Source organism: Klebsiella sp. K4, from assembly GCF_014596785.2.
GTDB lineage: Bacteria > Pseudomonadota > Gammaproteobacteria > Enterobacterales > Enterobacteriaceae > Klebsiella > Klebsiella pneumoniae.
Map to the genome: position 1 here is coordinate 3,703,357 of NZ_CP115021.1, position 922,746 is coordinate 4,626,102.

845 protein-coding genes, 16 tRNA genes, 3 rRNA genes, 1 other RNA gene, 16 pseudogenes, 1 riboswitch and 2 other annotated features (2 of these 884 cut by a window edge) are annotated in these 922,746 nt (G+C 58.1%); of the genes and pseudogenes, 429 read left to right on the plus strand and 452 right to left on the minus strand.

What is annotated here, in order from left to right; all coding sequences use genetic code 11:
- The 19 genes from cpoB to sdhC all read right to left on the minus strand — a co-directional run.
- Window positions 1-329, minus strand: partial view of a cell division protein CpoB gene (gene cpoB, locus IB144_RS18465; protein ID WP_002895071.1) — the start only. 466 nt of this gene lie to the left of the window's left edge; only the first 329 of its 795 coding nucleotides appear in the window; it begins with the start codon at window positions 327-329; its stop codon lies beyond the left edge, outside the window.
- A gap of 9 nt (window positions 330-338) precedes the next feature.
- Window positions 339-863, minus strand: a complete 525-nt coding sequence (gene pal, locus IB144_RS18470) for a peptidoglycan-associated lipoprotein Pal (protein WP_002895068.1) — start codon at window positions 861-863, stop codon at window positions 339-341.
- A gap of 34 nt (window positions 864-897) precedes the next feature.
- Window positions 898-2,190 carry a Tol-Pal system beta propeller repeat protein TolB gene (gene tolB, locus IB144_RS18475; RefSeq protein WP_002895066.1) on the minus strand — a complete coding sequence of 431 codons (1,293 nt, stop codon included), beginning with the start codon at window positions 2,188-2,190 and terminating at the stop codon, window positions 898-900.
- Window positions 2,191-2,319: 129 nt separating this feature from the next.
- A complete protein-coding gene (gene tolA, locus IB144_RS18480) occupies window positions 2,320-3,645 on the minus strand; it encodes a cell envelope integrity protein TolA (RefSeq protein ID WP_004179068.1) in 1,326 nt (441 codons plus the stop codon).
- A gap of 99 nt (window positions 3,646-3,744) precedes the next feature.
- Window positions 3,745-4,173 carry a colicin uptake protein TolR gene (gene tolR / locus IB144_RS18485; protein WP_002895061.1) on the minus strand — a complete coding sequence of 143 codons (429 nt, stop codon included), beginning with the start codon at window positions 4,171-4,173 and terminating at the stop codon, window positions 3,745-3,747.
- Between the two features lie 3 nt (window positions 4,174-4,176).
- Window positions 4,177-4,869 carry a Tol-Pal system protein TolQ gene (tolQ, locus tag IB144_RS18490; RefSeq protein WP_004152221.1) on the minus strand — a complete coding sequence of 231 codons (693 nt, stop codon included), beginning with the start codon at window positions 4,867-4,869 and terminating at the stop codon, window positions 4,177-4,179.
- Window positions 4,866-5,270: a tol-pal system-associated acyl-CoA thioesterase gene (gene ybgC / locus IB144_RS18495; protein WP_002895056.1), complete on the minus strand. Its 405-nt coding sequence runs from the start codon at window positions 5,268-5,270 to the stop codon at window positions 4,866-4,868. Before ybgC ends, tolQ begins: the two co-directional genes overlap by 4 nt.
- Window positions 5,271-5,419: 149 nt before the next feature.
- A complete protein-coding gene (gene ybgE, locus IB144_RS18500) occupies window positions 5,420-5,710 on the minus strand; it encodes a cyd operon protein YbgE (protein ID WP_002895053.1) in 291 nt (96 codons plus the stop codon).
- Window positions 5,710-5,826: a cytochrome bd-I oxidase subunit CydX gene (cydX, locus tag IB144_RS18505; RefSeq protein ID WP_002895051.1), complete on the minus strand. Its 117-nt coding sequence runs from the start codon at window positions 5,824-5,826 to the stop codon at window positions 5,710-5,712. The genes ybgE and cydX overlap by 1 nt, the downstream gene beginning before the upstream one ends.
- A gap of 15 nt (window positions 5,827-5,841) precedes the next feature.
- On the minus strand, window positions 5,842-6,981 hold the full coding sequence (gene cydB / locus IB144_RS18510) for a cytochrome d ubiquinol oxidase subunit II (protein ID WP_002895049.1): 1,140 nt from the start codon (window positions 6,979-6,981) through the stop codon (window positions 5,842-5,844).
- Between the two features lie 15 nt (window positions 6,982-6,996).
- Window positions 6,997-8,565, minus strand: a complete 1,569-nt coding sequence (gene cydA / locus IB144_RS18515; protein WP_002895047.1) for a cytochrome ubiquinol oxidase subunit I — start codon at window positions 8,563-8,565, stop codon at window positions 6,997-6,999.
- An 824-nt stretch (window positions 8,566-9,389) separates the two neighbouring features.
- Window positions 9,390-10,259 (minus strand): succinate--CoA ligase subunit alpha, encoded by an 870-nt coding sequence (gene sucD / locus IB144_RS18520; RefSeq protein ID WP_002895043.1) that lies wholly within the window; start codon window positions 10,257-10,259, stop codon window positions 9,390-9,392.
- Window positions 10,259-11,425, minus strand: coding sequence for an ADP-forming succinate--CoA ligase subunit beta (gene sucC / locus IB144_RS18525; protein ID WP_002895039.1), 1,167 nt, complete (start codon window positions 11,423-11,425; stop codon window positions 10,259-10,261). Before sucC ends, sucD begins: the two co-directional genes overlap by 1 nt.
- A 103-nt stretch (window positions 11,426-11,528) precedes the next feature.
- Window positions 11,529-12,755 carry a 2-oxoglutarate dehydrogenase complex dihydrolipoyllysine-residue succinyltransferase gene (gene odhB / locus IB144_RS18530; RefSeq protein WP_004142209.1) on the minus strand — a complete coding sequence of 409 codons (1,227 nt, stop codon included), beginning with the start codon at window positions 12,753-12,755 and terminating at the stop codon, window positions 11,529-11,531.
- A 14-nt stretch (window positions 12,756-12,769) separates the two neighbouring features.
- Window positions 12,770-15,577 carry a 2-oxoglutarate dehydrogenase E1 component gene (gene sucA, locus IB144_RS18535; protein WP_004147623.1) on the minus strand — a complete coding sequence of 936 codons (2,808 nt, stop codon included), beginning with the start codon at window positions 15,575-15,577 and terminating at the stop codon, window positions 12,770-12,772.
- Between the two features lie 381 nt (window positions 15,578-15,958).
- The gene (sdhB, locus tag IB144_RS18540) at window positions 15,959-16,675 is read right to left on the minus strand and encodes a succinate dehydrogenase iron-sulfur subunit SdhB (RefSeq protein ID WP_002894954.1); all 717 of its coding nucleotides are present in this window, start codon (window positions 16,673-16,675) and stop codon (window positions 15,959-15,961) included.
- A 15-nt stretch (window positions 16,676-16,690) separates the two neighbouring features.
- Complete coding sequence (gene sdhA / locus IB144_RS18545; RefSeq protein ID WP_004179067.1) at window positions 16,691-18,457, minus strand: succinate dehydrogenase flavoprotein subunit; 1,767 nt, start codon at window positions 18,455-18,457, stop codon at window positions 16,691-16,693.
- Window positions 18,457-18,804 (minus strand): succinate dehydrogenase membrane anchor subunit, encoded by a 348-nt coding sequence (gene sdhD, locus IB144_RS18550; RefSeq protein WP_002894949.1) that lies wholly within the window; start codon window positions 18,802-18,804, stop codon window positions 18,457-18,459. Before sdhD ends, sdhA begins: the two co-directional genes overlap by 1 nt.
- On the minus strand, window positions 18,798-19,202 hold the full coding sequence (gene sdhC / locus IB144_RS18555) for a succinate dehydrogenase cytochrome b556 subunit (RefSeq protein ID WP_004142216.1): 405 nt from the start codon (window positions 19,200-19,202) through the stop codon (window positions 18,798-18,800). Before sdhC ends, sdhD begins: the two co-directional genes overlap by 7 nt.
- 640 nt (window positions 19,203-19,842) lie before the next feature.
- Between sdhC and gltA the strand changes: the two genes are divergently transcribed.
- Window positions 19,843-21,126, plus strand: coding sequence for a citrate synthase (gltA, locus tag IB144_RS18560; RefSeq protein WP_002894943.1), 1,284 nt, complete (start codon window positions 19,843-19,845; stop codon window positions 21,124-21,126).
- Window positions 21,127-21,216: 90 nt separating this feature from the next.
- On the opposite strand, the gene nei is transcribed toward gltA, so the two are convergent.
- From nei to IB144_RS18600, 8 genes are all read right to left on the minus strand, one after another.
- Window positions 21,217-22,008 (minus strand): endonuclease VIII, encoded by a 792-nt coding sequence (nei, locus tag IB144_RS18565; RefSeq protein ID WP_065888896.1) that lies wholly within the window; start codon window positions 22,006-22,008, stop codon window positions 21,217-21,219.
- 15 nt (window positions 22,009-22,023) lie between these two features.
- Window positions 22,024-22,668, minus strand: a complete 645-nt coding sequence (gene pcp / locus IB144_RS18570) for a pyroglutamyl-peptidase I (RefSeq protein ID WP_040215844.1) — start codon at window positions 22,666-22,668, stop codon at window positions 22,024-22,026.
- 9 nt (window positions 22,669-22,677) lie between these two features.
- On the minus strand, window positions 22,678-23,673 hold the full coding sequence (locus tag IB144_RS18575) for a DUF979 domain-containing protein (RefSeq protein WP_004176855.1): 996 nt from the start codon (window positions 23,671-23,673) through the stop codon (window positions 22,678-22,680).
- A complete protein-coding gene (locus IB144_RS18580) occupies window positions 23,670-24,395 on the minus strand; it encodes a DUF969 domain-containing protein (protein ID WP_002894928.1) in 726 nt (241 codons plus the stop codon). Before IB144_RS18580 ends, IB144_RS18575 begins: the two co-directional genes overlap by 4 nt.
- 81 nt (window positions 24,396-24,476) lie before the next feature.
- A complete protein-coding gene (pxpA, locus tag IB144_RS18585; protein WP_004176856.1) occupies window positions 24,477-25,220 on the minus strand; it encodes a 5-oxoprolinase subunit PxpA in 744 nt (247 codons plus the stop codon).
- Window positions 25,210-26,142 (minus strand): 5-oxoprolinase subunit PxpC, encoded by a 933-nt coding sequence (pxpC, locus tag IB144_RS18590; RefSeq protein WP_004147614.1) that lies wholly within the window; start codon window positions 26,140-26,142, stop codon window positions 25,210-25,212. The genes pxpA and pxpC overlap by 11 nt, the downstream gene beginning before the upstream one ends.
- On the minus strand, window positions 26,136-26,792 hold the full coding sequence (gene pxpB, locus IB144_RS18595; protein ID WP_004176857.1) for a 5-oxoprolinase subunit PxpB: 657 nt from the start codon (window positions 26,790-26,792) through the stop codon (window positions 26,136-26,138). The genes pxpC and pxpB overlap by 7 nt, the downstream gene beginning before the upstream one ends.
- 14 nt (window positions 26,793-26,806) lie before the next feature.
- On the minus strand, window positions 26,807-27,550 hold the full coding sequence (locus IB144_RS18600; RefSeq protein WP_004176858.1) for a type 2 GTP cyclohydrolase I: 744 nt from the start codon (window positions 27,548-27,550) through the stop codon (window positions 26,807-26,809).
- 267 nt (window positions 27,551-27,817) lie between these two features.
- On the opposite strand from IB144_RS18600, the gene dtpD (IB144_RS18605) reads away from it, so the two are divergent.
- A complete protein-coding gene (gene dtpD, locus IB144_RS18605; protein WP_004199663.1) occupies window positions 27,818-29,296 on the plus strand; it encodes a dipeptide permease DtpD in 1,479 nt (492 codons plus the stop codon).
- Here dtpD (IB144_RS18605) and phrB read toward each other — a convergent pair.
- Window positions 29,268-30,710: a deoxyribodipyrimidine photo-lyase gene (phrB, locus tag IB144_RS18610; RefSeq protein ID WP_004147610.1), complete on the minus strand. Its 1,443-nt coding sequence runs from the start codon at window positions 30,708-30,710 to the stop codon at window positions 29,268-29,270. The two genes, dtpD (IB144_RS18605) and phrB, sit on opposite strands and share 29 nt — an antisense overlap.
- 183 nt (window positions 30,711-30,893) lie before the next feature.
- A complete protein-coding gene (locus IB144_RS18615) occupies window positions 30,894-31,103 on the minus strand; it encodes a DUF2517 family protein (RefSeq protein ID WP_004142243.1) in 210 nt (69 codons plus the stop codon).
- A gap of 306 nt (window positions 31,104-31,409) precedes the next feature.
- Here IB144_RS18615 and kdpF point away from each other — a divergent pair, with 306 nt between their 5' ends.
- The 6 genes from kdpF to kdpE are packed head-to-tail and all read left to right on the plus strand — an operon-like array spanning window position 31,410 to window position 39,195.
- A complete protein-coding gene (gene kdpF, locus IB144_RS18620; protein ID WP_020323459.1) occupies window positions 31,410-31,499 on the plus strand; it encodes a K(+)-transporting ATPase subunit F in 90 nt (29 codons plus the stop codon).
- Window positions 31,499-33,178, plus strand: coding sequence for a potassium-transporting ATPase subunit KdpA (kdpA, locus tag IB144_RS18625; protein ID WP_004142245.1), 1,680 nt, complete (start codon window positions 31,499-31,501; stop codon window positions 33,176-33,178). The genes kdpF and kdpA overlap by 1 nt, the downstream gene beginning before the upstream one ends.
- Before the next feature lie 20 nt (window positions 33,179-33,198).
- Window positions 33,199-35,247 (plus strand): potassium-transporting ATPase subunit KdpB, encoded by a 2,049-nt coding sequence (kdpB, locus tag IB144_RS18630; RefSeq protein ID WP_040215845.1) that lies wholly within the window; start codon window positions 33,199-33,201, stop codon window positions 35,245-35,247.
- 10 nt (window positions 35,248-35,257) lie between these two features.
- Complete coding sequence (kdpC, locus tag IB144_RS18635) at window positions 35,258-35,833, plus strand: potassium-transporting ATPase subunit KdpC (RefSeq protein ID WP_032419213.1); 576 nt, start codon at window positions 35,258-35,260, stop codon at window positions 35,831-35,833.
- Window positions 35,834-38,521: a two-component system sensor histidine kinase KdpD gene (gene kdpD, locus IB144_RS18640; RefSeq protein WP_032419214.1), complete on the plus strand. Its 2,688-nt coding sequence runs from the start codon at window positions 35,834-35,836 to the stop codon at window positions 38,519-38,521.
- Entirely contained in the window at window positions 38,518-39,195 is a 678-nt protein-coding gene (gene kdpE, locus IB144_RS18645) for a two-component system response regulator KdpE (RefSeq protein WP_002894776.1), read from the plus strand. The genes kdpD and kdpE overlap by 4 nt, the downstream gene beginning before the upstream one ends.
- On the opposite strand, the gene IB144_RS18650 is transcribed toward kdpE, so the two are convergent.
- The 3 genes from IB144_RS18650 to seqA are packed head-to-tail and all read right to left on the minus strand — an operon-like array spanning window position 39,177 to window position 41,890.
- Window positions 39,177-39,614, minus strand: coding sequence for a hypothetical protein (locus tag IB144_RS18650; protein ID WP_004176864.1), 438 nt, complete (start codon window positions 39,612-39,614; stop codon window positions 39,177-39,179). The genes kdpE and IB144_RS18650 overlap by 19 nt on opposite strands.
- 54 nt (window positions 39,615-39,668) lie before the next feature.
- Complete coding sequence (gene pgm, locus IB144_RS18655) at window positions 39,669-41,309, minus strand: phosphoglucomutase (alpha-D-glucose-1,6-bisphosphate-dependent) (protein ID WP_002894773.1); 1,641 nt, start codon at window positions 41,307-41,309, stop codon at window positions 39,669-39,671.
- 32 nt (window positions 41,310-41,341) lie between these two features.
- Complete coding sequence (gene seqA, locus IB144_RS18660; protein ID WP_002894771.1) at window positions 41,342-41,890, minus strand: replication initiation negative regulator SeqA; 549 nt, start codon at window positions 41,888-41,890, stop codon at window positions 41,342-41,344.
- 183 nt (window positions 41,891-42,073) lie between these two features.
- Between seqA and ybfF the strand changes: the two genes are divergently transcribed.
- The 5 genes and pseudogenes from ybfF to IB144_RS18685 form a co-directional block, all read left to right on the plus strand.
- The gene (gene ybfF / locus IB144_RS18665; protein WP_004152229.1) at window positions 42,074-42,847 is read left to right on the plus strand and encodes an esterase; all 774 of its coding nucleotides are present in this window, start codon (window positions 42,074-42,076) and stop codon (window positions 42,845-42,847) included.
- 133 nt (window positions 42,848-42,980) lie between these two features.
- Window positions 42,981-43,274, plus strand: coding sequence for a LexA regulated protein (gene ybfE / locus IB144_RS18670; RefSeq protein ID WP_002894767.1), 294 nt, complete (start codon window positions 42,981-42,983; stop codon window positions 43,272-43,274).
- A 151-nt stretch (window positions 43,275-43,425) separates the two neighbouring features.
- Window positions 43,426-43,956 carry a flavodoxin FldA gene (fldA, locus tag IB144_RS18675; RefSeq protein ID WP_002894765.1) on the plus strand — a complete coding sequence of 177 codons (531 nt, stop codon included), beginning with the start codon at window positions 43,426-43,428 and terminating at the stop codon, window positions 43,954-43,956.
- Window positions 43,957-44,247: 291 nt separating this feature from the next.
- Window positions 44,248-44,700: a ferric iron uptake transcriptional regulator gene (fur, locus tag IB144_RS18680; protein WP_002894761.1), complete on the plus strand. Its 453-nt coding sequence runs from the start codon at window positions 44,248-44,250 to the stop codon at window positions 44,698-44,700.
- 142 nt (window positions 44,701-44,842) lie between these two features.
- Window positions 44,843-45,259, plus strand: a pseudogene (locus tag IB144_RS18685) (hypothetical protein); the annotation flags it as partial.
- A 57-nt stretch (window positions 45,260-45,316) separates the two neighbouring features.
- Here the strand turns inward: IB144_RS18685 and chiQ are convergent.
- The gene (gene chiQ / locus IB144_RS18690) at window positions 45,317-45,649 is read right to left on the minus strand and encodes a ChiQ/YbfN family lipoprotein (RefSeq protein ID WP_002894759.1); all 333 of its coding nucleotides are present in this window, start codon (window positions 45,647-45,649) and stop codon (window positions 45,317-45,319) included.
- Window positions 45,650-45,696: 47 nt separating this feature from the next.
- Window positions 45,697-47,100, minus strand: a complete 1,404-nt coding sequence (gene chiP / locus IB144_RS18695) for a chitoporin (RefSeq protein ID WP_004152230.1) — start codon at window positions 47,098-47,100, stop codon at window positions 45,697-45,699.
- Between the two features lie 73 nt (window positions 47,101-47,173).
- Here chiP and IB144_RS18700 point away from each other — a divergent pair, with 73 nt between their 5' ends.
- Window positions 47,174-47,482, plus strand: coding sequence for a methionine synthase (locus IB144_RS18700; RefSeq protein WP_004142270.1), 309 nt, complete (start codon window positions 47,174-47,176; stop codon window positions 47,480-47,482).
- Between the two features lie 53 nt (window positions 47,483-47,535).
- Here the strand turns inward: IB144_RS18700 and glnS are convergent, their stop codons facing one another.
- Both glnS and nagE read right to left on the minus strand, forming a co-directional pair.
- Window positions 47,536-49,203, minus strand: a complete 1,668-nt coding sequence (gene glnS, locus IB144_RS18705) for a glutamine--tRNA ligase (protein WP_002894753.1) — start codon at window positions 49,201-49,203, stop codon at window positions 47,536-47,538.
- Window positions 49,204-49,381: 178 nt separating this feature from the next.
- Window positions 49,382-51,337 carry a PTS N-acetyl glucosamine transporter subunit IIABC gene (nagE, locus tag IB144_RS18710; RefSeq protein ID WP_004147599.1) on the minus strand — a complete coding sequence of 652 codons (1,956 nt, stop codon included), beginning with the start codon at window positions 51,335-51,337 and terminating at the stop codon, window positions 49,382-49,384.
- Window positions 51,338-51,651: 314 nt separating this feature from the next.
- Here nagE and nagB point away from each other — a divergent pair, with 314 nt between their 5' ends.
- The 12 genes from nagB (at window position 51,652) to IB144_RS18770 (ending at window position 58,743) form a co-directional block, all read left to right on the plus strand.
- Window positions 51,652-52,452, plus strand: a complete 801-nt coding sequence (gene nagB, locus IB144_RS18715; protein ID WP_002894749.1) for a glucosamine-6-phosphate deaminase — start codon at window positions 51,652-51,654, stop codon at window positions 52,450-52,452.
- Between the two features lie 113 nt (window positions 52,453-52,565).
- Window positions 52,566-53,714: an N-acetylglucosamine-6-phosphate deacetylase gene (gene nagA, locus IB144_RS18720; protein ID WP_040215847.1), complete on the plus strand. Its 1,149-nt coding sequence runs from the start codon at window positions 52,566-52,568 to the stop codon at window positions 53,712-53,714.
- A gap of 8 nt (window positions 53,715-53,722) precedes the next feature.
- Complete coding sequence (locus IB144_RS18725; protein ID WP_002894742.1) at window positions 53,723-54,943, plus strand: N-acetylglucosamine repressor; 1,221 nt, start codon at window positions 53,723-53,725, stop codon at window positions 54,941-54,943.
- Between the two features lie 116 nt (window positions 54,944-55,059).
- Window positions 55,060-55,812: an HAD-IIA family hydrolase gene (locus IB144_RS18730; RefSeq protein WP_002894738.1), complete on the plus strand. Its 753-nt coding sequence runs from the start codon at window positions 55,060-55,062 to the stop codon at window positions 55,810-55,812.
- A gap of 278 nt (window positions 55,813-56,090) precedes the next feature.
- Window positions 56,091-57,755, plus strand: a complete 1,665-nt coding sequence (gene asnB / locus IB144_RS18735) for an asparagine synthase B (RefSeq protein WP_002894734.1) — start codon at window positions 56,091-56,093, stop codon at window positions 57,753-57,755.
- A 237-nt stretch (window positions 57,756-57,992) separates the two neighbouring features.
- Window positions 57,993-58,069 (plus strand) — tRNA-Met (locus IB144_RS18740).
- 8 nt (window positions 58,070-58,077) lie between these two features.
- Window positions 58,078-58,162, plus strand: a tRNA-Leu gene (locus IB144_RS18745).
- 23 nt (window positions 58,163-58,185) lie between these two features.
- Window positions 58,186-58,260 (plus strand) — tRNA-Gln (locus tag IB144_RS18750).
- Between the two features lie 36 nt (window positions 58,261-58,296).
- Window positions 58,297-58,371: transfer RNA gene (locus IB144_RS18755), tRNA-Gln, on the plus strand.
- 23 nt (window positions 58,372-58,394) lie between these two features.
- Window positions 58,395-58,471, plus strand: a tRNA-Met gene (locus IB144_RS18760).
- Between the two features lie 47 nt (window positions 58,472-58,518).
- Window positions 58,519-58,593: transfer RNA gene (locus IB144_RS18765), tRNA-Gln, on the plus strand.
- Between the two features lie 75 nt (window positions 58,594-58,668).
- Window positions 58,669-58,743: transfer RNA gene (locus IB144_RS18770), tRNA-Gln, on the plus strand.
- A 119-nt stretch (window positions 58,744-58,862) separates the two neighbouring features.
- On the opposite strand, the gene ubiF is transcribed toward IB144_RS18770, so the two are convergent.
- Entirely contained in the window at window positions 58,863-60,038 is a 1,176-nt protein-coding gene (ubiF, locus tag IB144_RS18775; protein ID WP_040088679.1) for a 3-demethoxyubiquinol 3-hydroxylase, read from the minus strand.
- 179 nt (window positions 60,039-60,217) lie between these two features.
- On the opposite strand from ubiF, the gene miaB reads away from it, so the two are divergent.
- From miaB to IB144_RS18830, 11 genes are all read left to right on the plus strand, one after another.
- The gene (miaB, locus tag IB144_RS18780) at window positions 60,218-61,642 is read left to right on the plus strand and encodes a tRNA (N6-isopentenyl adenosine(37)-C2)-methylthiotransferase MiaB (protein WP_002894730.1); all 1,425 of its coding nucleotides are present in this window, start codon (window positions 60,218-60,220) and stop codon (window positions 61,640-61,642) included.
- 153 nt (window positions 61,643-61,795) lie between these two features.
- Window positions 61,796-62,842 (plus strand): PhoH family protein, encoded by a 1,047-nt coding sequence (locus IB144_RS18785; protein WP_004176871.1) that lies wholly within the window; start codon window positions 61,796-61,798, stop codon window positions 62,840-62,842.
- A complete protein-coding gene (ybeY, locus tag IB144_RS18790) occupies window positions 62,839-63,312 on the plus strand; it encodes an rRNA maturation RNase YbeY (protein ID WP_002894722.1) in 474 nt (157 codons plus the stop codon). The genes IB144_RS18785 and ybeY overlap by 4 nt, the downstream gene beginning before the upstream one ends.
- A gap of 147 nt (window positions 63,313-63,459) precedes the next feature.
- A complete protein-coding gene (corC, locus tag IB144_RS18795; protein WP_004197606.1) occupies window positions 63,460-64,338 on the plus strand; it encodes a CNNM family magnesium/cobalt transport protein CorC in 879 nt (292 codons plus the stop codon).
- Between the two features lie 125 nt (window positions 64,339-64,463).
- The gene (lnt, locus tag IB144_RS18800; protein ID WP_032435490.1) at window positions 64,464-66,002 is read left to right on the plus strand and encodes an apolipoprotein N-acyltransferase; all 1,539 of its coding nucleotides are present in this window, start codon (window positions 64,464-64,466) and stop codon (window positions 66,000-66,002) included.
- A gap of 354 nt (window positions 66,003-66,356) precedes the next feature.
- A complete protein-coding gene (locus tag IB144_RS18805; protein WP_002894712.1) occupies window positions 66,357-67,268 on the plus strand; it encodes an amino acid ABC transporter substrate-binding protein in 912 nt (303 codons plus the stop codon).
- Window positions 67,269-67,432: 164 nt separating this feature from the next.
- Complete coding sequence (locus IB144_RS18810) at window positions 67,433-68,173, plus strand: amino acid ABC transporter permease (protein ID WP_048337591.1); 741 nt, start codon at window positions 67,433-67,435, stop codon at window positions 68,171-68,173.
- On the plus strand, window positions 68,173-68,847 hold the full coding sequence (gltK, locus tag IB144_RS18815; RefSeq protein WP_002894707.1) for a glutamate/aspartate ABC transporter permease GltK: 675 nt from the start codon (window positions 68,173-68,175) through the stop codon (window positions 68,845-68,847). The genes IB144_RS18810 and gltK overlap by 1 nt, the downstream gene beginning before the upstream one ends.
- Window positions 68,847-69,572: an amino acid ABC transporter ATP-binding protein gene (locus tag IB144_RS18820; RefSeq protein WP_002894706.1), complete on the plus strand. Its 726-nt coding sequence runs from the start codon at window positions 68,847-68,849 to the stop codon at window positions 69,570-69,572. Before gltK ends, IB144_RS18820 begins: the two co-directional genes overlap by 1 nt.
- A 381-nt stretch (window positions 69,573-69,953) precedes the next feature.
- Window positions 69,954-71,624, plus strand: a complete 1,671-nt coding sequence (locus IB144_RS18825) for a ShlB/FhaC/HecB family hemolysin secretion/activation protein (protein WP_048337590.1) — start codon at window positions 69,954-69,956, stop codon at window positions 71,622-71,624.
- Between the two features lie 65 nt (window positions 71,625-71,689).
- Entirely contained in the window at window positions 71,690-73,483 is a 1,794-nt protein-coding gene (locus IB144_RS18830) for a filamentous hemagglutinin N-terminal domain-containing protein (RefSeq protein ID WP_040215849.1), read from the plus strand.
- A 45-nt stretch (window positions 73,484-73,528) separates the two neighbouring features.
- Here IB144_RS18830 and IB144_RS18835 read toward each other — a convergent pair whose 3' ends face one another.
- Window positions 73,529-74,011: a zinc ribbon-containing protein gene (locus IB144_RS18835; protein WP_002894699.1), complete on the minus strand. Its 483-nt coding sequence runs from the start codon at window positions 74,009-74,011 to the stop codon at window positions 73,529-73,531.
- A gap of 226 nt (window positions 74,012-74,237) precedes the next feature.
- On the opposite strand from IB144_RS18835, the gene leuS reads away from it, so the two are divergent.
- The 15 genes from leuS (at window position 74,238) to lipA (ending at window position 89,712) form a co-directional block, all read left to right on the plus strand.
- Window positions 74,238-76,820: a leucine--tRNA ligase gene (gene leuS, locus IB144_RS18840; protein ID WP_065888895.1), complete on the plus strand. Its 2,583-nt coding sequence runs from the start codon at window positions 74,238-74,240 to the stop codon at window positions 76,818-76,820.
- A gap of 14 nt (window positions 76,821-76,834) precedes the next feature.
- Window positions 76,835-77,425, plus strand: a complete 591-nt coding sequence (gene lptE, locus IB144_RS18845; RefSeq protein WP_002894693.1) for an LPS assembly lipoprotein LptE — start codon at window positions 76,835-76,837, stop codon at window positions 77,423-77,425.
- Window positions 77,425-78,456, plus strand: coding sequence for a DNA polymerase III subunit delta (gene holA, locus IB144_RS18850; protein WP_002894692.1), 1,032 nt, complete (start codon window positions 77,425-77,427; stop codon window positions 78,454-78,456). The genes lptE and holA overlap by 1 nt, the downstream gene beginning before the upstream one ends.
- Window positions 78,449-79,099, plus strand: a complete 651-nt coding sequence (gene nadD, locus IB144_RS18855) for a nicotinate-nucleotide adenylyltransferase (protein WP_004176879.1) — start codon at window positions 78,449-78,451, stop codon at window positions 79,097-79,099. Before holA ends, nadD begins: the two co-directional genes overlap by 8 nt.
- Before the next feature lie 72 nt (window positions 79,100-79,171).
- Entirely contained in the window at window positions 79,172-79,801 is a 630-nt protein-coding gene (locus tag IB144_RS18860; protein WP_004151650.1) for an adenosylcobalamin/alpha-ribazole phosphatase, read from the plus strand.
- Window positions 79,802-80,023: 222 nt separating this feature from the next.
- Window positions 80,024-80,341 carry a ribosome silencing factor gene (gene rsfS / locus IB144_RS18865; RefSeq protein WP_002894623.1) on the plus strand — a complete coding sequence of 106 codons (318 nt, stop codon included), beginning with the start codon at window positions 80,024-80,026 and terminating at the stop codon, window positions 80,339-80,341.
- 3 nt (window positions 80,342-80,344) lie between these two features.
- The gene (rlmH, locus tag IB144_RS18870; RefSeq protein WP_002894620.1) at window positions 80,345-80,812 is read left to right on the plus strand and encodes a 23S rRNA (pseudouridine(1915)-N(3))-methyltransferase RlmH; all 468 of its coding nucleotides are present in this window, start codon (window positions 80,345-80,347) and stop codon (window positions 80,810-80,812) included.
- A gap of 27 nt (window positions 80,813-80,839) precedes the next feature.
- A complete protein-coding gene (mrdA, locus tag IB144_RS18875; protein ID WP_002894617.1) occupies window positions 80,840-82,741 on the plus strand; it encodes a peptidoglycan DD-transpeptidase MrdA in 1,902 nt (633 codons plus the stop codon).
- Window positions 82,741-83,853, plus strand: coding sequence for a peptidoglycan glycosyltransferase MrdB (gene mrdB, locus IB144_RS18880; protein WP_002894613.1), 1,113 nt, complete (start codon window positions 82,741-82,743; stop codon window positions 83,851-83,853). Before mrdA ends, mrdB begins: the two co-directional genes overlap by 1 nt.
- An 11-nt stretch (window positions 83,854-83,864) precedes the next feature.
- Window positions 83,865-85,013, plus strand: coding sequence for an endolytic peptidoglycan transglycosylase RlpA (gene rlpA, locus IB144_RS18885; RefSeq protein WP_004147579.1), 1,149 nt, complete (start codon window positions 83,865-83,867; stop codon window positions 85,011-85,013).
- Window positions 85,014-85,151: 138 nt separating this feature from the next.
- Window positions 85,152-86,351, plus strand: coding sequence for a D-alanyl-D-alanine carboxypeptidase DacA (gene dacA, locus IB144_RS18890; RefSeq protein ID WP_002894539.1), 1,200 nt, complete (start codon window positions 85,152-85,154; stop codon window positions 86,349-86,351).
- 112 nt (window positions 86,352-86,463) lie between these two features.
- Complete coding sequence (ybeD, locus tag IB144_RS18895) at window positions 86,464-86,727, plus strand: DUF493 family protein YbeD (protein ID WP_002894474.1); 264 nt, start codon at window positions 86,464-86,466, stop codon at window positions 86,725-86,727.
- A 104-nt stretch (window positions 86,728-86,831) separates the two neighbouring features.
- A complete protein-coding gene (gene lipB, locus IB144_RS18900) occupies window positions 86,832-87,476 on the plus strand; it encodes a lipoyl(octanoyl) transferase LipB (RefSeq protein WP_002894472.1) in 645 nt (214 codons plus the stop codon).
- A gap of 130 nt (window positions 87,477-87,606) precedes the next feature.
- On the plus strand, window positions 87,607-88,566 hold the full coding sequence (locus IB144_RS18905) for a YbeF family transcriptional regulator (RefSeq protein WP_004220154.1): 960 nt from the start codon (window positions 87,607-87,609) through the stop codon (window positions 88,564-88,566).
- 180 nt (window positions 88,567-88,746) lie between these two features.
- Window positions 88,747-89,712 carry a lipoyl synthase gene (gene lipA, locus IB144_RS18910; protein WP_002894467.1) on the plus strand — a complete coding sequence of 322 codons (966 nt, stop codon included), beginning with the start codon at window positions 88,747-88,749 and terminating at the stop codon, window positions 89,710-89,712.
- 190 nt (window positions 89,713-89,902) lie between these two features.
- Here the strand turns inward: lipA and tatE are convergent, their stop codons facing one another.
- Both tatE and IB144_RS18920 read right to left on the minus strand, forming a co-directional pair.
- Entirely contained in the window at window positions 89,903-90,109 is a 207-nt protein-coding gene (gene tatE, locus IB144_RS18915) for a twin-arginine translocase subunit TatE (RefSeq protein ID WP_002894464.1), read from the minus strand.
- Between the two features lie 242 nt (window positions 90,110-90,351).
- Window positions 90,352-91,140 carry a deaminated glutathione amidase gene (locus IB144_RS18920; protein WP_004212622.1) on the minus strand — a complete coding sequence of 263 codons (789 nt, stop codon included), beginning with the start codon at window positions 91,138-91,140 and terminating at the stop codon, window positions 90,352-90,354.
- A gap of 89 nt (window positions 91,141-91,229) precedes the next feature.
- Between IB144_RS18920 and crcB the strand changes: the two genes are divergently transcribed.
- On the plus strand, window positions 91,230-91,613 hold the full coding sequence (gene crcB, locus IB144_RS18925; protein ID WP_004223642.1) for a fluoride efflux transporter CrcB: 384 nt from the start codon (window positions 91,230-91,232) through the stop codon (window positions 91,611-91,613).
- A 67-nt stretch (window positions 91,614-91,680) separates the two neighbouring features.
- Here the strand turns inward: crcB and cspE are convergent, their stop codons facing one another.
- Window positions 91,681-91,890, minus strand: coding sequence for a transcription antiterminator/RNA stability regulator CspE (gene cspE / locus IB144_RS18930; RefSeq protein ID WP_002439184.1), 210 nt, complete (start codon window positions 91,888-91,890; stop codon window positions 91,681-91,683).
- Between the two features lie 194 nt (window positions 91,891-92,084).
- Complete coding sequence (gene pagP / locus IB144_RS18935) at window positions 92,085-92,603, minus strand: lipid IV(A) palmitoyltransferase PagP (RefSeq protein WP_004183399.1); 519 nt, start codon at window positions 92,601-92,603, stop codon at window positions 92,085-92,087.
- A 338-nt stretch (window positions 92,604-92,941) separates the two neighbouring features.
- Between pagP and dcuC the strand changes: the two genes are divergently transcribed.
- From dcuC to uspG, 4 genes are all read left to right on the plus strand, one after another.
- Window positions 92,942-94,315 (plus strand): anaerobic C4-dicarboxylate transporter DcuC, encoded by a 1,374-nt coding sequence (dcuC, locus tag IB144_RS18940; protein WP_004142371.1) that lies wholly within the window; start codon window positions 92,942-92,944, stop codon window positions 94,313-94,315.
- A gap of 92 nt (window positions 94,316-94,407) precedes the next feature.
- The gene (gene rna / locus IB144_RS18945; RefSeq protein WP_004176884.1) at window positions 94,408-95,205 is read left to right on the plus strand and encodes a ribonuclease I; all 798 of its coding nucleotides are present in this window, start codon (window positions 94,408-94,410) and stop codon (window positions 95,203-95,205) included.
- 178 nt (window positions 95,206-95,383) lie between these two features.
- Window positions 95,384-95,794, plus strand: coding sequence for a nucleoside diphosphate kinase regulator (gene rnk, locus IB144_RS18950; RefSeq protein ID WP_002894404.1), 411 nt, complete (start codon window positions 95,384-95,386; stop codon window positions 95,792-95,794).
- Between the two features lie 186 nt (window positions 95,795-95,980).
- Window positions 95,981-96,409: a universal stress protein UspG gene (uspG, locus tag IB144_RS18955; RefSeq protein WP_002894401.1), complete on the plus strand. Its 429-nt coding sequence runs from the start codon at window positions 95,981-95,983 to the stop codon at window positions 96,407-96,409.
- Between the two features lie 76 nt (window positions 96,410-96,485).
- Here uspG and ahpF read toward each other — a convergent pair whose 3' ends face one another.
- Window positions 96,486-98,051, minus strand: a complete 1,566-nt coding sequence (gene ahpF / locus IB144_RS18960) for an alkyl hydroperoxide reductase subunit F (protein ID WP_021463014.1) — start codon at window positions 98,049-98,051, stop codon at window positions 96,486-96,488.
- Window positions 98,052-98,238: 187 nt separating this feature from the next.
- The gene (gene ahpC, locus IB144_RS18965; RefSeq protein ID WP_002894394.1) at window positions 98,239-98,802 is read right to left on the minus strand and encodes an alkyl hydroperoxide reductase subunit C; all 564 of its coding nucleotides are present in this window, start codon (window positions 98,800-98,802) and stop codon (window positions 98,239-98,241) included.
- A 411-nt stretch (window positions 98,803-99,213) separates the two neighbouring features.
- Here ahpC and dsbG point away from each other — a divergent pair, with 411 nt between their 5' ends.
- The 4 genes from dsbG to IB144_RS18985 all read left to right on the plus strand — a co-directional run bounded on the left by dsbG (window position 99,214) and on the right by IB144_RS18985 (window position 103,021).
- Window positions 99,214-99,963, plus strand: a complete 750-nt coding sequence (dsbG, locus tag IB144_RS18970) for a thiol:disulfide interchange protein DsbG (protein WP_009485194.1) — start codon at window positions 99,214-99,216, stop codon at window positions 99,961-99,963.
- A 180-nt stretch (window positions 99,964-100,143) separates the two neighbouring features.
- Complete coding sequence (locus IB144_RS18975) at window positions 100,144-101,076, plus strand: LysR family transcriptional regulator (RefSeq protein ID WP_002894372.1); 933 nt, start codon at window positions 100,144-100,146, stop codon at window positions 101,074-101,076.
- A gap of 110 nt (window positions 101,077-101,186) precedes the next feature.
- A complete protein-coding gene (locus IB144_RS18980; protein WP_002894369.1) occupies window positions 101,187-102,410 on the plus strand; it encodes a DUF3440 domain-containing protein in 1,224 nt (407 codons plus the stop codon).
- Window positions 102,395-103,021 (plus strand): ParB/RepB/Spo0J family partition protein, encoded by a 627-nt coding sequence (locus tag IB144_RS18985; protein ID WP_004151651.1) that lies wholly within the window; start codon window positions 102,395-102,397, stop codon window positions 103,019-103,021. Before IB144_RS18980 ends, IB144_RS18985 begins: the two co-directional genes overlap by 16 nt.
- On the opposite strand, the gene IB144_RS18990 is transcribed toward IB144_RS18985, so the two are convergent.
- Window positions 103,022-104,167, minus strand: coding sequence for a pyridoxal phosphate-dependent aminotransferase (locus IB144_RS18990; RefSeq protein WP_020802207.1), 1,146 nt, complete (start codon window positions 104,165-104,167; stop codon window positions 103,022-103,024).
- A 141-nt stretch (window positions 104,168-104,308) separates the two neighbouring features.
- On the opposite strand from IB144_RS18990, the gene mtnC reads away from it, so the two are divergent.
- Both mtnC and IB144_RS19000 read left to right on the plus strand, forming a co-directional pair.
- Window positions 104,309-104,998, plus strand: a complete 690-nt coding sequence (gene mtnC, locus IB144_RS18995; protein ID WP_004179015.1) for an acireductone synthase — start codon at window positions 104,309-104,311, stop codon at window positions 104,996-104,998.
- On the plus strand, window positions 104,995-105,537 hold the full coding sequence (locus tag IB144_RS19000; RefSeq protein ID WP_002894357.1) for a 1,2-dihydroxy-3-keto-5-methylthiopentene dioxygenase: 543 nt from the start codon (window positions 104,995-104,997) through the stop codon (window positions 105,535-105,537). Before mtnC ends, IB144_RS19000 begins: the two co-directional genes overlap by 4 nt.
- Window positions 105,538-105,644: 107 nt before the next feature.
- Here IB144_RS19000 and IB144_RS19005 read toward each other — a convergent pair whose 3' ends face one another.
- A complete protein-coding gene (locus tag IB144_RS19005; protein WP_064114699.1) occupies window positions 105,645-107,954 on the minus strand; it encodes a molybdopterin-dependent oxidoreductase in 2,310 nt (769 codons plus the stop codon).
- A 408-nt stretch (window positions 107,955-108,362) separates the two neighbouring features.
- Here IB144_RS19005 and IB144_RS19010 point away from each other — a divergent pair, with 408 nt between their 5' ends.
- Genes IB144_RS19010 through IB144_RS19030 form a run of 5 tightly spaced genes read left to right on the plus strand, consistent with a single transcriptional unit; the run spans window position 108,363 to window position 113,830 of the window.
- Entirely contained in the window at window positions 108,363-109,343 is a 981-nt protein-coding gene (locus IB144_RS19010) for a sugar ABC transporter substrate-binding protein (protein ID WP_002894353.1), read from the plus strand.
- Between the two features lie 44 nt (window positions 109,344-109,387).
- Window positions 109,388-110,890, plus strand: a complete 1,503-nt coding sequence (locus tag IB144_RS19015; protein WP_009485203.1) for a sugar ABC transporter ATP-binding protein — start codon at window positions 109,388-109,390, stop codon at window positions 110,888-110,890.
- Window positions 110,887-111,876, plus strand: a complete 990-nt coding sequence (locus IB144_RS19020) for an ABC transporter permease (RefSeq protein WP_012068441.1) — start codon at window positions 110,887-110,889, stop codon at window positions 111,874-111,876. Before IB144_RS19015 ends, IB144_RS19020 begins: the two co-directional genes overlap by 4 nt.
- On the plus strand, window positions 111,873-112,877 hold the full coding sequence (locus tag IB144_RS19025) for an ABC transporter permease (protein WP_004223619.1): 1,005 nt from the start codon (window positions 111,873-111,875) through the stop codon (window positions 112,875-112,877). The genes IB144_RS19020 and IB144_RS19025 overlap by 4 nt, the downstream gene beginning before the upstream one ends.
- Window positions 112,878-112,888: 11 nt before the next feature.
- Window positions 112,889-113,830, plus strand: a complete 942-nt coding sequence (locus IB144_RS19030) for a sugar kinase (RefSeq protein WP_004147553.1) — start codon at window positions 112,889-112,891, stop codon at window positions 113,828-113,830.
- Between the two features lie 42 nt (window positions 113,831-113,872).
- On the opposite strand, the gene IB144_RS19035 is transcribed toward IB144_RS19030, so the two are convergent.
- Genes IB144_RS19035 through IB144_RS19045 form a run of 3 tightly spaced genes read right to left on the minus strand, consistent with a single transcriptional unit; the run spans window position 113,873 to window position 117,015 of the window.
- Window positions 113,873-114,901 carry a 2-hydroxyacid dehydrogenase gene (locus tag IB144_RS19035; RefSeq protein WP_004191366.1) on the minus strand — a complete coding sequence of 343 codons (1,029 nt, stop codon included), beginning with the start codon at window positions 114,899-114,901 and terminating at the stop codon, window positions 113,873-113,875.
- Entirely contained in the window at window positions 114,898-116,394 is a 1,497-nt protein-coding gene (locus tag IB144_RS19040) for an FGGY-family carbohydrate kinase (protein ID WP_065888894.1), read from the minus strand. Before IB144_RS19040 ends, IB144_RS19035 begins: the two co-directional genes overlap by 4 nt.
- Window positions 116,395-116,406: 12 nt before the next feature.
- Complete coding sequence (locus tag IB144_RS19045) at window positions 116,407-117,015, minus strand: methylthioribulose 1-phosphate dehydratase (protein WP_002894164.1); 609 nt, start codon at window positions 117,013-117,015, stop codon at window positions 116,407-116,409.
- 451 nt (window positions 117,016-117,466) lie between these two features.
- Here IB144_RS19045 and codB point away from each other — a divergent pair, with 451 nt between their 5' ends.
- The 7 genes from codB (at window position 117,467) to IB144_RS19080 (ending at window position 125,986) form a co-directional block, all read left to right on the plus strand.
- A complete protein-coding gene (gene codB, locus IB144_RS19050) occupies window positions 117,467-118,729 on the plus strand; it encodes a cytosine permease (RefSeq protein WP_048334097.1) in 1,263 nt (420 codons plus the stop codon).
- Window positions 118,726-119,961 carry a PucR family transcriptional regulator ligand-binding domain-containing protein gene (locus tag IB144_RS19055; protein WP_002894159.1) on the plus strand — a complete coding sequence of 412 codons (1,236 nt, stop codon included), beginning with the start codon at window positions 118,726-118,728 and terminating at the stop codon, window positions 119,959-119,961. Before codB ends, IB144_RS19055 begins: the two co-directional genes overlap by 4 nt.
- Complete coding sequence (gene codA / locus IB144_RS19060) at window positions 119,958-121,196, plus strand: cytosine deaminase (RefSeq protein ID WP_048334095.1); 1,239 nt, start codon at window positions 119,958-119,960, stop codon at window positions 121,194-121,196. The genes IB144_RS19055 and codA overlap by 4 nt, the downstream gene beginning before the upstream one ends.
- Window positions 121,197-121,341: 145 nt before the next feature.
- Window positions 121,342-122,292 carry a LacI family DNA-binding transcriptional regulator gene (locus IB144_RS19065; RefSeq protein ID WP_074182235.1) on the plus strand — a complete coding sequence of 317 codons (951 nt, stop codon included), beginning with the start codon at window positions 121,342-121,344 and terminating at the stop codon, window positions 122,290-122,292.
- A 121-nt stretch (window positions 122,293-122,413) separates the two neighbouring features.
- Entirely contained in the window at window positions 122,414-123,223 is an 810-nt protein-coding gene (locus IB144_RS19070; RefSeq protein ID WP_025368351.1) for an inositol monophosphatase, read from the plus strand.
- Between the two features lie 110 nt (window positions 123,224-123,333).
- Window positions 123,334-124,692 (plus strand): MFS transporter, encoded by a 1,359-nt coding sequence (locus IB144_RS19075; protein WP_025368352.1) that lies wholly within the window; start codon window positions 123,334-123,336, stop codon window positions 124,690-124,692.
- A 25-nt stretch (window positions 124,693-124,717) separates the two neighbouring features.
- Window positions 124,718-125,986, plus strand: a complete 1,269-nt coding sequence (locus tag IB144_RS19080; RefSeq protein ID WP_048289093.1) for a histidine phosphatase family protein — start codon at window positions 124,718-124,720, stop codon at window positions 125,984-125,986.
- 60 nt (window positions 125,987-126,046) lie between these two features.
- Here the strand turns inward: IB144_RS19080 and mtnA are convergent, their stop codons facing one another.
- A complete protein-coding gene (gene mtnA / locus IB144_RS19085; RefSeq protein WP_048289092.1) occupies window positions 126,047-127,075 on the minus strand; it encodes an S-methyl-5-thioribose-1-phosphate isomerase in 1,029 nt (342 codons plus the stop codon).
- A 101-nt stretch (window positions 127,076-127,176) separates the two neighbouring features.
- Here mtnA and mtnK point away from each other — a divergent pair, with 101 nt between their 5' ends.
- Window positions 127,177-128,376 carry an S-methyl-5-thioribose kinase gene (gene mtnK / locus IB144_RS19090; RefSeq protein WP_009308160.1) on the plus strand — a complete coding sequence of 400 codons (1,200 nt, stop codon included), beginning with the start codon at window positions 127,177-127,179 and terminating at the stop codon, window positions 128,374-128,376.
- A gap of 214 nt (window positions 128,377-128,590) precedes the next feature.
- Here mtnK and IB144_RS19095 read toward each other — a convergent pair whose 3' ends face one another.
- From IB144_RS19095 to IB144_RS19110, 4 genes are all read right to left on the minus strand, one after another.
- Complete coding sequence (locus tag IB144_RS19095; protein ID WP_064153269.1) at window positions 128,591-129,832, minus strand: LVIVD repeat-containing protein; 1,242 nt, start codon at window positions 129,830-129,832, stop codon at window positions 128,591-128,593.
- Window positions 129,833-129,933: 101 nt separating this feature from the next.
- Window positions 129,934-130,998 carry a sugar ABC transporter substrate-binding protein gene (locus IB144_RS19100; protein ID WP_002894036.1) on the minus strand — a complete coding sequence of 355 codons (1,065 nt, stop codon included), beginning with the start codon at window positions 130,996-130,998 and terminating at the stop codon, window positions 129,934-129,936.
- 20 nt (window positions 130,999-131,018) lie between these two features.
- The gene (locus IB144_RS19105; protein WP_004176906.1) at window positions 131,019-132,017 is read right to left on the minus strand and encodes an ABC transporter permease; all 999 of its coding nucleotides are present in this window, start codon (window positions 132,015-132,017) and stop codon (window positions 131,019-131,021) included.
- Window positions 132,014-133,516, minus strand: a complete 1,503-nt coding sequence (locus IB144_RS19110; RefSeq protein ID WP_020801584.1) for a sugar ABC transporter ATP-binding protein — start codon at window positions 133,514-133,516, stop codon at window positions 132,014-132,016. The genes IB144_RS19105 and IB144_RS19110 overlap by 4 nt, the downstream gene beginning before the upstream one ends.
- Before the next feature lie 163 nt (window positions 133,517-133,679).
- Between IB144_RS19110 and IB144_RS19115 the strand changes: the two genes are divergently transcribed.
- The 4 genes from IB144_RS19115 to IB144_RS19130 all read left to right on the plus strand — a co-directional run bounded on the left by IB144_RS19115 (window position 133,680) and on the right by IB144_RS19130 (window position 136,434).
- Window positions 133,680-134,768 carry an oxidoreductase gene (locus tag IB144_RS19115; protein ID WP_004191385.1) on the plus strand — a complete coding sequence of 363 codons (1,089 nt, stop codon included), beginning with the start codon at window positions 133,680-133,682 and terminating at the stop codon, window positions 134,766-134,768.
- Between the two features lie 57 nt (window positions 134,769-134,825).
- Window positions 134,826-135,569, plus strand: a complete 744-nt coding sequence (locus IB144_RS19120; protein ID WP_048990398.1) for a 3-oxoacyl-ACP reductase family protein — start codon at window positions 134,826-134,828, stop codon at window positions 135,567-135,569.
- Window positions 135,570-135,752: 183 nt separating this feature from the next.
- The gene (locus IB144_RS19125) at window positions 135,753-136,055 is read left to right on the plus strand and encodes a type II toxin-antitoxin system RelE/ParE family toxin (protein WP_002893907.1); all 303 of its coding nucleotides are present in this window, start codon (window positions 135,753-135,755) and stop codon (window positions 136,053-136,055) included.
- The gene (locus tag IB144_RS19130; RefSeq protein WP_012737625.1) at window positions 136,030-136,434 is read left to right on the plus strand and encodes a helix-turn-helix transcriptional regulator; all 405 of its coding nucleotides are present in this window, start codon (window positions 136,030-136,032) and stop codon (window positions 136,432-136,434) included. The genes IB144_RS19125 and IB144_RS19130 overlap by 26 nt, the downstream gene beginning before the upstream one ends.
- Here IB144_RS19130 and IB144_RS19135 read toward each other — a convergent pair.
- The 7 genes from IB144_RS19135 to entC all read right to left on the minus strand — a co-directional run bounded on the left by IB144_RS19135 (window position 136,431) and on the right by entC (window position 144,021).
- On the minus strand, window positions 136,431-136,628 hold the full coding sequence (locus IB144_RS19135; RefSeq protein ID WP_002893903.1) for a YbdD/YjiX family protein: 198 nt from the start codon (window positions 136,626-136,628) through the stop codon (window positions 136,431-136,433). The genes IB144_RS19130 and IB144_RS19135 overlap by 4 nt on opposite strands.
- A gap of 104 nt (window positions 136,629-136,732) precedes the next feature.
- Window positions 136,733-138,838, minus strand: a complete 2,106-nt coding sequence (gene cstA, locus IB144_RS19140) for a pyruvate/proton symporter CstA (RefSeq protein ID WP_040236600.1) — start codon at window positions 138,836-138,838, stop codon at window positions 136,733-136,735.
- Between the two features lie 356 nt (window positions 138,839-139,194).
- Window positions 139,195-139,608 (minus strand): proofreading thioesterase EntH, encoded by a 414-nt coding sequence (entH, locus tag IB144_RS19145; protein ID WP_002893892.1) that lies wholly within the window; start codon window positions 139,606-139,608, stop codon window positions 139,195-139,197.
- Window positions 139,609-140,355, minus strand: coding sequence for a 2,3-dihydro-2,3-dihydroxybenzoate dehydrogenase EntA (gene entA / locus IB144_RS19150; RefSeq protein ID WP_024622880.1), 747 nt, complete (start codon window positions 140,353-140,355; stop codon window positions 139,609-139,611).
- 8 nt (window positions 140,356-140,363) lie between these two features.
- Entirely contained in the window at window positions 140,364-141,215 is an 852-nt protein-coding gene (gene entB / locus IB144_RS19155) for an enterobactin biosynthesis bifunctional isochorismatase/aryl carrier protein EntB (RefSeq protein WP_021313366.1), read from the minus strand.
- A 13-nt stretch (window positions 141,216-141,228) separates the two neighbouring features.
- The gene (gene entE, locus IB144_RS19160; RefSeq protein ID WP_040215863.1) at window positions 141,229-142,836 is read right to left on the minus strand and encodes a (2,3-dihydroxybenzoyl)adenylate synthase EntE; all 1,608 of its coding nucleotides are present in this window, start codon (window positions 142,834-142,836) and stop codon (window positions 141,229-141,231) included.
- Window positions 142,837-142,845: 9 nt separating this feature from the next.
- Window positions 142,846-144,021 (minus strand): isochorismate synthase EntC, encoded by a 1,176-nt coding sequence (gene entC, locus IB144_RS19165; RefSeq protein WP_004176916.1) that lies wholly within the window; start codon window positions 144,019-144,021, stop codon window positions 142,846-142,848.
- A 188-nt stretch (window positions 144,022-144,209) separates the two neighbouring features.
- Between entC and fepB the strand changes: the two genes are divergently transcribed.
- A complete protein-coding gene (fepB, locus tag IB144_RS19170) occupies window positions 144,210-145,169 on the plus strand; it encodes a Fe2+-enterobactin ABC transporter substrate-binding protein (protein WP_004147526.1) in 960 nt (319 codons plus the stop codon).
- A gap of 379 nt (window positions 145,170-145,548) precedes the next feature.
- Here the strand turns inward: fepB and entS are convergent, their stop codons facing one another.
- Complete coding sequence (entS, locus tag IB144_RS19175) at window positions 145,549-146,790, minus strand: enterobactin transporter EntS (RefSeq protein WP_004147525.1); 1,242 nt, start codon at window positions 146,788-146,790, stop codon at window positions 145,549-145,551.
- 112 nt (window positions 146,791-146,902) lie between these two features.
- Between entS and fepD the strand changes: the two genes are divergently transcribed.
- The 3 genes from fepD to fepC are packed head-to-tail and all read left to right on the plus strand — an operon-like array spanning window position 146,903 to window position 149,690.
- Window positions 146,903-147,910, plus strand: coding sequence for a Fe(3+)-siderophore ABC transporter permease (gene fepD / locus IB144_RS19180; protein ID WP_004176917.1), 1,008 nt, complete (start codon window positions 146,903-146,905; stop codon window positions 147,908-147,910).
- The gene (fepG, locus tag IB144_RS19185) at window positions 147,907-148,899 is read left to right on the plus strand and encodes an iron-enterobactin ABC transporter permease (RefSeq protein WP_004893521.1); all 993 of its coding nucleotides are present in this window, start codon (window positions 147,907-147,909) and stop codon (window positions 148,897-148,899) included. The genes fepD and fepG overlap by 4 nt, the downstream gene beginning before the upstream one ends.
- A complete protein-coding gene (gene fepC / locus IB144_RS19190; protein ID WP_020323973.1) occupies window positions 148,896-149,690 on the plus strand; it encodes an iron-enterobactin ABC transporter ATP-binding protein in 795 nt (264 codons plus the stop codon). The genes fepG and fepC overlap by 4 nt, the downstream gene beginning before the upstream one ends.
- A 64-nt stretch (window positions 149,691-149,754) precedes the next feature.
- On the opposite strand, the gene entF is transcribed toward fepC, so the two are convergent.
- Genes entF through fes form a run of 3 tightly spaced genes read right to left on the minus strand, consistent with a single transcriptional unit; the run spans window position 149,755 to window position 155,086 of the window.
- The gene (gene entF / locus IB144_RS19195; protein ID WP_064162101.1) at window positions 149,755-153,636 is read right to left on the minus strand and encodes an enterobactin non-ribosomal peptide synthetase EntF; all 3,882 of its coding nucleotides are present in this window, start codon (window positions 153,634-153,636) and stop codon (window positions 149,755-149,757) included.
- Window positions 153,637-153,646: 10 nt separating this feature from the next.
- Window positions 153,647-153,850 carry an MbtH family NRPS accessory protein gene (locus IB144_RS19200; RefSeq protein WP_004176919.1) on the minus strand — a complete coding sequence of 68 codons (204 nt, stop codon included), beginning with the start codon at window positions 153,848-153,850 and terminating at the stop codon, window positions 153,647-153,649.
- Between the two features lie 27 nt (window positions 153,851-153,877).
- The gene (gene fes, locus IB144_RS19205; RefSeq protein ID WP_004198313.1) at window positions 153,878-155,086 is read right to left on the minus strand and encodes an enterochelin esterase; all 1,209 of its coding nucleotides are present in this window, start codon (window positions 155,084-155,086) and stop codon (window positions 153,878-153,880) included.
- Between the two features lie 259 nt (window positions 155,087-155,345).
- Here fes and fepA point away from each other — a divergent pair, with 259 nt between their 5' ends.
- The 7 genes from fepA to IB144_RS19240 all read left to right on the plus strand — a co-directional run bounded on the left by fepA (window position 155,346) and on the right by IB144_RS19240 (window position 163,712).
- A complete protein-coding gene (fepA, locus tag IB144_RS19210) occupies window positions 155,346-157,574 on the plus strand; it encodes a siderophore enterobactin receptor FepA (protein WP_046654577.1) in 2,229 nt (742 codons plus the stop codon).
- A gap of 66 nt (window positions 157,575-157,640) precedes the next feature.
- A complete protein-coding gene (gene entD, locus IB144_RS19215; protein ID WP_040250177.1) occupies window positions 157,641-158,300 on the plus strand; it encodes an enterobactin synthase subunit EntD in 660 nt (219 codons plus the stop codon).
- Between the two features lie 117 nt (window positions 158,301-158,417).
- Window positions 158,418-159,359 carry a D-ribose ABC transporter substrate-binding protein gene (locus IB144_RS19220; RefSeq protein WP_004178959.1) on the plus strand — a complete coding sequence of 314 codons (942 nt, stop codon included), beginning with the start codon at window positions 158,418-158,420 and terminating at the stop codon, window positions 159,357-159,359.
- A gap of 10 nt (window positions 159,360-159,369) precedes the next feature.
- Window positions 159,370-159,978, plus strand: a complete 609-nt coding sequence (locus IB144_RS19225) for a DUF2291 family protein (protein ID WP_040215869.1) — start codon at window positions 159,370-159,372, stop codon at window positions 159,976-159,978.
- Window positions 159,978-161,504: a sugar ABC transporter ATP-binding protein gene (locus IB144_RS19230; RefSeq protein ID WP_012068418.1), complete on the plus strand. Its 1,527-nt coding sequence runs from the start codon at window positions 159,978-159,980 to the stop codon at window positions 161,502-161,504. The genes IB144_RS19225 and IB144_RS19230 overlap by 1 nt, the downstream gene beginning before the upstream one ends.
- Window position 161,505: 1 nt before the next feature.
- A complete protein-coding gene (locus IB144_RS19235; protein WP_004885708.1) occupies window positions 161,506-162,594 on the plus strand; it encodes an ABC transporter permease in 1,089 nt (362 codons plus the stop codon).
- Window positions 162,595-162,749: 155 nt separating this feature from the next.
- Entirely contained in the window at window positions 162,750-163,712 is a 963-nt protein-coding gene (locus tag IB144_RS19240; RefSeq protein WP_032419242.1) for an Rpn family recombination-promoting nuclease/putative transposase, read from the plus strand.
- On the opposite strand, the gene IB144_RS19245 is transcribed toward IB144_RS19240, so the two are convergent.
- Window positions 163,709-164,659, minus strand: a complete 951-nt coding sequence (locus IB144_RS19245) for a sugar-binding transcriptional regulator (RefSeq protein ID WP_004893547.1) — start codon at window positions 164,657-164,659, stop codon at window positions 163,709-163,711. The genes IB144_RS19240 and IB144_RS19245 overlap by 4 nt on opposite strands.
- Window positions 164,660-164,970: 311 nt before the next feature.
- On the opposite strand from IB144_RS19245, the gene IB144_RS19250 reads away from it, so the two are divergent.
- Genes IB144_RS19250 through IB144_RS19265 form a run of 4 tightly spaced genes read left to right on the plus strand, consistent with a single transcriptional unit; the run spans window position 164,971 to window position 169,711 of the window.
- Window positions 164,971-165,801 (plus strand): transketolase, encoded by an 831-nt coding sequence (locus IB144_RS19250; protein WP_004178953.1) that lies wholly within the window; start codon window positions 164,971-164,973, stop codon window positions 165,799-165,801.
- A complete protein-coding gene (locus IB144_RS19255; RefSeq protein ID WP_046654583.1) occupies window positions 165,794-166,744 on the plus strand; it encodes a transketolase C-terminal domain-containing protein in 951 nt (316 codons plus the stop codon). Before IB144_RS19250 ends, IB144_RS19255 begins: the two co-directional genes overlap by 8 nt.
- 34 nt (window positions 166,745-166,778) lie before the next feature.
- On the plus strand, window positions 166,779-168,197 hold the full coding sequence (locus tag IB144_RS19260; RefSeq protein WP_032419243.1) for an L-fucose/L-arabinose isomerase family protein: 1,419 nt from the start codon (window positions 166,779-166,781) through the stop codon (window positions 168,195-168,197).
- Between the two features lie 14 nt (window positions 168,198-168,211).
- Window positions 168,212-169,711, plus strand: coding sequence for an FGGY-family carbohydrate kinase (locus tag IB144_RS19265; RefSeq protein ID WP_032419245.1), 1,500 nt, complete (start codon window positions 168,212-168,214; stop codon window positions 169,709-169,711).
- Between the two features lie 58 nt (window positions 169,712-169,769).
- On the opposite strand, the gene IB144_RS19270 is transcribed toward IB144_RS19265, so the two are convergent.
- The gene (locus IB144_RS19270; protein WP_032419246.1) at window positions 169,770-170,375 is read right to left on the minus strand and encodes a glutathione S-transferase; all 606 of its coding nucleotides are present in this window, start codon (window positions 170,373-170,375) and stop codon (window positions 169,770-169,772) included.
- 254 nt (window positions 170,376-170,629) lie between these two features.
- On the opposite strand from IB144_RS19270, the gene IB144_RS19275 reads away from it, so the two are divergent.
- Window positions 170,630-171,523 (plus strand): LysR substrate-binding domain-containing protein, encoded by an 894-nt coding sequence (locus IB144_RS19275; RefSeq protein ID WP_032419247.1) that lies wholly within the window; start codon window positions 170,630-170,632, stop codon window positions 171,521-171,523.
- Here the strand turns inward: IB144_RS19275 and IB144_RS19280 are convergent.
- Together IB144_RS19280 and IB144_RS19285 are read right to left on the minus strand one after the other, a co-directional pair.
- Window positions 171,520-172,455: a mechanosensitive ion channel domain-containing protein gene (locus IB144_RS19280; protein WP_306173473.1), complete on the minus strand. Its 936-nt coding sequence runs from the start codon at window positions 172,453-172,455 to the stop codon at window positions 171,520-171,522. The two genes, IB144_RS19275 and IB144_RS19280, sit on opposite strands and share 4 nt — an antisense overlap.
- A pseudogene (locus tag IB144_RS19285) lies at window positions 172,356-172,776 on the minus strand (hypothetical protein). The gene IB144_RS19280 and the pseudogene IB144_RS19285 overlap by 100 nt, the downstream one beginning before the upstream one ends.
- A 224-nt stretch (window positions 172,777-173,000) precedes the next feature.
- Here IB144_RS19285 and ivy point away from each other — a divergent pair.
- Window positions 173,001-173,447 carry an Ivy family C-type lysozyme inhibitor gene (gene ivy, locus IB144_RS19290; protein ID WP_004210923.1) on the plus strand — a complete coding sequence of 149 codons (447 nt, stop codon included), beginning with the start codon at window positions 173,001-173,003 and terminating at the stop codon, window positions 173,445-173,447.
- 45 nt (window positions 173,448-173,492) lie between these two features.
- Here ivy and betT read toward each other — a convergent pair whose 3' ends face one another.
- Window positions 173,493-175,526: a choline BCCT transporter BetT gene (betT, locus tag IB144_RS19295; RefSeq protein WP_004142478.1), complete on the minus strand. Its 2,034-nt coding sequence runs from the start codon at window positions 175,524-175,526 to the stop codon at window positions 173,493-173,495.
- A 128-nt stretch (window positions 175,527-175,654) separates the two neighbouring features.
- Here betT and betI point away from each other — a divergent pair, with 128 nt between their 5' ends.
- The 3 genes from betI to betA are packed head-to-tail and all read left to right on the plus strand — an operon-like array spanning window position 175,655 to window position 179,406.
- Window positions 175,655-176,242 carry a transcriptional regulator BetI gene (gene betI, locus IB144_RS19300; RefSeq protein WP_004151671.1) on the plus strand — a complete coding sequence of 196 codons (588 nt, stop codon included), beginning with the start codon at window positions 175,655-175,657 and terminating at the stop codon, window positions 176,240-176,242.
- Between the two features lie 13 nt (window positions 176,243-176,255).
- Window positions 176,256-177,728, plus strand: a complete 1,473-nt coding sequence (betB, locus tag IB144_RS19305; protein ID WP_004191424.1) for a betaine-aldehyde dehydrogenase — start codon at window positions 176,256-176,258, stop codon at window positions 177,726-177,728.
- Window positions 177,729-177,741: 13 nt separating this feature from the next.
- A complete protein-coding gene (gene betA, locus IB144_RS19310) occupies window positions 177,742-179,406 on the plus strand; it encodes a choline dehydrogenase (protein WP_032419248.1) in 1,665 nt (554 codons plus the stop codon).
- Between the two features lie 120 nt (window positions 179,407-179,526).
- Here betA and IB144_RS19315 read toward each other — a convergent pair whose 3' ends face one another.
- Window positions 179,527-180,222, minus strand: a complete 696-nt coding sequence (locus IB144_RS19315; RefSeq protein WP_032419249.1) for a GNAT family protein — start codon at window positions 180,220-180,222, stop codon at window positions 179,527-179,529.
- 205 nt (window positions 180,223-180,427) lie between these two features.
- Between IB144_RS19315 and IB144_RS19320 the strand changes: the two genes are divergently transcribed.
- From IB144_RS19320 to IB144_RS19340, 5 genes are all read left to right on the plus strand, one after another.
- A complete protein-coding gene (locus IB144_RS19320) occupies window positions 180,428-181,996 on the plus strand; it encodes an ABC transporter substrate-binding protein (protein ID WP_065888892.1) in 1,569 nt (522 codons plus the stop codon).
- A gap of 119 nt (window positions 181,997-182,115) precedes the next feature.
- Window positions 182,116-183,138, plus strand: a complete 1,023-nt coding sequence (locus IB144_RS19325) for an ABC transporter permease (RefSeq protein WP_040215871.1) — start codon at window positions 182,116-182,118, stop codon at window positions 183,136-183,138.
- On the plus strand, window positions 183,138-183,971 hold the full coding sequence (locus tag IB144_RS19330; RefSeq protein WP_004142505.1) for an ABC transporter permease: 834 nt from the start codon (window positions 183,138-183,140) through the stop codon (window positions 183,969-183,971). The genes IB144_RS19325 and IB144_RS19330 overlap by 1 nt, the downstream gene beginning before the upstream one ends.
- The gene (locus IB144_RS19335) at window positions 183,964-184,800 is read left to right on the plus strand and encodes an ABC transporter ATP-binding protein (protein WP_021313381.1); all 837 of its coding nucleotides are present in this window, start codon (window positions 183,964-183,966) and stop codon (window positions 184,798-184,800) included. Before IB144_RS19330 ends, IB144_RS19335 begins: the two co-directional genes overlap by 8 nt.
- The gene (locus tag IB144_RS19340; RefSeq protein ID WP_004178936.1) at window positions 184,787-185,491 is read left to right on the plus strand and encodes an ABC transporter ATP-binding protein; all 705 of its coding nucleotides are present in this window, start codon (window positions 184,787-184,789) and stop codon (window positions 185,489-185,491) included. Before IB144_RS19335 ends, IB144_RS19340 begins: the two co-directional genes overlap by 14 nt.
- A 657-nt stretch (window positions 185,492-186,148) precedes the next feature.
- Here the strand turns inward: IB144_RS19340 and IB144_RS19345 are convergent.
- Window positions 186,149-187,486 (minus strand): aspartate aminotransferase family protein, encoded by a 1,338-nt coding sequence (locus IB144_RS19345; protein ID WP_048337574.1) that lies wholly within the window; start codon window positions 187,484-187,486, stop codon window positions 186,149-186,151.
- A gap of 180 nt (window positions 187,487-187,666) precedes the next feature.
- On the opposite strand from IB144_RS19345, the gene IB144_RS19350 reads away from it, so the two are divergent.
- Window positions 187,667-188,431 (plus strand): SDR family NAD(P)-dependent oxidoreductase, encoded by a 765-nt coding sequence (locus IB144_RS19350; protein ID WP_004176941.1) that lies wholly within the window; start codon window positions 187,667-187,669, stop codon window positions 188,429-188,431.
- Window positions 188,432-188,484: 53 nt separating this feature from the next.
- Here the strand turns inward: IB144_RS19350 and IB144_RS19355 are convergent, their stop codons facing one another.
- From IB144_RS19355 to IB144_RS19370, 4 genes are read right to left on the minus strand one after another with little or no spacing between them, the layout of a single operon-like run.
- Window positions 188,485-189,246: an amino acid ABC transporter ATP-binding protein gene (locus IB144_RS19355; protein WP_004151676.1), complete on the minus strand. Its 762-nt coding sequence runs from the start codon at window positions 189,244-189,246 to the stop codon at window positions 188,485-188,487.
- A complete protein-coding gene (locus IB144_RS19360; RefSeq protein WP_002893189.1) occupies window positions 189,239-189,904 on the minus strand; it encodes an ABC transporter permease subunit in 666 nt (221 codons plus the stop codon). Before IB144_RS19360 ends, IB144_RS19355 begins: the two co-directional genes overlap by 8 nt.
- A 14-nt stretch (window positions 189,905-189,918) precedes the next feature.
- Window positions 189,919-190,560: an amino acid ABC transporter permease gene (locus IB144_RS19365; protein ID WP_002893187.1), complete on the minus strand. Its 642-nt coding sequence runs from the start codon at window positions 190,558-190,560 to the stop codon at window positions 189,919-189,921.
- A 47-nt stretch (window positions 190,561-190,607) separates the two neighbouring features.
- Window positions 190,608-191,459, minus strand: coding sequence for a transporter substrate-binding domain-containing protein (locus tag IB144_RS19370; protein WP_004178926.1), 852 nt, complete (start codon window positions 191,457-191,459; stop codon window positions 190,608-190,610).
- Between the two features lie 241 nt (window positions 191,460-191,700).
- Here IB144_RS19370 and IB144_RS19375 point away from each other — a divergent pair, with 241 nt between their 5' ends.
- Window positions 191,701-193,164: a PLP-dependent aminotransferase family protein gene (locus tag IB144_RS19375; protein WP_117057020.1), complete on the plus strand. Its 1,464-nt coding sequence runs from the start codon at window positions 191,701-191,703 to the stop codon at window positions 193,162-193,164.
- On the opposite strand, the gene IB144_RS19380 is transcribed toward IB144_RS19375, so the two are convergent.
- On the minus strand, window positions 193,161-194,495 hold the full coding sequence (locus tag IB144_RS19380) for a PLP-dependent aminotransferase family protein (RefSeq protein ID WP_046654602.1): 1,335 nt from the start codon (window positions 194,493-194,495) through the stop codon (window positions 193,161-193,163). The two genes, IB144_RS19375 and IB144_RS19380, sit on opposite strands and share 4 nt — an antisense overlap.
- A 124-nt stretch (window positions 194,496-194,619) precedes the next feature.
- On the opposite strand from IB144_RS19380, the gene IB144_RS19385 reads away from it, so the two are divergent.
- On the plus strand, window positions 194,620-195,528 hold the full coding sequence (locus tag IB144_RS19385; RefSeq protein WP_064114759.1) for a DMT family transporter: 909 nt from the start codon (window positions 194,620-194,622) through the stop codon (window positions 195,526-195,528).
- Between the two features lie 103 nt (window positions 195,529-195,631).
- On the opposite strand, the gene IB144_RS19390 is transcribed toward IB144_RS19385, so the two are convergent.
- The 6 genes from IB144_RS19390 to IB144_RS19415 all read right to left on the minus strand — a co-directional run bounded on the left by IB144_RS19390 (window position 195,632) and on the right by IB144_RS19415 (window position 202,574).
- The gene (locus IB144_RS19390; RefSeq protein ID WP_064114754.1) at window positions 195,632-196,900 is read right to left on the minus strand and encodes a Zn-dependent hydrolase; all 1,269 of its coding nucleotides are present in this window, start codon (window positions 196,898-196,900) and stop codon (window positions 195,632-195,634) included.
- Window positions 196,901-196,997: 97 nt separating this feature from the next.
- Complete coding sequence (locus IB144_RS19395; protein WP_023316317.1) at window positions 196,998-198,008, minus strand: ABC transporter ATP-binding protein; 1,011 nt, start codon at window positions 198,006-198,008, stop codon at window positions 196,998-197,000.
- Window positions 197,998-199,035 (minus strand): ABC transporter ATP-binding protein, encoded by a 1,038-nt coding sequence (locus IB144_RS19400; protein WP_004223507.1) that lies wholly within the window; start codon window positions 199,033-199,035, stop codon window positions 197,998-198,000. Before IB144_RS19400 ends, IB144_RS19395 begins: the two co-directional genes overlap by 11 nt.
- A 3-nt stretch (window positions 199,036-199,038) precedes the next feature.
- A complete protein-coding gene (locus IB144_RS19405; RefSeq protein ID WP_019704899.1) occupies window positions 199,039-199,932 on the minus strand; it encodes an ABC transporter permease in 894 nt (297 codons plus the stop codon).
- Between the two features lie 2 nt (window positions 199,933-199,934).
- Complete coding sequence (locus IB144_RS19410; RefSeq protein ID WP_004178910.1) at window positions 199,935-200,888, minus strand: ABC transporter permease; 954 nt, start codon at window positions 200,886-200,888, stop codon at window positions 199,935-199,937.
- 18 nt (window positions 200,889-200,906) lie between these two features.
- Entirely contained in the window at window positions 200,907-202,574 is a 1,668-nt protein-coding gene (locus IB144_RS19415; protein ID WP_065888890.1) for an ABC transporter substrate-binding protein, read from the minus strand.
- 326 nt (window positions 202,575-202,900) lie between these two features.
- Here IB144_RS19415 and IB144_RS19420 point away from each other — a divergent pair, with 326 nt between their 5' ends.
- The gene (locus tag IB144_RS19420; RefSeq protein WP_004176954.1) at window positions 202,901-204,016 is read left to right on the plus strand and encodes a YbdK family carboxylate-amine ligase; all 1,116 of its coding nucleotides are present in this window, start codon (window positions 202,901-202,903) and stop codon (window positions 204,014-204,016) included.
- 47 nt (window positions 204,017-204,063) lie between these two features.
- Entirely contained in the window at window positions 204,064-204,783 is a 720-nt protein-coding gene (locus tag IB144_RS19425) for a phosphodiester glycosidase family protein (protein WP_004151678.1), read from the plus strand.
- 348 nt (window positions 204,784-205,131) lie between these two features.
- Here IB144_RS19425 and IB144_RS19430 read toward each other — a convergent pair whose 3' ends face one another.
- From IB144_RS19430 to IB144_RS19440, 3 genes are read right to left on the minus strand one after another with little or no spacing between them, the layout of a single operon-like run.
- Complete coding sequence (locus IB144_RS19430) at window positions 205,132-208,224, minus strand: efflux RND transporter permease subunit (RefSeq protein WP_004178904.1); 3,093 nt, start codon at window positions 208,222-208,224, stop codon at window positions 205,132-205,134.
- Between the two features lie 13 nt (window positions 208,225-208,237).
- Window positions 208,238-209,317, minus strand: coding sequence for an efflux RND transporter periplasmic adaptor subunit (locus IB144_RS19435; protein ID WP_046654605.1), 1,080 nt, complete (start codon window positions 209,315-209,317; stop codon window positions 208,238-208,240).
- A gap of 52 nt (window positions 209,318-209,369) precedes the next feature.
- A complete protein-coding gene (locus IB144_RS19440) occupies window positions 209,370-212,093 on the minus strand; it encodes a cation-transporting P-type ATPase (protein WP_046654607.1) in 2,724 nt (907 codons plus the stop codon).
- 502 nt (window positions 212,094-212,595) lie between these two features.
- On the opposite strand from IB144_RS19440, the gene IB144_RS19445 reads away from it, so the two are divergent.
- Complete coding sequence (locus IB144_RS19445; RefSeq protein WP_002893037.1) at window positions 212,596-212,844, plus strand: DUF1158 domain-containing protein; 249 nt, start codon at window positions 212,596-212,598, stop codon at window positions 212,842-212,844.
- A gap of 17 nt (window positions 212,845-212,861) precedes the next feature.
- On the opposite strand, the gene IB144_RS19450 is transcribed toward IB144_RS19445, so the two are convergent.
- Window positions 212,862-213,203, minus strand: a complete 342-nt coding sequence (locus tag IB144_RS19450; protein WP_002893035.1) for a RamA family antibiotic efflux transcriptional regulator — start codon at window positions 213,201-213,203, stop codon at window positions 212,862-212,864.
- A 30-nt stretch (window positions 213,204-213,233) separates the two neighbouring features.
- Window positions 213,234-214,349, minus strand: coding sequence for an MBL fold metallo-hydrolase (locus IB144_RS19455; protein ID WP_020316605.1), 1,116 nt, complete (start codon window positions 214,347-214,349; stop codon window positions 213,234-213,236).
- 178 nt (window positions 214,350-214,527) lie between these two features.
- Between IB144_RS19455 and IB144_RS19460 the strand changes: the two genes are divergently transcribed.
- The 3 genes from IB144_RS19460 (at window position 214,528) to nfsB (ending at window position 216,250) form a co-directional block, all read left to right on the plus strand.
- Entirely contained in the window at window positions 214,528-215,109 is a 582-nt protein-coding gene (locus tag IB144_RS19460; RefSeq protein WP_004176968.1) for a TetR/AcrR family transcriptional regulator, read from the plus strand.
- Window positions 215,109-215,477 (plus strand): MmcQ/YjbR family DNA-binding protein, encoded by a 369-nt coding sequence (locus tag IB144_RS19465; protein WP_004142557.1) that lies wholly within the window; start codon window positions 215,109-215,111, stop codon window positions 215,475-215,477. Before IB144_RS19460 ends, IB144_RS19465 begins: the two co-directional genes overlap by 1 nt.
- A gap of 119 nt (window positions 215,478-215,596) precedes the next feature.
- Window positions 215,597-216,250 carry an oxygen-insensitive NAD(P)H nitroreductase gene (nfsB, locus tag IB144_RS19470; protein WP_004178896.1) on the plus strand — a complete coding sequence of 218 codons (654 nt, stop codon included), beginning with the start codon at window positions 215,597-215,599 and terminating at the stop codon, window positions 216,248-216,250.
- Between the two features lie 264 nt (window positions 216,251-216,514).
- On the opposite strand, the gene IB144_RS19475 is transcribed toward nfsB, so the two are convergent.
- From IB144_RS19475 to IB144_RS19490, 4 genes are all read right to left on the minus strand, one after another.
- Window positions 216,515-216,802, minus strand: a complete 288-nt coding sequence (locus IB144_RS19475) for a helix-turn-helix transcriptional regulator (protein ID WP_004142561.1) — start codon at window positions 216,800-216,802, stop codon at window positions 216,515-216,517.
- Complete coding sequence (locus IB144_RS19480) at window positions 216,795-217,112, minus strand: type II toxin-antitoxin system RelE/ParE family toxin (RefSeq protein WP_004142563.1); 318 nt, start codon at window positions 217,110-217,112, stop codon at window positions 216,795-216,797. The genes IB144_RS19475 and IB144_RS19480 overlap by 8 nt, the downstream gene beginning before the upstream one ends.
- Window positions 217,113-217,296: 184 nt before the next feature.
- On the minus strand, window positions 217,297-218,340 hold the full coding sequence (locus tag IB144_RS19485; RefSeq protein WP_032419264.1) for a DUF2157 domain-containing protein: 1,044 nt from the start codon (window positions 218,338-218,340) through the stop codon (window positions 217,297-217,299).
- Between the two features lie 666 nt (window positions 218,341-219,006).
- Window positions 219,007-219,873 (minus strand): helix-turn-helix transcriptional regulator, encoded by an 867-nt coding sequence (locus IB144_RS19490; RefSeq protein WP_032419265.1) that lies wholly within the window; start codon window positions 219,871-219,873, stop codon window positions 219,007-219,009.
- A gap of 108 nt (window positions 219,874-219,981) precedes the next feature.
- On the opposite strand from IB144_RS19490, the gene IB144_RS19495 reads away from it, so the two are divergent.
- Window positions 219,982-221,409, plus strand: coding sequence for an MFS transporter (locus IB144_RS19495; RefSeq protein ID WP_004176980.1), 1,428 nt, complete (start codon window positions 219,982-219,984; stop codon window positions 221,407-221,409).
- A gap of 70 nt (window positions 221,410-221,479) precedes the next feature.
- Window positions 221,480-222,724 (plus strand): mechanosensitive ion channel family protein, encoded by a 1,245-nt coding sequence (locus IB144_RS19500; RefSeq protein ID WP_004142570.1) that lies wholly within the window; start codon window positions 221,480-221,482, stop codon window positions 222,722-222,724.
- 3 nt (window positions 222,725-222,727) lie between these two features.
- Here the strand turns inward: IB144_RS19500 and IB144_RS19505 are convergent, their stop codons facing one another.
- A complete protein-coding gene (locus IB144_RS19505; RefSeq protein WP_004176981.1) occupies window positions 222,728-223,708 on the minus strand; it encodes a LacI family DNA-binding transcriptional regulator in 981 nt (326 codons plus the stop codon).
- Between the two features lie 248 nt (window positions 223,709-223,956).
- Between IB144_RS19505 and IB144_RS19510 the strand changes: the two genes are divergently transcribed.
- The gene (locus IB144_RS19510) at window positions 223,957-224,373 is read left to right on the plus strand and encodes an Exc2 family lipoprotein (RefSeq protein ID WP_004178893.1); all 417 of its coding nucleotides are present in this window, start codon (window positions 223,957-223,959) and stop codon (window positions 224,371-224,373) included.
- Window positions 224,374-224,392: 19 nt separating this feature from the next.
- On the opposite strand, the gene IB144_RS19515 is transcribed toward IB144_RS19510, so the two are convergent.
- The 7 genes from IB144_RS19515 to IB144_RS19545 all read right to left on the minus strand — a co-directional run bounded on the left by IB144_RS19515 (window position 224,393) and on the right by IB144_RS19545 (window position 234,681).
- Window positions 224,393-225,544, minus strand: a complete 1,152-nt coding sequence (locus tag IB144_RS19515; protein WP_004183287.1) for a Gfo/Idh/MocA family oxidoreductase — start codon at window positions 225,542-225,544, stop codon at window positions 224,393-224,395.
- A 1-nt stretch (window position 225,545) separates the two neighbouring features.
- A complete protein-coding gene (locus IB144_RS19520) occupies window positions 225,546-226,568 on the minus strand; it encodes a sugar phosphate isomerase/epimerase family protein (RefSeq protein WP_062920872.1) in 1,023 nt (340 codons plus the stop codon).
- Window positions 226,569-226,584: 16 nt separating this feature from the next.
- Window positions 226,585-227,790: an MFS transporter gene (locus tag IB144_RS19525; RefSeq protein ID WP_004198867.1), complete on the minus strand. Its 1,206-nt coding sequence runs from the start codon at window positions 227,788-227,790 to the stop codon at window positions 226,585-226,587.
- Window positions 227,791-227,977: 187 nt separating this feature from the next.
- Window positions 227,978-229,354, minus strand: a complete 1,377-nt coding sequence (gene pheP, locus IB144_RS19530; protein WP_064163613.1) for a phenylalanine transporter — start codon at window positions 229,352-229,354, stop codon at window positions 227,978-227,980.
- A gap of 107 nt (window positions 229,355-229,461) precedes the next feature.
- Complete coding sequence (locus IB144_RS19535; protein WP_065888889.1) at window positions 229,462-231,660, minus strand: TonB-dependent siderophore receptor; 2,199 nt, start codon at window positions 231,658-231,660, stop codon at window positions 229,462-229,464.
- Between the two features lie 59 nt (window positions 231,661-231,719).
- Entirely contained in the window at window positions 231,720-232,802 is a 1,083-nt protein-coding gene (locus tag IB144_RS19540) for a YncE family protein (RefSeq protein WP_023159298.1), read from the minus strand.
- A 394-nt stretch (window positions 232,803-233,196) separates the two neighbouring features.
- Window positions 233,197-234,681 carry an aldehyde dehydrogenase family protein gene (locus IB144_RS19545; RefSeq protein WP_023279211.1) on the minus strand — a complete coding sequence of 495 codons (1,485 nt, stop codon included), beginning with the start codon at window positions 234,679-234,681 and terminating at the stop codon, window positions 233,197-233,199.
- Window positions 234,682-234,839: 158 nt separating this feature from the next.
- Between IB144_RS19545 and IB144_RS19550 the strand changes: the two genes are divergently transcribed.
- The 4 genes from IB144_RS19550 to IB144_RS19565 all read left to right on the plus strand — a co-directional run bounded on the left by IB144_RS19550 (window position 234,840) and on the right by IB144_RS19565 (window position 238,915).
- Complete coding sequence (locus tag IB144_RS19550) at window positions 234,840-236,141, plus strand: FAD-binding oxidoreductase (protein WP_040242544.1); 1,302 nt, start codon at window positions 234,840-234,842, stop codon at window positions 236,139-236,141.
- Between the two features lie 13 nt (window positions 236,142-236,154).
- A complete protein-coding gene (locus IB144_RS19555) occupies window positions 236,155-236,520 on the plus strand; it encodes a cupin domain-containing protein (protein ID WP_002892824.1) in 366 nt (121 codons plus the stop codon).
- 375 nt (window positions 236,521-236,895) lie between these two features.
- Complete coding sequence (locus IB144_RS19560) at window positions 236,896-238,395, plus strand: APC family permease (RefSeq protein ID WP_002892820.1); 1,500 nt, start codon at window positions 236,896-236,898, stop codon at window positions 238,393-238,395.
- Complete coding sequence (locus tag IB144_RS19565; protein ID WP_064163611.1) at window positions 238,373-238,915, plus strand: DUF3156 family protein; 543 nt, start codon at window positions 238,373-238,375, stop codon at window positions 238,913-238,915. The genes IB144_RS19560 and IB144_RS19565 overlap by 23 nt, the downstream gene beginning before the upstream one ends.
- A 17-nt stretch (window positions 238,916-238,932) precedes the next feature.
- On the opposite strand, the gene IB144_RS19570 is transcribed toward IB144_RS19565, so the two are convergent.
- The 5 genes from IB144_RS19570 to IB144_RS19590 form a co-directional block, all read right to left on the minus strand.
- Entirely contained in the window at window positions 238,933-239,295 is a 363-nt protein-coding gene (locus IB144_RS19570; RefSeq protein ID WP_004178885.1) for a helix-turn-helix domain-containing protein, read from the minus strand.
- Window positions 239,296-239,598, minus strand: coding sequence for a type II toxin-antitoxin system HigB family toxin (locus IB144_RS19575; protein WP_004178884.1), 303 nt, complete (start codon window positions 239,596-239,598; stop codon window positions 239,296-239,298).
- A gap of 83 nt (window positions 239,599-239,681) precedes the next feature.
- Window positions 239,682-240,797, minus strand: a complete 1,116-nt coding sequence (locus IB144_RS19580) for a class II histone deacetylase (protein ID WP_004178883.1) — start codon at window positions 240,795-240,797, stop codon at window positions 239,682-239,684.
- 16 nt (window positions 240,798-240,813) lie between these two features.
- Window positions 240,814-241,986: an MFS transporter gene (locus IB144_RS19585; RefSeq protein WP_064163610.1), complete on the minus strand. Its 1,173-nt coding sequence runs from the start codon at window positions 241,984-241,986 to the stop codon at window positions 240,814-240,816.
- Between the two features lie 117 nt (window positions 241,987-242,103).
- Window positions 242,104-242,787: a LuxR family transcriptional regulator gene (locus IB144_RS19590; RefSeq protein WP_002892774.1), complete on the minus strand. Its 684-nt coding sequence runs from the start codon at window positions 242,785-242,787 to the stop codon at window positions 242,104-242,106.
- Window positions 242,788-243,212: 425 nt separating this feature from the next.
- Between IB144_RS19590 and IB144_RS19595 the strand changes: the two genes are divergently transcribed.
- The 4 genes from IB144_RS19595 (at window position 243,213) to IB144_RS19610 (ending at window position 247,859) form a co-directional block, all read left to right on the plus strand.
- A complete protein-coding gene (locus IB144_RS19595; protein ID WP_065888888.1) occupies window positions 243,213-244,400 on the plus strand; it encodes an anaerobic sulfatase maturase in 1,188 nt (395 codons plus the stop codon).
- 44 nt (window positions 244,401-244,444) lie between these two features.
- Window positions 244,445-246,178, plus strand: coding sequence for an arylsulfatase (locus IB144_RS19600; protein ID WP_004893684.1), 1,734 nt, complete (start codon window positions 244,445-244,447; stop codon window positions 246,176-246,178).
- Between the two features lie 87 nt (window positions 246,179-246,265).
- Window positions 246,266-247,042: an SDR family oxidoreductase gene (locus tag IB144_RS19605; protein WP_062920875.1), complete on the plus strand. Its 777-nt coding sequence runs from the start codon at window positions 246,266-246,268 to the stop codon at window positions 247,040-247,042.
- 25 nt (window positions 247,043-247,067) lie between these two features.
- Window positions 247,068-247,859 carry a MoaF C-terminal domain-containing protein gene (locus IB144_RS19610; protein WP_009484102.1) on the plus strand — a complete coding sequence of 264 codons (792 nt, stop codon included), beginning with the start codon at window positions 247,068-247,070 and terminating at the stop codon, window positions 247,857-247,859.
- A gap of 1,410 nt (window positions 247,860-249,269) precedes the next feature.
- Here the strand turns inward: IB144_RS19610 and IB144_RS19615 are convergent.
- The 4 genes from IB144_RS19615 to IB144_RS19630 all read right to left on the minus strand — a co-directional run bounded on the left by IB144_RS19615 (window position 249,270) and on the right by IB144_RS19630 (window position 252,679).
- Window positions 249,270-250,223, minus strand: coding sequence for an aldo/keto reductase (locus IB144_RS19615; RefSeq protein WP_023159589.1), 954 nt, complete (start codon window positions 250,221-250,223; stop codon window positions 249,270-249,272).
- 128 nt (window positions 250,224-250,351) lie between these two features.
- Window positions 250,352-251,128: an ABC transporter substrate-binding protein gene (locus tag IB144_RS19620; protein ID WP_002892707.1), complete on the minus strand. Its 777-nt coding sequence runs from the start codon at window positions 251,126-251,128 to the stop codon at window positions 250,352-250,354.
- A 19-nt stretch (window positions 251,129-251,147) separates the two neighbouring features.
- On the minus strand, window positions 251,148-252,326 hold the full coding sequence (locus IB144_RS19625) for a M20 aminoacylase family protein (protein WP_004176999.1): 1,179 nt from the start codon (window positions 252,324-252,326) through the stop codon (window positions 251,148-251,150).
- 215 nt (window positions 252,327-252,541) lie between these two features.
- On the minus strand, window positions 252,542-252,679 hold the full coding sequence (locus IB144_RS19630) for a hypothetical protein (RefSeq protein WP_065888902.1): 138 nt from the start codon (window positions 252,677-252,679) through the stop codon (window positions 252,542-252,544).
- Here IB144_RS19630 and IB144_RS19635 point away from each other — a divergent pair.
- Window positions 252,642-252,767 (plus strand): hypothetical protein, encoded by a 126-nt coding sequence (locus IB144_RS19635; RefSeq protein ID WP_065888887.1) that lies wholly within the window; start codon window positions 252,642-252,644, stop codon window positions 252,765-252,767. The two genes, IB144_RS19630 and IB144_RS19635, sit on opposite strands and share 38 nt — an antisense overlap.
- 64 nt (window positions 252,768-252,831) lie before the next feature.
- Here IB144_RS19635 and IB144_RS19640 read toward each other — a convergent pair whose 3' ends face one another.
- Entirely contained in the window at window positions 252,832-253,287 is a 456-nt protein-coding gene (locus tag IB144_RS19640) for an RcnB family protein (protein WP_002892701.1), read from the minus strand.
- A 179-nt stretch (window positions 253,288-253,466) separates the two neighbouring features.
- Window positions 253,467-253,856 carry a hypothetical protein gene (locus IB144_RS19645; RefSeq protein WP_002892699.1) on the minus strand — a complete coding sequence of 130 codons (390 nt, stop codon included), beginning with the start codon at window positions 253,854-253,856 and terminating at the stop codon, window positions 253,467-253,469.
- Between the two features lie 271 nt (window positions 253,857-254,127).
- On the opposite strand from IB144_RS19645, the gene IB144_RS19650 reads away from it, so the two are divergent.
- Genes IB144_RS19650 through IB144_RS19660 form a run of 3 tightly spaced genes read left to right on the plus strand, consistent with a single transcriptional unit; the run spans window position 254,128 to window position 257,129 of the window.
- A complete protein-coding gene (locus tag IB144_RS19650) occupies window positions 254,128-255,246 on the plus strand; it encodes an ABC transporter substrate-binding protein (protein WP_009308082.1) in 1,119 nt (372 codons plus the stop codon).
- Between the two features lie 60 nt (window positions 255,247-255,306).
- Window positions 255,307-256,335, plus strand: a complete 1,029-nt coding sequence (locus tag IB144_RS19655; RefSeq protein ID WP_004217904.1) for an iron ABC transporter permease — start codon at window positions 255,307-255,309, stop codon at window positions 256,333-256,335.
- Window positions 256,332-257,129, plus strand: a complete 798-nt coding sequence (locus IB144_RS19660) for an ABC transporter ATP-binding protein (RefSeq protein ID WP_065888885.1) — start codon at window positions 256,332-256,334, stop codon at window positions 257,127-257,129. The genes IB144_RS19655 and IB144_RS19660 overlap by 4 nt, the downstream gene beginning before the upstream one ends.
- A 40-nt stretch (window positions 257,130-257,169) precedes the next feature.
- Here the strand turns inward: IB144_RS19660 and IB144_RS19665 are convergent, their stop codons facing one another.
- The 3 genes from IB144_RS19665 to IB144_RS19675 all read right to left on the minus strand — a co-directional run bounded on the left by IB144_RS19665 (window position 257,170) and on the right by IB144_RS19675 (window position 259,433).
- On the minus strand, window positions 257,170-258,312 hold the full coding sequence (locus IB144_RS19665; protein ID WP_065888884.1) for an HlyD family secretion protein: 1,143 nt from the start codon (window positions 258,310-258,312) through the stop codon (window positions 257,170-257,172).
- Window positions 258,312-258,656 carry a DUF3302 domain-containing protein gene (locus IB144_RS19670; protein ID WP_002892695.1) on the minus strand — a complete coding sequence of 115 codons (345 nt, stop codon included), beginning with the start codon at window positions 258,654-258,656 and terminating at the stop codon, window positions 258,312-258,314. Before IB144_RS19670 ends, IB144_RS19665 begins: the two co-directional genes overlap by 1 nt.
- Window positions 258,657-258,791: 135 nt before the next feature.
- A complete protein-coding gene (locus IB144_RS19675; RefSeq protein WP_004151802.1) occupies window positions 258,792-259,433 on the minus strand; it encodes a helix-turn-helix domain-containing protein in 642 nt (213 codons plus the stop codon).
- A 238-nt stretch (window positions 259,434-259,671) separates the two neighbouring features.
- On the opposite strand from IB144_RS19675, the gene IB144_RS19680 reads away from it, so the two are divergent.
- From IB144_RS19680 to IB144_RS19700, 5 genes are all read left to right on the plus strand, one after another.
- Window positions 259,672-260,595 (plus strand): aminoimidazole riboside kinase, encoded by a 924-nt coding sequence (locus tag IB144_RS19680; RefSeq protein WP_004142652.1) that lies wholly within the window; start codon window positions 259,672-259,674, stop codon window positions 260,593-260,595.
- A 164-nt stretch (window positions 260,596-260,759) separates the two neighbouring features.
- Window positions 260,760-262,277, plus strand: coding sequence for a carbohydrate porin (locus IB144_RS19685; RefSeq protein ID WP_048337845.1), 1,518 nt, complete (start codon window positions 260,760-260,762; stop codon window positions 262,275-262,277).
- Window positions 262,278-262,381: 104 nt separating this feature from the next.
- Entirely contained in the window at window positions 262,382-263,752 is a 1,371-nt protein-coding gene (locus tag IB144_RS19690; RefSeq protein ID WP_002892640.1) for a sucrose-specific PTS transporter subunit IIBC, read from the plus strand.
- Entirely contained in the window at window positions 263,752-265,152 is a 1,401-nt protein-coding gene (locus IB144_RS19695; protein ID WP_023341139.1) for a sucrose-6-phosphate hydrolase, read from the plus strand. The genes IB144_RS19690 and IB144_RS19695 overlap by 1 nt, the downstream gene beginning before the upstream one ends.
- Window positions 265,153-265,175: 23 nt before the next feature.
- Window positions 265,176-266,186 (plus strand): LacI family DNA-binding transcriptional regulator, encoded by a 1,011-nt coding sequence (locus tag IB144_RS19700; RefSeq protein ID WP_014907957.1) that lies wholly within the window; start codon window positions 265,176-265,178, stop codon window positions 266,184-266,186.
- Window positions 266,187-266,233: 47 nt separating this feature from the next.
- On the opposite strand, the pseudogene IB144_RS19705 reads toward IB144_RS19700, so the two are convergent.
- The 5 genes and pseudogenes from IB144_RS19705 to IB144_RS19725 all read right to left on the minus strand — a co-directional run bounded on the left by IB144_RS19705 (window position 266,234) and on the right by IB144_RS19725 (window position 271,958).
- Window positions 266,234-266,843, minus strand: a pseudogene (locus IB144_RS19705) (hypothetical protein).
- 183 nt (window positions 266,844-267,026) lie between these two features.
- Entirely contained in the window at window positions 267,027-268,049 is a 1,023-nt protein-coding gene (locus tag IB144_RS19710; RefSeq protein WP_004152946.1) for an ABC transporter permease, read from the minus strand.
- Between the two features lie 19 nt (window positions 268,050-268,068).
- Entirely contained in the window at window positions 268,069-269,553 is a 1,485-nt protein-coding gene (locus IB144_RS19715) for a sugar ABC transporter ATP-binding protein (protein WP_004142660.1), read from the minus strand.
- Window positions 269,554-269,585: 32 nt separating this feature from the next.
- A complete protein-coding gene (locus IB144_RS19720; RefSeq protein WP_002892597.1) occupies window positions 269,586-270,509 on the minus strand; it encodes a sugar ABC transporter substrate-binding protein in 924 nt (307 codons plus the stop codon).
- A 429-nt stretch (window positions 270,510-270,938) separates the two neighbouring features.
- Window positions 270,939-271,958 carry a LacI family DNA-binding transcriptional regulator gene (locus IB144_RS19725; protein WP_004191476.1) on the minus strand — a complete coding sequence of 340 codons (1,020 nt, stop codon included), beginning with the start codon at window positions 271,956-271,958 and terminating at the stop codon, window positions 270,939-270,941.
- Window positions 271,959-272,059: 101 nt separating this feature from the next.
- Between IB144_RS19725 and IB144_RS19730 the strand changes: the two genes are divergently transcribed.
- Window positions 272,060-273,067: a Gfo/Idh/MocA family oxidoreductase gene (locus tag IB144_RS19730; protein ID WP_004177011.1), complete on the plus strand. Its 1,008-nt coding sequence runs from the start codon at window positions 272,060-272,062 to the stop codon at window positions 273,065-273,067.
- Between the two features lie 806 nt (window positions 273,068-273,873).
- Here IB144_RS19730 and IB144_RS19735 read toward each other — a convergent pair.
- Genes IB144_RS19735 through iolE form a run of 3 tightly spaced genes read right to left on the minus strand, consistent with a single transcriptional unit; the run spans window position 273,874 to window position 277,004 of the window.
- Window positions 273,874-274,905 carry a Gfo/Idh/MocA family oxidoreductase gene (locus IB144_RS19735; RefSeq protein WP_062920879.1) on the minus strand — a complete coding sequence of 344 codons (1,032 nt, stop codon included), beginning with the start codon at window positions 274,903-274,905 and terminating at the stop codon, window positions 273,874-273,876.
- A gap of 9 nt (window positions 274,906-274,914) precedes the next feature.
- Complete coding sequence (locus IB144_RS19740; RefSeq protein ID WP_004142667.1) at window positions 274,915-276,087, minus strand: Gfo/Idh/MocA family oxidoreductase; 1,173 nt, start codon at window positions 276,085-276,087, stop codon at window positions 274,915-274,917.
- Window positions 276,084-277,004: a myo-inosose-2 dehydratase gene (iolE, locus tag IB144_RS19745; protein ID WP_062920880.1), complete on the minus strand. Its 921-nt coding sequence runs from the start codon at window positions 277,002-277,004 to the stop codon at window positions 276,084-276,086. The genes IB144_RS19740 and iolE overlap by 4 nt, the downstream gene beginning before the upstream one ends.
- Before the next feature lie 572 nt (window positions 277,005-277,576).
- On the opposite strand from iolE, the gene IB144_RS19750 reads away from it, so the two are divergent.
- A complete protein-coding gene (locus IB144_RS19750; protein WP_004893732.1) occupies window positions 277,577-278,002 on the plus strand; it encodes a hypothetical protein in 426 nt (141 codons plus the stop codon).
- A gap of 76 nt (window positions 278,003-278,078) precedes the next feature.
- On the opposite strand, the gene lysS is transcribed toward IB144_RS19750, so the two are convergent.
- The 7 genes from lysS to IB144_RS19785 form a co-directional block, all read right to left on the minus strand.
- A complete protein-coding gene (gene lysS, locus IB144_RS19755) occupies window positions 278,079-279,596 on the minus strand; it encodes a lysine--tRNA ligase (protein ID WP_002892491.1) in 1,518 nt (505 codons plus the stop codon).
- A gap of 331 nt (window positions 279,597-279,927) precedes the next feature.
- A complete protein-coding gene (dtpD, locus tag IB144_RS19760) occupies window positions 279,928-281,403 on the minus strand; it encodes a dipeptide permease DtpD (RefSeq protein WP_004151795.1) in 1,476 nt (491 codons plus the stop codon).
- 59 nt (window positions 281,404-281,462) lie between these two features.
- Complete coding sequence (cadA, locus tag IB144_RS19765) at window positions 281,463-283,610, minus strand: lysine decarboxylase CadA (RefSeq protein ID WP_002892486.1); 2,148 nt, start codon at window positions 283,608-283,610, stop codon at window positions 281,463-281,465.
- Between the two features lie 82 nt (window positions 283,611-283,692).
- A complete protein-coding gene (cadB, locus tag IB144_RS19770) occupies window positions 283,693-285,027 on the minus strand; it encodes a cadaverine/lysine antiporter (RefSeq protein WP_002892484.1) in 1,335 nt (444 codons plus the stop codon).
- A gap of 365 nt (window positions 285,028-285,392) precedes the next feature.
- Window positions 285,393-286,961 (minus strand): lysine decarboxylation/transport transcriptional activator CadC, encoded by a 1,569-nt coding sequence (gene cadC, locus IB144_RS19775; protein WP_004147422.1) that lies wholly within the window; start codon window positions 286,959-286,961, stop codon window positions 285,393-285,395.
- Between the two features lie 293 nt (window positions 286,962-287,254).
- Window positions 287,255-287,527 (minus strand): DUF1471 domain-containing protein, encoded by a 273-nt coding sequence (locus IB144_RS19780; protein WP_002892402.1) that lies wholly within the window; start codon window positions 287,525-287,527, stop codon window positions 287,255-287,257.
- Window positions 287,528-287,627: 100 nt separating this feature from the next.
- Complete coding sequence (locus IB144_RS19785; protein WP_002892400.1) at window positions 287,628-288,548, minus strand: Kdo(2)-lipid IV(A) acyltransferase; 921 nt, start codon at window positions 288,546-288,548, stop codon at window positions 287,628-287,630.
- Window positions 288,549-289,058: 510 nt separating this feature from the next.
- On the opposite strand from IB144_RS19785, the gene IB144_RS19790 reads away from it, so the two are divergent.
- The gene (locus tag IB144_RS19790; protein ID WP_004211259.1) at window positions 289,059-289,925 is read left to right on the plus strand and encodes a GNAT family N-acetyltransferase; all 867 of its coding nucleotides are present in this window, start codon (window positions 289,059-289,061) and stop codon (window positions 289,923-289,925) included.
- A 22-nt stretch (window positions 289,926-289,947) separates the two neighbouring features.
- On the opposite strand, the gene IB144_RS19795 is transcribed toward IB144_RS19790, so the two are convergent.
- Genes IB144_RS19795 through IB144_RS19810 form a run of 4 tightly spaced genes read right to left on the minus strand, consistent with a single transcriptional unit; the run spans window position 289,948 to window position 294,735 of the window.
- On the minus strand, window positions 289,948-290,973 hold the full coding sequence (locus IB144_RS19795) for a fimbrial protein (protein WP_016946536.1): 1,026 nt from the start codon (window positions 290,971-290,973) through the stop codon (window positions 289,948-289,950).
- A 1-nt stretch (window position 290,974) separates the two neighbouring features.
- On the minus strand, window positions 290,975-293,410 hold the full coding sequence (locus IB144_RS19800; RefSeq protein ID WP_062920882.1) for a fimbria/pilus outer membrane usher protein: 2,436 nt from the start codon (window positions 293,408-293,410) through the stop codon (window positions 290,975-290,977).
- A 10-nt stretch (window positions 293,411-293,420) separates the two neighbouring features.
- Window positions 293,421-294,116: a molecular chaperone gene (locus IB144_RS19805; protein ID WP_004893746.1), complete on the minus strand. Its 696-nt coding sequence runs from the start codon at window positions 294,114-294,116 to the stop codon at window positions 293,421-293,423.
- A gap of 58 nt (window positions 294,117-294,174) precedes the next feature.
- Complete coding sequence (locus IB144_RS19810) at window positions 294,175-294,735, minus strand: fimbrial protein (protein ID WP_062920883.1); 561 nt, start codon at window positions 294,733-294,735, stop codon at window positions 294,175-294,177.
- 470 nt (window positions 294,736-295,205) lie between these two features.
- On the opposite strand from IB144_RS19810, the gene IB144_RS19815 reads away from it, so the two are divergent.
- Window positions 295,206-295,868 carry a LuxR C-terminal-related transcriptional regulator gene (locus IB144_RS19815; RefSeq protein ID WP_002892378.1) on the plus strand — a complete coding sequence of 221 codons (663 nt, stop codon included), beginning with the start codon at window positions 295,206-295,208 and terminating at the stop codon, window positions 295,866-295,868.
- Window positions 295,846-296,151: a hypothetical protein gene (locus IB144_RS19820; protein WP_004191501.1), complete on the plus strand. Its 306-nt coding sequence runs from the start codon at window positions 295,846-295,848 to the stop codon at window positions 296,149-296,151. Before IB144_RS19815 ends, IB144_RS19820 begins: the two co-directional genes overlap by 23 nt.
- Before the next feature lie 52 nt (window positions 296,152-296,203).
- Here the strand turns inward: IB144_RS19820 and IB144_RS19825 are convergent, their stop codons facing one another.
- Window positions 296,204-297,508, minus strand: a complete 1,305-nt coding sequence (locus IB144_RS19825; protein ID WP_065888882.1) for a citrate synthase — start codon at window positions 297,506-297,508, stop codon at window positions 296,204-296,206.
- A gap of 45 nt (window positions 297,509-297,553) precedes the next feature.
- Window positions 297,554-297,694 carry a hypothetical protein gene (locus tag IB144_RS19830; protein WP_004142684.1) on the minus strand — a complete coding sequence of 47 codons (141 nt, stop codon included), beginning with the start codon at window positions 297,692-297,694 and terminating at the stop codon, window positions 297,554-297,556.
- Window positions 297,695-298,018: 324 nt separating this feature from the next.
- Here IB144_RS19830 and IB144_RS19835 point away from each other — a divergent pair, with 324 nt between their 5' ends.
- On the plus strand, window positions 298,019-298,189 hold the full coding sequence (locus IB144_RS19835; RefSeq protein WP_002892370.1) for a hypothetical protein: 171 nt from the start codon (window positions 298,019-298,021) through the stop codon (window positions 298,187-298,189).
- 78 nt (window positions 298,190-298,267) lie between these two features.
- On the opposite strand, the gene uraH is transcribed toward IB144_RS19835, so the two are convergent.
- Complete coding sequence (uraH, locus tag IB144_RS19840; RefSeq protein WP_002892366.1) at window positions 298,268-298,669, minus strand: hydroxyisourate hydrolase; 402 nt, start codon at window positions 298,667-298,669, stop codon at window positions 298,268-298,270.
- 395 nt (window positions 298,670-299,064) lie between these two features.
- Window positions 299,065-299,358 carry a hypothetical protein gene (locus IB144_RS19845; RefSeq protein ID WP_002892360.1) on the minus strand — a complete coding sequence of 98 codons (294 nt, stop codon included), beginning with the start codon at window positions 299,356-299,358 and terminating at the stop codon, window positions 299,065-299,067.
- Between the two features lie 277 nt (window positions 299,359-299,635).
- Here IB144_RS19845 and IB144_RS19850 point away from each other — a divergent pair.
- Window positions 299,636-299,801 (plus strand): annotated as a pseudogene (locus IB144_RS19850) (hypothetical protein); the annotation flags it as partial.
- A gap of 19 nt (window positions 299,802-299,820) precedes the next feature.
- Here the strand turns inward: IB144_RS19850 and IB144_RS19855 are convergent.
- Window positions 299,821-299,897, minus strand: a tRNA-Arg gene (locus IB144_RS19855).
- 338 nt (window positions 299,898-300,235) lie between these two features.
- Here IB144_RS19855 and folD point away from each other — a divergent pair.
- The gene (folD, locus tag IB144_RS19860) at window positions 300,236-301,102 is read left to right on the plus strand and encodes a bifunctional methylenetetrahydrofolate dehydrogenase/methenyltetrahydrofolate cyclohydrolase FolD (protein ID WP_004143017.1); all 867 of its coding nucleotides are present in this window, start codon (window positions 300,236-300,238) and stop codon (window positions 301,100-301,102) included.
- 1 nt (window position 301,103) lies between these two features.
- A complete protein-coding gene (gene ybcJ, locus IB144_RS19865; RefSeq protein WP_004143016.1) occupies window positions 301,104-301,316 on the plus strand; it encodes a ribosome-associated protein YbcJ in 213 nt (70 codons plus the stop codon).
- A gap of 45 nt (window positions 301,317-301,361) precedes the next feature.
- Here ybcJ and cysS read toward each other — a convergent pair whose 3' ends face one another.
- On the minus strand, window positions 301,362-302,747 hold the full coding sequence (gene cysS / locus IB144_RS19870) for a cysteine--tRNA ligase (protein WP_004143010.1): 1,386 nt from the start codon (window positions 302,745-302,747) through the stop codon (window positions 301,362-301,364).
- A gap of 175 nt (window positions 302,748-302,922) precedes the next feature.
- On the opposite strand from cysS, the gene ppiB reads away from it, so the two are divergent.
- The 6 genes from ppiB to mnmH all read left to right on the plus strand — a co-directional run bounded on the left by ppiB (window position 302,923) and on the right by mnmH (window position 307,447).
- Window positions 302,923-303,417: a peptidylprolyl isomerase B gene (gene ppiB / locus IB144_RS19875; protein WP_004151319.1), complete on the plus strand. Its 495-nt coding sequence runs from the start codon at window positions 302,923-302,925 to the stop codon at window positions 303,415-303,417.
- Between the two features lie 3 nt (window positions 303,418-303,420).
- Window positions 303,421-304,143 (plus strand): UDP-2,3-diacylglucosamine diphosphatase, encoded by a 723-nt coding sequence (gene lpxH / locus IB144_RS19880; protein WP_049186055.1) that lies wholly within the window; start codon window positions 303,421-303,423, stop codon window positions 304,141-304,143.
- Between the two features lie 107 nt (window positions 304,144-304,250).
- Entirely contained in the window at window positions 304,251-304,589 is a 339-nt protein-coding gene (locus tag IB144_RS19885) for a hypothetical protein (RefSeq protein ID WP_023158865.1), read from the plus strand.
- 96 nt (window positions 304,590-304,685) lie between these two features.
- Entirely contained in the window at window positions 304,686-305,195 is a 510-nt protein-coding gene (gene purE, locus IB144_RS19890) for a 5-(carboxyamino)imidazole ribonucleotide mutase (RefSeq protein WP_004151322.1), read from the plus strand.
- Window positions 305,192-306,259 (plus strand): 5-(carboxyamino)imidazole ribonucleotide synthase, encoded by a 1,068-nt coding sequence (purK, locus tag IB144_RS19895; protein ID WP_004143002.1) that lies wholly within the window; start codon window positions 305,192-305,194, stop codon window positions 306,257-306,259. The genes purE and purK overlap by 4 nt, the downstream gene beginning before the upstream one ends.
- 111 nt (window positions 306,260-306,370) lie before the next feature.
- Window positions 306,371-307,447 carry a tRNA 2-selenouridine(34) synthase MnmH gene (gene mnmH, locus IB144_RS19900; RefSeq protein WP_049186056.1) on the plus strand — a complete coding sequence of 359 codons (1,077 nt, stop codon included), beginning with the start codon at window positions 306,371-306,373 and terminating at the stop codon, window positions 307,445-307,447.
- A 107-nt stretch (window positions 307,448-307,554) separates the two neighbouring features.
- Here mnmH and IB144_RS19905 read toward each other — a convergent pair whose 3' ends face one another.
- Window positions 307,555-308,700: a porin gene (locus IB144_RS19905; RefSeq protein WP_004142997.1), complete on the minus strand. Its 1,146-nt coding sequence runs from the start codon at window positions 308,698-308,700 to the stop codon at window positions 307,555-307,557.
- Between the two features lie 91 nt (window positions 308,701-308,791).
- Here IB144_RS19905 and IB144_RS19910 point away from each other — a divergent pair, with 91 nt between their 5' ends.
- Entirely contained in the window at window positions 308,792-308,905 is a 114-nt protein-coding gene (locus IB144_RS19910) for a hypothetical protein (RefSeq protein WP_004219504.1), read from the plus strand.
- On the opposite strand, the gene ybbP is transcribed toward IB144_RS19910, so the two are convergent.
- Together ybbP and ybbA are read right to left on the minus strand one after the other, a co-directional pair.
- Window positions 308,882-311,296, minus strand: a complete 2,415-nt coding sequence (gene ybbP, locus IB144_RS19915; RefSeq protein WP_038432013.1) for a putative ABC transporter permease subunit YbbP — start codon at window positions 311,294-311,296, stop codon at window positions 308,882-308,884. The two genes, IB144_RS19910 and ybbP, sit on opposite strands and share 24 nt — an antisense overlap.
- On the minus strand, window positions 311,293-311,979 hold the full coding sequence (ybbA, locus tag IB144_RS19920) for a putative ABC transporter ATP-binding protein YbbA (protein WP_004146399.1): 687 nt from the start codon (window positions 311,977-311,979) through the stop codon (window positions 311,293-311,295). Before ybbA ends, ybbP begins: the two co-directional genes overlap by 4 nt.
- On the opposite strand from ybbA, the gene tesA reads away from it, so the two are divergent.
- Genes tesA through IB144_RS19935 form a run of 3 tightly spaced genes read left to right on the plus strand, consistent with a single transcriptional unit; the run spans window position 311,950 to window position 314,285 of the window.
- Window positions 311,950-312,573: a multifunctional acyl-CoA thioesterase I/protease I/lysophospholipase L1 gene (tesA, locus tag IB144_RS19925; protein ID WP_004196998.1), complete on the plus strand. Its 624-nt coding sequence runs from the start codon at window positions 311,950-311,952 to the stop codon at window positions 312,571-312,573. The two genes, ybbA and tesA, sit on opposite strands and share 30 nt — an antisense overlap.
- The gene (locus tag IB144_RS19930; protein ID WP_009484702.1) at window positions 312,563-313,372 is read left to right on the plus strand and encodes an SDR family oxidoreductase; all 810 of its coding nucleotides are present in this window, start codon (window positions 312,563-312,565) and stop codon (window positions 313,370-313,372) included. The genes tesA and IB144_RS19930 overlap by 11 nt, the downstream gene beginning before the upstream one ends.
- Before the next feature lie 58 nt (window positions 313,373-313,430).
- The gene (locus IB144_RS19935; RefSeq protein WP_002892263.1) at window positions 313,431-314,285 is read left to right on the plus strand and encodes a co-chaperone YbbN; all 855 of its coding nucleotides are present in this window, start codon (window positions 313,431-313,433) and stop codon (window positions 314,283-314,285) included.
- A gap of 106 nt (window positions 314,286-314,391) precedes the next feature.
- Here the strand turns inward: IB144_RS19935 and fetB are convergent, their stop codons facing one another.
- Both fetB and fetA read right to left on the minus strand, forming a co-directional pair.
- Complete coding sequence (gene fetB, locus IB144_RS19940) at window positions 314,392-315,174, minus strand: iron export ABC transporter permease subunit FetB (RefSeq protein ID WP_004177223.1); 783 nt, start codon at window positions 315,172-315,174, stop codon at window positions 314,392-314,394.
- The gene (gene fetA, locus IB144_RS19945; RefSeq protein WP_004177224.1) at window positions 315,161-315,838 is read right to left on the minus strand and encodes an iron ABC transporter ATP-binding protein FetA; all 678 of its coding nucleotides are present in this window, start codon (window positions 315,836-315,838) and stop codon (window positions 315,161-315,163) included. The genes fetB and fetA overlap by 14 nt, the downstream gene beginning before the upstream one ends.
- 140 nt (window positions 315,839-315,978) lie before the next feature.
- On the opposite strand from fetA, the gene IB144_RS19950 reads away from it, so the two are divergent.
- The gene (locus IB144_RS19950) at window positions 315,979-316,896 is read left to right on the plus strand and encodes an SPFH domain-containing protein (protein WP_002892258.1); all 918 of its coding nucleotides are present in this window, start codon (window positions 315,979-315,981) and stop codon (window positions 316,894-316,896) included.
- A complete protein-coding gene (locus IB144_RS19955; RefSeq protein WP_032434110.1) occupies window positions 316,893-317,351 on the plus strand; it encodes an NfeD family protein in 459 nt (152 codons plus the stop codon). The genes IB144_RS19950 and IB144_RS19955 overlap by 4 nt, the downstream gene beginning before the upstream one ends.
- On the opposite strand, the gene cueR is transcribed toward IB144_RS19955, so the two are convergent.
- Window positions 317,348-317,758 (minus strand): Cu(I)-responsive transcriptional regulator, encoded by a 411-nt coding sequence (gene cueR, locus IB144_RS19960; protein ID WP_002892208.1) that lies wholly within the window; start codon window positions 317,756-317,758, stop codon window positions 317,348-317,350. The two genes, IB144_RS19955 and cueR, sit on opposite strands and share 4 nt — an antisense overlap.
- A gap of 106 nt (window positions 317,759-317,864) precedes the next feature.
- On the opposite strand from cueR, the gene copA reads away from it, so the two are divergent.
- From copA to ybaK, 3 genes are all read left to right on the plus strand, one after another.
- Window positions 317,865-320,366 (plus strand): copper-exporting P-type ATPase CopA, encoded by a 2,502-nt coding sequence (gene copA, locus IB144_RS19965; RefSeq protein WP_023312746.1) that lies wholly within the window; start codon window positions 317,865-317,867, stop codon window positions 320,364-320,366.
- Window positions 320,367-320,497: 131 nt separating this feature from the next.
- Complete coding sequence (locus IB144_RS19970; RefSeq protein WP_004151327.1) at window positions 320,498-321,292, plus strand: TraB/GumN family protein; 795 nt, start codon at window positions 320,498-320,500, stop codon at window positions 321,290-321,292.
- 202 nt (window positions 321,293-321,494) lie between these two features.
- Entirely contained in the window at window positions 321,495-321,974 is a 480-nt protein-coding gene (gene ybaK, locus IB144_RS19975) for a Cys-tRNA(Pro)/Cys-tRNA(Cys) deacylase YbaK (protein WP_002892205.1), read from the plus strand.
- A gap of 105 nt (window positions 321,975-322,079) precedes the next feature.
- On the opposite strand, the gene ushA is transcribed toward ybaK, so the two are convergent.
- Complete coding sequence (ushA, locus tag IB144_RS19980) at window positions 322,080-323,732, minus strand: bifunctional UDP-sugar hydrolase/5'-nucleotidase UshA (protein WP_065888844.1); 1,653 nt, start codon at window positions 323,730-323,732, stop codon at window positions 322,080-322,082.
- A gap of 269 nt (window positions 323,733-324,001) precedes the next feature.
- On the opposite strand from ushA, the gene IB144_RS19985 reads away from it, so the two are divergent.
- Together IB144_RS19985 and ybaL are read left to right on the plus strand one after the other, a co-directional pair.
- Window positions 324,002-325,222, plus strand: coding sequence for an MFS transporter (locus tag IB144_RS19985; protein ID WP_040215205.1), 1,221 nt, complete (start codon window positions 324,002-324,004; stop codon window positions 325,220-325,222).
- A gap of 225 nt (window positions 325,223-325,447) precedes the next feature.
- Entirely contained in the window at window positions 325,448-327,124 is a 1,677-nt protein-coding gene (gene ybaL / locus IB144_RS19990; protein WP_002892195.1) for a YbaL family putative K(+) efflux transporter, read from the plus strand.
- Between the two features lie 35 nt (window positions 327,125-327,159).
- On the opposite strand, the gene IB144_RS19995 is transcribed toward ybaL, so the two are convergent.
- The 9 genes from IB144_RS19995 to IB144_RS20035 form a co-directional block, all read right to left on the minus strand.
- Window positions 327,160-328,464 (minus strand): inosine/guanosine kinase, encoded by a 1,305-nt coding sequence (locus IB144_RS19995; RefSeq protein WP_002892192.1) that lies wholly within the window; start codon window positions 328,462-328,464, stop codon window positions 327,160-327,162.
- Between the two features lie 63 nt (window positions 328,465-328,527).
- On the minus strand, window positions 328,528-329,490 hold the full coding sequence (hemH, locus tag IB144_RS20000; RefSeq protein WP_002892189.1) for a ferrochelatase: 963 nt from the start codon (window positions 329,488-329,490) through the stop codon (window positions 328,528-328,530).
- Window positions 329,491-329,618: 128 nt separating this feature from the next.
- Window positions 329,619-330,263, minus strand: a complete 645-nt coding sequence (adk, locus tag IB144_RS20005) for an adenylate kinase (protein WP_002892184.1) — start codon at window positions 330,261-330,263, stop codon at window positions 329,619-329,621.
- Between the two features lie 222 nt (window positions 330,264-330,485).
- The gene (gene htpG / locus IB144_RS20010; RefSeq protein ID WP_004177228.1) at window positions 330,486-332,360 is read right to left on the minus strand and encodes a molecular chaperone HtpG; all 1,875 of its coding nucleotides are present in this window, start codon (window positions 332,358-332,360) and stop codon (window positions 330,486-330,488) included.
- Window positions 332,361-332,471: 111 nt separating this feature from the next.
- Entirely contained in the window at window positions 332,472-333,077 is a 606-nt protein-coding gene (recR, locus tag IB144_RS20015) for a recombination mediator RecR (protein ID WP_002892177.1), read from the minus strand.
- Complete coding sequence (locus IB144_RS20020) at window positions 333,077-333,409, minus strand: YbaB/EbfC family nucleoid-associated protein (protein ID WP_002892173.1); 333 nt, start codon at window positions 333,407-333,409, stop codon at window positions 333,077-333,079. The genes recR and IB144_RS20020 overlap by 1 nt, the downstream gene beginning before the upstream one ends.
- Window positions 333,410-333,466: 57 nt before the next feature.
- Window positions 333,467-335,374, minus strand: coding sequence for a DNA polymerase III subunit gamma/tau (gene dnaX, locus IB144_RS20025; protein ID WP_040215201.1), 1,908 nt, complete (start codon window positions 335,372-335,374; stop codon window positions 333,467-333,469).
- Window positions 334,070-334,134, minus strand: a sequence feature (DnaX frameshifting element). It overlaps the preceding gene by 65 nt.
- A gap of 92 nt (window positions 335,375-335,466) precedes the next feature.
- A complete protein-coding gene (gene apt / locus IB144_RS20030; protein ID WP_002892145.1) occupies window positions 335,467-336,018 on the minus strand; it encodes an adenine phosphoribosyltransferase in 552 nt (183 codons plus the stop codon).
- Between the two features lie 150 nt (window positions 336,019-336,168).
- Window positions 336,169-336,546, minus strand: coding sequence for a DUF454 family protein (locus IB144_RS20035; RefSeq protein WP_002892144.1), 378 nt, complete (start codon window positions 336,544-336,546; stop codon window positions 336,169-336,171).
- Window positions 336,547-336,615: 69 nt separating this feature from the next.
- Between IB144_RS20035 and priC the strand changes: the two genes are divergently transcribed.
- The 3 genes from priC (at window position 336,616) to IB144_RS20050 (ending at window position 338,308) form a co-directional block, all read left to right on the plus strand.
- Window positions 336,616-337,143 carry a primosomal replication protein N'' gene (priC, locus tag IB144_RS20040; RefSeq protein WP_002892142.1) on the plus strand — a complete coding sequence of 176 codons (528 nt, stop codon included), beginning with the start codon at window positions 336,616-336,618 and terminating at the stop codon, window positions 337,141-337,143.
- Window positions 337,144-337,155: 12 nt separating this feature from the next.
- A complete protein-coding gene (gene rsmS, locus IB144_RS20045; protein WP_002892136.1) occupies window positions 337,156-337,329 on the plus strand; it encodes a pleiotropic regulatory protein RsmS in 174 nt (57 codons plus the stop codon).
- 67 nt (window positions 337,330-337,396) lie between these two features.
- On the plus strand, window positions 337,397-338,308 hold the full coding sequence (locus tag IB144_RS20050; RefSeq protein WP_040215199.1) for an Rpn family recombination-promoting nuclease/putative transposase: 912 nt from the start codon (window positions 337,397-337,399) through the stop codon (window positions 338,306-338,308).
- Window positions 338,309-338,343: 35 nt separating this feature from the next.
- Here the strand turns inward: IB144_RS20050 and mscK are convergent, their stop codons facing one another.
- The gene (gene mscK, locus IB144_RS20055; RefSeq protein ID WP_004177234.1) at window positions 338,344-341,691 is read right to left on the minus strand and encodes a mechanosensitive channel MscK; all 3,348 of its coding nucleotides are present in this window, start codon (window positions 341,689-341,691) and stop codon (window positions 338,344-338,346) included.
- A gap of 129 nt (window positions 341,692-341,820) precedes the next feature.
- Entirely contained in the window at window positions 341,821-342,471 is a 651-nt protein-coding gene (gene acrR, locus IB144_RS20060) for a multidrug efflux transporter transcriptional repressor AcrR (protein WP_002892080.1), read from the minus strand.
- Window positions 342,472-342,613: 142 nt separating this feature from the next.
- On the opposite strand from acrR, the gene acrA reads away from it, so the two are divergent.
- The 5 genes from acrA to maa all read left to right on the plus strand — a co-directional run bounded on the left by acrA (window position 342,614) and on the right by maa (window position 348,806).
- On the plus strand, window positions 342,614-343,807 hold the full coding sequence (gene acrA, locus IB144_RS20065; protein ID WP_004177236.1) for a multidrug efflux RND transporter periplasmic adaptor subunit AcrA: 1,194 nt from the start codon (window positions 342,614-342,616) through the stop codon (window positions 343,805-343,807).
- 22 nt (window positions 343,808-343,829) lie between these two features.
- The gene (gene acrB, locus IB144_RS20070; protein WP_002892069.1) at window positions 343,830-346,976 is read left to right on the plus strand and encodes a multidrug efflux RND transporter permease subunit AcrB; all 3,147 of its coding nucleotides are present in this window, start codon (window positions 343,830-343,832) and stop codon (window positions 346,974-346,976) included.
- A gap of 485 nt (window positions 346,977-347,461) precedes the next feature.
- Window positions 347,462-347,836, plus strand: a complete 375-nt coding sequence (tomB, locus tag IB144_RS20075) for an Hha toxicity modulator TomB (RefSeq protein WP_002892066.1) — start codon at window positions 347,462-347,464, stop codon at window positions 347,834-347,836.
- A gap of 26 nt (window positions 347,837-347,862) precedes the next feature.
- On the plus strand, window positions 347,863-348,081 hold the full coding sequence (locus tag IB144_RS20080; RefSeq protein ID WP_002892050.1) for an HHA domain-containing protein: 219 nt from the start codon (window positions 347,863-347,865) through the stop codon (window positions 348,079-348,081).
- Window positions 348,082-348,239: 158 nt separating this feature from the next.
- Window positions 348,240-348,806: a maltose O-acetyltransferase gene (gene maa / locus IB144_RS20085; protein ID WP_065888843.1), complete on the plus strand. Its 567-nt coding sequence runs from the start codon at window positions 348,240-348,242 to the stop codon at window positions 348,804-348,806.
- Here maa and IB144_RS20090 read toward each other — a convergent pair.
- Window positions 348,778-348,918: a hypothetical protein gene (locus IB144_RS20090; protein ID WP_032409038.1), complete on the minus strand. Its 141-nt coding sequence runs from the start codon at window positions 348,916-348,918 to the stop codon at window positions 348,778-348,780. The two genes, maa and IB144_RS20090, sit on opposite strands and share 29 nt — an antisense overlap.
- 20 nt (window positions 348,919-348,938) lie before the next feature.
- On the opposite strand from IB144_RS20090, the gene IB144_RS20095 reads away from it, so the two are divergent.
- Window positions 348,939-349,409, plus strand: a complete 471-nt coding sequence (locus IB144_RS20095; protein WP_002892026.1) for a YlaC family protein — start codon at window positions 348,939-348,941, stop codon at window positions 349,407-349,409.
- Here IB144_RS20095 and IB144_RS20100 read toward each other — a convergent pair.
- Window positions 349,384-350,835 carry a PLP-dependent aminotransferase family protein gene (locus tag IB144_RS20100; protein ID WP_065888842.1) on the minus strand — a complete coding sequence of 484 codons (1,452 nt, stop codon included), beginning with the start codon at window positions 350,833-350,835 and terminating at the stop codon, window positions 349,384-349,386. The genes IB144_RS20095 and IB144_RS20100 overlap by 26 nt on opposite strands.
- 100 nt (window positions 350,836-350,935) lie before the next feature.
- Here IB144_RS20100 and IB144_RS20105 point away from each other — a divergent pair, with 100 nt between their 5' ends.
- A complete protein-coding gene (locus IB144_RS20105; protein ID WP_002892021.1) occupies window positions 350,936-351,634 on the plus strand; it encodes a GNAT family protein in 699 nt (232 codons plus the stop codon).
- Here IB144_RS20105 and ykgO read toward each other — a convergent pair.
- From ykgO to IB144_RS20120, 3 genes are all read right to left on the minus strand, one after another.
- The gene (ykgO, locus tag IB144_RS20110; RefSeq protein WP_002892018.1) at window positions 351,631-351,771 is read right to left on the minus strand and encodes a type B 50S ribosomal protein L36; all 141 of its coding nucleotides are present in this window, start codon (window positions 351,769-351,771) and stop codon (window positions 351,631-351,633) included. The genes IB144_RS20105 and ykgO overlap by 4 nt on opposite strands.
- Window positions 351,771-352,034 (minus strand): type B 50S ribosomal protein L31, encoded by a 264-nt coding sequence (locus tag IB144_RS20115; RefSeq protein WP_002892011.1) that lies wholly within the window; start codon window positions 352,032-352,034, stop codon window positions 351,771-351,773. Before IB144_RS20115 ends, ykgO begins: the two co-directional genes overlap by 1 nt.
- 115 nt (window positions 352,035-352,149) lie before the next feature.
- The gene (locus tag IB144_RS20120) at window positions 352,150-353,220 is read right to left on the minus strand and encodes a LacI family DNA-binding transcriptional regulator (protein WP_002892007.1); all 1,071 of its coding nucleotides are present in this window, start codon (window positions 353,218-353,220) and stop codon (window positions 352,150-352,152) included.
- 270 nt (window positions 353,221-353,490) lie between these two features.
- Here IB144_RS20120 and IB144_RS20125 point away from each other — a divergent pair, with 270 nt between their 5' ends.
- Window positions 353,491-354,762 carry a maltoporin gene (locus IB144_RS20125; RefSeq protein WP_004177240.1) on the plus strand — a complete coding sequence of 424 codons (1,272 nt, stop codon included), beginning with the start codon at window positions 353,491-353,493 and terminating at the stop codon, window positions 354,760-354,762.
- Between the two features lie 136 nt (window positions 354,763-354,898).
- Here the strand turns inward: IB144_RS20125 and IB144_RS20130 are convergent, their stop codons facing one another.
- The 6 genes from IB144_RS20130 to IB144_RS20155 form a co-directional block, all read right to left on the minus strand.
- Complete coding sequence (locus IB144_RS20130; protein ID WP_002892003.1) at window positions 354,899-355,213, minus strand: glucose PTS transporter subunit EIIB; 315 nt, start codon at window positions 355,211-355,213, stop codon at window positions 354,899-354,901.
- A gap of 64 nt (window positions 355,214-355,277) precedes the next feature.
- The gene (locus tag IB144_RS20135; RefSeq protein WP_065888841.1) at window positions 355,278-357,335 is read right to left on the minus strand and encodes a beta-galactosidase; all 2,058 of its coding nucleotides are present in this window, start codon (window positions 357,333-357,335) and stop codon (window positions 355,278-355,280) included.
- Window positions 357,336-357,366: 31 nt separating this feature from the next.
- Window positions 357,367-358,569, minus strand: coding sequence for an arabinogalactan endo-beta-1,4-galactanase (locus tag IB144_RS20140; RefSeq protein ID WP_009307952.1), 1,203 nt, complete (start codon window positions 358,567-358,569; stop codon window positions 357,367-357,369).
- A 4-nt stretch (window positions 358,570-358,573) separates the two neighbouring features.
- Complete coding sequence (locus IB144_RS20145; protein WP_000079398.1) at window positions 358,574-359,425, minus strand: sugar ABC transporter permease; 852 nt, start codon at window positions 359,423-359,425, stop codon at window positions 358,574-358,576.
- A gap of 10 nt (window positions 359,426-359,435) precedes the next feature.
- A complete protein-coding gene (locus tag IB144_RS20150) occupies window positions 359,436-360,743 on the minus strand; it encodes a sugar ABC transporter permease (protein WP_004177243.1) in 1,308 nt (435 codons plus the stop codon).
- A gap of 62 nt (window positions 360,744-360,805) precedes the next feature.
- Window positions 360,806-362,038, minus strand: coding sequence for a maltodextrin ABC transporter substrate-binding protein (locus IB144_RS20155; RefSeq protein WP_002891991.1), 1,233 nt, complete (start codon window positions 362,036-362,038; stop codon window positions 360,806-360,808).
- Between the two features lie 356 nt (window positions 362,039-362,394).
- Between IB144_RS20155 and ugpC the strand changes: the two genes are divergently transcribed.
- Together ugpC and IB144_RS20165 are read left to right on the plus strand one after the other, a co-directional pair.
- A complete protein-coding gene (gene ugpC, locus IB144_RS20160) occupies window positions 362,395-363,504 on the plus strand; it encodes a sn-glycerol-3-phosphate ABC transporter ATP-binding protein UgpC (RefSeq protein WP_004177244.1) in 1,110 nt (369 codons plus the stop codon).
- Window positions 363,505-363,738: 234 nt separating this feature from the next.
- Window positions 363,739-365,298, plus strand: a complete 1,560-nt coding sequence (locus tag IB144_RS20165; RefSeq protein WP_004177245.1) for an EAL domain-containing protein — start codon at window positions 363,739-363,741, stop codon at window positions 365,296-365,298.
- Window positions 365,299-365,332: 34 nt separating this feature from the next.
- On the opposite strand, the gene IB144_RS20170 is transcribed toward IB144_RS20165, so the two are convergent.
- Entirely contained in the window at window positions 365,333-365,605 is a 273-nt protein-coding gene (locus tag IB144_RS20170; RefSeq protein WP_004177246.1) for a metal-sensing transcriptional repressor, read from the minus strand.
- Window positions 365,606-365,769: 164 nt separating this feature from the next.
- Here IB144_RS20170 and IB144_RS20175 point away from each other — a divergent pair, with 164 nt between their 5' ends.
- A complete protein-coding gene (locus IB144_RS20175) occupies window positions 365,770-366,651 on the plus strand; it encodes a nickel/cobalt efflux protein RcnA (protein ID WP_065888840.1) in 882 nt (293 codons plus the stop codon).
- Between the two features lie 44 nt (window positions 366,652-366,695).
- Here IB144_RS20175 and IB144_RS20180 read toward each other — a convergent pair whose 3' ends face one another.
- Window positions 366,696-367,310 carry a membrane protein gene (locus tag IB144_RS20180; protein WP_004177248.1) on the minus strand — a complete coding sequence of 205 codons (615 nt, stop codon included), beginning with the start codon at window positions 367,308-367,310 and terminating at the stop codon, window positions 366,696-366,698.
- A gap of 88 nt (window positions 367,311-367,398) precedes the next feature.
- Here IB144_RS20180 and IB144_RS20185 point away from each other — a divergent pair, with 88 nt between their 5' ends.
- Window positions 367,399-368,826, plus strand: coding sequence for a PLP-dependent aminotransferase family protein (locus IB144_RS20185; RefSeq protein WP_048270468.1), 1,428 nt, complete (start codon window positions 367,399-367,401; stop codon window positions 368,824-368,826).
- A gap of 134 nt (window positions 368,827-368,960) precedes the next feature.
- Here the strand turns inward: IB144_RS20185 and IB144_RS20190 are convergent, their stop codons facing one another.
- From IB144_RS20190 to ffs, 3 genes are all read right to left on the minus strand, one after another.
- Window positions 368,961-369,176, minus strand: a complete 216-nt coding sequence (locus IB144_RS20190; protein WP_004142688.1) for a hypothetical protein — start codon at window positions 369,174-369,176, stop codon at window positions 368,961-368,963.
- The gene (locus tag IB144_RS20195) at window positions 369,173-369,430 is read right to left on the minus strand and encodes a hypothetical protein (protein ID WP_004147352.1); all 258 of its coding nucleotides are present in this window, start codon (window positions 369,428-369,430) and stop codon (window positions 369,173-369,175) included. Before IB144_RS20195 ends, IB144_RS20190 begins: the two co-directional genes overlap by 4 nt.
- Before the next feature lie 309 nt (window positions 369,431-369,739).
- An RNA gene (gene ffs, locus IB144_RS20200) (signal recognition particle sRNA small type) lies at window positions 369,740-369,836 on the minus strand.
- A gap of 240 nt (window positions 369,837-370,076) precedes the next feature.
- Here ffs and IB144_RS20205 point away from each other — a divergent pair.
- Complete coding sequence (locus IB144_RS20205) at window positions 370,077-370,484, plus strand: dTDP-glucose pyrophosphorylase (protein ID WP_004178755.1); 408 nt, start codon at window positions 370,077-370,079, stop codon at window positions 370,482-370,484.
- Window positions 370,485-370,551: 67 nt separating this feature from the next.
- The gene (locus IB144_RS20210) at window positions 370,552-370,863 is read left to right on the plus strand and encodes an MGMT family protein (protein ID WP_004142687.1); all 312 of its coding nucleotides are present in this window, start codon (window positions 370,552-370,554) and stop codon (window positions 370,861-370,863) included.
- 38 nt (window positions 370,864-370,901) lie between these two features.
- On the opposite strand, the gene IB144_RS20215 is transcribed toward IB144_RS20210, so the two are convergent.
- Entirely contained in the window at window positions 370,902-371,393 is a 492-nt protein-coding gene (locus IB144_RS20215) for a YbaY family lipoprotein (RefSeq protein ID WP_032445629.1), read from the minus strand.
- Window positions 371,394-371,609: 216 nt separating this feature from the next.
- On the opposite strand from IB144_RS20215, the gene tesB reads away from it, so the two are divergent.
- Complete coding sequence (tesB, locus tag IB144_RS20220; RefSeq protein ID WP_002891899.1) at window positions 371,610-372,473, plus strand: acyl-CoA thioesterase II; 864 nt, start codon at window positions 371,610-371,612, stop codon at window positions 372,471-372,473.
- Between the two features lie 54 nt (window positions 372,474-372,527).
- Here tesB and amtB read toward each other — a convergent pair whose 3' ends face one another.
- The 5 genes from amtB to IB144_RS20245 all read right to left on the minus strand — a co-directional run bounded on the left by amtB (window position 372,528) and on the right by IB144_RS20245 (window position 378,475).
- Entirely contained in the window at window positions 372,528-373,814 is a 1,287-nt protein-coding gene (amtB, locus tag IB144_RS20225; protein ID WP_004152876.1) for an ammonium transporter AmtB, read from the minus strand.
- Window positions 373,815-373,847: 33 nt separating this feature from the next.
- Window positions 373,848-374,186, minus strand: coding sequence for a P-II family nitrogen regulator (gene glnK, locus IB144_RS20230; protein ID WP_002891893.1), 339 nt, complete (start codon window positions 374,184-374,186; stop codon window positions 373,848-373,850).
- 243 nt (window positions 374,187-374,429) lie between these two features.
- Window positions 374,430-376,208 (minus strand): SmdB family multidrug efflux ABC transporter permease/ATP-binding protein, encoded by a 1,779-nt coding sequence (locus IB144_RS20235; RefSeq protein WP_002891880.1) that lies wholly within the window; start codon window positions 376,206-376,208, stop codon window positions 374,430-374,432.
- Window positions 376,201-377,973, minus strand: coding sequence for a SmdA family multidrug ABC transporter permease/ATP-binding protein (locus IB144_RS20240; RefSeq protein ID WP_004147344.1), 1,773 nt, complete (start codon window positions 377,971-377,973; stop codon window positions 376,201-376,203). Before IB144_RS20240 ends, IB144_RS20235 begins: the two co-directional genes overlap by 8 nt.
- Window positions 377,974-378,016: 43 nt before the next feature.
- Window positions 378,017-378,475: an Lrp/AsnC family transcriptional regulator gene (locus IB144_RS20245; protein WP_002891873.1), complete on the minus strand. Its 459-nt coding sequence runs from the start codon at window positions 378,473-378,475 to the stop codon at window positions 378,017-378,019.
- Window positions 378,476-378,590: 115 nt separating this feature from the next.
- On the opposite strand from IB144_RS20245, the gene IB144_RS20250 reads away from it, so the two are divergent.
- On the plus strand, window positions 378,591-379,643 hold the full coding sequence (locus IB144_RS20250; RefSeq protein WP_002891871.1) for a PLP-dependent cysteine synthase family protein: 1,053 nt from the start codon (window positions 378,591-378,593) through the stop codon (window positions 379,641-379,643).
- Window positions 379,644-379,687: 44 nt separating this feature from the next.
- On the opposite strand, the gene cof is transcribed toward IB144_RS20250, so the two are convergent.
- Window positions 379,688-380,506, minus strand: coding sequence for an HMP-PP phosphatase (gene cof, locus IB144_RS20255; RefSeq protein WP_004151335.1), 819 nt, complete (start codon window positions 380,504-380,506; stop codon window positions 379,688-379,690).
- 127 nt (window positions 380,507-380,633) lie between these two features.
- On the opposite strand from cof, the gene IB144_RS20260 reads away from it, so the two are divergent.
- Window positions 380,634-382,334, plus strand: coding sequence for an SgrR family transcriptional regulator (locus IB144_RS20260; protein WP_048289052.1), 1,701 nt, complete (start codon window positions 380,634-380,636; stop codon window positions 382,332-382,334).
- 66 nt (window positions 382,335-382,400) lie between these two features.
- Window positions 382,401-383,102, plus strand: a complete 702-nt coding sequence (gene queC / locus IB144_RS20265; RefSeq protein ID WP_002891863.1) for a 7-cyano-7-deazaguanine synthase QueC — start codon at window positions 382,401-382,403, stop codon at window positions 383,100-383,102.
- A 111-nt stretch (window positions 383,103-383,213) separates the two neighbouring features.
- Here the strand turns inward: queC and IB144_RS20270 are convergent, their stop codons facing one another.
- The 9 genes from IB144_RS20270 to bolA all read right to left on the minus strand — a co-directional run bounded on the left by IB144_RS20270 (window position 383,214) and on the right by bolA (window position 393,772).
- Window positions 383,214-383,615, minus strand: a complete 402-nt coding sequence (locus tag IB144_RS20270) for a YbgC/FadM family acyl-CoA thioesterase (protein ID WP_002891860.1) — start codon at window positions 383,613-383,615, stop codon at window positions 383,214-383,216.
- A 111-nt stretch (window positions 383,616-383,726) separates the two neighbouring features.
- The gene (locus IB144_RS20275; RefSeq protein WP_004144680.1) at window positions 383,727-384,095 is read right to left on the minus strand and encodes a helix-hairpin-helix domain-containing protein; all 369 of its coding nucleotides are present in this window, start codon (window positions 384,093-384,095) and stop codon (window positions 383,727-383,729) included.
- A gap of 148 nt (window positions 384,096-384,243) precedes the next feature.
- The gene (ppiD, locus tag IB144_RS20280) at window positions 384,244-386,118 is read right to left on the minus strand and encodes a peptidylprolyl isomerase (protein WP_020316524.1); all 1,875 of its coding nucleotides are present in this window, start codon (window positions 386,116-386,118) and stop codon (window positions 384,244-384,246) included.
- A gap of 214 nt (window positions 386,119-386,332) precedes the next feature.
- Entirely contained in the window at window positions 386,333-386,605 is a 273-nt protein-coding gene (gene hupB / locus IB144_RS20285) for a nucleoid-associated protein HU-beta (RefSeq protein ID WP_002444653.1), read from the minus strand.
- A gap of 209 nt (window positions 386,606-386,814) precedes the next feature.
- Window positions 386,815-389,169, minus strand: a complete 2,355-nt coding sequence (lon, locus tag IB144_RS20290) for an endopeptidase La (protein WP_004151336.1) — start codon at window positions 389,167-389,169, stop codon at window positions 386,815-386,817.
- A 183-nt stretch (window positions 389,170-389,352) separates the two neighbouring features.
- Window positions 389,353-390,627, minus strand: a complete 1,275-nt coding sequence (gene clpX / locus IB144_RS20295) for an ATP-dependent protease ATP-binding subunit ClpX (protein ID WP_002891807.1) — start codon at window positions 390,625-390,627, stop codon at window positions 389,353-389,355.
- A 250-nt stretch (window positions 390,628-390,877) separates the two neighbouring features.
- Window positions 390,878-391,501: an ATP-dependent Clp endopeptidase proteolytic subunit ClpP gene (gene clpP / locus IB144_RS20300; protein WP_002891804.1), complete on the minus strand. Its 624-nt coding sequence runs from the start codon at window positions 391,499-391,501 to the stop codon at window positions 390,878-390,880.
- Window positions 391,502-391,810: 309 nt separating this feature from the next.
- On the minus strand, window positions 391,811-393,109 hold the full coding sequence (tig, locus tag IB144_RS20305; RefSeq protein WP_004147333.1) for a trigger factor: 1,299 nt from the start codon (window positions 393,107-393,109) through the stop codon (window positions 391,811-391,813).
- A 345-nt stretch (window positions 393,110-393,454) separates the two neighbouring features.
- Window positions 393,455-393,772, minus strand: coding sequence for a transcriptional regulator BolA (gene bolA / locus IB144_RS20310; protein ID WP_002891649.1), 318 nt, complete (start codon window positions 393,770-393,772; stop codon window positions 393,455-393,457).
- A gap of 302 nt (window positions 393,773-394,074) precedes the next feature.
- Here bolA and IB144_RS20315 point away from each other — a divergent pair, with 302 nt between their 5' ends.
- The 8 genes from IB144_RS20315 (at window position 394,075) to IB144_RS20350 (ending at window position 402,018) form a co-directional block, all read left to right on the plus strand.
- Entirely contained in the window at window positions 394,075-394,653 is a 579-nt protein-coding gene (locus IB144_RS20315) for a lipoprotein (RefSeq protein WP_002891647.1), read from the plus strand.
- 43 nt (window positions 394,654-394,696) lie between these two features.
- Window positions 394,697-396,172 carry a muropeptide MFS transporter AmpG gene (gene ampG / locus IB144_RS20320; protein ID WP_004178749.1) on the plus strand — a complete coding sequence of 492 codons (1,476 nt, stop codon included), beginning with the start codon at window positions 394,697-394,699 and terminating at the stop codon, window positions 396,170-396,172.
- A gap of 479 nt (window positions 396,173-396,651) precedes the next feature.
- On the plus strand, window positions 396,652-397,596 hold the full coding sequence (cyoA, locus tag IB144_RS20325) for a cytochrome o ubiquinol oxidase subunit II (RefSeq protein WP_002891641.1): 945 nt from the start codon (window positions 396,652-396,654) through the stop codon (window positions 397,594-397,596).
- A 19-nt stretch (window positions 397,597-397,615) separates the two neighbouring features.
- A complete protein-coding gene (gene cyoB / locus IB144_RS20330; RefSeq protein ID WP_002891638.1) occupies window positions 397,616-399,607 on the plus strand; it encodes a cytochrome o ubiquinol oxidase subunit I in 1,992 nt (663 codons plus the stop codon).
- Entirely contained in the window at window positions 399,597-400,208 is a 612-nt protein-coding gene (locus IB144_RS20335) for a cytochrome o ubiquinol oxidase subunit III (protein WP_002891635.1), read from the plus strand. Before cyoB ends, IB144_RS20335 begins: the two co-directional genes overlap by 11 nt.
- Window positions 400,208-400,537 (plus strand): cytochrome o ubiquinol oxidase subunit IV, encoded by a 330-nt coding sequence (locus tag IB144_RS20340; protein ID WP_002891634.1) that lies wholly within the window; start codon window positions 400,208-400,210, stop codon window positions 400,535-400,537. Before IB144_RS20335 ends, IB144_RS20340 begins: the two co-directional genes overlap by 1 nt.
- An 11-nt stretch (window positions 400,538-400,548) precedes the next feature.
- Window positions 400,549-401,436, plus strand: coding sequence for a heme o synthase (gene cyoE, locus IB144_RS20345; protein WP_002891629.1), 888 nt, complete (start codon window positions 400,549-400,551; stop codon window positions 401,434-401,436).
- A gap of 249 nt (window positions 401,437-401,685) precedes the next feature.
- Window positions 401,686-402,018 (plus strand): hypothetical protein, encoded by a 333-nt coding sequence (locus IB144_RS20350; protein WP_004178748.1) that lies wholly within the window; start codon window positions 401,686-401,688, stop codon window positions 402,016-402,018.
- 39 nt (window positions 402,019-402,057) lie between these two features.
- Here the strand turns inward: IB144_RS20350 and IB144_RS20355 are convergent, their stop codons facing one another.
- On the minus strand, window positions 402,058-402,816 hold the full coding sequence (locus tag IB144_RS20355) for an IclR family transcriptional regulator C-terminal domain-containing protein (RefSeq protein ID WP_002891624.1): 759 nt from the start codon (window positions 402,814-402,816) through the stop codon (window positions 402,058-402,060).
- Between the two features lie 152 nt (window positions 402,817-402,968).
- Here IB144_RS20355 and IB144_RS20360 point away from each other — a divergent pair, with 152 nt between their 5' ends.
- From IB144_RS20360 to IB144_RS20395, 8 genes and pseudogenes are all read left to right on the plus strand, one after another.
- Window positions 402,969-403,790 (plus strand): shikimate 5-dehydrogenase, encoded by an 822-nt coding sequence (locus tag IB144_RS20360; protein WP_004178747.1) that lies wholly within the window; start codon window positions 402,969-402,971, stop codon window positions 403,788-403,790.
- Window positions 403,787-405,463, plus strand: coding sequence for an FAD-dependent oxidoreductase (locus tag IB144_RS20365; RefSeq protein WP_046654657.1), 1,677 nt, complete (start codon window positions 403,787-403,789; stop codon window positions 405,461-405,463). The genes IB144_RS20360 and IB144_RS20365 overlap by 4 nt, the downstream gene beginning before the upstream one ends.
- A 13-nt stretch (window positions 405,464-405,476) precedes the next feature.
- On the plus strand, window positions 405,477-405,797 hold the full coding sequence (locus IB144_RS20370; RefSeq protein ID WP_002891541.1) for an NIPSNAP family protein: 321 nt from the start codon (window positions 405,477-405,479) through the stop codon (window positions 405,795-405,797).
- Between the two features lie 10 nt (window positions 405,798-405,807).
- Window positions 405,808-407,506 (plus strand): annotated as a pseudogene (locus tag IB144_RS20375) (FAD-dependent oxidoreductase).
- Between the two features lie 57 nt (window positions 407,507-407,563).
- Window positions 407,564-408,382, plus strand: coding sequence for a sugar phosphate isomerase/epimerase (locus tag IB144_RS20380; protein ID WP_002891476.1), 819 nt, complete (start codon window positions 407,564-407,566; stop codon window positions 408,380-408,382).
- A 10-nt stretch (window positions 408,383-408,392) separates the two neighbouring features.
- Window positions 408,393-409,757 (plus strand): aromatic acid/H+ symport family MFS transporter, encoded by a 1,365-nt coding sequence (locus IB144_RS20385; RefSeq protein ID WP_014907979.1) that lies wholly within the window; start codon window positions 408,393-408,395, stop codon window positions 409,755-409,757.
- A 331-nt stretch (window positions 409,758-410,088) separates the two neighbouring features.
- The gene (locus tag IB144_RS20390) at window positions 410,089-411,267 is read left to right on the plus strand and encodes a Gfo/Idh/MocA family oxidoreductase (RefSeq protein ID WP_004191717.1); all 1,179 of its coding nucleotides are present in this window, start codon (window positions 410,089-410,091) and stop codon (window positions 411,265-411,267) included.
- 159 nt (window positions 411,268-411,426) lie between these two features.
- The gene (locus IB144_RS20395; RefSeq protein ID WP_004144660.1) at window positions 411,427-412,791 is read left to right on the plus strand and encodes an MFS transporter; all 1,365 of its coding nucleotides are present in this window, start codon (window positions 411,427-411,429) and stop codon (window positions 412,789-412,791) included.
- A 43-nt stretch (window positions 412,792-412,834) separates the two neighbouring features.
- Here IB144_RS20395 and IB144_RS20400 read toward each other — a convergent pair whose 3' ends face one another.
- Window positions 412,835-413,326: a YajQ family cyclic di-GMP-binding protein gene (locus IB144_RS20400; protein ID WP_002891465.1), complete on the minus strand. Its 492-nt coding sequence runs from the start codon at window positions 413,324-413,326 to the stop codon at window positions 412,835-412,837.
- A gap of 191 nt (window positions 413,327-413,517) precedes the next feature.
- Between IB144_RS20400 and panE the strand changes: the two genes are divergently transcribed.
- The 3 genes from panE to IB144_RS20415 are packed head-to-tail and all read left to right on the plus strand — an operon-like array spanning window position 413,518 to window position 415,512.
- On the plus strand, window positions 413,518-414,429 hold the full coding sequence (gene panE / locus IB144_RS20405) for a 2-dehydropantoate 2-reductase (RefSeq protein WP_004191719.1): 912 nt from the start codon (window positions 413,518-413,520) through the stop codon (window positions 414,427-414,429).
- On the plus strand, window positions 414,392-414,985 hold the full coding sequence (yajL, locus tag IB144_RS20410) for a protein deglycase YajL (protein WP_004893889.1): 594 nt from the start codon (window positions 414,392-414,394) through the stop codon (window positions 414,983-414,985). The genes panE and yajL overlap by 38 nt, the downstream gene beginning before the upstream one ends.
- A 50-nt stretch (window positions 414,986-415,035) precedes the next feature.
- Window positions 415,036-415,512 (plus strand): SRPBCC family protein, encoded by a 477-nt coding sequence (locus IB144_RS20415; RefSeq protein WP_004893892.1) that lies wholly within the window; start codon window positions 415,036-415,038, stop codon window positions 415,510-415,512.
- A 66-nt stretch (window positions 415,513-415,578) separates the two neighbouring features.
- On the opposite strand, the gene thiI is transcribed toward IB144_RS20415, so the two are convergent.
- Window positions 415,579-417,027, minus strand: a complete 1,449-nt coding sequence (thiI, locus tag IB144_RS20420) for a tRNA uracil 4-sulfurtransferase ThiI (RefSeq protein WP_004144657.1) — start codon at window positions 417,025-417,027, stop codon at window positions 415,579-415,581.
- Between the two features lie 181 nt (window positions 417,028-417,208).
- Between thiI and xseB the strand changes: the two genes are divergently transcribed.
- The 4 genes from xseB to IB144_RS20440 are packed head-to-tail and all read left to right on the plus strand — an operon-like array spanning window position 417,209 to window position 421,267.
- Window positions 417,209-417,451, plus strand: coding sequence for an exodeoxyribonuclease VII small subunit (gene xseB / locus IB144_RS20425; protein WP_002891398.1), 243 nt, complete (start codon window positions 417,209-417,211; stop codon window positions 417,449-417,451).
- Entirely contained in the window at window positions 417,452-418,351 is a 900-nt protein-coding gene (gene ispA / locus IB144_RS20430; protein ID WP_004144656.1) for a (2E,6E)-farnesyl diphosphate synthase, read from the plus strand. It begins immediately after the preceding gene.
- 18 nt (window positions 418,352-418,369) lie between these two features.
- Complete coding sequence (dxs, locus tag IB144_RS20435; protein WP_004144655.1) at window positions 418,370-420,232, plus strand: 1-deoxy-D-xylulose-5-phosphate synthase; 1,863 nt, start codon at window positions 418,370-418,372, stop codon at window positions 420,230-420,232.
- 60 nt (window positions 420,233-420,292) lie between these two features.
- Entirely contained in the window at window positions 420,293-421,267 is a 975-nt protein-coding gene (locus tag IB144_RS20440) for an aldo/keto reductase (RefSeq protein WP_048265224.1), read from the plus strand.
- 45 nt (window positions 421,268-421,312) lie between these two features.
- Here the strand turns inward: IB144_RS20440 and pgpA are convergent, their stop codons facing one another.
- From pgpA to nrdR, 6 genes are all read right to left on the minus strand, one after another.
- Window positions 421,313-421,780 (minus strand): phosphatidylglycerophosphatase A, encoded by a 468-nt coding sequence (gene pgpA / locus IB144_RS20445; protein ID WP_004204830.1) that lies wholly within the window; start codon window positions 421,778-421,780, stop codon window positions 421,313-421,315.
- Between the two features lie 28 nt (window positions 421,781-421,808).
- Complete coding sequence (gene thiL / locus IB144_RS20450) at window positions 421,809-422,780, minus strand: thiamine-phosphate kinase (protein ID WP_004183163.1); 972 nt, start codon at window positions 422,778-422,780, stop codon at window positions 421,809-421,811.
- A gap of 71 nt (window positions 422,781-422,851) precedes the next feature.
- Window positions 422,852-423,271, minus strand: coding sequence for a transcription antitermination factor NusB (gene nusB, locus IB144_RS20455; RefSeq protein WP_002891356.1), 420 nt, complete (start codon window positions 423,269-423,271; stop codon window positions 422,852-422,854).
- A gap of 19 nt (window positions 423,272-423,290) precedes the next feature.
- Window positions 423,291-423,761 (minus strand): 6,7-dimethyl-8-ribityllumazine synthase, encoded by a 471-nt coding sequence (gene ribE, locus IB144_RS20460; RefSeq protein WP_001021161.1) that lies wholly within the window; start codon window positions 423,759-423,761, stop codon window positions 423,291-423,293.
- A gap of 87 nt (window positions 423,762-423,848) precedes the next feature.
- The gene (gene ribD, locus IB144_RS20465; RefSeq protein ID WP_004144650.1) at window positions 423,849-424,952 is read right to left on the minus strand and encodes a bifunctional diaminohydroxyphosphoribosylaminopyrimidine deaminase/5-amino-6-(5-phosphoribosylamino)uracil reductase RibD; all 1,104 of its coding nucleotides are present in this window, start codon (window positions 424,950-424,952) and stop codon (window positions 423,849-423,851) included.
- Between the two features lie 3 nt (window positions 424,953-424,955).
- Entirely contained in the window at window positions 424,956-425,405 is a 450-nt protein-coding gene (nrdR, locus tag IB144_RS20470) for a transcriptional regulator NrdR (RefSeq protein ID WP_002890417.1), read from the minus strand.
- A 147-nt stretch (window positions 425,406-425,552) separates the two neighbouring features.
- On the opposite strand from nrdR, the gene IB144_RS20475 reads away from it, so the two are divergent.
- Window positions 425,553-426,092, plus strand: a complete 540-nt coding sequence (locus IB144_RS20475) for a DUF3251 domain-containing protein (RefSeq protein WP_002890414.1) — start codon at window positions 425,553-425,555, stop codon at window positions 426,090-426,092.
- A gap of 298 nt (window positions 426,093-426,390) precedes the next feature.
- Window positions 426,391-427,275 (plus strand): nucleoside-specific channel-forming protein Tsx, encoded by an 885-nt coding sequence (locus IB144_RS20480; protein WP_002890412.1) that lies wholly within the window; start codon window positions 426,391-426,393, stop codon window positions 427,273-427,275.
- A gap of 54 nt (window positions 427,276-427,329) precedes the next feature.
- On the opposite strand, the gene IB144_RS20485 is transcribed toward IB144_RS20480, so the two are convergent.
- The 8 genes from IB144_RS20485 to IB144_RS20520 all read right to left on the minus strand — a co-directional run bounded on the left by IB144_RS20485 (window position 427,330) and on the right by IB144_RS20520 (window position 434,243).
- Window positions 427,330-428,025 (minus strand): YafY family protein, encoded by a 696-nt coding sequence (locus IB144_RS20485; protein ID WP_016529544.1) that lies wholly within the window; start codon window positions 428,023-428,025, stop codon window positions 427,330-427,332.
- A 23-nt stretch (window positions 428,026-428,048) separates the two neighbouring features.
- Entirely contained in the window at window positions 428,049-428,414 is a 366-nt protein-coding gene (locus tag IB144_RS20490) for a VOC family protein (protein WP_002890404.1), read from the minus strand.
- Between the two features lie 136 nt (window positions 428,415-428,550).
- The gene (secF, locus tag IB144_RS20495) at window positions 428,551-429,522 is read right to left on the minus strand and encodes a protein translocase subunit SecF (protein WP_002890403.1); all 972 of its coding nucleotides are present in this window, start codon (window positions 429,520-429,522) and stop codon (window positions 428,551-428,553) included.
- 10 nt (window positions 429,523-429,532) lie between these two features.
- Entirely contained in the window at window positions 429,533-431,380 is a 1,848-nt protein-coding gene (gene secD / locus IB144_RS20500; RefSeq protein ID WP_002890400.1) for a protein translocase subunit SecD, read from the minus strand.
- Between the two features lie 26 nt (window positions 431,381-431,406).
- The gene (yajC, locus tag IB144_RS20505) at window positions 431,407-431,739 is read right to left on the minus strand and encodes a preprotein translocase subunit YajC (protein WP_002890398.1); all 333 of its coding nucleotides are present in this window, start codon (window positions 431,737-431,739) and stop codon (window positions 431,407-431,409) included.
- Window positions 431,740-431,761: 22 nt separating this feature from the next.
- Window positions 431,762-432,889, minus strand: coding sequence for a tRNA guanosine(34) transglycosylase Tgt (tgt, locus tag IB144_RS20510; protein WP_002890395.1), 1,128 nt, complete (start codon window positions 432,887-432,889; stop codon window positions 431,762-431,764).
- A 108-nt stretch (window positions 432,890-432,997) separates the two neighbouring features.
- Window positions 432,998-434,062 carry a tRNA preQ1(34) S-adenosylmethionine ribosyltransferase-isomerase QueA gene (gene queA / locus IB144_RS20515; protein ID WP_002890390.1) on the minus strand — a complete coding sequence of 355 codons (1,065 nt, stop codon included), beginning with the start codon at window positions 434,060-434,062 and terminating at the stop codon, window positions 432,998-433,000.
- A gap of 64 nt (window positions 434,063-434,126) precedes the next feature.
- Complete coding sequence (locus tag IB144_RS20520) at window positions 434,127-434,243, minus strand: hypothetical protein (RefSeq protein WP_004218831.1); 117 nt, start codon at window positions 434,241-434,243, stop codon at window positions 434,127-434,129.
- A gap of 74 nt (window positions 434,244-434,317) precedes the next feature.
- Between IB144_RS20520 and acpH the strand changes: the two genes are divergently transcribed.
- A complete protein-coding gene (gene acpH, locus IB144_RS20525) occupies window positions 434,318-434,899 on the plus strand; it encodes an ACP phosphodiesterase (protein WP_004178734.1) in 582 nt (193 codons plus the stop codon).
- A gap of 127 nt (window positions 434,900-435,026) precedes the next feature.
- Complete coding sequence (locus tag IB144_RS20530; protein WP_002890386.1) at window positions 435,027-435,629, plus strand: peroxiredoxin; 603 nt, start codon at window positions 435,027-435,029, stop codon at window positions 435,627-435,629.
- A 123-nt stretch (window positions 435,630-435,752) separates the two neighbouring features.
- On the opposite strand, the gene IB144_RS20535 is transcribed toward IB144_RS20530, so the two are convergent.
- Window positions 435,753-435,920, minus strand: a complete 168-nt coding sequence (locus IB144_RS20535) for a hypothetical protein (protein WP_040165786.1) — start codon at window positions 435,918-435,920, stop codon at window positions 435,753-435,755.
- Between the two features lie 55 nt (window positions 435,921-435,975).
- Between IB144_RS20535 and IB144_RS20540 the strand changes: the two genes are divergently transcribed.
- The 5 genes from IB144_RS20540 (at window position 435,976) to fba (ending at window position 440,042) form a co-directional block, all read left to right on the plus strand.
- The gene (locus IB144_RS20540; protein WP_040165783.1) at window positions 435,976-436,419 is read left to right on the plus strand and encodes a PTS sugar transporter subunit IIA; all 444 of its coding nucleotides are present in this window, start codon (window positions 435,976-435,978) and stop codon (window positions 436,417-436,419) included.
- Between the two features lie 5 nt (window positions 436,420-436,424).
- Entirely contained in the window at window positions 436,425-436,712 is a 288-nt protein-coding gene (locus IB144_RS20545) for a PTS sugar transporter subunit IIB (RefSeq protein ID WP_002890376.1), read from the plus strand.
- A 20-nt stretch (window positions 436,713-436,732) separates the two neighbouring features.
- Window positions 436,733-438,124, plus strand: a complete 1,392-nt coding sequence (locus tag IB144_RS20550; protein WP_004151345.1) for a PTS ascorbate transporter subunit IIC — start codon at window positions 436,733-436,735, stop codon at window positions 438,122-438,124.
- A gap of 65 nt (window positions 438,125-438,189) precedes the next feature.
- Window positions 438,190-439,152 carry a PfkB family carbohydrate kinase gene (locus tag IB144_RS20555; protein ID WP_149358900.1) on the plus strand — a complete coding sequence of 321 codons (963 nt, stop codon included), beginning with the start codon at window positions 438,190-438,192 and terminating at the stop codon, window positions 439,150-439,152.
- A gap of 35 nt (window positions 439,153-439,187) precedes the next feature.
- Window positions 439,188-440,042: a class II fructose-1,6-bisphosphate aldolase gene (fba, locus tag IB144_RS20560; RefSeq protein ID WP_004218830.1), complete on the plus strand. Its 855-nt coding sequence runs from the start codon at window positions 439,188-439,190 to the stop codon at window positions 440,040-440,042.
- Window positions 440,043-440,100: 58 nt separating this feature from the next.
- Here the strand turns inward: fba and IB144_RS20565 are convergent, their stop codons facing one another.
- The 3 genes from IB144_RS20565 to IB144_RS20575 all read right to left on the minus strand — a co-directional run bounded on the left by IB144_RS20565 (window position 440,101) and on the right by IB144_RS20575 (window position 443,367).
- A complete protein-coding gene (locus IB144_RS20565; protein ID WP_023286084.1) occupies window positions 440,101-441,969 on the minus strand; it encodes an amidohydrolase in 1,869 nt (622 codons plus the stop codon).
- 24 nt (window positions 441,970-441,993) lie between these two features.
- Window positions 441,994-442,539, minus strand: coding sequence for an antibiotic biosynthesis monooxygenase (locus IB144_RS20570; protein ID WP_002890365.1), 546 nt, complete (start codon window positions 442,537-442,539; stop codon window positions 441,994-441,996).
- A gap of 186 nt (window positions 442,540-442,725) precedes the next feature.
- Window positions 442,726-443,367 (minus strand): hydrolase, encoded by a 642-nt coding sequence (locus IB144_RS20575; protein WP_002890357.1) that lies wholly within the window; start codon window positions 443,365-443,367, stop codon window positions 442,726-442,728.
- Window positions 443,368-443,633: 266 nt separating this feature from the next.
- On the opposite strand from IB144_RS20575, the gene IB144_RS20580 reads away from it, so the two are divergent.
- Window positions 443,634-444,536, plus strand: coding sequence for a LysR substrate-binding domain-containing protein (locus IB144_RS20580; protein WP_002890353.1), 903 nt, complete (start codon window positions 443,634-443,636; stop codon window positions 444,534-444,536).
- Here the strand turns inward: IB144_RS20580 and malZ are convergent.
- The 5 genes from malZ to phoB form a co-directional block, all read right to left on the minus strand.
- Entirely contained in the window at window positions 444,533-446,350 is a 1,818-nt protein-coding gene (gene malZ, locus IB144_RS20585; protein WP_032419355.1) for a maltodextrin glucosidase, read from the minus strand. The two genes, IB144_RS20580 and malZ, sit on opposite strands and share 4 nt — an antisense overlap.
- 151 nt (window positions 446,351-446,501) lie before the next feature.
- Entirely contained in the window at window positions 446,502-447,875 is a 1,374-nt protein-coding gene (proY, locus tag IB144_RS20590) for a proline-specific permease ProY (RefSeq protein WP_002890348.1), read from the minus strand.
- An 86-nt stretch (window positions 447,876-447,961) separates the two neighbouring features.
- Window positions 447,962-449,281 carry a branched-chain amino acid transporter carrier protein BrnQ gene (gene brnQ / locus IB144_RS20595; RefSeq protein WP_004144627.1) on the minus strand — a complete coding sequence of 440 codons (1,320 nt, stop codon included), beginning with the start codon at window positions 449,279-449,281 and terminating at the stop codon, window positions 447,962-447,964.
- A 413-nt stretch (window positions 449,282-449,694) separates the two neighbouring features.
- Complete coding sequence (gene phoR, locus IB144_RS20600; protein ID WP_002890344.1) at window positions 449,695-450,990, minus strand: phosphate regulon sensor histidine kinase PhoR; 1,296 nt, start codon at window positions 450,988-450,990, stop codon at window positions 449,695-449,697.
- A 21-nt stretch (window positions 450,991-451,011) separates the two neighbouring features.
- On the minus strand, window positions 451,012-451,701 hold the full coding sequence (gene phoB, locus IB144_RS20605; protein ID WP_002890343.1) for a phosphate response regulator transcription factor PhoB: 690 nt from the start codon (window positions 451,699-451,701) through the stop codon (window positions 451,012-451,014).
- Between the two features lie 181 nt (window positions 451,702-451,882).
- Here phoB and sbcD point away from each other — a divergent pair, with 181 nt between their 5' ends.
- Complete coding sequence (gene sbcD, locus IB144_RS20610; protein ID WP_009485322.1) at window positions 451,883-453,088, plus strand: exonuclease subunit SbcD; 1,206 nt, start codon at window positions 451,883-451,885, stop codon at window positions 453,086-453,088.
- Window positions 453,085-456,222, plus strand: a complete 3,138-nt coding sequence (gene sbcC, locus IB144_RS20615; RefSeq protein WP_065888838.1) for an exonuclease subunit SbcC — start codon at window positions 453,085-453,087, stop codon at window positions 456,220-456,222. Before sbcD ends, sbcC begins: the two co-directional genes overlap by 4 nt.
- 79 nt (window positions 456,223-456,301) lie before the next feature.
- Here the strand turns inward: sbcC and mak are convergent, their stop codons facing one another.
- A complete protein-coding gene (mak, locus tag IB144_RS20620) occupies window positions 456,302-457,216 on the minus strand; it encodes a fructokinase (RefSeq protein ID WP_002890286.1) in 915 nt (304 codons plus the stop codon).
- 91 nt (window positions 457,217-457,307) lie between these two features.
- Between mak and rdgC the strand changes: the two genes are divergently transcribed.
- Window positions 457,308-458,219: a recombination-associated protein RdgC gene (gene rdgC, locus IB144_RS20625; protein ID WP_002890285.1), complete on the plus strand. Its 912-nt coding sequence runs from the start codon at window positions 457,308-457,310 to the stop codon at window positions 458,217-458,219.
- A 71-nt stretch (window positions 458,220-458,290) separates the two neighbouring features.
- Here the strand turns inward: rdgC and ppnP are convergent, their stop codons facing one another.
- The 4 genes from ppnP to aroL all read right to left on the minus strand — a co-directional run bounded on the left by ppnP (window position 458,291) and on the right by aroL (window position 460,380).
- Window positions 458,291-458,575, minus strand: a complete 285-nt coding sequence (ppnP, locus tag IB144_RS20630; protein ID WP_065888837.1) for a pyrimidine/purine nucleoside phosphorylase — start codon at window positions 458,573-458,575, stop codon at window positions 458,291-458,293.
- Between the two features lie 77 nt (window positions 458,576-458,652).
- Complete coding sequence (locus tag IB144_RS20635) at window positions 458,653-459,333, minus strand: AroM family protein (protein ID WP_004144619.1); 681 nt, start codon at window positions 459,331-459,333, stop codon at window positions 458,653-458,655.
- Window positions 459,334-459,583: 250 nt separating this feature from the next.
- Window positions 459,584-459,775, minus strand: coding sequence for a YaiA family protein (locus IB144_RS20640; RefSeq protein WP_002890278.1), 192 nt, complete (start codon window positions 459,773-459,775; stop codon window positions 459,584-459,586).
- 71 nt (window positions 459,776-459,846) lie between these two features.
- Complete coding sequence (gene aroL, locus IB144_RS20645; RefSeq protein WP_002890276.1) at window positions 459,847-460,380, minus strand: shikimate kinase AroL; 534 nt, start codon at window positions 460,378-460,380, stop codon at window positions 459,847-459,849.
- A 328-nt stretch (window positions 460,381-460,708) separates the two neighbouring features.
- Between aroL and IB144_RS20650 the strand changes: the two genes are divergently transcribed.
- Entirely contained in the window at window positions 460,709-461,419 is a 711-nt protein-coding gene (locus tag IB144_RS20650) for a DUF2076 domain-containing protein (protein WP_002890273.1), read from the plus strand.
- Here the strand turns inward: IB144_RS20650 and IB144_RS20655 are convergent.
- Window positions 461,416-461,874: a YaiI/YqxD family protein gene (locus IB144_RS20655; RefSeq protein WP_002890230.1), complete on the minus strand. Its 459-nt coding sequence runs from the start codon at window positions 461,872-461,874 to the stop codon at window positions 461,416-461,418. The two genes, IB144_RS20650 and IB144_RS20655, sit on opposite strands and share 4 nt — an antisense overlap.
- Window positions 461,875-461,990: 116 nt before the next feature.
- Here IB144_RS20655 and proC point away from each other — a divergent pair, with 116 nt between their 5' ends.
- Window positions 461,991-462,800 carry a pyrroline-5-carboxylate reductase gene (gene proC / locus IB144_RS20660; protein ID WP_023341086.1) on the plus strand — a complete coding sequence of 270 codons (810 nt, stop codon included), beginning with the start codon at window positions 461,991-461,993 and terminating at the stop codon, window positions 462,798-462,800.
- A 67-nt stretch (window positions 462,801-462,867) separates the two neighbouring features.
- Here proC and IB144_RS20665 read toward each other — a convergent pair whose 3' ends face one another.
- The 5 genes from IB144_RS20665 to IB144_RS20685 all read right to left on the minus strand — a co-directional run bounded on the left by IB144_RS20665 (window position 462,868) and on the right by IB144_RS20685 (window position 467,409).
- Window positions 462,868-463,185: a PsiF family protein gene (locus IB144_RS20665; protein WP_002890225.1), complete on the minus strand. Its 318-nt coding sequence runs from the start codon at window positions 463,183-463,185 to the stop codon at window positions 462,868-462,870.
- Between the two features lie 91 nt (window positions 463,186-463,276).
- Entirely contained in the window at window positions 463,277-464,707 is a 1,431-nt protein-coding gene (gene phoA / locus IB144_RS20670; protein ID WP_065888836.1) for an alkaline phosphatase, read from the minus strand.
- A gap of 89 nt (window positions 464,708-464,796) precedes the next feature.
- Complete coding sequence (iraP, locus tag IB144_RS20675) at window positions 464,797-465,057, minus strand: anti-adapter protein IraP (protein ID WP_002890221.1); 261 nt, start codon at window positions 465,055-465,057, stop codon at window positions 464,797-464,799.
- Between the two features lie 299 nt (window positions 465,058-465,356).
- Complete coding sequence (locus IB144_RS20680) at window positions 465,357-466,556, minus strand: multidrug efflux MFS transporter (RefSeq protein ID WP_065805593.1); 1,200 nt, start codon at window positions 466,554-466,556, stop codon at window positions 465,357-465,359.
- A gap of 169 nt (window positions 466,557-466,725) precedes the next feature.
- A complete protein-coding gene (locus IB144_RS20685; RefSeq protein ID WP_065888835.1) occupies window positions 466,726-467,409 on the minus strand; it encodes an extensin family protein in 684 nt (227 codons plus the stop codon).
- A 99-nt stretch (window positions 467,410-467,508) separates the two neighbouring features.
- On the opposite strand from IB144_RS20685, the gene ddlA reads away from it, so the two are divergent.
- Entirely contained in the window at window positions 467,509-468,606 is a 1,098-nt protein-coding gene (ddlA, locus tag IB144_RS20690) for a D-alanine--D-alanine ligase (RefSeq protein WP_004151348.1), read from the plus strand.
- A 32-nt stretch (window positions 468,607-468,638) separates the two neighbouring features.
- Here the strand turns inward: ddlA and IB144_RS20695 are convergent, their stop codons facing one another.
- Entirely contained in the window at window positions 468,639-468,842 is a 204-nt protein-coding gene (locus tag IB144_RS20695) for a DUF2754 family protein (protein ID WP_002890215.1), read from the minus strand.
- A gap of 252 nt (window positions 468,843-469,094) precedes the next feature.
- Between IB144_RS20695 and IB144_RS20700 the strand changes: the two genes are divergently transcribed.
- Window positions 469,095-469,397 (plus strand): YaiY family protein, encoded by a 303-nt coding sequence (locus IB144_RS20700; protein WP_002890210.1) that lies wholly within the window; start codon window positions 469,095-469,097, stop codon window positions 469,395-469,397.
- Here the strand turns inward: IB144_RS20700 and IB144_RS20705 are convergent.
- The 3 genes from IB144_RS20705 to IB144_RS20715 all read right to left on the minus strand — a co-directional run bounded on the left by IB144_RS20705 (window position 469,394) and on the right by IB144_RS20715 (window position 472,369).
- Complete coding sequence (locus IB144_RS20705) at window positions 469,394-470,500, minus strand: DUF1615 domain-containing protein (RefSeq protein WP_004183146.1); 1,107 nt, start codon at window positions 470,498-470,500, stop codon at window positions 469,394-469,396. The genes IB144_RS20700 and IB144_RS20705 overlap by 4 nt on opposite strands.
- A gap of 18 nt (window positions 470,501-470,518) precedes the next feature.
- Window positions 470,519-471,739, minus strand: coding sequence for a peptide antibiotic transporter SbmA (gene sbmA, locus IB144_RS20710; protein WP_002890204.1), 1,221 nt, complete (start codon window positions 471,737-471,739; stop codon window positions 470,519-470,521).
- A 117-nt stretch (window positions 471,740-471,856) separates the two neighbouring features.
- Window positions 471,857-472,369: an isochorismatase family protein gene (locus IB144_RS20715; RefSeq protein WP_074177504.1), complete on the minus strand. Its 513-nt coding sequence runs from the start codon at window positions 472,367-472,369 to the stop codon at window positions 471,857-471,859.
- Between the two features lie 219 nt (window positions 472,370-472,588).
- Between IB144_RS20715 and ampH the strand changes: the two genes are divergently transcribed.
- The 4 genes from ampH (at window position 472,589) to IB144_RS20735 (ending at window position 477,476) form a co-directional block, all read left to right on the plus strand.
- Window positions 472,589-473,749, plus strand: a complete 1,161-nt coding sequence (ampH, locus tag IB144_RS20720; protein WP_004178722.1) for a D-alanyl-D-alanine-carboxypeptidase/endopeptidase AmpH — start codon at window positions 472,589-472,591, stop codon at window positions 473,747-473,749.
- A gap of 106 nt (window positions 473,750-473,855) precedes the next feature.
- A complete protein-coding gene (hemB, locus tag IB144_RS20725) occupies window positions 473,856-474,830 on the plus strand; it encodes a porphobilinogen synthase (protein ID WP_002890201.1) in 975 nt (324 codons plus the stop codon).
- A gap of 255 nt (window positions 474,831-475,085) precedes the next feature.
- Entirely contained in the window at window positions 475,086-475,577 is a 492-nt protein-coding gene (locus IB144_RS20730; protein WP_004178721.1) for a transposase, read from the plus strand.
- 180 nt (window positions 475,578-475,757) lie between these two features.
- Window positions 475,758-477,476, plus strand: coding sequence for a GNAT family N-acyltransferase (locus IB144_RS20735; protein ID WP_040215153.1), 1,719 nt, complete (start codon window positions 475,758-475,760; stop codon window positions 477,474-477,476).
- A gap of 162 nt (window positions 477,477-477,638) precedes the next feature.
- Here IB144_RS20735 and tauD read toward each other — a convergent pair whose 3' ends face one another.
- The 7 genes from tauD to IB144_RS20770 all read right to left on the minus strand — a co-directional run bounded on the left by tauD (window position 477,639) and on the right by IB144_RS20770 (window position 483,831).
- The gene (gene tauD / locus IB144_RS20740; protein ID WP_004147277.1) at window positions 477,639-478,490 is read right to left on the minus strand and encodes a taurine dioxygenase; all 852 of its coding nucleotides are present in this window, start codon (window positions 478,488-478,490) and stop codon (window positions 477,639-477,641) included.
- A complete protein-coding gene (tauC, locus tag IB144_RS20745) occupies window positions 478,487-479,314 on the minus strand; it encodes a taurine ABC transporter permease TauC (protein ID WP_002890196.1) in 828 nt (275 codons plus the stop codon). Before tauC ends, tauD begins: the two co-directional genes overlap by 4 nt.
- On the minus strand, window positions 479,311-480,078 hold the full coding sequence (gene tauB / locus IB144_RS20750; protein ID WP_004893960.1) for a taurine ABC transporter ATP-binding subunit: 768 nt from the start codon (window positions 480,076-480,078) through the stop codon (window positions 479,311-479,313). Before tauB ends, tauC begins: the two co-directional genes overlap by 4 nt.
- Window positions 480,079-480,089: 11 nt before the next feature.
- Complete coding sequence (gene tauA / locus IB144_RS20755; protein WP_002890192.1) at window positions 480,090-481,052, minus strand: taurine ABC transporter substrate-binding protein; 963 nt, start codon at window positions 481,050-481,052, stop codon at window positions 480,090-480,092.
- A 239-nt stretch (window positions 481,053-481,291) separates the two neighbouring features.
- A complete protein-coding gene (gene mmuM, locus IB144_RS20760) occupies window positions 481,292-482,224 on the minus strand; it encodes a homocysteine S-methyltransferase (protein ID WP_004144601.1) in 933 nt (310 codons plus the stop codon).
- Window positions 482,211-483,620 (minus strand): S-methylmethionine permease, encoded by a 1,410-nt coding sequence (gene mmuP, locus IB144_RS20765; protein ID WP_002890161.1) that lies wholly within the window; start codon window positions 483,618-483,620, stop codon window positions 482,211-482,213. The genes mmuM and mmuP overlap by 14 nt, the downstream gene beginning before the upstream one ends.
- A gap of 82 nt (window positions 483,621-483,702) precedes the next feature.
- The gene (locus IB144_RS20770; RefSeq protein ID WP_012737473.1) at window positions 483,703-483,831 is read right to left on the minus strand and encodes a hypothetical protein; all 129 of its coding nucleotides are present in this window, start codon (window positions 483,829-483,831) and stop codon (window positions 483,703-483,705) included.
- Window positions 483,832-483,893: 62 nt separating this feature from the next.
- On the opposite strand from IB144_RS20770, the gene eat reads away from it, so the two are divergent.
- From eat to eutC, 3 genes are read left to right on the plus strand one after another with little or no spacing between them, the layout of a single operon-like run.
- Window positions 483,894-485,273 carry an ethanolamine permease gene (eat, locus tag IB144_RS20775; RefSeq protein ID WP_004177284.1) on the plus strand — a complete coding sequence of 460 codons (1,380 nt, stop codon included), beginning with the start codon at window positions 483,894-483,896 and terminating at the stop codon, window positions 485,271-485,273.
- A gap of 9 nt (window positions 485,274-485,282) precedes the next feature.
- A complete protein-coding gene (locus tag IB144_RS20780; RefSeq protein ID WP_004177286.1) occupies window positions 485,283-486,671 on the plus strand; it encodes an ethanolamine ammonia-lyase subunit EutB in 1,389 nt (462 codons plus the stop codon).
- The gene (eutC, locus tag IB144_RS20785; RefSeq protein WP_016532555.1) at window positions 486,668-487,444 is read left to right on the plus strand and encodes an ethanolamine ammonia-lyase subunit EutC; all 777 of its coding nucleotides are present in this window, start codon (window positions 486,668-486,670) and stop codon (window positions 487,442-487,444) included. The genes IB144_RS20780 and eutC overlap by 4 nt, the downstream gene beginning before the upstream one ends.
- A 439-nt stretch (window positions 487,445-487,883) precedes the next feature.
- On the opposite strand, the gene IB144_RS20790 is transcribed toward eutC, so the two are convergent.
- Window positions 487,884-488,027 carry a hypothetical protein gene (locus IB144_RS20790; RefSeq protein WP_032429757.1) on the minus strand — a complete coding sequence of 48 codons (144 nt, stop codon included), beginning with the start codon at window positions 488,025-488,027 and terminating at the stop codon, window positions 487,884-487,886.
- On the opposite strand from IB144_RS20790, the gene IB144_RS20795 reads away from it, so the two are divergent.
- The 5 genes from IB144_RS20795 to IB144_RS20815 are packed head-to-tail and all read left to right on the plus strand — an operon-like array spanning window position 488,020 to window position 492,551.
- On the plus strand, window positions 488,020-489,126 hold the full coding sequence (locus IB144_RS20795) for an ABC transporter substrate-binding protein (protein ID WP_074177501.1): 1,107 nt from the start codon (window positions 488,020-488,022) through the stop codon (window positions 489,124-489,126). The genes IB144_RS20790 and IB144_RS20795 overlap by 8 nt on opposite strands.
- A 19-nt stretch (window positions 489,127-489,145) precedes the next feature.
- Window positions 489,146-490,045 (plus strand): branched-chain amino acid ABC transporter permease, encoded by a 900-nt coding sequence (locus tag IB144_RS20800; RefSeq protein ID WP_002890128.1) that lies wholly within the window; start codon window positions 489,146-489,148, stop codon window positions 490,043-490,045.
- Complete coding sequence (locus IB144_RS20805) at window positions 490,045-491,094, plus strand: branched-chain amino acid ABC transporter permease (protein WP_002890127.1); 1,050 nt, start codon at window positions 490,045-490,047, stop codon at window positions 491,092-491,094. The genes IB144_RS20800 and IB144_RS20805 overlap by 1 nt, the downstream gene beginning before the upstream one ends.
- Window positions 491,081-491,863 (plus strand): ABC transporter ATP-binding protein, encoded by a 783-nt coding sequence (locus IB144_RS20810; protein ID WP_004151354.1) that lies wholly within the window; start codon window positions 491,081-491,083, stop codon window positions 491,861-491,863. Before IB144_RS20805 ends, IB144_RS20810 begins: the two co-directional genes overlap by 14 nt.
- Complete coding sequence (locus IB144_RS20815) at window positions 491,856-492,551, plus strand: ABC transporter ATP-binding protein (RefSeq protein ID WP_002890126.1); 696 nt, start codon at window positions 491,856-491,858, stop codon at window positions 492,549-492,551. Before IB144_RS20810 ends, IB144_RS20815 begins: the two co-directional genes overlap by 8 nt.
- A 116-nt stretch (window positions 492,552-492,667) precedes the next feature.
- Here IB144_RS20815 and IB144_RS20820 read toward each other — a convergent pair whose 3' ends face one another.
- Window positions 492,668-492,838, minus strand: coding sequence for a hypothetical protein (locus IB144_RS20820; protein ID WP_002890108.1), 171 nt, complete (start codon window positions 492,836-492,838; stop codon window positions 492,668-492,670).
- A 334-nt stretch (window positions 492,839-493,172) separates the two neighbouring features.
- Here IB144_RS20820 and IB144_RS20825 point away from each other — a divergent pair, with 334 nt between their 5' ends.
- The 4 genes from IB144_RS20825 to IB144_RS20840 are packed head-to-tail and all read left to right on the plus strand — an operon-like array spanning window position 493,173 to window position 496,230.
- The gene (locus IB144_RS20825) at window positions 493,173-493,982 is read left to right on the plus strand and encodes an ABC transporter substrate-binding protein (RefSeq protein WP_065888834.1); all 810 of its coding nucleotides are present in this window, start codon (window positions 493,173-493,175) and stop codon (window positions 493,980-493,982) included.
- 1 nt (window position 493,983) lies between these two features.
- Complete coding sequence (locus tag IB144_RS20830) at window positions 493,984-494,802, plus strand: amino acid ABC transporter ATP-binding protein (RefSeq protein ID WP_021465907.1); 819 nt, start codon at window positions 493,984-493,986, stop codon at window positions 494,800-494,802.
- Window positions 494,799-495,551: an amino acid ABC transporter permease gene (locus IB144_RS20835; RefSeq protein ID WP_004178715.1), complete on the plus strand. Its 753-nt coding sequence runs from the start codon at window positions 494,799-494,801 to the stop codon at window positions 495,549-495,551. Before IB144_RS20830 ends, IB144_RS20835 begins: the two co-directional genes overlap by 4 nt.
- Entirely contained in the window at window positions 495,541-496,230 is a 690-nt protein-coding gene (locus IB144_RS20840) for an amino acid ABC transporter permease (protein WP_004178714.1), read from the plus strand. Before IB144_RS20835 ends, IB144_RS20840 begins: the two co-directional genes overlap by 11 nt.
- 3 nt (window positions 496,231-496,233) lie before the next feature.
- Here IB144_RS20840 and IB144_RS20845 read toward each other — a convergent pair whose 3' ends face one another.
- The 6 genes from IB144_RS20845 to IB144_RS20870 form a co-directional block, all read right to left on the minus strand.
- The gene (locus IB144_RS20845; protein WP_002890061.1) at window positions 496,234-496,944 is read right to left on the minus strand and encodes a fimbria/pilus periplasmic chaperone; all 711 of its coding nucleotides are present in this window, start codon (window positions 496,942-496,944) and stop codon (window positions 496,234-496,236) included.
- Window positions 496,913-498,556 carry a fimbrial adhesin EcpD gene (gene ecpD / locus IB144_RS20850; RefSeq protein WP_149358899.1) on the minus strand — a complete coding sequence of 548 codons (1,644 nt, stop codon included), beginning with the start codon at window positions 498,554-498,556 and terminating at the stop codon, window positions 496,913-496,915. The genes IB144_RS20845 and ecpD overlap by 32 nt, the downstream gene beginning before the upstream one ends.
- Window positions 498,546-501,071: a fimbrial biogenesis outer membrane usher protein gene (locus IB144_RS20855; protein WP_021312330.1), complete on the minus strand. Its 2,526-nt coding sequence runs from the start codon at window positions 501,069-501,071 to the stop codon at window positions 498,546-498,548. The genes ecpD and IB144_RS20855 overlap by 11 nt, the downstream gene beginning before the upstream one ends.
- 25 nt (window positions 501,072-501,096) lie before the next feature.
- Window positions 501,097-501,765, minus strand: a complete 669-nt coding sequence (locus tag IB144_RS20860; protein ID WP_004144586.1) for a fimbrial chaperone EcpB — start codon at window positions 501,763-501,765, stop codon at window positions 501,097-501,099.
- 58 nt (window positions 501,766-501,823) lie between these two features.
- The gene (ecpA, locus tag IB144_RS20865; RefSeq protein ID WP_002890053.1) at window positions 501,824-502,411 is read right to left on the minus strand and encodes a common pilus major fimbrillin subunit EcpA; all 588 of its coding nucleotides are present in this window, start codon (window positions 502,409-502,411) and stop codon (window positions 501,824-501,826) included.
- Between the two features lie 74 nt (window positions 502,412-502,485).
- Window positions 502,486-503,028: a helix-turn-helix transcriptional regulator gene (locus tag IB144_RS20870; RefSeq protein ID WP_004144585.1), complete on the minus strand. Its 543-nt coding sequence runs from the start codon at window positions 503,026-503,028 to the stop codon at window positions 502,486-502,488.
- Between the two features lie 847 nt (window positions 503,029-503,875).
- Here IB144_RS20870 and phnC point away from each other — a divergent pair.
- From phnC to IB144_RS20895, 5 genes are all read left to right on the plus strand, one after another.
- Window positions 503,876-504,718 carry a phosphonate ABC transporter ATP-binding protein gene (gene phnC / locus IB144_RS20875; protein WP_004177295.1) on the plus strand — a complete coding sequence of 281 codons (843 nt, stop codon included), beginning with the start codon at window positions 503,876-503,878 and terminating at the stop codon, window positions 504,716-504,718.
- Window positions 504,719-504,740: 22 nt separating this feature from the next.
- Window positions 504,741-505,679, plus strand: a complete 939-nt coding sequence (phnD, locus tag IB144_RS20880) for a phosphonate ABC transporter substrate-binding protein (RefSeq protein WP_040215676.1) — start codon at window positions 504,741-504,743, stop codon at window positions 505,677-505,679.
- Window positions 505,680-505,745: 66 nt separating this feature from the next.
- On the plus strand, window positions 505,746-506,618 hold the full coding sequence (gene phnE, locus IB144_RS20885) for a phosphonate ABC transporter, permease protein PhnE (protein ID WP_002890001.1): 873 nt from the start codon (window positions 505,746-505,748) through the stop codon (window positions 506,616-506,618).
- Window positions 506,615-507,499 carry a phosphonate ABC transporter, permease protein PhnE gene (phnE, locus tag IB144_RS20890; RefSeq protein ID WP_040215677.1) on the plus strand — a complete coding sequence of 295 codons (885 nt, stop codon included), beginning with the start codon at window positions 506,615-506,617 and terminating at the stop codon, window positions 507,497-507,499. The genes phnE (IB144_RS20885) and phnE (IB144_RS20890) overlap by 4 nt, the downstream gene beginning before the upstream one ends.
- 100 nt (window positions 507,500-507,599) lie before the next feature.
- Window positions 507,600-507,770, plus strand: coding sequence for a LysR family transcriptional regulator (locus tag IB144_RS20895; RefSeq protein ID WP_130261662.1), 171 nt, complete (start codon window positions 507,600-507,602; stop codon window positions 507,768-507,770).
- Window positions 507,771-508,358: 588 nt separating this feature from the next.
- On the opposite strand, the gene IB144_RS20900 is transcribed toward IB144_RS20895, so the two are convergent.
- Together IB144_RS20900 and IB144_RS20905 are read right to left on the minus strand one after the other, a co-directional pair.
- A complete protein-coding gene (locus IB144_RS20900) occupies window positions 508,359-509,024 on the minus strand; it encodes an HAD family hydrolase (protein ID WP_023322122.1) in 666 nt (221 codons plus the stop codon).
- A 95-nt stretch (window positions 509,025-509,119) separates the two neighbouring features.
- The gene (locus tag IB144_RS20905; protein ID WP_040171783.1) at window positions 509,120-509,989 is read right to left on the minus strand and encodes a DMT family transporter; all 870 of its coding nucleotides are present in this window, start codon (window positions 509,987-509,989) and stop codon (window positions 509,120-509,122) included.
- A gap of 408 nt (window positions 509,990-510,397) precedes the next feature.
- Between IB144_RS20905 and IB144_RS20910 the strand changes: the two genes are divergently transcribed.
- Entirely contained in the window at window positions 510,398-510,964 is a 567-nt protein-coding gene (locus IB144_RS20910; protein WP_004191825.1) for an NlpC/P60 family protein, read from the plus strand.
- A 44-nt stretch (window positions 510,965-511,008) separates the two neighbouring features.
- On the opposite strand, the gene phoE is transcribed toward IB144_RS20910, so the two are convergent.
- Window positions 511,009-512,061, minus strand: a complete 1,053-nt coding sequence (gene phoE, locus IB144_RS20915) for a phosphoporin PhoE (RefSeq protein ID WP_004144576.1) — start codon at window positions 512,059-512,061, stop codon at window positions 511,009-511,011.
- 289 nt (window positions 512,062-512,350) lie between these two features.
- Between phoE and proB the strand changes: the two genes are divergently transcribed.
- From proB to IB144_RS20955, 8 genes and pseudogenes are all read left to right on the plus strand, one after another.
- Entirely contained in the window at window positions 512,351-513,454 is a 1,104-nt protein-coding gene (proB, locus tag IB144_RS20920; protein ID WP_004144574.1) for a glutamate 5-kinase, read from the plus strand.
- 10 nt (window positions 513,455-513,464) lie between these two features.
- Window positions 513,465-514,718 (plus strand): glutamate-5-semialdehyde dehydrogenase, encoded by a 1,254-nt coding sequence (proA, locus tag IB144_RS20925; protein ID WP_008805305.1) that lies wholly within the window; start codon window positions 513,465-513,467, stop codon window positions 514,716-514,718.
- 113 nt (window positions 514,719-514,831) lie between these two features.
- Window positions 514,832-514,907 (plus strand) — tRNA-Thr (locus IB144_RS20930).
- Window positions 514,908-515,084: 177 nt separating this feature from the next.
- Window positions 515,085-516,201: pseudogene (locus IB144_RS20935) on the plus strand (integrase arm-type DNA-binding domain-containing protein).
- Window positions 516,202-516,240: 39 nt separating this feature from the next.
- The gene (drt3a, locus tag IB144_RS20940) at window positions 516,241-517,467 is read left to right on the plus strand and encodes an antiviral reverse transcriptase Drt3a (protein ID WP_048990562.1); all 1,227 of its coding nucleotides are present in this window, start codon (window positions 516,241-516,243) and stop codon (window positions 517,465-517,467) included.
- A complete protein-coding gene (gene drt3b, locus IB144_RS20945) occupies window positions 517,468-518,835 on the plus strand; it encodes an antiviral reverse transcriptase Drt3b (protein ID WP_181946390.1) in 1,368 nt (455 codons plus the stop codon). It begins immediately after the preceding gene.
- A complete protein-coding gene (locus IB144_RS20950) occupies window positions 518,828-519,469 on the plus strand; it encodes a hypothetical protein (protein ID WP_181946389.1) in 642 nt (213 codons plus the stop codon). The genes drt3b and IB144_RS20950 overlap by 8 nt, the downstream gene beginning before the upstream one ends.
- Before the next feature lie 529 nt (window positions 519,470-519,998).
- Window positions 519,999-520,854, plus strand: a pseudogene (locus tag IB144_RS20955) (IS3 family transposase); the annotation flags it as partial.
- Window positions 520,855-520,917: 63 nt separating this feature from the next.
- Here the strand turns inward: IB144_RS20955 and IB144_RS20960 are convergent.
- Window positions 520,918-523,683 (minus strand): LuxR C-terminal-related transcriptional regulator, encoded by a 2,766-nt coding sequence (locus IB144_RS20960; protein ID WP_065888833.1) that lies wholly within the window; start codon window positions 523,681-523,683, stop codon window positions 520,918-520,920.
- Between the two features lie 252 nt (window positions 523,684-523,935).
- On the opposite strand from IB144_RS20960, the gene IB144_RS20965 reads away from it, so the two are divergent.
- The 12 genes from IB144_RS20965 (at window position 523,936) to IB144_RS21020 (ending at window position 536,705) form a co-directional block, all read left to right on the plus strand.
- Window positions 523,936-524,895 (plus strand): thiamine pyrophosphate-dependent dehydrogenase E1 component subunit alpha, encoded by a 960-nt coding sequence (locus IB144_RS20965; protein ID WP_012737450.1) that lies wholly within the window; start codon window positions 523,936-523,938, stop codon window positions 524,893-524,895.
- Window positions 524,896-524,906: 11 nt separating this feature from the next.
- Window positions 524,907-525,926, plus strand: coding sequence for an alpha-ketoacid dehydrogenase subunit beta (locus IB144_RS20970; protein ID WP_002889881.1), 1,020 nt, complete (start codon window positions 524,907-524,909; stop codon window positions 525,924-525,926).
- 3 nt (window positions 525,927-525,929) lie between these two features.
- Window positions 525,930-527,465 carry a 2-oxo acid dehydrogenase subunit E2 gene (locus IB144_RS20975; protein WP_004894023.1) on the plus strand — a complete coding sequence of 512 codons (1,536 nt, stop codon included), beginning with the start codon at window positions 525,930-525,932 and terminating at the stop codon, window positions 527,463-527,465.
- Window positions 527,455-528,852, plus strand: a complete 1,398-nt coding sequence (gene lpdA, locus IB144_RS20980; protein WP_032445594.1) for a dihydrolipoyl dehydrogenase — start codon at window positions 527,455-527,457, stop codon at window positions 528,850-528,852. Before IB144_RS20975 ends, lpdA (IB144_RS20980) begins: the two co-directional genes overlap by 11 nt.
- 218 nt (window positions 528,853-529,070) lie before the next feature.
- A complete protein-coding gene (locus IB144_RS20985; RefSeq protein ID WP_004213874.1) occupies window positions 529,071-529,280 on the plus strand; it encodes a hypothetical protein in 210 nt (69 codons plus the stop codon).
- A 516-nt stretch (window positions 529,281-529,796) separates the two neighbouring features.
- Entirely contained in the window at window positions 529,797-530,588 is a 792-nt protein-coding gene (locus tag IB144_RS20990; RefSeq protein WP_002889868.1) for a phospho-2-dehydro-3-deoxyheptonate aldolase, read from the plus strand.
- Between the two features lie 14 nt (window positions 530,589-530,602).
- A complete protein-coding gene (locus IB144_RS20995; protein WP_002889866.1) occupies window positions 530,603-531,154 on the plus strand; it encodes a glycerol-3-phosphate responsive antiterminator in 552 nt (183 codons plus the stop codon).
- A gap of 20 nt (window positions 531,155-531,174) precedes the next feature.
- Complete coding sequence (locus tag IB144_RS21000; RefSeq protein WP_019704866.1) at window positions 531,175-532,713, plus strand: FGGY-family carbohydrate kinase; 1,539 nt, start codon at window positions 531,175-531,177, stop codon at window positions 532,711-532,713.
- A gap of 11 nt (window positions 532,714-532,724) precedes the next feature.
- Window positions 532,725-533,486, plus strand: coding sequence for an SDR family oxidoreductase (locus IB144_RS21005; protein ID WP_004177323.1), 762 nt, complete (start codon window positions 532,725-532,727; stop codon window positions 533,484-533,486).
- A gap of 16 nt (window positions 533,487-533,502) precedes the next feature.
- Window positions 533,503-534,498 carry a 2-hydroxyacid dehydrogenase gene (locus IB144_RS21010; protein ID WP_004177325.1) on the plus strand — a complete coding sequence of 332 codons (996 nt, stop codon included), beginning with the start codon at window positions 533,503-533,505 and terminating at the stop codon, window positions 534,496-534,498.
- An 88-nt stretch (window positions 534,499-534,586) separates the two neighbouring features.
- A complete protein-coding gene (locus tag IB144_RS21015) occupies window positions 534,587-535,849 on the plus strand; it encodes a PTS transporter subunit IIC (protein ID WP_004204671.1) in 1,263 nt (420 codons plus the stop codon).
- Between the two features lie 217 nt (window positions 535,850-536,066).
- Entirely contained in the window at window positions 536,067-536,705 is a 639-nt protein-coding gene (locus tag IB144_RS21020; protein WP_004213882.1) for a glutathione S-transferase family protein, read from the plus strand.
- A 40-nt stretch (window positions 536,706-536,745) separates the two neighbouring features.
- Here IB144_RS21020 and IB144_RS21025 read toward each other — a convergent pair whose 3' ends face one another.
- Window positions 536,746-537,495 (minus strand): class I SAM-dependent methyltransferase, encoded by a 750-nt coding sequence (locus IB144_RS21025; RefSeq protein WP_044242919.1) that lies wholly within the window; start codon window positions 537,493-537,495, stop codon window positions 536,746-536,748.
- Between the two features lie 57 nt (window positions 537,496-537,552).
- Window positions 537,553-537,810 carry a YjhX family toxin gene (locus IB144_RS21030; protein WP_048291263.1) on the minus strand — a complete coding sequence of 86 codons (258 nt, stop codon included), beginning with the start codon at window positions 537,808-537,810 and terminating at the stop codon, window positions 537,553-537,555.
- A gap of 461 nt (window positions 537,811-538,271) precedes the next feature.
- Here IB144_RS21030 and glaH point away from each other — a divergent pair, with 461 nt between their 5' ends.
- From glaH to csiR, 6 genes are all read left to right on the plus strand, one after another.
- Window positions 538,272-539,249, plus strand: a complete 978-nt coding sequence (glaH, locus tag IB144_RS21035; protein WP_002889847.1) for a glutarate dioxygenase GlaH — start codon at window positions 538,272-538,274, stop codon at window positions 539,247-539,249.
- Window positions 539,250-539,276: 27 nt separating this feature from the next.
- Window positions 539,277-540,545 (plus strand): L-2-hydroxyglutarate oxidase, encoded by a 1,269-nt coding sequence (lhgO, locus tag IB144_RS21040; RefSeq protein WP_004178684.1) that lies wholly within the window; start codon window positions 539,277-539,279, stop codon window positions 540,543-540,545.
- A gap of 25 nt (window positions 540,546-540,570) precedes the next feature.
- Entirely contained in the window at window positions 540,571-542,019 is a 1,449-nt protein-coding gene (gene gabD / locus IB144_RS21045; protein WP_031591222.1) for an NADP-dependent succinate-semialdehyde dehydrogenase, read from the plus strand.
- 12 nt (window positions 542,020-542,031) lie between these two features.
- Window positions 542,032-543,315, plus strand: coding sequence for a 4-aminobutyrate--2-oxoglutarate transaminase (gabT, locus tag IB144_RS21050; RefSeq protein WP_004147193.1), 1,284 nt, complete (start codon window positions 542,032-542,034; stop codon window positions 543,313-543,315).
- 149 nt (window positions 543,316-543,464) lie between these two features.
- Complete coding sequence (gene gabP / locus IB144_RS21055) at window positions 543,465-544,865, plus strand: GABA permease (protein WP_002889795.1); 1,401 nt, start codon at window positions 543,465-543,467, stop codon at window positions 544,863-544,865.
- A 45-nt stretch (window positions 544,866-544,910) separates the two neighbouring features.
- A complete protein-coding gene (csiR, locus tag IB144_RS21060; protein WP_031591217.1) occupies window positions 544,911-545,603 on the plus strand; it encodes a DNA-binding transcriptional regulator CsiR in 693 nt (230 codons plus the stop codon).
- 85 nt (window positions 545,604-545,688) lie between these two features.
- Here the strand turns inward: csiR and crl are convergent, their stop codons facing one another.
- The 3 genes from crl to gpt form a co-directional block, all read right to left on the minus strand.
- Window positions 545,689-546,087, minus strand: a complete 399-nt coding sequence (gene crl, locus IB144_RS21065) for a sigma factor-binding protein Crl (protein ID WP_002889793.1) — start codon at window positions 546,085-546,087, stop codon at window positions 545,689-545,691.
- Window positions 546,088-546,144: 57 nt separating this feature from the next.
- On the minus strand, window positions 546,145-547,389 hold the full coding sequence (gene frsA / locus IB144_RS21070; protein WP_002889742.1) for an esterase FrsA: 1,245 nt from the start codon (window positions 547,387-547,389) through the stop codon (window positions 546,145-546,147).
- A 105-nt stretch (window positions 547,390-547,494) separates the two neighbouring features.
- On the minus strand, window positions 547,495-547,953 hold the full coding sequence (gene gpt / locus IB144_RS21075; protein ID WP_002889733.1) for a xanthine phosphoribosyltransferase: 459 nt from the start codon (window positions 547,951-547,953) through the stop codon (window positions 547,495-547,497).
- A 257-nt stretch (window positions 547,954-548,210) separates the two neighbouring features.
- Between gpt and pepD the strand changes: the two genes are divergently transcribed.
- Window positions 548,211-549,668, plus strand: coding sequence for a cytosol nonspecific dipeptidase (gene pepD / locus IB144_RS21080; protein ID WP_004152033.1), 1,458 nt, complete (start codon window positions 548,211-548,213; stop codon window positions 549,666-549,668).
- Window positions 549,669-549,710: 42 nt separating this feature from the next.
- On the opposite strand, the gene IB144_RS21085 is transcribed toward pepD, so the two are convergent.
- On the minus strand, window positions 549,711-550,163 hold the full coding sequence (locus IB144_RS21085) for a GNAT family N-acetyltransferase (protein WP_040215265.1): 453 nt from the start codon (window positions 550,161-550,163) through the stop codon (window positions 549,711-549,713).
- 2 nt (window positions 550,164-550,165) lie between these two features.
- The gene (dinB, locus tag IB144_RS21090; RefSeq protein ID WP_002889726.1) at window positions 550,166-551,221 is read right to left on the minus strand and encodes a DNA polymerase IV; all 1,056 of its coding nucleotides are present in this window, start codon (window positions 551,219-551,221) and stop codon (window positions 550,166-550,168) included.
- Between the two features lie 159 nt (window positions 551,222-551,380).
- Between dinB and IB144_RS21095 the strand changes: the two genes are divergently transcribed.
- Complete coding sequence (locus IB144_RS21095; RefSeq protein WP_040215267.1) at window positions 551,381-552,241, plus strand: glycerophosphodiester phosphodiesterase family protein; 861 nt, start codon at window positions 551,381-551,383, stop codon at window positions 552,239-552,241.
- A 222-nt stretch (window positions 552,242-552,463) separates the two neighbouring features.
- On the opposite strand, the gene nqrM is transcribed toward IB144_RS21095, so the two are convergent.
- From nqrM to IB144_RS21130, 7 genes are read right to left on the minus strand one after another with little or no spacing between them, the layout of a single operon-like run.
- Window positions 552,464-552,679, minus strand: coding sequence for a (Na+)-NQR maturation NqrM (gene nqrM / locus IB144_RS21100; RefSeq protein ID WP_002889722.1), 216 nt, complete (start codon window positions 552,677-552,679; stop codon window positions 552,464-552,466).
- A 2-nt stretch (window positions 552,680-552,681) separates the two neighbouring features.
- Window positions 552,682-553,905, minus strand: a complete 1,224-nt coding sequence (nqrF, locus tag IB144_RS21105; protein WP_002889720.1) for an NADH:ubiquinone reductase (Na(+)-transporting) subunit F — start codon at window positions 553,903-553,905, stop codon at window positions 552,682-552,684.
- Window positions 553,906-553,917: 12 nt separating this feature from the next.
- On the minus strand, window positions 553,918-554,514 hold the full coding sequence (nqrE, locus tag IB144_RS21110) for an NADH:ubiquinone reductase (Na(+)-transporting) subunit E (RefSeq protein ID WP_004177335.1): 597 nt from the start codon (window positions 554,512-554,514) through the stop codon (window positions 553,918-553,920).
- 6 nt (window positions 554,515-554,520) lie between these two features.
- Entirely contained in the window at window positions 554,521-555,159 is a 639-nt protein-coding gene (locus IB144_RS21115; RefSeq protein WP_002889716.1) for an NADH:ubiquinone reductase (Na(+)-transporting) subunit D, read from the minus strand.
- Window positions 555,152-555,946 carry a Na(+)-translocating NADH-quinone reductase subunit C gene (locus IB144_RS21120; RefSeq protein WP_004177336.1) on the minus strand — a complete coding sequence of 265 codons (795 nt, stop codon included), beginning with the start codon at window positions 555,944-555,946 and terminating at the stop codon, window positions 555,152-555,154. The genes IB144_RS21115 and IB144_RS21120 overlap by 8 nt, the downstream gene beginning before the upstream one ends.
- The gene (locus IB144_RS21125) at window positions 555,939-557,177 is read right to left on the minus strand and encodes an NADH:ubiquinone reductase (Na(+)-transporting) subunit B (RefSeq protein WP_004147186.1); all 1,239 of its coding nucleotides are present in this window, start codon (window positions 557,175-557,177) and stop codon (window positions 555,939-555,941) included. The genes IB144_RS21120 and IB144_RS21125 overlap by 8 nt, the downstream gene beginning before the upstream one ends.
- A 3-nt stretch (window positions 557,178-557,180) precedes the next feature.
- Window positions 557,181-558,524: a Na(+)-translocating NADH-quinone reductase subunit A gene (locus IB144_RS21130; RefSeq protein ID WP_002889702.1), complete on the minus strand. Its 1,344-nt coding sequence runs from the start codon at window positions 558,522-558,524 to the stop codon at window positions 557,181-557,183.
- Between the two features lie 411 nt (window positions 558,525-558,935).
- Between IB144_RS21130 and dpaA the strand changes: the two genes are divergently transcribed.
- On the plus strand, window positions 558,936-559,676 hold the full coding sequence (dpaA, locus tag IB144_RS21135; protein ID WP_002889699.1) for a peptidoglycan meso-diaminopimelic acid protein amidase: 741 nt from the start codon (window positions 558,936-558,938) through the stop codon (window positions 559,674-559,676).
- Here the strand turns inward: dpaA and IB144_RS21140 are convergent.
- Together IB144_RS21140 and lpcA are read right to left on the minus strand one after the other, a co-directional pair.
- Window positions 559,647-560,414: a class II glutamine amidotransferase gene (locus tag IB144_RS21140; RefSeq protein ID WP_002889696.1), complete on the minus strand. Its 768-nt coding sequence runs from the start codon at window positions 560,412-560,414 to the stop codon at window positions 559,647-559,649. The two genes, dpaA and IB144_RS21140, sit on opposite strands and share 30 nt — an antisense overlap.
- 74 nt (window positions 560,415-560,488) lie before the next feature.
- On the minus strand, window positions 560,489-561,070 hold the full coding sequence (lpcA, locus tag IB144_RS21145; protein ID WP_004145825.1) for a D-sedoheptulose 7-phosphate isomerase: 582 nt from the start codon (window positions 561,068-561,070) through the stop codon (window positions 560,489-560,491).
- A 239-nt stretch (window positions 561,071-561,309) separates the two neighbouring features.
- On the opposite strand from lpcA, the gene fadE reads away from it, so the two are divergent.
- Both fadE and IB144_RS21155 read left to right on the plus strand, forming a co-directional pair.
- Window positions 561,310-563,754, plus strand: coding sequence for an acyl-CoA dehydrogenase FadE (gene fadE, locus IB144_RS21150; protein WP_002889690.1), 2,445 nt, complete (start codon window positions 561,310-561,312; stop codon window positions 563,752-563,754).
- Between the two features lie 177 nt (window positions 563,755-563,931).
- Complete coding sequence (locus IB144_RS21155) at window positions 563,932-564,702, plus strand: amidohydrolase (protein ID WP_002889689.1); 771 nt, start codon at window positions 563,932-563,934, stop codon at window positions 564,700-564,702.
- Window positions 564,703-564,732: 30 nt separating this feature from the next.
- Here the strand turns inward: IB144_RS21155 and eamB are convergent, their stop codons facing one another.
- Window positions 564,733-565,323 carry a cysteine/O-acetylserine transporter gene (eamB, locus tag IB144_RS21160; RefSeq protein ID WP_065888831.1) on the minus strand — a complete coding sequence of 197 codons (591 nt, stop codon included), beginning with the start codon at window positions 565,321-565,323 and terminating at the stop codon, window positions 564,733-564,735.
- 103 nt (window positions 565,324-565,426) lie between these two features.
- Between eamB and IB144_RS21165 the strand changes: the two genes are divergently transcribed.
- Window positions 565,427-566,308, plus strand: a complete 882-nt coding sequence (locus IB144_RS21165) for a LysR family transcriptional regulator (RefSeq protein WP_004145830.1) — start codon at window positions 565,427-565,429, stop codon at window positions 566,306-566,308.
- A 59-nt stretch (window positions 566,309-566,367) separates the two neighbouring features.
- Here IB144_RS21165 and IB144_RS21170 read toward each other — a convergent pair.
- A tRNA-Asp gene (locus IB144_RS21170) sits at window positions 566,368-566,444 on the minus strand.
- A gap of 133 nt (window positions 566,445-566,577) precedes the next feature.
- Complete coding sequence (gene dnaQ / locus IB144_RS21175; RefSeq protein ID WP_004152034.1) at window positions 566,578-567,309, minus strand: DNA polymerase III subunit epsilon; 732 nt, start codon at window positions 567,307-567,309, stop codon at window positions 566,578-566,580.
- A 64-nt stretch (window positions 567,310-567,373) separates the two neighbouring features.
- On the opposite strand from dnaQ, the gene rnhA reads away from it, so the two are divergent.
- Window positions 567,374-567,841 carry a ribonuclease HI gene (gene rnhA, locus IB144_RS21180; protein ID WP_002889686.1) on the plus strand — a complete coding sequence of 156 codons (468 nt, stop codon included), beginning with the start codon at window positions 567,374-567,376 and terminating at the stop codon, window positions 567,839-567,841.
- On the opposite strand, the gene IB144_RS21185 is transcribed toward rnhA, so the two are convergent.
- Complete coding sequence (locus IB144_RS21185) at window positions 567,838-568,560, minus strand: class I SAM-dependent methyltransferase (protein ID WP_002889685.1); 723 nt, start codon at window positions 568,558-568,560, stop codon at window positions 567,838-567,840. The two genes, rnhA and IB144_RS21185, sit on opposite strands and share 4 nt — an antisense overlap.
- 32 nt (window positions 568,561-568,592) lie before the next feature.
- Here IB144_RS21185 and gloB point away from each other — a divergent pair, with 32 nt between their 5' ends.
- Both gloB and mltD read left to right on the plus strand, forming a co-directional pair.
- A complete protein-coding gene (gloB, locus tag IB144_RS21190; RefSeq protein WP_004145833.1) occupies window positions 568,593-569,348 on the plus strand; it encodes a hydroxyacylglutathione hydrolase in 756 nt (251 codons plus the stop codon).
- A 71-nt stretch (window positions 569,349-569,419) separates the two neighbouring features.
- A complete protein-coding gene (gene mltD / locus IB144_RS21195) occupies window positions 569,420-570,787 on the plus strand; it encodes a murein transglycosylase D (RefSeq protein WP_002889632.1) in 1,368 nt (455 codons plus the stop codon).
- Between the two features lie 57 nt (window positions 570,788-570,844).
- Here mltD and IB144_RS21200 read toward each other — a convergent pair whose 3' ends face one another.
- From IB144_RS21200 to IB144_RS21210, 3 genes are all read right to left on the minus strand, one after another.
- Window positions 570,845-571,615, minus strand: coding sequence for a class I SAM-dependent methyltransferase (locus IB144_RS21200; protein ID WP_002889630.1), 771 nt, complete (start codon window positions 571,613-571,615; stop codon window positions 570,845-570,847).
- A gap of 91 nt (window positions 571,616-571,706) precedes the next feature.
- Window positions 571,707-572,504 (minus strand): endonuclease/exonuclease/phosphatase family protein, encoded by a 798-nt coding sequence (locus IB144_RS21205; protein WP_002889629.1) that lies wholly within the window; start codon window positions 572,502-572,504, stop codon window positions 571,707-571,709.
- A gap of 102 nt (window positions 572,505-572,606) precedes the next feature.
- A complete protein-coding gene (locus tag IB144_RS21210) occupies window positions 572,607-573,797 on the minus strand; it encodes an MFS transporter (protein WP_004147174.1) in 1,191 nt (396 codons plus the stop codon).
- A gap of 104 nt (window positions 573,798-573,901) precedes the next feature.
- On the opposite strand from IB144_RS21210, the gene yafC reads away from it, so the two are divergent.
- Window positions 573,902-574,807 carry a DNA-binding transcriptional regulator YafC gene (yafC, locus tag IB144_RS21215; RefSeq protein WP_002889616.1) on the plus strand — a complete coding sequence of 302 codons (906 nt, stop codon included), beginning with the start codon at window positions 573,902-573,904 and terminating at the stop codon, window positions 574,805-574,807.
- Window positions 574,808-574,852: 45 nt separating this feature from the next.
- On the opposite strand, the gene dkgB is transcribed toward yafC, so the two are convergent.
- The 8 genes from dkgB to gmhB form a co-directional block, all read right to left on the minus strand.
- Complete coding sequence (gene dkgB / locus IB144_RS21220) at window positions 574,853-575,656, minus strand: 2,5-didehydrogluconate reductase DkgB (RefSeq protein ID WP_002889598.1); 804 nt, start codon at window positions 575,654-575,656, stop codon at window positions 574,853-574,855.
- Between the two features lie 164 nt (window positions 575,657-575,820).
- A tRNA-Asp gene (locus IB144_RS21225) sits at window positions 575,821-575,897 on the minus strand.
- A 57-nt stretch (window positions 575,898-575,954) separates the two neighbouring features.
- Window positions 575,955-576,070, minus strand: a 5S ribosomal RNA gene (rrf, locus tag IB144_RS21230).
- 190 nt (window positions 576,071-576,260) lie between these two features.
- Window positions 576,261-579,162, minus strand: a 23S ribosomal RNA gene (locus tag IB144_RS21235).
- Between the two features lie 169 nt (window positions 579,163-579,331).
- Window positions 579,332-579,407, minus strand: a tRNA-Ala gene (locus IB144_RS21240).
- 36 nt (window positions 579,408-579,443) lie between these two features.
- Window positions 579,444-579,520 (minus strand) — tRNA-Ile (locus IB144_RS21245).
- Window positions 579,521-579,591: 71 nt separating this feature from the next.
- Window positions 579,592-581,131: ribosomal RNA gene (locus tag IB144_RS21250) — 16S ribosomal RNA — on the minus strand.
- The 16S, 23S and 5S rRNA genes sit together here with 3 tRNA genes alongside, the layout of an rRNA operon.
- Before the next feature lie 368 nt (window positions 581,132-581,499).
- Window positions 581,500-582,066 carry a D-glycero-beta-D-manno-heptose 1,7-bisphosphate 7-phosphatase gene (gene gmhB / locus IB144_RS21255; protein ID WP_023283235.1) on the minus strand — a complete coding sequence of 189 codons (567 nt, stop codon included), beginning with the start codon at window positions 582,064-582,066 and terminating at the stop codon, window positions 581,500-581,502.
- 188 nt (window positions 582,067-582,254) lie between these two features.
- On the opposite strand from gmhB, the gene metN reads away from it, so the two are divergent.
- The 7 genes from metN (at window position 582,255) to IB144_RS21290 (ending at window position 588,743) form a co-directional block, all read left to right on the plus strand.
- On the plus strand, window positions 582,255-583,286 hold the full coding sequence (metN, locus tag IB144_RS21260) for a methionine ABC transporter ATP-binding protein MetN (RefSeq protein ID WP_002889450.1): 1,032 nt from the start codon (window positions 582,255-582,257) through the stop codon (window positions 583,284-583,286).
- Window positions 583,279-583,932 carry a methionine ABC transporter permease MetI gene (locus IB144_RS21265; RefSeq protein WP_002889448.1) on the plus strand — a complete coding sequence of 218 codons (654 nt, stop codon included), beginning with the start codon at window positions 583,279-583,281 and terminating at the stop codon, window positions 583,930-583,932. Before metN ends, IB144_RS21265 begins: the two co-directional genes overlap by 8 nt.
- Before the next feature lie 43 nt (window positions 583,933-583,975).
- Complete coding sequence (metQ, locus tag IB144_RS21270; RefSeq protein WP_002889445.1) at window positions 583,976-584,791, plus strand: methionine ABC transporter substrate-binding lipoprotein MetQ; 816 nt, start codon at window positions 583,976-583,978, stop codon at window positions 584,789-584,791.
- Window positions 584,792-584,898: 107 nt separating this feature from the next.
- Complete coding sequence (rcsF, locus tag IB144_RS21275) at window positions 584,899-585,306, plus strand: Rcs stress response system protein RcsF (RefSeq protein ID WP_002889443.1); 408 nt, start codon at window positions 584,899-584,901, stop codon at window positions 585,304-585,306.
- Window positions 585,303-586,010, plus strand: coding sequence for a tRNA (N6-threonylcarbamoyladenosine(37)-N6)-methyltransferase TrmO (gene tsaA, locus IB144_RS21280; RefSeq protein ID WP_002889441.1), 708 nt, complete (start codon window positions 585,303-585,305; stop codon window positions 586,008-586,010). Before rcsF ends, tsaA begins: the two co-directional genes overlap by 4 nt.
- 112 nt (window positions 586,011-586,122) lie before the next feature.
- Window positions 586,123-587,841 carry a proline--tRNA ligase gene (gene proS / locus IB144_RS21285; protein WP_048289013.1) on the plus strand — a complete coding sequence of 573 codons (1,719 nt, stop codon included), beginning with the start codon at window positions 586,123-586,125 and terminating at the stop codon, window positions 587,839-587,841.
- 59 nt (window positions 587,842-587,900) lie between these two features.
- Window positions 587,901-588,743, plus strand: a complete 843-nt coding sequence (locus tag IB144_RS21290) for a YaeF family permuted papain-like enzyme (protein WP_048289012.1) — start codon at window positions 587,901-587,903, stop codon at window positions 588,741-588,743.
- 131 nt (window positions 588,744-588,874) lie between these two features.
- On the opposite strand, the gene nlpE is transcribed toward IB144_RS21290, so the two are convergent.
- The 3 genes from nlpE to IB144_RS21305 are packed head-to-tail and all read right to left on the minus strand — an operon-like array spanning window position 588,875 to window position 590,571.
- Complete coding sequence (gene nlpE / locus IB144_RS21295; protein WP_149358922.1) at window positions 588,875-589,573, minus strand: envelope stress response activation lipoprotein NlpE; 699 nt, start codon at window positions 589,571-589,573, stop codon at window positions 588,875-588,877.
- Window positions 589,574-589,615: 42 nt separating this feature from the next.
- The gene (gene arfB / locus IB144_RS21300) at window positions 589,616-590,029 is read right to left on the minus strand and encodes an alternative ribosome rescue aminoacyl-tRNA hydrolase ArfB (RefSeq protein ID WP_002889433.1); all 414 of its coding nucleotides are present in this window, start codon (window positions 590,027-590,029) and stop codon (window positions 589,616-589,618) included.
- Entirely contained in the window at window positions 590,026-590,571 is a 546-nt protein-coding gene (locus tag IB144_RS21305) for a YaeQ family protein (protein ID WP_002889431.1), read from the minus strand. The genes arfB and IB144_RS21305 overlap by 4 nt, the downstream gene beginning before the upstream one ends.
- A gap of 196 nt (window positions 590,572-590,767) precedes the next feature.
- Here IB144_RS21305 and IB144_RS21310 point away from each other — a divergent pair, with 196 nt between their 5' ends.
- Together IB144_RS21310 and rof are read left to right on the plus strand one after the other, a co-directional pair.
- Window positions 590,768-590,968 (plus strand): YaeP family protein, encoded by a 201-nt coding sequence (locus IB144_RS21310; RefSeq protein ID WP_002889429.1) that lies wholly within the window; start codon window positions 590,768-590,770, stop codon window positions 590,966-590,968.
- Window positions 590,955-591,215 (plus strand): Rho-binding antiterminator, encoded by a 261-nt coding sequence (gene rof, locus IB144_RS21315; RefSeq protein WP_002889424.1) that lies wholly within the window; start codon window positions 590,955-590,957, stop codon window positions 591,213-591,215. Before IB144_RS21310 ends, rof begins: the two co-directional genes overlap by 14 nt.
- Before the next feature lie 13 nt (window positions 591,216-591,228).
- On the opposite strand, the gene tilS is transcribed toward rof, so the two are convergent.
- From tilS to rpsB, 20 genes are all read right to left on the minus strand, one after another.
- Window positions 591,229-592,542, minus strand: coding sequence for a tRNA lysidine(34) synthetase TilS (gene tilS, locus IB144_RS21320; RefSeq protein WP_048289010.1), 1,314 nt, complete (start codon window positions 592,540-592,542; stop codon window positions 591,229-591,231).
- Window positions 592,543-592,595: 53 nt separating this feature from the next.
- A complete protein-coding gene (locus IB144_RS21325; RefSeq protein WP_002889387.1) occupies window positions 592,596-592,985 on the minus strand; it encodes a VOC family protein in 390 nt (129 codons plus the stop codon).
- Window positions 592,986-593,031: 46 nt separating this feature from the next.
- A complete protein-coding gene (locus IB144_RS21330) occupies window positions 593,032-595,185 on the minus strand; it encodes a lysine decarboxylase LdcC (protein ID WP_002889384.1) in 2,154 nt (717 codons plus the stop codon).
- Between the two features lie 113 nt (window positions 595,186-595,298).
- A complete protein-coding gene (gene accA / locus IB144_RS21335) occupies window positions 595,299-596,258 on the minus strand; it encodes an acetyl-CoA carboxylase carboxyl transferase subunit alpha (RefSeq protein WP_004145855.1) in 960 nt (319 codons plus the stop codon).
- Between the two features lie 12 nt (window positions 596,259-596,270).
- The gene (gene dnaE / locus IB144_RS21340) at window positions 596,271-599,753 is read right to left on the minus strand and encodes a DNA polymerase III subunit alpha (RefSeq protein ID WP_009309278.1); all 3,483 of its coding nucleotides are present in this window, start codon (window positions 599,751-599,753) and stop codon (window positions 596,271-596,273) included.
- Between the two features lie 17 nt (window positions 599,754-599,770).
- On the minus strand, window positions 599,771-600,370 hold the full coding sequence (gene rnhB, locus IB144_RS21345; RefSeq protein ID WP_002889376.1) for a ribonuclease HII: 600 nt from the start codon (window positions 600,368-600,370) through the stop codon (window positions 599,771-599,773).
- Window positions 600,367-601,518 (minus strand): lipid-A-disaccharide synthase, encoded by a 1,152-nt coding sequence (gene lpxB / locus IB144_RS21350; RefSeq protein ID WP_048289009.1) that lies wholly within the window; start codon window positions 601,516-601,518, stop codon window positions 600,367-600,369. The genes rnhB and lpxB overlap by 4 nt, the downstream gene beginning before the upstream one ends.
- Complete coding sequence (lpxA, locus tag IB144_RS21355; protein ID WP_023325093.1) at window positions 601,518-602,306, minus strand: acyl-ACP--UDP-N-acetylglucosamine O-acyltransferase; 789 nt, start codon at window positions 602,304-602,306, stop codon at window positions 601,518-601,520. The genes lpxB and lpxA overlap by 1 nt, the downstream gene beginning before the upstream one ends.
- Window positions 602,307-602,309: 3 nt before the next feature.
- On the minus strand, window positions 602,310-602,765 hold the full coding sequence (gene fabZ / locus IB144_RS21360; protein ID WP_004145858.1) for a 3-hydroxyacyl-ACP dehydratase FabZ: 456 nt from the start codon (window positions 602,763-602,765) through the stop codon (window positions 602,310-602,312).
- A 105-nt stretch (window positions 602,766-602,870) separates the two neighbouring features.
- Window positions 602,871-603,896, minus strand: coding sequence for a UDP-3-O-(3-hydroxymyristoyl)glucosamine N-acyltransferase (gene lpxD, locus IB144_RS21365; protein ID WP_002889327.1), 1,026 nt, complete (start codon window positions 603,894-603,896; stop codon window positions 602,871-602,873).
- Window positions 603,897-603,899: 3 nt separating this feature from the next.
- Window positions 603,900-604,385, minus strand: a complete 486-nt coding sequence (gene skp / locus IB144_RS21370) for a molecular chaperone Skp (RefSeq protein WP_004178645.1) — start codon at window positions 604,383-604,385, stop codon at window positions 603,900-603,902.
- 121 nt (window positions 604,386-604,506) lie between these two features.
- Entirely contained in the window at window positions 604,507-606,936 is a 2,430-nt protein-coding gene (gene bamA / locus IB144_RS21375; RefSeq protein WP_004145860.1) for an outer membrane protein assembly factor BamA, read from the minus strand.
- 31 nt (window positions 606,937-606,967) lie between these two features.
- Complete coding sequence (rseP, locus tag IB144_RS21380) at window positions 606,968-608,320, minus strand: sigma E protease regulator RseP (protein ID WP_004177358.1); 1,353 nt, start codon at window positions 608,318-608,320, stop codon at window positions 606,968-606,970.
- Between the two features lie 11 nt (window positions 608,321-608,331).
- A complete protein-coding gene (gene cdsA, locus IB144_RS21385; protein WP_002889318.1) occupies window positions 608,332-609,189 on the minus strand; it encodes a phosphatidate cytidylyltransferase in 858 nt (285 codons plus the stop codon).
- Between the two features lie 12 nt (window positions 609,190-609,201).
- Window positions 609,202-609,960: a (2E,6E)-farnesyl-diphosphate-specific ditrans,polycis-undecaprenyl-diphosphate synthase gene (gene ispU / locus IB144_RS21390; protein WP_002889316.1), complete on the minus strand. Its 759-nt coding sequence runs from the start codon at window positions 609,958-609,960 to the stop codon at window positions 609,202-609,204.
- A 237-nt stretch (window positions 609,961-610,197) separates the two neighbouring features.
- The gene (gene ispC / locus IB144_RS21395) at window positions 610,198-611,400 is read right to left on the minus strand and encodes a 1-deoxy-D-xylulose-5-phosphate reductoisomerase (protein ID WP_004178642.1); all 1,203 of its coding nucleotides are present in this window, start codon (window positions 611,398-611,400) and stop codon (window positions 610,198-610,200) included.
- A 228-nt stretch (window positions 611,401-611,628) separates the two neighbouring features.
- A complete protein-coding gene (frr, locus tag IB144_RS21400; protein ID WP_002889308.1) occupies window positions 611,629-612,186 on the minus strand; it encodes a ribosome recycling factor in 558 nt (185 codons plus the stop codon).
- A gap of 150 nt (window positions 612,187-612,336) precedes the next feature.
- The gene (pyrH, locus tag IB144_RS21405; RefSeq protein WP_002889306.1) at window positions 612,337-613,062 is read right to left on the minus strand and encodes a UMP kinase; all 726 of its coding nucleotides are present in this window, start codon (window positions 613,060-613,062) and stop codon (window positions 612,337-612,339) included.
- A gap of 149 nt (window positions 613,063-613,211) precedes the next feature.
- Entirely contained in the window at window positions 613,212-614,063 is an 852-nt protein-coding gene (gene tsf, locus IB144_RS21410) for a translation elongation factor Ts (RefSeq protein WP_004151930.1), read from the minus strand.
- 119 nt (window positions 614,064-614,182) lie between these two features.
- Window positions 614,183-614,908: a 30S ribosomal protein S2 gene (gene rpsB / locus IB144_RS21415; protein WP_002889299.1), complete on the minus strand. Its 726-nt coding sequence runs from the start codon at window positions 614,906-614,908 to the stop codon at window positions 614,183-614,185.
- A gap of 322 nt (window positions 614,909-615,230) precedes the next feature.
- Between rpsB and map the strand changes: the two genes are divergently transcribed.
- The 4 genes from map (at window position 615,231) to IB144_RS21435 (ending at window position 620,095) form a co-directional block, all read left to right on the plus strand.
- Window positions 615,231-616,025: a type I methionyl aminopeptidase gene (gene map, locus IB144_RS21420; protein WP_004177362.1), complete on the plus strand. Its 795-nt coding sequence runs from the start codon at window positions 615,231-615,233 to the stop codon at window positions 616,023-616,025.
- A 57-nt stretch (window positions 616,026-616,082) separates the two neighbouring features.
- Window positions 616,083-618,746 carry a bifunctional uridylyltransferase/uridylyl-removing protein GlnD gene (gene glnD / locus IB144_RS21425; RefSeq protein WP_004191934.1) on the plus strand — a complete coding sequence of 888 codons (2,664 nt, stop codon included), beginning with the start codon at window positions 616,083-616,085 and terminating at the stop codon, window positions 618,744-618,746.
- 30 nt (window positions 618,747-618,776) lie between these two features.
- On the plus strand, window positions 618,777-619,601 hold the full coding sequence (gene dapD, locus IB144_RS21430; protein ID WP_002889295.1) for a 2,3,4,5-tetrahydropyridine-2,6-dicarboxylate N-succinyltransferase: 825 nt from the start codon (window positions 618,777-618,779) through the stop codon (window positions 619,599-619,601).
- A gap of 107 nt (window positions 619,602-619,708) precedes the next feature.
- The gene (locus tag IB144_RS21435) at window positions 619,709-620,095 is read left to right on the plus strand and encodes a DUF3461 family protein (protein WP_002889292.1); all 387 of its coding nucleotides are present in this window, start codon (window positions 619,709-619,711) and stop codon (window positions 620,093-620,095) included.
- A 118-nt stretch (window positions 620,096-620,213) separates the two neighbouring features.
- Here the strand turns inward: IB144_RS21435 and cdaR are convergent, their stop codons facing one another.
- From cdaR to dgt, 3 genes are all read right to left on the minus strand, one after another.
- Window positions 620,214-621,371 carry a DNA-binding transcriptional regulator CdaR gene (gene cdaR / locus IB144_RS21440; RefSeq protein ID WP_002889289.1) on the minus strand — a complete coding sequence of 386 codons (1,158 nt, stop codon included), beginning with the start codon at window positions 621,369-621,371 and terminating at the stop codon, window positions 620,214-620,216.
- 166 nt (window positions 621,372-621,537) lie between these two features.
- Entirely contained in the window at window positions 621,538-622,971 is a 1,434-nt protein-coding gene (degP, locus tag IB144_RS21445) for a serine endoprotease DegP (RefSeq protein ID WP_004145870.1), read from the minus strand.
- A gap of 134 nt (window positions 622,972-623,105) precedes the next feature.
- Window positions 623,106-624,620 carry a dGTPase gene (dgt, locus tag IB144_RS21450; RefSeq protein WP_004145871.1) on the minus strand — a complete coding sequence of 505 codons (1,515 nt, stop codon included), beginning with the start codon at window positions 624,618-624,620 and terminating at the stop codon, window positions 623,106-623,108.
- A gap of 83 nt (window positions 624,621-624,703) precedes the next feature.
- Between dgt and mtnN the strand changes: the two genes are divergently transcribed.
- From mtnN to IB144_RS21465, 3 genes are read left to right on the plus strand one after another with little or no spacing between them, the layout of a single operon-like run.
- The gene (gene mtnN / locus IB144_RS21455; protein ID WP_002889282.1) at window positions 624,704-625,402 is read left to right on the plus strand and encodes a 5'-methylthioadenosine/S-adenosylhomocysteine nucleosidase; all 699 of its coding nucleotides are present in this window, start codon (window positions 624,704-624,706) and stop codon (window positions 625,400-625,402) included.
- The gene (btuF, locus tag IB144_RS21460) at window positions 625,395-626,195 is read left to right on the plus strand and encodes a vitamin B12 ABC transporter substrate-binding protein BtuF (protein WP_002889279.1); all 801 of its coding nucleotides are present in this window, start codon (window positions 625,395-625,397) and stop codon (window positions 626,193-626,195) included. Before mtnN ends, btuF begins: the two co-directional genes overlap by 8 nt.
- Before the next feature lie 36 nt (window positions 626,196-626,231).
- Window positions 626,232-626,855, plus strand: a complete 624-nt coding sequence (locus IB144_RS21465; protein WP_002889277.1) for a TRIC cation channel family protein — start codon at window positions 626,232-626,234, stop codon at window positions 626,853-626,855.
- 71 nt (window positions 626,856-626,926) lie between these two features.
- On the opposite strand, the gene erpA is transcribed toward IB144_RS21465, so the two are convergent.
- Window positions 626,927-627,271, minus strand: coding sequence for an iron-sulfur cluster insertion protein ErpA (gene erpA, locus IB144_RS21470; RefSeq protein WP_002889275.1), 345 nt, complete (start codon window positions 627,269-627,271; stop codon window positions 626,927-626,929).
- Between the two features lie 81 nt (window positions 627,272-627,352).
- Window positions 627,353-628,771 carry a H(+)/Cl(-) exchange transporter ClcA gene (gene clcA / locus IB144_RS21475; RefSeq protein ID WP_004151932.1) on the minus strand — a complete coding sequence of 473 codons (1,419 nt, stop codon included), beginning with the start codon at window positions 628,769-628,771 and terminating at the stop codon, window positions 627,353-627,355.
- Window positions 628,772-628,951: 180 nt separating this feature from the next.
- On the opposite strand from clcA, the gene hemL reads away from it, so the two are divergent.
- On the plus strand, window positions 628,952-630,232 hold the full coding sequence (hemL, locus tag IB144_RS21480; RefSeq protein WP_002889272.1) for a glutamate-1-semialdehyde 2,1-aminomutase: 1,281 nt from the start codon (window positions 628,952-628,954) through the stop codon (window positions 630,230-630,232).
- Between the two features lie 136 nt (window positions 630,233-630,368).
- Here the strand turns inward: hemL and fhuB are convergent, their stop codons facing one another.
- The 5 genes from fhuB to mrcB all read right to left on the minus strand — a co-directional run bounded on the left by fhuB (window position 630,369) and on the right by mrcB (window position 639,075).
- Window positions 630,369-632,351: a Fe(3+)-hydroxamate ABC transporter permease FhuB gene (gene fhuB, locus IB144_RS21485; protein WP_134894612.1), complete on the minus strand. Its 1,983-nt coding sequence runs from the start codon at window positions 632,349-632,351 to the stop codon at window positions 630,369-630,371.
- Complete coding sequence (gene fhuD / locus IB144_RS21490) at window positions 632,348-633,238, minus strand: Fe(3+)-hydroxamate ABC transporter substrate-binding protein FhuD (RefSeq protein WP_004147133.1); 891 nt, start codon at window positions 633,236-633,238, stop codon at window positions 632,348-632,350. The genes fhuB and fhuD overlap by 4 nt, the downstream gene beginning before the upstream one ends.
- Entirely contained in the window at window positions 633,238-634,035 is a 798-nt protein-coding gene (gene fhuC, locus IB144_RS21495) for a Fe3+-hydroxamate ABC transporter ATP-binding protein FhuC (protein WP_004145876.1), read from the minus strand. The genes fhuD and fhuC overlap by 1 nt, the downstream gene beginning before the upstream one ends.
- A 45-nt stretch (window positions 634,036-634,080) precedes the next feature.
- Window positions 634,081-636,288, minus strand: coding sequence for a ferrichrome porin FhuA (fhuA, locus tag IB144_RS21500; RefSeq protein WP_004178624.1), 2,208 nt, complete (start codon window positions 636,286-636,288; stop codon window positions 634,081-634,083).
- Between the two features lie 234 nt (window positions 636,289-636,522).
- Window positions 636,523-639,075, minus strand: a complete 2,553-nt coding sequence (gene mrcB / locus IB144_RS21505; RefSeq protein ID WP_002889208.1) for a bifunctional glycosyl transferase/transpeptidase — start codon at window positions 639,073-639,075, stop codon at window positions 636,523-636,525.
- Window positions 639,076-639,465: 390 nt separating this feature from the next.
- Between mrcB and IB144_RS21510 the strand changes: the two are divergent.
- Both IB144_RS21510 and gspS read left to right on the plus strand, forming a co-directional pair.
- Window positions 639,466-639,537, plus strand: a pseudogene (locus IB144_RS21510) (hypothetical protein); the annotation flags it as partial.
- 125 nt (window positions 639,538-639,662) lie between these two features.
- The gene (gene gspS / locus IB144_RS21515; protein ID WP_032409075.1) at window positions 639,663-640,037 is read left to right on the plus strand and encodes a type II secretion system pilot lipoprotein GspS; all 375 of its coding nucleotides are present in this window, start codon (window positions 639,663-639,665) and stop codon (window positions 640,035-640,037) included.
- Window positions 640,038-640,075: 38 nt separating this feature from the next.
- On the opposite strand, the gene gspB is transcribed toward gspS, so the two are convergent.
- Both gspB and pulA read right to left on the minus strand, forming a co-directional pair.
- Window positions 640,076-640,633, minus strand: a complete 558-nt coding sequence (gspB, locus tag IB144_RS21520; protein WP_134894613.1) for a type II secretion system assembly factor GspB — start codon at window positions 640,631-640,633, stop codon at window positions 640,076-640,078.
- Between the two features lie 256 nt (window positions 640,634-640,889).
- Window positions 640,890-644,198: a pullulanase-type alpha-1,6-glucosidase gene (gene pulA / locus IB144_RS21525; RefSeq protein ID WP_049000304.1), complete on the minus strand. Its 3,309-nt coding sequence runs from the start codon at window positions 644,196-644,198 to the stop codon at window positions 640,890-640,892.
- 184 nt (window positions 644,199-644,382) lie between these two features.
- Here pulA and IB144_RS21530 point away from each other — a divergent pair, with 184 nt between their 5' ends.
- The 14 genes from IB144_RS21530 to IB144_RS21595 are packed head-to-tail and all read left to right on the plus strand — an operon-like array spanning window position 644,383 to window position 656,123.
- A complete protein-coding gene (locus tag IB144_RS21530; RefSeq protein WP_049000320.1) occupies window positions 644,383-644,520 on the plus strand; it encodes a hypothetical protein in 138 nt (45 codons plus the stop codon).
- Entirely contained in the window at window positions 644,505-645,347 is an 843-nt protein-coding gene (gene gspC, locus IB144_RS21535; protein WP_004177377.1) for a type II secretion system protein GspC, read from the plus strand. The genes IB144_RS21530 and gspC overlap by 16 nt, the downstream gene beginning before the upstream one ends.
- Before the next feature lie 9 nt (window positions 645,348-645,356).
- Window positions 645,357-647,330: a GspD family T2SS secretin variant PulD gene (pulD, locus tag IB144_RS21540; protein ID WP_004151935.1), complete on the plus strand. Its 1,974-nt coding sequence runs from the start codon at window positions 645,357-645,359 to the stop codon at window positions 647,328-647,330.
- Window positions 647,327-648,820 carry a type II secretion system ATPase GspE gene (gspE, locus tag IB144_RS21545; protein WP_023287261.1) on the plus strand — a complete coding sequence of 498 codons (1,494 nt, stop codon included), beginning with the start codon at window positions 647,327-647,329 and terminating at the stop codon, window positions 648,818-648,820. The genes pulD and gspE (IB144_RS21545) overlap by 4 nt, the downstream gene beginning before the upstream one ends.
- Before the next feature lies 1 nt (window position 648,821).
- On the plus strand, window positions 648,822-650,036 hold the full coding sequence (gene gspF, locus IB144_RS21550; RefSeq protein WP_004177382.1) for a type II secretion system inner membrane protein GspF: 1,215 nt from the start codon (window positions 648,822-648,824) through the stop codon (window positions 650,034-650,036).
- A 20-nt stretch (window positions 650,037-650,056) separates the two neighbouring features.
- Window positions 650,057-650,479 carry a type II secretion system major pseudopilin GspG gene (gene gspG, locus IB144_RS21555; protein ID WP_002889054.1) on the plus strand — a complete coding sequence of 141 codons (423 nt, stop codon included), beginning with the start codon at window positions 650,057-650,059 and terminating at the stop codon, window positions 650,477-650,479.
- Window positions 650,479-650,994, plus strand: a complete 516-nt coding sequence (gspH, locus tag IB144_RS21560; protein ID WP_004213437.1) for a type II secretion system minor pseudopilin GspH — start codon at window positions 650,479-650,481, stop codon at window positions 650,992-650,994. Before gspG ends, gspH begins: the two co-directional genes overlap by 1 nt.
- A complete protein-coding gene (gene gspI, locus IB144_RS21565) occupies window positions 650,991-651,356 on the plus strand; it encodes a type II secretion system minor pseudopilin GspI (RefSeq protein ID WP_002889025.1) in 366 nt (121 codons plus the stop codon). The genes gspH and gspI overlap by 4 nt, the downstream gene beginning before the upstream one ends.
- Window positions 651,353-651,949 (plus strand): type II secretion system minor pseudopilin GspJ, encoded by a 597-nt coding sequence (gspJ, locus tag IB144_RS21570; protein WP_009309266.1) that lies wholly within the window; start codon window positions 651,353-651,355, stop codon window positions 651,947-651,949. Before gspI ends, gspJ begins: the two co-directional genes overlap by 4 nt.
- A complete protein-coding gene (gspK, locus tag IB144_RS21575; RefSeq protein WP_021467522.1) occupies window positions 651,946-652,932 on the plus strand; it encodes a type II secretion system minor pseudopilin GspK in 987 nt (328 codons plus the stop codon). Before gspJ ends, gspK begins: the two co-directional genes overlap by 4 nt.
- A complete protein-coding gene (gspL, locus tag IB144_RS21580; RefSeq protein WP_048265188.1) occupies window positions 652,919-654,112 on the plus strand; it encodes a type II secretion system protein GspL in 1,194 nt (397 codons plus the stop codon). The genes gspK and gspL overlap by 14 nt, the downstream gene beginning before the upstream one ends.
- Window positions 654,105-654,590 carry a type II secretion system protein M gene (locus IB144_RS21585; RefSeq protein WP_004145896.1) on the plus strand — a complete coding sequence of 162 codons (486 nt, stop codon included), beginning with the start codon at window positions 654,105-654,107 and terminating at the stop codon, window positions 654,588-654,590. The genes gspL and IB144_RS21585 overlap by 8 nt, the downstream gene beginning before the upstream one ends.
- Window positions 654,580-655,326, plus strand: a complete 747-nt coding sequence (locus tag IB144_RS21590; RefSeq protein WP_065888578.1) for a type II secretion system protein N — start codon at window positions 654,580-654,582, stop codon at window positions 655,324-655,326. The genes IB144_RS21585 and IB144_RS21590 overlap by 11 nt, the downstream gene beginning before the upstream one ends.
- Complete coding sequence (locus IB144_RS21595) at window positions 655,323-656,123, plus strand: A24 family peptidase (RefSeq protein WP_004145898.1); 801 nt, start codon at window positions 655,323-655,325, stop codon at window positions 656,121-656,123. Before IB144_RS21590 ends, IB144_RS21595 begins: the two co-directional genes overlap by 4 nt.
- A gap of 47 nt (window positions 656,124-656,170) precedes the next feature.
- Here IB144_RS21595 and hrpB read toward each other — a convergent pair whose 3' ends face one another.
- On the minus strand, window positions 656,171-658,600 hold the full coding sequence (gene hrpB / locus IB144_RS21600) for an ATP-dependent helicase HrpB (protein WP_004177388.1): 2,430 nt from the start codon (window positions 658,598-658,600) through the stop codon (window positions 656,171-656,173).
- 72 nt (window positions 658,601-658,672) lie between these two features.
- On the opposite strand from hrpB, the gene thpR reads away from it, so the two are divergent.
- From thpR to panD, 9 genes are all read left to right on the plus strand, one after another.
- On the plus strand, window positions 658,673-659,209 hold the full coding sequence (gene thpR / locus IB144_RS21605; protein ID WP_004177389.1) for an RNA 2',3'-cyclic phosphodiesterase: 537 nt from the start codon (window positions 658,673-658,675) through the stop codon (window positions 659,207-659,209).
- Entirely contained in the window at window positions 659,209-659,925 is a 717-nt protein-coding gene (gene sfsA, locus IB144_RS21610; RefSeq protein ID WP_002888848.1) for a DNA/RNA nuclease SfsA, read from the plus strand. The genes thpR and sfsA overlap by 1 nt, the downstream gene beginning before the upstream one ends.
- A gap of 162 nt (window positions 659,926-660,087) precedes the next feature.
- Window positions 660,088-660,543 (plus strand): RNA polymerase-binding protein DksA, encoded by a 456-nt coding sequence (gene dksA / locus IB144_RS21615; RefSeq protein WP_002888845.1) that lies wholly within the window; start codon window positions 660,088-660,090, stop codon window positions 660,541-660,543.
- 59 nt (window positions 660,544-660,602) lie between these two features.
- Window positions 660,603-661,484 carry a tRNA glutamyl-Q(34) synthetase GluQRS gene (gene gluQRS / locus IB144_RS21620; protein ID WP_004145903.1) on the plus strand — a complete coding sequence of 294 codons (882 nt, stop codon included), beginning with the start codon at window positions 660,603-660,605 and terminating at the stop codon, window positions 661,482-661,484.
- Between the two features lie 62 nt (window positions 661,485-661,546).
- Complete coding sequence (gene pcnB / locus IB144_RS21625) at window positions 661,547-662,941, plus strand: polynucleotide adenylyltransferase PcnB (RefSeq protein WP_071526609.1); 1,395 nt, start codon at window positions 661,547-661,549, stop codon at window positions 662,939-662,941.
- Window positions 662,938-663,417 carry a 2-amino-4-hydroxy-6-hydroxymethyldihydropteridine diphosphokinase gene (folK, locus tag IB144_RS21630; protein ID WP_004145905.1) on the plus strand — a complete coding sequence of 160 codons (480 nt, stop codon included), beginning with the start codon at window positions 662,938-662,940 and terminating at the stop codon, window positions 663,415-663,417. The genes pcnB and folK overlap by 4 nt, the downstream gene beginning before the upstream one ends.
- A 120-nt stretch (window positions 663,418-663,537) precedes the next feature.
- Entirely contained in the window at window positions 663,538-664,329 is a 792-nt protein-coding gene (gene panB / locus IB144_RS21635; protein ID WP_002888841.1) for a 3-methyl-2-oxobutanoate hydroxymethyltransferase, read from the plus strand.
- 11 nt (window positions 664,330-664,340) lie between these two features.
- Entirely contained in the window at window positions 664,341-665,195 is an 855-nt protein-coding gene (gene panC / locus IB144_RS21640; RefSeq protein ID WP_002888835.1) for a pantoate--beta-alanine ligase, read from the plus strand.
- A gap of 92 nt (window positions 665,196-665,287) precedes the next feature.
- Window positions 665,288-665,668, plus strand: a complete 381-nt coding sequence (gene panD, locus IB144_RS21645) for an aspartate 1-decarboxylase (RefSeq protein WP_002888834.1) — start codon at window positions 665,288-665,290, stop codon at window positions 665,666-665,668.
- Window positions 665,669-665,703: 35 nt separating this feature from the next.
- On the opposite strand, the gene IB144_RS21650 is transcribed toward panD, so the two are convergent.
- The 4 genes from IB144_RS21650 to IB144_RS21665 form a co-directional block, all read right to left on the minus strand.
- On the minus strand, window positions 665,704-666,957 hold the full coding sequence (locus IB144_RS21650) for a polysaccharide deacetylase family protein (RefSeq protein ID WP_004145907.1): 1,254 nt from the start codon (window positions 666,955-666,957) through the stop codon (window positions 665,704-665,706).
- A gap of 58 nt (window positions 666,958-667,015) precedes the next feature.
- A complete protein-coding gene (locus IB144_RS21655) occupies window positions 667,016-667,456 on the minus strand; it encodes a PTS sugar transporter subunit IIA (RefSeq protein ID WP_004177394.1) in 441 nt (146 codons plus the stop codon).
- A gap of 122 nt (window positions 667,457-667,578) precedes the next feature.
- Window positions 667,579-668,349: an ABC transporter permease gene (locus IB144_RS21660; protein ID WP_002888827.1), complete on the minus strand. Its 771-nt coding sequence runs from the start codon at window positions 668,347-668,349 to the stop codon at window positions 667,579-667,581.
- Complete coding sequence (locus IB144_RS21665) at window positions 668,346-669,272, minus strand: ABC transporter ATP-binding protein (RefSeq protein ID WP_002888823.1); 927 nt, start codon at window positions 669,270-669,272, stop codon at window positions 668,346-668,348. The genes IB144_RS21660 and IB144_RS21665 overlap by 4 nt, the downstream gene beginning before the upstream one ends.
- Before the next feature lie 184 nt (window positions 669,273-669,456).
- Between IB144_RS21665 and can the strand changes: the two genes are divergently transcribed.
- Window positions 669,457-670,119 (plus strand): carbonate dehydratase, encoded by a 663-nt coding sequence (can, locus tag IB144_RS21670; protein WP_002888821.1) that lies wholly within the window; start codon window positions 669,457-669,459, stop codon window positions 670,117-670,119.
- A gap of 59 nt (window positions 670,120-670,178) precedes the next feature.
- Here can and hpt read toward each other — a convergent pair whose 3' ends face one another.
- A complete protein-coding gene (hpt, locus tag IB144_RS21675) occupies window positions 670,179-670,715 on the minus strand; it encodes a hypoxanthine phosphoribosyltransferase (protein ID WP_002888819.1) in 537 nt (178 codons plus the stop codon).
- Window positions 670,716-670,719: 4 nt separating this feature from the next.
- Window positions 670,720-670,839: a hypothetical protein gene (locus IB144_RS21680; protein WP_012542835.1), complete on the minus strand. Its 120-nt coding sequence runs from the start codon at window positions 670,837-670,839 to the stop codon at window positions 670,720-670,722.
- 80 nt (window positions 670,840-670,919) lie between these two features.
- On the opposite strand from IB144_RS21680, the gene IB144_RS21685 reads away from it, so the two are divergent.
- The gene (locus IB144_RS21685) at window positions 670,920-673,310 is read left to right on the plus strand and encodes a glucose/quinate/shikimate family membrane-bound PQQ-dependent dehydrogenase (protein ID WP_002888816.1); all 2,391 of its coding nucleotides are present in this window, start codon (window positions 670,920-670,922) and stop codon (window positions 673,308-673,310) included.
- 83 nt (window positions 673,311-673,393) lie between these two features.
- Here IB144_RS21685 and cueO read toward each other — a convergent pair whose 3' ends face one another.
- Window positions 673,394-674,992 (minus strand): multicopper oxidase CueO, encoded by a 1,599-nt coding sequence (cueO, locus tag IB144_RS21690; protein WP_048289002.1) that lies wholly within the window; start codon window positions 674,990-674,992, stop codon window positions 673,394-673,396.
- 145 nt (window positions 674,993-675,137) lie between these two features.
- Between cueO and IB144_RS21695 the strand changes: the two genes are divergently transcribed.
- The 6 genes and pseudogenes from IB144_RS21695 to speD all read left to right on the plus strand — a co-directional run bounded on the left by IB144_RS21695 (window position 675,138) and on the right by speD (window position 679,996).
- Window positions 675,138-675,485: a YacC family pilotin-like protein gene (locus IB144_RS21695; protein WP_002888808.1), complete on the plus strand. Its 348-nt coding sequence runs from the start codon at window positions 675,138-675,140 to the stop codon at window positions 675,483-675,485.
- Window positions 675,486-675,732: 247 nt separating this feature from the next.
- Window positions 675,733-676,143: a hypothetical protein gene (locus IB144_RS21700; protein ID WP_004145917.1), complete on the plus strand. Its 411-nt coding sequence runs from the start codon at window positions 675,733-675,735 to the stop codon at window positions 676,141-676,143.
- Window positions 676,144-676,724: 581 nt separating this feature from the next.
- Window positions 676,725-676,964: pseudogene (locus IB144_RS21705) on the plus strand (peptidylprolyl isomerase); the annotation flags it as partial.
- A 9-nt stretch (window positions 676,965-676,973) separates the two neighbouring features.
- Window positions 676,974-678,167, plus strand: a complete 1,194-nt coding sequence (locus IB144_RS21710) for an FKBP-type peptidyl-prolyl cis-trans isomerase (protein WP_087830592.1) — start codon at window positions 676,974-676,976, stop codon at window positions 678,165-678,167.
- Window positions 678,168-678,316: 149 nt separating this feature from the next.
- Entirely contained in the window at window positions 678,317-679,177 is an 861-nt protein-coding gene (gene speE / locus IB144_RS21715) for a polyamine aminopropyltransferase (RefSeq protein ID WP_002888741.1), read from the plus strand.
- A gap of 24 nt (window positions 679,178-679,201) precedes the next feature.
- Window positions 679,202-679,996: an adenosylmethionine decarboxylase gene (speD, locus tag IB144_RS21720; RefSeq protein WP_002888739.1), complete on the plus strand. Its 795-nt coding sequence runs from the start codon at window positions 679,202-679,204 to the stop codon at window positions 679,994-679,996.
- Between the two features lie 72 nt (window positions 679,997-680,068).
- Here the strand turns inward: speD and yacL are convergent, their stop codons facing one another.
- Window positions 680,069-680,431, minus strand: coding sequence for a protein YacL (gene yacL, locus IB144_RS21725; protein WP_002888737.1), 363 nt, complete (start codon window positions 680,429-680,431; stop codon window positions 680,069-680,071).
- A gap of 186 nt (window positions 680,432-680,617) precedes the next feature.
- Window positions 680,618-683,215, minus strand: coding sequence for a bifunctional aconitate hydratase 2/2-methylisocitrate dehydratase (gene acnB, locus IB144_RS21730; RefSeq protein ID WP_002888735.1), 2,598 nt, complete (start codon window positions 683,213-683,215; stop codon window positions 680,618-680,620).
- A 431-nt stretch (window positions 683,216-683,646) separates the two neighbouring features.
- On the opposite strand from acnB, the gene IB144_RS21735 reads away from it, so the two are divergent.
- Together IB144_RS21735 and IB144_RS21740 are read left to right on the plus strand one after the other, a co-directional pair.
- Window positions 683,647-685,254: a DUF3300 domain-containing protein gene (locus IB144_RS21735; protein WP_048265181.1), complete on the plus strand. Its 1,608-nt coding sequence runs from the start codon at window positions 683,647-683,649 to the stop codon at window positions 685,252-685,254.
- Between the two features lie 11 nt (window positions 685,255-685,265).
- Window positions 685,266-686,072, plus strand: a complete 807-nt coding sequence (locus IB144_RS21740) for a DUF2950 family protein (protein WP_002888733.1) — start codon at window positions 685,266-685,268, stop codon at window positions 686,070-686,072.
- 45 nt (window positions 686,073-686,117) lie between these two features.
- On the opposite strand, the gene IB144_RS21745 is transcribed toward IB144_RS21740, so the two are convergent.
- From IB144_RS21745 to pdhR, 5 genes are all read right to left on the minus strand, one after another.
- On the minus strand, window positions 686,118-686,402 hold the full coding sequence (locus IB144_RS21745; RefSeq protein ID WP_004177403.1) for a hypothetical protein: 285 nt from the start codon (window positions 686,400-686,402) through the stop codon (window positions 686,118-686,120).
- A gap of 164 nt (window positions 686,403-686,566) precedes the next feature.
- Window positions 686,567-687,991 carry a dihydrolipoyl dehydrogenase gene (gene lpdA, locus IB144_RS21750; protein ID WP_002888731.1) on the minus strand — a complete coding sequence of 475 codons (1,425 nt, stop codon included), beginning with the start codon at window positions 687,989-687,991 and terminating at the stop codon, window positions 686,567-686,569.
- A gap of 206 nt (window positions 687,992-688,197) precedes the next feature.
- Window positions 688,198-690,096 carry a pyruvate dehydrogenase complex dihydrolipoyllysine-residue acetyltransferase gene (gene aceF, locus IB144_RS21755; RefSeq protein ID WP_004147092.1) on the minus strand — a complete coding sequence of 633 codons (1,899 nt, stop codon included), beginning with the start codon at window positions 690,094-690,096 and terminating at the stop codon, window positions 688,198-688,200.
- Between the two features lie 14 nt (window positions 690,097-690,110).
- A complete protein-coding gene (gene aceE / locus IB144_RS21760; protein ID WP_002888700.1) occupies window positions 690,111-692,774 on the minus strand; it encodes a pyruvate dehydrogenase (acetyl-transferring), homodimeric type in 2,664 nt (887 codons plus the stop codon).
- A 136-nt stretch (window positions 692,775-692,910) separates the two neighbouring features.
- On the minus strand, window positions 692,911-693,690 hold the full coding sequence (gene pdhR / locus IB144_RS21765) for a pyruvate dehydrogenase complex transcriptional repressor PdhR (RefSeq protein ID WP_002888699.1): 780 nt from the start codon (window positions 693,688-693,690) through the stop codon (window positions 692,911-692,913).
- Window positions 693,691-694,333: 643 nt separating this feature from the next.
- Here pdhR and aroP point away from each other — a divergent pair.
- The 3 genes from aroP to IB144_RS21780 all read left to right on the plus strand — a co-directional run bounded on the left by aroP (window position 694,334) and on the right by IB144_RS21780 (window position 698,245).
- Window positions 694,334-695,704: an aromatic amino acid transporter AroP gene (gene aroP / locus IB144_RS21770; RefSeq protein WP_004147090.1), complete on the plus strand. Its 1,371-nt coding sequence runs from the start codon at window positions 694,334-694,336 to the stop codon at window positions 695,702-695,704.
- 184 nt (window positions 695,705-695,888) lie between these two features.
- Window positions 695,889-697,295, plus strand: coding sequence for an MFS transporter (locus tag IB144_RS21775; protein ID WP_065888577.1), 1,407 nt, complete (start codon window positions 695,889-695,891; stop codon window positions 697,293-697,295).
- Window positions 697,295-698,245: a family 43 glycosylhydrolase gene (locus tag IB144_RS21780; protein WP_038432109.1), complete on the plus strand. Its 951-nt coding sequence runs from the start codon at window positions 697,295-697,297 to the stop codon at window positions 698,243-698,245. The genes IB144_RS21775 and IB144_RS21780 overlap by 1 nt, the downstream gene beginning before the upstream one ends.
- Before the next feature lie 235 nt (window positions 698,246-698,480).
- Here the strand turns inward: IB144_RS21780 and ampE are convergent, their stop codons facing one another.
- Window positions 698,481-699,335 carry a beta-lactamase regulator AmpE gene (gene ampE / locus IB144_RS21785; RefSeq protein ID WP_002888694.1) on the minus strand — a complete coding sequence of 285 codons (855 nt, stop codon included), beginning with the start codon at window positions 699,333-699,335 and terminating at the stop codon, window positions 698,481-698,483.
- A complete protein-coding gene (gene ampD, locus IB144_RS21790) occupies window positions 699,332-699,895 on the minus strand; it encodes a 1,6-anhydro-N-acetylmuramyl-L-alanine amidase AmpD (RefSeq protein WP_002888692.1) in 564 nt (187 codons plus the stop codon). Before ampD ends, ampE begins: the two co-directional genes overlap by 4 nt.
- 133 nt (window positions 699,896-700,028) lie before the next feature.
- On the opposite strand from ampD, the gene nadC reads away from it, so the two are divergent.
- The 4 genes from nadC (at window position 700,029) to hofC (ending at window position 704,126) form a co-directional block, all read left to right on the plus strand.
- Window positions 700,029-700,922 (plus strand): carboxylating nicotinate-nucleotide diphosphorylase, encoded by an 894-nt coding sequence (gene nadC, locus IB144_RS21795; protein ID WP_002888684.1) that lies wholly within the window; start codon window positions 700,029-700,031, stop codon window positions 700,920-700,922.
- Between the two features lie 181 nt (window positions 700,923-701,103).
- Window positions 701,104-701,535, plus strand: a complete 432-nt coding sequence (gene ppdD / locus IB144_RS21800) for a prepilin peptidase-dependent pilin (protein WP_002888683.1) — start codon at window positions 701,104-701,106, stop codon at window positions 701,533-701,535.
- Between the two features lie 10 nt (window positions 701,536-701,545).
- The gene (gspE, locus tag IB144_RS21805; RefSeq protein ID WP_038432113.1) at window positions 701,546-702,931 is read left to right on the plus strand and encodes a type II secretion system protein GspE; all 1,386 of its coding nucleotides are present in this window, start codon (window positions 701,546-701,548) and stop codon (window positions 702,929-702,931) included.
- Complete coding sequence (gene hofC / locus IB144_RS21810) at window positions 702,921-704,126, plus strand: protein transport protein HofC (protein ID WP_038432114.1); 1,206 nt, start codon at window positions 702,921-702,923, stop codon at window positions 704,124-704,126. The genes gspE (IB144_RS21805) and hofC overlap by 11 nt, the downstream gene beginning before the upstream one ends.
- A 36-nt stretch (window positions 704,127-704,162) precedes the next feature.
- Here hofC and IB144_RS21815 read toward each other — a convergent pair whose 3' ends face one another.
- The gene (locus IB144_RS21815; protein WP_004145938.1) at window positions 704,163-705,206 is read right to left on the minus strand and encodes a GMP reductase; all 1,044 of its coding nucleotides are present in this window, start codon (window positions 705,204-705,206) and stop codon (window positions 704,163-704,165) included.
- A gap of 343 nt (window positions 705,207-705,549) precedes the next feature.
- Here IB144_RS21815 and coaE point away from each other — a divergent pair, with 343 nt between their 5' ends.
- Genes coaE through yacG form a run of 3 tightly spaced genes read left to right on the plus strand, consistent with a single transcriptional unit; the run spans window position 705,550 to window position 707,117 of the window.
- The gene (gene coaE / locus IB144_RS21820) at window positions 705,550-706,170 is read left to right on the plus strand and encodes a dephospho-CoA kinase (RefSeq protein ID WP_002888649.1); all 621 of its coding nucleotides are present in this window, start codon (window positions 705,550-705,552) and stop codon (window positions 706,168-706,170) included.
- The gene (zapD, locus tag IB144_RS21825; protein ID WP_004178596.1) at window positions 706,170-706,913 is read left to right on the plus strand and encodes a cell division protein ZapD; all 744 of its coding nucleotides are present in this window, start codon (window positions 706,170-706,172) and stop codon (window positions 706,911-706,913) included. Before coaE ends, zapD begins: the two co-directional genes overlap by 1 nt.
- Window positions 706,914-706,922: 9 nt before the next feature.
- Window positions 706,923-707,117: a DNA gyrase inhibitor YacG gene (gene yacG, locus IB144_RS21830; RefSeq protein WP_002888644.1), complete on the plus strand. Its 195-nt coding sequence runs from the start codon at window positions 706,923-706,925 to the stop codon at window positions 707,115-707,117.
- Window positions 707,118-707,169: 52 nt separating this feature from the next.
- Here the strand turns inward: yacG and mutT are convergent, their stop codons facing one another.
- From mutT to leuO, 23 genes are all read right to left on the minus strand, one after another.
- Window positions 707,170-707,562, minus strand: coding sequence for an 8-oxo-dGTP diphosphatase MutT (gene mutT, locus IB144_RS21835; protein ID WP_004145942.1), 393 nt, complete (start codon window positions 707,560-707,562; stop codon window positions 707,170-707,172).
- A gap of 58 nt (window positions 707,563-707,620) precedes the next feature.
- Window positions 707,621-710,326 carry a preprotein translocase subunit SecA gene (gene secA / locus IB144_RS21840; protein ID WP_002888638.1) on the minus strand — a complete coding sequence of 902 codons (2,706 nt, stop codon included), beginning with the start codon at window positions 710,324-710,326 and terminating at the stop codon, window positions 707,621-707,623.
- A 62-nt stretch (window positions 710,327-710,388) separates the two neighbouring features.
- Window positions 710,389-710,886, minus strand: a complete 498-nt coding sequence (gene secM / locus IB144_RS21845) for a secA translation cis-regulator SecM (protein WP_002888635.1) — start codon at window positions 710,884-710,886, stop codon at window positions 710,389-710,391.
- Window positions 710,887-711,208: 322 nt separating this feature from the next.
- Window positions 711,209-712,126, minus strand: coding sequence for a UDP-3-O-acyl-N-acetylglucosamine deacetylase (lpxC, locus tag IB144_RS21850; RefSeq protein ID WP_002888632.1), 918 nt, complete (start codon window positions 712,124-712,126; stop codon window positions 711,209-711,211).
- A gap of 100 nt (window positions 712,127-712,226) precedes the next feature.
- Window positions 712,227-713,378 (minus strand): cell division protein FtsZ, encoded by a 1,152-nt coding sequence (gene ftsZ / locus IB144_RS21855; RefSeq protein WP_002888628.1) that lies wholly within the window; start codon window positions 713,376-713,378, stop codon window positions 712,227-712,229.
- A gap of 62 nt (window positions 713,379-713,440) precedes the next feature.
- The gene (ftsA, locus tag IB144_RS21860; protein WP_002888625.1) at window positions 713,441-714,703 is read right to left on the minus strand and encodes a cell division protein FtsA; all 1,263 of its coding nucleotides are present in this window, start codon (window positions 714,701-714,703) and stop codon (window positions 713,441-713,443) included.
- On the minus strand, window positions 714,700-715,530 hold the full coding sequence (gene ftsQ / locus IB144_RS21865) for a cell division protein FtsQ (protein ID WP_065888570.1): 831 nt from the start codon (window positions 715,528-715,530) through the stop codon (window positions 714,700-714,702). The genes ftsA and ftsQ overlap by 4 nt, the downstream gene beginning before the upstream one ends.
- A 1-nt stretch (window position 715,531) precedes the next feature.
- A complete protein-coding gene (locus IB144_RS21870; protein ID WP_002888623.1) occupies window positions 715,532-716,452 on the minus strand; it encodes a D-alanine--D-alanine ligase in 921 nt (306 codons plus the stop codon).
- Entirely contained in the window at window positions 716,445-717,920 is a 1,476-nt protein-coding gene (gene murC / locus IB144_RS21875; protein ID WP_004192000.1) for a UDP-N-acetylmuramate--L-alanine ligase, read from the minus strand. Before murC ends, IB144_RS21870 begins: the two co-directional genes overlap by 8 nt.
- Before the next feature lie 47 nt (window positions 717,921-717,967).
- Entirely contained in the window at window positions 717,968-719,038 is a 1,071-nt protein-coding gene (gene murG / locus IB144_RS21880; protein ID WP_002888566.1) for an undecaprenyldiphospho-muramoylpentapeptide beta-N-acetylglucosaminyltransferase, read from the minus strand.
- Complete coding sequence (ftsW, locus tag IB144_RS21885; RefSeq protein WP_002888565.1) at window positions 719,035-720,309, minus strand: cell division protein FtsW; 1,275 nt, start codon at window positions 720,307-720,309, stop codon at window positions 719,035-719,037. The genes murG and ftsW overlap by 4 nt, the downstream gene beginning before the upstream one ends.
- Complete coding sequence (gene murD / locus IB144_RS21890) at window positions 720,309-721,625, minus strand: UDP-N-acetylmuramoyl-L-alanine--D-glutamate ligase (protein WP_004151364.1); 1,317 nt, start codon at window positions 721,623-721,625, stop codon at window positions 720,309-720,311. Before murD ends, ftsW begins: the two co-directional genes overlap by 1 nt.
- A gap of 2 nt (window positions 721,626-721,627) precedes the next feature.
- Complete coding sequence (gene mraY / locus IB144_RS21895; RefSeq protein WP_002888562.1) at window positions 721,628-722,710, minus strand: phospho-N-acetylmuramoyl-pentapeptide-transferase; 1,083 nt, start codon at window positions 722,708-722,710, stop codon at window positions 721,628-721,630.
- On the minus strand, window positions 722,704-724,062 hold the full coding sequence (gene murF / locus IB144_RS21900) for a UDP-N-acetylmuramoyl-tripeptide--D-alanyl-D-alanine ligase (RefSeq protein ID WP_065888569.1): 1,359 nt from the start codon (window positions 724,060-724,062) through the stop codon (window positions 722,704-722,706). The genes mraY and murF overlap by 7 nt, the downstream gene beginning before the upstream one ends.
- Complete coding sequence (gene murE, locus IB144_RS21905; RefSeq protein WP_004147071.1) at window positions 724,059-725,546, minus strand: UDP-N-acetylmuramoyl-L-alanyl-D-glutamate--2,6-diaminopimelate ligase; 1,488 nt, start codon at window positions 725,544-725,546, stop codon at window positions 724,059-724,061. The genes murF and murE overlap by 4 nt, the downstream gene beginning before the upstream one ends.
- Window positions 725,533-727,299: a peptidoglycan glycosyltransferase FtsI gene (locus IB144_RS21910; RefSeq protein ID WP_002888559.1), complete on the minus strand. Its 1,767-nt coding sequence runs from the start codon at window positions 727,297-727,299 to the stop codon at window positions 725,533-725,535. Before IB144_RS21910 ends, murE begins: the two co-directional genes overlap by 14 nt.
- A 15-nt stretch (window positions 727,300-727,314) precedes the next feature.
- Window positions 727,315-727,680 carry a cell division protein FtsL gene (gene ftsL, locus IB144_RS21915; RefSeq protein WP_002888550.1) on the minus strand — a complete coding sequence of 122 codons (366 nt, stop codon included), beginning with the start codon at window positions 727,678-727,680 and terminating at the stop codon, window positions 727,315-727,317.
- A complete protein-coding gene (gene rsmH, locus IB144_RS21920; RefSeq protein WP_004894264.1) occupies window positions 727,677-728,618 on the minus strand; it encodes a 16S rRNA (cytosine(1402)-N(4))-methyltransferase RsmH in 942 nt (313 codons plus the stop codon). Before rsmH ends, ftsL begins: the two co-directional genes overlap by 4 nt.
- 2 nt (window positions 728,619-728,620) lie before the next feature.
- On the minus strand, window positions 728,621-729,079 hold the full coding sequence (gene mraZ / locus IB144_RS21925; protein WP_002888541.1) for a division/cell wall cluster transcriptional repressor MraZ: 459 nt from the start codon (window positions 729,077-729,079) through the stop codon (window positions 728,621-728,623).
- Window positions 729,080-729,719: 640 nt separating this feature from the next.
- Window positions 729,720-730,724 (minus strand): catabolite repressor/activator, encoded by a 1,005-nt coding sequence (cra, locus tag IB144_RS21930; RefSeq protein WP_004145952.1) that lies wholly within the window; start codon window positions 730,722-730,724, stop codon window positions 729,720-729,722.
- Window positions 730,725-730,904: 180 nt separating this feature from the next.
- On the minus strand, window positions 730,905-731,396 hold the full coding sequence (ilvN, locus tag IB144_RS21935) for an acetolactate synthase small subunit (RefSeq protein WP_002888536.1): 492 nt from the start codon (window positions 731,394-731,396) through the stop codon (window positions 730,905-730,907).
- Between the two features lies 1 nt (window position 731,397).
- The gene (gene ilvI / locus IB144_RS21940) at window positions 731,398-733,122 is read right to left on the minus strand and encodes an acetolactate synthase 3 large subunit (RefSeq protein WP_002888534.1); all 1,725 of its coding nucleotides are present in this window, start codon (window positions 733,120-733,122) and stop codon (window positions 731,398-731,400) included.
- Window positions 733,123-733,516: 394 nt separating this feature from the next.
- The gene (leuO, locus tag IB144_RS21945) at window positions 733,517-734,485 is read right to left on the minus strand and encodes a transcriptional regulator LeuO (RefSeq protein ID WP_004192013.1); all 969 of its coding nucleotides are present in this window, start codon (window positions 734,483-734,485) and stop codon (window positions 733,517-733,519) included.
- Window positions 734,486-735,098: 613 nt separating this feature from the next.
- On the opposite strand from leuO, the gene leuL reads away from it, so the two are divergent.
- The 9 genes from leuL to aroD all read left to right on the plus strand — a co-directional run bounded on the left by leuL (window position 735,099) and on the right by aroD (window position 745,277).
- Window positions 735,099-735,185 (plus strand): leu operon leader peptide, encoded by an 87-nt coding sequence (gene leuL, locus IB144_RS21950; protein ID WP_004222662.1) that lies wholly within the window; start codon window positions 735,099-735,101, stop codon window positions 735,183-735,185.
- Window positions 735,186-735,280: 95 nt separating this feature from the next.
- Complete coding sequence (gene leuA / locus IB144_RS21955) at window positions 735,281-736,852, plus strand: 2-isopropylmalate synthase (protein ID WP_004178594.1); 1,572 nt, start codon at window positions 735,281-735,283, stop codon at window positions 736,850-736,852.
- Window positions 736,852-737,943, plus strand: coding sequence for a 3-isopropylmalate dehydrogenase (gene leuB / locus IB144_RS21960; protein WP_002888487.1), 1,092 nt, complete (start codon window positions 736,852-736,854; stop codon window positions 737,941-737,943). Before leuA ends, leuB begins: the two co-directional genes overlap by 1 nt.
- Window positions 737,944-737,945: 2 nt before the next feature.
- Entirely contained in the window at window positions 737,946-739,346 is a 1,401-nt protein-coding gene (leuC, locus tag IB144_RS21965) for a 3-isopropylmalate dehydratase large subunit (RefSeq protein ID WP_004177417.1), read from the plus strand.
- Between the two features lie 10 nt (window positions 739,347-739,356).
- Window positions 739,357-739,962, plus strand: coding sequence for a 3-isopropylmalate dehydratase small subunit (gene leuD, locus IB144_RS21970; RefSeq protein ID WP_065888567.1), 606 nt, complete (start codon window positions 739,357-739,359; stop codon window positions 739,960-739,962).
- Between the two features lie 395 nt (window positions 739,963-740,357).
- Entirely contained in the window at window positions 740,358-742,391 is a 2,034-nt protein-coding gene (locus IB144_RS21975; RefSeq protein ID WP_004178592.1) for an FAD-dependent oxidoreductase, read from the plus strand.
- 11 nt (window positions 742,392-742,402) lie between these two features.
- Window positions 742,403-743,266, plus strand: a complete 864-nt coding sequence (locus tag IB144_RS21980; RefSeq protein WP_002888460.1) for a shikimate dehydrogenase — start codon at window positions 742,403-742,405, stop codon at window positions 743,264-743,266.
- 10 nt (window positions 743,267-743,276) lie between these two features.
- Entirely contained in the window at window positions 743,277-744,491 is a 1,215-nt protein-coding gene (locus IB144_RS21985) for an MFS transporter (protein WP_002888458.1), read from the plus strand.
- Between the two features lie 30 nt (window positions 744,492-744,521).
- Complete coding sequence (aroD, locus tag IB144_RS21990; protein ID WP_004177420.1) at window positions 744,522-745,277, plus strand: type I 3-dehydroquinate dehydratase; 756 nt, start codon at window positions 744,522-744,524, stop codon at window positions 745,275-745,277.
- A gap of 37 nt (window positions 745,278-745,314) precedes the next feature.
- On the opposite strand, the gene IB144_RS21995 is transcribed toward aroD, so the two are convergent.
- Window positions 745,315-746,211: a LysR family transcriptional regulator gene (locus IB144_RS21995; RefSeq protein WP_002888455.1), complete on the minus strand. Its 897-nt coding sequence runs from the start codon at window positions 746,209-746,211 to the stop codon at window positions 745,315-745,317.
- A 231-nt stretch (window positions 746,212-746,442) separates the two neighbouring features.
- Between IB144_RS21995 and IB144_RS22000 the strand changes: the two genes are divergently transcribed.
- Window positions 746,443-747,753, plus strand: a complete 1,311-nt coding sequence (locus IB144_RS22000; protein WP_021313552.1) for an MFS transporter — start codon at window positions 746,443-746,445, stop codon at window positions 747,751-747,753.
- Between the two features lie 33 nt (window positions 747,754-747,786).
- On the opposite strand, the gene IB144_RS22005 is transcribed toward IB144_RS22000, so the two are convergent.
- Both IB144_RS22005 and sgrT read right to left on the minus strand, forming a co-directional pair.
- On the minus strand, window positions 747,787-748,971 hold the full coding sequence (locus IB144_RS22005) for a sugar efflux transporter (protein ID WP_004147046.1): 1,185 nt from the start codon (window positions 748,969-748,971) through the stop codon (window positions 747,787-747,789).
- 267 nt (window positions 748,972-749,238) lie between these two features.
- Complete coding sequence (gene sgrT / locus IB144_RS22010; RefSeq protein ID WP_002888448.1) at window positions 749,239-749,391, minus strand: glucose uptake inhibitor SgrT; 153 nt, start codon at window positions 749,389-749,391, stop codon at window positions 749,239-749,241.
- Between the two features lie 87 nt (window positions 749,392-749,478).
- On the opposite strand from sgrT, the gene sgrR reads away from it, so the two are divergent.
- The 4 genes from sgrR to thiQ all read left to right on the plus strand — a co-directional run bounded on the left by sgrR (window position 749,479) and on the right by thiQ (window position 754,678).
- Window positions 749,479-751,134: an HTH-type transcriptional regulator SgrR gene (gene sgrR / locus IB144_RS22015; RefSeq protein WP_004145968.1), complete on the plus strand. Its 1,656-nt coding sequence runs from the start codon at window positions 749,479-749,481 to the stop codon at window positions 751,132-751,134.
- A 37-nt stretch (window positions 751,135-751,171) separates the two neighbouring features.
- Window positions 751,172-751,391: riboswitch (TPP riboswitch) on the plus strand.
- 32 nt (window positions 751,392-751,423) lie between these two features.
- Complete coding sequence (gene thiB / locus IB144_RS22020; protein ID WP_004147041.1) at window positions 751,424-752,407, plus strand: thiamine ABC transporter substrate binding subunit; 984 nt, start codon at window positions 751,424-751,426, stop codon at window positions 752,405-752,407.
- Window positions 752,383-753,993, plus strand: coding sequence for a thiamine/thiamine pyrophosphate ABC transporter permease ThiP (gene thiP / locus IB144_RS22025; protein ID WP_004147039.1), 1,611 nt, complete (start codon window positions 752,383-752,385; stop codon window positions 753,991-753,993). Before thiB ends, thiP begins: the two co-directional genes overlap by 25 nt.
- Window positions 753,977-754,678 (plus strand): thiamine ABC transporter ATP-binding protein ThiQ, encoded by a 702-nt coding sequence (gene thiQ / locus IB144_RS22030; RefSeq protein ID WP_004178579.1) that lies wholly within the window; start codon window positions 753,977-753,979, stop codon window positions 754,676-754,678. Before thiP ends, thiQ begins: the two co-directional genes overlap by 17 nt.
- Here thiQ and IB144_RS22035 read toward each other — a convergent pair.
- Together IB144_RS22035 and araC are read right to left on the minus strand one after the other, a co-directional pair.
- The gene (locus IB144_RS22035) at window positions 754,665-755,432 is read right to left on the minus strand and encodes a DedA family protein (RefSeq protein WP_002888373.1); all 768 of its coding nucleotides are present in this window, start codon (window positions 755,430-755,432) and stop codon (window positions 754,665-754,667) included. The genes thiQ and IB144_RS22035 overlap by 14 nt on opposite strands.
- Before the next feature lie 128 nt (window positions 755,433-755,560).
- Window positions 755,561-756,406 carry an arabinose operon transcriptional regulator AraC gene (araC, locus tag IB144_RS22040; RefSeq protein ID WP_004145972.1) on the minus strand — a complete coding sequence of 282 codons (846 nt, stop codon included), beginning with the start codon at window positions 756,404-756,406 and terminating at the stop codon, window positions 755,561-755,563.
- A gap of 337 nt (window positions 756,407-756,743) precedes the next feature.
- Here araC and araB point away from each other — a divergent pair, with 337 nt between their 5' ends.
- The 6 genes from araB (at window position 756,744) to rluA (ending at window position 767,098) form a co-directional block, all read left to right on the plus strand.
- On the plus strand, window positions 756,744-758,453 hold the full coding sequence (gene araB, locus IB144_RS22045) for a ribulokinase (RefSeq protein ID WP_004182911.1): 1,710 nt from the start codon (window positions 756,744-756,746) through the stop codon (window positions 758,451-758,453).
- Window positions 758,454-758,463: 10 nt separating this feature from the next.
- Window positions 758,464-759,966 carry an L-arabinose isomerase gene (gene araA / locus IB144_RS22050; protein WP_004177424.1) on the plus strand — a complete coding sequence of 501 codons (1,503 nt, stop codon included), beginning with the start codon at window positions 758,464-758,466 and terminating at the stop codon, window positions 759,964-759,966.
- A gap of 137 nt (window positions 759,967-760,103) precedes the next feature.
- A complete protein-coding gene (gene araD / locus IB144_RS22055) occupies window positions 760,104-760,799 on the plus strand; it encodes an L-ribulose-5-phosphate 4-epimerase (protein WP_002888353.1) in 696 nt (231 codons plus the stop codon).
- 175 nt (window positions 760,800-760,974) lie between these two features.
- Complete coding sequence (gene polB, locus IB144_RS22060; RefSeq protein ID WP_020317174.1) at window positions 760,975-763,332, plus strand: DNA polymerase II; 2,358 nt, start codon at window positions 760,975-760,977, stop codon at window positions 763,330-763,332.
- A gap of 187 nt (window positions 763,333-763,519) precedes the next feature.
- On the plus strand, window positions 763,520-766,426 hold the full coding sequence (gene rapA / locus IB144_RS22065) for an RNA polymerase-associated protein RapA (protein WP_004178574.1): 2,907 nt from the start codon (window positions 763,520-763,522) through the stop codon (window positions 766,424-766,426).
- A 12-nt stretch (window positions 766,427-766,438) separates the two neighbouring features.
- A complete protein-coding gene (gene rluA, locus IB144_RS22070) occupies window positions 766,439-767,098 on the plus strand; it encodes a bifunctional tRNA pseudouridine(32) synthase/23S rRNA pseudouridine(746) synthase RluA (protein ID WP_004145980.1) in 660 nt (219 codons plus the stop codon).
- 74 nt (window positions 767,099-767,172) lie between these two features.
- Here rluA and citX read toward each other — a convergent pair whose 3' ends face one another.
- Both citX and IB144_RS22080 read right to left on the minus strand, forming a co-directional pair.
- Complete coding sequence (citX, locus tag IB144_RS22075; RefSeq protein WP_134894618.1) at window positions 767,173-767,712, minus strand: citrate lyase holo-[acyl-carrier protein] synthase; 540 nt, start codon at window positions 767,710-767,712, stop codon at window positions 767,173-767,175.
- Window positions 767,713-767,891: 179 nt separating this feature from the next.
- Window positions 767,892-769,256 carry a 2-hydroxycarboxylate transporter family protein gene (locus IB144_RS22080; protein WP_002888345.1) on the minus strand — a complete coding sequence of 455 codons (1,365 nt, stop codon included), beginning with the start codon at window positions 769,254-769,256 and terminating at the stop codon, window positions 767,892-767,894.
- Window positions 769,257-769,580: 324 nt separating this feature from the next.
- On the opposite strand from IB144_RS22080, the gene IB144_RS22085 reads away from it, so the two are divergent.
- Both IB144_RS22085 and IB144_RS22090 read left to right on the plus strand, forming a co-directional pair.
- Window positions 769,581-771,206, plus strand: coding sequence for a sensor histidine kinase (locus tag IB144_RS22085; RefSeq protein WP_002888340.1), 1,626 nt, complete (start codon window positions 769,581-769,583; stop codon window positions 771,204-771,206).
- Window positions 771,196-771,894: a response regulator gene (locus IB144_RS22090; RefSeq protein WP_149358895.1), complete on the plus strand. Its 699-nt coding sequence runs from the start codon at window positions 771,196-771,198 to the stop codon at window positions 771,892-771,894. The genes IB144_RS22085 and IB144_RS22090 overlap by 11 nt, the downstream gene beginning before the upstream one ends.
- A gap of 32 nt (window positions 771,895-771,926) precedes the next feature.
- Here the strand turns inward: IB144_RS22090 and djlA are convergent, their stop codons facing one another.
- The gene (gene djlA, locus IB144_RS22095) at window positions 771,927-772,754 is read right to left on the minus strand and encodes a co-chaperone DjlA (protein ID WP_002888332.1); all 828 of its coding nucleotides are present in this window, start codon (window positions 772,752-772,754) and stop codon (window positions 771,927-771,929) included.
- A gap of 243 nt (window positions 772,755-772,997) precedes the next feature.
- Between djlA and lptD the strand changes: the two genes are divergently transcribed.
- From lptD to apaH, 6 genes are read left to right on the plus strand one after another with little or no spacing between them, the layout of a single operon-like run.
- Window positions 772,998-775,346 carry an LPS assembly protein LptD gene (lptD, locus tag IB144_RS22100; protein WP_004147026.1) on the plus strand — a complete coding sequence of 783 codons (2,349 nt, stop codon included), beginning with the start codon at window positions 772,998-773,000 and terminating at the stop codon, window positions 775,344-775,346.
- Between the two features lie 54 nt (window positions 775,347-775,400).
- A complete protein-coding gene (gene surA, locus IB144_RS22105) occupies window positions 775,401-776,687 on the plus strand; it encodes a peptidylprolyl isomerase SurA (protein ID WP_002888329.1) in 1,287 nt (428 codons plus the stop codon).
- A 5-nt stretch (window positions 776,688-776,692) separates the two neighbouring features.
- Window positions 776,693-777,682: a 4-hydroxythreonine-4-phosphate dehydrogenase PdxA gene (pdxA, locus tag IB144_RS22110; protein WP_004177430.1), complete on the plus strand. Its 990-nt coding sequence runs from the start codon at window positions 776,693-776,695 to the stop codon at window positions 777,680-777,682.
- The gene (rsmA, locus tag IB144_RS22115) at window positions 777,679-778,500 is read left to right on the plus strand and encodes a 16S rRNA (adenine(1518)-N(6)/adenine(1519)-N(6))-dimethyltransferase RsmA (protein WP_002888324.1); all 822 of its coding nucleotides are present in this window, start codon (window positions 777,679-777,681) and stop codon (window positions 778,498-778,500) included. Before pdxA ends, rsmA begins: the two co-directional genes overlap by 4 nt.
- 2 nt (window positions 778,501-778,502) lie before the next feature.
- Complete coding sequence (gene apaG / locus IB144_RS22120) at window positions 778,503-778,880, plus strand: Co2+/Mg2+ efflux protein ApaG (protein WP_002888323.1); 378 nt, start codon at window positions 778,503-778,505, stop codon at window positions 778,878-778,880.
- A 4-nt stretch (window positions 778,881-778,884) separates the two neighbouring features.
- Window positions 778,885-779,733 carry a bis(5'-nucleosyl)-tetraphosphatase (symmetrical) ApaH gene (gene apaH / locus IB144_RS22125; RefSeq protein ID WP_002888321.1) on the plus strand — a complete coding sequence of 283 codons (849 nt, stop codon included), beginning with the start codon at window positions 778,885-778,887 and terminating at the stop codon, window positions 779,731-779,733.
- 251 nt (window positions 779,734-779,984) lie between these two features.
- Here apaH and folA read toward each other — a convergent pair whose 3' ends face one another.
- The 8 genes from folA to IB144_RS22165 all read right to left on the minus strand — a co-directional run bounded on the left by folA (window position 779,985) and on the right by IB144_RS22165 (window position 790,157).
- Window positions 779,985-780,464, minus strand: coding sequence for a type 3 dihydrofolate reductase (gene folA, locus IB144_RS22130; RefSeq protein ID WP_002888320.1), 480 nt, complete (start codon window positions 780,462-780,464; stop codon window positions 779,985-779,987).
- 173 nt (window positions 780,465-780,637) lie between these two features.
- Entirely contained in the window at window positions 780,638-782,503 is a 1,866-nt protein-coding gene (kefC, locus tag IB144_RS22135; RefSeq protein WP_004145992.1) for a glutathione-regulated potassium-efflux system protein KefC, read from the minus strand.
- Window positions 782,496-783,029, minus strand: a complete 534-nt coding sequence (gene kefF / locus IB144_RS22140; protein WP_020325228.1) for a glutathione-regulated potassium-efflux system oxidoreductase KefF — start codon at window positions 783,027-783,029, stop codon at window positions 782,496-782,498. Before kefF ends, kefC begins: the two co-directional genes overlap by 8 nt.
- A gap of 131 nt (window positions 783,030-783,160) precedes the next feature.
- Window positions 783,161-783,394: a YgdI/YgdR family lipoprotein gene (locus tag IB144_RS22145; protein ID WP_002888059.1), complete on the minus strand. Its 234-nt coding sequence runs from the start codon at window positions 783,392-783,394 to the stop codon at window positions 783,161-783,163.
- A gap of 169 nt (window positions 783,395-783,563) precedes the next feature.
- Window positions 783,564-786,788 carry a carbamoyl-phosphate synthase large subunit gene (gene carB, locus IB144_RS22150; protein ID WP_002888056.1) on the minus strand — a complete coding sequence of 1,075 codons (3,225 nt, stop codon included), beginning with the start codon at window positions 786,786-786,788 and terminating at the stop codon, window positions 783,564-783,566.
- A gap of 17 nt (window positions 786,789-786,805) precedes the next feature.
- Window positions 786,806-787,954 carry a glutamine-hydrolyzing carbamoyl-phosphate synthase small subunit gene (gene carA, locus IB144_RS22155; RefSeq protein WP_004212571.1) on the minus strand — a complete coding sequence of 383 codons (1,149 nt, stop codon included), beginning with the start codon at window positions 787,952-787,954 and terminating at the stop codon, window positions 786,806-786,808.
- Window positions 787,955-788,411: 457 nt separating this feature from the next.
- The gene (gene dapB / locus IB144_RS22160) at window positions 788,412-789,233 is read right to left on the minus strand and encodes a 4-hydroxy-tetrahydrodipicolinate reductase (RefSeq protein WP_065888560.1); all 822 of its coding nucleotides are present in this window, start codon (window positions 789,231-789,233) and stop codon (window positions 788,412-788,414) included.
- Between the two features lie 294 nt (window positions 789,234-789,527).
- Window positions 789,528-790,157: a hypothetical protein gene (locus IB144_RS22165; protein WP_004192057.1), complete on the minus strand. Its 630-nt coding sequence runs from the start codon at window positions 790,155-790,157 to the stop codon at window positions 789,528-789,530.
- Window positions 790,158-790,249: 92 nt separating this feature from the next.
- On the opposite strand from IB144_RS22165, the gene IB144_RS22170 reads away from it, so the two are divergent.
- Complete coding sequence (locus IB144_RS22170; protein ID WP_023282160.1) at window positions 790,250-791,179, plus strand: LysR family transcriptional regulator; 930 nt, start codon at window positions 790,250-790,252, stop codon at window positions 791,177-791,179.
- Here IB144_RS22170 and IB144_RS22175 read toward each other — a convergent pair.
- From IB144_RS22175 to IB144_RS22210, 8 genes and pseudogenes are all read right to left on the minus strand, one after another.
- Window positions 791,127-791,492, minus strand: a complete 366-nt coding sequence (locus IB144_RS22175) for a DUF805 domain-containing protein (protein ID WP_004222616.1) — start codon at window positions 791,490-791,492, stop codon at window positions 791,127-791,129. The genes IB144_RS22170 and IB144_RS22175 overlap by 53 nt on opposite strands.
- Window positions 791,493-791,522: 30 nt before the next feature.
- Window positions 791,523-792,437, minus strand: a complete 915-nt coding sequence (gene rihC / locus IB144_RS22180; RefSeq protein ID WP_002887981.1) for a ribonucleoside hydrolase RihC — start codon at window positions 792,435-792,437, stop codon at window positions 791,523-791,525.
- Window positions 792,438-792,503: 66 nt separating this feature from the next.
- Window positions 792,504-793,454: a 4-hydroxy-3-methylbut-2-enyl diphosphate reductase gene (ispH, locus tag IB144_RS22185; RefSeq protein WP_002887979.1), complete on the minus strand. Its 951-nt coding sequence runs from the start codon at window positions 793,452-793,454 to the stop codon at window positions 792,504-792,506.
- A 1-nt stretch (window position 793,455) separates the two neighbouring features.
- Entirely contained in the window at window positions 793,456-793,905 is a 450-nt protein-coding gene (gene fkpB, locus IB144_RS22190; RefSeq protein ID WP_002887976.1) for an FKBP-type peptidyl-prolyl cis-trans isomerase, read from the minus strand.
- Window positions 793,906-794,020: 115 nt separating this feature from the next.
- Window positions 794,021-794,521 (minus strand): signal peptidase II, encoded by a 501-nt coding sequence (lspA, locus tag IB144_RS22195; protein WP_002887973.1) that lies wholly within the window; start codon window positions 794,519-794,521, stop codon window positions 794,021-794,023.
- A complete protein-coding gene (gene ileS, locus IB144_RS22200; RefSeq protein WP_002887972.1) occupies window positions 794,521-797,337 on the minus strand; it encodes an isoleucine--tRNA ligase in 2,817 nt (938 codons plus the stop codon). Before ileS ends, lspA begins: the two co-directional genes overlap by 1 nt.
- A 43-nt stretch (window positions 797,338-797,380) precedes the next feature.
- Window positions 797,381-798,319 (minus strand): bifunctional riboflavin kinase/FAD synthetase, encoded by a 939-nt coding sequence (ribF, locus tag IB144_RS22205; protein WP_002887969.1) that lies wholly within the window; start codon window positions 798,317-798,319, stop codon window positions 797,381-797,383.
- 7 nt (window positions 798,320-798,326) lie between these two features.
- Window positions 798,327-798,532 (minus strand): annotated as a pseudogene (locus IB144_RS22210) (DUF2575 domain-containing protein); the annotation flags it as partial.
- 116 nt (window positions 798,533-798,648) lie between these two features.
- Between IB144_RS22210 and rpsT the strand changes: the two are divergent.
- Entirely contained in the window at window positions 798,649-798,912 is a 264-nt protein-coding gene (gene rpsT / locus IB144_RS22215; protein WP_002887965.1) for a 30S ribosomal protein S20, read from the plus strand.
- 119 nt (window positions 798,913-799,031) lie between these two features.
- Here rpsT and nhaR read toward each other — a convergent pair whose 3' ends face one another.
- From nhaR to dnaK, 4 genes are all read right to left on the minus strand, one after another.
- A complete protein-coding gene (gene nhaR, locus IB144_RS22220; RefSeq protein ID WP_002887961.1) occupies window positions 799,032-799,928 on the minus strand; it encodes a transcriptional activator NhaR in 897 nt (298 codons plus the stop codon).
- 54 nt (window positions 799,929-799,982) lie between these two features.
- A complete protein-coding gene (gene nhaA, locus IB144_RS22225) occupies window positions 799,983-801,158 on the minus strand; it encodes a Na+/H+ antiporter NhaA (protein ID WP_004197936.1) in 1,176 nt (391 codons plus the stop codon).
- A 177-nt stretch (window positions 801,159-801,335) separates the two neighbouring features.
- Window positions 801,336-802,469 carry a molecular chaperone DnaJ gene (dnaJ, locus tag IB144_RS22230; protein ID WP_065888559.1) on the minus strand — a complete coding sequence of 378 codons (1,134 nt, stop codon included), beginning with the start codon at window positions 802,467-802,469 and terminating at the stop codon, window positions 801,336-801,338.
- An 87-nt stretch (window positions 802,470-802,556) separates the two neighbouring features.
- The gene (gene dnaK / locus IB144_RS22235; protein ID WP_004146997.1) at window positions 802,557-804,473 is read right to left on the minus strand and encodes a molecular chaperone DnaK; all 1,917 of its coding nucleotides are present in this window, start codon (window positions 804,471-804,473) and stop codon (window positions 802,557-802,559) included.
- A gap of 385 nt (window positions 804,474-804,858) precedes the next feature.
- Here dnaK and IB144_RS22240 point away from each other — a divergent pair, with 385 nt between their 5' ends.
- The 3 genes from IB144_RS22240 (at window position 804,859) to satP (ending at window position 806,695) form a co-directional block, all read left to right on the plus strand.
- A complete protein-coding gene (locus tag IB144_RS22240) occupies window positions 804,859-805,263 on the plus strand; it encodes a DUF2541 family protein (protein ID WP_002887909.1) in 405 nt (134 codons plus the stop codon).
- Window positions 805,264-805,290: 27 nt separating this feature from the next.
- The gene (gene msyB, locus IB144_RS22245) at window positions 805,291-806,040 is read left to right on the plus strand and encodes an acidic protein MsyB (protein ID WP_004146011.1); all 750 of its coding nucleotides are present in this window, start codon (window positions 805,291-805,293) and stop codon (window positions 806,038-806,040) included.
- 88 nt (window positions 806,041-806,128) lie between these two features.
- Window positions 806,129-806,695, plus strand: coding sequence for an acetate uptake transporter (satP, locus tag IB144_RS22250; protein WP_002887905.1), 567 nt, complete (start codon window positions 806,129-806,131; stop codon window positions 806,693-806,695).
- A 62-nt stretch (window positions 806,696-806,757) separates the two neighbouring features.
- On the opposite strand, the gene IB144_RS22255 is transcribed toward satP, so the two are convergent.
- From IB144_RS22255 to tal, 3 genes are all read right to left on the minus strand, one after another.
- On the minus strand, window positions 806,758-808,062 hold the full coding sequence (locus tag IB144_RS22255) for an MFS transporter (RefSeq protein WP_064156198.1): 1,305 nt from the start codon (window positions 808,060-808,062) through the stop codon (window positions 806,758-806,760).
- Window positions 808,063-808,181: 119 nt separating this feature from the next.
- Window positions 808,182-808,769: a molybdopterin adenylyltransferase gene (gene mog / locus IB144_RS22260; protein ID WP_002887898.1), complete on the minus strand. Its 588-nt coding sequence runs from the start codon at window positions 808,767-808,769 to the stop codon at window positions 808,182-808,184.
- A gap of 99 nt (window positions 808,770-808,868) precedes the next feature.
- Window positions 808,869-809,822 (minus strand): transaldolase, encoded by a 954-nt coding sequence (gene tal / locus IB144_RS22265; protein WP_023312646.1) that lies wholly within the window; start codon window positions 809,820-809,822, stop codon window positions 808,869-808,871.
- Window positions 809,823-810,024: 202 nt separating this feature from the next.
- Between tal and IB144_RS22270 the strand changes: the two genes are divergently transcribed.
- Window positions 810,025-811,455 carry a sodium:alanine symporter family protein gene (locus IB144_RS22270; RefSeq protein WP_002887871.1) on the plus strand — a complete coding sequence of 477 codons (1,431 nt, stop codon included), beginning with the start codon at window positions 810,025-810,027 and terminating at the stop codon, window positions 811,453-811,455.
- 77 nt (window positions 811,456-811,532) lie between these two features.
- Window positions 811,533-812,306 (plus strand): peroxide stress protein YaaA, encoded by a 774-nt coding sequence (gene yaaA, locus IB144_RS22275; protein ID WP_002887869.1) that lies wholly within the window; start codon window positions 811,533-811,535, stop codon window positions 812,304-812,306.
- A 68-nt stretch (window positions 812,307-812,374) separates the two neighbouring features.
- Here yaaA and IB144_RS22280 read toward each other — a convergent pair whose 3' ends face one another.
- The 7 genes from IB144_RS22280 to yjjY form a co-directional block, all read right to left on the minus strand.
- Entirely contained in the window at window positions 812,375-812,752 is a 378-nt protein-coding gene (locus IB144_RS22280; protein WP_002887866.1) for a hypothetical protein, read from the minus strand.
- Between the two features lie 314 nt (window positions 812,753-813,066).
- Window positions 813,067-814,347: a threonine synthase gene (gene thrC / locus IB144_RS22285; RefSeq protein WP_149358894.1), complete on the minus strand. Its 1,281-nt coding sequence runs from the start codon at window positions 814,345-814,347 to the stop codon at window positions 813,067-813,069.
- A 3-nt stretch (window positions 814,348-814,350) separates the two neighbouring features.
- Window positions 814,351-815,280, minus strand: a complete 930-nt coding sequence (thrB, locus tag IB144_RS22290; protein WP_002887853.1) for a homoserine kinase — start codon at window positions 815,278-815,280, stop codon at window positions 814,351-814,353.
- A 1-nt stretch (window position 815,281) separates the two neighbouring features.
- Window positions 815,282-817,744, minus strand: a complete 2,463-nt coding sequence (gene thrA, locus IB144_RS22295; RefSeq protein ID WP_002887848.1) for a bifunctional aspartate kinase/homoserine dehydrogenase I — start codon at window positions 817,742-817,744, stop codon at window positions 815,282-815,284.
- 25 nt (window positions 817,745-817,769) lie between these two features.
- Window positions 817,770-817,887, minus strand: a sequence feature (Thr leader region).
- Window positions 817,826-817,894: a thr operon leader peptide gene (gene thrL, locus IB144_RS22300; RefSeq protein WP_004222578.1), complete on the minus strand. Its 69-nt coding sequence runs from the start codon at window positions 817,892-817,894 to the stop codon at window positions 817,826-817,828. (Overlaps the previous feature by 62 nt.)
- A gap of 211 nt (window positions 817,895-818,105) precedes the next feature.
- On the minus strand, window positions 818,106-818,792 hold the full coding sequence (locus tag IB144_RS22305; RefSeq protein WP_002887846.1) for a tRNA/rRNA methyltransferase: 687 nt from the start codon (window positions 818,790-818,792) through the stop codon (window positions 818,106-818,108).
- A gap of 396 nt (window positions 818,793-819,188) precedes the next feature.
- Entirely contained in the window at window positions 819,189-819,329 is a 141-nt protein-coding gene (yjjY, locus tag IB144_RS22310) for a protein YjjY (protein ID WP_004146984.1), read from the minus strand.
- A gap of 95 nt (window positions 819,330-819,424) precedes the next feature.
- On the opposite strand from yjjY, the gene arcA reads away from it, so the two are divergent.
- Window positions 819,425-820,141, plus strand: a complete 717-nt coding sequence (gene arcA / locus IB144_RS22315) for a two-component system response regulator ArcA (RefSeq protein ID WP_002887843.1) — start codon at window positions 819,425-819,427, stop codon at window positions 820,139-820,141.
- A gap of 62 nt (window positions 820,142-820,203) precedes the next feature.
- On the opposite strand, the gene creD is transcribed toward arcA, so the two are convergent.
- Genes creD through creA form a run of 4 tightly spaced genes read right to left on the minus strand, consistent with a single transcriptional unit; the run spans window position 820,204 to window position 824,222 of the window.
- Entirely contained in the window at window positions 820,204-821,562 is a 1,359-nt protein-coding gene (gene creD, locus IB144_RS22320; protein WP_004182878.1) for a cell envelope integrity protein CreD, read from the minus strand.
- 60 nt (window positions 821,563-821,622) lie between these two features.
- Window positions 821,623-823,047 carry a two-component system sensor histidine kinase CreC gene (gene creC, locus IB144_RS22325; RefSeq protein ID WP_040215387.1) on the minus strand — a complete coding sequence of 475 codons (1,425 nt, stop codon included), beginning with the start codon at window positions 823,045-823,047 and terminating at the stop codon, window positions 821,623-821,625.
- On the minus strand, window positions 823,047-823,736 hold the full coding sequence (gene creB, locus IB144_RS22330; RefSeq protein WP_002887820.1) for a two-component system response regulator CreB: 690 nt from the start codon (window positions 823,734-823,736) through the stop codon (window positions 823,047-823,049). Before creB ends, creC begins: the two co-directional genes overlap by 1 nt.
- A gap of 12 nt (window positions 823,737-823,748) precedes the next feature.
- Window positions 823,749-824,222, minus strand: a complete 474-nt coding sequence (creA, locus tag IB144_RS22335) for a protein CreA (RefSeq protein ID WP_002887814.1) — start codon at window positions 824,220-824,222, stop codon at window positions 823,749-823,751.
- A gap of 209 nt (window positions 824,223-824,431) precedes the next feature.
- Between creA and robA the strand changes: the two genes are divergently transcribed.
- Window positions 824,432-825,301: an MDR efflux pump AcrAB transcriptional activator RobA gene (gene robA, locus IB144_RS22340; protein ID WP_002887812.1), complete on the plus strand. Its 870-nt coding sequence runs from the start codon at window positions 824,432-824,434 to the stop codon at window positions 825,299-825,301.
- Here robA and gpmB read toward each other — a convergent pair.
- Complete coding sequence (gpmB, locus tag IB144_RS22345; protein ID WP_002887811.1) at window positions 825,298-825,945, minus strand: 2,3-diphosphoglycerate-dependent phosphoglycerate mutase GpmB; 648 nt, start codon at window positions 825,943-825,945, stop codon at window positions 825,298-825,300. The two genes, robA and gpmB, sit on opposite strands and share 4 nt — an antisense overlap.
- 113 nt (window positions 825,946-826,058) lie before the next feature.
- Between gpmB and yjjX the strand changes: the two genes are divergently transcribed.
- Window positions 826,059-826,574 (plus strand): inosine/xanthosine triphosphatase, encoded by a 516-nt coding sequence (gene yjjX / locus IB144_RS22350; RefSeq protein WP_002887810.1) that lies wholly within the window; start codon window positions 826,059-826,061, stop codon window positions 826,572-826,574.
- On the opposite strand, the gene trpR is transcribed toward yjjX, so the two are convergent.
- Window positions 826,561-826,890 (minus strand): trp operon repressor, encoded by a 330-nt coding sequence (gene trpR / locus IB144_RS22355; RefSeq protein ID WP_002887809.1) that lies wholly within the window; start codon window positions 826,888-826,890, stop codon window positions 826,561-826,563. The genes yjjX and trpR overlap by 14 nt on opposite strands.
- Window positions 826,891-826,978: 88 nt before the next feature.
- Window positions 826,979-828,916 carry a murein transglycosylase gene (sltY, locus tag IB144_RS22360; protein ID WP_004182874.1) on the minus strand — a complete coding sequence of 646 codons (1,938 nt, stop codon included), beginning with the start codon at window positions 828,914-828,916 and terminating at the stop codon, window positions 826,979-826,981.
- Window positions 828,917-829,144: 228 nt separating this feature from the next.
- On the opposite strand from sltY, the gene ettA reads away from it, so the two are divergent.
- Window positions 829,145-830,812, plus strand: coding sequence for an energy-dependent translational throttle protein EttA (ettA, locus tag IB144_RS22365; RefSeq protein ID WP_002887805.1), 1,668 nt, complete (start codon window positions 829,145-829,147; stop codon window positions 830,810-830,812).
- A gap of 93 nt (window positions 830,813-830,905) precedes the next feature.
- Here ettA and nadR read toward each other — a convergent pair whose 3' ends face one another.
- From nadR to serB, 3 genes are read right to left on the minus strand one after another with little or no spacing between them, the layout of a single operon-like run.
- A complete protein-coding gene (gene nadR, locus IB144_RS22370) occupies window positions 830,906-832,138 on the minus strand; it encodes a multifunctional transcriptional regulator/nicotinamide-nucleotide adenylyltransferase/ribosylnicotinamide kinase NadR (RefSeq protein ID WP_002887802.1) in 1,233 nt (410 codons plus the stop codon).
- Window positions 832,139-832,159: 21 nt separating this feature from the next.
- Window positions 832,160-833,542: a DNA repair protein RadA gene (radA, locus tag IB144_RS22375; protein ID WP_002887800.1), complete on the minus strand. Its 1,383-nt coding sequence runs from the start codon at window positions 833,540-833,542 to the stop codon at window positions 832,160-832,162.
- Window positions 833,543-833,551: 9 nt separating this feature from the next.
- Window positions 833,552-834,523, minus strand: coding sequence for a phosphoserine phosphatase (gene serB / locus IB144_RS22380; RefSeq protein ID WP_004177487.1), 972 nt, complete (start codon window positions 834,521-834,523; stop codon window positions 833,552-833,554).
- A gap of 104 nt (window positions 834,524-834,627) precedes the next feature.
- Between serB and IB144_RS22385 the strand changes: the two genes are divergently transcribed.
- Window positions 834,628-835,275: a YtjB family periplasmic protein gene (locus IB144_RS22385; protein ID WP_002887794.1), complete on the plus strand. Its 648-nt coding sequence runs from the start codon at window positions 834,628-834,630 to the stop codon at window positions 835,273-835,275.
- Window positions 835,275-836,291 (plus strand): lipoate--protein ligase LplA, encoded by a 1,017-nt coding sequence (gene lplA, locus IB144_RS22390; RefSeq protein WP_002887791.1) that lies wholly within the window; start codon window positions 835,275-835,277, stop codon window positions 836,289-836,291. The genes IB144_RS22385 and lplA overlap by 1 nt, the downstream gene beginning before the upstream one ends.
- Window positions 836,292-836,371: 80 nt before the next feature.
- On the opposite strand, the gene deoD is transcribed toward lplA, so the two are convergent.
- The 13 genes from deoD to IB144_RS22455 form a co-directional block, all read right to left on the minus strand.
- The gene (deoD, locus tag IB144_RS22395; protein WP_002887789.1) at window positions 836,372-837,091 is read right to left on the minus strand and encodes a purine-nucleoside phosphorylase; all 720 of its coding nucleotides are present in this window, start codon (window positions 837,089-837,091) and stop codon (window positions 836,372-836,374) included.
- 102 nt (window positions 837,092-837,193) lie between these two features.
- On the minus strand, window positions 837,194-838,417 hold the full coding sequence (deoB, locus tag IB144_RS22400) for a phosphopentomutase (protein ID WP_004151380.1): 1,224 nt from the start codon (window positions 838,415-838,417) through the stop codon (window positions 837,194-837,196).
- 52 nt (window positions 838,418-838,469) lie between these two features.
- The gene (gene deoA / locus IB144_RS22405; RefSeq protein WP_065888558.1) at window positions 838,470-839,792 is read right to left on the minus strand and encodes a thymidine phosphorylase; all 1,323 of its coding nucleotides are present in this window, start codon (window positions 839,790-839,792) and stop codon (window positions 838,470-838,472) included.
- Window positions 839,793-839,905: 113 nt separating this feature from the next.
- The gene (gene deoC / locus IB144_RS22410; protein WP_002887784.1) at window positions 839,906-840,685 is read right to left on the minus strand and encodes a deoxyribose-phosphate aldolase; all 780 of its coding nucleotides are present in this window, start codon (window positions 840,683-840,685) and stop codon (window positions 839,906-839,908) included.
- Between the two features lie 416 nt (window positions 840,686-841,101).
- Window positions 841,102-842,379 carry a NupC/NupG family nucleoside CNT transporter gene (locus IB144_RS22415; protein ID WP_002887781.1) on the minus strand — a complete coding sequence of 426 codons (1,278 nt, stop codon included), beginning with the start codon at window positions 842,377-842,379 and terminating at the stop codon, window positions 841,102-841,104.
- A 130-nt stretch (window positions 842,380-842,509) separates the two neighbouring features.
- Window positions 842,510-843,304 carry a TatD family hydrolase gene (locus IB144_RS22420; protein ID WP_064163653.1) on the minus strand — a complete coding sequence of 265 codons (795 nt, stop codon included), beginning with the start codon at window positions 843,302-843,304 and terminating at the stop codon, window positions 842,510-842,512.
- Complete coding sequence (locus tag IB144_RS22425; protein WP_004146038.1) at window positions 843,301-844,374, minus strand: patatin family protein; 1,074 nt, start codon at window positions 844,372-844,374, stop codon at window positions 843,301-843,303. The genes IB144_RS22420 and IB144_RS22425 overlap by 4 nt, the downstream gene beginning before the upstream one ends.
- A 153-nt stretch (window positions 844,375-844,527) precedes the next feature.
- A complete protein-coding gene (locus tag IB144_RS22430; protein ID WP_002887716.1) occupies window positions 844,528-844,689 on the minus strand; it encodes a DUF1328 family protein in 162 nt (53 codons plus the stop codon).
- 129 nt (window positions 844,690-844,818) lie between these two features.
- Window positions 844,819-845,439: a molecular chaperone OsmY gene (gene osmY, locus IB144_RS22435; protein ID WP_004146042.1), complete on the minus strand. Its 621-nt coding sequence runs from the start codon at window positions 845,437-845,439 to the stop codon at window positions 844,819-844,821.
- A gap of 219 nt (window positions 845,440-845,658) precedes the next feature.
- Window positions 845,659-847,248: a peptide chain release factor 3 gene (gene prfC / locus IB144_RS22440; RefSeq protein ID WP_002887711.1), complete on the minus strand. Its 1,590-nt coding sequence runs from the start codon at window positions 847,246-847,248 to the stop codon at window positions 845,659-845,661.
- Between the two features lie 90 nt (window positions 847,249-847,338).
- A complete protein-coding gene (gene yjjG / locus IB144_RS22445; protein WP_004146044.1) occupies window positions 847,339-848,016 on the minus strand; it encodes a pyrimidine 5'-nucleotidase in 678 nt (225 codons plus the stop codon).
- 14 nt (window positions 848,017-848,030) lie between these two features.
- Window positions 848,031-848,477, minus strand: a complete 447-nt coding sequence (rimI, locus tag IB144_RS22450) for a ribosomal protein S18-alanine N-acetyltransferase (protein WP_002887706.1) — start codon at window positions 848,475-848,477, stop codon at window positions 848,031-848,033.
- The gene (locus tag IB144_RS22455; RefSeq protein ID WP_004146046.1) at window positions 848,446-848,859 is read right to left on the minus strand and encodes a DNA polymerase III subunit psi; all 414 of its coding nucleotides are present in this window, start codon (window positions 848,857-848,859) and stop codon (window positions 848,446-848,448) included. The genes rimI and IB144_RS22455 overlap by 32 nt, the downstream gene beginning before the upstream one ends.
- A 102-nt stretch (window positions 848,860-848,961) precedes the next feature.
- Here IB144_RS22455 and rsmC point away from each other — a divergent pair, with 102 nt between their 5' ends.
- The 4 genes from rsmC (at window position 848,962) to IB144_RS22475 (ending at window position 850,481) form a co-directional block, all read left to right on the plus strand.
- Complete coding sequence (rsmC, locus tag IB144_RS22460) at window positions 848,962-849,990, plus strand: 16S rRNA (guanine(1207)-N(2))-methyltransferase RsmC (protein WP_004177499.1); 1,029 nt, start codon at window positions 848,962-848,964, stop codon at window positions 849,988-849,990.
- A 171-nt stretch (window positions 849,991-850,161) separates the two neighbouring features.
- A tRNA-Leu gene (locus tag IB144_RS22465) sits at window positions 850,162-850,248 on the plus strand.
- 28 nt (window positions 850,249-850,276) lie between these two features.
- Window positions 850,277-850,363, plus strand: a tRNA-Leu gene (locus IB144_RS22470).
- Window positions 850,364-850,394: 31 nt separating this feature from the next.
- A tRNA-Leu gene (locus IB144_RS22475) sits at window positions 850,395-850,481 on the plus strand.
- Window positions 850,482-850,502: 21 nt separating this feature from the next.
- Here IB144_RS22475 and IB144_RS22480 read toward each other — a convergent pair.
- Window positions 850,503-850,742: a DUF1435 domain-containing protein gene (locus tag IB144_RS22480; protein WP_002887654.1), complete on the minus strand. Its 240-nt coding sequence runs from the start codon at window positions 850,740-850,742 to the stop codon at window positions 850,503-850,505.
- A 70-nt stretch (window positions 850,743-850,812) separates the two neighbouring features.
- Between IB144_RS22480 and IB144_RS22485 the strand changes: the two genes are divergently transcribed.
- The 3 genes from IB144_RS22485 to fhuF all read left to right on the plus strand — a co-directional run bounded on the left by IB144_RS22485 (window position 850,813) and on the right by fhuF (window position 852,948).
- On the plus strand, window positions 850,813-850,983 hold the full coding sequence (locus tag IB144_RS22485; protein ID WP_004221147.1) for a hypothetical protein: 171 nt from the start codon (window positions 850,813-850,815) through the stop codon (window positions 850,981-850,983).
- A gap of 23 nt (window positions 850,984-851,006) precedes the next feature.
- The gene (locus tag IB144_RS22490; protein WP_002887653.1) at window positions 851,007-852,053 is read left to right on the plus strand and encodes a GGDEF domain-containing protein; all 1,047 of its coding nucleotides are present in this window, start codon (window positions 851,007-851,009) and stop codon (window positions 852,051-852,053) included.
- Window positions 852,054-852,159: 106 nt separating this feature from the next.
- Window positions 852,160-852,948: a siderophore-iron reductase FhuF gene (gene fhuF / locus IB144_RS22495; RefSeq protein ID WP_004222513.1), complete on the plus strand. Its 789-nt coding sequence runs from the start codon at window positions 852,160-852,162 to the stop codon at window positions 852,946-852,948.
- Window positions 852,949-852,997: 49 nt separating this feature from the next.
- On the opposite strand, the gene IB144_RS22500 is transcribed toward fhuF, so the two are convergent.
- Window positions 852,998-854,341: a PTS cellobiose transporter subunit IIC gene (locus IB144_RS22500; RefSeq protein WP_002887650.1), complete on the minus strand. Its 1,344-nt coding sequence runs from the start codon at window positions 854,339-854,341 to the stop codon at window positions 852,998-853,000.
- A gap of 337 nt (window positions 854,342-854,678) precedes the next feature.
- Between IB144_RS22500 and IB144_RS22505 the strand changes: the two genes are divergently transcribed.
- Entirely contained in the window at window positions 854,679-855,137 is a 459-nt protein-coding gene (locus IB144_RS22505) for a YbaK/EbsC family protein (protein WP_004151383.1), read from the plus strand.
- A 5-nt stretch (window positions 855,138-855,142) separates the two neighbouring features.
- Here the strand turns inward: IB144_RS22505 and bglJ are convergent, their stop codons facing one another.
- The 4 genes from bglJ to pobA all read right to left on the minus strand — a co-directional run bounded on the left by bglJ (window position 855,143) and on the right by pobA (window position 858,848).
- Window positions 855,143-855,817, minus strand: coding sequence for a DNA-binding transcriptional activator BglJ (bglJ, locus tag IB144_RS22510; protein ID WP_002887647.1), 675 nt, complete (start codon window positions 855,815-855,817; stop codon window positions 855,143-855,145).
- Window positions 855,778-856,500 carry a LuxR C-terminal-related transcriptional regulator gene (locus IB144_RS22515; protein ID WP_002887645.1) on the minus strand — a complete coding sequence of 241 codons (723 nt, stop codon included), beginning with the start codon at window positions 856,498-856,500 and terminating at the stop codon, window positions 855,778-855,780. Before IB144_RS22515 ends, bglJ begins: the two co-directional genes overlap by 40 nt.
- Before the next feature lie 265 nt (window positions 856,501-856,765).
- A complete protein-coding gene (locus IB144_RS22520) occupies window positions 856,766-857,647 on the minus strand; it encodes a helix-turn-helix domain-containing protein (RefSeq protein WP_065888557.1) in 882 nt (293 codons plus the stop codon).
- A gap of 16 nt (window positions 857,648-857,663) precedes the next feature.
- Complete coding sequence (gene pobA / locus IB144_RS22525) at window positions 857,664-858,848, minus strand: 4-hydroxybenzoate 3-monooxygenase (RefSeq protein WP_040215392.1); 1,185 nt, start codon at window positions 858,846-858,848, stop codon at window positions 857,664-857,666.
- Window positions 858,849-859,127: 279 nt separating this feature from the next.
- Between pobA and IB144_RS22530 the strand changes: the two genes are divergently transcribed.
- From IB144_RS22530 to opgB, 6 genes are all read left to right on the plus strand, one after another.
- On the plus strand, window positions 859,128-859,904 hold the full coding sequence (locus tag IB144_RS22530) for a threonine/serine exporter ThrE family protein (RefSeq protein ID WP_004146059.1): 777 nt from the start codon (window positions 859,128-859,130) through the stop codon (window positions 859,902-859,904).
- Window positions 859,895-860,368: a threonine/serine exporter gene (locus IB144_RS22535; protein ID WP_002887631.1), complete on the plus strand. Its 474-nt coding sequence runs from the start codon at window positions 859,895-859,897 to the stop codon at window positions 860,366-860,368. Before IB144_RS22530 ends, IB144_RS22535 begins: the two co-directional genes overlap by 10 nt.
- A gap of 102 nt (window positions 860,369-860,470) precedes the next feature.
- Complete coding sequence (dnaT, locus tag IB144_RS22540; RefSeq protein ID WP_002887624.1) at window positions 860,471-861,010, plus strand: primosomal protein DnaT; 540 nt, start codon at window positions 860,471-860,473, stop codon at window positions 861,008-861,010.
- A gap of 2 nt (window positions 861,011-861,012) precedes the next feature.
- The gene (gene dnaC, locus IB144_RS22545) at window positions 861,013-861,750 is read left to right on the plus strand and encodes a DNA replication protein DnaC (protein ID WP_002887623.1); all 738 of its coding nucleotides are present in this window, start codon (window positions 861,013-861,015) and stop codon (window positions 861,748-861,750) included.
- A 65-nt stretch (window positions 861,751-861,815) separates the two neighbouring features.
- Window positions 861,816-862,307 (plus strand): DUF2501 domain-containing protein, encoded by a 492-nt coding sequence (locus tag IB144_RS22550; protein WP_004177504.1) that lies wholly within the window; start codon window positions 861,816-861,818, stop codon window positions 862,305-862,307.
- A gap of 257 nt (window positions 862,308-862,564) precedes the next feature.
- Complete coding sequence (gene opgB / locus IB144_RS22555; protein ID WP_040215393.1) at window positions 862,565-864,856, plus strand: phosphatidylglycerol--membrane-oligosaccharide glycerophosphotransferase; 2,292 nt, start codon at window positions 862,565-862,567, stop codon at window positions 864,854-864,856.
- 54 nt (window positions 864,857-864,910) lie between these two features.
- On the opposite strand, the pseudogene IB144_RS22560 reads toward opgB, so the two are convergent.
- From IB144_RS22560 to IB144_RS22605, 10 genes and pseudogenes are all read right to left on the minus strand, one after another.
- Window positions 864,911-865,855, minus strand: a pseudogene (locus IB144_RS22560) (Rpn family recombination-promoting nuclease/putative transposase).
- A gap of 133 nt (window positions 865,856-865,988) precedes the next feature.
- The gene (locus tag IB144_RS22565; RefSeq protein ID WP_004146946.1) at window positions 865,989-866,999 is read right to left on the minus strand and encodes an SIS domain-containing protein; all 1,011 of its coding nucleotides are present in this window, start codon (window positions 866,997-866,999) and stop codon (window positions 865,989-865,991) included.
- A 17-nt stretch (window positions 867,000-867,016) separates the two neighbouring features.
- The gene (locus tag IB144_RS22570; RefSeq protein ID WP_004177511.1) at window positions 867,017-868,078 is read right to left on the minus strand and encodes an SIS domain-containing protein; all 1,062 of its coding nucleotides are present in this window, start codon (window positions 868,076-868,078) and stop codon (window positions 867,017-867,019) included.
- Between the two features lie 12 nt (window positions 868,079-868,090).
- A complete protein-coding gene (locus IB144_RS22575) occupies window positions 868,091-868,942 on the minus strand; it encodes a PTS system mannose/fructose/sorbose family transporter subunit IID (RefSeq protein WP_004146068.1) in 852 nt (283 codons plus the stop codon).
- Window positions 868,920-869,699 carry a PTS mannose/fructose/sorbose/N-acetylgalactosamine transporter subunit IIC gene (locus IB144_RS22580; protein ID WP_002887608.1) on the minus strand — a complete coding sequence of 260 codons (780 nt, stop codon included), beginning with the start codon at window positions 869,697-869,699 and terminating at the stop codon, window positions 868,920-868,922. The genes IB144_RS22575 and IB144_RS22580 overlap by 23 nt, the downstream gene beginning before the upstream one ends.
- A 16-nt stretch (window positions 869,700-869,715) precedes the next feature.
- The gene (locus tag IB144_RS22585) at window positions 869,716-870,186 is read right to left on the minus strand and encodes a PTS sugar transporter subunit IIB (protein WP_002887607.1); all 471 of its coding nucleotides are present in this window, start codon (window positions 870,184-870,186) and stop codon (window positions 869,716-869,718) included.
- A gap of 14 nt (window positions 870,187-870,200) precedes the next feature.
- Window positions 870,201-870,623, minus strand: a complete 423-nt coding sequence (locus IB144_RS22590) for a PTS sugar transporter subunit IIA (RefSeq protein ID WP_004888687.1) — start codon at window positions 870,621-870,623, stop codon at window positions 870,201-870,203.
- Window positions 870,624-870,723: 100 nt separating this feature from the next.
- Window positions 870,724-873,489 carry a sigma-54-dependent transcriptional regulator gene (locus IB144_RS22595; RefSeq protein WP_046654701.1) on the minus strand — a complete coding sequence of 922 codons (2,766 nt, stop codon included), beginning with the start codon at window positions 873,487-873,489 and terminating at the stop codon, window positions 870,724-870,726.
- 136 nt (window positions 873,490-873,625) lie between these two features.
- Window positions 873,626-875,071: a tagaturonate reductase gene (locus IB144_RS22600; protein ID WP_016946268.1), complete on the minus strand. Its 1,446-nt coding sequence runs from the start codon at window positions 875,069-875,071 to the stop codon at window positions 873,626-873,628.
- Between the two features lie 11 nt (window positions 875,072-875,082).
- The gene (locus tag IB144_RS22605; RefSeq protein ID WP_004182857.1) at window positions 875,083-876,105 is read right to left on the minus strand and encodes a zinc-binding alcohol dehydrogenase family protein; all 1,023 of its coding nucleotides are present in this window, start codon (window positions 876,103-876,105) and stop codon (window positions 875,083-875,085) included.
- Between the two features lie 136 nt (window positions 876,106-876,241).
- Here IB144_RS22605 and IB144_RS22610 point away from each other — a divergent pair, with 136 nt between their 5' ends.
- Both IB144_RS22610 and IB144_RS22615 read left to right on the plus strand, forming a co-directional pair.
- Window positions 876,242-877,156, plus strand: coding sequence for a GntR family transcriptional regulator (locus IB144_RS22610; RefSeq protein WP_004182856.1), 915 nt, complete (start codon window positions 876,242-876,244; stop codon window positions 877,154-877,156).
- 179 nt (window positions 877,157-877,335) lie between these two features.
- The gene (locus IB144_RS22615; RefSeq protein WP_020805233.1) at window positions 877,336-878,697 is read left to right on the plus strand and encodes an MFS transporter; all 1,362 of its coding nucleotides are present in this window, start codon (window positions 877,336-877,338) and stop codon (window positions 878,695-878,697) included.
- A gap of 3 nt (window positions 878,698-878,700) precedes the next feature.
- On the opposite strand, the gene IB144_RS22620 is transcribed toward IB144_RS22615, so the two are convergent.
- A complete protein-coding gene (locus IB144_RS22620; protein WP_040215647.1) occupies window positions 878,701-879,537 on the minus strand; it encodes a GNAT family N-acetyltransferase in 837 nt (278 codons plus the stop codon).
- 32 nt (window positions 879,538-879,569) lie between these two features.
- Here IB144_RS22620 and IB144_RS22625 point away from each other — a divergent pair, with 32 nt between their 5' ends.
- The gene (locus IB144_RS22625) at window positions 879,570-880,103 is read left to right on the plus strand and encodes a GNAT family N-acetyltransferase (RefSeq protein ID WP_002887560.1); all 534 of its coding nucleotides are present in this window, start codon (window positions 879,570-879,572) and stop codon (window positions 880,101-880,103) included.
- Between the two features lie 69 nt (window positions 880,104-880,172).
- Window positions 880,173-881,036: a MurR/RpiR family transcriptional regulator gene (locus IB144_RS22630; RefSeq protein WP_004177525.1), complete on the plus strand. Its 864-nt coding sequence runs from the start codon at window positions 880,173-880,175 to the stop codon at window positions 881,034-881,036.
- Here the strand turns inward: IB144_RS22630 and IB144_RS22635 are convergent.
- The 5 genes from IB144_RS22635 to IB144_RS22655 all read right to left on the minus strand — a co-directional run bounded on the left by IB144_RS22635 (window position 881,033) and on the right by IB144_RS22655 (window position 886,016).
- A complete protein-coding gene (locus IB144_RS22635; protein ID WP_004146077.1) occupies window positions 881,033-881,632 on the minus strand; it encodes a 2-dehydro-3-deoxy-6-phosphogalactonate aldolase in 600 nt (199 codons plus the stop codon). The genes IB144_RS22630 and IB144_RS22635 overlap by 4 nt on opposite strands.
- On the minus strand, window positions 881,619-882,491 hold the full coding sequence (locus IB144_RS22640; RefSeq protein WP_040215652.1) for a 2-dehydro-3-deoxygalactonokinase: 873 nt from the start codon (window positions 882,489-882,491) through the stop codon (window positions 881,619-881,621). Before IB144_RS22640 ends, IB144_RS22635 begins: the two co-directional genes overlap by 14 nt.
- A gap of 9 nt (window positions 882,492-882,500) precedes the next feature.
- Window positions 882,501-883,988 carry a sodium:solute symporter family protein gene (locus tag IB144_RS22645; protein WP_046654703.1) on the minus strand — a complete coding sequence of 496 codons (1,488 nt, stop codon included), beginning with the start codon at window positions 883,986-883,988 and terminating at the stop codon, window positions 882,501-882,503.
- Window positions 883,989-884,173: 185 nt separating this feature from the next.
- Window positions 884,174-884,566: a RidA family protein gene (locus IB144_RS22650; RefSeq protein WP_004177530.1), complete on the minus strand. Its 393-nt coding sequence runs from the start codon at window positions 884,564-884,566 to the stop codon at window positions 884,174-884,176.
- A 10-nt stretch (window positions 884,567-884,576) separates the two neighbouring features.
- Window positions 884,577-886,016 carry a D-aminoacylase gene (locus IB144_RS22655; RefSeq protein ID WP_002887553.1) on the minus strand — a complete coding sequence of 480 codons (1,440 nt, stop codon included), beginning with the start codon at window positions 886,014-886,016 and terminating at the stop codon, window positions 884,577-884,579.
- Here IB144_RS22655 and IB144_RS22660 point away from each other — a divergent pair.
- Both IB144_RS22660 and IB144_RS22665 read left to right on the plus strand, forming a co-directional pair.
- Complete coding sequence (locus IB144_RS22660; RefSeq protein WP_009485350.1) at window positions 885,994-886,173, plus strand: hypothetical protein; 180 nt, start codon at window positions 885,994-885,996, stop codon at window positions 886,171-886,173. The two genes, IB144_RS22655 and IB144_RS22660, sit on opposite strands and share 23 nt — an antisense overlap.
- 43 nt (window positions 886,174-886,216) lie before the next feature.
- Entirely contained in the window at window positions 886,217-887,437 is a 1,221-nt protein-coding gene (locus tag IB144_RS22665; protein ID WP_040215657.1) for an amino acid deaminase, read from the plus strand.
- A 205-nt stretch (window positions 887,438-887,642) separates the two neighbouring features.
- On the opposite strand, the gene IB144_RS22670 is transcribed toward IB144_RS22665, so the two are convergent.
- Window positions 887,643-888,659 (minus strand): Ldh family oxidoreductase, encoded by a 1,017-nt coding sequence (locus tag IB144_RS22670; protein ID WP_004214400.1) that lies wholly within the window; start codon window positions 888,657-888,659, stop codon window positions 887,643-887,645.
- A gap of 90 nt (window positions 888,660-888,749) precedes the next feature.
- Here IB144_RS22670 and IB144_RS22675 point away from each other — a divergent pair.
- Window positions 888,750-889,222, plus strand: a pseudogene (locus IB144_RS22675) (hypothetical protein); the annotation flags it as partial.
- A gap of 3 nt (window positions 889,223-889,225) precedes the next feature.
- Here the strand turns inward: IB144_RS22675 and hpaR are convergent.
- Complete coding sequence (hpaR, locus tag IB144_RS22680) at window positions 889,226-889,666, minus strand: homoprotocatechuate degradation operon regulator HpaR (protein ID WP_002887503.1); 441 nt, start codon at window positions 889,664-889,666, stop codon at window positions 889,226-889,228.
- A gap of 64 nt (window positions 889,667-889,730) precedes the next feature.
- Here hpaR and IB144_RS22685 point away from each other — a divergent pair.
- From IB144_RS22685 to IB144_RS22740, 12 genes and pseudogenes are all read left to right on the plus strand, one after another.
- A pseudogene (locus IB144_RS22685) lies at window positions 889,731-889,895 on the plus strand (hypothetical protein).
- A gap of 57 nt (window positions 889,896-889,952) precedes the next feature.
- Window positions 889,953-890,585 carry a fumarylacetoacetate hydrolase family protein gene (locus tag IB144_RS22690; protein ID WP_004146085.1) on the plus strand — a complete coding sequence of 211 codons (633 nt, stop codon included), beginning with the start codon at window positions 889,953-889,955 and terminating at the stop codon, window positions 890,583-890,585.
- A 2-nt stretch (window positions 890,586-890,587) separates the two neighbouring features.
- Window positions 890,588-891,346 (plus strand): annotated as a pseudogene (locus tag IB144_RS22695) (fumarylacetoacetate hydrolase family protein); the annotation flags it as partial.
- Window positions 891,343-892,809, plus strand: coding sequence for a 5-carboxymethyl-2-hydroxymuconate semialdehyde dehydrogenase (hpaE, locus tag IB144_RS22700; protein WP_002887494.1), 1,467 nt, complete (start codon window positions 891,343-891,345; stop codon window positions 892,807-892,809). The pseudogene IB144_RS22695 and the gene hpaE, both read left to right, overlap by 4 nt.
- A 1-nt stretch (window position 892,810) precedes the next feature.
- The gene (gene hpaD / locus IB144_RS22705) at window positions 892,811-893,668 is read left to right on the plus strand and encodes a 3,4-dihydroxyphenylacetate 2,3-dioxygenase (RefSeq protein ID WP_002887492.1); all 858 of its coding nucleotides are present in this window, start codon (window positions 892,811-892,813) and stop codon (window positions 893,666-893,668) included.
- A gap of 9 nt (window positions 893,669-893,677) precedes the next feature.
- Entirely contained in the window at window positions 893,678-894,058 is a 381-nt protein-coding gene (locus IB144_RS22710) for a 5-carboxymethyl-2-hydroxymuconate Delta-isomerase (RefSeq protein WP_004151392.1), read from the plus strand.
- 108 nt (window positions 894,059-894,166) lie between these two features.
- The gene (gene hpaH / locus IB144_RS22715; RefSeq protein WP_002887487.1) at window positions 894,167-894,970 is read left to right on the plus strand and encodes a 2-oxo-hept-4-ene-1,7-dioate hydratase; all 804 of its coding nucleotides are present in this window, start codon (window positions 894,167-894,169) and stop codon (window positions 894,968-894,970) included.
- Window positions 894,971-894,980: 10 nt separating this feature from the next.
- The gene (hpaI, locus tag IB144_RS22720) at window positions 894,981-895,778 is read left to right on the plus strand and encodes a 4-hydroxy-2-oxoheptanedioate aldolase (RefSeq protein ID WP_065888556.1); all 798 of its coding nucleotides are present in this window, start codon (window positions 894,981-894,983) and stop codon (window positions 895,776-895,778) included.
- A gap of 21 nt (window positions 895,779-895,799) precedes the next feature.
- Entirely contained in the window at window positions 895,800-897,158 is a 1,359-nt protein-coding gene (gene hpaX / locus IB144_RS22725; RefSeq protein WP_002887477.1) for a 4-hydroxyphenylacetate permease, read from the plus strand.
- Between the two features lie 9 nt (window positions 897,159-897,167).
- A complete protein-coding gene (gene hpaA / locus IB144_RS22730; RefSeq protein WP_004177537.1) occupies window positions 897,168-898,058 on the plus strand; it encodes a 4-hydroxyphenylacetate catabolism regulatory protein HpaA in 891 nt (296 codons plus the stop codon).
- 225 nt (window positions 898,059-898,283) lie between these two features.
- Complete coding sequence (gene hpaB / locus IB144_RS22735) at window positions 898,284-899,846, plus strand: 4-hydroxyphenylacetate 3-monooxygenase, oxygenase component (RefSeq protein WP_002887473.1); 1,563 nt, start codon at window positions 898,284-898,286, stop codon at window positions 899,844-899,846.
- 19 nt (window positions 899,847-899,865) lie between these two features.
- The gene (locus tag IB144_RS22740; protein WP_002887467.1) at window positions 899,866-900,378 is read left to right on the plus strand and encodes a 4-hydroxyphenylacetate 3-monooxygenase reductase subunit; all 513 of its coding nucleotides are present in this window, start codon (window positions 899,866-899,868) and stop codon (window positions 900,376-900,378) included.
- A gap of 74 nt (window positions 900,379-900,452) precedes the next feature.
- On the opposite strand, the gene IB144_RS22745 is transcribed toward IB144_RS22740, so the two are convergent.
- Window positions 900,453-901,163: an ascBF operon repressor gene (locus IB144_RS22745; RefSeq protein WP_002887465.1), complete on the minus strand. Its 711-nt coding sequence runs from the start codon at window positions 901,161-901,163 to the stop codon at window positions 900,453-900,455.
- A gap of 127 nt (window positions 901,164-901,290) precedes the next feature.
- Entirely contained in the window at window positions 901,291-901,914 is a 624-nt protein-coding gene (locus IB144_RS22750; RefSeq protein ID WP_009485366.1) for a hypothetical protein, read from the minus strand.
- A gap of 384 nt (window positions 901,915-902,298) precedes the next feature.
- On the opposite strand from IB144_RS22750, the gene IB144_RS22755 reads away from it, so the two are divergent.
- The 4 genes from IB144_RS22755 (at window position 902,299) to IB144_RS22770 (ending at window position 906,667) form a co-directional block, all read left to right on the plus strand.
- Entirely contained in the window at window positions 902,299-904,449 is a 2,151-nt protein-coding gene (locus tag IB144_RS22755; protein WP_065888555.1) for a carbon starvation CstA family protein, read from the plus strand.
- A gap of 109 nt (window positions 904,450-904,558) precedes the next feature.
- Window positions 904,559-904,762, plus strand: a complete 204-nt coding sequence (locus IB144_RS22760) for a YbdD/YjiX family protein (RefSeq protein ID WP_002887451.1) — start codon at window positions 904,559-904,561, stop codon at window positions 904,760-904,762.
- An 11-nt stretch (window positions 904,763-904,773) separates the two neighbouring features.
- Window positions 904,774-905,730: a GTPase gene (gene yjiA, locus IB144_RS22765; RefSeq protein ID WP_002887442.1), complete on the plus strand. Its 957-nt coding sequence runs from the start codon at window positions 904,774-904,776 to the stop codon at window positions 905,728-905,730.
- Between the two features lie 391 nt (window positions 905,731-906,121).
- Window positions 906,122-906,667 (plus strand): YfaZ family outer membrane protein, encoded by a 546-nt coding sequence (locus IB144_RS22770; RefSeq protein ID WP_065888554.1) that lies wholly within the window; start codon window positions 906,122-906,124, stop codon window positions 906,665-906,667.
- A gap of 97 nt (window positions 906,668-906,764) precedes the next feature.
- On the opposite strand, the pseudogene IB144_RS22775 reads toward IB144_RS22770, so the two are convergent.
- Both IB144_RS22775 and IB144_RS22780 read right to left on the minus strand, forming a co-directional pair.
- A pseudogene (locus IB144_RS22775) lies at window positions 906,765-908,135 on the minus strand (NAD-dependent succinate-semialdehyde dehydrogenase).
- 158 nt (window positions 908,136-908,293) lie between these two features.
- Window positions 908,294-909,244, minus strand: a complete 951-nt coding sequence (locus IB144_RS22780) for an Rpn family recombination-promoting nuclease/putative transposase (protein WP_065888553.1) — start codon at window positions 909,242-909,244, stop codon at window positions 908,294-908,296.
- A gap of 215 nt (window positions 909,245-909,459) precedes the next feature.
- Here IB144_RS22780 and IB144_RS22785 point away from each other — a divergent pair, with 215 nt between their 5' ends.
- The 8 genes from IB144_RS22785 (at window position 909,460) to IB144_RS22820 (ending at window position 916,107) form a co-directional block, all read left to right on the plus strand.
- On the plus strand, window positions 909,460-910,275 hold the full coding sequence (locus tag IB144_RS22785) for an AraC family transcriptional regulator (RefSeq protein ID WP_065888552.1): 816 nt from the start codon (window positions 909,460-909,462) through the stop codon (window positions 910,273-910,275).
- Between the two features lie 47 nt (window positions 910,276-910,322).
- On the plus strand, window positions 910,323-910,985 hold the full coding sequence (locus IB144_RS22790; RefSeq protein ID WP_065888551.1) for a LysE family translocator: 663 nt from the start codon (window positions 910,323-910,325) through the stop codon (window positions 910,983-910,985).
- The gene (locus IB144_RS22795; protein WP_004146918.1) at window positions 910,978-912,270 is read left to right on the plus strand and encodes a DUF445 domain-containing protein; all 1,293 of its coding nucleotides are present in this window, start codon (window positions 910,978-910,980) and stop codon (window positions 912,268-912,270) included. Before IB144_RS22790 ends, IB144_RS22795 begins: the two co-directional genes overlap by 8 nt.
- Before the next feature lie 53 nt (window positions 912,271-912,323).
- The gene (mdtM, locus tag IB144_RS22800; RefSeq protein WP_023284613.1) at window positions 912,324-913,565 is read left to right on the plus strand and encodes a multidrug efflux MFS transporter MdtM; all 1,242 of its coding nucleotides are present in this window, start codon (window positions 912,324-912,326) and stop codon (window positions 913,563-913,565) included.
- A gap of 25 nt (window positions 913,566-913,590) precedes the next feature.
- Complete coding sequence (locus IB144_RS22805) at window positions 913,591-913,830, plus strand: DUF2164 domain-containing protein (RefSeq protein ID WP_002887416.1); 240 nt, start codon at window positions 913,591-913,593, stop codon at window positions 913,828-913,830.
- A 97-nt stretch (window positions 913,831-913,927) separates the two neighbouring features.
- Window positions 913,928-915,079, plus strand: a complete 1,152-nt coding sequence (locus IB144_RS22810) for a double-cubane-cluster-containing anaerobic reductase (protein ID WP_002887414.1) — start codon at window positions 913,928-913,930, stop codon at window positions 915,077-915,079.
- Between the two features lie 9 nt (window positions 915,080-915,088).
- Window positions 915,089-915,856 (plus strand): putative 2-hydroxyacyl-CoA dehydratase activator YjiL, encoded by a 768-nt coding sequence (gene yjiL / locus IB144_RS22815; RefSeq protein ID WP_065888550.1) that lies wholly within the window; start codon window positions 915,089-915,091, stop codon window positions 915,854-915,856.
- The gene (locus IB144_RS22820; protein ID WP_004177546.1) at window positions 915,853-916,107 is read left to right on the plus strand and encodes a DUF3343 domain-containing protein; all 255 of its coding nucleotides are present in this window, start codon (window positions 915,853-915,855) and stop codon (window positions 916,105-916,107) included. Before yjiL ends, IB144_RS22820 begins: the two co-directional genes overlap by 4 nt.
- Here IB144_RS22820 and IB144_RS22825 read toward each other — a convergent pair.
- The 4 genes from IB144_RS22825 to IB144_RS22840 form a co-directional block, all read right to left on the minus strand.
- On the minus strand, window positions 916,104-917,168 hold the full coding sequence (locus IB144_RS22825; protein ID WP_002887411.1) for a DUF2955 domain-containing protein: 1,065 nt from the start codon (window positions 917,166-917,168) through the stop codon (window positions 916,104-916,106). The two genes, IB144_RS22820 and IB144_RS22825, sit on opposite strands and share 4 nt — an antisense overlap.
- Window positions 917,158-918,225, minus strand: coding sequence for an HlyD family secretion protein (locus IB144_RS22830; protein ID WP_002887394.1), 1,068 nt, complete (start codon window positions 918,223-918,225; stop codon window positions 917,158-917,160). Before IB144_RS22830 ends, IB144_RS22825 begins: the two co-directional genes overlap by 11 nt.
- A 6-nt stretch (window positions 918,226-918,231) precedes the next feature.
- Window positions 918,232-918,696, minus strand: a complete 465-nt coding sequence (locus IB144_RS22835) for a MarR family transcriptional regulator (RefSeq protein ID WP_004177547.1) — start codon at window positions 918,694-918,696, stop codon at window positions 918,232-918,234.
- 164 nt (window positions 918,697-918,860) lie between these two features.
- Window positions 918,861-919,025 (minus strand): DUF1127 domain-containing protein, encoded by a 165-nt coding sequence (locus IB144_RS22840; RefSeq protein WP_065888549.1) that lies wholly within the window; start codon window positions 919,023-919,025, stop codon window positions 918,861-918,863.
- Window positions 919,026-919,202: 177 nt separating this feature from the next.
- Between IB144_RS22840 and IB144_RS22845 the strand changes: the two genes are divergently transcribed.
- On the plus strand, window positions 919,203-920,615 hold the full coding sequence (locus tag IB144_RS22845) for a PLP-dependent aminotransferase family protein (RefSeq protein ID WP_002887384.1): 1,413 nt from the start codon (window positions 919,203-919,205) through the stop codon (window positions 920,613-920,615).
- Window positions 920,616-920,691: 76 nt separating this feature from the next.
- Here IB144_RS22845 and IB144_RS22850 read toward each other — a convergent pair whose 3' ends face one another.
- Complete coding sequence (locus tag IB144_RS22850; RefSeq protein WP_023343058.1) at window positions 920,692-921,621, minus strand: 5'-nucleotidase; 930 nt, start codon at window positions 921,619-921,621, stop codon at window positions 920,692-920,694.
- Between the two features lie 227 nt (window positions 921,622-921,848).
- Here IB144_RS22850 and IB144_RS22855 point away from each other — a divergent pair.
- Window positions 921,849-922,134 (plus strand): annotated as a pseudogene (locus IB144_RS22855) (DEAD/DEAH box helicase); the annotation flags it as partial.
- 131 nt (window positions 922,135-922,265) lie between these two features.
- Here IB144_RS22855 and fosA read toward each other — a convergent pair.
- Window positions 922,266-922,685 (minus strand): FosA5 family fosfomycin resistance glutathione transferase, encoded by a 420-nt coding sequence (gene fosA, locus IB144_RS22860; protein WP_016946163.1) that lies wholly within the window; start codon window positions 922,683-922,685, stop codon window positions 922,266-922,268.
- On the minus strand, window positions 922,679-922,746 hold the final stretch of the coding sequence (locus IB144_RS22865) for a LysR family transcriptional regulator (RefSeq protein WP_065888548.1). 841 nt of this gene lie beyond the right edge of the window; 68 of the gene's 909 nt are visible here — the last part of the coding sequence; its start codon lies beyond the right edge, outside the window; its stop codon occupies window positions 922,679-922,681. The genes fosA and IB144_RS22865 overlap by 7 nt, the downstream gene beginning before the upstream one ends.

Genomic DNA, 922,746 nt, shown 5'->3' on the forward strand with positions numbered 1-922,746 from the left:
CCTGATGCCGCGCCGCCACCGCTGCTCAGACTATCTATCTGCAGCAGAATCTGTTTCTGGCGCTCAACGATCTGATTCAACTGGTACTGGTTCTCCTGGATCTGCCCGCGGAGAGAATCAATGTCAGTCTGGTTATCAGAGAGTTGTTGCTGGAGTTGGGTTAAAAGCTGGCTGTGAGCATTGGAAATACGCTCGAGTTGAGTGACGCGGTCTTCGACCGAGCCTGAGCCGACACTACTGATTGGCGCCTGAGCAAAAGCGGCCCAGGGGGCCGCTATGCCAACCAGTAACGACAGACTCAATAAATGATGTCTGAAGTTACTGCTCATGCAATTCTCTTAGTAAACCAGTACGGCGCGACGGTTTTTGGCATATGCCGCTTCGTCATGACCCAGTACTGCTGGTTTTTCTTTACCGTAAGAAACGATGGAGATCTGATCGGCAGAAACACCTTTGCCCTGCAGATACATCTTAACGGCGTTAGCACGACGCTCACCCAGAGCGATGTTGTATTCCGGCGTACCGCGCTCATCCGCGTGACCTTCTACAGTCACTTTGTAGGACGGGTTGCTGCGCAGGAAGTTAGCGTGCGCGTCCAGCATAGCAGCGAAGTCAGAACGGATATCGTACTTGTCGAGATCGAAGTAAACGATGTTGTTCTGCTGCAGCTGCTGCATCTGCAGACGAGCTTGCTCTTCAGAAGACATGTTGCCGCCGTTACCGTTAGCGTCCATACCAGTGCCGGCACCCAGCATGCCTTCACCGCTCTGGTCGTTGCTGGCGTTCTTGTTAGAAGAACATGCCGCGATTGCCATAACCGGCAGAGCGATCATCAGCCCTTTCAGCACTTTGTTCAGTTGCATTTCTTTGATTCCTTTAATAATCAATTATTTATTATCACAGATACGGCGACCAGGCAGGCGATTTTACCTGTCCATCAGTTGCCGGAAGACGCGCTTTGAAACGCCCATCTGTAGAAACCAGATTCAGCACGGATCCCATCCCCTGAGAAGAGCTGTAGATTACCATAGTGCCGTTAGGTGCCAGACTTGGCGTTTCGTCTAAAAACGTTGATGACAGAACCTGTACACCACCCGTTTCCAGATCTTGTTTGGCAATGTGCTGCTGACCGCCGGCCGAGCTGACCATTACCATGGTTTTACCATCCGCGCTCACGTCGGCGTCCTGGTTCTGAGAACCTTCCCAGGTGATACGCTGCGGCGTGCCGCCATTAATGTTGACTTTATATACCTGCGGACGACCTGCCTGGTCAGAAGTGAAGGCCAGATTCTGGCTGTCCGGGAACCAGCTTGGTTCGGTGTTGTTGCTGCGACCGTTGGTCACCTGACGAATCTGACCCGATCCCAGATCCATTACGTACAGGTTCAGGCTACCGGTTTTCGACAGCGCGAACGCCAGTTTAGAACCATCCGGTGAGAACGCCGGGGCGCCGTTGTGCTGCGGGAAGGAGGCGATCTGACGCACAGAGGCGTTCGCCAGGGTCTGAACCACCAGCGCAGAACGACCGCTTTCAAAGGTAACGTAGGCCAGTTTAGAACCGTCCGGAGACCAGGCCGGGGACATCAGCGGCTGGGAGGAACGGTGAACCAGGAACTGGTTGTAACCATCGTAGTCGGACACGCGCAGTTCGTAAGGGTACTGGCCGCCGTTTTTCTGCACCACGTAGGCGATACGGGTACGGAAGGCGCCCTTGATGCCGGTCAGCTTCTCAAATACCGCGTCGCTGGCCGCGTGCGCCGCATAGCGCAGGTACTGCTTAGTGACTTTAAAAGAACCTTGCGCCAGCGTTGTGCCCGGCGCTCCGCCGGTGTCCACCAGTTGATACGCAACCTGATAAGAACCATCCGGATTTTGCGTGACCTGGCCGACGACTACGGCGTCAATACCCAGCGCAGACCAGGCAGCAGGCTGCACTTCCTGGGCACTGGTCGGCTGCTGCGGCAGACGAGAGCGATCCAGCGGATTGAATTTACCGCTGTTGCGCAGGTCAGCTGCCACGATACCACCGACATCTTCCGGCGCAGCGCCCTGGCCGGCCCACTGGAACGGTACCACGCCGATAGGGCGCGCCGAGTCCACCCCCTGGGTGATCTCGATACGTACTTCTGCGTGCAGCACCGCCGCCCACAGCATTAAAAAACCAAATGCTACTCGTAATGCCTGCTTCATCATATCTCCCTTATCCGGGCGGAAAGCCCACGATAATTTAGCAGAATGTTAACAAACTCAAATATACAAAACTACCAAAACCCTGTGACTACCATAGATTGTTTTTCCCCGTTTGCACGGGGAAAAATGTCACTGAGGTTTGAAGTCCAGTGGCGCATTTTTGAAGACTTCATATACTGCCTGGCTAGGTGGTTTCGGAAACTTAGCCTGTCGGGCTGCGGCAAGAGCGGCCTGGCACAGAGCAGGATCACCACCTTCGGACTGTATATTTAACAACAGGCCGTCAGGAGCAAGTTTGATACGCAAGGTACATGTTTTGCCCGCATAGGACGATGCGTCATAAAACTTACTTTCAATCGCCGATTTTATCTGTCCGGCATAGTTGTTGATATCAGCCCCTGAGGCACTGTTTTTAGTATTACCACTCCCGGCAGCGGAGGCATTGTTTCCTTTGGCCCCACCGCCTGTTTTAGGCGCATTCTTACCAGAACTCAGATCGCCGAGCAGGTTGTCAACGCCGTCCGCTTCTTTCGCAGCCGCCGCTTTCTTCGCCGCCGCGGCTTTTGCTGCTGCCGCTTTGGCCGCTTTATCAGCTGCAGCCTTCTCTGCTGCAGCCGCTTTCGCTGCCGCCGCTTTTTCAGCGGCTGCGGCTTTCTCGGCGGCGGCCTTCTCAGCGGCCGCTTTTTGCGCGGCGGCTTTCTCAGCGGCTTTTTCGGCAGCCGCTTTTTCAGCTGCCGCCTGCTTAGCCGCTTCCTGCTGGGCTTTTTTCTCCGCTTCCTGTTGCGCTTTCTTCGCAGCCGCCGCTTCCGCTTTCTTCTGCGCCTCGGCCGCAGCTTTCGCCGCTTCAGCTTCCGCCTGTTTCTTCGCCTCGGCAGCGGCTTTCGCTGCAGCGGCTTCGGCCTGCTTCTTCGCGTCAGCAGCCGCCTTGGCCGCCGCCTGTTCTGCCGCTTTCGCCTGGGCATCCGCCTTCGCTTTCGCCTCGGCGGCCGCTTTGGCAGCGGCTTCCTGCGCTTCTTTTGCCTGTGCGTCCGCTTTGGCTTTTGCCGCCGCGGCGGCCTTGGCAGCCGCTTCTTCAGCCTGCTTCTGCTGCTCCTTCGCTTCTTTCGCCGCTTCCTGCGCCTGCAGCCGCTCCTGTTCGAGCTGTTTCAGCCGTTCCTGTTCCGCCGCCTGTTTCTCACGTAACTCTTCCGCCTGCTGCTGCGCCTGTTTTTCACGCTGTTCAGCGGCGCGACGTGCGCTGGCCTGCTGCTGTTGCTGACGGTTATAGTTATTTACCACCGCCCCCGGATCGACCATGACGGCATCAATCGACGATCCGCCGCCGCCGCCGGCAGAGGCATCCAGATGCTCGTCAAACGAACTCCAGATCAGCAGCGCGATCAGAATGATGTGCAGCGCGACTGAAATGATGATCGCTCGTTTAAGCTTGTCGTTTTGTTCGGTTGCCTTTGACACTATCGGTTCCCAAAAACTGTTCGCCTGTATCCGCGATGCGCACCGACGGCGAGCGATACCCGCCACCGGACGCCGCGCGGACGCACCTACCTGAAGCGATTAAATAGGTTTGGTCATCAAGCCGACCGATTTAACCCCTGCACTATGCAACAGGTTCAGCGCTTTAATAATTTCATCGTAAGGGACGTCTTTCGCACCGCCGATCAGGAATACCGTTTTTTCATTGGCTTCAAGACGACGCTTCGCTTCGGCAATTACCTGCTCCGGCGGCAGCTGGGACAGCGTCTCCTGCCCCACCTTCACGCTGTACTGCCCTACCCCGGAGACTTCCACAATCACCGGCGGATCGTCATTGCTTTTCACCGCTTGCGATTCCGTGGCGTCCGGCAGATCGACTTCCACGCTCTGCGTAATGATCGGCGCCGTTGCCATAAAGATCAGCAGCAGCACCAGCAGGACATCCAGCAGCGGAACGATGTTGATCTCGGACTTCAGTTCGCGACGTCCGCGTCCACGTGCTCTGGCCATGGCTTACCCCTTATTGCTTTCGCTGGTGGTAAAGGCCTGACGGTGCAGAATAGCGGTGAACTCTTCCATAAAGTTGTCGTAATTCAGTTCAAGCTTGTTCACGCGCTGGTTCAGGCGGTTATACGCCATGACCGCCGGGATCGCGGCGAACAGACCAATCGCGGTGGCGATCAGCGCTTCGGCGATACCTGGCGCCACCATCTGCAGGGTGGCCTGCTTCACCGCGCCAAGGGCGATAAAGGCGTGCATAATCCCCCAGACGGTACCGAACAGACCGATATACGGGCTGATCGAGCCTACGGTGCCGAGGAACGGAATATGGGTCTCCAGCGTTTCCAGTTCGCGGTTCATCGAAATACGCATCGCGCGCGATGCCCCTTCGACAATCGCTTCCGGCGCATGGCTGTTAGCCCGATGCAGGCGTGCAAACTCTTTGAAACCGCTGTAGAAGATTTGTTCCGAACCGGTCAGGTTATCGCGACGCCCCTGGCTCTCCTGGTACAGACGAGAGAGCTCGATCCCGGACCAGAATTTGTCCTCGAACGCTTCAGCTTCACGCGCGGCCGAGTTAAGGATACGCGTTCTCTGAATAATGATAGCCCAGGAAGCGATAGAAAAACCAATCAAAATCAACATGATAAGTTTTACCAGAAGGCTCGCCTTCAGGAACAAATCAAGGATATTCATGTCAGTCACTGCTTAAACTCCGCGACAATAGACTTGGGAAGCGCACGTGGCTTCATTAAGAGTGGATCAACGCACACAATGAGAACCTCAGCTTCGTTTAACACTGTATTCTCGGCGTTGACGATTCGCTGCGTGAAAACCAAAGAGGTGCCGCGCATCGAGGTAATTTCCGTCTGGACTTCGAGCATGTCGTCGAGTCTGGCGGGGGCAAAATACTCCAGCGTCATTTTGCGAACCACGAAGGCAACGCGTTCAGCCAACAGCACCTGTTGACTAAAGTGATGGTGGCGCAGCATCTCTGTGCGTGCTCTTTCATAAAAAGCGACGTAACTGGCGTGGTAAACCACACCACCGGCATCGGTATCTTCGTAGTAGACCCGAACCGGCCATCGAAACAGCGTTGTATTCACTTTACATCCCGGTAATGCAAAAAAAGGTTAGAGCTTTCAAACTTCGCTACTATACGCGCGGGAAAGGTGGTTTGGAATGGGGGAAAGTAAACGGGGCGTAAATTTTTATGGGCTTATGCAAGCCCATAGCATTAACAGAGATCTCTTATTCAAAAGAAGAAAAAGAAGAGACCTAAAGCGAGCACGATATCAGCGATAAGCGGACAAAAAATCCCCTGCCAGTGAACGGCACGCGGGCGAAAGCCCACGCCGTGAATAACGCCGCTGCAAACCGCCCACATCAGCAAGAAACCATGCCAGATTTCCAGCTCGCTGGTCTTCGCCGCAAAGCGCGACGGATCCCAGAAAATGCAGCCAGCCAGCAGCAGCGCCATCAATAAGGAAAGCGCCCGGAGCGGGCGCTTGTCCATTATCGCGTACAGAGTAGCGATAAATTTCATCAGATTTCTTCTTTCTTCCCGGCTTTGGTGGCTTCCACGTGCTCAAGCGCCAGCGCGGTAATGACCCCAAAAGCACAGGCAAGAAGCGTTCCCAAAATCCATGCGAAGTACCACATATATAGCTCCTTACCTTAGTACAGCGAGTGGGTATTCTTTTCGATGTCTTCGCGCGTGATGCGGCCAAACATCTTCCAGTAACACCAGCTGGTGTAGGCCAGAATGATCGGCACGAAAACAATCGCCACGTAGGTCATCAGGTTCAGCGTCCGCTGACTGGAGGTCGCGTCCCACATTGTCAGGCTGGCGTTCAGCATGGTGCTGGACGGCATGATGAACGGGAACATCGCGATACCGGCAGTCAGAATGATGCAGGCCAGGGTCAGCGAGGAGAACAGGAATGCCCAAGCGCCTTTATCCGCTTTGGTCGAAACGACGGTCAGCAGCGGCAACACCACGCCCAGGGCAGGCACCGCCCACAGCGCTGGCATATTGTTAAAGTTCACCATCCACGCGCCAGCTTCCCGCACCACTTCCTTGGTCAGCGGGTTAGACGGGCCGGTATGGTCAATCACCGATTTCACCACATAGCCGTCGATGCCGTAGTAGACCCACACGCCCGCCAGCGCGAAGCAGACCAGCGTCACCAGCGCCGCCACCATGGAAACGGTGCGAGTACGCAGGTGCAGTTCGCCTACGGTACGCATCTGCAGGTAGGTGGCGCCCTGAGTCAGGATCATCGCCACGCTGACGATACCGGCCAGCAGACCAAACGGGTTCAGCAACTGGAAGAAGTTACCGGTATAGAACAGACGCAGGTATTCATCGACGTGGAACGGCACGCCTTGCAGCAGGTTGCCAAAGGCCACGCCAATCACCAGCGGCGGCACGAAGCTACCGATGAAGATACCCCAGTCCCACATGTTGCGCCAGCGGGTGTCCTCGATCTTAGAACGGTAGTCAAAACCGACCGGACGGAAGAACAGCGAGGCCAGCACCAGAATCATCGCCACATAGAAGCCAGAGAACGCCGCGGCGTAAACCATCGGCCAGGCAGCGAACAGCGCGCCGCCGGCGGTGATCAGCCACACCTGGTTACCGTCCCAGTGCGGGGCGATGGCGTTGATCATAATCCGACGCTCGGTGTCGTTGCGGCCGAGGAAGCGGGTGAGCATGCCCACCCCCATGTCGAACCCGTCGGCGACGGCAAAACCAATCAGCAGAATGCCAATCAGCAGCCACCAGATAAAACGCAATACTTCATAATCGATCATTTGACGACTCCTGTCTTAGCGTGCCGACTGAATAGCCGCAGAGGACTGTTCAAAGTGATAGCGGCCGGTTTTCAGGCTGCTAGGTCCTTTGCGGGCAAACTTGAACATCAGGAACAGTTCAGCCACCAGGAACAGCGTGTACAGACCGCAGATCAGCAACATTGAGAAGATCAGATCGCCCGCGGTTAATGATGAGTTAGCCACCGCCGTCGGCAGGACCTCACCAATCGCCCACGGCTGACGGCCGTATTCGGCAACAAACCAGCCCGACTCCACGGCAATCCACGGCAGCGGCAGGCCGTAGAATGCGGCGCGCAGCAGCCATTTTTTCTCGCCGATGCGGTTACGGATCACGCTCCAGAAGGAGGCGCCTATAATCAGCAGCATCAGGATGCCGCACGCCACCATGATACGGAAGGCGAAGTACAGCGGTGCGACGCTTGGAATGGAGTCTTTGGTCGCTTTGGCGATCTGCTCTTCCGTGGCGTCAGCGACGTTCGGGGTATAGCGCTTCAACAGCAGGCCATAACCGAGGTCCTTCTTCACGTTATTGAACTGGTCACGCACGGCCTGATCGGTTGAACCGGCGCGCAGCTGTTCCAGCAGCGCGTAGGCTTTCATGCCGTTACGGATACGCTCTTCGTGCTGAACCATCAGATCCTTGAGGCCGATAACCGGCTTGTCCACCGAGCGGGTAGCAATGATGCCCAGCGCGTAGGGGATCTGGATCGCAAAGTGGTTGGTCTGCGCATTCTGATCGGGAATACCAAACAGGGTGAAGGCCGCCGGCGCAGGCTGGGTTTCCCACTCTGCTTCGATAGCCGCCAGTTTGGTTTTCTGCACGTCACCCATTTCGTAACCGGATTCGTCACCCAGCACAATAACGGAGAGGATCGCCGCCATACCGAAGCTGGCTGCGATGGCAAACGAGCGCTTGGCAAAGGCGAAGTCGCGACCTTTCAGCATGTACCAGGAGCTAATCGCCAGGATGAACATCGCGCCGGTGACATAGCCCGACGCCACAGTGTGAACGAATTTCACCTGGGCGACCGGGTTGAGCACCAGTTCAGAGAAGCTGACCATCTCCATACGCATGGTTTCGAAGTTGAAGTCCGATGCGATAGGGTTCTGCATCCAGCCGTTGGCGACAAGGATCCACAGCGCGGAGAGGTTGGAACCCAGCGCAACCAGCCAGGTGACGGCCATGTGCTGAACTTTGCCCAGACGATCCCAACCGAAGAAGAACAGACCTACAAAGGTGGATTCGAGGAAGAAGGCCATCAGACCTTCAATGGCCAGCGGCGCACCAAAGATATCGCCCACGTAGTGTGAGTAATACGACCAGTTAGTCCCGAACTGGAACTCCATGGTCAGACCGGTCGCCACACCCAGCGCGAAGTTGATACCAAACAACTTGCCCCAGAATTTGGTCATATCTTTATAAATCTGTTTGCCGGAAAGGACGTAGACCGTTTCCATGATGGCCAGCAGGAACGCCATACCGAGCGTTAGCGGCACAAACAGGAAGTGGTACATCGCGGTCAAGGCAAACTGTAAGCGCGACAGTTCGACTATATCTAACATCATGACTCCTTGCTCATCGCATGAAGACTCCGAAAATGAACCGAGAAGCTCTGGCTCATACGCATGCCCCAATACAAATTTATTTGTCGCCCGTCCACAGCAGGTTTCAATCGAAGGTAAAACCATGCCAGGGTAAGGTTACAAATACGTTAACGAAAAACCCAATTGATTCCCCAATATATTACGCCGCAATAACCTTACAATAAATATGTTTTTATTGTTCCAGTTTTACATTTTTCGACGGTGATCAATATATAGTGAAGATGGCTGAATTCAGCCAATTTGACTTGAGACAATTTAACGTTTTTTGAGGGATTTTTCCAAGGATTAAGTATTGATATAAATCAATTTTTACTCTATGTGTTAATTATGTAGCCCAATAAAGAATATTGGTGAACTTAATGTTAATTAAGTGTTTAAACTATGGCTTTTCCAGTTACTAAAAAGAGAGATATGAGAATCATAGGTAATATTATTTAACGTCGTGGAAAAAAAACAAAAAAAGGAACCGATCCGAATAATGTTAGACCGCTCACAGTATTTTATCTTCTTCCTTATCCCCTGCCCCACGCTTTTTCGCTGTCGCTTTTGTTTCCCTACGGTACAGCCGGGGTATATTTTTTTAGCCACTACAGCGCATCGAAAATACTTATTAAATAATAAATCAAATCAATATGATAGATAGGGCTTTTCGCAGAAAATCAATTCGTTGTTGGCGCTGCGGTTCTGACGAGACGGGATAACGGTCACAAAAAAGGCCACCTGACGGTGGCCAACCATGTCGAAATCGGACAGATTTCTGCTTGCGGACAAGCAGAGAGGGTTTACTTGATAATAGCTTTCAGCGCTTCGCCGATGTCGGCCAGGCTGCGAACAGTTTTCACACCCGCCGCTTCCAGCGCTGCGAATTTCTCATCCGCTGTACCTTTACCGCCGGCGATGATAGCGCCCGCGTGGCCCATACGCTTGCCTTTCGGCGCGGTAACACCCGCGATGTAGCCGACAACCGGCTTAGTGACATGATCTTTAATATAAGCAGCCGCTTCTTCTTCCGCGCTGCCGCCGATCTCACCGATCATGACGATCGCTTCGGTCTGCGGATCTTCCTCGAACATCTTCAGGATATCGATGAAGTTGGAGCCCGGGATCGGGTCGCCGCCGATACCGACGCAGGTAGACTGGCCGAAGCCGTAGTCGGTGGTCTGCTTAACCGCTTCATAGGTCAGGGTGCCGGAACGGGAAACGATGCCCACTTTACCCGGCTTGTGAATGTGACCCGGCATGATGCCGATTTTGCACTCGCCCGGAGTGATAACGCCCGGGCAGTTCGGGCCGATCATACGCACGCCCGCTTCGTCCAGCTTCACCTTCACGGTCAGCATATCCAGCGTTGGGATACCTTCGGTGATGGTGATGATAAGCTTAATGCCCGCGTCGATCGCTTCCAGGATGGAATCTTTGCAGAACGGCGCCGGAACGTAGATCACGGTCGCGGTCGCGCCGGTCGCTTCAACGGCTTCGCGCACGGTGTTGAACACCGGCAGGCCCAGGTGAGTGGTGCCGCCTTTGCCTGGCGTCACGCCGCCAACCATTTGCGTACCGTAAGCGATCGCTTGTTCAGAGTGGAAGGTCCCCTGGCTACCGGTGAAGCCCTGGCAGATAACCTTGGTATCTTTATTAATTAAAACTGACATTATTTCCCCTCCACTGCGGCAACAACCTGCTGTGCTGCGTCCGTCAGACTTTTCGCTGCAATAATATTCAGGCCGCTGTCAGCCAGTTTTTTCGCGCCCAGTTCGGCGTTGTTACCTTCCAGACGAACCACAACCGGAACGTTAACCCCTACTTCCGCTACCGCGCCGATGATGCCGTCAGCGATCAGGTCGCAACGCACGATGCCGCCGAAGATATTAACCAGCACCGCTTTAACGTTGTCGTCAGAGAGGATGATTTTGAACGCTTCGGTCACGCGCTCTTTGGTCGCGCCGCCGCCTACGTCGAGGAAGTTAGCCGGTTCGCCGCCGTGCAGCTTAACGATGTCCATGGTACCCATCGCCAGGCCTGCGCCGTTAACCATGCAGCCGATGTTGCCGTCCAGCGCGACGTAGTTCAGTTCCCACTGCGCCGCCTGCGCTTCACGTGGGTCTTCCTGAGACTGATCGCGCATTTCGCGCAGATCCGGCTGGCGGAACAGCGCGTTGCCGTCAGCGCCCAGTTTGCCGTCGAGGCAGATCAGGTCGCCCTGCTTGGTGATCACCAGCGGGTTGATCTCGATCAGCGCCAGGTCGCGCTCAAGGAAAATGGTCGCCAGCCCCATGAAAATCTTGGTGAACTGCTGAACCTGTTTACCTTCCAGACCCAGTTTGAACGCCAGTTCACGACCCTGGTAAGGCATCGGGCCTGCCAGCGGATCGATGGCGATCTTGTGGATCAGGTGCGGGGTCTCTTCCGCCACTTTCTCGATTTCCACGCCGCCTTCGGTAGACGCCATGAACACCACGCGACGGGAGCTACGGTCAACAACCGCGCCCAGGTACAGCTCTTTGTCAATATCGGTCGCCGCTTCAACCAGGATCTGGTTAACCGGCTGGCCGTTCGCATCTGTTTGATAGGTCACCAGACGTTTGCCCAGCCAGTGCTCGGCAAATGCGCGGATCTCTTCTTTGCTCTTAACTACTTTCACACCGCCCGCTTTGCCGCGGCCACCAGCGTGAACCTGACATTTCACTACCCACGGACCCGCGCCGATTTTTGAAGCGGCTTCTTCTGCTTCACGCGGAGTAGTACAGGCATAACCCACCGGCGCCGGTAAGCCATAGCGGGCAAAAAGTTGTTTTGCCTGATATTCATGTAAGTTCATGTGTTCAGTCCATCCTTCAGGGTGTAATTATCTTTAAACCTGTAGGCCTGATAACGGCGCTAACGCGTGTTATCCGGCCTACGGTAGGTAATACGCTTGCTGACTACACGTCCAGCAGCAGACGGGTCGGATCTTCCAGCAGCTCTTTAATCGCCACCAGGAAGCCTACCGATTCACGTCCGTCGATCAGACGGTGGTCATAGGAGAGCGCCAGGTACATCATCGGCAGGATCTCTACCTTGCCATTGACCGCCATCGGACGGTCTTTAATGGCATGCATACCCAGAATAGCGCTCTGCGGTGGGTTGATGATCGGCGTGGACATCAGGGAGCCGAAGACGCCGCCGTTGGTAATAGTGAAGTTACCGCCGGTCAGGTCGTCTACGGTCAGCTTGCCGTCGCGGCCTTTCACTGCCAGCTCTTTGATATTCTTTTCGATATCCGCCATGCCCAGCAGGTCGACGTCACGCAGAACCGGGGTGACCAGACCGCGCGGAGTGGAAACGGCCATGCTGACGTCGAAGTAGTTGTGGTACACCACGTCGTCGCCATCGATGGAAGCATTCACTTCCGGATAGCGTTTCAGCGCTTCCACTACCGCTTTCACGTAGAAGGACATAAAGCCCAGGCGGATGCCATGACGTTTTTCGAACGCCTCACCGTACTGCTTACGCAGATCCATGATGGGCTTCATGTTGACTTCGTTAAAGGTCGTCAGCATGGCGGTAGAGTTTTTCGCTTCCAGCAGACGTTCGGCTACGCGTTTACGCAGGCGGGTCATCGGGACGCGTTTTTCCGAACGGTGGCCCAGCTGCGGCGCCGGCGCGGCTGCCGGGGCGGCGGCTGGCGCTTTGGCTTCTGCCGGCGCCGGGGCTTTCGCCAGATGTTTCTCAACGTCTTCGCGGGTCAGACGGCCGCCGACGCCAGTGCCTTTGATGGCCGCTGGGTCAAGGTTGTGTTCAGCCAGCAGACGACGGATCGCCGGGCTCAGCGCGTCGTTGTTCTGCTCTTCCAGAGAGGCCTGCTGACGCTGCGCCGGAGTGGACGCTTTCGCATCGGCTTTCTCGCTGCTTTCTTTACCTGCGCTGTTGCCTTCGCGCAGGCGGCCAAGGATCTGGCGAGACAGGACGGTGGCGCCCTCGTCTTCCAGCACTGCATCCAGAATGCCGTCCGCTGATGCCGGTACTTCCAGTACCACTTTGTCAGTTTCGATTTCGACCAGAACTTCGTCACGGACGACCGCGTCGCCCGGTTTTTTGTGCCAGGTGGCGACGGTTGCGTCAGCTACGGACTCAGGCAGGTCGGGAACCAGAATATCTACGCTACTCATTGTGTATCCTTTAATTAATCGACGTTCAGCGCGTCATTGACCAGATCTTGTTGCTGTTTCTGGTGAACGGACATATACCCTACCGCCGGAGAGGCGGAGGCCGGGCGGCCTGCATAACGCAGAGAGGCCCCAAACGGAATCACTTCACGGAAGTGATGCTGGCTGCAGTACCATGCGCCCTGGTTGAGCGGCTCTTCCTGGCACCAGACAAAATCATGCACGTGCGCATACGCTTTCAGCGCTTCCTGCACCGCCTGATGCGGGAACGGATAGAGCTGCTCGATACGAACGATAGCGACATCTTTTTGCTCGTTTTTGCGGCGCTGTTCCAGCAGGTCGTAGTAAACCTTACCAGAGCACAGCACAACGCGCTTCACAGCCTGCGGATCAAGTTGATCGATTTCACCAATAGCCGGCAGGAAAGTGCCGTTCGCCAGCTCATCCATGCTGGAGACCGCCAGCGGATGACGCAGCAGCGACTTCGGCGACATCACCACCAGCGGACGACGCATACCGCGCAGCGCCTGGCGACGCAGCATGTGATAAACCTGTGCCGGCGTGGACGGCACGCAGACCTGCATGTTTTGTTCAGCGCACAGCTGCAGATAACGCTCCAGACGCGCGGAGGAGTGCTCCGGGCCCTGGCCTTCGTAACCGTGCGGCAGGAGCATCACCAGGCCGCACATCCTCCCCCACTTCTGCTCACCGGAGGAGATGAACTGGTCGATCACCACCTGCGCACCGTTGGCGAAGTCGCCAAACTGCGCTTCCCAGATGGTCAGAGTGCGCGGCTCGGCGGTGGCGTAACCATATTCGAACGCCAGCACCGCTTCTTCAGACAGTACCGAGTCCCAAACGCGGAACTGGCCCTGGCCGTTATGGACATGCTGCAGCGGCGTGTAGGTTGAACCATTGGTCTGGTTATGGATCACCGCATGACGGTGGAAGAAGGTGCCGCGGCCGGAGTCTTCGCCGGACAGACGAACCGGAATACCTTCGTCAACCAGCGTGGCGTAGGCCAGGTTTTCGGCACCGCCCCAGTCAAACAGCTTCTCGCCTGCCGCCATCGCCTGGCGGTCGGCGTAAATTTTCGCCACGCGGGACTGCATTTCGATACCTTCCGGTACCGTGCTGATGCGTTTGGCCAACTCCTGCAGACGTTTCGGCTCAACTTTATCCGGATAGCTCTCGTCCCACTCGTGGTTGAGGTACGGCGACCAGGTAAAGGAATGCATATTCATCGGACGCCATTCCTGCACCACGCATTCGCCGGCATCCAGCGCATCGCGGTAGAGGTTAACCTGCTCGGTCGCATCTTCCAGAGTCGCCACCTTCTCCTGCTCCAGCTTGTCAGCATAGATTTTGCGCGGAGTCGGATGCTTTTTGATCTTCTGATACATCAGCGGCTGGGTTGCGCTCGGCTCATCGGCTTCGTTGTGGCCGTGACGGCGGTAGCACACCAGATCAATGAAGACATCGCGTTTAAAGGTATTGCGGAAATCAAGCGCCAGACGGGTGACGAAGGCGACCGCTTCCGGATCGTCCGCGTTCACGTGGAAAATCGGCGCCTGCACCATTTTACCGATGTCGGTGCAGTACGGCGTCGAGCGCGCATCCAGCGGGTTAGAGGTCGTGAAGCCCACCTGGTTGTTGATAACGATGCGCACGGTACCGCCCACTTCGTAACCGCGGGCTTTGGACATGTTCAGAGTTTCCTGAACCACGCCCTGGCCGGTGACGGCGGCGTCGCCGTGGATGGTAATAGGCAGAACTTTGTTGCTGCTTGGCTCGTCCAGACGATCCAGACGGGCGCGTACGGAACCGATAACCACCGGGCTGACGATCTCGAGGTGCGACGGGTTAAACGCCAGCGCCAGGTGCACCAGACCGCCTTCGGTTTCCATATCGGAAGAGAAGCCCATGTGGTACTTCACGTCGCCGGTGCCGAGGTGTTCTTTATGTTTGCCCGCGAACTCGTCGAACAGGTCCTGCGGTTTTTTACCCAGCACGTTGACCAGCACGTTGAGACGGCCGCGGTGCGCCATGCCCAGCACCACTTCGCGGGTGCCGCTTTTGCCTGCATGGCGGATCATCTCTTTGAGCATCGGGATCAGGGCGTCGCCACCCTCCAGCGAGAAGCGCTTCGCCCCCGGGAATTTGGCGCCGAGGTAGCGCTCCAGACCTTCCGCGGCGGTCAGTTCGCTGAGGAAGCGTTTTTTCTCTTCCGCGGTAAAGCTCGCTTTGCCAGCTACCGATTCAATGCGCTGCTGGATCCAGCGTTTTTCTTCGGTAGAGGTGATATGCATGTATTCCGCGCCGATGGAGCCGCAGTAGGTTTGCTTGAGGGCGGCAATCAGCTCGCCCAGCTTCATCGTGTCTTTACCGATGGCAAATGAACCTACGTTATAGCTTTCCTGGAAATCGGCCTCGGTCAGATCGTGGTAGGCCGGATCGAGATCCGCCACTCTCTCTTGCTTCCACAGCCCCAGCGGATCGAGATTCGCATGCTGGTGGCCACGGAAACGGTATGCGTTGATGAGCTGCAGGACTTTAACCTGCTTCACATTGGTGTCTGGGTCGGAAATCGAAGAAGTGTAACGTGAGGCATCCTTCGCCAGTCGACGGAAATAATCACGCGTTTTGGAATGAAATTGATCCGGTTTAACTCCGGTGCCAGGTAACTGCTGGAACATTGAACGCCAGTTGGCGTCAACAGAGTCAGGATCGGTTAAGAAGTCTTCATAGAGCTGTTCTATCCAGCTCTGGTTCGAACCAGAGAGGTAAGAAGAGTCCAGCCAGGCTTTCATTGCGCCGTTCTGCATCGTGATCCCTTAAGCATTCATATGCTTATTTCGCCGTAGAAACTACCACGCACACCGAGTGCACGTGCCGGGGTTCACTTGTTGCGGACGAGTTGTGGTTTCTATCCGCTAAGGAACCTTTAAAAACTGCCATTAATCTTCAGCGTTCAGGCTGCGGTTGCGTTGGCTGCCTTCGCTTACCCCGGTCACATAGTTCACTATGCTCCCGGGGATGCGCTCAGTTGCCGCCTTACCTCGCACTGAACGCCTCGATTACTGGTACATCTTGTGGCGGTTTTTAAAGATTTCCTGCTATATCCCCCGGCGGCGCTAACGCTTGCCGGGGCTACTGCTTTGGTAGCCCGGATAAGCGCTAGCGCCATCCGGGACAAACCGTGTTGCTTACGCGCTGCGCTGCAGCAGCATCGACTTAATATGGCCGATGGCGCGCGTCGGGTTCAGCCCCTTCGGACACACACTGACGCAGTTCATAATGCTGTGACAGCGGAATACGCTGAAAGCATCGCTCAGGCCGTCCAGGCGCTCGCTGGTTTCGGTATCGCGACTGTCGATCAGGAAGCGATACGCGGCCAGCAGGCCAGCCGGGCCGATGAACTTGTCCGGGTTCCACCAGAACGACGGGCACGAGGTCGAACAGCAGGCGCACAGAATACACTCGTACAGCCCGTCGAGTTTCTCACGCTGCTCAGGCATCTGCAGATGCTCGCGAGCCGGAGGATTTTGCCCATTATTCAACAAGTAAGGCTTAATCTTCTCATATTGTGCATAGAATTGCCCCATGTCCACCACCAAATCACGGATAACCGGTAATCCTGGCAGCGGACGGATAACAATCTTCTTGCCCGGCTGATTCAGCGCGGAGATTGGCGTGATGCACGCCAAACCGTTTTTCCCGTTCATGTTTAGACCATCGGACCCGCAGACCCCTTCACGGCAGGAGCGGCGGAACGACAGCGACGGATCTTTTTCTTTCAGCTGGATCAGCGCATCCAGCAGCATCATGTCGCGACCTTCTTCCGCTTCAAGGGTGTAATCCTGCATGTGCGGAGCGTCGTCAACATCCGGGTTATAGCGATAAATTGAAAACTCGAGTTTCATTTTCCTGTCTCCGCATTAGTAAGTACGAATCTTCGGCGGGAATGCCGGACGCAGTTTCGGTTCCATATTGACGCTACGACGCGTCATGGATTCCGACTCTGGCAGGTACAGGGAATGGCACAGCCAGTTTTCATCATCACGATCCGGGAAGTCGAAGCGGCTGTGGGCGCCACGGCTCTCGGTACGGAAGTTAGCGGATACGGCGGTCGCGTAGGCGGTTTCCATCAGGTTATCCAGCTCCAGGCACTCAACGCGCTGGGTGTTGAACTCGCTGGAGGTATCGTCGAGACGGGCGTTTTTCAGGCGCTCGCGGATCACTTTCAGTTGCTCCAGACCTTTGTGCATCGCATCGCCTTCGCGGAACACCGAGAAGTTATGCTGCATACATTCCTGCAGCGCTTTACGAATCGCCACCGGATCTTCACCAGAGCGGGTGTTGTTCCAGCGGTTGAGGCGATCCAGCGAGCCTTCGATATCGGATTCGCTAGCGTCGCGCAGCGTGCCCTGCTCGGCAATGGATTCCTGCAGATGCAGGCCCGCCGCGCGGCCGAAGACCACCAGGTCGAGCAGCGAGTTGCCGCCCAGACGGTTGGCGCCGTGGACCGATACGCAGGCGATTTCGCCTACCGCGAACAGGCCCGGGATCACCACGTCTTCGCCCTTCTCATTCACGGTCAACGCCTGGCCGGTGACTTTGGTCGGGATACCGCCCATCATGTAGTGACAGGTTGGGATAACCGGGATCGGCTCTTTCACCGGATCGACGTGGGCAAAGGTACGGGAAAGTTCAAGGATACCCGGCAGACGAGATTCCAGAACCTCTTTACCGAGGTGATCCAGTTTCAGTTTCGCGTGCGGGCCCCACGGACCGTCGCAGCCGCGGCCTTCGCGGATTTCGATCATGATGGAACGCGCCACCACGTCACGGCCCGCAAGGTCTTTAGCGTTCGGGGCATAACGCTCCATAAAGCGTTCGCCGTGTTTGTTCAGCAGGTAACCGCCTTCGCCGCGGCAACCTTCGGTAACCAGAACCCCAGCCCCGGCGATACCGGTCGGGTGGAACTGCCACATTTCCATATCCTGCACCGGCACGCCGGCGCGGATGGCCATCCCGACGCCGTCACCCGTATTGATGTGGGCGTTGGTGGTGGACTGATAGATACGGCCTGCGCCGCCGGTCGCCAGCACGGTGGCGCGGGCTTTAAAGTAGACCACTTCGCCGGTCTCGATGCACAGGGCGGTACAACCGACTACCGCGCCGTCCTGGTTTTTCACCAGATCGAGGGCGTACCATTCGGAGAAGATAGTGGTGTGGTTTTTCAGGTTCTGCTGATACAGAGTGTGCAGCAGGGCGTGACCGGTACGGTCAGCCGCCGCCGCGGTACGCGCCGCCTGTTCGCCGCCGAAGTTCTTCGACTGGCCGCCAAACGGGCGCTGATAAATACGGCCATCGTCAAGACGAGAGAACGGCAGTCCCATGTGCTCCAGCTCAAGAATCGCTTCCGGGCCGGTCTTACACATGTATTCGATGGCGTCCTGGTCGCCGATATAGTCCGACCCTTTTACGGTGTCGTACATATGCCATTCCCAGTTATCTTCATGGGAGTTACCGAGCGCGACGGTGATGCCACCCTGCGCGGATACGGTATGGGAACGGGTAGGGAACACTTTGGAGAGCAGTGCACAGGTCTGTCCGCTCTGGGAAATTTGCAGCGCCGCGCGCATACCTGCGCCGCCGGCACCGATGACAACAGCATCAAACTCTCTGACTGGCAATTTCATTACACACCCCACACCACAACAAATCCATAAAGAACGTAAGCCACCAGCGCCACAACGATAGCCAGTTGCAGAACCAGGCGCAGAGCCAGTGGTTTAACGTAGTCTGTTAACACCTGCCACATCCCGATCCAGGCATGGATGAGAATGGAAACGAGAGCCAGCAGAGTGAAGACCTTAGTGAAGCCGGAGGCAAAGAATCCGGTCCACACTTCCCATGAGATTTCACCGGTGGTGGCGAAGAAGCCAACCATGTAGATGATGTAGAGGGTCAGAACGATGGCGGTAGCACGGACCAGGATAAAGTCATGTACGCCGTTGCGTCCCAGTGCTGAGGCGTTGCTTACCATACGAGGACTCCTGCGAGAAGTGAAAGCACGACAGTAATAACAAAAGAAATTTTGGCGGAACGTTTCCCTGCTTCGAGGGTTTCGTCAAGGTAGCCAAAGTCCATCATCAGATGGCGAATACCGACAACGACGTGATAGGCCAGCGCGGTGAGAATGCCCCACATGATGAACTTCACAAAGAAGCTATCCATGATGGAGGCCGCCGTCAGAAAACCTTCTGGGGAGGAAAGGCTGGTGCCCAGCAGCCAAAGCAGAATTCCGACCGCCACGAAGGTGATGACACCGGAAACGCGATGGAGAATGGACGCTATCGCCGTGATTGGGAACCGTATCGTTTGTAGATCCAGATTGACAGGTCTTTGTTTTTTCACATTTCTTACCATGAATAACGCCCACATGCTGTTCTTATTGTTTCCTTCCTCCGGTCTGCTTGCGGGTCAGACAGCGTCCTTTCTATAACCAGAAGTCATGTTAAAACGTCTTTTCAGGCATTAAAACATCACTAAACAACGCTGGGTGGCTCGGGATTGCAGGGTGTTCCGGAGACCTGGCCGCAGTATAGGCCGTTCACAAAATCATTACAATTAACCTACATATAGTTTGTTGGGTTTTCTCCGGAACAGTGATCAAGGTCACGATACCAACATTTTTTTAATTTTTAATCACCTGATTTGACAAATATTAAACATTCTTGTTACAACCATTACCAGTTAAATGCAATAATGCTCAAAAGTTATGGGGTCACTCTTTCACCTGAGAATAAGTTATGTAACAGTGTGTCAGTATTGACCGATGTAATCAGGACAGTTATTAGTGGTATATAGGTTTTAATATTCGGACTGCTAAAACGCTGATTTGCTGTTGTTTCACCGCAGCCCTGAAGGACGTGCCATCAAGCGCCGTTGCTCTGTACCCTGCCCTTTTCGCTGACGCAGAGCTGTGTGCAACATAACAAACTGGTAACGTATGCAGGCGCGGGCCGAAAGCAAATCCACCACCCGGCAGTCTTAAGCAATAAAGGCGCTAAGGAGACCATAAATGTCTGATGCTAAAGCAAAAATCACCCTGGGTGGTGACACTGCTATTGAACTGGATGTGCTAAAAGGCACGCTCGGTCAGGATGTTATTGATATTCGTAGTCTTGGTTCAAAAGGCGTATTTACCTTTGACCCAGGTTTCACATCAACGGCTTCTTGTGAATCTAAAATTACGTTTATCGATGGTGACGAGGGGATCCTGCTGCACCGCGGCTTCCCGATCGACCAGTTAGCGACCGAATCTAATTATCTTGAAGTCTGTTATATCCTGCTGTACGGCGAAAAGCCGACCCAGGCCGAATATGACGAATTCAAAACTACCGTCACCCGCCACACCATGATTCATGAGCAGATCACCCGTCTGTTCCACGCGTTCCGTCGCGATTCCCACCCGATGGCGGTGATGTGCGGGATCACCGGCGCGCTGGCGGCGTTCTATCATGATTCCCTCGACGTGAATAACCCGCGTCACCGCGAGATTGCCGCCTACCGTCTGCTGTCCAAAATGCCAACCATGGCAGCCATGTGTTACAAATATTCTATCGGCCAGCCGTTTGTTTATCCGCGCAACGACCTCTCCTACGCCGGCAACTTCCTGCGCATGATGTTTGCGACACCGTGCGAAGAGTATGAAGTCAATCCGGTGCTGGAGCGCGCGATGGATCGTATTCTGATCCTGCACGCCGATCACGAGCAGAACGCGTCGACCTCCACGGTACGTACCGCGGGCTCCTCCGGCGCTAACCCGTTCGCCTGTATCGCTGCGGGCATCGCCTCCCTGTGGGGACCGGCACACGGTGGCGCCAACGAAGCGGCGCTGAAAATGCTGGAAGAGATCAGCTCCGTTGAGCACATTCCGGAATTTGTTCGTCGTGCGAAAGACAAGAATGACTCTTTCCGCCTGATGGGCTTCGGCCATCGTGTTTACAAAAACTACGATCCGCGCGCCACCGTAATGCGTGAAACCTGCCATGAAGTGCTGAAAGAGCTGGGCACCAAAGACGACCTGCTGCAGGTGGCCATGGAGCTGGAGCATATCGCGCTGAACGACCCGTACTTCATCGAGAAGAAACTGTATCCGAACGTCGACTTCTACTCCGGTATCATCCTGAAAGCGATGGGTATTCCGTCCTCCATGTTTACCGTTATCTTCGCCATGGCGCGTACCGTGGGCTGGATTGCGCACTGGAACGAAATGCACAGCGATGGCATGAAGATCGCCCGTCCGCGTCAGCTGTATACCGGCTACGCCAAACGCGATTTCCAGTCCGACATTAAGCGTTAATCTCACTGTCCGGATCATAAAAACGCGCCTGCTGGCGCGTTTTTTTATGCCTGATAACGCGCTTCATGCTGAAATCGCCCGCCAGCCGGCTTAATGCTGGCATCCTGGACACCAGTAAAATGGCCGCGAGGAGAGCGTCGTCTTCTCAATGATTCCCCCACAGCGTTCGCACCTTTCCCCATCGCGATGGAAGACCTTAAAGCGAAACAGCGCGCCATGATGCTTGTTGTCATCCACCAGACCGCGAGTACGATAGGACAGCCGCGGGATATCGAGCAGCGCGTGCGCCAGCGCATCCAGCTGACTGTCGCTCAGTTCAGCGGCTTTACGCTTACCGCTTAATCCCACCTGCCAGAGAATTTCCACCCGCAGATAGTTTCCGAGCCCGGCAAGAAAAGCCTGATCCAGCAGCAGGCCGGAAAACTGACGATTGCTGAATTTGGCCGACAGCAGCCGCGCTTTCACCTGCTCCGCGGTTAACGTCATGTCCAGCACGTCCGGTCCGACGCGCAGCAAGAACGGATGGTTGGCAACCTGCTCCGCCGTGAGGATATCAATGTCCGACGCACTGTAGAGCAAAATCGCCTTGCTGGCGGTCTGCAGCCTGACGCGCAGTACGCGGTTCGATTGCGGCTCAACGCCGGCATCCACCACACGCCAGACGCCGTACAGCTGGTTATGGCTATACAGGGTCAATCCGCCGGAGAAGTAGGTTAACAGGGCCTTGCCGCGGGTGGCGATATGGGTCACCCGCTGACCAGTTAGCTGAGTTTGATAGGGTTGCAACTGAGGAAAGGCGAACCAAACGTTGGTTAAGGGTTCGCCTTTGATTGCCGCCTCCAGTTTATCCGCCGCACGGCGGATCTCCGGACCTTCCGGCATACTGTCATCCTTCTGTTAATGGGTGGCGCCGCCGCCAATTTTGACATCGTCATCCTGTTCAAGGGCGACGGCAATCGCCGTTTCCAGCGCCTCACGTACCGTCGCGACCGACATACTCGCCTGACCCGGGTGGGCCGCCGCCTGTTCAGGCAGATACGGAATATGGATAAAACCGCCCTTCTGTCCGCGTTTTCCCTGCAGCTGATGCAGCAAACCATACATCACGTGATTGCAGACGAAGGTGCCCGCGGTTTGCGACACCGAGGCCGGGATCCCCTGCTGGCGCAGCGCGCTGACGATCGCTTTGATCGGCAGCGTACTGAAGCAGGCCGCAGGGCCATTAGCGACGATCGGCTCATCGATCGGTTGCTGCCCTTTATTGTCGGGGATCCGCGCATCATCGACATTGATCGCTACACGTTCGACGGTGATATCGACACGGCCGCCGGCCTGTCCGACGGCAATCGTCAGCCGCGGTTGATAGGTTTCCAGCGCCGCCTTCAGCACCGTCAGCACTTCGCCGAATACGCAGGGTAACTGTTTAGCCACCACCTGCTGTCCGCGAATAATCATGCCATCCAGCTGCTTAACCACTTCCCATGAAGGATTAACCGTTTCGCCGCCGAACGGCTCAAAACCGGTAATCAATACGCCAGCCATCATCCCTCCTTACAGGAACATCAGGAAATAGAGTAAGAATACATTGACGATAAGCAGCAGGATACCGGTCGGTATCTGGGCTTTAATTACCGCGTTTTTATCCGGCAGTTCCAGCAGCGCCGCCGGGACAATATTGAAGTTCGCCGCCATCGGCGTCATCAGCGTGCCGCAGTAGCCGGAAAACATACCAATCGCCGCCATTACCGCCGGATTGCCGCCGTGCTGCAGGACTAAAATCGGAATGCCAACTCCGGCGGTCACAATCGGGAAAGCGGCAAAGGCGTTGCCCATCACCATTGTCAGCACCGCCATGCCGATGGCATACACAGCCACGGCGATAAAGCGGTTATCGACCGCCAGATAGTGCTCGGTCAGCCATGAAATGCTGGTTCCGACGCCCGCTGCGGTAAACAGTAGCCCCAGCACCGCGAGGATTTGCGGCAGGATAAAGGCCCAGCCGACGGAATCAAGCAAACGGCGCGCTTCCTGCATTGGCTGCGCCACCGTTTCATGCGTCATACGAATAGCCATCGCCAGGCCAATCAGCGTACCGACAGTCATCGAGAACAGAGTAATCAGCGTCGCGTGGTTGCCCGGCCCGAAGAGCGCCACCTGCCATGAGGGCAGATTGTTAAACAGCAGTACGCCAATGACGGTGACGACCGGAATCGCCAGCGCCGGAAAGAAAAGTTTGTTGCCGAGGCGTTTCGCGCTGGCGGTTTTCTCTTCCTGGGTACGCTGATGGTAGCTGCCGAGGCGCACGCCGCCAAAACCGGCGATCAGCGCCAGGACGACCACCACCCCGCCGACAGCGATATTCACCGTACGCTTATCGCCCACCAGTTGATATGTCCAGTCGCCGAGCAAGAACACCAGCCCGTACAGGCCCCAGAACAGACCGGTTGTCAGACGTCGCGGATTGCTTTTGTCGCGCCAGGACATGATAGCCACGACCAGCAGTACCGCGCCGGCCAGCCAGTATAAATAGGTTTGCTGGAAATTCATGCCGCACCGCCTTTCGCCTGTCCGGCGTTTATCCGGTCCAGCTCGCGCTGGAGATGGCGATCGAGTCGCCACAGGCGCGCGGCGTGGATCAGAAAGGCGCAGATCGCCGTCGGGATCCCCCACAGGGCAATATGCAACGGTTCTGTCTGGATCCCACCCGACTCCAGCATAAAGTTGTGCATGAAGATGATCGCGCCGAAGGCGACAAAAATATCTTCGCCGAAGAACAGCCCGACGTTATCGGTCGCCGCCGACATCGCGCGCAGGCGGTAGCGTACATTGCCCGGCAGCGGGCCAAAGCGCTTTTCCGCCGCCCCCTCCGCCATCGGCGCCAGCAGCGGGCGCACCATTTGCGGATGTCCGCCGAGGCTGGTCAACCCCAGAGCGGCGGTGGCTTCGCGCACAAACAGATAGACGATCAGCAGACGTCCGGCGGTCGCGCTATGGATCTTCGCGATCCACGCCTGCGCCCGCTCTTTCAGACCATGGCGCTCCAGCAGCCCGATCACCGCCAGCGGCAGCAGCAGAATAAACGGCAGATTACGGGTATTCAGGAAGCCCTCGCCCAGTTTCTCCAGAATAGTGGCTATTGGCATATGCGCCGCCACGCCGGTGACGATCCCGGAGATAATCACCACCAGCACCGGGTTAAAGCGTAATACAAAACCGACCACAATCACGGCAATGCCGATTAGCGGCCAGAGGGATATCGCCTCTTGCATAATAACGTCCTGTTCAGTTGTGAGTATTGTGAGTGTTGTTAATTATTTGATTTAATTATTATTAATAACTTAGGCGGACTATTACTCGAGGTCCGCGCTGACGTCGATATTCCGCCCGGCAAACGCGGCGCGCAAGCGCCGGGCGAAATCGAGCGCGTGAGCGCCATCGCCATGCAGGCAGACCGTTTCCGCCTTAACATGCGCCCATTCGCCGCTCAGGCTGCGCACCCGATTGTGCTGCACCATTTCCAGCGTTTGCGCCAGCGCCTGCTCTTCGCTCTCAATCAGCGCGCCCGGTTGGCTGCGCGGCACCAGGCTGCCGTCGGCCTGATAGCCGCGATCGGCGAAGACTTCCTGGCGCGTCGTCAACTGATAATGCTGTCCGGCGCGGATAAGCTCGCTGCCCGCCAGCCCAACCAGCACCAGGTCGGCGTCGGCATCGCGCACCGCACGGGCGATAGCGTCGGCCAAAGGCGGCTCTTTCGCCGCCTGGTTGTACAACATGCCATGCGGTTTGACGTGCCGCAGCTCGCCCCCCTGGGCGTGTACGATTGCCGCCAGCGCGCCAATTTGGTACAGCACCTGGGCGTAGACCGTCTCTGGCGGTAACTGCATCGCGGTTCGACCGAAATTTTCCCGGTCCGGGAAGCTCGGGTGTGCGCCAATAGCGACGCCGTTTTTCAGCGCCTCGCGCACGCATTGCTGCATGAGAACCGCATCGCCGGCGTGAAAGCCGCAGGCGATATTGGCGGAAGAGACCAGCTGCAGCAGCGCGCTATCGCTGGCGCAGCCTTCGCCGAGGTCGGCATTTAAATCAATTTTCATCGCTTAATCTCCAGGCCAGTTGTTCAAGGTAGCGCTGCTGGTCGGCGCGCGCTTTTAGCGCTTCCTCCAGCGAACAGGGGACGAAATGGATCGGCTGACCTAGCGGAATTTGCGCCAGTTGGTACATATCGGCTTCAATAATGCAGGCTATACGCGGATAGCCGCCGGTGGTTTGCGCATCGTTCATCAACACAATCGGCTGGCCGTTATGCGGTACCTGTACCACGCCGGGCAGCAGGCCATGAGAGAGCATTTCCCGGTCGGTTGTGCGCCTGAGCGGCTGCCCCTGCAGGCGGTAGCCCATACGGTTGCTCTGCGGACTCAGCTTCCACGGCGAGCGCCAGAAAGACTCCTGCGACACGCTGTCGAATTCGTGATACTCCGGCCCCGGCAGCGCGCGAATAATATTGCCTATCGGCAGCTGTTTAACGCCGCGCGAGGCGCTAAAGCGGCGGGACGATTTCCCAATCTTCACTTGATCGCCATCCTGCAACCGGCGCCCTTCGATTCCGCCGATACCGACTTTCAGATCGGTAGAGCGGGAACCTAAAACTTCAGGGACATCAATACCGCCCGCGACCGCCAGATAGCTGCGGATCCCATGCTGAGGATTTTTCAGCACCAGCCGCTGCCCGGCCTTCGCCTCCATTCGCCAGCCCAACCAGACCGGCGCGCCGTCGAGCGTCGCTTCACAGGCGGCGCCGGTCAACGCGAACCAGCAGTGGCGGGTGAACTGCACATCGATCTGACCCAGCGTAATTTCCAGCGCCGCCGCCTCCGGCGCATTGCCCACCAGCAGATTGGCAATGGTCATCGCCGGTTTATCCAGCGCGCCGCAGCGGCTAATCCCCCACTGGCGCTGGCCTTCCCGGCCGCCATCCTGTACCGAGGTATACATGCCGGCGCGGATAAATTTCAACATACCCCCTCCTTCTGCGGCACAAAGCGCACGCGATCGCCGGAACGCAGCAGCACCGGCTCTTCACGTTTTGGATCGAATAATGCCAGCGGCGTGCGCCCCAGCAGCTGCCAGCCGCCCGGCGTCGCCAGCGGATAAATACCGGTTTGCGATCCGCCGATACCGACGGATCCCGCCGGTACCAGTACGCGCGGCTCGGCGCGACGCGGCATCGCCAGCTGCTCCGGCAGGCCGCCAAAATACGGAAACCCCGGCTGGAAACCCAGAAACCACACCATATACTCCACCGAAGAGTGCAGTTCGACCACCTGCTTTTCGCTCAACCCGCTATGGCGCGCGACGTCGCCAAGATCTGGTCCCGCCTCGCCGCCGTAGATAACCGGGATACTTATCTCACGGGATTCCGGCTCCAGCGCATCGCTCTCTTCCCACCAGCGCTGCAGCTTGTCAATCGCCTCCCACGCCATCTCCTGCGGACGACGCAGCACAACGGTGATGTTGTTCATCCCCGGGATCACTTCAACCACCTCTTCGCGATCGGTCAACCGCTGCGTCAGGCCCCAGATACGTTTTTGGCTCTCCAGGGTCACCGGAGGCTCAAGCTCCAGGACCACCGCCGTTTCACCTAACAGATAACAACGCGCTCGCTGCACTTTCTTCTCTCCCGTCAGGCAGGGTTAGGAATATCAATAAAGGTAACATCCAGATCGGTCGTTTCCGTCAGCCATTCGCTGAGGGCGCGAATGCCGCCCCGCTCGGTGGCGTGGTGGCCGGCGGCATAAAAATGCAGGCCCTGCTCGCGGGCAGAGTGAATAGTTTGTTCCGACACTTCGCCGGTGATAAAGGCGTCCACGCCAAAGCGCGCCGCGGCGTCGATAAAGCTCTGGCCGCCGCCGGTACACCAGGCGACGCGGCTGACGGTGTCCGGCCCGGTATCGCCGCACCACAGCGGCTTGCGCCCCAGTCGCGCTTCGATCCACGAGGCCAGTTCGAGGCCGGAAACCGGCATCGACAGCTCGCCCCACGGCACCAGCGGTTCGATTTCGCCGAGCACGTTAATCCCCAGCAGATGCGCCAGCTGCGCGTTATTGCCCAGCTCCGGATGGGCATCCAGCGGCAGGTGCCAACCGTAGAGATTGATATCGTTGGCCAGCAGGGTTTTCAGGCGACGGCGCTTCATGCCGCGGATCACTGGCGATTCGTTTTTCCAGAAATAGCCGTGATGAACAATCACCGCATCCGCCTGCAGACGGACGGCCTCATCCAGCAGCGCCTGGCAGGCCGTCACTCCGGTGACGATCTTGTGCACCGTTTCGCGTCCTTCCACCTGCAGACCATTAGGGGCGAAGTCACTGATGGCCGCACTATTGAGCTTGTCGTTAATCAGTTGTTCCAGTTCGCTATTTTTCATCGCCACTCCAGCAGATAATCAGGTTATACAAAGGCATAACATAACCATATCCATTCGGGTCGTCGATAGTCCGCTACCGGCACTGACCATGACTTTTTAACGAATCCCGCAATTTGTCTATTCATCCCGCCGCGCATTAGTGTATATTTATGCACTAATAAAGCATATTAAATAATCAGAAAGCCCCTCAAGCCATGAATATGACTGATAAATCGCTATTCATGCAGAACGATCGACTTTCGCTTTACGCCAGGAAACACACTTCATATGCAGACAACATCATCGCAACCGCGGGCGATCTACTACGTCGTGGCGCTGCAAATCTGGGAGTATTTTAGCTTTTACGGCATGCGCGCCCTGCTGATCCTCTATCTCACCAATCAGCTCAAATATGACGATAACCATGCCTACGCCCTGTTCAGCGCCTACTGTTCGCTGGTCTATGTGACACCGATCCTCGGCGGCTATCTGGCCGATAAGCTGTTAGGCAACCGGATGGCGGTCATGCTCGGCGCGCTGCTGATGGCCATTGGCCATCTGGTGCTCGGGGCCAGCGAAACCGCTCCGCTTTTCCTGTACCTGTCGCTGGCGATCATCGTCTGCGGCTACGGGTTGTTTAAATCCAACGTCAGCTGTCTGCTGGGCGAGCTGTACGAACCCGCCGATCCGCGTCGCGATGGCGGCTTTTCGCTGATGTATGCCGCCGGCAATATCGGCTCGATTATCGCGCCGATCGCCTGCGGCTACGTACAGGAGGAGTATAGCTGGGCGATGGGCTTTGCCCTGGCGGCCATCGGCATGGTCGCGGGGCTGGTGATTTTCCTCTGCGGCAACCGTCATTTCCAGCATACCGCTGGCGTCAACCGCCAGGCGCTGTGCGCGCGCCGCTTCCTGCTGCCGAACTGGGGCTGGCTGCTGGTGTTGCTGGTTACCGCCCCGCTGCTGATTGCGGTACTGTTCTGGCAGGAGTGGTCGGTGTATGCCCTGATCGTGGCCACGGCCATTGGCCTCGCGGTACTGGCGCGGATCTACCTGCGCGCCGAAACCGATAAACAGCGCAAGGATCTGCGCCTGATCGTCGTCCTGACCGCCTTCAGCCTGCTGTTCTGGGCCTTCGCCCAACAGGGCGGGAGCTCCATCAGCCTGTATATTGACCGCTTCGTTAACCGCCATATCATGAGCTACGAAGTCCCTACCGCTATGTTCCAGTCAATCAACGCCTTCGCGGTGATGCTCTGCGGGATGGTGCTGGCGTGGCTGGTGAAAGAGAGCGTGAACGGCAATCGCACCGTGCGCATCTGGGGGAAATTTGCCCTCGGTCTGGGCCTGATGAGCGCCGGGTTCTGCATTTTGACCCTCAGCGCCCGCTGGTCGGCGGCCTATGGTCAGTCGTCCATGCCGCTGATGGTGCTGGGTCTGGCGGTGATGGGCTTTGCCGAACTGTTTATCGACCCGGTCGCGATGTCGCAGATCACCCGCATTGAGATCCCGGGTGTCACTGGGGTGCTGACCGGTATCTATATGCTGCTCTCAGGGGCCATCGCCAACTATCTGGCCGGCGTTATCGCCGACCAGACCTCGCAGGCGTCATTCGACGCCGCCGGAGCGGTGAACTACTCCATTGACGCCTACATTACCGTCTTCAGCCAGATCACCTGGGGCGCGCTGGCCTGCGTCGGCGTGGTGCTGGTCATCTGGCTGTATCATTCGCTGAAAGTCAGGACCCGCCGTCTGGCGGTGGAGTAATTCCTTTTCTGGCGGCCTCCCAGGCCGCCAGCGTCTCCTGCCGCGCCTGCTTGTGATCAACTATCGGGCGCGAATAGTCCAGCGTGATCCCTTGTTTATCCGCCCACGCCCACGGCTGATGCAGGGCCTTCTCCGGCACCTTTGCCAGCTCCGGCAGCCAGCGACGTATAAACACCCCCTGTTTATCAAACTTTTCGCCCTGGGTGGTGGGATTAAATATGCGGAAATAGGGCGCGGCGTCGGTGCCCGTTGAAGCCGCCCACTGCCAGCCGCCGTTATTCGCCGCCAGGTCGCCATCAATCAGCTGGCTCATGAAATAGCGCTCGCCCGCCCGCCAGTCGAGGCGCAAATCTTTCGTCAGGAAGCTGGCGACAATCATGCGCAACCGGTTATGCATCCAGCCGGTGGCGTTCAGCTGGCGCATGGCGGCATCGACTATCGGAAAACCGGTCTCCCCGCGCTGCCAGGCCTGCAGGGCGGCCTCCTCTGCGCGCCAGGCGACCTTATCTGTCCAGGCAGTAAATGGCCGTCCTTTACAGAGCTTCGGATAGTAGACCATCAGATGGCGGTAAAACTCGCGCCAGATCAGCTCGTTAAGCCAGGTGGCGCCGGCTCCGCCGTCCAGCGCGGCGGGATGTTCCGTCAGCAGACGATGCAGGCACTGGCGGGGGGACAGCACGCCGATGGCCAGGCAGGGCGACAGGCGACTGGTCCCTTCCACGGCCGGGAAGTCGCGCTGCCCCTCGTAATCCGCCGCCGCTTGCTGACAAAACGCGCGCAGACGCGCCAGCGCCGTTTTTTCATCCGCGGCAAACAGCAGCCCGTCGAACGGCGTTTGCGGGTAGTTAAGCTCAGGCAGCGGCGGCGCCTGGCAGGCAGGCGCCTGGCGCGGCTTCGGGGCCGCCACGCACGCCGGCAGTCCGTCCCGCAGACGGCGAATAAACGCATTTTTAAACGGGGTGAAGACTTTATACATTTCGCCGCCACCGGTCAGTACGCTGCCGGGCGGCAACAGGACGCTGTCGTCAAAGCCCTGGCAAATCACGTCGCGCAAGGTGTTCTCAACGGCGGCATCGCGCTGGCGTTCATTGAATTCGTACTGATAGTTGTAGAACAGGTGACTGACCTGATGCTGCTGGCAAAAATCGGCCAGCCGTTCGACGCTGGCGGTAAAATCGTCCGCCTCTTCTACCCACAGCGGTATGCCCCGTTCCGCCAGCGCGGCATGCAGACTCTGTAAATGGCTGGCGATAAAAGCGGCCTGCCGTGGCGCCAGGTGATGTTCACGCCACTGCCCCGGGGTGGCGATATACAGCGCCAGCACCTGCGCCTGCGGATCGCGGCAGGCGGCAGCCAGCGCCAGGTTATCGTGAATGCGTAAATCCGTGCGTAACCAGACCAGATGGGTGGCCATATCACTCCTTATTATCCGTCAGCAATACTCATCTTATGATCTAAGCCGGCAAAAATAGCGCGCTCCGGCAAAATACGCACCTGCCAATTCCAAGGCGGCGCATAAAAACGAGTGTAGACAAGCGGCGAAAAAAAACCGCCGGGGCAACCCGGCGGTCTTGTTATTTTCTTCGCAGCAGGAGGATTAATAGAAATCGTGAGCGGCTTTCTCCGCCTGCGCCATCCACACCGGCTGCTCGCTGGTTTTCGACCACACCCGGTGCAGCCAGCTGTAGTAGCGGGCGCGATCTTTCCAGAACAGCATCACCGGCAGCGCCGCGACGCCAGCCACGACGGCGAAAGCACGACGCAGCAAAATAATATGAGCAGGATAAGCTTTGTACAACGCCATCATTTCTCTCCCCTTTGTCAGGCCGGCAAGCAGCGCCGGTAAAATTAATCATGTTTGTCTGAGCAAAATAATACCGCTCTGCTTGTAATTTTACTACTCATCCGACCACTAAAAAGCACGTATTTATACTTAATTTACATTCGGCACGTAAATTAGTTACGAAAAAGTTAAATTAATACTAACCATCAGTTAATTTGTGCCTTTGTCATTTTTATACTTTTTTTACACCGCACCCGCGGATTTTTGCGAAATCTTTGCGCCGTAATTTCTATCCTCCAGGTAAATCGAAAACACACCCGGAGGTGGATTGTGACTGCAGGCGTACTCACTGGCGTTGGGCTGGTGTTCCTGTTACTGGCTTATCTGGTTTATGCCTTGATACATGCGGAGGCATTCTGATGGCTGCCCAGGGATTTTTATTATTAGCCAGCTATCTGCTGGTATTGCTGGTGCTGGCGCGCCCGCTGGGGATGTGTCTGGCAAGAATGGTGAATGACATCCCGCTTCCCGGCCTGGCCGGGGTCGAGCGCGTCCTGTGGCGCGTGGCCGGGATCCGCGCCGAAGAGATGGGCTGGCTGCAGTATTTGCTGGCGCTCCTGCTGTTTAACGCCCTCGGCGGCCTGGCGCTGTTTGCCCTGCTGATGCTCCAGGGCGTGCTGCCGTTTAACCCGCAGCACCTGCCGGGGCTGTCATGGGATCTGGCGCTCAATACCGCGATCAGCTTTGTCAGCAATACCAACTGGCAGGCTTACGCCGGCGAAAGCACAATGAGTTATCTCAGCCAGATGGTCGGCCTGACGGTGCAGAATTTCCTCTCCGCCGCCACCGGCATCGCCGTGGTCTTCGCCCTGACCCGCGCCTTCGCCCGGCAGAAAATGTCGACCCTCGGCAATGCCTGGGTCGACCTGACGCGCATTACCCTGTGGCTGCTGCTGCCGCTCTCTCTGCTGGTGGCCCTGTTCTTTATTCAGCAGGGCGTGCCGCAGAATCTGCAGGCCTACCAGCCCTTTACCACCCTCGAAGGGGTGCACCAGCTGCTGCCGATGGGGCCTGTCGCCTCACAGGAAGCGATTAAGCTGCTGGGCACTAACGGCGGCGGTTTCTTCAATGCCAACTCCGCCCATCCGTTTGAAAACCCGACCGCGCTGACCAATCTCGTGCAGATGCTGGCGATCTTCCTGATCCCGGCGGCGCTGTGCTTCGCCTTCGGCGAGGTGGTAAGCGATCGGCGTCAGGGACGCGCCATCCTGTGGGCAATGACGCTGATCTTTATCCTCTGCGTCGCCGTGGTGATGTGGGCGGAGACCCGCGGCAATCCGCATCTGCTGACGCTGGGTGCCGACAGCAGCCTGAATATGGAAGGAAAAGAGAGTCGCTTCGGTATTCTCGCCAGCAGTCTGTTCGCGGTGATCACCACCGCCGCCTCCTGCGGCGCGGTCAATGCCATGCATGACTCCTTCACCGCGCTGGGCGGCATGGTGCCAATGTGGCTGATGCAGATTGGCGAAGTGGTATTCGGCGGCGTCGGCTCGGGCCTGTACGGCATGCTGCTGTTCGTTATGCTGGCGGTATTTATCGCCGGGCTGATGGTCGGCCGCACCCCGGAGTACCTCGGGAAGAAAATAGATGTCCGGGAAATGAAAATGATCGCCCTCGCCATTCTGGTCACCCCGACGCTGGTGCTGCTTGGCACGGCGCTGGCGATGATGACCGACGCCGGCCGCGCCGGGATGTTCAACCCTGGACCGCACGGCTTTAGCGAAGTGCTGTACGCCGTCACCTCGGCGGCCAATAACAACGGCAGCGCCTTCGCTGGCCTGGGTGCGGCGACGCCGTTCTGGAACCTGCTGCTGGCGTTCTGCATGCTGGTCGGCCGCTTCGCCGTCATCATTCCGGTGATGGCCATCGCCGGCTCGCTGGTGGCGAAGAAAATTCAACCGGCCAGCCCCGGCACCCTGGCCACTCACGACGCCCTGTTTATCGGTTTACTGATCGGCACCGTGCTGCTGGTGGGCGCCCTGACCTTTATTCCTGCGCTGGCGCTTGGCCCGCTGGCTGAACACTTTTCCTTACTTTGAGCGATGCGGAGCACCCTGTTATGAGTCGCAAACAATTAGCCCTGCTGGAGCCGACGCTGGTGCGCCAGGCGCTGCTGGATGCCGTGAAAAAACTCAGCCCGATGGTGCAATGGCGCAATCCGGTGATGTTTATCGTCTGGGTGGGCAGTCTGTTAACCACCCTGCTGGCGATCGCCATGTCTGGCGGCGCCCTGACCGGTAGCGCCACCTTTACCGCCGCCGTCAGTATCTGGCTGTGGTTTACCGTGCTGTTCGCCAACTTTGCCGAAGCGATGGCGGAAGGCCGCAGCAAAGCCCAGGCCAACAGCCTGAAAGGGGTGAAAAAAACGGCCTTCGCCCGCAAACTGCGCGCCCCGCAGCATGACGCACCGGTCGACCACGTGCCGGCGGAAGACCTGCGCAAAGGCGACGTGGTGCTGGTGGAAGCCGGGGATATTATCCCCTGCGATGGCGAAGTCATCGAAGGCGGCGCCTCGGTGGACGAAAGCGCCATTACCGGCGAGTCTGCCCCGGTGATCCGTGAATCCGGTGGCGATTTTGCCTCGGTGACCGGCGGGACACGCATTCTCTCCGACTGGCTGGTGATCCGCTGCAGCGTGAACCCGGGAGAAACCTTCCTCGACCGGATGATCGCCATGGTGGAAGGCGCCCAGCGCCGTAAAACGCCGAACGAGATCGCCCTGACGATCCTGCTGATCGCCCTGACGCTGGTGTTCCTGCTGGCCACCGCCACCATCTGGCCCTTCTCGGCGTGGAGCGGCAATGCGGTCAGCGTTACCGTACTGGTCGCCCTGCTGGTGTGCCTGATCCCGACCACCATCGGCGGGCTGCTGTCGGCCATCGGCGTCGCCGGGATGAGCCGTATGCTCGGCGCCAACGTGATCGCCACCAGCGGCCGCGCGGTGGAAGCCGCTGGCGACGTCGATGTCCTGCTGCTGGATAAAACCGGGACCATTACCCTCGGCAACCGCCAGGCTTCCGCCTTCCTGCCGGCTCGCGGCGTGGAAGAGCGAACCCTCGCCGACGCCGCCCAGCTCTCCTCGCTGGCGGATGAAACCCCTGAGGGGCGCAGCATCGTGGTGCTGGCGAAACAGCGCTTTAATCTGCGCGAACGCGATCTGCAGTCGCTGCACGCCACCTTTGTCCCCTTTACCGCGCAAACGCGGATGAGCGGCATCAATATCGATCAGCGCATGATCCGCAAAGGGTCGGTGGACGCCATTCGCCGCCACGTGGAGGCCAACGGCGGCCACTTCCCTGTCGATGTCGATAAGCAGGTGGAAGAGGTCGCCCGCCAGGGGGCCACGCCGCTGGTGGTCGCCGAAGGCGAAAAGGTGCTGGGGATTATTGCGCTCAAAGATATCGTCAAAGGCGGCATCAAAGAACGTTTCGCCCAGCTGCGCAAAATGGGCATTAAAACGGTGATGATCACCGGCGATAACCGCCTGACCGCCGCGGCGATCGCCGCCGAGGCCGGCGTCGATGATTTCCTCGCCGAAGCGACGCCGGAAGCCAAGCTGGCGCTGATCCGCCAGTATCAATCGGAAGGTCGGCTGGTGGCGATGACCGGCGACGGCACCAACGACGCGCCCGCGCTGGCTCAGGCCGACGTGGCGGTAGCCATGAACTCCGGTACCCAGGCGGCGAAGGAAGCGGGCAACATGGTCGACCTGGATTCCAACCCCACCAAGCTGATTGAGGTGGTCCATATCGGCAAACAGATGTTAATGACGCGCGGTTCGCTGACCACCTTCAGTATTGCCAACGACGTGGCGAAATATTTCGCCATTATTCCGGCGGCGTTTGCCGCGGTCTATCCTCAGCTGGCCATGCTGAACGTGATGGGCCTGCATTCGCCCTCATCGGCGATCCTCAGCGCCGTTATCTTCAACGCGCTGATCATCGTCTTCCTGATCCCGCTGGCCCTGAAAGGCGTCAGCTATCGCCCGCTCTCCGCCTCGGCGATGCTGCGCCGCAACCTGTGGATCTACGGCCTCGGCGGTCTGCTGGTGCCCTTTATCGGTATTAAAGCCATCGACCTGCTGCTGACCCTGAGCGGTCTGGTGTGAGGAACAAACTATGTCATTGATTCGTCCGGCACTTGTGCTATTTATTCTGTTAACGCTGCTCACCGGCGGCGTCTATCCTCTGCTTACCACCAGCCTGGGACAATGGTGGTTTAACTCACAGGCCAACGGCTCGCTGATCCGCCTGAACGGTGAAGTGCGCGGCTCGGCGCTGATTGGCCAGAACTTCACCGCCGCAGGCTATTTCCAGGGCCGCCCGTCGGCCACCGCGGAGACGGCGGATAATCCCATGGCCTCTGGCGGCGGCAACCTCGCCGCCAGCAACCCGGCGCTGGATAAAGCGGTGAGCGAGCGCGTGCAGGCCCTGCGCGCCGCCAACCCGGACGCCGACCCGCGGGTGCCGGTCGAACTGGTCACCACCTCGGCGAGCGGTCTCGATAACAACCTGACTCCGGCCGCCGCGCTGTGGCAGGTGCCCCGGGTGGCTCAAGCGCGCCAGCTGAGCGTTGAGCAGGTAACCCAGTTGGTGAATCAGGCCACACAAACCCCGCTGCTGAGCTTCCTTGGCCAGCCGGTGGTCAATATACTGCAACTCAATATGGCGCTGGATGCCCTGAAGGATAAGTAAATGAGTGACGAGCCGCTGCGCCCGGACCCTGACCGCCTGCTGCAGCACACCGCCGCCCCGCATCGCGGCAAACTGAAAGTGTTCTTTGGCGCCTGCGCCGGGGTGGGGAAAACCTGGGCGATGCTGGCAGAAGCGCAGCGGCTGCGCGCCCAGGGGCTGGATATTCTGATTGGCGTGGCGGAGACCCACGGCCGTAAAGAGACCGCCGCGATGCTGCAGGGCCTGAGCACTCTGCCGCCGCGGCGGCTTGCCCATCGCGGGCGGTACGTCTATGAGTTCGATCTCGACGCCGCCCTCGCCCGCCGTCCGGCGCTGATTCTGGTGGATGAGCTGGCGCACAGCAATGCGCCAGGCTCCCGCCATCCAAAGCGCTGGCAGGATGTGGATGAACTGCTGGAGGCCGGGATAGATGTTTTCACTACCGTTAACGTCCAGCATCTGGAAAGCCTGAATGACGTCGTCAGCGGGATCACCGGCGTGCAGGTGCGGGAGACGGTTCCCGATCCCTTCTTTGACGCCGCGGACGACGTGGTGCTGGTGGACCTCCCCCCTGACGATCTGCGCCAGCGGCTCAATGAGGGCAAAGTCTACATCGGCGGCCAGGCCGAGCGCGCTATCGAAAACTTTTTCCGCAAGGGCAATCTGATTGCGCTGCGCGAGCTGGCCCTGCGCCGCACCGCCGACCGCGTCGATGAGCAGATGCGCGCCTGGCGCGACCGTCAGGGCCAGGAGAAAGTCTGGCACACCCGCGATGCGATCCTGCTCTGTATCGGGCACAACACCGGCAGCGAAAAGCTGGTGCGCGCCGCCGCCCGGCTCGCCGCCCGCCTGGGCAGCGTCTGGCATGCGGTGTATGTCGAGACCCCTTCCCTGCACCGGCTACCGGAAGGCCGGCGGCGGGCTATTCTCGCCGCGCTGCGTCTGGCCCAGGAGCTGGGGGCCGAAACCGCCACCCTCTCCGACCCGTCGGAAGAGAAAGCGGTCCTCCATTACGCCCGCGAACATAACCTCGGCAAAATCGTCATTGGCCGCCAAAGCAAGCGCCGCTGGTGGGATCGCAGCGGCTTCGCCGATCGTCTGGCTCGCCATGCGCCGGACCTCGATCTGGTGGTGATCGCCCTCGATGAGAAACCCTTCCCCCTTGCCGCACGCGCCAGCGACAGCCGTCCGGCGCTGGAGAAATGGCGCCTGCAGCTGCAGGGCTGCGGGGTGGCGGTGGCGCTATGCGCCATCATTACCCTGGTGGCCATGCAGTGGTTGATGGCCTTCGAAGCCGCCAACCTGGTGATGCTCTATCTGCTGGGGGTGGTGCTCATCGCCCTGGTCTATGGCCGCTGGCCGTCGGTGCTGGCGACGGTGATCAACGTCATCAGCTTCGATCTCTTTTTTGTCGCCCCGCGCGGGACGTTGGCGGTGTCGGATGTCCAGTATCTGCTCACCTTCGGCGTGATGCTCACCGTGGGCCTGCTTATCGGTAACCTCACCGCCGGCGTGCGCTACCAGGCGCGGGTGGCGCGCTACCGTGAACGCCGTACCCGCCATCTGTATGAGATGTCTAAAGCGCTGGCGGTGGGTCGCAGCCAGCAGGATATCGCCACCACCAGCGAGCGGTTTATCGCCTCCACCTTTCAGGCCCGCAGCCAGCTGCTGCTCCCGGACGCCCAGGGAAAACTGCTGCCCTTAACCCACCAGCCAGGGCTGACCCCATGGGATGACGCCATCGCCCGCTGGAGCTTTGATAAGGCCCAACCTGCCGGCGCCGGCACCGATACCCTGCCCGGCGTGCCGTATCAGATCTTGCCCCTGAAGAGCGCCGCCCGCACCTGGGGACTACTGGTGGTGGAACCGGAGAATCTGCGCCAACTGATGATCCCGGAGCAGCAGCGGCTGCTGGAGACCTTTACCCTGCTGGTGGCCAGCGCCCTGGAGCGCCTCACCCTGACCGCCAGCGAAGAGCAGGCCCGTCTGACCAGCGAGCGGGAAAGCCTGCGTAACTCGCTGCTCGCCGCCCTGTCGCACGATCTGCGTACTCCGCTAACCGTGCTGTTTGGCCAGGCGGAAATTCTGACCCTCGATCTGGCCAGCGAAGGTTCAAAACATGCCCCGCAGGCCAACGAAATCCGCCAGCATGTGCTCAACACCACCCGGCTGGTGAACAACCTGTTGGATATGGCGCGGATCCAGTCCGGCGGCTTTAATCTGCATAAGGAGTGGCTGACGCTGGAGGAAGTGGTCGGCAGCGCGCTGCGTATGCTCGAACCGAGCCTCGGCGGCCAGCATATTCAGCTGGATTTACCCGATCCCCTCCAGCTGGTGCATGTCGACGGGCCGCTGTTCGAGCGGGTGCTGATCAACCTGCTGGAAAATGCCCATAAGTATGCCGGCGCCCGGGCGAGCATCGGCATTCGCGCCGAGGCGGACGCCCGGCAGCTGTCGCTGGAAGTATGGGATAACGGTCCTGGGATCCCGGCAGGCCAGGAACAGACTATCTTTGATAAATTCGCCCGCGGCAACAAAGAGTCGGCGATCCCTGGCGTCGGGCTGGGCCTTGCCATCTGTCAGGCCATCGTCGACGTCCACGGCGGGACCATCTCCGCCAGCAACCGGCCCGAGGGCGGCGCCTCATTCCGTGTTACACTGCCGGGAGAAACGCCCCCTGAACTGGAAGAGCTACCTGAGGAATTGTGATTAACGTTCTGATTATCGAAGACGAACACGCTATCCGACGCTTTCTGCGCACCGCGCTGGAAGCCGACGGCATGCGCGTATTTGAAGCGGAAACCCTGCAGCGTGGGCTGATTGAAGCCGCCACCCGTAAGCCCGACCTCGCGATCCTCGATCTCGGCCTGCCGGATGGTGACGGCATTGATTTTATTCGCGACCTGCGTCAGTGGAGCCAGATGCCGATTATCGTCCTGTCAGCGCGTAGCGAAGAGCATGACAAAATTGCCGCCCTGGATGCCGGCGCCGATGACTACTTAAGTAAACCCTTTGGCATCGGCGAGCTGCAGGCCCGCCTGCGCGTCGCGCTGCGTCGCCACGGCGCGGCGCAGGCCGATGAGCCGGTGGTGCGCTTCGCTGACCTGGAGGTCAATATCCCCGCCCGCCGCATCCTGCGCGGCAGCGAAGAGATCCACCTGACGCCTATCGAGTTTCGCCTGCTGGCGGCGCTGTTGAATAATCCCGGCAAAGTGCTTACCCAGCGCCAGCTGCTGAATCAGGTGTGGGGGCCTAACGCCGTGGAGCACAGCCACTATCTGCGGATCTATATGGGTCATCTGCGACAAAAGCTGGAGGCCGATCCGGCACGGCCGCAGCATTTGCTGACCGAAACCGGGATTGGCTATCGCTTTATGCCCTGAATCCCGCCTCTGCAGTACCAGAGGCTGGCGATTTTCAGCCCTTCAGAGAGCAGCAGAAAGCCTGCCAGGATCGCTAAATGCCGGACGCCGGCAGCCTGAATCAGCCACAGGCCCAGCGATAGCGAAGGCTGCATAAACAGCAGCCTGAGCGGCGCCTGCCCCCAGGCCAGCCACAGCGCATAGCGGCTCTGGCGGAAAAAAAAGATCATCGATAGCGGGATGCTGATAATCAGCAGAACATTCAGCGGGTACAGCCAGACCGCCGCGGAGCCCCAGGTGTGCAGCAGCTGGAGATAAGCCAGCAGATCGTCGTAAAAAGGGAGGCGGCGGTGGGCAATATTCCACCATAAGAATTGCAGGACGAAAAAGAGATCCATCCACGCCCAGAACAAAAACAGAGACTTCCGTTGTATTTTCATCGCTATCCTTGCGAAAAAAATCAGGCCCGCAAGGGGCCTGATGGTAGTGCGTCGTTAAGCGTTCTTCAGCACTTCGCTGACAATCTCTACCGCTTCTTTTTCAATCAGCTTGCGATGCTCTTCGCCGAGGAAGCTTTCGCAGTAGATCTTGTAGGCGTCTTCGGTGCCTGACGGACGCGCCGCGAACCAGCCGTTGTCGGTCATCACCTTGAGGCCGCCAATCGCCGCCCCGTTGCCCGGCGCCGCGGTCAGACGGGCAGTGATCGGATCCCCCGCCAGGGTGTCAGCGCTGACCATTTCCGGAGAGAGCTTGGACAGCGCCGCTTTCTGCGCGGAGGTCGCGGAAGCCTGCAGACGGTTATAGCTCGGCGCACCGAAGCGTTCCGCCAGTTCGTTGTAATGCTCCTGCGGGTTTTTCCCGGTCACCGCGGTGATTTCCGCCGCCAGCAGGCACATGATGATGCCGTCTTTATCGGTGGACCACGGCGTGCCGTCGAAGCGCAGGAAGGAGGCCCCGGCGCTCTCTTCGCCGCCGAAGCCGAAGCTGCCATCGAACAGGCCGTCGACAAACCACTTAAAGCCCACCGGCACTTCCACCAGCTTGCGGCCCAGATCGTTCACCACGCGGTCAATCATCGCGGAGGAGACCAGCGTTTTACCCACCGCCACCTCTTTGCCCCACTGCGGACGATGCTGGAACAGGTAGTTGATCGCTACCGCCAGGTAGTGGTTCGGGTTCATCAACCCCGCCGGGGTCACAATCCCGTGGCGGTCGTAATCCGGGTCGTTAGCAAACGCCAGATCGAACTTATCGCGCAGCGCCAGCAGGCCAGCCATCGCACACTCTGAGGAGCAATCCATGCGGATGGCGCCGTCTTTATCGAGGTGCATAAAGCGGAAGGTCTGATCCACCTGATCGTTAACAATGGTCAGATTGAGCTTGTAGTGCTCGCCAATGCGCTTCCAGTATTCGATACCGGACCCGCCCAGCGGATCGACGCCCAGCGTCAGGCCGGCTTTCTGGATTGCGGCCATATCGACGATATCCGCCAGCCCCTCAATGAACGGCTGCACCAGATCCTGTTCTTTAACGTGGCCAGAAGCCAGCGCCGCGTCCAGAGAAATGCGTTTCACGCCCTGCAGGCCCGCGGCCAGCAGTTCGTTGGCGCGGTTTTCCACCACTTTGGTGACGTTGGTATCAGCCGGGCCGCCGTTTGGCGGATTGTACTTGATACCACCATCTTCCGGCGGGTTGTGTGACGGGGTGATCACAATGCCGTCCGCCAGCGGACCGCCTTTTTTGTTATGCACCAGAATCGCGTTGGAGACCGCCGGCGTCGGGGTGAAGCCGTTGTTTTCCTGCACGATCACGTCGACGCCGTTGGCGGTTAACACTTCCAGCACCGAAATAAATGCCGGCTCGGAGAGGGCGTGGGTATCTTTGCCGACATAGCACGGACCGGTGATCCCGTTTTTCGCACGATCTTCCGCAATGGCCTGGGCGATGGCCAGGATATGCGGTTCGTTGAAGTTGTGGCGCGCCGCGCTACCGCGATGGCCAGAGGTGCCGAATTTTACCGCATGCTCCGCATTACCGACTTCAGGCTTCAGCACGTAGTACTGAGCAGTCAGTTGGGCGACGTTAATCAAATCACTCTGTTGCGCAGGCTGCCCCGCACGTTTATCGATTGCCATTGCCTGATCCTTCTGGTGCAAATGTTAAAAAGCTAGATCGTGCCGCAAACCTTTTCAATCAGCTCCGCAGGGAACTGCATCGACTGCATGATGTGCTCAATCATGCTGCATTTACGGCCGGTATTGGTATTGGTGATCACCCACCACGGTGTACCAGGAACCTGTTTCGGTTTGGTCTGATTACCGCTTTTCAGCAGCGTACGCGCATCTTCCGCGAAGTAAACGCGCGTGCGGCCGTGCAGAGACTCGGTGGCCTCGGCAAATGCTTTACTGTCCAGGGAGTAGAGGGTCGTCAACACCAGCATAAAACGGTTCACCGCGCGCTTCTGCTCGGCGTATTCATCAGATAACAGCATCTCGCGCATGGCGCGGACTTTATCTTTCACCGGGTTAGCGGGTTTCACCTCAGCGACAGGCGCTGGCGCCAGCGTCGGAGCGGCTTTGCTGACCGGTGTAGCCGGTTGGGAAACGGCGGAAAATTTTAGCATACGCCGTAAAATGTCGGATGCGCTCTCGCCGATATGCAGAGTGTGGCTGGCAATATAGCGATAGAGTTCATCATCAACTTCAATTGTTTTCATCTTAATCCAGTGCGATATCTTTTCTGAATACAAATCGTTGGGATTATAAGTACAAATCCCAACCGCGGATAGCGTCAAACCAGGATGGCGGTAAAACTCAGAAAACTTCTGGGTCTTGCAGCCGGATGGCAGAATGTCCAACATAATACCCTAACCCGACGGAGCGAAAAAAAGAACTTTGCCATGAAATTAAATAGCCGAGCGCAATCTGCACAGAATCCGCACAACCACTCCCCGATCGTGCTGGTCCACGGTCTGTTTGGCAGCCTGGACAACCTGGGCATCCTCGCCCGCGACCTGATCGCCGACCATGATATTGTGCAGGTCGATATGCGCAACCACGGTTTGTCGCCGCGGTCGCCAGAGATGACCTACCCCGCCATGGCGCAGGATCTGCTTGATACGCTCGACGCGCACCAGATCGAGCGCGCCACCTTTATCGGCCATTCGATGGGCGGGAAAGCGGTAATGGCGCTTACCGCCCTGGCGCCTGAACGCATCAGCGGTCTGGTGGCGATCGATATCGCGCCGGTGGATTATCACGTTCGCCGCCATGATGAGATCTTCGCCGCTATCCGCGCCGTCAGCGAATCCGCCGCCAGCACCCGCCAGCAGGCGGCGCAGGTGATGCGCGAGCACCTGCAGGAAGAAGGCGTGATTCAGTTCCTGCTGAAATCATTCGTCGACGGCGACTGGCGCTTCAACGTGCCGGTGCTGTGGGACCAGTATCCGCATATCGTCGGCTGGGAAACCATCCCGGCCTGGCCGCACCCGACGCAGTTTATTCCCGGCGGCAACTCGCCCTATGTGACCGACGCCTACCGCGACGCGCTGCTGGCCCAGTTCCCGCAGGCCCGGGCCCACGTCATCGCCGGCGCCGGACACTGGGTCCATGCCGAGAAACCCGAGGCGGTGTTACGCGCCATCCGCCGCTATCTGACGAGCATCGCCGCCTGATTGGCTAAAATATGCCCGACCGCGCCGCAGAATGCCCGCGGTCGTTGGCGCAGCCGTTCGCCTGATGTATGATGGCGCGCTATCTGCGCCGGCTAGAGCCCGGCAGCTTGTTTCCCCGAAGTCACTCAGAATCATGGCAAAAGAACAAACGGACCGTACGACATTAGATTTGTTCGCAAACGAGCGTCGCCCGGGAAGACCGAAAACCAATCCGCTGTCGCGCGATGAACAACTGCGCATCAACAAACGTAACCAGCTGAAACGCGATAAGGTTCGCGGGCTGAAGCGCGTGGAGTTAAAACTCAACGCCGATGCGGTCGATGCGCTCAACGAGCTGGCGGAAGCGCGTAATATGAGCCGCAGCGATCTCATTGAAGAGATGCTGATGACCCAGTTAACCGCCCTGCGCAGCCAGGGAAAAGTCTAACTTTCCGCGAAAAACCCGCATTCATGTAGCAGAGTGTGCAGTCGGGCGTGATTGCTGTTTCCGCGCCCTTGCCTGTTCTGCTATGATTGCCGTTATCTATGGGCATTGCGTCCCTACCACATCATTTAAGTTTCAAGAGGTTATTTTACTCATGGCAATCATCGGCATCTTTTTTGGCAGCGACACCGGCAACACCGAAAATATTGCAAAAATGATTCAAAAGCAGCTTGGTAAAGATGTTGCTGATGTTCACGACATTGCCAAAAGCAGCAAAGAAGACCTGGAAGCCCACGACATCCTGCTGCTCGGTATCCCGACCTGGTACTACGGTGAAGCGCAGTGTGACTGGGATGACTTCTTCCCGACGCTGGAAGAGATCGACTTCAATGGCAAACTGGTGGCGCTGTTCGGCTGCGGCGACCAGGAAGATTACGCAGAATACTTCTGCGACGCGCTGGGCACCATCCGCGACATCATTGAGCCGCGCGGCGCGACCATCGTCGGTCACTGGCCAACGGCGGGGTATCATTTTGAGGCTTCCAAAGGCCTGGCGGATGACGACCACTTCGTCGGCCTCGCCATTGATGAAGACCGCCAGCCGGAGCTGACCAACGAGCGCGTTGAGAAATGGGTGAAGCAGGTTGCCGAAGAGCTGCACCTCGAAGAAATCAAAAACGCCTGATGATTAAGCGGCGCAATCATTGAGTTGCGTCGCATTAATAGACAAAAGCAATCAAACTAATAGCTACAAGTTTTTAACTTTTAATCACATATCTGTACAATGTCCTCTGATTCTACGAGGCACGTGACGCAGTTTGTAGCTGGTGCCTCGTTTTTGACAGCAAACCAGGCCCGATGCTTGCAGTTTTCATTTACCAGTGGCAGTTCTATAATGAGACGCATTACGTCGGGTTAATTTCTGTATGACTTCCGTTGAAGGAAGTAGATCGTTTAGCAACAGGACAGATTCCGCATGACTGACAACAATACCGCATTAAAGAAGGCTGGCCTGAAAGTCACACTTCCTCGACTAAAAATCCTTGAAGTGCTGCAGGAACCGGATAACCATCATGTCAGTGCGGAAGACTTATATAAACGCCTGATCGACATGGGCGAAGAGATCGGTCTGGCGACCGTTTACCGCGTCCTCAACCAGTTTGATGACGCCGGCATCGTGACTCGTCATAATTTCGAAGGCGGAAAATCCGTTTTCGAACTGACCCAGCAGCATCACCACGATCACCTGATCTGCCTCGACTGCGGCAAAGTGATCGAATTCAGCGACGACTCGATCGAATTACGCCAGCGTGAAATTGCCTCCCGCCACGGCATCCGCCTGACCAACCACAGTTTATATCTGTACGGTCACTGTGCGGAAGGGGATTGCCGCGAGGACGAACACGCCCACGACGCGGTGGAAAAATAATTCCCCGTTTCGCTGAGACTGAAAAGCCAACCTGCCGGTTGGCTTTTTTATGGGCGCCTCTGGCACCCTTCCCGCACACGCCCCTGGGGTGACTTTCCTCATCCCCGCTTTGTCCGGAGAGTTGATATGGAACTTCGCCAGCGGGGCGATCTCTGATCGGATCGGTCGTCGTCCGGTGCTGATGGGCATTACCGTGCTGGCCCTGCTCACCACCTGGCCGGTGATGCACTGGCTCACCGTCGCGCCCGATTTCACCCGTATGACACTGGTCCTGCTATGGTTCTCGTTCTTCTTTGGCATGTATAACGGCGCGATGGTCGCGGCGCTTACCGAAGTGATGCCGGTACACGTCCGCACCGTGGGCTTTTCGCTGGCCTTTAGTCTCGCTACTGCCATTTTCGGCGACCTGACGCCAGCTATTTCCACCGCACTGGTCGAGCTCACCGGCGATAAAAGCCCGCCGGGCTGGTGGCTAATGTGCGCCGCGCTGTGCGGATTCATTGCCACCGCGCTACTGTTCGTGCGGCTGAGCCGCGGCTATCAGCCGGCGGAGAGTCAGCGCAAAAAAAACAAACGGGCGGAGATATGCCCCGCCCGTTTGCCGCTGTCGTCTGATTTAATGGGTCGTATTATTGCTGCGGATCTCCTTCCAGATCTGATCGCAGCGCGCTTTCACCGCCTGATCGTTGCCGGTGCGGGTGGCCTGAATACACTGTTGGTAATCCAGGACGCGAACGCTCTCCTGGTTGGCGAACTGCTGGTGCTGTTTATCCTTTTTCAGCACATTCAGTACGCTCTGGCAGGCTTCAATCTTGTCCGGATTCCCTTCCGCCGTATTAATACAGGCGCTATAGGCATCTTTCAGTTTGGTGTCTTCTTTCGGCGCCGGCGACGTGGTGCAGGCCACCAGGCCCGCTGCCATCATGGCAATAAGCAGCATTTTTTTCATTGTCGTTCTCCCAGAGGTGCGGCAGGCTCACGCCCGCCGCGCAGGCATCAGAAAATAGTGAACGGGGCGATAACCATGAACTTCACGTCGCGCTCATCCTGGAAGATGTTGCCGTAGCCGCCGCTCCAGCTCGGAATATCGGAATGGTTGTCGTATTGGGTAAAGTGCAGTTTGAACAGGGTGCCCTTCGCCCGCCCTTCCTGTACGGTATACATTGCATCCAGGCTATAGGCCGACTCTTTCAGGCGATAGTCAGGGTCATAGTACGCATCCGGAGAGGACATTCTGCCCGGCTTCGCATCCCAGGCGTAGACATAAGACGCGCCGAACGCCCAGCCCGGCATATCCCAGTTTTTCATGTCATACATCGCGCCAAAGAAGACCGCTTTTTCGCCGTTGGCGTTAAAGTCGGAGCGGTTATCCCACCAGATATCGAGACGACCATTGGAAGAGGCGTAGGTCGGGGTCATACGCTGCAGGAAGTAGCCCTGCTGGCCATCAGCCTTCACCCAGGTTCCCTCGAGACGCAGATCCAGGACATCCGCCACCTTATAACCAAAGGTTAACGCCTGCAGCCATGCGGTGCCATCATAGATGTCGTTGACCCCGCCGTTGCTGACCTTATCGCGGGTGCCGTAGAACTGGTAGCTGGTGCTCAGCGGCGCGCCGGCGACGTCAAACTTGTAGCTGGCTTTAGCAAAGTACTGATCGATATAGCCCTGAGCCTGACCAAATGCCGCCTCCAGCACCAGGTCATTTTTGAAATCATATTTAGCGCCGACGGAGTGGAGATAATCGACTTTGGTCTTCTTATCGTTCTGATAGAAATCGTCCATCTCGATATGCCATGGCGCTTTATACTCGTTCGTCCACATATAGGAGAAACTTAACGCGCCCGCCGTGCCATAGTCGAAGTTAGCCCCGGCCTCCGCCCCCTGATAGGTACCTGGCATAAAACTCCAGTGCGGGGCCAGCAGAGTCTGGCCGGTTGGCTGGATATAGCCCGCACGTGCCCACGCCGGACCATATTTGAATTTCGCTGCGGCTTTATACAGGCTGATGCCGCTCTTATCGCCGGAATAGTCTTCGTCATAGGCTTTGTTACGTGACGAGAAGGCAATTTCGTTCGGGTGGCCGCTATCGCCGTTCTCCGCCATTTCAATCGCGGTAAACGCGGCAATATCAAGGCCAAACATATCGGCGGCATAGCCGGACTGGAAGTCCAGGTTGGCGTTCCAGGTAGAGTGGGAAAGGTTGGTTTTGTATTTGTCGCCGTCGGTCACATCTTTACGGTCACGCTCACGCTGCCAGTAATAGATACCGCCGGTTAAGGTTGAATCATCGATAAAGCCTGCTGCGCTGGCCTGTGGAGCCACAACCCAGCCCGACATCGCGGTGACGGCGGCAATAGCCAGCGCCAGCGTACTACGTTTGCCACTAAACGTACGCATGTGCATATCCTCTTTGACGTTTTAAAAGGCGAAGACCAGCGGTCAATCGCTAAAAAATAAATAAAACTGCAAAATGTGGGGCGGTAAAAAAGACCGCGAAACCACTGTAGATAGACTATTTTTCGTGACGCGAATTATCAATGTTTTTCGTGAGGCAAAGCTTAAGATTATGACAAAGCGCACATATTTTATGTCGTTTTGTTACAGTCTTATCTCTGATGATTTTGTTATGGAAGTCATTGCAAAATCAGGGAAAAACGCAATCATTGAAAGCGATTACATTGGTTTTTTGTATGTGACAGGAAACATCAGAAGCGCTATTTATTACCGCGCAGAAACAGAATTAATTCGCATCGCGAAAATGAAAAGTTTAATTAGCTGATTCTGAAACAAAAAAAGCGCCGCTGGGAGCGACGCTTTGACAGAAAAGAAATGTTATTCGCCCGCTTTCGCCCAGGTATCACGCAGCCCGACGGTGCGGTTGAACACCAGATTGGTTGCGGTTGCATAGCGGCTGTCGAGGCAGAAATAGCCTTCACGCTCAAACTGGTAAGCTTTACCGGCTTCGGCCTGCGCCAGGCTCGGCTCCGCGTACCCCTGTTTGATCACCAGCGATTCCGGGTTGATCACTGCGAGGAAATCGTCCGCCGCGCCCGGGTTTGGCACGCTGAACAGACGATCGTAGAGACGGATCTCTACCGGCAGCGCATGCGCCGCGCTTACCCAATGGATCACGCCTTTGACCTTGCGGCCATCGGCCGGATCTTTGCTCAGGGTGTCGGCATCGTAGGTGCAGAAGATGGTGGTAATATTGCCTTCGGCATCTTTCTCCACGCGTTCCGCTTTGATGACGTAGGCGTTGCGCAGACGCACTTCTTTACCCAGCACCAGACGCTTGTACTGTTTGTTGGCTTCTTCGCGGAAGTCCGCGCGATCGATCCAGATTTCGGCGCTGAACGGCACTTCACGACTGCCCATTTCCGGCTTGTTCGGATGGTTCGGCATCACCACCATTTCGCTTTCGCCCTGCGGATAGTTCTCGATAACCAGTTTCACCGGATCGATCACCGCCATCGCGCGCGGGGCGTTTTCGTTCAGATCTTCACGAATGCAGGACTCCAGCGACGCCATCTCGATGGTGTTGTCCTGCTTGGTCACGCCGATGCGCTTGCAGAACTCGCGGATGGATTCGGCGGTGTAGCCGCGACGACGCAGACCGGAGATGGTCGGCATACGCGGGTCGTCCCAGCCTTCCACGTGCTTCTCAGTCACCAGCTGGTTCAGCTTACGCTTGGACATCACGGTGTATTCGAGATTCAGGCGCGAGAATTCGTACTGACGCGGATGCACCGGGATGCTGATGTTGTCCAGCACCCAATCGTACAGGCGGCGGTTGTCCTGGAACTCCAGGGTACACAGCGAGTGGGTAATGCCTTCCAGCGCATCGCTGATGCAGTGGGTGAAGTCGTACATCGGGTAGATGCACCACTTGTTGCCAGTCTGATGATGCTCAGCGAACTTAATGCGGTACAGCACCGGATCGCGCATCACGATAAACGGCGACGCCATATCGATCTTCGCGCGCAGGCAGGCTTTGCCTTCTTCGAAGCCGCCGCTGCGCATTTTTTCAAACAGCGCCAGGTTCTCTTCCACGCTGCGGTCGCGATACGGGCTGTTTTTACCCGGCGCTTTCAGGGTGCCGCGGTATTCGCGAATTTCATCAGGAGAGAGTTCATCAACATAGGCCAGACCTTTGTTGATCAGCTCAACCGCATACTGATGCAGCTGATCGAAATAATCAGACGAGTAGCATACGTCCCCGGACCAGTGGAAACCTAACCACTGCACGTCGTTTTTAATCGACTCAACGTATTCGATATCTTCTTTCACCGGGTTGGTGTCATCGAAACGCAGGTTGCATTGGCCCTGATAATCCTGGGCGATGCCGAAGTTCAGGCAGATGGATTTTGCATGGCCAATGTGCAGATAACCGTTCGGCTCCGGCGGGAAGCGAGTGTGAACGGTGGTATGTTTACCGGTAGCCAGATCTTCATCAATAATCTGACGGATAAAGTTAGTCGGGCGGGCTTCTGCCTCACTCATCACGGGTTCCTCAAAGCGTAAACAACGTATAACGGCACATGATCTTACAAGCAGGGCGTAGTGACAACTATTAGTTACGTAAAATAGGTATCAGAAGAGGATTATGGGGCCGATTGCTGGAAAAAAAAGCGGCGAAGGTTTCCCTTCGCCGCTGAGGCAAAAACTCGACTCAGGAGCCTTACTTGCCTTTAATCTCATACAGCGGCGTCTGGCCAGCAACGACCTTACCGCTCGCCAGTATCACCAGCGCGCTGTAGTCATCGCTGTTGCTGCAGACGACCGGACTGATCATTGAGCGCGCGTTGGCGTTGAGGAAGTCCAGATCCATTTCCAGAATCGGCTCACCCGCCTTCACGTCCGTGCCCTCTTCAACCAGACGTTTGAAGCCCTTGCCTTCCAGCGCCACGGTGTCGATACCCATGTGAACGACGATTTCCGCACCGTTGTTGGTTTCGAGGCAGAACGCGTGGTTAGTGTTGAAAATTTTCACCACGGTACCGGCGGCCGGGGCCACCACGATGTTGCTGGTCGGTTTCACCGCGATCCCGTCGCCGACGGCTTTGCTGGCGAAGGCTTCGTCCGGCACCTGCTCGAGGGCCACCACGTCACCGGTAATCGGCGAAACCAGCGACTCAACGGTCTTCGCGTTCGCTACCGCCTGCGGTTTAGCCGCGGGCGCTGCGGTGGCGACGTTGCCAGCCGGTGCGGCTGCCGCTGCCGCTACCGGGCCGCGGGTAACCACTTTTTTCATCTCATCGCCGATAGACTCTGCTTTCGCACCGACGATAACCTGGATGGTTTGCTTATTCAGTTTCACCACCCCGGACGCGCCGAGACGTTTACAGGCGGCGTCGTTCACCTTCGCCGAATCGCCCACGGTCAGACGCAGACGGGTGATACAGGCGTCAATGGCTTTCAGGTTGTCCGTTCCGCCCACCGCGGCGATATAGCTGGTCGCCAGCTGGGTCAGCCCCTCTTCAGTGTTGCTGTTGGCTTCTTCCGTTACCACGTCAGCGGCTTTGTCTTCACGACCCGGCGTTTTCAGGTTGAACATGCGGATCACCGCGCTGAACAGCAGGAAGTAGACGAAGAAGAACACCACGCCCATCACCAGCAGCATCCAGACGTTTTTGCTGGCGGCCGGCAGGCTGTACATCAGCACGTAGTCAATTGCACCTGCGGAGAAGGAGAAGCCCGCATGGATCCCGAGCGCCGTTGCGATGAACAGGCTGATACCGGTCAGCACCGCATGCAGGAGGTACAGCAGCGGAGCCAGGAACATGAACAGGAATTCCAGCGGCTCGGTTACCCCGGTCAGGAACGCGGTGATGGCCACGGACAGCAGCATACCGCCTACCATCGGACGACGCGCTTTCGGCGCCGCCAGATACATCGCCAGCGCCGCACCCGGCAGACCAAACATCATGATTGGGAAGAAGCCGGACATGAACATCCCCGCGGTGCCGTCGCCGGCGTAGAAGCGGTTGATGTCGCCGTGGAACACAGCGCCAGCGGCGTTAGTGAACTCACCAATCTGGAACCAGGCGATGGTGTTCAGCACCTGATGCAGACCGGTTGGGATCAGCAGACGGTTGATGAAACCAAAGATACCGGAACCGAGCGCCCCTGCGGAGACGATCCATTCGCCGCCAGAGTGGATAGCGTGCTGCACCGGCGGCCAGACGTAGCCGAAGATCGCCGCGAGGATCAGACAGAAGAAGCCGGTGGCGATCGGCACGAAGCGTTTGCCGCCGAAGAAGCTCAGGAAGTCCGGCAGCTTGATGCCGGCCCAGCGGTTGTATACCGCCCCTGCCACCAGACCGGTAATGATACCGGCCAGCACGCCCATATTGATTTCCGGGTTGATGGTGACCATCGCTTTGGTCATCACGAAATACCCTACCGCACCGGCCAGCGCCGCAGAACCGGCGTTATCCTTAGACCAGCTTGATGCCACACCAATTGCGAAGATCAGCGCCAGATTATCGAAGATCGCCCCACCCGCTTGCGCGATGAAGGGTACATTCAACAGGTCTGGTTGCCCGAAACGCAGCAGCAATGCCGCGACCGGCAGCACTGCGATAGGGAGCTGCAACGCCCTACCCAGTCGCTGAAAGAAACCTAAAATATTCATCTTATTCCCCCTATGAGACCCCGATGAGGCTCATTTCAAAGCCACTTTTTTATTGTGTAACAAGGTCGGTTTTATCACTTACCGGCAAAGTGTGTGAAAAATTAATTCGTATCGCAAATTAAACGGGTATTTTTTGTGATAATTATCACCAAATATCGTATTCCCTCCTCCCTTGCACTGGCTAACAACGAAAACTTATTTTATCATTCAAAAAATCAACACGGATTGACCCCGGTCGGCGCAGTTGCTGCAATACTCTCCTTAGAGTGCTGGCGCCAATCCGCCAGAATCTACTTTGACTATAGAGGTGAAGAATGAGACTGATTCCCCTGGTAACCGCTGAGCAGGTCGGTAAATGGGCTGCCCGCCATATCGTTAACCGCATTAATGCATTTAAACCAACCGCGGACCGTCCGTTCGTCCTGGGTCTGCCAACCGGTGGTACCCCGCTGACCGCCTACAAGGCGCTGGTTGAAATGCATAAAGCAGGCCAGGTTAGCTTCAAGCACGTCGTCACCTTTAACATGGATGAATACGTTGGCCTGCCGAAAGAGCATCCGGAAAGCTATCATAGCTTTATGCACCGTAATTTCTTTGACCACGTTGATATTCCGGCAGAAAATATCAACCTGCTGAATGGTAACGCGCCGGACATCGATGCGGAATGCCGTCGCTATGAAGAAAAAATTCGTTCCTACGGTAAAATCCACCTGTTCATGGGCGGCGTGGGCAACGATGGTCATATCGCGTTTAACGAACCGGCCTCTTCTCTGGCGTCCCGCACCCGTATTAAGACCCTGACCCATGAAACCCGCGTAGCGAACTCCCGCTTCTTCGACGGCGATGTGGATCTGGTGCCGAAATATGCGCTGACCGTCGGTGTGGGCACCCTGCTGGACGCAGAAGAAGTGATGATTCTGGTGCTGGGTCATCAGAAAGCGCTGGCGCTGCAGGCGGCGGTAGAAGGTAACGTCAACCACATGTGGACCATTACCTGTCTGCAACTGCATCCGAAGGCGGTGATCGTCTGCGACGAACCGTCCACCATGGAGCTGAAAGTGAAGACGCTGAAATATTTCAACGAATTAGAAGCTGAAAATATTAAAGGTCTGTAATGTAGTCCTTCCCGCGCCCTGGCGCGGGATCATCTTTTTCTTTGTACACACCATCATGTCGGCGGCAAACGAACGAACGCTGACCTGATGAGGCGTATATACCGGGGGTCGTAATGTATGCATTAACCCAGGGCCGGGTTTATACCGGTCATGAAATTCTCGATGACCATGCGGTTGTTATCGCTAATGGCTTTATCGAACGTCTTTGTCCGCTGGCAGATTTGCCGTCTGACATCGAGCAGCGCTCAGTCAACGGCGCAATAATCGCCCCCGGTTTTATCGACGTCCAGCTCAACGGCTGCGGCGGCGTGCAGTTTAACGACAGCCCAGAGGCGGTCACTGTCGAAACGCTGGAGATCATGCAGAAGGCCAACGAACGCTCAGGCTGCACCAGCTTCCTGCCGACGCTGATTACCTCCAGCGACGATCTGATGAAGCAAGGCGTGCGCGTGATGCGCGAATATCTGCAAAAACATCCGAACCAGGCGCTGGGCCTGCATCTCGAAGGGCCGTGGCTGAATATCGTTAAGAAAGGCACCCACAATCCGGACTACGTGCGTAAACCGGACGCGACGCTGGTCGATTTCCTGTGCGACAACGCCGATGTGATCACCAAAGTGACCCTCGCCCCTGAGCGCGTTGAGCCAGAAGTGATCCGCAAACTGGTTGCCGCCGGGATCGTTGTCTCCGCGGGCCACTCCAACGCTACGCTGAAAGAGGCGAAAGTCGGCTTCCGCGCGGGCATTACCTTCGCCACCCACCTGTATAATGCGATGCCGTACATTACCGGCCGCGAACCGGGTCTTGCCGGGGCGATTTTTGACGAGCCGGATGTCTACTGCGGTATCATCGTCGACGGGATGCACGTCGATTACGCCAACGTGCGCAACGCCAAGCGCCTGAAAGGCGACAAGCTGTGCCTGGTCACCGACGCCACCGCGCCGGCGGGGGCGAATATTGACCAGTTCATTTTTGCCGGGAAAACAATATACTACCGCAATGGGCTGTGCGTAGATGAAAACGGCACCCTCAGCGGATCTTCGCTGACCATGATTGAAGGGGTGCGTAATCTGGTTGAGCATTGCGGCGTGGCACTGGACGAAGTATTGCGCATGGCGACGCTCTATCCTGCGCGCGCTATCGGCGTGGACAAGCAGCTCGGCAGCATTGCGCCGGGCATGGTCGCTAACCTGACCGCCTTTACACGCGATTATAAAATCACCAAGACCATCGTTAATGGTAACGAGGTCGTCACTGAGTAAGTAAAAGTATGACAGCAGGCGGACAAGCTCAAATTGGTAACGTTGACCTCGTAAAACAACTGAACAGCGCGGCCGTGTACCGCCTGATTGACCAGCATGGGCCCATCTCGCGCATTCAGATAGCCGAACAAAGCCAGCTTGCCCCTGCCAGCGTGACCAAAATCACGCGTCAGCTTATTGAGCGCGGCCTGATCAAAGAAGTCGATCAGCAGGCCTCCACCGGTGGCCGCCGCGCTATCTCTATCATCGCAGAAACTCGCAACTTCAACGCCATCGGCGTGCGGCTTGGCCGCTATGACGCCACTCTGACCCTGTATGATTTAAGCAGCAAGACCCTGGAAGAGGAGCACTTCCCGCTGCCCGAGCGCACCCAGGAAACGCTGGAACACGCCCTGCTGAATATCATCGCCACCTTTATCGAAAACTGTCAGCGCAAAATTCGCGAGCTGATCGCTATCTCAGTGATCCTGCCGGGCCTCGTCGACCCGGAAAGCGGCGTGATCCGCTATATGCCGCATATTGCGGTGGAAAACTGGGGCCTGGTCGGGGCGCTGGAGAAACGCTTCAACGTTACCTGCTTTGTTGGCCACGATATCCGCAGCCTGGCGCTGGCCGAGCACTATTTTGGCGCAAGCCAGGATTGCGAAGACTCCATTCTGGTGCGCGTGCACCGCGGTACCGGGGCGGGGATTATCTCCAACGGGCGCATTTTTATCGGCCGCAACGGCAACGTTGGCGAAATTGGCCATATTCAGGTCGACCCGCTGGGCGAACGCTGCCACTGCGGCAACTTCGGCTGTCTGGAGACCGTCGCGGCCAATGCCGCCATTGAACAGCGGGTTCGCCACCTGCTGGAGCAGGGCTACCAGAGCCGTCTGACGCCGGATGACTGCACGATCAAAACTATCTGCAAAGCGGCCAACAAGGGCGATGCCCTGGCCTGCGAGGTGATTGAGTACGTGGGGCGCCACCTCGGGAAAACGATCGCCATCGCCATTAACCTGTTCAACCCACAAAAAATCGTCGTCGCCGGCGAAATAGTGGAAGCTGAAAAGGTCCTTCTTCCGGCCATCGAAGGCTGCATTAACGCCCAGGCGCTTAAGGCGTTTCGTAAGAACCTGCCGGTGGTGCGCTCCACCCTCGATCACCGCTCTGCAATCGGCGCCTTCGCGCTGGTCAAACGCGCCATGCTCAATGGCACGCTGCTGCAGCGTTTGCTTGAGAGCTAATCGCCCCTTTTCTGATAGCGCGTCACCTTGATACGGGCGGGCCTCGCCCGTCAGAGGTGTGAAACCTCATCGATGACGCGTATAGTTTCGTCTTTGTTAATGATTCTGGACCCACCATGACCATTCAAAACATAATTTGTGATATTGACGGCGTACTGATGCACGATAACGTCGCCGTTCCCGGCGCAGCCGAGTTTATCAAGCGCATCCTCGATAAAGGCATGCCGCTGGTAATGCTGACCAACTACCCGTCGCAAACCGGCCAGGATCTGGCGAACCGTTTCGCCACCGCTGGAATTGATGTTCCGGATAGCGCCTTTTACACCTCAGCGATGGCCACCGCCGATTTTCTGCGTCGCCAGGAAGGCAAAAAAGCCTACGTGGTGGGAGAAGGGGCGCTGATCCACGAGCTGTACAAAGCCGGCTTTACCATTACCGATGTGAACCCGGATTTTGTCATCGTCGGAGAAACTCGCTCCTTTAACTGGGAAATGATGCATAAGGCCGCCTTCTTCGTCGCCAACGGCGCCCGCTTCATTGCCACTAACCCGGATACGCACGGTCGCGGCTTCTACCCTGCCTGCGGCGCGCTGTGCGCCGGGATCGAGAAGATCTCCGGCCGTAAGCCGTTTTACGTCGGCAAACCCAGCCCGTGGATCATCCGTTCAGCGCTGAATAAAATGCAGGCTCACTCCGAGCAGACGGTGATCGTCGGCGATAACCTGCGCACCGATATACTGGCCGGTTTCCAGGCGGGGCTGGAGACTATTTTGGTGCTCTCCGGCGTCTCCACCCTCGACGACATCGACAGCATGCCGTTCCGCCCGTCGTGGATTTACCCTTCCGTCGCGGAAATCGATATTTTCTGATGCCAACCACGTCGCAGGACGTGGTTTTTCATTTCTAGCGGCCATCAGAATTACCCCATCTAATAAAAACGGCCTATAAATACGAATTCCTCAATAAAGCCGTTCAAAAGATACTCTTTTTTCACTGTTCAACAATCACGGTTGCGTTTTTTCTTTTTCCGGCCGCAAAACCCTTGCGCCTGCTCCCCCTTTACGGCATTTTCTTAAGCACGCACTCAGGCTTCGCCACGAGACGAAGCCAGCACAACATCAAACACGACAGGGTAATGGAGAAGGCTATGTGTTCTATTTTTGGCGTACTGGATATTAAAACTGACGCAGGCGAGCTGCGTAAAAAGGCGCTGGAGCTTTCCCGCCTGATGCGCCACCGCGGTCCGGACTGGTCTGGCGTATATGCCAGCGACAAAGCGATTCTGGCGCACGAGCGCCTGTCGATTGTCGACGTCAACGCCGGGGCCCAGCCGCTGTACAACGCCGAAAAAACCCATGCGCTGGCCGTTAACGGCGAGATCTACAACCACCAGGCGCTGCGCGCGGAGTATGGCGATCGCTACCAGTTCCAGACCGGTTCCGACTGCGAAGTGATCCTCGCGCTGTATCAGGAAAAAGGCCCGGAGTTCCTCGACGATCTGCAGGGAATGTTCGCCTTCGCCCTGTACGACAGCGAAAAAGACGCGTACTTAATTGGCCGCGACCATATCGGCATTATCCCGCTGTATATGGGCCATGACGAACACGGCAACTTCTATGTCGCCTCCGAAATGAAAGCGCTGGTGCCGGTATGCCGCACCATTAAAGAGTTCCCGGCGGGCAGCTACCTGTGGAGCAAAGACGGCGAAATTCGCCAGTACTATCAGCGCGACTGGTTTGATTACGACGCGGTGAAAGACAACGTTACCGATAAGAACGAGCTGCGCCAGGCGCTGGAAGAGTCGGTGAAAAGCCACCTGATGTCCGACGTGCCTTACGGCGTGCTGCTCTCCGGCGGTCTTGATTCATCGGTCATCTCGGCTATCACCAAGAAATTCGCCGCCCGTCGCGTCGAAGATCAGGAGCGTAGCGAAGCCTGGTGGCCGCAGCTGCACTCTTTCGCGGTCGGTCTGGAAGGCTCTCCTGACCTGAAAGCGGCGCAGGAGGTGGCCAACCACCTCGGCACCGTGCACCACGAAATTCACTTTACCGTCCAGGAAGGGCTGGATGCCATCCGCGACGTTATCTATCACATCGAAACCTACGATGTGACCACTATTCGCGCCTCGACGCCGATGTACCTGATGTCGCGGAAAATTAAAGCCATGGGCATCAAAATGGTGCTTTCCGGCGAAGGTTCGGACGAAGTGTTCGGCGGCTACCTCTACTTCCATAAGGCGCCGAACGCCAAAGAACTGCACGAAGAGACGGTGCGTAAGCTGCAGGCGCTGCATATGTTTGACTGCGCCCGCGCCAACAAAGCGATGTCCGCTTGGGGCGTGGAGGCCCGCGTGCCGTTCCTCGACAAGAAGTTCCTCGACGTCGCGATGCGCATTAACCCGCAGGATAAGATGTGCGGCAACGGCAAAATGGAAAAACACATTCTGCGCGAATGCTTTGAATCCTACCTGCCGGCCAGCGTCGCCTGGCGCCAGAAGGAGCAGTTCTCTGACGGCGTCGGCTACAGCTGGATCGATACCTTGAAAGAAGTGGCCGCCAAACAGATCAGCGACCAGCAACTGGAAACCGCAAGCTTCCGCTTCCCGTACAACACGCCGACCTCCAAAGAAGGCTATCTGTACCGCGAGATCTTCGAAGAGCTGTTCCCGCTGCCGAGCGCGGCGGAGTGCGTCCCTGGCGGTCCGTCGGTGGCCTGCTCTTCAGCGAAAGCCATTGAGTGGGATGAAGCGTTCAAAACCATGAACGATCCATCAGGCCGCGCGGTCGGTGTCCACCAGTCGGCCTACAAATAAGCCCAGACGGGCGGTGAAACGCAAAACGGACCCTCCGGGGTCCGTTTTCTTTTTGCCGGATTTATACCGCTGAAAAACGATAAATAACCAATAATTGCCGAATATTCCAGCGAGCTGTTCGCAACCTAACCAAACAGTCACATTACAACGATTTTCCTTGAAAAAGAGGTTGACGCTCGCAGGCCCAATACGCATAATGCGCCCCGCAACGCCGATAAGGTTACGCGAAAAAAAGATGGCTACGTAGCTCAGCTGGTTAGAGCACATCACTCATAATGATGGGGTCACAGGTTCGAATCCCGTCGTAGCCACCATCTTTTTTGCGGGAGTGGCGAAATTGGTAGACGCACCAGATTTAGGTTCTGGCGCCGCAAGGTGTGCGAGTTCAAGTCTCGCCTCCCGCACCATTCACCAGTTAGCGTTGTACGGATGGGGTATCGCCAAGCGGTAAGGCACCGGTTTTTGATACCGGCATTCCCTGGTTCGAATCCAGGTACCCCAGCCATATTTCTTCGATATTTGCGGTTCACCGCGACGGTATTGGGGTATCGCCAAGCGGTAAGGCACCGGTTTTTGATACCGGCATTCCCTGGTTCGAATCCAGGTACCCCAGCCATCGAAGAAGCAGTAAGACAATTAGGCTACGTAGCTCAGCTGGTTAGAGCACATCACTCATAATGATGGGGTCACAGGTTCGAATCCCGTCGTAGCCACCAAATTCTGGACGTATCGATACGCATCGATAAATCCGCAAACAATTTGTTGGGGTATCGCCAAGCGGTAAGGCACCGGATTCTGATTCCGGCATTCCGAGGTTCGAATCCTCGTACCCCAGCCAAATTTAAAAGTCGTTCAGCAGTGAACGCACTGTTGCCCTCAACCGGCGTAGTTACGGTCAAGCGCAACAGACAATTGGGGTATCGCCAAGCGGTAAGGCACCGGATTCTGATTCCGGCATTCCGAGGTTCGAATCCTCGTACCCCAGCCATTTCAATGCAAAAAAGCTCACTTCGGTGGGCTTTTTTGCTATTGGCGTCCTGACATGCTTACTCCGTACTGACTGCCGGGCAGGTGCTCTCCGCTACGCCCCTGCCCGGGAAGCCGGTTTTACAAGCCTAACGCATACTTCAGCGCCTGACGCTTCAGCATCCCGGCGCGTTCAGCCGCCATCAGGCCAATATTACGCAGCATCCGCACCGGCGCCAGGTCATTGCTGAATCCGGCATAAAAGAGATCCATCCCCGACTGCATGATAAAATTATCCGCTCGCCGCCGCGCCTGGTAGCGCTTCAGCACCGGCAGGCTGGCCCAGTCTTCGCCGCGGCCGCGCGCTTCCGCCAGGATCTCCAGCAGGGCATCGACATCACGATAGCCAAGGTTAACCCCCTGCCCCGCCAGTGGATGAATGGTGTGCGCCGCATCGCCCACCAGCGCCAGGCCGGGCTGAACATACTGCAGCGCATGACGCCGGGTAAGCGGGAAGGCGCCGGCCGCCTGCGGCGTCACCTGCCCCAGCCGCGCCGGAAAGTGACTGGCGATCTCCTGCTGGAGCTGCGCCATGGTCATGCTCTGCAGCTGACGGATCCGCGCCGGGGCGTCGTACCAGACCAGCGAAGCCCAGTGGTCGAACAGCGGCAGGAAGGCGCGTGGGCCGCTGGGAGTAAACTGCTGCCAGGTGCTGTCGCCGGGATCGTCGGCGCATTCGACGCTGATCAGCATACAGGACTGCTGATATTGCCAGGCGTGCACGCCGATGCCGGCCATCTCCCGCACCTGGGAGTTAGCGCCGTCGGCGCCGATAACCAGCCGGGCGTGGATCGTCTCCCCCTCGCGCAAATGCAACGCCGTCTGCGTCTCGCCGCGCTGCATCGTTTTCAGTTCGCTACCGACGCGCAGGGTAACCGCCTCATGCGCCGCCAGCGCTTGCCACAGGCCCCATTGCAGAACCTTGTTCTCGACCATATAGCCCAGCTCCGGCAGCTTGAGCTCCGCGGCGTCGAAGGCGACGTGCGCGCTCTCCCACTCCCAGGTCTCCAGACGGCGATAAGCGTGGACGCGCATCGCCCGTATGGCATCCCAGACGCCGAGACTCTTCAGCAGGCCGACCGAAGCCGCGCTGATCGCCGAGATCCGCACATCCGGGGCGGATGCCGGATCGAACGCCGGTGGCGCCGCTTTCTCAAGCACCGTCACGGTAAATCCCTGTTGCGCCAGCCCTAACGCCAGGGCGCCGCCGACCATGCCGCCGCCCACGATGGCGACATCTGTTACGTGAATTGTCATGGCTATTATCCTTAAAGCAGAATCCGTTAAGTTTACCGGATTTTTCGCCCTCTTGCGGCGATAACGCTCGCACTGGTCAGGGGGCGACCAAAGCATTACAATACGCGCCCTGGAATGCGAAATTCACCCTGTATATATCCCCGCGTTTTGGATATCTATTACTGAGCATGAGCAAGTCAATGACAAAAAAACTCCATATTAAAACCTGGGGCTGTCAGATGAACGAGTATGATTCATCAAAGATGGCCGATCTGCTGGATGCGACACATGGGTATCAACTGACCGAAGTGGCGGAAGAAGCAGATGTGCTGTTGCTCAATACCTGCTCAATTCGTGAGAAGGCCCAGGAAAAAGTTTTCCATCAGCTTGGCCGCTGGAAGCTGCTGAAAGAGAAGAACCCGGACCTGATTATTGGCGTCGGCGGCTGCGTGGCTTCCCAGGAAGGCGACCATATTCGCCAGCGCGCGCACTATGTCGATATTATTTTCGGGCCGCAAACCCTGCACCGCCTGCCGGAGATGATTAACTCCGTGCGCGGCAACCGCAGTCCGGTAGTTGATATCAGCTTCCCGGAAATTGAAAAATTCGATCGCCTGCCAGAGCCGCGCGCCGAAGGGCCGACCGCCTTTGTCTCGATTATGGAAGGTTGCAATAAATACTGCACCTACTGCGTGGTGCCGTATACCCGCGGAGAAGAAGTTAGCCGTCCGTGCGACGATATCCTGTTTGAAATCGCCCAGCTGGCGGCGCAGGGCGTGCGTGAGGTCAATCTGCTGGGGCAGAACGTTAACGCCTGGCGCGGTGAGAATTACGACGGCACCACCGGCAGCTTTGCCGACCTGCTGCGCCTGGTCGCCGCCATCGACGGCATCGACCGCATTCGCTTCACCACCAGCCACCCGATCGAATTTACCGACGATATCATCGACGTTTATCGCGATACGCCGGAGCTGGTGAGCTTCCTGCACCTGCCGGTGCAGAGTGGCTCCGACCGTGTGCTGAACCTGATGGGACGCACCCATACCGCGCTGGAGTATAAAGCGATTATTCGCAAGCTGCGTGAAGCGCGCCCGGATATTCAGATAAGCTCCGACTTTATCGTCGGCTTCCCGGGCGAAACCACGGAAGATTTCGAAAAGACCATGAAGCTCATCGCCGACGTCAATTTCGATATGAGCTACAGCTTTATCTTCTCCGCTCGCCCGGGCACCCCGGCGGCCGATATGGTCGACGACGTGCCGGAGGCGGACAAAAAACAGCGTCTGTATATCCTGCAGGAACGCATTAACCAGCAGGCGATGGCCTGGAGCCGTCGCATGCTCGGCACGGTACAGCGCATCCTGGTGGAAGGCACCTCGCGTAAGAACATCATGGAGCTCTCCGGACGTACGGAGAATAACCGGGTGGTCAACTTCGAAGGTACCCCGGACCTCGTCGGTAAGTTTGTCGATGTCGAAATCGTCGATGTATACACCAACTCGCTGCGCGGTAAAATCGTGCGCACCGAAGCGGAGATGGGTCTGCGTATCGCTGAATCACCCGAATCAGTGATTGCCCGCACCCGTAAAGAGAACGATCTTGGCGTGGGAATTTACCAGCCATGATCCCTTCAGGCCTGTCGGTTCCGGCAGGCCTTGTAATTCCTCTCTCCGTCCCTATATCTACAGCAATGCTTGCGCCATTTTCCTGTGACGTAAATAATTTCCTGATTAGCCGGCCACGCGCCGCGTCCGGCCACCTGCGTAAAGAGGAATAGTTTGAACATAGACACTCGTGAGATTACCCTGGAGCCAGCGGATAACGCACGCCTGTTAGCCCTGTGCGGCCCGTTTGACGACAACATTAAACAGCTGGAGCGTCGGTTAGGCATTGAGATCAACCGCCGTGACAATCACTTTAAGCTGACCGGTCGCGCCCTGTGCGTGCACGCTGCCGCCGATATTCTGCGCAGCCTGTATGTCGACACAGCGCCAATGCGCGGTCAGATTCAGGATATTGAACCAGAGCAGATCCACCTGGCGATCAAGGAAGCGCGCGTACTGGAGCAGAGCGCCGAAAGCGTGCCTGAGTACGGTAAAGCCGTCAATATCAAGACCAAGCGCGGGGTAATCAAACCGCGTACGCCGAACCAGGCGCAGTACATCGCCAATATCCTCGATCACGACATCACTTTCGGCGTGGGTCCGGCGGGTACGGGTAAAACCTATCTGGCGGTGGCGGCGGCGGTCGATGCGCTGGAGCGCCAGGAGATCCGCCGTATTCTGCTGACCCGTCCGGCCGTCGAGGCAGGCGAAAAGCTCGGCTTCCTGCCCGGCGATCTGAGCCAGAAGGTCGACCCGTATCTGCGCCCGCTGTATGACGCGCTGTTTGAGATGCTCGGCTTTGAGAAAGTGGAGAAGCTGATTGAGCGTAACGTCATCGAAGTGGCCCCGCTGGCCTATATGCGCGGACGGACGCTGAATGACGCCTTTATCATTCTTGATGAAAGCCAGAACACCACCATCGAACAGATGAAGATGTTCCTGACCCGCATCGGCTTTAACTCCAAGGCGGTGATCACCGGCGACATCACGCAGATTGACCTGCCACGCAGCACCAAATCCGGTCTGCGCCATGCCATCGAAGTACTGGCGGAAGTCGATGAGATCAGCTTTAACTTCTTCCATAGCGAAGACGTGGTGCGCCATCCGGTGGTCGCCCGCATCGTGAACGCCTATGAGGCATGGGAAGCCGCAGACCAGAAACGTAAAGCAGAGCTGGCCGCCGAGCGCAAACGCGAAGCCCAGGAACAGGAGCAAAAATGAGTCAGGTGATCCTCGATTTACAGCTGGCCTGCGAAGAGACCAGCGGCCTGCCGGACGAAGCCCTTTTCCAACGCTGGGTCGACGCCGTCATTCCGCCGTTTCAGGAGGAGTCAGAGTTAACGATTCGTCTGGTCGACGTTGCAGAAAGCCATGAGCTGAACCTGACCTATCGCGGCAAGGATAAGCCGACCAACGTCCTCTCCTTCCCGTTTGAAGCGCCGCCGGGAATTGAAATGCCGCTACTCGGCGATCTGATCATCTGCCGTCAGGTGGTAGAGCAAGAAGCCAGCGAGCAAGGTAAGCCGCTGGAGGCGCACTGGGCGCATATGGTGGTGCACGGTAGCCTGCATCTGCTGGGCTACGATCATATCGAAGACGACGAAGCGGAAGAGATGGAAGGCCTTGAAACAGAGATAATGCTTGCTCTGGGCTATGAGGACCCGTACATTTCCGAGAAGATTGCGGAATAGCGCCCAGCCGGATGGCGGTGCTTGCGCCTCATCCGGCCGCTGTTTCTGCGTTTTACCTGCCAGAAAGTCAGGCAACCCATGCCGTCCGGCGCTGAGTTTACGCGCGACGAGCGACAGTTAAATCAACATGAGAACCCAAACGACGCCATGAGCGACGACAATTCACACAGTAGTGACACAGTAAACAGCAAAAAGGGATTTTTCTCCCTGTTACTCAGCCAGCTTTTTCACGGGGAACCGAAAAACCGCGATGAACTGCTGGCGCTGATCCGTGATTCCGGGCAAAACGACCTTATCGATGAAGATACGCGTGACATGCTCGAAGGGGTAATGGATATCGCCGACCAGCGGGTCCGCGACATTATGATCCCCCGTTCACAAATGATAACCCTGAAACGCAACCAGACGCTGGACGAGTGCCTGGATGTCATCATCGAATCCGCCCACTCGCGTTTCCCGGTCATCAGTGAAGATAAAGATCACATCGAAGGGATTCTGATGGCCAAGGATCTGCTGCCGTTTATGCGCAGCGACGCCGAAGCCTTCAGCATGGAAAAAGTGTTACGGCCGGCGGTTGTCGTCCCGGAAAGCAAGCGGGTCGACCGCATGCTGAAAGAGTTTCGCTCACAGCGCTACCATATGGCGATCGTTATTGACGAATTCGGCGGCGTCTCTGGCCTGGTGACCATCGAGGATATCCTTGAGCTCATCGTCGGGGAAATTGAAGACGAGTACGACGAAGAAGAAGATATCGATTTCCGCCAGCTGAGCCGCCACACCTGGACGGTGCGCGCCCTGGCCTCCATCGAAGACTTCAACGACGCCTTCGACACGCACTTTAGCGATGAAGAAGTGGATACCATTGGCGGGCTGGTGATGCAGGCCTTCGGCCATCTGCCGGCCCGCGGCGAATCTATCGACATTGATGGTTACCAATTCAAGGTAGCAATGGCAGATAGTCGTCGTATCATTCAGGTGCATGTAAAGCTGCCCGATGACGCTCCCCAGCCGAAGCTGGAAGAGTAAGCGGTAGCGCTGAAATGGCCAGCCGGGAGACCGCGAGTCATACACGGTTGTAGGTGCCCCGCGTCCGGCTGGCAAAAAGAATAGCCTGTAGCAGCAGGCGTTAATTAACGGGACGATTAACCTAAATGGTATTTGCCTCTCTTCTTGAACGCCAGCGCGTACGTCTGTTGCTGGCTCTGTTGTTTGGAGCCAGCGGAACGCTGGCTTTTTCACCTTATGACTTCTGGCCAGCGGCTATCGTTTCGCTGATCGGTCTGCAGGCGTTAACCCTCAACCGACGCCCGCTGCAAAGCGCCGGGATCGGCTATTTCTGGGGACTCGGGCTGTTCGGCACGGGTATCAACTGGGTCTATGTCAGCATCGCGCAGTTTGGCGGAATGCCCGGCCCGGTTAACGTCTTCCTCGTCGTTCTGCTGGCGGCCTATCTCTCGCTCTACACCGGCCTGTTTGCCGGCCTGCTCGCCCGTCTGTGGCCTAAAACTAACTGGATACGGATGGCTATCGCTGCCCCTGTCGTCTGGCAAATCACCGAGTTCCTGCGCGGCTGGGTGCTGACCGGCTTTCCGTGGCTACAGTTCGGCTACAGCCAGATTGACGGCCCGCTGAAAGGCCTCGCGCCGGTGATGGGCGTCGAGGCGATTAACTTCCTGCTGATGGTAGTCAGCGGCCTGCTGGCCCTGGCCCTCGTCCAGCGCAACTGGAAGCCGCTGGCGATTGCCGCGCTGCTGTTCGCCCTGCCGTTCCCGCTGCGCTATATCCAGTGGTATCAGCTGCTGCCGGCGCGCGCGACCCAGGTCTCGCTGGTGCAAGGCGATATCCCACAGGCCATGAAATGGGACGAAAAGCAGCTGGTCAATACCCTGAAAACCTACCTGGCGCTGACCCAGCCGCATATCGGCCACTCGCAGCTGATTATCTGGCCTGAATCGGCGATCCCGGATCTGGAGATCAACCAGCAGCAGTTCCTCAGCATGATGGATGATCTGCTGCGCGCAAAAGACAGCTCGCTGATCACCGGCATTGTCGATGCGCGTCTCAACAAGCAGAACCGTTACGATACCTACAACACCATCATTACTCTCGGCAAAGATAACCCGTACCGCTACGACTCGACCAACCGCTACAACAAGAACCATCTGGTGCCGTTCGGCGAGTTTGTACCGCTGGAGTCGATTCTGCGCCCGCTGGCGCCGTTCTTTGACCTGCCGATGTCCTCCTTCAGCCGCGGCTCCTACGTGCAGCCGCAGCTGATGGCACATAACCTGAAGCTGACCGCGGCCATCTGCTACGAGATAATCCTCGGGGAACAGGTGCGGGATAACTTCCGGCCGGACACCGACTTCCTGCTGACCATCTCCAACGACGCCTGGTTCGGCAAGTCCATCGGCCCATGGCAACACTTCCAGATGGCGCGAATGCGCGCCCTGGAGCTGGCCCGCCCGCTGCTGCGCAGCACCAACAACGGCATTACTGCGGTGATCGGCCCGCGTGGCGAGATCCAGAAGATGATCCCACAGTTTACCCGCGAGGTGTTGACCACCACCGTGACCCCCACCAGCGGCTTAACCCCTTACGCCCGCACCGGCAACTGGCCGCTATGGGCGCTGACGGCGCTGTTTGGTTTCGCCGCGCTGCTGATGAGCCTGCGCCAGCGTCGCCGATAAGTTTCTCCGCCGGCGACGCCCGTCGCCGGCTTTTTCTTCCCATCATCTGCCACTCTGGCACAGTCATTGCTTTATTTAACCTGGTAGCGGCATCGTCCGACCCAGTGCAACCAGGTTGCACCAGAAACGATCGGTGGTCGCGCTATTTTGGTGCAATGGAAGATATTTGCCTCCGATTGGTGCGGAGCGCTTCGCAAAAATAAACAATAAAGCAGCAAAATCTTTACATTAAGCCAAACTAAATGCTAACAAACACATACAAATGCGGCACGTGGACGCGTGCCCCCAATAACAACACACACAATCACAATGGGTATCAATAGCGTCGCTGACGCTGCGGATAAGGAGTTGGATATGCAATTACGTAAACTGGCCACGGCAATGCTGGTAATGGGAATGACCGCTGGTCTGGCGCAGGCGGAAGATGCTGCCCCGGCGGCTGGCCAGAACACCCTGGATAAGATCGCCAAAAACGGAGTTATCGTTGTCGGCCATCGTGAATCTTCGGTCCCGTTCTCTTACTACGATAACCAGCAGAAGGTTGTGGGCTACTCTCAGGATTATTCCAACGCCATCGTCGATGCCATCAAGAAAAAACTGAACAAACCCGATCTGCAGGTCAAACTGATCCCGGTCACCTCGCAGAACCGTATCCCGTTGCTGCAGAATGGCACCTTTGATTTCGAGTGCGGCTCAACCACCAACAACCTTGAGCGCCAGAAACAGGCGGCCTTCTCCGATACCATCTTCGTGGTCGGTACCCGTCTGCTGGTGAAGAAAGGCGGTCCGATCAAAGATTTCCCGGACCTGAAGGATAAAGCGGTCGTCGTCACCTCCGGAACCACCTCGGAGATCCTGCTGCATAAGCTGAACGATGAGAAAAAAATGAATATGCGCATTATCAGCGCCAAAGATCATGGCGACTCTTTCCGCACCCTGGAGAGCGGACGCGCCGTGGCCTTTATGATGGATGATGCCCTGCTGGCTGGCGAACGCGCCAAGGCGAAGAAACCGGATAATTGGGAAATCGTCGGCACCCCGCAGTCGAAGGAGGCCTATGGCTGCATGCTGCGGAAGGACGATCCGACGTTCAAGGCGCTGGTTGATGAAACCGTCGCCCAGGCTCAGACCTCTGGCGAAGCGGAGAAGTGGTTTGACAAATGGTTCAAAAACCCGATTCCGCCAAAAAATCTTAACCTCAACTTCGAGCTGTCGGACGACATGAAAGCGCTGTTCAAATCACCTAACGACAAAGCACTGAACTAATTATAACAACCAGGGGCGGGATATCCTGCCCTCCCGATGATTGTCACAGCACGGACAGACTATACGGCGGCTGGTCGTTCCCCAGCCGCCGCGAATACCGAAACAAGCTGGACAACCGTCTTCGAGGGTAGCACTGGCTACCCTTTTTTTTCCAGGAGTCATGTATGTCAATAGACTGGAACTGGGGGATATTCCTGCAACAGGCCCCCTTCGGCAACACTACCTACCTGGGCTGGCTGTGGAGCGGTTTTCAAATCACCGTCGCCCTCTCCATCACGGCCTGGATCATCGCTTTTCTCGTCGGCTCACTGTTCGGCATTTTACGCACGGTACCCAATCGCTTCCTCTCGGGCATTGGCACCTGCTATGTCGAACTGTTTCGCAACGTGCCGCTGATCGTGCAGTTCTTTACCTGGTACCTGGTGGTGCCGGAGTTCCTGCCGGAAAATATCGGCATGTGGTTTAAATCGGAGCTGGACCCAAACATTCAATTCTTTGTCTCCTCCATGCTGTGCCTGGGGCTGTTTACCGCCGCTCGCGTCTGCGAGCAGGTACGCGCCGCCATCCAGTCGCTGCCGCGCGGGCAGAAGAACGCCGGCCTGGCGATGGGCCTGACCCTGCCGCAAACCTACCGCTACGTGCTGCTGCCGAACGCCTACCGCGTTATCGTGCCGCCGATGACCTCGGAGATGATGAACCTGGTGAAAAACTCGGCCATCGCCTCCACCATCGGTCTGGCCGATATGGCCGCGCAGGCGGGCAAACTGCTGGACTACTCCGCTCATGCCTGGGAGTCTTTTACCGCCATCACCCTGGCCTATGTTTTCATCAACGCGGTGATTATGCTGATTATGTATGTGGTCGAGCGTAAGGTTCGCCTGCCTGGCAATATGGGAGGCAAATAATGTACGATTTTGACTGGAGTTCGATCGTTCCCTCCATGCCCTATCTGCTGGCAGGGCTGGTGATCACCCTGAAGATTACGGTGATCGCCATCGTGGTCGGCATCGTCTGGGGCACCCTGCTGGCGGTTATGCGCCTGTCCAGCTTTCTGCCGCTGGCCTGGTTTGCTAAATCCTACGTCAACGTATTCCGCTCAATCCCACTGGTGATGGTCCTGCTGTGGTTCTACCTGATTGTCCCGGGCTTCCTGCAGAACGTGCTGGGACTGTCGCCGAAAACGGATATTCGCCTGATCTCGGCGATGGTGGCGTTTTCGATGTTCGAAGCCGCCTACTATTCAGAGATTATCCGCGCCGGCATTCAGAGCATCTCCCGCGGCCAGTCCAGCGCCGCGCTGGCGTTGGGGATGACCCACTGGCAGTCAATGCGGCTGGTGATCCTGCCGCAGGCCTTCCGCGCCATGGTGCCGCTGCTGCTAACCCAGGGGATCGTCCTGTTCCAGGATACCTCGCTGGTGTATGTATTGAGTCTCGCCGACTTCTTCCGTACCGCCTCCACCATTGGCGAGCGTGACGGAACCCAGGTCGAAATGATCCTGTTCGCGGGCGGCGTCTATTTTGTGATTAGCCTCAGCGCCTCGCTGTTGGTCAGCTGGTTGAAGAAAAGGACTGTGTAATGATTACCCTGAAAAACGTTTCAAAATGGTATGGTCACTTTCAGGTGCTGACCGATTGCTCCACGGAAGTGAAAAAAGGCGAAGTCGTGGTGGTCTGCGGGCCGTCAGGCTCCGGTAAATCCACGCTGATTAAGACTGTGAACGGCCTTGAGCCGGTACAGCAGGGGCAGATTATTGTCGATGGCACCGTGGTTAACGATAAAAAGACCAACCTGGCTAAACTGCGCTCGCACGTCGGCATGGTGTTTCAGCATTTTGAACTGTTCCCGCATCTGTCGATTATCGACAACCTGACGCTGGCGCAGGTCAAAGTGCTTAACCGCGATAAAGCCTCAGCGCGCAAGAAAGGCCTCAAGTTGCTGGAGCGCGTTGGCCTGGCGGCGCACGCGGAAAAATACCCGGCGCAGCTCTCCGGCGGCCAGCAGCAGCGCGTGGCCATTGCCCGAGCCCTGTGTATGGACCCGATCGCCATGCTGTTTGATGAGCCCACCTCAGCGCTTGACCCGGAGATGATTAACGAGGTGCTGGACGTTATGGTCGAACTGGCTAACGAAGGGATGACCATGATGGTCGTGACCCATGAGATGGGCTTTGCCCGCAAGGTGGCGAACCGGGTGATCTTTATGGATGAAGGGAAGATTGTCGAGGATGCCGATAAAGAGGCCTTCTTTGCCAATCCGCAATCCGAGCGTGCCAAAGATTTCCTCGCCAAAATACTTCATTGATGGTTCTTCTCTGCGCATACCGCCCGGTATGCGCAGTTAATCTTTTCCGCCATATTATTCGCCAATGTTATTTATGCGGCAGATTATCGCTACTATCATTTACGTACCCAATAAACCTCGGCGATAAAAGCTGAGCTTATTTATTAAATCGATCAATTCATAAAGAATTCAATAATGAATTCGTGGACCGGCATTGCCGCCGCCGCTAGCATATAACGCCTCGTAACAGGTTCGTCGCACGATTATTTTATTGATTGAATATAATATTCTTGCCTGACCTCGCCTGCGCCGGAATGCCGAAATAAAGGCCATCAATATTCTCTGCCGCTCGCAGAATAATGGATGCGCCACCAAACCAATGAAACAAATGGATATTGCTTCATGTTAATTCGATCTCGCACGCTCAACGGGCTGCTGTTTATCACGCTGGCGGGCACCTCAGCCGCCGGGGCCGCGCCATTGACCTCTTCTACTCACCAGACGGAGCAGGATAAAGCCCGCCAGGAGGCGCTGGCGCCGCAGCAACAGGATTTTCAGTCTTCACAACAGCGCGTGGCGCCGCAGGGTATCCCTTTTCCTGAGGAAACGCATTGCAAATTGATCAACCGGGTCGATATCGACTCCGATAACCAGGCGCTCACCCGGAAATTACTGGCGAAAACCGCGCGGCAGGCGCAGGGACGCTGCCTGGGCAGCGAAGGCATTCGCCTGCTGGCCTATACCTTGCAAAATGAGCTGATCGCGCAAGGCTACATCACCTCGCTGATTGATGTGCCCTCCCAGTCGCTGGAGCACGGCATACTCAGGTTCACGCTGCACTATGGCAAAGTGGGCGCTATCGACTATGCCGACGGCTCGGACACCACCCGCCTGTGGAATTCCCTGCCCACCTCTTCCGGTACTATCCTGCGCTTAAGCGACCTTGAGCAAGGGATGGCCAACCTGCAGCGTCTGCCCGGCGCCACCGCGCACATGAAACTGCTGCCGGGCCAACACGAGGGAGAAAGCGATATCCAGATCGCCCGCAGCCTGGCGAAAAAATGGCAGCTTGGCGCCTGGCTTGACGACGCCGGCAGCAAAGCCAGCGGACGCTACCAGGCCGGCGGGGCCCTCTATCTCTATGACCTGACCACCCTCAACGATATCCTGTACCTTTCCGGCGGGGGCGATATTGAATTCAATCAGCATAACGACGGCAACCACAACGGCAGCCTGTATTACTCCATTCCCTTTGGCTACTGGACACTAAGCGCCTACGGGGCATACAGCCAGTATCGTCAGCAGTTTAACGGCAACTGGTCGACGATGGATTATAAGAGTAAAAATCGCTACTACAGCGCCACGCTGAGTCGTCTGCTCTCCCACACCCGGCAGCAAAAAACTACCGCCGACCTGCGGATCGCCAAGAGCACCTCGCATTATTACTTCGGCGGCAGTGAGCTACTGGTGATGCGCAAGCAGAACCCCTCATGGGAATTCACCCTCAACCACCAGCACTACTTTAACAAAAAGATTGTTGATGCCAGCATCGGCATCCAGCGCAGCCTGCCGTGGCTCAGCTCGACAGCAACGCCGGAAGAGCAGGCCGGGCTGTATAGCCCGCTGTCGCGGATTGTGCATGGTAATCTGCAGGCAATGATGAAATTTGACGCCACCGGCGACAAATTTACCTGGGCTCCCCGCCTCAGCGCCCAGTTCAGCCCGGACAAACTCGCTTCCGATAACAAATTCAATATTGGCAGCCGCTGGAGCGTGCGCGGTTTTGACGGTGAAAACAGCCTGTCCGGCAATCAGGGATGGTACTGGCGCAACGATTTTATCTGGGATCTGGCCACCCACGAGCGGCAATTCTATTTGGGCGCGGATATAGGCCGCCTTATCGGCGCCGATCTATATCAAAAAGGCAAAGTGCTCTCCGGCGCCGTCAGCGGGCTGCGCGGTCAGCTATGGTCAACGCAGTACGATCTGTTTATTAGTACCCCGCTGAGTAAACCGGATAAGTTTCATAGCGACGCCCTGAATATGGGCTTTTCATTACAGTGGAGGTATTAATTCGCACATTATTGACTCGTCATATTTACATTATTTATTAATCATTATTTAAAGGAATAAAGAAAATGTTTAAGTTTAAGGCTTCTTATGTCGCACTGGCGGCAGTATTAACCTCGTCGGTAGTTTATGCCGACCCCACAAGCTATACGCACTCTTCCGGCGCCACGGTTATCGATATTGAAAAGCCGAACGCCGCCGGTGTCTCCCATAACCTGTACCGCGACTTCAACGTCGGCGCCAATGGCACCATCCTCAATAACAGCGGCGATGATGTCAGCCACAGCACATTTGGCAATATCGCCCGCAACAATAATCTGACCGCCGGCAGCGCTTCGGTGATTTTGAACGAGGTGACCTCCAAAAACGCCAGTAGCCTGAAGGGCTTTATCGAAGTCAACGGTCAGAAAGCGGATGTGGTAATCGCCAACCCGAACGGCATCACCTGTTCCGGCTGTAGCTTTGTTAATACCAACAAGGCTATCCTGACCACCGGCAAGGTTAATATGACCGACGATGGCGCTATCGGCAGCTATACCGTAACGGGCGGCACCCTCACCATCGGCGAAAATGGCATGAACGCCGCCAACGGCTATGCGGTTCTGCTCGCCGACGCGATCAATATCAACGGTAAAGTGCAGGCCAACAACGCCCTGGTCAGCGCGGGCAACTTCACCATGGATAACAGCTCTGGCTCGGTGACCTCCGCTGGTAAAAAGGCCACCCTGATCCAGATGACGGTTAACCCGCAGTACAGCATCGACGTCAGCAGCCTTGGCGGCATTGAGGCCAACAGCATCAGCATGGTCGGCAATAACATCGGCTTTGGCGTACGCAATAAAGGCTCTATCGTCGCGAATAGTTCGCTGCAGCTCACCAGCAACGGTAATCTGCTGAACAAAGGCACGATCAAAAGCAACGGTCTGCTGAATCAGGTCGCCACCGCCTCGGGCATCACCAATGACGGTAGCATCGCCGGCGCCTATTATTTAATGCTCTCCAGTGGCGATTATATCGTTAACACCGGTTCTCTCTCCGGCGGCCAGCTCATTGCCACCGCCAACGGCAACATCACCAACGGCGACTCAGGCACGATGACCGGCACCAGTGGATTAAGCCTGACCAGCGGCGGGAAAATCCGCAACGAAGAAAAAGCCTCCCTGCTGTCAAATAACCAGATTGCCGCCACGGCAATCGGTGATTTCCTTAATGAAGGCAAAATCAGCGCCAAAAACACCAGCCTGACGTTTGTCGGCGACAGCTTTAAAAACACCGGCAATATTAACTCTACTGGCCAAACAACCATTCAGTCGCTTAAACAGGACGGCAGCGCCAATACGGGCGAAATCTATAACCTCGGCAATATCACCGGCGAAAATATCAATCTGCAGACCAACGGCACGCTGGCGCAAAGCAGCAGTGGTCGTATTGAGGCAACCAACGCCATTACCGCCCACAGCTACTGGCTGAACCAAAATGGTTATATGAAAGCCGCCGATATCACCACCGATCATGGCGTAGTGAATAATTATGGCAATATTACTGCCAAAAATATTTCAATTACGACCTACTCAGATATCACCAACGAAGGGCAGATCAGTAGCACCGACGACCTGACCTTAAATACCAAAAACAAAGGCGCGATCTACAATTATTCAACCCTCAGCGCGGGCGGCAACATGACGTTAACCGCCACCAAAGTGGTCAATGGTGGTAAAAGTTGCGGCATACTGGGCCTGGCGAAATGCGGCGTCGGGACGTTAACTGCTGACAAGCTGGTACTGAACTCATCGCAGAAATATGTTAGCGACATGGGTGGAAAACAGTATTTCAAGAGCACCGAAGTCAACACGGTGAAATAAGACAAACCACGATGCGCGAAGCCTCGCGCATCGTTTTTCGCACGCTTAGGGCTCGAAGGGCCGACGCTGGAACTGATCGTGGCCACATTTTGGACAGCGCGGCAGCACGTCCGGGGTGTATACCGCCAGGTGATAGTGGCACTTCTCGCAGACCAGGTTGCCTAGACCGACCACTTCGCCGCTGTGGTACACGCCGTGGTGATTCAGATCCTGAAAGACTTCCCGCCACTCGAGCTGGGTTTTGTCGGTGATATCAGCCAGCTCCTGCCACAGGCTCTCTTTGATCACCCGCATAAACACGCTGTCGCTCTCGTCTTCGTGACTCTCTTCGTAGCTGCGGGCAAACTCCTCGAGGTCGCGCTTGACCGCCGCAATCACCGACTCGATCTCGCTCTGCGTCAGATCGCCGGCGCGGACGATTTTTTCCCGCGCCTGCGTCACCAGCGCGTCGATATCGCGCTCTCCATGGCGGAGCCGTTCGCTGAGCGAGGAGACCAGTTCACGGTAATATTGAGCAACCTTGTTCATCATTTCGCCTCCGGTGGGGTTAACGTCTTCTGATAATAGACCTTATTCCTCTCCCGCTGTGTCTGACAAGCCACAGAGTCGCGAAATAATCTGCGCAGCTTTTGCCGATGTTGATGTGCGAAAAGCTGTTTTGACGTGGGCGTTTGGGCTATGCTATGCCGATCTGAAATAACACATCCATTGGCTACACTTTGTAGCTGTATTGAAAACAGGACCACTGGCTGCCATGCAAGAGCAATACCGCCCGGAAGAGATAGAATCGAAAGTCCAGCTTCACTGGGACGAAAATCGTACATTTGAAGTAACTGAAGACGAGAGCAAAGAGAAGTATTACTGCCTGTCGATGCTTCCTTATCCTTCTGGTCGACTACACATGGGTCACGTGCGTAACTACACCATCGGCGACGTGATTGCCCGCTACCAGCGCATGCTGGGCAAAAACGTCCTGCAGCCGATCGGCTGGGATGCGTTCGGTCTGCCGGCAGAAGGGGCGGCGGTGAAAAACAACACCGCGCCAGCGCCGTGGACCTACGACAACATCGCCTACATGAAAAACCAGCTAAAAATGCTGGGCTTCGGCTATGACTGGAGCCGCGAGCTGGCGACCTGCACCCCGGAATACTACCGCTGGGAGCAGAAGTTCTTCACCGAGCTGTACAAAAAAGGCCTGGTGTACAAAAAAACCTCCGCAGTGAACTGGTGCCCGAATGACCAGACCGTGCTTGCCAACGAACAGGTTATCGACGGCTGCTGCTGGCGCTGCGATACCAAGGTCGAGCGTAAAGAGATCCCGCAGTGGTTTATTAAAATCACCGCCTACGCCGATGAACTGCTGAACGATCTGGATAAGCTGGACCACTGGCCGGACACCGTGAAGACCATGCAGCGCAACTGGATCGGCCGTTCGGAAGGGGTAGAAATCTCCTTTGACGTCAACGACTACGCTGACAAACTGACTGTCTACACCACCCGTCCGGACACCTTTATGGGTTGTACCTACCTGGCCGTCGCGGCGGGTCACCCGCTGGCGCAGCAGGCTGCGGCGAACAATCCGGCGCTGGCCGCCTTTATCGACGAGTGCCGCAATACCAAAGTGGCCGAAGCCGACATGGCGACGATGGAGAAAAAAGGCGTCGATACCGGCTTTAAAGCCATTCATCCGCTGACCGGTGAAGAAATTCCGGTCTGGGCGGCAAACTTTGTGCTGATGGAATACGGCACCGGCGCGGTAATGGCCGTTCCGGGTCACGACCAGCGCGACTACGAGTTCGCCAGCAAGTACGGTCTGAACATTAAGCCGGTTATCCTCGCTGCCGACGGCTCCGAGCCGGATCTCTCCGAGCAGGCGCTGACCGAGAAAGGCGTCCTGTTTAACTCCGGCGAGTTCAGCGGTCTTGATTATGAAGCGGGCTTCAACGCCATTGCCGACAAACTGGCTGCTATGGGCGTGGGCGAGCGTAAAGTTAACTACCGTCTGCGCGACTGGGGCGTATCCCGTCAGCGCTACTGGGGCGCGCCGATCCCGATGGTGACCCTGGAAGATGGCACCGTGCTGCCGACTCCGGAAGATCAGCTGCCGGTGATCCTGCCGGAAGACGTGGTCATGGACGGCATCACCAGTCCGATCAAAGCCGATCCTGAATGGGCCAAGACCACCGTCAACGGCCAGCCGGCGCTGCGCGAAACCGACACCTTTGACACCTTTATGGAATCCTCCTGGTACTATGCGCGCTACACCTGCCCGCAGTATCAGGAAGGAATGCTGGATTCGAAAGCGGCCAACTACTGGCTGCCGGTAGATATCTACATCGGCGGTATCGAACACGCCATCATGCACCTGCTCTACTTCCGCTTCTTCCATAAGCTGATGCGCGACGCGGGCATGGTGAACTCCGATGAGCCGGCGAAACAGCTGCTGTGCCAGGGCATGGTGCTGGCTGACGCGTTCTACTATGTGGGCGAAAACGGCGAACGTAACTGGGTTTCCCCGGTTGACGCCATCGTTGAGCGCGACGAAAAAGGCCGCATCGTGAAGGCCAAAGACGCGGCGGGCCACGAGCTGGTGTACACCGGCATGAGCAAGATGTCCAAGTCGAAAAACAACGGCATCGACCCGCAGGTGATGGTTGAGCGCTACGGCGCGGATACCGTGCGTCTGTTCATGATGTTTGCGTCCCCGGCGGATATGACCCTCGAGTGGCAGGAATCTGGCGTTGAAGGGGCGAACCGCTTCCTGAAACGCGTCTGGAAACTGGTCTACGAGCACACCACTAAAGGAGAGGTTGCGGCACTGAACGTGGCGGCTCTGAGCGAAGATCAGAAAGCGCTGCGTCGCGATATCCACAAAACCATCACCAAAGTGACCGATGACATCGGCCGTCGTCAGACCTTCAACACCGCCATCGCGGCAATCATGGAGCTGATGAACAAGCTGGCGAAAGCGCCGCAGGAAGGTGAGCAGGATCGTGCGCTGATGCAGGAAGCTCTGCTGGCGGTGGTGCGTATGCTCAACCCGTTCACTCCGCACGCCAGCTTCACCCTGTGGCGTGAGCTGAACGGCGAAGGCGATATCGACAACGCGCCGTGGCCGGTAGCGGATGAGAGCGCGATGGTGGAAGACAGCACCCTCGTCGTCGTCCAGGTCAATGGCAAAGTTCGTGGTAAAATTACCGTTGCGGTAGATGCAACTGAAGAGCAGGTTCGCGAGCGCGCCGGCCAGGAACATCTGGTGGCGAAATATCTCGACGGTAAAACCGTGCGTAAAGTGATTTACGTTCCCGGTAAACTGCTCAATCTGGTCGTTGGTTAAGCGCGGGAGGAAGCGTGCGATATCTGGTAACAATGTTGTTATCTCTGGCGGTGCTCGTCACCGCCGGCTGTGGCTGGCATTTGCGTAGCACTACCAAGGTGCCCGCCACCATGAAAACCATGATTTTCCAGTCGAGCGATCCGAACGGCCCGTTAAGCCGCGCGGTACGTAATCAGCTGCGTCTTAACGGCGTGGAACTGATCGACGCCAGCACGCTGCGTAAAGATGTCCCTTCTCTGCGCCTCGATGGCTCGTCGATTCAGAAAGATACCGCATCGGTGTTCCAGGATGGTCGTACGGCGGAGTATCAGATGGTCATGACCGTTCATGCCAGCGTCCTGATCCCGGGTCACGATATCTATCCGATTACCACCAAGGTCTATCGGTCGTTCTTTGATAACCCGCAGGCGGCATTAGCGAAAGACGCCGAGCAGGATATGATTATCCAGGAAATGTACGACAAAGCGGCGGAACAGCTGATTCGTAAGCTGCCAAGCGTTCAGGTAGCGGATGTTGAAGCAACCCAGCAGGAAGAGAAACCGGTCGCCAGCAGCGCGGCGCCGGCTTCCTCGGGTAACCGCGTCTCCACCACGCTGGGTCAATGATGATTCGGTTGTACCCGGAACAGCTCCGCGCGCAGCTCACTGAAGGGCTGCGCGCGGCCTATCTGCTGCTTGGCAACGATCCCCTGCTGTTGCAGGAAAGCCAGGACGCCATTCGCGAAGCTGCTGCCGCGCAGGGCTTTACCGAGCACCATACTTTTTCAATCGACAACAGCACCGACTGGCAGGCGATTTTCGCCTTAAGCCAGGCGATGAGCCTGTTTGCCAGCCGGCAAACCCTGCTGTTGATCCTACCGGAAAACGGCCCCAACGCGGCGATCAATGAACAGCTCGCCACGCTGGTTGGCCTGCTGCACGACGACCTGCTGCTGATAGTTCGCGGAAATAAGCTGACCAAAGCCCAGGAGAATGCCGCATGGCTCACCGCCCTGGCTCAGCGCGCAGTCCAGGTCAGTTGCCAGACGCCGGAATACGCGCAGCTGCCGCGCTGGCTGGCCGCCCGGGCCAAACAGCATCAGCTGCAGCTCGACGACGCGGCCAGTCAGCTGCTGTGCTACTGTTACGAAGGCAATCTGCTGGCGCTGGCGCAGGCGCTGGAGCGTCTGGCGCTGCTCTGGCCGGACGGTAAGCTAACCCTCCCCCGCGTTGAGCAAGCGGTAAACGATGCCGCGCACTTTACGCCTTACCATTGGGTCGATGCCCTACTGGCAGGCAAAAGTAAGCGCGTGCTGCACGTCCTGCAGCAGTTACGCCTTGAAGGCTGCGAGCCGGCGATCCTGCTGCGTACTCTGCAGCGGGAGCTGCTGCTGCTGGTTACCCTCAAGCGCCAGGCGACGCACACGCCGCTGCGCTCGCTGTTTGATAAACATCGGGTCTGGCAAAACCGCCGTCAGCTGCTCAGCGACGCCCTCACGCGCCTGAGCGGGGAACAGCTGCGCCAGGCGGTGACCCTTCTGACCCGCGCGGAGCTCACCTTTAAACAGGATTACGGGCACGACGTCTGGCCCGAACTGGAAAGTCTTTCGTTGTTGCTCTGCCACAAAGCCCTGGCGGACGTTTTTATTGATGGTTGATATGACTCAGTTACAGGCAATCTATGGCGGCACCTTCGATCCGGTGCATTACGGTCACCTCAAGCCGGTTGAGATCCTGGCGAATCAGATTGGCCTGAGCAAGGTCATCATCATGCCTAACAACGTTCCGCCGCACCGGCCGCAGCCGGAAGCCACCAGCGCCCAGCGCGTGCACATGCTGAAGCTGGCGATTGCCGATAAACCGCTGTTCACGCTCGATGAACGCGAACTACGGCGCGATACCCCCTCCTGGACGGCGCAAACGCTGCAGGAGTGGCGCCAGGAGCAAGGGCCGCGCAAACCGCTGGCGTTTATCATTGGCCAGGATTCGCTACTGACCTTTCCCACCTGGCACAACTATGAAACCATTCTCGACAATGTCCACCTGATTGTTTGCCGCCGCCCGGGTTACCCGCTGACCATGGCGCAGGAAGCGGATCAGCGCTGGCTGGATCGCCATTTAACCCACGACGTGGAGTCTCTGCATAACCGCCCTTCCGGCGTGATCTACCTGGCTGAGACGCCGTGGTTCGATATTTCCGCGACGATCATCCGCCAGCGCCTTGAGCGCGGCGAGTCCTGCGCCGAGATGCTGCCCGCCGCCGTGCTGGATTACATCCGCGAGCAGGGACTCTATTGCTGACCCCAGGCTGGGCCTGGCGCGAAAAAAGCGCTATCGTAACGCCATCTCTTCATCGCCTGTCAGAGCCTGTTCATGAAATTGTGGTTAGTTCGCCATGGCGAAACCGAAGCCAACGTTGCCGGGTTATACAGCGGCCATGCCCCAACGCCCCTGACGCCGCGCGGCGTCGCTCAGGCGCGCGCGCTCGGCGAACGGCTGCGCCTGGCGCCTTTCGATAAAGTATTCTGTAGCGAGCTGGCGCGGACCGGGACAACGGCCGATCTGCTGCTTGGCGACCGCGCTATTCCGCGTGAGCGCCATCCCGCGCTCAATGAGATGTTTTTCGGCGACTGGGAGATGCGTCATCATCGCGACCTCCAGCGAGAAGATGCGGAAAACTATGCCGCCTGGTGTGCCGACTGGCAGCATGCGGCCCCCACCAACGGCGAAAGCTTTCAGAATTTTGCCCGCCGCGTCAGCGAGTTTATCCCAACGCTGACCGACTGCCGCCATCTTGACCATCTGCTGATCGTCGGCCATCAGGGCGTCCTGAGCCTGCTGACCGCCCTGCTGTTGCAGATGCCTGCGGCGGCGATGTGGCACTTTCCCATTGCCCATGGCGCCTGGAGCCTCCTCGAAATCCGCGACGATTTCACCACCCTGCGGGTATTAAATAGCCAGGCCGTCTGGCGGCCGCAAGAAGAATTCCCGCCAGACCATTGACAGGCCAGAGCAGGCTGTTATTCTCCGCTGCCAGGCAGCATCCGCCAAAGCCGGTTTGCAGAAATTGTTTTACAAAAATGGCGATGCAATCCGCGGCGAGGGATGGGATGATAGCCCGCCACGAACGCCTGCCGACAGACATTTCACCCGACTTTTTCATCAGTTCAGGTATACTGTCAGGCTCTTTATGATTATCAATCTTCACGCACCCAGGGGGAACACTTGCAGGGTAAAGCACTCCAGGATTTTGTTATCGACAAAATTGATGACCTGAAAGGTCAGGACATCGTTGCCATTGATGTACATGGCAAATCCAGCATCACCGATTGCATGATTATCTGCACCGGCACCTCCACGCGTCATGTGATGTCTATCGCCGACCACGTGGTTCAGGAGTCCCGCGCCGCCGGCATGCTGCCGCTGGGCGTTGAAGGGGAAGCCGCCGCCGACTGGATCGTCGTCGACCTCGGCGACGTGATGGTCCACGTCATGCAGGAAGAGAGCCGTCGTCTGTACGAGCTGGAAAAACTCTGGAGTTAATGCGTGAAGTTGCAGCTGGTGGCCGTTGGCACCAAAATGCCGGACTGGGTACAGACCGGCTTTAGCGAGTATCTGCGCCGTTTTCCCAAAGATATGCCGTTCGAGCTGGTGGAGATCCCTGCCGGTAAGCGCGGTAAGAACGCTGATATCAAACGCATCCTCGAAAAAGAGGGCGAGATGATGTTAGCCGCTGCCGGTAAGAACCGCATCGTGACCCTGGATATTCCGGGTAAACCATGGGATACACCGCAGCTGGCGCGCGAACTGGAACGCTGGAAACAGGACGGGCGCGACGTCAGTTTACTGGTAGGCGGCCCGGAAGGTCTCTCTCCCGCCTGTAAAGCAGCGGCGGAACAGAGTTGGTCGCTCTCCACCCTCACCTTACCTCACCCGCTGGTGCGCGTACTGGTGGCCGAGAGTCTGTACCGGGCGTGGAGCATCACCACCAACCACCCGTACCACCGTGAGTAATGATGATCAGGGTAGACTAAGCAGCGAATGAAATTACAGAATTCTTTCCGCGACTATACGGCTGAATCCTCGCTGTTCGTGCGCCGGGCGCTGGTCGCTTTTTTGGGGATTTTGCTGCTTACCGGCGTTCTGATCGCCAACCTGTACAATGTGCAAATCGTTCGCTTCGACGACTATCAGACGCGCTCGAACGAAAACCGCATCAAGCTGGTGCCGATCCCGCCGAGCCGCGGCATTATTTACGATCGCAACGGCACCCCGCTGGCGCTTAACCGCACCATTTACCAGCTGGAGATGATGCCGGAGAAAGTCGATAACGTACAGCAGACGCTGGATGCGCTACGCGACGTCGTCGATTTAACCGACGATGACATCGCCGGTTTCAAAAAGGAGCGCGCCCGCTCCCATCGTTTTACCTCGATTCCGGTAAAGGTCAACCTCAGCGAAGTGCAGGTGGCCCGCTTTGCCGTCAACCAGTACCGCTTTCCCGGCGTGGAAGTCAAAGGCTACAAGCGTCGTTATTACCCCTATAATTCGGCGCTGACTCACGTCATTGGCTATGTCTCAAAAATTAACGATAAAGACGTCGACCGCCTGGATAAAGAGGGCAAGCTGGCCAACTACGCCTCGACGCACGACATTGGGAAGCTGGGTATAGAGCGTTATTACGAGGACGTTCTGCACGGTCAGACCGGCTACGAAGAGGTTGAAGTGAACAACCGCGGCCGCGTCATTCGTCAGCTGAAAGAGGTGCCTCCGCAGGCCGGACGCGACATCTACCTCACCCTCGACCTCAAGCTGCAGCAGTATATTGAAACGCTGCTGGCCGGCAGCCGCGCCGCCGTGGTGGTCACCGACCCGCGTACCGGCGCTATTCTGGCGCTGGTTTCAACCCCGAGCTATGACCCGAACCTGTTCGTCGACGGCATCTCCAGCAAAGATTACTCCGCGCTGCTCAACGACCCGAACACACCGCTGGTCAACCGAGCGACGCAGGGGGTCTATCCGCCGGCGTCGACGGTCAAACCGTACGTCGCCGTCTCGGCGCTGAGCGCCGGGGTGATCACTCGCAACACCAGCCTCTTCGACCCCGGCTGGTGGCAGTTGCCCGGCTCAGAGAAACGCTATCGTGACTGGAAAAAGTGGGGCCACGGCCATCTGAACGTCACCAAAGCGCTCGAGGAGTCTGCAGATACCTATTTCTACCAGGTCGCCTATGACATGGGCATCGACCGTCTCTCAGAGTGGATGAGCAAGTTTGGCTACGGCCACTACACCGGTATCGACCTCTCCGAGGAGCGCTCTGGCAACATGCCGACCCGCGAATGGAAGCTCAAGCGCTTTAAGAAACCCTGGTACCAGGGGGACACCATTCCGGTGGGCATCGGCCAGGGTTACTGGACCGCCACGCCGATCCAGATGAACAAAGCGCTGATGATCCTGATTAACGACGGCGTGGTGAAGGTGCCGCATCTGCTGCAGAGCACCGTGGAAGACGGCAAGCCCGTACCCTGGGTCCAGCCCCATGAGCCGCCGGTAGGCGATATCCATTCCGGCTATTGGGAAATCGCCAAAGACGGCATGTACGGCGTGGCCAACCGCGGCAACGGCACCGCGCACAAATACTTCGCCAGCGCGCCGTATAAAATCGCGGCCAAGTCAGGTACCGCTCAGGTGTTCGGCCTGAAGGCCAACGAAACCTATAACGCGCACCGGATCTCCGAGCGCTTGCGCGACCATAAACTGATGACGGCGTTTGCGCCTTATAACAACCCGCAGGTTGCCGTGGCGATGATTCTGGAAAACGGCGGCGCCGGCCCGGCGGTCGGTACCATTATGCGCCAGATCCTCGATCACATCATGCTGGGCGATAACAACACTACGCTGCCAAGCGAAAACCCGGCGGTAACCGCAGGGGAGGATCAATAATGACGGATAATCCGAACAAAAAATCGCTATGGGATAAAATCCATCTTGACCCCACCATGCTGCTTATCCTGCTGGCGCTGCTGACCTACAGCGCGCTGGTTATCTGGAGCGCCAGCGGTCAGGACGTCGGCATGATGGAGCGTAAAATCGGCCAGATCGCCATGGGCGTGGTGATCATGATCGTCATGGCGCAGATCCCGCCGCGGGTCTATGAAGGCTGGGCGCCCTACCTCTATATTTTCTGTATCATCCTGCTGGTAGCCGTTGACGCCTTCGGCGCCATCTCCAAAGGGGCGCAGCGCTGGCTGGATCTCGGTATTGTGCGCTTTCAGCCGTCGGAGATCGCCAAAATAGCCGTGCCGCTGATGGTGGCGCGGTTTATTAACCGCGATGTCTGTCCACCGTCGCTGAAGAACACCGGCATTGCCCTGGTGCTAATCTTCCTGCCGACGCTGCTGGTGGCGGCGCAGCCTGACCTCGGGACCTCGATCCTGATCGCCCTATCCGGGCTGTTTGTGCTGTTCCTCTCCGGCCTCAGCTGGCGCCTGATTGGTATCGCCGTGGTGCTGGTCGCCGCCTTTATTCCGATCCTGTGGTTCTTCCTGATGCACGACTATCAGCGTCAGCGTGTGATGATGCTCCTCGATCCGGAAACTGACCCGCTGGGCGCCGGCTATCACATTATTCAGTCTAAAATTGCCATTGGCTCCGGCGGTCTGCGCGGCAAAGGCTGGCTGCACGGCACCCAGTCGCAGCTGGAGTTTCTGCCGGAACGCCACACCGACTTTATCTTCGCCGTCCTCGCCGAAGAGCTGGGCCTGATTGGCGTACTGATCCTGCTAGCGCTTTATATTCTGCTGATTATGCGCGGACTGTGGATCGCCGCCCAGGCGCAAACCACCTTTGGCCGGGTCATGGCCGGTGGTTTAATGTTGATTTTATTCGTTTATGTCTTCGTAAATATTGGTATGGTGAGTGGTATTTTACCGGTGGTGGGCGTACCGTTGCCGCTGGTGAGCTACGGGGGCTCCGCCCTGATCGTACTGATGGCCGGGTTTGGTATCGTAATGTCGATCCATACCCACAGAAAAATGTTGTCGAAAAGCGTTTAAAGGGGTTAGCAATGCGTAAGCAATGGCTGGGGATCTGCATAGCAGCGGGGCTGCTGGCGGCATGTTCGAGTGATGACGTGCAACAAAAAACGGTCAGTACTCCACAGCCGGCCGTCTGTAATGGCCCGACGGTTGAGATCAGCGGCGCCGATCCGCAGTATGAAACGCCGAACGCCACGGCGAATCAGGATTATGAGCGCGACGGTAAAAGCTACAAAATCGTTCAGGATCCGGCCAACTTTACTCAGGCCGGTTTCGCGGCGATCTATGACGCAGAACCCAACAGCAACCTGACCGCCAGCGGCGAAGCCTTCGATCCGACTCAGTTGACCGCAGCGCACCCGACGCTGCCGATCCCGAGCTACGCGCGGATCACTAACCTTGCCAACGGACGGATGATCGTCGTGCGGATTAACGATCGCGGTCCCTATGGCAACGATCGGGTCATCTCGCTTTCCCGCGCATCCGCTGACCGCCTGAACACCTCCAACAACACCAAAGTGCGCATCGACCCCATCATCGTCGCGCCTGACGGTTCGCTTTCCGGCCCGGGGATGGCCTGTACCACCGTCGCCAAACAGACTTACGCCCTGCCCGCCCGTCCGAATCTGGACGGTGGGGACGCCGCTGGCATGAGCCAGCCCGCACCCACTGACGTTCGCCCGATCAGCAACAGCACGCTGACGCCGGCAGACAGCGTGGGCGCGCCGGTGAACAGCGGCGGTTTCCTCGGCGCGCCGACGCCCCTGAACAACGGCGTGCTGGAGAGTAGCGAACCAGCGGCAGCCGCCGCGACGGCTCCTGCCGCCGGCGCCACGCCAACAGCGCCAGTGACCGCGCCTGGCTCCATTCAGGGTAATGTGGCGCCCGCTGCGGCCACCGCCGCAGCCGCTGGCGCCGTGGCGGCCTCGTCCTCCGCGACCTCCAGCGCCAGCGGTAATTTTGTTGTCCAGGTGGGCGCAGTAAGCGACCAGACGCGGGCGCAGCAGTATCAGCAGCGCCTGAGCCAGCAGTTTTCTGTGCCAGGCCGGGTCATGCAAAACGGCGCGGTCTGGCGTATTCAGCTGGGTCCCTTTGCTGATAAAGCACAGGCCAGCGCCGTGCAGCAGCGCCTGCAAAGCGAAGCGCAGCTGCAGTCCTTTATTACTCGCGCCAACTAAACGCCGCGGGCCGCCCGTTCACCTCGCGCATGTAAAAGTCATTAACAAACTCATGCGCAATGTCGGATGCTGGCCCGCAGAGCATTTGCTATAGTAAGGCACTTTTTTAACTCCATCACGGATGCCGTTGTTCTGACCATGAAGACCTCTTTCACCGCTCGTTTACTCATTACGGCGCTCTCCGTTGCAGCGCTCTCCTCCGCTGCCCGCGCCGATGACCTGAATATCAAAACGATGATCCCAGGCGCCCCGCAGATTGACGCCGAATCCTGGATCCTTATCGATTACAACTCTGGCAAGGTACTGGCTGAAAACAATGCCGACTCCCGCCGCGACCCGGCCAGTCTGACCAAAATGATGACCAGCTATGTTATCGGTCAGGCGATGAAAGCGGGCAAATTCAAAGAGTCCGATCTGGTCACCGTCGGCAACGATGCCTGGGCCACCGGCAACCCGGTTTTCAAAGGCTCTTCTCTGATGTTCCTCAAGCCGGGCATGCAGGTGCCGGTTTCTCAGCTGATCCGTGGTATTAACCTGCAGTCCGGTAACGATGCCTGCGTGGCGATGGCCGACTACGTCGCCGGCAGCCAGGACGCCTTCGTCAGCCTGATGAACAACTACGTAAACGCTCTGGGCCTGAAAAACACCCATTTCCAGACCGTTCACGGTCTTGATGCTGACGGACAGTACAGCTCCGCGCGCGACATGGCGCTGATTGGCCAGGCGCTGATCCGCGACGTACCGAACGAGTACTCCATCTATCGTGAGAAAGAGTTCACCTTCAACGGCATCCGCCAGCTGAACCGTAACGGCCTGCTGTGGGATAACAGCCTGAACGTCGACGGCATCAAAACCGGCCATACCGACAAAGCGGGTTACAACCTCGTCGCTTCCGCCACCGAAGGCCAGATGCGCCTGATCTCCGCGGTAATGGGCGGCCGGACGTTCAAAGGCCGTGAGTCAGAAAGCAAAAAACTGCTTACCTGGGGCTTCCGCTTCTTCGAAACCGTCAACCCGATTAAAGCTGGCAAAGAGTTTGCCTCCGAACCGGCCTGGTTCGGCGACAGCGATCGCGCTTCGCTGGGGGTGGATAAAGACGTCTACCTGACCATTCCGCGCGGCCGAATGAAAGATCTGAAAGCCAGCTACGTGCTGAATAACACTGAGCTGCACGCCCCGCTGCAGAAAAACCAGGTTGTCGGCACCATTAACTTCCAGTTGGATGGTAAAACCATCGACCAGCGTCCGCTGGTGGTCCTGCAGGAAATTCCGGAAGGTAATTTCTTCGGCAAAATTATTGATTACATTAAATTAATGTTCCACCACTGGTTTGGTTAAAAATCGAACACTTGAAAGTGTGATTTCCATCCCCATATACTATTCATCCAAGTAACCTGATAACTCCCGCCCTTGGTGGGAGTTATTATTTTGTCGTAACACCGGAGCTGACATGAAAACCAAACTTAACGAACTGCTTGAATTCCCTACGCCATTTACTTACAAAGTAATGGGGCAGGCGTTGCCGGAGCTGGTTGATCAGGTGGTGGAAGTGGTACAGCGCCATGCGCCTGGTGATTACTCGCCGTCAGTAAAACCGAGCAGCAAAGGTAACTACCACTCGGTCTCCATCACCATCAACGCCACCCACATTGAACAAGTGGAAACGCTGTACGAAGAGTTAGGCAATATCGATATCGTTCGGATGGTGCTGTAACCTTTTCCCTGACCCGGCCGCCGTGCCGGGTCTTCTCATTCCCTTCTGCACGGCTGTGATATACTCCCCAACCTGAATTCTCTCTTCCCGGCGGAGATGTTGTTTTGCAGCACAATAAAATTCTTATCCGGCAGCTTGGCCTGCAACCTTACGAACCCGTCTCGCAGGCGATGCATGAATTTACCGACGCCCGTGATGAAGATACCCTCGACGAGATCTGGCTGGTGGAACATCACCCCGTATTCACCCAGGGTCAGGCCGGCAAAGCGGAACACGTGCTGGTGCCCGGCGATATTCCGGTGATCCAGAGCGATCGCGGCGGCCAGGTCACCTATCACGGTCCGGGACAGCAGGTGATGTACGTCCTGTTGGACCTCAAGCGCCGTAAGCTGGGCGTGCGGGAGCTGGTGACGCTACTGGAGCAAACGGTCGTCAATACCCTGGCTGAATATAGTATCGAGTCGCACCCCCGCGCCGACGCCCCTGGCGTCTATGTCGGCGAACGCAAAATCTGCTCTCTGGGATTGCGGATCCGTAAAGGTTGTTCTTTCCACGGTCTGGCGCTTAATATCGCCATGGATCTCACACCGTTTTTGCGTATCAACCCCTGCGGCTATGCCGGTATGGAGATGACGCAAATGCGCCAGTGGCAGCCGGCAGCCTCCCCGGAGACGGTCGCTCCGCGGCTGGTCGCCAATCTGCTGGCGCTGCTAAATCATCCACCACACGAATATCTTCCCCGGGATTAAGCGGCAGGCCAACGTCCCGCTGTCAGCGGGGCGCTAAACGAGTAACACGTTATTTTTGCAATCAATTGTCACGCACGGCAACGCGGTGGGCCGCTATACTTGGCCTATCATTCCCAACCGGACTCATCGCGTGCCAGAGAATACGCCTCCGTCAGAATCTCCTGACAGACAGGATGAACGTTACGATCGTCAAATGTTTCGCATCCTGCGTAATATTGACCTCAATCTGTTGACGATCTTTGAAGCGGTATACGTACATAAAGGTATCGTCAACGCCGCGAAGATACTCAATATCACACCCTCGGCGATTAGCCAGTCAATTAACAAACTGCGGGCGTTGTTCCCCGATCCGCTATTTATCCGCAAAGGACAGGGCGTCACCCCCACCGCCTATGCCACCCATCTTCATCAATACATCAGCCGCGGCATGGAAGCTTTCCTCAGCGCGCTGGATATCACCGGTAGCCCGCACCAGCAGCGGGTGATCACTATCGCCACTACGCCAGCGATGGGAGCGCTGCTGATGCCTGGCCTGGCCAGCGCGCTGAAGCCGACCTTTCCGCAGATCCTGTTGCACAATATCGCCATCGTCGACGCCGCGCGGCAGCTTGACCAGCGCCAGGTGGATCTGCTCATTGATACCCACCTGCACAGCGGCCAGGCGATAAGCCATCATGTGCTGTATCAGGATCGGGTACAGATGTACTGCCGCGCAGGACATCCCGCGCTGGACGGTCCGCAGGATGAAACGACCCTCGCGGAGTACGAATTTGCGCTGCTGCTGCCGGAAGGCCAGCGCTACCCCACCCTCCATCGCCGACTACAGGAAGAGATGGGCGAGCGCCGCTGCGGCTTTAGCACCTTTAACCTGATGACCCAGGCGGCGATGATCGCCGGGAGCGATATGCTAGGTCTGACCACCGAACGCCTGTTCGCCATGGTGTCCCGTCTCTGGCCGCTGCAGACCCTGGATTTCCCTTCCCTCGGTGAAGAGCAGATTGACGTTGCGCTGCACTTTAATAAGCTGAGCGGGAAAGAGCCATTGCTGAAAGAGATCATCGAGACGGTGATCCGCTCGTTTAAGGCGTAGCGCACGGAAGGGAAAAGGATAAAACAACAACTATTTTACAATTTGCCGGGCAGGCAGGCTGCTTTCTGCCCCTTTTCAATGGTATACTGCCTGCTCTTGATTCAAAAATAGTTGATAATTGCAACATTTCATTGAATTAATTCGCTTTCCTTCGTGACTCGCAACTGGAACACGCACGCTATGAGTAAACCCATTGTGATGGAACGCGGTGTTAAGTACCGCGACGCCGATAAAATGGCCCTTATCCCGGTGAAAAACGTGGCAACTGAGCGTGAAGCTCTGCTCAGAAAACCGGAATGGATGAAAATCAAACTTCCGGCAGACTCGTCCCGTATCCAGGGAATCAAAGCAGCGATGCGTAAGAACGGCCTGCACTCTGTGTGCGAAGAGGCCTCCTGCCCGAACCTTGCAGAATGCTTCAACCACGGTACCGCGACCTTTATGATCCTCGGCGCGATCTGTACCCGCCGTTGCCCGTTCTGCGACGTCGCGCATGGACGCCCGGTCGCGCCAGATGCAAACGAGCCACAAAAGCTGGCGCAAACTATCGCCGATATGGGTCTGCGCTATGTCGTAGTCACCTCGGTAGACCGTGACGACCTGCGTGATGGCGGCGCACAGCATTTTGCCGACTGCATCAGCGCCATTCGCGAGAAAAACCCGTCGATTAAGATCGAAACGCTGGTTCCGGATTTCCGCGGCCGCATGGATCGCGCACTTGATATTCTGACGGTGACCCCGCCGGATGTCTTCAACCATAACCTCGAAAACGTGCCCCGTCTTTATCGTCAGGTACGTCCGGGCGCGGATTACAACTGGTCGCTGAAGCTGCTGGAGCGTTTTAAAGAAGCGCACCCGGAGATCCCGACGAAATCCGGCCTGATGGTAGGTCTGGGCGAAACCAACGACGAGATCATCGAAGTAATGCGCGACCTGCGTCGCCATGGCGTCACCATGCTGACGTTAGGCCAGTATCTGCAGCCGAGCCGTCACCACCTGCCGGTGCAGCGCTACGTCAGCCCGGAAGAGTTTGAAGAGATGAAAGCGGAAGCGATGGCGATGGGCTTCACCCACGCCGCCTGCGGTCCCTTCGTCCGCTCTTCCTATCATGCCGACCTGCAGGCTAAAGGGATGGAAGTTAAATAACCCACCGCTTCCGCCGCTGCGCGCCTTTTCGGCGCAGCGGCTCTCTCCGCTTCATCCGTTTCGCCTGTCCGTAACAGTTAGTTGCATCTTTTCTCCGCGGCGTCGACAAAAACGACAAAGGCCGCAACGATAAACGTCGCGGCCTCTTCGCCGTACCGCCAGCATCCCGTCAGGGGACGCAGCCGGAGAATTACTCTTTATGAGAGAGCTTCTGCGCCGGCGCTTCTTCTTCTGCGGTGGTTTTCTTCGCGCTATCGTCATCTTCGTTCATGGCTTTTTTAAAGCCCTTGATAGCCGACCCCAGGTCGCCGCCCAGCGTACGTAATTTCTTGGTACCAAACACTAAGATAATCAGTGCTGCGACTACCAGCAGTTTGGTAATACTAATCTCACCCATAGCTAACCTTCTTCTCTATACAAGCTGCGAATACGCCATCATACACGCATTTATCCGTCCTATTGTAATCCACCTGTGCGTGGGCTGCGTGTTTCGGCCCATAGCCTCCCCTCCGGGAGTGAGCGCTGAGATGTCCATCCTGACGTGCACAGCGAATTATTGGGATAAACAATACGGGTATTTGACGCGCGGACACAATAGCAATCTGTAACAAGGTGAATCAAGCCTTGTTTAAAAAAACGTCATAATAATTGCGGTGGCGCAAATCGTCGGTTCCGCAGCACTGGCAAACGCTCGCGAACGCGCGCAAGGTCATCCGCTGAGAGATCGGCAAAGATCAGCTGCGGCTCGCTCCCGGCCCCCGCCAGAGTGGTCCCCAGCGGATCGACGATGCGGCTCAGCCCGATATTGCGCGTTCCGCATTCGCCTGCCGCCACGATATAGCAGGTAGTATCGAGAGCGCGTGCCGCCAGCAGCGTAGCCCAGTGATGCTCTTTCTGCGGCCCTTTCACCCATGCAGCGGGCAGCACCAGCAGCTGTGCCCCATTCAGGGCCAACGAAAGCGCCAGTTCCGGAAAGCGAAGATCGTAGCAGGTCATCAGGCCAACGCGTAATCCCGCCACCTCAATCACCGGCGGGATCTGCTGACCGGGATCCACCCGCCGGGACTCCTGCATCGCGAAGGCGTCATATAGATGAAGTTTATGATAATGGGCAATCACTGCGCCTTCCCGCAATACCACCAACGTGTTGGTCGCTCTCCCCTCCCCTGACGGCACATGGAGCGTCAGGACCGTGGTCAGGCTGTTACGCCTGCTCTCGGCCAACAGCGGCTGCAAAAATGCGCCATCCAGCGGCTGGGCCGATTTAACTGACAGATCCGGGTCGTTGTCATCCCGCGCCAGCAACGCCTCCGGCAGCACCAGCAGCGCCGCCCCTTCTTGCTCCGCCTGCTGCATCATCGCCACACAGGTTTGCGCATTCGTCCGCCATACTGGCGTGACGGCAAATTGTCCTGCCGCTACCCGCATGTTCTTCTCCCGTCAGGTTATGGATAGCCAATCGCGCCCGATGCGCGCTACACTTGACACTCTCTTACATCAAATAGCAGGAAACGACCGTGTTTCAACTTCTTTGCGCCGTTTTTATTGGCGGCGGCACCGGCAGCGTATTGCGCTGGTGGCTCGGCATGAAGCTCAATCCTGTACACCATGCTATCCCGATTGGGACTCTAACGGCCAACCTGTTAGGCGCCTTTGTGATTGGCGCCGGGCTGGCGTGGTTTAATCGTCTGACCGGTATTGACCCGATGTGGAAACTGCTGATTACCACCGGTTTCTGCGGCGGCCTGACCACGTTCTCCACCTTTTCTGCGGAAGTGGTGTTTCTCCTGCAGCAGGGCCGGGTAAGCTGGGCGCTGCTCAACGTCGCGGTGAATTTGCTGGGTTCGTTTGCGATGACGGCGCTCGCCTTCTGGCTTTTCTCGCAGGCGGCCAGCCGCTAAAAGCGAAGGAGACAGGCAAAAAAAAACCCGCTTATTAGCGGGTTTTTATATTCTACTGACGCGTTGCTTACAGAGCGATGACGTTTGCAGCAGAAGGGCCTTTGGCACCGTTAGTGATTTCGAACTCTACGCGCTGACCTTCAGCCAGAGTTTTGAAACCGTTGGACTGGATTGCAGAGAAGTGTACGAATACATCTTTGCTGCCATCTTCCGGAGTAATGAAACCGAATCCTTTGGACTCATTAAACCACTTAACGTTACCTTTAATCTTAGACATCAAAATTACCTTTATATGAAAAATCGACACTAATGCTGTGTCGGGTATCAGTACACCAATTGTGGTACCTTTTGTCCAGTGCAACTTTGCTAAAAAGTGATAAAAGTCGCTATCTTTTTTAGTGGGTAACGCTTTAGTCCTTGTTTTTGCACAAGACCTTCCGCTTATCTCATTTATTGCTAAGACTTAGCGAATTAAAACTGGAAGCGCGCCCAGGCGAAGTAAACGTTACCGTTATTGTAGGTGCCGGGAATATAGGTCATCTGGAAAGTTGCCGGACCGTAACCTATTGACGCCAATGGCAAGATCACCGGGATCGGGATGTAGTTCCAGTTATCGCGCGCCGTGACGCCGAGGGTATAGCCAAGGCCGAGGTGGAAATTCTGGTCCGTCAGCGGGCGCCAGGTTTTCTCCCAGCCGTAGCCGCCGATGGGCTCCCACTTATTAAAAGAGTCTTTAAACGCCATCAGGTACAGGCCATGCCAGTTCCCTTTCTCATCCCAGCGCGAGACGCCGAAACCTGCCCCCCACGGACGTTCGTTATACTTATCGGTTTTTTCCTTGTCATAGGCAAAGCGCGCATGCCAGGTGATGGCTGGAACGTACAAATCATAGTGCTCCGGCTCATTCCAGGTCTGCGCTACGTTATTACTTAAGGTATGGTAACCTTCGCTAAGGGTCGATGAAAACGACGCGCTGGCGTTTCCGGACACCAATAACCATCCTAAAAAACCAAGAGAAAACAATGAAAAACGACGTAACATCAACACTTTTCTATTACCACTTTGATTTAAAAGCCACCTAAAATAGCAAAGATAATCTCAATGCAGGTTGAACGAAATAAGGCAAACTCCTGATTTTCGCCCGCTGTCCATCAGAACGGCTTAACTATCCATCTGGTGATTATATCCAGGCGTGATGGGGGACGTGTAGTTCTTATCGCTTTATTGATTTGCATCAGCGAGTTTTGTCCGTTTTTTCGGCACATTCGCACATTAAAATTTGGTGTGGTGCTTTTTATCTACATATTCTTTGGGTTTAGGGGTAATAAATGCTGACGTTTATTGAGATCCTGATAGGGATCGTGGTCATTGTGGGCGTAGCCCGCTATATCATTAAAGGCTACTCGGCCACCGGGGTGCTGTTCGTCGGAGGCTTAATCTTACTGATCGTCAGCGCCCTGCTGGGACATAAAGTGTTACCGGGTAATACCGCGAGCACCGGCTATTCCGCTACCGATATTATTGAATACATTAAGATTCTACTCATGAGCCGCGGCGGCGATTTGGGTATGATGATCATGATGCTATGCGGCTTCGCCACCTATATGACCCATATTGGCGCTAATGATATGGTGGTCAAATTAGCGTCGAAGCCGTTGCGCTATATTAATTCGCCCTATCTGCTGATGATTGCCGCCTATTTTGTCGCCTGCCTGATGTCGCTGGCCGTCTCCTCCGCGACCGGCCTTGGCGTACTGCTGATGGCGACGCTGTTCCCGGTAATGGTGAATGTCGGTATCAGCCGCGGGGCCGCCGCCGCCATCTGCGCCTCACCGGCGGCGATTATCCTCTCGCCAACCTCGGGTGACGTCGTCCTGGCGGCCAAAGCCGCTGAAATGCCGCTGATCGACTTTGCTTTTAAAACCACGCTGCCGATCTCCATCGCGGCCATTATCTGCATGGCGATCGCCCACTTTTTCTGGCAGCGCTATCTGGATAAAAAAGAGCACATTTCTCACGAGATGCTCGATGTCAACGACATCACCACCACCGCCCCGGCGCTGTATGCCATTCTGCCGTTTACCCCGATCATCGGCGTGCTGATCTTTGACGGTAAATGGGGGCCGGAGCTGCACATTATCACCATCCTCGTTGGCTGCATGCTGCTGGCGGCGATCCTCGAGTTCCTGCGCGGTTTCAACACCAAAAACGTCTTTAGCGGGCTGGAAGTCGCCTACCGTGGAATGGCCGACGCCTTCGCCGGCGTAGTGATGCTGTTGGTTGCCGCCGGCGTCTTTGCCCAGGGGTTAAGCACTATCGGCTTTATCAACGGTCTGATCTCAATCGCCACCTCCTTCGGCTCGGCCAGCATTATTCTGATGCTGGTGCTGGTGATCCTGACCATGCTGGCGGCGATGACCACCGGTTCCGGTAATGCCCCGTTCTACGCCTTCGTTGAGATGATCCCCAAGCTGGCGCACTCCTCCGGCATCAATCCGGCCTACCTGTCGATTCCGATGCTGCAGGCTTCTAACCTCGGCCGCACGATATCGCCCGTCTCCGGGGTGGTGGTCGCCGTTGCCGGGATGGCGAAGATTTCCCCATTCGAAGTGGTCAAGCGCACCTCAGTGCCGGTGCTCGTTGGCCTGCTGGTGGTGATCGTTGCTACTGAAATCCTGGTGCCCGGCAGCGCGCTCCACTAATGGTCTAACCACGCGAAAAGGCGCCAGCGGGCGCCTTTTTTATGCTTTAATAACTCCCCGTTATCTTTTGCCATCCATAATCAGGAATAAAAATGTTCAGGAAGGATTTCGCCGCGATTGCCCTTGTGCTTACCGCCACTCAGGCCGGTGCTGAACCGCTCACCGCGACGCGATACGCTGATTTTGACCGCTACGTCCTTGCCCTCTCCTGGCAAACCGGATTCTGTCAGAGCATGTATGACCGCAATCGCAACGAACCGGAAGAGTGTCGCCTGCAGCAGGACACCGCGAATAAAGCCGACTTTCTGACCGTGCATGGCCTGTGGCCCGGGCTGCCAAAGTCCATTGCCGCGCGCGGAGTGGATGAACGTCGCTGGATGCGCTACGGCTGCGCCACGCGTCCGGTGCCTAACATGCCGGAGGTAAAAGCGAACCGCAAATGCCAGGCGGCGGAGACCGGACTGTCGCTGGAGATGGCCAATAAACTTAATAATGTGATGCCGGGATCGGGCGGCACCTCCTGTCTGGAACGCTACGAATATGCCAAACATGGCGTCTGCTTCGGCTTCGATCCCGACAGCTACTTTGGCGCCATGGTGCGACTAAACGGTGAAATTAAGCGCAGCCCGGTGGGGGATTTTCTCGCGAAGCACTATGGCCAAACGGTCAGCCGCGCCGACTTCGACGCCGCCGTGGCCCGCGCCTGGGGTCCGCAGAGCGTGAAGGCGTTTAAGCTAACCTGCAACGGTAATCCGGCCTATCTGACGGAGATGCAAATCTCGCTCAACGCCGCGACCATCAACGCCCCGCTGGCCACTTCCGCTTTTCTGCCCCAGCCTCACCCGGGTAACTGCGGCGCACAGTTTATCCTCGATAAGGTTGGCCACTAGCGCAAAGCGGGATGCTGATTGGAAAACACCGTCCGCCGGATGGTGTTGCACGCTGAATGTGCGTTTCATCACTTCAAACTGCCGGCAACTCTCAGTATGATGGTAGGACCTTAACCCTTGCCCCTTTCGGCGAGGGTTTTCTTTTACGGACAGGTTCCTGGATAACATGGAGTATGCAATGACCAGACCCGCAATCATCATTAATGAACTGGATGCCGAACGTATCGACAGGCTGCTGGAGCAGCCGGCTTTCGCCAACTCACCGGTTGCCGATGCCCTGAATGAGGAACTCGACCGCGCGCAAATGCTGGCCCCGGAAGCGATGCCGCATGATGTCGTCACCATGAATAGCAGGGTAAAATTCCGCGATTTAACCAGCGGCGAAGAGCGCGTGCGGACGCTGGTGTTTCCGTCACAGGTGACCGACAGCGCCAGCCAGCTCTCCGTCCTCGCGCCGGTGGGCGCCGCGCTGCTGGGCCTGAAAGTCGGCAGCACCATTCACTGGGAGCTGCCGGGCGGCGCATCGACGCACCTGGAAGTGCTGGAGCTATTGTACCAGCCGGAAGCCGCTGGCGAATTCCACCGCTAATCCCGCTGCCTGAGGCGTTTCGCGCTTTATTCAGAGGATGTCCGCACATCCTCTTTCTGCTGTTTTCCCGCCGCTTACCCTTTTTTACGCTTTGCGCCTGCCTGGCTGACAGTTTTGCGACCTGAATGACACAATATCCGCATATAATATGTTGATATAGACGCAAACGAACAAGGAGGATTGCATATGTATAAGACTATCATTATGCCGGTTGATGTCTTTGAGATGGCGCTGAGCGATAAAGCCGTCCGGCACGCGGAGTTTCTGGCCCAGCAGGACGGGGTGATCCATCTGCTCCACGTCTTACCGGGTTCCGCGAGCTTTACCATGAGCCGTTTTACCGCCGACCTGCGGCGGTTTGAGGAACATCTGCAGCATGAGGCGGAGACTCGCCTGCAGACGATGGTCAGCCACTTCAGCATTGACCCGTCTCGTATCAAGCTACATGTCCGTTTTGGCAGCGTGCGCGATATGGTCAACGAGCTGGCCAGCGAAATTAACGCCGACGTGGTAGTTATTGGCTCACGCAATCCCTCCATCAGTACCCACCTGCTCGGCTCCAATGCCTCAAGCGTGATCCGCCATGCCCATATCCCGGTAATGGTCGTCAGGTAAGAATGACGAAAAGAGTATAAAAAAAGAGGCTACCCCTGGGTAGCCTCTTTGTTATGCAGGTCTATTGTCTGACTTGTTATGCGGTTTTCGTGCGGATCAGGTAGTCGAAAGCGCTCAGCGACGCTTTTGCCCCTTCCCCTGCCGCGATAATAATCTGTTTGTACGGCACGGTGGTGCAATCGCCCGCGGCGAACACGCCTTTGACGTTGGTTTCGCACTTCGCATCGATGATGATCTCACCCATGCGGTTGCGCTCAACGGCGCCTTCCAGCCAGGTGGTGTTAGGCAGCAGGCCAATCTGGACGAAGATCCCCGCCAGCGCGATATGATGCTCATCGCCGCTCACCCGGTCACGATACTGCAGGCCGGTGACTTTGCTGCCATCGCCTTTCACTTCCGTGGTCTGCGCATTAAGAATGATGTCGACATTCTTCAGGCTGCGGACTTTATCCTGCAACACCTGGTCGGCTTTCATCTCTGGGGCAAACTCCAGCAGGGTCACATGCTCTACGACGCCCGCCAGGTCAATGGCGGCTTCCACGCCGGAGTTCCCGCCGCCGATTACCGCTACGCGTTTGCCCTTAAACAGCGGACCATCGCAGTGAGGGCAGTAGGTCACGCCCTTGGTGCGATACTGATCTTCGCCCGGCACGTTCATATTGCGCCATTTCGCCCCGGTGGCGATGATGACGCTACGCGCCTTGAGCACCGCGCCGGAGGCGGTTTCGATCTGATGCAGGCCGCCCTCTGTCGCCGCCGGCGTCAGTTTGGTCGCACTCTGGGAGTCGATCACGTCGACGTTATAGTCATTGACGTGCGCTTTCAGCGCGCCTGCCAGCTTCTGGCCTTCAGTTTTCGGCACCGAAATATAGTTTTCGATATCCACGGTATCCAGCACCTGACCGCCGAAGCGTTCGCCCATCAGGCCGGTACGAATCCCTTTACGTGCAGAGTAGACCGCCGCCGCCGCGCCGGACGGGCCGGAGCCAACGATCAGTACATCGTAAGCGTCACGCTGATTCAGCTCTTCCGCTGCGCGTTTTTCCGCACCAGTATCCACTTTGGCGACGATTTCAGTCAGCGTCATCCGTCCCTGACCAAACTCCTGACCGTTCATGAACACCGCTGGCACGCCCATGACGTTACGCTCGGTGATCTCATTCTGGAAGGTCCCGCCGTCAATCGCCGTGTGTTTGATGCGCGGGTTGAGCACCGCCATCAGGTTCAGGGCCTGGACCACGTCCGGGCAGTTATGACAGGAGAGCGAATAGTAGGTTTCGAATTCGAAATCGCCATCAAGATCGCGGATCTGCTCCAGCAGCGACTGGGCCTCTTTCGACGGATGACCGCCGGTCCACAGCAGCGCCAGCACCAGCGAGGTAAACTCGTGGCCCAGCGGGGAGCCTGCAAAACGCGGGCCCTGGTCGGAACCTGGGTTAGTAATCAGGAACGAGGGCTTACGTACCGCGAGCGTGTTGTCTTCTTTAAAGGTGACTTTGTCTGACAGTTCAGCGATTTCAGCCAACAGTTCCTTGATTTCTGCCGATTTAGCGCTGTCATCCAGCGTGGCAATCAGCTCAACAGGCTTGGTCAGCTTCTCAAGGTAGGCCTTGAGCTGGGTTTTCATGTTGGTGTCGAGCATTGTTATCTCCTGGGCTTAAAACATCATCATGCAAGCGGCCTCGTCAGGCTGCCTGAATGCGCTTGCATCATGGTGTTGGAATAAAATGGGCGCGAAAGCGCCCATTGATTGCCGGGTGGCACGCCGTTTACCCGGCCTACGATCTTGTAGGCCCGTGCAAGCGTAGCGCCGCCGGGCACAAACAGACTTAGATCTTACCAACCAGATCTAAAGAAGGAGCCAGCGTCGCTTCGCCTTCTTTCCATTTCGCAGGGCAGACTTCGCCTGGGTGAGAAGCAACGTACTGCGCCGCTTTGATTTTACGCAGCAGGTCAGACGCATCACGGCCGATACCTTCAGCGGTAACTTCGATCGCCTGGATGATACCCTGCGGGTCAACGACGAAGGTAGCGCGGTCAGCCAGACCTTCATCTTCACGCATGTTGTCGAAGTTACGGGTCAGGGCGCCAGTCGGGTCGCCGATCATCGCATATTTGATTTTGGCGATGGTTTCAGAGCTGCTGTGCCACGCTTTGTGGGTGAAGTGGGTATCGGTAGACACAGAGTAAACGTCTACGCCCAGCTTCTGCAGTTCTTCGTAATGGTCAGCCACGTCGCCCAGTTCGGTCGGGCAGACGAAGGTGAAGTCAGCCGGATAGAAGAAGAAGACGCTCCAGCGGCCTTCGGTGTCTTTCTCGGTGACTTCGATGAATTCACCATTTTTGAATGCCTGGTTTTTGAACGGTTTGATTTTGGTGTTAATTAAGGACATCTATACTTCCTCCGTGTTTTCGTTGAGGTCTAAGTTAACGAATTTTTCCTGACCCGACCAATGCGTTTACATTATCGAATCAATAAGCGTTATCTAACAACCGGAACAAGACAACTCTGTGAACCTGTCGACGCGTTCAGCGCTAATCGCTGTTTTTCGCATCATTTGCCGCGACAAAAGTAAAAAGGCCACCTTTTCAGGCGGCCCCGTTACCTGAAATACCCGAGGGTAGGTTCAGCGCCAGTCAGACTGGCTATGTGTTGCGCTCTACATTACCTTAATGTAACAGCATCCAGGATTACATCACCCACGCCAGCAAAGGGCAATCCGTCATTCTGCTGATCTTGCCTATGACTGTGATAGGTTCGACAATCGTTTTGCCCTTTCCTGCTGATTTTACAAGGAATACTTATGTTAAAGCGTCTGCTGTTACTCAGCCTTTTGCCGTTATGCAGCCATGCGGAGGAACTCCCCGCTCCGGTAAAAGCGATTGAAAAACAGGGCATTACCATTATAAAACCCTTTGAGGCGCCGGGGGGAATGAAAGGCTGGCTGGGCAAATACCAGGACATGGGGGTCGCCATCTACCTAACGCCGGATGGTAAACACGCGATCTCCGGCTATATGTATGATGAGAACGGCAGCAACCTCAGCGAGCAGCTGTTTCAGAAAGAACTCTATACCCCGGCGGGACAAGAGATGTGGAAGAAAATGGCCAGCGCCCACTGGCTGCAGGATGGTCGCAAGGACGCCCCTATCGTGCTGTATGTCTTTGCCGATCCCTTCTGTCCCTACTGCAAGCAGTTCTGGCAGCAATCCCGCCCCTGGGTAGAGGCCGGTAAAGTGCAGATCCGCACTCTGCTGGTGGGGGTGATCAAGCCGGAGAGCCCGGCCACCGCCGCGGCGATTCTCGCCAGCAACGATCCGGCGAAAACCTGGCATGATTACGAGCAATCGAATGGGAAAATGGCTCTGACGATCCCGAAAGTTATTCCGCCGGAGAAAATGAAAATGCTCAACGTCAACCAGCAGCTGATGGACGATCTGGGAGCCAACGTGACGCCGGCGATTTATTATATGAATAAAGATAATATGCTGCAGCAGGTGGTCGGCCTACCGGATAAAGAGAAACTGCATATTATGATGGGTGAAAAAGAGTAATTCCATCCCGCAATGGCGCCTGGCGGAAGCGACCGCTGGCGCCACCGTCGACGATAAGATATATTAAGCAGAACTTAACTGTATTTGCCAATAATTAAATTCACACCGCAAATATTAAGCCACAAAACATTATCATTAAGAATATTATAATCCGCACCGGTAATAAACAGGACTGCATTAATGGCAAATCTTTACGATCTGAAAAAGTTCGATTTGAATTTATTGGTTATTTTCGAATGTATCTATCAACATTTGAGTATCAGCAAAGCGGCGGCGATGTTATTTATCACCCCCTCAGCGGTGAGTCAGTCGTTGCAGCGTCTGCGCCAGCAGTTAAACGATCCGCTATTTGTTCGTGTTGGCAAAGGAATGACGCCCACCACCGCCTGCGTCAATCTTCATTATCATCTACAGCAAAATCTGGAGCAGCTGGAAAAAACCATCAATCTTAATAATCGCTCAGAACTGCGTAAACGTATTGTGATATATGGCCCCCCGCTGTTCTGTTCAGTCAATAGCCACGTTATGATTAACCAGCTCTGTCATCAGGCGAACTTGCAAATTGAGCACCATAACCTGACCACCACCGAATCGGCTGAGGAGCTGCTGGCGTATCGCCAGGCGGACCTGGTGTTCACCCGCATGCCCATTACCAACCGCGCCACGATCTGTCAGCCCTATCAGACGGTGCAGACGCTGGCGGTTTGCCGGGCGGGCCATCCGCGACGCGAAACGCTTACCTCGGTAGAGTCACTGGCACAGGAGTTTTTCACTCACTATATTACCAACGATCCCGTTATTCAGCGCGTGCAGCAAAGCAGCATCGCCTGGCTGAATCCGCGCAATATTGCCTTTCGCAGCGACTCTTTTATGACCATTCTTAACATGATTAATAAAACCGACTTAATTGGCTTTTTGCCTTCCTATTTATATGACTTTATCTCACCCACTATGCAGCTTCACGCCATCAACATAGATAATCTTTTTCCGGATATCACGATCTACATTAATTACCACCATGCATCTTCGCAAAATCATTTTTTAACTGAATTAATCACCATATTAATGAATGATCGAGAGGCATCACGGCCCAAATTTAATCACAGCGAATAACGCCCTTCTGTTCCCCCGCTGCCAGAAACAATAATCGACCATTAATTTCCTACCCCTCATCGTTTATACTGAGCTAACGGGAATTTTCTACTATTAAAGGATTAATGGTCATGTCGTTTATTAAATATCCCTTACCGGAATCGGTGCTGCAAGCAACTGAGCAGCGGATCCAGTGGGTCATGGATAATTTTTCGCGCATCTGTGTCTCTTTTTCCGGGGGAAAAGACTCCACCGTTATGCTGCATTTAACCGCCCAGGCGGCGCGGTTACAGGGGAAAAAAATCTGCGTGTTGTTTATTGACTGGGAAGCGCAGTTCTCCTGCACCATCGCCCACTGTGAAAAACTGCGTGCGCTGTATGCGGATGTCATCGAAACCTTTTACTGGGTCGCCCTGCCGCTCACCACCCAAAATGCCCTGACGCAGTATAAGCCGCAATGGCAATGCTGGGAGCCCGGAACCGAGTGGGTACGCCAGCCGCCGCCCTGGGCCATTACCCACCCGGGCTATTTTTCATTTTATCAACCCGGAATGAGCTTTGAAGCCTTCGTCAGCCACTTCGCCGAGTGGTTTTCGCAGCGTCGTCCCGCCGCCGTGCTGGTGGGCATTCGCGCCGACGAATCGCTAAATCGCTTTATGACGATTTCTTCACAGCGTAAACAGCGCTTCGCCGACGATAAACCATGGACCACTTCAGCGCCGGGCGGCCATGCCTGGTACATCTACCCGCTCTATGACTGGAAAACCGCCGATATCTGGACCTGGTTTGCCAAAAGCGGCGAGCCCTATAACCCGTTGTACGATCTGATGTATCAGGCCGGGGTGCCGCTGCGCTATATGCGCATTTGCGAACCGTTTGGTCCCGAGCAGCGCCAGGGGCTGTGGCTGTATCACGTGCTGGAACCTGAGCGCTGGGCCGCGATGTGCCAGCGAGTGAGCGGCGCGCACAGCGGCGGGGTCTATGCCGGGCATGATAACCAGTTCTACGGTCATCGGAAAATCGACAAGCCCGACCACCTGACGTGGAAAAGCTACGCCCTATTCCTGCTCGACAGCATGCCGGAAACCACCGCCGAGCACTACCGCAATAAAATCGCCGTCTACCTGCGCTGGTACCAGAAAAAAGGTATGGAGGATATTCCGGATACCCAACCTGCGGACATTGGCACCAAAGATATCCCATCCTGGCGGCGAGTCTGCAAAGTACTGCTCAATAACGATTACTGGTGCCGTCAGCTTTCGTTTAGCCCAACCAAAAGCAGCCACTATCAGCGCTACCGTAAACGCATGGAAAAACATCGCCAACAATGGGGGATATTATGCAACAACAACTGACGCAGGCGCTGGAAGCTTACCTGCAAAAGCTGGATGACGAGGCGCGCATTGAGGCTATCAACGCGTTTCGCCAGGTGCTCCACCACTACAGCCCCTTCCGCTCGCAGCCCGTCGACTGCGTGCTGTGGGTCAAACAGGAGCTGGTCGCCCCCAACGATTACAACCCGAATAACGTGGCGCCGCCGGAGAAGCGTCTGCTGCAAACGTCGCTGGAGGCCGACGGCTTTACCCAGCCGGTCGTCGTCATCCAGCAACGCCCACAGGCGTATACGATTGTCGATGGTTTTCACCGCCATGAGCTGGCCTGCAGCAAAGCCGCGCTGAAAAAAACGCTGAAAGGCTATTTGCCGGTGACCTGCCTGACGAGTGAAGCTGCCTCGCGTGACGGGCTGATGGCAGCGACCATACGCCATAACCGGGCGCGCGGTCGCCACCAAATCCACGCCATGTCAGAGATCGTCCGCGAGCTGACCCAGCTCGGCTGGACGCCGCAGAAAATCGGCAAAGAGCTGGGGATGGATGCCGATGAAGTGCTGCGTCTGAAGCAAATTAGCGGCCTGACAGAGATGTTCGCCGGCCGCCAGTTCTCCCAGGCGTGGACGATTAAGTAACTACAGCTGGCACAAACGCGCCGCCGCAGCCAGCAGAGTCGCCGGCTGTTTGGCGAAGCACAAGCGGATCAGCTTGTGCGGGAACGGATCGGCGCAGAAGACGGAGAGCGGGATCGCCGCCACGCCGATCTCAGTGGTCAACCAGCGGCAGAAGCTGACATCGTCAAGATCGGAGATGGCGCTGTAGTCCGCCAGCAGGAAATAGGTCCCTTCACAGGGCAGGATTTCCAGCCGGCTTGGGCGCAGCGCTTCAATAAACAGATCGCGACGTTCCCGATAAAACGCCGGCAGCTCACGATAATGCTCCGGCGCTTCGCGCAGCATGTCGGCGATCGCCAGCTGCGCCGGGGTATTCACCGAGAAGGTCAGATACTGGTGCACCTTGCGCAGTTCGGCGCTGATGGCCGCCGGGGCCACGCAGTAGCCGACCTTCCAGCCGGTCATATGAAAGGTTTTGCCAAACGAAGAGACCGCCACCGCCCGCTCGCGCAGCTGTGGATGCGCCAGTACGCTGGCGTGGCCGCCCTCAGCAAAGCAGATATGCTCATAGACTTCATCGCTCAGGACATAGATCTCGCGTTCGGCGATCGCCTGCCACAGGGCGGCAAAATCCTCGCGCTGCCAGACGGTGGCCGAAGGGTTGTGCGGGGTGTTGAGGATCACCAGCCGGGTTTTCTCGCTCAGGGCGGCGGCAAATTGCCGCCAGTCGACGCGAAAATGCGGCGGCTGCAGCGCAATACGACGTAACTCGCCGCCGGCCAGCGCCACCGCGGGGGCGTAGCTGTCATAGCTGGGATCGAAACAGATCACCTCGTCGCCGCGGCGCACCAGGGCGGTGATCGCCGCATACAGGGCCTCCGTCGCGCCGGCGGTGACCGTGATCTCGCTGTTAACGTCGGGCTGGTAACCATACAGCTCCGCCGTCTTCCCGGCGATCGCCTCGCGCAGCGCCGGCACGCCGGTCATCGGGGCGTACTGATTCGCCCCCTGCGCCACGTGGTACGCCAGACGCTCCTGCAGATAGCGCGGGCCGTCAAAATCGGGAAAGCCCTGGGACAGGTTTATGGCCTGATGCTGCTGGGCCAGGGCGCTCATCTGGGTAAAAATCGTGGTGCCGAGCGCAGGAAGTTTACTCTCTGGAATCAAGGGGTTATTGTTCATTCTTTTTATACCGATTGTAATGCTGTTGTTGAAGCCACTATAACACGATGTTAATATTTAGCAATCAAGACGCTTAGACGTCTAAATGCTATTGTTATTCCACGCTACGCCCACTCTGGAGAAACCATGATCCGCGCCATCGTGACCGACATAGAAGGCACCACCAGCGATATCCGCTTCGTGCATAACGTGCTGTTCCCCTACGCCCGCGAACGACTGGCCGGCTTTGTGACCGCTCAGCAGCACGCTGAACCGGTTAAAACCATTCTCGACAACCTACGCCGCGAAACAGACGCCCCCGCCGCCAGCACCGCCGACCTTATCACTACCCTCTTCGCCTTTATGGATGAAGACCGTAAATCCACGGCGCTGAAGGCGCTGCAGGGGATCATCTGGCGCGACGGCTATCTCAACGGCGACTTTACCGGCCATCTCTACCCGGACGTACTGCCGGCGCTGGAGCAATGGAAAGCGCAGGGTATTGATCTGTATGTATATTCCTCAGGCTCGGTGGCTGCGCAGAAATTGTTATTTGGCTACAGCGATGAAGGTGATATTACTCATCTGTTCACGGGCTATTTCGATACCCTGGTAGGCGCCAAACGTGAGGTGCAGTCCTACCGTAACATTGCTGAACACCTGGGCCATGCCCCTGGCACCATCCTGTTCCTGTCGGATATCCATCAGGAACTTGATGCCGCCGAGGCCGCGGGTTTGCGCACTGTGCAGCTGGTTCGCGGCGACCGCGACCCGGCAAGCCATCACCCTCAGGTTCAGCGTTTTGACGATATTCATCCGGAGCAGATCCCAGCATGAGCGCATTAACTCTTTTTTCCGTGACCGATCCGCAAACGCCGGTCTGGCACAGCACCGACGCCAAAGCGATTCAGGATCAACTTAACGCCAAAGGCGTCCGCTTCGAGCGCTGGCAGGCCGACCGCGACCTCGGCGCAAATCCCAGCCCGGAAACGGTGATTGCCGCCTATCAGCATGCGATTGATAAACTGGTCGCCGAAAAGGGCTACCAGAGCTGGGACGTCATCAGCCTGCGCGCCGATAACCCGCAAAAAGAGGCGCTGCGGGAAAAGTTCCTGAACGAGCACACCCATGGCGAAGACGAGGTCCGGTTTTTTGTCGAGGGCGCTGGCCTGTTTTGCCTGCACATTGGCGACGAGGTGTTCCAGGTGCTGTGCGAAAAGAACGATCTGATTTCGGTTCCCGCCCACACTCCGCACTGGTTTGATATGGGATCAGAACCGAACTTCACCGCCATTCGCATTTTTGATAACCCGGAAGGCTGGATCGCTCAGTTTACCGGCGACGATATCGCCAGCGCCTACCCGCGGCTGGCGTAACGTCAAACTGTCGTCAGTCTAAAACCGCCAGGCGCGCACTTTGCCGGAGGCGGTGCATACCGCGCCTCCTCCGGACTACCCGCCCCGCCGCCGGCGAGCGCCAACGCCTAAACCTCAATAAACCTCGGCGGATCAAAGGCGGTGATCGGCGGCAGTTCATCACGCCACGGGGCGATCTCCACCCAACAGCTCTGGGCGCTACAGCCTTGCCCCAGGCGCGAACTGCCGCGATCCTCGGTTAACACGTTGGGATTACCGTGCTTATCGAGCGACCGTTCTTCCTTCGGATCCAGCGGGTCATACCAGGCGCCGGTGGACATCTGTACCACGCCGGGCAAAATCTGCTCGCTCAGGTGCACCCCCGCCAGAATCGCCCCGCGGTCGTTATAGACTTTCACCACGCTGCCTTCGCGGATATCCCTTCCCTGCGCATCGCTCGGATGCATCCACAGCGGCTCGCGTCCCTGAACTTTCGTCGCCCGGCTGACGCTGCCGTGGTCGTACTGACTGTGCAGGCGGGCGCGCGGCTGGCTGGAGAGCAGATGAAGCGGCCAGCGCGCCGCCTCCTGCCGCTGGCGGGCGGCCTCCTGTTCATCCCACCACGGATGGCCAGGGCATTCGCGATAGCCAAACCCGGCGACGGTGGCGGAAAAGAGTTCAATTTTGCCGGAGGGGGTGGAGAGCGGATAGCGCTGCGGATCGGCGCGAAAATCGGCGAGAAAAATTTGCGGCCGCTCCGGCGCGCAGTATTCCAGCACCCCTTGCTGCCAGAAGTCATCGAACGAGGGCAGCGCAATACCCTCCTCCTGCGCCCGCGGTCTTGACTCCTCATAGAGATGACGTAGCCACTGCCCGGCGTCCCGCCCTTCGCTGAACGCTTCCCCGAAGCCCAGCCGCCCGGCGAGATCGCAGAAAATGGCGTAATCGTCACGCGCTTCGCCCACCGGCGGGATCTGCGCGCTCATGGCGATCATAAACCCGTCGTGACCGCCGCTGCCGATATCCTCTCGCTCCAGCGAGGTGGTGGCCGGCAGAACGATATCGGAGAATTTGGCTTGCGCGGTCCAGTACTGCTCATGCACCACCACCGTCTCCGGGCGGCGCCAGGCCTCGCACAGTCGGTTGATGTCCTGATGATGATGAAACGCATTGCCTCCCGCCCAGTAGACAAAACGGATATCGGGATAGCGCCGCTGCTGACCGTCGAACTCATAGGTTTCTCCCGGGTGCAGCAGCATATCGGACAGCCGCGCCACCGGGATAACGCTGTCCACCGCATTCTCTCCGGCGGGTAAGCGCGGGCCGGAAAACGCTTTTCGCACCGCGCCCGCCAGGTTGGTGCAGGCGTAGCCAAACCCGAGGCCGCCGCCCGGGGTGCCGAGCTGTCCCAGCAGCGCAGTCAGGGCCACCGTCGCCCAGTAGGCCTGCTCCCCTTGACGGGCGCGCTGGATAGACCAGGAGATATTCACCATCGTCCGGTGGCGGGCCATCTCCCGCGCCAGATCGGCGATGCGCTGGGCGTCCAGGCCGGTAATCGCCGCCGCCCACGCTGGGGTTTTCGCCACGCCATCGTGCTCGCCCAACAGATAAGCGCGATAGGGGGCAAACCCGACGGTATGGCTGGCAACAAACGCCTGGTCGTAGAGAGACTCAGCGATCAGCACATAGCTCAGGGCCAGCAGCAGTGCGGTATCGGTGCCCGGCCTAATGGCCAGCCACTCGGCGTCGGGCACCGCGCTGAGGTCATTGCGCACCGGACTGATATTGATAAACCGCGTGCCGTTGGCCTGCATCTTATCCAGCCAGTACTGGAGCATATGGTCATTGGCGCCGCCGCCGTTGACCTGGGCATTGCGCAGCGGCAGACCACCAATGGCGACAAACAGCTGACACTCCCGGGCCAGCTCGGAAAAATGGGTATGCTGTCGGTGCAGCGGGCTCAGCGGCCCGAGAATATGCGGCAGAATACGCTCGCCCGCGGCGCTGCTATAGGTATTGGTGCTGGCGGTGTACCCGCCAAAGCCCTTGAGAAACCGGTGCAGCTGGCTCTGCGCATGGTGAAAGCGTCCAGCGCTGGCCCAGCCGTAGGAGCCGCCGTAGATCGCCTCATTGCCGCAGCGCGCCTTGACCGAGCGCAGCTCGCGCGCCAGCAGGTCCAGGGCCACCTCCCAGCTGACTTCGACAAAGGGCTCTTTACCTCGCCCTTCTCGTGACGCCGGCCCGTGCTGGAGATAGCCGGCGCGCACCGCCGGACGGCGAATGCGCGTTTGGCTGGTCACCGCGTCGGGAAGCGACTGGCCGATGCGTGAGGGATTTTTATCCCAGGGCACCGGCTTAACCGCCACGATCTCGCCCTCACTGCTCTCCACCTGCCAGGTTCCCCAGTGCATCACCGTATAATTATGCTGTTTCTTCATAGCGCCCGCGTTCTTCTCAGCTTAAGGTTCATTACAATAAAGCGGGGAAATAGGGTAATAATCCTTACCCGGCCAGACATTGCTCTGCTAAAAAAAGCTTTAGCCCGCGCAATCTTCTTTTTTTCTCTGTAGACGCCGTATTTCCCATGCACTCACAATATTAAGAAAATTGTCTTTATCCGCTAAATAAACACGGAATAAGTCAAAAATAAAACCACAAAATAAAAAGGTCTATCCGCCATCATGAAATATTTTCAGGTTCCTCATGACAAAATAAACTTTTTCTCTGACGTTTCTGCGATATAACATTCCTGGCATAACTTAGACTTATTTTGTATTTGAGGTGGCGAGGTGCTTCTTGTCATGCTACCGGTCCGCAACCACCTTCATCACAGGATCATAATAACAATGTCGCAGAAAAGAAAATTATTGCCTGCCGCGCTGGGACTGCTTTCCCTTGCCTCGCTGAGCGTCGCTGCCGCAGACGCCCTCTCCTTACAGGGAAAAACCATTGGCGTTGCCGTGGTCGGCACTCAGCATTTCTGGGATCGCGAGGCCTTTAAAGGCGCGACAGAGGAGGTGGAGAAACTGGGGGGCAAAGTCATTGGCGTCGATGGCGGCCGCGATAATCAGGTGCATGCCAATAACCACGATATTTTACTGTCACGCAAGGTGGACGCGGTAATTAGTATTCTCGGCGATAGCGCCGTCGAACCAAAATTTAAAGCATTGCGTGATGCCGGTATCCCGGTATTTACCGTAGATCATGTTTCTCAATATTCGGTCAACAATACCACCTCCGATAACTACACCTTAGGCTCAACCATCGGCCGCTACATGGCGGATGAATTAGGCGGCAAAGGCAACGTCGCCGTATTTAACGCGTTCTCCAGTGCGCTGCGTATTTGCGGAATTCGCTACGATCAGTGGAAATATGTCCTTAAGGATTATCCGGATATTCATATTATCCAGCCCGAGCTCGCGGAACAGTTCGCCAACTCGCCGGAAGACGCGCGCAAGAAAACCCTCGAATTACTCAGCCAGTATCCGAAAGGCAAACTGGACGCCATCCATGTCGCCTGCTGGGATCAACCGGCCATCGGCATCGTCCAGGCGCTGGAAGAGACCGGTCGCGATAAAGACGTGAAAGTGACGGCCATCGACGCCGGTCCGGAGACCCTGGAGATCATGGCGGAGCCCGGCAGCCCGTTCGTGGCTAACGTCGCGCAGCAGCCGCATCTGATCGGCCAGACCTCGGCTGACAATGTGGCCCGCTACTTTGCCGGCCAGAAACTACCGGTGCAAACCTTTATTCCGGTGGTTCCGGTGAAAGGTCCGCAGGAAGCGAAAGCGGTGTATAAACAGTTGGGATACGGCGAGCTGCAGTGATTAATCAACATCCAGGCGGGGAACGCCCCGCCGCTGGTCTGGTCATGGAGCAGATCGGTAAACGTTTTGCCAGCGTCACCGCGCTTAATGCGGTTACCCTGCGCCTCAATCCGGGGGAGATTCATGGCCTGATTGGCGAGAACGGCGCCGGTAAATCGACGCTGATCAAGATCCTCGCCGGTGTCTATCAGGCCGACAGCGGCAGCGCCACCCTCGACGGTCACCCGCTGCCCCTCGGCAATCCGGCAGCCATCGAAGCCGCCGGCATCCGCGTTATCCACCAGGAGTTGAACCTGATCCCGCACTTTACCGTCGCGGAATCGGTGTTTCTGGGCCAGGAGTATCGCACCCGCTGGGGGGCGCTGGATCGCCGACGGATGAAGGCCGCCACGGCGCAATTTTTCCAGCAAAACTGGCAGCTGGCGATCGACCCCGAACGGCTGGTGCGCGACCTGAGCCTGGCCGAGCGCAAGCTGGTGCAGATTGCCCGCGCGCTGATCGACGGCGCGGCGCGGCTGGTGGTGTTCGACGAGCCCACCGCCCCCCTGGAGGCGCAGGAGGCCAGTCTGGTCTCCTCCGCTATCCTGCGCCTGCGCGACCAGGGCATTGCCATTCTGTATATTTCCCACTACCTCAATGAGATAGCCACCCTCTGCGACCGCGGCACCGTACTGCGCAACGGGGAAGTGGTCGGTTACCCGGACCGCGACCTGCTGCAGAATACCGAGGCGCTGATCGCCATGATGGTCGGCCGGGAAATCGACCAGCTGTATACTCCGCGCCAGCGCCCGGCGGCAGACAATGGGGCGATCCCGCTGCTCTCGGTGCGCCAGCTGAGCGACGGGCGGCAGCTGCAGGAGCTTTCTTTTGATATTCAGCCGGGCGAAATCGTCGGCGTCGCCGGCCTGCTGGGCGCCGGACGCGATGTGCTGGTCGACTTACTCTACGGCTTACGCCCGGCGGAACGCGGCACCATCCACCTCGAGGGCCGGCCGCGGCGCATTCGTACGCCAAAGCAGGCGATCCGCGCCGGCATGGCGCTGGTGCCGCGCGACCGCCGCCATCAGGGGCTGATCCTGCCCTTCACTACCGCCGACAATATTAATCTCGCCTCGCTGCCGGAGACCGCCACCTTTGGCTGGGAGCGGCGGGGTATCGCCGAGCAGAAAGCGCGCGACTGGATAGAACAGCTGGCGATCCGCCCGGGACGCCCGGGGCTGCCGGTACGCTACATGAGCGGCGGTAATCAGCAAAAAGCGATCCTCGCCCGCTGGCTGGGGACCGATGCCCGGCTGTTTATTCTCGATGAACCCACCCTGGGGGTCGATATCGGCGCCCGCCGGGATATTTATCAACGTACGCGCCAGCTGGCCGATCAAGGACGGGCGGTGCTGGTCTCCTCCAGCGACGCCCCCGAACTGCTCGGACTATGCGACCGGATCCTGGTCCTCTGGCGCGGCGCGCTGGCGGCCAATCTGCCCACCCGCGGGCTAACGCTGGACGCCCTGCTGGTGGCGATCAACGGCGGACAGGAGCCTTCACCATGAGTACTGCTATCCAGCGTCGCGGCCGTCCGGGCCTAGCGACGCTGATTGAAAAATTTCCCCTGATCCTGTTTCTGGCGCTGCTGGTATGGCTGAGCGTACAGTCGCCCTACTTTCTCAGCTGGCAAAATATCAGCCTGATGCTGGTCCAGAGCGTTCCGCTGGCAATCCTTTGTTTCGGCCTGGTCTGCGTTATCGCCGTGGGCGGAGATGACGTGGTCTCCGGCGGCATCGACCTCTCCCTGCCGGCGACGGCGGTGCTCGGCGTCGCGCTGCTCAGCCTCGGGCTGGCCGAATGGCACACGCCGTATCTCCTGCTGCTGGCGCTGCTGGCGGCGGTTTGCCTGCTGTGCGGGGCGATCAACGGCTTGCTGGTGCTGGCGGCCGGCCTGCCGCCGCTGCTGGCCACCCTCTCGACCTCGGTGGCGTTTACCGGCCTGACAGATCTGTTGACCGGCCAGCGACGCATCGCGGTCAGCGATCCGCTGATGGTCGCCTTTCGCGACAACAGCGTGCTGGACCTGCCCTGGCCGCTGGTCTACCTGCTGGGGGTGTTTATCCTGTTCCAGTTCCTGCTCCACCACTCCCGCTTCGGCCAGCATGTGCAGGCGGTGGGCGGCAATCGCGATATGGCGCAGATGAGCGGCCTGAACGTGCGCCGCTTGACCCTGCTGGTCTGGCTGTTAGCGGGCATTGCCGCCGGGCTGGCTATTCTGCCGCTGCTCAGCCAGGGCTCCGGCAGCTCCAGCGGGACGGCCACGCCGCTGCTGCTGGAGACCGTGCTGGCGACCTTTATCGGCGCCGCCTTCTCGCGCCGTCGGGTGGTCACCATCTGGGGCGCGCTGCTGGGGGCAATCCTGGTCAACGCCCTCTCTAACGGGCTCGGCCTGCTGGGGGTCAATATCTTCTGGATGGGCGCCATTAAAGGCGGCCTGATCCTGGTGGTGCTGGCGGCCTCGGCGGTCAGACACAAAGGAGGCGAGGCATGAGTCAAATCACCCTGAAAACCTCTGCGTCGGCGGAACAGACGGCCAGCAGCCCGCTGGCCTGGCTGTCGCGGGCCGGATTTGGCGTCATCATCCTGCTGGCCATCGCCCTGTTTGGCTGGGCGAATCCGGTATTTTTAACCGTGGATAACTGGGCCAACCTGCTGCAGGGCAGCGCGATCCTGCTGATTGTGGCGATGGCGATGACCCTGATCGTCAGCGCCGGGGCGATTGATCTGTCGGTGGGCGTCGCGCTCGATTTCGGCGCCGCCTTCGCCCTCGTCGCCCTGAAAACCTGGCATCTGCCGTGGCAGGCCGCGGTGGGCTGCGCCCTGCTTGGCGGGGTGCTGATTGGCCTGCTCAATGCCTTTCTGATCCTCATCTGCCGGATCCGTCCTTTCCTCGCCACGCTCGGCACCTGGTTTATCGCCAGCAGCGCCGAGCGCATCTATACCGACGGCGGCGGCGCGATAGCCTATCGGCGGATGGCTCCGGAGTATCACGACCTGGCGGTGGGCAACCTTGGCGGGATCCCCACGCCGGTAGCGATCGTGCTGGCGCTGTGGCTGGCGGCCTGGCTGGTTACCGAGCGCACCCTGTGGGGCAAATATGTCCGCGCCATCGGTCAGAACAGCGAAGCGGCGCGTATCGCCGGGATCCGCGATCGCCTGACCATGCTCGGCGTGCTGGTGGCCGCCTCGGCGCTCTGCGCCGTCGGCGGGGTGATCCTCTCCGCCAACCTGCGGCAGTTTACCCCGCTGGCCGGGCAGTCTTACCTGATGGACGCCATTGCGGCAGTATTTATCGGCACTGCCTTTACCCGTCTGGGCCGGGTCAGCATCCTCGGCACCCTCGGCGGCGTGCTGTTCCTTGCCATTATTGATAACGGCCTGAACCTGATGGGGCTCAATTATCTGGTGAAGGACGCGCTGGTCGGCGTGATTCTGGTGGTGGCCCTCGCCCTATCCTTCTGGCAGGCGCGCCTGCGCCAAACGCATCGCTAAACGGGAGAACGATGGCAACCTTTGACGCCGTATTTGTCGGCCTGACTATTCTGGATATCGCCGGGCGCCCGGTGGTGGCGATCCCGCCGCGCGGCGGCGTCGCCTTTATTGAGCAAATTCGTCTCAACCCCGCCGGCACCGCCGCCGGGGCTAATATCAACGCCGCGAAGCTCGGGATCCGCACCGCAGCGGTGGCCTGCCTGGGCGAAGATGAAAAGGCCGACTTTATCCTCGCCAGCTATGCCCGGCTGGGCATCGACTGCTCGCTTATCCAGCGCACCGCGCTGAAGGAGACCTCGGCGACGATCCTGCCGATTCGCCCCAACGGCGAACGTCCGGCCCTGCACTGCCGGGGCGCGTCTGACGCCCTGTTTGTCAGTGAAGCGGAATTTGACGCCGTCCTTGACTGTCGTTTCCTGCATCACGGCGGGACCGGGCTGCTGGCGGCAATGGACCAGGGACAGAGCGCGCGGCTGTTGCAGGCGGCCAAAGCGCGCGGAGTCACCACCAGCTTTGACCTTATCGCCCCGAATGAAGAGACCCTCGAACTACTGCGGCCCCTGTTGCCGTCGGTGGATTATTTCATGCCTTCGCTGGAGGAAGCCGCCTTTCTCTCCGGAGAGACGCAGCCGGAGGCCATCGGCCGCTTCTTCCTGGCGCTCGGCGTGGGCACCTGCATTCTGAAAGACGGCGAGAACGGCTCCTGGCTTATCGGCCGCGATGGCGGGCCGCAGCATATTGCGCCGTGGCCGGTCGAGGCGGTGGATACCACCGGCTGCGGCGACAGCTACTGCGGCGGGTTTATTGCCGCACTGGCGCGCGGACTCAGCGTGAAAGCAGCGTGTGACGTCGCCTCGGCGGTGGCCGCGCTGGTGGCGACCGGGATGGGATCGGATGCCGGGGTAGTGGACTGGGAACAGACCCAGGCTTTTATGGCGGCCCATCGCCCCTGACGATGGACCCGCGCCGCTGCAGAACGCGGCGTCGCAAGCGGCTTAACGCCACTGGTACAGCAGCGGCTCCCCGGCGACATAGCGCTGAAGATCGGCGGCAATCATCGCCGTGTGTTTGGCGATACTCTCCCGGGTGGCTCCGGCGATATGCGGCGTGATAATCACGTTATCGAACTCGATGACAAAAGGATGATCGCGCCACAGCGGTTCGCGGTGATAGACATCCAGCGCCGCGCCGCCCAGCGGGCCGTGGCGCAGGGCATCAATCAGCGCTGCCTCGTCGACCACCGCCGCGCGAGAGGTATTGATCAGCAGCGCGCCGGGCTTCATGCTGTTTAACAGCGCGGCATTCACCAGCCCGTCGCTGTGCGGCCCGCTGCTCAGGTGCAGACTGACGATATCCGCCTCGCGGAACAGCGCCTCCAGGGTCGTTTTCTGTAGCCCTGGCTCATTGATATCCTCTGCGGCGACGAACGGATCCACCACCAACACCGCCATGCCGAACGCCCGGGCGATACGCGCCACCCGGCGGCCAATGTTGCCATACCCCACCAGCCCCAGCGTTTTATTGCGCAGTTCAGTGCCTTTAAACACTTCATAGGGACTTTCCGGGCTCACGTCCCAGACCACATCCCGCCGCAGACCCTGCTGGGTGGCGGCGGCGGCATTGTCAGCCTGCGTGAATTCCCCCCGCTTCAGCGCCGCATGGGATTGCGGAATATGGCGCGCCAGGCTGAGCATCAGGCCAAGCGTCAGCTCCGCGGCGGCATCGGCATTGCGCCCCGGGGTGTAGAGCACCCGGATGCCGCGCGCCTGGGCGGCCTGGGTATCAATATTCACCGGATTCGCGCGGGTGCAGGCGATTACCTGCAGGCGTGGACAGGCGGCCATCACCGCGTCCGTCACCTCATCATAGCTGGTCACCAGCACCTCGGCGTCGTGGGCCAGCTCAATCAGCTGACCGGCGCTGAGTTTCGGTTTGCCCAGCGCCCACCCCTCCACCAGCAGCTCGCCCAGCTGGTGGAAGGCGCTAAGGTCGCCAGCATGCTCGGCGGTAAAAACGATTTTCATGGTTGTAGGTCCTGAGAAAGAGGTTGAAGGGCGGCCTGTCTGGCCTGCCATACCGGCAGCATCTGCTCGCGCAGCAGGCGGTAAACGGGATACAGCGCCGCGTAGCGGGCATGCGCCTGAGGGCGCGGCTGATAGCGGGTCTGCGCCAGCGGAGGCGTCTCGGCCAGCGACACGACGCTACGGGCCGCCAGGATCGCCGCGCCGCGCGCGCTCAGTTCGTTAAAGGCGCTGGAGACCACCGTGCGTCCGGTACAGTCGGCGATAATCTGCAGCCAGGTCGCCGAGGCTGCGCCGCCGCCGGTCAGATACAGCTCGCCGCCCTGCGGATAACCCTGCAGCGCATCGACAATGGCGAAGGCCAGTCCTTCAAACACCGCGCGCTGCAGTTCGGCGCGGGTGGTGTGCGGGCTAATGCCGAAAAAGCCGGCCCGCGCGTCCGGGCTGTAAAACGGCGCACGTTCGCCATTGAGGTACGGCTGCCAGAAGACGCCGCCGCTGCCTGGCTCCACCGCCGCGATCGCCTGCTCCAGGCGCCCCAGATCGGCGTCCAGCGAAATATGCTGCTGCAGCCAGTCAATGTTTGGCGTACCGGCCTGCATCGGAAACAGGGAGATCACCTGTCCGGCTTCGGTATGGGTGACAAAGCGCGTCGCCTCGTTCACCGTCTGCGGGCCGCGGCAGACGATCCCGGTGCAGCAGGTGGTGCCGAGGATCGTGTAGATATCCCCTTCGTTGACCGCGCCGCAGCCCAGCGCGGCGCTACAGACATCCAGCGCCCCGGCGGCCACCGGCGTCGCGGCGGGCAGCCCGGTCAGCGCCGCCACCGCGTCGCTCAGCGTGCCGGCCGGGGCATCCGGGGCCAGCAGCGGGGGAAACAGCGGCAGCAGTTCGTTCAGCCCCATCTCGTTCATCACCACCGAGGACCAGCTGCCGGTCTGCTGATTGAGTAACGAGCTGCTGGCGTCCGTCAGCTCCAGCGCCGCCACGCCGGTCAGGCGAAAGCGGATCCAGTCCTTGGCGAAAAACAGATAGCGCGCGGCCGCCAGCCGCGCCGGCTGATACTGTTTCAGCCAGTACAGCTGCAGGCTGGTATTGCAGGGCTGCAGGTGGGTGCCGGTATCGGCGAAATAGCGGCGGTCGAAGCCGGGTCGGCGCAGCAGGTCGCTCATCAGCTCGTGGCTGCGGGTATCGCTCCACAGGATCCCCGGGCCCACCGGTTCGCCCTGCTCATCGCTGAGCCAGACCCCCTCCCCTTGCCCGGCGAGGCCGATAGCCCGCAGCCGCCCCGCCTGCAGCGCCGGGTGGCGGGCAATCTGGCGCAGAATAGCCAGCACCGAATGCCACAGCTGGGTCATATCCTGTTCCGCGTAGCCATTGGCCGACAGGCGGGGTGAGGTGTTTTCCGCGGCGCTGGCGCAGGCGGTGAAATGCTGATCAAACAGCACCGCTTTCACCCGCGAGGTGCCAATATCGATACCAAGATAAAAATCCATACCTGCTCCGGCTCAGGGCTCGTAGCGGCGGCGCATCAGCTCGCACTCGAACAGGAACTCCAGCCCCTCCAGTTGACGGCGGGCCTCCTGAATATCTTTCCCCCAGCAGGTCAGGCCGTGGCCGCGCAGCAGAAAGCCGTAGCGCAGCGGGCGCGTTTGCGCATAATCGGCAATCCGCGCCGCCAGGGCGTCAATATCCTGGTCATTATCGAAGATGGCGATCGGAACGGTATCGAGATGGCTATGCTGCCCGCTAAGGGTTTTCTGCATTTCATACCCCTGCAGCGCCAGCGTGTCGCTTTTTTCGATGCGCGACAGCACAGTGGCGTTGACGGTATGCACATGCAGCACCACGTTGGCTTCCGGGAACAGGCGATACACCAGGGTGTGTAGACCGGTCTCGGCCGACGGCTTCCGTCCGGAAGGCGCCTGGTTGGTGGCGATCTCAACCTGCAGAAAATCCTCGGTTGTCAGGCTGCCTTTGTCGCGGCCCGACTCGCTTAGCCAGCACCAGGTATCATCCTGACGCACCGACATATTGCCGCCGGTCGCCGGCGCCCAGCCTTTCGCGCCGATCCAATGACAGGTGGTGACCAGTTGCGCGAGTCTTTCTTGCCACATAGCAGTTCCTTAGGTTAGCGATGATTTATTTAGCCGTCTAAATGGCTATTTATCCGATACTAACACCGCTAACCGGAGGGGACAATATTTCAGGAAACACACACAAGACAAATGGTTATATCATAAAAGCATATTAAATAACCTTTATTCACAGTGATTTAACCAACCGTTTTCGGTACACCACTATTCTCCACTACTCTCTGGCCAAAAACAGGCGGATCGTCCTGGCTAAAATTCTCCTCCGGCGCCAGGGATGCGCTCACCGCCCTCCTCTGCCCTGGACTGGTGCAAAACCTGGCAGGATGCACAGTAGAATGGCATTACCCCTCCGGGATCCTTCAATAACTGTGCATGTTGCACACCGCGCGCTATTCCCCGTGCCCGGTTTTTCCTGGCACATCTCTTGCTACTTCCGGCTATCACCGCCCATCTACCAGCCAGAGGTTCCAGGATGTCAAACAGCAATGATTTTCCCCTCGTCGAAGCGCCCGCCGCCGGACGCAAAGGCGTATTTTCCATCGCCATGGTGTTGTTCAGCTTTACCTTTTTCACCGGCACGATGTTCGCCGGCGGTAAACTCGGCGTCTCCTTTTCCATCGTCAATCTGCTGTGGATAGCCGTCATCGGCAACGCCTTGCTGGCTCTCTATGCCGCGTCGCTGGGCTGGATCGCCGCGCGCAGCGGCCTGAATACGGTGCTGATGGGCCGCTTCTGCTTCGGGGAGATTGGCAGCAAGCTGGCCGATTTTATTCTTGGTTTTGCCGAGCTGGGCTGGTACGCCTGGGGCACCGCCACGGTCGCTATCTCGCTGGTGAAGATCCTCGCCCTGCCCGAGGCGCTGACCCAGCCGTTGATGGTGCTGTTTGGCATTTTGTTCTGCCTCACCGCGCTGGTGGGCTACAAGGGACTGGACGCGCTGTCGCGCCTGTCGGTGCCATTGATGTTTGTGCTGCTGATGGTCTCCATGTATCTGGCGCTGCACCACGCCGGCGGCTGGCAGGCGATGACCCGTATTGCGCCGAGCGACACCATGAGCTGGTCGGCGGCCATCACCATGGTCTTCGGCACTTTCGCCAGCGGCGCCACCCAGGCGACAAACTGGACCCGGCTGGCCAACTCCAGCCGGACCGCCATTCTCGCCAGCATGGGCAGCTTCCTCATCGGCAACGGGCTGATGATCGTCGCCGGCGCCTGGTGCGCTATCGTCTATCAACAGGCCGATATCGTTGAAGTGCTGATCCTGCAGGGGCTGTCGGTGGCCGCGGTGATCATGCTCTGTCTCAACCTGCTGACCATCCAGGGCCCCACCATCTATAACGTCTCCGCCGCCGCCTGCCATCTGCTGCGCAGCGAACGTCGCCGGACGCTGACCCTCGCCGCCGCCGGGGTGGGCATTGTGCTGGCCATTGGCGGGATGTACGAAATGCTGATCCCCTTCCTCGTGCTGCTGGGCAGTATTATTCCGCCCATCGGCGGGGTGATCCTCGCCGACTACTGGTTCGCCCGCAGCGGGCGCTATCCCCTGCTGCAGAACGCCCGCCTGCCGCGTTTTAACTGGCTGGGACTCGGCGCCTACGCCGCCGGCGCGGTGGTGGCCTATCTGTCACCGTGGATCGCGCCGCTGGTGGGGATCACCGTCTCCGCGCTGGTCTATATCGTCCTGACCCTGCTAAGCAAACGCCAGCCTGCCGCCGTCGCGGAGCAGGAGCCATGAGCCTGACGGTCAGCGAACTGCTGGCCCTTGAGGGACTCTCCGCCCTGCGTCTGCGGGCGGGAAAGCAAGGGCTGCAGCGGGCCGTACGCTGGTACTATGTGGCGGAAAATGAACATATCGCCGAGTGGATCATGGGCGGCGAGCTGGTGTTTATCACCGGCATCAACCATCCCCGGGATGAAGCCAACCTGATCCAGTTGCTGATGGAGGGCAAACAGCGCGGCATCGCCGGGATGGTGATCCTCACCGGCGAGGCCTATATCCACGCCATTCCCGCCACGCTGATCGCCCTTGCCGACGAGCTGGGCATGCCGCTGATCGAGCAGCCCTACCTGCTGAAGATGGTGATTGTCACCGAGCGCATCGGCACCGCGCTGGTCCGCAGCGAAAACGTCCTGCAGTCGCAGCGCGACATTCTGATGCAGCTGGTCACCGGCGACTATCCGGACCTGCAGATGCTCCACCAGCGCGCCCTCCATCAGCAGCTCGATTTTACCCGTCCGCTGCGGCTGGCGGCGCTGCGTCTGGAGGGGCTGTCCCGCCTGTTTCGCCAGTTCCCGCCCGAGCAGGCCGAAGCCTGGCTACTGCAGGCCCACCGCAGCGTACGTCAGCAGCTGCAGCAGCAGCTCAACCAGCAGGGCAATTCCTTTCCGCTGCTGGAGCGCAGCAACATGTTCCTTTTCCTGCTGCCGGATGAGGAGGGGGAAGGCTTTCAGCAGAAAAAATGGCTACAGCAGTGGCTGCAGGCGCTGGCGGACGGAGAGGAGAGTTTGTCGCTGCTCTGCGGCCTCTCCGCGCCGGTCAGGCAGCTGCAGGGTTACCCGCGGGCGCTGTCGCAGGCGCGCCAGGCGCTGGATCTGTGCGATACCCTGCGGCCAACCCAGCGCATCAGCGACTATCAGCAGCTGGGGTTTATCAAACTGCTGTCCGCGGTCAGCGACCCGGCGCTGCTCAACGATTTTATGCACGACACCCTCGGCTGCCTGATCGAGCCGGGCCGTAAAGCGCCGTGGCTGCTGCTGGAGACCCTCGAGACGCTGCTGCAGGAGAACGGCAACGTGGTGCGGGCCGCCGACCGGCTGGGTCTCCATCGCAACACGTTGCATCAGCGCATCCAGCGCATTGAAAAACTGACCGGCTACCCGGTCAGCCATCCTCAGTTTCATCTCAACGCCTCGGTCGCGCTGGTGATCTGGCGTTTATCGCAAAACCATTTACAGGACCCACCATGAAAATTATTAACGCTCGCCTGCGCCGCCAGGAGGCGCTGTTTACTCTTGACCTGCAGGACGGGATGATTCACCGCATCACCGCCCAGGCCGCGATGCAGACTGCCGACGCAGGGGATATCGACGCCCAGGGCCGGCTGGCGATCCCGCCCTTCGTCGAGCCGCATATCCATCTTGACGCCACCCTCACCGCGGGCGAGCCGGAGTGGAACCGCAGCGGCACCCTGTTTGAAGGCATCACCCGCTGGAGCCAGCGCAAAGCGAGCATTACCCCGGAGGACACCCGCCAGCGGGCGCTGAAAACCATCGGCATGCTGCGCGACTTCGGCGTCCAGCACGTCCGGACCCATGTGGATGTCACCGATCCGTCGCTGTCGGCCCTGAAGGCGCTGCTGGCGGTGAAACAAGAGGCCGCCGATCTCATCGATCTGCAGATTGTCGCCTTTCCGCAGGAGGGAATCGAATCGTATCCCAACGGCCGGGAGCTGATGACGCGCGCCATCGAGATGGGCGCCGACGTGGTGGGCGGCATTCCGCACTATGAGAACACCCGCGACAAAGGGGTCAGCTCGGTGATGTTTTTGATGGACCTCGCCCAGCGTTACGGCCGCCTGGTGGATGTCCACTGCGATGAAATCGACGATCCGCAATCGCGTTTCCTTGAAGTACTGGCGGAGGAGGCGCGGGTGCGCGGCATGGGGGCCCAGGTCACCGCCAGCCACACCTGCGCGATGGGCTCTTATGATAACGCCTACTGCTCAAAGCTGTTTCGCCTGCTGAAAGCCTCGGGCATCAACTTCATCTCCTGCCCGACCGAAAGCATTCATCTGCAGGGCCGGTTTGACAGCTGGCCGAAACGGCGCGGCGTCACCCGGGTGGCGGAGCTGGATCGCGCCGGCATCAACGTCTGCTTTGCCCAGGACTCGATTCAGGATCCGTGGTACCCGCTGGGGAACGGCAATATCCTGCGCATTCTGGATGCCGGACTGCACATCTGCCATATGCTCGGCTATGACGATCTGCAGCGCTGTCTCGACTTTGTCACCGACAACAGCGCCCGGGCGCTGTGTCTGGGCGATAACTACGGCCTCGCCGAAGGCCGCCCGGCGAACCTGCTGATCCTCGATGCGGAAAACGACTACGAGGCCGTCCGTCGTCAGGCACGGGTGCTGACCTCCATTCGCCACGGCAGGGTGATTTTGCAGCGTGAGGTGGAGCACATCCGCTACCCGGTATAGGGCGCAAGGCGCTGCGCGACGACGCCTTTCTGTGATACCTTTTCAGGCAGTGTGCGTGACCGACGCCCGCCCGGGCGTCGGCCTCCTGGAAAACAGACGGCGCGAAACGACGATGAGCGATAAAAAATGGATTAAGGCCGAGGACGTGGCCAGACTGGCCGGGGTCTCGCGCTCGGCGGTCTCCCGCACCTTCACCCCCGGCGCCTCGGTGTCGGAGAAGACCCGGCAGAAGGTGCTGAGCGCCGCGGAAGCCCTGGGCTATCAGGTGAATATCATCGCCCGGACGATGATCACCGGCAGCAGTAATTTTATCGGCATCGTCACCGCCGGTTTCGACAACCCGTTTCGCAGCAAACTGCTGGCGCCGCTGGTCCATCAGCTGGCGCTCAATGGCTTTATGCCGCTGCTGATGAACGCTGACGATCCGCAGCAGCTCGCCCCCTCGCTTAAACAACTGCTGAGCTATCACGTCGCCGGGGTGATCATCACCTCCGGCGCGCCGCCGCTGTCGCTGGCGGAGGAGTATCTGGCGCGCAAGATCCCTGTCACCCTGATCAACCGCCATGCGGACCTCGCCGGCTGCGATCGGGTGTGCAGCGATAACGCCCAGGGAGCGAAGCTGGTGGCGGATCTGTTCAGTCGCCGAGGCTGGCGGCAGGTTGGCTTTATTGGCGAAAATCGCGAGAACTTCAGCACCCGCCAGCGCTATGAGGCTTTTATCGCCCGGACGTCGGATATGGCGGTGAGCAGCCGCTTCTGCGACGGCGGCGGCTATCAGGCCGGCTACCAGGCTGCCAGAGAATTGGTTGCTGAAAACCCCGGGATGCAGGCGCTGTTTTGCGCCACCGATATGCTGGCGCTGGGCGCCCAGGACGGCCTGCGGGACGCCGCCGCCCCGCTGCCGGCCATCGTCGGCTTTGACGATATCCCGCAGGCGGACTGGCAGCCCTATCAGCTCACCACCGTTCAGCAGAATACCGCCCTGCTGGCCCACCACGCGGTGGATTTGTTAATGACGCGGATCGCCCGCTTCAGCCTGCCCTCGCGCCATCGCGAAGTGCCGGTGAAACTAATTATTCGTCATAGCACGAAATGAAAAAATCATTTTATGCTGGAGCGATCACAGAATCTTCTGCGAAACCCGGCCACACTCATTCGGCCCTTCGGGGCTGTTTTTTTCACGCAAAATGCACACGTGTGCAAAATAGGGAGTCACTATGCAATCTCAGGAATCAGAAGCGCTACAGGCCCGCTACCGTCTGGCCTGCGAGCTGGCGAAAGCGGGGGCTGAGCTGGCGTTTGAATACTATCAACAGCGCGAGGCGTTGACCGTCGACCATAAGGGCGACGACCTGCAGGATGTGGTCAGCGTGGCCGATAAGCGGGTGGAGGCCTTTGTCAAACAGCGCATTCAGAGCGCGTTTCCGGAGGATGGTTTTCTCGGCGAAGAGAGCGGCGCCCGCCTGCCCGACGCGCGAGTGCTGTGGGTGGTCGACCCCATCGATGGCACCAGCTGTTTCCTCAACGGCCTGCACACCTGGTGCCTGTCGCTGGCGATCGTCGCCGACGGCGAACCGGTCATCGGCGTGGTCTACGACCCCAACCATCGCGAGCTGTTTCACGCCCTGCGGGGCCATGGCGCCTGGCTCAACGACGCTCCGATCCGTCCGCACCCCGCGACGATGGTCAAAGAGGGCGTGATGGGCGTCGGCACCTCGCATCGCGTCACCCCGGCGGACTTTCTGCCGTTTCTGCAGGCGCTGCTCAGCGACGGCGGCATGTTTATCCGCAACGGCTCCGGGGCGTTGATGAGCGCCTGGGCGGCGGCGGGCCGGTTGATTGGCTACTACGAGCCGCACATGAACCCGTGGGACGCCCTGCCGGGGCTGGTGCTGATGCGCGAAGCGGGCGGCGCCAGCAACGATTTTCTGGCGCAGGAGGGGATCCAGCGCGGCAATCCGCTGCTGCTGGCCAGCCCAACGCTCTACCCGCAGCTGAAAAAGATGATCCCACAACCATTACATTAACCCTTACGGGTCAGGCTATTTCTGATTATGTACTCTACACAGTAACGATAACTTCATTCACGGACGAACCACATCAATCAGTCAGGCCTCCGACCTGCGGAGAACCACCTATGTCTGGAATTATCGCTTTTTTCCGGGCGTCGCCGCCGAAAGCGGGCGCCGCGTTTGATGAACACCGTTTTCGCCGGGTGCGCTGGCAAACCTTTATCGCCATGACCCTGGCCTACGTCACCTTTTACGTCTGCCGGTTATCCTTCACCGTCGCCAAAAGCGCGCTGGTGGAGCTGGGGATCACCCCGACGGAGCTCGGCATGATCGGCTCTACCCTGTTCTTCAGCTACGCCATCGGCAAACTGGTCAATGGTTTTATCGCCGATCACGCCAACGTGGTGCGCTATATGAGCCTCGGTTTATTGCTCAGCGCCGGGATGAACCTGATGATGGGGATGACCACCAACGCCCTGCTGCTGGCCATCTTCTGGGGGATCAACGGCTGGGCGCAGTCGATGGGCGTCGGCCCCTGCGCGGTCTCGCTGGCGCGCTGGTACGGCGTTAAGGAGCGCGGCACCTTCTATGGCATCTGGTCGACGGCGCATAATATCGGCGAGGCGGTGACCTATATGGTGATCGCCGCGGTGATCGCCGGGTTTGGCTGGCAGATGGGCTACCTGTCCACCGCCGCGCTCGGCGCCGCCGGCGTGGTGCTGCTGGTGCTGTTCATGCACGATTCGCCGCAGAGCAGCGGCTTCCCGTCCATCAACGTCATCCGCGATGAACCGCAGGAGGAGGTCGAAGCCCGCGGCTCGGTGTTTAAAAACCAGCTGCTGGCGCTGCGCAACCCGGCGCTGTGGACCCTCGCCCTCGCCTCCGCCTTTATGTACATCGACCGCTACGCCGTCAACTCATGGGGGATCTTCTTTCTCGAGCAGGATAAAGCTTATTCCACGCTGGAGGCGTCCGGGATTATCGGCGTCAACGCTATCGCCGGCATCGCCGGGACCATCATCGCCGGCATGCTCTCCGACCGCTTTTTCCCGCGCAACCGCAGCGTGATGGCCGGATTCATCAGCCTGCTGAACACCGCCGGCTTCGCCCTGATGCTCTGGTCGCCGCACAATTACTACACTGATATTCTGGCGATGATTATCTTCGGGGCCACCATTGGCGCTCTGACCTGCTTCCTCGGCGGGCTGATCGCCGTCGATATCTCTTCGCGCAAGGCCGCCGGAGCCGCGCTCGGCACCATCGGCATCGCCAGCTACGCCGGCGCCGGCCTGGGCGAGTTTCTCACCGGGATCATTATTGATAAAACGGCTATCCTTGAAAACGGCAAAACGCTGTATGATTTCAGCACGTTGGCGATGTTCTGGGTGGGTACCGGTCTGGGTTCCGCGCTACTCTGTTTTACCACTGCCGCCATCGTCGCCCGGCGCCATGCCGTCGAACGGCAGACCTCGTTCTCCTCATAACCGATTAACGAATAAGGAAGAAGATATGATGCCTGCAAGACATCAGGGGCTGTTACGCCTGTTTATCGCCTGCGCGCTGCCGCTGCTGGCGCTGCAATCTGCCGCCGCCGCGGACTGGCAGCTGGAGAAAGTGGTCGAGCTCAGCCGCCACGGTATTCGTCCGCCGACGGCCGGCAACCGGGAAGCCATCGAGGCCGCCACCGGACGACCGTGGACCGAGTGGACCACCCATGACGGGGAGCTCACCGGCCATGGCTATGCCGCCGTGGTCAACAAAGGGCGTGCGGAAGGCCAGCATTACCGCCAGCTCGGCCTGCTGCAGGCCGGATGCCCGACGGCGGAGTCGATATACGTGCGCGCCAGCCCGCTGCAGCGGACGCGAGCGACCGCCCAGGCGCTGGTGGATGGCGCCTTCCCCGGCTGCGGCGTCGCTATCCATTATGTCAGCGGGGATGCCGATCCCCTGTTTCAGACCGACAAGTTCGCCGCCACGCAAACCGACCCCGCCCGCCAGCTGGCGGCGGTGAAAGAGAAGGCCGGGGATCTGGCGCAGCGTCGGCAGGCGCTGGCGCCGACCATCCAGCTATTGAAACAGGCGGTTTGTCAGGCCGATAAGCCCTGCCCGATCTTCGATACCCCGTGGCAGGTCGAGCAGAGCAAAAGTGGGAAGACCACCATTAGCGGACTGAGCGTGATGGCCAATATGGTGGAGACGCTGCGTCTCGGCTGGAGTGAAAACCTGCCTCTCAGCCAGCTGGCGTGGGGCAAGATCACCCAGGCCAGGCAGATCACCGCCCTGCTGCCGCTGTTAACGGAAAACTACGATCTGAGTAACGATGTGTTGTATACCGCGCAAAAACGCGGGTCGGTGCTGCTCAACGCTATGCTCGATGGCGTCAAACCGGAGGCGAATCCGAACGTACGCTGGCTGCTGCTGGTGGCCCATGACACCAATATCGCCATGGTGCGCACGCTGATGAACTTTAGCTGGCAGCTGCCGGGCTACAGCCGGGGAAATATCCCGCCGGGCAGTAGCCTGGTGCTGGAGCGCTGGCGCAACGCGAAGAGCGGAGAACGCTATCTGCGGGTCTATTTCCAGGCCCAGGGCCTCGACGACCTGCGTCGTCTGCAGACGCCGGACGCGCAGCACCCGATGCTGCGTCAGGAGTGGCATCAGCCGGGCTGCCGTCAGACCGACGTCGGTACGCTGTGTCCCTTCAAGGCGGCTATTACCGCGCTGGGTCAGCGTATCGACCGATCATCCGCCCCGGCGGTAGCCATGGTCCTGCCGTAGCGGCGCGGTGTTTGTCCGGGCCCGGGAAAACCTTTTTTTCCAGGCCCGGCACGACGTCCGTTATCCGTTGTCCGGCGCAAACGCTCCGGCGGCGACCTGCGCCGGGGTGACCACCCCGCTGTCCAGCACCCAGCCGCTTATCAGCCCAGCAGGCGTGACGTCGAACGCCGGATTGTAAACGGCGGCCCCCGTCGGCGCCCACTGTACCGCGCCGAAGCTGCCCGCCACTCCGGTCACTTCCGCCGCCGCGCGCTGCTCAATGGGGATCGCCGCCCCGTTCGGGCAATGGCGGTCGAAGGTGGTCTGCGGGGCAGCGACGTAAAACGGGATCTGGTGATAATGGGCCAAAACCGCCAGAGAATAGGTGCCGATTTTATTCGCCACGTCGCCGTTGGCGGCGATACGGTCGGCGCCGACCCACACCGCATCCACCTGCCCCTGCGCCATCAGGCTGGCGGCCATTGAATCGGCGATCAGCTGATAGGGCACGCCCAGCTCGCCCAGCTCCCAGGCGGTTAAACGACCGCCCTGCAGCAGCGGCCGGGTTTCATCAACCCATACGTTGGTCACTTTTCCCTGCCGGTGCGCCAGCGCGATAACGCCCAGGGCGGTCCCTACCCCGGCGGTCGCCAGGCCACCGGTGTTGCAGTGGGTCAGCAGTCGACTGCCGGGCTTCACCAGCGCACTGCCCGCCTCAGCGATGCGGTCGCACAGCTGTTTATCTTCTTCGACCAGACGCAAGGCTTCCGCTTCCAGCGCCTGCGGGTAATCCTCCCGGGCCAGCGCCTGCTTCATGCGATCCAGATTATTCATCAGGTTGACCGCCGTCGGCCGCGCCGCGCGCAGCGTCTCCAGCGCCTGCTGGAGTGCATCCCGGTTCAGGCCGCGCTGGGCCAGCAGAGCCAGCAGCAGGCTGGCTGACAGGCCAATCAGCGGCGCGCCGCGCACCCGCAGGGTATGAATATGGTCCACCAGCAGCGCAACGTTATCCGCCGCCAGCCAGCGTGTTTCCTGCGGCAAGGCCTGCTGGTCGAGAATAAAAAGCTGATTTTCACTCACCCGCAGGCTGGTGGTCTGTAATGTCTGCATGTCGTTAAATCCCTGTTGCGTTGTTGTATCACATTGTGTCAGGATGGAATCCAGAAGTATAGACGTCTGAACGGCTTAATCAGAATTCGAGGATCGAGGCAATGTCGCAATACCATACCTTCACCGCCCACGATGCCGTGGCTTACGCGCAACAGTTCGCCGGCATCGACAACCCATCTGAGCTGGTCAGCGCGCAGGAAGTGGGCGATGGCAACCTCAATCTGGTGTTTAAAGTGTTCGATCGCCAGGGCGTCAGCCGGGCGATCGTCAAACAGGCTCTGCCCTACGTGCGCTGCGTCGGCGAATCCTGGCCGCTGACCCTCGACCGCGCCCGTCTGGAGGCGCAAACTCTTATCGCCCACTATCAGCACAGCCCGCAGCACACGGTAAAAATCCATCACTTTGATCCCGAGCTGGCGGTGATGGTGATGGAAGATCTTTCCGACCACCGCATCTGGCGCGGAGAGCTTATCGCTAACGTCTACTATCCCCAGGCGGCCCGCCAGCTTGGCGACTATCTGGCGCAGGTGCTGTTTCACACCAGCGATTTCTACCTCCATCCCCACGAGAAAAAGGCGCAGGTGGCGCAGTTTATTAACCCGGCGATGTGCGAGATCACCGAGGATCTGTTCTTTAACGACCCGTATCAGATCCACGAGCGCAATAACTACCCGGCGGAGCTGGAGGCCGATGTCGCCGCCCTGCGCGACGACGCTCAGCTTAAGCTGGCGGTGGCGGCGCTGAAGCACCGTTTCTTTGCCCATGCGGAAGCGCTGCTGCACGGCGATATCCACAGCGGGTCGATCTTCGTTGCCGAAGGCAGCCTGAAGGCCATCGACGCCGAGTTCGGCTACTTCGGCCCCATTGGCTTCGATATCGGCACCGCCATCGGCAACCTGCTGCTGAACTACTGCGGCCTGCCGGGCCAGCTCGGCATTCGCGATGCCGCCGCCGCGCGCGAGCAGCGGCTGAACGACATCCACCAGCTGTGGACCACCTTTGCCGAGCGCTTCCAGGCGCTGGCGGCGGAGAAAACCCGCGACGCGGCGCTGGCTTACCCCGGCTATGCCTCCGCCTTTCTGAAAAAGGTGTGGGCGGACGCGGTCGGCTTCTGCGGCAGCGAACTGATCCGCCGCAGCGTCGGACTGTCGCACGTCGCGGATATCGACACTATCCAGGACGACGCCATGCGTCATGAGTGCCTGCGCCACGCCATTACCCTGGGCAGAGCGCTGATCGTGCTGGCCGAGCGTATCGACAGCGTCGACGAGCTGCTGGCGCGGGTACGCCAGTACAGCTGAGTGCGCCTGTTTCCCTCACCCCAACCCTCTCCCACAGGGAGAGGGAGCCCCCCCTAAAAAAGTGCCATTTTCTGGGATTGCCCGGCGGCGCTGCGCTTGCGCGGGCCTACAAATAGCCGCATAACGGTTTGATCTTGCAGTCTTTCGTAGGCCGGGTAAGGCGAAAGCCGCCACCCGGCAGACATGCGATTACAATTTTGCGTTTACCTTACCCTCACCCCAGATACTCAATCACCGATAGCCCGCCGTTGTAATCGGTGCTGTAGATAATGCCTTGCGCATCGACAAACACGTCACAGGACTGGATTACCTGCGGGCGGCCGGGACGGGTATCCATCATTCTCTCAGGCGCAGCCGGCACCAGCGCCCCGGTCTCCAGCGGACGGTACGGGTTGGAAATGTCGTAAGCCCGCACGCCGGCATTCTGATACGTGGCAAAAATCAGCGTTGAGCTGACAAAGCTCCCCGGCCGGTTCTCATGCAGGTTGTGCGGGCCGAAATGCGCCCCTTTCGCCACATAATCCGCTTCGTCCGGCGGCGGGAAGGTGGCGATGCTCACCGGGTTGGTTGGCTCGCGGATATCAAACAGCCAGATCAGCTTCTCACCGTCCTCCTGATTGTCGAGCACCGCTTCGTCGAGCACCACCAGCAGGTCACGATCCGGCAGCGGCAGCGCGGTATGCGTTCCGCCGCCGAACGGCGGGCTCCAGTTGCGATGGCTAATCAGCCTCGGCTGGGTACGGTCTTTGACATCCAGCAGCGTCAGGCCGCCGTCGCGCCAGCTGCCGTAGGCGGTATCCCCGGCAATAATGGCGTGATGCAGCGCATAGCGTTTGCCCTGCGGCCAGTCCGGTGTTTCACCGCCCGCCTGGTGCATCCCCGGCAACCACCAGCGCCCGGCTACTTCGGGCTTACGCGGATCGGCCAGATCGATGGTCAGGAAGATGTAGTCGGTAAAACCGTCGATCAGCGCGGACACATACGCCCAGCGCCCGCCGACGTACCAGATGCGGTGAATACCGATGCCGTTAAGCGACAGGAAACTGATTTCCCGCGGCTGCGCGGGAGTGGAAATATCAAAGATGCGCAGCCCGGCGCTCCAGCCCTTGTCCTGCACATCGCTGACCGTGTCGCCCACCGAGCGGGTGTAGTAGACCTTCTCATCAGCAAAACGGGCGTCGGCAAACAGATCCCGGGCGTTGATCACCAGCAGCAGATCGTCATGCGCCTGGAGATGCACGTTCCAGGTGCCCGGCGGCGCGGCAATATAGTTGACGGTGGTGGGCCGGGTCGGATCGCGAACATCGACCACGGAAAAGCCCTGCGACACCATATGGCCGATATAGGCGAATCCGCGATGCACCATCAGCTGCACGCCGTCCGGACGACCGCCCTGATCGCTATGGCCAATCAGCCGCATATTGCGGCTGTATTCGGGGGAAGGTAATGCTGACATAGGGGATCCCTCTCGCCCGGTGGCATGGTTTTCCCCCTCTCCCTGCGGAGAGGGCCGGGGCGAGGGCACCAGGCCGCCGCCCACCGCCACCCGGCTTGATTTTATTTGTTCTTCGCTTCCAGCGTCGCGAACCACGGCGCGATAAAGTCTTCGGTCTGGCCCCAGCCAGGGATAATTTTCCCCAGCGACGCCACGTTTACCGCTCCCGGCTGGGCCGCCAGCAGCGCCTGGGGAATCGCTGCCGCCTTGAAGTCGTAGGTGGCTGGCGTCGGCTCGCCGGCGATCTTGTTGGCGATCAGCCGCACGTTGGTCGCGCCGATAAGCTTCGGATCCACCGCCACGCTCACCTTCCACGGGCTGCCGGCTTCGCGCATCAGCTGCAAATCCTGGTTGGAAATATCAATGCTGTAGAGTTTGATCTCGGTGCGGCCGTTCTCTTTCAGCGCTTTATAGGCTCCCTGGCTAAAGGCATCCCAGGTGCCCCAGATCGCGTCAATTTTTCCTTTCGGATACTTGGCGAGGATCGCCCCCACCTTGTTGGCAGTGTCGCCCTGCACATCGGATGACACGGCGCCGATCGACTCCAGCTCTTTAATCCCCGGATTTTGCTTCAGCAGCGTCTGGTAAGCCGCCTGACGGCGCTCCATCGGCGGGAAGCCCGCCACCCACAGCTTGACGATGTTGGCCTTGCCGTTGAAATCTTTCACCAGCTGGCCAAAAGAGAGCTCGGTCAGTGAGGCATCATCCTGCTGACTGACCGTCACCCCGGGGATCTCACCGCTTACCGCGGTATCGAACACCGCCACTTTGATCCCGGCGTCCACCGCCTTCTTCACCAGGGCGGTGGAATACGGGTCACGCCCCTGAGAGAGAATAATGCCATCGTATTTCTGGCTGATGGCCTGGTTGACGAAGTCCTGGAATTTGGCGTCATCGCCGTTGCTCAGGAAGGTGCTGATTTTGAAACCGAGCTTTTTGCCTTCCTGCAGCGCCCCGGCGACAAACTGGGTGGTGTTATCGTCAGACCCGAGGTTGCGGATCACGGCAATGCGGATCGGGCCGTTGTGTTCGGCAATCGCCGCCGGCACCGGCGTCGGGGCGGTGGCCAGCGCCGCCGTCGACTGCAACAGACCCAGCGTCATCAGAGAGAGTGCGATCTTTTTCATGCGGTTTACCCTGTAAAATGTTAAGTACGGCGCTGAAAATAGGTCAGTGCCAGCGCGCCAGCCAGCACCAACCCTTTAATAATGTCCATCGCGTAATACGGCACCGAGAGCATCACCAGCCCGTTGGAGAGCACGCCGAGGATCACCGCCCCCACCAGCGTCCCCAGGGCGTTCGGTTTACCGGAGCCCGCCAGCGAAAAGCCGATCCAGGCCGCCGCCACCGCGTCCATCAGATAGCCGCCGCCGGCGTTGACCTGCGAGGATCCGATACGCGAGGCCAGCAGAATGCCGCCGAGCCCGGCCAGCAGCGAGGCAATCACGTATGCTGCGACTTTGTAACGCGTGATCCGCAGGCCGGAGAGCCGCGCCGCCTCCGGGTTGCCGCCGATGGCGTACATCCGCCGTCCGTGGGTAGTGAACGACAGCGCCAGCTGGGCGATCAGCGTCACCACCAGCATGATAATGACGATGGTCGGCACCTGCCCCAGCGCGCCAAAGGCCGCCGGGATAGTACCCTCCGCCATCTCGCCGCTCGGCAGAACCATGTTTTCGGTAATCGACCCACCGTAGCTGTAGGTCATTGCCACGCCCTGAATCACAAACAGGCTGGCCAGGGTGGCGAGCATGTCAGGAATGCGCAGCACCACGATCAGAAAGGCGTTAAACAGCCCCACCAGGGTGCAGAGCGCGAGGGTTATCAGAATCGCTTCGGTGGTCCCCAGGCCATGCCAGACAAACAGGGAAATCACCAGCGCGTTAGCCAGCGATGCCGTCGATCCGACGGACAGATCGAAGCCGCCGATGGTGAGGGAAATCGACACCCCAATGGCAATCACCGTCACGATGGCAATCGAGCGCAGAATGTTGATGATGTTGAACGGGTCAAGGAAGTTGTCCGAGGCGAGGCCAAAGACCGCCACCAGCAGCACCACGGTCAGCAACATGCCCCACTTATAGAGAAAATCAAAAAATCGCTGACGGCCCGATACCGTCGCGTTTACTGCCAGGGCCTTGCTCACGCTGCCGCTCCTCCGGTTGAATAATAAAGCAGTGTCTCTTCCCGGGCTTCCGCGCCGGGGATCTCCGCTACGATCCGTCCGTCCCACAGTACGCAGATGCGGTCGCATAAACCGACCAGCTCGGCGAATTCACCCGAGGCATAAATCACCCCTTTGCCTTCCCGCGCCAGACCATCGATCAGCATGAACAGATCGGTTTTCGCTTTCACATCGACCCCTTTGGTCGGTTCGTCAAAAATCAAAACGTTGGCATCACCGCGCAGCCATTTGCCAATGGCCACCTTCTGCTGGTTGCCGCCAGAAAGACGGCGCAGCGTCTGACCGGGACCGGTAGCGCGCACGCCGAGGCGGGCAATCACCTCCTCCGCCCAGCGCCAGGCCTGCCGATGGCCAAACAGGCTCCAGCGCGAAAAGCTGTTATCGGCGCTGACCGCCAGGTTCATCGCGATCGGCTCTTCAATGAAAATGCCCTCTTTGCGTCGCTCCTCCGGGACCAGCGCCAGGCCGCGCCCCACCGAGTCGGCCGGATCGCGCGGTCGCCACGGCTGGCCGTTCAGCTCGCCACGCTGCACCCGGCTTTTGCTGGCGCCGAACAGCGCTTTGCACAGCTCGGTTTTGCCCGCGCCGGCCAGCCCGGCGATACCCAGAATTTCCCCCTTCCGCAGGCGCAGCGAAATATCCTGCAGCAACGCCTCATCATGCAGACCGTCAACCTGCAACAGCACCTCTTCGCCGTGCGGCGGGCGCGGCGGCGGGAAGATATCGCTCAGCTCGTGGCCCAGCATCTTTTCGACGATCTGTTCGCCGCTCAGCGGCGCCATCGGGCCGCTCTCAATCAGCCGCCCGTCGCGCAGCACCGTCAGGGTGTCGCAGATCGCCTTCAGCTCATGGATACGATGCGAAATAAACACCACCCCGATCCCCTGATGCTGCAGACGGCGTACTACCGCAAACAGACGCTCACTTTCATGCTGATCCAACGGCGCGGTGGGTTCATCGAGGATCAAAAAGCGGCAATGGTGCGACAGGGCGCGGGCCAACAGGATTTGCTGTTTTTCGGCGAGCGTGCAGCTGTCAATGGAGCGCCGGACGTCCAGCGCCACATCCAGCTGCGCCAGCGCCTCGCGCGCCAGCTGCCGAACCCGCGACCAGCGGAAGGTCATGCCCGGCTCCGCCAGCCTGTCCAGCATAATGTTTTCGGCAATGCTCAGGCCCGGCACCAGCGCCACGTCCACCTCCTGCTGCACCAGGTGGATCCCCAGCTGTTTAGCATCCCGCGGCGAACGAATGATGACCGGCAGGTTGTTGATCGTCACTTCGCCCTCATAGTGGGCGTGGGTGCCGCACAGCACGGCCATCAGCGTCGACTTACCCGCGCCGTTGGCCCCGGTCAGGGCATGCACCGACCCGCCATGGAGGGTAAAGTCCACCTTGTTCAGCGCCTGAAAGCCGGAGAAGGCCAGGCTAATGTTATGCATCTCAAGGCGATTCGCGCTCATCACTGCTCCCGTGCGGCAATTAATCTTCTGATTTAACGAATTTTTCATAGCCGCCGCTGGCTGACAACTGCGTAAAAAGCATAAGATACAACGAAATAATATTAGCCATCTGGATGTCCAGACATAACATCAGGTTAGCCCAACACCCATAAGGACAGCTTCCATGAGCAACAGCGATATCCGCGTCGTGCCCGGCCCGGCCAACTATTTCTCCCATCCTGGCAGCCTTGAGCGGCTGAGCGATTTTTTTAACGCCGACCAGCTCTCGCGAGCGGTGTGGGTCTATGGCGAGCGCGCTCTGGCCGGCGCCGAACCTTTTCTGCCGGCGGCCTTCCACCTGCCGGAGGCGAAAAAGATCCGCTTTACCGGCCACTGCAGCGAACGCGACGTGGCGGGGCTGGTGCAGGCCTCCGGTGACGATCGGGCGGTAGTGATTGGCGTCGGCGGCGGCGCGCTGCTCGACAGCGCGAAAGTGCTCGCCCGCCGCCTGGGGGTACCGCTGGTGGCCATCCCGACTATCGCCGCCACCTGCGCGGCGTGGACGCCGCTGTCGGTGTGGTATAGCGACGCCGGACAGGCCCTGAATTTTGAGATCTTCGATGACGCCAACTTCCTGGTGCTGGTCGAACCGCGCATCATTCTCAACGCCCCGGCGGAGTACCTGCTGGCGGGCATTGGCGACACCTTAGCCAAATGGTATGAGGCCGTGGTGCTGGCGCCGCAGCCGAAGGCGCTGCCGCTCACCGTGCGGCTGGGGATTAACGGCGCGCTGGCGATCCGCGACGTGCTGCTGGCCAGCAGCGAAACGGCGCTGGCGGACCAGCGCCGCGGCGATCTGACCCAGGCGTTTCGCGATGTGGTGGAGGCGATTATCGCCGGCGGCGGGATGGTTGGCGGGCTGGGGGAACGTTACACCCGGGTCGCCGCCGCCCATGCGGTGCACAACGGACTGACGGTGCTGCCGCAGACGGATAAATTCCTCCACGGTACCAAAGTGGCCTACGGCATTCTGGTACAGAGCGCCCTGCTTGGTCAGGACGATGTGCTGGCGCAGTTAGTGCAGGCGTATCAGCGCTTTAACCTGCCGACCACCCTGGCGGCGCTGGAAGTCGATATCAATAACCGCGCAGAGCTGGACCGGGTCATTGCCCATACCCTGCGCCCGGGCGAGTCGATTCACTATTTACCGGTGACGTTAACCCCTGAGGTTCTGCGCGCGGCGTTTGAGAAGGTGGAATACTTCAGCCGTTAATCACCCCGACCGTCTATACCTAATGATGATGCTCACCACTCTCGCAACGAGGTCATCATGCAGATCGATTTAACAGGTAAGAAGGCGCTGGTTACCGGCGCCAGCCGTGGGTTGGGTCGCGCAATCGCGCTGTCGCTGGCGCGCGCCGGCGCCGATGTGGTTATTACGTATGAAAAATCGGTCGATAAAGCCCAGGCGGTCGCCGATGAAATAAAGGCCCTGGGTCGGTACGGCGAAGCGCTACAGGCCGACAGCGCCAGCGCGCAGGCGATTCAGGATGCCGTCACCCATGCGGCCCGGTCCCTCGGCGGGCTGGACATTCTGGTCAACAACGCCGGAATAGCCCGCGGCGGTCCACTGGAATCCATGACGCTGGCGGACATTGACGCGCTTATCAACGTCAATATCCGTGGAGTGGTCATCGCCACCCAGGAAGCGCTGGTGCATATGGCCGATGGCGGACGAATCATCAACATCGGCAGCTGTCTGGCTAACCGCGTGGCCATGCCGGGCATCTCGGTTTACGCCATGACCAAGTCCGCCCTCAACGCCCTGACCCGTGGCCTGGCGCGTGATTTAGGCCCTCGCGGGATCACCGTTAACCTTGTCCATCCAGGGCCGACCAACAGCGATATGAACCCGGAAGACGGAGAACAGGCGGAAGCCCAGCGCCAGATGATTGCGGTCGGCCACTACGGCCAGCCGGAAGACATCGCCGCGGCGGTCACCTTCCTCGCCAGCCCGGCCGCCGGGCAGATCTCCGGTACGGGGCTGGACGTGGATGGCGGATTGAACGCCTGATCGCACATTTTCTGCAAGCCTCTGTCGCCCGGCAGAGGCCTTTCCGCGCCGCCTCGACGGGTTGCGTTTTGCCTCTTACCTGCGTTTTTTCTCCGCTCTACAGTACCCCATAAGAAATTCGGAATTTATCTAATAGTCTTATTATTTCCTTATATTTTGTGTGGGCGTACAGTGGAGGTACGGATGAAAATTGTCTGGTCAAAAACGGCAGATAAGCAATTTTCTAAAATCGATACTCGGTATAAGAGCCGCATTAAATCCAGGCTGGAGAAGATGGATGATAAAGCTTCACCTATCTCGGATATCAAAAAATTGTCCTCTCCCGAAAACCACTACCGGCTGCGATTAGGTGATTACAGAGTCATCTACACCTTTGGGGATCCGCCGGGCGATACCTGCTACGTCGTGGCGGTTAAACGCCGAACCACCACCACCTACCTTCATGAGGAAGATACCGAATATGACTATTCAGTACATCAAGGATGAAGAAGGAAAAGACCAGTATGTCGTCATTCCTTACAGCGATTACTTTCGTATGCGCCTGGCTCTGCTGGAGTACGACGACGAGGATGAAAGCGACTGGGAAGATATTCCTTATGAATCAGATATCTATGATAACGTCATGCTGCCGGGCGAAGTATGCGACGTGATGCATAAAGAAAACGTCAGCCTGCAGGCCGCGTGGCGCATCCTGCGCGGGATGTCCCAGCAGGAGGTAGCCGAAAAGCTTGGCATCAGCCAGTCCGCGGTGTCACAACTGGAAGCGCTGGACTCCCGTCCGCAAAAGCGCACCCGCGAGAAGCTGGCGGCGATTTACGGCTGTACTCAGGAGCAGATCAGCCTCTATCTGCCGAAAGAGGGTTAACAGCACTTCGCCCCGCCCTTGCCGCCGTAGCGCGCGTCCTGGCGTTCGCGAAAGAACTCTTCATAAGTCATCGGCGTCTGATCCGGGTGGGTTATTCGCATGTGCTCGACGTAGTTATCGTAATCCGGCACGCCGATCATCATTTTGGCGGCCTGGCCTAAATATTTTCCTGCTTTGGAGAGGGTGTCAAACATAAGTCATTTCTCTTTTGTATCCCTCACCCCGAGCCTCTCCCAAAGGGAGAGGGAGGATCGGAAATGTAGGCCGGGTAAGGCGAAGCCGCCACCCGGCACACCGGTTAATGCGCCCCTTTCGCCTGGGTCTCAATCGCGTCCAGGTTTTCAGGCATTGGCTCATACGGCGTCTCTTTCGCCGTCGGTTTATCCTCTTTCAGCGCCGCCAGCGCGGTTTTAATCGAGAACAGCGCCAGCACCACCACCACAATCATAAAGAAGATAGTCAGTCCGGCATCGAGACGGTTGTTAAACACCAGCTGCGCCAGCTGTGATTCGGTATATTGCGGCGGAATGTTGCCGCTGTCGATCATCACCTGGAATTTATTAGCGATCGCCAGGAAACCGACTTTGGTATCCGGGCTAAACGACTTCTGCCAGCCGGCGGTCAACGTACAGATCAGCAGCCAGCTGGTCGGCAGCAGCGCCACCCACGCATAGCGCTGGCGTTTCATCTTGAACAGGACCACCGCGCAGAGCATCAGCGCCATCCCCGCCAGCATCTGGTTGGCAATACCGAACAGCGGCCATAGGGTGTTAATCCCGCCCAGCGGATCGACCACCCCCTGATGCAGGAAGTAGCCCCAAGCCAGCACGCACAGCGCGGTCGCCAGCAGGTTGGCCGGTAGCGAGCTGGTTTTTTTCAGCCCCGGGCTAATCACGCCCAGCAGATCCTGCAGCATAAAGCGCGCCGCGCGGGTGCCGGCGTCAACCGCCGTCAGGATAAACAGCGCCTCAAACAGAATGGCGAAGTGGTACCAGAAAGAGACATCCATCAGCCCGCCCAGCGAGCCGTGCAGGATGTAGGCCATCCCCACCGCCAGCGTTGGCGCGCCGCCGGCGCGGGAGATAATCGACTGTTCGCCGACCTCGCTGGCGATTTGATGCAGCGTATCAGGCGTAATGCTAAAGCCCCAGCCGCTCACCACCTGCGCTGCCGAGGCGACGACATCGGTGGTACCCGCCGGCGCCAGCACCGCCATCGGGCTGTTCATCGCGAAGTAGACGCCCGGATCGATAATACAGGCCGCCACCAGCGCCATAATAGCGACGAAGGATTCCATCAACATGCCGCCGTAGCCGATAAAGCAGGCCTGGCTTTCGTTGGCCAACATTTTCGGCGTGGTGCCGGAGGAGATCAGCGCATGGAAGCCGGAGACCGCGCCGCAGGCGATGGTGATAAACAGGAACGGGAACAGGTTGCCGGTCCATACCGGGCCGGTACCATCGACGAACTTGGTCAGCGCCGGCATCGTCAGGGTCGGGCGCATAATCAGGATGCCAATCGCCAGCCCCACGATGGTGCCGATTTTCAGGAAGGTGGAGAGATAATCGCGCGGGGCCAGCAGCAGCCAGACCGGCAGTACCGCAGCCACAAATCCGTAGCCCACCAGGATCCAGGTCAGCTGTACGCCGGTGTAATCAAACCACGGCGCCCAGGTCGGGCTTTCCGCCACCCAGCCGCCGGAGATGATGGCGAACACCAGCATCACCAGGCCTATCACCGACACCTCGCCGATGCGTCCCGGACGCAGATAGCGGATGTAGATGCCCATAAAGATCGCCAGCGGAATGGTAAAGGCGACGGTGTATGTCCCCCACGGACTGTGGGTCAGCGCTTTCACCACAATCATCGCCAGGACCGCGAGGATGATCACCATGATCATAAAGCAGGCCACCAGCGCCAGGACGCCAGCGGTCGGTCCCATCTCCTCTTTAACCAGTTCGCCAAGCGAACGGCCATCGCGGCGGGTCGAAACAAACAGCACCATAAAGTCCTGTACCGCCCCAGCCAGCACCACGCCGGCGAGGATCCAGATCATCCCCGGCAGGTAGCCCATCTGCGCGGCGAGCACCGGGCCCACCAGCGGCCCCGCGCCGGCAATGGCGGCAAAATGGTGACCGAACAGCACTTTTTTGTCGGTTGGAACGTAGTCGAGGCCATCGTTATGCCGCACCGCGGGCGTCATCCGCGTCGGGTCAACGCCGAGCACGGTTTTAGCGATATACAGGCCGTAGAAACGATACGCGATCAAATAAACGCAGACCGCGGCGACGACAATCCACAGCGCGTTTATCTGCTCACCCCGGTTTAAAGCGATATAGCCGAGGGCGAAGGCTCCGATGACGGAGAGCAGCGCCCAGATAAGGTATTTCCCTGAATTATTCATTGTTGTGGTCCACCGGTAGGGTAATCAGGATGTTACATTTTGTTTCTAGATCACAACGCAGAATTTAACAACACCGAAACATCGCAGATGCCGTACACCCACAGAGATTTGTCTCACATTGCTAGCGAGATCACTTAAGGCAGGAAAATGAATGAAAGGGTTACCGTGAACGGTGCCGTTTTTTTTGTCGGGTGGCGGCTAACGCCTTACCCGACCTACAGATCCGTAGTCCTGCTAAGCGCAATGCGAGCAGGGAAACTCCCGGATGGCGGCGCGCTGCGCCTTATCCGGGCTACCCCATTGCGCCGATACGTAGCCCGGCTAAGCGTAGCGCAAGCCGGGGAAACAGCGGCTTCTTAGCCCAGCACCGCGGTGCCCAGACGACAGGTGCAACAGCGCCGCCCCTTCTCGTCATACACCACAATCTCCCAGCTCTGGCTCTGGCGGCCAAGATGCAGCGGACGGCACTCGCCGCGCACTTTCCCGCTGGAGACGGCCCGGTGATGGCTGGCGTTAAGCTCAGTCCCGACGACGCACTGCCCTTCTTCGGTCATCAGCCAACCGGCCATCGAGCCCAGCGTCTCCGCCAGCGCCGCGGAAGCGCCGCCGTGCAGCAGGCCAAACGGCTGATGCGTGCGCGCATCCACCGGCATCTCCGCCTCCAGCAGCCCCTCTTCCAGTCGGGTGTAGATGATGCCAAGATGCGCCACCATGGTATTTTCGCTGCTGGCGTTCAGCGCCGCCAGCGTAAGCTCTCGCTTCCAGGCCATTTACGCCCCCAGCGTCGAGCCGCCATCAACCACGATATCCTGCAGGGTGATATGGCTGGCGTGAGAAGAGGCGAGGAACAGAATGGTATTGGCGATCTCCTGCGGGCGGGCGATTTTACCCAGCGGGATGCCGAGCTTAAACTGCTCGCCGAAGCCGCGGATCCGCTGCTGCTCTGCATCGTCGCTGACCCACAGGGTGCGCTGCATATCGGTATCGGTGGAGCCCGGCGACACCAGATTACAGCGCACCCCGCTGCCCGCCAGCTCAAGGCCTACGGTCAGCGCCAGGCTTTTCAGCGCCGCCTTCGAGGCGCCATAGGCGCTCATGCCGATGCGCGGCGTGTGCGCAGCATCGGAGGCGACGGTGACGATCGCCCCGCCCCGCTGGCGACGGAACTGGGCCATCGTCTGCTGAAACAGGTTGAACGCCCCGCCGACGTTGACCGCGAAGGTCTGCTGCCAGTCTTCCGCGCTCAGCTGGTCGGTAGCGCCCATGCGCAGGATCCCGGCGGCGTTCACCAGCACATCTAAACGCTCGGTGTTCGCCAACAGCCGGCTGCATGCCTCGCGTACCTGGTCGGCATCGGCGACGTCCAGCGTTTCGGTGGCAAACGGGTAGCTTTCGCCGTCAAAGGCGAGGTCGAAACCGGTGACGTTGGCCCCGGCCTCGACGAAAGCCAGCGCGGTGGCATAGCCAATCCCTTTACCTGCGCCGGTCACCCACACGGTCTGACCGCGAAAATCCAGCGCCGCCATTAGTGCACCTCGCGGGAGAGCAGCGCCCACCAGGCGTCGATGGTCGGGTTTTTCGCCAGCATCACGAAGTCGATATCGCCGTGCACTTTGCGCCAGCGGGCGGCCAGGGCCATCATCCGCACCGAATCCAGACCGTAGTCGATTAGGTTTTCATCATCCAGCGGTTCATCGGATTCGTCGAGCAGCGGCAGAATTAGCGCGCGCAGCGCCGCTTTGGAGGCTGGGAGCGGTAGCAGCTCTTCGGTCATCACCACGCGGCCGGAGCGGCCGGCGACGTATTTCAGCGCCATCAGGTGCTCTTCACGGCTGAAATCTGCCAGCGCGTCGGCGACAAAGAACGGTTTGATATCGCGCATGAAAGCATCGGTGGCGGTGGTCATGCAGCCGATATGGGCGTAAACGCCGGTGATGATCAGCTGGTCGCGACCGGTCTCTTTCAGCATCTCCTCCAGCGGCGAGCGATGAAACGCGCTGTAGCGCCATTTCACCAGCACGGTATCGTCTTCATCCGGCGCCAGCGCGGCAATCACCTGCTGCTGCTCCGGCGAGCGGGTCAGACCCGGCCCCCACATATCATTCAGCAGGGCACGGTCTTCATCGCTCTGCTCTTTCGGCTGGGCAGTGTAGTACACCGGAATGCCGTTCTGTTTGCAGAAGTCGCGCAGGGCGGCGATATTAGCCACCACTTTCTCCATCATCGCGCTGTTTTCGCCCCAGAAGTTGAGGAAATATTCCTGCATATCGTGGATCAGCAGCGCGGCGCGCGACGGCTCAAAGGCCCAGTTGACCTTGTTCGCCGGGATATCGCTGGCTTCCGGCAGCGCATATGCCTGTAATTTAGGGATTGCCATTCTCTGTTCTCCTTCAGCCCAGCTTGCCTTCGGCCAGCCACTGACGTAATTGTTTTTTATCGACTTTGCCCACCGGCGTCAGCGGCAGCGCGGCAACGCACTCCACGCGGTCCGGCAGTTTAAATTCCGCCACCCCCTGCTCGCGCAGGAAGCGGCGCACGGCGACGGCGCGCAGCGGCGAGGTCACCACCAGATAAGCGCAGCTTTTCTCGCCCAGCAGATTGTCTTCGATGCTGACCAGCGCGGCGTGGATCACCGCCTCATGGCGCAGCAGCAGGTTTTCGATCTCTTCAGCGGCGATCTTCTCGCCGCCGCGGTTGATCTGATCTTTTTCCCGGCCCTGGACGGTGATATACCCATCTTCGTCGATCGAAATCAGATCGCCGGAGCAATAAAACCCCTCGGCGTCAAAGGCTTCCGCGTTATGCTGCGGGCTGTTGTAGTAGCCGCGGAAAGTGTACGGCCCGCGGGTCATCAGGCGGCCCACTTCGCCGCGCGGCAGCGGGTTGCCGTCGGCATCCGCTACCCACACTTCATCGTCCGGGCACATCGGACAGCCCTGGGTATTGATGATCCGCTCCGGGCTATCGTTAAGGCGGGTGTAATTCACCAGCCCCTCCGCCATGCCGAACACCTGCTGCAGCTGGCAGCCGATTTCCGCCGGAATGCGCGCGGCGAGGGTCGCTGACAGGCGCGCGCCGCCGACCTGCAACAGCTGCAGCGATTGCAACTGGGCGTTGCTGCCCCATTCGTGAATCGCCTGCAGCCACAGGCTGACCGCCGGCGGCACCAGCGACGCGACGTTAATCTGATGTTTTTCGATCAGCGGGAAACAGAGCGTGGCGCTCGGGTCAGCGGCGAGGATCACCCGCCCGCCGGCGAGGAAGACGCCGAGCGAACCCGGGGAACTCATCGCATAGTTATGCGCCGCCGGCAGCGCGTTGAGGTAGCGCGTTTCAGCGTTAATCCCGCAGATCTCGTTGCTGCGGCGGATGCTGTAGTCGTAATCGTTATGGGTGCGAGGGATAAGCTTCGGCGTCCCGGTGCTGCCGCCGGAGAGCTGGAAAAAGGCCACTTCGTCGGCAGGGGTTGGATTGGCGACAAAGTTATCCGCCGGGCGGTTAATCTCCGTCGCCAGATCGCGCTCGCCGCCGTCGTTACGCAACAGTGCGACGCGCAGGGAAGGATGTTCCGCGATAAACGCGTGGAGAAAGCTATCGTCAGCAAACAGCGCGTGCTCGCGATCGGCAATCAGCAGCGCCGGTTTAATCTGCGCAGCGTAGGCGTTAAGTTCGCTGCGCTGGTGGCTGAACAAAGCGTTCACTGGCGCGACGCCGATGCGCAGCAGCGCAAAGAAGGTCATGTAAAACTCGGCGACATTGCCCAACTGCACCAGCGCGGTTTCCCCGCGCTTCAGTCCCTGGCGCTGCAGCGAGCAGGCGAGGTTGTCCACCAGCTGATTAAACTGGCGGTAGCTAATCTGCCGCTCGCCATCGATAATCGCCACGGCGTCGTTTTCCGCGTGACGGGTGATCAGATTGGTTAACGGCAGATCCTGCCAGTAGCCTTTTTGACGATAGCGGGCCGCAAACTCTTCCGGCCAACGGGTAAATGCAATCATCCTTGCCTCTTAGTTCAAGCCAAATACGTTAAGCATGGTGGTCAGTTTGACGCCGGTTTCGCGCCATTCGCCCAGCGGCGAGGAGGCCGGAACAATGCCCGCGCCGGCAAACAGGCGCAGCGTACGCTGCTGCAGACGCGCGCAGCGGATAGTCACCACCCACTCGCCGTTGCCTTCGTCATCGCACCAGCCGACGATGCCGCCGAACAGCTGGCGATCGAAGGGTTCCAGTTCAGCAATCAGGCGCTTCGCCGCCTGATGCGGGAAACCGCTCAGCGCCGGCGTCGGGTGCAGCAGACAGGCCAGCGACATGGCGTTTTCTTCCGCCAGCGCGGTGCCTGCGATCGGCGTCGCCAGATGCCAGAGCGTCGGGGTGGTAATCAGCTGCGGCGACTCCGGTAGCGACAGCTGACTGCTGCGCGGGCCCAGCACGCTCTTCATCGCCTGGGTCACCAGCTCGTGCTCGTGGCGATCTTTGCCGGAGGCCAACAGCCTGTTGCCTGCTTCCCGGTCCAGCACATCGTCCGGCTGGCGACGGGCGGAGCCGGCCAGCGGCAGAGAGCTGAAGTGCTGTCCTTCTTTACGCAGCAGCAGCTCCGGGCTGGCGCCCAGCAGCACGCCGCCGTCGGAGAGCGGCACGTGGAAGTTAAAGCTGGCGGGGTTCTGGGCGATCAGTCGCTCCATCAGCGCGCCGCTGTCGACGCGGTCGCGGGTGGTAATATCGATAAGCCTTGATAGCACCACTTTGTCGACTTCCGGGGTGGCGGTCAGCGCGGCGGCGCGTTCCACCATGGCTAAAAACGCGTCCTGCTCCGGGATCTCCCGACGCTCCACCACCTCCATCGCCTCCAGCGGCGCGGCATAGCGGGCGGAACGCTGCTTTTCCGGGCGAGAGAACGCTTCCCAGCGCTCGGGGATATAGAGCTCGGAAGGCTGACAGGTGTCGAACGGGATAGCCCCGACCATCACCGGCTTGCGGATCCCCGCCGCCCGGGCCTCGGCAAAGGCGGCCGCCATCTGCTGCTGGAACTCGCCGTTCAGCGCATCGCCGCCAACGGCGGGCTGTGAGAAGCGACGGAAGCAGCCTGAAGTGGTAAAACTGCGGTACGGCGACATAAAGAAGAAGCTGTCCGGCGACAGGGTCCGGGTCGGTTTCTTTACATCCTCAGCCAGTGACGTTTCCATATCATCCTCCAAAAACGATAAAGATATTAAGAATAATTATCATTTATATTTTGGTTGGCTAACCTAAAAGGTATTGCCCGCCATGTCAACCGCGTTACGTCATGGCGCCGCCACTTTGGCTTGCATCCTGCTGACACAAAGTTGAAAATGAGACGCATTTATCACCTTTCAAATCAGGATGCGATGACGTGAACTTCTTTTCTTTCTGCCGCCGCGGTGCGCTGACCGGCATGCTGTTGCTTTTAGGAATTACCTCAGCCCAGGCGGCGGACTGGCCGCGCCAGGTCACCGACAGCTACGGGACGCATACCCTGCCGAGTCAGCCGCTGCGCATTGTCTCCACCAGCGTGACGCTTACCGGTTCGCTGCTGGCGATTGACGCTCCGGTGGTCGCCAGCGGCGCGACCACGCCGAACAACCGCGTCGCCGATAGCCAGGGCTTTCTGCGCCAGTGGAGCGAGGTTGCCAAAGCCCGCAAGCTGGCGCGGCTGTACATCGGCGAACCAAGCGCCGAAGCGGTGGCCGCCCAGATGCCGGATCTGATCCTGGTGAGCGCGACCGGCGGCGACTCCGCCCTGCCGCTGTACGATCAGCTTAAAACCATCGCCCCGACGCTGGTCATCAACTATGACGATAAAAGCTGGCAAACCCTGCTCACCCAGCTGGGGCAGATCACCGGTCATGAACAACAGGCCAGCGCGCGCATTGCCGACTTCAATAAACAGCTCGTTTCGTTAAAAGAAAAAATGAAACTGCCGCCGCAGCCGGTGACCGCCCTGGTCTATACCGCCGCCGCGCACAGCGCCAATATCTGGACGCCGGAATCGGCTCAGGGGCAGATGCTCGAACAGCTGGGCTTTAGCCTGGCGACGCTGCCGGGCGGCCTGCCCGCCAGCCATAGCCAGGGTAAACGCCACGATATCGTGCAGCTGGGCGGGGAGAACCTCGCGGCCGGTCTGAACGGCCAGAGCCTGTTCCTGTTCGCCGGCGACCAGAAAGATGCGGATGCCATCTACGCCAACCCGCTGCTGGCGCATCTCCCGGCGGTCGCAGGCAAACGCGTCTACCCGCTGGGCACCGAGACCTTCCGCCTTGACTACTACAGCGCTCTGCTGGTGCTCCAGCGTCTCTCCAGCCTGTTCGGCTAACGCGGGCTGCGCCATCAGGACGGGAACGCGGCCTGCACACCTTGCCGGGCGGCGCTGCGCTTGCCCGGCCTACAATGCCAGCGTCCCCCAGTCCAGACCGTAGGCCCGGTAAGGCGCAGCCGCCACCGGGCATCAGGCCGGGTACGCAGCCTGAACACCTTGCCGGGCGGCGCGGCGCTTGCCCGGCCTACTGAGCTTGCACCGGCCTGCCGTACCCCAGGCCCGGTAAGGCGCAGCCGCCACCGGGCATCAGGCCGGGGCACGCAACCTGAACTCTTTGCCGGGCGGCGCTGCGCTTGCCCGGCCTACTGAGCTTGTACCGGCCTGCCGTACCCCTGGCCCGGTAAGGCGCAGCCGCCACCGGGCAATCGCACCCTACTTAACTTTCGTTGACAATTTCCGGGCGCTGGAAACGGCGCAGCTCGCGTAGCAGCCCAACCAGCAGCACACCGACAAGCGCCAGCGCCCAGCCGCTGGCGCTGGCGGATGCCGCCGGCGTCATCACTGCCCCTAAGCCGCCGAGCAGCGCCGCGCCGATGGCGTCGCCGGTGACGTTTTGCGCGGTCCACAGACCGTTAATCCGCCCGAGCATATGTTCCGGCGTCTGGGTCTGGATCAGGGTGTACTGCAGCAGCGAGCTAATAGCGCTCAGCCAGCCAAACAGCGCCAGGCACAGCGCGCCCAACGCCCAGTGCGGCATCAGGCTGAACAGCGCAATGGCGACAAACGATCCCACCGTCGTCGCCAGCATCAGCGCGCCCGGCCGCACCGTCTGGGCCAGCTGGCCGCTGGTCAACGCCCCCAGCGCCGCACCGAGCGGAATAGCGGCGTACAGCAGGCCAATCTGTCCGGCCGACATCTGCCAGCTACCGGCCAGCGCCGGATAGAGCACCCGCACCGCGCTGGCCATGGTCAGCAGACCGCCAAGCAGCGCAATCCCGCCGATAAGCGGGCTCCGGCAGAGGAAGGTCAGCCCCGCCAGCAGGGAGCGCAGCGGATGCTCGCGCGGCTGCGGAGGCGGCGGCAGCTGCGGCAGACGCAGCAGGGTTAAGGTGGTGATAAAGGTCCCCGCCGCCGCCAGGCCAAAGTTCCACGCCACGCCGCCGGTGGCCAGCAGCAGGCCGCCGATCATCGGCGAAATCACCGAGCCCAGGCGCACCGTCAACATGGTGATGGCCCCGGCCTGCATCAGGTTTTCCCGCCCCACCAGCGCCGGGGTCGCCGCCAGCAGCGCGGTCACCCCCAGCGAGGCGAAGAACCCATCCCAGATCCCCAGCAGGTAGATCGCCGCCAGCGACGGCTCCGGCAGCAGGGCGTTCAGACACAGGCCGACAAAGCCCACGCCGCAGGTGCCGCGCGCCAGCAGGATCAGGCGTTTACGTTCATAGCGGTCAGCCAGCACGCCCCCCACCATCAGACCAACAAACATCGACGCCCCGGTCAGCGTCACCGACAGCCCGACCTGCCAGGTCGAATGGGTCATCATCTGGATCTGCACCGGGATGGCCACGCCCAGCAGGCCAAGCGACAGAATAGAGATAAAGCGAGCGATAAAAACGGCGCGAAACGCCGGGTGAGTTTTCAGCAGGCTGAGATTGAGCAGCCAGGATTGTCGGTTCATTACAGCGCCTTGTCGTTATTTTTAATACCCTTTTTACTGTGGGTCATGCTACCATAGCTGAATAAAATCGATAACGATAATTACTATCATTATCATATCAGGGATGTCAGTTATGTCGTTTTCTACGACCGCGGTACGCTCTGTCGCCGTGCCCGGATTGTTGCTGTTACTCGCCTTAGCCGCCGCGCTTAGCCTGACCATCGGCGCCAAATCGTTGCCGATCGGCACGGTATTCACCGCCTTCAGCGGAACCTGTCAAAGCGCTGATTGCACTATCGTGCTGGACGCGCGCCTGCCGCGCACTCTGGCCGGTCTGCTGGCCGGCGTCGCCCTCGGCCTCGCCGGCGCGCTGATGCAGACGCTCACCCGCAACCCGCTGGCCGACCCCGGCCTGCTGGGGGTCAACTCCGGCGCCAGCTTCGCCATCGTCCTCGGCGCGGCGCTGTTCGGGATCACTTCCCCGCAGGAGCAGCTGCTGCTGGCGTTCTGCGGCGCGCTCTGCGCCTCGCTGCTGGTAGCCTTTACCGGCAGCCAGGGCGGCGGTCAGCTGAGCCCGGTGCGCCTCACCCTCGCCGGGGTCGCCCTTGCGGCGGTACTCGAGGGGCTGTCCAACGGCATCGCCCTGCTCAACCCGGACGTCTACGATCAGCTACGCTTCTGGCAGGCCGGTTCGCTGGATATCCGCACCCTGCAAACGCTGAAAATTGTCCTGCTGCCGGTAGTGGTGGCGGGGATCGCCGCTCTGCTGCTGAGCCGGGCGCTTAACAGCCTGAGCCTGGGCAACGATACCGCCACCGCCCTCGGCAGCCGCGTCGCCCGCACCCAGCTGATCGGCCTGATCGTCATCACCGTCCTGTGCGGCAGCGCCACCGCCGTCGTCGGCCCCATCGCCTTTATCGGCCTGATGATGCCGCATATGGCGCGCTGGCTGGTGGGGGCCGATCATCGCTGGTCGCTGCCGGTCACCCTGCTCGCCACCCCGGCCCTGCTGCTGTTTGCCGACGTGATTGGCCGCCTGCTGGTGCCCGGCGAACTGCGGGTATCGGTGGTGAGCGCCTTTCTCGGCGCGCCGGTGCTGATCTGGCTGGTGCGCCGCCAGCCGCGGGGAGGTGGCCTGTGATTGCTCCGTCCCGCCGCCTGATAGCCAGTTGCCTGCTGCTGATGGCCGCCAGCCTGCTGATTTCTCTGCTCGGGCTGGCGCAAGGCCCGGTGCCCCTGACGATTGACCAGGTGTTCTCGGCGCTGTTCGGCGATGCGCCGCGCAACGTCGCGATGGTGGTGAACGAATGGCGGCTGCCGCGGGTGTTAATGGCGCTGCTCATCGGCGCCGCGCTCGGCGTCAGCGGCGCCATTTTCCAGTCGCTGACCCGTAACCCGCTCGGCAGCCCGGACGTGATGGGCTTTAACACCGGCGCCTGGAGCGGCGTGCTGGTGGCGATGGTCCTCTTCGGCCAGAACCTGACGGCGATCGCCCTGGCGGCGATGGCCGGCGGGGTGCTGACCTCGCTGGTGGTCTGGCTGCTGGCCTGGCGCAACGGGATCGAAACCTTCCGCCTGATCATTATCGGCATCGGCGTGCGCGCCATGCTGGTGGCATTCAACACCTGGCTGCTGCTGCGCGCCTCGCTGGAGACCGCCCTTTCTGCGGGCCTGTGGAACGCCGGATCGCTCAACGGCCTGACGTGGGGTAAAACCTGGCCGTCGGCGCCGCTGATCCTGCTGATGCTGGTGAGCAGCGCCCTGCTGGTTCGCCGGATGCGGCTGCTGGAGATGGGCGACGATACCGCCTGCGCGCTGGGGGTGCAGGTCGAGCGTTCGCGCCTGCTGCTGATGCTGGTGGCGGTGGTGCTCACCGCCGCCTCGACGGCGCTGGCCGGGCCGATCTCATTTATCGCGCTGGTGGCGCCGCATATCGCCCGCCGCCTGAGCGGCACGGCCCGCTGGGGACTGACCCAGTCGGCCCTGTGCGGCGCGCTGCTGCTGGCGCTGGCCGATTACGGCGCCCAACGGCTGTTTATGCCGTGGCAGCTGCCGGTTGGCGTGTTAACCGTCAGCCTCGGCGGTATTTACCTTATTGCATTGTTGATTCAGGAGTCCCGCAAAAAATGAGTGCTGTCCCCTCCCGTTTGCGCGGCGAGCAGTTAACCCTGGCCTACGGGAACAAGACCATCGCCGAGTCGCTGAACGTGACCATCCCTGACGGTCAATTCACCGCCATTATTGGCCCCAACGGCTGCGGCAAGTCGACGCTATTGCGCACCCTCAGTCGCCTGATGACGCCCGCCAGCGGCCACGTCTGGCTCGACGGCGCGCAGATCCAGCAGTACGCCAGTAAAGAGGTTGCCCGCCGCATCGGGCTGCTGGCGCAGAATGCCACCACCCCTGGCGATATCACGGTGCAGGAGCTGGTGGCCCGCGGGCGCTATCCGCACCAGCCGCTGTTTACCCGCTGGCGCAAAGAAGATGAAGAGGCGGTGAACAAGGCGATGCGGGCGACCGGGATCAGCGATCTGGCGCTGCAGAGCGTCGACACGCTTTCCGGCGGCCAGCGGCAGCGGGCGTGGATTGCGATGGTGCTGGCCCAGGAAACGGCGATTATGCTGCTGGATGAGCCGACCACCTGGCTGGACATCAGCCATCAGATCGACTTGCTGGAGCTGTTGAGCGAGCTGAATCGCGAGAAGGGCTACACCCTGGCGGCGGTGCTGCACGATCTTAACCAGGCCTGCCGCTACGCCACCCACCTGATCGCCCTGCGCGACGGCAGGATCGTCGCCGAGGGGGCGCCGAAGGAGATCGTCACCGCCGATCTGATTGAACGGATTTACGGTCTGCGCTGCACGATCATTGAAGATCCGGTGGCGCATACGCCGCTGGTGGTCCCGCTGGGCCGCCGGTAATCTCCTCTTTCCCCGGCTTGCGCTACGCTGAGCCGGGCTACCTGCTGTAGCCCGAACTCAACCGTTACCCCAGAATCTCCCTGACCACCGGACCGATGGCCTCAAAGGCCTGCGGGGAGATGATATCGACGTGGGCGCAGTTCTGGCTGAACACCTCCAGTTCCCCCACCCACGGGCCCCATACGACCTGCGGATCCATCCCCTCCTGCCGCGTCTTCTCCGCCACGAACAGCGTCGCCTTGCCGTCAAACTTCGCGCTATGCGCGGTGGTTAACAGCCGCACCGCATCGGCATAGTTGCCTTCGATGGCGCTGAACAGCTCGCCGGAGGCTTGCCCCTGCTGGGCGGCGAGGAACGCTTCGCGCTCGCGGTCGATCTCCGCCAGTACCTCGGGATCCAGCCCGTTGGCCTCTTTCTCTGCCCAGTTTTGCGTCTCCGGCGGCCAGGTATCCAGCAGGCCGAGGAAGGCCACCGCTTCGCCGCGCTGGCGCAAGCGGGCGGCAATCCCCTGGGCTAAGGTGCCGCCCAACGAATACCCGAACAGGTAATAAGGGCCGTGCGGCTGCTGCGCCAACAGCGTTTGCAGATGATGCTCGCAGACCTCGTCGAGGCTGGCGGCGCTGGCCATCGGCCCCTGCGGGCGCGGCGACTGAATACCGGTAATCGACCAGCGCGGGCTGAGATAGCGCGCCAGCACGCTGAACTGCCAGGCGAAGCCGGAGGCCGGATGGAAGCAGAACAGCGTCGGGCCGTCGCTCTCGCGCAGCGGCAGAAGCGTATCCAACCCCAGGCGCTGAGCCTGCTCATCGCTGAGATCGGCGGCCAGCAGCGCGCTCAGTTTGCCCACCGTCGAGGCCACCATCACCTGCCCCGGGGTCACCTGCCGCGCCAGCTGGCGGCTGAGCTGTGCCGCCAGGCGCATCGCCAGCAGAGAATGACCGCCGAGGGCGAAGAAATCGGCGTCGATATCGTTCACCTCGCAGCCCAGCAACTGGCTGAAGGCCGTGGCGACAAGGGTTTCCATGCCGGGCTCCGGCGGCCGGCCGATGCGCTCGCCGCCGAGGGTCGGCAGCGGCAGCGCTTTGCGGTCCAGTTTGCCGTTGGCGCTCAACGGCAGCTCAGCGAGCTGCATCAGCACCACCGGCACCATATGCGGCGGCAGTTGTTCCGCCAGCCGCGCTTTCAGCGCCGCGGTATCCAGCGGCAGGCCGGAGTCAGAGACCAGATAGCCCACCAGCTGTCGGGCATCACCGCCGGTCGCCGCCGCCTGGTTGAAGACGCAGGCGTGACTCACAGCCTTCCCCACGTCCGGCAGGGCCGACATCACCCGATCAATCTCGCCAAGCTCGATGCGCTGCCCGCGGATCTTCAGCTGATCGTCGCTGCGGCCAAGGTACTCCACCGCGCCGTTCGTCAGCCAGCGCGCCACGTCGCCGGTGCGATACATCCGCTCGCCGGGGGCAAACGGGTCGGCGATAAAGCGGCTGGCGGTGAGATCCGGGCGCCCCAGATAGCCCTGCGCCAGCTGGATGCCGGTGAGATAAAGATCCCCCGCCACCCCCGGCGGCACCGGGCGCATCGCGGCATCGAGAATGCGCAGCCCGGTGTTCCACACCGGCCAGCCAATCGGCACGCTGCTGCCGGTCACCGCCGCCAGCTCAGATCCGCAGGCCGGGTACCAGCTGACGTCCACCGCCGCCTCCGTCGGGCCGTACAGGTTATGCAGCGGCGCGCCGGTTAAGCGCTCCCACTCGCGGCACAATTCCGTCGGCAGCGCTTCGCCGCTGCAGAATACCCGCCGCAGCGTGCGGCAGGCGGCCACGCTGTCCGCATCCAGCGAGGCGACAAACGCCGCCAGCATCGACGGCACAAAGTGGGTGGTGGTCACGCCGTAGCGGGCGAAGAACTGCTGCATCGCCTGCGGGTCGCGGTGCGCCTCCGGCTCGGCCATCACCAGCTGCGCGCCGGCGATAAACGGCCACCAGAACTCCCACACCGAAACGTCGAAACTGCACGGCGTTTTCTGCGCCACCACGTCGTCGGCAGATAACGGATAGCGATCCTGCATCCACAGCAGGCGGTTGACGATGGCGGTCTGGCCGACCATCACCCCTTTCGGCCGCCCGGTGGAGCCGGAGGTAAAGATGATGTAGGCGGTATGGTCTGGTTTTGACAGCGCCAGCGGCGCGTCATCCCCGGCGGCCAGCGGCTGCTGGTAGCAGAGGCTTTCCAGCCCCGGAATATCGCTGAAGCGGGCCAGCTGGTCCTCCGAGGTGATCAGCAGCGACGGCCGGGCGTCTTCCAGCATCATCCGCAGGCGGTCGTCCGGGTAGCCGGTGTCCAGCGGCAGCCAGGCGGCCCCCGCTTCGACAATGCCGTGCAGCGCCAGGGTCAGGAACACCGAGCGCGGCAGGGCCACCGCCACGCTGTCCCCAGGCTTCACGCCGCGCTGACGCAGCAGCTGCGCGAGCGCCACCACCTGCTGACGCATCTCGCGATAGCTGAACTGCCAGCGGGCGTCCGCCAGCGCCGGCGCATCCGGGGTCTTCCGCGCCTGGTCGGCCACCAGCGCGCTGAGGGTGGTGGCAGGCAGCGGCACAGCGGTATCGTTGACCGCCGCCAGCCGGGCCAGCTCGTCGGCGGAGAGCATCTCTGCTTCGCCGCAGCGCAGCGCCGGATCGGCGGCGAACTGCGCCAGCAGCGCGGTCAGTCGCGCCATGTGGCGACGAAGCTCGGCTTCGTCGTACCGGGCCTTGTTGGCGAGGATCTCCAGCGACAGCCCGCCGGTCTCATCCGGGAACAGCGCCAGCTCGAGATCGTTGACCGGGCCGGTGGCGAGGGTGTGGGTCACTGCCTGCACACCATCGATATCTAGCTGGTAATCAAAGACTTTGACGTTCAGCACCGGGCCGAACAGCGGTTCGTCCCCTGCCGCTTTGCCGCTGTCGCGAACGATCTGTTCGGCGTCATAGCGCTGATGGCGGCGCATCTTTTTCAACTGACCGGCGAGGCGCATCGCCAGGTCCGCCAGCGTCTCCTGGGCGTCAATATGCACCGCCAGAGGCAGGACATTGAGCACCGGCCCCGTCGAGGTCAGCGCGGCTGAACCCATCCGGCGCATAAAGATAAAGCCCGCCGCGTAGTCCATCCGGTTGCACAGGCGGCCCAGCCACAGCGTGGTGAGCGCCAGCGCCAGGTCAGCGGGCTGACACTGCGGCGCATGGCTGGCCAGACGGCGGAAGGCGTCGGCGTTCATCTCCAGCTTCATCCGCCAGATATCGCTCCCGGCGGCGCGCCCGCCCAGTGGCGCGGCAGAGAGTGAGGCTGGCGCCGGTAACGCCTGGCGCTGGGCCTGCCAGAAAGCTTTATCCCGCTGCCAGGCCTCGCTGCCGGCGTAGCGCTGGTACTCGTCCACCACCTCGGCGAAGGGGGTGAAAGGCGACTCAGGAGTGGCTTCCCCACGCTGCCAGGCGCGGTAAATGGCGGCGATCTGCCGGGTTATCGCCGGGAAGCTGAAGCCATCCACCAGCAAGTGGTGATAACGCTGATACCAGTACCAGCGGTCGTCGCCGACGCGCAGCAGCTGATGGCACACCAGCGGGTTGCCGCCGTCGACGCGCAGATCCTGCGCCAGATCCGCCTGCATCCGCTCCGTAGCGGCGCGATGCGGATCCGGCGCCGTCCGCAGGTCAATGATCGACGGTTCGGCAAAGGTGCGGTCGGCCGCCAGCCACTGCCAGACTTCCCCCTCCTCTTCCTCAAAGCGCAGGCTGAGGGTGTCCGCCTGCTGCAGACCGGCGACAATCGCTTTTCCCAGCAGCGTCGGGTCGAGGGCGCCGCGTAGTTCAACATAGTGGGCCACGCTCCAGGCGCCTGGCAGAGTGGAGAGGCGCTCGGCCATCCAGATCCCCGGCTGCGCGGCAACCAGCGGTAAACGAGTGGTCATTGTCAGCTCCTTATGACGCATGATGGGCGGGGGTCAGTGTCGACCAGTTGGCCGCCAGCCAGGCGTTGCAGGCCTCGGCCGACTGCGGGGGGCACACCACCGTCCAGCCGGCAGGCAGGTCGCAGTGCGCCGGCCACAGGCTGTACTGCTGTTGATCATTGCGCAGAATGTAAAACTGCCCTTGCGGATTGTCGAAGGGGTTACTGAATTGCATATCAAACTCCTGTCGTAAAACGCGATGCTAAGGGTGCGACAGCAGAGGCTGCCAGAGCTGGATAAGCCCTGCCGTCAGCCCGCCGCGCCAGCAAAGCGCATCATGCCCGCCGTCAACCTGACGCCAGAAAATCGTCTGCTGTGTTGTGGTGAGTTGCGCCAGTAGCGCCTGGTTCGCGCGAAAAATGATCGGTTCGCGTTGGCCCGCTTCCAGCCAGACGCGCAGCCCGGCCGCGGACACCTCACCCTGGCGAAGCTGTTCGCCGATAAAGCCCGTCCCGCGGCCATCACGGTGCGGCCACCAGTAGGAGCCTGACTGGCTGAGCACGCAGCCAAAGCGCTGCGGCCAGTTGAGAGCGGCGAACATCGCCGCCAGACCGCCGAAGCTTTGCCCGGCCACCACCGTCCGATCCGGGCGGTCGCTGAACGGGGCATAGCCGTGGACCAGCGGCAGGAGCTCCTCCTGCACCGCCAGCCAGAAATCGCGGTGACAGGGCAGCTCAACCCCGCGGCGCTGGTTGTCGATCGCGTCGATCAGCAGGTAGACCGCCGGCGGCAGTCTCCCCTCGCGGGTCAGGGCGGCCAGCGGCGACCACACCGGCATGCTCTCGGCCCAGAACTGGCCGTCGAGCAGGATCGCCAGCGGCCGCGTTTGCGGGTCGACAGCCTCGCCGGTGGTGTAGATCCAGACCCGGCGATGGTTGCCCAGACGCGCGCTGCGCCACTCAAGGCAACGGGCGGCAGGATGCGCCTCATTAAGCGGGTCCCAGCCGGGCTGCGCGGGGGCCTGCGGCATCTCCAGGGCGGACACGCCATGGCCGCGTCCGCCCCGCCAGCTGTGCGGGTTCAGCGGATCGGCTATCGCCCGCGGCAGCAGTTTGCGCCAGCCTTCGCGTAGCAGCGCGCGGTCGGGCGCATCAGCGCTGAACACCTCAGGGGAAAAATCATCGTCACGGTCGGAGGGAATAAAACAGTAGCTGCCGCGCCAGGTCGGCGACAGCGTAGTGCGCCAGAACCAGGCGTCGGTCCCGGGGAGACGTTGCAGCGATTGCGGACGCGCATTCTGATGGTGGTCGGTCACGCCGGTGATATAGAGCCATACCCGACGATGGGGAGAGCAGGTTTCATCCCCCGCCGGGTCCCGCCACCAGAACGTTACCTCGATGGCGCCATCCACTGCGCGGCACTGCGGCCCCCGCAGGGTTTGCCACCACTCCTCGCTTCCTGTCCTTAACATTCTGTCATTAACCCTATGTATAGCGTGACTTTTTTAATTAATTGTCATTATTTATTGATAATATTATTGATAACTATTTGCATTTGCAATAGCGTATTAGCGCGCCGTGGGAAGCGCGTCTTTCATCAGAACATGTCAAATCGGGCTTATTCAGCCAGCGACGGAGTGCCTTTGCCCGCTTTTGGCAACATTTATGCCGCCTCCCCTCCCGGTGGGAAGGGGCGTTTGGGGAACGTGGCGACAAAAAGCAGGAATAACAATGAATAACAGGATCAAATCCCTGGCCTTGCTGGTCAATCTGGGAATTTACGGGGTTGCTTTTCCGTTAAGCGCAGCGGAAACCGCCACCGACGATAAAAACAGCGCCGCTGAAGAGACCATGGTGGTCACCGCCGCCGAGCAGAACCTGCAGGCGCCGGGCGTCTCCACCATCACCGCCGATGAGATCCGCAAACGCCCCCCGGCGCGCGACGTCTCGGAGATCATTCGCACCATGCCGGGAGTCAACCTGACCGGCAACTCCACCAGCGGCCAGCGCGGCAACAACCGCCAGATTGATATCCGCGGCATGGGCCCGGAAAATACCCTGATCCTGATCGACGGCAAGCCGGTCACCAGCCGCAACTCCGTGCGCCTTGGCTGGCGCGGCGAGCGCGACACCCGCGGCGATACCAGCTGGGTGCCGCCGGAGATGATCGAACGTATCGAAGTGATTCGCGGCCCGGCCGCCGCCCGCTACGGCAACGGCGCCGCCGGCGGCGTGGTGAATATCATCACCAAAAAAACCGGCGATGAGTGGCACGGCTCATGGAACACCTATATGAACGCCCCGGAGCACAAGGATGAAGGCTCCACCAAACGCACTAACTTCAGCCTCAGCGGCCCGCTGGGCGGCGATTTTAGCTTCCGCCTGTTCGGTAACCTCGACAAAACGCAGGCCGACGCCTGGGATATCAACCAGGGCCATCAGTCCGAACGTACCGGGATCTATGCCGACACCCTGCCGGCCGGGCGCGAAGGGGTGAAAAACAAAAACATCGATGGTCTGGTGCGCTGGGAATTCGCTCCGATGCAGTCGCTGGAGTTTGAGGCCGGCTACAGCCGCCAGGGCAACCTCTACGCTGGCGACACCCAGAACACCAACACCAACGACCTGGTAAAAGAGAACTACGGTAAAGAGACCAACCGGCTGTACCGCAACACCTACTCGGTCACCTGGAACGGCGCCTGGGACAACGGGGTGACCACCAGCAACTGGGCGCAGTACGAGCGCACCCGCAACTCGCGCAAAGGCGAAGGCCTGGCCGGGGGCACCGAGGGGATCTTTAACAGTAATCAGTTCTCGGATATCGATCTGTCAGATGTGATGCTGCACAGTGAAGTCAGTATCCCGTTCGACTACCTGGTTAATCAGAACCTGACGCTGGGCAGCGAGTGGAATCAACAGCGGATGAAGGATAACGCGTCCAACACCCAGGCGCTGTCGGGAGGCGAAATTCCGGGTTACGACAGCACCGGCCGCAGCCCGTACTCGCAGGCGGAAATCTTCTCGCTGTTCGCCGAGAACAACATGGAGCTGACCGACACCACCATGCTGACTCCGGCGCTGCGTTTCGATCATCACAGCATTGTCGGCAATAACTGGAGCCCGTCCCTCAACCTGTCGCAGGGGCTGTGGGACGACTTCACGCTGAAGATGGGTATCGCTCGCGCCTATAAAGCACCGAGCCTGTATCAGACCAACCCGAACTACATTCTCTACAGTAAAGGCCAGGGCTGCTATGCCAGTAAAGACGGCTGCTATCTGCAGGGTAACGACGACTTAAAAGCCGAGACCAGCATCAACAAAGAGATTGGCCTCGAGTTTAAACGCGACGGCTGGCTGGCGGGCGTCACCTGGTTCCGCAACGACTACCGCAACAAGATTGAAGCGGGCTATGCTCCGGTCTATCAAAACAATAAAGGTACCGATCTCTACCAGTGGGAAAACGTGCCGAAAGCGGTGGTGGAAGGTCTGGAGGGGACGTTGAACGTTCCGGTGAGCGAGACCGTCAACTGGACCAACAACATCACCTATATGCTGCAGAGTAAGAACAAAAAGACCGGCGATCGTCTGTCGATTATCCCGGAATACACGCTGAACTCCACCCTGAGCTGGCAGGTTCGCGATGACGTTTCGCTGCAGTCGACCTTCACCTGGTACGGCAAGCAGGAGCCGAAGAAGTACAACTACAAGGGTCAACCGGTCTCCGGCAGCGAGAAGAACGAGGTTAGCCCCTACAGCATCCTCGGCCTGAGCGCGACCTGGGACGTCACCAAATACGTCAGTCTGACCGGCGGCGTGGATAACGTCTTCGATAAGCGCCACTGGCGCGCGGGCAACGCCCAGACCACCGGGGGCGCCACCGGCACGATGTACGGCGCCGGCGCCGAGACCTACAATGAATCGGGCCGCACCTGGTACCTGAGCGTCAACACCCACTTCTGATAGCGGGTTCTCCCTCCCCCGCCCTTGCTGGACAAAGGGCGGGGGCAACCGCGGTAACCTTATCCTATGCGCCACCATCGCACCGTTTTGCCTCTGGCCGGCTATACCATCCAGCAGATCGACTTCGACCCGGCGACTTTCCAGCCTGAAGATCTGTTCTGGCTGCCCTATCACGCCAGCCTGACCGGGTGGGGCCGCAAGCGGCAGGCGGAGCACCTGGCCGGACGCATCGCCGCGGCATACGCCCTGCGCGAGGTGGGGGAGAAACGGCTTCCCGCCATCGGCGACCAGCGCCAGCCGCTGTGGCCCACGCCCTGGTTCGGCAGCATAAGTCATTGCGGCCAGCGCGCGCTGGCGGTGATCGCCGATCGGCCGGTGGGCGTCGATATCGAGCGCCGGTTTACCCCACAGCTGGCCGCGGAGCTGGAGAGCAGCATTATCAGCCCGGCGGAAAAAACGGCGCTGCTGCACAGCGGCCTGCCCTTCCCGCTGGCGCTGACGCTGGCGTTTTCGGCGAAAGAGAGTGGGTTTAAGGCCTGGTCCTCACACGCTTCCGGCCTGCCCGGCTTCCACAGCGCCCGGATTGTGGCACTCACTACGCAGCAGATCCATTTACGTTTTACCGCCAGTTTCTCCCTGCAACTTGCTGATTTCCCCCTTCAAATCAATCATCTGATAAAAGACGATCTCGTTATTACCTGTACCTGCCCGACTCGCGAAGCGTGATCCTTTTCGCTTTTTAAGAAATTACCTGTGCAAACCGTAGACAGTTCTGACTGGCCGCTTTATGGTTACATTGAATAATAAATCATTATTGAATATATATTCAATGCGGAGATAATAATGAAAACTACCCTGATAAAGTCTGTTCTGTTTGCCTCCATGATGGCCGCATCTGGCTCACTTTTCGCCGCCGATAATGGCCTGATCGCGATCATTACTCCTTCACATGATAACCCATTCTTTAAAGCGGAGGCTGACGGCGCAGCGGCGAAAGCGAAAGAGCTGGGTTACAGCACCCTGGTCGCCTCCCACGACGACGACGTCAACAAACAAAACCAACTGATTGAAACGGCTATTGCGCGGAAAGCCAAAGCCATCATCCTGGATAACGCTGGCGCGGATGCCACCGTCGGCCCGCTGGAAAAAGCAAAAGCGGCAGGTGTGCCGGCATTTTTAATCGACAGAGAGATCAATAAAACCGGCGTCGCCGTGGCGCAGATCGTCTCTAACAACTATCAGGGCGCCCAGCTTGGCGCGGAAAAATTCGCCAGCCTCCTCAACGGTAAAGGCAAGTATGTCGAACTGTTAGGTCGTCAGTCCGACACCAACGCCAGCGTCCGCTCGCAGGGTTATCACGATGTGCTGGACGACTATCCGGAAATGAAAATGGTCGCCCAGCAGACGGCGAACTGGAGCCAGACGGAAGCCTTTACCCGTATGGAAGCTATTCTGCAGACCAATCCGGATATCGTCGGTGTGATTTCCGGCAACGATACCATGGCGCTGGGGGCGGAAGCGGCGCTGAAAGCCGCGGGTAAAAACGACGTGATTGTCGTCGGCTTCGACGGTAGCGACTACACCCGCGACTCGATACTCAAGCAGGGCAACATTAAAGCCACGGTTCTCCAGCCTGGCTGGAAGCAGGCGCAAATGGCCGTGGAACAGGCGGACTTTTTCCTGAAGAACGGGAAAGCCCAAAAAGAAGAGAAGCAGTTGATGGACTGCATCCTCATCGATAGTGGCAATGCGAAAAAACTCAACATGTTCAACCTCAGCGAGTAAGGCGGAAATGATGCGGTTAAAACAATGGGGCGCCGTGCTGATGGGCTGCGCCGCCCTGTTGCTGACGGCCTGCACGGTGGTGGACTTAGATGAGAATGGCAAGCCAGTGCTGCCTGCCGACCCGAACGCGAAACCCAGCTTCGACCATCTCACCCCGCAGCAGATCGCGCAACAAACCTGGCAATCTCGAGTGATTGACGCAGCGAACCAACATGCGCTGGACGCGGCTGCGCTGGAAAAAGTGCGCCAGGCGTCTGGCGCTACGCCACAGAGCGTCTTTGTTCGCCTGAGCAGCGAAGTGACCGGGATTGACGTCAGCAACCCACGCGAGCAAAAGCTCACTCTTACGCTACACGGCCAGCCGTTGGTCGTGCAGCTGGGTCCTGTCATGCGGGGCAACGCCATTCGCGATGCCAGCGGGTTCAAATTTGAAGACTTTACCAACCAGGTGCAGTTTGCGCAGCTTTCACGCGCCTACAACCGGGAGGCGATAAAATCGTTGCCGACAGTGGACGCGAGCTGGGCAGGCAAACCTGTCGATATTCTCTTTGCGGCCACGGTGGTTAACGGCAGCCTGCAGGATGCGGCCGCTCTTGAGCTAAAACAGGAGGCGCGCTGATGGCCAGTTCACCCGCAGAGGAGATCATTTTACGCACCCGTGGTATTTCCATGCTGTTCCCCGGCACGGTGGCCCTGGATAACGTCGACTACAACGTCTGGCGTGGCAAAGTTAACGTGATCATCGGCGAAAATGGCGCGGGTAAATCAACGCTCATGAAAATTCTCGCCGGTGTGCAACAGCCGAGCCTGGGCGAAATGGAACTCAACGGCAACATAGTCCATTTCTCCAGCACCCGCGAGGCCGCCGCCCACGGCATTGGTATGGTCCACCAGGAGCTGAACCTGTTTGAAAATCTTAGCGTCGCGGAAAATATCTTTCTTGGTCGCGAGCTACAGCGCGGGCTTACGCCAATTAACGAAGCAGAGCAGGAACGACAAGCCGCGGAGCTGTTGCAGCGACTCGATCAGCCGATCTCGCCGCGGGAGCTGGTGGGTAACCTGAAGGTCGGTCAGCAGCAGTTGGTTGAGATAGCCAAAGCGCTGGCGGAAAATGCGGACATTTTGATCCTTGATGAGCCTACATCCGCCTTAAGCAAAACCGAGGTGGATATCCTGTTTCGGGTCATCCGCGAGCTGACGCGTCAGGGGGTGTCCATCATCTACATCTCACACCGTCTGGAAGAGCTGATGGCCATCGGCGACGTCATTACCATTCTGCGTGACGGCAAATTCCAGGCGGAGGCCAGGGTGAGTGAAATTGATGTGCCATGGATCGTCCGTGAAATGCTGGGAAGCGATCCGGTAAGTCATTTTCTTCCCCCGAATCGCCGCTTCGGTGCCCCACTGCTGGAAGTGGAGAACCTGACCTGCGTGAATGCCGCGGGCAATACGGTGGTGGATAACGTCAGTTTTAAAGCACATGCCGGTGAAATTATTGGGATCTACGGCCTGATGGGCGCCGGACGAACCGAGCTGTTTGAATGTCTGCTGGGGACAGCGCGCCACTACTTTGGCAAGATCTGGCTGGACAGCAAACCGGTTCCCCAGCGGTTAACCACGGCCGAACGCATCCGCATGGGCATGAGTCTGGTGCCGGAAGATCGTAAGCGGACCGGGATTTTTCCGATCTCTTCAGTCGCCAGCAATCTGACCATTGCCAGCCTGTGGCGTCGTCTTCAGCGCGGGGTAACCATTGCCAATAAAGAGGAAGAGGCCGTCGTCGCCAGCACAATTGGCAATCTATCCATCAAGGTCTCATCACCAGAAGTCGAGATCCAGGCGCTCAGCGGCGGCAATCAGCAAAAGGTGGTTATTGGCCGTTCGCTGTTAACCAATCCGAAGGTGCTGTTTCTTGACGAGCCTACGCGCGGAATCGACATCGGCGCCAAGGGGGATGTGTTTCGCATGATGGTGCAATTGTCGCAGCAGGGAATGGCGGTGGTGTTCTCCACCTCCGATTTAAAAGAAATCATGGCGGTCTCTGACCGTATCCTGGTGATGTCAGGCGGCAAACTGACCGCCGATATCGTTCGTGACCAGGCCGAAGAGTCGGCGCTGGTTTCAGCAAGCGCTCAGGGGTTCTAAGATGAAAATGACACAATCGGTCGCACTGGCGCCGCGCGGCGGAGCCTCTCTCTCCCGTGAAAATATCCTGCTGTTGTTATTAAAACTGCGCACCTTTATCGCGCTGTTCCTGATTGTCGGCTTCTTCACGATGACCGTGCCCGGTTTTTTATCCGCTGGCAGCATGGTGATTATGATTAAACACATTGCGATTAACGCCTTTCTGGCGTTGGGGATCACCTTTGTCATTATCACTGCCGGTATCGACCTTTCGATTGGCGCTACGCTCGGTCTCTGCGGAATGATAGCCGGCTGGCTTATCACCAAAGGGATCGTCTTGCCGATGTTCGGTATCGCCATTTTTCCAAGCGTGTGGGTCATTGTGCCCCTGGTGCTGCTGATAGGCGCGCTGATTGGCGCCGTTAATGGCTGGATCATTACCCGCTACAATGTGGCGCCGTTTATCTGCACCCTCGGTACTATGTATGTGCTCCGCGGAGCCGCGATGCTAACCTCTGATGGCCAAACCTTCCCCGGGCTCGCGGGCAATCCGCAGCTGGGCAACACGGGTTTCGATGAAATTGGCGCAGGTGCGCTCTTTGGCATCCCGTGGGCCATCTGGCTGATGATCCTCCTGGCTCTGATCATCGCCTATATCGCCCGGCGTTTGCCTTTTGGCCGCCATGTTTATGCGATCGGTGACAATGAGCGTGCCGCCGAGCTATCCGGCGTGAAAGTGAAGCAAATTAAAGTGCTGGTCTACACGCTGTCCGGCTTTTGCGCCGCCATAGCCGGGATCGTGGTCTCCGCGCAGCTGCTGGCCAGCCATCCGGCTAACGGTACCGCTTTTGAGATGAATGCTATCGCCGCCGTCGTACTGGGCGGAACATCGCTGGCCGGCGGCCGGGGAACCATTCTGGGTACGCTGATTGGTGCGTTTGTCATCGGTTTTCTCGCCGACGGGCTGGTGATGATGGGGGTAAGCGAGTTCTGGCAGATGGTCATCAAAGGGATCGTGATTATTGTGGCGGTCATTATCGATCAGATGCAAAACCGGATGCAGCAGAAGGCGGCGGTGGTCGCCCAGAAAGCGGTCATGGAGAATAAGTAACCGCAAGACCTCCTGTGGCTCAGGCCACAGGGGGAGCGGGCCTGACTCACGATGCGCCTTTCTCCGAGGCGCTTCGCAAAATCTCATCGAAAAATCCTGCCCGACGGCAAGCAGTGGTAGCATCCCGCCACTCTGCTCTGCCAGGCAAGGAAGCCATGAAAAAACGTCCTCACTCGACCCCGCACGACAGTCTGTTTAAGCGCTTTCTGCGCGACAGCGAAACCGCACGCGATTTTCTGGATATTCATCTGCCGCCCGCGCTGCGGCAACTGTGCGACTTAAGCACTCTGCACCTGGAATCCGGGAGCTTTGTTGAGGACAACCTGCGCGCCAGCTATTCCGATATTCTCTACTCTCTGCATACCAGCAAGGGAGAGGGCTATATCTATGTCGTCATTGAGCATCAGAGCACCCCGGACAGCCATATGGCGTTCAGACTCCTGCGCTATGCCCTCGCGGCCATGCAACAGCATCTTGATCGCGGCCATAAAGCGCTGCCGCTGGTAATTCCCATGCTGTTTTATCATGGCAGCATTTCTCCCTATCCCTTTTCACTGTGCTGGCTGGACGAGTTCCCACCTGACTCACCGGCAAAACAGCTTTATCTCGGGGCCTTTCCGCTCGTCGATGTGACCGATATTCCCGACGACGCCATATTACAGCATCGGCGGATCGCGCTTCTGGAACTGGTCCAGAAACACATCCGTCAACGCGATCTCAGCTATATCCTCCAGCAGTTGGTGGAGGTGGTGCTGATGGGATACACTGACCACCAGCAGTTCAAAACGTTATTTACCTATATGTCGCTGCATGGCAATAGCGCCGACCCGGAAAACTTTATCGACCAGCTGGTCGAACGTCTGCCGCAATATGAGGATACCCTGATGACGATTGCCGAGTACCTGAAGCAGAAAGGTCGCGAAGAGGGAAAACAACGCTGGTTACAGGAAGGCTTGAACGAAGGTTTACAGGCGGGTGAGCATCGCGAAGCCTGCCGCATCGCACTGATGATGTTAGAGAACGGCATGGACACTGAAACCGTATTGCGGATGACTCGCCTCAGCGCGGACGAACTGGCGATGCTGGCGCGCCAGGCACGCCAGTCTCCCCCCGCTTAGCCCTTAATTAACGCGCGCGCGGTCGGGAAGTCGGTGATCAGGACATCAATATAGTCGCCCTGCAACGCGCCGCGGATGGCGTTCTCTTTGTCCACGCCGCCGGCCAGCGCAATCACCTGCGGACAGCGACGAATTTGCTCAAGTTCCATACCGATCACCGGATCCTCATCCTGGCTCAGTACCGGTTTGCCCGCCGCATCATAGTAATGCAGGCAGATATCCCCCACCGCGCCGCGCGCCGCCAGCAGCTGGAGCATGGTTTCATTATAATAGTTACCGGAGTTTTTCAGCAGCTGCGAAGGCTCCAGTTCACCAATACCGACGATGGCCACATCCACTTCGGCAAATTTCGCCACCACCGCCGCGACGTCCGGGCTGTTTACCAGACGGCTGCGCTCCTCCACGGAGTGCTCAATACTCTGCGACGGCAACAGCCACGCCGGGCAGCCTAAATGCGCCGCCAGCTGCTGGGTTAAGATGGTGGCCTGCACGTTGCCGTTGGGACCGACGCCGCCCAACAGCTGAATCACCCCGGCGGCGCGAATGTTCTGCGGATGCATCTCATCCACCATGCAGCGGATCGTACTGCTCCAGGACGAGATCCCCACGAGGTCTTCCGGCCGCAGCCGCGTTTCGACATAGTGCGCCGCTGCGCTGCCGATGGCATGCTTTACCTGACTGTAACTGGCGTTCTCGCCCACATCGACGACTATCGCCTGTCGAATGCCAAAACGCTCCTCAATCGCCTTTTCCAGATCGACAAAAATGTTTGTCGGCTGGACCACGGTAATTTTCACCAGCCCCTCTTTCTGACAGCGGGTAAGCGCCCGTGAAACAAAAGACTGGGACAGATGCAGCAGCGAGGCGATCTCGGACTGCTTTTTATTCTCGCTGTAGTAAAGCGTGGCGATCTTCACCAGCAACCGCTGTTCATCCTGCTTCGACATGGCATTCCCCTCTGTTTTCTGCTCGTTATTTTTATGCATCATTGAATAGATAACAAGCGCAGCGCCCTTTTCCCGACGATCCAAATGTGATCGTTTTCTCCTTTTTTAGAAAATAGGCCGTACAAATCGTGGACAAACCCCGTGACAGGGCATATCTTACCAATGTGAATAATAAATCAGTAGTGAATATATATTCAATCGCTTATTAATACCTTGTTTTGTCGACGATAAAAGGTAGTCAGGATGGGAAGTGTTTCTTTACCCTGCTGGAATATTTATTCACACAAGAATTTACTTTCAAGAGGTGTTTTATGAATCCGTTTTCACTCTCCGTTAAGGAGTTAGAACAAAAAGCACGCGCCATCCGCCGCCGCATCATCGTCTTAAATGCGGAAAGCCCGGCAGGCGGCCACACCGGTGCCGATCTGTCACAAGTCGAACTTCTGACCGCCCTCTATTTTCGTATCCTTAACTGCTCCCCTGCGCGAAAAGAGAGTGACGACCGCGATATCTATATTCAGTCGAAGGGGCACGCTGTCGGTGGTTACTACTGCGTCCTGGCCGAAGCAGGCTTTATTCCCGTTGACTGGCTGGCAACCTATCAACACGCCGACTCGGCTCTGCCAGGACACCCGGTAAAGCACAAAACGCCAGGTATTGAGCTCAATACCGGTGCGCTGGGCCATGGTCTGCCCGTGGCGGTAGGCATTGCGCTGGCAGCGAAACGCGATAACAACCCGCGTCGCGTATTTGTCGTCACCGGCGATGGCGAACTGGCGGAGGGCAGCAACTGGGAGGCCGCGCTGGTCGCCGCCCACTACCAACTGGATAACCTTATTATTATCAACGACAAAAATAATCTGCAGCTGGCCGGTGCGACCAAAGAGATCATGAATACCGATCCGCTGGATGAAAAATGGCGCGCTTTCGGCATGGAGGTCACACAGTGCAACGGCAACGATATGGCGGAGGTGGTCGCCACGCTTGAGCGCTTGCAGCCGAACGGGAAACCACACGTCGTGATTGCCAATACCACCAAAGGCGCAGGTATTTCCTTTATTCAGGGACGCCCCGAATGGCATCACCGGGTACCGAAAGGAGAAGAAATTGAACTGGCGCTGGAGGAACTGAAAGATGAGTAATAGCGAACATCTCGCCACGGTGATGGTGAATGCCTTTATTGATGCTGTAAACCGCGGCGTGGATCTGGTGCCGGTGGTGGCCGACTCCACCTCAACGGCGAAAATTGCCCCGTTTATCAAAAGATTCCCTGGCCGGCTGGTCAACGTCGGCATCGCCGAGCAGACGCTGGTTGGCGCTGCCGCCGGCCTGGCGCTGGGGGGTAAAGTGGCCGTGACCTGCAACGCGGCGCCATTCCTTATTTCACGTGCTAATGAACAGATTAAGGTCGACGTTTGCTACAACAACACCAACGTCAAACTGTTCGGGCTGAACGCGGGCGCCAGCTACGGTCCACTGGCCAGCACCCACCACAGTATTGACGATATCGCCATTCTGCGCGGTTTTGGCAATATTGAAATTTACGCACCGTCCAGTCCCGGCGAGTGCCGGCAGATTATTGATTATGCCCTTGCCCACGTCGGGCCAGTGTATATCCGCCTCGACGGTAAAGCGCTGCCGGAACTGCATGATGAACATTACCGGTTTATTCCGGGCAACATTGATGTGCTGCGTCTGGGGCGCGATATTGCGCTGGTTGCCATGGGCTCAACGGTACATGAAATTGTGGAAGCCGCCGCACAACTCGCTGCAGAAGGTATTGACGCCACCGTTATCAGTGTCCCATCTATTCGTCCTTGTGATACCCAGGCGCTACTGGCGGCAATCCAGTCCTGTCCGGCCGCAATCACGGTGGAAGAACACAACGTCAACGGCGGCGTCGGGAGCCTGGTGGCGGAAGTGCTGGCCGAGGCCGGGTGCGCTATCCCGTTGCGGCGCTTAGGTATCCCTGACGGGCAATACGCCATTGCCGCCGATCGCGCCGCCACGCGCGCGCGCCATGAAATTGATGCCGCCGGGGTGGTGAAGCACGCCCGCAAGCTGCTCACAAAAAAAGCATGCTGAAAAATAACAAGAACATCTTACTGGAGAGAACGCAATGTCCCGTATTCCTCAACAACTCACCATGGGCGTCATTATTGGCAACCGGGGATTTTTCCCCAGCTACCTGGTCGCCGAAGCGCGCGAACAGGCGGTAGCGCTGTTTAGCCGCCTTGGGATTAACACTATTATGCTTGATCCATCCCAGACGGAACTGGGTGGCGTGGAAACCCGGCAGGATGCCAAAATTTGCGCCGAGCTGTTCCGCAGCCACCGCGACAACATTCACGGTGTCGTGGTGCTGTTACCCAACTTTGGTGATGAAAAAGCCATCGCCGAAACGTTGCGCCTCTCCGGTCTCAACGTCCCGGTGCTTATTCAGGCCGAAGAGGATAATCTGGATAAAATGGGGTTGTCGACTCGCCGCGATAGCTTTTGCGGCAAAATTTCCCTTTGCAACAACCTGCGCCAGTACGGTATCCCGTTTACGCTGACCACCCAGCACGTTTGCGCGCTTAGCGGCGAGGTGTTTGAGCAGGATCTCCGGCGCTTCACGCAGATATGTCGCGTGGTGAACAGTATGCGCGGCGTGCGCGTTGGCGCGATTGGCGCCCGTCCAGCGGGCTTTAACACCGTTCGCTACAGTGAAAAACTGCTCGAACGTTTAGGCATCGCAGTGGAAACGTTAGATCTATCAGAGGTATTTACCCGGATTAAAGCCCTGCGTGATGACGATATTCGTGTGGATGAGAAGCGCCGCCTGCTGATCGATAATGCCGACGCCAGCGGTATTCCGGCAGATAAACTGATCACCATGGCGAAACTGTTTGTGGTCCTGAGCGAGTGGATTGTTGCCAACGACATCGACACCACCGCAATTCAGTGCTGGACCTCGCTGCAGGAAAATCTGGGGATTAACGTCTGCTCCATCATGAGCGTGATGTCCGGACAACTGATGCCAAGCGCCTGTGAGGTCGATGTCATGGGCGCGCTCTCCATGTACGCGCTCGCCAGCAGCAACCTGAGCCCCGCCTCGATCGCAGACTGGAACAATAACTTCGGCGACGATCGTGATAAATGTGTGCTGTTCCATTGTGGGAACTTTGCCTCGACCAGCCTTGAGTCGCCGCACATGGGAACGGCCGATATTATCGGCACCACCGTCGGCAAAGAGAACACCTGCGGTGCCGTGCACGGTCGCATGAAAAGCGGCGCGCTGACCTATTTTCGCCTCAGCACCGACGACCTGACTGGCGAAATCAAGGCCTACGTCGGAGAAGGTCAGTCAGTTGACGATCCCCTCGATACGGTAGGCTGTCGGGCGGTCATTCAGGTTCCCCACCTGGAAAATCTGCTGTCGTGGATCTGCCGCAACGGCTTTGAGCACCATGTCGCGATGAACCATTCTGCCAGTGCCGCAATTTTGCACGAGGCATTTACGCGCTACCTGGGCGTATCGACCTATCTCCACCAGTAAGGCCGGAGGCCGCTATGTCGGTAAACAAGGATATTATTATTGCCCTCGATGAGGGCACAACCAATGCCAAAGCCGTTGCCTTCGACAGCCACGGGCGGGTAATCGCGCAATTTTCCCGCGCGCTTGAGATCGCTACGCCGCAGGAAGGATGGGTTGAACAGTCAGCGGAGCTTCTGCTTGCCGCGTCGCTGGAGGTGATTTCTCGCACAGTGGCCGCCGTTGGCGCGGAGCGTGTGGCGGCCCTGGCGATCAGCAACCAGCGCGAAACCGTCGTGGGCTGGTATCGGGAAACGGGCGAGGTCATAGCGCCTGCCCTGAGCTGGCAATGTTCACGTACTGCCGCATTTTGCCACATGCTGCGTGAACAAGGTCATGAGCCGCAGATCAAGGCGGTAACCGGCCTGCCAGTCGCCCCGCTCTTTTCCGCCTCGAAAATGCGCTGGCTGCTGGACCACACTCCGGATGGTCTGAACCGAGCGAAAGATGGCGAGATTTGCCTCGGTACGGTGGATAGCTGGCTACTCTGGCACCTGACGCAAGGCCAGCATTTTTGTTGTGATTACGCCAACGCGTCTCGTACACAGCTCATGAATTTGCAAACAGCGGACTGGGATACCGATATGCTCGCCCTGTTTGGCATTCCGCGTGCAGCACTCCCGGTGATAAAACCTTCAAGTGGACTGTTTGGTTACACCGCTGGTTTAGCCACCCTCCCTGATGGGATCCCGGTAATGGCGATGATTGGCGATTCGCATGCCGCCCTTTTCGCCCACGGTCTGGGCGCCACCGGTTGTGTTAAAGCCACTTACGGTACAGGGACCTCGGTGATGGCGCCCGTCGATTCGGTGGCGTTTCACGTCAGCAATCTCGCCACCACGGTGGCCTGGCACGACGGAGAAAAGCTGGTCTACGCACTCGAGGGGAACATTCCCCATACCGGCGATGCGGTGGCGTGGATGGCCGACAGTACCGGATTGAGCGAACGCTCTCCCGCCGAACTGGCCCAGGCGCTGAATGCTCTGCCTCGTTCGGTAGATTCCACCTTAGGCGTCTTTTTTGTGCCGGCGCTCACCGGCATGGGCGCACCCTGGTGGGACGATAAGGCCCGCGGTTTGATCCATGGATTAAGCCGGGGCGTGAAGCGGGCCCATCTCATTCGTGCCGCGCTAGAGTCAATTACCTACCAGATTGCCGATGTAATCACTGCGATGCGTGCCCATCATGGCTTTACGCTCAACACGCTGCTGGTGGATGGGGGACCCACCAAAAACGACTGGTTAATGCAGTACCAGGCCGACCTGCTAGGTTGTCCGGTGATGCGCAGCGATGTGGCCGAGCTGTCGGCGACCGGCGCGGCACTGCTGGCGCGTAAAGCGTTGCACAAGCTGACGGTGGCAGAGCTTCAGCCCTTTTTACCAGAACACATCACTTATGCACCAGACCTGCTCCGGCATCATCGGCTTGTGCAGCGATGGCAGTCCTGGCAACACGCGGTGACGCTGGCAAGACGCTGAGCGCAACCCAGCCGGGCGATAACGTCTTCGTCCGGCTGCAATCCAACGCCCCCTGCCGTTAACCCAGCGGATACTGTTGAAACGCCGGCAGCGCCTCCCCCTTCTCCGCCAGCGCGCGAATATGTGGAAACTCAGCTGTCGACACCACCGCCGGGATCATCAACTGGATAAAGGACCAGACCACCGTGCTGGTGACCAGCACCTGATCCGGCTGCGCGGCGGCGGCGCGGTCTGCCAGCCGGGCGTCCCACTCCCGACAGGCGGCCAGCAGCTGGCCGGTCACCCGGGCTATCCACGGCTGATGCTGTTTCTCTTCCGGCCGCAGACGGTGCTCATAAACATGCTGGACCGCTTTTTCACAGGCGGCGAGGATCACCCCCAGCAGGTGCAGATCGCGGGCCAGCGCCTCGGGATGCGCGGGAAGCAGCCGGCGCCCGGCCGGATTGGTCGTTTCGAAATAGTGGAGGATCAGCGTGGAGTCCATCAGCTGCGTCCCGTTATCGAGCACCACCGTCGGCGCCTTGACCACCGGATTAATACGGGAAAATTCGTCAAAGCCGCTAAAGACCGATAGCGGCAGGCTCTCGAATTCCACGCCATAGAGCGCCAGAGAAACCGCCACGCGTCTTACATAAGGTGAATCCATCATACCAATGAGTTTCATCGTCACTCCTGCCTGCGATAAAGAGGTTGCGGCTTTACCTTACTGGAAAACCGATGCCGCGAATATCACGGGATACTTACCGCAACGGTTAGTAAAACTAACAGATTGGCGACTCGCTGTAGCCCTCCAGTCCCCCTTGTGCTATACCGACTGAGGCAGCATTTAGCCCCTTTTTCAGCCTGTTCGCGGCGGCTATAAAAGCCGCTAACCCGGTAGTAACGTTAACGTATCGACTCACTGACAGAGACACCACCATGGCAGATTTTCCCCCTGTCGCCAGCCTGCGCAGCTTTGAGGCGGTGGCGCGCCTCGGCAGCGTGACGCAGGCCGCCCACGAGATGAGCGTGACCCATTCGGCGGTCAGCCAGCACATCAAACAGCTGGAAGCCCTGGTCGGCGTCACGCTCTTTATCCGCCACGGCCGCGGAGTGCGCCTCACGGAAGAAGGACGGCTCTATGCCCTGCAAATCCGCGAAGCGTTACAGCACATCGCCGACGCCACGCGCATGGTGCAGATCAAACCCCGCACCCTGGAAGTGTCCCTGGCGACGCTCCCCTCCTTTGGCTGCCACTGGCTGCTGCCGCGGCTGGCGCGCTTTCAGGCGCGGCATCCGCAGATCGCGGTGCGCCTGCTGACCAGCCTGGCAGTGGTTAACCTGCAACAGGAGGGTATCGATCTGGCCATTCGCATGGGGCAAGGCGATTGGGAGGGAATGGAAAGCCGGCGTCTGTTTGCCGATGAACAGCTGGTGGTCGCCGCCCCCGGCTATCGCGGCGGTAACCTGCCGACCACCCCGCAGGCGATCGCCGCCAGCGATATTATTTTTTCCATGGAGTCCTGGAACGCCTGGTGCAGCCAGGCGGGGCTGGAAAAGCCGATCGTCCCCGCGGGCCTGCGCCTGAACGACTCCAATCTGGTGCTGGAGGCGGTCCGCCTGGGGGCCGGCGTGGCGCTGGAGCGGCGCTCCCTGGTGGCGGGGGCGATAGCCCGCGGCGAGCTGGTGCAGCTCACCGCCGTCACCGTCCCCTACCCCTGGCACTACTGGCTAACCGTCTCCCCGCAGGCGGAGAACCGGCCGGAAGTCGCCCGGTTCATCGCCTGGCTGGAGGAGGAGATCGCCCTCTGGCGCCAGCAGATCAGCGTTTAGCCTTCGGCCGACGGCGGCAGGCCCGTCCGGGCGGCGTGCTCCTGGGAGAGACGCCAGAAATCGTGCCCGGCGGGATACTGATAGAGGCGCAGAGAAAACTGTCCGGCCACCGCGGTAATGTACTCAAATATCGCCGACTGGGTGTTTTCGTAGTCTTTCCATAGCGTTGAGGTGGTGAAGCAGTAAATCTCCAGCGGGATGCCCGACGGCGAAGGTTTCAGCGTTCTCGCCACAATGTACATCTCCTTAATAATATCCGGCCGCTCGGCGAGATAGTGCATCAGATAGTGGCGAAACAGGGTCAGGTTGGTCAGCCCGTTATCGATAAACCAGCGGTCGGCCACGCCGCCGGGATCCCGGCCGTCAAGCAGCGTGCCCAAAGGCTCACTCACCCCGCGGATGGTCAGCATCGAGGAGAGCATCTCCTGGTCGAGAAAACGCACCGAGTGTTGATCGATGGCGATACTGCGCATGATCCGCCGCGCCCCGGAGGAGAACATCGCCTGCCAGTTGGTATAGGTCTCGGTGAGGAAATTCTTGGTCGGGATACGGGAGATGGTATTGTCCCAGTTGCGGATGGTAATGGTGTGCAGCGCGATATCCGTCACCTCACCGCTGAGGTTCTTGTCAGGCATTTCAATCCAGTCCCCCAGCTGGAGCACGTCGTTGGACGACAGCTGAACGTTCGCCACCAGCGACAGCAGAGTATGCTGGAACACGATCATCAGTACCGCCGCCACGGCCCCCAGACTGGAGATAATAATGATCGGCGATTTGTTCGACATCACGGCGAGGATCATGATCGCCGCCAGGATGTGGACTAAGATTTTGCCTATCTGGATATAGCCCTTAATGGAATGATTTTTACGTTTGGTCTTTCGCAGATAGGAGCTGTTGACAATATCCAGCATCTCGTTGAAAAACACCGACATAAAAATAAAAAACAAGATCCCGCAGATAGTATTAATCGCCGTCACCAGCGATGCCGGCATCGCCGGCATAAACTGCAGAACGTAATAGATGATAATAACCGGAATGAAATTGGACAGCTTTTCGGCGATGCGTCGATCCTTCTCCAGCGGCACATCCTGTTTGTGGCTACTAAAGAAGACCTTACGCACCACTTTAATCAGCAAGAACTTGCATAAAAGATGGGCAAATATGCCGGAGAGCAGCAGCAGAATAAGATTAAACCCCACCGCCAGCGCCGGATTACTCTCAATAAACGTCAGTAGATGATTCACATACGCCATGCTTTATCGCCTGAATAACTATGCCACTTCGCTAACTGCTTTATCCCAAGGGCATATATTTGGAAAATAAATCAATCCGCATCATGGCATATCGCTTAGCGTAACGTCCATGCGCGCACCGCTTCTAATCATTCACAGAAAATATGTCAGAGTTTGCATTAATCATTCTCTACACTCACTATAAAGAGGCTTGTTATGAGGACGGAATAAGTCCAGGAGGAAACATGTTTAAAGCTCTTACCGCTATCGTCGCCTTAGCCGCCTCCGCCAGCGTTATGGCGCAAAGCGATGTCACGCTGAACAGTCTGGCTCACGATGCCGCCACCCGGGCGTCGTTTAACCAGATGGTCAAAGGCCATCAGCTGCCCGCCTGGGTGACCACCGGCGGCACCGGTTCGCCCGCGCAGACGGTGAAACTGGGTAGCGAATCCTGGCAGGTGTTAAGCGCCTGCAAACCCCACGACTGCGGCCATGAACGTATCGCGGTGATCTGGTCGGAAAAAAGCAAACAGATGTCCGGCGTTTACTCGGTGGTCGATGAAAAAACCGACCAGGAGAAGCTGACCTGGCTTAACGTCAGCGATGCCCTGTCCATCGATGGCAAAACCGTGCTGTTTGCCGCCCTCAGCGGCAGCCTCGACAACCATCCGGACGCCTTTAACTACCAGTAACGACCATCGCCCCCGTCAGCCTTTCCCCGACGGGGGCTTCCCTGATTAGCCATCCGGGAACATCACGCTGTTCCCCGGCGCTTCCCGATGCAGATGGATAAAGTTCAGGTGCCGCTCGTACTGGTCGAGAATATCGGTGATCACCTGCTCTTTGCTGTAGTCCATCAGGTCGTTACCCTGACTGCCCTCCAGCAGGAAGGTCTCCAGCCGGTAATAGGTGGATTTCCCGCTGCGCGCCCGATAGGTAAAGCCCGGCACCGAGTACTGCTGCGGCCAGATCTTGTAGATAAAGTTCTGCTCGTCGCCCATGTGCACCAGCAGATCGAGGTGGCCAAGGTTCTCACCCTCTTCCGGCGGCAGGCTCTTCAGTTCCACCGCGGCGCCGCGCAGCCGCAGCTCCTGGGCCACCTCCTCCATCGCCGGGTAGCACACCGTCTCCATCATCAGTTTGGTATAGCGCGTGCCGGGGTAATTCATCAGCCGCGACAGGCGCTTCTTCCAGCTCAGACGATCCTGGAGGCCCATCGGGCGCGGGGCGGTGTCGCGGCTGGCGCTGACCCGGCGGTAATCTTCCACTTTCAGAGATTTATACAGTCCGGCCATCACGAAGAAAATCACAAAGCTGAACGGCAGCCCCATGATCACCGTGGTGTTCTGCAGCGCCGAGATGCCGTTGGTCATCAGCATCCCGAGGGTCAACAGACCGATGGCCACCGACCAGAAGATGCGCAGCCAGTTCGGGGCGTCGCTGTTGATGTCCTTCAGCTTCGAGGTGAAATTCCCCAGCACCAGCGCGCCGGAGTCGGCGGAGGTAACGTAAAACAGCAGACCGGTGATGGTCGCCACCGACGCGCTAAAGGTAAACGCCGGATACTGCGCCAGCAGGCTGTAGAAGCCGCGCTCCGGGTGGGCCATCGCCTCCTGGGCAAAGGCCGCGTCGCCGTGGATGATCTCATACAGCGCGCTGTTGCCGAACACCGACAGCCACAGCAGGGTAAAGGTGAAGGGAATAATCAGGGTGCCCATCACAAACTGGCGGATGGTGCGCCCGCGCGAAATGCGCGCCAGGAACAGGCCCACAAACGGCGACCAGGCCACCCACCACGCCCAGAAAAAGAGCGTCCAGTTGTTCATCCATTCCACCGGCCGGTCGAAGGCGAAGCTGTTCAGCGTCATTCCCATAAAGCGATTGACGTAGTCGCCGACGTTGAGCACTAACGCATTGAGCAGGAAGGAGGTATCGCCCATGAACAGCACGAACAGGATCAGCCCCAGCGCGAGGGCGACGTTCAGCTCGGAGAGCACGCGGATGCCCTTGTCCACCCCGGAGGTGACCGAGATGGTGGCGATGATCACCGACAGCGCAATCAGGGCCGCTTTCGCCGCCAGCGAGTCCGGAATATCGAACAGCACGCTCAGACCGTAGTTGAGCTGCACGACGCCGATACCGAGGGTGGTGGCGATGCCGAAGATGGTGCCGATCACCGCCGCAATATCGACGCTGTGGCCGATGGGCCCATTGATCCGTTTGCCAAAAATCGGGTACAGCGCCGAGCGGATGGTGAGCGGCAAATTATAACGATAGCTAAAGTATCCCAGCGCCATGCCCATCAGGGCATACATTGACCAACCGGTTAAGCCATAGTGAAACAGGGTCCAGACCATCGCCTGGCGCGCCGCCTCGATGGTCTGCCCCGCCCCTTCCGGCGGCTGCATATATTGCGTCACCGGCTCGGCGACTGAGAAGAACATCAGGTCGATGCCGATGCCGGCGGCGAACAGCATCGCCGCCCAGCTCAGCAGGCTGAACTCGGGCTTTGACTGCTCCGGCCCGAGCTTCACCGAGCCGAAGCGCGAGCAGGCAATGCAGACGACGAAGACGATATACAGCGTCGCCGCCAGCAGATAGTACCAGCCGAAGGTTTTCGACACCCAGTCCAGGGTGCGCCCAATCCACTCGGCAGAAAAATCGCGAAAAAAGATCGTCATCAGGGAAAACAACAAAATCAGTCCGGCCGAGGTATAAAAAACCACCGGATTGATTTTGTCCTTTTCTCTGCTTTGCGAAAGATCTGTCATCCAGTATCCCCACTGTTTTTGTAACTATTAAAATCCAAATCCGCAACAATTAAGACACATTTTATATTGAACGTCCAATCAAAAACCGCTTTAATAGTTAACCAACGCTGATGAATGGAGTGGCAAAAATGCCCAAACTGGGGATGCAGCCGATCCGGCGCAGGCAGCTGATCGACGCCACGCTGGACGCAATAAATGAAGTCGGTATGCACGACGCGACCATCGCGCAGATTGCCCGGCGGGCGGGCGTATCGACGGGGATCATCAGTCACTATTTCAAAGACAAAAATGGTCTGCTGGAGGCGACCATGCGCGACATAACCAGCCAGCTGCGCGACGCGGTGCTCAACCGTCTGCACGCTCTGCCGGACGGCAGCGCCAGCCAGCGCCTGCAGGCGATTGTCGGGGGCAACTTTGATGAGACGCAGATCAGCAGCGCGGCGATGAAGGCCTGGCTGGCCTTTTGGGCCAGCAGCATGCACCAGCCGATGCTTTATCGGTTACAGCAGGTCAGCAGCCGTCGCCTGCTGTCGAACCTGGTGTACGAATTCCGCCGCGAGCTGCCGCGCGAGCAGGCGCAGGAGGCCGGCTACGGGCTGGCGGCGCTGATAGACGGCCTGTGGCTGCGGGCGGCGCTCAGCGGCAAACCGCTGGATAAAACGCTGGCGCAGTCGCTGACCAGCCACTTTATTCGTCAGCATTTACCGAACCCATAACCGAGGAGGCGTTATGTCCCGAATGGCAGAACAGCAGCTTTATATTAATGGTGGTTATACATCGGCCACCAGCGGTCGCACCTTCGAGACCATCAACCCTGCCACTGGCGAGGTGCTGGCGACCGTTCAGGCTGCCGGACGCGAGGATGTCGACCGCGCCGTCGAGAGCGCGCAGCGTGGGCAAAAAATCTGGGCGGCGATGACCGCCATGGAACGCTCGCGTATCCTGCGTCGCGCCGTCGACCTTCTGCGCCAGCGCAACGATGAGCTGGCGCGGCTGGAGACGCTGGATACCGGGAAACCCCTCAGCGAAACCGCCGCCGTCGATATCGTCACCGGCGCCGACGTGCTGGAGTATTACGCTGGCTTGATCCCGGCGCTGGAAGGCAGCCAGATCCCGCTGCGCGACAGTTCCTTCGTCTATACCCGTCGCGAACCGCTGGGGGTGGTAGCCGGGATCGGCGCGTGGAACTACCCGATCCAGATCGCCCTGTGGAAATCGGCGCCAGCGCTGGCCGCTGGCAATGCGATGATTTTCAAACCGAGCGAAGTCACCCCGCTGACCGCCCTCAAGCTGGCGGAAATTTACAGCGAAGCGGGCCTGCCGGACGGGGTGTTTAACGTCCTGCCAGGGATCGGCGCGGAAACCGGCCAGTATCTGACCGAGCATCCGGACATCGCCAAAATCTCCTTCACCGGCGGCGTCGCCAGCGGCAAAAAAGTAATGGCCAACTCGGCCGCGTCATCACTGAAAGAGGTCACCATGGAGCTGGGCGGCAAATCGCCGCTGATTATCGCCGACGATGCCGACCTCGACCTCGCCGCCGATATTGCCATGATGGCCAACTTTTACAGCTCCGGCCAGGTGTGCACCAACGGCACCCGGGTGTTTGTCCCGGCGAAACGGAAGGCGGAATTCGAGCACAAGATCCTCGAGCGGGTGGCCCGCATCCGCCCCGGCGATCTGTTTGCCGATGACACCAACTTCGGCCCGCTGGTCAGCTTCCCCCATCGCGACAACGTTCTGCGCTATATCGAGAGCGGCAAACGCGAAGGCGCGCGCCTGCTGTGCGGCGGCGAGGCGCTGAAAGGCGACGGTTTCGATAACGGCGCGTGGGTCGCCCCGACGGTGTTTACCGATTGCAGCGACGAGATGACCATCGTGCGCGAAGAGATCTTCGGCCCGGTGATGTCGATCCTCAGCTATGCCGACGAAGCGGAGGTCATTCGCCGCGCCAACGCCACCGAATACGGCCTCGCCGCCGGCGTGGTGACGCCCAACCTCAACCGCGCTCACCGAATTATCCACCAGCTGGAAGCCGGCATCTGCTGGATCAACAGCTGGGGGGAATCCCCGGCGGAAATGCCGGTTGGCGGCTACAAACACTCCGGCATTGGCCGCGAGAACGGCGTGATGACGCTGCAGAGTTACACCCAGGTGAAGTCCATCCAGGTTGAGATGGGTAAATTCCAGTCCATATTTTAACCGGGAGGTTTTTTTGCAATTTGACTACATCATTATTGGTGCCGGCTCCGCCGGCAACGTTCTGGCAACACGACTGACTGAAGATCCAAACACCACCGTCCTGCTGCTGGAAGCCGGCGGCCCTGACTACCGGTTCGATTTCCGCACCCAGATGCCCGCCGCGCTGGCTTATCCGCTGCAGGGCAAGCGCTACAACTGGGCCTACGAAACCGAACCGGAGCCGTACATGAACAATCGCCGCATGGAGTGCGGACGCGGCAAAGGGCTCGGCGGATCCTCGCTGATCAACGGCATGTGCTACATTCGCGGTAACGCGATGGATCTGGATAACTGGGCCAAAGAGCCGGGTCTGGAACACTGGAGCTATCTCGACTGCCTGCCCTACTACCGGAAAGCGGAAACCCGCGATATCGGGCCTAACGACTACCACGGCGGCGATGGCCCGGTGAGCGTGACGACACCGAAGCCGGGCAATAATCCGCTCTTCGAGGCGATGGTTGAAGCCGGGGTGCAGGCGGGCTATCCGCGTACCGACGATCTCAACGGCTACCAGCAGGAAGGCTTTGGCCCGATGGACCGCACCGTGACGCCGCAGGGCCGTCGCGCCAGCACCGCCCGCGGCTATCTCGACCAGGCGCGCGGTCGCCCGAACCTGACCATCCGCACCCATGCGCTGACCGATCACATTATTTTTGCCGGCAAGCGCGCGGTGGGCGTCGAGTGGCTGGAGGGAGAGAGCACGATCCCGTCAAAAGCGACGGCCAACAAAGAGGTGCTGCTGTGCGCCGGGGCGATTGCCTCGCCGCAGCTCCTGCAGCGCTCCGGCGTGGGTAACCCGGAGCTGCTCAGGCAGTTCGATATCCCGGTGGTGCACGATCTCCCCGGCGTGGGTGAGAACCTGCAGGACCATCTGGAGATGTATCTGCAGTACGAGTGCAAAGAGCCGGTATCGCTCTACCCGGCGCTACAGTGGTGGAACCAGCCGAAGATCGGCGCCGAGTGGCTGTTCGGCGGCACCGGCATCGGCGCCAGCAACCAGTTCGAAGCGGGCGGTTTTATCCGCAGCCGCGCAGAGTTCGCCTGGCCGAACATTCAGTACCACTTCCTGCCGGTGGCGATTAACTACAATGGCTCCAACGCGGTGAAAGAGCACGGCTTCCAGTGCCACGTCGGCTCGATGCGTTCGCCCAGCCGCGGCCACGTGCGCCTGAAGTCGCGCGACCCGCACGCCCATCCGGCGATCCTGTTTAACTATATGTCCCATGAGCAGGACTGGCAGGAGTTCCGCGACGCCATCCGCATTACCCGGGAGATCATGAACCAGCCGGCGCTGGATAAGTATCGCGGCCGCGAAATCAGTCCGGGAATAGAATGCCAGAGCGATGCCGAACTGGATGAGTTTGTGCGCAACCACGCCGAGACCGCGTTCCACCCGTGCGGGACCTGTAAGATGGGTTACGACGAGATGGCGGTGGTCGATGGCGAGGGCCGCGTCCACGGTCTGGAAGGATTGCGGGTGGTCGACGCCTCGATCATGCCGCAGATCATCACCGGCAACCTCAACGCCACCACCATTATGATCGGCGAGAAGATGGCCGACGCCATTCGCGGCCGCCAGCCGCTGCCGCGCAGCACCGCGACGTATTATGTCGCTGGCGACGCGCCGGTTCGCCGCTAACAGGTCAATGCCGGGCGGCGACTACGCCTTGCCCGGCCTACCCTGAGGCGATGTAACGTAGCCCCCGTAAGCGCAGCGCGACCGGGGTGCCGTTCCGGGTTTTGACCCCATAGGTTGATGTTAGCGAAACGCCTCCAGGCGCTTAATCTGCTGACCGTCGGCAGTAAAGTTCTCCGCCGCCAGCCACGCCCGCAGCGCCGCATCGCGCGCAGGCCACTCGCCGTCGATGATGGACAGCATATCGCTGTCGCGCGTCCGCCCTTTACGCACCAGCCTCTGCCGCAGACGTCCTTCCCAGCTAAAGCCCAGCCGCTCGGCGGCGCGGCGCGAGGCGACATTCATCGAATCGCATTTCCACTCCAGCCGACGATAGCCATGGTCAAAGCCGTTTTTGAGCAGCAGCCAGACCGCTTCGGTACCCAGCGGGGTGTTTTTCATCCGTCGCGACCAGGTGACATGGCCGATCTCAACCGTGCCCATTTCCCGCTCGATCGCCATATAGCTAACGATGCCCACCGCCTGCTCGCTATGCAGGTCAACCACCGCATACGGCACCAGGGCATCATCATTCACCTTGCCCGCGATCCAGTGGGCGGTCGCCGCCACGCTCTCCGGCCGCGTAGACGCCAGCCACGTCCAGTCGCTGTTGTCGCCGAGCGCATAGGCGGCAAACAGATCCGCCGCATGACGGTCAACGTCCAGCGGCTCCAGGCGGCAAAAACGGCCATTTAACGCCGTCCGCCGCAGGACTTGCGCCCCCTGCCAGCCAGGGACCAGGTCGTTCACCTGCTGGCCATACTCATTGATTTCCGGCACACCCACCTCCTCGCAATAGACAATGCGTTATAGCAAGAACCCCGCAGCGGAGAAAGGCGCTTCTGCGCGACCGGCAATAACCTGTCGTTCTTGAATATGCGTTTTTAGCATAAGGATATCCTTATTTTGACTTTACGCCTTATGGCAAGCGGCCTAACGTAGCGAGGCATAAAAAATTAAAACAACCATTTTTCAGGGATTGCACATGACCAAAAAACTGTTGCCTTTACTGGTACTGACGGCGCTCACCGCCGCCGCGCATGCCGCTACACCGCCCAACACGCTGGTGGTCGCCCAGGGTCTCGACGATATCGTCAGCCTCGACCCGGCGGAAGCGAACGAACTCTCCAGCATTCAGACGGTCCCCAGCCTCTATCAGCGTCTGGTGCAGCCGGACCGCAACAACCCTGAAAAAATCGTATCGATCCTCGCCGAAAGCTGGCAGGCCGATCCGGCGGCGAAAACCCTGACCATCAAACTGAAGCCGGATGCTAAATTCGCCTCCGGTAATCCGCTGCGCCCGGAAGATGTGATTTTCTCTTACACCCGTGCGGTGACGCTGAATAAATCGCCGGCGTTTATTCTCAACGTGCTCGGCTGGCAGCCGGACAACATCGCCAGCCAGCTGAAAAAGATTGATGACCATACCCTGACGCTGCACTGGACCGCCGACGTCAGCCCGGCGGTGGCGCTGAATATTCTCTCCACCCCTATCGCCTCCATCGTTGATGAAAAACAGGTGGCGCCGAACGCGAAAAATAATGACTTCGGCAACGACTGGCTGAAGATGCACTCGGCGGGCAGCGGGGCCTATAAAATGCGCGTCTACCAGCCGCATCAGGCCATCGTGCTGGAAGCCAACGCCAGCTCCCCCACCGGCGCGCCGAAGATCAAGAGCATCATTATTAAAAACGTCCCCGACCCGGCTTCCCGCCGCCTGCTGATCCAGCAGGGGGATGCCGACGTGGCGCGCGATCTCGGCGCTGACCAGATTGCCGCCCTGCAGGATAAACCCGGCGTGAAGGTGCTGAGCATCCCGTCCGCCGAGCAGAACTATCTGGTGTTTAATACTGCCAACAGCGCCAACCCGCTGCTCAATAACCCGGCCTTCTGGGAGGCGGCGCGCTGGCTGGTTGATTATGAGGGCATCACCAAAAATCTGCTGAAAGGCCAGTACTTTATTCACCAAAGCTTCCTGCCGGCCGGCCTGCCGGGGGCGCTGGAGACTAATCCGTTCACCTTCGACCCGCAAAAAGCTAAGGCTATCCTCGATAAAGCGGGCATTAAGGATGCCCACTTCACCCTCGATGTGGAGAACAAACCGCCGTTTATCACCATCGCCCAATCGCTGCAGGCCAGCTTTGCCCAGGGCGGGGTGAAGGTGGATCTGCTACCCGCCGCCGGCAGCCAGGTCTATGCCCGGGTGCGCGCGAAGCAGCATCAGGCGGCGATCCGCCTGTGGATCCCGGACTACTTTGATGCCCACTCCAATGCCAGCGCCTTTGCCTGGAACGATGGTAAATCCAGCACCGTGGCCGGGCTCAACGGCTGGCAGATCCCTGAGCTGAATAAAGCCACCCTCGCCGCGGTGGCGGAGCCGGACCCGGCGAAACGCCTCGACCTGTACAAAACGATGCAGGAATCCCTGCTCCAGCATTCGCCATACGTCTTTATTGACCAGGGGATAACCCAGATCGTGGTGCGTGACAACGTGAAGGGCTATCAGCAGGGACTGAACGCCGACATGGTCTGGTACGATAACGTGACCAAGTAAGCGGGTTTTGTCACCGGGTACGGCGGCCTTGTCTGCCCGGATGACCGACTCCTCACCCGGGCCCGGTCGGCATCGCGCCGCCGGGTACAATGCTGATATACCAGGAATTTCCATTTTCCATGCCATCGTTCTCCACTCACCTTACCCGCCTGCTGCAGGGGCTGTTTACGCTGCTGCTCACGCTGTTCGGGCTGTTGCTGGTCACCTTCTCGCTCTCCGCGCTGTCGCCCGTCGACCGCGTACTGCAGATCGTCGGCGACCATGCCAGCCAGTCGACCTATGACCAGGTTAGCCATCAGCTGGGTCTCGACCAGCCGCTGCCGGTGCAGTTCTGGCACTACCTGGTCAACCTGGCCCATGGCGATCTTGGCATCGCCAGCGCCACCGGCCAGCCGGTGCTCCACGATCTGCTGGCGGTCTTCCCGGCGACCCTTGAGCTGGCGACCCTGGCGCTGATCGTCGGCGCGGTACTGGGCATCGTCGCCGGGGTGCTGTGCGCGCGTTACGCCGGTTCGCCGTGGGATCTGGCGGTTCGCACCTTTACCCTGTTGGGCAACTCGGTGCCGATATTCTGGCTCGGCCTGCTGATGCTGGCCCTGTTCTACGCCCGGCTGCAGTGGGCGCCGGGCCCGGGTCGCCTCGACGATATTTATCAGTACACCGTCGAGCCACGCAGCGGTTTTGCGCTGATCGACACCTGGCTCTCCGGCGATACCGCGGCGTTTAAAAATGCGATCGGCCATCTGGCGCTGCCGGTGCTGGTGCTGGCCTATTACTCGCTGGCGAGCATCACCCGCCTGACCCGCTCCGCCTGTCTGAGCGAGATGAACAAAGAGTACATTCTGCTGGCGCGGGCCAAAGGGGCCGGAGAGATGACGATTCTGCTGCGCCACGTCCTGCCCAATATCCGCGGCACTCTGCTGACGGTGACCGCTCTCGCCTGGACCTCCATGCTCGAAGGGGCGGTGCTCACCGAAACCGTCTTCTCGTGGCCGGGGATCGGCCGCTACCTCACCACGGCGCTGTTCACTGGGGATACCACGGCGATCATGGGCGGTACGCTGCTGATCGGCGTGAGTTTTGTGCTGATCAATAACCTGACCGACCTGCTGGTACGGTTAACCGATCCGAGGGTGCGCTGATGCCGACTTATCTGTTTTTACGCCGTCTGCGCCGCTCACCCGCCGCCTTCAGCGGCCTGACCCTGGTGATCCTGCTGGTGCTGACCGCGCTGTTCGCCCCGTGGCTGGCGCCGCACGATCCCAACTGGCAGGATGCCGCCGCTCGTCTGCAGGGGCCCGGGGCGGGACACTGGCTCGGCACCGACAGCTACGGCCGCGACCTGCTGTCGCGCTTGCTCTACGGCGCCCGCCCGGCGCTGGGTCTGGTGGCGCTGGTGACCGCCATTACCCTGCCCGTCGGTCTGCTGGTGGGTATCCTCTCCGGCTACTATGGCGGGTGGCTGGAGCGGATACTGATGCGCTTTACCGACGTGGTGATGTCGATGCCACGCCTGATCCTCGCCTTCGCGTTCGTGGCGATGCTCGGCCCGGGGCTGGTCAACGGCGCGCTGGCGTTAGCCCTGACCACCTGGCCGGCCTACGCCCGTCAGGCGCGCAGCGAAATTCAGCGCCTGCGCCATAGCGACTACCTCGCCGCGGCGGAAATGCTGGGCATTCGCGGCGGGCGGCTGCTGGTCGGCCATATTCTGCCGCTGTGTCTGCCGTCGGCGATTGTCCGGCTGGCGCTCGATCTGGCGGGCATTATCCTCGCCGCCGCCGGGCTCGGTTTTCTCGGCCTGGGCGCCCGCCCGCCGATGGCGGAGTGGGGAGCGATGATTGCCGACGGGATGCAGGTGATTTTCGACCAATGGTGGATCGCCGCCATCCCCGGCGCGGCGATCCTGCTCGCCAGCCTGGCGTTTAACCTGCTGGGCGATGGCCTACGCGATATTCTGGAGCCGCAACATGACTGACATCCGACTGACCGTCCAGGGACTCGCCGTCGACTATCCCACCGCCCGGGTGGTGGACAACGTCAGCTTCACCCTCGGCAACGAGCGGCTGGCGCTGGTGGGCGAATCCGGCTCCGGCAAATCGATGACCGCCCGGGCGCTGATGGGCCTGGTGCGCAAGCCCGGGGTGGTGAGCGCTGAACGGCTGGAGGTGCTGGGGCGCGATGTGCTGACCCTCAGCGCCCGCGGCTGGCGCGCGCTGCGCGGCAACGATATCGCCATGGTGCTGCAGGACCCGCGCTATGCGCTGAATCCGGTGCAGTCCATTCAGACGCAGCTGGAGGAGGCGTTAACCCTGCATCAGCGTCTGAGCCGCCGCGCGCGCGCCGAGGCGGTCAAAGACGCCATCGCCGCCGTCGGTCTGGATCTGCCGGTCCTCAGCCGCTATCCCGGCGAACTCTCCGGCGGGATGGGACAGCGGGTGATGATCGCCCTCGCGCTGCTCAATAACCCGAAGGTGCTGATAGCCGACGAGCCGACCTCGGCCCTCGACGCCCGCCTGCGCAACCAGATCCTCGAGCTGCTGGTGGAGCAGAGCGCGCAGCGGCAGATGGCCATGTTACTGATCAGCCACGATCTACCGCTGGTAGCCGCGCATTGCGATCGCGTGCTGGTGATGTACCAGGGGAGACAGGTCGACGAGATGCCGGCGCGGGCGCTGCCGAGCGCGACGCACCCTTACACCCGCACCCTGTGGACCTGCCGGCCAAATGCGCACACCTACGGCCAGATGCTGCCGACCCTCGACAGAACCCAGGACTTTACGGAGACAGCCCATGGCGATCGTTAATCTTCAGGATTTACAGGTTACATTCGGCGCGAAGACGGCGGTCTCCGCCGCCAGTTTCCGTGTCGACGCCGGGGAAACTTTCAGCCTGATCGGCGCCTCGGGCTGCGGCAAATCGACGATTTTGCGCGTGCTGGCCGGATTGCAGCGTGAATGGCGCGGCAGCGTGGATCTGCTCGGCCAGGCCATTATGCCGGGCGCCCGCTTTCAGGGCGATCTGCGGCGCAACGTGCAGATGGTGTTTCAGGATCCGTACGCCTCGCTACATCCCAACCATACCCTGTGGCGCACCCTGGCGGAGCCGCTGCAGATCCACGGCATCCGCGACGTTGCCCCGCGAGTAACCACCGCCCTTGAGCAGGTGGGTCTGGCCGCCGACGCCGTGCGCCGCTATCCGCATCAGCTCTCCGGCGGCCAACGGCAGCGCGTGGCCATTGCCCGCGCCCTGCTGCTGCGCCCGCAGATCCTGCTGCTGGATGAGCCGACCTCGGCGCTGGATATGTCGGTACAGGCGGAAATCCTTAATCTACTTAATCGTCTGAAACAGGAGCACGGCATGACCTATCTGCTGGTCAGCCATGATGCCGACGTCATCGCCCATATGTCCGATCGGGCGGCGTTTATGGCGGAGGGCGTGATCCAGCGCTTTTTCGATCGCGAAGCGTTGGTCAACGGAGAGCACCGGATGAGGTGAGGCCAGCGGATGTGCGGTTGTTTTGTCGGGTGGCGCTTCGCTTACCCGACCTACAGGATCCACTCACAGGCTCACACCCCGTAGGCCCGTGCAAGCGCAGCGCCGCCGGGCAAGATATCAGGCACGGTATCCTTGATTTCGCCGGGTGGCGGCTGCGCCTTACCCGGCCTACAGCCCCAAATCACAACTGGCGCTGGGGCTGCTGAAACTGCCGGGGCTGGCGGCCTCAACATCGCTGAGACGTTCCCGGAAGGCCGGGGCAGCCCGCATGGATGCGGGCTGAGGGCCGTGTTTTGCACGGACGCTGCCTCGGCCCGACCCGAAGCCTGCAGGGAAAAGTCGAAGGCACCGCGCAGCGGCGATGTTGCTGGCCGGAGCCCGGGGGTACAGGGGGCGGCGGCGACTGGCCGCCCCCTGTGCGCTCCCTGCGCCATGAATGACATAACGCAGAAGAAATATTGGGAGCGCAATCTGCCCGGAATTAACACAGAAGCTGTAGCCCTGCCAGACGCAGCGCGAACAGGGAAATATTCAGTTGTGACGTTATTTCGCCGGGTGGCGGCTGCGCCTTACCCGGCCTACAGGATCCATTCACAGGCTCACACCCCGTAGGCCCGTGCAAGCGCGCCGCCGGGCAACAGTATCCGGCCCCCTCCCCTACTTCGCCAGGCTGGCAAAGCGAGCAAAGGCCGCATCAAAAATCGCCAGCCCTTGCGCCACCTGCTCAGCAGTAATGGTGCACGGCGGCACCACGTGAATGCGGTTCTCCACCACAAAGGCCAACAGCCCGGCTTCGGTCAGGGCCCCTTTGATCGCAGCCATGTCGGCGGCGGTCAGCGGCGTTTTTTGTTCACGGCTGCTCACCAGCTCCAGCGCCTGGAACAGGCCGCGACCGCGCACCTCGCCGATAATGGCGTGCTTCTCCGCCAGCGCCTCGAGACCGGGGCGCAGCACCTCGTTGCCGATAGAGGCCGCGTTCTCAACCACCTTCTCCTCTTTCATCGCGTCAATGGTGGCGACAATCGCCGCCATCGCCAGCGGATGGCCGGAGTAGGTCAGCCCCCCGGCAAAGAAGTGGTCGTCAAAATAGCGGGCAATCGGCTCGCTAATCAGCACCCCGCCCGCCGGCACGTAGCCGGCGTTAACCCCCTTGGCAAAGGTCACCAGATCCGGCACCACGCCATCCTGCTCGAAGGCGAACCAGCTGCCGGTGCGGCCAAAGCCGGCCATCACCTCATCGAGGATCAGCACGATGCCAAACTCGTCGGCCAGGGCGCGCACGCCCTGCATATAGCCTGCCGGCGGCACGAGGATCCCGGCGGTGCCGGGGATGGACTCCAGCAGGATCGCCGCGATGGCCGTCGGCCCCTCGCATTCAATGATCCGCCGCAGATGCGCCAGCGCGCGCTGGCACTCCTCTTCCTCAGTCGCGGCGTTGAACTCGCTGCGGTAAAGGTAGGGGTTGAAGAAGTGAACGTGGCCGCGGGAGAACTCATTCGGCACCCGGCGCCAGTCGCCGGTAGCGGCGATCGCGCTGCCGGTATTGCCATGATAGGAACGATAGGCCGACAGCACCTTGTCGCGCCCGGTATAGAGCCGCGCCATACGAATCGCGTTCTCATTGGCATCCGCCCCGGCGTTAGTGAAGAACACCTTACTGAAGCCCGCCGGCGCCAGGTCGACGATGCGCTTCGCCGCTTCGCCGCGGGCAAGGTTGGCGGTGGCGGGCGCGATGGTGACCAGGGTCTCCAGCTGCGCCTTCATGGCCGCCAGTACCCGAGGGTGCTGATAGCCAATGTTGACGTTCACCAGCTGGCTGCTGAAATCGAGCCAGGTGTTCCCCTCATAATCCCATAGCTCGCAGCCTTGCGCCCCGGCGATGACCAGCGGGTTGAGATTGCCCTGCATCGACCATGAATGAAACACATAGGCGCGATCTAATTGCCGAACTTCGTCATTGCTTACCGCGACCTCGTTGTGAATTGCCAGCTTCATACCCTGCCCTCTCTCATGTCGTAGTGGTTGGCTTCATCATTGGCCTTGGCCGCGCAAATCGGATAGAGCCAGTGCGCGCATAACGATGTGACACGGTGTCACATCCCCGCCCGTCGTCTGGCCCTGTGCCTTGTCGTCCGGCGTTTTTATAGTGAAGGGACAACCGCACAGGAGAATGAGATGGCAACGAGCAACGTAGTGTTTATCACCGGGGCGACCTCGGGTTTTGGCGAAGCGGCAGCGCAGGTGTTTGCCGACGCGGGCTGGTCGCTGGTGCTGAGCGGGCGCCGCTATCCGCGACTGAAGGCCTTGCAGGACAGACTCGCCGCCAGGGTGCCGGTGCATATTATTGAGCTTGACGTTCGTGACAGCGAGGCGGTGGCTGCCGCCGTGGCGTCGCTGCCCGCCGATTTCGCCGATATCACCACCCTGATCAACAACGCCGGGCTGGCGCTGTCGCCGCTGCCGGCGCAGGAGGTGGCGCTGGAGGACTGGAAAACGATGATCGACACCAACGTCACCGGTCTGGTGACAGTCACTCACGCCCTGCTGCCGACGCTGATCCGCCATGGCGCCGGGGCGAGTATTATCAATATCGGCTCGATCGCCGGACAGTGGCCCTATCCCGGCAGCCATGTGTATGGCGCCAGCAAGGCGTTTGTGAAGCAGTTCAGCTATAACCTGCGCTGCGATCTGCTTGGCACCGGCGTGCGGGTCACCGATCTGGCGCCGGGGATTGCCGAGACCGAATTTACCCTGGTGCGAACCAAAGGCGACCAGGCGGCATCGGATAAGCTCTATCGCGGCACCACGCCGCTGAGCGCGCGCGATATCGCCGAGCAGATGTTTTATATCGCCACGCTGCCGGCGCATATGAACATTAACCGGGTGGAGGTGATGCCGGTGCGTCAGGCGTGGCAGCCGTTCGCTATCGACCGGGATTAAGCGAAACCCGACGCATCCCCTGCCGGCGCTGCCGGCAGGGAATGCAGGCCGGACTAACGGCTGCTTTGCAGAAACTGCCTGACGCGTTCGGAGTCAGGCTGAGTGAAGAACTTCTCCGGCGGCGCCTTCTCAATCAGCAGCCCCTTCTCCAGAAACACCACCTCGTTGGACACCTGGCGGGCAAAATCCATCTCGTGGGTCACCACCACCATGGTGTAGCCCTCGGCAGCAAGGGCTTTCATTACCCCCAACACCTCATTAACCAGCTCCGGATCCAGCGCCGACGTCGGTTCATCGAAGAGAATAACTTCCGGCGACATCGCCAGCGAACGGGCGATCGCCACCCGCTGCTTCTGTCCGCCGGAGAGAGTGATCGGGTAGACATCGGCTTTGTGCGCCATGCCGACTTTCTCCAGCTGCTGCATGGCCATGGCCTTCGCCTCGTCTCGTTTCATGCCCTTAACGCGCAGCAGCGCCTCGCTGACGTTCTGCTGCACGGTCAGGTGCGGCCACAGGTTAAAACTCTGGAAGACCATCCCCACCCGCTCGCGGATTTTGGCCAGCTGGCGGTGCGACATCGCCCGGCCGCGCTGTTCATCAATCCCCAGCCGCTGACCGCCGATATGAATTTCACCGCGGTCCGGCTGTTCCAGCCAGTTCATACAGCGCAGCAGGGTGGATTTTCCCGACCCGGACGAGCCGAGAATACTCACCACGGTCCCCTTCTCCACCGTCAGGTTAATATCCCGCAGGACTTCCACATTATCGAACTGTTTGGAGACGTTTTTGACGCTTACGGCAATAGACTCAGGCATGGCTCATTCCTCTTTTTGCTCCCCAGGCGGTCAGGCGCTTAATCAGCAGCTCCAGCAGAATGCTGATCGCCCAGTAAAGCCCAATGGCGACGATAAAGGCGTTAAACGGAATAAAATAGGTCGCCTGGACGCTGTTGGCGGCGGCGGTGATCTCCTGAACGGTAATAATGCTCAGGAAAGCGGTGTCCTTCAGGCAAATAATCAGCTGATTGCCGATCAGCGGTAAGGCGGAAGAGACGATATTGGGTAAAATAATCCGCCGAAAAATGGCATAGCGAGAAAAGCCCTGAGCAATCGCCGCTTCAATATATCCGCCGGAAAATACCCGCCGCTGGCTGCGCAATATTTCAAAGAAATAGGCGCCATGATAAATAATCAGGGCCAGTAAACCGGCGGTCCACGGCTCCATGCTAATACCGAGCTGCGGCAGTCCGTAATACAGAAGATAAGCGAGGATCAAAAAAGGGATCGCGCGCATCAGGCTGACGAAACCAATAATAATCCGGTTAATCACTTTCTTTTGATATTCGCTAAAATAACACAGCGCAATACCGATAATCAGCGCCGCCAGGGCGGCGGTAATAAACAGTTCGAGGGTCGCGAATAACCCGGCAATAAAGCTATCGCGAACCGACCAGATAACGCCCCACTGATTCATAATGCCTCCCGTTCCTAGCGCGCCAGACGCCTGGCTTTACGTTCCGCGATACCCTGCAGCTTCAACAAACAGCCGATGATCGCCACATACAGCAGGCCGGCGGCGAGGATCGGCGACAGCGGCTCGTAGGTGACCGAGGAGATACGGTTGGTGACCCGGGTGAGATCCACCACGCCAATCACGGCGATCGCCGGGCTACCTTTGATCAAAAAGGACATCTCATTGACCAGCGCCGGCAGGCTCTCGATCCACATCTGCGGCAGCATGATGTAGCGGAAGTAGGTCCAGCGGCGCATCCCCACCGACTCCGCCGCCTCCCGCTGTTCGCGCGGAAAGGTGCGGAAGGCATTGCGCCAGATCTCAGCGTTAAACGCCGACGTGTTAAGCGTCAGCGCCACGATGGCGGCCACGTTCTTGTCGAGGTTAATGCCCATCGTGGGCAGGGAAAGGAACAGAAATAGCACCAGCGTCACCAGCGGCGTCGCGCGGGCCAGACTGATATAGACCACCAGCAGCTGGTCGATCACCGGCAGGCGCAGCATCCGTACCAGGGCGATCAGCAGGCCCGCCACCACCCCGAAGGCGATAGCGATGGCCGAAATCCAGAGGGTCGTCCATGCGCCTTCGATTAATAACTGCCAGGAAATTGCATCCATGAGGCCCTCCTTCTCAGCAACAGGCGGCGGTTACCCGCCGCGGAATATTACAGTCCGGCGAGTTTGTGAAACTGTTCCGGGCTGGTGATCGCCTCGGTCGGCAGGTTGTCATAGGTTTCGCCGAACCATTTTTTCTGCAGCTCGGCGAGCTTGCCGGTCTCCTTCATGTGGTTCATAAACCTGGTCATATAGGCCAGCAGCTGCGGCGAGTTTTTCGGGATCGGCCACGCCATATACCCCGGTCCGGAGACGGCCAGCCCTTTGGCGAAGACCTTCGGTTTGGCTTTCGCCAGGTCGTTTACCGAGATGACGACGTTAATCACGTAATCCAGTCGCTTATTCGCCAGGTCGGCGTAGGCTTCCGGATAGGAGGGATACTCCACCACCGGTCCCAGCTTGCCGCCGGTCTTCTCCAGCATCGCCTTCAGCTCCGGCAAACGCGCCAGCAGCGCGCTCCCGGCCTGTAACCCCACTTTTTTGCCGCTGAGATCGGCAATGGTATTTAGCGAGGTATCGCCAGCGCGTTTGACGAAATAGTGCTGCGCGGAGGCCCACGGTGGGGTGAAATCAAAGACCTTCAGCCGCTCATCGGTAATAACCGCCCCGGTTAAGGCCATATCGTATTGCCCGGTGGAGACAGCCGCTAATAATCCGGTCCACGGTAATATGCTCTGGTCGACATGGAATTTGGCGTACTTACGTAATTCCTCAAGCATATCTTTGTTAAAGCCATCGGCCTGGCCATTATTCATAAAGTTAAATGGCGCATAATCATCTTCCGTCGCCACTTTAAGGGTGCCGGATTTTTCTATTTCCGGAAGATCGGCCGCGACGGCGTGATAAGAAAAAGCGACCGTTAATACAGCGCTCAGACACATTGATGCCAATGATTTTTTCATTATTTCACCCCTGATGGATTGGCCAGACGGGTTCATTCCAGAACGCGAAAAGGTTTCTGCAAAATAGTGGCCGGGGACGTTCCGGTCCACGGCGGCTGAATACGTTTTTAATGTGGGAGCGTTTTTCAATTCCGTATAGAGCCAGATGGGCCGCATCGCTGTGTCAGATGGCGGCAGGGTGGTATGGAATTTGCTGAGTGTAACGGGTGGTCGCAATGCGTTATTGCCAGAGGAGCCCCGTATGATCCGTCACCTGTTACACGTTAATTTTCAGCCTGGCCGCGGTTTGCAGGAACAGGTGCGAGAGACGCTGGTGAATGCCATTCTCAGCGGGATCTTCGCCGCCGACACCCCGCTGCCCTCCTGTCGCCAACTGGCCAGCCAGCTTCGCGTCTCGCGCAACACCACCGCGCTGGTGTTCGAAAGTCTGGTCAACGAGGGCTACCTGATTAGCCGCCCACGCAGCGGTTACTACCTGCATCCCGACTATCATGAAGCTTCGCCTGCCGCCGTCGAGAGTGCACCGCAGCGCGAAGCGGCTGCACCACGCTGGGGCGACCGGCTGCAGATGACCCCCAGCCAGCAGGAGTCGATCCTCAAACCGGCGGGCTGGATGCACTACCGCTACCCGTTTATCTACGGCCAGCCCGATACCCGGCAGTTCCCGCTGGCCACCTGGCGCTCGGCGGCGAACTGGCTGCACGGCGGGGTGCGCGACCCGGCGTGGGTCATCGACCATATTGACCAGGATGTGCCGATGCTGATCGAGCAGATCCGCACCCGGGTGCTGCCCAAGCGCGGCATTGTCGCCGCGCCGGATGAAATTCTCATCACCCTTGGTTCGCAAAATGCGCTCTACCTGCTGACCCGACTGCTGCTCTCTTCCACCACCCGCATTGGCGTCGAAAACCCCTGCTTCCGCGAAGCCATCAACACCTTTCTGCTCGCCGACGCCGAGGTGGTGCCGCACCCGGTGGATGAAGAGGGGATCGTGCTTAATGAGCGTCCCTGCGATTACTACTATGTCACTCCAGGCCATCAGGTGCCCACCGGGGTGACCATGAGCAGTGCGCGGCGTCGCCAGCTGCTGGAGCATGCCGCCCGCCATGACGCGGTCATTATTGAAGATGATTATGACTCGGAGAGTAACTTTACCCTCAACCCGCTGCCGGCGCTGAAAGCCAGCGATCGCAGCGGCCGGGTGGTGTATGTCAGCAGCCTGTCAAAAGCGCTGTCACCGGGGCTGCGGTTGGGGTTTATGGTCGCCGACCCGGACCTGATTGACGAGGCGCGCGCCCTGCGCCGGCTGGTCTATCGCCATCCGCCGACCAACATTCAGTACCAGATGGCCCACTTCCTTGCCCAGGGCCATTATGAAACCCATCTGCGGCGCTACCACTATGACTCCGCCCAGCGCTGGGAGCGTCTGCACGCCGCCCTGCAGCGCTATCTGCCGTCGTGTCGCGCGCTGGCGGGGAGCGAACATGCTAACGCCTTCTGGCTGCAGACCCCGGCGCAGATCAACACCCAGCAGCTCACCTGGCGCGCCGCCCACGCCGGCGTGCTGATTGAGCCCGGGGCGCGCCATTTTCTTAACGCCGCGCCGCCGGATAACTATTTTCGCATGGGATTCCACGCCATTAACCCTGACGCCATCGCCCAGGGGGTGGAGGTCCTGCGCGGCCAGCTGGAGCAGATGGGTTAGCGGTATTGTTCATACTCAACGGCGTCGCGCACGCTGAGCAGCGCCGGGCGCAGGCTGTCGAAAGGCACCGATCCGAGCGCAATGCGCAGCGCCTGCGGGATCGTGGCGGAGACGCAGAACGGCTCGGCGGTCGATACCGAAATGCGGCGTTCCATCAGCGCATTCGCCAGCCGATCGGCCCGGCTCTCTTCACCCAGAGGCAGCCAGACGAAGTACGAATCGGGATGACTGACGACGGGAAGCCCGCAAAGTAGCTCGCGGGCCACCTGCTGCCGCTGTCGCGCATCCTGGCGTTTCTGCGTTTCAAAGCGCGCCACCGTGCCATCTTCAATCCAGGCGCAGATCAGCGAACTTATCAGCGTCGGCGTATTCCACGTCGTGGCCCGGATGGCGCGCTCAATCTCCGGGCGATAGCGCGGCGGAGAAATCACCACCCCCACGCGCAGTCCGGTGGCGATATTTTTTGAAAATCCGGTGACATACACCGTTCTTTCCGGCGCATAGCTGACCACCGGCGGCGGCGGATGGCTCACCAGCCGGGCGTAGGCGGCATCTTCAATAATCAGCAGATCGTGCTGGCGCGCGAGATCGGCCAGCGCCTGTCGCTGCCCGGTGTTAAGCACCCAGCCCAGCGGATTGTGCAGCGTCGGCATGGTATACACCGCCCGCACCCGCCGCTGCTGGCACAGCGTCTGCAGCGCCCGCAGGTCCGGTCCCTCCGGCCGACAGGGGATCGCCGCCAGCTCCAGATGATACAGTGCCGCCAGAACTTTGAAGCCAGAATAGGTCAGCGCATCCACCGCCACCACATCCCCCGGACGTAACAGCCCCATGACGGTCACCGCCAGCCCGTGCTGTGCGCCGTTGACGATCAGGACATTTTCCGCGTCCGGCGCAAAGTGCTGGCAGGTCAAATGGCGGGCGATAATGTCCCGCTCGGCGAGCCGCCCGGCGTGAGGCTGATAGCGCAGATGCGAGTCAATATCGCCCGCCATCGCCAGCTGCCTGAGCGCCTCGCGCAGCGCATCGCCCTGCTCCGGCAGCGAAGGGTAGTTGAAATTGAGATCCACGACATCGGCGGCGACCACCTGCTGATCGACCCCGTGCCCCGGCGGCAGCGAGAGGTCGCGCACGAAGGTGCCGCGGCCGGTTTCGCCGCTGACCAGCCCCATCTCTTCCAGTTCACGGTAGACGCGCGTGGCGGTGGCCAGCGAGATGCGCTCCCCGGCGGCAAGGGTACGGTGCGTCGGCAGACGGCTGCCTGCGGGCAGCTGCCCGCTGCGGATCGCCTGCGCATATCGATCGACAACGGCTTTATATCGGGCTTTCATCGCGAAATGTATCTATGACAATAATTTGATTGTATTAGATTGGCCACATTACCATCGCCGCTGACGATGCTCAAGCGGGCGCAGCCCAATCAGATAACGCGAGGTTAACGTGGTAGATTCAACACTGGATAAATCGGCGCCCGGCCCCTGGTCCGGATGGCTTCATGGTTTACTGGGGGTGATCATTTTCAGCGGTTCGCTGCCCGCGACGCGGCTGGCGGTGCAGGATATGGATCCGTTGTTATTGACCTTTCTGCGCGCCTCTATCGCCGGGCTGCTTGCCATCGCGCTGCTGGTGGGCTTTCGCCAGAAACGCCCGCGCCTGGCGCAGCTTGTGTCCCTGATCATCGTCTCATCCGGGGTGGTGCTCGGCTTTCCGCTACTCACGGCGCTGGCCCTGCAGCGCATCACCTCGGCGCATTCGATTGTGTTTATTGGCCTGCTGCCGCTGATGACCGCCCTCTTTGGCGTACTGCGCGGCGGCGAACGCCCGCGGCGGGCTTTCTGGATCTTTTCGCTGCTGGGCAGCCTGCTGGTGGTGGGATTCGCCCTGACGCAAAATGCGGCGGCCTCACTCAGCGGCGATCTGCTGATGCTGGCGGCGGTTATCGTCTGCGGCCTCGGCTATGCGGAAGGGGCGAAGCTGACGCGGGAGCTCGGCGGTTGGCAGGTGATCTGCTGGGCGCTGGTGATTGCCCTGCCGTTGATGCTCCCCGCCTCGCTGCTGGTTCAGCCCGCGTCCTGGCATGCCATCTCGGCCTCCTCCTGGGCGGCGCTCGGCTATGTGTCGCTGTTCAGCATGCTGATCGGTTTCATCTTTTGGTACAAAGGGCTGGCCGCGGGCGGGATCGCCGCCGTCGGCCAGCTCCAGCTATTACAGCCGTTCTTCGGACTTGGCCTGTCGGCGGCGCTGTTGCACGAAACCGTCAGCCCTTTGATGCTGGCGGTCACGCTGGGCGTGGTGCTGTGCGTGGTGGGCTCGCGCAAATTTGCCCGCCAGCGGGTTGGCGCAGGGAGCGGGAGCCGTGATTGACCGCCCCGTCATCCGCCGTCCCGGGTCGCGTCGGTGTAACCGCCTTACCCGGGTGACAGCATGATAAACGGCTGGAGGACGCGCCGCCGGGGAGGACGACCGTCTACACCGGCCGCGCGTACTGAAGCATCACCTGCAGCAGCACGTTGGCCCCGGCGGCGACGTGCTCCGGCGAGGCATACTCAATTTCGTTATGGCTGATCCCGTCCTTGCAGGGGATAAAAATCATCCCGGTGGGCGCCAGGTAGCTCATATACACTGCGTCATGCCCGGCGCCGGAGACGATCGGCCGCGCCGGATAGCCCAGCCGCTGCGCGGCATCGGCAATGGCCTGCTGGCATTCAGCATCGAACGGCGCCGCCGGATAGTGGCTTACCTGCTTCAGGGCCACCTGCAGACCGCTCTCCCGCTCAACCTCCGCGATAAACGCCCGCAGCTGGCGATCCATCTCGTCCACCAGCGCATCGCTGAGATTGCGCATATCAATGGAGAAGGTGACCTCCCCTGGCACCACGTTGCGGCTGTTGGGCCACACCTGCGCGCTGCCGACGGTGCCGCGTCCCTCTTCGCTGCGCCCGGCAATGGCCACCACTTCCTGCATAATGCGGGTCGCCACCTGCAGGGCATCCTGACGCAGGCGCATCGGCGTGGGTCCGGCGTGCGAGGCCTGGCCGGTGACCACGCAGTCGTACCAGCGGATCCCCAGCACGCCCTGCACGATACCGATGGTTTTCGCTTCATCTTCGAGAATCGGCCCCTGCTCAATGTGCGCCTCAAAATAGGCGCCGACGGGATGGTCCCCCGGGGTCTGCTCGCCAATATAGCCGATCTGCGCCAGCGCCTCGCCGACGCTGATGCCCTCTTTATCCGTGACGGCCCAGGTCTCCTCCAGCGGGAAGACGCCGGCAAAGACCCCGGAGCCCATCATCACCGGCACAAAGCGCGACCCCTCTTCGTTGGTCCAGAACACCACCTCAATCGGCGCCTCGGTGGCAATCTGCAGATCGTTGAGCGTGCGCACCACCTCCAGCGCCGCCAGCACGCCGTAGTTGCCGTCAAATTTGCCGCCGGTGGGCTGAGTGTCGATATGGCTGCCGGAGACGATGGGCGGCAGGCCGGGGTTGCGGCCTTCCCGGCGCATAAATACATTGCCTATTTTATCGATGGTGACGCTCATCCCGGCCTCCCGCGCCCAGCCTATTACCTTGTCCCGCCCCTGGCGGTCGAGGTCGGTGAGGGTCAGACGGCGGCAGCCGCCCTTCGGCGTGGCGCCGATCTGCGCGAGATCCATTAACGACGCCCACAGGCGGTCGCCATTGATGCGCCAGCCGGTGGTGTCGGTCGCGGGGGTAAAAAGTACATCACTGCTCATGGTAGTCTCCTGACATCAAGGTCGCCGCCAGCGTAACCGGCGGTGGGAATGCGCTATCAACGCCTGGTCTTCATCCTGTATGGTTTTTTGCCGCCGATCAGACGGCCAGGGCCTGGGCGTTAGCGTCAATCGCCAGCTCGCGCCAGCGGTGGCAACTCACCGCGTGGCGCTCCGCGACGGATTCCGTCGGCGGCAGACTCTGCTCACAGACCGGGCGACGGTGCGGGCAGCGCTCGGCAAAGGCGCAGCCGGGCGGCAAGCGCGCCAGATCCGGCGGCGCGCCGGGAATGCAGTGCAGGGCATCACCTTTCTTAAGCCCCTCTTTCGGCCGACTGCCCAGCAGCACCTGGGTATAAGGATGGCGCGGGTGGCGCAGGATCTCGCTCATCGACGCTTCCTCGACGATCCGCCCGGCGTACATCACCGCCACCCGGTCGGCGATCTCCACCGCGGCGCCGATATCGTGGGTCACAAACACGATCGACAGCCCGCGCTGCTTTTGCTGCTCGCGCAGCAGGATCAGGATCTGGATTTGCACCGTGGCGTCGAGGGCGGTGGTCGGCTCATCCGCCAGCAGCAGCTGCGGGTTACAGGAGAGCGCAAGGGCGATCATCGCCCGCTGGCGCATTCCGCCGGACATCTCGTGCGGGTAAGCATCCAGCCGCCGCTCGGGGCTGGGAATGCGCACCTGGCTCAGGGCCTCCAGCGCCCTGTCCCGGGCCGCCTGGCGCGACAGCCCTTCGTGGCGGCGCAACCCTTCAATAATCTGCTGCCCGACGGTGTAGACCGGATCGAAGGCCAGCAGCGGCTCCTGAAAAATCATCGCGCAGCGTCCGCCGCGATAGCGCCGCAGCTGGCTGGCGCTCATCGTCAGCACCTCGTCATCCCCCACCTGCAGGGTGCCGGAGAGCTCACTGCTCCCTGGCGGGTGCAGGCGCATCAGCGCCCGCAGGGTCACGCTCTTGCCAGAACCCGACTCGCCAATCAGCGCCATCACCTCCCCCTTTTGTACGTCAAAGGAGACTCCATTGACCGCGTTGATGGTCTGCCCGTCGCGGCGAAAGACGACCCGCAGGTCGCGCACATGGACAAAGGCGTTATCCGACATGGCTGACCTCCTTAAGGGGGATGCTTTGATGCCAGGGCGAGGCCGGCTGCGCCATCAGGCAGGCGCTCTGGTGCCCCTCCCCGACCGCCTCCAGCCGCGGTTTCACCTCGGCGCAGACCGCCTTCGCATGCGGGCAGCGGGTGTGAAAGCGGCAGCCGCTCGGCGGCGCGATGGGGCTGGGGGGATCGCCGCTTAGCGGCGAGGTCAGGGTGCGGTTTTCCGGGTCCATGGAGGGCATCGAGCTTAACAGCGCCCGGGTATAGGGGTGGGCGGAGGCGGTAAACAGCTGCTCCGCCGGGCCAATCTCCACCACTTCGCCAAGGTACATGACGAGGATCCGATCCGACAGCCAGCGAACCACGTGTAGATCGTGGCTGATGAACACGTAGGTCAGCTCGAGAGTCCGTTTAAGCTCCTGCAGCAGCTGCAGCACCTGGGCTTCCACCGATTTATCCAGCGCCGACACAGCCTCATCGAGGATCACCAGCCGCGGCTTCATCGCCAGCGCGCGGGCGATATTCACCCGCTGCCGCTGGCCGCCGGAGAGCGCATGCGGGTAGCGGTCGGCAAAGCGCGCCGGCTCAAGGCCAACGTGCGCCAGCAGATAGCGGGCATATTCGCTGGCCTCTCTGGCGCTGACGCCGTGGACGCGCTGGCCGAAGGCGATGCTCTCCTCCATGGTCAGGCGCGGATTGAGCGAAGCATAGCTATCCTGGAAAACCATCTGCACCTGGCGACGGTAGGCTTTCAGCGGCAGACGTGACGAGCCGACCCCCTGTCCGTCGAAGATCAGTTCGCCGCTGTCCTGGGTGAGCAACTGCATCAGCAGCCGGGCGGTGGTCGATTTGCCGCAGCCCGACTCGCCGACCACCCCCAGGGTTTCGCCTTTCATCACCGTGAAGCTGATATCGTCCACCGCCTGCACCACCTCCCGGCCTTTGCCGCCGCGAAAGTACTTCAGCAGGTGATTGACCTTCAGCAGCGGCTGCGCCGGCCCGCCAAGGTCGATATTGATAAAGGGTTGCATCGCTTACTCCTTAATCGCCATTGCCGCACGCAGGCGGTCCGCGAGGATATTGAACGAAATGGAGGTGATAAAAATCATCAGGCCCGGCAGGGCGGCCACCCACGGCTGGGTATAGATTGCCGTGCGCAGCGTATTGAGCATCAGCCCCCACTCGGGCTCCGGCGGCCGCACGCCGAGGCCGAGAAACGACAGGCCGGAGGCGAGGATCATGCACACCGAAATCAGCCCGGTGGAGAAGACGAAGATCGGCCCGAGCACGTTGCCCAACACCTGGACGCGGATAATGGTCAACGCGCTGGCGCCAGTGGCCCGGGCGGCGTCGATATAGTCCATATGTCGCACCTGGGCGGTCACGCTCTCGGCAATCCGCGCCACCTGCGGAACAAACACGAGGGTCAGCGACAGCAGCGCATTGCCGATGCCCGCCCCCAGCGCTCCCGACAGCGCAATCGCCAGCAGGACGGAGGGAAAGGCATAGAACACATCCACGGTGCGCATAATCACGGTATTGGTTTTGCCGCCCGTATAGCCGGCGATAATCCCGATGGCCCCGCCGATAAAAAAGGCGAACACCACCGGGACAATTCCCATAAACAGCGACAGTCGGGTGCCAAGGATCAGCCGCGACAGCATGTCGCGTCCCAGCTCATCCGAGCCCAGCAGGAAGCCATCGCTGCCGATGGGTTTCAGGCGCAGGAACATCGACGTTTGATAGGGATCTTTGACGATAAGCCACGGACCGAGCAGCGCCAGGGCCAGCAGCAAGAGGATCACCACGCCCACCACCACCCCGCCGGGGTCGCGCAGTAGGCGGCGCAGCACGCCGCGCCAGTAACCTTGCCGGGTAGCGTGGGCCGCTGCGGCCGGGACCGCTTTCGTCGTTGCCGTATCCACCATGGTCAGCTCCTCTTAATACGCGGGTCGAGGGTGGTCTGCAAAATATCCACCAGCAGGTTGAGCAGCACGAAAAACAGCGCCAGCACCCAGATGGTGCCCTGCAGCAGGGGCAGGTCGCGCTGAAAAATGGCGGTATTGAGCAGCAATCCGGTTCCCGGCCAGGAGAAAACGGTCTCCACAAGGATCGAGCCGCCCATCAGATAGCCCACCTGCAGCCCCATCACCGCCAGCGCGGTGGGCGCGGCATTTTTCATGACATGGACAAAGATGCGCGACTCGTTGAGCCCGCGGGCGCGCAGGCCAACGATAAACTCCTGGCTGAGGATATCGGCCACCTGCGAGCGCACGGTGCGGGCGATAATCCCGGTCGGGATCACCGACAGGGTGAGGGCCGGCAGCAGCATGAACTGCAGGTGCGCCCAGTCCCATTGCCAGCCCACCTCGCCTATCGGCCCGCCGCCGGTGGCCGGCAGCAGCGCGAACTTGACGCTGCAGAGGATCACCAGCAGCATCCCCAGCCAGTAGTGCGGCACGCTGACGCCAAACACCGACAATACCGAGGCCAGACGGTCAATGACGCTGTTGCGAAAATAGCCGGCGACAAAGCCGAACAGGCTGCCGAGGACAAAACCGATCGCCGTCGCCAGCAGCGCCAGGCGCAGAGAGTAAGCCACCGCGGTCATCACTTCGTCTATCACCGGGCGGCCGGTGGCGACCGACATACCAAGGTCGCCGTGCAGCGCCCGCCACAGCCAGTGGATAAACTGCAGGGGCAGCGGCTTATCAAAGCCGTAAGCCTGCATTAATGTCTGACGCAGCGCCTCCGAGGCGTCCGGCGGCATCACCGACACCAGCGGGTCGCCCGGGGCGATCTGCACCAGCATGAAACAGATCACCGCCACCCCCAGCATGGTGGGGATAGCCAGCAGAATGCGGTATAGCAGCGTATTGATCATCGGTCGCCCCTTTCGCGATTACTCTTTTTTGCTCACCAGGCTGAGGTCGATAAACCAGCTCTGCGGTTGCACCACCCCGGTCACCGCAGGGGAAATCGCACGCGGCCCGACGTCGTGGGCGACAAACAGGAATGGCACCTGATCCACCAGCGCGGCGTGCAACTCACCGGCCGCTTTGTTCATCTCCGCCGGGGTAAAGGCGTGCTTGACGGCGGCGGCCAGCTTCTCCGTCTCCGGCGTGGAAAAGTAACCCCAGTTGGTCGCCACCGGCGGAAACGCTTTGGCCGTCGAGAAGCGGATCAGGCCAAAGTAAGGATCGTTAACCGCGGCGCTGACGTTGATCGCATCGATCCCTTTCGCCGAGGGGTCCCGGGCGCCCAGGCGCCAGTTGGTAAACAGGGTGTTCCATTCCACCACTTTGATATCCACATTGAAGAAGCAGCTCTTCAGGCTCTGCTGGATATACTCGTTCATCGGCAAGGGCTGCATCTGCCCGGAGCCGGAGGCCGAGGTAGCCACCGTGACGTGCAGCGGTTTGCTGGCATTGTATCCGGCCTCGGTCATTAGCTGGCGGGCGGCGTCCGGGTCATATTTTATCTGGAAGGTGGGTTTGCCATGCCACGGGCTGTCAGCCTCGTAGACCCCAGTGGCCTCGGTCATGTAGCCACCGAGGTAGCTCTTCAGCTCAGCACGGTTCAGACACAAGTTGGCCGCTTTGCGCACGCGGATGTCCTGCCACGGCGATCCTTTTTCAAAGGAGAACTGCCAGGGCCACAGATGCGGCTGGGTGTTGGCGTAGAGGTGAAAACCCTGAGACTTGATCTGATCGATGGCGTCCGGCGCCGGGGCTTCAATCCAGTCCACCTGCTTCGACAACAGCGCCGCGGTACGGGCGTTGGCCTCCGGCAAGGGGATCAGCACCACTTTATCCACCCGGGGAATGCGATCTTTGTTCCAGTAGTCGGGGTTTTTATCGAGGATCAGCTGCTGACGCGGCACCAGCTTCTCCAGTTTGAACGGGCCGCTACCCACCGCGTGGGCGGCGAAGGCGGTCCACGCCTGTTTGCTGCGCGCGGCGCTATCTCTCACGTTGGCCGGCACCGCGTCATACTGCTTCTGCCACGCCGTCGGCGAGACGATAAACAGGTTGGTGATGTTGTACGGCAGCAGCGCATCCGGTTCCGAGGTGGTCAGCGCCACGGTGTGGTCGTCAATTTTCTCTGCGCCGGTGAGGGTCGGCATGCGCGACAGGGTGTTGCCGATCTGACCCGGGGCGTACTGCGGCGCCGCTTTATTCAGCACCTTATCCACGTTCCAGACGATGGCGTCGGCGTTCACCTCCGTCCCATCATGAAACTTCACCCCCGGACGCAGGGTGAAAATCCAGCGGCTGGTGTTCTGCGGATCGATGTGCCACTCGGTCGCCAGCCCCGGCACCAGACCGCTGGGCTTTTCACCTTGCGACAGATCCCACTCCACCAGCGCGTCGTACAGCGGGATGCCGGTAAAGCGGTTGCCCTCATAGCCTTGATCCGGCTGGCCAAGGGTTAATGGAATATCCGCGGCGGTCATGGCGATCCGCAGCGTGGAGGCGTTGGCAGGTAAGGCGGCGCCCGCCAGGGCCAGTGCGCCGCTCACCGCCACGGCGAGACGACCGGCACGCGAAAATAATCTCGTTTTGTGCATCACATGATCCCTGTTAAATAAAATGTCACGGATTAACAGGCAAAATGCGTACCAGCTCTTACGCGGACGAAAATAGGCCAAAACCGACCGGTAAAATAAGAATGACTTATATTATCACCATGATAATTATGGGAAAATAATTGCATCTTATTCCGCCGCACCGCCAGCGGGAAATATGTTGCAGAATTGCACCAGCCGCTATATGGTAAATTTCAAATAATCACGCTGCGTCACTTTTTATTCATCCCCCGTCCACCGCCGCCGCGTATTCTCCGTCGGGATCAATCCCTTCTATACTTCAGGGAACACATCGACCGGGAGAGACTATGCCTTTAGCCGATTTTCACCGCTCCGATCCTTTTACCCTCGGTATCGAACTGGAGCTGCAGGTGGTGAACCCGCCGGGTTACGATCTCAGCCAGGATGCCTCGACGCTGATTGCCGACGTCCAGCATGAGCTGACCGTGGGAGAAGCCAAACACGACATCACCGAGAGCATGCTGGAGATCGCCACCGGGGTGTGCCGCGACATCAGCCATGCGCAAATCCAGCTCAGCGCCATCCAGCAGGCGGTCCAGCGCGCGGCGCTGCGCCATCATCTGCAGATCTGCGGCGGCGGTTCGCACCCCTTTCATGCCTGGCAGCGCCAGCAAATCAGCGATAACCCGCGCTATGTCAAAACCGTCGAGCATTTTGGCTATCTGGCGCAGCAGGCGACGGTCTTTGGCCAGCATGTGCACGTCGGCTGCCAGAGCGGCGACGACGCCATCTATCTGCTGCATGGCCTGTCGCGCTTTGTACCGCACTTCATCGCCCTTAACGCCGCCTCGCCGTGGTTCGACAGCACCGACAGCCGCTTCGCCTGTTCGCGCCTCAACCGCTTCTCCTCCTATCCCGACAACGGTCCGATGCCGTGGGTGGCCGACTGGCAGGGGTTTCGTCGCCTGTTCCGCCAGCTGAGCTACACCAGCATGATCGATAGCATGAAGGATCTGCACTGGGATATTCGCCCCAGCCCGCAGTTTGGTACCGTCGAGGTGCGGGTGATGGACACCCCCCTGACCCTTGCCCAGGCGATCCACATCGCCGGCTTTATTCAGACCCTGGCCTGCTGGCTGTTGACGGAGCGTCCTTTTAAGCACCAGCCTGATGATTATCTGCTGTACCCCTTTAACCGCTATCAGGCCTGCCGCTACGGGCTGGACGGGACCCTCACCGACGTGCGCAGCGGAGAGCAGCGCAGCATCCGCCAGGAGATCCTGCAGCTCGCCGACCGGCTGGCCCCTTTCGCCCATCAGCTGAAGGCGACGGCAGCGCTGGAGGCGGTGGTTCGCCAGGCGAAATCGCCGCACAGCGAGGCGCAGCAGATGCGCGACTTTATCGCCAACGGCGGTTCGCTTTCCGGGCTGGTGCAAAAACACTGTGAGATTTGGGCGGCATAAGGCAGCGAGGCGGGTATACTCGGCGCAGACTATAGAAAGGACTGCCCATGTTATTACGTTGCCTGCTCCCTCTGGCGCTGCTGCCCCTGGCCGCCGTCGCCAGCGCCGCCTGTACCCTCACCGACCCGACGCTGACCCTGCAGAGCTATCGGGTGGATGCGCAGAAAGAGCGCATTGCGATGTACTGGCAGGATCGGCACGGCAAAGCCTGGGGTTCCCTGCGTTCGCTGCTGGCGGGTATCGATGGCGACGGCCGGGTGCAGATGGCGATGAACGGCGGCATTTACGATAAGGCCTACGCGCCGCTGGGGCTGTATATCGAAGACGGCAAACGGCTGACGCCGGTCAACCGCTCCGCCGGCGGCGGGAACTTCTTTATCCGCCCCGGCGGCGTATTCCTGGTGGAAAACGGCCGGGCGAAAATCGTGCCGCTGCCGGCGTACAAACCCTCTCCCGCCATCCGCTATGCGGTGCAGTCCGGCCCGATGCTGATTGAGAATGGCGCCATCAACTGGCGACTGAAGCCCTCCGCCAGTTCGCGCAAGCTGCGCAACGGGGTTGGTATCGATAAGCAGGGCCGGGTGGTGTTTATGCTCAGCGATCGCGAGACCAACTTTTACGATTTTGCCTGCTATGCGCAGTCAAAGCTTGGCGTGCGGCAGATGCTTTATCTCGACGGCACCCTGTCGAAGATGTACCGCAAAGGCGGCAGCGTGCCGTGGCAGTATCATCCGTTCGTGACCATGATAACGGTGGAGAGGAAATAGCGGGCGCGTTTGGGGGCGGCCATTCCAGCCACGAGAGTGAATAAATTAACGACAGGCCGGGCAAGGTATTGCCGCCGTGCCCGATGTCCTTGCCCGGTGGCGCTGCGCTTACCGGGCCTACAGAGTCTGTTCGCTATGGTATAGCCCCTGAAATCTACGGGCGTGCAGCAGGGCCGATTCCCGCTGAAATCGGCGAACCGGAGGTCGGCAGATAAGGCGGGGCTCACGCCCAAACGCAACGTGAACGCAAAACCCACCCTCACCCTACCCCTCTCCCAAAGGGAGAGGGGACCGCCCGGTAGTCGTTGCAGCCTGGAGTATCCCCGTTACCGACCGGTAGCGCCGCGCTTAGCCCCGCCGATGCGCCCACTCGCGCATACGCTGAAACAGTACATACAGCGACGGGATAAACAGGATGCCAACCATCGTCGCCACCAGCATCCCGCTGAACACCGTGGTGCCGATGATCCGCCGGCTCTGCGCCCCGGCGCCGGTGGCGAGCATCATCGGCATGATGCCGATAATAAATGACACCGCGGTCATCATTACCGCGCGGAAGCGGCGGGTAGCCCCCTCGCGCGCAGCGTCGACTATCGACAGCCCCTCCTCGCGCCGGCTGCGGGCGAACTCAACGATCAGAATCGCATTCTTCGCCGCCAGGGCGATCAGCAGCACCAGCCCTATCTGAACATACACATCGTTGGCATAGCCCGCGGTCCACAGCCAGAGCAGCGCTCCGCCGATGGCGAACAGCACCGAGAGCATGACGCTCGCCGGCAGCGTCCAGCTCTCATACTGCGCCACCAGGAACAGCCACGCCATCGCCACCGCCGCCAGCACGATCCACACCGCCTGATTACCGGTCTGCTGCTCCTGCCAGGAGATCCCGCTCCAGGCATAGTCATATCCCGGCGGCAGATGGGCCTGCAAAATCTGCTCCATGGCCGCCATCGCCGTGCGGCTGCTGACCCCCTCGGCCGCTGAACCGCTCACCGACACGGACGGGAATTGATTGTACTGCTGAATAAACGGCGCCCCCACCGTCGGCGTAATGGTGACCAGATTGCTCAGCCGCACCCGCTCGCCGTCGCGGCTGCGGACGTACAGCTCGCTAATCTGCTCAGCCCGCTCACGCCACTGCATCTCATTTTGCATCACCACATGATAGACACGATTGTTACGGCTGAAATCGCCGGCGCGCGTGCCGCCGAACGCCGTCTGCAGGCTGCTGAAGATCTGCGCCACCGGCACATCCAGCAGCGCCGCCCGGTCGCGGTCGACCGTCAGGGTCAGCTGCGGCACGTTGCTGCTCCAGGTGGTAAACACCCGGCTCAGCTGCGGATGCTGGTTCGCCAGCTGGAGGATCTCCCGCGTCACCTGCTCCAGCTCCGCCGACGACTGACCGGCCTGCGCCAGGATGCGCAGATCAAACCCCGAGGCATTGCCCAGGCCCGGCAGGGTCGGCGGCGCGAAGGTCATGATCGTCGCCTCGGGTAGCGACAGCAGCTGGCGCTGAATATCCGCCATCACCGCATCCAGCGGCGGCCGCTGATGCCAGTCCTTGAGCATTACCGAGATAAACCCGCCGTTAGAGGCGCTGGTGCCGTTGAGAATGTTGAACCCGGACACCTGAATCACATCCTCCACCGCCGGGTTAGCCATCAGCAGTTTACGCGCCTGGGCCATCACCGCTTCGGTACGCTCCAGCGACGCCGCCTCCGGCAGCTGCACGCTGGCAAACAGGTAACCCTGATCTTCCTGCGGCAGGAAGCCTTTCGGCATCGAGGTGAAGCTGAACGCCACCAGCGCGCCTGCCGCCACCGTCGCCGCCAGCGCCAGCCAGGGACGGCGGTTCATCCAGCCTACCAGCCGGCCATAGCCGTCGCGGGTGCCGTCGAGAAGACGGTTAAACGCCCGCCACACCGCCGCTGGCCGGGCAGGACGCGGGCGCAGCAGCAGCGCGCAGAGGGCCGGCGTCAGGGTTAGCGCCACCAGGCTCGACAGGGCCACCGCGGTGGAGAGCGTCACGGCAAACTGCCGGTACAGCTCGCCGACGATCCCCGGGAGCAGCGCCACCGGCACAAACACCGCCAGCAGCACCAGGGTCGTGGCGATCACCGGCCCGGCGATCTGCCGCAGCGCCTGGGCGGTGGCCTGCAGGCGATCCAGCCCTTCCGCCATTTTGGTTTCCACATTCTCCACCACCACAATGGCGTCATCCACCACCATCGTCAGGGCGAGAATGATCGCGAACAGGCTGAGGGTGTTGGCGCTGTAGCCCAGCAGATAGAGCACCGCAAAGGTGCCGATCAGTGACACCGGGATCGCCAGCACTACGATCAGCGTCGCCCGCCAGCTCTGCAAAAATAGCGACACCACCACGACCACCGCCAGCAGGGTCAGCGCCAGCGAGACGCCGATCTCTTTGATCGTCGCCGCCACAAAGCGGGTGGTATCGAACTTCACCTCCCAGGTGAGATCCGCCGGAAAGCGAGTGTGCAGGCGGTTAAGCTCCGCACGCACTGCGCTGGCGACCTGCAGGGCGTTGGCGGTGGGCGTCGGATAGATCCCCAGATAGGCCGACGCTTTACCGTTCAGCTGGGCGCCGGAGCTGTAGCTGCGGGCGCCCAGCTCAATGGTCGCCACGTCGGCGAGGCGCACCAGCTGCCCCTGCGCGCCGCGGCGGAGGATAATCTCGCCAAAGCTGGCCGCCTCGTTCAGACGCCCCAGCCCGTTGATGGTCAGCGTCTGCTGCTGGCCGTTAAATACCGGCGGGGTGCCCACCTGCCCCGCCGCGCCCTGCACATTTTGCTCGCGCAGCGCCTGGGCGACATCATCCGTGGTGATGTTGAGCGCGTTCATGCGGTCCGGGCGCAGCCAGATACGCATGCTGTAATCCCGGGCGCCAAACATCTGCACCTCGCCGACGCCGGGCAGGCGGGCCAGCGCCTCGCGCACCTGGGTGCTGGCGTAGTTGCTGACAAACAGCGGCGACAGCGTGCCCAGCGGCGAGTAGAGGCTTACCCCCATAAGCAGATTGCTGGCGCGCTTGCGCACCTGGACGCCATTCTGCTGCACCTCCGCCGGGAGCTGCGCCAGCGCCTGCGCCACCCGGTTTTGCACGTCGATCGCCGCCAGGTCGGCATCGGTGCCCGCCGCGAAGGTTATGCTCAGGCGGTACGTCCCCTCATCCGAGCTGGTGGACTCCATATACAGCATATGATCGACGCCGTTGAGCTGGGTCTCCAGCGGGGCGGCGATGGCTTCCGCCACGTCTGACGCGCTGGCGCCCGGCCAGCTGGCGCTGACGTTCACCACCGGGGGGGTGATCGCCGGGTACTGCTCCACCGGGATCAGCTTCAGCGACACTGCGCCGACAAAGGTCAGCAGCAGCGCGATCACCATGGCAAATCGCGGACGACGGATAAAAAAGGTCAGCATCCCTTCTCCTTAGCTAGTTCAGCACCTGCACCGCGGCGCCTTCGCGCAACCGCTGCGCGCCGTCGGTGATCACCTGCTCGCCCGCCTGCAGCCCTTTCTCGACCGCAAACTGCTGCCCCTGCTGCCCCGCGAGGGTCAGACGACGCTGCCCGGCGGTGTGGTCCGGCTTCAGCACCCAGCTGAAAAAGCCCTGCGGATCCTGCTGCACGGCGGCAGCAGGGACCATCACTCGCGACGGCAGTTCCTGCGGACGGAACAGGATCGTCACGCTGCCCCCCGGCAGCAGACGGTGCTGCGGATTGGCAAACTCGGCCCGCACCGCTACGCTGCCGGTGCGGGCGTCGATCCGGTTATCGATAGAGGTCAACACCCCGTCGCGCCGTTTACCATCAACCTCAATCTGCGCCAGCCACGCCTGCTTCAGGGCGTGGATATCGGCGTGCTGGCCGGTTTTACTGAAAAACGCGGCTTCGTCGAGGGCGAACGAGACCCGCACCGGATCCAACTGCACGATGTCCACCAGCACGCCGCTGGACGAATTGACCAGCGTCCCGACGTGAAAGGCGCTATGGCCCACGCGACCGGTCACCGGCGCCGTAATCTGAGTGTAGCTGAGCACTATCCGCTGGGCCTCGACGCGGGCTTTGGCCTGCTGTACGGCAGCGGCGGCGACGTCGCGCTGCATCCGGGCCGTATCGACGTCGTTGCGGCTGATGGAGTGGTTGTTGATAAGCCGCTCGTAGCGAGTGAGCAACTGCTGCGACTGACGTAATGAGGCTTCGGCGCTTTTCAGCTCGGCCTGCGCCAGAGCCAGCGCCGCGCGGGGCTGCGCGTCGTCGAGGGTAAACAGCAGGTCGCCTTCGGTAACATACTGCCCGTCCTGGAAGTGGCGCTGAACAATCACCCCTTCGGTGCGCGCGCGAATGTCGACGGCGCGGATCGCCTCGACCCGCCCGGGGATAGCGCGTTCTTCAGCATGAGGAGCCAGTTCAACCGTGGCGACGCGGACCGGCACCGCCGGCGCGGCGGTCGCCGTCAGGGCGCCGCCGACCAGACCGCAGGCCAGCAGAGCAAAGCGGAAGGTTTTAATCATAGAGGATCCTTGCGACAGTAACGCGCGCCTGCAGCGAGGCGCGCGAGATTGTTCAGGCCGTTTTGCGGAACCGGCGCGTCAGACGCTTCTCGATTTCCACCACCAGGAACATGGCGACGCCGATGACCAGAGTGACAAACCAGTAGCGCAGCGGCAGCGCTTCCGTACCAAACATGCTTTGCATCAGCGGGACATAGATAATGACCAGCTGCATCAGCAGCAGGACGCCGGTCACCAGCCAGATGCCTTTGTTGCGCAGCAGACCCATGCTCAGGGAGAAGCTGTCGCTGCTGCGGCAGTTGATCATGTAGACCCACTGCGCCGTCACCAGCATCTGCAGCAGCACGGTGCGGATAAACTCCGGACTGTGGCCGCGCGGCGCCAGCCAGGCCTCAAGGATAAAGGCGGCAATCGCGATCATCGACCCGACGAAAGCCACTCGCCACACGGCGAAACCATCCATCACATGCTGGCCGGTTTTACGCGGCGGACGGTTCATCACGTTGCGCTCTGCGGCCTCAAAGGCCAGGCCGAAGGAGAGCGTCGCCGACGTCGCCATGTTCATCCACAGGATCAGCACCGGGGTCAGCGGAATAATGTTCCCCGCCAGCAGGGCGATGATGATCAGCAGCCCCTGCGCCAGGTTGGTCGGCATGATGAAGAGGATGGTCTTCTTCAGGTTGTCATAGACCCGACGGCCCTCTTTTACCGAGCTGGCGATGGTCGCGAAGTTATCATCGGTTAACACCATGTCGGCCGCCTCTTTGGTGACTTCGGTGCCTTTGATACCCATGGCGATACCCACGTCGGCCTGGCGCAGCGCCGGCGCGTCGTTGACGCCGTCGCCGGTCATGCCGACCACTTCGCCGTTATCCTGCAGGGCTTTCACCAGGCGCAGCTTATGCTCCGGGCTGGTACGGGCAAAGATGTCGTACTCCACCGCCGCCTTCGCCAGCGCCGCATCGTCCATGTGCTCCAGCTGGTAGCCGGTCATGGCCTGGCTGCTGTTGGTGATCCCCAGCATCTGGCCGATGCTCATCGCCGTCTGCGGGTGGTCGCCGGTGATCATTTTCACGCGTATGCCGGCGGTCTGGCAGGCGTGGATGGCGTCAATGGCTTCCGGACGCGGGGGATCCATCATCCCGGCGATGCCGAGGAAAATCAGTCCCTCCTGCAGGTCCTCATGGTTGAGGGTGGTGGCATCAAGGCTGGCCGGCTTACAGGCCGCCGCCACCATCCGCAGTCCCTGACGGGCGAAGCGCGCCATCTCCTCTTCCCAGTACTGCGCCTCGAACGGCACCGCGCCGTGGCGGCTCATCTGCTCGCGGCACATGGCGAAGATAACGTCCGGCGCACCGGTGATCAGCACCCGGGCATTGCCATCGATGTGCTGCAGGGTCGACATATATTTGTACTGCGAGTCAAAGGGGATCTTGGCCACCAGACGGGCCTCCACCGCCGGGAGCTGCGCTTTCGCCGCCAGCACTTTAAGCGCCCCTTCGGTCGGCCCGCCGGTGATCCCCCACAGACCGCGCTCATCCTGGGTAAGCTGGCTGTCGTTACACAGGTCGATGGTGCGCAGCCAGGTCTCCAGCACGGTGCCGGGCTGAACCTGCACGGGCTCATCGCTCCCCTCGAGGAAGATCCGCCCCTGCGGCTCGTAGCTGTCGCCTTCCACCCGATAGCAGCAGTCGGCGGTGATGATCGCTTTGACGGTCATTTCGTTCATCGTCAGGGTGCCGGTTTTATCCGAGCAGACCACGGTCATGGCGCCGAGGGTTTCCACGGTCGGCAGCTTACGAATAATCGCCCGCTTGCGCGCCATCGTCTGCACGCCGAGCGACAGAATAATCGAGATGATCGCCGGCAGTCCTTCCGGTACCGCGGCTACCGCCAGGCTAATCAGCGATAGCAGCAGCTCGCCCATCGGGATATCCCGCAGCGCGAGGCTGAAAATAAACAGCGCCACCATCATGGCGAGAATAATGGCGAAAATCGCTTTGCCGAGCTTATCCATCTGCACCAGCAGCGGGGTACGGTGCTTCTCAATACCCGCCATCATCTGGTTGATATGGCCGAGTTCGGTCTGCGCGCCGGTGGCGGTCACCACGCCGACGCTGCCGCCGGCGCTGACGGTGGTCCCGGAGAAGACCATGTTCACCCGGTCGCCAAGCGGCAGATCGCCCTCCAGCGCGTCGGTGATTTTATCCACCACCGTCGACTCGCCGGTGAGGATCGCCTCTTCCACCCGCAGGTTGTGGGTTTCAATCAGGCGCATATCCGCCGGCACGCGGTCGCCGGCGCGCAGGATAACGATATCCCCCGGAACCAGGTCGCGCGTCGGGATAGTCTCATGCTTGCCGTTACGCTGGACGCGGGCATCGCTGGAGAGCATGTTGCGGATCCCCTGCAGCGATTTTTCGGCGTTGCTCTCCTGGATATGGCCGATCAGGGCGTTAATCACCGTCACGCCGAGGATCACCAGGGTATCGACCCAGTGCCCCATGATGGCGGTCAGCGCCGCGGCGGCCAGCAGCACGTAAATCAGTACGTCGTTAAAGTGGGCGAGAAAGCGCAGCCAGCCCGGTTTGCCTTTCTTTTCCGGCAGCGCATTCGGCCCACAGGTATTCAGGCGCTCGGCGGCGTCTGCGGAACTTAACCCAGCGGCCTGGCTTTTGGTCTGCGCCAGCACTGCGTCAACGGTCTGCTGCCAGACCTGCCGTGGCGCGGTGTCGCCCGAGGGCGTCGTAAACTTTGGGTTATTCATCTTGGTCAATTTACATTTTCCTTATAAATTCCGTGAGTCGGAAAGCCTGAAATCATTCCTGGCCAATGAAGTAAAAGAGGGCAAAAATGCCGATAAAAATGTGAACCAATACAAGTCTAAATTTTTCGCAAAATAAAAATTTTGTGATAAGTTAATTCCACAAACCAACTATTACAGAATATTAATAAACCAAAACTAAACGAGGTAAAATATGTTTGGAATCTACCGCGGGCGCCGACTGGCGCTGTACATCGCGCTAGCCATTATCATTGCTACGCTGGTGGGATATAGCACTTACAGTTTTGTAAAAGCGCTGGCATAATAATGACGTTAATTTACACCCGGCTGCAATTAACTTAATTACAAATTATTTCAGATTAATTAACATGAGAGCGAAAGGCAGGCGATAATATTTAAAATAGTCGTGTTATAGCGAGTAAAAAAACAAAGCATATTGCGTTAAGCATTATTTTACCGGACAATATGTTTTTTAACTGATGATTAACATGACATGAAACATCCACTGGAAACGCTGCTCTCCGCCGCCGGGATCTTACTGCTGGCCCTGCTCTCCTGTCTGCTGTTGCCCGCGCCTTCGCTGGGCCTGACGCTGGCGCAAAAGCTGGTTGAGACATTCCATATGATGGATCTCAACCAGCTCTATACGGTGCTGTTTTGTCTGTGGTTCTTAGCGCTGGGCGCCATTGAGTATCTGGTGCTGCGCTGGGTGTGGCGTCGCTGGTTTTCCCTCGAGCGGTAAACCAGGAGAGGCGCGCCTCAGTGGGCGCGACTGTGGTTCTCTTTGCGGTAGGCGCCCGGCGGCTGATTGAAGGTCCGGGTAAAGACGCGGGTAAAGGTCTGTTGCGAATCGAAGCCATACTTCAGGCAGATATCGTAGACCCGCTGATCGGTGTCGCGCAGATCGCGGGCGGCCAGCAGCAGCTTCCTTTCGCGAATATAGCGCCCCAGGCTCTCCCCTTTGTACTGTAAAAACAGCCGTTGCAGATGCCATTTCGAATACCCGGCATGGCGAGCGATATCATCAATACGCAGCGGTTGATGCAGGTTATCATCAATCCACTCGACGATAGTATCAATCACCTGAGCGGAAATCGTCATATGCTCTCTCCTCTGATACTGCACTGGCGCTTAGCGCCACCAGGCGTTAAATGATTGCGTCTTATCGGCGACCCACACCGGCTCGCCCTGCACAGGCGTCAGCAGACGCCAGGCCCTTCCTTCGCTGGCAGCCGCCAGCCGTTGATACGGTTCATCCCAGCTGTGTTTCGCCAAAACGAATCGTCCTGCATGCCCAGGCAGCACCGCGCGAGCGCGCAGGTCGTCGGCAGCCTGAGCCGTTTCATCCGGCATCATGTGGATATATTTCCAGTCCTGGTCATACTGCCCGTTCTCCATGATCGCCAGATCGACCGGACCGAACTCATCGCCTATCGCTTTAAAGTGCGGCCCATACCCGCTGTCGCCGCTGTAATAAATCTTTTGCTGCGGGGTAACGAACAGAAAACTGGCCCACAGCGTCTGGTTACGCTTCAGCCCACGGCCGGAAAAGTGCCGCGCCGGCAGCACGTGGACGGTGAGCTCGTCGCTGGCCGGTACCGCCTGCTGCCAGTCCGCTTCGGTAATCAGCGCCCCGTCCATTCCCCAGTAGCGCAGATGCGATCCGACCCCCAGCGGCGTAATGACCCGCTTAATTTTCGGCAGTAAGGCGCGAATGGTGGCGTAATCCAGATGGTCGTAGTGATCGTGGGAGATGATCAGCAGATCGATCTCCGGCATCCCTTCCGCCCGCCACGGATAGTCGCCGGGGAAGGCTTTATTGATAAAGGAGAACGGCGCCGCGTAATCGCTGAACACCGGGTCGATCAGGATGCGTTTTCCCGCCAGCTGCAGGTACCAGGAGGAGTGGCCGAGCCAGACCATCACGTCCTGCCCGAGGGGCAGCGTCGCCAGATCGGTCTTCACCAGCGGCAGCGGTTGCGCGGGACGGGCGTTTTCCCGTTTGGTCATCAGGAAATCCCACCACGCCGCCAGCATATTTTTCTGCCCGGTGAACCCTGGCGTGGGCAATTGGTTATGGAACTGGCCGTCCCGGTAGTGGGGAGACGCTTCCACCTGGCTAAGCTGTGCCCCCTGCGGCGCTTTACCAAAACCGGCATTAAGAACAAACGGCAATGTCGTTGCTGCTGCGAGTAACATGATGGCGACCACGCTGAAAGTGACACGGTTCATATCCTGACCAGACAAAAGCCCCCATCCCGGAGGCTTTATGATATAACTTGATTATGAGTGAGTACGCACTCATTATTAGGAAAGCGATGAAAGTCGTCAAGACGATTTTCAATTTTTGCGTTCCGCCGTTGCAGCGACCTGGTCAGACGTGCCAAGATCGGCGGTTTGTTTAACCTGCGTGAGGAAAAAAGTAGTGGCTCGTCCAAAGAGTGAAGATAAAAAGCAAGCGTTACTGGAAGCTGCCACCGCGGCTTTCGCCCAGTCCGGCATAGCCGCCTCGACGTCGGCCATCGCCCGCAGCGCCGGTGTGGCCGAGGGAACGCTGTTTCGCTATTTCGCCACCAAGGATGAGTTGCTCAACGAGCTGTACCTCGCGATTAAGCTGCGCCTGGTGCGCACAATGATCGCCGGGCTGGATCCGGACGAGAAGCGCCCGAAAGAGAACGCGCGCAATATCTGGAACAGCTATATCGACTGGGGCGTGCGCAACCCGATGGAGCACAAAGCGATCCGCCGGATGGCGCTCAGCGAGCGCATCACCGACGAAACCCGCCGCCAGGTAAAAGAGAGCTTTCCGGAGCTCAACGAAATGTGCCAGCTGTCGGTGAAAGAGATATTCCTCAGCGAGGCGTACCGCGCCTTTGGCGACGCCCTGTTTCTGTCGCTGGCGGAAACCACCATCGAATTCGCCAGCCACGATCCGCAGCGCGCCCGGGAGATTATCGCCCTCGGCTTTGAAGCCATGTGGCACGCCCTGCATGAGGCGGACGCATAATGACGCCGGAAACACTGCATCCCTGCGCTCACCGTATCGCCCTGACCTACCCGTTTACCGAACACTGCTGGCCCTTTGGGCCAGAGTACGACGTGTTTAAGGTCGACGGCCGCATCTTTATGATCACCATGACTATTCGCGGGCGGGCGCTGGTCAATCTCAAGGCCGAGCCGCAGAAGTCGCTGCTGAATCAGCAAATTTATCGCAGTATCGAACCCGGCTACCATATGAACAAGAAACACTGGATCACGGTGGTGCCAGGAGAGGATATCAGCGAGGATCTGCTGGCCGAGCTGATTGACGATTCGTGGCATCAGGTGGTGAACAAGCTGAGTAAAAAGGCCCAGCAGCGCCTGCGTCCGCGCTGATTTTCAGCCAAATGCGATAAGTGTTATCGCATTTTTCACCCTTATCATTTTGCGATCTTCGCTGTACTCTTCCTCTCCTGAACGCACCGGTAAGGTGCTGTAAACTGTGAGGAAGAGTTATGGATATCGTATCGGTCGCTTTGAAGCGCTATTCCACCAAGGCCTTTGACGCCACGAAAAAGCTGACTGCCGGGGAAGCGGAACAGCTGAAAACGCTGCTGCAGTACAGCCCGTCTAGCACCAACTCCCAGCCGTGGCACTTTATTGTCGCCAGCACCGATGAAGGCAAAGCTCGCGTGGCGAAAGCCGCCAGCGGCACCTACGTGTTCAACGAACGTAAAATTCTCGACGCCTCGCACGTGGTGGTGTTCTGCGCGAAAACCGCGATGGACGACGCCTGGCTGCAGCGCGTGGTGGATCAGGAAGAGGCCGATGGCCGTTTCGCCACCCCGGACGCAAAAGCCGCTAACCACAAGGGTCGCACCTTCTTTGCCGATATGCACCGCAAAGAGCTGAAAGATGACGATCAGTGGATGGCAAAGCAGGTGTATCTCAACGTCGGCAATTTCCTGCTGGGCGTAGCGGCGATGGGTCTCGACGCCGTGCCGATTGAAGGGGTCGATTTTGCGATCCTCGATGAGGAATTTGACCTGAAAGCCCAGGGCTACACCAGCCTGGTGGTGGTCCCGGTCGGCCACCATAGCGTAGAAGATTTCAACGCTACCCTGCCGAAGTCGCGTCTGCCGCAGTCGACGACCATTACCGAGATTTAATCTCTCCACCAGGCGCCTTTCACCGGGCGCCTCTGGTGCCGCTTGTTATTGCCGGGTGGCGGCTACGCCTGACCCGGCCTACGTAACCATCTCTCTATCAGATTGTTACCCCTCAACGTAGGCCCGCGCAAGCGCAGCGCCGCCGGGCAGGGGCTGCGGGCGCGGAGCGGCTTTTATGCCGGGTGGCGGCTACGCCTTACCCGGCCTACGGCCCGTGCGACCTGTCGTTAATTTGCGCCGGTAAGTGAATAGCCACCGAGCGCGTTAGTAAAGTAAAACTTGCGGGTGCTTTATACCGCAGGCTAACGCGTATCGCGTTAAGGTATCCAGACTGGCGCGGGTGATATTGGCTTCCATTCTGGAGACTGTCGGCGCACTCACCCCCATCCTCTGCGCCACCTGGGCTCGGGTTAGCCCCGCCTGCTCGCGCCATTGCGCCAGCATAGTACGTAATCGCTGTTGACGTTCTTGCGCATCGAATGCAGCCTGAACCTCAGGCTGGCCAAGCAGTTCTGTTTTTAACGTATCCCAGTCAATGATCTTTTTACTCATTGCGCATCTCCTCTAATCGCTTCAGCGCCAGGCGAATTTCCGATGACGGGGTTTTTTGCGTTTTCTTGACAAAAACCCGTAGCAGAAAGAGCGTCTTGCCTTGCTGAAAAACGTAGATCCCTCGCCCCTGTACCGAACCTAACGCACGAATTTCAAATAGCCCCTGCCCCAGCGGTTTACTGTCAGGTTCTCTCAGCGCGGTGGGATTTTGGCGTAACTTGTCTAATTGCCGGATCATCTTCGCCTGGACAATGGGCGGAAGCGCCTGCAATTCCTTTTTAACGTCCACATGCACAACCAATCTGAACATCAGACTCCCTTCCTCTGGATGTTAGCATATAAGACAAATTGCCTTAAAGGCTAATCTTTGAGATACCCGGCAAGCCTATGCTCATTTGCAGCCAATCGCAGAAAAATGCGCTAAAACTGGAATCAGGGACGAAAAAAGGCCGCGACTGAGCGCGGCCTGAGTGGTTAGCGTTCTCAACGCGAGCTTATTTTTTCTCCACCTGCCCTTCGCCGGCATGCCAGATGCGCTCGGCATAGCGGCCAATCACCGCCAGCGAGACGGCAAGGATCAGGAAAAACAGCACTTTGTGCATCCCGTTCCAGAAAAACTCAAAGAAACGGGTATAGAGATTGATCGCCAGGAAGGTTAGCCCGAAGCCGCGCAGCATTCCATCATCGGTTTTCAGGCTGATAAAAATGCAGACGCCGGCCGCCGCGGCAAACAGCAGCCCCCACGGCAGGAGTCGCGCCTGGCTCACCTGGTACCAGCTGTCTGCGTCGTAATTGCCGAAAATCGACATGATCCACAGCGCAATAAACAGGTACGTGAGGCCCATCGCCTTGCTGACGGTAAACAGCTGCCGCTGGCGAAGCAGGGATTGCGCGCCGTAGCAGAGCGCCAGCAGCGCGCCGCCGAACAGGACGAAGCGAATCGGGTAGTTCATGCCCAGCCAGTAGGCGCCCCACCCCGAGACGTAGCCGGTTTCCGCGCCGAACCAGTTGCCCAGCGCCAGCAGAAAAAAGAGCCACACCAGCCCGGAGCGGGCAATATAGCCGATGGCGCCGTAAATCACGCATCCGGCCAGAAACAGCGGTGCGATATGGCCGCTGCCGTTATCCAGCCGTTCGCCAAGCTGCCATAGCGCCACGGCGGTAAAGACGACGCCCAGAAACAAAATCGCCTCGGTGCTGTAGTGCCACTGCGTCTCCCGCCGCTGGCGACGAAAACCCCAGCCGTAGCAGGCGACTGCCAGCAGCGCAGGCAGCAGGATCCGCATCAGCGCCGAGTGGCTGAACAGGCTCAGCAGCCACGCCACCAGCTCGCTGTCGGCGAACAGACTGCCCAGGGAAATCAGCACGCAGGCCAGCGCGATCCAGAAGGCATAGCGGCTCAGGTGCCGCCAGTCGAAGGGGGAGACGCGCATCGTTTGCGCCAGCCGCTGGCTGTCCGAGGGGGTTAACTCCCCGCTGGCCTGCCAGGCATTCAGCGCGCGCTGAATAATGCGCTGCTCTTTTCGGGTTACGTTCATAGGCATTCCTTGAGACTGATGACAAACCTGTTTTCGCTAATATGCTCGCCTTTCTGCCGGGCAGCGGCTGTCGCCCTCCCCGGCCTACTTAACCATTTATATATCAGATTGTTACTCCTTACCGTAAGCCCGCGTAAGCGCAGCGCCGCCGAGCATGATATCAGGCACGGAGCCGCTTTATTGCCGGGTGGCGGCTGGCGCCTTACCCGGCCTACGATCCGTAGCAGCCAGCTGTTAACTTACCCACTTGTGCGACTGAAACTGCCGGTGTTGCGGCCTTAACATCGCTGAGTCGTTCCCGGCAGGCCGGGGCAGCCCGCATGGATGCGGGCTGAGGGCCGTGTTTTGCACGGACGCTGCCTCGGCCCGACCCGAAGCCTGCAGGGATAAGTCGAAGGGACCGCGTAGCGGCGATTTTGCTGGCCGGAGCCCGGGGGTACAGGGGGCGGCGGCGACTGGCCGCCCCCTGTGCGCTCCCTGCGCCGTAAGAGACATAACGCAGAAGACTAACCGGGAGCGCAATGTGTGCTGAAGTCGTAGATCACATACAGGACTTCCCGACAGTGCTTTCCCTCCCCTACTCCAAGAGGGAGAGGGAACCGTCCAGCAGCGCCGGCCGGGCAATACCCGAAGATGGCATATTGCCAGCCATCTGATTCCCTGTGATTAATGTTGGTCCAGCCACGCCAGCGCCTGCTCGCCCGCCTCGTCCATCGGCAGATAGACCAGCAGGCGCGAGCCGTTGCGCGGCGCCGAATACCAGTACATCTGCTGCAGACTGAATCGCCCGAGCTGCGGGTGGTTAAAATGTTTAATCTGGTTTTCCACACCGCGCACCTCGTAGCGCTGATGCCACAGCGTTTCAAACTCCGACGAGGCAGCGAAAAAGCGCGCCAGTTTGTTTTCCCACGCCGGATCGCCGCGGTGCTCGGCCATCGCGGCGCGGAAATAGGAGACGAAGGTCGGCAGCACATCGCGATTTTCGATCCGGCTGCGCCAGGTCTCATGGGTCAGATAGAGATAAATGCAGTTGCGATCTTCTTCCGGGAGGGTGGCGAAATCGATGCCCATCAGGCGGCAGAAGCTGTCGTTCCACGCCACAATATCAAAGTTCGGTTTCTGAATGCTGGCCGGCTGCGGCATCAGGCTGTCCAGCATCCGGCGGGTCCCTGGGCTGATGCCTTCGCACACCGTCACCTGGGTGGCTTCCGGCGGGGTCAGCCCGGCGAGCACGAACAGATGCCGGGTCTCCAGCGGACTGCACTGCAGGGCATTCGCCACCCCCACCAGCACCGCCTCCGACGGATTCACCTCCCGCCCCTGCTCCAGCCAGGTGTACCAGGTAACGCCGACGTCGGCGAGCATCGCCACCTCTTCCCGGCGCAGACCCGGCGTGCGCCGGCGGCCCACCCGGGGCAACCCCAGGCGCTGCGGATCGAGGCTTTCACGGCGAGCGCGCAGAAAGGCCCCCAGCTGTTTGCGTCGATCGTCCGGCACGGCGATCGTCGACTCCCGTTGCGGCATCGTGGTCATCACCCTTCCAGCATAGTAGTGCCAATACCAGTATAGACAGGAACTGGTACCCGTTTAATTTATCGGTAATGCTACGTCGGTCTGCTGAATGACGCAATGGAGAATCCCATGAATACGTCTGCTGTTTCACCCGGCCGCGCCGGTCTGTTGCTGCTGCTGAGCGGCCAGATGCTGCCGCTTATTGATACCTCGATCACCAATGTGGCGCTGGACGCCATCACCCACACCCTGGCGGCCAGCGCCACGCAGCTGGAGCTTATCGTCGCGCTGTACGGCGTCGCCTTTGCCGTCTGCCTGGCGATGGGCAGTAAGCTTGGCGATAACTATGGCCGCCGGCGCCTGTTTATGTGGGGAGTCGCCCTCTTTGGCATCGCTTCCCTGCTGTGCGGGATGGCGAACAGCATCGGCGCCCTGCTGGCGGCCCGCACCCTGCAGGGCGCCGGGGCGGCGCTGATTGTGCCGCAGATCCTCGCGACCCTGCACGTCACCCTCAAAGGCCCCGCCCACGCCCGGGCCATCAGCCTGTATGGCGGGATCGGCGGGATCGCCTTTATCGTCGGTCAGATGGGCGGCGGCTGGCTGGTGTCGGCGGACATCGCCGGGCTGGGCTGGCGCAACGCCTTTTTTATCAATGTGCCGATCTGCCTGCTGGTGCTGGCTCTGAGCCGCCGCTATGTGCCGGAAACCCGTCGCGAGACGCCGTCGCGGATTGACTGGCAGGGTACGCTGTACCTCGCGCTGATCCTCTGCTGCCTGCTGTTCCCGATGGCCCTCGGTCCGGAGCTGCACTGGCCGCTGTGGCTGCAGCTGATGCTGGTGGCGGTCCTGCCGCTGCTGTTCGCCATGCGTCAGAGCGCCCTGCGCCAGCAGCAGCGTGGCGACCATCCTCTGCTGCCGCCGCGTCTGCTGCAGTTGACCAGCATCCGCTTCGGGATGGCCATCGCCCTGCTGTTTTTCAGCGCCTGGTCCGGCTTTATGTTCTGCATGGCGCTGACCATGCAGGAGGGGCTGGGGATGGCGCCGTGGCAGTCCGGCAATAGCTTTATCGCCCTCGGCGTGGCCTATTTTATTTCGGCGCTGTATGCCCCGCGGCTTATCGCCCGCTACAGCATGGGGCGGATCCTGCTGACCGGTCTGGCGGTGCAGATCGCCGGTCTCCTGCTGCTGTGCGCCACCTTCTCCCGCTTCGGCGTCGCCACCAACGCCCTGACGCTGGTCCCCGCCACGGCGCTGATCGGCTATGGCCAGGCGCTGATCGTCAACAGCTTTTATCGGATTGGTATGCGCGATATCAGCGCCAGCGACGCCGGGGCCGGGAGCGCAATCCTCAGCACCCTGCAGCAGGCGACCCTCGGTCTCGGACCGGCTATCCTTGGTTCGCTGTTCCTGGCGCTGGCCCGTCGCGGCGGCGGCAACTATCCGCAGGCGCTGATTGATTTTCTGCTGGTCGAGGTGGCCATGATGCTGTTGCTGGGGGCGATAGCGCTGTGGCTACGCCATCATCTCAACCGACAGCCGGCGACGGTGGCCTCGTAATACCGGCGGCGGTAATTTGCATAATAGCTATCCAGCGGTCATCATACCCGCTGGATATTCAGGAGACGTTATGCAGGAATTAATATCGCAAATTGCCGCCTTAGGAATCGAAATAACCCCCACCCGCTCGCTGATGATTATCTTCGGCATTATCTTGTTCACCGCCGTGGTCGTGCATCTGATATTGCACAAAGTGGTCCTGCGCGCATTTGAAAAACGGGCGCTGGCCAGCAGCCATCTGTGGCTGCAAATCATCACGCAGAATAAACTCTTTCACCGACTGGCCTTTACCCTGCAGGGGATCATCGTCAACGTCCAGGCGGTGCTGTGGCTGCAAAAAGGCAGCGAGGCCGCGGAAATATTAACCACCGTGGCCCAGCTATGGGTGATGATATATGCCATGCTGTCCTTCTTCTCGCTGCTGGATGTCATTTTAAAACTGGCGCAGAAATTTCCCGCCGCCTCTCAGCTGCCGCTGAAGGGCATATTCCAGGGAATTAAGCTGGTGACGGCGATTATTATCGGCATTCTGATTATTTCGCTACTGATAGGTCAGTCGCCAGCGATCCTGATTAGCGGGCTCGGCGCCATGGCCGCGGTGCTGATGCTGGTGTTTAAAGATCCGATCCTCGGTCTGGTGGCCGGTATCCAGCTCTCTGCCAACGATATGCTCAAGCTTGGCGACTGGCTGGAGATGCCGAAGTACGGCGCCGACGGCGCGGTGATCGATATCGGCCTCACCACGGTCAAGGTGCGCAATTGGGACAATACCATCACCACCATTCCGACCTGGTCGCTGGTCTCTGACTCGTTTAAAAACTGGAGCGGCATGTCGGCCTCCGGCGGCCGCCGCATCAAACGCAGCCTTAACATCGACACCACCAGCATTCATTTCCTCGATGAACAGGAGCAGCAGCGCCTGATCCGGGCGAAGTTACTTAAACCCTATATGGATTCACGCCACGAGGAGATTAGCGCCTGGAACCAGCAGTACGCCGGGGAGCAATCGATCCTCAACGAGCGGCGGATGACCAATGTCGGCACCTTCCGCGCCTATCTGCAGGAGTATTTACGCCATCATCCGCGCATCCGCCAGGATATGACCCTGATGGTGCGCCAGCTGGCGCCGGATGCCAACGGCTTGCCGATCGAGATCTACTGCTTCACCAACACCGTGGTATGGGCGGAATATGAGGGGATCCAGGCGGATATTTTCGACCATGTCTTCGCCGTGGTGGATGAGTTTGGCTTACGCATTCATCAAACGCCCACCGGCAACGATATTCGCGCGCTGACCGGCGCCTTCTCCCGCTGATCCTCAGACGCTGGCGCGGTCTATCACGCGCCAGTCCATCATCACCCGCTCGACGGCAGCGTCGGGATCGTCGATGCGTTTCATCAGTAGAGACACCGCCGTGCGGCCGATCGCCCGGGAGGGCTGTTCGACGGTGGTGAGCTGCGGGGAGACCACTTCCGCCAGCTCGGTGCCATCGAAGCCGATCACCGCGATATCCTCCGGCACCCGCAGTCCGGCCTGGGCGATAGCCCGCAGCGCCCCGGCGGCGAGGGAGTCCGAAACGGCAAACACCGCATCGGGCTTCTCGTCTTGCGACAGCAGTTGCTCCATCGCCCGTTTACCGGCCGCCGCGCTAAGATCCTGCGCGTAGGTCACCTGCTGATACGCCAGACCGTGCACGTGCAGCACGCTTTTATAGCCGCGCTCGCGCAGACGGGCATAGCGATAGCTGAGGTCGTGATTAATGAGCGCGATGCGGCGGCGGCCGCTATCGGCCAACCGGGATACCGCCCCCTGAGCCGCCTCAACGTCGTTAATCCCGACGCAGGAGATGCTGCCGGTGTCGGCATACTCCGCGCACTGCACCCAGGGCGCGTCGCCAATCATGGTGGTCAGTTCCGGCAGGCTGGAGAGCGCATTCATGGTAATAATGCCGTCGACCATTTTGCCGGAGAGCAGCTGCAGGCCCGAGGTCGAGCGGGCCAGATCCGACCCGGAGTTACACAGCAGAATGCGATAGCCATTCTTCTCCGCCTCTTCTTCTATCCCCTTCACCACCTCGGCGCAAAAGGGGTTAGCGATATTGGAGACCATCACCAGGATCATATTGCTGCGGGCGGTTCGCAGCTGACGCGCCAGCAGGTTCGGCTGATAGTTGCTCTCTTTGATCGCCTGCAGCACGCGCTCACGGTTTTTGGCTTTTACCGTATCGCTGTTGTTCAGCACCCGCGACACCGTGGCCACCGAGACGCCGGCCAGACGAGCAATTTTCTGAATAGACATAAACCCTGCACTTCCTGCGATAGAGGTGGATCCTGCAGGCTATCATAAATGACCTCTGATTGGCCTGCCAGCCTGGCGCGAAAGCGTAGCTCAGCGAGACGGTGTCCCGGGAAACTATTAATAATCAGGGCTTCTCTCCCGCCCCGTTAACGCGCATCCTTTTGCCGTTTCATATTCTCATTAGCGCAGGAGGCGCAACAGACCGCCTGCGCCCCATTTTTTCTTTTATGATTAAGGATGATATCCCCATGAGGCTCACCACCGCGATTCTCGCCCTCAGCTGTGCCCTGGCAACGATCACCGGCTGCACCTCGTCAAAATCGTCACCGGAACGCCATGCCTACGCCTTCGTCGCCCACCGCTCCGATTTTGTCGGCGGCAATTTCACCGTCAACCGCCAGGAAAATTACCGTTTAAACCTGCCGACCTTTACGGCGATGTATGCCCGCGGCCAGCAGGATAAAGCCGCTGGCATGAGCGAAAGCGATGCCCGCCGCACCGCGGAAGCCATCAAACAGCAGGCGGCGCAGGGCACCCGCACCGAGCACGCCTTCACCGGCAACGCCAGCGACAAATGGGATAATGCGATGGAAAATAAAGATGCCGTCCTGTTCGGCAACGAGCTCTCCGGTGCCTATCTCGACGGCTATCTTGGGGTGAAATAATCCTGCGCCCCGCCTGCGCTCAGCGTTCGACGCTGACCCAGCGCTGCTGCTGATGGCTTTTGACGATCGCCTCGATGATGTACATCACATCGGCGCCGTCGTCGAAAGCGGCGAAGCGCCGGGCCCCGGCCGCCGGCATCTTCCCGGCGCGCACCGCCTGATAAAAATGCCCCATCATATTCTTAAAGGCGTCCGGCCAGCCCTCAATATGGCCGCCGGGGTAATGGGCGCTGTCAGCGATTTCCGGCCGCAGCAGGCTCGGGTCATCGCTGAGCAGGCGATCCGGCTGCTCGCGGTGGCCGATCCACAGCCGCTGGGGCACTTCCTGATCCCAGGCCAGAGAACAGAGGCTGCCGTTAATCTCCACCGCCAGACGGTTTTTCCGCCCGGCGCTCACCTGAGAGACCATAAAGCTGCCCTTGCTGCCATCGTCAAAACGCAACAGCACCGAGCCAAAGTCCTCGGTATCGACAGGCCGCGTTTCATATGCCTGCGCCTCGTGAACGGCGCTGAAGGTCGCTTTGCCATTGACCGGCGCTTTACGCGTTGGCCAGACGATAGACAGATCCGCCATCACCTCGACAATCCGCCGACCGGTCATAAACTGCACGGTATCGCACCAGTGGGAGCCGATGTCGGCCACCGTCCGCGACGCGCCGCCCTGCGCCGAATCGACCCGCCAGTTGTAGTCGGTCTCCAGCAGCATCCAGTCCTGCAGATAGCTGCCGTGGGCCGCGAAGATTCTGCCGACCTCGCCATGGCGGATCATCGCCGCCGCCTGCTGGACCATAGCGAACTGGCGATAGACGAAGCTGACGCCATGCACCACGCCGGCCCGGGCGGCAAGCGCCACCAGCTCCCGCGCCTCCTCCGCCGTCATACACAGCGGCTTTTCCGAGAAGACGTGCAGCCCGGCGGCGAGGATCTGCCGGTTAATCTGGGCATGCAAATGGTTCGGCGTACAGTTATGCACCACCTGCAGCCCCGGATGGGCCAGCAGCGCCTCCACGCTGTCGTAGGCATGGGCAATGTTCAGCGCTCGCGCCTTGCGCTGCGCCGCCTCAAGGCGGCTGTCGCACAGCGCCACCACCTCGACATCTCCCAGCCGCCGCAGCGCCTCCAGATGCGCCGGGCCAATAAACCCTGCCCCGATAATCGCAACCTGAATCATGTTACTCCCTCCCGCCGGCGGCAAAGTCATCGAAGGCCCGTCCGGCAACGGGAATGATATGGCGGCGGATAAACTCGCTGCCCTCGCGCGCGCCGGTCTCACTATCCTTCAGGCAGCACTCCCACTCCAGCACCGCCCAGCCGGCAAAATCATATTCGGTCAGCTTACTGAACACCCCTTTGAAGTCGATCTGCCCGTCGCCGGGAGAGCGGAAACGCCCGGCCCGCTGCTGCCAGGGCTGGTATCCACCGTAGACGCCATTGCGCCCGTTGCGGCGAAATTCGGCGTCCTTGACGTGAAACGCTTTAATACGCGCATGATAGATATCGATATAGGTCAGGTAGTCCATCTGCTGCAGATGCAGGTGGCTCGGGTCATAGAGCATATTGCAGCGCGGATGGTTATCCACCAGCGCAAGAAAACGCTCAAAGGTCACGCCATCGTGCAGGTCTTCGCCGGGGTGGATCTCATAGCAGACATCGACCCCCTGCTCGTCGAAGAGGTCCAGCAGCGGCCGCCAGCGCCGGGCCAGCTCGGCAAAGGCCTCATCCAGAAGCGGCTGACTATGCGGCGGCCACGGATAAAAAAAGGGCCATGCCAGCGCCCCGGAAAAGGTCGCGTGCGCCTGCAGCCCCAGGCGGCCGGAGGCTACCGCCGCCTGGCGCACTTTCTCCACCGCCCAGCGCTGGCGCGCCTGCGGATCGCCATGCAGCGCCGCCGGGGCAAAGGCGTCGAACGCCGCGTCATACGTTGGATGCACCGCCACCAGCTGTCCTTCAAGGTGAGTGGACAGCTCGCTGATCACCAGCCCATGCTCCGCCAGGATGCCGCTGACCTCGTCGCAGTAGGTCTGGCTCGCCGCCGCCCGCTCGACATCAAAAATCGCCGGGTGGTTGCAGGGGATCTGCAATGCCTTGTACCCCAGGCCGGCGGCCCACTGCGCTATCCCCGCCAGGGTGTTGAACGGCGCCTGCGGCCCGATAAACTGCGCCAGAAAAATGCCCGGTCCCTTAATCGTTTTCATACCCCCTCCTGAAAAATTAGTGCGGCTCTTTCTCGTTGTACTGGAAAGAGAAAAGGAAAATCAGCGCGATAACCGCGGCGGCCACCGCCGGGATCCACCAGAAGGTCACCCAGGCCTGAGGCACGCTCTGGCCGGCCACCAGATGGTTATACAGCGCGCCGGAGATCTGCGAGCCCAGCAGCATGCCGATCCCGTAGGTGAACATCACAATCATGCTCTGCGCCTGGCCTTTTACCTTCTCGCCCGCCACGCGATCGGTGTAGATAAAGCCAACGACAAAGAAAAAGTCATAGCACACGCCGTGCAGCAAAATGCCCAGATAGAGCAGGAAGCGCCCCTCCTCGCTGACTCCGAGAGCGAAAAAGGCGTAGCGGACGAACCACGCCGCCATGCCGATGAGCAGCATGTATTTCACCCCGAGGCGACGGAACAGCAACGGGATCACCAGCATAAAGACGATCTCTGACATCTGACCGAAGGACATCGCGGTGCTGACATCTTTGACGCCGGCATCCGCCAGATACGACGCGGTATAGGCGTAATAGGTGCCTAACGGCACGGAAATTAAGGTGGCGCAGAGGGAGAAAATCAGGAAATGGCGGGTTTTCAGCAGCGCGAAGGCGTCCGCGCACAGCAGGTCGCGAAACTGAACCGGCATACCTTTGGCCGGCGCCGGGGTGTGCGGCAGCGTCAGGCTGTAGAGCGCCAGCGCGACCGAACAGAGCGCCGCCAGCGTGAAGATGCCGGTGGTATCAGAGATACCGGTCACCCCGATGCAGATCCCGGCGATAATCCAGCCGATGGTGCCGAACACGCGGACCACCGGGAAGGTTTTATCGACATTGGCCAGGCTGTGGAAGGCGATATTGTTGGTCAGCGCCAGGGTCGGCATATAGCACAGCGTATAGCCGAACAGCAGGCCAATCAGCAGGGCGCCGTTCTGCGCCACCAGCGCCTGCGGGACAAACCACAGGATCGCCGCCCCGGCCAGGTGCATCACCGCCATCACCTTCTGCGAGGCGAAAAAGCGATCCACCAGCATCCCCAGCACAAAGGGAGACAAGATGGAGGCGATCGGCCCGGCGGAGAACGCATCGCCGATCAGCAATGACATCTCATACCGGGTCATCACCAGCCCCAGGGTCACCGACCAGCTGCCCCAGATAAAAAACTGCATAAACATCATTAACGACAGCCGCGGCACCAGAAAACGGTGGCTCACGCGGGCACTTTCCCGACCTTCTGTTGTTGTGACCATGTTGCTCGCCCTCAGAAAAGTAATCGATTACAAAACCGCTCAAAACAAAAGTAATCGATTACAAAAAGAAGATCGCCAGGCAAATGCGCCGCCTGCGAAGAGGATCACAATAAAAAGGCAGGCAGCCCCGCCGGACGGCGGGGCATCTCGCTTACGCCGGGCGGCGCAGCAGTTTGAAGGCGATAAACAGGAACAGGATCCACACCGGCAGCAGGATCGCCGACAGACGCATGCCGTCGATAGTGCACATCAGCGCCAGGATCAGCCCAAGGAAAGCAATGCAGAAGTAGTTGCTGGCGGGCGCCAGCAGCGCTTTGAACTTCGATTCGCGCCCTTTGCGGCGCTGGGCGGCGCGGAACTTCAGGTGCGCCATACAGATCATGATCCAGTTCAGCAACAACGTCACCACCACCAGGGCCATCAGCAGCCCCAGCGCTTCATGCGGCAGCAGGTAGTTCAGCACCACCACCAGCGAAGTGATAATCCCGGAGAGCAGCAGGGAGTTCACCGGCACGCCGCGCTTGCTGACGCGGGCGAGAAATTTCGGCGCATTACCCTGCACCGACAGGCCGAACAGCATCCGGCTGTTGGAGTACACGCCGCTGTTATACACCGACAGCGAGGCCACCAGAATGACGAAGTTCAGCGCGGAGGCCACCAGGTTGCTGTCCAGATTATGGAAAATCATCACAAACGGGCTGCTGTCGGATTTGATCTCCACCCACGGGTAGAGCGCCAGCAGCACCACCAGCGAACCGATATAGAACAGCAGGATACGATAGACCACCTGATTGACCGCTTTGGGAATGCTCTTTTCCGGGTTTTGCGCTTCGGCGGCGGTGATGCCGATAAGCTCCAGCCCGCCGAAGGAGAACATGATCACCGCCAGCGACAGAATAAGTCCGTGCCAGCCGGTGGCGAGGAAGCCGCCGTGTTTCCACAGATTGTCGAACCCGGCTTTGCTGCCGCCGTGGCCGCCGAACAGCATCCACAGGCCGAAGGCAATCATGCCGATAATCGCCAGCACCTTGATCAGCGCGAACCAGAACTCCGCTTCGCCATACAAGCGTACGTTGACCAGGTTGACGGCGTTAATAATGATGAAGAAAGCCGCCGCCCAAACCCAGGTGGGCACGTCGGGCAGCCAGTACTGCATATAGATCCCGGCGGCGGTCAGCTCCGCCATCCCTACCAGCACGAACATCACCCAGTAGTTCCAGCCGGAGAGAAAGCCGGCGAACGGCCCCCAGTATTTATAGGCAAAGTGGGCAAAGGAACCGGATACTGGCTCTTCCACCACCATTTCGCCCAGCTGGCGCATGATCAGAAAAGCGACAATCCCGGCCACGGCGTAGCCCAGTAAGACCGCCGGACCGGCCATCTGGATAGCGGGACCAATGCCGAGAAACAGGCCGGTGCCAATCGCGCCGCCAAGGGCGATAAGTTGAATATGTCGGTTCTGTAAACCGCGATGAAGCGTCGGGCCACTTTCCGTGACGGTCTCCGACGACGTTGACGCGTCTTTCACGTCGTTCCCCTGTGTGTTTTTGTGAAGGGGCACCTTTTATCACTTAGGGGGGATTGTCGCAAGTTGCGTGGGGCGAGCGTCAGCCGCCCACCCCGCTTTTTTTAGCGTCAGAAGTCGTAGCTCATTGAGACGCGGACGGTACGCGGATCGCCTTCGAACAGGTAAGTACCGGTATCGTCAATGCCAGACCAGTACTTCTCGTTGGTCACGTTGGTCACCCCGACGCGCCAGATCATTTCGTTCTGGTCGGCGTTCAGACGCATACGATAGCGCAGGCCTAAATCCAGGGTGGTGTAGCTATCCAGCTTCTTGGTATTGGCCGCATCGGCATACTGCGAGCCGCTATGATTGACGCGCGCGGTGGCGGTCAGGCCTTCCACCGGCTTGATGTCATATTCGGCGCCGAGTACCGCGTAGAAGTTAGCCACCCCGATGGCATCTTTACCGTCGGTTGCGCCTTCAGCGGTTTTAGTCTGTTTGGCATCCAGCCAGACGGTACTGGCGTTAAGACGCAGTCCCAGCATCGGCTCGCCAAAGACGTTCATCTCTACGCCGCGGTTACGCTGCTCGCCGTCGAGGCCGTAATTGCCAGCGGTATCGGAAATGGCGTTCGGTTTTTTGATTTCAAACAGCGCCAGCGATCCTCCGATCGTACCGTAGTCGATCTTGACGCCCACTTCGTCCTGCTTCGAGTGCGCGATCCCGGTACTCTGCCCGGCATTGGCCGCCGTCGTCGGCGCCACAGAGCCCGGCTGCAGCGCTTCGGTATGGTTAGCATACAGCGACAGCTGCTCCCACGGCTTGTACACCAGGCCAAACGTCGGCATCCAGCGGCTTTGGGTATAACGCGAAGAGGTATCTTCCAGCCCGGTGGCGTTGCTGTAGTTGCGCACAACCACTTTCTGATGACGAGCAGCGGCGGTAAACAGCACTTTATCGTTAAAGAAGCCGAGGGTATCACTCAGCAGCCAGCCCTGCGTACGGCTGCGCGAGGTGACCAGCGGATCGTGGTAGTTGCCGCCAAAATAGGCGTTATCCGGCATCGCCACATCATGGTTGTCATAGATATTAGTGGTCGGGTTCCTGGCCGACATCCGCCAGGCGGTCGCATCGGTATGCACCTGCGCCGCATAGCCGAGGTTCACCTTATGCGAAATCGCGCCGGTATTGAAATCGCCGCGTACCCCGCCCATGCCGCTGATCGCGTCGATAATGCGGTTAGTATCCAGGCGGCCCACCGTCGCATCGCCGTTTTTATTCAGAAGTTTCGGCGCGCTGTAGGTACCAATTTCATGCGAATGCTGGCCGCCGAGGGCGCTGTATACCGTCCAGCTATCGGTCAGGTCATATTCTGCCTTCGCCATGCCGAACTCGCTTTCAATATCGCTATAGCCCCACTTCTGGCTGTAGTTTTTGCTGTTGTCCGGCAGCGCCGGAACGAAATCCACGCCGCTGATATTGACGCCCATCGTACCGCCGTGGAACGTTTTCTTCTGATAGCCGAAATCGAGCGAGGTGCGGAAACGGTCGCCGCGGTAATCAAGCCCCAGCGAAGCCAGCGTGGTACGGCGTTTATCATTATCGATAGCGCCTTCACCCTCGCGGTGCACCAGGTTGACCCGAGCGCCGAACTGGTTGTTGTCGCCGAAACGGCGCCCCAGGTCGAGGGTGCCGCCCACCTGAGAATCAGAGGTATAGTCGACGCCAACGCGTGCGGTCGGCAGATCTTCCGCCCGCTTCGGCTCGAGGTTAATCATCCCGCCGACGCCGCTGCTGGCCGCGCCGTTAAGCAGGCTGTTAGCCCCTTTGAAAATTTCAACGCGCTCCAGCATCTGGGTGTCCATCACCTGACGCGGCACCACGCCCGCCAGGCCGCCCATCGTCATGTCATCGCCATCGAGCTTAAACCCGCGGATTCGATAGGTCTCGGCGAAGTTGCCGTAGCCCTGTACGGCCTGCACGCCAGCGTCGTTACTGACGACATCGGCGATAGTTTTCGCCTGCTGATCCTGAATCAGCTTCGAGGTATAGCCGATGACGTTAAACGGGACGTCCATCGCTTTTTGTTCGCCAAGCATCCCCAGACGGCCGCCGTGGGCGATCTGGCCATCGAGGAATGCCGGAACCACCAGGTCGCCGCCGGATTTAAAATCGCTGGTTTCGTTAGCCTCGACGATGAGGGTCTCTTCGCCAGGCTGCTTCGCGGCGGCAGCGTCCGCGGCCATCGCCGTTTGACTGGCGGCGCCGATGGCTAAGGCCAGCAGCGTTTTACGCAGCGGGAAGGATGAATAGTGCGTGGTGTGCATAATTTGCCCCATGGATGAGGATAAATGAATCAAAGGGCCCGTCGCCGGACCCGTTATTTTTATTGCGCGTTCAGGTCGATACGTACGACGCTGTCCGGGCCTTTAGTGGAGTGGTCTTTATTGAAGGGCTGTTTGACGGTGACAAACAGCGTCTGACCATCGGCGGAAAGCAGCAAGCTGTTGGGATTGGCCGGCAGCGCCCAGCTTTTCTTCAGCGTGTAACGGCTGGCGTCAAGGCTGATGACCTTGCCGGATTCACGCTGTGAAATATAAATTTCGTGGCGTTTCTTATTGAACTGCACCGCCAGCGAATCGCCGACGTCGAGCTGTTTAAGCAGCTTGCCGCTGTGGATATCCAGCACCAGAGTGGTTTTCGCTTTCGAGTTGTCGGTCACGAACAGACGGCCGGTGTCGCTATCTTCGGCCATATTAAGCAGCAGCGCCGGCTTGTCGCCCAGCGGCTTCCAGCGCTGTTCAATGCGTTGGTTACGCGGGTTGATCACCAGAATTTCACCGCTGCCGTTAGCGGCGTACACGCGACCGGTTTGCGCGGAGTAGTGCAGGCCGGTCATCCATTTACCGGTATTTTTAATCCGCGTTTTCAGCTTCAGGGTAGTGGCGTCAACCACCCAGATTTGCGCCGGGTCGGCGACCGCGCCAACGTAGAGAGTATTATTCAGCAACAGCAGCTGACGGGCCCCATAAGGGCGACCTTTTTCATTGCGCTCGCTGAACAGCAGGCGGTTTTTTACCTTGCCGGTGGCGGTGTCGATAGCGCTGATGCCGCCGTCCAGCGAATTGCTGACATACAGCGTTTTACCCTCCGCAGAGAGCTGTAAAGCGAAGTTTTTCAGATCGGTATGCGTCAGGCCGATGGTATTGAGGGTGTGCGGATCCAGTGTGTAGACCGCCCCACCCTGCACATTTTTAAAGCCTTCGGCGCTGGCGACGTACAGCGCATCACCCTGCGGGCTTAACGCCATCTCGTACAGCCCTTCCGCTAGCTGGCGCTGCAGCGGTTGCGCCACGTTAGGGGCTGGCGAGTCGACAACCGGTTGGGAAACGGCAGAGGAATGAGGCGTCGCGCAGCCGCTTAACGCCGCGCTGATGGCCAGCGTCAACGCCGGAAGTGTGTATTTCATTGGATCAACCCTATAAAAATCAACGACCCGATGGACGCGCAGCGGCCGATATTGTGTGTTTCCAGCCTGCTGTCTTTACGTCACCCTACGCCTTCGCGACTCTTAGTGAACGACTCACTGGCGCAGCTCGAACCTTGCCAAAATTACGAATGAAAAAGAGAATGAGAACTATACTCATTATCTAATGTCAAGCAAGTCCTGGCGGGCAAAAAAGATAATCTGCTGATTTTTTTTACGGCAATGGCGGATTACGAGGGGAAGACAGGATCCGTGACGGGAAAAGCGTCCCGGAAGCGATGCCGTGCACCGCCCGGGTTGCAGCCCAGAAGGCACACGATGTGTCGCCCATCTGGCGCAAAACGACACATGACAGCGCTATGTCGCTGAACGGCGATTAATAGCGCACCATCACCGACTTCAGCTCCGTATAATCATCGATAAACGCGCTGCCGAATTCGCGCCCGATGCCCGAGCCCTTCATGCCGCCGAACGGTACCGCCGGGTCGAGGAAGGTATGCATATTGACCCATACGATGCCGGCCTCAATCGCCTCCGAGTAGCGTAGCGCCTGACGAATATTATCCGACCAGACGCTGGCCGCCAGTCCATACGGCGAAGCATTCATCCGCGCCAGCGCCTCTTCTTCGCTGCGATAGCCAATAAAACTGCACACCGGACCGAAGGTCTCCTCGCGCATCAGAGTACTCTCTTCGCTGCGCACTTTAACCGCGGTCGGCTGCAGGAAATAGCCCTCCCCCGGCAGCGCTTCGCCGCCGCAGACGATGGTATCGCCCTCGTCGCGGGCGGTCTGAATGAGCCGCAAAACTTTGTCATACTGCTGGCGGTTGGCCAGCGGCCCCATCAGCGTCCGTTCATCCAGCGGCGACCCCGGCGCAAAAGCGCTGAGCTTGTCTTTCAGCAGCGCCAGTACCGCATCCAGTTTTCCCTGCGGCAGATAAAAACGTTCCGCAGCGGCGCAAATCTGCCCCTGGTTCAGGTAGCCAGCTTCAATAATGCCGTTGACCATCGCCTCCGGCGTCAGGTCATCGAGGAACAGCGCGGCGTTTTTCCCCCCCAGCTCAAGGGTCACCCGTTTACCTGACGCACTGGCCGACTGCTGGACTTTTTCACCGGTGGCCACCGAGCCGGTGAAGCTCACCTTGGCGCAGGCCGGATGCGTAATCAGCCGTTGGGCAATCTCGCCGCCGGCGCCGTTGACCACGTTAATCACCCCATCCGGGATACCCACCGCTTTTGCCAGCTCCGCCACGCGCAGCAGCGTCAGCGGCGTATATTCGCTCGGCTTGAGGACGATGGTGCATCCGCAGACCAGGGCCGCCGCCAGCTTCCAGATGGCAATCATGATGGAGAAGTTCCACGGCACGATGCCAACCACCACCCCCAGCGGCTGGCGGCGGGTAAAGGCGGTATATTTCTCCCCGGCCATCGATGGCAGCGAGACATCCAGCGTTTCACCGGTGACTTTCCCCGCCCAGCCGGCGAAGTAGCGCAGGAACGCCACCGACTGGTCCAGCTCGAGCATCCGCGCCAGCGTGATAGTTTTGCCGGAACAGAGACTTTCCAGCTGCGCCAGCGCTTCGCGATGCTCTGCCAGCGTGTCCGCCAGCTTCAGCAGCAGCGCGCCGCGCGCCAGCGTCGGCATCTCGCGCCACTGACTAAACGCCTGGCGGGCGCTCTCCATAGCGCGATCAGCCTGGTCACTATCCGCCGCGGTGACCTCGGCAATCGCCTGCCCGGTCGCCGGGTTGATCACCGCGAACGGCGCGCCGCGGCCCGCCTCACGTTGACCGGCAATAAACTGCCCGTGCGGCTGGCGTAAGAAGGCGGTCACTTCCGCCAGTAAGGTTATCTCGCTCATCGTCAGCACCCGTTTTTCAGCAAAGTTAACCCATCACAGCACGGCTTCCCGCCGCAGCCTATCGTTCTAAAGAACGTCATTCTTCCGGACGATATTCAACGCCCGCGCGGCGTGCTGTGATGAGGGTCTTGAGCCAGGCAAGACCACAGGGTAACGCGATGAACATCAAGATCGATGCGCTGAACTACTACGGCGCGACGAAGAAATATCACCTCCATTTCCCGGCGCTACGGGAAGATATTGAAGCCGATGTGGTAATTATCGGCGGCGGCTTCTCTGGCATTAACACCGCCCTTGAGCTGGCGGAACAGGGGATCACCAACGTGGTGGTGCTGGAGGCGCGCCATCTCGGCTACGGCGGCACCGGGCGCAACGGCGGCCAGGTGATGGCCGGTATCGGCCACGATATCGAAGCGGTAAAAAAGCACGTCGGCAAAGAGGGGCTGGAGACGCTGTTTAAAATCGCCAACCTCGGCGCGGGCATCATTCGCGAACGCATCCGCAAATATAACATCGACGCCGATTTCGTGCCCGGCTACGGCTATCTCGCCTATAACCAGCGACAGCTTAAAACGCTGCGCCAGTGGGAGAAGGAGTTTAAAGCCGCTACCCCGGATCAAGAGATCGAACTGTATACCGGAAAAGAGGTGCAGCAGGTGGTGGGCTCCGAGGTCTACTGCGGCGCGCTGAAACATATGGGCGGCGGCCAGATCCATTCACTCAATATGCTGCTCGGTTCGGCGCAGGCCGCCCACTCGCTGGGGGTGAAGATTTTCGAATCCTCGCCGGTGGTGGAGGTGAGTTACGGCAAACAGGTGCGGGTACGCACCGCGATGGGCAGCGTCAAAGCCGCCAAACTGCTGTGGGCCTGCGACAGTTTCCTCAACAATATGGAGCCGGAGATCTACAACAAGACGCTGGTCACTTACTCCTACCAGGTGTCGACCGAGCCGCTCTCCGATGAACTGATCGAGCGCATCAGCCCGCTGCGCGGCGCCTTCAGCGATATTCGCCCGGTAATTAACTACTACCGCGTCACCCGGGAAAACCGCCTGCTGTTCGGCAGCGCCACCCGCTTTGTGGAGTATACGCCGAACGATTTCGCCGCCTGGAACCGCACCTTGCTGGCGGAGGTCTTCCCCTATCTCAAGGATGTGAAGATCGATTTTGCGTGGGGCGGGCCGATGGCCTGTAGCGCCAACCTGTTCCCGCAGATCGGCACCTTACGCGACCATAACAACGTCTTTTACGTCCAGGGGTACTCCGGCTTCGGCGTCACCCCGTCGCACATCGTGTGCAAAATCCTCGCCGAAGGGATCAACGGCGGTTCCGACCGCTATCGTCTGCTAAGCAGCATTCCTCACGCGACCATCCACGGCCGTGACAGCCTGCGTCTGTTATTAGTCACGGCCGGAAAACTGATGCATCAAACCGCCGGTTTCTGGAAAGGCCGGAGTTAACCAGGAGAACGCTATGCACGCTTTTAAACTTAAACACCCGGTACCTGATCTGCAGCCGATCGGCAGCGTCAGCCTGCTCGGCGCGACGCCGACCGCCGGCGACCCGCAGGTAGCGGGCGCGATGATCTACGGCGAGCCGCAGGACGCCTTTACCTGCGGACTGTTTTCGTCCACTGAGGGGAGCTTTACCATGACCTATCCGTTTACCGAGCACGCCACCGTGCTGGAGGGCGAAGTGGAGCTGACCGTCGCCGGCGGCGAGCCGCAGCGCTTCGCGCCGGGCGACAGCTGGTTTGTTAAACAGGGCACCGAAGTGGAGTGGAAAATTCTGACGCCGCGCTTTGTGAAGCACTACCTGGCGAACGTCGAGACCCGCTAACAAACTGATAATACCCGGCGGCGCATTACGCCTTCTCCGGGCTACCAAATCGCACAGCGCTGTAGCCCCGGTAAGCGGCAGCGCCACCGGGGGGGGTTGAGGCCAAATTAAAGGCAGGCCGCACGGACCGTAGGCCGGATAAGGCGCAGCCGCCATCCGGCAGAAACAGGCGCAACGTGGCAAGACGGATGGCCCCGGTTTTCGGGGTCATATTGTTTATCCGCCGCGACATTCATCGACTGCGTCACAGAATCATGCGCCGCCCTCCACCTTCCGGACGATATTCGTTGAGCAGGATGCCCGCCTAAATTATGACTATCCGGGAGTGGCGCTGGCTATTCCCTGCCCTACCCCATTATTGTGCAGAGGTTGACTATGTTTAGTAACAGACTCGCCAGCCATCTTGAGCGCGGCGTCGTCGGCTTCCCGACCACCCTCGCCAGCTCCGTCGGGCTGATCATGGCCAGCCCGGTGATCCTGACGGTCACCAGCGGCTTCGGCATGGGCGGCGATACCTTCGCGCTGGCGGTGCTGCTGGCCTTTATTATGATGCAGGCGCAGGTCACCACCTTTGCCGAGGCGGCGACGCTCATTCCCACCACCGGTTCGGTGTACGACTATATCTCCTGCGGCATGGGCCGCTTCTTCGCTATCACCGGCGCGCTGTGCGCCTATCTGATCGTCCATATCTTCGCCGGGACGGCGGAGACGATCCTGGCGGGCATTATGGCGCTGGTGAACTTCGAGTCGATTAACGCCCAGATGGCCGCTCACCAGAACACCTGGATGGTGGGCGTCGGCATGGTGGTGATTTTCGGCTTGCTCAACGCCATCGGCGTGGAAATCTTCGGCAAGGTCGAAGTGGTGCTGACCTTCGGCATGTGGACCACGCTGACCATTTTCGGCCTGTGCGGCATTTTTATGGCGCCGGTGACTCATCTTTCCGGCTGGTTCGGCACGCCGCTGAACGTTAGCGATATCAACGGCCTGTTCGGCTATATCGGCATGGCGATGTTTATGTTCGTCGGTTGCGAACTGGTGACGCCGATGGCGCCGGAGATCAAACAGGCCCACCGCACCATACCGCGGGCGATGGCGCTGGGCCTGCTGGGGGTCGCCAGCTGCATGTTTATCTACGGCGCGGCGATCAACCGCCAGGTGGAGAATACCGTGCTCGACGCGGCCAACAACGTCCATCTGCTGGATACACCGATGGCGATCCCGGCCTTCGCCGAACGGGTGATGGGCCACGCCGGCCAGTACTGGCTGGGGGTCGGGCTACTGTTGGCCGGCTGCGCCACCATCAATACGCTGATGGCCGCCGTGCCGCGTATTATCTACGGCATGGCGCTGGACGGCGCGCTGCCCCGTTTCCTGACCTGGCTGCATCCGCGCTTTAAGACGCCGGTGATCGCCATTGCCATCGGGGTGGCGATCCCCTGCCTGCACGCCTGGTATCTGAACGGCGATCTGGACCGCATCGTGCCGCTGATCCTCGCCGCGGTCTGCGCCTGGGGCGTCGCCTATCTGCTGGTTACTCTGTCGGTGGTGATGCTGCGCATTCGCCGCCCGGACCTGCCGCGCGCCTACCGCTCGCCGTGGTTCCCGCTGCCGCAGATTATCTCCAGCGTCGGGATCATCATCGCTATCGTCAATATCACGCCGCCCGGGATGGACAGCCGCCAGGTGCTGGTGCCGTTCGGCATAATGCTCGGCCTGACCGCCGCTTACGCCCTGTTCTGGACGGTGTGCGTGCAGCGCGTCAATCCGTTCAAGCCGCTGGTAGTGGAAGAGGTGGTTGAGCGCGCCATCAACAATTATGAAAAACAGACCCGCGGGGAGATGACGCCAGATGTCCTCCGTCCCCTGGTTTAAAACGCCGTTAATGAACGCGGTGCAGCGCGATCTGGCGGGCTGGCCCAGCGAAAAGCTGAGCGAACGCAGCGCGCTGCTGCGCTTGAACGACGCCACCGCCGTCACCTTCAGCGTGCGTCAGAAGCGGCTGTTTATGGCCAGCATTCACAGCTGCGAGTTTGTCGTCGAGGGGCCGGTGACCCGGCCCGTGCGCGGTAACATTCGTGCCCATCAATCCGGCTGGTGGAAACGCCAGCCGATCCGCTTTATCGGCGGCAAAGACAGCGCGGAACTCGCTGGCTATCTCAACGGTTTTCCTAATCTCCAGCAGACCTTAAGCGAGCTGGATTACCGCCGCTTTTCGCTGACCTTTGATAGTAGCGGCTGGCGCTGCAGCATTGAACCCTGGGCCGCCAGCGAAGTGGTCTGTAAAATGCCGCCGCTGCGCCGTTATCTGCGGCTGGAAGCGCAGCAGCGGATGCTGCTGCTCAGCGTACTGGCGATGGTTAATCAGGCAGTAAGTCAGTGGATGCATGAGTGAGCCGGATGCCCGCGCCATCACGCGCCGATCAGACTCTCCAGAGGAATGCCGAACTGTGCGTGAAGCCGGCGAATCATCGGGAGCGTCAGGTTGCGCGTACCATTGAGAATTTCATACACGCGATTCGATTTACCAATCGCCGGCTCCAGATCTTTGACGGTCAGCCCCTGCTGCTCCATGCGAAACTTGATCGCCTCTATCGGCGTCGGCGGCTCGATGGGATAGTGCTTTTTTTCATATTCAGCAATCAGCAGGCACATCACCTCAAAAAAATCCCCTTCCGGCGTGTCCGGCGCAGGTTCATTATCAAAAAAAGGTTCAACCGCGCGTAACGCGGCCTCGTAATCTTGTTCAGTGCGGATAGGCTTCACATTCATCATTTACTTCCTCTCTATCGTCTCAGCGTTTATCTCGTCATATTCCTTATGCGAACCGATAAACTTAACGAACACCCACCCCCGCAGATAAGCAACGGCTACGATTAACCGGTAATCATTTCCTTTAATGTTGAATACCACCCGCTTATTTTTCAGAATACTTGCGCTGCGGTATTGGTCCTTTATCTCCGCCGGGGTTTTCCAGTCTGCTTTTGTCGCTTCGTCTACCCAGGCCTTTAGCGGTTGTTCAGCGTCGGGATTCTCCGCCCAGAAGTCCCTTAAGGTTTTCACTGAGATTATCTTCATGGGCAGAGACTAGTCCCATTTCGGGACTAAGTAAAGTAAAAGTCCCATATTGGGACTTTAGGGATCAACGTGAGCGTGAGCGACTATTGCAGGCCAAACTGCTGCGCCAGCCGATCGATGGCCTGGCGCTGGAACTGCGCGAACGTGGCGCGCGGCTGCTGCTGTTGAATAAATTCCAGCAGCGGATCCTGGACCTCGGTGCGGATGCCGCTAAGGGCTTCCATCACCGCCAGGCCGCAGAACGGCACGTAGGACTCGGCGTAGCCGCCCTCGTGCACCATCACCAGTTTCCCGCCGCACAGGCGATCCGCCGCCTGCTGGACCTGTTCGGTCATCGCCCGGAAGCTATCGCTGTGCAGCTGCATCCGCGCTAATGGATCCATGGCGTTGGCGTCATAGCCGCAGGCGATGATGATCAGCTCCGGCTCAAAACGCGCCAGCGCCGGAATAACGATAGTTTCCAGCGCATAGCGCCAGCTGTCATCCCCCGCCCCGGCCAACAGCGGAATATTGATGTTGTAACCTTCGCCCGCGCCCACGCCGCGATCGTCCTCGCCGGCGTAGCCCGGCGGGAAGCAGCCGTCCTGATGCAAGGAGATAGTCAGTACGTCGTCGCGCTGCAGGTAGATATGCTGGGTGCCGTTACCGTGGTGAACATCCCAGTCAATGATCGCCACCTTGCCCAGCCCCAGCTGCGCTTTCGCTCGCTCGACGGCAATGGGAATATTGGCGAGGAAACAAAATCCCATCGACTGGTCCGGCAGGCAGTGGTGTCCGGGCGGGCGCGACAGCGAATAGGCGTTATCCAGCTCCCCCTTCAGCACCGCTTCCACCGCCGCACAGGCCAGCCCGGCGGAAAGACAAGCAATTTCATAACTGCCCGGCCCCAGCGGCGCCTCTTTGCCGAGCATGCCGCCGCCGTTATCGCTTATCGCCTTGAAGCGCTCCAGATAGCTGTCGGGGTGGATCCGCCGCAGGTCCTCAAGGCTCGCCGGCGCCGCGCTGCGCAGCGCCAGCTGCGGCGTCAGCCCGGAGACATCCATCAGGTTTTTCATCCGCCGTTTGGTCTCTGGCGATTCAGCATGACCGCCGCCGGCGGGCGGCTGTACCCACCCGCCCACCGGCAGCGTCACCGCGTGCAGACCGGTACTGTGCCAGAAACAACGTTCATCAAAGAAGAAACCGGTTTTTCTTTTCACTCTATCCTCCCGTGGGCTAAGCCTTCCCGGCGGCGGACGCCGCCACAATTAAAATCAGTGACAGCAGCGCGCAGACGCCTGCCGCCGCCAGCAGCGGGTCGGCGCTGGCGAAGTGTTGTAGTAAGGCCCCCGCAAGCGCCGGGCCAGCCGCCATGCCGCCGCCGATCACCAGATTGATGCTGTTCATCAGCCGACCGCTGTTATCGAGCCCGGCCACGCGGGCGAGAATAAAGGGCAGCACGAAGGTCCAGGTGAACTTAAACAGCAGCGCCGCGATGGCGTAACGCACCAGCAGCGGCTGGCCGATCAGCAGCCCAACGCTGACGATCAACAGGCCGTAGCCCAGCCACACCGGTAAACGATCGGCCCGCCGGGTGCCGCGCAGGGCCGCGCCGCCGGCGCCGATAATGCCGCAAACCGTCGCCGCCGCCAGCACCAGACCGACCTGCGTCGGGCTCAGCCCCGCCGCGCTGCCGATGGTGCCGATAAAGGTCCACACGGCGCTAAGGCTGATATAGAAAGTGAGCACCGCCAGCACCGCCAGCGCCTGACGCCACAGCGCCGTCGACGGCTGCTGGCGGGAGACTGAAAGCGGTTGAAAGCGCGGAGGGAAAGCGGATACCAGCGGCAAACAGCAGAGCATGATGGCGGCGAGGATCAGATACACCACCTTCAGGCCAAAGGTCGCGAACAGGCCGGGCAGCGCCAGCAGGCCAAGCATCCCTAACAGCAGTTGCCCGAGCACCCAGAAGGCGTAGACCCGCGACGGGTTCGGCGTTCCGGCCGCGCAGCTGATGCACAAAATCATCAACGTGCCGCCCGCCAGCGAGGCGATAAAGCGCGCCGCCAGCAGCGTCTCGTACTGGGTGACCACCGCCGAGGCGAGGTTGGCGGCCAGAAACACCACCCCGGCCGTCAGGGCAACCCGCCGCCAGTCGAGGCGGCTCATCCACCACCACGCCGGGAGCGTCGCCAGGCTCATCGCCCCCAGCTCCGCTGAGAACAGCCAGCCGATCTGCCCGGGTTTTAGCTGCCATTCGCTGGCCAGCTGCGCCGCTACCGCCGGCGCGGTCATCAGAATACCCGGCGCAATAGCGGCAAAAATCACGATCGCCGCCAGCAAACGCAGGGACACCACCAGCCCGGCGGGCCGGGAAAGCGCATTATCAGTGAGAAGTGTACTCGACATCGTAGGGCGTGCTCCGGTCAAAAAAGCCTCCCCCCGGAGGATCCTCCAGGGAGTGATACCCACAGGCATCAGGAAAACGCCGTGCTGCCACGGCGCGCGCGGGATGCGAAAGTCAGATCACAGATGCAGCGTACGCTGAGCGGCCGGCATCCAGGTTCGGGAAACCAGTTCGGTACGATTGACCACTTCGGTCTTGGCGAAAATATTGCGCAGGTGCGTTTTTACCGTCGAGAGCGAGATATCCAACTGGCGGGCAATCAGCTTATTACTGGCGCCTTCGCGCACCATGCCGACGATTTCCCGCTCTTTCGCCGTCAGGATGGCGGGCAGATCATCTTCTTCCTGCAGGCAGTCGCGAATGGCCAGCTCTACCAGCGGCAGCACCGCCTGGGCCCGCTGGCGCTCTTCGCTGGAGAAAGGCACGTCGCGCATCAGCGAGATACCGGCGACGATCCGCCGCTCGCGGCGGATAAAGATCTCGGTCATGTCGCGCACGTTATTCGGCAACATAAATTCATGATAGTAATGCCGGTTGCGGTCGCAGAGCCGCGGCGTCATCGCCGCCACGGTGGTGTTCTGGTGGCTAAAGTGCGACGGCAGAAGCGGATCCAGCGGCTGAAAGTTTTCCAGATATTGTTGGTGCGTATTATCGGAAATATTATGCAATATATAGTTTTCGGGTTTTAAACGATTATTTACTCGATAAAACACCGCTGAAGTTAGTGGAATTAACTGGGAAATAGTCTGTAAACAACGGGCTATTATCGCATCATTACGGCTGGCTTTTAACAAAGCAGACATGATAGGGCCTCCCCGTCGAGATGATGGTACATGACACATGGATGACTACTGATAATTGAAGCATACATTTCACATTTAAGTAACACAATCATTAACATATTAACAATGTGATAGCCGTTACAAAATTTTCAGCAATACATTGTTATATAAAGCATTTAAAAAACACCCCGGCCATGCTTTACGATAGCGGCGTTAAAACATAAACAAATAAGATTAACACCCGGCGTACCTGCCCCTGGTGATAAAAAAACCCTATTCCCGACGCGTGATTCTCATCCTAAAGAACGATGGATTTTTGTTTTTTTTCACTTATACCCTTAACAGGATGCAATTAATTTTCGCCGCGGCTTAATCATGTGATTACGCCAGACCCGCTGTTGCCAAAATAATATCAACAGCACCGGTCATTAACCGAGGATAAGCCGATGCTGAATATCGCCGCCCTGCGCCAGCAGCAAATTCCGCTGGCCGCTGAGCCGCGCTCGCCGGTGCCGTTTCATATTCTGATGAAGCCGATTGGCCCCGCCTGCAATCTCGCCTGCCGCTATTGCTATTACCCGCAGGACGAAACGCCGGTCAACAAGATGGATGACGCGCGGCTGGAGCAGTTTATCCGCCGCTATATTGCCGCCCAGCCCGCCGGCGCGCGGGAAATCAACTTTGTCTGGCAGGGGGGCGAGCCGCTGCTGGCCGGCCTGAGCTTCTACAAAAAAGCGCTCGCCCTGCAGGCGCGCTATGCCCCCGACGGCGTGACTATCAGCAACAGCCTGCAGACCAACGGGACGCTGATCAACGACGCATGGTGCCGACTGTTCCGCGAACATGCTTTTATTATCGGGTTGAGCCTCGAAGGCAACGAAGCGCTGCAGGACTACCATCGTCCGGATAAACGCCGCCGGTCGACCTGGTCGGCGGCGCTGCGCGGCATTGACCTGCTCCATCAGCATCAGGTGGACTTTAATCTGCTGGTGGTGGTGCATAACGAGATGGCGGCCCACGCGGCGGCGATTTATGACCGGCTGGTCAGCCTCGGCGCGCGCTATCTGCAGTTTCAGCCGCTGATGAGCGAAGGCGCGGCCCTGCGCGAAGGATACCAGCTCAGCGCCGATAACTGGGGGCGTTTTATGGTCGGCATCTGGCGACAGTGGCGGAAGCGCTGCGATAGGGGGCGGGTGTTCGTTATCAATATCGAACAGGCGTGGGCGCAGTATTTCACTCATACCAGCGGCAGCTGCGTGCACAGCGCCCGCTGCGGCAGCAACCTGGTGATGGAGCCCGACGGACAGCTCTACGCCTGCGACCACCTGATCAACGCCGAACATCGGCTGGGCCGCCTTGACGAGCAGACGCTTGCCGCCGCAGTTGACGCCTCGGTGCAACTGCCTTTCGGTCAGCAGAAAAGTCTGCGCCGCGAATGCCAGACTTGCTCGGTAAAAATGGTCTGCCAGGGCGGCTGCCCGGCGCATCTCAACGCCGCAGGCAACAACCGTCTCTGCGGCGGCTACTACCGCTTCTTTAGCGACATCCTCGCGCCAGTACGCCCCTTTTCCCGCGACCTTAATGGCCTGAAGGCCTGGCGGGCCGCGTTTTTTGGGACTGCGCATACTGCGTAGCGCCTTACCCTGATGATATCCCCCTCTGAACAGGAGAGTCAGTCGTGAACAAAAAAGCCATGGCCGCGGCGGTCAGCATGATCCTCGCCGGTGGCGCGCACGCCGCGCAGCAGGAGCGTCCAAACGTCATCGTGATTATCGCCGATGATATGGGCTACTCGGACATCAGCCCCTTTGGCGGCGAGATCCCCACCCCCAACCTGCAGGCGATGGCCGAGCAGGGAATGCGCATGAGCCAGTATTACACCTCGCCGATGTCGGCCCCGGCGCGCTCAATGCTGCTCACCGGCAACAGTAACCAGCAGGCTGGGATGGGCGGCATGTGGTGGTACGACAGCACCATTGGCAAGGAGGGCTACGAGCTGCGGTTGACCGACCGCGTCACCACCATGGCCGAGCGCTTTAAAGACGCGGGGTATAACACCCTGATGGCCGGTAAATGGCACCTCGGTTTTGTTCCCGGCGCCACGCCGAAAGATCGCGGCTTTAACCACGCCTTCGCCTTTATGGGCGGCGGCACCAGCCACTTTAACGACGCAATACCGCTGGGGACCGTTGAAGCCTTCCACACCTACTACACCCGCGACGGCGAGCGCGTCTCCCTACCGGATGATTTTTACTCCAGCGAAGCCTACGCCCGCCAGATGAACAGCTGGATTAAAGCGACGCCGAAGGAACAGCCGGTCTTCGCCTGGCTGGCCTTCACCGCCCCTCATGATCCCCTGCAGGCGCCTGACGAGTGGATTAAGCGCTTCAAAGGCCAGTATGAGCAGGGTTACGCCGAGGTCTATCGCCAGCGCATCGCCCGCCTGAAAGCGCTGGGAATTATCCATGACGATACCCCGCTGCCGCATCTGGAGCTGGATAAAGAGTGGGAGGCGCTAACGCCAGAGCAGCAGAAATATACGGCGAAAGTGATGCAGGTGTATGCGGCGATGATCGCTAATATGGACGCGCAAATCGGCACCCTGATGGAGACGCTGAAACAAACCGGGCGCGATAAAAATACCCTGCTGGTCTTTTTAACCGATAACGGCGCCAACCCGGCGCAGGGATTCTACTACGAATCTACCCCGGAATTCTGGAAGCAGTTCGATAACAGCTATGACAACGTCGGCCGCAAAGGATCATTTGTCTCCTACGGCCCCCACTGGGCCAACGTCAGCAACGCCCCCTACGCCAATTATCACAAAACCACCAGCGCCCAGGGCGGCATCAATACCGACTTTATGATCTCCGGTCCCGGGATCACCCGCCACGGTAAAATCGACGCCTCGACGATGGCGGTGTATGACGTGGCGCCGACGCTATATGAATTCGCCGGCATCGATCCGAACAAGTCGCTGGCGAAAAAGCCGGTGTTGCCGATGATCGGCGTCAGCTTTAAGCGCTATCTCACCGGCGAAGTACAGGAGCCGCCGCGCGGCAACTACGGGGTTGAACTGCATCATCAGGCGGCCTGGGTCGATGGCGAATGGAAGCTGCGACGGCTGGTGCCGCGCGGCCTCACCGCCGGCGACGCGCCGTGGCAGCTGTTTAATCTGCACGACGACCCGCTGGAGACGCATGATGTCGCGGCCGAACATCCCGATCGGGTCAAAGCCATGAGCGAGGCCTACGAGGCATTTGCTAAGCGCACCATGGTAACCAAAGCGCAGGGCAAAATGATCGACTACGTCGGTATCGATAGCAAAACCGGGCGCTATCTGGCGGTCGACCCCGCCACCATGAAGCCGGTGCCTGCGCCGCAGGCGATCCCTGTGAGCGAGATCCATTAACCACCACGGCTATCGTTCTTCCGGGCGATAGCCGGGACCTGACGCGCTTTTTAAGGTAATCGGAAACCCCATTACAGGAGAGTGCGGATGGCGAGAGTCGTGGTGATAACCGGTGGCGGAACCGGAATTGGCGCCGCCTGCGCGCGGCTGATGCGCGCCGCGGGCGACCGGGTGTTTATTACCGGCCGGCGCGAAGCGCCGCTGCAGGCTGTCGCCGATGAGACCGGCGCCACGGCGCTGGTGGGCGATGCCGCCGACGGCGAGGTGTGGCGCCAGCGGCTGCTACCGGCCATCCTCGACCAGACCGGCGGGATTGATGTCCTCATCTGCAGCGCCGGCGGGATGGGCAACAGCCCCGCCGCCGAGACCAGCGACCGCCAATGGCGCGAGGCGCTGGACGGCAATCTCACCAGCGCCTTCGCCAGCGTTCGCGCCTGTCTGCCTTCGCTGATTACCCGCCGCGGCAATGTGCTGTTTGTCGCCTCCATCGCCTCTCTGGCCGCCGGGCCGCAGGCCTGCGGCTACGTCACCGCCAAACACGCTTTAATCGGCCTGATGCGCTCCGTCGCCCGCGATTATGGCCCCCAGGGGGTACGCGCTAACGCTATCTGTCCCGGCTGGGTCACGACGCCGATGGCGGATGAAGAGATGCACCCGCTGATGCAGGCGGAAGGGCTGTCGCTGACTGAGGCTTATCAGCGGGTCTGTCGCGATGTTCCGCTACGCCGCCCCGCCAGCCCCGAGGAGATAGCCGAGGCCTGTCAGTTTCTCTGCTCTCCGCAGGCCGCCATCATCAGCGGCGCTACGCTGGTCGCCGACGGCGGGGCCAGTATCGTCGATGTTCCCACTCTGGCGTTTGCCTAACGCCCTACTCTGTTCAGGAGCCCCTATGACTTCAGAAGCCGTATTTATCCAGGTCGGCGCGCTGGCCGATGGTTTTGCGCCGCACGGTAACCTGCTGGCTACCGCCAGCCTGCCCGCAGGCGAAAACTTTACCTTTTATGTCGCCGGGAGCGAGCCGCAGCAGCTGGTTATCGAAGATGAGCAGACGCTAAGCTGGAACGGCAAGCGCGCCCCCTGGCGGGCGACCGCCCTGCGCCCGGACATTCTGTTTATCGACTTCCTTGACCCGGAGCGGGATAACGCCAGCATTAGCGCGGTATGCAACCTGACGCAGCGCAATGCCACGCTGGTATACGGCCAGCTGCCGGACGAAGCCGCCGCGCGGCTGGACGCCTTCAGCCGGGTAGAACAAGGGTTGCCGCTGACCGCGGTTGAGGCCCGTTTCGTCTTCGCCCGCCTGGATGCCCAGCCGGGGCCGCTGCCGGACTTTACCACCGCGCTGGTCGGCATGCGCAATCAGTACACCTATAGCCCGACCGAGCGCTATGAGCACATCTATCTCAACGACAATTTTTACGCCTGGCAGTGTCTGGACGGCGTGGAAAAGGGGCTGGCGGATGTCGATCGCTGCCATTACGTGCAGGTGGCTGAGGATCTCTATTTGTTCGTCTGGCGGGAGAAAATCATCCCCACGCTGGGGGTGATCCTCATCGATCTGCAGCAGATGCGCACTGACGGCAAGATCATGGGCTATCAGGGCAGCGATTTCGGCGCCCTCAGCAATTTCCCGGTCGGCGCCAGCGCGAAGATCCTCAACGTCACCCGCCATCAGGAATAGTAGGGCGCCGCCGGGCACGCTTTCAGGCACCGCACCCGTCATTTCGCCGGGTGGCGGCTGCGCCTTACCCGGCCTACCGGGGCCTCTCACAGGCTCACACCTCGCAGGCCCGGTAAGCGCAGCGCCACCGGGCGATGCCATCAGGCACAGAGCCGCTTTATTGCCGGGGCCCTCACAGGCTCACACCCCGAAGGCCCGGTAAGCGCAGCGCCACCGGGCGATGCCATCAGGCACAGAGCCGCTTTATTGCCGGGTGGCGGCTGGCGCCTTACCCGGCCTACGGTCCGTAGCAGCCAGCCGTTAACTTACCCACTAGTGCGACTGAAACTGCCGGTGTTGCGGCCTCAACATCGCTGAGACGTTCCCGGAAGGCCGGGGCAGCCCGCATGGATGCGGGCTGAGGGCCGTGTTTTGCACGGACGCTGCCTCGGCCCGACCCGAAGCCTGCAGGGATAAGTCGAAGGCACCGCGCAGCGGCGATGTTGCTGGCCGGAGCCCGGGGGTACAGGGGGCGGCGGCGACTGGCCGCCCCCTGTGCGCTCCCTGCACCTTGACTGCCATAACGCAGACAATTAACCGGGAGCGCAATCGGCCCGGAAGTAACATAGAAGCTGTAGCCCTGCTAAGCGCAGCGTGGGCAGGGACATTTCCGGTTGCGCCGTTATTTTGCCGGGTGGCGGCTGGCGCCTTACCCGGCCTACCGGGACCTCTCACAGGCTCACACCTCGCAGGCCCGGTAAGCGCAGCGCCACCGGGCGATACCATCAGGCACGGAGCCGCTTTATTGCCGGGTGGCGGCTACGCCTTACCCGGCCTACCGGGGCCTCTCACAGGCTCACACCTCGCAGGCCCGGTAAGCGCAGCGCCACCGGGCGATGCCATCAGGCACAGAGCCGCTTTATTGTCGGGTGGCGGCTGGCGTCTTACCCGGCCTACGGTCCGTAGCAGCCAGCCGTTAACTTACCCACTAGTGCGACTGAAACTGCCGGTGTTGCGGCCTCAACATCGCTGAGACGTTCCCGGAAGGCCGGGGCAGCCCGCATGGATGCGGGCTGAGGGCCGTGTTTTGCAGGGACGCTGCCTCGGCCCGACCCGAAGCCTGCAGGGATAAGTCGAAGGGACCGCGCAGCGGCGATGTTGCTGGCCGGAGCCCGGGGGTACAGGGGGCGGCGGCGACTGGCCGCCCCCTGTGCGCTCCCTGCACCATGACTGCCATAACGCAGACAATTAACCGGGAGCGCAATCGGCCCGGAAGTAACATAGAAGCTGTAGCCCTGCTAAGCGCAGCGCGAGCAGGGACATTACCGGTTGCGCCGTTATTTTGCCGGGTGGCGGCTGGCGCCTTACCCGGCCTACGGTCCGCGTCATGTTTAGCCTTCCCCCCTCTCCCGGCCGGGAAGAGGGATTGCCTCAGGCGCTGGCGCCGTCCAGCCGCGCCACTTGCTCCGCGCTCAGGCTCAGCGCCGCCGCGCGGGCAAAACTCTCCACCTGAGCCACGCTGGTGGCGCTGGCGATCGGCGCGGTCACCCCTTCGCGGCCGATCAGCCACGCGAGGGCCACTTCCGCCGGCTTCGCCCCCTGCTCCTCCGCGACCGCCGCCAGGGTATCGATAATTCGCATCCCGCGCGGATTCAGGTACTTACCAATCTTGCCTCCGCGCTGGCTCTGCGCCAGATCCGACGGCTGACGGTACTTACCGGTTAAGAACCCCGAGGCCAGGCTGTAGTAGGTCACCACCCCGATATCGCGGCTGACGCAGAGATCGCACAGCGCGCCTTCAAAGGCGGAGCGGTGGTAGAGGTTATATTCCGGCTGCAGCACCTGCCACGCAGGCAAGCCGCCCTTACGCGCCACCTCCAGCGCCCCCGCCAGCTGCATCGCATCGAGGTTAGAGGCCCCCATCGCGCGGATTTTTCCGGCCTGCTGCAGGCTGTGGAAGGCCTCCAGCGTTTCCGCCACCGGGGTTTGCGGATCCGGCCAGTGGGAGAAGTAGAGGTCGATATAATCGGTATTCAGGCGACGCAGAGAGTCGTCAACCGCCTGTTGGATCCAGGCTTTGCTGAGCCCTTTATGGCCGGGGAGGCCGAGATCGGAGCCGACTTTGGTGAAAATTTTGACTTTATCACGCATGCCGGGGCGCGCCTGTAGCCAGCGGCCGATTATGGTTTCAGATTCGCCGCCCTGGTTGCCCTCCGCCCAGCGGGAATAAACATCCGCCGTATCGATAGCGTCAAAACCGTGGTCAACGAAAGCATCAAGAAGAGCAAAACTGGTTTTTTCATCGATGGTCCAGCCAAAGACGTTGCCGCCAAAGACTAATGGGGCGATGGAAAATCCGGTTTTGCCCAAAGGACGTGTCATCATGCCGAGTACTCCTTAGCTTATATTCTGCTTCCCTCAGGTAACCACAGGGGTCAGGAGAGGAGGTCGATTGGATAATCAGAAAAGGAATCTTACGGCGGGCGCTCCACGCCCGCAGGTACACTCTGACATTATGTCCCGGAATAAACATCAAAGCTAAAATATTTGCCAGCTAATTTTTTATAGGTGCCGTCGGCAAGAATCTTCGCAATCGCGCCGTTAATTTCCTGACGCAGCGCCTCATCGTCTTTACGCAAACCTATCGCCGCCCCGGCGCCAAACAGCGTATCGTCCTGCAGATGGCCGCCGACAAAGGCGAATTCTTTACCCTGCGGCTGCTGCAGGAAGCTGTAGTCGGCCATCATCCCGGAGAGCACCGCGCCGTCGATGCGCCCCGACTCCAGGTCACGCACCACGCTATCGGCCCCCTGGTAGGCCACAATGTTTATCCCCTGCGGCCGCCAGTGCTGGTTAACATACGTCTCCTGCGCCGAGCCCTGCTCCACGCCGATGGTTTTGCCCTTCAGCTGTTCCGGCGTATTGCCTTGCAGGGTATTTTTACGCGCCACGAGGAACACCGGCCCGTTATACAACTTGTCGCTAAAGGCAATCTGCGCTTTGCGCTTCTCGGTCATGTACATCCCGGAAAGGATCGCGTCGAATTTACGCGCCTTCAGCGCCGGGATAATGCCGTCGAAATTGCTTTCCACCCACACGCATTTCGCCTGCAGCTGCTGACAAATGGCGTTGCCTAAATCGATATCAAACCCCGCCAGCTTGCCCTGCGGATCTTTCCATTCAAACGGCGCGAAAGTCGGGTCGACGCCGAAGCGGATCTCCTTTCCCCCTTCGGCCAGCGCCGACGTCGACGCCATTAATGCCAGCCATAGCAACAGTGATTTTTTCATTCGCGTTCTTCTCCAGAGATTAGCGACAGTGTTTTTCCACCAGACGGGCGAACAGCGTCGCGCCGATGGTGATAATGTCATCGTTAAAGTCGTAGCCGGGGTTGTGCACCATGCAACCGCCCTTCTCCCCTTTCTCGCCATTGCCGAGCAGGAAGTAGCTACCAGGGCGTTCACGCAGCATAAAAGCGAAATCCTCGCTGGCGTTCATCGGCGAGACCGACTCCAGGACCCCTTCGCGGCCAAACACCTCCAGCGCCAGCGCCCGGGCGAAATCGGTCTCTTCAGGACTGTTGGTTAATACCGGATAGGAGTCGTAAACCTCCACTACGCTGCTGGCGCCATAGCTTTTAGCGGTAAAGTCAGCGAGCTCGTGAATACGCTTGATCAGCAGGTCGCGGATTTCCGGCTTCATCGCCCGCACGCTCAGCTCCATCACCGCGCTCTCCGGAATGACGTTGGAGGCGATACCGGCCTGGAAGGTGCCGACGCTGACCACTGCCGTTTCCCCCGGCGGCACGTTGCGCGCCACAATGCTCTGCAGGGCCATCACCAGCGCCGCACCGGCGACGATCGGGTCGACGGTGCGCTCGGGGTGGGCGCCGTGGCCGCCGTAGCCGGTAATCGTGATTTTGACGGTGTCCGCCGAGGCCATGAAGTTACCGGCGTAGAAGCCCAGCTTGCCTACAGGCAGGCCTGGCATGTTGTGCAAGCCAAAGATGCGTTCGCAGGGGAACTGCTCGAACAGGCCGTCTTTAATCATTAAATCCGCGCCGCCGATAGCCTCTTCCGCCGGCTGAAAAATCAGATGCACCGTGCCGTTGAACTGACAGGCCGGCGAGGCGATATATTTCGCCGCCGCCAGCAGAATGGTGGTGTGACCGTCATGGCCGCAGGCGTGCATTTTTCCTGGCGCCGTGCTGGCCCAGGGTAAACCGGTGGTTTCCTCGATCGGCAGGGCATCCATATCGGCGCGTAAACCGATGGTGCGCGGAGAATCGCCTTTGCTCAGGCTGCCGACCACGCCGGTCTTGCCGAGACCGCGCGTCACCTGATAGCCCCACTCCGTCAGCTTGCTGGCGACCAGTTCGCTGGTATTAAACTCTTCAAGACTTAATTCCGGATTGGCATGTAAATAATGACGGATAGAAATCATTTCCGCTTCCGTCGCTTTAATTTCTGGAATTACATAATCACTCATGCCGCTCTCCGGGAAATAAATTAAGGACTTATCACGGTATCGCGATGAAAAGTTTATGCAAGCAGCATTTCTAATACCTGGAATGGACGCATCTTATTTAATAATCCACTCACCACAGCGCAATGAATAATTAAAATAGTACAATTAAAAAATAAAAGTTTATTTTTTTGAGGATTTCCCGTTATTTACCCTACCATGCACGGCCACATCCAGCGTTATATAAAATAAACGGGCAGGCAATTACAGAGGCTTTTCCTTCTCGCAATCGTTGCGCTGGCGGGCTGCAGCGCGCCGATCGCCGCCGCTTCCAGCGGCGTGGCGTCAGATACCGCCTCGTTGCTCTCGAAGATCAACGTTTATCATCTGACCGAAAAAGGGCTGGCCGCCCAGGCAACGATCAATGGTTATAAATACTGGCCGGATGCTGCGCTGGATCCGTAGCTTTCCGCGAGTGCGCCATCGCCGGATCAGGCTTTTCCTGACCCGGCGTCGCGGAGCAGCGCATTTAGTGGCCGAGGGCGCCACTTACCAGAATCGAGGTGATGATCCCGGTCGCCGCGGCGATCAGCACATAGTTACCGTCGATATAGGACCAGTGATGGCCTTCCGGCGGGGGCGGCAGGCCGCGGTCGCTCCAGTCGCGGACGCGATATTCATCGCCACGGAACGGCGCCGGAGCCGGGTGGCCTTTGCGGAAATCGTTCCCGCGCCAGGCGAAATGGTCCTGCTCATGACGTGCCAGATCGCGTTTGTCATGGCCGTCGCGATCCGGGCCACGCTGGTCATGGTCGCCCTGATGATGCGCGTCAGGTCCGCCCTGCGGTGCATGCCCGTCATGGTCCGGACCGTTCTGCCACACCGTGGGTTGCCCCGGACGATGGCCGTCGTTCGGGCCATCGGCAAAGGCCGGGACGCTCAGCACACAGGATAAAATTACTGCCAGAGAAATCATCTTTTTCATGGTACACCTCCTGATTCAGCTCCTTTGTACCGGGCAAATGTGAAGAAAGAGTGAGTAACTGGTTAACCAGGACGATTCCTGGCATCGGCAGTTGCTGTGCTGCGCAACAGCCAGGCTGCGGGAGGAAGGACAATAAAAAAGGCCGCTTTCGCGACCTTTATTCAGACAGGTAAAAGGACTTATTCAGTCACTTTATTTTTTAACTCTTCGGCGCCGGTTTTGGTTTTATCCCAGCCCTTTTCCGCACCGGATTTGGTGGCGTTCCAGCCTTTTTCACTGACCTCTTTGGTCTTATCCCACCCCTTCTCGGTGCCTTCTTTGGTCTTGTTCCAGGTTTTCTGCGCGCCTTCGCTCACCTGGCTGCCGACGCTGTCCTGCTTGCCTTCGGCGGCGTGTTTCGCCTTCAGCTGCTGCTCTTCGCCCTCGTGCTGGGCCTGATGCAGCTTCTCTTTAGCGGTGTTGGCGTTGGCATTCGCCGCCGCGACGGTATCATCTGTTGCATGTGTTGTCGCAGCAAAAACCGGAGCCGCAACCAGAATAGCCGATAACGCAATCATTGCTTTTTTCATAATATCCTCTCTCACGTGTCGTGTTATGAGTCGCATTCAGGATGGCACAACGAACCGGGGATGACATTAGGAATTAGCCTGAAAAACGTCTTCGACCTCCAGCCTTGGCAGAAAATGCTGCCGCCGCGCGCGCCCTGTCGGCGTTGGCATAATTTCCAACATGTTTGTTACATTTTATGAAATTTGCCCTTGATATACTTGCCGTTGACGTTTACTCGAGAATAATTCTCAGAATCATTATATTTATAAATTGGCAAACGGAACTCATTTTATGGCAAGAAAATCAGTAAGATCGCTGTTACTTACTGCGCTGCTCGCGACGCCCCTCCTCAGCTATGCAACCCAATATCCCCTGACGGTCACGGACCTTGACGGCCGGCAGGTCACCCTCGCCAAAGAGCCGCAGCGTATTATTTTGCAGGATGGCCGCGACATTATGACCCTCGCCCTGCTGGATCGGGACAATCCGTTTAAACGGCTGGTGGCATGGAATAATCTGGCGAAAAAGCAGGATGTTGCCACCTGGCAGATGCTGAAAACGACGTGGCCGCAGTCAGCCACGATCCTTGACATGGGCTTCAGCGATAAAGGGAACGTCGATCTTGAAAGCGTCATCGCCCGTCAGCCGGATCTGATGATCGCCCAGCTGCGCGCCAGGCCAGCGCTGATGGAGAGCGGCGTCATCGACAAGCTCAGCGCCCTGCACGTTCCGGTGCTGTTTGTCGACTATGAGATCGCCCCGGCGAAAGATACCGCCCCCAGCATCGACCTGCTGGGCAAAGTCCTTAACCGCGAGAGCCAGGCCAAAGCCTTTACCGATTACTATCGTCAGCAGCTGCAGACGATTCGCCAGAAAACCGCGGCCATCACGCCGAAGGCCAACGTCTTCGTGGAAGCGCTGGCCGGCAACAGCGACGCCTGCTGCTTTACTCATGGCCACAGCGGCTGGGGCGGGCTGGTGGAGGCGGTCGGGGCGAACAATATCGGTTCGCAGCTGCTGCCGGGCGCCTCCGGGTTCGTTTCGCTGGAGAAAATCATCAGCATGAAGCCCGACGCCTGGATCATGACCGGCTCGAAGCGCGGCAACAGCCAGGTGCTGCCCCTGGGTTATGCGGTTAAGCCAGAGGCGGTGAAGGCCCAGGCGCAGACGCTGCTGGCGCGACCTGGGGTCAGCCAGATCCCGGCGGTACAGGAAAAGCGGGCCTATGGCGTTTATCACCACTTCTATAACCACCCGTGGAATATTGTCGGCATGGAATACCTGGCGAAAGATATCTACCCGCAGGCCTTCGGCGATCTCAACCCGGATGAGACGTACCATTATATCGTGCGCCATTTCACCGACCTGCCGGACCAGCCGTTCGTCTTCTCCTGGCAGCAGAGCGAGTAATCCGGCATGCGTTTAACCTCCGACTCCGTGCTCGACGGGCTGCCCGCCGGGACCTCTGGCGTGATGAATGATTATCGCCGTATCGTGCGTCGCCGTCTGCTGCTGATCCTCCTGCTGGCGCTGTTGATTGTCGCGTCGCTGCTACTCGATTTTATGCTCGGCCCCTCCGGTCTGCCGCTGCAGAGCCTGTGGCAGACGTTAACCGATCCGGCCAGCGCCGATCCGGGCACGCGCGCCATCGTCTGGGATATCCGCCTGCCCTATGCGGTGATGGCGATTATCGTCGGTCTGGCGCTGGGACTGGCCGGCGCCGAAATGCAGACCATCCTCAATAACCCGCTGGCCAGCCCGTTTACCCTCGGCGTCTCCTCGGCTGCGGCGTTTGGCGCCGCGCTGGCGATTGTGCTCGGTATTGGCCTGCCCGGTATTCCCGGCCAGTGGTTTATCTCGGCCAACGCCTTTATCTTCGCCCTGCTGGCGGCCCTGCTGCTGGACGGCATCACCCGCTGGACCCAGGTGGCCACCTCCGGCGTCATTCTGTTCGGCATCGCGCTGGTCTTTACCTTTAACGCTCTGGTCTCGATGCTGCAGTTCATCGCCAACGAAGACACGCTGCAGGGGCTGGTGTTCTGGACCATGGGCAGCATCGATCGCGCCTCCTGGAGCAAAGTCGCCATCCTGCTGGTCGCCCTGGCGCTGGTGATGCCCCTGTCGCTGCGCAGCGCGTGGAAGCTGACCGCCCTGCGGTTGGGCGAGGACCGGGCCATCAGCTTTGGCATTAACGTTCGCCGTCTGCGCCTGACCACGCTGCTGCGGATCAGCATCCTGTCAGCGCTTTCGGTGGCCTTTGTCGGGCCAATCGGCTTTATCGGCCTGGTGGCGCCGCATATTGCGCGGATGCTCTTCGGCGAAGACCATCGCTTTTACCTGCCCGCCAGCGCGCTGATCGGCGCCCTGGTGCTCTCCCTGGCCTCCATCGCCTCGAAAAACCTGATCCCCGGGGCCATTATTCCGGTGGGGATCGTCACTTCCCTGGTCGGGGTCCCCTTCTTTTTGAGCATCATTTTACGTCATCGGGGGCAGGTATGAGCGACCAGACATTATCCGGGCTGTCGCTGTCTCACTTCAGCGCCGGCTACCCCAGACGCAAGGTGATCGAGAACCTGACGGTTCCCCATCTGCCGCGAGGGAAAATCACCGCGCTGCTGGGGCCAAACGGCAGCGGTAAATCAACGTTAATGCGGGCGATGGCGGGTCTGGGCCCCTGCCGCGGCGAGCTGCTGCTGGAGGGGGAAAATCTGCTGACGCAGCCGTTCTCACGTCGCGCAGAGCAGGTGGTCTATCTTCCGCAGACGCTGCCCGCCGGCGTGCATCTGCATGTGCTGGAGTCGATTATCGTTGCCCAGCGCGCCGCCGGAGGACGCCACAGTCCGCAGCGCCAGGAGGAAGTGATGGCGCTGCTGCGACAGCTGGGGATTGCCCATCTGGCGATGAGCTACCTCGATCAGCTCTCCGGCGGGCAAAAGCAGCTGGTGGGTCTCGCCCAGTCGCTGATCCGCCAGCCGCGCCTGCTGCTGCTCGACGAACCGCTCAGCGCCCTTGACCTCAACTACCAGTTTCACGTGATGGATCTGGTGCGCCGGGAGACCCGGCGGCGCAACATCGTGACCCTGGTGGTGGTGCACGACATCAATATTGCCCTGCGTCACGCCGACCACGTGCTGATGCTCAAGGCGGGCCAGCTGCTCGGCGACGGCACCCCGGCCGCGGTCATCACTCCCGAGACTCTGGCGGCCGTCTATGGGGTGCGCGGGCGTATTGAACCCTGTTCGCAGGGGGTGCGGCAGGTGATTATTGACGGCCTGGTGGACAGCGAGGTCTGACCGCGGCGCGGGGCGGTTCGTCCGCCCCGCGCCCGCCGGCTTAGTGATCGAGATAGATATAGTTTTCCCAGCTCTTCATGCGGATCAGGATCTTCCTGATCAGCGACAGCTCTTTCAGATGATCCGAGTAGACCGCCGCCTCGAGGGTAGCCCCCTGCGGTAGAGCGTATTCGGCAAATCGCGGATCGGTCACCTTCAGCACCACCAGCGCCCGGCCATGGGTATTGAGCGCGTCTGTGGTCAGCAGTTTGCCCTGCCCCTGGAACTGGCTCTCGCCAATCGCCGGCAGCACGTCGGCCACTTCTCCGCGAAAGACGGTGCCCGGGATAGCCGGAAACATCAGCTCCGCGGGCTCGCCTTTGTGCAGACGCTGCAGGGCGTTCTGGCGAAATGCCGCGACGTACTCCCGCGAGGCGGCGCCCTCCACCGGCACAAAGGTCATCAGCGGGATCATCCCCAGCGCAGTGGACATGGTGCCCGGCCGTAAGCCGACGGTACTGACATAGCCATCCTCCGGGGCGCGGACGACGGTGTTCTCCAGCTGAAACTGCGCCTTTTGCAGCTGCGCCAGCAGGGAGGCCACGGTGGTGTTTTTGCCCTTCACCACCGAGTCCAGCGCATTACGCGCCTGAACCACCTTCGCCTGAGCCGCGCTGACGCTGGCTTCATCGGCTTTCCACGTCTGCAGACGGGTATCAACCATTTGATCGGAGAAGGCGCCCTGGGCATGGCCCTTCCGATAGCGGGCATACTCCCGCCGCGACTGGTCGCGCTGGGCCACCGCACGGCTCAGCTCGGCCTGCGCCTGGCTTAACGCCGCGTTTAAGGAGAGCGCATCCTGACTGGCTGCTTTTATCTGCGCCTGCAGATCGTCTACTTTCGTCTGGAACGGCGTCGGGTCGAGGGTAAACAGTACATCGCCCTTATGCAGCATCTGGTTAGGCTTCACCGGTACGCTCTGCACCCGGCCGCGTACCTGCGACACAATCGGCACGGTGCGAAACACCTGGTTACCGACGTCGGTATAAGGGAAGTTGTAGTTCATCCCGAAGATCACCGCGCCAATCAGGGCGATACCGCCGAGCACCGCCGTCGGTACGGTCCACTTATTGAGCGGGATGCGAAAAACTTTAAACACCACGATGCATAGCGCGGCGTAGGTCAGCAACATTAACGTTTCCATTATTTTGCCTCCTTCGCTTTCAGAACGTCCACCTCGCGCTGGACCTGTTCCAGCTGCTGGACCACCGTTTCCAGACGCTGATGCAGCGCCTGCTGCTCGTCGGCAATGTGGCGCATCCCCCATCCGCGGTCTTCGCGCCACAGCGTCGCCCAGATCCATAACAAGGGCCACAGCGCGTGGAGGGTAAATAAGCTGACCCAACCGGCATAATGAATCGCATCCTGATGAGGATGACGCCGCTCTTTGGCGATTTCATAAGGAATATCGTGAATAACAATCACGCCATAAAAAAGTATTAAGGCCACGGCGATCAGAATGGCCAGCGCCACATAGTCCAGGGTCATAAAATAACTCCAGAGTGCAAGGTTAAATAAATAAAACAGCCAGATTCAGGCGTAACGGGGCCGGGGGAAAAAGCGCGCTTAGCGCTTTCCCTGGCGGTAATAGCAACGTGATGGCGTGAATCTGCCGAATCGGATTTAGAATTTCTCAGGAATATGACGGTCGATGGAGATCAGCTTGCCTTTTTTCACCGTGATATATCCCCCCTCGCGCAGCGCGGCCAGCACCTGGTACACATAGCTGCGCGAGAGATTGGTTCGTTTAATAATAAATGCCGACAGGCTCTCATGCTGACCCCCATCAATTTCGCCGCGATATAAATAGCGCGACAGCATCGATTTAATGGTCTGAAAGCTGGTCTGGCTGCCGCGTTCATAGTGGGCATCAAGGGCAAATATGCCCATATAGGCCAGGATCGTGGTCAGCTCTTGCATATAGCCCGGCGACGAATGAAAGAATATTCGCTCAAAATCGCTGGCGGTTATTTTCGCCAGCTGGCACTCGCCCAGACACTGATAATAGAGCGCGACCGACGGACAATAATGTTCCAGTAATCCTAACGGCATATGCGCGATAACAATCCCGACCAGGTTCTGCTCATCACCAAAGGCCAATGTCATTTGCCCCTGCAGCAGAAAGTAGAGATAGCCCGGCTGCGGAATAAAGCCCTGGTCTTTGCCCAAACTCAGCGTTTCACTGCAGGCGATCACCGCCGGCAGATGCGTAGTCAGCGTCAGCTTCTGGTACCGATCGTAAATATCGCCAAAACTGGGGTTCATCGCGCTACGCACTCCTTTACCTTTGGCCACCGCGGCGGGGCTAACCGCGACCTGTTGAACTATACCTAAGCGGGTGGGGAAGGAAAAGTCCAGATCTGGAGTGGCGAAATATTCCGCCTGGCTCACATTTTTTACCCTCGCCTCCCTGTTTCGTGACCCAATCGTTCCGCTTACCGGTGGGCTGTGCTTTAATGAGCTAAACCGGTTTAATAAAGTTTAGCTTAGAGGAGCTTGTCGTATGAATGGAAAAATCTGGGTACTCGGCGATGCGGTCGTCGATCTCCTGCCCGATGGAGAGGGCCGCCTGCTGCAATGCCCCGGCGGCGCGCCGGCCAACGTGGCGGTCGGCGTGGCGCGGCTCGGCGGTGACAGCGGGTTTATCGGCCGCGTCGGCGACGATCCCTTCGGCCGTTTTATGCGTCACACCCTGGCGCAGGAGCAAGTGGATGTGAACTATATGCGCCTCGATGCGGCGCAGCGCACCTCCACGGTGGTGGTCGATCTCGATAGCCACGGGGAGCGCACCTTTACCTTTATGGTCCGTCCGAGCGCCGACCTGTTCCTTCAGCCCGAGGATCTCCCGCCGTTTGCCGCCGGTCAGTGGCTGCACGTCTGCTCCATCGCTCTCAGCGCGGAACCGAGCCGCAGCACGACATTCGCGGCGATGGAGGCGATAAAGCGCGCCGGGGGCTATGTCAGCTTCGACCCCAATATCCGCAGCGACCTGTGGCAGGATCCGCAGGACCTTCGCGACTGTCTCGACCGGGCGCTGGCCCTCGCCGACGCCATAAAACTTTCGGAAGAGGAGCTGGCGTTTATCAGCGGCAGCGACGACATCGTCAGCGGCATCGCCCGGCTGAACGCCCGCTTCCAGCCGACGCTACTGCTGGTGACCCAGGGTAAAGCGGGGGTCCAGGCCGCCCTGCGCGGGCAGGTTAGCCACTTCCCTGCCCGCCCGGTGGTGGCCGTCGATACCACCGGCGCCGGCGATGCCTTTGTCGCCGGGCTACTCGCCGGCCTCGCCGCCCACGGTATCCCGGACAACCTCGCAGCCCTGGCTCCCGACCTCGCGCTGGCGCAAACCTGCGGCGCGCTGGCCACCACCGCCAAAGGCGCCATGACCGCCCTGCCCTACAGGGACGATCTTCAGCGCTCGCTGTGATCCCCTTGGGCCGGTTAACGGCCCACTTTGCTGGCGACATCACAATTCTTAAACCGGTTTAGCAATTTTTATTTTCACCGCGTTACCGACATGTTTACCATATCAACTAAACCGGTTTAGCAAACATTAGCACACTCACTGATTTACCTTTGGATGTCACCAACATGTATAAAAAACGGAAGTTAGCCATTCTTATTGCTTTGCTAACCGGCACCGCCGCCGCCCATGGGCAGACAGACCTGAACAGCATTGAAGCGCGTCTCGCCGCCCTGGAAAAACGCCTGCAGGACGCCGAGACCCGCGCCAGCACTGCCGAAAGCCGCGCCGCCTCAGCGGAGCAGAAAGTTCAGCAGTTAACCCAGCAGCAGCAGCAAACCCAGGCCACCACCCAGCAGGTGGCCAGGCGCACCACTCAACTGGAAGAAAAAGCCGAACGGCCCGGCGGCTTTGAGTTCCACGGCTATGCGCGTTCCGGGGTGATCATGAACGACTCGGCCGCCAGTACCAAATCCGGCGCTTATATGACCCCCGCCGGGGAGACCGGCGGCGCCATTGGTCGCCTGGGCAACCAGGCCGACACCTATGTGGAAATGAACCTCGAACATAAACAGACCCTGGACAACGGGGCGACCACCCGTTTCAAAGTGATGGTGGCCGACGGACAGACCACCTATAACGACTGGACGGCAAGCAGCAGCGATCTGAACGTGCGCCAGGCGTTCGTTGAGCTGGGCAACCTGCCGACCTTCGAAGGCCCGTTCAAAGGCTCGACCCTGTGGGCCGGGAAACGCTTTGACCGCGACAACTTCGACATCCACTGGATTGACTCGGATGTGGTGTTCCTCGCCGGGACCGGCGGCGGGATCTACGACGTGAAATGGAACGACAGCCTGCGCAGCAACTTCTCGTTATACGGCCGCAACTTTGGCGATATCGCCGACAGCAGCAACAGCGTGCAGAACTATATCGTCAGCATGAATAACTTTGCCGGCCCGGTGCAGATGATGGTCAGCGGGATGCGGGCGAAAGATAATGACGACCGCCAGGACGCGAACGGCAATCTGGTGAAAGGCGATGCCGCTAACACCGGGGTTCATGCCCTGCTGGGCCTGCACAATGAGAGCTTCTATGGCCTGCGCGACGGGAGCAGCAAAACGGCCCTGCTGTACGGCCACGGGCTGGGCGCCGAGGTTAAAGGCATCGGCTCCGACGGCGCGCTGCGCCCGGGGGCCAATACCTGGCGCTTCGCCAGCTATGGCACCACGCCGCTGAGCGATCGCTGGTTTATTGCCCCGGCCGTGCTGGCGCAGAGCAGTAAAGATCGTTATGTCGATGGCGACAGCTATCAGTGGGCCACCCTCAACCTGCGTCTGATTCAGGAAGTGACGCAGAACTTCGCCCTCGCCTGGGAGGGCAGCTATCAGTACATGGATCTGCAGCCTGAAGGCTACAACGATCGCCATGCGGTCAATGGCAGCTTCTACAAGCTGACCTTCGCCCCGACCTTCAAGGTGGGCAGCATCGGCGACTTCTTCTCGCGGCCGGAGATCCGCTTCTATACATCGTGGATGGACTGGAGCAAAAAACTGGACAACTACGCCAACGATGACGCGTTAGGCAGCAACGGATTCAAATCGGGCGGCGAATGGTCGTTCGGTATGCAAATGGAGACCTGGTTCTGACGGCCACCGGGGCGACAGGGTAAATAACACATAAATATAAGGTTCGCGGCGCCTGCCACGGCTGGCGCCGCCCACGCCATATCATCATGCATTTAGAGGGTACTATGGATTTTGAACAGATTTCCCGCTCACTGCTTCCCCTGCTGGGCGGCAAGGAAAACATCGCCAGCGCCGCGCACTGCGCCACCCGCCTGCGGCTGGTGCTGGTCGACGACGCGCTCGCCGATCAGCAGGCGATTGGCAAAATCGACGGGGTGAAAGGCTGCTTTCGCAATGCCGGACAGATGCAGATCATCTTCGGCACCGGGGTGGTCAATAAAGTCTATGCCGCCTTTATCCAGGCCGCAGGCATCAGCGAATCGAGCAAATCCGAAGCCGCCGACCTGGCGGCGAAAAAGCTGAACCCGTTCCAGCGCATCGCCCGCCTGCTGTCCAACATCTTCGTGCCGATTATTCCGGCCATCGTCGCCTCCGGCCTGCTGATGGGCCTGCTGGGGATGGTGAAAACCTACGGTTGGGTCGACCCGAGCAACGCTCTCTATATCATGCTGGATATGTGCAGTTCGGCGGCGTTTATCATTCTGCCGATCCTGATCGGCTTTACCGCCGCCCGCGAATTTGGCGGTAACCCCTATCTGGGCGCGACCCTCGGCGGGATCCTCACCCACCCGGCGCTGACCAACGCCTGGGGCGTCGCCGCCGGCTTCCACACCATGAATTTCTTCGGCATCGAAGTGGCGATGATCGGCTACCAGGGCACCGTCTTCCCGGTGCTGCTGGCGGTGTGGTTTATGAGCATGGTCGAGAAGCGGCTGCGCCGCGTGATCCCTGACGCGCTGGACCTGATCCTCACTCCGTTCCTGACGGTGATTATCTCCGGCTTTATCGCCCTGCTGCTGATCGGCCCGGCCGGTCGCGCGCTCGGCGACGGCATTTCGTTTATCCTCAGCACGCTTATCAGCCACGCCGGCTGGCTGGCGGGCCTGCTGTTCGGCGGCCTCTATTCGGTGATCGTCATTACCGGTATCCATCACAGCTTCCATGCCATCGAGGCCGGACTGCTGGGCAACCCATCGATTGGCGTCAACTTCCTGCTGCCGATCTGGGCGATGGCCAACGTCGCCCAGGGCGGCGCCTGCTTTGCGGTGTGGTTTAAAACCAAAGATGCCAAAATAAAAGCCATCACCCTGCCGTCGGCGTTTTCGGCGATGCTGGGGATCACCGAGGCGGCAATCTTCGGGATTAACCTGCGCTTTGTGAAACCGTTTATCGCCGCGCTGGTGGGCGGTGCCGCCGGCGGCGCCTGGGTGGTGTCGATGCACGTCTACATGACCGCGGTAGGCCTGACGGCGATCCCGGGGATGGCTATCGTGCAGGCCAGCTCGCTGCTGAACTACATTATCGGAATGGCGATCGCCTTCGCCGTGGCCTTCGCGCTCTCTCTGACGCTGAAATACAAAACGGACGCTGAATAATGTCATTACCGTCACGCCTGCCTGCGATCCTGCAGGCCGTTATGCAGGGCCAGCCGCAGGCGCTGGCCGACAGCCATTATCCGCAATGGCATCTGGCGCCGGTCAACGGACTGCTGAACGATCCTAACGGCTTTTGCCAGGTCGCCGGGCGTTACCACCTGTTTTATCAGTGGAACCCGCTCGCCTGCGACCATACCTATAAGTGCTGGGGACACTGGAGCTCTGCCGATCTGCTGCACTGGCGGCACGAACCTATCGCCCTGATGCCGGATGAAGAGTATGACCGCAACGGCTGCTACTCTGGCAGCGCGGTCGAGTTCGAGGGCGCCCTGACTCTGTGCTACACCGGCAACGTGAAATTCCCCGACGGCGGGCGCACCGCCTGGCAATGTCTGGCGACCGAGAATGCCGATGGCACCTTCCGCAAGCTGGGGCCGGTGCTGCCGCTGCCAGAAGGCTATACCGGCCATGTGCGCGACCCTAAAGTGTGGCGGCAGGACGGGCGCTGGTACATGGTTCTTGGGGCGCAGGATGTGCAACAGCGTGGCAAAGTGCTGCTGTTTACCGCCAGCGACCTGCGGGAGTGGCGCCTGGTGGGCGAGATCGCCGGGCACGACGTGAACGGCCTGGCGAACGCCGGCTACATGTGGGAGTGCCCGGATCTCTTTCCGCTGGCGGACACCCACCTGCTGATCTGCTGCCCGCAGGGGCTGGCCCGCGAAGCGCAGCGCTTTCTCAATACCTATCCGGCGGTGTGGATGGCAGGCCGCTTCGACGCCGAACGCGGGATCTTCGACCACGGCCCGCTGCACGAGCTGGACAGCGGATTTGAGTTCTACGCGCCGCAGACCATGCAGGCCGACGATGGCCGCCGCCTGCTGGTCGGCTGGATGGGCGTCCCCGACGGGGACGAGATGCATCAGCCCACCCGCGCGCAGGGCTGGATCCATCAGATGACCTGCGTGCGTGAGCTGGAGTGGCAGGCTGGCACTCTGTATCAGCGTCCGCTGCGCGAGCTGGTCGCCCTGCGCGGGGAAGCCCAGGGCTGGCGCGGGCAGACCCTGCCCCTCGCCCCGATGGAGCTGGCCTTTGACATCGCCCCCAACAGCACGCTGGGGCTGGACTTTGCCGGCGCCCTGCAGCTCACCGTCAATCGCGACGGCCTACGTCTGTCGCGCCGCGGCCTGCAGACGGCAGAGATGCATCACCGCTACTGGCGCGGCGAGGCGCGACGCCTGCGGATCTTTATCGACCGCTCCAGCGTGGAGATTTTCATCAACGATGGCGAGGGGGTGATGAGCAGCCGCTTCTTCCCGGGCTATCCGGGGCAGCTCATCTTCAGCGGTGCGACGCCGGTGGCATTCTGCCGCTGGCTGCTGCGGCCATGCATGGTAGAATAAGCGTTTTGCTTTCAGGCTCCCGGGTGCTGATGAAAACCAAACGCGTAACTATCAAAGATATCGCCGAACTGGCGGGCGTCTCCAAAGCGACCGCCAGCCTGGTACTCAACGGTCGTGGTAAAGAGCTGCGCGTGGCGCAGGAGACGCGCGAGCGCGTACTGGCGATCGCTCGTGAACAGCACTATCAGCCGAGCATTCACGCGCGCTCGCTGCGCGATAACCGCAGCCATACCATTGGTCTGGTGGTGCCGGAGATCACCAACTACGGGTTTGCCGTTTTCTCCCACGAGCTTGAGACGCTCTGCCGGGAAGCCGGCGTGCAGCTGCTTATCTCCTGCACCGACGAAAACCCAGGCCAGGAGAGCGTGGTGGTCAATAACATGATCGCCCGCCAGGTCGACGGCCTGATAGTCGCCTCTTGTATGCATAGCGATGCCGACTATCAGAAACTTAGCGAACAGCTGCCGGTGGTGCTGTTTGACCGCTCCCCCAGCGACAGCGCCCTGCCGCTGGTGATGACCGACTCGGTCACCCCAACGGCCGAGCTGATCTCCCGTATCGCGCCTCAGCATGCGGACGAGTTCTGGTTTCTCGGCGGCCAGCCGCGGCTGTCGCCGTCGCGCGACCGGCTGGCGGGGTTCACCCAGGGCCTGGCCCAGGCGGGGATCACGCTGCGTCCCGAGTGGGTGATCAACGGCAACTACCACCCCAGCTCCGGCTATGAGATGTTCGCGGCGCTCTGCGCGCGGCTGGGGCGTCCGCCGAAGGCGCTCTTCACCGCGGCCTGCGGGCTGCTCGAAGGGGTGCTGCGCTATATGAGCCAGCATCATCTGCTGGATTCCAATATTCATCTCGCCAGCTTCGACGATCACTATCTGTATGATTCGCTTTCCCTGCGCATTGATACCGTGCAGCAGGATAATCGCCAGCTGGCCTGGCACTGCTACGATCTGCTCAGCCAGCTGATCGACGGCCAGGCGCCGGAGCCGCTTCAGCGCTATCTGCCCGCCACCCTGCAAATTCGCCATCCCTGACGGCGCGGTTGGCAATTAGCGTTTTCGCCTGGCGCGCGCCGCCTGCCTCAGCGCCAGCAGCGCGCTGGCGAGCACCGCGCCAAGGCCGATCGTTACCGGCCAGCGGTAAGCCACCAGCAACGAGGGCAATCCACCATCCGGCGCCAGCATCACCAGATTCCAGCCCGCCAGCCCCGCGTTGCCGTTCAGCGCCCGGCTTAACATCCGCTGATGCGGGGCGAATGGCTGAATGGTCTGGTAGTGGCTGCCGAACAGCGGGGGCTGCATCTCTCGCGGGAACTGCGCCTGCACCTGGGCCAGCACGCTGGCCGGCAGCGCGTGCGATGCCGCCAGCAGATGCCCGTCGCCATTCACCAGCAGCAGCTGATAATGCCGCTCCCGGGCGAGGGTCTGGAGAGCGGCGCGCATCGCTGCCAGCGGCCAGGTCGCTTCCCGCTGCGGCGCCGGAATGTTCATCCGCCGCTCAAGGCGTTCCGCCACCCACTGCGCATCCTCCTCCAGCTGGCGGATCTGCCTCTCACGGTAAACCTCTCTGGCCGGCAAATTCATGCCCCGACCGAGCGCCAGGATCGCCAGCCCCGCGAGCAGCGTGACGATAAGGCCCCTTTTTCCCGCTAGCCAGCGCGGCGAGAATTTGCCAAAGGATGGTGTATTCATACGACTCCAGAAACCGCAGGCCACGCGTGACCCCTGACGAATGGACAACGGAAGTGGCGAAACTGTACAGGATGCGCAGCGCGGGCAAAACAGACAGGCGGAGCCTGGCGGGGAGTATTTTGTTTATTTCTGGACAGGACGGGCGGCAACGGCATCCTTCGCCGTTGCCGCCCGTTGATAAGATTAGTGTTTTTTCCGGTTGCGACGCATATCGATGGTTACTGCCGCAACGATAATGATGCCTTTAATAATATCCTGCACATAGGCATCGACGCCGACAAAGGTAAAACCGCTTTTGATCAGGCCAAGGATCATCGCGCCAATCAGGGTGCCGGTAATGCGCCCCACTCCGCCCATTAAGCTGCTGCCGCCGATCACCGCGGCGGCAATCGCGTCCAGCTCGTAGGACATCCCCATACTCGACTGGCCGCTGCTAACGCGCGCCGCCAGCACCACCCCCGCCAGCCCGGAGAGCGCCCCGGCGATGGTGTAGACGATCACCAGATATTTATTCACGTTGATGCCGGACACTTTGGCCGAGGTCATGTTGCCGCCGATGGCATACACATATTTGCCATACCGGGTATGCTTCAGCGCAATGTGAAACACGGCGGCGATCACGAAGAAGATAATCACCGGCATCGCCCCCTGGCCTATCGCCGTAAAGCTGTCGGAGAGGAAGCTGATCGGGTTGCCCTGAGTGTAATACTGCGCCAGACCGCGCGCCGAAACCATCATCCCGAGGGTGGCGATAAACGGCGGGATACCGGTCCGCGTCACCAGGAAACCGTTGGTCAGGCCGCACAGCAGGCCGACGCCGATCCCCGCGCAAATGGGGATCACCGCCGGCAGGTTGACCAGCGCCGGGAACATTGGCGACAGGCTATCGGAGGTTTGCGCCAGGCTGGCCGCCACCACCGCCGCAAGGGCAATAACCGAGCCGGAGGAGAGGTCAATCCCGGTGGTGATGATCACCTGGGTGACGCCGACGGCGATGATGCCGATAATCGCCACCTGCAGCACAATCAGCACCAGCCGGTTGGTATTGAGCAGGAACGACTGGTCGCGAACATACCAGCCGGCGATTTCAAAGGTCAGGGCAATCACCAGCATCACCACAAAGATGCCGGTATCTTTCGGCATTTTATGCCGCAAATTAGCGAAGAAGGAGGAACCCTCGCTGGCCGGAGCCGCCGTTAATTTCATATTACTCATTCTCTGTGCCTCAATGGGATGCCAACGACAAAATGGTTTCCTGGTCGGCTTCGTCTTTTTCCAGGATGCCGGTGATACGACCTTCATGCATCACCATGACCCGATCGCTCATGCCAAGGATTTCCGGCAGTTCAGAGGAGACCATAATCACCGCCACCCCCCGATTCGCCAGTTCACTGATCAGATGATAAATCTCCGCCTTCGCCCCGACGTCGATACCGCGGGTCGGCTCATCGAGAATTAAGATTTTCGGTTGCGCTAACAGCCAGCGCGCAATCAGGACTTTTTGCTGATTCCCCCCGCTGAGGTTATTAATAATTTGATCCATCGTCGGCGTTTTAATATTGAGCCGGCGTATTTGCTCCATGCAGTCTTCGGCCATTTTCACGTGCTGGACAAAACCGCTCTTGCCGATATATTCCGGCATTTTGACGATACTCATATTTTCCAGCACCGACAGCACCAGAAACAGGCCCGACTTTTTCCGGTCTTCGGTTAATAATGCCATCCCCTTTTCAATCGCCACGGAGGGGGAATCGATGGTCACCGGCGCCCCGTCGATCAGCACTTCGCCGCTGTCGAAGCGCTCCATACCGAACAGGCTTTCCATCACCTCGCTGCGCCCGGCGCCCACCAGCCCGGCCACGCCCAGGATTTCGCCACGGCGTACGCTAAAGCTCACGTCATGGAACACGCCCTGACGCGTCAGGTTGCGCACCGTCAGCACCTCTTCGCCGATGGTGTTATTAAATTTCGGAAACAGCTGGGTTAATTCGCGGCCCACCATCTGGGTGATCAGCGACTGGCGGGTAAATTCGGTGGTGTTTTTGCTCCCCACCCAGGTGCCGTCGCGAAAGACGCTGATCTCATCGGTGATGGCAAAGATCTCATCCATTTTGTGGCTGATATAGATGATCGCTTTACCCTGGGCGCGCAGATCGCGGATGATGGTGAACAGGTGAGCCACCTCGCCTTCGGTCAGCGCCGAGGTGGGCTCATCCATGATCACAATATCCGCGTTCCATGAGACCGCTTTGGCAATCTCCACCATCTGCTGGGCGGCGATGCTCAGGTCGCCCACCAGCCGGTCAGCGGTTAAGCGGATATTGAGCTTATCCAGCAGCGCCTGGGTCTGGCGGGTCAGCTGGCCGTGGTCGACAAAGCCGTATTTCATCGGCTCGCGCCCCAGCCAGATATTCTCCGCCACCGTCATATGCGGCACCAGATTGAGCTCCTGGTGGATCATCGAGATCCCCGAGCGCAGCGCATCCATGGTGTCGGTAAACTCCACCGGCTCCCCTTTCACGCGAATCGACCCTTTATCGGGGCGATAGATACCGATCAGGCATTTCATCAGCGTGGATTTACCGGCGCCGTTCTCGCCCATCAGGGCATGCACCGTTCCCGGACGCACGCGCAATGAGACATTATCGAGCGCCTTCACGCCGGGGAAGAACTTACTGATACCTTCGGCTTCAAGGGCAAAAGCGTTCATACATCCACCTCCGTACCACAGGTTGGCCAGGACTATTTCTGATTACGGTTGGTAAATTCAGCCATGTTCTCTTTGGTGATCAGCTGATACGGCACATCGATGATTTTTTCCACTTTCTCGCCGTTCGCCAGCTTGATGGCCGCGTCGACTGCGCCTTCACCCTGGCCTTTCGCATCCTGGAAGATGGTGGCGATCATCTTGCCGCTCTTCAGCATCTGCAGCGCGTCCGGGGTGCCATCCACGCCGGCGATGAGAATATGGTTCGGGTTTTTGCCCAGCGCCTGCAGGGCGCCGATCGCCATTTCATCGTTGTTGGAGGCGATGGCCTGGATATCCTCACCGCTGGTCATCCAGTTGCTGACCACATCCACTGCGTCATTGCGGGTAAATTTCGCGGTCTGCTTCTGGACGATTTTGATGTTCGGGTATTTCGCTACCACCTCTTCCACCCCTTTGGTGCGGTCGCGAGTGGATTCATTCGCCAGGTCGCCGAGCAGGATCGCCACATTGCCCTTACCGTTCATCGCTTTCGCCAGCGCTTCCATCTGCAGACGGCCGGCAAGAATGGAGTCCGATCCCACATAGGCCATCTTGTCGGTCAGCTCCGCCTGCGGACGGCGGTTCACAAACACCAGCGGGATCCCGGCTTTGGTGGCCTGATCCATGATCGGTTTCACCGCGTTGGTATCCACCGGGTTGACGATAATGGCGTCCACCCCCTGGCCGATAAAGTTCTGCACCTGCTGCAGCTGCTGGGAGACATCCCCTTTCGCGTCCTCGATCTGCGATTTAACGCCATCTTTTTTCATCTCTTTTTGCATCGAGGTACGCAGGATCGTCAGGAAGTTATCGTCAAACAGCGCCATCGAGACGCCAATGGAGACATCTTTTGCCATAACCACCGCAGGCAGCATGCAGGCTAACAAAGAGGCAACAATCGTTTTCTTAATATTCATAGTTGATCCTTGATTTTGTAGGTACGCCGGTGAATGAAACAAAATGAAAAATTAATTTCAGTTACGTTGCGGCAAATGTCTGCTGGTATATCGACGACGCTGCGGCACCTCTCGCACTCCATCGTGATCTAAATCACAAATAACGGCTGTTTTATCATCACTATTTTGAAACATCAGTCCATTTACGCCGCAACCTGGATTTCAGACCATTTATTTCATTAACAAGACATTTGAAACTTTTATAAGTAAATAACTGAAATGAAAATTTTAAAACTATGCAGTAACAGAATTTTGACAGACATCTAACATTGCCGCATAAATGAGCGAAAAATGAGAAGCAGACAACGCTTTGAAGCGATCCCTCCCGGCGGGGTGGTCATTTACCCGCCGGGGAAATCCGTGTTGTCAGGAAGGGAGGCGCCGCACGCCTTAGTCCACGTTCTCGGCGCTGTAGAGGATAAAGTCGACTTTACCGTCGGCATAGGTTTGCGGCTGGTAGCCGGACTCCAGATGGCGCAGCATCAGGTCGATCGCCAGCTGGGCGTGCTGGCGGGTGTTCTGATCGAGCGTTAACGCCAGGCTGCCCTTCGCCAGCTGCTGCCGGGTGGTGTTGTAACGCTCATGGGTGATCCAGCAGACGTCGCCTTCGCGGCGGTGGCGGGCCAGCGCCTCGGCAATCTGGGTATTGCCAAGCCCGGTGTTATAGATCCCAACAATATTTCGGCTGCGGCACAGGGCTTGCTCCACCAGGCGGGTGATCTGCTCCCGCCGCTCCTCGCCCGCCAGCACGTCGCTGAGCTGCAGGTGGGGAAAGCGCTGGCTCAGCACCTCGCGGAACCCCTGAATGCGCAGGCGATGCGCGCTGTAATCTTGCCGGCCGCTGACCATCAGCACCTCGCCGGGCCGTGGCGTCATTCTCCCCAGCATTAACCCCGCCGTGCGGCCAGCCTGTAGCTGATTGATCCCCACGTGGCAGAGTCGGTCGGCGCCGGGCAGGTCCGTCGCCAGGGTGATCGCCGGGACGCCAGCCTCCCGGCAGCGGCGCAGCGCGTCGTGCACCGCGGGATGGTCATTGCCGAAGACGATGATCCCCTGACGCTGCTGGCAACTGCGCGCAATGCGCCGGGCCAGTGTCGTCGGCTGCGACTCCGGGACAAAGGTACGGTGCAAGGTCAGACGGCGATAGCCGAGGCTATCCGCCACGGCGGCAAAATCCTGCGCCAGCTGCGGAAAGAAGAACGAGTCATTGCTGCTGAGAAAGACCTCAATCTGCCAGGGAAAGCGGTGCTCCTCCGGCAGGATCCGCTTCAGTCCCGCCTCGCGCGCCGCCTGCAGCACTTTGCGCGTGGTCTGCGGCGATACGCCGCCGCGCTCGTTCAGCACCCGGTCAACGGTGGCCACGCCGACGCCAATCTGTCTGGCCAGCATCGCCAGTGAAATGTTTTTCATCGCCCCTCTCTTCATGATGGAAATCCATCAAAACGGCAGTGTCAGTGAGTTTAGCAAACCGATTATGGTGGCAGCGTCCCCTCGCCATTCTGGAGAAAAAAATGATCTGCAAACGTTTTGCCCTGGTAGGCAGTGGTTTTATCGGTCAGGTTCATGCCGCCAGTCTTGCTCGTCATGAAGGAAGTGCGCTGACGATGGTGGCCGATGCCGCCCCGGAGCGCGCCCAGGCGCTGGCCGCCCGCTATGGCGCCCGGGCGGTGACCGTGAGCGAGGCGATCCATAGCGACGCCATCGACGCGGTGCTGATCGCCAGTTCAACCCCGTCGCATGCCGAACTGCTGGAAGCCGCCGCCAGGGCGGGCAAGGCGGTCTATTGCGAAAAACCGATCGACCTCTCCCTGGCGCGCGCCCGTGAGGTGGTGGAGCGGGTGCTCCCCCTGAACGTGCCGGTCACTGTCGGCTTTAACCGGCGCTTCGATAGCAGCCATCAGCAGCTCCGCCGCCAGCTGGAGCAAGGGCTGATCGGCCGGGTCGAGCTGGTGCAGATGGTCTGCCGCGCCTCCAGCATGCCGCCGCTCGACTATCTGCGCAGCTCCGGCGGCCAGATGCGCGATCAGGCGATCCACTTCTTCGATCTCCTGCGCTTTCTCACTGGCGATGAAGTGCGCACCGTAGCAGCGATGGGCGCGGCGCTGGCCCTGCCGGACATTGCCGAATTTGGCGATGTCGACACCTCCATCCTGATGATGCAGATGCGCGGCGGCGCGCTGGCGCAGTTGGACAATACCCGCCGCACCGGCCACGGGTACGATGAACGGATCACCCTGCTGGGCGCCGAAGGCGCGCTGGAGTCCGGTAGCCAGTCGCCGGCGGGCCCTACCCTGTGGCGCGGCAATCAGCGCATTGAGCCGGGCCTGTGGCCGGACTGGTTCAGCCGGGTACAGGGATCTTATTACCAGCATCTTGACGCCTTTATTCGCTCCCTGAATGGTGAAACCGTCGCCGACCTGCCCGGCCTGCTGGACGGCCTGCAGGCGCAGGCCATTGCCGAAGCGGCGGTTCAGTCCCTACAGCATGGCCAGTTTGTCGCCGTCGACGACTGTCGCTGAGCGGCTGCGAGGCAACCGCTATCAGGCGCTGTACCTGCCTTTATGCCGGGCGGCGGCAACGCCTTGCCCGGCCTACATAACACAGGCACTAATCTGATTTAATATCAAACGGTTGCATTGATATCCCAGGCCCGCGCAAGCGCAGCGCCGCCGGGCAAGAACAGCGGGCGCGGAGCCGCTGTTATGCCGGGCGGCGGCGTCGCCTTGCCCGGCCTACATAACACAGGCACTAATCTGATTTAATATCAAACAGTTGCATAGATATCTCAGGACCGCGCAAGCGCAGCGCCGCCGGGCAAGGACAGCGGGCGCAGAGCCGCTTTTATGCCGGGCGGCGGCGATGCCTTGCCCGGCCTACATAACACAGGCATTAATCTGATTTAATATCAAACGGTTGCAGTGATATCCCAGGCCCGCGCAAGCGCAGCGCCGCCGGGCAAGAACAGCCGACGCGGAGCCGCTGTTATGCCGGGCGGCGGCGTCGCCTTGCCCGGCCTACATAACACAGGCATTAATCTGATTTAATATCAAACGGTTGCAGTAAAATCGTAGGCCCGTGCAAGCGCAGCGCCGCCGGGCAAGAACAGCCGACGCGGAGCCGTTTTATGCCGGGCGGCGGCGATGCCTTGCCCGGCCTACAGAAGACAGGCATTAATACACCGTAATATCAATCGGTTGCATAGATATCACAGGCCCGCGCAAGCGCAGCGCCGCCGGGCAACAGACATCAGGCATCGTACGCGTCCTTTTGCCGGGCAATGGCAGATACGCTCGCGCTATCTGCAAACCAATGCCCGGCCGGCTCCTTAGCGTTCTTCGTTAAACACCGCGCCCACCTGGCGCCGCACCTCATCCATCACCTGCAGATTCTGCAGCACCCGACTGAGCGGCCGCAGCGGCGAGTCCTGCAACCCCTGTCCGATGCACCAGGCAAAATGCTCCGCCTGCCAGAACAGCTGGTCGTAGCGATTGCGCGGCTCTTCCCAGCGCAGCACCTGCCCGCCCTGGCTGGCGGCGAGCGTGAAGCCGCCGGGGGCGTAAAACTGGCCGTCGATCGTCAGGGTCGCCTGGCGTCCGGCCACCACCGCCCCGCCCGGCGTGTTGCTGAACAAAGTGGTGTTTAACAACCCCTGCATCCCGTTCTGCCAGCTAAACAGCATCGACGTCTGACCGTTCAGCCCCTCCGCCGTGGCGCTGCCGCGGGCGACAATCTCCTGCGGCATGCCGCCCACCATCAGCGCAAACGAGGTCACATAGCTGCCGAGGTCCATCATCGGCCCGCCGGCAAGATCGGCATTGAAGATGCGGTGGTCGCGGGTGAAATACTCGCCGTGATCGGCCAGCAGGGTATGCAGGTCGCCGAGCGCCCCATCCTCCAGCAGCTGGCGGATCACATCATATTTCGGCGCGTAATCGCACCACATTGCCTCCAGCGCCAGCTTCCCCTGGCGGGCGGCTTCGGCCTGCAGCTCACGTCCTTCGCCGAGGTTGAGGGCGAAGGGTTTCTCTATCAGCACATGTTTGCCCGCCTTCAGCGCCTGCATGCCGTCGGGAAAGTGATGGTTGTGCGGCGTCGCAATATACACCGCATCAATATCCGGACGCGCCAGCATCTCCTCCACCTGGCCGTAAGCCTGGGGGATCCCCCATTCCGCGGCCACCCGGTCGGCCTTCGCCTGGCTGCGGGAAGCCACCGCCACCACCTGCTGCCGGCTGTAGGTTTTCAATGAGTGCACAAAGCGCTCGGCGATCCAGCCAGGACCGATAATGCCCCAGCGCAGGAGGGGAATGCTCTGCGCCGCCGGGCGGCGCGGGGTTGGTAAGTGTGACGGAAACATAGCGGCTCCTTAGTCTTTAACCACGTTCACCCAGCGACGGCTGGCCATCGAGGCTTCAATCGCCGACAGCACGCGCTGATTCTGCAAACCAAATTCAAAGTTGGGATAGCAGTCGCCCTCCCCGCAAATCCCCTGCACCAGGTCATGCACTTCGATCACCTTGACGTCAAAATAGCCCAGCCCGCCGCCGCCAAAATCGAAGCCGAAGAAGCCGGCATAGGCCGGGATCTGGCTCCCGGCATACAGCGTCTTAAAGCCGCGGTCATGTTTGTCATCGTTGAAGCGATAGACCTGCAGCTCGTTAAAGCGCTCCCCATCCATATACAGCGTGCCTTCGGTGCCGGAGACCTCCCAGAACACGCCGAAGATCCGACCGGCGGCGATGCGCGAGGCCTCAATCACCCCCGCGGCGCCGCTGTCGAAATTGACCAGGCACTGAACCTGATCGTCATTTTCCACTTCCCGCCACTCGGCATCGGCCGCGACCCGACTGGCATACCCGGCATCGGTCTGCGGCACCGGACGCTGACGCAGGCAGGTTTGCGCGCTGGCGGTCACTTCACGGATCCCGCCCAGCAAAAACTGGGCGACGGACAGGGTATGGGCGCCGAGGTCGCCAAGCGCCCCGCTGCCGCCGAGAGTTTTCGAGCAGCGCCAGGACCAGGGCAGGTTCGGGTCGTTATAAAACCCCTGATCAAAGGTGCCGCGAAAGCGCACCGGTTCGCCAATATCTCCCCGGGCGATAATCTGCTTTGCCAGCAGCGCCGCCGGCGTTTTGATGTTGTTAAAGGCCACCATGGTCTTCACCCCCGCGCGCCGTGCCGCCTGCGCCATCTCCTGCGCCTGCTGCTCATTGACCGCCAGCGGCTTCTCGCAATAGACATGTTTACCCGCCGCGATCGCCGCCATCGCCATTGTGTAGTGCAGATGGTTCGGCGAGGTGATATCCACCACATCAACCTGCGGATCGTTTACCAGCTCGCGCCAGTCGCCGTAGGCCTTTTCCGCCCCCAGTTTCGCCGCGTGGCGTTCGGCCATCGCCTGATCCTGATCCGCCAGCGCGTAGAGATGCGGGCGCTTGGGCAGATCGGGATAGAACATCGCCGCGCGACGGTAAGCGTCGGCGTGTGCCTGCCCCATAAAACCTGAGCCGATAAGGCCAATATTTAACCGCGCGCTCATGATGCGTACTCCTCTGACGATGAAGGGGAAGATAAATGGTGCGCCAGCCAGGCATAGGCGCGGCTGGCGGTGGCCAGCGGCGGCGCCATCGCCGGGTCCTGCTCGGCTTCGATAATCAGCCAGCCGCGGTAGTCGCTGTCCCGGACAAAGTCGAGGATCGGCGCATAGTCGATGCAGCCGTCGCCTGGGATGGTAAACAGCCCGGCGCGCACCGCCTCGTTAAAGCTCAGGTTTTCCCGATACAGACGCCCCAGCACCTGGGGACGCACGTCTTTCAGATGCAGATGGCGGATACGGTGGCCATATTTGTGCAGTACGCGCGGGATCTCGACCCCGGCGACAAAGGCGTGCCCGGTATCAAACGCCAGCCCGACGTTGTCATGGGTGTGAGACAGAAACCGCTCCAGCTCGTCATCGTGCTCCACCAGCATCATCAGATGATGGTGATAGGCCAGCTGGAGGCCATAGTCGCGCAGCAGCAGGTCGGCAAAGGTATTCAGCTTGTGGCAATACGCCGCAAGGCTGACGCGGCTTAACGGCGGCGAGAGCGAAATAGGCTCATCAAGCGGGGTTTCACCTGGCAGTTGCCCGCATTCGCCGTAAACCATCACCTTCGCGCCGAGCTGCCGGAGGAGCTGGGCGTGCTCCCGCACCGCCTCCAGCTCCGCTTCCACGCTGCGGTCGGCCAGCATGCCGCTGTACCAGCCGGACGCCAGGCGCAGGTCAGCCGCCGCCAGCAGCGGGCCCAGGGTTGATGCCTGGCGGGGAAATTTCCGTCCTAACTCAATGCCCTGATAGCCCGCCTCCCGCGCCTCGCGCAGGCAGGTATCCAGGGGAATATCACCACCTAAATCCTCGAGTACATCGTTGGTCCAGCACAGGGGGCTCACGCCCCACCGCAGTTGCTCTGTCGCCATCTTGTTCTCCTTTCCACCCTGTGGTCTTGTCTGGCGTCACTATAAGCAGGTGACGACCGACGATGAAAACGGAGAAATGATGGAAATCCATCATTGCGCTGGCGGTATATTCGCTATTTCAGGTAACCCTGAAAAATAAATGGAAATAATGCTTGCCGCCGGCTTATTTTGCGGATAAAAATTACTGGCTTAATAACCCGCTTCAGAGGTTATCCCTTTCATTCGAAATATGATGATAGCAATATGAAAAAAACTCAACACCGCACCAGCGCGGGCTTTTGCCGTGCGCCAAGGACAGGCCTGCTGTTATTTGCCTGAATGACACATAGCCGCTTTTAAAACATCAAATAATTAACATTCTCTCTGCAATAATATGACAAGCAGTGGGAAGGTTGGCTTGCGAAATAAGCATGAAACTTTGATGTTTTACTAATAAATAACCCCAGAGCCTCTTGCTAATTACTTATCAGGACTGGTTGGGTTATTTTATTCTGACGCCAACGGGAGAATACACCAACGTGTATCCCTCTCTATGGCCCCTGCACGCCGCTATCGCGATGAGAAACAATAAGATGAATAAGACCTGGCTTTTCACCACCCTGACCCTGGCGCTGGTCGCCGCCGCGCCGGCCCACGCCATTAGCGCGAAATACCGGGAACAGCTTGAACGTTCCGGCTGCACGCAGATGACCGACGGGATCACCTGCGATATTCATAAAACCAAAGCCGAGAATGCCGCCGCCGCACAGCACGCCGATAGCGGCTTCGGCCCCTGGGTGGGCACCTGGTATGTTTATACGGAGTATGGCGATAAAATTGATGAGATTACCGTCACCGCTAAAACGGTGAAAACCCGCGGCCATCTGGTTGAGGCGGCGAAAGCCAGCCAGGGTAAACTGACCTTCCGGGTGAAAAGCTCAGCCTTTACGCTGAACGACGCCTTTAACGGCGTATGGGCAAACGGCAGCCAGCGCGGCACGTTGCAAAAAGTCCTGTAATAACATCGCTCTGCCGACAGGCCGGGGATAATACAGGGAGAACCTCCCGGCGCAGGCCGGGAGGGAGTGCAACGGATTACTTCTGCGGACGCATGGCCGGGAAGAGGATCACGTCGCGGATGGTATGGCTGTTGGTAAACAGCATCACCATGCGGTCGATACCAATACCCAGACCCGCGGTCGGCGGCAGGCCGTACTCGAGGGCGGTCACGTAGTCTTCGTCGTAGAACATCGCTTCGTCATCGCCCGCCGCTTTGGCGTTCACCTGATCCTGGAAGCGCTGCGCCTGGTCTTCGGCATCGTTCAGCTCGCTGAAACCGTTACCGATTTCGCGGCCGCCGATGAAGAATTCAAAGCGGTCAGTGATTTCCGGGTTGACGTCGTTACGGCGCGCCAGCGGAGAAACTTCCGCCGGGTATTCGGTGATGAAGGTCGGCTGAATCAGATGCGCTTCCGCCACTTCGTCAAAGATTTCGGTAACTATGCGTCCCAGCCCCCAGCTTTTCTCTACCTGAATACCGATAGATTCCGCCAGCGCTTTCGCCGCGTCGAAGTTATCCAGATCCGCCATGTTGGTTTCCGGACGGTGTTTCTTGATCGCTTCCCGCATGGTCAGTTTTTCAAACGGCTTGCCGAAATCAAACACCTGGTCGCCATACGGCACTTCGGTTTTGCCCAGCACCGTCTGCGCCAGGGTGCGGAACAGCGACTCGGTCAGTTCGATCAGGTCTTTGTAGTCCGCATACGCCATATATAGTTCCATCATGGTGAACTCTGGGTTATGGCGTACCGAGATCCCTTCGTTGCGGAAGTTACGGTTGATTTCAAACACGCGTTCAAAACCGCCAACCACCAGACGTTTCAGATACAGTTCCGGCGCGATGCGCAGGTACATATCGAGATCCAGGGCGTTGTGATGGGTAATGAACGGACGGGCTGACGCACCGCCAGGGATCACCTGCATCATCGGCGTTTCGACTTCCATAAAGCCGCGGGCCACCATGAACTGGCGCATGGTGGCGAGGATCTGCGAACGGATACGGAACGTATGACGCGACTCTTCGTTGGCGATCAGATCCAGATAGCGCTGGCGATAGCGAACTTCCTGATCCTGCAGGCCGTGGAATTTATCCGGCAGCGGGCGCAGGGCTTTGGTCAGCAGGCGCAGCTCGGTGCAGTGGATCGAGAGTTCGCCGGTTTGCGTTTTGAACAGCTTGCCGCGGGCGGCGATGATATCGCCGAGGTCCCATTTCTTAAACTGTTCGTTGTAGACGCCTTCCGGCAGGTCATCGCGCGCCACGTACAGCTGAATGCGGCCACCGACGTCCTGGAGGGTGACGAAGGAGGCTTTGCCCATCACGCGACGGGTCATCATCCGACCAGCCACCGCAACTTCAACGTTCAGGGAAGCGAGTTCATCGTTGTCCTTCGCATCGAATTCAGCATGCAATTGGTCAGAGGTATGATCGCGACGGAAATCGTTGGGGAAAGCTACGCCCTGCTCGCGCAGCGCAGCCAGTTTTTCGCGACGAGCTTTCAGTTCATTATTAAGGTCAATGGCCTCATCGGCACCTTGTGCTTGTTGTTCAGACATATGGATTCCTCATAACCTTGCTTTCAAACTAGCTTCGATAAATTGAACCAGGTCACCCTTCCGCGCGGCCTGTCTCTGGGAAGACACCAGAGCACAATCTTAACGATCCTGGATTCACTCCAAGCTGATCTCACTCAGCTATGGCTTCAGTAACGGTATTTTTTATCGTTGGCCTCCGCGCATGCCAGAATATCCTCCTCCTGTTCACTAAGCTGTGCAAGGAGCGACTTCGCGCTCCGCTGTTGAGGTAATGCCCCCGGTCGCGCTGCGCTTACCGGGGCTACGAATCGCGGCCCGGATAAGGTGTTTACGCCACGAGCCGGGACGAGCGTCAGGCGCCGCCGCCGGTAATTTCACCGGCAGCCGCACGACGTTTGCCAACGCTACAGGCCGCGGCAAAGGCGATAATGACCATCACCGCCACGCAGCCGAGGGTCCATTCGCCCATCTGCGCGAAGAAATGCTGATAGGCGGCAATCGCCGTATCGCTGATTTGCGATTCGGTGGTTTGCTGGGCGACCACGCCCGCCAGCCAGTTGGCCACCGCGCCGGTGGCCAGCATATAAATGCCGGTCAATACGCCGGTGACGCCGGGCATGTTCAGACGGGTGATTTGCGCCATCGCCACCGGGTCGATAAACAGTTCGGCAAAGCCCATCATCGCCAGCCCGGCGACCATCATGCCCATCGAGGCCTGACCGTCAGCCGCGCCATGGCGGGCATTGAGCGCCAGCAGCATAAAGCCGCCGCCCATCAGCAGCAGGCCGAAAGAAAATTTCAGCCAGACGCGCAGCACAGAACGCACGCTGCCTTCCGGGCGCATCAGCCACGCCAGCACCACGCCGGCCGCCATCACCGCTATCGCGTTAACTGACTGGAACAGCGCGGTCGGCACGTCCCAGTTCAGCAGACGACGATTGACGAAGTGGTCGATAAACAGGCTAATCGAGCTCCCGCCCTGCTGCGCCAGCACCCAGAACAGCGTTCCGGCGAGCATCAGCAGGACGATCTGCCACAGCGCGCGTCGATGCTCCGGGGCTTTGATCATGATCCGCGCCACCATCTGGGCAGCGAACAGGCAGACGATCGCCAGCAGATAGCCGGACCAGTTGTTTTGCAGCAGCAGAGTGAAAAATACCGGCGCCAGGCAGAGCATCACCAGCAGCCAGCCCCAGGTCGGCAGCACGAACTTCACCGCCCGCAGCGCCGGTTTATCGACGCCGCGGGTATGCCGGAAGTGGCGGCTGCCGCTTAAGAAAATCATCAGGCCGATAAACATACCGATCCCCGCAAGGGCGAAGCCGATATGCCAGCCGTACCACTGCGCCGCCAGTCCGCAGGCGATGGGCGCGGCAATCGAGCCGACGTTGCCGGCGGCGTACAGCAGCGAGAAACCGCCGTCGCGACGCGGGTCGTCGTGAGCGTACAGTTCGCCGAGCAGGCAGCTGATATTGGATTTGAACAGGCCGTAGCCGCAGATGATGATCGCCAGCGCGACGTACAAACTCCATGCGGAGGTCGACTCAACGCCCAGCACCACATGGCCGAGGGTCATCAACAGCGCCCCGGCAATTACCGCCGTGCGGTTGCCGAGCAGGCGGTCGGCAAGCCAGCCGCCGAGAATAGGGGTAACGTAAACCAGAGATGCGTAAGCGCTGAACAGGCTGATGGCGTGGCTGTCGTCGAAGCCAAGCTGGTGGGTAAGGTAAAGGATGAGTAAGGCGCGCATGCCGTAAAAGCTGAAGTACTCCCAGATCTGGATCGCAACGATGTAGTAAATCGCGCGCGGCTGTGAGGGTGTTTTCATGTGTTCTCCTTGCAGCGTGAAAAAGGGAAGTGGCAAGCCACTTCCCTGGTGTGCGTCTATTACTTGTTATTCTCTTCTTTCAGCACTTTAACGGTGTAACGACCATCCGCCTGACGATAGGCGCCGTGGATATCGGTTTCGAAGCCTGGATAGTGGGCGCCGATTTCGCACAGCATCTGCAGGAACTCCAGCACCGGACGGCTCTCTTCGGTGATCATCTCACCCGGCATCACCAGCGGCACTCCCGGAGGATACGGCAGGATCATATTGGCGTTGACGCGGCCGACCATCTCTTCGAGATACACTTCTTCCGTCTGACCGTGCAGCTCTTTCTGGAACGCGGCATACGGGGTCATCACCATCGATGGCAGCACTTCAAACGCGCGGAACATCAGATCCGGCAGGTTGTGATGCTCAATCAGTTTGTGAATGTTCTGCGCGAGGTCCTGAATACGCATGTTTTCATAGAATTCAGGATCTTCACGGTACAGCGACGGCAGCATGTTTTTCACCCGCAGGTTCAGGTCGAACGCGCGTTTGAAGTCGGTCAGCGCACGCAGCAGGCTCAGCGCTTTAGTCTTATCGATACCGATACTGAACAGGAACAGCAGGTTGTACGGACCGGTTTTCTCAACCACGATGCCGTGTTCGTCGAGGTATTTCGCCACGATGCTTGCCGGAATACCGAAGTCATCCATGGTGCCGTCTTTCTTCATCCCCGGAGTCAGCAGCGTGACTTTGATCGGGTCGAGGTACATGTGTTCGTTATCGATGTTTTTGAAACCGTGCCATGCGCTGTCGGAACGCAGCGGCCAGCATTCAGGACCATCGATATGCTCCGGCTGCCAGACGTCGAAGAACCAGCCGTCAGACTCGCCTTTCAGACGTTTGATCTCTTTACGGAACTTGATGGAACGTTCAATAGAGCCATCGATCAGACGCTTACCAGCGTTCCCCTTCATCATCGCCGCCGCGGTTTCGGTGGAGGCCACGATCCCGTAGTGTGGAGAGGTGGTGGTGTGCATCATGTAGGCTTCGTTGAAGGTCTCTTCGTTTACGTCGCCTTTCACGTGGATCATCGACGCCTGGGAGAACGCCGCCAGCAGTTTGTGCGTGGACTGGGTTTCATAAATCACTTTCCCTTCGACGCGGCCGCCGCTCATCCCGCATTTGCCTTCATAGATCGGCGAGAAGTTGGTGTAAGGCACCCACGCGGAGTCAAAGTGGATGGATTTCACATCCAGGGTTTTCTTGATGAAGTCGGTGTTATACAGCAGACCATCATAGGTTGAGTTGGTGATCACCGCGTGTACCGGCCAGGTCGCATTCGGCGTCTCTTTCACACGCTTGGCGATAGTCGCGTGCTGGAATTCGCTCTGCGGAATACCGCCGAGGATACCGTAGGCGTTACGGGTCGGACGGAAGTAGATCGGCGTAATGTCGCTCATCATCATCAGGTGAGTCAGCGATTTGTGGCAGTTACGGTCAATCAGCACGGTGCTGCCGGCCGGCGCGGAGTACATGCCGACGATTTTGTTAGCGGTAGAAGTACCGTTGGTCACCATGTAGCTGCGTTCTGCGTTAAACACGCGAGCGATATACTCTTCCGCTTCTTTGTGCGGGCCGCTGTGGTCCAGCAGGGAACCCAGTTCAGAAACCGAAATGGAGATATCGGATTTCATGGTGTTGGAGCCAAAGAAATCGTAGAAGATGCTGCCTACCGGGCTTTTCTGGAACGCGGTACCGCCCATGTGGCCTGGGGTACAGAAGGTATATTTACCTTCACGGACATATTTGAACAGCGCTTTGGTCAGCGGCGGCAGAATGGTGTCGATGTATTCGTCAGTGTTCTGTTTGATTTTGTTCGCGATATCTTCCGCAGCGCCCAGCGCATATTCGAAGAAGCGAACCTGCATGCGCAGATCGTTCAGGCTAACGTCCAGAGTGGAGTAGGTGTTAGCGAACGCATACAGCGGCATGTACTCGTTCATTTTGCTGATTTCTTCGCACAGTTCGAGATTGTATTTATCCCAGTCGAAGATCACGCCGCACAGACGAGAGTTGTTTTCAATAAGTTTTAATAAGTCGTCACGGTCGTTCGGGTAGACAATACGGAAGTCCAGGCGTTCGAGAGCACGATGCAGTTCACGGATGGGTTCTTCTTTGAAGTAAACCCCCATGTGATTCATGATTGCAATAACGTTCATAGTCAAATCTCCAGATGTAGAAAGCCCCTCCCGTCGCGTGATGACAGGTGATGGAAGGAGCCTCAGGAAAACGGGTTGCTGATTAGTGCGCGTTAGCGGTGGTGTTGTTATCCGATGCGTTGTTCTGGCGCTGGTGCATTTTGCGACCGTAGAACATCAGGATAATCAGGCTAACGATGAAAGTGCCGGCCAGTTCGAAGGAGCTTGCGCCCATCAGCGCGATGAAGCAGAACACGCAACCCAGTACCGAACAAATCAGGCTAACGAAGTTACGGATGTTGATGCCTTCGAAACGAATCAGGTCAACACAGGAGTAGAAGTAAGGCAGCATGGTCAGCAGTACCGCGATACCGGTCAGTTCGCCGAACAGGTCAGAGGCTTTACCACCGGCGGAGTTCATCAGGGTAATCAGCACCATCAGCGCGGTCATTTTCACTGCGGCCAGCAGCAGGCCTTTTTTCGGAATACCGTTGTTATCAACTTCGCCATACACTTTCGGGAAGTTACCGTCGTTGGCGGCACGTACACCGGCCTGGCCAACCAGCATCATCCACGAGCCCAGAGAAGTCAGGCAGGCAAAGGCGGTGAAAGCGGATACCATCGGTGCAGCCCAGCCGCCGAGGATGGTAGAGGCGCTAATTGCGAACGGCGCACCGGACGCGGCCATCTGAGAAGCAGGATACATACCGGCGATAACCTGAGTCGCGGCGATGTAGACGATACCGGCCATCGCAGTGCCCAGCATGGTAGCCAGCGGCACGGTACGTTTCGGGTTTTTCACCATCCCGGTACTCACGGCGGCGGATTCTACGCCAACGAAGGCCCACAGGCAGAGCAGGATACTTTTAATAACCGCGTGGCTATCGGTGGTGCTGGAGGTATTCCAGTTCGCCTGATAGGTAGCGACATCAAACCAGTGCCAGCCGACGACCGCGGTCATGACTACCGGAATAAGCACCAGTACCAGACCAATAGTGGTCAGACGGCTGACCCAGGTCCCGCCGAGCATATTAACGAAAGTAAAGATCCACACGATGGCAATACAGGCAATACCTGCTGGCACCGGGTTATTTAAAATTGGGAAGAACGTAGAGAGATAAGAAACTGCGGTAATCCCGATGGCCAGGTTACCAATCCAGTTTGCATGATAATAAAGGACACCGGTCTGGAAACCGAATGCCGGAGATATTTCGCCAGCGTAGGCAATAGGACCGCCCTGTTGCGGGTTTTTAGTGGCCAGTCGGGCATAAACATAAGCCAGAGACATCGCACCAATAATTGAAATCACCCAGCCCCAAATGGCAATACCACCGATGCTGGCCAGGTTCGCAGGTAATAATGCAATCCCGCTCCCCATCATATTACCGGCGACGACACCGGTACAGGCAAATAGCCCGATCTTCTTGGCAGAACTCATGGTTGTTTTTCTCCTAAGTTTATTTGGGAGGTACAGATCATGATACAGAACCATTAATTGACCCGACCAACTGCCAACAAGATTACTGATTTGTACGAGATAAGTCCTAAAGATAAAGTGATATAAAAACAAACATCAGACAAATGATATTTTGACCTTTTTCGCTTAACATATAAACATGACAACAGGGTGTCAGAAAAAGATAAACATCGTTGCATTACAGATACTTACGAGAAGCGGAGCGTGTTACCTGACTGTTATTTAAAGCCTCCTGAATGCTAAATAAAAATAACAACAAGAGGCTTCATGAGAAACATAAATTTAACCTCACCATGCCCAAAACCTTGCACATGATGAGGGTTTACTTATTCTGAAGAGAGAAAGTTGTCGAGATATGGAACTACTCGGTTAACCGACGTCTGGAAAACCCCATTTTCAATCCAGTACAGGGTATCTTCGCCAGGACGTAAATTAAACGCCGTGATGTAAGAATCGGCAGCCAGACGGTTCTCACCTTTCATCTCATAGACTTTGCCTAACAGCACATAATTTAGCCATGACATCTCTAAATCAATCGCACTATTAATTGCGGTATTTGCTTCGTCGACTTTGCCCTTCCCCAATGAATCCACCGCTTTTATTTGATAATAAATCGCCATGTCTTTTATACCCGGCATCGCCCCTACCCGCTCGACTTCACTGTAGAGGGCGGCCAGCTGTTTATCATCCAGCGGCTGTTGCGAATGGCGCAATACATCCACCAGCGTTTTTTCGGCATAGGCGTAAATAAAATCCGGCGCCCGCTTAATCACATCATCCAGCAGGCTACTGGCCTTACTTAATGAATCGACGTCGCCCTTCATTAACAGCTGATGCGACTGGTAGAAATAGGTTAACGCCACGCTTTGCGAGGGCTGATATTGCCTGAGCATCGCCTGCATTCGCGCCGGCCACGGCTGCGCCAGGGCATCCGACAGGCTGTTCATCAGATCGTTCTGGATGGTCAGCTGGTTATCGTTGGTCACAAAGTAGCGCTTATCCAGCATCGTCGAGCTGTCGGCGTTGTCCACCAGCTGGACCGACATAAAGCACTGCTGCGCCCGATAATGGCGCTGATTAACGAACTCAATGGTCAGCGTTTTGCCGGAACTGCTTGGTTCATTGATGTTGTAGTCCGTTTTGTCATGCACCATAAAGGTCGAGAAAGTGTTCAGCGAGGTGGTGATCAGGCTGGCCAGCCCAACGGCGTAGGAGTGCTGCGACGACCAGTTGGCGCAGGAGTTGCCATTCACCAGGTGGATATCGATATCGCGCGGATTGAGCAGCAGACGCGCCTTGTTGACCGGCGGCCGCGATTCCATGCTCGACAGCGCCACCAGCGCCACGCAGGTGCCCAGCGCCAACAGGAACAGCCCCCACACCAGGGCGGTAGTGAGGCGCTTGCGGCCTGACGGCGCGCTGGCCACGGTAGGAGCCGGTGGCGGCGCGGCGGCATCAGGGAGAGGGACAGAGACGTCGGATGGCGCACCGGCGGCCGGCGGCGCAGGAACGGCGGTCGACGGCGAAGGCGTCAGCGCCTCCATCGACGGGGCTAGCTCCTCCCCCTCTTCGGTGCACCAGATCACCGGCACCGTGAGCTTATACCCCCGTTTGGGTACCGTCGCGATGTACTCAAGGCTAACGTCGTCGCCGTCTTTGAGCGACTTGCGCAGTTCAGAAATACTCTGCGTGACGACGTGGCTGGTCACAACGTTCCGGGTCCAGACGTTTTCGATAAGCTCGTCCCGGCTAAGCACTTCCCCCGGATGGCGGGCAAAAAAGACCAGAAGATCGATTAAACGCGGTTCAAGGGTAAGCTGGCGCCCCTTCCTGCTGATTTGGTTTACAGAGGGGGTTACCAGCCATTCACCGACGCGAACAACAGGTTGTAGCATACAAGAAAGCCCCAGACAAAAAGGGAAAGGCGCGATGATAACACATTTGTCCTACCTATTTTTGCCAGGGGTCACTCCCTCAGGCATTAGGCCGGAATTGGCTCTTTATTAACAATAAAAAGCAATAATTCATTAACATCGTGATCATGAAATCTATATATAGCGATAAAAACGCATTTCCGCTGCCGCTATTGCCTAAGGCAATTCCGATAGCAGAAAAAAATAAGCCCGGAGGCTTAACGCGCTCCAGGCTCAATGCGTTGCGCGCCGATACGGCACGCTTTAAAAAAAGGTTATTTATACACTTCCGCTGTGGCTTCAAAGTTAGGGCCATGCTCACGCGCAGCGGTGATAACGTAGTACTTTCCGCCTTTCTCATCGGCCAGCTTGGAGAGCTGATCGTGCAGATCGGAAGGCGAAGAGAATTCGCCACCGGACGGCCCCACCGAGATCGGCCCGACTTTGGTCAGTTTGAAGTGTTTCACTTCTTCTTTGGTAATCAACTGCGCGGCGGAGGCGCCAAATGCAACGGCGGAAAGGGCTAACGCGACTATCACTTTTTTCATCCTGCAATCTCCTTGGAATTAGCCTTCAGTCAGGCCCTTTCAGTATAGACGGCGATTTACTGAGCGTGCTACCGATGCGCTTATTTTTTGGCCGAGGCGTTCAGTAACGCGGCGGTACCCCTTCCGGGCGGGTCTTAAAGCGCCGGTGCAGCCACATGTATTGCTCGGGCGCCATCAGGATGCACTGTTCGATAATCTGATTCATCCAGGCCGCCGTAACCTCGGCGCTCGCCAGCGGCGGCGTGCGCTCCGGCGTCAGGGAGATCAATTCATACCCCATGCCGTTGGGCTTGCGCCGCGGAACAAACGGCACAATCGTCGCCCCGGACATTTTCGCCAGCATCCAGGTACCGGTGGTGGTCGCCGCCTGTTCGACGGCAAACAGCGGGGCGAAGACGCTGCTGGCCGGACCGTAGTCATGATCCGGCGCGTACCAGAGAATTTCCCCCTCTTTTAGCGCCCTGACCATCCCTTTCAGATTTTTTCGATCCAGCATGGTCTTGTTAGAGCGCAAGCGTCCCCAGGTTTGCAGCCAGTCAATCAGCGGGTTATCGTTGGGCCGGTAGACGCCAATGCCTGGGGTAAACATGCCGTACATTCGCGCACCCATTTCGAGGGTCAGAAAATGGATACCGATCAGTAAAATGCCCTGCTTTTCTTCCAGAAGCTCCACCACCTCGTTAACGCCGCTGGTCTCGGTCCAGCGCGCTACCCGGTGCGTCGGCCAGAACCAGGCCATGCCGGTCTCCATCAGCCCCATGCCCAGCGATTCAAAGTTTTTCACCAGCAGCGCCTCGCGATCGGCGGCGCTCATCTCGGGAAAGCAGAGTTCGAGATTACGTCTGGCAATCCGCGCGCGGCTTTTCATCACCCGCATTGCCAGCCGCCCAAGCGCCGTTCCCAGACGGTAGATCACCGGATACGGTAATTGCACCAGCAGCCACAAAAAGCCAATTCCCAGCCACAATAGCCAGTAACGCGGGTGCAACAGCGCGCGGGAAAATTTGGGTAAATTTGACATAGTAATCCTGTTAATTCACTCAATAATAGCTGAGCAAAAACCGCGAAATAAAGTAGCGGATCCTGCACGTAGTATTTTTCCAATTCGTGCGGTAATACTCAATCACAAAGCGCGTTATTATAAGCCGATTCCAGGATAAATTCAGCCCTTACGCTGGGGACTACTCTATTATTAGACGCAACGCGTAAAATTTCCTGTTTAATGCATAAATAAATAAACCTAACCTCTACGGCTCGGCCGATTGTCGATAAAATAGCCAGTACATTTGCCTCAGCCTCTCGACCAATACCTCTTTTACTCACGCTTTATTATGGCGATAGCGAACGCAAACAGTCCGTTTCGCCCGGTTTGACACGGCCAGCATGCGGTTATTTGTGACTGGGGCAAAGGTTAAGCATCGACATTGCGGATCCTTTTCCCAGATATGCTACGTTTACAGCGCTCATTCGACGCAAGTGCCTTTGCCGACGTCGCCGCTTTCAGAAGCCATAGTGAGAAGGAACTATGACAATGAATTATCAATTAGTGAAGCAAGTCAGAGAAAATAACCCATTAAGAAAAAGCTTCATTGACCTTGCCGTTAAGACTTTTGACCTGTCTTTTGAAGAGTGGTATCAGCAAGGTTACTGGACCGATGCCTATATCCCCTATGCTTTTGTCGAACGCAATAAAGTTATCGCTAACGCTTCGGCCAACATCATCGACCTGCGCTGGCAGGGCGAGCCCCGGCGTTATATTCAGATTGGCACCGTGATGACCGAACCGGACCACCGTAATAAGGGATTAGCCGGCCAGCTTATCCATCACATCCTGCAGGACTGGCAGCAGGAGGCGGACGCCTTCTTTTTATTCGCCAATCCCACCACGGTGGATTTTTACCCCAAATTTGGCTTCACCCGCAGCGAAGAACATCAATATATTATGCCGGTCTCCCCGCGAGCCGGTGATTTTCGTAAACTGGATATGGACAGCGCTGACGATGTCGCCCTGCTCCGCCATTACTATGAAAAATCCAACCCGTTCTCACCGCTGCGGGTGGAGCATAACTTTGGCCTGCTGATGTTTTACTGCTCAGCCTTTATGAAGCATTTTGTCTATTACTCGGCAAAAAATGAGGCGGTGGTCATCGCCATGCAAAACGGTCCGGTGCTGATCTGCTTTGATCTGTTCTGCGACGTGGGTAAGAGCCTGTCGACGCTGGTCAACGAACTGGCCGATGACCACGTTTACCAGGCCATCCTCGGTTTTACCCCCAGTGAAGACCGGCTCGGCGAGTATGAGAAGATAGAGGGAGAAGATATCCTCTTCGTCTATGACCAGAAGGAAAACCTGTTTAAAGACAGGAAGTTGATGTTTCCTTTACTGGCGCATGCCTGACGGCGCCGCGCCGCCAGGCAGATCAGTTATAAGTCACCACGAAGGTCGCGCTGGCGTTCGCTTCGCCCGCAGTCACTGCGGGCTGCGTCTGGATATAGCGGGCCTGATAGGATAAACGATAGTTCGTCTGACTGCCTTTATTCCCGGACCAGACCTGGCTCACCTGGTTTAGCGGCACCAGCGCGCCGCCGGCACTGAGGATCTGCACGCCAAGTCCGGATGCCCCTTCGGGTTGGTCATCGATTTTAATCACTTCGTTGGCGGCGACAGCGCTGTCCACCGTCGCGTTAAACTGCATAAACACGCTGCCGACATTTTCACAGTTCGTCAGGTTGATGTTAAAAGGAACCGGGGCGGTGGTGCTGTTGAGCCCGGTAAATGCGGTTTTGTTATGCCGTCCGAGGAAGACGTTAATGTTTTTACTGTCGTCAGTAATCTTGCAGGTGGGTGATTTGACCTGAATACAGAGTCCGCTGACGCTGAAGCGCATCGCCTGTACTCCGCCAAGATAAATATCGCCAAGGTAATCATTAAGGCAATATTCGCCCGGCGGCGGTAGACCGCCGTTATCGGCAATCCGCCAGAAATAGATGGTCGGTTTTTTATTTTCCGCCTGAAATGCGCGCTGGCCGGAAAATACCGGCGCGGAAGGCCAGGCCGTGAACAGGGGATCGAAATTAATGCCATCCTGTTCCCCCATCTGAAAGCTGTAGCCGATGCCCGGCAGGCGGTCGATGCTGTAGATATCCCCCGGCTTGCCGTCTCCCGCCGGGCCGACCCGGGAACCGCCAATGCTCTGAAACCCGCCGGGCTCGCTGCCGCTGCAGGCGATCTCCCAGCGTTCGTTATTAGTGATAATCATCCCTCCGTAGCTGTATAGCAGGGAGCCGATGGGGAGATCGCTGACGTCAAGGTTGATACTGGCCTGGCTGACGTTCACTGAATACTCGATAGTTTTGCCACTGACCATCTGACACGCTGCCGACAGCGAAGCGCAGTACCCGCCGGCCAGCAGAAGAGGTACCCCTGATGCGATGATTTTTTTCATATTACTTCTCCTTTATTCCCGGCCGGCAGACCTGATGCGGCGTGCCGCTGCTAACCTGCTGCACCGCGTCGTCGCGGATGGCATAGGCCAACCGGCAGCGTTGCCCGCTGCGTTCGCCCCATACTACCGAGACGCTGCCGTGGTCCTGCGGCACCCGGGCATACAGCAGCCCGCCCTGACCGACGGCGCCAACCGCCCGACCGTTGTCGTCGAACACCTCCGCGCCCAGCGGGGGCGCCGCGCCATCCGGCAGCGTGACATGGGCAAACCAGGGATAGCCGGTACGCGTGACAAATTTGACCTTCACCGCCGCGCCCGAATCGGGCACCACCGTCGTGCTGCTGGAGACAATCTCCACATGGTCGTTCAGACCCTGCGGATCGAGATCCAGCCAGTTAGCGGTAAAGGGATCGAGGTAAGGGATGATCGTAAAACCCTGGCGGTTAATCGGCTGTCCAGGGCGGTTAGCCACCCGGGCCCCCACCGCGCCGGGCGCTTCCACAATGGCGAAGGTTTCCCCCAGTTCGGGGGTGGCGGTCATGCCGCCCTGATGCGCTACCAGGGCGCCCGATGCCCCCAGCGAGTACTGCTGCTGATGGCGACCGGCGCTGGCGCTGGCGTTCAGGTACGCATAATCCGTCCGCAGGCTACCGTTGGCCGCAACGCTGGCTTCATTTGGGTTCTCCCGCGGCATGTCGTAGCTGGCGGTCAAACCGTAGCTGAAGGCGTTTTTCTCGCCTGCGCTGCCGGTATAGCTGGACTGCAGCTGGCTGCCGTAGTTTTTATCGTGGTTAAAGCGGGTGGTCAGGCTGCCCGCCTGCCCGAACGGCAGCGAAAAGGAGACGCCCACCACCTGATTATTGCGGTGATGGATATCCTGGCTCTGCTGGGCATACAGATAGTAATTGAGCTGACCATAGCGGTTGGCATAGCCCAGCTGATATGAGCGCCAGCGGTGGTGGCGGACATCCTCACTCCAGATTCCGTTAAATGACAGACTGCCGCTGCCGGCCTGCTGAGACAACGTCGCGCTGTAGCGGGTCATCTCCCGCCAGTCGTTGGGGTGCCGGTCGTGCTCCCAGGCGGCATCGCGAATGGAGCGATAATTGCCCTCGTTGCTGTGGCTCATCGAGAGCAGCATTCGCGTATCGGATGTAAACGATTTTGATGCGGACACCCGCCAGCGGTAGCCCTCCTGCCAGCCGTGCTCCCTGCCCTTCGCCGCAGAACGGGAAAGATCGACCGCCAGCGCGCCCCAGTAGGTATTGAAGGCGCTGCCGACCAGCGTCGAGTAATAATCTGTCGTCGCGTTAGCGCCGGTATAGCCGCTGATATAGTCATTGAAGCCGTACTGCAGCGTGGCTTCGCCAAATCCCGGCCGCCCGGCGATCCCGTCCTCATCCAGATAGCCCAGCGACAGATCATAATAGACCGCGCCTGCCCGCACCAGGCCAGGCAGCGTGGCGTACGGCACGGTAAAGGTGTCCTGACTGCCATCCGCCTCGTGGATCGTCACCTGTAAATCGCCGCCGGCGTTGGTGGGATAGAGATCGTCGAAGGTGAATTTGCCCGGCGGAACCGTTGCCTCGTACAACAGGGCGCCGTTCTGGGTGACCGTTACGCGGGCGTTGGTGCGCGCCACGCCGCTGACCGACGGCGCAAAACCGCGGCGAGAGCCCGGCAGCATGCGCACATCGGTAGCCAGCCTGCCGCCGATAAAACTGACGCTGTCAAAGAAGGTTCCGTCGGTCCATCCCTGACCCAGCCGTAACGTGGACGCCCAGTTCACTACACTTCTCTCAGCCCAGGTGGCAATGCTATCCCAGTGCGTATTCCCTTCCTGCGCCTGGTAGCTGGACTGGTGATGTAACCGCCAGCCAAAGGCGCGCAGGCTGGCATCCAGCCCGAGATAATGATGGCTGCTGCTATCCCCGTCGACGATGCTCTGATAGCTATTGGCCTGGTAGCGCAGCACCGCGGCGGGCACGCCGCTATCCACCTTTTTCAGGTTCACCGCCCCCCGATAATGGGGTTGCAGCAGCGCCTGGGGCATATTTACCCGCAGGACGTTTTCCCCGCTGTCATACTCCCAGCCGATCGCCTTATCGATCTGCGAAAAACGCAGGCAGGTGGCCGCGGTTGGCCACTGGGCATCCTTCAGCTGCAGAGCGTCGAACAGCGAGGGTGAGATGCAGGGCTCAAGCTGGCCATCGTGTTCCTGGATAACAAACGTTTCTTCCCCCAGGTCCCGGCCATTCACCGAGAGCGTGCTGCGGTACTGTCCGGCGTGCAGTGGATTACCGTATTGATATTTCTGGAGATCAACCTGCGCGGCGCCGTGCAAATGGGCGCGGTTAAAACTAAACGCCTCCGCCGCCCATGCCTCCTGCCAGGGAAGGAGCAGCATCAACCCAACCTTGATCTCCCTGAGTTTCATAATAATGTCCTTACTGAGGATAATTATGATTCACTACCGCGCCGTAATCATTGATGGTGGTGAAGCTGAATTTGGCTGGCAGCGTGCGCAGCGCGACCCCTTTAGGCGCGATCTCCAGCGAGGAAAACGGGGCGACCATGCCGGCAGCGTGTTTTTGTCCGTTAAGGGTGATGCTGTCGATGGTGATATAGCGCGCTGAGGCATTGCTCACCCGCAGCCCGTTGCCCGTAGGAGCCAGCGCCCAGCTCAGGGCTTTTTCCGCGGCTATTTTTTCCGCCGCCACGCCTGCCGGACGGTAAAACAGCTTGATACGCGACCGTATCGCGAGCTGCAGGTAATTGTCAGTCTTGCCATTTTTCGGCTCAGGTGGGATATCCAGAAGATTGAACCAGAACAGCGATTCCCGATCCTGCGGCAGGCGGCTGCCGTTAAACACCAGGCGCCAGCTCTGGCCTTTTCCCGGTTCGATGCGCACAATCGGCGGCAGCACAATAAACGGCGCCGCATCCTTTTCCGGTTGATTTTGCACGCGGCCATCGTCGACCCAGACCTGCGTCAGAGAGGGGGTCTCCCCCATATTGGTGGCCCGGACGGCGATCTCTTTTTTGTCGCCGGGAAAAATAATCCGTGTGCCGTCAATAACCATGCTGGCGTCCGCCGAGGGTAAATAGCTGGACAGCAGCAGTGCCAGAACCATACGCCGCATATTCACCTCCTCCTTGTCGGGGGGATAAACGGCCCCTGAGCGGGGCCGTGGACAGGGGTTACGGATAGACCACCGTAAAGTTGACGTAGGCTGCGACTTTTCCAGCCTTGGCGGCATCGGTCGCATAGTAGCGGGCATAGAAAGGCAGCGAGGCGGAACCATCCTGCTCAGCCACCGCCACCGGGATCGCTTCCAGGCGAGCAACTTTGCCGTCTGCAGCGACCGCCGGGGTCTCCGCGAGGTTAATCGGCGTAAACCGGGTGTTCAGCAGCTCCACATCGACGTTTTCTGCTTGCGTGCCGTCAGACAGAGTGTTTTTTAGTCGACCCTCCGTGGAAACGTATTGATCTTTCTCGAAGTACACCGAGACATCAGCCCCTGGGGTGCAGCTCGTCAGATCGATGGTGAAGGGAACCACGCCCGCCGTCTCACCCGCGCTGCTGAGCGCTGAACGCTGGACCGTCGGTAGGGTTACCGTCTTGTCTTTATTCACTACCGTACAAGTATTTTCGATGACTTCACCATTAAAGGTGACTTTGCCATCAGCAGCCTGTGCCGCTACCGGAGAAAGCATCATCATCACCACGAAAGATGCCATTCCTCTGCTGTATTTTTTCATCTTCACTCCTCATCACCACGCTTATGGAGAATCGTTCAGGAAATACCCTGGCGTACTTTATACGTACAATTTATTAATGCTCAGTCCATTGGATTAGCCTGTTATCTTTTAACCCCTTCCCTGCACTGACATCCTACTCACTTCATTATTTATTATTCAAATTCGCCACCAGGACCATTTCTACTTTTTATAGAAAAGTCTTAACACCACTTTGAAAAAGAAATAAAACTGACGCATAATAAAAACACAACTCACTGTAAATAAAAGGTAATTTTTATTTTTTATTTTCTAAAAAACATTCGAGAAATGCGATCTAACTATCTCACCCTCATTATTAACCACCTCCTCCCACGTTCTCCCCCCTGGATTGAAAGCGCAGGGAGTATGTTATTTCTGGCGGGTATTCTCTACAGTAAATTGTCGAATCAGGCAGGACAGCATGCACAGCGTATTTATGCCAGGAGGTCATTATGTTGATCTGCATTGCGGATTCAGAATATTTTAATATTGCCCTGAAAGCGTATATTAATGAACCAAACAGCAAGCCTCTGGATATTAAAGAAATACTCTGTTACCCGTTTAGTGGACAGAGTGAGATGTTCTATACTTTTTTTGCGACCGATGCCGGAGCCCGGCTAAGCACCATCCTTATTGATTACAGCAGCGTCAGCATCGAAGTACTGCAGGTCGCGCTCAGTTTAAAATCGTTTAATCCCCTGATCCGGATCTTTATTTTTGCCAAATCAGGCTACCCGTTGAGCGAGCTCGAACGCAGCCTCGCCATTGTGCTCGGCGCAGAGTTCATCACCAGTTTTGCCGGGCTCAGCGCTGCCCTTGCCCGCGGTCCGCGCTTGACATCGCCCCCCGCCGACAAGCTCTATATCGCCATACCTGACAGCTATAACCTGACCCGTAAGGAAACTTTTTTAATCAGCCTGCTGATGGGGGGAATGCCGTTGTGTCACGTGGCCAGCACCATGCAGCTCACGATCAAACGGGTCTACTACTACCGTTCACGCGTCCTTAGCAAGCTGGCGGTGAAAAATAACGTGGAACTGATGAACAAAGTTCAGGGGATGGTGTTGCGCCACTACCGACAGGAGACAGGCCATGAAATCGTATCTCTACGCTAAAAATCGCCTCATGTTGATTATCCTGAGCTGGCTAAGCGCAGACGAGGCGTTGCCATCTCGTCATGATTTCCAGCAGACTGAAACCATCCTCAGCACCCTGCATATACCGTATGTGCTGAAGCCCGACCTTGATCAACTGAGAGCTACGCTACAGCCATTACTCGCCACGCCCAGGCCGCAGGCCTGTGAGGTAGGCGCTTTTCTCAGCGCCCTGTTGGCGCTGTATACCCGGTTAACCGAATATACCGCCGTCGAGCACTATCTGCTCTCCCGGCATCTCTGAGTAGTAACCCGCCTGGGCAGGAAGACGCCGCGCGCCTCCTGCCTGTAAGGCATTACCTTAGCTCAGCAGACCGCTCGCCGCGTCGGGAGACGTAATCCCGATAGCCCTCGCCAACGTAAATCTGCCGTGGCCGGTAGATGGTCAGCGGCGCCTGGTGCATCTCGTTCCAGTGCGCCACCCAACCGACCGTCCGACCGACCGCGGTGACCAGCGCAAACATTGACGAAGGCAGATTCATCGCTTTAAGGATCACCGCGGTATAGAAATCCACGCTTGGCGACAGGCCATTGTCCACAAAATAGGGGTCGGTCAGCGCCACGTCCTCAAGGGCCATCGCCACCTGCAGCAGGCGGTCGGACATGCCTACCTCCGCCAGCACCCGATGGCTGGTTTCACGCAGGATATCGGCGCGCGGGTCACGGTGACGGTAGCGCGAGTTGCCAAAACCCAGCCGGCGAAATGCCTGCGGATCGCGCTTCGCCTGGCGCAGAAACGCCGGAACCTGATCGACGCTTTCAATCTCCTCCAGCATTCGCATGCTCGATTCATTTGCTCCGCCATGCATCGGCCCCCACAGCGACGCCAGCCCGGCGGCGACGCAGGCGAATAAGTTCGCCCCGGAGGAGCCCGCCGCGCGCACCGTAGTGGTCGAGGCGCACTGCCCGTGATCGGCATGCAGCACCAGGATCTGGTTCATCGCCTGCTCGATAACCGGATTGAGAACGTATTTTTCCGCCGGGATAGCAAACAGCATCTGCAGGAAATTACCGGCATAGGAGAGATCGTTGCGCGGATACGCCGCGGGTTGCTCAATGGTGTACTTGTAGCTCATGGCGGCGATAGTGGGCATTTTCGACAGCAGCCGGGTGGCGGCCAGCGCCCGGTGCTGCGGATTTTCCACGTCCAGGACGTCATGATAAAACGCGGCCAGCGCCCCCACCAGTGCGCACATCAGCGCCATCGGGTGCGAGTCGCGACGAAAGCCGCTGCACATGCGGGCTATCTGCTCATGGACCAGAGTATGGCGGGTGATGGTCTCGCGAAAGGTTTGATAGCTGGCCTCATCCGGCGCGTCACCGTTCAGCATGATGTAGGCCACTTCGAGAAAATCGCACTGGCGAGCCAGCTGATCCACCGGATAGCCGCGGTGCAATAGCACGCTGTTTTCCGTATCGATCCACGAGATCGCCGACTGGCATCCGGCGGTGTTGGCGAAGCCGGGGTCATAGCTGCAGAATCCGGACTGATTTAGCCCGCGCATATCGACTCCCACCGGCCCCCGCGTTCCCGGCACCTGCGGCAGGGCGATGGGCGGTTGTTGTCCGGCAAAAGAAAGCGTTAACGGTGTAGTGCTCATCCTGTTAGTCCCCCAGCAAGCTTATCAGCGACCCGAAGTCATTCTTCAGGCGGAAAGACCAACATAACCAATGTGATGCAGCTTATTCATTGATGTCATCACTATAACCCTGACAAAGAGGATATTTTGCTGGCCTTCACGGGGAAACAGGCCGTCTTTCCCCAGCCCACCGCCGGATAGCGGCACAAATCGCCAAGGATAAAGGCGATCATCGCTGTCAAAATTTACGTTGAGTAAAGAAAGGATGAAGAGGAGCTACCATGAATTTTGTGCTGTCGATGACCCTTATCTGCATCGCCATCGCCTGGCTGATGATGAGCCTCCTGCCGGTGTAGATGCACCGCTAACCGCCACGCCAGTGGTCTGGATAACCCCTCCTTCAATTGATTTCCGCCGTGGTCTTCGCCTCTGAGGTTTCACAAGAGCCATATAAGAAGTACTGGTTGCATATCAGGCTGTTGCGTTTCCCCGCCGAGGGGTAGGCTAAAGGCCCACTGTTAAGGAGGTGATATGTCTGGACTGATCAATCCACATGCGGCCCCGGAAGAAGCAGCCTATGCGCTGCTGATTGAGCTCGTTCGCGCCCAGCGCGTGCCGCAATATGAAGGCGAAATTTCCGGCCTGCTGGCGATGTACGACGAAGCCGTTAAACACTTTAAAGAGAAAGAGACCGAGCGTTAGGCGTGGACATCGTGGTGCGAGGAAAGCGTGACGCCTGCGGAAGCCGCGCAGGCGTTGGCTGGATAGCGGCTTGGGTCATCAGCTGCCGCGGTAGGTAGAGTATCCGTACTGACTGAGCAGCAGCGGGATATGCAGTTTTTGATTTTGCTTTGTGACATTGAAAATAACCGGAATCACCGGGAAGAACGTATTCATATTTTGGCTTTTAAAATAGTCACCAGTTTTAAACGTCACTTTATACACCCCCGGCTCCATATTCTCCGCCTGCGGATAGAGCGACTTAATCCGCCCATCGGCATCCGTTTTACCGGTGGCGATATGCTGCCAGCTCTCCCCCTGCTGTTTATCCAGCTCAATCTGCACCCCTGGTGAAGGGAGCCCGGTTTGCTGATTAAGAATGTGTACGCTGAGCGTCCCCTCTGGCGCCGCCAGCGCGCTGAAGCTGAGCAGAGAAATTACGGAGGCGATAACTAATTTCATAATCGTGACCTTATTGGGCAAGTGAAAGTGCCCTAACTATAGTCAGCGCGGCGGGGAAAAAAATTAAACTTTTTGTTATCAGTTTGAGTTGATGGGTACTGTCTCCACACACAACACGCTGAACCGGTTTCCTCGTAAGAAGAGGAAGTGTCTTATGAGTAGGTAGCCCCGTGCTCTTAGTAACAGGATACGGTGACACTAAGTCTATCAGGCAGTGGAAATAGATTTGCTGGGTTCAAATATCACAAGGTAAAAAGATATACGCCGTGGCCTCTGCCGCCTCTACCAGAACAGTGCTTACTGCAAATGGGCTGCAGTATTCGAAATAATCATTTAATATTATTTAAACTACTATTCCAGTGTAAGTAATCACCTGGTTCAGATATTGATCGTTATCATTGATTCTCTTGTCGCCACGCCTTAACCATCTCCTTTGTTACCTCTTTCTTGTAGCAAATAGGTGAGTACCCACCAGCTTTGCTCCAGGCACTGCGGCCACCGCACGAGCTGCCGTTCCGGGCGGTATTGAAGGGACAGGCACAAGTACCGGGGTAGGATGCGACAGAGTCATCAATAATCCTTTGACTGACCTGATCATCGCTTAAGGAATTCGATTTGGCGATGGAAATATCTGATGCAAAGACGCACACAACAGCGAATACGGAGATGGCGACGAATTTGATGTTCATTCGGATCTTTCCAGGCAGTGGATGAACATCGAGGGTATGCTTTCAAATAGTGTTCAATATTGATCTATAACAACTGTACTTCACGCCAGCTTAAAATGCGATATTTAACCCAGTCAGACAGAACCTAAAGCTATAATGACTATTAGCCTGTTACCGGCAACATATTTTCACATTCCTGCAGAGCGCTTATTCTGCACTCAGCTATAACCAGCATTAACCATTCTGTTCGATATTACAGAGCAGTAATGCTGTACTCTGACTGGCCATCGTCCGACAGATACTACAAGACATTAGAATCATCGAAATGGTCCGTCGATATGCTCACCTGGCACCTAACCATTTAACTGAGCACGCACGTCAAATTGACTCAATTTTTGCAAATTTTTGCAGAAGATGTCCCAAATATGTCCCACAAGGAAAAATCAGCGACTGGAGGAAGTTGATAAGTGATTGATTATTAAATGGCACGCCCTACAGGATTCGAACCTGTGACCTACGGCTTAGAAGGCCGTTGCTCTATCCAGCTGAGCTAAGGGCGCCCTGAGAAGCGAGTGCTTCGCGGAGTGAAACGCGTGGAATTATACGGTCCACGTCGGTTGAGTCAATCCATTTTGCCAGGAAACTGCGGGCTTATACGACGCTGGCGAAATATCCCCCACCAACTGTACAAGAAGCATACCGCTGGGGCTCGTGCGCGCGTAAATCGACTCAGTGGCCAGGCGCAACGCACCTATAACCATGCAATTACTATGGCCATAACAGGCTAAATTAGCCTCAGACAAGATAAAACAGCAAACGAGGACTGACAGCGAGGCCCGCTTCTGACAAAATATCCTTATCCCCCTTTCGTAAAGATACAGATGGAATCCTCTCTCTGATGGCAGCAAAAATTATTGACGGTAAAACGATTGCGCAGCAGGTACGCTCTGAGGTTGCGGAAAAAGTGAAGGCTCGCGTTGCGGCCGGAAAACGCGCCCCTGGGCTGGCCGTCGTGCTGGTCGGCAGCAACCCGGCCTCGCAGATTTATGTCGGCAGCAAGCGCAAAGCATGTGAAGAAGTGGGCTTCGTCTCCCGCTCTTACGATCTCCCGGAAACCACCAGCGAAGCCGAGCTGCTGGAGCTTATCGACACTCTGAATGCCGATAAGACCATCGACGGTATTCTGGTTCAGCTGCCCCTGCCGGCAGGGATCGATAACGTCAAAGTTCTCGAGCGCATCGCGCCGGATAAAGACGTCGACGGCTTCCATCCTTACAACGTTGGCCGCCTGTGCCAGCGCGCGCCGCGCCTGCGTCCGTGCACTCCGCGCGGTATCGTGACCTTGCTGGAACGCTACAATATCGACACCTACGGCCTCAATGCGGTGGTCATTGGCGCCTCCAATATCGTCGGTCGCCCGATGAGCATGGAGCTGCTGCTGGCCGGCTGCACCACCACCGTCACCCACCGCTTTACAAAAAACCTGCGCCATCATGTCGAAAACGCCGACCTGCTGATCGTCGCGGTGGGCAAACCGGGCTTTATTCCTGGCGAGTGGATTAAAGAAGGGGCGATTGTGGTCGATGTCGGCATCAACCGTCTGGAAAGCGGCAAAGTGGTCGGCGACGTGGTGTATGAAGATGCCGCCGAACGCGCGTCCTACATCACCCCGGTTCCCGGCGGCGTTGGCCCGATGACCGTCGCCACCCTGATCCAGAACACGCTGCAGGCGTGCGAAGAGTATCACGACGTTGAGGAGGCCTGAGATGGCGACATTTTCCTTAGGTAAACACCCGCACGTTGAGCTGTGCGATCTGCTGAAGCTGGAAGGCTGGAGCGAAAGCGGCGCCCAGGCGAAGATCGCCATCGCCGACGGGCTGGTAAAAGTCGACGGCGCGGTGGAAACCCGCAAACGCTGCAAAATCGTCGCTGGTCAGACGGTGAGCTTTGAAGGCCAGAGCGTGACCGTCACGGCCTGACAACGAAAAGAAAAACGCCCGCTTTTGCGGGCGTTTTTTTATGGCTTACTTCCGGCGCCAGGTGGTGCCCTGCGGGCCATCTTCCAGCACAATGCCCATCTCGTTGAGACGGTCGCGCGCCGCATCCGCCGCCGCCCAGTCTTTCGCTTTGCGCGCGTCCAGACGCTGCTGGATGAGCGATTCGATCTCCGCCACTTCCGCGTCGTCAACCTGCGCGCCGCTCTGCAGGAACGCCTCCGGCTCCTGCTCCAGTAGACCCAGCACCGCAGCAAGCTTACGCAGGTGGGCCGCCATGGCGTTCGCCGCGGCCGCGTCCTCGGTTTTCAGGCGGTTTACTTCACGCGCCATATCGAACAGCACCGAATAGGCTTCCGGGGTGTTGAAGTCGTCGTCCATCGCCTCGATAAAGCGTGCTTCGAAGGCTTCGCCCCCCGCCGCGTCGACGGATTTGTCCGTCCCGCGCAGCGCGGTGTACAGACGCTCCAGCGCCGAACGCGCCTGCTTGAGGTTCTCTTCGCTGTAGTTCAGCTGGCTGCGATAGTGGCCGGACATCAGGAAGTAGCGAATCGTCTCCGCATCGTAATACTTCAGCACGTCGCGGACGGTAAAGAAATTACCCAGCGATTTCGACATCTTCTCGCGGTCAACCATCACCATGCCGGAGTGCATCCAGTAGTTGACGTATTCGCCGTCGTGGGCGCAGGTGGACTGGGCGATTTCGTTTTCATGGTGCGGGAACATCAGATCCGAACCGCCGCCGTGAATATCGAAGTGGTTGCCAAGCTGCTTGCAGTTCATCGCCGAGCACTCGATATGCCAGCCCGGACGGCCCGCGCCCCACGGCGACGGCCAGCTCGGCTCGCCCTCTTTCGACATTTTCCACAGGACGAAGTCCATCGGGTTACGCTTGACGTCAACCACGTCGACGCGCGCCCCCGCCTGCAGTTGATCGAGATCCTGACGCGACAGCAAACCGTAGTTCGGGTCCGTCGGCACGTCGAACATCACGTCACCGTTATCTGCCACGTAAGCATGGCCTTTGGCGATCAGCTGCTCGGTGATCTCAATGATCTCCGCAATATGGTGCGTTGCGCGCGGCTCGCTGTCGGGACGCAGAATATTCAGCGCGTCAAAATCTTTGTGCATTTCGGCAATCATGCGATCGACCAGCGCGACAAAGCTTTCGCCGTTTTCATTAGCGCGCTTAATGATTTTGTCGTCGATATCGGTGATATTGCGCACGTACTTCAGCTTATAGCCGAGAAAACGCAGATAGCGCGCCACGACGTCAAAGGAGACGAAGGTACGTCCATGGCCGATATGACAGAGATCGTAAACGGTAATACCACACACGTACATGCCGACTTCCCCGGCATGGATAGGTTTAAATTCCTCTTTCTGGCGCGTCAGTGTATTAAAAATTTTTAACATCGAAGATTCCGTGTAGACGTGTGTGGGTAATGAAGTCTCTATAATACCCATAATTCAGACCGGACGCAGCACACATTGCAAGGTGCATCGACCCCCGCGGTTATGCTATAACACCCCCCTATATCTCACCCGACACCGGGTGCTGGCACCACACTCATCGGAACAGGATGCAAAAATGGTTACTTTCCACACCAATCATGGCGATATCGTAATCAAAACGTTTGACGACAAAGCGCCGGAAACAGTTAAAAACTTCCTGGACTACTGCCGCGAAGGTTTCTACGACAACACCATTTTCCACCGTGTTATCAACGGCTTCATGATTCAGGGCGGCGGTTTTGAACCTGGCATGAAACAAAAAGCGACCAAATCTCCGATTCAGAACGAAGCGAACAACGGTCTGAAAAACACCCGCGGCACGCTGGCGATGGCCCGTACTCAGGCGCCGCACTCTGCCACCGCGCAGTTCTTCATCAACGTGGTTGACAACGACTTCCTGAACTTCTCCGGCGAAAGCCTGCAGGGTTGGGGCTACTGCGTCTTCGCGGAAGTGGTTGAAGGCATGGACGTGGTGGACAAAATCAAAGCGGTTGCCACCGGCCGCAGCGGCATGCACCAGGATGTGCCGAAAGATGATGTGATCATCAAAAGCGTCACCGTCAGCGAGTAATTCGTGGCGACACTTTTTATTGCAGATTTGCACCTGCAAACAGAAGAACCGGCGATCACCGCCGGTTTTCTGCGTTTTTTACAGGGCGAAGCCCGCCAGGCAGACGCTCTGTATATCCTTGGCGATCTGTTTGAGGCATGGATCGGCGATGACGATCCTAACCCGCTGCACCAACAAATTGCCTCGGCAATCAAAGCCGTCGTCGACGCCGGCGTGCCGTGCTACTTCATCCATGGCAACCGCGATTTTCTCGTCGGCCAGCGCTTTGCCCGCCAGAGCGGGATGCTCCTGCTCGCCGAAGAAGAGCGACTGGACCTCTATGGCCGTGAAGTCTTGATCATGCATGGCGACACACTGTGCACCGATGACCAAGGCTATCTGGCGTTTCGCGCCAAAGTCCACACCCCGTGGATCCAGCGTCTGTTCCTGGCCCTGCCGCTGTTTATCCGCCGTCGCATCGCCACCCGCATGCGCGCCGACAGCAAAGCCGCCAACAGCAGTAAATCAATGGAAATTATGGATGTAAATCCACAGGCGGTAGTTGACGCAATGGAGCGGCATCACGTGCAGTGGCTGATCCACGGCCATACCCATCGCCCGGCGGTCCATGAACTGCAGGCCAACGGCCAACCCGCATGGCGTGTGGTACTTGGCGCCTGGCACAGCGAAGGTTCGATGGTCAAGGTGACGCCGGACGACGTCGAACTAATCCACTTTCCGTTCTAATTCCTGCGCGAGCACAATTCCGAAAGCGCCTTTTGCCCGGGCGAAGGTGCGCGCTTCCCCCCGCCCTGCATGCTAGTCTTCCACAACGTCACTCTCAAGGAACGAGCATGAGCAGGAAAAAGTGGAGTCAGCCGCTGATGTGGGGAATGATCATCGCGATCCTCAACCCGTTAGGGGTAAGTTATATCGCCTTAATCGGCGTCGTTATCGGCAACACGCTGACGTTTGTCTGGTGTGCGATGCTGGCGTGGGCTATCTATTTTTATGCCATTTATTTGCTCTGCACCCGCCCTCACGATAGCCGGCTGGTACAAATCTATTTACTGCTTATGGGCACCCTGATGCTCCCGTGGGGGGGAGTGCTGCTTATCACCTGTATCATGAGGGAGATAAAGGTCAATCAGGCACCCACGCCATCACCTCCAGGCGAGACAAAAGACGGCTAACCATGCGCACGCAACCGTTTTCCTTGCTGGCAGTTCATGCTATTCTCTGTGGCCTCTAAAGCAGTGTGAAACACACCCACAGGAGTTTTAAGACGCATGTCTTCCCGCAATAATTCGGCGCGTATCGCCATCGTGATGGGGTCCAAAAGCGACTGGGCTACCATGCAATTTACCGCAGAAATCCTTGATGCCCTGAACGTTCCGTACCATGTCGAAGTGGTCTCCGCCCACCGCACGCCCGATAAGCTGTTCAGCTTTGCTGAAAGCGCCGAAAGCCACGGTTATCAGGTGATTATTGCCGGAGCAGGCGGCGCGGCGCATCTGCCGGGCATGATTGCGGCGAAAACCCTGGTGCCGGTGCTCGGCGTACCGGTTCAGAGCGCAGCCTTAAGCGGTGTCGACAGCCTCTACTCCATTGTGCAGATGCCGCGCGGCATTCCGGTCGGTACCCTGGCCATCGGCAAAGCTGGCGCTGCGAACGCCGGCCTGCTCGCCGCGCAGATCCTTGCCCAGCACGATGCTGAACTGCACCAGCGCCTGAGCGCCTGGCGTCAGGCGCAAACCGATGAAGTGCTGGATAATCCGGATCCGCGGGGTGCGGCATGAAACAGGTATGCGTGCTCGGTAACGGCCAGTTAGGCCGTATGCTGCGCCAGGCCGGCGAGCCGCTGGGCATCGCCGTCTGGCCGGTGGGGCTGGAAGCCGACCCGGAAGCGGTGCCGTTCCAGCAGAGCGTCATCACGGCAGAAATTGAACGCTGGCCGGAAACCGCCCTCACCCGCGAGCTGGCCCGCCACCCGGCGTTCGTCAACCGCGATGTCTTCCCGATTATCGCCGACCGCCTGACGCAAAAGCAGCTGTTTGACAAGCTTGGCCTCGCCACCGCCCCGTGGCAGCTGCTGGCGGATAAAAGCGAGTGGCCGGCGGTGTTTGCTCGCCTTGGCGAACTGGCGATCGTTAAGCGTCGCGTTGGCGGTTACGACGGCCGCGGCCAGTGGCGTCTGCGGGAAAACGAGATCGATCAGCTACCGGCCGATAACTACGGCGAGTGCATCGTCGAGCAGGGGATTAACTTCTCCGGCGAGGTATCGCTGGTGGGCGCCCGCGCTCATGACGGTAGCACCGTCTTCTACCCGCTGACCCGTAACCTGCATCAGGACGGTATTCTGCGCGCCAGCGTCGCCTTCCCGCAGGCCAACGCTCGCCAGCAGGAACAGGCGGAAAGCATGCTGACGGCGATCATGAACGAGCTGAACTATGTCGGCGTGATGGCGATGGAGTGCTTCGTTACCGCCGAGGGGCTGCTGATTAACGAGCTGGCTCCGCGGGTGCACAACAGCGGCCACTGGACGCAGAACGGGGCGTCTATCAGCCAGTTCGAGCTGCATCTGCGGGCGATTACCGGCCTGCCGCTGCCGCCGCCGGTGGTCAACAGCCCGTCGGTGATGATCAACCTGATCGGCACCGATCTTAACTACGACTGGCTGAAGCTGCCGCTGGTGCACCTGCACTGGTATGACAAAGAGGTGCGCCCGGGTCGTAAAGTCGGCCACCTGAACCTCACCGACAGCGATACCGATCGCCTGAGCGCGACGCTGGAAGCGATCAAGCCGCTGCTGCCGCCGGAGTACACCAGCGGCCTGTTCTGGGCGCAATCGCAGCTCAGCTAAGCCCTTCGTGCCGGGGATTTGATCTATCCCCTTCCCCGGCACACCTTGAGGCGCGTACAATCCCCCCCTTGCTGTAAAGCTCATTTCTGTTTTGACTTCAGAGGATACCCCATGACCAATGGGACGGATTATCGCGCCATTCTCGCCAGCGATACGCCACTGATTGACGTACGCGCCCCGGTGGAGTTTAGCCAAAGCGCGATGCCGGCGGCGATCAACCTGCCGCTGATGAATGATGAAGAACGCGCCGCGGTCGGCACCTGCTACAAGCGTCAGGGGCCGGAAGCGGCGCTGGCGCTCGGCCATAAACTGGTCCAGGGTGACCTGCGCGCCAGCCGTACTCAGGCGTGGCTGGAAGCGTGCGCCCGTTACCCACACGGTTACCTGTGCTGCGCCCGCGGCGGCCAGCGCTCGCATATCGTCCAGCAGTGGCTGAAAGAAGCTGGCGTGGATTACCCCCTGATCGTCGGCGGCTATAAAGCGCTACGCCAGGCGGCGATCCAGGCCACCGACGAACTGGTGCAGCGCCCGATCGTGCTGATTGGCGGCTGCACCGGCAACGGTAAAACTCAGCTGGTCTGCTCGCGCCCGGACGGTATCGACCTGGAAGGGCTTGCTCATCACCGCGGTTCTTCATTCGGTCGAACCCTGCAGGATCAGCATCCGCAGGCCACCTTTGAAAACCACCTGGCGGTCAGCCTGCTTAAAAAAGCCGAACAGCAGACCCGCTGGGTGCTGGAAGATGAAGGCCATATGATCGGCGCCAATCATCTACCGGAGAGCCTGCGCCTCCGCATGGCGCAGTCGCCGCTGGCGGTGGTGGAAGATCCGTTTGACGTTCGCCTCGAACGGCTGCGCGAAGAGTATTTCGATCGCATGAATCGCGACTTTATCGCCGCGTATGGCGAAAAGAAAGGCTGGCAGGCATACGGCGAGTATCTGCATCACGGCCTGTTTGCCATCCGCCGTCGCCTGGGGCTGCAGCGTTTTGCTCAGCTCACCGAACGGCTCGATGAGGCGCTGGTGCAGCAGCAGCGCACCGCCAGCACCGAGGCGCACTTTGCCTGGCTGGTACCGCTGCTGGAAGAATACTACGACCCGATGTATCGCTATCAGTTGGGGAAAAAAGCCGGGAAAATTCTCTTTCGCGGCAGCTGGCAGGAGGTCGCAGCCTGGCTGGCGAAGTAATCGCATGCTCTATTGTCCCGGCTTGCGGCGTAAACGCCTTAGCCGGGCTACCGGTCGGCGCGATTTGTAGCCACGGTAAGCGCGCGCGACCGGGGAGTTGTGACCGCTTAGAAGTCGTAGCGCAGACGGACCAGGTTCATATCGCCAAGGTTGTCGGTGCTGGAGGTAAACACGTGTTCGTAGTCAACGCGGAAACCGTAATCCAGCTGGAAGCTAATCCCCAGACCGTTATCGATACGCTGATAGTTGCGGCCGTTCACATATTCCAGACGGTCGCCCATAAAGTACGGCTGAATAGATTTAACAGCGTATTGATTGATCGGGAATTTATAGCCCGCAAAATATTCAATCCCCCAGGCGTCACCGGCAAAGTAATTATGCACATCGGTTTTCTTGGTGGTGAGGAAGTTCTGATACCAGCCGCCGCCGAAGGAGAAGGTCCAGTTATCCGGGGTCCAGCTCAGCGCGGTACCGACGATATTCTGGTCATAGGTTTTGCTGTCGGCGCTTGACGGGTCGCGCATTTCCGCGCGGGTGTAGTTCCACGCGGTACCCCAGGTCAGATCCTTCATGATGTGGTAGTCCGCGCCAACAGAACCACCGCCTTTACGCTTGTAGCGCAGGCCGTTACCCGGCAGGTATTCGCTGTCTTCGAACAGATAAGAGCCGTAAAGATCGACATCACCTACAGTTTTCTTATATTTCAGCATATTACGTGAACGATAGGAGCCATCGTAATCGCCATTAATACCGTTCCCCGGGGCCTGACCGATCATATCGTAGTCCCAGATATCGGTTTTCACCCCCACCACATCATAGTAAATGCTGTTCTGCTGCCCGTAGGTTAACGTACCCCAGGTATCGCTTTTCAGGCCGGTATACAGCATGCGGCGGGTGGTATTGTTCGCGCCTTCCGCGTAGTGGTTATCCCAGTCAAACAGCGCCGGAATGTTCACACCCAGCTCATAGTAGCTGATCCAGCTAATATCATCGAACAGGTAGTAATCCGCCGCGAAGCGGAAGCGGGTGCCGCCGTCAAAACCGTTACGCTTATAGGAGCCTTTGTCGCCATCGCCGGTCATCATGTTGAACTGCGGCCGGATACTGCCGCCGACGGTAAAGTTAAGCCGGCTTAACGGATCGCCCGCCTGCGGATCTTGTTTCAGCAGCGTAATCTCCGCGTGGGAAGGCAATGACGTTAACGCTAATGCTGCGCCGATCGAGATCGCCAGCGCTTTTATTGTGTGTGCCATAGTTTTTCCTTGATTAATAAGCCACCTTATATTTTCCAGTTGAATATTAACCGCGAATCAGCATAGCGTGTTGTTGGGTTTTTAATGTTTTGTGCTCTTAAAAATCAATGATTTATCAATTTGTGCGTTTAAAATAAAAGCGCCGCCAAAAACGGCGGCGCATCATCAAAATGCAATATTCTTACTGGCTAAACTGGCGGAATAGCGCTTTCCCTTTTAACAGACGCAGCCCCAGCCCGCCGCCGCACAGGGATAACAACACCGCTCCCGTCAGCGGCAGCAACACCCACAGGCGCCAGTCCGGCGCCCAGGGAAAATCAAAGACTTTCGTCTGCAGCATCGCCAGCGCCACTTCCGCGCCTATCGCCGCCACCAGGCCGGAAACCAGCCCCAGCAGGGCAAACTCCGCCCACAGCGTAGCGCGCAGCAGCGATTTTCCTGCCCCCAGCGTGCGCCAGACCACCAGCTCCTGATGGCGTTGACGCATACCGACCTGCACCTGCGCCAGCAACAGCAGCACGCCGCAGGCCGTCACCAGGCCTACCATCACCTCCAGCGCCCGGCTGACCTGGGAGAGCACCTGGCCGACCTGACGCAGGATGGCGCCGATATCCAGCAGACTGACGGTGGGAAACTCGCGGTTCAGCTGGGTCAACATCGCGGGACCGTTATCCCAGCGGAAGCTGGTGAGCCAGCTCTGCGGCTGCCCGTCCAGCGCCCCGGAGGGGAAAATAAAGAAGAAGTTTGGCCGCAGGCTCTCCCAGTCTACTTTGCGCGCGCTGCTGACCTTCGCGCTGAACTCCTGGGTATCGCCGGTAAAGGTCACTGTATCGCCGATCTTTATCCCCAGCCGCTGCGCCAGCCCCTCCTCAATCGATACCTCGCCCGGCTTCGGCGGCCAGCTGCCGGCGACCAGCGGATTATGATCCGGACGCTGTTCGCTCCAGGTGAGATTAAGCTCGCGATTCAGCGCTTCGTCTTTGTTTCCGTCCGTGGATTGACCGTTGATCTGCGTCAGACGGGCCCGGACGATCGGATAGAATTCCGCCGCCCGCGTCTGGTGTTCGGCAAGGAAGGTCTTCACCGGCACTATCTGCTCAGGGGCGATATTGATCAGAAAGTAGTTCGGGCTCTGCGGGGGCAACTGCTGCTGCCAGCGGTCAAGCAGATCGCCGCGCAGCACCAACAGGAGCGCCAGCAGCATAAACGACAGGGAAAACGCCGCCAGCTGGCTGAGGGTCGACCACGGCTGGCGCAGCAGGCGGTTCACCGCCAGACGCAGCGGCAAGGCTTTGAGCGTCAGGCGTTTGAGCAGCCACAGCAATCCCCAGCCCACCAGGCCGCACAGCAGCGCCAGCAGCACCGCCCCGGCCAGCACCGACCACAGCAGCGGGCTGCCGCCAAGCAGCCAGGCCAACAGGCCCACCACCACGACGCTAACCGCCGGGATCCAGATTTTCAACGGCCAGACGTTAGCCACCACATCCTGACGCAGCACTCGCAGCGGCAGGGTCGCCAGCAGCAGTCGATAGGGTCGCAGGCCCACCAGCAGGGAAATGACGCCTGTCGCCCCGATAGCCCACAGCCACGGCCAACCGCTGGCAGCGGGTAACGCGGCGGGCAGCACCGGTTTGAGCACCAGCAGCAGCAGACGCTCCAGCGCCAGGCCCGCCACCCCGCCGGTTATCACCGACAGCGTCAACAGCAGCAGCCATTGGCCGACGATAAGCTTGCGCAGCTGCGACCGTCCGGCGCCCAGCGTCTTAAGTATGGCGACCAGATCATAGCGGCTGCGGCAGTAGTGGCTCATCGCTACCGCCACTGCGGCGACGGCCAGCAGCAGCGTCAACAGCGCGGATAACAACAGGAATTGCTGCGAGCGTTCGAGGGATTTGCCCAGCGCGCTGTCGTCCTGGTCAAGGCCAATCCAGCGATGCTCCGGGCCGAGCTTCGGCAGCAGCCACTGCTCATAATTGGCCAGCTGTTCAGCGTCGCCGGCGAACTTATAGCGCCATGCGACGCGACTGCCGGGCTGCACGGCCCCGGTTTTTGCCACGTCGGCCATATTCATCATCAGCCGCGGCGCCATCTGGAAGGGGTTAAACCCTGCATCCGGCTCCTGAATCACCTCCCCGGCAATGCGCAGCGTGGCATCGCCAACGTCAATCGTATCGCCGGTTTTCAGGTTCAGGAGCGCCATCAGCCTTGGCGCCAGCAGCACGCTCCCCGCCTGCGGCTTCAGCCCCGGCGGCTGCGTCTCGAGGGTGCCATACAGCGGATAGCGGTCGTCCACCGCCTTAACGTCCGCCAGCTGCGGCGTATCCCCGGCGAACGTCATGGTGGCAAAGCTCAGCTGCTCGCCGACGGTCAACCCTGACTTCCGCGCCTGTGCGATCCACTCGGCGGGTACCTCGCGCGAACTGCGCAGCGTACGGTCGCCGGCCATAAACTCACGGCTTTGCTGGCTAAGGCCTTTCTCCATCCGATCGCTTATCGACCCCAGGGCCAGCACGCAGGCCACGGCGAGGCTTAACGCCAGCCAGACGATCAGCAGCGACGGCGAGCGCCATTCGCGCCAGAACCAGCGGGCGATCATGCTTCCTCCCGCAGCTGGCCATCCACCAGGCGCAGACGGCGATCGCAGCGCGCCGCCAGCAGCGGATCGTGAGTGACGAGGATCAGGGTGGTGCCGTGTTCGCGATTAAGCGAGAACAGCAGATCGGCAATTTTGTCCCCGGTCTGGCGATCGAGGTTGCCGGTGGGCTCATCGGCGAACAGAATGGCCGGGCGCCCGTTAAAGGCCCGGGCCAGCGCCACCCGCTGCTGTTCGCCGCCGGAGAGCTGCGCCGGCAGGTGGTGCAGGCGTTTGCCAAGTCCCAGCTGCTCAAGCAGCGCGCGGGCATCGCCCCGGCTCTGGCTATCGCTGGCGCCGCGCAACAGCGCCGGCAGCTCGACGTTCTCCAGGGCGTTGAGCGTCGGGATCAGCATAAACGACTGAAAAACAAAACCAACGTGCTGCGCCCGCAGCGCCGCCCGAGCCTCTTCATCCATCCGGTGCAGCGGTTTGCCCAGCATCGATACTTCCCCGCTGCTGCCATCGTCGAGGCCGGCGAGGATCGCCAGCAGGGTCGATTTACCGGAACCCGACTCGCCGATCAGGGCGATGGTCTGCCGCGGTTTGACAACCAGCTCAACTCCGGTAAGGATGGAGAGCTGATGCTCCCCCTGACCGACGGACTTCTTAAGATGATGAACTTCAAGTATGTTTTCCGCTGGCATGTGCCTTTCCTGTTGTTGTTCCTGTTTACCTGCCGCGCGATGGCGGCGGACACGCTGCTGATCCTCGGCGACAGCCTGAGCGCTGGCTATCGGATGGCGGCCAACGCCGCCTGGCCGGCGCTGCTCAATGAGCAGTGGCAGGCGAAAACGCCGGTGGTGAACGCCAGCATCAGCGGCGATACCTCGCAGCAGGGGTTGGCTCGCCTGCCAGCGCTGCTTAAGCAGCACCAGCCGCGCTGGGTGCTGGTTGAGCTCGGCGGCAATGACGGACTGCGCGGTTTTCCGCCGCAGCAGACCGAGCAGACGCTGCGCACCATTATTAAAGATATCAAAGCGGCCAACGCCGAGCCGCTGCTGATGCAAATTCACCTGCCGGCGAACTATGGCCGCCGCTATAATGAAGCCTTCGGCGCGATTTACCCGGCCCTGGCCAAAGAATTCGCTATTCCTCTCCTGCCCTTTTTTATGGAGGAGGTCTATCTCAAGCCGCAATGGATGCAGGACGACGGCATTCACCCAAATCGCGACGCGCAGCCGTTTATCGCCGACTGGATGGCGAAGCGGCTGGCTCCCTTAGTTAATCATGACTCCTGAACGCCAGGGGTCGCTGACAGGTAAAGTTATGCAAAAAACGGTTTTAGTGACAGGCTGTTCCAGCGGAATTGGTCTGGAAAGCGCGCTGGATTTAACCCGCCAGGGCTTTCGCGTGCTGGCGGCCTGCCGCAAAGCAGAGGATGTCGCGCGGATGCAGGAGCTGGGGCTAACCGGTATTTTGCTCGATCTGGATGACCCGCAGAGCGTGGAGCGCGCGGCAGCGGAGGTGATTGCGCTGACCGATAATCGTCTCTACGGCCTGTTCAATAACGCCGGGTATGGCGTCTATGGCCCGCTGAACACCATCAGCCGGCAGCAGATGGAACAGCAATTTTCCGCTAACTTTTTCGGCGCGCATCAGCTCACCATGCTGCTGCTGCCGGCGATGACGCCGCACGGCGAAGGGCGCATCGTGATGACCTCCTCGGTGATGGGGCTTATCGCCAGTCCCGGCCGCGGAGCCTATGCCGCCAGTAAATATGCCCTCGAGGCGTGGTCCGACGCGCTGCGCATGGAGCTGCGCCACAGCGGTATTCAGGTCAGCCTGATTGAACCGGGCCCGATCCGCACCCGCTTTACCGATAACGTCAACCAGACGCAAAGCGATAAGCCCGTAGAAAATCCGGGCATCGCCGCCCGCTTTACCCTCGGGCCGGAGGCGGTGGTGGAAAAAGTGCGCCATGCTTTTACCAGCGATAAACCAAAGCTGCGCTATCCGGTCACCCTGGTCACCCACGCGGTGGCGCTGCTTAAGCGCCTGCTGCCTGCCCGCGCGATGGACAAAATTATCCACGGCTGAGTTGAAGCGCGGAATGCCGCCCCCATGTAAAACAGAAATCGACTAACGAGAAATGCCCATGTCCGAACAGAATATTGTCAACATTAGCGAAGCGAACCTGCAGCAGACGCTACAGCAGTCCATGAACGTTCCGGTGCTGTTTTATTTCTGGTCTGCCCGCAGCCAGCACTGCGAACAGCTGACCCCGGTGCTCGAGCGCCTGGCAGCCCAATACAACGGCCAGTTCACGCTGGCGAAGGTCGATTGCGACGCCGAGCAGATGCTCGCCTCACAGTTTGGTCTGCGCGCCATCCCTACGGTTTATCTGTTCCAGAACGGCCAGCCGGTGGATGGTTTTGAAGGCCCGCAGCCGGAAGAAGCGATCCGCGCCCTGCTCGATAAAGTCCTGCCCCGTGAAGAGGAGCTGAAAGCTCAGCAGGCGCTGGCCCTGATGCAGGAAGAAAAATACGCCGATGCCCTGCCGCTGCTGAAGGAAGCCTGGCAGCTGTCGAATCAGGAAAGCCAGATTGGCCTGCTGCTGGCGGAAACGCTGATTGCTCTGCACCGTTCCGATGAAGCGGAAAGCGTGCTGAAAACCATTCCTCTGCAGGATCAGGATACCCACTATCAGGGTCTGGTGGCGCAGATTGAGTTGCTCAAACAGGCCGCCGACACCCCGGAAATCCAGCAGCTGCAGCAGCAGGTGGAACAGAATCCGGAGGATGCGCAGTTGGCCTCCCAGCTGGCGCTGCAGCTGCATCAGGTCGGGCGTAATGAAGAAGCGCTGGCCCTGCTGTTCAGCCATCTGCAGAAAGATTTAGGCGCCGGCGATGGCCAGGCGCGCAAGATGCTGCAGGAGATCCTCGCCGCCCTCGGTACCGGCGATGCGCTGGCCGCCAAATATCGTCGTCAGCTCTATTCGCTGCTGTACTAATCCGTTGCCTCCCCGGATAGCGCTGCGCTTATCCGGGCTACGCGAACTATGCGGAACGTAGCCTAAGTAGCCCGGGTAAGGCGTGAACGCCGCAACCCGGGATCGTTCACGGGCGCTTTTTCAGCTGCGTCACCACCAGCTGATGGCGGGCGTTGAAGAACTTCCGGTAGGTCAGATAGCCGGCGATAATCGTCGACAGGCTGGCGGTCGACAGCAGCATAAAGGTCACCATGATCTGGTACTTAATCGCCTTCACCGGATCAATACCGGCAAAAATCAGCCCCGACATCATCCCAGGCAAGCTCACCAGACCGACCGTTTTCGCCGAATCGACGGTGGGAATCAATGACGCGCGAATGCTCTCGCGAATCAGCCGCGCTGAGGCCATCTTCGGCGTCGCGCCGAGGCTCAGTTTCTCCTGAATCTGCTGCTGCTCGCTGCTGAAGCGCTGGCCCATATTGTTGTAGCACAGCCCTACCGCCACCATGGCGTTCCCGGCCACCATCCCGGCAATCGGGATCACCTGCATCGGCACGAAGGCGATCGAGCCAGAAAACACCAGTACCGCCAGCGTTAGTCCAGCGCCAGTAGTGATGGCGATAAACGACGAGATAAAAGCTTTGTCGATATATTTACTGCGCTTCTTCGCATTCCACGCCGCGTTAAAGCAGATAAACAGCACCATCAACAGCGTCAGAACCGCATGATTGACGTTAAAGATATATTTCAGCACATAGCCGACGATTATCAGCTGCACGATCGCCCGGCAAATACTCCAGATAATATCTTTTTCCAGCGCCAGCTTTTCCCGATAGCTGACCAGAATAGCGATCAGCACCAGCACCATCGACAGCGCCAGCGATTCGTTCGTAATGTTATGCCCGTTCATGCTGTACCTCCTGCATATTTCCGCCGGCAGGTTGCAGCGTAATCACTTCATCGGCATGCGAAATTTCATTGCGATCGTGGGTGACCCACAGAACAGCGACCTGTTTTTCCGTTGCGTAGCCATGAATAATTTCATTCACATTCTGTTTATTACTTTCATCCAGCGCGCTGGTAATTTCGTCCAGCAGCAGCACGCGCGGCAGAAATTGTAGATTGCGGATCAGCGATACGCGCTGCTTTTCCCCGCCGGAGAGTTCATTAATGGATTTTTCCAGCATATTTTCGTCAAGGCCAAAGCGCTGCAGGTCGGCCAGCAGCGCCTGCGGATCCGGTTGTTTATTGCGGATCTGCCACGGAAAAATCAGATTATCGTAAACCGAATCACCGAACAGGGCCGGCGTCTGCGCGCAGTAAGAGACCTGTTGGCGATACCTTTCCGGCGACAGCGTCGCGACATCCGCATCGTCGAAAAACAGGCGCCCGGAGGTTGGGCTGAGCAGCGAGGCGATAATCTTCAGCAAGGTACTTTTCCCGCAGCCGGAAGGGCCGGTAATCAACTTGAATTCTCCGGCGCGAAGCTGAAAATTGATATTGTGTAAAATAACGGCATCGTCGGTCTTAAACCCCACACCGTCGAGACGCAAAAGCGCGTTATTTTCCTTCATGAGTCTTCCTGATTATTTTCTGAAACACCGCTAGTTTACCGCACTTTCCTTTCTCCAGGATGAGGAGAAAGATATACTCAGTTTAAACATGCGCTATTTCCTTGTAGCGCCCCGCCAGGCAACAAGACAGGAGGTTTTTGATGCTAATTTTTATTCCTATCCTTATTTTCGTCGCGCTGGTTATTGTGGCCGCGGCGGTGAAAATTGTCCCGCAGGGCTACCAGTGGACGGTGGAGCGCTTCGGGCGTTTTACCCAGACGCTGCAGCCGGGATTAAGCTTAGTCGTGCCGTTTATGGACCGTATCGGCCGCAAAGTGAACATGATGGAGCAGGTGCTCGATATCCCCTCGCAGGAGGTTATCTCCCGGGATAACGCCAACGTCACCATCGACGCGGTCTGTTTTATTCAGGTGATCGACGCGCCAAAGGCCGCCTACGAGGTCAGCAATCTTGAGCAGGCGATCGTCAACCTGACGATGACCAACATCCGTACCGTGCTCGGCTCAATGGAGCTGGACGAAATGCTCTCCCAGCGCGACAGCATTAACACCCGCCTGCTGCATATCGTTGACGACGCCACCAACCCGTGGGGGGTGAAAATCACCCGCGTCGAAATTCGCGACGTTCGCCCGCCGGCGGAGCTTATCGCCTCGATGAACGCCCAGATGAAAGCCGAACGTACCAAACGCGCGTACATCCTTGAGGCCGAAGGGGTGCGACAGGCGGAAATTCTGAAAGCGGAAGGGGAAAAGCAGTCGCAGATCCTCAAGGCCGAGGGCGAACGGCAGTCCGCGTTCCTGCAGGCGGAGGCTCGCGAACGGTCCGCCGAAGCGGAAGCCCGCGCCACCCAAATGGTCTCCTCGGCGATCGCCTCGGGCGATATTCAGGCGATCAACTACTTCGTGGCGCAGAAATACACCGATGCGCTGCAGCAGATTGGCGCCGCTAACAACAGCAAAGTGGTATTGATGCCGCTGGATGCCAGCAGCCTGATGGGATCGATCGCCGGGATCAGCGAGCTGATCAAAGAAGGCGCTGGCGATCGGAAAAAATCATGATCGGCATGATCCTCGCACACCCCCATCTGTTCTGGCTAAGCCTCGGCGGGCTGCTGCTGGCGGCCGAGATGCTGGGCGGCAGCGGATACCTGCTGTGGAGCGGCGTCGCCGGCGTGGTGACCGGCGCCCTGACCTGGCTCCTGCCGCTGAGCTGGGAATGGCAAGGCACGCTGTTTGCCGTTCTCACCCTGCTGGCGGCGTGGCTGTGGTCGAAATGGCTGCGCAAGCGCGTCAAAACGCAGCACCCGGCCGATGCCCAGCTCAACCAGCGCGGGCAGCAACTGGTGGGCCGCCGCCTGACGCTGGATGCCCCGCTGGTGAACGGCCGCGGCCACGTCCGCGTGGGCGACAGCTCCTGGCCGGTGATTGCCGATGAAGACTTCGCGGCGGGCAGCAAGGTTGAAGTGATTGCCGTAGAAGGGATTACGCTACGAATCAGACCCGCCGTCCGTTAAGCCTGCGCCTTGCGATGGCAGCAGCCGGAAAGATTATCGATAATCGGGCACTCCGCGCTGTCGTCGCCGGGGCAGGATTCGGCCAGCGCCAGCAGGTGCGCGCGCATATTTTGCAGCTCGCGGATATGGTTCTCGATATCCGCCACTTTCTCCAGCGTGCGTTTTTTCACATCGGCGCTGTGCCGCGACGGGTCGTTGAACAGGGCCACCAGTTCGCGGCACTCTTCCAGGTTAAACCCCACCTGCCGCGCCTGGCGCAGCAGCGTCAGCTCATCGAGATGCTGCTGACTATAGGTGCGGTAGCCGTTTTCGCTCCGCAACGGCGGCGTCACCAGCCCCTTCTCTTCATAAAAACGAATCGCTTTGCTGGTTAAGCCGGTTTTTTTCGCCACATCGCTGATATTCATTTTTTCTCCTTGACCTTCCCCTTGCTGGAAGGTTTAACCTTCTTAATACTCGATGAAAGAGTGGGTCTGGTCAATCGTTGACCGGAAAATTATTCAGGAGTTATTTATGTCTAACACTATCGACCTGACGCTGGATGGCCTCTCCTGCGGCCACTGCGTCAAACGCGTGAAAGAGAGTCTGGAGCAGCGTCCTGACGTTGAGCAAGCGGAAGTCACCCTCACTGAAGCCCATGTGACGGGCAGCGCCAGCGCGCAAGCGCTGATTGATACCGTTAAACAAGCCGGATACGGCGCGGAGCTCAGCCACCCAAAGGCTAAACCGCTGGCAGAATCATCAATCCCGTCGGAAGCACTGACAGCGGCCACTCCTGAGCTTCCGGCAGCCCATGACGAAGATGACAGTCAACAGCTGCTGATCAACGGCATGAGCTGCGCCAGCTGCGTCTCCCGGGTACAAAACGCGCTTGCCGCGGTGCCGGGCGTCTCACAGGCGCGGGTAAACCTGGCGGAACGCACGGCGCTGGTGATGGGCAGTGCGTCCGCCGCTGAATTAGTGCAGGCGGTGGAGAAAGCCGGCTATGGCGCGGAGGCGATCGAAGACGATCTGCAACGCCGCGAACGCCAGCAGGAAACCGCCCTCGCGACGATGAAACGTTTTCGCTGGCAGGCGATTGTCGCCCTGCTGGTCGGCGTGCCGGTGATGGTCTGGGGCATGATCGGCGATAACATGATGGTCAGCGACGACAACCGTTCGCTGTGGCTGGTTATCGGCCTTGTCACCCTCGCCGTCATGGTCTTCGCCGGCGGCCACTTCTACCGCAGCGCGTGGAAAAGCCTGAAAAACGGCACCGCCACCATGGATACGCTGGTGGCGCTCGGCACCGGCGTCGCCTGGCTGTACTCGATGAGCGTCAACCTGTGGCCGCAGTGGTTCCCGATGGAAGCCCGCCATCTCTATTACGAAGCCAGCGCGATGATTATCGGCCTGATTAACCTCGGCCATATGCTGGAGGCCCGCGCGCGTCAGCGCTCCTCGAAAGCGCTGGAAAAACTGCTCGACCTGACGCCGCCTTCGGCGCGGGTCGTCACGCCCGAGGGCGAGAAAGATCTGCCGCTCGCGGAAGTTCAGGCGGGCATGACGCTGCGCCTGACTACCGGCGACCGCGTCCCGGTCGACGGCGTGATAAGCCAGGGCGAAGCCTGGTTTGATGAAGCGATGCTCACCGGCGAACCGGTGCCGCAGCAAAAAGGCGATGGCGACGCCATTCACGCCGGGACCGTGGTGCAGGATGGCAGCGTGCTGTTTACCGCCAGCGCCGTCGGCAGCCAGACCACGCTGGCAAGAATTATCCGCATGGTGCGCCAGGCGCAGAGCAGCAAACCGGAGATCGGCCAGCTGGCGGATAAAATCTCCGCCGTATTTGTTCCGGCGGTGGTCGTCATTGCGCTGATCAGCGCTGCGATCTGGTACTTCTTCGGCCCGGCGCCGCAGATCGTCTATACCCTGGTCATTGCCACCACGGTACTGATTATCGCCTGTCCGTGCGCCTTAGGCCTGGCGACGCCGATGTCGATTATCTCCGGCGTTGGCCGGGCGGCGGAGTACGGCGTGCTGGTGCGCGATGCCGATGCGCTACAGCGCGCCAGTGAACTCGACACCCTGGTGTTCGATAAAACCGGCACCCTGACCGAAGGCAAGCCGCAGGTGGTGGCAGTGAAAACTTTCGCTGGCGTTGATGAGCATACCGCGCTGCGTCTTGCCGCCGCGCTGGAGCAGGGCTCAAGCCATCCGCTGGCGCGAGCGATCCTTGATAAAGCTGCCGACGGCCCATTGCCGGAAGTCAGCGGCTTCCGCACCCTGCGCGGCCTTGGCGTCAGCGGCGAGGCGGAAGGTCATCGTCTGCTGCTCGGTAACCAGGCGCTGCTCAACGAGCAGCATATCAATACCGCCGAGGTGGAAAGCGAGATGACAGCCCAGGCCTCACGCGGCGCCACGCCGGTGCTGCTGGCGGTGGATGGTCAGGCCGCCGCGCTGTTCGCCATCCGCGACCCGCTGCGCGAAGACAGCGTCGACGCCCTGGCGCGTTTGCATCGGCAGGGCTACCGGCTGGTGATGCTTACCGGGGATAACCCCACCACCGCGAAGGCTATCGCCAAAGAAGCCGGCATTGATGAAGTGATCGCCGGCGTGCTGCCGGACGGTAAAGCCGATGCCATTAAGCGTCTGCAGAGCCAGGGGCACAAAGTGGCGATGGTTGGCGATGGGATTAACGACGCCCCGGCGCTGGCCCAGGCGGATGTCGGGATCGCCATGGGCGGCGGCAGCGATGTCGCTATTGAAACCGCGGCGATCACCCTGATGCGCCATAGTCTTCACGGCGTGGCCGATGCGCTGGCGATTTCGAAAGCAACGTTACGCAATATGAAGCAGAACCTGCTGGGCGCGTTTGTCTACAACTCGCTGGGTATCCCGATTGCCGCCGGGATCCTCTGGCCGCTGACCGGCACCCTGCTCAACCCGGTGGTCGCCGGCGCGGCGATGGCGCTGTCGTCGATCACCGTGGTGAGTAACGCCAACCGCTTGCTGCGCTTTAAACCAAAAGAGTAAACGCCGTCAGATGAAACGGGCGCCGACGTTGTTCGGCGCCCGTTTTTTTGCCGGGACAAGAAAAGCCCGCCGGAAGGGTGACGTGTATCACCATATGCGCTAGCATGAAGTCCTCACACTTCGGAGCGCGTATGGGCCTGTTAAACCGGATAAAAATGCTGTGGCGAGCCGCCGTCGGCTCGTCTTATTCCTGGCCTGCGATGGATATCGTCCTGCCCGGCGAACGCTATTTGCACCTCGTCGGCAGTATCCATATGGGCACCCGCGACATGGCGCCGCCGCCGGCGAAGCTTCTGAAAAAAATACGCCAGGCCGATGCGTTAATCGTCGAGGCCGATATCAGCGGCAATGAAACCCCGTTTAGCAATCTCCCCACTTACCCACCGCTGGCGGAACGCCTGAGCGATGCGCAGCTGAGCGAGCTAGAGGCGCGAGCCGGCGAGCTGGGCCTGTCGGTCGGGCTGTTCGACAGCCAGCCGCTGTGGCAGGTGGCGATGGTCCTGCAGGCCACCCAGGCGCAGAAGCTGGGGCTGCGACCGGATTACGGCATCGATTATCAGTTGCTGATGGCCGCCCGCGAGAGCAACATAGCGGTGATGGAGCTGGAAGGCGCCGACAGCCAAATCGCGCTGCTGCGCGATCTGCCCGACGGGGGGATGGCGCTGCTGGAGGATACGCTGACCCACTGGCGCACCAACGCCCGTTTACTGCAGGTCATGATCGGCTGGTGGCTGGAGCAACCGCCGTCGCGCGGCGCGGTATCGCTGCCGACGACCTTTAGCCAGTCTTTATATGATGTGCTGATGCACCAGCGCAACCTCGCCTGGCGCGAGACGCTGCTGGCCTTGCCGCCGGGGCGCTACGTGGTTGCCGTCGGCGCGCTGCACCTGTATGGCGAAGGGAATCTGCCGGATATGCTGACATAAAAAAAATGGCCAATATTGCTATTGGCCCGTCAAAGAGGAATTTCATCATTATTATTATCCCGGGATTTGCATCCCGGATCGTCTGATTGTCGCTCAAAGTGACCATCACTGCCAACACTATTGCGCAAGATGGTACTATTTTTTAGACAACCTGCGGGCGTATTCTGACGTCACGCAAAACCGGTTGGTAAGAAGGATAGCTATGACTCCCGCCGTTAAATTACTCGAAAAAAACAAAATTTCCTTTCAGATCCACAGTTACGATCACGATCCCAATGAGACCAACTTCGGAGATGAAGTGGTGCGCAAGCTCGGCCTCAATGCCGACCAGGTTTACAAGACCTTGCTGGTCGCCGTGAACGGCGATATGAAGCATCTGGCGGTGGCCGTCACTCCGGTCGCCGGGCAGCTGGATTTGAAGAAAGTGGCGAAAGCGCTGGGCGCTAAGAAAGTCGACATGGCCGACCCGATGGTGGCGCAGCGTATCACCGGCTATCTGGTGGGCGGCATCAGTCCGCTGGGGCAGAAGAAGCGCCTGCCGACGGTGATTGACGCCCCGGCGCAGGAATTTGCCACCATCTATATTTCCGGCGGCAAACGCGGGCTGGATATTGAGCTGGCGGCCAGCGATCTGGCGCAGCTTCTCGATGCGAAGTTCGCCGATATCGCCCGCCGCGATTGATAAAACGATCCCGGATAGCGGCGCACGCGCCTTATCCGGGATACCCAACTTGTAGCCCCGGTAAGCGTAGCGCCACCGGGGAAATAGCCAACCTGAAGCCCAGGCTTACTGCCAGCTCACCTCGCCTTTCGGCTCATAGGCGGCGGCATCCAGCGGCGAGTTCTTCTCGATATACTCTTTCAGCACTTCGGCATCGATAAAGCCGGTATTCACATACCCGGGTTTATCGGCGATGTTCGGATAGCCATCGCCGCCGGTGGCGTTAAAGCTCAGCGTCGCCATCCGATAGGTCTTCGCCGGATCCACCGGTTCGCCTCTGATTTTCAGATCGTTCAGCTTACCGTCTTTGGCCACGAAACTGACGTTGGCAAACTGCGGATAAGCGCCGGAATCCGGCTTCATCTGCGCGACGGCGGTCAGGTAATCCACTACCTCCTTGCCGTTCATATCGACATAGGTCAGCACATTGCCGAACGGCTGGACCTTCATCACATCTTTGTAGGTGATATCCCCCGCCTCAATGGAGTCGCGGATCCCGCCGCCGCTCATCACCGCGAAATCCGCGTTGCTGCGCGCCATTTGCGCCGCCAGCAGCAGGTGGCCCATATTGGTCTGCACAAAGCGCACTTTACTGCGGTCGCCCTCCAGATGACCATTCACGCTGCCGATTTTGACCTGCAGCTGCGCCTTGCCTTTGTTCTGGAACGGCGTCAGCAGCGACATCATCTGCGGGTTCTCGGCGATCTGCGGCGTATACAGCACCCGCTCGCTTTGGCCGTTATCGTAAGTCACTTTTTTCTTCAGGTTGACCGGGATCAGCTGATAGTGCACCAGCTTCATCTCGCCGTTGCGGAACTCAAAATCGGCGCGGCCGACGTATTTGCCCCACTCATGCGCCTGGACGATCCAGATGCCGTTCTGACGATCCGGAGCGCACGGGGTGCCTGGCACATAATCGACCTGCTTTTTATTTTCCGCCGCCATGCATACCGGATCCTGCGAGTGACCGCCGACGATCATCGCCAGCGATCCCGCAGGTAAACTCCGCGCCATTTCAACATCGCCCGGCGCATTAGAGCCGTGGTTGCCATTGTCGTAATGGCCCATATGGGTGGTGGCCAGGATCACGTCCGGCTTTTCATTCTGCTGCAGCTCCTGGATAACCAGCTTCGCCTCTTCCGCCGGTTTGCGGAATTCAATATCGGTGAAATATTCCGGATTGCCAATCTTGGCCGTATCGTCGGTGGTTAAGCCAATCACCGCGATTTTCAGCCCACCGCGCTTAAACAACGCCCAGGGTTTGAACAGCCGTTCGCCGGTGCTTTTCTGATAAATATTGGCCGACAGGAACGGGAACTTAGCCCACTTTTCCTGCTGGCGCAGTACGCTCAGCGGATTATCGAATTCATGGTTTCCCACCGCCATCGCGTCGTAGCCGATCAGGTTCATGCCGCGAAAATCGGGCTCTGCATCCTGTAAATCAGACTCCGGTACGCCGGTATTAATATCGCCGCCGGATAACAGCAGGACGCTTCCCCCTTCCGCCGCCACCTCTTTCCGGATGCCATCGACCAGCGTTTTCTGCGCCGCCAGGCCATATTCGCCGTAGTCATTGCGCCAGAAATGGCCGTGGTGATCGTTGGTGTGCAGGATGGTAATTTTATAGGTTTTATCCTGCTCATAGGCCTGTGCCGACAGGCTGCCCAGCGATAAAGCGGCGAATAGCGCCAGCGCTACGCTGTGTTTGAAATAATGCATGCTTCACTCCCTGACTTAATCCCAAGTGCCGAAAGTATAGCGAGTGAGTCGCGTTGACAAATATGTTTTCAGAATTGCGACTTCCTTCAAACCTTATCAACAGGTATGTTAGTCGGATAATAATTCTACCTGCATCCTCTATACGCCTTCGCGTTGTATGGCATTGCGTCAGCCCGTTCGTCATATTTCCCATGCAGTAGCCGGGAAAATCAGGGCAGTCGCCATGGCGGACAAAAGACGAAAGCTATATAAAAAAGTGACGTGAACCTATGGCAATCAATCAGACCGCTCAACCCTTGTCCGGCCCCGCTGCGCCGCCGCAAAAAGCACGCACCTCGTTTGGCATCTTAGGCGCGATCAGCCTGTCCCATTTGCTTAACGATATGATCCAGTCGCTTATTCTCGCTATCTACCCGCTGCTGCAGGCGGAGTTCTCCCTTACCTTCGTGCAGATCGGCATGATCACCCTGACCTTCCAGCTCACCTCATCGCTATTCCAGCCGGTGATTGGCTACATCACCGATAAACGCTCGATGCCGTGGTCGCTGCCGGTGGGCATGTGCTTCACCCTCTGCGGTTTGATTCTCCTCGCGCTGGCCGGTAGCTTCGGCATGGTGCTGCTGGCCGCCGCGCTGGTAGGTACTGGCTCCTCGGTTTTCCATCCGGAATCATCCCGCGTGGCGCGGATGGCCTCCGGCGGCCGTCACGGCCTGGCCCAGTCGCTGTTCCAGGTGGGCGGCAATTTCGGCAGCTCGCTTGGCCCATTGCTGGCGGCGGTGATCATCGCCCCGTACGGCAAAGGCAACGTCGCCTGGTTTGTGCTGGCCGCTCTGCTGGCTATTGTCGTGCTGTCGCAAATCAGCCGCTGGTATGCCGCGCAGCATCGAATGAATAAGGGCAAACCGAAACCGGCCATCGTTAATCCGCTGCCGCGCAAGAAGGTTATTCTGGCGGTAGGCATTCTGCTGATGCTGATTTTCTCGAAATATTTCTATATGGCGAGCATTAGTAGCTATTACACCTTTTATCTGATGCATAAATTCGGCTTAACGGTGCAAAACGCTCAGCTTCATCTGTTTACCTTCCTGTTCGCAGTGGCTGCCGGGACGGTAATTGGCGGGCCTGTTGGCGATAAAATTGGGCGTAAATATGTGATTTGGGGCTCTATCCTCGGCGTAGCGCCTTTCACCCTTGTTTTACCCTACGCCAGCCTTGAATGGACGGGGATTTTAACGGTGATCATTGGTTTTATCCTCGCCTCGGCCTTTTCCGCTATTCTGGTCTATGCGCAGGAACTGCTGCCGGGACGCATCGGCATGGTTTCTGGCCTGTTTTTCGGCTTCGCCTTTGGCATGGGCGGCCTTGGCGCCGCGGTGTTAGGCCTGCTGGCGGACCATACCAGCATCGATCTGGTTTATAAAATCTGCGCCTTCCTGCCGCTGCTGGGATTCCTGACGATATTCCTTCCTGATAACCGGCAAAAAGCCTGATTATTCGGCGGCCAAAGTGCAACCCTGGCCGCCGTTAACCCTTGTGTCATCAGCCTGTTCCACGATTTCCCCCCGCCATTTTCCCTTCTGTGCCTTTTCATCGGCTAATTGCATTTTTTTGCACAACTCAAGAATTATTCATAAACAAAGTGAACGTTTTTGTCATAAACTATTACCCGGACAGGGTAGCAAAATGGACCGATACACCACTGGAAAGGAGACGGAATGCACCACGCAACACCGCTTATCACCACCATTGTCGGCGGCCTCGTGCTCGCCTTTATTCTCGGCATGATTGCCAATAAGCTACGTATTTCTCCTCTGGTGGGATATCTCTTAGCGGGCGTGCTGGCCGGACCTTTCACCCCTGGCTTTGTTGCTGACACCAAACTGGCTCCGGAACTGGCGGAACTTGGCGTCATTCTGCTGATGTTCGGCGTCGGGCTGCATTTCTCACTTAAAGACCTGATGGCGGTAAAATCGATCGCCATCCCCGGGGCTATCGCCCAGATAGCCGTGGCGACGCTGCTGGGTATGGCGCTCTCCGCCGCCCTCGGCTGGTCGCTGATGACCGGCATCGTCTTTGGCCTGTGCCTCTCCACCGCCAGTACCGTAGTGCTGCTGCGCGCGCTGGAGGAACGACAACTGATTGACAGCCAGCGCGGGCAAATCGCCATCGGCTGGCTGATTGTGGAAGACCTGGTGATGGTCCTGACGCTGGTCCTGCTGCCAGCGATTGCCGGTATGGCGGAGAAAGGCAACGTCGGCTTCGCGTCCCTGGCCCTCGACCTCGGGATCACCATTGGCAAAGTGGTGGCCTTTATCGCCATTATGATGCTGGTCGGCCGCCGGCTGGTGCCGTGGATCATGTCGCGCAGCGCCGCCACCGGCTCACGCGAGCTGTTCACTCTGTCGGTGCTGGCCCTGGCGCTGGGCATCGCCTTCGGCGCCGTGGAGCTGTTTGATGTCTCTTTTGCCCTCGGCGCCTTCTTTGCCGGCATGGTGCTTAACGAATCCGAGCTCAGCCACCGCGCCGCCCATGACACCCTGCCGCTGCGCGACGCCTTCGCGGTGCTGTTCTTCGTCTCCGTCGGCATGCTGTTTGACCCGATGGTGCTGGTCCAACAGCCGCTGGCGGTGCTGGCGACGCTGGCGATTATTATCTTTGGTAAATCCGCAGCCGCCTTTTTCCTTGTGCGGATGTTTGGTCACTCGCCGCGCACCGCGCTGACCATCGCCGCCAGCCTGGCGCAGATTGGCGAGTTTGCCTTTATTCTCGCCGGCCTGGGAATGGCGCTTAACCTGCTGCCGCAGGCCGGACAAAATCTGGTGCTGGCCGGGGCGATCATCTCAATTATGCTCAACCCGGTGCTGTTTACCCTGCTGGAAAAATATCTCGATAAAACCGAAACCCTCGACGAGCAGACGCTGGAAGAGGTCCTGGAAGACGAGAAGCAGGTGCCGGTCGATATCTGCAACCACGCGCTGTTGGTCGGCTTCGGCCGCGTCGGCAGCCTGCTGGGCGAGAAGCTGATGGCCCAGGGGATCCCGCTGGTGGTGGTTGAAACCTCGCGCACCCGCGTGGATGAGCTACGCGAGCGCGGGATCAGCGCGGTGCTCGGCAATGCCGCCAATGAAGAGATCATGGAGCTGGCGCATCTCGATTGCGCCCGCTGGCTGCTGCTGACAATCCCTAACGGCTACGAGGCCGGAGAGATTGTCGCTTCCGCACGGGAAAAATGTCCGAATATCGAGATTATCGCCCGCGCCCATTATGATGACGAAGTGGACTACATTATCGATCGCGGAGCCAATCAGGTGGTGATGGGCGAACGGGAAATTGCCCGCGCCATGCTGCGGCTTCTGGAAACGCCACCGGCCGGCGAAGTGGTCACCGGCTGATGTACTGCCCTCTCCCCGCCGGGAGAGGGACGCGCTTACCGATCCCAGTACGCCTCTTCCAGGCTGTCCTCACGCTCCGGCAGGCCGCGGGTTAAACGCGGCGAGTGCTGGTTCAGCACCTGATAGCTCACGCGGTTGGCATATTTACACACCTGCGCCAGCGAGGAGTAGGTCAGCCATTTGCATTTGTGCTTGCTGGAGTTGGGGACGTTATTGCGGTGGTAGTTATTGGCGGTGATGTCATGCAGCAGCGCCGCCAGCGCGCCGTCGCCTGCGCCGTTGGTGTTCATGATCTTCTCGGGGCCGCCCATATAGGGAGCGATATGGGAATATATGCGCAGCGGATTAACGCAATCCTGGTGACGCATCGCGCGGCTGAATTCAAACTGGTTAAACTCCGGGATCGCCCCCGGCAGCAGCGGATGCTGGGTTTTACGCTTCGCCTCTTCTTCAGTGAAGCCCGCCATATACAGGCCCGCCGGGCCGGCGGTGCACAGCACCAGGTCGACCCAGTCCAGCGCCTTATTCGCCGCTGACAGCGGATCGGCAAAGCCGGTCAGCGCTTCCCCTTCCTCTTCGTTCATTGCCAGAATAGAGACATGCTCCTGCAGGAACTCCTGCCACCACGCCGGGTTATCGGCAATCACGTATTTGGTTCCGAGGGTTAACACCACCGGCACATCGTGCTTTTTGGCATACTCAATAGCCTTCATCGTGGCGTCCGGCATCGGCTCGCCCGGCTTGCAGCGGACCAGGTAAGAGGTCAGCACAAGCGCCGAGGCGCCGGCGATCACCGCTTCCGGAATGCTTTCCGGACGCAGCTTGTTCATGTGGCCCGGGCTGATGGCGAAGGTGCGCTCGCCGCTGTCACCGATCAGGGTAAAGCAGCGGCCAATGGCGCCGTCGACGCCCTGCAGATAGTTCAGATCGGTGCGGCTGGAGGTATTGCACAGGTAACGATAGGCATAGCCGCCGATTTCGATATTGCTGCACATCACGCCAAGCAGCACCGAGCGATCGTCCGCCAGCACCGAGTAGTTGTGCATGGTATTGCCGATGGTGCCGCCGGCAAACTGATGGGTAATGAGATTGTTGCGCACCAGCTCCTGGTACAGCGCCTCGGCGACGTCATCTTCAATCACCAGCGAATGGCCCGCGCTCAGGCCGTAGCGCACGATAAACGCCTCATCCACTTTCGCTTCGATATCCACCAGCGTCTGGTCGATACCGACCACCCAGGAGACGCTGGATTCATTCTCCGGCTGAATTTGCTGCAGCAGCGGATCGCGGGCGTTAACGGGAAAATAGTGTTTAGATTTGCGTTTACCGGGAAATTTCATAGTGGCGCTTAAATAACAGGGAACAAGCGGGAAATAGTAGCATATTCCCCGCCCTGCGCGCGATCAGCGATAAGGCGCCGTCAGATTGACCATCATCTCAATATGCGCTGCGTCCGCATTAAGCGCCGGAATATATTCATATTGCTTGCCGCCTGCTTCGAGGAATATTTCCCGGTTCTGGACGGCGATTTCTTCCAGCGTTTCGAGACAGTCGGCGGCAAACCCCGGGCACAGCACCTGAATATGCTTCGTCCCTTTCTCGCCGAGCATCTTTAGCGTTTCATCGGTGTACGGCGTCAGCCAGGGTTCCCGGCCAAAGCGCGACTGGAAAGTCATCATCACCCGCTCCGGCGGCAGCCCCAGCGCGGAAACCAGTTCCCGCGTCGTATCGCGACAGCGCTGAGGATAATCATCGCCCTGGTTGGCATAGCGCTGCGGGATCCCATGATAGGAGAGCAGCAGCAGATCCGGTTCCCCATGCACCGCGAAGGAAGCGCGCACGCTGGCCGCCAGCGCATGGATATAGTCCGGATGTTCGGCATAGTCGCGAATAAACGAGATACCCGGAATGGCGCGCTTTTTCGCCAGAATCCGCGCCAGTTCGTCCCAGACGGCGGCCACCGTCGAGCAGGAATATTGCGGATACAGCGGCAGCACCACGATGTGCTCCACCCCCTGCGCCAGTAAGTCATCCACCGCGCTGGCCAGTGACGGTGAACCATAACTCATGCCCAGCGCCACCGGGGTATCCGGCAGCCTGGCAGCCAGCGCCTGCTGCTGGCGACGACTATACACCATCAGCGGCGATCCCTCTTCCATCCACACGGACTGATAGAGCTTCGCCACGCGCGGGGAGCGAATCGGCAGTATGACGCCGCGCAGCAGCGGCCACCATAGCAGACGAGACGTATCCACCACCCGTTTGTCGCTGAGGAATTGTCGCAGATAGCGCTTCACCGCCCCGGGGGTGGGCGCATCGGGAGTGCCTAAATTGGCCAGCAAGATACCTGTTTTCGTCTGATGCATTACCGCCTCTTAACCATTTGAATCGCAGCCAATTGTAGCTGAAATGGCGCTAAACGGAACCAATCATAGCAAAAGGTAGAAATGAGAGGAGTTCTCATCCTGCCGCAGCAGGATGAGAAAAGGCTTTATCAGCCGAGGATTTTTTCCAGTTCGGCGCGCACGTCAGCTACCGCTTTGGTGCCGTCGACTTTGGCGTATTTGGTGTTGCCCGCCTGCGCTTCTTTGGTGTAGTAGCCGATCAGCGGCGCTGTCATCTGATGGTATTCTACCAGACGCTTACGCACGGTCTCTTCCTGATCGTCTTTACGGGTGGTCAGCTCTTCGCCGGTCACGTCGTCTTTACCTTCCACCTTCGGCGGATTGAATTTGATGTGGTATACGCGACCGGATGCCGCGTGGACGCGACGGCCAACGATGCGGTCGACGATCAGTTCGTCCGGCACGTCGAATTCCAGCACGTAATCAACGGTAATGCCCGCCTCTTTCATGGCGTCAGCCTGCGGAATGGTCCGCGGGAAGCCGTCCAGCAGGAAGCCGTTACGGCAATCTTCCTGGGCGATACGCTCTTTCACCAGCGCGATGACCAGCTCATCGGTCACCAGCTTGCCAGCGTCCATAATGTCTTTCGCTTGCTTACCGAGCTCAGAGCCGGATTTTACCGCCGCGCGCAGCATATCGCCGGTGGAGATTTGCGGAATACCGTATTTCTCCATGATGAACTGAGCCTGAGTTCCTTTACCCGCGCCCGGAGCGCCAAGCAGAATAATACGCATTACGAAAATCCCCTCAAAAGTCGATTCAATTTTTCAAAAACGCTAAACCATACCACCAGAACGGCGATGGCTCAAGGAAGGCGGTGCGGCTGAAACGGTTAATGGTGAGATATTTTATGCAATCCAATGTGAAATGCCCCGCCTGAGCACATCGCTCAGACGGGGCATTTATCCCGTTCCCGGCGTCTCGTCGCTCGGCCGGGCTACTCGTTCAGGTTCGCGTCAGGAAGCCAGCAGCTGGTTCATACGGCGGATAAACTGGTTCGGATCTTCCAGCGTGCCGCGCTCGGCCAGCAGCGCCTGATCCAGCAGCAGTTCCACCCATTCGCCGAACTGCGCGTCGTCCTGGGTATCGGCCGCGCGTTTCACCAGCTGATGCGCCGGGTTCAGTTCGAAGATGTATTTCACTTCCGGCGCCGCCTGGCCCGCTGCCGCGAACAGCTTCGCCATCTGAGTGCTCATCTCGTCGGCGTCGGTGGTGACAATCGCCGGGGTGTCGGTCAGACGATGGGTCAGACGTACCTCTTTCACCCGGTCGCCAAGCAGGTTTTTCACCCGCTCAACGAACGGCTCCAGCGCTTTTTCGGCTTCTTTGGTGGACTCGTCTACTTCATCCGCCAGCTTGTCCAGCGACTCGTCGGCTTTAGCGACAGACTGGAACGCTTTGCCGTCGAACTCGGTCAGGTAGCTCATCATCCACTCGTCGATGCGATCGGAGAGCAGCAGCACTTCGATCCCTTTCTTACGCAGCAGCTCAAGGTGCGGGCTGCTCTTCGCCGCCGCATAGCTGTCGGCTGTGATGTAGTAGATCTTCTCCTGACCTTCTTTCATGCGTGAGACATACTCTTCCAGCGACACGGTCTGCGCGGAGGAGTCGGTATGGGTGGTCGCGAAACGCAGCAGTTTGGCGATCGCTTCCTGGTTGCTCGGATCTTCCGCCGGGCCCTCTTTCAGCACCAGGCCGAACTGTTTCCAGAAGGTTTGATATTTTTCAGCGTCGTCTTTCGCCAGCTTATCCAGCATCTGCAGCGCGCGTTTGGTCAGCGCGGTGCGCAGGTTGCGGGTCACGCTGCTGTCCTGCAGGATTTCACGGGAGACGTTCAGCGGCAGATCGTTGGAATCGATCAGGCCGCGCACGAAGCGCAGGTAGTTCGGCATAAACTGCTCGGCGTCGTCCATGATGAACACACGCTGGACGTACAGCTTCAGGCCGTGTTTATGATCGCGGTTCCACATATCCCACGGCGCCTGCGACGGGATATACAGCAGGCTGGTGTACTCCTGCTTACCTTCCACGCGGTTGTGGCTCCAGGTCAGCGGGTCGCTGTAGTCGTGAGCGATATGCTTATAAAACTCTTTGTATTCGTCGTCGTTAACTTCGGATTTGCTGCGGGTCCACAGGGCCTGCGCCTTGTTGATTTTTTCCCACGAAATCACGGTTTCGCCGTCTTTCTCTTCCCGTTTTTCAATCTCAACCGGCAGCGCGATATGGTCGGAATACTTGCTGATGATAGAGCGCACGCGCCAGTCGTTGAGGAAATCATCTTCGCCTTCGCGCAGATGCAGGGTGATTTCGGTGCCGCGATCGGCTTTGGTGATATCAGCTACGGTATATTCGCCTTCGCCGGCGGATTCCCAGAACACGCCGTTTTCCGGCTTGTCGCCCGCCGCACGGGTACGCACGGTCACTTTGTCCGCCACGATGAAGGCCGAATAGAAGCCGACGCCGAACTGACCGATCAGCTGGCTATCCTTCGCCTGGTCGGAACCCATCGATTCGAGGAACGCTTTGGTGCCGGATTTGGCGATGGTGCCGAGATGGTCGATAACCTCTTCCCGGTTCATACCGATACCGTTATCGGCGATGGTCAGGGTGCGGTTGTCTTTATCAAACGAAACCCGCACGCGCAGCTCGCCGTCTCCCTCATACAAATCCGGCTGCGACAGCGCGCGGAAACGCAGCTTATCGGCCGCATCAGAGGCGTTGGAAATCAGCTCACGCAGAAAGATTTCTTTGTTGGAATAGAGGGAATGGATCATCAGGTGCAGAAGCTGCTTTACTTCTGACTGAAAACCACGAGTTTCTTGTCCTTTCATCTGATTCAACCTCAACAATGCCATTTTAAATGGGTAAAAAACCGTTGAGTGGGAGATGGGGACAGCGGGGAAATTTTTCAAGCGGAGGCGGCGAAGGCCGCCTCCATTTGTTCAGAAAGTAATCTTGTGGCGACCGGCCAGGGAGTGGGACAGCGTGGTGCCGTCGACCATCTCCAGCTCGCCGCCCACCGGCACGCCGTGGGCGATTCGGCTGGCGTCGACGCCATACTGCGCGCACAGCTCTGCGATGTAGTTGGCCGTCGCCTCGCCCTCAACGGTCGGGTTGGTGGCGAGGATCACCTCGGTGATCGACTCCGCCTCCAGCCGTTGCTCCAGGCGATCGAGCCCGATGTCATCAGGCCCGATGCCGTCGAGCGGCGACAGGTGCCCCATCAGCACGAAGTAGCGGCCGGAATACTGCCCGGTCTGCTCAATGGCATAGATGTCCGCCGGACTCTCTACCACACAGATCTGGCCGTTTTCCTGGCGACGCGGGTTGCTGCAGATATTGCACACCTCCTGCTCGGTGAAGGTGCGGCAATCGGCGCAGTGGCCGATCTCCGACATCGCACGCGTCAGCGCCTGCGCCAGGCGCATCCCGCCGCTGCGATCGCGCTGCAGCAGGGTAAACGCCATGCGCTGCGCTGACTTCGGGCCGACGCCCGGCAGACAGCGCAGCGCTTCCATAAGCTGAGTTAACAGCGGGCTGGTTTGCATCAGAACGGCATCTTGAAGCCTGGCGGCAGTTGCATACCGGCAGAAACGGAAGCCATCTTCTCTTTCTGGGTCTCTTCGATACGGCGCGCGGCGTCGTTGAACGCGGCAGCCACCAGATCTTCGAGCATCTCTTTGTCGTCTTCCAGCAGGCTTGGGTCGATCTCCACACGGCGGCAGTTGTGCGCGCCGTTAATGGTCACTTTCACCAGACCCGCGCCGGATTCGCCGGTTACTTCCAGCTGAGCGATCTCTTCCTGCATCTTCTGCATTTTCTCTTGCATCTGCTGGGCCTGCTTCATCAGGTTACCCAGGCCGCCTTTTCCACCAAACATAGGCTTCTCTCTCAGTCAGTCATCGTTAAAGGTACTGAATGCCAGTCAGACTGGCATTCAAATGGGGCGAATACTCTCTTCATCCAGATCGGCGTCGAAGAAACGACGCAGGGTCTGAATGTTATTATCCGCGATAATGGCTTCGCGCGCCTGCGCGAGCTTCTCTTCATAAATAGCCTGCCGCCACTCCAGCGGCGTACGCATCGCGGGATTATCGTCTTCCACGATGGTCAATTCAACCGGCGTACCGTACAACACCCCCAGCGCTTCAGCCAGCTTTTGCTGCGCGCTGGCGGAATTGAGGTGGCGCTGGCTGGGACGCAGATGCAGACAGACGCGGCTGCCCTCCTGCTCTTTCCACGCGTTGAGCGCCACCTGCTCGACCAGCTTCGGTACCGCCAGCTGGCTCACTTCCGCCGCCCAGCTGTCGCGCTCGACCGCTTCTTCGGCGAGCTTGGCCGCCAGCTCCGGCGTCTTCTCATGCTCCAGCGCCTTTTTCAGCGCTTTGGGCGTGGCGACTTCGACTTTGGTCTCTTCCACCACCGTCGTCGCCTTCCAGCGATAGGCCTCTTTCTTCGCCGGGGCCTGCTCCAGCGCGGCCGCGGCCGGACGAGCCTGGACGCGCTCGGTAATCGAACTCAGTCGCTCCAGCGCAGCGTTATTCACCGGCCGCGCGCGGGAAGCGGCTGCCGGTTCACTCTTTTTTGGGGTGGTTGCTCCCTGGCTGCGCTGCAGGTGGCTGCGGGCCGCCAGCACCTGGCTGGTGGTCGGCGGCAAACTCTGCGGCGACTGTGGCGACGGCGCGGCGGGGGCAACCGGCTGACGCGGCGCGGGCGCGGCGGCCTGTGCCGGCTGCGCCTCCGGCTCCGGCAGCGGCTTACGCGGATGAAACGCCAGGGCACGCAGCAGCGTCATTTCGACGCCCATCCGCCGGTCCGGGGCGTAAGGCAGCTCTTTGCGGCCAATCAGCAGCGTTTGGTAGTAGAGCTGAACGTCGCCGGGCGGTACGGTTCGCGCCAGTTCGCGCATCCGCACTTCGACCGCGGCCATGTCGGCGCCCAGCGCCGAAGGCGACAGCTGAACCATGGCGATGCGGTGCAGCAGGCTCTGCATCTCGACCAGCAGCGCCTCCCACTCGACGCCGCGTGCGGCGGCGTCATTGACGCCCGCCATGACCCGCTCGCCGTCGGCAGCAACCAGCGCTTCAATCAGCGACAGCGCCTGATCGTCATCAAGGGTGCCGAGCATGGTGCTCACCGATGCGGCCGTCAGCTGCCCTTCCCCACTGGCAATCGCCTGATCGGTCAGGCTTAAGGCATCGCGCAGGCTGCCATCGGCCGCCCGCGACAACAGCTGCAGCGCGCGGGGCTCAAAGGCAATCTGCTCTTCGCCAAGAATATGCTCCAGCTGATGGCGGATCTGTTCAACGTCCAGCGCCTTCAGGTGGAACTGCAGGCAGCGGGATAAGATCGTTACCGGCAGCTTCTGCGGATCCGTCGTCGCCAGCAGGAATTTGACGTGCGCCGGCGGCTCCTCCAGCGTTTTTAACAACGCGTTGAAGCTGTGACGCGACAGCATATGGACTTCGTCGATGAGATAGACCTTAAAGCGGCCGCGGGCCGGCGCGTACTGGACGTTGTCCAGCAGATCGCGGGTATCTTCGACTTTGGTTCGCGAGGCGGCGTCAATCTCAATCAGATCGACAAAGCGCCCCTGTTCAATTTCCCGGCAGTTATCGCACACGCCGCAGGGGGTGGCGGTGATGCCGGTTTCACAGTTTAACCCTTTCGCCAGCAGACGGGCGATGGAGGTCTTCCCGACCCCGCGGGTACCGGAAAAAAGATAAGCGTGATGAATGCGCCCTAACGACAAGCCGTTCGCCAGTGCGGTCAGCACATGTTCCTGGCCGACGACGTCAGCAAAGGTTTGTGGGCGCCATTTACGGGCTAAGACCTGATAACTCATGGGCTGGCTCTGAAACGCTGGAAGGTGAAATCACGAAGGGGTCATGCTATCACAGCCCCGCCCGATCGGCGAGGCTATGTGGAGGGATTTGCTTAGTGGCCCGGGAACGGCACCAGACTGTAGCAGTGGATCCCCAGCTTCTCCAGGCGCTGTTCGCCGCCCAGATCGAAGAGATTGATAATGAAAGCGGCATCGTGCACTTCGCCGCCGAGTCGGCGGATCAGTTTGACCGTGGCGTCGATAGTGCCGCCGGTCGCCAGCAGATCGTCAACCACCAGCACTTTATCGCCCGGTTTAATGGCGTCAACGTGGATCTCCAGCTGATCGGTGCCATACTCCAGCTCATAGGTCTCGGCGATGGTTTCACGCGGCAACTTACGCGGCTTGCGTACCGGAACAAAGCCCACGCCCAGCGCCAGCGCGACCGGGGCGCCGAACAGGAAGCCACGCGCCTCAGTCCCTACCACTTTGGTAATACCCGCGTCTTTGTAGCGCTCGGTCAGCAGTTCAATGCTAAGCGCGTAGGCCTTCGGGTCTTCCAGTAAGCTGGTGACATCGCGGAAAAGAATGCCAGGTTTTGGATAATCCTCGATACTCTGGATGCTGTTCTTCAGATATTCAAGCTGCTGTGCAGTTGCGGTCATAAGTGTATGCCTGATTGAAACGGTATTACCCACGGGCGTGCAAAAGGGGCCAAAGAAACATTTGTTTAACCTTTGACCAGGCTTGCCCGCGCTCGAAAACGCCAGAATTTACTGGCTGTCGGCAACAATTGCAACAGGCATTATTGCGCATCAGTGCTTTTGTTGCTTTGCGTCAACCACCGGAATGCGCCACATAAAGATCAGCAGACAGGCCAGAATGACCAACAGCATGATGCGCACCCACGTAAGCTTAACCAGCCATAGCGAAATAGCAAAAGTCACCACGATCATCGCAATGGCGCGCGGTTTAGCGCCGCGAGGCATGGCGCGGTACTGTTGCCAGTGGCGAAGATAGCCGCCAAACCAGGAGCGATACAGCAGCCACTGGTGAAAGCGCGGCGATGAGCGGGCAAAGCACCAGGCGGCGAGCAGAATAAACGGCGTCGTCGGCAGCAACGGTAAGAAGACGCCCAGCGTACCCAGCGCTACCGCCAGCCAGCCGATAATGGTTAAAATAACAGGTGGCATAATGCGAATCGTTATCAAACAGATGAGGCTACTGTAGCACAGTTGGCTGACGGAAAATGGAGGGGGTTGGTGAAAACTGCTCAACTTTTACAAACGCTGAACGACCAGCTGAGTGAGCTGGCCGCGCTGGTGGCGCCGCTGGCGGAGCACGCGACCCTCAGCCCGCGCTTTGACCGCCAGCTCTTCCACACCCGCAGCACGCTGATGCAGGCCTATCTGGCGGAAGCCCAACACAACTTTAACCAGCTCCGCCAGGCCGTCGAGCGCCAGCAGCTGCCGCAGGTGGTCTGGATTGCCGAGCGTCTGGCGGCACAAATCGCCGCGCTGCGCCGTGAAACCGCCACCTGGTCCTTGCGCAGTTGGGACCACGCGTCGCCAACGTTGAGCCGCTGGCAGCGCCGTCGCCTGCAGCATCAGGAGTATGAGCGCCGCCTGCTGGCGATGCGCGACCAACGCCAGCGTCAGCTGGCGCAGGCGACCAGCCTTGACGAGCAGCAGCGGCTGGGGAAAGAAGTTGAAGCCTACAGCGGCCGGTTGGCGCGCTGCCGACAGGCGCTGGACAAGATTGAAAACGTACTGGCGCGGCTGACGCGCTAACAGGAGAGCCCGATGTCGCTGGAAAATGCATCCGATGAGGTCAAACTGGCCGTCGATTTAATCATGTTGCTGGAATCGCATCAGATCCCGGCGCAAACCGTGCTGAGCGCGCTGGAAATTGTCCGGCGGGATTATGCAAACAAGTTAAAAAACGCGGAAAGCGGGTCGCAAAACCCAGAGAAGTAGGATGTTGTCTCCGGCAGTGTGCTGGCAGTCTGGTCCTCTGCGCATGACGCCACTGGAGACAATATTGATGGAAAAAGTCAGTCAAACCCCACACGACGCGGTGTTTCGCCAGATGCTCATGCATCAGGCGGTCGCGAAGGATTTTTTGCAGTTGTACCTCCCCGCGCCGTTTCTGGCGATCTGCGAACTGGATTCGCTGCAGCTGGTCTCCGGTAGCTTTGTTGAAGAGGACCTGCGCGCCAGCTATTCCGATATCCTTTACTCACTGCGCACGCGTCATGGACCGGGCTATGTGTACGCGCTGATTGAGCACCAGAGTACCCCGGACAAGCTGATGGCGTTTCGCCTGCTGCGCTATGCGCTGGCCGCCATGCAGCGTCATCTGGACGCCGGCCACGACACGCTGCCGCTGGTGGTGCCGATTCTGTTTTATCACGGCAAAGTGAGCCCCTGGCCCTGGGCCCGCAACTGGCAACAGCTATTCGCCGATCCGGCGCTGGCGAAGGCGCTCTATAGCAATGATTTTCCGCTGGTGGACCTCACCGTAATGCCAGATAATCAGATCGCCCGTCATCGGCGGATGGCCATGCTGGAGCTGCTGCAAAAGCATATCCGCCATCGCGATCTGGCCGAGCTGCAGGTGCCGCTGATTGCGCTGATGACGCAAGGCTATCTGACAGAAGCGCAGCTGAATACGCTGCTGCGCTATATGTTGCAGGCGGGAACTACGGAACATCCGGGGGCGCTGATCCGCACGCTGGCGGCGCAGTCGCCCAGGCATAAGGAGCTGATTATGACCATTGCCGAATGGCTGGAAGAGAAAGGCCGTAAACAGGGACAGCAAGAGGGTGAGCAGGAAGGTCGAGAAGCCGCCACTCGCAGCATCGCCGCCAGAATGCTGGCGCGCGGCCTCGAACGTCAAACCGTGCAGGAGCTCACCGGGCTGAGCGATGAAGAACTCGCCGCGCTGGCGCCCTGATACAGCAGGGGCGGCTTTGCGCCGCCCCTCTTCGATCAGGACGCGGTGGTGGGCGCCAGATCGTCGCCTTTCCCGTCCCGTTTCACTTCGGTGACTTCATCGCCTTTTTCATTGCGCAGATGAACTTCCAGCTGGTTAAAGGCAATGTTGATGTCATTCTCCCGGCACAGGCGGTCGATGGCGCGGTTGAGTTCATCCACCGTGTAGCTGCGATCGCGCAGTTCTCGAACATACAGACGCAGTTCATGATCCAGGGTACTGGCCCCGAAGGTGGTGAAGAAAACCGCTGGCGCCGGCTCCTGCATCACTTTCGGATGATCGTGCGCGGCCTTCAGCAGCACCTCTTTCACCTTATCCAGGTCTGAGCCATAGGCGACGCCGAGGCGGATCACCACCCGGGTCACGGTGTCGGAGAGCGACCAGTTGATCAAGCGCTCGGTAACGAACGCCTTGTTCGGGATAATCACCTCTTTGCGATCGAAATCGGTGATGGTGGTGGCGCGAATACGGATTTTGCTTACCGTCCCCGAGAAGGTTCCGATAGTGACCGTATCCCCAATGCGCACCGGACGTTCGAACAGAATGATTAGGCCGGAGACAAAGTTACCGAAGATCTCCTGCAGACCAAAACCTAAACCAACCGACAGCGCGGCCGCCAGCCATTGCAGTTTATCCCAGGAGACACCCAGCGCCCCGAATACCGTCATCGCCCCGATAGCGATAATCGCATAGTTGAGAATGGTGGTGATGGCGTAGGAGGTCCCCTGACGCATGTTGAGCCGCGACAGCACCAGCACCTCCAGCAAACCCGGCAGGTTGCGGATCAGCGCCCAGGCGACCATTGACGCCACAATGGCGAACAACAAACTGCCCATCGTCACGCTGCGTACCACGCTGGCCCCCGCCTCGGTACCGTTGTAGTGCCAGAGGGTAATGCTGTCGAGGTAGGCGAAAACGGTGATCAAATCAGACCAAATCGCCCAGAACATCACTGCGAACAGCGCGACCATCACCAACATGGTGATGCGCAGCGTCTGCTGGTTGACCTGCTCGAGAGCGATAGTTGGCTCTTCCTGCGGCTCGGCGCCTTCCGCCCCTTCCTTCACCAGATGTTGACGGCGCGCCAGCGCGCGGCGCCAGGCGATACGCCGCGCCGCCACGCTCAGGCCGCGCAGCACCGTCTGGTACAGCAGGTTCCAGATCATCACCAGATACACGGTCTCGATCCAGCGTCCCGCCAGACGCAGCGTCGTGTAGAAGTAGCCGGTTGCCGTCAGCACCATCAGGGCCACCGGAACGATAGACAACACCGTGATCGTCAGCAGACGCAGGCTGTGCGACTCTTTATCGCGCCAACTTTCCCGGCACATCGGCCAAACCAGCACCGCGATCAGCAGTAAGTTGAAGAAAATCACCAACTGCCCCAGCACGTCGTCCATCAGGTTCAGCGGCGACAGTTCGGAAATCACCGACCAGAAATTCAGCGGCAGCAGCGCCAGGCTGACGCGAACAATCTGCCGCCGCCAGTGGCTGGTCAACTGCGCCGGCATATTAAAGTGGTTGACCGCGACGCCGTTCTTTTCCAGCACTTTCCAGCACAGGCCAAACACCAGCCAGAACATAGCCAGCTTTTTACTGTACGCCCACAGCAGTCCGCTAATATTTAACTGCATGGTGAGTAAGATCAGACCGATAGCCAGAATCAACAGCACCACCGGTAAGGCGCGGATCAGATCGATCAGGATCGCCTTCGGCGTATGCAGCTGGGTATCGTTGCGCAGCTGTCCCACCTGGGAAGCAAGCTTTGCCTGATAATCCTTGAGCCACTGCAGACGCCAGCGGATGAGGCCGGCAATCAACAGCAGCGGTAAACCGGCCAGGAAAGCGACAAACACCGCAGGCCACGCTTTTTCCCAGTTCACGGTGATTTTCATCGCCTTAAACTGACCTTTCAGCGCCTCCGGGAAGGCCTTAATCCACTCCCAGTCCATCGGTTTATTGCTGTTCACCCAGAAAATTTGCTGGGTCAGAATTTCCTTCAGACTGCTCGAGACGCTCATCAGCTGCTGCTGGTTGATCTGCAGGTTGATGGCCATCATCAGCTGGTTGCCCAACTGTTTGTTGAACTGATCAAGCAGTTCGCGACGCATGTCGATCACTTCCAGTAGCGCGGCGTGGACTTCATCGTTCACTTCGCTGCTGTGCCCCTCCTCCAGTTTGGCGACAAAGGCATCGCTCTGGAACAGCGCGTCGCGCTGCTGGTTCACCTCAAACTGTTCAAGCCGCAGGTCGGCGATGCGGTTGGTCATATCCTGCAGCTCATCCGCCGACGGTAATGTCTGTTGCTGTTGGTAAAGAATACGCGACAGCAGCAGGCTCCCCCGCAGAACTGAAATTTGCTCTTTAATATCCCGTTCAGACTGCAGCGCGCGGTCGAGCCAGTTCTTGACCTGGATATTGCGCTGCACCAGCTGGTTACCGTTCTCTGTTGCCTGGATCAGCTTCTCGCTGAGCTGATGGTTAATATCCAGCTCCTGCTTGACCAGCGGGTTGGCCTGAATACGCGCCGTTTCGTCGGGGGTAACCGCCTCCTGGGCGGTTTTCTCGGTCAGGGTCAGCCGTTTGCTGTTCACGGCCTCCTGCAGCAGCTGTAGCTGATGCTCCAGCCGGTTGCTCCAGGCGGTGACGTAGTCACGCTGCTTCTGCAGGGTATCCTGCAGGATAGTGTTGCCTTCGAGGCTCTTGCGCTGTTGCTCGATCTGCGCGTTGAGCAATGCCTGTTGAGCCTGCAACAGCACCTGCTGGGTCGGGCGTAGGGTCTCGTCGCCCACCGAGGTGCCATTCAGACGATTGCGGATCTGCTGCAGCTGCTGGGAGGCGTTGAACATCGCATTTTGCACGCGTTCCGGCTGCGTTTGCAGGGAAACCAGTTGGCTGTTATAGGTCGCCAGATCGTTTTGCGCATTCTGCAGATCGTCCAGCGTCTGGGTGACGCGCGACTCCAGCTGACGCAGGGAGAGCGTACTTAGCGTTTTGCGCGTCGCGTCGTCGTTCGGGACATCGCTCAGGTTATTGAGGCTCTCCACCGCCTGGCGCAGCTTCGCCGGCGCCTGCTCGACCTGCTGTCGCAGCTGTGCCGTCTCGCTTTTGATACGCTCGATTTTATCCAGCGTTTCCAGCGTCTGAGTCAGATCCTGCTGGACCAGTTTGTCCTGCGGAGTCAGTTCTTTTTGCTTGTTTAACGTATTGAGCTGGCTCTGCACCTCTGCCCGATCGGGGAGATCCGCGGCGCGGCCCTGGACTGGGCTGAAAAGGCCAATAAAACAGAGCAGCGTGATAATAAAGATGAACGTGGCGCGTTGCCTGGAGATCGTGTGCAGCATAGTTAATATGAATGAATGCAAATGCCGGAGAATACCGGGGGTCGTCGCAAGCGCGCAGAATAGCACTTCTCAGCGCTGGCGAATAGCGGCGGACGGCGCTAAAAATTCACGCCCATCCGCGCGCTACCTTTAAGCTGACAAGCTCTCCGGGCCGCGTAGCGTCGGGCAGAATTGATACATCTCCAGCAGAATAGCGACGTAGTCCCGCGCTTCCGCATGCAGGTCGAACGAATCGGGGGCAAACAGCCAGTTTTCCATCAGCCCGGAAAGGTAGCTGCGCATTAACACGGCCGCCCGCCGGGTGAGTAAATTGGCGGGCAGCAGCTTCGCCGCGATGCACTCTTTCAAGGTCTGCTCGATACGCTCATAACTCGCCAGGGAGAGCTGCCGCTGGGCCTGCTGCACCACGGTCATTTCACCGACGAACTCACACTTATGATAGATAATCTCCATCATTAATCGTCGACGTTCTTCTGTCACTGTCGCTTCAAGAACATAGACTAGAATCTCCCTGATAACTGAGAGTGGATCGTTGGGGAATTTTGCCCGATACTCAATTTCGAGATCGCTAATACTGGCGTCTGACAGCTCCCAAATTTCGTTGAATAAATCTGATTTATTCTTGAAATGCCAGTAGATAGCCCCCCTCGTTACACCCGCAGCTTTTGCAATTGTTGCCAACGAGGTAGATGATACGCCTTGCTGCGAAAACAGACGCAGAGCAACATCCAGAATCAGTTGCCGGGTTTCACGTGCCTGTTGTTTGGTTTTTCGTGCCATAGGTTAATGACTTTACAGAGGTTACGTTTACATACATTTGTGAATGTATGTACCATAGCATGACCATAATAGAAAGACTGTAGTGGGTTTGTGGTTGTTTGAGCCACTGAACATTTTGAAATTGGACACTCGAGGTTTACATATGAACAAAAACAGAGGGTTAACGCCTCTGGCGGTCGTTCTGATGCTCTCAGGCAGCTTAGCGCTAACAGGATGTGACGATAAACCGGCTCAACAGGGAGCCCAGCACATGCCGGAAGTCGGTATTGTGACGCTCAAATCCGCACCTCTACAAATAACCACCGAACTGCCAGGCCGCACCAGCGCCTATCGCATTGCGGAAGTCCGTCCTCAGGTCAGTGGCATTATTTTAAAACGTAACTTCGTGGAAGGTAGCGATATCCAGGCCGGCGTCTCCCTGTATCAGATCGATCCAGCCACCTATCAGGCCAGCTATGACAGCGCCAAAGGCGACCTGGCAAAAGCCCAGGCGGCGGCAAACATGGATCAACTGACGGTCAAGCGTTATCAGAAACTGTTGGGCACCAAATATATTAGTCAACAAGACTACGATACCGCCGTTGCGACGGCGCAGCAGAGCAATGCGGCCGTGGTCGCGGCGAAAGCGGCCGTTGAAACCGCGCGCATCAATCTGGCCTACACCAAAGTCACCTCGCCGATCAGCGGCCGGATTGGTAAATCCGCCGTGACCGAAGGGGCGCTGGTACAGAATGGTCAAACGACCGCCCTGGCAACCGTTCAGCAGCTGGATCCGATCTATGTTGACGTCACCCAGTCGAGCAATGATTTCCTGCGCCTGAAGCAGGAGCTAGCCGACGGCCGCCTGAAACAGGAAAACGGCAAAGCGAAAGTGGAGCTGGTGACTAATGACGGTCTTAAGTATCCGCAGTCCGGCACGCTGGAATTCTCGGATGTCACTGTTGATCAGACCACCGGCTCAATCACGCTACGCGCTATTTTCCCGAACCCGGATCACACCCTGTTACCGGGGATGTTCGTCCGTGCCCGTCTGGAAGAAGGGATTAACCCTGACGCCCTGCTGGTACCGCAACAGGGTGTTACCCGTACGCCGCGCGGCGACGCCAGCGTCATGGTAGTGGGTGAAGGCGATAAAGTCGAAGTCCGCCAGGTCACTGCTTCTCAGGCGATCGGCGATAAATGGCTGGTCACTGACGGTCTGAAATCCGGCGATCGCGTTATCGTCACCGGCCTGCAAAAAATCAAACCAGGTGTGCAGGTAAAAGCGCAGGAAGTAGCTTCTGATGATAAACAGCAAGCCGCAGGCAACGCGCCATCAGAACAAACCAAGTCTTAACTTAAACAGGAGCCGTTAAGACATGCCTAATTTCTTTATCGATCGCCCCATATTTGCATGGGTGATCGCCATTATCATCATGCTGGCTGGGGGATTATCGATCCTCAAATTGCCGGTGGCGCAATATCCGACGATTGCGCCGCCAGCAATTTCCATTACCGCCATGTACCCCGGTGCTGACGCCGAAACGGTGCAGAACACCGTAACTCAGGTTATCGAACAGAATATGAACGGTATCGATCACCTGATGTACATGTCCTCAAATGGCGACTCCACCGGTACGGCAACCATTACGCTGACCTTCGAATCCGGTACCGATCCGGATATCGCCCAGGTTCAGGTTCAGAACAAGCTGGCGCTGGCGACGCCTCTGCTGCCGCAAGAAGTACAGCAGCAAGGGATTAGCGTTGAGAAAGCGTCCAGCAGCTTCCTGATGGTTGTCGGCGTCATTAACACCAACGGCACCATGAACCAGGACGATATTTCGGACTACGTGGCGGCCAACATGAAGGATCCGATTAGCCGTACCAGCGGCGTCGGCGACGTTCAGCTATTCGGTTCCCAGTATGCGATGCGTATCTGGATGGATCCAAACAAACTGAACAACTTCCAGCTTACGCCGGTGGATGTGATCAGCGCCCTGAAAGCGCAGAACGCCCAGGTGGCCGCGGGCCAGTTAGGCGGTACGCCGCCGGTGAAAGGCCAGCAGCTTAACGCCTCGATCATCGCGCAGACGCGTCTGACCAATACGGAAGAGTTTGGCAACATCCTGCTGAAGGTGAACCAGGACGGTTCCCAGGTTCGTCTGCGTGATGTCGCCAAAATTGAGCTGGGCGGCGAAAGCTATGACGTAGTGGCGAAGTTTAACGGCCAGCCGGCATCCGGTCTGGGTATTAAACTGGCTACCGGCGCGAACGCGCTGGATACCGCCAACGCTATTCGCGCTGAACTGGCGAAGATGGAGCCGTTTTTCCCGTCGGGGATGAAGATCGTTTACCCGTATGACACCACCCCGTTCGTGAAAATTTCTATTCACGAAGTGGTTAAAACGCTGGTGGAAGCGATCATCCTGGTGTTCCTGGTCATGTATCTGTTCCTGCAGAACTTCCGCGCCACCCTGATCCCCACCATCGCGGTACCGGTGGTCCTGTTAGGCACCTTCGCGGTGCTGGCGGCGTTTGGCTTCTCGATAAACACCCTGACGATGTTCGGGATGGTGCTCGCCATCGGCCTGTTGGTGGATGACGCCATCGTGGTGGTAGAGAACGTCGAGCGCGTGATGGCGGAAGAGGGTCTGCCGCCGAAAGAAGCGACGCGTAAATCGATGGGACAGATTCAGGGCGCGCTGGTTGGTATCGCTATGGTGCTGTCGGCGGTATTTATCCCGATGGCGTTCTTCGGCGGCTCAACCGGGGCCATCTATCGCCAGTTCTCCATCACTATCGTTTCCGCGATGGCGCTGTCGGTACTGGTGGCGTTAATCCTGACGCCGGCGCTGTGCGCCACGATGCTGAAACCCATTCAGAAAGGCAGCCATGGCGCGACCACCGGCTTCTTCGGCTGGTTTAACCGCATGTTTGATAAGAGCACGCACCATTACACCGACAGCGTAGGCAACATTCTGCGCAGCACCGGTCGTTATCTGGTGCTGTATCTGATTATCGTGGTGGGTATGGCATGGCTGTTCGTCCGTCTGCCGAGCTCGTTCCTGCCGGACGAGGATCAGGGTGTATTCCTGAGTATGGCGCAGCTGCCTGCCGGCGCCACCCAGGAGCGTACGCAGAAAGTACTGGATGAGATGACGAATTACTATCTCACCAAAGAGAAGGACAACGTGGAATCCGTGTTTGCGGTTAACGGCTTCGGTTTCGCCGGCCGCGGCCAGAACACCGGTATCGCGTTCGTTTCGCTGAAAGACTGGAGCCAGCGTCCGGGTGAGGAAAACAAAGTTGAAGCGATCACCGCGAGAGCAATGGGCTACTTCTCGCAGATTAAAGATGCGATGGTCTTCGCCTTTAACCTGCCGGCTATCGTTGAACTGGGTACCGCGACCGGCTTTGACTTCGAGCTGATTGACCAGGGCGGTCTCGGCCACGAAAAACTGACCCAGGCGCGTAACCAACTGTTTGGCATGGTGGCGCAGCATCCTGACGTGCTGACCGGCGTGCGCCCTAACGGTCTGGAAGATACACCGCAGTTTAAAATCGATATCGATCAGGAGAAAGCTCAGGCGCTGGGCGTCTCCATCAGCGACATTAACACCACGCTGGGCGCAGCCTGGGGCGGAAGCTATGTCAACGACTTTATCGACCGCGGCCGCGTGAAGAAAGTGTACATCATGTCCGAAGCGAAATACCGTATGCTGCCGGAAGATATCGGCAAGTGGTATGTTCGCGGCAGCGATGGTCAGATGGTGCCGTTCTCTGCTTTCTCGACCTCGCGTTGGGAATACGGTTCGCCGCGTCTGGAACGCTACAACGGTCTGCCGTCACTGGAAATCCTCGGTCAGGCCGCGCCAGGCAAGAGTACCGGTGAGGCGATGGCGCTGATGGAAGAGCTGGCGGGTAAACTGCCTTCCGGTATCGGCTACGACTGGACCGGGATGTCTTATCAGGAGCGACTGTCCGGCAACCAGGCCCCTGCCCTGTATGCCATCTCGCTGATTGTCGTCTTCCTGTGTCTGGCGGCGCTGTATGAGAGCTGGTCGATTCCGTTCTCGGTTATGCTGGTCGTCCCCTTGGGTGTGGTCGGTGCGCTGTTAGCCGCCACCTTCCGCGGGCTAACCAACGACGTTTACTTCCAGGTGGGTCTGCTGACCACCATCGGCCTGTCGGCGAAGAACGCAATATTGATCGTTGAATTCGCCAAAGACCTGATGGAGAAAGAGGGCAAAGGGCTGATTGAGGCGACGCTTGAAGCAGTACGTATGCGTCTACGTCCAATCCTGATGACATCTCTGGCGTTCATCCTCGGGGTAATGCCGCTAGTTATCAGCTCCGGCGCCGGCTCCGGTGCGCAGAACGCCGTCGGTACAGGCGTAATGGGCGGGATGGTGACCGCGACGATCCTGGCGATCTTCTTCGTGCCGGTGTTCTTTGTGGTGGTTCGTCGCCGCTTTAGCAAAAAATCGGAAGATATAGAGCACAGCCATCAGGTTGAGCATCATTAATCTTCACTCCTGAACAAAGGGCCGCTACCGCGGCCCTTTTTTATCACTGGCTGGCAAGGCACATATTGCCATTGTTTATTTTTCGTTCTGCATTTAATATATATTGATATGGCGCAGGCTATTTTTAGCAGCTTGTTCAACAACTCGGGATCGGCAAACACTCATTTACCAGGAATAATCTTACTATCATTATCCACGGGTCGGCGGTTTCTGAACGCGACAGCTGCCTGCCTTAAACCAATGATTCATAAGATTTCTCTATTTCTCCGGCTGTGGGCCAGCGCCTGCGAAATTAATTCGTCTATTTTTAAGATAATTTCTCTCTGATAATTGTAATTTTTCGTAATAGCACGATGAAATCTGTTGGAGAGTGGATTATAGTTAAATCAGCAGGATTACTCAGTTAGTGTCAGGTCAGTTAGTCGTGTTCATCCCACAACGGTGTTTGCTAGTCGTCGTTTAAACCACTCAAAAGGGGATGCGTTATGGACGAATACTCGCCAAAAAGACATGATATTGCACAGCTACGCTTTCTCTGCGAAACGCTGTATCATGACTGCCTTGCAAACCTGGAAGAGAGCAACCATGGCTGGGTCAACGACCCGACGTCGGCTGTCAATCTCCAGTTAAATGAATTGATCGAGCACATTGCCACATTCGCTCTTAATTATAAAATTAAGTATGCAGAGGATAATAAGCTGATCGCTCAGGTTGACGAATATCTGGACGACACTTTTACGTTGTTCAGTAACTACGGCATTAACTCTACGGATTTGCAAAAGTGGAAAAAATCCGGTAACCGACTATTTCGTTGCTTTGTCAACGCCAGCCGGGAAAACCCGGCCAGTCTATCGTGTTAGAATTATTACAATCAAAAGGTGGAATTATGTCTGATAAGCCATTAACTAAAACAGACTATTTGATGCGCTTACGTCGTTGCCAGACAATTGACACGCTGGAGCGCGTCATTGAAAAAAATAAATATGAACTGTCTGATAATGAGCTGGCGGTATTTTACTCAGCTGCCGACCATCGTCTGGCGGAACTGACCATGAATAAGCTATACGATAAAATCCCGACCTCTGTCTGGAAATTTATCCGCTAATTTACGCGTACTACGTGGTCTGCTGGCCGGACGGTACGGGTCAGCCGCCGCAGGGTATCTTTGTGATAGACATCACATCATTCAGCCAACAGCAACCCTGTAACCGGTTTCTTTTTTATACTGCTACGGCCATCAACAGTCAGGTATAAGGAAGACCCATGAGTGAAGAAAAACGCAAAATGATCGCCGGTGAGCTCTATTTATCTGGCGACCCAACGCTTCGCGCCGATCGCCTGCGCGCCAGACAGTTGTTGCACCGTTATAATCATTCCGCCCCGGATGACCAGGAACAACGTCAGCATATTCTGGCCGAGCTGTTCGCTCGCGCCGGCGATGCGTATATCGAGCCAAGCTTTCGCTGCGACTATGGTTATAATATTTTTCTCGGCGCCGGTTTTTACGCCAATTTTGACTGCGTGATGCTCGACGTCTGCCCTATCCATATTGGCGATAACTGTATGCTGGCGCCAGGCGTCCATATTTATACCGCCACTCATCCGCTGGACGCCGATGCGCGTAATAGCGGCCAGGAATACGGCAAGCCGGTAACTATTGGCCACAATGTGTGGATTGGGGGTCGGGCAGTGATCAATCCCGGCGTGACCATTGGCGATAATGCGGTCATTGCGTCCGGCGCGGTAGTCACCAAAGACGTACCTGCCTGTACCGTCGTCGGCGGCAACCCGGCGCATATCATTAAGCGCCTTCCGCCGACAAATCCGTAACTGTTATGCTTTTCTGTAACTGATCTGTTACTTTCTCCGCAGAATATTGCAACATAAAATAGCCTTCAGGCTGAGCCTGCCGCGCCTGGTCCGCCGGGCGCGGCAGGTTCATTGCAGAATTCGAGGACCAAGATGACAGAAATACAACGCCTGCTGATTCACACCATTGACGAACTCAACGTCCAGGAAAAACGCGATAATCGCCCGCGTTTTAGCATCAGTTTTATCCGCAACCATCCGGGACTGTTTGTTGCCATGTATGCCGCGTTTCTGGCGACGCTGGTGGTCATGCTGCGCTCTGAAACGCTGGTAGACTCGGTCTGGTTGCTGGTGGTGCTGTTCATTCTGTTCAACGCCTTTTTCTTCTTTGACGTCTATCCACGCTATCGCTACGAGGATATCGATGTCCTTGACTTTCGCGTGTGCTACAACGGGGAATGGTACAACACCCGCTTTGTCCCCCGGCAGCTGATCGACCGTATCCTGCAGTCGCCAGACGTCGATAGCGAGCAGAAGGCGCAGCTCAAAAAGATGGTCGCCACCAAAGGCGAGCTCTCCTTCTACGATGTCTTTACCCTCACGCGCGCCGGTGCTGCGCAATAAGGCGATTTAGGGTCCGCAGCGCCGGGAGATAGCGAGAAGCAGAGGTATTGCCATACCCAAGCACCAGTCCGCTCCGCGCTCGCTGCGGGTCGAGATAGAAATGACTTAACGCGGCGGGCGCCAGCTGAAACTGGCGCGCCTGCTGCGCAAGCGTCCGGTCATTAACGCCCTCCATCGCCACCGTCAGGTGCATCCCCCCTCCCCCGCCGAGAACGTCGCACGGCACGGTTATCTCTTGCGCCAGCGCCTCGCGCAGCTGTTGCTGACGTTTACGGTACAGGCGGCGCATCGCTGCCAGATGGCGCGCATAGTGTCTCTTCTCGATAAAGCTGGCCAGCGCCCGCTGTTCAGCACGGTGTCCCCCGCGCAGCAGCGCGCCAATGGCGTCCTGAGCAGCATCCGCCAGCGCGGGCGGCATAACCATAAAACCGATACGCAACGCCGGAAACAGCGTTTTGCTGAAGGTGCCGAGATAGACCACCGGGGCATCAGGCACCATTCCCAGCATCGCCGGGATCGGTTCTCCGCTATGGCGAAACTCGCTGTCGTAGTCATCCTCCACAATCCACGCCCCGTGCCGGCGGGCATATTCCACGAGCGCCAGACGGCGCCCGGCGCTCATGATGCTCCCACAGGGATACTGGTGTGAAGGAGAGGTGAAAATGAGCCGGGGCGGCTCCGCGACGCCGTTGGCAATACACATCCCTTCATCGTCGACAGCCATTCCTCTGACCCGCAGTCCCGCCCGCTGAAAGCCACTCCTCGCCCCCAGGTACCCCGGTTCTTCCAGCCACACGCTGTCGCCCGGGTTGGTCAGTAGCGAGGCGCATAAGTTGACTCCTTCCAGCGCGCCTTCGGTGATGACGATCTGCCGGATATCGCACCGGATGCCCCGGGAGAGCGCCAGATGACGAGCGATAGCCTCTCGCAGCAAAGGATCGCCCGCGGCTTCGCCATAACCCAGCAGCGCGCTACCATCTTCGCGTAGCACGTTATCCATCAGTCGCCGCCACAGCGGCAGCGGGAAATAGTTTACCGCCGGCATGCCTGGCGTAAATGCCAGCGTCGGTGAGTCGCGGCGCATCGCGGCTGGCAGCCTTTGCAGCCGCTCAGGCAGCACGACGGGCGGCATCTGACCCGCCTCCTGGCGGCAGGAGGCGAGTGGTGCCACCTGCGTTCCCTGACGGCTCCGTGTCAGGTCCCCCTCCAGCGCCAGCTGTTCCAGTGCGGCATTGACCGTATTCCGCGACAGGTGTAGCCGTTCGGCCATCACCCGCGATCCGGGTAAACGGCAGCGGGCCGTCAGGGTTCCCTGCAGGATAGCGTCACGTAAGGTGTGGTAAAGGGCGCGCTGTAAGGTTTCGACCGTGCGGTTCCGCATCCCCTGCGTCAACAGCGTAAAAAACCCCTCGTCCGGTATATTCATTTTGCCCCCTCGTGGCCCCATAAAAACATACTCTAATGGCACTTTTTATGGAACCAGCGAGCGCGTACGCTGCCTGTAAATCCCCAATAAGGAAACCGCAATGTGTGAATATAATCAGTTTGGCCAGGCGCTCGGCGTCGCGCTGCCTGACTGGCAGCCGCGCCCCTGGCCGACACGACAGGTATTACAGGGCAGCCGTTGTCGACTCGAACCGCTGACTCTTGCTCATGCCAGCGATCTGTTCGCCGCTCACCAGCTGGCGCCAGACGCCCGCAGCTGGACGTGGCTGCTGCGTGAACCTGAGAGCAACCTTGCAGAATTCAGTGCCTGGGTGGAGCAGGTCGCCACGCTGGCAGACCCGATTCATTTTGCCGTCGTTGACCAGCAGCGAGGGAAAGCGGTCGGCTCGCTGGCGTTAATGCGTATCGATATCGCTCACGGTGTGGTAGAGGTGGGGCATGTGCATTTTTCACCGTTACTGAGCCGAACGGCCATGGCCACCGAAGCGCACTGGCTGTTGATGCAGTATGTCTTTGATACGCTCGGCTATCGTCGCTATGAATGGAAATGCAACAGTCTTAATATCCCATCAGCCCGGGCGGCAAGGCGGCTGGGGTTTCAGTACGAAGGACGTTTTCGCCAGGCGCTGGTGAGTAAAGGACACAACCGGGACACGGACTGGTTTTCGGTGATAGACGGCGAATGGCCGGAGCTGGATAACGCCATGCGCCAATGGCTGGCCGCCGACAATTTTACCGCCGACGGCCAACAGCGCCGCTCGCTGGAGAGTTTCCGTTAACGGCGTTTTTTGCGCCCCTGCACCGCTTTGAAGCGGGGGTTGCTCTTACAGATAACGTACAGCCGCCCTTTGCGTTTAACCAGCTGGCAATCCGGGTGGCGCTGTTTAGCGCTACGTAATGAGTTGACGACCTGCATCATGCTTTCCTTTTCGCATCAATAAAGCCGCCGAAGCGCTGGCGGAATCGGGCTGCACTGCCTTCATTGGCGAAGGTTTTTTGTTTGCCCGTGTAGTACGGATGCGATTTCGAGGAGACGTCGATCGTCACATACGGAAAAGTTTCGCCATCGAGTTCAATCACGCGATCGGTGCGGATAGTTGAGCCGACTTTAAAATACTCATTCGCGCTGGTGTCGTGAAACACCACCGTACGATAGGGAGGATGGATATGGGCTTTCATGATGACCTCTTTATTACGTTATAACATAACAATAAGGTTACGCCGTGCTGTGACAAAGATCAACCCTGCTCAATTTAAGGGTAAGGTGATAAGGCGAGTTTCCCCGCCTTTGGCGTCAGGGTGCCAGACGGTGGGCGATGGCGCGGAGCTGTTCCGCAATGGCCTGCAGATCTTTTCCCTGCTCGATTCGGGCGCCGCTGGAATGGCGTATCACCAGGCGCGCCGGCAGAATGGATGAGGTATGAGGCGCCCCGCTGGTGCTGGCGAGGATCCGCCGCACCGCCTCTTTCCCCTGCAGGTCGAGGTCGAGCGACACGGTACTCAGCGCCGGATAGAAAAAGGAGCTTTCGTAAGTATCGTCATAGCCAATAACCGACTTCTCACCCGGCACCGCCACCTGATGCTGATGGAAGGCGCTGAGCACCCCCAGCGCCATCTGATCATTACCCACCAGCACAGCGCTGAAATTAGGCGTTTCGCGCAGCATCTGCAGCGCGCCGGCGTAGCCGCTCTGCGCATCCCAGTTGCCGTGCAGGACGGTCACCGGCTTCAGACCGTAACCATCCAGGGTCTCCAGCCAGCTTTTTAACCGGAGTTTGGCCGAGACTGAGCTGTCCGGCCCCGCCAGCAGGGCGATCTCCCTATGCCCCATCTCATAGAGATATTTGACGCTGGCCCGGGTGCCGTCCGCCGGGTTAAACGAAACGTTAAACACGGAACTGTAGGGATCAACGTCGAGAAACAGGCAGACGATATCATCGTTGTCAGCAGCGATTTTCTGCGCCTGTTCGGTCTCCAGCGGCACGTTGATAATGACTTTATCCACCCGCTGAGATTTCAGCTCATTGATGGAATCCTGGATACTTTGGTTGACGCTCTCATCGATCATCGAAATCAGAACCTGGTAACCTTCCAGATTGGCATAGCGTTTTACCGCCGCCGCCACCTGGGAAGGCGCATGCCAGGCCAGAGAAATAGTCACCAGCCCGACCGTCTGGCTCTCCTTCCCCACCAGCTGCTGCGCCAGCCGGTTTGGCACATAGCGTAAGGCCTCTATCGATTTCTCCACCTTGCGACGCGTCGCTTCGGATACATTAGCTGATTTGTTGAGTACCCTGGACACGGTCTGGTAAGAGACGCCCGCATGGCGTGCGACGTCTTCCAGAGTAGCGCTTTTAGACTTCATGGTCCGGTTCCTTATGTTGTTATCCCATGATTGTAACAGGGGCCATTTGAAAAAACGCTCACCGCCACCTCTCACTGCAAAACAATAGCGATAAAAGTATTACGTTCACAATACAACGAATTGTGAATCATCTCACCCATCGCAACAAAAACCACCGTGATTATTTGCAGTTAGTCACACAATAATCATATCTCATTTGCCTGAAGTTACATTTAGGCATTTTATGACACCAGTTATGTGAACGTAATACAAAACAATAAGAGGATAGAGATGAACACTACACTGCGCGCCCTTTCAGTCGCGTTAGCCGCTGCGCTAATCGCTCCTTCCGCGTTTGCGGCCACCGCCGCGATCCCAACGATCGATTTCCATGGCTATATGCGCGCCGGGGTTGGGGTCTCCGGCGACGGTAGCGAAGCGGAATGGCAAAAAAATAAGCTGGGCCGTTTGGGGAACGAGTCGGATACCTACGGCGAGCTGGAGCTGGGCTCTGAGGTCTATAAGAAAGATGACGTCAGCTTCTATCTCGACAGTATGGTCAGCATGGTCTCCGACGGCTCTAACGATAATGAAACCACGCTGAACGATGATGCACAGTTCGGCTTACGTCAGTTGAACCTGCAGATAAAGGGGCTGATCCCTGGCGATCCGAATGCGGTGATCTGGGGCGGTAAACGTTACTACCAGCGCCATGATCTGCATATCATCGATACCAAATACTGGAACATTTCCGGCTCCGGAGCCGGGGTGGAAAACTACACCCTCGGCCCGGGCGCCGTCTCGCTGGCCTGGATCCGCGGCGATGCCAACGATGTTGACTATCGCGTCGATGGCGACAGCAACGTCAATATCAACTATATCGATTTACGCTACGCGGGCTGGAAGCCATGGGCGGGCTCGTGGACCGAATTCGGTATCGACTACGCGATGCCAAACACCACCAAAAAACAGGATAGCTACGGCGGACTGTACGATGCTGACAACGGCGTCATGCTGACCGGTGAAATCAGTCAGGATATGCTGGGCGGCTATAACAAAACCGTGCTGCAGTACGCCAACAAAGGCCTGGCGCAGAACATGGTCTCCCAGGGCGGCGGCTGGTACGATATGTGGAACTACGTGAACGACGCCACCGGTTATCGCGTGATTAACACCGGCCTGATCCCGATTACTGAGAAGTTTTCTATCAACCACGTTCTGACCTGGGGCTCGGCGGATGACATTACCGACTATACCGACAAAACGCGGATGCTGTCGCTGGTCGCCCGCGGGCAGTACCAGTTCACCGACTACGTGCGCCTGATTGGCGAAGTCGGCGGTTTCTATCAGAAAGACAGCTACAACAATGGCACCAGCTACAAACAGGCCGGTGAGAAATACACCATTGCGTTGGGCCTGGCGGACGGGCCAGACTTTATGTCACGTCCGGAATTACGCATTTTTGCTTCATATTTGAATGATTCCGAAGATGGTAAACCGTTTGAAGACCAGACGGCGAATAATACCTGGAATTTCGGCGTGCAGGTTGAGGCCTGGTGGTAATTGCGCACGGCTAAGACTCATACGTTATTTTTATCTCCTGCTGTAAGACTGTTAATTATCTTCCGGTAAACTTTATTGCCACTGCTGTCTTTGTCTTATTTTCGGGATAACCTGCTTTCAGGTTATCCCGTTTTATTTATTTCCGGGCGGCAAAATGTTCATCCAGAAGCTGACGCAGCGCATCGGACTGTTTACCGAAAATAGCATGCACCTGCTGACCAAGAATAATAACCCCCAGCGCGCCCTGCTGCTGTAATGCTTCGGAGTCCACGGCCGCAAGATGGCGAACGCTAACCCGCAGACGGGTAATACAGGCGTCCACTTGCGTAATATTCGCTTCGCCACCAAAGGCCTGAATCAGCGCCTCGATTTGCTGTTTTTCCGCCTCGCTTAATGGCTGTGCCGGACGCGCTGGGGAGAAATAGTGCAGGAAGGATTTTAAACTCACCATAATAAACTCCAGGTTTAAGATAAAAAAAAGCCTGCTCGTCAGAGCAGGCGTGGAGAAGAAGAAATTACGCGTGACGACGGAGAATACGGCAATCCCATGCCGACAGGGTCAGTGGAGCCGATACCGCCGCGTCGGTCAGGCAATCCCGATACCCTTGCGGCAGGGTCAGGGTATGGTTTTGCGCGCTGTAGTTCTGCAGGAAGATAAATGCGTTGTCACCGTCGGTGCGCGCAGTCGCCACCACGCCGGGTGGTAACTCCGTCGCTATCGCCCGCGGCAGGGCCAGCTCCTTGCTCAGGGCGGTAAAGAAATCGCGCTGGAAGGCTAAATCGTTGCGGGAGGCCACATGCCAGGCTTTGCCTTTCCCGAACGCGTTCACCGTCACAGCCGGCCGTCCGGCATAAAAATCATCCCGGTAGGTGGCCAGCGCCTGGGCGCTCTCGATATGGATCAGTTCGCAGAGATGGCGCACCTGATAAGGGCCCTGCAGACCGCACTGATTCCCGGCAAGCCCCTGCACCAGATTAAACTCGCCGTCATTCAGGCAGTCGATCTCTTCCGCCCAGATCCCCAGCAGATTGCGCAGCGGGCCCGGGAAGCCGCCGAGATAGCAGAGATCGGACTCATTGACGATACCGGTCCAGTAGGTGGTCACCAGGTGGCCGCCGTTGGCGACAAACGCCTCCGCCCGACCGGCAAAGCCGTCGCGCACCATATATAACATCGGGGCAATCACTAACTGATACGGCGTTAAATCGACATCGGCGTCAATCACATCGACGGCGATGCCCTGCTCCCAGAACGGGCGGTAGTGCTCGTTGACCGTCTTCTCATATTCCATCCCAAGATTGCGCGGCCCCTGGGCGTCATCCAGCGCCCAGCGGTTCTGCTGGTCGAAGATAATCGCTACTTTCGCCTCGGTGCGACAGCCCCTCACCTCCGGCAGCTTGCTGAGGATCTCGCCGAGCTGGCAGACTTCGCGGCCAATGCGGGTATCAATATGTCCGACGTGGTCGACAACTGCGCCGTGAAATTTCTCAACCGAACCGCGGCTTTTCCGCCACTGGAAATACTGCACCGAGTCGGCGCCATGCGCCACCGCCTGTAGCGAGGAAAGAGTATGCATTCCCGGCTTCTTCAGTTTGCTGGTCGGCTGCCAGTTGGTGGCGCCCGGGGTGGACTCCATCAGCACAAACGGTTTGCCGCCCTTCAGGCTGCGCATCATGTCGTGATACATCGCGGTGTAACAGGCCAGCGCGGTTTCGTCTTTATCGCGGTGCCACATCGGATAGCTGTCCCAGGAGATGAAATCCAGCGCCTCCGCCAGCTGCCAGTAGTCGTAATCGTAGAAATACTCCATAAAGTTGGTAGTCACCGGCAGGGAGGCATTCGCCGCCTTCAGCGGAGCAATTTCATGGCGGCAGAAATCGGTCACCTGAGCGGTGTTAAAGCGATGCCAGTCAAGATTAAGACCGTGGATCGACATCTCGCCCTGCGGCGCAGGCGATTCAATCTGCGACCAGTCGGTATAGGTATGACTCCAGAAGGTGCTCCACCAGGCCTGGTTGAGGTTCTCCAGGGTCTGGTAACGCGCCTTCAGCCAGTCGCGAAAACGGTTCTGGCAGAGATCGCAATGGCATTCACCGCCATATTCGTTGGAAATATGCCAGCCCAGCACCGCCGGGTGTGAGGAATAACGTTCTGCCAGCAGGGTATTGATTTGCAGGGTTTTCTCGCGATAGACCGGTGACGACATACAGTGGTTGTGACGGCCGCCGTGCAGGGCCGGCACCCGATCGCGCCCCACCCGCAGAACCTGCGGATAGCGCTGCGACATCCACGCCGGACGCGCGCCGCTCGGCGTGGCCAGAAAGACATGAATGCCGGCGGCATACAGTTTATCGAGGATAATATCCAGCCAGGCGAAATTAAATACCCCTTCGCGTGGCTCCAGTTTCGCCCAGCTAAATATTCCCACCGACATCACATTGCATTTTGCCTGCTGCATCATGGCAATGTCTTTATCAATAATATCGGGGGCATTCTCCCATTGCTCCGGATTATAATCCGCGCCATGCAGCAGCGTACTAACCTTCGGATGTAAAGGTGCAAATTTATTCATAATAAACTTCCTGAAAAAGACGACAAAAAAATTAATTAAAAACTTTTACCGACGGCAATACTTTTCCCTGGCAATCAAATAGCGCCTGATTTTCACGTGCATTACCCTCTTTCCACTCGTCGTGGATATATTTCATCCCCGCCGGGGTGGCCCAGGTATTTCCCGGCACGGCAATCCATGTAGGCTCCCAATAGAAAATACCTTTACCACGCTGGTCTGGCACATCAACCACCGCCTGCATTAAATCGTGAATATAGTTATATTGCCCCTGTACGCTGGCGGGATATCCCCCATCCTTTTCCTCTTTCGCCTGGAAACTATTTTCCGCGTTATCGCAGTTGGCCAGGGTATAGGCATAGGCCGCCTCGACGACGATGACGTCTTTGTTATAGCGTTTGCTGATGTCATCCATATTGGCCTTCAGGGCGCTGATCGGGCCATTCCAGTAGGTGTACATCGACAGACCAATCACGTCATACGGTACATGGCGCTTGTCGATCTCATCAAACCACCAGCGGAAGGTATCGTTCTTGGTCCCTTCGGCCAGATGCAGCATGATTTTCACCTGCTCGCCCTGGCGCAGGTTCTCCTTCAGGCCAGCGATAGCCGCGTTCAGCAGGCCAGCCAGCCGGTCGAACTCTCCGCCGCCCTGCCCCCAGCTTTTCCCTTCCGGCCACAGGATGCCGCCGTTGATTTCGTTGCCGATCTGCACCATATCCGGCAGCACGCCCGCCTGCTTAAAGCGGGCGATGGTATCGCGGGTATAGTCATGAATCGCCGTTTTCAGCTGCGGGTAATCCATCTTTTCCCAGGCTTTCGGCTTGAACTGCTTGCCGGGATCGGTCCAGAAATCGCTGTAGTGAAAATCAAGCAGCAGCTTCATCCCCTGGGCTTTCGCCCGTTTCGCCAGCGCCAGGGTGGTGGCCAGATCATTGTTACCTCCGCCATAGTCCTCGCTGCTCGCCGATTGCGGATCCACCCACAGACGGAGGCGGACATAGTTGACGCCGTTCTCTTTCAGAATAGCGATCGGATCCTTGCGCTGATTATTCTGATCGTAGAACGTCGCCCCGTGCTTTTCGGCGTCCAGCAGCGTGGAGATATCCGCGCCTTTGATAAAGTCCGCCGGCATGCCCTGAAACGCGCGGGTTGCAAGCGCGTCCGCGGCCAGAGAAGAGGTGGAGAAACTGCATGCCAGACAAACCGCAAGCCATGCGGGGGTGAATCTTTTCATGTGCTTATCCTTTAGTACTGCCCGAGGTCAGGCCGGAGACAAAGTATTTTTGTAACGCCAGGTAGAGGATCGCCACCGGTACGGCGATCAGCACCGCCCCCGCCGCGTAGGTGGTGTAGCTGGCACCCATTTTTTGCGCCACCAGGTTATACAGACCAATAGGCAGCGTGTATTTATCCGGGGTACGCAGGATGGTGCTGGAGAGGATGAAATCCCCCAGCGGACCGGTGAAAGAGAACAGCGCCACCACCGCGAGGATAGGCCTCGACAACGGCATGATGATCTCGATAAAGATGCGAAAGCTGCTGGCGCCATCCATGCGGGCGGACTCATCCAGATCTTTGGGGATCGCGTCGAGATACCCCTTCATCAGCCAGGTATTCATCGGGATCATCCCCCCGACGTAGATCAGCACCAGCGCCAAATGGCTGTTAATCAGGCCAAGCAGTTGCGACAGGACAAAGATCGCAATCAGCGCGGAAAACTGTGGGATCATCTGCAGCAGCAGGAACAGCATCAGCCCGTTCTGCCGCCCTTTAAAGCGGAAGCGGGAGAAGGCGTAAGCGGTAAAGCTGACGCTAATCAGGGTCAGCACCATAGTCAGGAAGCTGATTTTCATCGAGTTCCAGTACCAGGTGAGGTAATTCACATTGCCATTGAACAGATCGGCATAGTGCTGGAACGACACATTTTCCGGAATGATAGAGGTACTGAGCAGACTATTGCCGGCGTTCAGCGACGCCCCGACCGTCCAGACCAGCGGATAGATAATCACCACCGAGACCAGGATGACCACCAGCCAGGTGAGAGAGAGTCGGATCCACTTTTCGCGTTTAATACTGGGTGATTGAGCCATGTTGCTTCCCTTACGCCATGTCGTCATTTTTGAAGGATTTGGTGGCGCGGAACTGCCACAGCGCCAGGCCGACGACAAAGATCGACAGCAGGATCGTGATGGTCGCCGCGATGGCGTACTGCGACGAAGACATCGTCAGCTTATAGATCCACGACACCAGAATATCCGTCCCGCCGGCGTTAGAGCCTGCCACCGCAGGGCCGCCGTTGTTGAACAGGTAAATGATGTTGAAGTTATTAAAGTTGAAGGTGTACTGGGTGATGATGATCGGCGCGATCGCATACAGCACCAGCGGCAGGGTGATGGTGCGCAGACGGGTAAAGGCGCTGGCGCCGTCCATCGTCGCCGCTTCATACAGATCGTCCGGGATCGCCTGCAACACGCCGGTGGTCATGGCAAAGACAAACGGGAAGCCAAGCCAGGTCTGCATCATGATCAGCGCCGTTTTAGTCCAGAACGGATCGGTGAGCCATGCCTTCGGACTGATGCCAAAAAAGGACAGGATCGCGTTGTTGATGACCCCGAAGGAGTCGTTGAACATGCCGGCAAAAACGAGAATGGTGACAAACCCCGGCACCGCCCACGGCAAAATAAAGATGGTGCGGATCAGCGGCTTAAAGCGCAGATCTTTTTGGTTCACCAGAATCGCCAGCAGCACGCCCACCGTACACTGCAGGGTGGTCGCCAGCAGCGTCCACACCACGGTCCACTGCAGCACATCCAGGAAAGTGGAGCGCCAGATGGAGAGGGTGAAAATATTAATAAAGTTTTTCAGCCCCACCCAGTCCACCAGCTTCGCCGGCGGGGTGTGGTACAGGTTGTAGTTGGTGAAGGCGATGGCGAAACCGAACAGAATCGGAAAGATCACCACAAACACCAGCAGAATAAAGCCCGGGGTGATCATCAGGTACGGAAAGCCGTCGCTCAGCAGCATCTGGTACTGCTTACGCACGCTGTTGAGGGCGATCCCCTCATCGCGTTTTTTGCCGTTGAGCCACGCATCCCGCAGCGAGAGAAAATAGATCAGCACGCCGAAAGCGACGATCAGCACGCTGATAATCCCCTCGGCTAACAGGAAGATAGAGTTATCCCGCGGTACCTCTTCACCCAGGGTATATAACCCCCACAACCCCTCACGCAGGAAATCATAAAAAATCCCCAGAAAGCTGCTCAGCAGCACCAGGAAGACCAGCCCTTTCAGCCACTGGCGATGATAAAACTGACCGAAACCCGGCACGATTGCCAGCAGCAGGCCGCACCATGCATGGCGCCCGGGCCCGCGTGCGTCGCTAAAATTTTCGCTGGAATGGATGCTCACACTCGACTCCTTCTACAAACGGGAGGTCCCCCTCCCGCTCGGTGACTTCACGTGACGGTGAATTACTGATTGCTGGCCTGCATCGCTTCGATCTGCATCGTGATCTGTTTCACCGCGTTATCAAGCGCGGCCTGCGGCGCCTGCTTACCGGTGAGGCTCAGTTCAAGCGCGGCGTTGGCCGGCCCCCACACTTCCCCCATCTCGGGAATGCCCGGCATCGCTACCGCTCGCGCCGACTGGATGGCGACGGCGCTGGCCTTTTGGTCGTTTTTAATCACCGGATCGTCAATCATCGCCTTCAGCGGCGGAATTTCGCCAGTGGCGACATAGCGGGCTTTCACATACTGCGGCTGGTTGATGAACTCGATAAACTGTTGCGCCAGCGCTTTGTCTTTACTCCAGGTCGATACTACATAGCCTTTGACGCCGAGGAAGGAGCTCATCGGCTTGCCGTCCGGCAGGGTCGGCAGGGGCGCCACGCCATAGTTAATGCCAGCGGCTTCATACGGCTGGAAGGCCCAGGGGCCGTTGATCACCGCCGCCGCTTTTTTCTCGGTAAACAGGGAATCGATGGCATTCAGCCCGTTATCGCCGAGGATCCCCGCCGGAAAGACCTTCTCGGCATAGAATTTTTTCAGGAAGGTGACGGCTTCCACGGCGCCGGGGGTATTGAGACCCACCTGCTGCGGGTTAAAGCCGCCGCTGTCGTTTTTAGCAAAGATATAGCCGCCCATCGGGCCAATCGCCCCCCAGCTGTAATAGATCTGGTCAAACTTGGCGAGCAGGCCGTATTTGTTCTGCTCGCGCTGGGTTTTCGAGTAGTCCAGCCAGGCCTGCAGGCTGTCCAGCGGCTTGTCGATCAGGTCCTTGTTGTAGATAAGCACCAGGGTTTCCACCGCCTTCGGGATCCCATACAGCGCGTTGTCCATGCGGAAGGCATTGATGGAGGCTGGCGTAAAGGCATCCTGTTTCGCCTGATCGACGCTGAGCGGCGAGAGTAGTCCCTGAACCACGGCGCCGCCGAGCTGGTCATTCGGGATCACCAGCACGTCCGGCCCAATGCCCGCCGGGCCGTCGAGGCGCAGTTTTTCCAGTTGCTGGGCGTAGGGCATCTCCTGGAGATTGACCTTCACGTTGTACTGCTTTTCAAAATCGCTAACCGCGGTTTTGATGCCAGCGGATTTTTTAATGTCCTCCCAGACGTTGAGCTGCCCGGCGGCATGCGCCTGCAGGCTGGCGAGTTGCCCCGCCGCCAGGGTGGTAAGGATCAGTGCAGCAAGCGTGTTCTTTTTCATTATCAACCTCATGTGAAGGTATAACAATTTAATGGTTTTTATTTGAATTCCGTCTGCCAGTTAGAAAAATAAATCTTTTCAAACTGCCGTATTACGTGGAAAACATGTTCTGATGCGCTTTTGTTATACGCTACGCTTTGATCGTTGATAAAACTACCATAAGCTGCCAGTTGTGTGATCATCCTTGCAGAAATGAAACGTCCCTGTATGGCGCAAAATCCGCGGAAGTTATAGTCAGGGCATGATTTTACTGCTGTTGAACATCGTCACACTGATTTGTTACACGTAATACAAATCACACTCAACATAGCGATAAGCCAACGGCAAATAACAGCTACTCACTCCGGGGAATGTGGATGTCCAATATACGACTGAGGAATGTCACCAAAAGGTTCGGCAGCACGGTGACGCTGCACCAGGTCAATCTCGATATTGAAGATGGCGAGTTTGCCGTCTTCGTCGGCCCTTCCGGTTGTGGAAAATCGACGCTACTGCGCATGATTGCCGGGTTGGAAGAGGTCAGCGAAGGAGAAGTACTGATCGGCGATGAGGTGATGAATGATGTCGTGCCCGCCCGCCGCGGCGTGGCGATGGTCTTCCAGTCCTATGCGCTCTATCCGCACATGACGGTGGCAGAGAACATGGGCTACGGGCTGAAGGTGAATAAAGTGCCGAAAACGGAGATCCGTCGCCAGGTGGAAATGGTGGCTAAAACGCTGCAGCTCTCGCACCTGCTGGATCGTAAACCGAAGCAGCTCTCTGGCGGCCAGCGGCAGCGCGTGGCCATTGGCCGGGCGATCGTGCGTAATCCCCGGGTGTTTATGTTCGATGAGCCGCTCTCTAACCTTGATGCGGAGCTGCGCGTCGATATGCGCCTGCATATTGCCCGTCTGCACCAGGAGCTGAAGACCACTATGGTGTATGTCACGCACGATCAGGTGGAGGCGATGACGCTGGCCGATAAAATAGTGGTCATGAACTACGGGAAAGTCGAACAAATGGGTTCGCCGATGGCGCTTTACTACAATCCGGTCAACAAATTCGTCGCCGGCTTTATCGGCTCGCCGAAGATGAACTTTCTGCCGGCTATCGTCAGCGACTGGCAGCCGGAACGCTTAACGGTCACCCTCGCGCAGGACCATCAGCTGGCCCTGAATATCGCCACCCAGCCGCTGAAGCCCGGCGCTGCGGTGACGCTGGGGATCCGGCCGGAGCACCTCACCCCGGAAGTCGCCACCGGTACCGTAGTGGAGTTTCAATGTGAAGTGGTGGAGCGTCTGGGCAACAATACCTATCTGTTCGGCCAGTGCTACGGCCACGATAACGTCAAGGTTTTGCTGCCCGGCGACGTCCATTTCCGCCCGTGGCAGAAGATTAATCTGGCCTTCGACGACCGCTTCTGCATGGTGTTTGATGAGAACGATCTGCGCATCAGCGCCGACATCACGGCTCCGGATGCTCACTAGCTAACATATTGCTGTCATCTGCGCAGCGTATGCTGTGACTGAATGCCGGAATACACCCTGCCCGGCATTCACACCCTCATTTTTATTCTGCTGCATCGGAATCATCCTTCTCTCCCGGCATCGCAGGCACTTGTGATGCCGGCTTTTTTCCCTGAGCGGCATTCTTTCTCCCGCTGCGCCGGGCTTATCTTTCGCATATACTGATGACACCCGGCGAACGATAAGGACACAGGCATGAGGACCCGGCATCTGATGGCGCTGTTTACAGGAGTGCTGATACTGGCCATCATCCTGCCCATTTCACTCAGCATCTGGCAGGCGGCGCGGCAGGCCAAAATGCAGTTCTATCGTGAACTGGATGACTATTCCAACCGTATCGTCGTTCGGACGCTGCAGGTTGCCGACCAGGCCCGGGAAGCGTTACGAGAGGCTGACGCACACACCGCCGCCTCCTGTAGCCCTGAACATCTGCTTACGCTCCGCCGCATCGCCTATACCCATCGCTACATTCAGGAAGTGCTCTGGCTGCGTGATTCCGTGCCGCAATGCTCCTCCCTGGAAGACCATAGCGTCGCGGTCACCTTCCCCCCGCCGGACCATATTGCCCCCGACGGCTATCGCACCTGGCTGACCTCAATTAACGATCTTGGCCTCGATCATCAGATGACGGCCATGGGCAGCCGGCAGCACATGGTGATGATCGACCCCGTCTCCTTTATTGATGTCGTTCCCGCCAGCGAAGAGAAGATCCATACCATGCTGTTTGGCCTGGACCACCAGAAAATGGTGATCAGCAGTCAGCCGCTGCCGGCGAAAGTCTGGCAACGCATTAAAGATCCGCATGTGGATATGCTTACTCTGGATAACACGGTCTACCGGATCCAGCGCATTCCCGAGCTGGGCTCTGGCATCGTAACCTGGTCTTCAACCTTGCCGCTGCAGCAGCGCATTCGACAGCAGCTGTTCTTCTGGCTCCCTGCCGGCATTTTCACCAGCCTGCTCGCCACCTGGCTGCTGCTGCGTCTGCTAAGGCACCTGCGCTCACCGCGCAACAGCATGCTGGACGCCCTCAATTCCGAAGCGATTCAGGTTCACTATCAGCCGATTATTTCGTTGCAGGAAGGGAAAATTGCCGGGGCGGAGGCCCTGGCCCGCTGGCAGCAGCCCGATGGCACTTTTTTATCGCCGGATATCTTTATTCCCCTGGCCGAGCAGACCGGGCTCATCACGCAGCTGACGGAAGATATCGTCAGGAAAATTTTTGCCGATCTCGGCCCCTGGCTGCGGCAGCGGCCGGAAGTGCACATCTCCATCAACCTGTCGGTAGATGATTTACGCTCGCCCACCCTGCCGACGTTGTTGCACAATCAGCTACAGCACTGGGGGATCGCCGCCGAACAGATCATCCTTGAAATCACCGAGCGCGGGTTTGTCGACCCGGAGACCACCATGCCGGTGATCGCTCACTACCGTCAGGCTGGCCATCGGATCTCGATTGACGATTTCGGTACCGGCTACTCCAGCCTGAGCTATCTGCAGAAACTGGACGTCGACACGCTGAAAATCGATAAATCTTTTGTCGATACCCTCGAGTACCGGCCGCTGACGCCGCACATTATTGAAATGGCCAAAGCGCTCAATCTGGCCACCGTCGCCGAAGGGGTGGAAACCGAAAGCCAGCGCGACTGGCTGCGCCAGCACGGCGTTCAGTACGCCCAGGGGTGGCTGTACAGCAAAGCGCTGCCAAAAGAGCAGTTCATTCTGTGGGCAGAGCATAACCTCCATGCGCATTAAGCGGCGGGTGGTTTGAGCGGAACGTCAGGAGGCGCTACTTCAGATAGGATTTAATCACCTGCATCACCGTCTCCAGATCCGCTTCGCGCTGCGTCTCGTCAGGCTCTTTCACCACATGGTCGGTAAGATGCCCCTGAATAACCTGCAGCATCATGCCGTTGACCGCGCCGCGGATCGCCGCCAGCTGCTGTAATATTTCAGCGCACTCATGCTCGCGATTAAGCATTTTCTCTAACGCGATACTCTGCCCCTGAATTTTCTTCAACCGGGTCAGTAACATCTTTTTATGTCGAACTGTATGTGACATTGCACGATCCACCGTTTCATTCTGTCCGGGATTACCGACCTGCGTGGTCAGCAACGCCTGCCAGCATACCATGATCCTTTTTATTAGCCGCTTTATCTACTGGGGGGTAGTATTTCACTACTGGGGGGGAGTAGGATGATCGCACTTTTGGCAAGGATCCCGATATGAACGATTTCACTTCCCTTCTGCAGCAGGGCAATGCCTGGCTGTTTATACCCAGCGCAATACTGCTCGGCGCGCTGCACGGCCTCGAACCGGGCCATTCAAAAACGATGATGGCCGCCTTTATCGTGGCGGTACGGGGAACGTTAAAACAGGCGGTACTGCTGGGGCTGGCGGCCACGGTTTCGCATACGGCGGTGGTCTGGCTGATCGCCATGGCCGGCCTGTGGTTTGGCCGCGGCTGGAACGCCCAAACCTCTGAACCCTGGTTTCAGCTGGTCTCAGGGATTGTCATTGTGCTGATTGCCTGCTGGATGCTCTGGCGCACCTGGCGCGAATCGCAGCCTCACACGCACCATGAGCACCACCATGAACATGAGCACCAACATGAACATGAGCACCACCATGAACATGAGCACCACCATGACCATGATCACCACCATGACCATGATCACCGCCATGACCATCACCATGCGTCCTCATCCGCCGCGCCGCTGGTGGCGGAGGAGTGGCAGGACGCGCATCAGCGGGCCCATGCCCAGGAGATCAACCGGCGCTTTGATGGCCGTCAGGTGACGACCGGGCAGATCGTGCTGTTTGGCCTGACCGGCGGGCTGATCCCCTGCCCGGCGTCCATTACCGTGCTGCTTATCTGTTTACAGCTGAAGAAATTCTCGCTGGGCGCCACGCTGGTGCTGGGCTTTAGCGTTGGTCTGGCGCTGACGCTGGTGGCTTCCGGGGCCATCGCCGCCCTGAGCCTTAAACATGCCACCCGCCGCTGGCCGTGGCTTAATGACCTCTCGCGCAAGGCGCCCTGGTTCTCAGGCTTACTGATTATTGTGGTGGGGATCTACATGATGCTTCATGGCCTGAGCGGCCTGTAAGCGATGAAAGGCCCTCTCCATGATGAAGAGGGCGATGGGTTAATTCAGGAGACTATTTCCCGGGGAGGGCTGACCGCGTTGCGGCTGACGGGCTGGCTGAACCACGGTAGGCACAGCTGGATCAGCGGCCCAATCGACAGCGCGTAGATGACGGTTCCGACGCCAAATTTACCCCCCAGCAGCCAGCCAATCAGCAGTACGGAAAGCTCGATCGCCGTCCGGATACCGCGCAGTGACCAACCAGTGCGAGCATGCAGACCGGTCATCAGGCCATCGCGCGGCCCGGGGCCAAAGCCCGCGCCAATATACATTCCGGTAGCGATAGCGTTCAGCACAATCGCTCCTACCAGCAGCGCACTGCGCGCCACCATCGACTCCAGCGGCGGCAGGACGGCCAGCGTGGCGTCCGCCGCTAGTCCCAGCACGATGACATTGCTCACCGTGCCGAGCCCCGGCATTTGCCGGATCGGGATCCACAGCAGCAGTACCGCCGCGCCGGTCAGGATAATCACCGTACCGAAACTGATACCCAGCTGTTTAGCCACCCCGAGATGGAAAACATCCCACGGATCGGCGCCGAGATTGGCATGCACGAAGAGCGCCGTGGACACGCCGTAAAGCACCAGACCAATATATAACTGCAGCAGGCGACGAAGCATATTTTTTCCTCAACATCATTGCGAATGCCCTCATCATCAGCAAAAATGGACTGATAATTAATGGCCAGTTTTGGAAAAGTGGATCGCTATGTCAGCCCGACGCTTTGGAACCCAATCGCTGGTACGCCTGCTCGGCAACTGGCAGGAGACCAGCTCACGCACGCCGCTATGGCGCCAGCTGGCGGAAGCGCTCCGCCTGCTGATCCTTGATGGTCGCCTGACGCTGCAAACGCGCCTGCCCGGCGAGCGCGAGCTGGCGGCGGCCCTGAACGTCAGCCGGACCACCATCGCCAGCGCCCTCGGCCAGTTGCGGGAGGAGGGCTTTCTCTACAGCCGCCAGGGGAGCGGGTCACGCATTGTTTTGCCGGAACGCCCCGCCGATCTTCCTCTGCCTGCCGGCATCTCATCTACGCTTAATCTATCTACCGCCGCCCTCAGCGCCGGGCCGGAGGTCCATCAGGCCTTCCAGCACGCTATGACCCTGCTGCCGCCCTATCTCGCACAGACTGGCTATGACCAGCAGGGGCTGCCGGTGCTGCGGGAGGCGATTGCCCGGCGCTACAGCGAACGCGGTCTGCCGACGCGGCCCGATGAGGTGATGGTGGTCAACGGCGCCCTCAGCGCCTTCGCGCTGATCCTGCGCCTGTTCACCGGGCCGGGCGATCGGGTGGTTATTGACGCCCCCACCTATCCGATGGCCATCAGCGCCATTCAGGGCGCCTCCTGCCGCCCCGTCGGGGTTGCGCTTCCGCAGCAGGGATGGGACTGCGATGGACTGGCGGCGACTATTGCGCAGACTGCGCCGCGGCTGGCGTGGCTGATGCCGGATTTTCACAACCCCACCGGACGCTGTATGGATGCCCTCACCCGCCAGCGGGTTGCGGACATCGCCGCCAGGACGCGAACAACGCTGGTAATCGACGAGACCATGGCCGACCTTTGGTATAACGCGCCGCCGCCCCCGCCGCTGGCCAGCTTCAATCCCGATGCCGCGGTGCTCACCATTGGTTCGGCCGGGAAAAGCTTCTGGGGGGGACTACGTATCGGCTGGATCCGCGCCAGCGCACGGACCATCGCCTCGCTTATTCAGGCCCGCGATTCGCTGGATTTGGGTACGCCGCTGCTGGAGCAACTGGCTTGCTGCTGGCTACTGGAAAATGCCGCCACACTGCTGCCGCCGCGGCGGGAGATGCTCAAGGCGCGCCGGGACATGTGCGAAACGCTGATGGCGGAATATTTTCCCCGCTGGCGGTTTTCGCCACCGGAAGGTGGGCTCTCTTTTTGGGTGGAACTTCCTGACATGCTGGCCACCCTGTTCTCTGCGCGTGCGGAAAGCCAGGGGATCCATATCGGCACCGGTACGCGGTTTGGGCTGGAAGGGGCGTTCGATCGCTATTTACGTCTGCCGTTTACGCTGCCGGATGAAGCATTGCGCCGGGCCTTCTCCACGCTACAACCGCTGTGGCAAAGCCTTGCTGAACAGAAGGAAAATACACGTTTGCGAAAAATAATATAAGAAAATAGCGACGGGCTGACTTCAGCCCGTCAAATGACCTTCATCCATGAGGTATATGAGATGTTTTTATAAAATTGCCTGGCTATCCTGCCCTCTGGTTATGGCAACCCAATGACAGAAAGAAGGCAATTTCATTAATGCTGGCGCGGAATAGGAAACCCTTTCAGGGAAATAATAAAGCCATCTTCATCTTTTTTGATTTTAGCGCCGGTGTCACACCAGTCGGAAGCAATGCGAAAGAACTCATCACTACCGATATTCCAGTTCAGGCGGACGTGTTTTACGTATCCTGAGCGCAACATATCGCAAGCTTCGCTATAGTTGCTGGCTGTAGAGAATTGTTGTTTCATTTTTTCTTCTTCAGAAGTTTTCTTAATGCTTTGATTTCTTTAGGGGTAAGTGGCGTCGCTTCCTCTTCGGTATGCTGGCTGTCAATGTCCTCTTCCGTCACCCCCGCCTCACCTGCTGACTCCTCCAGCTGAAAAGCCAGCTGCAGCAGCTTTTCCGTTGCCGTACCCAGGTTCTCGTTATTAACTTCCGCAAAATGACGCAACTTTTCTTTTAGCTCTGCGTCAATTTTTACATTCAAAACCACTGTGGTCATAGCTACGCTTCCCGTGCAATAAAATCATCATAATTAATACACGAAGTTAACATGCTGATCCAGAGATATATTTTACAGCATGAGCCTGGCAACAAATTCCCATCAGTAAGATGCGCTTTATTTATGACATGCAAATGACATTAATATTTCAGTAGTATTTCAGATTTATGACAAGTAAATATTATGGAATAAAAGCAGGGGGTTTTAACAACAAAAACTAATATGCGATCTTTATCAGAAATTAATTATTGCAGGAGTAAAAACCGGACAAATATAAGGGAAACACCAGGCGGGAGAAATGGGTGGGGGCCCTGCCAGCTACATCCCGGCACACACGTCGTCTGCTCTGGCTGCTTCCTTCCGGACCTGACCTGGTAAACAGAGTAGCGTTGCGGGAGAACCAACAGAGCCCCCATTGAGAGCGTTAGTTGCCTAACGCGCTGGCGCATTATCCCTGCTGGCCTGGTGAATTGCAAGCTCACACCGTCCGCCTGCTGGTTTATTGCGCAATAACGCGAATAAAACCAGCCACTCACGGTCAGCCTGTGAGATTGCGAGCCCGCGCTCAGCACACATCCGGGTTATCCACCATACTTATCCTCTTCGTCCTCTTTTATCACCAGTACATTGTCTCGACGGTAATCGAATGACTGACTCATCACCACAGACCATCACTCTGCCTTTACCTGCTATTGAAGGGATGACCATCGCCTTTCAGGGCGTAAACTACCTGCGTCCTGAAAAAATGCTCGACTTCGCGACCATCAGTCCCGCGCCGGTGCGGGCGGTTACGCCGCTGGCGCTGCTCTATTCCACCGTCGGCGTGCTGCGCCAGGTGGAGCTACGCAAGCTGCCGGTCTATATCAGCGGTCGGGTGGTGTACCCTATCTCGTCGTTAACCATGCCGGGCCTGCGCGCGAGGCTGATCATCAACGCCACTTCGCAGCGGTTGAAATTTCTTGAGAGTCTCATCGCCAGCTCAGCCTCCGACAATGTCCATGGCATGCAGATCCTCGGCCTCGCTCTGACGTTCACCGTCGAACAGGCCGCCTGACCCAGGCCGGCTGTACAGCTCCTGGCTTAGCGCTTATGCTGACGTTTTGCCGGTAACAGGACAGAAAATGGCTCCGCACGACACATTTCCCCAACGCGTCTGGCACATCGTGGCGTCGATACCGGAAGGGTATGTCACGACCTACGGCGAGGTCGCCCGGCTGGCAGGTTCACCGCGCGCGGCGCGCCAGGTGGGCGGCGTATTGAAGCGCCTGCCGGAAGGGTCCACCCTGCCATGGCATCGGGTGGTCAATCGCCATGGCGATATCTCCCTCACCGGCCCCGATCTACAGCGGCAGCGTCAGGCGCTGCTGGCCGAGGGTGTGCAGGTCTCCGGCAGCGGCCATATCGATCTCCAGCATTATCGCTGGGTTTATTGAAGGCAAAAAAAAAGCCCCCATCCGGGGGCGTAGCGAGCTTACTGGGCGACAGGAACTGCGGTCTGCTGGACCGGAACCAGCGTCAGGTCGGCATGAGTGCCGCCCTGGTTTATGACCGTCTGCACGGTATCGGTAATAAACATCAACTGGCCGTTAACCGTGATCGCCGCGCTTAGCAGAATGCGAGCGTTCGGTTGAATATCTGCCGGGTTGTAAGGCAGCGCAAAGTTAAATGGCGCCTGTTTGCCTTCGGTACGCACCGCTTTTTGCGACAATACGCGGGCTGGCGCATCTGCCAGAGAAGCATCCGACAGGGTCACCGTCAGTACCGCATCCGGCGGTAAAGCGATTCTCTGGCGGATATTAATCGTCCCCGTGACGCTCGGCTGCTGCTGCGCCACGCTCAGCGTCGCGATACCGTAAGGGTCGGGCGCGGCCGTCTGCGTCGAAGAATTGTTCGAGTGGTGATTAGCACAGGCGGTCAGCGTCGCGGCGACGGCTAAGGCACTAAACATATAGGCAAATTTCATGATGTTCTCCTTATCATCCCTTAATACCCAGGAGGATGTTCCGCCGCTTCGCCGGCAGGAACTTTCGTGTCGTCAATAAGTGTGGCACAGATCTCAGATTTGTTCCTGTTAACTGGTCGTTATTCAGATTATTACACCCATCGGACCACTTGCGATTCCAGGTTATACTTGGCCACATTACGCGCGCTGCGCCGCTATTGTTAATTGAGGATAAGTATGAGTCAGGCACTCTCTAATCTGCTGGCATTATTAGATCTGGAAAAAATTGAGGAAGGGTTGTTTCGCGGGCAGAGCGAAGACCTGGGGTTACGTCAGGTTTTTGGCGGCCAGGTAGTGGGTCAGGCGCTGTATGCGGCAAAAGAGACCGTGCCCGTTGAGCGTCTGGTTCATTCGTTTCACAGCTACTTTCTTCGCCCCGGCGATAGCCAGAAGCCGATCGTTTACGATGTGGAGGTGCTGCGCGACGGTAACAGCTTCAGCGCCCGTCGGGTAGCCGCCATCCAGAACGGGAAGCCGATTTTCTATATGACCGCCTCCTTCCAGGCGCCAGAGAATGGCTATGAGCATCAGAAAGCAATGCCGGCCGCCCCCTCCCCTGACGGCCTGCCTTCGGAAACCGATATCGCTCGCAAGCTGGCGCATCTCCTGCCGCCGCAGGTGAAAGACAAATTCCTCTGCGATAAACCGCTGGAGATCCGTCCGGTAGAGTTTCATAACCCAATGAAAGGCCATATCGCCGAACCGGTGCGCCAGGTCTGGCTGCGCGCCAACGGCGCCGTCCCTGACGATCTGCGTATTCATCAGTATCTGCTGGGCTATGCTTCAGACTTTAACTTCCTGCCGGTGGCGCTGCAGCCGCACGGCGTTGGTTTCCTTGAGCCCGGCATGCAGGTCGCCACCATCGACCACTCTATGTGGTTCCACCGGCCGTTTAATATTAATGAATGGCTGCTGTATAGCGTCGAAAGCACCTCGGCCTCCAGCGCCCGCGGCTTCGTTCGCGGCGAATTCTACACCCAGGATGGCACGCTGGTTGCCTCAACGGTTCAGGAAGGGGTGATGCGCAACCGCAACGCATAAAAAAAGCCTCCCGGACGGGAGGCTTTTCGCTATCAGGAGAGAATGGCTTTTTTATCAGGCGTTATAGGCGTTTTCGCCATGGCTGTTGACGTCCAGCCCTTCGCGCTCCTGCTCTTCCGGCACGCGCAGCCCGACGGTCATATCCGCCACTTTGTAGCCGATGAATGCCACAACGCCGGACCAGACCACGGTGATGGCGATACTTTCCAGTTGCACCAGCAGCTGATGGCCCATGGTGACGCCTTCCGCATAACCGACGCCGCCCAGAGAAGTCGCCGCGAAGATACCAGTCAGGATACAGCCGACGATGCCGCAGACGCCGTGAACGCCGAAGACGTCGCAAGGATCATCCACACGCAGCCAGCGTTTCAGCGCAGTCACGCCCCAGATACCCGCCAGGCCAGAGGCGATACCGACGATCAGCGCCCCGCCGACACCGATATAACCACACGCCGGCGTAACGCCAACCAGACCGGCAATTGCCCCGGAGCAGGCGCCCAGCAGTGAAGGTTTGCCGCGCAGAGCCCATTCGCCAAAGGTCCACGCCAGGATAGCCGCAGCGGTCGCCACGACGGTGTTAACGAACGCCAGGGCCGCAATTTCATTCGCTGCGCTGGCAGAGCCGGCGTTGAAGCCGAACCAGCCCACGTAGAGGATAGCGGTGCCAGTGAACACCATCGGCAGGTTATGCGGTTTGAACGCTTCTTTGCCGAAGCCCACGCGTTTGCCCATCATATAGGCGCCGACCAGCCCGGCGACCGCGGCGTTGATGTGCACAACGGTGCCGCCGGCGAAGTCCAGCGCGCCATGGGTCGCCAGCAGACCGCCGCCCCAAACCATATGCGCAATCGGCACGTAGGAGAGTGTCATCCACACCACCACGAAGATCAGTACCGCGGAGAAACGAATACGTTCCGCCAGCGCCCCGACAATCAGCCCGACGGTGATGCAGGCGAACGAGCCCTGGAAGGCCACGTGGATATACTGATAGAAGGTGCCCATCAGCGCTTTCAGCTCAATATTTTTCAGCATCACCCAGTCAAAGCTGCCGAAGAAGCTGCCGCCGGTGCCGAAGGCCAGGGTATAGCCATAAATCACCCACAATACGCAGACCAGGCCAAAGGTGACAATCACCTGAGTCAGCATGGACAGAACGTTCTTACCGCGGATCAGGCCGCCGTAAAACAGCGCAATCCCCGGGATAGTCATAAACAGAACCAGCGCGGTGCAAATCATCATAAACGCGTTATCGGCTTTGTCCGCCACCGCAGGCGCGGCCATCGCCAGCCCCGGCAGAAGGGCTAATGCCCCCAGACCCGATTTCATTGTTGCCATTTTCATTGTTTCGTTCCCCATCACTGTGTGGTCTGGAAATTACAGTGCCGCTTCGTCAGCTTCGCCGGTACGGATGCGAATGACGCGCTGCAATTCAGCGACGAAAATTTTGCCGTCGCCAATTTTTCCGGTGTAAGCCGCTTTGCTGATGACATCGATGACTTCATCCAGCTGATCGTCGGCAATCGCCACATCAATCTTCACTTTTGGCAGAAAGTTGACGCTATACTCGGCGCCGCGGTAGAGCTCCGCGTGACCTTTCTGACGGCCAAATCCTTTGACTTCAGTGACCGTCAGGCCCTGAATGCCGATGGAAGACAAAGCTTCACGCACGTCTTCCAGTTTGAATGGTTTGATTACCACGGTAACCAGCTTCATAAGTCCCCTCCAGTCAGTATTCGGTAATGGCCGCAGCTAACACGATGGATATAAAGCAAGGGCTATGCCAGAAATGAAAAAAGGCCGCAAAGCGGCCCTTTGATGGCAAAAAACAGGGGACAGGTCAGGCAATATCCTGCGCAACGGCGCCTGGCGCGCAAAAATGCACCACAACGGTGCATTTGATGTAACGTTTTTGCACCATGGCAGGCCGCCCAGCGTTCCCTGCCTGCTGGTGGTGCATCAGGCGCTGAGCGACTCCTCTCTGGCGCTGGCCGCCAGCTCTTCGCCGGCCAGCTGCAGCTGATACATCTGCCAGTAGCGGCCTTTCGCCGCCAGCAGCTGCTGATGGGTGCCCCGCTCGACAGCCTGACCTCGATGCAGAACCAGGATGGTATCGGCCTCCACAATGGTCGACAGCCGATGGGCAATAACCACGAGGGTGGTATGCTGGCGGACCTTCGCCAGCGCCTGCTGGATCGCCTGCTCGGTACCGGAGTCGATGTTTGCCGTCGCCTCATCCAGAATCAGTACCTGCGGGGTGTCCACCAGCACGCGAGCCAGCGCCAGCAGCTGCTTCTGCCCGACGGAGAGATTATTGCCCTGCTCGCCCAGTTGGGTGTACAGCCCATCGCTCATGCTGCGCGCCACCGCCGCCAGCTGCACCGCCTCCAGCGCTTCCCAAACCTGCGCCTCACTGATGTCCCGGCCCAGCGCGACGTTGGCGTAGAAGGTATCCGCCAGCACTACGGGATCCTGTTGCACCATCGCGATGCCCCGACGCAACGCGCTGTGGCTGAGGGATGCGAGCGGTCGACCATCGATGCGGATCTCGCCGTGGGTTAACGGGTAATAGCCCATCATCAGACTGGCGAGGGTACTTTTTCCGCTGCCGGTATGTCCGACCAGCGCCACGAAGCTGCGGGAGGGAATATCCAGCGTGATATCCTGGAGAACCAGACGGTCCCCCCGGTAAGCAAAGGAGAGATGGTCAATTTCCACCCGACCGCTGCTCAGCGGCGCGTCATCCGTACCCCACGCCTGGCGCGGGCGATCCATCAGCTCGAAAACGCGCTCGCCGGCGACCACCGCCTGCTGCAGCATCGACTGCTGGGTGGTCAGCTCGATAAGCGGCTCGTTAAGGCGTCCAAGATAGCTGATAAACGCGTACAGGACCCCAACCTCGATCGTGCCCACCGCGCTAAAGCCGAACAGCATCAGCAGCCCGCACAGCACCAGCGAGGAAAAAAGGCTCAGCAGCGGGCGCAGCAGAAAACCGTCCAGGCGCAGCGTCTGCATCCGCGCCAGATAGTGGGCATAGCTGGCCTCGCGCATCCGTTCGCCAAAGCGCGCCTGCTGGCGGAACTGCTGGATGACGCCCATGCCGTTGATCACTTCGTTGAAGCCATCGTTGATGTCGGCAAGCCAGGCGCGCACCCGCCGCACGATCGGCGTGCTATAGCGCTGATAGATAATCATCACGATCAGCACCGCCGGGAAAATCGCGATCGCCACCAGCGCCATCCGCCAGTCGAGGCTAAACATCGCCACCAGCATCGCGCCGATCAGCGCTGCGCTGCGCAGTACCGTAGCCACCACCGTCACGTACAGATCGCGAATGACTTCCGTATCGTTGGTTACCCGTGAGATAAGCTGCCCAACCGGCTGGGTATCAAACTCGCTGAGCGGCTGATGCAGGGCGGCATCCATCACGTCGCTGCGCAACTGCTGGACGACGCCGACCGCGGCGCGGTTAAACAGCAGCGACTGGTTATAGTGCAGGAGCGCCGCCAGCAGCTGCAGGCCGATATAGGCTACCGCCAGGCCGGCCACCAGCTTCAGCGGCAGCGTATGTTTCGCCACCATGTTGTCGATGAAATAGCTGATAAGCAGCGGGCCGCTCACTTCCGCCGCCGCCGCAATCCACATCATCGCCACCGCGATGGCCAACGGCTTGCGCCACGGTGAACCATAGGCCAGCAGGCGTTTAAGCGTCGGCCAGAGTTCGGTAAAGCTACGCATCCAGGGCCTCCTCTTGCGTCTGCGGAACCTCGTCGAGCGCGGCCTCCAGCTGCTGATATCGATACATGTCGCGGTACCAGCCGGGCTGCACGGCCAGCGCCTCGTGGCGGCCGCGCTGGGCAATATGCCCATGCTGCAGTACCAAAATTTCACTGGCCTCGGTGAGCGCCGACAGGCGGTGGGCGCTGATAATGACCGTCCGCCCCTCCCCCCACTGGCGCAGGTTATGCAGGATCTGGTGCTCGGTGCGGCCATCCACCGCCGATAAGGCATCGTCGAGGATCAAAATTTCGGCCTCCAGCAGCAGGGCGCGAGCAATCGAGATGCGCTGTTTCTGGCCGCCGGAGAGCATCACGCCGCGCTCGCCCACTTCGGTCTCGTAGCCCTGAGGCAGACGCAGAATGTCGTCATGCACGCTGGCCAGTTGTGCAACCCGCTCAATCTGCGCCTGCGTCGCGTCCGGTTTTCCCAGCGCGATATTATTGGCGACGGTATCGGAGAATAAAAATGGCGTCTGATTGACCACCGCCAACCGGGCGCGCCAGCTGTCGAGCTGCAGAATCGGCAGCGGCAGATCGTGAAAGCGGATCTCGCCGTGAGTGACGTCAAAATGGCGCTGCAGCAGCGCCAGAATGGTGCTTTTGCCGGCGCCCGTCGGCCCGCAGATGCCCAGCATTTGCCCCGGCTGGAGAGTAAAATTTACCTGCTCCAGCGAAGGTTTGCTCGCCTGCGGATAGATGAAATCGCGAATAGCAACCTGCAGGACGCCACGGCCTGCCGGCACCGCCTCGGTCCCGTCATCCACCGCCGGCGCCTCTTCAAGCATCGTGCGGATACGACCATAGGCCGCGCTACCGCGCTCCACGATGTTAAACATCCACGCCAGCGCCAGCATCGGCCAGATCATCAGGCCAAGATACATCACGAAGCTGGTCAGCTGGCCCAGGGTCAGGCTGCCGTGGATCACCATCCAGCTGCCGCCGCCGATGGCCAGCAGGTTAGCGGCCCCGATGGCGATATAGATGGTGGGGTCGAAGCGGGCGTCAATGCGCGCCACGCGCATGTTTTTCGCGCCGGTATCGGCAGCATCGGCAGCAAACTGCGCCGACTGGCGATCCTCCAGCCCAAACGCCTTAATCATGCGGATGCTGGTCAGGCTCTCCTGCGTGCGATCGTTGAGGCTGGAAAAGGCCGCCTGAGCAACGCGAAAACGTTCGTGAAGCGCATCGCCGTTGCGTTTGATCGCCAGGGCCATCAGCGGCATCGGCAGCAGCGCCAGCAGAGTAAGCTGCCAGCTAATCTGCGTCGACATCACAATCAATACCGCACAGCCCATCACCAGGGAATCCACCAGGGTTAATACTCCTTCGCCAGCGGCAAACACCACCCGGTCCACGTCATTGGTGGCGCGGGCGATAAGATCCCCGGTGCGATGGCGCAAATAGAACGCCGGATGCTGGCGGCTCAGTTGCCGGTAAAAATCTTCCCGCAGCTCAACCGCCAACTGGTAAGAAGCACCGAACAACAGCACGCGCCAGACATAGCGCAGCAGGTAGACCATCACCGCGATCAGCACCAGCGCGCCGATCCACATCCACACCTTCTCCGCGGTGTAATGCTGTTGCGTCACGCCGTCGACCACAATGCCCACCACCTTCGGTGGAATAAGCTGCAGGACGGCAATAATGACCAGCAGGGCAATTGCGCCAAGATAGCGGCGCCACTCCCGGCGGAAGTACCAGCTGAGTTGAGCAAATAATCGCAAGCAATAAAATCCTGATTTTGTAATGGGTTACGGCGCAATACCGTTATTCGACAGGCAAGGCGGTGGTATATTTTATCTGTTCCATGGCAAAACTCGAAGTGACATCCGACAGACCAGGCACACTGTTCACTAAACGTTTATAAAAGTCGTCATAGCGTTTCATATCAGCCACCTGCACCCGTAGCAGGTAGTCATACTCCCCCGCCATCCGCCAGAAGCCGAGCACTTCCGCCATCTGCGTCACTTCGCTCACGAACTGACAGTACCAGTCGCTGCTATGATGCTGAGTCTTGATCAGGACGAACGCCGTCAGCCCCAGCCCCACCTTTTCCGCGTCCAACAGGGCGACGCGCCCGCGGAGAATGCCCTCGTCTTCGAGCCGTTTCAGGCGTTTCCAGCAGGGCGTGGTGGTCAGATTAACGGCATCGGCCAGCGCCTGCAAAGAGAGGGTGCAATCTTCCTGCAGTAGCGCCAGCAGCTTACGGTCAATTTTATCTAGCATTGGGCATCCTCAGAGAAAATTTTGCTCTCATAATGGTAATCCACAGGTTAAATGGCAACAATTTTTCCTGCGCTTTCCGCTAAGCTAGGCACAAAATGACAAACAGGAAATCACGATGAATAGCGCCTGGGTTAAACATGCCATTAGCGAAATCAACGCTGACTATCAGCGCTCCGCCGACACGCACCTGATCCGTCTGCCGCTGCCCGCTTTTCCGGGCATCCACCTGTATCTGAAAGATGAAAGCACCCACCCCACCGGCAGCCTGAAGCATCGCCTGGCGCGGTCGCTGTTTCTCTATGGCTTGTGCAACGGCTGGATCAAAGAAGGCACGCCAATTATAGAGTCCTCCTCAGGGTCAACCGCCGTTTCGGAGGCCTATTTCGCCCGCCTGCTGGGGCTGCCGTTTATCGCTGTGATGCCCTCCTGCACCGCCAAGCGCAAAATCGAACAGATCGAGTTCTACGGCGGACGCTGTCATTTTGTGCAGAGCGCCGGCGAAATCTACGCGGCTTCCGAAACGCTGGCCCGCGAGCTGAACGGCCATTATATGGATCAGTTTACCTTCGCCGAGCGGGCCACCGACTGGCGCGGCAACAACAATATCGCCGACAGTATTTTCCGCCAGATGAGCCATGAGCCGCACCCGCAGCCGTCATGGATCGTCATGAGCGCCGGCACCGGCGGCACCTCAGCGACCATTGGCCGCTATATTCGCAGCCAGGGCTACGAGACGCAGCTGATGGTCGTTGATCCGCAGAATTCGGTGTTCCTCGATTACTGGCAGACCCGCGACGCCAGCCTGCGCAGCCCGGTCGGCAGCAAAATTGAAGGCATAGGACGGCCGCGCGTCGAGCCGTCGTTTATTCCCGACGTTGTCGATGAGATGCTGCGCGTGCCGGATGCGGCGAGCGTAGCCACCGCCCTGTGGCTGGAAACGCAGCTTGGGCGCAAGGTCGGCGCCTCGACCGGCACCAATATGTGGGGCGTATTGCAGCTGGCCGCGCGGATGCGCGAAGAAGGTCGCACCGGCTCGATAGTGACACTCCTGTGCGACAGCGGCGAGCGTTACCTGGAAAGCTATTACAACCCGCAGTGGGTGGCGGACAATATCGGCGATATTGCGCCCTGGCAGGCGGAGATCGCCGGTCTGGTCGAAAGGCGATAAAAAAAGCCAGATAGAAGCCTATCTGGCTTGCTGGAAGGGTCTCTCTATTCGGGGGAATAAGGAAGATCAGGATTATCCAGCCAATGAGTTAAAAAATGGGAGACTGCCTGATTCCGGCAGTCGCCAATTACCGGCAGATGCGGCAGCTCGGCTTTCAGCTGCGGCATCGCGTTGCCCATGATGAACCCCCGCCCAACGCTGCCCAGCATCTCGCGGTCGTTCATCGCATCGCCGAAGGCCATGCACTCCTGCAGGGTGAAGCCTAAATGCTGGCTGAGCACCGCCAGCGCCGCGCCTTTATTGCAGCCAACCGGCAGCACCTCCAGACAGTCCATTGCCGAGAAGCAGAGAAATGCGCGATCGCCCAGCGTCTCATTCAGCTGGATCCGCAGACGGCGCAAATCGTCATGATCGCCGCAGAAACAGATCTTGGTGACATGCTGCGCCGACATACGCTTTAGATCGCACAGTTGATAGTGAAAGCCGCTGAATACATGCGCTTGCAACAATTCAGGCCTTGCCTGGCCGGTGAACCAGCCGCCATCGTTAAAGACGTGCATGCTGGCCTGGGTATCCCATTTGCCGTGCAGCACCGCTTCCGCCGCTTCGGGAGCGAGATCCTGGCGATAAAGCTCCTCCCCTTCCAGCGAATGGATGCGCGTCCCGTTGCCGGTGATCAGAAATGCATCAAGGGAAAATTCGCCAATCACATGGTGCATCTCCAGTACATGGCGGCCGGTGGCGAAGGTCAAGGTGATATCGCGCTCACGCAGCCGTTTCAGCGCGGAAAGCGTCTTTTCTCCAAGACGATGGTCCGGCATCAGCAGGGTGCCGTCCATATCAAATGCCGCCAGTTTTGCCATGGTATATTCCCCGATGTGTGATGGGCTTCGCTTGTGTTGCAGTATCACCTGGGATATACGGAAGTAATAGTGAATAGATATTATTAATTGTTCCGGGTTTACAGCGGCCCGGTGGACGACGGCCCCCATGCGACTCTTACACCGTTTAAATCAGTACCAGCGATTGTGGCAACCCTCAGCCGGGGCGCCGCAGCAGGTCACCGTCGGCGAACTGGCGGAGCGCTGTTTTTGCAGCGAGCGCCACGTCCGTACTCTGCTGCGTCAGGCGCAGGAGGCCGGGTGGCTAAGCTGGCAGGCCAGCTCCGGGCGCGGCAAACGCGGACAGCTCTCATTTCACAAAACCCCGGAAAGTCTGCGCAACGAGATGATGGAGCAGGCGCTGAACAACGGTCAGCAACAAACCGCGCTGGAGCTGGCGCAGCTTGCCCCGGTGGAGCTGAAAGCCCTGCTCCATCCCTTCCTCGGCGGTCAGTGGCAAAACAATACCCCCACGCTGCGTATTCCTTACTATCGCCCGCTGGAGCCGCTGCGTCCCGGCTTTCTCCCCGGCCGCGCCGAGCAGCATCTGGCCGGACAAATCTATGCCGGGCTGACGCGCTTCGACGAAGGCGACAATATGCCGATCGGCGATCTGGCGCACCACTGGCAGGTCTCCCCGGACGGCCTGCGCTGGCATTTTTATATCCGCTCCACGCTGTGCTGGCACAATGGCGATACGGTGGAAACCGCGCAGTTGCGACAGCGGTTACTGCTGCTGCTTGAGCTGCCCGCCTTGCGGACCCTCTTCGCCAGCATCAGCCGTATCGATGTCACCCATGCCCAGTGTTTAACAATAACCCTGCATCGCCCTGACTACTGGCTGCCGTTCCGCCTCGCCAGCTACTGCAGCGTGCTGGCGCATCCCGACGATCCGGCCATTGGCTGCGGACCGTTCCGCCTGAAGCGGTTTAGTCCGGAACTCGTCCGCCTGGAAAACCATCCCCGCTACCACCTGCAGCATCCGCTGATCCAGGCGGTGGAGTACTGGATCACTCCTCAGCTCTTTGACCGCGATCTCGGCACCAGCTGCCGCCATCCGGTGCAGATCACCATCGGCGATCGCGAAGAACTGCATAATCTGCGTCAGGTCAGCAACCGTATCAGCCTTGGCTTCTGCTATTTGACCCTGCGCCACAGCCCTCGGCTTAGCAAAGCGCAGGCCCAGCGGCTGGTGTCGATAATCCATCACTCGTCGCTACTGGATACGCTGCCGCTGGAGGAGGATTTGATTACGCCAAGCCATGAGGTGCTGCCGGGATGGTCCATCCCGCAGGGACTGGCAAACAACGCGGTACCGCTGCCGGCCAGGCTCACCCTGCTCTATCATCTGCCGGTCGAGCTACATGCAATGGCCGAACAGCTGAGGCAACGTCTAGCTCTGCTGGGCTGCGAGCTGACGCTCCTGTTTCACGACGCTAAAAACTGGGAAGGCTGCCAGCATCTGGGGCAGGCCGACCTGATGATGGGCGACCGTCTGATCGGCGAAGCGCCGGAGTACGCCCTGGAACAGTGGCTGCGCTGCGATATGCTGTGGCCTAATTTGCTGACCGGGGCGCAATATGCTCATCTGCAGGCGACATTAGACGCGGTGCAGTCTCAGCCCGACGCTCGCAGCCGCAACGATGCGCTGCGCAACGTATTTAACAGCCTGATGGAAGACGCCATCATGACGCCGCTGTTCAAGTATAACTATCGGATCAGCGCGCCACCGGGGGTCAATGGTCTGCGCCTCAACGCCCGGGGCTGGTTCGACTTCGCCAGCGCCTGGCTGCCGGCCTCGTCGACGTGAGAGAGCTGGTGATGGAGGGCGTCTGGCGCTACCATATCGCCTTTATTCATTTAGTCAGGAATTGCCATGAAACGCGCCGTAGTTGTCTTCAGCGGAGGACAAGATTCAACCACCTGTCTGGTGCAGGCTCTGCAACAGTATGATGAAGTGCATTGCGTCACTTTTGATTATGGCCAACGCCACCGCGCGGAAATCGACGTTGCGCGCGAACTCGCCCTGAAACTGGGCGCCGTCGCGCATAAAGTGCTGGACGTCACTCTGCTCAACGAACTGGCAGTCAGCAGCCTGACCCGCGATAACATTCCGGTACCGGACTATCAGCCTGATGCCGAGGGCATTCCCAACACCTTTGTCCCCGGGCGTAATATTCTGTTTTTAACCCTGACGGCAATCTACGCCTATCAGGTAAAAGCCGAAGCCATCATCACCGGCGTGTGCGAGACCGACTTCTCCGGCTACCCGGACTGTCGCGATGAATTTGTCAAAGCGCTGCACCACGCCGTCAGCCTGGGGATGGCGAAAGACATTCGCTTTGAGACGCCGCTGATGTGGCTGAATAAAGCCGAGACCTGGGCGCTCGCCGACTACTGGGGTCAGCTGGATCTGGTGCGCCGGGAAACCCTCACCTGCTACAACGGCATTAAGGGCGATGGCTGCGGCCAGTGCGCCGCCTGTAACCTGCGCGCAAACGGACTCAACCAGTATCTGGCGGACAAGGTCGGGGTAATGGCGGTGATGCAGCAAAAAACCGGACTGGCGCAGGCATAATCTTCGGGGATCGATTTACCGGAGCTTTGGCTCAAATTCCCCGGTGGCACGATGCTTACCGGGGCTACGGGTTCATCACCTGCCGTGGGCCCGCCACTCGCACGACGGTTGTCAGCGCAGGTTCATCTGGTCAAGTTTCGCACGCAATTCCCCTTCCAGCGGCAGCGCCTTCTGGGTTTTCAAATCGATACAAACGAAGGTAATCAGCGCATCGGCCACTACTTCGCCATTGGGGTTGAGGGTGACCACCTGGCTTAGGGTGCCGCTTTTGCCGTTGAGTTGCTCCAGTTTGCTGCTCACCGTCAGCACATCGCCCAGTACCGCCGGACGACGATAGTTAATATTGATATTCACCACCACGAAGGCGATGTTTTTCTCCATCATCCACTGAAACGCGGGGCTGTTTTCCAGGCCGTCCCAGCGGGCTTCCTCAAGGAACTCCAGGTAGCGAGCGTTGTTCACATGCTGGTAGACGTCCAGATGATAGCCGCGAACTTTAATTTGTGTCTGCATAGCACTAATGCCTTTCTGTTATTGTTGTTTATGAGGTAAGAGGTCACACCACTTGATGCAACCTCTTTATCCTGGCAAAAAATCACCGCTGTGCAAGGTCTGGCATAAAATTTACAGCGTCAGATGGGCTAAATTGCGCTCCACCAACGCGCTCCCCATTCCCGGGACCTGCTTCAGATCATCGAGGGTTTTGAACGGCCCGTACTCTTCGCGGTAGCTGACAATAGCCTGGGCTTTTTTCAATCCTACGCCATTTAACGCCTGCGCCAGCTGTTCGGCGCTGGCGCGGTTAATGCTGACCTTTGTCGCCCCGTTGTCAGACTCGCCGGGCACCGCTTCCGCCTTCGCCGAAGAGGACGCCTGCACATTTTCTTTATTCACCGCCGCTTTGCCGCTGGCGGGTGCCGCCAGCGCCCCCTGTACCCCTACCGCAAAAACCAGAACGCCCGCGGCCATCAGTGCTTTTATTCCATATTTCATGCTGATATCTCCTTGTGTGTAGACAGCAAGGTCACGATAGCGTCAGTGCGGATGGTCGACAAAAGGCAAATCACAGAAATGGAAAGGGCCGCGAAAGCGGCCCTTGAGGATTACATCGTGTTGCTCATTTTTGCGAGACGACGCGAAATTACTGCTGCTGGTCGATGCTGTCGCCGAGCTTAATTTTCGCCGCCTTGCGCAGGTTGCTCATCAGCGCTTCGAAAGCGATTTGGGCATTGTTCTGGGTGATCCCCTGAACCATGGCCTTCTTCTGCTCTTCCGGCATGCTGCCGGCTTTCACCTCATCCAGCGCTACCAGCACCACATCGCCTTGCATATTGCTGCCCACGCCGTAGACCGGTTTACCCTGCTGCGGCAGCGGCAGGGTAAATGCCAGCTGGCTCAGCGGATCCTGGCCGGTACGAGAAAGCGTCTGCGGCGCGCCAAAGCTCAGGCCAGCCGCCTTCATCGCTTCATCGCCTTTGCCGTCTTTCAGCGCCGCCAGCAGCTTGTCGGCCTCCAGTTTCGCCTGCTGTTCCGCTTTATTGTGCTTAACGATATCGCTAACCTGTGCCTTCACTTCGGCCAGCGGCTTCACCGCCTCGGCTTTGTGTTCGCTAATGCGCAGAACAAAAGCGCGATCGCCGTCAACGGTAATGATATCGGAGTTGCTGCCCGGCGCGCCGTTCTCACCCACCAGACCGCCGTTGAAAATAGCGTCAGCGACCGGTTTAAAGTTCAGCTCCTCCGGCAGGTTATCGCGGCCAAACCAGCCGGTTTCTACGACCTTCAGCCCGGCGACCTGCGCTGCGCTCGCCAGCGATTCATTATCGTTGCTGGCCGCATCGCTCACCTTCTGCTGCAGCGCGTAGTAAGCATCCAACGCTTTTTCCTGCTTCACTTTCGCCGCAATGTCATTACGCACGTCAGCCAGCGGCTTCACCTGCGCCGGCTGGACGTCGTCCAGACGAGCTACCAGGAAGCCAACCGAGGATTTGATCACTCCAGACAGCTGGCCTTTCTCTTTCAGCCCGGCATCTTTCAGCTCAGGCACGGTAGAGGCATCTTCCATCCACCCCATATCGCCACCGTTGCGGGCAGAGATAATATCGGTCGATTTTTCTTTCGCCAGCGTGGCGAAGTCCGCTCCTTTTTGCAGCTCGGCCAGTACCGCTTTCGCATCGGCTTCAGTTTTGGTCTGAATCACGCTGTAGCGGCTGCGCTGCGGCTGAGTGAACTGATCCTTGTGCTGGTCGTACCATGACTGAATCTCGTCGTCAGAGGCGCTCTCCTGCATGCTGGCGGCATCCATTTTGATGTAGCTGACGCGGAACTGCTCCGGCGCCATAAAACGGGCCTGATTCTGCTGCCAGAAGACGTTGATTTCCTCATCGCTGGCGGTCTGTTTTGCCGCCAGGGCATTTACGTTGATGGTCGCTTCGCGGACCACCCGCTGTTGAGATACCAGCGCCGCCAGCTGATCGGACTCGCCCGGCAGCATGAAGTCGGTACCCGCAATGGCGTTAATCAGCTGCTGCGTGGTCAGCTGGTTACGCAGCGCCTGGGCGTACTGATCGGTGGTCATCCCCATCTGGGCGACAATACCGCTGAAACGCTGGTTGTCGAACTTACCGTTCGTCTGGAACGCCTGGGTCTGGAAGATCGCCTGCTTCACCTGCTCATCGCTGATGCTGAGGCCCAGCTCGCGGGCATACTGATCCAGAAGCGACTCATCGATCAGGCGGTTCAGCACCTGCTGGCGCATGGTTTTCATGTAGTTTTCGTTCGCCGCCAGCTCGGAGAATTGATCGCCAAGCTGCTGCTGCATACGGTTACGTTCGCTGGCGACGGCGTTTTCAAACTGCCCACGGCCAATCTCCTGGCCATTCACTTTTGCGGCATAGTTTTTGCCACCGCCAATCAGGTAACCACTCACCCCGGTCAAAATGAACGAGACGATAATGATACCGAAAATAATCTTGAGCACGACGCTGTTGGCGGCCGTGCGTAGGTTGTCCATCATGGTGTAACAACGCTCCGCTGTAGATGACTTTAGCTCGCGCAGCATAGCACGTGATGGCCGCCGCGCGTGAGGACGTATTTTGACAAGAAAACAGGGTGATTGTCAGCCCACAAGTGGCGATAAACACACATAAAGTGGTCTGAAAAGGCAATAAAAAAGGCACATCTCACGATGCGCCCTTGTACTTCGTCACATTCCCTGACGGGAAAGCCGATCAGTTCACCGCGTCTTTCAGCGCTTTACCAGCACGGAAGCCCGGCACTTTTGCGGCAGCGATAGTAATTTCTTTACCTGTTTGCGGGTTGCGACCAGTACGGGCGGCACGTTCTTTAACAGCAAAGGTACCAAAACCTACCAGCGCAACGTCATCCCCAGCCTGCAGAGATTCAGTAACAGAAGCGATTAAAGCATCTAACGCACGTCCAGCTGCAGCTTTAGAAATGTCCGCACCCGCAGCAATTTTGTCAATCAGTTGAGATTTATTCACTGTTCTCTTCCTCTCTTTATAATTTATATCGCACCTGAGTCCTTCATAGTGCGACCGCGCAGCAGTTATATCAGGACTGTCATGCCCTTACAACAGCAGTTGTCGATGACCCCCCTGCCAGCGATCTAAGTTAGCTACACAAAAAAAGGCTGGCAAGTCCGAAATGACTTACCAGCCCTATTTTTATTAGCGCAATTTGCGCAGAATCACTATTTCGCGGTCACAACTTGCATGCCGAACGGTTCGTTCTGCAGCGCAAGTGTCAGAACTTCCTCGATTCGTTTCACCGGATGGATATCCAAATCGGCGATAACGTTATCCGGAATTTCTTCAAGGTCGCGTTTGTTCTCATCAGGAATCAGAACAGTCTTAATGCCGCCGCGATGCGCCGCCAGCAGTTTTTCCTTCAGACCGCCGATCGGCAGCACCTGACCACGCAGAGTGATTTCACCGGTCATCGCCACATCAGCGCGTACCGGGTTACCGGTCAGGCAGGATACCAGCGCCGTGCACATGGCAATACCCGCGCTCGGACCATCCTTAGGCGTCGCCCCTTCCGGCACGTGCACGTGAATGTCACGCTTCTCGTAGAAGTCGGCGTTAATGCCCAGCTTGTCAGCCCGCGAACGTACCACCGTCAGCGCAGCCTGAATCGACTCCTGCATCACCTCGCCCAGCGAGCCGGTGTAGGTCAGCTTGCCTTTGCCCGGCACGCAGGCGGTTTCGATGGTCAGCAGATCGCCGCCCACTTCCGTCCACGCCAGACCGGTCACCTGACCGACGCGGTTCTCACTATCGGCGCGGCCATAGTCGAAGCGCTGTACGCCGAGATAATCATGCAGATTCTCACCGTTAATTTCGATGTGTTTCAGCGATTTATCCAGCAGCAGTTGCTTAACGGCCTTGCGGCACAGCTTGGAGATTTCACGCTCCAGGCTACGTACCCCCGCTTCCCGCGTGTAGTAACGAATAATGCCGATAATGGCGCTATCGTCGACGGTCAGCTCGCCTTTCTTCAGCGCGTTACGTTCGATCTGCTTCGGCAGCAGATGACGTTTGGCGATGTTCAGTTTTTCATCTTCGGTATAGCCGGAGAGACGAATCACTTCCATACGGTCCAGCAGCGGCGCCGGAATGTTCATGGAGTTGGAAGTCGCCACGAACATCACGTCGCTGAGATCGTAATCCACTTCCAGGTAGTGGTCGTTAAAGGCCACGTTCTGTTCCGGATCCAGCACCTCAAGCAACGCGGAAGCCGGGTCGCCGCGCATGTCGGAAGACATTTTGTCGATCTCGTCCAACAGGAACAGCGGGTTTTTGACCCCCACTTTCGCCATTTTCTGGATCAGTTTGCCCGGCATCGAGCCAATGTAGGTCCGACGATGACCGCGGATTTCCGCTTCATCGCGCACGCCGCCAAGCGCCATACGAACGTATTTCCGTCCGGTCGCTTTGGCGATGGATTGACCCAGCGAGGTTTTACCTACCCCCGGCGGTCCCACCAGACAAAGGATTGGCCCCTTGATTTTGTTCACCCGGCTCTGCACCGCGAGATATTCAAGGATGCGATCCTTCACGCGCTCCAGGCCATAGTGATCGGTATCGAGGATCTCCTGGGCCTGACGCAGGTCTTTTTTGACCTTACTGCGCGCATTCCACGGCACCTGCACCATCCAGTCGATGTAGCCACGCACGACGGTCGCTTCCGCAGACATCGGCGACATCATCTTCAGCTTCTGCAGTTCCGCTTCGGTTTTTTCTTTCGCCTCTTTCGGCATTTTCGCCGCGTCGATCTTACGCTTCAGCGCTTCGTTTTCGTCCGGGGCGTCGTCCATCTCGCCGAGTTCTTTCTGAATCGCTTTCATTTGCTCGTTCAGATAGTACTCGCGCTGGGATTTCTCCATCTGCTTTTTGACGCGGTTGCGAATGCGCTTCTCAACCTGCAGCAGATCGATTTCCGATTCCATCATCGCCATCAGATATTCCAGACGTTCGTTAACGTCGGACATCTCAAGCACAGACTGCTTGTCAGCCAGCTTCAGCGGCATGTGCGCCGCGATGGTATCCGCCAGGCGCGCCGGATCGTCGATGCTGTTCAGCGACGTCAGCACTTCCGGTGGGATCTTCTTGTTCAGCTTGATATAGCCTTCAAACTGGCTGATAGCGGTGCGAACCAGCACTTCCTGCTCGCGTTCGTCAATCGCCGGCGAGTCGAGATACTCCGCTTTCGCCGAGAAATGCTCGCCATTATCAGACAGCGCAGAAATGCGAGCACGCTGCAGCCCTTCGACCAGCACCTTCACGGTGCCGTCCGGCAGCTTCAGCATCTGCAAAATAGACGCCACGGTTCCAACGGTGAAAAGATCGTTTACACCCGGCTCATCCGTCGACGCTTCTTTCTGCGCAACCAGCATGATTTTTTTATCATGGTCCATGGCCGCTTCGAGGCAACGGATAGATTTTTCCCGCCCTACGAACAGGGGTATGACCATGTGCGGATAAACCACCACATCGCGCAATGGCAATACGGGGATTTCAATGCGTTCAGAACGCTCAGGATTCATAGAGCTCTCTCTTAGTTTAAAGTCCGCCAGGTAGCCGACGACGCCACACTCCACTGCATCGTCGTTAATATGTAATCCAGTATATGGGGATGTATTCCACACATTCAACGGCGGGAATGCAGGAAAAATAAAAGGGGAGATAAAATCCCCCCTTTTTGTTAACTGCTTGAGTGAAATGGTTAATTATTCACCAGATGCCTGCTGAGCTTCCGGTTTGCCGTAGATCAGCAGCGGTTTGCTCTGACCGGCGATAACCGACTCATCAATGACCACTTTTTCGACATCTTCCATCGAAGGCAGGTCATACATGGTATCCAGCAGCGCCGCTTCCACAATTGAGCGCAGGCCACGGGCGCCGGTTTTACGCGCCATCGCTTTCTTGGCGATAGCGTCCAGCGCTTCGTCGCGGAATTCGAGCTCTGCGCCTTCAAGGCTAAACAGCGCCTGATACTGCTTGGTCAGGGCGTTTTTCGGCTCTTTCAGGATCTGGATCAGGGCTTCTTCGCTCAGCTCGTTCAGGGTCGCCACTACCGGCAGACGGCCGATGAACTCCGGGATCAGACCAAACTTGATCAGATCTTCCGGCTCGACCTGAGCCAGCAGTTCCCCTTCGCTCGCTTTGTCGGACTTCGCTTTTACCGTCGCGCCAAAACCAATGCCGGAGCCGGTTTCCACACGGTGGGAAATCACTTTGTCCAGGCCAGCGAACGCGCCGCCGCAGATAAACAGGATCTTGGAGGTATCAACCTGCAGGAACTCCTGCTGCGGATGTTTACGCCCGCCCTGCGGCGGAACGGCGGCAACGGTCCCTTCGATAAGCTTCAGCAGCGCCTGCTGCACGCCTTCGCCTGAGACGTCGCGCGTAATCGACGGGTTATCGGATTTACGCGAAATTTTGTCGATTTCGTCGATATAAACGATGCCGCGCTGCGCTTTCTGCACGTCGTAATCACACTTCTGCAGCAGTTTCTGAATGATATTTTCGACGTCCTCACCCACATAACCGGCTTCGGTCAGGGTGGTGGCGTCTGCCATGGTAAACGGCACATCCAGCAGGCGCGCCAGCGTTTCCGCCAGCAGCGTTTTACCGGAACCGGTCGGCCCGATCAGCAGGATGTTGCTTTTACCCAGCTCTACGCCATTGCTGGTATCGCCATTGCGCAGACGCTTGTAGTGGTTGTATACCGCGACCGCCAACACCTTCTTCGCCTGTTCCTGACCGATGACGTAGTCATCAAGGTGGTGGCGAATCTCGTGCGGCGTCGGCAGCGCGCTGCGCTCGCGGTGCGGCGCCACTTCTTTAATCTCTTCGCGAATGATGTCGTTACATAAATCAACGCATTCGTCGCAGATATACACGGATGGCCCGGCGATCAGCTTACGCACTTCATGCTGGCTTTTGCCGCAAAAAGAGCAATACAACAATTTGCCCGATCCATCTTTGCGTTTATCTGTCATGAGTCCAAACCTCTTTTTAAGTTCTTTGTGCCGCACACGACGACGCAAATGCCATTCTCAGGCGCAAGCCGCCATATAGCGTTGTGCCGCCCTTCATTAGTATATACACAAAATCCTTCGCGCTACATCGAGCCGGTAGCGAAGCCACCGGCCGCAAGCCTGCCAGACAAGCGGCCGAATAAAAGCCAACCGCTCGCACAGACGTGGCGAGAAGGATGAAGCGTAAAGCGGCACCCTTGCGCCTTGGGCATCAATTACGATGGGTCAAAATAGAGTCGACCAGCCCGTACTCCACGGCTTCCGCAGCAGACAGGAAGCGGTCACGCTCGGTGTCACGCTCAATCTGCTCAAGAGACTGGCCGGTATGATGCGCCATCAGCTCATTCATGCGTCCTTTCACCTTCAGGATTTCACGGGCGTGGATCTCAATATCCGTCGCCTGTCCCTGATAGCCGCCCAGCGGCTGGTGGATCATCACGCGGGAGTTCGGCAGGCAGAAGCGCTTGCCTTTCGCCCCGGCGGTCAGCAGGAACGCGCCCATAGAAGCGGCCTGCCCCATACAGATGGTGCTGACATCCGGCTTGATGAACTGCATGGTGTCATAAATCGACATCCCGGCGGTGATTACCCCGCCCGGAGAGTTAATGTACAGGTAAATGTCTTTTTCCGGGTTTTCCGCTTCCAGAAACAGCATCTGCGCCACGATCAGGTTTGCCATGTGGTCTTCGACCTGGCCGGTCAGAAAAATGACGCGTTCCTTAAGCAGACGGGAGTAGATATCAAAAGAACGTTCACCGCGTGAGGTCTGTTCAATGACCATCGGCACCAGGGCCATATGGGGTGCAAAGTTGTCTCGTTCGCCACTGTATGACATTTCCGTCTCCTGGAGTAATTTTAAAATACCTGCTGCACTGATTGTAACCTTACGGACGGATTATCAGCCACAGTTTCTATCCGCTGAATGCGTCACCGCCTCTTCAATACGCGTGCGATTGCGGATGCAGTTGCCTCCCCCGGTAATGGGGATGGTGTTGCCATATTTCAAGCATAACAAGCTTTTGCTGTAACGCTATCATGGTTAATGCGTTTTCGCACCGTGCCTGTGGCTATCATTATCTTAAAAAAAAACCCGCCGCCTTTCGGCAACGGGTTTTTGCTCGAACCTTAAACGATAGCGGCGAAATTACGCCTGCTGGTTCATCAGTTCGTTGAAGGAAGTGGCTTTTTCAGACACTTTGGCTTTCGCCAGCACGGCTTCAACAGCCTGCTCTTCCAGCGCCACGTTGCGCATGTTGTCCATCAGCTCTTTGTTCTTGCTGTAGAACTCAACGACTTCAGACGGATCTTCGTACGCAGAAGCCATCTCTTCGATCAGGGCTTTTACGCGCTCTTCGTCAGCTTTCAGCTCGTTGGTGCGGATCACTTCGCCCAGCAGCAGACCAACAACGACGCGACGTTTAGCCTGCTCTTCGAACAGCTCGCGCGGCAGTTCCAGAGCCTGTTTCTCATTGCCGCCGAAACGCTGAGCAGCCTGACGACGCAGCACGTCGATTTCGCTGTCGATCAGGGCAGCCGGAACGTCGATCTCGTTGGCTTTAACCAGACCTTCGATAGCCTGAGACTTCACGCGGTTACGCACAGCGCCTTTCAGCTCGCGTTCCATATTTTTACGCACTTCAGCGCGCAGGCCAGCGACGGAACCATCTTCCACGCCGAAACGTTTGATGAACTCTTCGGTCAGCTCAGGCAGTTCACGCTCTTCGACTTTCTTCAGGTTGATAACGAACTTAGCCGCTTTACCTTTCAGGTTTTCTGCGTGGTACTCTTCCGGGAAGGTCACGTCGATGGTGAACTCTTCACCCGCTTTGTGGCCTTTGATACCGTCTTCGAAGCCCGGGATCATGCGACCCTGGCCCATCGCCAGTACGAAGTCAGAGGCTTTGCCGCCTTCGAACTCTTCGCCGTCAACAGAACCGGTGAAGTCGATGGTTACGCGATCTTCAGCGTCAACCGCGCCTTCTTTTTCTTTCCAGGTCGCCTGCTGCTTGCGCAGAGTTTCCAGCATGGTATCAACGTCAGCGTCGGTGACTTCAACAACCGGTTTTTCAACTTCGATCGCGTCCAGACCCTGCAGTTCAACTTCCGGATACACTTCGAACTCTACCGCGTAGGTGAAGTCTTCGCCCAGTTTGTATTCGCCCGGAACGTAGTTCGGCGCGCCGGCCGGATTGATTTTTTCTTTGATGATCGCGTCAACGAAATGACGGCTCATCAGGTCGCCCAGCACGTCCTGGCGAACGGAAGCGCCATAGCGCTGAGCAACAATATTCATCGGCACTTTGCCTTTACGGAAGCCGTCAATGCGAACTTTTTTCGCTACGTTGACCAGCTCGCTTTTGACAGCATTCTCGATGCTGTCAGCGGCGATAGTAATCGTTACACGGCGCCCAAGGCCCTGAGTGGTTTCAACTGAAACTTGCATCTTGTTACCTCAAAAAAATCACAGTGCTCGGTCAACTCTGGAAGCGCGTGTAGGTGGCTTCGCAGAACCGGGATGCCCTCTTCAAATCAGAAACACATTCCCTGTCGTCAGAATCATCCCGAAGACATTCATATATAAGACGCGGCATTATAGCGGCATCACTTTTGTGAGTCGAGAACGGTTGTCGCCTGATGCTGCGGCATTTTTCACATTTCCCGCTCAAATTTGCCCGCAAAAGCGCTGACTTTGCGCATTTTCCAGGCAAAACAAAACGGCCCGTAGGCCGTTTTTGCTAAATCTGCAAGCAACATACTGGAAAAGCGCCAGCGGTTGCAAATGGGATTTCTAAGCGATACTCCCTGCGCCGCGGCACGGCGGCGAAGCAAATACCGTATCCTGTAATGCTTCCCATTCTTTAATCGTGTAGGTGTGCAGCGCCAGGGCATGCACCGTATTCGACAGCTCCTCGGTTAGCGTGCCGTAGATCATACGGTGGCGATTGAGGAAACGCTCGCCAGTGAAGCGATCGCTCACTAACACCACTTTAAAATGACTTTCAGAGCCCGCAGGGACGTTGTGACGATAACTTTCATCCACGACTTCGAGATACATCGGGTCGAACGCTGCTCTAAGTTTTGCTTCGATCTGTTCACGTATCATCATGAATTTTCTCCTCCGACAACGCTGAGATGCCGCCACTCCATTTAAATGTTAGCCGCTTTTACCGCTTCCATTAGGAGAAAACAACAAAAAATTAGCATTGTTCTGATATTTTCATTCAAAAGTATCACGTTTACTGGCTCTGGTCGCCAGATCCGTCGGGGAACGAGCCATTAACCGTGGCGGGACGCTCAGAAAACCGCCAGCACGATGGATTTACACGCGTTGCCACTTCCCCTTGCCGTTGGCAATGCTATGATGGCGGTAATTTTCCTTATAACAACACCATGCGTTGAGACCTGAACATGCTTAAGAAGATTCTTTTCCCGTTGGTCGCCATGTTTATGCTGGCAGGATGCGCCACGCCGCCGACCACCATTGAAGTATCGCCGAAAATCACGCTGCCGCAGCAGGATCCAAGCCTGATGGGCGTGACCGTCAGCATCAACGGCGCCGATCAGCGTCCGGACCAGGCGCTGGCGAAAGTGACGCGTGACAATCAGCTGGTCACTCTCACCGCCTCCCGCGATCTGCGCTTCCTGCTGCAGGAAGTGCTGGAGAAACAGATGACGTCTCGCGGCTACATGATTGGCCCGAACGGCGCGGTCGATCTGCAGATCATCGTCAACAAACTCTATGCTGACGTCTCTCAGGGTAACGTGCGCTATAACATCGCCACCAAAGCCGATATCGCCATCATCGCCACCGCGGCAAACGGCACGAAAATGACCAAAAACTACCGCGCCAGCTACTCCGTTGAAGGCGCCTTCCAGGCCTCGAACAAAAACATCGCTGATGCCGTCAACAGCGTCCTGACCGATACCATCGCCGATATGGCGCAGGACACCAGCATCCACGATTTCATCAAGCAAAACGCGCGTTAATGCTATCGCGAACCCGGCCTCCGCCGGGTTCGTGCTTTATGCTATGTCCAGTCATTACTTACGCATTTTTCAGCAGCCGAAATCAGCCATTTTGCTGATCCTTGGCTTCGCCTCCGGTCTGCCGCTGGCTCTCACCTCCGGTACCCTGCAGGCCTGGATGACGGTGGAAAATATCGATCTGAAAACGATCGGTTTTTTCTCGCTCGTCGGCCAGGCCTATGTCTTTAAATTCCTCTGGTCCCCGCTGATGGACCGCTACACGCCGCCGTTTCTTGGGCGTCGTCGCGGCTGGCTGTTGACCACCCAGGTATTACTCCTGCTGGCGATCGCGGCGATGGGCTTTCTTGAGCCGGTCACCCAATTACGCTGGATGGCGGCGCTGGCGGTGGTGATCGCCTTCTGTTCGGCGTCGCAGGATATTGTGTTCGACGCCTGGAAAACCGACGTGTTGCCAGCAGAAGAGCGTGGCGCCGGCGCCGCGATCAGCGTGCTGGGCTATCGCCTGGGGATGCTGGTCTCCGGTGGACTGGCCCTGTGGCTTGCCGACCGCTATCTCGGCTGGCAGGGGATGTACTGGCTGATGGCGGCGCTGCTGGTACCCTGTATTATCGCCACGCTGCTGGCGCCCGAACCGAGCGACGTTATCCCGGTCCCCAGATCGCTCGAGCAGGCGGTAGCCGAACCGCTGCGCGATTTTTTCGGCCGCAACAACGCCTGGCTGATTCTGCTGCTCATCGTCCTTTATAAGCTTGGCGATGCGTTTGCCATGAGCCTGACCACCACCTTCCTCATCCGCGGCGTGGGATTTGACGCTGGCGAAGTGGGAATGGTGAACAAAACCTTAGGCCTGTTCGCCACCATTCTCGGCGCCCTGTACGGCGGCGTCCTGATGCAGCGGCTGACGCTGTTTCGGGCACTGCTCATTTTCGGTTTGCTGCAGGGGGTCTCTAACGCCGGCTACTGGCTGCTGTCGATTACCGATAAGCACCTCTATTCCATGGCGACCGCGGTATTCTTTGAAAACCTGTGCGGGGGAATGGGGACGGCGGCATTTGTCGCGCTGCTGATGACGCTATGTAATAAGTCGTTCTCCGCCACCCAGTTCGCGCTGCTCTCGGCGCTCTCTGCGGTCGGTCGCGTATACGTTGGGCCGATTGCCGGCTGGTTTGTCGAGGCTCACGGTTGGTCGACCTTCTATCTCTTCTCTGTCGTTGCGGCGGTGCCGGGGATTGCCCTATTGCTGCTGTGCCGGCAAACGCTTGAGCATACCCAACGCACCGCAAGCTTTATGCCGCGTAGCGAGTTCCCGCAGGCCTATGCGCTGGCGCTGGGGATCCTGACACTGGGCTGCCTGCTGCTCGCGGTGTGGCTGGCGCTGCTGATCCTCAACGCGCTGGATTATACGTCGTTCTCCTTCCTGTCCGGCCTGCTGGAGGTTGCCGCGCTCACCGCCGTCGGCGGAATTTTGTTCGGCGGCCTACTTGACTATCTGGCGCTGCGTAAAACCCGCCTGATTTAAGGATCCAGCATCATTATTAGCCGTTGTAATTACGAAACGTAATTATAACGGCTTATTAACGCTTTTATATTGTCCGCCGCGCTATTTGTTGTTTTGTGCGTTTTTGATTTCTGGAAATTATTGACAGTTTTCGTTCGATTCTTTAAATAATTTAACCGATTCAGCTCCGGGGATTTTATTTTTCGTTTTCACAATGTCTTTTATTTGATAATTAAATGTTAAACAATTGTTCTAATTTGTGGGTGGTTATGCCCATTAGCCGCTAAGCACTCCTTTTCTTATCCCTTTCGTTATCAATCCCGCGAAAATCAGGCTTTGCAAGCGATTAAGTAACACTACGTTACATATGTGACAAACCAAGCAGAAGCCGCTAACACAGAACTGACAGAGATCCAATCATGTTTACAGTAATGCAACCTTACCGTAAAATGCCCATACACTTTAAACGCCACCAGATCCCGTGGAATTGAGGTCGTTCAATGAGACTCAGGAAATACAATAAAAGTTTGGGATGGATGTCATTAATCGCAGGTACTGTATTACTCAGTGGTTGTGATTCTGCACTCCTTGACCCAAAAGGACAGATTGGACTGGAGCAACGCTCTTTGATTCTGACGGCCTTCGGCCTGATGATGATTGTCGTTATTCCCGCCGTCTTGATGGCAGTAGGATTTGCCTGGAAGTATCGCGCGAGCAATAAAGATGCGAAGTATAGCCCGAACTGGTCACACTCCAACAAAGTGGAAGCTGTGGTCTGGACGGTACCTATTCTGATCATCCTGTTCCTGGCCGTTCTGACCTGGAAAACCACTCACGCACTGGAGCCAAGCAAACCGCTTGTCCATGACGAGAAGCCAATCACCATCGAAGTCGTATCGATGGACTGGAAATGGTTCTTTATCTATCCGGAACAGGGTATTGCTACCGTTAACGAAATCGCCTTCCCGGCGAACGTACCGGTACACTTCAAAGTGACCTCTAACTCGGTGATGAACTCGTTCTTTATTCCGCGCTTAGGTAGCCAGATTTATGCAATGGCCGGTATGCAGACTCAGCTGCACCTCATTGCTGACGAAGCTGGTACTTATGACGGTATCTCCGCTAGCTACAGTGGCCCGGGCTTCTCAGGTATGAAGTTCAAAGCGATTGCCACCCCGGATCGGGCGACTTTCGATCAGTGGGTTGCAAAAGCGAAACAGTCTCCGAACTCCATGGACTCCATGGCCGCGTTCGAGAAAGTGGCTGTGCCTAGCGAATACAACAAAGTGGAATATTTCTCTAACGTGAAACCGGATCTGTTCAAAGATGTTGTGAACAAATTCATGTCTCACGAGAGCATGAACATGTCTAAACCTGAAGGCGAGCACGCTGCTCACGACGGGATGGAAGGCATGGACATGAGCCACGCGGAAACCGCTCACTAAGGGGCCGAGGAAGAAAACGATGTTCGGAAAACTTACACTGGATGCAGTGCCCTACCACGAACCTATTATCGTGGTAACGGTGGCTGCGATTATCATTGGGGGACTGGCGCTTCTGGCAGCCATCACTTACTTCGGTAAGTGGTCCTACCTATGGAACGAGTGGCTGACTTCTGTCGACCACAAACGTCTCGGTATCATGTACGTTATCGTGGCAATCGTCATGCTGCTGCGTGGCTTTGCTGACGCCATCATGATGCGTAGCCAGCAGGTGCTGGCTTCGGCCGGGGAAGCCGGCTTCCTGCCGCCTCATCACTACGATCAGATCTTTACCGCCCACGGCGTTATCATGATCTTCTTCGTGGCGATGCCGTTTGTTATCGGTCTGATGAACCTGGTGGTTCCGCTTCAGCTCGGCGCGCGCGACGTAGCCTTCCCGTTCCTCAACAACCTGAGCTTCTGGTTCACCGTTGTGGGCGTGATTCTGGTTAACCTGTCTCTGGGCGTTGGTGAGTTCGCGCAGACCGGTTGGCTGGCCTATCCGCCGCTGTCGGGAATTGAGTACAGTCCTGGCGTAGGGGTCGATTACTGGATTTGGGCGCTGCAGCTCTCCGGTATCGGTACTACCCTGACCGGTATTAACTTCTTCGTGACCATTATCAAGATGCGCGCCCCGGGCATGACCATGTTCAAGATGCCGGTATTCTCCTGGGCATCTCTGTGCGCTAACATCCTGATTATCGCCTCGTTCCCAATTCTGACCGTCACCATCGCGCTGCTGACCCTGGATCGTTACCTGGGCACCCATTTCTTTACCAACGATATGGGTGGCAACATGATGATGTACATCAACCTGATTTGGGCCTGGGGTCACCCAGAAGTGTACATCCTGGTTCTGCCGGTGTTCGGGGTCTTCTCCGAAATCGCCGCGACCTTCTCGCGTAAGCGTCTGTTCGGTTACACCTCTCTGGTATGGGCAACCGTCTGTATTACCGTTCTGTCGTTCATCGTTTGGCTGCACCACTTCTTCACCATGGGTGCTGGCGCGAACGTAAACGCCTTCTTCGGTATTACTACCATGATTATCGCGATCCCGACCGGGGTTAAGATCTTCAACTGGCTGTTCACCATGTATCAGGGTCGCATCGTCTTCAACTCGGCGATGATGTGGACTATCGGCTTTATCGTGACCTTCTCCGTAGGTGGGATGACCGGCGTGCTGCTGGCGGTACCGGGCGCGGACTTCGTTCTGCACAACAGCCTGTTCCTGATTGCGCACTTCCATAACGTTATCATCGGCGGCGTAGTGTTCGGTTGCTTCGCAGGTCTGACCTACTGGTGGCCGAAAGCCTTTGGCTTCACCCTGAACGAAACCTGGGGCAAACGCGCTTTCTGGTTCTGGATCATCGGCTTCTTCGTGGCGTTTATGCCGCTGTACGTGCTGGGCTTCATGGGTATGACCCGTCGTCTGAGCCAGCAGATCGATCCGCAGTTCCACCCGATGCTGGTTATTGCAGCTTGCGGTGCGGCGCTGATCGCCTGCGGTATTCTGTGCCAGCTGATTCAGTTCTACGTGTCTATTCGCGACCGCGATCAGAACCGTGACCTGACCGGTGACCCGTGGGGTGGCCGTACGCTGGAGTGGGCAACCTCTTCTCCACCGCCGTTCTACAACTTCGCTATCGTTCCTCAGGTTCACGAACGTGATGCCTTCTGGGAAATGAAAGAGAAAGGTGAAGCGTACAAACAGCCTGCTCACTATGAAGAAATTCATATGCCGAAAAACAGCGGCGCCGGCATCGTGATTGCCGCCTTCGCTACGGTATTTGGTTTCGCCATGATCTGGCATATCTGGTGGATGGCGATCGCCAGCTTCATCGGCATCGTAGCGACCTGGATTATTAAGAGCTTTGACGAGGACGTGGATTACTACGTACCGGTTGCAGAAGTCGAAAAACTGGAAAAACAGCATTTCGATGAGATTAACAAAGCAGGGCTGAAAAATGGCAACTGATACTCTTGCGCATACTGCCCACGCGCATGAACACGGGCACCATGATACAGGACCGATGAAGGTATTCGGTTTCTGGATCTACCTGATGAGCGACTGCATTATCTTCGCTACGCTGTTTGCTACCTATGCCGTTCTGGTGAACGGCACGGCCGGCGGACCGACGGGCAAAGATATTTTTGAACTGCCGTTCGTTCTGGTTGAAACCGCACTGCTGCTGTTCAGCTCCATCACCTACGGCATGGCGGCTATCGCCATGTACAAAAACAACAAAAGCCAGGTGGTTTCCTGGCTGGCGTTGACCTGGTTGTTTGGCGCCGGATTCATCGGGATGGAAATCTATGAATTCCATCACCTGATCATGGAAGGCTTTGGTCCGGATCGTAGTGGCTTCCTGTCCGCGTTCTTCGCGCTGGTCGGCACCCACGGTCTGCACGTGACCTCCGGTCTTATCTGGATGGCGGTGCTGATGTTCCAGGTTTCACGTCGTGGCCTGACCAGCACTAACCGCACGCGTATCCTGTGCCTGAGCCTGTTCTGGCACTTCCTGGACGTCGTGTGGATCTGCGTGTTCTCGGTTGTCTATCTGATGGGGGCGATGTAATGAGTCATTCTACCGATCATAGCGGCGCTTCTCACGGCAGCGTGAAGAGCTACATGACAGGATTTATCCTGTCCATCATCCTGACGGTCATTCCGTTCGCCATGGTGATGAGTGGCTCCGCCTCGCATGCGGTTATCCTTGGCACCATTCTGGTGACCGCTGTGGTGCAGATCGTGGTACACCTCGTGTACTTCCTGCATATGAACAGCAAGTCCGATGAAGGTTGGAACCTGACCGCATTTATCTTCACCGTAATCATCATTGCGATCGTGGTTGTCGGCTCCATCTGGATTATGTGGAACCTGAACTACAACATGATGATGCACTAAGAGCGGCGAGTATGTTTAAGCAATACCTGCAAGTAACGAAACCAGGCATTATTTTTGGCAACCTGATCTCCGTGATCGGCGGTTTCCTGCTGGCCTCCAAAGGCCACATCGACTATCCGCTGTTCGTCTGGACGCTCCTTGGAGTATCCCTGGTGGTCGCCTCGGGTTGTGTATTCAACAACTACATCGACCGGGACATCGATCGTAAGATGGAACGGACGAAAAACCGGGTGCTGGTCAAAGGGCTGATCTCGCCAGAAGCTTCGCTGGTGTACGCCACCTTGCTGGGTATTGCTGGCTTCATGCTGCTGTGGTTCGGCGCTAACCCGCTGGCCTGCTGGCTGGGGGTGATGGGGTTCGTGGTTTATGTCGGCGTCTACAGCCTGTACATGAAACGCCACTCCGTCTACGGCACGCTGATTGGCTCACTCTCCGGCGCTGCGCCGCCGGTGATTGGCTACTGCGCGGTCACCGGTGATTTCGACAGCGGTGCGGCTATCCTGCTGGCTATCTTTAGCCTGTGGCAGATGCCTCACTCCTACGCCATCGCGATTTTCCGCTTTAAGGATTATCAGGCGGCGAATATTCCGGTGCTGCCGGTGGTGAAAGGCATTTCGGTCGCCAAAAACCATATTACGCTGTACATCGTCGCCTTTGCCGTGGCAACCCTGATGCTCTCGCTGGGCGGCTACGCCGGGTATAAATACCTGGTCGTGGCGGCAGCGGTCAGCGTCTGGTGGCTGGGCATGGCGCTGCGTGGCTATAAAGTGGCCGATGATAAAGTCTGGGCGCGTAAGCTGTTCGTCTTTTCTATCGTCGCCATCACCGCGCTGTCCGTGATGATGTCCGTTGACTTTATGGTGCCGGATTCACATAGTCTGCTGGCTTACGTGAGATAATTACGCACTCCAGTACGCTCTAAGGCCCCGTATTTACGGGGCTTTTTCTTTCCTGTTTCATCATCGCTTTCTTTCTCATTTCATACTTCCCTCCCCTCCCCCGTCGCTTTCCCACTATCTTTCATATCAAAAAATGAGGAAAAATTGAGCCAGTACGCATCGGGCATCACTCGCGCCGCACGGTCCTGCGATGCTACCTTTCGCCGGGGCTCTTGCCCCTTTGGGAAATAATCACTACAAGGAATTGCAATGAAAGAGTTAACACTGAACGAAATGGAGTATATCTCCGGTGGCTTTAATCTGTTCGGCGCAGCCAGCGGCTTCGCCAGCTTTGTCGCCAACTCTGGCGTCGGCTTCACCTCTTTTGTTCTGACCTCCGGCACCGCATTTGCCTCCTTCGTCGGCGACAGCGCGATGGCGTTTGGTTCCTTCCTGACCGGACAGTCAAACTGGGAAACCTTTGTGACCGCCGGAAAGGAAAACTGGGGAAGCTTTGTTAACACCGCCGGCAACAGCTGGAATACTTTCGTGAATAACGCGGCCAGCGACTGGAACACCTTTCTGACCAAAGCGTCGGCCTAAGCGACGTCTATCTTAGGGCAGCGCCACTGGCTGCCCTGTTTAACCCACCAGCATCGCCTGCGCGCTGTAGAGCAGATCGAGGTGATCGCGGCATAACGCTTCCAGCGAAGTGCGCGATTGATGACTGGTCAGACTCAGCGCCCCCCACCAGGTCCCTTCCCTGTCGGTTAACGGCACCGCCAGCACCAGCATGCCAATCTCAAACTCCTGCTCAATGGTGGCGTATCCCTGGCGCCGTACCTGGGCGATTTTCTCCATCAGCGACGCGATATCGGTCACCGTATAGGGGGTACGTTGTTCCCGGGTTATGCGCTGCAGGACGGTCTCACACTCTGCTTCCGGCAGCGAAGCCAGCCACAGTCGCCCCCCGGCGGTACAGAAAATGGGCACCCGCTCCCCAAGCCGCACCGACGTAGAGTTGAACGGCGTATGCCGACTGCGGGCGATATAGACCAGTTCATCTTCATCCACCACCCCCACCGAGGCGTGCTCTTCGGTCCGGCTGGCGATGTATTCGACAATCGGCCGTACCATGCGAGGAAACTGCGCCGAATCGACATAGGCCTGGCCAAGCCGCAGCGTCTTTGGGGTAAGCCAGTAATAGCGCCCGTCGGTTTGCAGATAGCGCTCATGCAGGAGCGTCAGCAGAAAACGTCGCGCGGCGCTTTGCGTCAGGCCGCTCATTTTCGCCGTCTGGGCGACGGTGAGCTTTGGGCAGGTTTTGGAAAAAAGCTGAATTAGCGCCAGCCCTTTTTGTAAACCGACGATCAGATCGCGTGGATGAATGGTGTTTTGCATATTCGCTCACATTTTTGCAACATCATTATCGATTTCCTGCGATTATCGCAGCGTTCGTGCGATTAACAACCGACATGTCCGAATTCTGCGTTGTCGCTCCCAGCTTCCACTGAAATACTTTCACAACATTCATTTAACAAATGAGGTTTGAAATGGTCAGTGGAACTACCCAGGTTGTCGCCGTGATTGGTCATCCGATCGCCCAGGTGAAATCACCGGATAACTTCAACCGCTACTTTGCCGAACAGCACATGGACAGCGTCATGATCCCGGTGGATATCGTCCCGGACGCGGTGGCCGCCTACCTTAACGCTCTGCGCGGCTGGCAGAACATGACCGGCGTGCTGGTGACGGTACCGCATAAACAACGCGCCGCCGCGCTGGTCGACGACCTCACGCCGCGCGCCCGCCGACTCAACGCCGTCAATGTGATCCGCAAGCTGGCGGATGGCCGCCTGCAGGGCGATATGCTGGACGGCGTCGGCTTTCAGCTCGCCGCCGAAGCGCAGGGTTTTCAGCCGGCAGGTAAGCAGGCGCTGCTCTCCGGTTGCGGCGGCGTCGGCAGCGCCATCGCCTGGGGACTGTGCGAGGCGGGGATCCGTCGGCTGGCCCTGCACGATCAAACCCCGGCCACCCGGCAGCGCCTGCATGACCTTCTGGCTGAGGCCTTTCCGGCGGTGCAACTGAGCGCGCTGCCAGACACCCTTTACGGCCTCGATCTACTGGTTAATGGCTCACCGGCCGGCATGGCCGGATTTGATGAGCTGCCTCTACCGCAGGCGCTTCTGGATACGCTCGACAGCACCACTCATGTGGCCGACGTTGTCACCGCCCCGGTGATGACGCCGTTGCTCACTTTCGCCGCCGCCCGTGGTTGCAAAGTACAGACCGGGCCGGAAATGGCGCTGGCGCAGATGAGGCTGATGGGCCAGTTTATCGGCGCCATCCCGCAGGCGCAGGGAGCGGCGGCATGAAGAGCTGGGATGTGATCGTCATCGGCAGCGGCGCGGCCGGTTTTGCCGCCGCGGTCACCGCCTGCTGTAAAGGGCTGTCGGTGCTGATGCTGGAGAAAGCCGGCCAGTTCGGCGGCACCTCGGCCATCTCCGGCGGCGCCGTGTGGCTGCACGATACCGACCAGGCGCGCGCCGAGGGCAAAAGCGGTAGCGCCGAGGCGATGAAAACCTACCTGCGAACCATTATCGGCGAGGGCCAGTACCGTGAAGATCTCGCCGAAGCGTTTGTCAGCGCCGGGCGGGAGGCGCTGGCCTTTCTCGAGCGTGAGGGGGCAGTAAAGTACAGCCTGCGTCCGCTCTCGCCCGATTACTATCCGGATGAACCCGGCGCAGTCGACGTCGGGCGCGCGCTGGAGGTGGTGGAGTATGACGGCCGTGAACTGGGGGACGCGTTTCGCGACCTGCGTTCGCCGCCGCCGGGGATGTTGCTGTTTGGCGGGATGATGGTCAACCGCGTCGATATTCAACATTTTCTCGACATGCGCCGCTCGCTGCGCTCCCTGGCCCATTGCACCCGGCTGCTGCTGCGCTATGCCCGCGACCGGGTGAAGTACCCTCGCGGCACCCGCCTGGCGATGGGCAATGCGCTGATAGCCCGCATGGCGACAACGGCGCTGCGTAAAGGCATGAACCTGCGGCTGAATGTCAATGTTCTGGCGCTGTGCGAAGCGCAAGGCGCGGTCCACGGGGTGGAGATTGAGTATCAGGGGCAAAGAGAGACGCTGCACGCCCGCCGCGGGGTGGTGCTGGCCGCAGGCGGCTTCGCCGCGGGCGCGCTGGCGGCGCGCTATCGGCCACATACCCGCGAACACTTCACCATGTCGCCGCCGGCCAACGATGGCGCCGCGCTGCATCTCGCGGCGGCGCTTAACGCTCGCGAGGGAGCCGATCGGCCATCCAACTTTTTCTGGGCGCCGGTATCGGTGCTGACCCGGGCCGACGGCAGCGAGGAGCGCTTCCCCCATCTGGTAACCGATCGCGCAAAACCGGGCGTGATTGCCGTCAATCAGCGGGCGGTACGCTTCGTCAACGAGTCCAGTTCCTATCACCATTTCGCCAGCGCAATGCAGGATGCAGCGGAAAATGCCCCCTGTTTTTTACTCTGCGACGCCCAGGCGATGAAGCGTTATGGCCTCGGACTGGCGCGCCCGGCGCCGGTCAATAATGACGCCCTGGTCGCCGCTGGCTATCTGCACAAAGCCGATACCCTGGCCGCGCTGGCGCAACAGCTTGGTCTGGATGCCCAAGCCCTGAGCAAAACGGTAGCCCGCTACAACCGCGACGCCGCGCAGGGCGTGGATCGGGAATTTGCTAAAGGCGGCAACAGCTATAACCGGGCGATGGGCGATCCGGGCCATCAGCCTGACGCCTGTAATGCCCCCCTGCTCAGCGCGCCGTTCTATGCCATCAAACTTTATACCGGCGATCTGGGGACCTCACGGGGCCTGGTCACCACCGCCGATGCCCAGGTCGTCAATACCGAAGGACACCCCATCCCGGGGCTGTACGCGGTGGGAAACGACATGGATTCGCTGATGGCCGGCACCTATCCGGGCCCCGGCATCACCCTCGGCCCGGGGCTGACGTTTGGCTATCTCGCCGCCTGCCATCTGGCACAACACTCCACCCACTAATCAGGAAAACATCATGATCTACGAAAAACGCACGTACACCATCAATCCGCTGAAAATGGCCGACTGGCTGGCGCTGTACCAAAGCGATGCCCTGGCGGTGCAAACCGACCATCTCGGCCAGCTAATCGGCTTCTTTTTTACCGAGATCGGCGTGGTCAATCAGGTAGTGCACATCTGGGCTTATGAAAGCCTGGACGATCGTCTGGTGCGCCGCGCGCGGATGGCCCAGGACGAACGCTGGCAGACCTTCTCGCGTAAAAATCGCGAACTGGCCGCCGTGGAACGCCTCGAGTCGGTGCTGATGCGCCCCACCGCTTTTTCACCTCTGCAGTAAGGAGTCCAACATGAGCGGGCCTGTGAAGGTGGATGTGCTGGTGGTCGGCTCCGGCGCCGCGGGGCTCTCTGCCGCGGTGACTGCGGCGATGCACGGCGCCAGCGTCATGGTGGCGGAGAAAGCGTCAGTGCTCGGCGGAACCAGCGCCTGGTCCGGCGGCTGGCTGTGGATCCCCCGCAACCCGCTGGCGCGGGCGGAGGGCATCGACGAAGCAGCCGACGCGCCGCTGACCTATCTGCAGCATGAGATGGGGGGCGAAGCCGCCGATATTCGTCTGCAAACCTTCCTGCGTTACGGGCCGGAGATGGTGGAATTTTTCCATCAGCGGACGGCGGTGCAGTTTCTCTCGGGCAGCGCCATGCCGGACTTTCACCCGTCGCCGGGTGCGGCGAACGGTGGGCGGTCGGTCACCGCCCAACCCTACGATGGCCGCCTGCTCGGCGACTGGCTCCATCGCCTGCGTCCGCCGCTGGAGACCATTAGCATGGGCGGGATGGGCATCGCCGGCGGCGCGGATATGGCGCATTTTTTCAATGCCACCCGCTCGCCGCGCTCCGCGCTGTATGCTGCCCGCCGCCTGCTGCGCCACGGCTGGCAGCGGCTACGCGCCGGACGGGGGCAGCATCTGGTCAATGGCAATGCGCTGGTCGCCCGTCTGCTGCGATCCGCCCTCGACGCCGGCGTGCGTTTTCAGCTCAATGCCCCGGTGGTCCGGCTGCTGCAGGGTCCGCCGGGCGTGTCCGGCGCGGTGCTGCGCAGCGACGGCGGGGAGATTCACGTCGAAGCTGGCGCCGTGGTGCTGGCCTGCGGCGGTTTTCCCCACGATCGCCAGCGGCTGGCGCAGGTGGTGCCCCACGCGGCGGAGGGTTACGGCCATTTCTCCGCCGCACCGCCGGACAATCAGGGCGAGGGGATCAGGCTTGGCGAATCCGTCGGCGGCCAGTTCGACACTTCCCTGCGCCACCCGCTGGCCTGGGCGCCGGTGTCCCGCGTCACTCTGGCCAGCGGCCAGCAGCTAATGTTTCCTCATCTGGTGGAGCGCGCCAAACCCGGGGTGATCGCCGTTCTGCCCAACGGCAAACGTTTTGTTAACGAGGCCGACTCTTATCATGACTTTATCGCCGCCCTGCTGGCGGCCACACCCGCGGGCGACACGCCACAGGCGTGGCTGCTGGCCGATCGTCGTACGCTGCGTCGCTACGGCCTGGGCCACGCCAGACCGTTCCCGTTCACCCCCACCGCCTGGCTGCGTACCGGCTATCTGCAGCGAGGAAACACCCTGGCGGAGCTGGCGAAGCAGTGCGCTATCGACGCCAATGCGCTGGCGGAAACCGTTGAACGCTTTAACCACTTCGCCAGCACTGGCGAAGACGTCGATTTTCACCGCGGGGCATCAGCCTATAACCGCGCCCAGGGTGACCATCAGGTGACGCTCGGACCGCTGCGCGAAGGGCCGTTCTACGCGGTGCGCATTCTGCCCGGCTCGCTGGGCACCTTCAGCGGATTGCAAACCGACGAACACGCCCGGGTGCTGGATGAACAGCAGCAGCCGATACCGGGTCTGTACGCCATCGGCAACGACATGTCGAGCGTGATGCGCGGCTATTACCCCAGCGGAGGGATCACCCTCGGGCCCGCCATGACCTTCGGCTATCTGGTGGGTAAAAACCTGGCAAAAAAAAACAAATATAAACAATAACATAACTTGATTTCCACGAATGGATGCACCCTAACTCTCTTCACCTGCAACTGTACCGGAGCCCTTTATGAACAAGCGTACCCTATCGCTCGCCGCGCTGACCCTGCTCGATGTCCCTCCCCCCGAACAGGTGCGGATTGCGGCCAGAACCGGTTTTACCCACGTTGGGCTGCGACTGCTCCCCGCCACACCGACCGACCCGGACTACGACATGCTGGGCGATACCCCGGCCGTCCGGGCGACGCTCGCCGCGTTGATGGAAACTGGCATCCGCGTGTCGGACGTGGAGATCGTCCGCCTGACCCCCGGGTTTACCCTCGACGATCGGCTGCAGCGTTTTATGGAGACCGCCGCGCGTCTTGGCGCCGGACAGGTGTTAGTCGCCGGCAATGATGACAACCTTCAGCGCAGCGCTGACAACCTCGCCATCCTCGCCGCGGCCGGTCGTCCATTTGGGCTGACCATGAATCTTGAGCCGATGCCCTGGACCCAGTTGCGCAACATCGCCGCAGCGCAAGCACTAATCGCCGCCAGCGGGCGGGAAGACATCGGCATTCTGGTGGACGCTCTCCATTTCTGGCGCGCGGGAGAATCGCTCGCCGCCCTCTCCAGCCTGCCCGCGCATCATCTCAACTATATGCAACTCTGCGATGGCGCGGCGCAGAGGCCGGAGAGCGAGCAGGAACTTATCCGCCAGGCCCGCTCGGCGCGCAACGTGCCGGGGGAAGGCGGTCTGGATCTGCATGGTCTGATGTCGGCCCTGCCGGCGACGCTGCCGGTCTCTCTCGAAGTGCCGCTTGACGGCGAGCAAGGCGCCCTGCCGCCTCTTCAGCGGGCGCAGTTACTGTTCGATGCCGCGCAGCCCTACCTGCGCGCCTGCGCATAAGGAATACGCTATGACACAGACTCAACGCCTGGATGTCAGAGAGTTAATAAATCGTAACCCGCTGAGCCGATTTCAGAAGCTGATTATATTTCTCGGCTTTTGCGTCATCGCTCTCGATGGTTTTGATATCGCGATCATGGGCTTTATCGCCCCGACGCTAAAGCTGGAATGGGGGGTAAGCAACCACCAGCTGGGTCTGGTGATCAGCGCCGCGCTGATCGGCCTCGCGCTGGGGGCGATTTTCTCCGGCCCGCTCGCCGACTGGCTGGGACGTAAGAAAATCATCATCAACAGCGTTTTCTTCTTCGGTTTCTGGACCATCGCCACCGCCTTCTCGCACAACGTAGAACAGATGATGTTCTTTCGCTTTATGACTGGCCTCGGGCTGGGCGCCGCGATGCCGAATATCGGGACGCTGGTGTCGGAATACGCCCCGGAACGCCAGCGTTCATTTATTATCACCGTCATCTTTTGCGGCTTCACCTTCGGCGCGGCGGCGGGAGGATTTTCGGCATCGTGGCTGATCCCCCAGTTTGGCTGGCACTCGCTGATGGCGCTCGGCGGTATTCTGCCGCTGCTGTTTGCCCCCCTGCTCATCTGGCTGCTGCCGGAATCGGTTCGTTTTCTGGTGATCAAACAAGCGCCCGCGGCGCGCATACGCGCCATTCTTAACCGTCTCTATCCCGGACAAATCAGCGACAATGTGACGTTTATCCTGCCGGCGCAGCCAGCGGCCGGCAACGCGATGCGCATTGTCCTCTCCCGCCAGTACGGTTTCGGCTCGCTGATGCTATGGCTGGTCTACTTTATGGGGCTGTTCCTGGTCTATATCCTCGGCAGCTGGCTGCCAACGCTGGTTAAAGCGGTAGGAATGACCGTTAGCCAGGCGGCCATCATGACGGCGATCTACCAGGCGGGCGGCACCCTCGGCTCGTTGTTTGCCGGCTGGCTGATGGACAGGATCAACCCCCATCGCGCGCTGGGGATAATCTACGCCGTTGGCGGCCTGTTCACCATGGCGATGGGCTACGCCGCGGGCAGCTTTGCCTTGCTCTGTATGCTGGCGTTTATCAGCGGCGCCTGCCTGAACGGCGCGAATACCGGCATGAACGCCCTCTCCGCCCGCTACTACCCTACACAGGCGCGGGCGACGGGCTCCAGCTGGATGCACGGCGTCGGGCGCATCGGCGCCATTCTCAGCGCCTTTGCCGGCGCCGAGATGATGGCGCTCAACCTGCCCTTTGAAAGCGTCTTTTTGATCCTCGGCATCCCGGCAGCCCTCACCGTCGCAGGCCTGGCGGCGAAGGGCATCTTTGCGGCCGGTCATCCTGCCGTCGCTTCAACTTCCCCCGCGTCTGTGCGCGGAGCGTCATAGCGGCATCTGGTTCCCGGTGCAATCGGCGGATTGCACCGCCTTCAGCAGCTAATAAAGAAAATTTATTTCATATTTTTTTGAAACGAAAAAACGCCCGCAACAATCTGGACGACTCCGGCAGGCGATATCCCGCCCTCACCTTTTCAACCAAGCGCAAAAGAAACTATCGCTAATTCGATCCCCCTCGCATATATGGAAAATAAATTCCACAACACAATTGAAACAGAACAAACATTTCCTTAAGTTGAAGTCAGTCTATCCGGATGCGCGTTGCCGCAGGCGTCGGCATTGAGCGCCTCAGAGTGCAAATGATTTCAAAAAGGAGAGCACCATGTTAAACGGCCTGAAACCCTTATCCCGTTCCCTGCGCTGGGGCATGGTCGGCGGCGGGGGAACCAGTCAGATCGGCTACAGCCACCGCTGTGCGGCGCTGCGTGACAATGTTTATACCCTGCTGGCCGGCGCGCTTGACGTCGATGCCGAGCGCGGGCGCGCGTTCGGTGAGCAACTGGGCATCGCGCCGGAGCGCTGCTACGCCGACTACCAGACCCTGTTTCGCGAAGAGGCGCAGCGCCCTGACGGGATCGAGGTCGTCTCGGTCACCACCCCGAACAATACCCATTTCGCCATTACCAAAGCGGCGCTGGAGGCGGGACTCCACGTTATCTGCGAAAAGCCCCTCTGCTTTACCGCCGAAGAGGCGCGCGAGCTGGTGGATCTGAGCAAAAAACAGAACAAAATCGTCGGCGTCACCTACGGCTATGCCGGCTATCAGATGATCCAGCAGGCGCGGCAGATGATTGCCGATGGACTGCTCGGCGAGATCCGCATCGTTAACATGCAATTCGCCCACGGCTTCCATAACCAGGCCGTCGAGCTGCAGGCAGAATCCACCCGCTGGCGAGTAACGCCGAAGTTTGCCGGGCCCAGCTATGTGCTTGGGGATCTGGCCACCCATCCGCTGTTTGTCGCCGAGACCATGGCGCCGCAGCTCAATATCAAACGGCTGATGTGCTCCCGTCAGAGCTTTGTTCCCTCCCGCGCGCCGCTGGAAGATAACGCCTTTGTCCTGATGGAATATGACAATGGCGCGGTTGGCTCGATGTGGACCAGCGCGGTCAACAGCGGCGCCATGCACTCGCAAAAAGTGCGCATCGTCGGCGAAAAAGCAAGCATCGAATGGTGGGATGAGCATCCTAACCAGCTCAGCTATGAGGTGCAGGGCGAGCCGGCGCGCATTCTGGAACGTGGGATGCCCTACCTGTCGCCGAACGCGCTGGCGGATGACCGCATTGGCGGCGGCCATCCGGAAGGGCTGTTCGAAGCCTGGGCCAACCTCTATCGCCGCTATGCGCAGGCGATTGACGCCACGGACCGCGACGATCGCGCCTTCCTGCAAGACTTCTGGTATCCGGACGTCGAAGCCGGGCTGCACGGCGTCTATTGGGTAGAGCAGTGCGTCAAATCGGCTGACGCTGGCAGCCAGTGGGTTGACTTTACTTTACCTTAATTTTCCCCCTCGCCAGTGGAGTCCCCCTCCACTGGTTTATTGATTTTTACCAACTTGTCGCATCGCGCAACAGCCCCGTAATATCTGTTAAACAAACATTTATTTACGCTTCTTACCCCCCGCCGCTACACTAGGCGCAGTTTTTATATTGAGGTGGTAATGAACGATAACAAAATGACGCCAGGGGAACTGCGCGCGACCTGGGGTTTGGGGACAGTATTCTCCCTGCGCATGCTTGGCATGTTTATGGTCCTGCCGGTTCTGACCACGTATGGCATGGCGTTGCAGGGTGCCAGTGAAGCGCTGATTGGCCTGGCGATCGGTATCTACGGCCTGGCGCAGGCGGTGTTCCAGATCCCCTTCGGACTGTTATCTGACCGTATTGGCCGTAAGCCATTGATCGTCGGCGGCCTGCTTATCTTCGTGCTCGGCAGCGTCATCGCCGCGCTCACCGACTCCATCTGGGGCATCATTCTTGGCCGCGCCCTGCAGGGCTCCGGCGCCATCGCCGCCGCGGTTATGGCCCTGCTGTCCGATCTCACCCGCGAACAGAACCGCACCAAAGCGATGGCCTTTATCGGCGTCAGCTTCGGCGTCACCTTCGCCATCGCCATGGTGCTGGGGCCGATTGTCACCCACCAGCTGGGTCTGCACGCGCTGTTCTGGATGATCGCCATCCTGGCGACCGTCGGCATCCTGCTCACCCTGTGGGTGGTGCCCAACAGCCATAACCATGTCCTTAACCGCGAATCCGGGATGGTGAAGGGCTGCTTTAGCAAGGTGCTGGCGGAGCCGCGCCTGCTGAAGCTTAACTTTGGCATCATGTGCCTGCACATTATGCTGATGTCCACTTTTGTCGCCCTGCCCGGACAACTGGAGGCCGCCGGCTTCCCGGCCGCCGAGCACTGGAAGATTTACCTGGTCACCATGGTTATCTCGTTCATCTCGGTGGTGCCGTTTATCATCTACGCCGAAGTGAAGCGCAAGATGAAGCGCGTCTTCCTGCTCTGCGTCGCCATCCTGCTGATTGCGGAAATTGTCCTCTGGGGCGCCGGAGGCTACTTCTGGGAGCTGGTGGCGGGCGTTCAGCTCTTCTTCCTGGCGTTTAACCTGCTGGAAGCGCTGCTGCCGTCGCTAATTAGCAAGGAGTCTCCGGCGGGCTACAAAGGCACCGCGATGGGCGTCTACTCCACCAGCCAGTTTCTCGGCGTGGCGATTGGCGGCGCGCTTGGCGGCTGGGTCGATGGTTTCTTTGATTCGCAAACCGTGTTTCTGCTGGGCGCCCTGCTGGCGATGCTGTGGCTGCTGGTGGCCAGCACCATGAGCGAGCCGCCGTACGTCAGCAGCCTGCGGGTGGAGGTGCCGGACGGCGTGGTGGTCGACAGCGCGCTGCAGGCGCGTCTGCTGAGCGCCAGCGGGGTTCATCAGGCGCTGGTGGTACCCGAGGAGCGTTCGGTGTATATCAAAATCGACAGCAAGGTCACCAACCGCTTCGAGATAGAGCAGCTCATCAAAGGGGTATAAAAAAAGCGGGGAATTCCCCGCTTTTTGCTGTCTGCCCGCCGCCTTAGTCGCGGAAGTTTTTGAACTGGAACGGCTGTCCCAGATCGCCACCGCGCACCAGCGCCATCACCGACTGCAGATCGTCGCGGGACTTACCGGTCACGCGGATCTCTTCACCCTGAATCTGGGCCTGCACTTTCAGCTTGCTGTCTTTGATCAGTTTAACGATCTTCTTCTGCACCGCGCTTTCAATGCCCTGCTTCAGCTTCGCTTCAACAAACCAGGTTTTACCGCTGTGCACGATATCTTCCGGTACGTCGAGGGAGGTGCCTTCAATGCCGCGCTTGAGCAGCTTGGCGCGCAGGATATCCAGCAGCTGGTTCACCTGGAAGTCAGACTCGCTCAGCACTTTAATGGTCTTGTTGGCGTCGTTTAATTCAAAAGTGGCTTCAACGCCACGAAAATCAAAACGCGACTCGACTTCGCGGCTCGCGTTGTCCACCGCGTTACGGGCTTCCTGAAGATCAACTTCAGAGACAATATCGAAAGATGGCATCTTTTCCTCTCCTTCCGTTTCTTTTGCGTTGCATAATACCTGCAACGCGGCATAACTCAACTTGTTATCCCGGAAGCTTAGCTGATTACGCAACGCTCGCGCTATTTTCCCCGTGATGTCCGACGATGCGAAAAGCGACGAGATAGACTTTAGCCATCAGCGCCTGGGATAGCGGCAGATGAGGAGGAACAATGAAAGTAACCGTACTGGGATGCGGTGCGCTGGGACAACTATGGCTGACCGCGTTGTACAAACAGGGACATGAAGTCCAGGGCTGGCTGCGCGTACCGCAGCCATTCTGTAGCGTCAACGTCATTGAAACCGATGGCTCAGTGTTCAACGAATCGCTGACGGCCAACGACCCCGATTTTCTCGCCAGCAGCGAGCTGCTGATCGTCACCTTAAAGGCCTGGCAGGTGTCGAATGCGGTAAAGCACCTGGCCGGGATCCTGCCGGACACCACGCCAATTGTGCTGATTCATAACGGCATGGGCACCGTCGAGGAGCTGCGCGGCGTGAAACAGCCGTTGCTGCTGGCCTCCACGACCCAGGCGGCGCGGCGCGATGGGAATGTCATCATCCACGTTGCCCAGGGCACCACGCATATCGGACCGGCAAAAAGCTACGAGGGGGACTACAGCTATCTCGCAGAAGTTCTGCAGAGCGTGCTGCCGGATGTCGCCTGGCATAACAATATCCACTCGGCCATCTGGCGCAAGCTGGCGGTTAACTGCGTGATTAACCCTCTGACCGCGCTCAAAGGGTGTAAAAACGGCGATCTGCGCGACTATACGCAGGAAGTTGCGGCCATTTGTCGCGAGGTGGCGGCGGTGATGGAGCGCGAAGGTATTCATACCTCGGCGGAAAACCTGCTATTTTATGTCGAACAGGTAATTGAAAGTACGGCAGAAAATATCTCTTCCATGCTGCAGGACGTTCGCGCCCAGCGGCATACAGAGATCGACTACATCACCGGTTTTCTGCTCAACCGCGCCCGCGCCCACGGCGTCGCCGTACCGGAAAACGCCCGCTTATTTGAATTGATCAAGCGTAAGGAGAATGAATATGAGCGCGTCGGCACTGATTTGCCTCGCCCCTGGTAGCGAAGAGACCGAAGCGGTCACCACTATCGACCTGCTGGTCCGCGGCGGAGTAAAGGTGACCACCGCCAGCGTCGCCAGCGACGGCGGCCTGACCATCGTCTGTTCGCGCGGCGTCAAACTGCTGGCGGATGCGCCGCTGGTCGAGGTGGCCGATGGTGATTTCGATATCATCGTCCTCCCGGGCGGTATCAAGGGCGCAGAGTGCTTCCGCGACAGCACGCTACTGGTGGAAACCGTCCGCCAGTTTCATCTCTCTGGGCGCATTGTGGCCGCCATCTGCGCCGCCCCGGCGACCGTGCTGGTACCCCATAATCTGTTCCCGATCGGCAACATGACCGGTTTTCCGGCGCTGAAGGAACATATCCCCGCCGAGCAGTGGCAGGATAAAAGAGTGGTCTGGGATCCGCGGGTGAATCTGTTAACCAGCCAGGGTCCGGGGACTTCGATTGATTTCGCCCTGAAAATGATCGATCTGCTGGTGGGGCGCGAGAAAGCGTATGAGGTCGCCTCACAGCTGGTGATGGCCGCTGGCATCTATAATTACTACGAAGCCTGATAGCCGGTCCGCGCCGCGGGCTGGCTCCCCTTTTCCTGAGGAGTCGCAGCATGTCCCGGAGCGCAACCGATTCTCGCGATCTTGTAATCAGCCGCCTGCTCAGCGCGCCCACCCCAGCCCTGTGGCGCGCGTGGGCCGACCCGGCATTACTCCGAACCTGGTGGTGCCCTAAGCCCTGGCAAACCGAGGTTCTGGCCTTTGATTTTCGCGCCGGCGGGGCCTTTCACACCGTGATGCACGGGCCTGACGGTGAACGCAGCGATAACCCCGGCTGTTTTCTTGAGGTTATCCCGCAACAAAAAATCGTCATGACCTCGATGCTGACGGCGGATTATCGCCCCGCCGTTTCCCCCTTCGCGATGACGGCCATCATCACCTTTGCCGATGAACAGGTCGGGTGTCGCTATACGGCTACGGTGCTGCATGCCGATGATGAAACCCGCGAGCAGCATGAGCAGATGGGATTTTTCGAGGGCTGGAATATTGTCATCGATCAGCTCAATGACCTGGCGCTGACCCTGCGCTAATACACTCCCCTGCCAATAGTAAAAAGGCCTTCCATTAGGGAAGGCCTTTTGCATCATAACAACCTGTTACGGGCGATAAACTTTCACGTTGTTGAAGCCCTGCTCGCGCAAATAAAGCGCCTGCAGACGGCTCATCACCCCGCGCTCGCACCACAGCAGCCAGGTTTTGCTCTGATCGAGATCGCCAAATTTGGTGCTTAGCTTGTAGAACGGCAGGGAAACAACTTCAACCCCCTCGACCTTCAGCGGCTTGTCTTCCTGCTCGTCGATGGAGCGAATGTCGAGGATCGCGTCATTGGCGCCAAAGCCGGTCACGGTTTCCACTTCCACCACCGTCTCTTCTGTCTGCTGGGCGATCTCGCGGATATCGATATTGCTCGCCTCTTCCACCACTTTATCAAGGATGCTGAAATCGAAGTGTTCTTCTTCCGCTTCAATCTTCGCCTTCACCGCCTTCACGGTCGGGCTCTTGGAGATCACGCCGCAATATTCCGGCATGGTGCGGGCAAAATCTTCCGTGCCGATCTCACGCGCCAGGTCGATGATGTGCTCTTTATCGTGCGAAATCAGCGGGCGCAGGATCAGAGTATCGGAGACATTATCGATCAGGCGCAGGTTAGTGAGGGTCTGACTGGAGACCTGGCCGAGCGCTTCGCCGGTGACCAGCGCCTGCACGCCATAGCGTTCCGCGACTTTTGACGCGGCGCGGACCATCATGCGCTTGAGCACGACGCCCATCTGGCCGTCGTCCACTTTTTCAAGGATTTCGCCGACTACTGGCTCAAAGTTAATCGCCACAAAGCGAACGCGGTGTGAGCTGCCGAAGCGGTTCCACAGATAATGCGCAACCTGGCGGACGCCAATCTCATGGGCGGCGCCGCCAAGGTTAAAGAAGCAGTAATGAACGCGGCAGCCGCGGCGCATCAGCATGTAGCTGGAGACGCCGGAGTCAAAGCCGCCGGAGATCAGCGACAGCACATCTTCCTGGGTGCCGATCGGGAAACCGCCGATGCCTTCATAGCGGCCTTTCACCAGCAGCAGGCGATCGTTTTCAATCTCGAGATTGACGGTGACGTCCGGGTCGGTCAGCTTCACGCGCGCCGTTTCAATATGCTGATTCAGACCGCCGCCGACGTAGCGTTCCACTTCAATTGAGGTGAATTCATGTTTGCCGCGACGCTTCACTCGCACGCAGAAGGTTTTGCCTTCCAGCGCCTCGCGCCACAGCGGCAGCGTCTGCTCGAAAATATCGTGCAGCGAGGTGAACGGCACGTCTTCGACTTCCAGAATATGGTGGATGCCGGGGATACGGGTCAGCGCATCGCGAATAGCCGGGCGCTGATTTTCATCTTTCGCGCGAACTTCGATATGATCCCAATGACGGACGACGGCCAGCGTCTCATCATAGTTTTTGAGAACGTTACGAATGTTCCCGGTTAAGATTTTAATGAAGCGCAACCGCACAGATTGGCTTTTGATGGTGATTTCCGGGAACAATTTAATGATAAACTTCATAGCGACAATAGTTCGTTGGCAAGCCCGACGGGGCTATAAGCAAAAGTTGTAAAGCAGCGCACACCGGTGCCTGCATCCTGGGCGCGGAGTATATCACCATTGCGCGTTATTTGCTTACACGCGTGACTTCGTTACCATACCCGGTATTGCCGTCGCGACATAACAAGAGTCTACATTCACTATGCCAAAGAAAAATGAGGCCCCGGCCAGCTTTGAAACTGCTCTGGGCGAACTGGAGCAGATCGTTAACCGTCTGGAAAGCGGCGATTTGCCGTTAGAGGAAGCGCTAAGCGAATTTGAGCGCGGCGTACAGCTGGCGCGCCAGGGGCAAAGTCAGCTGCAGAAGGCCGAACAGCGCGTGCAGATCCTGCTGGCGGATAGTGAAGATTCCCCGACCACGCCTTTTACGCCGGACGCTGAATAAATGGATTTCCCGCAACAATTGCAGGCCTGTGTGGAACAGGCAAACGAAGCGCTGCGCCGTTTCATCGCCCCGCAGCCCTTTCAGAACACTCCGCTGGTGGAAGCGATGCATTATGGCGCATTGTTAGGTGGTAAACGCCTGCGTCCCTTCCTTGTCTACGCCACCGGCGAGATGTTCGGCGTGTGCCGTACCACGCTGGATGCTCCTGCCGCGGCGGTCGAATGCATTCATGCCTACTCCCTGATGCATGATGATTTGCCGGCGATGGATGATGACGATCTGCGCCGCGGCCTGCCGACCTGCCATATTAAATTTGGCGAAGCCAACGCAATTCTTGCGGGAGATGCCCTGCAAACGCTGGCGTTCTCTATACTGAGTGATGCGCCGATGGTCGACGTTCCTGACCGGGACCGGCTGGCGATGGTTTCCGAACTGGCGCAGGCCAGCGGCGTGGCGGGCATGTGCGGCGGCCAGGCGCTGGATCTGCAGGCCGAGGGACAGCAGGTTGATTTACAGGCGCTGGAGCGTATCCACCGCCACAAAACGGGCGCCCTGATCCGCGCCGCCGTCCGGATGGGAGCCCTGAGCGCCGGCGAACGCGGCCGCGCTGCCCTGCCCGCGCTGGATCGCTATGCGGAAAATATCGGTCTTGCCTTCCAGGTCCAGGATGACATTCTCGACGTGGTAGGGGATACTGCGACCCTTGGCAAACGTCAGGGTGCCGACCAGCAATTGGGTAAAAGCACCTATCCCGCCCTCCTGGGTCTTGAGCAAGCCCGGAAGAAAGCGCACGACCTGATCGCTGATGCCCGCCGGTCGTTAGATGAGCTGGCCGCACAATCTCTGGATACTTCGGCACTGGAAGCGCTCGCGAATTACATTATTCAGCGCGATAAATAAACAAAAAATGAGTCTCTGATGAGTTTTGATATTGCCAAATACCCGACCCTGGCGCTGGTAGATTCCACCCAGGAGTTGCGCCTGTTGCCAAAAGAGAGCCTGCCGAAGCTATGTGATGAGCTGCGGCGCTATCTGCTGGACAGCGTCAGCCGTTCCAGCGGTCACTTTGCCTCTGGCCTCGGCACGGTGGAACTGACCGTGGCGCTGCACTACGTGTATAACACGCCGTTCGATCGCCTGATCTGGGACGTCGGCCATCAGGCCTACCCGCATAAAATTCTGACCGGTCGCCGGGACAAAATCGGCACCATTCGTCAGAAAGGCGGCCTGCATCCCTTCCCGTGGCGCGGTGAAAGCGAGTATGACGTGCTGAGCGTCGGTCACTCCTCCACTTCCATTTCCGCGGGTATCGGGGTGGCTATCGCCGCCGCGAAAGAGGATAAGCAGCGGCGCGCGGTGTGCGTCATTGGCGACGGGGCGATCACCGCCGGCATGGCGTTTGAGGCGATGAACCACGCCGGGGATATCAAACCCGACCTGCTGGTGGTGCTGAATGACAATGAAATGTCGATTTCCGAGAACGTCGGCGCGCTGAACAATCATCTGGCGCAGCTGCTCTCCGGTAAGCTCTACTCCACCCTGCGCGAAGGGGGCAAAAAGGTCTTCTCCGGGGTGCCGCCGATTAAAGAGCTGCTTAAGCGTACCGAAGAGCATATCAAAGGGATGGTGGTGCCGGGCACGCTGTTTGAAGAGCTGGGCTTTAACTACATTGGCCCGGTGGATGGCCATGACGTGCTCGGTCTGGTCAGCACGCTGAAGAACATGCGCGACCTGAAAGGCCCGCAGTTCCTGCATATTATGACCAAAAAAGGCCGCGGCTATGAGCCCGCCGAGAAAGACCCGATCACCTTCCATGCGGTGCCAAAATTCGACCATACCAGCGGCGTACTGCCCAAAAGCAGCGGCGGCCTCCCTTCCTACTCGAAAATCTTCGGCGACTGGCTGTGTGAAACGGCGGCCAAAGACAACAAGCTGATGGCGATCACGCCGGCGATGCGCGAAGGTTCAGGGATGGTGGAGTTTTCGAAGAAATTCCCCGATCGGTACTTTGACGTCGCCATTGCCGAGCAGCATGCGGTCACCTTCGCCGCCGGGCTGGCGATTGGCGACTACAAGCCGGTGGTGGCGATCTACTCCACCTTCCTGCAGCGAGCCTACGATCAGGTGATCCACGATGTGGCTATCCAGAAGCTGCCGGTGCTGTTTGCTATCGACCGCGCCGGGATCGTCGGCGCAGACGGCCAGACGCATCAGGGAGCGTTCGATCTCTCCTTCCTGCGCTGTATTCCGGATATGGTGGTAATGACCCCGAGCGATGAAAATGAATGTCGCCAGATGCTGTACACCGGCTACCACTACAGCGACGGCCCCTGCGCGGTGCGCTATCCGCGCGGTAGCGGCACCGGCGCGACGCTCGAGCCGCTGGCATCGCTGCCGATCGGCAAAGGGGTGGTGAAACGTCAGGGCGAGAAAATAGCGATCCTCAACTTTGGCACCCTGCTGCCGGAAGCCGCGGCGGTAGCGGACAAACTCAACGCCACCCTGGTGGATATGCGCTTTGTGAAGCCGCTGGATACCGCGCTGATCCTCCAGCTGGCCGGCGAGCACGACGCGCTGGTGACGCTGGAAGAGAACGCCATCATGGGCGGCGCCGGCAGCGGCGTGAACGAAGTGCTGATGGCCCACCGCCGGGCGGTACCGGTGCTCAATATTGGCCTGCCGGATTATTTTATTCCTCAGGGCACTCAGGAAGAGATCCGCGCCGACCTCGGCCTTGATGCCGCCGGTATTGAAGCCAAAATCCGCGACTGGCTGGCATAATTGCCCCTTCCGCTCCTGCTATGCTTAAGGGATACCCTTGATGAATAGCAGGAGCGCACTATGCACTATATCCCCCTCGGTGATACTGCCTTACGTGTTTCCCGACTCTGCCTCGGCTGCATGACCTTCGGCGAGCCGGACCGCGGCAGACACGCCTGGACGCTTCCGGAAGAGAGCAGCCGCCCGCTTATCCAGCACGCCATTGAAGGCGGCATCAACTTCTTCGATACCGCAAATAGCTACTCCGACGGCAGCAGCGAAGAGATCGTTGGCCGCGCCCTGCGCGACTTTGCCCGCCGCGACGAGGTGGTTGTCGCCACCAAGGTGTATCACCAGGTCGGCGATCTGGCGGAAGGACTTTCCCGGGTGCAGATCCTGCGCTCCATCGACGACAGCCTGCGCCGTCTCGGGATGGACTATGTCGACCTGCTGCAGATCCACCGCTGGGACTATACCACCCCGATTGAAGAGACGCTCGAAGCGCTGGACGAGGTGGTGAAAGCCGGCAAAGCGCGCTATATCGGCGCCTCGTCCATGCATGCCCGACAGTTTGCCCAGGCGCTGGCGCTCCAGCAGCAGAACGGCTGGGCGCGCTTCGTCACCATGCAGGATCACTACAACCTGATTTACCGGGAAGAAGAGAATGAGATGCTGCCCCTGTGCCAACGTAACGGCGTAGCGGTGATCCCATGGAGTCCGCTGGCGCGCGGCAGGCTAACCCGCCCCTGGGGTGAGACCACCGCCCGGCTGGTCTCAGATGAGTTCGGCAAATCGCTGTACAGCACCAGTGAAGAAAACGATGCGCAGATCGCCGGGAATCTCGCGGACGTGGCGGAAGAACTCGACGCCAGCCGCGCCCAGGTCGCCCTCGCCTGGCTGTTAAGCAAACCCGGCGTCGCCGCGCCGATTATCGGCCCGTCGCGTCAGGAACAGCTCGATGATCTGCTGCAGGCGGTGGATTTGACGCTCTCCCCGGAACAGATCGACAAGCTGGAGGCGCCGTATCAGCCGCATCCGGTGGTGGGATTTAAGTGAAGGGCGTGGTTTCCCCGGCAGCGTAGCGTTGCCGGGGAGAGGCGGTTAAAGCAGACCGATGGGCCAGTGATGGCCAATGACGTACAGCACGCCAGCGGAGATCACGCCGGCGACGATGTCGTCGACCATAATCCCCATTCCGCCGTGGATATTGCGATCAAACCAGCGAATCGGCCACGGCTTCCACATATCGAAGATACGGAAAATCACGAAGCCGGCGGCCACCCACTGCCAGTCCAGGGTCGGCAGCGCCATCAGGGTGATCCACATCCCGACGAACTCGTCCCAGACGATGCTGCCGTGGTCATGGGTGCCCATATCTTTGGCCGTGCGATGGCACAGATAGACGCCGATACAGATGCTCATCATCACCACCAGCGAGTAAAGCTGCCAGGGGAGAAAGGTCATCAGATACCAGAACGGGATCGCCGCCAGCGAGCCCATCGTCCCCGGCACCACCGGGCTTAAGCCGCTGCCAAAACCGGTCGCCAGCAGATGCCACGGATTACGCATGCTCAGGCGGCTAAGCGCCTCGTCTCGACTACGCAAAGTGATCGTATCCCTTTAAATCAAGCGCGACCGGCTTACCGTCGCGGATAAACTGCAGCCCTTCGCTCTCCGGCGCAATCTGTCCGATACAGGTAAAACGCGCGCCAAGATGGCCAAGAGCCACGTCCAGCGCCCCGCGGTTCAGCTCCGGTACGGTAAAGCACAGCTCGTAATCTTCCCCGCCGGCGAGCGCCCAGCGCAGCGCCTGCTCAGAATCAACCTGGCGCAGTATCGCGTCGGAATACGGCATGGCATCGAGATCGATGCGCGCGCCGCAGCCGCTGGCTTTGAGAATATGGCCCAGATCGGAGATCAGGCCGTCGGAGAGATCGATAGCCGATGTCGCCAGGTCACGCAGCGCCTGGCCCTGCAGCACGCGCGGCATCGGCCGCAGATGACGGGCCAGCAGGTAGTCGGCGTCAGACGGTTCATCCACCGTTAGACGATTCTGCAGTACCGCCAGACCGGCGGCGCTGTCTCCCGGAGTGCCGGTAACATAGATCCAGTCCCCCGGCTTCGCGCCAGCGCGTTTCATGGCGCGTCCCGGCGGCACAAAGCCGTGGATACCCAGCGTCATGGAGAGCGGGCCACGGGTAGTGTCGCCGCCAATCAGTTGCATATCGTAATAGTCCAGCTGGACAAACAGGCTGTCGCTGAAGGCTTCCAGCCAGACTTCATCCACCTCCGGCAAGGTCAGCGCCAGCGTGAGCCACGCCGGCTCCGCGCCCATCGCCGCGAGGTCGCTCAGGTTCACCGCCAGCGCTTTATAAGCGAGGTCGGCAGGGTCGATATCGGGTAAGAAGTGATTGCCCGCCACCAGGGTGTCGGTGCTGATTGCCAGCGTTTTTTTCTCGGGAATATGCAGGAGCGCGCAGTCATCGCCGATGCCGGTTTCAACATCAAGGCGGGCGCTTTTAACGCGATCAAAATAACGGGCAATCAGGGAGAATTCGCCGCATGCCATACGTTATGCCTCAGCAAAATAATAAATAAGGCCGGGCTGCGAGGCGACCCTCGCAAAACCCGGCCTGCAGTTTACTTCTTGTGGGGACGAATTACCGGAGCCGCTTTGTCCAGCACGCCGTTAACGAACTTGTGGCTATCTTCAGCGCCGAAGGTTTTCGCCAGTTCGATAGCTTCATTGATGGCCACTTTATACGGTACGTCATCACGTTTGGACAGCTCAAACAGCGCGATACGCAGCACCGCTTTTTCAACCTGGCCCAGCTCTTCCAGCTGGCGGGACAGGTAGGGCTTCATCAGGCCGTCGAGGTACGCGCTGTTAGTCGCCACTCCGGACAGCAGTTCGCGGAAATACAGAACATCAACATCTTTTACGTCCTGTTCCGCCAGGAACTGGTATTCGACATCAGCGATGTCGTTGTGGGACAACTGCCAGGAGTAGAGCGCCTGAACGGCACACTCACGGGCGCGGCGACGAGCAGCAGGTTTCACGGAATTCCCCTTACAAAAATCAGGCCTTGATGGCTTTCAATACGTTAATCATTTCCAGCGCGGTCAGCGCAGCTTCTGCACCTTTGTTACCGGCTTTGGTGCCAGCGCGCTCAATGGCTTGTTCAATACTTTCAGTGGTCAGAACACCAAAGGCTACCGGGATTTCGCTGTCCTGAGCGACATGCGCCAGGCCATTGCTGGCACCGCCTGCCACATATTCAAAGTGGGCGGTACCGCCGCGAATCACCGTCCCCAGCGCGATCACCGCGTCATATTTACCGGTTTTCGCCAGTGCGCCAGCCGCCAGCGGCAGCTCATACGCGCCTGGAACCCAAACGACGGTGATGTTTTCATCTTTTACCTGACCAATGCGTTTCAGGGCGTCAATCGCGCCTTCCAGCAGGCTGTCATTGATAAAGTTGTTGAAACGCGCAATGGTGATGGCGACGCGAGCGTCCGGGGTAGCAACGTTAGCTTCAATAATGTTCATACTCTTCCTTCGGGTTCATGTGCCCCGCAAGGGGGGCGGATTTTATCATATTATTCTGAGCGCTGCTTCCTAATAATCAGGAAAGCCTCACGCAGTGGTTAAATGCAGGCAGACATCCGGGCCAACCTGACGTATCTCATTGAATTTAAAATGGGGGGCCTGGCTCAGCTCTTCAAGCCCCGGCAGCGCGCATAATCCACGCGCCGCATTGCCTAACAGTTTAGGCGCAATATAGACGATAAGCTCGTCGACCAGACCCGCCTGCAGCAGCGCCCCGGCAAGCGTGGCCCCTGCCTCAACCCAGACGCTGTTGATCTGCTGTTTGCCGAGCAGCATCATCAGCAGCACCAGATCGAGATGGCCGTTATGCTCCGGAACCAGCAGCGTGCGGGCGCTTTCCGGCCACTGCCGTTCATCGGCGCGCAGGCGGGCAAACAGCGTTTCCCCCGCCTGCTGCACAATACGATGCTCAGGCGTGACGCGGTTCTGGCTGTCGATGACGACGCGCAGCGGCTGGCGCAAATTCTCTTCGGGATAAAGCGCCTGGGTATCGGCGCTCAGCTCCTGCCAGCGCACGGTCAGCGCCGGATCGTCCGCCAGCACGGTGGCGCTGCTGGTCAGGATGGCATGGCTCTGGGCGCGCAGACGCTGCACGTCGCGTCGCGCCTGCGGGGAGGTGATCCACTGGCTTTCGCCGCTGGCCATCGCCGTGCGGCCGTCCAGCGAGGCGCCCAGCTTCAGCTGCACCCAGGGAAAACCGGTGCGCATCCGCTTCAGAAAGCCCTTATTCAGCGCTTCCGCTTCGTTCATCATCAGCCCATGGCTGACCTCAATGCCGGCCTGCTGCAGGCGATACAAACCGCGCCCCGCCACCTGCGGGTTCGGATCCTGCATCGCGGCGACCACGCGGCTGACGCCGGCGGCAATCAGCGCATCGCAGCATGGCGGCGTACGGCCATGGTGGCTGCAGGGCTCAAGAGTGACGTAGGCGGTGGCGCCGCGCGCCTTTTCGCCAGCCATGCGCAGGGCGTGCACTTCAGCATGCGGCTCGCCGGCGCGATAGTGAAACCCCTCGCCGACGATCTCGCCGTCTTTCACAATGACGCAGCCGACGTTAGGGTTAGGATGGGTAGTAAAGCGACCGCGCGCGGCAAGCTTCAGCGCACGCGCCATGTACATTTCGTCCTGCATGGCTTAGTCCTGTAAGCGGGCGATCTCTTCGCCGAATTCTTTAATATCTTCGAAGCTGCGATAGACCGACGCGAAGCGAATATAGGCGACTTTATCCAGCTTTTTCAGCTGCTCCATCACCAGGTTGCCGATCATTTTGCTGGCCACTTCACGCTCGCCGGTGCCGCGCAGATGAGTCTTGATATGGTTGACCGCCATTTCCACGTCGTCGGCGCTAACCGGACGTTTCTCCAGCGCTTTCAGCATCCCGCTGCGCAGCTTGTCTTCGTTGAAGGGTTCGCGCACATCGTTACTCTTCACCACCCGCGGCATCACCAGCTCCGCCACTTCGAAGGTGGTAAAGCGTTCGTTACAGACCAGGCACTGCCGACGGCGACGCACGGAAGAGCCTTCCCCCACCAGACGAGAGTCGATCACTTTGGTATCCACGGCGAAACAGAAAGGGCAATGCATAGCGCGTCCTGACAGGTAGTTAAACTGAAGAGTAGTTTACCGCGAAGTGACCGGACTACAAAGAAAGAGCTTTTGAGACAAAGGATCTATGGGAGATGAGGCCGGTTTGGCTACCATTAAGCATCCTCTGTAAACGGAATCCTGACCATGACAAGACGTTACCTGAAGCTCGCCATCGCGGGCTGCCTGTTCACCCTGACCGCCTGCGCCCAGCAAAGCGAAATCCGCCAGATGCACCAGAGCGTGAGTACGCTGAGCCAGGAGATGACCCAGCTCAACCAGCAAACGATCAAAATCACCCAGCAAAACGCGCTGAACGCCAAATCCACCCGCGGCGTCTATCTGCTGCCGGAGGCCAAGACCCCGGCGCGGCTGGAGAGCCAGATCGGCACCCTGCGCATGTCGGTGGGCAGTATTACCCCGGATGGCGATGGGTCACGCCTGACCTTACGCATTCAGGGCGAATCCAACGATCCGCTGCCGGCCTTTACCGCCACCGTCGCTTCCGGACAGATCACCGGCACCACCCACAGCTATCAGGAAGTCAATGTTCAGGATCAGCTGATTAGCGCGCCGGCCAGCACCCTCGCCCCCAGCGATGTCGATATCCCGTTGCGCCTCAATGTAACGCCAGATAAAGTCGGTTTTATTCGCGTACACGATATCCAGCCCGCCGCCGCCCAGTAAGCCTTCAGCCGGGCCTGCCCCGCCCGGCTACCTCCTGCCCCGTCTTTCTTATCCACTTACAACTTTTCGCAAGAGTTCATTAGAAATCGTTCTGCAGCGCGATTTTCAGTAGCATTTTGTCAAGAAATGCATAGAATCGTGAACGCAATCGATTACGCATGTTCTGGTTATGTGAAACAACACGTATTTTTGTGAGCAATGATTCCTATAATAGACCCCCACAGAAAGACGAAATATTTAGAAACGCTTCGGCACTTCTTTTAACGCCTTCAGGCTCAATTTAAACAGTGGCATTACTATGAAAAAAACATTACTGGCAGCGGGTGCGGTTGTGGCGCTCTCCACTACTTTTGCCGCGGGCGCGGCAGAAAACGACAAACCGCAGTATCTGTCTGACTGGTGGCACCAGAGTGTTAACGTGGTGGGCAGCTACCACACCCGTTTTGGACCGCAGATCCGTAACGATACCTACCTGGAATACGAAGCGTTCGCCAAAAAAGACTGGTTTGATTTCTACGGCTATATTGATGCCCCGGTATTCTTCGGCGGCAACAGCACGGCAAAAGGTATCTGGAACAAAGGTTCCCCGCTGTTTATGGAGATCGAACCGCGTTTCTCTATCGATAAGCTGACCAATACCGACCTGAGCTTCGGGCCGTTCAAAGAATGGTATTTCGCCAACAACTACATCTACGATATGGGCCGCAACGACTCCCAGGAGCAGAGCACCTGGTATATGGGTCTGGGTACCGATATCGATACCGGCCTGCCAATGAGCCTGTCGCTGAACGTCTACGCCAAGTACCAGTGGCAGAACTACGGCGCCTCCAACGAAAACGAATGGGACGGCTATCGCTTCAAAGTGAAATACTTTGTGCCGCTGACCGACCTGTGGGGCGGTTCGCTGAGCTACATCGGCTTCACCAACTTCGACTGGGGTTCTGACCTCGGCGATGACAACTTCTACGATCTGAACGGGAAGCACGCGCGCACCAGCAACTCTATCGCCTCCAGCCACATCCTGGCGCTGAACTACGCGCACTGGCACTACTCTATCGTCGCCCGTTACTTCCATAACGGCGGCCAGTGGGCTGATGATGCGAAGCTGAACTTCGGCGATGGTCCGTTCAGCGTTCGCTCGACCGGCTGGGGTGGTTACTTCGTGGTCGGCTACAACTTCTGATTGCTGATACAGCAAGACAGCGCCCGGGCCGCAGCTCCTGCTGCCCGGGCTTTTTTATTTCTCCCGCACCTCGCACCGGACCTTGCGCAGAAAATCGCTTAACGAGCGGTCGGCGCACTCGCTGAATCGACGTTCGGTCCTTCTGACCTCCAGACAACGGTCGAGGCGAAAATTGCGGTAATCATTGCGCAGTTCGCACCAGGCCACCAGCAGCCAGCGCTCCCCCCAGAAAAACAGCCCCAGGGGCAGCACGTCGCGCTCGGTCACCCGGCCTGTCTCATCCTGATAGCGCAGCTGCAGCACCTGCTGGCCGGAGACCGCCTGATGAATGACGTCAAAATGGGTTTTAGCATAGCGATGGGCGCCGAAATCGGGGGCAAACAGGCGAGTCTGCTCCGCCTGGCGCCGACGCGCCTCCGGCAGGATCGCCAGCATTTTTTCCTGGGCGGACTCCAGCGACTGCGACAGCGCCTCACCGCCCCAGGTTTTTAGCAGCCGAATCGCAGCGATCAGCGCCTCGGATTCTTTGGTGGTCAGCATCAGCGGCGGCAGATCGTAGCCCGCCAGCAGCCGGTAGCCGCTGCCCGCTTCGCCCTCCACCGGTACGCCGGAGAGGGAGAGATCGCGAATATCGCGATAGACGGTACGCTCCGACACGCCCAGCCGCTCCGCCAGCAGCGCGGCGGTAGTGAGCCGCCTGCCGCGCAGGATCTGCACAATCTGAAATAAACGGTCGGCGCGTCGGGTCATGTCTCACTTCACAAAAGTTAAGGTTAAGCCGGCTGGTGCAGGCCGACGCGGTTGCCCTCGCTGTCGGTAAACAGGGCGATGGTGCCAATATCATTCGGCAGCGTCAGCGGGCCGAAGACACAGGCCCCACCCGCCGAGGCAACGCGCTCCAGCGTGGCGGCAAGATGATCAGTATGCAGATAAATAATAGCGCCCTGCGCCGAGGGCGCGATACCTTCAAATTTGGCCAGCGCGCCGCCGGGGGCCGGATCCTGATGCGGGAACACCGCCAGCTCGGCGCAGTCCATGGTTTCGCGACGCAGCGACACTTGCATCACCGGCTCATAAAACGCGACGGCGCGATCCATATCGGCGACCGGAATTTCAAACCAGTTAATCACGTTGTTCATACTTCCTCCTGCTCGTTAGTGAGTTCAGAGGCAGTGTATGGGAGGGCTCCTGACAGCATACTGTCAGCAGGTTTTGTCGCGGGCAAAAAAATCCCGGCCGCAAGGGCCGGGATAGCTTTATCTCAACTGAACCGGATTACGGCAGAATAGACGGCTGATCCGCCCCTTCTTTCTCAACCTTCTGCTGGATCAGATGCTCGCGCTTCATGCCCAGCTTCAACGCCAGCGCGGAGGCGACGTAGATAGAGGAAGCCGTACCGATGGAAACACCGATCAGCATGGTCAGCGAGAAGCCTTCCAGAATCGGGCCGCCGAACAGGAACAGCATCAGGATCACCATCAAAGTGGTACCAGAGGTGATCAAGGTACGGTGCAGCGTCTGGGTCAACGACACGTTAAAGATCTCATACGGCGTACCGCGGCGGATCTTACGGAAGTTTTCACGGATACGGTCCGATACCACGATACTGTCGTTCAGCGAGTAGCCGATAACCGACATCAACGAGGCCACGATGGTCAGGTCGATCTCGATATGGAACAGCGACAGCACGCCCATGGTGATCACCACGTCGTGCGCCAGGGCGATAACCACCCCGGCGGCCAGACGCCATTCGAAGCGGAAGCCGACGTAGATCAGGATACAGACCAGCGCCGCAATCAGCGCCAGGGCGCCGGTTTGCGCGAGGTCCGCCCCGACGCTCGGGCCGACAAACTCAATACGCTTCACTGCCGCATTCTGGCTGGTCGATTCGTTAATCACCGTCACGACCTTGCTGCCCAGCTCCTGGCTGCCGTTGGCGTCATGCACCGGCGGCATACGTACCATGATGTCGCGGCTGCTGCCAAAGTTCTGCACCTGCGGCTCTTCAAAGCCCGCTTTCTGCAGGGAATCGCGCATCTGGTCCAGATCGACCGGTTTCTCAAGGGTAATTTCAATCACCGTACCGCCGGTGAAATCGAGCCCCCAGTTAAACCCGCGAACGCCGATGATGGCGATCGACACAATCAGCAGAAAACCTGAAATGCCGAAGGCCCAGTAGTCCCAGCGCATAAAGTCCCAGACTTTACGGCCGTGGTTCAATTGTTCAACAGTATATTCCTGTGCCACAACGCACTCCTCAGATAGACAGCTTTTTAACGCGCTTGCCGCCGTACAGCAGGTTCACGATGGCACGGGTGCCGACGATAGCGGTAAACATTGAGGTCGCGATACCGATACCGGTGGTAATCGCAAACCCTTTAATGGCACCGGTACCGACCGCGTACAGGATGATCACTTTGATAAGCGTCGTCACGTTGGCGTCGAAGATCGAGCTGAACGCGCCGCGATAACCTTCGTCAATCGCCTGCTGAACGGTACGCCCGTTGCTCAGCTCTTCTTTGATACGCTCGTTGATCAGAACGTTAGCATCGACCGCCACCGCCAGGGTTAACACGATACCCGCGATGCCCGGCATGGTCAGCGTCGCCCCCGGGATCAGGGACATAATGCCGACAATCAGTATCAGGTTGGCAATCAGCGCCGAGGTCGCAATCAGGCCGAACTTCTTATAGAAGAGGATCATGAACAGGATAGAGACCACCAGACCGGCCAGACAGGCTTCCAGACCCTGCTTGATGTTCTGCATTCCCAGGGTTGGGCCGATAGTCCGCTCTTCGACGATCTGAATCGGCGCAATCAGCGCGCCGGCACGCAGCAGCAGCGACAGCTGACGCGCTTCGTTCGGATTGCTGATACCGGTGATACGGAAGCTGTTACCCAGACGCGACTGGATGTTGGCGATGTTAATCACCTCTTCCTCTTTCGCCAGGATAGCGCGACCGTTAGCGTCTTTCTTACCGCTGTCTTTATACTCCACGAACAGGGTCGCCATCGGCTTGCCGATGTTGTCCTTAGTGAAGTTAGACATGATGTTACCGCCCGCGCTGTCCAGCGAGATGTTGACCTGCGGCTGGTTGTACTCATCCATGCTGGAGGTCGAGTCGGTGATATGGTCCCCGGTCAGGATCACCCGCTTGTACAGCACTACCGGCTGGCCTTCACGCGTCTGCTTCACTTCCGAGTCGCCCGGCACGCGGCCAGAGGCGGCGGCGGACTGGTCCACGTTAGTATTGACCAGACGGAACTCGAGGGTCGCGGTCGCGCCAAGGATTTCCTTCGCACGCGCGGTATCCTGGATACCCGGCAGCTCAACCACGATGCGGTCAGCGCCCTGACGCTGAACCAGCGGCTCGGCGACGCCCAGCTGGTTCACACGGTTACGCAGGATATTAATGTTCTGCTGAACCGCGTACTCACGGGCTTCTTTCAGGCGCTCATCGGTCATCACCGCTTTCAGGCTGTTGTCACCCTGAGAGGAAATAACCAGATCGCGATGGCGAGGGCTGAGATAAGAGATAGCCTGGTCGCGCGCCGCGCTGTCGCGGAAGACGATACTCAGACCGTAGTTGTCTTCTTTACGCACGGTCGCGTAAGGAATGCCTTTGTCGCGCAGCTCGCTGCGCAGGCTATCGATGTTCTGTTCCTGCAGTTTGCCTAACGCGGTGTCCATGTCGACTTCCATCAGGAAGTGCACGCCGCCGCGCAGATCAAGACCCAGCTTCATCGGCTCGGCATAGAGCGCCGCCAGCCAGCGTGGGGTTGCCGGAGCAAGGTTCAGCGCCACGACGTATTTGTCACCCAGCACGTTAAGCAGCGCTTCGCGCGCGCGCAGCTGGGTATCAGTGGTGTCGAAGCGCGCAAGAATAGCGCCCTCTTCCAGTGCCACAGACTTCGCGGTTATTTTTTCTTCTTGTAAAGTTTTCTGGACCTGGATCAGCGTTTGCTCACTGGCGGCGACGCCGCGCGCGCCAGTGATTTGAACAGCCGGATCCTCACCATACAGGTTGGGAAGCGCATAGATCAGGCCGACGACAATGACGACGACCAGCATGACGTACTTCCACAAAGGATAACGGTTTAACACGGCAGTTCCCTTTGGGAAAAGTTAGATTACAGCGCCTTCATGGTGCCTTTCGGCAGAACGGCAGCAACGAAGTCACGTTTGATAACCACTTCAGTGGTATCGTTCAGCGCGATAGCAATGTAGCCAGTTTCCGCCACTTTGGTCACGCGACCGACCAGACCGCCGTTGGTCAGCACTTCATCACCTTTGGCGATGGAGTTCATCAGGTTCTTATGTTCCTTGGTGCGCTTCTGCTGTGGACGCAGGATCATGAAGTAAAAAATCAGACCGAACACCACCAGCATCAGAATCAGAGACATCGGGCTGCCCTGCGCCGGTGCACCCGTTGCCGCTACCGCATCAGAAATAAAAAAGCTCATTGAAATTCCCTCATTATTAAAATTAATCAACGTTCAAAGGAGGCACGGTGCGCCCCTGACGTTGGTAAAAATCGGTCACGAAGCTCTCTAATTTACCCTCTTCGATAGCCTTGCGTAAACCAGCCATTAAACGCTGATAGTAGCGCAGGTTATGAATGGTATTGAGACGCGCGCCCAATATTTCGTTGCAACGGTCGAGGTGATGCAAGTAAGCGCGTGAATAATTGCGACATGTATAGCAATCACACTCGGCGTCCAGCGGCGCGGTATCGCTTTTGTGCTTCGCGTTGCGGATTTTCACCACGCCGTCGGTGACGAACAGGTGGCCGTTACGCGCGTTGCGCGTCGGCATGACGCAGTCGAACATATCGATACCGCGACGTACCCCTTCCACCAGATCTTCCGGCTTCCCGACGCCCATCAGGTATCGTGGTTTATCGGCCGGGATCTGCGGGCAGACGTGCTCCAGAATACGGTGCATGTCTTCCTTCGGCTCACCAACCGCCAAACCGCCGACAGCGTAGCCATCAAAGCCAATCTCTACCAGACCTTTCACCGAGATATCGCGTAAATCTTCGTAAACGCTACCCTGAATAATGCCGAACAGCGCATTTTTATTGCCAAGGCTATCGAAACGGTCGCGGCTGCGCTTCGCCCAGCGCAGAGACATCTCCATTGAGCGCTTGGCGTAATCCCAGTCCGCCGGGTACGGCGTACATTCGTCGAAGATCATCACGATGTCAGAGCCGAGATCGTACTGAATCTCCATCGATTTTTCCGGATCGAGGAAAATCGGATCGCCGTTGATCGGATTGCGGAAGTGGACGCCCTGCTCGGTGATCTTACGGATATCGCCAAGGCTGAACACCTGGAAACCGCCGGAGTCGGTCAGGATCGGTCCTTTCCACTGCATAAAATCGTGCAGATCGCCGTGCAGCTTCATGATCTCCTGACCCGGGCGCAGCCACAGGTGGAAGGTGTTGCCGAGAATAATCTGCGCGCCGGTGGCTTCCACCTCTTCCGGCGTCATCCCTTTGACGGTGCCGTAGGTGCCAACGGGCATAAAGGCCGGTGTTTCCACCACGCCGCGCTCAAACACCAGGCGACCGCGGCGGGCGCGACCGTCGGTGGTATCCAGTTCAAATTTCATGCTTGCTCCTGCGTCAGAAAAACAGTCCGACGTTTTCATACTCGCCACGGAATGATTCCGTAGCTAAAAAATGCGTTATGGCGTCTACAAGCCGGCGTACCGGCCTTTTCAGGGACGCTCAGAAATAGCCTGCGGATTGTACGTGATAAACATCGCATCCCCGTAGCTAAAAAAGCGATATTTCTGCTCAACCGCCACCTTATAGGCGTTCATGGTGTGCTGATAACCCGCAAACGCCGACACCAGCATAATCAGTGTGGATTCAGGGAGATGGAAGTTAGTCACCAGCGCATCGATCACCTGGTACTGATAACCCGGGTAGATGAAAATCTGCGTATCGTCGAAGAACGGCGCGATCAGCGCGTCTTTCGCCGCCTGCGCCGCGCTCTCCAGCGAACGTACCGAGGTAGTGCCCACCGCGATCACGCGGTTGCCGCGCGCTTTCGCCGCCAGCACCGCATCGACCACCTCCTGCGGCACTTCGGCATATTCGGAGTGCATGGTGTGCTCTTCAATGCTGTCGACGCGCACCGGCTGGAAGGTGCCCGCCCCCACATGCAGGGTGACAAACGCCATCTCAACGCCTTTGGCGCGCAGTTTGTCCAGCAGCGGTTCGTCGAAATGCAAACCGGCGGTCGGGGCGGCTACCGCGCCCGGCCTGGTGCCATAGACGGTTTGATAGAGCTCGCGGTCGGCGTCTTCGTCCGGGCGGTCAATATAGGGCGGCAGCGGCATATGGCCGATCCCGTTAAGGATCTCCAGCACCGGGCGCTCGTCGTTAAACTCCACTTCAAACAGCGCGCCATGACGCGCCAGCATCGTGGCCTTAATGCTCTCGTCATCGCCCAGCAGCAGCTCGGCGCCCGGCTTCGGCGCTTTTGAGGCACGAATATGGGCCAGGATGCGCTTATCATCCAGCATCCGCTCCACCAGCACTTCAATCTTGCCGCCGCTGGCCTTGCGGCCGAACAGACGCGCCGGGATCACCCGGGTGTTGTTAAACACCAGCAGATCGCCGGGATTAAGCTTATCGAGGATGTCGGTGAAGGTGCCATGCGTCAGCGCGCCCGTCGGCCCGTCCAGGGAGAGCAAGCGACAGCTACTGCGCTCAGGCATCGGATAGTGGGCGATCAGAGATTCGGGTAGTTCAAAAGCAAAATCGGTAACGCGCATGACGGTAACTCAGACTGAATAAAGAGGCGGGTAGTCTAGTGCCGGGGCGGTCTGGCTGCAACCTTTACCCCTCCGGATGAATGACATAATCTATATTCCAAATCATTCCGAATGCCGCCATGCGGCAACCGAATGCCTTACCGGTGGCAAAGGTGCCGCGCGCGGCCAGACAGCATGCCATTCGGCCACCGAGGCGCCGTTCAGCGCAACATCGGTGTTTCCACCTGCCCGCTCGTATTTAAAGGATGTCGTTTTATGAATTTTCTCGCCCACCTGCACCTGGCCCATCTCGCCGACAGTTCGCTGCCCGGCAACCTGATGGCCGACTTCGTGCGCGGCAACCCGCAGGGCGACTATCCGGCGGAGATCATCGACGGCATCTTTATGCATCGGCGGATTGACGTGATGACTGACAACCTGGCGGAAGTCAAAGAGGCGCGGGAGTGGTTTCGCCCGCAGACCCGCCGCGTCGCCCCCATCACCCTCGACGTCATGTGGGATCATTTCCTGTCCCAGCACTGGGCGCAGCTCTCCCCTGACCTGCCGCTGGACGAGTTCGTACGCTACGCCGAGCGGCAGATCGTCCCCATCCTGCCCGACTCGCCGCCCCGCTTCGTCAATCTCAATCAATATCTGTGGTCGGAGCGCTGGCTGGAGCGCTATCGGGAAATGGATTTTATTCAGCGCGTGCTGAACGGCATGGCCAGCCGCCGTCCACGTCTCGAGGCACTACGCGACTCCTGGCAGGATCTGGATACCCATTACGACCGTCTGGAGACGCAGTTCTGGCGCTTTTATCCGCAGATGATGCGCCTGGCAGAAAACAAACAGCTGTAATAGCCACGTCATTGATAGGTAAAAGCTGGCTGAACGATTGTTAGCGCCTCTTTGTGTTATTGCCGGGCAGGCTCTATACTTGCCCGCGTTGCGTTCCAAATAACCTTAGTAATTACAGGAGAATCAAATGGTTCTGGTCACTCGTCAAGCGCCGGATTTTACTGCAGCCGCTGTGCTGGGTAATGGTGAGATCGTTGAGAAATTCAATTTCAAACAGCACACCAACGGTAAACCTACCGTTCTGTTCTTCTGGCCGATGGACTTCACCTTCGTGTGCCCGTCTGAGCTGATCGCGTTCGACAAACGTTACGAAGAATTCCAGAAACGCGGCGTGGAAGTGGTTGGCGTTTCCTTCGACTCCGAGTTCGTGCACAACGCATGGCGTAACACCCCGGTAGACCAGGGCGGTATCGGCCCGGTTAAATACGCGATGGTTGCTGACATCAAACGTGAAATCCAGAAAGCTTACGGTATTGAGCATCCGGACGAAGGCGTAGCGCTGCGCGGCTCCTTCCTGATCGACGCCAACGGCATCGTTCGTCATCAGGTGGTTAACGACCTGCCGCTGGGCCGTAACATCGACGAAATGCTGCGTATGGTAGACGCCCTGCAGTTCCACGAAGAGCACGGCGAAGTCTGCCCGGCGCAGTGGGAAAAAGGAAAAGAAGGTATGGCCGCCTCTCCGGAAGGCGTTGCAAAATACCTGACCGAAAACGTTTCCAGCCTGTAATCGGCACGCGTTTTAATAAAAGGCTCGCTCAGGCGGGCCTTTTTTGTTAGCGGCGTCAAAATTTAAGAAAATGACCCGCCGATATTTGTGACCAGCGATACACTTCTGCCGAAAAAATTCGCTCTACCTCTCACTTTTTCTCTGCCAAATTTCAGCGTCAAAATACAAAGTCTTCATAACAGCCTGAAAAATATATAAATTATTTATATCGTTTTCTGCCGGTGCTTTGCCGTCGATGTGATCCCCATCAATATTTAAAACCGCGGATGTGATCTCATCCATCATTTTCATCAATGTATTTGGTCATGATTTAACTCAGGAACAGGAATACGTTCAGGAGCTGAGGATGGAAATTATTTTTGACCCGTCGTTAATCGCCCTTAAGCAGAATATATCCCGTGCGGAAGAGGCCATCGAACTGGCGGGTTCATTACTTGCCAGGCGCCAGATTTGCAGTGCCGAATATGTCAACGAGATGCTGACGGTATATGAAGATTTTGGCGCCGCCATCGTGATAGATGACGGGATTGCCATGCCGCATGCCCGCCCGGAAAAAGGGGCATTACAGACCGGGTTCTCACTTATCACCACCGCCACGCCAATCTCCTTCGGCCACGATGAGTTCGATCCGGTTTCCGTGGTCATCGCGATCGCCGGCGCCGATGCTGACAGTCATATCAAAATGATCCAACTGATAGCCTCGCTGATCGAGTCAGATATTGTGACCTTTCTTCAGCAGGAAAATGACGTTAATTCAGTCTTACATTTCATTCAAAAACAAATGGAGTAGTCATTATGTTAGTTATCAGAACGGTTTGTGGTAACGGTATTGGCAGCTCATTGATGGCTGCGAATAATGTGAAAAAGATCTGTGACGAATTAGGCATCAAAGCGGACGTCGCCTCGGTCGATTTTGCTAACGCCGTCGGGGAAAAAGCCGACCTTTACGTCACGATAAAAGAACTGGCAAATCAATTTCCGGCCCACTGTCATGTCGCCATCATTCGTAGCTACGTCCATAAAGCGAAGATCGCCGAGGATATTACCGACGCGCTGATGAAAATTGCTGCGACTCACTCTTAATCAGCATAGAGGGAACGACCATGCAGGCTATTCTTAGTTTCTTAACGGAAATATTCAGTCAACCCGCCTTTTTAATGGGGCTTATCGCCTTTGTTGGTTTAGTGGCGCTGCGCTCCCCTGGCAATAAACTGCTTACCGGCACATTAAAGCCGATTTTAGGCTATTTGATGTTGAGCGCTGGGGCAGGCGTTATCGTTGCCAATCTCAATCCACTGGGCGGTATTATCGAGGCCGGATTTAATATCCGCGGCGTTATTCCGAACAATGAAGCCATTGTCTCCGTCGCCCAGAAGATGCTGGGCGTGGAAACCATGAGTATTTTGCTGTTAGGCTTTATTTTCAACCTGATTATCGCCCGTTGTACCAAGTATAAATATATCTTTCTGACCGGCCATCATTCGTTCTTTCTCGCCTGCCTGTTCTCCGCCGTTCTGCAGGCGGCGGAGTTCCAGGGCTGGATGTTGATCCTGATCGGTGGATTCCTGTTGGGCTCATGGTCGGCCATCTCCCCGGCCATCGGTCAGCGTTACACCAGGCAGGTAACCGAAGACGGCGGGATCGCCATGGGCCATTTCGGCTCTCTCGGCTACTACCTCTCGGCATGGATCGCCAGCCGGACCGGCAATCCGGCAAATTCCTTCGCCGATACCGAAATTTCAGAAAAGTGGGGCTTTCTGCGCGATACCACGGTCACCACCGGTATCGTGATGTTTGTTATCTACTTTGTCTGCAGCGCTGTCGCCGGGTCGGCGTACCTGAGCACCATCACCGACCAAAACATGCTGATCTTCTCGGTGCTGACCGGTCTGCAGTTCGCCGTTGGCGTAGCCATTGTCTATAACGGCGTGCGGCTGATCCTCGGCGATCTGGTGCCGGCGTTCCAGGGCATCAGCCAGAAGCTGATCCCGGACTCCATCCCGGCCGTTGACTGCGCGGTGTTCTTCACCTTTAGTCCCACCGCGGTGGTAGTGGGATTCATCAGCTCCTTTGTGGGCGGGCTTGTCGGGATGCTCTTGCTCGGCGGGCTGGGCATGGCGCTGATTATTCCCGGCATGGTGCCGCACTTCTTCTGCGGCGGCACGTCCGGCGTCTTCGCCGACAAACTGGGCGGTAAGCGCGGATGTATCATCGCCTCCTTTATCGGCGGGATCTTCCTCGCCTTCCTGCCGGCGATGCTGCTGCCGGCGCTCGGCAACCTCGGGTTTGAAAACAGCACCTTCGCCGATTTCGACTTCGCGGTATGGGGCATCATTATCGGGAATGCGTTCACCCAGTTTGGTCAGATCACTATCTATCTGATTTGTCTGGCGCTGCTCGTCGCGCTGCTGGCGCCTTTCTGCTTCCGTCACGTCCAGGTGGTGGGCAACACGCTCAGCTATGAGGAGCTGACGGCGAAGCAGAAAAATGAATAAGCGAGGTCATTTTTCCCGGCGGGAGGGCCACGCTTTCCGCCGCTGACAAATAATCAGGAGTGGTTATGGCTATTTTGTCCATTGGATTTGCTTGTTTCGATCAGTTTTTCTTTCTCAATGAATGGCCCCAGGAGAATACCAAAAACTTTTGTCATGATTTTATTGAAAGCGGCGGCGGTCCGGCGGCCAATGCGGCCTGGCTGCTGGGATTATGGGGCGAGGAGGTTTATTACATTGGTCATCTGCAGCAGGACCTTTACGGTCAGCGCATTATCGATGAGTTTGCCGAGGCGGGGGTGGATACCAGCCAGGTGGTTTTCTCCGATGACATGATCACCCCGCTGGCCTCGGTGCTGGTCAATCGCTTAACGGGTTCGCGGACGATTATTACCCGCAAGATGCAAACGCCGCCTTCCCTGACCTACGAGCAAAAGCTCAAACTGGACGACCTCGCCGAGCGACTGATTGCCAGCGAGGAGCCGGTCACCATTTTAATTGACGGCCATGAGGCGGAAATCAGTGAATATTTAATTAAGAAACTGCCCAACGCCAGGGTCGTGATGGACGGCGGGTCACTGCGCGCCAGCAATATTAAACTGGCGGCCTGGACTGACTATTTTGTAGTGAGCGAACATTTCGCCCGCGATTATATGAGCTATCGCTCGCTGAGCACCGAAGCAGAAATTAAAGCGGCCCTGATTGAGTTGAATAAAATTTGCCGCGGTGAAGCATTTATTACCCTTGGCGAAAAAGGCTGCGCTTTTTTAAAAAGCGGTATGCTGCAGATCGTCCCGTCCTGGCTGTGCAATGCCGTTGATACCACCGGCGCCGGGGATGTATTTCACGGCGCCTTCACCTATGGCGTCCATTACTCATGGCATATCGATAACATTATTTTATTTGCCAGCCTGACCACCGCCATTTCTATTGAGAAAAAAGGGGTTCGGGAATCGATGCCTGACCTGGCGGTCGTCCACCACTCGTTAAATAGCTACGAGAGAAACTTAACGCAATATTTTGAAGAATAACTGCATTTAATAAATATCAAGAGGTGAATATGTTAGTGTCGATGAAGGACATGCTTCAGCATGCCCTGCGGGACGGCTACGCCGTCGGTCAGTTCAACATTAATAATCTGGAATGGGTCGGCGCCGTATTAAGCACCGCCCAGCAGTGCCGCTCACCGGTTATTTTGGGGGTGTCCGGCGGCACGGTTAAGCATATGCTCGGGTTAAAATGTATTCATGACATTGTGGTTAACGCCATGGAGTATTTGCATATTGATGTTCCGGTGGCGCTGCATCTGGATCATGGCACCTCCCGGGAGGCCTGCGAAGCGGCGATCGCCGCCGGCTTCAGTTCCATTATGTTTGATGGCTCGCATCTGCCGTTCAGGGAAAACCTGGCCATTACCCGCCACCTGGTGACGCTGGCCCACAGCAAAGGTATCTCTGTGGAGGCCGAACTGGGGACCATCGCCGGCAGTGAAGACGGCATTGTCAATTCCGAAGTCATCTACGCCGATCCCCAGGAGTGCTACACCCTGGTGACAGAAACCCAAGTGGATTGCCTCGCCGCCGCGCTGGGCTCCACCCATGGTCTGTATAAAGGTAAAGCCCGGCTGGGATTTACCGAGATGAAAGCCATTGCCGAGCAGGTGAAGGTTCCGCTGGTGCTGCATGGCGGCACCGGTATTGCCGATGAGGATATGCGCCGGGCGATTGCCTGCGGCACCGCCAAGATTAACGTTAATACCGAAAATATGTACGCCTGGTGCCAACAGGTGAAAGCAATTTTCGCCGCCGACACCGGGCACGATGTGAACGATCCGCGGAAAGTCATCGCCCAGGGACTGCAGCCGGTACGCGAGATGATTGCCCGCCGCATGGCGCTCTTTGGCTCAGAGCAGCGCTATTGACGCCGGGCCTGCGGCTGAAACCACCGCCCCGACGCTGCCGGGGCGGTGGTTTCAGGTATCAAAAAGCAAAGCAGGAACAGCCCAGCACGCCCCAGAAGGCCTGCTCGTCAGAGACCGGAATCGACGACTTACGCGCAATATCATGCTGATGGCCGTGGACGCCACAGCTACCGCAGCACTGGTGCATCTGCACCATGGCGCCGATTTTAGCCGTCGCCGGCGGAGCGGAACGGTAATGGCCCGGGACCTTCACCACCGGCGACCACTCCGGCAGCACCGGGATCGGCGGCGGCGCCAGCGGCGAGAAGTGACCGGCGGCATAGACCACTTTGCCGTCAACCACCGTCAGCACCGACTCAATGCCTTTGATCTCCTCTTCCGCGACGCTGAAGTAGTCTTTCGACAGCACCACCAGATCGGCAAGCTGACCGGCGGCCAGACGGCCTTTCTTGCCCTGCTCGCTGGAGAACCAGGCGCTGCCCGCCGTCCACAGCTCCAGCGCGACATCGCGCGGCAGGCGGTTGGCGTCGTCATACATCGCCATCCCGCCAACGGTGCGCCCGGAGACCAGCCAGTACAGCGCGGTCCATGGGTTATAGCTGGCGACGCGGGTCGCATCGGTGCCCAGCCCCACCGGCACGTCCAGCGCCAGCATCTTTGCTACCGGCGGGGTATGTTTCACCGCCTCTTTGCCGTAGCGATCGACAAAATATTCGCCCTGGAAGGCCATCCGATGCTGCACCGCAATACCGCCCCCCAGCGCCTTCACCCGCTCAATGTTACGCTCGGTAATGGTCTCGGCATGATCGAAGAACCAGTGCAGGCCATTAAACGGGATATCGCGGTTCACCTTCTCAAACACGTCCAGCATCCGGCTGATGGACTCATCGTAGGTGGCATGCAGGCGGAACGGCCAGCGATGCTCCACCAGATGGCGTACCACCCGCTCCAGCTCATCCTCCATGCCTTGCGGCAGATCCGGCCGCGGCTGCAGGAAATCTTCAAAATCCGCCGCCGAAAATACCAGCATCTCGCCGGCGCCGTTGGCGCGATAGAAGTCAGTCCCCTGCCCCGGCTTCAGCATGTCGGTCCAGCGTTCGAAATCCTCCAGCTCCTGCTTCGGCCGCTGAGTAAACAGGTTGTAGGCGATGCGCACGGTCATCTGATCTTTCGCGTGCAGCTGTTCGATAATTTCGTAATCTTCCGGATAGTTCTGGAAGCCGCCGCCGGCGTCGATGGCGCTGGTCAGCCCCAGTCGGTTCAGCTCGCGCATAAATTGACGGGTGGAGTTCACCTGCAGATCCAGCGGCAGCTTCGGCCCCTTGGCCAGCGTAGCGTAAAGGATCATGGCGTTCGGTTTGGCGATCAGCATCCCGGTCGGGTTGCCGTGGCTATCGCGGACGATCTCGCCGCCCGCCGGATCCGGCGTCTCTTTGCTATACCCCACGGCTTTCAGCGCCGCACGGTTCAACAGCGCGCGATCGTAGAGATGGAGCACAAACACCGGCGTATCAGGCGCCGCCTCGTTCAGCTCTTCCAGGGTCGGCATCCGCCGCTCGGCGAACTGAAATTCGCTCCAGCCGCCGACCACCCGCACCCACTGCGGGGACGGCGTGCGATCCGCCTGATCCTTCAGCATTCGCAGGGCATCCGCCAGCGAGGGAACGCCCTCCCAGCGGAGCTCAAGGTTGTAGTTCAACCCACCGCGGATCAGGTGCAGGTGAGAATCGTTGAGGCCCGGGATCACCGTATGCCCTTTGAGATCGACGATTTGCGTCCCCTCGGCGGCAAAGCTCATGATCCGATCGTGACTTCCGGTGGCAACAATTTTTCCGTCGGCGATGGCTACAGCTTCCGCCAGGGGATTCGCACGATCGAGGGTATGAATCTGACCGTGGGTCAGAATCAGTGTGGCAGTTTGCGACATAACGCACTCCTTGAGGAGGCTGACTCAGTTTTTCTTCAACCAGCCAGCAAACAGGCGGGTCACGATGGGCATCCAGAACCAGACCACCAGCGCAACCACGCAGGCATCATTGATGAGGTGCAGCAGCAGGCTCCCCTTAAGCGACGGCAGCAGCATGCCGGTCACCGCAGGCACCAGGTTGGTGCTGGGGAAAATCACCAGCAGGGTGATCAGAAACTGTTTCCAGCGCCGCGGCTGGCGTACGTTCACCGTCGGCGGGGTAAACCAGAAGGCCGGTTCAGTCCGCACCTCAGTCCGATCGCCTTCCGTCAGCAGTGGGGCAATCTCAGCCACCAGTTGCCGACGGGTTTCCGACTGCGTCCAGGCGTAGAGGTGCTCCAGGGTATCGAAGCGGATTATGACGCTCCACAGATTCTGCCCTGCGGCGGGCCGGATCACATTCGCCCCAAGATGGCCGGGAAATTCTGCCGCAATGGGCATAATTTTACCGAGCCACTCTTCGTAGCGCTGGCTGTGTTGCGGATCGAGCAGATGGCTGATAACCAGGGTCACCGATTTTTGCTGCGCCATGACGAGTTCCTTGCTTCAGGGAAATGGCCGGTTTTCTCCTGCCACTCTCCATAAATGATCTGACACAACATCCTTCATGCTGCGTTGAAGCGGCAGGCGGGCACGTCCCCGTGAACTTGAATAAATTCAGTAGCTGGGGACGGACAAACGCAGCCAACAACGCAGCAGCCTGAAGGATGGAGTGATTTACGCTTTACGCTCCGGCGCGCCATGCACCATGGTATAAGCGTAATCCACGCCCATCCCGTAGGCGCCGCTGTGTTCGCGCACCAGGTCCATTACCGCATCGTAGGTCGCTTTGCGCGACCAGTCGCGCTGGTACTCCAGCAGCACCTGCTGCCAGGTCACCGGCACCGCCCCCGCCTGCACCATCCGGTCAATAGACCGCTCATGGGCGTCGACAGAGGTGCCGCCGGAGGTATCCGTCACTACATAGACCTCGTAGCCCGCCTCCAGCGCCATCAACGCCGGGAAGGTCAGGCAGACTTCGGTCCACAGAGCGGAGATCACCAGCTTTTTACGGCCGGTCGCTTTCACCGCTGCCACAAACGCATCGTCTTCCCAGGAGTTCATGGAGGTACGTTCAATCGGCTTGACGTCAGGATGCACGGCCAATAATTCCGGCCAGATATAGCCGCTAAAGCTTTTGGTCTCTACGGAGGTATAAATCACCGGTACATTAAAAATTTTGCCCGCTTTCGCCAGCGCCACGGTGTTATTTTTCAGGGTCTGGCGATCGATATTCGCCACGCCAAAGGACATTTGCGGCTGATGGTCAATAAAGATAAGCGCGGAATTAGTGGGATCGAGCAGTTCACGAATAGACATTAAATACCTTCTCAATCAATTAGTTAAAAAGATGACATGATGGTTAATGCGTCGTGTGGATCCTGACTGATAAAGCATGGTGAGTATAGCCAGTTATTTCTAACAAGTTATTAAGGATTTTTTATGGTTTATATTTTTTGCCGCGACCAGGATTTATTCACGCCTGTTTTAATCAAATTTTTACGCCAAACTGTTCTGATTTATTCACTGGCTTTGATTATTGCGCTTAGGTACAACAGAGAAAACAAATTAATGGATAGCTTCATATGCGCGTAAACTTTGATGTTTTGATGATCCTTGATGCCCTTGACCGCCACGGATCCTTCGCCACCGCCGCGGAGTCGCTGTATAAAACCCCCGCTGCTCTGAGCTATATGATCCAGAAACTGGAGAGCGATCTGAACATCGTGCTGTTGGATCGTTCCGGCCATCGGGCAAAATTTACCGATACCGGCCGGCTGATGCTGGAGAAGGGGCGACAGCTTTTAAGTGCCGCCAGAGATCTGGAAAAGCAGGCCCAGCAGCTGAGCGCGGGCTGGGAGCGAGAGCTAGCCATCGCCCTTGACGCCTCATTTCCCTTTTCGGCCCTGCTGCCGCTGATCGCCGAGTTTTACGCGCAAAACCCACAGACGCGACTGAACTTCAGCCATCACACCCTCGCCGGTTCGTGGGAAGAGCTGACCCATCATGGGGCGGATATTATCCTCGGCGCCATCAATGAGCCGCCCACCTCCGCGGAGTGGTCATGGCAAACCCTCGGCGCGTTGGATAACATCTTCGTCGTCGCCCCCCATCACCCGCTGGCTCAGGCGAAGGAGCCACTGGCCAATAAACAGCTCAGCCAGCATCGGGCCATCGTGATCCGCGACAGCGCCCGCTATTGCCATCCGCTCAACAGCAATCTCCTCGACGAGCAGCCGCAAATCGGCGTCGATGATTTCGCCAGTAAAGTCGAACTATTGTGCGCCGGGCTGGGCTGCGGCTTTCTGCCGCGCCATATCGCTCGCCCGTGGCTGGTAAAAGGCAGTCTGGTGGAGAAAAGCGTCGCCTGCTGGCGGGAAAAGGATATTACCTATATGGCCTGGCGCAGCGGGAATGATGGGCTGGCTCAGCGCTGGTGGCGGGAGGCGCTCCTCCGCGGCGACCTGCTGAGCCAGCTCTACCATTAACGGCCGGACCAGACGTTGGCGGAGATGGCCGGGAGGGTCAGCACCCCGTCCTGGAAGGCGCCGGCGCCCTCCTGCAGCGTCCACCCGGCCACGTTCAGCAGCGGGGAATCTTCAATAACCACCTCGCAGGCTTCCCCGCGGTTAATCGCCACCAGCACCCGCTGCTGTTTGTAGACGCGGACAAACACCACCACGTTATCCTCGGCGTAAATCACCTGACAGCCGCCATAGCGCAGCGCCTGGTGGGCCTTACGCAGTTTCGCCATCCGCTGATACAGCGCCAGCAGCTGGGTATCCTGCAGCGCCGGATCCCACGGGAACGGTTTGCGGCAGAACGGATCGTTATTGCCATCCACGCCCACCTCGTCGCCATAGTAGATGCACGGTACCCCCGGCCAGCTGAACAGCCACACCACCGCCAGCGGCAGGCGCGCTACGTCTTTGCCAAGAAGAGATTTAAAACGCGCCGTATCATGGCTGTCGAGCTGGTTGAACATCCGCAGCTGCTGCTGATGCGACAGCCCGGCGCGATAATTATCCATCCACGCCATACAGGTCTGGGCGTCTATTTTCTGCGGATCGTAAGAAATATCGGTATTGGCGAGGAATCCCCAGATCGGGAAGGTGAAGCCGCGATAGTTCATCGCCGCGTCTTCGGCATCCGCCTGCAGCCACTGGCGCGCGTCGCCAAAATGTTCGCCAAAGACAAAAGCTTCCGGCTGCGCTTGCTTCGCTGCCTGGGTAATGCCGGCGATATGCTGCAGGTTATTCCGCGCCCCGCCGCCTTCGCCCAGCATATGCACCACGTCCAGACGCCAGCCGTCCATGCTCCATGGCGCCTTCAGCCAGTGGCGTACGATACTGTCTTCACCGGCATAGATCTCGTTGACCAGGCTGGTCGACCGATAGTCGAGCTTCGGCAGACTGGCATAACCCAGCCAGTTGTGCGCCTGCCCCTCCTCTGAGAAGGTAAACCAGTCGCGCCACGGGGAGTCCAGATCGTGGCCGGCGCCGCCGCTGCCCTGCTGGTGACGGTCGAACCAGGGATGGGAATCGCCGGTATGGTTGAACACGCCGTCGAGGATCATGCGCATTCCCGCCCGCTGGGTGTTGTGGCGCAGCCGGAGCAGCGCCGCGTCGCCGCCAAACTGCGGATCGACGCGCCGATAATCCTCGGTATCGTATTTATGCACGCTGGGGGCGGCGAAAACCGGGTTCAGATACAGAGCGGTTACGCCGAGCTGCTTCAGGTAGGGAATTTTTTCGCTGATGCCGTCGAGATCCCCGCCGTAGAACGTCGACCCGCCCGCCTCGCCGGTAAGCGGGTCGTCCCACGCCTTGCGCACAATCTCCCGTCCCGCCGCGTGATGGTAATAGACCGCATCCTGGTCGGCGTCACGCGCGGCGCTGCGGGCAAAGCGATCGGGGAAAATTTGATAGAACACCTGATCGGCCACCCACTGCGGGCCGGCGTCCGGCAGGTCAATGGCGAACTGCTCCAGTCTGGCCGGCGGGAATCGGGTGAAGCCTTGTGGCGTAAACCAGCGCTGATGGTCGGCCCACAGCAGCTTAAAGCTGTAGCGGCGGCGCGGCTGGCCGCTGGCGAGAGAGATTTCGCCGCGCCATGCCACCACGCCTGGCTGTGGCGCCTGGCGGAGCCGCTGCATCGGCAGCGACAGCTCTTCGTTATCCTCTTCCGCGCGCAGCGTGATCCGCTGCGGCAGCGACTCACCGCTTAACCACAGAGTAATAAACAGTCGGTCCTGTTGCACCTTGATAAAGGGTGCAACCGGAAGGTGCCATGCCTTCAACATCGTGAATCCTCATTGTGCAGAATGGGCACACCTTGCCATAGCCGCCGGGCGCAGAACTCATCATCTCAGAACTTTTTGGGGGAGGATAACGGGGGAGGACGCGGGACCGCAACCCGCCCCGGCCGCGCGATGCTGACCGGGGCGATGTCGATTACTGAGCCTGCGCCAGGCGGCGCTCACGGCGGGTCTTAAAGACCCAGCCGAGCAGCAACAGCGCAATCCACGCCATACCGACGTACAGCGAGATGCGGGTGTCCGGATGATAGCCGATAAGGGCGATAATAAAGGCCAGGAACAGCAGGCCGATCACCGTGGTCACCACCCCGCCAGGGACTTTGAATTTCAGCGCCTTAACCTCTTCGGGCGACAGACGGCGGCGGAAGGCTATCTGTGACAGCAGGATCATAATCCACACCCACACCGTGGCGAAGGTGGCCAGGGAGGCGATCACCAGGAAAACGTTCTCCGGCATGATGTAATTTAGGTATACCGCAAACAGCAGCGCAATGGTCATCACCATCACCGTCACCCACGGAATACCGCGACGCGACGTTTTAGCGAACACCTTCGGCGCGCTGCCCTGCTCAGCCATGCCGTGCAGCATACGGCCCACGCCGAACACGTCGGAGTTAATCGCCGACAGCGAAGCCGTCAGGACCACGAAGTTAAGAATACTGGCCGCGAAGGTAATGCCCAGATGCTGGAAGGTCAGGACGAAGGGGCTGCCGTCGGTTCCCACCTGATTCCACGGGTAGATGGACATAATGACGAACAGCGTGCCGACGTAGAACACCAGAATGCGCATCGGCACCGAGTTGATGGCGCGCGGAATGGATTTCTCCGGGTCCTTCGCCTCACCGGCGGTAATGCCGATGATTTCGATGCCGCCGTAAGCGAACATCACCATCTGCAGCGACATCACCATTCCCAGCCAGCCGTTGCTGAAGAAGCCGCCGTTGCTCCACAGATTATGAATCCCCGTCGGCTGGCCGCCGTTGCCGATCCCCCAGATAATGATGCCGAACCCGGCGAGGATCATGATGATAATGGTGGCCACTTTGAAGAACGAGAACCAGAACTCCAGCTCGCCAAACACCTTGACGCTCATCAGGTTGACGGCGCAGATGATCAGCACCACGCTGAGCACCCAGATCCAGTGCGGCACCGTCGGGAACCAGACGCCCATGTAGATGCCGAAGGCGGTAACGTCGGCGATGGCGACGATCAGGATTTCAAAGCAGTAGGTCCAGCCGGTGATATAGCCCGCCAGTCCGCCGAGGTTTTCCTGGGCATAGCGGGAGAATGAGCTGGCGGCAGGGTTATGCACCGACATCTCACCGAGCGCCCGCATAATGATATATGCCGCGACGCCGCCGATAATGTAGGCCAACAGTACGCTGGGTCCGGCCATTTTAATGGCGTCGGCCGAGCCGTAAAAAAGCCCGGTGCCGATGGCGGAACCCAGGGCCATAAAGCGAATGTGCCGGGTGCTTAGCCCGCGCTTAAGCTTGTTACTACTTTCCATCGTGGTTTTTCAATGCCGTTTAACACAAAAAATAAAAAACCACGGAACCCGAAGTCCCGTGGTTAAACGCTTGTCCTCACCGCCGGTTAATGCGCGCTGGAAGTCACCTGACGTCCGGCTGCGCGATCCCAGATCACCGCGAGAATGGTCATCACGGCGGTGGGCATCAGCCAGGCCAGGCCCTGCTCCGCCAGCGGCAGACGCGCGGTCCAGTCCGGCAGAATCGCGGCAAATGCCGATGACTTAATCCCGTCAATGATACCAAACATCAGGCTGATAAACATGGCCGGCGCGATAACGCGGGACGAATTATGCCACCAACTGCGGGTAAAGCTTAATACAACCAGTGCGATACACGGCGGATAGATAGCGGTCAGCACCGGAATCGATACCTGGATCAGATGGCTAAGGCCCAAATTGGAGACCGCCATGGAGAACAGGCCGAGAACAAAGACCAGCGTGCGATAGGAGAACGGCAGATACTGGGCAAAGAACTCAGCGCAGGCGCAGGTCAGGCCCACCGCCGTCACCAGGCAAGCGATGAAGATCAGCGCCGCCAGCAGGAAACTGCCCGCCCCGCCGAAGGTGTGCTGCACGTAGGCATGGAGGATCGCCGCGCCGTTGGCGGACTGATCCACGAGAGTAGCGCTGTCAGAGCCCAGACGGAACAGCGCCAGATACAGCAGGGTCAGGCCGACGCCCGCCATCAGGCCAGCCCAGACGGTATAGCGGGTCAACAGACGCGCTTCGCTGACGCCGCGTGAGCGAGCGGCATTAACAATCACGATGCCGAACACCATCGCGCCGAGGGTATCCATGGTCAGGTAGCCGTTGACGAAGCCATTGGAGAATGGCGCCGTACGATACGCTTCCAGCGCGTCGCTGATCGGGCCCGCTGGCCAGATGATGGCGGCGACCGCCAGCACAATCAGGGCGATAATTTTCAGCGGCGCAAGGAAATTGCCCACGGTGTCCAGCAGTTTGCCCGGATAGAGGGAGACCAGAATCACCAGCGCGAAGTAAATAACGCTGTAGATCAGCAGCGGCAGCGGGCCGTCGCCGGTCAGCGGCGCAATACCGACCTCAAAGGAGACGGTCGCGGTACGCGGCGTCGCGAACAGCGGTCCTACCGCGAGATAGCACACCACCGCCAGCAGGATACCGGCCACTTTACCAATCGGGGTGCTCAGGCTTTCAACGCCGCCGCCGACTTTCGCCAGCGCCACCACCGTCAGCACCGGCAGACCCACCGCAGTGATCAGGAAGCCGATCGCCGCCGTCCAGACGTGCTCGCCCGCCTGTAAGCCAACCATCGGAGGGAAAATAATGTTGCCTGCGCCAACGAACAACGCGAAGGTCATAAAGCCCAACGCTATGATGTCGCGAGATTTTAACTGATGGGTCATAAATTCATTACTGCCTGTGGATGTGGTGTTGTAAAAAAATGGAAAAATACCGCGCTCCCCTCTCAGGGACGATACAGCAGCCATTGCCGGTAAACTCAGCGAGATATGCTCCCGAAGCGGCGTGGGAAAGAATTGTTTTTGGTATTACCACGCAAAAGCAGTCTGTCATCGACTGCGCAGGCGCAATTTAAACGCTTATAACGTTTTAAAGCAAGGCACGATCGCAAAAGCAGATGATTATGCTGGTTATGCCTTTCACACCAGAATCATTTACCATATTGATAGAAAACCCGTGGCTTATCATGCGAACAAAAAAGCAGCGCACGCTCATTAAATAGGCGAGAAAAAACGACTGCCAATGAAAATGACCAGCTGAAGCTGGTCATTGGCAAGATAAACTGACAGCGCGTCGATCAGGCGTCATTTTTGGCAATTAATCGTTCCGGGAGCAGGAAGCTAAAGCGGGTTCCCTTGCCCACCGTGCTGTCGATTTCCAGCCGGCTGTCATGATGGTTAACCGCGTGTTTGACGATCGCCAGTCCCAGGCCACTGCCCCCCGTTTGCCGGGAACGGGCTTTATCCACCCGATAAAAACGCTCGGTCAGACGGGGAATATGCTCCGGCGCAATGCCTGGCCCGTTATCCTCGACGCTGAACAGCGCTCCCTGCGGGGTTCGCTGCCAGCTGACGCGAATTTCGGTCCCCGGCGGGGTGTGGTTCACCGCGTTATAGACCAGGTTGGAGATGGCGCTGCGCAGCTGCTCCTCATTACCCAGCACCTTGAGCTGCTCATCGACGGTGAAGATCAGCGTCTGTTTCTCCTGGCTGAGAGTTTGCGCCTCGCGCTCCACCACCCGCAGCATCATCGGCACGTCGATGCGATCATTCATCGCCAGCGCCGGCGCGGCTTCAATACGCGACAGCGTCAGCAGCTGCTTTACCAGGCCTTCCATACGTTGAGTTTGCTCCCGCATGGTGTGCAGGGCTTTTTCTCGGGTCGCCCCCTCCAGCACCTGCTCCTGCATCATCTCCAGATAGCCCTGCAGCACCGTCAGTGGGGTGCGCAACTCATGGCTGACGTTGGCGAAAAAGTTCCGCCGCGCCCCTTCCAGCTGATGCATCTGCGTCACGTCGCGCGCCACCATCAGCCACTGCTTGTCGCTGTAGGGCATCACGCGAATTTCCAGATGACGGGCGTTATTCAGCACCAGATTGAGCGGCTTTGAAAAATCGCGCTGTTTCAGATAGTTGGCGAACTCAGGATAGCGCAGAAGGTTAAGAATGTTTTGGCCACTGTCGTCCGGCCAGCGCAGGTTTAGAATCTGCTGCGCCAGGCCATTACACCAGAAAATAGCCCCCTCTTCCGTGGTCAGGACGACCGCATCCGGCAGCGATTCCGCCCCGCTGCGAAAGCGTTTAATCAGGCTTCCCAGCTCGCGCCGACGCTTTTTATTACGCATCTGCATCTGGTGCAGACCATACAGCAGCGGCTCCCAACTGCCGCGGCCAGGCGGAGGAGTCATGCTCCGGTCCACCCACAGCCACCACGACAGGCGCATCAAATTCCAGAAATGCCAGATCAGCAAACCGGTCACTGCCGCCAGTAAAAACCACGGCAGATGACCCACAAACGCCCCCAGAATCAGGGCCGGAATACACGCTAAAAAGAGCTCCAGCGCCAGCCTTTTCCATGACAGCCGTTCCAGCACGGGTCACACTCCTGTCAAAATTCAGAAACGGGCGGAGAAACGATACCCCGTGCCGCGAACCGTTTGCACCATACGATCATGGCCACTGTGTTCCAGCGCTTTGCGCAGGCGGCGAATATGGACGTCCACCGTGCGGTCTTCCACATAAACGTTGGTCCCCCAGACGTGGTTCAGCAGCTGTTCACGGCTGTACACCCGCTCCGGATGGGTCATAAAGAAGTGCAATAATTTAAATTCCGTCGGTCCCATATCCAGCGGACTGTCGCCGGTCATTACCCGGTGCGATGAAGGGTCGAGGCTCAGCCCCTGCATTTCGATCACCTCTTCCACCGCCATCGGTGAAATACGGCGCATCACCGCTTTGATTCTCGCCACCAGCTCTTTCGGAGAGAAAGGCTTGGTGATGTAGTCATCCGCGCCGGTCTCCAGGCCGCGAACGCGATCCTCTTCTTCTCCACGCGCGGTCAGCATCACTACCGGAATATCCCGCGTCATCGCCTCGCGCTTGAGCAGTTTAATAAACTGCAGCCCCGAACCGCCCGGCAGCATCCAGTCCAGGAGAATCAAATCAGGCCAGGGTTCATTGAGTTGATTCACCGCGCTGTCATAATCTTCCGCTTCGACAGGCTGAAAGCCATTTTGCTCCAGAACAAAGCAGACCATTTCGCGGATTGGAGCTTCATCTTCAACGACCAGAATTCTTCTCGCCATTATTTACCCTGTTTTTTTTAGCCATCAGTATAGAAGTGCGGCGTCATTATGCGTCACTTTTGTGACAGATTTATGAAAAAAATGACCGTCTGATGATCGGGTATTTTGAAGCACGACGCGGACTTACCCCTCACTAACAAGTGGTATACTGCCGCCCATGCTTTTTCGCTAGGGAAGATTTATGCGCCTCCTTCACACCTCCGACTGGCACCTGGGCCAGAATTTTTACAGCAAAAGCCGCGCGGCCGAACACGACGCTTTTCTTACCTGGCTACTGGACCGCGCGCAGGAGCATGAAGTCGACGCCATTATCGTGGCTGGCGATATTTTTGATACCGGCTCGCCGCCGAGCTACGCCCGCGAACTGTATAACCGTTTCGTCGTCCAGTTGCAGCAGACCGGCTGTCGCCTGGTGGTGCTGGCGGGCAACCACGACTCGGTGGCGATGCTCAATGAATCCCGCGATATCCTCGCCTTTTTACACACCACCGTGGTGGCGAACGCCGGCTACGCGCCGATTGAGCTGCCGCTGCGCGACGGCACGCCGGGCGCCATCTTCTGTCCGGTGCCGTTTTTACGCCCGCGCGAGCTGGTGACCAGCCAGGCCGGTCACTCCGGTCGGGAAAAACAGCAGCAGCTGCTGCACGCCATCAGCGACTATTATCAGGAGCAGTATCAGCAGGCCTGCGCGCTGCGCGGCGATCGGCCGCTGCCCATCATTGCCAGCGGCCATCTGACCACCGTCGGCGCCAGCAAAAGCGATGCCGTCCGCGACATTTACATCGGCACACTGGATGCCTTTCCGGCGCAACACTTCCCCCCTGCCGACTACATTGCGCTGGGCCATATTCACCGGGCGCAGATGGTCGGCGGCTGCGAGCATATCCGCTACAGCGGCTCGCCGCTGCCGCTGAGCTTCGATGAAACCGGCAAAGCCAAATCGGTGCATCTGGTGAGCTTTAGCGAGGGGCGACTTAGCGCCGTGGAAACCCTGGAGGTGCCCGTGACCCAGCCTCTGGCGGTAATCAAAGGCGATCTGGCCGCCATCACCGCCCAGCTGGAGCAGTGGCGCGGCGTCGAGCAGGACCCGCCGGTGTGGCTGGATATCGAAATCACCACCGAGGACTATCTGCACGATATTCAGCGGCATATTCAGGCGCTGACGGAGGATCTGCCGGTGGAAGTGCTGCTGGTGCGCCGCAGCCGCGAGCAGCGCGAGAAAATACTGCTCAACGCCCAGCGGGAGACGCTCAGTGAACTGAAGGTGGAGGAGGTATTCGAGCGCCGGCTGGCGCTGACCGAAATTGACGATATGAAGCGCGCCCGGCTGCATGAGCTGTTCGCCCATACGGTGCATACGCTCACCGCGGAGGACGAAAACGCATGAAAATCCTCAGTCTGCGTCTGAAAAACCTCAACTCCCTGAAAGGGGAATGGAAGATAGACTTTACCGCCGAGCCGTTCGCCAGCAATGGCCTGTTCGCCATTACCGGCGCCACCGGGGCCGGGAAAACCACGCTGCTCGATGCCATTTGCCTGGCGCTCTATCATGAAACGCCGCGCCTGAATAAAGTCTCCCAGTCGCAAAACGACCTGATGACCCGCGATACCGCCGAGTGTCTGGCGGAAGTCGAGTTTGAAGTAAAAGGCATCGCCTACCGCGCTTTCTGGAGCCAGAACCGGGCCCGTAACCAGCCGGATGGCAATCTGCAGGCGCCCCGCGTCGAGCTGGCGCGCTGCGCTGACGGCAAAATCCTCGCCGATAAAGTCTCGGACAAGCTGGAGCAAACCGCGACGCTTACCGGCCTCGACTATGGCCGCTTCACCCGCTCGATGCTGCTTTCCCAGGGGCAATTTGCCGCCTTCCTGAACGCGAAGCCGAGCGATCGCGCGGAGCTGCTGGAGGAGCTGACCGGCACGGAAATCTACGGCCAGATTTCAGCCATGGTCTACGAACAGCACAAAGCCGCTCGCCATGTGCTGGAGAAGTTCGAAGCCCAGGCGGCGGGCATCGTCCTGTTGACGGAAGCGCAGCAGCAGGCGCTGCAGGAAAGTTTGCAGGTACTTACTGACGAAGAAAAAGCCCTGCTGGCCCAGCAGCAGAGCCAGCAGCAGCAGCTCCAGTGGCTGACCCGCCGCGACGAGCTGGCGCAGCAACAGCAGCAGGCCGCCACCCGGCAGCAGCAGGCCCGCCAGGCGCTGGCGGACGCCGCCCCGGCGCTGGCGAAGCTTGAGCTGGCCCAGCCCGCCGCCCAACTGCGTCCCCTGTGGGAGCGCCAGCAGGAGCAGACGGCAGGCCTGGCGCAAACCCGGCAGCGGATCAGTGAAGTAAATGCTCGCTTACTTGCCAGCACGGCGCTGCGCGCGCGCATCCGCCAAGGCGCCTTGCGCGCTCAGCAGCAGCGTCAGGCTGAACTGGCCGATCTGGCGCAGTGGCTGGCCGCCCATGAGCGTTTCCGCTTATGGGGTCAGGAGATCGCCGGCTGGCGGGCGCAATTCTCGCAACTGACGCGGGATAAACAACAGCTAACGGCTCAGAGCACCCGCCTGGCCGCGCTACGCCAGAAGCTGGCCACGCTGCCAGCCAGCCCTCTCACCCTGAGCGCGGATGACGTTGCCGCAGCGATAGAACAGCAAACCCAATCGCGGCCGCTGCGCCAGCGCCTGATCTCCCTGCATGAGCAGCATCAGCTGCTGCGCAAGCGTCTGCGCCAGAACGCCGACAGCGTCCAGCAGGCGCAGGCGGAGCAGGTAAAACTTAACGCCACCCTGACGCTGCGCCGGGAACAATATAAAGACAAAAACCAGCACTATCTCGACCTGAAGGCGCTCTGCCAGCGGGAAGAAACGATTAAAGACCTGGAAAGCTACCGCGACCGGCTCGAGGCGGGTAAGCCCTGTCCGCTGTGCGGCGCCTGTGAACACCCGGCGATTGAACAATACGCCTCGTTGACGCTCACGGATAATCAGCGCCGCCGCGATGCGCTGGAAAAGGAGGTCGCCGCGCTGAAAGAAGAAGGCCTACTGATCCTCGGGCAGGTCAAGGCCCTGACGCAACAGCTCCAGCGTGACACCGAAGCGGCCGGGCGGCTCGCAGAGGAAGAGCAAGCGCTTACTAAAGCGTGGCAGGAGACCTGCGCCTCTCTGCACATCACGCGGGATATTGCGCAAGAGATAAACGACTGGATGCAGGAGCAGGAGCGCTACGAGCAGCAGCTCTATCAGCTCAGCCAGCGCCTGATGTTGCAGAGTCAGCTTAACGATCAGCAGGCGCTGGAGCGCCAGGCCGAGCAGCAGCTGGCGGCCACGCGCCAGGGACTGGAGAGCGCCCTGCAGGCCCTGGCCCTGAGCCTGCCGGCAGAAGGGACAGAAGCCGCCTGGCTGCACGCTCGCGAAAGCGAATTTGCCCAGTGGCAGGCGCAACAGACCCGACATGATGCCATTCAGCAGCAAATCGCTGCTCTGCGGCCACTGCTGGAGACGCTGCCGACCAGCGACGAGACAGAGGTTGAAGCTGAGTCGGCCATCCCGGACAACTGGCGCGAAATCCACGAGGAATGCCTGTCGCTGCACAGCCAGCTTGTCGCCCAGCAGCAGCAGGAAACTCAGGAAAAGGCGCGTCTGGACCAGTCGCAGGCGCACTTCACCTCCGCCCTGGCCGCCAGCCGCTTTAGCGATCGGGAGGCGTTCCTCGCCGCGCTGCTGGATGACGAGACCGCCCAGCGGCTGACGCAGTTAAAACAGACGCTGGAGCAGCAGCTTCAGCAGGCGGCCGCGCTCTGCGAGCAGGCGACCCGGCAACATGAGGCGCACCTGGCGCTGCGTCCGCAAGGGGTGGACGCTGACGTCCCCACCCTGCAAACCCAGCTGCACGCCCTGGCCCAGCGGCTGCGGGATAACACTACCCGCCAGGGTGAGATCCGCCAGCAACTCAGGCAGGACGCAGAGAGCCGTCAACAGCAGCAGGCGCTGGGGCAGCAGATTGCAGAGGCGGCGCAGCTGGCGGACGACTGGGGCTATCTCAATTCGCTGATCGGCTCCAGCACCGGCGACCGGTTCCGCAAATTCGCCCAGGGGCTGACGCTGGATAATCTGGTCTGGCTGGCAAACCAGCAGCTCAACCGCCTGCATGGCCGCTATCTGCTACAGCGCAAGGCCAGCGAGGCGCTGGAGCTGGAGGTTGTCGATACCTGGCAGGCCGACGCCGTGCGCGACACCCGCACCCTCTCCGGCGGCGAAAGTTTCCTCGTCAGCCTGGCGCTGGCCCTGGCGCTGTCAGACCTGGTGAGCCATAAGACGCGGATTGACTCCCTGTTTCTTGATGAAGGCTTCGGCACCCTCGACAGCGAAACGCTGGACACGGCGCTGGACGCCCTGGATGCCCTTAACGCTAGCGGTAAGATTATCGGGGTGATCAGCCACGTGGAGGCGATGAAAGACCGCATTCCGGTGCAGATCAAAGTGAAGAAGATTAACGGCCTGGGCTATAGCCGGCTGGACAAAGCGTTTGCGATGGAGTGAGGTCTGAATTATGGCGATGTCCCCTCACCCTAACCCTCTCCCGAGGGAGAGGGTCCGGGTCCGGGTGCGGGGAAGTGGTTCAGGTCCCCTGGAGCGGCCACAGCCAGGCCGCGCCGCGTACCCCGCTGGAGTCGCCGTGCATCGCTTTGCGGATCGGCGTTTCACACTCGCCGCCGAAGACCCACTGCTTCACCAGGTCCGGCACCGTCTGATACAGCCGTTCGACGTTGCTCATCCCGCCGCCCAGCACGATAACGTCCGGGTCGAGGATATTCACCACGTGGGCCAGCGATTTCGCCAGCCGCTGTTCATAGCGGCTCAGCGCCAGTTCAGCCTTTTCGTCACCTTCTCCCACCAGGCGCATAATCTCGCTGCCGGTTAACCCTTTGCCGCTCAGCCGCTGATAGTCGGTGGCGAAACCGGTGCCGGAGATAAAGGTTTCGATACACCCCTGTTTGCCGCAGTAGCAAGGGACTTCCGCACGGTAGCGCAGCTCATCGTCGTTCATCCACGGCAATGGGTTATGTCCCCATTCGCCAGCGTTACCATTGCCGCCGATATGCGCCCGCCCGTTGAGCGCCACCCCGGCGCCGCAGCCGGTGCCGATAATCACCGCGAATACCGTTTGCGCCCCCGCCGCCGCGCCGTCCACCGCTTCCGACACCGCCAGACAGTTGGCATCGTTAGCCAGCCGGACTTCCCGCTCAAGGCGCAGGCTGAGGTCCTTATCAAAGGGCTGGCCGTTGAGCCAGGTCGAGTTGGCGTTTTTCACCACCCCGGTATAAGGCGAAATTGAGCCAGGAATGCCCATCCCCACGGTACCCTGCTGTCCGGTCGCCTGCTCGGCCATCGCCACCAGAGTGGCGATGGTCTCGATGGTTTGCCGGTAGTCCTCCCGCGGCGTGGGTAACCGGTGGCGAAACAGCTGCTCTCCCTGGTCGCTCAGGGCTATCACTTCGGTTTTTGTTCCACCTAAATCAATACCAATACGCACGCTCAGCTCCTCACCCCGATTAACAATGCAAGCATAGCGACAATTCGCTATCATGCCCGCCTGATTTAACGACAAAGCCGTGGAAATTATCATGCTGTGGTTCAAAAATTTAATGGTTTACCGTCTCAGCCGCGATATCGAATTGCGCGCCGAGGAGATGGAAAAACAGCTGGCCGAGCTGACATTTACCCCTTGTGGCAGCCAGGATATGGCGAAAACCGGTTGGGTGTCGCCGATGGGATCGCACAGCGACGCGCTGACGCATACGGCAAACGGCCAGATCATTATCTGCGCGCGTAAAGAAGAGAAGATCCTGCCGTCGCCGGTGATTAAGCAGGCGCTGGAGGCAAAGATCCAGAAGCTGGAAGCCGATCAGGGCCGCAAGCTGAAGAAGACCGAGAAAGATTCCCTGAAAGATGAAGTGCTGCACTCGCTACTGCCGCGCGCCTTCAGCCGCTTCAGCCAGACAATGATGTGGATCGACACCGTCAACGGCCTGATCATGGTCGACTGCGCCAGCGCGAAGAAAGCGGAAGATACTCTGGCCCTGCTGCGTAAAACCCTCGGCTCGCTGCCGGTGGTGCCGCTGACCCTGGAGAATCCGATTGAGCTAACGCTGACCGAGTGGGTCCGCTCCGGCACCGTGGCGCAGGGCTTCCAGCTGCTGGACGAAGCCGAGCTGAAAGCGATGCTGGAAGATGGCGGCGTGATCCGCGCCAAGAAGCAGGATCTGGTTAGCGACGAAATCGCTGTACACATTGAGGCCGGGAAGGTCGTCACCAAGCTGGCGCTGGACTGGCAGCAGCGTATTCAGTTTGTGATCTGCGACGACGCGTCAATTAAGCGCCTCAAGTTCTGCGATGAACTGCGCGACCAAAACGAAGATATCGATCGGGAAGATTTCGCCCAGCGCTTTGACGCCGACTTTATCTTAATGACCGGCGAGCTGGCTGCCCTGATCCAAAGCCTGGTGGAAGGGCTCGGCGGCGAAGCGCAGCGCTAAGCGCCGCTTTCCTTCCTGCCGGGCAGGAAGGAAAAAACAACCCGGCGGCAGGCGCCGGGCGTCACGCTGGCTTACAGATAGCGGCACAGATAAGAGGTTGGCTCAGCCACCTGTAGATGAAATTCACTGTTGCCTGGCACATTGAAAACTTCGCCGGCAGCGTAAACTTTCCACTCAGCCTCACCCGGCAGCAGGACATTCAGCGCCCCGCTGACTACCGTCATCTCTTCCGGCTGCGCCGTACCAAAGGTGTATTCCCCTTCCGCCATCACGCCAACGCTGGCGCGACCGGTACTGCTGCTGGTGAAGCCAATGGATTTCACTTTTCCGTCAAAGTATTCATTGCCTTGAAGCATAAACAAGCCCTTCTGATCGTCGGTTAAAGGCTCAATATAGGGGGCGCTCCTTGCCCCTGTCACGTGAAATTAACACATTAGACCAATAGTTCTGCCGCCAGTCGGGAAACCAGCACATTCGACAGCAAAACCGGAACATCGAGGGCTTTTTGTAACACATCGCGATGATGCTGATAGTAACCGAGACAGTCGAGGACCAGCACGTCGGCACCCTGCTCCAGCAGCGTTTTGCCGGCGGTTAATAGCTCGCTGTCGCTGCCGGTAAACGGATTGGCCAGCGCGTAGTATGGCGACTTTTCCAGCGAGAGCCACTTTTGCCGCTGCATGGGCATGATCTCTTCCACCGGCACGATCACCCCTACCTGGTGCCCATCGACGATCGATGCCACCAGCGGCGGGATGATCCGCTGCGGCTCGAGGAGGATCGCGTGATGGGTGGTAAAACCGGTCAGCTGTTCGGAACTGAGCAGCAGGATCACATCATAATGTTGTCGATCCAGCATCGCGATCGCGCTGCGGACATCGCGTTCAATTTTCTGTCGCGACACCATCACCAACTGGTTATTACTGAGCAAGGTCAGGAGTCCTTTCTCGCCGTCACCTACGGCGTACTCGGCCATTACCTCGTCAGGCGTCATCTCGCCCAGCAGGCTGATGTGGGCGATCTGTTCTTCCCTGATATGTTCGGTCAGGAGCGGCAATACTCCCGCCAGCGGCACAACGCCGATGGTCAAAATTGCCATCGTTGCACTACTCATATCATGTACCTTTTCACAACCACTGCTTCAACACAGGCTTTCCACACACAGCATCCGCCCCCCTGGTGAGTAAAAATCAACCGTCGAGAAGCGTAGCAGCTCCACGCCGCGGTTGAATGTAAAGATTGCCGGGCGGCGGCGCCGTGCCTGAAAAATCCGTGTGTTAGATATTCATTAGTACGACTGATAAATAAAAAATGTGAGATACGCCCGATATTGCCAGCATGGCGGGCAATTCGGGCTCAGGGGGTTACGACTTGTCAGGATCTTCATAACGCCGTTTGGCATCCACGGCTTCCTGCTCGGTAGGATGTTCGCTGATAAGCGAATCAGGCTCAGGATAATCCGCACGGAGCTGATACCAGGTCACCGTCTGACCCTGAGGACCTTTCTCTACCGCAACCACGCGCGCTTCTCTCGGATATGGGGGCCTGTTTGGCATAGTTCTTCCTTCTTCTGGTAGCAGAACTATTAAGTATAGGCGCCCCTCGCCGCCTTAATGTAAGTAAATTCTTAACTTACCGGGGTTGCCGTCGCGCTGCATAGCATGGACATAATCTGCTCCACCACCCGATCCGGCGAGGCCGTGGCATCCACAATATGGTGGGCAGCGTCCCGGTATAACGCTTCGCGCTGCGCCAGCACCTCGCCCACTTCCTCGCGCACCGGTTTTCCGGTCAGCGTCGGCCGCTGTTCGGCTTTCGGGTAGGCTTCCAGACGGTCAATCAGCGCCGACACCGAGGCCTGCAGATAAATCACCACGCCATTCTCCCGCATAAACTGACGGTTACCTTCCGCCAGCACAATACCGCCGCCGGTGGCGATTACCGTATTCGGCAGGGTCACGGCCTTCAGCGACAGGGTCTCCAGTTCACGAAAACGCGCCCACCCTTCCGCCTGCACGATCTCAGCCACCGTCCGCTGCTCATGGGCCTGTAGCCGATGATCGGTATCGGAGAACTGAAAATGCCGCGCTCGCGCCAGCGCATGGCCGACGGTGGTTTTACCGCAGCCGCGTGGCCCAATAAGAAAGATAGGCTGTGTCATAACCGAAGACCCCCTGGTTCCGTCTGTCGCAAAAAAATGAAAACGAAAGCACGTATTATCGCTGTCTGTCCCGCAATGCATACGTAAAGAAAAAATTACACAACTTCTTTACACCCCATTACCACGGTGAGAAGAGGGGCTATTAATGTAAACTTATCATTGCATTTAGTGTTTAACCAGCTTTACTTTCCGCTTGGCGTTATTTTTTATCCACCGCTGGCGTAAACGGTAACACATTTATGCATAGCTTTACGAAGCAACATATTTACAACATCATGTTTCAGAAGCACCCTGATGCCTATTCGACAGTGTGACAGAGGAATGTAACATGCAATCTGAAGAACAACGCCTTATTGATGGACTGTTTTCCCGGCTGAAAGAGGCTGAGGCGCACAGCGCATCGCGCGATGCCAGCGCCGAGGAGCGGATTGCCCAACACGTGAGCGCGCAGCCGGCGGCCCCCTACTATATGGCGCAAACCATTCTTATCCAGGAAGCCGCGATTAAACAGCTTAACGATCGCATCCAGGCGCTGGAGAGTCAGGTCAGCCAACTGCAGGCGGCAAAGCCCAGCAGCGGCGGCTTCCTCTCCGGCCTGTTTGGCGGTGGCGGCTCGTCACGCGGTTCTGACCCTATCCCGGGCGCGGAGCAATATGGTCGCCCGCAGGCCAGCGCTCAGCCGCAGTATACGCCACCACCGCAGCAGAACTATGCCCCGCAGGCTGCCGCACGCGGCGGCGGCTTTATGGCGGGCGCGCTGCAAACGGCCGCTGGCGTGGCAGGCGGCGTGGTGCTGGGCAATATGCTGACCAATATGTTCAGCGGCTCGCACCCGCAGGAGATAGTCAATATCATCGAAGAGAAGCCGCAGCCTGATGCCGCCTCCGCGCAGGACAGCATCGCGCAGGACACCACCGCAGGTGACGATCCGTTCCGCCAGGGAGACGATCAGTTCCTTGCCGACAATACCTGGAACGACGACTTCGACGCCGGCTTTGGCGACGATGATTTTGGCAGCGATGACGATAGCTGGGTTTAACCCTGGCGACGCTTAACCGCCAGCAACCACTTCTCCAGCTCGGCGGCAAACTGTTGCCGATCGCGCTGCGATAAACTATCCGGGCCGCCGGTCTGAACGCCGCTGGCCCGTAATGTCTCCATAAAATCCCGCATCGTCAGCCGCTCGCGGATCGTCGCCTCGCTGTAACGTTCCCCGCGCGGATTCAGCGCCGCCCCGCCCTTCGCCAGCACCTCCGCCGCCAGCGGGATGTCGGCGGTGATCACTAAATCTCCCGCCGCGCACTGGCGAACGATTTCGTTATCCGCCACGTCAAAACCCTGCTCAACCCGCAGGGTGCGGATGAAACGCGACGGCGGCACGCGCAGCGGCTGGTTCGCCACCAGCGTCAGCGGAGTCTGGGTCCGCTCTGCCGCGCGGAACAAAATCTCTTTAATCACGTTCGGACACGCGTCCGCATCCACCCAAATGGCCATGCCAGCTCCTGTTACCTGCAATAAGTGACGCCAATGTTACCTGCTTTTCTCCCCCAGGAAAGCGCCAGGATGGTAAGCTAATCAGATCGTAACGAAAAAAGCAGAGGGGAATGGTGATGGATAAGAAAATTGGCTTTATCGGCTGCGGCAATATGGGTAAGGCCATTCTGGGCGGGCTGATCGCCAGCGGTCAGGTACAGCCGGGACAAATCTGGGTCTACACCCCGTCGCCGGACAAGGTTGCAGCTCTGCGCGACCAGTATGGCATCAACGCCGCCGGTAGCGCCCAGGAAGTGGCGCAGATTGCCGATATCGTCTTCGGCGCGGTTAAACCGGGGATCATGACCAAAGTGCTGGGCGATATCGCCTCCAGTCTGAATAAAGAGTCGCTGGTGGTCTCTATCGCCGCCGGCGTTACGCTTGAGCAGCTGGCGCGCGCCCTTGGCCACGATCGCAAAATCATTCGCGCGATGCCGAATACGCCGTCGCTGGTTAACGCCGGTATGACCTCCGTCACGCCTAACGCCCTGGTGAGCAGCGAAGATGTTGCCGAAGTGCTGACTATTTTCCGTTGCTTTGGCCAGGCGGAGCAAATTGCCGAGCCGATGATCCATCCGGTGGTGGGGGTAAGCGGTTCGGCGCCGGCCTATGTCTTTATGTTTATCGAAGCGATGGCCGATGCCGCCGTCCTCGGCGGAATGCCGCGCGCTCAGGCCTATAAATTCGCCGCCCAGGCGGTGATGGGCTCCGCCAAAATGGTGCTGGAGAGCGGAGAACACCCAGGGGCGCTGAAAGATATGGTCTGTTCCCCTGGCGGGACCACCATCGAAGCCGTGCGCGTGCTGGAAGAGAAAGGGTTCCGCTCGGCGGTAATCGAAGCCATCACCCAGTGTATGGAAAAATCAGAGAAACTGAGCCGCTCCTGAAGCTGAGCTGGCGGGCTTCAAGCCCTGAGAGGTTAAAGAACAAGGGAGCGCGAGCGCTCCCTTTTTTTCAGGCTTTCTTCAGGCAGCTACTCATGAAGGTACTGCGTTCATCGCCCTTCAGTGATTTCGCCGTGGCCGCTTTGCTGCAGTCGCTCATTTTCTGCTGCTGAGGGGTGAGCGCCTTTCCCTGCGAGGTCGTGGTCTCTTTTTTCAGACACTGGCTCATAAAGGTTTTGCGCTCCTCACCTTTCAGCATTTTGGCTGACGCTTGCTGATTGCAGTCCGTCATCCTTTGCTGCTGAGGAGTGGGCGTTTTTTCTGCCGCGCCAACCGCGCTGATAAAGATCAAGCCAAACAGTAGGGTCATCAATAAAGTTATTTTCATCGCACCATCCTTCTGTGAGTGGAACGTTGTAAGTCTGGACGCAGATAGAAAAAAAACCAGCCGGTGACGCAATTTCGCCACCGGCAGCGACTTATTTGAGACTCAGGGCAGCTTTCATGGTCGTGAACAGGTCGGTCTGATCGGTCAGGCCGACGACGTTAGCCGCATGCGGACCGTAGGCCGCAATGCGCAGTTGGGTGCCGGTGTGCTCCATCGACTCTTCCTCAGAGTTGCCGTAGCTCATCACCATCACCGCGCCATCGTGCGTGTTCAGAGCCTGGGTCAGCCCCGGGGCTTTGCTATCCGCCGGGATGATCTGGCTGGCATGCGCATGGTCGGCGGTGACGATCACCAGGGTATTACCGTCTTTTCGCGCGAATTCCAGCGCCTTCTGCACCGCTTCGTCAAGATCAACCGTTTCGCCGATCTGGCCGCACGGATTCGCCGCATGGTCCTGCTTATCGATGGAAGCGCCTTCGACTTGCAGGAAGAAACCTTTCTCGTTGCGACTCAGCAGGTCAATCGCTTTCTCCGTCATCTGCGCCAGCGTCGGCACCGAGGCGTCACGCTTCGGGTTTGGCGTACAGGTCACCGGCGGCTTATCGATATTACCGTGATAAGACGCCTTCGGCCCTTCCCAGCGTACCGGCATATTGCCATCGGCAAAGAGTCCCAGCAGCGGTTTATCCTGACTGGCTTCCGTCGCGGCGGCAAGAGAAGCCGCGTCGGTCACAATCTGGTAGCCGCGCGCTTGCGCCTGCTCGCGCAGGGTTTTGCCCTGCCACTCGCCCGCCGTCGCCGTTTCGGCAAAGGTCTTCGCGCCGCCGCCCAGGGTGACATCCGGTCGGGCGTTCAGCAGCTGTTCGGTAATGGAGCCTTTGCCCCCTTTTTCCAGCGCATTGCTGGGGCATTTTTCGCTGGTGACCGTCGGGCCATAGCATTTACGCGATGTCACATGCGCCACCAACGCCGCGGGGGTGGCGTCCTGCAGCTCGGCGGTGGAAACGTTGCCGGTGGCCAGCCCCGCCGCTTTCGCCAGCTCGAGGATGGTCTGATGCGCATTCTCATGAATATCGACGCCCAGCGCGCCGTTATAAGTCTTCACGCCGGTGGTCCAGGCGGTGGCGGAGGCCGCCGAGTCGGTCACGTAGTCCGGTTTCGCGGTTTTTTTATCCAGCGAATAATGCGTGTACTGCCCGGTTAACGGCAGAGCATCAATTCCTTTAAAGAAACCGCCCGCCCCCTCGGCATAGTTTCGCGCAGCGGTAATTTCCGAATCACCCATGCCATCGCCAATCAGCAGAATAACGTTTTTAGCTGGCTTATTGATTAACGAGGCGCGCAGCGCTTCGGTTTGATCGCCTGTTAAACGACGCGCGCCGCCAGGAGTGGTGATATCTCCCTGCGCAGCGCGATTTTCCAGAACCGGCGCAGCAGTAGTTTCTGCATGAATAACCGGCGAGCCCAGTAGAGGAATCAGGGCAATAAACAGGGCGCTTAATTTCACTTTTGTCATCTCCATGTAAAAAATACTTAAAAAAACAAAACGAGGGAGACTTTATAAAAGGGAGATGACAGAAAAATGACGGCATCCTTGTCGTGTCACAAAGACTAGCTACGAGGATGCCGCAACAGCTTCTTTAGATATTGCTGCAGCAGCATCGCATCATGGTCGTTGACCGGCGGACAGGGCGTCACCTGGTCAATCGCCTGTTCAATATCCTGAATCAATGCCTGCTGGGCATCATGCTCCATATGGCGCAATAATGCGGTGACCACGATCTCCAGCGCTTCAACCTGCACCGTCAGTTCCTTTGCTTCTTCTTCCTTTTGCGCCAGTTTAACCAGTAACTCAGCAATGAGATTCTTCATAGCACCAGTTCCTTATGCGAGGCCTGTTTTGATTGGGATGTCATACGCGATGACGGACCTCAGAATTACTTAAATTAAGAATCATCGCAACACCCAATATACAGCGAAACGTTTTACCACAATAAAATACCACTATAAATAGTATTGTTTAATCATGACCGGGGTTGCTTATAACCAGATTGCCTGGAAAATAATAAAATGGAATAGCGTTCACGCCATGACGATAACAAAAAGTAATAGTAAATCCGCTGACGGCGAATAATGCTGACGGTATCGCAATAAATACCGTCAGCAGAGGTTCAGGCGTTAGCCCGGCGGGTTTGGCGCAGCATCCACGCCAGTTGCCAGAGGTTAATGAAAACGATAATGGCGGTGGCAATAAACACCCAGCGGAAGCCGGCCATGGCTGACACAGAGGCGCCAATTAGCGGCCCGGCGACGTTGCCCAGATACATAAACGACTGGTTATAGCCAAAGATACGCCCGGTGACGCTGTCGCTGCTGTACTTCAGCAATAAGGTCTGCACCGCCGGGAGCATCGCGCCATCGGCAAAGCCGAGCAAAAAACGCAGCGTACCCAATTGCAGCGGGGTGGTGACAAAGGACATGGCGAAGAACATCACCACCGCGCAGCAGAGCGTCGCCAGCAGGATCCGCGAGGTGCCGATGCGGTCGCCAAGCTTACCCAACCGTGGCGCAGAAATCAGTGCCGACACGCCGGGCACCGCGGCGATCATCCCGGCCAGAAAAGCGATATTGTTGCTGTCCGGCGCCATCGACTTAATAAACAGCGCCAGAATCGGGCCGATTGAGCCGTTGCACAATTGGATCACCAGGGTGGTGAAAAAGAGGCTGATCACCAGCCCCGGATAGGGCAAGGAGGCAAAGACCTGTTTCCCGGTGAGACGATCGCTTTTGCTGACCTGCGGGCGAACGCCCTCTTTAATCAGAAACAGGGTCACCAGAAAACTGATGGTCAGCAGGATCGCCGTAATAAAAAAGACCATTCGCAGCCCGACGTGGTCCGCAAGGAAGCCGCCCAGCAGCGGGCCACCGATCACCCCGCTAATTTGCGCCGTCGACAGCGTGCTTAGCGCCCAGCCGCTGCGCTCGCGCGGCACCTGGGAGGCCACCAGCGCCATGGCGTTGGGAATATAACCGGAGGTTAAGCCCATGATCGCCCGCAGGATAAACAGCTGCCAGACGTTGGTGGCGAAAGCCTGCAGTAAAATGGCAATCGCCATCCCCAACGAGGCGCGCAGCAGCATGAGCTTGCGGCCTTTACGGTCCGCCAGGCTTCCCCACATTGGCGAGACGATCGCCGAGACAAGAAAAGTGACGCTGAAGGTCAGCCCCGACCACATCGATAGCGCTTCATGCGAGGTGACGCCGAGCTGGGAGACGTAGAGGGGTAAAAAGGGGAGAATTTGACTGATCGCCAGGCCGGTAAAAAAGCAACCAAACCAGACGGAGATGAGATTAACCTTCCAGGATTCCATAACTACGCGTATTCATTAATGATTTGCCAATTATTATCTAGCTTAGCAATTTCATCCCACTGGTGTACTACCATAGATGCGCTGGCGGTGAGTTTGGTGTTTTATGGCTGCGGATGAGAGCCTGACGAAGCATTTTCTGGTCATTTAGGCTGCTCATAGCGCTTTATGCTCAAAAGCAGAAGCCCTGCCCGCGCATGCCGAAATGAAAATGGTTGGCGTGAGCCGCGTTGTACTCTGGCCCCAGCGCGTTACCGAAGTAATGGCAACTGCTGCTCAACAGCGCCGCCAGCCAGGGGCGCGAAGTTTCGCTCCGCCAGCCCTGCAGGACGCTAACGCGTCTACCGTCCGCCAGACGGAAACCGCTGACGTCCAGCGCGTCCGCCGTGGCGTGTTCACTGCGCCGCGCCTGTTGACGATGGTAAATATTGCGGCAGGCAAAGCTGCCGAGATGATCGATCTGACGCAGGTCGCTCGCCATCAGCTGCCGGGTCAGCGGCTTCGCCTGCTGCTCGATGTACAGCGCGCTGCTCAGCGCCAGCGGGCAGCTGGCGAGAAAACTACTGCTCAGCTGCACCGAGCCAAAATTCGCCACCCGCACCACGTTACGCAGAGGGCAGCTTCCCTCGCTGTCGGCCACCGGCCGGCTGGCGATAAGCCGCCGGCGATTGGCTTCCGCCAGCAGGAAGGCGCACTGGTCTGCCGTCAGCCTGCGCAGCTTAAACGACGTCAGCCAGCCTGGGGGATCGTCCAGCGCCAGCGGCGCCAGCGGATTCAGGTGCGGCGGCAGATTGCGGTATCCCAACAGGCCCGCGCCGAGCAGCCCGGCCAGCACCAGCAGCGTCTTTCCTCTCACGCCCACTCCCGTCAATTGATCAGGTAAATATTATGGCAGCCAGGCAGCGGTTTCACATGGTATGTTATGCCCTTTGATGTTATCTGGATGGAAGTTGAAATGGCAAAGATGAGGGTTGGGATCGTTTTTGGCGGCAAGTCGGCGGAGCATGAAGTGTCGCTGCAGTCAGCGAAGAATATCGTGGAAGCGATTGATAAATCGCGCTTCGATGTGGTTCTGTTGGGTATTGATAAACAGGGGCTGTGGCACATCAACGACGCCGGCAACTACCTGCTCAACGCACAGGATCCTGCCCGCATTGCCCTGCGCCCTTCCACGGTGACTCTGGCGCAGATCCCGGGCCGCGAAGCGCAGCAGCTGATTAACGCCGAAAGCGGCCAACCGCTGGCGGCCATCGATGTGATTTTCCCGATCGTCCACGGCACGCTGGGTGAAGATGGCTCCCTGCAGGGGATGCTGCGCATGGCGAATCTGCCGTTCGTCGGCTCCGATGTGCTGGGCTCTGCAGCCTGTATGGACAAAGACGTGACCAAACGTCTGCTGCGCGACGCCGGGCTCGCCGTCGCCCCGTTTATCACACTCACCCGCGCCAACCGCGCGCAGTTCAGCTTTGCCGATGTCGAAGCGAAGCTGGGCCTGCCGCTGTTCGTTAAGCCGGCTAACCAGGGATCGTCGGTTGGCGTCAGCAAAGTTAAAAACGAAGAGCAGTACCATCAGGCGGTGGCCCTGGCCTTCGAATTTGACCATAAAGTGGTGGTGGAGCAAGGCATTAAAGGGCGGGAAATTGAGTGTGCGGTGCTGGGTAACGACCACCCGCAGGCCAGCACCTGCGGTGAAATCGTCCTCAACAGCGAGTTTTACGCCTACGACACCAAGTATATCGACGATCAGGGCGCGCAGGTGGTAGTCCCGGCCGCTATCGCCCCTGAGATCAACGACAAAATTCGCGCTATCGCGGTGCAGGCCTACCAGACCCTGGGCTGCAGCGGCATGGCTCGTGTCGACGTGTTCCTCACCGCCGACAACGAGGTGGTGATCAACGAGATCAACACCCTGCCGGGCTTTACCAACATCAGCATGTATCCGAAGCTGTGGCAGGCCAGCGGTCTCGACTACACCAGCCTGATCACCCGCCTGATTGAGCTGGCGCTGGAGCGCCATGCCGCGGACCGGGCGCTGAAAACCTCCATGAACTAAAACGCGTTTTACCCCGCCTGGCAGCGGCGGCCTCAGGCCTCTTCTGCCGGGCGGCGGCGGATCACAAAGCCCGCAATCCAGAAGCTAATGACCCAGGTGATCAGACCGACGGCGTAGGATTGCCACCCCTGTGTTTCAAACCCCAGCAGCCCCACCACGCCATTAAGAATAAAAATCAACCCCAGCGCCACGGCGTAGTAGTGCCAATCGCGGCGAATTTTATCAGTGAGCTTCATGCGGCCTCCAACAGCAAAAAACGCATCTTCGCATAGCCGCCCGCGGCGGTCTGTAGCGATATGGAGAATGTTGCTGGATTGCGACGCCGCTCTCCCTTTTGTGCTCCTGTGGCGCAGTTAACACAACGGCGAAAACAGGATTATTCCTGGACGGCAATTACCAGCAATCTGATACTGATGATGGCCCCTGACTGCCAGAATACCTGACATAGAGCTGGAGAAAAAACCAGCAGCGCAGATGTGGGAGGGCCTATGGCTGAATTCAGTTTTTCAAAATCGCTTTTGGGAAATAAAAAAAGGGGCGCGCTGACCGGCAGCCATGTCGCCTACGGGCTGTTCGTGTTGATTTGCTGCTGGGCCGGCGCGCAGATGCTCAGCATGCTGATCCACGCCCCCGGGGTATTTGAACGCCTGATGCAAGCCCAGGACGCCAGCCGTCCGCAAGTCGACATCAGCCTCGCCGTGGGTACCCTCTTTGGTCTGATCCCTTTCCTGATCGGCTGCACGTTCATCGGGGTACTGGCGCTTATCGTGCGCTGGCGTCAGCGCCGTTAACGCCGCGCCATACAGTTTGCCCGCCGCTCATCAACCCGTTTCGCAAACCACGCCGTCGTCAGATTTCGGGTGATTTTTGGACTCTCCAGCTGGATCCCTGGCAACATCTCCCGCGGCAGGGTTTTGCCCGCTTTTTTCTCGGCGAGACGGAAAACCTGCTGATAGAGATCGGTCTTCTCAAACGCCAGGCTGTCGCCCTTTTTCAACTGACGATGGATCTCGCTGTCGCTCATCCCCAGCTGGCTCGCCAGGCGACGCACCGCCAGCTCGGTGCTGCCCGGCTCCTCGCTGTCGTAGCGGATAAGGTCGCCGTCGAGCGCCAGTTTTACCCCGCTGGCCTTCACCACCGCGTTCTGGAAGGCGGCGTTACGGCTGGCGTACCAGCCGGCGTTGAAGTCGGCAAAGCGGTACAATGGCGCACTATAACTGGCCGGATAGTTCAGCAGATGATAGGTGCCAAACCACAGGCCACCGCGCAGACTGAAGACCTCCTGGCGCACCGTGCCGTTCATTTTCCACGGGTAGCCGGAGGTGTGCTGCTCGGCAAAAGCAATGCTGACCTGCATCGGCCCCCCGGTGTGCACCGGGTTAAGGGAACCGAACAGCTTCTGCCCCATCGGCACCATCCCGATAAAGTCATCAAAAATGGCGCTCAACTGCTTTTCCGTCTTCACATTGTCCAGACGGTCGCTATAGCTTTTACCGTTTGGCGAGGTGATCTTCAGCGCGGTATGGACCAGAAACGGCGGAATGTGCATTTTTTCCGCCCGGCGGTCAATTTCCTGCCAGGCGATTTTATTCAGCCCCGGCACCACCGGATCGGACTGATAGTTAGACTCTTGCTGCGCGACCGCCAGCACCGAGCAGACGTTTTCTTCCGTCGGCGCCAGCTTCTGGCTGTCAAACGCGGTGGCGATGGCTTGCGCCCAGGCCTCCCGATCCTTGACGCTGGCCGGCATTTTCTGCCGCACTACCGACGCCACGTCAACAGGCTTCTCGCCCTCTTTCAGCGCCGGAGCCTGCTGGCTGGTACAGGCGCTCAGCGCCATGGCCGCCAGCAGCGTCAATGAAACGGGAATAATGCGCGATAAACGTGCGGCCATTATGCTTCCTTGTCTTGATTAACGTAATGTCGGGATCGCTTCCTGCAGCGGTTTGCCGTCCAGCTCGCGTTCAAAACTGCGCAGACGTTTGTAGATGGACATCAGTTCCACCAGCGTTGTCCACGAGCTGATCAGGTACTGGAACGAGCCGCGCACCTGGCCGAAGACGTTGGTAATTTGCGTCATCAGCCCGAGGGTAATCGTACCGGCAACGATCGACGGAAACAGCAGGAAAAGGCCGAAAACGTTATCCACCTGCAGATAGAGGATGCGGGCGATATTGAAATACATATAGTGGAAATAGAGACGGAAATAGTTGCGACGCACCGCGCGGAATAGCTCGCGCACCGTCGGTGGCGTGGCGCGAGTTTCATCGTCCTCGCCGTAAACCAGCTCTTTACGATAGGCCGCTTCCACGCGCTGGTTTTTAAACTCCAGGCCCGGCAGCTTAATCCCCACCACCGCCAGCAGGCCGGTCCCCATCAGCGACCAGACGATAGCGGCAATCACCAGGCCATACGGCAGATGGCCGACGATAGGCAGGTCGGGAACATGTTCGGAGAGCGTCACCAGCACCGGCAGGAAGGCGATCAGGGTCATCACCGCGTTGATAAAGCTCACGCCCATATCTTCGAGGGTGGAAGCAAAACGCATGGTATCTTCCTGCACACGCTGCGCGGCACCTTCGATATGGCGCAGATGCTGCCAGTGGGCCATATAGTGCTCGTTCATCGCCGTGCGCCAGCGGAAGACGTAGTGGCTGACGAAGAAGTTGTTCATCACGCCAATAATCACCGCGATGATCGCGATGCCGAGAAAGACGCCGATTTCCTGATAAAACTGGTTGATGCTGACCTTATGCGGGGTGGCCAGCGCGCTCTGGATCAGGTCGTAGAACGGCGCATACCAGGCGTTGATCGCCACCCCGACTTCTACCAGAAACCAGGTGACGAAGATGATGAGCGAGGTGCCGAGAATCGACCAGTACTGCCAGCGGTGCGGGCAGTAGACAAACCAGAACAGCGCGAACACGCCGACGCAAAACAGATAGTAAGCGTAGAACACCAGATAGTTGAGCGACCAGAAGCGCGCCGCGCTGATCGCCACATTTTGCGATGCCCCGGTGACCCGCAGCAGCCAGTCGCCGCCGCCCGCCTGCCAAAAGATCACGGCCAGCAGCGACCAGATAAAGGCAGAAATAAAAAACGGCCCCGGTTTGGGGAAAAAAGATTTAAACATCATTGTCTCCTGCTAACTGCTTATCGTTCTGCTATTGCTGTGTACGACGCATACGTCGGCCGCCGCGTGGATGAGCCCTCGCGGGACAGACGAATGATAAGACCGGATATCAACAGCTTAGTTCTGCTGCCATGCGTGCAGAATTGTTTCTGTGGGTTTCACCTGTAAAGGATTGCCAGGAATGGTCAGGGTACGCCACACCTCATTGTAGTGGGCGATAAGCGTCGCGGCCTGCGCGGCGGAGCGGTCGGCGGTGGTGTGGGCATCTTCCGCGATAACAATAACGTACCCGCGGCTGGCGCCATTTTTAATGGTGGTATCGAGGCAGTAGTCGGTGGCGCAGCCGCAGATGACGAACTGCTGAATCTCGTGTTCGTCCAGCACCTGCGCCAGCGAGGTGTGATAGAAGGCATCGCAGGCGGTTTTGGTGACATACAGCGCGCCAGCCGGCTGCTCCAGCTCAGGAAGCAGGGCGAAGCCTTCGCTGCCGGCTTCGAGGCCGCCGGCTTCATCATGCTGAATGAAAATAACCTTGTCCGCCGCGCGCACCAGACGATTAATTTGCGCGACGCAGCGCTCGCGCGCCAGACGCGGCGTGGCGAACACGCCGTTTTGCATATCCACGACCATCACTACCCGTTGAGCCGTCATTGTTCTCTCCCACGAACCTTCAGCCAAACGGTCATCATACGCGCCGGCGAAAAAAGCCGGTATCCGAAAGCGTAAAAAAGTCTTTTTTACGCACCGTTACCTTTTTCCTGCAGGAATGTCGTGAATCCCGCTTTGTTCTGCGCCACTTCGTAGTATAAATACCCTCTTCTTTTTTATTTATTTAATGGATGATCTCCGTTGAAACGTAGTTTGCTCATTTTTGCTGCGCTGTGCGCGGCGTCGTGGACCTCGGTGCAGGCCGCACAGCCTACCGTTGACCCGGTTTTCGCCTCGGATGTGGTCGATCGTTACGCCAATCATATCTACTACGGCAGCGGCGCCACCGGCATGGCGCTGGTGGTTATCGATGGCAATCAGCGTGTTTTTCGCAGCTTTGGCGAAACCCGCCCGGGGAATAATCAGCACCCGCAGCTCGACTCGGTGATCCGTATCGCCTCCCTCAGCAAACTGATGACCAGCGAGATGCTGGTGAAGCTGCTCGACCAGGGGGTGGTGAAACTCAACGATCCGCTGAGCAAATACGCCCCGCCGGGCGCCCGGGTGCCTGACTGGCAGGGAAAACCAATCACCCTGGTTAACCTCGCGACCCATACCAGCGCCCTGCCGCGCGAGCAGCCTGGCGGCGCCGCTCATCGTCCGGTGTTTGTCTGGCCGACCCGCCAGCAGCGCTGGAACTGGCTCTCTACCGCGACCCTGAAGACCGCGCCGGGCTCGCAGGCCGCCTACTCCAATCTGGCCTTCGATTTACTGGCGGACGCGCTCTCCACCGCCGCCGGCAAACCGTATCCGCAGCTGTTTGAAGAACAGATCACCCGGCCGCTGGGGATGAAGGACACCACCTTTACCCCGTCACCGGATCAGTGCCAGCGGCTGATGATCCCGGAAAAAGGCGCCAGCCCATGCAACAACACCCTGGCGGCGATCGGCAGCGGCGGAGTCTACTCGACGCCGGGGGATATGATGCGCTGGATGCAGCAGTTCCTGTCATCCGATTTCTATACCCGCAGCCAGCAGGCCGACCGGATGCAGACGCTGATTTATCAGCGTAACCAGCTGACCCGGGTGATTGGTATGGACGTGCCGGGCCGCGCAGACGCGCTGGGCCTCGGCTGGGTGTATATGAAGCCGAAGAACGGCCATCCGGGGATTATTCAGAAAACCGGCGGCGGCGGCGGGTTTATCACCTATATGGCGATGAATCCGCAGGCTAACGTTGGCGCCTTTGTGGTGGTAACCCGCTCGCCGTTAACCCGCTTCAACAATATGAGCGATGGCATCAACGACCTGGTCAGCGAGCTGAGCGGCGCACAGCCCAACATGCAGACGGCCAGCCAGTAAGCCCGGGGAAGGTTTCGCCGATGCGCCATAACGATCGTTTTGGCGAAACATCCCGCTGCCATTTCAGTTACACTATCGTCTTTCATTTCACAAAATCAGGCAAACCATGACAGATTTAATCACTCGCCCCCGCCGCCTGCGTCAATCCGCTGCGCTGCGCGCCCTGTTTGAAGAGACAACACTGAGTTTGAACGACCTGGTGTTGCCGATCTTTGTTGAAGAAGAAATTGATGATTACAAAGCGATAGAGGCCATGCCCGGCGTGATGCGCATTCCGGAAAAATATCTGGCGCGCGAGATCGAACGCATCGCCAACGCCGGGATCCGCTCGGTGATGACCTTTGGTATTTCTCATCACACCGATGCCACCGGCAGCGATACCTGGAATGAAAATGGTCTGGTGGCGCGTATGTCGCGGATTTGTAAGTCCACGGTGCCGGAGATGATCGTCATGTCCGATACCTGCTTCTGCGAATATACCTCCCACGGCCACTGCGGCGTGCTGTGCGACCACGGGGTGGATAACGACGCGACCCTGGAAAACCTCGGCAAACAGGCCGTTGTCGCCGCCGCCGCGGGGGCGGATTTCATCGCTCCTTCCGCCGCGATGGACGGTCAGGTGCAGGCGATTCGCCGCTCGCTGGACGCCGCCGGCTTCACCAATACGGCGATCATGTCCTACTCGACCAAGTTCGCTTCTTCCTTCTACGGTCCGTTCCGCGAAGCGGCCGGTACCGCGCTGAAGGGCGATCGGAAAACCTATCAGATGAGCCCGATGAATCGCCGGGAGGCCATTCGCGAGTCGCTGCTCGATGAAGCCCAGGGCGCCGACTGCCTGATGGTGAAACCGGCTGGCGCCTACCTGGATATTCTGCGCGATATCCGCGAACGCAGCGATCTGCCGCTCGGCGCCTATCAGGTCAGCGGGGAGTACGCGATGATCAAATTCGCTGCCCAGGCGGGCGCTATCGATGAAGAGAAAGTGGTTCTGGAAAGTCTCGGCGCTATCAAACGCGCAGGCGCCGACCTGATCTTCAGCTATTTCGCCCTCGATCTGGCCGAGAAAAAGATCCTCCGTTAAACCCGCCCCTCCCCGGTGGCGCTGCGCTTACCGGGGCTACCAAACCTCATCTCCGGTGCGCTGTATTTATCGCGACCACCACACCGTAGCCCGGATAAGGCGCTTGCGCCGCTATCCGGGGACAGGCGCTAACCAATATCTGTAGCTAAAACTTTGCGCGCCGCTTTCCACCTTCTGCGCCTTCTCCTTGGCGTACCGGATTTCGCCTTCTAACGTGTTAAACCACATCATAAATACCGAATTCCAGGAGATCCTGTGGTGGCTTATCGACGTTATTACATTAAGGGGGGAACCTGGTTCTTCACTGTTAACCTTAAAGACCGTAGAAGCATGCACCTAACTGAAAACATAGAATTATTGCGCTACTCTGTCGCCGTTGTTAAACAACATCGCCCCTTTATTATTGATGCCTGGGTGGTGTTGCCTGAACATCTGCATTGCATCTGGACACTACCTCATAATGATGACGATTTTTCTTCACGCTGGAGAGATATCAAAGGCTGTTTTAGCAGAACGTTAAAACGACAACCCCTCTGGCAACCGCGCTTCTGGGAGCATGCCATACGCGATGAAGATGATTACCGCCGACACGTTGATTACATCCATATCAATCCACTTAAGCATGGCTGGGTCACCCGGGTGATCGATTGGCCATTTTCAACCTTTCATCGCGATGTCCAGCGCGGGCTATATCCCCCAAATTGGGCTGGCGATAGCTTTGATCTTAGCTGCGGTGAACGCCGATAGCCTCTCCCCGGTGGCGCTGACGCTTACCGGGGCTACAAATCGGCGCCAACCGTAGCCCGGATAAGGCGCTTGCGCCGCTATCCGGGGAACCTCGCTTGCTGCGACCGAAACTTCACCCAACTGTAATCTGAACGACATCTCCACCTTCTACTGTCTGGGCAGGACGGAGGAGGAGCCACTATGTTTAGTCTCGACAACGTACTCGATGACCTGTGGCCTCAGGCGAGGCCCGCCCCCTGGCAAAAGAAACTGTTAAAAAAGCTATTTTATGAGGAAGAGTTTCAACAATTTGCCGACCGTCACCGCCACCTGAAGGGGCTTGATACGGTCGAACAGGTGCTGGAATACCTCAATATCCGCTGCGCCATCCCGGCGCACGATCTCGAACAAATCCCCGAATATGGCCCGCTGGTCATTATCGCCAACCACCCCACCGGCACCCTCGACGGCCTGGCGCTCCTGTATGCGGTATCCCGCGTGCGCCGCGATGTCAAAGTGGTCACCAACCGCATGCTCACCCACCTTGAGCCCCTGAGCTCGCTGTTTATCCCGGTAGATAATATTCATGGCCGCACCGCTAAAGCGGCGCTGCAGCAGATGGACCAGCAGCTGCAGGCCGGCGGGGTGCTGATCTTCTTCCCGGCGGGGGAAGTCTCCCGTCTGACCCGCCACGGTATCCGCGATAAAAAATGGCACTCCGGCTTTATTAAGCTGGCGGCAAAATACCGTGCCCCGCTGCTGCCGGCGTGGATTAACGCCCGCAACAGCGCCCTGTTTTACGCCAGCACGCTGATATCAGACAACCTGCCGCTGCTCCTGCTGATGCAGCAGATGTTTCGCCGGCGCAACAGCAGCCTGCCGGTGCGTATCGGCCAGCAGATCCCCTGGTCGAACTGGTTCGATGCGCAGTCCAGCGCTCGCGAGCTTACCGGCCGCTGCTATCAGCACCTTGAACAGCTGCGCAAAGGGCTGCCGGGGCGGTTTAAAACCGAAAGCGCCATCGCCCGTCCGGAAGACCGGGCGCTGCTCAAACGCGAACTGCACAAGGCCGAATGCCTGGGCCGCACCGCCGATGGCAAAGTGATTTACCTCTGGCAGCGCAACGGCCAGGAGGACGCGCCGCTGCTGCGCGAGCTGGGACGTCTGCGGGAAATCGCCTTCCGCGCGGTCGGGGAAGGCAGCGGCAAAAGGCGGGATATCGACGGGTATGACGACGACTATCTACATCTGATCCTGTGGGATGAAGAAGACCTCGAGATCGTCGGCGCTTACCGCTTTATGCCGACGACCATCCAGCTGGCAAAGCGCGGCCTGGAGGGGATCTACAGTTACAGTCTGTTCCATTACGACGGGCGGATGGACGATGTCCTGCAGCACGGCATTGAGCTGGGGCGCAGCTTTATCCAGCCGCGCTACTGGGGGCGTCGCGGGCTGGACTACCTGTGGTCCGGCATCGGCGCTTATCTGGCGCGCTATCCGCACTATCGCTATCTGTTTGGTCCAGTGTCGATTTCTGGCGGATTGCCGCCCGCCGCCCGCGATCTGCTGGTGGCATTCTACCGGCTGTGGTTCCCGGCGACGCATCCGCTGGCGGAGTCGCGTCGCCCTTATCCGGCGTCGCTGCCCGACGTGCTGGCGCAGTTTGGCGGGGAGGATTACAACGACGACCTGGCCCGGCTGAAGTCCCTGCTCGGCAACCTCGGCTGCGCGATCCCCCCGCTGTATAAGCAGTACTCGGAAGTGTGCGAGCCGGGCGGCGTGCAGTTTATCGATTTCGGCAGCGACCCGGATTTCAACAACTGCGTGGATGGTCTGGTGCTGGTGGATCTCACCTACCTGAAGGCCAATCGCTACCAGCGCTATATTGGCGCACATCTGGGTGCGCAAAAATCGGCATAAAAGCTTTTTCCCGGCTTGCGGCGCGTTGCGCCTTAGCCGGGCTATGGTTCACCGTTTCCGACGGTTCGGTAGTCCGGAAAAGGCGAGTCAGGCGACGCCTCCGGGAAGCAGCGGGCAATGTTCTCCGCGGCTCGCGGCTGATGCCTTAACCGGCTACAAGCCTTACCCCGCCCGGTAATACGGCTTATCGCCGAGGATCGTCGCCCGGTGCATGATCCGCCGCTGCGGCAGATAGTCGGCGTTGGCGTAATGCTGCGTCACCCGGTTATCCCAGATAGCGACATCGTTCGGCTGCCAGCGCCAGCGCACCTGAAACTCCGGTTTAGTGACATGAGCAAACAGGAAGTTCAGCAGCGCTGCGCTCTCTTTCTCACTCACCTCGACAATTCGCGTGGTAAAGCCTTCATTAACGAACAGCGCCTGCTTGCCGGTCACCGGGTGGGTACGCACCACCGGGTGCAGCAGCGGCGGATGCTTCGCCACCGCTTCCTGCCAGCGCCGATGCTCGGCTTCGGTCTTGTTGTACTTATACTCCTGGAACGATTTGCGGAAATCGTGTTCGGCATGCAGGCCGCTCAGCAGCTGCCGGAAGGGTTCTGACAGCGCTTCCCAGGCGGCGATGCCGCTGGTCCACAGGGTGTCCCCGCCGGTCGTCGGCAGCTCTTTCGCCGCCAGAATGGCGCCGGCGGGCGGCGTGTCGATAAAGGTGACATCGGTATGCCAGTTGTCATTATCCGGCGGATTATCGTTGTGGGTATCGAGGACGATAATCTCCTCCACCCCTGGGGCATGAGGGTAGACCGGATGGATATGCAGGTCGCCAAACCGCAGCGCCAGGTCGCGCTGTTGCGCCGGGGTGATATTCTGCTCGCGCAGGAATACCACCTGATGACGCAGCACCGCGTGATACAGCTGTTCAAACTGGTTGTCGCTCAGCGGACGGGTTAAATCCGCCCCGCTCACCTGCGCGCCAATATAGGGCCCCAGCGGGGTAATGCTCAGACGTTCACTCATTGTACTTCTCCATGCCAGGGCGTCAGGCGCCGCTGCAGCGCGCGCAGACCCAGTTCCAGTAAAAAGGCGATAATGGCAATCACCGCGATCCCCGCCAGCACCACATCGGTGGCGAGAAACTCGCCGGCAGACTGCACCATAAATCCTAATCCGCGGGTGGCGGCGATCAGCTCAGCGGCCACCAGCGTTGACCAGCCCACCCCGAGACCAATGCGCAGCCCGGTGAGGATCTCCGGCAGCGCGCCGGGCAGGATCACCAGCCACAGCACCTGCGCCCGGCTGGCGCCAAGCGAACGAGCGGCGCGAATCCGCACCTGCTGCGCGCTTTTTACCCCTGCCAGCGCCGACATGGCTACCGGCGCGAAAATCGCCAGGTAGATCAGCAGGATCTTCGAGGTTTCACCGATGCCAAACCAGATCACCATCAGCGGTAGGTAGGCCAGCGGCGGCACCGGACGATAGAGTTCGATCAGCGGGTCGAGGATCCCGCGCACCGTCGAGTTGAGCCCCATGGCGATCCCCACCGGTACGCCAATAAGCACTGCCGCCAGCAGGGCGATAACGATCCGCGTCAGGCTCGCCGCCAGGTGCTGCCAGAGCGTCGCATCCATAAAGCCCTGCGGCCCGGCGATGGTGATAAGCTTCTGCAGCACCTGGCCCGGCGGCGGCAGAAACAGCGGACTAATCAGCTGCAACGCCGCGACCGCCCACCAGACGGCCAGCAGCACCGCCAGGGTCGCCACGCTGAGGGTGAGCTCACGGGAGAGCGGCCAGCGCCACTTCAGCGTCGACTGACGCGGTTTGTCGTTCAGTACCACGCTCATGAGAAAGCCTCCCGTTGGTCAAACACCCGGCTCAGAATGTATTCCCGCTGTTCAATAAAGCGCGGGTCGGATTTAATGCTGCGGCAGGATTCGCCCGCGACAAAGCGACGGCTGAAATCAAGTCGCAGCCTCTCCACCACCCGTCCCGGCCCCGGCGACAGCAGCACCAGCTCGGTCGCCATGAAGATGGCCTCTTCAATATCATGGGTGATCAGCAGCACCTGTTTGCCGGTCTCATGCCACAGTTTCAGCAGCAGCGTCTGCATCTGCTCGCGGGTAAAGGCGTCAAGCGCGCCGAAGGGCTCATCCAGCAGCAACAGCTGCGGATTCGCCGCCAGCGCCCGGGCGATGCCCACCCGCTGGCGTTGACCGCCGGACAGTTGCCAGATAAAGCGCTTTTCCGCCCCTTCGAGCCCCACCTTCTTCAGCATCTGCGCCGCCGCTTGCCGGCGCTGCGCTTTATCCACGCCCGCCAGCTGGAGGCCTAGCGCCACGTTATCCTGCACATTGCGCCACGGCAGCAGACCTTCATTCTGGAAGACCACCCCGCGCTCTGCGCCCGGCCCGGTCACCCGCTGACCTTCGAGGGTGATGCTGCCGTGCTGATAGGGCACGAATCCGGCAATCAGGTTCAGCAGGGTAGTTTTACCGCAGCCCGAAGGCCCCAGCACCACCAACAGCTCCCCACTCTCCAGCGTCAGGTTGATATCCGCCAGCGCCGGTTTACCGCCGTAGTCGGCGGAAAGATGCGAGATTTGCAGCATCGCCGCCTCCTTTACTTCACAAAGCGGTCAGTAACGTACTGACGATAATCGGTTCCCGCCGCAGGCACTTTGCCCTGCTCTTTCAGGAAGCGCGCGGTATCGACGATGGCCTGATTGACCGGCCCGTTCAGCGCCTGCGCCTGCTCAGCGGCGGTGAGATAGGTATTGCCCTTCACCAGCCCGGGGACATCGGCTTCCGGCACGCCGCTCAGGCGCGCCAGCTTGCTGATGTTGTCCGGCTGTTTTAGCCATGCCTCCGGGTTGGCGATGTAGGGCTGCTGGGCGTCGATGGCGCTTTTAGCAAACGCTTTGACGATCTCCGGATGCTGCTCGGCGAAGTCCTTACGGACCACCCAGACGTCAAGGGTCGGCGCGCCCCACTCCCCAACCTGAGAAGAATCGGTCAGCACCTTGCCCTCTTTTTCCAGTTCGTTAACCGCTGGCGCCCAGACGTAAGCGCCATCGATATCCCCGCGCTGCCAGGCGGCGATAATCGCCGGCGGCTGCAGGTTAATAATCTGTACCTGGCCCGGCTTGATGCCCCAGTGTTTGAGCGCCGACAGCAGGCTGTAGTGGGTGGTGGAGATAAACGGCACGGCGATGCGCTTGCCGATCAGATCTTCCGGTTTGGTAATGCTCTTCTTCACCACCAGCGCTTCGGAGTTGCCGAGCTTTGAGGCAAGCAGGAACACTTCAATCGGCACCTGCTGGCTGGCGGCCACCGCCAGCGGGCTGGAGCCAATATTACCGATCTGCACATCGCCGGAGGCCAGGGCGCGTACCACGCTGGCGCCGCTGTCAAATTTCCGCCAGTCGACGGTCGCCCCGCTGGTTTTGGCGAAGGTGTTGTCCGCCTGGGCGACTTTCGCCGGCTCAGCGGAGGTTTGATACGCCACGGTAACGTTGACCGCCTGCGCCTGGAAGGCGGCGACAGCCAGCGCCGCCAGAAGAGTAATTCGCGATGTGAATGCCATAATGTCTGCTTCCCCTGAGTTGTTATAGGTGCAGTATTTCCGGCATCAGGATGGAGATGAAGTAATTAAAAATTCTGGCTAATAGCGAATCGTTTTTAGAACAAAAGCGGGAAAGGATAGTTGGTTTTGTGCGGTGAGTTAGTGGCAGATGGTTGGCGCCGGGCGGCGGCTACGCCTTACCCAGCATCCGGTTCGCGCAATATGTAGGCCGGGTAAGCGCAGCGCCACCCGGCAAAAATTTAGCGCTTCGCGTTAAGCGCGGCGATGTCCTTCGGCGTGGTGCGGCAGCAGCCGCCGATCAGCTTCGCCCCGGCCGCCAGCCACTGCGGCAGATAATCCGCCAGGCTGGCGCAGGCTTCGCCATGATGGTGCCAGGTCTTGCTCACCGCATCATAATGTTCGCCGGAGTTAGGATAGACCACCAGCGGCAGGGCCGTCAGGCTGTGCAAATGCGCCAGCGCCGCGGGCGTATTTTCCAGCGCGATACAGTTGATCCCCACCGCCACCACCTGCGGGTTATCCGCCAGGGCGGCCATCACCTCGCGCAGCGGCGTGCCGTCGCTGAGATGTTCGGCGTCGCGCAGCGTGAAGGAGTACCAGGCGCGGGCGCGGGGATACTCCTGCAGCAGGGCCGCCAGGGCCTGGATCTCAGCGAATGACGGCAGGGTTTCACAGGCCAGCAGGTCGGCGCCGGCATCCAGCAGCGCTTCGACGCGCGGGCGGTGGAAGGCCTGGAACTCTGCCGCGCTGCGCTGATAATCGCCGCGATACTCCGAGCCGTCGGCGAGAAACGCGCCATACGGCCCCACCGAACCGGCCACCAGCAGCGTACCGGCCTGCGGGTTCTCGGCGAGGTACGCCTCGCGCGCTTTGCGCGCCAGCTCGACGCTTTTGCCGATTAGCGCACGGGACTGCGCCTCATCCAGCCCGCGCGCGGCAAAGCCCGCCGGAGTGGCCTGATAGCTGGCGGTGATCGCCACCTGCGCCCCGGCGCGAAAGTAGTCGAGATGCACATCGCGGATCAGCTGCGGGTTCTCCAGCAGCACTTTCGCCGACCACAGGCTGTCGGCCAGATCGCAGCCGCGGGCCTCCAGCTCGGTGGCCATGGCGCCGTCCAGCAGCACGAAAGGCTGGGCGGCAAGCAGGGCAGTAAACGGATTAGTCTGCGACATGTTGGGGCTCCTGAGTCATATTCCGTGAACGAGTAAGATACCAGGCACCATAGCACAGGGCCACAAAGGGGATCCCGCACCACAGCGCAATTCTCTGGCTCGGGTCAAAAGCGAGGCCCACGCAGGCCACCAGGCACAGCACAAAGCCCAGAACGGGCACCACCGGATACCAGGGAGCGCGATACTGCAGATCGCTCAGCGCCTTACCCTGCTGCAGATGGCGGCGGCGGAACATAAAGTGCGAGGCGCAGATGCTCAACCACACCGCCACCACCGCAAAACCGGAGATCGCCGACAGCGCGACAAACACCGTATCTGGCGCCACCACGCTGGAGAACAGCGCCAGCACGCCGCCCAGCATACTCACCGACAGGGCGGTCACCGGCACGCCCCGTTTATTGACTTTGGCAAAGCAGGCCGGCAGCGTCTTCTCGTTCGACAGCGACCACAGCATCCGCCCGGAAGCGTACAGGCCGGAGTTAGCCGCCGACAGGATCGCCGTCAGGATCACGAAGTTGAACATGTCCGCCGCATAAGGGATGCCCACCTTCTCAAACACCAGCACGAAGGGGCTTTTCTCCACTCCCGCCTGCTGCATCGGGATCAGCGCCGCCAGCACAAACACGGTGCCGATAAAGAAAATAATCAGCCGGGCGATGGTGGTGCGGATGGCAACCGGAATAACCTTATGCGGGTTTTCCGTCTCTCCGGCGGCAATGCCGATAAGCTCCGTCCCGGAGAAGGCGAAGTTCACCGCCACCATGGTCATCAGGATCGGCAGGCCGCCGTGCGGGAACCAGCCTTCGGCGGTGATATTGCGCAGGCCCGGCGCCGGGGAGCCATCCTGCATCGGAATGATGCCGAAAATGGCCGCGCCGCCGAGAATAATAAACGCGACGATGGTGATCACTTTCACCAGCGAGAACCAGAACTCGCCTTCGGCGAAGAAGCGCGTCGAAATGATGTTAAGGCCGAAGATCACTGCGCAGAACACCACGCACCAGATCCAGACCGGCACCTGCGGGAACCAGTACTGCATGCAGAATCCCGCCGCGGTGAAGCTCGACCCCAGCGCCACCGTCCACGTTAGCCAGTAGAGCCACGCCACGGTATAGCCCGTCGCCGGGCCAAGATAGCGCGCCGCGTAAACGTGGAAGGCGCCGGTCTCTGGCATCGCCACCGACAGTTCGCCAAGGCACTGCATCACCAGCCAGACCACCAGGGCGCCAATCAGATACGCCAGCAGCGTCCCGGCCGCGCCGGTGGTGGAGATGATATAGCCGGTATTAAAGAATAAGCCGGTGCCAATCACGCCGCCGAGCGACAGCATGATCAGATGGCGCGTTTTCATGGTGCGCTTCAGCTGCCCACCTTGTTGTTGTGTTGTGCTTTGCATTTTATTTTCTCACGCCAGCCCGCTTGCCCGGGTCATGATGCGTATAAACGTATAGACATCTAAACATCCAAAAGAAGAAGTGTTATACCGTGCCGCCGCTGAAAAAGCAAAGCCGCTGCACCAGGGCGCGCGCCGACAGCGTGCAGCCTGCCCCATTTTTGCGCAGCGCCAGCGGGCGCGCCACGGACTGACGCCTTATCGCGGCAGACAACGTTCTGGCACTCTCTTTGCAGCCTGTCGTTCAGCACCTTTCTATCTGGCGAGGCAATACGTATGACAGAGCACACCACCACCTTAAAAAGAACGCTCGGCAGTTTTCGTTTATGGGGGATCGCCGTCGGACTGGTGATATCCGGGGAGTACTTCGGCTGGAGCTACGGCTGGTCACAGGCGGGCACGATGGGGTTTATGGTCGTCGCCCTGGCGGTCGCCGCCATGTACTGCGCCTTTATTTTCAGCTTTACCGAGCTGACCACCGCCATCCCGCACGCTGGCGGCCCTTTCGCCTATGCCTACCGCGCCTTCGGGCCCACCGGCGGCTTTATCGCTGGTTTTGCCACCCTGATTGAATTCGTCTTCGCCCCGCCGGCCATCGCCATGGCCATCGGGGCCTACCTCAACGTGCAGTTTCCGGCGCTGGATCCGAAATGGGTCGCCTGCGGCGCCTACGTGATCTTTATGACGCTCAATATTCTCGGCGTCGGCATTGCCGCCACTTTCGAGCTGATCGTCACTCTGCTGGCCATCTTCGAGCTGCTGGTGTTCATGGGCGTGGTCGCCCCCGGCTTCTCCTGGAGCCACTTCACCACTAACGGCTGGGCGGGCGCGGACAGCTTCAGCGGCCTGGCGCTGCCGGGGATGTTCGCCGCCATTCCGTTCGCCATCTGGTTCTTCCTCGCCATTGAGGGGGCATCCATGGCGGCCGAAGAGGCCAAAGATCCGCAGCGCACCATTCCCCGCGCCCTGGGCGGCGGCATTCTGACGCTGACGGTGCTGGCGATCGGCGTGATGGTCTTCGCCGGCGGCGTCGGCGACTGGCGCGCGCTGTCCAATATTAACGATCCGCTGCCCCAGGCGATGAAGACGGTCGTGGGCAACGGCAGCGGCTGGCTGCATATGCTGGTGTGGCTGGGGCTGTTTGGCCTCGTCGCCTCCTTCCACGGCATCATTATGGGCTACTCGCGGCAGATCTACTCCCTCGCCCGCGCCGGCTATCTGCCCGCCGGGCTGGCCTCCCTCAACCGCCGCACGCGCACCCCGCATCTGGCAATCCTCGCCGGGGGCGTGGTGGGGATCGCCGCGATCTTCTCCGACTCGCTGATCACCATCAGCGGCATGCCGCTGACCGCCTGCATCGTCACCATGTCGGTATTTGGGGCTATTGTTATGTATATCACTTCCATGGCGGCGCTGTTCAAACTGCGCCGTAGCGAGCCGAAGCTGATCCGTCCGTTCCGCGCCCCGCTCTACCCGCTGGCGCCGGCCTTTGCCCTCGGCATGGCGGTGCTCTGCCTGGTGGCGATGGTCTGGTATAACCTGCTGTTGGCGCTGATTTTCGCGGCGATGATGCTCGGCGGCTACCTGTGGTTCCGCAAAACCGCAGCGGCCCGTGAACGGGCGCCAGTGGATCCTCAACTGCGCACGGTCTCCTGAGGAGGCGGCATGTATAAAACCACGCTATCGGGCCAGGTATGGCGCTTTGATAGTCTGAAAACGTTGATGGCGAAAGCGTCGCCGGCCCGCTCCGGCGACGCCCTCGCAGGGATTATCGCCACCTCAGCCGAAGAGCGGATGGCGGCGAAAATGGCCCTCGCCGAGGTGCCGCTGACCGACATTCTCGACAACCCGCTTATCCCTTACGAGCAGGACGAAGTGACTCGCCTGATCCTCGACACCCATGATGCGCAGGGCTTTGCCGCCCTGCGTCACCTGACGGTCGGCGATTTTCGCGACTGGCTGCTGGATGATGCTACCGATACCGCCACGCTGCAGCGGGTCGCCCGCGCCATCACCCCGGAGATGGCGGCGGCGGTCAGTAAGCTGATGCGCAATCAGGATCTGATCCTTGCCGCCAGCAAATGCCAGGTGGTGACGCGCTTTCGCAACACCATCGGCCTGCCCGGCCACCTCAGCGTACGCCTGCAGCCCAACCATCCCACCGACGACCTGAAAGGCATCGCCGCCAGTATGCTCGACGGGCTGCTGTACGGCGCCGGGGACGCGGTGATTGGCATCAACCCGGCCAGCGACAGCTTACCGGTGCTGGCGCAGCTGAACATCATGCTGGACGATATTATTCAGCGCTTCGCCATCCCCACCCAGTCCTGCATTCTGACCCATGTGACCAATACGCTGCAGCTGATTGAGCGCGGCGCGCCGGTGGATCTGGTGTTCCAGTCGGTGGCCGGTACCGAAGCGGCCAACAGCGGCTTCGGCATCAATCTTGCCATGCTGCAGGAGGCCCGCGAGGCGGCCCTGAGCCTCAGGCGCGGTACCCTCGGCAACAATGTGATGTATTTTGAGACCGGCCAGGGGAGCTGCCTGTCGGCCAACGCCCACCACGGCGTCGACCAGCAGACCTGCGAGGCGCGGGCTTACGCCGTCGCCCGCCACTTTGAACCGCTGCTGGTCAATACCGTGGTCGGTTTTATCGGTCCGGAGTATCTCTACGACGGCAAGCAGATTATTCGCGCCGGGCTGGAGGATCATTTCTGCGGCAAGCTGATGGGCCTGCCGATCGGCTGCGACGTCTGCTATACCAACCACGCGGAAGCGGATCAGGATGATATGGACACCCTGCTGACCTTGCTGTGCGCCGCCGGGCTCACCTTCCTGATCGGTGTGCCCGGAGCGGACGATATCATGCTCAATTACCAGAGCACCTCGTTCCATGACGCGCTGTACGCCCGTCGTCTGCTGGGCTTAAAGCATGCCCCGGAGTTCGCCGACTGGCTGGCGAAGATGCAGATTATCGATCCGCACGGCGCGCTGCGGCTCACCGACGCCCGCCATCCGCTGCTGTCCGTCCTGCCGCAAGGAGCCTCCGTATGAACCGTCCCGATGCCTGGAACCCGCTGCGTGAATTTACCGATGCGCGGATCGCCCTGGGGCGCAGCGGCGCCAGTCTGCCGACCCGCGAAGTCCTCAACTTTGGTCTGGCCCATGCCAGAGCGCGGGATGCCATTCATCAGCCGTTCGCCAGCCAACAATTGGTGGCGCCGCTGGCGGCGCTCGGCCTCGAGGCCCTGACGGTGCACAGCGCCGCGCCGGACCGTCATACCTATCTGCGGCGCCCGGATCTCGGGCGGCAGCTCGCCGATGAGAGTCGCGCCGACCTCGCCGCCAGCGGCGTCCGCCCCGCCGACCTGCTGCTGGTGATCGGCGACGGCCTCTCTTCCTGGGCGGTAGAGCGCCAGGCGGTGCCGTTGATCCGCGCCCTGCTGCCCTATCTGCGGACGCTGGGTATCGGCCTGGCGCCGGTGGTGCTGGCGCATCAGTCGCGGGTGGCGCTGGGGGATGATATTGGCGAAACCCTGAAAGCCCGCGCGGTGGCGATCCTGATTGGCGAACGACCGGGTCTCTCCTCGCCGGACAGCCTCGGCGTCTACCTCACCTGGCAGCCTCATCGTCAGCGCCTGGAGTCTGAGCGCAACTGTATCTCCAATATTCGGCCGGAGGGATTAAGCCATGACGCCGCCGCCTTTAAACTGGCCTGGCTGCTGGAGCAGGCTTTTTGGCGTCGGCTTACCGGGGTGGGTCTGAAAGATGAAAGCGATAATCCGGCGCTGCATGGTAAAATAAAACCGTTGCCCCCTTTAAAATAATAAGTCACGCGAGCAGCAGAATAGATTTTTAATATTATCTTGTGCACCTGACATTATATTCCGCCGCGTGCTGAAATTGCCCGGCGGCGCTTCGCTGGTACGGGTCTACGGAAGCCGTGCCAGCGGTTTATATGGCGTATTTTTCAGGCCGGGTAAGGCGCCAGTCGCCCCCCGGCAAAATGCTTTCACTGTACCAAAAACCGTGTTGTCACCAGCCTTATGCCCTTCCCTGCAGGTAATAAGAATATTGCATGAGTAAAAACGAAACGGACGTTGTAAGGTAAATCAGCGCATTAAAAATACCCGTCATACTTCAAGTTGCATGTGCGTTGGCTGCGTTCTCTCCCCCAGTCACTTACTTCTGTAAGCGTCTGGGGACTCGCTTACTTGCCGCCTTCATGCGACTCGAATTATTTAGGGTATATATCTCGTTATCTATTCAATATAACAGCCAATAATTCGCCGGACACGCTGGCGCATTATTCCTCAATGTTATGCAGTCATTGATGGTTAAAGATAAATAATCGACCGACGGAGAAATACCAATGAAATCGTTTTCCGGGAAAGCGTCTTTAATGGCCACGCTGGTTGCCGCGCTGGTCGGCGCCAGCAGCGCGCAGGCAGCGGAAATTAAAATCGGGGTGGTTTTACCCCTGAGCGGCGCCCTCAGCGGCTATGGTCAGCCGTCGCAGAAAGGGCTGGACATTATTCAGGCCATCGCCCCGACGTTAAAAAATGGCGATACCATCAAGCTTATCGTTATCGATGATAAAAGCGATAAAGTCGAAGCGGCCAACGCCATGCAGCGCCTGGTCTCCAGCGATAAAGTGGATGCCGTGATCGGGGAAGTCACCTCCTCCAACACCCTGGCGATGACCAAGATCGCCGACGACAGCAAAACGCCGCTGGTCTCCTCCACCGCCACCAACGACCGCGTCACCCGCAACCATCCCTACGTCAGCCGGGTCTGCTTCTCGGACAGCTTCCAGGGGGTGGTCGGGGCCAATCTGGCCTCCCGCGATCTGAAAGCCAAAACCGCCGCCATCGTGTTTGACAGCAGCAACGACTATTCCGTCGGCCTGGCGAAAGCGTTCCGCACCCAGTTCCTGAAAAACGGCGGCACCATTCCCATCGAGGTCCAGGCCCCGGGCGGCAGCAAGGACTTTAAAGCCCAGCTGGCGAGCGTCAAGGCGAAGAATGTCGACATGATTTACATGCCGATCTACTACACCGAAGGGGCGCTGATTGCCGTGCAGTCTAAACAACTGGGGCTCAACAAACCGGTGGTGGGCGGCGACGGTCTGGCCGCGGATCAGGTCTTCTTCGATGTCGGTAAAGACGCGGTCAACGGCTATATGACCACCGATTATTACTCGCCGAACGCCAAAGAGCAGACCCCGGCGGGGGAAACCTTCATCAAAGCCTGGGAAGCTAAATACCAGCAGCCGACCCATACCTGGGGCGCAATGGCGGCGGACGCCTATAACGTCATCGTCAACGCCATGAACCAGTGCAGCGATCCCCACGATCGGGTCTGCGTAAATGAAAAAATCCGCGCCACCAAAGATTTCCAGGGGGTGACCGGCACGCTGACGTTACAGAACGGCGATGCCATTCGCAGCGCGGTCATCAACGAAGTGAAAGATGGCAAGCTGGCGTTTCGTACCGTGGTTAACCCTTAAGTTGTGACGAGGCTACAAAATGGACGGCGCCATTTTTCTCCAGCAAGTGGTCAATGGAATGAGTCTTGGGGGCATGTACGCCCTGATTGCCATCGGTTATACGATGGTTTATGGCGTGCTGCGGCTGATCAACTTCGCCCATGCGGACGTGATGATGGTCGGCGCGTTTAGTACGCTGTTTTTATTTTCTTCGGTTGGGCTACCCTTCGGGGTAGCCGTTTTCCTGACCCTCGGGCTGTGCGGCCTGTTTGGTATGCTGATTGACCGGGTCGCCTATCGTCCGCTGCGTCAGGCCTCGAAAATCTCCATGCTGATCACCGCCATCGGCGTCAGCTTTTTTCTCGAAAACCTGTTTAACGTACTGTTTGGCGGCAGCTCGCGCTTCTTCTCCGCCCCTGACTTTTTCAACCAGACCCGGGCCTTCGGCAGCGTCATCATTACCAACGTGGCGTGGATTGTGCCGCTGATCACCGTCCTGCTGCTGCTGGCGATCCTCTGGCTTCTGTACCGCACCCGCTATGGGATGGCGATCCGCGCGGTGGCCTTTGACGTCAACACCGTGCGCCTGATGGGCATTGACGCCAACCGGATCATCTCCCTGGTCTTCGCCCTCGGCAGTAGTCTCGCGGCGCTCGGCGGCGTGTTCTACTCCATCAGCTACCCGACGATCGATCCCCTGATGGGCGTGCTTATCGGCCTGAAGGCCTTCGCCGCCGCCGTGCTGGGCGGGATCGGCAGCGTCACCGGCGCGGTGCTGGGCGGCTTTATCCTCGGTTTTACCGAGGTGGTCGCCGTGGCGATCTTCCCCGAACTGGGCGGCTATAAAGACGCTTTCGCCTTCCTGTTCTTGATTCTGGTCCTCTTGTTCCGCCCGGTCGGCATTATGGGCGACGAACGTCTGGAAAGGAGCCGTTTCTGATGCTCAACGCGACGACGACCGCCGGGGCGCAGCTGCGCAACCTGGCCATTATTGTCATCTGTATCGCGCTGCTGGCCGGAATCAACGTGGTTTTCAATGACTACATTGTTCGTGTCATCAGCACCATTTTTATCTTTATGATCCTCGCGGTCAGCTACAACCTGATCAACGGCGTGACCGGCCAGCTGTCGCTGGAGCCGAACGGCTTCGTGGCGGTGGGCGCCTACGTGACCGCCCTGCTGATCCTCTCCAGCGACAGCAAGGTAGACATGTTTGAAATGGCCGCCCCCAGCCCGTGGATCCTCAGCCTGCACGCGGGCTTCCTCCCTGCCCTGCTGATAAGCGGCCTGTGCGCGGCGGCGCTGGCGGTGTGCCTCGCCGTGCCGGTCTTCCGGGTACGTGGCGACTACCTGGCCATTGTCACCCTCGGCTTTGGGTTTATCATCAAGATCCTCGCCATTAACAACCCGCAAATCACCAACGGCGCCATCGGGCTGAACGATATTCCGCAGCAGCCGCATCTCCTGTTCTGGTGCGGGCTGTTCGCCCTGCTGGCCACCGGCATGATCCTCCAGCTGGTGTGGTCGAAGTATGGCCGGATGATGAAAGCTATTCGCGACGATGAAGATGCGGCGATCGCCATGGGGGTCAACACCTTCCGCATTAAAACCTGCGCCTTCGCCACCAGCGCCTTCTTCGAAGGGATCGGCGGCGGTCTGCTGGCCTCCCTGCTGACCACCATTTCCCCGGGGCTGTTCGACTTTATGCTCACCTTCCAGCTGCTGATTATTATCGTCCTCGGCGGGCTCGGCAGCACCACCGGCGCCCTGCTCGGCACCGTGCTGGTGGTCGGCAGCGGCGAGTGGCTGCGCTTCCTCGATCAGCCGCTGCAGTTCTTCGGTCACGATCTCGGCGCGTACCCGGGCCTGCGAATGGTGGTCTTCTCCCTGCTGTTGCTGATCATCATGCTCTTCGCCCGCGAGGGGCTGCTGGGGAAAAAAGAGATTTGGCAGACCGGAAGAAGGAGCGGCGGCTATGGCGGAAAATAACGTTATCCTGCAGGTGCAAGACGTCACCATGCAGTTCGGCGGCCTGCGGGCCATCGACAACGTCAGCTTCCATGTTGACGAGGCGGAGATCTTTGGCCTTATCGGCCCTAACGGCGCGGGCAAAACAACCCTGTTTAACGTCATTACCGCCAACTATAAACCCACCAGCGGCAGCGTCACCCTGGCGGGCACGTCGCTGAAGGGGCTGAAGCCCAACCAGGTGGTGAACGCCGGGATCGCCCGCACCTTCCAGAATATCCGCCTGTTTAACTCCATGACGGTGCTGGAGAACGTGATGGTCGGGCTCGACCGCGCCAGCCGCTACTCGCTGCTGGAGGCGGCCCTGCATATTGGTCGCTACTTTCCGGCCGAGCGGGCGGCGAAAGCCAAAGCGATGGCCATCCTGGAGGATATCGGCATCGCCCACTTCGCCCATATGCAGGCCACAAACCTAAGCTATGGCAACCAGCGCAAAGTGGAGATCGCCCGCGCGCTGGCCACCGCGCCGAAGCTGCTCCTGCTCGATGAGCCGGCCGCCGGGATGAACCCGAAGGAGACCGAGGATCTGGCGGAGCTGATCTTCCGCATGCGCCATGACTATCAGCTCAGCGTCCTGTTAATCGAGCACGATATGCCCTTCGTCAACCGCCTGTGCGAGCGGGTGATGGTTCTGGAGTACGGTAAGCCGCTGTTCAGCGGCCTGATGGCCGAGGCGATCCAGCATCCGGACGTCATTTCCGCTTATCTGGGAGAAGCCAATTATGCTTAACGCCCGGGAACTGAAGGTCTTTTACGGCGTGATCCAGGGTCTGAAGGGCGTCGATATCGATGTCTATGACCGGGAAATCGTCACCCTGATCGGCAGCAATGGCGCCGGTAAAACCTCCACCCTGAACGGGATCGTCAACCTGGTGCGCTCCAGTGGGCGCGTCAGCTTCCTCAACGACGATATCTCACGCAGCCAGACCCACCAGATCGTGCGTCGCGGGCTGGCGCTGGTGCCGGAGGGACGGCGCGTCTTTACCAACCTGACCATCGAAGAGAACCTGCGCATGGGCGCTTACAATAATCTCGCCGGCTACGCCCGCCTGCGCGATCGCATGTACGCCCTCTTTCCGCGGCTCAAGGAGCGGCGCCATCAGATGGCGGGCACCATGAGCGGCGGCGAGCAGCAGATGCTGGCCATCGCCCGGGCGTTGATGAGCGAGCCGGTGTTATTGATGCTGGATGAACCGAGCCTCGGGCTGGCGCCGAAAATTGTCGGCGAGCTGTTCGGCATCATTAAGCAACTGCGCGAAGAGAATATGACGGTGCTGCTGGTGGAGCAGAATGCGACGGCCGCGCTGGCGATCGCCGATCGGGCGTATGTCCTGGAGAATGGCCGGATCACCTTGTCAGGCGCGGCGCGGGAGATGCTGACTAATCCGGAAATTAAGCGGATGTATCTGGGGGGATAGGCATGGTCAAAACTGCCTGGGCTGCGGCGGCGCCTCCTGCGAGGCCGCAACCTCAGGCAGTCTCTTGCTACACAAAGCACACCTCGTTCCAGTAGGCTTCTCGCGTCCTGCGTCGCTCAGTATGTCTTATCATGACGGAACCACCGGGTTTCCACGTTGCCAATGTCCACGCCGTAGAGGCTGGCTACCGGCAGGATCGCCTCCATGACGCGCTGGGTATCCTGCTGTCCGGCTTCACCGTTGGACAAAAAAGCCAGCCAGCCCGTTAACCGTTGCCACAATGCCACTTTCGTTTTCTCCTCTGTCGGGAAGCGAATCGCCTGGGTCTATTTCAACCACAGTTGGCCGGGCGCGGGAAATATTAATTCCGAATTTGCAATCCTGGCTGGCGCATATTACCCCCGGTCCTATCACCCTCTCCCTGGCCCTCTCCCTAAGGGAGAGGGGACCGCCCGGCAGTCGTTGCCGTCCTGGTAAAACGCCAGCGACGCATAAAGAATACCCATAGGTTTGTTAAGTTCTTTTTGGTTATAGATAAGAATTTTTTCTTCTTTGCCGCCGACGGGCAATTTGTGGGAGCGTGATGTCCACAAAACAAAACAGGGATTCAGGGGAAAAACTATGCGCAATAAAACCACAAAAATCGCACTGGCGCTGGGTATGCTGCTGCTCGCCTCGCAGGCACAGGCGGACCAGCTGGCTGACATCAAAGCCGCCGGCGTCGTAAAAGTCGCCACCTTCGACGCCAACCCGCCGTTCGGCTCCGTGGACGCCAAAACCCACCATATCGTCGGCTACGACGTCGACTTTGCCCAGGCGCTGGCGAAAGCGCTCGGCGTCAAACTCGAGCTGGTGGCCACCAACCCGGCCAACCGTATTCCGCTGCTGCAGTCCGGCAAAGCCGACCTGATCGTCGCCGACATTACCATCACCCCGGAGCGGGCCCAGGTTATTGATTTCTCAACGCCGTATTTCGTCACCGGCCAGCAGTTCCTCGTGCCGGCCGGCTCTCCGGATAAGCTCGATGAGTACAGCAAAGCGCGCATCGGGGCGGTGAAAGGCACCACCGGCGAACAGGCCCTGCACCAGCGTTTCCCGCAGGCTCGCGTCCTCTCCTATGACGATATTCCGCTGGCCCTGACCGCCCTGCGCAACGGCAACGTCCAGGCCATCACTCAGGACAGCACCATCCTCGCCGGTCTGCTGGCGGAAGCGCCGGATAAAGCCAAGTTTAAAATTCTGCCCGACCTGCTCAGCAAAGAAGAGATTGGCGTGGGCGTGAAGATAGGCGAACCGGCCCTGCTGAAAGCCGTCAACGATGAGCTGGTGAAGCTGGAGAAAACCGGCGAAGCCGCGAAAATCTATGATGTCTGGTTTGGCCCTGCCACTAAAACGCCGCAGCCGCGCGCCTTTACCATAGAAGCGAAATAATATGTTCTCGGGTTTACTCTCCCACTCCGCGGCTCCGGCCGCGGATTTTTCACGTCTGCAGCGCGCCAGCATTACGTTCCGTGATGTGGCCAAGCGCTACGGCGATCATCAGGTACTTAACGCGATCAACCTGCAGGTCGAGCCCGGCGAAGTGGTGGCGATCCTCGGCCCTTCCGGTTCGGGAAAATCGACGCTGATCCGCTTGATCAACCAGCTCGAATCCTTAAGCGGCGGCGAGATCCTGATCGACGGCAAACCCACCAGCCGGCTGAGCGGCAGCGCCTTGCGCCAGCTGCGCAGCCGCGTCGGCTTTGTCTTCCAGCAGTTCAACCTTTATGCCCACCTGACGGCGCAGGAGAACATCACTCTGGCGCTGGAGCGCGTTCATGGCTGGGAAAAAAGCGCGGCTCAGGCGCGGTCGCTGGCGCTGCTGCGTCAGGTCGGACTGGAAGAAAAAGCGCAGCAGATGCCGGCGCAGCTCTCCGGCGGCCAGCAGCAGCGGGTGGCCATCGCCCGCGCCCTGGCCTCCTCGCCGCAGATTATCCTGTTCGATGAGCCCACCTCGGCGCTCGACCCGGAGATGATCGGCGAAGTGCTGCAGGTGATGAAAACCCTCGCCCACAGCGGGATCACCATGCTGGTGGTGACCCACGAGATGCAGTTTGCCCGCGAAATTGCCGACCGGGTGGTGTTTATCGACGGCGGCGACATCCTCGAAGTCGCCCCGCCGGCTGAGTTTTTCGCCCATCCGCAGCATGCCCGCGCGCGGCGTTTTCTGCAGAAGGTGCTGGATCCGCTGCACCAGGAGAGCCTCGAGTGACGCCGATGCTTGACTGGCACGGCGTCCTGAGCGGGCAGCCGTTGCAATGGATTATCTCTGGTTTTCTCACCACCGTCTGGGTCAGCGTCGCCGGGATCCTGCTCGCCACCCTGCTGGCGGTCCTGCTGCTGGCCCTGCGCCTCGGCGGCGGACGCGCGGGGCGCGGACTGGTGGCCGCGTGGGTTTCGTTGTTTCGCAATACCCCGCTGCTGGTCCAGCTGCTGTTCTGGTACTTTGCCGCCTGGAACCTGCTGCCGCTGGCGGTGAAGGAGGTGGTGAACGACGAACACGCCTGGTCCATTCTGCCGGGTAACGTCTGGTGGCTGACGCCGGAGTTCCTCTGCTCGATGTGGGGGCTGGGGGTCTTTACCTCCGCCTTTCTGGTGGAAGAGATCGCCTCCGGACTGCGCGCCGTCAGCCACGGGCAGCGGGAAGCCGCGCTGTCGCAGGGCTTTACGCCGTGGCAGGAGCTGCGCTTTATCCTCCTGCCGCAGGGGCTGGCCAACGCCTGGCAGCCGATTGTCGGCCAGTATCTTAACCTGATGAAACTCTCATCGCTGGCCAGCGGCATCGGCTTTGCGGAACTGACCTATCAGGTGCGGCAGATTGAGAGCTATAACGCGCACGCCCTGGAGGCGTTTGCCGTCGGCACCGCGCTGTACCTGGCGCTGGGGGTGGCGATGGGCGTGGCGCTCACGCGTCTCGGCCCGGGAAGAAAACTGCAACGGAGCGCCCGACATGAACGCTAATCTGGCGGTGATCGCCGATAACCTCGATTACCTGCTGTGGGGCCGGCTGGCGGAGGGCCAGCCCGGCGGCGTGGCGCTGACCCTGCTGATGGCCATCGGCGCCACCCTGCTGGCGCTGCCGGGAGGCATTGCGCTGGCGGGCCTGGCCTGGCGCTACGGCGGGCTGGTGCGGCGTCTGCTGTTTCTGTGGGCGGAAATTATCCGCGGCATCCCGCTGATATTTGTCATCTTCTGGCTGTGGTATCTGCTGCCGATGCTGACCGGCGGCGATCTGCCCGGCGCGGTGACCGTGACCCTGGCGCTGGCGTGGTTTACCGCCGCCTCGGTGATGCACTCGGTGCTGGCCGGGCTGCAGTCGCTGCCGAAAGGACAGTATGAGGCGGCGCTGACCCAGGGGTTCGCTCCCGGGCAAACGCTGCGCCTGGTGCTGCTCCCGCAGGCGCTGCGCAACGTTCAGCCGTCGCTGGTGGGGATCTTTATCGGCCTGCTGAAGGACACTTCGCTGGCGTTTATCGTCAACGTCCCGGAGCTGACCACCGTGGCCGGCCAGGTCAACAACCGGGTGCAGATCTATCCCCTGGCGATCTTCGTCTTCACCGGCGCGGTGTACTACCTGCTGTGCTGCGGTCTGAGCCTGCTGGCCAGCCGGCGCTTTACCCGCCGCGCGACCACCAGATAAGGCTCACTCCGCGGGACGGGGCTTCAGCGGACAGGTATCGCTGATCTTAATAAATTTGTCGTTATAGACCAGATAGTGGTTCCCCGGCTGGCGCAGCGCCGGCTGGCGAACCACGTCCCCGGGACGCAGATACCACGCGTCCCCCTCCTCTTCGGTCGAATCGCATCCGGGCTTAATCAGCAGCTTAAACCAGGTATTGCCGGTGTTGCTCACCGTCCCGGCCACCTTATCGAAAGACCATTTAAACTGTACCTCGCGCGGGCGCACCACCAGAATGGTATCCATCACCACCACCGGCTCCATGCTGACCTCGCCGCCGGTCGGGCTGCGCCTCGTCAGGTTGCGGGTGGGGATTTCGCGAAACGAGACCCGATAGTAGCGCTCGCGGTTATCCCGCGGCCCATGATAGTAAAATTTAAAATACTCGCTCTCACCTGCCTGCAGCACCAGCTGGCGGGGGGCGAACAGCAGTTCGCCATCCACCGGCCGGGAGCGGACTTCGCTGCCGCCCGGGCGATCGATGGCGCTGACGGCGATGCGGTACAGCCGCGCGCTTTTATTGTTGTTGACCACCCGTTTGCTGGCGAAATCCGCTTCGGCAGGCAGGGAAAAGGTCAGGTTACCGACCGAGATCGCCTGCGCCAGCGGCGCTGCCAGCAGGCAGCCCACCGTCAGCAGGGCCTTAGTTAATGTTGCGCCACGTCGCCTGGACATGAATCTCTCCTGAAGCGCTGACTTCGCCAAACCAGCCGTTATCGTCTACCGTCCGCAGCGAAATGGCGTTATCCATCGGAATCGAAAATTTCACCGTGGTCTTATCCATCTGCCCCACTTCGCCGGAGATATCGGTCCACGGCGTGGTCAGCCACAGCGCATCGGTCATATCCCGCCAGCTGTCATCGCACCCGGCATCGTAGGTCTGCGTCGTGCCGCTGCGGGTGATAAAAGAGAGCGTCGCCGGGAATGGCACTTTCGCCGTACCGTCATCGGAGCTGAAGAGACAGTAGGAACGCCCGCCAATCACCTGCGCCGGTCCGGTCACCTTGATCAGCACTTCATCGGCGGCCGTTTTACCGCTGGTGGTGACGATGTAGCCGAAATCGAGCGCCGGTTCGCCGCTGCCGACATACCCCTCGCGCGACGGCGCCGAGGTATATTCGTCGGAGATAATGCTGATGCTGAAATCACGGGGCTTGATAATCAGCGTGTTGGAGGTGGAAAACTCATACCAGCCTGACTCCGGCGAGGTGGTGTTCTGAAAGCGAAAGTTGAACAGATCCTTGGTGTTGATATCGCTGATTCCGAGGTTCACCATCTGCTTAAAGAAGTTGCTGGAGAAGAAAACATAGATCGAGTCCGAGCTCTTCATCTCGTTGAAGGTGTAGTAATAGGCGGTATTGCTCACCGGCTTCCATGAGCTGCCGTTGAGGCTGAACTGCATATCGTACGCCCCGACGGCCGAGGCCAGCGACGAGTTGGCGATCGCCGGGAAAATATGGATCGAGGTGTTGCTTAAGCCGTTGGTCTGCAAGGTATAGTTGACCATTTTACAGCTTAATCCTGAGCGGCTGCCGATGGTCTGCGTCCGGCAGTCGGCGTTCCCTTCCCCGAGGGTCGGCACGCCGTCGCTGTTGATAAACACCTCCGCCAGCGAGTGGGTATTAATCAACCGCAGGTTCGCGGCTTTGGTGTGGGTGACGTTGCGCACATACCAGTTACCGGAGGCCTGATCCTTACAGCGCGCGCCGCTGCTGGCATCGTAGTTCACCGAGGTCTGACAGGCATTAATGGTCATCGTAAAGCTGCCGCCGACCGGCATCTGCTGCAGATATTGATAGAAGGCGTCCGACATCATGCCGTGCATCCACTTCGCGCCGCCGCTGGTCACCGTCGCGCCGTAAAACCCACTGGCGTCGGTGGTCTGCGGCAGGATCAGGCTGGTAGCCATATCGCACCCGGCGTACCAGTTGATGCAGCGCAGGCCGGTTAAGGGGTGTGAAACCGGTGAGTTTTCCAGCCACATATCAAACTTCCAGTTGGCATTGAGCCCGGTGTTGTAGCCGTTATCGATATAGCCGAGACTCTGCTGATAGATGGTCCCGGAGCCGGTGTATTTTAAGCCGGTCCAGCGGTTAGCGCCGGTCATACGCGGATCCAGCGCCCCGCCGGGGGTGACGAAAAAGTTGTCGTCGGAGTTGTTTTCCACAAACACAAACTCGCGCGCCGGCGCATCCGACCAGGTGGTCTTGGTCACCGCCGCCCTGAGCGCGGCTGCCGGCCAGAGCAGCGCGAGGATCGCCAGCGCCATCAGTACATTAACTTTCATTCTCTTCTCCTGACTGCTGCACCGCCGCCCACGACGAGAGGCCGCTGCAGACCACATCCCCGACCCAGACGGCGCCGCGCGCCTGGCTGAGCTCCAGCGCCACTTCGCAGGTTTTATTGCCGCCGTAGCTGAAATCGATAGTGGGGTATTTCTTATCCACGTCCATGACAAACTCGCCGTTTTCATCGGTCCGGGTACGGCCGATATGGTTGTTAATCCGCGCATTCGCCAGCAGCGTGCCGTCTTCTGCACGAATACGGCCGGAGACGGTGACCATCTGCTTCACCTCTGGCTCAATCACCGCGACGTTGCCCGGATAAAGGGTCAGATGACTCTTGCGCCCGCTGACGATGTCGTAGCTGTCGAGCGAGTTTTTGCTGTTCTGCAGCTCCACCTCATAGCGACCATAGGGAGAGAGCGGCAGGTAGTTACGCTTGCCGCTGAGCGGGAAGATCCGCCCGTTAACCCTGGCGCTAATCTGACCATCGTCCTCCAGCCCGGTGTTGAAGATCACCCCGGCGTTGCCGTCGGTTCGTCCGCTGGCGGCGATATTTTTGCCCTGCCAGCCGACGCTGCCGCTGGCGGTGAGGTTGGTGTTGACGTAGCCGTCCGCCGCGCTGTTGACGTTCAGCGTGCCGCTGGCGTAGCGGGCGTCGAACTGGGCATACGCGCCGCCGCTGAGGGTTTTGTCATCCCCGGTATCGCCGGAGATGGCCCGCGACAGATTGGCGCCGATGGTGCGAATAGTGCCTTCATCAAACTGCTTGCGCGCTGAGAGGTTAGCCATGGTGTAGCCGTTCTGATGGGTCATCCCGGCGCTGAACCAGTTGCCCAGCGGCAGCGACAGATCGAGGGCGATATATTTCCCGGTGTTGGCGCTGCTGTCGCCATTGTTATAGCGCTGGATCCCCGCCCGCAGGCCGAGCGAGCCAAAGGCGCCGCTGTAGACCGTCTGATAGTAATCCGCGGTGTAGTAATGGCTGTTGTAGCGACGGTCATCGTTGTAGCTGACGCTGAACGTCCCCAGCTTCGACCACAGCGCGTTCAGGTTGAGGGTGCCGCCGATCGCCCGGTTGTCGGCATCGCTGCGCCGCAATTGATCGCCAATGCGGGTTCTCTCCTGGTTAACCCACACTGAACTGAATCCCCCGGGCAACGTGGCGCTGATGCTGCCGACGCTGCTCCACGAGCTGTCGCTGGCCAGCATGTTTTGCAGGTTAACGTTGATCGACTCGCCCAGCGGTAGCGTCAGGCGGGTTTCCCCCACCGCCTGGTTGTCGTAGCCATAGCCCGTAGCCGCCCAGCTCAGGGTGCTGAGCGACCCGGAGGCCGAAAGGCCTGCCAGCCAGCTCTCTTTCGCCGGCCGGGTCTTTTTCCCGCTCTCTGACCAGCGATCCATATGAAAACTGCCGCCCCATACCTGCCACGCCAGCGGCGCGCCGGCGCCGCGTCCCCGGCTGAACAGCTTATTGACCCGCTGGGTGCGTTTGCTGACCACCCGACCATTGACGATCACCTCCACTTCCACGTCGTAAATACCGTACGGCAGGCCGCGGGTATCCACTTCATGGTTGCCCATGGCGAAGTTCTGGACGCTCAGCAACCGACCGTCACGGGTGAGATGCACCTCGCCCGCCGCCGGCAGAAAGGCGATCACCGGCGTGGCGGACTGGCTGTTGTCGAAGACGGTGGAGCTGGCCTGGTTCCCCCAGGAAAGGCCGTAAATCTTACCGGCCGAAATAGCGGTCATCGGTCCCAGGGACTGCAGGTTCCAGGTGTCAAGCATCCCGCCAGCAAAGCGGTGGCCGGCGAAATCGCGCTCATACATGGCCTTATATAATTCACTGTCCTGCTGACCGCTGCCGATGCCGTATAGCGAGCCGTCGAGCACCACGTGATGCTCACGCAGCGCCGTGACGTTGTTCAGCGACAGGTAGCTGGAGGTGTTGCTCCCGCCGTTACGCATCTGGTTGTTATAGACGCCGAGGTTATAGCTCAGGTTGCTGCTGAGAGCGTTGACGCTGGACTGACCGATATCTTCGCTGCGCGAGCGCAGGACGGTGCCCAGCGCCTCGCGCTTGACCACCAGCTGCAGCAGCAGCTGGCGCAGGCTGAGATCCAGCTGTGCGCTGTCGGTCAGGGGAATGGTGAGCGCCTCGCTGAACGGGGCGTTGGCCAGGCCGATCAGCTGCTGGCGGGTCTGTTCGCTGACGCTGGCGTTACCTTCGCTCTCCTCCAGCTGGATCTGCCGAACGCGCAGCTGGCCGCCGTCCAGCCAGATAAAGGCGCTGCCGATCCGCTGATCGTCCCGGGTGCTCTGGCTGCCGGCGAGATGAATATAGAGCGGGACGCTCATGCCGTCCTGCAGCGCCTGGCTGAAGGCCTGCGGAATAATCACCCCGCCAATCTGCTGCGCGCCTGCGGCGGTAGCGCTGACGTCGGGCTGAACGAACAAAAAGATCATGCCGAAGGCAAGCCGCGTTTTCAGTCCTGGGGTAATCCGTTGTAGAGGCATCGTCGTTATCCATCTGCACAGCTGTCTATTTCACGGGAACAAACTGCTCACCCTGCCAAAGCGCCACCCGTCCTTTTTTATCCGCCGTGTCCACGCGCGTAAAACGGCGCGATTTACCCGGCATCAGGTAGTAATTCTCTTTACATTCCTTACCATCGGCGGCCTTCAGGCAGGGGCCGTAGGCGAGGATCCGCAGCGTCGCATTCCCGGTGTTGGTCAGAGAGCCGTTGGCGTACTGAAAGCGATAGTTCACCTGCCGGGGCGCCACCACCAGGATGGTGCCGATGCGAGCGGAAGCAGTGGCCACCGCGCTGCGGTTGGCGTTATCGCGTTGGGCATCGCTGAGCGCCTGATCGAACCAGACAATGCGGTAATAGCGCTCTTTGTCATCCGCCGGGCCTTTGTAGAAGAAGCGGATCACATCGCTGGCCTGGGCGGGTAGCAGCAGGCTGGCGGGAGTGAGCAATACCTCATCCGGTTTGTCCATCGGGATAACCTGCCCGCCGTCCAGCGGGGAAGAGAGCCGTTCGAGATGGATATTGATCAGTCGACCGCTGTCTGTGCTGTTCTTGATCGTTTTGCTCAGCGTGCTGCTGCCGCTGTTCATAAAGGATGAAATATCGCCGACATCCAGCGCCTGCGCCGGCGACACCCCGGCAAGCAGCAGCCCGAGGGCCAGAAGGTGCTTTTTCATAACAATTCCGTCCGTGAAAAAAGCAGGGGGAGATCCCCCTGCTGGTGCATCAGAGGGATCAGCTGGTCCAGGTGGCGTCGAACTGTACGCTGACGTCGCCGCTCCAGATCCCTTCCGGCAGAGTGCTGTAATCGGTCACGGCGGTGGTGCCGTTGGTGGTGCCGCTGATGATGGAGAAAGTGAAACCATCCTGCGCTGTGGTACGGCCGCTGGCGTTGTAGCCATTAGCCAGCGCGCTGAGGTTGCCGCCCATAATATTGTTGGCGGTATCGATCATCACGGTATCGCCAGTTTTTTCCACCGCGGCGCCGTTATAATCCACGCCCACGCTCAGCGTGGAGCCGGAGGTATCCAGCTGGGTTAAGGTGTTGGTGATAAGACGCGAGGTCAGCTTAAAGGCGGTCGCCGTTGTGTCCCCCTCAATCGCCACGTCAAACAGACCTTTCTGCGAGTTAAAGCCTTTAATGCCTTCGGCGTACTGGAACGCCAGGCTGCCGAGCGGGGTCACAACCAGCTTGCTGGTGGTGTCTTTTTTAGCGGTCGCAGACCAGGTCGCTACAGCCTGAGCCGTTACGTCAGCAGCCTGCGCCACGCCCATACCGGTAAACGCCGTTACCAGAGCTATTGCCAGAACCTTTTTTTTCATCGCTTTTTCATCCTGAGTTGAATTAAGGACATGATGTCCCGGTGAACCATTTAAAAAACAGAATTGCCTGGGTGTTACTGAACTAACTTATATATTTTGGAATACAGTTTGGCCTCAGCATTACGCCGATGGGTATACACTGTCTTCACGCTACAATTTTCAATTCTGGCGATCGATTTCGGCTGCATGCCCTGGGCGGTCATGCGGATAATTTTCATTTCCCGATCTGTAATTTTATCTTTCTTAATATCTTTGCGGAGAAACCTGCCATTAATTACATAGGCCAGTTCTTTTCGAATATCGCGACTCAGACCAACATATACCACCCCGCGAATATCGCTATTGTAATACCAGTAGTTCGCTAAGGCCTCTGATTTCCTGGCCGCAATCAATACGACCTGTTTCCCCTTTACCGCGGATAGCCATTCGCTGTCGCGCCTGATAAATTCGTTTAATGAAGCCGTATTGAGATTGATAAACACAAAATCTTTTCTGATTTTCTCCAGTGAGAGATAAATTAATTCGTCGATGTCTACAATCAGTTCGGACAGTCCTTTATAGAAATAGGAGTCATCGGCAGACCAAATATACTTATCGGAACAGCTTTTATATTCCATATAGTTTTTAACCTCATAGTCCTTGAAGTAATCATTTTTACAACGTCACTGCTTGCCAGGCCTATAAAGTTTACTGGCGTATTCGTTTCCTTTAATAAATCGCCATTAAATAAGACACGCATTACTTATCAATATTGGATAAGCGGGGATTAAACTATAATTATTTTCTGCTTGGCGTTGAATTTAAGTTTTTTCCTATGGAGTGTCAACATGCGGAAAGGCAATGAATTTCGCGCCCAGGTCAATATTTACAAAAACTGAAAATATCAAATTTTTGAGCGCCAGAAAAAGACATTTATTTTCATAAGGTTATTGGTAATATAACCGTCAATTCTTATCTGCGCTTTATATTATCCAGGATCTTCGCCCTATTATGTTAGGAATATTCTTAATGGAACTCTTGAATGGCTTATCAAATAAACCGGATTTAGCACAAAAGAAAGGATATAAATCTACAAATAAACAAAAACCAGGATGATTCACCAACACATAAGACTAATGAATAGATTAACCTGCCGCACAAAATAGTTATGTATATGTTAATACATGCGGGATGTTGAATGCTAAACAAAGGCAGACGCATTATCTATTCGATTAAACAGTCTTCTTCATCAAGATTAAGCGAAGATTGCCGAAGACTGCCTACGCCTACGAACCGGTCTGTCTCCGCGTCCTCCAAAGCATAGCGGCTTTTCGGCGCTTCGCCAGCCGCCGGCATGCCGCACGCGTTGAGCCGCTGGCCGTCGCTCTTTCACGCCAGTTCACGCTTTGTTCGCAATACCGTCATCGAAATTTCATATAAAGACCTATTAATAGTGGCCAGTTAATGACGAACCTGGACACTCTTATGAACAGCTCTCTTGCCGCGGTGGCCGAAACTGATTTCCAGCCGTTCACTGATCTCGCTGCCGGCCGGCAGCGGAAGGTCTTAAGCGTGCGTAATCTGAGTAAAGCTTATCAAGCCCAGCACAAAGTGCTGGACGGCATCAGCTTTGATCTGCACGCCGGGGAAATGGTCGGGGTCATTGGCCGCTCCGGCGCCGGTAAATCGACGCTCCTGCATGTCCTCAACGGCACCCACAGCGCCAGCGGCGGAGAAATTCTTAGCTACCCGGAAGTCGGTACCCCGCACGATGTCTCACAGCTGAAAGGCCGCGCGCTCAATGCCTGGCGTAGCCACTGCGGAATGATTTTTCAGGACTTCTGCCTGGTGCCGCGCCTCGACGTGCTCACCAACGTCCTGCTGGGCCGCCTCAGCCAGACTTCAACCCTGAAATCGCTGTTTAAAATCTTTCCCGCAGCTGACCGGGCGCGCGCCATTGCGCTGCTTGAGTGGATGAACATGCTGCCGCACGCGCTGCAGCGGGCGGAGAACCTCTCCGGCGGGCAGATGCAGCGGGTGGCGATCTGCCGGGCGCTGATGCAAAACCCCGGGATCCTGCTGGCCGACGAGCCTGTCGCCTCGCTGGATCCGAAAAACACTCAGCGCATCATGGATGTGCTGCGCGAGATTAGCGAGCAGGGCATCAGCGTGATGGTAAACCTGCATTCGGTGGAGCTGGTCAGGGCCTACTGCACCCGGGTTATCGGCGTCGCCAGCGGCCAGCTTATTTTTGACGATCACCCCTCCCGGCTGACGCAGGATGTGCTGCAGCGGCTGTACGGCGATGAAGTTAGCCAATTGCATTAATTTCACTCACACGGGCAATATAATGAAAAAATATATGACTGGCGCAGTTCGTTTATCCGCAATGGTCGCGGGCATGATGATGGCATGGCAGGCAGCGGCGGCGCAGCCGAAAGAGCTCAATCTGGGCATTCTCGGCGGCCAGAACGCCACCCAGCAAATCGGCGATAACCAGTGCGTGAAGGCCTTCCTCGATAAAGAGCTGAACGTGGATACCAAACTGCGCAACTCTTCCGACTATTCCGGGGTGATCCAGGGCCTGCTGGGGGGCAAAGTCGACGTGGTGCTGAGCATGTCCCCCTCCTCCTACGCCTCGGTTTATCTCAATAATCCGAAAGCGGTGGATATCGTCGGCATCGCCGTGGACGACAAAGATCAGTCTCGCGGCTATCACTCAGTGGTGATCGTCAAAGCCGACTCCCCGTACAAAACGCTGGACGATTTAAAAGGCAAAGCCTTCGGCTTCGCCGATCCGGATTCCACTTCCGGGTATCTGATCCCTAACCATGCGTTTAAAGAAAAATTTGGCGGTAACGCCGACAATAAATACAACAACACCTTCTCCAGCGTCACCTTCTCCGGCGGCCATGAGCAGGACATCCTCGGCGTGCTGAATGGCCAGTTCGCGGGCGCGGTCACGTGGGCCTCGATGGTTGGCGATCACAACACCGGCTACACTACCGGCGCGTTCAACCGCCTGATTCGCATGGATCATCCGGATCTGATGAAGCAGATCCGCATTATCTGGCAATCGCCGCTGATCCCGAACGGCCCGATCCTGGTGAGCAATGCGCTGCCGGCGGACTTTAAGGCGAAGGTCGTGGCGGCAGTGAAAAAGCTGGACACCGAGGATCACGCCTGCTTTATCAAAGCGATGGGCGGTACTCAGCACATCGGCCCGGGCAGCGTGGCTGACTTCCAGCAGATTATTGATATGAAACGCGAGCTGGTGAGCGCGCGTTAATCCTGCCTCAACGCCGCCTGCCTGCCCCAGGGTAAGCGGCGGCGCTACGTTGAAGATCCCCGACGCATGAAGACAACCCACACCGAATTTGAACGCTATTACCAGCAGGTACGCTCGCGGCAAAAGCGCGATGCCGTCTGCTGGTCGCTGCTGCTGCTGGCGCTCTATTTTGCCGCTGGCAGCGCCGCGGAATTTAATCTGCTGACTATCTGGCACTCGCTGCCCCACTTCTTTGACTATATGGCAGAGACCATTCCGCCCCTGAGCGCTGGCAACCTGTTCGCCGATGTGCAGACCAAAGGGTCGCTGGCCTGGTGGGGCTATCGCCTGCCGATCCAGCTGCCGCTGATCTGGGAAACCCTGCAGCTGGCGCTGGCCTCGACCCTGGTGGCAGTCGCCATCGCCACGGTTTTCGCGTTTCTTGCCGCCAATAACGCCTGGTCCCCGGCGCCGGTGCGCTTTGCCATTCGCGTGCTGGTGGCGTTTTTGCGCACCATGCCCGAGCTGGCGTGGGCGGTGATCTTTGTGATGGCGTTCGGCATCGGCGCGATCCCGGGCTTTCTGGCGCTGATGCTGCATACCGTCGGCAGCCTGACCAAACTGTTCTACGAGGCGGTGGAAAGCGCGCAAAACAAACCGGTACGCGGCCTGGCGGCCTGCGGCGCGTCCCCGCTGCAGAAAATTCGCTTCGCCCTGTGGCCTCAGGTGAAACCGCTGTTTCTCTCCTATGGCTTTATGCGACTTGAAATCAACTTCCGCTCGTCGACCATTCTCGGGCTGGTGGGCGCGGGCGGCATCGGCCAGGAGCTGATGACCAACATCAAGCTCGACCGCTACGATCAGGTGAGCATCACCCTGCTGCTGATCATTCTGGTGGTGTCGGCGCTGGACATGCTGTCCGGTCGTCTGCGCCTGTGGGTACTGGAGGGTAAGAAATGAGCGTCTGGCACATGCAACCGGATCTCGCCGCCAGCCGGCGGCAGCATAAGCAGCTCTATCAGGTCCAGGGGCGCTACCTGCTCTACGTCGGGCTGGTGGCGCTAGCCTGCCTGCTCTATTACGTCTGGTTTTTTCTGCAGTTTGGTATCAGCGGCGAGCAGCTGACCACCGGCCTGCAGCAGATTGGCCGCTACCTGGCGCGGATGTTCGTCTGGCACGACTTCTGGAACTGGCCGTTCGGCTATTACTTTACGCAAATCGGCGTCACCCTGGCCATCGTCTTCGCCGGGACGCTGACCGCCACGGTGTTGGCGCTGCTGCTCTCCTTCTTCGCCGCCCGCAACATCATGCGCGGCGTGGTGCTGGGGACCCTCGCCCTGCTGATGCGCCGCCTGTTTGATGTGCTGCGCGGGATCGACATGGCTATCTGGGGGTTGATTTTTGTACGCGCGGTAGGCCTCGGGCCGCTGGCAGGGGTGCTGGCGATCATCATGCAGGACACCGGCCTGCTGGGACGGCTGTACGCGGAAGGTCACGAAGCCGTGGACCGATCTCCCGGGCGCGGGCTGACCGCCGTGGGCGCGAACGGCCTGCAAAAGCATCGCTTTGGCATTTTTACCCAGTCGTTCCCGACCTTCCTCGCGCTTAGCCTGTATCAGATTGAATCCAACACCCGCTCCGCGGCGGTGCTGGGCTTCGTCGGCGCCGGCGGTATCGGGCTTATCTATGCCGAGAATATGCGTCTGTGGAACTGGGATGTGGTGATGTTTATCACCCTGCTGCTGGTGGCGGTGGTGATGATCATGGATACCCTCTCCGCCTGGCTGCGCCGTCGCTATATCGGCGGCGCCGTGGTGCCGCTGTACCAGGACAAACGCTAGCGCCTTTGTGCCGGGTGGCGGCTGGCGCCTTACCCGGCCTACTCGTCCGGCTCTGACTGTCTCCAGGCCCGGCAAGCAACTTGGACTGCGCCGCCGGGCGATGGCATCAGGCACGGAGCTGCTTTTATGCCGGGTGGCGGCTGCGCCTTACCCGGCCTACAGCCCCAAATCACCGCTGGCGCAGGGGCTGCTGAAACTGCCGGGGCTGGCGGCCTCAACATCGCTGAGACGTTCCCGGAAGGCCGGGGCAGCCCGCATGGATGCGGGCTGAGGGCCGTGTTTTGCAGGGACGCTGCCTCGGCCCGACCCGAAGCCTGCAGGGATAAGTCGAAGGCACCACGCAGTGGCGATGTTGCTGGCCGGAGCCCGGGGGTACAGGGGGCGGCGGCGACTGGCCGCCCCCTGTGCGCTCCCTGCGCCATGACTGCCATAACGCAGACAATTAACCGGGAGCGCAATCGGCCCGGAAGTAACATAGAAGCTGTAGCCCTGCTAAGCGCAGCGCGGGCAGGGACATTTCCGATTGCGCCGATATTTCGCCGGGTGGCGGCTGCGCCTTACCCGGCCTACAGGGCCCTCTCACAGGCTGACACATCGTAGGCCCGGTAAGCGCAGCGCCACCGGGCGATGCCATCAGGCACGGAGCCGCTTTATTGCCGGGTGGCGGCTGCGCCTTACCCGGCCTACTCGTCCGGCTCCGACTGTCTGTAGGCCCGGCAAGCGCAGCGCCGCCGGGCGATGGCATCAGGTACGGAGCTGCTTTTATGCCGGGTGGCGGCTGCGCCTTACCCGGCCTACAGGGTTTATCCGGACTGGGACGACTGAACCCACAGGCCTGTAGAAAAATTTATCCGCTCCGCTATTCCAGCCGCCAGCTCAGCACCGGCCAGCCGTATCCGGCACCGGCCGCCTGCAGCTGCGGACAGGGATTGACCAGCCGCACGCGATCCGCATGCAGGCACAGCGGCAGATCGTTAATGGAATCGGTATAGAAAGTCACCTCGCCGTCATACTGCGGATGCGCCTCGCGCCACTGCGCCAGACGCGCCACCTTCCCCTGCTGATAGCTGGGGATCCCGGCAATGACCCCGCTGTAGCCGCCGTCGACCATCGCCACGTCAATACCCAGCGCCTGATCGATCTCCAGCGCGGCGGCCACCGCCTGCACCAGCAGGCTAACCGAGGCGGAGATAATCAGCATCTGCTCTCCCTCGGCCCGCAGACGACGAATGAGCTCCCACGCCTGCGGATAGACCCGGGGCAGGATCGCCTCGCGCACGCAGCGGGCCACCAGCGCGTCAACGTCCGACTTCGGTATTCCGGCCAGCGGCGCCTGGATCAGGGCCACATAATCGGCGATATTCATCTCTCCCCGGTCATAATCCGCCATTAGCCGCGCCTCGCGGGCAAGATACCCCTTCTGCGTCGCCAGCCCTTCGCGAACCATAAACTGGCTCCAGACCGTACTGCTATCGCCCTGTATCAGGGTGTTATCGAGATCAAAAATCGTCAGCGTGTTGCCCATGATACTTTCCCTTACTGGTCAAAATAAGCTGCCGGGAGCATGCGTAAAAAAGATGACAGGAAAATGAACCGGACGCCGCAGCGCCCGGCTCGCCATCAGCCGGCGCGGACCTTCGCTGTGCGGAACACCAGCACGATCCCGCCGACGATCGCCATCATACCGATCATCGCCGCCGCCGGCAGCCGGTTGCCCAGCAGCAGATAATCCAGCAGCGCCGTGATCGCTGGCACCAGATAAAAGAGGCTGGTGACATTGACGATATTTCCCGCGCTCAGCAGACGGTACAGCAGTAGCTGGGCGACCACCGAAATCAGCAGTCCGAGAAACAGCACCGGAATAATCAACCCGGCGTTAACGGTAAACTGGAAGCCGCTGACCGGGGCAATCAGCAGGCACAGCCCCAGACTAACGGCATACTGCAGCGGCAGGACATCCGCCGGCGCCTGACGGCTGCGCTTTTGCCACAGCGCGCCAAAGGTCATCAGCAGCAGCGCCGCCAGCGCAAACAGGATCCCCACCGTCGCCATCGGCGAGGCCGCCAGGCTGCGCCACACCAATAGCACCAGCCCCGCCAGGGCAAGCAGCAGTCCTGACAGCCGCCGCCCCTGCAGGCGGCGCTCCACCACGCAAAGCGTAAGGATGGGCTGAATCCCCATGATGGTGGCGATAAGTCCCGGCGTCACGCCGTTGGCCATCGCCTCGAAGTAACAGACCGAATAGCCGCCAATCAGCATCAGTCCGGTGACAGCTGTCTGCAGGCGGGTGCCCGGCGCGGGCAGCCAGCGCCGACGGACGATAGCCAGCGGCGCCAGCGCGACCAGGGCAACCAGAAAACGAAAGACCAGCAGCGCCATCGGCGAGGCGTTATCCAGTCCCCAGCGGGTGAAGATGGCCGCGCTGCCCCACAGCAGCACAAAAAGGGCCGTTGTCGCCTGCGAGGCGAGCAGAGAATAGCGAACGTGCATAGCATGCTCCAGAACGTCAAACACAAGGAAGCGTCATACCGGCAGGTAAGCGCCTGCTAAAGACGGCGTTAAGCGCCGAAAACTACCCGGTCTGGAGGGGGAGGCGGTGGGCAGAGCGTGGCGAAGCGATGATGAGGCGCAGACGTCATCCACCCCGCGTCGAAAGCGGCGCCGGGCAAAGTCTCGCTAGAGATGGCGTAATGCGTCATGGAATGCCTCGTGAAATGTTCCTGTCAGCATCCTGGCACAGACCGTTGCGGAGTGACAACTGCCCTTTATGGCTGATCCAGCCCGAGGTTGTTTATTTTTAATCGTAAATAAACGTAAAGGCGGCCTCGGCTTATTCAGCCGTGGTTTTTAATCGGCTATAAAACAAAGCAGTCTGCTTGCTACTTCGAAAATAACGATATGAAGCCAAAACTGACGCATGCTCTCTTTTTAATTCCTTTTTTGTTGTTGGCAGGATGCTCCTCCTCACCGAAACAGGCAAAGAACACAAAATCTCATGCGGATATGACCATTGATAGCGGGTCGGACGATCTGATCCCGGTGGTGGCGGCCCTGCATGATCAGATGCACACCTGGCAGGGAACCCCCTATGAATGGGGCGGTACTGAACAAAGCGGCGTCGACTGCTCGGGTTTCGTCTGGCGCACGCTGAAGGATCGCTTTAACCTGCCGATGGAGCGGATCACCACCCGCGAGCTGCTGCACATGGGCGTGCGGGTCAATAAGCGGGATTTACGTCCCGGCGATCTGGTGTTCTTCCGCACCCGGGCCGGGATGCACGTTGGCTTTTACGATACCGATCATAATTTCCTTCACGCCTCGAGCAGCCAGGGCGTGATGCGCTCTTCGCTGGACAACCCTTACTGGGAATCGGCGTTCTATCAGGCGCGTCGTCTGCCGAAGGAGTATAACGCGCAGATCACCATGAACAGCGACACCCTGCATCTGGCGAAGAATCGCCGCTAAAAAAAAGCCGCAGCCAGGGCTGCGGCGGGTAGTTCTGCGGTTAATCAGAACTGGTAGGTCATACCCAGCGCGACGATGTCGTCATCGTTGATGCCGAGTTTGTTATCGCTTTTCAGCTGGTTGATTTTGTAATCCACGAAGGCGTTCATGTTTTTGTTGAAGTAATAGGTCAGGCCCACGTCGATGTAGTTAACCAGATCTTCACTCCCCACCCCTTCGATATCCTTCCCTTTCGACAGCACATAGCCGAGGGACGGACGCAGACCGAAGTCGAACTGATACTGCGCCACCGCTTCAAAGTTCTGCGCTTTGTTGGCAAAGCCGCCGCTGATCGGGGTCATCTTGCGGGTTTCAGAGTACATGGTCGCCAGGTAGATATTGTTGGCGTCATATTTCAGGCCGGTCGCCCAGGCTTCCGCTTTCGAACCCTGGCCGCGGGCCAGCAGGTTCTGATCGTTGGTACGGTCGGAGCTGGTGTAGGCTGCGCTGACGGCGAAGTCGCTGCCGCCGAAATCATAGCTTAACGAGGTGCCGACGCCGTCGCCGTTCTGTTTCTTCGCTTCACGGCCTTCGTTTTTACCCTGGTACTGCAGGGTCAGATCCAGGCCATCCACCAGACCGAAGAAGTCGGTGTTGCGGTAGGTCGCCAGGCCGCTGGCGCGCTTGGTCATAAAGTTATCGGTCTGGGCAGAGGAATCGCCGCCGAATTCCGGGAACATATCGGTCCAGGCTTCCACGTCGTACAGGGCGCCAAGGTTACGACCGTAATCGAAGGAGCCGTAGTTCTTCAGCTTCACGCCGGCGAACGCCAGACGGGTTTTCTGACTGGAGTCGCTCTCGGTTTTGTTACCGGAGAATTCAGATTCCCAACGGCCATAGCCGGTCAGGTCGTCGTTAATCTGCGTTTCGCCTTTAATACCGAAACGCACGTAGGTCTGATCGCCATCCTTGCTGTCATAGTCGCTGAAATAGTGCATGGCTTTGATCTTGCCGTACACATCCAGCTTGTTCGCGTTCTTATTATAAACTTCCGCTGCCTGCGTCGCTGTTGAAGCCACAAAGCCCATCATCATTAATGCCAGAGTACTCTTTTTCATTATTCAGTCCTGGTGATTTATTTATACGCGCTATTCAATTGCGGGCGCTCGCCCATCAAAAACTGGAGGTTTTTTAACGCCGGGATATTAAATATTTATGACAAGATGGAACTTTTTATAAAAAAGGGTATTTAAATGTATCTGACATATTTTTGTCACATTCCCTCTCCAGAATGCCCGATCCCGCGCAATAAAATGGCGCGCCCGCCGCCCCGGGTGTTGGCAAGCGGGCCGACTCCTGCTACAACATCAGCTCGATATCGATATTCCTTTTGAACGGCAGAGAATCATGAGTGAAAGCCAGACGCTGGTGGTAAAACTGGGCACCAGTGTTTTAACAGGCGGGTCCCGTCGCCTGAACCGCGCCCATATCGTCGAGCTTGTGCGCCAGTGCGCACAGTTGCACGCCATGGGACACCGTATTGTCATCGTGACCTCCGGGGCCATTGCCGCCGGGCGCGAGCACCTTGGTTACCCGGAACTGCCCGCCACCATCGCCTCCAAGCAGCTGCTGGCGGCGGTGGGACAAAGCCGTCTGATCCAGCTGTGGGAACAGCTGTTTTCTATCTATGGCATTCACGTTGGCCAGATGCTGCTGACCCGCGCCGACATGGAAGACAGAGAACGGTTCCTCAACGCCCGCGACACTCTGCGCGCGCTGCTGGATAACAGCATCGTCCCGGTCATTAACGAAAACGACGCCGTCGCCACCGCGGAAATCAAAGTGGGCGATAACGACAATCTCTCCGCGCTGGCCGCGATCCTCGCCGGGGCGGATAAGCTGCTGCTGTTAACCGACCAGCCAGGCCTGTTCACCGCCGACCCGCGCAGCAACCCGCAGGCGGAGCTGATTAAAGACGTCTACGGCATCGACGACGCGCTGCGCGCCATCGCCGGCGATAGCGTCTCCGGACTTGGCACCGGCGGCATGGGCACCAAGCTGCAGGCCGCGGACGTCGCCTGCCGGGCGGGGATTGATACCATCATCGCCGCCGGGAACCGCCCGGACGTCATCGGCCATGCGATGGCAGGCCTGCCGGTAGGTACCTGCTTCCACGCCCAGGAGTCTCCGCTGGAGAACCGTAAGCGCTGGATCTTCGGCGCGCCGCCAGCGGGGGAAATCACCGTCGATGCGGGCGCGACCCAGGCGATCCTCGAAAGAGGCAGCTCGCTGTTGCCAAAAGGGATCAAAATCGTCAGCGGCAACTTCTCCCGCGGCGAAGTGATCCGCATCCGCAATAGCGAAGGACGCGACATCGCTCACGGCGTCAGCCGCTACAACAGCGATGCGCTGCGCCTTATCGCCGGCCAGCACTCGCAGCAAATCGATGCCATTCTGGGCTATGAATACGGCCCGGTGGCCGTCCACCGCGATGATATGATCATCCGTTAAGGAGCTGAAAATGCTGGAACAAATGGGCATTGCCGCCAAAGCGGCCTCCTGGCAGCTGGCGTTACTCTCCAGCCGGGAAAAGAATCAGGTACTGGAAAAGATCGCCGATTATCTGGAAGCGCAGACCGACGATATTCTGCGCGCCAACGCGGAAGATTTAGCCGAAGCTCGCGCCAATGGCCTGAGTGAAGCGATGCTCGATCGCCTCGCGCTGACCCCGGCGCGTCTGAGCGGCATCGCCAACGATGTGCGCCAGGTGTGCAATCTGGCCGATCCGGTCGGCCAGGTGATCGACGGCGGGCTGCTGGACAGCGGTCTGCGTATTGAACGTCGCCGCGTCCCGCTGGGGGTGATTGGCGTGATTTATGAAGCGCGTCCCAACGTGACGGTCGACGTCGCCTCCCTGTGCCTGAAAACCGGCAACGCGGCGATCCTGCGCGGCGGGAAAGAGACCTGGCGCACCAACGCCGCCACGGTGAAGGTGATCCAGCAGGCGCTGCAGGAGTGCGGTCTGCCGGCCGCCGCGGTACAGGCTATCGAGAGCCCGGATCGCGCGCTGGTGGGCGAAATGCTGAAGATGGATAAATACATCGATATGCTGATCCCTCGCGGCGGCGCGGGCCTGCACAAGCTATGCCGTGAGCAGTCAACGATCCCGGTGATCACCGGTGGGATTGGCGTGTGCCATATCTTCGTGGATGAAACCGCCGAGATCGCCCCCGCGCTGAAGATCATCGTCAACGCCAAGACCCAGCGGCCGAGCACCTGCAATACCGTGGAAACGCTGCTGGTGCACCGCAACATCGCCGACACCTTCCTGCCGGCGTTGAGCAAGCAGATGGCCGAGAGCGGCGTCACCCTGCACGCCGCCCCTTCCGCCCTGCCCGCGCTGCAGAACGGCCCGGCGAAGGTCGAGCCGGTGAAAGCGGAGCAGTATGACGACGAGTATCTGTCGCTGGATCTGAACGTCAAAGTGGTGGCCGATATGGATGAGGCTATCGCCCATATCCGCGAACATGGCACCCAGCACTCCGACGCTATCCTGACCCGCACCCTGCGTAACGCCAACCGCTTTATCAATGAAGTGGACTCTTCCGCCGTCTACGTGAACGCCTCCACGCGCTTCACCGACGGCGGCCAGTTCGGCCTTGGCGCGGAGGTGGCGGTCAGCACCCAGAAGCTGCACGCTCGCGGCCCGATGGGGCTGGAAGCGTTAACCACCTATAAGTGGATTGGTTTCGGCGACGATACTATTCGTGCGTAAATGAGAACGGGCGATGCAAAAATAGGCAGTTGATTCCACTGGCTATTGACGCATCGCCCGCTAAGTTCTAACCTTTTGCCTCGTGATTCACGCTCGTGAACACCTCTTGCAGGGCCGATATAGCTCAGTTGGTAGAGCAGCGCATTCGTAATGCGAAGGTCGTAGGTTCGACTCCTATTATCGGCACCATTTCAACTTCCCCCAACGTCCGTGTTTATCCATAACTACCCTGATTTATAAAGATTTTACTGCTCTTCAGTCCATCTCCGTCCGTAATTTTCAAGTAAATCATATACTTAATGTATTTAGGATTGTGTATATGTCCTTGTTCGGTCATGGATTCCTATACACACGCCTTTCAATGATATGCAGATTCACTGCACTAAGCCTGTAGCTAAAGCCTATACGCTTGGATATGGGCAAGGGCTGTCATTGCTTATAGAACCTAATGGAAGCAAGAGCTGGCGGTTCCGCTATCGTTTTGCCGGTAAACCAAAAATGATCTCGCTTGGTGTGTACCCGACGCTCACACTTGCAGATGCTCGTTCTCGTCGCGACGATGCCCGAAAACTGGTCGCCGAAGGAAAGAATCCGAGCGAGATTCGAAAAGAGCAGAAGATTGCTTTGCAAACCGAGTCTGAAAGCGCGTTCGAAAAGATAGCGACCGAGTGGCACAAAATGAAGTCTGCCAAATGGTCGGCAGGATATGCCTCTGACATCATGGAAGCGTTTAAAAACAACACTTTCCCTTATGTTGGAACAAGGAAAGTGGGAGAGATTAAACCGCTGGAGCTGCTTAATGTGCTGCGCAAAATTGAAAAAACGCGGGGCGTTAGAGAAGATGCGCAAAGCGCGACAGCGCTGTTCAGAAGTGTTTCGTTATGCCATAGCTACTTGGAGAGCTGAGTTTAATCTTGCTGCAGATCTCTCTAGCGCCCTCGAAGTACATCAATCTAATCATTTTCCATTCCTAAAAGTTGGTGAGCTACCAGATTTTCTACGAGCCTTAGACAGTTACGCAAGCAGTCGGCTTGTACAAGTTGCTACGAAATTACTTATGATTACGGGTGTGAGAACCATTGAATTACGTGCAGCATTATGGCAAGAATTTGATCTGGATTACGCAATTTGGGAAATTCCTACTGAAAGGATGAAAATGCGCAGGTCACATCTTGTGCAATTGTCGACTCAGGCGTTAGATTTACTCAATGAACTGAAGATCATGTCAGGGAACTATCGTTATGTTTTTCCGGGACATATCAATCCGAACAAGCCTATGAGTGAGGCTAGCATCAACCAGTTGATCAAGCGTATTGGATATGGAGGAAAAGTGACTGGGCACGGATTTAGAAACACGATGTCAACGATTTTACATGAATATGGATGTGAGTCTACATGGATTGATATGCAACTTGCTCACAGCGACAAGAATAAAATCCGAGACGTTTATAACCATGCTGTTTACTATTCAAAACGCAAATAAATGTTAAATTGGCACTCAGAAAAGATATTAGGATGAATAATGCTGGATCAAACATTCTCGCCAAGAAACCTTTTGAGACTTTTGTATAAAGAAGATCCTAAAAAATTCCTCAGAAATATTGATAGGGAAGATTATGAAAGTGAAATGATAAAATTATCACAAATCATAAATGACGATAAGTTTAGTTTTGGCAAGTTTTCCTTTGCAAGCATAAATAATAAAAAGGTTATTATCCCCAATGAATTCAAAGACATACTAGCTTTAAGGAAAGCAAATGATAATCTCAAGAGAATCTATGGTGTCAAACAATCAGATAGAAATGATATTGTAAGACATGTCATCTGCATGCTTGAAGAACCTGTCCCCTTTTTTGTATATAAGTTAGATATTAAAGATTTTTACGAAAGTATTAATAAAAATAAAATTTTGGACAAAATAGCAAAATCCTCAATTGTTTCCTATAAAACGAAAAGGTTGATAAAGCGTTTTTTTGAGTTATCTCACCTATCTACTGAGTCAGGTGTTCCAAGAGGAATCGGTTTAAGTGCCACCATGGCTGAGCTTTATCTTGAAGATTTTGATGATAAGGTTAAACGTACTAAAAGTGTTTTCTACTATGCACGCTATGTAGATGATATTATTATTTTTACGTGTGAGAAAATAAATGATTTTCAAAATTTCTTTAAGGGATTTTTGCCAGAAAATCTAGACTTTAACATTTCAAAATGCAGAGAAATAGATATCCATAATAATGAAAAAGGGATGGTGGCCAATGAGTTCAATTATTTAGGGTATTGTTTTTGTGTTAGAAGCGGGAAAATAAAAGCTTCTGATAAGCGAGATGTTAAAGTTACAATTTCAAAAAAGAAAATACTTAAATTAAAAAGAAAAATTGTTCTTTCTTTAAAAGATTATTGCAATACGAATAATTTCGCTCTTTTGGAGAAAAGAATAAAGTTTCTTACTTCTAATGTTATACTTGAAAAGGCTAAAAAAGTTTCTGATGAAGAAAGCTCGCCACTATATAGTGGTGTGTATTATAACTACTTGCATATCAGATCGTATGATCAACTTAAAATTTTAGATTTATTTAAAAATAAAATGTTATTTTCATGCCGTGGTAGCTTAGGAAGTCAATTAATAAACAAGGGAGATAGAGACTTATTAAGATCATTAAGGAAGTATTCTTTTTTGAGTGGTTTTAATAATAGAAGAAAAGTAAGTTTTACTTTTAAAGAGATAAATGACATAAGGAGATGTTGGTAAATGAAAATAAAAATAAAAAAAGGTGATTATAATAGGGTTCTACTAACCGACGTATTACCTTATGAAGTTCCTATCCTTTTTTCTAATGAAGATTTTTATCATATTATAAGCAGGGATGATTTGCCATGCGAATTCAAGGACTTATTCTCATATGAAAATTTTAAAACTACTGTTCCGTACACATACAAAATAAAAAAAGGCCAAGCGAACTTCCGTAGCTTGGCAATTATACATCCGGCACATCAACTCAAAATATGTCATTTTTATAAGCAATATGAACACTTTATAATTCATTTATGTTCCAGAAGTGATATTTCTCTAAGATATCCCAATAAGATCGGAACTTACTATTATGAAAAAGACTTCTTAAAGGATAGGGTTAGATTAAAAGATGGGGGGGTTGATTTAGTGGTCGACGGCTTCGACTTGCAAAGTCAGACTGCTTCATCATATTTTTCTTATAAGAAATATCCTTTTCTTTATAAATTCTATGAATCTTTTGAATTTCACCGCCTTGAAAGGAAGTACGAATACATGGTGAAGTTTGATATATCTAAATGTTTTTCACATATTTACACTCATAGTTTAGCTTGGGCTGTTAAAAATAAAAAATATGCAAAAGAGAATACGGATAGTACTCATTTTGAGGGGGCTCTTGATAAACTTTTCAGAGATTTTAATCATGGGGAGACGAATGGAATATTGATCGGCCCTGAGGTTTCAAGAATCTATGCGGAAATCATTCTGCAAAGAATAGATTTAAACATCATTGAGAAGTTGAGAAAGTTGTTTAATCTTAATTTTAATGACGATTATGTAATTAAAAGATATGTTGATGACTATTTTATCTTTGTTTCTGATGAGATTAATCTCTCAAAGATTGAAATGGTACTATCTTCTGAACTAGAACATTATAAGCTTTATTTGAATGAATCAAAAAAAGAAACAACTGCAAGACCATTTATTACAGGGTTAACGATAGCAAAATATGAATTGAAGCAAGTCATTGACGACGTATATAGTGATATTGTAGATGTCGAATCAATGTATGAAATTAATAGATTAATTTCTATAAAAAATAAGGAAGGTGACTTAGAGAAAATAGATAGTGTTTTTTTGTTAGATAAAAGAAAGAAAAAATTCAGCCGTGCTGGAGAAATTATAAAATCTATAAAAGTTGTTATTAAAAGAAATGAAATAACTTTTGACCAAGTTTCGAGTTATCTATTAATGGCATTGAAGAAAAAATTATTTTCATTGTTAAAAATACTATCTCTCTATACTTATGATGAAAAAAGATATTTAAAACTAATGAGATTCATATCTGTACAATTAGAAGTTATTTTTTTTTGTTTACTCCATGGATAATAGAGTTAGACCAACATATGTAGCTTGTCAAATAATATTAGAAGTAAATGCATTTGCTGAGAGATTCGATGATGATATCAAAGAGATATTAAAGAAAAATCTTTTGGATGAAGTTGCATTGTCTTTGAAGAATATTCTTAGTTATTCAGGTGGTGGATATGTTGAGTTTTCTAATATTCTTATCGCTTTAAAGGAATTGGGCGGTGAATATTATTTCGATCAAAGTTATTTGATTGATTTCATTGATTCTAGAATGAATGACTCTGAGGGGTTAAGTTATTTTGTAATTTGCAGTATTTTGTATTATATACATGGGCGGAATGATTGTGCGGATCTTATTGAAAAGATCGAGAATATGATACTTGATAAATTCATAGATAATGCAAGCAATAAAAATGTTTGCGAAATGACATTGTTGATATCCGATGTATTATCTTGTCCTGTTCTTGATGATAAATATAAAATTAAAGCCTATAGAGCTTTTTTTCCTTCAGGGAAAAAAGCGAAGCCAACGGCTGAAATACAGCAGACTATCAATTTTTTCAGAGGTAAGGTGGTGTTTTTTAACTGGCTAGGAAATAAAAACCTCGAGCAAATTCTTTACAGAAAAGAGTTGCGAACCCCCTATGAATAGTTGTAGTATTTTGAAGCTTTAACTGCGAAGTTAATTTTTGAAAATTTCAAAAATTAATGAATCACAATGCTTTCAGCATTGGCTTTTGAAACAAACGAGGACAAACGTTCGCGATAAGTTTGGTCTCTGCTGCTAATCAGACACACTATACGTTGAAGCTAAGGTGGGCCGCCAAGCGGCCCTTTCCTTATTGTCCCTTAATGATGCCACAGTTCGTGAATTAAACATTGTTTTCATGCTGCAATTTCTATTAGCACATTCTCTTATCACCTAGACCTCATGATGAAACACATCATCTCACCAAAGCCGAGGTAAACATGGACCTCCAACGTAAGCAAAAACCACAGACATCTAACGAAGATGTGAAACTCATTTTAACCCATTAACGTGCGCTCGTAGCCCCGCCACGTCTACCCGCTTTATGGAGTGGTTTTCATGCCGTTGCATGATAGGCTCTTAACCGCACCTTATCTGGTCTGTTGGACTGACCCCGCCCCGGTAGACGCTCCTGCCCTATAAGGTGGAGCGTATGGGCACACCACGATTTACACCTGCATTTAAGGAAGAAGCCGTCCGTCAGATAACGGAGCGCGGTTATTCTGTTGCCGAAGTATCCGACCGCCTGGGTGTTTCTGCGCACAGCCTCTACAAGTGGCTACAGGTTATCAAGCCTGATAACAGCGAACAGCATGCCCGGGATTTACTGGAAGCGGAAAGCGAGACCCTGAAGCTCAGGGCCCAACTTAAGCGCACAGAGGAAGAACGGGACATACGAAAAAGGCCGCGCGGTACTTTGCAAGGGAGCCCGACTGAAGTACAGCTTTATCAATGAGCACCGCACTGTATGGGGTGTCATGACGATGTGTCGGGTGTTGTGTGTTGCCCGCGCCGGGTTTTATGTGTGGCTGCATACCCCTGTCTCCGCGCGGGATAAAGATAACCAGCGTCTGCTGGCGCTTGTCCGTGACTCCTGTTCACTGAGCGGAGGCGTGTACGCGTGGGGTTCATGGCGACCTGAACGAAATCGGGGAAACCTGCGGTAAAAACCGGGTGGGTCGGATCATGCAACTGAACCGGATTAAAGCTGTGCGCAGCTATAAAGCGCCACGTCGTATCGCTGGCAGACCTTCAGTGGTTGCGCCTAATCGTGTGCAGCGGCAGTTTACCGTTGTCCGGGCCAATCAGGTCTGGGTCACCGATATTACTTATATCCGCACCTAGCAGGGCTGGCTGTATCTGGCGGTGGTTATCGTTCTCTTCGCCCGTAACGTGGTTGGCTGGTCGATGAAGCCACTCTCTCTCGCGAACTCGCGTTGGACGCTCTGATGATGGCCGTGTGGCGTAGAAAAGCGGACGGCGAGGTTATCGTACATAGCGATCAGGGCATGTGGCGATGAGCAATGCCGTCTTAATAATATTTTGCGCCCAGGCCCTCCCTGTTCAAACCGTTAATCCAGTAATTTCATCTCCAGCGCCCGGCTCATCGCTTGAGTGCGGCTATTCACTTTAAGCTTCGCGTAGATGTTTTTGATGTGCCATTTGACCGTCTCGGCAGAAATAGCGAGGGAGCGAGCGATTTCTTTGTTCATCTGACCTTCAGCGATCAGCTGTAATATCTGCAACTCACGCTCGCTGAGCTCGCCAGGAATATCGGGGCTTCCACTATTAAACGGTGTTCCGTCTACAGGCCCGCGCTTGTCTGCCCAGGATCCCTGCACTCCCCTTTTCTCTGTCCAAGCCGAAGAGGATTCATTCATACCGATAAGCAAAGGTTGCAAGGTATCGCCAGCGTCAAGAAAGAGGCCCGTGAGATGCTGTTGTTCAGCCAGCTGCACGACTGGCTGAAATGTCGTGCGCGCAGCGGCAGTTTTGCCACTGTTCCACAAGGCCAATGACCAGAGCGTACGTAGACGCGCTGCGGTTAACCTGTCCCTCCGGCTTTCCTGATCGGAGACCATCTCAGCCAGTAAAACGCAGGCTTGCGGTGCCTGGCCTCTGGCGAGAAGAAGCCGGCTGCGGCCAAGGGATGCAGACATAACGATGGCGCGTTGGCAGGGATGTTCGGCATCCATTCTGAAGCTGGCGGCCATTTGTTCAAGCTGTCGCTGCAGTTGCTCTGCGCCGGTGAAATTGCCGCGCTGCAGTCGCACCCTCACCTGCTCGGCTAACAACATGGCCTGGAGCCGTTGCCAGCCGCGAGACACCGCAAGACGCTGCGCATGCTCCAGCAATCGCTCGCCCTCATAGGGCATATCGTTATCTAAGGCCTGACGCGCGAGATAGGTATAGCAACGACTCAGCGCGTCGGGTGGACTGAATCGGTCGATGAATTCGAGCCGGTCGGCTAACAGATGCTCGGGCGAGTCACCCCTCTGACATTCATAGGCTATCTCCGCCAGCAGCGGCGCCAGCGTCGCGCCACTGGTCGACTGGGTACCGGTATAACATTCAGCCTGGCGCAACGTTTTCTCTGCATACCACCCGGCTTTTCCCAGATCGCCCTGACAAAGATGGCACTGGGCAATAATAAACGCGCGATAAACCGAAACAAACAGATTATCTAAAGGACTTTCCGGAGAGGGCATATGCTGTTGAACCTCCAGCGCGTCGTGATAGCGCTGGTTAACAACATGGCAATAGCTGAGAATATTGCATATCAGACCATCAACCCAGGTGTCGCCGCAGGGCACTTCGGCCAGCAACGGCTGAACTATAGCCAGACTCTCCGGGATGTTTTCCGCAAAGGCTTCGCAAATTGCCCGCACAACGCGCAATTTACACCAGGTGCTGCGGGTTAAATCCTCACGATGATGAAGTACCATCTGATCGAGGTTATCAAGCAGCTGCCTCGACTCATCAAAGTGGAAATAATGCGCCAGTGCCCAGGCCAGGTTAATTTGCAGGTCAATGCGCGACGGATCGGTGCTGGGCGGTAAATGATGCATCCATGAGATCAGAGTATCGATATCCCCTTCTTCCGCCAGTGACTGAGCGCTTGTGCCGTCCTGCACGGGGCTATGCACCGGCTTGCCTGCGCTGAGCGCATGGCGTACCGCCTCAGACCACAGCTTCTGTTCGACGAACCAATGACTGGCTAATTCATGTAGCTGTTTGCGGTCAATATCGTTGTTCTGCTGCAGCATGGTCCGAAGATTTTCCTGCAACAGAGGATGGTAGCGAAACCAGTAGCCTTGTTCGTCAAGGGCTGACAAAAAAAGGTTGTGTCGCTCAATCCATGCCAGCATCGCTTTACTATCATCACGTCCAGTCACTGCATTGCATAGTTCGGCATTCAACCGACTGAGGAAGGACGTTTTCACCAGGAAATCGAGAACCTCTTCCGGCAGCGGATCCAGTACCACCTCTTTCAGATAGCGTGCAATGGATCGTGTTCCTCCATGCATATTACGCAACAGATGCTCGGGATCATGCTGTAATTCTGCCGACAATGAAGCGATCTTCATGCCCGCGATCCAGCCCTCTGTCACGGACTGTAGCCGCTGTGCATGATGGTTGCTGAGAGGTAGCGCAACCGTGCGGCTAAAATAGTGTTTTGTTTCTTCGAGCGTGAATTGCAGGTCTCGATCATAGATCTCCACCAGTTGGTCCTGGGCCTGCAGCTGGCTCAGCGCAAGATTCGGGTGGAAACGGCTGCCAATGATCAGATGCAAGGCGGCAGGCGCATGCTTGATTAAATACCCCAGGGCTTCATAGACCCCACGATCGTTAATCACGTGGAAGTCGTCGATAATCAGGTACACGTCATGCGGGCAGTAGTGTAGCTGGTTAATGAGCCCGGCCAGCAGTTGCTCGGAGCTGGAGAGCTTCTGTTCTTCCATGTCACGCCAGAAATCGGCGTCCCAGTCAGCATAGAGTGGACGCAATGCTTGCAGCAGATAAGGAATAAACTGCCATACGTCATCATCATCCTCATCGAGGCTCAGCCAGGCGATACGTTCCCCCTGCGCGACCATCTGCTGATGCCATTGTGCCAACAGCGTGGTTTTGCCAAATCCAGCGCCGGCGCAGACGACGCCCAGCCGGCACTGCTGAACGGGACTGAGAAGCTGAAGCAGCCGGGGGCGCTCCAGCAATTGTATTGAGGAGCGAGGCGGGACGAATTTGGTCAGGATTAGCGGCAAGCCTCGCGTCAGCCGCAATGGCCCGGAGACCAGTGAGGGTGATTGGCGACCTTCTAAATCCAATGGCTTCATCCGTGGTGTCTACTCGCTTTGTTTTTTTCAATTGTACGCCAGCCCCCGGGATGACATGGGGTAGCCAAACTTTATTGCTACACAAAATTTAGAAAGTTTGACCTCAAGCATGAAAACCCCCACCTACCCCCCCATGAAGGTGGCTTCGCACTCCCTTTAACCGCTCGTAGATTCATTGCATGGGTGTGGCCAGGGTTATCCGCCCTGTCTGTTGGCCCCGCCTGGGTGACCTTTATTGAGGAGAATTAAACGATGCTCAGCAAACAGGCGTTATTGCAGGCTTACCGCAAGATGCGGGAGATCAGAACATTTGAAGAGCGGTTGCACCAGGAAAATACCAGCGGTGATATTCCGGGCTTCATTCACCTTTACACCGGTGAGGAGGCCATCGCGGTGGGGGTCTGCGAAAATTTAACGAGCGCAGATTTTATTGGTTCAACACACCGTGGACATGGCCACTGTATTGCTAAAGGTTGCGACATTCACGGCATGATGGCCGAAATATTCGGTAAGGACAGCGGGTTATGTCGCGGTAAGGGCGGGTCGATGCACATTGCCGATCTGTCGAAAGGAATGCTGGGGGCGAACGCTATCGTTGGGGGAGCCCCTCCCCTGGCCATCGGCGCCGCGCTAACGGCAAAGACGCTAAAAACCGGCAACGTCGGTGTCTCTTTTACGGGCGATGGTGGTTCTAATCAGGGCCTGGTCTTTGAAGCCATCAATATGGCCGTCGTGCTCCAGCTTCCAGCCGTCTTTATTTTCGAGAATAACGGTTACGGCGAAGGGACCGGCCATGACTACGCCGTGGGTGGGCGTGATATCGCCCGGCGCGCCGCTGGCTTCGGCCTGCCGGCAGTGACCGTCGATGGCACCGATTTCTTTGCCGTTTATGAGGCAACCTCAGAGGCGGTCAAGCGTGCGCGAGAAGGCGGTGGCCCAAGCGTCATTGAGGCCAAAGCCTTCCGCTGGCATGGTCATTTTGAGGGCGATCCCGCGCTATATCGTGCGGAAGGTGAAGTGCAACGCCTGCGTGAACAACATGATCCGCTGAAGATTTTCACCGCTAAGGTCAAGCAACATATCACCAAGGAAGAACTGGCGGCGATTGACGAGGAAGTAGAAGCCCTGGTCAACGATGCCGTATTGAAGGCCCGCGCCGCTGCCTACCCGGCTCCGGAAGACCTGCTGACAGACGTGTACGTCTCATACTGAGGGTGATAACCATGACAATAAAAACCTATCGTGAAGCGGTCAAGGAAGCCCTGGCTCAGGAAATGGAACGCGATGAACGCGTGGTGCTCATCGGTGAAGACTTGCGTGGTGGTCATGGCGGAAATGCGCCCGAAGAGGCGAAAATAGAAGCCTTTGGCGGTGTGCTGGGTGTCACTAAAGGGCTGTGGACGCAGTTCGGCTCCGATCGGGTGATCGACACGCCCATTACCGAGTCGGCCATCATCGGTATGGCGGCCGGCGCCGCAGCGACGGGTTTGCGGCCGGTCGCGGAATTGATGTTCATGGATTTTTTTGGCGTGAGTCACGATGCGCTGTACAACCAGGCGGCTAAGTTCCGCTACATGTTTGGTGGCAAAGCCAGAGCTCCGCTGGTGATGCGAGGGATGATCGGCGCGGGGTTTTCTGCCGCAGCCCAGCATTCACAGTCACCCTATAATATCTTTGCCACCACGCCTGGACTGAAGGTGGTGGTGCCCTCGACGCCTTATGACGTCAAGGGTCTGTTAATCCAGTCCATTCGCGACGACGACCCGGTGGTATTCTGCGAGCATAAAATGCTGTACGACCTCAAGGGCGAGGTACCGGACGAGATCTATACCATCCCGCTAGGTGTAGCCAACTACACTCGCGAAGGGGAGGACGTCACCATCATTGCGTTGTCGGCAATGGTACATAAAGCAAACCAGGTGGCGGACAAACTGGCCAGAGAGGGGATCTCGGTCGAGGTGGTCGACCCGCGAACCATTTCGCCGCTGGATGAGGAAGGTATTCTGGAATCGGTGGCTTCCACAGGGCGGGTCGTGATTGTCGACGAATCCGCGGCACGCTTCGGTTTTGCTCATGATGTCGCGGCGCTGATTGCGTCCCAGGCATTCCATTTCCTCAAAGCGCCCGTTCTGCTGGTGACGCCGCCACACACGCCGGTCCCGTTCTCCCCTGCTCTCGAAAAACTCTGGATCCCTGGCGTAGAACGTATCGAAGCCGCCGTCCGTCAAGTGCTGGAGGATTAACCTATGAGCGAAATCAAGACGCTTGAAATGCCAAAGTGGGGGCTTTCCATGGAGGAAGGCTTGCTCGCTCGATGGGCAATCCAGGAGGGTGACGATTTCACCAGAGGGCAGGAAATCTGTGAGATTGAAACCAGTAAAATCGTCAATGTGCTGGAGGCACCTTTTGCCGGTACATTACGCCGGATAATCGCCCGAGAGGGTGAGACGCTTCAGGTAGGCGCCGTGCTGGCCCTGGCGGCTGACGCGTCGGTCAGCGATGCTGAACTGGACGAATTTGTTGCCCGCCTGGCGACGGCGAAACCCGCAGCCCCAGGCCCGGAGGCTGCCGCGCCGGACGTAGCGGCACAGGCAGGCGCTAAGCCAGCTTCCGTTGTTTCGCCGCCATCCAACAGCCCCGAGCCCCCTGTTGGGCAGACCGTCATTCCCGTCAGTCTGCAAGGCGTGACTGATGTGACTCAGGTTAATGCCACGCCCCATGCGTTACGACTGTCTGCCCGCTGGGGTGTCGACCTGAAAAAGGTCCGCGGCAGCGGGCGCGGGGAACGTATCTCTGTTTCTGATCTGGAAAGCGCGATCGTTGCCGCCGGCGGTCGCCTGGCCTCTCCGACGCCCCCCGTTCGTCGCAGCAAAGCGCCCCGCTCGCATGCCGATGACAGCCAGGTATCGGCCACCCCGCTGGCGCGCCGTCTGGCCGGCAAGCTGGGTATCAACTTGCATGACTGCCGAAGCAGCGGTTCACGCGGTCGGGTGAGTCGCGATGATGTGCTGGCTGCGGCGTTGTTGCTCGACGGGCACCCGCCGGTCAGCCCTGTGCAGGAGAGTGCCCCGACACCCTTTGAGAGCATCCCGATGTCCGGTATGCGGCGGGCTATCGCTTCTCGCTTGCAAACCTCTAAGCAACAGTCTCCCCATTTCCGTTTGAGTGTCGAACTCGATCTGGAACGACTGTTAGCGTTTCGTCAGGAAATTAACCGCGAAGTACCCGGCGTCAAGATTTCGGTTAACGACCTGCTGGTGAAGGCCTGCGCCCTGGCGCTGGTGGCCGTGCCTGACGTCAATATCCAGTTTGATGAAGCGGCACAAAGTATCCGCCGCTTTACGGATGCCGACATTTCGGTGGCCGTTGCGCTGCCTGCCGGGCTAATTACCCCTATTGTTCGCTCGGCGAACCGGAAATCGATTAGCGACATATCGAACGAAATTCACTCGCTGGTGACCAGAGCCAAAGCGGGCACGCTGAAGCCGGAAGAGTTCCAGGGCGGGACCTTTAGCCTGTCAAATCTGGGGATGCTCGGCGTCCGGCAGTTTGACGCCATCATCAATCCACCGCAAAGCGCAATCCTCGCCATTGGCGCCGGCGAGGTCCGGGCGGTAGTACGCGACGGGCAAATCGTCGCGCGCCAGCAAATGACGGTATCGCTATCCTGCGATCACCGGGTCATCGATGGCGCGGCAGGTGCGGCTTTTCTCCGGGAACTCAAGCGACTGATTGAAACCCCGACCTTGATGTTTATCCAGGAGACGAGCTATGCACGATAAATACGATGTGCTGATCATCGGCGGGGGTCCTGGGGGATACGTTGCCGCCATCCGTGCCGGCCAGCTAGGGCTTCGTACCGTATTAGTGGAAAAACAACATCTGGGCGGCATCTGCCTGAACTGGGGATGCATTCCAACCAAGGCGCTGCTGCATGGCGCTGAGGTTGCGCACACTATCACCCATGCCAGTCAGCTGGGCATCAGCGTGGGCGAGGTGAACGTCGATCTGCAGAAACTGGTGCAGTTTAGCCGTACCGTATCGCAACAGCTCACCGCTGGGGTTGCGTACCTGTTGAAGAAAAATGGCGTGAGGGTGATTGATGGCACCGCGCGGCTGCGCGGCAAGGGGCAAATCACAGTCGAGGATGCCCGAGGGGAGGTGCGCGATTACCGGGCCGATCACGTGATCCTGGCAACCGGCGCCCGACCACGCGCATTGCCAGGCATAGCGCCAGATGGCGAACATATCTGGACCTATTTCGAGGCGCTGCGGCCTAAGCTTTTACCCAAGTCGCTCTTAATCATCGGTTCAGGGGCGATTGGCGTCGAGTTCGCCAGCCTTTATAACGATCTGGGCTGTAAAGTGACGCTGGTCGAGCTAGCGTCGCAGATTTTGCCAGTGGAAGATGCCGAGGTGTCTGCAGCAGTGCGTAAGTCATTCGAAAAACGCGGTATTCAGATCCATACCCAGACCCTGGTGACGCAAGTACAGCTCACCGATACCGGGGTGCGCTGCACACTAAACAACACCGGCGGCGAATATTCTCAGGATGTCGAACGTGTGCTGCTGGCGGTCGGCGTACAGCCGAATATTGAAGATCTGGGGCTGGAAACGCTGGGCGTTGAGTTAGACCGCGGTTTTATCAAGACGGACGCGGCTTGTCGCACTAACGTATTTGGGCTTTATGCCATCGGCGATGTAGCCGGCCCGCCGTGTCTGGCGCACAAGGCCAGCCACGAAGGCGTGCTCTGCGTTGAGACCCTGGCCGGTGTCGAAGGCGCCCACCCTCTCGATCGCGACTATGTGCCTGGTTGCACTTATGCCCGGCCCCAGGTTGCCAGTCTGGGCCTGACGGAATCGACGGCCCTGGCCAGGGGACGGCCCGTCAGGATCGGTAAGTTCTCTTATCAGAGCAATGGTAAGGCGCTGGCCAGCGGCGAGACAGAGGGTTTTGTGAAGACCATTTTCGATGCTGAAACAGGTGAATTGCTGGGCGCGCATATGGTTGGCGCACAGGTCACGGAACAGATCCAGGGGTTTGGTATCGCCCGACACCTGGAGGCCACCGATGAAAGTCTCCTGTCGATGATCTTTGCGCATCCGACACTTTCCGAAGCGATGCATGAGTCAATCCTCGCGGCCTGCGACCAACCGTTGCATCAATAAGAAATAAGGGAGGCGATAGCTGCGCGATACGGAGTAAGTTCCCGTTATCCCTCCCGCACTCCCCGGCAGAAGATCCCCAACAACGGTTACGGCAGGATCTATTGATCTGAAACGCTAAGCGCCATGCGTAAATTCTGTATGTTTAGTAGACAACCAAACGACAGGAGGAGCGCTCTATGACACAGCACGAAAGGTTTTGCCAGGCCTGCGGAATGCCGATGTCCGCACCTGATGCGCAAGGGGCCAGCGATAAATATTGCGCGTATTGCAGCGACAGCGACGGTAATTTGAAATCCTGGGAAGAGGCCGTATCCGGTCTGGCGGCTTTTCTCGACGCCTGGCAAAAGGTGGGCGTAGCGGAATCACGGAAACGGGCAAAACGTTACCTGACGGCGATGCCTGCCTGGGCGCACAAAGCGGACGAGTAATTTGCCCGGGCGGCAGGAAGAAACCATCCCGGGGACAGACCGCCATGCCGACAACATTGCTATAGCGTTTTTGTACGCCATCCGGACAGGAATAAATACGCGTTTGGGGATGACGACCTGCAGGCTGGAGCATGCATGGATGCGTTCTTCATGCGGATGAAATAAACGCCTGGCGTTCTCCCCTTGTCCGGATGCGTTATTGCCTGGTTTTTAAGGGGTCGGTTTCTGTATTTAACCCAGAACTTCTCAGGTAATACAACATATTGATGTGATGAATCTCTCATTTCAACGATACCAACTGGACAATAAGTTATCGCGTGTGTTAGTTATTTAATCACGCAAGAGAACAGATTTAATTTAAACAAAAGTTAAACCTTTCTCACTTTGCTAAAAAATTGCATTGATAATGCTTTGGATCCCTGAACCATTATCAAAAGGGTATGTGAACAGAAAGCCCTCAGAGACGCGAGTCTCTGAGGGCTTTTTTTTTGTTTTTTTTATCTCAGGAGTAAATAAATGTCTAAAGAACGTCGTCTCTCAAGAATATTCGCAAAAGACGGTAAATCCGTGACCTTAGCGCTGGATGGCTACTATTTTTCCACGAAAACAAATGGTATTGATAATACGATAAATCAGCTCCCTGCTCTGGTGGAACACGGCCTGGATTGCGCGCTTGTCACGTACGGCATGTTGAAGAATTATCGGGAAGCACTGAACAGCGTTCCCGTTGTGTTACGCGTCGACAGCACGGTCAGTATTTTTGACAATACCGTTCCCGATACTACCCCCGTTTTTTCCGTCGAAGATGCGCTTAAAGTCGCTGCCGAGGGCGTGGTCTGCATGACCTTCCCCGGCGCCTTCAATGAAGAAAAAACCCACATTATGGCGATGCAACTCGCACAGGCAGCGGATCGCTGGAATGTACCGCTGATTGTCGAATCGCTCCCGTATGGTTATCCCGTCACCAGCGATGACTCTAACAATCCGGCCATCATCGCTGCATCGGCCCGCGCAGCGGTGGAGCTGGGCGCGGACGTCATCAAAACGCGTTTTACCGGTTCACCAGAGGACCGACTGATCGTTGAAGCTGCTGGCGTGCCGGTGCTTGCCTTAGGAGGGCCAAAAACCGGCATCGACGGTTACTTCAAATTTGTTCAGCACTGTATGCAGATGGGTGCGAAAGGCGTGGCTGTGGGACGAAACATTACCCAGGATCCGCAGCCGGCGAAAGTGGTAGCAGGTCTGAATGCCATCATCCATGAAAACGCAACAGCGGAAGATGCATACAGCCTCTACATGGCTAAATAACATCGGAAATTAATATGATTTCAAATAACACCATCATCCCTTCCATCAGGAAGTATAAATACTTTGAGAAAGCATTATCCTGCCAGTCAGAATATGTGCTGCTATCCGAAGCGAATATCGGCAATCTGCAGTCGCTGATTGGCAAATGCCATCAAAGCGGTAAGAAGGTCCTCGTTCACCTTGAATTACTGGGCGGCTTTAAACCGGATCAGGCGGGGATCAATCTGCTGAAAAATTATTACAAGGTTGATGGTGTTATTTCTTCCAATCTCTCCGCGCTACGCTACGCCAAAAAAGAGGGATTGCTGACCGTATATCGGGTTTTACTTATCGATTCGCGATCGCTTGATCAGTCGCTCGATATTGTTAAACACAGTCCACCGGACGCAATTGAAATCTTACCTGCTGAATATGCCTGCCAGTGTCTGGAGTTGATTAGCCGAAATTTGAAAGGCTTTGATGTGGTATTCATCGCCGGAGGCTTTGTTAAGCGCAAATACCTTGTAGATAAAATATTCCATGCCGGATTTAAAGGGATAACCACCAGCGAGCCCGGCTTATGGTAACCAATAAGGAGTCCACGCGAATGAAAGATGAATACGTCATGGGCATCGACAATGGTGGAACCGTCACCAAGGCAGCCATCTATGACCGTAAAGGACAGGTGCTCGCCATCGCCTCAAAATCCACGCAGATGCTGACACCTCGGGAATTCCACACAGAGCGCAGTATCGATGAGCTGTGGGCCGCGAATGTCGAAGTGATTAAAAAAGCGATTGAGCAATCAGGTATCGACGCCAGCCAGATAAAAGGAGTGGCCGTCACCGGTCATGGTAACGGTCTGTATCTGGTCGACGAAGAAGGTCACCCGGTGCGTAACGGCATTATATCCACCGATAGCCGGGCAAAAGAGTACGTTGAGAGATGGCAACGCTCGCCAGAATTCCTTACCGACATTTTGCCAAAAACGATGCAGTCCATCTGGGCCGGACAACCTGTCGCCCTGCTGGCATGGCTGAAGGATTTCGAGCCCGAGACGCTGCAAAAAGCGCGTTATATTTTTATGGTCAAGGACCTGATCCGTTTTTACCTGACCGGAGAGGCTTTTCTTGAGCTGACCGATATCTCAGGGACCAACCTGATCAACGTACGTGACTGCAAGTATGACGATGAACTACTGGCATGGTGGGAACTTGATGAACTGCGGGACAAATTGCCCCCCATCAAACGCTCAACAGAATGCTGCGGAAAAATCACTGACGACGTGGCCCGTCTGACCGGTTTATGCGCAGGTACGCCGGTTTCTGGCGGGGTGTTTGATATCTCGGCCTCTTCCATTGCCTCGGGGATTAACAGTCTCGATAAGATGGCGATCGTCACCGGCACCTGGAGCATAAACGAATACGTTACCGACCACCCGGTTATTGATAAAGATCTGTTTATGACCTCCATTTATCCCATTGAAGGTAAATGGCTCATCACCGAGGCCAGCCCCACCTCCGCGAGCAACCTGGAGTGGTTTATTAACAACTTTATGGAGAGCGATCGGAAAACCTCCGCCGAACAAGGATCGTCGGTCTATGACCTGTGTAATAAGCTGGTTTCGTCAACGACGCCGGATGAAAGCCACCTGTTGTTCTTTCCGTTCGTGTTTGGCTCTAACACCATTCCCGACGCCTCGGCCGGCTTTATCGGTGTCAACAGCTTCCATAAAAAAGCCCATTTTCTGCGGGCGATTTATGAGGGCGTGGCCTTCAGCCATCTCTACCACACCGAGCGCTTACGCAATATTAACCCGAAGCTAAGCCGCACTATTCGTATTGCTGGCGGCGTCACGAACTCCCCGGTCTGGCTGCAGATATTCGCCGATATCTTCCAGGCCACGCTGGAAATCGTTGACGTCAAAGAGCACGGGACCCTGGGTACCGCGATGACCGCCGCCGTTATGGTGGGCTGGTTTGCGGAGGTATTTTCTGCCTCAAACGACATGGTCCATGTCTCACGCACCGTCTCCCCTAATCCGGAAAACCACCGGGTCTACCAGACCAAATACCAGCTTTATAAAAACCTGTTATCAGAAATGCAGTCGCCGTGGAAAAGCTGCAGCAACTACATCGCGCACTAAGTGAGGAAAAAATGGATCTGAATTTAACGAATCGTACGGCCATCGTGACAGGCGGCGCAACCGGCCTGGGGAGAGAGTTTGTTCTTTCTCTCGCCAAAGAAGGCGTCAATATCTGCTTTACCTATATGCGTGAGGAAGAGCATCCCGAACGGCTGATCGAAACGGTGAAGGCCAGCGCGAACGTAGAGATCATCGCGGTCAAAACCGATCTCTCTGACGAACAGAGCCGGGAAAATCTGTTTGCCACCTGTATCGACAGACTGGGTAAAGCCGACATTCTGGTGAATAACGCCGGGATCTGGCTGAGCGGCTACGTCACCGAGATCAGCCCGCAGGACTGGGATCTGGTGATGAATGTCAATCTGAAAGCCATCTTCCATCTCAGCCAGCTGTTTGTAAATCACTGCCTGCAGCATGACCAGATGGGCAGCATTCTGAATATTACCTCGCAGGCCGCGTTCCACGGCTCCACGACGGGACATGCGCACTACGCGGCAAGTAAGGCCGGCCTGGTCGCCTTTGCTATCTCTCTGGCGCGGGAAGTCGCCAAACAAAAAATCAATGTGAACAATATCGCCGTCGGGATCATGGATACTGCGATGATCCGTAAGAACATTGAGCAAAACCCTGACTATTACGTCAGTCGTATTCCGGTGGGCCGCGTGGCCCAGCCGCAAGAAATTGCCGACATCGGTGTCTTCATGGTTTCTCCTAAGACCAGCTATATGACGGGAGCAACTCTGGACGTTACCGGCGGTATGTTGATGCGTTAATCTAGGGAGAATCATTATGAAATGTCTGGCAATTGCCGATCTGTTTATCAATGCAGCGATGATGGAATCAGGACTGAAAGCGCTCAGGGATAACGGGATTGAAGTAGAAGTACGCGAGTGGTCACATGGCTCCGTTGAGAAACTTCAGGAAGATAATCTGCGGGTTGAACAGGAAGGAGCAGAAGCAGTGGCCTTACCGGAAGCGCTGCTTCAGGGAACGGATGATATTGACATCCTGATCACTCAGTTTGCCCCCGTCAATACTGCGGTGTTCGATAAACTACCAAAGCTGAAATATGTAGGCGTGCTCCGCGGTGGTGTGGAAAACGTGAATCTTCAGGTGGCGAACGCCCGGGGCGTTGAGGTGATGAACACCCCGGGGCGTAACGCTCGCAGCGTCGCCGAATTCACGGTCGGCATGATCCTGGCGGAAATGCGCAATATTGCCCGTTCACACGATGCCCTGCGTGACAAATACTGGCGTAAAGACAGTCCGAACCATCAGGCGATCCCGGAGCTTGGCGGAAAAGTCGTGGGGCTGGTTGGCCTCGGTCATATTGCCCAACTGGTCGCGGGATTTCTCAGCGGCTTTGGCACGGAGATTATCTTTTACGATAAGTACGTTGCAGGCCATGAACGTTATGAGAAAGTCGATTCTCTGGACGAACTGGTACAACGCGCCGACGTTATCTCGTTACATGCTCGCCTGACGCCGGAAACCGAAAATCTGATTAACGCACACCATTTCGCGCTGATGAAGCGCAGTGCCATCATTGTTAACACGGCACGCTCCGGGTTAATCAATGAAAAAGAGATGATTGATGCGCTCAGATCCGGGCAAATCATGGGCGCCGCGCTTGATACCTTTGATGACGAGCCGCTTCCAGACGACAGTGCATTCTATACTCTGAATAACGTGACCATTACGCCGCATATTGCCGGGAGTACCATTGACGCATTCAGTAATTCGCCCAAACTCTTCGCTGAGATCCTTTTAAAGAAACTCAGTTAAATATTAAAAGAACCATTAAAGGTATTAACAGGGCCCAATGGGCACGGGTTTACTCGTGCCCAATTCGCCCGCCTTTTAAGGAATCATTATGGATATTATCAACAGCATTATTAGTCTGGGGGCATCAGTAATGATGCCAGTAATATTCTTTATTATCGCGCTTTGCTTTGGCGTTAAAATCGGTACGGCATTTAAAGCAGGGATGCTGGTAGGCATTGGTTTTGAAGGGGTGGGGCTGGTGATTGGCCTGCTGCTGACAAACCTGGGCCCGGCATCGCAGGCGATGGTTGAGCGTATCGGCCTGCAGTTAACGGTCGTTGATACCGGTTGGCCTACCGCATCGACCATTGGCTGGGGTTCGCCGCTGATGCTGCCCGTCGTGGTGGGCTTTATCGTCATCAACCTGGCCATGCTTCTGTTGAAATTAACCAAAACGGTGAATATCGATATTTTTAACTACTGGATTTTCCTGATCATGGGGTCTGTGGTCTATGCCGGAACGGGAAATTACTGGCTTTCGGTCGGTATTACATTCGCTATTTTTGTGTTGACGCTATTGGCGGCAGATTTAACGGCGCCGTATTTACAAAAAAACTATAATCTTAAAGGGATATCATTCCCCCATCTTACCTGTATAGCTTACGTGCCGTTTGGCATTGCCTGTAATTACATCATTGATAAGATCCCGCTTATCAATAAAATCAATTTCGACCCGGAAAGTATTAATAAAAAATTCGGCGTTTTTGGCGAGCCTCTTACCCTGGGGTTTGTGCTGGGACTGCTGTTGGCCTTCCTGGCTGGATATGACGTTTCCGCGGCCGTTTCACTGGCCATTAAGGTTTCAGCCGCCATGCTGCTGCTGCCTAAAATGATTGAAATTCTGGTGCAGGGATTGTTGATTGTCCGTGATGCCGCTGAAGCAAAACTGAAGGCTAAATTCCCGGGGCGCGATTTTTACATCGGGATGGATACGGCGTTACTGATCGGTGAACCTTCGGTACTGGCGACCGGTCTGCTGTTAATCCCTATGGCTGTGGTGCTGTCTATCATTCTGCCCGGCAACCGCGTACTGCCCTTTGTCGATCTGGCTTCATTAATGTTCCTGCTGGCAATGGTCACGCCGTTCTGTAAACGAAATATGTTCCGCATGTTCATAACCGGAACCCTGATCGTGACCTGCATCCTGTATGTCGGGACGGACATTTCGCAAGAATACACTCAGGCGGCGGTGAACTCGCATATTCCGGTGCCGGAAGGGATGGCCGAGATCACCAATATCGTCGGCGGCGCCACGACGCCTGTCGGCTGGCTCGCCGTCAAATTTGGCGAGTTTTTTAGCGCCACACCTTAGTACAAGGCCACTCAAGTAAACAGAGGGCAAACTGTTGCCCTCTGTTTCTTCCTCTTATTCTGTGCGCTGAATAGCTGGCTCAGCTACGCCCCTGGTTTGAACATCTGACCAGCGCGTCCGCCCCCTGCGCGGCGAGGTGGCTCATTTCTTTTGTACCCCCTCCCGTTTTCAACCCAACCTGCTATGCTCCTTCTTTCCCTGTTCTCTGGAGAACTCAATGCTGACCATCTGGGGCCGAAAAACCTCCTCTAACGTGCAGGCGCTGATGTGGTGTGTTGGCGAGCTTGGGCTGGACTATCTCCGGTTCGACGTGGGGCATCGCTATGGTGGTACCGACGGCGAGGCGTTTTATCAGCTCAATCCCAATCGCACGGTGCCAGTGCTGCAGGATGGCGATAATCCGCCGCTGTGGGAAACGGGCGCGATCCTTCGCTATTTAGCCAGTCGCTACGCCAATGACGCCTTCTGGCCGGGCGACCTGCTGGCTCGTACTGAGGTTGATCGCTGGGCCGAGTGGTCAAAGCAGAATATCGCCCTCGGCTTTACGGCGCCGGTGTTCTGGCGCGTGGTGCGCACGCCTGCCGCCGAGCGGGATCCGCAGGCCATCGCCGCGGCGGTGACGGCCCTGGAGCAAAAGCTGGCGATTGCCGAGGCACGTCTCGCCGGCAGTCGCTATCTGGTGGGCGATACGTTCACCCTGGCCGACATCCAGTTTGGTCATGTGCTGTACCGCTACTTTGCCATCGATATCACCCGTCGTCCCCTCCCCCATCTTGCGGCGTATTATGCACGGCTAACCGCACGGCCCGCCTTTCGCCAGCACGTCATGGTCAGCTACGACGAACTGAAGGTCTGAAGGTGGTCGGTAGCGCCTCCTGACGCTACCGACATGCCGGTTAACGCGCCATCAGAACAAACACGCCCCAGCCGAGATATTCCCGGGTCCAGGTGACGTGGTGCAGCGGCGCGGTGGTCAACTGCTGGCGAACCTCCGGTGCGAAGTCATCGTGCGGATTGGCCTCCAGCCAGCGGCGCATTGTCAGCCATTTCGCCGCTTCATAACGATCCCAGCCCTCCTGGTCGGCCAGCACCATCTCCACCACGTCATAGCCCAGTTCGCCAAAATGGGCGACCAGCGCCGGTAGCGTCAGGAAGTCATCGGGTGACTGCGCGCCGCAGGCAATCGCCTCTTCTGCCGTGGCCGGACGTTTGCGCCACCATGGCTCGCCGATAAGCAACATGCCGCCTGGGATAAGGCTCTGCTTCAGCAGCTCGATTGTGCCTGCCACCCCGCCGCCGATCCACGTGGCCCCCACGCAGGCGGCAACATCGCACGGCTGGCTGGCGACATATCCGCTGGCATCCTGGTGCACAAAGGTTACCCGGTCGCTTACCCCGAGCTCCTCTGCCCGGGCGGCCGCCTGCTGACTGAACAGCAGGCTCATGTCTACGCCGGTGCCGACGATCTGATGATCGCGCGCCCAGCTACAGAGCATCTCGCCGGAGCCGCTGCCGAGGTCGAGAATGGTGGTGCCCGGCGCCATTCGCAGCGCCCGTCCCAGCGTGGCGTACTTTTCCGGGGTAAAAGGGTTATGGATACGGTGCTCGCTTTCACTGATGGTAAAAATGCGAGGGATATCGATCATGAGGTTTTCTCCTTGAGAGCCATACGCCCGGGCAGCGACCCTGCCCGGGTCGCTATTTCAGCGGTTGTCCGCTTGCGAGCGAACGTTATTCAAACCGGTCGTGTTGATCCGGTACGGCTGGCCGTTCACCGACTTAATCAGCTTTTTGGTTTTGAGCTTTTTGAAGACCGCAAGGGTGCAGTCGCTCAGCAACAGCCCTTCGCGGGTGTAGCATTCAACGGCGGTAATGCGGCCGGAGGTATCGCGGACGTGCGCAATACGGCCACCTTTGGCGAGAACGTGTAAGGTCCGTTGTTCCTGACGGGATAAATTCATACTGAAACCTGTTCATTATCATGTGCGAAAACATGCCTACACCCGCAGGTGTGTGCGTAAGGTTTAAGCGCAGCGATAATCAGTCCGGCCTGGGCAGGTCGGGAAACTGATTATCTGATAATGACATTCTCCAGCATCGAAGCCTCAGTGAGCATTGAAAGGTATTTACCGGCTGAATATTAACACCTTCATCTGGTAAGGATATTGTGCAGATTAAAAACTGTGACCGGTATTACGATTTCCCTCGGCCTTATCCCCATTTTGCGCTATACGCCACCCGCTCTGTTCCGCCACTTTCACCACCACCTTATCCCCCCTCCCGCATTGTTAAATAATTGTTGTCAGATCACAAAATGGAAACATAAAGGCCATTTCGTACGCATTTTATAAAAATGTAGATATTTTTAATTTATGGCTACGAAATGAACATCACCCTGACCTTACAGCGAGGAACGATCCTGATGAACGCCCTGACCGCAGTAAAACCGACACCCGCGCCGGTAGCCCAGCAATACCCTGGCTTTTCTTTCACCCCTTCCGCCCAGTCGCCGCGCTTGCTGGAGCTCACCTTTTCCGCCGAAACGACCACGCAGTTCCTGCAGCAGGTCGCGCAGTGGCCGGTGCAGGCGCTGGAGTACAAATCTTTCTTACGCTTCCAGGTCGGCAAGATCCTCGACGATCTGTGTGGCAATCAGCTGCAGCCGTTGCTGATCAAAACATTGCTCGATCGCGCGGAAGGCGCGCTGCTTATCAACGGCGAAGGGATCGATCACGTCAGCCAGGCCGAGGAGATGGTCAAGCTGGCCACCGCCGTCGCCCACCTGATTGGTCGTTCCAACTTCGACGCCATGAGCGGTCAGTATTACGCCCGCTTCGTGGTGAAAAATGTCGATAACTCAGACAGCTACCTGCGCCAGCCGCACCGGGTGATGGAGCTGCACAACGACGGCACCTACGTCGAAGAGCAAACCGACTACGTATTAATGATGAAGATCGACGAGCAGAACATGCAGGGCGGCAATTCCCTGCTGCTGCATCTCGACGACTGGGAGCATCTCGACGAATTTTTCCGCGACCCGCTGGCTCGCCGCCCAATGCGCTGGGCCGCGCCGCCGAGCAAAAACGTCAGCAAGGATGTTTTCCACCCGGTGTTCGACGTCGATTCGCTGGGCCGCCCGGTAATGCGCTATATCGACCAGTTCGTCCAGCCGAAAGATTTCGAAGAAGGCACCTGGCTGAGCCGCCTCTCCGACGCGCTGGAGACCAGTAAAAACATCCTTTCTATACCGGTGCCGGTGGGCAAATTTCTGCTCATTAACAACCTGTTCTGGCTGCACGGCCGCGATCGCTTTACGCCGCACCCGGACCTGCGCCGCGAGCTGATGCGCCAGCGCGGCTACTTTGCGTATTCCACGAATCATTACCAGACTCATCAATAAGGGTTTTCAGGCGAAGGAATTGAGCGGATGTATGATTTCGTGATTATCGGCGGCGGCATCATCGGCATGTCGACCGCCATGCAGTTAATTGAGATTTACCCGGACGCCCGCATTGCGCTGCTGGAAAAAGAGGCCGGCCCGGCCTGCCATCAGACCGGCCACAACAGCGGCGTGATCCACGCCGGGGTGTATTACACGCCCGGCAGCCTCAAGGCGCAGTTTTGCCTCGCCGGCAACCGCGCCACCAAGGCCTTTTGCGAGCAGAACGGCATCCGCTATGACGTCTGCGGCAAAATGCTGGTCGCCACCTCACCGCTGGAGATGGAGCGGATGCGCGCCCTGTGGGATCGCACCGCCGCCAACGGCCTGCAGCGCGAGTGGCTAAGCGCCGGGGAGCTACGCGAGCGCGAACCGAACATTACCGGGCTCGGCGGGATCTTTGTCCCTTCCAGCGGCATCGTCAGCTACCGCGAAGTGGCGGCGGCAATGGCGAAGAACTTCGAAGCGAAAGGCGGAACGATCGTCTACAACGCCGAAGTCAGCGCCCTGAAAGAACATGCCAGCGGCGTGGTGATCCGCACCCGCCAGGGCGGAGAATATGAGGCCTCGACGCTGATCGCCTGTTCGGGCTTGATGGCCGATCGGCTGGTAAAAATGCTCGGCGTCGACCCCGGGTTTATCATTTGTCCGTTCCGCGGCGAGTATTTCCAGCTGGCGCCGCAGCACAACCAGATCGTCAACCATTTGATCTATCCGATCCCCGATCCGGCGATGCCGTTCCTCGGCGTCCACCTGACCCGCATGATCGACGGCAGCGTCACCGTCGGCCCCAACGCCGTACTGGCTCTGAAGCGCGAAGGCTACCGCAAGCGCGATATCTCGCTGGCCGATACCCTGGAGATCCTCACCTCGCCCGGCATCCGCCGGGTACTGCAAAACAACCTGCGCTCCGGACTGGGCGAAATGAAGAATTCGCTGTGCAGAAGCGGCTATCTGCGGCTGGTGCAAAAATACTGCCCGAGCCTGACGCTGAGCGATTTACGCCCGTGGCCGGCCGGCGTGCGGGCGCAGGCCGTGTCGCCGCAGGGCAAGCTGATCGACGATTTTCTCTTCGTTACCACCGCGCGTTCGATACATACCTGCAATGCGCCATCGCCAGCGGCCACCTCCGCTATCCCGATCGGCGCGCATATCGTCAGCAAGGTGCAGACCCTGCTGGCCAGCCAGAGCAATCCCGGACGCACGCTGCGTGCGGCACGTAGCGTGGAGACACTACACGCCGCTTTTACCCGTTAACCCCCCCTGAAGACAGGAAGCAATTATGCAACTCAACGATATGACACTGTTTCGCCAGCAGGCGCTGATCGATGGCCAGTGGCGCGATGCGCCCAACGGCGACGTGATTGCGGTCACCAACCCGGCCAACGGCGAGCAGCTCGGCAGCGTGCCGAAAATGGGCGCCGATGAAACCCGCGAAGCGATTGAAGCCGCCAATCGCTCCCTACCCGCCTGGCGCGCCCTGACCGCCAAAGAGCGGGCGAACATTCTGCGCCGCTGGTTCGATCTTATGATGGAGAATCAGGACGATCTCGCTCGCCTGATGACCCTCGAGCAGGGAAAACCGCTGGCGGAAGCCAAAGGCGAAATCAGCTACGCCGCCTCCTTTATTGAGTGGTTCGCCGAAGAAGGTAAGCGCATCTACGGCGACACCATTCCGGGCCACCAGGCCGACAAGCGCCTGCTGGTGATTAAGCAGCCCATCGGCGTTACCGCCGCCATCACGCCGTGGAACTTCCCGGCGGCGATGATCACCCGCAAAGCGGGCCCGGCGTTGGCCGCCGGCTGCACCATGGTCCTGAAACCGGCCAGCCAGACGCCGTTTTCCGCGCTGGCGCTGGCCGAACTGGCGAATCGCGCCGGGATCCCCGCCGGAGTGTTCAACGTGGTCACCGGCTCCGCCGGCGCGGTCGGCGGCGAACTGACCAGCAACCCGCTGGTGCGCAAGCTCTCCTTTACCGGCTCTACCGAGATTGGCCGCCAGCTGATGGAGCAGTGCGCGAAAGACATCAAAAAAGTCTCCCTGGAGCTGGGCGGCAACGCGCCGTTTATCGTCTTTGACGATGCCGACCTCGATAAAGCCGTCGAGGGGGCGCTGGCGTCGAAGTTCCGCAACGCCGGGCAGACCTGCGTCTGCGCCAACCGCCTGTACGTCCAGGACGGGGTGTATGACCGTTTCGCCGAGAAGCTGCAGCAGGCGGTGGAAAAACTGCGCATTGGCGACGGCCTGCAGGACGGCGTCACCACCGGCCCGCTGATCGACGAGAAAGCCGTGGCCAAAGTTGAAGAACACATTGCCGATGCCATCGCCAAAGGCGCGAAGGTGGTCACCGGCGGCAAACCGCACGCCCTGGGTGGCAACTTCTTCCAGCCGACCATCCTGGTCAACGTTCCCGACAGCGCCAAAGTGGCGAAAGAGGAGACCTTCGGCCCGCTGGCCCCGCTGTTCCGCTTTAAAGATGAAGCCGACGTCATTGCCCAGGCCAACGATACCGAGTTCGGTCTCGCCGCCTATTTCTACGCCCGCGATCTGAGCCGCGTCTTCCGCGTCGGCGAAGCGCTGGAGTACGGCATAATCGGCATCAATACCGGCATTATCTCCACCGAAGTCGCGCCGTTCGGCGGCGTTAAGGCCTCCGGCCTCGGCCGCGAAGGGTCGAAGTACGGCATCGAAGATTACTTAGAAATCAAATATATGTGCATTGGCCTTTAACAGGAGCGACGGATGAACAGCAATAAAGCAATGATGGCGCGTCGCAGCGACGCGGTCCCGCGCGGCGTCGGCCAGATCCACCCTATCTTCGCCGAACGCGCGGAGAACTGCCGGGTGTGGGACGTGGAAGGCCGGGAATATCTCGATTTTGCCGGCGGTATCGCGGTGCTCAATACCGGCCACCTGCATCCGCAGGTTGTCGCCGCCGTCGAAGACCAGCTGAAAAAGCTGTCGCATACCTGCTTCCAGGTGCTGGCCTATGAGCCTTATCTGGCGCTGTGCGAAAAGATGAATCAAAAGGTGCCCGGTGATTTCGCCAAGAAAACCCTGCTGGTCACCACCGGGTCGGAAGCGGTGGAGAACGCGGTGAAGATCGCCCGCGCGGCAACCGGGCGCAGCGGCGCTATCGCCTTCACCGGCGCCTATCACGGCCGCACCCATTACACCCTGTCGCTGACCGGCAAAGTGAATCCTTACTCCGCCGGTATGGGCTTAATGCCGGGCCATGTCTATCGCGCCCTCTACCCGTGCGCGCTGCACGGCGTCAGTGATGACGAGGCGATCGCCAGCATCCATCGCATCTTCAAAAACGATGCCGCGCCGGAAGATATCGCCGCCATCATTATTGAGCCAGTGCAGGGTGAAGGCGGGTTCTATGCCGCCTCCCCGGCCTTTATGCAGCGCCTGCGCGCCCTGTGCGACGAGCACGGCATTATGCTTATCGCCGATGAGGTCCAGAGCGGCGCGGGCCGCACCGGTACCCTGTTCGCCATGGAGCAGATGGGCGTCGCGGCGGATATCACCACCTTCGCCAAATCCATCGCCGGCGGTTTCCCGCTGGCGGGCGTCACCGGCCGCGCGGAGGTGATGGACGCCATCGCCCCCGGCGGACTGGGCGGCACCTACGCCGGCAACCCCATCGCCTGCGCCGCCGCCCTGGCGGTATTACAGATTTTCGAGCAGGAGAATCTGCTGGAAAAAGCCAACCAGCTCGGCGACACCCTGCGCCAGGGCCTGCTGGCGATCGCTGAAGATCATCCGGAGATCGGCGACGTGCGCGGTCTGGGGGCGATGATCGCCATTGAGCTGTTTGAAGAGGGCGACCGCAGCAGGCCGAACGCCAGGCTGACGGCGGATATCGTCGCCCGCGCCCGCGACAAAGGCCTGATCCTGCTCTCCTGCGGGCCGTACTACAACGTGCTGCGCATCCTGGTGCCGCTGACCATCGAAGAGGCGCAGATCGAGCAGGGGCTCAAGATCATCGCCGACTGCTTTAGCGAGGCGAAACAGGCATAGAGAAACAGGCATAGAACAGAACACATGCGGAAGCGAAGTACGTTCGTAAGGGAATGAAGATGAGACCTGCAAAACAACAATAATACGCGTGCCCCGGCGCGGGAACGTCGGGGCGCTCTCCCAGGTGACACACTTCGAGAGGGTAAATGATGGGGCAACTGTCGCAATCACAGGATTTAGGGGCGGGGCTGAAGTCGCGCCACGTCACGATGTTATCTATCGCCGGGGTGATCGGCGCGAGTTTATTTGTCGGCTCCAGCGTCGCCATTGCCGAGGCAGGCCCGGCGGTGCTGCTGGCCTATCTGTTTGCCGGGCTGCTGGTGGTGATGATTATGCGTATGCTGGCCGAAATGGCGGTCGCCACGCCGGATACCGGCTCCTTTTCCACCTACGCCGATAAAGCCATCGGCCGCTGGGCGGGGTATACCATCGGCTGGCTGTACTGGTGGTTCTGGGTCCTGGTTATTCCGCTGGAAGCCAATATCGCGGCGATTATTCTGCATTCGTGGGTGCCGGGCGTCCCGGTGTGGTTGTTCTCCCTGGTCATCACTCTCGCCCTCACCGGCAGTAACCTGCTGAGCGTCAAGAACTACGGCGAATTCGAGTTCTGGCTGGCGCTGTGCAAAGTGATCGCTATTCTGGCGTTTATCGTACTGGGCGCGGTCGCCATTACCGGCTTTTATCCCTATGCCGAAGTGAGCGGCATTTCGCGGCTGTGGGATCACGGCGGCTTTATGCCTAACGGCTTCGGCGCGGTGCTGAGCGCGATGCTGATCACCATGTTCTCGTTTATGGGCGCGGAGATCGTCACCATTGCCGCCGCCGAATCGGATACCCCGGATAAACATATCGTGCGCGCCACCAACTCGGTGATCTGGCGTATCTCTATTTTTTATCTGTGCTCGATCTTTATCGTCGTCGCCCTCATCCCATGGAATATGCCGGGGCTGAAGAGCATCGGCTCCTACCGCTCGGTGCTCGAGCTGCTGCATATTCCCTATGCCAAGCTGATTATGGACGGCGTGATCCTCCTGTCGGTCACCAGCTGTCTGAACTCGGCGCTGTATACCGCCTCGCGGATGCTCTACTCCCTGAGCCGTCGCGGCGATGCGCCGGCCATTATGGGCCGGACCAACCGCAGCAAAACGCCATACGTGGCGGTGCTGCTCTCTACCGGCGCGGCGTTCCTCACCGTAGTGGTGAACTACTATGCCCCCGCCAAGGTGTTTAAATTTCTCATCGACAGCTCTGGCGCCATCGCCCTGCTGGTCTATCTGGTGATCGCCGTTTCACAACTGCGGATGCGCAAAATCCTTCAGGCGCAAGGCGGCGAGATCCGTCTCAGAATGTGGCTCTATCCGTACCTGACCTGGCTGGTGATCGCCTTTATCACCTTCGTGCTGGTGGTGATGCTGTTCCGTCCGGCGCAGCAGCTGGAGGTGATCTCTACCGGCCTGTTAGCTCTGGGAATTATTTGTACGGTACCGATTATGTCACGCTGGAAAAAGCTGGTATTGTGGCAAAAACTGCCGCTGCAAAATACGCGTTAACTCTGTTCCCGGCGCCCGCCGGGAAGAGTATTCAGGAGTAAGAACATGACCGCCATTCCCCAGGCGACGGCCATTGACGGATACCGTTGGTTAAAAAACGACATCATCCGCGGGGTTTACCACCCCGATGAGAAGCTGCGGATGAGCCTGCTGACGTCGCGCTATGGCCTGGGGGTCGGTCCGCTGCGCGAGGCGCTTTCGCAACTGGTGGCCGAGCGGCTGGTAACGGTGGTCAATCAGAAAGGCTATCGGGTGGCGCCCATGTCGGAACAGGAGCTTCTCGATATCTTCGACGCGCGCGCCAACATGGAGGCCATGCTGGTGCGTCTCGCCATTGAACGCGGCGGCGACGAGTGGGAAGCCGAGCTGCTGGCCCGCGCCCATCTGCTCAACAAGCTGGAATCGTGCGAAGCGAGTGAGCACCTACTCGATGAATGGGACCAGCGCCATCAGGCGTTTCACACCGCCATCGTCGCCGGCTGCGGTTCGCAGTATCTGCTGCAGATGCGCGAACGGCTGTTCGATCTGGCGGCGCGCTACCGCTTCATCTGGCTGCGCACCACCGTGCTGTCGGTGGAGATGCTGGAAGATAAGCATGTCCAGCATCAGACCCTGGTGGACGCTATTCTGGCGCGCGACGCCGAACAGGCCAGCGCGCTGATGCGTGAGCACTTACTGACTCCGATCCCGATTATTCAGCAGGCGATGGCTGGCAAGCTGTCGTCGCAGGCAGGGTGAGTCAGATGGTGGGGTTGAAATTACGGGTATGGCGTCACGCTCCTCCACGCCGCACGGGCGTGGAGAAATCGTATCCGTAGATCAATCAGGCCCGCAGGCGAACCGGCTCGCTGAAATCGTCGGCCGGTTCCAGCTTCAGATTAAAGGTGGTCAGCAGCGCTGCTGCGCGCTCGTGAAACTCGCGCAGCGTTTTTTCCAGCCTGTCGCTCACTTCCGGGTCGTCAATGTCGACCGCCTGCCATGATCCTTCCTTATTGAACAGGCCAAACTGGTAGCTGTAGGTGAAACGTGACTCTTGTGCTTCCATTTCCATCCACCAGCCCCAGAATTCACGCTTCTCCGGTGCGGGCTTAACATTGACGCAAACTGCCAGGCAATCGAAAAAGAAACGGTTATCATGGCACTGCTCTTCGCGAATGTAAGGCCCCAGCGCCGTGAATTTCTTGATCAACTTACTTTTCAGGTGTCCACTCGGTAACGTCATTGCGATCTCCTTTAGTGATGCAACTGTTTTACCAAACCAATAGAATTTAGCAATAAATTAACCAAATCTATGATTGATCCAGCGGGCGATCTGTCGCAATGCGTGATCAAAATTGCGATACACCGGGTTAAACGGGATCTCCAGCAGTTTGCCATCGGCAGATGACGAGGTGATTAACCGCGACTCCTCTTCGGGGCTGAACGGATCGTCCTTCCAGAAGCCGGAGAGCATCGGCGTCGGGCAACGGCGCCCCAGCAGTCCCTGGGTTTTTAACGAATAGCGGTTGAGCTCCACGCGTAGCGCTTCATCGGAGGCGTCATGCATGCCCAGCCGCGAAGCCAGCACGTCAAGATACATCTCCGGCACGCGCCCCTGATGCAGGGGATCCACCAGCAGACCATGAACGACCGGGCCCAGACAGGCTACAGCCTTCAGCCGCTGCGGCTCCAGATAGCCCAGACGCACCGCGATATTGGCGCCAAAGCGGAAGCCGAAAGCGGCGACCCGGGTATGGTCAATCCACGGCACATTTTCCAGATGGCGCAGCGCGTGCTGATGCAGCAGGCTGGTGTCCTGATTTAGCGTCCATTTTGACGAGAAGCCGATGGAGGGCATATCAATGGTCAGCATGGCAATGCCGAGCGGTGAGAAGTAGTTCTCATACAGGTTGTAATAATCGGTCTGCAGCGAGTCCAGCCCCCCGCACATCAGCACCGTCGGAAACGGCCCCTCGCCTTTCGGCATATGCAAAAACCCGGTTATCGGCGAGCCGCCAGGGATGGTGAACTCCAGCTCGCGCAGCGAGCCCGGCAGCCGCTGGGCGGCTTCTTCATACGCCCGGTTGGCTAAAGCCTGCGCCTGTTCCGCCAGCTCATCGCCTTTAATATGCGGATAAGCGGCAATGCTATACAGGTTCGAGGCATGCAGCCAGTGGCGGCCACTCAGCAAAGGATCGGCTTCCTGCCCGGCCTTTTGCTGCCACTGCATGGCTTCTTTCGCCCACTCGAAGATCCAGTTGCCGCCGCGATAGCCGATGACGGTATCGAATAGCTCAGGATCGGTTCGTTCGGCCTCGCTCATCACAATGCGCGCTTGCACATCGAGGATCTCCTGCGGAGTTACGCCGCGCCAGATCCACATCAAACGGTTGATCAGACGGTACCAGTGATCGACGTGATTGCCGCTCAGCGCCGACTGCATCGCCTGGGGTTTTCCGGCAGAAAACCGACGCACCAGCGTAGAAGTTTCGGGATGTTTGAAGCGAGGTTTAAACAGCGTTTCGCTGAGGTTAGCCTGTGACATGTGCAGTCTCCGTCGTAGTGCCACTCCGGATATTGTAACCTGCTAAAGGATAAAAAAAACCACGCCCGGCAAGCCGGGCGTGGTAAATAGCACTGTCCTGAAGAATTAACGACCTGCGATAGGCGGTACAAACACCACGCCCATATCCCACGGCTGTTCAATCCAGGTATCCTGCGGAATATCCACAACGTAATCGTCCACCAGCGGGCGGCCTGCCGGCTTGGCGAAAATGGTGACAAAGTGCGCTTTGGGATACATTTCGCGGATCGCCACGGCGGTACCGCCGGTATCCACCAGATCGTCGATGACGATAAAGCCTTCGCCATCGCCTTCCGCACGTTTCAGCACTTTCAGCTCGCGCTGGTTATCATGGTCGTAGCTGGAGATGCATACGGTATCAACATGACGAATGCCCAGTTCACGCGCCAGTAAGGCTCCCGGTACCAGTCCGCCGCGGCTAACGGCAATAATGCCTTTCCATTGCTCAACCGGCAGCAGACGGCTGGCCAGTTTGCGGGCGTGAATCTGCAACATGTCCCAGGTGACGACGTATTTTTCGCTCATGTGAAGTGTCCCAGCCTGTGTAATACGGCTTAAATAATGTTCGAGGGGGAAAATGGTTGCGCGAGATTATAGAGATCTGACGCACTAAAAACCAGTGTTAAGCGGTTTGCGCAACGCTTTTTGCGTTGTTTACACTACCTGCGGCGGTGGAAAGTGGTATTCTCAACCCCATCGCGCAAGCCCGGGCTTGTTGTGTATTTTAACGCTAACCCTCGTCCTGCAACCGCTGTATGCAGGAGTCTGTAAGGAGACTTACCGTGTCTGAACTGTCTCAACTATCCCCGCAGCCGCTTTGGGATATTTTTGCCAAGATTTGCTCCATCCCGCACCCGTCCTATCACGAAGAACAGCTCGCCGAGCACATTATGGGTTGGGCAAAAGAAAAAGGCTTACATGCGGAACGCGACCAGGTTGGCAACATTCTGATTCGTAAAGGCGCGACTGCCGGTATGGAAAACCGTAAGCCGGTAGCGCTGCAGGCGCACCTCGATATGGTGCCGCAGAAAAATAACGACACCGTCCACGACTTCGTTAAAGATCCGATCCAGCCGTACATTGACGGCGAATGGGTGAAAGCGCGCGGCACCACGCTGGGCGCGGACAACGGTATCGGAATGGCGTCCGCACTGGCGGTACTGGCCGATGATAGCGTCGCTCACGGCCCGCTGGAAGTGCTGCTGACCATGACCGAAGAAGCCGGCATGGACGGCGCGTTCGGTCTGCAGGCCAACTGGCTACAGGCCGATATCCTGATCAACACCGACTCCGAAGAAGAAGGCGAAATCTACATGGGTTGCGCCGGCGGGATCGATTTCACCTCTAACCTGGCGCTGACCCGCGAAGCGATTCCCGCCGGGTTCCAGAGCTTTAAAGTCACCTTAAAAGGGCTGAAAGGCGGCCACTCCGGCGGTGATATTCACCTTGGTCTGGGTAACGCCAACAAGCTGCTGTCGCGCTTCCTCGCCGGCCACGCCGATGAGCTGGATCTGCGTCTGGTCGATTTCAACGGCGGCACGTTGCGCAACGCCATCCCGCGTGAAGCTTACGCTACTGTCGCCGTCGCCGCGGATAAAGCCGATGCGCTGAAAGCGCTGGTGAATACTTACCAGGCGCTGCTGAAAAACGAGCTGGAGGCCAAAGAGAAGAACCTGGTGGTGCTCGTGGAAGCGGTCGATAACGACAAAGCGGCGCTGACTCAGGCTTCCCGCGACACTTTCATCCGTCTGCTGAACGCCACGCCGAACGGGGTTATCCGCAACTCTGACGTGGCGAAAGGCGTCGTGGAAACTTCGCTGAACGTCGGCGTCGTCACCATGACCGATGACAACGTACAGATCCACTGCCTGATCCGCTCGCTGATCGACAGCGGCAAAGACTACGTGGTCAGCATGCTGGATTCTCTGGGTAAGCTGGCGGGGGCGAAAACCGAAGCCAAAGGCGCTTACCCTGGCTGGCAACCGGACGCCAATTCGCCGGTGATGCACCTGGTACGCGAGACTTACCAGCGTCTGTTCAACAAGACGCCGAACATCCAGATCATTCACGCCGGTCTGGAATGCGGTCTGTTCAAAAAACCGTATCCGGAGATGGACATGGTCTCCATCGGGCCAACCATTACCGGTCCGCACTCCCCGGATGAGCAGGTCCATATCGAGAGCGTCGGTCAGTACTGGACGCTGCTGACCGAGCTGCTGAAAGCCATTCCGGCTAAATAAGCCCCACAACCGGCGGCGGCCCGCCGCCGGTTTTACCCCGCATCACCTTAGCGCCACGCGTTTTTCCATCCGGTAATTAATAAACCACTCCCCGCGCGCCGCCACCCGCTGCTCAGCCACCACCTTAAAACCATGAGCCGTAAAACAGGGCTTTGCGGTAATGCTGGCGTCCACCGTCAGGACTTGCGCTGGATACTGAGCGCAGAGCGCCTCGATAAGCGCGCCGCCGATACCCTGGCGGGCACGATCCGGCGAGACGAACAGCAAATCGATATGCGTCCCGATGGCGGTGATAAAGCCAACCGGCTGGCTGTTGACCACGGCCACCAGGCCGATTGAGTCGGCCAGCTTTTGTCGCCAGCGCGTCTCATCCACCTGCGCCCAGGCCGCGATCTGCCCCGGGGTATAGTCCCGACTGGCGGTTTCCCGCACCGCGCGCAGAAAGATCTGGCAGAGCAGTGGCAAATCGCTGTCGCGGTAAGCACGAATATGCATGGCTAAATCCCTAATAAAAGCTGCCTTTCCAGCTGCGGATCGAGCAACGTCACGTGGAGCCCAACCAGGCGCACGCCCCGTCCGCCGCGGCGCTCATCCCAGGCTTTGTGCGCGGTGGCGATCAGATCCTCTTTGTTCAGCCGCGGCCAGACGTGCTCCTGGGTGGTCAGCTGGAAATCATTGAATTTCAGTTTAATGCCCTGGCGGGCGATCAGCAGATCAGGTTTGACCTTCGCCAGTCGCCTCTCCAGCTCGGGATAGAGGTTTTCGATAATCGCTTCGCACTCCGGCCATTCATGGATATCTTCCGCTAAGGTGCGCTCCACGCCCACCGATTTACGCTGCCGATCGTTATGAATTTCCCGCTCATCAATCCCGTGGCTGCGCTCCCACAGAATACGCCCGAATTTACCGAAGCGCTTAAGCAGCATGGCCAGATCGCTGTTCTGCACATCGCCACAGGTTCGCAGGCCCATATTTTCCAGCTTCGCTGCCGATACCTTCCCGACGCCGGGTATTTTCGCCAGCGGCAGCGCCCGCACAAACTCTGCCACCTGATGGGGGGCGATAACGAACTGGCCGTTGGGTTTATTCATATCTGAAGCGATTTTAGCGAGAAACTTCACCGGCGCCACCCCCGCCGAGGCGGTGAGGCGCAGCTCCCGTTCGATGGTCTGGCGGATCTCCTGGGCTATCAGGGTGGCTGACCCGTGACAATGCTCGCTGTCGCTGACGTCAAGATAGGCTTCATCCAGCGACAGCGGCTCAATGCGCGAGGTATAGCGGGAGAAAATTTCGCGGATATGGTTCGAGGCTTCTTTGTAGGCATCGAAGCGGCCGGGAAGCAGCGTGAGATGCGGGCACAGCTTGAGCGCCGTCGCCGTCGGCATGGCGCTGCGCACGCCAAACTTACGCGCAGGATAGTTCGCGGTACTAATCACGCCACGTTGTACCCGACTGCCGCCTATCGCGAGGGGAATATCGCGCAACGCTGGGTTGTCGCGCATCTCCACCGCCGCAAAGAAACAGTCCATATCGACATGGATAATTTTACGCATCGTCAGACTCAACACTGTATACCCATACAGCATAGCAAAATCAGATGCGAATTTTATGCTTTTTTTATTTCATCGGCTAAAAAAGCGGTTAAAACATAAAACCGCAATAAATTATGTTTATTTTCATTGAGTTAAAAGATAAATCAGGAAGATGTAATCATGAAGAAAATACTTACCGCGCTTTGCCTGCTGGCCACCGCTGGCGCCTGGGCCGCTCCACAGCTGATAGCCCACCGCGGCGGCACCGGCGATGCGCCGGAAAATACCCTGCCGGCCATTAAGCTGGCGCTGGAGAATAACGCCGAAGCCATCTGGGTCACGGTGCAGTTAAGCCGCGACGGCGTACCGGTGCTCTACCGGTCAAGCGATCTTTCCGCATTGACCAATAGCGAGGGCAAAGTTTCCAGTTTGACCGCCGCCGAGCTGGCGAAAGTCGACGCCGGCTGGAAATGGGGGGGTGACAGCCACCCGTGGCGCGGTAAGCAGGCCACCATTCCGACCTTGCAAAGCGTTTTACAGCAATGGCCGCACACTTTTTTCTATATCGATATCAAATCTCCGGATGCCGATCCGACCGTGATGGGCCAGCGCCTGCTTGAAGTGTTAAAAACCACCGATAGCCTCGATCGCGTGCGGGTCTATTCCACCGAAGACCGCTATATCGCCGCCCTGCCGCCAGCCATCCCTCGCTTTGTCCCTCGCAGTGAAACCCGCACCAGGCTTGCCAATATTTCGCTCAGCCATCAGTGCCAGCCAGCGAGTCAACGCGATGGTGAGCAGTGGTATGGACTGGAGCTGAAGCGCAAAGTCGAGGTGGTGGAGAAATTCACCCTTGGCGAAGGGATCTCCCCGGCGACGCTCACCTGGGATAAAGAGGCAATGGATTGCTTCCGCTCGCAGGATAAAGCGCACATTATCTTCTTCGGCATCAACAGTGCGGAAGACTACCGCACGGCGAAAGAACTGGGCGCCGACGGGGTGATGGTGGATTCTCCGGCGCAGGCGAAAAGCTGGCAGTAAGGGAGTCAACGGCTAAAAAGGCCGCGAAAGCGGCCTCACATTGCTGGCATGTTGTTGCCGGGTGGCGGCTGGCGCCTTACCCGGCCTACAAAACCGAAGCAGCAGCCCCGGCAAGCGCAGCGCCGCCGGGCACGGAGCCGCTTTATGCCGGCTGGCGGCTGGCGCCTTACCCGGCCTACAAAACTGAAGCAGCAGGTCCGGCATGCGCAGCGCCGCCGGGCATTACAAAATACGCCGCTGCTGACGCTGCGCCTCGCGGGCGAGGCGCTTTTTACGCGCGTCGCACGGTTCCGGACAATCGCAGACTTTCTCCAGCCCCAGCGCGGAGATCCCACCGCAGCTGCCCTGGATGCTCTTGCGCTTCACCAGGTAGCCCAGCGACATGCCGAGGATCACCAGCGCAAAAATCACAAAGGTCGCGATAAATACCGTCAGCATCGTCAGCCTCCAAAGTCGTCGAGGAGAATATTCTCGTCCTCGACGCCCAGATCTTTGAGCATCTTAATTACCGCGGCGTTCATTACCGGCGGCCCACACATGTAGAACTCGCAGTCTTCCGGCGCCGGGTGATCGCGTAGATAGTTCTCGTACAGAACGTTATGAATAAAGCCGGTATGCCCGGTCCAGTTATCTTCCGGCAGCGGATCGGAGAGCGCGACGTGGAAGGTAAAGTTTGGATTGTCGCGCGCCAGCTGTTCAAACTCCTCATCGTAGAACATTTCGCGCAGCGAACGGGCGCCGTACCAGAAGCTGATTTTGCGCGTGCTGTGCAGGCGCTTGAGCTGGTCGAAAATATGCGAACGCATCGGCGCCATCCCGGCGCCGCCGCCGATAAACACCATCTCGGCGTCGGTTTCTTTAGCAAAGAACTCGCCAAACGGCCCGGAAATCGTCACCTTATCGCCCGGCTTCAGCGACCAGATATAGGATGACATGATCCCCGGCGGCGCATCCGGGACCTTCGGCGGCGGCGTCGCGATGCGCACATTGAGCATAATGATGCCCTTCTCTTCCGGATAGTTAGCCATTGAGTAGGCGCGCAGGGTCGGCTCTTTCACCTCAGAGACATAGCGAAACAGGTTGAACTTATCCCAGTCTGAACGGTATTCATCGGGAACATCAAAATCTGCATAGGCTACTTTATGCGGCGGGCATTCAATCTGAATATAGCCCCCGGCGCGAAACGGCACCACCTCCCCCTCCGGGATCCGCAGCTTGAGCTCTTTAATGAAAGTGGCTTTGTTATCGTTAGAGATAACTTCACACTCCCATTTTTTGACGCCGAAAATCTCTTCCGGCAGTTCAATCTTCATGTTCTGCTTCACCGCCACCTGACAGGCCAGACGGCAACCGGCTTTGGCATCCCGCTTGGTAATATGCGAAAGCTCGGTCGGCAGGATATCCCCGCCGCCCTCTTTAACAGTTACCCGACATTGGCCGCAGGAGCCGCCGCCGCCGCAGGCGGAGGAGACGAAGATCCCGTTGCTGGACAGCGTGTTCAGCAGTTTGTCACCCGCCGGGGTGCGGATCTGTTTATCCGCTTCGTTATTGATCTCAATAACCACGTCGCCCGCGTTCACCAGCTTTGAGCGCGCTGCCAGGATAAGCCCCGACAGCACCAGCACAATCAGCGTGAACATCACGACGCCAAGAATAATTTCCATACTTATTCGCCCTTATAGCTGCACGCCGGAGAAGGACATAAAGCCCAGCGCCATTAGTCCGGTGGTGATAAAGGTGATCCCTAACCCGCGCAAACCGGCGGGCACGTTGGCGTACTTCATTTTTTCGCGGATCCCCGCCATCGCCACGATCGCCAGCATCCAGCCAATGCCGGAGCCGAAGCCGTAGACGATGGACTCCGGGAAGTTGTAATCGCGCTGCACCATGAACGACACGCCGCCGAAAATCGCACAGTTAACCGCAATCAGCGGCAGGAAGATGCCCAGCGCGTTGTACAGTGCCGGAAAATACTTATCGAGGATCATCTCGAGGATCTGCACCAGCGCGGCGATCACTCCGATAAAGGTGATGAAGTTAAGAAAGCTGAGATCCACCCCCTCAACCAGCGCGCCGTCGCGCAGCACCAGGTTATAGACCAGGTTATTGATTGGCACGGCAAGCCCCAGCACTACCGTCACCGCGACGCCGAGGCCGAAGGCGGTGGAGACCTTTTTCGACACCGCAAGAAAGGTGCACATCCCGAGGAAGAAGGCCAGCGCCATGTTCTCAACGAACACCGCGCGGACAAACAGGCTGATGTAATGAGCCATCACCGATTACTCCTTTTCCTGCTGCTCAGGCTTCCAGCTACGCAGGGCCCAGATCAGCAAACCGATAATGAAGAACGCGCTCGGCGCCAGCAGGAACAGGCCGTTCGGCTGATACCAGCCGCCGTTCTGCACCGTCTCCAGCACCGTGATACCGAACAGCTTGCCGCTACCGATAAGCTCGCGCAGGAAGCCGACGATAATCAGGATCGCGCCATAGCCGAGACCGTTGCCAATACCATCCATAAAGCTCGCCAGCGGCGGCGACTTCATGGCGTAGGCTTCGGCGCGGCCCATCACGATGCAGTTGGTGATGATAAGCCCGACGAATACCGACAGCTGTTTGGAGGTCTCATAGGCGAAAGCCCGCAGCAGCTGATCCACCACGATCACCAGCGAGGCGATGATCGCCATCTGCACGATGATGCGCACGCTATTGGGAATATGGTGGCGGATCATCGAGATAAACATGCTGGAGAACGCCGTCACCAGGGTCACCGCAATGGTCATCACGAAGGCGGTTTCCAGTTTGGTGGTTACCGCCAGTGCGGAGCAGACACCCAGCACCTGCAGGGCGATGGGGTTATTGGCGATGAGCGGCCCCACCAGCACGCGCTTCACCTCTTTCATATCGCTCTGTTCAGCCATTATTCAGCTCTCCCTCACGAACCTTTTTCAGGAACGGACCAAAGCCCAGTTCGCCCATCCAGAAATCAAAGCTATGCTGTACGCCATTGGACGTCAGCGTGGCGCCGGATAAACCGTCAACCGCGTGGAGATCGCCTGCGCGCGCGCCGCCTTTCACCACCTTCAGCGCCGGCATGCCGTTGTCATCCAGCACCTGCTTGCCGACAAACTGCTGGCGCCAGTTCGGGTTTTCCACCTCGCCGCCCAGCCCCGGCGTTTCGCCCTGATCGTAGTAAGTAATGCCTTTTACCGTGCGGCCATCGACGTCCAGCGCCACGAAGGCATACATCATCGACCACAGGCCGTTGCCATAAATGGGCAGCACCACCTGCTCAATCTTCTGCTGCGCGTCGCGCACCAGGTAAATTTCCGCCAGATTACTGCGTCGCTTTATACCAGCCGGATCCTGACTGGCATCCAGGGCCATACTCTGCTGCGGATCCTTCAGCGCCTGAGCCTGATTAAATTTACCCGGGTCTTTCTCCAGCAGTTCTCCGGTGGCCAGATTCACCAGTCGCGGGGTAATGCGCGCCGCGAAGGTGTCCGCTACCGCGTCCGCATCCATACCGGGGTGCATCAGCCCTGACACTGCCAGGATATTGCGCTGCTTATCCAACGCCCGCTGCGCCTGCTGGCGGGATTTCAGCCCCACGGCCGAGCCCGCCACCACGATGGAGCAGACCAGACAAAGCACCAGCACCACCAGCAGCGTTTTGCCGATGCTATCGTTACTTTTCTTCTCAGCCACGCGACTTCCTCCGCTTAATATTGGCCTGCACCACCAGATAATCGAACAGCGGTGCGAAGAGGTTGGCGAAGAGGATCGCCAGCATCATCCCTTCCGGATAAGCCGGGTTCACCACGCGGATCAGCACGCACATCACGCCGATCAGCACGCCGTAACTCCATTTCCCTTTATCGGTAAACGAGGCGGATACCGGGTCCGTCGCCATAAACATCATCCCGAAGGCGAAACCGCCGAGCACCAGATGCCAGTACCATGGCATAGCGAACATCGGGTTGGTGTCGGAGCCGATAACGTTAAACAGGGTGGCGGTGGCGATCATGCCGATCATTACCCCGGCGACGATGCGCCAGGACGCGACGCGGCCAAAGAGGATGATCGCCCCGCCGATGAAGATCATCAGCGTTGACACTTCGCCAATTGAGCCGGGAATATTGCCGAGGAAGGCATCCATCCAGCTCACCGGCACGCCAGTCGCCACGTTCACCAGCGCTTCACCGCCGCCGCTGGCCCACTGGGAGAGCGGCGTGGCGCCGGAGAAACCGTCCGCCGCGGTCCATACGAGGTCGCCGGAAATCTGCGCCGGATAGGCGAAGAACAGGAACGCGCGCCCCGCCAGAGCCGGGTTGAGGAAGTTGCGCCCGGTGCCGCCGAAAATCTCTTTGGCGATCACCACGCCGAAGGAGATCCCCAGCGCCGCCTGCCACAGCGGCAGCGTGGGCGGCACAATCAGCGCGAAGAGAATAGAGGTAACGAAAAAACCTTCGTTAATCTCATGCTTGCGCACAATCGCGAACAGCACTTCCCAGAAGCCACCGACGATAAAAACGGTAATATAGATCGGCAGGAAGAAGACCGCGCCCAGGGTCATCATGCTCAGCCAGCCGGCGTCGGCACTGAAGCTCACCCCTAACCACTGGGCGACGCTGTAGTGCCAGTTGTTGGCGATCGCCTGCTGCAGCTGTTCGGCGCCGTATAGCTTGTGCAGCGCCGGAATGGTCTGCAGCCCAACGTTGTACATGCCCCAGAACATCGCCGGGAATACGGCAAACCACACGAGGATCATCATCCGCTTCAGGTCGATGGCGTCGCGCACGTGCGCCGCGCCGCGGGTTACCTGGCCCGGCGTGTAGAAGATGGTCGCCGCCGCCTCATACAGCGGGTAATATTTTTCCAGCTTGCCGCCATGCGTGAAATGCGGCTCAAGTTTCTCAATCAGGTGCTTTAAGCCCATCTCTTATCCTTCCTGCTCAATCCGGGTTAACACGCTGCGCAGCGCCGGGCCATATTCATACTTTCCAGGGCAAACATAGGTGCACAGCGCCAGATCTTCTTCATCCAGCTCCAGACAGCCCAGCGCCTGAGCGCTGTCGGTGTCTCCGGCCAGCAGATCGCGCAGCAGTATGGTCGGCAGGATATCCAGAGGCATCACCCGCTCGTAGTTGCCGATCGGCACCATCGCCCGCTCGCCGCCGTTGGTATCGGTGGAAAAATGAAAGCGCTTGCGCTTGAAGAAATGGCCCAGCGTGGTGCGGGTAATCGAGAATTTCTCTTTGCCCGGCATCACCCAGCCGAAGAGCTCTTTTTCCCGCCCTTCTTTGACCACGCTCACCTGCAGATGGAAGCGCCCCAGGAAGGCGTGAGGGCCATGGGCGCGGGCGCCGCTAAGCACCGAGCCGGAAATGACCCTGTTTTCCCCCTCCTGCAACTCACCTGCCAGCAGATCCTCCAGGCTGGCGCCGAGCGTCGTTTTGACCAGCCGCGGAGATGTTACCTGCGGGCCGCCGAGCGCAATTATCCGTTCGCAGTAGAGCTCCCCGTCGAGGAAAAGCTTACCAATGGCGATCGCGTCCTGATAATTGAGGTGCCAGACCTGCTTATTCAGGCTCACCGGCTCCAGAAAGTGAATATGAGTTCCCGGCAGCCCCGCCGGGTGCGGCCCGCTGAACTGATTGAAACAGACCTGGCCGAGAGGATGACCGCCCAGCTTGCCGCCGCTGGGCTGGCAGACGTGCACTTTCCCGTCGGTCAAGCGCGTGAGCACGGTAAGACCGGCGTCGAAGGCGGCACGTTCGGCCAGAATAATCGGCTGCGGCTCCGCCGCCAGCGGATTGGTGTCCATGGCGTTAACAAAGATAGCGGCGGGCGTGCTCCCCGGGAGCGGCGTTTTGCTGAACGGTCGGGTACGCAGCGCCGTCCATTGGCCCGACGCCAGCAGCTGCTGCTGTACGGTGTCGCGCGGCAGTTCGGCCAGCGCGTCCGCGGCGTAACGGGTAAACGCCACCGCGTCATTGCCCTCGATATCAATCACCACCGACTGCAACACGCGCCGTTCGCCGCGGTGGATCGCGCTGACGATCCCGCTCGCCGGGGCGGTAAAGCAGACGCCAGGGATCTTTTTATCTTCGAACAGGATCTGACCTTTTTTGACCCGATCGCCTTCTTTAACCGCCATCGCGGGGCGCATGCCAACGTACTCTTCGCCGAGTAGCGCGACGCGCTTCACCGCTGGCGCGGGAGAAATCTGCTGTAATGGCATGCCAGCTATGGGCAAATCCAGCCCTTTCGTGATTTTAATCATATCGTTAGCAGGTATCCGTAACCTCAACCCCGACGCAGGTCAGGGCCAGCTTATTGACAGAATGGCAGAGAAGAAAGGGCGAAACGGCGCCAGTAGCGCTCAGGACGGAAGAGAAGCATCCTTTCTTACTCTGATGATGAACCGGCGCAAGTGTAACATTTCGTGAGCGGCGGCTGTAGCGCAAGGGGCGATAAGTGCTTCTAAAATGCGAGCTATTGCGCAAAGTTCTCACTGTGTTTTCGTCGCTGGCAGGGTATAAAGTGAGGCTGATTTGTAAACGCCGCCACGTCGCCCTTGCGAAAAAATGCCGTGATGCTAATGTGAGCGCTCTAAATCCAGAAAACTCTGATTTCGGGTCTCTCTTGCCGTCCTGGCAATGTGGCTATTTTGTTTTATCAAGGAACAAGCAGTATGCGCAAAATCGCATTATTTATTGCGATGCTTCTGTTGCCGTGCGTGTCATTTGCCGGGCTGCTCAGCAGCAACAGCCCGACGACGCCGGTTAGCAAAGAATATAAGCAGCAATTAATGGGTTCACCGGTTTACATTGAGATCTTTAAAGAAGAGCGCATGCTCGACCTTTACGTCAAAATGGGTGAAACCTACCAGCTCCTCGACAGCTACCGGATCTGCAACTACTCCGGTGGCCTCGGTCCGAAACAGCGCCAGGGCGATTTCAAGAGTCCGGAAGGGTTCTATAACGTCACCCGCAGCCAGCTCAAACCCGACAGCCGCTTCTATAAAGCGATTAACATCGGCTTCCCGAACGCCTACGATCGCGCCCATGGTTATGAAGGGAAATACCTGATGATCCACGGCGACTGCGTCTCAGTCGGCTGCTACGCCATGACCGACAGCGGTATCGATGAGATCTTCCAGTTCGTGACCGGCGCCTTAGTCTTCGGCCAGCCAAGCGTGCAGGTGAGTATCTATCCGTTCCGCATGACCAACGCCAACATGGAACGCCACAAATACTCCTACTACGCGGATTTCTGGAAACAGCTCAAGCCTGGCTATGACTATTTCCAGCAGACCCACAAACCGCCGGTCGTATCAGTGACCGACGGCCGCTATGTGGTGAGCAAGCCGCTCAGCCACGAGGTTGTCCAGCCGCAGCTGGCCTCAAACTACACGCTCCCCGAGACAAAATAACGCCCACTCGCCTGGCATGATCTTATGCCAGGTTTCATTGGCCGTCAGCGGCTGCGTGGCGATAACCGTGACCACATCGTTGGGTGTGGTCTCGCGTTGAAAGTCGATCTCCACATCCTGGTCCAGCAGTTTTGCCACGCCGAACGGCGCTCGCCGGGTGATCCAGTGCAGATTGGTCGAGCAGAACGCCATTACGTAGCGCCCGTCCGACAGCAGCATGTTGAACACCCCTTTCTCACGTAGTTCACCCGCGAGGGTGGCGATATACTTGAAAACGCCCAGCATATTGCCCGGCGTGCGCGGATAGCGCTCGGTTAAACGGTGCAGCAGCCAGCAAAACGCTTTTTCACTGTCGGTTTCACCTACCGGATGAAAATTACCGGTTTTCAGCGACTTATAGCCTTTTAGCTGCCCATTGTGCGCATAGGTCCAGTTGCGCCCCCACAGTTCGCGGGTGAAGGGATGGGTGTTCTCCAGGGCCACCCTCCCGCGGTTGGCCTGACGAATATGGGCGACGACGGAACAGGACTTAATGGGGTAATCCTGAACCAGTTTCGCGATCGGCGACTGAAAGCTCGGCTGGGGATCCTTGAATGTGCGACAGCCTTTACCTTCATAGAAGGTGATGCCCCAGCCGTCTTTATGCGGCCCCGTCCCGCCGCCGCGCTGCACCAGCCCGGTAAAGCTAAAACAGATATCGGTTGGCACATTGGCGCTCATCCCGAGCAGTTCGCACATAGATCACCTCACCCTCACAAATCACGACGGCGCCGGAGCGAGGCCACCGTCAACAGTACACACTCACCTGCCTGTTAGCCTTTCGCCATCTCTTTTTCGATCAGCATAATCAGAATGTGGATCACTTTGATATGGATCTCCTGGATGCGGTCGGCGTAGCCAAAGTGCGGCACGCGAATTTCCACATCAGCACTACCGGCCATTTTACCGCCGTCTTTACCGGTCAGGGTGATCACTTTCATCCCCTGCGCCCGCGCGGCCTCAATGGCCTTAATCACGTTGCCGGAGTTGCCAGACGTGGAGATACCGAGCAGCACATCGCCTGCGCGGCCAACGGATTCAACGTAGCGGGAGAACACATACTCATAGCCAAAATCATTGCTCACGCAGGAGAGGTGGCTGACGTCGGAGATCGCGATGGCCGGGTAACCCGGGCGGTTTTCGCGATAACGTCCGGTCAGCTCTTCCGCAAAATGCATCGCATCGCAATGGGAACCGCCGTTACCGCAGGACAGCACTTTCCCACCCGCCTTAAAGCTATCCGCCAGCAGGACAGCGGCACGCTGGATAGCATGGATATTAGCTTCGTCCTGCAGAAAGTTAGCCAGCGTTTCCGCGGCTTCGTTCAGTTCGTTACGAATAAGATCCTGGTACATGAGGATAATCCTTCAGTATGAGTGGAATAACCCCGGCAGTGTACCGGATAGCCGTCGAAGCGAGAAGCAGAAGGCAGCGTTATCCCTCGCTCTTTTGATTTTATGTGCCGCTTTTGCATACAACAATGTGAGCAAGGTTGTAATTATTTTGTAAACACATTGCTAAATAAAAACGCATGCACTACAACCAATACATCACAAGTGGTCAGACCTCCTACAAGCTCAGGGAGCATTTCTCTATGATGATTTTGAGTATTGTTGCAACCGTCGTTTTACTCGGCGCGCTCTTCTATCACCGGGTCAGCCTGCTGCTCAGCAGCGTGATTTTGCTCGCCTGGACCGCGGCGCTCGGCGCGGCCGGAGTGTGGAATATCTGGCTGCTGCTGCCGCTGGCGATCATACTGTTGCCGTTTAACTTTGCGCCTATGCGTAAATCCATGATTTCCGCACCGGCGTTTCGCACATTCCGCAAGGTGATGCCGCCGATGTCGCGCACGGAAAAAGAAGCCATCGACGCCGGCACCACCTGGTGGGAAGGCGATCTGTTTCGCGGCAATCCTGACTGGCAAAAGTTACATAACTATCCGCAGCCGCGGCTGACCGCCGAAGAGCAAGCTTTCCTCGACGGCCCAGTTGAAGAAGCCTGCCGGATGGCTAACGACTTCGCCATTACCCACGAAATGGCCGATCTGCCGCCGGAGCTGTGGGCCTATCTGAAAGAGCACCGCTTCTTCGCGATGATCATTAAGAAAGAGTATGGCGGACTTGAGTTCTCCGCTTACGCTCAGGCACGAGTACTGCAGAAACTCTCTGGCGTCTCCGGCATCCTGGCGATCACCGTCGGCGTCCCGAACTCGCTGGGCCCGGGCGAACTGCTGCAGCATTACGGTACCGAAGAACAGAAGAATCATTATCTGCCGCGTCTGGCACGCGGCCTGGAAATCCCTTGCTTCGCTCTCACCAGCCCGGAAGCGGGCTCTGACGCCGGCGCCATCCCGGATACCGGCGTGGTGTGCATGGGCGACTGGCAGGGTCAACAGGTGCTGGGGATGCGCCTGACCTGGAACAAACGTTATATCACGCTGGCGCCTATCGCCACCGTGCTGGGGCTGGCTTTCAAACTCTCTGACCCGGATCGTTTGCTGGGCGGAGAAGAAGAGCTGGGTATCACCTGCGCGCTGATCCCCACCTCCACCCCGGGCGTGGAAATCGGCCGTCGCCACTTCCCGCTGAACGTGCCGTTCCAGAACGGTCCAACCCGCGGCAAAGATATATTCGTGCCTATCGATTACATCATCGGCGGCCCAAGCATGGCCGGTCAGGGCTGGCGCATGTTGGTTGAATGTCTATCGGTCGGCCGCGGTATTACTCTGCCGTCCAACGCCACCGGTGGTCTGAAATCCGTTGCCATGGCGACTGGCGCTTACGCTCATATTCGCCGCCAGTTCAAAATCTCCATCGGCAAAATGGAAGGGATTGAAGAGGCGCTGGCGCGTATCGCCGGTAACGCCTATGTGATGGACGCTGCGGCGTCGCTGATCACCTACGGCATCATGCTCGGCGAGAAACCTGCAGTGCTTTCCGCTATCGTGAAATATCACTGCACCCACCGCGGCCAGCGCTCCATTATCGACGCGATGGATATTACCGGCGGGAAAGGCATTATGCTGGGCGAAGGCAACTTCCTCGCCCGGGCCTATCAGGGCGCGCCTATCGCCATCACCGTGGAAGGCGCAAACATTCTGACCCGCAGCATGATGATCTTCGGTCAGGGGGCGATTCGCTGCCATCCGTACGTACTGGAGGAGATGGCCGCCGCGCAGAATAATGACCTGAACGCCTATGACAAGCTGCTGTTCAAACACATCGGCCATGTCGGCAGTAATAAAGTGCGGAGTTTCTGGCTGGGCCTGACCGGCGGGCGCACCAGCAGCGCGCCGACCCGTGACGCCACCCGTCGCTACTATCAGCAAATGAATCGTCTGAGCGCCAACCTGGCACTGCTGTCAGACGTCTCAATGGCGGTGCTCGGCGGCAGCCTCAAGCGACGCGAACGTATCTCCGCCCGTCTGGGGGATGTGTTAAGCCAGCTGTACCTGGCCTCGGCGGTGCTGAAACGCTATGACGATGAAGGACGCAATGAAGCCGATCTGCCGCTGGTTCACTGGGGGGTACAGGACGCGCTGCACCAGGCCGAGCAAGCCATTGACGATCTGTTGGACAATTTCCCGAACCGTCTGGTGGCAGGCGTAATGCGCCTGGTCATCTTCCCGACCGGCCGTCATCATCATGCGCCGTCGGATAGGCTGGACCACCAGGTCGCCAAAATTCTGCAGGTGCCCAGCGCCACGCGCTCCCGCATCGGCCGCGGTCAGTATCTGACGCCGAGCGAGCATAACCCGGTAGGCCTGCTGGAAGAGGCCCTGCTGGAAGTGATGGCGGCCGATCCTATCCACCAGCGGATCTGCAAAGAGTTGGGTAAAAATCTGCCGTTCACCCGTCTGGATGAGCTGGCCCACAACGCGCTGGCCAAAGGATTAATCAGTCAGGATGAGGCCGCCATTCTTACCCGTGCAGAGCATAGCCGTCTGCGCAGCATTAACGTCGACGACTTTGCGCCAGAGGAGCTGGCGACAAAGCCGGTAAAGCTGCCGGAAAAAGTTCGTAAAGTTGAAGCTGCATAATAAAACCACTACCACATCACACGCCGGGCGGGGAACTTTCCCCGCCTTTTTTCGCCCTCTCCTCCCCTTTCGTTTCCATCAGTAGCATTTTTTTAACAAAATATTCCGCGGACCGCCGCGCGGCTGATATGGTGTTACAGTTAACCTAACCCCCTCATGAGAATGGAGTTGACCATTGTGCCTGGCCTGAAAATTTCGCTGTTGCAACAACCGCTGGTCTGGATGGACGGCCCTGCCAACCTGCGCCATTTTGATCGCCAACTGGAAGGAATCACCGGGCGCGATGTGATTGTTTTACCAGAGATGTTTACCACCGGCTTTGCCATGGAAGCGGCAAAACAGTCTTTACCCGAGGCCGACGTGGTGGAGTGGATGCATGCCCGGGCTGCGCAATCCCAGGCGCTGATTGCCGGCAGCGCTGCGCTGCAAACTGAACACGGCGCTGTTAACCGCTTCCTGCTGGTCGAGCCTGACGGTACGGTGCACCATTATGATAAACGGCACCTGTTCCGTATGGCCGATGAACATCATCACTATGAGGCCGGAAACCAGCGCGTGGTCTTTGAATGGCGTGGATGGCGGATCCTGCCGCTGGTCTGTTACGACCTGCGCTTTCCGGTATGGTCGCGTAATCAGAACGACTATGATTTGGCGCTGTATGTCGCCAACTGGCCGGCGCCGCGCTCGCTGCACTGGCAGTCGCTGCTGATCGCCCGCGCGATTGAAAACCAGGCCTATGTCGCCGGCTGTAACCGGGTTGGCACTGACGGCAACGGCCATCATTACCGCGGCGATAGTCGGATTATCAATCCCCAGGGGGAGATTATCGCCACCGCCGATCCGCATCAGGCCACTCGTCTTGATGCCGAGCTGTCGCTGAGCGCCCTTCAGGAATATCGTGAAAAATTCCCCGCCTGGCGCGATGCCGATCCTTTCACGATCGGCTAATCACCCTTCGGGAGCCGCTGCGCTCCCTTTTTATTCCACCACGATCCGCACAGCACAGTAGACCAATAACGCAGCCAGCATCCAGTTCAGTTGCCGCCCGTTCAGCAAAAACAGGCGTTGAAACAGATGCCCCGCCAGCGCCCAGCACAGATTTCCCAGCGCGCCAATCGCCGCCAGCAGCAGACTCACGCTGATAAGCCAAACAGGCTCGCGAGTAACGGGCAGAACAAAGGTAGAAAGCGCGGTGATGCCATACAGAATAATTTTAACGTTGACGAACTGTAGCCCCAGACTCGCCCAAAAGCCTACCGGTTCTACACTCGGCGTCCCTGTCGCCGGTTTGCTTTTGGCAATCTGCCAGGCCAGCCACAGGATGTACGCCGCGCCAATCCATCCCAATACCAGGGTAAAGCGTGAGTCGAGTTCAACCAGCGAAAAGGTTAAAGCCGCGCAAATCAACATAGTGATAATAAACCCGACGCTCATCCCGGCCAGCACCCGCAGGCTGCGGCGTAGACCATGGGAGGTGACGCTGCTCAGCGCCAGGATATTGTTGGGCCCGGGTGTCAGGGCGGTGATCAAAGTGTAAGTTAAAAAGGCGCTTATCAGGGTAGGTGTCACGGGTTTTCTCCTCTTGTCTGGCAGACACTACCCGAAGCTGATAATTTAAAAAAATGAATATTTTTTCATTCTCGCTTCGATAATATCGATACAAAGAGGAAATATGGATCTGCGACGCTTCATCACCTTCAAAACTGTTGTCGAAGAAGGTTCCTTTCTGCGCGCGGCGCAGAAACTATGCTGCACTCAGTCCACCGTGACTTTTCATATCCAGCAGCTGGAGCAGGAGCTTGCCATCCCGCTGTTTGAGAAAATCGGCCGACGGATGTGTCTCACCGCCGCCGGTAAGAAGGTCCTGCCGCATGTCTACGACCTGACTAAAGTGATGGCCTCGATTCGTCAGGCGGCACGCCAGGACGATGAGCCCGGCGGCGAACTTCGCGTCGCCACTGGCGAAACGCTGCTGGCGTATAAAATGCCGCGGGTGCTGCAGCGTTTTAAGCAACGCGCTCCGAAAGTGCGCCTGTCGCTGCAGTCGCTCAACTGCTACAGCATCCGCGATGCGTTGCTTGCCGACGAGGTCGATTTGGGGGTGTTTTACCGGGTGGGTAACGATGACGCGCTCACGATAATGGAGCTTGGCCAGCAGTCGCTGACGCTGGTCGCATCGGTCGAGCAGGCGCCGGTAGACTTCATGCGCCCGCGGCAGCATATCCCGCTGAGCTTTATCATCAACGAACCCCAGTGCGTGTTCCGGCAGATTTTTGAAAGCACCCTGCGCCAGCGCGAAATTACTCTGGAGAACACCATTGAGCTGTGGAGTATTGAGAGTATCAAGCAGTGCGTGGCGGGAAATCTGGGAGTGAGTTTTCTGCCACGCTTTGCGGTGGAGGACGAGCTCAAGCGCGGGACGCTGGTTGAGCTGCCATTCAGCGAGACGCCGTTGACGATCCATGCGCTCTGCGCCCACCATGCCGGGAAGGCTATCAGTCCGGCGATGCGGGTATTTATGCAGTGCATGCAGGAGGAACAAGAGGCGCGCTGAAATTCGGCGACGAAAACGACGAAAGCCTGAATCATTGCTGATTCAGGCTTTCTGAATAGTGGCGGAACGGACGGGACTCGAACCCGCGACCCCCTGCGTGACAGGCAGGTATTCTAACCGACTGAACTACCGCTCCGCGTTGTTGTTCCGTTGGGAACGAGGCGAATATTACGGATTCCCCTCTACCCCGTCAACGCTTTTTCTACCATTTTGAATCGTTTGCTGCAAAAATCACCCAACCGCCTACTTTTAATTCATTTTAGTGGCTATCAGGCACGCCACAGGCAGCTTCCGCCTTTCTTTTGTACTAGGTCGAGGCGGGATTCATGGTTCGCCAGTTCTTCATCTGATGCATAAACCACGCGTAACTGACTGCCGGCGCGGACGACGCGCTGAATTCCCATCTCTCCCGCCTGCTGCTGGCTTTCGCCTTCCATAGAGAACGCCATCGAAGTCTGGCCGCCGGTCATCATCAAATAGACATCGGCAAGGATCTGGGCATCGAGCAACGCCCCGTGCAGCGTACGCTTGCTGTTATCTATTTCGTAACGCGAACATAGCGCATCGAGGCTGTTGCGCTTGCCTGGAAACATTTTCCGCGCCAGCGCCAAACTGTCGGTGATTTTACAAAAGGTCTCGGTTTTTCCGATGCCGCGGTTTAGCTTACTGAATTCATAATCCATAAAGCCGATATCGAACGAGGCGTTATGGATCACCAGCTCCGCGCCGCGGATGTAATCCATAAACTCATCAGCCACGTCGGCAAAGGTAGGTTTATCCAGCAGGAACTCATCGGCGATCCCGTGTACGCCGAATGCTTCAGGATCCACCAGCCGATCGGGCTTCAGATAGACGTGAAAATTGTTACCGGTCAGGCGGCGGTTGATCACCTCCACGGCGCCGATCTCAATGATCTTGTGTCCTTCGTAGTGTGCCCCGATCTGGTTCATACCGGTGGTTTCGGTATCGAGAACAATCTGGCGCGTAATTGCAGTGCTCATAGCGGTCATTTATGTCAGACTTATCGTTTACAAATCGATTTCAATTACAGGAAGTCTACCAGAGATGCTCAAACAGGTAGAAATTTTCACCGACGGCTCTTGCCTGGGTAATCCAGGACCTGGCGGCTACGGAGCCATCATGCGCTACCGCCAGCACGAAAAAACCTTCAGCGCTGGCTACCGTCTGACCACCAATAACCGCATGGAACTGATGGCGGCAATTGTTGCCCTGGAAGCGTTAAAAGAGCATTGCGAAGTGGTGCTCAGCACTGACAGCCAGTATGTTCGTCAGGGGATCACCCAGTGGATCCACAACTGGAAAAAGCGCGGCTGGAAAACGGCAGAGAAAAAGCCGGTGAAAAATGTCGACCTCTGGCAGCGGCTGGACGCCGCGCTTGGCCAGCATAAAATTAAATGGGAATGGGTAAAGGGCCACGCCGGCCATCCTGAAAATGAACGCTGCGACGAGCTGGCGCGCGCGGCGGCCTCCCACCCCACACTGGACGATGTCGGCTACCTGCCTGAGAGTTAATTCTGCCCTTTGCGCCACTGCCGGGTGGCGCCCACCGCCGGCCGCAGCTGAGTTTTCGCTTTGCCGGATTTCATCGGATTGAGCGTCAGCGGAATGGTCCGTTTGCGGGCGACAATCAATTGCAAACAGCCCAGCGCCGGCAGATGGGTGCTCAACAATTTGCCGCCATGGCGCGACCAGGGCAAAACCTGGTAACGTCCATAGTGCAGCACTTCAAAGTTGAGCAGCGCCAGCCAGTCCAGCTGGCGCATCAGCGTAAACATACGGCTATTATAAGGCGTTCCTTTGCGCAGGACCGGCACCAGCTTACGCAACCCCATCAGGCTGACCGGATTAAACCCGGTCAGGATCATCCAGCCATCATCGATCAGTACACGATCGGCTTCCCGCAGCAGACGATGCGGATCGCTACACCACGGCAGGGTGTGCGCCAGCAGGCAGGCGTCAACGGACTTTTCGGCAAAGGGTAAATGCAGCGGGTCAGCCCGGACCTGCATTGGATTTCCCGCCAGCGAGACATTCACCTGGTGCGAGATGGCGCAAGCTTCGGTATTGATTTCCGCGCTCAGATTGCCAATCTTAAGCAGATGAAAGCCATATAATTTAGCCAGCCACGGTTTCATCTGCTGCTCCAGCGTTTCGCGATAGTATTCGCCCCACGGCATACTGGACCAATGCTCAGGCGCTGTCACTGTGTGAGGTATCCTTGCCGGCTTCATTGCCACCTTCCGCTACGCTTTAGAGGTAATTTATGAATCTTATCAGTATTCCCGCGTTTCAGGACAACTACATCTGGGTTCTCAGTGAGAATAACGGCCGCTGCATCATCGTAGATCCAGGCGAAGCCGCGCCGGTTCTGGCAGCCATCGAGGAAAACCAGTGGCAGCCCGAGGCTATTTTATTGACCCATCATCATCAGGATCACGTCGGCGGCGTAAAACAATTACGTGAAAAATTCCCTTCTATAGTGGTTTACGGGCCGGCGGAAACCCAGGATAAAGGCGTCACTCAGGTGGTAGGCGATGGCGATCGGCTGTCAATTCTCGGGCACGATTTTTCCATTTTCTCTACGCCAGGTCACACATTAGGACATATCTGTTACTACAGCGAACCTTATCTGTTCTGTGGCGATACGATGTTTTCCGGCGGCTGCGGAAGGCTGTTCGAAGGTACAGCAGAGCAGATGTATCAATCATTTATGAAAATTAACGCCCTTCCTGAAGAAACCCTCATATGTTGCGCACATGAATATACGTTAGCGAATATGAAGTTTGCATTGAGTATCCTGCCAGATGATAGGGACATAAACGATTACTATCATAAAGTTAATGAGTTACGTGCAAAAAAACAAAAAACACTACCCGTAACTCTGAAAAATGAGCGGCGTATAAATTTATTTTTACGCGTAAATGATATTGATTTAATTGACAAAATTAACAAAGAAACAAATTTGCAACACTCTGTGGCGCGATTTGCATGGTTAAGGTCAAAGAAAGATGACTTCTGATATTTAATTCTTGTCATCGGCCAACTTCGCCGTTATCCTTGGTCGTCTTTTAAGCAACTATTGACACACACATGAAGGCACGAGCGATATTACTCGCCTCTGTCCTGCTGGTGGGGTGCCAGGCGTCTAAGCACGATGGCACCGTCGAACAGCGAGCACAGAGCCTTTCTGCGGCTGGTCAAGGGGAAGCAGGCAAGTTCACAAGTCAAGCGCGCTGGTTAGATGATGGAACCTTCTACGCGCAAGACCAGGATCTGTGGACTTCCATAGGCGACGAGCTAAAGATGGGAATACCGGATAATCCCCGGATTCGCGAACAGAAACAGAAGTACTTAAGAAATAAGAGCTATCTCCACGATGTAACTTTACGGGCAGAGCCGTATATGTACTGGATAGCCGGGCAGGTTAAGAAACGTAACATGCCAATGGAACTGGTATTACTACCCATAGTGGAGAGCGCTTTTGACCCACACGCGACGTCTGGCGCCAATGCCGCAGGCATTTGGCAGATCATTCCGAGCACAGGGCGCAATTATGGTTTAAAACAGACCCGCAGTTACGATGCGCGTCGTGATGTCGTCGCGTCTACTACCGCGGCGCTGGACATGATGCAACGTCTGAACAAAATGTTCGACGGCGACTGGTTGTTAACGGTCGCAGCCTATAACAGCGGCGAAGGCCGGGTCATGAAGGCAGTAAAAGCGAACCGTTCGCGTGGCAAACCCACCGATTTCTGGTCGCTGTCTCTGCCGCATGAAACGAAAATCTACGTCCCGAAAATGCTGGCATTGAGCGACATTCTCAAAAACAGCAAACGTTACGGCGTAAAGCTGCCTACGGCTGATGAAAGCCGTGCGCTGGCGCGCGTTCGCCTCGACAGTCCGGTTGATATTTCTCAGCTCGCGGACATGGCCGGTATGCCGGTCAGCAAGCTGAAGACGTTCAATGCGGGCGTAAAAGGGTCAACGCTGGGCGCGAGCGGGCCAAAGTACGTCATGGTGCCGCAGAAGCACGCCGCACAGCTGCGTGAATCGCTGGCCTCTGGCGACATTGCCGCCGTGCAGCCGACGCAGCTCGCGGACAATACGCCGCTGACCAGCCGTAGCTATAAGGTGCGTTCCGGCGACACCATTTCCGGGATTGCTTCCCGTCTTGGTGTGACGACCCGCGATCTGCAGCAGTGGAATAACCTGCGCGGCTCTGGATTAAAGGTTGGGCAGAATCTGGTTATTGGCGCAGGCAGCAGCGCCCAGCGTCTGGCGAACAACAGCGATAGCATCACCTATCGCGTTCGTAAAGGCGATTCGCTGTCGAGCATCGCCAAACGTCACGGCGTTAATATTCGCGACGTGATGCGCTGGAACAGCGATACCGACAACCTGCGCCCAGGCGATCAGCTAACGTTGTTTGTGAAAAACAGCGATCGACCAGAGTCCTGATACCTCTGGTTCGACAAAAAGGCACCGACTTCCCCGGTGCCTTTTTTGTTGCCTAAATTAAACCGCTTTATGCGCTTCGAACAGAATGGTATCGCTGGTAAACGATCCGTCCTCCTGTAACTCGAAGTACGCTTTGACCTCCGCCGAAGCGCTCTGCTGATATAAGCGAATCGCCTCCACCAGCGGCTCAGGAGTACGCATCCGCGCCACCCATGAACTGAACTCCAGCGGCAGGCGATCGGTCAACAACTGGTTAACCACCAGCCCCGCTTCAGTCGCCAGCGTCAACCACTCGCCGCTGGAATAATTACGCACATGCGAGGTGTCGCGCAGGGCTTCCACCGTCTGCAGCCAGACATCACGTACCGGATGACCCGGCGACATCACGTCCATCACGATAATCACCCCGCCCGGCTTGAGAACACGTTTCACCTCACGCAGCGCCTGGCCAACGTCATGCCAGTGGTGAGCGGAGTAGCGGCTAATCACCACATCAAAGCTGGCATCAGCGAACGGCAGCGTTTCGGCGTACCCCTGCTGGGTCACGATATTGCTAAAACCTTTCTCCTTTGCCGCGGCGGCAACGACCTCCAGCATCTGGCTCGATAAATCATAGGCGGTCACCTCGGCAACCTGTCCCGCCGCGGTAAAGCTGGCGTGCCCTGCCCCGCAGCCCATATCCAGCACTTTCGCCTGAGGAAAATCAGCCAGCCGTTCCGCCAGCCGCTGCAGATCGCGACCAGAGGCGTGTACGGCGCTGGTCAGATAGGCGCTGGCCTGGGAGCCGAACTGCTTTTCGACGTTGTCATGGTGAGAGCGTGTTGTCATGTTGTCTTGTCCTTACGGTTTTTTTTGAGTAATAAAAGGCAGCACCATGCATGCGCAGGCCTGCCCCATGGCAGGCCTGACCAACCTTAAATTAATCAGGCTTGCCGGGACTGAATTCGACTAGTAGCGGGTTGTGGTCGGAGGCGCGGGTCACCAGCACGGAAGCATCGTGCACGCTTAACCCACGGTAGAACACAAAATCGAGGGGACGACCAAACGCGCGGCGGCGCTGATCGTCTGAGAAACGAACTTCGCGTAACGACATCTCACGCGCAAAGCGGTACAGCGCATTCATCCGCGGCCGGCTCCAGGCATTGAAGTCGCCGGCCATGATCACCGGCCCGCTGTGATGGGCGATCTGATCGCCAATTGGCAGCAGCTGTTTGCTGTAGACGTCGACGCCAAGGCTAAAGTTGACGGCATGGATATTGACTACCATCAACAACCGCGCATCCGGCAGCGGATAAACGGTCACTAACGCCGATTTCGGCAATCGCAAAATAGGCTCGCGCTCGCGCAGCGGACAGCAATAGATGGGGTGCGCGGAGGCCAGCGTCATTACGCCGGAAGGATGCTGCGGCAATACCAGCGCCGGCACCTGATCGGCGGCCAGATAGTTTGAAGTCGCGAACCGGACCAGTTCTGGGGTGGTTTGCGCCTCCTGCAACAGGACCAAATGCGCATCTTTGCCGAAATTTTTGAGGACCGACTGCCACTCTGCGCGCTGCTGCTTGAAGATATTCCATACCAGCACGCGGATCTTCTCATCGCTGCTTAATGGCGTACCGGCGGGATAAACCGGACTCACGCCCGCAAACGCCCCCGGAGGCAATATTCTCTCCGCAGGTTGTCCGGCGACATAGCGCATGGCGTAGGTGTTCTTTCGCAATTTGGGCATTAATCCTCGATAACAGAAACCAGCCCGACGACGACTGGTTATTCTGTTATAGGGATTTTCCCATACACTTTCAATGCAAATTGCGAGAAACCCTTAGCCTTCGGGAGAAAGCGCTGCCGAACGGCGTGGCAATTTATCTAAACGTCCGCTCAGGACCACCAACAGCAAAGCGACCAGCACAATCATCGCGCCAATCCACGGCGTCTGCGCCAGACCGTACCGCTCGACCGTCTGTCCGCCGACGATGGACCCCAGAGCAATGCCGACGTTAAAGGCGGCAATATTCAGGCCGGAAGCGACGTCGACGGCGCCAGGCGTGTACTGTTCGGCTTTTTGCACCACATACACCTGCAAACCCGGCACGTTGCCGAAGGCGAAGATGCCCATCACCAGTACCGTTGCCAGCGCGGCATAGTGAACGCTGGCGGTCAACTGGAAGACCAGCAGCAGCACCACCAGCGCGGCGAAGATAAACTTCAGCGCGGAGACGGCGCCATGCTTATCGGCCAGTTTGCCCCCCCACACATTACCGATAGCGACCGAGACACCATAGCCCAGCAGGATCCAGCTCACCGCTGACGGACTGAAACCGGCCAGCTCCTGCATCATCGGCGCAAGGAAGGTAAAGGCGGTAAACACGCCGCCGTAGCCCAGCGCGGTAATGGCGTAGATCATCAGCAGGCGAGGATGAGTTAATACTTTCATCTGATCGCGCAGGCTGGCGCTGGCGCGGCCCGGAATATTATTCGGTACCAGAATCAGGCTGCTGATAAGGGCAATGACGCCCAGAATCGATACCGCGAGGAAGGTTTCCCGCCAGCCAAAATGCTGGCCAATAAAGGTGCCAAAGGGAACGCCGGTCACCAGCGCGACCGTCAGGCCGCCGAACATAATGGCAATGGCCGAGGCCGCTTTCTCTTTTGCCACCAGGCTGGTAGCAATTGTCGAGCCAATAGAGAAGAACACGCCGTGTGCCAGGCCGGTCAGCAGTCGCGCCAGGATCAGCGTTTCATAGCCCGGGGCCTGCCAGGCCAGCACATTACCCGCCGTAAACAGGACCATCAACGCCAGCAGCAGCTGTTTACGCGGCATACGCCCGGTCAACGCCGTCAGTACCGGGGCGCCGATCGCCACGCCCAGCGCGTAGATAGAGACCAGCAGTCCCGCCGAAGGCAGGGAGATAGAGAGTTGCTGGGCAATCGTCGGGACCAGGCCGACAATCACAAATTCAGTGGTGCCAATTGCGAAGGCACCGATGGTTAAGGCAAATAGCGCCAGTGGCATAATTTACTCCGTAGCATCAGGATTAAGATGACACGTAGTATGAAGGGTTGTATAAATAACAAAAACTATCAAAGTATCAATATAATTTTGCTATAGGTGCAATAATGAGAGCCACATCAGAGGAGATCGCCATCTTTGTGGCGGTGGTGGAAAGCGGGAGTTTCAGCCGGGCGGCCGAGCAGCTCGGACAGGCCAACTCCGCCGTCAGCCGGGCGGTCAAAAAGCTGGAATCAAAGCTAGGCGTAAGCCTGCTCAATCGGACCACCCGCCAGCTCAGCCTGACAGAAGAAGGCGAGCGCTACTTTCGCCGGATGCAGGTGGTCTTGCAGGAAATGGCGGCGGCAGAGAACGATCTGCTGGAGACGCGCACGACGCCGCGGGGCCTGCTGCGGGTAGATGCCGCGACGCCGGTGATGCTGCATTTTCTCATGCCGCTGGTGAAGCCATTTCGCGAGCGCTACCCGGAAATGACGCTGTCGCTCGTCTCGTCTGAGACGTTTATCAATCTGATTGAACGGAAAGTGGATGTGGCCATTCGGGCCGGGACCTTAACGGATTCCAGCCTGCGCGCCCGACCGCTGTTTACCAGCTATCGTAAGATCGTCGCCTCGCCCGACTATGTCGCGCGCTACGGTATGCCGCAGCATCCGTCCGATCTGAAACAGCATCACTGCCTCGGCTTCACCGAGCCGGTATCGCTGAATACCTGGCCGGTCTCCTGTTGCGATGGCCAGCTGTTAGAGATCGAAGCGGCGGTGTCATCCAATAGCGGCGAAACGCTCAAGCAGCTGTGCCTGACCGGCAACGGTATTGCCTGCCTGTCGGATTACATGGTGGATAAAGAGATTGCCAGCGGAGAGTTTGTCGAGCTACTGGCCGATAAGCGCTTACCGGTGGAAATGCCTTTCAGTGCCGTCTATTACAGCGACCGGGCGGTCAGCACTCGCATCAGGGCATTTATTGATTTTCTGAGCGACCACGTAAAACAGCTCCCGAAGGAGCTGTCGTAATACCTTCTCGGGCGGCAGGGCGAACGGCATACCGGTAGCGAGTGATTAATCCCACTGCGGCGCCAGACCTTCCGGGCTCACCAGCCGATCGTTGCAATCCAGCGCAGCGATCGCCTGTCGATCTTCATCATCCAACTGCAGATCCAGCGCCTTCAGGTTGCTGGCCAGGTTATCACGCTTCGTCGAGGACGGGATCACCGCGTACCCCTCGCCCATCGCCCATGCCAGGATAACCTGCGCCGGAGTCGCATTATGTTTCGCCGCGATACGGGCAATCACTTCATCTTTCAGCGCCTTACCATAAGCCAGCGTCATGTAAGAGGTGATGTGGATGCCGTGCTCACGTGCCCAGTCGACGACTTTACGGTTTTGCAGATACGGCGAGAGTTCAATCTGGTTGGTCGCAATGTTTTCAGCGCCAACGGCGGCAATCGCGCGCTCCATCAGTGGAATAGTGAAGTTGGAGATACCAATCTGACGGGTCAGACCCAGCTTCTTCGCTTCCATCAAGGCTGCCATAAACTCTTCAACGGCAACCGCATCGTTCGGTGCCGGCCAGTGGATGAGCGTCAGGTCAACATAGTCCGTGCGCAGCTTCTGCAGACTTTCTTGCAGGCTGGCGATGAGTTTGTCTTTGCTCAGGTTCTCGATCCAGATTTTGGTAGTGATGAACAGCTCATCACGCGGCACGCCGCTTTCGGCGATAGCCTGACCCACCGCGGCTTCGTTGTCATAGATTTGCGCGGTGTCGATAGCACGATAGCCCAGCTCCAGCGCGGTTTTTACGGATGCGATAACAACATCATCTTTCAGACGGAAGGTGCCAAGACCAAATGCAGGGATTGCCATGATTTTCCTCGTTATTTCTTCATTTCGGTTAACGGATGAAATTATGGCTGATGGTGTGGAGGGGAAAAAGAGCGATTAATGCAGAGGATTTTTGCTGAATTAGCAATAATAGAGAACAGATCAAACAAAAAAGCCCTGAGCAAATGCTCAGGGCTCTTAATAAGTGGCGGAACGGACGGGACTCGAACCCGCGACCCCCTGCGTGACAGGCAGGTATTCTAACCGACTGAACTACCGCTCCACCGAATTTCTTCGCTTTATTACCACCGGTTGTCACCCCGGCTTACTGCAATTTGATGCCTGGCAGTTCCCTACTCTCACATGGGGAGACCCCACACTACCATCGGCGCTACGGCGTTTCACTTCTGAGTTCGGCATGGGGTCAGGTGGGACCACCGCGCTAGTGCCGCCAGGCAAATTCTTTGTGCTCGTCCTGTGTCTTTTGCGCTCATACTGCGTTGGCTGCTCTCGCGAGTGTCAGTCACATACTTATGTATGCTCCTTCCATCGCGTCGTTTGCCGCCTTGTCTCAGCGCAAAATCCTTCGGACTCTGAATCAGAGCTGAAAATCTTCTCAAATCCGCCAAAACATCTTCGGCGTTGTAAGGTTAAGCCTCACGGTTCATTAGTACCGGTTAGCTCAACGCATCGCTGCGCTTACACACCCGGCCTATCAACGTCGTCGTCTTCAACGTTCCTTCAGGAGACTTAAAGTCTCAGGGAGAACTCATCTCGGGGCAAGTTTCGTGCTTAGATGCTTTCAGCACTTATCTCTTCCGCATTTAGCTACCGGGCAGTGCCATTGGCATGACAACCCGAACACCAGTGATGCGTCCACTCCGGTCCTCTCGTACTAGGAGCAGCCCCCCTCAATTCTCCAGCGCCCACGGCAGATAGGGACCGAACTGTCTCACGACGTTCTAAACCCAGCTCGCGTACCACTTTAAATGGCGAACAGCCATACCCTTGGGACCTACTTCAGCCCCAGGATGTGATGAGCCGACATCGAGGTGCCAAACACCGCCGTCGATATGAACTCTTGGGCGGTATCAGCCTGTTATCCCCGGAGTACCTTTTATCCGTTGAGCGATGGCCCTTCCATTCAGAACCACCGGATCACTATGACCTGCTTTCGCACCTGCTCGCGCCGTCACGCTCGCAGTCAAGCTAGCTTATGCCATTGCACTAACCTCCTGATGTCCGACCAGGATTAGCTAACCTTCGTGCTCCTCCGTTACGCTTTGGGAGGAGACCGCCCCAGTCAAACTACCCACCAGACACTGTCCGCAACCCCGGTCAGGGGCCAACGTTAGAACATCAAACATTAAAGGGTGGTATTTCAAGGTTGGCTCCACGCAGACTGGCGTCCACGCTTCAAAGCCTCCCACCTATCCTACACATCAAGGCTCAATGTTCAGTGTCAAGCTATAGTAAAGGTTCACGGGGTCTTTCCGTCTTGCCGCGGGTACACTGCATCTTCACAGCGAGTTCAATTTCACTGAGTCTCGGGTGGAGACAGCCTGGCCATCATTACGCCATTCGTGCAGGTCGGAACTTACCCGACAAGGAATTTCGCTACCTTAGGACCGTTATAGTTACGGCCGCCGTTTACCGGGGCTTCGATCAAGAGCTTCTCCTTACGGATAACCCCATCAATTAACCTTCCGGCACCGGGCAGGCGTCACACCGTATACGTCCACTTTCGTGTTTGCACAGTGCTGTGTTTTTAATAAACAGTTGCAGCCAGCTGGTATCTTCGACTGGTCTCAGCTCCATCCGCAGGGACTTCACCTACACACCAGCGTGCCTTCTCCCGAAGTTACGGCACCATTTTGCCTAGTTCCTTCACCCGAGTTCTCTCAAGCGCCTTGGTATTCTCTACCTGACCACCTGTGTCGGTTTGGGGTACGATTTGATGTTACCTGATGCTTAGAGGCTTTTCCTGGAAGCAGGGCATTTGTTACTTCAGCACCGTAGTGCCTCGTCATCACACCTCAGCCTTGATTATCCGGATTTGCCTGGATAACCAGCCTACATGCTTAAACCGGGACAACCGTCGCCCGGCTAACATAGCCTTCTCCGTCCCCCCTTCGCAGTAACACCAAGTACAGGAATATTAACCTGTTTCCCATCGACTACGCCTTTCGGCCTCGCCTTAGGGGTCGACTCACCCTGCCCCGATTAACGTTGGACAGGAACCCTTGGTCTTCCGGCGAGCGGGCTTTTCACCCGCTTTATCGTTACTTATGTCAGCATTCGCACTTCTGATACCTCCAGCATGCCTCACAGCACACCTTCGCAGGCTTACAGAACGCTCCCCTACCCAACAACACATCGTGTCGCTGCCGCAGCTTCGGTGCATGGTTTAGCCCCGTTACATCTTCCGCGCAGGCCGACTCGACCAGTGAGCTATTACGCTTTCTTTAAATGATGGCTGCTTCTAAGCCAACATCCTGGCTGTCTGTGCCTTCCCACATCGTTTCCCACTTAACCATGACTTTGGGACCTTAGCTGGCGGTCTGGGTTGTTTCCCTCTTCACGACGGACGTTAGCACCCGCCGTGTGTCTCCCGTGATAACATTCTTCGGTATTCGTAGTTTGCATCGGGTTGGTAAGTCGGGATGACCCCCTAGCCGAAACAGTGCTCTACCCCCGAAGATGAATTCACGAGGCGCTACCTAAATAGCTTTCGGGGAGAACCAGCTATCTCCCGGTTTGATTGGCCTTTCACCCCCAGCCACAAGTCATCCGCTAATTTTTCAACATTAGTCGGTTCGGTCCTCCAGTTAGTGTTACCCAACCTTCAACCTGCCCATGGCTAGATCACCGGGTTTCGGGTCTATACCCTGCAACTTAACGCCCAGTTAAGACTCGGTTTCCCTGCGGCTCCCCTATACGGTTAACCTTGCTACAGAATATAAGTCGCTGACCCATTATACAAAAGGTACGCAGTCACACCCGAAGGTGCTCCCACTGCTTGTACGTACACGGTTTCAGGTTCTTTTTCACTCCCCTCGCCGGGGTTCTTTTCGCCTTTCCCTCACGGTACTGGTTCACTATCGGTCAGTCAGGAGTATTTAGCCTTGGAGGATGGTCCCCCCATATTCAGACAGGATACCACGTGTCCCGCCCTACTCTTCGAGTTCACAACCTGTGCATTTTGGTGTACGGGACTATCACCCTGTACCGTCGGACTTTCCAGACCGTTCCACTAACACACAAGCTGATTCAGACTCTGGGCTGCTCCCCGTTCGCTCGCCGCTACTGGGGGAATCTCGGTTGATTTCTTTTCCTCGGGGTACTTAGATGTTTCAGTTCCCCCGGTTCGCCTCGTTAACCTATGTATTCAGTTAACGATAGTGTGACGAATCACACTGGGTTTCCCCATTCGGACATCGCCGGTTATAACGGTTCATATCACCTTACCGACGCTTTTCGCAGATTAGCACGTCCTTCATCGCCTCTGACTGCCAGGGCATCCACCGTGTACGCTTAGTCGCTTAACCTCACAACCCGAAGATGTTTCACTTCTGATTGCGAAAATTTGAGAGACTCGAACACACATTGACTGTGTGTCGTTTCAATTTTCAGCTTGATCCAGATTTTTAAAGAGCAAAACTTCGCAGTGCACCTTTTCAGGTTCACTCTGAAGTTTTCTTGTGTTCGCAGTAAAGATGGTGGAGCTATGCGGGATCGAACCGCAGACCTCCTGCGTGCAAAGCAGGCGCTCTCCCAGCTGAGCTATAGCCCCATCGTTTGCAACCTCTTCAAATTTGCTTCGCAAATTTGGTAGGCCTGAGTGGACTTGAACCACCGACCTCACCCTTATCAGGGGTGCGCTCTAACCACCTGAGCTACAAGCCTGCAGAGATTACTTACTGCTCTATTTTCATCAGACAATCTGTGTGAGCACTACAAAGGCAGGTTCTTTAAGGTAAGGAGGTGATCCAACCGCAGGTTCCCCTACGGTTACCTTGTTACGACTTCACCCCAGTCATGAATCACAAAGTGGTAAGCGCCCTCCCGAAGGTTAAGCTACCTACTTCTTTTGCAACCCACTCCCATGGTGTGACGGGCGGTGTGTACAAGGCCCGGGAACGTATTCACCGTAGCATTCTGATCTACGATTACTAGCGATTCCGACTTCATGGAGTCGAGTTGCAGACTCCAATCCGGACTACGACATACTTTATGAGGTCCGCTTGCTCTCGCGAGGTCGCTTCTCTTTGTATATGCCATTGTAGCACGTGTGTAGCCCTGGTCGTAAGGGCCATGATGACTTGACGTCATCCCCACCTTCCTCCAGTTTATCACTGGCAGTCTCCTTTGAGTTCCCGGCCGAACCGCTGGCAACAAAGGATAAGGGTTGCGCTCGTTGCGGGACTTAACCCAACATTTCACAACACGAGCTGACGACAGCCATGCAGCACCTGTCTCACAGTTCCCGAAGGCACCAATCCATCTCTGGAAAGTTCTGTGGATGTCAAGACCAGGTAAGGTTCTTCGCGTTGCATCGAATTAAACCACATGCTCCACCGCTTGTGCGGGCCCCCGTCAATTCATTTGAGTTTTAACCTTGCGGCCGTACTCCCCAGGCGGTCGATTTAACGCGTTAGCTCCGGAAGCCACGCCTCAAGGGCACAACCTCCAAATCGACATCGTTTACGGCGTGGACTACCAGGGTATCTAATCCTGTTTGCTCCCCACGCTTTCGCACCTGAGCGTCAGTCTTTGTCCAGGGGGCCGCCTTCGCCACCGGTATTCCTCCAGATCTCTACGCATTTCACCGCTACACCTGGAATTCTACCCCCCTCTACAAGACTCTAGCCTGCCAGTTTCGAATGCAGTTCCCAGGTTGAGCCCGGGGATTTCACATCCGACTTGACAGACCGCCTGCGTGCGCTTTACGCCCAGTAATTCCGATTAACGCTTGCACCCTCCGTATTACCGCGGCTGCTGGCACGGAGTTAGCCGGTGCTTCTTCTGCGGGTAACGTCAATCGACAAGGTTATTAACCTTATCGCCTTCCTCCCCGCTGAAAGTGCTTTACAACCCGAAGGCCTTCTTCACACACGCGGCATGGCTGCATCAGGCTTGCGCCCATTGTGCAATATTCCCCACTGCTGCCTCCCGTAGGAGTCTGGACCGTGTCTCAGTTCCAGTGTGGCTGGTCATCCTCTCAGACCAGCTAGGGATCGTCGCCTAGGTGAGCCGTTACCCCACCTACTAGCTAATCCCATCTGGGCACATCTGATGGCATGAGGCCCGAAGGTCCCCCACTTTGGTCTTGCGACGTTATGCGGTATTAGCTACCGTTTCCAGTAGTTATCCCCCTCCATCAGGCAGTTTCCCAGACATTACTCACCCGTCCGCCGCTCGTCACCCGAGAGCAAGCTCTCTGTGCTACCGCTCGACTTGCATGTGTTAGGCCTGCCGCCAGCGTTCAATCTGAGCCATGATCAAACTCTTCAATTTAAGTTTGATGCTCAAAGAATTAAACTTCGTAATGAATTACGTGTTCACTCTTGAGACTTGGTATTCATTTTTCGTCCGAGGACGTTAAGAATCCATGTCACTTTGAGTGCCCACACAGATTGTCTGATAAATTGTTAAAGAGCAGTTGCGACGCGCTTTAGCGCTCTGTCGCGAGGTGGCGTATATTACGCTTTCCTCTTTCAGAGTCAACCCGTTTTTCAGGATTTTTCTCTGCAACCGAACCAGCTGTTTGTGTGAAGTGATTCACATCCGCCGTGTCGATGGAGGCGCATTATAGGGAGCTCTCCGGGAATGACAAGCGGAAAAATACAATTTTATTTCAACCGCTCATCTTTTAAACGCAACGCTTATTTTTGCTGCTTTTTAATCGCCGCCGGCAGCTCTGCCAGGCTATTTAGCACCCAATCCGCCGCTTTTTCCGCTTCTTCAGTCAGGGGCTTACCGGTGCGCACCAGTACTTTAGTCCCGACATCCGCAGCCGCTGCCGCCTGCATATCTTCCAGTTTGTCCCCTACCATATAAGAAGCAGCCATATCGATATGCAGATAGTCGCGGGCGGAAATCAGCATCCCCGGATGCGGTTTACGACAATTACAGGTCTGGCGGTACTCCTCAACCGCACCCTGCGGGTGATGCGGGCAATAGTAGATACCGTCGAGGTCGACACCGCGGTCTGCCAGAGACCAGTCCATCCATTCGGTCAGCGTTTCAAACTGGGCTTCGGTAAATTTACCGCGGGCAATACCGGACTGGTTAGTGACCAGCACCAGCGCGTAGCCCATCTCTTTTAGTTCGCGCATCGCGTCAATGACGCCATCGATAAATTCAAAATTGTCGATTTCGTGGACGTAGCCATGATCGACATTAATAGTGCCGTCACGGTCGAGAAAAATTGCGGGTACTGACTTTGCCACCGGTTTGCTCCTGAAAAAGACTAGTGCCGCTAGTATCGCATGTTTCCGCATGCAAGAAAGTGCTCATTATAAAGAGTCAGATTGATTTAGACGTCTGGATGCCTTAACATCCATTTCATTGCCAGGCATCGCCTGGATACGGCAGAAGAAAATGCCACGGCAAACGGCTAAACGATAATAAATAACTGATGATTAAACTTTCCAATATCACCAAAGTATTCCAGCAGGGGAATCGCAGCATTCAGGCGCTGAATAACGTCAGCCTGCATGTCCCTGCCGGACAGATTTACGGCGTCATCGGTGCCTCCGGCGCCGGTAAAAGTACGCTGATTCGCTGCGTGAACCTGCTGGAGCGCCCGACCGAGGGCAGCGTACAGGTTGACGGCCAGGAACTGACTGCCCTGTCGGAGAAAGAGCTAACCCGCGCTCGCCGTCAAATTGGCATGATTTTCCAGCATTTTAACCTGTTGGCCTCGCGGACCGTTTTCGGCAACGTGGCATTACCCCTGGAGCTGGATAACACGCCGCAGGCTGAAATCAAACGCCGTGTCACGGAGCTGCTGGATCTTGTCGGTCTGGGTGATAAGCACGACAGCTACCCGGCCAACCTCTCCGGCGGCCAGAAACAGCGCGTGGCGATTGCCCGCGCGCTGGCCAGCAATCCTAAAGTATTGCTGTGCGATGAAGCCACCAGCGCCCTGGATCCGGCCACTACCCGTTCCATTCTCGAACTGCTGAAAGACATTAACCGTCGTCTGGGGCTGACCATCCTGTTGATCACCCATGAAATGGACGTGGTTAAACGTATCTGCGACTGCGTGGCGGTCATTAGTAATGGTCAACTGATCGAGCAGGACACCGTGAGCGAAGTCTTCTCCCATCCGAAGACGCCGCTGGCTCAGCAGTTTATTCAGTCCACTCTGCACCTCGATATTCCGGATGACTATCAGGCGCGCCTGAAACCTACCGCCACAGCGGATAGCGTACCGATGCTGCGCATGGAATTTACCGGCCACTCCGTCGATGCGCCGCTGCTCTCTGAAACCGCGCGTCGCTTCAACGTGAATAACAACATTATCAGCGCGCAGATGGATTATGCCGGCGGGGTGAAGTTCGGCATCATGCTCACCGAAATGCACGGTACACAGGAAGACACTCAGGCGGCCATCGCCTGGCTGCAGGAACATCATGTAAAAGTAGAGGTATTGGGTTATGTCTGAGGCAATGATGTGGCTGCTGTTGCGCGGCGTATGGGAAACGCTGGCAATGACTTTTGTCTCTGGCTTCTTCGGTTTTGTCCTCGGCCTGCCGGTGGGCGTGCTGCTGTACGTGACCCGTCCGGGGCAAATCGTCGCCAATGCCAAACTGTACCGCACGCTGTCGGCGCTGGTGAATATTTTCCGCTCCATCCCGTTCATTATCCTGCTGGTCTGGATGATTCCGTTTACCCGCGTGATCGTCGGTACCTCTATCGGCCTGCAGGCAGCGATTGTGCCATTAACAGTTGGCGCCGCGCCGTTTATCGCCCGCATGGTGGAGAACGCCCTGCTGGAAATCCCCACCGGCCTTATTGAAGCCTCCCGCGCAATGGGCGCCACGCCGCTGCAGATCGTGCGCAAAGTCCTGCTACCTGAAGCACTGCCGGGTCTGGTCAACGCCGCCACCATCACGCTCATCACGCTGGTGGGTTATTCCGCAATGGGCGGCGCGGTGGGCGCCGGTGGCCTGGGTCAGATTGGTTATCAGTATGGCTATATTGGATATAACGCCACCGTGATGAATACCGTACTGGTATTGCTGGTTGTTCTGGTTTATTTAATTCAATTCTCTGGCGATCGCATCGTCCGGGCTGTGACTCACAAATAACGTTATTGGCAGACAACACTCATTCTTACAGGAAGGAAATAACATGGCCTTTAATTTCAAAACTTTTGCGGCAGTTGGCGCGTTAATCGGTTCTCTGGCGCTGGTGGGTTGCGGTCAGGATGAAAAAGATCCGAATCATATTAAAGTCGGCGTTATCGTCGGGGCGGAACAGCAGGTCGCTGAAGTTGCGCAGAAAGTAGCAAAAGAGAAGTATGGCCTTGACGTAGAACTGGTGACCTTCAACGATTACGTTCTGCCGAACGAAGCGCTGAGCAAAGGCGATATCGACGTGAACGCCTTCCAGCATAAACCGTATCTCGATCAGCAGATTAAAGACCGCGGCTATAAGCTGGTGGCCGTCGGTAACACCTTCGTCTACCCGATCGCGGGTTATTCGAAGAAAATCAAATCGCTGGACGAACTGCAGCCGGGCTCCCAGATCGCCGTCCCTAACGATCCGACCAACCTCGGTCGTTCTCTGCTGCTGCTGCAGCAGGTGGGCCTGATCAAACTGAAGGATGGCGTAGGCCTGCTGCCGACCTCGCTGGACATCGTCGAGAACCCGAAAAACCTGAAGATTGTTGAACTGGAGGCGCCGCAGCTGCCGCGTTCCCTGGACGATGCGCAGATTGCGCTGGCCGTTATCAACACCACTTACGCCAGCCAGATTGGCCTGACCCCGGCGAAAGACGGCATCTTTGTTGAAGGTAAAGAGTCTCCTTACGTGAACCTGATTGTGGCGCGCGAAGACAATAAAGATGCTGAGAATGTGAAAAAATTCGTTCAGGCTTACCAGAGCGATGAAGTTTACGAAGCAGCGAACAAGATCTTTAACGGCGGTGCCGTGAAAGGCTGGTAATCTTTTCTCACCGTAATATCATTCAGGACGGGCTTCACGCCCGTCTTGTCATTTATGCAAGCACCTGATTCAATAACGCCCTGTTTTTTATTCATTGAGGAAATACTATGCGTGCTTTACCGATCTGTTTGTTAGCACTCATGTTAAGCGGTTGTTCCATGCTAAGCAGATCTCCCGTTGAGCCTGCTCAAAGCACTGCAACCCCGCCGGTTAAATCTGAGCCGAGCAAACCGCGCGCCACCCGCCCGGCCCCAGTACGTATTTACACCGATGCGTCAGAGCTGGTTGGTAAACCGTTCCGCGATCTGGGTGAAGTATCTGGCGAGTCCTGCCAGGCTTCGAATCAGGATTCTCCGCCGAATATCCCCACCGCGCGCAAGCGCCTGCAAATTAATGCCGCGCGTATGAAAGCCAATGCCGTCCTGCTTCACCGCTGCGAAGTGACCAGCGGTACGCCAGGCTGCTACCGTCAGGCCGTTTGCCTGGGTTCAGCGCTTAACGTCTCGGCGCAATGAGCGCATTTCAGTTCGCGCAAATAGGCGTCATCCGTTCGCCGTATAAAGAGAAGTTTGCCGTTCCTCGCCAGCCAGGCCTGGTGAAACACGGCGGCGGAGAACTCCATCTGGTCGCGCCCTATAACCAGGCCGACGCCGTGCGTGGCCTGGAGAGCTTCAGCCATCTGTGGATCCTGTTTGTGTTTCATCAGACAATGGAAGGCGGTTGGCGTCCGACGGTGCGACCTCCCCGACTGGGCGGCAATGCGCGGATGGGCGTCTTCGCCACCCGTTCAACGTTTCGCCCTAATCCCATCGGCATGTCGCTCGTTGAGCTCAAGGGCATTCGCTGTCAGAAAGATCAGGTAATACTGGAACTCGGCAGCCTCGATCTCGTCGACGGGACGCCGGTGGTTGATATCAAACCGTATCTTCCTTTCGCCGAAGCCCTGCCGGACGCCAGCGCCAGCTATGCACAGCAGGCGCCGCTGGCGGGTATGAACGTCAGCTTTACGCCGGAAATAGACGCACAGTTACTCACGCTGGAAAAACGCTACCCACATATCAAAGCGTTTATCCGCGAGGTGCTGGCGCAGGATCCGCGTCCGGCCTACCGAAAAGAGGAACAAGCGGGAAAAACGTATGCCGTCTGGCTGCTGGATTTCAACGTCCGCTGGCGGGTGACTGCCTCCGGTTTTGAAGTCTTTGCCCTCGAAGCGCGCTAATTTTATTTTCCTCTCTTTTGGCATCTTTGCCACACTGGTAAACTAAACCACTTTTTTTGTTTCAGGCTGGGCAACCAGCCTGTTCCGCTCGTTTAACTGGAACCGTTACAACATGCGTACTAGCCAATATCTGCTCTCCACTCTGAAGGAGACACCTGCCGACGCCGAGGTAATCAGCCATCAGCTGATGCTGCGCGCCGGGATGATCCGCAAGCTGGCCTCCGGGTTATACACCTGGCTGCCGACCGGCGTGCGCGTCCTGAAAAAAGTCGAAAACATCGTGCGTGAAGAAATGAACAACGCCGGTGCGATCGAGGTGTTAATGCCGGTCGTTCAGCCATCTGAACTGTGGCAGGAGAGCGGGCGCTGGGAGCAGTACGGCCCGGAACTGTTGCGCATTGCCGATCGCGGCGATCGTCCGTTCGTCCTCGGCCCAACCCACGAAGAGGTCATTACCGATCTGATCCGCAACGAGCTGAACTCCTATAAACAGCTGCCGCTGAACTTCTATCAGATCCAGACCAAATTCCGCGACGAAGTACGCCCGCGTTTCGGGGTGATGCGCTCCCGTGAATTCCTGATGAAAGATGCCTACTCTTTCCATACTTCGCAGGAATCGCTGCAGGAAACCTACGACGCGATGTATGCCGCTTACAGCAAAATCTTCAGCCGTATGGGGCTGGATTTCCGCGCGGTACAGGCTGACACCGGTTCTATCGGCGGCAGCGCCTCTCATGAATTCCAGGTGCTGGCGCAGAGCGGCGAAGACGATGTGATCTTCTCCGACAGCTCCGACTACGCGGCAAACATCGAGTTTGCGGAAGCCGTTGCGCCGAAAGAGCCGCGCGCAGCCGCCACCCAGGAGATGACCCTGGTCGATACGCCGAACGCCAAAACCATCGCCGAGCTGGTGGAGCAGTTCAACCTGCCGATCGAAAAAACCGTGAAAACTCTGCTGGTGAAAGCGGTTGAAGATAGCGCTTCCCCGCTGGTTGCCCTGCTGGTGCGCGGCGATCACGAGCTGAACGAAGTGAAAGCGGAAAAACTGCCGCAGGTCGCCAGCCCGCTGACCTTCGCCACCGAAGAAGAGATCCGCGCCCTGGTGAACGCCGGTCCGGGCTCCCTGGGCCCGGTGAACATGCCGGTTCCGGTGATTATCGACCGTACTGTAGCGGTGATGAGCGATTTCGCCGCTGGCGCCAACATCGATGGCAAACACTACTTCGGCATCAACTGGGACCGCGATGTCGCGACGCCGGAAGTGGCCGACATCCGTAACGTCGTCGCCGGCGACCCGAGCCCGGACGGTAAAGGTACCCTGCTTATTAAGCGCGGTATCGAAGTGGGTCATATCTTCCAGCTGGGGACGAAGTACTCCGAGGCGATGAAAGCCGCGGTCCAGGGCGAAGATGGCCGTAACCAGATCCTGACCATGGGCTGCTATGGTATCGGGGTGACTCGCGTGGTAGCGGCGGCGATTGAGCAGAACTTTGACGATCGCGGTATCGTCTGGCCGGATGCGATTGCGCCGTTCCAGGTGGCGATCCTGCCGATGAACATGCACAAGTCTTACCGTGTGCAGGAGCTGGCGGAGAAACTGTACGCCGAGCTGAGCGCCCAGGGTATTGAAGTGCTGATGGACGATCGTAAAGAGCGTCCGGGCGTGATGTTCGCCGATATGGAGCTGATCGGTATCCCGCACACCATCGTGCTGGGCGATCGTAACCTCGACAACGATGATATCGAATACAAGTATCGTCGCAACGGTGAGAAGCAGCTGATTAAGACCGGAGATATTGTGGAATATCTGGTTAAATCGATAAAAGGCTAACACCCACCTCAGGGCCCTGAACGGATGTCAGGGCCTTTTTTTTTACAAGGACAGTACCAATGACTGCACATCTCCTCCGCAGCGGACTGCTTACTTTTGCCCTGCTCCTGCTTACCGCCTGTACCCTGGACGTCGGCCGCAGCTCGCCTTCCACATCTGCTGCCGATGACCATTCATCATCCTGGGCTGTTACCCTCCAGCGTCAAAGCTCGATTGCCGGCAGCGGACTGCGCGAAATCGCCGAAAGCGACCTGCGCTCCGGCGACCTGCTGTTCTCCTCCAGCCTGGGCGTCACATCGCTTGGGATCCGCGCCTTCAGCGCCTCTTCCGTAAGCCACGTCGCGCTGTATGTTGGCGAAGGTCAGGTTGCGGAAGCCACCGGTGCCGGCGTACAAGTGATTAGCCTTCAGCAGGCGCTGGCGCACAGCGATAAACTCTTTGCTCTCAGGGTGCCTGACCTGACGCCGGACCAGGCAACGACGATGAAAAGTTTTGCCTGGCAGGTCAAAGACAGCGGGTATAACTATCGCGGCATTATTCAGTTTATCCCTTATATGGTCACCAAACCGCTCTGCTCGCTCAACCCCTTCTCACGAGACTTTCGCCAGCAGTGCGTCAGCGGCCTGGCCAAAGCGCAGCTGGGCGATGCGGCAAGCGGCGACAAGAAAGCGTGGTTTTGCTCGGAGTTTGTCAGCGAGGCCTTTGTCCGAGCCGGGCATCCGCTGACGCTCGCGCAGGCGGCGTGGATCAGTCCTTCCGATCTGCTGCACATGCGGGAAGGAGACGTCGCCACGTTTAAACCCGAAACGCAGCTCCAGTATGTCGGGCATTTGAAACTGGGAGTTTATGTTCAGGCCGGTAAGCTGGTGGGGCTGAACAAACCGAAGGACGGTGCGGAGTAAAGAAACGATTGACGCTTTTCCGCCAGCCAGATCCACGCTCACTCTTGATGTGACAGGGCTAATAACAGGAGTCAGTAGGTGGTACTGCGCGGGATCATCCCCTGCCCGTTACCCGGACAGGGGCCAGACAATCAATGGCTGCAGTCTTTACCGGGAATAAATTTGCCGGCTTGATCCGTCGTCAGCGTTTTCATCATCTCGCCGGTATCCGGGTTCGCTTCGAGAGTAAAGTGCCCTTCTACCACCAGCAGTACCGGGCGAGTATCGGTCCCGCGCGCGGCGGCATAATCCCGTTCAAGCTGGGCATTGTTCGCCACCGCGACGCGTTTACCGGTCGCACAATCGGTAAAGGTTGCCGCATCGCCCATATAGAAATACATGCCGCGCATCGCCATCGGCGTCGTCGGCAGGCTGGCCTTCACTGGCTCCAGGGTATAGTTGAGAGGAGACTGAATGGGGCTTCCGTTGCGGTCGAGCATCTCCAGCTTGTCGCCTTTCGCGCGAAAGTAAGATTTCTCGCCCTTGCTGTTGGTCAGCACCAGCTTATCCGCGGTACGTGCCCAGGTGCCGTACGAGGCAAAGGATGACGGCTCACGACGGGCGCCCTGGTAGTGCTCATTCATCACCCAAGTCCCGTCTTTTTCCAGGAACAGCGAGGTGTCGATACCTTCGCAATCCGCGCAAGGCAGCACGCCTCGCCAGCTTTGCTGCATCGGCTTGAGCTCTTCCATCGCCGCTGGCTGGACCGTGTCAGTCTCGGCGCGATGGTTACAACCAAACAGCGCGAACAGCGAACAGGCCGCTATCACGGAGAATACGATTTTCTTCACTTTGCTTTCCTTATCATCCATTTCACCCGTTCGCCGACGCCTTCACTGGCGAACTTTCCCACGCAGCGCCTTGACTGAGGACTTCTGTGCCTTGGAAGCAAGGCGTCGCTCTTTCGATGCCCGAGTCGGTCGCGTCTCCCGGCGACTTTTTTGCACTGCGGTTAATTCTTTAATAAGGGCCACCAGCCGGGCGATCGCCGCTTCACGGTTCATCTCCTGGCTGCGGTATTCCTGAGCCTTAATGATAACCACACCGTCAGCAGAAATTAAGTGGTGGCTGGCGGCGAGCAGGCGCTCTTTGTAAAACTCCGGCAGGCTTGAAGCTTTAATATCAAAGCGCAGATGGATCGCCGTCGACGCTTTGTTCACATGCTGCCCCCCTGCTCCCTGGGCGCGAATGCCTGACAAGACGATCTCGTCGTCGGCGAGGGCTACGCTGCGGCTAATAGTAATCATGCCGACGCTTGCCAGGCGGTAAGCTGAATTTCCAGATTATTCCGAGCGTCGGATAACCAGATACTGCCCTCCTGCAGAGTGGCCTGCAGCGTCATGGTACGGTCGGCAAAGGCGCTAAGCAGTGCCAGTTGCGCATCATCAAGATACCAGATGGTCAGCTTCGGGTACGCCGCAAGCTTGCTCTGATTCTGCTGCCACCAGATTTCAGCTGCCCGGCTATTATAAGCAAACAGCGCCACCGCCTGCGCCCGTGAGCAGGCTTTCTTAATCCGCCGCTCATCCGGCAGACCCAGTTCGATCCACAGATCGACCCCGAGATGATCGTTAAGCAGCCACAGCTCCGGCTCGTCATCCGACGACAGACCGCGGGTAAACTGTAGCCGTTCATCGGCATATTTGATCCATGCCAGCAGGCGCAGCATCATGCGCTCCTGGGTTTCTGACGGATGCTGAGCCAGCGTCAGGTTAGCATCCAGAAACTGGTTGCGATCCAGATCGGCTACATTTACCGCAGCTTTATATATTGTCGCTTTCAGCGCCATGAATAAACTCCTGAAAAGAATGGCGTACATTGTAGCGAAACTGGCGGCAAAAGGCTGTCGTCAATCGCAGCAACCTGTTTCATCCTGCTGAAATTGCTTAAATGACTATGATATAGTTCCCTTGCTAAACAGAGTTTATCTTCGTAGGCTTAAACTTGCATCCCACGGTTGAGTCAGAACGCTGACAGGAGGGCATGTGGACCACTATTGTGAGTTAATACGCAAGCGGTATGCGGAAATAGCCAGCGGAGACTTAGGGTATATCCCGGATGCGCTGGGTTGCGTGTTGAAAGTATTGAATGAGATTGCGGCGGATGAGGCCCTTTCGGAGTCAGTCAGGGAAAAGGCCGCTTATGCGGCAGCAAACTTACTGGTGAGCGATTATGTCAATGAATGATACTTATCAACCCATTAACTGCGATGATTACGACAACCTGGAGCTGGCCTGCCAGCATCACCTGGTGCTGACGCTGGCGCTGAAGGATGGCGAACAGCTGCAGGCAAAGGCCAGCGATCTTATCTCGCGAAAAAATATCGAGTATCTGGTGGTCGAACTCGCCGGCAACGTCCGCGAGCTGCGCCTGGATAAAATCGCCAGCTTCAGTCACCCGGAAATCGGCACCGTGGTGGTGAGCGAATCCTGAATCAAAAACGGGCTTAATCGCCCGTTTTCCTCCACATCAGCCTGACCCCTTCCCCGTCCTTCACTTCACCTTCTGTGGTCACAAACAGATCGTCCGCTGCGGCAATCGGCGTTTCGCCGTAAAACAGCAGCGGCGTGGTGTCTCGTCGCCACGGAGCAACGCCCAGCTCCTGCCAGAGCTTCTTAAGCTTGCGTCCGCCATGGCGCCCGACAATATGCAGGTGGCCGCTGGCGCGAAAGCGGACGGTGACCGGCTCATCCGCCGACGGCGGGCGCAGCCTGCCGCCGGGCTGCAGCGTCAGCTCGCCGAGACCGTCCGCCAGCCGCAGCGGCTGGCGCCAGTCGGGCCAGCGCTGAACGCTGTCCGTCTGACCGGGAAGATACTTCACCCAGTACAAACGCTGTTGAAAACGGCGGACGGTAAATTCCCCCAGCCGCAGACAGGGGCTGGCATCTTCCCGCGCCAGCGCCACCTCGTGCCAGAGGCGCTCAGGCACCTCGCGGGCGGGCATCGGCGCCTGCTGCCCGGCGAGCCAGCGACGCAGCAGCGCCGCTCGGCGCGGCGGACTCATCGACGCCAGCGGCGCGATAGCCAGCGAGCCATCTTCGGCCACCAGCGACGCCAGCTCCGCCGCCAACATCTCGTCCAGCAGTTGTTCCTGCTCGGCGCACAGGCTGGCGCTGCGGGCGACGGCCTCGCTAAAGTGCGGCCAACGCTCGCGCAGCACCGGGATCACCCGCAGGCGCAGGAAATTGCGGTCATAGGTATCATCCTGATTACTCTCATCTTCGATCCACGACAGCTGATGGGCGAGCGCCCACTGGCGTAGTGATTCGCGGGTTTCATTGAGGAGAGGACGCAGTAGTCGACTGCCGGCAAAGGCAGAGGATGGCGCCATCGCCGACAGGCCGGTAGGACCGCTGCCGCGTTTTAACGCCAGCAGCAGGGTTTCGCACTGATCGTCCTGGTGCTGGGCGGTCACTAACACCTCGCCGGCATTGAGCGTATCCTGAAAGGCCTGATAGCGCGCCGCACGAGCGTGGGCCTCGACGCCCAGCCCTCCCCGGGCTAACGTCACGTGATGCACCACCAGCGGCACCTGCCACTGCTGGCAAATCTGCCGACAATGCACCACCCAGTCGTCTGCGTGGACGCTAAGGCCGTGGTGAACATGCACCGCCCGCAGCGTCAGCGAGGGATCCTGTTCCCGCAGCAGCACCAGCTGATGCAGAAGAACCGTCGAGTCCAGACCGCCGCTGAAGGCCACCAGCAGCTGGCGATGGGGATGAAGCGTATGCGCAATATCAGCCGTCATATCCACGAACATACCGAGAAGTGATGGCCCGGCACGTTACCGGGCCAGGGTCGCGCTGGCAAGATTTACTGCTGATATATTTCCAGCGGCAGGTCGTCCGGATCGCTAAAGAAGGTAAAGCGTTTACCGGTAAAGGGATCGACACGAATCGCTTCGCACTCCACGCCATGCGCGGTGAGATGGGCTACCGCGGCGTCGATATCATCCACGCTAAAGGCCAGATGACGCAGCCCGCAGGCTTCCGGACGACTGGGGCGGGCTGGCGGAAACGGGAACGAGAACAACTCAATCACATACTCGCCGTTGAGCGCCAGATCGCCTTTCCAGGAATCGCGCTCGGCGCGATAAAACTCACTTTGCAGCGTAAACCCCAGAATATCGCAATAGAACGCTTTACTGCGGGCGTAGTCGGTCGCAATGATGGCAATATGGTGAACCCGTTTCAAACCCAGCATGGTTAAACTCCTTCTGTTAAGCCAGCCACGTTACTCGTGCGCGCCGTTAACGCGCAAGCCTTTCGTCATTTTTTAAGACTCGTACCCGATACACACCGTCCTCATCGCGCTTGGCGCCGTGAATATCGGTCTCAAAGCCCGGGTAATGACGGCCGATAGAGCAAAGCATCAGCAGAAAATCGAGCACCGCCCGGCTTTCCTCGGTGATCATCTCTCCCGGCATCAGCAGCGGAACCCCCGGCGGATAAGGGAGGATCATGTTGGCCGAAATCCGCCCCACCAGGTTCTCCAGTTCAATAGTTTCCACCTCCCCCTTGATCTGGCGCTGCCAGGCGTGATGCGGCGTCATTTTCATTTCCGGCAGGACGTCAAAGGCGCTGAGCATCAGCTGCGGCAGCTGATGCTGACGGATCAAGCGGTGGATCCCCTGCGCCAGATCCTGGATCCGCATGTTGCGGTAGAAGTCGGGATCTTCGGCGTACAGATCCGGCAGCATATTTTTCACCCGCAGATTGAGATCGTAGGCGCGTTTAAACTCGGTCAGGCCGCGCAGCAGCCCCATCGCCCGGGTTTTATCGATGCCGATACTGAACAGGAACAGCAGATTGTAGGGGCCTGTTTTCTCTACCACCACGCCCCGCTCGTCGAGGAACTTCGCCACCAGCGCCGCCGGGATCCCCTCTTCATCCATATTCCCCTGCTCGTCCATGCCCGGCGTCAGAATGGTGACCTTCACCGGATCGAGATACATATGATCCGCATCGGCATCTTTGAAACCGTGCCAGTCCTCGCCCGGCGCTACCGGCCAGCACTCGGCTTTATCCACGGCTTCCGGCTGCCAGATATCAAAGAACCAGCCGTCCGACTCCTCGCGCAGTCGCTGCACCTCTTTGCGGAAGTCCAGCGCCCGCTCAATGGAGCGCTGGATCAGACGTTTACCGGAGTTGCCGCGCAGCATCGCCGCCGCGGTCTCAATCGACGCGACGATGGGGTAGCTCGGCGACGTAGAGGTATGCATCATAAAGGCTTCGTTAAAGGTCTCTTCATCATAGTTGCCTTTAATGTGGATCAGCGAGGCCTGCGACAGCGCGGCCAGCATCTTATGCGTCGACTGCGTCTCGAAGATGACTTTCCCGGGGATCCGCTCCCCGCTCATACCGCTTTTCCCCTGATATATCGGATGGAAATGGGTATAGGGCACCCAGGCGGAATCGAAATGGATCGACGGGACATCGAGCGTCTCCTTAAGCCAGGTGGTGTTATAGAGCAGACCATCGTAGGTGGAGTTGGTGATCACCGCATGCACGGGCCACTGCGCCCCGCCCGTGTCGCGCACTTTCTGCTGAATGCTGTCGCGGGTAAATTCGCGCCGGGGGATACCGCCGAGGATCCCCAGCGCGTTGCGGGTCGGCTTCAGCCACAGGGGAACCACATCGCTCATCATCAGCAGGTGGGCCAGCGATTTGTGACAGTTACGGTCAATCAGCAGGGTGCTGCCGGCGGGCGCCGAGTACATGCCGACAATTTTATTGGACGTCGAGGTGCCGTTGGTCACCATATAGCTTTGCTCGGCGCCAAAGGCGCGCGCGATATACTCCTCCGCCTCCAGGTGCGGGCCGGTATGATCCAGCAGGGAGCCCAGCTCGGTGACCGAAATCGAGACATCCGCCTTCAGCGTATTCCCGCCAAAAAAATCATAGAACAGGCAGCCCACCGGGCTTTTCTGATAGGCGCTGCCGCCCATATGGCCCGGCGTGCAGAAGGTATATTTTCCCTCCTGGACATAGTTGAACAGCGCGCGGGTAAAAGGCGGGGTGATATTCTCCAGGTACTCGCGGGTGTACTGCCCAATGCGGGTGGCGATCTCTTCGGAGAGTCCCAGCGCATATTCGAAGAACCACAGCGTCATGCGCAAATCCTGACTGCTGACATCCATCGTCGAGTGGGCGTTAATAAAGGCGTACAGAGGAAGGTATTCATTGAGCTGATTGATATCGCTGCACAGATCGACGCTGTATTCATCCCAGTCGAAGATCACCCCGCAGATGCGCGGGTTGTGCTCGATAAACTGCAGCAGGTCGGCGCTGTTTTGCGGCCAGATGGTCTGGAAGCCCTGGCGCTGCAGCGCCGCTTCCAGTTCTTTGATCGGCTCGTCTTTGTGGTAGACGCCGTGAGGCCCCATGATGGCGATGATATTCACGCTTTCCTCCTGGTATTCACCTAAGTCAAGCATCATAGCAATCCCCCGGGCGCATCGCACATAAAAAAAGGGCCGGAAAATCCGGCCCTTAGTGTTTAGTCCTGACGAAAAAGTTAAGCGTAACCGTAGCTCATCAGACGCTGATAACGGCGGTTCAGCAGCTCTTCTTCGCTGAGCAGATCGAGGTCTGCCAGGTCTGCCAGCAGCTGCGCCTTCAGGCTTGCCGCCATCGCTTCCGGGTTGCGGTGAGCGCCGCCCAGCGGTTCCGGAACGATAGAATCGATCAGCTTCAGCTCTTTCAGACGCGGGGCGATAATGCCCATCGCTTCCGCAGCCAGCGGCGCTTTATCCGCGCTCTTCCACAGAATGGAGGCGCAGCCTTCCGGCGAAATGACCGAATAGGTGCTGTACTGAAGCATGTTGACCTTGTCGCCCACGCCGATCGCCAGCGCGCCGCCGGAGCCGCCTTCACCGATTACGGTGCAGATAACCGGCACGCTCAGACGCGACATCTCACGCAGGTTGCGGGCGATCGCTTCCGACTGGCCACGCTCTTCCGCGCCGACGCCCGGGTAGGCGCCCGGGGTGTCGATAAAGGTGATGATCGGCATTTTAAACCGCTCAGCCATCTCCATCAGGCGTAGCGCTTTGCGGTAGCCTTCCGGCGCCGGCATCCCAAAGTTGCGGCGAATCTTCTCTTTGGTTTCACGACCTTTCTGGTGGCCGATGATCATCACCGGACGACCGTCAAGACGCGCGATACCGCCGACAATCGCTTTATCGTCAGCGAAGGCGCGGTCACCGGCCAGTTCGTCAAATTCGTCGAACGCCAGGCGGACATAATCCAGGGTGTAAGGACGGCGCGGGTGGCGCGCCAGTTGCGCAACCTGCCATGCACCGAGATCGGCGAAGATTTTGCGCGTCAGCTCTACGCTTTTCTCACGCAGACGATGCACTTCTTCGTCGATGTTAATATCCAGTTTCTCATCCTGACGGCTTACCGCAGTCAGGGAATCGATTTTCGCTTCCAGCTCTGCAATCGGCTGTTCAAAATCTAGGAAATTCAGACTCATAGTATTCCTGTATTAGTCAAACTCCAGTTCCACCTGCTCCGAGCCGATAAGGCCCCGCAGATCGTTAAGTAAACGATCGCTCGGAGAGACGCGCCATGTTGCGCCGAAACGCAACCGCGCGCGTGCATCCGCCCTCTGATAGTAGAGGTGCACTGGAATGGTTCCCGAACGGTGGGGTTCCAGAGACTGACGGAGTCGGTTTAAAAGCTGGTCATCAATTTGCCTGTCCGTCAGCGAGATAGCAAGCCCGCGAGCATATTTTTCCCGGGCTTCGTCAATGTCCATGACTTCACGGGCGGTCATTTTAAGCCCCCCGCTAAAGTCATCAAAGCTGACCTGTCCGCTGACGATAAGTATGCGGTCTTTTTCCAGCAACTGCTGATATTTATCCAGCGCGTCGGTGAATAACATCACTTCCAGCCGCCCGGAACGGTCATCCAGGGTACAGATGCCGATACGATTGCCGCGCTTGGTGACCATTACCCGCGCCGCAATCACCAGCCCCGCCGCCGTGGTGACTTTCCCACGTTCGGTCGGATGCATGTCTTTGAGCCTCACGCCGCCGACGTAGCGCTCAATCTCCTTCAGATACTGGTTAATCGGGTGTCCGGTGAGGTATAGCCCCAGGGTCTCCCTTTCACCATCCAGCACCACCTGCTCAGGCCATGGCTGGCAGCTGGCGTAGGATTGCTCAATTTGCTCGGGCTCTTCCGCCAGCACGCCGAACATATCAGCCTGGCCGATGGCCTCGGCTTTCGCGTGCTGGTCGGCGGCTTTCAACGCATCGCCCAGCGAATTCATCAGCGCCGCGCGATGTGGGCCGAGACGATCGAACGCCCCGGACATAATCAGCTTTTCCAGCACCCGACGGTTGAGCTTTTTAATATCGGTTCGCGCGCAGAGGTCGAACAGCTCGCGGAAATAGCCGCCATTGTTGCGCGCCTCAATAATCGCTTCGATCGGTCCTTCGCCGACGCCCTTGATGGCGCCAATGCCGTAGACGATCTCGCCATCGTCGTTGACGTGGAAATGGTACAGGCCGGAGTTAATATCCGGGGGCAGGATTTTTAGCCCCATTCGCCAGCACTCATCCACCAGGCCAACCACTTTCTCGGTGTTGTCCATATCGGCGGTCATCACCGCCGCCATAAACTCGGCCGGGTAGTGCGCCTTAAGCCACAGCGTCTGGTAGGAGACCAACGCGTAGGCGGCGGAGTGCGATTTGTTAAATCCGTAACCGGCGAATTTCTCCACCAGGTCGAAGATTTTCATCGCCAGTTCGCCGTCAATGCCGTTTTTCTTCGCCCCATCCTCAAAGATAGAACGCTGCTTGGCCATCTCCTCCGGCTTTTTCTTACCCATCGCACGACGCAGCATGTCCGCGCCGCCGAGGGTATATCCGGACAGCACCTGGGCAATCTGCATGACCTGTTCCTGATACAGGATGATGCCGTAGGTTGGCTCCAGCACCGGTTTCAGGCTTTCATGCTGCCACTGCACGTCCGGATAAGAGATCTCCTCGCGGCCATGCTTACGGTCGATAAAGTTATCTACCATCCCCGACTGCAGCGGGCCTGGGCGGAACAGAGCCACCAGTGCGATCATATCTTCGAAGCAGTCCGGCTGCAGGCGTTTAATCAGATCTTTCATGCCGCGCGATTCAAGCTGGAAGACCGCGGTGGTTTCCGAGCGCTGCAGCATGTCGAAGCTTTTCTTGTCATCCAGCGGGATGGCGGCGATATCCAGCGGCCCTTCGCCGTTCTTCTCACGGCGCTTGTTGATCATCTCCAGCGCCCAGTTAATGATAGTGAGCGTACGCAGACCGAGGAAGTCGAATTTCACCAGCCCGGCGTATTCCACGTCGTTCTTATCAAACTGGGTAACCGGATGCAGCCCCTGCTCATCGCAATACAGTGGCGCGAAATCGGTGATTTTGGTTGGAGCGATAACTACCCCACCGGCATGTTTACCGGCGTTTCGCGTCACCCCTTCCAGCTTACGCGCCATGTCGATCAGCGCTTTCACTTCCTCGTCCGCCTCGTAGATCTCCGGCAGCTGCGGCTCGGCCTCAAAGGCTTTCGCCAGCGTCATGCCCGGATCGGGCGGCACCAGCTTGGAGATACGATCGACAAATCCGTACGGGTGACCCAGCACGCGACCGACATCGCGGATGACCGCTTTCGCCGCCATGGTACCGAAGGTGATGATCTGCGATACCGCGTCGCGGCCGTACATATCCGCCACGTGCTCGATAACCTGGTCGCGTTTCTCCATGCAGAAGTCGACGTCGAAGTCGGGCATCGAGACACGTTCAGGGTTAAGGAAACGTTCGAACAGCAGGTCGAACTCCAGCGGGTCAAGATCGGTGATCTTCAGCGCATAGGCCACCAGCGAACCGGCGCCGGAACCGCGTCCCGGGCCAACCGGCACGCCGTTATCCTTCGACCACTGGATAAACTCCATCACAATCAGGAAGTAGCCCGGGAACCCCATCTGGTTGATAACCTGGAGTTCAATATCCAGACGCTGGTCATACTCCGGGCGCCTTTCAGCACGGACGGCAGGATCCGGGAAGAGGAATTCCAGCCGCTCTTCCAGACCCTCTTTCGATTTCATGACCAGGAAATCTTCCGTGGTCATATCGCCGGTCGGGAACTGCGGCAGGAAATATTCGCCAAGCCGCACGGTGACGTTGCAGCGCTTGGCAATTTCAACGCTGTTCGCCAGCGCTTCCGGAATATCGGCGAACAGCTCGCACATCTCTTCCTCGCTGCGCATATATTGCTGCGGCGAGTAGTTGCGCGGCCGTTTCGGGTCGTCGAGCGTAAAGCCGTCGTGGATCGCGACGCGGATTTCATGGGCGTCGAAATCGCTGGTGTCGAGAAAGCGGACATCGTTGGTCGCCACCACCGGCAGGCCGCGCGCTTCCGCCAGCGCCACGGCGGCGTGGAGATAGGCCTCTTCATCCTGTCGACCGGTACGGATCAGCTCCAGAAAATAGCGGTCCGGGAAATGCTCTTCGTAGAAGGCGACGCACTGTTCAACCAGCGGCATATTGCCGCGGATCAGGCTGACGCCGACGTCACCTTTCCGGCCGCCGGAGAGCAGAATCAGCCCTTCCTGATGTTCCACCAGCCAGTCGCGATCGATCCACGGCCCCAGGGCGCCGTAGCCGCGCTGATAGGCGCGGGAAATCAACAGGGTCAGGTTCTGGTAGCCGGTGTTGTTCGCCGCCAGCACGGTCAGCTCGGTAAATTCGTCGCCGAGCAGGTCGCACTGCACGTGAAAGTCGGCGCCGACGATCGGCTTAATCCCCGCGCCGTGTCCCGTCCCGTAGAACTTCACCAGTCCGCAGAGGTTGGTGAAATCGGTGATCGCCAGCGCTGGCATGCCAAGCGAGGCCGCCTTCTTCACCAGCGGCCCGGTCTTTGCCAGCCCATCGATCATGGAATAGTCGCTGTGCACCCGCAGGTGTACGAAACGTGGTTCAGCCATCTTTAGATCCCGGTGACTTAGTTGGACGCCAGGCCCAGGGCACGCTTCACCGGGCCAAAACTGCGCCGGTGATGCTCTGTTGCGCCGTGTTCCTGCAGCTTCTGCAGGTGAACAGCGGTGGGATAGCCTTTATGCTGGGCAAATCCGTAGTGGGGAAATGCGAGGTCCAGCGTGGCCATTTCGGCGTCACGAGTGACTTTTGCCAGAATAGACGCTGCGCTGATTTCTGCCACCCGGCTGTCGCCTTTCACCACCGCCTGGGAGGGCATCGGTAGCGACGGACAGCGGTTGCCATCGATCAGGACAAACTCAGGAACAATGCTCAGGCCGGCGACGGCGCGCTGCATCGCCAGCATAGTGGCATGCAGAATATTCAGCTCGTCGATTTCGTGCGGCTCGGCGCGCCCCAGGCTCCAGCACAGCGCTTTCTCTTTTATCTCATCGAACAGCGCCAGACGACGCTTCTCGCTGAGTTTTTTGGAATCATTCAGACCCACAATCGGCTTCGCCGGATCGAGGATCACCGCCGCGGTCACCACCGCGCCAACCAGGGGGCCACGCCCGACCTCATCGACGCCGGCAACCAGATGGGTATGCGGATAGACGAACTCCATCATTGTTTTGCTAACTCCAGTACGGCGTCCGCCGCCTGCTCATCGGCGTTGCAGCGGATCTGCTGATGCAGGGCGCGGAACGTCTCATGCATCTCATGGCTGGTTTTGCCATCGGCCAGCAGCGGCTGCAGAGCGGCTGCCAGCGCCTGGGGCTCGCACTCATCCTGCAGCAGCTCTTTAACCAGTTCGCGACCGGCCAGCAGGTTCGGTAACGAGACATAGTCGGTTTTTACCAACCGCTTCGCCAGCCAGAAGGTGAACGGCTTCATCCGGTAGCCAACCACCATCGGGCATTTCGCCAGCATACACTCCAGCGCTGCCGTCCCGGAGGCCAGCAGCGCGGCGTCGCTGGCGATCATTGCATCGCGCGCCTGACCGTCCAGCATATGCACGATCATATCCGGCGCCGTCTCAGCTTTAATACGCTCAAACTGCTCCCGCCGTTTAGCATTAACCAGCGGCACCACCACCTGCAGATCGGGATAGGTGGCGCGCAGAAGCTGCGCGGTTTTCAGGAAGTCGGCGCTAAGCATTTCGACTTCCGCGCCGCGGCTGCCGGGTAGCAGAGCGAGGCAGCGCACGCTGTGCGGGATCCCTAACCGGTCGCGCGCAGCGCCTTTGTCAGGATCCAGCGGCATCGCATCCGCCATGGTATGGCCAATAAAGCGGCAGGGGACGTTAAATTTGTCATAAAACGCTTTTTCGAAAGGCAGAAAGGCCAGCACCAGATCGGTGGATCTGCCGATTTTGAAAACGCGTTTTTGTCGCCAGGCCCAGACCGACGGGCTGACGTAGTGAATGGTTTTGATGCACTGCTTTTTCAGATTTCCTTCGAGGGTGATATTAAAGTCAGGGGCGTCGATGCCGACGAAGACATCGGGACGCAGCTCGCCGAAGCGGCGGGTCAAATCGGCGCGAATATGGAGTAAGCGACGCAGGCGACCGAGCACTTCAACAATGCCCATCACCGCCAGCTCTTCCATTTCATACCAGGCTTCGCACCCTTCCGCCTGCATTAGCGGCCCCGCCACGCCGACAAAGCGCGCATTCGGGATGCGTGCTTTAAGCGCGCGGATGAGACCAGCGCCTAGAATATCGCCGGAGGTTTCTCCGGCGACCAGGGCAATCGTCAGGGGACGCTGTTCAGCCATTAACGAATCAAGCCGCGGGTAGAACGAGCGAAGAAATCGACAAACGGCTGAACCTCAGGATGCTGAGCAGCCAGTTCGGCGATTTCCGGCTTGGCTTCTTCCAGCGTTTTGCCGCTGCGGTACAGCAGTTTATACGCGTTGCGGATCGCGGTGATTGCTTCCCGGCTGAAGCCGCGGCGTTTCAGCCCTTCGATGTTAACGCCGAACGGCGTCGCATGGTTGCCCTGGGCAATTACGAACGGCGGAACGTCCTGCGCCACGCCGGAGCAGCCGCCAACCATAACGTGTGAGCCAATGACGCAGAACTGATGCACCGCCGTCATGCCGCCGATAATGACATAATCATCCAGCGAAACATGGCCCGCGAGCGTCGCGTTATTGGCCAGAATGCAGCGATCGCCAAGCGTACAATCGTGCGCCACGTGGGCGTTGATCATCAGCAGGTTATCGTTGCCCACCTTTGTTAATCCACCGCCCTGTACTGTGCCGCGATGAATGGTGACGCTTTCGCGAATGCGGTTGCGATCGCCAATTTCCACCCGGGTCGGTTCGCCAGCATATTTCAGATCCTGGTTAACTTCGCCGATGGAAGCGAACTGATAGATCTCATTGTCACGGCCGATTTTGGTGTGGCCGTTAACGACAACGTGAGACTTCAGCACGGTGCCTTCGCCGATTTCGACGTTAGCGCCAACAATACAAAACGGACCAATGTGGACGTTAGCGCCAATCACGGCGCCTTCTTCTACAATGGCGCTAGGATGAACAAAAGCGGTTTTATCAATCACGTATCAGGCCTCCCGGCTACGCGCACACATCATCGTCGCTTCGCAAACCACTTTACCGTCAACCAGCGCAACGCCTTTGAAACGGGTCAGGCCGCGGCGGGTTTTCTCGAAAGTGACTTCCATAATCATCTGATCGCCTGGTACTACCGGGCGTTTGAAGCGTGCTTCATCGATACCCGCGAAGTAGTACAGCTCGCCTGGTTCCAGTTTTCCGACGCTTTTGAACGCCAGAATCCCGGTGGCTTGCGCCATTGCTTCCAGAATCAGGACGCCCGGCAAAATCGGCTTACCAGGGAAGTGCCCCTGGAAAAACGGCTCGTTTACAGAAACATTTTTTACTGCGCGCAGAAAACGACCTTCTTCAAAATCCAGCACGCGGTCTACCAGCAGGAACGGGTAACGGTGAGGCAGAAGTTCCAGAATCTCTTCAATGTGCAGAGTATGAGTGTCAGTAGTCAAAATACTCTTCCTGTCTAAATGTACTAAAAGGCAATAATAACACGGCCTGCGGCAATCTTTTAGCGAATGCAACAGGCCGGAAATGTCATGTGACCAAATGATGAATTAGTCTTGTTGATTAACCTTGCGCTCAATCGCTTTCAGGCGCTTGCTCATCTCGTCAATATTCATCACCAGCGCAGCGGTTTTACGCCACGCCTTGTTCGGCTGCAGCGGAATACCGGAGGAATATACGCCAGGTTCGCTGATAGGACGCATCACCATCCCCATCCCCGTGACGGTGACCTTATCGCAGATTTCCATATGGCCGTTAATCACGCTGGCGCCGCCAATCATGCAGTAGCGGCCAATTTTCAGGCTGCCCGCCATGATAACGCCGCCAGCGACCGCGGTATTGTCGCCAATCACCACGTTATGCGCAATCTGGCACTGGTTATCAATGATAACCCCGTTGCCAATCACGGTATCGTCCAGCGCACCACGGTCAATCGTGGTGCAGGCGCCAATCTCCACGCGATCGCCAATAATGACGCGACCCAACTGCGGGATCTTTACCCAGTTACCGCGATCGTTAGCGTAGCCGAAGCCATCCGCGCCAATCACCGTGCTGGACTGAATCAGGCAATTCTCGCCGATCTCAATCTCATGGTAAACGGTCACATTAGCCCACAAACGCGAGCCGGCGCCTATTTTCGTATTTTTCCCAACGAAGCAGCCTGCGCCGATAACTACGTTATCGCCCAGCACTACGCCGGATTCGATAACCGCGTTGGCGCCGATGGCAACGTTGCTACCCAGCTTCGCCGACGGATCGATGACCGCGCTCGGCGCGATATCCTGAGCCGGCTGCGGCGTGGTATCAAGAATTTGAGCCATGCGCGCGTAGGTCAGGTAGGGGTTACGCACTACCAGCGCGGCGCTATGGGCAAAAGGTAAATCATCCTGCGTCATCACAACGGCAGAAGCCTGGCAAGCGGCCAGGTGCTCACGGTACTTAGGGTTGACCATGAAAGTGATTTGGCCCGTTTTCGCGCTCTGCATGGACGCAACGCCGGTGATGACGATATCGCCATCACCGTGTAATTCTGCATCCAACTGCTGCGCGAGATCAGCCAGTCGAATTGAAGGCATTACTTATTTAACCTGTTTCAGCACATCAGCGGTGATGTCTTTTACATCGCTGCTGTTATATGCAACGGCATTCGCGTCAACCACCAGATCGATGCTCTGATCTTTCGCTACGCTCTGTACGGCAGTCTGGATACGGGTAACCAGTTTGCCACGCTCTTCGTTGGAACGACGTGCGCGATCCTGTTCAAACGCCTGCGCTTTCTGGGAGAAGGTCTGGCGCTGAGCCATCACGTCTTTTTCCAGTTTGGTACGTTCGGCGCCCGGCTTCATGGACTGCAGACGCTGCATTTTGGATTGCAGGTCGCCTTCCATACGCTGCAGTTCGCTAGCGCGGCCTTTGAACTCGTTTTCCAGCGTGTTGGAAACGCCAGTTTTCTGGGCAACCTGTTGGAACAGGCTGTTCATGTTCACCAGGGCAATTTTATCTGCCGCCTGAGCGGAAGTTACCATTGCCAAACCCAGACCTGCAGCTAATAACCACTTTTTCACAATAAACTCCTTACCATCCCATGAGTACCCAGGGGTACCGTTATTTGCGTGGCGAGGCGATAAACGCGTTATCGCCTACAGTCAGCGCTATACTGCACTTGCATTCCGTTGCCGCCAACAATTACCAGGTTTTACCAATGTTAAACTGGAACTGTTCGGCTTTGTCTCCATCGTACTTTTTGAACGGTTGGGCGTAGGAGAAGACCAACGGCCCCAACGGCGACATCCACTGTACGGCAATACCCGCAGACATACGGATGTTGCTCGGATCGCTGTAATCCGGATAACCAGCGTACGCGCTCGAATCCCAGTGAGTATCCCATACGGTACCCATATCCCAGAAGACGGAAGTACGGACCGAGTTCGCATATTTGTCACTAATAAACGGCGTCGGGGTAATCAGCTCAAGGCTGGCCACCGCCATCGCGTTACCGCCCACCGCATCATCGGATTTACACGGTGCGGATTCGGTGCTCTTACATTCATTATCGTAACTATCGTCATCATCATGACGACTGCTTGCCGGGAAGTACACCGCCTTCGGACCAATGGTGTTCGACTGGAAGCCACGCACGGTGCTGGAACCACCGGCATAGAAGTTCTCATAGAACGGCATCTCTTTGCCGCCAATACCATCGCCATAACCAAAGCGCGTACGACCCAGTACTACCCACTGATGATCGTTGTCGATCGGCACGTAGGTCGCGGTATCCAGCGTCGCTTTGTAGTACTCGTTGTCTGAGCCCGGAATGGTCACCTTACCGTTCAGGTTGACGCGCGAACCTTCCGTTGGGAAGAAGCCGCGGTCAAGCTTGTTATAGGTCCAACCGTAGTTGAAGGTGAAGTCATTCGCACTGAACGAGTTCCGGTCGTTGGTGTTGTCCGGATACTGGCCCATCGAGTTAAGGTAACGCCACATTGCCACCTGCGGCTGCATATTGGACAGGGAGTTATGCACATAACCGACGCCGGCGCGCAGCGTGTTGTATTCGTTGACCGGGAAGCCCAGCGTAATGTCTGTACCATAGCTTTTGTTGGTATAGTCAGACAGATCCGCATCGTTCGCATCAAAGTCATTATAGAAGACACGACCGCCGAGGCTTACACCGTCTACGGTGAAGTACGGGTTGGTCACCGACAGCTCGGTATAGGTCTGGTAGTCGTTTTTGGTACCGTTGATACCGACAGCATAGCCAGTACCTAACCAGTTATCCTGCTGAACGCCCGCCTGGAAGCTGACGCCGCTCTCGGTGCCGTAGCCGATACCGAAGTTGAAGCTACCGGTGTTACGCTCTTTCACCTTGTAGACAACGTCGACCTGGTCCGGGCTGCCCGGCACGCGCTGGGTATCAGTATCCACCGTTTCAAAGAAACCTAAACGGTTGAGACGGTCTTTACCCTGATCGACGAGGTCGCTCCCCAGCCATGCGCCTTCCATCTGGCGCATTTCGCGGCGCAGTACGGCATCTTTAGAGGTGTCGTTGCCTTCGAAGCGAATTTTACGCACGTAATAACGGTTGCCTGCGTCGACGTTAACGTGCAGCTTAACGGTTTTATCGCTGTCGTTGATCTCCGGCTGCGACTGCACGCGCGGATAGGCGTAACCATAACGACCCAACAATTTCTTGATGTCGTTTTCCATCTTGGTCACTTTCGCGCCGTTGTACAGTTCGCCTGGCTCAACTTTAGTCAGCGCTTCGATTTCCGCGGAATGGCCAGCGAGGTTGCCCGTCACCTGCACTCCGGAAAACTTGTACTGATCGCCTTCGGTGATGTTGACGGTGATGTAGATCCCTTTCTTATCCGGCGTCAGGCTGACCTGGGTAGAATCGATGTTGAAACGGGCATAACCGCGATCCAGGTAGTAGCTGCGCAGGGTTTCAAGGTCGCCCGCTAGCTTCTGCTTCTGGTATTTACGGTCGCCGACCACGTTCCACCACGGCACCTCATCGCGCAGCTGGAAGTGGGAGATCAGCTCATCGGTCGAAAACGCATGGTTGCCGACGATGTTGATCTGTTGAATTTTTGCGGAGACGCCTTCCTGGAAGACCAGCTTCAAATCGACACGGTTACGCGGCAGCGGCGTAACGACTGCTTTGACGCTGGCGCTGTATTTACCGACGCTGTAGTAGAAGTCTTCAAGACCCTTCTCGATATCCGCGATGGTCGTGCGGTCAAGCGACTCGCCCACCCGAACGCCTGAGGCCTCAAGGTTCTGCTTGAGCATGTCATCTTTCACCGACTTGTTGCCGGAGAAAGTGATGCTGGCGATCGTCGGACGTTCTTTCACCTGCACCAGCAGGGTATCACCATCGCGCAGGACGCGGACGTCCTCGAAGTTGCCAGTGGCAAACAGCGCGCGAATAGTGTTACTGATATCATCGTCGGTCACCGTATCGCCAGGACGCACTGGCATACTGAGGAGGGCCGCACCAACAGCGACACGCTGCAAGCCTTCGAAATGAATGTCCTTCACCACGAACCCTTCAGCACCGTATACAGTCGCGCTGCTAAACAGCAGCGACGCTATGAGCAACTTTTTCATCGCCATCGTTATTATGCGTTCTTCCTAACAAACTCTCTTATAACCGAGAGAAATCATTGAAAAGTGCAAGCCCCATTAACAGCACCAGCAGTATTGAGCCAATGCGATAACTAAAGTCTTGAACTCGCTCGGATACCGGCCCGCCCTTCAGCTTTTCAATCGCTAAAAACAGCAGATGTCCCCCATCCAGTACGGGTAGAGGGAACAGGTTGATGATTCCGAGGTTCACGCTAATCAGCGCCAGGAACATCAGATAATAAATCAACCCAAACTCCGCTGACATTCCAGCCCCCTGAGCGATAGAGATCGGCCCACTGAGGTTGTTCAGTTTGACATCACCGGTTATCAATTTACCCAGCATCCTGACCGTCAGCGACATCAGCTGCCAGGTTTTATCCGTGGCTTCAGCGATGGCGGCAAACGGTCCGTACTGACGTACTGTCTTGTATTCTTCAGGCAGCGGGATGACCTTTGGCACCACCCCTGCGAACCCTTCCGCCTTACCTTTCACCGTTTTCGCATCCGGCGTCAGGGTTAACGGCAGCGCACTCCCCTGCCGTTCAATCTCCAGCGCCAGCGCTTTGCCCGGATTATCGCGCACCAGATTAACAAACGTCATCCACTGCGTTAACGGTTGACCATCGACTTTAACGATCCGGTCGCCCGCTTGCAAACCCGCTTTCTGGGCTGCCGATCCCGCCTGAACCTCAGCCAGCACCGTATCAATCTGCGCGCTGCGCGGCTGGATCCCCAGCGAGGTCACGGGATCTTGCTTGTCTGGCTCAAACGACCAATGCCGCAGATCGACGATTTTATCCTGGCGCTGATTGGTCCCGAAAGGGGCGACGGTAACTATTGTTTGCGGGTTGCCGATTTTGGCCACCAGCTGCAGACGCACCGCATCCCAATCAGGCGTTTCGATACCATCTATCGCTTTAAGTTCCGTTCCTTTTGCAATTTGTGCTTGCGCGGCAACCGAATTGGGCGTTATTTCACCCACCACCGGCCGCACGCCGGGAACGCCGATGATAAAGACCAGCCAGTAAGCAAAGATAGCGAAAATGAAGTTAGCGATGGGGCCGGCGGCAATAACCGCCGCACGCTGACCGACGGTTTTATTGTTGAAGGCGTAGTGACGCATCTCCGGCGCCACCGCTTCAACACGCTCATCCAGCATCTTGACGTAGCCGCCCAGTGGGATCAGGGCGATGACGAACTCTGTGCCCTGCTTATCCATCCGCCGCCACAGCGCTTTGCCGAAGCCGATAGAAAAACGCTCAACCCGGATACCGCAGCGGCGCGCCACCCAAAAATGGCCAAACTCATGCACCGTAATCAGTACGCCAAGCGCAATGATAAAAGCCGCCAGATTCCAGAGCACGCTCAGCATATAACCTTCCGTCAAATCGTCCTGAAGACCAACAGTAGCAGACAGGCGAAGACCGGTACCGCCGCCGTCAGGCTGTCGATACGATCGAGAATACCACCATGTCCGGGAATCAAGTGCCCGCTATCCTTAATGCCGGCCTCGCGCTTAAACATACTTTCCGTCAGGTCGCCCAGCACCGAAGCCAGGGCCGCCACCACCGAACAGACCAGCAGCACCGTCGGCGTGACGTCAAGATGGGCCCACACGCCGTAGGCCCAGGAAATCACTGCCGCGGTCAGCAAACCGCCAAAAAAGCCCTGCCAGGTTTTACCCGGTGAGACCTTCGGCGCCAGCTTGTGCTTGCCAAACATTTTACCAAACATATAGGCGCCAGAGTCCGCGCCCCACACCAGGATCATGACGTACAGCAGCCACAGCGCGCCGCTGTAGTGGTTATCGGCATAGTGCCAGGCGCGCAGCGCCAGCATGCCCCAGAAAAACGGGACGATGGTCAGGATGCCGAAGATGAGGCGCAGCACCTTTGAGTGGCGCCAGAATGCCGCCGACGCCGGGTATGAGAGCACCAGCAGTAACGCGACGATCCACCAGGCAAAAGAGGCCCATAGCGACCCTTCAACCATCGGTTGATGAACGTCATAGTGGTATTCAGGCAGCAGAAAAAGCATCGCCGCCAGCAGAAGGCCGCACAGCACCGCCAGCCAAACCCGCTGCGACGTCGAGGTAAAACCGCTCAGTTGTCCCCACTCCCAGGCGGCGAGCATACAGACCACCAGGGTGACGATAGCAAAGCCCATCGGCGGCAATAAAAACAATGCCGCAATGACGATGGGGATTAAGACGAAAGCAGATATCAGGCGATACTTCAGCAAAAGTGACCCCCATCAGGCATGACTGCCACCCGGCTCAGTGCCGCCGAAACGACGCTCTCGATTAACAAAGGCATGGAGTGCACCTTCAAAGTCCTGTTCAGCAAAATCGGGCCAAAGAACATCCGTAAAGTAAAGTTCGGCATAGGCAATTTGCCAAATCAGAAAGTTACTTATTCGGTGCTCTCCCCCGGTCCTAATAACTAAATCAACGGGAGCCAGTTCATGCATGCAGACCTGCTGACTCAGCATGTCTTCCGTGATCTGCTCAGGCAGCAGCGTCCCGTCCTGTACCTGTTTCGCCAGCAAACGAACGCCCTGGGTAATATCCCAGCGACCGCCGTAATTGGCTGCAATATTCAGCGTTAAGCCGGTATTGTTTGCGGTTAGCGCTTCCGCTTTGCGGATCCGCTCCTGCAGGCGCGCATTGAAGCGCGTGGTGTCGCCAATAATCCGCAGACGCACATTGTGTCGGTGCAGGCTTTTGACTTCGCTATCCAGCGCCCAGACGAACAGTTCCATCAGCGCACTGACTTCCTGAGCCGGACGGTTCCAGTTTTCGCTGCTGAACGCGTATAACGTTAACGCCTCAATCCCATTATTCGCCGCGAAGGAGACCGCGCGACGCACGGATTTCGCCCCGGCCTTATGCCCGAAAGCGCGAATTTTACCTTGCCGTTTCGCCCAACGGCCGTTGCCATCCATAATAATGGCGACATGACGGCAGCCATGGGTGGGCGATATTTCGCTGACAGTTTGATTAGCAGACAACATCACGCGTTTTAAGTCCATAATAAGGATTAACTAGCCACCAAACAGAGGCCACCGGGCCGCGCTGGATACGCATTTTTATCCGGTGCCGGGGCTGCAGCCAATCGCAGAGAACAACCAAAAGCTTTACGCAAAAAAGCCGTGTTTTGTCACGGCCACCGTAATCTTTAACAACAAAATGCAACGATCGGGTGGCGCAGACTATATCACCGAAGCCTTGCGCCCACAAATATCACCGCGTTACGCCTGCGCAACCAACCGCTGCAGCTGCTGGTGAGCGATTGCGCGCGCCTCGGCGTCGATAACCAGAACATCATCAATGCTTTGCGGCTCCTGCAGGTCCATCTTATCCAGCACCGCCAGGTTAACCGCCGCAATATCGGTAAAGCGGATATCGCCATGCAGAAACGCGGCAACCGACTCTTCATTAGCCGCATTCAGCGTCGTGGTCGCGGCCTGGCCGACGTCAAACGCGTCCATCGCCAACTTCAGGCACGGATATCGCGTATAGTCCGGCGCGGAGAAGCTCAGATTGCTCAACTGACAGAAGTCCAGCGGTTTAACGCCGGAATTCAGTCGCTGCGGCCAGCCCATGGTATGGGCGATCGGCGTGCGCATATCCGGCTCCCCAAGCTGGGCCAGCACGCTGCCATCCTGATAGCGAACCATCGAGTGGATCACCGACTGCGGATGGATCAGCACTTCCATCTGCTGGGCCGAGGCGTTAAACAGCCAGCGCGCTTCAATATATTCCAGGCCTTTGTTCATCATCGTGGCCGAATCGACGGAGATCTTGCGCCCCATCGACCAGTTGGGATGACGGCAGGCCTGATCCGGGGTCATCGCCGCCAGTTCAGCCACGGCCGTCTCGCGGAAAGGCCCACCGGAGCCGGTCAGCAGGATTGACGAGACGCCATTCCGGGCAAGATCAGCGTATCCCAGATGCTGCTGAATTGTCTCCGGCATACTCTGAAAAATAGCGTTATGCTCGCTATCGACCGGTAGCAATCGCGCCCCCGACTGTTGCACCGCCTCCATGAATAAGCGACCGCAGGTCACCAGCGATTCTTTATTCGCTAACAATACCGTTTTCCCGGCGCGGATCGCCGCCAGCGTCGGCACCAGTCCCGCCGCGCCGACGATTGCCGCCATGACCTGATCGACCTCATCCAGCGCCGCGACCTCGGCCGCCGCCTGCTGGCCGCTCAGCACCTCGGTGCGACAGCCATGCTCATGCAGACGGGTGCGCAACCGCTCAGCGCTTTGCGCATCGTCCATCACCGCGTAACGGGGGGTAAATTCCAGGCATTGTTCAACCATACGGTCAACGTTTTTCCCCGCGACCAGCGCGGCGACGGAAAAGCGACCAGGGTTATGGCGCACCACGTCCAGCGTGCTACAGCCAATGGAGCCGGTCGAACCGAGAACGGTTAATTGCTTCATGAGACGTCCAGAAGAGTGGAAACAGAATAAAAAGCAAAACGCCGCCAGCAAGCCCCTACGCAGCAACTATCGGGGATAAGGCGGCGGCATTAGGCCTTCAACTAAGCGCTAAAGGCTACAAGGCCAGCGGTCGCAACGCAATCCCGAGAATTGAGCGTACAGTCTTCTGTACGGCGTTTCAGATTTTACTCAGGCCAGAGCCTGTCTGGCCCGAGTAAGGGCAGAGCATTAGAACTGCATCAGTTCCGCTTCTTTGTCTGCCAGCGCCGCGTCAACTTTTTTGATGGCGGCGTCAGTCATTTTCTGCACGTCGTCCTGAGAACGGCGATCGTCATCTTCGCTGATCTCTTTTTCTTTCAGCAGCGCTTTGACTTTATCGTTGGCGTCACGGCGAACGTTACGCACGGCAACGCGCGCCTGCTCGGCTTCACCACGCACGATCTTGGTCAGGTCTTTACGACGCTCTTCGGTCAGCGGCGGCAGCGGGACACGAATATCGCTGCCGGCAGAGCTTGGGTTCAGACCGAGGTCGGAGGCCATGATCGCTTTTTCAACGGCCGCGGACATAGAACGGTCAAAGACGTTGATTTTCAGGGTACGGGAGTCTTCGACGGTGACGCTGGCCAGCTGGCGCAGCGGGGTCGGAGTACCGTAGTATTCAACAACAATCCCGTCCAGCAGGCTCGGAGAAGCACGACCCGTGCGAATTTTGCTGATTTGGTTTTTGAATGCTTCGACGCATTTTTCCATGCGGATTTCAGCATCTTTTCTGATATCGCTAATCACGTTACGAATCCTTGAAAGCTTGTCTCAGTCAGACCAGACGGGGCACCCGTCGGAAAATGAGCTAAGTATAGTCAGATTTAATGAAAATCACCGGGCAATATCCCCGCGAAAGTAAAGCGGAATATTACCCGGATTTGGCGCTGACGGGAATTATTCCGTGATCAATGTGCCTTCTTTTTCGCCCATCACCACGCGACGCAGGGCGCCAGGTTTGTTCATGTTGAAGACGCGAATCGGTAATTTATGGTCACGCGCCAGGGTGAAGGCCGCCAGATCCATGACTTTCAGCTCTTTTTCCAGAACTTCGCTGTAGGTCAGCTGATCGTACATGGTGGCAGAAGGATCTTTTGCCGGGTCAGCGGTGAATACGCCGTCAACCTTGGTGGCTTTCAGCACCACATCGGCTTCAATTTCGATACCGCGTAGGCAGGCTGCGGAATCGGTGGTAAAGAACGGGTTGCCGGTACCAGCGGAGAGGATCACTACGCGGTTGTTGCGCAGCAGGCTGATGGCCTCTGCCCAGCTGTAGTTGTCGCATACGCCGTTCAGCGGGATGGCGGACATCAGACGAGCGTTCACATAGGCGCGGTGGAGCGCATCACGCATTGCGAGGCCGTTCATGACCGTTGCCAGCATGCCCATGTGGTCGCCCACAACGCGGTTCATACCCGCTTTCGCCAGACCAGCACCACGGAACAGGTTACCGCCACCAATTACTACGCCAACCTGAATACCCAGCTCAACCAGCTCTTTGATCTCCTGAGCCATGCGGTCAAGTATGCTTGCATCAATACCGAAGCCTTCTGAGCCCTGCAGCGCTTCGCCACTTAATTTCAGCAGAATACGTTTGTAGACGGGTTTTGCATTGGTAGCCATGTTTCTTTCCTGAGACTGTCAACGAATGAGATGTGATAATTCCGGCGACATTGTATGTCGCATTTCAGCGCGGCCACTATAAGCAGTTGGCTGAATTTACAAAATGGGCGCAAAAAGAAGCCGCCCTCAGGCGGCTCCTTTTTTAAAAATTAAGACTGCTTGGACATCGCAGCAACTTCTGCTGCAAAGTCAGTCTCAACTTTCTCAATGCCTTCGCCCACTTCAAAGCGGATGAAGCCAGTCACGTCAGCGTTGTGCTCTTTCAGCAGCTGGCCAACAGATTTGCTCGGCTCCATAACGAAAGGCTGACCAGTCAGAGAAACTTCGCCGGTGAATTTCTTCATGCGGCCTTCAACCATTTTCTCTGCGATTTCTTTCGGCTTACCGGACTGCATCGCGATGTCCAGCTGAACCTGGTACTCTTTCTCTACCACTTCAGCAGACACGTCTTCCGGCTTAACGAATTCCGGCTTGCTTGCAGCAACGTGCATTGCCAGCTGCTTAACCAGCTCTTCGTCAGCGCCTTTAGCGGCAACCAGAACGCCGATACGCGCACCGTGCTGGTAGCTGCCCAGAACGTCGCCTTCCAGAACAGCGATACGACGGATGTTGATGTTCTCGCCGATTTTAGCAACCAGCGCAACACGTTCTTCTTCGAACTGCGCTTTCAGAACTTCAACGTCGGAGATTTTACCTGCAACAGCGGCGTCCAGTACTTTGTCGGCAAATGCCTGGAAACCACCATCTTTAGCAACGAAGTCAGTCTGGCAGTTAACTTCCAGAATGTAACCGTAGTTGCCTTCGATTTTGGTTTTGATCACGCCGTCAGCAGCCACGTTGCCTGCTTTCTTCGCCGCTTTGATCGCGCCGGATTTACGCATGTTTTCGATTGCCAGCTCGATGTCGCCATTCGCTTCAGTCAGCGCTTTTTTGCAATCCATCATGCCTGCGCCAGTACGTTCGCGCAGCTCTTTTACCAGGGAAGCGGTAATTTCAGCCATTCTAAAATCCTCGGGAGATGTGGATACTGCCCGGCCAACGGCCAAACAGCGTAAATTGAAAAAAGGGGCCGATAATGGGCCCCTATTCATACACGGTACTAATAAGGGCTTAAACCTTATTATTCAGCTTCTACGAAGCTTTCTTCCGCCTGAGAAGCCAGGTCCTGAGAGCGACCTTCACGAACGGTAGCAGCAACAGCGCCCAGGTACAGGCTTACTGCGCGGATTGCATCGTCGTTACCCGGGATAACGAAGTCTACGCCGTCCGGATCAGAGTTGGTATCAACGATAGCAAATACCGGGATGCCCAGGTTGTTTGCTTCTTTGATAGCGATGTGCTCGTGGTCAGCGTCGATAACGAACAGTGCGTCCGGCAGGCCGCCCATATCTTTGATACCGCCCAGGCTGTTTTCCAGCTTGTCCAGCTCACGAGTGCGCATCAGCGCTTCTTTCTTGGTCAGCTTGTCGAAAGTACCGTCCTGGGACTGAGTTTCCAGGTCTTTCAGACGTTTGATGGACTGACGAACGGTTTTCCAGTTAGTCAGCATACCGCCCAGCCAGCGATGGTTCACGAAGAACTGATCGCAGCTCAGAGCAGCGTCTTTTACCGCTTCGCTTGCAGCGCGCTTAGTACCAACGAAAAGGATTTTACCTTTACGAGCAGCGATCTTGTTCAGTTCAGCCAGAGCTTCGTTGAACATCGGTACGGTTTTCTCAAGGTTGATGATGTGAACTTTGTTACGCGCGCCGAAGATGAAAGGCTTCATTTTCGGGTTCCAGTAACGGGTCTGGTGACCGAAGTGAACACCAGCCTTGAGCATGTCGCGCATGGAAACAGTTGCCATGTTTAAAACCTCTATAGATTAAATTGGGGTTATGCCTCCACGTATCCCATATTACCGACCCCGAAGGGCACCCCGGAATATGTGCCGATACGTGTGTGTTATTACACAAAGTGAGCTATGTCGCTTACGTCCATCCTTGTGTATCTGAGATGGAACGGAAGTCCGGCGCGCTTTATACCACAAAATCCATCCAGACACCAACTCTTGTTGACGTCGCGTGCTGTTAATGATTCTCAGTTTGGCACCAGCCTGCCCGGACTGTTACCATTGACAGGACTTACTCTATTATTGTCGAAAATATCGACACTGCTGGACATACTCCATGGCTATCTCTATTAAGACATCTGAAGACATCGAAAAAATGCGCGTTGCCGGCCGCCTGGCCGCCGAAGTGCTGGAAATGATCGAACCCTACGTCAAACCGGGCGTCAGCACCGGCGAACTGGACCGCATCTGTAACGACTATATCGTTAACGAGCAGAAGGCCATTTCCGCCTGCCTCGGCTATCACGGCTATCCGAAATCCGTCTGCATTTCGGTCAATGAAGTGGTCTGTCACGGTATCCCTGATGACGGCAAGCTGCTGAAAGATGGCGATATCGTCAATATCGACGTGACCGTCATTAAAGATGATTTCCATGGCGATACCTCCAAAATGTTTATCGTCGGCAAACCGACGATTCTCGGCGAGCGCCTGTGCCGCATCACTCAGGAAAGCCTGTACCTGGCGCTGAAGATGGTTAAACCGGGCATCAACCTGCGCACCATCGGCGCGGCGATCCAGAAATTTGTGGAAGCCGAAGGTTTCTCCGTGGTTCGCGAGTACTGCGGGCACGGTATCGGCCGCGGCTTCCATGAAGAACCTCAGGTGCTGCACTACGATTCGCCGGAGACCAACGTCGTACTCAAACCAGGCATGACCTTCACCATCGAGCCGATGGTCAACGCCGGTAAAAAAGAGATCCGCAGCATGAAAGACGGCTGGACGGTGAAAACCAAAGACCGGAGCTTGTCTGCGCAGTACGAGCATACTATTGTGGTGACAGACAACGGCTGCGAAATTCTGACGCTACGCAAGGATGACACCATCCCGGCGATAATCTCGCACGATGAATGATGAAAAGCCGGCGCCCGCCGGCTTTTTTATTAGATAGTTTTTTCTTATGGTGACGCGATGAGCAACTCATTACCTGACACAGCCTCCCCTCTCCTGCCCGTCCCGCCGGAACACCCGGTGAGTTGGCCGCAGGGCGATCTGAACTGTGCCGCAATCAAGGCGCACATCGATACCTTCCAGCACTGGCTGGGCGAGGCGTTTGACTCCGGCATCGTCGCGGAGCAGCTCATCGCGGCGCGCACCGAATTTATCGACCAGTTGCTGCAGCGATTATGGATCGCCTGCGGTTTTGAATCCGTCAGCGACCTGGCGCTGGTCGCCGTCGGCGGCTATGGCCGTGGCGAACTGCACCCGCTCTCAGACGTCGATCTGCTGATCCTCAGTCGTAAAAAACTGCCGGACGACCAGGCGCAAAAAGTCGGCGAACTGCTCACCCTGCTGTGGGACGTCAAGCTGGAGGTGGGCCACAGCGTACGCACCCTCGAAGAGTGCCTGCTGGAAGGTCTCTCGGATCTGACCGTTGCCACCAACTTAATCGAATCGCGCCTGCTGATCGGCGACGTCGCGCTGTTCCTTGAACTGCAAAAACATATTTTTAGCGACGGCTTCTGGCCATCGGAAAAGTTCTTCGCCGCCAAGGTCGAAGAGCAGAACGTCCGTCATCAGCGCTATCATGGCACCAGCTATAACCTCGAGCCGGACGTGAAAAGCAGCCCCGGCGGCTTGCGCGATATCCATACGCTACAGTGGGTGGCTCGCCGCCATTTCGGCGCCACCTCAATGGATGAGATGGTCGGCTTCGGCTTTCTGACCGAAGCCGAGCGCAATGAACTCAATGAGTGTCTGCATCAGCTGTGGCGCATCCGTTTCGCGCTGCATCTCGAACTCACGCGCTATGACAACCGTCTGCTTTTCGACCGCCAGCTCAGCGTGGCCCGCCGGCTAGGCTATGAAGGCGACGGCAACCAGCCGATTGAGCATATGATGAAGGACTTCTTCCGCGTTACCCGCCGGGTGAGCGAGCTGAATCAGATGCTGCTTCAGCTGTTTGAGGAGGCTATCCTCGCCCTGACCGAGGATGAAAAACCACGCCCGATCGATGATGATTTCCAGCTGCGCGGCACCCTTATCGATCTGCGTGACGACACGCTGTTTATTCGCGAACCGCAGGCCATTCTGCGCATGTTTTATATCATGGTGCGCAATAGCACCATCACCGGCATCTACTCAACGACGTTGCGCCATCTGCGCCACGCCCGCCGTCATCTCACCCAGCCGCTGTGCTATATCCCGGAGGCGCGCACGCTCTTTCTTAGTATGCTGCGCCATCAGGGGGCGGTAAGTCGCGGGCTGCTGCCGATGCATCGCCACAGCGTACTGTGGGCCTATATGCCGCAGTGGTCGCATATCGTCGGCCAGATGCAGTTCGACCTGTTTCACGCCTACACCGTCGATGAACACACCGTCCGGGTGATGCTCAAGCTGGAAAGCTTTGCCAAAGAAGAAACCCGCAGCCGCCACCCGCTGTGCGTGGAGCTGTGGCCGCGCTTAACGCACCCGGAGCTGATCTTAATTGCCGCCCTGTTCCACGACATCGCCAAAGGGCGCGGCGGCGACCACTCGATCCTCGGCGCGCAGGATGTGCTGAAGTTTGCCGAGCTGCACGGGCTGAACTCGCGCGAAACGCAGCTGGTCGCCTGGCTGGTGCGTCACCACCTGCTGATGTCGGTCACCGCCCAGCGGCGCGATATTCAGGATCCGGAGGTGATTAAGCAGTTCGCCGAGGAGGTGCAAACGGAAAATCGTCTGCGCTATCTGGTGTGTCTGACCGTCGCCGATATCTGCGCCACCAACGAAACCTTGTGGAACAGCTGGAAGCAGAGCCTGCTGCGTGAACTCTATTTCGCCACCGAGAAGCAGCTGCGTCGCGGCATGCAAAGCACCCCGGATATGCGCGAACGAGTGCGTCACCATCAGCTGCAGGCGCTGGCCCTGCTGCGGATGGACAATATTAATGAAGAGGCGCTGCATCAGATCTGGAACCGCTGCCGCGCCAACTATTTCGTGCGACATACGCCGACGCAGCTCGCCTGGCACGCCCGCAACCTGCTGAGCCACGATCTGAATAAACCGATGATCCTGCTGAGCTCGCAGGCTACCCGCGGTGGTACGGAGATTTTTATCTGGAGCCCGGATCGCCCTTACCTGTTCGCCGCGGTGTGTGGCGAACTTGACCGTCGCAACCTCAGCGTCCACGACGCGCAGATCTTCACCACCCGCGACGGTATGGCGATGGATACCTTTATCGTCCTTGAGCCCGACGGCAGCCCCCTTTCCGCCGACCGCCACGAGGCGATCCGCCAGGGGCTGGAGCAGACCATCACTCAGCGCAGCTGGCAGCCTCCGGCCCCGCGTCGTCAGGCGGCAAAGCTACGCCATTTTTCCGTGGACACCGAGGTGAATTTCCTGCCGACCCATACCGACCGAAAATCGTTTCTGGAGCTGATAGCGCTCGACCAGCCCGGGCTGCTCGCCCGCGTCGGGCAGGTGTTCGCCGACCTCGGGATATCGCTTCACGGGGCGCGAATTACGACAATTGGTGAGCGAGTAGAAGATTTATTTATAATCGCCACCGCCGACCGGCGTGCCCTTAATAATGAGCTGCAACAAGAAGTGCAACAACGGTTGACAGCGGCCCTCAATCCAAACGATAAAGGGTGACGTATTTTTTTTAGTGAATGGAAAGAAACAATGCAGCAGTTACAGAACGTTATTGAGTCCGCTTTCGAGCGTCGCGCCGACATTACGCCGGCTAATGTGGATACCGTGACCCGCGAAGCGGTTAACCAGGTTATCGCCCTTCTTGATTCCGGCGCGCTGCGCGTCGCTGAGAAGATCGACGGTCAGTGGGTGACGCATCAGTGGCTGAAGAAGGCGGTACTGCTCTCTTTCCGTATTAACGATAACCAGGTTATCGATGGTGCGGAAAGCCGCTACTTCGATAAAGTGCCGATGAAATTCGCTGACTACGACGAAGCGCGTTTCCAGAAAGAAGGTTTCCGCGTGGTGCCGCCGGCCGCCGTGCGCCAGGGCGCGTTCATCGCCCGCAACACTGTGCTGATGCCGTCCTACGTTAACATCGGCGCCTACGTTGACGAAGGCACCATGGTTGATACCTGGGCCACCGTCGGCTCCTGCGCACAGATCGGTAAAAACGTGCATCTGTCCGGCGGTGTCGGCATCGGTGGCGTACTGGAGCCGCTGCAGGCGAACCCGACCATCATCGAAGATAACTGCTTCATCGGCGCGCGCTCTGAAGTGGTTGAAGGGGTGATTGTCGAAGAAGGCTCCGTCATCTCCATGGGCGTTTACCTCGGTCAGAGCACCAAAATCTACGATCGCGAAACCGGCGAAGTCTTCTACGGCCGCGTACCGGCTGGCTCGGTGGTGGTCTCAGGCAACCTGCCGTCGAAAGATGGTAAATACAGCCTGTACTGCGCGGTGATTGTGAAGAAAGTCGATGCCAAAACCCGCGGCAAGGTCGGCATTAACGAGCTGCTGCGCACCATCGACTAAAGCAAATAAAAAGCGGGAGATATCCCGCTTTTTTTATATTTGATGCTGGCGAAAATGGATTTTTTCGTTAATTATTCAATGGTTATGATGCTATCAAAGGTACCGTTATGTACGATAATCTGAAAAGTCTTGGCATTACCAACCCTGATGAGATCGATCGCTATAGCCTGCGGCAGGAAGCTAACAACGACATTCTGAAAATCTATTTTCAGAAAGACAAAGGCGAATTCTTCGCCAAGAGCGTGAAGTTCAAATATCCGCGTCAGCGCAAAACCGTCGTCGCCGACGGCGTCGGCCAGGGCTACAAAGAGGTCCAGGAGATCAGCCCCAATCTGCGCTACGTTATCGACGAGTTAGATCAGATCTGCCAGCGCGATCGCACTGAAATCGATCTCAAGCGTAAAATCCTCGACGATTTACGCCATCTGGAAAGCGTGGTCACCAATAAGATCAGCGAAATCGAAGCCGATCTGGAAAAGCTCACCCGTAAGTAAGAGCATCCCGGCGGCGCGTTGCCTGGCCGGGCTGGTGGTCTCTATCCACTCCAGACAGCATGCATCGTCCAGGCCGGGTATGGCGCGTCGCTGCCCGGCATTTTTTTGTCTCCACGTCTTAGCGTTGTTCGTCCAGCTGCAGCGCGATATACAGCAGCAGCCTGTCGTCAAAGCTACCGAGATCCAGGCCGGTCAGCTCCGAGATACGGTTCAACCGGTACTCCAGCGTATTGCGATGAATAAACAGCGCCTTTGACGTCGCCAGCGGCTGCACGTTATGGCGAAACCACGCCTGCAGCGTCCGCCGCAGCAGCCCGTTGTTGTCCATGGCCTTCAAACGCGCCAGCGGACGGGCCAGCTCATTGGCCTGCCAGCCGCCGCGCAGGCTGTCGAGCAGCACCGGCAGCATCAGATCCTGATAGAAATAACTGCGGCTCTCCGGCATCCGCTGCTTGCCAACCATCATCGTCGTCCGTGCGGTACGGTAAGAGCGGGCGATACTTCCTGGGCCGGTGAAGAAGTTGCCCAGCGCCACGCGAAAGCGCAGCTGGCCATTCTCTTTCATCCTGGCGATAAGCTGCTCGACGCGCCGGACGTGATCGTCAGCGTCCCAGCGGCCAAAGCTGTTCAGCGCCGGTTTCAGCACCACCATTTCCGTGAGCGAGACAATGGCCACCAGATTATTGCGATCGGGGGTGGTCAGCGCGTTCTGTAACTGTTGCAGTTCCGCCATCGCGCTGTCCACGCCGAGCTGACCGCTGTCTACCTCAATCATCGCCACCACGCGCGGCTGATTGAGATCGATGCCTAAACGCTGAGCCCATTCGTTCAGCGCCGGGGTATGCTCTTCCGCCTGAATCAGGTTCATCACCAGCTCTTCGCGCAGACGGCTGTCCTGGGCCAGAAGATGCATCAGCCGCGACTGCTCCAGCATCATCTCTGCTGTCATGCACACCAGCTCGCCATATTTTCGCAGCGACTCCGGCTCGCCGGTCAGGCCGATCACCCCGACGATCTCCCCCTCCAGGCGCAGCGGCAGGTTAATCCCCTGGCGAACCCCGTGCAGATGGCGAGCGACCGCGTCGTCGATATCCACCACCCGCCCCTGGGAGAGGACCAGCAGCGCGCCTTCGTGCAATTCACCAATCCTTTCCCGATCGCCGCTGCCGATGATCCGCCCGCGGGCATCCATCACGTTGATATTGGTATCGATGATGCGCATGGTCCGCGCCACAATATCCTGCGCCATTTTGGTATCAAGATGCCAGCCAGCCATGTAGTCCTCCCCTTTGCTGGGCACCAGCATAAAAGAGTCATCGTCGCGCTGCATTGTGCATTTGCACTAAGCCGGGGTGAGATATGTGGAGTTGTGGGGGCGGTCACAGAACGAAAAAAGCCCCTGCCCTCGGCGAGGGAAGGGGCTGGGAAGCGAGCGCTGGCGGTTACTGCAACAGCAGATAGATAGAGGCGTCGCCGCGCTGAATGTTCAGCGCCAGTACGGACGGTTTGGCGTCGAAGATTTTCCGCAGATCGGCGATGTTTTTCACCGGCTGCTGATTCGCCCCGACGATGACGTCGCCTTTCTTGAGGCCAATCTGTGCCGCCGGGGTACCGGCTTTCACATTATTGACCACCACGCCCTTATCCTGACCCTTATTGCTCATTTCCGCCCCTTCAATCCCGTTGAAGATGGTGCTGGAGTCAACCTGGGTCTGGTTGCTCTGCTGCAGTTCGACGGTCACGGTCACCGGTTTGCCGTCGCGCAGCAGACCAAGCTCAACTTTGCTGCCGATAGGCATGGTGCCGACCTGGGCACGCAGCGCGGCGAAGCTGCTGATCGCTTTCCCGTTGAGGGAGGTGATGACATCGCCGGCTTTAATGCCCGCTTTCGCGGCCGCCGAACCTGGCATTACCTGGCTGACGAAGGCCCCGCGCTGGGCATCGACTTTCATCGCTTTCGCCAGCTCAGAGTTCAGTTCGGTGCCCATAATGCCGAGCTCACCGCGTTTCACCTGGCCATATTTCACCATCTGCTCGGTCAGGTTTTTCACCATGTTGCTCGGGATAGCAAAACCGATACCGATGTTGCCGCCGTCCGGCGCCAGAATGGCGGTGTTGATACCGATCAGCTCGCCGTTGAGGTTCACCAGCGCACCGCCGGAGTTCCCGCGGTTAATCGCCGCATCGGTCTGGATAAAGTTTTCGTAGTTTTCCACGTTGAGGCCGCTACGGCCCAGCGCGGAGACAATCCCGGAGGTCACGGTTTCGCCCAGACCGAACGGGTTGCCGATAGCCACGGTGTAATCACCGACGCGCAGCGCATCGGAGTCGGCAAGCTTAATCGCCGTCAGGTTTTTTGGATCCTGAATCTGAATCAGCGCGATATCAGAGCGCGGATCTTTGCCGACGACTTTGGCATCAAACTTACGGCCATCGCTCAGCTGAACCTTAATCGTGGTGGCGTTGTCCACGACGTGGTTGTTGGTCACCACATACCCTTTGGCGGCATCAATGATGACGCCGGAGCCCAGCGCCATAAATTTCTGCTGCTGGCCGCCGTCAGGCTGACCGCCCTGTCCGCCGCCCTGGCAAAACGGCGAACTCTGGAAAGGAGAACCATCCTGGCAGAACGGCGAATTATCGCCAAAGAACTGCTGGAAGTTACGTGGCATCCGTGGGGTATTAACGGTGGTGCTACCTTCAACGTTAATGCTCACCACCGACGGCATCACCTTCTCCAGCATCGGGGCCAGGCTTGGCATCTGCTGTGCATTAGTGGCCGAAGATGCCGTTTCTGCCGCGCTCGCAGAGAGCGGGGACAACGCCAGACCTAAACTCAGAGCCAGTGCACTCATTGCTAACGTGGTTTTTTTCATCAGTTTCAATCTCAATATCAGGTAACGAAAGTTGCTGTGTACGTGACTATCAGAGTCATTTTATAACGCTAAGTTCCGGAATTAAGTTTCTGGAAAAAGTAAAAATTTATTGTCCATCTTTACAAAACTCCAGCCTATTCCACCGCCATGAGTCGCCGATATTCATCCCACGCATACAAATCCGTCATCCCGCTGATATAGTCCTGAATCAGACGGCAGCGATAATAGTATTCCATCAGCGCAAATTCGGGCGCCGTACGCGCCAGTTTATTTACCGCTTCAACATAGGCCAGCCGGTGACGGGTCGAAAGTTTCTGATACAGCCGGGAGGCAATGGGTAAACGTCGTACCCGCTCCTGCGCTACTAATTCGCTGAAATCCTCCAGCGATAATTTCAGCAGCGGCTGATAGATATCCAACAGGCCGCTGATCACCCGGTAGCCCTGCAATTCCAGCTGCTCAACATCCGGATGGCTAAAGACCTGTTTCATCGCCACATTTTTATAGAGCTCCAGTAGCTGACTGCAATCGCTGTCGTCCTCCAGTAACGCATGATTAAAGTCCCCGGTGAAGATTGCCGGCAGGTTGTCAATAAATCGGCGCGCCGCGTAGGGCACCAGCTTATTCAGCGTATTCACCCGCAAATACATAAAAAACTGATCTTCCGCGCTCTGCTTCAGATAATTGGCTCGCGATTTCTCCCAGGCATTTTCTACTACCTGCGAAAATAACGAGCCTTTTTCATGACTGCCCCAGGCGTCGTAAAGATGCTGATAGAGCTGTTCTGCGCTAAAAATACGTTTTTCCACCGCGTCCTCGAGATCCGCGACGCAATATGAGATGTCATCCGCAGCCTCCATAATCCAGGTTAATGGAAACCGATTGTAAGGCGCGAGATCCAGTTCTTTACGCAAACGCGCGACATACTCTTCTTCGGCTAAATAATAGCCAGGTTTCTTCATTAAATAACTGTGGCTGGCCGGCGTCTCCTCAGACCACCACGCCGGACGAGTATATTTCAGGATACATCCCACCTGCGCCCAGGTCAGGTTCATACGCATTAGCGTATGGACCAGACGAATGCCCTGCGCGTTGCCCTCAAAGCTGCAGAGATCCTGGCGCACTTTACGGCGCAGCGCATTAAGCGATGTCTCTCCGTCATGCAGGCGTAAGGCCTGCACTTCGCAGCGATCGTCGGTCAGCGGCTGCCCGAGCGCATCGCCGGGCGCCAGGCGCTGACGGAACCAGTCGTTAATCGCCGCTTCGCCAAAATGGCCAAACGGGGGATTGCCGATATCGTGCATCAGGCAGGCCATCTCCACCACGCTCTCGAATGGCCCGGTCAGCTCTTCCAGGCCATACTCTTCCAGCAGCCTCAGCTCTTTCAGCCGGCTCAGCACCTCTTTGGCGATATAGCGCCCCACCTGCTGCACCTCCAGCGAGTGGGTCAGGCGAGTGCGCACCGCCGCGTTGCGCTCGAGCGGGAAGACCTGAGTTTTTTGCTGCAGGCGGCGGATTGCCGGCGAGTTGACGATCCGTCCCCGATCGCTTTCAAAGATCCGCAGGATGTCGCGCTCCGTCTCCACCCGCGGCGGCGAACGGAAGCGTCGACGCCAGTTTATCTTGTTGCGAAAATCAATCTTTGCCATAGCCTCTCCCGCGCGAGCAATACGCTTCCCCTTAAGCGCATGATAGACTATGCAACTAAACCTGACACATCGCGAGTAAATCTATGAAAATTGGCATTATTGGCGCTATGGAAGAGGAAGTTACCCTTCTGCGCGACAAAATCGAAAACCGCCAGACCATCACCATTGGCGGAAGCGAAATCTATACCGGCCAACTTCACGGCGTTGACGTCGCTCTGCTGAAGTCTGGTATCGGAAAAGTAGCGGCGGCGATGGGCGCGACCCTGCTGCTGGAGCGCTGCCAGCCTGACGTGATCATTAATACCGGTTCTGCCGGCGGCCTGGCGTCGACGCTGAAGGTCGGCGATATCGTCGTCTCCGATGAAGCGCGCTACCACGACGCCGACGTCACCGCCTTCGGCTATGAATACGGCCAACTCCCTGGCTGCCCGGCGGGTTTTAAGGCGGATGAAAAACTGGTGGCCGCCGCAGAGAGCTGCATTAAAGCGTTAGATCTCAACGCCGTTCGCGGCCTTATCGTTAGCGGGGATGCCTTCATTAACGGCTCTGTCGGTCTGGCGAAGATCCGCCATAATTTCCCGCAGGCGATCGCCGTGGAAATGGAAGCGACCGCCATCGCCCACGTCTGCCATAACTTTAAGGTTCCCTTCGTGGTAGTTCGCGCTATCTCCGACGTGGCCGACCAGCAGTCCCACCTCAGCTTTGAGGAGTTCCTTGCGGTCGCCGCCAGACAGTCCACCCTGATGGTGGAGAATCTGGTACAGAACCTGGCACGTGGCTAAGTCGCTATCCTTCGCGCTTGCCGCGCTGCTGTTACTCGCCCCGGCGTGGCTGCTGGCCGCGCCGCGGGTGATCACCCTCTCCCCCGCCAATACCGAACTGGCCTTTGCCGCCGGGATCACGCCAGTCGGCGTCAGCAGCTATTCCGATTATCCTTCGCAGGCCAAAACGATCGAACAGGTTGCCAGCTGGCAGGGAATGAACCTGGAACGCATCGTGGCGCTCAAGCCAGACGTGGTGCTGGCCTGGCGCGGGGGCAATGCCGAACGCCAGGTTAACCAGCTGCAGTCTCTGGGTATTCATGTCCTGTGGGTACAGACCTCGACCATAGAAGAGATCATCGCTACCCTGCGTGAGCTGGCGCAGTGGAGCCCGCAGCCGGAAAAAGCGCAGCAGGCGGCGCAGGCGATGCAGCAGGAATACGATGCGTTGAAAGCGCGCTATGCCAACGCGCCGAAGAAACGCGTCTTCCTGCAGTTCGGCTCCGCACCGCTGTTCACCAGCGGCCCCGGTTCGATTCAGGATCAGGTGCTAAGGCTTTGCGGCGGCGAGAATATCTTCGCCACCAGCCGCGTTCCCTGGCCGCAGGTGAGCCGCGAACAGGTGCTGGCCCGCCAGCCGCAGGCGATCGTGGTGACCGGGGATGCCAGCCGCATTGCCGAAGCGCAGCGCTTTTGGCAACATCAGCTCACCATTTCGTTGATTGCGTTACACAGCGACTGGTTTGAACGCGCCGGCCCACGTATTATCCTCGCCGCCAAACAACTTTGTGCGGCGCTTGACCAGGTAAAATAATCATCCGGCACACCGGATGTTCAGTGGGAATCAACGATGCTTGTCTATTGGCTGGATATTATTGGCACAGCTGTCTTCGCGATCTCCGGCGTACTGCTAGCCGGAAAACTGCGTATGGACCCATTCGGCGTGCTGGTGTTAGGGGTAGTGACGGCGGTAGGCGGCGGGACCATCCGCGACATGGCGCTGGCGAATGGCCCGGTATTCTGGGTCAAAGATCCCACCGATCTGGTGGTGGCGATGGTCACCAGCATGCTGACCATCCTGCTGGTCCGCCAGCCTCGCCGGCTGCCGAAATGGATCCTGCCCGTTCTTGATGCCGTCGGTCTGGCGGTGTTTGTCGGCATTGGCGTCAATAAAGCTTTTCTTGCTGGCAGCGGCCCGCTGGTCGCGGTGTGCATGGGGGTGGTGACCGGCGTCGGCGGCGGGATTATTCGCGACGTGCTGGCGCGGGAAATTCCTATGATTCTGCGTACCGAAATCTACGCCACCGCCTGTATCGTCGGCGGTATTGTCCACGCCACGGCACACGACACCTTTCATCTCCCGCTGGAGAATTCGGCAATGATGGGGATGGTGGTCACCCTGGTAATTCGTCTGGCGGCTATTCGCTGGCATCTGAAGCTGCCGACGTTTGCCCTGGACGATAACGGTCGGTAATAAAAGCAAAACGGTAACCTTAAGGTTACCGTTTTTAGGGTTTGCTCCCTCCCGCTGGGGGAGAACTCGCTTTAAACGCTGAACGAGGAGCCGCAGCCGCAGGTGCTTTTCGCGTTCGGATTGGTCACGATAAAGCGCGAACCTTCCAGCCCTTCGGTATAGTCGACAGAGCCGCCGACCAGATACTGCAGGCTCATCGGGTCAACCACCAGGCCGACGCCCTGTTTCTCAATGGTCATATCCCCTTCGTTCACCTGATCGTCAAAGGTGAAGCCATACTGGAAACCGCTGCAACCGCCGCCGGTGATATACACGCGCAGTTTCAGGTTCGGATTATCTTCATCCGCAATCAGGTGTTTTACTTTATTGGCTGCGGCTTCGGTAAACTCCAGCGGCAACGCTACGTCATCACTCATTTTCTGCTCCCATTGATACTTCCGGCCGGTTAAAGAATAACCGGACCTTTTGAGCCATTATCTAATACCCTGGTAAATCGTTCAAGTATTCTCCCGGGGAGCCTGCTGCGCTTTTGCCGCCTGCTCGGCTTCCTGCTTCGCCAGAGTACGCTGCAGAATGGTCGAATACAAAGGCTTACCGCCGAGGAATTGCGCCAGTAGTGTTGCGCCAAGGCAGGTAATAATCATTGGCAAAATGAGCTGATAGTTATCGGTCATCTCAAGCACCAGCACGATCCCGGTCAGCGGCGCACGCACCGAGGCGGCGAGCAGCGCCCCCATACCGGCAATCGCGAAGGTGCCGGCATCGAGATGGTAGGCCGGAAACAGCGGAATAGCCGCCATGCCGAACGCCGTGCCCAGCAGCGTGCCGAGCGCCAACATAGGCGCGAAAATGCCCCCTGGCGCGCCGGAAGAGAAGCAGATCAGCGTGGTCACCACGCGGGCAATAAAGATAAACAGCAGCAGTCCGACGGAGAAGTTACCGGCAGCGGCGATAGGGATCAAGTTAAAGCCACCGCCCACCGCGGAGGGCTGCATCAGCCCCAGCAGACCGCAGAGCCCGCCGATTAATCCGCCAATCAACACCCATTTTTTGATGTTGCCGCCGTGGATGCGCTGGAACAGATCCTGAGTGCGCAGCACCAGAAAATTAAACAGCGGGCCAAAGCAGCCAAACAGCATGCCCAGCACCAGATACAGCCATAGGGTATTTACCGGGGCGTTGCTTAGTTTACCCACCTCAATGATCGCCGCTTCGCCGTTGAAAATGCGAAACACAATGCTCGACATGATCACGCCGGTAAACACCGCTTTAATGGAGATCAGGTTGTAGCGGAACTGCGGGCGCATCTCTTCGATGATAAACAGAATACCGGCCAGCGGCGCATTAAAGGCCGCCGAAAGCCCCGACGCCGCACCGGTCGCCAACAGCGTATGCCGCGCTTCCGGACTGCGCATGCGGAAAACGTCCAGCACCATGCGCCCAATGTTGCCGCCAAGCTGTACCATCGGTCCTTCACGACCCAGCACCATCCCGGCGCCAAGGGTCCCCATGCCGCCAACGAATTTCACCGGCAGCACGCGCCACCAGCGCACCGGCCGCAGCTCCTCCAGCGCACCCTCAATTTCCGGAATCCCGGAGCCGCCGGCCTCCGGCGCAAAGCGACGCACCAGAAAATAGCCGACCATCGCCAGCAGCGCCGACAGGATAAACGCCAGCGGCCAGACCAGATACCAGTGGTCCGCCACCTGCGCCAGCGCGCCGATCCGCTGGTTCTGCACCCAGTTCACGCTCTTTTCAAAGGCGACGCCCACCAGCCCCGCCAGCGTGCCGACCACTGCCGCCATAAACAGCACCGCCAGCGGCGTTTTATCGCGTTGAATCAGACGGCGCACCGCATCGCCGCGACGCACCCGCACAAACTGATGTGCTTCAAAAGAGGGAGTTTCTGCTTTCATGCCGTTATCAATTATTGGTAATACAAATGAAGAGAGCGGCATTTTAGCCGTCCCGGCGCGCTGCGTCGTCAAAAAAATGCCCTTGCGGCACATTGTTTCAATTGGGCAAAACTTTCATAACCATCCTGGAATAACTTAGAATAGCCGATAAAACATTTTTCACGAACCAGGACCCTGGCCATGAGCAAATCTGAAAATCTGTACCACGCTGCGCGCGAACTGATCCCCGGCGGCGTTAACTCGCCGGTGCGCGCTTTCACCGGCGTCGGCGGCACACCGCTGTTTATCGAACGCGCGGATGGCGCTTACCTCTATGACGTGGATGGGAAAGCCTATATCGATTATGTCGGTTCCTGGGGTCCGATGGTGCTGGGCCACAACCACCCGGCTATCCGCAATGCGGTGATCGAGGCGGCATCCCGCGGCCTGAGCTTTGGCGCGCCGACCGAAATGGAAGTGAAAATGGCGGCCCTGGTGACCGAGCTGGTGCCGACCATGGATATGGTGCGGATGGTGAACTCCGGTACCGAAGCCACCATGAGCGCCATTCGCCTGGCGCGCGGCTTCACCGGACGCGACAAAATCATTAAGTTCGAAGGCTGCTACCACGGCCATGCCGACTGCCTGCTGGTGAAAGCCGGTTCCGGCGCGTTGACCCTCGGCCAGCCGAACTCGCCGGGCGTCCCGGCCGATTTCGCCAAACATACCCTGACCTGCACTTATAACGACCTCGCCTCGGTGCGCGCGGCGTTCGAGCAGTATCCGCAGGAGATCGCCTGCATCATCGTCGAGCCGGTGGCCGGAAATATGAACTGCATTCCGCCGCAGCCGGAATTCCTGCCGGGCCTGCGCGCCCTGTGCGACGAATTTGGCGCCCTGCTGATTATCGACGAAGTGATGACCGGCTTCCGCGTGGCGCTGGCAGGCGCTCAGGCTTACTACGGCGTGGAGCCGGATCTGACCTGTCTGGGGAAAATCATCGGCGGCGGGATGCCGGTAGGCGCCTTCGGCGGCCGCCGTGAGGTAATGGACGCTCTGGCGCCCACCGGTCCGGTCTATCAGGCGGGCACCCTCTCCGGCAACCCGATCGCCATGGCGGCTGGCTTCGCCTGCCTGAACGAAGTGGCGCAGCCGGGGGTCCATGAAACCCTGACTGAACTGACTAACCAGCTGGCGCAAGGCCTGCTGGATGCGGCGCGTGACGCCGGGATCCCGCTGGTGGTCAATAACGTCGGCGGCATGTTCGGCATCTTCTTTACCGATGCCGAAACCGTCACCTGCTATCAGGACGTGGTGAAGTGCGACGTTGAACGCTTCAAGCGCTTCTTCCATCTGATGCTGGAGGAAGGCGTGTACCTCGCGCCGTCAGCGTTTGAGGCCGGCTTTATGTCCGTAGCCCACAGCGAAGAAGATATCGACAACACCATCGACGCCGCGCGTCGGGTATTTGCCAAGCTGTAAGGTGCTTGAATGCCTGGTGGCGCAGGGATTTTCCCGGAGGAGGCGCATTGCGCCTTATCCGGGCTACCAAATCGCACAGCGCTGTAGCCCCGGTAAGCGATAGCGCCACCGGGGATGTTGAAGCCATCCAGGACCGTTAGCGACTCTGCTTTCTCAACAAATAAATAAAGTAAGGCGCGCCGATAAAGGTCGACAGTAGCCCCGCCGGGATCTGATACGGGAACATCATCATCCGTCCGCACCAGTCGGCGAAGACCAGCAGCAGCCCGCCAGTCAGCCCGGAGATCACCATATGCGGTAGGGTTCGCCGGAAGCCCATCATCCGCGCGATATGCGGCGCCATCAGCCCGACAAAGCTCAGCGGGCCGATGGTCAGCGTCGCCGCCGCCGTCAGGCAGGCCACCAGCAGCAGCAGAACAATCCGCGATGACGTCAGCGCCATGCCCACCGCTCGCGCCGCCTCCCCGCCCAGCGGCAGGATGGTTAACCAGCGACGACAGAGCGGCGCCAGCGCCAGCAGCGCCAGCATTACCGCGCCGCTACGCACCACCCTCTCCGGCGTCGCGCTATATGTCGACCCCGAGATCCACGTCAGGATCTGCGCCATACGCGGATCGCCGCTGGCCTGCAGCATCATCAGCAGCATAGTGAAGGCGGTGCTCAGCGCCATCCCCGCCAGCAGCATCCGATGCGGCGAGAAGCCGCCGCGCCCGGCGGCAAGCATAATGATCAGCAAGGTGGCCGCCGCGCCAAGGCTGCCGGCCGGCAGCAGCCAGCCAAAGGCGTCGCCAGGCACGAAGAACAGCATCAGCACCACGCCAAAAGCCGCGCCGGAGCTGATGCCCAGCACTTCCGGGCTGGCCATCGGGTTGCCGGTCAGGCGCTGGATAATACAGCCGGCGACCGCCAGCATGACCCCGGCGAACAGCGCCGACAGCACCCGCGGCCAGCGCCAGGGCAGCAGTTGCTCCAGCAGATCGCCGTGGGCCCACAGCCAGCCGTGGGCATCGCGACCAAAGGCCAGCGCCACGCTCACCGCCAGCAGCAGCAACGCGACGCCTGCGAGAACAAACCATTGCACATGATAGCGCTCAGGCTGCACATTATCGCCGCCGTTCATCACCGGGGCGCTGATGCTGCGCAACCGCGGCAGCAGCCACAGCAGCAGCGGCGCGCCAATCAGGGCGGTGACCGAGCCGGTGGAGACTTCCCGCCATACCCGGCTCAGCCAGAGGATCACCTGATCGGAAAGCCACAGGAGCAGCGCGCCGATCAGCGCCGCCAGCAGCAGCCGCGCCAGCAGCCGACGGGCGCCAAGCATTTTCGCCAGCAGCGGCGCGAACAGGCCGATAAAGCCGATAATCCCTACCGCGTTCACCAGCAGCGCGCTGATGACGATCGCCAGCGTCAGGGCGCCGAGGCGCGCCAGGGACAGCGCCAGCCCGAGGTTACGCGCCACCCCGTCATCGAGCCCCATCAGGGTCAGCGGCCGCAGCAGCAGCAAGGTGAGTATTGCCCCGCCAAGCAGCTGCGGCCACAGGCGCTGCGCCACGCTCCAGTCGGTCTGCGTCAGCGTCCCGGTGCTCCACAGGAACATGCTTTGCAGCTGGTCGTGATGGAAAATCACCATCAGCTGGTTAAGCGCGCCACAGTAAAGGCTGACCACCAGCCCCGCCAGGATCAGCGTTACCGGCGACAGGCGCTTGCCCCACGAGACGCCAAACACCAGCGCGCCCACCAGACAGGCCCCGGCCAGCGCGGCGAATTGCGACGCCAGCACGCCGGGAATAGCCCATAACGTGGTGACCGTTATCCCCAGCTGCGCGCCGGTGGCGACGCCAAGGGTGGTCGGTTCCGCCAGCGGATTACGCAGCACCTGCTGGAACAGGACGCCAACCAGTCCCAGCCCGGCGCCCACCAGCAGCGCAACAGCCAGCCTCGGTAACAAACTGTAATGAAACAGCATTTGGGCGATATCATCGACATCCGGCTGCCACAGCGCCTGCCGCCACTGCGCATAGGGCAAGGCGACATTGAGGTTGACGATGCTCAGCGCGAAGGCGACGCCCAGCAGCCCGGCCAGCAGGATAATAGCTAACGGCGAGAGACGCGTATTCATGCCGGACTCCCCTGGGCATCAGCCAGCACGCGGGCAAAATGCATCGCTGACAGCGTCGCGCCGTAGAACCAGACCGCCGGAACGCGCTGGAAGCGGCCCGCGCGCACGAAGGGCATCGCCTGCCATAGCGGCGTCGCCAGCAGTTGAGCCATATCTCGCTCATTGCCATGGTCGAAACAGATGACATCGGCTTCGTTAAATGCCGCCAGCCTGTCGATGCCAACGCTAACGCTTCCCCAGAATGCCGCTTCGCCGTGCCAGGCGTTTTTAATACCGAAGCGATCAAGCACCTCCTGGAACAGGCAGTTTTCGCCAAACACCAGCACGTGGCGGGGATCGAGCAGAGAGATCATCAGCAGCGGACGATCGCCGCGCCCGGCAAAACGCGGACGCAGGCTCTCCATCAGCGCGTCGAACTCCGCCAGATGGCGCTTCGCCTGCTGCGTTTTGCCCAGCAGATCGGCCATTTCCAGTAGCGAACGCTGGGCCATCGCCAGCGGCCGTTTGCCGTCGCTGAAGGTGAAACCGCGGCCGGGCGCGATACGCGCCAGCTTCTCCGGCGACGGGCCGTAGCCCGCCGACCAGACGATAAACGACGGTTTCATCTGCGTCAGCAGTTCAAGGTTGGGTTCGGTACGCAGACCAACATCGATCACCGAGTCGGGCAGCGCGGGTTCGTTCACCCACAAGCGATAGTTGGGAATATCGGCCACGCCATAGGGCGTCACGCCGAGCGCCAGCAGCAGCTCCGCGGGCAGCCACTCCAGGGCGACCACGCGCTGCGGGTCGACGTCGGCCGCCTGCGCGCCGCGCATCTGCCACAGCAGCGGCGAGAGCGCCATCGCGATCAGCAGGCGGCGTCGGGTTATCAGAGTTGGGTTCATCATCAATAGACAAAGCTTACCGGCGCCGCACCGGCCGGGTGTGGCAGGATCCCCATCGGGATGCCGTAGATCTGTTCCAGAGTGTCGCTGCGCATCAGTTCCGCCGGCGTCCCCTGAGCAATCATTTCTCCGCCGCGCAGGGCCACCAGATAGTCGCAATAGCGGGCCGCCATATTAATATCGTGCAGGACGGCGATCACCGTCAGGCCGCGCTGCTGGCTGAGACGATGCACCAGCGCCAGAACATCGACTTGATGAGCAATATCCAGCGCCGAGGTGGGTTCATCGAGCAGCAGGCAGCGACTGTCCTGCGCCACCAGCATGGCGATCCACGCCCGCTGGCGTTCACCGCCGGAGAGGCTGTCCACCAGACGATGAGCGAGCGGCTTCAGCCCCACCAGCGCAATCGCCTCTTCTACTTTCTCACGGTCCGCTGCGCCAAAGCGACCCAGCGCGCCGTGCCATGGATAGCGGCCGATCGCCACCAGCTCGCGCACCGTCATACCTTCGGCCGGCGGCAGCTGCTGCGGCAGATAGGCCACTTTGCGGGCAAAGGCTTTGCTGCCCCAGCTCTCCAGCGGCTGCCCGTCCAGCAGCACTTCGCCTGCGGAGGGCGGCTGATGACGGCCAAGCATTTTCAGTAACGTCGACTTGCCGGAGCCATTATGGCCGATCAGGCCTGTGACTTTTCCGGACGGGAAGGTGAGCGAGAGCGGATGGAGCAATGTGCGGCCAGGCACACGGAAAGTGACGCGATCCAGCGCGAAGGTGGTTTCTGCGTGCGGAGTCTGTTCCTGCATAGCGATAACCTGATAGAGGGCGCGGCGAACCGCGCCCGTAGGTGGTTAGAAACGGAAGGTGGCGGTGGCGACGACCTGACGTCCGGCACCCCAGTAGCAGGCGTATTCGCTGTAGCAACTGGAGACATATTCGCGGTCGAACAGGTTGTTGACGTTGACGCCGACCGACGATCCCGGCAGGCCAAAGCGCGCCAGATCGTATTTCACCGTCGCATCCATCAGCGCATAACCGGCCACACTAAAGGCATCATTTTTCTTACCGGTGCTGGTGTCATTTTTGTAGTAGCTGACCGTTGAACCGATATAGCGCGCCCCGGCCCCAATCGTCAGACCACTCAGCGCGGTTTCGTGGAAGGTATAATCCGCCCACAGGGAGGCCATGTTACGCGGCACTTCCGCCGGACGTTTGCCGTTGAACACCGTATCGTGAGTGTACTCCGCATCGGTGTAGCTGTAGGCTGCGGTGACGTTAATATTAGCGTTCACCGCCGCCTTCGCCTCCAGCTCAAGGCCGCGGGAGCGGATCTCGCCGGTCTGGATGCTGAACGCCTGGTTAGCCGGATCAGCCGTCAGGTTCTTGTCTTTGGTCAGCTGATAGACCGCCGCGGTCACCACCACCGGCATATCTTTCGGCACGTATTTCACGCCGGCTTCATACTGCTTACCGCGCGACGGATCGAACGGCTGGCCGCGGCTGTTGGAACCCGATACCGGTTCAAACGATTCGCTGTAGCTGAAGTACGGAGAGATGCCGTTATCGAACAGGTAGTTGATGCCGCCGCGCCAGCTGAACTGCTGGTCGTGATTCTCCGCCAGGCTGTTGGTGGCGCGGGTTAACGTTGAGGTCGTGGCGTAATCGTAACGGCCGCCCAGGGTCATCACCCATTTATCCCACTCCATCTGATCCTGCGCGTACAGGCCGGTCTGCTCCATCCGGTTGAGGACCGCGTACGGGAAGGTGACCTGAATATTCGGATTGCCGTACTGCGGATTGCTCATGCTGATAGGATCCGCCGTCCCGTAGTCGGCATCCACATCGTTACGCATCCGCGAGTAGTCCACGCCGGTCAGCAGCGTATGGCTGACCGCGCCGGTGGCGAAATCAGACTGCAGCTGGGTATCGACGGTGAAGGTGTTCAGGTGCTCGTCGGAGCGCACGTAGGCGCGATTCATGTAGCCCGGCGCGACATAGCCGTTGCCGTATACGGAACGATAGAGCGTATGCACATCGGCATAGCGCAGGTTCTGCCGCACGGTAAAGGTGTCATCGAACTGATGGGAGAAGCTGTAGCCCACCATCTTCTGGCGGCGGGAGATTTTATTATCGGACTCGCCTTCGTTGAAATCGGTCGGCAGCTTGTGCGCCTTACCGTTGGCGTCGTAATACGGCACCACGGTGCCTTCGCGCGGCAGCCAGCCGTAGTAGCCCGCATCCGGGTCATTCTGGAAGTTGCTCAGGAAGGTGAAGTCGGTTTTATCGTCCGGACGCCAGCTAAAGGAGGGCGCCACCGCGTAGCGAGTCGATTTCGCCATCTGCTGCTGGGCATCCTGACTGCGGCCAAGGCCGGTCAGGCGATACGACCAAACGCCGGCATCATCAATGGCGTCGCTAAAGTCAAACCCGGTCTGCCACAGATTGTCGGTGCCCATCTTAAACTGCACTTCTTTCAGCGGCTCGGTAGTCGGGCGCTTGCTGACCATGCTGACGATACCGCCCGGGTTGCTGTTGCCGTACAGCACCGAGGTTGGCCCGCGCATCACTTCCACACGCTCGAGGAAGTAAGGATCCATGGAGACTTCAGAGTAGTTATTCCCCTGCAGCTTCATGCCGTCCAGATACTGGTTGGTGTTGACGGTCGTCGAGGTGGTGAAGCCGCGAATGGTGACCACGTCATAGGTGGTCGAACTGCCGCGAGTGGAGAAGACGCTGGGCGTATAGGAGAGCGCCTCTTTTACCGTCGTCGGCTGGCGCATCTCCATCTCCTGGCGCGTCACCACCGACACAGACTGCGGCGTTTTTTCAATCGGGGTATCGGTTTTGGTCGCCGTGGCGGAGCGTTTTGCCGCGATAGTCGGCGCCGGTCCCCAGGCGCTTTCCTGGGCGGCCGGGGCGGCAACGACGGTGATGGTTTCTTCTTGCTTCGGTTGTTCTGCTGCCTGTGCGTAGACAGACATGCCGCTAACCGCCGTGGCTACTACAGCTGCGACTTTACGCAGCGAGTGATTTGGCTGAGCAGTTTTTGGACGCGCCATGGGTATATCTCTGATGAAAGTGAATGATAACGTAAACGAGAATTATTATTATGACGGGCGATATAATAGGCGAAACGTCGAAGGCAAGGCAAGCGATATGCCTGTCGCCGCCGGTCGAAGGCTGAATTAATAACCAGATAGTTATTATGGAGTTAAAGAGCCGTTAACTTTTTTACAGGCATAAAAAAACCCCTTAATACTTTCGTATTAAGGGGTCTGGTCGTGCGGTCAAAATCAGTTACTGCCGAACATATCCTTGATCCAGCCCGCGACGCCGTCGCTCTTTTCCTGCTGCTTCGGCGGCTGTTGCTGCTGTTGCTGCTGCGGCGGCGGTTGCTGCCCGGACTGATTAAACGGATTTTTCGCTTCCTGTTGCTGCAACTGCTGCTGTTGCATCATTTCGCCCTGACGGCACAGCGCATCCGGCTGCGTGGTCCAGACCGGCAGCGAACGCATACCGCCGCTGCAGACGAAGTTGCCGTTGCTGTCCACGCCCATATCAACCACGTCTTCCGGCACCGTCAGCACCAGCGGCGTTGGCGTCTGGTTCGCCAGATAGCGCTGGTAAATCGACATCGCTCCGCTGGCGCCGTACAGTTTGGTCGGCTGGTTATTGTCGCGACCCACCCAGGTGATGGTCACCTGACTACCGTCGATGCCGGCGAACCAGGTATCGACGTTATTGTTGGTGGTCCCGGTTTTCCCCGCCAGATGCAGGCCCGGATACTTCGCCCCCAGCTGACGCCCCGTACCGCGCTGCACCACCTGCTGCATAGTCCACAGCGTCATGTAGGCCGCCTGGGCAGGCACCGCGCGCTCCGCCTGCGGATAGCTCTGGTAGAGCACAGTGCCATCTTCGGCAATCACTGACCGCAGCGCGGAAAGCGGCGCACGGTTCCCACCGCTGGCGATGGTCTGGAAGGCCTGGGCCACTTCAATCGGCGTCAGGTTCAGCGCGCCAAGCAGCATCGACGGCACCGCGTTGAGCTGATTCTTCGGCGCCCCCAGTTTAGTCCAGGTATCGACTACCGCCGGCAAGCCCAGCGCCATCCCGAGGTTAACCGTCGGGACGTTCATCGAGCGAGTCAGGGCATCGACCAGCATCACCTGACCGCTGAAACGACGATCGTCGTTCTGCGGGGACCACGTCTGACCGTTGGACAGGCGAATCGTCACCGGCGCATCGGCGATCCAGGTATTCAGGCGATACTGATTCGGCTGGCTCAGCGCGGTCAGATAGGTCGCCGGCTTGGCCAGAGAACCAATCGATCGGCGGGCCTGCATCGCGCGGTTATAACCGGCGAACTGCGGCTCCGCGCCGCCGACCATCGCCCGCACTTCGCCGGTGAAGCGGTCAACCACCACCATGGCGGTTTCCAGGTCTGCCAGCTTACGCTGTTTCTTCAGAACCGGGATCCCTTCGGAGGCCGCTTTTTCCGCCGCATCCTGCGCCACCGAGTCGAAAGTGGTGAAGATCTTCACGCCGGAGAGATCTTTCACTTTATCGCCCAGCTTCGCCTGCAGTTCCTGACGAACCATCTGCATAAACGCCGGCTGCGGTGAAATCACCCCGCCGCGCGGCTGCACGCCCAGCGGACGGGCGCTGAGCATGTCGTACAGCTCCTGGTCGATAACCTGCTGCTGCTGCAGCAGACGCAGCACCAGATTGCGTCGTTCAAGGGCCAGTTTCGGGTTACGCCACGGGTTATAGACCGACGCCCCTTTCACCATCCCCACCAGCAGCGCCTGCTGGTCGAGGCTCAGCTCTTCCACCGGACGGCCGAAGTAATACAGGCTGGCCAGCGGGAAGCCGCGAATTTCGTTATCGCCGCTCTGGCCGAGGTACACCTCGTTCATATACAGCTCAAGGATGCGATCCTTGCTGTAGCGGGCGTCGACGATCAGCGCCATATACGCTTCGTTGGCTTTACGCCAGTAGGAGCGTTCGCTGGAGAGGAACAGGTTTTTCACCAGCTGTTGGGTCAGGGTACTCGCCCCCTGCACCGTTCGGCCTGCCGTCAGGTTCGCCAGCACCGCGCGGCCGATGGAGTAGAGACTGATCCCATCGTGCTCATAGAAGTGGCGGTCTTCGGTCGCCAGCAGGGTATCCACCAGCAGATCGGGGAAGCCGCTGCGCTTCACGAACAGGCGCTGCTCGCCGTTCGGCGACTGCAGCATGGTGATAAGACGCGGATCGAGGCGGAAGAAACCGAACTGGCGGTTATTATCCATATTCTCGATGGTCTCAAGATGGTCGCCGTCGAAGGTAAGACGCGCGCGCACCTGCCCTTCCTTACTGTCCGGGAAATCGAACGGACGACGGATCATCTCGATGCTGTTAGCCTGCACGGTATATTCGCCGGGGCGCGTCATCGCGCTGACCTGGCGATACTGCGTGGCGTTGAGCAGACGCACCATCTCGTTTTTGCTGATCTGCATGTCCGGCTCAAGGTTGACCATCCGGCCATAGACCGCGGCCGGCAGCTCCCAGACTTTACCGTCAATGCGGCTGCGGATTTTCTGGTCGAGGTAGACGCCATAGGCGGCAATCAGCACCGCGAAGACAATCCCCAGCTTGACCAGCAGCCACAGCCAGCTGCGCTTCCGACGAGGCTTGCCACCTTTGCCTTTGGCTTTTCTCGGCACCGGTTTCTCATCCTCATAATCATCGTCATCATACTCGTCGTCGTAGTCCTCTTCCCGGACCCGGCGACGGGTGACTTTCTGTTTAGTCGGACGTGAGGGTCTTCCCTTACGTCCGATAGGCTCGCGGTCATCTCCCGCCATGCTTTTTCTCCGCAACGTTCAGGCGCAAAGGCCTGATTCTCAATACTTCCCCTGTTCAGAGGAAGAAGAAATCTCTCAAATTAACGTCCAGGCTGCTTATCCTTCGGACGACAACCTGCTGGCAGGCAGGACGCGCCGCCAGCCTTTCAGAGGGTTGGTTTGCTTCATGTTACATGATACTAACAATAAAAATTCACCATAAAATCATTGTGTTAAACGCATCATCGGCAGAATAAGTCAGAACATAGCACGTAATGTTCAGGGCATACAGGATAGCACTAAAATGCGACATTCTTAACCAGCATTTTACCTCCTGCGCACGTAACAAGATGGGAAAGAGTATGTTTTTTAATAACATAAAAAACGGCGCGCTTCCTGCCGGTCAACGCAGTGGCATCATCCGCGGATGAAAATATATTTTCCCAGCGCCAACGTTTATTATTGATAAAAGTAAAGTCGATTTAGCGCCTTTCCGTTGATAAAAATGAGAGCCTGTTAACATTTATGCAGAATAATATTTTATGATGACACCAGGTAAATATTTGTTAAACTAGCGGCCAGTGATTCATTATTTTGATTACTCTATGATGCGTATTCCGCTTATATTTCCGCTTTGCATGGTAGCCCTTCTCTCTGGCTGCCAACAAAAACCCGCCTCAACGCTCAGCCCGGCTATCAGCAGCCAGGCGCAGCTCGAGCAGCTCTCGTCCGTGGCGGCCGGGACGCGCTATCTCAAGAATAAATGTAATCGTAGCGATCTCCCCGCTGATGAAACGATATATCGGGCAGCAGTGAATGTCGGTAAAGCGCGCGGATGGGGAAATATTGACGTGGCGACGTTAAGCCCAAATAGCGACCGGCTTTACCAACAGCTATTACAGGACAGTACCCCGGAAGCCACACAGTGCAGTCAATTTAATCGTCAGCTCGCGCCATTTATTGCCAGCTTGCGCAGCGACTAAGCGAAATATCCTCAGCGCGCCGGTTATTGTGCGCGCTTTTATTCCTCTTTCGGCTCCTCGTCAATTTTTCCGCCCGGCCAGTCCTCCAGCGCCGCGAGGGTAAAGGTCGTGCCGTTGAAGCTGAAGATCGTCACATCCTGCTGGATCTGCTCCACCACCAGATTGGGCAGGGGTGAATCGCCCTCCGTCCACGCTTTGCCGTTTAACACAATGCTGCGCTTTTCCGGTAGCGAGGCATAGACATGGGCGCTGTAGCGCAGAGGCGGCAGCGTATCGCTGTCCACTTCCGGCGCCGCGGGCGCGCTGGCTTTTGCCGCCGGCGGCGGCGTCTTTGGCGCGGCCTCTCCGGCAGCGGTTAACGGCAGAAGCGCCGCATGCGCCACCGCCAAGGGCAGCGTTTGCGGCGGTGCCGGGTGACGCCACTGCTCGCCGCCAAACCAGCCGAGCGCGATAAATAATCCGGCGTACAGCGGGATAATCCAGCCGGGGATCTGCACCATCCGTCCGCGGATCACCGGCGCATCATCCAGCGAGGACGGCGGCTGATGCGTCACCAGCGGCGGGATGCCTCTTTCACTGTCATCACGAACAATCACAACCGTCTCCTGTTCCCTCACGATAACGAGAAGGCGCCCTTACGGATGCCCCAGACTGCTGACAAAGTGCAATCTTCAGGAATTGCCCGGCGGCGCTACGCTTGCGCGGGCCTACAGATAACTGCATAACTGTTTGAAATTGCAATCTTTCGTAGGCCGGGTAAGGCGAAAGCCGCCACCCGACAGAAAGGCGAGCACAATAACGAAACAGGTTTGTCATCAGCCAGAGGCGCCCTTACGGGCGCCCTACGTTATGTTATTTACTGCTCACCGGCAGGCCAGCGCCCTGCGACTCGCCCTGCGGCAACTCGAGAACGGCAACCGACCAGGCCGGCAGCGTGACCGAACCGTCAGCGGCAACCTGCACGCCGCTCGCCAGCGACCGGTCGCCCGCCGCCTGCTGAATAGCGCTCAGCTGGAGCGATGTGCCGGCGAAGTCCTGCAGCGTCCGGCTTTCCGGCGCGGCGTTGATCGCCACCACGATGCCGTCGACACGGCTGTCCAGACTGGCGCCAGCCTGCATCCCGTCATCGATGGTCATCACCAGCAGACCCGTCTGCTGATCGGCGCCAGTATTGCGGAAGTCCACGCGCTTCATCACCGTCGCGCCGTCGCCGAGGGTAAACAGCGGAGACGATTTACGCAGCGCGGTCAGCTCCTGATAAAACGCGGTCATCTGCTTGAGCTCCGTTTCACCCGGAGTAGCCACCGCGTCTTTCACCCGGGCGATAATGTCATAGTTGCTGCCATCATCGCTGCTGCGCGGCATACCGACGTTGTAGTTGTTGTCCTGCAGGGAGTAGTCCACGCGGTTAAACCAGTCGCCGGAATCATACGAATCGCGGGTAAAGGATTTAGAGCGCAGCAGCTCCGAGCCCTGCTGGTCAAAGGCGATCCCCTGGCCGAGCATCACCGTCGCCAGCGACACCGCCTGCATCCGGACGCGGGTATCGAGATCCGCCTCCTGAGCGGCTTTATAGCTGATCATGTCCCACAGCGTCTGGTTATCGTGTTTTGACACATAGTTCACGACTTCCGTCGGATCAGCCGCATAGCCGCCTGGCGCGCCGTTATAGTCAATCTCGCTGCCTCTCTTCACCGCGCCGTCTTTGTCGATCAGCACAAAGTCCGCAAGGTTACCGGCCATGCCGAGACGGGTCAGATCGGCGAGGTGACGCGCCTGATCGTCGCTCAGGGTGGTCAGCTCATTCGGCAGAACTCCAGCCCCGCTGCCCACGCCCTGGTTCTGGCGTAATGCGTCACCGGAGTCGAACGGCCCGCCGCCGCGCACGGCGTCGCGCAGACGATCGGAGAACGTGCCGATCCCGGTGCCTTTGAGATTGATTTGCGAGGCAATTTCAAAGCGATCGCTCTGGTTGGAATCCCAGCCTTCGCCAAAGAAGTAGATATCCGGGTTCAGCGCTTTAATGCGTTCCCAGGCCGAGAGGATCTGCGCTTTCGGGTGGTAGCCCATCAGGTCGAAGCGGAAGCCATCGATCTTATAATCGGTGGTCCATACCGCCAGTGAATCGGCGATAAGCTTGGCGAACATCCGGTGCTCTGGCGCCGAGTCGGAGCAACAGGTGGCCGATTCCACGCTGCCGGTGGTTTCATTCAGGCGTTGATAGTACCAGGGGACGATCTTATCCAGCACCGAGGTGCGGTCGGTCGGGCCGGCGGCGTTGGTGTGGTTGTACACCACGTCCATAATGACGTTCATTCCCAGATCCTGCTTGATCGCCTGAATCATGGTGCGGAACTCTTTAATGCGCGCCGTGCCTTCCGGATCGGTGGCGTAGGATCCTTCCGGCACCGTGTAGTGGAACGGATCGTAGCCCCAGTTATAGGAGTCGGTCTGCGCCACCAGCGTATTCAACGCCTGCACCTGCGGGTTATCCTTGCTGTCGTTCTGCTTCAGCTGGGTCAGCACCTCTTCGACCGTCGAACCGCTGTCGCAATAGCCCGCGAACTCGCTGCTCTTCACCGCGCTGTTGATCTCGCACAGGCGACTGAACGGCTGCTGAATATCGGCGACTTTGTCGCTGAACTCATTGACCGTCGCCAGATCGAAGACCGGCAGCAGCTCAATATGGGTCACGCCCGAGGCCGACAGCTGTTTCAGATGCTGGACCATATTGCTCTCCTGGGCGGTGAGCGCCAGATACTTACCGCGCAGTTCGGCGGGAACGGTTTGATCCCAGGCAGAGAGATCGCGAATATGCGACTCGTGGATCGTCATTTTCGCCAGGTCGGCTTTGGTTTTCTGCGCGTGCGGCATCGTCAGCCCGTCCCAGCCTTCCGGCTTCAGCGCGCTGTCGTTGAGATCGACCACCTGGCTGTACTCCGAGTTGGTCGACAAACTATGGGCGTAGGGATCGGTCACTTCGTACTGCTCGACTTTACGCGACTGCGGGTGGTAAACGGTCATCGCGTAGCGGTAGAACGCGCCCTTCAGGTCGCTTCCCCCCTGCCATGACCAGGCGCCGGAGGCGCTGTCGCGGGTCATCGGGTGGCTGGCCACCACCTTCTTGTCGGCGCTGTAGACCACCAGTTCGACCTGCTGCGCCGTGGGCGCCCAGACGCGGAAGGTCACGCCGCTATCGGTTAGCTGGGCGCCGTAGCTCAGCGCCTCGGCGGCGGCGGCATAGGTATCGTCCAGCACGCCGGCGGTCTGTACCTGGGTGGCGGAGCTCAGGATCCCATCGCTTTCCGCGGCTATCGCCACCGTCTCGCCCTGCAGCAATTCATCGACGTTAACATCATCCGGCAGTTTAAAGGCTGGATAGCTGGCGAGATGCGGGAAGCGCATGCTTACCTGCTGGTTGACGGTGGTGGGGGTCAGCTTGACATATTTATCGCTAAATTCGCCGTTACTGTCGGCGGCCACCTTACTGCTGTGGCTGTAATAGAGGCGCACAATGGGTTTATTTTCCCCACCCGGCCACAGCAGAGTAGTCTTATCGACCCAGTGCGCATCGGCCAGCGCCACGCCAAAGGCGGCGCGGAAGGCGTCGGCGCGGGAGTCATAGACCGCGCTGTTGCCGGCGATGACCGATACCGTCCGATCGGTGAAATCACTGAAAGAGACGCGCAGGTCGCTGTCGATAAGCTTATTGGTGCCATCGCGGACGATAACGTTGATGCATCCGCTCTCTTTAGTCAGCGGGATCACCCAGTAAGGGCCATATTTGTCGCTGCCGGTCGGCGTGGTGCTGACATCATTCCAGTCCGCCACCGGCGCGCTCAGCGCGTCACAGGTTTCGTTGTTCCATAAGTAGAGGTTTTTCGTCGCATAGTCGGCCGGCGTGCTGCTGGTGATGCCGGCGATATCGACGAGATGAATGACAGCCTGCCTGGCGGAAGCCTGCACCGCTTCGCCTGGGACGGCAACGTCCGGTAAGCGGACGACGACATCCTGCGGGTCGGGCGTGCCGGGAGTGCCTGGGTTGCCAGGATTGCCTGGTGAACCCGGTGAGCCAGAGGTAGAAGAGGAAGAGCTGTTATCACAGCCACTCAATAATACTAACGATCCAAGAAATAGGGCATGACAGGTATATCTGAGCATTCGATAGTCCCTAATATGCTTATTAAATTATAAAAGGTAAGAAAGGATGAATATCTTTACAGCGCGCTAATTAGATATTTTTGCTTTCCCAGGCGCAATCATCCCCCACAAATGAGCGGGGGGCGTAGGAAGCCGGGGGAGTAAATCAATAAAGGGAATGACGACCCGAAACCGCAAACTGATTATGATTCGCCACGCTTATCGCCACTCTCCGGCAATAAATAATTCAAAAGCCAATAATCACCTACCTGTTTCGGTAGGGTATTACGCCAACGTGCAGAAAATTAAATTAGCAAAGGAATTAAAATGCCAGTTTCTGTGATGAGGTTAACAAATATAAATAAAGGGATAATTAAATTATTACCACAAATTGTGACGCTCATCATATTAATAACCGCTATCCCACAGCTGGCGAAATTAACCTGGCGCGTGGTATTCCCTGTGAGTCCTGAGGATATTTCCGCCCTACCGTTAACCATGCCTCCGGCGGCAGATCCGGAATTAAAAAATGTGCGGCCCGCATTTACCCTGTTTGGCCTGGCGGTGAAAAATAGCCCCACGCCAACGGATGCTGCCAGTCTCAATCAGGTGCCGGTTTCCAGCCTGAAGCTACGCCTGGCCGGGCTACTCGCCAGCAGCAACCCGGCGCGCTCCATCGCTATTATCGAAAAGGGAAATCAGCAGGTTAGCCTTAGCACGGGCGATCCCCTCCCAGGGTATGATGCGCGGATCGCCGCCATTCTGCCTGACCGGATCATTGTCAACTATCAGGGGCGCAAAGAGGCCATTTTATTATTTAACGACAGTCGCGCGCCGTCGCCGCCGCCCACCGCCGCGGGCAACCCGCCCCTCGTGAAGCGACTCCGCGAACAGCCGCAAAATATCCTCACTTATTTATCTATTTCGCCGGTACTCAGCGGCGACAAACTGCTGGGTTATCGACTAAACCCAGGCAAAGACGCCTCGCTGTTTCGCCAGTCCGGCCTGCAGGCAAATGATTTGGCGATTGCCTTAAACGGCATCGATTTACGCGACCAGGAGCAAGCGCAACAGGCGCTGCAGAATCTGGCCGACATGACCGAAATAACGCTAACCGTTGAGCGGGAAGGCCAACGACACGATATTGCTTTCGCGCTGGGGGATGAATAATTGCCAACCATGAAAAGCCTGCGAAAAATGCTGCCTGCGCTGCTGATATTAACCCCATTGCTATTTTCTCCGGCCGCCGCGGAGGAATTTTCCGCCAGTTTTAAAGGCACCGATATCCAGGAATTTATCAATACCGTCAGCAAAAACCTGAATAAAACGGTGATTATCGATCCCAGCGTACGCGGCACTATCACCGTGCGCAGTTACGATATGCTCAATGAAGAACAATATTATCAATTCTTCCTCAGCGTGCTGGATGTATATGGCTTCGCCGTGATCAATATGAATAACGGCGTGCTAAAAGTGGTCCGCGCCAAAGACGCCAAGACCTCGGCCGTGCCGGTCGCCAGCGCGGCCGCGCCGGGCGAAGGCGATGAAGTGGTCACCCGGGTGGTGCCCCTGACCAACGTCGCCGCCCGCGATCTCGCCCCGCTGCTCCGCCAGCTGAACGATAACGCTGGCGCCGGCAGCGTGGTCCATTATGAGCCCTCCAACGTACTGCTGATGACCGGCCGCGCGGCGGTTATCAAACGCCTGCTGACCATTGTCGAGCGCGTCGACAACGCCGGGGATCGCAGCGTGGTGACCGTGCCCCTCTCCTGGGCCTCCGCCGCGGAAGTGGTCAAACTGGTTACCGAGCTTAATAAAGATACCAGCAAGTCGGCGCTGCCGGGCTCGATGGTGGCGAACGTGGTGGCCGATGAGCGCACCAACGCGGTACTGGTGAGCGGCGAACCAAACTCGCGCCAGCGCATCATCGCCATGATCAAACAGCTCGACCGCCAGCAGGCGGTACAGGGTAACACCAAAGTGATCTACCTGAAGTACGCCAAAGCCGCCGATCTGGTGGAGGTTCTGACCGGGATCAGCAGCTCGCTGCAGAGCGACAAGCAAAGCGCCAGGCCAGTGGCCGCGATCGACAAAAATATTATTATCAAAGCCCACGGCCAGACCAACGCCCTGATCGTCACCGCGGCGCCGGACGTGATGAACGATCTTGAGCGGGTGATCGCCCAGCTCGATATCCGCCGCCCGCAGGTGCTGGTGGAGGCGATTATTGCCGAAGTGCAGGATGCCGATGGCCTTAATCTCGGTATCCAGTGGGCAAACAAAAACGCCGGCATGACGCAGTTCACCAATAGCGGTTTGCCGATATCGACGGCTATCGCCGGCGCCAACCAGTACAACAAAGACGGTACCATCAGCAGCTCGCTGGCCAGCGCCCTCGGCTCGTTTAACGGTATCGCCGCCGGCTTCTATCAGGGGAACTGGGCGATGCTGCTCACCGCCCTCTCCAGCAGTACCAAGAACGATATTCTGGCCACCCCCAGCATCGTCACCCTCGATAACATGCAAGCCACTTTTAACGTCGGCCAGGAAGTTCCGGTATTAACCGGCTCGCAAACCACCTCCGGCGACAACATCTTCAATACCGTCGAGCGCAAAACCGTCGGCATTAAACTGAAGGTGAAACCGCAGATTAACGAAGGCGATGCGGTGCTGCTGGAGATTGAGCAGGAGGTATCGAGCGTTGCCGACTCGGCCTCCAGCACCAGCAGCGATCTCGGGGCGACCTTCAATACCCGGACGGTGAATAACGCCGTGCTGGTCGGCAGCGGCGAAACGGTGGTGGTTGGCGGGCTGCTGGATAAAACCGTCACCGATACCGCTGACAAAGTGCCGCTGCTCGGGGATATCCCGGTGATCGGCGCCCTGTTCCGCTCCGACAGCAAGAAAGTGTCGAAACGCAACCTGATGCTGTTTATCCGCCCGACCATCATTCGCGATCGCGATGAGTACCGCCAGGCTTCTTCCGGCCAGTACACCGCCTTCAACAATGCGCAAACTAAACAGCGGGGTAAAGAAAGCAGCGAAGCGTCGCTCAGCAACGACCTGCTGCATATCTATCCGCAGCAGGAGACCCAGGCTTTCCGCCAGGTCAGCGCCGCCATTGACGCCTTCAATCTCGGAGGCCGCCCATGACGCCAGCCGCCGAACGCCGTCCGCTGTTGCCCTTCGCCTGGGCCCGCGCGCACCATCTTGTGCTGCTCAGCGACGGTGAACGCTGCGAAGCGCTGTGCCGCCCCGATACCGCCGCCCGGGCGCTGCTGGAAGCGCGCCGCCTGGCGGACGGGCCGATGCGTGTCAGCCGTCTGGCGCCGGAGGCATTCGAGAAAGTGCTGGTGCTCAGCTATCAGCGTGATTCGGCGGAGGCGCACCGCATGATGGCCGACATCGGCAACGAGCTCGACCTCTATACCCTCGCCGAAGAGCTGCCGGACACCGACGATCTGCTCGACAGCGAGGACGACGCGCCGATCATCCGCCTGATCAACGCCATGCTCACCGAGGCCATCAAAGAGAAAGCCTCGGATATTCATATCGAAACCTACGAGCGCCATCTGCAGATCCGCTTTCGCGTCGACGGCGTGCTGCGGGAAATTCTGCGCCCGCAGCGGCGGCTGGCCGCCCTGTTAATTTCGCGCATCAAGGTGATGGCCAGCCTGGACATTGCCGAAAAGCGGGTCCCTCAGGATGGCCGCATGGCGCTGCGCATCGGCGGGCGAGCAATCGACGTGCGCGTCTCCACCCTGCCCTCCAGCCACGGCGAACGCGTCGTCCTGCGTCTGCTGGACAAAAACAGCGTCAACCTGGATCTGCTGACGCTGGGCATGCCGCCCGCCCTGCTCGATCGGGTCGATGCGCTGATCGCCCGCCCGCACGGCATCATCCTGGTCACCGGTCCGACCGGCTCCGGGAAAAGCACGACGCTCTACGCCGCCCTCAGCCGCCTCGACGCCCGGGAGCGCAACATCATGACCATTGAAGATCCGGTGGAGTATGAGCTGGAGGGCATAGGCCAGACCCAGGTCAACGCCAAAGTCGAGATGACCTTCGCCCGCGGCCTGCGCGCCATCCTGCGCCAGGATCCGGACGTAGTGCTGGTGGGCGAAATCCGCGATGGCGAAACCGCCCAGATCGCCGTTCAGGCCTCGCTGACCGGGCACCTGGTGCTGTCGACCCTGCACACCAACAGCGCGCTGGGCGCCATTTCCCGTCTACAGGATATGGGCGTGGAACCTTTTTTACTCTCCACCTCGCTGCTGGCGGTGATGTCGCAGCGGCTGGTGCGCCAACTGTGCCCACACTGCCGTCAGCCCTGGCAGGCGGATGCCAACACCGCCCGGCAGATGGCGGTCCCGGTCGGCGCGCGGCTGTGGCAGCCCAAAGGCTGTCCGGAGTGTAATTTCATCGGCTATCGCGGGCGTACCGGGATCCATGAACTGCTGCTAATCGACGATCGCGTGCGCGCCGCCATCCACCGCGGCGAGAATGAGATCACCCTGATCCAGCAGCTGGGGCCAGCCTGGCAAACCCTGCGTCATGCCGGACGCGACAAAGCGCTGGCGGGGATCACCAGCTGGGAGGAGGTGATGCGGGTCACCGAACAGCAAACGACGGAAAGCGTCTAAGATGGCCCTGTTTCGCTATCAGGCGCTGGACGCGCAGGGCAAAACCCGCCGCGGCCTTCAGCAGGCCGACTCCGCCCGCCACGCCCGCCAGCTGCTGCGGGACAAGGGCTGGCTGGCGCTGGAAGTGACAACTGCCGACCCGGCGCGGCGACTGTGGGCCGGCGGATCCCTTACCCGGCGTACCAGCGCCGGTGATTTAGCCCTGCTCACCCGCCAGCTGGCGACTCTGGTTGCCGCCGGGATCCCGCTGGAAAAGGCGCTCGATGCCGTCGCCCAGCAGTGCGAAAAGCCGTCGCTAAGAACGTTAATGGCCGGGGTGCGCAGCAAAGTGCTCGAAGGCCACTCGCTGGCGGAGGCGATGCGCGGCTATCCCGCCTGCTTCGACGGGCTGTTCTGCGCCATGGTGGCGGCCGGCGAAACCTCCGGCCATCTCGACGGCGTACTGAACCGGCTTGCTGACTATACCGAGCAGCGCCAGCAGCTCCGCGCCCGCCTGCTGCAGGCGATGATCTACCCCATCGTACTGACGCTGGTCGCTATCAGCGTGATCGCCATTCTGCTCTCCACCGTAGTCCCGAAAGTCGTTGAGCAGTTTGTCCATCTTAAACAGGCCCTGCCCTTCTCTACCCGGCTGCTAATGAGCCTGAGCGACATCGTGCGCAGCGCGGGCCCCTGGCTGGCGCTGCTGTCGTTACTGGCGCTGCTGGCGCTGCGCTATCTGCTGCGCCAGCCCGCCCGGCGGCTCGCCTGGGACCGGGCGCTGCTGCGCCTGCCGGTCATCGGCCGCGTGGCCCGCAGCGTCAACAGCGCGCGCTACGCCCGCACCTTAAGCATTCTCAATGCCAGCGCGGTGCCGCTGCTGCTGTCGATGCGCATCAGCGCCGACGTCCTCAGCAACGCCTGGGCACGTAGCCAGCTGGCGGCGGCCAGCGAATCGGTACGCGAAGGCGTCAGTCTGCATCGGGCGCTGGAATCCACCGCCCTGTTTCCGCCGATGATGCGCTACATGATCGCCAGCGGCGAACAGAGCGGAGAACTGACCGCCATGCTGGAGCGCGCGGCGGAGAACCAGGACCGGGAGCTGAGCGCGCAGATCCAGATGGCCCTCAGCCTGTTTGAGCCTCTGCTGGTGGTCACCATGGCCGGCATGGTGCTGTTTATCGTGCTGGCCATCCTGCAGCCGATCCTGCAACTGAACACCCTTATGAGTATGTAACTGTATTAATGGAGAAAACTATGCAACGGCAACGCGGTTTCACGTTACTGGAAATTATGGTGGTGATCGTCATTCTCGGCATTCTCGCCAGCCTGGTGGTGCCTAACCTGATGGGCAACAAGGAGAAAGCGGACCGCCAGAAGGTGGTCAGCGATCTGGTGGCGCTCGAGGGAGCGCTGGACATGTATAAACTCGACAATAGCCGCTACCCCAACACCGAACAGGGACTGCAGGCGCTGGTGACCGCTCCGGCCGCCGAGCCGCATGCCCGCAACTACCCGGAAGGCGGCTATATCCGCCGTCTGCCGCAGGACCCGTGGGGGAATGAGTATCAGCTGTTAAGCCCGGGTCAGCATGGCGCCATCGACGTCTTCAGCGTCGGCCCGGACGGGATGCCCGACACCAATGACGATATCGGCAACTGGACCCTCGGGAAGAAATAGTGTCTCAGCGCGGTTTCACCCTCCTGGAGATGATGCTGGTCCTGCTGCTGATCGGCGTCAGCGCCAGCATGGTGCTGCTGGCGTTTCCCTCCGCCCGCACCCAGGAGGCCACACAGATCCTGGCGCGCTTTCAGACGCAACTGGATTTTGTCCGCGAGCGCGGGCAGCAAACCGGTCAGCTCTTCGGCATTATCATCCACCCTGAGCGCTGGCAGTTTATGCGCCTGCAGCCTGCCGACGATAGCGCCCCGGCGGCGGCTGACGACCGGTGGGGCAACGCGCAGTGGCTGCCGCTGCAGGCCGGACGCGTCACCACGGCGGAAACCCTCCCGCGGGCCAGGCTGACGCTGCGCTTTCCCGACGGCCAGGCGTGGACGCCGGGCGAGCAGCCCGACGTGCTTATTTTTCCCGGCGGTGAAGTCACGCCGTTTCAGCTGCGAATTGACGCCGCGACGGGCATCAACGTCGACGCCCAGGGCGACAGCCAGCCGCTGGCGGCGCGGGAGCAGCCATGAAGCGTGAAGCCGGAATGACGCTTATCGAAGTGATGGTCGCGCTGGTGATTTTCGCCCTCGCTGGCCTGGCGGTGATGCAGTCCACCCTGCAGCAGACGCGCCAGCTCGGGCGTATGGAAGAGAAAATCCTCGCCAGCTGGCTGGCGGATAACCAGCTGGTGCAGCTGCGGCTGGAGAAACGCTGGCCTGCCCTCAGCTGGTCTGAAACCACCGTGGAGGCCGCCGGGACGCGCTGGTTTGTCCGCTGGCAGGGAGTGGAAACCGCGCTGCCGCAGCTGCGGGCGCTGGACGTGGAGGTCCGGCGGCAAAAAAGCGATCCCGCGCCGCTGGCCACCCTGCGCACCTGGGTGACGCCGCCATGATAACGAAAATGCGCGGTTTCACTCTGATCGAAACGCTGCTGGCGCTGGCTATCCTCGCCGTCCTCAGCGCCGCCGCCGTGATGGTGCTGCAGAACGTCATCCGCGCCGATGGCCTGACCCGCGAGAAAAGCCTGCAGATCGCGGCCCTCCAGCGCGCCTTTCGCCAGATAGCCGACGATGTCACCCACATCATTCCCCGTCGCGCCAGAAACAGCGACACGTTTTTCTTCGCCGGACGTTTCCAGTTGCAGAGCGACGACTGGGGACTGGCCTTCAGCCGCAGCGGCTGGCCAAACCCGCTGGGGATCCTCCCGCGCTCGGAGATCCAGAACGTCAGCTACCGTCTGCGCCAGCAGCAGTTTGAACGTCTGAGCTTCGATCAACAGGATCCGCTGACCGGCAGCCAGCCGACGGTCCGGGTGCTGCTGCGCGAGGTCACGGCGTTTCGCCTGCGGTTTTACGCCGACAGGCGCTGGCAGGAAACCTGGGACCGCCCGCAGACGCTGCCGCAGGGGCTGGAGATCACCCTGACGCTGGCGAACAGCGGGGAGATAACCCGCCTGTTTTTACTCACCCCGGGAGGCGGCCAATGATAAATCGGCAACGCGGCGTCGCGCTCCTGATGGTGCTTTTCATCCTCGCCCTGATGATGATCCTCGCCAGCGCCATGACCGAGCGCACCGCGGTCATGTATCAGCATACCGCCGTGACCCTCGATAATTTGCAGGCCAGATGGTACGCCCTGGCGGCGGAAAACATGGCCGCCGCGCTGCTGCAACGCGATGCGCTGGACTCGCCCAGTCAAACGAACCTGGCGCAAACCTGGGCGCAGGAGGGGCGCCGCTTTACCCTCGACGATGGCGAAATCCGCGCCACGATCCGCGACGGGCACGCCTGCTTCAACCTCAATGCCATCAACCATCGCGCGGATGAGGCTGGCGACGGAACGCCCTACCCGACCGACGTCTTCGTTCGGCTGCTGGCGCTGCTCGGCGAGCCGCCGCTGCGCGCCAGCCAGATCGCCGCCGCCCTTGGCGACTGGACGGACAGCGACGGCCAGCCGCGGCTGAACGGGGCGGAGGACGAGGTCTATATGGCGCAAACCCCGGGCTATCTCGCCGCCAACCAGCCGATGCAGGATGTCAGCGAGTTGCGACTGCTGGCCGGGATGGACGCCGCGCTCTATCAGCGCCTGCTCCCCTTCGTCTGCGTCCAGCCGGATGACGCGCTGCAGGTCAATGTCAACACCCTGCGCCCCTCCCAGGCCGCCCTGCTGGTGGCCCTCTTTCCCGGCGATCTGACGCTGCAGGAGGCGCAACAGCTGCTGCACAACCGCCCGCGAACCGGGTGGAGCAGCGTCGCCGCCTTTCTCGCGCAGCCGACGCTGCAGAAAACCGATACCACGCTTGCCCGTCCCTGGCTGACGGTGCACAGCGCACGCTTTATCGCCGCTTTTACCGTGGTGACCGGCAATCTCCGCTTTCAGCTGCACAGCGTCCTGCAACAATCGGGGCGCACGTTTACCGTCGTCCAGCGGCGATATGGACTCTCTATGGTGGTCGATGAACAAGATTAATGTTTCTCCCCAGGCCATGCTGATCGTGCGCCTCGCCGCCGCGCAGGCGCCGCTGCACTGGCAACTCTTCGCCCCCGGCGAGCCGCACCACGAGGCCAGCGGCCGGTGGCCGACTGACGACGCCAGCCCTTTCCCGGCGCTGGCTGAGCAGTACCCGGCCTGGGTGCTGATCCCGGCCAGCGACTGCGCGTTTCACTCGCTCACCCTACCGGCGGGCCTGCGTAAACCGCCGCTGCAGGTGGCCCCGTTTCTGCTGGAAGAGCAGCTGGCAGACGATGTGGAAGCCACCCATTTTGCTCTGCTCCACCGCCAGCAGGCCCAGTGCGAGATCGTCGCCGTACAGCGGCAAAAAATGCGCGACTGGCTGGCGCGCTGCGAATCGCTCTCCTTACAGCCCCTGGCGTTGACGCCCGACGTGCTGGCCCTGCCCTGGCAACCGCCGGCGTGGAGCGCGGTGCAGGTGGACGAGCAGTGGCTGATCCGCCACCAGCCGTGGGGCGGCATGGCGGCGGAAAACGTCTGGCTGACGGAGCTGCTGCAGAGCGAGGCGGAAGAGCACGTCATCGACAGCTATTCGCCGCCGCCCGCGGCGCCGGGCGTCTGGCGGGAGCAGCCTGCGCAGACATTGCTGACCCTTGCCGCACGCCATCCGGCAGCGCAGAAACTCAGTCTGCTGCAGGGGGAGTTCGCCGTCCGGCGGCGGTCTGCGCAGGCGAGCTGGCGTCCGGCGCGGTATGCCGCGCTGGCCCTGGCGTTACTGGCAGGGGCAAACAGCGTGCTGGACCATCGCGATCTGGCGCGTCAGGCCGAGGCGGCGCAACAGGCCAGCCGGGCCTTCTATCACCGCTGGTTTCCGACGGAGAAAAAGGTGATTAACCCACGACTGCAGATGCAGCAGCACCTGCAAACCCTCACCCGTCAGGCGCAGCATGTCCCCCTCGTCGACCGCCTCAGCGCCTTGCAAAACATCCTCAGCGAAACGCCGGGGATCCGTCTGCGAGCGCTGAGCTGGGATGCCGCGGGCAATCGTCTGCAGCTGGATATCGCCGCGGTCACTTCCCGGGCGCTGGAGCAGTTTACCCAGCGGGCGCAGCCGCGGTTTCGCGTCCGGCCGGGCGACATGATCACGAAACCGGATGGCATTGAGGGACAACTGACGCTGGAGGAAAACGATGGCTAATCTGCTTATCTGGTGGCGGCAGCGCACGCCGTCGGAGCAGCGCCTGTTGCTTGGTCTGACAGGGCTGCTGGCGGCATGCGCCTTCTGGTATGGGCTGTGGCAGCCCTGGCGAGCCCGCGAGGCGCAGTGGCGGCAAACCCTGGTGAAAGAGCAGGCCAGCCTGCGCTGGATGACGGAGCAGGCTCCGCGCCTGCAGCAGCTCAGCCAGCAGCCCGCGCCGGCGGCAAAAGAGGCGCTCACCGCGCTGGTGATGCGCGAGGCGGCGAGCCACGGACTGACGGTCGTCCGCCTGCAGCCGCAGGGAAAACGTCTGCAGATCACCCTTCAGCCCTGCGCTTTCCAGGCGCTGATCGACTGGCTGGACGCTCCGGCGATGCGCGGCGTCAACGCGATCTCGCTGTCCGTGACCGGGCAGCCGTCGCGACCCGGCTGGGTCACGGTCAACCATCTGCTGCTGGAGCGCGACGATGAAGGCTAACTGGATCGCGGGCGGACTGCTGCTGGTCCTCTATCTGTTGTGGCTCACCGCCACCGCTCCGGCGCGCCTGCTGGCTCCCATGCTGCCGCCCGGCGTACAGGTGGGGCAATTTAGCGGCAGCGTCTGGCGCGGCGCGGCGCAACCGGTCTACTGGCATGGGGAACGGCTTGAACGACTGGCGTGGTCGCTGACCCTGGCGGGCTGGCAGGTCTCTCTCAGCGATCCCCGCGGCGTGATGGGTCAGGCCCGGCTGTGGGGCCTTCGCGATCTGCGCCTACAGGAGGGGCGGCTCACCGCCCCCGCCAGCCTGCTCAGCCGCTGGTTGATGTCGACTATGCCCGTCATGGCCGCGGGGGAGGTCACCTTCAGCCTGACCGAAGGGCGGTTCAGCGACGGACGCTGCCGGCAAATCATCGCCGGAGGCGCGCAGTGGCGGCAGGCCCGACTGCACTCCCCGGTCGGCAGCCTGGAGCTGGCCCAGGTTAATGGCACCTTCCGCTGTACGGTGGACGGCGCCGTGGCGCTGACTCTCCGTCAGGACTCTCATCAGCTGAGCCTCAGCGGCCAGGGGACTCTGTCGCCCGATGGCCGCTATCTGTTTCGCGGCACGCTACAGCCCCGGCAGGGGATGCCGCCGCTGCTGGCGCTGCTGGTCACGCGCCCGACAGCGAATAACGCCCCGGGCCCGACGCCGTGGCAGCTGCAGGGAAAATGGTTACCCCAGGAGCAAAAATGACGACACTAGCCGCGTTATCGCTGCACTTTCCCTTTGTCTGGTATGGCTTTCTGCTGCTGTTCGGCCTGGCGCTGGGCAGCTTTTACAATGTGGTGATCTATCGTCTGCCGCGCATGTTGACCCAGACCGCGGACGACGAGCGGATAACCCTCAGCACCCCGGGCTCTTCCTGCCCGCAGTGCCGCCAGCCGATCGCCTGGCGGGACAATATCCCGCTGCTCAGTTTCCTCTGGCTGGGCCGTCGCGCCCGCTGCTGTCAGGCGCCCATCGCGTGGAGCTATCCGCTGACCGAACTGGCCACCGGCCTGCTGTTTATCCTCGCCGGAGCTTTGCTGGCGCCGGGCCTGCCGCTGGCGGGCGGCCTGGTGCTGCTCTCGTTCCTGCTGATACTGGCGCGGATTGACGCCCGGACCCAGCTGCTGCCCGATCGCCTGACTCTGCCCCTGCTGTGGGCCGGGCTGCTGTTCAATCTTAACGAGGTGTACATTGCCCTGCCGGATGCGGTCGCCGGGGCGATGGCCGGTTATCTGGCGCTGTGGTCGGTCTACTGGCTGTTCCGCCTGCTGACCGGGAAAGAGGCGCTGGGCTATGGCGATTTTAAGCTGCTGGCGGCGCTGGGCGCCTGGTGCGGCTGGCAGGTTCTGCCGCAGGTGCTGTTGCTCGCTTCGGCCAGCGGGCTGGTGTGGACCCTACTGCAACGCCTGTGGACCCGGCAGTCGCTGCAGCAGCCGCTGGCCTTCGGCCCCTGGCTGGCGCTGGCCGGCGGGGGTATTTTTCTCTGGCAGCAGATGGTCTAGCGTTTGCGAACCGACTGGCCGGGCAGGATGCCGCCCGGCAGCGGCGGCTACGAGTATTTTTTGCTGCGGCGGGTCGGGGCGGCGTTGGCCGGATCGTCCGGCCAGACGTGCTTCGGATAGCGTCCCTTCATCTCTTTCTGCACCTCGCGGTAGCTCCCTTGCCAGAAGGCGCTCAGATCGCGGGTGATCTGCAGCGGACGCTGGGCAGGCGACAGCAGCTCCAGCACCAGCGGCACCCGCCCCTCGGCGATCACCGGCGTCGTGGCCTCGCCGAACATCTCCTGCATACGCACCGCCAGCGCTGGCGGGTTCTCCGCATGGTATCGGATCGCCAGGCGGCTGCCGGTCGGCACGGTATAGTGCGTCGGCAGCTCGCGATCCAGCTTTTGGCGCAGCGGCCATGGCAGCCAGTCCTGTAGCGCCTGACGCAGATCCAGCGCCTTCAGCGCCCGCAGGGAATGAACGCCGTTCATCTGCGGCAGCAGCCATGTCTCCAGCGAGGCCAGCAGCGAAGCGTCATCCACTGCGGGCCATGCCTCTTCCGGCAGCCACTGCGCCGCACAGTGCAGCCGCAGGCGCAGCTGCTCAGCCTCTGGCGTCCAGTTGAGCACCCCGAGGCCTTTCTCACGAATACCGTTGAGCATCGCCTGATGCAGCTCTGCCTCAGAGGGCTTCGCCAGCGGCTGGGTCTTGATCACCAACTGGCCGATCACCGTCCGCCGCCAGGCTTTCAGCGTCCCCTGCGCTTCATCCCACTCCACCGTGTCGGAACTTTTCGCCAGTTCAGGGCGGGCGGCGATCAGCTCGCCGATTTCCACTGGCAGAGCCAACAGCATGCGGGCATCCGGCGAAGCACTACCCTGCAGCAGCAGCGGAGCGATAAGCCATTCATGACGGCCCAGCGCGTCGTCGGCGTCCAGCATCGCGCCCATGCCGTTCGCCAGCTGGTAGCGCCCCTCCTGACCGCGGCGGCGGGCGATGCGATCGGCGAAGGCCGACGCCAGCAGCCCCGCCATTAGCCCGGCATCGGGCTGGCCGCCGCGGCGGGCCAGGCGCTTCATCAGCTGCTGCGCTCGCTGCTGCCAGTTGGCCTGCTGACGGGAAAAGACGGCCCCCAAATCCACCAGTCCGCCGCGCGGCGGCTCCTCGAGGATCGCCGCCAGCTTTGCCGCTGTCGCCGCCTCGTCATCGGTCTGCGCGGCGGCCAGCATCGCCGCCAGCCGCGGCTCGTTGCCAAGCGCTGCCATTTTGCGGCCAAACGCCGACAGCCGCTCGCCGTCCAGCGCCGACAGCGCCTCCAGCAGGCGACGCGCGGCGGCCAGATTGACCGCGGGCGGCTGATCCAGCCAGGCCAGCGCGGCCGGATCGTGGCAGCCCCACTGCAGCAGCTCCAGCAACAGCGCCGACAGATCGCTGTGCAGGATCTCCGGCTCGCTCTGCGCCGCCGCCCGTTCCGCCTGTTCTTTGCCGAGCAAATGCAGGCAGATCCCCGGGGAGAGACGACCGGCGCGTCCGGCACGCTGCGTCATCGATGCCTGGCTGATGCGCTGCGTCACCAGCCGGGTCAGGCCGGTGCGCGGGTCAAAGCGGGCGACCCGCTCCTGGGCGCTGTCGACCACCAGGCGGATCCCCTCGATGGTCAAACTGGTCTCGGCAATATTGGTGGCCAGCACCACTTTGCGCTTCCCGGCCGGCGCCGGGAGGATCGCTTTGCGCTGTTCGCTTAAGGGCAACGCGCCATACAGCGGGCAGAGAATGACATCCTCCGCCACGCGCTCCGTCAGCTGTTCCAGAACGCGCTGGATCTCGCCGACGCCGGGCAGAAACAGCAGCATCGATCCCTGTTCATGCCGCAGGAGCTCCGCCGCCGCTACCGCCACCGCCTCATCAAAACGCTGGTGCGCGGAGAGCGGGCTGAAGCGACGCTCCACCGGATAAGCGCGCCCCTCCGAGACCACCACCGGCGCCTCCGGCAGCAGACGCTGCAGGCGATCGTTATCGAGGGTCGCCGACATGATCAGCAGCTTGAGATCGTCACGTAACCCCTGCTGGACGTCGAGCAGCAGGGCCAGGGCCAGATCCGCCTGCAGGCTGCGCTCGTGAAACTCATCGAGGATCACCAGCCCCACGCCCGTCAGCTCCGGATCGCGCTGGATCATGCGCGTCAGGATCCCCTCCGTAACCACCTCCAAGCGGGTCTGCGGTCCGACGCAGGTTTCGGCGCGCATGCGGAAACCCACGGTCTCCCCCGGCTTTTCGCCAAGCAGTTCAGCCAGCCGCTGCGCGACATTACGCGCCGCCAGGCGCCTCGGCTCGAGCAGGATAATGCGTCCCGCGATGTTGCCCTCGGCGAGGATCTGCAGCGGCAGCCAGGTCGACTTCCCGGCGCCGGTCGGCGCGTTGAGCAAAACCTGCGGCGCATGCTGCAGGGCGGATAACAGTTCTGGAAGGACAGCGGCAACCGGCAATGAGGACACAAAAGGCTCCGGGGGTTAACATTCAGGGGTTCGCATTGTAGCATCCCCCTAATTCATTACCGAGTCTCTATCATGTCTGAGCCGAAAAGGCTGTTTTTTGCGCTTGAACTGCCGTCTGCCGTCCAGAAGCAGATTGTCCAGTGGCGGGCAACGCACTTCCCCGAAGATGCCGGCAGGCCCGTCGCGGCGGATAATCTTCATCTGACGCTGGCGTTTCTCGGCGAGGTGAGCGCGGAAAAACAGCGGGCGCTGGCCGCTCTCGCTGGCCGGCTGCGCCAGCCGGGCTTTACCCTGACGCTGGACGATGCCGGACAGTGGCTACGTTCGCGAGTGGTATGGCTCGGAACCCGCCAGCCGCCGCGCGGCCTGCTGCAGCTCGCCAGCATGTTGCGCGCTCAGGCGGCGCGCAGCGGCTGCTATCAGAGCCCGCAGCCGTTTCACCCGCATATTACCCTGTGGCGCGATGCTCGCCAGGCGGTGCCGATCCCGGCCCCCGGCTTTCGCTGGACGTTTCCGGTGAACGAGTTCGTGCTCTATGAGTCCAGCTTTAGCCGGGGGCGCACGCGCTACACGGCGCTGGAACGTTATCCGTTTGATAAGGAAAGTTGATGCAGTTTGATCCGCCGTTGCAGCCCGCCATTTTGCTTAAACGTTACAAACGATTTCTTGCTGACGTGGTCACCCCCGATGGCCGCGAGCTGACGCTCCACTGCCCGAATACCGGGGCGATGACCGGCTGCGCCGCCCCGGGCGACACCGTCTGGTATTCCACCTCGGACAATGCGAAGCGCAAATATGCCCACACCTGGGAATTAACTGAAACCCAGCAGGGCGCAGTTATTTGCGTCAATACGCTGCGCGCGAATTCTTTGGCAAAAGAGGCGATTTCCGCCGGAATAATTCCTGAACTTTCAGGCTATAACCAGCTGAAAAGCGAAGTGAAATATGGCGAAGAGAATAGCCGTATCGATATTATGTTACAGGCAGATGACCGACAAAACTGCTATATTGAAGTGAAATCGGTTACGTTGGCGGAGAAAGAATACGGTTATTTTCCCGATGCGGTGACCACGCGCGGTCAGAAGCATCTGCGGGAACTGATGGCCGTCGCGGCAAATGGCGACCGCGCGGTGATTTTATTTGCCGTCCTGCATTCGGCAATTGACCGTTTTTCTCCCGCGCATCATATTGATGCCAGATACGCACAGCTGTTAACAGAAGCCCAGGACAAGGGGGTGGAAATTCTCGCCTGGAAAGCGGAACTTTCTACGACGAGGATGACTCTGAATAAGCCGATCGCCGTGGTGTTAAACCCCGGTAAATAAGTGGCTAAATAGTGTTCGGGTCGCAAGCGCGAATACGCTTTTCTTCACAGGGTTGTCAAGTGTAACGTTTAGATAATTGCTATCCGGAAAAGCATCTGCTATTTATAGCGGCCTGATTTTCCCCCACATGGGGATCGATAGTGCGTGTTAAGGAGAAGCAACATGCAAGAAGGGCAAAACCGTAAAACATCGTCCCTGAGTATTCTCGCCATCGCTGGGGTGGAGCCGTACCAAGAGAAACCGGGCGAAGAGTATATGAACGAAGCCCAGCTGGCGCACTTCAAGCGTATTCTTGAAGCATGGCGTAATCAACTCAGGGATGAAGTGGATCGCACCGTATCGCACATGCAGGATGAAGCAGCTAACTTCCCGGACCCGGTAGACCGTGCCGCCCAGGAAGAAGAGTTCAGCCTGGAACTGCGTAACCGCGACCGCGAACGTAAACTGATCAAAAAGATCGAGAAAACGCTGAAAAAAGTTGAAGACGAAGACTTCGGCTACTGCGAATCCTGCGGCGTGGAGATCGGCATTCGCCGTCTGGAAGCGCGTCCGACAGCGGATCTGTGCATTGACTGCAAAACCCTGGCGGAAATTCGCGAAAAACAGATGGCGGGCTAATCCCCTGCTGCCTCACTCTCTGGCGGGAGTCTCTCCCGCCTGGTTCTGTTGTCCGTACCATGACTGACTCACGCTATATAGGGCGCTTCGCCCCCTCCCCCTCCGGCGAACTCCACTTCGGCTCTCTGATCGCCGCGCTCGGCAGCTACCTGCAAGCCCGCGCGAACCAGGGTATCTGGCGTGTTCGTATTGAAGATATCGACCCGCCGCGCGAAGTCCCCGGTGCCGCCGATACCATCCTGCGTCAGCTTGACCACTACGGTCTGCACTGGGATGGCGACGTGCTGTGGCAGTCGCAACGGCACGAAGCCTACCGCGAGGCGCTGACGTGGCTGGGCGAGCAAGGGCTGAGCTATTACTGCACTTGCACCCGCGCGCGGATCCACGCCGTGGGCGGGATCTACGACGGCCACTGCCGCGATCTCGGGCTGGGGGCGGAAAACGCCGCGCTGCGCCTGCGCCAAACCCGTCCGGTGCTGCAGTTTAGCGACCGTCTGCGCGGCACGCTCATCGCCAATGAGCCGCTGGCGCGTGAGGATTTTATTATCCACCGTCGCGACGGGCTGTTCGCCTACAACCTGGCGGTGGTGGTCGACGACCACTTTCAGGGGATCACCGAGATTGTCCGCGGCGCAGACCTGATTGAGCCGACGGTGCGGCAGATTTCGCTGTATCAGCATTTTGGCTGGCAGGCGCCGGATTACCTCCATCTGCCGCTGGCTCTCAATGGCGACGGCAATAAACTCTCTAAACAAAACCACGCGCCTGCGCTGCCGGAAGGCGATCCGCGCCCCGAAATCGTCCGGGCGCTCCGCTTTCTGAATCAGGCGATCCCCGAGGAGTGGCAGGCCCTGAGCATCGATGATTTACTCGCCCAGGCCGTCGCCAACTGGCAGCCGGCGAAAATCGAGCATTCTCAAATGGCTCCCGCTGAGCTATGATTAGCCGCTATTTTTACACTGTACAGTTGATCTGAAGTCCGTCTGACACTACGAGGTGCACCATTTTTACCCGAGTCGCTAATTTTTGCCGTAAGGTGCTAAGCCGTGAGGAGCGCGAGGCAGAAGCCGCCGTCGAACCAACGCCTATGACGGTGATCCCGCGTGAGCAGCATGCTATTTCCCGCAAAGATATCAGTGAAAACGCCCTCAAGGTCATGTACCGCCTCAACAAGGCGGGCTACGAATCCTGGCTGGTCGGCGGCGGCGTCCGCGACCTGCTGCTTGGCAAAAAGCCAAAAGATTTTGACGTTACCACCAACGCCACGCCGGATCAGGTACGCAAGCTGTTCCGCAACTGCCGTCTGGTTGGGCGACGTTTCCGCCTGGCGCATGTGATGTTCGGGCCGGAAATCATTGAGGTCGCCACCTTCCGTGGCCATCACGAAGGGCATACCACCGATCGCGTCACCTCCCAGCGGGGCCAGAACGGCATGCTGCTGCGCGATAACATCTTCGGCTCGATCGAGGAGGATGCCCAGCGTCGCGACTTCACTATCAACAGCCTCTATTACAGCGTGGCGGACTTTACCGTTCGCGACTACGTCGGCGGCATGAAGGATCTGCAGGACGGCGTGATCCGCCTGATCGGCAATCCGGAAACCCGCTATCGCGAGGATCCAGTGCGCATGCTGCGCGCGGTGCGCTTTGCCGCCAAGCTCAATATGACCATCAGCCCGGAAACGGCTGAACCGCTGCCGCGCCTGGCCGCCCTGCTCCACGATGTGCCGCCGGCGCGTCTGTTCGAAGAAGTGCTCAAGCTGCTGCAGGCCGGGTATGGCTACCAGACCTACATGCTGCTGCGGGAATACAGCCTGTTCCAGCCGCTGTTCCCGACCATCACCCGCTACTTTACCGAGCGCGGCGACAGCCCGATGGAGCGGATCATCAGCCAGGTGCTGAAGAATACCGATACCCGCATTCATAACGATATGCGCGTCAATCCGGCCTTCCTCTTCGCGGTGATGTTTTGGTATCCGCTGCTGGAGACGGCGCAAAAAATCGCTCAGGAGAGCGGCCTGGCGTACTACGACGCCTTCGCCCTGGCGATGAACGATGTGCTGGACGAAGCCTGCCGTACGCTGGCGATCCCTAAGCGCATCACCACCCTTATTCGTGATATCTGGCAGCTGCAGCTGCGCATGTCCCGTCGTCAGGGCAAACGCGCCTGGAAGCTGATGGAGCATCCGAAATTCCGCGCCGCCTATGACCTGCTGGAGCTACGCGCCGGCGCCGAGAACAACCACGAACTGCAGCGCCTGACCAAATGGTGGGGCGAATTCCAGGTCGCCGCGCCGCCGGCGCAAAAAGATATGCTCAACGACCTCGGGGACGATCCGGCGCCGCGCCGTCGTCACCGTCGTCCGCGCAAGCGCGCGCCGCGCCAGGGCAGCGCATGACTCTGGTCTATATCGCTCTTGGCAGCAACCTTGCTTCTCCACTGGAGCAGGCGCAGGCGGCTATCCGCGCCCTGGGCGAAATTCCGCACAGCCGCGTGGTCGCCGTCTCTTCGTTCTACCGCACGCCGCCGCTGGGCCCGCAGGATCAGCCGGACTATCTCAACGCCGCCGTTGCGCTGGAAACCGCCCTGCCCCCCGAGACGCTGCTCGATCATACTCAGCGCATCGAACTGCAGCAGGGGCGAGTGCGCAAAGCCGAACGCTGGGGGCCGCGCACGCTGGACCTCGATATCATGCTGTTTGGCGATGCTGTCATTAACAGCGAGCGCCTGACCGTTCCGCACTACGATATGAAAAACCGCGGCTTTATGCTCTGGCCGCTGTTCGAGATCGCCCCGGACCTTCACTTTCCTGACGGCCCGGCGCTGCGCGCCGTGCTGGATAATCTCGGCGCGGAAAAGCCCGCCAGCTGGTAATCCCCTCTTCCTTTTTTAGCATTTGCGGCGATCGTCGTAATCGGTTGCCCAAAATCATTGCCCCTCTGAATGCTGCTGTTAGAATGCCGGTTAATATGACTTTCATCATCAGGAAATGTTATGAAACCGACCACCATTGCCCTGCTGCAGAAATGCAAACAGGAAAAGAAGCGCTTTGCCACCATTACCGCCTACGATCACAGCTTCGCGAAGCTGTTCGCCGATGAAGGCATAAATGTGCTGCTGGTAGGCGACTCGCTGGGAATGACGGTGCAGGGTCACGACTCCACCCTGCCGGTTACCGTGGAAGATATCGCCTATCACACCCGCGCCGTCCGCCGCGGCGCGCCAAACAGCCTGCTGCTTGCCGACCTGCCGTTCATGGCCTATGCCACCCCCGAGCAGACCTTTGCAAATGCCGCCATCGTGATGCGCGCTGGCGCCAATATGGTCAAACTCGAGGGCGGCGCCTGGCTGGCCGACACCGTGAGGATGCTGGCGGAGCGCGCGGTGCCGGTTTGCGGCCATCTTGGCCTGACGCCGCAGTCGGTGAACGTATTCGGTGGGTATAAAGTGCAGGGTCGCGGCGATGCGGCGCAGACCCTGTTTGAAGACGCGTTAGCGCTGGAGGCGGCGGGTGCGCAGCTGTTGGTCCTGGAGTGCGTGCCGGTTGAACTGGCGAAGCGCATCACCGACGCTCTGACCATTCCAGTGATCGGCATCGGCGCGGGCAACGTCACCGACGGGCAAATCCTCGTGATGCATGACGCTTTCGGCATTACCGGCGGCCACATTCCTAAATTTGCCAAGAATTTCCTTGCCGAAGCGGGCGACATCCGCGCCGCGGTGCGGCAGTATATTGCCGAAGTCGAATCCGGAGTCTATCCGGGCGAAGAACACAGTTTCCATTAAGGAGTCTTGTTGTGCTGATTATTGAATCCGTACTGCTGCTGCGGCAGCATATCCGCCGTCTGCGTCAGGAAGGTAAGCGTATCGCGTTGGTCCCGACAATGGGCAACCTGCATGATGGTCATATGAAGCTGGTTGATGAAGCCAAAGCCAGTGCGGACGTGGTGGTGGTCAGTATTTTCGTCAATCCGATGCAGTTTGACCGCGTCGACGACCTGGCGCGCTACCCGCGCACCTTACAGGATGATTGCGAAAAGCTGAACAAACGTCATGTCGACTTTGTCTTCGCGCCGACGCCGGCGGAAGTGTACCCCCAGGGTACTGAAGGCCAGACCTACGTCGACGTTCCGGGATTATCCACCATGCTCGAAGGCGCCAGCCGCCCGGGCCATTTCCGCGGCGTGTCGACCATCGTCAGTAAGCTGTTCAACCTTGTTCAACCAGACGTCGCCTGCTTCGGCGAGAAAGACTTCCAGCAGTTGGCGCTGATCCGCAAGATGGTCGCCGACATGGGCTACGACATTGAGATCATCGGCGTGCCGATCGTCCGCGCGAAAGATGGCCTGGCGCTGAGTTCGCGTAACGGCTACCTGACCGCCGACCAGCGCAAAATCGCGCCTGGTCTGTATAAAGTGCTGAGCGCGGTGGCGGAAAAGCTGGCCGCCGGCGATCGCCAGCTCGATGAGATCATCGCTATCGCTGAACAGGAGCTGAATGAGAAAGGCTTCCGCGCCGACGACATTCAGATCCGCGATGCCGACACCCTGCTTGAGCTGACCGATGCCAGCCAGCGCGCGGTGATCCTGATGGCCGCCTGGCTGGGGCAGGCTCGCCTGATCGACAACCGGATCGTCACGCTCGCTCAGTAGACAGCGGGTAAAAATCGGGCAATACTGCCCGGGCTTTTCTCAGGGCGGGCGCCGTGTCCGCTCTGCTACATTAAGGTTGAAGGGTAGAAGTTATGATGCGTAATATGCTGCAGGGCAAGCTCCACCGCGTAAAAGTCACGCAGGCGGACCTGCACTATGAAGGTTCTTGCGCCATTGACCAGGACTTCCTGGATGCGGCCGGTATTCTGGAGAATGAAACTATTCACCTCTGGAACGTCACCAACGGCAACCGTTTCTCCACCTACGCCATTGCCGCCGAGCGGGGCTCCCGGATCATCTCCGTTAACGGCGCCGCCGCGCACTGCGCCAGCGTCGGCGATATTTTGATCATCGCCAGCTTCGTTACCATGTCGGACGAAGAGGCGCGCAGCTGGCAGCCTAACATCGCCTACTTCGAAGGCGACAACGAAATGAAGCGCCAGGCGAAAGCTATTCCGGTACAGGTCGCCTGATGGCCGCGACGCTGCGCTCAGGCGCAGCGTCGGTATTACCCCTGCGGCTGGTTACTGATCAGCCGCGACATCGTCTCCAGCGAATCCGTGCGTAAGATATATAACCGCTTTAACAGAAACGGATTGTCCCCCGGCTTCACCTTCCCACGCACCGTCGTTACCGCCATATGAAACCCGGCGTCATTCGCCGCCTGCACCGCCGTAGCGTTATAGCCGCCGAAGGGATAGGAAAGGTAGAGAACGTGCGGATTAAACTGGCTCAGCGCCCGGCGCGAGCGGGCGAAATCAAACAGAATATTATGGTAATTGCGACTGAATAAAATCGGCCGCCGGCCGGCGTCAACCCGATGCAGGAAGTGAGTATGCGACTGAATATCAAAGACGTCCTGGATCTGGCGTAGCTCGGAAATGCTCATAAACTGCAGGGATTTCGGATCCCACTTCTGCGGATGGCGCTTAATACGCGAGGAGATAATAAACGCGGTGGCATGGAAACCGTACTGTTTCAGCACCGGATAGGCGTAGCGGTTCACCGATTTCAAGCCATCATCGAAAGTGATCGCCACCGCTCGCGCCGGGAGATTGATTTTATTACGCACATAGCCTTCCAGCTGATACAGGGTCAGCGTGGTATAGCCCTGATCGCGCAGCCAGGTCATCTGATTCGTGAAGGCGCGAACCGAGGTGGTGGTCGACGTATGACGAAAACGGGTGTTCTCTTCATCGCGCAGAATATGGTGATAGGTCAGCACGGGAATACCGTGATCCTCCTGCGCGTCCAGACTACTGACCCACGCCAGCCGGTCGCCAATGCGGATCTGAAACCAGGTCTGATTGAGCCGGTCCTTCAGCTTGCTGAGGATCGGATAGCGCAGATTGTTGGCCAGCGTGCCGAACGGCGCGCTGCTTACCGAGGGAGCGTCATAGAGCGGTGTATCTTTCCAGGTGAGTAAATTTTGGTTACTCAGCGGTTTATTAAGATCCCCCAAACGGTCCTCCACCCGCTGCTTGCCCTGCACCGGCTCGAGATGCCCTTTATCAATAAACCCGGTGCCAAAGCCGAAACGAAACTCATAGTAGTCAGCCGCCGTCGGGACGACTGCGAGGATCTGCCCGGCACGAACATTGCCGACGCTGACCACATGGTTTCCCACCTGCGCCCAGATGACCGCGTCTTCGGTGGTTTGCATATAGCGCACAGCCTTGCCCTGCTGGCTAAGCAGGCTGGCGGAGGCGCTGAGTGAGGTCAGGAAAAGAAGCAGGGTCAAAAATCGGGCAAGCATACGCATCAAACCGTTATAGCATCAACGGCGGTTATTGTAACAAAAGCGGTATCTGTCCCGCTGCTTAATTTCCCCAGGCATCATGGCGCAACCGGAACGGGGGGTTCTTCTGCTGCTGATGCCACAGGCTGCTCACCATCGGCCCGCCCGCGCTGACGATCGCCTGGCGAAACGCCACGCTGCTTAAAGTGCCTCGCAGGAGATACATTCGCTCAAGGAGTGGATAGCTGACGCCGGAGATCACTTCGCAGTGGGTATGTTTGTGGCTCATCAGCGCCGCGGCCCGATAAGGCGCCGCACCGGTTTTGTCAGTGAGAAAAATGACCCCGTCCCCGGAGTCGGTGGCATGCAGCGCATCGCACATCATCCGGCTCAACATATTGCTGCTGAGATTGCGCCAGTAATTGACCGCCCGGCACTGGGCCAGCGGACCAAACTTTTGTTCAAGACGATCCAGCATCTCCTGCGCCAGCTCATCGTGACAGGTAATGACCCATCCGAGCATGCTTCCCTCCTTAGCCAGCGAATAATGTAGCAAGGTGAAGATGACGTATCGGTGATGGGAGTCAAAGATAAGCGGTTAGCGCTTCGCATATTTACTTCAGGAAGCGCTAACCATGATGAGTATCAGCTACGCAGGCCGCGACCGCGCTGAATTAACGACCAGCACAGCAGATAGAAGGCGACAATGAACACCACCAGCACGGCGAAGGTGGTCGCCAGCGGGACGTCGTTGATACCGAGGAAGCCGAAGCGAAAACCGCTGATCATGTAGACGATGGGGTTCAGATGCGACAGCCCCTGCCAGAACGGCGGCAGCAGGGTCAGCGAGTAGAACACCCCGCCGAGATAGGTCAGCGGCGTCAGCACAAAGGTCGGGATCAGGCTAATGTCATCGAAGGTCTTGGCAAACACTGCGTTCAGCAGCCCGGCCAGCGAGAACAGCACCGCGGTGAGGAGCAGCGTCAGGGCGACAAACAGCCAGGAGTGAACCTGGAACGGCACAAAGAATAGCGACACCGCGGTCACCAGGATACCTACGCACAGTCCTCGCGCTACCCCGCCGCCCACGTAGCCGGCGATAATCACATGCGTCGGCACTGGCGCCACCAGCAGCTCTTCAATATTGCGCTGAAACTTGGCGCTGAAGAAGGATGAGGCGACGTTGGCGTAAGCGTTAGTGATCACCGCCATCATGATCAGGCCCGGGACGATAAACTGCATATAGGTAAAACCATGCATCTCACCAATGCGCGAGCCGATCAGGTTGCCAAAAATCACGAAATACAGGGTCATGGTGATCACCGGCGGCACCAGCGTCTGTACCCAGATGCGCATAAAACGGTGGATCTCTTTGGTCCAGATGCTTTTCAGCGCGACCCAATAAAGCTGCATCATGCTGATTCTCCTTTTCGCTCATGCACCAGCGTGACAAACAGCTCTTCCAGACGGTTAGCTTTGTTACGCATACTCAGTACCTGCACCCCCTGGGCGCTCAGCTGCGCGAAGACGCTGTTAATTCCCTGCTCACGCAGAACCTCCACTTCCAGCGTCGAGGTATCGACCAGCTGGTACTGGTAGCCTTCGAGCTTCGGCACCGGGCTTTTTGGCGCGAGGTCAAGAATAAAGGTCTCTGACTTCAGCTTCGACAGCAGCGCTTTCATCGAGGTGTTTTCCACCAGCTCGCCGTGCTGGATGATGCCGATGTTGCGACATAGCATTTCGGCCTCTTCGAGATAGTGGGTGGTCAGGATAATGGTGGTTCCGCGATCGTTGAGATCCTTGAGAAAGCCCCACATCGAGCGACGCAGTTCGATATCGACGCCGGCGGTCGGTTCGTCGAGGATCAGCAGCTTCGGCTCATGCATCAACGCGCGGGCGATCATCAGACGGCGCTTCATCCCGCCGGAGAGCATCCTCGCGCGTTCGTTGCGTTTTTCCCACAGGTCGAGCTGTTTTAAATACTTTTCACTGCGGGAAAGGGCTTCTTTACGCTCAACGCCGTAGTAGCCCGCCTGGTTAACGACGATCTGCTGCACGGTTTCGAACGGGTTGAAGTTAAACTCCTGCGGCACCAGGCCAAGCTGGCGCTTGGCATTGACGACGTCTTTCTCCAGATCGTAGCCAAAGACATTGACCTGACCAGAGGTTTTGTTCACCAGCGAGCTGATGATGCCGATGGTCGTGGATTTTCCGGCCCCGTTCGGGCCCAGCAGGGCATAAAAATCCCCCGCTTCGACCTGCAGGTCGATCCCCCGCAGCGCCTGAACCCCGCCGGGATAGGTTTTTTTGAGCTGTTTTAATTCCAGAGCAATGGTCATTAAATATCTCTTCTCGTGTCGTGACACGTCATTAACCCGCCTGACTCACGTTTGCGCTGGACCGGCGCTGACGCCGCCAACGCATCTGCAGCCTGAAGTATCACGGGTTAAGATGGTTTTAAAAAAGGTGAGCTTACCCTATATTAGCGCAACGCACTTACTTGGTTACAGGCCGATAACGTCCATGAATGATATAGATACACTCATCAGCAACAATGCACTATGGTCAAAAATGCTGGTGGAAGAGGACCCCGGCTTTTTTGAGAAACTGTCGCAGACGCAGAAACCGCGCTTCCTGTGGATTGGCTGTTCGGACAGCCGCGTTCCCGCTGAGCGACTCACCGGCCTGGAGCCTGGCGAACTGTTCGTGCATCGTAACGTAGCGAACCTGGTGATCCACACCGATCTCAATTGTCTGTCGGTGGTGCAGTATGCCGTCGATGTCCTGGAAGTCGAGCACATTATTATCTGCGGCCACTACGGCTGCGGCGGCGTGCAGGCGGCGGTGGAGAACCCGGAGCTGGGGCTTATCGACAACTGGCTGCTGCATATCCGCGATATCTGGTTTAAGCACAGCTCGCTGCTCGGTGAAATGCCAGAGGAGCGCCGTCTGGATACCCTTTGTGAACTGAACGTGATGGAACAGGTGTACAATCTGGGACATTCGACGATTATGCAATCCGCGTGGAAGCGCGGACAGAAGGTGACCATCCACGGCTGGGCTTACGGGATTCACGACGGACTGCTGCGCGATCTGGATGTCACCGCTGTGAGCAGGGAAACCCTCGAACAGCGCTATCGCCACGGGATCTCCAACCTCAAGATCAAGCACATCAACCACAGATAGCCTTCAGACTTCGCCACCCTGGAGAGCGCGGCGCGCGCTGTCCAGAGTGGGATATCCCCTTACTCGTCCAGCAGGGTGACTTTGCCGATATACGGCAGATGGCGGTAGCGCTGAGCATAGTCGATACCGTAGCCCACCACGAACTCATCCGGAATCGCGAAACCGACGTATTCAACCGGGACGTTCACTTCGCGGCGGCTGGGTTTATCAAGTAGCGTACAAATGGCCAGCGATTTCGGCTCGCGCAGGCTGAGGATTTCGCGAACTTTAGACAGGGTATTGCCGGAGTCGATGATGTCTTCCACGATCAGAACGTCTTTACCACGGATGTCTTCATCCAGATCTTTAAGGATTTTCACATCACGAGTGGTGGACATGCCGCTGCCGTAGCTGGAGGCGGTCATAAAATCGACTTCATGCGGCACCTGCACTTCACGGCACAGGTCGGCCATGAACATAAACGAGCCGCGCAGCAGCCCCACCAGCACCATTTCGCTGCCGCTGTTCTGATAATGTTCGTTGATTTGACGACCCAGTTCCGCGATACGCGCTTTGATCTCGGATTCCGGGATCATCACTTCTACAGTATGTTTCATAATACTAACCATTTGATTCTAAATATAAATCATCAAAGCCGCTGCTTTCGCCCCGACGATGACCGGCAAGCCATCCAGTATACCAGCAAAAAGAAATCTTCGGTGCAGGGATTAATAAAGCCATATTTGTGATTCCGATCACACTTGTTAAATCCTATAATTAATTGCAGTTAAAAAATTTAACAAACACATGAGTAACTTTTTATGGCTGAAACAAAGTCTCAACAATCAAGGCTCCTGGTGACGCTGACTGCGCTATTTGCAGCGTTCTGCGGCCTCTATCTATTAATCGGCGGGGCATGGCTGGTCGTGCTTGGCGGCTCCTGGTACTACCCTATCGCCGGGCTGGTGATGCTGGGCGTGACCGTAATGCTGTTCCGCGGCAAGCGCGCTGCGCTGTGGCTGTACGCCGCGCTGCTGCTGGCGACCATGATCTGGGGCGTCTGGGAAGTTGGTTTCGACTTCTGGGCGTTGACGCCGCGTAGCGATATCCTCGTCTTCTTTGGCATCTGGCTGATCCTGCCCTTTGTCTGGCGTCGTCTGCCGGTGCCTTCCGCTGGCGCCGTTGGCGCGCTGGTCGTCGCCCTGCTGATCAGCGGCGGCATGCTGACCTGGGCTGGTTTTAACGACCCGCAGGAAGTCAACGGCACCCTGAGCGCCGACGCTACGCCGGCCGCACCGATTTCCACCGTCGCCGACGGCGACTGGCCGGCCTATGGCCGTAACCAGGAAGGCCAGCGCTTCTCCCCGCTGAAGCAGATTAACGCCGATAATGTGAAGAACCTGAAGGAAGCCTGGGTGTTCCGCACCGGCGACCTGAAACAGCCGAACGATCCGGGTGAAATCACTAACGAAGTGACGCCGATTAAAGTCGGCGATACGCTCTTCCTGTGTACCGCTCACCAGCGCCTGTTTGCGCTGGACGCCGCCACCGGTAAAGAGAAGTGGCATTTTGACCCGCAGCTGAACGCCGATCCGTCGTTCCAGCACGTCACCTGCCGCGGTGTTTCTTATCACGAAGCGAAAGCGGATAACGCCCCTGCCGACGTCGTCGCCGACTGTCCGCGCCGCATTATCCTGCCGGTGAACGATGGTCGCCTGTTCGCGGTAAACGCCGACAACGGTAAGCTGTGCGAAACCTTTGCTAATAAAGGTATTCTCAATCTGCAGACCAACATGCCGGTCACCACGCCGGGCATGTATGAACCCACTTCACCGCCGATCATCACCGATAAAACCATCGTGATTGCCGGCGCGGTCACCGATAACTTCTCTACCCGCGAGCCGTCAGGCGTGATCCGCGGCTTTGATGTGAATACCGGTAAACTGCTGTGGGCCTTCGATCCGGGTGCGAAAGATCCGAACGCCATCCCGAGCGATGAACATCACTTCACGCTCAACTCGCCGAACTCATGGGCGCCTGCCGCCTACGACGCTAAGCTGGATCTGGTCTATCTGCCGATGGGCGTGACCACTCCGGACATCTGGGGCGGCAACCGTACGCCGGAGCAAGAGCGTTATGCCAGCTCGATTGTGGCACTGAACGCCACCACCGGTAAGCTGGCCTGGAGCTATCAGACCGTCCATCACGATCTGTGGGATATGGACATGCCTTCCCAGCCGACGCTGGCTGATATTGAGGTCAACGGCAAAACCGTACCGGTCATCTATGCCCCAGCGAAAACCGGCAACATCTTCGTGCTGGATCGTCGTAACGGCGAGCTGGTGGTCCCGGCGCCGGAAAAACCGGTTCCGCAGGGCGCTGCCAAAGGTGATTACGTTACCAAAACCCAGCCCTTCTCCGATCTGAGCTTCCGTCCGAAGAAAGATCTGACCGGCGCGGACATGTGGGGCGCCACTATGTTCGACCAGCTGGTGTGCCGCGTGATCTTCCACCAGCTGCGCTATGAAGGTATCTTCACCCCGCCGTCTGAGCAGGGCACGCTGGTGTTCCCGGGTAACCTGGGGATGTTTGAATGGGGCGGTATCTCCGTCGATCCGAACCGTCAGGTGGCTATCGCCAACCCGATGGCGCTGCCTTTCGTCTCAAAACTGATCCCGCGCGGGCCAGGCAATCCGATGGAGCCGCCGAAAGATGCGAAAGGCTCTGGTACCGAGTCCGGCGTGCAGCCGCAGTACGGCGTCCCGTACGGCGTAACGCTGAACCCGTTCCTGTCGCCGTTCGGCCTGCCGTGCAAACAGCCGGCCTGGGGGTATATCTCCGCCCTGGATCTGAAAACCAACGAAGTGGTATGGAAAAAACGTATCGGTACTCCGCAGGACAGCCTGCCGTTCCCGATGCCGGTTAAACTGCCGTTTACCATGGGGATGCCGATGCTGGGCGGTCCGATCTCCACGGCCGGTAACGTCCTGTTCATCGGGGCGACTGCAGATAACTACCTGCGCGCGTACAATATGAGCAACGGCGAGAAGCTGTGGGAAGCCCGTCTGCCAGCCGGCGGTCAGGCGACTCCGATGACCTACGAAGTGAATGGCAAACAGTATGTTGTCATCTCTGCCGGCGGTCACGGCTCGTTCGGTACCAAAATGGGCGATTATATTGTCGCCTATGCGCTCCCGGATGACGCCAAATAAAACGCAAAACGGCAACGAAAGTTGCCGTTTTTTTTGGTGTTCCGTTCTTCTTCCCGTAGGGGATCGCAGCAGGTCGCAGAGACTTAAACCGTGAACCCCAACATCATCCCGGTGTCTTCATGTTCCAGCAGGTGGCAGTGGGCCATATAGGCAAACTCCTTCGGCGCCGGATGATCAAACTTCACTAATACTTCACTCACGTCCCCTTCCACACGAACGGTGTCTTTCCAGCCGCGACGATGCGCCGCTGGCGGCTTGCCGTTTTCGCTGAGGATACGGAACTGGGTGCCGTGGATATGGAACGGATGCAACATCATGTCGCCCTTACCTGAAATCACCCAGCGCTCATACTGGCCTCTGGCGGCGGCAAACATCGGCTCATTCATGTCGAAGGCTTTGCCGTTGATGCGGTTGGCGTTATGGAAATCAAAGCCCTTGCCTGACGACATGCCATGCTCCATGCCGGATCCGTGGTTCATGCTCATGTCGCCGTGATGCATATTCCCCATGTCGCTCATGTCGCCATGCCCCATCATGCCGTGATCCATTCCGGCCATCGCCTGGTCGCCATACTTCTCCATCAGCGCCTGCATGCCCATCCGGTCGAGCATCGGATCCATCGACAGCTGGAGCTGACGCTGCGTCAGCCCCGTCAGGGACGGTAACGCCGGGAGAGCGGCCAGAGTATCCAGCAGCTTGCCGGAGGCGGGAATGACCAGCGGCTGGACGCGCAGTACCGGCTGTGGTTTATCAAAAGGCGCAATCGCCATGCCCATCTGGCTCACCGGCAGAGTCACCAGATCGAAAGGTTTACCGTCGCTGGTGTCCACCAGCACCTCAAAGCGTTCCCCCATCAAGACCGGCAATTCATCGACCTTGACCGGCTCGGCCAACAGACCGCCATCGCTGGCCACTACGTACAGCGGGCGCTTATCGCTGGTGGCAAAATTGAGGGAACGGGCATTACAGCCGTTCAGCAAGCGCAGGCGCAGCCAGCCGCGCGGCGAGGCATGTTCGGGATAGAGGGCCCCATTGGTCAGTAGCGTATCGCCAAACCAGCCGACGGCGGCGCTCATCACATCCAGCTGATAGTAGATCTCGCCGGCGGCGGTGAACTTCTTATCCTGGACGATCACCGGCACATCATCGATTCCCCACTGCTTAGGCAGCAGCAGGCGCCCGCTCTCTTCATCCTCGATCAGCACCAGGCCGGCCAGGCCCATCGCCACCTGCCGGCCGGTGCTTCCATGCTGATGCGGATGAAACCAGCAGGTCGCCGCCCGCTGCGTTGGCGTGAAGCTTACCGTGCGGGTGGCACCCGGCGCGATAACCCCCTGTGGCCCCCCGTCGACCTCGCCCGGTACCTCCAGACCATGCCAGTGCAGCGTGGTCTCTTCCGCCAGCTGGTTAGTAATATCCACCGTGACGGTCTTCCCCTGCGTCAACTGCAGCGCAGGGCCCAGCAGCGACCCGTTGTAGCCCCAGGTAGTGGCATTCAGGGCGCCAAACCGCGTTTTGCCCGCCTGGATCCTGAGCGCGATGCGGTTGCGCGCATCGGCGGCTAACAGCGACGGTATCGGCAGAGCCGGGCGACTGGCGGCAAAGACCGCCCGGCTCCATAACGGCAATGCGCTGGCCATGCCGACCGCGGCGGTCAGTTTGAGGAAGTCTCGACGTTGCATATTCACATCCTTTTATTCTGCGGGCGAATATTTGAGCTTAAACCCTACCGTAACGGGAAGGTCAAGCAGAAGAGTAAGAATAAAGATCGGCGCTGTGTAAAGAAGTATGCTAATTTGAAGCGTCGGTGATCTAATGGTAGAAAAAATGAAGACGCTTTTCAGAACAATGGTACTCGGCAGCCTGCTTGCTCTCTCCGCCAACAGCTACGCGCTCAGCGAATCCGAAGCGGAAGATATGGCTGATTTAACCGCGGTTTTTGTGTTTCTGAAAAACGACTGTGGCTACCAGAACCTGCCCAACACGCAGATTCGTCGCGCGCTGGTGTTCTTTGCCCAACAGAACCAGTGGGACCTGAGCAACTATGACAGCTACAACATGAAAGCGCTTGGCGAAGACAGCTATCGCGATCTTAGCGGCATTAACATTCCGACGGCGAAAAAATGTAAAGCGCTGGCCCGCGATTCGCTCAGCCTGCTGGCTTACGTTAAATAATTCCCTGCGCGGGCGGCAACGCTCCGCGCCTTTAGCATTTCAATTTCCCCCTTTAAATATTTATATTTATTATTGTATATAAACAAACCTTATTTAATTGCGAACCTATCAATTTGCCAAATAAAGTAAACTCATAATAATGAAGAATGACTAAAAAACTAATAAAATATCATTATTCATATATTGCAAAATAAAAAGCACCCTTCTAGAATCCGGTAAAAATATACCTACTTCATGGACTGAAATTGTGAATATCTCGCTGACTCTTCGTGTTATCCCACTCGCCGCGCTGTTAGTAGCCGGCTGTAGCAATACCTCTTCCCGCCAGCCGGTTAAACCGATCGCCACGCCGCTGACGTCACAGCAGCAGGCAGAGCAGGAGCGGGCGGCCAGCGAACAAGCGCGCATTGAATCCTGTCGCCAGGCGCTGGATTCGCTAAAAGAGGTTAACCCACAGCAAGCCACTAAACTCAGCAATGACTTTAACGCTTTAGTGCGCGCGGCGTCACAATACAATAGCGTGCGCGAGAAAGTGGCGGATCCTACCCGGCTTGGCATTGACTCCATGTATCAGTTTAAATCCATCAAACTGTGCGCCGATATCCAGAAAACGCTAATCGATAGCCTGGTACAGCGTGGTGAAAGCAAACAGCCATGAACAGAGCCGCCACGCTGACCCTCAACGCGCCCCTGCTGATGCTCGTCGCTGCGCTGGCGCTTTCAACCCCCTTCACCGCCGGCGCCGCGCCGGCCTTTCTTGATTACGCCCAACAGCAAACCCAGCAATCTCAGGCGCAAGAAAAAAACGACGCCGCAAGCGCAAAACAAACACAAGAAAGCCGCCAGAGCGCAGATAATAAAAAAACCGGTACCAACACCTCACAATTACAAAAAAGAATCACCAGCCAGCAGGCGGCGATTGCACAAAAAGATAAGCTTATACAGCAATTAAAAAAACAGCTTGCCGCTACGCCGCAAACGGATACTGCCGGAGCGAATGAGCAAGCGGCGTTGAATAAGAGAATTAATGAATTACAGGTCGCCTTAAGCGCCGCTACTGCAGAAAAAGAGGCATTAATAAAAAAAGCAGGCGTTGTGCAGAATAATAATCTACAGCAAAGCCAGGCCGCGGCGCGTCAGCAGATCCAGCAATTAACGACGCAGATTCAGCAAGCCGAAGCTGAAAATAAACGCCTCAGCGCCAGCTTTACCACGCTTAATAAAGATAAACACGCGCTAATGACCCAACTGGCCGCAACGGAAAAAGAGAAACAGGCCGCTCTTGAGCAGGTCAAAGCGCTTAACGCTGACAAACAGCCGCTGACGACCCGGCTGGCCGCCGCGGAAAAAGAGAAACAGGCCGTCCTCGAGCAGGTTAAGGCCCTTAACGCCGATAAACAGTCGCTGACTATTCGCCTCGCCGCTGCGGAGAAGGCGCAGCAGGCCGCTCTTGACCAGGCTAAAGCGCTTAACGCTGACAAACAGCCGCTGGCGACCCGGCTGGCCGCCGCGGAAAAAGAGAAACAGGCCGTCCTCGAGCAGGTTAAAGCCCTTAACGCCGATAAGCAGTCGCTGACTATTCGTCTCGCCGCTGCGGAGAAGGCGCAGCAGGCCGCTCTTGACCAGGCTAAAGCGCTTAACGCTGACAAACAGCCGCTGGCGACCCGGCTGGCCGCCGCGGAAAAAGAGAAACAGGCCGTCCTCGAGCAGGTTAAGGCCCTTAACGCCGATAAGCAGTCGCTGACTATTCGCCTCGCCGCTGCGGAAAAGACGCAGCAGGCTGCCCTCGATCAGGTCAAAGCCCTTAACGCCGATAAACAATCGCTGTCCACCCGGCTGGCCGCCGCGGATAAAGCGCCGCATGGCCCCGCTAACGACGCCGCTGCGCCAAAAAATGAGCCACCAGAGATGGCGGCCATAGTGGCAGCCTATCGCCTGCAGGCGGATAAAGACAACGCCCAGCTACGGATGAAAGAAGATGAAATCGAACTGCTGAGAACGCAGCTTTCTGTACAGTCCAAAACGCGCAGCGGCGAGAGCGCCGCTGCCAAACTCAGCGCATCAGGAGAACAGCAGGCTTATGCGATCGGCGCCTCGATGGGAAGCGAGGCGCTCAACGTCCTTACCACCCGTCGCACTCAGGGAGTTACCGTCGACGCAGGCCTGGTGCTGCAGGGCATCGAAGATGCCTTTCGCGGCCAGCTTCGTCTCGGAGAGCAGGAACGTAACAAGGCGCTGTTTGATGTGTCGCAGCAGGTTTTTCAGAACCTGAATAAAATAGAGCAGAAAAACATCAGTGCCGGCAAGAAATATCAGCAGGCGTTTGCGCGCAAAAAAGATGTGGTTTTTAAAGAGGGCGTCTACAGCCGCGTCGATTACCCGGGTAAAGGAAAAATAAGCGGTAATGACCTGGTTACCGTGGTGATCAAAGAGATGCTGACGGACGGGACGGTGATCAACGATATGGAAGCGAAAGATCAGGCGCTTACGCAAAAGCTGGATGCCTATCCCCCGGTGTTTCGCGAACCGCTGAAGCGTCTACAGAACCACGGCTCTGTGACGCTCGTCGTCCCGCCTGAAAAGGCCTATGGCAGTAAAGGATTACCGCCAAAAATCCCGCCAGGCGCCACCATGGTTTATTCCGTGCGGATAGTAGATAGCCAACCCGAGCCGGCAAAATAGCCTCATCCTCTCCACCGCCCTTCCGGGGCGGTGGCTGTTATTCCTGCCTCATTGCTGCAATAACCGCCGTGCATCCTCATCTATAGTTGTCTATGATGTTGCACTCGTTTTACGGGTGTAACAGATGTTAACGAAGGAGGAGCCTTATCGTGGCCGATAATCCACTGTGGCATGAAACGCTGCATGACCATTTTGGTCAGTATTTTAGCGTTGATAACGTGCTGTACCACGAAAAAACCGATCATCAGGATCTGATCATCTTTGATAACCGCGCCTTTGGCCGGGTGATGGCGCTGGATGGCGTCGTACAAACCACCGAACGCGACGAGTTCATCTATCACGAAATGATGACCCATGTGCCGCTGCTGGCTCACGGCAACGCGAAGCATGTGTTAATCATTGGCGGCGGCGATGGCGCGATGCTGCGCGAAGTCTCTCGTCACCGTAGCATCGAAACCATCACCATGGTGGAAATCGACGCCGGGGTAGTTTCATTCTGCCGCCAGTACCTGCCGAACCATAACGCCGGCGCCTATGACGATCCGCGCTTTACGCTGGTGATTGATGATGGCGTCAATTTTGTTAATCAGACGACGCAAACGTTTGACGTGATCATTTCGGACTGTACCGACCCTATCGGCCCGGGAGAAAGCCTGTTCACCTCGGCTTTTTATGAAGGCTGCAAACGCTGCCTGAACCCGGGTGGGATCTTTGTTGCCCAGAATGGCGTCTGCTTCCTGCAACAGGATGAAGCGGTAGGCAGCCATCGCAAGCTAAGCCACTATTTTCGTGACGTCAGCTTCTACCAGGCGGCAATTCCAACCTATTACGGCGGGATCATGACCTTTGCCTGGGCGAGCGACAATGAGGCGCTGCGCCATCTCTCCAGCGAAATCATTCAGGCGCGCTTTCACAAAGCCAACCTGACCTGCCGTTACTACAATCCGGCAATCCATACGGCGGCCTTCGCCTTACCACAATATCTGCATGATGCTCTGTCCGCACCGTGACGCGAAATAAGGGGGTGAACTAAATTGAAAAAATTGAAGCTGCACGGCTTTAACAACCTGACCAAAAGCCTGAGTTTTTGTATCTACGATATCTGTTACGCCAAAACGGCAGAAGAGCGCGACGGCTACATCGCCTATATCGACGAACTCTATAATGCCAATCGCCTGACGGAGATCCTGACAGAAACCTGTTCTATTATTGGCGCCAATATCCTGAATATCGCCCGTCAGGATTATGAACCCCAGGGCGCCAGCGTGACCATTCTGGTCAGCGAAGAGCCTGTCGATCCCAAGCTGATTGACCAGACCGAACATCCTGGCCCGCTACCGGAAACCGTGGTCGCCCATCTCGATAAGAGCCATATCTGCGTGCATACCTACCCGGAGAGCCATCCGGAGGGCGGCCTGTGCACCTTCCGCGCCGATATCGAAGTTTCAACGTGCGGCGTCATTTCCCCGCTTAAAGCGCTGAACTATCTGATTCACCAGCTGGAATCGGACATTGTGACCATTGACTACCGTGTGCGCGGCTTTACCCGCGATATCAATGGGATGAAGCATTTTATCGATCATGAAATCAATTCGATTCAGAACTTTATGTCCGACGATATGAAGTCGTTGTATGACATGGTCGACGTCAACGTTTATCAGGAAAATATCTTCCATACCAAAATGTTGCTCAAGGAGTTCGACCTTAAGCACTACATGTTCCATACCCGACCGGAAGAGTTGACTGCCGAAGAGCGCAAGGTCATTACCGACCTGCTATGGAAAGAGATGCGCGAGATTTACTACGGCCGCAATATTCCTGCCGTGTAATCTATGAAATGCCCGGCGGCGCTTTTGCTTGCCGGGCCTGTAGTTCTGCGCCACCCGACATAAAAGGCGTCATTAACGCTGCTGCATAAACTCACGATAGGCGGCGACCACCTGCAGGAAATCCTCAACACCGCACAGAGAGAGACTTTCTTCGTCGTAGTAGCTCATCCCCTCCTCGATTTCGTCGCCGGAAAACTCCAGCTGATTGGCGCGGATCATCACCTCTTCGCCATCCAGCCACAGCGTATATTCATGCCCGGCACGCTGCCAGGAACGCTCGCTGCCCTTCACGGTGCGCGCAGCCTGCTCCACTTCGTCCAGCAGAGCAAGATTGCCTTTCACCTCCTCGTTGAACCAGTGGCCAATCGCCTCGTGATCCATCGACATTCGCACCTTTACCACTCCGGTAATATCGCGCAGAAATTCGTAATCCATAGTCTTTTCCTCTGCAAGGGCAATGCGTCACCGCTGCACTGTACCCATGCAGTAATTATCGCAGCAGACAGAAAGAAAAAAAGCGTAGCGGGCGGGAGGTTTGGAAATAAAAATGCCCGGTGATGCAATGTTCACCGGGCATTGGAGAGTTTATCGCCAAACGGTCAGCCGGGCTGACCGAATGGTTTACACCGCGGTCTGGAAGATCACGCCGTCAGCTTTTTCAGTGTACTGATCCAGCTGGTTGAAGTTCAGATAACGGTAGGTATCTTCCGCCGTCTTATCCACCTGCGCCACGAAGGTCTGGTACTCTTCCGGCGTCGGCAGTTTGCCGAGCAGCGAAGCCACCGCTGCCAGTTCGGCAGAGGCCAGATAGACGTTAGCGCCGGTACCTAAACGGTTCGGGAAGTTACGGGTAGAGGTGGAAACCACCGTCGCGCCGTCGGCCACGCGCGCCTGGTTACCCATACACAGGGAACAGCCAGGGATTTCGATACGCGCCCCGCTCTTACCAAACACGCTATAGTAGCCTTCTTCGGTCAGCTGCGCGGCATCCATACGGGTTGGCGGCGCCACCCACAGGCGAGTCGGCAGTTGGCCTTTGTGGCTATCCAGCAGCTTACCGGCGGCACGGAAGTGGCCGATGTTGGTCATGCAGGAGCCGATGAACACTTCGTCGATCTTCTCGCCCTGCACATCAGACAGCAGGCGGGCATCGTCCGGATCGTTCGGCGCGCACAGAATCGGCTCTTTAATATCCGCCAGATCGATGTCGATCACTGCCGCGTATTCCGCGTCAGCATCGGCTTCCAGCAGCTGCGGATCCGCCAGCCATTTTTCCATGCCCTGGATACGACGCTCCAGGGTACGGCGGTCGCCGTAGCCTTCGGCGATCATCCACTTCAGCAGAACGATGTTGGAGTTCAGATACTCAACGATCGGCTCTTTATTCAGCTTGATGGTGCAGCCGGCGGCAGAACGCTCCGCCGAGGCATCGGTCAACTCGAACGCCTGCTCGACTTTCAGATCCGGCAGACCTTCGATCTCGAGGATGCGACCAGAGAAGATGTTTTTCTTACCTTTCTTCTCCACGGTCAGCAGGCCCTGCTTGATGGCGTACAGCGGGATGGCGTGGACCAGGTCACGCAGGGTGATCCCCGGCTGCATTTTACCTTTGAAACGCACCAGCACCGATTCCGGCATATCCAGCGGCATCACGCCGGTCGCGGCGGCGAAGGCCACCAGACCAGAGCCTGCCGGGAAGGAGATGCCGATTGGGAAACGGGTGTGGGAGTCACCGCCGGTACCCACGGTATCCGGCAGCAGCATGCGGTTCAGCCAGGAGTGAATCACGCCATCGCCCGGACGCAGAGAAACACCGCCGCGGTTCATGATGAAGTCCGGCAGAGTGTGGTGCGTGGTAACGTCAACCGGCTTCGGGTAGGCCGCGGTGTGGCAGAAGGACTGCATCACCAGGTCTGCAGAGAAGCCCAGGCACGCCAGGTCTTTCAGCTCATCACGGGTCATTGGACCGGTGGTGTCCTGAGAACCGACGGAGGTCATTTTCGGTTCGCAATAAGCGCCCGGACGGATACCGGCAACGCCGCAGGCGCGGCCAACCATTTTCTGCGCCAGCGAGAAGCCGCGGGTGCTTTCCGCCACGTCTTTCGCCTGACGGAAGACATCGCTGTGCGGCAGGCCCAGCGCTTCACGCGCTTTGGTGGTCAGACCGCGACCGATGATCAGCGGAATACGGCCGCCGGCGCGCACTTCGTCGATCAGCACATCGGTTTTCAGCTCGAAGCTGGCCAGCAGTTCGTTGGTCTCGTGGTTACGCACTTCGCCTTTGAACGGGTAAACGTCGATTACGTCGCCCATGTTCAGGTTAGACACATCAACTTCGATAGGCAGCGCGCCCGCATCTTCCATGGTGTTGAAGAAAATTGGCGCGATTTTACCGCCCAGACACAGGCCGCCGCCGCGCTTGTTCGGCACGTTCGGGATATCGTCGCCCATAAACCACAGCACCGAGTTGGTGGCGGATTTACGTGAAGAACCGGTCCCGACCACGTCGCCGACGTAGGCCAGCGGGTAGCCTTTCTGCTGCAGGGCTTCGATCTGTTTGATTGGGCCAACCACGCCCGGCTGATCCGGCTCAATGCCTTCGCGGGGGTTTTTGAGCATTGCCAGCGCATGCAGCGGGATATCCGGGCGCGACCACGCATCCGGCGCCGGAGAGAGATCATCGGTGTTCGTTTCGCCGGTGACCTTGAAGACGGTAACAGTGATTTTCTCTGCCAGCTGCGGACGGTTCAGGAACCATTCGGCATCAGCCCAGGATTGCATAACCTGTTTAGCATGCTCGTTACCCGCTTTAGCTTTCTCTTCCACGTCGTAGAAGTTATCGAACATCAGCAGGGTGTGGGAGAGCGCTTTCGCGGCAATCGGCGCCAGTTTCGCGTCGTCCAGCGCATCGATCAGCGGATGGATATTGTAACCGCCCTGCATGGTGCCCAGCAGTTCAACGGCTTTTTCAGGGGTAACCAGGGGGGAGGTCGCTTCGCCTTTGGCGATCGCGGCAAGGAATCCAGCTTTAACATAGGCGGCTTCGTCGACGCCCGGCGGTACACGGTTAATCAGCAGGTCTAACAGGAATTCTTCTTCGCCCGCAGGCGGGTTTTTCAGCAGTTCTACCAGCGCGGCCATTTGGGTTGCATCTAAGGGTTTGGCAACAATCCCCATGGCGGCACGCTCAGCTACGTGCTTACGGTATTCTTCTAGCACGACGGTTCTCCTCGCTCTCATTGTCATAATGCGGCCTACACGTCTTCAATCAATCTGCCTCTGTCCTGGCTTAGCTTGCCGCGTGACGCATCTTGAAGGATTTAGTGGCTGGGCGATTTTCTTCACGCTCCTGTGAGACAGCAGTTTGTAGGGTAAATGCCCGATACCGCGTCGGCAGCATAGCAGGATTTTTGAAAGGTGTTAATCTGTTTACAAAAAAGCAACATTAAAATTTAGCTGAATCGTTAAGGGCAGGATATTGCAGGCTTTCTGTTCAAATCCCACGACAAAAATTCCTTTCCGCGTACAACGCCACGGGCCGATCCCAACAATAATCAATAAAAAGCCATACCGCTTACTTATACTCAGCAAACGCGCCGTTTTCGCAGATACTTTAGCGAGATGGGTTACTTTTTGGGTCAGGAGTTTCCATGTCACTGCCGTTCAAACCCCATATTATCGCCCTGCTCTGTAGCGCTGGCTTACTCGCGGCGGCAGGAACACTCTATGTGCAAAGCCGAACCCCAGCGACGATCGCTGAACCGCCTGCGCAGCAAGCGCCAGCGCCCGCAGCGTCGACGACACAGCCGGTGGCCGCCACTTACACCCAGGCGCAAATTGATCAGTGGGTCGCCCCTATCGCGCTCTACCCGGACAGCCTGCTGTCGCAGGTGTTGATGGCCTCCACTTATCCCGACAACGTCCTGCAGGCGGTCCAGTGGTCCCAGGATAACCCCGCGATGAAAGGGGATGCGGCCGTGCAGGCGGTTGCCAGCCAGCCGTGGGACCCTAGCGTCAAATCTCTTGTCGCTTTCCCTGCCCTGCTGGCGATGATGGGCGAGAATCCGCCCTGGGTGGAAAATCTTGGCAATGCGTTTTTGGCCCAGCCGCATGATGTGATGGATTCAGTGCAGCGCCTGCGCGCCATTGCCCAACAAACCGGGACGCTGAAATCCACACCGCAGCAGAAAGTGATTGTCACCCCTGCCGCACCGGTTTCAGCCAGCAGCAGCACGGCAGCAACCGCAACCGCCCACACAGCGGCGCCTGCGCCCACGCAGGTCATTAAAATAGAGCCGACCAATCCACAGGTGGTCTATGTTCCCAGCTATAACCCCTCCACCGTCTATGGTACCTGGCCGAACAGCGCCTATCCGCCGGTCTATCTGCCGCCCCCTCCCGGGGAGCAGTTTACCGATAGCTTCGTCAAAGGCTTCGGGTACAGCCTCGGCGTGGCCACCACCTGGGCGCTGTTCAGCAGTATCGACTGGGATGATGATGACCATCACCATCACGATGACGACTACCACCACGGCGATTACTCGCATAATGGCGATAACATCAATATTAATGTAAATAATTTCAATCATATAACAGGAGAAAACCTGCCGGGAAACCACGTTAACTGGCAGCACAATCCTGCCTATCGCGGACACACACCGTATCCCGATAATACGGTAGCTCAGCGCTTCCATCAGACCAACGTTTCCGGCGGACTGAGCGCGACCCAACATGCGCCAGTCGATCGCGAAGCGCAGCGCCAGGCAGCGATGACCCAGCTGCAGCATAACGTACCGACGGCCACAGCGGGCAACCTGGCGGCAAACAACACCTCACGCGACGCCCAGCGTCAGGCGGCCTCAGCGCAGCTGAAGCAAGCCACCCAACGCAGTAATTACCGCGGTTACGACAGTACGCCGACCCAACAGCAGCGTCGCGAGGCGGCAAAAACGCAGCTGAAAAACCCCACGCCGCAGCAACAGCAGCGTCGAGAAGCCGCCAGGAGCCACGAGCAGAACCGCACACCTCAGCAGCAGCAGCGCCGGCAGCAGTTCCAGTCCGCCACGCCAGCCCAGCGTCAGCAGACGCTCAGCCATCTGCGCGCCAACGCCCTTAGCGGCAACGAAAGCCGCGCCCCCTCCTGGCAAGCGCAGCAGGAACGAGGACTGCAGAGCCGCCAGTTTTCCGGCGTAAACCGCGAGTTACGCGATGGCGCCAGAGAACGTCTTTCCGAGCACCATGAACTGCGTCGCCGCTAAGGATGAGCAGAATGAGAAACCCATTATCCGTTGCCCTGTTTACGTTAATGCTGTCGCCGCTTGCCGCCTTCGCCCAACAGCAGTTTGCCACGCCGGAACAGGCCGCAACTGCGCTGGCCGAAGCGATCAGCCAGCCTAATGAAGCCGCGCTGAGCGAAGTACTCGGCGATAACTGGCAGCAGTTTTTACCCACGGACGGGATCGACCCTGCCGCCGTCGATCGCTTTCAACGCGACTGGCAGGTGAAACATGTCATCATCCAGCAGGGTGACAAAGCCTGGCTCGATGTCGGTAGCGAGGCATGGCGTCTGCCCGTGCCTATCGTAAAAGCGTCTGAGGGATGGCGCTTTGATATGGCCGCTGGCGAAGAGGAGATCCTCACCCGCGCCATCGGCCGCAATGAGCTTTCGGCGATCGCCGCAATGCATGCCTATGTTGATGCCCAGCAGGACTATTATCATCTGAACCACCGCTGGGCGCAGAAAATCATCAGTAGCGAAGGCAAAAAAGATGGCTTGTACTGGCCAACTTCGCCGGGCGAAGCGCCAAGCCCGCTCGGTCCGGCCTTTAGCCCGACGGTGCCCGGTAGCGGCTACCATGGCTATCGCTTTCGAATTATCGCCGGTCGCGATGACCAGAGCGTCGCCTTGCTGGCCTGGCCGATAGCCTGGGGTGAAACCGGCGTGATGAGCTTTATGATCGATCAACAGGATAGGGTCTATCAGGCCAATCTCGGTGAAGAGAGCGCCGCAAAGGCACAGGAGATAACGCGCTTTACCCCCGACGCTGACGCCGGCTGGCAGGTGGCAGAACCTTAAAAAAAACGCCCGGTTGCACTCACGCAACCGGGCGTTTTCATTCACTTAGCCCTGGTGAGGCATCAGAGAAGGATCGCCGGCAAAGGCTGGTTTTGTGCTGGATAATGCCGCTTCGTCAGCGCTGATGCTACCGGAATTCGCCGCCCATACCCCCTCATTGGTCTTCGTCACCTGCTGATGCTGGGCATTCAGATCCTGGCCCATCGCCGCAATGTGGGTCGTTTCCGTACCGCCGCTGTTGTCCGCCCAGGGAATGTTGGCGTCAGCGGCGTAAGCCACACCGGTAAAAAACGTTGCAGCGACCAGCGCTGTGGTTAAAAAGCGTTTCATCTCACACCTCATCGATATCGTTAACTACCTATAAGTTTACTGAGTGACTATTTTCAAAGTATGTATGAGGTGTAGCGGTTTATGAACAGTGACATAGTTCTAAACATCAGGCATAAAAAAAGCGGCTCCCGGAGCCGCTTATGCTTTTTTCCTGAAAGAAAAAGTTACTTTTTCTTCGCTTTGGCGTTTGGCAGGTCGGTGATGCTGCCTTCGAACACTTCCGCCGCCAGGCCAACGGACTCGTGCAGAGTCGGGTGAGCGTGGATGGTCAGGGCGATGTCTTCAGCGTCACAGCCCATCTCGATAGCCAGGCCGATCTCACCCAGCAGCTCGCCGCCGTTGGTGCCGACAATCGCGCCGCCGATAACACGGTGGGTCTCTTTGTCGAAGATCAGTTTGGTCATACCATCTGCGCAGTCAGAAGCGATAGCACGGCCGGAAGCAGCCCACGGGAAGGTGGCGGTTTCGTAGCTGATGCCTTTCTCTTTCGCTTCTTTCTCGGTCAGACCGACCCATGCCACTTCTGGTTCAGTGTAGGCGATGGATGGGATCACTTTCGGATCGAAGTAGTGTTTCAGACCGGAGATAACTTCTGCGGCAACGTGGCCTTCATGGACACCTTTGTGCGCCAGCATCGGCTGACCGACGATATCGCCGATAGCAAAGATGTGCGGCACGTTGGTGCGCATTTGTTTGTCAACGCGGATGAAGCCGCGATCGTCAACTTCCACGCCAGCTTTACCTGCATCGAGGTTTTTACCATTCGGTACGCGGCCGATAGCGACCAGCACTGCGTCGTAACGCTGCGCTTCCGCCGGTGCTTTTTTACCTTCCATGGAAACGTAAATACCGTCTTCTTTCGCTTCAACGGCAGTCACTTTGGTTTCCAGCATCAGGTTAAATTTCTTGCTGATGCGTTTGGTGAAGACTTTCACCACGTCTTTGTCGGCAGCCGGGATAACCTGGTCGAACATTTCCACCACGTCAATCTCTGAACCCAGCGCATGGTATACGGTACCCATTTCCAGACCGATGATACCGCCGCCCATCACCAGCATGCGTTTCGGTACAGATTTCAGTTCCAGCGCGTCGGTGGAGTCCCATACGCGCGGATCTTCATGCGGGATAAACGGCAGCTGAATCGGACGGGAACCCGCCGCGATGATAGCGTTGTCGAAGTTGATCACGGTTTTGCCGTTTTCGCCTTCCACTTCCAGGGTGTTAGCGCCGGTAAATTTACCCAGACCGTTAACCACCTTCACTTTACGACCTTTGGCCATGCCAGCCAGACCACCGGTCAGCTGAGTGATGACTTTTTCTTTCCAGGTGCGGATCTTGTCAATGTCAGTTTTCGGTTCGCCGAAAACGATGCCGTGTTCGGCCAGCGCTTTCGCTTCTTCGATAACTTTTGCCACGTGCAGCAGCGCTTTAGAAGGGATACAACCCACGTTCAGACAAACACCACCGAGGGTGCTGTAACGTTCTACGATGACGGTTTCCAGACCTAAATCAGCGCAACGGAAGGCTGCAGAGTAACCTGCGGGGCCTGCCCCAAGTACCACGACCTGAGTTTTGATTTCAGTACTCATCATGACCTCTGTAATTTATATCCGGCGGGTCTGACGCTATTATTCTTACGCCCAAGTCCACCGGGACGTTCTATCCGCGTGTATTTTACAAAATTGTTAACAATTTTTAAACAACAAACGGCAAACGATTTTGTCCTTTGTTGCTGATAATCCCCAACAGCCTGAGGTTATCAGAAAAAAGCCGGCCGTCAGGCCGGCTTTCTCGATTACATCACCAGGCGGCGAATGTCGCTCAGGGTGTTGTTAATGATGGTAATGAAGCGGGCACCATCAGCACCGTCGATGACGCGGTGGTCGAAGGACAGAGAGATCGGCAGCATCAGGCGCGGCACAAACTCTTTACCATTCCATACCGGCTCCATCGCGGACTTAGACACGCCGAGGATGGCCACTTCCGGCGCGTTAACAATCGGCGCGAAGTGGGTGGTACCCAGGCCGCCGATGCTGGAGATGGTGAAGCAACCGCCCTGCATTTCGCCAGCCGTCAGTTTGCCATCGCGCGCTTTCTTCGAGATGGTGGTCAATTCACGAGACAGCTCGGTGATGCTCTTCTTGTTCACGTCTTTGAAGACCGGAACCACCAGACCGTTCGGGGTATCCACCGCCACACCGATGTTGATGTATTTCTTCAGCGTCAGGCGCTGACCATCTTCGGAGAGCGAGCTGTTGAAGCGCGGCATCTGCTCAAGCGCAGCGGCAACCGCTTTCATGATGAAGACCACTGGAGTGAATTTCACGTCCAGTTTACGCTTCTCAGCTTCGGCATTCTGCTGCTTGCGGAACGCTTCCAGATCGGTGATATCGGTTTTGTCGAAGTGGGTAACGTGCGGGATCATCACCCAGTTACGGCTCAGGTTGGCGCCAGAGATTTTCTGGATACGACCCAGCTCCACTTCTTCGACTTCGCCAAACTTGCTGAAGTCAACCTTCGGCCACGGCAGCATGCCCGGGATACCGCCGCCAGCGGCAGCCGCCGGTGCGGATTCAGCGCGTTTAACCGCGTCTTTCACGTAGGCCTGAACGTCTTCGCGCAGGATACGACCTTTACGGCCGGTGCCTTTCACTTTCGCCAGGTTAACACCGAACTCGCGCGCCAGGCGGCGAATCAGCGGGGTCGCGTGAACGTAGGCATCGTTTTCAGCGAATTCGCTTTTACCTTCTGCTTTCGCAGCCGGCGCAGCGGCAGGCTTAGCGGCCTGAGCCGGGGCAGCAGCTGGTGCCGGTGCAGCAGCCTGAGCCGGAGCGGCGGCAGGCGCAGCGCCTTCCACTTCGAAGACCATGATCAGGGAACCGGTTTTGACTTTATCGCCGGTGCTGATTTTGATCTCTTTAACGGTACCCGCGAACGGCGCCGGAACTTCCATAGAGGCTTTGTCGCCCTCTACGGTGATCAGGGACTGTTCCGCCGCGACTTTATCGCCGACTTTAACCATCACTTCGGTGACTTCAACTTCGTCGCCGCCGATGTCCGGGACGTTAACATCTTTCACGCCTGCTGCGGCAGCCGGAGCCGCAGCAGCCGGCGCGGCAGCCTGTGCCGGAGCGGCTGCAGGCGCAGCGCCCGCCACTTCGAAGATCATAATCAGGGAGCCGGTGGAAACTTTATCGCCGGTATTGATTTTGATCTCTTTGACGGTACCGGCGAACGGCGCCGGAACTTCCATAGAGGCTTTATCGCCTTCTACGGTGATCAGGGATTGCTCAGCGGCGATGGTGTCGCCCACTTTAACCATGATCTCGGTGACTTCGACTTCATCGCCGCCGATATCCGGGACGTGAACTTCTTTCGCTGCCGCGGCAGCCGCTGGAGCAGCGGCGGCCGGAGCGGCTTCTTTCTTCTCTTCCTGCGCAGGTGCAGCGGCGGCTGCACCTTCGGCGGAATCGAAAATCATAATCAGTTTGCCAGTCTCGGTTTTGTCGCCGACGGAGACTTTAATCTCTTTCACGACGCCAGCCTGCGGAGACGGGACTTCCATAGAGGCTTTGTCGCCTTCTACGGTGATCAGCGACTGTTCAGCTTCTACTTTGTCGCCAACTTTGACCAGGATCTCGGTGATTTCAACTTCATCAGCCCCGATGTCCGGTACTTTGATTTCGATAGCCATTATTCTTTTACCTCTTACGCCAGACGCGGGTTAACTTTTTCTGCATCGATGTCGAATTTCGCGATAGCGTCAGCCACCACTTTCTTATCGATTTCACCACGTTTAGCCAGTTCGCCCAGCGCTGCTACGACCACATAGGAAGCATCGACTTCGAAGTGGTGACGCAGGTTTTCACGGCTGTCGGAACGACCGAAGCCATCGGTACCCAGTACGCGGTAATCATCAGCCGGTACGTAAGTACGAACCTGCTCAGCGAACAGTTTCATATAGTCAGTGGATGCCACTGCCGGAGCGTCGTTCATTACCTGAGCGATATACGGCACGCGCGGGGTTTCCAGCGGGTGCAGCATGTTCCAGCGTTCGCAATCCTGGCCATCACGCGCCAGTTCGGTGAAGGAGGTAACGCTATACACGTCGGAACCCACGCCGTAGTCTTTCGCCAGGATCTGCGCTGCTTCACGCACGTGACGCAGGATAGAACCGGAGCCCAGCAGCTGAACTTTACCTTTGCTACCTTCGATGGTTTCGAGTTTGTAGATACCTTTACGGATACCTTCCTCGGCGCCTTCCGGCATGGCCGGCATGTGGTAGTTTTCGTTCAGCGTAGTGATGTAGTAGTAAACGTTCTCTTGCGCTTCGCCGTACATACGGACCAGACCATCATGCATGATGACAGCCACTTCATAGGCGTACGCCGGGTCGTAAGAGATACAGTTCGGGATAGTCAGCGACTGAATGTGGCTGTGACCATCTTCGTGCTGCAGACCTTCGCCGTTCAGGGTAGTACGACCGGAAGTCCCGCCAATCAGGAAGCCGCGAGCCTGCTGATCGCCAGCCGCCCAGCACAGATCGCCGATACGCTGGAAGCCGAACATCGAGTAGTAGATGTAGAACGGGATCATCGGCAGGTTGTTGGTGCTGTAAGAGGTCGCAGCAGCCAGCCAGGATGCGCCTGCGCCCAGCTCGTTGATCCCTTCCTGCAGAATCTGGCCTTTCTCGTCTTCTTTGTAGTAAGCAACCTGCTCACGGTCCTGCGGGGTATACTGCTGGCCGTTCGGGCTGTAAATACCGATCTGACGGAACAGACCTTCCATACCGAAGGTACGCGCTTCGTCGGCGATGATCGGCACCAGACGATCTTTGATCGACTTGTTCTTCAGCATCACGTTCAGGGCGCGAACGAAAGCGATAGTGGTAGAGATTTCTTTGTTTTGCTCTTCCAGCAGCGCGCTGAAGTCGGCCAGGGTCGGCAGCTCGAGTTTCTCAGTGAACTTCGGCTGACGAGTCGGCAGATAGCCGTTCAGCTTCTGACGCTGAGCGTGCAGGTAAGTGTGCTCTTCGGAACCCTCCGGGAAGGTTACGTACGGCAGTTTTTCGAGATCGGCATCCGCCACCGGCACATTGAAACGATCGCGGACGTAGCGAACACCGTCCATGTTCATTTTCTTAACCTGGTGCGCGATGTTCTTACCTTCAGCGGTATCGCCCATACCATAACCTTTAATGGTATGCGCCAGGATCACGGTCGGCTGACCTTTGGTCTCCTGCGCTTTCTTCAATGCAGCGTAGACTTTCTTCGGATCGTGACCACCGCGGTTCAGAGCCCAGATCTGCTCGTCAGTCCAGTCAGCGACCAGGGCAGCGGTTTCCGGATATTTGCCGAAGAAGTGCTCACGAACGTAAGCGCCGTCTTTGGATTTGAAGGTCTGGTAGTCGCCGTCAACGGTTTCGTTCATCAGCTGAATCAGCTTACCGCTGGTGTCTTTACGCAGCAGCTCATCCCAACGGCCGCCCCAGATAACCTTGATAACGTTCCAGCCAGCACCACCGAAGATGCCTTCCAGTTCGTTAATGATTTTGCCGTTACCGGTGACCGGGCCGTCCAGACGCTGCAGGTTGCAGTTGATGACGAAGACCAGGTTGTCCAGTTTTTCACGGGTGGCGATGGTGATAGCGCCTTTTGATTCCGGCTCATCCATCTCGCCGTCGCCCAGGAAGGCGTAAACGGTTTGTTCGGAGGTGTCTTTCAGACCGCGGTGTTCCAGATATTTCAGGAATTTGGCCTGATAGATAGCGCCCAACGGCCCCAGACCCATGGATACGGTCGGGAACTGCCAGAATTCCGGCATCAGTTTCGGGTGCGGATAAGAGGACAGACCCTTGCCGTGAACTTCCTGGCGGAAGTTGTCCATCTGCTCTTCGGTCAGACGGCCTTCCAGGAACGCACGTGCATATACGCCCGGAGAGATGTGACCCTGGAAGTACACCAGATCGCCGCCATCTTTCTCAGTGCGCGCACGGAAGAAGTGGTTGAAGCAGACTTCGTAGAAGGTCGCGGAAGACTGATAGGACGCCATGTGGCCGCCCAGTTCGAGATCTTTTTTCGACGCGCGCAGAACGGTCATGATGGCGTTCCAGCGAATCGCAGAACGAATGCGACGTTCCAGATCCAGATTGCCCGGGTATTCCGGCTCATCTTCAACGGCAATAGTGTTGACGTAGTTGCCGGCGGAAGCGCCTGCAGCAACCTTCACTCCGCCTTTACGGGCTTCAGAAAGGAGTTGGTCAATCAGATACTGAGCGCGCTCAACACCTTCTTCACGGATGACCGATTCGATCGCCTGTAGCCAGTCGCGAGTTTCGATCGGATCCACGTCATTGTGTAAACGTTCTGACATGGGGGTATTCCTTATCTATCTAATCGTTGATTAATCTGGAACCTGTCCCATTGAACTCTTCGTTCTTCACGCTGGAACAACCAAAAATTCAATAAGACAGGTTCTGCGTTTAGTTGCCGCGCTCTAAAAATGGCGCTTAAGAACCGGAGTTCTCGTCCTTTCGTTGCTGTAAACGACGCAGTGAGCGCTCTCGACGGCTCTGCTCACGACTACGATCCAGCAAAATTTCCTCAATGAACGCCAGGTGACGGTGCGACGCTTCACGCGCCTGCTCCGGCTCCCCGGCCATTATCGCCTCGAAAATGCGAGTGCGATGGTTGCTGACCAACGGGAGCATTTCCCGCCGGGCATACAGCAATTCAAAGTTCTGACGCACGTTTTGCGCCAACATCGGCTCCATACACCTTAGCAGATGAAGCAACACCACATTGTGTGCCGCCTCGGTGACGGCGATTTGATACTGGACGACGGCGCCGGACTCTGCGTCCAAATCGCCCGACTGCTGAGCGCGTTCAATAGCCTGATGCAGCTCACGGATACGGTCGCGATCCTCATCATTGCTGCGCAGCGCCGCGTAATAGGCCGCGATGCCTTCCAGCGCGTGACGGGTCTCAAGCAGATCGAATTGGGATTCAGGGTGATCGGACAGCAGCTCAACCAGCGGATCGCTGAAGCTCTGCCACAGGCGGCTCTGAACAAACGTTCCACCTCCCTGACGACGAAGCAACAAGCCCTTGGCTTCGAGGCGTTGAATCGCCTCACGCAGCGAGGGGCGGGAAACGTCGAACTGTTTAGCCAGTTCGCGTTCTGGCGGGAGTTTTTCACCGGGGCGCAAGGTCCCCTCAAGAATCAGAAACTCCAGCTGCTGCTCTATCACATCGGATAATTTTGGTTGGCGGATTTTGCTGTAGGCCATATTCCCTGTCTCTGCCATTAGCCCGGAGTCAATTGGTCTTACCAATTTAAAGTTCGTAGCGCTAAAGTAACAAAGTATTCACCTTCTGTCCATACAGGTTTTGATTGAAATCAGTAAACCCGGGACATTTTAACAACCTTACAGAAATAACATTTCAGAAATGTAACCTTGCACAAATGTTACGTTTACTCACAAAGAGGTAGCCTTAACTTTATAGAAACGAAAAATTACGCTTTCTGAACCGATTCAACGCTGCAATAAATAAATAAAAAGTCATTTAAAGTGAATAAATAATGACAAAGCAGCATGCATCAAAATACGACAGATTGTGACTATTGATGTCTTTTTAGACACATCGTCATCATCCCTTGATAAAGCAGGTGCATTCAAACGCGCTTACCACTATTCTGCCGGAGACGAAAGGCCTTTTTAGGAATTACCACACAGCCTTCCGTAAATAAAACAATACAGAAACGGAAGTTCCTGAATACACAAACACAACAATATGTGCGCGCCATCACTCAGGTAAAAAGTGGGCCACTTCGCCAAAATTTTCGCTGGCTATGCTTTCAGGCAGGGACAGCAGTGAAGCAGCAACCTGACGGATGACGTACACAAAAAATAACCACACACGAGGTTTCATATGGAAGGTCAACAGCACGGCGATCGGCTGAAGCGCGGCCTGAAAAACCGTCACATTCAGCTCATCGCGCTGGGCGGGGCTATCGGCACCGGCCTGTTTCTGGGGAGCGCGTCCGTCATTCAGTCCGCCGGCCCGGGTATCATTCTTGGTTACGCTATCGCCGGTTTTATCGCTTTCCTGATCATGCGTCAGCTGGGCGAAATGGTGGTGGAAGAGCCGGTGGCCGGCTCATTTAGCCACTTTGCTTACAAATACTGGGGCGGTTTTGCCGGCTTCGCCTCCGGCTGGAACTACTGGGTACTGTATGTCCTGGTGGCCATGGCGGAACTGACCGCCGTTGGCAAATATATCCAGTTCTGGTGGCCGGAAATCCCTACCTGGGCCTCGGCGGCGGTCTTCTTCATCGCCATCAACGCCATTAACCTGACCAATGTCAAAGTGTTCGGTGAAATGGAATTCTGGTTCGCGATTATCAAAGTGGTCGCCGTAGTGGCGATGATTTTGTTCGGCGGCTGGCTGCTGTTCAGCGGCAACGGCGGCCCGCAGGCGACGGTACGTAACCTGTGGGACCAGGGGGGCTTCCTGCCGCACGGCTTTTACGGGCTGGTGATGATGATGGCGATCATCATGTTCTCCTTTGGCGGCCTGGAGCTGGTGGGCATCACCGCCGCGGAAGCGGATAATCCGGAGCAAAGCATTCCTAAAGCCACCAATCAGGTTATTTACCGTATTCTGATCTTCTATGTTGGTTCGCTGGCGGTGCTGCTCTCCCTGCTGCCGTGGACCCGCGTCACCGCGGACACCAGTCCGTTCGTCCTGATCTTCCATGAACTTGGCGATACGCTGGTGGCAAACGCTCTGAACGTGGTGGTGCTGACGGCAGCACTGTCGGTTTATAACAGCTGCGTGTACTGCAACAGCCGTATGCTGTTCGGCCTTGCTCAGCAGGGCAACGCGCCAAAAGCGCTGCTCAGCGTCGACAAACGCGGCGTGCCGGTGAATACCATTCTCGTCTCGGCCCTGGTCACTGCGCTGTGCGTGCTGATCAACTACCTGGCGCCTGAATCTGCTTTCGGTCTGCTGATGGCGCTGGTGGTCTCAGCCCTGGTCATCAACTGGGCGATGATCAGCCTCGCGCATATGAAATTCCGTCGCGCCAAAAAGCAGCAGGGCGTGGTCACGCGTTTCCCGGCCCTCTTCTATCCGCTGGGCAACTGGCTGTGCCTGCTGTTTATGGCGGCGGTGCTGGTGATTATGCTGATGACCCCGGGGATGGCGATTTCCGTCTGGCTGATCCCGGTATGGATTGCGGTGCTGGGCGTGGGCTACCTGTTTAAAGAGAAAGCCGCCGCCACCATAAAAGCACAATAATACATCTCATCAATACTTCACTTTGCTCTGCGCCCTCCCCTGAATAATGGGCGCAGAGCATTGTTATCTGCTTCACACTTTCCCCTCCATAGCTTATTTATCCATATCGTCAACGAGTTCCTGCAACGTATTTCTGCCAACCGCAGCCAATAATTCTCTCCATACTGCAACGGAGAGACCGCACATGGCAGAGAACACGCTTTCAATAAGAGAAAAGATTGGTTACGGGATGGGTGATGCCGGATGCAATATTATCTTTGGCGCCATCATGCTGTTTGTGAACTATTTTTACACTGATATATTCGGACTAGCGCCGGCGCTGGTCGGCGTACTTCTGCTCTCGGTGCGAGTCATCGATGCGGTAACCGACCCTATCATGGGCGCTCTTGCCGACCGCACCCGTAGTAAATATGGTCGCTTTCGTCCATGGCTGCTGTGGATCGCCTTCCCCTACGCCCTGTTCAGCGTCCTGATGTTCACCACTCCTGAGTGGACCTACAATAGCAAAGTCATCTATGCGTTTGTGACCTACTTTCTGCTGTCGATTACCTATACCGCGATTAATATTCCCTACTGCTCGCTGGGAACGGTGATGACCGCCGATCCGAAAGAGCGTGTTGCCTGCCAGTCTTATCGTTTCGTCATGGTGGGTATCGCCACGCTCCTGCTGTCATTGACGCTGCTGCCAATGGCCGACTGGTTCGGCGGCGCCGATAAAGCGAAGGGCTACCAGATGGCGATGACCGTGCTGGCCTTTATCGGTATGTGTATGTTCCTGTTCTGCTTCGCCACCGTGCGCGAACGTATCCGCCCGGCGGTGCAGACGAATGACGAACTGAAAAAAGATCTGAAAGACGTCTGGAAAAATGACCAGTGGGTGCGCATCCTGCTGCTCACGCTGTGCAACGTCTGTCCGGGCTTTATCCGCATGGCCGCCACCATGTACTACGTCACCTGGGTGATGGGACAAAGCACCCATTTTGCCACCCTGTTTATCAGCCTCGGCGTAGTTGGGATGATGATTGGCAGCATGCTGGCGAAAGTCCTGACCGACCGCTGGTGCAAACTGCAGGTTTTCTTCTGGACCAATATCTTGCTGGCCGTGTTCTCCTGCGCCTTCTATTTCTTTAATCCACACGCCACCACGCTGATTATGGTGCTCTACTTCCTGCTCAACATTCTGCATCAAATCCCTTCCCCGCTACACTGGTCGCTAATGTCCGACGTTGACGACTACGGCGAATGGAAAACCGGCAAGCGCATCACCGGTATCAGCTTCTCCGGTAATCTGTTCTTCCTCAAGGTCGGCCTGGCGGTCGCCGGGGCAATGGTCGGTTTCCTGCTGTCATGGTACGGCTACGACGCCGGCGCGAAAGCGCAAAGCGCCTCCGCGCTGAACGGTATCGTGCTGCTATTCTCAGTCATTCCCGGCGTCGGCTATCTGATCACCGCCGGCGTGGTGCGCCTGCTGAAGGTTGACCGTACCCTGATGCGCCAGATTCAGAGCGATCTGGAGAAGCGCCGCAGCAACTACAGCGAGCTGAACGAATACCAGGAACTGAAAACCAGTGAACACGTAAGGAAAGCCTGATGAACAACTGGCCAAACCCCTTTATTGAACAGCGTGCAGACCCCTTTATCCTGCGCCATCTTAGCCACTACTACTTTATTGCCTCGGTGCCGGAATACGACCGGCTGGAGATCCGGCGCGCGGTAACCCTTGAAGGATTACGCGATGCTGAGCCGGTCGTGGTTTGGCGCGCGCCGCAAAGCGGGCCGATGAGCCAGCTGATTTGGGCGCCGGAGCTGCATGAAATAGACGGTAAGTGGTATATCTATTTTGCCGCCACCCATACTCACGATCTGGATGCGCTGGGGATGTTCCAGCATCGCATGTTCGTTCTCGAGTGCGCTGACAGCGATCCGCTGACCGGCCGCTGGCAGGAAAAAGGCCAGGTGGTCACGCCTTTCGATACCTTCGCCCTCGATGCCACCACTTTTACCCATCAGGGGAAACGCTGGTATCTGTGGGCGCAAAAATCCCCGCATATCGAAGGCAACTCAAACTTGTATCTCGCCGAAATGGCTAACCCGTGGACGTTAAAAGGCGATCCGGTCATGCTGAGCAAGCCGGAGTTCGACTGGGAGTGCCGGGGATTTAAGGTCAACGAAGGGCCTGCGGTACTGATGCATGGCGATAAGCTATTTATCAGCTATTCCGCCAGCGCCACCGATGAAAACTACTGCATGGGGTTGTTATGGATCGACCGGCAGGCCGATCCGCTGCAGCCGGCAAACTGGCATAAAGCTCCGCAGCCGGTGTTCCGCACCAGCTATGAAAACCGCCAGTATGGCCCAGGTCATAATAGTTTTACCCAAACGCCGGAAGGGGAAGATGTGCTGGTGTATCACGCGCGGAATTACACTGAGATAGAAGGCGACCCGCTGTATGATCCCAATCGCCATACGCGGTTAAAGCTGGTCAGCTGGCGGGAAGACGGGATGCCCGACTTCGGTATTCCACCGGCGGATACGCTGTAGCGGTTCGGAATGTTACCCGCTGGCGCGGGTTCTCCAGGCCGGGTCAGGCGAAGCCGCCGCCCGGCAACATGACCAGCACGGCGTCTGATATATCGCCCGGCGGCGCTGTTGCTTGCCGGGTCTACTTGACGTGAGCCTGCGGGTGACTCGCCAGGCCGGATAAGCGCAGCGCCATCAGGCAACAAAAGCCCCGCAGGTACGTACATCGTGGCAGGCAGCGCGCGGGCTCAGGCCGTTAAACCAGGGTACCGTAAATCGTCAGCAGCGCCATAATCACCACTACCACCAGCGAAGTCTTCTTAGCCATCGATACCGCAGCCTTCGGCGTCGCTACTTTATCCACGTGCGGCTCACGGGCCAGGGAATACTGCGCCAGGCGGGTCAACACCTGATACTGCGACGAATGGCGGTCGCCCAGCGAAGCAAACCACGCCGGGAGCGCTTTTTCACCATGGCCCACCAGGGCATAGACCACCCCCACCAGACGCACCGGCAGCCAGTCCACAATATGCAGGATACCATCGATCCCGGACTGCAACCGGTGGTGCGGCGTCTGGTAGCGCGCCAGCCATGTCTGCCAGGCGCGCAGTACGCTGTAGGCGATAAGCGTCAGCGGGCCCCAGGCGCCCCCCACGACAAACCAGAAAAGCGGCGCCAGATAGTATCGATAGTTAATCCACAGCAGCGCATTTTGCAGTTCGCTAAGGTACTCACGCTCATCACAGCCCGGCGGCACGCCGTGAATCAGCGTCAGCTCGCTGGCCATGGCATCGCAGGCGCGACTGTCATTGCGCGACGCCGCTTTCAGATAGGCATGGTAGTGCAGCCGAACTTTGCCGGCGCCAATGCATAGCAGGCCCAGTAAAATCCAGAACACCAGCAGCGGTATGTTAAACAGCTGCCCCTGCAGCAGACGCTGAATGATATACACGACCGCGACGGCCACCAGCGTCATCAGCAGCGTGCCCGGTAACGAGAAATGTTTTATCCGGCGAAACACCACCTCCAGCCGATGATCAAGCTGCCAGTGTTCGCCCAGCTTAAACAGCCGTTCGGCGATAAGCACCAACAGCGTCGTAAACAGCGTCATGAGGTCTCCTTTTCTGACGGGGCGCTGAGCAGCGCACGGTATTTTATCCAGTCAAAGGCCGGTCCTGGATCGGTTTTCCGCACGGGCGCGATATCGCTGTGGCCCGCAATGTTTTCGGCGATAGCCGGATAAAGCGCGATCAGCAGATCCGTCACCGCCGCCAGCTGCCGGTACTGCGCGTCGGTATACGCCAGAGTATCGGTGCCTTCCAGCTCTATGCCGATGGAAAAGTCATTGCAGCGTTCGCGTCCCTGATAACAGGAGACGCCCGCATGCCACGCCCGCTTATCGAAAGGCACATACTGCACGATTTCGCCATCACGGCGAATCAGACAATGCGCCGAAACGCGCAGATGAGCAATCTCGGCAAAGAAAGGATGCGCGTGCGGATCCAGGGTACCAGTGAACAGCGCATCAATCCACGGACCACCAAATTCCCCCGGTGGCAGGCTAATGTTATGCACCACCAGTAAGGAAGGGGTCTCTTCATCCGGACGGCAGTCATGGTGCGGCGAGGGAACCCGACGCGCGCCGACCAACCACCCCTCGTTCAACTGCATGCGGGATCTCCTTTCGCGAACTCATGCTTCCGGGCCACACGCCGGCCCAAAGGATGAAGTGTGTATGGTACTGAAACGTCGTTCAGGTTAGCATGTTTCCCACTTCTGAATCTTATCTATCTGGAGCTTTATCATGTCGCCTCGTCGTTACAACCCCGACCGCCGCCGTGACGTGCTGCTGGAACGTATTAATCTCGATATTACCGATGCTGTCGCACACTCCCTGCGGGAAGATCTGGGCGGCGAAGTCGACGCCAACAACGATATTAGCGCGCAATTATTGCCGCAGGATGCACGCTCCCATGCGGTGGTCATTACTCGTGAAGATGGCGTCTTCTGTGGCAAACGCTGGGTGGAAGAGGTCTTTATTCAGCTCGCCGGTGACGACGTGAATATCACCTGGCACGTGGCCGACGGCGATGCGGTCAAAGCCGACCAGCCGCTGTTCGAATTGGAAGGCCCGTCGCGTATTCTGCTCACCGGCGAACGCACGGCGCTGAACTTTGTGCAAACCCTCTCCGGCGTCGCCAGCGTCGTCCGTCGCTATGTCGACCTGCTCGCCGGCACCAAAACCCAACTGCTGGATACGCGCAAAACGCTGCCAGGGCTGCGTACCGCGCTGAAATACGCGGTACTCTGCGGCGGCGGCGCCAACCATCGACTGGGCCTGTTCGACGCGTTCCTGATTAAAGAAAACCACATTATCGCCTCCGGATCGATCCGTCAGGCAGTGGAAAAGGCGTTCTGGCTGCATCCTGATGTGCCGGTGGAAGTGGAAGTGGAAACCCTGGATGAACTGGAGCAGGCGTTAAAAGCCGGGGCTGATATCATTATGCTCGATAACTTCACCACCGATCTGATGCGCGAGGCGGTGAAAATTACCGCAGGCCAGGCGGCGCTGGAGGTCTCCGGCAACGTTACCTTTGACACCATCCGCGAATTCGCCGATACCGGCGTCGACTATATTTCCGTCGGCGCCCTGACCAAACATGTGCAGGCGCTCGACCTGTCGATGCGCTTCCGCTGAGCAACAGGCCTTCACGCTTCCGGGCGTGAAGGCCTGAATTTGCGGCCCGCCTCGCAGTCGCCCGTGCTCACCATGAAATCCAGATAAAAACCCTGGAACCCGCTTTCCCGGATCGTTTTCGCCCCCTCGCCTGCGCCCCTCAATCCCTTCACAGTGCTCCTGTCACAACAAGGAGCGACTTATGGATAAACAACGAGGTTTTACCCTGATTGAACTGATGGTGGTTATCGGAATCATCGCCATTCTTAGCGCCATCGGCATTCCGGCCTACCAGAACTACCTGCGTAAAGCCGCCCTCACCGACCTGCTGCAGACCTTTGTCCCTTACCGGACAGCCATCGAACTTTGCGCGCTCGATCATGGCGGCCTAACGCCATGCGACGGCGGCAGCAACGGCATTCCCTCGCCGACAACCACGCGCTACCTCTCCGCCATGAGCGTGGCCAAAGGGGTCGTCACCCTCACCGGTCAGGAGAGTCTGAACGGACTGGGGGTCACCCTGACGCCGACCTGGGACAATGCCGAGGGCGTCACCGGCTGGCAGCGCGTCTGCACCATCACCGGCAATAGCGCGCTTCAGCAGGCCTGCGAAGACGTTTTCCGGGTGAAGTGAGGGCTAATGCATGAAAACAGAACAGCTGATCCCCCTCTGCCGTCGCTACCACGCCATGCTGCTGCATAGCGATGAACAGACAATCTCTATTGCGGTGGTTAATACCCCGCCGGCGGAGTTGATGGAGGCGCTACGCTTCGCGACGCAAAAGCGGATCGACATTGAATGCTGGAGCCAGGAGCAGATGGATAAGCGTCTGCAGGCCCAGGAAAAGCAGGCGCAACTGGCGCAGAACGACGGGCCGGAAAATATCGCCGAACGGGTCAACCAGATCCTCGAACAGGCCCTGCGTCAGCGGGCGTCTGATATTCATATCGAGCCCACAGAAACGCACTTACGCATCCGCCTGCGGGTCGATGGCGTCCTTCACGCCCTACCGTTGCAGGCTCCCGAACTGGCCGCACCGGTTATCGCGCGACTCAAGGTCCTGGCCAGTCTCGATATCGCCGAGCACCGTTTACCGCAGGATGGCCAGTTCGCGCTGAATCTTGCGGGACGACCGCTCTCTTTTCGCATCGCCACTCTGCCCTGCCGCTATGGCGAAAAGATTGTCCTGCGCCTTCTGCATCAGGTTGACCAGGCGCTGGATCTGGAAGCACTCGGACTCTCATCCTCCCAGCTGGCGGCCTTTCGCCAGGCGCTGAACCAGCCGCAGGGTCTGCTGCTGGTCACCGGCCCAACCGGAAGCGGGAAAACGGTGACCCTCTACAGCGCCCTGCAGGCCAGAAACCGTGAGCAAGTGAATATCTGTAGCGTGGAGGATCCACTGGAGATCCCCATCGCCGGGATGAACCAGACGCAAATCAATCCCCGCGCCGGACTCACTTTTCACAGTGTGCTGCGCGCCCTGTTACGCCAGGATCCGGATATTGTCATGGTGGGCGAGATCCGCGATGCCGAGACCGCTGAAATCGCGCTCAAAGCCGCCCAGACCGGTCATCTGGTGCTCTCCACCCTGCACACCAATTCCACCAGCGAAACCCTGACCCGCCTGCAGCAAATGGGCATCGCCCGCTGGATGATTTCCTCTGCGCTCTCGCTGGTCATCGCCCAGCGTCTGGTCCGCAAGCTGTGTCCCCACTGTCGGCGTAATGCCGGCAGCGCCGCCGACCTGCCGCACAGCCTGTGGCCCCGCCCGCTGCCACGCTGGCAGGCAGCGGGCTGCGAACATTGTTACCACGGATATTACGGCCGGCTGGCGCTGTTCGAAGTGCTGCCTGTTACCCCCGGGCTACGCCAGGGGATAGTCCAGGGACTTAACGCCATTGAGATTGAATCTCTGGCGCGAGCCGCGGGGATGATGACGCTTTTTGAAAGCGGCTGTCAGGCTATCGAACAGGGATTGACCAGCCTCGAAGAGGTGGTGCGGGTGCTGGGGATCCCCCATGGCGACTAAGCGTCTCTGGCGCTGGCGCGGTATTGATGTGCAGGGCGCCCCCTGTCAGGGGATGCTATGGCAAACCAAGCGTCTGGAGGTCCTGCAGCACCTCCAACAGCAGCGAGTTATACCGCTGGCTGTACGCCGCTGTGCGGTGAAGCAGAGCCTCTGGCACCCGCGCTACAGTTGCGAAACGATCCGCCAGCTGGCGACCCTGCTGCAGGCCGGCCTGCCGCTGGCGGAAGGGTTATCGCTGCTGGCGCAGCAGCAGTCGCATGCCCAGTGGCAGGCGCTGCTTGAGGCGCTAGGCCGCGAGCTGGCCCAGGGCGTGGCGTTCTCTGCCGCGCTGGCGCAGTGGCCCCAGGCTTTTCCGCCACTATATCTGGCGATGATTAGCACCGGCGAACTGACGGGCAAGCTCGATATCTGCTGCCTGCAGTTGGCGAATCAGCAGCAGGAGCAGCAGCGGCTCGCCAGCAAAGTCAAAAAAGCGCTGCGCTACCCGCTGATCGTGCTCTCTCTGGCGCTGTTGGTGGTGCTGGGGATGCTCTATTTTGTCCTGCCCGAGTTCACCGCCATCTACCAGACGTTCAGTACGCCGTTACCGCTGTTGACGCGGATGGTCGTTGCGGCAGGCGACATGCTAAGTCGCGGCTGGCCGCTGCTGCTGGCCTCGCTGCTGAGCCCGCTGCTGCTCAACCAGCTGATCCGGCGGCGCAGCGACTGGTTGCTGCGCCGCCAGCGGTTGCTTAACGCGCTCCCTCTCATTGGCTCCCTGATCGGCGGACAACAGCTGAGCCTGATCTTCACCATCCTGGCGTTAACCCAAAGCGCCGGTATTAGCTTTCTGCAGGGGCTGCAAAGCGTTGAAGAGTCCCTGTCGTGCCCGCTATGGCGCCAGCGTCTGGCGCAGGCCCGCGCGCTGATCGTTCAGGGGGAGCCGATTTGGCAGGCGTTAAGCCGCTGCGGCGGTTTTACACCGCTGTGCCTGCAGCTCATCCGCACGGGGGAAAGCGCGGGAGCGCTGGATCAGATGCTGGAAAACCTGGCGCATCACCATCGCAAGCAAACCTATCAGCGAGCCGATAGTCTGGCTGCGCATCTTGAACCCATGATGCTGGTGATAACCGGCTCGCTGGTCGGGATTCTGGTGGTGGCAATGTATTTGCCCGTTTTTCACCTGGGCGATGCCATTGGCGGGGCGGGAGGATGAGAAACACTGGCGCCGCGCAGGCGCCAGTGCAGCCGATTACAGGCTATTGAATACCCGGTTCTCTTGTTCCTGAACGCGGATAAAGGTCGTACGCTTGGTCAGCTCTTTCAGACGCGAGGCGCCAACGTAGGTGCAGGCAGAACGCAGGCCGCCGAGAATATCACGTGCGGTATTCTCCACTGGTCCACGCAAAGGCAGCTTAACGGTTTTGCCTTCCGCCGCGCGGTATTTCGCGACACCGCCCACATGGCGGGTCATCGCCGACTCGGAGCTCATGCCGTAGAACAGCATGAATTTCTCTCCGTTTTCTTCAACGATGGTTCCGCCGCTCTCTTCATGGCCCGCCAGCATGCCGCCAAGCATCACGAAATCAGCGCCGCCGCCGAAGGCTTTCGCCACATCGCCCGGCATGGTGCAACCGCCGTCGCTGATGATCTGGCCGCCAAGGCCGTGCGCCGCATCGGCACACTCAATCACGGCGGAGAGCTGCGGATAGCCGACCCCGGTCTTAACGCGGGTGGTGCAGACGGATCCCGGGCCGATGCCAACTTTGACGATATCGGCGCCGGAGAGGATCAGCTCTTCGCACATTTCACCGGTGACCACGTTCCCGGCGATGATAGTTTTTTGCGGCCAGGCTTCGCGCGCCTTCGCCACGAACTGTACAAAGTGCTCGGAGTAGCCGTTGGCGACGTCGATACACACAAAATTCAGCTGTGGGTTCTGAGAGAGGATCTGCTGGGTTTTTTCGAAATCCGCATCGGACGTGCCGGTGGAAACCATCACATGCTTGAGTACGTCTGCGGATGCGCCCTGGGTAAACGCCAGCCATTCTTCAGCGGTGTAGTGCTTATGTACCGCGGTCAGAATACCAAAAGTGGCCAGCGCTTTAGCCATGCTGAAGGTGCCGACGGTATCCATGTTAGCCGCAATAATCGGCACGCCGGACCAGGTCAGGCCTGAATGTTTAAAGGTGAATTCACGTTCCAGCTCAACATCAGAACGGCTTTTGAGGGTAGAGCGTTTCGGGCGGATAAGAACGTCTTTGAAACCAAGCTTCAGATCTTCTTCAATACGCATGTGCGAATTCCTGGGGTTAATGGCATGAATGTGAGAGCACAACTCCAGTGACGTTATCATACGCGCGAATCAGGCCCGCGCAAGACTGCGATTTTCACTTTTTTTACGCTACAATCGTATAAATTTACCTGGTGAATGGAGAAAAAGGCGCCTATGCCTTCCCCTGCCGGAGTATTGTTTTTAACCATTTGATTTGCTTGATTAAAACAAACAGTATAGCGGACGGCGATCCCGGTTGGCGCGGGGCCCTCACGACATGCTCACTGTCGCCTCCCCGGCGCGCTGCCAGTCATCGCTGTCTGCCTGCAAAAAATACGAGCAATCCGTTTCAGGGTCAGAAGATATGGGGTACACAGTCGCGTTAACAGGCGGGATCGGCAGCGGTAAAAGTACGGTCGCCGACGCCTTCGCGCAGCTTGGGGTTAAGGTTATCGATGCCGATGTTATCGCCCGTCAGGTGGTCGAGCCCGGTACCCCGGCGCTCCAGGCCATTGTCGGCCACTTTGGACCACAGATGATTGCCCCCGACGGCACGCTGAACCGCCGCCTGCTGCGGGAAAAAATTTTTGCTCACGTGGAGGAAAAAGCCTGGCTCAATGCGCTGTTGCACCCGCTGATTCAGCAGGAAACGCGCCGCCAGATGCAGGCCGCCACCTCCCCTTATCTCCTCTGGGTCGTACCTTTGCTGGTCGAAAACCGCCTGTCCGGCCAGGCCGATCGCGTACTGGTCGTCGATGTGCCGAAAGAGACGCAAATCGAACGCACCATGCTGCGCGATAAGGTCAGCCGCGAACATGCTGAACATATTCTTGCCGCCCAGGCCACGCGCCAGCAGCGCCTGGCCGTCGCGGACGATGTTATTGAAAACACTGGCACGCCGGATGCAGTGGCATCGGATGTTGCCCGCCTGCACGAAAAGTATTTAACGCTGGCATCGCAGGCCGCCTCACAGGAAAACTCGTAATGCATACCCCCGTTCTGTTTGAACATCCTCTTAATGAGAAAATGCGCACCTGGCTGCGCATCGAATTTCTGATCCAGCAGATGGCTTTCCGTCCGCAGATTGCCAGCCATGCCGATGCGCTCCATTTTTTCCGTAACGCCGGCGATCTGCTGGATGTCCTGGAGCGCGGCGAGGTGCGCACTGACCTGGTTAAAGAGCTGGAACGCCAGCAGCGTAAGCTCCAGTCATGGGCAGAAGTGCCGGGCGTCGATCAGGAGCGCATTAACGAGCTGCGCCACCAGTTGAAGCAGTCCTCCAGCACCCTGATGGCCGCGCCGCGCATTGGTCAGTTTCTGCGTGAAGATCGCCTGATTGCGCTGGTGCGTCAGCGCCTGAGTATTCCTGGCGGCTGCTGCAGCTTCGATTTACCGACCCTGCATATCTGGCTCCATATGCCACAGGCGCATCGCGACGAGCAGGTGGCCAGCTGGCTTGCCAGCCTCGATCCGCTGGTCCAGTCCCTGAGCCTGATCCTCGATCTTATCCGCAACTCCGCGCTGTTCCGCAAACAGACCAGCCTCAACGGCTTTTATCAGGATAATGGCGAAGATGCCGATCTGCTGCGCCTGCGTCTCGATCTGGCTCACCAGCTTTATCCGCAAATTTCCGGCCATAAGAGCCGTTTCGCCATCCGTTTCCTGGCGCTGGACAGTGAATATGGGATCGTGCCGGAGCGCTTTGATTTTGAACTGGCCTGCTGTTAAGGAGATAACATGTCAGAAGAGACTATCGTCAACTGCCCGACCTGCGGCAAAACTGTGGTGTGGGGCGAGCAGAGTCCGTTTCGTCCGTTCTGTAGCAAGCGCTGCCAACTGATCGATCTGGGAGAATGGGCTGCGGAAGAGAAGCGCATCCCCAGCGCGGGGGATCTCTCCGATAGCGATGACTGGAGCGAGCAGCAACCCTGATTTGATGGCAAGCTAACCCGGCGCCTGGCGGGTTAGCCTCGCGACCCGGGGCTCAGCCCTGGGCGATAAGTTTGCTGATAACCGGTTCATTCGCCGGAGGAAACGCCGCCGGATCCAACGTTGGTCCCGCCATCCACCGACCCGGCTGCCCTTCTTTACCCCACGGCTCGCCTTGCCAACTTTCCACGAGGAAAAACCACAGCGTAATATGGCGATCGGGGAACTGATACTCCAGCTTATCAAAGAGCGAAGAGGTGGTGACCGTAATCCCAACTTCCTCCTGCAGTTCACGGATTAGCGCCTGCTCAGGCGTCTCATCAGATTCAATCTTCCCGCCCGGGAACTCCAGCTTATTCGCCATATGGGCATCGGCGGCGCGCTGGGTAATAAAGATTTCGCCTTGCGGATTGCGAATTATCCCGACGGCGATTTGCAGTTTTTTCATTGAATGCGCTCCATAAAAAAGGCGCAGAACTCTGCGCCTTTGTTTGTTTTATCAGACCTTAGCTCAGACGGCCGTGGCACTGTTTGTACTTTTTGCCGGAGCCGCACGGGCACGGATCGTTACGGCCCACTTTACGTTCGCCGGTTTGCGCCGCCAGATCCTGGGCTGCGGCTTCATCATCGCTCTGATGGCTGAGCTGCTGCATCTGCGCCAGGCGCTCGGCCTCTTCACGACGCTGCTGTTCCATCGCCTCGACTTCTTCCGGCATCCGCACCTGGACTTTGCTCAGGGTGCTGATCACTTCATACTTCAGTGACTCCAGCATCGCGGCAAACATTGAGAACGATTCGCGCTTGTACTCCTGCTTCGGATCTTTCTGCGCATAGCCGCGCAGGTGGATACCCTGGCGCAGGTAATCCATCGCCGCCAGGTGCTCTTTCCACAGCGAATCCAGAGTCTGCAGCATCACGCCTTTCTCGAAGTGGCGCATCATCTCGGCGCCGACCACTTCTTCTTTACGCTGGTAGGTTTCTACCGCGCTCTGCAGAATACGTTCGCGCAGGGTCTCTTCATGCAGCTCCGGCTCTTTATCCAGCCACTCTTTGATTGGCAGGTCGAGGTCGAAGTCGTTTTTCAGACGCTCCTGCAGACCTTCGATATCCCACATCTCCTCCAGCGACTGCGGCGGAATATGGGCATCGATCGTCGCCTTAAAGACGTCTTCGCGGATGCTGTTGATGGTTTCGCTGACGTCAGACACGTCCAGCAGCTCGTTACGCTGGGTGTAGATCGCCCGGCGCTGGTCGTTGGCCACATCATCATATTCCAGCAGCTGCTTACGGATATCGAAGTTACGGCTTTCCACTTTACGCTGGGCGTTGGCGATCGCCTTGGTGACCCACGGGTGCTCAATCGCCTCACCTGGTTTCATTCCCAGTTTACGCATCATGCCAGACACGCGATCGGAGGCGAAGATACGCATCAGGGCATCTTCCATTGACAGGTAGAAGCGGGAAGAACCGGCATCCCCCTGACGACCAGCACGGCCGCGCAGCTGGTTATCGATACGGCGAGATTCATGACGCTCGGTACCGATGATGTGCAGACCGCCTGCGGCCAGTACCGCATCGTGGCGTACCTGCCAGTCGGCTTTGATTTTCTCAATCTGCTCTGGCGTTGGGTTTTCCAGCGCAGCGACTTCCGCCTGCCAGCTACCGCCGAGCATAATATCGGTACCACGACCCGCCATGTTGGTGGCGATGGTCACCGCGGAAGGGTAGCCCGCCTGGGCGACGATATCCGCCTCGCTGGCGTGGAATTTGGCGTTCAGGACGTTGTGCTTGATGCCGGCTTTAGTCAGTTCGCGGGAAACCACTTCAGATTTTTCGATCGAGATAGTCCCCACCAGCACCGGCTGACCGGCAGCGGTACGAGTTTTGATATCTTCGATAATTGCCTGAATTTTTTCCGCTTCGGTCATATAGACCAGATCCGCCATGTCTTTACGGATCATCGGACGGTTGGTCGGTACAACCACGGTATCCAGCTTATAGATAGAGCTGAATTCAAAGGCTTCGGTATCGGCTGTACCGGTCATCCCCGCCAGCTTCTCGTACAGACGGAAGTAGTTCTGGAAGGTGATAGAGGCCAGAGTCTGGTTCTCGTTTTGGATCTCCACGCCCTCTTTGGCCTCAACGGCCTGGTGCAGACCATCGGACCAGCGGCGGCCCTGCATCGTACGGCCAGTGTGCTCATCGACGATGATAACTTCGCCATCTTTGACAATGTAGTCAACGTCGCGGGTGAACAGCGCATGGGCGCGCAGCGCGGCGGTAACGTGGTGCATCAGCATAATGTTGGTTGGAGAGTACAGGGACTCACCTTCATCCATAATGCCTTCCTGTACCAGCAGCTCTTCAATCAGCACCAGACCACGTTCGGTCAGGTTAACCTGACGCGCTTTTTCATCCACCGAGAAGTGGCCTTCGCCAGTGAAAGTATCCGAATCCTCTTTTTCCTGGCGGATCAGATGCGGGATGATTTTGTTTACCTTGCGGTACATTTCAGAGCTGTCTTCCGCCGGGCCGGAAATGATCAGCGGCGTACGCGCCTCATCGATCAGGATGGAGTCCACCTCATCCACCAGCGCATAGTGCAGTTTACGCTGAACGCGCTCTTCCGGGCTGAAGGCCATGTTGTCGCGCAGGTAGTCGAAGCCGTATTCGTTGTTGGTGCCATAGGTGATATCGGCAGCGTAAGCTTCACGCTTCGCCGGCGCCGGCAGGCCGGACATGTTGATGCCAACTGTCATGCCCAGGAATTCAAACAGCGGGCGGTTATTTTCGGCGTCACGCTGGGCCAGATAGTCGTTGACGGTCACTACGTGAACGCCTTTGCCGGTTAGCGCGTTGAGGTACGCCGGCAGGGTCGCGGTCAGGGTTTTACCTTCACCGGTACGCATCTCGGCGATGCAGCGATCGTTAAGCACCATACCGCCCAGCAGCTGGACGTCGAAGTGGCGCATGCCGAATACGCGCTTACTGGCTTCGCGAACGACGGCGAAAGCTTCAGGGATCAGGCTTTCCAGCGTTTCGCCTTTTTCCAGGCGCGCGCGGAATTCAGCGGTTTTCGCTTTCAGCTCGTCATCAGAGAGCTTTTCCATCGCCGGTTCCATGCCGTTGATGATATTGACGACTTTGCGCATACGACGCAGCGTACGGTCGTTACGGCTGCCGAAAACCTTGGTTAACATTTTGATAAGCATAATAAAATCTCAAACGCCCCGCGGTGCGGAGTCACAAAAAATAGGATGGTCCGTGGTTATTTTCAGCTGAGACGTTGAGGCCCTGCGCGGATCCCCGCCACCTGGCTTATCCAGGCGCTGACGCGGAAGGCAGAATATGAAGAAGGGATGTAACCCGCCTGGCGGATCACCACCGGCGGCGTGCTGTCCTGCGTCAGCAGCGCGCTGAGGGTGTCGAGCAGCGCCAGATGCTGAGCCTGCAGCGGGGAAGTTTCTTCCGCGACCGGCAGCGCCTGCGGCGCCATGGCGAAGGAGAGATGACGAATAACGGTGCGAATGGCGTGCTGATGCCAGTAGTCGACGGTAAAGCTGGGCCGGCGATTCGTCTCCAGCAGCGCCAGCTGAGAGAAATTAACCTTGCTCGGATTGTGATTGCTGGCGGTCGCCTTCGCTGGCGCCGCGGTCTCGTGACCGTTGCTTAGCGCAGGCAGGCCGAGGCTGGCCGCGACCATCCCCAACAGGAGATGCGGCCAAAAATACCGTCTGCCAAACTGTCGCCAGCGCGTCAGCAATCCACTCACGTTCATTACCTTTCTTTGCTAGACCCGTCGTCGTTCAGGCTGTCTCTTTATTGATGTTTTTCGCAGGACAACCTGATGTCCACGGGGTAAAGCAACCCTGAGAAATAATTTTGCGCTCAAATACTAACATTAATACCGGCCTGAGGCAGCATGAATGAAGGCGATTGCCCGGCGAAAACGCTTAATAAAGCAGCGAACGCACGCTAATTATTATCCAGGGATCGCAGCGAAAATAACTGGAGGGTGCTATAAAAGAAAAACGACTGGCTCCCTGGTCGGAGAGAGTACCAGGTTACCAGTCGAATTTACTGAATGGTCAGGCTTACGCCAGAACCATCGACGGTGCGCGGAACGCCATTGGCAGTTTTGCGTCGTCTTCGAAGGTCACATACTCCCAGGCTTCCTGTTTTGCCAGAACCGCCTGCAGCAGTTTGTTGTTCAACGCGTGACCTGATTTGTACGCCGTGAATGCGCCGATAATGTTGTGACCACACATAAACAGGTCACCGATCGCATCCAGCATTTTGTGGCGAACAAATTCGTCTTCAAAGCGCAGACCGTCTTCGTTCAGTACGCGATAATCGTCAACAACGATGGCACAATCGAAGCTGCCGCCCAGGCACAGGCCGCGGGACTGCAGATATTCGATATCGCGCATAAAACCGAAGGTACGCGCACGGCTAATCTGACGCATGAACGCATCGGCCGAGAAGTTCAGCGTATAGCGCTGGGTGCTGGCATCAATCGCTGGATGGTTAAAATCGATGGTGAAGTCCAGCGAAAAACCATTGTACGGTTTGAATTCAGCCCATTTGTCGCCATCTTCGACGCGAACCGTCTCTTTGATACGTACAAATTTCTTGGCGCAGTTCAGTTCATCAATGCCGGCGTCCAGCAACAGATAAACGAACGGAGCCGCACTGCCGTCCATAATCGGGATTTCCGGCGCATCGACTTCAACAATAATGTTGTCGATACCCAGGCCAGCCAATGCGGCGTTCAGGTGTTCAACCGTAGAAATCCGCACGTCATGCTCATTAACCAGGCAAGTACAGAGCATGGTATCACGCACAGATTTGGCATCAGCCGGAAAATCTACCGGTGGATTCAAGTCGGTGCGACGATAGATGACCCCGGTATTTGCCGGCGCAGGGCGTAACGTCAGTGTGACTTTCTTGCCGGTATGCAAACCGACGCCAGTCGCCTGAACGATACGTTTAAGAGTCCTTTGTTTGATCATCGTATAATCTCGCCAATTTACCTATCCAACCGAAGTGTACACCACTATCGGGAGGCCAGTTTAGCACAAAGAGCGCAGATGCCCAACTTCCAGTCGATTCTTAATCGGCTTGCTTACGCAGGAAGGCTGGGATATCCAGATAATCCGGCTCTTTCGCGGTTTGCGGCGTATTGTCGTTCACCACTTTGGCTGCCGGCTTCTGCTCTTGCGTCAGCGGCGACATACCATGCTGCTGGTAACGATCCATCACCGGCTGCTGAACCTGCTTGTTGGTTACCAGGGTGATTTCCGGACGCTTATCCATGCCAATACCGGTCGCCACTACGGTCACGCGCAGCTCGTCGTTCATATCCGGGTCCAGAGAGGTACCGATAACCACGGTCGCATTATCCGAGGCAAAAGCACGGATGGTGTTACCCACAGTTTCGAACTCGTCCAGACGCAGGTCGAAGCCCGCAGTAATGTTGACCAGCACGCCGCGCGCGCCTGACAGGTCGATATCTTCCAGCAGCGGAGAAGAGATAGCCATTTCAGCCGCTTCTTCCGCACGGTCTTCACCGCTCGCCACCCCGGAGCCCATCATCGCGTAGCCCATTTCAGACATCACGGTACGGACGTCCGCGAAGTCGACGTTCATCAGACCCGGACGGGTGATCAGTTCGGCGATACCCTGCACCGCGCCTTTCAGGACGTCGTTTGCCGCGCCGAATGCGTCGAGCAGGGAAATTCCACGCCCCAGGACCTTCAGCAGCTTGTCGTTCGGGATGGTGATCAGTGAGTCAACGTGCTTGGACAGCTCGGTGATCCCCTGCTCAGCGAACGCCATGCGCTTCTTACCTTCAAAATTAAACGGCTTAGTGACCACCGCAACGGTGAGGATCCCCAGATCTTTCGCCACTTCCGCGACTACGGGCGCCGCGCCGGTACCGGTACCGCCGCCCATGCCTGCCGCGATGAACACCATGTCTGCGCCATCAAGGGCTGCGCGCAGCGCTTCACGGTCTTCATCAGCCGCGTTACGGCCGACTTCCGGGTTCGCGCCCGCGCCCAGACCTTTGGTAATACCGCTACCGATCTGGATAGTCTGGCCAACCGCCGTCTTACGCAGCGCCTGCGCATCGGTGTTTACCGCGAAGAATTCAACACCCTCAATGCGCTCGCGCACCATGTGTTCAACGGCGTTACCGCCGCCGCCACCGACGCCGATGACTTTAATCACCGCGTCGTTGGTCAGTTCCATAGGTTCAAACATAGTTTCTCTCCGTCTTGTGCCTGTCGCCTGAGAACGCTAATTGTCTGCGTTCTCTTAAAAAATTAAAACTCTTTTCGCAGCCAGCTGTTGAGTCGCTTAATCCACGAGCCCACTGAGGCCGTCACGCGTTTTTCTACTTCCGCTTCACCACTGAGATGTGACTCTTTTCCGTAGTGCAGCAGCCCCACCGCCGTTGAATAATACGGCTCCTGGGCATAGTCGGTTAAACCGGTGATGTTCAGCGGCGCGCCAATGCGCACCTGAGTATGGAACACGCGCTGCGCACAGGCCGCCAGACCTTCAATTTGCGCCGCGCCGCCGGTTAACACAATCCCCGCCGCCAGATGATGTTTAACACCCTGCTGGCGGAGCTGTTCCTGCAGCTGCAGGATCTCTTCATTGACCAGGTTAAGCAGCTCGGTATAGCGCGGTTCAATCACCTCTGCCAACGTCTGACGCTGCAGGCTACGCGGAGGACGTCCACCGACGCTCGGTACTTCGACGTTTTCGTCTTTACCGACGATGGAACCCAATGCGCATCCGTGACGAACCTTAATCGCTTCGGCATCGCTCGGCGGCGTACCGAAGGCATAGGCGATATCGCTGGTCACCACGTTACCGGCATACGGGATCACTTTGGTGTGACGCAATGCGCCGCCGGTGTAGACGGCGATATCCATTGTACCACCGCCGATATCCACAACGCAGACGCCCAGCTCACGTTCGTCTTCTGTTAATACCGAATAACTGGCCGCTAACCCGGCGAAAATAAGTTGGTCAACTTTCAGACCACAACGTTCCACTGCTTTAACAATGTTTTTTGCCATATCGTTATGGCAGGTGATCAGATGCACCTTCGCCTGCATACGCACGCCGGACAGCCCTACCGGGTTTTTAATCCCTTCCTGGTAGTCGATAGCATATTCCTGCGGAATCACGTGCAGGACACGATGTTCATCGCGAACGCGAACCGACTTCGCGGTGTGGACCACGTTCTCGACGTCGTCCTGCGTCACTTCTTCTTCCGAAATCGGTACCATCCCGATTTCATTCTGACAGCTTATATGTTTACCCGAAAGTGCCAAATAAACTGATGAAATCTGGCAATCCGCCATCAGTTCGGCCTGGTCGATGGCGCGCTGTACGCATTTCACCACCGACTCGAGGTCGTTCACACCGCCTTTATCCATACCACGCGATGGGCAACTGCCCACGCCGATGATATTGATCATGCCGTCGGGCAGAACTTCCCCTACTAAAGCGGCCACCTTGGCGGTGCCAATCTCCAGTCCAACTACCAGTTTTCTGTCCGTCGCCTTGATCATTGTTGTTCTGCCTGTGCCTGATTCTGTTGTTGATTAGTTTCCTCTGCGGGAGCAGGTACCCAGCCCACTGCCGCACCCGAGTCATAACGCAAATCAACGTAGCTAATCCGTTTGCCGTCGGTCTGCGTCTGCTGCTGAAGAACCGGGTAGAGTTCCATAAAGCGCTGAAGCCGTTTCATGGTATCGCCACGGCCAAGGTTGAGCTTGATGTCATTATTAAGCGTCAACTGCCAGGAGCGACGGGCGGTCATCGCCGCCACTTTCAACGTGAATTTATCCTTTGCCAGCACCTGCCCCATGTCACGATATCCCTGCAGCACTTCGTTCTCGCTGCCTTCGGGACCGTATAACATCGGTAAATTCTGTTTGCTGGTGCGATCCGCCGGCACGCTGAAGGCATTTCCTTCTGCATCCACCATATGTTGATCATTCCAGCGCGCAATCGGCACATATTCAACCAGATGAATCTTCAATTCATCGGGCCACTGCTTTCGGACGCTCGCCTGCTTAATCCACGGCAGACGTTCAATCTGGCTCTGGATGATGTTCACATCCTGAGTCATAAAGGTACCCGGCGAACCCAGCGCCAGGATCGCCTGACGGATGTCATCATTGCGCGTATAGTGGCGCTCGCCGGTCACCACCATCTTCGACAGCGGTAAGCGCTGCGCATCTTCCATCCAGCCAAGAACCATCCACCCGCTGACCAGCACGGTAAACAGCACCGCCAGCAGGAAAACGATCCCTGCCAGCCGCGTTCCATTACTCCGACGCGAAGAAGAAGCCTCTTCTTCATGGTTCCGCGTATTCAGCGCAGCCTGCGACATATCACCCCGCCAGGTCCAGAATTCGTACAACAAGCTGGGAGAAGCTCATTCCTGCCTGACGCGCCGCCATTGGCACAAGGCTATGGCTGGTCATGCCCGGGGAAGTATTCGCTTCCAGCAGATAAAACTGGCCATCGCTGTCCAGCATCACGTCAATACGGCCCCAGCCTTTGCAACCCAGAACATTCCAGGCTTTAAGCACCAGGTTCTGAATAGCTGACTCACGCGCGGGATCTTCAAATCCTGGGCAGAAATATTGCGTCTCATCAGAGAGATACTTCGCCTCATAATCATAGAAGGTTCCCGCGGCCTGGATACGTATTGACGGTAAAATTTCTTCACCGACTATGGCGACGGTAAATTCCGGTCCACTGAGCCATTTTTCGACCAAAACTTCATCATCATGCTGAAAAGCCAACGCCAATGCACTTGCTAAATCACAACTTTCGCTGACTTTCGACATCCCGACGCTGGAGCCTTCACGGCTCGGCTTGATGATGACCGGCAGACCCAGCGCCGCAATTTGCTGTTCGACGTCAGTAGACAGCCCGGCGGCAAACTGGGCGCGGGTCAGCGCCACCCACGGCGCGACCGGTAATCCGGCGCCCTGCCACAGCCACTTGCTGCGCAGTTTATCCATTGAAATCGCCGAAGCCATCACGCCGCTGCCGGTATAAGGCAGCTGGATTAACTCCAGCAGCCCCTGCAGAGTGCCATCTTCCCCGCCGCGGCCGTGGAGGGCAATAAACGCTTTCTTAAAGCCCTGCTTTTTTAGCTGGGTAATATCAACATCGCGCGGGTCGACCGGATGGGCGTCCACCCCGCCTTCACGCAGCCCGGCCAGCACCGCCGCGCCTGAATTCAGCGACACTTCACGTTCAGCGGAGGTTCCACCGAAAAGCACCGCGATTTTATCAGCCATGGCGCTCCTCCTCCGTTTTTTGCGGGATCAGTTTGATTTCAGCCAGGTGGCGGGCGATTTTACCGATGTTACCGGCGCCCTGCACCAGTACTAAATCGTTGCCGGTCAGGACTGACGCCAGCATCTCCGCGGCCTGGGTCGAATCGGGCACCAGGATCGGATCCACTTTCCCGCGACCGCGAATGGTGCGGCACAGCGAGCGGCTGTCGGCGCCCGGGATCGGCGCTTCGCCCGCCGGATAGACGTCCAGCATCAGCAGGGCATCCACCTGGGTCAGCACGTTGGCAAAATCATCATACAGATCGCGGGTACGGGTATAACGGTGCGGCTGGAATACCATCACCAGGTTTTTATCCGGCCAGCCAGCGCGCGCTGCTTTAATGGTGGCGTCCACTTCCGTCGGGTGGTGACCGTAATCATCGATCAGCATCGCGCTGCCCGGTTTGCCGTTGACTTCGGCCAGCGGAAACTCGCCAAGAAAATCAAAGCGGCGTCCTGTTCCCTGGAAGCTCTCCAGTGCGCGCAGAATAGCCCGATCGTCAATCCCCTCTTCCGTCGCCACGGCGACGGCCGCCGCCGCGTTCAGCGCGTTATGGCGTCCCGGGGCATTGAGCGTCACCTGCAGGATCGCTTTATCCTGGCGCACCAGGCGGAAATGCCCCTGCGCCCCAACCTGACGATAGTCCTCGACGCGCACGTCGGCGTCGTCGCTAAAACCGTAGGTGGTGATCTGCCGGCCAACGCGCGGCAACAGTTCTCGGATCACCGGATCGTCCACGCACATCACCGCGCGTCCGTAGAACGGCAGGTTGTGCAGGAAGTTGATAAAGGTCTGCTTCAGATTCTCAAAGTCGCCATGGTAGGTATCCATGTGATCGGCTTCGATGTTGGTGACAATGGCCACCATCGGCTGCAGATGCAGAAACGACGCGTCGCTCTCATCCGCTTCCGCGATCAGGTAACGGCTATGGCCAAGACGGGCATGTACGCCCGCCGCTTTTACCAGTCCGCCGTTGACGAAGGTCGGGTCCAGCCCGGCCTCGGCGTAAATGCTGGATACCATCGCGGTGGTGGTGGTTTTGCCGTGGGTCCCGGCAATGGCGATCCCGTGGCGAAAGCGCATCAGCTCCGCCAGCATTTCGGCACGACGGATCACCGGGATACGCGCCTCATGCGCGGCAACGATTTCCGGGTTATCTGCCGAAATCGCGCTGGAAACGACAACCACGCTGGCATCACGCACGTTTTCCGGGCGATGGTTGAAATAAATGGTGGCGCCAAGCTGCGACAGCTGCTGGGTCACCGGATTCGGCGCCAGGTCGGAGCCGCTGATCTGGTAACCTTCGTTAGCCAACACTTCGGCAATACCGCCCATACCGGCACCGCCGATGCCGACAAAGTGAATGTGCCGAACGCGACGCATCTCGGGCACTATGGAACGCAGTTTTGCCAAATCTTGTGTATTCATTCTTTACGCCATCAACTTCTGTATTCGGGCGGTGAAAATCACCGCAATTAGCGCGCCAAAGCTACGGCGCTGACCTCTTCTGCTACCCGCTCGGTAGCGTCCGGAATCGAAGCGCCACGCGCTCGTTCCGCCATATCCAGCAAGGTTTCCCGATCCCAGCTCGCCAGGGTAGAGGCAACCGCCTCTACCGTGAACTCAGGCTGTTCAAGAATTTTCGCCGCGCCGGCTTTCTCCAGCGGCAGCGCATTCCAGTACTGCTGACGATCTTTGTGCTGGAACGGGACAAACAGCGCTGGTAAACCTGCGGCCGCGATTTCGCTAACCGTCAGCGCGCCGGAACGGCAAACCACAACATCTGCCCAGGCATACGCCGCGGCCATGTCATCAATAAATTCCGTCACTTTATGCTGCGGCTGTCCGGCGGCGGCATAGGCCTGCTGCACGGTTTGCTGGCCGCCTTTGCCGCTTTGATGCCAGATGGTCACCGTAGCGCCGAGCTTCGCCGCCACCTGCGGCATCGTCTGGTTCAGGACGCGCGCGCCCTGAGAGCCACCGACCACCAGCACGCGAATCGGCCCCTGACGGCCAACCAGACGCTGACCTGGCAGCGGCAGCGCCAGTACATCGGTGCGCACCGGGTTCCCAACGACGTCCGCATGCGGGAACGCGCCGGGAAACGCCTGCATCACTTTCTTCGCAATCTTCGCCAGCCACTTGTTAGTCAGGCCGGCAATGCCGTTTTGCTCGTGGAGGACCACCGGGATCCCCAGCGACCACGCCGCCAGACCGCCAGGCCCGGAAACATAGCCGCCCATACCCAGCACCACGTCCGGCTGGAAACGCTTCATGATCGCCCGCGCCTGACGCCAGGCGTTAAAGATACGCACCGGCGCCAGTAGCTGCGCTTTGATACCTTTGCCACGCAGGCCGGAGATGCGGATAAAATCAATTTCGATGCCGTTTTTCGGCACTAAATCCGCTTCCATACGATCGGCGGTACCCAGCCAGCGAACCTGCCAGCCCTGGTCCATTAAATGGTGCGCGACCGCCAGTCCCGGGAACACATGCCCGCCGGTACCGCCCGCCATCACCATCAACCGCTTTTCCTGACCGCTCATCGCACACCCCGTGTAAACGCCTGGGCTTTTTCCAGACGCGTTTCATAATCAATTCGCAACAACAACATAATGGCCGTCGACATAATCAACAGACTGGAACCACCATAACTGATCAGCGGCAGCGTCAGACCTTTCGTCGGCAGCATCCCCGCCGCCGCGCCGACGTTAACTAACGCCTGGAAGCTAAACCAGATACCAATCGCACAGGCGAGGAAGCCGGAAAAGCGATGATCGATCTCCAGCGCTTTACGGCCAATCGACATGGCGCGGAAAGCGACGAAGAATACCATTAAAAGCGCCAGTACCACACCGATATAACCGAGTTCTTCGCCGATAATGGCGAAGATAAAGTCAGTGTGCGCTTCCGGTAAATACTCCAGTTTTTGCACCGAGTTGCCGAGGCCCTGCCCCCACATCTCGCCGCGGCCGAAAGCCATCAGCGACTGGGTCAGCTGGTAGCCGCTGCCGAACGGGTCTTCCCACGGGTTCCAGAAGGAGGTCACGCGGCGAATACGGTATGGTTCGGCGAGGATCAGCAGGACCACCGCCGAAATACCCATGCCGATAATGGCGATGAACTGCCACAGCTTCGCGCCGGCGAGAAACAGCATCGCCAGCGTGGTGACGAACAGGACCACCACGGTACCGAGGTCAGGCTGCGCCAGCAGCAGGATGGCCAGTACGAAAATCACGCCCATCGGTTTTAAGAAGCCGCGCAGGTTGTTACGCACTTCGTCGGCTTTACGCACCAGATAGTTGGCGATGTAGCAGAACAGCGACAGCTTGGTGAACTCCGCCGGCTGAATACGCAGCGGACCAAGGGCTATCCAGCGCGATGCGCCGTTTACCGAGCTGCCTACTACCAGTACGATCAGCAGCATGACGATCGAGGCGATCAGCATCGCGGTACTGTGGCGCTGCCAGAAATCCATCGGCAGACGTAGCGTAATCATCGCCAGCGCGAAGGCCAGCACAATGTACAGGCCGTCACGCTTGGCGAAGAGGAAAGGATCGTTCGCCAGGCGCTGTCCGACCGGCATCGACGCCGAGGTCACCATAATAAAGCCGATCGCCGCCAGGCCGAAGGTCAGCCATAGCAGCATCCGGTCATACATCACCAGACTGTCGTTATCTTTCGGGCGCGAGCCCATCACCCAGCCTTTCAGCGCAGCGAATAGCCAGGCGAAAATAAACATCCCCGGCAATCGCGGCAGTCTCAGCCGAGGCAGGCTCAGCTGCGGCATTCTCAGGCGTGGGAGAGAGAAACGCATCAACCTAACTCCTTCGCCAGACGGGCAAACATCTCGCCCCGTTGTTCAAAGTTCTTAAACTGATCCAGGCTAGCGCAGGCCGGCGACAGGAGCACCATGTCCCCCGCTTTCACCAGGGGAGCAATCTGACGCATCGCCTGTTCCATAGTCTCAGTTTGTACCGCCACCTCAGGACGCAGCTCAGCGAGCTCGGCGCCATCGCGACCAAAGCAGTACAGGCGAATACGATCGCCGCCGAGGTAGCGCTTCAGCGGGGTAAAATCAGCGGACTTGCCGTCGCCGCCCAGCAGCAGATAGAGCGTGCCGTCCAGCTGCAGGCCGTTCAGCGCCGCCTCGGTGCTGCCGACGTTGGTCGCCTTCGAGTCGTTAATCCAGCGTACGCCGTTGTGATCCAGCACCAGCTGGAAACGGTGCGCCAGACCGGTAAAGGTGGTCAGCGCCTTCAGGCTGCTGGCCCGCGGCAGACCCGCGGCATCGGCCAGCGCCAGCGCCGCCAGGGCGTTGCTGTAGTTATGCTGACCGGTGAGAGGCATCTCTTTCACATTGAGGACTTTCTCACCTTTAACGCGCAGCCAGGTTTCGCCCTGCTGGCGGTTAAGGTGGTAGTCACCGACATCGACGCCAAAGCTAATGCAGCGTTCGTCCGCCCCGCGTACCGGCATGGTGAGCGCATCGTCCGCGTTCACCACGCAGGTCTTCGCATTCTCGTAAATCCGCAGCTTCGCCGCGCGATACTGCTGCAGTCCCAGCGGGTAGCGGTCCATATGGTCCTCAGTCACGTTGAGGATGGTTGCCGCCACCGCCTGCAGGCTGGAGGTGGTTTCCAGCTGGAAGCTGGAGAGCTCCAGCACATACAGCTCTCGATCGGTGTCCAGCAACATCAGCGCCGGCAGGCCGATATTGCCGCCCACGCCGACGTTAACTCCAGCGGCTTTCGCCATCTCGCCCACCAGGGTAGTAACAGTGCTTTTGCCGTTAGAACCGGTAATGGCGATAATCGGCGCCTGCGCTTCGCGGCAGAACAGTTCGATATCGCCAACGATCTCTACGCCAGCGTCGGCCGCTGCGCTGAGCGAAGGATGGGCCAGCGCAATCCCCGGACTGGCGACAATCAGGTCCGCCGCCAGCAGCCAGGTATCATTGAGTCCGCCGACATGGCATTCGACCGATTCGGGTAATTTATCCAGCCCCGGAGGCGCGACGCGGGTGTCCATCACGCGCGGGGTTACGCCGCGCGCCATGAAAAAGTCCACGCATGACAGGCCGGTCATACCCAGCCCAATAATGACGACTTTTTTACCCTGATAATCTGCCATGATTAACGTACCTTCAGCGTCGCCAGGCCAATCAGCACCAGCATCAGCGAAATAATCCAGAAGCGCACGATAACGCGCGGCTCCGGCCAGCCTTTCAGTTCATAGTGGTGGTGGATCGGCGCCATGCGGAAGATACGCTGACCGCGCAGCTTAAAGGAGCCGACCTGCAGAATAACCGACAGCGTTTCCACCACGAAAACCCCGCCCATGATCACCAGCAGGAACTCCTGACGCAGCAGCACGGCGATAATGCCCAACGCGCCGCCGAGCGCCAGTGAACCGACGTCGCCCATAAAGACTTGCGCCGGGTAGGTGTTGAACCACAGGAAGCCCAGCCCCGCCCCGACAATCGCCGTACAGACGATCACCAGCTCGCCGGCGTGGCGCAGATACGGGATATGCAGGTAGTTGGCGAAATTCATGTTGCCGGTGGCCCATGCCACCAGCGCAAAGCCCGCCGCGACGAAAACGGTCGGCATAATCGCCAGGCCGTCGAGGCCGTCGGTCAGGTTGACGGCGTTGCCGGTACCGACGATAACGAAGTAGGCCAGCAAGATATAGAACAGCCCCAGCTGCGGCATTACGTCTTTAAAGAACGGCACCACCAGCTCGGTTGCCGGGGTATCTTTCCCCGCCAGATACAGCGCGAAGGCCACGCCCAGGGCGATCACCGACATCCAGAAATACTTCCAGCGGGCGATCAGGCCTTTGGTATCTTTGCGCACGACTTTACGGTAATCATCAACGAAACCGATGATGCCGTAGCCGATTAATACCGTCAGTACGCACCAGACGTACGGGTTAGATGGATAGGCCCACAGCAGAACGGAAACGGTGATCGCGGTGAGGATCATGATCCCGCCCATGGTCGGAGTACCGCGTTTACTGAAATGAGACTCCGGGCCGTCGTTACGTACGACCTGGCCAAAGGCGAGTTTTTGCAGACGGGCGATCATGCGCGGGCCCATCCACAACGAGATGAACAGCGCGGTCAGCAGGCTGACGATGGCGCGAAACGTCAGATAAGAAAAGACGTTAAAGCCGGAATAATATTTGACCAAGTGTTCGGCCAGCCATACTAACATGTCCCAATCTCCTGTAATGCGCGTACTACCTCTTCCATGGCGGCACTACGTGAACCCTTCACTAAAATGGTCATTATTTTGTGCTCCGCCAGCAGCTCGCGCAGGCGAGCCACCACGGCGGCTTTATCGTTAAAATGTTCGCCCACGCCGCTGGCGCGGCTGATATCCGCGCTCAAGGCGCCGACGCTGAGGACGCAATCCAGCCCCGCCGCTTTCGCCGCTTCGCCGACTTCGCGATGGCAGGCCGCGCTCTCCGCGCCAAGCTCTGCCATATCGCCGACCACCATCGTGCGAAAGCCGGGCATCTCTGACAGCACCTGCACCGCCGCGGTCATCGAACCAACGTTAGCGTTATAGGAATCATCCAGCAGCAGCTGGCTCTCGGTCAGCCGGATCGGGAACAGACGTCCCGGAACGGCCTGCAGCTGCGCCAGTCCGGCTTTCACCGCCGCCAAATCGGCGCCTACCGCCATCGCCAGCGAAGTGGCGGCCAGCGCATTAGCGATGTTGTGGCGTCCCGGCAGCGGCAGCAGTACGTCAACGTTGCCGGTTGGGGTCTGCAGCGTAAATTCGGTGCCGTGGCTGGTGATCTGCACGTTGGTCGCCGTGAAATCGCTGTTCGCCGCGTTCGGCGAGAAGCGCCACACTTTGCGATCGCCAATCACCGCCTGCCAGTTCAGCCAGTCGTTATTGTCGGCATTGAGGATGGCGATGCCATTTTCCGGCAGACCGGTATAGATTTCGCCCTTCGCCTTCGCCACGCCCGCCAGCGAACCGAAACCTTCCAGGTGCGCCGCAGCAAGGTTGTTGACCAGCGCCGCTTCCGGACGCGTCAGGCTGACGGTCCAGGCGATTTCGCCCTGGTGGTTGGCGCCGAGTTCGATCACCGCGTACTGATGCTCTTTGGTCAGCCGCAGTAGCGTCATCGGGACGCCGATATCGTTGTTCAGGTTGCCGGCGGTATACAGCGTGTTGCCGCACTGGCTGAGGATCGCCGCGGTCATCTCTTTAACCGAGGTTTTACCGGACGAGCCGGTCAAGGCGACGACGCGAGTCGGCACCTGCTGACGCACCCAGGCGGCTAACTCACCGAAAGCCTGCCGGGTATCGTTCACAATCACCTGCGGGAGATCGCAGGCCAGCGGACGACTCACCAGCAGCGCGCCGGCGCCCGCCGCTTTCGCCTGTTCGGCAAAATCATGGGCGTCGAAACGCTCCCCTTTCAGCGCCACAAACAGGCAGCCCGCCGTCACTTTACGGGTATCGGTGGTCACCTCGTCGATAGCGACATCGCTACCCTGCCGTTCGCCATGGGCGATCGCGGCAAGTTGACTTAACGTAAAGCGAATCATGCTACCGCTCCCAGCAGACGCGCGACGGTCACGCGGTCGGAATAATCCAGACGGCGGTTGCCGACGATCTGGTAATCTTCATGGCCTTTACCCGCCACCAGCACCACGTCGTTCTCTTTCGCCTGCATCACGGCGTTGGTCACCGCTTCCGCGCGGCCTTCCATCACCTTCGCCTGACCTGCATCGAGCATGCCGGCCAGAATATCGTTGATAATCGCCCGCGGCTCTTCGGTGCGCGGGTTATCGTCAGTAACGACCACGATGTCGGCAAATTCTTCCGCGATAGCGCCCATCAACGGACGTTTACCTTTGTCGCGGTCGCCGCCGCAGCCGAAGACGCACCACAGCTTGCCGCTGCAGTGCAGGCGTGCCGCCTGCAGCGCTTTTTCCAGCGCGTCAGGCGTATGGGCATAATCCACCACCACGGCAGGTTTACCCGGCGCGCTGAACACTTCCATACGGCCGCACACCGGCTGTAAACGCGCTGCGCTCTTCAGCAGATCGGCCAGCGGATAGCCCAGCGCCAGCAGCGTGGCCAGCGCCAGCAGCAGATTGCTGACGTTAAAGGCGCCCATCAGGCGGCTTTCGATTTCGCCCTTGCCCCAGCTGGAGTCAAACTGGATGGTCGCCCCGCTGTCGTGATAGTTCACCGCGGTGGCCTTTAGCCAGCGGCCGTGGCAATTCGGGTTGATATGATCTTCCATCGATACCGCCACCGCGTCCGGCAGCTTTGCCAGCCAGCGACGACCGACTTCATCGTCAGCATTGACGATGGCCTGACCGCAATGATGGGTGGAGTACAGCAGCCATTTCGCCGCTTCGTAGTGCTCCATGTCGCCATGGTAGTCGAGATGATCGCGGCTGAGATTGGTAAACACCGAAGCGGCAAACTGCAGGGCCGCTACGCGGTGCTGTACCAGACCGTGGGAGGAGACTTCCATCGCGCCGAAGGTAGCCCCCTGCCCGACCAGACTGGAGAGCACATGTTGAACGTCCACCGCGGAACCGGTGGTGTTTTCAGTTGGAACGACTTTATCCAGCAGACCGTTACCGACGGTCCCCATCACCGCGCTGGTTTCGCCGAGCAGCTTTGCCCACTGCGCCAGCAGCTGAGTGGTGGTGGTTTTCCCGTTGGTGCCGGTGACGCCCACCAGACGCAGCTGCTGCGACGGCTGATGATAAAAACGCCCGGCCAGCGCCGATAAGCGTTCGTTAAGCTGGCTCAGGTAGATAACCGGCACGCCGTGCATTTCACGGATCTCACCGTCTTTAGCTTCGCCCTGCGCTTCAGCAATAATGGCAGCCACACCTTGCGCTATCGCCTGCGGGATATAACGACGCCCGTCCGCCTGATGACCCTGTACCGCGATAAAGAGATCGCCGGAAGCAGCCACCCGGCTGTCCAGCGTCATCTCTCGCAGAATGCGCTCCGGTGCGTTTGGCACCCATGGAGCGAGTAGGTCGCGCAAATTACGATCTGCCACCTGTTCCCTCGCCTTGATTAATTACAAATTCACTTTTTTCGCCCGTTGCCAGCGCATCCGGCTCGATGTTCATGGTGCGCAATACGCCGCCCATGATGGCACCGAAGACCGGCGCGGAAACGGCGCCACCGTAGTATTTACCTGCCTGCGGGTCGTTGATCACCACCACCAGCGCGAAGCGCGGATGGCTGGCGGGCGCAACGCCTGCGGTGTAAGCAATATATTTGTTGATATAGCGGCCATCCGGCCCCACTTTTTTCGCCGTACCGGTTTTAATCGCGATGCGATAGCCTTTGATCGCCGCTTTCACACCGCCGCCGCCGGGCAGCGCCACGCTTTCCATCATATGAACGACGGTACGAACGAGTGATTCCGGGAAGACGCGCTCGCCCGGAACCGGAGGATCAACCTTGGTAATCGACAACGGGCGATAGATGCCATAGCTGCCAATCGTTGCGTAGACACGCGCTAACTGTAACGGGGTTACCATTAGCCCATAGCCGAAAGAAAAGGTGGCCCTCTCTATGTCAGACCACCGTTGTTTTTGAGGATATAAGCCACTGCGTTCTCCGACCAACCCCAAATTGGTCGCCTTTCCAAGCCCAAAACGTGAGTAAGTATCTACTAACGCTGAGGACGGCATCGCTAACGCCAGCTTAGAAACACCGACGTTACTCGACTTCTGTAGCACCCCGGTCAGGGTCAATTCGCTGTAGCGCGCCACATCTTTGATTTCGTGGCCGTTAATTCGATAAGGCACGGTATTGAGCACGGTATTTTCGTTGACGATACCGCGCTGCAGCGCCGTCATGACCACCATCGGTTTCACCGTCGAACCCGGCTCAAACACGTCGGTAATCGCACGGTTACGCATGGTGTCTTTTGCCGTACCGGCGAAGTTGTTCGGGTTATAGGATGGGCTGTTGGCCATCGCCAGCACTTCACCGGTGTTAACATCCACTAACACGGCGCTGCCCGACTCGGCTTTGTTAAAGGCCACGGCGTTGTTCAGCTCGCGATAGACCAGCGCCTGCAGGCGTTCGTCGATACTCAGCGCCAGGTTGTGCGCTGCCTGGCTATCGGTAGAAGAGATGTCTTCAATTACCCGGCCATAGCGGTCTTTACGTACGATACGCTCGCCCGGCTGGCCGGTAAGCCATTTATCAAAGCTTTTCTCAACCCCTTCAATCCCCTGGCTATCGACGTTGGTAAAGCCGATGAGGTGAGCGGTTACTTCCCCGGAAGGGTAGTACCGACGGGATTCTTCGCGCAGATGAATGCCCGGCAGCTTCAGCTTCTTGATGTAATCGGCCATGTCAGGGTTAACCTGACGCGCCAGATAGATAAACCGCATCCGCGGATTGGTATTGATGCGCGTCGCCAGCTGATCCAGCGGCATATTGAGGGCATCCGCCAGCGCTTTCCAGCGCGTATCCAGGGTAACCCCGCCGGCGTCATGGAGCTCTTTCGGGTCGGCCCAGATAGCCTTCACCGGCACGCTGACCGCCAGCGGACGTCCGGAGCGATCGGTAATCATCCCGCGCGCGGTGGACACTTCCTGTACGCGCAGAGAACGCATATCGCCCTGGCGCACCAGCATATCGGGGCTGATCACCTGTAGCCAGGCGACGCGACCCAGCAGAAAAGCCAGCGCCAGCAGAATACAGCCGCACAGCAACGCAAAACGCCAACTGATAAAGTTGGCCTGTTCTTCCTGACGTTTTGCTTTAGGCGTTTTTGGCGCTGCTTTCATCCGTCGCAATAATCCTTATTTCTGTACAACGATATTTTCTTGTGATGGATCGACGTGTTGCATCTGTAACTTCTCGGTCGCGATCCGCTCAACCCGACTGTGATCGCCGAGCGCGTTCTCTTCGAGGATCAGGTTGCGCCACTCAATATCCAGGGCGTCGCGCTCCAGAACCAGCTGTTCACGCTGCGCGGTCAACAGGCGCGTGTGATGCGCAGTGGTGACCACGGTAATCGCCGTAATAATGATGCAAATGAACAGGCAGAGTGGCAGTTTCCCAAACCGCAGAAGGTCGTCCCCGATCACGCCAGGCAAAGCATGGCGCTCGTTGCTTCCAATCGACCCTTTAACCTTGCTTAAGGCCTCTGTCACTCTGCCGATCATGCGTTCGTCCTCTCTGCGATACGCAGCACTGAACTACGGGCGCGTGGATTCTCTGCCACCTCTTCTTCGCCCGGCATCAACTTGCCTAGTGCTCGCAACTCACGGCCGCCCAGTTTTTTGAGCTGCGCTTCGGTCATCGGTATTCCCGCCGGAACCTGCGGACCGCGGCTTTGCTCACGCATAAAGCGCTTCACAATGCGATCTTCCAGCGAATGAAAACTAATGATCGACAGCCGCCCGCCCGGGGCCAGCACGCTGAGCGAGCTTTTTAGCGCCTGCTCTATCTCCTCCAGTTCACTGTTTACCCATATGCGCACCGCCTGGAAGGTACGGGTCGCGGGATGTTTGTGCTTATCTTTTACCGGCATCGCCGCGGCGATGACTTCCGCCAGCTCTTTGGTGCGGGTCATCGGCTGAATGCGATTACGTTCGACGATCGCGCGGGCGATACGTTTGCCGAAACGCTCTTCGCCAAAGGTTTTAATCACCCAGGCGATATCGTCTTCTTCAGCCGTCTGCAGCCATTCGGCCGCGGACTGACCGCGCGTCGGATCCATGCGCATATCCAGCGGCCCGTCACGCATAAAGGAAAAGCCGCGTTCCGCATCGTCAAGCTGCGGGGAAGAGACGCCGAGATCGAGCAGAATGCCGTCGATCTTACCGGTAAGATTGCGCTCGCCGACGTACTCAGCGAGTTGTGAAAAGGGACCATGTACGATGGAAAAGCGGGGGTCATCGATGGTTCGCGCGACGGCAATCGCCTGCGGGTCGCGATCGATGGCCAGCAAGCGTCCTTCCGCACCCAGCCGGGAGAGGATCAGGCGCGAGTGACCACCGCGGCCAAAAGTACCATCAATATAGATACCGTCTGGACGAATATTGAGGCCGTTGACGGCTTCATCCAGAAGTACCGTAGTATGTTTATAATTTTCCATCATTTTTATAAGGACAAATCCTGCAGGCGCTCCGACAGTTCACCGGTCGCGGACTGCTCAGCGTCGATATCTTCCTTGACCCGTTGATACCAGGTCGTTTCATCCCACAGTTCAAATTTATTAAACTGCCCGACCAGCATCACTTCTTTTGTCAGCCCGGCATGCTGCCGTAACACCGGCGCAATCAGCAAGCGGCCGGCATTATCCATCTGACATTCGCTGGCATGACCCAAAAGCAAACGCTGTACGCGCCGCTCAACGGGATTCATGCTCGATAAACGCGACAATTTCTGCTCGATGACTTCCCATTCAGGCAATGGATAAAGCAGCAGGCACGGGTGATGAATGTCAATGGTGCATACCAATTGACCGGCAGCGTCCTCGATCAGCCCTTCGCGATAGCGCGTTGGCACGGCCAGGCGGCCTTTGCTGTCGAGATTGACTAACGTTGCTCCACGGAACATGCCAGCCTCACCCCTTTTCGCCACTTTACCCCACAAATTCCCACCAGAAGGAGTTTACGGAGCGGAGGAAAAGCTTGTCAAGCCAGCACGGATGCCAACGGAGCTCAAAAACCCATTATTTACAGCCGACATTAGCCCTGATGAAAAAATCATCAACAGGCGAGGCAAATTAACGTTATGAATACGTGTAAGAAAATAACCAACAAACTCGTAACAGTTATAAACAACAGAATATCTTCGGCGGGAAAATATAAAGTGTCAGTTTGCGACGCGAGCGGCATTTTAGGCCATTATGCCGGCCGTTAACAGTACCTGTTGCTGGCAGAGGGACTGGCCAGGCGCGGGATATGACGGGGAAGAAAGCGTGGCGCGTACAAAATGAGTGTTAATTCAGCAATTAACCTGATGAATGTAACAAAATAATACAATTAAAGTCCGCGCAGTCATTTTTTGTACCCCATTTGGAGTCACAAAACGATGGTCAGTGAATAAAATAAAATAACGCGTAAAGAAGTTTAGGGATTTGTCTGAAATATATTCAGTTTTGCATTTTGCACGTCAATTGCCTGATTTATCGCCAGCGGCCTGCTTACGGTCAGGCCTGCCAGGTTTATACCTGGGCGCTGGCGATATGGCGCCCTTAGCGGCGATTCAGGCTACCGCGACGATAGAGATTACGGCGAATGCGGCTAAGACCCGGCTTCGGCTTGCGAGGTTCGTCGAGGCTGGCGAGGACGATCTCCAGCACCCGTTCAGCGACATCGCGATGACGCTGGGCCACGGCCAGTACCGGACACTGCAGAAAATCGAGCAGCTCATTATCACCGAAGGTGGCGATCGCCAGCTCGGAGGGCAGTTTACCCTCGCGACGCAAGGTCACATCCATTACGCCCTGCAGCAGCGGGAAAGAGGTGGTAAACAGCGCCTGTGGCATCGGATGGGTTTCAAGCCATTTCTCAAACAGCTGGGCCGCCGCTTCGCGCTCATAGCTGTTGGCATAGAGATAATGCACCTCACGCGGATCGTCCTGCCAGGCTTTACGGAAGCCCTGTTCGCGCAGGAAGCTCACCGACAGCTCCGGCAGCGCGCCGAGATAGAGCACCGTTTCGCCAGGAAACGTCCGCAGCTCAGCTGCGAGCATCTCGGCGTCATCCTGGTCAGCGCCAACCACGCTGGTGAAGTGTTCGCGATCGAGGGCGCGGTCGAGGGCGACAATCGGAAACGGGTCGTTAGCCCAGCGCTGATAAAAAGGATGCTCCGGCGGCAGCGAAGTAGAGACAATGATAGCGTCCACCTGGCGCTGCAGCAGATGCTCGATACAGCGCATCTCGTTATCGGGCTGATCCTCCGAGCAGGCAATCAGCAGCTGATAGCCGCGCTGACGCGCCTGACGTTCGAGATAATTTGCAATCCGGGTATAGCTGGTGTTTTCCAGATCCGGGATCACCAGACCGATAGAGCGTGTGCGTCCTGCACGCAGGCCAGCAGCGACCGCATTTGGGTGATAGTTGTGCTCTCGCACCACAGCCATCACTTTTTCGACCGTTTTATCGCTTACGCGGTACTGCTTCGCTTTGCCATTAATCACATAGCTCGCGGTGGTTCTTGAAACACCGGCCAGCCGGGCGATTTCATCCAGTTTCACAATTGCCCCTTGGGTAAGAAGTGCCAAACATAACCATTATTCAGGTATGGAATCCTTTTTATAACATCTAAGCGCAGAATAGTTAGCGCAGCAACCGCTTTCGCTTACAGTTCCTACTGATTTCGCAAAAAAAAAGCCCGACAGTCTCTGCCGGGCTATTTTTACAGCAGTTCCCGATCCTTAGCGCATGATTTTATCACCGCGAGACAGGCCGACCACGCCGGAGCGAGCCACTTCCACAATCCGAGCGACATCGCGCAGCGAGGCCAGAAATGCATCCAGCTTATCGCTGGTGCCGGCGAGCTGGACGGTATAGATAGAAGGCGTCACGTCGATAATCTGTCCGCGGAAGATTTCGGTGTTGCGCTTCACTTCTTCACGGCCATAGCCGCTGGCCTGAACCTTCACCAGCATAATTTCGCGTTCAACATGAGCCCCCTGCCCCAGCTCGCTGACCCGCAGGACATCCACCAGCTTGTGCAGTTGCTTTTCAATCTGCTCAATCGCTTTTTCATCGCCCACGGTCTGAATGGTCATTCTGGAGAGAGTGGGATCGTCCGTCGGCGCGACAGTCAGGCTTTCTATATTATAGCCACGCTGGGAAAAGAGGCCGATAACGCGGGACAATGCACCCGATTCGTTTTCCAGTAATACCGATAATATCCGGCGCATATCAGGTCCTCTCCGTTTTGCTCAACCACATTTCATCCATGCCGCCGCCGCGGATCTGCATGGGGTACACATGCTCACTGCCGTCGACGGTCACATCAACAAACACCAGCCGACGCTGGCGCACCTGCTCCAGAGCTTCAGCAAGCTTCGTCTCCAGCTCCTGCGGCTCGCTGATGCGGATCCCGACGTGGCCATAGGCTTCCGCCAGACGGACAAAGTCCGGTAGCGATTCCATATAGGACTGCGAGTGACGCCCGGAATAGAGCATATCCTGCCACTGCTTCACCATCCCGAGATAGCGGTTGTTGAGGTTAAGCACCAGGACCGGCAGCTCATACTGCAGCGCAGTGGAGAGTTCCTGAATGTTCATCTGGATACTGCCGTCACCGGTCACGCAGACCACCATTTCGTCCGGCAGAGCCATTTTGACCCCCAGCGCAGCCGGTAGGCCAAAGCCCATGGTGCCGAGACCACCGGAGTTAATCCAGCGCCGCGGTTTATCGAAGGGGTAATACAGGGCGGCGAACATCTGATGCTGACCCACATCGGAAGTGACGTAGGCATCGCCCTGGGTCAGCCGCCAGATAGTTTCAATTACCGCCTGCGGTTTGATTTTATCGCTCTGGTCGTCGTAGCGCAGACAATGACGGGCACGCCACTGCTCGATCTGTTGCCACCAGTCGCGAATGTCGTCCAGCGGCTGCTGCGCTTCCTCCTGCTCCAGCAGCTCCAGCATCTGCTCCAGCACCAGCCGGGCATCGCCGACGATCGGCACATCTGCCGGCACGGTTTTCGAGATTGAAGTCGGATCGATATCAATATGCAGTACCGTCGCGTTCGGACAATACTTGGCCAGGTTATTGGTGGTCCGGTCGTCAAAGCGAACGCCGACGGCAAAAATCACGTCCGAGTGGTGCATGGTCATGTTGGCTTCATAGGTGCCGTGCATCCCCAGCATCCCCAGCGCCTGCGAGTGTGTCGCCGGGAAAGCGCCAAGTCCCATCAAGGATGAGGCCACCGGCAGCTTTAGTTTTTCCACCAGCTCGCGCAGCTGAGGTTCGCAATGCGCATTGATCGCCCCGCCGCCGACGTATACGACCGGCTTACTTGCGGCCACCAGGGTCTGTAGCGCGCGTTTAATCTGCCCTTTATGGCCACTGGTGGTTGGGTTATAGGAGCGCATGCTCACTGCGTCCGGCCAGACGTAAGGCAGCTTCTTCGCCGGATTGAGAATATCCTTCGGCAGATCGACCACTACCGGACCGGGGCGACCGCTGGCCGCCAGCCAGAAGGCTTTCTTCAGCACGCCGGGAATATCTTCGGTCTGCTTCACCAGGAAACTGTGCTTCACCACCGGACGGGAAATCCCCACCATGTCGCACTCCTGGAAGGCATCGTAGCCGATAAGCGAGGTGGCTACCTGCCCCGAGAGGATCACCAACGGAATAGAGTCCATATAGGCTGTCGCAATGCCAGTGATGGCGTTCGTCGCCCCAGGCCCAGAGGTCACCAGCACCACGCCGACCTCCCCGGTCGCCCGCGCCAGGCCATCCGCCATATGCACCGCCGCCTGCTCGTGACGAACCAGCACATGATCGATACCGCCAAGGGTGTGTAACGCATCATAGATATCGAGGACTGCGCCTCCGGGATAGCCGAATACTTGCTTGACGCCCTGATCGACAAGCGATTGGACGACCATCTCGGCTCCTGACAACATCTCCATGGTTTGCCTCCAGGCTTATTGTTTTACGACAGCGGAACTCAATTTCCGCGCGCTCGCACGATGCGAAGGAGTGGTCCTCCGCATTGAGGTGAATGTACTGCATGCCACTACCATAACTGCTCGCCAGCAGGCAGGCAATTCGCCGCAGCTGAGGCCTTATTTCTTGAATAAGAAGAAAAGAAAGCGGTGAGGGGAAAATATGGTGAATTGCTTCAGAGATAAGAAAAGAGAATGGTAAATACTCGGCGAAAAAGGGTGATAACAGGAATAGATCCATTTTTCACGAACACAACGAACTCCTCGCGCAAGGTAAACAGAATAAAATTCTGCTTTATTTGATTTATGTCATATAAAAAAAGGAGCCGAAGCTCCTTTGCTATCTATCGTCGTCGGGTCAGCGCTTGCAAATGTCCACCAGCAGCTCTTCCATCCACTGGTGGCCTTTATCACGACCAGCGGCTTCGTGCCAGGAGAGATAGCAGGTCCGACTGTTGACCTTCAACGGCAAAGGTAATATTTGCAGGGCAAGCTTGTCAGCAAATTCATCTGCCAGCCAGCGCGGGGCAATGGCCACCATCTGGGTTTGCGATACTACGTTTAATACGCTGACCATCGCATTACCCTGATAGGCGATACGCGCTTGTTTATCGGCCGTGTCATACCACGGCAAACTAAATGAGGCATACCGGTCGAGAGCAACGGCGGCATGCTCCTCGCGATAAATATCCGCCTCCATCATCGGCCCGGAAATACGCGGATGGTTGCGACTGGCGACCAGGACCATTTCGTCTTTAAATAACGGAACGCAGGCAAACTCAGGGCGACGGAACTCTTCATAACCGATTACGAATTCTGTTTCCTGATAACGTAGCTGATGTTCCGTATTTTGATTCAGCGCAGACTTAAAGACTAAATGAATATTGGGTGCTATCTCTGCAACTTTATTAAAAATAACCGACGTCAGGATGTTATCCAGCGGGCTGCAGACGCACAGATGGAACACGCGCTCACTGCTCAGCGGTTCAAAACCGGAGCCTGGCAATTCGTTTTGGACCAGCTGCAGCGCCTGGCGTACCGAGCCAAACAGCTGATAGGCGCGCGCCGTCGGCTGAATACCGCGGCCATAGCGCACAAAAAGCTCGTCATTAAACATCACTTTCAGTCGTGAAACCGCATTGCTCACCGCGGGTTGTGACATGCCGAGCGTATGGGCGGCACGAGTAATATTCTGCTCTTGCATAACCGCATCAAAAACGGTAAGCAGATTGAGATCAACCATCCGTAGTTGAGGTTTAACGACTTCCTGTCCGGGGGCTGATTTATATTCTGGAGTTTCAATTAACATATCTAATTCCGCCGTCACGATGAATTCCCTTCACTAAACCGCTATAATTAGCGCCGAAAATATCATTTACCATGCAAATGACATTTACAAAATAGCAAAAGAAATTTTTAGGAATATATCAAGGCTATGAGTGGCAGTGAAGAAACGGTCCTGATCAAAAAATTGAGCCGCTCAAACCATACTGATTACTTAATGATGATAAGTGTAACCATAATCCATAAAAATAAAAACAGCACCACGAGTTAACTGTAACTTAAGCAATAATAAAGTATTTTATTTTTCCCTCCATAAAATTAACAAATCCTTATCATTGAAAAATAATCCGCTAGCGTTCGAATACATTCACAGGGAAAATAAATTTAATATTTTCATCCAGATACCGTTTTTTGTCCCTTCATTGGCGACACCTCTTCGACGATGCCTTGAATGCAAAGCACTTTTTCAAATGAAACAAATGGGGATAAACCGCCTTCGGTCCAAAATAGGATCTTCGGCAAAATGGGGCTTACATCAGCACATTTTGCTAATTCATTTAGTCAGCCCAAAACGCTTTTTCCATGCCAGGGGTTGACTTTAAAACAGCTATCCAGTAACTCTAAAAGCATAACGATTTCATCTGGAGTTTGACGCAATGATTCGCACCGCTCGTATCACCAGCCTACTACTACTAAACGCATGCCATTTGCGCGGTAGGCTGTTGGGCGACGTTCAGCGTTAAGTCATCTTCCAGCAAGACTATAAAACCCGCGCCTTGGCGCGGGTTTTTTTATGCTCGTCAACAAGGCGCCAGGACACAGACTAAGGATCCAAACCATGAGCCAGCAAGTCATTATTTTCGATACGACCTTACGTGATGGCGAACAAGCGTTACAGGCAAGCCTGAGTGTCAAAGAGAAGCTGCAGATCGCACTGGCCCTTGAGCGAATGGGGGTCGACGTAATGGAAGTCGGTTTCCCGGTATCCTCGCCGGGCGATTTTGAATCGGTGCAAACCATCGCACGCACCATTAAAAACAGCCGCGTGTGCGCCCTGGCGCGCTGCGTTGAGAAAGATATCGACGTGGCGGCGGAATCGTTAAAAGTGGCCGAGGCTTTCCGTATTCATACCTTTATTGCCACCTCGCCGATGCATATCGCCACCAAACTGCGCAGTACGCTGGATGAGGTTATTGAGCGCGCGATCTATATGGTGAAGCGGGCACGCAACTACACTGACGACGTTGAGTTCTCCTGTGAAGACGCCGGCCGTACGCCGATTGCCGATCTGGCTCGCGTCGTGGAAGCGGCGATCAACGCCGGCGCCACCACCATTAATATCCCGGATACCGTCGGCTATACCATGCCGTTCGAATATGCCAACATCATCAGCGGCCTGTATGATCGCGTGCCGAATATCGACAAAGCAATTATTTCCGTCCACACCCATGATGATCTGGGCATCGCTGTCGGTAACGCCCTCGCCGCGGTCCACGCCGGTGCGCGCCAGGTAGAAGGTGCGATGAACGGTATCGGCGAACGCGCCGGCAACTGCGCGCTGGAAGAAGTGATCATGGCGATCAAAGTGCGCAAAGACATCATGAACGTGCACACCAACATTAATCATCATGAAATCTGGCGCACCAGCCAGACCGTCAGCCAGATCTGCAATATGCCGATCCCGGCGAACAAGGCCATCGTCGGCACCGGCGCCTTCGCCCACTCCTCCGGCATTCACCAGGACGGCGTGCTGAAGAACCGCGAAAACTACGAGATCATGACCCCGGAATCTATCGGCCTGAACCAGGTGCAACTGAACCTGACTTCCCGCTCCGGCCGCGCGGCGGTGAAACACCGGATGGAAGAGATGGGCTACCAGGAGAGCGATTACAACCTGGATCATCTGTACGACGCATTCCTGAAGCTGGCGGACAAAAAAGGCCAGGTCTTCGATTACGATCTGGAAGCGCTGGCCTTTATCAACAAGCAGCAGGAAGAGCCAGAGCATTTCCGCCTGGATTACTTCAACGTCCAATCCGGATCCAGCGATATCGCCACCGCCTCGATCAAACTGGTCTGCGGGGATGAGATCAAAACCGAAGCCGCCAACGGCAACGGTCCGGTCGATGCTATCTACCAGGCGATTAACCGCGTCACCGACTACAACATTGAATTAGTGAAGTATGGCTTAAGCGCGAAAGGCCACGGCAAAGACGCCCTGGGCCAGGTGGATATCGTCGTTGACTACAATGGCCGCCGCTTCCATGGCGTTGGTCTGGCAACGGATATCGTAGAGTCGTCAGCCAAAGCGATGGTTCACGTGCTGAACAACATCTGGCGCGCCGCCGAAGTCGAAAAAGAATTGCAACGCAAAGCTCAGAATAAAGAGAACAATAAGGAAACCGTGTAATGTCGAAGAATTACCATATTGCCGTTTTGCCGGGTGATGGCATTGGCCCGGAAGTGATGAACCAGGCGATGAAAGTACTGGAAGCCGTGCGCCAACGTTTTGCCATGCACATTACCACCAGCCAGTATGACGTTGGCGGGGCGGCCATCGACCGTCAGGGAACTCCCCTGCCGCAGGCGACCGTCGCCGGATGCGAGCAGGCGGATGCGATCCTGTTCGGCTCCGTTGGCGGTCCGAAATGGGAGCACCTGCCGCCGGCGGAACAACCAGAGCGTGGCGCGCTGCTGCCGCTGCGTAAACACTTTAAACTGTTCAGCAACCTGCGCCCGGCCAAACTGTATCAGGGGCTGGAAGAGTTCTGCCCGCTGCGCGCCGACATCGCTGCTAACGGCTTCGACATTCTCTGCGTACGCGAACTGACCGGCGGCATCTACTTCGGCCAGCCGAAAGGCCGCGAAGGCAGCGGTCAGCATGAGAAAGCCTTTGATACCGAGGTGTATCACCGCTTTGAGATCGAGCGTATCGCGCGCATCGCTTTTGAATCCGCCCGCAAGCGTCGTCACAAAGTGACTTCCATCGATAAGGCCAACGTTCTGCAGTCCTCCATCCTGTGGCGCGAAATCGTCAGCGAGATCGGCAAGGAGTATCCGGACGTTGAGCTGGCGCATATGTATATCGATAACGCCACCATGCAGCTGATTAAAGATCCGTCCCAGTTCGACGTGCTGCTGTGCTCCAACCTGTTTGGCGACATCCTCTCCGACGAGTGCGCGATGATCACCGGCTCGATGGGTATGCTGCCGTCCGCCAGCCTCAATGAACAAGGTTTTGGCCTGTACGAGCCGGCGGGCGGTTCCGCACCGGATATCGCCGGCAAAAATATCGCCAACCCGATCGCGCAGATCCTCTCCCTGGCTCTGCTGCTGCGCTACAGCCTCGACGCTGACGAAGCGGCGACCGCCATTGAAAACGCGATCAACCGCGCCTTAGAAGAAGGGGTTCGAACCGGCGACTTAGCGCGCGGCACGGCGGCGGTCAGCACTGATGAAATGGGCGATATTATTGCCCGCTATGTCGCAGAAGGGGTGTAATCATGGCGAAGACGTTATACGAAAAATTATTTGATGCGCACGTAGTGTATGAGGCGCAGAACGAAACCCCGCTGCTGTATATCGACCGCCATCTGGTGCACGAAGTCACCTCTCCGCAGGCGTTTGACGGTCTGCGCGCCCATGGCCGCCAGGTGCGCCAGCCGGGTAAAACCTTCGCTACCATGGATCATAACGTCTCGACGCAGACCAAAGACATTAACGCGTCCGGTGAGATGGCCCGCATTCAGATGCAGGAGCTGATTAAGAACTGTAAAGAGTTCGGCGTTGAACTGTACGACCTGAACCACCCGTATCAGGGCATCGTCCACGTCATGGGCCCGGAACAAGGGGTTACCCTGCCGGGGATGACGATCGTGTGCGGTGACTCCCATACCGCCACCCACGGCGCGTTCGGTGCGCTGGCGTTCGGTATCGGCACCTCCGAAGTGGAGCATGTGCTGGCGACCCAGACCCTGAAACAGGGCCGCGCGAAGACCATGAAAATCGAAGTCCAGGGCAAAGCGGCGCCGGGCATTACCGCCAAAGATATCGTGCTGGCCATCATTGGTAAAACCGGTAGCGCCGGCGGCACCGGCCATGTGGTTGAGTTCTGCGGCGAAGCGATCCGCGATCTGAGCATGGAAGGGCGTATGACCCTGTGCAACATGGCGATCGAGATGGGCGCCAAAGCGGGCCTGGTCGCGCCGGACGAAACCACCTTCAATTACGTACGCGGCCGTCTGCATGCGCCGAAAGGCAAAGATTTTGACGATGCCGTAGCGTACTGGAAAACCCTGAAAACCGACGACGGCGCGACGTTTGATACCGTGGTAACGCTGCAGGCGGCGGAAATTGCCCCGCAGGTGACCTGGGGCACCAACCCGGGCCAGGTGATCTCGGTGACGGATAACATCCCCGATCCAGCGTCGTTCAGCGATCCGGTGGAACGCGCCAGCGCCGAAAAAGCGCTGGCCTATATGGGGCTGAAATCCGGGATCCCGCTGACGGAAGTCGCTATCGATAAAGTGTTTATCGGCTCCTGCACCAACTCGCGCATCGAAGATTTACGCGCCGCGGCGGAAATCGCTAAAGGGCGTAAAGTGGCGCCGGGCGTCCAGGCGCTGGTGGTGCCGGGTTCTGGTCCGGTGAAAGCGCAGGCGGAAGCGGAAGGTCTGGATAAGATCTTTATCGAAGCCGGCTTTGAGTGGCGCTTACCTGGTTGCTCTATGTGTCTGGCAATGAATAATGATCGCCTGAATCCGGGCGAACGCTGTGCCTCAACCAGCAACCGTAACTTTGAAGGCCGTCAGGGCCGCGGCGGACGCACGCACCTGGTGAGCCCGGCAATGGCCGCGGCGGCAGCCGTTACCGGCCATTTCGCCGATATCCGTAATCTGAAGTAAGGAGACCATCATGGCAGAGAAATTTACCCAACATACCGGCCTGGTGGTTCCGCTGGATGCTGCAAACGTCGATACCGACGCGATCATCCCTAAGCAATTTTTGCAGAAGGTCACCCGCACCGGCTTTGGCGCGCACCTGTTTAACGACTGGCGCTTTCTCGACGATAAAGGTCAACAGCCGAACCCGGAGTTCGTGCTGAATTTTCCTGAGTACCAGGGGGCATCGATACTGCTGGCGCGGGAAAACTTCGGCTGCGGCTCCTCGCGCGAGCACGCGCCGTGGGCGCTGACCGATTACGGCTTTAAGGTCGTTATCGCCCCGAGCTTTGCCGATATCTTTTACGGCAACAGCTTCAATAACCAGCTGCTGCCGGTGACCCTGAGCGACGAGCAGGTCGACGAGCTGTTCAAGCTGGTGCAGGCCAACCCGGGCATTACGTTTGAAGTGGATCTGGAAGCGCAAGTGGTTAAAGCCGGGGATAAAACCTACAGCTTTAAGATCGACGATTTCCGCCGCAACTGCATGCTCAACGGCCTGGATAGCATCGGCCTGACGCTGCAGCATGAAGCGGCGATCTCCGACTATGAACGCAAGCTGCCGGCATTTATGAATTAACCTTTGGGCCCGGTCATTTGATCGGGCTTTTTATTTTATTGCGGAGAAAATTGCGATCTCACGCACAAAAACCAATTTTAATTTGCTGATTGTCAGACCTTACCGCCACCCTGCCCTACCGCCTAAAGAAGAATTATTCCGCTTTCCTCCCCTTCTCCAGCACTGTTTATGTATTTTCCCTGCACTGCAAGTAAAAATAAGGCACGAGTGTTTAATATAAAAATATAAGAATGTGAAGAAAGCGTTAATCTCATAGAGAACCCCTATGGCTATGCACAAAAAAAAGCATTATTTTTCGATTTTTCCCCTCGTTATCTTTTGCCACAGAGAAATATTAACTAAGGACACGCCTGGGCCCCGCATATCGGCCTCCCGGCCTCCTGTGGAGAGAAGAGATGAGCCACTATCCGCACCTTTTCAGTCCGTTGACCATCAACGGTATGACGTTAAAAAACCGCATTATTATGCCCCCTATGGGCACCAATATGGCCACGCTCAATGGCGAGGTGTCGCAGGAACAGCTGGAATACTACGAACTGCGGGCCAAAGGCGGCACCGGGCTTATCACCATCGAAAATATTTGTATTGATTTCCCCTTCGCCTCCAACGGCACCACCCAACTGCGCATCGATAACGATCAATATATTCCACGGCTGTTTAAATTAACCGAGACCCTGCATAAACATGGCGCCTGCGTATCCATTCAGTTAAATCATGCCGGCGCTTCCGCTTATGCCTACCGACTGGAAGGCCAGACGCCGCTCTCCTCTTCTACAACGCCGTCGAAGAAGCACGGTAATATTCCGCGTCCGATGACCCATGAGGAAATATATCATGCGGTAGAAAAATTTGGTGACGCCGCGGAGCGCGTTCGGCGCGCAGGTTTTGACTGCGTCGAAATTCATGCCGGTCACTCCTATTTAATTAGCCAGTTTTTATCGCCGCTGTTTAATAAGCGCACTGATGAATTTGGCGGCAGCGTCGAAAATCGCACTCGGATACTGAGTCTGATTGTCGATAAGGTTCGCGCCTGCGTGGGGCCGCGTTTTCCGGTCAGTCTGCGCATCAGCGCCGACGACTTCCTCAAGGGCGGCAATACCCTCGAAGATTCCCTGCGTATTCTTGAGCTCTGCCAGGAGAAGGTCGATATCATCAACGTCTCTGCGGCGCAGAACGACAACCTGAATCTGCAAATCGATCAGATGTCGCTGGAGGATGGCTGGAAGCGCTATCTCTCCCGCGCGGTGCGCGATAAATTCCATAAACCCACGGTCATCGCCGGCAATATTCGCACTCCACAGGTAGCCGAAGATATCCTCGCCAGCGGCGATGCCGATCTTATCGCCATTGGCCGCGGTCTGATTGCCGAGCCGGAGTGGGTGCAGAAAGTGCAAGGCGGAAAAGAGCGTCTGATGCGCAAATGTATCTCCTGCAACATCGGCTGCGCCGACCATCGCATCGCCCGCTCGCGCCCGCTGCGCTGTTCGATTAACCCGGATATTATTCACGGTGACGCCTATAAAATGCGGCGCGTGAATCGCGACACTAACGTGGTGGTCATCGGCGCCGGCACCGCCGGGATGGAAGCCGCCTGCACCGCGGCGGAAGTTGGTTGCCATACCTGGCTGCTGGAAGCGAAAAACCACGTCGGCGGCCTCGCCAGCGAAATCTCCCGCCTGCCGGAGAAAAAACGCATCGCTGATTTCCCGCAGTTTATGAAAAATCGTATCGCCTCGCTGGACAACCTGATGCTGCAGATCGGCAAGCGGGCCGACGTGGCTTCAGTTTCCGCCCTGCGTCCGCATCTGATTGTCAACGCCACCGGCTCAACGCCGCTGCTGCCACCCATTGAAGGCTTGCGGGAAAACATTGACGTCGAGAACGGCAAGATCTTTTCCATTACCGGCATGATCGACAATCTGGCGAAATTTACCGATATCAAGGGCAAACGCATCGCCGTAGTCGGCGCCGGCGCCGTTGGCCTTGACGTTATCGAATACTTTACCGCTCGCGGCGCACAGGCGGTGCTAATCGAGATGCAGGACGCCGCCGGCCGCGATCTCGACATCATTACCAAAAATGCCATGTTGACCATGCTCGACGAGCACCAGGTCGAACAGCACATGAATACCCAACTGATGGCGGTCGCTGCCGACCATTTCCAGGTGAAAAATACACAGCAAACCTTCGATATTCCCTTCGACTACGGCTTTGTCTGTCTGGGGATGCGCGCCAACCGGACGGGTCTCGACGAGATCGAGCGCTGGGCCAATGCCAATAACGTCAAAATCATGAACATCGGCGACAGCGTGATGGCGCGACGCATTATCGATGGCGTCCGCGAAGGCCGCAACGTACTGGATGCACTGGAAGACATGGGTGCGCTGGGCAGCAGCGAAGCACAACGAATTCCCTTTCTAACTTATTGAGGATTTTTGTCATGGCAGAACGTATTACTGGACACACTGAGCTGATTGGCCTGATCGCCACCCCGATTCGTCACAGCATGTCGCCCACCATGCACAACGAGGCTTTCGCCCATCTCGGGCTGGACTACGTCTATCTCGCTTTTGAAGTCGGTAACCAGGAGCTAAAAGACGTGGTGCAGGGCTTCCGGGCGATGAAGCTGCGCGGCTTTAACGTCTCTATGCCGAACAAAACCGAGATTTGCCAGTATCTCGATAAACTGTCGCCGGCGGCACAGCTGGTCGGGGCGGTCAATACCGTGGTCAACGACGACGGCGTACTGACCGGACATATCACCGATGGCACCGGCTACATGCGCGCCCTTAGCGAAGCCGGTATCGATATCATCGGCAAGAAGATGACCGTACTCGGCGCCGGCGGCGCGGCAACGGCACTCTGCGTCCAGGCAGCACTGGATGGCGTGAAGGCGATCTCCATCTTCAACCGCCGCGATAAATTCTTCGCCAACGCAGAAGAAACCGTGGCCAAGATCCGCCACAACACCGACTGCGAGATCCATCTGTTCGATCTCGACGATCATGACAAGCTGCGCGCCGAAATTGACAGCAGCGTGATCCTGACCAATGCCACCGGGGTCGGCATGAAGCCGTTCGAAGGCCAGATGCTGCTACCTGACGACAGCTTCCTGCGTCCGGACCTGATCGTCTCCGACGTCGTCTACAACCCGCGCAAAACCCACCTGCTGGAAGTGGCCGAGAAAAAAGGCTGCCGCACGCTGAACGGCCTGGGGATGATGCTGTGGCAAGGCGCGCGCGCGTTCGAAATCTGGACGGGCAAACAGATGCCGGTTGATTACATCAAGAGCATTCTGTTCTAAGAGGCGAATGATGAAAAATAAATACATCCCTACTGCGGCAGGGCTGTATCTCAACTACCTGATCCACGGTATGGGGGTGCTGTTAATCACCCTCAACATGGCCCATCTTCAGGAACAGTGGGGAACAGACAAAGCCGGCGTATCGATCGTTATATCTTCGTTAGGTATTGGTAAGTTAGCGACCATCGTGACCGGATTTCTCTCGGATCGCTTCGGTCGCAAACCCTTTATCTATCTTGGGATCCTGAGCTATCTGATCTTTTTCGTCGGCATCCTGCTGACCAAAAATATCTATCTGGCTTACGTGTTCGGCATTATGGCGGGCCTGGCGAACAGCTTCCTCGACTCCGGTACCTATCCGGCGCTGATGGAATCTTTCCCGCACTCTGCCAGCCGGGCCAACGTGCTGATCAAAGCCTTCGTCTCTGCAGGGCAGTTCCTGTTGCCGTTCATTATCAGCTTCCTGATATGGGCAAATCTGTGGTTCGGCTGGTCGTTCGTGATTGCGGCAGCACTCTTTGTACTGAGCGGGATTTATCTGCTTAAAATGCCGTTCCCTGACAGCCAGGCAGCGAAAAAAGAGGAAGCCCCTACGGCACAGGCGGAAACAGCCGTCCGGCCACAGGCTAATAAGCTGGATATGGTGATCTTCACCCTGTACGGTTATATCGGCATGGCGACCTTCTATCTGGTCAGCCAATGGCTGGCGCAGTACGGCCAGTTCGTCGTCGGCCTGCCCTATGCCTCGGCGATTAAACTGCTTAGCATCTATACCGTCGGCTCGCTGGTCTGCGTCTTTGTAACTGCCGCCTTCGTCAAAGAGGTGTTTAGCTCGGCCATTGCGATGATTATTTATACTGGCCTGTCGATGATTTCGCTGCTGTTGGTGTGCCTGTTCCCAACGCCGATGATGGTGACCGGCTTTGCTTTTGTCATCGGCTTTGCCGCCGCTGGCGGAGTGCTACAGCTGGGTGCGACAATCATGGCGATGAGCTTCCCGAACGGAAAAGGCAAAGCAACCGGCATCTTCTACACTGCCGGCAGTATCGCCAGCTTCACGATCCCGTTGATCACCGCAAAGCTTTCGCAGATCAGTATTGCCAGCATTATGTGGTTTGATTTTCTGATCGCCGTTATCGGCTTTGTGATCGCCCTGTACATCGGCTATCGTCAACTGCAGGCTCGGGCGGCGCAAAAAGTGTCACGCACCGCAGTCACCGCCTGAAGTACAACGCGAAAAATAATGGATACCTACATGACAAATGCAGTAACCGTAAAGAACATCACCTTCCAGGAAGGGGAAACCCTCATTTGTGTACCGCTGATCGGTAAAACCCTGGATGAGATACTGGGTAACGCCCACGGCCTGGTCGATGCCGGCGCCGATATTATCGAATGGCGCGTTGACCACTTTGCCCAGGTCAGAGAGATGGCCCAGGTGATGGCCGCGCTGGCGGAAATCCGTGGCGCGCTGAAAGCGCTTCCGCTGCTGTTTACCTTCCGCAGTAAGAAAGAAGGTGGCGAAACCGAGCTCAGCGACGAAGCCTATTTTGCGCTCAACCGCGAGGCCGCACGCAGTGGACTGGTTGATGTTATCGATATCGAACTGTTCAATGATGAAGCGCAGATCCGCGCGCTGGTTGACGATGCGCATGCCGCGGGCGTCAAGGTGATCATGAGTAATCATGATTTCCATAAGACCCCCGCTCAGGAAGATATTATCTATCGCCTGCGCCGCATGCAGGATCTGGGGGCCGATCTGCCGAAGATCGCGGTGATGCCGCAGTCGCCGCAGGACGTACTCACCTTGCTCGCCGCCACGCTGACCATGAAAGAGAAGTATGCGACGCGTCCGCTGATCACCATGTCGATGGGCAAATCCGGTGGCGTTAGCCGGGTCACCGGGCGCTTGTTCGGTTCGGCGATGACCTTCGGTACCGTTGGTCAGGCCTCCGCGCCGGGGCAGATCGCCATCGCTAAGCTGCGTGAAGTGATGGATATTCTCTCCTGATATCCGGATGGCCCGGAGGTCACATCCGGGCCATCCGTTAACAGATCTTCTGGCTGTCGTGGATAACAACATTTTTAAATGACTCCAGCGCCGGAGAGAGCCCCTTGTCTTTCATGGTCGCCAGATAGATATAGCGGGGGGGGATGGTGTTTTTAATCTTCAGGATATGGACGTTGTAATAGGAGAGCGCGGTGATGCGCGGCATAATCGCGATCCCGTAGTCAATACTCACCAGCCCGGCCATCGCCGTATCCTCATCCACATAGCAGGCGATCTCCGGCACCAGCTTTTGCTGCATAAATACATTATCGATAAACGGACGTAAGCCGCTATTTTCTGAAAAATAGATATACGGATAATGAATCGTCTCCACCAGATCGACTTCATGTTCATATAGCCGGGCCAGCGGATGATCCTTTGCCGTGACCACCACCAGTTCCTGCTGGATCACCGGAATAAAATCGATATCGGGTTCATCGGCAATATAAGAGCAGATCGCCAGATCGACTTTTCCGGCCTTCAGCTCCTGCAACAGCGTCAGCGATGTCCCTTGAGTAAAAGAAAAAGTCACATTGTGACATTCAGGTGAAAGAGAATATTTATTAATTAACTGTGGAACAACATACTCCCCCATCGTGTAAATAAAGGCGATGCGAATATTCTCTTTATTCTCAGCGCCATTTTTTTGCAATATCATGCGTCCGTTCTCCAGCGAGGCCAGCGCATCTTCAACATACGGCAAAAAACGCTTGCCGTTTTGGGTAATTTTTACGTTCCGCCCCTGTCTGGCGAATAGCGCGACCCCTAGCTCCTTCTCCAGCTCCGATATCGCGTGGCTTAGCGAGGGCTGGGTGATGCACAGACTGGAGGCGGCTTCGGTGTAATGCTCAGTTTCAGACAGACGTTTAAAATAATAAAGTTGCTTTAGGTTCATTATTTTTACCCGTATAATATAAGAATAAATGCACTGACGCTAATATACCATGCAAGCCACCAATAATGCGCATGAACGGGTAAATATCGGCGTTACATCAAATATTATTTGACGAAGGGCCTGAATGTGCCACAAGGCATTGCCATTCATAGATACTACCTATAGCTCCTTGAGATATTTTTGCATATTAGAATATATGCAAAAATATTTTAAACTTTAAAGGAACTCGCTATGAGTATGTCAAACTCTCAGGAAGTCCTCACTTCCACATCGGGGGCGAAAAAAAGAAGCCGCGTACGGATAGTTATTCTGCTGCTACTCTCCGTCGGAACGATGATCAATTATCTCGACCGTACCATCCTGGGTATTGTAGCGCCACAGTTAAGCAAAGAAATCCATATCGATCCGGCGATGATGGGCATCATCTTCTCCGCCTTCGCCTGGACTTATGCGCTGGCGCAGATCCCCGGCGGGATGTTTTTAGACCGCTTTGGCAACAAACTGACCTATGCCCTGTCAATTTTCTTCTGGTCGCTGTTTACCCTGCTGCAAAGTTTCACCCTCGGCCTAAAATCCCTGCTGCTTCTGCGCCTGGGACTCGGCGTCAGCGAAGCGCCCTGCTTTCCGGCCAACAGCCGCATCGTCAGCACCTGGTTCCCTCAGCATGAGCGCGCGCGGGCAACGGCAACGTATACAGTTGGTGAATATATAGGGCTGGCCGCTTTCTCGCCGCTGTTATTTTTAATTCTCGAACATCATGGCTGGAGAACGCTTTTTTTCCTCACCGGCGGATTAGGTATTTTATTTACTTTAGTGTGGTGGCGTTTTTATCATGAACCGCATGAATCGCGCACGGCTAATCAAGCGGAGCTGGAGTATATCGGCGCAAACAGCATTAACAATAAAATCCAGAACGTTCCATTTAACTGGCGTGACGCCAGACGCCTGCTGGGCTGTCGCCAGATCCTCGGCGCCAGCCTGGGTCAGTTCGCCGGCAACACCACACTGGTCTTTTTCCTGACGTGGTTTCCCAGCTACCTCGCCAACGAGCGCCATCTTCCATGGCTGCACGTCGGCTTCTTCGCCACCTGGCCCTTCCTTGCCGCCGCGATTGGCATCCTCTTCGGCGGCTGGATCTCCGACCGGTTGTTGAAGCGAACCGGCTCCGTCAACATCAGTCGAAAGTTACCAATAATTTCCGGTTTATTGCTGTCCAGCTGTATTATCGCGGCGAATTGGGTAAGCGCCAATAGCACCGTAATTATTATCATGTCGGTGGCTTTTTTTGGCCAGGGGATGGTCGGTCTGGGCTGGACCTTAATTTCGGATATTGCCCCGGAAAATATGGCAGGCCTCACCGGCGGCATATTTAATTTCTGTGCCAATATGGCCTCGATTATCGCACCACTGATAATTGGTGTGATTATTTCCGCCACGGGTAATTTCTTTTACGCGCTGATCTACGTCGGCCTGACGGCGCTGATTGGGGTGATTGCCTACATTTTTATCATTGGCGACATTAAGCGTATCGAACTCAAGTAGGCCTGGTCGCCCCGGCGATGCCGGGGCGAGTAGTCAGATATCCTTCACCTTGCTGGTCAAAAACAGCGTCACCAGCGAAATGGCCGCGATCGTCCAGTAGACGCTGGCGTGACCATAGCTCTGGGACAGCGCCCCCTGCATCACGCCGGCAAGGATCACGCCGGTGGAAATACTGTTGGTGAACAGGGTGGTCGCCGCTCCCGCCCGTCCCGGCATTAAATCCTGGAACCACAGCATGCCTATCCCGGCGATAATGCCGATAAAGATGGCATTGAACAGCTGCAGAGCCAGCAGCGCCGTGCGACCATGAAACAGGATCAGTCCGGCGTAAAACAGCACGCCGGCGGCCACCGCCGCCACCATCATTTTACGTTTGCCAAAGCGCTTTACGTAGTAGCCGGCGAGGATCATCGCCGGTATCTCCAGCCCGGCGGCAGTGCCCATCAGGATCCCGGCCAGGCTGTCGGGAAGCCCGAGATCGCTGCTGATCCACAGCGGCATATCAATGATGTACATGGTGTTGCAGGTCCACATCAGGGTGGAGGCGATAAACAGCATACGCACGTTCTTGTCCTGCCAGCCGCCGGCCTGCGCTAGCGCCGCCGCCTCCTCCGAGGGCTGTTCCACACGCGGAACCGAAGGCAGTTTGATGGCAATCAGAGCGAGGCTAATGACAAAAATGCCCGCCGCAATGGAGAACATGGTGGTGAAGCCATAGTTGAGCGCCAGCATAAAGGCCAGCGGCGGGCCAATCACCCAAGCCAGCGACAGCTGGGCGCGCATGACCGAGCTGAACATCACCACTTCCCGCGCCGAGCTGTCGGCGTACTCCCGCGCCAGCGCGAAGAGCTGCGGCATGGCGGCGTTGGCAATGGATGCCAGCATCACGCCGCAGGTGATCAGCGTCAGATAGTGGCGGTTGAAGGCAAACAGCAGCGCATTACCCACCGCCATCAGACAGCAGAACATAATCAACCGCCGCCGGTCGCCGCGGCTATCGGAGCGCTTGGCCAGCCACAGGCTAACCAGGATCCCGGCGATGGCGTTTACGGTATAGAACAGGCCCACCCAGAACGGTTGCGCCCCCACTTCGCGGCTGAGAAACAAACTCAACGTCGGCGCCTGCAACGCGCCCGCCACGCCCATCATAAAAGCAACCAGCATAAAGGCGGCATAGACGCCGTTAAGCCGTCGTCCCATCGTCATCAACCACAGCATGGAATGTCCTTAACACACGCGAAGAAAACGAAAAAAGCCAGCAGAGGCTTTCTGCTGGCGGGTGATTCTATACTCTATGGATTTCATGCTGCAGGACAAAACGGTTAACCATTTTGCGCCGCGCTCGCGCTGGCCCTGAAAAGGTGAGTCCCGTAGAGGCGAATCACGCAGCCCGAACATACGGCCCAGGAAGCATCGACAGCGCACCTGCAGTTTGAAAAACGACGAGTATAACACCAATACTCAGTCACACATGATGTCTGCAAGTCAATGATCAGAGGTCGTTGACGTCACTCCCCACTGCATCAGTTCCCCCAGAATTTCCTGCTGTCGTCCTGCCATCAGGCGGGCCAGCCAGGACGCTTCCTGCGTCGCAGAAAAGTAGCGTTGGTAGAACGATTTTGCGGTAGACCTCATCATATTCACCTCCTCGCTTCATCGGGATTCATTATTGGCTTAATATAGGAAGTAATAAATTGCTGAGTTTTGCGCAGGAGTTCCCCTTTTATGTCTTCCGGCCGTCTGCAACAACAGTTCATTCGCCTATGGCAGTGCTGCGACGGCAAGTCGCAGGAGACCACCCTTAACGAGCTGGCGGAAATGCTGAGCTGCTCGCGCCGCCATATGCGCACCCTGCTCAATATGATGGAGTCCCGCGGCTGGCTGACCTGGGAAGCGGAGGCAGGCCGCGGCAAGCGTTCGCGGCTAACCTTTCTCTATACCGGCCTCGCCCTGCAGCAGCAACGTGCCGAAGATCTCCTTGAGCAGGATCGCATCGATCAGCTGGTGCAGTTGGTCGGCGATAAGGCTGCCGTCCGCCAGATGCTGGTCTCGCATCTCGGCCGCAGCTTCCGCCAGGGGCGGCACATCCTGCGCGTGCTCTACTATCGTCCGATGAAGAATTTGCTGCCAGGTAGCGCGCTGCGGCGTTCGGAAACGCATATTGCCCGGCAAATATTCAGCGCCCTGACGCGGGTAAATGAGGAAAATGGGGAACTGGAAGCCGATATTGCCCACCACTGGCAGCAGCTGACCCCCACCCACTGGCGCTTTTTCCTCCGTCCCGGCATCCATTTTCACCATGGCCGTGAGCTGGAGATGGCCGATGTGATCGCCTCTCTGCAGCGCAGCAATGCCCTGCCGCTCTATTCACATATCGAACGCATCGAATCGCCCACCGCCTGGACCCTGGATATTCATCTGCGCCAGCCCGACCGCTGGCTGCCCTGGCTGCTGGGGCAGGTGCCGGCGATGGTGCTGCCGCAGGAGTGGCAGACCATGAACCACTTTTCCTCCATGCCGGTCGGCACCGGCCCCTATGCCGTGGTGCGTAACAACCAGAATCAGCTCAAGATCCATGCCTTTGAGGACTATTTTGGCTACCGGGCGCTGATCGATGAGGTGAACGTCTGGGTGCTGCCGGAGATTAGCGAAGAGCCCAACGGCGGCCTGACGCTGCAGGGCAATACCGAAAGCGAAAAAGCGGTAGAGAGTCGCCTGGAAGAGGGCTGCTATTACCTGCTGTTTGACTCGCGAAGCCCGCTGGGGGCCAACGACGCGGTGCGCCGCTGGCTAAGCTATCTGTTTCAGCCCGCCAACCTGCTCTACCATGCGGGCGAACACTACCAGGGTAACTGGTTTCCCGCCTACGGCCTGCTGCCGCGCTGGCATCACGCCAGCAACCACGCCTGCGAGAAGCCGGCGGGGCTGGAGACAGTCACCCTTACCTACTACCGCGATCACGTCGAACATCGGGTGATCGGCGGGATCATGCGCGACCTGCTGGCGGCGCATCAGGTAAAGCTGGAGATCCAGGAGCTGGAGTACGATGCCTGGCATCGCGGCGAGGTGGTCAGCGATATCTGGCTCAACAGCGTGAACTTCACCTTACCGATCGAATTTTCGCTCTTCGCCTATCTGTACGAAGTCCCGCTGATTCAGCGCTGCATTCCCATTGACTGGCAGGCAGACGCCTGCCGCTGGCGAGCAGGAGAGTTTAATCCGGCCACCTGGAGCCAGCGGCTGCTGGCCGGGCAACATATCGTGCCGCTGATCCACCACTGGCTGATGATTCAGGGTCAGCGCAGTATGCGCGGCGTGAGGATGAATACCCTCGGCTGGTTCGATTTTAAATCCGCATGGTTTGCGCCGCCGGAGCCGTAAGCGCTTTCCGTCATCTGACAAAATCATTACACTAAGGCCGTTCTCAACGGGGTGCTAATAAACATACGCAATATCATTCAAGTTGCATCAAGGCAGCAAGCGGGTGAATCCCCTGGAGCATAGATAACTATGTGACTGGGGTGAACGCGCGAAGCTAACGCAGATGCGGCTTGAAGGATGAAGCGCATGGGCTGAGAAAATACCCGTCGAACCTGATCCGGATAACGCCGGCGAAGGGATTTGAGGCTCACTCAAAATCCTTTGCCCCCCCTTTTTTCTGAGGTGCAAAGTGTTGAAAAAATTACTCCCGCTGCTGGCGCTGGTCGCCATGCCCGCTTTGGCTAAGCCTGTTCTTACCGTCTATACCTATGACTCCTTCTCTGCCGACTGGGGCCCCGGCCCGGCGGTCAAAAAAGCCTTTGAAGCGGAGTGCGGCTGCGAGCTGAAGTTCGTCGCGCTGGAAGATGGCGTTTCGCTACTGAATCGCCTGCGCATGGAAGGCAAAAACAGCAAGGCCGACGTCGTGCTTGGCCTTGATAACAACCTGCTGGAAGCCGCGGCGCAGAGTAAACTGTTTGCCAAAAGCAACGTACCCGCCAGCGCGGTCAGCGTGCCGGGCGGCTGGGATAATGACACCTTTGTTCCCTACGACTACGGCTATTTCGCCTTCGTCTATGACAAAAACAAACTGGCTAATCCACCGAAGAGCCTGAAAGAGCTGGTCGAGGGCCCGCAAAAATGGCGGGTCATCTATGAAGATCCGCGTACCAGCACCCCGGGACTGGGCCTGCTGCTGTGGATGCAAAAGGTCTATGGCGATCAAGCGCCCGAGGCCTGGCAGAAGCTGGCCGCGAAAACCGTTACCGTCACCAAAGGCTGGAGCGAAGCCTATGGTCTGTTCCTGAAAGGGGAAAGCGACCTGGTGTTGAGCTATACCACCTCGCCGGCCTACCACATGATTGAAGAGAAGAAAGACAACTATGCGGCGGCGAACTTCGCCGAGGGCCACTATCTGCAGGTCGAAGTTGCCGCGCGTACCGCCGCCAGCAAGCAGCCGGAACTGGCGGAAAAATTCCTCAAATTTATGGTATCTCCTGGCTTCCAGAACGCCATCCCTACCGGCAACTGGATGTATCCGGTGACCCAGGTCACCCTGCCGGCCGGGTTTGATACCCTGGTGAAGCCGCAGACCACCCTGTCCTTTACCCCGCAGCAGGTCGCCAGCGAGCGTCAAACCTGGATTAGCGCATGGCAACGCGCCGTCAGCCGCTAAACCTTCGCGGGCTGATGCCGGGCCTGTTCGCCGCTACGCTGCTGTGCGCTGTCGCGCTGGCGGCGTTTCTGGCGCTGTGGTTTAGCGCCCCCGGCGCGGGCTGGCAATCGGTCTTCAGCGATAGCTACCTGTGGCATGTGGTCCGCTTCTCCTTCTGGCAGGCGTCGCTGTCAGCGCTGATCTCGGTGGGACCAGCCATCTTTCTCGCCCGCGCGCTTTATCGGCGTCGCTTCCCGGGCCGTACGCTGCTGCTGCGCCTGTGCGCGATGACCCTGATCCTGCCGGTGCTGGTGGCGGTGTTCGGTATCCTCAGCGTCTATGGCCGCCAGGGCTGGCTGGCCTCACTATTTCACGCGCTCGGCTGGCAATGGGAGTTCTCGCCCTACGGTCTGCAGGGCATCCTGCTGGCGCACGTCTTTTTCAATATGCCGATGGCGACCCGCCTGCTGCTGCAGGCGCTGGAGAACATTCCCGGCGAGCAGCGGCAAATTGCCGCCCAGCTTGGCATGCGCGGCTATGCCTTCTTCCGCCTCGTCGAATGGCCGTGGCTGCGCCGGCACATTCCCGCCGTCGCCGCGCTGATTTTTATGCTCTGCTTCGCCAGCTTCGCCACCGTGCTCTCGCTGGGCGGCGGCCCGAAAGCCACCACGATCGAGTTGGCTATCTACCAGGCGCTGAGCTTTGACTACGATCCGGCGCGAGCGGCAATGCTGGCGCTGATCCAGATGCTCTGCTGCCTTGGGCTGGTGCTGCTTAGCCAGCGTCTGAGTAAAGCCGTCGCCATCGGCGTCAGCCATGTGCGCGGCTGGCGCGACCCTGACGATCGCCTGCATAGCCGCCTGAGCGACGGGTTGCTGATCGGCGCCGCCCTGCTGCTGCTGCTCCCGCCGCTGCTGGCGGTCATCGTCGACGGGATCAACCGTAATATGCTGGACGTGCTGGCGCAGCCAGCGCTCTGGCAGGCATTGAGCACCTCTCTACGCATCGCCATCGCCGCCGGGCTATTGAGCGTGACCCTGACGATGATGCTGTTATGGAGCAGTCGGGAGCTGCGCGCTCGCCAGCGGCCGTTGGCCGGGCAGGCAATGGAGCTGAGCGGCATGCTGATCCTTGCGATGCCGGGAATTGTGCTGGCGACCGGCTTCTTCCTGCTGCTCAATAACACTATCGGCCTGCCGGAGTCCGCCGACGGCATCGTCATCTTCACTAATGCCCTGATGGCGATCCCCTATGCGCTGAAAGTACTGGAAAACCCGATGCGCGACATTGCCGCCCGCTACAGCATGCTGTGCCAGTCGCTGGGTATTGAAGGCTTTGCCCGGCTGCGGGTGGTCGAGCTTCGCGCTCTCCGGCGCCCGCTGGCCCAGGCGCTCGCCTTCGCCTGCGTACTGTCGATTGGCGATTTCGGCGTGGTGGCGCTGTTCGGCAACGAGGCGTTCCGCACCCTGCCTTTCTATCTGTACCAGCAGATAGGCGCCTACCGCAGCCAGGACGGGGCCGTCACCGCCCTGCTCCTGCTGCTGCTCTGTTTCTTGTTGTTTACGCTGATTGAAAAACTTCCGGGGCGTGATGCTAAAACTCAATGATGTGACCTGGCTATACCAGCATCTGCCGATGCGCTTCACCCTCGACGTCGCGCGCGGGGAGCGCATCGCGGTGCTCGGTCCCAGCGGCGCCGGAAAGAGCACCCTGCTGAATCTGATCGCCGGGTTTCTGCCACCCGCCAGCGGCAGCCTGCTGATTAACGGCGAGGCGCATAACGCGACGCCGCCGGCGCAGCGTCCGGTCTCGATGTTGTTTCAGGAGAATAACCTGTTTAACCATCTGACCATTCGACAAAATATCAGCCTCGGCATCCACCCAGGCCTTAAACTGAACCGCGAGCAGCAGGCGCAGGTCACGGCGATAGCTGGACAGATGGGAATTGATGCGCTGCTGGAACGTCTGCCCGGCGAGCTCTCCGGCGGTCAGCGGCAGCGCGCGGCGCTGGCCCGCTGTCTGGTGCGCCAGCAGCCGGTGCTGCTGCTGGATGAACCCTTCTCGGCGCTCGATCCGGCGCTGCGCCAGGAGATGCTGTCCCTGGTCGCCGATGTCTGCGAGCAGCAGCAGCTCACCCTGCTGATGGTCTCCCACAGCGTAGAGGACGCCGCGCGCATCGCGCCGCGCTCGATGGTGGTCGCCGAAGGGCGCATTGTCTGGGATGGCGCCACCGCCGAGCTGTTAAGCGGCCACAGCAGCGCCTCGCATTTGATGGGGATCAGCGCGCGATGACTTTGTGCAGGATCGCCAGATAGACCGGCATCAGCGGATGGCGGAAGACAAATGTTAACGCTGTAGCCGCCAGCGCGACCATCAGCGGCGACAGCCACAGCAGTCGGCCGCGCGGCAGCCAGCGGGTCAGCCGATCGCCTGAGGTTTTCGCGCTCCGCCACAGCCGCCAGCACAGCCATCCCGCCAGCCAGGCCAGCAGCGCCGCCCCCAATAGCAGCCATTTAAAGCTGGCGCTGTTTTCATCAGCCGGAATATCAATCGCCGCCCCGGCGAGGATGCCCGGAAGGAAATAGAGCGGCGGCCAGAGCAGGCAGCCGATAATATTCGGTAGCACGAACTTGGCCACCGGCAGGTCGAGCATCCCGGCGACCATTGGCACCAGCGGACGCGTCGGTCCGACAAAGCGGCCAATCAGAATGGTGATCATGCTGTGCTGATGCAGCGCATGCTCGGTTTTCTCCAGCAGGGCGCGGTTTTTCTTCATAAACGACCAGCGGTGCAACGGCTTCTTAAAGCGCCAGCCGAGCCAGAATGAGATCCAGTCGCCCAGCAGGCAGCCGACAATCCCCGCCAGCCACGCCTGCCAGAAGTTAACTTCGCCGCCGCCGATGAGCGCCCCAAGGCCAGCCATCATCACCGTGCCGGGTAAGATAAGCCCCACCAGCGCCAGCGACTCGAGAAAGGCCACCAGCATCACGGCTAACAATGAGTAGACCGTGGATTGGGTAATAAAGTGTTCGAGCAATGCTTGCATAATGTACCCGGTTAAAAAACGAAGCCCGGATTCTCCGAAGCCATCGCGCCGTCGTCAAGCCATCAATTGTCTTAATAGTTTACTGGCTGTGACATTTAAGCGGGTCATCATTTCACTTTCTTTACTTTTTATTCACAACCCGCGCGGAATTCGCTCGGGCTGGCCCCGGTGCATTTTTTAAACACGCGGGAAAAATAGAGCTGATCTTCGAAGCCGACGTTGCGCCCAACGGTGGCGATCGGCATCCGCGTGGTGCTGAGCAACAGTTTGGCCTGGCTGATGCGCTGATCTTCCCGCCAGCCGAGGACGCTGACCCCCAGCTGCTGGCGGAACAGGTGCGACAGACGCGAGGGCGACAGGCAAACGTGTTGGGCGACGCTGGCGATATCAAAATGGCTGTCCGCCAGATGGTCGCTGATGTACTGGCAGGCGTCGCGCACCCGGTTGTCCAGCGGGGGATGCAGCGATTCGTTGATCGCCTCCATGCGCCGCAGCAGCAGCTGTTCCAGCAGGTTTATCGCCAGCAGTTCGGAATAGCGCCCCGCCCCCTGCCCGGCATCAACGATCTGGCCGAACAGCTCGCCAAAGCGCGCCTGCCACTGTTCATCCGGACGGAAAAAGCCGGTCTGGGCAAAAATCGTTGGCCAGTTGAGCCACTCGTGCCAGTAGGCGCGCGGGCGGAAGTAGACCCACTGGTGATACCACTCGCTGGCGTCGGGATGGCGGCCATAGTGATGAATTTCCCCGGGCGGGAACAGCAGCATATCGCCCGGCCGGCAGACAAACTGTTCGCCGTGGTTGTTGATCACCCCCTCGCCGCGAATCGTCAGATTGAGAATATAGCCTTTCATACCCAGCGGGCGGTCGATAAAGAAATCCAGGTATCCCTGCGCCTCAATCGGCGTCAGGCCGGTGACCAGATGAGCGTTAAAAGAGTAGCCCGGCAGCAGCGGATCGTTTTGCGTTTCGGCCATACGCGTGGTTCTCCCCGAAGGTATCAGTGGCACCAATTGTCCATATTCATCATTTTATCGCTCTCGGCCCTGTCGCGACTGCGACGGCGGTGGGAATTTGGCGAAAAACCCGCACAGCAAGCGAAAAGAGCGCCAGTAGCGTGCATTCCACCGTGATATGCCGGGTAACAAAAGTGTCTATAAATACGGCAGAAAAGTCCACATAGAATATTTGCACGGCGTCACACTTTGCAAGGTAACAGCAAAATAATCCATAAGATTAGCGAATCCGGCCTGACGGATTTTGCCGGGGATATCTACTGTTGCTGCATGAATGATTTCTGCATGGAGTAACAAGATGGCAATTGCGATTGGCCTCGACTTTGGTAGTGACTCAGTCCGCGCTCTGGCGGTGGAATGCGCGTCCGGCGCAGAGCTGGCGACCAGCGTGGAGTGGTATCCGCGCTGGCGGGAAGGACAGTATTGCGATGGCGCTAACAACCGCTTCCGCCATCACCCGCGAGATTACATCGAGTCCATGGAAGCGGCGCTGAAAAGCGTGCTCGCTTCGCTGAGCGCCGAACAGCGCGCCGACGTCGTGGGCATTGGCGTCGACAGCACCGGCTCAACTCCGGCTCCCGTCGATGCCGAGGGCAACGTGCTGGCGCTGCGCGAAGAATTCGCTGACAACCCTAACGCCATGTTTGTCCTGTGGAAGGATCACACCGCGGTCGAGGAAGCCGAGGCGATCACCCGCCTGTGCCACCAGCCGGGCAAAGAGGATTACTCGCGCTATATCGGCGGGATCTACTCCAGCGAATGGTTCTGGGCCAAAATCCTTCACGTCACCCGCGAAGATAGCGCCGTCGCCCAGGCAGCCGCCTCGTGGGTAGAGCTTTGCGACTGGGTGCCCGCCCTGCTCTCCGGTACTACGCGTCCGCAGGATCTGCGCCGCGGCCGCTGCAGCGCCGGACATAAATCGCTGTGGCATGAGAGCTGGGGCGGTCTGCCGCCGGCCAGCTTTTTCGATGAGCTTGATCCCATCATCAACCAGCATCTGGCCTGGCCGCTGTTCACCGATACCTGGACGGCCGATGTGCCGGTCGGCACGCTGAGCGCAGAGTGGGCCCAGCGCCTGGGTCTGCCGCAGACCGTGGCCATCTCCGGCGGCGCCTTTGACTGCCACATGGGCGCCGTTGGCGCCGGCGCGCAGCCTAACGCGCTGGTGAAAGTCATCGGCACCTCCACCTGCGACATTCTGATCGCCGATAAAGAGAGCGTCGGCGAGCGCACGGTCAAAGGCATCTGCGGCCAGGTCGACGGCAGCGTGGTTCCACACTTTATCGGCATGGAGGCAGGCCAGTCCGCCTTCGGCGATATTTACGCCTGGTTTGGCCGCATTCTCGGCTGGCCGCTGGAGCAGCTGGCTCAGCAGCAGCCGGCGTTGCGCGAGCAAATCAAAGCCAGCCAAAAACAGTTACTGCCGGCGCTCACCGAAGCCTGGGCCAACAATCCATCGCTGGAGCATCTGCCGGTGGTGCTCGACTGGTTCAACGGCCGCCGCACGCCGAATGCCAACCAGCGCCTGAAAGGGGTGATCACCGACCTTAACCTGGCCACCGACGCGCCGGCGCTGTTCGGCGGTCTGATCGCCGCCACCGCCTTCGGCGCTCGCGCCATTATGGAGTGCTTCACCGAGCAGGGGATCCCGGTTAACAACGTCATGGCACTTGGCGGTATCGCGCGGAAAAACCAGGTCATCATGCAGGCCTGCTGCGACGTGCTGAACCGTCCGCTGCAGATTGTCGCCTCCGATCAGTGCTGCGCGCTGGGGGCGGCTATCTTCGCCGCCGTCGCCGCCGGCGTCTATGAGGATATTCCAGCCGCCCAACAGCGGATGGCAAGCCAGGTGGAAACTACCCTGCAGCCGCGTCCGGCGCAGGCACAGCGTTTCGAACAACTCTATCAGCGCTACCAGCAGTGGTCGGTCAGCGCGGAACAACACTATCTCCCTTCGGCTGCAAAGGCGGAAAAAGCCCCGCAATCTCAGGCAGCGCTCACCCATTAAGGATACGAAAATGACGATTTTTGATAACTATGAAGTATGGTTCGTTATTGGCAGCCAACATCTGTACGGCCCGGAAGCCCTGCGCCAGGTGACGAAGCATGCCGAACATGTGGTGAACAGCCTGAATGCGGAAGCCAAACTGCCGTGCAAACTGGTCCTTAAGCCGCTGGGCACCACCCCGGACGAGATCACCCATATCTGCCGCGACGCCAACTACGATGACAAATGCGCCGGGTTAGTGGTCTGGCTGCATACCTTCTCGCCGGCAAAAATGTGGATCAACGGCCTGACCATCCTCAATAAGCCGCTGCTGCAGTTCCATACTCAGTACAACGCCGCGCTGCCGTGGGACAGCATCGATATGGACTTTATGAACCTGAACCAGACCGCGCACGGCGGCCGCGAGTTCGGCTTCATCGGCGCCCGCATGCGCCAGCAACACAGCGTGGTCACCGGCCACTGGCAGGATAAAGAGGCCCACCAGCGTATCGGCGGCTGGATGCGTCAGGCGGTCTCCAAACAGGATACCCGTCATCTGAAAGTGTGCCGTTTCGGCGATAACATGCGCGAAGTGGCGGTGACCGACGGCGATAAAGTCGCGGCGCAGATTAAGTTTGGCTTCTCGGTGAACACCTGGGCGGTCGGCGATCTGGTGCAGGTGGTGAACAGCATCAGCGACGGCGATATCAGCGCCCTGGTCGATGAATATGAGAGCAGCTACCGTCTGACCCCGGCAGCGCAGGTTCACGGCGAGAAGCGCCAGAACGTGCTGGACGCCGCGCGCATTGAGCTGGGGATGAAACGCTTCCTCGAACAGGGCGGTTTCCACGCCTTTACCACCACCTTTGAAGATCTCCACGGCCTGAAACAGCTCCCGGGTCTCGCCGTACAGCGCCTGATGCAGCAGGGCTACGGCTTTGCCGGCGAGGGCGACTGGAAAACCGCCGCTCTGCTTCGCATCATGAAGGTGATGTCAACTGGTCTGCAGGGCGGCACCTCCTTTATGGAGGATTACACCTACCACTTCGACAATGGTAACGATCTGGTGCTCGGCTCGCACATGCTGGAAGTGTGCCCGACGATCGCCACCGCCGAGAAACCGATCCTCGACGTTCAGCCGCTGGGCATCGGCGGCAAAGCGGATCCAGCGCGCCTGATCTTCAATACTCAAACCGGCCCGGCGATCGTCGCCAGCCTGATCGACCTGGGAGACCGCTTCCGTCTGCTGGTCAATACCATCGAAACCGTCCCAACGCCGCACGATCTGCCGAAGCTGCCGGTGGCCAACGCCCTGTGGAAAGCGCAGCCGGATCTGCGTACCGCGTCGGAAGCCTGGATCATCGCCGGCGGCGCGCACCATACCGTCTTCAGCCATGCGCTGAACCTCGACGATATGCGCCAGTTCGCCGAGCTGCATGATATCGAGCTGACCGTCATCGACAACGATACCCGTCTGCCGTCCTTCAAGGACGCGCTGCGCTGGAATGAAGTGTATTACGGTTCAAAACGCTAAGAGGCCGTCCCCTCACCCTTCCCCTCTCCCCGTTGGGGAGAGGGGACCGACCGGGCGCCATGCCGCCTTTCTCCCTCTCCCGCCGGGAGAGGGTCGGGGTGAGGGATACCCGACTCGCCTGCTATTCGGAGCACACTATGTTAGAAGATCTTAAACGCCAGGTGCTGGAAGCTAACCTGGCTCTGCCAAAGCATAATCTGGTGACCTTAACCTGGGGCAACGTCAGCGCCGTCGACCGCGAGAAAGGGGTGTTCGTGATCAAACCCTCCGGCGTGGATTACCGCGTGATGACCGCCGACGATATGGTGGTGGTCAGTCTGGAGAGCGGCGAAGTGGTAGAGGGTAATAAAAAGCCCTCGTCGGATACCCCGACCCATCGCCTGCTGTATCAGGCTTTCCCGACGCTGGGCGGCATTGTGCATACCCATTCGCGCCACGCCACCATCTGGGCGCAGGCCGGGCAATCAATTCCCGCGACCGGCACTACCCATGCCGACTACTTTTATGGCCCGGTGCCCTGCACCAGGTTAATGACCGATGCGGAGATCAACGGCGACTATGAGTGGGAAACCGGCAACGTGATTGTCGAAACCTTCCGCCAGCAGGGAATCGACCCGGCGCAGATGCCCGGCGTGCTGGTCCATTCCCACGGCCCGTTCGCCTGGGGCAAGAACGCCGAAGACGCGGTGCATAACGCCATCGTGCTGGAAGAGATCGCCTATATGGGGATTTTCTGCCGCCAGCTGGCGCCGCAGCTGCCGGCTATGCAGCAGACCCTGCTGGATAAGCACTATCTGCGTAAGCATGGGGCCAAAGCCTACTACGGCCAATAATCACCCTGCTCGCGCTGCGCTTAGCAGGGCCAGGGCTCTGCGCCATCTGGTAGCCGGGATAAGGCGCAAGCCGCAATCCGGAGCAACATTAGCGCCGAACACCTGTATAAAACCCCAGCACCCCTCATGAAACCAGGCTATAATCAGGCCTGGTTTTTTATCGGCGAGAATACCCGTGACCCAGCCACGAGCAGGATTTTTACTCACCCGTCACTGGCGGGACACTCCGCAGGGCACCGAGCTCTCCTTCTGGCTGGCCACCGACGACGGTCCGCTGCAGGTCACCCTCCCGCCGCAGGAGTCCGTCGCCTTTATTCCCGAAGCGCAGCGGGCGCAGGCTGAACGGCTGCTGCAGGGGGAGAAAGGGCTCCGCTTCGCCCCGCTGGCCCTGAAAGATTTCCACCGTCAGCCAATTGTTGGCCTCTACTGCCGCGCCCATCGCCAGTTGATGCGTCTGGAGAAGATGCTCCGCGACAGCGGCGTCACCGTTTACGAAGGCGATATCCGCCCGCCGGAGCGCTATCTGATGGAGCGCTTTATCACCGCCCCGGTGTGGGTGGAAGGCGAAACGCGCGGCTCGCAGCTGGTCAACGCGCGCATGAAGCCGAACCCTGACTATCGTCCGCCGCTGAAATGGGTGTCGCTGGATATCGAAACCAGCCGCCACGGCGAGCTGTACTGCATCGGTCTGGAAGGCTGCGGCCAGCGGGTGGTCTACATGCTGGGCCCCGAACCGGAAACGCCGCCAGACGTCGACTTCGAGCTGGTCTTCACCGCCAGCCGTCCCCTGCTGCTGGAAAAGCTCAACGCCTGGTTTGCCGAACACGACCCCGACGTGCTGATCGGCTGGAACGTAGTGCAGTTCGATCTGCGTGTTCTGCAAAAGCACGCCGAACGCTATCGCATCCCGCTGCGGCTCGGCCGCGGCAACAGCGAGCTGGAGTGGCGTGAGCACGGCTTTAAGAACGGCGTCTTTTTCGCCCAGGCCAACGGGCGGCTGATTATCGACGGCATCGACGCGCTAAAATCGGCGTTCTGGAATTTCTCCTCCTTTTCGCTGGAGGCGGTGGCCCGCGAGCTGCTGGGAGAAGGCAAAGCCATCGACAACCCATGGGATCGGATGGATGAGATCGATCGCCGCTTTCATGAAGACAAACCGGCGCTGGCCATCTATAACCTGCAGGATTGCGAGCTGGTGACGCGGATCTTCCACAAAACGGAGATCATGCCGTTTTTGCTCGAACGGGCGACGGTCAACGGTCTGCCCGCCGACCGCCACGGCGGCTCGGTCGCCGCCTTCAGCCATCTCTATTTCCCGCGCATGCACCGCCTGGGCTACGTGGCGCCGAATCTCGGCGACGTACCGCCGCAGGCGAGCCCTGGCGGCTACGTGATGGACTCCCGCCCCGGCCTGTATGACTCGGTGCTGGTGCTGGACTATAAAAGCCTGTATCCGTCGATTATTCGTACCTTTTTAATCGATCCGGTCGGCCTGGTTGAAGGGCTGGCGCAACCCGATGACCAGCACAGTATCGAGGGCTTCCTCGGCGCCCGCTTCTCGCGAGATAAGCACTGCCTGCCGGGGATTGTCAGCCAGATCTGGCACGGCCGGGATGAAGCCAAACGCCAGCACAATAAGCCGCTCTCCCAGGCGCTGAAGATCATTATGAACGCCTTTTACGGCGTGCTGGGGACCAGCGCCTGCCGCTTCTTCGACCCGCGTCTCGCCTCGTCGATCACCATGCGCGGCCATGCGATCATGCGCCAGACCAAAGCGTTAATTGAAGCCAAAGGCTATGACGTTATCTACGGCGATACCGACTCCACCTTCGTCTGGCTTAAGCGCCCGCACAGCGAAGCCCAGGCGGCGGAGATCGGCCGCGAGCTGGTCAGCGATGTCAACGCCTGGTGGGCGCAGGAGCTTAGCAAAAGCCAGCTTACCAGCGCCCTGGAGCTGGAGTATGAAACCCACTTCTGCCGCTTTTTAATGCCGACGATCCGCGGCGCCGATACCGGCAGCAAGAAGCGCTATGCCGGGATGATTCAGGAGGGCGATGCCCAGCGCATGGTGTTTAAGGGGCTGGAAACGGTGCGTACCGACTGGACGCCGCTGGCCCAGCAGTTTCAACAGGAGTTATACCTGCGCATCTTCCGCAACCAGCCGTATCAGGATTATGTGCGGGAGACTATCGCCAGGCTGATGAACGGCGAGCTCGACGAACAGCTGGTTTATCGCAAACGCCTGCGCCGGCCGCTGGCGGAGTATCAGCGCAACGTACCGCCGCACGTGCGCGCCGCCCGGCTTGCCGATGAACACAACCTGAAGCTTGGGCGGGCGCAGCAGTATCAGCAGCGCGGCACCATCAAATACGTCTGGACCACCAGCGGCCCGGAGCCGGTGGATTACCAGCAGTCGCCGCTCGATTACGATCACTATTTAACAAAGCAGTTGCAGCCGGTGGCGGAAGGGATCCTGCCCTTCGTCAACGATGACTTTGCTACAATAGTGACAGGACAGTTGGGGCTATTTTGATTTTTTGTCATCCATTCCACGGGCACGAAAGCCTAAAAATGAAGCGTGAGGAGAACGTGACGAACGTTCTGCCATCCAGTAATATAGCGCCCTTTCCATTCCTGGCCCCAATTTTGACGCATCTCCGATTGTTCATGGAGATGATCAACTATTGCCTGCAATTAAAGAACTAAAGAGCCGAACATATATGCCTTTTACACTTGGTCAACGCTGGATTAGCGACACAGAGAGCGAACTAGGATTAGGGACGGTGGTAGCGCTGGATGCGCGCATGGTCACTCTCCTTTTCCCCGCCATCGGCGAAAACCGTCTGTACTCTCGCAACGATTCCCCGATCACCCGCGTAATGTTTAACCCGGGCGACACCATCACCAGCCATGAAGGCTGGCAGCTCCACGTTGACAAAGTGAATGAAGAGAACGGGCTGCTGTCCTACACTGGCACCCGCCTGGACACCCAGGAAGCGAACGTCACCCTGCGTGAAGTGCTGCTCGACAGCAAACTGGTATTCAGCAAACCGCAGGACCGCCTGTTCGCCGGCCAAATCGACCGTATGGATCGCTTTGCCCTGCGCTACCGCGCGCGCAAGTTCCAGAGCGAACAGTACCGCATGCCGTGGAGCGGCCTGCGCGGCCAGCGCACCAGCCTGATCCCGCACCAGCTGCATATTGCCCACGATGTGGGCCGTCGTCACGCGCCGCGCGTCCTGCTGGCCGATGAAGTGGGCTTAGGTAAAACCATTGAAGCCGGGATGATCCTGCACCAGCAGCTACTCTCCGGCGCCGCCGAGCGCGTGCTGATCGTGGTCCCGGAAACCCTCCAGCACCAGTGGCTGGTGGAGATGCTGCGCCGTTTCAACCTGCGTTTCTCGCTGTTCGACGACGAGCGCTACGCCGAAGCGCAGCACGATGCCTACAATCCGTTCGAAACCGAACAGCTGGTGATCTGCTCTTTAGACTTCGTGCGTCGCAGCAAGCAGCGCCTGGAGCACCTGTGCGACGCCGAGTGGGACCTGATGGTGGTCGACGAAGCGCACCACCTGGTGTGGAGCGAAGAGGCGCCGAGCCGTGAATATCAGGCTATTGAACAGCTGGCTGAGCGCGTGCCGGGTATCCTGCTGCTGACCGCGACGCCGGAACAGCTGGGAATGGAGAGCCATTTTGCGCGCCTGCGTCTGTTGGATCCGAACCGCTTCCACGATTTTGAACAGTTTGTCGAAGAACAGCAGAACTACCGTCCGGTGGCCGACGCCGTCGCGCTGCTGCTGGCGGGCAACAAGCTGAGCGATAGCGAACTCAATACCCTGGGCGATCTGATCGGCGAGCAGGATATCGAGCCGCTGCTGCAGGCCGCCAACAGCGATCGCGAAGATGCCCAGGCCGCGCGCCAGGAGCTGATCTCGATGCTGATGGACCGCCACGGCACCAGCCGCGTGCTGTTCCGTAATACCCGTAACGGCGTCAAAGGTTTCCCGAAACGCGAGCTGCACACCATTCGTCTGCCGCTGCCGACCCAGTACCAGACGGCCATCAAAGTGTCCGGCATTATGGGCGCGCGCAAAACCGCGGAAGAGCGCGCGCGCGACATGCTCTATCCGGAGCAGATCTATCAGGAATTTGAAGGTGATACCGGTACCTGGTGGAACTTCGACCCGCGCGTCGAGTGGCTGATGGGCTACCTGACCAGCCATCGCTCGCAGAAGGTGCTGGTAATCTGCGCTAAGGCCGCCACCGCCCTGCAGCTGGAGCAGGTGCTGCGCGAGCGCGAAGGCATCCGCGCCGCGGTGTTCCATGAAGGGATGTCGATTATCGAACGCGACCGCGCCGCGGCGTGGTTTGCTGAAGAAGACACCGGCGCCCAGGTGCTGCTGTGCTCCGAGATCGGCTCCGAAGGACGCAACTTCCAGTTCGCCAGCAACCTGGTGATGTTCGACCTGCCGTTTAACCCGGATCTGCTGGAGCAGCGTATCGGTCGTCTCGACCGTATCGGCCAGGCGCACGATATCCAGATCCACGTTCCGTACCTGGAAAAAACCGCGCAGTCGGTGCTGGTGCGCTGGTATCACGAAGGGCTCGACGCCTTCGAACATACCTGCCCGACCGGTCGCACCGTCTACGACAGCGTGCACGATGAACTGATCAACTATCTTGCGGCGCCGGAATCCACCGACGGCTTTGACGATCTGATCAAATCCTGCCGCCAACAGCATGATGCCCTGAAGGCGCAGCTGGAGCAGGGCCGCGACCGTCTGCTGGAGATCCACTCCAACGGCGGCGAGAAAGCCCAGGCCCTGGCGGAGAGCATCGAAGAGCAGGATGACGACACCAGCCTGATCGCTTTCTCGATGAACCTGTTCGATATCGTCGGCATCAACCAGGACGACCGCGGTGAAAACCTGATCGTCCTCACCCCTTCCGACCATATGCTGGTGCCGGATTTCCCGGGCCTGCCGGAAGACGGTTGCACCATCACCTTCGAACGTGACGTGGCGCTGTCGCGTGAAGATGCGCAATTTATTACCTGGGAACACCCGCTGATACGCAACGGTCTGGACCTGATCCTTTCCGGCGATACCGGCAGCAGCACCATTTCCCTGCTGAAGAACAAGGCGCTGCCGGTCGGCACCCTGCTACTGGAGCTGATCTATGTCGTCGAAGCGCAGGCGCCGAAGCAGCTGCAGCTCAACCGCTTCCTGCCGGCGACCCCGGTTCGCATGCTGCTGGATAAGAACGGCAACAACCTCGCCGCGCAGGTGGAGTTCGAAAGCTTCAACCGCCAGCTGAGCGCGGTCAACCGCCATACCGGTAGCAAGCTGGTCAATGCGGTGCAGCAGGACGTTCATGCGATTCTGCAGCAGGGTGAAGCGCAGATCGCCAAAGCGGCGCAGGGGCTGATCGACGCGGCGCGTAACGAAGCCGATGAAAAGCTGACGGCGGAGCTGTCGCGTCTGGAAGCGCTGAAGGCGGTGAACCCGAACATCCGTGACGACGAACTGGCGGCAATCGAAAGCAACCGTCAGCAGGTGATGGATGCGCTGGCGCAGGCCGGATGGCGTCTGGACGCGCTGCGTCTGATCGTCGTCACTCACCAGTAACGGAACGCGAACATGGCGATGGAAAACTACAATCCGCCGCAGGATCCCTGGCTGGTGATCCTGTATCAGGATGAGCACATCATGGTGGTCAACAAGCCGAGCGGCTTGTTGTCCGTCCCCGGTCGTCTTGAGGAGCATAAAGACAGCGTGATGACGCGCATTCAGCGCGACTTCCCGCAGGCCGAATCGGTGCATCGCCTGGATATGGCCACCAGCGGCGTGATTGTGGTGGCGCTGAATAAAGCCGCCGAGCGTGAACTGAAGCGTCAGTTCCGCGAGCGCGAGCCGAAGAAGCAGTACGTCGCCCGCGTCTGGGGCCATCCGCAGCCGGCGGAAGGCCTCGTGGATTTACCGCTGATTTGCGACTGGCCGAACCGGCCAATGCAGAAGGTGTGCTATGAAACCGGCAAAGCGGCGCAAACCGAATATGAGGTGCTGGAGTACGCAGAGGATAACACCGCCCGCGTGCGCCTGAAGCCGATTACCGGGCGGTCGCACCAGCTGCGCGTGCATATGCTGGCGCTGGGGCATCCGATCCTTGGCGACCGCTTCTATGCCACGCCGGAGGCGCTGGCGATGGCCCCGCGCCTGCTGCTGCACGCCGAGACGCTCACCATCACCCATCCTGCCTACGGCAACGCGATGACCTTTCGCGCGCCGATCGACTTTTAACGCTCACACTTCGAGTTGCATGCGGGTTGGCTGCGTGCAACTCGGATTAGTGAGGATACAGAAAACAATCCCGATTAATCGCGGGCGAACCACGCGTCAATCATCTGCTCAACGCGGGCGACGACGAGATCGGTGTCGTGACGACGGCTGCGCGCACAGGCGTGCGCCGGCTCATCGCACAGCAGGCAGCGGCGCTGCGATTCGCCCAGCGACTGGCGTCCCACCAGCCCGTTCTGCGGACAGATTACATCGATATCCCACAGGCGTCCCAGCGGATGGCTCTGCTCCAGCGTACTGCACATCGCTTTGATTTCGCTGGCCGGATGCGCTACGCACCACAGCGCTTCTGGCCCGGTCGGCAGCCATAGCACCTGACGATCCAGCGTTTGCCAGCGGTGCTTCCACAGCAGCTGATCGCAGGCCTGGAGGGCAACGCCCATCATATTGCGATAGCGAATGCTGTCCTTCACCGCCCCCGGGGTCACCAAGGTCAGGGAAATAATAGGCTGCTGATAATGGGCCAACCAGTCGGCCTGGCGGGCTGCACGCTGCTCTTTCGCCGCCAGCAATGCGTCGATGCTGACGCCCGCCTGGGCGGGAGTATCCACTGACATTAATTCCTCTCCTACATATGATAAATACGACAGCGCCTGGACTGTCATGATGATGGTTGCGATAGCCGATCGCGCGCTGATTGTAACGCTAAATGCGGAGCATTTAGGATACAGAACGCAGATATTTTCGGCGTTCTGTAGCGGAAAATAGCAGATTTATCGCTGAGCGTAGCGTTATATCACGCCAGATAGTGGCTGAGGAACAGCAACCCCAGCGAGACATTTATCGCCCCGCCGATGCGGGTAGCGATCTGCGCGAACGGCATCAGGCTCATGCGGTTGCCGGCGGTCAGGATCGCCACATCGCCGGTGCCGCCCTGCCCGCTCTGGCAACAGGAAACAATCGCCACATCGATCGGGTGCATCCCTATCTTTTTACCAACCAGGAAACCGGTCGCCACCAGCGCGGAGACGGTACTGACGATCACCAGCAGGTTGGTTAAAGTGAAGGCGTTTACCAGTTCCTGCCACGGAGTGATCGCCACGCCGACGGCAAAGAGGATCGGGTAGGTGACCGCGGTGCGGAAGAATTTATACACCATCTGCGACCCCTCCTGCAGACGCGGAGACACCACGTTAGCCAGCTTTAACAGCACCGCGAGGAACAGCATGCCTACCGGCGCCGGCAGACCAATCAGTTTGTGGCCGAGCATCCCCATCATATACAGCAGTACCGCCAGCAGCGCGCCGGAGGCGAGGGTCCCAACGTCGGTCTTACCGCTCACGCCTTCGCTCTCGCTGAGGCTGCGGGTTTCATGGCTGCGGTTCGGCATCAGTTGCCCTTCGCCGGTCAGATGCGGGAAGCGCTTGCCGAGCTGGTTGAGGCAGCCGGAGATGACGATCGCCGTCAGGCTGCCAAGCATCACCATCGGCAATACCCGGCCCAGGGCCACGCCCTGCTCCATATGCATCAGCGCGGCATAACCCATTGACAGCGGGATCGCCCCCTCTCCCACGCCGCCGGCCATAATCGGCAGCACGATAAAGAAGAACACCTGGAACGGCTCCATGCCCAGCAGCGTGCCGACGCCGATGCCCACCAGCATGCCGACCACTTCGCCGCACAGCATCGGGAAGAAGATCTTCAGAAAGCCCTGAATCAGCGTGGTGCGGTTCATACTCATGATGCTGCCGACAATGATGCAGCAGATATAGAGATAGAGGATGTTAGTGGATTTATAGAATTTGGTCGTGGATTCAATAACCACGTCAGGCAGCAGACCATAGTGGACCAGCGCGGAAGGAATAAAGGTGGCGCAGATCGCCGCCGCACCGAGTTTCCCCAGCACCGGGAGGCGTTTACCAAACTCGCCGCAGGCGAAGCCAAAGAAAGCCAGGGTGGCCACCATCACCACGATATCGCTCGGCAGTTTGCCGCCAAGGCAGTCGAGGGCAATCAGTCCTCCGGCCAGCAGAAACAGCGGAAGCGGGACGATCCCCACCTTCCAGTTATCCATAATATGCCACCAGCGCTGCTTGAGCGTGGTTTTCGGCGTATCGATCGGTTCAAGGGTTGCAGAGAATGCATTGTCTGTGGTGCTCATAAATTCAGCCCTGTCGTTATTATTCATTTTCAGCGTAAAGGGACAGCGGCGTCGTTAATGTGAAGCTTCCCAGATTAAAAAAGAAGTTTTAATGGTCACTATGGTTTTTATGGTTTCTATTCGCTGAACTGCCCGGGAGTGATATATCTCTGATTTATGACTGTGGTTTTTATGGTTTTTATTTCCCGCCGGCCGCCTATTTCCACCGCGACCGCTGGCGGCAGACCGCGCCTGCGCCGCTGATCACAACTTTCCCTTAACATTTACGTCACGTGACAGAAAAATGATAGAGTGCCGGTATGGTTAATACGTCGTCCGGGGCCTATGAAATTATCTTTTCAATATAAGCTGTTTATTTCTCTGGTCGCTTTTTTCTCGGTCCTTTTTATCGCGCTGGGCATTTATTATTATTTTGACGCCAGCCGCCAGCTTTATCAGGAGATGAGCGCCCGGGCCAAAATACAGGCCGAAGAGATAGCCCTGATGCCGAATTTACGTCAACAGGTCAGCCGGCACGACCCACAGGCGATTCAGGCGTTTATGCAGCAAATCGCCGCCCATAGCGACGCCAGCTTTATCGTCATCGGCGACCGTCAGGGAGTTCATCTGTTTCATTCCGTCCATCCGGAGTGGGTTGGCACCAGACTGGTCGGCGGCGACAACCAGGCGGTACTGGAAGGAAAATCCATCACCACCATTCGCAAAGGCGGCCTCGGGGTCTCGCTGCGCAGCAAAACGCCCATCGTTGATGACGCAGGGCGAGTGATCGGTATTGTCTCCGTCGGCTACCTCACCAGCTATCTCGACAGCATTACTCTGACTAAAGTGATCAATATTTTTATCGCCGCCGTCCTGCTGCTCATCGCCCTGTTTATCTTCTCCTGGTACTTTACCCGCAGTATCAAGAAGCAGATTTTTTCGCTCGAGCCGCGGGAAATTGGCCTGCTGGTTCGCCAGCAAAAGGCGATGATGGAGTCGATCTTTGAGGGGGTGATCGTCATCGATCGCCAGCGGCGTATTGAGGTGATAAACCATGCCGCCCGCAGCCTGCTGGGGCTCAGCCAGCCCGCCCGCCAGCTGCGCGGTCAGTCGATCGACAGCGTCATTTCGCCGCAGCCCTTTTTCGCCAGCGGCGACATGCTCGAACGCGATACCCACGATGAGCTGTGCCGCTTCAACCAGTTGACCGTGCTCGCCAGTCGGGTGCGCATTATGCTGGAGAATACCCTGCAGGGCTGGGTGATCACATTCCGTGACCGCAATGAAATCAATGCCCTCACCGCCCAGCTGAGCCAGGTGAAGCGCTATGTCGACAATCTGCGCATCATGCGCCACGAGCAGCTCAACCGGATGACTACCCTCTCCGGCCTGCTGCATATGGGCCATTATGACGAAGCGATCCGCTATATTCAGGCCCAGTCGGAACATGCTCAGGAGCTACTGGATTTTATCTCCTCGCACTTCCACTCGCCGACGCTATGCGGTCTGCTGCTCGGCAAAGCCACCCGCGCCCGCGAAAAAGGCGTGGCGCTGAGCTTCGACCCGGCCTGCCGCATCGACCGCCCCCTGCCGTCGCTGATGGAATCCGAGCTGATCTCCATCATCGGCAACCTGCTGGATAACGCCATCGAAGCCACGCAGCGTGCCGAGCTGCCGCATGAGCCGGTGGAAGTCCTGATCCAGCTCAACGCCCGGGAGTTGATTATCGAAGTGGCCGACCGCGGCGTCGGCATCCGCCCCGATATCCGCGAGCGCATTTTTGAACGCGGCGTCACCACCAAAACCCGTGGCGATCACGGCATTGGTCTGTATCTTATTGAACATTATGTCACTCAGGCGGGCGGCACCATCGAAGTCGCCGATAACGCGCCGCGGGGAACGATCTTCACCCTATTTATCCCGGCCGACGCGCACGCCTGTCCGCAACCGGAGGCCCACGATGCATCATGACCTGGTCGATGTGCTAATCATTGAAGATGAGAGCGAACTGGCGCGCCTGCACGCCGAGCTTGTGCAAAAACACCCGCGACTGCGGCTGGCAGGCATGGCGGCCTCCCTCGCTCAGGCGCGGCAGCTGCTTTACGCCACGCCGCCGCAGCTGGTGCTGCTGGATAACTATTTACCGGACGGCAAAGGCGTCACGCTGATGACCGACCCGGCGCTGGCGACCAGACAATGCTCGGTGATCTTTATCACCGCCGCCAGCGATATGGAAACCTGCAGCCAGGCCATCCGCAACGGCGCCTTCGACTATATCCTTAAGCCGGTATCATGGAAGCGGCTGAGCCAGTCGCTGGAGCGCTTTATCCAGTTCTACGATCAGCAACGGGAGTGGAAAATCGTCGATCAGCAAAACGTCGATTCCCTCTATCAACTGCAGGCGAAGAACTATCGCGTGGATAGCGGCAGCAAGGGGATTGAAGAGAAAACGCTGGCGCTGGTGCAGGGACTGTTTAGCGACCGGGAAGCGCACTGTTTTTCCGTTGATGAAGTGGTCAGCGCCGCCGGGCTTAGCAAAACCACCGCCCGTCGCTATCTGGAGCACGGCGTTGAGACCGGTTTTCTGGAAGTGGAGATGCTGTACGGAAAAATTGGCCATCCGCGGCGGCTGTATCGCCGCGCTAAGGTCAAAAGTTAAAACCCCTCGCCGGACGGGAGGGGCTGGAAACGTCAGAAGCCGCGCTGCTCTTTGATCAGCTCCCAGGCCTTCTGGATCTCCTGGGCCTTCTGTTTGGCCATCTCCATCATCTCCGGCGGCAGACCTTTCGCTACCAGCTTGTCCGGATGATGTTCGTTCATCAGCTTGCGATAGGCGCGCTTCACCGTCGCCGCGTCGTCGGTCGGTTTTACTCCCAGCACATTGCAGGCATCTTCGAGGGTCGGCCCACGCTGCGCCTGCTGCCAGCCGGCGTTGCCGCCATGTTGGCCATAAGAGCGCTGCTGCGAACCGCCGCCAAACTGGGCGCCGCCCTGCATCATCCGCAGGAATTGATCGAACTGGGCGCGGGAGATGCCGAGCTCGTCGGCAATGACGAACAGCACTTCACGTTCGTTAGGATGCAGTTCGCCATCAGCGAACGCCGCCTGCAGCTGAATTTCCAGAAACATCCGAATCAGATCGAAACGGCCAAAGCAGACGCTGCGCAGCTGACGCATTTTCTCGCGCAGGGGATAGTTGTCGGCCTTACCGTCGCGAAACGCCTGCTGCGCCGCGGTGCGCGAGGCGCCATGCAGGTTCATGCGATCCATTAGCACATTGGCGACATGAATATCCGCTTCGGTAACGCGGCCCTTGGATTTGGTCAGGTGCCCCATCACTTCGAAGGTGGTGGAAAAGAAGAGCGACTGACGCTCCTGCTGATTGGCGAAGAGATTTAACCGGCGGCTGCGCGCCCGGTCAAACATATGGCCGACCAGAAAGCCAAGCACCACGCCCCAGAACCCACCACCCATCAGCAAAGCCACTGCCACGCCAATCACTTTACCCAAATACTGCATAGACTCCCCAACTGTTTATCGCCGTTAAGCTCGAATATGACCGCACGTTACCCGGCACTCGCGCCTCGGTCAATTGTGGGACATAGCCTATAATTTGCTTTATCATACTCGTCATTCAACAGGGTGCCTAACGCTCGGGCTCGAAACGGGCAGGATTAACACTAGCGTGATAATGTTGAGTAAGTTAGGCTCTGACCGTTTGCAAGCCGCTGTCACAAGATGATGGAACAATAAATACAACGTATGAAAAAACGTATTCCCAGCCTCCTGGCTACGATGATTGCCAGCGCCTTGTATAGCCAACAAGGCCTCGCTGCCGATCTCGCAACGCAATGTATGCTTGGCGTGCCAAGCTATGATCGTCCGCTCGTGGAAGGTCGTCCTGGCGATCTGCCGGTGACGATTAACGCCGATCATGCGAAGGGCAACTACCCGGACAACGCCGTCTTTACCGGCAACGTCGATATTAACCAGGGGAATAGTCGCCTCCGCGCCGACGAAGTTCAGCTGCATCAGCAGCAGGCCGCGGGCCAGGCGCAGCCGGTGCGCACGGTGGACGCGCTGGGCAACGTGCATTACGACGATAACCAGGTGATCCTCAAAGGGCCAAAAGCCTGGTCGAATCTGAATACCAAAGATACCAACGTCTGGCAGGGCGATTATCAAATGGTCGGACGCCAGGGACGCGGCACCGCCGACCTGATGAAACAGCGCGGTGAAAACCGCTATACCATTCTCGAAAACGGCAGCTTTACCTCCTGTCTGCCGGGCTCCGACACCTGGAGCGTCGTCGGCAGCGAAGTTATCCACGATCGCGAAGAGCAGGTTGCCGAGATCTGGAACGCCCGCTTCAAGCTTGGCTCTGTGCCGATTTTCTATAGCCCCTACCTGCAGCTGCCGGTGGGCGATAAGCGTCGTTCAGGCTTCCTGATCCCGAACGCGAAATACAGCACCAAAAACGGCGTGGAATTCTCCCTGCCGTACTACTGGAACATCGCGCCAAACTTCGATGCCACCATTACTCCGCACTATATGAACAAACGCGGCGGCGTGATGTGGGAAAACGAGTTCCGCTATCTGACCCAGCTCGGCAGCGGCTTAACTGAATTCGACTACCTGCCGTCGGATAAAGTCTACGAAGACGACCACTCGAGCGACAGCAACAGCCGCCGCTGGCTGTTCTACTGGAACCACTCAGGGGTTATCGATCAGGTATGGCGTCTGAACGCTGACTACACCAAGGTCAGCGATCCTGACTACTTCAACGACTTCAGCTCGAAATATGGTTCCAGTACCGACGGCTATGCGACGCAGAAATTCAGTGCCGGTTACGTCAACCAGAACTTTGACGCCACGGTATCGACCAAACAGTTCCAGGTCTTTGACCGCGAATCGAGCAACTCCTATTCGGCTGAGCCGCAGCTCGACGTCAACTACTACCAGAATGATGTCGGTCCGTTCGATACCCATCTCTATGGACAGGTTGCCCATTTTGTTAACTCGAATAACAACATGCCGGAAGCGACCCGCGTTCACTTCGAACCGACGATCAACCTGCCGCTGTCCAACGGTTGGGGCAGTCTGAATACCGAAGCCAAGCTGCTGGCGACTCACTACCAGCAAAGCAACCTCGATAAGTACAATGCCGCCAACGGCACTGACTATAAAGAGTCCGTCAGCCGCGTAATGCCGCAGTTTAAAGTCGACGGCAAAATGGTCTTTGAACGCGACCTGCAGGAGGGATTCACCCAAACGCTGGAACCGCGCGTGCAGTATCTGTACGTGCCGTACCGCGATCAGAGTGAAATCGGCAACTACGACTCCACGCTGTTGCAGTCGGATTACACCGGTCTGTTCCGCGACCGTACCTATAGCGGTCTGGACCGCATCGCGTCGGCTAATCAGGTCACCACCGGGCTCACCTCGCGCGTGTATGATGCCGCCGCGGTGGAACGTTTTAATATTTCCGTTGGTCAAATCTACTATTTCACCGAGTCACGCACCGGTGATGACAACATCAACTGGGAGAACAACGATACCACGGGTTCACTGGTCTGGGCCGGCGATACCTACTGGCGCATTGCCGATGAATGGGGTCTGCGCGGAGGGATCCAGTACGATACGCGTCTGGATAACGTTGCCACTGGTAACGGCACCATTGAATACCGTCGCGATGAGAACCGCTTAGTTCAGCTTAACTATCGTTACGCCAGCCCGGAATATATTCAGGCCACGCTGCCGTCATATTCCACCGCGGCACAATATAAACAGGGTATTTCGCAGGTGGGGATGACCGCCAGTTGGCCGATTGTCGATCGCTGGTCCGTGGTCGGGGCCTACTACTACGATACTAATACCCGGAAAGCAGCAAACCAGATGTTGGGTGTGCAGTATAACTCCTGCTGCTACGCCATCCGTCTTGGCTACGAACGTAAAGTCAACGGCTGGAACAGCAACGACAACGGCGGCGAGAGCAAATACGATAACACCTTCGGAATCAATATCGAATTGCGCGGTCTGAGCTCTAACTACGGCCTCGGCACCCAGCAGATGCTGCGCTCGAACATTTTACCGTACCAGAGCTCCCTGTGATGCGGCTGGTTTACAACATCATCCGCATTTGCGGTTAATCGAAATGGAAAAAGTATGAAGAACTGGAAAACGCTGCTTCTCGGTATCGCCATGATCGCGAATACCAGTTTCGCTGCCCCCCAGGTGGTCGATAAAGTAGCGGCCGTCGTCAATAATGGCGTCGTGCTGGAAAGCGACGTCGATGGTTTGATGCAATCGGTTAAGCTCAATGCTGGTCAGGCTGGCCAACAGCTGCCGGATGACGCCACCCTGCGCCATCAAATCCTCGAAAGACTGATCATGGACCAGATCGTGTTACAGATGGGGCAGAAGATGGGCGTGAAGATCTCTGACGACCAGCTCGATCAGGCTATCGCCAACATCGCCAAACAAAATAATATGACCTTGGATCAGATGCGCAGCCGTCTGGCCTATGAAGGCATCAACTACAACACCTACCGTAACCAGATCCGTAAAGAGATGCTGATTTCGGAAGTGCGTAACAATGAAGTGCGTCGTCGCATCACCGTGCTGCCGCAGGAAGTGGAAGCGCTGGCGAAACAGATCGGCGACCAGAACGACGCCAGCACCGAGCTCAACCTGAGCCACATCCTGATCCCGCTGCCGGAGAACCCGACCTCTGACGAAGTCGCCGCGGCCCAGGAGCAAGCAAACTCCATCGTTGAGCAGGCGCGCAACGGCGCCAACTTCGGCAAACTGGCGATCACCTACTCCGCTGACCAACAGGCGCTGAAGGGTGGCCAGATGGGCTGGGGCCGTATCCAGGAGCTGCCGGGCATTTTCGCTCAGGCGTTAAGCACCGCGAAGAAAGGGGATATCGTCGGTCCGATTCGTTCCGGCGTTGGTTTCCACATTCTGAAAGTCAACGACCTGCGCGGTGGTACCCAGAATATCTCCGTTACCGAGGTTCACGCCCGTCATATTCTGCTGAAACCGTCGCCGATCATGAACGACGCCCAGGCTCAGGCTAAGCTGGAACAGATCGCAGCCGAGATTAAGAGCGGGAAAATCACGTTTGCTCAAGCGGCGAAAACCTATTCGGAAGATCCGGGCTCGGCAAACCAGGGCGGTGATTTAGGCTGGGCCACGCCGGACATCTTTGACCCGGCGTTCCGCGATGCGCTGATGCGTCTGAACAAAGGGCAGACCAGCGGACCGGTGCACTCTTCCTTTGGCTGGCATCTGATCGAACTGCTGGATAGCCGTCAGGTCGACAGAACCGACGCCGCGCAGAAAGATCGTGCTTACCGCATGCTGATGAACCGCAAATTCTCTGAAGAAGCGGCAACCTGGATGCAGGAACAGCGCGCCAGTGCGTATGTTAAAATTCTGAGCAACTAATATCGATGCCTGAAACCCGTAAAGTTGTTATCACTCCCGGCGAACCCGCCGGGATTGGCCCTGACCTGGTCGTGCAGCTTGCCCAGCGCGACTGGCCAGTTGAGCTGGTGATTTGCGCCGATGGCGCCCTGTTAACTGACCGAGCCAAGCGGCTCGGTCTTCCTTTATCTCTCCTCCCTTACGATCCCGCGCAACCTCCTGTTCCTCAGCGCGCCGGTACCCTGACGCTGCTGAACGTGGCGCTAAACGTCCCGGCGGAGCCCGGCGTGCTGAATGTGCAAAACGGCGCCTACGTTGTGGAGACGCTGGCGCGCGCCTGCGACGGTTGCCTTAGCGGCGAGTTTGCGGCGTTAGTGACCGGCCCGGTGCATAAAGGCAACATCAACGACGCCGGTATCGCCTTTACCGGTCATACCGAGTTCTTTGAAGAGCGCGCGAAGGCCAGCAAAGTGGTGATGATGTTGGCGACCGAGGAGCTGCGGGTGGCGCTGGTCACCACCCATCTGCCGTTGAAAGCCATCAGCGAAGCGATTACCCCCGAGCTACTGCGCGAGATCATCACCATTCTCGATCACGACCTGCGCACGAAATTTGGCATTGCCCAGCCGCATGTGCTGGTTTGCGGGCTTAACCCGCACGCTGGCGAAGGCGGCCATATGGGAACAGAAGAGATAGACACCATCATTCCGGTGCTGGAAGAGATGCGCGCAAAGGGGATGAACCTCAGCGGTCCGCTGCCGGCAGACACCCTCTTTCAGCCGAAATATCTTGATCATGCCGATGCGGTACTCGCGATGTACCACGATCAGGGCCTGCCCGTGCTAAAATACCAGGGCTTTGGCCGCGGCGTGAACATTACGCTCGGTTTACCTTTTATTCGTACCTCCGTCGACCACGGCACCGCACTGGAATTAGCGGGCCAGGGAAAAGCGGACGTCGGCAGTTTTATCACGGCGCTTAATCTCGCCATCAAAATGATTGTTAATACCCAATGAATAATCGAGTCCATCAGGGCCATTTAGCCCGTAAACGCTTCGGGCAGAACTTCCTCAACGATCAGTTTGTGATCGACAGCATCGTCTCGGCGATTAACCCGCAGAAAGGCCAGGCGATGGTTGAAATCGGCCCCGGCCTGGCGGCCCTGACCGAGCCGGTCGGCGAACGCCTTGACCAGCTGACCGTCATCGAACTGGACCGCGATCTGGCGGCTCGCCTGCAGACGCATCCGTTCCTCGGTCCAAAGCTGACCATCTATCAGCAGGATGCGATGACCATGAACTTTGGCGAACTGGCGGAGAAAATGGGCCAGCCGCTGCGCGTCTTCGGCAACCTGCCGTACAATATCTCGACCCCGCTGATGTTCCATCTGTTCAGCTATACTGATGCCATTGCCGATATGCACTTTATGCTGCAGAAGGAAGTAGTGAATCGTCTGGTTGCCGGACCGAACAGTAAGGCGTATGGTCGGTTAAGCGTGATGGCGCAATATTATTGCCAGGTGATCCCGGTACTCGAAGTGCCGCCGAGCGCGTTTACCCCGCCGCCTAAGGTCGACTCCGCGGTGGTACGCCTGGTGCCGCACAGCACCATGCCGTATCCGGTCAAAGAGATCCGGGTGCTGAGCCGCATCACCACCGAAGCGTTCAACCAGCGCCGCAAGACTATCCGCAACAGTCTCGGCAATCTGTTCAGCGTGGAAGTGCTGACCGAGCTGGGCATCGACCCGGCCATGCGCGCCGAAAATATTTCCGTGGCGCAGTACTGCCTGATGGCCAACTGGCTGTCTGACAATCTGCCAACGAAGGAGAGCTAACCATGATTCATTCGCCCCGGGTGTGTGTCCAGGTACAGAGCGTCTATATCGAATCGCAGTCTTCCCCGGAAGAAGAGCGCTACGTCTTCGCTTACACCGTCACCATTCGCAACCTGGGGCGGAGTCAGGTTCAGCTGCTTGGCCGCTACTGGCTCATCACTAACGGCCACGGTCGTGAGACTGAAGTTCAGGGTGAAGGGGTGGTCGGCGAGCAACCGCATATTCCCGCCGGCGGTGAATATCAATATACCAGCGGCGCAGTGATTGAAACGCCGCTGGGAACCATGCAGGGTCATTATGAGATGATCGATATCGACGGCGCGCCGTTCCGTATTGAGATCCCTGTTTTCCGTCTCGCAGTTCCAACGCTCATTCATTAAAACAATGTCAACATACCTTATTGGCGACGTTCACGGTTGCTACGATGAACTGATCGCATTATTAGCGCAGGTTGAATTCGATCCGCGGAGAGATACGCTGTGGCTGACCGGCGATCTGGTGGCCCGAGGCCCGGGATCGCTGGAGGTCCTGCGCTATGTCAAATCTCTGGGCGACAGCGTACGACTGGTGCTGGGCAACCATGACTTACACCTGCTGGCGGTCTTTGCCGGTATCAGCCGCAACAAGCCAAAGGATCGTCTGAAACCACTGCTGGAAGCGCCGGATGCCGATGAGCTGCTCAACTGGCTGCGTCGCCAGCCGCTGCTGCAGGTGGATGAAGAGAAAAAGCTGGTGATGGCCCATGCCGGCATTACGCCGCAGTGGGATCTGGAGACCGCCCAGCAGTGCGCGCGCGATGTTGAAGCAGTGCTCTCCAGCGACTCCTATCCTTTCTTCCTCGATGCCATGTACGGCGACATGCCGAACCACTGGAGCAACGAGCTGAGCGGCCTGGCGCGCCTGCGCTTTATCTCTAACGCCTTTACCCGCATGCGCTACTGTTTCCCGAACGGCCAGCTGGATATGTATTCGAAGGAAGCGCCCGAGGACGCCCCGGCGCCGCTGAAGCCGTGGTTTGCCATTCCCGGCCCGGTCAGCAATGCCTACAGCATTGCCTTTGGCCACTGGGCTTCGCTGGAGGGACGCGGCACGCCGGAGGGGATTTACGCCCTGGATACCGGCTGCTGCTGGGGCGGGGAACTCACCTGCCTGCGCTGGGAAGATAAGCAGTACTTCACCCAGCCGTCGAACCGGCAGAAAAGCCTCGACGAAGGCGAAGCCGTCGCGTCCTGACTCTTCCCGGATAGCGGCGCGTTGCGCCTTATCCGGGCTACCTGCGGCGTCGTTTTGTCGGGTGGCGGCTAACGCCTTACCCGACCTACATTTCCTTGCCATTTGTAGCCCGGGCAGCACTCCAGGAAGACGAAGCCCGCGACGGGAAACATGACGAGATACTGAGTGCGCCATCGTCGCGCAATTCATGCAAAAGAAAACCCCGGTCACGCCAGACGCGACCGGGGTTTTTTTATCGCTATCCTGCCCGCTTAACGGCGTTCGAGGATCTCAAAGCAGTAGCTATGAGAGTTCTGCGCGTCGGCGTCATGAAACTCGCTGAACACCGACTCCCATTCGTCCGGATCGTAATCCGGGAAATGGGTATCGCCTTCCACTTCCGCATCAATATGGGTCAAGTAGAGCTTCTGCGCTTTCGGCAGGAACTGCTCATACACCCGGCCGCCGCCGATCACCATAATCTCTTCCACATCGCCGCAGGCGGCAATTGCTTCTTCTACGGAGGAGACCCACTGCACGCGATCATCGCTGCCGGGTTTGCTGCTGATCACGATATTTTTACGCCCCGGCAATGGGCGCCCAATGGATTCCCAGGTCAGACGCCCCATCACCACCGGCTTATTTAACGTGTTGCGTTTGAACCAGGCGAGATCGGCAGGCAGGTTCCATGGCATGGCGTTTTCCATACCAATGACGCGATCTACCGCTAACGCCGCAATCAGACTGATCATTCATTCATTCCCGAGTGCAAAAAATTGTCGCCACTATACGGAAAGCGTACAACTTCGTCGACTGGCCGGAGGGTAAAGAATAAGAAAATTTTCTGATTTGCTGGCAAGCCCACGTTCACACCGTGGGCCGCCAGAAGAGGATCCAAACGAAAACAAAATGTTACTGGTCAGCCTCAGGCTGAGGGCTTATTTTCCGGCTCATCGGCGATATCCCCGGTGTGCCTGCCCTCTTCCGTACCCTGCCAGCCATGACGCTGCACCAGCGACAGATGATGACGATCTTCGTTGATGATGCCGGTCAGCATATCGCTGGTCCGCTTGAAGACCGCCACCCGCGACGCGGCATCGTTTTCCGCCATCGCCACCATCTCTTCGACCATTTGCAGGTTGAATCGACGAAACAGATCGGCCCGCTCGCGCGCTTCATAGGCGCCGAGCCCCAGCGCCTCCAGCGTCATTCGGCCGGACTTCAGCGCCGCCTCGAAGGTTTCACGCTCCGGGGCCTCGACGCCAGCCTGGCGCAGCTGAATGTAATGATCGACATCGCGGGCGCGGGAGATGATCTGCAGATGCGGAAAATGCTCTTTTACCCTCGCCACCAGCTCCAGGCTGACGTGCGGATCGTCAATGGCATTGATCAGCACTTCCGCCTTTTCGGCCCCGGCCGACTCCAGCAGATCGACCCGGGTGGCATCGCCGTAGAAAACCTTCATATCAAATTTGCGCAGGGTATCGACATGGTCCGGGTCATGATCGAGGATCACCATCTTCACCCCGCTCGAGAGCAGCAATCGCCCGGCAATCTGCCCGAAGCGGCCAAAGCCGGCAACAATCACCCGCGGCTGCTCTTCATCAATCTCGTCAGCATCACGCGCCTGGCCGCTGGACGATTTCTCCAGACGGGTCAGCAGCACCAGCAGAATGGGGGTTGCCGCCATCGACAGGGCCACCGCCAGGGTCAACGCTTTTGCCCATTCGCCGTCCAGTACATCCGCCATCCGCGCGGCGCCAAACACCACAAACGCGAACTCACTCCCCTGCCCCAGCAGCACCGCAAACCAGCGGCGCTGGGCGCGCGGTACGCCAAGCGGCCTGGCGATAAGCCACAGCATCAGCATTTTTATCGCCAGGAAACCGACCAGCAAAATCACAATACGCAGCGGATGGGTGACCAGGGTGCCGAAATCAATCGACATGCCGACGCCGATAAAGAACAGCCCCAACAGCAGTCCTTTAAACGGCTCAATATCACTCTCCAGCGCATGACGATATTCGGAGCTGGCCAGCAGCACCCCGGCGAGAAACGCCCCCATCGCCATCGACAGCCCCACCTCTTCCAGCAATAAGCCAAAGCCGAAGACCAGGAACAGGGCCACGGCGCTGAACACTTCGCGCAGACCAGAACGGGCGACAAAGCGCAGCAGCGGGCGGGTCAGATATCGCCCAAGGACCACCACCAGCGCCAGCGCTGCGGCCACTTTCAGCGCGGAGAGGGCAAAAGCCATCAGCGAAGTGGCGCCGCCGCTGGCCGCCAGCAGCGGGATCATCGCCACCAGCGGGATCGCGGCGATATCCTGGAACAGCAGCACTGCGAAGGCGCTGCGCCCCATCTGCGACACCGTCAGATTGCGCTCATTCATCGCCTGCATAGCGATCGCGGTTGAGGAAAGCGCCAGAGTCATACCAATCAGCTCGGCCACCTGCCAGCGCAGGCCCAGCAGCATGCAGAACAGACCGATCAACACCCCGCAGGCCACCATCTGCAGTGCGCCGCCGCCAAACACCGAGGCGCGCAGCTTCCATAAGCGCTGCGGATCGAGCTCCAGACCAATGACGAACAACATCAGCACCACGCCAATCTCGGCAAAGTGCAGAATCGCCTCGGCATCGGTCACCAGCCGCAGCGCCCACGGGCCGATAATACAGCCGGCGATGAGATAGCCCAGCACTGACCCCAGCCCCAGACGGACGGCGATGGGCACAATCAGCGCCGCGGCGCCGAGGTAAATCAACGCCTGTATCAGCGTATGGCTATCCATTCTGGTGTGCCTCCTGCCAGTCGATTAAGCGTTGACGATAGCGGCGGGCCTGCGCCTGCAGCGTTTCATCATCGCAGATAAAGGTGCAGTGCATAGCGAACGGCGGCAGCCATTTCATCCCGCAGTAAAGCGCGGTTGCCTGCAGAGGCTGCGCCAGCACCGGGAAACCGGGGAATGAACCGATGTCGAAGTGGCTTTCACCGCCGCCGGTGGTCACCGCCCACATCAGCGATTTACCGCGCAGGGCAATACCGTTATGGCCATAGGCCCAACCGTGCGCCAGCACTTTGTCCATCCACAGCTTCAGCAGCGGCGGTACGCTATACCACTGCATAGGATGCTGCCAGATAACCAGATCGGCACGGGCCAGCGCCGCCTGCTCGGCGGCGACATCGATATTAAAGTCGGGATAGAGTTGATAGAGGGAGCGTATCTCTACGCCTTCAAGCGTCCCTGCCTGTTCAAGCATTCGCTTATTCGCATGAGAATGCTGCGGATAAGGATGCGCATAAATTATCAGAATCATTGATTGGCCTGCGTTTGCTCTTGTCGTAATCAGCAAGAGTGTAGACAGTTAAGCGAACCGCTTACAATGATAACTGTGATTTATGTCGCGGGGGCTTACGCAACGCGCGCCCTGAGGGTTAACGTCAGGCCTTAGTTATCCAGCTCGTCCATGGACTTCACCTGGTCGCGGTTAATCTGCTCCACGCGGCCGGTTTCGGCATTTTTGTATGAGACGAGGCCGGTGTCATCATCCACCTGCGGTTTACCGCTGGTGACAATGGTCTTGCCGTCGGTGGTTTTGATTGACTGATTCGATGAGCAGCCGGCCACGAACATGATTGCCGTCGCTGCCAGTGCGGATGCCACCAGAATATTGTTCCGCATTGTATCCTCCTGTCTTTTCATCAATAGGTATCGTTATGGTGCTAACTATAGTTAGCCTGACCCGACAGGGGGTTAAAAGCAGAACTCTCTGAAGATGGCTGCGGCCAAAAAAAATAGGCTGACGATGTCGTCAGCCCAGGATTGTTGCTATCCGGCCAGGCCGGGAAGCTTATTTAGTGATTTGCGCGTGCATTTCCTGCACCGAAATCACCTTCTCGGTGGCGTCAGCGTTCAGCGCCATCGCGGTGGCAAAGCCGCCGTTCAGGGTGGTGTCGTAATGCACTTTGTACTGCAGCGCGCTGCGGCGAATCAGCTTGGAGTCTTCAATCGCCTGACGACCTGCGGTGGTGTTGATGATGTAGGTATATTCGCCATTCTTGATGCGGTCCTGAATGTGCGGACGACCTTCATGCACCTTGTTCACCAGACGCGGGTTAATGCCCGCTTCACCCAGCACAATCGCCGTACCGTGAGTCGCATCCAGCTCGAAGCCAAACTTCAGCAGCTTCGCCGCCAGGTCAACCACGCGCTCTTTATCGCCTTCGCGGACGGAGAGCAGCGCGCGACCCTGTTTCTTCATGGTCGAGTTGCTGCCCAGCTGCGCTTTGGCGAACGCTTCAGCAAAGGTGCGGCCGACGCCCATCACTTCCCCGGTGGAGCGCATTTCTGGCCCTAACAGCGGGTCAACGCCCGGGAATTTATTGAACGGCAGGACCACCTCTTTCACCGAGTAGTACGGCGGGATGATCTCTTTGGTCACGCCCTGCTGCGCCAGCGTCTTACCGGCCATCACGCGCGCCGCCACTTTCGCCAGCGGGACGCCGGTGGCTTTGGAGACGAACGGTACGGTACGCGCCGCACGCGGGTTGACCTCAATCAGATAAACTTCGTTATCTTTCACCGCGAACTGGACGTTCATCAGGCCGCGAACCTGCAGCTCGAAGGCCAGCTTCTGCACCTGCTCGCGCATCACATCCTGAATCTCTTTGCTCAGGGTGTAGGCCGGCAGGGAACAGGCGGAGTCGCCGGAGTGGACGCCTGCCTGCTCGATATGCTCCATGATGCCGCCAATCAGCACCATTTCGCCATCGCAGATGGCATCGACATCCACTTCAATCGCATCGTCGAGGAAGCGATCCAGCAGCACCGGCGCGTCGTTGGAGACGCTGACCGCGGTCTGGAAGTAGCGGCGCAGATCCTGCTCGTCATAGACGATCTCCATCGCCCGGCCGCCGAGCACATAAGACGGACGCACCACCAGCGGGTAGCCAATCTCTTTCGCTTTCTCTACCGCCTGCTCAATGGCGGTGACGGTGGCGTTCGCCGGCTGCTTCAGCTTCAGACGGTCAACCGCGTGCTGGAAGCGCTCACGGTCTTCCGCCCGGTCGATAGCGTCCGGACTGGTACCGATAACCGGCACGCCGGCAGCTTCCAGGGCACGAGCCAGCTTCAGCGGGGTCTGGCCGCCGTACTGGACGATAACGCCTTTTGGCTTCTCGATGCGCACGATTTCCAGCACGTCTTCCAGGGTCACCGGCTCAAAATACAGACGGTCGGAGGTGTCGTAGTCGGTAGAGACGGTTTCCGGGTTACAGTTGACCATGATGGTCTCGTAACCGTCCTCGCGCAGCGCCAGCGAGGCGTGTACGCAGCAGTAGTCGAATTCGATACCCTGACCGATACGGTTCGGGCCGCCGCCGAGGACCATGATTTTATCGCGGTCAACGGACGGGTTGGACTCACACTCTTCTTCATAAGTGGAGTACATGTAGGCGGTATCGGTAGCAAATTCCGCAGCGCAGGTGTCCACGCGCTTGTAGACCGGGTGCAGGTCATACTGGTCGCGCAGCTTGCGGATTTCCGCTTCCCGCACGCCCGCCAGCTTCGCCAGACGCGCATCGGCAAAGCCTTTACGCTTCAGGGTGCGCAGGAAGTCAGCGTCGAGGCCGTTGATGCCCACTTCCGCCACTTTCTCTTCCAGACGGACCAGCTCTTCAATCTGTACCAGGAACCAGCGGTCGATGTTGGTCAGGTTGAAGACGCCGTCAACCGAGAGGCCCGCGCGGAACGCGTCAGCGATATACCAGATACGCTCAGCGCCGGCATCTTTCAGCTCGCGGCGGATTTTGGTCAGCGCTTCCGGGTCGTCGAGGCTCACTTTCGGGTCGAAGCCGGTAGCGCCCACTTCCAGACCGCGCAGCGCTTTCTGCAAGGATTCCTGCTGGGTACGGCCAATCGCCATCACTTCGCCGACAGACTTCATCTGGGTGGTCAGACGGTCGTTGGCGCCGGCGAATTTTTCGAAGTTAAAGCGTGGGATTTTAGTGACCACGTAGTCGATGGACGGTTCAAAGGAAGCCGGGGTGCGGCCGCCGGTGATGTCGTTCATCAGCTCGTCAAGGGTATAACCTACCGCCAGCTTGGCTGCCACTTTAGCAATCGGGAAGCCGGTGGCCTTAGAGGCCAGCGCCGAGGAGCGGGAGACGCGCGGGTTCATTTCGATAACGATCAGGCGACCGTTTTTCGGGTTGACCGCGAACTGCACGTTAGAGCCGCCGGTTTCGACGCCGATTTCACGCAGCACCGCCATCGAGGCGTTACGCATGATCTGGTACTCTTTGTCGGTCAGGGTCTGCGCCGGGGCAACGGTGATGGAGTCACCGGTGTGGATCCCCATGGCGTCGAAGTTTTCGATGGAGCAGACGATGATGCAGTTATCGTTCTTATCGCGCACCACTTCCATCTCGTACTCTTTCCAGCCGATCAGCGATTCATCGATCAGCAGTTCGTTGGTCGGAGAGAGATCCAGGCCGCGTTCGCAGATTTCTTCGAACTCTTCGCGGTTATAGGCGATACCGCCGCCGGTGCCGCCCATGGTGAAGGACGGACGGATGATGCACGGGAAACCAACGTCGGCGGCAACCGCCAGCGCCTCTTCCATCGTGTGGGCGATACCAGAGCGCGCGGTGTCGAGGCCGATTTTTTTCATTGCGATATCGAAACGGCGACGGTCTTCGGCTTTATCAATCGCATCGGCGGTGGCACCAATCATGGTCACGCCGAATTCAGCCAGGACCCCCTGACGCTCCAGCTCGAGCGCGCAGTTCAGCGCCGTCTGGCCGCCCATGGTCGGCAGCACCGCATCCGGGCGCTCTTTTTCGATGATTTTACGCACCACTTCCCAGTGAATCGGCTCGATGTAGGTGGCATCGGCCATTTCCGGGTCGGTCATGATGGTCGCCGGGTTAGAGTTCACCAGGATAACGCGGTAGCCCTCTTCGCGCAGCGCTTTACACGCCTGGGCGCCGGAGTAGTCAAACTCACACGCCTGACCGATAACAATCGGGCCCGCGCCCAGAATCAGGATACTTTTTATGTCTGTACGTTTTGGCATTGCTCTTTTACTCCTGATTATTTCGCGGACTGACGGTATTGCTCAATTAACTCGATAAAGTGGTCGAACAGCGGCGCGGCATCGTGCGGCCCCGGGCTCGCTTCAGGGTGCCCCTGGAAGCTGAACGCCGGTTTGTCGGTACGATGGATCCCCTGCAGGGTGCCGTCGAACAGCGACTTATGGGTCACGCGCAGGTTGGCCGGCAGCGTCGCCTCATCTACGGCGAAACCGTGGTTCTGGGCAGTGATCATCACCACGTTGTTATCAATATCTTTCACCGGGTGGTTGCCGCCGTGGTGGCCGAACTTCATCTTAATGGTCTTGGCACCGCTCGCCAGCGCCAGTAGCTGATGGCCAAGGCAGATGCCGAATACCGGAATATCGGTCTCAAGGAATTTTTCAATCGCCTCGATAGCGTAATCGCACGGCGCCGGGTCGCCAGGGCCGTTGGAGAGGAAGATACCGTCCGGATTGAGCGCCAGCACGTCCGCGGCGGAGGTCTTCGCCGGCACCACCGTCAGGCGGCAGCCGCGGTCAACCAGCATGCGCAGGATGTTGCGTTTCGCGCCGAAGTCATATGCCACAACGTGGAACGGCAGCTCGCTTTCCGCTTTCGCTTCCGGCAGGTCGCCCGCCAGGGTCCAGCTGCCTTGCGTCCAGCTATAGGTTTCTGCGGTGGTCACTTCCTTCGCCAAGTCCATGCCGTTCAGGCCTGGGAACGCTTTCGCTTTTTCCAGCGCCAGCTGGGCATCCGGGCTGTCGCCCGCGATGATGCAGCCGTTTTGCGCCCCTTTCTCACGCAGCAGACGCGTCAGCTTGCGGGTATCGATATCGGCAATCGCCACGATGTTATGGCGCTTCAGATAAGAAGAGAGGTCTTCAGTACTGCGGAAGTTGCTGGCAATCAGCGGCAGGTCGCGAATAACCAGACCCTGCGCATGTACCTGAGAAGATTCTTCATCGGCGGCGTTGGTGCCGACATTACCAATATGAGGATAAGTAAGAGTGACGATTTGGCGGGAATAGGAAGGATCAGTGAGGATTTCTTGATAACCGGTCATTGAAGTATTGAAAACGACTTCCCCAACCGCCGTGCCGGTTGCCCCGATGGCCCGACCGTGAAACTGGGTTCCGTCTTCCAGAACCAATAGCGCTGACTTAATCAAAACATCCTCCAGAGAATATCCACTCACTTTATTTGCATATTAATTCATAAACACGATCTGAATCAATGCAAATCTGTTGCCCGCAGATTTTTGGCAAACGGCGGCATTCTGGAGAGATGTCGGATAAAAGTCAACTTAAAGCGGAGATTTTTAATGTCATTTTACGCCACTGGTGCGTAACACGTGATTTTTACGCCAAAAAGATCAACAAACCTGGCTGAGAAAACGCTTGCGGATGTGGAAGAGTGTAAAACAGAGCGATGCTCGGCAAAAAAGTGGACCAGATGGTCAAAATTTACATTTCATTCACTAAAAAACACGCTAATACTGTATTTTTTACGCGTTAAACTCAAAACATCCACCGTAATACGTAAAAATAAAAAAGGGCAACAAAACATTGCCCTTTGCATCAATAACTTATTGATAGCAATAACCACATCACGATGGGTAATAATCGTTATAAACTATTCAGATCCAGCACATCACGCATATCAAACAGGCCATTTTTCTTGTATTTCAGCCATAATGCTGAACGAACGGCGCCATTTGCAAAGGTCATACGGCTGGACGCTTTATGGGTGATTTCAATACGCTCACCGATGTCAGCAAACATTGCCGTATGCTCCCCGACGATATCGCCCGCGCGAACGGTCGCGAAGCCGATGGTGCCCGGGACGCGTTCGCCAGTGTAGCCTTCACGACTGTAGACCGCGCAGTCCTTAAGATCTTTGTTCAATGCCCCGGCGATCGCTTCGCCCATCGCCAGCGCGGTGCCTGACGGCGCATCCACTTTATGCCGGTGGTGCGCTTCGATAATTTCGATGTCGGTATAGTCGCCCATCACCTTCGCCGCCTTCTCCAGCAGCTTCAACAGGACATTGACGCCAACGCTAAAGTTAGCGGCGAAGACAATGGCAATGTCCTGCGCGGCATCGCGAATCGCCTGTTTGCCAGCGTCGTCAAAACCGGTGGTGCCGATGACCATCCCTTTGCCGTGCTCGCGGCAAAACGCCAGATGGTTCAGCGTGCCTTCCGGGCGGGTAAAATCGATCAACACGTCGAAATCATCTTTTACCACCGCCAGGCTGCTCTGCACCGCGACGCCCGCTTTGCCGGCGCCCGCCAGCTCGCCGGCGTCGCTGCCCACCAGGCTTGACCCTTCGCGCTCCAGCGCCGCGCCCAGCGCCACGCCTTCCATCTGCAATGCAGCCTGAATTAACTGGCGTCCCATCCGGCCGCCCGCGCCGGCGATGGCCACGCGGATTTGTGCATCATGCATAGCTATTCTCTTTTGTTAACATTACGTAAATTGTTTTCAGAGTAACCAGCCCGTCAGCGGGCCGCTACTCAAAAACGCCGATAATTAGAAATTTATGACAAACAGCGGACGATATCAGTAAAAACTATACGATTGTGCTGAAATGCGAGCTTTGCGGGTGCTCTCTCTGAGATGATAATCGACGTTTTCGTCATCTGTTGGTTTCAAGAAATAAGATGCACTAAATCTGGCAAACTCGACCGACCAGAATTGAAATGCTATGGAAACATTATACTTCCGGTAGAGCAGAAAGCCTTACGCCAGGGTGTAGCTGACCACCAGCTGCCCCTTCTTCATCTTAATCTGACTAATGACAATGTCGCCCAGCTCCGCCAGACGGGCGACGTGGGTGCCTCCGCAGGGATAGGCTGGCAGCTCGCCGAATCCCACCTTGCGCATGCCATCAGCGAACGTCACCTGACGCGGTAAGTCCTGCGCCTGCCATGCCTTTACTAGCGCCAGTAGCGCACTGGCGTCCGGCAGCGCGGCGCTATTCCTGCTGGCAAAGGTTATCCGCCCTTCGCCGGGCCAGTGGTGCGCTTTCACCGGTTGCCAGCCAAGCTGTTCGCCCGCCAGGCCAAGCAGGTGGCCGGCAGAATGCAGACGAGCATGCAGCTGTCTCGCGGAGGCATCAATTTTCATCTCCACTTCACCGAGGGGAAGGGGTTGCGACAGAATATGCAGCACCCTTTCGCCGCGCACAGCCACCGTCTCAACCACCTGCCCGGCAATCCATCCACGGTCCGCCGGTTGACCGCCCCCTTGCGGGTGAAACAGCGTCCGATCCAGTTCGATGGCGTAACGGCCATCCGCTTCTGCAGTGCAGGCGATGATCTGGGCGCGCCCGTCGGTAGCATCGCTGGTGTAATAAACCCGTTCAGTCATAGTGATTCTCCTCTCTGTCCGCCCAGTATATTATTAATGCCGACAGCGATAATCCCACCACCCGCCAATGCACTCTTGCTCCGGGAGCACAAATGAATCTGAACCTCCTGCCCGACCTCGCTCTTTTCGTTCAGATAGTCGACCAGGGCAGCTTCTCCGCCGTCGCCCGCCAGAACGGCATTACCCCTTCAGCCGTTAGCCGCAGCGTGTCACGGCTGGAGCGAGAGATGGGCTGCAAACTGCTGCAGCGTACCACCCGCAAGCTGCGTCTTAGCGATGCCGGGGAAACGATATATCAGCATGCCCAGCAGATGCTGGAAGCGGCGCGACAGGCAATGGATTCCGCAGGCAGTCGCCAAACGGTCGCCCAGGGAAAGCTGACGCTCAGCGTCCCGAAAGCCGTCGGCCGCTTTGTGATCCACCCGCTGATGATGGCGTTTTTCCACCGCTACCCGCAGGTGGACGTCTGCCTGCGGCTGGAAGATCGCCCTCTCGATTTTATCGATGACGGTATTGATCTGGCGCTACGCATCACCGATACCCCCTCCCCCGGCCTGCATGGCAAACCGCTGATGCCAATCAGGCACGTTATCTGCGCCACTGAGGCCTATTTACAGCAGCACGGTACGCCGTACACGCCGCAGGATCTGCGCGCGCATAGCTGCATTAGCCTTGGCGAAACGCCCGCCGATGCGCGCTGGAAGTTCCGTCGGGAAGGCAAAACAGAAACGGTGCCAACCTACGGGCGGTACGCCGCCAACCATACCGCCGTACGCCTCGACGCGGTCAGACAGCATTTAGGGATCGGCAGCCTGCCGCTGTTCACCGCCCGTGAGGCGCTGGCGAACGGCGACATCGTGCAGGTGTTGCCCGAGTGGGAATTTATCAGCAGCTACTCCGGCGACCTGTGGCTACTGTGGGCGGGAGATAAGCATATGCCCGCCAGGATGCGGGCGATGATCGATTATCTCAGCGAGACGGTGCCGGCGCTGAACGCTGGCAGCACAGAGCCAGCGAAATAATTGCAAACCACGGAATGATAACTCCCAACACAAACCAGATCCCGGAGCGGCCGATATCATGCATCCGCCGGCAGCCTACAGCCAGCAGGGGGATCGCCATCAACAGCAGCCACAGCGCCGCAAAGGGTATGACAACAAAACTGAGGATCCCGTAGTGAGGGTCAACAAGGGTGGCCAGACTCCAGGCGGCCACTGGCGCGGCGGCGATCAGCACATTGATAAGAAAAAACGTCCAGAACTGCTGCCGGCTGGCGCGTCCGCTAAAATTAAAGGGCTCTTTCCAGCCGCTCAAATACGCCTGTCCATAGGTCATTGCTTCTCTCCTTGAAAATCGAGTGATATATCACGGCGCCAGGGCAATCACCTCCGCCGCCCAGCGCTGAAACCCTTCGACGTCGATATCCAGCGCCACCTGGGCGTTCGCCGGCTGGCCCAGTCGTCCTTCGATATCCACCACCGTGGTGCCGGCGGTCCAGGTCCCCTGCGTCTCCACCGCCACAAAGCACGGCTGGAGAGTGAACAGTTCCGGGCGGGCCAGCCACGCAATAGCGCACAAGTCGTGCATGCGCAGACCGCTGCTCATGCTGCCGCTGCGATAGTGGCTAAACAGCGCATGGAGCATTTTACCGGTCTGGTTCAGCGTCGGCAGCGTCGCCAGATAATCCGCCGCCAGCAGCGCCCGGTTGGTGACGTCCAGCCCGCACATCACAATCTCCAGCCCGCTGTGGAACACTTTCGCGGCGGCCTCCGGGTCGATAGCGATATTGAATTCCGCATTCGGCGTGAAGTTGCCGCGGCCCGCCGAGCCGCCCATGATCACCAGCCGGCGAATATTAAACACGCATTCCGGGTACTGGGTCAGCAGCAGCGCTATATTGGTCAGCGGGCCAATCGCCACCAGGGTGATCGGCTCGGCAGCATGCATAAGCGCATCACGGATCGCCTGGAAGGCCGGCTTCGCCAGCGGTTGACGTTGATGCTCAACAAAGTCATACCCCTCCATGCCGGATTCGCCATGCACCGAGGCGGCGTCGCGCAACGGACGCACCAGCGGCATCGACGCGCCCTGCGCCAGCGGTACATCGGCATTCCAGAAATGCAGCAATTGCAGCGCGTTACGGGTCGTCTTCTCCACCGAGACATTGCCCGCTACGGTGGTCATCAGCTGCAGATCCAGCTCAGGCGCGAACAGCGCCGCGGCAATGGCGGCGGCATCGTCGATGCCCGGATCGGTATCAAGAATGATTGGTAAGCGCATGGTTTCTCCCTAAAAAAATGCCAGACGTTAAGTCTGGCATCTTCTCATACTGCTGGAGGAAAGAACTTACTCTACTTCACGGACATCCACACGCAGCTCTTTCGGCACTTCAAAGACGATATTCTCTTCCCGGCCTTCCAGCGGCACGGCTTCGCCGCCGCCCAGCTCCTGCAGGCGGGTAATGACGTTCTGCACCAGAATATCCGGCGCCGACGCGCCCGCCGTCACGCCGACGCAGGCCGCATCCTTGACCCACGCTTCCTGGATATCGGAGGCGTCGTCAATCAGGTAAGCCGCCTTACCCATCCGCTGCGCCAGCTCGGCGAGGCGGTTAGAGTTGGAGGAGTTTTTCGACCCGACCACCAGCACTACGTCAGCCTGCTCCGCCAGCGCGCGCACGGCTTCCTGACGGTTAGTGGTGGCATAGCAAATGTCGTCTTTGCGCGGGCCGACGATTTTCGGAAAACGCGCGCGCAGGGCGTCAATCACATCCGAGGTATCGTCGACGGAGAGCGTGGTCTGGGTCATAAACGACAGCCGGGCGTCATTTTTCACTTCCAGCTTCAGCACGTCTTCCGGCGACTCGACCAGGTACATCCCCCCTTGCGGGTTGTTGTACTGTCCCATGGTGCCTTCGACTTCCGGATGGCCGGCATGGCCAATCAGAATCGACTCTTCGCCGCGGCGGCTGGCGCGGGCGACTTCCATATGGACTTTGGTCACCAGCGGACAGGTGGCATCGAACACCGTCAGGTCGCGGCTCTTCGCTTCGTTGCGTACCGCCTGCGACACGCCGTGGGCGGAGAAAATCAGGATCGCGCCGTCCGGCACTTCGCTGATCTGTTCGATAAAAATGGCGCCACGCTTGCGCAGGCTATCCACCACATAGCGGTTGTGCACCACTTCATGACGAACATAGATCGGTGCGCCATACAGCGTCAGCGCGTTTTCTACAATGCTGATAGCGCGGTCAACGCCAGCGCAAAAACCGCGCGGGTTAGCCAACAGGATCTGCATGTTACTCCTCCAGCGCCGGATCGATCTCCAGCACTTCAATATCAAAATGAACAGTGCGCCCGGCCAGCGGATGGTTGAAGTCAACGGTGATGGAATCGCCGTTCACTTCGCGGATCACGCCAGGCATTTCGCTGCCATCCATTGCGGTAAAGAGCATAATCGCGCCGATCTCCGGCTCGCCAGCGTCGATAAACTCGCGGCGAGAGAAATACTGAATCAGGTCCGGGCTGGGTACGCCAAAGGCGGCGTCAGGCTCCAGCGAAAAGGCCTTTTTCTCCCCCTCTTTCAAACCGAGAAGCTGTTGCTCCAGCCCTTCAGACAAAGAGGTGTCGCCGAGGCGAAACAGCGCCGGTTTGCCGTTGCTGCGGGTGGACTCGGCAGTGGAGCCGTCGTCCAGTTTCAGAGTGAAGTGCACCAGTACCGCGCTGTTGCTCTGTACGGATTTAGACATGCAAATTGCTCGCTTGTTTAGGTCACCCGGTGCACGGCGGCATTACGCTTACCGGGCCTACGGGGGCCAAAAATTCTGTAGGCCGGGTAAGCGTCACGTCACCCGGCATTGAGATTTACGCCTGCTCTTTCACAGTCGGTTTCGGCAGGAAGCCTTCCAGCACAATCAGCGCTGCGCCGATGCAGATCGCGCTATCGGCGAGGTTGAAGGTGGCAAAATGCCAGTCGCCGACGTAGAAGTCGATCATATCGACCACAAAGCCATGCCACAGGCGATCGAACAAGTTGCCCAGCGCGCCGCCGATAATCAGCGCGTAGGCAATATTGTTCAGCTTTTGCGTCGCCTTCGAACGGTACATCAGCACCGTCAGCACTACGCAAATGCCGATCGCGATCCCGGAAAAGAACCAGCGCTGCCAGCCGCCGCTGTCGGCGAGAAAGCTAAAGGCCGCGCCATAGTTGCGGGCATAATGCAGATTAAGCGACGGGAACAGCGGAACCGTCTCCCCCAGAGCGAAGTTCTGGAGGATCAGGAATTTGCTGCCCAGATCGATAATCAGCACGGCTACGACCACCCACAGCCAGCGTAGCCCCGTTGAACAGATCGATTTACTCATCAGGCGAATTTACGTTGCTCGCCGTCACCGGCGACGTTGCTCACACAGCGTCCGCAGATTTCCGCGTGTTCCGCCACCTTGCCGATATCGGTGGTGTAATGCCAGCAGCGCGGGCATTTCTCACCTTCAGCTTTACTCAATGCGACTTTCAACCCTTTGAGCAGTTCGCTTTGCTGCGCATCAGCGGACGCGCTCGCATAGTCTGCGACGTTCGCCCCGGAGGTCAACAGGACAAATCGCAATTCATCGCCCAGCGCATTGAGCTTAGCCGCCAGATCGGCATCAGCATACAGCGTGACTGCCGCTTCCAGCGAGCCGCCGACTTTCTTATCCGCACGCGCCTGCTCGATCACCTTGTTGACTTCGCCACGCACCTTCAGCAGCTCGTCCCAGAAATCGTCGTTCATCGCTTCGTCGTCGGCCAGGCCGAACAGACCTTCATACCACTCGCCGGTGAAGACATATTTCTCACGCTCGCCCGGCAGATAGCCCCAGATTTCATCTGCGGTGAAGGACATGATCGGCGCCATCCAGCGCACCAGCGCTTCCACGATATGGAACAGCGCGGTCTGGCAGCTGCGACGCGCCACGCTGTCCGCCTTGGCGGTGTACTGGCGGTCTTTGATGATGTCGAGGTAGAACGAGCCCATCTCGATGGAGCAGAAGCGCATCAGGCGCTGCACCACTTCATGGAAGTCGTAGGATTCGTAGGCTTTCAGGATATCTTCCTGTGCCGCCTGCGCGCAGCCGACCGCCCAGCGGTCCAGCACCACCATCTCTTCCGGTTTAACCATGTCTTTCACCGGATCGAAACCGTTAAGGTTCGCCAGCAGGAAGCGCGCGGTGTTACGGATACGACGATAGCTGTCCGCAGCGCGTTTGAGGATCTCGTCAGAGACCGCCATTTCGCCGGTGTAGTCGGTGGAAGCCACCCACAGGCGCAGGATATCGGCGCCGAGCTTGTTCATCACGTCCTGCGGGCTAACGGTGTTGCCGATAGACTTGGACATTTTGCGGCCCTGACCGTCGACGGTGAAGCCGTGGGTCAGTACCTGACGATATGGCGCTTTGCCTTTCATCGCCGTGGAAATCATCAGCGAGGACATGAACCAGCCGCGATGCTGGTCAGAACCTTCCAGATACATATCGGCGGCGTGACCGGCGAATTCCGGACGCACGTCAACCACGGAAGAGTGGGTCGACCCGGAGTCAAACCAGACGTCGAGGGTATCCGGCACTTTCTCGTAGCTGTCGGCGTCATCGCCAAGAATGTCGCGGGAATCGAGATCCCACCACGCCTGGATGCCGTCAACTTCAACGCGTTTTGCCACTTCTTCCATCAGCTCAAGGGTACGCGGGTGCAGTTCGTGGGTTTCTTTATGCACGAACAGCGACATCGGCACGCCCCAGGTGCGCTGACGGGAGATACACCAGTCAGGGCGGTTAGCGACCATCGATTCGATACGCGCCTGGCCCCAGTCCGGGATCCACTGCACGCCTTTGATCTCTTTCAGCGACTGCGCGCGCAGGCCTTTCTGATCCATGCTCACGAACCACTGCGGAGTGGCGCGGAAGATGATCGGCGACTTGTGGCGCCAGCAGCATGGATAGCTGTGCTGCAGTTTCTCAACGTGTAACAGCGCGCCACGCTCACGCAGCATCTCAACGATGATGTCATTGGCTTTGAAAACATTAATGCCGTCCAGGGACGGCCAGGTGCCAGGCAGGTAAGCGCCGTCCGGGCCAACCGGGTTGGCGATTTCCAGACCGTATTTCTGGCTGATGGTGTAGTCGTCCGGACCGTGGCCGCCAGCGGTATGCACCGCACCGGTACCGGCATCCAGCGTCACGTGGTCGCCAAGGATCGCCGGCACGTCGAAATCGAGGAACGGATGCTTAAAGCGCATCAGCTCAAGCTCAGAACCTTGTACCGCCGCCAGAATAGTGTAGTCCGTCGCGCCAACGCGCTTCATTACGCTCTCAACCAGGTCTTTCGCCAGGATCAGCGCCTGGCCGTCAACCTGCACCAGCGCATAGTCGAACTCAGGAGACAGAGAGATAGCGCGGTTGGCCGGCAGGGTCCACGGCGTGGTGGTCCAGATAACCAGCGACACCGGACCGTTGACGTCGGCTACGCCGAATTTCGCCAGTACCGCGGCTTTGTCTACCGCGTGGAACGCGACATCGATAGACGGAGAGGTTTTGTCGTAATACTCCACTTCCGCTTCCGCCAGCGCGGAACGGCAGTCTACGCACCAGTGCACCGGTTTGGCGCCTTTATGCAGGTGGCCATTACCGATGATTTTGCCCAGCGCGCGGATGATGTTGGCTTCGGTTTTGAAGTCCATGGTCAGGTACGGATGCGACCAGTCGCCCAGCACGCCGAGACGGATAAAGTCTTTACGCTGGCCATCGATCTGCTCGGCGGCATATTCGCGGCACTTAGCGCGGAATTCGGCAGCGGTAAATTTCTCACCCGGCTTGCCGTATTCCTGCTCCACTTTCAGCTCGATCGGCAGACCGTGGCAGTCCCAGCCCGGAACGTAAGGCGAGTCATAGCCCGTCAGCCCTTTGGACTTAACGATAATGTCTTTCAGAATCTTGTTTACCGAGTGACCAATATGAATGCTGCCATTCGCATAAGGAGGGCCATCATGCAGAATGAAGGTTTTTTTGCCTTTTTTGGCTGCACGAATGATGCCGTACAGGTCATCATCGGTCCAACGCGCCAGCATTCCCGGTTCGCGTTTGGCGAGGTCGCCACGCATAGGGAACCCTGTTTCCGGCAAATTCAGGGTCGATTTATAGTCACTCATCAGATTCTCGGTTCCGTATTTCGGTTTGATAAACACCAGTGGCTCAGGCCTGGCTGGTCAGCCCAAATAATTCGCGGGCCGTTAACTCATCACGTGCGATTTGCGCCTTCAGCTCGTCCAGCGACGCAAACCGCTGCTCGTTACGTATCTTTTTACGCAGTATTACATTGATATGGCGACCGTAGAGGTCCATTACAACGTCCAACAGATGTACTTCGAGCTGCTGACGCACGCCCGCAACCGTTGGACGGGTGCCAATATTGGCGACGCCCGCTATCGGTTTGTCGCCCAGCCCTGTCACTTCTACCGCATAGACCCCTTTAACCGGGGAAACCTGACGACGCAGCGGTAAGTTCGCCGTCGGAAAACCTATGGTTCGGCCTAGTTCATCACCATGCACGACGCGTCCGGAGATGCTAAACGGATGGCCGAGCAGCGTCTCCGCCAGCAGGAGATCGTCATCGGCCAGCGCCTGGCGTACCGCCGTGCTGCTGATTCGCACCCCGCCTTCGCAGAAGGTTTGGGTACTGGTGACGTCGAAGCCATATTCCGCCCCCGCCTTTTGTAATAACAAGAAATCCCCCTGGCGACCAGCGCCAAAGCGGAAATCGTCACCAACGGCGAGGAACTGCACGCCCAGGCGACGCACCAGCAGTTCACTGATAAAATCCTGCGCGGTTAGCGCGGCGAACCGGCGGTCAAAGCGAACGCACAATACATAGTCAACCCCGCTTTCAGCCAGATAGCCCAGCTTTTCACGCAGGCGCGTCAATCGCGCCGGGGCTTTATCAGCGGCAAAGAGCTCCAGCGGCTGGGGTTCAAAAATCATCACCACGACCGGTAAACCGCGCTGGCGGCCCTCTTCGCGCAACCGCTGCAGCAGCGCCTGATGCCCACGATGCACGCCGTCGAAATTACCAATGGTCAGCACGCACCCGTGCGGGGCCTGACTGAGATTATGTATGCCGCGTATCAGCTTCATGTCTGGCTCAAAACAGTGAAAATCGTCCGAGTATACCTTGTACAACTGTCAACGTTAACCAGCGATTGCACCTCGGCAACGAAAGTTCTCAGGAATTCATTCACTCAGCGCGAGAAAGCGTGAAAACTGGCCGCGCCCGGCGATTTTTATGGTGGAAAAGCTGTATTCGCCTGCAACAAGCTGGTAGAATCTTGCGCCATCACTACGTAATGAAGCGCTGTGGTGTTAAACGGCGCTTATTTGCACAAATCCATTGACAAAAGAAGGCTAAACGGGCATATTCCTCGGCCTTTGAATTGTCCATATAGAACACATTTGGGAGTTGGACCTTGGCTAATATCAAATCAGCTAAGAAGCGCGCCGTTCAGTCTGAAAAGGCTCGCAAGCACAACGCAAGCCGTCGCTCTATGATGCGTACTTTCATCAAGAAAGTATACGCAGCTATCGAAGCTGGCGACAAAGCTGCTGCACAGAAAGCATTTAACGAAATGCAACCGATCGTGGACCGTCAGGCTGCTAAAGGTCTGATCCACAAAAACAAAGCTGCGCGTCATAAAGCAAACCTGACTGCACAGATCAACAAACTGGCTTAATCGCCTGCTTGCTGAACTTTGTTAAAGAAACCCGCGAAAGCGGGTTTTTTTATGCCTATCATCTTCCCCCGGTAGCGCACGCTGGCGCGATCTGAGCCACGCCAGCCCACGCCTTCCGGCTATCGGGGTTCGGTGAACAGCGACGAATAATCGCGATTACAGATACGCTGTACCGCCGGGTGCTGAATCATTCGTTCAGCGAAAATAGCGTGATACTCCTCCATCACGCTATCCATACGGCCAATTTCGACAATCGATTCATCATGGTAGAAATCATGCGCGTAGAGCGTCGGCGCGACAAATATCGCATTATGTGCGGCGCCGAAGGCTTTCATGAGCGCCGCGTCGTCAAACTCGCCGAGGATCTCCACCTTCAGGCCCTGCACGTTAATCCAGTTCAGCAGCTTACGTCCCAGCATCGATCGCCGGCCGGGGATCAGCAGCCGCCGCTCTTCGAGGCAGGCCGGGAACGGCTTCGTCGGCGCCGGATTCATGCACCAGAAGCTGACGCTGCACTCGCCGATCTTCACCGAAAATAGCCCTTCCTGCTGCGTCGAGTCGATCGGGCAGTCAGAGATAATCATGTCGAGCTTATGCTGGCTCAGCTGCTCCAGCAGCAGCTCATGAGTGGATTCAAAACAGCGCAGATGAATCTGCTCGCTCTCAACGACAGCGGCATCCAGCACGCCGCTGACCAGCCGTTTCGAGAGCGCATCGGCCACGCCGACGTCAAACAGCAGGTTCGACTCTTTGCGATAGTTGACGATGTCGAGCATCTCCTGGCTGAGGGTAAACATCCGGTCGGCATAGCGAAAAACCAGCTCCCCCAGCTCGCTCGGCTCAAGCCCCCTTCCCTTTCGCTTAAATAATTTCCCCTGCAGGCGCTCCTCCAGGGCTTTGATCTGCCCGGTAATGGTCTGCGGCGTCAGAAACAGCGCCTCCGCCGCGCCCACGACGGACCCTTCTTTATACACGTGCCAGAAGTAGTACAGATGATTGTAGTTAATATGTGACATGCTTCTCTCCCTGATAATGTCCAGGAGAGCCTGGCGGGCTCTCCTGCAGAAAGGTTATACCGCGAGGCGAGTATCCGTCACGCGCTGACGCAGTATGAGGTAGCCGGTAACAGCGGATACCACTGAGCCAATTAAGATGCCCAGCTTAGCCCAGTTGATCAACGCGGGATCCACGCTGCCAAAGGCCAGGGTGGCGATGAAAATCGACATCGTAAAGCCAATCCCGCACAGGATCCCCACCGCCATAATTTGCTTGCAGGTGGTTCCCTCCGGCAGCGAAGCCCACTTCAGCTTCAGGGCCAGCCAGCAGAACAGGCTAATCCCCAGCGGCTTACCGATAAACAGGCCAGCCATAATGCCCAGCGGCAGGAGCGACGTCAGCCCGGCAAGGGTGACCCCCTGCAGTGAGACCCCCGCGTTCGCGAAGGCAAACAGCGGCAGGATCATAAACGCCACCCACGGGTGCAGGACATGCTCAAGCGCTTTGGCCGGCGACTTGCCATGCTTTTCCTCGAGCGGGATCATAAAGCCGACAATCACCCCGGCAAGGGTCGCGTGAACGCCAGACTTCAGCACCGCCGTCCACAGCACCGCGCCAACCAGAATATAGATCCCGGTACGCCGCACGCCGCTCAGATTCAGGGCCACCAGCACCGCGATCGCCGCCGCCGCCACGCCCAGCGAGAGCATGGACAGGTCGTGGGTATAAAACAGCGCGATAATCACGATAGCCCCGAGGTCATCAATAATCGCCAGCGCCATCAGGAAAATCTTCAGCGCCGTCGGGACCCGGCTACCTAACAGCGCCAGCACGCCGAGGGCAAAGGCAATATCCGTCGCCGCCGGGATCGCCCACCCTTCTCTGGCGACAGGATCCTGGGCGTTAAAGGCCAGGTAGACCAGGGCCGGGACGATCATCCCGCCCAGCGCGGCGATTACCGGGAAGACCGCCTGACGGCGGCTCGCCAGCGACCCCTGCATCAGCTCACGCTTGACCTCCAGGCCAATCAGCAAAAAGAACACCGCCATCAGGGCATCATTGATCCATAACAGCATGTTCTTGTTGATCTCCAGCGCGCCCACACGCAGCTGTACTGGCGTCTCAAGGAAGGAGTGATACAGACCGCTGGTCACGCTGGTATTGGCCATCACCATCGCCAGCGCGGCGGCGATAATTAAGACAATGCCGCCGGAAGCATCGCTACTAAAGAATCGTTGCAGATGTTTCACTTTTACTTTCATCCTGTTGGTGAATAACTCGATAAAAGCATAATACACACACTGATAACTCGAAAAAATCAGATTTAAGTTGCGCTAATATTCGCTTTTTACGAGTTAAAGGGGAGTTCTAAGGCGAAAAAAAGCCCGGGCAGCAAAGGCCCGGGCCGGATATCAACAAAGGCGGAATTAGCGGGTCAGGTCGTCGAAGAACTTCTTCACGCCGTCAAAGAAGCTTTTCGAACGCGGGCTGTTGTTTTCCCCGGTCGGACCGCCGAAGCTCTCCTGCAGCTCTTTCAGCAGCTGCTTCTGCTTCTCATTCAGCCCCACCGGCGTCTCCACCACCACGCGGCACAGCAGATCGCCCTGCGCGCCGCCGCGAACGGATTTCACGCCTTTTCCACGCATGCGGAACAGCTTGCCGGTCTGGGTTTCACTTGGAATTTTCAGGTTCACGCGGCCGTCGAGCGTTGGGACCTCGATCTCACCGCCCAGCGCCGCCATGGTGAAGTTGATCGGAACTTCGCAGTACAGGTTATTGCCTTCACGTTCAAAGATAGCGTGCTGCTTCACCTGAACCTGAACGTACAGATCGCCTGCCGGCGCGCCATGTTCGCCGGCCTCGCCTTCGCCCGCCAGACGGATCCGGTCACCGGTATCCACGCCCGCCGGAATTTTAACCGACAGGGTTTTGGTTTTTTCTACGCGGCCATGGCCATGACATTTATTGCACGGATCTTTAATTAGCGTACCGCGTCCCTGGCAGTGCGGACAGGTCTGCTGTACAGCAAAAAAGCCCTGGCGCATCTGCACCTGGCCCGCGCCATGACAGGTCGGACAGGTCTGCGGTTTGCTGCCGGCCTTGGCGCCGCTGCCGTGGCAGACGTCGCACTCTTCCAGCGTCGGAATACGGATCTCTTTAGTGACGCCGCGCACCGCTTCTTCCAGCGTCAGCTCCATGTTGTAACGGAGATCGGCGCCGCGTGCCGCGCGCTGACGACCACGTCCGCCGCCAAAGATATCGCCGAAAACATCGCCAAAGATATCGCTGAAGTCGGCACCGCCGCCAAAACCGCCGCCGCCGCCCATGCCGCCCTGTTCGAAGGCCGCGTGGCCGTACTGATCGTAGGCCGCACGCTTCTGGGCATCAGTCAGGATTTCATACGCTTCTTTGATTTCTTTAAATTTGGCTTCAGCCTCTTTATCACCCTGGTTGCGGTCCGGGTGATATTTCATGGCCAGGCGCTTATAAGCCTTTTTGATTTCACGCTCTTCCGCTGTTTTGGAAACGCCTAAAATCTCGTAGTAATCTTGCTTTGCCATCGGTGTTTTTCAGCCCCTTAACATGCGTGCACGGGCGGAGAGGAAACCTCTTCGCCCGTGCCAGTGTTTTACCCGTTCAAAGGGCGATTATTTTTTATCTTTCACTTCTTCGAACTCAGCGTCGACAACATCGTCGTCTTTCGCGTTGCTCGCCTGAGCGTCAGCGGAACCCGCCTGCTGCTGAGCGTGCTGCTGCTGAGCAATTTCCATCAGCTTCTGAGAAGCCTGCGCCAGCGCCTGCATTTTCGCTTCGATATCCGCTTTGTCTTCGCCTTTCAGAGAAGATTCCAGCGCGGTCAGCGCAGACTCAATGGCAGTTTTGTCGTCAGCCGGCAGTTTATCGCCTGCTTCTTCAACCTGCTTACGAGTGCTGTGCAGCAGATGGTCGCCCTGGTTGCGGGTCTGTACCAGCTCTTCGAACTTACGGTCAGATTCGGCGTTAGCTTCTGCTTCGCGAACCATTTTCTGAATTTCTTCTTCATTCAGACCGGAAGACGCTTTGATGGTGATCTTCTGCTCTTTACCGCTGTTTTTGTCTTTCGCGGAGACGTGCAGGATACCGTCAGCATCGATGTCGAAGGTCACTTCGATCTGCGGCATGCCGCGCGGCGCCGGGTTAATACCATCCAGGTTGAACTGACCCAGAGATTTGTTATCAGACGCGCGTTTACGCTCACCCTGCAGCACATGGATGGTTACCGCAGACTGGTTGTCTTCAGCGGTAGAGAACACCTGGCTGTGCTTGGTCGGGATGGTGGTGTTTTTGCTGATAAGCGCAGTCATCACGCCGCCCATGGTTTCGATACCCAGCGACAGCGGGGTTACGTCGAGCAGCAGAACGTCTTTCACATCGCCAGTCAGTACACCGCCCTGAACGGCAGCACCGATCGCCACGGCTTCATCCGGGTTAACGTCTTTACGCGGTTCTTTACCAAAGAACTCGGCCACTTTCTTCTGCACCATCGGCATACGAGTCTGACCACCAACGAGGATCACGTCGTTGATATCGGAAACGGACAGACCGGCATCCTGCAGAGCGACTTTCAGCGGCTCGATGGAACGGTTAACCAGGTCTTCTACCAGGCTTTCCAGTTTCGCGCGAGTCACTTTGATGTTCATGTGTTTCGGACCGGTCGCATCTGCAGTGATGTACGGCAGGTTAACGTCGGTCTGCTGAGCAGAAGACAGTTCAATCTTCGCTTTCTCAGCGGCTTCTTTCAGGCGCTGCATGGCCAGCGGGTCGTTGCGCAGGTCAATGCCCTGATCTTTCTTGAACTCATCAACGAGGTAGTTGATCAGACGAGTATCGAAGTCTTCGCCGCCCAGGTGGGTATCACCGTTGGTCGCCAGAACTTCAAAGGTTTTTTCGCCATCAACTTCGTCGATTTCGATAATCGAGATATCGAAAGTACCACCACCGAGGTCGTAAACCGCGATAGTACGGTTGCCCACTTCTTTATCCAGACCGTAAGCCAGCGCGGCCGCGGTTGGTTCGTTGATGATACGTTTGACTTCCAGACCGGCGATACGGCCGGCATCTTTGGTTGCCTGACGCTGCGCATCGTTGAAGTAAGCCGGTACGGTGATAACCGCTTCAGTTACCGGTTCACCCAGGTAATCTTCAGCCGTTTTCTTCATTTTCTTCAGCACTTCAGCAGAGATCTGCGGCGGTGCAGTTTTGGTGCCTTTCACATCCAGCCATGCGTCGCCATTGTCTGCGGCAACAATTTTGTATGGCATGATAGAAACGTCACGCTGAACTTCTTCGTCCTGGAAGCGGCGGCCAATCAGGCGTTTAATCGCAAACAGGGTGTTTTGCGGGTTTGTCACTGCCTGACGTTTAGCCGGCTGACCAACCAGAGTTTCACCATCCTGGGTATAGGCAATGATAGAAGGCGTGGTGCGATCGCCTTCGGCGTTCTCCAGCACGCGTGCAGTAGTGCCATCCATAATCGCTACACAAGAGTTGGTAGTACCCAGGTCGATACCAATAATTTTACCCATCTAAACGTCTCCACTAAAAATTCGATCAACATGTGGTTGTGAACCTGTAATAAGGGCGAAACGTGCGGTTTCAACTGCCCAGACATCATTTTTTTTCAGGTTCTTCACTGCGGTTGACTACAAGATGGGGTCGCCCACTCCGGCATCAAGGGGCAAGCATAAAAATTTTTTGCCTCGGATTCGCCCAGGGTTACGGATGACTTGCCGAACAAGGTTGTTGGATGGCAAAAACGACGGCGAAATATACATACAAAAAACGGATTAAAATAGGAAATACATTCATAATATCATTGACATAAACCGCAATACTTGCGCGCTAAAAGCCCCGTTTTCGCAGTGATAAACTTCCCCGCCATCGCACTTCGCTTATTCAGGGGACAAATTAATGAAATCGCTATACCGGCTTTCCGTAGGGCTTATCCTCGGCGTGTCATTTATCACCTCGGCGGCCGCTAACGACCATAAAATTCTCGGCGTGATAGCTATGCCGCGCAATGAAACCAACGACCTGACGCTGACGCTCCCCGTCTGCCGGGTAGTCAAACGCATTCAGCTCAGCGCCGACCGCGGCGATGTACAACTCTCCGGGGCGACGGTCTACTTTAAGGCCAGCCGCGGCGCCAGCCACACGCTGAACGTCCCCGCCGGGATCAAAGAGGGCAGCACCACCGGCTGGATCAACATCAATAGCGATAACGACAACAAACGTTGCGTGAAGAAAATCGCCTTCTCCGGCCACACGGTGCACTCCTCAGATATGGCATCACTGAAAATTATCGGCGATGACTAACGTCGCCCCTGCCCGAGAGAAAACGTTATGCATATTAATTACCTGGAGGATGACGATCTCGCCTTTCTGCCTGAGTGCAGCGAGGCGCATCTGGAAGCCTTTACCCGCATTCTGACCCACGGGGAAAATGGCAAACCCCGTCTCTCCAGCACGCTCCTGCGCAACGAGACATTTTTAGCGATGGAGGGGCACCCGGAGCGTTATCGCCGCAACTGGCAGCTAATCGCCGGTGAGCTACAGCATTTTGGCGGCGATAGCATCGCCAACACGCTGCGCCGCCATGGCAAATTTTATCGCGCGATCCTGCTGGATGTATGTAAACGACTGAAAGCGAAGGTCGACAAACAGCTGTCGACGCCGCAGATCGAGCAGCAGTTGCTGGCGCATTTTCTGCAGCACAGCTGGAATAAACTGAACGCGGAGCAAAAAGCGCAGTTTCTCGCCGCGGTGGAGTGCCGGAGCCATGAGCTGGACAGCCTGATGGCTCATCTGCTGAGGCATCGCAAGCTAAGCGAAGGCGTCACTTTGTTGCTGGACGAACGCTTAACCGCCATCCTGCGCACGCACGCCGCGGTGAGCGTCATCGGTCATGGCCTGGTGCGCGGCGCCGGGCTGGGCGGACCGCTCGGCGCCGCGCTGAACAGCGTAAAAGCGGTGAGCGGCAGCGCCTACCGGGTCACCATCCCCGCGGTCCTGCATATTGCCTGTTTACGGCAAATGCTCCAGCCGCCGTCAGACACCGCGGAAATTGGTGAAAAATACCCCGCCAGATCATAGACAGCCCTTCAGCGCCTCATTATTATGCCGCGCCCCGCCGCCAAGTCGCGGGGTAATGCTTCCCTTTTAATGATAATTTTGAGGAATTATGGGCAACACTAAGTTGGCTAATCCGGCACCGCTGGGCCTTATGGGCTTCGGCATGACCACTATTCTGCTTAACCTGGCGAATAGCGGCCTGTTCGCATTCGATGTAGCTATCCTGGCGATGGGCATTTTTTACGGCGGCATTGCGCAAATTTTTGCCGGCCTGCTGGAATACAAAAAAGGCAACACTTTTGGCTTAACCGCTTTTACCTCCTACGGCAGCTTCTGGCTGACGCTGGTGGCGATTCTTCTGATGCCGAAAATGGGCCTGGCAGACGCGCCAAACGCGCACTTCCTCGGTATGTACCTCGGCCTGTGGGGCGTCTTTACCCTGTTTATGTTCTTTGGCACCCTGAAGGCAGCCCGCATGCTGCAGTTTGTCTTCCTGAGCCTAACCGTACTGTTCGCGCTGCTGGCGATTGGCCATTTGGCCGATAACGAAGGCATTGTGAAGGTAGCCGGCTGGGTCGGCCTGATTTGTGGCGCCAGCGCTATTTACCTGGCGATGGGTGAAGTGCTGAACGAACAGTTCGGCCGCACCGTGCTGCCGATCGGCGAACCGCGCTAATCTTCCGCCGCCGTCCGGTCACAGGGCGGCGGCAGGTCATTATCAGCATCAGCTAGCCATCGTTAACGCTGCAGCTCCCCTTCCGGCATCCCCGTCGGCCCCGTCAGCTCCTGACGCAGCCAGATACCTAATCCCAGCCCCATCAGCGACAGGGCCAGCACATACCAGGCCGGCGCCATCGGCGACACCCCCATCAGCATGGTGACCGCAATCGGCGTCAGGCCGCCAAAGATCGCGTACGACAGGTTGTAGGAGAAAGAGATGCCGGTGAAGCGTACTTCCGCCGGGAAGGCCCGCACCATCACATAGGGCACCGCCCCCACCACGCCGACGCAAAGCCCCACCGTACCGTAGAGCAGAAACAGCCGCTGCGGGCTGGCGCCGGCAAGATGGTAAAATGCCCAGCTGGCAACCGCCAGCAGCAGGCTGCCGACGATAAAAGTGCGGCTGGCGCCGAAGCGGTCCGCCGCCAGCCCGGCGAGCAGACAGCCGATGCACAACATAATGGTGGCGATGCTGTTGGCCTGCAGGGTAATGGCCGGCGCAAAACCATAGTGCTTCTGCAGCCAGACTGGCGACATCAGGATCACCACCACCACGCCAGCCGACAGCAGCCAGGTCAGCAGCATAGAGATCACCACCGCCTTCTGGTGCTTGAGCGCCACCGCTTTTACCGGCAGCTCCTGCGCCAGCGCTTTGCGCTGCTGCATCTCAAGAAAAATCGGCGTCTCCTGCAGCCAGCGGCGCAGATACATCGCTATCAGACCAAATACGCCGCCCAGCAGGAAGGGGATCCGCCAGCCGCCGTCGTGGATCCCCTGCGGCGTCAGACTGGTATTGATAAGCGTGGCCACCACCGACCCCAGCAGAATGCCAACCGTCAGGCCGGCCGTCAGCGTGCCGCAGGCGATACCAATGCGTTTTTCCGGGACATGCTCAGCGACAAACACCCAGGCGCCTGGAACTTCACCGCCGATCGCCGCTCCCTGCAGAATACGCATCAGCAGCAATAGCAGCGGGGCGATGATACCTACCGAGCTATAGGTCGGTAGCAGACCGATCGCCAGGGTTGGCAGCGCCATCAGCAGGATGCTGAGGGTGAACATTTTCTTGCGCCCCACCAGATCGCCAAAGTGGGCCATGATGATGCCCCCCAGCGGACGCGCCAGGTAACCGGCGGCGAAAATGCCAAAAGTTTGCACCTGGCGCAGCCATTCGGGAATATCTGCGGGAAAGAAGAGCTCGCCGACGACGGCGGCGAAGAAAACGAAAATGATAAAGTCATAAAACTCCAGCGCGCCGCCCAGGGCGGCCAGCGTCAGCGTTTTATAATCCTGGCGGTTGAGCGGTCGGTTTGCATATGACATAACGCAATTTCATCCTGAGGTGTGCAGCGTGTTTTATAGTGTGTAAAGTAAAAATCACTATATCGTAAATAAAACGGCACACCATTAGCGATGCAGGTTATATCAAAAATGCATCAAATTCAGGATAAAGTTTCGCGCCTGGCGCTCTTGGGACGAAAAGCTTCTACTACACGGCCATCGGTTTCCACATAAGGCCCTTCAAGCAACTGTACACAATAAGGTACACTTGCGAAAATACCGTGCACCAGCACGTTGCCGTCAGCATCTTTCACCCCTTCCAGAGTCTCCTGAATTGCTTTCGGTTGCCCGGGAAGGTTGAGGATCAGCGCCTGCTTGCGGATCACACCGACCTGCCGGGAAAGGATAGCCGTCGGCACAAAGTGTAGGCTAACCTGGCGCATTTGCTCGCCGAAGCCCGGCATCTCGCGATCGGCGATCGCCAGCGTTGCGTCGGGCGTCACATCGCGACGCGCAGGGCCGGTTCCGCCGGTGGTCAGCACCAGATGGCACCCCATTTCGTCAACCAGTTCGCACAGCGTTTGCTCAATGATGGCCTGCTCATCCGGAATCAGACGGGTTTGCAGCTCGAAAGGGGTGGTCAGGGCGCGTGCCAGCCACTCTTCCAGTGCCGGGATGCCTTTGTCCTGATAGACGCCGCTGGAGGCGCGATCGGAAATGGAAACTAAGCCGATTCGTAAGGTATTCATGGTTATTCCGTTCAAACTGTGGCGTTAAACGAAATGATACACTGCCGGAGGCGGGACAGACAGTGTAATGTGGCCGACGGGCGTCGGCCACCTGCGCGATTACAGCAGTTCGTCGATCATTTTTTCCAGTTTTTCCTGGTCGATCGCAAACTTACGGATACCTTCCGCCAGTTTGTCTACCGCCATCGGATCCTGGTTATGCTGCCACAGGAACTCAGATTCGGTAATACGCTCCGGACGCGCTTTCACTTCACCGGTATATACCAGCTTACGCTCAACGGCGCCTTCGCTTTCGGACAGCTCTTTCAGCAGCGCCGGGGCGATGGTCAGGCGGTCACAGCCAGCCAGTTCCAGAATTTCGCCAACGTTACGGAAGCTTGCGCCCATCACGACGGTTTCATAGCCGTGCTGCTTGTAATACTCGTAGATTTCGCTGACGGAAATCACGCCCGGATCTTCTGCCGGTGCGTACTCTTTCTTGTCGGTGTTGGCTTTGTACCAGTCGAGGATACGGCCAACGAACGGCGAAATCAGGAAGACGCCCGCTTCGGCGCAAGCGCGAGCCTGAGCGAAGGAGAACAGCAGCGTCAGGTTACAGTTAATGCCTTCTTTTTCCAGCTGTTCAGCGGCGCGAATGCCCTGCCAGGTGGAGGCCAGTTTGATCAGAATGCGATCGTTGCTGATGCCCGCGTCGTTGTACAGCTTGATGATGCGCTTGGCTTTCGCGATAGACGCTTCGGTGTCATAGGAGAGACGTGCGTCCACTTCGGTGGAGATACGGCCCGGGATCAGTTTCAGAATTTCGAGACCGATGTTCACCGCCAGCTTATCGGAAGCATCGAGGATCTGCTGCGCGCGATCGCTGCTCTGGCTACGAGCCCAGGCGACAGCGTCGTCAATCAGCTTACGGTACTCAGGGATCTGAGCCGCGCCGAGAATCAGGGAAGGGTTAGTGGTGGCATCCTGAGGCTGATACAGCTTCATTGCCGCAATATCTCCGGTGTCAGCGACGACAGTGGTGTACTGACGCAGAGAAGTTAATTTATCCGTCATGATATATTTCTCTTAAACAGCAGTTAAGGGGATGTAACCGGTCTGCCCAGATGATAACACGCTGCCGGGTCAGCGCAACCGCCGACGAGAGAAGAGCGCAGAGTGTGATAAACTATGCAGATTAATTTGCTGAAAGCGAAAGGATTGTCACTTAATTGGTAACGCTTACACTGGCGTGCCGGCATGGACAAGAGGATGTTTAATGCCTGATTTTCTCTCATTTATCAATGAAATACTCTGGGGCTCAGTGATGATTTATCTGCTACTGGGTGCCGGTATCTGGTTTAGCTGGCAAACCCGGGGTATTCAGTTTCGTTACGTGCGCAAATTCGGCCGCAGTCTAAAAAAAAGCCTGCACCCGCAGCCGGGTGGTTTAACGTCCTTTCAGGCGCTCTGTACCAGCCTTGCAGCCCGGGTCGGCAGCGGCAATCTTGCCGGGGTGACGCTGGCGATCGCCGCCGGTGGGCCCGGCGCCGTATTCTGGATGTGGGTTTCCGCCCTGCTCGGCATGGCCAGCAGCTTTGCTGAATGTTCCCTTGCTCAGCTGTATAAAGAACGCGATAGCCGCGGACAGTTTCGCGGCGGCCCGGCCTGGTATATGGCGCGCGGGCTCGGCATGCGTTGGATGGGCGTCCTGTTTTCGATCCTCCTCCTGCTGGCCTATGGTTTTATCTTCAATACCGTGCAGGCTAACTCCGTGGCCCATGCCTTGCGCTATGCGTTCGATCTGCCGGCGGCGGTCAGCGGCGGCGTGCTGGCCGTTGTCGTTTTGCTGGCGATCCTCCGTGGTTTACGCGGCGTGGCGCGTCTGATGCAATGGATCGTTCCCTTTATGGCGCTGTTGTGGATCGCCACCAGCCTGCTCATCGGCCTGTGGCACATCACCGCCCTGCCGACGATTTTCGCCACCATCTTTCGCTGCGCCTTCGGCTGGCAGGAGGCCGCCGCCGGCGCGGTGGGCTACACCATCAGCCAGGCGCTGACCAGCGGCTTCCAGCGCGGCATGTTCTCCAATGAAGCAGGGATGGGCTCTTCGCCTAACGCCGCCGCGGCCGCCGCCTCCTGGCCGCCGCACCCGGCGGCGCAGGGGATCGTGCAGATGATTGGCGTGTTTATCGATACTATCGTGATCTGTACCGCCAGCGCGATTATCGTCATGCTGGCGCCGCGGCCCGACAATGAATATACGCTCAACGGTATTCAGGACTTGCAACACGCGATGAGCGTGCTGGTCGGCGGCTGGGGAGCGGGTTTTATCGCCCTCATCGTGCTGCTGTTCGCCTTTAGCTCTATCGTAGCCAACTACGTGTACGCGGAAAATAATCTGGTCTTCCTGCGCCTGGATAAGCCACGCTATATCTGGGGGCTGCGAATACTCACCGTCCTGATGGTGCTGTTGGGGACCATGGTTAGCCTGCCTGTCGTCTGGCAGAGCGCGGATATCATCATGGCGCTGATGGCGATGACCAACCTGACGGCCATTCTGTTGCTCTCCCCGACGGTGCGGATTATCGCCAGCGATTATCTGCGTCAGCGGCGGCTGGGTATCCAGCCGACTTTCGATGCCACTCGTTACCCGGATATTGACCAACAGCTGGCCCCGGGCGCCTGGAATGAATTGCCGCGCGAATAGCGCGGCAATTGCAGCTATCGATCCCACCATGCACTTTTTTTGTTAAAATTCGTCGAAATTACCTGCAAGGACTGGATATGCTGATTCTGATTTCACCTGCTAAAACGCTCGATTATCAAAGCCCGCTGGCAACGACTCGCTATACCCAGCCCGAACTCCTCGAGTATTCTCAGCAGCTTATCGGCATCGCCCGTAAGCTGAGCGCACCGCAAATCGGCAAGCTGATGAGCATTAGTGACAAGCTGGCGGATCTAAACGCCACCCGCTTCCACGACTGGCACCCTGACTTTACGCCGCAAAATGCCCGCCAGGCGATCCTCGCCTTTAAAGGCGATGTCTACACTGGCCTGCAGGCAGAGACACTCACCGAGGACGACTTTGACTTCGCCCAGCAGCATCTGCGCATGCTCTCCGGACTGTATGGCGTGCTGCGCCCGTTAGACCTGATGCAGCCCTACCGCCTGGAGATGGGGATCCGTCTGGAAAATCCGCGCGGCAAAGATCTGTACCAGTTCTGGGGGGATACCATTACCGAGAAGCTGAATCAGGCGCTGCGCGACCAGGGCGACGATATCGTCATCAACCTGGCTTCCGATGAATATTTTAAATCGGTGAAAACGCCAAAATTGCAGGGTCAGCTGATCAAGCCGGTATTCCTCGATGAGAAGAACGGCAAATTCAAAGTGATCAGTTTTTATGCGAAGAAAGCCCGCGGCCTGATGAGTCGCTACATTATTGAAAACCGCTTAACCCAGCCGGAGCAGCTCAAAGCCTTTAATAGCGAAGGCTATTTCTTTGATGCGGATGCCTCAGAGAAAGGCGAACTGGTGTTTAAACGCCACGAGCAGTAACACGTTACGGTAATAAAAAAGGGGAGTTATTCCCCTTTTCAATATAATTAAGCAGTTTATTACTTATTTTAACGCACCCAGTTTTCCACCACGCCTTTTTCATCGAAGAAAATCATCAGCGAGTTCGAATCTTTTTGGCTGGACTTATCGACCGCATCGGCAGCTTGCGATGCCCCGGTTACCGGGATCATGGAACCCGCGAGGCTGACCAGGTTGATCCCTTTATCTACTGAATAATACCAGCTCTCTTTACCCGACGCCGTCACCGTCGTATGACCAGAATCCGGGGCACCAAAATACTGACGAACCTCGGCCTTGGTGGTTTTTCCGACAATGAGATGTTGTTTCAGATAGGCTGGCGTTAATTTATCTTCATTACCGCCAATCGTTGTCCCGGAGCAGCCTGTTAAAGCGAACACCACCAAAAAAAGAGATAAAATACGCATATTTCCTCCTTGAAAACCTTGTGCATTAGCAATGCATCTATAACAAATGATATCTATAGCTGCTTCATAATAAAATCAGCAGCATAAATATAAGCAGTATGAAATAATAAATAAAAAAGATAATCCAGTGGAATTATCCGGCAAAGAGGACAATCCGTAAAAGAGTTTGCAATAAAAGCAGTGCGCTGACAATAAAATAGTGTGGGGAATTTTATGGAGAGAAATTTTACTGATATGGAAAAGTGCGTTAAATATAAAAACCGGGCAATAGCTGCCCGGTTTGGTCGATCATGTTGCCGATATTATTGCCTGGCTTAGCCCATCATCAGCTTACGCAGCGCGGCGAAATCCGCCGGCAGGTTGTGAGACAGCAGCGGCAGGTCGGCGCGGTCGGCCAGCTCCTTCGGCAGCGGCAGAGTCTCCTGCAGGATCTCCTCCACGCTCTCTTTGAACTTCGCCGGATGGGCGGTGCCGAGGAACAGGCCGTACTCTCCCGGCTGCAGCTGATCGCGCAGCGCGCGCCAGGCAATCGCCGCATGCGGTTCAGAGATGTAGCCGATGGCCTTCAGCTCGCGCATCGCTGCTTTGGTGGTCTCATCATCGACCGCGGCATAGCCCAGCTCGCTGAGACGCCAGATTTTACGGCGGAACAGCTCTTCAACGCGCGGCCAGTTGTTCGGCTGGCTGACGTCCATGGCGTTGGACAGCGTCGCCTGGGTGGCTTTTGGCGCCCACTCGCCGCCCTGCAGATAGCGCGGAACGGTGTCGTTGGCGTTGGTGGCGGCGATAAAGCGCTTGATCGGCAGCCCCAGCGACTTGGCCAGCAGACCGGCGGTCAGATCGCCGAAGTTGCCGCTCGGCACGGAAATCACCAGCTGATTGCGGGCTTCCTGCGGCAGCTGCGCCGCCGCTTCGAAGTAGTAACAGATCTGCGCCAGCAGGCGGCTGATGTTGATGGAGTTAGCCGAGTTGAGACCCAGCGTCGCCTTCAGCTCTTCATCGTCAAACGCCTGCTTCACCAGCGCCTGGCAGGCATCAAAGTCGCCATCAATCGCCACGGTTTCAATATTGCCGCCGAGGGTACAGAACAGCTTCTCCTGCAGCGGACTGATCTTGCCGCGCGGATAGAGGATCACTACCTTGACGTTCGGCAGGCCGTAGAAAGCATGCGCCACTGCCGCCCCGGTGTCGCCAGAGGTCGCGGTGAGGATGGTGACCGGCTTATCGCCTGCGATGTGGGTCAGCATCTGCGCCATAAAGCGGCCGCCGAAATCCTTGAACGCCAGCGTAGGGCCATGGAACAGCTCCAGACAGCCGACATCTTCCTGAACCTTGCTTACCGGCGCCGAAAACGCAAACGCCGCGCGCACCCGCTGCTGCAGGACATCCTGCGGGATCTCATCGCCGATAAAGGCGGATAAAATTTTGGCGCTACGGGTGACAAAGTCCTGCGCCAGCATGTCGTCAATTTCAGTCAGGCTGAATTCCGGCAGATCGTGCGGAAAGAACAGGCCCTGATGCTTGCCAAGTCCCTGGGTGACGGCCTGCGCAAAGCTGACCTGCTCGTTATGATCTTTTAAGTTATACAGTTTCATTGGTTATCCCACTACGCGTGCGCCCGCCGTGTCCAGCCGGCAAATATGAACAAAGCCTTCCTGATTCTGCAGATAGTGCGCGCCAAGCCAGTCGGCGACGCGCTGTGCGGTATCCGGTTTATCACACAACGCGAACAGCGTTGGGCCAGAGCCGGAGATGCCGCAAGCCTGGGCGCCCATTTCCATGGCCGCCTGACGCGCTTCGCTAAAGCCCGGCAGCAGTTTGGTTCGGTACGGTTCGGCAATCACATCTTTCATCAATTTTGCCGCCAGCTGCGGCTGGCGGGTGTAGCAGGCGTGAATAAAGCCCGCGAGGTGGCGACCATGGGCGATACAATCCTGGCGGCGATACTGCGCCGGCAGAATCGCCCGCGCTTCAGCAGTAGAGACTTTAATCCCCGGATAGGCCAGCACCCACAGCCACTCATCAAACCCGGGCACCTGCTGACTGATAATCCCATTCTCTTCGATCATCAACTGCATGCCGCCAAGATAGCACGGCGCCACGTTGTCGTAGTGAATGCTGCCGGAGATACGCCCTTCCATCTCTCCCATCAGCGCCAGCATGCGCGTCTCGTTCAGCGGCTTGCCGCAGAACTCGTTCATGGCCACCAGCGCAGCGACCACCGAGCAGGCGCTGGAACCCAGCCCGGAGCCAATCGGCATGTTTTTTTCCAGCGTCATCGCCACCGGCACCGTCTTGCCGATCTCCCGGCAAAAGCTTTCCCAGCACTGGTAAACAATGTTCTCCTGCGGCGCCGTCGGCAGTTTGCTGGCGAAGCGTCCAAGATTCTGCAGGCTAAATTGCTCCGCCGCTTCGACAGTGACGTTGTCGCCAAGCAGCGTGCCATCGACCGGCGTGACCGCCGCGCCCAACACATCAAACCCGACGCTCATATTGGCACTGGAAGCCGGGGCATATACTTTGACCATCTTAAACTCCTAACTTCCAGGACAGGGTGCGCAGCAGGTCGGCGAATACGCCGGCCGCCGTGACGTCGTTCCCGGCGCCATAGCCGCGCAGCACCAGCGGCAATGGCTGATAATAATGGCTATAAAAAGCCAGCGCGTTCTCACCATTCTTAACTTTGAACAGCGGATCGTTGCCGTCAACCGCGGCTATTTTTACCCGGCAGGTACCATCCTCTTCGATGTTACCGACGTAGCGCAAGACTTTACCTTCATCGCGCGCCTTAGCAACCCGCGAGGCAAAACCATCGTCCAGCGACGGCAGGCGGGCCATAAAGGTCTCGACATCGCCGCTGGCGTCGAAGTCCGGCGGCAGCGCCGACTCGACGATAATGTCCGCCAGCTCCAGTTCACGCCCGGTCTCGCGGGCCAGAATCAGCAGTTTACGCGCCACATCCACCCCGGATAAATCGTCGCGCGGATCCGGCTCGGTATACCCCATCTCACGGGCCATCGCCGTCGCCGCGGAGAAACTCACCCCCTCGTCCAGCTTGCCGAAGATAAACGACAGGGAGCCGGACAGGATCCCGGAGAAATGGCGCAGCTCATCGCCGGCGTTGAGCAGGTTCTGCAGGTTCTCAATCACCGGCAGGCCCGCGCCAACGTTAGTGTCATAGAGGAACTTACGCCGCGAGCTGCTGGCCGCATGGCGCAGCTGGTGATAGTAATCCAGCGAAGAGGTATTGGCCTTTTTGTTCGGCGTCACCACATGGAAACCTTCGCGCAGGAAGTCGGCATACTGATCGGCGACCGCCTGGCTGGAGGTACAGTCGACGATCACCGGATTGAGCAGGTGGTACTCTTTCACCAGGCGGATCAGGCGGCCAAGATTAAACGGCTCTTTCGCCTCCGCCAGTTCCGCACTCCAGTTTTCCAGATTCAGGCCATGCACGCTGGTCAGCAGCGCCTGAGAATTGGCTACACCGCAGACGCGCAGATCGATATGTTTGTTCTTCAGCCACCCCTGCTGGCGCTTGATCTGCTCTAGCAGCGCGCCGCCGACGCCGCCGACGCCGATGACAAACACTTCAATCACCTGGTCGGTGTTGAACAGCATCTGATGGGTCACGCGCACGCCGGTGGTGGCGTCGTCATTGCTGACCACTACCGAAATTGAGCGCTCGGAAGAGCCCTGGGCAATCGCCACGATATTGATATTGGCGCGGGCCAGCGCCGCAAAGAATTTCGCCGAGATACCGCGCAGGGTACGCATTCCGTCGCCCACCACGGAGATGATCGCCAGACGCTCCATAATCGCCAGCGGCTCCAGCAGCCCCTCTTTCAGCTCCAGATAAAACTCATCTTCCATCGCCCGTTTGGCACGTGCGCAGTCGCTCTGCGGCACGCAGAAACTGATGCTGTACTCCGAAGAAGATTGAGTGATCAACACCACCGAGATGCCGGCGCGGGACATGGTGGCGAAGACGCGGGCCGCCATGCCGACCATCCCTTTCATCCCCGGCCCGGAGACGTTGAACATCGCCATGTTGTTGAGGTTAGAGATGCCTTTCACCGGCAAATCGTCCTCGTCGCGGCTGGCGCCGATAAGCGTTCCCGGCGCCTGCGGGTTGCCGGTATTTTTAATCAGGCATGGGATTTGGAACTGGGCGATAGGGGCAATGGTGCGCGGGTGCAGCACTTTCGCGCCAAAGTAGGAGAGCTCCATCGCCTCCTGATAAGACATCGATTTCAGCAGGCGCGCATCCGGCACCTGACGCGGATCGCAGGTGTACACTCCGTCGACATCGGTCCAGATTTCGCAGCAGTCAGCGCGCAGGCAGGCGGCCAGTACCGCAGCCGAGTAGTCGGAGCCGTTACGCCCCAGCACCACCAGCTCGCCTTTCTCATTGCCGGCGGTAAACCCGGCCATCAGGATCATATGGTCTGCCGGGATCTGGCTGGCGGCAATGCGGCGGGTGGATTCGGCGATATCGACGGTGGATTCCAGATAGTGGCCCACGGCAAGCAGTTTTTCGACCGGGTTAATGACACTGACTTTATGTCCACGGGCTTCCAGCAGACCCGCCATGATGGCGATGGAGAGCTTTTCGCCGCGGCAGATCAGCGCGGCATTGACGCTGTCCGGGCACTGACCCAGCAGGCTGATGCCGTGCAGAACATGCTTAATCTGAGCAAATTCCTGCTCCACGAAGGCTTTTAACTGGGCAAGCGGGAAAGCGGGCTGGGCGTCGGCAAGGCCCTGAAGAAGTTCGGCAAAAATGCGTTCGGCGTCGGCAATATTGGGGAGGGCATCCTGGCCGCCAATGGTCTTTTCAATCATCGCTACCAGGTGGTTAGTGATCTTCGCCGGGGCAGACAGGACCGTCGCTACCTGCCCCTGCCTGGCATTACTCTCCAGAATATCGGCAACCCGCAGAAACCGTTCCGCATTTGCCACTGATGTACCGCCGAACTTCAACACTCGCATGGTTCTTACCCCTTGATCTCTTGTCAAAAAAAAAGCCCGCACTGTTCAGGTGCGGGCTTTTTTCTGTGTTTCCTGTACGCGTCAGCCCGCACCGTTACCTGTGGTAATGGTGGTGGTGATAATGGTGGTAATCATGCCGATGCGATTCATGGATGTTGTGTACTCTGTATTTTTATCTGTCTGTATGTCCTGCCTATATTGGTTAAAGTATCTGCCGTCTTAAGTCAATGAATTTCTCAATTTGCCCCATTTCAGCAGGCTTACGTATTTTCCCGCTGCCGTGAGAAAAAACATCCAGATCGGCGGAAAACCAGCTCATAGAACAGCATACACATCCATAAATAAAAAATATGACAGAGTTTTATTCTGGCAGGTTTTTTTCAATATCATGCAGCAAACGATGCAACATTGCCGTGTCGCGCTGCTGCAGCAGGCCCAGCCGTTGCGACAACCAGTCGGCCAGTTTGGCATCATCCTCCACGCCCAAACGCGAAAGTAACGCCAGGGTACGAGTACGTAAGGCCTGCAGCTGATGATGGTCTGCCGCAGCGGCGGCGGGCGCCGTTTGTTGCATTAGCGATGCTAATTGATAACAGTAGACCATCACCGACTGGCCGAGATTCAGCGACGGATAATCCGCAGCCATCGGCACACCGGTCAACACATCAGCCAACGCCAGCTCCTCATTGGTCAATCCGGCGTCCTCACGACCAAATACCAGGGCAGTATGGTTCATCCACTGCGCCTTCTCCTCCAGCAACGGCAACAGCTGCTGCGGCGTGGCGTAATAGTGAAAACGCGCGCGGCTGCGGGCGGTGGTGGCGACGGTGAAATCAACGTCATGCAGCGCCTCGGCAAGGGTGGGATAGGTGGTGATACCATCGAGGATGTCGCCTGAGCCATGCGCCACCCAGCGTGCCGGCGGCGCCAGGTGGGCTTCGCTATCGACGATCCGTAGTTCGCGAAATCCCATGGTTTTCATCGCCCTGGCGGCAGCGCCGACGTTCTCGGCCCGGGCAGGACCGACTAAAATAATCGTTAAACGCATTGCGGTTTCTTTCTCTCTCTCAGGCGTTATCGAGGCGCAGCGCCCCCCATTTTACGCGGTGAAAATTTACAAATTTGCAACAAAAATCACTAAAATTGCGTTTTCTTACCCATAAAAAAATCTAAACTGTTCTCAGGAGGCCGTGACAAGGAGTATGTTAACAGAACCCATTTATCCATATGATGGGCAATGCAATTTCATCTGATGCATCGTTTCAGGCTTTGGATTCACTGTATTTATTAATTTATCCACGCAACTAGTTGAGCCGGGTAAAGATTGTGACTATAAAGAGCATGGCGATGCAATGATTTCACAAGACTGTTAACGTGCTACAATTGAACTTGATATATGTCAACGAAGCGTAGTTTTATTGGGTGTTCGGCCTCTCTTAGCCTGTTATGTTGCTGTTAAAATGGTTAGGATGTCAGCCGTTTTTGACACCGTCGGGTCCAGAGGGAAAGTACCCACGACCAAGCTAATGATGTTGTTGACGTTGATGGAAAGTGCATCAAGAACGCAATTACGTACTTTAGTCATGTTACGCCGCGCATGTTAATTTGCGACATGCAGCAGGCAGGTCAGGGACTTTGGTACTTCCTGTTTCGATTTAGTTGGCAATTTAGGTAGCAAACATGCAGACCCCGCACATTCTTATCGTTGAAGACGAGTTGGTAACACGCAACACGTTAAAAAGTATTTTCGAAGCAGAAGGTTACGATGTATTCGAAGCGACCGATGGCGCGGAAATGCATCAGATCCTGTCTGAAAATGATATCAACCTGGTGATCATGGATATCAACCTGCCGGGTAAAAATGGTCTTCTGCTGGCGCGCGAGCTGCGCGAGCAGGCTGACGTCGCGCTGATGTTCTTAACCGGCCGCGACAACGAAGTGGATAAGATCCTTGGCCTCGAAATCGGCGCTGACGACTATATCACTAAACCGTTTAACCCGCGTGAACTGACTATCCGCGCGCGCAACCTGCTCTCCCGTACCATGAACCTCGGTACCGTGAGCGAAGAGCGTCGCAGCGTGGAAAGCTACAAGTTCAACGGCTGGGAACTCGATATCAACAGCCGTTCCCTGGTTAGCCCGAACGGCGAACAGTACAAGCTGCCGCGCAGTGAATTCCGCGCGATGCTGCACTTCTGCGAAAACCCGGGCAAAATTCAGTCTCGTGCCGAGCTGCTGAAGAAAATGACCGGTCGCGAGCTGAAGCCGCATGACCGTACCGTTGACGTGACCATTCGTCGGATTCGTAAACACTTCGAATCCACTCCGGATACCCCGGAAATCATCGCTACCATTCACGGTGAAGGCTACCGTTTCTGTGGCGATCTGCAGGAATAATACGATTTATTCCGCAGCCATGATGCGAAAACGGCGCCCCAGGGGCGCCGTTTTTTATGCCGTCACTCTTTCCAGAGACGCAGCTTATCGTCATCGGCAGCCGGTGTCGGAGGCACTGTGCCTTTCGGCAGCGATAACGCATACCAGTCCACGCGACGGGTCAAAAACATCAGGACGCTCAGCGCCAGCGCCAGCACCCCGGTACCCAGCAGCAGCGCGCTATCCTCAGAATGCAACAGAAACCACATCACGCCATCCAGCAGCAGTAGCGCGGCGACAAACAGCAGGCTGTTACGCCATCCTCTGAGCACTGCCTGAAGGTAGATCCCATTCATCACCGCGCCAGACAGGCTGGCCGCCAGCCAGGCGGCGGTAAAACCAATGTGCTCTGAGAGCGCCAGCAACACCAGGTAAAACAGCACCAGCGATAAGCCCACCAGCAGATATTGCATCGGATGCAGGGGACGACGGGTCAGGCTCTCGAACACGAAAAAAGCCATAAAGGTCAGCCCGATTAACAGGATGGCATATTTTGTCGCCCGATCGGTTAGCTGGTACTGGTCGGCAAGGGACATCACATCGGCACTGAACGCCGGCAGTCGCGACCACGGGATCTCCATATCATCCTTGAAATAGCTCCCCATATCGTTGGCGAACCAGCTGCTTTGCCAGTGGGCGCGATAGCCGGCAGCACTCACTTCCCGTTGCGTTGGCAGGAAGCTGCCGAGAAAACCGGGATGCGGCCAGTTACTGGTCAGCTGCAGCTCGCTGTTACGCCCGAGCGGCACCAGTGAAAACTCTCCCGTCCCGTTCAGATCGAGTGAAAAGGCAATCTCAAGCGGCTTGTTGTCCTCCGCCAGCGCAGGCATTGGCATATGAATACCTGCGCCATCGCCGCTTATCCCCAGCCCCGGCTCCACGCTTAATACGTTACCGTTGACCTCCGGGGCATGGATGGCACCAATGCCGCGGGCATCGCCGACGCTCACCACCAGCCGCGGCTGGCCTAAGACGATATTCGTTTTTCTCAGCGCCGCCAGACGCAGCGGATCAAACGAGGCCTTAATCTGCAAGGCGTTATGCCAGACCTGGCCGCTGTAGATGCCCACCCTCCTCGACTCCACGGTCTGTTTGCCGGTGACCGCCAGCGACTCCGGCAGCCAGTAATACACCCAGCTCCGCTGATAGTTGACCTCTTTTTGGTTCTCCATGCGGGTCAGGGTCTCGGTTATCGGAATAGCGATCAGCGGTCCGGCGAGTTTTTGCGAGCCGCTGGTGCTTTGCTCAATGGCGTCCACCACTTCGCTACGATAATCCGCTCGCTCATTAATAAGCTCCCTGACCATCATTAACGGCAAAGATAGCAGCACAATACAGCCTATTAACGTGGTGATTTTCCAGAATAACGGTGATTTCAACATAGCCTTTCTCCCTATCGTGATGGCCTCACAATAGGACGGCTGTGTGGGGAGAATTTGAAGCTATGTGAAGGGACGGTGAAGTCGCAGCGTGGCGACCACGCCGCCTTCGGGCCGATTGTGCAGATTGATATCGCCGTGATGCAGGCGCGCGACTTCACGAACGAACGCCAGCCCAAGGCCGCTGCTCTTATGGCCGTCTTCGCGCGGCAGCGAATAGAATCGCTCAAAGATTCGTTCCAGGGCATAGTCCGGAATACCGCACCCGTTGTCGATAACGCTCAATTTCACCTCTTCATTTCGCTTCTCCGCAGCCAGGGCGATCTCACCGCCCTGGGGGGTAAAGTCAATCGCGTTGTCGAGCAGATTACCCAGCGCCTGGGCCAGCAGCTCGCCATCGCCATTGACCAGCATCCCACTCTCCCGCCAGCGCAGGGTGATAGCTTTCGCCGCCAGAGCGATGTTGCGCTCCTCCGTCAGCCGTTGGTATAGCGCATCTATCGACACCGGCTGCTGCTTTATCTCCAGCCGGCTTTCCAGTCGCGCCTGCTGGAGCAGCCGCTCCACCAGCAGTTGCATCCGGGTGTTTTGCGCGAGGATATTATCAGTAAACCGCGCCGCCACCTCAGGCGGCGGCCCTTCGCGCAGGATCTCCGCCGCGCCGCGGATGGCCGCCAGCGGGCTTTTCAGTTCATGGGTCAGGTCATAGACATAGTTTTCGATGGCATTCTTACCTTCGAGCTTTACCCGCATGCTCTCCAGAGCCTGGGCCAGCTTGCGCAATTCGCTGCTGCCAACCTCCGGCAGCGGCAGCGGGCGCTCAGCGGTCACCGAGTCCGCATAGCGCACCAGCTTGCCGATAGAGAAATTGATCCACCAGACGACGCCGCCGCCAATCAACAGCGCAATGCCCAGCAGGGCGCCGCCGGCCCAGAGGATCCGCCGCTCGCTGCGCTTAATGACCGGCGTCATCGCCAGGTTGGGTTTACCGACGCTCAGCACGCCGATAATCCGCCCCTTATCCATCACCGGCGCGGCGATATACATCACCGAGCTGGCTTCATCATGCGGATCGCTGCGCGTACTGCGCGCGCCGTACTGGCCGCGCAGGGTGAGCCAGACATCGTTCCAGCGCGAATAGTCCTGCCCTGTCGCCTGCCCGCTGGAGTCAAACACCACCTTGCCCCGGGCATCGGTCAGATAGACGCGGTACTCATTACGTACCTTTTTAATTCCGCCAATATTGGCGTTGAGCGGCTGCTGGTTGAGCTGGTGAAAGGCCTGCGCCAGCCTGCCCTGCTGCGGGTTTGCCGCCAGCAGATCCTCACGCGCCAGCGCCGCCAACAGGGTAGCGGTATCATTGAGGGTCCCCTCTGTCGCCCGGCGCACGCCCGGCTTCACTTCCTGGACAAAGATCGACAGCACAAACCACGCGGCGATCGCGACGATAAGAAAATAGCCCAGCAGCAGGCGCATGCCGATGCGCATCAGCCGCGCCCCAGGCTGTAGCCCATACCGCGATGGGTATTGATTGGCGCCTTTTCAGGATTCACAGCCCGCAGCTTAGCGCGCAGGGTTTTGATATGGGTATCGACGGTACGGTCGAGGCTTTCCCAGGCATCGATCCACACCAGCTCCATCAGCTGCTGACGGGAGAAGACGCGACCGGGCGCGTGAAGCAGGGTTTTCAGCAGCAGAAATTCGTAGCGCGTCAGATTCAGCGGCTGGCCGAACCAGCTGATCGCCGCCGCCTGCTCATCGAGCACAAACTCGCCGACGCGTACCACCGGCGATGGCGCGGCAAACTTCTGCAGCCGCCGCAGCACGGTTCGCACCCGCGCGCAGACTTCGCGTGGTGAAAACGGCTTGGCGATATAATCGTCAGCGCCGATTTCCAGCCCCAGCAGCTTATCGACCTCGTCGCTACGCGCCGTCAAAAACAGCACCGGCAGCGCCGGATAACGCGTCAGCAGACGCCGACAGAGCTCGAAGCCGCTGATATCCGGCAAGCCGACGTCGAGGATGGCGACATCTGGCGCCTGATGCGCCGCCGCCTCCAGCGCGGGCAAACCGCGGCCAAAGACGCTGACCTGGAAGCCCTCCTGCTGCAGCATGTAAACCAGGGTATCAGCGATACTCTGTTCATCCTCAACTAACCAAATCCGTGGCTGCTGCATGCGCGCTCCCGTTTATTTATTCCATGGCATGATCGGCACGGCGCTGATGGCGTTCTTCGGCGAGCCATCAACCACTTTATCCGAGTAGGTCAGATAGACCAGCGCATTGCGCTTCGCATCATAGAATCGCACGACCTGCAGTTTTTTAAACACCAGCGAGGTGCGCTTCTGGAACACCACGTCGCCCTGGCTTTTGCCGTTTTTGATTTTGTCCGTTAGCTCAATCGGCCCGACCTGCTGGCAGGAAATCGCCGCGTCAGAGGTATCTTCCGCCAGCCCCAGCCCGCCTTTGATGCCACCGGTTTTCGCCCGGCTGATATAGCAGGTCACGTTCTGTACATCCGGATCGTCAAAGGCTTCGACGACGATTTTGTGATCCGGCCCTAACCATTTGAAGACCGTATCCACGGAACCAATCTGCTCCGCCTGAGCCAGCTGGCTACCGGCCAGCAGGAGCAGCCCCATCGCAAACTTCTTGTATTTCATATTGTTACCATTATTAAAAAATATAGCTGAGTGATTATCACGCACTTAGCAGAAAAGGTTTATAGATCACAGCTTTACAAAATTATCGTTCAAATCCCCTGACCTACCGCATTTAAAAGCAAAAAAAACACTGAATGCTAAAACATCAAAAAATGCTATTATCCGCTACTTTAATATCAGGCACCTGTGTTTAAGGATGGGGACATTTTATGGATCAAGCAGGGATTATTCGCGATCTCCTTAGCTGGCTGGAAGGTCACCTGGATCAGCCGCTTTCTCTGGATAATGTGGCGGCGAAGGCAGGTTATTCCAAGTGGCATTTGCAGCGAATGTTTAAGGATGTCACCGGCCATGCCATCGGTGCCTATATTCGCGCGCGCCGCTTGTCGAAATCTGCTGTCGCATTACGCCTGACCGCCCGTCCAATCCTTGATATTGCGCTGCAGTACCGTTTCGACTCCCAGCAGACCTTCACCCGAGCGTTTAAGAAACAATTCTCGCTGACGCCGGCGCTCTACCGCCGCTCGCCGGACTGGAGCTCGTTCGGTATGCGCCCGCCGCTGCGTCTTGGCGAATTTACCCTGCCGAAACATGAGTTTATCACTCTGCCCCCTACTCAGCTGCTTGGCGTGACCCAGAGCTATACCTGTAAGCTCGAGGAAATCTCCGATTTTCGTAACCAGATGCGGGTCCAGTTCTGGCGAGACTTCCTCGGCAACTCACCGTCAATCCCCCCGGTGCTCTACGGGCTGCATGAGCCGCGTCCGAGCCTGGAAAAAGACGATGAGCAGGAAGTATTCTATACCACCGCGCTGACGCCGGAGATGGCTAACGGCCACCTGCAGCATGCCCATCCAGTGACCCTGGAGGGCGGCGAGTATGTCATGTTTACGTATGAAGGGCTGGGTACCGGTCTGCAGGAATTCATCCTGACCGTCTACGGCACCTGCATGCCGATGCTGAACCTGACGCGTCGCAAGGGGCTGGATATTGAACGCTTCTACCCTGAAGATGAAAGCCGGGATCAGGCCACGCCGATTCAGTTGCGCTGCGAGTATCTGATCCCGATCCGCCGTTAACGCTGCAGCTCGTCCATTGCGGGGGCGTCAAGATGCGAGACGTCGCCCGCCGTTTCCACCACCCAGCCGGAAGCCAGCCACGGGCTTTGCTGATAGTCGACGCGCGAAATAGAGCAGTTGCGCAGCCGCAGACGACGCTCAGCGTACGCCGGCAGCCCTAATATCGTGCTCACCAGGCAGCCCAGCGCGATCCCATGACTCACCAGCAGCGGCCGGCTACCGGCGGGTAATTCCAGACAGGATGCCAGCGCCGCATGCATACGCTCGCTGAGCTCCTGCATCGATTCGCCCTGCGGAATACGACCGTCCGGTGTGCCGTTGACCAGCTGGCGACGCCAGCCTTCTTCTTCTTCGCTGAGCGAGTCGATATGGCGCTTCTCCAGCACCCCCATATCCAGTTCGCGCAGGCGCGCATCGGCGATCACGCTGCAGCCGCAGGCTTCGGCGATAATTTCTGCTGTGCGGCGGGTTCGCCCCAGATCGCTGGTAATGATATGGGTGATCCCCAGCGTTCTGGCGCGCTCGCCCACCTGCCAGGCCTGGCGCTCACCATGGGCGGTCAGCGGGCTGTCGGACTGACCCTGAATACGTCGCTCGGCGTTCCACTGCGTTTCACCGTGGCGAACAAGGTATACTTGTAACATGCTTTTTTTCCGTTCTGGACTCGTTATCAACCGCTTTCGGGCATTACCGCCTGCCCTCGGGGTGATTTAGAGTATACTGCGATGACGTTAGTTTATTCTGAGTTGTTTTGATTATGCACCATGTTGTCTCAGCGACCACTAATCCCGCCAAAATTCAGGCAATTCTGCAGGCTTTTGACGAGATTTTCGGCGAAGGATCCTGCCACATTGAGTCCGTCGCCGTCGAGAGCGGCGTGCCGGAACAGCCCTTCGGCAGCGAGGAAACGCGCGCTGGCGCACGAAATCGCGTCGCCAATGCGCGCCTTGCCCAGCCAAATGCCGATTTCTGGGTAGCCATCGAAGCCGGTATCGACGATGACAGCACCTTTAGCTGGGTGGTCATCGAAAGCGCCAGCCAGCGCGGAGAAGCGCGCTCAGCCACGCTGCCGTTGCCTGACGTTATTCTTGAGCAGGTTCGCGCTGGCGAAGCCCTCGGCCCGGTCATGTCGCAGTATACCGGCATCGATCAGATCGGTCGTAAAGAGGGGGCGATTGGGGTTTTCACCGGCGGCAGATTAACCCGCAGCAGCGTTTACCACCAGGCGGTCGTGCTGGCGCTAAGCCCGTTCCATAACGCTATTTATCGCTAGCCAGCAGCGTCTGCTCCAGCCACTGGCGCAGCTCTACCGGCGCCGATTTCAGGCTGTTCGACCCGCGGGTAATGGTCGCAATTCCGGCGCCGAGCTCATTTTTCAGCTCACGCTGGCTCATCTCGCCGCGCAGCAACTCTTCGATAATGCGCACCCGGGTACCCAGGGCTTCGCGCTCGTCGGGCGTCAGCATCAGCTGCAGCAACGGCAGATGCAGATCCTCAGCATAGGCCTGCTGAAGCAGGGCAACAAAGCGCAGCCACTCCTGATGACGTTGTTCGGCAACGGCCGCGGAATAGGGAGATTGTTGGGTCATATCGCGCCACCATATTGAGACGGGCAGCTTACGCTGCCCGTCGAATGTACTCTTCAACGAGTACAAAGCATAACATACTTCCCGGCGATCAGTAACGCTGGCGCCACTCCGCATCGCTGAGGATCTTATCCTGCTGCCCCATAAAGTAGCGGTAGTAGGCGTCATAGGAGAGGACATTCTTCACGTAGCCGCGGGTTTCCGAAAACGGAATACTCTCGACAAACGCCACGGCGTCGATCCGTCCGGCGCTATTCCCCTGCCAGCTGCGTACCCGGCCCGGCCCGGCGTTATAGGCCGCTGAGGCGTAGATACGGTTATTGCCGAACTGCTGATAAACGTACTGCAGATAGCTGGTGCCGATATTGATGTTGGTTTCCGGATCCAACAGCTGCGACGGGCCGCTGTAGCCGGGAATGCTGAACATACTGACGGTATGCGTCGCGGTGCCCGGCATAATCTGCATCAGTCCGCTGGCGCCGACCGGCGAGCGCACTTTCGGGTTCCAGGCGCTCTCCTGACGGGCAATCGCCATCGCGTAGCTCTGCGGAATATCTTTGCCGCTAACATAGCGGGCAAACAGGTCGTTATAGGCCAGCGGGAAACGTTCTTCCAGCTGATCCCACAGCTTACCGGCGATCGTCGCCTGCACGCTCAGATCCCACCAGTGCTGATCGAAGGCATAGCGCGCCAGCTGCGCCTGCTGGGATTTGGTGCGACTAGTGACCAGGTTGGCCCATTCGGTGCGCGCGGTGTTATCCATATTCCAGTACATCAGCTCACGTACCCGCGCCATCTCCGGCCCGGAGGCCAGCGCCGGATCGATGGTGCCCGAGGCTTTATCGATGCGGAAGGTATACTCCTCGCCAAGACGCTGCGCGGCGACCATCGGGTAGAAGCCTCGCTGTTGCATCAACGAGCGAAGGATCGCCTGCGCCTCCTCATCCCTGCCGCGCTCCAGCAGCAGATCCGCCTGCCAGTAGCGCCATTCGTCTTTCTCTTTCGCCTCCATCGGCAGGCGCGCCAGCCAGGTGTTGAGGCCATGGCGATCGCCCGTCCCCAACGCCATCCGTACCCGCCGCTCCACCAGCGGCGTGGACTGCGAACGCATGATTGCGTCATCGCGCCAGATGGCCTGCTCTTCGGTTACATCGCTACCCATCAGGCGCCAGGCGACAATATCGCGCAGTTCCTGGGTCTGATCCTCATTGAGCTGCTGAGCCTGTACCAGCGAAGGGATCATCAGGCGGGCATTTTCCACGTCCTGGCGGGCGACGCTGGCGAAGGCGACGGCGGCCATCTGACGGGTAAAGTCCGTCGCCCCGGTGGTGCGGGCGAAGGTGAGGACGCTGTTTGGATCGTTAGCCAGGGCGACCACGGCGCTGGCGATGCTCTGGTAGTTGGCGGGCATTTGCTGGGCCAGCGATTTCACCAGCCCGATATTGCCGGCCTTCATCGCCAGGCGGATCCGTTCGAGATATGCCAGCGGATCCTGCTGACCGGAGTCGCGCCAGGCGCTGAACAGCGGTTCACAGGCGCCGGGCTGATTCTTGCCCGTCAGCCACAGCTCTTTCGCCCCGCTCCAGGCCTCCTGCGACTGCCCCACGCTCAGCTTGGCGTAGTAATAGTTGCACTGCGCCTCGGTGCTGGTCGGCTTATCCGGGCTAAACGCCAGCAAGCCGCGCCAGTCGCTGCGCCGGGCCAGTTCATTCACGAAGCGCGAACGTAATGAACGCGCAGGGGGCAGCGTCGGATTGGCGTCAATAAAGTTTTTCACCACCAGCGCCGGCTGGTTCATCAGATCGTCGGTGATCTGTCGGTACTGCAAATAGGGATACAGGGGATAGGTGCTTAACGTGGGCATCAGCTGGTCGACTACATCCATCTGCCGGTTATCCCACGCCTGCTTAATTTGTGCGTAGCGGCTGCGCTGTTCATCCAGTGAATCCGCATGCGCCAGCTGACTCAACGTCAACAAACCAACGCTGGCAGCCAAAAGATGCCACGCCATTTTTTTGGCTTTTTCCACAAGCTCTTCCTCTTTCCGGTGCATTTTCGCAGCATCGTGCCGCTTAAAAACCCCTGCCGGTTCGGCAGGCGGCTTTACTTATGCTAATCAGACAACGCTAAACGCGCCATGTCCTGGACATTTTTTTACGCTTCTGTGAATCCTGTCGCCTCGCTGGGATTAGCGCGCGAAAAAGGCTACACTTCGGCTTTGAACTATCTATCAAAATAGAAAGAGGCGAAGTCCAACGTGGCTCAATTCGTTTATACCATGCATCGTGTCGGCAAAGTGGTTCCGCCGAAACGTCATATTTTGAAAAATATCTCCCTCAGCTTTTTCCCTGGCGCGAAAATCGGTGTGCTCGGTCTGAACGGCGCCGGTAAATCTACCCTGCTGCGCATCATGGCCGGTATCGACACCGAGATCGAAGGTGAAGCGCGTCCGCAGCCCGGCATCAAAATCGGCTACCTGCCGCAGGAGCCGCAGCTCAACCCGGAGCACACCGTGCGCGAGTCCGTGGAAGAAGCGGTCGCCGAAGTGGTTAACGCGCTGAAGGGGCTGGACGAAGTCTATGCCAAATACGCCGAGCCGGATGCGGACTTCGATAAGCTTGCCGCACAGCAAGGCAAGTTCGAAGAGATTATCCAGGCGCACGACGGCCACAACCTGAACGTCCAGCTGGAGCGCGCGGCCGACGCCCTGCGCCTGCCGGACTGGGATGCGAAAATCGCTAATCTTTCCGGTGGTGAACGCCGCCGCGTCGCGCTGTGCCGTCTGCTGCTGGAAAAACCGGATATGCTGCTGCTCGACGAACCGACCAACCACCTCGACGCCGAGTCCGTCGCCTGGCTGGAACGCTTCCTGCACGACTTCGAAGGCACCGTGGTGGCGATTACCCACGACCGTTACTTCCTTGATAACGTCGCCGGCTGGATCCTCGAGCTTGACCGCGGCGAAGGTATTCCGTGGGAAGGCAACTACTCCTCCTGGCTGGAGCAGAAAGACCAGCGTCTGGCGCAGGAAGCTTCTCAGGAAGCCGCACGCCGCAAATCTATCGAGAAAGAACTCGAGTGGGTTCGCCAGGGCGCGAAAGGCCGTCAGTCTAAGGGCAAAGCCCGCCTGGCGCGCTTTGAAGAGCTTAACAACGTTGAATATCAGAAACGTAACGAGACTAACGAACTGTTCATTCCGCCAGGCCCGCGTCTGGGCGATAAAGTTCTGGAAGTCAGCCATCTGCGCAAATCTTACGGCGACCGCGTTCTGATTGACGATCTGAGCTTTTCGGTACCGAAAGGCGCTATCGTCGGCATCATCGGTCCGAACGGCGCGGGTAAATCCACCCTCTTCCGCATGATGTCCGGCCAGGAACAACCTGATTCCGGCACCATCACCCTGGGTGAAACCGTTAAGCTGGCTTCCGTCGATCAGTTCCGCGACGCGATGGACAACAGTAAGACCGTGTGGGAAGAAGTGTCTGGCGGCCTGGATATCATGAAGATCGGCAACACCGAGATGCCGAGCCGCGCCTACGTGGGCCGTTTTAACTTCAAAGGCGTCGACCAGGGTAAACGCGTTGGCGAGCTGTCCGGCGGTGAACGTGGTCGTCTGCACCTGGCGAAACTGCTGCAGGTCGGCGGTAACGTCCTGCTGCTCGATGAACCAACCAACGACCTGGATATCGAAACCCTGCGCGCGCTGGAAAACGCCCTGCTGGAGTTCCCGGGCTGCGCGATGGTTATCTCGCACGACCGCTGGTTCCTTGACCGTATTGCCACCCACATTCTGGATTACCAGGATGAAGGTAAGGTTGAGTTCTTCGAAGGTAACTTTACCGAGTACGAAGAGTACAAGAAACGCACTCTCGGCGCCGACGCGCTGGAGCCGAAGCGAATCAAGTACAAACGTATCGCGAAATAAAACGCAAAAAGGCAACGCAAGTTGCCTTTTTTAATGTTTGCTCCCTCTCCCATTGGGAGAGGGTTGGGGTGAGGGCTACAGCCCGCAGAGCCCCTACCCCTGCTCGCCCATCAGCTGTTTCACCAGCTCGACGCAGCGCAGGAACCGGGCATCGTAGTCCGACTCCTTCACATGAACGAATTCGATCTCGTTCTCTTTCAGCAGCGATACCAGCAACGACTGAAACTCTTTACGATCCACCGAGCTCCCAAGACTGCGCAGTCCATCGGCCACCCACGGGGTATTGTTCTCCAGCAGGATCACCAGGTCGAAGCGGTATTCATCAATCAGCGCCTGCACAAACGGGTGCTCACGTCCCTCGTACTTCAGACAGAAGGCCTGAGTGCTGACGAAGTCGGTATCGATGAACGCCACCTTGTTGGCATATTTCACCGCAAAATCAATATACTGCGCATGCCCAAGGGCAATTTTATCGTAATCCGAATACTGGAGCGCCATCTCATCGCCGCCGAGATGCGAAAAAACATAATCCCGGCCATATTCCCAGGCGCTGGTGGTATTGAAGATATTGGCGAGCTTATTGACCAGCGTCGATTTACCGCTCGACTCGCCGCCGAGGATCGCCACCGTCCGCACAAAGAACGGTTTCACTTCCGTCGGAATATATTCCCAGTAGCGGAACGGGTTCTCGCGGATCTGCCCGCCGCTAATATTCATAAAGGTCCGCTTAGGATCGATAAGCACCGTCTCGATCCCCAGATGCTCAAGGTACTGCGGCGCATCGGCCTCTTCCGAGGTATAGATCCGGTTCGGCTCGATCCCTTTTTCGCTCATAAAAGCGCGGATCCCATGGCTCCACACGTCCCAGCCGTGCGGATAGGGCTCCATCCCCTCTTCATTGAAGGCGTGGATGCGAATATTCTTCTGATATTTAAAGGTTTGCAGCAGCCAGCGCAGGCGGTCAGGCACCGTCGGCTGTTGCGACATGGCGCTCTCTTCAAACAGCTCGCGGTCGCGGGTATCGTCATAGCCCATAATGATATGCAGCTCATCGACCTGGCTACAGGCGCGCTGTATCAAGTAGATATGCCCGGTATGCAGCGGGTAAAACTTACCAAACACCACGCCGACGCTTTTCTGTCGGCGGGGAAACTCCAGCCCGAGGAAACGATGCAGCGCTTCAAGCTTCTGCGCGCTCGGGCTTTTGATTTTGGCATTCAGCAGCTGGCTAAGATACCCCTTGGTCATTCCGCTGGCTTCCGCCACCTGCTGCAGGGTACAGCCTTTCTGCTTAATGGCGCTTTTTAAATAGTCAAATGACGACATCGCTAATCTCCTTTTAACTTATTATAAGTCGTCAAAAACGCTTAGCGCGTCTGAAAGCTTTTTCACGCCAAAGATTTGCATGCCTTCCGGCACTTTTTTCGGCACATTGGCCGCCGGGACGATGGCGCGGCGGAAGCCGTGCTTCGCCGCTTCGGAGATACGCTCCTGACCGCTCGGTACCGGGCGAATTTCCCCGGCCAGCCCCACTTCGCCAAAGACCACCAGATCCTGCGGCAGAGGACGGTCGCGCAGGCTGGAGACCATCGCCAGCAGCAGCGCCAGATCGGCGCTGGTTTCCGTGACCTTCACCCCGCCGACCACATTGACGAAGACGTCCTGATCGGCCATCTGTAGGCCGCCGTGACGGTGCAGCACCGCCAGCAGGATCGCCAGACGGTTCTGTTCCAGCCCCACCGCAACGCGGCGCGGGTTGGACATCATTGAGTGATCGACCAGCGCCTGGATCTCCACCAGCAGCGGGCGGGTCCCTTCCCAGACCACCATCACCGAGCTACCGGAGGTGATTTCATCTCCCCGGCTGAGGAAGATAGCGGACGGGTTGCTCACTTCGCGCAGGCCCTGCTCGGTCATGGCGAAGACGCCCAGCTCGTTCACCGCGCCAAAGCGGTTTTTATGGCTGCGCAACGTACGGAAGCGGGAGTCGGCATCCCCGTCCAGCAGCACCGAGCAGTCGATACAGTGCTCCAGCACCTTCGGACCGGCCAGCGAGCCGTCTTTGGTGACGTGGCCGACCATCACAATCGCCACGCCGCGAGTTTTAGCAAAGCGCGTCAAATAGGCCGCGGTTTCCCGTACCTGGGCGACGCTGCCCGGCGACGACTGCACGTCGGCCATATGCATCACCTGGATGGAGTCGATCACCATCAGCTGCGGCTTTTCTTCATCGGCGATCTGACAGATCTGCTCAATGCTGGTTTCCGAGAGCATGTTCAGGTTGGCCGTTGGCAACCCGAGACGATGGGCGCGCATCGCCACCTGCTGCAGGGACTCCTCCCCGGTGACGTACAGGGTTTTCATCCCTTCCGCCAGTTTGCAGAGGGTTTGCAGCAGCAGCGTCGATTTGCCCGCGCCGGGGTTGCCGCCAATCAGGATCGCGCTGCCCGGTACCACGCCGCCGCCCAGCACGCGGTCAAATTCTTTAAAGCCGGTGGAGAAACGCGGCAGCGCCTCCAGGCTGATATCTGACAGCTTCTGCACCTTCGACACGCCGGCGTTACCGGCATAGCCTGAAAGACGCTCGTTTCTCGCCACCTGCGGCGACGCGGCGATGCGCATCTCGGTGATGGTGTTCCAGGCATGGCAGGCGCTGCACTGCCCCTGCCAGCGCGGATAATCCGCACCACATTCATTACAGACAAATGCGCGTTTTGGAGCTTTCGCCACGTTTACCTCTTACTTTTGGTTCATGCTGCCCGAGAGAATACAGAATACCCCCATCAGGTCAGCGTGGCGGATAGTCACTTCCGCCTGTTCATTCACTTTGGGCTTCGCGTGATAGGCGATGCCAAGCCCTGCTGCCTTAATCATCGGCAGGTCGTTGGCGCCATCGCCGATAGCCACGGTTTGCGCCGTTGGGATCTCATACTTTTCCGCCAGCTTGCGCAACGTATTGGCTTTATATTTCGCATCGACGATATCGCCGAGCACGTTGCCGGTGAGCTTGCCGTCGCGGATCTCCAGCTCATTGGCGAATACCGCGTCGAGATGCAGTTTGTCGCGCAGATACTCGGCAAAGAAGGTGAAACCGCCGGAGGCGATCGCCACTTTCCAACCCAGCGTTTCCAGCTTGAGCACCAGCTGCGCCAGGCCCGGCATCAGCGGCAGCGCGTCGCGAACCTGCAGCAAAATACTGGCATCGGCGTCTTTCAGCGTCGCCACGCGCTGGCGCAGGCTGGCGGTGAAGTCCAGCTCGCCACGCATCGCCCGCTCGGTCACTTCCGAGACCAGCTCGCCGGTGCCGGCCAGTTTCGCAATCTCATCGATGCATTCGATCTGAATCGCCGTGGAGTCCATGTCCATCACCAGCAGGCCCGGGGTGCGCAAATGGGGAATTTTACCCAATGGCGCGACGTCCAGCCCCGCCTCATGCGCCAGTCGCGTCGCACGGGGAGTCAGCGAACCGGCCAGACGGATCACCTGGTAATCCTCGACCACCCAGGAGGCAACGATCACTAACGCGGCGCCCAGCTCACGCTGCCACGCCGTCAGCCGACGTTTATCCAGACCGCGACCATACAGCAGCCAGCCGCTGCGCCCGGCGTGATAATCCAGCGGCATGACCTCGTCGCCGCTCAGGGAAAGCGGCAACCCAGGCCACAGGGAAACGTCTTCAGGCAGGTCGCACCAGGTCAAACTGTTAGGCATTACGGCTCCACATCTCTTCATTCAGGCGAGGAAAATAACGCATGAGGCTACCTTGTAACCAGCGCTTCTGGCAACATTAAGCTGCAAATTTTCAAAGGTGGAATATGGTTCGCGCAAAACTGAAATTCCGGCTGCATCGTGCGGTCATTGTTCTTATCTGTCTCGCCCTGCTCGTCGCGCTGATGCAGGGCGCTTCGTGGTTCAGTCAGAACAGTCAGAAACAACGCAATCCGCAGCTGGAAGAGCTGGCCCGCACGCTGGCGCAGCAGGTGGTGCTGAATCTCGCGCCGCTGATGCGCAGCGAGACGCCTGACGAGAAGCGCATCAATCAGCTGTTGACCCAGCTAACCCATAACAGCCGCGTCCTGGACGCCGGGGTATATGACGAACAGGGCGACCTGGTGGCGCGCTCTGGCGAAAGCGTCGAGGTTCGCGACCGGCTGGCGCTGGATGGTAAAAAAGCCGGCGGCTACTTCAACCAGCAGATTGTCGAACCGGTGCCAGGAAAAAACGGCCCGCTGGGCTACCTGCGTCTGACCCTCGATACTCATACCCTGGCGACCGAGGCGAAGCAGGTGGATAATACCACCAATATCTTACGCCTGATGCTGTTGCTGTCCCTGGCTATCGGCGTGGTGCTGACCCGCACGCTGCTGCAGGGCAAACGCACCCGCTGGCAGCAATCGCCCTTCCTGCTCACCGCCAACAAGCCGGTTGAGGATGAAGACGATGAAAAGAAAGGAAATCTATAATGTCCACATTGCGCCTCCTGCTCTCTGACTCTTACGACCCGTGGTTCAACCTGGCGGTCGAGGAGTGCATTTTCCGCCAGATGCCCGCCACCCAGCGGGTGCTGTTCCTGTGGCGCAATGCCGATACCGTGGTCATCGGCCGCGCGCAGAACCCGTGGAAGGAGTGTAATACCCGCCGCATGGAGGAAGACCATGTGCGGCTGGCCCGTCGCAGCAGCGGCGGCGGCGCGGTGTTCCACGACCTCGGCAATACCTGCTTTACCTTTATGGCAGGCAAACCGGAGTACGACAAAACCGTCTCCACCGCTATTGTGCTGGCGGCGCTTAATTCACTCGGCGTAACCGCCGAAGCCTCCGGGCGCAACGATCTGGTGGTCAAAACCGACAGCGGCGACCGCAAAGTCTCCGGCTCCGCCTATCGTGAAACCATGGACCGCGGTTTTCATCACGGCACCCTGCTGCTCAACGCCGATTTAAGCCGTCTCGCCAACTACCTCAACCCGGACCAGAAAAAGCTGCAGGCTAAAGGCATTACCTCGGTGCGCGGACGGGTGGCGAACCTGGTTGAGCTGCTGCCGGGCATTACCCATCAGCAAGTTTGCGAGGCGATCCAGGAAGCATTCTTCAGCCATTACGGCGAACGGGTGGACGCCGAGGTGATCTCCCCCGACAACACGCCGGATCTACCAAATTTTGCTGAGACCTTCGCCCGTCAGAGCAGCTGGGAGTGGAACTTCGGCCAGGCGCCGGCCTTCTCTCATCTTCTGGACGAGCGCTTTCGCTGGGGCGGCGTTGAGCTGCATTTTGACGTCGAAAAAGGGCATATCACCCGCGCGCAGGCCTTTACCGATAGCCTGAACCCGGCGCCGCTGGAGGCCCTGGCGGCACGCTTAGTCGGCTGTCAGTATCGGGCAGAAGTATTACAGCAGCAGTGCGAGGCGCTGGTCGGCGATTTCCCGGAGCAGGAAGCGGAACTGAAAGAACTGTCGGCGTGGATTGCCGGCGCAGTGCGCTGATAAAAAAAGCCCGCTGCGCTTAGCGGGCCTGGAAAACCGTAGGCCGGGTCAGACGAAGCCGCCACCCGGCACAACAGCTCTTACTCTTTATCGCCCAGCAGCACGGATTCCAGCGCGATTTTGATCATGTCGTTGAAGGTCGTCTGACGTTCAGCGGCAGTGGTCTGCTCGTGGGTACGGATGTGGTCGGAGACGGTGCAGATGGTCAGCGCTTTCGCGCCGAACTCCGCCGCCACGCCGTAGATACCCGCCGCTTCCATTTCCACGCCCAGAATGCCGTATTTTTCCATCACGTCGAACATGGACGGGTCCGGCGTATAGAACAGGTCTGCGGAGAAGATGTTGCCGACGCGCGCGTCAACGCCCAGTGCTTTCGCCGCGTCTACCGCATTACGCACCATGCCGAAATCGGCAATCGCCGCAAAATCATGGTCTTTGAAACGCAGACGGTTCACTTTAGAGTCGGTGCACGCGCCCATGCCGATCACCACGTCACGCAGTTTGACATCTTCACGCACCGCGCCGCAGGAGCCCACGCGGATGATTTTCTTCACGCCGAAATCGGTGATCAGCTCTTTGGTGTAGATAGAGCAGGACGGGATACCCATCCCGTGGCCCATCACGGAGATTTTGCGGCCTTTATAGGTACCGGTGAAGCCCAGCATGCCGCGCACGTTGTTCACTTCACGCACGTCTTCGAGGAAGGTTTCTGCAATGTGCTTCGCGCGCAGCGGGTCGCCCGGCATCAAAACGACGTCAGCGAAATCGCCCATTTCTGCGTTAATGTGAGGAGTTGCCATCTTCAGTTCCTTTTACATTGTTGTTTTTGCCGGGTGGCGGCTACGCCTTACCCGGCCTACAAACCGTAGGCCCGGATCGCTGTGCGCCACCGGGCAATGACCTCAGAACATGGCTTTGCCATATTCCATGTCAGACGTACCAAAGTATTTCGCAATAGTCTGGCCGATGTCCGCGAAGGTTTCACGGTGACCGAGCGAACCTGGTTTCACTTTCGGGCCGTACACCAGCACCGGGATATGCTCGCGGGTGTGGTCAGTACCAGTCCAGGTCGGGTCGCAGCCGTGGTCGGCGGTGAGGATCAGGATGTCGTCCTCACCAACCAGCTCCATCAGCTCCGGCAGACGGCGGTCGAAGAGCTCCAGACCCGCCGCGTAGCCAGCGACGTCACGACGGTGGCCCCAGGAGGAGTCAAAATCGACGAAGTTAGTGAAGACGATAGTCTCGTCGCCCGCTTCCTTCATCTCTTTGATGGTCGCGTCGAACAGCGCGTCCAGCCCGGTGGCTTTCACTTTCTTAGTGATACCGCAGTTGGCGTAGATATCGGCGATTTTACCTACGGACACCACGTGGCCGTTTTTCTCATCGACCAGCTTCTGCAGCACGGTCGGCGCCGGCGGCTCTACCGCCAGGTCGTGACGGTTACCGGTACGCTGGAAGTTACCGGCTTTGTCGCCCACGAAAGGACGAGCAATCACGCGACCAATGTTATAGCCGCCTTCGGTCAGCTCTTCACGCGCGATTTCGCACAGCTCATACAGCTTGTCGAGGCCAAAGGTCTCTTCGTGACAGGCGATCTGGAACACCGAGTCAGCGGAGGTATAGAAGATCGGTTTCCCGGTTTTCATATGCTCTTCGCCGAGCTGATCGAGGATCACCGTCCCGGAGGAGTGGCAGTTGCCGAGATAGCCCGGCAGGTTGGCGCGTTTCACCAGCTTATCCAGCAGCTCCTGCGGGAAGCTGTTTTCCTGGTCGCTGAAGTAGCCCCAGTCAAACAGCACCGGCACGCCGGCGATTTCCCAGTGGCCGGACGGGGTATCTTTACCGGAAGAAAGTTCATGCGCCCAGGCATAGGCGCCAATCACTTCGGCATTGCCATCCATACCCGCGGCAATTTTACCGGTGGAGCCTTCATGCGCTTTCACCAGACCCAGACGGGTCAGGTTCGGTAAATTCAGCGGGCCTTTGCGGCCGTGGTCAGCCTCGCCTTTGGCGCAGGCTTCTGCAATGTGGCCCAGCGTATCGGCGCCGACGTCGCCAAAGCGGTCTGCGTCTTCCGTTGCGCCAATCCCAAAGGAGTCCAGCACCATGATAAATGCACGTTTCATCTTGTTCTCCATACATCTTGCGCTGCAAAAAAGCGATCAGATCAGTATATCGCTATTCAGTGATACGGCGATAGACTGTCGGTGTAATTTCCGGGGCTTTATCGTCCAGTTTAATGGCCGCTTTGACCGCTTTCGCGGCCTCCTGCCAGCTGTTCTCGTCTTTGGCATGGATCACCGCCAGCGGACGCTGTCCGTCGACGCGGTCACCCAGACGCGCCATCTCGGTAAAGCCAACGCTATAGTCAATGGTGTCCGATGCCTGACGGCGGCCGCCGCCCATAGAAACCACTGCCATGCCCAGCGCGCGAGTATCCATCGCGCTGATAAAACCTTCGGTATCAGCATAGACTGCTTTGCTCAGCATCGCCGTCGGCAGATAATTAGCATAATTCTCGACAAAGTCGCTCGGCCCTTTCTGCGCCGCGACCATGCGGCCAAACACTTCCGCCGCTTTACCGTTATCCAGCACCGCCTGCAGCTTCGCGCGCGCCTCGGCATCGTCCGCCGCCAGCTTGCCGGAGATCAGCATTTCCACACACAGCGCCATTGTCACGTCGAACAGGCGCGGGTTGCGGTATTCGCCGGTCAGGAACTGCACCGCTTCGCGAACTTCAACGGCGTTGCCGGCGCTGGAGGCCAGTACCTGATTCATATCGGTCAGCAGCGCGGTGGTGCGCACGCCGGCGCCGTTGGCGACACCCACGATCGCTTCGGCCAGCGCGGCAGAGAGTTCATAAGTCGGCATAAAGGCGCCGCTGCCGACTTTGACGTCCATCACCAGCGCATCCAGCCCTTCCGCCAGCTTCTTCGCCAGAATCGAGGCGGTAATCAGCGGGATGGAGTCCACCGTCGCGGTAATATCGCGGGTGGCATAGAAACGTTTGTCGGCCGGGGCAAGGGAGCTGGTCTGCCCGATAATTGCCACGCCAATATCTTTTATAATCTCTCGGAAGCGGTTGTCGTCCGGGAAGATATCGAAGCCCGGGATCGCTTCCAGTTTGTCCAGCGTACCGCCGGTATGGCCGAGGCCGCGGCCGGAGATCATCGGTACGTAACCACCGCAGGCGGCCACCATCGGCCCCAGCATCAGCGAAGTGACATCCCCGACGCCGCCGGTAGAGTGTTTATCGACGATCGGACCGTTAAGGTTGAGGCTTTTCCAGTCCAGAACGGTACCGGAATCCCGCATCGCCATGGTCAGCGAAACGCGCTCCGGCATAGACATATCGTGGAAGAAGATGGTCATCGCCAGCGCGGCGATCTGCCCTTCAGAGATAGTATTGTCGCGGATGCCGTTGATGAAAAAGCGGATCTCTTCATCGCTTAATGCCTGACCATCACGTTTTTTACGAATAATTTCTTGTGCGAGAAACACGGTAACCTCCCAAAGAGAATAAATTGCCGGATGACGGCGCGAGCGCCTTATCCGGCCTACAGGCATCAATTCGTAGGCCGGATAAGCGCAGCGCCATCCGGCAAATCAAGGGATTAGTAGCTGCTGGCGCTCTTGCCGTCGCCGTGACCCAGGGCTTTCAACAGGCTAGCCAGCAGGCTGGATGCGCCAAAACGATAGTGACGAGAATCGGCCCAGTCGGCGCCGAACAGTTCATCAGCGATCGCCAGGAACTGCTGCGCGTCTTCCGCGCTGCGCACGCCGCCCGCCGGTTTGAAGCCAACGGTTTTCTCAACGCCCATATCGCGGATCACTTCCATCATGATGCGCGCGCTTTCCGGCGTGGCATTCACCGGCACTTTACCGGTCGAGGTTTTGATGAAATCGGCCCCGGCTTTGATAGAGATTTCAGACGCTTTACGGATCAGCGCTTCTTCTTTCAGCTCACCGGTTTCGATGATCACTTTCAGCAGCACGTTAGCCGCCGCACAGGCTTCCTTACAGGCTTTCACCAGCTCGAAACCGACCTGCTCGTTGCCGGCGATCAGCGCGCGGTACGGGAAGACCACGTCCACTTCATCTGCTCCGTAAGCGATCGCCGCGCGGGTTTCCGCCAGCGCAATGTCGATATCGTCATTCCCGTGCGGGAAGTTGGTGACCGTGGCGATGCGAATATCCGGCGTCCCCTGCTCATTCAGCGTTTTACGGGCGATCGGGATGAAGCGCGGGTAGATGCAGACCGCCGCGGTGTTACCCACCGGCGTTTTCGCCTGATGACACAGGGCAATGACTTTCTCATTGGTGTCGTCGTCATTCAGAGTGGTCAGGTCCATCAGTTTTAACGCGCGCAGGCTGCTTGCTTTTAAATCAGTCATTTCATACTCCGCCGGCGTCATGCCGGATCAATAGTTTGTTCACCTTGCGAGTCTGTTACTATTGTAACATTCGCTCGTCGTTACACTTCGACATTCATCACAGTTAATGAAAACTACTTACTAATTTGCATTACTGTAACGTGATTAAAATCACAAATTACCACTCAATACCGCAGCAATTATCGTTAGTCCCCTCTTAAGCATAATCGATACTATACCGCCGATGAGAATGTGATAATTCTAACACACAATAACAGGTACACTCGATAGCGTGGCGCACATTTTGCCCAACTTACGGGCAATAAAAACGCTACAAATTGAAATATAAACCTTTTTTCAAAAAAGAGAGTGGTGATGGAATTATCACATTTACAGCAACACCAGCGGCACGGTGGCCGCTGGTTCAGGAGACAGGCTTACAGGGCGAGAAAAACCCCGGCGATGGTGGCGCTCATCAGGTTGGACAGCGTCCCCGCCGCTACCGCACGTAGCCCAAGCTGAGCGATATCCTGCCGCCGGTTGGGCGCCATTCCCCCGAGTCCGCCAATCAGAATGGCGATCGATGACAGGTTGGCAAAGCCGCACAGCGCGAAAGAGATAATGGCTTTGGTGTGATCTGAAATGACCTGCAGCCCGGCCGCCGCCACTTCGGCATCCGCCTTTAAATATTCGCCAAAGTTCATGTAGGCCACGAACTCGTTAATGATCAGCTTCTGGCCGATAAACGACCCCGCCACCGTCGCTTCGTGCCACGGCACGCCAATCACCCACGCCAGCGGTGAGAAGATCCAGCCGAGGATCATCTGCAGCGACAGCTCAGGATGGTTAAACCAGCCGCCGACGCCGGAGAGTATGCCGTTCAGCAGGGCGATCAGCGCAATAAACGCCAGCAGCATCGCGCCGACGTTGAGCGCCAGTTGCATACCAGACGCGGCGCCGGAGGCGGCAGCATCCAGCACGTTGGCCGGTTTATCCGCGTCAGCGCTTTGGCTGTCATGAGCCGGGTTATCGTCCGGTTTTTCCGTTTCCGGTACGATAATTTTGGCAAACAGCAGGCCTCCCGGCGCCGCCATAAACGACGCGGCAATAAGGTACTCCAGCGGAACGCCCATCTGCGCATAGCCCGCCAGTACCGAGCCCGCCACCGAGGCCAGGCCGCCGCACATGACCGCAAACAGCTCCGAGCGGGTCATGGTGGCGATATAAGGACGCACCACCAGCGGCGCTTCGGTCTGACCAACGAAGATGTTCGCTGTAGCCGATAGCGATTCAGTACGCGAGGTCTTCAGTACTGCCCGTAGCGCGCCGCCGAGAATACGAATCACCAGCTGCATAATGCCCAGGTAGTAAAGCACAGCAATCAGCGACGAGAAGAAGACGATCACCGGCAGCACCCGCAGAGCGAAGACGAAGCCGCCGCCGCCAAACACCTCGAACATTTTATCGGAGACCAGCCCACCGAAGATAAAGCTGATCCCTTCGTTACCATAGGCGATTACGCTGGCGACGCCATTCGACATCGCTAGCAGCGCCGAGCGCCCGGCCGGTACATATAATATCAATGCGCCGATACCCACCTGGATTATCCAGGCGCCGAGCACGGTGCGCAGGTTAATGGCTTTTCGGTTATTGGAGAGCAGCACAGCAATGGCCAATAGCGCCACCATGCCGATAAGTCCCATGAGGATTTGCATACAGATTCCCTGTGTTTTTGATAGTCCAGTACTAACCGCGTGATTATATCGGCCTGAAACTATCCTGCCCGTCTGGCTTCACACATTTTAAGCAAATCAATGATATGGATGGACAATTATGAGAAATCGATCACCATACAGAGGCCGGGGGAAGGGAAAACAAGGCGAGCGTATTGTGCATGATCCCTTCTTCTATGGCTGCCGGCGACTCCGGACGCAGTTCACACAGCGCCTCAAATACCCGTGCAGCTTGTTCCGGTCGATTGGGCTGTCCCTGAAAGCCATTTAGCGGCATATCCGGCGCATCGGTCTCCAGCAGCAGAGCGGAAAGCGGCAGACGCGCCATCACTTCACGGGTTTTACTGGCGCGGGGATAGGTAATGGTGCCGCCAACGCCGATCTTATAGCCAAGCTGAACGAAGCGCTCGGCCTGCTGCAGGCTGCCGGCAAAGCCATGGATGACTCCGGTACGCGGCAGGGCATGTTTTTTCAGCAGCATCGCCAGCTTATCGTGGGTGCGTCTGGAGTGGAGGATCACCGGCAGATCGTAACGCTTCGCCAGCCTCAGCTGCGCTTCCAGCAGCGCCTGCTGACGATCAAACTGCGGATCGTCGCGATAAAGATCGAGGCCAATCTCTCCCACCGCCACCAGTTTAGGCGGCCGCTGCGCCATCAAGGCTTCCAGCTGCGCCAGTCCCTCATCAGTATGCTCTTCGATGACGATCGGATGCATACCCAGCGCGGCGTACAGCGCTTCGTGCTGAGCTGCCAGCGCCAGCACGTGGCTAAAACGCTCAGCAGAGATGGCTGGAACGATAATTCGCCCGACGCCGGCCTGCGCCGCACGCGCCAGGCTGGCGACCTCATCTGCCGCGAAGGGGGGAAAATCAAAGTGACAGTGGGTATCGATAAAACGGTGCGTCACGCCAGATCCTCATGATCAAAACTGGGGTCATTCGCCTGGGGCGCAGGAATGATGGTCGCCTGGGGCGCTTCATTGGCCACCGGCACCGGCGGCACCACCACCGGCGCGGGCCGGGCAATACGCGGCGCGTGGCGCAGCAGCGGCGGCTGGTCGGCCAGTAGTTTACCCACCGTTGCCAGGAAATAACGGCCGCACTGGCGCCCGGTTTTGTAGTCCTCCAGCAGCGCCGGTAGTCGGCTGCCAAGCGCCATGCTGCGCAGCGGCCGCTGCGGATAGATTTCGAAGATCCGCAACTTACCCGGCGGTTTCTCGATGAACTGCTGGATGGCGCGGTAGGTAGTTTCGTGATGATGCACCAAATTGACCAGCGGTTGCAGACTACTCTCTCCCAGCCAGCGCTCCATCCGCTTGAACCACTGCGGGGTATAAAACATCTGCGAAGGGACGGTACGGATCACCACGATGGTCTGGGCGCCGCGGCGGGCCGCCTCCTGCACCGGGATCGCATCGCTGACGCCGCCGTCCAGGTAGCTAACGCCGTCGAGCAACACGCCGCTGCGATAAAAGCCGGGGATGGCGCTGGAGGCGCGGATCAGATCCAGCCACGTTTGCGGCGTCGGCGAAAAATAGCTGGCGGAGTAATCGTCACCGCGGCAAGCGCATAGCCACAGCTCTTTCCCCAACGCGAACTGCGCTTCGGCATAGTTCATGGCAAGCGGCATTTGCTGCGAAGTGGCCTCAACCAGCCAGTCGAGATCGATAAGGTTGCCGCCGCGCACAAAGCGCATCGGATCGAAAAACTGGCGTGAAGTGGTGTAGCGGGTGATAACTTTGCGGGCATAGCCTTGCTGATTACACATGTAGGCGGAGAGGTTTTGCGCGCCGGCGGAAGTACCCAGCATCAGGTCAAAGGGGTTAAATCCGGCGCGCATAAATTCGTCCAGCACCCCGGCAGTAAAAATCCCTCGCTGTCCTCCGCCTTCGCATACCAGCGCCAGCTTGCCTGGTCGGAAGGGTTTAACCGCCAGCGGGGCGATATTGCCCAGCGTGACGGGAATGCGTTGCCCCACCCTGCTTTCCTGTTCGATTGATCTTCTCCTGACAAGGTAACGCAATTTGCCCCCCGCTTAAACCGCGAAAGCCAGTCCTCAGGACTGGCTTTGTGTAAGATGACGTGTCAGTAAAAATGCTTAGGCTTCAGTATCGCCCGCATCGCGGGCCGCCTAAGGACGTCTGCGTCCTGTAAACAGGCTCACCAGGAACAGGATAATCCCGACGACAAAGACGATTTTCGCAGCGCCAGCGGCCGTACCCGCCAGACCACCAAAGCCCAGAGCCGCAGCAATTAATGCAATGACCAGAAAAATAATTCCCCATCGAAACATACTTTTCTCCTTACCATAATGGACGGTGAACAGCGGTTTGCGCACCCTTTCTGTATAGCTCATCGCTCAGTGGATGCTGCTATTCGTTCGGCAACCTTGGCCAGACAACACTTTTGTTAATAACTCGGTTTACTTAACGCTAAGATCGTTGCGCACGCTTTTCACACCGGAGACCGCTTTCGCAATCTCTGCGGCACGCTCCGCCTGCGCCGCGGAAGCCACCGTACCGGTCAGATGTACCGCGCCGGCGTTGGTTTCGACTTTCACATTGCGCGAAGGGACAATGTCATCCGCCAGCAGCTTGGCTTTCACTTCGCTGGTAATGGCGGTATCCCCGGCATAGCCTTTCAGCGTCGCCGTCTCGCTCGATGATTTATGATGGACCGTCAGCTTGTCGTTAACGTGTGAGACGCCTTTGACCTCTTTCGCTACGCTCAGTGCCTGACTTTTCTGTTCAGCACTGGTGACGTCGCCGCTGAGGGTGACCACTTTATTCTCCGTTTTCACCGAAATATCGCCGGAGTTAATATCTTTATGGTCGATCAGCGCCGCTTTTACCCGTGCGGTAATGGTACTGTCATCCATAAAATCGCCGACTTTGTTAATCGAATTATCTACCGCCTCTCCCGCATTGCTGGCAGCCGACTTCGCACTGTCTACCGTTGTTTTTTCCGTCTCTGCCGAGGCGTTCAACGCGGCTAAGCCTAAGAAGAGCGCCAGCAACATATTGGCATTCTTTAGTCTGGTCATCGTTATGTCCTCGTTTTTTCACCAGCGCTGGCGTCTTATCGCAGTGAATTACGCCAGCATTTTTAAAAACACGAATTAAATATAGTAGACAGACGAAGGGGTTGCGGAGGATATGGATAAAAAACAGACGAATTAGCGGTGTTTTAAGAACTTTCCAGAAGGAAGGGAACGGGGGCGTAACCAGAAAAAAGCGCGGCCTGCGCCGCGCTTCGTCAGGGATTAGTGCTCGCGCGTTTTGCGGAACACCACGTCAGGGTAACGCTCCTGCGTCAGGTTCAGGTTGACCATTGTCGGGGCGATGTAGGTCAGGTTATCGCCGCCATCCAGCGCCAGCTGAACTTCATTTTTCCGCTTGAACTCTTCGAACTTCTTCACGTCAGTAGATTCAACCCAGCGCGCGGTGGCCACGTTGACCGATTCGTAAATCGCTTCCACGTTGTATTCGCTTTTCAGACGCGCTACCACCACGTCAAACTGCAGCACGCCGACGGCGCCAACAATCAGATCGTTATTAGCGATCGGGCGGAAGACCTGGACCGCGCCCTCTTCAGAGAGCTGAACCAGCCCTTTCAGCAGCTGTTTCTGCTTCAGCGGATCCTTCAGGCGAATACGACGGAACAGTTCCGGCGCGAAGTTCGGAATACCGGTGAACTTCATCATCTCGCCCTGGGTAAAGGTATCGCCAATCTGAATGGTGCCGTGGTTATGCAGGCCGATGATATCGCCTGGGTACGCTTCTTCAACGTGCGAGCGATCGCCCGCCATAAAGGTCAGCGCGTCGGAAATCACTACGTCCTTGCCGATACGCACCTGACGCAGCTTCATGCCTTTTTCATATTTGCCGGACACCACCCGCATGAAAGCCACGCGGTCGCGGTGTTTCGGATCCATGTTGGCCTGAATTTTAAACACGAAGCCGGTGAATTTCTCTTCCGTGGCGGTGACTTCACGCGTGTCGGTGTTGCGCGGCATCGGCGCCGGGGCCCACTCCACCAGGCCATCCAGCATATGGTCAACGCCGAAGTTACCTAACGCGGTTCCGAAGAAGACCGGGGTGATTTCCCCGGCCAGGAACAGATCTTTGTCGAACTCATTCGACGCCCCCTGCACCAGCTCCAGCTCGTCACGCAGCTGCTGCGCCAGGTCTTCCCCCACCGCCGCGTCGAGATCCGGGTTGTTGAGCCCCTTCACGATACGCACTTCCTGGATGGTGTGGCCTTTACCGGTCTGATACAGGTAGGTTTCGTCTTTGTAGAGATGATAAACGCCTTTGAACAGCTTGCCGCAGCCGATAGGCCAGGTAATCGGCGCGCAGCCGATTTTCAGCTCGTTCTCGACTTCATCCAGCAGCTCCATCGGATCGCGGATATCACGGTCGAGTTTGTTCATAAAGGTGAGGATCGGCGTATCGCGCAGACGGGTGACTTCCATCAGCTTACGGGTCCGATCTTCGACGCCTTTTGCCGCGTCAATCACCATCAGGCAGCAGTCCACCGCCGTCAGGGTACGGTAGGTATCTTCGGAGAAGTCTTCGTGCCCCGGGGTATCCAGCAGGTTCACCAGGCAGTCATGATACGGGAACTGCATTACCGAGGTGGTGATCGAGATACCACGCTGCTTTTCCATCTCCATCCAGTCGGATTTCGCGTGCTGGCTGGAACCACGACCTTTTACTGTACCGGCGGTCTGAATCGCCTGTCCGAACAGCAGCACCTTTTCGGTGATGGTGGTCTTACCGGCATCCGGGTGAGAAATAATGGCAAAAGTGCGGCGTTTGGCCACCTCTTGCAGATAAGGAGACAACGTCATAATTAATCTTCTAAGTAAACGCGGCCATGGGCCACGCATGTGGAATACGAAAAATTGCGGCTATTTTACCCATCAACGGGGGGGAGGCAATCAGTGTTTACACAGGAGCTGCTCCAGTTCGCTTAACGAGGTCACCGTCCAGTCCGGCTCGAGGTCCGCCGGCAGCTCGCGCTGATGCGCATTGAGCCAGCAGGTCGCCAGTCCGGCGTTCACGCCGCCGCGAATATCCGACTCGGCGGTATCGCCGACCATCAGCACCCGCGAGCGCGGTGGGTTACCCGCCTGCGCCAGCGCATAATCGAAAATACGCGCGTCCGGCTTGGCGACACCCACCTGTTCAGAAATAATCAGCAAATCAAAGTGATCGCGTAAACCTGTCCGCTCCAGACGAGTCTGCTGCAGCGAGGTAAAGCCGTTGGTGATGATGCCCATTCTGACCTTGCCCTGCAGCGCGTTGAGCAGCGAGACCGCGCCCGGCAACGGGGCACAGATTTCCGCCATCGCATTCATAAACGCGTCGTTGAGTTCCCCGGGCGGCACATTCAAACGTTCCGCCCAGCTGTCAAAACGCTGGTGCTGCAGCTGCAGCGAGGTGATGGCGCCGTTTTGGTAATCCACCCATAGCGGCTTGTTCACGGCCTGATAGTCCTGAAAATCTTCGGCGGTAAAGGTCACGCTGTAGTCGAGAAACATCCGCTGCAAGCCGCTGAAAGAATCAAACGTAAACAGCGTTTCATCGGCATCAAAGAAAATCCAGTCCCATTTCATCGTATCACCTTGTGTTACATACTGATTGGCAGAGCCATAATAATGGCGTCTTCGCGTCCGTCAGCCGTAGGATAGTAGTTGCGGCGGATGGTTGCCTCATTGAAACCTACGCTCTCATACAGCGCGATGGCGGCAACGTTGGATGCTCGCACCTCCAGCCACAGCGTGACGACGCCGAGTTTTTCGACTTCATCAATGACATGCTCCAGCAGCGCTCGCCCCAGGCCGCGGCGCTGGTACGCGGGATCGACGGCGATATTGAACAGCGTCGCCTCATCCAGTACCACTTGCGTAATGGCGAAAGCCGCCATTTCGCCATCTACCGACAGCTGATAGTTGCGATAGCGCTCCCCCTGGTTACTGGCCAGAGTCTGTTCGCTCCACGGGAAAGCGTGGGCGCGTTTTTCGATGTGCCAGGCTTTGGTTAAATCAGCCGTGCTGAGGGTAGAAATCGTGTTCATGTGCGCAGATTTGTTGCCAGAGCGCCCTGCGAGCCGGCGCGCTGGTCTGGAGTTCATCAAAAGCGGGGGTGGACACCTGGGCGCCCGCCAGCGGCAGCGACGCCTCTGTGCCCAACCGCCAGCTGTTGCAGCGGCTGTCCTGCGGCAGCATCGCCACCCGCTCCGGAGTCAGCTGCAGGACCTGATCTGGCGTCACGGCCAGCGCGCGTAATATGTCGCCAATCAGCGGCTCTGTCAGCGACGGCGGGGTTTCCGCCACCATCACCAGACGAATATGTTCAGGAAGCGAGATAGCGATTTCGCCCTGCAACGCCCCCGGTCGGCGCAGCGACCACTGGGTAATGCCCAGCTGCTGTAATTGCCAGTCTCGTCGGGATGTCATAGCGAAACACTCCTGTTAAACAAGCGCGCAATATAGCAAATCCGTCGTATCTGCGCCAACAAACTACTATAATCGGCGCCAGTCTTAATGAAGGAGTGTTTCATGTCCGCTTTTACCCCGGCAAGTGAAGTCTTGCTGCGCCACAGTGATGATTTCGAGTCCGCCCGCGTTCTGTTTGCCGGTGACCTGCAGGATGACCTGCCTGCGCGTCTGGATACCGCGGCCAGCCGCGCCCACACCCAACAGTTCCACCACTGGCAGGTCCTCAACCGCCAGATGGGTGACACCGTCCGTTTTAGCTTAGTGGCTGAGGCCGCTGACGTCGCCGAATGCGACACCCTGATCTACTACTGGCCAAAGAACAAACCAGAGGCGCAGTTCCAGCTGATGAACCTGCTCTCTCTGCTGCCGGTGGGAAGCGACATTTTCGTCGTCGGTGAAAACCGCAGCGGCGTCCGCAGCGCGGAGCAGATGCTGGCTGAATACGCGCCATTAAACAAAGTGGATAGCGCCCGCCGCTGTGGCCTCTATCATGGCCGTCTGGAAAAGCAGCCGACCTTCGACGCCGACGCATTCTGGGGCGAATACACACTGGATAATCTGACGATTAAAACCCTGCCGGGCGTCTTCAGCCGCGACGGTCTGGACGTCGGCAGCCAGCTGCTGCTCTCCACCCTCGAGCCGCATACCAAAGGGAAAGTGCTCGACGTCGGCTGCGGCGCGGGCGTGCTGGCCGCCGCGCTGGCCAGCCATTCGCCGAAAGTGCGCCTCACCCTGTGCGACGTCAGCGCCCCGGCGGTTGAAGCCAGCCGCGCGACGCTTGCCGCCAACGGCCTGGCTGGCGATGTGTTTGCCAGCAACGTCTTCTCCGAGGTCAATGGTCGCTTCGACATGATCATCTCCAACCCGCCATTCCATGACGGCCTGCAGACCAGTCTCGAAGCCGCCCAGGCGCTGATCCGCGGCGCGGTTCGCCATCTGAACAGCGGCGGCGAGCTGCGCATTGTCGCCAACGCCTTCCTGCCGTATCCGCAGGTGCTGGATGAGACGTTCGGCTTCCATGAGGTGATCGCCCAGACCGGGCGCTTTAAGGTCTATCGCACCATCATGACCCGTCAGGCGAAAAAATAATCGTCTTTTCACGCCGGCGGCCCGCTCCTGGTACCGCTGGCGCTTCCCGCGGGCAAATCCGCCCATTTTTGCAGCAATCGATACAACCTGCATAATTAACTATTGACGTGTCGCCGAAAACCACTAGAATGCGCCTCCGTGGTAACGATACTTTCAGAGTATCGATGGTATGCGAAGGTGGCGGAATTGGTAGACGCGCTAGCTTCAGGTGTTAGTGTCCTTACGGACGTGGGGGTTCAAGTCCCCCCCCTCGCACCATAATCCACGAAGATATTGCTCGCACTGGGCGAAGGTGGCGGAATTGGTAGACGCGCTAGCTTCAGGTGTTAGTGTCCTTACGGACGTGGGGGTTCAAGTCCCCCCCCTCGCACCAACGAGGCAATATCTCAAAGAAAGAATACTGTGCGAAGGTGGCGGAATTGGTAGACGCGCTAGCTTCAGGTGTTAGTGTCCTTACGGACGTGGGGGTTCAAGTCCCCCCCCTCGCACCAATATTCTTCCCTCTCCCGGCATTATCCTCTCAGTTTAATATCCACAATCATCAGCATTATTCCGCCGATCAACGCGACACACGATGGCAGCAGGATAAAATGGCGCAATTGACGATGCCAGATCATCGCCGCGGACATCAGCATGCCCACCGCGACCAGTACCCGCCATACGTCAGCCGACACTCCGGCATACCCGAGAGCGACAATTAGCGCGCCGGGAATCATCACTCCCCAGCCGCTTCCTAATGCTCGCTGCAGCATGGTTTCACCTCTCACAACGATAATGATAACCAATATCATATGATAATTTTTATCATTTGTCATTTGCGACGTGCTCTGCCCCTTTTTCTTTACGTTCGCGGTAATGACATACATTCATGAAGGTGATAAATTAAGCGGATTATCGATATATATTAAATATTTTGCTTATTTTGCAAATAACCTTTTTTTGCACATTGTTATCAGACTCTTCATTTTTGGCTTTCATCATTTTGAAATTTAACGACTAATAATGATTCTTCCGATATGACTGCACAAACCTGGCGAGCACACTACGCACAAAAATATCAATATTCCTTACGGCTTTTTTTACTGCTTAATTTCATTTCTTCCTCGCTGTCGCTGGTCACCCCCCTATTTACGGTAGTTCGTTTTACGCTGCCCTGCGCCCTGATCGTCGTCTGCAGCGGGCTGCTGCTGCTCTGGCACTGGAAATGGCCGCAATCGAAAATAAATATTCCCACTATCTCGTTGTTATTTGGCATGCTATGGGCATGGCACGTAGTGACAAAAGCGATGCTATTGACACCGCCGCATTTTAACTATCTGGTGATCGCCCTATTAAGCATTCTGTTTATCGGCACCATCGCTTTTTCCAATAATATCACTGCCTTTACCCTCCACTCTTTACCAACTTTCCTTGCCTGCCTGATAATGGCGGAGGGGGAACAATGGTTGCGTATGACTTACTGCTTTATGCTGCCTATAGCCGGTATTACCCTGCAAAATATTATCCAGAAGCGCAGCGATGCCTTTACGCAGGGTTTAATGGATAAACTGATGCATGAACGCAATACGCTCAACGATCTCAGTATGCTCGATCCCCTGACCGGTTTGTATAATCGCCGCGGACTGCAGAACCGCCTCGATACCCTGCTGGCGCTGGACGGCGACAACCACTACGTGCTGCTCCTCGATATCGATCACTTCAAGGCCTATAACGATCACTATGGTCATATGATGGGTGACCAGGCGCTTATTCGCGTCTCAGCTGCCATTCGCAACGCTGTACGCTCACGCGATATTGTCGCCCGCTTTGGTGGAGAGGAGTTTATGGTGCTGCTGACCAATAGCAGCGAAGAAACGGCCTGGAAGACAGCCGAACGTATACGTCAGCGGGTCTATGACCTGAAGATCCCGCATATGTTTAATGAAAGCGTCGCCACCAACGTCACCATCAGTATTGGCCTGACGCCGCTCATTAATGACAACATTGAACAAGCGCTGGCGCGCGCCGACGGCGCACTCTATGAGGCCAAAAATAAAGGCCGCAACATTATTCTTGCCAGTTGACCTGCGCGCGCTGCGACATCGCGGCGCCGATAAAAGCCTTGCCATGCCGCCTGCAAGCAACTAATATCAGTAATCATTATCATTTAGATTTGTATCTGGAAATCGAATGGCCTGGCGTTCCCTTCCTCTCAGCGATGAACTTATCTGGCGGGCTCCTTTGCCGACGGCTGAGCATGCCCTGGCGGAGAGTATTCGGGAAAAAATCGCCACCCTGCGCCCACACCTGCTTGATTTCCTGCGACTTGACGAACCCGCCCCACGGCACGCGTTAACGCTTGCCGAATGGTCGCAACCCATCGCCTTGCGCTCCCTGCTGGCCACCTGGTCCGATCATATCTATCGTCATCAGCCGACGCTGCCTCGGGAACAGAAGCCTCTGCTCTCGCTCTGGGCACAATGGTATATCGGCCTGCTGGTGCCGCCGCTGATGCTGGCGCTGCTCAATGAACCGCAAGGCCTCAGCCTGGCGCCAGAACATTTCCATGTCGAGTTTCATGAAAGCGGCCGGGCGGCCTGCTTCTGGATTGATGTGCATAGCGATGCCGACATCGAGAGGCTTTCACCGCAGGCGCGAATGGATGCCCTGGTAACGCGCACCCTGCAGCCGGTTGTTGAGGCGCTGGCAGCGACGGGCGAAATCAATAGCAAACTTATCTGGAGCAATACCGGCTATCTGATTAACTGGTATCTTGGGGAAATGCGCGCGCTGCTGGGTGATGAGCGGCTTGCCGCGCTACGTCAGCACTGTTTTTTTAAAAAACAACTCGCCGATGGCCAGGATAACCCGCTGTGGCGAACGGTGATGCTGCGTGAAGGTCAGTTAGTCCGACGCACCTGCTGTCAGCGCTATCGCCTGCCGGATGTCCAACAGTGCGGCGACTGTACGCTTAAATAATTACCACTTACCTGAAAAGTAACGGGCGGCCTTTACCGCCCGTTGCTATTTATGCGGTCTGTTGACTCTCCTGCTCCGCCCGCTCGGCCTCTTCCGCTTCCTGAGCAAGCAGCTGTTTCTCATATACCTTAAAGAATGGGAAGTAGATGATTGCCGACACGCAGGCCAGAACAATGACCAGAATCGCCGCCCGGAAATCCCAGCCCAACGCCCAGGCGCCGCCAATTGGCGCTGGCGCCGTCCATGGTACGACGGAGATGACGCGGCCAATCAGATCCAGCTTCATTGCCGCCCAGGCCAGCACCGCGTTCACCATCGGCGCCAGCAGGAACGGAATAAAGAACACTGGGTTCATGACGATAGGCGTCCCAAAGATCACCGGCTCGTTGATATTGAACAGGCTTGGCACCACGCTCAAACGACCAATGGAGCGCAAATGCGCTGAACGGCTGCGCAGATAACAGAACACCAGTCCCATGGTCGCCCCGGAACCTCCGACCACGATAAAGAAGGTCCAGAACGCCTCCATAAAGATATGCGGCAGAGGCGCGCCCTGGGCCAGCGCCTGCTGGTTCATACCGAGGTTAGTCAGCCAGAACATCTGCAGCATCCCGGACACGATCGCCGCACCGTGGATCCCGGCAAACCACAGCAGGTGGCCGATCAGCACCGCCAACAGAATTGCCGGCAGAGAGTCGGCTGCCGAAACCAGCGGCTTGAAAATGGCCATAATGGCCTGCGGGATCAGCATGTCAAAATGGTGCTGGATAAACAGGCTCAGCGGATAGAGCGTCAGCACGACCACCAGCACCGGGATCAACAGATCAAACGAGTTTTTGATCATCGGCGGAACCTGGTCCGGCAAGCGGATCCCAATGTTGTGCGCTTTCAAGAAACGCATCATCTCCACGCAGTAGATCGCCACCAGAATGGCGGTAAAGATCCCGGTCCCCCCGAGGCTATCCACCGGCAGCGTGCCATTGGTTTTCGGCGCGGCAATCAGCAAAAAGGCCATGATCGACAGCATTGCGCACATAAAGGGATCGAGCTGATTGGATTTCTCGTAATGCTTACCGAGGTTATAGGAGATTGCCGCGCAGATGTAGATCGACATGATCCCCATCGTCATATCAAAGGGGGTCAGAATACGCCCCTCAAACTCTTTCGCCAGATCCAGCCAGGCGCGGGCAAAACCCCAGGTGGTATCCGGTGAGAACGGTGGATAAGCAAACACTAACAGGAACGATCCGACGATCATAAACGGCATCGCTGAGATAAATCCGTCACGGATAGCCATGACGTGGCGCTGCGACGAGATCCGCCCTGCTATGGGGCTTATGTAATTTTCTACAAAGCGAAATATCAAATTAAACGCAGCATGGTTAGCAGACATAGTAGCCCTCCTGACAGGCTATTGATACTGGCCCAACAACGATTACCCTGCCGTTACGATGACCGCTTTTTGACGCAGCAGGCCGCTGGCGGATGTGCAACCGGCTATACTGCTCATGAGGCAACGATTCATACACGGCTCTTTTGTTATAAATAAAAGGAGAAGTGACTGTTCCAGTATTCATCTCAATGCAGATAACCGCAACCGGTTACAGTAACCGGTTACGGCGATTGTGAAGGAGATCGACAAAATAGAAAGAATCTGGATTGTCCGCGCTGATATTTACACTCCGCCAGGCTTGTGACAGATTTAACCAGGCTTAAATCAGGAGAATCCAATGAGTCTGCAGTCTGTACGGCAGTTTTTTGCCGAACACGCCCCCGATATCGAAATTATTGAGTTAAATCAGAGTACCGCCACCGTCGCACTTGCCGCTGCCGCACACAACGTTGAGCCGGGGCAAATTGCCAAAACGCTGTCGCTCAAGATCAAAGATAAGATTGTACTGATCGTCGCCAGGGGCGATGCGCGGCTGGATAATAAAAAGCTGAAAGAGACCTTTGGCGCGAAAGCACGCATGCTAAGCAGCGATGAAGTGGTTACCTGGACCGGTCATCCGGTCGGCGGCGTTTGCCCGTTTGGTCTGGAAAATCCGCTGGCAGTCTACTGCGACGTCTCTCTCAGACATTATCAGGAAGTACTACCCGCAGCGGGAGCCATCCATAGCGCGGTTCGCATTGAACCAGAACGCATGGCGCAGCTCACCGATGCAACATGGGTAGATGTGTGTTTATAGCCGCATTACGCTACCTGTTTAACGGCGCTAGTCGTACTATTGAGCGGTAAATGCAACAGGATATCCGCCGCGTTTAATAAACCAATGTCTGAGCGAACTCCGAGCTTGGTCATGGCGTTAAACTTATGCGCGCGGATCGTTTTAATATTCCGGTTGAGCTGTATCGCAATATCAGAAAGCGAATATCCCCACGACATATACCGAAGGATGGCGTGCTCCGTCGGGCTTAGCGGATCGTTGCACGCCTCTCTGTCGCAAAATTGTTCGCTGCCGCTGAGATGATGATTGTCCAGTAGCTGCAGCAAACGCTCCTGTAGCCCGCGTCGCGGCGCGGATTTATTCAGTATGCCGTGCAAACAGGCCGGCATAAGATGGCCGATCAGGTGCATTTCACTTTCATTATTAGCCAGAATAATCGTTTGGACTTCCGGCCGGCACCGCGCCATTTCATGAACAAAGAGCAGACTCTCGGCTCGTGAAGAACGGCTTCCCGAAAGAGAAAAAATAATGGTTGACCAGGGAAACGGTATTTCCGCCGCCCTGAGCATACTGACATTTTTAAACAGATGAATATGATAACGGCGATTATCTTCACGACTAAAGATATAGCGCCATGCCATTTCCGTCATCACGCATTTTTCTACGATGGCGACATGGCGGGTTGTACTATTTTTTTCCATTCCATTTGCTCCCCGTAAGCTGAATTGATATTCAGCTCTTGCATTCCCTGCGCGCTGTTGATCCAGGCATACATTTCAGCGTTGCTGCGTAGAGATAAGCGACGCATTGCGCTGTTTTTCTGCGCGCTGATCGTCTTATTACTCTTTTTCAACAGCGCGGCGATCTGGTTTATTCCCCACCCCTTCGCCAGAAGGCGCAGAACTTTACGCTCTGAAAGAGTGAGCATCGCCGCAGAGTGGTAGCTTGCGAAATCGCTGTCCTCATCCCCGGCAAACAGCGTACGGCTAATCTGTTCAGCCGCACGGCTACCGGCGCAAATCACCTCAATCAGCCGGTTAACCGGCTCGCTCTCGGAGATCAACGAGCTTTCAGGACGAATTAATAGTTCAACGGCCAACGGATAGAGGCTGTCGCTGACCATAAAAACCCAGTGAATATCACGGTACTGGGTCATGAGGGAGTAATAACGCTCGCAGACGGCTCGGGGGTGCGCAATCTCGCCGGAGATATCCGCGACAACCAGCACCGCCCGCCGCAGTTGTAAAAGGGTGAGCTCATCATGAGAACGACAAAAACTCAGTTCGTAATCAGGGAGGTTCTCATTGAAGATCACCTTTAACCCTGATTGCATGACGGGAATTTTACTAATAACGACGCCAAACTTACCTTGTCCTGGTAACATAACACCTCCGCTTCCTGTCGAAGTTCCTTCGCTTGCCTGCAAACGATCGGCGAGCGACTTTATCGCCATATCATTTCCTGGATGAATATTAAAATCATATTCATGGCCTGCGCACACGATATACGTAACGACCGAACCGTGGTCATACCGTGTAAAATATTATTGCCGTGTATACTTGCGATTAATATTAACACAGACGTTCCTGCGCTAATAAATTAGAAAAGATAAAAACATTATTTAGCAAAAATAATTTCAGTACTGAACATTATGAAGCATTATCTTTAATTGTTTCTCTAAATGATTTGGGTGACATACCGCTATAGCGACGGAAAAAACGCGAAAAATAGGCTGCATCGCTAAACCCTAAATAATCAGAGAGTTGTGTAATCGTCATGCGGGTGTACTGCAGATTGCGTCGCGCTTCAAGCATCAACCGCTGGTGCAATACTCCAAGAGCGCTACAGCCATAAAACTCACGACATAAATAATTTAAGTGCGTAACCGACAGTCCAATCAGCTTCGCATACTCCGCCAACGGGAGATGCTGTCGGTAGTGGCTCTCGATAAGGCGGGCGAAGTGGCGCATCATGCTGCGCTTCCGCTCCGCTTTATCTTCCGCGGGGGACGCGGGATGGCACTGTCGGTTCAGCCAGACCAACAGCGTCCCCAGCAGCGAATAGAGCATCATTTCTCGCGCATCGTGCTCTTCGCAGTACTCCTCGCGAAGCGCTGAAAACAGCGTATGCATGCGCCCGCGAGAACGGCCCACCGGCACACACTGCGGCACGCTAAGCACATCCAGAGGGCGACCGAACTGATTTTCAAACCGGCTCAGCAGCGGCAGCGCCAGAGAGAGCACAAACCCTTGCGTCCCGGGTGAAAAATTAAACCCGTGAATACAGAGGGCGGGAACCACCTGGATGCAGGACTCCGTCATCACCGCGGTGGCGCCTTCAATTTCGATCTCCGCCCGCCCCTGATGCAGATAGAGAAGCTGGACCATTTCCGCATGCTGATGGACGCGAATATGCCACTGATACAGGCTGCTGCGCTGTAAAATCGACTCACAGTGCAGCAGGTCCGGCGTCGGCCAGCCGCACTCTTCGCCATACAGCTTAAATACGGGCACGGTTTGAACGAACGGCATGATGACTCCTCTTAATTCAGGCGACACGCTCCATGGGCAAGCCCACGTAGTTTTCCGCGATGGTGGTCAGCCCGGCGCGCGAGCCCAGATAGTAGCGGCGGTCGGCGGCCTGCATTTTAGCGTCGAACGCGTTCTGATCCGGAAAATCATGCAGCAAGCGGGTCATAAACCAGCTAAAGCGTTCCCCTTTCCAGACCCGATCCAGCGCCAGTTGCGAGTAGGTCGCCAGCAGATCGCTGCGGCCACGATGGTAGTATTCGCGCAGAATCCGCCACAGATAGTTCACGTCCGATGCCGCCAGATTTAATCCTTTCGCCCCGGTTGGCGGAACGATATGCGCCGCATCCCCTACCAGGAACAACCGCCCATATTGCATCGGCTCCACGACGAAGCTACGCAGGGGGGCAATGCTCTTCTCAAGTGAGTGACCAGTCACTAACCTGGATGCCAGCTCCTCCGGCAAGCGGCTTTTCAGCTCCTGCCAGAAGCGCTCGTCCGACCATGCTTCAACCTTATCGCTCAGCGGAACCTGCAGATAATAGCGGCTGCGAGTCAGTGAGCGTTGACTGCACAATACAAACCCCCGCTGATGGTGCGCATAAATAAGCTCCGGATTGACCGGCGGCGTATCCGCCAGCAGGCCTAGCCAGCCAAACGGCCACACGCTCTCGTAGGTCTGCAAAATGCCAGCTGGAATACTTTGCCGCGATACGCCGTGGAAACCGTCGCAACCGGCAATAAAATCGCACTCCAGACGGCAGGTTTCCCCTTCGCCGAGGTAGGTGATCGTCGGCCGGTCGCTTTTGGCGTCATGGATAGCCACCTCGCTCACGCCATAGACGATCGGCGCGCCGCTGGCGGCCCGGGCAGCCATCAGATCGCGGGTGACTTCGGTCTGGCCATAAACCATTACGCTCTTACCGTCGGTTAGCTCGCTCAGTGCGACGGGCACCCGCTGGCCGTCAAACAGAAACTCCACCCCATGATGCACCAGGCCTTCGGCATCCATCCGCTGCGCCACGCCCGCTTCGCGTAGCAGATCGACGGTGCCGCTTTCCAGAATTCCCGCGCGGATGCGCCCCAGCACATACTGCGGCGTTTGACGCTCAAGGATCACGGTATGGATCCCGGCGTTGTGCAGCAACTGCCCCAGCAGCAGCCCGGAGGGGCCCGCGCCAATAATCGCGACCTGTGTCTTCATAGGGATGTCTCACTCTTGCAGGGTTAATTATTTGTATAATTTTTGTTTAATAAAAGTGCTTTTCTGCATTTTTGATAAGTCGGTGGGGAAAAAGAAGGGATGAATGGCGACAAAAATTGCACTTTTCACCAAACTGGCAAAAGTGTGGGATGCTTCAAATTCTGCCGCCCCGCAGACTGGGAATTTTTGCACATTATTTGATCCCACCCCCCTCAGCCGCCACTGCGCTTCAGGTTAAAGTATCGGCAGATACCAGGCGTCGTGAACAATAGAGGAAGTATGCAGGTTGATCGGACACAGCAGCGGGCAATCACACGTTTATGCATCCAGTGTGGTCTTTTTCTGTTACAGCACGGCGCCGAGAGTGCGCTGGTGGAGGAACTGTCAACACGTCTCGGGCTGGCGTTGGGGATGGACAGCGTTGAAAGCGCCATCTCTTCGAATGCCATCGTCCTGACCACCATTAAAAATGGCGAATGTCTTACCTCTACGCGCAAAAATGTCGATCGCGGCATTAATATGCATGTGGTGACGGAAGTGCAGCACATTGTGATCCTCGCCGAGCATAAGCTGCTGGACTATCGCGACGTCGAGAAGCGTTTTGCGCAGATCGTTCCCCTGCGCTATCCGCGCTGGCTGCTGGTGCTGATGGTGGGTCTTTCCTGCGCCTGTTTCTGCAAACTGAATAACGGCGGTTGGGATGGAGCGCTGGTCAGCTTCTGCGCCAGCACGGTAGCCATGTACATTCGCCAGGTGCTGACCCATCGCTCCATGCATCCGCAGATCAACTTCTGCATCACCGCCTTTGTCGCCACCACCATCTCCGGGCTGCTGCTGCGCCTCCCGGCGTTTGCCAGCACGCCGACCATTGCCATGGCCGCCAGCGTCCTGCTGCTGGTCCCGGGTTTTCCATTAATCAATGCCGTCGCCGATATGTTTAAAGGGCATATCAATACCGGACTCGCCCGCTGGGCGATCGCCAGCCTGCTAACCCTAGCCACCTGCATTGGCGTGGTGATGGCCATGACCGTATGGGGGCTGCGCGGATGGGCATAATCTCATTTATTTTTGCGCTGGCGGAAGACATGCTGCTGGCGGCGATCCCCGCCGTCGGGTTTGCGATGGTCTTTAATGTCCCTCAGCGCGCTCTGCGCTGGTGCGCGCTGCTGGGGGCGATTGGCCATGGCTCGCGTATGATCATGATGAGCGCCGGTTTTAACATTGAATGGGCCACCTTTCTCGCCGCTCTGCTGGTGGGCAGCATTGGCATTCAATGGTCGCGCTGGTATCTGGCGCATCCGAAGATTTTTACCGTCGCCGCCGTGATCCCGATGTTTCCTGGCATCTCAGCCTACACGGCGATGATTTCCGCGGTAAAAATCAGTCATTTTGGTTATTCAGAAGAGATGATGATTTTGCTGCTGAGCAATTTTTTAAAGGCCTCTTCGATTGTGGGCGCCCTTTCGATTGGCCTGTCGATACCCGGCCTGTGGCTGTATCGTAAGCGTCCTCGCGTCTAACCCCGACGTCGCGGTTAATCCGCGACGCTCCTTCCGCGATGGCCTCTGTGCTACTATGTGCAGATCACCCCACTCTTTGCAGTTCAGAGTTGAGATAGAGTTATGTCTTCGCGAATTTTAACCTCCCATTTTAGCGGCCTGGAAGAGTTCCTCCAGCAGCACGCGGCGCTGCTGGCAAAATCGACTGACGGCACCGTTGCCGTTTTTGCTAATAACGCGCCGGCATTCTATGCGCTGACGCCAGCGCGGCTGGCGCAACTGCTGGAGCTGGAAGCCAGGCTGGCGCGCCCCGGCAGCGACATCGCGCTTGACCCGCAGTTTTTCGAGGAGCCCGCCGCGGCGCCGGTTGCGGTGCCGATGGGCAAATTTGCTATGTACGCCGGGTGGCAGCCTGACGCCGATTTTCAGCGCCTGGCCGCGCTGTGGGGCATTGCCCTGAGCCAGCCGGTTACCCCCGAAGAGCTGGCCGCTTTCGTCGCTTACTGGCAGGCGGAAGGTAAAGTCTTTCACCACGTGCAGTGGCAGCAGAAGCTGGCGCGTAGCGTGCAAATCAGCCGCGCCAGCAACGGCGGACAGCCGAAGCGCGATGTGAACAGTGTTAGCGAACCCGACAGCCATATTCCGCGAGGTTTCCGAGGATGAGCATGAAAAACGTTGGCGACCTGATGAAACGCCTGCAGAAAATGATGCCGGCACATATTGAACCGGCGTTTAAAACCGGCGAAGAGCTGCTGGCCTGGCAAAAAGAGCAAGGCCGGCTGCGTTCCGAAGCGCTGGAGCGAGAGAATCGCGCGATGAAAATGCAGCGCACCTTCAACCGCTCGGGGATCCGCCCGCTGCATCAGAACTGCTCCTTTGATAACTATCGCGTCGAGTGCGAGGGGCAGATGAATGCGCTCGCCCGGGCGCGCCAGTACGTGGAAGAGTTCGATGGCAATATCGCCAGCTTTATCTTCTCCGGTAAACCGGGCACTGGCAAAAACCACCTGGCGGCAGCCATTTGCAACGAGCTGCTGCTGCGCGGGAAGTCGGTCTTAATCATCACCGTGGCCGATATTATGTCGGCGATGAAAGATACCTTCGGCAACCGGGAAACGAGCGAAGAACAGTTGCTTAACGACCTCAGCATGGTCGACCTGCTGGTGATCGATGAAATTGGGATGCAGACGGAGTCTCGCTATGAAAAGGTCATTATCAATCAGATAGTTGACCGGCGCTCATCCTCCAAACGACCTACCGGGATGCTCACCAACAGCAATATGGAAGAGATGAACAAACTGCTCGGCGAGCGGGTGATGGACCGTATGCGGCTCGGCAACAGCCTGTGGGTTATCTTCAATTGGGAAAGTTACCGGCACCGCGTTACAGGCAAGGAGTATTAAGAGATTTCCGGGCGACGACAGCGTTATACTAAAGCGATTATTCAGTCACGCTTATGAGTCCGTCTATGAAATCGTTTAAAAATAGCGTTGTTGCCGCGCTTGCCGTTAGCGCGTTTACCCTCTCTGGCGCCCACGCCGCCTCCTGGCAGGATTCCCTTAACAGCGCTGCCAGCCAGCTCAGCGGCAGTAACGCCCAGGCCAGCGGCGGCATGTCCGTCTCCTCGCTAACCAGCCTGCTTAACGGCAGCAGCCAATCCCTGACCGCCAGCAGCATGAATAATGCGGCCGGGATCCTGTCATATTGCGCGAAACAGAAGCTGGCCTCCGTGACCAGCGCCGATAACGTCAAAAATCAGGTGCTGGATAAACTGGGGCTTAGCACGCCGGAAAAACAAAAACAGGACACCAGCTATCTGGATGGCCTGCAGGGGCTGCTCAACAGCAAAAACGGCCAGCAGTTGGACCTGAATACGCTCGGCAATAGCTCGCTGGCGAAACAGGTAAAAACCAAAGCCTGCGATCTGGTCTTAAAACAGGGTGTTAATTTCCTCTCCTGATCCTGACTGACAAGGCCGCATTTGTTGCCTTCGCGGCGGCGCCGCGGCCTGAAACGCTTTTTTTTGCAGTTTTCCTGTTCCGTTTTCCCATTTCGCCCGATGCGATGCCGATCAAAAAAGGCAACTTCTAAACCAATTCTGAATAACTGCACACTTTCATGACGCTAGAATTGCAGCAAGATGGCGCTGCAATTACAGTGGGGCTTGAAAAGTAATCTGTTCTGCCAGCCGATAACTGGCATTAATGAGGATGAGCTGTGTCAGAGTTGTTATCCATCGCCTTATTTTTAGCTTCGGTGGTGCTGTATGCCTGGAAAGCGGGTCGTAACACCTGGTGGTTTGCCGCCACGCTCACGGTGTTAGGCCTGTTCGTGGTGCTGAATATCACCCTCTACGCCAGTGACTACTTCACCGGCGACGGCATCAACGACGCGGTACTCTACACTCTGACCAACAGCCTGACCGGCGCCGGGATCGGCAAATATATACTGCCGGGGGTCGGCGTGGCCGTCGCACTGGTCGCCGTCTTTGGCGCCCTCGGCTGGGTGCTGCGCCGCCGTCGGCATCATCCTCATCACGTCGGTTACAGCCTGGCGGCGCTACTGCTGGCGCTGGCCTCCGTTGATGCCAGCCCGGCCTTCCATCAGATCAGCGAGCTGGTGAAATCCCAGTCACGCGAGGGCGATCCAGACTTTGCCGCGTACTATAAAGAGCCGTCGAAGCAAATCGACAATCCGCAGCTGAACCTGGTCTATATCTATGGCGAAAGTCTCGAGCGCACCTATTTTGATAACGACGCCTTCCCCAACCTCACCCCTGAGCTTGGCAGAATTAAAGCTGAGGCCATTGATTTCAGCAATACCATGCAGCTGCCGGGGACCGATTACACTATCGCCGGCATGGTCGCCTCACAGTGCGGCATTCCGCTGTTCGCGCCGTTCGAAGGTAATGCCTCAGCCTCAGTCTCCAGCTTCTTTCCACAGAATATTTGCCTTGGCGATATTCTGAAGAACTCCGGTTACGAGAATTACTTTGTGCAGGGGGCTAACCTGCGCTTTGCCGGCAAAGACGTGTTTCTTAAATCCCACGGCTTCGATCATCTGTACGGGGCGGAAGAGCTAAAAGCTACGGTGGCGGATCCTACCTACCGCAACGACTGGGGCTTCTATGACGACACTGTGCTCGACGAGACCTGGAAAAAATTCGAAGAGCTGTCGCAGTCCGGGAAACGCTTCTCGCTCTTCGCCCTGACGGTGGATACCCACCATCCCGACGGTTTTATCTCACGCACCTGCGAGCGTAAACGCTATGATGTGGACGGCAAGAAAAACCTCTCTTTCAGCGCCGTTAGCTGCAGTCAGGAACATATCGCCGCGCTGATAGAGAAGATTAAAGCCTCACCCTATTTCAAAAACACGGTCATCGTGGTCTCTTCCGATCACCTGGCCATGAAGAACAGCGCCTGGGATTATCTCAACAAGCACGATCGCAGCAATCTGTTCTTCATCCTGCGCGGCGATAAACCGCAGCAGGAGACCCTGGCGGTGAAACGCAACACCATGGATAACGGCGCGACGGTGCTGGATATTCTCGGCGGCGATAACTATATCGGCCTCGGGCGTAGCAGCCTCTCCGGCCAGTCGCTCTCCGGTATTTTCATGAATATGAAAGAGAAAGTCCTGGCATGGAAGCCTGACGTGATCCGCCTGTGGAATTTCCCCAAAGAAATGAAGAATTTCACCATCGACTCGCAGAAAAATATGATCGCTTTCTCCGGCAGCCATTTCCGTCTGCCGCTGCTGCTGCGGGTATCTGACCAGCGCGTAGAACCGCTGCCGGAGAGTGAATACTCTGCGCCGCTGCGCTTCCAGCTGGCCGATTTCGCGCCACGGGATAATTTCGTGTGGGTCGATCGCTGCTATAAAATGGGCCAGCTGTGGTCGCCTGAGCTGGCGCTCTCCACCGACTGGTGCGTCTCGCAGGGACAGCTGGGGGGTGAGCAGAAGGTCCAGCACGTTGATAAGCCGCAGTGGCACGGCAAGACCGCCTTCAGGGACACCCTTATCGATATGGAGCGCTATAAGGGCAACGTCGATACGCTGAAAATTGTCGACAACGATATTCGCTATAAGGCCGACAGCTTCGTGTTTAACGTCGCTGGCGCCCCGGAAGAGGTTAAACAGTTCAGCGGTATTTCGCGTCCCGAGTCGTGGGGGCGGTGGTCCAATGCTCAGTTGGGCAGCGACGTGAAGATTGAATATAAAGAGCCGCTGCCGGAGAAATTTGATCTGGTGATTACCGCCAAAGCTTATGGCCCAAACGCCAATAAGCCGATTCCGGTGCGAGTTGGAGAAAGTGAGCAAGTGCTCACTCTGGATAATGACGTGACTACCACGACGCTGCATTTTGACAACCCAACGCGCAGCAACACGCTGATCATCACCCCGCCGGACCCGCAAACCACTAACGAGGGCAATATCCTCGGCCACTCCCCGCGTCAGTTGGGGATCGGCATGGTGGAGATCAAAGTGGTGAAAAGCGAAGGCTAACGCAATCCTGCCCGGCGAATTTTCGCGCCGGGCAGCGGTTGTCGTGGCAGGACGTTAACCACACAGCGGCTGTAGTTCATCAGCCGACAGTCCGGTGATCTTCTGTACCATCTCTTTGTCGAGGCCATTCTGTAACCATACTGCCGGCAATGCGCAGCGCCTCGCGTCGGCTGCCTTCCTGCAAGCCCTCCAGGTGCCCTTCTTCCCGGCCTTCCAGTCGGCCTTGTTGCCGACCTTCCTGCTTAAGCTTTTGCGCGATAGACATCAATGTCTCCTCATACTGTGGCAGACGGCGGGCCAGCCGGCGGAGAAACACGCCCGGCTCGGCCGTATTACCGTACTGCAGCATATAGTGAAACAGCATTCTCAACTGCCGACGGTTAGTGTATCCCAGCATCACAACGGCCGCCAACGACTCCGTTATGCCGCTGAGATCGCGCTGGCGAATATGTTTTTGCATCAGCTCCAGCAAGGCGACTCGCCGATGTTGCACGATGTCATCGTCCGGCATCACCGTCACGTCGATCAATGGAAACGGACAGCCATACAGCGTCTTCGCCAGCTGCGGGTCGGCAAATTCATCCAGCCAGTTGAGGGAAAAAGGATACGGACTGGTTGCACCGTGATAAAAAAGCATCGGCACCACCAGCGGCAGCGTTTTGTGCCCGGCATCCAGGTGGCGCTGCATTGCGGCAATCGCATAGCGCATCAGGCGAAAGGCCATATGGCTATCCGGTGAGCTCTGGTGCTCTATCACCACGTAAACATACCCCGTGCCGCAGGTGGTCTGCACCGACCAGAGGACATCTGAATACCAGGCGCGCAGATCCTCATCGATAAAGCTCGCCGATTGCAGCCTCAGGGTAGAGAAATCGCACCGCTGAAGGATCGCTTCGGAAGGTAGAGGGTGAGGAAATCAGTCGCTGTCTCCGGGTGACGAAGAAATCGCTTAAAGACCGCATCGTGCGGCGTCGAGGTCATCCGTTTTTTCATGGCCATCCGCTTGCCTGAAAGAGAAGGTAAGCCGGACTCTATCACCGGTTTTTACCCGGTTGGGTTTGACGACATTTTTCTGGGAAGCGCCTCGGAGAATAGTATGGCGGCCAGCCCGGCTGGCCGCCATCATCACGGCTTAGTAATCAAACTGCCGGTAGTAACGGCGGATATTGAGGTCGTGGCCGGTATAGTGTTCAAAGTGGGCCGCCAGCCGGTCCACCAGCAGGGTGGACACCACGCACGGCGCCATAATCCAGCGGAACGCGTCATCAATGCCGTTCAGCGGATAGTCGCGCGGGTCGATAACCACCAGATGGTCAGTTATTTTTTCGGCAAAACGCTCAACGCGTTCGTCCAGCGCCCGGCATCTCCCCTCGCCTTTCACCAGAAACAGCGGAACCTCTTTTTCCAGCAGCTCCAGGGTGCCGTGGAAAAATTCAGCGGAGCTCACCGACTTCGTCCGCTTCCACTGCATCTCTTCGAGAATACACATTGAGAACAGATAGACCTCGCCCCACATTTCCGCGCCGCCAATCCACATCATATAGTCGCAGTCATGGTATTGCGCGGCAATGCTATCCGCTCGGGGATCGAACTGGCGTTTCGCCTGCAGGAGATTTTCCGGCAGTAACTCGAGCTGGCTGGCAAATCGCGCATAATCAGCAAACTCGCCGTGACGAAAAATGACGCGGAAGAATAACCAGTACAGCAGCATATATTCATATTCCACGCCATTTTTGTGGCACATCGGAATATGCCAGCTGGCGGCGGCAGCCAATGGCGAGTCGGCGTGACGAGTAATAGCCACCACGCGGATCCCCTGTGCCTTGCACCATTCGGCAATGGCGACCGACTCTTTGGTATCGCCGGATTTAGATAACGTAACGACAACCGCATCTTTATTTAATTTTTTATGTCCGCGATGGATTAACTCCGCGGCCTGTTCAAGATATACCGGCACGCTGGTTAATTCTTTGGCAAATTCATTAATTGCCATCATCGGCGCCAGGGAACCACCTACCGAAGCAAAAAATAATGCGCTACAGCCGCTGTCATAAATATCGTCGGCTACGGTTTCAGCCTGTTTACGCGCAGCGATGATCTCGCGAGCACTGGTCAGGTACTCGTCCTGATTAAAACCCAACATAGTTTTCTCCTGAATATTCAGATTTTACTTTTTAAGACGCGGTCAAAATCGTCGAAAATACGTTTAGCCAGATCGATGCCTTTCAGTCCTGCGGTATGCCAGGCGAGCATCTGCACTGGGACAATCAGCAGCAGAGGCGCCAGGTGATGCTCGCACGGACAGTTTAGCGCCAGCGTTTGAGCATCCTCTTCGTCACCCAGCGTCAGGGTAAAGGCCCGGCCAATGGACGGCGCCAGATAGTCGCGCAGCGCCCGGGTTCGCGCGTCCGGCGTATCTTCAATAAACAGCATCACATGGCGGGCATTGGCTTCCAGATAGGGGCCATGCATATAGGCTTCCAGCTCAAAGCCGCTGGAAGGCACGCGCACCGTCTCGGTAAATTTGGTTTCGAACTCCTTCGCCACGCCAACCAGCGCGCCGTAGCCGGTGGCGACAAAGCGCTCGCCGCTGCGCAGCGTTTCGCTATGGCGGTCAATAAAGCGCGAGGTGCGGACGATAACCTCCGGGATCGCCGCTACCAGCCGCTGCAATTCAGCGAGATAGTGCTGCTCCTCGACCTCGCTGGCTTTCTCCTGCTTACGAGCAATGATCAGCGCTATCAGCAACAGGTTGAGCACCGTCGCGCTAAAGCCGCGGGTCACAAACCCTACGCTCTCGATCCCGGTATTAATATCCAGAACGCCATCGCTGGCGCCTCCTATCGGGCTTTGCGGATCTGAGGTCAAGGCGAAAACCGACTTGCCGGAAGCCTGTACCTTACGCATCGCCTCCAGCGTCGACGCGCTTTTTCCGCTCTGTGAAATCGCCACCACCAGATCGGCATGCGGGTCGATCGCGTCGTAATGGGTGAAGTTGTACGGCTCTTTAATGTCAAGCAGCACACCGAAGCGTTGCTCAAAGAAATAGCGCGCGCACAGCGCGGCATTCAGCGACGATCCGGTCGCGAGCAATAATATCCGCCGTACCGGGTGCTGGCGGGCGAAGGTTTCAATCGGCGCCAGCTTTTGCCGGTACTCGCGCAGGATCTGCGCCAGGCAGGCTGGCTCTTCACTGATATATGTCATCATTGTTGGTCGCATAGCTCACTCCCGTTAAAACAATCCGATCCACGAACCCAGAATGCCCACCAGCGCCATGCCGCCAATAATTGAGAGCGGTTTAACTTTCCGTCCCAGTAGCCAGTAGACGATGCCAAAACTCACCAACGGCAGCATGCAGGGCAGAATGTCGTTGATAATGTCCTGTACCTGGGTTTTGGCCTCCCCGGCGCCGAAGGAGAGAGGAATGGTGATATCGATCATTGAAGCGGTCATCGCCCCGACTACCATCAGACCGATAATCGACGCCCCGTAGGTCAGGCTCTCCATCATTCCGCTCTTCTGGATCCGCTGCAGGACCCCGGTGCCCAGTACGTAGCCCCAGCGGGTAAAACACCAGCGCACCAGAATGTGCGGCACGTTAAACACCAGCAGAAACAGGATCGGCCCGAGGATGTTGCCCTTCAGCGCCAGGCTGGTGCCGATCCCGGTGGCGATGAGGCGCAGCGTCCCCCAGAAGAAAGAGTCACCTAGCCCGGCTAACGGTCCCATCAGTGAGGCTTTGACGTTATCAATCGCAGTGGCATCCATGTTTTTCTGCTGACTGTTTTTCTCTTCCATCGCCGTGGTGATCCCCAGCAGCAGGGTGACGATATGCGGCGTGGTATTGAAAAAAACCAGATGCCGCTTCAGCGCTGCGGCCAGCTCCTCTCTGCGCGGATAGAGCTTCTTCAGCACCGGGATCAACGCGTAAACAAAGGCGAGATTCATCTGCCGCTCATAGTTCCACGAGAACTCCATCTGGAAAGAGCGCCAGAACACCCGGCGTAAATCGCGCGGCGTAATCCGGGTTTCTTCCTGCGCCTGCGGCTGCAGGGTCTCTTCAGAAATCATCTTCGTCGTCATCGCTGACTCCTTGTTCTGTCGTGATACGAGGTGAATTCAATGCGGTGACGTTAACCATGACCACCGCCACGATAGCGCCGAGAATGGCGATACCGGTCACCGGGATTTTCAAATAGGCCATCAGCACAAAACCGAGGAAAAAATACGGCGCCACTTTCTTGTTAATCAGCAGCCTGGCGAGCATCGCGAAGCCGAGGGCCGGGATGATGCCGGTGGCGACGCTGAGCCCATGTTTGATAAATTCCGGGATCGTATCGAGCAGGGATTTCACCGCGTTGCTGCCCACCAGGAATGAGACGGTGACCACCGCGGCAAGCATCAGCGACAGGCCGAATCCGGCAATCAAATGCATCCGCTCAATGCCGCGGAGATCCGCCCGTTCCGCATACCCATCCGCCTTCTGGCTAAGCATTGGAATGAACATCCCCAGATAGATGTTTTTCAGGATCAAAGTCAGCGTGGCGATAGGCAGGCCAAGCAGCAACGCCGTTTCTGTGCCTGCGCCAGAGGTAATGGCGAACGCCACGCCGAGAATACCGCCGGTCACGACGTCGGGCGGGATCGAGGCGCCAACGGAGAAAGAGCCGATAAACGCCAGCTCCAGCGTCGCGCCCATAATGACGCCGGTCTGTACATCCCCCAGCACCAGCCCGGTCAACAGCCCGGTGACGATAGGCCGTGAAATTAGCGACGTCCCTAAGGCATATTCCGATTGCGCGATAAACGCCACCAGACCCAGTAAGAGAGCCTCTACCATAATCTGTCCTCCGGAATTACACGCATTCCGCAAAAAGCTGTTTGCGATCGTTCGGGACCTGGCGAATCTCCACTTCGACGCCCTTGCCCACCAGTTGTTGTAGCTGTTCTATTTCTGTCGGCAGTAAATTAATCGCCTTAGAGATATTTTTACTGCCCTCTTTAGCCTTTATTCCGCCAAGATTTATGCTTTTTATTTCGTCGATGGCGCTGGCAATACGCCAGGCGTCATTAACCGACTCCACAACAATAAATAAATTATATTTATCGGTAACCCCGCTTTTTATTGCCTCAATAGAATCATTTATATTTTTAATCACCAGCTTCACCGAGGGCGGTTTGGCAAGCTTAATGGTGGTTTTCCGCAACTCATCGCCAGGGACGCTATCGTTGGCGATTAAAATACAATCGGCGCCGACATATTGGGTCCAGGAAAAGGCCACCTGGCCGTGAAGTAATCGATGGTCTACCCTTAATAATGTAATCATCATGCTTCCTCATTTCAGAAGTCTTTATCCATAGTCATCGCGCTGGCAATCGTTTGATTGCAGTACTGAATGCTCTCTTTGGCGTTTGTTAATGCCTCGGTAATTAATTTTTCGGTATCGTCTTCCGCTGCGGAAATCAGCAAGTCAATAATTAACGGCAGATTTAAACCGGATAATAAATGGAAATGTGGGCGAGATAAAAAACGAACAAACTCGTTATTCACGCTACCGGCAAAAATATCCGTAATCACGATCAGCTCATCCTGCGCCGGGAAACGCGCCATTAGCGCTTCCACCTGCTGCGTCAGATCGGCCTCTTCTTCCACGTAGGCACACAAGGTATGTATATCGGGTTGTTTACCGAGGATCAGTTCCACGGAGTTCAACAAACCGTTAGCAAAGCTGCCATGGCTGGCAAAAATATAGTGTCGTTTCATCCTTACCTCGAAAGCGCATTCCACTGCTTTCTTAATTGCAACCGACGTGCCAGAAACAGTGGCGCGTCGGCTAACGCAAGGATAAAAAAGAAGAGATGTGTTAAAAGTCTTGATCTTCCTGAATAAATTCCGTTTCCCGCGTCAGGATATCGTGAATGTAGCAGAGCTCTACAACGGGAATTTTGACACTATACCCGCTCTCTATGACACTAAAGGCCTCGCGTAGCGTAGCCAGCTCGCGATCCGGACACTGCCCTCCAGTGTATTGGGCTGGGGAAGCGTGACGAATTAATCGCTCTATCAGACAGCTGATATGCACATACAGCGCGACCTTACGATCGTTAGGTACATCGCGCCCGGCCAGATGCTCATAGCGCAGCAAAAACTGCTCAACCTGGTTGATCACCTTAGCCGTATCGAGGATCGTCACCGACTCGATCACCCGGCGCAGCGAAAAGTTTTTCAGGATCAGGTTGTTGATCTCGCTGACCTGCTCCGCCGTCGCCAGTTCGCCAAAAATGCGCATCAGCGGACGACTCCCTTCGCCAGAGATCAGCGAATCCAGCGAGATCCAGGGTAGATCGGCAAGATGCGGATCCAGGGTACCGACGATCGCCAGCACCTCATAGCGGCTTAGCATCGGCTCCCGTCGCGCGGGATCGGCAAGGGTCTCCACATCGCAGGCCACAATATCAATGCCAAGCGCTTCAGGAATGCTGGCTTTTAACAGCGCCGACAGATTCGCCGCCGCGCCCAGACCGGTCGCGCAGGTGGTTAAAATCGCCCGCGGCTTATCGGTTTGCGGGTAATAGAGCTGGTGCTCAACCGCAAGGTCATCGCCGATCTCGCGGACGATATCTTCCAGCATAACGCCCTGCAAAATGCGCTCCCCGACGTACATCGCCATACCGGTGGAGACATTGTTGATGATCGCCATCGGCGTACTCAGGCGACGATTAAAATGGCGGTGAATGGCGTTCAGCGATCCCATGTCGACCAGGATTATCAATCCTGATGCCAGGGCATGGCTCTCTATGTAGGCCATCACCTGGTTAGCGATAGCCTCCGGCGTCACGTCCAGCGGCATATCGAATGACTCAAAGAGCTGGCTTTTCAGCAAGCGGTTCGCCACGTTGGCGATGCTGCTGGCGGTAGCGTAACCGTGAGCGAGAATTATCGCCCGGGTCACCTGCTGCTGGCTGATGGCGCCATTCTTGTGGAACCACAGCACTAACAGCAGCAGGTCGATACGCTGGGGTTCAATATCCAGCTTCAGCGTCAACGCACCGAGGATCGCTTCGCAAAAGCGATACAGCAGCGGAAACTTCTGTACCAGGAAGTCCTCCAGCTGGCGGGCTTTTTCATTGTTTATCGTGGACTGCGCCTGTCGGGATCGGTGGATCAGGTAGTGGCTCAGGGCGTAGAGGCAGTTGCCGTTAAACTGGATATTGAAGCGCTTTTCCAGGCGATAATACTCCTCCCGAACCTGATGAGCGATCAGCAGCAGCATCTGCGGGCTACTGGAGTCATGATTATCAAAGATCAGCCGATCGAAGAGGGTTTCAATCTCTTCCCCCATGCTCCTTTGCGCCTCTTCCCAGACCGTTTTTTTATTCAGCACCGCTTCATACTGCGCCAGAACCCGACACTGAACGTCATAGATCAGCCCCTGTACCGGGTCGCGCGCACGCAGCAGCCAGACCAGGCTGGTCTGCGGCTCGATAAGCAGCGGCTCCTGCTGGCCCATCGCTTCGCTGAGCGCTGGCGTCGCGGCCATGACATTCTCCGGCAGATCGTGCAGCCTCACGGTCAGCATTTCGCGGCCCGGAGACCTGGCCCAGGCTGACGCCACGGCGTATTTCACCACATTCTTCAGCTCGCCGACGTTGCCCCGATAAACATACTGCGTCAGGACCTGCAACAGTCGCGGCGTTAGTTGCAGCCGGGCGGCAAGCGTGCGCGCCTCCTGCCAGAAAAACTGTAGCGTTAGCGCCTCCTTCTCCTCGCGGCTACGGTGTTGAAGATCGGGCAAGCTAACCAGGATCGGAATTCGGCGCAGGAAGGTGGTGAGAAAAGTGCTGTGAATATCTTCGGTGGTGGCAAACACCAACCGCAGCGAAATCGGCAAGCCTTGTGCGGTCTCCCCCACCCGGTAGATCTCCTTACGATCCAGCCAGGTGAACAGCTTCTCCTGCCCCTGAGCATCCAGGCGATGGACCTCATCGAGAAACAGCATCCCGCCGTTTGCCGCCTCAAACGCCCCCGCTTTATCGCTCTGCGCACCGGTAAACGCGCCTTTGACGTAGCCAAACAGGTTGGCGGCCAGCAGCTCCGGATTACTCGCATACTGCGCGCAGTTAAAGCTCACAAAGGGGGCATCGGGCGCCAGCAGCCCCTGGGCGATGGCGAACTCATGCATCAGCTCAGCCATATAGCTTTTGCCGGTCCCGCTGTCGCCGGTAATAAGCAGCGGTAGCCCGCCGTTAGGATAAAACAGCGCGGTTTTCATCTGCTCAATCGGTTTACGCAGGCTGCCGTCATGCCCGGTCAGCAACGAAAAATGGTCCGCCTGCTCCGGCTGGCGGTCGCTCTCCGCGAGTAACTCCGCCATGCTGGCATACTCACCGCGGGAAAGCGGGTAGAACTGCTGGCAAAAGGCTTTTTTATGCAGAAAATAGACCGGCCGGGTGTTGATTTTCACCAGCACGTCCTGAGCGACCAGCTGATTGAGATAATGGCTGGCGGTATTTCTTTGCATCGCGAAACGCCGGGCCAGCCAGCTGGCGGTAAAGACCTCGCTCAGGTTATCCGGATCGAAAAAATCGGTCTGATTTTGCAAAAAAGCCAACAGTTCCGTTTTACGCATCGCATCCCCCTCTTCGCCATTACGAAGGGATATGATGCGGGAAATCCGCCAACCGTTGGCGCTTAATTCATTTTTTGCGGTTCAGAGCACAAAAAAAAACGACGCCCCAATCCGCGGGCGCCGCACAACAAACCGACTACAGCCGCGACAGGGCCTCGCGCATACCCGCGCGCAAAATCATTTCCAGATAGCGCGTGACCTGGTCGGCAAGGCCGTGAATGGCCGTCAGATCCTCACCCCAGTGCGCAGCATCCTGCAGGACTTCTGTGACCAGTTCATGCAGCGGGCTGCCGTTCGCCACCTGAGCCCATCCTTCAGCAAAGCGGGTTAACCAAACTTCGTCATCCTGTAGCGGATACGTCTGTCCGTCACGCTGACCGCGATAGAAGGCGATGAGCGCCGCCAGAGCAAACGTTAGCCGCGGCGGGATCGCGCCGTGCTGGCGGATAGTCGTCAGCAGCTGCGGCAAGATCCGGGTACGAAATTTAGTCATGCCGTTCAGGGCGATGGCGAGCAATTGATGGCGAATATAGGGATTAAGAAAGCGCCCGGTGACCGCATCGGCAAACTGACGAAGCTCCTCGGCCGGTAAATCGAGCGCCGGGATAATCTCTTCATCAATCGTCTGCTGGACATAATGGCGAATGGCTTCGTCCCGCATCGCTTCGCCAACCGTATCCACCCCACACAGCCATGCTACCGGCACCAGCGCGGTATGCGCGCCGTTAAGAATGGCAACCTTGCGCGCTTTATAGGGCCGGATATCCTCTACGATACGAATATTCAGCGGGCAGCGATCCAGCCGCAGCATTTCCGCCAGCCCCTGCGGCCCCTGGATTACAAATAACCAAAAGTATTCGGCAGTATCCAGGAAAGCATCATGGTAGCCGAGCTCCGCCTCCAGCTTTTCCGCTTCCTCGCGCGGATAGCCGGTGACGATGCGGTCAACCAGCGTTGAACAAAATGTATTGGCAGTTTCAACCCAGTCGCTGAATGCCGTTGGCAACTGCCATTCTTTAGCATAGCGCAGCACCAACGCCTTCAGTGCTTCGCCATTATAGTCAATCAGTTCACAAGGGATTATTGTCCAGCCCTTATCCGCTGCGCCGTTGAAATGACGGAACCGCTCAAGAAGCAATTGGGTCAGCTTCGCCGGGAAGCTGACCGGCGGCATATCGTCAGGCCGGTCCCCGGCGTGATAGCTAATCCCCGCTTCGGTGGTGTTTGAAAACACAAATGCAATCTCCGGGTCACGGGCCAGCGCCAGGTAGCCAGCAAAATCCTGCCAGGGATTGATCTCATTATTAACGGAGCGGATAATCCGCGCCTCGCTCACCGCCTCGCCGCGTTCATTCAACCCGCGGATCACCGTGGTATACAGCCCGTCCTGAGTATTTAACGACGGCGGAAAAACGGTGTTGATCGGGCGAACAATGGTGACGCCCGTCGCCAGATCGGTTTTCTCATTCAGCAGATCCAGCTGCCAGTCAATAAATGCCCGCAGGAAATTGCCCTCGCCGAACTGAATCGCACGGGTCGGATACTGAGGTCCTGGAAAGTTTTGTCGGTTTAAGGTTTTCATGAGCTTCCCTGCTAAAAATGAATAACGCCTTTGATCAGCTGACGATTGTTAATCACCTCGCTTTCGTAAATTTCCGCCAGCGATTTGAAGTCGTAACGGTGGGTCAGCATCATCCTGGCGGTCACTTTCCCTTCAGTCATCAGCCGCCCGACCTTGGCAAAATCCTCTTCTGTCGCATTACGACTCCCCATCATCGTCGTCTCTTTCTTATGAAATTCAGGGTCAGAGAACTGCAGTTCCCCCTTAAACAGACCAACAAAAATGATGCTGCCGCCGTGACGGATTAAATTAACGGTGTTGTTCATTGCTTGCTGATTTCCCGTCGCGTCAATCACTTTCTGCGCCAGAGAACCGTCAAACGTGGCCGACAGTTGCTCGGTAAACAGTGGATCGGAGGGATCGAGGGTGGTCAGGCCGAGATGTTGTGCCACATGATCGCGCCGCGCCGGGCTGGTATCCGCCACCACCACCTGTGCGCCGTCAGCCTTAGCGATCGCCGCTGCCCCGAGCCCAATCGGACCCGCGCCGACCACCAGTACCTGATCTCCCGGCTGGATCGCTGCGCGACGCACCGCGTGGGCGCTAATGGCGAATGGCTCAATCAACGCTACAGCTTCAGGGTCGACATCATCCACCACCAGCAGATTGTTTACCGGAACGCAGAGGTATTCGCTAAACCCGCCGTCGCGATGCACCCCGATCACCGAAATGTTCTCACAGCAGTTTGTCCGGCCGCTCAGACAGGCCGGGCAGTGGCGGCAGGCGACATAGGGAATCACAGCAACCTGTTGGCCACTCTTCAAATTAAGAATATTTTTACCCAGCCCAATTATCTCACCGCATATTTCATGACCAAGAACACGCGGATAGCTAAAAAAAGGCTGATTGCCGCCCCATGCATGAATATCTGTCCCGCAAATCCCCACCGCCTTTATTTTAATGAGCACTTCATCATCGCCGGGAATGGGAATCTGGCGTTTTTCCCAGTGTAATTTTTTAGGTTCCTGACACACTAAAGTATTCATCGACGTCATAATAATTGCCTCCGTATTTGTTGGCTTAGATATCGATGAAAAATAGAAGTAGAGTGAAAGTCATTGCAAAATCTGTGAAATATCGCGCACAAAACTGTTTTAAATCCGGTTTTAATGGATAAAAAAGGAAAACGTTATGAGTCGCTCACAAAACCTTCGTCACAATGTTATTAACCAGGTCATCAACGACATGGCGCGCGGCTTTATCCCCTCGCCGCTCCCCTCGCAAAGCGCACTGGCGGAAATGTATAACATCAGCCGCACCACGGTGCGCCATATCCTTTGCCACTTATGCGAGCGCGGCGTCCTGAGCCAGGTCAATCACGACTACCAGATCCTTCGTCAACCGGAAGTACAGGACGGCTTCGATAGTTCCAGCGCCTCGCTGGCCGAACAAAACCGTCTCTTTGAACAAGCGTTTTTCACCATGATTAACCAACGCCAGTTACGCGCCGGAGAGCGGTTCTCCGAGCTGCAACTGGCGCGTGCCGCGGGCGTCAGCCCGGTCGTGGTCAGAGAGTTTTTACTGAAATTCAGCCGCTACAACCTGATTGAAAGCGAAAAACGCGGCCAGTGGAACATGAAGAAATTTGAGCAATCCTGGGCCGAACAACTGTTCGAATTGCGGGAAATGCTGGAAACTCACGCACTTCAACACTTTCTTAATCTGCCGGACAGCGATGCCCGCTGGCTGCAGGCCAAAACCCTGCTTGAGCGCCACCGCACTCTGCGGGACAGCATTGGCGACAGCTTTCGTATGTTCTCCCAGCTCGATCGTGATTTTCATTCGCTGCTGCTTTCCGCCGCGGATAATATATTTTTTAATCAATCCCTTGAGATTATCTCCGTGATCTTTCACTTCCACTATCAGTGGGATGAAAGCGACCTTAAACAGCGCAATATCATCGCTATTGACGAACATATGACTATCCTGAGCGCACTCATCTGTCGCAGCGATCTGGATGCCAACCTGGCGCTACGTAACCACCTGAACACCGCGAAGCAATCCATGATTAACTCTATCAAGCAAAGTGAATCGCTGGCGCATTAAGTACCGATTAAAAACAGAAAATGATTAGCAACAGCACAAATCCAAAAACGTAATCCGGCGCCCTCAAAAAGGTTATTTATGCTGAAAACAAGTCGACTTACTTTACTGTGAAATATGTGGGTGGTCTTTAAACCATTCGTTGTTACTTGGCGTTCAAACATAATAATCAGGAGTCAGGCGTGGAATCACAAAATATAACCATAGACCCGCAGACCGACTTTAAAGAGGGGAAAGCGGAACCCCTTTCAGTTCCCTTAGAAAATACGCTACAACGTAGCTCTCGTATTAAAAAGATTCAAACAACGGCAATGATTCTGTTATTTTTGGCGGCGGTGATTAACTACCTCGACCGAAGTTCATTGTCCGTGGCAAACTTAACGATTCACCAGGAGTTAGGGCTCAACGCCACTGAAATCGGGGCGCTGTTATCGGTTTTTTCTCTAGCCTATGGCATTGCGCAACTGCCCTGCGGCCCTCTGCTGGACCGCAAAGGTCCACGCATCATGCTAGGGCTGGGTATGTTTTTCTGGTCACTATTTCAGGCGCTCTCCGGGATGGTGCACAGCTTTACCCAGTTCGTCCTGGTTCGCATCGGCATGGGGATCGGCGAAGCGCCAATGAACCCCTGCGGCGTCAAGGTGATCAACGACTGGTTTAATATTAAAGAGCGCGGTCGCCCAATGGGCTTCTTCAACGCCGCCTCGACGATCGGTGTCGCGGTCAGTCCACCGATCCTTGCCGCAATGATGCTGATGATGGGCTGGCGCTGGATGTTTATCACTATCGGCATACTAGGGATCTTTATCGCTATCGGCTGGTATATGCTTTATCGCAACCGGGAGGATCTCCCCCTCACCGCCGATGAACAGGCGTACCTTAACGCCGGAAGCGTCAACGTTCGCCGCGACCCGCTGAGCTTTGCCGAATGGCGCAGCCTGTTTAAAAACAAAACCATGTGGGGAATGATGCTCGGCTTCAGCGGCATCAATTATACCGCGTGGCTGTATCTGGCCTGGCTGCCGGGCTACCTGCAAACAGCGTATAACCTCGATCTGAAAAGTACCGGATTTATGGCCGCAATTCCTTTCCTGTTTGGTGCCGCCGGTATGCTGATCAATGGCTACGTCACCGACTGGCTGGTCAAAGGCGGCATGGCACCGATCAAAAGCCGCAAGATCTGCATCATTGCCGGGATGTTCTGCTCCGCGGCGTTTACACTGATCGTGCCGCATGCCACTACCTCTTTCGCGGCGGTGTTGTTAATCGGTATGGCGTTGTTCTGCATTCATTTTGCCGGAACGTCCTGCTGGGGATTGATCCACGTCGCCGTGGCATCAAGAATGACGGCTTCCGTCGGCAGTATTCAGAATTTCGCCAGCTTTATCTGCGCTTCATTTGCACCGGTGGTGACCGGATTTATTGTCGATACCACCCATTCCTTCCAGCTGGCGCTGGTTATATGCGGCTGTGTGACCGCTCTCGGCGCGCTGGCCTACATTTTCCTGGTTCGGCAGCCAATTAGCGATCCGCGTAACGACTAAATCTTAACGCCCTGCCGACCGCAGGGCATTCATCGTTGCGCTCATCTCATACTGTTGTAGTGTCAAAGCGGCATAGCCGGCCGCGGCAAACAGCGGCGTAAAAGTTTCCGGGACCGTCACCGAAGTACCAATGCCCGGGAACTCCTGCGCCAGCGCCATCAGCAGCTCACGCGCCAGCCCCTGGCGGCGGGCGGCGGGCTCCACCCACAAAAACGACAGTACAGGGCGCGAGCCCGCCGTCGTTAGAACCGCGAAGGCGCGCTGTTCCAGCGTCACGACCTGACATGGCAGAGTGGCGAAGGTAAGCGGATCCAGCAGCCAGGGAAGCTGGCTGTTACTCTCCTCAATGGCGCGCCGAAGCAGGGACAGGGTGGGATAAAGCTGCAATACGCCCGGCACCGGGGCCAGAAGTTCTGTACTCAGGTAGCCGCAGAGCCCATAGCGTCGCGTAAAGCCCAGCGACTGATACAGCGCGACGGCCGCATGGTTATCGCGGATCACCTCCAGGAATACCGTCTCGATCCCCTGCTGTTGCAAAAGCATCAGCAGCTCCTGCATCAGTTTCCGGCCCAGGCCTTTGCCGCGCCAGGCCGGGCGCAGGGCAAAGGCCGCCAGGCGAGCGGCACTCCCCCGGCGCGCGACGATCGCGATCGCCGCCGGTTCATCTCCGGCCAGCCAGACGCGGGAATCGACCAGGCTCATCCCCTCGGCGCTAAAACGCTGAACAAATCCCTCTACCGACTGGGTAACAGGCACCAGGTAGGCTTCAAAACAGGCGTTGAGAATATCCGTTAACTGCACGCTGCTGAACTGCGTGGCGGGAACGGCGGTCAGCTCCATACTTTTCTCCCGAAGGCTGCTATGCTGAGGTGATGAAAACTAACACTATAACTGCCGGTGCCGTATTACGCCTGACTCAGGAGAGCGATATCGCCCTTCTGCCCGCCATTGAACGTTCTGCCGCCCAGGCATTTCGCCAGATCCCTTCTCTCGCCTGGCTGGCGGACAGCGAGGTGATTAGCGTTGCGCGCCATCATGATTATCTGGAAACGGAGCATAGCCTGCTGGCGGTAGCCGCCGGGCAACCCGTTGGCTTTATTCTGACCGAACCGCTCGACGATGCGTTATTTATCGTCGAAGTCGCCGTCCACCAGGCCTGGCAGCAACAGGGCATCGGCCGGATGCTGCTGGAGCGGGTTATCGAGAGCGCACGGCAGATGGGCTACCCGGCGGTAACCCTCACCACCTTCCGCGAGGTGCCGTGGAATGCGCCGTTTTATACCCGTCTGGGATTCGCCATGCTCGATGAGCTGACCCTGCCCGCCGGGCTGGCGGCAAAAAGGGAACAGGAGACCCGGCACGGCCTGCCGCCCGAGTCGCGCTGCGCCATGCGCCTGGCGTTGTAGACTTCAGCACTGATTTCAGCGGCGCAATATGGTACAAAGTACCATTCAAAACTTACCCGTTGTTACCGTATGTCCTGGTCAATCGATATTATTTCCTGCATAACCGATCGCTTTGTGGAACTCACGGCGACCGAAAAACGCATTGCGCAGTTTATTCTCGATGATGTCGCGGCGGCGGCGGAGCTGCCCATCGCCGAGATAGCGCGACTGACGCAAACCAGCCAGGCTTCGGTCACCCGTTTTGCCCGGGCGCTCGGCTGTAAAGACGTCCGCGAGCTGAAGATGAAGCTTGCGCAATCTCTTGCGGTCGGCCAGCGGTTTATCCTCGATGTTCCGGATCTCGAAGGCGTCCAGGGGATCTATGAGTCAATCATCAGCGTACTGGAGACCAACCGGCGGGCGCTGGATATCGAGGCGCTGAAGCGCGCGGTGAGCTGGCTGAGCGATGCGCGGCAGATCCTCGCCCTGGGGATGGGCGGCGGTTCGACCATCTGCGCTCAGGAAATTCAGTATCGCCTGTTTCGCCTCGGTCTGCCGGTAGTCAGCCAGAGCGATGGTCTGCTGGTACGCATGATGAGCTCGGCGGTGACGCCGCAAGATGTGGTGATCGTGCTGTCTCTGGGCGGCTATACCCGGGAAATCATTGAGAGCGCGGCGATTGCCAGCCAGTACGGCGCGAAGGTTATTGCGATTACCCCCGCCGGAACGCCGCTGGCTGAACAGGCGGATCTGGTGCTACCGCTGCTGGTACGGGAAAACGACTATATCTTTAAGCCCAGCACTTCCCGTTACGCGATGCTGGCGATGGTCGATGTGCTGGCCACCGAACTGGCGATGGCCAACAAAACCCAGGCAAAAGGCAAATTACGCCGTATTAAGCTGGCGCTCGACAGCCACCGCGGCGGCGTCGATCGGCAGCCGCTGGGGGACTAACTTTTACTGGCGGAGATAAACCTCTCCGCCTGCTCGCGGGTACGTTCCACGGCCTGTCCGGCGCGATAAAGATCGCTGCCCAGACCGGCACCGGCGCACCCCGCTTGTATCCAGGTCGCCAGATTTTCCGGCGTCACGCCGCCGACCGCCAGCACCGGAACCTCCGGCGGCAACACCGCTTTCAGCGCGCGAATATAGTCCGCGCCGAATGCTGATGACGGAAAGATTTTCAGCCATTGCGCCCCGGCATCCAGCGCGCTAAACGCCTCGGAGGCCGTCGCGCAGCCGGCGCACACCAGCATCCCCTTATCTACCGCGCGGCGGATCACCGCCGGGGCCGTATTGGGCGTCACGATAAGTTTCGCCCCGGCTTCAGCGAGAAAATCAACCTGTTCAACCTTCAGCACCGTTCCCGCGCCAATCATCGCCCGCTCGCCAAACTGACGCACCATCGCCGGAATACTTTGCTGCCAGTCCGGCGAATTGAGCGGGATTTCGATATAGCGAAAGCCTGCATTTATTAGCGTCTCAATATGATCTGCCGCCTCAGCGGGTTGAATGCCGCGTAAAATCGCCACCAGCTTAATCTTGTCCATCAATCATCCTCGCTATACCCGAAAGAAACGCCGCCTCGCCGGAGCAACAGGAAACGGCTAACCCACGCGCCGCCATCGCCTGCTGATAACGGGCGTTGAGCGAGTGCTCACCAACCAGCGCCACGCGGCTGGCGCGATAGCGTTCGCTGAATGTCGCCACCTCCGCGCCAATCAACAGCCCGGAGAGATAATCGCTCACCGAAGTCGCCGCCAGCGCGCCTAACACCCGCGCGGCGCGGGCGCTAAAAAGCCCGGACAATAACGCCGGCTGATTTAACCCTTTTTCCATACCGAGGGCGAAAGCGGCTTCATCCGGCAACTGCGCAGGCAGTTGCTGGCCGAGCAGCGAATGGTTAAGCAGCAGGTGATGCAGTTCGCCGGTCATCGCCGTGGCGAACTGGCGCACCACGCCGTTTTGCACCTGCACCCATTTGCAGTGGGTGCCGGGCATCACGTAACACTCCGCGGGCATCAGTTGCCAGGCGCCCAGCAGCTGCGTTTCTTCACCGCGCATTACGTCGTAATCTGCAGCCTGCGCCACTTTCAGCCCCGGCACGATCCACACTTTTTCCGCCACCTCATATAACTGACCGTTGAGCGCCTCCAGCGCCAGCGGGCAGGCCAGATAAGGCACCGGTTGCCAACCGGCATCGCTGCCGATCATGCCCGCCATCACCACCGGCAGCGCGGGGTCGCCGCGCCACGGCGCCAGCTGCTGCTGAAATACCGCTTCGGCGCGCTGCCCGTTCAGACGCGTGACGCCGCAGGGCAGTTTCAGCTTGTCGATGCATTCGCCATCACGCATCCGCCATGCCCGCAGCTGGGTGGAGCCCCAATCGACGGCAATATACTCGTTCATGATTGCCCCTTACCCGCGTGAGGTATGACGTTTGCCAATCGGCAGCGGCGGCGGCGTTGGGCGGCTTTCACGCTCGCGGGTAATCATCTCCAGCGCCTGCTCGCGGCTCATGCTGCTGGCCGGGGTCAGTAACGTCACCACAACCGAAGCCACCAGGCTCGTCAGCACCGCCGGAATACACGGGTTGCCCCAGAACGCCAGCCAGTCGCTATCCACCAGCACCGCAACCGATGCCCCGGCGCCGCCGGCCAGCGCGGCGACCGCGCCCTGCCAGTTAAAGCGTGTCCAGAAACGGCCAAGCATGGTGCAGATAAACATCCCGGACATAATCATTGAGATCATTTTGGTGATGTAGCTGATGATGTCGTTGGAGGTCAGGGCAAACAGCAGCGCCAGCGCAATCACCAGAACCAGGAAGATCCGCGACAGGCGAATGGCTTTCTCCGGCGCGGGCATATGGCCGGTCACCAGGGTGTAGAGGTCGCGCAGCATGATGGACACCGCGGCGATGGCATCAGAGCTACCGGAAGACATATTGGCCGACATCCCGGCAATCAGGATCGCCATCGCCAGCACCGGCGGCAGCATCTGAGTGGCAAACAAGAAAGCGAAGCCGCTGTTCTCCAGCTGCGGGTTCATGGTCCATACCGCCATACCGATGATCGCCGGCAGGAAGGAGAAGCCCAGATACAGCAGGCCGGTAATGGTAAAGGACTGGCGCACCGAGTAGACGGTCTTCGCCGAGTAAATACGCTGGCGATAAGAAGGCGTCGCCAGCACGCCGACGCCGATCACCATCGCCAATGATAGCGCCGGCAACGCGCCTAATTTATCGACCGCGAACAGGCTTTGCGCCGCCGGATCGACGGCCTGCTGAATATGGCTCCAGCCGCCAACGTGATGAACCGCCAGTATCGCCATTAAAATAAAGCCCACGAACAGCACGATCGATTGAATGGTATCGATCCACACGACTGCGGAATAGCCGCCAATACCGACATAAACCACAAAAGCCAGCGCGATAATAATTTTCGCGACATTAATATCAATGCCGCTGGCCCACGCCAGGTATAATCCGCCGCCTAATATATGCGCCCCCAGCCAGCCTATAGAGGCAATAAAAATAAGTATTGCGACGAGGTTTTTTATAATTTTACTGCCGCCAGTGTAATACGACATTTCTTCACTCATGGTCATGAAGCGAAGTTTACGTACCGGCGCGAATAACCATGCCACCAGCAGAATCCCCACCGCGCCGCCGAGGCCGTAAAGCATCCCGGCCCAGCCGTTGCTGTAGCCAAAGCCGACGGCGCCGACGCTGGAACCGGTCCCTACCATGGTGCCGACCGCCGAACCGAGAGTGAGGATCATCGGCAGCGAACGGCCGCCAAGTAAAAAGTCTTCGCCGGTTTTCTGTTTGCGCGAAACGTACCAGCCTAAGGTAATCATCGCGCAGGCATAAACGGAAAACCAAATCATAAATGACATATTATTCATGGCTCACATCCAGACGTAATAAATAATATTCGTGCCGCTGAATATTATGAGTTAACAGGAACCATGCCTGAAAAAAGGCATAGCGAACCCAGTGGCACCGATTTATTTATTCACTCTGGTGCCGATATCACACTTTTTTGATGCTCCCTCCCGCAAAGGGAGGGATTTATGTTAGGTTTCGAGCGTTATTGTCGCGCAGCGTTAAAACAGGTCACATCCACTTCGACTTTACAATCCACCACCAGGTCCGCTACGCAGCAGATGCGGGCAGGCGGGTTGTCGCCAAAGAACTCGCGAAATACCTTATTGAACGACTGAAAATAGCGCGCATCGGTGAGGATCACTTTAACATGTACCACGTCGGCCAGGGTGTAGCCCGCTTCGGTCATGATATCTACGCAGTTCTGAATCGCCAGACGCGACTGGTCGACAATCCCGCCTTCCACCACTTCCCCGTCCTTCATCGGCGTCTGGCCGGAAACGTACAGCCAGCCTCCCGCTTCCACCGCCCGCGCGAACGGCAGGTGCTGCCCGCCGGTACCGGTACCGCCTTCTACGCCATAACGCTTGATACTCATACTCAACTCCTTAGTCCATCCGACGACGTAGGAAACGCCCTGCCCGTCCGGTAATTTTCTTATCACTGCCGTAGCTCATCACGCCGTTGACCATCACCGCCTCAATGCCGTCCGCCGGTCGTTTCGGGTCGGAGAAACTGGCGACATCGCGCACCGTCTGCGGGTCAAACAGCACCAGGTCGGCAAAGTAGCCAATTTTCACCAGCCCGCGATCCGCCAGCTGGAAGCGCGCCGCCGACAGCCCGGTCATCTTGTGTACCGCGGTAGTCAGCGGGAATAGCTGCTCGTCGCGGCTATAGTGGCCGAGCACCCGCGGGAAGGCGCCCCACAGGCGCGGATGCGGCATCGGATCGTTCGGCAGCCCGTCAGAGCCAATCATGGTGACCGGATAGCGCATCACCCGCCGTACGTCCTGCTCATCCATGTTGTGATAAATAGCGCCCGCCGGCATCAGCCGCGCCGCGGCGTCGTGCAGGCTCACCTGCCACTCATCGGCGATCTGCTGCAGCGTTTTCCCCGCCTGCTCCGGCTGCGCTTCAGACCAGGTAATCACGATATCAAACTCGTCGGTCACCTGTTTCATATCCAGCGTCGATGAGCTGGCTGAATAGGGATAACAGTCGCAGGCGATATCCTGCTGCTGGCGCATCTCATCGAAAAACGCCAGCGTCTCTTTGGTACGCCCCCAGTTTTTTGCCCCGGCGCACTTGTGGTGCGAAACCACCACCGGCACGTTGCCGTGACGGCCAATACGGAAGGCTTCGTCCAGCGCCTCGAGAATCGGCTCAAACTCTGAACGTAAATGGGTGGTATAGACGCCCTTCCCGGCCGCCAGCTCTTCCGCCAGCGCCATCACCTCCTCGGTGGTCGACTGGAAGGCGCTGGCGTAGGCCAGCCCGGTACTGAGCCCTAATGCTCCCTGGCGCAGCGCATCGCGTAGCTGTACGCGCATGCCGGCGATTTCCGTCTCGTTCGCCGGACGAAACAGATCGTCCATATGGTTATTACGCAGCGCGGTGTGACCGATTAACGTGCCGACATTCAGCGACGGTCGCGCCGCCTCCACCGCATGGGCATAAGCCTCCACGGTGGGATAGATAAAGTGTTGCTGCTCGCCGAGGAGATTCATCGGGTCCGGCACTTCCCCCCGCATGGTGGCGGTCGCCGCACTGATCCCGCAGTTGCCGACGATCACCGTCGTCACCCCCTGGCTGAGCTTCGGCAAGTACTCCGGCATGCGGATCACGTTGATATCATCATGGGTATGCACATCAATAAAGCCCGGCGCCAGTACCCGCCCCTGGCCATCAATCACCTGCTCCGCCGCAACGTCCAGCGCCGGGGCGATAGCCATAATTCGATCGCCCTTCACCGCCACATCAGCACGGTATTGCGGCCCGCCGCTCCCGTCGATCACCGTGACGTTTTTGAAAAGCCAGTCAACTTTCATAGCAATTACTCCCTTTCGACATGCCGATAAGTTAACCATTTACAAGCGCAAAAAACAGTGGAAAACTACGCAAAACTCAGATCGTTTTGTGATACTTTTATTCAAAACGAATAACATTTTTATATTAAAAATATATTTATCAAATAGTTATAAATGATACCAAGCGACTAACCGATTATAAACCCTGAAAGGATAGTGTTATGAAATACCATTCAGCACCGCTCATCCCGCACAAATCCGCCCTCATGTCCGCGCCGGCTAATCTGCTGGCGGAAGAGGTCTGTCTACCCGCCGCGCTGCTAAAAAAGTCGGCGCTGGAAAATAATATTTCATGGATGCAGCGTTACGCCGACGCCCGCGGCGTATCGCTGGCGCCGCATGGTAAAACGACAATGACGCCATGGATATTTCAGGCGCAGCAGCGAGCGGGGGCGTGGGGGATCGGCGTGGGCAGCGCCTGGCAGGCTAGCGCGGCAATGGCCAGCGGCATCCAACGCGTCCTGATGGTCAATCAGCTGGTCGGCAAAGCCAATATGCAGGTGGTCGCGCAGCTAAAAGCCCACTATCGGGCGGTGGATTTTATCTGCTGCGTCGATAGCGAGGTCAACGTGCGCAACCTCTCCGCATTCTTCGCAGACCAGGGACAAACGCTGGATGTGCTGATTGAACTTGGTGTGCCCGGCGGGCGCTGCGGCTGTCGTAGCGTTGATGACGCGCTGGCGCTGGCGCAGCGGGTAAGCGACCTGCCGGGGCTACGGCTACGCGGACTGGAATTGTATGAAGGGGTGCTGCACGGCGACGATCCGCAGCCGCAGGTGGAAGCGCTGTTACAGCAGGCCGCGGCGCTTGCCTGCCGCATGGAGCCGCTGGTTGACGGCGAATTTATTCTCACCGGCGCGGGCACCGTCTGGTATGACGTGGTGTGCAACATCTGGCTGGCGGCGGCAAAACCGCGCCGCTGCCGTATCGTCATCCGCCCTGGCTGTTATATCACCCACGATCGCGGGATCTACGATCTCGCCCAACAAGCGCTGATCGCCCGCGATCCGATTGCCTGCGATCTCGCCGGCGATCTCACTTCAGCGCTGGAGCTGATGGCGATGGTGCAATCGGTGCCGGAGGCGGATCGCGCGGTAGTGAATTTCGGCAAGCGCGACTGCGCTTTCGACGCCGGGCTGCCGCAACCGATCGCCCATTATCGTAATGGCCAGGAGTTAGCGCTGCGCGCGGAGTCGATCGTCAGCACCGGCATCATGGATCAGCACTGTATGCTGCGCCTGGCGCCGGGCAGCGATGTGCAGGTCGGCGATATTCTGCTGTTCGGCACCTCGCACCCGTGTCTGACCTTTGATAAGTGGAAGACGTTGCTGCTGGTCGATGACGACTACAACGTGCTGGACGAGCTCGACACGCTGTTTTGACAGGCATCCCGGGTGGCGGCGCTTCGCGCCTTACCCGGGCTACACAACCCGCGATGTTCGGTAGCCCGGCTAAGCGTAGCGCAAGCCGGGGTATGTCCCGGGGGCGGCGATTCGCGCCTTACCCGGGCTACACAACCCGCGACGTTCGGTAGCCCGGCTAAGCGTAGGAAAACCGGGGGATGTCCCGGCGGCGGCGCTTCGCGCCTTACCCGCCCTGGCGCAAGGCGCAAATCTCATCATGCAATGAACGACTGATAATGACCCCCTGCCGTTCACTCTGCTGGCGGCAGGCAAAACGCCGCTCGCCCGGCAGCCGCGCCCCTTGTTCCTGCATACCCATGAACAGCGTTTCGGCGCGCGCCAGCTGCTCTGGTGCCTGTGCGCCGAGAAAACGCTGCGGATCCAGCGCCAGAATCAGCTCACCGCCGTAGGGGAGACCGCCCGCGCCGTTATCCCACGCCAGCGATTCGGCGCTGGTCATATCGCCGATAAGCGGCCCGGCCAACAGCTCAACCATTGCCGCCAGCGCCGAGCCCTTATGGCCGCCGAAAGTCAACATCGCGCCGTTCAGCACCTCTGCGGCATCGGTCGTTGGCTGTCCCTGACTGTCGATTCCCCAGCCTTCCGGTAGCGCTTTGCCGCTGCGCTGATGCAGCTGGATCTCGCCGCGCGCCGCGGCGCTGGTCGCCATATCAACAATAAACGGCGGCTTATCCTGCCGCGGCCAGCCGAAGGCGATGGGGTTGGTGCCGAACAGCGGACGTGTGCCGCCCGCCGGGGCGACCCAGGCGTGGCTTGGCGTACAGGCCAGCCCTACCAGCCCTGCCTCGGTCAACGGCTCAATATCGGCAAACAGCGCGGAAAAATGAACGCAGCGATTGATTGCCAGCGCCGCAATGCCATTGTGGCGCGCCTTCTCCAGCAGCAGCGGCAGCGCGCGCTCGTAGGCCAGCAATGAAAAAGCGCCCCCGGCGTCCGCCCGCGCAATCGCCGGCGCCTGGTCATGGATCTGCGGCTCGGCATCGGGCGATACCTTACCTTTGCGCAGGGTATCGACAATGCCCAACAGCCGCCACAGGCCGTGGGAAGCGCAGCCGTCGCGCTCCCCGGCGGTCACATTGCGGGCAATCGCCGCCGCGTGGTCGGCGCTAAATCCATTGGCGCTGAGTACCTCCAGCGCCAGGTCATAAGCTTCAGGTAACGATAGAGTTACCGACTCCATACTGTTCTCCTTTACTCTTCTTCGTCTCCGCTAAAGTTAGCCTGCGGCAGGCAGCTGCGCGCGCCCCAGTAGTAAATCCCCAACGACATCGCCGCCATCCGGGAGGTGAACGGCGCGCGGCTGATTGCCCGCCCCTCCGCGCACAGCGTGCTGTTTGAAACCGCCGACGGCGGCGGCGTGGTTTACTGGCAGAAACTGATCCTCTGCTGCAGCGCGGGCGGCCTGCAGGCGGTGGCGGATACGATGAACCAGGCCGGAGGCGACGTGACGAATATCATTGAGCAAGCGCCGCTCCCGGCGCTGGCAGCACTTCGCCGACGCCATAAACCGCGCCTTCCGGCTGGCGGAATCTTTGAAAAACGCGGCGACGCCGGAGAGCCTGCTGTGCCGCTGCGAGGATGTGCGCTGCGGCGACGTGGCTGCCGCCGACGACTGGCTGCAGGCCAAACTGACCCAGCGCCCGCTGGCTGTATGGCTGGCCGCTGCCGCAGCCGAGAGAGCCGCTGTCCCCCGCCCGCGCGGAAACGCTTATTGCCCTCGCCAGGCTGAGCGCCGAGCCGTAACCGCTACTCTTCTTCATCACCGCGCCCGGCAGGGACGCCAAGCGCAATAAACTCCTCCAGCAGGGAGGTCAGTTGCTGCAGCTTTTCCGTGGTGAACTGGGCCTCCAGCAGGCGATAGGTTTCTTCCACCTCCGCCTGGGCGCTTTCGTACAGCGCAGTTCCGGCAGGCGTCAGCGAGACGTACAGCTTGCGCTGATCGTTAACTGGCTTTAAGCGCAGCACCAGCCCATCCCGCTCCATACGCGTCAAAATACCGGTCAGGCTGGGGCGCAGGATACAGGCGCGAAAGGCCAGATCGTGAAAGTCCATCGATGGACGTTCGGCGAGAATTCGCACGATCCGCCACTGCTGTTCGGTGAGATTGTGTCGTTTGACGATCGGTCGAAAGTAGGCCATCGCCGCTTCACGCGCCTGCAACAAGGCAATGGTTAATGAATCATGCATAGTATCCCCTCAACAGCCTCACCAAAAACTTATTAATAACTTAATAATTAGCGTTAATCCTGCCATGTACAACCGGTTTCTGCACCTGAAAAGTACCAGTCTTTTCCTGAAAAATATTCAATCTATTGATTTATAACAAATAAGTAATTGTTATGTAAATATTGTGTTAATCCGATCACAAAACATTCACTTCCAGTTGCTAAACCTCAGCGCAAAGCATAAAAGATGATCATTAATATATTAACGAAATCCCTTTGAACCGAAATCTGTCCCAGAGGAGTGGTGAATGAAAGGTACCATCTTCGCCGTTGCGCTCAATCATCGCAGCCAGCTCGACGCCTGGCGCGAGGCGTTTCAACAGGCCCCCTACAAGACGCCGCCGAAAACCGCGGTCTGGTTTATCAAGCCGCGCAATACCGTAATTGGCGATGGCGAAGCGATCCCGTATCCGCAGGGCGAGACCGTACAAAGCGGCGCAACGGTGGCGCTGATTGTCGGCAAAACCGCGCGTAAAGTGGCGGCGGAAGAGGCGGCGAACTATATCGCTGGCTACGCGCTGGCTAACGATGTGAGTCTGCCGGAAGAGAGTTTTTATCGCCCGGCGATCAAAGCCAAGTGCCGCGATGGCTTCTGCCCCATCGGCACGCTATCGGCGGTACGCAACGTCGACGATCTGACCATCATCACCGAAATTAACGGCCGCGAGGCTGATAGCTGGCATACCGGCGATCTGCAGCGTAATGCCGCGCAGCTGCTGAGCGCCTTGAGCGAGTTCGCCACCCTCAATCCCGGCGACGCGATCCTTATCGGCACGCCCCACTCCCGCGTCACGCTGCGCCCCGGCGACCGGGTACGTATTCTCGCCGACGGTTTCCCGGCGCTCGAAAACCCGGTTGTCGCAGAAGGAGAGCTGGCATGAAACAGGCACGCATTGAATGGCAAGGACAGGAACGCGACGTGCTGGTCAATGAACGCGACCAGGTGCGCCTGGACGATGGCACGGTATTAAAAGAAGGTGAATTCCGCTGGCTGCCGCCCGCCGACGGCACGCTGTTCGCGCTGGGGCTGAATTACGCCGATCACGCCAGCGAGCTGGAATTTAAACCGCCAACCGAGCCGTTGGTGTTTATCAAAGCGCCGAACACCTTTACTGGCCACCAGCAGCAGTCGGTACGCCCGGATAACGTCGAATACATGCACTACGAAGCCGAACTGGTGGTGGTGATTGGGAAAACCGCGCGCCGCGTCAGCGAAGCCGAGGCTATGGATTATGTCGCCGGCTATACCGTGTGCAATGACTACGCGATCCGCGACTATCTGGAAAACTACTACCGCCCGAACCTGCGGGTGAAAAGCCGCGACACCCTGACGCCGATCGGCCCGTGGATCGTCAGCAAAGAGGCGATCCCGGATCCGCATAACCTGGCCCTGCGCACCTGGGTCAACGGCGAGCTGCGCCAGCAGGGCACCACCGCCGATCTGATCTTCAGCATCCCGTTTCTCATCGCTTATTTAAGCGAATTTATGACCCTGCAACCGGGCGACATGATCGCCACCGGCACGCCGAAAGGGCTATCCGACGTGGTACCGGGCGACGAGGTGATCGTTGAAGTCGAGGGCGTGGGCCGCCTGGTCAACCATATCATCAGCCAGCAAGCGTATGAGGAGACACTGTCATGAAAAAGATTAACCATTGGATCAACGGTAAAAACGTTGCCGGCGCAGACTATTTTCATACCACCAACCCGGCCACCGGCGAGGTACTGGCGGAAGTCGCCTCCGGCGGCGAAGCCGAAATCAACCAGGCGGTAGCGGCGGCGAAAGAGGCCTTCCCGAAGTGGGCTAACCTGCCGATGAAAGAGCGCGCGCGCCTGATGCGCCGCCTGGGGGATCTTATCGATCAGAACGTCCCGGAGATCGCGGCGATGGAAACCGCCGATACCGGCCTGCCGATCCACCAGACCAAAAACGTGTTGATCCCGCGCGCCTCACACAATTTCGAATTTTTCGCCGAAGTATGCCAGCAGATGAACGGCAAGACCTATCCGGTCGACGACAAGATGCTGAACTACACCCTCGTGCAGCCGGTTGGCGTCTGCGCGCTGGTGTCGCCGTGGAACGTGCCGTTTATGACCGCCACCTGGAAGGTGGCGCCGTGCCTGGCGCTGGGGAATACCGCGGTGCTGAAAATGTCCGAGCTGTCGCCGCTGACCGCCGATCGTCTGGGCGAGCTGGCGCTGGAAGCCGGGATCCCGGCTGGCGTACTCAATGTGGTGCAGGGCTACGGCGCCACCGCCGGCGACGCGCTGGTGCGCCATCATGATGTGCGCGCCGTCTCCTTCACCGGCGGCACCGCCACCGGCCGCAACATCATGAAAAACGCCGGTCTGAAAAAGTACTCCATGGAGCTGGGCGGAAAATCGCCGGTGCTGATTTTTGAAGATGCCGATATCGAGCGCGCGCTTGACGCCGCGCTGTTCACCATCTTCTCGATCAACGGCGAACGCTGCACCGCCGGCTCGCGCATCTTTATTCAGCAGAGTATCTACCCCGAGTTCGTCAAGCGCTTCGCCGAGCGCGCCAATCGCCTGCGCGTAGGCGATCCGACCGATCCGAACACCCAGGTCGGCGCGCTGATTAGCCAGCAGCACTGGGAGAAAGTGTCCGGCTACATTCGCCTCGGCATCGAAGAGGGGGCCACCCTGCTGGCCGGCGGCGCGGATAAACCGTCCGACCTGCCGGCGCATCTGAAAGCCGGCAACTTCCTGCGCCCGACGGTGCTGGCGGATGTCGACAACCGTATGCGCGTCGCCCAGGAAGAGATTTTTGGCCCGGTCGCCTGCCTGCTGCCGTTCAAAGACGAAGCGGAAGGGCTGCGCCTGGCGAACGATGTGGAATACGGCCTGGCGTCGTATATCTGGACCCAGGACGTCAGCAAAGTGCTGCGTCTGGCGCGCGGTATTGAAGCCGGGATGGTGTTCGTCAACACCCAGAACGTGCGCGACCTGCGTCAGCCGTTCGGCGGCGTGAAGGCCTCCGGCACCGGCCGCGAAGGCGGCGAGTACAGCTTTGAAGTGTTCGCCGAAATGAAAAACGTCTGCATCTCGATGGGCGACCATCCGATCCCGAAATGGGGAGTCTGATATGGGTAAGTTAGCGTTAGCAGCAAAAATCACTCACGTGCCGTCGATGTATCTGTCTGAGCTGCCGGGGAAAAACCACGGCTGCCGTCAGGGCGCGATCGACGGGCATAAAGAAATTGGCAAGCGCTGCCGTGAAATGGGCGTCGATACCATTATCGTGTTTGATACCCACTGGCTGGTCAACAGCGCCTACCACATCAACTGCGCCGACCATTTTCAGGGCGTCTACACCAGTAACGAACTGCCGCATTTCATTCGCGACATGACCTACGACTACGACGGCAACCCGGAGCTGGGCCAGCTTATCGCCGACGAGGCGGTGAAGCTCGGGGTGCGTGCCAAAGCGCACAATATTCCCAGCCTGAAGCTGGAGTACGGCACCCTGGTGCCGATGCGCTACATGAACAGCGATAAGCACTTCAAGGTGGTATCTATCTCTGCTTTCTGTACCGTTCACGACTTTGCCGATAGCCGCAGGCTGGGCGAAGCGATCCTCAAAGCCATTGAGAAATACGACGGCACCGTGGCGGTGCTGGCCAGCGGTTCGCTGTCGCACCGCTTTATCGACGACCAGCGCGCCGAAGAGGGGATGAACAGCTACACGCGCGAATTTGACCATCAAATGGATGAGCGGGTGGTGAAGCTATGGCGCGAGGGCAAATTCAAAGAGTTCTGCACCATGCTGCCGGAGTATGCCGACTACTGCTACGGCGAAGGCAACATGCACGACACGGTGATGCTGCTCGGCCTGCTGGGTTGGGATAAATACGACGGCAAGGTGGAGTTTATCACCGAGCTATTCGCCAGCTCCGGTACCGGCCAGGTTAACGCCGTGTTCCCGTTGCCAGCGCAGGCGTAAGGGGGCCCCATGCCGCATTTTATCGCCGAATGTACCGACAACATCCGCGAGCAGGCCGATCTGCCTGGGCTGTTCGCCAAAGTCAACGAGGCGCTGGCCGCCACCGGCATCTTTCCCATCGGCGGGATCCGCAGCCGCGCCCACTGGCTGGATACCTGGCAGATGGCCGACGGCAGGCAGGATTACGCCTTCGTGCATATGACCCTGAAGATCGGCGCGGGGCGCAGCCTGGAGAGCCGTCAGGACGTGGGAGATATGCTGTTCGCGCTGATCAAATCCCACTTCGCGACGCTAATGGAGAGCCGCTATCTGGCGCTGTCGTTCGCCATGGAAGAGCTCGACCCGACGCTGAACTACAAACAAAACAACGTGCACGCGTTATTTAAATAATGTGCAAATTGCCCGGTGGCGCTGCGCTTACCGGGCCTACAACGGCCATGAATTTGTAGGCCGGATAAGCGAAGCGCCATCCGGCAATGCAATGCCACAGGAATCTCTATGCTCGATAAACAGACCCGTACCCTGATTGCCCAGCGGCTGAACCAGGCCGAAAAGCAGCGTGAACAGATCCGCGCGATCTCGCTGGATTATCCGTCGATCACCATTGAGGACGCCTACGCCGTCCAGCGCGAGTGGGTCGAGATGAAGATCGCCGAAGGCCGCGTGCTCAAAGGCCACAAGATCGGCCTGACCTCTAAAGCGATGCAGGCCAGCTCGCAGATTAGCGAGCCGGACTACGGCGCGCTGCTCGACGATATGTTCTTCCACGACGGCAGCGATATTCCCACCGACCGCTTTATCGTGCCGCGTATCGAAGTCGAGCTGGCCTTCGTGCTGGCTAAACCGCTGCGCGGCCCGAACTGTACGCTGTTTGATGTCTACAACGCCACCGACTACGTTATCCCGGCGCTGGAGCTTATCGACGCGCGCTGCCACAACATCGACCCGGAAACCCAGCGTCCGCGCAAAGTGTTCGACACCATCTCCGACAACGCCGCCAACGCCGGGGTGATCCTCGGCGGCCGGCCGATTAAACCGGACGAGCTCGACCTGCGCTGGATCTCCGCCCTGCTGTATCGCAACGGCGTAATTGAAGAGACCGGCGTCGCCGCGGGCGTACTCAATCATCCGGCCAACGGCGTGGCCTGGCTGGCCAACAAGCTGGCGCCGTACGATGTCCAGCTCGAAGCCGGGCAGATTATCCTCGGCGGCTCCTTCACCCGCCCGGTCCCGGCGCGCAAGGGCGATACCTTCCACGTCGACTACGGCAACATGGGCGCCATCAGCTGCCGGTTTGTCTAGGAGAAACACCATGAATAACGCCTTTAAAGACGCCTTAAAAGCGGGCCGTCCGCAAATCGGCCTGTGGCTTGGACTGTGCAGCAGCTACAGCGCCGAACTGCTGGCCGGCGCGGGCTTCGACTGGCTGCTGATCGACGGCGAACACGCGCCCAACAATGTACCAACGGTGCTGACCCAGCTGCAGGCCATTGCGCCCTACCCCAGCCAGCCGGTGGTGCGTCCGTCGTGGAACGATCCGGTGCAGATCAAACAGCTGCTGGATGTCGGCGCGCAAACCCTGCTGGTGCCGATGGTGCAGAATGCCGAAGAGGCGCGGCTGGCGGTCAGAGCCACCCGCTATCCGCCAGCCGGCATCCGCGGCGTCGGCAGCGCGCTGGCCCGCGCCTCACGCTGGAATCGCGTCCCGGATTATATCCACCAGGCCAATGACGCCATGTGCGTCCTGGTACAGATTGAGACTCGCGAAGCGCTGAAAAATCTGCCGCAGATCCTCGATATCGACGGGGTAGATGGTGTGTTTATCGGCCCGGCGGATCTCAGCGCTGATATGGGCCACGGCGGCAATCCGCAGCACCCGGAAGTGCAGGCCGCCATTGAAGATGCCATCCAGCAAATCCGTCAGGCCGGCAAGGCGCCGGGGATCCTGATGGCCAATGAACAGCTGGCGAAACGCTATCTCGAACTGGGCGCGCTGTTCGTCGCCGTCGGCGTCGATACCACCCTGCTGGCCCGCGGCGCAGAAGCGCTGGCGGCCCGGTTTACCCACACCGCAACCACCACAACCGATAACAATAAATCCGTCTATTGAACGGATAATGTGGAGCGCAACATGACTACCTCTACCCTGCAACACAATGATAATAAAGCCGTTGAAGTAGAAAACCGGGTGATCAAAAAGCTGTTCCGCCGCCTGATTACCTTCCTGTTTGTTCTCTTTGTTTTCTCATTTTTGGATCGAATTAATATCGGCTTCGCCGGTCTGACGATGGGTAAAGATCTCGGCCTGACCTCCACCATGTTCGGCCTGGCGGCGACGCTGTTCTACGTCACCTACGTGCTGTGCGGGATCCCCAGCAATATCATGCTGGCGAAAGTTGGCGCGCGCCGCTGGATCGCCGGGATCATGGTGGTCTGGGGGATCGCCTCGACCTGCACCATGTTCGCCACCAGCCCGCATACGCTGTACATCCTGCGCATGCTGGTCGGCATCGCCGAGGCTGGTTTTCTGCCGGGGATCCTCGTCTATCTGACCTGGTGGTTCCCGGCCTACCATCGCGCCCGCGCCAACGCCCTGTTTATGATCGCCATGCCGGTGACCATGATGCTCGGCTCGATACTTTCCGGCTATATCCTGGCGCTCGACGGCCTGTGGAACCTGAAAGGCTGGCAATGGCTATTTCTGCTGGAAGGCCTGCCGTCGGTGGTGCTCGGCGTCGTCACCTGGTTCTTCCTCAACGACACGCCGGATAAAGCCAACTGGCTGGATAACGAAGAGAAACAGGCGCTGAAGGCGATGATCGATCGCGAACGGGAACATGCGGCGATCGTCCCGGCTTCGCCGCGTTCCACGCTGCGCGAAGTACTGACGCCAGCGGTGCTGATGTATACCCTCGCCTACTTCTGCCTGACCAATACCCTCAGCGCCATTAATATCTGGACGCCGCAGATCCTGCAGAGCTTCAACACCGGCAGCAGCAACATCATGATTGGCCTGCTGGCGGCGATCCCGCAGTTCTGCACTATTTTCGGCATGATCTGGTGGAGCCGCCGATCCGATCGCCGCAAAGAGCGCAAGATGCATACCATCCTGCCCTACCTGTTCGCCGCGGCAGGTTGGCTGCTGGCTTCGGCAACGCACCACAGCCTGATCCAACTGATCGGCATTATTATGGCTTCGGTGGGATCCTTTACCGCGATGGCCATTTTCTGGACCACCCCGGATCGGGTGATCAGCCTGCAGTCGCGCGCGGTGGCGCTGGCGGTGATCAACGCTATCGGCAACGTCGGCTCTGCCGTCAGCCCGCTGTTGATCGGCATTTTGCGCGATACCACCGGCAGCTTTAGCTCCGGGCTGTGGTTTGTCGCCGGATTACTGATCGTCGGCGCGCTGGTGCTTACCCGCATTCCAATGAGCCAGCGTGAGGACGCCGCCGCCGCGCCGGGCTTAGCGGCGCAAAAAGGCCACTAAGGAGCGGGTATGTGCCAGCATTCCATCGCCAACATCGACATCAATAAAGATTACGACGAGAGTCTGGGTACCGAAGAGGTGCACTACCAGTCGTTCTCCCGCATGGCGGCCTTTTTTGGCCGCGACATGCAGGCGCATCGCCACGACCGCTATTTCCAGATGCACTACCTTGATACCGGACAGATTGAGCTGCAGCTTGATGACCATCGCTATTCGGTGCAGGCGCCGCTGTTTGTGATAACGCCGCCCTCGGTACCGCACGCTTTTATTACCGAGTCCGATAGCGATGGCCATGTGTTGACGGTCCATGAGGAGCTGATCTGGCCGCTGCTGGAGGTGCTTTATCCCGGCACGCGGGAGACCTTCGGCCTGCCGGGGATCTGCCTGTCGCTGGCGGATAAACCCGACGAGCTGGCGGCGCTGGCCCACTACTGGCAGCTGATTCGCCGGGAATCTACCGCCCAGTTGCCGGGGCGGGAGCATACCCTGGCGCTACTGGCGCAGGCGGTCTTTACCCTGCTATTGCGTAACGCAAAGCTCGACGATCACGCCGCCAGCGGGATGCGCGGCGAGCTGAAACTATTCCAGCGCTTTAACCAGATGATCGACAGCCACTACCATCAGCACTGGACGGTACCGGATTACGCCAGGGAGTTGCATCTGACCGAATCGCGGTTGACCGACATCTGTCGCCGCTTCGCCAACCGTTCGCCGAAGCGGCTGATATTCGACCGTCAGCTGCGCGAGGCGAAGCGCCTGCTGCTGTTCTCCGATAGCGCGGTCAATGAGATTGCCTGGCAGCTGGGGTTTAAAGACCCCGCCTATTTTGCGCGCTTTTTTAGCCGCCAGGTCGGCTGCTCGCCCAGCAGCTACCGGGCGCAAAAAGTACCTGTGTCGTAATACCCCGGCGGCGCTGCGCTTGCCTGGGCTATAGACCGTAGGGCGGGTCAGCGCCGCGCCAGCCGGTAAAAGTTGCAGAGATCACAAAATTCACTCCCGCCTGAAAAGTACCCGCCGTTGTCGCAAACGTCCCTTCACGACAAGCGCCATAACCGCTTCAATTAAACAACAAAAACAAAACATATATTTAACATCATTATTCCGATAAATACTGAAGAGGCCCCTATGAAACCTGAAGATTTCCGCGCCGACGCGAAACGCCCGTTAACTGGCGAAGAGTATTTAAAAAGCCTGCAGGATGGCCGCGAAATTTATATCTACGGCGAGCGCGTGAAAGACGTCACCACGCATCCGGCCTTCCGTAATGCCGCGGCCTCCGTCGCTCAGCTGTACGATGCGCTGCACAAACCGGAGATGCAGGATTCCCTGTGCTGGGGCACCGATACCGGCAGCGGCGGCTACACCCATAAATTCTTCCGCGTGGCGAAAAGCGCCGACGATCTGCGCCAGCAGCGCGACGCCATCGCCGAATGGTCGCGCTTAAGCTACGGCTGGATGGGCCGCACCCCAGACTACAAAGCCGCCTTCGGCTGCGCGCTGGGCGCCAACCCGGCGTTTTACGGCCAGTTCGAGCAGAACGCCCGCAACTGGTACACCCGCATTCAGGAAACCGGCCTGTACTTTAACCACGCGATCGTCAACCCGCCGATCGACCGCCACAAGCCGGCTGATGAAGTGAAGGATGTCTACATCAAGCTGGAAAAAGAGACCGATGCGGGGATCATCGTCAGCGGCGCGAAAGTGGTCGCCACCAACTCGGCGCTGACCCACTACAACATGATCGGCTTCGGCTCCGCACAGGTGATGGGCGAGAACCCGGACTTCGCGCTGATGTTCGTCGCGCCGATGGATGCCGAAGGCGTCAAGCTTATCTCCCGCGCCTCCTATGAGATGGTCGCCGGCGCGACCGGATCGCCGTACGACTATCCGCTTTCCAGCCGTTTCGACGAGAACGACGCGATTCTGGTAATGGATAAGGTGCTGATCCCATGGGAGAACGTACTAATTTATCGCGACTTTGACCGCTGCCGCCGCTGGACCATGGAAGGTGGTTTCGCCCGCATGTACCCGCTGCAGGCCTGCGTGCGCCTGGCGGTAAAACTGGACTTTATCACTGCCCTGCTGAAACGCTCTCTGGAATGTACCGGCACCCTCGAATTCCGCGGCGTGCAGGCCGACCTTGGCGAAGTGGTGGCGTGGCGCAACATGTTCTGGGCGCTGAGCGATTCCATGTGCTCGGAAGCGACGCCGTGGGTCAACGGCGCATGGCTGCCGGATCACGCCGCGCTGCAGACCTATCGCGTAATGGCGCCGATGGCCTACGCCAAGATCAAGAACATCATCGAGCGCAACGTCACCAGCGGCCTGATTTATCTGCCGTCCAGCGCTCGCGATCTGAACAACCCGCAGATCGACCAGTATCTGGCGAAGTACGTGCGCGGCTCCAACGGTATGGATCACGTTGAACGTATCAAGATCCTCAAACTGATGTGGGACGCGATCGGCAGCGAATTCGGCGGCCGTCATGAACTGTATGAAATCAACTACTCCGGTAGCCAGGATGAAATTCGCCTGCAGTGTCTGCGCCAGGCGCAGAGCTCCGGCAATATGGACAAAATGATGGCGATGGTTGACCGCTGCCTGTCCGAGTACGACCAGAACGGCTGGACGGTGCCGCATCTGCACAATAACGCTGATATCAACATGTTGGATAAGCTGCTGAAGTAATTCACAGCGGGAGGTCATAATGCAATTAGATGAACAGCGCCTGCGTTTTCGCGATGCCATGGCCAGCCTGTCGGCGGCGGTTAACGTTGTCACCACCGCAGGCGAAGCCGGCCGCTGCGGCATTACCGCCACGGCGGTATGCTCGGTGACGGATACGCCGCCATCGGTAATGGTTTGTATCAACGCCAACAGCGCGATGAACCCGGTGTTTCAGGGCAACGGCAAGTTGTGCATCAACGTGCTGAACCACGAGCAGGAAATCATGGCCCGTCATTTCGCCGGGATGACCGGGGTGACGATGGAAGAGCGGTTTGCCCTCAGCGGCTGGCAGCAGGGCGCGCTCGGGCAGCCGGTGCTGAAGGGTTCGCTGGCCAGCCTCGAAGGCGAGATTAGCCAGGTGCAAACCATTGGTACCCACCTGGTGTATCTGGTGGAGATCAGGAATATTACCCTGAGCCCGCAAGGGCACGGCCTGATTTACTTTAAACGCCGTTTCCACCCGGTGATGATGGAAATGGAAGTGGCAGTCTAAAATCCGCGCCCAGGTTTACTTATCGCCCGATACGTAAACCTGGCGCTTAATATGCGTCATCTCACCCGCCAACCTTATTCAACAGCGCGACATGAAGCCCAATCAAAACGTCCACCGCCGCGGAAATTTTGTTCCCGGTAGTCAGCAGGTAATGTTAAGTGCCAGCCTTTTCGCCTGGCGGTACAGGCAATAACCGGGAATTGCGAATAATCTATAGCGTCATGAATAAATTGTTGTTTACCTATATTTGTTAAAAAAGCGTCTCCCCGATTCCAGATAGCTTTTTTTAACTTGATATTCCAGGTCTGATAGCTTTCACCAGCAATTGTATAACCTTCACCTTCAGGCGCTTTTTTGGTCCAGTCAATCTCGCCGCCATCGTATAAATATTGCCATACAGCATAGCGTTCAAGGGTAAACTGGCTGGGTAAAGTACTGACATTTTTAGAATCGATTTTATCGAGTAATTGCGGATTCGCTAACAGTAGCGCCATGGCTTTATGCATGTAACCCAACATAATATCGGGATGTTCGGGCACTCCCTCTTCTGCTTCAAACAAAGAGATATAAGCGAGATAGAGCGCATCATCACGCACTTTTTGACCGTTCGCCGCGGCGTTGGCGACGATTTTCGCCGCCCGATATTGTAAACTTCCCCAGGATTCCTCACCGCTAACAGGCCTGTAGCGATTATTGTATTTTTCTCCCGTCAGGTAGCCCTGAGCTGCATTTAAATCGTTAGCGTTTAACGCCGATTTAGCGCGCTGATGGTCGGATAAGGTCATTATATTGCGCCCCGTATTTCTGGCAATATAATACGACTGACGACAATCAGAAAGGATCATAACCATAATGACCATGGCAATAATTCTAAAAAAAATCTTATACATTCTCACCGTTAAGTCCTTTAATTTATTTATAAATATAATGTTTGGAAACTTGTCTCGGTTCGATGTATAGCAAAACGGTTACCCGACCTTTTTTATAAGTACGTTGCCAGGTTGAACAATTTGTTATTTTATTCAGATCTAATCTTTTATTATACCACTCCTGCTGTTTTGCAATGCAGGCGGAAAGACTTTGATAGAATTTCCCTTTTTCTGCAATGAACTCTTCTTTGATTGTCGCTGGCCCATATTCTCGATCAAGAACCTTAACTTCCTCATTATATAAGGCGAGTGCTTCCCGGCCATCATCAACTTTATAGGCCTGCTGACTGGAATCAACATCAGCGCTAACAAAAACACTTTTCAGCCCTTTATTCTTATCGAAATAAAGCTTCATCTCCTGATATTTCAACGCCCCCACTTCCTGGGGAGTCAGCGTTGAGATAATCAGATCCGGGTCTTTTCCGGCATAATTGATATCTGATACCTCCAGAGAATATAAAGGCGTGTTTCTGGCCTCATCGTAACTCATCCCCCAGCGCAAATTATAAGGGGCTGCCGGCTCATCAACAGCCTGATGTATCTCTCTTGCATGAGCATATGTTAAGTAAAAAGCACTGGCGATGATCATTATCTTTACAAATTTCATAACTCGAATTCCCTTTGTTAAACGCTATCCATACGACATGGCAAAGTCAGCATAATATCAAAATACCTCTACTTGAAATAAAGATAGTGATCTGCGGGTGATAAAAACCGTTATCCTCAGTTTGAAAGCATATCTTTGAGATGCGCAGAATAATATTGTGATCTTAATCACACATTTACGCGCTCTCGTACTCATATCTAACCGCTTACCCCCGCAAGTAACCGCTTAACCCCCTATACAACCACTCACCCATTTACCCAACTTTACGCGCGCGCTGTTCTGGCAAGATCGGAGGCAGCCTAGCTAATCAATACCTCCATCAACCCTTACTTAAAACCAGACGGCTTCGGCCAATTATTCATCTAATTAACGCCAGGTTTTACTATGGATACCAAAAAACTATTCAAGCACATACCCTGGGTGATTCTCGGAATCATCGGGGCATTTTGCCTCTCAGTCGTCGCCCTGCGCCGCGGTGAGCACGTCAGTGCCCTGTGGATCGTCGTCGCATCGGTTTCTGTGTACCTCGTCGCCTACCGTTATTACAGCCTGTATATCGCGCAGAAGGTGATGAAGCTTGACCCGACGCGCTCCACGCCGGCGGTCATTAATAACGATGGCCTGAACTATGTGCCAACCAACCGCTACGTGCTGTTTGGCCACCACTTTGCCGCGATCGCCGGCGCCGGCCCGCTGGTTGGCCCGGTACTGGCCGCGCAAATGGGTTATCTGCCGGGTACCCTGTGGCTGCTGGCCGGCGTGGTGCTGGCGGGCGCGGTACAGGACTTCATGGTGCTGTTTATCTCCTCGCGGCGTAACGGCGCCTCGCTGGGTGAGATGATTAAACAGGAGATGGGGCCGGTTCCGGGCTCTATCGCCCTGTTCGGCTGCTTCCTGATTATGATCATCATCCTCGCGGTGCTGGCGCTCATCGTGGTGAAAGCGCTGGCGGAAAGTCCGTGGGGCGTGTTTACCGTCTGCTCGACGGTGCCTATCGCCCTGTTTATGGGGATCTACATGCGCTTCCTGCGCCCAGGCCGCGTCGGTGAAGTGTCGGTTATCGGTATCGTGCTGCTGGTGGCCTCTATCTGGTTCGGCGGCGTGATTGCCCACGACCCGTACTGGGGCCCGGCGTTGACCTTTAAAGATACCACTATCACCTTTACCCTGATTGGCTACGCGTTTATTTCCGCCCTGCTGCCGGTATGGCTGATTCTGGCACCGCGCGATTATCTGGCCACCTTCCTGAAAATCGGCGTGATCGTCGGCCTGGCGCTGGGGATTGTTATCCTCAACCCGGACCTGAAAATGCCGGCAGTGACCCAGTACATTGATGGTACCGGTCCGCTGTGGAAAGGCGCCCTGTTCCCGTTCCTGTTTATCACCATCGCCTGCGGCGCGGTCTCCGGCTTCCACGCGCTGATCGCCTCCGGTACTACGCCGAAGCTGCTGGCCAACGAAACCGATGCCCGCTTTATCGGCTACGGCGCGATGCTGATGGAATCCTTTGTTGCAGTCATGGCGCTGGTTGCGGCCTCGATTATCGAACCGGGTCTCTACTTCGCGATGAACACCCCGCCGGCGGGCATGGGCATCGTCATGCCGAACCTGCATGAAATGGGCGGTGAAAACGCGGCGATGATCGCAGCGCAGTTGAAAGAAGTGACCGTCCACGCGGCGGCGACCGTCAGCTCCTGGGGCTTTGTGATTTCACCTGAGCAGATCCTGCAGACGGCGAAAGATATCGGCGAACCTTCGGTACTGAACCGCGCTGGCGGCGCGCCGACGCTGGCCGTCGGTATCGCCCACGTATTCCATAAAATCATCCCGATGGCGGATATGGGCTTCTGGTACCACTTCGGTATCCTGTTTGAAGCGCTGTTTATCCTCACCGCGCTGGATGCGGGTACCCGCGCAGGCCGCTTTATGCTGCAGGATCTGTTGGGTAACTTCGTGCCGTTCCTGAAAAAAACCGACTCGCTGGTCGCCGGGATTATCGGTACCGCCGGCTGCGTCGGGCTGTGGGGCTACCTGCTGTATCAGGGCGTGGTCGACCCGCTGGGCGGCGTGAAGAGCCTGTGGCCGCTGTTCGGGATCTCTAACCAGATGCTGGCCGCCGTGGCGCTGGTGCTTGGCACCGTGGTGCTGGTCAAGATGCAGCGCACCAAATATATCTGGGTCACCGTTATCCCGGCGGCATGGCTGCTGCTGTGCACCACCTGGGCGCTGGGCCTGAAGCTGTTCAGCAGCAACCCGCAGATGGAAGGCTTCTTCTTTATGGCTCAGCAGTATAAAGAGAAGATTGCCGCCGGCGGCGAGCTGACCGCGCAGCAGATCGCCAACATGAACCATATCGTGGTCAACAACTACACCAACGCCGGCCTGAGTATTCTGTTCCTGGTGGTGGTGTATAGCATCATCTTCTACGGCATCAAAACCTGGCTCAATGTCCGCAACAATAAGGTGCGTACCGACAAAGAGACTCCGTATGTGCCGGTACCGGAAGGCGGCGTGAAGACCTCGTCACATCATTAACCCTGATGCCGGATAGCGCTACGCGTATCCGGCCTACCAAAAGCGCATTAACGTAGGCCGGATATGGCGCTAGCCGCCATCCGGCTTTATTCGTTATCTGGAACTTATAATGTTTGGTAACTTAGGTCAGGCAAAAAAATATCTCGGTCAGGCGGCAAAAATGCTGATTGGCATTCCGGATTACGACAACTACGTCACGCATATGCAAACCAACCATCCGGATCAGCCGTACATGACTTATGAAGAATTTTTCCGCGAACGCCAGCAGGCCCGCTACGGCGGCGACGGCAAAGGCGGCGTACGCTGCTGTTAATGGAGGCAATAATGGCACCGATTGCAGTCACCCTACTCACCGGTTTTCTCGGCGCAGGAAAAACCACCCTCCTGCGCCATATCCTCAATGAGCAGCACGGTTTCAAAATCGCCGTGATTGAAAACGAATTCGGCGAAGTCTCCGTCGACGATCAGCTCATCGGCGACCGCGCCACGCAGATTAAAACCCTGACCAACGGCTGTATCTGCTGTACACGCTCCAACGAACTGGAAGACGCCCTGCTCGATCTCCTCGACAGTCGCGATCGCGGCGAAATCGAGTTTGACCGGCTGGTGATTGAATGCACCGGCATGGCCGACCCGGGGCCGATTATCCAGACCTTTTTCTCCCATCAGGTGCTCTGCGAGCGCTATCTGCTGGACGGCGTGATCGCCCTGGTTGACGCCGTCCATGCCGACCAGCAGATGGATCAGTTCACCATCGCCCAGTCGCAGGTCGGCTACGCGGACCGGATCCTGTTAACCAAAACCGACGTCGCCGGCGACACCGAAAAGCTGCGTGAACGGCTGGCGCGCATTAACGCGCGGGCGCCGATTTATACCGTCATTCACGGCGATATCGATTTAAGCCAGTTGTTTAACACCAGCGGTTTTATGCTGGAAGAGAAGGTTGTCAGCGCCACACCGCGCTTTCATTTTGTGGCAGAAAAACAGAATGACGTCTCGTCGATTGTGGTCGAGCTCGACTATCCGGTGGATATCAGTGAAGTTTCACGGGTAATGGAAAATCTGCTGCTCTCCTTCGCCGAGCAATTGATGCGTTATAAAGGCATGCTGTGGATCGACGGCGAGCCAAATCGCCTGCTGTTCCAGGGCGTGCAGCGCCTCTACAGCGCCGACTGGGATCGCCCGTGGGGCGATGAAACGCCGCACAGCACGCTGGTGTTTATCGGCATTCAGTTGCCGGAAGAGGAAATTCGCGCGGCGTTTGCCGGGTTACGACGCTAACCTGCCCGCCTGCGCCCTAAGGCGCAGGCCCCCTTCCCTCTGAGACCTCGTCAAAAACAGGGACCAAACGTCGGCAGCGCGTCGAAAAATGTAAAGCAACGTTTTAATAAGTAACAGTAGAAACATTTTTGGAAATTATAAGAAACTGAATGAATAGGCCCCTTAATAATTAATGACTGCTCTGTTCAGTTTCTGTTTAGCCCACCAATTAAACCACGGCTAAACAGGCTAAATTTGATGATTGACCTCGCCGTAACCCAACGTCATTACAACATTTTCAAAACACCTTCCTGACAAAACCAGCATAAAAAATCGACGCAAGTCACATTTGCAGAGGTAAACATCGCTTGTTAAGGTGCCCTCAGACAACTTTATTGACGAGGAGTAAACCATGAGAAAGCTTAACATCCTTATTCTTGCAGGCCTGACCGCTGTCTCTGGTTCCGCCATGGCGGTGGGGTTTACCGTTGAACAGGGTAAAAACTTCACTAATCTGAATATGGAAATGGGTAAATCCTCTTCTGGCCTGTACGCCGAAAGCCACTGGCTGAAGAATACCGATGATGGTAGCCAGACCGGCGGCGTGGGCGCGGGTTACAACCTGGAAGTGGGCCCGGTGATGCTCAACGCCGGCGCGAAAGCCATCTACCTCGGGCCGAAAAAAGGCGATAACGGCGTCGCGTTTCCGGTCGGCGGCGGAGTGAACGTGGCCCTGACCGACAGCATCCATGTGTTTGGCGAAGGGTATGTCGCGCCGGATGGTCTGAACAACAGCGTGAAAAACTATGTTGAAGCGAACGGCGGCGTGAGCTGGTCTCCGATTGGTCCAGTGACGTTGAAAGTGGGTTACCGCCATGTGAGCGTTGACGGTAAAGAGGGTCGCCCGAACCACACCCTGATTGATGGCGCCTATGTGGGCGGCGGGGTCACCTTCTGATTATGGTCAACGCCCCGCGATAAAGTTAAGGTGCGCTGAGCATTAGCCATAAAAAAACCTGCCGAATGGCAGGTTTTTTTATGGCCGGGTCATAGGCTTAGCGGCGCACCACCACCAGCTTCTGGTTCACAAACTCTTTGATGCCGAGATCGGAGAGCTCCCGTCCGTAACCGGAACGCTTCACGCCGCCAAACGGCAGCTCCGGCGCGGTATCGGTGAGCCAGTTGATATAAACCATTCCGGTTTCAATGGCGGAGGCCATCCGTTTGGCGCGTTCGATATCCTGACTGAACACCGCGCCGCCCAGACCATAGTGGGAATCATTGGCCAGCTGGATTGCCTCCTCATCGTTTTTCACCACGTAGATCTGCGCCACCGGGCCAAAGAACTCTTCGAAGTACGCCGGATTATCACGGGTGATACCGGTCAAAATGGTGGGTTCAAAGAAATTGCCTTCTCGAGCCACCGCTTTGCCGCCCAGATGCAGCTTAGCGCCATTTTTCACCGCCTCGTCCACCTGTTTGCTTAGGGTATCCAGCGCATCTTTGGAAGAGAGCGGCCCCAGCGTGGTGCTTTCATCCAGCGGATCGCCGATTTTCACCTGGCGAAACGCCTCGCTAAATTTTGTCAGGAACGCATCCGCGATATTTTCGTGCAGGATAAAGCGCTTGGCAGCGGTACACACCTGGCCGGCGTTGTTCAGCCGCGCCTGGACGCCGATTTTCACCGCGCGCTCCAGGTCGGCATCGTCCAGCACGACAAACACATCATTGCCGCCCAGTTCCAGCGTTGATTTCTTAATATGCTTCGCCGCCTACGCCGCCACCACGCTGCCGGCTTTCTCCGACCCCGTTAGCGCCGCGCCCTGCACGCGATCGTCGGCGATAATCTTCGCCACCTGATCCTGGGAGATAAACAGGTTGGTCCACGCCCCCTCCGGAGCGCCGGCCTCACGCACCAGATGGGCAAAGGTCTCCGCGCAGTGCGGCACAATGCTGGCGTGTTTGGCGATAACCGGGTTACCGGCCGCCAGGTTTGGCGCAAGGACGCGCATCAGCTGGTAATAGGGGAAGTTCCACGGCTCCACCGCCAGTAAGACGCCAATGGGATGGTGCTCAACCCAGGCTTCACCCAGTTCGGAGGGATACTTCACCGGCGCCAGGAACGATTTGGCGTTATCGGCGTAATAGCGGGCGATCTGCGCGCAAAGTTTCACTTCGCCGCGGCTCTGCTTAATGAGTTTCCCCATCTCCTGGCTAGCGATTTTTGCCAGCTCCTCCGCCCGGCTATCGATCAGATCCGCCAGCTTATGCAGTACCGCCAGCCGCGGTTCAATATCGCCTTTTGCCCAGGCAGAATGGTAGAGCGCATCCGCCTGCTGCAGCGCCGCCTCCACGTCCGCATCGCTGTGCGCCGGGTACGTTTTAATAAGCTGATTGTTCGCAGGATTCACCGTCTGATAGGCCATATCGCATGTCTCCTTGTTATCGCTACTAAGGCAGTCAAAAATGCCGTTAAGGATATTAAGGGTAGTCGAGATGGCTGGCGATGCGGGTAAAGTTAGGTATATCCGGAATATTCCATAACGAGGCTAACCGGGGCGACCGTCAGGCCGCCCCGGCGTTATTAATGCGCCAGCGCGGCGATCTCGTCGGCGGCCAGGCCAGTGATTTTCACCACCGTCTCGCGGGCAATACCGTCGGCCAGCATCCTCTGGGCAATGCGCAGCGCCTCGGCATGCTGTCCTTCCTGCCGGCCTTCTTTTCTGCCTTCTTGCCATCCTTCAAGCCGCCCTTCCCGTTTGCCTTTTCTACGGCCTACTTCCTGTAATCTTTCGGCGATGGTCATCAATCTCTCCCTGTGCTGAGGAACCCGTTGCGCCACTTCGTGGATAAACCGGCCAAAGCGGCGCGCGTTACCAGTCTGCAGCAGATAATTAAACAGCGTTTTTAGCTGTCTGTCATTAGCGTCCCCGCTAAGTAAAATCGTCGTCAGTTGCTCAACAATGCCCATTAAATCGCGCTGGCGAATATGCTTCTGTATCAGCTCGAGTAATGCCACGCGCCGGTGGCGAACGATCTCATCGTCGGGGATCACCGTGACATCCACCAGCGGAAAGGGCGAGATATAAAGCTCACTCGCCAGCTGTGGATCGGCAAAACAGTCCAGCCAGTTGAGTGACCACGGGTATGGCGTGGTCGCTCCGTGATAGAACAGCATCGGCACCACCAGCGGCAGTTTTGTATGACCGCCATCAAGATGGCGCTGCATCGCGGCGATGGCGTAGCGCATCAGGCGAAAGGCCATCTGCGCATCCGGCGAGCTCTGATGTTCGATAACCACATAAATGTAGCCGTCGCCAGACGCGGTTTTGAGTGACCACAGCACATCGGAGTACCAGGCCCGCAGGCTCTCCTCGATAAAGCTTGCCGACTCCAGCTGTAAGGTATCGAGGTCGCAGCGCTGACGCAGCGCAGGCGGTAGATGGATCGCCAGAAAATCGCGCGCGGTGTCGGCCTGAGTGAGGAACTGTTTAAACACCGCATCATGCGGCGTCGAGGTGGTGCCCTTTGCCATCGGCTCATCCCTGCCTGCTTATCCTGCAGGGACTCTACCTTCCAAGAATGTCTCTGGCACCCCGGAAACCGGGATTTTACATTCCGCTACGAAAACATATTTCCCCGGACTGCAAGCGTGACATCCTTTTTCGACGCGGTACGCAAATCCAGGCGGGCGACAGCCTCGGCGCAGCATGCTATAAACGGCTTATCCCCGCAGCAAAGGCCAAAGCAGTGAACCATACCCGAGATATTCCCCAAACCTTCTGGCGAGACGATCGTCTGCCGTGGCTGGAGCTGCGCAGCACCTGGCGCAGCCGCCAGGCCTATAAGCGCCACAGCCACCCCCAGCTTTCCGTAGGGGCGATTATCGAGGGGGAAACGCGCTGCCTGTGCGCTGGCCAGGAGTACCTGCTGCAACCCGGGGATCTGATCGTGATCCCGCCGCACGCGCCGCATAGCTGTAATCCGCTGCATGGCAGGCCGCGCAGCTATCACATGCTTTACCTGGACGCGACATGGTGCCACGCGCAGCGCCCGGATATTCCCCCTGGCGCCAGTATCACCTCGCCGCAGCTGCTGCTGCGCGACAGCCCTCTCTTTGCCAGTTTCCAGCAGGTTGTCGCCCTGATGAGCCGCGGGAGCCTTGAACAACTGCCCGCCCGGCTGGCGCAACTCCTGCACGCGCTGCCGCTGTGCGCCGCCGCGCCGCAGGCGCCACATCACGCCAGCGCCCTGCTGTTTCAGTGCCTGGCGATGGATCTGCCGGCGTCGCCGTCGCTGGATAAGCTGGCCCACGACAGCGCGCTTCGTAAAGAGACCGTTATCCGCGCCGTGAAACAAGATACCGGCCTGACGCCTGCCAGTTTGATCAACATGGCGCGCATCGAATATGCGAAAACGCGCTTACGCGCCGGGGATCCTATCGCCGACGTCGGCTATCAGGCCGGCTTTGCCGATCAGAGCCATTTCCATAAAACCTTTGTCAGCTATACCGCCGCCACGCCGCGGCAGTATGCGCAAAGCAGATCAATATCTGACAATAAGTAATACGCCACCTGGCGTAGGGTGGCCTCTGCACCATTATCGAGGCCACTATGCATACCTTATCGACGCTCTTTCCCGCCGTCTTCCCGGCGTTAGCCCTGTCCCACTTTGTCGCTCTGCTCAGTCCGGGCCCTGATTTTTTTCTGCTGATCGGCTACGCCGTGCGCTACCGGATCCGCGGCAGCATCGGATTGTGTCTCGGCATCGCCGCAGGCAATGCGCTGTATATTGTGCTCGCCATCGTCGGCTGGGGGCTTCTGCGCCAGGCGCCGCTGCTTTTTTTGCTCATCGAGCTGCTGGGCGCGGGCTATTTATTGTGGATTGGCAGCCTGCTGATACGCAGCCGTCCCGCAACGCTGGCGGTGGAGAGCGTTCGCGCAGCGCGTCCGGGGTTCGGCAGGCAGCTGCTGCTGGGGCTGGGGTCATCGCTGCTCAACCCCAAAAACGCCCTGTTTTATCTGGCGCTGATGACTTCCCTGCTCGGGCCGGCTGTGACCCTGCTTCAGCAAACGGTGAGCGGGCTGTGGATGGTCAGCGTGGTGTTCTTCTGGGATTTACTGCTGGTGAGCGCGATTGCGCTGCCGCAGATACAGCGCCGCCTGGGCGCCATCGTCTGGCGGGTCGAGCGGGCGGCGGGGGCGATCCTGATGCTCTTCGGCCTGTGGATTATCTGGCGATTTTTGCACGACCTCGCCGTCAGGCTATATGCTTAAGCATATGGAAAAACTCGCTGAACTGAAACGCGCCAAACTGCTGGCGCTGTCGCTGCTGCTGATTGCAGCCGCCATTTTTATCACTACCCTCGCGCTACCACCGTCGCCCTGGGTCGGTGCGCTAAAAGCTATTTCCGAAGCGGCGATGGTCGGGGCGCTGGCCGACTGGTTTGCGGTCGTGGCTCTGTTTCGCCGTATTCCGCTGCCCTTTGTCGCCCGCCATACGGCGATTATTCCGCGCAATAAAGACCGCATCGCCGACAACCTCGGCCGCTTTGTCGAGGAAAAGTTCCTTGATACCCCGTCGCTGGTCGCGCTGATCCGCCGCTATCAGCCAGCCCTGATGCTCGGCAACTGGTTCAGCCAGCCGGAGAACGCCCGACGGGTCGGCCAGCACCTGCTGCAGGTGATGAGCGGTTTTCTCGAACTGACCGATGACGCGCGCATTCAACGTCTGCTGCGACGCGCGGTGCATAAGGCTATCGATAAGGTCGACCTGACGCAGACCAGCGCCATGATGCTGGAGGGACTGACCCGCGACAATCGCCATCAAAAGCTGCTCGATTCGTTGATAAACCAACTGATCGCCCTGCTGCAGCGCGACAGCTCCCGCGCCTTTATCGCCCGCGGCATCGTACACTGGCTGGAGACCGAACACCCGCTGAAGGCCAAACTCCTACCCACCGAGTGGCTCGGCGAGCACAGCGCTGAGATGGTCACCGACGCGGTGAATACCCTGCTGGACGAGGTGACTCACGACCGTACGCATCAGATCCGTCAGACTTTTGACCGCGCCGTGCAAAAGCTTATCGATAACCTGAAATCCGACCCGGATATGGCGCAGAAGGCCGATAACATCAAAGCCTGGCTAAAAAATGATGAGACCTTTAACCACTATCTTGGCGAAGTATGGGGCGACCTGCGCGGCTGGGTAAAAAACGATATCAGCAGCGACGACTCACGTATTAAGCAGCGTATCGCCGAGGCGGGGCAGTGGTTCGGTGAAACCTTACTCCGCGACGACGCGCTGCGCGAATCGCTTAACGAACACCTGGAGCAGGCGGCGCACCGGGTGGCGCCGGAGTTCGCCGCCTTCCTCACCCGCCATATCAGCGACACAGTGAAGAGCTGGGACGCCCGCGATATGTCGCGGCAGATCGAGCTCAATATCGGTAAAGATCTGCAGTTCATCCGCATCAACGGTACCCTGGTGGGGGGAACCATCGGCCTGTTGTTGTGGCTGCTCTCGCAGATCCCCTCGCTGCTGCATCTGCATATTGGTTAGCAATGATACTATCCGAACAATAGCGCTGATAAATATTCCACAGGGAGGGCGAGATGATGCACAGGATTTCCCACTGGCTGAGCCGACACGCCGCCGCGCTGTTCTTCCCGGCGGCGTTAATTCTGTATGATTTTTCCGCTTATCTCACTACCGATCTGATCCAGCCGGGGATCCTGCACGTGGTGCGGGATTTCAATGCTGATGTGGCGCTGGCTCCGGCCTCGGTGAGCCTGTATATGGCCGGCGGCATGGCGCTACAGTGGCTGCTGGGGCCGCTCTCTGACCGGATAGGACGGCGTCCGGTGCTGCTCACCGGCGCGCTGATTTTCACCCTCGCATGCCTGGCGACCCTGTTCACCACCTCCATGACGCAGTTCCTGATTGCCCGCTTCGTGCAGGGCACCAGCATCTGCTTTATCGCCACCGTCGGCTACGTCACCGTACAGGAGGCCTTTGAGGAAAAAAGGTCGATCAGGCTGATGGCGGTGATCACCTCCGTCGTGCTGGTGGCGCCGATCGTCGGCCCGCTCTCCGGCGCGGCGCTGATGCATTTCATCCACTGGAAAGCCCTGTTCGGCATTATCGCCGCCATGGGGCTGGTAGCCTGGCTCGGCCTGCTGTTGACCATGCCGGAGACGGTGCGCCACGGCGATGTGCCGTTCAGCCCCCTGGGCGTGCTGCGCGATTTTCGCAACGTCTTTCGCAACCGCATCTTTTTACTCGGCGCCGCCACGCTGTCGCTGAGCTATATTCCGCTGATGAGCTGGGTGGCGGTATCGCCAGTGATTTTAATGGACGCCGGCGGACTGACCACCAGCGAGTTCGCCTGGAGCCAGGTGCCGGTCTTCAGCGCCGTTATCATCGCCAACCTGTCGGTGGCGCGCTGGGTAAAAGACCCTACCCGCCCGCGCTTTGTCCTCAGCGCGGTGCCGGTACAGATGCTCGGCCTGGCCATCCTGATCGTTGGCAATCTGGTATGGCCCCACGTCTGGCTGTGGTCGGTGCTCGGCACCTGCTTCTACGCCTTCGGCATCGGGCTGATTTTCCCGACGCTGTTTCGCTTTACCCTCTTTTCCAACGACCTGCCGAAAGGCACGGTCTCCGCCTCGCTGAATATCGTGATCCTCAGCGTCAGCGCGTTATCAATTGAAGGCGCGCGCTGGCTGTGGTTCCATGGCGGCAGACTCCCCTTCCACCTGTTGGCGGTGGCCGCCGGGATTGTCGCCGCCTGCTGCCTGGCCGGACTGTTACGCCACCAGCGCGGACAAGCGGTGATCGAAGCCCGGCAGTCGTGAGCCCTTTTACGGAGAAAGCCCCATCATGAATGACATTGAACTCAGCCAGGCGCAGCGCGACCTGCTGCGCGACAGGCTCAGCAAGTACTGCGCAGAGACCTTCGACCTCGAACTGGAGCAGTTTGACGCCGAATTTTTCGTCGACTTTATCGCCAAAGAGCTGGGGCCGCTGTTTTACAACGCCGGTATCGAAGAGGCCATCCGCACCCATCAGGCATGGAGCGAGCGTATCCAGGAAGAGATGGATTTGAAAAAGGTCTATTAACACCGCGTACAGACGCAGGAGATCAATAAAACCCTGCATACACCATGGCTATAATGGCGACTCTTTCAGCATCTCCCGTGTACGGGGAAGGAAAACCATGTCGCTTATCACCGATCTACCCGCCATTTTTGACCAGTTCTCAGAAGCTCGCCAGAAGGGCTTTCTCACCGTCATGGATCTTAAAGAGCAGAACGTACCGCTGGTGGGCACTTACTGCACCTTTATGCCCCAGGAGATCGCCATGGCGGCGGGCGCCGTTGTCGTCTCGCTGTGCTCAACCTCCGATGAAACCATCGAGGAAGCGGAAAAAGATCTCCCGCGCAACCTCTGCCCGCTTATCAAAAGCAGCTACGGCTTCGGCAAAACCGATAAATGTCCCTACTTCTATTTCTCTGACCTGGTGGTTGGGGAAACCACCTGCGACGGCAAAAAGAAAATGTATGAGTACATGGCCGAGTTCAAGGCGGTCCACGTCATGCAGTTGCCGAACAGCGCCAGCGATGCCGCCTCGCGCGCACTGTGGAAAACGGAGATCCTGCGTCTGCAGCAGGTGATTGAGGCCCGGTTTGGCACGCCGATTAGCGAGGCGGCGCTGCGCGAAGCCATCGTGTTGAAAAATCGCGAGCGCCGGGCGCTGGCCCACTTTTATCGTCTCGGGCAGCTCAATCCGCCGGCGCTCAGCGGCGGCGACATCCTGAAAGTGGTGTACGGCGCCACTTTTCGTTTCGACAAAACCGCCCTGATTGATGAACTGCATGCCATGGCGGAGCGCATCCATCAGGAGTGGCAGCAGGGTAAACGGCTGGAACCTCGTCCGCGGATCCTGATCACCGGCTGCCCGATCGGCGGCGCGGCGGAAAAAGTGGTCCGCGCCATCGAGGAAAACGGCGGCTGGGTGGTCGGCTATGAGAACTGCACCGGCGCGAAAGCGACCGAGCGCTGCGTGGCGGAAGAGGGTGACGTCTACGACGCCTTAACCGATAAATATCTCGCCATCGGCTGCTCCTGTATCTCCCCCAACGACCAGCGTCTGCAGCTGCTGAGCCAGATGGTGGAGGAGTATCAGGCCGACGGGGTGATCGACGTCATTTTGCAGGCCTGCCATACCTATGCCGTGGAATCGCTGGCGATTAAACGCCATCTGCGCCAACAGCACGATCTTCCTTACATGGCGATTGAAACCGACTATTCGACAGCGGACCTCGGCCAGCTCAGCACCCGCGTCGCCGCCTTTATCGAAATGCTTTAAGGAGCTGGCGTGAACTATACGGTTGGCATTGATTCCGGCTCCACCGCCACAAAAGGCATCCTGCTGGCGGACGGCGTCATCGTGCGCCGCTTCCTCTGCCCCACTCCCTTTCGCCCCGCCGACGCCATCCACGAGGCCTGGGAGACACTGCGCGCTGGCCTCACGGAGACGCCTTTTTTAACCCTCACCGGCTATGGCCGCCAGCTGGTGGATTTTGCCGATAAGCAGGTGACGGAGATCTCTTGTCACGGCCTCGGCGCCCGCCTGCTGGCGCCGGACACCCGCACGGTGATTGATATCGGCGGCCAGGACAGCAAAGTCATCCAGCTGGACGCCGGGGGCAACCTCAGCGACTTCCTGATGAATGACAAATGCGCCGCCGGCACCGGCCGCTTTCTGGAAGTCATTTCACGCACCCTCGGCGCCAGCGTCGAACAACTGGACGCCATTACCGACGGCGTGAAACCGCACGCCATTACCAGTATGTGCACGGTGTTTGCTGAATCGGAGGTCATTAGCCTGCGGTCGGCCGGTGTCGCGCCGGAGGCGATTCTGGCGGGGGTGATTAACGCCATGGCCCGGCGCAGCGCGAACTTTATCGGCCGCTTATCGGCGCAGGGGCCGCTGCTGTTTACCGGCGGCGTCAGCCACTGCGCCGCCTTTGCCCGGATGCTGGAAAGCCATGTCGGCATGGCGGTGACAACCCATCCCGACGCCCAGTTTGCCGGGGCGATCGGCGCGGCGCTGATCGGCCAGCGCCAGCGGAGGCGCGGATGACAACGTTTCTGTTTTTATTTCACTCCACGGTGGGGGTGGTGCGGATGCGCAAAGCCCTGCAGGCGGCGGGAGTGGCCTTCGAGGTCAAAGATATACCCCGCCAGCTGCGCAGCGGCTGCGGGCTGTGCATCCTGCTGGAGGGGACGGAAGCCGATGCGCGAGGCTGGATCGTCCCGGAACAGACGGCGGCGCTGTATCAGCAGAACGGGGAAGCATGGCGCTGTCTCGCCACCTTCCCACCTGCAGGTTAATCGCTCACCACAAAACGCGTCGCCGCGAAACAGTTCAGCAGGCGGTGCATGAGAAAAACCAGGGTCAGCGTCACCACCAGCGAGACCGTCACCGAGGTGATGCGGTACAGATCGCTGAACACCAGATCCTGATACGGATGCAAATTCTGGCCGAACATAATGCCGATGGTAGTGATGCTGGCGAAGCCCACCCCGGCGCCCACTTTCTCCATCACGTGGAGGCGGGCGCTGAAGGCCAGCCCGAGACCAATCAGCGGCATCATCAGGATCATGTGGTTGCTGAAATCATAGATAATCAGCTGCACCACCAGTATATAGAGACAGGCCAGCACCACCCCGACGACGCGCCAGATCGAGCTGATCACCGCCCCGCGATAGTGCATCGGGAACAGGATCAGGATCCCGGCCATCAGCGCCGACAGCGAGTCGCTGAGATCGCAGATCTGAAACACCACAAAGATGATCGTCGCTACCGTACCGGAGAGCAGCGACTCATGACGGATGCGGGCGGCGTCTTTCTCAATCCGCGGCGGCGGCTTGCGCGGTTCGACGTCCGGGATCAGGTAATGCAGCAGCGCGCTCAGCGCCACGGCCATCACGCAGGCTTCCATATTGGAGAACATCAGGGTGTGCCAGTTGCTGGTGGGATAGCTCATAAAGTTGAGCATCGTGCTCTGGCACACCACCCCCATCGATCCCAACAGGAACAGCGGTCCCTGGCTCATAAAGCGGAAACGCATCACGTACAGGGCAAACACCACCAGGGTCATGATCACCGGCCACTGCGACAAATAGCCGACAATTAGCACCATTTCGACACAGTTTACCGCCGCGCTAAATATAAACTGGCGGGCGACGTGCAGGTTGAACATCGGTACCAGCGACATCAGCATCAGCGGATAAACGACGAAAAATACGCCGTACTGTACGTCGTAGAAGGTGGAGATGCTGAGCGCAATGGTCCCGGCCACGGCGATACGCACCGTCTGGCGAAAATCATTCGCCGTGTAGACGATATTGCCGTGCGGGGTAAAGACATGCGCCAGGGTATTAATAGACATAGTGCAACCAGCTCACCAGGTGGATCTGCAGGCCGGCGAAGGTGCGGGCGAAAGGTCCCTCGCTATTGTACAGCTGCACCGTGGCGCGGGCGCCGGTCGGCAGCGGTTTGTCCAGCGGCTGATCCAGCGCGACGTGAATGCGCATCCGCTGGGCGTCGCGCACCCAGCGGGTGGACTGCTCGGGCTGCGACAGCTGGCCGTTCACCGCCTCCTGTCCCGCCAGAATCCCGGCGTCGCTGCTGGTCACGTGCGCCGGGAAGACTTGACCCGGCAGGGCGTCAAAGACCACCGCCGCATCGGTATTCACCGCGGTGTGGCGCAGGCTTTTTTCGCGGAAGTCGGCGACGATGTCAGTGTTGTTGTTAACCAGCGCCAGCACAGCCGTCGCCGCGGTGGCGTAGATCCCCGGGTTCAGCTGCAGGTTGCTGACCATGCCGTCAGTTTCCGCACGCACTTTGGTCCAGGCCAGGTTCAGCTGCGCCTCCTCCAGCGCGTTGCGGTATTTCTGCAGGGTGACGTTGCGCTTATCGTCGCGCTCGCCGCGCTGGATCAGCAGGTTCTGGATCTGCGCGTTCAGCGCCGAGACCGACTGCTCGCTGGTCTGCCAGGTGGTCCGCACCTTATCGAGGTCGGACTGCGAGACGTTCTGCATCGTACTCAAGCGCTGGTAGCGATCGAGGGTGACCTTATCGTTACGCGCGGTGTACTGCGCGGTGCGCAGGTTGGCGCGGGCGGCGGCGATTTGCGCGTCCAGCTGCTGGTTGCTCAGTTTCGCCTGCTCGAGGGCGATCTGCGCCGCTTCAACTTTATTAATGAATGGCGTTGGGTCGAGCTCATACAGCAGGTCGCCCTTTTTCACCTGGCTGTTGTTGTGCACGTAGACGTGCGAGACATAGCCGGAGACCCGCGACGAAACCGGGGTCACCACGCGCATGACGGTGGAGTCCGGCGTCAGCGGGATCCAGATATCGGCAACGATAAACCAGGCGAATATTCCCAGAAAAGCGGCAATACTCACCCGTACCCAGCGGGCAAATTTTTGTTCAGGCGTCATCATAGTGTGTTAGATCTTGTTATCTTCTTCGCGGATATTCCGCAAACGGCAGGCGATTTGATTTAACGTGGCGCTGAAGGTGGCGAGATCGGCCTCCGGGATGGTCTGGGTTACGCGCTCCTGATAGGTCTCGATCACGCAGCTCAGTTTTTCCAGAATAGCCCGCCCCTCAGCGGTCAGCGTCAGCAGGCGAATGCGTTTGTCATATGGCGATGTGGAACGCACCAGATAGCCCTGCTTTTCCAGTAATGAGAGGGTGCGCATTAGCGGCGGCAGTTCAATGCCCTGCACCTCCGCCAGTTCGCTGACCGAGACGTTGTCTCCCAGCTGATGCAGTTGCATCAGCACCGTCCAGCTGGACTGGGTGAGTCCGGTATCGGTGATAGCGGAGTCAATAATGGCGCGCCACTGGCGCACCACCATAGCCATCCGCATCCCCAGCGGGCGGCGGGCAAACAGTTCGTCTTCAGTCACGGGTCTTCCTCTCATTATTGAGAAGAAAATAATACTTATCAGGGTAAGTATCAAGAAACGGAAGCTCGTGCCGCATCAATTGATAAATTTCGTGAATGTATCCCGGCGGCACTTTGCGCTCACCGGGATAATGAAGAAGGTTTGCCTGTAAAAAACCGCACGTTTTAATTGTTCTGGTCCCGACGCAGGCCGATATCTTTCAGCTGTTCGTCGCTCATTCGCTGCAAAGCTCTGCGCGTTTGCTCCTGAAGCCACCATTTTTTGATAAACCGCACCAGCAGTACGAAACCGATAAATGGCTGTCTTGCCCTGTTCTCGTGAAATTCCATCCTCTACCTCCTCACCTTGCCAGAGGCTTTATCTTCACGGATTTGGGGGTAAGGAATACAGATTCACAAAACGCTTTTCTTTAACATACAGATTAGCTAAAACGTACACCAGAGCCCAATTTTTACGCCAATCTGTACTGGTTATTCCATCTGTATGGCGGCAATTAAGGATACAGCATGACCCGCTACCAACATCTCGCTACGCTGCTGGCCGAACGCATCGAACAGGGCCTGTATCGCCACGGCGAAAAGCTGCCGTCGGTGCGCAGCCTGAGCCAGGAGCACGGCGTCAGCATCAGCACCGTCCAGCAGGCCTATCAGCTGCTTGAGCAGCAGCAAATGATTGTGCCGCAGCCGCGATCGGGCTATTTCGTCGCCCCGCGCAAAGCCCAGCCGCCGGTGCCGCCGATGTCGCGTCCGGTCCAGCGCCCGGTGGAGATAACCCAGTGGGATCAGGTGCTGACCATGCTTGACGCCCGCTACGATAAATCGATCATCCCCTTCGGCGGCGGCTCGCCGGACGTGACGCAGCCAAGCCTGAAGCCCATCTGGCGTGAACTGAGCCGGGCTATCCAGCACAACCTCACTGAGGTGTTGAACTATGACGAACTGGCCGGGCGTCGCGAGCTACGGGAGCAGATCGCCCGCCTGATGCTCGACGGCGGATCGGTGGTAACTGCCGACGATCTGGTGCTCACCAGCGGCTGCCACAGCGCGCTGTCGCTGGCCCTGCTGTCGGTGTGCCAGCCAGGGGACATCATCGCCGTGGAATCCCCCTGCTATTACGGCACCATGCAGATGCTGCGCGGGCTGGGATTAAAGACGATTGAGATCCCCACCGATCCGGAAACCGGGATCAGCATCGAGGCCCTGGAGCTGGCGCTGGATCAGTGGCCGATCAAAGGGGTGATCCTCGTGCCAAACTGCAATAACCCGCTGGGCTTTATCATGCCGGACGCTCGCAAGCGCGCGGTGCTGAACCTTGCCCAACGCTACGATATCGTTATTTTCGAGGATGATATTTACGGCGAGCTGGCCACCGAATACCCGCGCCCGCGCACGATCCACTCCTGGGATATCGACGGCCGGGTGATGCTCTGCAGCTCCTTTACCAAAACCATCGCCCCCGGGCTGCGTATCGGCTGGATCGCCCCCGGGCGCTACTACGACAAGCTGCTACAGATGAAGTACGCCGCCAGCGGGACCAACGTCCCCTCCACTCAGCTGGCGGCCTGCAATTTTATTCGCGAAGGCCACTACCACCGCCACGTGCGGCGGATGCGGCAGATCTATCAGCGCAATATCGAGATCTACACCTGCTGGCTGCGGGAATTTTTCCCCTGCGGGATCTGCGTCACCCGGCCAAAAGGTGGTTTTATGCTGTGGGTGGAGCTCCCGGAGCAGGTGGATATGGTCTGCGTCGCCAAACAGCTGTGCCGGTTGAAGATCCAGGTCGCGCCGGGCTCGCTGTTTTCGGCAGCGGGCAAGTATCGCAACTGCGTCAGGATCAACTGCGCCCTGCCGCCGACCGAGAAACATAAAGCGGTGATGGTGAAACTGGGAGAAGCGGTGAAGGTGGCGATGGAGTGATTATTTTAACTAAAAGCAGCAAGTAATATATCATATATGCCCCAAAATATCGGGGCCTTATATTTTAATTACACCATTATCTTTTATTCGTCACACCAAATGGTATATGCACAGAAGGTAAAACAGATGCTGAAGGTTCAAGATGGAGACGTTGATCATCAAAGAACATATGTGGCTGCATAATTTCAAGGATTTTGTTCTTTTCTACCCCGCCCATAAAGAATGCTTCATTAACATTGATCCCCCACGCTCTCATCGTATTGATCATTCTCTTGTGTGAAGGCGCGTTTCTCGCCGTTACAATTGAAATGCGAAGAATACGTCTATACGCTGGATCTTCTCTCTCTAATTCCTCTTCCATCTTCTGAATATCAGATATACGTTGAAGAAAATCTTTCAATGGTCCGGGATTATGAGTCTCATTGACATGTTGAGCTTCATAATTATGAAAATCTGCAAGCACATGGCTTTTTTGGTATACAGCTTCCGCAGAATCATCTGCGATAACTCCATCAAAGTCGAATGCAATTCTGAGTTCATGATCCTGAACATCATCCTTAATATTCCCCTTAAGAATCTGACCTGCCGGATACCCAGCCATAACGGCCTGATTCACATCTTGAGAATTTGCGGAAAGAAATAGCTCAATATCCAATGCTGGTATATATTTATGGGGCGAACGGCCTTGCAGGAAAACAGCTCGTGTTATACCTAAATTATGGCTTTCGATTGAATTCATAACCCGCAAACCTGTATCGGGATCGTTTCTCGATAAAAGAATAACCTCAACAGGAGGGTTGCTTTTATTGATTTTATTCAAAGTTAACAGGCGCCTAATAAATGGGAATGCAACGCCTTTCCCTAATGGTACATCTTGATTTTCACGCTGAAATTTCCTGTACTCATCCTCACCTTTCGTTCGAAATATTTCATCTGATTCATCTAAATCAAAAAGCGCACTTGATGCTAAACCTATAACCAATCGAGACGATAAATCATAAGGCATACCCAGCCTCCGAATATAAAATTCATACTATTTATTATTACACACAGATATATATCAGCAAAGAATGTAAGCTATTCTTATTTCACTAATATAACGCTAAATGTCGTTAGATGTATAGTTCATCAAAATCAACATATATTCTGATCTGCATCGTCTAAAGCGGCTCGTATTAGCTATTTTTTATGTAGAATCAGAGTCATCCGGTTCTATCGAGAATACCCGGTGACTGGAACAACACGACGAAAACCTGCCAAGAGGTCATACTTCGGGACGGCAAAGCCATCGTGCGCGGTAAGATAGTGGAGCGGAGACCGGTAAAATCCGGGGGATATAGTGCTGTATCACAAGGCAGGCACTCCTCTGGTGGTTATTTAAGCCAACACCAATAAACATGAAATCGGCAAAGAATACGTAGTAGAGGTATGAGTACACACGTCTGCTGAACGTTCCTTTCGTCTGCGCCACCAACGGCGAAGGTTATATTTTTCACGATGCCACAGCGGCATTGGCGAGCTTCACGTAAAACATATTATGCACTGACGTCTACCAATACAAAATATGCCAGCCACAAGTAGATCCTGCCTCGTAGGAAAGGTAACACAGGAGATTTTCTTCCACAACGCCATAGCACCGAGAGCCCCCTGTCACTCATCAAAAAACACCATCCCCTTATACGGCTGTTCGCGGCAGGCGGCCAGACGCTGGGCGAGACTGCCGACGTGCAGCTCCAGCTTATGGCCATCGGGATCGAGGAAATAGTGCGAGGCACCTTCGCTACGGTTCAGCTTCCAGATCGCCACGCCGGCAGCCTCAAGGCGGGCGGCGAAGCTAGCAAAATCGGCTTCGCTAATACTAAACGCATAATGGGTGTAGTCGCTCTCTTCCGGCGGAGTAACGCGCCGCTGCGGATCCAGCGACAGGCACAGCCACAAATCGCCGCAGGAGAGATAAGCCCCGCTGTCCCAGCGGGCATGCAGCGTCATGCCCAGCAGCTGCTGATAAAACGCCACGCTCGGCGCCAGCTGGCTGACTGCCAGGGTCAGGTGATTCAGTCCACTCAGCATGTCTGTTCCTCCAGTGAATTCACAATGAACTGACGCAGCCATTGATGCGCCGGGTCGCGGT

Coding starts and splice junctions, on each gene's coding strand:
- pal (WP_002895068.1), bottom strand. CDS start 863: ATGCAACTGAACAAAGTGCTGAAAGGGCTGATGATCGCTCTGCCGGTT.
- tolB (WP_002895066.1), bottom strand. CDS start 2,190: ATGAAGCAGGCATTACGAGTAGCATTTGGTTTTTTAATGCTGTGGGCG.
- tolR (WP_002895061.1), bottom strand. CDS start 4,173: ATGGCCAGAGCACGTGGACGCGGACGTCGCGAACTGAAGTCCGAGATC.
- ybgE (WP_002895053.1), bottom strand. CDS start 5,710: ATGAAATTTATCGCTACTCTGTACGCGATAATGGACAAGCGCCCGCTC.
- cydX (WP_002895051.1), bottom strand. CDS start 5,826: ATGTGGTACTTCGCATGGATTTTGGGAACGCTTCTTGCCTGTGCTTTT.
- cydB (WP_002895049.1), bottom strand. CDS start 6,981: ATGATCGATTATGAAGTATTGCGTTTTATCTGGTGGCTGCTGATTGGC.
- cydA (WP_002895047.1), bottom strand. CDS start 8,565: ATGTTAGATATAGTCGAACTGTCGCGCTTACAGTTTGCCTTGACCGCG.
- sucD (WP_002895043.1), bottom strand. CDS start 10,259: ATGTCAGTTTTAATTAATAAAGATACCAAGGTTATCTGCCAGGGCTTC.
- sucC (WP_002895039.1), bottom strand. CDS start 11,425: ATGAACTTACATGAATATCAGGCAAAACAACTTTTTGCCCGCTATGGC.
- odhB (WP_004142209.1), bottom strand. CDS start 12,755: ATGAGTAGCGTAGATATTCTGGTTCCCGACCTGCCTGAGTCCGTAGCT.
- sucA (WP_004147623.1), bottom strand. CDS start 15,577: ATGCAGAACGGCGCAATGAAAGCCTGGCTGGACTCTTCTTACCTCTCT.
- sdhB (WP_002894954.1), bottom strand. CDS start 16,675: ATGAAACTCGAGTTTTCAATTTATCGCTATAACCCGGATGTTGACGAC.
- sdhA (WP_004179067.1), bottom strand. CDS start 18,457: ATGAAATTGCCAGTCAGAGAGTTTGATGCTGTTGTCATCGGTGCCGGC.
- sdhD (WP_002894949.1), bottom strand. CDS start 18,804: ATGGTAAGCAACGCCTCAGCACTGGGACGCAACGGCGTACATGACTTT.
- sdhC (WP_004142216.1), bottom strand. CDS start 19,202: ATGTGGGCGTTATTCATGGTAAGAAATGTGAAAAAACAAAGACCTGTC.
- gltA (WP_002894943.1), top strand. CDS start 19,843: ATGTCTGATGCTAAAGCAAAAATCACCCTGGGTGGTGACACTGCTATT.
- nei (WP_065888896.1), bottom strand. CDS start 22,008: ATGCCGGAAGGTCCGGAGATCCGCCGTGCGGCGGATAAACTGGAGGCG.
- pcp (WP_040215844.1), bottom strand. CDS start 22,668: ATGGCTGGCGTATTGATTACCGGTTTTGAGCCGTTCGGCGGCGAAACG.
- IB144_RS18575 (WP_004176855.1), bottom strand. CDS start 23,673: ATGAATTTCCAGCAAACCTATTTATACTGGCTGGCCGGCGCGGTACTG.
- IB144_RS18580 (WP_002894928.1), bottom strand. CDS start 24,395: ATGCAAGAGGCGATATCCCTCTGGCCGCTAATCGGCATTGCCGTGATT.
- pxpA (WP_004176856.1), bottom strand. CDS start 25,220: ATGAAAATTGATTTAAATGCCGACCTCGGCGAAGGCTGCGCCAGCGAT.
- pxpC (WP_004147614.1), bottom strand. CDS start 26,142: ATGTTGAAATTTATCCGCGCCGGCATGTATACCTCGGTACAGGATGGC.
- IB144_RS18600 (WP_004176858.1), bottom strand. CDS start 27,550: ATGAAAAATAGCGAACTGGAACAACTGATTAACGACAAGCTCAATAGT.
- dtpD (WP_004199663.1), top strand. CDS start 27,818: ATGCAGACAACATCATCGCAACCGCGGGCGATCTACTACGTCGTGGCG.
- phrB (WP_004147610.1), bottom strand. CDS start 30,710: ATGGCCACCCATCTGGTCTGGTTACGCACGGATTTACGCATTCACGAT.
- IB144_RS18615 (WP_004142243.1), bottom strand. CDS start 31,103: ATGATGGCGTTGTACAAAGCTTATCCTGCTCATATTATTTTGCTGCGT.
- kdpA (WP_004142245.1), top strand. CDS start 31,499: ATGGCTGCCCAGGGATTTTTATTATTAGCCAGCTATCTGCTGGTATTG.
- kdpB (WP_040215845.1), top strand. CDS start 33,199: ATGAGTCGCAAACAATTAGCCCTGCTGGAGCCGACGCTGGTGCGCCAG.
- kdpC (WP_032419213.1), top strand. CDS start 35,258: ATGTCATTGATTCGTCCGGCACTTGTGCTATTTATTCTGTTAACGCTG.
- kdpD (WP_032419214.1), top strand. CDS start 35,834: ATGAGTGACGAGCCGCTGCGCCCGGACCCTGACCGCCTGCTGCAGCAC.
- IB144_RS18650 (WP_004176864.1), bottom strand. CDS start 39,614: ATGAAAATACAACGGAAGTCTCTGTTTTTGTTCTGGGCGTGGATGGAT.
- pgm (WP_002894773.1), bottom strand. CDS start 41,309: ATGGCAATCGATAAACGTGCGGGGCAGCCTGCGCAACAGAGTGATTTG.
- seqA (WP_002894771.1), bottom strand. CDS start 41,890: ATGAAAACAATTGAAGTTGATGATGAACTCTATCGCTATATTGCCAGC.
- ybfF (WP_004152229.1), top strand. CDS start 42,074: ATGAAATTAAATAGCCGAGCGCAATCTGCACAGAATCCGCACAACCAC.
- ybfE (WP_002894767.1), top strand. CDS start 42,981: ATGGCAAAAGAACAAACGGACCGTACGACATTAGATTTGTTCGCAAAC.
- fldA (WP_002894765.1), top strand. CDS start 43,426: ATGGCAATCATCGGCATCTTTTTTGGCAGCGACACCGGCAACACCGAA.
- fur (WP_002894761.1), top strand. CDS start 44,248: ATGACTGACAACAATACCGCATTAAAGAAGGCTGGCCTGAAAGTCACA.
- chiQ (WP_002894759.1), bottom strand. CDS start 45,649: ATGAAAAAAATGCTGCTTATTGCCATGATGGCAGCGGGCCTGGTGGCC.
- chiP (WP_004152230.1), bottom strand. CDS start 47,100: ATGCGTACGTTTAGTGGCAAACGTAGTACGCTGGCGCTGGCTATTGCC.
- IB144_RS18700 (WP_004142270.1), top strand. CDS start 47,174: ATGTGGGGCGGTAAAAAAGACCGCGAAACCACTGTAGATAGACTATTT.
- glnS (WP_002894753.1), bottom strand. CDS start 49,203: ATGAGTGAGGCAGAAGCCCGCCCGACTAACTTTATCCGTCAGATTATT.
- nagE (WP_004147599.1), bottom strand. CDS start 51,337: ATGAATATTTTAGGTTTCTTTCAGCGACTGGGTAGGGCGTTGCAGCTC.
- nagB (WP_002894749.1), top strand. CDS start 51,652: ATGAGACTGATTCCCCTGGTAACCGCTGAGCAGGTCGGTAAATGGGCT.
- nagA (WP_040215847.1), top strand. CDS start 52,566: ATGTATGCATTAACCCAGGGCCGGGTTTATACCGGTCATGAAATTCTC.
- IB144_RS18725 (WP_002894742.1), top strand. CDS start 53,723: ATGACAGCAGGCGGACAAGCTCAAATTGGTAACGTTGACCTCGTAAAA.
- IB144_RS18730 (WP_002894738.1), top strand. CDS start 55,060: ATGACCATTCAAAACATAATTTGTGATATTGACGGCGTACTGATGCAC.
- asnB (WP_002894734.1), top strand. CDS start 56,091: ATGTGTTCTATTTTTGGCGTACTGGATATTAAAACTGACGCAGGCGAG.
- ubiF (WP_040088679.1), bottom strand. CDS start 60,038: ATGACAATTCACGTAACAGATGTCGCCATCGTGGGCGGCGGCATGGTC.
- miaB (WP_002894730.1), top strand. CDS start 60,218: ATGACAAAAAAACTCCATATTAAAACCTGGGGCTGTCAGATGAACGAG.
- ybeY (WP_002894722.1), top strand. CDS start 62,839: ATGAGTCAGGTGATCCTCGATTTACAGCTGGCCTGCGAAGAGACCAGC.
- corC (WP_004197606.1), top strand. CDS start 63,460: ATGAGCGACGACAATTCACACAGTAGTGACACAGTAAACAGCAAAAAG.
- lnt (WP_032435490.1), top strand. CDS start 64,464: ATGGTATTTGCCTCTCTTCTTGAACGCCAGCGCGTACGTCTGTTGCTG.
- IB144_RS18805 (WP_002894712.1), top strand. CDS start 66,357: ATGCAATTACGTAAACTGGCCACGGCAATGCTGGTAATGGGAATGACC.
- IB144_RS18810 (WP_048337591.1), top strand. CDS start 67,433: ATGTCAATAGACTGGAACTGGGGGATATTCCTGCAACAGGCCCCCTTC.
- gltK (WP_002894707.1), top strand. CDS start 68,173: ATGTACGATTTTGACTGGAGTTCGATCGTTCCCTCCATGCCCTATCTG.
- IB144_RS18820 (WP_002894706.1), top strand. CDS start 68,847: ATGATTACCCTGAAAAACGTTTCAAAATGGTATGGTCACTTTCAGGTG.
- IB144_RS18825 (WP_048337590.1), top strand. CDS start 69,954: ATGTTAATTCGATCTCGCACGCTCAACGGGCTGCTGTTTATCACGCTG.
- IB144_RS18830 (WP_040215849.1), top strand. CDS start 71,690: ATGTTTAAGTTTAAGGCTTCTTATGTCGCACTGGCGGCAGTATTAACC.
- IB144_RS18835 (WP_002894699.1), bottom strand. CDS start 74,011: ATGAACAAGGTTGCTCAATATTACCGTGAACTGGTCTCCTCGCTCAGC.
- leuS (WP_065888895.1), top strand. CDS start 74,238: ATGCAAGAGCAATACCGCCCGGAAGAGATAGAATCGAAAGTCCAGCTT.
- holA (WP_002894692.1), top strand. CDS start 77,425: ATGATTCGGTTGTACCCGGAACAGCTCCGCGCGCAGCTCACTGAAGGG.
- nadD (WP_004176879.1), top strand. CDS start 78,449: ATGGTTGATATGACTCAGTTACAGGCAATCTATGGCGGCACCTTCGAT.
- IB144_RS18860 (WP_004151650.1), top strand. CDS start 79,172: ATGAAATTGTGGTTAGTTCGCCATGGCGAAACCGAAGCCAACGTTGCC.
- mrdA (WP_002894617.1), top strand. CDS start 80,840: ATGAAATTACAGAATTCTTTCCGCGACTATACGGCTGAATCCTCGCTG.
- mrdB (WP_002894613.1), top strand. CDS start 82,741: ATGACGGATAATCCGAACAAAAAATCGCTATGGGATAAAATCCATCTT.
- rlpA (WP_004147579.1), top strand. CDS start 83,865: ATGCGTAAGCAATGGCTGGGGATCTGCATAGCAGCGGGGCTGCTGGCG.
- dacA (WP_002894539.1), top strand. CDS start 85,152: ATGAAGACCTCTTTCACCGCTCGTTTACTCATTACGGCGCTCTCCGTT.
- ybeD (WP_002894474.1), top strand. CDS start 86,464: ATGAAAACCAAACTTAACGAACTGCTTGAATTCCCTACGCCATTTACT.
- lipA (WP_002894467.1), top strand. CDS start 88,747: ATGAGTAAACCCATTGTGATGGAACGCGGTGTTAAGTACCGCGACGCC.
- tatE (WP_002894464.1), bottom strand. CDS start 90,109: ATGGGTGAGATTAGTATTACCAAACTGCTGGTAGTCGCAGCACTGATT.
- IB144_RS18920 (WP_004212622.1), bottom strand. CDS start 91,140: ATGCGGGTAGCGGCAGGACAATTTGCCGTCACGCCAGTATGGCGGACG.
- cspE (WP_002439184.1), bottom strand. CDS start 91,890: ATGTCTAAGATTAAAGGTAACGTTAAGTGGTTTAATGAGTCCAAAGGA.
- dcuC (WP_004142371.1), top strand. CDS start 92,942: ATGCTGACGTTTATTGAGATCCTGATAGGGATCGTGGTCATTGTGGGC.
- rna (WP_004176884.1), top strand. CDS start 94,408: ATGTTCAGGAAGGATTTCGCCGCGATTGCCCTTGTGCTTACCGCCACT.
- rnk (WP_002894404.1), top strand. CDS start 95,384: ATGACCAGACCCGCAATCATCATTAATGAACTGGATGCCGAACGTATC.
- uspG (WP_002894401.1), top strand. CDS start 95,981: ATGTATAAGACTATCATTATGCCGGTTGATGTCTTTGAGATGGCGCTG.
- ahpF (WP_021463014.1), bottom strand. CDS start 98,051: ATGCTCGACACCAACATGAAAACCCAGCTCAAGGCCTACCTTGAGAAG.
- ahpC (WP_002894394.1), bottom strand. CDS start 98,802: ATGTCCTTAATTAACACCAAAATCAAACCGTTCAAAAACCAGGCATTC.
- dsbG (WP_009485194.1), top strand. CDS start 99,214: ATGTTAAAGCGTCTGCTGTTACTCAGCCTTTTGCCGTTATGCAGCCAT.
- IB144_RS18975 (WP_002894372.1), top strand. CDS start 100,144: ATGGCAAATCTTTACGATCTGAAAAAGTTCGATTTGAATTTATTGGTT.
- IB144_RS18980 (WP_002894369.1), top strand. CDS start 101,187: ATGTCGTTTATTAAATATCCCTTACCGGAATCGGTGCTGCAAGCAACT.
- IB144_RS18985 (WP_004151651.1), top strand. CDS start 102,395: ATGCAACAACAACTGACGCAGGCGCTGGAAGCTTACCTGCAAAAGCTG.
- mtnC (WP_004179015.1), top strand. CDS start 104,309: ATGATCCGCGCCATCGTGACCGACATAGAAGGCACCACCAGCGATATC.
- IB144_RS19000 (WP_002894357.1), top strand. CDS start 104,995: ATGAGCGCATTAACTCTTTTTTCCGTGACCGATCCGCAAACGCCGGTC.
- IB144_RS19005 (WP_064114699.1), bottom strand. CDS start 107,954: ATGAAGAAACAGCATAATTATACGGTGATGCACTGGGGAACCTGGCAG.
- IB144_RS19010 (WP_002894353.1), top strand. CDS start 108,363: ATGTCGCAGAAAAGAAAATTATTGCCTGCCGCGCTGGGACTGCTTTCC.
- IB144_RS19015 (WP_009485203.1), top strand. CDS start 109,388: ATGGAGCAGATCGGTAAACGTTTTGCCAGCGTCACCGCGCTTAATGCG.
- IB144_RS19020 (WP_012068441.1), top strand. CDS start 110,887: ATGAGTACTGCTATCCAGCGTCGCGGCCGTCCGGGCCTAGCGACGCTG.
- IB144_RS19025 (WP_004223619.1), top strand. CDS start 111,873: ATGAGTCAAATCACCCTGAAAACCTCTGCGTCGGCGGAACAGACGGCC.
- IB144_RS19030 (WP_004147553.1), top strand. CDS start 112,889: ATGGCAACCTTTGACGCCGTATTTGTCGGCCTGACTATTCTGGATATC.
- IB144_RS19035 (WP_004191366.1), bottom strand. CDS start 114,901: ATGAAAATCGTTTTTACCGCCGAGCATGCTGGCGACCTTAGCGCCTTC.
- IB144_RS19040 (WP_065888894.1), bottom strand. CDS start 116,394: ATGGATTTTTATCTTGGTATCGATATTGGCACCTCGCGGGTGAAAGCG.
- IB144_RS19045 (WP_002894164.1), bottom strand. CDS start 117,015: ATGTGGCAAGAAAGACTCGCGCAACTGGTCACCACCTGTCATTGGATC.
- codB (WP_048334097.1), top strand. CDS start 117,467: ATGTCAAACAGCAATGATTTTCCCCTCGTCGAAGCGCCCGCCGCCGGA.
- IB144_RS19055 (WP_002894159.1), top strand. CDS start 118,726: ATGAGCCTGACGGTCAGCGAACTGCTGGCCCTTGAGGGACTCTCCGCC.
- codA (WP_048334095.1), top strand. CDS start 119,958: ATGAAAATTATTAACGCTCGCCTGCGCCGCCAGGAGGCGCTGTTTACT.
- IB144_RS19070 (WP_025368351.1), top strand. CDS start 122,414: ATGCAATCTCAGGAATCAGAAGCGCTACAGGCCCGCTACCGTCTGGCC.
- IB144_RS19075 (WP_025368352.1), top strand. CDS start 123,334: ATGTCTGGAATTATCGCTTTTTTCCGGGCGTCGCCGCCGAAAGCGGGC.
- IB144_RS19080 (WP_048289093.1), top strand. CDS start 124,718: ATGATGCCTGCAAGACATCAGGGGCTGTTACGCCTGTTTATCGCCTGC.
- mtnA (WP_048289092.1), bottom strand. CDS start 127,075: ATGCAGACATTACAGACCACCAGCCTGCGGGTGAGTGAAAATCAGCTT.
- mtnK (WP_009308160.1), top strand. CDS start 127,177: ATGTCGCAATACCATACCTTCACCGCCCACGATGCCGTGGCTTACGCG.
- IB144_RS19095 (WP_064153269.1), bottom strand. CDS start 129,832: ATGTCAGCATTACCTTCCCCCGAATACAGCCGCAATATGCGGCTGATT.
- IB144_RS19100 (WP_002894036.1), bottom strand. CDS start 130,998: ATGAAAAAGATCGCACTCTCTCTGATGACGCTGGGTCTGTTGCAGTCG.
- IB144_RS19110 (WP_020801584.1), bottom strand. CDS start 133,516: ATGAGCGCGAATCGCCTTGAGATGCATAACATTAGCCTGGCCTTCTCC.
- IB144_RS19115 (WP_004191385.1), top strand. CDS start 133,680: ATGAGCAACAGCGATATCCGCGTCGTGCCCGGCCCGGCCAACTATTTC.
- IB144_RS19120 (WP_048990398.1), top strand. CDS start 134,826: ATGCAGATCGATTTAACAGGTAAGAAGGCGCTGGTTACCGGCGCCAGC.
- IB144_RS19125 (WP_002893907.1), top strand. CDS start 135,753: ATGAAAATTGTCTGGTCAAAAACGGCAGATAAGCAATTTTCTAAAATC.
- IB144_RS19130 (WP_012737625.1), top strand. CDS start 136,030: ATGACTATTCAGTACATCAAGGATGAAGAAGGAAAAGACCAGTATGTC.
- IB144_RS19135 (WP_002893903.1), bottom strand. CDS start 136,628: ATGTTTGACACCCTCTCCAAAGCAGGAAAATATTTAGGCCAGGCCGCC.
- cstA (WP_040236600.1), bottom strand. CDS start 138,838: ATGAATAATTCAGGGAAATACCTTATCTGGGCGCTGCTCTCCGTCATC.
- entH (WP_002893892.1), bottom strand. CDS start 139,608: ATGGCCTGGAAGCGAGAGCTTACGCTGGCGGCGCTGAACGCCAGCAGC.
- entB (WP_021313366.1), bottom strand. CDS start 141,215: ATGGCAATCCCTAAATTACAGGCATATGCGCTGCCGGAAGCCAGCGAT.
- entE (WP_040215863.1), bottom strand. CDS start 142,836: ATGATTGCATTTACCCGTTGGCCGGAAGAGTTTGCGGCCCGCTATCGT.
- entC (WP_004176916.1), bottom strand. CDS start 144,021: ATGGAAACGTCACTGGCTGAGGATGTAAAGAAACCGACCCGGACCCTG.
- entS (WP_004147525.1), bottom strand. CDS start 146,790: ATGAACCGACAATCCTGGCTGCTCAATCTCAGCCTGCTGAAAACTCAC.
- fepD (WP_004176917.1), top strand. CDS start 146,903: ATGTCGTTTTCTACGACCGCGGTACGCTCTGTCGCCGTGCCCGGATTG.
- fepC (WP_020323973.1), top strand. CDS start 148,896: ATGAGTGCTGTCCCCTCCCGTTTGCGCGGCGAGCAGTTAACCCTGGCC.
- entF (WP_064162101.1), bottom strand. CDS start 153,636: ATGACCACTCGTTTACCGCTGGTTGCCGCGCAGCCGGGGATCTGGATG.
- IB144_RS19200 (WP_004176919.1), bottom strand. CDS start 153,850: ATGCAATTCAGTAACCCCTTCGACAATCCGCAAGGGCAGTTTTACATT.
- fes (WP_004198313.1), bottom strand. CDS start 155,086: ATGTTAAGGACAGGAAGCGAGGAGTGGTGGCAAACCCTGCGGGGGCCG.
- fepA (WP_046654577.1), top strand. CDS start 155,346: ATGAATAACAGGATCAAATCCCTGGCCTTGCTGGTCAATCTGGGAATT.
- entD (WP_040250177.1), top strand. CDS start 157,641: ATGCGCCACCATCGCACCGTTTTGCCTCTGGCCGGCTATACCATCCAG.
- IB144_RS19220 (WP_004178959.1), top strand. CDS start 158,418: ATGAAAACTACCCTGATAAAGTCTGTTCTGTTTGCCTCCATGATGGCC.
- IB144_RS19225 (WP_040215869.1), top strand. CDS start 159,370: ATGCGGTTAAAACAATGGGGCGCCGTGCTGATGGGCTGCGCCGCCCTG.
- IB144_RS19230 (WP_012068418.1), top strand. CDS start 159,978: ATGGCCAGTTCACCCGCAGAGGAGATCATTTTACGCACCCGTGGTATT.
- IB144_RS19235 (WP_004885708.1), top strand. CDS start 161,506: ATGAAAATGACACAATCGGTCGCACTGGCGCCGCGCGGCGGAGCCTCT.
- IB144_RS19240 (WP_032419242.1), top strand. CDS start 162,750: ATGAAAAAACGTCCTCACTCGACCCCGCACGACAGTCTGTTTAAGCGC.
- IB144_RS19245 (WP_004893547.1), bottom strand. CDS start 164,659: ATGTCGAAGCAGGATGAACAGCGGTTGCTGGTGAAGATCGCCACGCTT.
- IB144_RS19250 (WP_004178953.1), top strand. CDS start 164,971: ATGAATCCGTTTTCACTCTCCGTTAAGGAGTTAGAACAAAAAGCACGC.
- IB144_RS19255 (WP_046654583.1), top strand. CDS start 165,794: ATGAGTAATAGCGAACATCTCGCCACGGTGATGGTGAATGCCTTTATT.
- IB144_RS19260 (WP_032419243.1), top strand. CDS start 166,779: ATGTCCCGTATTCCTCAACAACTCACCATGGGCGTCATTATTGGCAAC.
- IB144_RS19265 (WP_032419245.1), top strand. CDS start 168,212: ATGTCGGTAAACAAGGATATTATTATTGCCCTCGATGAGGGCACAACC.
- IB144_RS19270 (WP_032419246.1), bottom strand. CDS start 170,375: ATGAAACTCATTGGTATGATGGATTCACCTTATGTAAGACGCGTGGCG.
- IB144_RS19275 (WP_032419247.1), top strand. CDS start 170,630: ATGGCAGATTTTCCCCCTGTCGCCAGCCTGCGCAGCTTTGAGGCGGTG.
- IB144_RS19280 (WP_306173473.1), bottom strand. CDS start 172,455: ATGTCGGTGTTTTTCAACGAGATGCTGGATATTGTCAACAGCTCCTAT.
- ivy (WP_004210923.1), top strand. CDS start 173,001: ATGTTTAAAGCTCTTACCGCTATCGTCGCCTTAGCCGCCTCCGCCAGC.
- betT (WP_004142478.1), bottom strand. CDS start 175,526: ATGACAGATCTTTCGCAAAGCAGAGAAAAGGACAAAATCAATCCGGTG.
- betI (WP_004151671.1), top strand. CDS start 175,655: ATGCCCAAACTGGGGATGCAGCCGATCCGGCGCAGGCAGCTGATCGAC.
- betB (WP_004191424.1), top strand. CDS start 176,256: ATGTCCCGAATGGCAGAACAGCAGCTTTATATTAATGGTGGTTATACA.
- IB144_RS19320 (WP_065888892.1), top strand. CDS start 180,428: ATGACCAAAAAACTGTTGCCTTTACTGGTACTGACGGCGCTCACCGCC.
- IB144_RS19325 (WP_040215871.1), top strand. CDS start 182,116: ATGCCATCGTTCTCCACTCACCTTACCCGCCTGCTGCAGGGGCTGTTT.
- IB144_RS19330 (WP_004142505.1), top strand. CDS start 183,138: ATGCCGACTTATCTGTTTTTACGCCGTCTGCGCCGCTCACCCGCCGCC.
- IB144_RS19335 (WP_021313381.1), top strand. CDS start 183,964: ATGACTGACATCCGACTGACCGTCCAGGGACTCGCCGTCGACTATCCC.
- IB144_RS19340 (WP_004178936.1), top strand. CDS start 184,787: ATGGCGATCGTTAATCTTCAGGATTTACAGGTTACATTCGGCGCGAAG.
- IB144_RS19345 (WP_048337574.1), bottom strand. CDS start 187,486: ATGAAGCTGGCAATTCACAACGAGGTCGCGGTAAGCAATGACGAAGTT.
- IB144_RS19350 (WP_004176941.1), top strand. CDS start 187,667: ATGGCAACGAGCAACGTAGTGTTTATCACCGGGGCGACCTCGGGTTTT.
- IB144_RS19355 (WP_004151676.1), bottom strand. CDS start 189,246: ATGCCTGAGTCTATTGCCGTAAGCGTCAAAAACGTCTCCAAACAGTTC.
- IB144_RS19360 (WP_002893189.1), bottom strand. CDS start 189,904: ATGAATCAGTGGGGCGTTATCTGGTCGGTTCGCGATAGCTTTATTGCC.
- IB144_RS19365 (WP_002893187.1), bottom strand. CDS start 190,560: ATGGATGCAATTTCCTGGCAGTTATTAATCGAAGGCGCATGGACGACC.
- IB144_RS19370 (WP_004178926.1), bottom strand. CDS start 191,459: ATGAAAAAATCATTGGCATCAATGTGTCTGAGCGCTGTATTAACGGTC.
- IB144_RS19375 (WP_117057020.1), top strand. CDS start 191,701: ATGATCCGTCACCTGTTACACGTTAATTTTCAGCCTGGCCGCGGTTTG.
- IB144_RS19380 (WP_046654602.1), bottom strand. CDS start 194,495: ATGAAAGCCCGATATAAAGCCGTTGTCGATCGATATGCGCAGGCGATC.
- IB144_RS19390 (WP_064114754.1), bottom strand. CDS start 196,900: ATGAGCAGTGATGTACTTTTTACCCCCGCGACCGACACCACCGGCTGG.
- IB144_RS19395 (WP_023316317.1), bottom strand. CDS start 198,008: ATGTCGGATAACGCCTTTGTCCATGTGCGCGACCTGCGGGTCGTCTTT.
- IB144_RS19400 (WP_004223507.1), bottom strand. CDS start 199,035: ATGCAACCCTTTATCAATATCGACCTTGGCGGGCCGGCGCAGCCGCTG.
- IB144_RS19405 (WP_019704899.1), bottom strand. CDS start 199,932: ATGGTGGATACGGCAACGACGAAAGCGGTCCCGGCCGCAGCGGCCCAC.
- IB144_RS19410 (WP_004178910.1), bottom strand. CDS start 200,888: ATGATCAATACGCTGCTATACCGCATTCTGCTGGCTATCCCCACCATG.
- IB144_RS19415 (WP_065888890.1), bottom strand. CDS start 202,574: ATGCACAAAACGAGATTATTTTCGCGTGCCGGTCGTCTCGCCGTGGCG.
- IB144_RS19420 (WP_004176954.1), top strand. CDS start 202,901: ATGCCTTTAGCCGATTTTCACCGCTCCGATCCTTTTACCCTCGGTATC.
- IB144_RS19425 (WP_004151678.1), top strand. CDS start 204,064: ATGTTATTACGTTGCCTGCTCCCTCTGGCGCTGCTGCCCCTGGCCGCC.
- IB144_RS19430 (WP_004178904.1), bottom strand. CDS start 208,224: ATGCTGACCTTTTTTATCCGTCGTCCGCGATTTGCCATGGTGATCGCG.
- IB144_RS19435 (WP_046654605.1), bottom strand. CDS start 209,317: ATGATTAAAACCTTCCGCTTTGCTCTGCTGGCCTGCGGTCTGGTCGGC.
- IB144_RS19445 (WP_002893037.1), top strand. CDS start 212,596: ATGAAACATCCACTGGAAACGCTGCTCTCCGCCGCCGGGATCTTACTG.
- IB144_RS19450 (WP_002893035.1), bottom strand. CDS start 213,203: ATGACGATTTCCGCTCAGGTGATTGATACTATCGTCGAGTGGATTGAT.
- IB144_RS19465 (WP_004142557.1), top strand. CDS start 215,109: ATGACGCCGGAAACACTGCATCCCTGCGCTCACCGTATCGCCCTGACC.
- nfsB (WP_004178896.1), top strand. CDS start 215,597: ATGGATATCGTATCGGTCGCTTTGAAGCGCTATTCCACCAAGGCCTTT.
- IB144_RS19475 (WP_004142561.1), bottom strand. CDS start 216,802: ATGAGTAAAAAGATCATTGACTGGGATACGTTAAAAACAGAACTGCTT.
- IB144_RS19480 (WP_004142563.1), bottom strand. CDS start 217,112: ATGTTCAGATTGGTTGTGCATGTGGACGTTAAAAAGGAATTGCAGGCG.
- IB144_RS19485 (WP_032419264.1), bottom strand. CDS start 218,340: ATGAACGTAACCCGAAAAGAGCAGCGCATTATTCAGCGCGCGCTGAAT.
- IB144_RS19490 (WP_032419265.1), bottom strand. CDS start 219,873: ATGACCACGATGCCGCAACGGGAGTCGACGATCGCCGTGCCGGACGAT.
- IB144_RS19495 (WP_004176980.1), top strand. CDS start 219,982: ATGAATACGTCTGCTGTTTCACCCGGCCGCGCCGGTCTGTTGCTGCTG.
- IB144_RS19500 (WP_004142570.1), top strand. CDS start 221,480: ATGCAGGAATTAATATCGCAAATTGCCGCCTTAGGAATCGAAATAACC.
- IB144_RS19505 (WP_004176981.1), bottom strand. CDS start 223,708: ATGTCTATTCAGAAAATTGCTCGTCTGGCCGGCGTCTCGGTGGCCACG.
- IB144_RS19510 (WP_004178893.1), top strand. CDS start 223,957: ATGAGGCTCACCACCGCGATTCTCGCCCTCAGCTGTGCCCTGGCAACG.
- IB144_RS19515 (WP_004183287.1), bottom strand. CDS start 225,544: ATGATTCAGGTTGCGATTATCGGGGCAGGGTTTATTGGCCCGGCGCAT.
- IB144_RS19520 (WP_062920872.1), bottom strand. CDS start 226,568: ATGAAAACGATTAAGGGACCGGGCATTTTTCTGGCGCAGTTTATCGGG.
- IB144_RS19535 (WP_065888889.1), bottom strand. CDS start 231,660: ATGCACACCACGCACTATTCATCCTTCCCGCTGCGTAAAACGCTGCTG.
- IB144_RS19540 (WP_023159298.1), bottom strand. CDS start 232,802: ATGAAATACACACTTCCGGCGTTGACGCTGGCCATCAGCGCGGCGTTA.
- IB144_RS19545 (WP_023279211.1), bottom strand. CDS start 234,681: ATGAGCGAGATAACCTTACTGGCGGAAGTGACCGCCTTCTTACGCCAG.
- IB144_RS19550 (WP_040242544.1), top strand. CDS start 234,840: ATGAACATCAAGATCGATGCGCTGAACTACTACGGCGCGACGAAGAAA.
- IB144_RS19555 (WP_002892824.1), top strand. CDS start 236,155: ATGCACGCTTTTAAACTTAAACACCCGGTACCTGATCTGCAGCCGATC.
- IB144_RS19560 (WP_002892820.1), top strand. CDS start 236,896: ATGTTTAGTAACAGACTCGCCAGCCATCTTGAGCGCGGCGTCGTCGGC.
- IB144_RS19565 (WP_064163611.1), top strand. CDS start 238,373: ATGTCCTCCGTCCCCTGGTTTAAAACGCCGTTAATGAACGCGGTGCAG.
- IB144_RS19570 (WP_004178885.1), bottom strand. CDS start 239,295: ATGATGAATGTGAAGCCTATCCGCACTGAACAAGATTACGAGGCCGCG.
- IB144_RS19575 (WP_004178884.1), bottom strand. CDS start 239,598: ATGAAGATAATCTCAGTGAAAACCTTAAGGGACTTCTGGGCGGAGAAT.
- IB144_RS19585 (WP_064163610.1), bottom strand. CDS start 241,986: ATGTCGAGTACACTTCTCACTGATAATGCGCTTTCCCGGCCCGCCGGG.
- IB144_RS19590 (WP_002892774.1), bottom strand. CDS start 242,787: ATGTCTGCTTTGTTAAAAGCCAGCCGTAATGATGCGATAATAGCCCGT.
- IB144_RS19595 (WP_065888888.1), top strand. CDS start 243,213: ATGCTGAATATCGCCGCCCTGCGCCAGCAGCAAATTCCGCTGGCCGCT.
- IB144_RS19605 (WP_062920875.1), top strand. CDS start 246,266: ATGGCGAGAGTCGTGGTGATAACCGGTGGCGGAACCGGAATTGGCGCC.
- IB144_RS19610 (WP_009484102.1), top strand. CDS start 247,068: ATGACTTCAGAAGCCGTATTTATCCAGGTCGGCGCGCTGGCCGATGGT.
- IB144_RS19615 (WP_023159589.1), bottom strand. CDS start 250,223: ATGATGACACGTCCTTTGGGCAAAACCGGATTTTCCATCGCCCCATTA.
- IB144_RS19620 (WP_002892707.1), bottom strand. CDS start 251,128: ATGAAAAAATCACTGTTGCTATGGCTGGCATTAATGGCGTCGACGTCG.
- IB144_RS19625 (WP_004176999.1), bottom strand. CDS start 252,326: ATGAGTGATTATGTAATTCCAGAAATTAAAGCGACGGAAGCGGAAATG.
- IB144_RS19640 (WP_002892701.1), bottom strand. CDS start 253,287: ATGAAAAAGATGATTTCTCTGGCAGTAATTTTATCCTGTGTGCTGAGC.
- IB144_RS19645 (WP_002892699.1), bottom strand. CDS start 253,856: ATGAAAAAAGCAATGATTGCGTTATCGGCTATTCTGGTTGCGGCTCCG.
- IB144_RS19650 (WP_009308082.1), top strand. CDS start 254,128: ATGGCAAGAAAATCAGTAAGATCGCTGTTACTTACTGCGCTGCTCGCG.
- IB144_RS19660 (WP_065888885.1), top strand. CDS start 256,332: ATGAGCGACCAGACATTATCCGGGCTGTCGCTGTCTCACTTCAGCGCC.
- IB144_RS19665 (WP_065888884.1), bottom strand. CDS start 258,312: ATGGAAACGTTAATGTTGCTGACCTACGCCGCGCTATGCATCGTGGTG.
- IB144_RS19670 (WP_002892695.1), bottom strand. CDS start 258,656: ATGACCCTGGACTATGTGGCGCTGGCCATTCTGATCGCCGTGGCCTTA.
- IB144_RS19675 (WP_004151802.1), bottom strand. CDS start 259,433: ATGAACCCCAGTTTTGGCGATATTTACGATCGGTACCAGAAGCTGACG.
- IB144_RS19680 (WP_004142652.1), top strand. CDS start 259,672: ATGAATGGAAAAATCTGGGTACTCGGCGATGCGGTCGTCGATCTCCTG.
- IB144_RS19685 (WP_048337845.1), top strand. CDS start 260,760: ATGTATAAAAAACGGAAGTTAGCCATTCTTATTGCTTTGCTAACCGGC.
- IB144_RS19690 (WP_002892640.1), top strand. CDS start 262,382: ATGGATTTTGAACAGATTTCCCGCTCACTGCTTCCCCTGCTGGGCGGC.
- IB144_RS19695 (WP_023341139.1), top strand. CDS start 263,752: ATGTCATTACCGTCACGCCTGCCTGCGATCCTGCAGGCCGTTATGCAG.
- IB144_RS19710 (WP_004152946.1), bottom strand. CDS start 268,049: ATGAAATTAACGGCGGCTCCGGCCAGCGAGGGTTCCTCCTTCTTCGCT.
- IB144_RS19715 (WP_004142660.1), bottom strand. CDS start 269,553: ATGAACGCTTTTGCCCTTGAAGCCGAAGGTATCAGTAAGTTCTTCCCC.
- IB144_RS19720 (WP_002892597.1), bottom strand. CDS start 270,509: ATGAATATTAAGAAAACGATTGTTGCCTCTTTGTTAGCCTGCATGCTG.
- IB144_RS19725 (WP_004191476.1), bottom strand. CDS start 271,958: ATGAAAAACATTTCACTGGCGATGCTGGCCAGACAGATTGGCGTCGGC.
- IB144_RS19730 (WP_004177011.1), top strand. CDS start 272,060: ATGATCTGCAAACGTTTTGCCCTGGTAGGCAGTGGTTTTATCGGTCAG.
- IB144_RS19735 (WP_062920879.1), bottom strand. CDS start 274,905: ATGTTTCCGTCACACTTACCAACCCCGCGCCGCCCGGCGGCGCAGAGC.
- IB144_RS19740 (WP_004142667.1), bottom strand. CDS start 276,087: ATGAGCGCGCGGTTAAATATTGGCCTTATCGGCTCAGGTTTTATGGGG.
- iolE (WP_062920880.1), bottom strand. CDS start 277,004: ATGGCGACAGAGCAACTGCGGTGGGGCGTGAGCCCCCTGTGCTGGACC.
- IB144_RS19750 (WP_004893732.1), top strand. CDS start 277,577: ATGAATAAGACCTGGCTTTTCACCACCCTGACCCTGGCGCTGGTCGCC.
- lysS (WP_002892491.1), bottom strand. CDS start 279,596: ATGTCTGAACAACAAGCACAAGGTGCCGATGAGGCCATTGACCTTAAT.
- dtpD (WP_004151795.1), bottom strand. CDS start 281,403: ATGAAAACACCCTCACAGCCGCGCGCGATTTACTACATCGTTGCGATC.
- cadA (WP_002892486.1), bottom strand. CDS start 283,610: ATGAACGTTATTGCAATCATGAATCACATGGGGGTTTACTTCAAAGAA.
- cadB (WP_002892484.1), bottom strand. CDS start 285,027: ATGAGTTCTGCCAAGAAGATCGGGCTATTTGCCTGTACCGGTGTCGTC.
- cadC (WP_004147422.1), bottom strand. CDS start 286,961: ATGCTACAACCTGTTGTTCGCGTCGGTGAATGGCTGGTAACCCCCTCT.
- IB144_RS19780 (WP_002892402.1), bottom strand. CDS start 287,527: ATGAAAAAAGTGATAGTCGCGTTAGCCCTTTCCGCCGTTGCATTTGGC.
- IB144_RS19785 (WP_002892400.1), bottom strand. CDS start 288,548: ATGTCAAATTTACCCAAATTTTCCCGCGCGCTGTTGCACCCGCGTTAC.
- IB144_RS19790 (WP_004211259.1), top strand. CDS start 289,059: ATGAATTATCAATTAGTGAAGCAAGTCAGAGAAAATAACCCATTAAGA.
- IB144_RS19795 (WP_016946536.1), bottom strand. CDS start 290,973: ATGAAAAAAATCATCGCATCAGGGGTACCTCTTCTGCTGGCCGGCGGG.
- IB144_RS19800 (WP_062920882.1), bottom strand. CDS start 293,410: ATGAAACTCAGGGAGATCAAGGTTGGGTTGATGCTGCTCCTTCCCTGG.
- IB144_RS19805 (WP_004893746.1), bottom strand. CDS start 294,116: ATGCGGCGTATGGTTCTGGCACTGCTGCTGTCCAGCTATTTACCCTCG.
- IB144_RS19810 (WP_062920883.1), bottom strand. CDS start 294,735: ATGAAAAAATACAGCAGAGGAATGGCATCTTTCGTGGTGATGATGATG.
- IB144_RS19815 (WP_002892378.1), top strand. CDS start 295,206: ATGTTGATCTGCATTGCGGATTCAGAATATTTTAATATTGCCCTGAAA.
- IB144_RS19820 (WP_004191501.1), top strand. CDS start 295,846: ATGAAATCGTATCTCTACGCTAAAAATCGCCTCATGTTGATTATCCTG.
- IB144_RS19825 (WP_065888882.1), bottom strand. CDS start 297,508: ATGAGCACTACACCGTTAACGCTTTCTTTTGCCGGACAACAACCGCCC.
- IB144_RS19835 (WP_002892370.1), top strand. CDS start 298,019: ATGTCTGGACTGATCAATCCACATGCGGCCCCGGAAGAAGCAGCCTAT.
- uraH (WP_002892366.1), bottom strand. CDS start 298,669: ATGAAATTAGTTATCGCCTCCGTAATTTCTCTGCTCAGCTTCAGCGCG.
- IB144_RS19845 (WP_002892360.1), bottom strand. CDS start 299,358: ATGAACATCAAATTCGTCGCCATCTCCGTATTCGCTGTTGTGTGCGTC.
- folD (WP_004143017.1), top strand. CDS start 300,236: ATGGCAGCAAAAATTATTGACGGTAAAACGATTGCGCAGCAGGTACGC.
- ybcJ (WP_004143016.1), top strand. CDS start 301,104: ATGGCGACATTTTCCTTAGGTAAACACCCGCACGTTGAGCTGTGCGAT.
- cysS (WP_004143010.1), bottom strand. CDS start 302,747: ATGTTAAAAATTTTTAATACACTGACGCGCCAGAAAGAGGAATTTAAA.
- ppiB (WP_004151319.1), top strand. CDS start 302,923: ATGGTTACTTTCCACACCAATCATGGCGATATCGTAATCAAAACGTTT.
- IB144_RS19885 (WP_023158865.1), top strand. CDS start 304,251: ATGAGCAGGAAAAAGTGGAGTCAGCCGCTGATGTGGGGAATGATCATC.
- purE (WP_004151322.1), top strand. CDS start 304,686: ATGTCTTCCCGCAATAATTCGGCGCGTATCGCCATCGTGATGGGGTCC.
- purK (WP_004143002.1), top strand. CDS start 305,192: ATGAAACAGGTATGCGTGCTCGGTAACGGCCAGTTAGGCCGTATGCTG.
- mnmH (WP_049186056.1), top strand. CDS start 306,371: ATGACCAATGGGACGGATTATCGCGCCATTCTCGCCAGCGATACGCCA.
- IB144_RS19905 (WP_004142997.1), bottom strand. CDS start 308,700: ATGGCACACACAATAAAAGCGCTGGCGATCTCGATCGGCGCAGCATTA.
- ybbP (WP_038432013.1), bottom strand. CDS start 311,296: ATGATCGCCCGCTGGTTCTGGCGCGAATGGCGCTCGCCGTCGCTGCTG.
- tesA (WP_004196998.1), top strand. CDS start 311,950: ATGAACTTCAAGTATGTTTTCCGCTGGCATGTGCCTTTCCTGTTGTTG.
- ybbA (WP_004146399.1), bottom strand. CDS start 311,979: ATGCCAGCGGAAAACATACTTGAAGTTCATCATCTTAAGAAGTCCGTC.
- IB144_RS19930 (WP_009484702.1), top strand. CDS start 312,563: ATGACTCCTGAACGCCAGGGGTCGCTGACAGGTAAAGTTATGCAAAAA.
- IB144_RS19935 (WP_002892263.1), top strand. CDS start 313,431: ATGTCCGAACAGAATATTGTCAACATTAGCGAAGCGAACCTGCAGCAG.
- fetB (WP_004177223.1), bottom strand. CDS start 315,174: ATGAACGGGCATAACATTACGAACGAATCGCTGGCGCTGTCGATGGTG.
- fetA (WP_004177224.1), bottom strand. CDS start 315,838: ATGAAGGAAAATAACGCGCTTTTGCGTCTCGACGGTGTGGGGTTTAAG.
- IB144_RS19950 (WP_002892258.1), top strand. CDS start 315,979: ATGCTAATTTTTATTCCTATCCTTATTTTCGTCGCGCTGGTTATTGTG.
- IB144_RS19955 (WP_032434110.1), top strand. CDS start 316,893: ATGATCGGCATGATCCTCGCACACCCCCATCTGTTCTGGCTAAGCCTC.
- cueR (WP_002892208.1), bottom strand. CDS start 317,758: ATGAATATCAGCGATGTGGCGAAAAAAACCGGCTTAACCAGCAAAGCG.
- copA (WP_023312746.1), top strand. CDS start 317,865: ATGTCTAACACTATCGACCTGACGCTGGATGGCCTCTCCTGCGGCCAC.
- IB144_RS19970 (WP_004151327.1), top strand. CDS start 320,498: ATGGGCCTGTTAAACCGGATAAAAATGCTGTGGCGAGCCGCCGTCGGC.
- ybaK (WP_002892205.1), top strand. CDS start 321,495: ATGACTCCCGCCGTTAAATTACTCGAAAAAAACAAAATTTCCTTTCAG.
- ushA (WP_065888844.1), bottom strand. CDS start 323,732: ATGCATTATTTCAAACACAGCGTAGCGCTGGCGCTATTCGCCGCTTTA.
- IB144_RS19985 (WP_040215205.1), top strand. CDS start 324,002: ATGGCAATCAATCAGACCGCTCAACCCTTGTCCGGCCCCGCTGCGCCG.
- ybaL (WP_002892195.1), top strand. CDS start 325,448: ATGCACCACGCAACACCGCTTATCACCACCATTGTCGGCGGCCTCGTG.
- IB144_RS19995 (WP_002892192.1), bottom strand. CDS start 328,464: ATGAAATTTCCCGGTAAACGCAAATCTAAACACTATTTTCCCGTTAAC.
- hemH (WP_002892189.1), bottom strand. CDS start 329,490: ATGCATCAGACGAAAACAGGTATCTTGCTGGCCAATTTAGGCACTCCC.
- adk (WP_002892184.1), bottom strand. CDS start 330,263: ATGCGTATTATTCTGCTTGGCGCTCCGGGCGCGGGTAAAGGAACTCAG.
- htpG (WP_004177228.1), bottom strand. CDS start 332,360: ATGAAAGGACAAGAAACTCGTGGTTTTCAGTCAGAAGTAAAGCAGCTT.
- recR (WP_002892177.1), bottom strand. CDS start 333,077: ATGCAAACCAGCCCGCTGTTAACTCAGCTTATGGAAGCGCTGCGCTGT.
- IB144_RS20020 (WP_002892173.1), bottom strand. CDS start 333,409: ATGTTTGGTGGAAAAGGCGGCCTGGGTAACCTGATGAAGCAGGCCCAG.
- dnaX (WP_040215201.1), bottom strand. CDS start 335,374: ATGAGTTATCAGGTCTTAGCCCGTAAATGGCGCCCACAAACCTTTGCT.
- apt (WP_002892145.1), bottom strand. CDS start 336,018: ATGACCGCAACTGCACAGCAGCTTGAATATCTGAAGAACAGCATCCAG.
- IB144_RS20035 (WP_002892144.1), bottom strand. CDS start 336,546: ATGCCACCTGTTATTTTAACCATTATCGGCTGGCTGGCGGTAGCGCTG.
- rsmS (WP_002892136.1), top strand. CDS start 337,156: ATGTCGCTGGAAAATGCATCCGATGAGGTCAAACTGGCCGTCGATTTA.
- IB144_RS20050 (WP_040215199.1), top strand. CDS start 337,397: ATGGAAAAAGTCAGTCAAACCCCACACGACGCGGTGTTTCGCCAGATG.
- mscK (WP_004177234.1), bottom strand. CDS start 341,691: ATGCTGCACACGATCTCCAGGCAACGCGCCACGTTCATCTTTATTATC.
- acrR (WP_002892080.1), bottom strand. CDS start 342,471: ATGGCACGAAAAACCAAACAACAGGCACGTGAAACCCGGCAACTGATT.
- acrA (WP_004177236.1), top strand. CDS start 342,614: ATGAACAAAAACAGAGGGTTAACGCCTCTGGCGGTCGTTCTGATGCTC.
- acrB (WP_002892069.1), top strand. CDS start 343,830: ATGCCTAATTTCTTTATCGATCGCCCCATATTTGCATGGGTGATCGCC.
- tomB (WP_002892066.1), top strand. CDS start 347,462: ATGGACGAATACTCGCCAAAAAGACATGATATTGCACAGCTACGCTTT.
- IB144_RS20080 (WP_002892050.1), top strand. CDS start 347,863: ATGTCTGATAAGCCATTAACTAAAACAGACTATTTGATGCGCTTACGT.
- maa (WP_065888843.1), top strand. CDS start 348,240: ATGAGTGAAGAAAAACGCAAAATGATCGCCGGTGAGCTCTATTTATCT.
- IB144_RS20090 (WP_032409038.1), bottom strand. CDS start 348,918: ATGAACCTGCCGCGCCCGGCGGACCAGGCGCGGCAGGCTCAGCCTGAA.
- IB144_RS20095 (WP_002892026.1), top strand. CDS start 348,939: ATGACAGAAATACAACGCCTGCTGATTCACACCATTGACGAACTCAAC.
- IB144_RS20100 (WP_065888842.1), bottom strand. CDS start 350,835: ATGAATATACCGGACGAGGGGTTTTTTACGCTGTTGACGCAGGGGATG.
- IB144_RS20105 (WP_002892021.1), top strand. CDS start 350,936: ATGTGTGAATATAATCAGTTTGGCCAGGCGCTCGGCGTCGCGCTGCCT.
- ykgO (WP_002892018.1), bottom strand. CDS start 351,771: ATGCAGGTCGTCAACTCATTACGTAGCGCTAAACAGCGCCACCCGGAT.
- IB144_RS20115 (WP_002892011.1), bottom strand. CDS start 352,034: ATGAAAGCCCATATCCATCCTCCCTATCGTACGGTGGTGTTTCACGAC.
- IB144_RS20120 (WP_002892007.1), bottom strand. CDS start 353,220: ATGAAGTCTAAAAGCGCTACTCTGGAAGACGTCGCACGCCATGCGGGC.
- IB144_RS20125 (WP_004177240.1), top strand. CDS start 353,491: ATGAACACTACACTGCGCGCCCTTTCAGTCGCGTTAGCCGCTGCGCTA.
- IB144_RS20130 (WP_002892003.1), bottom strand. CDS start 355,213: ATGGTGAGTTTAAAATCCTTCCTGCACTATTTCTCCCCAGCGCGTCCG.
- IB144_RS20135 (WP_065888841.1), bottom strand. CDS start 357,335: ATGAATAAATTTGCACCTTTACATCCGAAGGTTAGTACGCTGCTGCAT.
- IB144_RS20140 (WP_009307952.1), bottom strand. CDS start 358,569: ATGAAAAGATTCACCCCCGCATGGCTTGCGGTTTGTCTGGCATGCAGT.
- IB144_RS20145 (WP_000079398.1), bottom strand. CDS start 359,425: ATGGCTCAATCACCCAGTATTAAACGCGAAAAGTGGATCCGACTCTCT.
- IB144_RS20155 (WP_002891991.1), bottom strand. CDS start 362,038: ATGAAAAAGAACACGCTTGCTGCACTGATCCTTACCACCCTGGCGGCG.
- ugpC (WP_004177244.1), top strand. CDS start 362,395: ATGTCCAATATACGACTGAGGAATGTCACCAAAAGGTTCGGCAGCACG.
- IB144_RS20165 (WP_004177245.1), top strand. CDS start 363,739: ATGAGGACCCGGCATCTGATGGCGCTGTTTACAGGAGTGCTGATACTG.
- IB144_RS20170 (WP_004177246.1), bottom strand. CDS start 365,605: ATGTCACATACAGTTCGACATAAAAAGATGTTACTGACCCGGTTGAAG.
- IB144_RS20175 (WP_065888840.1), top strand. CDS start 365,770: ATGAACGATTTCACTTCCCTTCTGCAGCAGGGCAATGCCTGGCTGTTT.
- IB144_RS20180 (WP_004177248.1), bottom strand. CDS start 367,310: ATGCTTCGTCGCCTGCTGCAGTTATATATTGGTCTGGTGCTTTACGGC.
- IB144_RS20185 (WP_048270468.1), top strand. CDS start 367,399: ATGTCAGCCCGACGCTTTGGAACCCAATCGCTGGTACGCCTGCTCGGC.
- IB144_RS20190 (WP_004142688.1), bottom strand. CDS start 369,176: ATGAAACAACAATTCTCTACAGCCAGCAACTATAGCGAAGCTTGCGAT.
- IB144_RS20195 (WP_004147352.1), bottom strand. CDS start 369,430: ATGACCACAGTGGTTTTGAATGTAAAAATTGACGCAGAGCTAAAAGAA.
- IB144_RS20205 (WP_004178755.1), top strand. CDS start 370,077: ATGACTGACTCATCACCACAGACCATCACTCTGCCTTTACCTGCTATT.
- IB144_RS20210 (WP_004142687.1), top strand. CDS start 370,552: ATGGCTCCGCACGACACATTTCCCCAACGCGTCTGGCACATCGTGGCG.
- IB144_RS20215 (WP_032445629.1), bottom strand. CDS start 371,393: ATGAAATTTGCCTATATGTTTAGTGCCTTAGCCGTCGCCGCGACGCTG.
- tesB (WP_002891899.1), top strand. CDS start 371,610: ATGAGTCAGGCACTCTCTAATCTGCTGGCATTATTAGATCTGGAAAAA.
- amtB (WP_004152876.1), bottom strand. CDS start 373,814: ATGAAAATGGCAACAATGAAATCGGGTCTGGGGGCATTAGCCCTTCTG.
- glnK (WP_002891893.1), bottom strand. CDS start 374,186: ATGAAGCTGGTTACCGTGGTAATCAAACCATTCAAACTGGAAGACGTG.
- IB144_RS20235 (WP_002891880.1), bottom strand. CDS start 376,208: ATGCGTAGCTTTACCGAACTCTGGCCGACGCTTAAACGCCTGCTGGCC.
- IB144_RS20245 (WP_002891873.1), bottom strand. CDS start 378,475: ATGCTAGATAAAATTGACCGTAAGCTGCTGGCGCTACTGCAGGAAGAT.
- IB144_RS20250 (WP_002891871.1), top strand. CDS start 378,591: ATGAATAGCGCCTGGGTTAAACATGCCATTAGCGAAATCAACGCTGAC.
- cof (WP_004151335.1), bottom strand. CDS start 380,506: ATGGCAAAACTGGCGGCATTTGATATGGACGGCACCCTGCTGATGCCG.
- IB144_RS20260 (WP_048289052.1), top strand. CDS start 380,634: ATGCGACTCTTACACCGTTTAAATCAGTACCAGCGATTGTGGCAACCC.
- queC (WP_002891863.1), top strand. CDS start 382,401: ATGAAACGCGCCGTAGTTGTCTTCAGCGGAGGACAAGATTCAACCACC.
- IB144_RS20270 (WP_002891860.1), bottom strand. CDS start 383,615: ATGCAGACACAAATTAAAGTTCGCGGCTATCATCTGGACGTCTACCAG.
- IB144_RS20275 (WP_004144680.1), bottom strand. CDS start 384,095: ATGAAATATGGAATAAAAGCACTGATGGCCGCGGGCGTTCTGGTTTTT.
- ppiD (WP_020316524.1), bottom strand. CDS start 386,118: ATGATGGACAACCTACGCACGGCCGCCAACAGCGTCGTGCTCAAGATT.
- lon (WP_004151336.1), bottom strand. CDS start 389,169: ATGAATCCTGAGCGTTCTGAACGCATTGAAATCCCCGTATTGCCATTG.
- clpX (WP_002891807.1), bottom strand. CDS start 390,627: ATGACAGATAAACGCAAAGATGGATCGGGCAAATTGTTGTATTGCTCT.
- clpP (WP_002891804.1), bottom strand. CDS start 391,501: ATGTCATACAGTGGCGAACGAGACAACTTTGCACCCCATATGGCCCTG.
- tig (WP_004147333.1), bottom strand. CDS start 393,109: ATGCAAGTTTCAGTTGAAACCACTCAGGGCCTTGGGCGCCGTGTAACG.
- bolA (WP_002891649.1), bottom strand. CDS start 393,772: ATGATGATACGTGAACAGATCGAAGCAAAACTTAGAGCAGCGTTCGAC.
- IB144_RS20315 (WP_002891647.1), top strand. CDS start 394,075: ATGCTTAAGAAGATTCTTTTCCCGTTGGTCGCCATGTTTATGCTGGCA.
- ampG (WP_004178749.1), top strand. CDS start 394,697: ATGTCCAGTCATTACTTACGCATTTTTCAGCAGCCGAAATCAGCCATT.
- cyoA (WP_002891641.1), top strand. CDS start 396,652: ATGAGACTCAGGAAATACAATAAAAGTTTGGGATGGATGTCATTAATC.
- cyoB (WP_002891638.1), top strand. CDS start 397,616: ATGTTCGGAAAACTTACACTGGATGCAGTGCCCTACCACGAACCTATT.
- IB144_RS20335 (WP_002891635.1), top strand. CDS start 399,597: ATGGCAACTGATACTCTTGCGCATACTGCCCACGCGCATGAACACGGG.
- IB144_RS20340 (WP_002891634.1), top strand. CDS start 400,208: ATGAGTCATTCTACCGATCATAGCGGCGCTTCTCACGGCAGCGTGAAG.
- cyoE (WP_002891629.1), top strand. CDS start 400,549: ATGTTTAAGCAATACCTGCAAGTAACGAAACCAGGCATTATTTTTGGC.
- IB144_RS20350 (WP_004178748.1), top strand. CDS start 401,686: ATGAAAGAGTTAACACTGAACGAAATGGAGTATATCTCCGGTGGCTTT.
- IB144_RS20355 (WP_002891624.1), bottom strand. CDS start 402,816: ATGCAAAACACCATTCATCCACGCGATCTGATCGTCGGTTTACAAAAA.
- IB144_RS20360 (WP_004178747.1), top strand. CDS start 402,969: ATGGTCAGTGGAACTACCCAGGTTGTCGCCGTGATTGGTCATCCGATC.
- IB144_RS20365 (WP_046654657.1), top strand. CDS start 403,787: ATGAAGAGCTGGGATGTGATCGTCATCGGCAGCGGCGCGGCCGGTTTT.
- IB144_RS20370 (WP_002891541.1), top strand. CDS start 405,477: ATGATCTACGAAAAACGCACGTACACCATCAATCCGCTGAAAATGGCC.
- IB144_RS20380 (WP_002891476.1), top strand. CDS start 407,564: ATGAACAAGCGTACCCTATCGCTCGCCGCGCTGACCCTGCTCGATGTC.
- IB144_RS20385 (WP_014907979.1), top strand. CDS start 408,393: ATGACACAGACTCAACGCCTGGATGTCAGAGAGTTAATAAATCGTAAC.
- IB144_RS20390 (WP_004191717.1), top strand. CDS start 410,089: ATGTTAAACGGCCTGAAACCCTTATCCCGTTCCCTGCGCTGGGGCATG.
- IB144_RS20395 (WP_004144660.1), top strand. CDS start 411,427: ATGAACGATAACAAAATGACGCCAGGGGAACTGCGCGCGACCTGGGGT.
- IB144_RS20400 (WP_002891465.1), bottom strand. CDS start 413,326: ATGCCATCTTTCGATATTGTCTCTGAAGTTGATCTTCAGGAAGCCCGT.
- panE (WP_004191719.1), top strand. CDS start 413,518: ATGAAAGTAACCGTACTGGGATGCGGTGCGCTGGGACAACTATGGCTG.
- yajL (WP_004893889.1), top strand. CDS start 414,392: ATGAGCGCGTCGGCACTGATTTGCCTCGCCCCTGGTAGCGAAGAGACC.
- IB144_RS20415 (WP_004893892.1), top strand. CDS start 415,036: ATGTCCCGGAGCGCAACCGATTCTCGCGATCTTGTAATCAGCCGCCTG.
- thiI (WP_004144657.1), bottom strand. CDS start 417,027: ATGAAGTTTATCATTAAATTGTTCCCGGAAATCACCATCAAAAGCCAA.
- xseB (WP_002891398.1), top strand. CDS start 417,209: ATGCCAAAGAAAAATGAGGCCCCGGCCAGCTTTGAAACTGCTCTGGGC.
- ispA (WP_004144656.1), top strand. CDS start 417,452: ATGGATTTCCCGCAACAATTGCAGGCCTGTGTGGAACAGGCAAACGAA.
- dxs (WP_004144655.1), top strand. CDS start 418,370: ATGAGTTTTGATATTGCCAAATACCCGACCCTGGCGCTGGTAGATTCC.
- IB144_RS20440 (WP_048265224.1), top strand. CDS start 420,293: ATGCACTATATCCCCCTCGGTGATACTGCCTTACGTGTTTCCCGACTC.
- pgpA (WP_004204830.1), bottom strand. CDS start 421,780: ATGCGTAATCCGTGGCATCTGCTGGCGACCGGTTTTGGCAGCGGCTTA.
- thiL (WP_004183163.1), bottom strand. CDS start 422,780: ATGGCATGCGGCGAATTCTCCCTGATTGCCCGTTATTTTGATCGCGTT.
- ribE (WP_001021161.1), bottom strand. CDS start 423,761: ATGAACATTATTGAAGCTAACGTTGCTACCCCGGACGCTCGCGTCGCC.
- ribD (WP_004144650.1), bottom strand. CDS start 424,952: ATGCAGGACGAAATGTACATGGCGCGTGCGCTGAAGCTTGCCGCGCGC.
- nrdR (WP_002890417.1), bottom strand. CDS start 425,405: ATGCATTGCCCTTTCTGTTTCGCCGTGGATACCAAAGTGATCGACTCT.
- IB144_RS20475 (WP_002890414.1), top strand. CDS start 425,553: ATGACAAGACGTTACCTGAAGCTCGCCATCGCGGGCTGCCTGTTCACC.
- IB144_RS20480 (WP_002890412.1), top strand. CDS start 426,391: ATGAAAAAAACATTACTGGCAGCGGGTGCGGTTGTGGCGCTCTCCACT.
- IB144_RS20485 (WP_016529544.1), bottom strand. CDS start 428,025: ATGACCCGACGCGCCGACCGTTTATTTCAGATTGTGCAGATCCTGCGC.
- IB144_RS20490 (WP_002890404.1), bottom strand. CDS start 428,414: ATGAACAACGTGATTAACTGGTTTGAAATTCCGGTCGCCGATATGGAT.
- yajC (WP_002890398.1), bottom strand. CDS start 431,739: ATGAGCTTTTTTATTTCTGATGCGGTAGCGGCAACGGGTGCACCGGCG.
- tgt (WP_002890395.1), bottom strand. CDS start 432,889: ATGAAATTTGAACTGGATACCACCGACGGTCGCGCCCGCCGCGGTCGC.
- queA (WP_002890390.1), bottom strand. CDS start 434,062: ATGCGCGTTACCGATTTTGCTTTTGAACTACCCGAATCTCTGATCGCC.
- IB144_RS20520 (WP_004218831.1), bottom strand. CDS start 434,243: ATGGCATGCTGTCTGGCCGCGCGCGGCACCTTTGCCACCGGTAAGGCA.
- acpH (WP_004178734.1), top strand. CDS start 434,318: ATGAATTTTCTCGCCCACCTGCACCTGGCCCATCTCGCCGACAGTTCG.
- IB144_RS20530 (WP_002890386.1), top strand. CDS start 435,027: ATGGTTCTGGTCACTCGTCAAGCGCCGGATTTTACTGCAGCCGCTGTG.
- IB144_RS20535 (WP_040165786.1), bottom strand. CDS start 435,920: ATGAAAATGATGGATGAGATCACATCCGCGGTTTTAAATATTGATGGG.
- IB144_RS20540 (WP_040165783.1), top strand. CDS start 435,976: ATGGAAATTATTTTTGACCCGTCGTTAATCGCCCTTAAGCAGAATATA.
- IB144_RS20545 (WP_002890376.1), top strand. CDS start 436,425: ATGTTAGTTATCAGAACGGTTTGTGGTAACGGTATTGGCAGCTCATTG.
- IB144_RS20550 (WP_004151345.1), top strand. CDS start 436,733: ATGCAGGCTATTCTTAGTTTCTTAACGGAAATATTCAGTCAACCCGCC.
- IB144_RS20555 (WP_149358900.1), top strand. CDS start 438,190: ATGGCTATTTTGTCCATTGGATTTGCTTGTTTCGATCAGTTTTTCTTT.
- IB144_RS20565 (WP_023286084.1), bottom strand. CDS start 441,969: ATGTCGCAAACTGCCACACTGATTCTGACCCACGGTCAGATTCATACC.
- IB144_RS20570 (WP_002890365.1), bottom strand. CDS start 442,539: ATGGCGCAGCAAAAATCGGTGACCCTGGTTATCAGCCATCTGCTCGAT.
- IB144_RS20575 (WP_002890357.1), bottom strand. CDS start 443,367: ATGTCTATTCGTGAACTGCTCGATCCCACTAATTCCGCGCTTATCTTT.
- IB144_RS20580 (WP_002890353.1), top strand. CDS start 443,634: ATGCGCGTAAACTTTGATGTTTTGATGATCCTTGATGCCCTTGACCGC.
- malZ (WP_032419355.1), bottom strand. CDS start 446,350: ATGTTGAAGGCATGGCACCTTCCGGTTGCACCCTTTATCAAGGTGCAA.
- proY (WP_002890348.1), bottom strand. CDS start 447,875: ATGGAAAGTAGTAACAAGCTTAAGCGCGGGCTAAGCACCCGGCACATT.
- brnQ (WP_004144627.1), bottom strand. CDS start 449,281: ATGACCCATCAGTTAAAATCTCGCGACATCATAGCGTTGGGCTTTATG.
- phoB (WP_002890343.1), bottom strand. CDS start 451,701: ATGGCGAGAAGAATTCTGGTCGTTGAAGATGAAGCTCCAATCCGCGAA.
- sbcD (WP_009485322.1), top strand. CDS start 451,883: ATGCGCCTCCTTCACACCTCCGACTGGCACCTGGGCCAGAATTTTTAC.
- sbcC (WP_065888838.1), top strand. CDS start 453,085: ATGAAAATCCTCAGTCTGCGTCTGAAAAACCTCAACTCCCTGAAAGGG.
- rdgC (WP_002890285.1), top strand. CDS start 457,308: ATGCTGTGGTTCAAAAATTTAATGGTTTACCGTCTCAGCCGCGATATC.
- ppnP (WP_065888837.1), bottom strand. CDS start 458,575: ATGCTTCAAGGCAATGAATACTTTGACGGAAAAGTGAAATCCATTGGC.
- IB144_RS20635 (WP_004144619.1), bottom strand. CDS start 459,333: ATGAGTAGTGCAACGATGGCAATTTTGACCATCGGCGTTGTGCCGCTG.
- IB144_RS20640 (WP_002890278.1), bottom strand. CDS start 459,775: ATGCCAAACAGGCCCCCATATCCGAGAGAAGCGCGCGTGGTTGCGGTA.
- aroL (WP_002890276.1), bottom strand. CDS start 460,380: ATGACACAGCCTATCTTTCTTATTGGGCCACGCGGCTGCGGTAAAACC.
- IB144_RS20650 (WP_002890273.1), top strand. CDS start 460,709: ATGCAATCTGAAGAACAACGCCTTATTGATGGACTGTTTTCCCGGCTG.
- IB144_RS20655 (WP_002890230.1), bottom strand. CDS start 461,874: ATGGCCATTTGGGTGGATGCGGACGCGTGTCCGAACGTGATTAAAGAG.
- proC (WP_023341086.1), top strand. CDS start 461,991: ATGGATAAGAAAATTGGCTTTATCGGCTGCGGCAATATGGGTAAGGCC.
- IB144_RS20665 (WP_002890225.1), bottom strand. CDS start 463,185: ATGAAAATAACTTTATTGATGACCCTACTGTTTGGCTTGATCTTTATC.
- phoA (WP_065888836.1), bottom strand. CDS start 464,707: ATGGAGATGACAAAAGTGAAATTAAGCGCCCTGTTTATTGCCCTGATT.
- iraP (WP_002890221.1), bottom strand. CDS start 465,057: ATGAAGAATCTCATTGCTGAGTTACTGGTTAAACTGGCGCAAAAGGAA.
- IB144_RS20680 (WP_065805593.1), bottom strand. CDS start 466,556: ATGGAATCCTGGAAGGTTAATCTCATCTCCGTCTGGTTTGGTTGCTTT.
- ddlA (WP_004151348.1), top strand. CDS start 467,509: ATGGCAAAGATGAGGGTTGGGATCGTTTTTGGCGGCAAGTCGGCGGAG.
- IB144_RS20695 (WP_002890215.1), bottom strand. CDS start 468,842: ATGAAGCTCACTGATAAAATTCGCCGCGATTGGCACTACTACGCCGTG.
- IB144_RS20700 (WP_002890210.1), top strand. CDS start 469,095: ATGGCTGAATTCAGTTTTTCAAAATCGCTTTTGGGAAATAAAAAAAGG.
- IB144_RS20705 (WP_004183146.1), bottom strand. CDS start 470,500: ATGGCCGCACGTTTATCGCGCATTATTCCCGTTTCATTGACGCTGCTG.
- sbmA (WP_002890204.1), bottom strand. CDS start 471,739: ATGTTTAAATCTTTTTTCCCCAAACCGGGGCCGTTTTTTATTTCTGCC.
- IB144_RS20715 (WP_074177504.1), bottom strand. CDS start 472,369: ATGGTCGTGGATATGCAAAACGGCGTGTTCGCCACGCCGCGTCTGGCG.
- hemB (WP_002890201.1), top strand. CDS start 473,856: ATGACAGATTTAATCACTCGCCCCCGCCGCCTGCGTCAATCCGCTGCG.
- IB144_RS20735 (WP_040215153.1), top strand. CDS start 475,758: ATGTTTAGTCTCGACAACGTACTCGATGACCTGTGGCCTCAGGCGAGG.
- tauD (WP_004147277.1), bottom strand. CDS start 478,490: ATGAGTGAACGTCTGAGCATTACCCCGCTGGGGCCCTATATTGGCGCG.
- tauC (WP_002890196.1), bottom strand. CDS start 479,314: ATGAGCGTGGTACTGAACGACAAACCGCGTCAGTCGACGCTGAAGTGG.
- tauB (WP_004893960.1), bottom strand. CDS start 480,078: ATGCTGCAAATCTCGCATCTTTCCGCCGACTACGGCGGTAAACCGGCG.
- tauA (WP_002890192.1), bottom strand. CDS start 481,052: ATGGCATTCACATCGCGAATTACTCTTCTGGCGGCGCTGGCTGTCGCC.
- mmuM (WP_004144601.1), bottom strand. CDS start 482,224: ATGTCGCAGACTAATCCGTTTACTGCCCTGCTTGCCGCCCAGCCTTTC.
- mmuP (WP_002890161.1), bottom strand. CDS start 483,620: ATGCAAAGCACAACACAACAACAAGGTGGGCAGCTGAAGCGCACCATG.
- eat (WP_004177284.1), top strand. CDS start 483,894: ATGACAGAGCACACCACCACCTTAAAAAGAACGCTCGGCAGTTTTCGT.
- IB144_RS20780 (WP_004177286.1), top strand. CDS start 485,283: ATGTATAAAACCACGCTATCGGGCCAGGTATGGCGCTTTGATAGTCTG.
- eutC (WP_016532555.1), top strand. CDS start 486,668: ATGAACCGTCCCGATGCCTGGAACCCGCTGCGTGAATTTACCGATGCG.
- IB144_RS20795 (WP_074177501.1), top strand. CDS start 488,020: ATGGCCACGCTGGTTGCCGCGCTGGTCGGCGCCAGCAGCGCGCAGGCA.
- IB144_RS20800 (WP_002890128.1), top strand. CDS start 489,146: ATGGACGGCGCCATTTTTCTCCAGCAAGTGGTCAATGGAATGAGTCTT.
- IB144_RS20805 (WP_002890127.1), top strand. CDS start 490,045: ATGCTCAACGCGACGACGACCGCCGGGGCGCAGCTGCGCAACCTGGCC.
- IB144_RS20810 (WP_004151354.1), top strand. CDS start 491,081: ATGGCGGAAAATAACGTTATCCTGCAGGTGCAAGACGTCACCATGCAG.
- IB144_RS20815 (WP_002890126.1), top strand. CDS start 491,856: ATGCTTAACGCCCGGGAACTGAAGGTCTTTTACGGCGTGATCCAGGGT.
- IB144_RS20825 (WP_065888834.1), top strand. CDS start 493,173: ATGCGCAATAAAACCACAAAAATCGCACTGGCGCTGGGTATGCTGCTG.
- IB144_RS20830 (WP_021465907.1), top strand. CDS start 493,984: ATGTTCTCGGGTTTACTCTCCCACTCCGCGGCTCCGGCCGCGGATTTT.
- IB144_RS20840 (WP_004178714.1), top strand. CDS start 495,541: ATGAACGCTAATCTGGCGGTGATCGCCGATAACCTCGATTACCTGCTG.
- IB144_RS20845 (WP_002890061.1), bottom strand. CDS start 496,944: ATGTCCAGGCGACGTGGCGCAACATTAACTAAGGCCCTGCTGACGGTG.
- ecpD (WP_149358899.1), bottom strand. CDS start 498,556: ATGAAAGTTAATGTACTGATGGCGCTGGCGATCCTCGCGCTGCTCTGG.
- IB144_RS20855 (WP_021312330.1), bottom strand. CDS start 501,071: ATGCCTCTACAACGGATTACCCCAGGACTGAAAACGCGGCTTGCCTTC.
- IB144_RS20860 (WP_004144586.1), bottom strand. CDS start 501,765: ATGAAAAAGCACCTTCTGGCCCTCGGGCTGCTGCTTGCCGGGGTGTCG.
- ecpA (WP_002890053.1), bottom strand. CDS start 502,411: ATGAAAAAAAAGGTTCTGGCAATAGCTCTGGTAACGGCGTTTACCGGT.
- IB144_RS20870 (WP_004144585.1), bottom strand. CDS start 503,028: ATGGAATATAAAAGCTGTTCCGATAAGTATATTTGGTCTGCCGATGAC.
- phnC (WP_004177295.1), top strand. CDS start 503,876: ATGAACAGCTCTCTTGCCGCGGTGGCCGAAACTGATTTCCAGCCGTTC.
- phnD (WP_040215676.1), top strand. CDS start 504,741: ATGAAAAAATATATGACTGGCGCAGTTCGTTTATCCGCAATGGTCGCG.
- phnE (WP_002890001.1), top strand. CDS start 505,746: ATGAAGACAACCCACACCGAATTTGAACGCTATTACCAGCAGGTACGC.
- phnE (WP_040215677.1), top strand. CDS start 506,615: ATGAGCGTCTGGCACATGCAACCGGATCTCGCCGCCAGCCGGCGGCAG.
- IB144_RS20895 (WP_130261662.1), top strand. CDS start 507,600: ATGGCATCAGGCACGGAGCTGCTTTTATGCCGGGTGGCGGCTGCGCCT.
- IB144_RS20900 (WP_023322122.1), bottom strand. CDS start 509,024: ATGGGCAACACGCTGACGATTTTTGATCTCGATAACACCCTGATACAG.
- IB144_RS20905 (WP_040171783.1), bottom strand. CDS start 509,989: ATGCACGTTCGCTATTCTCTGCTCGCCTCGCAGGCGACAACGGCCCTT.
- IB144_RS20910 (WP_004191825.1), top strand. CDS start 510,398: ATGAAGCCAAAACTGACGCATGCTCTCTTTTTAATTCCTTTTTTGTTG.
- phoE (WP_004144576.1), bottom strand. CDS start 512,061: ATGAAAAAGAGTACTCTGGCATTAATGATGATGGGCTTTGTGGCTTCA.
- proB (WP_004144574.1), top strand. CDS start 512,351: ATGAGTGAAAGCCAGACGCTGGTGGTAAAACTGGGCACCAGTGTTTTA.
- proA (WP_008805305.1), top strand. CDS start 513,465: ATGCTGGAACAAATGGGCATTGCCGCCAAAGCGGCCTCCTGGCAGCTG.
- drt3a (WP_048990562.1), top strand. CDS start 516,241: ATGCTGGATCAAACATTCTCGCCAAGAAACCTTTTGAGACTTTTGTAT.
- drt3b (WP_181946390.1), top strand. CDS start 517,468: ATGAAAATAAAAATAAAAAAAGGTGATTATAATAGGGTTCTACTAACC.
- IB144_RS20950 (WP_181946389.1), top strand. CDS start 518,828: ATGGATAATAGAGTTAGACCAACATATGTAGCTTGTCAAATAATATTA.
- IB144_RS20960 (WP_065888833.1), bottom strand. CDS start 523,683: ATGAAGCCATTGGATTTAGAAGGTCGCCAATCACCCTCACTGGTCTCC.
- IB144_RS20965 (WP_012737450.1), top strand. CDS start 523,936: ATGCTCAGCAAACAGGCGTTATTGCAGGCTTACCGCAAGATGCGGGAG.
- IB144_RS20970 (WP_002889881.1), top strand. CDS start 524,907: ATGACAATAAAAACCTATCGTGAAGCGGTCAAGGAAGCCCTGGCTCAG.
- IB144_RS20975 (WP_004894023.1), top strand. CDS start 525,930: ATGAGCGAAATCAAGACGCTTGAAATGCCAAAGTGGGGGCTTTCCATG.
- lpdA (WP_032445594.1), top strand. CDS start 527,455: ATGCACGATAAATACGATGTGCTGATCATCGGCGGGGGTCCTGGGGGA.
- IB144_RS20985 (WP_004213874.1), top strand. CDS start 529,071: ATGTCCGCACCTGATGCGCAAGGGGCCAGCGATAAATATTGCGCGTAT.
- IB144_RS20990 (WP_002889868.1), top strand. CDS start 529,797: ATGTCTAAAGAACGTCGTCTCTCAAGAATATTCGCAAAAGACGGTAAA.
- IB144_RS20995 (WP_002889866.1), top strand. CDS start 530,603: ATGATTTCAAATAACACCATCATCCCTTCCATCAGGAAGTATAAATAC.
- IB144_RS21000 (WP_019704866.1), top strand. CDS start 531,175: ATGAAAGATGAATACGTCATGGGCATCGACAATGGTGGAACCGTCACC.
- IB144_RS21005 (WP_004177323.1), top strand. CDS start 532,725: ATGGATCTGAATTTAACGAATCGTACGGCCATCGTGACAGGCGGCGCA.
- IB144_RS21010 (WP_004177325.1), top strand. CDS start 533,503: ATGAAATGTCTGGCAATTGCCGATCTGTTTATCAATGCAGCGATGATG.
- IB144_RS21015 (WP_004204671.1), top strand. CDS start 534,587: ATGGATATTATCAACAGCATTATTAGTCTGGGGGCATCAGTAATGATG.
- IB144_RS21020 (WP_004213882.1), top strand. CDS start 536,067: ATGCTGACCATCTGGGGCCGAAAAACCTCCTCTAACGTGCAGGCGCTG.
- IB144_RS21025 (WP_044242919.1), bottom strand. CDS start 537,495: ATGATCGATATCCCTCGCATTTTTACCATCAGTGAAAGCGAGCACCGT.
- IB144_RS21030 (WP_048291263.1), bottom strand. CDS start 537,810: ATGAATTTATCCCGTCAGGAACAACGGACCTTACACGTTCTCGCCAAA.
- glaH (WP_002889847.1), top strand. CDS start 538,272: ATGAACGCCCTGACCGCAGTAAAACCGACACCCGCGCCGGTAGCCCAG.
- lhgO (WP_004178684.1), top strand. CDS start 539,277: ATGTATGATTTCGTGATTATCGGCGGCGGCATCATCGGCATGTCGACC.
- gabD (WP_031591222.1), top strand. CDS start 540,571: ATGCAACTCAACGATATGACACTGTTTCGCCAGCAGGCGCTGATCGAT.
- gabT (WP_004147193.1), top strand. CDS start 542,032: ATGAACAGCAATAAAGCAATGATGGCGCGTCGCAGCGACGCGGTCCCG.
- gabP (WP_002889795.1), top strand. CDS start 543,465: ATGGGGCAACTGTCGCAATCACAGGATTTAGGGGCGGGGCTGAAGTCG.
- csiR (WP_031591217.1), top strand. CDS start 544,911: ATGACCGCCATTCCCCAGGCGACGGCCATTGACGGATACCGTTGGTTA.
- crl (WP_002889793.1), bottom strand. CDS start 546,087: ATGACGTTACCGAGTGGACACCTGAAAAGTAAGTTGATCAAGAAATTC.
- frsA (WP_002889742.1), bottom strand. CDS start 547,389: ATGTCACAGGCTAACCTCAGCGAAACGCTGTTTAAACCTCGCTTCAAA.
- gpt (WP_002889733.1), bottom strand. CDS start 547,953: ATGAGCGAAAAATACGTCGTCACCTGGGACATGTTGCAGATTCACGCC.
- IB144_RS21085 (WP_040215265.1), bottom strand. CDS start 550,163: ATGCATATTCGTGCTTACCGCGACAGCGATTTGCCACTGCTCTGCCAG.
- dinB (WP_002889726.1), bottom strand. CDS start 551,221: ATGCGTAAAATTATCCATGTCGATATGGACTGTTTCTTTGCGGCGGTG.
- IB144_RS21095 (WP_040215267.1), top strand. CDS start 551,381: ATGAAGAAAATACTTACCGCGCTTTGCCTGCTGGCCACCGCTGGCGCC.
- nqrM (WP_002889722.1), bottom strand. CDS start 552,679: ATGCTGACGGTATTTATCGCGACCTTTGTGATTTTTGCGCTGGTGATC.
- nqrF (WP_002889720.1), bottom strand. CDS start 553,905: ATGGAAATTATTCTTGGCGTCGTGATGTTCACGCTGATTGTGCTGGTG.
- nqrE (WP_004177335.1), bottom strand. CDS start 554,514: ATGGCTCATTACATCAGCCTGTTTGTCCGCGCGGTGTTCGTTGAGAAC.
- IB144_RS21115 (WP_002889716.1), bottom strand. CDS start 555,159: ATGGCTGAACAGAGCGATATGAAAGAGGTGAAGCGCGTGCTGGTGGGG.
- IB144_RS21125 (WP_004147186.1), bottom strand. CDS start 557,177: ATGGGCTTAAAGCACCTGATTGAGAAACTTGAGCCGCATTTCACGCAT.
- IB144_RS21130 (WP_002889702.1), bottom strand. CDS start 558,524: ATGATTAAAATCACGAAAGGGCTGGATTTGCCCATAGCTGGCATGCCA.
- dpaA (WP_002889699.1), top strand. CDS start 558,936: ATGCGCAAAATCGCATTATTTATTGCGATGCTTCTGTTGCCGTGCGTG.
- IB144_RS21140 (WP_002889696.1), bottom strand. CDS start 560,414: ATGTGCGAACTGCTCGGGATGAGCGCCAATGTGCCAACCGATATCTGT.
- lpcA (WP_004145825.1), bottom strand. CDS start 561,070: ATGTACCAGGATCTTATTCGTAACGAACTGAACGAAGCCGCGGAAACG.
- fadE (WP_002889690.1), top strand. CDS start 561,310: ATGATGATTTTGAGTATTGTTGCAACCGTCGTTTTACTCGGCGCGCTC.
- IB144_RS21165 (WP_004145830.1), top strand. CDS start 565,427: ATGGATCTGCGACGCTTCATCACCTTCAAAACTGTTGTCGAAGAAGGT.
- dnaQ (WP_004152034.1), bottom strand. CDS start 567,309: ATGAGCACTGCAATTACGCGCCAGATTGTTCTCGATACCGAAACCACC.
- rnhA (WP_002889686.1), top strand. CDS start 567,374: ATGCTCAAACAGGTAGAAATTTTCACCGACGGCTCTTGCCTGGGTAAT.
- IB144_RS21185 (WP_002889685.1), bottom strand. CDS start 568,560: ATGAAGCCGGCAAGGATACCTCACACAGTGACAGCGCCTGAGCATTGG.
- gloB (WP_004145833.1), top strand. CDS start 568,593: ATGAATCTTATCAGTATTCCCGCGTTTCAGGACAACTACATCTGGGTT.
- mltD (WP_002889632.1), top strand. CDS start 569,420: ATGAAGGCACGAGCGATATTACTCGCCTCTGTCCTGCTGGTGGGGTGC.
- IB144_RS21200 (WP_002889630.1), bottom strand. CDS start 571,615: ATGACAACACGCTCTCACCATGACAACGTCGAAAAGCAGTTCGGCTCC.
- IB144_RS21210 (WP_004147174.1), bottom strand. CDS start 573,797: ATGCCACTGGCGCTATTTGCCTTAACCATCGGTGCCTTCGCAATTGGC.
- yafC (WP_002889616.1), top strand. CDS start 573,902: ATGAGAGCCACATCAGAGGAGATCGCCATCTTTGTGGCGGTGGTGGAA.
- dkgB (WP_002889598.1), bottom strand. CDS start 575,656: ATGGCAATCCCTGCATTTGGTCTTGGCACCTTCCGTCTGAAAGATGAT.
- metN (WP_002889450.1), top strand. CDS start 582,255: ATGATTAAACTTTCCAATATCACCAAAGTATTCCAGCAGGGGAATCGC.
- IB144_RS21265 (WP_002889448.1), top strand. CDS start 583,279: ATGTCTGAGGCAATGATGTGGCTGCTGTTGCGCGGCGTATGGGAAACG.
- metQ (WP_002889445.1), top strand. CDS start 583,976: ATGGCCTTTAATTTCAAAACTTTTGCGGCAGTTGGCGCGTTAATCGGT.
- rcsF (WP_002889443.1), top strand. CDS start 584,899: ATGCGTGCTTTACCGATCTGTTTGTTAGCACTCATGTTAAGCGGTTGT.
- tsaA (WP_002889441.1), top strand. CDS start 585,303: ATGAGCGCATTTCAGTTCGCGCAAATAGGCGTCATCCGTTCGCCGTAT.
- proS (WP_048289013.1), top strand. CDS start 586,123: ATGCGTACTAGCCAATATCTGCTCTCCACTCTGAAGGAGACACCTGCC.
- IB144_RS21290 (WP_048289012.1), top strand. CDS start 587,901: ATGACTGCACATCTCCTCCGCAGCGGACTGCTTACTTTTGCCCTGCTC.
- arfB (WP_002889433.1), bottom strand. CDS start 590,029: ATGATTACTATTAGCCGCAGCGTAGCCCTCGCCGACGACGAGATCGTC.
- IB144_RS21305 (WP_002889431.1), bottom strand. CDS start 590,571: ATGGCGCTGAAAGCGACAATATATAAAGCTGCGGTAAATGTAGCCGAT.
- rof (WP_002889424.1), top strand. CDS start 590,955: ATGTCAATGAATGATACTTATCAACCCATTAACTGCGATGATTACGAC.
- tilS (WP_048289010.1), bottom strand. CDS start 592,542: ATGTTCGTGGATATGACGGCTGATATTGCGCATACGCTTCATCCCCAT.
- IB144_RS21325 (WP_002889387.1), bottom strand. CDS start 592,985: ATGCTGGGTTTGAAACGGGTTCACCATATTGCCATCATTGCGACCGAC.
- accA (WP_004145855.1), bottom strand. CDS start 596,258: ATGAGTCTGAATTTCCTAGATTTTGAACAGCCGATTGCAGAGCTGGAA.
- dnaE (WP_009309278.1), bottom strand. CDS start 599,753: ATGGCTGAACCACGTTTCGTACACCTGCGGGTGCACAGCGACTATTCC.
- rnhB (WP_002889376.1), bottom strand. CDS start 600,370: ATGATGGAGTTCGTCTATCCGCATACCCATCTGGTTGCCGGCGTCGAT.
- lpxB (WP_048289009.1), bottom strand. CDS start 601,518: ATGGCTGAACAGCGTCCCCTGACGATTGCCCTGGTCGCCGGAGAAACC.
- lpxD (WP_002889327.1), bottom strand. CDS start 603,896: ATGCCTTCAATTCGACTGGCTGATCTCGCGCAGCAGTTGGATGCAGAA.
- bamA (WP_004145860.1), bottom strand. CDS start 606,936: ATGGCGATGAAAAAGTTGCTCATAGCGTCGCTGCTGTTTAGCAGCGCG.
- rseP (WP_004177358.1), bottom strand. CDS start 608,320: ATGCTGAGCGTGCTCTGGAATCTGGCGGCTTTTATCATTGCGCTTGGC.
- ispU (WP_002889316.1), bottom strand. CDS start 609,960: ATGTTGTCTGCTAATCAAACTGTCAGCGAAATATCGCCCACCCATGGC.
- ispC (WP_004178642.1), bottom strand. CDS start 611,400: ATGAAGCAATTAACCGTTCTCGGTTCGACCGGCTCCATTGGCTGTAGC.
- pyrH (WP_002889306.1), bottom strand. CDS start 613,062: ATGGCTACCAATGCAAAACCCGTCTACAAACGTATTCTGCTGAAATTA.
- tsf (WP_004151930.1), bottom strand. CDS start 614,063: ATGGCTGAAATTACCGCTTCCCTGGTAAAAGAGCTGCGCGAACGTACT.
- rpsB (WP_002889299.1), bottom strand. CDS start 614,908: ATGGCAACTGTTTCCATGCGCGACATGCTCAAGGCTGGTGTTCACTTC.
- map (WP_004177362.1), top strand. CDS start 615,231: ATGGCTATCTCTATTAAGACATCTGAAGACATCGAAAAAATGCGCGTT.
- glnD (WP_004191934.1), top strand. CDS start 616,083: ATGAGCAACTCATTACCTGACACAGCCTCCCCTCTCCTGCCCGTCCCG.
- dapD (WP_002889295.1), top strand. CDS start 618,777: ATGCAGCAGTTACAGAACGTTATTGAGTCCGCTTTCGAGCGTCGCGCC.
- IB144_RS21435 (WP_002889292.1), top strand. CDS start 619,709: ATGTACGATAATCTGAAAAGTCTTGGCATTACCAACCCTGATGAGATC.
- cdaR (WP_002889289.1), bottom strand. CDS start 621,371: ATGGCTGGCTGGCATCTTGATACCAAAATGGCGCAGGATATTGTGGCG.
- degP (WP_004145870.1), bottom strand. CDS start 622,971: ATGAAAAAAACCACGTTAGCAATGAGTGCACTGGCTCTGAGTTTAGGT.
- dgt (WP_004145871.1), bottom strand. CDS start 624,620: ATGGCAAAGATTGATTTTCGCAACAAGATAAACTGGCGTCGACGCTTC.
- mtnN (WP_002889282.1), top strand. CDS start 624,704: ATGAAAATTGGCATTATTGGCGCTATGGAAGAGGAAGTTACCCTTCTG.
- IB144_RS21465 (WP_002889277.1), top strand. CDS start 626,232: ATGCTTGTCTATTGGCTGGATATTATTGGCACAGCTGTCTTCGCGATC.
- erpA (WP_002889275.1), bottom strand. CDS start 627,271: ATGAGTGATGACGTAGCGTTGCCGCTGGAGTTTACCGAAGCCGCAGCC.
- clcA (WP_004151932.1), bottom strand. CDS start 628,771: ATGAAAGCAGAAACTCCCTCTTTTGAAGCACATCAGTTTGTGCGGGTG.
- hemL (WP_002889272.1), top strand. CDS start 628,952: ATGAGCAAATCTGAAAATCTGTACCACGCTGCGCGCGAACTGATCCCC.
- fhuB (WP_134894612.1), bottom strand. CDS start 632,351: ATGAATACGCGTCTCTCGCCGTTAGCTATTATCCTGCTGGCCGGGCTG.
- fhuD (WP_004147133.1), bottom strand. CDS start 633,238: ATGATGAACCCAACTCTGATAACCCGACGCCGCCTGCTGATCGCGATG.
- fhuC (WP_004145876.1), bottom strand. CDS start 634,035: ATGCAGGAACAGACTCCGCACGCAGAAACCACCTTCGCGCTGGATCGC.
- fhuA (WP_004178624.1), bottom strand. CDS start 636,288: ATGGCGCGTCCAAAAACTGCTCAGCCAAATCACTCGCTGCGTAAAGTC.
- mrcB (WP_002889208.1), bottom strand. CDS start 639,075: ATGGCGGGAGATGACCGCGAGCCTATCGGACGTAAGGGAAGACCCTCA.
- gspS (WP_032409075.1), top strand. CDS start 639,663: ATGCGTATTCCGCTTATATTTCCGCTTTGCATGGTAGCCCTTCTCTCT.
- pulA (WP_049000304.1), bottom strand. CDS start 644,198: ATGCTCAGATATACCTGTCATGCCCTATTTCTTGGATCGTTAGTATTA.
- IB144_RS21530 (WP_049000320.1), top strand. CDS start 644,383: ATGATTCGCCACGCTTATCGCCACTCTCCGGCAATAAATAATTCAAAA.
- gspC (WP_004177377.1), top strand. CDS start 644,505: ATGCCAGTTTCTGTGATGAGGTTAACAAATATAAATAAAGGGATAATT.
- pulD (WP_004151935.1), top strand. CDS start 645,357: ATGAAAAGCCTGCGAAAAATGCTGCCTGCGCTGCTGATATTAACCCCA.
- gspE (WP_023287261.1), top strand. CDS start 647,327: ATGACGCCAGCCGCCGAACGCCGTCCGCTGTTGCCCTTCGCCTGGGCC.
- gspF (WP_004177382.1), top strand. CDS start 648,822: ATGGCCCTGTTTCGCTATCAGGCGCTGGACGCGCAGGGCAAAACCCGC.
- gspG (WP_002889054.1), top strand. CDS start 650,057: ATGCAACGGCAACGCGGTTTCACGTTACTGGAAATTATGGTGGTGATC.
- gspI (WP_002889025.1), top strand. CDS start 650,991: ATGAAGCGTGAAGCCGGAATGACGCTTATCGAAGTGATGGTCGCGCTG.
- gspJ (WP_009309266.1), top strand. CDS start 651,353: ATGATAACGAAAATGCGCGGTTTCACTCTGATCGAAACGCTGCTGGCG.
- gspK (WP_021467522.1), top strand. CDS start 651,946: ATGATAAATCGGCAACGCGGCGTCGCGCTCCTGATGGTGCTTTTCATC.
- gspL (WP_048265188.1), top strand. CDS start 652,919: ATGAACAAGATTAATGTTTCTCCCCAGGCCATGCTGATCGTGCGCCTC.
- IB144_RS21585 (WP_004145896.1), top strand. CDS start 654,105: ATGGCTAATCTGCTTATCTGGTGGCGGCAGCGCACGCCGTCGGAGCAG.
- IB144_RS21590 (WP_065888578.1), top strand. CDS start 654,580: ATGAAGGCTAACTGGATCGCGGGCGGACTGCTGCTGGTCCTCTATCTG.
- IB144_RS21595 (WP_004145898.1), top strand. CDS start 655,323: ATGACGACACTAGCCGCGTTATCGCTGCACTTTCCCTTTGTCTGGTAT.
- thpR (WP_004177389.1), top strand. CDS start 658,673: ATGTCTGAGCCGAAAAGGCTGTTTTTTGCGCTTGAACTGCCGTCTGCC.
- sfsA (WP_002888848.1), top strand. CDS start 659,209: ATGCAGTTTGATCCGCCGTTGCAGCCCGCCATTTTGCTTAAACGTTAC.
- dksA (WP_002888845.1), top strand. CDS start 660,088: ATGCAAGAAGGGCAAAACCGTAAAACATCGTCCCTGAGTATTCTCGCC.
- gluQRS (WP_004145903.1), top strand. CDS start 660,603: ATGACTGACTCACGCTATATAGGGCGCTTCGCCCCCTCCCCCTCCGGC.
- folK (WP_004145905.1), top strand. CDS start 662,938: ATGACTCTGGTCTATATCGCTCTTGGCAGCAACCTTGCTTCTCCACTG.
- panB (WP_002888841.1), top strand. CDS start 663,538: ATGAAACCGACCACCATTGCCCTGCTGCAGAAATGCAAACAGGAAAAG.
- panD (WP_002888834.1), top strand. CDS start 665,288: ATGATGCGTAATATGCTGCAGGGCAAGCTCCACCGCGTAAAAGTCACG.
- IB144_RS21650 (WP_004145907.1), bottom strand. CDS start 666,957: ATGCGTATGCTTGCCCGATTTTTGACCCTGCTTCTTTTCCTGACCTCA.
- IB144_RS21655 (WP_004177394.1), bottom strand. CDS start 667,456: ATGCTCGGATGGGTCATTACCTGTCACGATGAGCTGGCGCAGGAGATG.
- IB144_RS21660 (WP_002888827.1), bottom strand. CDS start 668,349: ATGATGCAGCTTTATTGGGTCGCGCTGAAAAGCATCTGGACCAAAGAG.
- IB144_RS21665 (WP_002888823.1), bottom strand. CDS start 669,272: ATGACCATTGCTCTGGAATTAAAACAGCTCAAAAAAACCTATCCCGGC.
- can (WP_002888821.1), top strand. CDS start 669,457: ATGAATGATATAGATACACTCATCAGCAACAATGCACTATGGTCAAAA.
- hpt (WP_002888819.1), bottom strand. CDS start 670,715: ATGAAACATACTGTAGAAGTGATGATCCCGGAATCCGAGATCAAAGCG.
- IB144_RS21680 (WP_012542835.1), bottom strand. CDS start 670,839: ATGGCTTTATTAATCCCTGCACCGAAGATTTCTTTTTGCTGGTATACT.
- IB144_RS21685 (WP_002888816.1), top strand. CDS start 670,920: ATGGCTGAAACAAAGTCTCAACAATCAAGGCTCCTGGTGACGCTGACT.
- cueO (WP_048289002.1), bottom strand. CDS start 674,992: ATGCAACGTCGAGACTTCCTCAAACTGACCGCCGCGGTCGGCATGGCC.
- IB144_RS21695 (WP_002888808.1), top strand. CDS start 675,138: ATGAAGACGCTTTTCAGAACAATGGTACTCGGCAGCCTGCTTGCTCTC.
- yacL (WP_002888737.1), bottom strand. CDS start 680,431: ATGGATTACGAATTTCTGCGCGATATTACCGGAGTGGTAAAGGTGCGA.
- IB144_RS21735 (WP_048265181.1), top strand. CDS start 683,647: ATGTCACTGCCGTTCAAACCCCATATTATCGCCCTGCTCTGTAGCGCT.
- IB144_RS21740 (WP_002888733.1), top strand. CDS start 685,266: ATGAGAAACCCATTATCCGTTGCCCTGTTTACGTTAATGCTGTCGCCG.
- IB144_RS21745 (WP_004177403.1), bottom strand. CDS start 686,402: ATGAAACGCTTTTTAACCACAGCGCTGGTCGCTGCAACGTTTTTTACC.
- lpdA (WP_002888731.1), bottom strand. CDS start 687,991: ATGAGTACTGAAATCAAAACTCAGGTCGTGGTACTTGGGGCAGGCCCC.
- aceF (WP_004147092.1), bottom strand. CDS start 690,096: ATGGCTATCGAAATCAAAGTACCGGACATCGGGGCTGATGAAGTTGAA.
- aceE (WP_002888700.1), bottom strand. CDS start 692,774: ATGTCAGAACGTTTACACAATGACGTGGATCCGATCGAAACTCGCGAC.
- pdhR (WP_002888699.1), bottom strand. CDS start 693,690: ATGGCCTACAGCAAAATCCGCCAACCAAAATTATCCGATGTGATAGAG.
- aroP (WP_004147090.1), top strand. CDS start 694,334: ATGGAAGGTCAACAGCACGGCGATCGGCTGAAGCGCGGCCTGAAAAAC.
- IB144_RS21775 (WP_065888577.1), top strand. CDS start 695,889: ATGGCAGAGAACACGCTTTCAATAAGAGAAAAGATTGGTTACGGGATG.
- IB144_RS21780 (WP_038432109.1), top strand. CDS start 697,295: ATGAACAACTGGCCAAACCCCTTTATTGAACAGCGTGCAGACCCCTTT.
- ampE (WP_002888694.1), bottom strand. CDS start 699,335: ATGACGCTGTTTACGACGCTGTTGGTGCTTATCGCCGAACGGCTGTTT.
- ampD (WP_002888692.1), bottom strand. CDS start 699,895: ATGCAGTTGAACGAGGGGTGGTTGGTCGGCGCGCGTCGGGTTCCCTCG.
- nadC (WP_002888684.1), top strand. CDS start 700,029: ATGTCGCCTCGTCGTTACAACCCCGACCGCCGCCGTGACGTGCTGCTG.
- ppdD (WP_002888683.1), top strand. CDS start 701,104: ATGGATAAACAACGAGGTTTTACCCTGATTGAACTGATGGTGGTTATC.
- gspE (WP_038432113.1), top strand. CDS start 701,546: ATGAAAACAGAACAGCTGATCCCCCTCTGCCGTCGCTACCACGCCATG.
- hofC (WP_038432114.1), top strand. CDS start 702,921: ATGGCGACTAAGCGTCTCTGGCGCTGGCGCGGTATTGATGTGCAGGGC.
- IB144_RS21815 (WP_004145938.1), bottom strand. CDS start 705,206: ATGCGTATTGAAGAAGATCTGAAGCTTGGTTTCAAAGACGTTCTTATC.
- coaE (WP_002888649.1), top strand. CDS start 705,550: ATGGGGTACACAGTCGCGTTAACAGGCGGGATCGGCAGCGGTAAAAGT.
- zapD (WP_004178596.1), top strand. CDS start 706,170: ATGCATACCCCCGTTCTGTTTGAACATCCTCTTAATGAGAAAATGCGC.
- yacG (WP_002888644.1), top strand. CDS start 706,923: ATGTCAGAAGAGACTATCGTCAACTGCCCGACCTGCGGCAAAACTGTG.
- mutT (WP_004145942.1), bottom strand. CDS start 707,562: ATGAAAAAACTGCAAATCGCCGTCGGGATAATTCGCAATCCGCAAGGC.
- secA (WP_002888638.1), bottom strand. CDS start 710,326: ATGCTTATCAAAATGTTAACCAAGGTTTTCGGCAGCCGTAACGACCGT.
- lpxC (WP_002888632.1), bottom strand. CDS start 712,126: ATGATCAAACAAAGGACTCTTAAACGTATCGTTCAGGCGACTGGCGTC.
- ftsZ (WP_002888628.1), bottom strand. CDS start 713,378: ATGTTTGAACCTATGGAACTGACCAACGACGCGGTGATTAAAGTCATC.
- ftsA (WP_002888625.1), bottom strand. CDS start 714,703: ATGATCAAGGCGACGGACAGAAAACTGGTAGTTGGACTGGAGATTGGC.
- ftsQ (WP_065888570.1), bottom strand. CDS start 715,530: ATGTCGCAGGCTGCGCTGAATACGCGGAACCATGAAGAAGAGGCTTCT.
- IB144_RS21870 (WP_002888623.1), bottom strand. CDS start 716,452: ATGGCTGATAAAATCGCGGTGCTTTTCGGTGGAACCTCCGCTGAACGT.
- murC (WP_004192000.1), bottom strand. CDS start 717,920: ATGAATACACAAGATTTGGCAAAACTGCGTTCCATAGTGCCCGAGATG.
- murG (WP_002888566.1), bottom strand. CDS start 719,038: ATGAGCGGTCAGGAAAAGCGGTTGATGGTGATGGCGGGCGGTACCGGC.
- ftsW (WP_002888565.1), bottom strand. CDS start 720,309: ATGCGTTTCTCTCTCCCACGCCTGAGAATGCCGCAGCTGAGCCTGCCT.
- murD (WP_004151364.1), bottom strand. CDS start 721,625: ATGGCAGATTATCAGGGTAAAAAAGTCGTCATTATTGGGCTGGGTATG.
- mraY (WP_002888562.1), bottom strand. CDS start 722,710: ATGTTAGTATGGCTGGCCGAACACTTGGTCAAATATTATTCCGGCTTT.
- murF (WP_065888569.1), bottom strand. CDS start 724,062: ATGATTCGCTTTACGTTAAGTCAACTTGCCGCGATCGCCCATGGCGAA.
- IB144_RS21910 (WP_002888559.1), bottom strand. CDS start 727,299: ATGAAAGCAGCGCCAAAAACGCCTAAAGCAAAACGTCAGGAAGAACAG.
- ftsL (WP_002888550.1), bottom strand. CDS start 727,680: ATGATCGGCAGAGTGACAGAGGCCTTAAGCAAGGTTAAAGGGTCGATT.
- rsmH (WP_004894264.1), bottom strand. CDS start 728,618: ATGATGGAAAATTATAAACATACTACGGTACTTCTGGATGAAGCCGTC.
- mraZ (WP_002888541.1), bottom strand. CDS start 729,079: ATGTTCCGTGGAGCAACGTTAGTCAATCTCGACAGCAAAGGCCGCCTG.
- ilvN (WP_002888536.1), bottom strand. CDS start 731,396: ATGCGCCGGATATTATCGGTATTACTGGAAAACGAATCGGGTGCATTG.
- ilvI (WP_002888534.1), bottom strand. CDS start 733,122: ATGGAGATGTTGTCAGGAGCCGAGATGGTCGTCCAATCGCTTGTCGAT.
- leuL (WP_004222662.1), top strand. CDS start 735,099: ATGATTCGCACCGCTCGTATCACCAGCCTACTACTACTAAACGCATGC.
- leuA (WP_004178594.1), top strand. CDS start 735,281: ATGAGCCAGCAAGTCATTATTTTCGATACGACCTTACGTGATGGCGAA.
- leuB (WP_002888487.1), top strand. CDS start 736,852: ATGTCGAAGAATTACCATATTGCCGTTTTGCCGGGTGATGGCATTGGC.
- leuC (WP_004177417.1), top strand. CDS start 737,946: ATGGCGAAGACGTTATACGAAAAATTATTTGATGCGCACGTAGTGTAT.
- leuD (WP_065888567.1), top strand. CDS start 739,357: ATGGCAGAGAAATTTACCCAACATACCGGCCTGGTGGTTCCGCTGGAT.
- IB144_RS21975 (WP_004178592.1), top strand. CDS start 740,358: ATGAGCCACTATCCGCACCTTTTCAGTCCGTTGACCATCAACGGTATG.
- IB144_RS21980 (WP_002888460.1), top strand. CDS start 742,403: ATGGCAGAACGTATTACTGGACACACTGAGCTGATTGGCCTGATCGCC.
- IB144_RS21985 (WP_002888458.1), top strand. CDS start 743,277: ATGAAAAATAAATACATCCCTACTGCGGCAGGGCTGTATCTCAACTAC.
- aroD (WP_004177420.1), top strand. CDS start 744,522: ATGACAAATGCAGTAACCGTAAAGAACATCACCTTCCAGGAAGGGGAA.
- IB144_RS21995 (WP_002888455.1), bottom strand. CDS start 746,211: ATGAACCTAAAGCAACTTTATTATTTTAAACGTCTGTCTGAAACTGAG.
- IB144_RS22000 (WP_021313552.1), top strand. CDS start 746,443: ATGAGTATGTCAAACTCTCAGGAAGTCCTCACTTCCACATCGGGGGCG.
- IB144_RS22005 (WP_004147046.1), bottom strand. CDS start 748,971: ATGCTGTGGTTGATGACGATGGGACGACGGCTTAACGGCGTCTATGCC.
- sgrT (WP_002888448.1), bottom strand. CDS start 749,391: ATGATGAGGTCTACCGCAAAATCGTTCTACCAACGCTACTTTTCTGCG.
- sgrR (WP_004145968.1), top strand. CDS start 749,479: ATGTCTTCCGGCCGTCTGCAACAACAGTTCATTCGCCTATGGCAGTGC.
- thiP (WP_004147039.1), top strand. CDS start 752,383: ATGGCAACGCGCCGTCAGCCGCTAAACCTTCGCGGGCTGATGCCGGGC.
- thiQ (WP_004178579.1), top strand. CDS start 753,977: ATGCTAAAACTCAATGATGTGACCTGGCTATACCAGCATCTGCCGATG.
- IB144_RS22035 (WP_002888373.1), bottom strand. CDS start 755,432: ATGCAAGCATTGCTCGAACACTTTATTACCCAATCCACGGTCTACTCA.
- araC (WP_004145972.1), bottom strand. CDS start 756,406: ATGGCCGAAACGCAAAACGATCCGCTGCTGCCGGGCTACTCTTTTAAC.
- araB (WP_004182911.1), top strand. CDS start 756,744: ATGGCAATTGCGATTGGCCTCGACTTTGGTAGTGACTCAGTCCGCGCT.
- araA (WP_004177424.1), top strand. CDS start 758,464: ATGACGATTTTTGATAACTATGAAGTATGGTTCGTTATTGGCAGCCAA.
- araD (WP_002888353.1), top strand. CDS start 760,104: ATGTTAGAAGATCTTAAACGCCAGGTGCTGGAAGCTAACCTGGCTCTG.
- rapA (WP_004178574.1), top strand. CDS start 763,520: ATGCCTTTTACACTTGGTCAACGCTGGATTAGCGACACAGAGAGCGAA.
- rluA (WP_004145980.1), top strand. CDS start 766,439: ATGGCGATGGAAAACTACAATCCGCCGCAGGATCCCTGGCTGGTGATC.
- citX (WP_134894618.1), bottom strand. CDS start 767,712: ATGTCAGTGGATACTCCCGCCCAGGCGGGCGTCAGCATCGACGCATTG.
- IB144_RS22080 (WP_002888345.1), bottom strand. CDS start 769,256: ATGAGCACCACAGACAATGCATTCTCTGCAACCCTTGAACCGATCGAT.
- IB144_RS22085 (WP_002888340.1), top strand. CDS start 769,581: ATGAAATTATCTTTTCAATATAAGCTGTTTATTTCTCTGGTCGCTTTT.
- IB144_RS22090 (WP_149358895.1), top strand. CDS start 771,196: ATGCATCATGACCTGGTCGATGTGCTAATCATTGAAGATGAGAGCGAA.
- djlA (WP_002888332.1), bottom strand. CDS start 772,754: ATGCAGTATTTGGGTAAAGTGATTGGCGTGGCAGTGGCTTTGCTGATG.
- lptD (WP_004147026.1), top strand. CDS start 772,998: ATGAAAAAACGTATTCCCAGCCTCCTGGCTACGATGATTGCCAGCGCC.
- surA (WP_002888329.1), top strand. CDS start 775,401: ATGAAGAACTGGAAAACGCTGCTTCTCGGTATCGCCATGATCGCGAAT.
- pdxA (WP_004177430.1), top strand. CDS start 776,693: ATGCCTGAAACCCGTAAAGTTGTTATCACTCCCGGCGAACCCGCCGGG.
- rsmA (WP_002888324.1), top strand. CDS start 777,679: ATGAATAATCGAGTCCATCAGGGCCATTTAGCCCGTAAACGCTTCGGG.
- apaG (WP_002888323.1), top strand. CDS start 778,503: ATGATTCATTCGCCCCGGGTGTGTGTCCAGGTACAGAGCGTCTATATC.
- apaH (WP_002888321.1), top strand. CDS start 778,885: ATGTCAACATACCTTATTGGCGACGTTCACGGTTGCTACGATGAACTG.
- folA (WP_002888320.1), bottom strand. CDS start 780,464: ATGATCAGTCTGATTGCGGCGTTAGCGGTAGATCGCGTCATTGGTATG.
- kefC (WP_004145992.1), bottom strand. CDS start 782,503: ATGGATAGCCATACGCTGATACAGGCGTTGATTTACCTCGGCGCCGCG.
- kefF (WP_020325228.1), bottom strand. CDS start 783,029: ATGATTCTGATAATTTATGCGCATCCTTATCCGCAGCATTCTCATGCG.
- IB144_RS22145 (WP_002888059.1), bottom strand. CDS start 783,394: ATGCGGAACAATATTCTGGTGGCATCCGCACTGGCAGCGACGGCAATC.
- carB (WP_002888056.1), bottom strand. CDS start 786,788: ATGCCAAAACGTACAGACATAAAAAGTATCCTGATTCTGGGCGCGGGC.
- dapB (WP_065888560.1), bottom strand. CDS start 789,233: ATGCATGATGCACAAATCCGCGTGGCCATCGCCGGCGCGGGCGGCCGG.
- IB144_RS22165 (WP_004192057.1), bottom strand. CDS start 790,157: ATGACTGAACGGGTTTATTACACCAGCGATGCTACCGACGGGCGCGCC.
- IB144_RS22170 (WP_023282160.1), top strand. CDS start 790,250: ATGAATCTGAACCTCCTGCCCGACCTCGCTCTTTTCGTTCAGATAGTC.
- IB144_RS22175 (WP_004222616.1), bottom strand. CDS start 791,492: ATGACCTATGGACAGGCGTATTTGAGCGGCTGGAAAGAGCCCTTTAAT.
- rihC (WP_002887981.1), bottom strand. CDS start 792,437: ATGCGCTTACCAATCATTCTTGATACCGATCCGGGCATCGACGATGCC.
- ispH (WP_002887979.1), bottom strand. CDS start 793,454: ATGCAGATCCTGTTGGCTAACCCGCGCGGTTTTTGCGCTGGCGTTGAC.
- fkpB (WP_002887976.1), bottom strand. CDS start 793,905: ATGTCTAAATCCGTACAGAGCAACAGCGCGGTACTGGTGCACTTCACT.
- lspA (WP_002887973.1), bottom strand. CDS start 794,521: ATGAGTAAATCGATCTGTTCAACGGGGCTACGCTGGCTGTGGGTGGTC.
- ileS (WP_002887972.1), bottom strand. CDS start 797,337: ATGAGTGACTATAAATCGACCCTGAATTTGCCGGAAACAGGGTTCCCT.
- ribF (WP_002887969.1), bottom strand. CDS start 798,319: ATGAAGCTGATACGCGGCATACATAATCTCAGTCAGGCCCCGCACGGG.
- nhaR (WP_002887961.1), bottom strand. CDS start 799,928: ATGTCACATATTAACTACAATCATCTGTACTACTTCTGGCACGTGTAT.
- dnaJ (WP_065888559.1), bottom strand. CDS start 802,469: ATGGCAAAGCAAGATTACTACGAGATTTTAGGCGTTTCCAAAACAGCG.
- dnaK (WP_004146997.1), bottom strand. CDS start 804,473: ATGGGTAAAATTATTGGTATCGACCTGGGTACTACCAACTCTTGTGTA.
- IB144_RS22240 (WP_002887909.1), top strand. CDS start 804,859: ATGAAATCGCTATACCGGCTTTCCGTAGGGCTTATCCTCGGCGTGTCA.
- msyB (WP_004146011.1), top strand. CDS start 805,291: ATGCATATTAATTACCTGGAGGATGACGATCTCGCCTTTCTGCCTGAG.
- satP (WP_002887905.1), top strand. CDS start 806,129: ATGGGCAACACTAAGTTGGCTAATCCGGCACCGCTGGGCCTTATGGGC.
- IB144_RS22255 (WP_064156198.1), bottom strand. CDS start 808,062: ATGTCATATGCAAACCGACCGCTCAACCGCCAGGATTATAAAACGCTG.
- mog (WP_002887898.1), bottom strand. CDS start 808,769: ATGAATACCTTACGAATCGGCTTAGTTTCCATTTCCGATCGCGCCTCC.
- tal (WP_023312646.1), bottom strand. CDS start 809,822: ATGACGGATAAATTAACTTCTCTGCGTCAGTACACCACTGTCGTCGCT.
- IB144_RS22270 (WP_002887871.1), top strand. CDS start 810,025: ATGCCTGATTTTCTCTCATTTATCAATGAAATACTCTGGGGCTCAGTG.
- yaaA (WP_002887869.1), top strand. CDS start 811,533: ATGCTGATTCTGATTTCACCTGCTAAAACGCTCGATTATCAAAGCCCG.
- IB144_RS22280 (WP_002887866.1), bottom strand. CDS start 812,752: ATGCGTATTTTATCTCTTTTTTTGGTGGTGTTCGCTTTAACAGGCTGC.
- thrC (WP_149358894.1), bottom strand. CDS start 814,347: ATGAAACTGTATAACTTAAAAGATCATAACGAGCAGGTCAGCTTTGCG.
- thrB (WP_002887853.1), bottom strand. CDS start 815,280: ATGGTCAAAGTATATGCCCCGGCTTCCAGTGCCAATATGAGCGTCGGG.
- thrA (WP_002887848.1), bottom strand. CDS start 817,744: ATGCGAGTGTTGAAGTTCGGCGGTACATCAGTGGCAAATGCGGAACGG.
- IB144_RS22305 (WP_002887846.1), bottom strand. CDS start 818,792: ATGCGTTTAACGATTATTTTAGTCGGTCCTGCCCGGGCCGAGAACGTC.
- yjjY (WP_004146984.1), bottom strand. CDS start 819,329: ATGACTAAAGTACGTAATTGCGTTCTTGATGCACTTTCCATCAACGTC.
- arcA (WP_002887843.1), top strand. CDS start 819,425: ATGCAGACCCCGCACATTCTTATCGTTGAAGACGAGTTGGTAACACGC.
- creD (WP_004182878.1), bottom strand. CDS start 821,562: ATGTTGAAATCACCGTTATTCTGGAAAATCACCACGTTAATAGGCTGT.
- creC (WP_040215387.1), bottom strand. CDS start 823,047: ATGCGCATCGGCATGCGCCTGCTGCTGGGCTATTTTCTTATCGTCGCG.
- creB (WP_002887820.1), bottom strand. CDS start 823,736: ATGCAGCAGCCACGGATTTGGTTAGTTGAGGATGAACAGAGTATCGCT.
- creA (WP_002887814.1), bottom strand. CDS start 824,222: ATGAAATACAAGAAGTTTGCGATGGGGCTGCTCCTGCTGGCCGGTAGC.
- robA (WP_002887812.1), top strand. CDS start 824,432: ATGGATCAAGCAGGGATTATTCGCGATCTCCTTAGCTGGCTGGAAGGT.
- gpmB (WP_002887811.1), bottom strand. CDS start 825,945: ATGTTACAAGTATACCTTGTTCGCCACGGTGAAACGCAGTGGAACGCC.
- yjjX (WP_002887810.1), top strand. CDS start 826,059: ATGCACCATGTTGTCTCAGCGACCACTAATCCCGCCAAAATTCAGGCA.
- trpR (WP_002887809.1), bottom strand. CDS start 826,890: ATGACCCAACAATCTCCCTATTCCGCGGCCGTTGCCGAACAACGTCAT.
- nadR (WP_002887802.1), bottom strand. CDS start 832,138: ATGTCGTCATTTGACTATTTAAAAAGCGCCATTAAGCAGAAAGGCTGT.
- serB (WP_004177487.1), bottom strand. CDS start 834,523: ATGCCTAACAGTTTGACCTGGTGCGACCTGCCTGAAGACGTTTCCCTG.
- IB144_RS22385 (WP_002887794.1), top strand. CDS start 834,628: ATGGTTCGCGCAAAACTGAAATTCCGGCTGCATCGTGCGGTCATTGTT.
- lplA (WP_002887791.1), top strand. CDS start 835,275: ATGTCCACATTGCGCCTCCTGCTCTCTGACTCTTACGACCCGTGGTTC.
- deoD (WP_002887789.1), bottom strand. CDS start 837,091: ATGGCAACTCCTCACATTAACGCAGAAATGGGCGATTTCGCTGACGTC.
- deoB (WP_004151380.1), bottom strand. CDS start 838,417: ATGAAACGTGCATTTATCATGGTGCTGGACTCCTTTGGGATTGGCGCA.
- deoC (WP_002887784.1), bottom strand. CDS start 840,685: ATGACTGATTTAAAAGCAAGCAGCCTGCGCGCGTTAAAACTGATGGAC.
- IB144_RS22415 (WP_002887781.1), bottom strand. CDS start 842,379: ATGCAAATCCTCATGGGACTTATCGGCATGGTGGCGCTATTGGCCATT.
- IB144_RS22430 (WP_002887716.1), bottom strand. CDS start 844,689: ATGTTTCGATGGGGAATTATTTTTCTGGTCATTGCATTAATTGCTGCG.
- osmY (WP_004146042.1), bottom strand. CDS start 845,439: ATGACCAGACTAAAGAATGCCAATATGTTGCTGGCGCTCTTCTTAGGC.
- prfC (WP_002887711.1), bottom strand. CDS start 847,248: ATGACGTTGTCTCCTTATCTGCAAGAGGTGGCCAAACGCCGCACTTTT.
- yjjG (WP_004146044.1), bottom strand. CDS start 848,016: ATGAAATGGGACTGGATTTTCTTTGATGCCGATGAAACGCTGTTTACG.
- rimI (WP_002887706.1), bottom strand. CDS start 848,477: ATGAACACGATTTCTACCCTCAGCACGGCTGATTTAACCAAAGCCTGG.
- IB144_RS22455 (WP_004146046.1), bottom strand. CDS start 848,859: ATGACATCCCGACGAGACTGGCAATTACAGCAGCTGGGCATTACCCAG.
- rsmC (WP_004177499.1), top strand. CDS start 848,962: ATGTCCGCTTTTACCCCGGCAAGTGAAGTCTTGCTGCGCCACAGTGAT.
- IB144_RS22480 (WP_002887654.1), bottom strand. CDS start 850,742: ATGCTGCAGCGAGCATTAGGAAGCGGCTGGGGAGTGATGATTCCCGGC.
- IB144_RS22490 (WP_002887653.1), top strand. CDS start 851,007: ATGACTGCACAAACCTGGCGAGCACACTACGCACAAAAATATCAATAT.
- fhuF (WP_004222513.1), top strand. CDS start 852,160: ATGGCCTGGCGTTCCCTTCCTCTCAGCGATGAACTTATCTGGCGGGCT.
- IB144_RS22500 (WP_002887650.1), bottom strand. CDS start 854,341: ATGTCTGCTAACCATGCTGCGTTTAATTTGATATTTCGCTTTGTAGAA.
- IB144_RS22505 (WP_004151383.1), top strand. CDS start 854,679: ATGAGTCTGCAGTCTGTACGGCAGTTTTTTGCCGAACACGCCCCCGAT.
- bglJ (WP_002887647.1), bottom strand. CDS start 855,817: ATGGAAAAAAATAGTACAACCCGCCATGTCGCCATCGTAGAAAAATGC.
- IB144_RS22515 (WP_002887645.1), bottom strand. CDS start 856,500: ATGTTACCAGGACAAGGTAAGTTTGGCGTCGTTATTAGTAAAATTCCC.
- IB144_RS22520 (WP_065888557.1), bottom strand. CDS start 857,647: ATGCCGTTCGTTCAAACCGTGCCCGTATTTAAGCTGTATGGCGAAGAG.
- pobA (WP_040215392.1), bottom strand. CDS start 858,848: ATGAAGACACAGGTCGCGATTATTGGCGCGGGCCCCTCCGGGCTGCTG.
- IB144_RS22530 (WP_004146059.1), top strand. CDS start 859,128: ATGCAGGTTGATCGGACACAGCAGCGGGCAATCACACGTTTATGCATC.
- IB144_RS22535 (WP_002887631.1), top strand. CDS start 859,895: ATGGGCATAATCTCATTTATTTTTGCGCTGGCGGAAGACATGCTGCTG.
- dnaT (WP_002887624.1), top strand. CDS start 860,471: ATGTCTTCGCGAATTTTAACCTCCCATTTTAGCGGCCTGGAAGAGTTC.
- dnaC (WP_002887623.1), top strand. CDS start 861,013: ATGAAAAACGTTGGCGACCTGATGAAACGCCTGCAGAAAATGATGCCG.
- IB144_RS22550 (WP_004177504.1), top strand. CDS start 861,816: ATGAAATCGTTTAAAAATAGCGTTGTTGCCGCGCTTGCCGTTAGCGCG.
- IB144_RS22565 (WP_004146946.1), bottom strand. CDS start 866,999: ATGTTGGGTTTTAATCAGGACGAGTACCTGACCAGTGCTCGCGAGATC.
- IB144_RS22570 (WP_004177511.1), bottom strand. CDS start 868,078: ATGCGACCAACAATGATGACATATATCAGTGAAGAGCCAGCCTGCCTG.
- IB144_RS22575 (WP_004146068.1), bottom strand. CDS start 868,942: ATGACGACGAAGATGATTTCTGAAGAGACCCTGCAGCCGCAGGCGCAG.
- IB144_RS22580 (WP_002887608.1), bottom strand. CDS start 869,699: ATGGTAGAGGCTCTCTTACTGGGTCTGGTGGCGTTTATCGCGCAATCG.
- IB144_RS22585 (WP_002887607.1), bottom strand. CDS start 870,186: ATGATTACATTATTAAGGGTAGACCATCGATTACTTCACGGCCAGGTG.
- IB144_RS22590 (WP_004888687.1), bottom strand. CDS start 870,623: ATGAAACGACACTATATTTTTGCCAGCCATGGCAGCTTTGCTAACGGT.
- IB144_RS22595 (WP_046654701.1), bottom strand. CDS start 873,489: ATGCGTAAAACGGAACTGTTGGCTTTTTTGCAAAATCAGACCGATTTT.
- IB144_RS22600 (WP_016946268.1), bottom strand. CDS start 875,071: ATGAAAACCTTAAACCGACAAAACTTTCCAGGACCTCAGTATCCGACC.
- IB144_RS22605 (WP_004182857.1), bottom strand. CDS start 876,105: ATGACGTCGATGAATACTTTAGTGTGTCAGGAACCTAAAAAATTACAC.
- IB144_RS22610 (WP_004182856.1), top strand. CDS start 876,242: ATGAGTCGCTCACAAAACCTTCGTCACAATGTTATTAACCAGGTCATC.
- IB144_RS22620 (WP_040215647.1), bottom strand. CDS start 879,537: ATGGAGCTGACCGCCGTTCCCGCCACGCAGTTCAGCAGCGTGCAGTTA.
- IB144_RS22625 (WP_002887560.1), top strand. CDS start 879,570: ATGAAAACTAACACTATAACTGCCGGTGCCGTATTACGCCTGACTCAG.
- IB144_RS22630 (WP_004177525.1), top strand. CDS start 880,173: ATGTCCTGGTCAATCGATATTATTTCCTGCATAACCGATCGCTTTGTG.
- IB144_RS22635 (WP_004146077.1), bottom strand. CDS start 881,632: ATGGACAAGATTAAGCTGGTGGCGATTTTACGCGGCATTCAACCCGCT.
- IB144_RS22640 (WP_040215652.1), bottom strand. CDS start 882,491: ATGAACGAGTATATTGCCGTCGATTGGGGCTCCACCCAGCTGCGGGCA.
- IB144_RS22645 (WP_046654703.1), bottom strand. CDS start 883,988: ATGAATAATATGTCATTTATGATTTGGTTTTCCGTTTATGCCTGCGCG.
- IB144_RS22650 (WP_004177530.1), bottom strand. CDS start 884,566: ATGAGTATCAAGCGTTATGGCGTAGAAGGCGGTACCGGTACCGGCGGG.
- IB144_RS22655 (WP_002887553.1), bottom strand. CDS start 886,016: ATGAAAGTTGACTGGCTTTTCAAAAACGTCACGGTGATCGACGGGAGC.
- IB144_RS22665 (WP_040215657.1), top strand. CDS start 886,217: ATGAAATACCATTCAGCACCGCTCATCCCGCACAAATCCGCCCTCATG.
- IB144_RS22670 (WP_004214400.1), bottom strand. CDS start 888,659: ATGGAGTCGGTAACTCTATCGTTACCTGAAGCTTATGACCTGGCGCTG.
- hpaR (WP_002887503.1), bottom strand. CDS start 889,666: ATGCATGATTCATTAACCATTGCCTTGTTGCAGGCGCGTGAAGCGGCG.
- IB144_RS22690 (WP_004146085.1), top strand. CDS start 889,953: ATGAAAGGTACCATCTTCGCCGTTGCGCTCAATCATCGCAGCCAGCTC.
- hpaE (WP_002887494.1), top strand. CDS start 891,343: ATGAAAAAGATTAACCATTGGATCAACGGTAAAAACGTTGCCGGCGCA.
- hpaD (WP_002887492.1), top strand. CDS start 892,811: ATGGGTAAGTTAGCGTTAGCAGCAAAAATCACTCACGTGCCGTCGATG.
- IB144_RS22710 (WP_004151392.1), top strand. CDS start 893,678: ATGCCGCATTTTATCGCCGAATGTACCGACAACATCCGCGAGCAGGCC.
- hpaH (WP_002887487.1), top strand. CDS start 894,167: ATGCTCGATAAACAGACCCGTACCCTGATTGCCCAGCGGCTGAACCAG.
- hpaI (WP_065888556.1), top strand. CDS start 894,981: ATGAATAACGCCTTTAAAGACGCCTTAAAAGCGGGCCGTCCGCAAATC.
- hpaX (WP_002887477.1), top strand. CDS start 895,800: ATGACTACCTCTACCCTGCAACACAATGATAATAAAGCCGTTGAAGTA.
- hpaA (WP_004177537.1), top strand. CDS start 897,168: ATGTGCCAGCATTCCATCGCCAACATCGACATCAATAAAGATTACGAC.
- hpaB (WP_002887473.1), top strand. CDS start 898,284: ATGAAACCTGAAGATTTCCGCGCCGACGCGAAACGCCCGTTAACTGGC.
- IB144_RS22740 (WP_002887467.1), top strand. CDS start 899,866: ATGCAATTAGATGAACAGCGCCTGCGTTTTCGCGATGCCATGGCCAGC.
- IB144_RS22745 (WP_002887465.1), bottom strand. CDS start 901,163: ATGACCTTATCCGACCATCAGCGCGCTAAATCGGCGTTAAACGCTAAC.
- IB144_RS22750 (WP_009485366.1), bottom strand. CDS start 901,914: ATGAAATTTGTAAAGATAATGATCATCGCCAGTGCTTTTTACTTAACA.
- IB144_RS22755 (WP_065888555.1), top strand. CDS start 902,299: ATGGATACCAAAAAACTATTCAAGCACATACCCTGGGTGATTCTCGGA.
- IB144_RS22760 (WP_002887451.1), top strand. CDS start 904,559: ATGTTTGGTAACTTAGGTCAGGCAAAAAAATATCTCGGTCAGGCGGCA.
- yjiA (WP_002887442.1), top strand. CDS start 904,774: ATGGCACCGATTGCAGTCACCCTACTCACCGGTTTTCTCGGCGCAGGA.
- IB144_RS22770 (WP_065888554.1), top strand. CDS start 906,122: ATGAGAAAGCTTAACATCCTTATTCTTGCAGGCCTGACCGCTGTCTCT.
- IB144_RS22780 (WP_065888553.1), bottom strand. CDS start 909,244: ATGGCAAAGGGCACCACCTCGACGCCGCATGATGCGGTGTTTAAACAG.
- IB144_RS22790 (WP_065888551.1), top strand. CDS start 910,323: ATGCATACCTTATCGACGCTCTTTCCCGCCGTCTTCCCGGCGTTAGCC.
- IB144_RS22795 (WP_004146918.1), top strand. CDS start 910,978: ATGCTTAAGCATATGGAAAAACTCGCTGAACTGAAACGCGCCAAACTG.
- mdtM (WP_023284613.1), top strand. CDS start 912,324: ATGATGCACAGGATTTCCCACTGGCTGAGCCGACACGCCGCCGCGCTG.
- IB144_RS22805 (WP_002887416.1), top strand. CDS start 913,591: ATGAATGACATTGAACTCAGCCAGGCGCAGCGCGACCTGCTGCGCGAC.
- IB144_RS22810 (WP_002887414.1), top strand. CDS start 913,928: ATGTCGCTTATCACCGATCTACCCGCCATTTTTGACCAGTTCTCAGAA.
- IB144_RS22820 (WP_004177546.1), top strand. CDS start 915,853: ATGACAACGTTTCTGTTTTTATTTCACTCCACGGTGGGGGTGGTGCGG.
- IB144_RS22825 (WP_002887411.1), bottom strand. CDS start 917,168: ATGTCTATTAATACCCTGGCGCATGTCTTTACCCCGCACGGCAATATC.
- IB144_RS22830 (WP_002887394.1), bottom strand. CDS start 918,225: ATGATGACGCCTGAACAAAAATTTGCCCGCTGGGTACGGGTGAGTATT.
- IB144_RS22840 (WP_065888549.1), bottom strand. CDS start 919,025: ATGGAATTTCACGAGAACAGGGCAAGACAGCCATTTATCGGTTTCGTA.
- IB144_RS22845 (WP_002887384.1), top strand. CDS start 919,203: ATGACCCGCTACCAACATCTCGCTACGCTGCTGGCCGAACGCATCGAA.
- IB144_RS22850 (WP_023343058.1), bottom strand. CDS start 921,621: ATGCCTTATGATTTATCGTCTCGATTGGTTATAGGTTTAGCATCAAGT.
- fosA (WP_016946163.1), bottom strand. CDS start 922,685: ATGCTGAGTGGACTGAATCACCTGACCCTGGCAGTCAGCCAGCTGGCG.